Consider the following 922,746-nt stretch of genomic DNA (forward strand, 5'->3'; position numbering starts at 1 on the left):
TAAGGTTTTTCGTATAACCGCCATGGGCTTGTCGAATACTGCACCTTTTGGCCTGCCTGTTGCTGGTAATGTGGCGGTGATCATAGAGACGAGTTTTTTTGAAGTTGAGCAATAATACACATTAAATTCTTAGTTTATATTTTTGGTTTTTTCTCTAATATTAATTGAATAGGCCATAGGTTATAGGTACAAATATGTTGAAGGATATTAAGCATCCACCAATTTCACTGCTTGCCAAAGCCTGCCTCACAGCTAGTATCTCTTTTGGTGCAATGCTGGCTAATGCTGCTCCTGGCGAGCTATCAGATAAGCCTTTAACCCTAGTTACGTCAACAAAGCCGAATATTTTGCTGCTGCTTGATGATTCAGGTTCAATGAACTTTGAGGCAGTCGTAACCGACGAAGCGCAGCAAATTCATGGTGTTGATTCAGATAATGATCTCGCTCCAATCACTCGTGTCTCTGCTCAAAACGATCAAGAGTTGAGAGCGCTATGTGTCGGTTACAATGCCTTGGCATACGATCCTAACGAGTCTTACAGTAAGTGGAAAGATTATCTGGGGAATGTGTTTCCTGACAATCAAGCGGTAGATATGACGGCAGTTGTGGATAACCCCTACAATGGCCCTAACTCTGTTAGTACCAGTGACCTGACTGACCATATTTATATTCGTTGGGATGATGACGATAGCGATGGTGTATATGACTTTAACACCATTACTAATACCGGTGAATGTGGCCCTAGCATTACTCAATATGACTCTGCAGCAGCGGAATCTATCGCTCTGCCCAATTCCGGTGTTATTAATACCTCAGAGCTTCAGGGGACGTTTAGCGATAGTAATTTGAATGGTGGTGATAGGTATCGAGCGGATGATTCCGGTACTTTAGTGATTGATGTCAGTAGTGGTGGTGACCACACAAGTGATGACACAATTACTTTTACTGTGGTTGAATTTAATGTTGATAGTGGCAGTGATACCGACTCTCTGACGGTTTATGGGGGTGATGCTGCAGCGCCTATTACCAATGCTATCACTGTAACGAGTCAGTTTGATTTTTTTGGTAACCCAACACCTGTAAGCGGTGCTAGCTATACATTGCCAAATAACAGTTCGCAGCCCACAGTGTCTAGCTCATTAATATTAAACGATGATAGTTCAGGTAATCGCAAAAACGAAATACATCAATTTACAGTAAAGGGCAGTAAGGCATCGTTAGTTTTTAACGGTGGTAATAATATATTTACTCGTTCGGGTTTTATTATATCTTGGCGTCATTCCGATTCGAATGTTGGCCCACCGGGCGATGGTTTGCTGACCAAAGAAGATTGTGACGAAAGCAACCCTGAGCTCCATTGTGTGATCGTTGAAAACCTTCCTTTGACAGCGGCGGACGCACCAGTAGATGACCCTTATAACACTCAAGAAAACTATGCCAATTGGTATACCTATTACAGAGATCGAATTTCAGTAGCTAAAGGCGCGTTATCCGATGTCGTTTATGATAGTGAATATAGAGTCGGCTTAGCCACGCTAAATGATAATGGTTATGGTGGTGCAATTATTAAGGATATGGAAAATGATCCTACGGGAGATATATCGACGGATAAAAGTACATTATTAGAAAAAATTTATGCTACGCGATTAGTGAGAACTAAGCCAAATTCATCAGAAGGAACCCCGCTAATTAGAGGACTGAGTAATGCTGGCCGTTACTTTACAGAGGGTGCCGACCCTGAAAGCAGCTTTTTCGGTTCAACGGGTACTGAGCCTTTTGTTGAAATAGCGGCTACTCACCAAGAGGATGACGATAATATATCATCGAATGATACGACGGTTCCGAACAGTCCTATTTTCAGCAATGCCTACGGTGGAGAGTGTCAGCAAAACTTCACACTCGCATTCACTGATGGCGCATGGGACGATACGGTTGCAGACTATTTAAACACCGGGCACGATATTAATGGAGGTGCTTCTGGCTTTGTTGGCGATCAAGACTCTGTAGGGCCTTATGCAGGCGTCGCTTACGCCGACGTACAGGTTAACGGTACCGGTTTTGAGGATTCCCTAGCTGATGTAGCCATGTATTATTTTTCTGAGGATCTTGCAAGTTCAGTAAGAAATTCTCTTAGTGTAAAACTAAATAATGACGAAATTATTTCTCATCAACACATGGTGACGTTTGGTGTTGGTTTTGGCGTGAGTGGTAATGCGACTGACGATCCAACGGATTTTTCTGTTTCACACAATCGTTGGCCAAACCCAATCACGTCAACAGCAGACAAAATTGATGATTTGCGCCACGCGGCTTTCAATGGGAGAGGGTCTTATGTGAGTGCCTCTAATGCCGAAAACTTGAGAACAGAATTAGATAATATTATTACTGAGATAGGTGTGCGCCTCAATAATACGGCCACAGGGTCTTCTTTCAGTTCTTTTCAGCTGACTGATGGAGAGTTTCGCTTTAGCTCATCTTATGAAACCGCAAATTGGTCGGGTGATTTAGAAGGCTTTTCTTATATTAGTGCATCCAATACATTTTCGGATATTGCTACATGGTCTGCACAAGAAGAGATGTCAACCAGAGTTGATCGTGAAACGACGAGAAATATTATTACATCGAATGGTGATAGAGGCATTCCATTTCGATTCTCTTTTATGGAGAATGGTGTGACCACTGACTATCGGAGTGCAGGAAATTCTACATCATTAAGTAGTAGCCAAGTTGCTGATCTACTGACTTATGCTCCACACACAACAGCAACGGATATACCAACAACGACAGACGTATCAGAGATTGCTAGAAATCAGGCGTATGGAGAGGTGTTAGTTAACTATTTACGCGGTGATGGAAGCTATGATGGCTTGTCTTTAGACGGCACGTCGGTGTTGAATGGAACTAAAGTGAGCAATGGTACCGGTGGTAGTATTAGCTTTTCTAGTGCAACCGACTCATCTAGCTTGTATGTTTTTCGTAACAGAGATGAGCGTTATCTAGGAAGTATGGTTCATTCACAGCCTGAGTTTGTTGGTGCGCCAAATAATACATACCCTGACGATATTGAAACAGAGAGTTATTCAACATTTGCGAATAATGAGGTACATAAAGCTCGAGAGTCGATGATTTATATTGGCTCTAACGGTGGAATGTTACATGGTTTCTATGCGACTGGGGCAAATGCAGGTGATGAAGTGTTTGCGTATGTACCGAGTATATTATCAGATGCATCTCTAGGTGGTAGAGGTTTAAATGACTTGGCCTTGGAAACCTACGATGGTAATGCCTATGTCGACGGCAGTCCTAATGTGTCAGATGTTTTTGTAGACAGAGAATATTCCGGAGATAGTGACTTTTCAGACCCTCAATGGAGAAGTTACTTAGTTGGTGGTTTACGTTCGGGGGGAAGAGGGCTTTATGTGTTGGATGTCACTAACCCTGATAGTGACAGTAATCAAATATCGGCACCTAAGTTAAGTGATGCAGAAAATGTTGCAGATCGCATAGTCGTTAGTGAATTTGTCCATGAAAAGCTAGGTTACGTGTATAGTCGCCCTATAATCGGTAAAATGAATAATGGCCGCTGGGCTGCTATTTTGGGTAACGGTTATAACAGTTCCGATTCCGGTGCTGGTACCGCTTCTTTGTTTATTGTGTACCTTGATGCGCCAACAGAAAAATTTACTGACCCAGATACCAATATAACGACTTTCCAGACAACAGATAGTGATGGAGACGGTATTCTTAACGATGGTTATGGTGATTACACGATTATTACCGCATCAGCATCGACATGGATAGCGTGCGCTAATGATGGTGAGACGTGCAGGCTACCCGAAAATGCCCAAGTACGCTACGGTAGTGATGGGGTATATACAACGCCTCAATCATTCCTTGAGGGCGATGTTGCATGTGATGTCGCTACAATGGGTGACCCAGGGGCGGGTGCAGCAACACCAGTATGTGAGTACAGCGATAGTAATGGCCTATCTCAGCCAGAAGCAACGGATCTCGATGGTAATGGAACTCTTGACCGTATTTACGCCGGTGATCTGCACGGCAATATGTGGATTTTTGATGTGTCAAATACAAGCGATGGGGCAGAGAGTGCGGCTGCATGGGGTTTGCATAGCGCTGATAATACGCCATTTTTTACAGCCTGCGCTACCGATCTGGAAGGTGGTTCTTGTGCTTATGAATCTCGCCAATCAATAACGACACGTCCTGTTGTTCGTAATAACCCAATCCAGTCTCAGGTAAGTACCGAGCCTAATAAGTTGGTATTTTTTGGTACGGGCCAATATCTCACATTTGAAGATAAAAGTAGTACGGTAGATCAAAGCTTTTATGCCGTGTGGGATGCCGGTAGCTCAACTAGCAGCCTCAGTAAAGCCAATTTAACCGCGCAAGAAATTGAAAACTTTGCTGATGGTGCTTTTCGTCGAATCAATAGTAGCCCTGTTAACTATAGTACTGCAGATGAGGAATATGGTTGGTACTATGAGAGCCTGCCTGGTACGGGCGATACATCTGTAATTGATCCGTCTGCAGAAAGAGTCGTCGTTGATCCTATCTTTTTTTCTGACTTACTGATCTTTGCGACTTTTATTCCCAATGAGGGCTTGTGTAACGCCAGTGCTGGGATTAGCTATTTGATGGTAATTAGCCCTCTAACGGGTGGAGAGCCTCCGATTGATGTGTTTGGAATTGATGGGGCTCCTGATGCTGCAGGTGTGAGAGTAGGCGGTGCTATTACCGGAATAGGTGTCAGTAAAGGGAGCAATGGCCCTTCTGTTAACGTCGATACGGCTGATGGGGAAGCCCCTGAAACATACGATATAAGTAGTAGTGATGGCGTCGTTGATCCAAATGATTTGTTTCCAGCATCAGGTAGAAAATCATGGACTATTTTGCAGTGAACTAGATGAGGACTTATTCTATGTTTTTTTTAGCTAAGCACATTATTGATCTTAAATCTCTGACTTTATTGTTAATTTTTTTGTTTGCTTGTTGCGGATCAGTTTACGCTGACGAGTACTCTGATGAAAATGATAGGGCGGATATCATTACTAAAGTGAATAATGATAAACAATTGATTGTTATTAATGATAAGTCCTACTCGATGCTAATTGGTCTTAAAGTGTATATTTTTGAAGGAAAAACGCGTAAAAAAGAACAAGTTAATCGCTATGCTTTGAAAGTGGGTGATTCCGTTTACTTTACGCCGGAAACAAGAAATAGAAAAAGTTATGTGAGTGAAATAACAATATTGCGTTAATTATTTGCCCTTGAAATGTAAATGTAGAGTTCATTATATGAAAAATAAATTAAAAGGCTTTTCATTAATCGAGTTACTAGTAGCTATTGCTATAGTCGGCATATTGGGGTCTATTGCCTATCCATCGTATCTAAATCAGATTAATAGTTCAAACCGAGCAGAGGCTATGGCTGCGCTTGTTATATTGGCTGCAAGCCAAGAACGTTTTTTTACTGCTAATAATAGATATGCGAGCTCAATAACTCTTGATCCCCCTCCTGTTAATACTGGCTTAGGCTTAACGGGTTTGAGTGAAACAGGTCTGTACAATATTACCGTAACCAACAATGCACCAATTACTACTTTCACTTTAACAGCAACACCCGTAGGCTGGGTTGACAATCAGTGTGGTAATTTTATCCTTACCAATACAGGTGTCCGACAAGTGAGTGGTGATTTCGATAATGACGGAAATGATGGTGATAGTGCTGACCCTGGGGGTGTTGATGTGAATGGTAATCCAGTTCCGGATACCGCCGATCCTGATGATATCGCCGCCTGCTGGGGTTAAAGGCTTCTAACAGTCACTCAACTTGACTTCATTTTTTGTCGCCTCGCGCACTCTCCCGCTAAAATAAACAATTAACTTTCGAATGTCCTTTATATTGGAGGGGATTGGGCAGAGTGTGAACGTGCCGTTTTGGTATTCGGTTGATCCATCACGGGCGTATCGCAGATAACGAGATGTTGCCGATGCTCTCCAAGTGATTGTATAGTCGTTTAGGGACACAGTTTTTATTCTGTCGATCGGTTCTTCATTGTCACGTCTGCGATTTTTGTTCTTGTCTATAAACACCATAATAGGCATTTGCCAATTGTTGATACAATGTATTTTGTTTTTTGTGGGGCACAGTATCACGTCGCTAGTGCTAAAAGCCGCACGGGAGCGTGTGTAGTGGATAAGTCTGTTCAGTTCATCGTAAACTTGTAGCCTTTGCTGAGATTGCAGAGTGCCGTATAGAGAAGGGATGGCGACGGAAAACAGTATTGATACGATCGCCATTGTGGTAAGTAGTTCTAATAAAGTAAAGCCTTTATTGTAAAGCATAATATCATCCTTGATTTTATTACCACTTCCTGTGATAACCGATATTCATTATCGATTTCTAAGTGTCATTGTCAATATCAATATTTAGTTTCTTTAGTCGATAGCGTAGTGAGCGGAAACTAATGCCTAGTTTTTTAGCGGTAGCGGTTCTATTCCAGCGCATAGAGGTTAGCGCATCTAAAAGTATTTCTTTTTCTATTTTTTCCAAGTAGCTATCAATTGACTCGACTGAGGCATCGTATTTTTCGGGTGATTTTTTGCTGCTCTCTTGTTCATTTGGCGGTAGTCTCTTGTGTTCATTTTTTACGGACGTTGGTATATTTTTTTTCGCTGCGTGATCTTCTGTTGCAAGTAAGCAATGATGTTGATCAATAGTATGGTTGTCAGTGAGTGCGCATGCACGCTCTAAAACATTTTCTAGTTCTCTAACATTGCCTGGAAATGTGTATTTTTGTAACGTTTTTAGTGCAGAAGTATCTATTAAAAAAGGGGATGATTGGTTCCTTTGTGTAATTTTATTTAAAATGAAATTGCTCAATATAGGGATGTCTTCTAATCTTTCACGAAGAGGCGGTACAGAAATTTCGATGACATTTAAACGATAGTACAAGTCGTTACGAAAAGTTTTTTGGCGAACTGAATCCAGCAAATGTTGATGAGATGCACTGAGAATTCTCACGTCGATAGATGTCTCCGTTTGTGTTCCAATAGGGCGAATCTTTTTTTCTTGGATGACACGTAGAAGTTTGACTTGCATGTCTAGTGGCAGGTCTGCGATTTCATCGAAAAATAATGTTCCTCCATTGGCTGTTTCAAATAATCCTTGTTTGTCTTGATGGGCGCCAGTGAAGCTCCCTTTTTTATGGCCAAAAAGTTCACTCTCCATTAGCTCTTTAGGTATGGCTCCACAGTTTATGGCGATGAATGGCTTTTCTTTTCGAGGGCTAGATTGGTGAATAGCATTAGCAACGACTTCTTTACCACTACCCGATTCTCCGGTAATAAATATCGGTGCTTGCGAGCGTGATACTTGTGTAATTTTTTCTTTGAGTTTTTTTATAGGCAAAGATTCACCTATGATCGAGCTTAGTGAGTCATTACTTTTCGCTGCTTGGGTGGATAATGTTGCGTTATTAATAAGTTGACGAAAGTGTTTGAGGTCAAAGGGTTTGTTGATAAAGTCGAATGCACCTAATTTCATTGCTTGTACAGCGATATCCATAGAGCCATGGGCAGTAATTACGATGGTAGGTGTTTTGGGATGGTTGTTATTAATATAGTCAACAATATCGAGTCCAGAACCATCAGGTAGCTTTAAATCGGAGATGCATAGTTGGTAGTTGTAGGACTTTATGGCTTGATATGCTTCTTTGAGGTCTTGTGCAGTATGAACATTAAAGTTCATTCGCTCTAATGTGATCGTCAATAATTGACGGATGTCAGGTTCGTCATCGATAATCAGTATGTTATTTTTCATTATTTATCGGCTTTTGTGTTGAATTATTAAAAGTTAGGCGAAAGCAACTGCGTTGTGAGTTAGTCTTTTGTAAGTAGGTAATATCTGTTTGATTGGCCTCACACAATTCTTTACATAAATATAAACCTAAGCCAGAACCTTGGCTTTTTGTTGTGAAGAATGGTTCAAAGATATTTTTTAAATTTTCTTCCTTAATTCCATCCCCTTCGTCCTCTATATCAATAATAGGAAAGCTAGATTTAGGGTCAATATAAATTGATAAATGGATAGTGTTTTTTTCTTGTTCTCTTTTTCCGTGAGTCAACCCGTTATCAACTAAGTTAGTCATAATTTGATGTAAATGGCTTGGGTCTATTCGACCATATATGTGATTTTTTTCAAAAGATATGCTAATGCTTGATTTTTTTTGGGGTTGGTAATTTCCTTTAAATTTCTTTATCCACTCGCACAAATTAATCATTTCTTGAGATGATTGCTTACGCCTAGAAAATTGTAAAATATTACTAATTGTTTGATCAATGCGCTGAGAGTTGACTTGAATCATGCGTAATAATTCTTGGTCATTGGGAGTGATACTCTCTGATTCATCAAGTAGCTGGCTTGCGTGGCTAATAGCACCTAAAGGGTTGCGTATTTCGTGAGCTATGCTGGAGGTTAGTCGTCCTAGTGATGCGAGTTTAATTTGTTGAGCTTGTTGTTGTATATGTTTATTGTCTTCTATCAGTAAAATGATCGCATTAATTTGATTGTCTGGCATGGATGTAAAAGTGATTTTAATTTTATCGTTATTTTGGTTAAGCAGAGTTATGTTATCAACTATAGGCTTGTTAATTTTCCAGCGATCTAAAACATTTTTCACTTCGGGAATATATTGGGGTTTTTTTAAGTGAGGGTGGTTGATGGCTAGCATCTTAGCTGCGTCGTTGATAAGTAATATTTGATATTGGCTGTTAATAACAATAATGCCAGACTGCATCGTTTCAATGATGTGTTGGCTGATATTTTGTAAGTGTTCAGCTCTTTCTGCTTGTTTTTCGAATTGTTCTTCGCTGTATTCTAACCTTTTGGATAGCAAGCGAAAGACAATAGCGGTAATAAAAAGAATAATGCCGGTTAAGCCGGCAGCTAATAGATACTCGTTACCACTACTGCTGCTTAACGAGTTGATGGCACTATTGAAAATAATAAGTAATGAGGTGAATGCGGCGAGAGCAACACTGGTTTTTCCTCGTAAAAACGTTCCACCAATCGCCATAGGAATGAGTAATAAATACCCTAAGCCGCCAATGATATTGTTACTGGTAAATATCATTTGTGTTAGGGCAATAAAATCTATAACAAGTATCCAAATGATATGTGTATTTTTGGGGCTCAATACCTTAGTTGCGTGCATTGCTGCTGATAATAGACAAACAAAAATATAGGCGTAGCCTGTATAGGCAAAAATAGATGGACTCTGTATGCCTAAAAATTGTTTGCCCAATCCAGATAGAAATAAAACGGTTAGAAGTACGCTCATAGCTAAGCGATAGTAAATATAGATTGTGAACAAACGTTGTTTATTATTGTAATTTGAATGGTTTAGCATGGTATTAGCCAATTACTTTCCCTTTGGTATAAGTGTCCGTTATTATAGGGGTTTATGTTGCTGTAGCAAAACGGAAAAGGTTTGGTTGCAGCTTGCCGTCCACTGTAATTTTGACAGTTAAGCGTTTAGTAGTAGAGAAAATCAAGTATGACAACAATTAATGTATTAATGGCGCAGATCAATCCGCTTGTAGGAGATGTTGAAGGCAATACGGAAAAAGTGATTCAGTATACGTCTGATGCATTACATGATTATCAGGCGGATATCGTTGTCTTTCCGGAACTTACTTTATGCGGATACCCCCCAGAAGACCTATTGTTACGCCCCAGCATGGAGATAAGAATTAGTCACGCATTAGAAGTGTTGGCGCAACAACATTTTGCTGCCATTGTTATTGTCGGTTATCCAAAGCAAGTAGGCTTACAGCAATATAATATGGCTGGTGTTTTGAAAAATGGCCAATGGGTTGCCGAGTATGCCAAACAGCAATTGCCTAATTATCAAGTGTTTGATGAAAAACGGTATTTTAAAGCAGGGTCAGAGCCTATTGTGTTTGACTGTAAAGGCATATCCACTGGACTCAGCATATGTGAAGACATCTGGCACGATGCGCCTTTGCTGCAGGCGCAGTCGGTAGGTACAAAATTATTAATTAATATCAATGCTTCTCCTTTTCACCAACACAAACAGCAAGAAAGGTTGGCGTTACTCTCTAAACGGGCAAAACAAGGTGATATGGCGATTGTTTATGTCAATCAAGTGGGGGGGCAAGATGAATTAGTTTTTGATGGAGGCTCGTTTGTTGTTAACTCCGATGGGCAATGTCAAATGCAGGCACCACTTTACCAAGAAGGCCTTTTTTTAGCGCAATGCCAAGTAGTTGGTGGCGGTAGTAAGGCTGTAGCAATGTTCAGTCCATCAAAAACTCTAACGTTATTACCGTCATCATCATTAGAGATAGTTTATCAGGCACTAGTTTTAGGATTGCGAGATTATGTTAATAAAAACGGGTTTGAGAAAGTAATATTAGGGCTGTCTGGTGGAATCGACTCAGCGCTAACATTGGCGATCGCAGTTGACGCCTTAGGAGCTAAAAGGGTCAGTGCATTGATGATGCCTTTTTTATATACATCATCCCTCAGTAAAGAGGATGCCGCTGCCCAAGCAAAATCTTTAGGTGTGCACTATGATAGTATTGCGATTGAATCCGTATATGATGCTTTTATGTCAAGCCTTGAAAATACATTTTCTAACTTGCCTGTTGATTTGACTGAACAGAATTTACAGGCGCGTTGCCGTGGTGTAATGCTGATGGCTATTTCAAATAAAACGGGATGCTTAGTCTTAACTACCGGTAATAAAAGTGAGCTAGCAGTAGGCTACTCAACGTTGTACGGTGATATGGCCGGTGGATTTGATGTTTTAAAAGATGTCCCTAAAACAATGGTTTTTGAACTCTCGAAATACCGTAATAGTTTAGGTGAGGAGGTGATTCCACGATCCGTGATTGAGCGGCCACCGTCGGCTGAGTTAGCACCTGATCAAAAAGATGAAGATAATTTGCCACCTTATGATGTGTTAGATCAAATACTGGAGCGTTATATTGAACGGGATGAAAGTGCAGGCACTATTATTGAAGCAGGGTTTGATGTTGATACAGTATATAGGGTTATTCACCTGGTTGACCTTAACGAGTATAAGCGTCGCCAATCGCCTATAGGGATCCGTATTTCGAAAAAGGGGTTTGGTCGAGACCGGCGCTACCCCATCACAAATGGTTGGAAAATAGGGAGGTAGTTAGTCAGAGACCGAATTGTATCGAGATTCACTGTTAAAGCCAGGCGGTTTTGTAGTTCCCAAGACGCCAAAGGAAACTTTGCTTAACCATGAGCCGATAGATGTTGTACTGTAACTATAATTAAATCCACCATCATTGTTCAGTGCGGGGTGATCTGGAAAGTTTGCTCTTAATACGTTGAGACTGTCATTTGATAAATCATCGATATTCATTTCATGGTAAGCCTGTATCATCACTGCGAGTGCATCAGGCACTGCGCTGGTTTCTTGGAAGTTTTCGACCACGTAACGACCACGGTTAGCAGCGGCCAAATATGCCTTTCTTTCTAGGTAATAATTAGCGATATGAATTTCATTCCTTGCCAGAAGGTTGCGTAAAAATATCATGCGTTTAAGTGCATCTGGCGCGTATTCACTATCAGGGAAGAGTTGTGTTAATGCAGTAAAATGATTAAATGATGCGCGAGCACTACTGATATCGCGTTTGCTAAGGTCTGCGTTAAAAGCCTGCTGTATAAATGTTTTTTGTTTGGGAAAGATGATAAGCCCTTTCATATAGTAGGCATAATCAACGTTCCGATGTTTAGGGTGTAATCGAATAAAACGATTGGCTGCAGCAGTCGCCGCTTCATTTTCTCCAAATCCGTAGTGAGCGTAGATCAACGATAGTTGAGCGGATTTTGAGTACTCGCCAAAAGGGAACTTTTTCTCCATTATCTGTAAATACTTAATGGCATCCAAAAAGTTGTCACGTCGGAGATCTTTTTGTACTTGTTCGTATAATTCAGCCTCTGTTCCATTGGATGAAAGGCTAATTGTGCTGGAGGTGCAGCCAGTTAGAAATACACATAAGCAAATAAAAGCGAGTGTACCTCGCTTTAATATTTGGAAGACGGTTCTGAATAGAATAAAGGGACTAGCCAGCGCCGAAGAAAAAGGCATAATCGAAAGCATCATAAAAACGGACAACACAGTAAGAAGTGGTTAAAATTGGAATTGACAATATTCTCCTATTTAACCACAGTGAATAACTGAATACCAACCTAGGCGACACCCTCTTGCTATGACAATATCTATTGATCAACAACATATCGTGCCTAATAGTGATGCAGGTAAACGCATTGATCAAGTCGCTACACGTCTACTTGCTGAATATTCACGTGGTCGAGTACAAGATTGGATTAAACAGTCTGTTTTGTTATTAGATGGCCAGCCTTGCAAGCCTAAAGATCGTTTGATGGGGGGTGAATTAATCACATTGCAAACAGAGTTGTTGGAAGAAGAGCGCTGGCTTGCGCAGAATATTCCCCTAAATGTGGTGTATAGTGATAGCGATATTATTGTAATTAATAAGCCTGCGGGTCTGGTGGTACATCCTGGGGCAGGTATGCCTGATGGCACATTACTGAATGGTTTGTTGCACCATTTTCCTGAATTGAGTACCTTGCCTAGAGCTGGCATTGTCCATCGTCTCGACAAAGATACTACCGGCTTAATGGTTATTGCTCGTTCATTGTTAGCACATACGAGTTTAGTTAAGCAGTTGCAAGATCGTAGCTTAGGACGTGAATACGAGGCGGTTGTTATGGGTGAATTAACCGGCGGTGGTGTGATTAATAAGCCAATGGCCCGACACCCTACCCAACGTATTAAAATGGCTGTTGTTGATTCGTCACGCTCACATGGAGCAACACCGGCTAATCATGGAAAAGAAGCAATAACACACTATCGACTATTGCAGCGTTTTACGGGTTATACACATATTGCTTGTCAACTAGAGACAGGGCGAACCCACCAAATACGCGTACACCTCTCATATATTAAACACCCACTGGTCGGAGATCCAGTATATTTAGCTCGACAAAAGTGGGTTGCTGGTACAGTTCCTGAACTTAAAGTCGTGCTATCTCATTTCTCTCGTCAGGCTTTGCATGCTAGAAAGTTGACGCTAGTTCATCCTTCATCAGGGGATACACTGGTGTGGGAGTCTGATCTTCCTGGTGATATGCAAGACCTTCTCGCATCTCTCGCTGAGTACGCGTAAGATTATGATGTATGCATTATATAAAAATAAGCAAAAAAATAAGGATGAAATTACCGTAGGAGCATCAAAGGTGTAACGAGAACTTCGCGAGTTTTCGTTGTAGAGATATGTAGAAATAAGAGGTGTCATTACGTTAATGTTTAATATTCGTCAGTTAACATGGCCCGCGCCGCCTCACGTTAAAGCTTACTATACTTTGCGGACTGGGGGTATGAGCCAGCCACCTTATAAAAGTTTTAACCTCGGTGACCACGTTGGCGACAGCCCGCCTGATGTAGCCTCTAATCGTCGGCAACTTCTCAAACATCTTCAGTTGTCCGAAGTTACCTGGCTTACTCAAGTACACGGTGTCGATGTTGCTGATTTAGATCATCTACAAAGTGATCAGCTTGGTAGTGCAGGGCTTATAGAAGCTGATGCTTGTACAGCTACGATGATTGGCCGACCTTGCTGTGTTATGACTGCAGATTGCCTCCCCGTTTTTTTCTGTGACCTTCAAGGTAGGCGTGTTGCTTTGGCGCATGCCGGCTGGAGAGGTTTATTGGGTGGAGTGTTGCAAAAAACTTTATCTACATTTGAAGAGCCGTCGTCGGTAATGGCATATATGGGCCCTGCGATTGGCGCGCAAGCGTTTGAGGTAGGTGATGATTTGAGAATGGCTTTTTTATGTCACAACGCAGCTTTCAATGAATATTTTGAAGCATCGCCTAACTCTCAACGATGGATGGGCGATTTATACGCTATAGCGAGACATATACTGCATGCATTGGGTGTTAATGCCATATATGGTGGTGATCATTGTACTTATACAGAGAAGAGTCAATTTTTTTCTTATCGTCGAGATGGTACGACGGGGCGTATGGCTAACCTGATTTGGTTAGAAGAGTGAGTGTAGATAGCTGAATATAAATTGGTAAAACGTTGAACAATATAAAAGAATCACCTTTTTAATTGTGTGGGGTGTTGATTGTCTACATGTTACAAATTATGCCGCCGGTTGGTTTTAATTAATGTTTATGCCATTGTAAGTGGGAAGAATATTCTCTATGAAATTAAACTGTGATATGGGTGAAAGTTTTGGGGCTTGGCATTTAGGTAACGATACCCAGATTATGCCCTACATTGATATGAGTAATATTGCTTGCGGCTTTCATGCTTCTGATCCGCAAGTGATGGCGCAGACAATAAAGTTAGCACAGCAGCATGATGTTGCTATTGGAGCGCATCCCGGCTACCCAGACTTACAAGGCTTTGGCCGCAAAGCGATGCTATTTACTTTTGATGAGCTGGTGAATATTGTTGTGTATCAGGTAGGTGCTTTACAGGCACTATGTGCAGCTAATAATGTATCAGTGAGTTATGTTAAGCCTCATGGCGCACTGTATAACACGATGATGACCGACAGTGAGGTTTATCGTGCGGTACTCACGGCGGTTGCTTCCATTAGCCCAACGACGCCATTAATGATTATGGCAACAGACGAGGCGAGTACTCAATATCAACAGTACACCATGCTCGCGCAAACAATGTGTGTTCCGTTATTGTTCGAGGCGTTTTGTGATCGGGCGTACACCGATGAAGGGCTTTTACAGTCCAGAAAAATAGACGGCGCAGTGTATGATGATGTTGAGCGCATCGTGAGCCAAGCAGAGCAATTAATTGCCCAGCAGTCGGTAACCAGTTGCACAGGAAAAAAACTTAAGGTTAAAGCGGATAGTTTATGTATTCATGGTGATGGTGCATTAGCGCTACCATCGGTTAAACGCATTCGAGAAATATTGGCAGCGCTATGAGTGTTGTTCGTTTATCCGAAAATACATGTATTATTCTTTTTGAGCAAACGATTACAGCCGATAATTTTTCACGTGTTAAACAGCTCACCGAAAAAATTAAAAACACAATGGCGTCTGACCTTGTTGATATTGTGCCTTCCTATGCCTCTATTCATATCACGTTTAATTTATTAACCCTATCGGGTATAGGATGTCAGCAACGCCTAGAAAAACTCTTCGCTTCTGTTGATGATGTGTCAACTGATGTTAGCGACTCAAAAACCATAGAAATCCCCGTGTACTATGGCAAAGAGGTTGCGTTAGATTTACCGTATCTCGCTGAACAATCCCAGCTTAGTGAAAGCGAAGTCATTGACATTCATAGTGGTAAAACTTACGACGTTTATGCCATTGGCTTTTCTCCCGGTTTTGCCTATATGGGGAATGTTGATTCACGTATTGCAACGCCAAGAAAAGAAACTCCACGAAAAAAAATAGCAAAAGGCAGTGTGGCTATTGCTGATCAGCAAACGGCGATCTATCCGTCAGCGTCTCCCGGTGGTTGGCAAATTATCGGTAGAACGCCGGTTCAATTGATAGATTATCAGCGAGAGAATTTGAGCGAGTTAGCCACTGGCGATCACGTTAAATTTACACCGATTAATCAACAGGAATTTATTGCCCTAGGTGGTGTGCTTTCTGATGCCTCCAGTGAGCTGAACTGTAACGCAGGCGGCTCTTCATGTCGTTGAGTATTTCATGTCGTTGAGTATTGTTAAATCTGGATTCTTAGCATTACTTCAAGATTACGGTCGCTATGGCTACCAACACATGGGTGTGACTCAAGGTGGTCCGCTTGATGAACATGCTTTTTTATGGGCTAACCGTTTACTCGGTAATCACTATAACGCCCCACAAATAGAAATTAGTTATGGTGCGTTTTCGGCAACATTTTTAGAGCCCACAATGATTGCACTATGTGGTGCAGATTTATCAATTACCTTAAATCAGCAAGTGATAAAGCCTTGGCAAACTTATGCTGTAAGTGTGGGGGATCGCCTGAGTTTTAAAGCGCCCGTTTCCGGGTTGCGTAGTTACTTAGCGGTGAAAGGTGGTTTTTCTGTTGAGCCACATTTATCAAGCTGCTCAACCACTGTACGAGAAAAGTTGGGCGGTATTGATCAGTTAGGTTCCCCGCTACTGGAAGGTGACTTGGTTGCCTATACGCCACACCGGCATTGTCTGACGAAGCGATTGCCGCCAGCATTTATTGCTCATTATCCGAAAGTGATAAACTTGCGCTTTATGCCGAATGTTTCGCAAGTGTCGGCGGGTGACGACGCTATTAAGACGCTCACTCAATATACTTATCAAGTGACACCGACTATCGATCGTATGGGATACCGTTTATCTGGGGAAGCGATTAATACGTTATCTTCAGGCATTATTTCTCAGGGAATCTCTTTGGGCGCAATACAAATCCCTAAAAATGGCCAGCCTATTGTTTTAATGTGTGATCGACAGACGATGGGTGGCTACCCTCTATTAGGCTGCGTCACCAGTACCGATCTCTCTAAGCTAGCGCAAAGCGCACCGGGTACAACAATACGTTTTAGCCCAGTGTCGGTAGAAGAGGCAGAAGCCGAATGGCTATTGCGCAAACGTTTTTTTGGGGTTCAATAGTAATTCTTAATGCTTTTTAATTGCTTGCATCCGTGGAGCATTCTGAAAATTCGAATATAAAAACAGGCTATTTCTTCAGTCACGCGCTGTAAATATCTTATAAGCTTCCCAGCTAGCTGCTGAAGAAATCGTCCATTTTTAAGTCTACACCTTGGGTGTTTGACCGCTCAGCACGGTAATAAACGCGTCGGTATCAATATTGCCACCACATAAAATAACGCCGACTTTGTTATTTTTATGTTGTGCTCTTTCTTGCATTAAAGCCGCCAGTGGCGCGGCACCAGCACCTTCCGCCATATTATGTGTGCAGCGGTAATATAGTCGAATCGCTTGCGCGACTTCGTCATCACTTACGGCAACAATTCTATCTGCTCCCTTAGCGTAAATTTCAAAGGCTTCAGGTATTACAGTACGTACGGCCATACCATCGGCAAAGGTATTTGCCGTGGCTGTTTCTTGTAGTTGCCCGCTATCAAATGACAGCTTAGCTGCTTGCGCTTCTGTGGATACTACTCCAACAATTTTGGTGGATAAGCCCAATAAATCGCGGGTGGTAATTAAACTGCAAATGCCAGAGCCACAGCCAATAGGTACATACACCGTATCAAGATCAGCAACCGTTGAAAAAAACTCCAGCGCATAGGTGCTCACGCCTAATACAATATGTTGATGAAATGGCGGAACAGGATATAAACCTTCATCGATGGCCGCTTGGTTGGCTCTTTCGCGGGCGATGTCAAAGTCAGCGCCGCCAATAATCACTTCACCACCAAAGGCTTCCATGGCCGCGTTTTTCTCTGCGGAGTTACCTTCAGGAACAAAAATTTTAGCGCTTAACCCTGCCGCAGTGGCGGCTCTTGCTTGAGACTGGCCATGGTTGCCCCGAGTGGCCGTTACTACACCTTGGGTATTGGGGTGTGCCTGTTGCAGCCAATGCATAAATGTAATGCCGCCGCGCACTTTAAATGCCCCTGCTGGGGTATGGTTCTCATGTTTAACCCAGACCTCGGTACCTGCTGCTTGGTTGAGCAGCGGCCATGAATACTGTGGAGTAGGCTGTACTTGCTGGTGAACAAGCTCGGATGCGGCTTCTAAATCGCTGAGTGAGAACAGTGGCATAATCAATTCCGTATTGAGTGAGTGAATCATCATAGTCTATTAAGGGATGATGGGCGGCGCTATCAAAATCCTGATAAACATTATCTTAAGAACACCTCTAAAAAAGAATCTCCTATAGGAACCTCTGATTAACCTCGGATAACTTTTGTCCCACAGGCGTGGCCGAGATCAAGGCGGCACTTGCAGCTAATGTCTAGACCTTAGCAAAAGTGGCAACACAGATATCGGTCACGCCTGTGGGCCCCGTAGGGCGTGGCTACAATGCGCTTATACTGCGTTGAGCCTCTTACTAAGGTCTTACTAAGGACTACGGCCATTAGTGGCGAGGCTCGCCTGGTCTAAGCGCATTGTAGACTCACGCATAAGTCATTCGAGGTTAATCAGAGGTTCCTATAGTTAATATGCTATCAATATGATGACTATTTTCCTTTGTTTTAGAATAAAGCACCAAGCAGGCATCAAGAAAATCAATCCGCTGTTAATATATCCCTATACGCTTCGCGGCAGCTTCCCTGCTGCCGAGAATTGCTTTTCTTGATGCCTGCTTGGTGGTTCTTATAATTAGTGTTAAAAAATACAGTTGCAAGTATAAAAAATATGGCATATAGATAGATCTATGATTGCTATTCCTTCCATCTCAGCACGCAGTGAGCCCATAAGGCGTGCTGGCCTAGAATTATTGCCTTGCAATGCTTATTCAGCGACCTATACACCCGACTCTCCTAGTATTGGCTTTGCTTTTGATGCGCAGGTTGGTGTACATGCTTTTGCTTCCGATAAGCGCCAAGACTTTTATCGGCAAGCCCATTCGTTTGCGTTTACACCTGCGGGTTGTGATGTGTATTCCGAATCATCTCATGGTGGCGAATACCTTAAGTTATCCGTGGGGGCTGAACTATTGGCCGATATTGATCATCCACAACCGATCAGCCAAATAGTCGCACCAAAAACCATTCGCTTAGCACGTGATTTGCGTTACCAGCTTATGAGTCATCAACCTATACAGGGGTTACAAGTCGAGCAGTTGGTTGATGATATTGTGCAACAGTTAGATGTAAACACTGGTACACGCTCGCGCCGCCTGACATCGCAACAATTACGTTTGCTGGATGATTTTATTGATGCCAATATTGATCAAGCGCTATCGGTTATTAGCATGGCTAACCTTGTGGCGATGTCTGCAGGGCATTTTTCTCGCGTATTTAAAACCAGTGTGGGCGTGTCACCATTTGATTATATTATTCACAAGCGTTTAGCGTATGCTCGGCATTATTTACGCTATAGCCATGATGACCTAAGCACTATAGCGCTTAAATTTGGCTTTTCTTCTCATGCGCATTTTACGATGATTTGTAAAAAAAACTTGGGTTTAACGCCGAGTGCATTACGTAAGAACGGGTAGAGTGTATATAGTGTCTTTGAGCTTTGGGGTATTTTCATTTCTCCGTCATGCAGAATAGCCATGTATTGATAATGGGTTGCCCTAGCGTTATCGGTATTTGTCATCTAGGCGTTTTCCCACTACAATGCGCTTATGAATACAGTAACTAACCCAAAAAACATTATTATCACCGCGGCGATTATTATCGCTGCGGGGTAAGTTAGTTGCACTAAGCTAATGCTGCTAATTAACCCTCGTACTGAAAAGTCCGAGGGTTTTTTGCTTTTATGCCACTTAAAAATTTAGTATTGAATGCACGTAAGACAAGGCCTTGATTCCTATTTTTAAGGCAGCGTCTAATCAACATAGAGAGCCCTATGATACAAGCACTTCTCAAAAAATTTTCACGTAAAGTCTCCGATACGGGGTTATCTCCAGAGCAGTATGTGAAAGCCATAAAAAAAGCCAATATGACCCCGTTAGCGGTGGTGAGTGCTGTGACACCGATTACACAGGTCGAAAAAAAATATAATTGTAAGATGTGGCTCAAGCGTGAAGATCAGCAGCCGGTCTATTCTTTTAAATTACGCGGTGCTTTTAATAAGTTGCAAGCATTGCCTAAAGGCTCGCAAGTGGTTACGGCATCGGCCGGTAATCATGCTCAGGGGTTGGCATATAGTGCGACCCACTTAGGGCATGGCGCCCGTATTGTTATGCCAAGTACTACACCGCAAATTAAAATTGATGCGGTGAAAGGGTTTGGTGGCGAGGTGATTATTCATGGTAATAATTTTGATGCAGCAAACGCCTATGCACTCGATTTAGCTGAAAAAGAAGGTGCTGTTTTTGTTCCTCCTTTTGACGATGAAGCCGTTATTGTTGGTCAAGGTACGGTAGCGCGTGAGTTATTAGAGCAGGTGCCAAATCTTGATGTGGTATTTGTGCCTGTCGGCGGTGGTGGTTTAATGGCTGGCATGTCGGTTTATATCAAAACGCTGAACCCTAAAATTAAAGTGATTGCGGTAGAAGCTGAAGATAGTGCTTGTTTTGCAGCGGCAATGGAGGCCGGTAAACCTGTTGATTTAGATTATGTGGGTAGCTTTGCTGATGGCGTGGCGGTTAAACGTATTGGGCAAGAAACTTTTCGTGTTGCGTCCCAGCATTGTGATGGTGTTGTGACGGTTTCCAGCGATGCGATCTGTGCGGCGATGCAAGATATTTTTGTATCGATGCGTGCTATCTCAGAGCCTTCAGGGGCACTGGCACTTGCAGGTATGAAAAAATGGTGTGAGACCAATAATGCCAAGGGACTTACATTGGCCGGTGTATTATCCGGTGCTAATTTGAATTTTAATACCTTACGTTATGTTGCTGAGCGCACTGCCCTAGGGCAAAAGAATGAGGCCCTTTTGGCGGTTACTTTACCGGAAGAAAAGGGCAGCTTTAAAGCCTTTTGTAAGGCATTAAGTGGTCGGCCTATTACGGAGTTTAATTACCGTTATACGCATGATAAGGCCGCAGAAATTTTTGTTGGCGTCGGTTTACGTAATGGCGATCAAGAGTTGCAACAACTCACCGCACATCTGACTGAATGTGGTTATGGTTTTAATGATATATCGGATAATGAATTAGCCAAATTACATGTTCGCTATATGGTGGGAGGTAAACCTGGGACTGTGATTCAAGAAAGGTTATTTCGTTTTGATTTTCCAGAATATCCCGGTGCATTATTACGCTTTTTGGAAACCTTAGGCGCTAAGTGGAATATTAGTTTGTTTCACTATCGTAACCAAGGAGCGGCAATAGGTAACGTGCTGGCAGGCATAGAAGTACCCGAGGGTGATACCCATGAGTTTTCTGAGCATTTGGAACAATTAAATTACCAATTTACCGAAGAAACCGATAACCTGTGTTATCAGCGTTTTTTACATTGAGACCTGTACACGGAGAGAGGGAGTTTATGCATGATAAATGACCGATTGAGTACATTTTTCCTCGGTACCCCCTTGTGGGGTAAACGCCGCATGAGAGCGAAATGGTTTTCGTGCAAAGGTCTCACATTAATATTTTCTGCCGACTAGCCCGACGATTAATCTAATCCGTATCACGTGTTATGAAAATTTTAGGCGATAGCCAAATACGTTTATTCGATGAGTTGTTTTCTTCTTTAGGAGAGACGGCGACTTATTCGGGTCGAGAGATAACGTCATCACAATTGAGCGACATTGATGTATTAGTCACTCGCTCAACGGTTAATGTTGATAAAACACTACTGGACAACACGCCTGTGGTATTCGTTGGCACCTGTACCATTGGTACAGACCATGTTGATCTTGATTATCTGCAGCAAAAAAATATCGCTTGGGCTAATGCACCGGCCTGTAATGCCAATGCTGTTGTGCAATATGTATTGAGTGCGATGGCGCAACTAACACCCCACTGGATTAATGCAACCGTTGGCATTATTGGTTGTGGTAATGTCGGTGGGCGAGTACATCGACGGTTAACCGCTCTGGGTGTATCTTGCCGTGTGTACGATCCTTTTTTATCACATGAAAATAATGCGGATCTCACTTCTCTGGATGAGGTTTTGCAATCCGATATTATTACCTGCCACGCACCATTAACGACCGACGGTGCATTTCCGACCTATCACATGATTGGCCAACGCGAGTTGGAGCAACTCCGTCCCAATACCTTATTAATTAGCGCAGGGCGCGGTGCAGTGATTAATAACCAAGCATTACTCGCTAAGTTGTCGACGGCAGATAATACGCTGCGTGTCGCACTAGATGTCTGGGAAAATGAACCGAATATATTGCCCGAACTGATGGCGCGTGTAGATATTGCCACTCCCCATATTGCTGGGCACAGCCTAGAGGGTAAGGAGCAGGGCACGGTAATGATATATAACGCCCTTTGCGACCATTTAAAAATAGTGCCCCCTATAGAGGTATCGACAGTGGTTAATACCGAAAAAACGTCGTTACTCGATATTGCGGGAATGGATGCGATAAGTCAGCCATCGTCTCAGGAGGCGCTCAATCAACTACTCTTAGCGGCTTACCCTATTGTGGATGATGATGCGCGCTTGAGGGCTTGGAGTCGTGGTGTTGGTAGTGATACACAAGCGACTGTGGCGCAGCACTTTGATCACTTACGTAAAACGTATCCTGTCAGGCGAGAGTATTCACATTTTTATTATCCTGATAGCGAAGGCAGTGATACTTCCTGCGGTTCATCAGGCTCTGCGATCAATGCGTGGCTAGCCCTATTGAGTGATTCGTGAGTGAATAATGAGAGGTTTATTATGTTAACGGTTGGCTTATTAATTAATCCTTATGCGGGTATCGGCGGGCCGATGGCGTTAAAAGGGAGTGATTACCTCGATATTGATAGCGTATTGTCAGCCGGTGGACAGTGCTTATCATCGCAGCGTGTTGCCGTAACATTGAAGCAATTAGCCGATAAAAAACAGGCCGTTCGTTGGTTGTCAGCACCTTCAATAATGGGCGAAAACCTACTGCGTGAACAAGGCTTGGCCGTTGAGGTTGTGGGTGAATTAACCCATCCGCGAACAACGGCAGAAGATACTGAGCGGCTAGTCAGCCAATTGATCAATACCGGTATTGATCTCTTATTATTTGCCGGTGGTGATGGTACGGCACGCAATGTAGTTAATGCTTGCCAAGCGAGCCATCATCAAGAGCCATTGGTGTTAGGTATCCCCGCTGGTGTGAAAATGCATTCAGGGGTATACGCCGTTTCTCCTCAGGCGGCTGCAGAGGTACTTCATTTGTTGATCGATAATGATGTGGTCTCTACAGGAGTTCAAGAGGTGCGTGATATTGATGAAGAGGCATTGCGAGCCGGCAAACTCAATTCTCGCTACTACGGTGAATTGCGTGTACCCAACGACCAACGCTATGTTCAGCAAGTTAAAAATACCGGTCGACAAAACGAAGATGAAATTCAGCGAGAAATTGCGGCAGGTATTGTTGATGATATGGATAGTGAAACACTGTATATCATCGGTTGTGGGACAACCCCCAAGGCAATTATGGATGAGTTGCAGCTCCCTAATACCTTGCTCGGTGTTGATGTGGTGTTGGGGCGCGAGGTTATTGCAATGGATGTGACCGGCCCAGAGCTGGAAGCGTTACTAGAGCAGTACCCTTATCACCCAGTACAGTTGTTGGTTACGGCGATTGGTGGGCAAGGGCATGTTATTGGACGTGGTAATCAACAGATTACCGCTCAAGTTTTACAGCGTGTGACTAAGCCAAATACTGTTGTTTTAATTACGCCGAGCAAATTATCAGAGCTATCACATCGACCATTATTGATGGATAGCGGTAGTGCAGATCTTGATAGTGCGTGGGCAGGTTTGATCACGGTGCACACGGGATATCAGCAAACGGCTGTTTATCCGCTAAATGTTCCCTCAGCGTAGACTCAATACAACGGCCTCAAAAACAGCTATCCGACTCGACTCTGCGCATGCTTTAGCGTATCTTACGCATATTAATTTTTAACCCCATTATTGTTATAGCACTATGGGAGTTTAAAACCGTATCCACATTGTCTTTTACCAACGACAGAGCGAATAACATATTTACCATGAATCCAAATTACCTCGATTTTGAACAACCTATTGCCGAACTTGAAGGCAAAATCGAAGAGTTGCAACTTGTCGGTAACGACAACGACCTCAATATCACCGAAGAAATTGCCAAACTGCGCGATAAAAGTACCAAGCTGACTGAAAATATTTACTCTAATTTAAGTGCTTGGGATGTTGTGAAAGTAGCTCGCCATCCTCAGCGGCCTTATTCAACTGATTATATTCAGCGTATTTTTACCGATTGGGATGAGCTACACGGTGATCGCCATTTTGGTGACGATCATGCGATTGTGGGCGGTGTGGCACGTTTAGACGGTAAGCCGGTGATGGTGATTGGTGAAGAAAAAGGCCGCAGTGTTAACGATAAAGTAAAGCGTAATTTTGGTATGCCTAAGCCTGAAGGCTACCGTAAAGCCTTACGTCTGATGGAAATGGCGGAGCGTTTCAAAATGCCTGTGCTCACACTCATTGACACCCCGGGGGCATACCCTGGAATTGATAGTGAAGAGCGTGGTATTAGTGAGGCTATTGCACAAAACTTAGCGGTAATGTCACGCTTGCGCACCCCCATTATTTGTACCGTAATTGGTGAAGGATCTTCGGGTGGTGCATTAGCTATTGGTGTAGGCGATCAACTTAATATGCTGCAGTATTCAACGTATTTTGTTATTTCTCCCGAAGGTTGTGCCAATATCATTTGGAAAACCGTCGAAAAAGCGCCGCTTGCTGCAGAAGCCATGGGGGTAACCTCGACGGTACTTGAAGAACTCGGTATTGTAGATGAGACTATTCTTGAACCACTGGGTGGCGCGCATCGTGATATAGACGCGATGTCTCTGAGCTTACAAGAGCGATTGATTGCTCAAGTTGATGAACTTATGGTACAGCCGATTGATGAGTTGTTAGAAAAACGCTATCAGCGTTTGATGAGTTACGGTAATTAATCGAATCGACTGGTCTCAGACATAAAAAAAGCGTCACTTGACGCTTTTTTTATGTCTGTATATTTTATTATAGGATGGTTCAAAAATAACGATTCAGCATTAGCGTGTGGCAGTACTAGCGGTAAGCAGGCGGTCATATTTTTTGCTTAAGAACTCGTAAAATTGTTCGCGTAATAAATTAATATCTTTCTTCATCGCGACAATGGTTTCATCTTTAATATCCGTTCTTCCTACATACACTTGTCGTCTAAAATTGGCGATTTTGGCAGCGTATAAACGTAATGTTTTTTCTAGTGCTTTCTCTCCTAGCATTAACAGTTTAGATTCTGCATCTGATAATTTTTTAAATTCACGTACGAGCTCGTGATTCACAATCTCCAATTCTTTTTTACGTGCATCCGGCCAGTGACTGCCGTGATGAATAGACTCAATAACCAATGCCGAATATTTGGCAAATACATGGCTTAAATTACCCACATCCGTTGAAATTCCTTCCAGTATCATCAATCGCCGTTGGTCTGGGTGATGAGTGATTTTTTGAGAGGATTGGCGCCTATTCAGTATAATCATCATAAAGATCACACTGACCAGTGCGCCAATACCAATTTTGGCGGAAGTGTCGAAAAGTTGCCATAAAACCTGTGTGTCCATAATTGTGCCCCTACATCTTAAGTCAGCAGTGCCCCGCCATAAATAGACAGGGTGTAGTCAGAAAATTGTCGTTTAACCCTATAATATGGGTGCTCTGTAGAAGTAGAGCAAATAGTAGGCCAGAATGGGTGGGTATTATTGTCGGAGAGGCTAAAGCGTGGCCGCAGTCATTGACGGAGATCGCAGTTTTTGTCGTCGAAGGGAAGAGTAGTTATTCGTTATGAGTTGTCTTACCTTACCTTCAAGCTAAACTCTTTTTAGCAAAAATATAAATGTAAATATAGGCCAACACAGTAAGGTTATAGAAACTCTGAATAAGTCATTCCGGTGAAAGCCGGAATCTAGTAAGCGCTTATATTATAGAGATACCGGATCAAGCCCGGTATGACGAGGGACTTAATCCGTGTTATTTATATTTATCCAGATTGGGGTCATGGATTACATCGTCTACGAGCCGGCTAATTTAACCGTGTAACCCATAGTTTCTAGTAGTGTTTTTAGCTTGTCGCGTTGATCACTTTGTATTTCTATCACGCCATTTTTGGCACTACCGCCCACGCCCATTTTTTGCTTGAGTGTTTTTGCCACAGTTTTTAATGGCTTTTCTTCAAGTCCAAGCCCTTTAATAAGACTGACGCCATTGCCTTTGCGGCCTTTGGTCTCGCGGTGGATACGCACGATACCGTCATCGGAGGTGGATATTTGAGTGCTGTTGTCGTCGTCGCTTTTATGGCGGCCAGTTTCGGTTGAATAAACAAGTCGGCTATTTTTTGTCATAAAATTTAATGTCGCTATGGCAGGTGAACGTTTGGATTATAAAATTATTACTTTAAAGATGCCATGATCACTGAGGTGATGGCGCTAAGTGTTAGTTCTATCGTTTTTTCATAGTCAAAATAGCGTTTGTACCCACAGGGGGAATGATCCGTTACAATACCTCTCTTTGATACTTCCTACCTATTAATGGTATGCACTTTTGGTGCAAGAATCTCCTATTAATCATCAACGTGACATTAAGACAAGCAATATGACGAGTTCCTCAATGAGTCGCCATCAACGCTGCAAAGAACGTGTATATACCGTTATTTTTGGTACAGATACACCGGCAGGTAAACGCTTTGATGTTGTATTGATTGCGATGATTCTGTGCAGTGTCGTGATCGTTCTTCTCGACTCAGTTAATCATGTGGCTGCACCTTATGGGCATCACTTGAAAATGCTGGAATGGGTATTCACGATAGCGTTTACTATTGAATATGCGGTACGTATTTATGTGTCGCCAAAACCGTTGGGGTATATACGTAGTTTTTACGGTATTGTTGATCTGCTCTCTATTTTGCCGACGTATCTGGGCTTGTTCTATGCAGATATCGGTTATTTACTGATTATTCGCCTACTAAGAGTATTAAGGGTTTTTCGTGTCTTAAAGCTCATGCGTTATATTAGCGAAGCTAACCTTTTGGCGCGCGCTATGTTTATGTCTCGTCGAAAAATCTTCGTCTTTTTTTCCTTTGTACTTATTCTTGCCGTGATCTTTGGTTCATTAATGTTTGTGGTTGAAGGCCCCAGCAACGGTTTTACCAGTATCCCGCGCAGTGTGTATTGGACAATTGTGACCATTACCACGGTTGGTTATGGGGATATTACCCCGCATACGATTATAGGGCAGGTGATTGCGACTTTGGTGATGTTAACAGGCTACTCAATTATTGCCGTGCCTACCGGCATATTTACTGCCGAAATTGCTCAAGAAATGCAACGCCAACGGACACAACATGTTTGTCAAAACTGTCATTCCACGGGTCATGAAAGCGATGCTCATTATTGCCGTAAGTGTGGTGCAGAGCTTCCTTCATCGTAAAGTAATGACTACTATTATTTGTACTCATTTCCACCCAACAGACATAAGAAAAACAGGTAACTTGAATGCTAGATAAGACTAATTGTGAGCAATTGCAGAAGGATGTAGAAGAGCTGCAGACGCGCTTAGCTTTTCAGGAAGATACGCTGCAGCAACTCGACCAAACGATCGCCGATCAGGATAAAACCATACGTTCTCTGATTGCCCAGTTACTGCGCTGGGAGCAGCGATTAGAAGAAATAAGCGACACGGTAGCGGAATCAGGTCAGCCAGACTCTCAGCCCCCTCCGCACTACTAGTTGAGTGTTTGTTATTAACAACACTTTATTATATCCCACCTATTTTTAAGGGGTTTTTATCATAAAAACCTTTGCCAATTTTTCTATCATTTCTTTGTTAATTCCTCATTGCTTGACTATCCTTAATTTTATATCGACCAATTAAATAGTATGCAGTTGAGAAACCGTTGCGGTTAAATAAATAGGCCAATTAACAAAAAATTCGGTGTTTCTGAAGAATTTAGCGGGTCTTTATCACTATTGATATAGGAAAATGATGAAAGGTGTGGGGAAGAGTGAGCGGCGTTATAGTGTGCATAATCGGAGTGATGTATTGAATACTCCTGAAATGCGAGGCGGTAATTCTGATGAGTTTTACAGTCGCTTCCTATTTGATACGTTACGTACGGCTGTACTGTACTTAGATCAGTGGGGGCGCGTGCGTTCAGCGAATGAAATGGCCAAACGTCTACTCGATGACCCTTATCTTGCGGGTAAAACGGCATTAGAGGTCTTGCGTGACTGGGATAGCCCCATTAATGCTCATCAAGAAATTCTCAGTGTGGCACGTACGGGTAGTTCCGTGACGGAATTAGTCGAAAAGGTTGTCATAAACGGTCAAGAGCGTTGGTTTCAAACTGACAAAATAGCGGTAGAAAACCCCAGTCACGGTTTCAATGGCGTCGTTTTTACGCTAGACGATATTACTGAACTTAAACAGCATCAACTGAGTTTGGCGAAAAGCCAAGCCAATTATCAAGCCTTTATTCAAAGCAGTCGCGATGCTATTTGGCGCATTGATATTATTCAGCCTATAGCAATTCCCAGTGAAAATACTTTTTCGTCTCATCGAGATACATTGATTGAGGCGGTCAATCATCAGTCCATGATGGGAGATTATAACCATGTGTTTTGTACTCTCTATGGCATTGATGAAACCACTAGTCTAGATGGCCTAGCATTTTTAGATATTCCTATAAAAGATACCTTACTATCCGTTGATGAATTTGTTGATCGGCGGTTTCATATCGACAACAAAGAAACGGTGCTTTTAAATTCAGAAGGTCAATCTCGTCACATTAAACTGTCGGTCCAAGGTATCGTGGAAGATAACTGTTTGGTGGGTATTTGGGGGGTGACGCAAGATATTACTGAGCGTCGCGAATATATCGAAAAATTAGAATATCAAAATACACATGATTTACTTACCGGTTTGCCTAATCGAAGTTTGTTACAACAAACGGTTGATCATGCCATCGACACCATGCATCCGGATGACAAGCTCGTTTTTATGATTATCGATCTTGATAGTTTTAAAGATGTTAACGATACCTTAGGCCACAGCGTTGGCGATAAAATTATTCAAGAGATTGGTCCGCGGTTACAGCAAGTACTTAGCGAAACGCCATCGGCGATTGCTCGCTTAGGTGGTGATGAATTTGCCATTATGTTGCCTGAGGTTAAAAACGTAGCAGATGTCGATGAAATAGGGCGTCTATTATTGTCCTGCATTCGCCAGTATTTTTACGTGGGTGATACAGAAGTTGAAATTCGAGCGAGCGTGGGCGTTGCACTTTATCCCGATCAAGCGGATGACTTTTCAACCTTATTACGTTACGCCGATGTCGCTATGTATTGTGCGAAAGAAGATATGTCGGGTATCGCTTTCTACGACCCCGAGCGAGATCCGCATTCACCTAAGCGCTTGTCATTGATGAGCGAGCTGGGTAAAGCTATACGTGGTAGCGATTTAACCTTGTACTTTCAACCAAAAATATCGCTATTGGATAATAGTATTGTGGGTGTCGAGGCGCTATCGCGCTGGGTGCATCCAACTATGGGTTTTATTTCCCCCGCAGACTTTGTACCTATTGCTGAAATGACAGACCTTATCAACGATATGACGTGCTGGGTACTTAACGAAAGTTTACGTCAAATAAAAGAATGGCAAGAGCAGGGTATTACACTATCAGTGGCTGTTAATGTATCAGCGCGTAATTTATTACAGGACAATTTTTGTCAGACGGTACGCCAGTTACTAGAATTACATGATGTGCCTGCGTCGTGCTTAGAGTTGGAAATTACTGAAAGCACTATTATGAAAAATATGGAGAAAACGCTCTTAGTGCTCAAAGAACTTAATCAAATGGGTATTGAATTATCTATCGATGATTTTGGCACGGGATATTCTTCATTGGCCTACCTTAAGCGCCTACCGGTTAGACGTTTGAAAATTGATTACAGCTTTATCATTAATATGATGGAAAACGAACAAGATCAAGTGATTGTGAGCTCTACTATTCATATGGCACACAATTTAGGTTTGTGGGTGGTGGCTGAAGGTGTAGAAACAAAACGCCTAATGGAGCGGTTGGCAGATATGGGTTGTGAGCAAGCGCAAGGCTTTCATATTGCTCGCCCTATGCCCGCTAAAGAACTAGAGACGTGGTATCACAGCACTGAACGAGAGCGAATGGTTTCTAATTCTTGAAGGCGTTCTTTGGCATAGATAGCCATGTCAGAGTCTGCCGGTTCCCTTTCTTCTAATGCCTTTAATTGCTGTTCGGCATTATCAAAATTAGCGTGCAAAATAAAATATTCTGCCCGTGCCTTGTTGAGCAATGATAACTTGTTGGCCAAACCCGATATTTCAGCCAGTTCATACCAAACGGAAGGGTCTTCTGGCCGACGCTCACTTAATGCAGATAGTACGTCAATGGCAGATAGCAAATTGTTGTTCTGGCGATATAACTCGCTCAAAAAGAATGGTAAAGGGTAATAGTTGGGGTGCTCCTGTATCAGTGCTTGTATGCTTTCAATTGCAGGAGTAAATGATTGGCTTTTGGCGAGAAGGTTAATGTCGGCTATTTTCAAAATAAGATTGTCTGGATATTTCTTACGCAACTCGTCAATAATCACTTGCGCGCGGTCAAATTCTCTATTCTCGGCCAATGCCAAGGCGAGTCCGTAGCGATTACCTTCTACCGATGTATCGAATCCTGATAATTCATCTTTAAAGCGTTGTAATGCTTGTTGGGGCGATTCTGATGTTTCTAGTAGCGCGCGAGCACGTACAAATTGGTAGTTGATATTGTCGGGGATCACCACTTTAGGGTATTGGCGTGCAAGATTAATAGCATCAATTTGGCGGTTGGTCGTCAGAGGGTGTGTTAATAAAAATTCTGGCGGCTTTGATGAAAAACGCGTCAGCTTATCCATTTCCTCAAAAATTTCTGCGGTTGCATGTGGGCTCATACCTGCACGTGCCAGAATGCCCATACCAATACGGTCGGCCTCACGTTCAAAGCTACGGCTAAAGCTGAGTTGTTGATCAATTGCGTAAGCCTGGGTTGCAGAAATCGCGGCTGCGCCGGCGTCTCCTTCAGTGGTCGCGGCAAGAATAATACCGGCTAATAAACCCGCGATGACCGCAGCAGACTGTCCCTTTTGTTTTTCTACACTACGTGCGTAGTGGCGTTGGCTGAGATGAGCAAGTTCGTGGCTGATAACCGATGCCAGTTGTTGTTCTGTTTTAGCGTAAGATAATAAGCCGGTATGAATACCAATGACTCCGCCGGGCACGGCAAAAGCATTGAGAGTATTGTTTTTTGCCACGACTAAGGATAGCGATTGATTATAAATATCGCTGTGGGAGGCGAGCATCGCTAACAACGATTCTAGATAAGCAATCACAATGGGGTCTGATGATGTTGCTACTTGACGCCGATATTGTTTGAGCCATGCCTGACCGATACGCTGCTCTTCAGCGGTTACTGCTTGGCTCAGGCGTCCAATACTGGGCAAAGCAACGGGATTGCTGTTTCCGCCGGGCGTATTATCGTAAATAGTTTGCCCTGAGTTGTTGTCTTTGTCCCCCGGTACGAGTTCAATTGCAGCGCTATAGGGCGAAATTAAAATGAATGTTGTTAATATAAGTAGAGGGGGCACTATACAGAGCTGCCAATACTTTTTTGCACCGTTTATTTTGCGATTGCATCGAAGGTTTACTAATAGGCGTAAAAAGAATTTGATACTAATGCTCCTAAGGGATGGCGTATTTGTTATGCTAGTTAGCGAATACAGAGGCGTGCGCTAGACCGCCGCAAAGTCAGTTCATAACCCTTGATGTAAGACTCAACAGAGGCTGATGAGTTCAGTCAGTATTTTATGATAATTGCAAAAACGATTGATGCAAAGGGTTTATCTTGCCCTTTACCCTTACTAAAAGCCAAGCAAGGGTTGCATCAAGTGGTATCTGGTGAGTTGATACGCGTATTGACTACGGATGCAGGTTCCGTCAGGGATTTTCATTCTTTTATTACGTTAACTGAACATCGTATGGTTGAATTTGTCGAACACGACACTTACTTTCAATACATCATTCAAAAGGCATAATCACCCTTAGCGCTCAGTATTTTATTAACAGTACCTGCCCAGACAATTTAAAGAGACCGTCACCCTATGATTCCTATTATCCGTACTTGGATTGACCGCTACTTTCATAATGAAGAAGCCGTATTGGTTGTGGTTTTGCTCACCTTATCTTTCGTTGTTATTTGGAGTCTTGGTGATGTATTAGGCCCCGTATTAGCGGCGATTATTATTGCGTTTTTAATGCAGGGGATGGTGACCTCATTGAAAGCTCGGGGGCTCCCTCATGGCGTGACCGTCACGTTGGCATTGTTATTTTTAGTGGGAGCTATGGTGTTAGCGCTTGTGTTTATTATTCCCGCTTTGTGGGAACAGGCGATTGCTTTATCTAGAGAGTTACCTCGCATGGTGACTCAGGGGCGGGATTTACTATTACATTTGCCGGAGGCCTATCCGACATTTATTACCGAAACTCAAGTTGAGCAGTTGATTAGCCACGCGAGTACTCGCCTTGCCTCGTTTGGACAGGTTGTCGTCTCTTTTTCGGTAGCGAATCTTCCTGTCTTATTAACCGGCTTATTGTATATGGTGTTGGTACCGCTGCTTGTGTTTTTCTTCTTAAAAGATAGTCGATCAATGTTGGTCTGGGTAGGGTCATTACTGCCGAAAGAACGGCCGGTCATGAATAAAATTTTTGCAGAAATGAATCTTCAAATTGCTAATTATGTGCGTGGTAAGGTTATCGAAATTCTGGTGGTTGGCGTTGTTTCTTATATTAGTTTCTCAATACTCGGGTTGAATTACGCAATACTATTGGCTTTAGCCGTTGGTCTATCGGTTGTTATCCCTTATGTGGGCGCAGTTTTGGTGACAATTCCAGTGCTGTTAATTGGCTTCTTTCAATGGGGGTGGGGATATGAACTGCTTTATCTCACCATTGTCTATTTTGTGATTCAAGGCTTAGATGGCAACGTGTTAGTACCATTGCTGTTCTCTGAAGCGGTGAAGTTGCACCCAGTAGCAATCATTCTGTCAGTTTTGGTCTTTGGCGGTCTCTGGGGGTTTTGGGGCGTCTTTTTCGCGATACCCCTTGCAACGCTGGTAAAAGCAGTGATTAACGCATGGCCTTCGCCACAATCGGTGGATAATTACGAGTATCAAAATGATGATATTAATGACGAACGGCTAGAAAGCGTTCTTGAAACATCATCCATAAGTGATTCAGAGGCTTCTTGAGGAATCTCTGAGAAAGTCATTCCGGTGAAAATCGGAATCTAGCAAACGTTTGTATTATGGGGATATCGAATCAAGTTCGGTATGACGAAGGGGATTGCTTAAGTCTTGGTTAATTTCCGCTAGCGTATAGTGGCGCTAACTGCTTGTCAGTATCAGTATTATCAGTTTCTAATAACGAATATTTAAAGGATATCCGCGTCTATGCGCATCAGTACCTTTCGTCTTAATTTTATTTCTTTCTATTTTTTCCTATTAGTATCAGCCATAAGTGTTGATGCTTATTCGTCAGTTACGATAGAAAAAAGTCAGGTTGACGATAGGCAATACCACTATCTTGAGTTAGACAATCAGTTGCGCGTGTTACTGATTTCTGACCCAGAAGCAGACAAAGCGGCCGCCTCATTAGACGTACATGTTGGAAGTGCTGATGACCCTGCCGATCGTGAAGGGCTCGCACATTTTTTGGAACACATGTTATTTTTAGGTACTCAAAAATATCCCGATGCAGCAGATTATCAGGCGTTTATCGATAATAATGCAGGGAGTCATAATGCCTACACTAGTGCTCAGCATACCAATTACTTTTTTGATATTGATGCGCAACAGCTAGAGCCTGCACTAGATCGCTTTGCGCAATTTTTTATCGCCCCGTTGTTTGATGCGGTTTATGTCGATCGCGAGCGCAATGCGGTGCATTCCGAGTATCAGGCAAAAATTAAGGATGATTTTCGTCGAGGTTACGATGTTTATCGCCAGCAAATTAACCCTAAACATCCTTACGCTAAATTTAGCGTAGGTAGTTTGGAGACGCTGGCTAATCGTCCTGATGATAATGTGCGAGATGACTTGATCGAGTTTTATAATCGCCATTATTCATCCAGTCAGATGGCATTGGTAGTGCTGGGTAAAGAGTCGATCGCAGATTTACAACGGATGGTGGTTGACCGTTTTCAGCAGATTCCTCTGCGTGAAGTTGATACCAGCGAGCGTATCGTCCCTTTATTTGATTCAGCCCGTTTGCCGTTTGAGGTCATGATAGAGCCGGTGCAAGAAACGCGTCATATGACCATGGTATTTCCTATTCCGTCGGTAAAAGCGTATTACCGTGAAAAGCCGTTAAGTTATATAGGTTCTTTGCTAGGGCACGAAGGAGAAGGCAGTGTTTTATCCATTCTTAAGGCACAAGGGTGGGCCGAAGGTTTGGGTGCCGGTGGTGGAGAAGCGGGTGGTGGTAACGCTACTTTTTCAATTCGCATTAATTTAACTGAGGCAGGCGTTAAACATCGTGACGACATTCGCGCGCTGATTTTTTATGCTTTACGGAAAATCGAACAAGAGGGCATTAATGCATGGCGATATAAAGAGGAGCAACAGCTTGCTGAGATTGCTTTTCAATATCGTGAAAAAGGGCGTGCTATTAATACGGTGAGTCAATTGGCCGACAGTATGCACGAATACCCTATCGAACGGATCATGAGTGCGCCTTACCGTTATTCTCGATTTGATGAAGCCCTTATTCGTGAACAGCTATCGTTAATGACGCCGGATAATGTGTTTGTCAGTACCGTATTCCCCGGTATTACCGCAGAGAAAGTGACAGAGAAATATCAAGCACCCTACGCAACACGAACATTATCGGCCGATCTGGTTGTGCTTGCTGATGACATCACGGCTCGCTATCAATTACCTAAGCCTAACCTTTTTGTGCCGAGCAATATTGCGTTATTTGCCGACGGTGTGGCTAGTGAGCATGCCGTGCCTAAAAAAGTTTCTTTAGCGGGTAAGTCTGCATTATGGTTGCAGCATGATGCGTCTTTTGGTGTACCAAAAGCCCATGTGTTTGCGCGTTTGCAATCACCTTTGGCTGCGTCTTCGGTGCGTAACGCCGCTATGAATCAGTTGTTGATAGATATAATTAACGATCAACTCAACGAAAATAGTTATCCTGCGTCACTGGCGGGTTTGTCTTATTCTTTATCGCCTAATAGTCGTGGTTTTGATCTAAGCTTGCGTGGCTATAACGATAAAATGCCATTACTGCTGAGAATGATTTCAGCGCAATTGCAAAAGCCCCAAATACCGCAAGATCGTTTTGATCAGTTGAAAGCCGAATTGCAGCGTGCATTGAGTAACTCAAAAAAACAGACACCGTATAAGCAGTTGTTTGGACAGTTACCGGTGAGTGTCTTTTCCCCTTATTACGCCGATGCGGAAATCAGCCAGGCGCTAACCAGCATTACACGAGAAGACTTACATCGCTTTGCGGCGTCGTGGCTAAACGGCGCAGAGATCAATGCTTTGGCTTACGGTAACCTTAATGCTCCGGCTGTCGATGTCTTTAAACGTACATTGATCGAATGGTTATTGGCGGGTGAAATGCCACTGCCCGAGGCCACAGTATTAGCTATACCATCGCTCTCTGCTTCTGCGTCATCTGTCGTACCCACCGTTAGTGTAGGGGTCGATCATGGTGATACGGCGGTAGGTTTATATGTGCAAGGCGCAACCGATAGCCTAGATGATCAAGCAAAAATGGTATTGCTTCGCCAAGTATTAGAGTCAGATTTTTATTCGTCTCTGCGTACCGAACAGCAGTTGGGCTATATTGTGTTTTTAACCAGTATGACAATAAAAGAGGTGCCCGGCTCGTTCTTTGTTGTGCAGTCTCCTTCAACCGCTAAGGCCGATATACAACAAGCGATTAACCGCTTTTTACAAGAGTCGATAGCACTTATCCCCGATGATCTCTCAGGTTTTAAGCGTTCGGTCAGAACCAAATTATTGGAGACGCCGCAGACCTTGTCTGCTAAGGCAGGACAGTATTGGCAAGATATTTTGAGAGGTCAGTCCGGTTTTGATTATTTCTCCGTTTTGGCTGATCGTATTAATGACATCAATCCGCAACAATTACGAGCCTATTATCAGCAGGTCATGCTTAATTCGAAGCAGCATCTGTGGTTTGTGGCCGATCGCTCTTCTGAAGATAGTGATATAACGACTCAGCCCTCGCAGCGCTATTATCGCTACCCCTGATGATACTTGCCCTAAAGTAGAATCTCTAAAAGAGGTGCCTTATTCATCAGCGCGCAATGATGTATATGCCTAAAGAGGAGGTTGTTGCATAACCGTTACAAAAGCTGAGCGGGCAGTTCGCTATCAAAATACCTATTTACTTCTATACTATGGTGTACTTGAGATAAGGCTTGTCGAAAGGAGATGGCGGCGAATCTTTTGTCAGCGGCTACTGTGTTTTCTGTTTTATGTAATCTTGCAGTGTTTTTTTGTAGTTTAACTACATTTTTGTGTCAGTTTATGGTGCTTTCTAGTGGCGATTCGCAAGAAAAATACGGTTTTTTTGCAAAAACACGCCCCTTTATTGTAGTTTTAGCCCTTTTGCTTCGGACGTTTTAGGTGTCAGATTGAATTGATAGATGCGATCGTGTAAGATTACTACAAAATTTTAACGTGATATCTCACGGTTAAATCGTAGTTAGCGCGATTTAGTTTGATGGTTCACTCTATGGCTCGTACCAACGAAGTGATACACCACAAAAGTGAGATCAATATGATGCTGATTCAAGCACTTACACGTTGGTTATGAGATAAGACGGTTATAGCGTTATTTCTTTGAAGTTATCACTATAAATATGCCATAAACATCAATAAGCGATTCTTGCTTATTATTGAGGAGAAGAAATGCCACACGATATTGAATCCCAAGAATGGTTAGATGCGCTGTCATCACTGGTTAAGCATGCCGGAAAACAACGTGCTTCCGAAATCCTTCAACAGCTCAGTGAGAAAGCGGGCAGTGAAGGTGTAGATGTTCCCTCCCTGATTCGCACACCCTATGTAAATACTATTGCCAAAGAAAACGAAGCCAAAGTGCCGGGTAATCCAGATATGGATCGCCGTATTCGCTCGTTAATTCGTTGGAATGCCATGGCAATGGTGATGAAAGCGAATAGTAATGACGACGGACTTGGTGGGCACATAGCGTCTTATCAGTCAGCCGCTGTACTTTATGAAATAGGCTTCCAATACTTTTTTCATGCCGATGGCAATGGCCGCTTGGGTGACTTGGTGTACTATCAAGGCCACAGTTCGCCGGGTATGTATGCGCGCTCTTATCTTGAAGGTCGACTCACCGATGAGCATCTCGATAACTTCCGTCGCGAAGTTGATGGCAAAGGTTTATCTTCTTATCCCCACCCATGGTTAATGCCTGATTATTGGCAGTTCCCTACCGTATCGATGGGGCTAGGGCCAATTACGGCGATCTACCAAGCACGCTTTATGCGCTATCTAACTGCACGTGATTTAGTGGAAGAAAATAGAGCACGACAAGTGTGGGCCTTTTTAGGTGACGGTGAATGTGACGAACCTGAAACATTAGGCGCTATTTCTTTAGCGGCTCGTGAACATCTTGATAATTTAACCTTTGTTATTAACTGTAACCTGCAGCGTTTAGATGGCCCAGTGCGTGGTAATGGCAAAATCGTACAAGAGCTAGAAGGTGTATTCCGTGGTGCCGGTTGGAATGTCATTAAAGTACTTTGGGGTGCTGGTTGGGATCGCCTACTTGAAAAAGATACCAGTGGTTTACTCCTGCAGCGTATGAACGAAGTTGTTGATGGTGAACTACAAGCCTGTAAAGCTCACGGTGGAGCCTATACCCGTGAGCACTTCTTTGGTAAGTATCCAGAGTTGCTAGAATTAGTCAGCGATATGAGCGATGAAGAAATTTACCAATTAAACCGTGGCGGCAACTCAGCCGACAAAGTGTATGCGGCTTATGCGGAAGCAGTTGCCCATAAAGGCCAGCCAACCGTGATTTTAGCGCAGACAGTTAAAGGCTATGGCATGGGTGAAGCGGGTGAGGCGATTAATGAAACGCACTCCGTGAAAAAACTCGATGCCGAGAGTTTAAAGCAGTTCCGCGACCGTTTTGATCTCCCGTTCTCTGATGAAGAGCTAAAAGAACTACCTTACTATCGTCCAGCGGCTGACAGCCCTGAGATGGTTTACTTGCACGAACAGCGTAAAAAGTTAGGTGGCTATCTTCCCGCGCGTCGTAATGATGTGGAAGTGCTAGAAGTGCCCGGCTTGGATGCTTTTAAATCACAATTGACAGGCACGGGCGAGCGTCAGATTTCGACCACTATGTCATTTGTTCGTATTTTATCGACCCTAGTGAAAGATAAGAAAATGGGCAAGCGCGTTGTGCCTATTGTGCCTGACGAAGCGCGTACTTTTGGTATGGAAGGTATGTTCCGCCAAGTTGGTATTTATGCGGCTGCGGGCCAAAAATATGTTCCTCATGACTCAGAGCAAATTATGTTCTATAAAGAGGACGAAAAAGGTCAGATCCTTGAAGAAGGAATTAACGAAGCAGGCGCTATGTCATCGTGGATTGCCGCAGCAACGTCTTATAGTACCAATGGTGTATCGACGATTCCTTTCTATATCTACTATTCAATGTTTGGTTTTCAGCGCATTGGTGATCTGGCTTGGTTAGCCGGTGATATGCAAGCGCGTGGCTTTATGATTGGTGCAACGGCAGGCCGCACTACATTGAATGGCGAAGGTTTACAGCACGAAGATGGCCATAGTTTGATTATGGCGAATACTATTCCAAACTGTAAATCTTATGATCCTACGTACAACTATGAGTTAGCCATCATCATTCAAGACGGCATGCAACGTATGTACGGTGATAAAGAAAACTGTTTCTACTACATCACCACCATGAATGAAAATTACCAACACCCTGAAATGCCAGAAGGTGTAGAAGAAGGTATCATCAAAGGTATCTATCCGTTGCAAAAAGGCGCGAGTAAGAAAAAGAACCGCGTGCAGTTGATGGGCTCGGGTACTATTTTGCGTGAGGTTGAAGCTGCAGCTGATATTTTACGCGATGACTTTAAAGTTGAAGCTGATGTGTGGAGCGTGACGAGCGTGAACGAACTGGCTCGTGATGGACAAGAAGCTAATCGTTATAATCTCATGCATCCTGAAGCAGATGCTAAAGTACCTTATATCACGCAGCAATTAGCGGATGCGAAAGGTCCCGTTGTCGCCGCGACAGATTATATGAAAATGCATTTCGAGCAGCTTCGTGACTTTATCCCTGCATCATTGACTGTATTGGGTACTGATGGATTTGGTCGTAGCGATAGCCGCGAACAGCTACGTCGCTTCTTTGAAGTTAATCGTTATTATATTGTTGTTGCCGCACTGAAATCGTTGGCCGACGAAGGCAGTATTAAAGCGAGCGTGGTGACCAAAGCGATTAACGATTTTGGTCTTGATGCTGATAAAGCTAACCCAATGAGCGTATAACTATAATGATTACAGCGAGGAGAAAATAACAGTGACCAAACAAACCGTTTCTGTTCCTGATATTGGCGGCGCTGATGGTGTCGAAGTCATCGAAATTTCTGTTGCCGTCGGTGACAGCGTAGAAAAAGAGCAAGCCATTGTTGTGCTTGAAACTGATAAAGCCTCTATGGATATCCCGTGCCCTGTTGAAGGGCAAGTAGTAGGTTTACATGTCAGTGTGGGCGATAAAATTGCTGAAGGTGATGCGCTTATTGATGTTGATATTGCTGGTGAAGCTGCTGTTGAAGTGGCGCCAGTTCAAGATTCGGCTGAAGAAAAGCCGGCTCCATCACCTGCATCATCTAGCGACGTTATAGTGTCTGTTCCTGAAGGTGCCGAAGGTGCTGAAGTGATCGAACTATGCGTTACCGAAGGTGACGAGGTTGAAGAAGGTGATTCACTGATCGTCTTAGAAACCGATAAAGCGTCAATGGAAGTGCCTGCGCCCCAAGCGGGTAAAGTGGTGAGCATCACGATTAAGCAAGGTGATAAAACCGTAGAGGGTAATCCCATTCTTACTTTAGCGGTTGTTGGTGCGGGCGATGTTGCTCCGTCTCAGTCATCTGCGGCGCCAGCGCCTCAGGCTGCCAGTGCCCCAAGCGCTGAAGAAGTGATTCCTGTACCTGAAGGTGCAGAAGATGCTGAAGTCATTGAAATTTGTGTGAGCGAAGGTGATGAGGTCGCCGAGGGTGATTCTCTAGTCGTGCTCGAAACGGATAAAGCCTCTATGGAAGTACCTTCGCCAACATCGGGTACTGTCGTTGCTATCAAAATTAAGCAAGGGGATAAAACCGTTGCGGGTGGCGATTTAGTCGTGATGCGTGTTAAAGCATCGGCCGCTGCTGCTCCAACAGCGCCTGCACAAAATACGTCAACCTCGACGCCTAGTACACCATCAGCCTCTCCAGTCTCACAGCCATCGACTCAATCCACACCTCCTACTCAGCTAAACGAAGCCGCTATTGTTAATGCTAGCCGTTCTGCAGATGTTTATGCGGGCCCAGCAGTACGCAAACTTGCGCGTGAAATGGCGATCGATTTGACACAAGTGTCTGGTTCGGGTGAGCGCAAGCGTGTCACTAAAGATGATGTAAAGCATTACGTTAAACAAGTGATGACGGGAGAAAAAGCTTCTCCAGCCGCCGCATCGGGAGCTGCAACGGGTGCAGGTATTCCAGCGATCCCGGCTGTCGATTTCTCTCAATTTGGTGACATCGAGATGTTACCTATGAGCAAAATCAAAAAGCTCACTGCGGCGAATATGCAGCGCAACTGGTTGAACATTCCTCATGTTACCCAATTTGATGATGCTGATATCACCGATCTCGAAGACTTCCGTAAGGGCTTAAAAGCCGAAGCGGAAAAACGCGGTGTGAAACTAACCCCATTACCTTTCTTGCTGAAGGCTTGTGCCGCAGCCTTAGTCGCTGAGCCGAGCTTTAATGTGTCCATGCATCATGATGGTGAACATATTGTGCAGAAAAAATATGTGAATATCGGTATTGCCGTCGACTCGCCCGTGGGTCTTGTCGTGCCGGTGATTCGTGATGTTGATAAAAAAGGTTTATGGGAACTCGCGGCTGAATTTATGGAAATTATTGATAAGGCGCGTAACGGTAAGTTAGGGCCTAAAGATATGCAGGGCGGTTGCTTTACTATATCTAGCCTAGGTGCAATGGGTGGGCAAGGATTTACGCCTATCGTAAATGCGCCAGAAGTGGCTATCTTAGGTGTGTCTAAAGCTGAAATTAAGCCAAAATGGAATGGTAGCGAGTTTGTTCCACGCAATATGCTACCGCTATGTTTGTCTTATGATCATCGCGCGATTAATGGTGGTGATGCAGGGCGGTTTTTCACCTATTTGAATAGTGTGATTGCTGACGTCAGGCGCTTATTACTGTAAACTTGTCACTTAATTATGCTTATTTAAAAAAGCGAGGTTCTTAGAATCTCGCTTTTTTGGTTTTGGTCTCTACCGTTTTTATTGTTGTATTTATACAATGATGACCGCTAACGAACACCTACTATTATCTTTAATTTATAGCCAACAGAGAAGTTCAGCGACTTATGTTTTCCCTTATTACCAATAATACTCACAACGTTAAAAACGACGTTTTATCTGGCGTGACTGTAGCGCTTGCTCTAGTGCCCGAAGCGGTCGCCTTTGCTTTTGTTGCTGGCGTAGAACCTATGGTGGGTTTATATGCCGCATTTATGATGGGCTTACTGACCAGTATCTTTGGTGGTCGTCCGGGAATGATTTCTGGCGCAACCGGTGCAACAGCGGTGGTGATGGTTTCGCTCGTGGCAATACATGGTATTCAATACTTATTTGCGGCGGTGTTATTGGCTGGTCTTTTACAAATACTGGCGGGTGTTTTTAAATTAGGTAAATATATTCGTATCGTGCCTCATCCAGTGATGTTAGGTTTTGTTAATGGACTCGCAATTGTTATTTTTCTTGCGCAGTTAGGTCAGTTTAAAGTGCTTGATAGCGCCGGTGTATCGGTGTGGATGCAAGGTTCCACGCTTTATATTATGGCGGCATTAATTATTATTACTATGCTGATTATGCACTTCTTACCTAAGTTCACCACTGCTGTGCCTGCGGGTTTAGTGGCGATTGTAGCTGTAACGTTATTGGTTGTGGGCTTTAATTTAGATGCGCGTAATGTATTGGATTTTGTGCGTGATATGTTACCTGCAGAGCAAGCAGCAACAGCAACCTTGAAAGGTGAATTACCCAGCTTTGCTATTCCAGTAGTGCCGTTTACGTTGGAAACACTATGGATTATCTTGCCTTACGCCGTGATTATTGCCGCGATTGGTTTGATCGAATCATTACTCACATTGACATTAATTGATGAAATCACCAACACACGCGGACAGGGTAACCGTGAATGTATAGGGCAAGGTATTGCGAATACCACCAATGGCTTTTTTGGCGGTATGGGTGGTTGCGCTATGATCGGCCAAAGTATGATCAACATTAACTCTGGCGGTCGAGGTCGTTTATCCGGTATTACGGCGGCCTTGGTGTTACTCGCGTTTATTTTGTTTGGCTCCTCATTGATAGAAATTATTCCATTAGCGGCATTGGTTGGGGTGATGTTTATGGTGGTACTCGGTACCTTCGAATGGTCATCGTTACGTTTGCTGGGTAAAATTCCTGCGACAGATATGTTTATTATCGTGCTTGTTTCTGCTGTTACCGTCGCGACAGATTTGGCGATTGCGGTGATCGTGGGTGTTATTGTTTCGGCCTTGGTGTTTGCGTGGAAGCATGCTCAACACATTTTGGTAGATACCTATATTGATGATAAGGGGTATAAAGTTTACGATTTGCGCGGCCCCATTTTCTTTGGTTCTATTGCCTACTTTAAAGAGTTGTTTGATGTTGAAAATGATCCAGAGCATGTGGTCATTGAATTTAAGCGCTCAAGAGTGAGTGATCACTCGGGCATTGAAGCTTTAGATAATCTAGCCGAGAAATATCAAGCAGCGGGTAAGACGTTGCATTTGCGCCACCTTAGCCCTGAATGCCGTCAATTACTGAAGCAAGCAGGTGACTTGTGTGAAGTGAATGTCATGGAAGATCCCAACTATCGCGTTGTTAGTGATGAGCTTGGCTAAATTGACCAATGGTTAACCCTTAATGACCTTCGAGAGAATATTATGTGGATGTTAAGTTTTGCGAAATATCGTGGCTTGTTTATTTCGACCACGGCTTTCTGTGCCTTCTTTTTGCTCTATTTATTAGTTAATGGCGTAATGCAGCGTAATACCATTGCATCTGTTGAATATGTAGCTGCCGTTACAGAAGTGCAGCATCGCCTAGATCGCTTAGGTGTCTCAAAAGATGTGATCGACGCTTTGGACGTGATTAAAACAGGTGGTACTTTACGCGCTATAGACGATGCTGAGCAGTCGATGACCTTGCTTACCCTTCCGCCTATCCAACAACATTTATCACCTGTTGCAGATAATATGGATGCAATGAGTGCGGCAATTAGTGCCGGTAATGCGAGTCAGTTACGCCGAGAAGTGGATACCTTATTAACACTTGTTATTGATAAAAAAGAACGTTCGCTTAAATTAGCCAGAACCTTAAGCGTTATCGCCGCTATATTAACGGTGATGCTCTATTTTATGGTGCTGGTGCAGTTTGTACTACGGCTGTCTAAAACCGACGTGTCTGCGGTGCAGTCTAGACAAGAAACAGACAGTATTATGTCTACGATTTCTGAAGGTATCTTTTTGCTAGATAGTCAGTTCACGATTGGAGCTGAGCAATCTGCTTCTTTAAAAGCGATGTTTAAAAGTGATAAAGATTTAGAAGGCGATTTTCTCGAATTTATTAGTCACTACGTAACGCAAAATAATGTGGGTTTAGCGCGAGAATACTTAACACTACTGTTTGGCGATAGAGTAAAAGAGCGTCTTGTAGAAGAATTAAACCCACTCAAGCAAGTAGAGGTGAGCTTGGTGAGGCGCGATGGCAGTTTTGAAAGTCATTACCTAGATTTTAAATTTAAGCGCGTATTAGTTGACGAAAAAATCAGTCACCTTTTATGTTCGGTGAATGATGTAACCAAACAAGTTTTGCTAGAACAAGAGCTCGCATCGACAAGAGAGGCGCAAGAAGCACAACTGGATATGCTAAAAAGTATATTGCATGTGGATGCGAATAAACTATCGCTTTTCTTTACTCAATCAGAAATGATCTTGCAAGATATTAATAAAACTCTTGAGGTTAAAAAGAAGGGGTTTAGCGATGCTGAAATTAGATCAACCCTGCAAAAAATAGCGGCCAAGATGCACCGCATAAAAGGTGATGCAGCGGCGCTTGGGTTACATAAATTTGAATTCTTAGCGCACGACTTCGAAGAAGAAATTGACCGTGTTAAGTCTGACAATAAAAAAATTACAGGTAAAGAGCTACTGCCGCTTATCACACTACTCAGAACCATGTTTGGTGATCTAGAAGACATGAAAACGCTAGTTGATAAGTTTTCAGGTATTCGCACGTCGACTAATGTTGCAGCATTTATTGATGACACGGATGGTGATATGGGTAGTGACACCGCTGAAATCGCCAATATATCAAGTATAGATATTGCAGAGTCGTTACAACAGTTGGTCACAACAGTGGCCTATCGCAATGAAAAATCCGTAACGCTTAAGTCTCAAGGCTTAGATGCGAATAGTGTGCCCAGCCATTTGGTAAGTGCGGTGCAAAGCATTACGACACAATTGGTGCGTAATAGCATTGTGCATGGCGTAGAATCGGTGAGCGAGCGCGAGGCAGCCGATAAACCATTACCCGCAATAATCGATGTTCGTTTTGCTACCACCAGTAAGGGATATTTTTTATCGGTTAAAGACGATGGCTGTGGTGTTGATGAAGCGTTGATTATTCAGCGTGCAGTTGATCAAGGCTTAATTTCTGCTGAAAAAGCGGCGGTACTTCCGCTTAAAAAAGCACCGGTATTTTTATTTCATCCTGGCTTCTCTATTCGTGAACAAGCAGATATTGATGCCGGCAGAGGTGTAGGGTTAGAAGTTGTTAAGCAATTAGTGGATGAAACACAAGGCAAGCTGAATGTGAGCTATGAAAAAGGCAAGTATTGTCAGTTTAGAATTCTATTTCCTCTTAGTTAATCGATAGTGAATAACAAAAATTCATAGGTTCCTTAAATAAGCAAGGTAGGCGAAAAAATGCGAATAATGGTTGTCGATGATTCTGAAATCATCAGAATTAAAATTGCCGAAGTATTGCAAGGCGAAGATTTTGAAATTGTCGGTAAAGCGCGTAATGGTGTTGAAGCGGTAAAGCAATTTCAATTACTTCGCCCAGAAATTATAACGCTGGATATTACAATGCCGTTAATGGATGGTCTTGAAACCATTAAAAAAATTGTCGAGATTGATGATCAAGTGCGAATTCTAGTCGTTTCTGCACTGGCAGATAAAGCGACATTACTAAAAGCCATGTCGATGGGAGCTTATGGTTTTTTATGTAAACCGTTTAGCGATAACGATTTAGCCGAGGCTATAGACGAATTAATTGAGGATTTAGTGTAATGAATGACGATAGCCTAGCCATGTTTGTAGAAGGGATAAGCCATTACTTTGAAACGATAACGGAAAAGCCAGCTGTGATTGGCGCACCATTTTTAGTGAAAGATATTAACGAATATCTTTCTGATTATACGGGTGTGATAGGTATTTCTGGTAATTATAAAGGCTCCGTCTTCTTTACAGCATCACAAAGCCTGTTACGCCAATTACTGTCGGTATTGGGTATTTTGGAAGCCACAGAAGATAAAATGATGGATCTTGTCGGTGAGGTAAGTAATACCATATCGGGCAATGCAAGGCGCACCTTTGGGGATCAATTTATGCTTTCAACACCGATCGTGTTAAAAGGAAAAAGTGACAGTGTAAAAGTGGCGAAGGTAGAAGAAGTGTATGTTATTCCTTTGGTGTGGCGCCAACACCAAGCTAACTTAATTATTAATTTAGAGTCGTAACTCAGAGAAATACTATGCCATTAGCCAAAATTTTTACCGGTGTTTGTCTATTTTTATTGTCGCTTTCCGTTACCGCGCAAAGTGGAGCGATAACCGATAGTGTTACTTTTGTCGAACTTAATTATTTGTGGGTAGGTATTTGTATCGCCCTAGTACTATTAATGCAATGCGGCTTTTTGTTATTAGAAGGCGGCATGGTGCGCTCTAAAAATGCTATTAATGTAATCCTTAAAAACTTTACCGATATTGGTTTAGGTTCGTTGGGCTTTTGGGCTTTTGGCTTTGGTTTGATGTACGGTGTCAATGAGACCGGGTGGTTTGGTTTATCGCACTTTTTACCCATGCAGGACGATACCGGCTTTACACTAAATTTGCTGTATCAAATGATGTTTGCGGCGACAGCGGCAACCATCGTTTCGGGTGCAGTTGCCGAGCGTTTTAGCTTTTTACCTTATATTATTAGTGCGTTTTTTATTACAACAGTTATTTATCCTCTCTTTGGTGCATGGGCTTGGGGTGGATCTGGTGATCAACTAGGTTGGTTAGCCGAGCTTGGCTTTCATGATGCTGCGGGTGGAACTGTAGTTCACTCCATTGGTGGCTGGTGTGCATTGGGTGCGTTATTAGTTATTGGCCCACGCTTTGGTCGTTACAGTCGTAAAGGGGATGTTCACGATATTGCCGGTCATAGCTTGCCCTATGTTGCCATAGGCGGTTTTATTTTATGGTTTGGTTGGTTTGGTTTTAATGGTGGCGCTGTCGCGGATGATTTTTCAAACCTGGGTAAAATATTACTTAATACCCAACTGGGTGCGGTAGGTGGTATATGTGGCGCTATTTTTTGGCTGACGGTAACAAAGCAAGGCTTCTATATGACGCGTATTGTAAATGGCGCACTGGGTGGCCTTGTTGCGGTGACGGCGGGATGTAATGTTCTACAGCCACAGTATGCGTTACTCACCGGTATTATTGCCGGTATTGTGGTTGTTACTACGGTTAACATGCTGAATCGTGTACGCATCGATGATGTGGTAGGTGCTGTTGCTGTGCATGGCTTTTGTGGTGCATGGGGAACACTGGCGCTGGCACTGTTTTTTCAAGGCGACATGTTTAATGTCGAGCGTATTGTCGTGCAACTTATTGGAATCGTGGCGGCTTTTATTTGGGCGGTTTCCACGTCTTACGTATTATTTTGGTTGATGAATAAGATCATTGTGCTGCGTGTATCGTCTAAGTACGAACAGCGTGGGCTTGATATTAGTGAACATAAAGAAATCGCCTACAGCGATTTTATGACGACTCATGTAAGAGCAGATAAGTAAGCCGTTAGCTGTATATCGGTATGTTCATAATAAGCTAACAGAGTATCAGTGACCCACAATGAAAATAGGAAAAATTCATGTCTGAGCAAAGTCATGCGTATTATCAGCGCGTTGTTTGCATTGGTTTACGTCGAGCTACTAAAGATACGGCGCTCATCCGTAGTGGTTTTTTATATTGGAATAAACAACTTGCAGATACGGATTTTGATGTATCGCTGGTTGCGAATCAATTGGTAGAGTATTTAGGGTTTGGCGTTAACGAAAAAAAAGCGTTAATGCTTACCTTTCATGCAGCCTGCAATAAACTCCTTGATGAATTGCCTGCGGTGCCCCAAGTACTACTAGATATGGCCTCACAGCAGGTTCATTCAGAGCCATCGCAAAATGAACCTTCGCCTGCGGATAAAATCGTTGCCACAAAACCGGCTTGTGTACTTACTACCGAAGCATTCTTAGTTTCGCTAATGTCCTTTTTAGGAAAATATGATGCGGAAGAACTGGCAGAGCTTTCCCGTATTTTGCGTAATGAAGGGCTCGTTGATATCGATACCTCGGTGAGCCGAGTGTTACAAGGTTGGGCTGAGCGAGGGTTAACCGCCTTGCAATTGCCACAAGATACCGACGAATCAACGTGTAAAGATATTGCGCATGCATTGTATTTATTAATGGCCGAAATTATCGGCCCTGTGATAGCCGATCGCTTAGTTAATAAAGCCATCGACCACACCTTATCTATTGCTTCGGCAGCGCGCTTCAGCCCTAGAGAATTATTGTAACGTTTAAGCCTAACCCTTCTTCTCGTAGTGCAAGTGTAGTGTTACATCGTTAAGATCAAGCAGACACTGGCTTTTTATTGTCGGGTCGGGGTTAGGCGTACCAATAAACGTCACCTGAAAATTATCCCGAATGTTCACGCCCTGATCAAACACAAAAGTGACGCTACCGTTGTCACCATCATTGCGCGAATGTCGTTTAATATAAAAGTTAGCCCCTTCTCTATAAGAAAAAATTGAACCATCAAAATCATAATCGGCAGCAGTTTTAGCAGCATCAGGCGTGATAGTGCTGCGATCCATATTAAGAGGCCATGGCCCTAAACGACGAACTGTTTCTAGTAAAGGCTTGGTGTTTACCTCACAGGCATTATTGCCTTTATTTGCAGCGGTATTTAGCGTAACAGCTAAATAGCTGAGCGTAGAATCTGCGCCTTGTACCGGATTATCAAGCTCTGCGCTGTAGGGCGATAAATCAAACTCTAGCCAACTATGATGCTCGATATTACTATCGTATTCGCATTCTGAATTGCCATTACTTAAACGCTTCTCACTTTGATAACCCACAAAACCTGCATCTAGCGGTAGACCTTTTACACTGATCTGTGCGGCATCATAAGGGTGCTTGCCGCAGCGCTCAGCAAACCCTGCTGGAGCTACTTGCTGCTCGGTAATTAACTGCTGGCGCAAATAAGGTTTTTCTGTAAAAGTGAGAGTTTCAGCGAATAGTGATGTAGATAGCATCGCCAAACTTAATACAGTCGTGGATGTTGTCATCAATCGTGCAATGGATAGTTTAGGTGTTTTCATTATCGTCCTCATCTTATTATTATCATAAAACCTAAGTACGTAGCGTGCACAATGTGCATCCGCTTTTAGACGTTATGTTGAAATATTATCATGTAATAATGTACTGGCAACCCTACGTCTTGTGCAATCGCTTTATTGGCTAAGTGTGATGTAGTCTGGGGTTTTTCATCAGGCACTTACCTTGGATGTTGCCTATCGCGTAAAAAACCGCAAAATTCGCCCAATTAACATTCTTATTTGTGCCAACAACGCGATCAAAAACCCAACCCCCAATAACACCAAGCCCAGCAGAATAACCAGCTCTTGCGTAAGCGATGGCGACAACAACTGAGAGCCAGAATACATAACAATTAGCCCCCAAAAAAAGATAACAGCGCCCAACTTAAAACGCGGAAATACAGCAGATGCAGGCGTCATATAGTAGCGATAAAGCGCTTTGAGAAATGGTGTTTTCATGTAACTGAGTATACGATATTTACAGCTCTGTGTTGTAGGTGATAAAAAAACGGTAGTGGCTGCACTTTGAAGTGTGTGTTATTCCACCTCCTAGCAGAAGGCTGCTACCCTGATGAATTTAATGGTTTTATTCATTACAGCATCTGCCATAGCTCTTCTGTTTGCTTTATATATTAAGCGAGAACAGCCCGCCGCTTACCTCTTATAATCTTGTCACTTAAATTATCATATTGTGGACATATTTATAGTGGGTGTATTTCAACACATTGCTTTGGTTTGGAATAGCGTGTTATTTTGATGGCTAATATAATGTTATGCGTCTAAGTGATTTTTTGTAATTTTAATAAGCATCTTCCCAATATTAGGGTAGGCAATATTGGGTTTTTCCCAAGTTGGGTTTGTTCGTGCTTTCGCTCTTCGTGCCATAATTAGCAAAGTACTAATTTCGGCTTTATCTCGTTCGTGGTTGCGTTCAGTTAGTTGCAATAGTTTGCGGTTTATTTATCGTAAAACAAAGGTAGTATATTCGGTGTCGCCACATAAGGTTTGTTAATTTGGCTTCACCAATAACAATCGCTGGCTTCGTTTGCACTTCGCAAGTCAGTATAAAATTAACGTCGTCCGTAGTCGCATAACAAGGCGCTGTAATCGCAGCAAAGCTGCTAGGACGCTCGCAAGCTCGCGCCTTTAAGCGCGGCGTTATGTGCAAATAGACAATCTGGAGAATAGATGTTTTTCAATGAAGAATTTATAGCGAAGGTTGAAGATAATCCTATTGTTGGAATTGTCGACGCTTGTGGGATGGTGCTCAATCGGATCGAAGAATTGAGTGATAATCAATCATGGTCAGAGGAAGAGCACGAACTATTATGGGAGTCTGCATCTTTTGTTAGGCTGATTGTTGAAGTTAATAATTTTAACGTTGATATTGAATACCCAGGTGCCACTGGAGACATAGGTATAAATTGCCAAGCTCTTTCACAATACATAAATGAAATCAGAGATAGCTTTAAGGAGCATGCTGTCAAATTAAGTGTTGAATCCTATACGAACAGGTATAAAACAGCTCTTAAAAATTCATTTTCCTATGAGTTTTCTCAAGGTGATCTAGAGCGCATTCAATCCTTAGTTAATGAATTGCGTGGTCAAATATCAGAGAATACAAATTTAGATAATGCCCATAAGCAAAGACTTTTAAGGCGTCTTGAAAACCTTCAGTCTGAATTGCATAAAAGGGTCTCCGATCTAGATAGATTTTGGGGTCTAGTGGGAGATGCTGGTGTGGTTTTAGGAAAACTAGGAAAAGATGCAAAACCTATAGTTGATCGCGTAAGGGAAATTGCTGAAATAGCATGGAAAACACAGGCTCGGGCAGAAGAGTTGCCAAGTGATTCGCCAAATCCAATGATTGAGCATGATAGCTGAAGCACATAACAAATCGGTCAATGTCGCCTACGGCTGGACAACCTTAAGCGTGGCTTCGCCACAAGGTTGCCCATTACCTTGGCGTTATGTGTCCAATATAATTCATAATGAACATCAAGGTATGCTAAATGGAAGCTAATAAAAAAAGTAGGAATTTTGGCTTTCTTGAAGCAAGCTCTTATTGTCGTGATCGATACTATCGAAAGTTTTTTCGTAAGGATTACGATGTTAATAGATTTATTTATCACTATACAGATATAAATGGTCTAAAGGGTATCGTTGAGAAAAGAGGTTTATGGCTTTCTGATGCTGTTTTCTTAAATGACACAGAAGAACTCTATAATGGTAAAAAAATAACTATAGAGTTGATTAATAATTTAAAAGATAGAGCAAATTATAGAAATTTCAATAAAGTTCTCTTGGGTGTTATTAATAAATTAGAAAGCAGTTTGTTTCAAGATAACTATGTTTGTTCTTTCTCAACTGAACCTGACAGTCTAGAACAATGGAGAGCTTATGGTAATAATGGTGAGGGGGTATGTATTGAATTTGATATAAAGAAGAAAACCGAATACCCTCACTTTCTTAGAGCTAATATATGGCAGCTGTCTAATGTTATTTATGAAGATGAAATTAAAAATTGGATAATTCACTCCATTATTTATAAATATAATTTTGAATATAATAGGTATTTTAAATCAGAAAAAGGGCTCACACATTTTGTGGAAGCGTATGTTGATAGCCTTTTTTATTCACTTGTTAGCTTTTTTATCAATTTTAAAAATATAGCCTTTTCTGAAGAAAAAGAAGTAAGGTTATATTATTCCAATGGCGATCCGCTAGAATTATTTAATAAACGATTATATAGGGCGTACAAAAATTACTTGATTCCTTATGTGTGTACTTATGATACTAAAATGAAAAAAGAAAATGGCCCAATGGAGGTTGATTTACCTCCAATATCAAAAATCATTGTTGGTCCAGCGTACAATCAACAAGTAGTTGTCGAGAGTATTAAGTACTTTATTCAAGATATAGGTTATCAAGCAGATATAGTAGACACATCTTCTATACCCTATCGAGGGTAGATGATTAAAAACTTTTTACTTTATTTGTTCTCTTCAAACAAATCACCAATATCACATTTTAAGCTTTTAGCAATTTGTTCCAATGTTTTGCGAATCAAGGGTCAGGTAAGTTGATTTTTAATCATATTTTTATACTCTATCTTGGGTTGTTTTCGCCCCGCTTGCGGAAACTATACGGTTTTTATTTACTATTAGTGCCTGAGTGTAGCACTTGAATGATAGTAGGTTTTCCGTATTAGAGTCTCTCATTGTCGCTGCTATCTATCTTATCGCCACGGCCTATCATTACTAGTGCCGATCTATTACCCACTTGCACCGTCAATTCGCTGAACTTATACGAATGGTATAAATTTTGCCTTACTGTTGTTAACGGTTAATAGCAGAAGGTAGTTAACGCATGGCGGATAATAAGTTTACGCTCACGCCTATGGGGCACCGCATGTTGCAGCGTGTGCAACATGCACAAAGTGAGCAAGCATCTTTAAATTCTGGAACTGAGAGCGGCTCTACACAGTTTTCTGATAACCAGATGGGTGATTTTTTTGCTCGCCAGCGCGCTGATCGTCAAGCGGAGGTCAATCGCTTAAGTAGTGGCTTTGTGACAACGTCGGGGGCGGTTCAGCCCGGGCCTGTAATGAGAGGGGCTTTGGGTTTGATGCGGTCGCGTTTTGATATTCAAGGGGGCAATGAGGAGAGCCGTGATCATGTAGAGATGGCGTTATCTGGCGCAACCCAAAGTATGGCTCACAATCAAGTGGTTGCGGGAGTCGGTATGGACTTATTCGGACGGATGATGAGAAATGTGGGGCGAATTACTCAGCAGAACGCTGCCCGCGAAGCCTTTAACAGCGGAACACCGCCTAGCATGCAATTGTCTTTGAGGTCTGACCCTTCGCGCGCGCCTGATGCAGAAAATGCAAGGTTAACCGTTAACATTAATGCGGGAACGGCTCCTCATTTTAATCCACAAGAGAATAGTATTTCGCTGATGACTCCATCAATACTCGACCAAACGTCTCACGAGTTGCAGCATGCGCGGGATCATTTACATGGTGACTTAAATTTAAATGAGCCGACACATCGATTGGCTTCTGAACTCAATGCATTTACCCGTCAAGACGAGGTGGCGCAACAAACAACCGGTTTGCCGCCAACAACTTTTGCAGGTAGAAACCCGACGCAAATGGCTCAGTCTTATCACGGTAAGAATAATTATCCTGGTACATTAACTAAAAGTATTGCAGCCGTTAGACAGTTTAAAGATGGATGATTCTTTTAGTTACTGCCTTTTTAGTTGTTGATAATGTGAAGGGGTCATCTTCATTTTTTGTTTGAAGAGGCGACGAAATACACTGTCGTCGGAATAGCCGAGAGAGAAAGCAATTTCTTTTACAGATTGGTGGCTAGTGATCAATAATGTGCAGGCATGGCTTATACGAACGCTATCAATAAAAGCTTTAGGCGTTTCACCGGTTAGTTCTTTTAATCTACGATTTAATGTGCGCTCAGAAACAGCCATTATCTTGGATAAGTCTTTAGTGCTCATCATTTGATAATGTGCTTTTCGAATGGCGTATTCCGCTTTCGCTAAAAATGGATTTTTAGCCGTTTGATAACCTTCGGGCACGTACAAATTTTGAGATTTTGGCATTGTATCGATGACTGAAAAGTCAGCGATGACCTTTGCTGCTTCAGCACCCGCAAGTCTTTTGACGATATGCAATGTAATTGTCACCCAAGACAATGGCCCACCTGCTGTAATAATACCGTTGTCATCAATGAACTCACTTTGCCGGTAAAGTTGCTGCGACACTTAAAGCCCAAGCTGACGATTTTATTATTGGCGGTTGGGAAAACGGTGTGCTAAAAAATATTCATAACTTTGAGATTATTGCAGAAGCAACAAGATAATGTTTCTCTTCAATGGTTTAAATTAAAGCATATTAACCCGTTGATTTTGTGGGGTGCGCTAAACCCGTACCCCTTAATACGTTATATCACTAACAATCAATAACGATAATGAATAGTGTCACTCTGGCGGCTTATATTTTGATGAAAGTTGTTGCAGGGTAACAGCATTGAGCATTACTTCACGATGAAATGAGCGGCGCTCTGCACGTAAATCTCGCGATGCGCGGCTTAGCATTTTAAGTTTGTGTTTGGCTTTTACTATCCCGCCGCGATTAATATTATCTCGATACTTTCGCATATCTAGGTGTGCAGCATAGGCGAGGTCGTGAGAATCTCCGTTGTATTTTGCAGGATAATTCTTGCGTCCATAAGTGCGGCCGCTTTTATGGAATGGTGGTGATACGCTTATGGCGGGAGCCATTTTATCGAGCCGTCTACCGAGTGGTGAATTTCGGTCTATTTTACCGACACCTAATGTTCTTCCATAACTTCGGCGAAGTGCTGCGGACGAGGGAACATGATCGCGATGCGCGCCGCTTTGCTGAGGGAGGGCTCCAAATGTTCCTACATTGAATGAACCGGTGTTTAATTCCTTTTGCTTTCTTGGGCGTAAATCATAACGATTTGATGACATAAAGTTGACGCTCACAGGACAAAATTAACAAAAAACGCATAACATTATTTCTATTCATAGGATAAGAGCACGGAAAAATTTGTCAACGGGTTAAATATCACCCAATAGCATGCGATGAAAGGTGGCACCTAATGTACGGTAAGGGTTTATTTGTTGGTAAACGTATTGATAAATAACCGTTCTACTTTCTCTCGTGCCCATGGTGTTCGGCGTAAAAATTTTAATGATGACTTGGTCGATGGATTACTCTTAAAACAATTGATATTGATATGTTGTGCGAGTTCATCCCAACCATATTCATCGACAAGTTGTGTCACGACTTTTTCTAGGGTAATACCATGTAATGGATTGTTGGGTTGTTCGGTATTCATCAGGCCTCACTCTTTGGCTACGTTTGTTGTTCGGTGGATATCCAGTGATTAGACGCTCGTGCATCGCTTGTTTTTGCCGCGACCCATTCTTCTTTGGTTGATGTTATTTCTTTTTTCCAAAAAGGCGCATCGGTTTTTAAGAAATCCATAATAAATGCGGCGGCAGAAAACGCATCGGCGCGGTGAGGGCTGTTAACGCCGATAAAAACAATTTGATCGTTCAGTGACAAATGCCCTATGCGATGAATAATACGTACGTGAGTGATTGCCCAACGCTGTTTGGCTTGATGAATAATATCGGCTAAGACTTTTTCTGTCATGCCGGCATAGTGTTCTAAAAAAAGATCGACTTTCTCAGGTTCTTTTTTATCTTTTAATGGTTCTTCTGCATTGTTGTAGAGTTCACGTACGATGCCCGTAAATGTCACGATGGCGCCAATGCTGGGTGAGTCTTTGCGCAGTTGTTGGTGTTCTTCACCTACGTCAAAATCGTGGGTTTGTATGCTAATAGCATCGGATGAATGGTGAGGGCTTGTCATATTTAACCTCCGGTCACCGGAGGAAAAAACGCGACTTCGTCGTTATTGTGCAGAAGATGTTCATCGTTAACGAGAGTTTGATTCACGGCACACAATACCGTGTTTGCAAACGCGGTTTGCCATTGGGGGCTACGTTGAGTGAGTTGTGCTTTGAGTTGTGCGACGCTGAAGTGTCCAGTCTGAGAAAGGTGGCTGGATGTAGTGGGTGGCGCTAGTTTGAATGTTTCTTGCTCGCAATCGACGTGTTCGCGTAATTGCGCAAAGTAAAGTAGCTGTAAGGTGATGACTTGATTCGTCACGCGTTTTTTACCTCAGTTTATCCGTCACATTATGGTTGGTCAGATTTTCCGCCGCGTTTTTCGGTCACTTTTATACCGCTAATGCACATGGTTTTATCAACGGCTTTGCACATGTCGTACAGTGTTAATGCTGCGACGGATGCTGCTGTTAGGGCTTCCATTTCTACGCCGGTTTTTCCATCGAGTTTGCAAGAGGCGATAATATCAACGCGTTGCTGATCAAGATTCGGAATTAGTTCCACTGTCACGCTAGTGAGTGCCAATGGATGACAAAGAGGAATTAAATCGGCACATTTTTTAGCGGCTTGAATACCGGCAATACGTGCGACAGCAAATACGTCGCCTTTTTTGTGGCCGCCATCAATAATTAGTTGTAGGGTGTTGGCTTGCATGGTGATGTAAGCGCTTGCTACTGCGATGCGCGTGGTTACCGCTTTGCCGCTCACATCAACCATGTGAGCGTTGCCGTCTTGGTTGATGTGAGTGAGTGGACTCATGCTAATAGTTTGCTCAGTATACGGGTGTAGATACGAGTGAGTGTGTTGAGGTCTTCGGCTTTGACGCATTCGTCGACTTGATGAATAGTGGCGTTAACGGGGCCAAGTTCGACAACTTGTGAGCCGGTAGGGGCAATAAAACGGCCGTCAGAGGTGCCGCCTGCGGTCGATAATTCAGTATCGATATCGGTCACTTGTTTGATGGAAGCAACCGCAGCATCAACCAAGTCGCCTTCGGCGGTTAAAAATGGTTGACCGCTGAGTCGCCAATCAATGGTGTAGTCGAGATGATGCTTTTGTAAAATTGCTTCGGTACGTTGTTGTAACACCTCGGCAGTCAGCTCGGTTGAAAAGCGAAAGTTACAAATAATATCTACTTGCCCCGGAATCACATTGGTCGCACCAGTACCGCTATTGAAGTTAGACACTTGGAAGCTAGTGGCAGGGAAAAAGTCATTGCCGTTATCCCATTGCTCTTGCGATAACTCTGCTAGCGCAGGGGCTATGCGGTGAATAGGGTTGTCGGCAAGGTGTGGATAGGCGACATGCCCTTGTTTGCCATGAATAGTTAACCATGCACCCAGAGAGCCGCGGCGACCGTTTTTAATGGTATCGCCGGTTTTGCTCGTGCTAGAAGGTTCGCCCACAATGCACCAATCGATGTGGGTTCCTTGTTTTTGTAGGTGCTCGACCACTTTAACCGTGCCATCAATCGCTGGCCCTTCTTCATCGGCAGTAATTAAAAAGGCAATACGGCCTGAGTGGTTAGGGTTTTCTGCGACGAATTCTTCGCAAGCAACGACCATCGAAGCCAAGCTGCCTTTCATATCGGCGGCTCCGCGTCCGTATAACATGCCATCTTTAATGGTTGGCGAGAAAGGCGGGATTTTCCAATCTGATTCGGGGCCTGTGGGTACCACATCGGTGTGGCCGGCAAAGCATAAGATCGGCCCGCTATCGCCACGGATGGCCCATAAGTTTTTAACGGGAATGCCCCCTTCATCGAAGGTGAGCGTTTCACAGTGAAAACCGATGGCTTCGAGTCTTGCCGCCATTAAGTCTTGGCAGCCGACATCATCCGGTGTGACTGATGGGCGTTCGATAAGGTCGCAGGCGAGTTGCAATGTCGGCGATAGTGCGTTGTTGGTCGATGATGTCATCATTAATTATTCGCGTGTAGTTCTTCGTTAAGGGCAACAGAGGATTTATTGGCAATGCATTCTACGGCGCCACTGATAGAGTTGCGTCGAAAGAGCAGGTCGCTCTTATTGGCTAAGTCGCGGGCTTTAATGACTTGAACTTGTTCGCCAGCATCGTCGAGTAAATTTACTTTGGTACCCGCTGTGATGTATAGGCCAGATTCAACGGTACAGCGGTCACCTAGTGGAATACCAATACCGGAATTTGCGCCCAATAGTGATTCTTTACCGACAGAAATAACGATATTGCCGCCGCCTGATAACGTACCCATGGTAGAGCTGCCGCCACCTAAGTCGGAACCTTCGCCAACCACTACGCCCGCAGAAATGCGGCCTTCAACCATGCTGGTACCTAATGTGCCGGCATTAAAATTTACAAACCCTTCATGCATGATGGTAGTGCCTTCACCGATGTGCGCGCCTAAGCGTACGCGAGCGGTATGTGCAATACGTACACCGGTAGGTACAACGTAGTTGGTCATTTTAGGGAATTTATCGACACAATCGACTGTGAGCAGCTCGCCTTTTAGGCGTGCATCGAGCTGGCGATCGGCTAATTCACTAAGGTCAATCGCGCCTTTGTTGGTCCAAGCTACGTTCGGCAATACGCCAAATAAGCCGGTTAGGTTAGTGCCGTGCGGTTGTACTAGGCGATGTGATAACAAGTGTAATTTTAGGTAACCTTCTGGTACTGAAGTGGGTGCATCGTCGGTTTCTAAGACGGTGACAACCAATGGTTGTTCGCTAATGGATAGCGTGGCTGCTAAGTTGGCTTGTTCCATCTCGCCAGCGTCCGATAGCATGGTGGCAATCGCGGCCATTTGCTGTTGGCTCACGTCAAATGCCTGATTGCCACCGGTGTAATCACTGGCACGTTTAATAGCATCGACGATGGCTGTTGAGGGGTTGAGTAGCGGGTCGGCATAAAAGACATCAAGCCATTGTTGTTGTTTGTTTTGAGTGCCTACGCCGAGGCCAACGCTAAAAAAATCTGTCATGGGGTAACCTTTGTTCTAACTGTTGGAATAAAAATAAGTAGTCAGTTTATTGTTCAGCCTTACTTATCGCTGGGCTGGATAACTAAACGCTAAAAAATACTATTAAAAAATGTCGCTGTAATCCGCTTCTTTAAAACCTACGCGAATATTTTCTTTGGTGTCCAGTAACGGACGCTTAATCAATGTGGGGTGTTCTACGAGAATACTGGCGACGTAGACGTGCTCGTCAGCAATTTGCTGCTTCTCGGAATTGGATAATGTTTTCCATGTGGTGCTGCGTTTGTTCACCAAAGTCCCTAAGCCAATCGCCTTAATCCATTGCTCAACTTGTTTTTCATCTAAGCCGTCGGCACGAAAATCGTGGAACTGATACGGAATATCATGAGCATCAAGCCAGCGGCGCGCTTTCTTTACGGTGTCGCAGTTTTTTATGCCAAATAAGGTGGTCATTGTGTTCTCTGTAATATGGATTACGGAAGGTGGTGTTGTGTTATTGAGGGCGCAGATTATAGCAGGTGTTGAGCGGGCTGAGTATGTTCTCCCGTTATTAACGGCTTACTTATTGCTGTGGAAAGATTTGCTTCGTTGGGCTCCATTATTGTCATACGGAATTCCATCATCGATATACTGAATTCCGCCATCGTCATACTGAACTTGATTCAGTATCTATTGGGTTTTTTCACTGCTGCCTGTGGTCGCATTGGATGCCGGATCAAGTCCGGCATGACGGTTGTTGGTTGGCATGGTGGATATTGGTTGGCGTGTGTTGGTTGGTATGGCGGTGTTGGGCTTGGTTATGGTGAAGGTCTCCATTATTGCCATACTGAATTCCATCATCGATATACTAAATTCCGCCATCGTCATACTGAACTTGATTCAGTATCTATCGGATTTCTTTACTGCTGCCTGTGTTCGCATTGGATACCGGATCAAGTCCCATAACTGTCCGGAATAATATCCCAGCCGTCATACCTGCGAAAGCAGGTATCTCTAATTGCGATTGGCTGATTGTGCTACATGATATAAAAACCACTATTTGATGGGTATTTCTCAGTTCTTGATTCAGTCACGCCACTATTCAGCGGGATTTTAGATACCTGCTTTCGCAGGTATGACAATCGTTTAAATATTAAGTGTCTATTCAGCAATAATCCGCTTTTTATCGACTATTGCAGCATTAATTGCCATTTTTGTCATTTTATTCCGGACAGTTATGGGATCAAGTCCGGCATGACCGGTGTTGGTTGGCATGACGGGTGTTGGTTGGTATGGCTGTGGTTGGTTGGCATGAGGGTGAATGGTTGGTTATGGCTTAAGAACGATTTTTGGTTTTTTTCTATTAGGATAGCAATGTGTGCAAATAGGGCAGGTGAGGCCGTAGCAGCTTCTGGCGGTGCAGTATTCGCGGCCATAGTAAATAATTTGTACGTGGAGTTTGTTCCAGCGATCTTTGGGGAATAGGCGTTTTAGGTCTTTTTCGGTTTGCGCTACGTTGCGACCGTTGGTGAGCCCCCAGCGTTGGGCTAGGCGGTGGATGTGGGTATCAACGGCGAAGGCGGGTACATCAAAGGCTTGAGACATGACAACGCTAGCGGTTTTATGGCCTACACCCGGAAGCGTTTCTAGTGCGTCGATATCTTCGGGCACTTCGCCATTGTATTGCTCGACGAGTATTGTTGATAATACAGAAATCGCTTTCGATTTTTGCGGCGATAAACCGCAGGGACGAATTACTTCTTTGATTTTTTCGACAGGCACTTTAGCCATATCGAAGGGGTTATCAGCGAGCTGCCACAATAGTGGTGTGATTTTATTAACACGCTCGTCGGTACATTGGGCGGATAATAAAACGGCAACCAGTAATGTATAAGGGTCTTTGTGATCAAGAGGAATAGGCGGCTCAGGGTAGAGTGCTTCTAGCTTATCTAAAATGTACGCCGCCCGCTCTTTTTTTAGCATGAAAAGATTACCTTTTTATTAGTCGAGTGAGCTAATGAACTGCTTGATGCGAAGTGCGGCTTCTTTACACTCTTCGACGGAAGCGACCAATGCCATACGCACATGATTTTCTCCGGGGTTAACGCCATCACTATCGCGGCTTAAAAACCGCCCGGGTAACACGGTGATATGTTGTTCGCTAAATAACTTCTCCATAAAGTGTACATCGTCAATAGGTGTTTTTGCCCACAGGTAAAAGCTGGCCGGTGGTTGTTGTATGTCCCATACGCCATCCAGTATTTCTTTAAATAATAGGTATTTTTCTCGATACTGGTTGCGATTATCAACGACGTGCTCTTCATCTTTCCATGCTGCAATACTGGCGAGTTGTGTTGGTACTGACATGGCACAGCCATGATAGGTTCGGTAGAGCAAAAATTGTTGGATCAGCTTTTCATCGCCTGCAACGAATCCCGACCGCAGACCCGGTAGGTTGGAGCGCTTCGATAAGCTATGAAAGACAACGCACCGTTCATAATGATTTCGCCCCATGTCGGCGCAGGCTTGTAATAAACCCACGGGAGGGGCTTGTTCGTCACGATACAGTTCGGAGTAGCATTCATCGCTGGCAATAACAAAATCGTGACGATCAGCCAGTGTAATAAGCTGCTGATATTGTGCGCTGGTTAATAGCTGTCCTGTTGGGTTGCCCGGTGAACATAAAAATAATAATTGGCAACGCTGCCATTCGTCATCGCTAATACTATCGAAATCGGGTAGGTATTGATTACTTTCGAGGCAATTGAGCAGCTTGAGTTCTGCACCGGCAAGGATACTGGCGCCTTCATAAATTTGATAAAACGGATTGGGTGAAATGACCAGCGGTTTGCGGTTGTTACGATTATCGTTGGGGTTAATAGTCGCCTGTGTAAAAGCAAATAGAGCTTCGCGTGTACCATTCACGGGTAGGATATGTTTATCGGCCGTTAGGGTGTTAGGCGTTAATGAAAATCGAGTGCTTGCCCAACTACTTATTGCTTCTCGCAGTGCTTCTGTCCCTTTTGTGGTTGGATAAACCGATACCTGTTGAATGTTATTCGTGAGCTCGCTTAAAACAAAGGCAGGCGGTTGATGTTTAGGTTCACCAATAGAAAGTGATATATGCGATAAGTGAGCCGGTGGTGTTAACGCATGTTTAATAGCGTTTAATTTTTCAAAGGGGTAAGGGTGTAGGTCAGATAAAAGAGGGTGTGTCATTGTTTTCCGCTTGTGCTATTGGTACGGAGCCTCAGGTCATATTTAGAGGTTCCTTCGATTACTTTATGGGGGATTGCGAAGAATTATATCATTTGCGGTATGTTGCGTCTTGTAGGTGATGTTAAGGAGGTTGTGAAGAAGTTATTCCGTTTGAGATCGGAGTTTAGCGAATGTTTGTGTTATGGGGTAACGCATCAGGTCTATTATGACGAAGGGCTTAATCAGAAGCTCTTTAAATGTGGATGTTTGTTGCGTGGATAGTCGGTGCCATCGTCGAGTTTAGGTACTATTTTAGGTGCTATGTAAGTTATTAGTCATGGTAAAGGTGAATGTTGTCCCGCTTTCTGTTTCCCCTTCTGCTCGGCTCACCGCTGAGAGTTCACCGCCGTGTCGCTGAACGATTTTTTGCGCTATCGCTAAACCCATGCCCATGCCGGGATAATGTTTGTCAGACACGCCTCGTCTTAATAGTTTAAATATTTTTTCCATGAGATTTTTTTTGATGCCAATGCCGTTGTCGCTTACTGAAAACTCCCATGCGTTGTTTTTATTTTTGTGAGTGATGTGTATAACGGGTTTTATGTGGTCTTTTTGATATAACAGTGCATTGTGTATCAGGTGTTTGAAAAGCAAGGTAAGCTGCACTTTATCGGCAAATAGAGTGGGAAGTGCTTCGCAATGCAGCGTGGCTTGTGATGCTTCTATTAGGGGGGATAACTCTTCTTTTATTTGAGAAAAAATAGCATTGCAGTCACATTCGGTGAACGCACTTTCTCGGGTGCTGATACGCGAGTAATCTACTAAAGCGTTGAGTATTGCTTTGTTTTTTTGTGCGCCGTTAATAATATGGTTGAAATGACCACGTGTTTTTTCGTCGAAACTATCGGCATGTTTGTTAGCAATAATTTGGCTAAAGCCCTCAATCGCGCGAAGTGGTGCATGTAGATCGTGAGATACAATATAGACAAACTCTTTATATTCTTCCCTTAGATCGTCTAACTGTTGTTGGGTCTGAGCAAGCTGCTCTTCTAATGATGACATAATGTAATCTTTAATGGTTTACTAGCCTTTAGTGGGAGGAAGGCAGACAATATCAATCCAAAAGTTTTCTACATGTTGTACCACGGACATAAACTTAATTGCGTCAACTGGCTTAACGATGTAGCAGTTCGCATGAAGGTCGTAGCTTTCGACAACATCTTTATCGGCTTGTGAGCTGGTTAATACAATGACGGGAATTCTTTTTAGGTTAGAGTCTGCCTTAATCGTTTCCAGTACTTCTCGGCCGTTGGTGCCAGGTAAATTTAAATCGAGTAAGATGATGTCGGGTGTTGGAACGTTTTCATTGCCGTTACGCTTAAATAAAAAGTCTAACGCTTCTTCTCCGTCTTCAGCAACATGTAAGTTGTTACGAAATTTAGCCTCATCAAAGGCTTCTTTTGTAAGCTCAATATCGCCTTCATTATCTTCAACTAATAATATTTCAGCTAATTTTGAGTTGTTGGTCATTATTGTTATCCTCTTCTAATATTTTTAAGAGCGTGAAGTAAAAGGTAGAGCCAGAGCCTTTTTGAGACGTTACCCACAGTTTTCCACCATGCCTCTCGACGACTTTTTTACAGATGGATAAGCCAACGCCGGTACCTGCAAATTGATTTTTGCGATGAAGTCGCTGAAAAACATCGAATATTTTTCCAAGATGTCGCTCTTCGATACCAATGCCATTGTCTTTTACAGAAAATTGCCAGTATTGCTGTTTGTCTTCTACGCTAATATGAACAGTGGGTATTGTATCTGGTGTTTGGTATTTAATGCCATTATTAATTAAATTTTGGAAAAGTTGAAATAGCTGTGTTTTATTACCTCGTATGGCCGGTAGTGGATCAAATGTTATCTCTCCTTGTCGCTCCTCTAATAGTATTTGCATATTTTCTTTAATGACGCGGATAAGCCCTTCTGTACTGACTTCCTCTAATGATTGTGCATCGCTATCGATACTTGAATAGGTGAGAATGTCGGCAATTAACGTTTGTGCTCGTGTTGCTCCGTCGGTGATAAAACGAAAATACTTTGTGCCTTTTTCATCGTCTTTTAGATGTTGCCCTATATGCGTTGTGAGTTTTTCAGAGAAGCTCCGAATCATGCGTAAGGGTTCTTGTAAATCATGTGAGCATACAAAAGCAAAGCGCTCTAATTCTTCGTTTGAGTTGACGAGTTGGGTGATTAATTTTTCACGATCTTTTTCGGCTTTTTCTTTGGCAATTAAGGCATGTTTAAAGCCGTCTAATGCATGCGCCATTTGTGCTATTTCATCCGTGCCCGTAACATCAATATCAATGTTGTAATCCCCCGCTGAAATACGGTGAGTATCATAAGATAAACGCTTTAATCGGTGAGTTATTTTTGGAGTGACGTAACGGTAAAAAATAAACCAAGCAAGAGCGATAGTAGTGAATATGGCGAGTAATAATGCATTGATATTGTATTTGATAATCGTATTAAATTTGGTCAGTTCGGTGTCAGCGTTTTTACTCACTTGAGCTAATAAATTTGCAAGTAATAAATTAATTTCCTGCTCTATTTTTTTGTTGTTTCTCACGAGCGCCTGTGTTTCATCTAGGTGTGTTCTGAGTGCGTTTGCCTTTGCAAAAAAGCCATTGCTGGCAGAAATTTGTTCGAGTAGGTGATTGGTGTTTTCGGCTAATGGCTCTTTTAGTGATATGGCTTTTATTTGCAAAACCTGTTGCGTTATCCGTCTGATAGCAATGGTGTATTGTGACTGAAAATATTTTATTTCTTCTAGGGTGGCGCCGCGATGGTATCGGCTCATAATTTCATCAATGTGGACTAGCTCTTTATCAATTGATAGGTGTCTAGATTTGTTAATTGATGTATCTGCATAATGGATAATATGATAGCGTTGAATATGACGGCGCATGTCGGTGCTTTGTTGGCGAATATACTCTATTTGTTGCTTAATGTGTGATAGGTGTAATGGTTTTTGCTCAAATATGAGTGATTGTAAGCTGTTTGATGCGCCTAATATTTGTGCGACCATGTGTGAAATAGCGGCTGTTTCGGTAGTGTTGTGCTGCTCTAAATTAGTGAGTTGATTTTGCACCTCTTGTTGTTTAATAAGGAGTTGTTCTTTGATCTTAATGGACGTAGGTGTTGATTGAGACGTAGCTGCGCTCTCAACTATCGTTAGGTAAGTAAAGAGTGACTGGGATAAGTCTTTCGATACTTGCAATAACGGCAGTGCTTCGTGCGTTAAGCGGTGTTGTACTTCTCGTGTTTTTTCAAGCGAATTTAATGTGAGGAATAAAGCGATCAGTGATAGGCATACGATGGACGTAAATGCTAAAAATAATTTTAATGAAATACTAGATGTTATGTGTTGAATAATATTCATAGGCTAATGTTCATAGTGTAATGGTCATACATTCATCATGATATATTTGTACTATACTTACTTTTGTTATTTGCGTCCTATTCACTTGTGAAGAGAACTTAGCCATGTTTAATACAGCAAGGAAACCACTTGAGTATAGATGTTATCCCTCTATGCATCTACTTTTATGTGTGTTTCTATTGAGTGCTTTTGTAAGAGTGGAAGCAGCTAGCTCCCCTATTGCTCAAGCGGTTAATGCGATGGATCTTGATGATGCATCATTGGTTGTACTGTATCCAGAAGGGTCGTTGCCTAATGTCGAGCCTGTTGCTAAAACGTTTACTGAGTATACCGGTGTTTCTGTCTCTTTCTTGCCAACCACCGTGGATGACATAAATACTAAAATGTTGTTGGGTGCTGCACAGCAGGTGTCGGATTATGATGTGGCTTTGCCGGCTACTTTCGGTATCCCTGATTTAGTTGAAGCCGGTGCGTTGCTAGATATTTCTCGTTATGCAAAAAAATACGAACCCCTCGTGGATTATAAGCCCTCCCTTTATGAGTTAGGTGACAGCTATAAGGGTAAACAGTATGGCTATCAAACCGATGGCGATACTTATGTGATGTTTTATAACGAGCCGTGGCTAAAAAGTGCAGAAGAAAAGCAACGGTTCGAAGAAAAATATAATAAGCCGTTAACGATACCAAGTACTTGGCAAGAATTAGATGAGTTAATGGCATTTTTTCATCGACCTGAAAAAAATATGTATGGTGGGTGTATGTTTCGCATTCCTCGCTATATGGTGTGGGAGTGGTGGATTCGCTTTCATGCTAAAGGCGCATATCCTGTTAATGAAATGATGCAAGCGAATATTGCTGGAGAGGCAGGCGTTCAGGCGCTTGAAGAAATGCTAAAGGCAACGCAATACCAACACCCATCGGTGAGTACGAATGGTTTGTTTGATAATTGGGAGGAGTACGCCAAAGGCCATTGCTTTGCCAATATTGGTTGGGGAGGGACGCAAAAATATCTGGGCGGCGACAAGTCGGCGATGCAAGGTAAGTTGATGCATGCGCCAACACCTGAGGCTTCTTACTTTAATTGGGGCTGGAACTACGTGGTTTCCCGTTATTCTAAGCAGCCGGAGCTGGCATATTTATTTACGTTGTTTGCGACACTGCCCGATATGTCTGCTATTGCCGTTAGAGAAAATGGTTTTTTTGACCCGTATCGGCTAGAACATTATACGGATCAGCAAATACAAAATACGTATGGTGAATCATTTTTACAGGCACATCAGCAAACCATGAAACAAGCGATTCCTGATTTTTATTTGGAAGGGCATGGGCGCTATATTCAAGTTTTGCAGGAAGCCATTGTTTCTGCTCACGAGGGTTATGTGACGCCGCAAGAAGCGTTGAGCTATGCTGCGAGTCAGTGGGAAGCGTTGACTGATGAGATTGGCCGAGAGCAGCAAATTAATCAGTGGTTGGAGTTGAAGGAAAAGTATCCTGTTACTGCTCCCTAATTGGGCTTGCTGTCATGACAGTTTTTGTTCGGCGTTAAGCTTTTGTTGCAGGTTCCTTTAATAAAGATTTTTAGCATCAAGTTGTGTACAAATGGCTTGTTGTAACTCTTCGCATAGGTTGGGGTCACTCAACCTATTACCTTCTTTGTCGGTGATAAAGAACATATCTTCAACTCGCTCGCCGAGTGTGGTAATTTTTGCCGTCACCAATTCAATATCGTATTCTACAAATACTCGAGCAAGGCGCGCTAAGAAACCTGGTCGGTCGGGGCTGATCACTTCTAGTACCGTGTGTTCGTTAGAAATGTCATTGTGAATGCTGGTGCGTGTGGGTGAAGCAAAATGTTTCAGTTGGCGAGGAATTCGTCGGCGAATAATGTCACTGTATTCATCACTAATAGAAAACTCTTCTTGTAATAACTCAACCACTTGTTTGGCGATTTCTGGGTTTCCGCCAATGGGTAAGTCATCTTGATCGAGTACATAAAAGGTATCCATTGTAAAACCGGATGATGTCGCACTATGAATTTGTGCGCTCTGAATATTCATGTTGAGTTGGTCGAGGATGGTCGTTGTGGCAGCAAAGATATTTTGCTTGAGTTTGGCTCGAATAAAAATCTTCGTGACGGAATGTGTACCCTGAATATCTATATCAGTAATAATGATGAGTGGTTTTTCAGCGTTATGGTGCGCAAGAATAGCTTCTGTTTGCCAAGCAATATCACTGGCAGTTTCGCGTAAAAAATAATCCTCATCAACCGTTTGCCAGAGCTCCCAAGCAGATTGTTCGTCGACGTGCCCGTTGTCTACTAGCTTTTTCATTGCTGCTTGCTGAGTGTCATCAATGAGCTCGTATTTATCGACTGGGTTTTCGAGCCCGCGCCTTAGTGCGCGTTTGGTTTGTACATATAGTTCGCTCATTAAGCTGGCTCGCCAGCCATTCCAGATGTCAGGGCTGGTTGCATTCATGTCGGCCACGGTTAGCACATATAAATAATCTAAGCGTTTTTGATCGCCCACAGTTAAAGCAAATTCGTGGATAACTTGTGGGTCGGATAAATCTTGCTTTTGTGATATGGAAGACATTAATAGGTGATTTTCAACTAGCCATGCTGCGGTGCGTGCTTCGCGGGCAGTGAAGCTATGTTGTAAGCAGAAGTGTGTGACATCAACAGCGCCGAGTAATGAGTGATCACCGCCGCGGCCTTTAGCAATGTCGTGATAAAGGCCTGCACTGTATAGGAGTTCTAGATTAGACACTTGTTTGATGATCTCGCACGCAAGTGGATAGCGGTCATTTTTTTCTTCGAGTAAAAAGCGGCGCATAAAGCGAATTAAGTTAAGTGTGTGCGCATCAACGGTATAGATGTGAAAAAGGTCGTGTTGCATTTGCCCGATAATACGACCAAATTCGGGTAGGTAAAGACCAAGTACCCCGTAGCGAACCATGCGTTTTAGTTGTGTGACTAAGCGATAAGGGGAACGGAGAAGCGCCATAAAAAGCTGGTTGTTCACCGGGTTTTTACAAAAGCTTTCATCGATAAGATAGCGGCTCTCACGAATGAGTCGAATAGTGAGCGCGCGAATGCCAGTAATACTTTTGTTTTGCCCCAGTAGCACAAAAATTTCTAATAAGGCGGAAGGGTTTTCAACAAAAACATTAGGGTGGGTGACTTCAATATATGTATTGCGTAGCTGAAAGCGTTCATTGATGGGAGTGATTTCTATGGCTTGGTCGAGTTTGATAATTGCTTCGTCAAGGAACTGTAAAAGTACGTCGTTGAGTTCGCGTAATGCCAATACTACGCGATAGTAGCGATGCATAAATTGTTCGATAGCGAGTGCTTCTTCGGTATCTTGATAGCCAAATAATTCTGCTAACTCTCGCTGATATTCAAACAATAACCGCTCTTCGGGGCGGTTAGCGAGTAAATGTAAGCCGTAACGGACTCTCCACAAAAACTCTTCGCCATCGCTGAGTATGGCGTATTCTTTTTCTGTAAATAGCCCTGTTTGGTTGAGTTTTTCGAAAGTGCTAACGCTAAAAAAGCGTTTGGCGACCCATTTAATAGTTTGAATGTCTCGCAGACCGCCGGGGGCGTTTTTGATATTGGGCTCTAGGTTGTACTCAATATTGTTGTATTTGGCGTGCCGGTCATCTTGTTCGCGGATTTTAGCGCGAAAGAAAGCATCGTTTGCCCACATATGCTGAGGGGCTGTTTTTTCAGTAAGGGTATGCAGTAGTGCCTTGTCACCTTGTAATACTCTGGCCTCCATTAGATTGGTGGCTACGGTGATATCGCTGTTTGCAATGCTGACGCATTGATTGAGAGTGCGTGCGCTATGGCCAATCTCTAGCCCAATGTCCCACAGTAAGGTGAGTAGTTGTTCGATATTGTGTGAGTGTTTATGAGTGTTCTCGTTCCCCATTAATATCAGTAGATCGATATCTGATTTAGGGTGAAGTTCTCCGCGTCCATAGCCACCCACTGCAACAAGGCTAATGTCGTCATCCCATGTGAATTGATGCCATGCGTAATGAATAAGGCAGTCGGTCATGTGCGCGCGAGCGCGGATCAGTTTGCGTATGTTTTCCCCTTCATGAAAGCGCATGTCGAGATGGCGATTAATAGCATCAATCGCATCTTTAAAAGGGGTGATAATGGATTCGGCGGCAAGTAATGCACGTCCAAAGGCTTTTTCATCAAAGCCGACGATGGCTTCTTTAAAGGTGGGGATTACCGGTTGTTCTGAGCGCATATATCAATTTGCCTAGTTTATGGCTTAACTGTCATGTCGTTTTTATTGATATGCAGAGTGAACTGCTGTTAAAGAGCGTGGGCTCAACAGCTTATGGGCCAAATGTTTCTTCTGTGCGTGCCGTTAGTACTTCTACTCCGTCGGCGGTCACCAGTAATGTATGCTCCCATTGAGCGGATAGTCGGCCATCTTTAGTTTCGACCGTCCAGCCATCACTTTTGAGTTTAGTCTGTGCTTTGCCCGCATTAAGCATGGGCTCTATGGTAAAACACATACCTTCTTTCAATGCCATGCCAGTGTTGGGTGTGCCGTAATGCAAAACTTGGGGCTCTTCATGAAAAGTGTCTCCAATACCGTGGCCGCAATACTCTCTAACGATGGAGTAGTGGTTGGCTTCCGCATGTTGCTGGATAACATGGCCTATGTCACCTAGGCGTGCCCCAGGCTTTACTAATTCGATCCCTTTGTATAGGCACTCCTGAGTGATGCTGACTAAGCGCTCTGCATGCGGAAGAGGTTTGCCAACAAAATACATTTTGCTGGTGTCGCCGTGATAGCCTTCGTGAATGACAGTGACATCAATATTGATAATGTCACCGTTTTTTAACTTTTTCTTAGGGGAAGGTATGCCATGACAGATGACTTGGTTGACAGAAGTGCAAATGGATTTTGGAAACCCCCGGTAGCCTAGGCAGGCAGGTATCGCTTGTTGCACTTGAGTAATATGCTCATGGCAAATACGATCTATCTCCTCGGTAGATACACCGGCTACAACATGTTCACCTATCATTTCTAGCACTTCGGCTGCCATACGGCCGGCGATGCGCATTTTTTCGATTTCTTCGGGTGTTTTAATCGTAACGGACATAAGATCTTATCTTCTTCAAGTAAATTAAGGGGGAGTTCCATTTAAATTATGGGCATTGTAAACCAGCACGTGATGTAGGTCAGCCAGTTTACCGATATTTATCATGCCGGCTCACGCAATGTTGACGGTGTTGATATGTGGGCGAAGAGGTTAATTTGGTAGTGTTCCTTGTGAGAGGGTGGCTATTATGGTATAAAGCGCGCCGTTGCTTCATGAAGTGTTTTACTTGTTGAATAAAAGCAGCGAACTTATGGGCGAATTTTTTGCGCTTAGCTATTTTTTAAAGATGCTAAGTCATTGAAAACGCTAAATACTATCGTCACACATATACCGTCACGTGTTCCTGGGTGCCTTCGCTATTATTCATGGCTGTGGGGTTGGAATCTCGGGGTGTATGGAGGCCTAACCCGAAAGGAAAATATTATGTCTACAGTTAGCATGAGAGATATGCTTCAAGCTGGTGTCCACTTTGGTCACCAAACCCGTTACTGGAACCCGAAGATGGATCAATACATCTTTGGTGCGCGTAACAATATCCATATTATTAACCTGGAGCACACAGTTCCAGCGTTTAACGAAGCGCTTGAGATGATCAGGAAAATGGCTTCGCAAAAGAAAAAAATCTTAATGGTAGGCACTAAGCGTGCTGCACAAAAAACCATTAAAGAACAAGCGCAACGCGCTGGTCAGCCATTTGTTAGCCATCGTTGGTTAGGTGGTATGTTGACTAACTACAAAACTATCCGTACTTCTATTCGTCGCTACCGTGAGCTTGAAACGCAAAGCCAAGACGGTACATTCGATAAATTGACTAAGAAAGAAGCGTTAATGCGCACCCGTGCAATGGAAAAGTTAGACCTTTCTATTGGTGGTATTAAAGATATGGGTGGCTTGCCAGACGCGCTGTTTGTTGTTGATGTTGAGCATGAGCGCATCGCAATTAACGAAGCAAACAAGTTAGGTATTCCCGTATTTGGTGTAGTGGATACAAATAGCAACCCTGAAGGTGTTGATTATATTATTCCGGGTAACGATGATGCGATTCGTGCGATCAAATTGTATGTGACGGCTATTGCTGATGCATGTATTGAAGGTTTGGCTAATGCGCAAGCAGTACCCAATAAAGATGAATTTGTTGAAGTGGATGCGCCTGAAGTAGAAGCTGAAACTAAAGCGTAATTTGCGCGGTTTATTATCTCGTAAGAAGGGGGCTTAGCCCCCTTTTTGCAATCTCATTACTACATTTGTATAAATATATTTATTAGAGGATACACTCATGGCTGCAGTTTCTGCTTCAATGGTAAAAGAACTTCGTGATCGTACTAGTTTGGGTATGATGGAATGTAAAAAAGCGCTTAAAGAGGCGGATGGCGACATCGATCTAGCAATTGAGACGTTGCGTAAAGCGAGTGGTTTGAAGGCAGCGAAAAAAGCAGACCGAACAGCCGCAGAAGGCATTGTTGTTGCTCGCATTGCTGATGACAATAGCTACGGTGTAGTGGTTGAAGTGAATTCTGAAACTGACTTTGCAGCGCGTGATGAAGGTTTCTTGGCGTTTGCCAATACAGTTGCTGATAAAGCCTTTGCTGATAAGCAGACCGATGTTGCAGCGTTAATGTCGGGTGAGCTGGAAGACGCTCGTGAAGCCTTGGTGCAAAAAATCGGTGAAAACATCGGTGTTCGCCGTATCGCAATTGTAGAGGGTGGAGTAGTAGATGCTTATACTCACTCAAACAATCGTATTTCAGTACTGGTGCAAGTGACGGCAAGTAATGAATTGGCAAAAGATATTGCCATGCATGTTGCTGCGGTTAATCCGCAGGTAGTTAATGCAGAAGATATGCCGGCAGATGTGGTTGCCAAAGAAGAAGATATCATTAAAGCGCAGCCAGATATGGCGGGTAAGCCTGCAGAAATCGTTGAAAAAATGATGGGCGGCCGCATCAAAAAATTCTTGAAAGAGAATAGTCTGGTTGAGCAACCTTTTGTTAAAAACCCAGAAGTCACTGTGGGCCAGCTAGCTAAAGATGCTGGTGCAGAGGTTAGTACTTTTGTGCGTTTTGAAGTCGGCGAAGGTATTGAGATTGAAGAAGTTGATTTTGCGGCAGAAGTAGCGGCGCAAGTTGAAGCATCTAAGTAAGGCGCTTCGTTGTGGCACTTTTGTGTAGCGAGTGATTGATATTCGTTGTTGCAAATAGTGAAAAAAAGAAGGGGTAAGTGTTGTCGCACTTACCCCTTCTTGCTGTTAGAATATGGCGATTTCGAGGAAGGCGTATTTGCCTTCAATGTCATACTTGTGATACCTCCTAGCATCAGAATAGCTGTCTTTCTTTAAAGTGATAGCTCTAAGGTAATGATGGTTTGTCGTGCAGAGGCTTCAGCAAGATCTAATAATTAAAGGTGACTGTCTACCGTGACTAAACGTGATAAAAAATATAAACGCATACTGCTCAAACTAAGCGGCGAAGAGCTTATGGGGTCTGAAGGTTTTGGTATCGATCCTAAAGTTCTTGATACTATGGCACTAGCGATTGGCCAATTAGTTGGCATTGGTGTTCAGGTGGGTTTGGTTATTGGTGGTGGCAACCTGTTTCGCGGCGCAGCATTAAGTGCTGCGGGTCTTGATCGTGTGACAGGCGATCATATGGGTATGCTGGCGACAGTGATGAATGCACTCGCCATGCGCGATGCTTTAGAGCGATCCAATATCAATTCGAGAGTGATGTCGGCGATTCCCATGAGTGGTGTTGTTGAGCATTATGATCGTCGAGCGGCTATCCGGTTTTTAGAAGCGGGTGAAGTGGTTATTTTTTCAGCCGGTACTGGTAACCCATTCTTTACAACGGATTCTGCTGCCTGTCTGCGAGGTATCGAAATTGAAGCTGAAATTGTTTTAAAGGCAACCAAAGTAGATGGCGTTTATACGGCAGATCCAGTGAAAGATAAAACTGCGACGAAATACGATACGCTGACTTACGATACGGCGCTTGAGAAAAAATTAGCAGTGATGGACTTGACGGCAATCTGCTTGTGTCGTGATCATAATATGCCATTGCGTGTATTTAAAATGTCTAATTCGGGTGCGTTACTCAATATTGTTGTTGGCGGTGAAGAAGGTACGTTAATACAGCAGCAGTTAACCGTTGAGACTGGCGAAGACGAATAAGCATTGTTCAGCCATTTTAGTGTAGCCTCCTATCCATATAGAAAATGAAGGGTTTATCTCTATGATTGAAGATATTAAGCAAGAAGCAACCGCGCATATGCAAAAAAGCCTTGAAGCGCTAGCGGTGAACTTTAATAAAATTCGTACGGGCCGAGCACATCCCAGTATTTTAGATGGTGTGAAAGTGGACTATTATGGCTCCGATACTCCGTTATCTCAGGTGGCGAATATTTCAGTACTGGATGCGCGTACCTTATCGATTAGCCCATGGGAAAAACAATTAACACCACAAATTGAGAAGGCGATTCTAAAATCAGATCTTGGTTTGAATCCGTCGACGACAGGCGACCTTATTCGTCTGCCCATGCCGATGCTGACCGAAGAAACGCGAAAGAATTATACTAAGCAAGCGAAGGCGGAAGCCGAATCAGCAAAAGTTTCGGTGCGTAATGCGCGACGCGATGCCATTGGTCACCTAAAAGATTTAGTGAAAGATAAAGAAATTAGTGAAGATGAAGAGCGTCGAGGACAGGATGAGGTGCAAAAAATCACCGATAAGTTTGTCGCTAGTATTGATTCAGCTTTAGCTGATAAAGAAAAAGATTTGTTAGAAATATAAGCACGATTGTTCGTTGTACTAATTACTACCGTTTAGTTGGATAATTCTTTGTCATTAGAAAACGTCACTCACTCATCTACGCTCGAGCATGTTGCGATAATAATGGATGGGAATAATCGCTGGGCTAAGCAGCAGGGTAAATCGGGCATTGCAGGGCATAAAGCGGGAGCTGAACGGCTACGTGATGTTCTATCGGCATGTAAGCAGCACGATATTCGTGTATTGACGGTTTTTGCTTTTAGTAGCGAAAATTGGCAGCGCCCTCCGGCTGAAGTGGAAGCGTTGATGTCGCTGTTTCATTGGTATTTGACGAATGAATCAAAAAAGCTCAAAAAGGAAGGCGTGCGCTTGCGTGTGATGGGGCGCCGTGAGCGTTTTAGTAAAAAGTTGCTTGCGGCGATAGATAAAGCCGAAGCTATCGCTTGCGAAGGTGATCGTACATTGGTTATTGCTGCCGATTACGGTGGTCAATGGGATATCGCTCAAGCAACTCAAAAAATTGCACAGCGTGTCGTTGATGGACAGCTATCGGTAGAATCTATCGATGATAGTGTCATTGACGAGCATCTTTGCTTACCTGATTTACCACCATTAGATCTTCTGATAAGGACGGGCGGAGAAACGCGGATTAGTAATTTTTTACTATGGCAAGCTGCATACGCCGAGCTTTATTTTAGTGATGTGCTGTGGCCGGACTTTGATGCGCAATCGCTGCAAAAAGCAGTGCTTGATTATAAGCAGCGTCAACGTCGTTTTGGCCTTACTGGTGACCAAGTTGAGTCGGGTCAATATCATACGCTCTCTAAGGGCGAATAATAAAAACTACACTGGTGATTAACGGCTCCAAAGGCGGCAGTCACTGTTTTAACGGATATAAATAATGCTTAAAAAGCGTGTCATCACGGCGATATGCCTAGTGACAGTATTCTTACTTGATCTTCTGTTGCTTCCTGCACCTTGGTTTACTAGTTTGACCGCAATTGTCATATTAGTGGCTGCATGGGAGTGGGCCGGTCTTTCAAGTTTTGAACGTACACGACATCGAGTAATTTATTGTTTTTTAACATTGCTGGCGAGTTTGGGGCTATTGTATTTCACGGGCATTTCTAACGGTTTTTCTTCTTCAGAACCTAATTTTAATAATGTATTGACTGTACTGACAGTGGCCGGTGTGTGGTGGTCTGTTGCTCTGTTATGGGTTCAGAGTTATCCCTCTAGTTCTATTCTGTGGGGCGGGCGTTGGGTTCGTTCTTTGATGGGGTTTTTCGTGCTTCTCCCCTGCGTTATTGGCTTGCTCTATCTTCATCAGCAGGCTTTTGGCATATGGTTGATTTTGTGGGTAGCGGCCATTGTTTCTACGGCGGATATTTTTGCGTATTTTTCTGGTCGTGCTTTTGGGCGACGTAAACTCGCAAAGGAAGTAAGCCCGGGTAAGTCGTGGGAGGGTGTTATTGGTGGCGTCCTAGCTTGTACGTTGTTGGGTCTCGTCGTTGCTTATTTTGCGGATAAAAATGTGTGGTTGACGTTAGCCGTTGTAATACCGACAGCGTTTGCTTCAGTGCTGGGAGATTTGCTTGAAAGTATGGTTAAGCGCCATCGGGGTATTAAAGATAGCGGTTCTATTTTACCTGGGCATGGGGGTGTGCTTGATCGTATTGATGGTTTGACCGCTGCAATACCTGTTTTTACACTTACTCTTGTCATGGTCGGTTGGTGAAAGTTGAGCATGCTATGTCGACATTAACCTCTACCAAATCTCATTTGGATAATTCCTCCTCAACCCATTTTTCCGGCGACCTTCAACAGGTGACTGTACTGGGATCTACGGGGTCTATTGGCGTTAATACACTCGATGTGATTCAGCGTCATTCAGATCGTTTTTCTGTGTTTGCGTTGACAGCCTCAACCAGTGTTGAGCGACTTTTTGAGCAGTGTATAGCGGTTAGGCCCGTTTATGCGGTGATGGCAGATGCGGCGGCAGCTGATCGCTTGTCGGTTTTGTTGCGCGATGCGAATGTAAAAACACGTGTGCTTTCTGGTGTTGATGCATTGAAAGAAGTGGCTTCTGATGAGCGTGTCGATACGGTGATGGCCGCTATTGTTGGCGGTGCCGGTTTGTTACCCACCATGTCTGCGGTAAAGTCTGGAAAGAAGGTGTTGCTTGCCAATAAAGAAGCCTTAGTTATGGCAGGGCGTTTGTTTATGCAGGCGGTCAATGAGTCTGGTGCTCAGTTGTTGCCGATTGATAGTGAGCATAATGCCATTTTTCAGTGCTTGCCTTCAGCAAATCAAGTGCAGCAAGGTGTACGCAAAATTTTATTAACGGGTTCCGGTGGCCCTTTAAGAGGTTGGTCTGAAAAGGCTATCCGAGCAGCAACGCCTGAGCAGGCCTGTGCGCACCCTAACTGGTCTATGGGGCAAAAAATCTCTGTTGATTCTGCCAGTTTAATGAATAAAGGCTTGGAGTTTATTGAAGCCAAATGGTTGTTTGATGTGAGCCCTGACGACATTGAGGTTGTTATTCATCCCCAAAGTATCATCCACTCCATGGTGGAATATGTTGATGGTTCGGTGCTCGCACAATTGGGTAATCCTGATATGAGAACACCGATTGCTTATGGTCTAGCTTATCCTGAGAGGGTGGATGCTGGTGTGTCTAGCCTTGATATTATTTCAGCGGCACGATTAGATTTTGAAGCGCCAGATATGAGCAAGTTTCCACTGTTAAGGTTAGCGATAGCAGCGGCAAGAACGGGAATCGGTGCGGCAACGGTATTGAATGCCGCTAATGAGGTTGCAGTTAATACCTTTCTAAAGAAAAAGTTGTCGTTTGGTGAAATGGTAGATGTTGTAGCGTGGGCAATGGATAACATTCAATGGCAAGAACCTGAGGTATTAAGGGATGTTGTCGCGCTAGATAATTATGCTCGGCATATGACTCACGAGTACTTAGAGCGGTCATTATGTTGCTAACCATTCTGTATTTTTTCTTAGCGTTAGGCATACTGGTCACTTTTCATGAATTTGGTCACTTCTATGTTGCTCGCCGTTGCGGTGTTAAGGTGCTGCGTTTCTCCGTAGGTTTTGGTAAAACACTTGTCTCATGGACCGGGCGAACCGGTACTGAATATGCGTTAGCGGCTATTCCTTTAGGCGGTTATGTCAAAATGCTTGATGAGCGTGGAGGTGATGTCGCTCCTGATCAGCTTATTTATGCCTTTTCTCAAAAAACGGTGTGGCAGCGTATTGCGATTGTTGCAGCGGGGCCTATCGCTAATTTTATTCTTGCTATTGGGCTTTATTTTGTATTGGCGCTATCGGGTACACAAGGAGTTGTGCCGGTTGTGGGCAGTATGCCGGTGGATAGCCTTGTTGCTGAAGCAGGTTTGCGTGAAGGAGACGAAATTCTCGCGGTTGATGGGGAGCCTGTTCAAACCTGGGCCCATGTCTTTTCTCGGCTATTGCGTCGTATTGGCGATACAGGTGATATTACGTTGACTGTCGTAACGTTTTCTTATGCGTCTGGCTCCACAGAGGTAGCACGCTCTTCTCGCATGGTAAAAGTTCCTATTAATCATTGGCTGTATGATGCTGAAGAACCTGATTTATTCCAATCGTTGGGGCTTGTGCAGTTCGTCCCAGATATGGCAGCAATTGTTGATCGTGTTGTTGGTGGAAGTGCTGCGGACTTAGCCGGTATTGAAGCTGGGGACAAAATATTACGTGCAGATAATAACTTTATCTCTTCTTGGCAAGCATGGGTAGACTATGTGCGTGCGCGTGCGGATGTTTCAATTAATCTTGTTGTTGAGCGAGGGGGGGAGCGTAGAGATCTTATGCTAACCCCTCGTCGTATTGTCCAAGAAGATGGTAGTGAGGTGGGGCAGGCAGGCGTGTCGGTTGCCGTTGTTTGGCCAAACTATATGGTTCGAGAGATTGAATACGGTGTGTTGGGGTCATTGGTAGAAGGCGTGCGGCGCACCGGTGAGCAGGCATCTTTTATTCTATCTTTCATTAAAAAGCTGGTGACAGCCGATGTATCGACTAAAAATCTGAGCGGCACCTTTACTATTGCTCAAGCAGCAGGAGATTCTGCTCAGGCAGGGCTTTCTTTTTATCTTGCCTTTTTAGCTTATTTGAGTGTAAGTCTTGGGGTGCTTAATTTATTACCTATACCGGTGTTAGATGGTGGTCATTTGCTTTATTATGTCGTTGAAGCAATTAAAGGTAGTCCAGTTTCGGAAAAAATCCAGTTAGTGGGCTATCAAATAGGGTTAGTCTGTATTTTAAGCGTAATGGTGTTAGCGCATGTGAACGATATAAGGCGTTTGTTTTTCTAAACAAAACACCTCTTAGATCACGTAAGCCAGCTGCTTTCGCATTAGCCATATCGATATTGTGTAGAAAATTATAACGCCCTCAATGTATGGGGAATAACCTTGTTGATGTATCTGCGCGCTACGGCTTGCCTGCATCATTCAAATTTTATTGTTGTTAATTAATCAGCCTGTATGAAACTATTTATGCGTACCACAAGTAAACTTCTATTCTTAGCATGCCTCTTATTTTCTATTAGCGTTGTTGCGGAAACATTTCGCGTGAATGATATTCGTATTGACGGATTACAGCGTGTGTCAGCAAAAACTATTTTTGCTGTATTGCCTATTGAAGTAAATACAGAAATAGATTCTTTTGCGATGCAGGATGCCGTTAGAGCTGTATTTAGAACAGGCTTTTTCTCGAATATTGATGTTGCAGTAGAAAATGATGTGTTGATACTGAACGTCGTTGAGCGTCCTGCCGTCAGTAATATTGGTGTAGTCGGTAATAGCGTACTTGATACTGAAGCATTACTTGATGGTTTAAAAAATATTGGTTTAGCTGAAGGGGAGATTTTTAAACAATCGGCATTGGATAAAATTGAGAAAGAGCTGAATGCTCAATATAGTGATATAGGCCGCTATGCGACGCAAATCCAAACCAAAGTCATTGAATTACAGCAAAACCAAGTAAATGTCGCCATTAAAATCATTGAAGGCGAGGTCGCCGAAGTTAAGCATATTAATATTGTCGGTAATAAACAATTCTTAGATAGTGAGCTAACAAGATTATTCGATGTTAAAGAAACGGGTAAGTGGTCTTGGATAACAGGAAATGATCAGTATGCTAACCAAAAATTAGCCGGTGATTTAGAGCGCTTGAAGACATTTTATCTTAACCGTGGCTATTTAGAGTTTGAGACATCATCTACACAGGTCTCGCTAAGCCCCGATAAAGAAACTGTGTATATTACGATTAATATTTTTGAAGGTGAACAGTACAAAATCAGAGCAGTAGATATTTCTGGTGACCCAATAATTTCAGAAAATGAAATTAATAAACTCATCAGTATTAAGGAAGGCGACATATTTTCTCAAGAAAAGTTATTGCTCATTTCTAATAATATAGAGCGACGCTTGGGTAGTGATGGTTATAGTTACGCTAAAACGAGTGCTTCGCCGGAGTTGAATAAAGAAGAAAAAACCGCAGATGTTACATTCTTTATTAACCCTGGCAGTATTAACTATGTCAGACGAATTGTTTTTCGGGGAAATTTAGCGACACAAGATAATGTGCTTCGTCGAGAAATGCGTCAGCTAGAAGGTGCGCCAGTATCTGTAGATAAACTTGAGCAATCAAAACTGAGATTACAGCGCCTATCCCTTTTTAGTGATGTCACGATGACCACAGAAGGTGTTCCTGGGCGCCCAGATCAAGTGGATGTAATATTTTCTGTCGTAGAACAACCTTCGGGTAGTATTAATGCAAGCCTAGGCTTTTCTCAGGGTAGCGGGGTAAGTTTTGGTGCAGGTATTCAGCAATCAAACTGGTTAGGAACTGGAAACACGTTCGGTTTTCAGGTTGATCATAGCGATGTCGAAACAGGTTACAGTGTCAACTTCTCAAATCCCTATTTTACTCAAGATGGTGTTAGTCGAGGCATTAGTTTATTTTATCGTGAGCGAGATTTAGATGAACTAGATATTGCGAGCTTTTCGACTGATCGTTTGGGTGTTGATGTGACATTTGGTTATCCTATTTCCGAAAATAGTCGTGTTTCGCTCGGCGTAGGTGTTGAGAATATTAAAGTGACTGCAGGTGCACAGGCGGTACAAGAGATATCTAGCAGTCCGCGTTTACGTTCAACTGTAGATAATCAGGTTATTAGTACTTCTGATCTTCAAAATTTGCGTGATGCTGGCTTTGAAGATTCTAATAATAATGGCTTTTTTGACGAAGATGATACTGTTTCTTCAGCTGTGACTACAGCAACGGTAGCTGGTCAAACGCTTGATCCTTCGCAACAACGTGACCCAGCAGAGAAAGGTTTTTTAGAAACTCATGGTGATGAATTTAACAACCTAGATCTTAAATTTGGCTGGAATCAATCGACATTAAATAGAGGAATTTTCCCAACTAAAGGTGGGTCTCAAAAGTTTAATTTCACGGTGGCTGTTCCGGGTAGTGATTCTGAATACTATAAGTTATCTTATGATGTGCAGCGTTATAAAGCATTGACTAAAAGTCTAACACTAAGGCTAAAAGGTAAAATAGGCTATGCCGACGGTTATGGTGATATGAATGGGCTGCCTTTTTTCGAGAACTTCTTTTCGGGCGGTAGTAGCTCAATTAGAGGTTTTGAAAGCAGTTCTCTTGGCCCAAAAGGCACTCCTGCAGTGTCTTATGTTGCTGCACCTTACAGCGGAGGAGATGCTGCCTACGTGACAACGGGTGGAATTAATGACTCGCTTGCTGTATATGAAGATACTGACAGACAAACAATAGGCGGTAATATTTTGTTCGAAACGGGTGTAGAACTTGTTTTTCCAGTACCTTTTACACGAGATATTAAATCATTGCGCACCATTTTTTTTGTTGATGCTGGAAATGTTTTTTCTGATTCATGTACAAGTACACAAGCTAACTGTAGCAATATCGACTTAGGGAATTTGAGCTCGTCGACGGGCATTGGCTTACAATGGCTGTCTCCTGTTGGTCCATTAAGTATGTATATTTCTAAACCTATTCAAGAACAACCTTTTGATAAAACTGAAAGTTTTCAGTTCTCACTCGGCCAACGCTTTTAATTTTTTACGGATACATTATGAACAAGCTTCTTCTTTTATCGGCATTATTAATCAGTGTTTTATTTAATCAAGCAGCCTTTGCGCAAAGTAATATCGCGATTATTGACTTGAATGGAGCGATTAGAGTATCCGACTATTCTAAAAAACAATATAAACTGCTACAGGCAGATGAAAACTATAAGAAACTTGTCAGTGCGATTACGCAAACGCGTGAAGAACTGCAAAAATTACAAAAAGAAGGAGAAACTAAATCATTAACATGGTCTGATAAGCAAAAACAGGATCATCAAGAAAAAGGCCAAAAAAAATATGCAGAACTCAATAATTTAGCGAGTCAAGAAGCTTCGGTTCGAAGTCGGTTAGACGCTAGTGTGCAACAGGAGCTAGCATCTAGGGTCGAGGCGCTTGTTAATGAAATTATTGAGGAAAAAGAAATAGGGTTGTTGCTTAAAGCGCAAGCTGTCTATTTTCGGACGGCCGATTTCGATATTACTGAAGAACTAGTGAAGCGGCTTAATAGTAGTGAGCAATAACTCTTTCAGAAACATAGCTGATAATGAAAAATAAAAAAGCGTATTCATTAGGCGAGATTGCCCAGCATGTTGGTGCGTCGCTAGAAGGTGACGCACATAAAATTATTTGTGGTGTTAATACATTAGAATCCGCATTAGAAGATGAAATTTCTTTTCTTTCCAATAAAACTTACGAAACACTTCTTGGTTCATCCAGTGCAGGCGCTGTGATCCTATCGCCTGAATATAGCCACCATTGTGCGTGTAACAAACTTATCACAGATAAACCTTATTATACTTTTGCTAAAGTGTCCGAACTGTTTGATGATGTCATTATAGCATCGGGTAATATACATACATCGGTTGTTTTTGGTCAATCTTGTCAAATTGATGCTGATGTTGATATTGCGGCTAACGTCGTCATTGGTACTAATGTGAGTATTGCCAGTGGCGTGATTATTTATCCTGGCTGTTATATCGGTGACAATACGACGATTGGTTCTAATTCAGTGATTTATGCGAATGTGTCCATTTATGGCAATACGTATATTGGTAGTGATGCACGTATTCATAGTCATGTCGTTATCGGTTCTGACGGCTTTGGTTTTGCACCCGTCGGTGATGAGAGAAAAAGTTGGCAAAAAGTACATCAGCTAGGTGGTGTCGAGATTGGAGATGATGTTGAAATTGGTGCAGGAACAACGATTGATAGAGGTGCCTTGGATAATACCGTTATTGCAGATGGTGTGAAGCTCGACAACCAAATTCAGATTGCACATAATGTGCGAATAGGGGAAAACACGGCAATTGCTGCCTGTGTAGGCATTGCTGGCAGTACGAGCATAGGAAAACGTTGCACTATAGCGGGTGCGGTGGGTATTATTGGTCACCTTAATATCATCGATGATGTACATATAACGGCTATGAGTTTAGTGACTAAATCAATTGCTAAGTCAGGTTCTTACTCTTCAGGCACACCCTTAAATAGTACGGCGTCTTGGCGAAAAAATGCAGCACGCTTTAACCGTTTAGATAGTATTGTTCGTAAGCTGTTATAGTTTTTGATCTTTTATTTAAAAAGTGATTATGACGAGCTCGGCTTGCGCTTCATTTATAGACACAGATAATAACTAATTCACAATATAAAGTAAGGCAAAAAGAATGGATGTAACCGAAATTAAAAAGTGGCTACCGCATCGATACCCATTTCTATTGGTAGATCGAGTGGTTGATCTGAAAATTGGTGAATCTATCATCGCATATAAAAATATTTCTGTTAACGAAGAAGTGTTTAACGGTCATTTCCCACAAGCACCTATTTTCCCGGGCGTGATGATTATTGAAGCAATGGCTCAGGCGTCAGGGATTTTAGGGTTTAAAACTATTGGTAAAACGCCGCAAGATGGCTCGGTATACTTATTTGCGGGAGCCGATAAGGTACGTTTTAGGCGTCAAGTGGTACCGGGTGATCGCTTGCAATTAGAGGCTACCGTGGTTTCAGAAAAGCGTGGTATTTGGAAGTTTGATTGTAAAGCTTCCGTTGATGGTGAGCTGGCAGCCTCAGCGACGATTCTTTGCGCTGATAGAAAAGTATAAGCGCTCCTTTAATGAGTATTCACCCTCAAGCGATAGTCGACCCTGCTGCTCGTATAGCAGACGATGTGAGTATTGGTGCTTTCTCAATCATTGGCCCTGATGTCACTATCGGTGCTGGTTCGGTTATAGAGCCTCATGTGATTATCAAAGGGCCTACAGTTATTGGTCAAAATAATCATATCTACCAATTTTCTACAGTTGGTGAGGCGACTCCAGATCTTAAATATCAGGGGGAGCCTACACGGTTGGTCATTGGTGACAATAATGTTATTCGTGAAGGTGTGACGATTCATCGAGGTACAGTGCAAGACCGTTCAGAAACCACTATTGGCGACCATAATTTATTGATGGCTTATGTTCATATTGGCCATGATAGTGTGATTGGTGATCATTGTATTTTAGTGAATAATACGGCGTTAGCTGGGCACGTGCATGTTGGTGATTGGGCCATTCTTGGCGGTTATACGTTAGTGCATCAATATTGTCATATTGGTGCCCATTGTTTTACCGGCATGGGTTCTGCGATTGGTAAAGATGTGCCGGCCTTTGTAATTGTATCTGGCTCGCCTGCAGAAGCGAAAACGATTAATGTTGAAGGTCTTTCTCGCCGTGACTTTTCCAAAGCGCATATTAAATTATTACAAAAAGCATTTAAATTGGTTTACCGCAAAGGCTTAACTTCTCAAGAAGCCTTAAAAGAGCTGCATACGCTGGTGCAAACGTGCCCACCCATGCAGTTGTTTATCGATTCGTTAATGTCATCCACTCGTGGAATTGTGCGTTAATTTTTTGTCTCCCCTTCATTTAACCGCTAGGTAAAGACAATGCATATTGGTATTGTAGTTGGTGAAGCATCCGGTGATATTCTAGGCGCAGATCTTTTGTTAACACTTCAACGGCGATTCCCACATTGTCGTTTTTCGGGTATCGGCGGTGAGCGAATGTTGGCTCATGGTTTTGAAACGCTTTATCCACAAGATCGACTGGCGGTGATGGGGTTGATTGAACCTCTAAAACGTCTACCAGAATTACTACGTATCCGTAGCGAATTGTATCGTTATTTTATCGATGAAAATATTGATTTATTTGTTGGGATAGATTCTCCAGATTTTGTGCTTACGCTTGAAAAAAAACTCAAAAAAAAGGGTATCAAAACAATTCATTATGTAAGCCCTTCTGTGTGGGCCTGGCGTCAAGGTCGTATTAAAGGTATTAAACAATCGGTTGATTGGATGTTGACGCTATTGCCCTTTGAAGCCGAATTTTATCAACAGCACCAAGTACCGGTTACCTTTGTTGGGCATCCTTTAGCGGACCAATTCCCTCTTCATAATGATCTTCAATTTTCAAGAGAGCAATTGTTGAAACAATTGTCAACGGCGCTGCCTTCAGAGCAGGCGCTATCGATAGCGCAGAACGGAAAAAAGCTAATAGCCTGTTTACCGGGTAGTCGGCGTTCAGAAGTTGACTATATCGGGGATACATTATGGCAAGCGATGGATAAGTTGGCGCGGGAAGTTAATGACGTACACTTTCTCATTCCAGCCGTAAATACTGATCGCTATCAGCAAATAACAGAGCAATTGATACGCTATCCACAACTACCCTACACGTTAATAGTCGGTAATTCGCAGGCGGTAATGGCTGCGTCTGATTGTGTAGTTATGGCATCAGGGACAACCACTTTAGAAGCCATGTTACTGAAAAAGCCGATGGTCGTTGTGTATAAGAAAGATGCGTTTTCTTACTGGTTAATTTCTCGTTTGTTAACAACAAAATACATTTCTTTGCCGAATTTATTGGCTGGCAAAAAACTCGTGCCTGAATTATTACAAAAAGCCGCGACTGCTGAGGCTATCGTTAATGAGACAAAGTATTGGTTAAATAACCCTAGTGCTGTCGATCAGTTAGTGCAACGTTTTACCCAGATTCATCAACAACTTCGCCTTAAGGCCAGTGAAAAAGCTGCCGATGTTGTTGAGCATTTACTGTCTTTAAATAAGACGATTAAAAACTCATCTCACTATAGTAAGGAAACATAATGGAAAAATTTATGAGTGTTTATTCCGGGCAGTTAGGTGCGGGTGTTGATGAAGTAGGCCGAGGGCCACTAGCGGGTGATGTGGTAACGTCAGCTGTTATTCTTGACCCTCGACATCCGATTGAGGGTTTGGATGACTCTAAAAAATTGTCGGAGAAAAAACGTAATCTTTTGTTTGATCTTATTCAGGAGCGCGCTCTGTCGTGGTCTATTGCGCGCTGCTCGGTACAAGAGATTGATGAGATCAATATATTACAAGCGAGTTTATTAGCAATGAAGCGTGCGGTAGAGGCTTTACCTGTTCAGCCAGAACATGTGTGGGTTGATGGCAACAAAATACCCCAGTGGAACTATCAGGCAGAAGCCGTGGTTAAAGGTGATAGCCGGGTACCCGCTATCGCAGCAGCATCAATATTGGCAAAGGTCACACGTGACCGTGAAATGATTGCCTTTGAGGATACATTTCCGGGGTATGGATTTGCGGGTCATAAAGGTTACCCGACCAAGGTGCATATGGCTGCTCTTGAACAATTGGGCGTCACACCCATTCATCGAACGTCTTATGCGCCTGTTAGGCGTTTGCTAAAAAAGAGTGAAGTAAACTAACAAATAGGCGTATGGGTTAGTTCACTTCATCGCTTGCTCAGTGAGCGACTATATTAAGCCGCAGCTACATGGCTTTAATTTTTTCTAGTTGTACATTTAGCTTTTTGAGCGATTGCTCATAATCGGCTAACTTTTCTTTTTCCTTATCAACAACGGCCGGAGGGGCTTTATCAACAAAGTTAGCGTTGCTTAATTTTCCACTCAAGCGTGAGGCTTCTTTGCTGAGCTTTTCAATTTCTTTGTTGAGTCGAGAAACTTCCGCGTCCTTATCAATAAAGCCTGCCATAGGAACCAATATTTCCATATTACCTACTAGGGCTGTAGCCGAGAGTGGAGCCTCCTCATTGGCATTAAGCCATTGAGTACTTTCTAGACCTGCCAGTTTACCGAGGAAGTTATGGGTATCGCTTAAACGCTGTTTATCTTGCTCGCTGCCATTAGCAAAATAAAGCGGCAGTTTTACCGACGGCGAAATTTGCATTTCACCACGAATATTACGTACACCTAAAATAATACGCTTTAACCATTCCACATCGTTGATCGCGTCTTCATCGATTTTGCTAGTGTCTGCGATAGGGTAGGGGGCTAGCATAATCGTCTCACCACTCTGACCCGCAAGTGTTTTAATTCGCTGCCAAATTTCTTCAGTGATATAAGGCATTAATGGATGCGCCAAACGCAGTGTGGTTTCCAATACGCGAATTAATGTGCGGCGCGTGCCTCGCTGTTGTTCAGGGCTGGCGTTGTCATCCCATAAGACAGGTTTAGATAGCTCTAAATACCAATCGCAATACTCATTCCAGATAAAATCGTAGAGTGCCTGAGAGGCTAAATCAAGGCGGTAGTTATTCAACCCCTCTTCAACCGCTTGTTCTGCCTGCTGCAAGCGAGAAATAATCCAGCGGTCTGCCAGTGATAATTCAACCGGCTCATTATTGTTGCCGCAATCCTGCTCTTCACAATTCATCAACACATAGCGTGCTGCATTCCATATTTTGTTACAAAAATTGCGGTAGCCTTCAATACGACCAATATCAAAGTTAATGTCACGGCCAGTCGACGCTAAAGAATAATAGGTGTAACGTAAAGCATCTGTGCCATAAGGGTTAATGCCATCGGCAAATTCTTTACGTGTCGATTTTTCAATTTTCGATGCTGCTTTTGGATTCATCAATCCTGTTGTGCGTTTCTGAACAAGGCTTTCTAAATCAATACCATCAATTAAATCAATCGGGTCGAGCACATTGCCTTTTGATTTAGACATTTTTTGCCCGTTGCTATCACGCACTAAACCATGCACATAAACGGTGTGGAAGGGCACTTCTTTACGGAAGTACAGCGTTAGCATAATCATGCGCGCCACCCAGAAGAAAATAATATCAAAGCCGGTAACAAGAACATCGGTGGGATGAAAGGTTTCTAATTCGGGTGTTTTTTCTGGCCAGCCCAGTGTGCCAAACGTCCATAAACCCGACGAAAACCACGTATCGAGTACGTCTTCGTCTTGGGTGAGTGTTATCTCGTCGGCTAGTTGGTGCTTTTCGCGGACATCAGCTTCGCTACGGCCTACATATACGTTGCCGCTGTCGTCATACCATGCTGGGATTCGATGCCCCCACCAAAGTTGTCGAGAAATACACCAGTCTTGAATATCTCGCATCCAAGAAAAATACATATTTTCATATTGATTAGGAACAAACTGAATAGAACCGTCTTCAACTTTAGCAATGGCTTCTTCCGCTAATGGTTGGGTACGTACATACCATTGGTTAGTGAGGTAAGGCTCAATAACCACGCCAGAGCGATCGCCTTTAGGGACTTTTAACATGTGGTCGTCAATTTTTTCGAGTAAACCTAGTGCGTCAAAGTCGGCGACAATTTGTTTGCGCGCGGCGAAGCGTTCCATGCCGCGATAGGCTTCAGGTACTTCATTGTTGAGATTGGCGTCATCATCAAGAATATTGATGAGCGGAAGGTTGTGCCGTTGACCCATCTCGTAATCATTAAAGTCGTGGGCAGGTGTAATTTTTACACAGCCGGTACCAAAATCACGATCAACATAATCATCGGCAATGATCGGTATTTCCCGACCTACTAGCGGCAACGTAATGGTTTGACCAATTAAGTGCTGGTAGCGTTCGTCTTCCGGGTGTACGGCGACAGCGCTGTCTCCCAGCATCGTTTCAGGGCGTGTGGTGGCAACTACTAGATGCCCTTCGCCATTAGTGAGTGGATAGCGGAAATGCCATAAGTGGCCTTTGGTTTCTTCGCTAACCACTTCCAAGTCAGAAATAGCGGTATGTAATATCGGATCCCAATTAACTAGGCGTTTGCCTCGATAAATTAATTTGTCATCGTAGAGTCGAATAAATACTTCTTGCACGGCTTTATAGAAACCGTCATCCATCGTAAAGCGTTCGCGACTCCAGTCTGGACTTGCACCTAGGCGACGTAGTTGGCGGGTGATATTACCGCCGGATTCGTGTTTCCAATCCCAAATTTTCTCGATGAATTTCTCACGGCCTAAGTCATGACGGCTAACGCCTTCTGCATCGAGTAAGCGTTCAACCACCATTTGTGTGGCGATACCTGCGTGGTCGGTGCCAACCTGCCATAACGTGTTTTTACCTTTCATTCGCTGATGGCGTACCAGCGCATCCATAATCGCTTCCTGAAAACCGTGCCCCATATGTAAGCTGCCGGTGACATTAGGGGGTGGAATCATAATGCAGTAACTGTCGCCTTCACCAGAAGGCTTAAAGTAACCGGCGTCTTCCCAGGTTTTGTACCATGACTGTTCAATTGCTTGGGGCTGATAGGTTTTTTCCATAGTCGATAAAATGTCTTTAGTAGTATGAGAATAAGTGATTTAACAGCTTACTGGAGCTATTTTCTTCGGTAAAAAGCGGGTTGGTAACGCAGATCAGTGCACCAGTGAGTAGTGCCAATCATTTGCCAAGCCCAAAGGCAGTAATTATACAATGAACAGAGAGGTAGGATGGTGTATCCAAAAACTATTTTTCCACATGCTGATTGTGCTGCTGGATCACATCTAAGAGTTTTTGGCGTAGCTCGGCTTCTATTTTCGGCAGATGGTGGGCAACGAGCTGATCGACCAATTGTTGGCTGTAGCTGGCATCGACGGTAGCCAATGGTTGTGGCTCAGTAGCCGCTTGTTCGTTGTTAGAAGATGCTGCTTGTAAACGCTGCCTGACATGTGCAGGTAAAAAAGGATTGTCTGCCAGCGTAGTGCGTGTTTTACGTACTTGCTGATGAAGGTCGGCGCTCTTTTGTATGCTCTCTTCGGGGTGTTTTGTTGTGTCTAAGTTATCAGGAATTATTGATTTGTCTGCCGTGTTAAATAGCGATTGCTGCCCAGGCAACACTCCGTGCATTGTTGTTGATTTAACGGCAATATCATTGTGAGTAGTTCTTGTATCGCGGCGGCTATTATTGGCGCCGGCTGAAAGAGCGGTGTGCTCCTCTGGGTGATGGTTGTGTTGGCTAATGGGTGTTTGCAACAGAGGAATATTGTCTATTTTGCGGTCATCGCTATCCAATAGCGTTTTAATGGACTCTAGTTCAGTGAGTAAGCTATTTTGCTTGTTATTAAATGTATGATCTTTCGTTGTCATGAGCCGTTGAGCCATCGATTTACACGTATATTTATTGTTTTGAATGTGCTGTCTGAGCCACTCTATCAGTGCTTTTAGGCTAAAGAATACTGCAGTTTTTGGTGATGATCAAATATCCGTGCTTCGCTCAATACAATGCAAGTAATAACTACAACTTATGAGATTTCAATGGGTAGCCGCGATCACGATAAAACTGATAATTCTCACGGGTTGTTGTTAGCAGGTCTTCGTCTTGCACTACAACTTCCATTAACTTATTAAACCGGCTAAATTCTTTTGGCACTATTGTTTGCGCATTAATAATAACGTCATAGTGGGCGTTTGTATTTCCTTGCCAGTCGATGATGATAGATTCTGCTGGATGGCTGTCGCTATTTGGGGTGTGATTATTCAGCGCGTGAGGCACAAAAGATTCCGGTTTAAATGACCATAAATATTGGCTCATGGACTCTGCGTGTTCTTCGTCATGGACTTTAATCACCACATGACGTCCGGTAAGCAGGGCTTTTTCTGCTAACCGGCACACAAAATGATCTCGCGCAGCCAGTGTTGTTTCCTGAAGAATATAAAAGTCTACTTCCGTCATAAGATTACGCGAGCTTGGTTGGTGGATCTTACTTTACTTGATTTAATAAATAGTGGCTTAGCAGTGGTACAGGGCGGCCAGTTGCCCCTTTATTGCCGCCCGACAACCACGCAGTACCGGCGATGTCTAAGTGCGCCCATGGATAGCTTTCGGTAAAGTGGGATAAGAAGCAAGCAGCGGTAACACTACCGGCTTCGCGACCACCAATATTGGCTAAGTCAGCAAAGTTACTTTTGAGCTGTTTTTTGTAATCATCCCACAGGGGCATTTGCCATGCTCTATCGCCACTGGCTTCGCCGGAAGCTAATAATTGTTCGGCAAGCTGCTCGTTGTTACTGAATAGGCCGGTGGCATGAGCGCCAAGAGCAATAACACAGGCGCCTGTTAATGTGGCCACATCAACAACGGAAGCTGGTTTGTAGCGTTCGGCATAGCTTAATGCATCGCACAGTACTAATCTGCCTTCCGCATCGGTGTTAAGCACTTCGATTGTTTTGCCCGACATTGAGGTCACAATATCACCAGGCTTGGTCGCAGTACTGCTGGGCATATTTTCAGCCGCCGCGACAATGGCAACGACGTTAATTTTGGGTTGTAGTTCTAGTAATGTATTGACGGTACCAAACACGCTGGCGGCGCCACACATATCAAATTTCATTTCGTCCATGCCTCCACCGGGCTTGAGGCTGATGCCGCCGCTATCGAAGGTAATCCCTTTGCCGACAAGTACGTGTGGGCGTTGTGATTTCGCGGCACCTTGATATTCCATAATGATGAGTTTGGCGGGTTCGCGGCTACCGGCAGATACCGACAGTAATGATCCCATGCCTAAATCTGCCATTTGCTTTTCCGACAGAATTTTTGTTTTGAGTATCGAATGCGCTTTAGCGAGTTTACGCGCTTGCTCGGCTAAGTAACTCGGTGTGCAGATATTTCCCGGTAAGTTACCCAGCTCGCGCGCAACATTCATCCCTTTGCCTACGGCTGAGCCCACGGCTAATGCTTTTTTGACATGAGTGCTACCGGCTTTATCACTGAGGTGAAAAGTAATTTTTGGCAAAGAGGGCGCGTTTTTATGGCTCTTGCAGTGGGTGAATTGATAGTAGCTATGGATGATTTTTTCGCCACAGCACTGCGCTTGCTGCACAATATCAAATTCATTCGTTGTGATGTCATCTAAGAAAATGTCGGCTTGTTTGATGGCCATTTTTGCCAATTGCTTGGCATAGCTCACAGTACAGTTACGATAACGTTTTGCATCCAATTGGCTCTTTTTACCAAAGCCCACCAAGATGATCTTGCGAATATTATCTGTTGGCTGATGTATCACCGCGGTTTGGCCGGTCTGAGCGCTAAACTCGCGGGAATCAAACATATCAGTAAATGAGAGGCGGCTTTCTTTATTCACTAAAGAAGCATAATGAGGTAAAGCAATAGTTTGCCCTTTTTTGGGCTTTTCATGAGCGAATACACCAAGAACGATACATTCGCTTTTATAAGTAGTAATGGTTGTCGCTATTTTGACTGAAAAGCTCATATTGGATCCTATGCTATAGGTTAAATCTGCGGGTGATGAAAAAATAATAGTATAGCGTAATTATATAGTGGCTAGCGGGTTAACCTGCGGTTGTTTTATGTTTTATCGTGTAATGGACCTCTCTTTTTTATTTGAAAATATAGCGCATAAGCTACCCGTTATCGATCAAAAATGAGAAGATAGCGCCCCATGATTATCCCACGTTACTTATCAAAAGAAGTCTTACAAACCACGTTTGCGGTGACGGGTGTGCTGCTTATCATCATTATGAGCGGTCGCTTTGTAAAATATTTGGCTGAAGCCGCTGCGGGCAAATTGGATGCAAGCGTATTATTTGCTGTGATGTTTTATCGCCTCCCCGGTTTTGCTGAACTCATCCTACCTTTGGGCTTTTTTGTCTCGATACTACTCGCGTATGGCCGCCTTTATACGGATAGTGAAATGACCGTGCTATTTTCGTGTGGTGTGAGTCGCAAACAATTAATTCAGTGGACATATATTCCCGCAGGTATTGTGACCCTTGTTATCGCATCGCTGAGTTTATGGATAACGCCTTTAGGTCTACACGAAGCAGAAAAAATTCTTGCTCAGCAACAAGCGAGAAATGATTTTGAGACAATGCAGGAAGCCCGCTTTCAAGTATCGCGCAATAAACGCTTAGTGAGTTATACCGAAGATATTAGCGATAACCGAGAGCAGCTTAATGCCTTTTTTCTCGCCAATATGAAAACTAAAGACGATGAACTGCTGATGACCACGCGTTCTAGCGTGGCAGAATATAAAGTGCTAGGCGGCACTAATCAGCGTTATCTGGTACTTAAAAATGGTACGCGTTATGAAGGCCAGCCCGGTCAGGCAAACTTCCGTGTTACTGAGTTTGAAGAGTTAGGGCAGCACGTCGATACTAAAAAAGAGATTGTTGTGACTGGCAATAAAGCGAATCGCGTGCCTACATTAGATTTATTCGAATCAGATCTACCTGATTACCAAGCAGCACTACAATGGCGATTCTCTTCGCCTTTGGTCGTATTAATTGTGACACTACTGGGAGTGGTGTTTAGCCATACGAATCCACGACGCGGCCGTTATGCCATGTTGTTTCCTGCCATTTTGTTGTATCTCATTTATCTTGTGTTGCTCAATAGCGCACGTGGTGCGGTAGAAGAACAGCGTCTTAGTCCCGTTATTGGTTTATGGGGTGTTCACCTTGGCTTTGCTGCTCTTGCATTGGCTTTTTTAGTCGACAAAAAACAGTGGCTTAAATGGCTTCGTGTGAGTACTAAGCCGTCATTGAATCAAGCAGGGTAATTTGTGCGCTTACTAAACGCTTATATTTTTCGGACAACGGTCGCGTCAATTATCGTTGTTTTGGTCGTGATCACGGCGCTGGATATTCTAGCCAAACTGATTGATGAGCTGGGTGATTTAACGCCTACTTATACTTTTAGTGAAGCACTGTTGTATGTCGTATTGGCAATTCCTTCGAGCTTTTATCAGTATATGCCTTTTGCTGGTTTAGTGGGTGGGCTTGTGGGGCTGGGTAGTTTGGCGTCTACCAGTGAATTAGTGGTGATGCGCGCAGCGGGAGTGAGTTTATTGCGACTGACATGGGCGGTGCTTAAACCGGTATTATGGTTTATTGCGGCTATGCTGCTGTTCGCCGAATATATAATTCCTATTTCTGACCAATATGCCGAAAATCGACGCTCTGATTTGTTACAGGGAAATAATAGTGCGCTAACGGCAAAGGGTGGCGTGTGGAATCGTGAAGGCAATGTGTTTATGCACTTTAACCGTGTGCAAGCGAATGGCAAATTAGCCGGTGTTACGCGTTATCAGTACGATGATAATCAGCGACTAATTATAGCTAGTTTTTCCAAAACGGCACTTTACACCAATGGTCAATGGCAAGAAGAGGGGGTGGTTGAGACAATATTTCCTGCCGTTAATGACCCGCAAACTATAATAACAAAAACCTATGACTCTCGACGATGGGAAACGGAATTGTCGCCAAATTTGCTGACGATTTTAGTGCAAGATACCGATAACTTAGCTATTACCAAGTTATATGAGTACGCTCAGTATTTAGACAGACAAAGCCTCGATAATGGTAAGTATTTGCTCGCTTATTGGTCTAAAGTATTGCAACCCTTGGTTATTATTAGTTTAGTGCTGGTTGCTATTTCTTTTATCTTTGGGCCTTTGCGTGAGGTGACAATGGGTTACCGTATTTTTACCGGGGTTGTTGTAGGGATTGGTTTTCAGCTCACGCAAAAGCTACTAGGGCCTGCAAGCTTAATTTATGGTATTCCTCCATTATTCGCCGTGTTGTTGCCGATTTTATTCTGCTTGGGATTAGGTTTGTTTTTGCTAGCACGAACACGTTAATCATCTCAAATCCGTTCATTGTAACCAGCGAAAAACCATTCATACTTGTTCAGAGGTTCCTTAACTTCCTTTAGGTAGCAATACCACCTGAGTACCGGTTGCTAGGTCATGCAAGCATTGTTGGTCATTACGTAACCAGCCAATAAAAAATAATGGTAAACAAAATGGTGCTAATACGCAGCGGCCGATACATTGTGGGACAGAGGCTGTGTTTTGAGTGCCCTCCCTCACAATTTTTAATCGCCAAGCACGCATGCCTAGCGTTTGCCCAGCTCTTCTCCAAAAAAAGCAAAAAAAGCCGATCACTACCATTAACCATCCCATTTGAAATAGCCAGTGGAGATGATTGTTAATTTCTACGGCATCATCACCATTAAGCCAATGAGTTAAGCCGACTCCGATAGCCCCATACCCCATACTAATCGCCGCAATCAGTAATGCGTCGTAGATGATCGCGGTAAATCGTCGCCATACGGGAGCGTATTGAATAGAAGAGGACGTGGCAGTATTCATGATTAGCCTTTGGGAAGTCGTTGGTAGTGCTTATTGGGTATACAAGGGGGCTTAATTTAAGGTTTAGCCCCAAGGATGTTAACAATTGATGCTTAATAATAGCATTACCCGTGGCGCATTCTAAAACTTCGAACAAAAAATAGGGTATTCCTTCAGCAACACGCTGTAAATATATCCTATAAGCTTCGCGGCAGCTTGACCTAGATGGAAGTAGGGAATACAGGTTTTGCAGGAGTAAAAACCTGTCCCTGCTGCCGAGAGTTGTTGAAGGAATACCCTATTTTCTGTTCTATGAGTGCCGTTTGGCTCAGAATGCACCACAGGTAGCATGGTGTTTTTTTCTGGAAATAGACAAGCGATACCCTCTTGAAATATAAGGCCACTCCCCCATATAGGTGTCATCATAATATTTGAGACCTTTGCACGGAAGATGATTTTGCTCTCAGGCACCAAAAGTAGGCGCTTTTAAGCGAGGCAAAAATGCACGGAGAGAGGGAGTTTATGCATGATAAATGACCGATTGAGTACATTTTTCCTCGGTACCCCCTTGTGGGGTAAACGCCACATGAGAGCGAAATGGTTTTCGTGCAAAGGTCTCATTTAGAACACTTATTATTAACCATTTTTATATCTAGTGAGGAGTTATTCGTGACAGATACAGCCACTGCCGAGAAAGAAACTTTAGGCTTTCAAACGGAAGCTAAACAATTATTACACCTAATGATTCACTCGTTGTACTCGAATAAAGAGATCTTCCTACGCGAGCTTGTTTCTAACGCTTCTGATGCGGCCGATAAGTTACGTTTTGAAGCCGTTAAAAATGACGATCTATATGAAGGTGATTCTGAGTTGGCGATTCGCGTTGATTTCGATAAAGACGCTAAAACAGTCACTATCAGCGACAATGGTATCGGCATGAGCCGTGAAGATGTTATTAATCACCTAGGCACTATTGCTAAATCAGGAACAGCACAATTTCTCGAAAACCTTTCGGGTGATGATAAAAAAGATTCACAACTCATTGGCCAATTTGGTGTTGGTTTTTATTCTTCGTTTATCGTAGCAGACCGTGTTGAAGTGCTCACACGTAAAGCCGGTGTGCCAGCGACCGAAGGTGTACATTGGGAGTGTGCGGGTGATGCGGAATTTACCGTTGAAGCCATTGAAAAGGCTGATCGTGGTACGACGATTATTCTTCACTTAAAAGACGATGCGACTGAATTTGCTGACGGGTGGCGCTTACGCTCGGTTATTAAAAAATATTCAGATCATATTTCTTTGCCGGTCATTATGAAAAAAGACGTGCCGGAGCCAGAAGAGGGTAAAGAACCTGAAGCGCCAGAAGATGAAACAATTAATACGGCGACTGCGCTGTGGACGCGCTCGCGCTCTGATGTTAAAGATGAAGAATACCAAGAATTTTATAAGCATGTATCACATGATTACCAAGAGGCGCTAACGTGGAGCCATAATCGTGTTGAAGGTAAGTTAGATTACACCAGCTTGTTGTACATTCCTAAAAAAGCACCGTTTGATCTTTATAACCGTGAAGGCACGCGTGGCCTTAAATTGTATGTTCAACGCACATTTATTATGGATGAAGCCGAGCAGTTTCTGCCGATGTATCTGCGCTTTGTTAAAGGTATCGTTGATTCAAATGATTTATCACTCAATGTATCTCGTGAGATTCTACAAAAGGATCCCAATATTGATGCCATGCGTGCAGCACTGACCAAGCGTGTTTTAGATATGCTTGATAAAATGGCCAAGAAAAAACCAGAAGAGTATGCAGAGTTCTGGAAAGAATTTGGTGAAGTGATTAAAGAAGGCCCTGGCGAAGACTTTGCGAATAAAGAAAAAATTGCCAAACTACTACGTTTTGCGACAACGCATACCGATACGGCAACACCGGATCAATCGTTAGAGCAATACGTTGAACGTATGCAAGAAGGTCAAGACAAAATTTATTACGTGGCGGCAGAAAACTTTAATACAGCGAAAAACAGCCCGCATCTAGAAGTGTTCCGTAAAAAAGGCATAGAAGTCTTGTTGTTGTCTGATCGCGTTGACGACTGGATGATGAGCCACTTGCGTGAATTTGATGGTAAGCAATTACAAGATGTTGCACGCGGATCGTTAGATCTTGGTGAGCTAGATTCTGAAGAAGAAAAGCAAGCGCAAGAGAAAATTAACGAAGAGCTTAAAGGTCTTGTTGAGCGCAGTAAAACAGTGTTAGAGGATAAAGTAGCAGAAGTGCGTCTGACTCATCGCCTAACGGATTCGCCTGCCTGTGTTGTTGTTGGTGAAGATGATATGGGTGCGCAGATGCGTCGCCTTATGGAGCAAGCGGGTCAGGCGCTGCCAGATACGAAGCCAGTTTTTGAATTGAACCCAGAGCATCCGTTGGTGAAAAAACTGGATCAAGAAGCTGACGAAGACCGCTTTGGTGATTTAGTCAATATCCTTTTTGATCAAGCGACCTTATCAGAAGGTGGTCATTTAGAAGATCCAGCGGCTTATGTACAGCGACTCAATAGCTTGTTGTTAGAGCTTAGCAACTAATCTCGATAACTTTATAGATTTGAGATGATGTTTAAAAGCAGTAAAGGCGACCTTTACTGCTTTTTTTGTGTTTGTTTTTTGAAAGATGTTAAAAACTAATATTTATGCCTTATTAGTGATATAAATAACACCTATATACCCATAAGAATGATAATAATATGATGAGTAATCCAACAATTGCCGTTATTGGCGGTGGCAGTTTCGGTACTGCACTGGCTAGCACTATCGGGCAAAATCAACAGCCGGTTTTTTTGTGGATGCGAGACAGTACGCGTGCTGAGCTCACAGCATCTACGCGAGAAAATACACAATATCTTCCCGGCTTCCAGTTGCCGCCGCAAGTTCATGTGGTTTCCGATATTGAGATGGCACTGTCGACAGCACAGTTAGTATTTATTGCTGTACCTAGCGCTTCCTTTCGGCAGGTTGCACAGCAAATAGCGAATTACTTGGCGCCTTCTGCCTATGTTGTCAGTACGACAAAAGGAATTGATGCGACTAGCTTTCAAACCATGAGTCAAATTTTAGAGCAAGAGTTACCTGACCACGCTATTGGCGTATTAAGTGGGCCAAATTTTGCCAAGGAAATGGTTCAACACCAGTTAACCGGCTCAGTTATTGCGAGTGAGCATGATCTTCTTATTGAGCACGTACAGGCGACGCTATGCTCGTCAACCTTTCGTGTGTATAGCAATGATGATCGTTATGGCGTTGAGTTGGCGGGTGCGTTGAAAAATATTTATGCCATCATTGTTGGTATGGCAGAAGCAAGGCAATGTGGTCAGAATACCTTAGCTATGCTGATGACGCGTGCGCTTGCAGAGATGGGACGTTTTTCTCAAGCAATGGGAGCCAATCCAATGACCTTGTTGGGGTTGGCAGGGGTAGGAGATTTGATTCTTACCTGCGGCTCCAATTTGAGTAGAAATTATCGATTGGGCCATGCCTTAGGGAGCGGTAACAGTTACCAACAAGCGGTTGATGGTATCGGTCAGGTAGTCGAGGGTGTGAATACGCTTCGTTTAGTAAAAGAAAAATCCGAAGAAATGCAAATTTATATGCCATTAGTTACTGCGCTCTACGCACTAATGTTTGACCACCAGCCTGTAGATAGTATTATTAGTCAGCTTATGTCCAGTGATAATAGCGATGACGTCAACTTTGACCCACTAAAATAAAGTAGCAAACAATAAATAGGTATAAATATGAGTAACAAGCCTTCAGATAACGAAGCAGTCGATGGTGAAATTGTCAGTGAATCATCTGCTGATCCATCGTCAGGTCAAACAGAAACAAACGCGTCATCAATTAATGAGGCGTCGTCTGAAACATCCGGTGAACTAAAAACACGTTTGTTGTCTCCCGAACATTGGTTGCGTGGCTTATTTATGCTGATGTTTGTTGTTATTGCCTGTGTCGCTAGTTACGTTATGTTAGTGCTGGTAATTATTCAATTTGTGTTTGCTTTGATTACGGGTTCTAGTGAAGAAAGATTGCAGGCTTTTGGTGGTCAGCTCTCACAATATCTTTATCAAATATTACGCTTTATTACCTATAACGACGAACAAAAGCCATTCCCATTTAGTGATTGGCCTAATGATAGTTCGGCCACGGGTAATGAATAGTGCTAAGTGCGAATAGGTAAGCGGCTGTATGACTGTCATTCAATCATAGACGTTTTTATGCCCGCCTCGATGATAAAAAACTAGATAAAGGAGCACAGTGTGAATGTATTTATTATGCGCCACGGTGAGGCGCAACCCTCTGCCGACACCGATGCCCAACGAGAACTAACAGCGCAGGGTAAAGATGATATAGCACAAATGGCAATGGATTATGCTGCCGTGTTACAAACGGTGGATGTAATATGGGCAAGCCCGTATATTCGCGCTCAACAAACCGCAAAAATTATGGCGGCCCACCTTGATAAGCCAGTAGTCACTCAGTTTTTTTTGCCACCAAACGGTAATCCAATTGATTCACTCGCTGCTTTAGAAAGTCATCGCACCGAAACGGTACTTATGGTGAGTCATCAACCGCTGGTTGGAATTTTAGTGGATGGTATGGCAGGGCTTGAGCCCGGCCGTTACCGAATGGGTACAGGCGCTTTGGCGAGTCTTAAAACCCAAGTCTATGCAAATGGTTGTTGTGATCTCGAATGGTTGCATCAGCCCGCTAGTACTCAACCCGTACTCTCATAATTTAGTAAGAGATCCTTCTATTGTCTCATTCAACGGTTTCCTCTGGCGCATTAGTGAGCGCTGGTTTTTCTGCGATAGAAAAAACATTCACTTTTAATGGTTTTCGTTACGCTGCTCAGCTCTGGGGAGACGAGGGCGGATTACCGGTTATTGCGTTACATGGTTGGTTGGACAACAGTGGTAGTTTTGCCACGCTTGCGTCTCAACTGCCTGGTGTTCAATGTCTGGCGGTTGATCTGGCAGGGCATGGATTGTCAGATCATAAATCGGGTTTAGATGATTATCCAATATGGACCGACATTTCTGCTATTTACGCGATTGCGGATAGTATGGGCTGGCAACATTTTGGTTTGCTGGGGCATTCCCGTGGTGCGATGATGGCATTGTTAACTGCCGGAACCTTTCCTGATCGAATCTCCCATTTAGTGATGATTGATGCGATTATGCCTCCACTGGTTGAGCAAGTCGGTGTGATTGAGCGTATCCAAAAAAGTATCGCTGAAATCGGTCATCGCATTGAGCGCAAGGCGACTATTTTTGACTCGCGCAGAGAAGCGATTGTTGCCCGTTGTATGAGCCGTTTTGCACCAGTCTCGACGACAACAGCAGAGCAGTTAGCGGTACGAGGTTTGTCTGAATCGGCGGGTAAGTATTCGTGGCGAGCCGACAGTAAATTATGGAGTTTATCGGCTATTGGTTTATCTAGTGAAACATTACAGGCATTTGTCGATAATATTGTTGATGCTCATGTGCCATCACAACTTTTGTTAGGCGATGAAGGTTTAGTCATGAAAGCCCCTCAAGAGCTGAAAGAGCAAAGTGAGGCATTGGCGCGTCAGTTATCCGCGACAGTTGAAGTATTTAACGACGGACACTTTTTACACGCCGAGAGTGCTGCTACAGAGGTTGCCGCGGCGATAAAGAATTTTTTAGTTAGCCCTCGTTAAGCGTCTTTATCCATTTTTTATCGTTTTAAAGAACGGTTGCCACAAGTGACTTATCGCTGCAATGATCAGTGACATGGTTTTCTGATATAAATATACCAACGGCGTAAGGGTGCCGCAGTGCTATGCTAAGGTGCTTTGGCACGTATAAAGAATAATGCGTATAACATTCGATGTTATCAATCACTTAATCCAGTCGTTGAGAATAATGTGAAAAAACACACTTCTTCATTAATAAATGCAGCCAACCGTGATACTACGCCACCACATTCGGTCACCACAAATGCCGTCACTATTAACACTACTATAATCAGTGAATTTACTCTGTTTTATGCGTATGCTTTTGTGGCTTTTGTGGCTTTATGTGTGTTGAGTGTTGCGTTGCCTGTGCACGCAGATAAGGCTTTCGCCTTTTCGTTACACCCTCAAGCCAAGGTTTTTGAGCAATCAACTTACTCTGAAACGCAGTACATTGTGGCTTTAGATAAATACCGTAAAGTCGATAATCGTTGGGTCCCAAGAAAATGGCAGCGGCAGGCGGGCCGATTGTTACGTTATACTTTAGAAATGCCAAGAGACTATGTTGAGCCTGATGTGCTTAGTTATTATGATGGTCAGTTGCCTGATAATGCTGAGCTATTATTTGGCTGTGACGGTCGAGCTTGCGGTGAAAGCAATAATTGGGCGAATGATCATTTTGGCATTAAGCAATTGTATGGAATTGACACTTCTCAGCGTTATCGCACGTACCGCATGCCGGTAGTGATGGAAGAAAACGTTACTGAAAAACAGCCGTTAGATTATTTGTATGTCACAGCGTATGTAGTGCGGCGTGGTAATCGCCGTTTATATGTTCAGTTAGATATTCTATATCCTCGTTAGTTGCATGACTTGTTTTTATCTTTTGCTGGTGAGTAATCTTTATTATCCAATCCATATAGAGTTAATTGATTAAAAATGACAATATCATCCGATAGGCCAGTATCTGCTTTTCCAGAGGCCTTGGTTAATACGCCTCCGTCGACGATTGCTGAATGTATTGATGCGGGAGCCATCTTCTTTGAGCAAGCGCAACTTTTTTTTGGTCATGGTACTGATAATGCGCAAGATGAGGCTTTGTGGCTGGCTTTTTCTGCATTAGGTTTATCATTTGATGTGAGCGCTGAAGTGCTTAATCAACCGGTCAGTCAAGCCGAGTGGCTACGTATTGAAAGTATGTATCTTCGCCGGGTTAATGAGCGTATTCCCGCAGCGTACATTGTGGGTGAAGCGTGGTTTTGTGGCTATGTTTTTACGGTTAATGAGCATGTTTTGGTGCCTCGGTCACCCATTGCAGAATTGATTCTCAGTCGTTATCAGCCGTGGTTACCAGTCGTTGATGCATTGCCGCCGCAATCGTCATTACAAGTGCTCGATATGTGTACCGGTAGCGGTTGTATTGGTATTGCGACGGCGTTGGTCTTTCCTGATGCGCGGGTTGACCTCTGTGATATTTCTACCGATGCTTTGATGGTTGCTGAAGAAAATATTAAGCGGCATCAGGTCAGTGAGCGAGTGGCCGTGCTGGAGTCGGATGTATTCGATGCAATTCCCGAAAAACCTTATGATCTTATTGTTGCTAACCCTCCATACGTAGACAAAGCTGATATTGATAGTATGCCCGCAGAGTATCAGTCGGAACCGGCTATTGCTCTAGGTTCTGGAGATGACGGCTTAGATGTGACACGCCGTTTGCTGCGACAGGCAGCGACTTATCTAAATGATCAAGGGGTATTGATTGTGGAGGTGGGTAATAGCTGGGAACATGTAGAAACCGCTTTTCCTCAAGTGCCTTTTATGTGGTTATCGTTTGAATCTGGGGGGCATGGTGTATTTGTGATAACGCGACAAGAGTTATTAGATCATGCAGCAGCCTTTGTATAAATCACGTATAATCTCGCCGTTATAAAGGTGTCGCTCTATCTCTATTTTACTAAAAGGTTTATCGCATTATGTCAGGCAATAGCTTCGGAAAACTATTTACTACCACAACCTTTGGCGAAAGCCATGGTTTGGCGTTAGGTTGTATTGTCGATGGCTGTCCTCCAGGTTTAGCGTTAAGCGAAGCAGACTTACAAGTAGACCTTGATCGACGACGCCCGGGTAAAAATCGCTATGAAACACAGCGTAAAGAACCCGATCAGGTTAAGATTTTATCCGGTGTTTTTGAAGGTAAAACAACCGGCACCCCTATTGGTTTGTTGATAGAAAATACTGATCAGCGCTCGAAAGACTATGGCAATATCAAGGATCAGTTTCGCCCCGCACATGCAGACTATCCGTATATGCAAAAATATGGTGTGCGTGACTATCGTGGTGGTGGCCGTTCATCGGCACGCGAAACTGCGATGCGTGTAGCGGCTGGTGCTATTGCGAAAAAATATTTGTTAGCACATTGTGGTATTCAAGTGCGAGGTTACCTCTCCCAGTTAGGGCCGATAAAAGCCGAGCAATTCGACTGGAACGAAGTGCATAATAATCCCTTCTTTTGCCCCGATGTCGATCAAGTTGCGGCAATGGAAACCTATATGCAAGACTTACGTAAGTCAGGCGACTCTGTAGGGGCAAAAATTTCCGTTGTTGCCAGTGGTATGATTCCAGGGTTAGGAGAACCCATTTTCGATCGTTTAGATGCAGATTTAGCGCATGGCCTGATGAGCATTAATGCTGTTAAAGGCGTGGAGATTGGCTCAGGCTTTGATGTCGTCACTCAAAAAGGTACAGAGCATCGCGATGAAATTGTCCCTGAAGGTTTTCTGTCAAATAATGCTGGCGGTGTACTAGGGGGTATTTCAACAGGGCAAGATTTAATTGCGCATATCGCGTTAAAACCCACCTCTAGTTTACATATCCCCGGCCGCAGTATTGATGTGCATGGTGAGCCAGTTGAGATCGTTACTAAAGGGCGCCACGACCCTTGTGTTGGTATTCGTGCAACGCCAATTGCTGAGGCAATGACGGCATTAGTGTTGATGGACCATTTGTTGCGTCATCGAGCACAAAATGGAGACATATCCCACAATATCCCTACCATCCCTGCACAAGCGAACTAGCTTAACGTGCTGATGATAAAAGCTATTTAGGCAATGTGTTAATGCATGCTTCCACATTACCTTATTGGCGTTTGTCCGGTTTCTATTTTTTTTACTTTGCGCTTGTTGGCGCATTAAGCCCTTTTCTTAGTTTATATCTTGCTGATATTGGCCTCACTGCTTACGCCATCGGTTTGGTGAATGCCGTATTGATGGGTACAAAAATTGGTGCGCCTAATATATGGGGCTGGCTATGTGATCGTACGGGTCGACGTTTATTGATTATTAGCGTGGGTGCCGGTTTAGCCACGCTATTTTTTACAGGTCTATTTTTTTGGAAAAATTTAATTCCCATACTTATTGTCACTTTTCTTTATAGTTTTTTTTGGAATGCAGTGCTGTCTCAGTTTGATACGGTTACTATTCAATATTTGGGTAAAAAAAGTCATCATTACAGCCGAATTCGAGTATGGGGTTCGATAGGTTTTATTGTCGCCGTTGTTGCTCTTGGCTTTTTGTTTGATCACTTGTCTATTCGTTATCTTATCCCTATTGCTTGGGTTTTATTGTTATTGATTAGTTTGAATTGCCTGCTACTTAAAGAGGCTCCTGTGCGCGTTGCGGCGTCAAGCAATGTGTCTTGCCGATTTATTTTGCGCCAGCCTGCTGTTATTGCCTTTTTTGCAGCGGCATTTTTACTCCAATTAAGTTTTGGTGCCTACTACACCTTTTTTAGTTTGTATTTAGATAGCTATGGCTACACGAGAACATCCATTGGGCTGCTTTGGGCCTTAGGGGTTGCGGCGGAGGTTGCTTTGTTTTTAGTGATTCATCGTTTAATGCCAGCAATGGGGGTGAGTTATTTATTATTTTGGAGTTTATTGTTAACGAGCTTTCGCTGGTTTATCACGGGTATGTTTGCGGATCATCTATGGGTGATGATTATTGCGCAAGGCATTCATGCCTTAAGCTTTGGTGCAGCGCATGCGGCGAGTATCGAGTTGATTAGGCAGTTCTTTGCGGGCAAAAATGCCGGTCAAGGTAATGCGTTATATAGTTCGATGACATTTGGTGTGGGTGGTGCTATCGGTGCTGTTGCGAGTGGCTATTTGTGGGAAATTAGTCCGCAATGGTTATTTATTGGCGCTGGTGGCGTGTTGCTAGTGGCGGCGATAGTGGCTTGGTTGGGCTTGTGTGGTGATTCAATCTCTCGTTTTCATCAAAGTATTGACCAATCATTGTCGACTAAAAGTCGTCATTAGTCATTCGAGGTTAAGCAGAGGCTCCTCAATATTAAAAATTATATCCATGTCATATTGTTCATTCCATAAAAGAATGTCGTCGATAGATTGTAGAACATTATCTAGTGCTTGCTTGATATCGCTGACTGCACTCTCTTCTATAGTGATTTTTTTTGTTTTGTCTGATGGGTTATTAATGCTGGGGTATTGAGTGAGGTGTGATTGCAATAAGCGTTCTAATTGCTGATTGCTTGTTTGTAATTTGGGGACGCCACAGTATGAGCTTCCACCATAAATCTTATGGTTCAGTTGATAGAGTTTTTCCCACTGGCGCTGTTCATAACGTTCGAGAAGCGTTGCTTTTTCTTGTTGAATCATAGTAATAAGTAGTGCCAACATGTCTCTAGCCAATACGTTATTGTTATTGCTATGGGATAATGAATATTCAATGTTAATAACTTTATCAACATCCTTTTTGGAGTTCGTTGGTTTGGCTGTTTTTGTAGGCGGATACTTTTTATTACCTTGACCCATTTTATTTTTCGATGACCTGCTTGCCAATAAATTGTTTGAACCTGCAGGTTTTAAAGATTGTCGTTCAATACCTTCCCAGCGCTGCATCACCTCATGTACCGTATCTGCGCTCACTGGTTTCTCTAAGTAGTCATCAAAGTCTTGCTGAAGTACGGCCAGCCGTTTGCTTTTTTCTTTATGTGCGCTTACGGCAATAATTGGTGTTCTTGCTATGTGTAATTTAGCATTCGTTTTTTCAAGTGCGCGAATATGTTGTACTGTTTGCGGTCCATTCATACCCTCCATTTCTATATCCATGAAAATAATGTCCATTGTTTGTTTTTCGACATGCCTAATAGCATCTAGTCCATTATTGGCGGTAACAATTTTTCGATTGTCTGCCTGTAGATAATTTTCAAGTACGGTAATGTTACTGGTGTTATCGTCCACAACTAATATACGTCTGGATTCGGTGCATATTGCGGAAGAGCTAGAACGCTGCTTCTTTGATGGCTGATCACTATTATGTGTCGTTAACGTTGTGGATGAGGCAGTGTTCGTATTGTCATCAGCCTTATTTTTTTTAGGGCTGTATTGTTCATCGATGCTGCGTTCATCGGTGCTTGGTTTAAATAAACACCACCATGAAAGTAACGTGAATAAAAAGTGGCTGGTAAGAACAACAAAAATAAATGGGTAGATCGATGGTGGTGTCGAGATGAGATACACGCCTAAGCATAAGCAAAGGCTGAGAATTAGGAAGCCAATATTGAAGAGGCAATATTTTTTTGATGAAATCAATTGAGGCATATCAGAGAATCCGTCTCAAGCAGGCTGTAGGATACATTAGTGTTATTTAGTAAGTATAACTAAGCACGCTATGGTTATGTAAATTCTGTCTACGAGTTAACAGATAAATTCATGCTGTCGCTATGTTACGTTGACGCGATCAAGGGTAAAATAGCGGCCTTATTTTGGCAAGGCTTGTTTTATGGAAACCTCTTCCCCGTATCCCACGATTGAGCAATACGTCGGCAATACTCCTTTAGTGCGTTTACAGCGTTTAGATGGCGCAAATATCAACAATAATACCGTTTTAGTCAAGTTAGAGGGTAATAACCCTGCTGGGTCCGTTAAAGATCGTCCTGCGTTATCAATGATTAATTGTGCAGAAGCGCGCGGCGATATACAAATGGGCGATACGCTCATTGAAGCGACCAGTGGTAATACGGGAATTGCTTTAGCCATGGCTGCCGCTATTAAAGGTTATCGTATGATCCTTATTATGCCCGATAGCGCAACCGCTGAACGTAAAGCCGCAATGACGGCCTACGGTGCTGAACTTATATTAGTGAGTGCGGAAGAGAGTATGGAGGGGGCGCGTGATTTAGCTCAGCAAATGCAAGCCGAAGGTAAAGGCAAGGTGCTTGATCAGTTTGCTAATAATGATAACCCGTTAGCGCATTATACGGGTACTGGCCCAGAAATTTGGGAGCAAACTCACGGCAATATTACACATTTCGTGAGCTCGATGGGAACAACCGGTACGATTACTGGAACCTCCGCTTTTTTGAAAGAGCAAAACCCTGGTATTCAAATTGTTGGTTTACAGCCAGAAGAGGGTGCAAGTATTCCCGGTATTCGCCGTTGGCCGCAAGCCTATATTCCCTCTATTTTTGATGCAACCAATGTTGATCAAGTGGTTAATATGAGCCAGCAGCGCGCAGAGATCACAATGCGTGCGTTAGCGCAGCAAGAAGGTATTTTCTTGGGTGTATCGTCTGGTGGCTCGGTGTCGGCTGCTTTGGAAATTAGTCAAACGGTACACAATGCCGTGATTGTTGCGATTGGCTGTGATCGCGGAGACCGCTACTTATCATCTGGTGTGTTTGACGATAGAGCGGATCATGCCAGTAAAGGCATGACGGTCGATTAAGTGGCCACCTCTTCTCGAAAAATAGGCGCTCGATCTAGAAAAAAAGCACCTGCTGCTCACCGTATTCCTTCGGATAAAAGTCTCTTAATTGAGCGCTTGGCTGATGATGGGCGTGGAATCGCATCGGTTAATGGGCATGCCGTCTTTGTCGATGGGGCTTTACCCGACGAAGAAGTGACGGTGCTAATCACGCGCTCCTCTACTCGCTATAGTGAAGGGAAAGTTAAGCAGATCACTAAGATGTCTGAGCAACGGATAACGCCTTCTTGTGCCGTATTCTCTCGTTGCGGCGGCTGTGCATTGCAGTATATGCCGGTAAGCGATCAAGTCGCATTCAAGCAAGCCACGGTGTTATCGCAGTTATCTCGTTGGTCTTCTATCTCGCCGCAAGCATTATTATCACCCATCTCCTCATCGCCTTATCACTATCGACAACGTCTGCGTTTGGCGGTCGATTACACAAAAATTGGTGATGTGTTATTCGGTTTTCGTGAGGCCGACAGCCGTGCGATTGTAGAAACTCGCCACTGTGATGTTGCTGTGCCTGCATTACAAGTAATGTTGCCATTACTACGCGATGGCCTTTCTCAGATAGCGAAGTCGGTTTCACATATAGAGTTAATCCACTCACAACCTTTCCTTGGTCAAGATGATGTGGGTATTGTGGTGAGGCATACGCGCAAGTTATCGGTTGCAGATCGACACCTATTGCAGTCTTCTCTCCGATCAGAACATTTAAAGGCTGTCGTATGGTTTCAGAGTGATAAAGGGGGTGATCTACATGATATTAATGACCAAGCCGTCACCCCAAGAATGGCTTATGTATTAGCACTCGATGATGATCGTCTTTCGCCGTTAACATTACAGTTTCATCCGCAAGACTTTATTCAGTCAAACCATGCGGTGAATCAAATGATGATCAAGCAAGCCCTTGAATTGCTCGCGCCACAATCTCACGAGCTAGTGCTCGATTTATTTTGTGGTATTGGCAATTTTTCTTTGCCAATAGCGCAGTTTGTTAAACGGGTGGTGGGTATTGAAGGCATTGAGGCCATGGTTGAGCGTGCTACTGCTAATGCGCAGAGTAATCAGATAAGTAATGTGTCGTTTGCAGCGCAAGACTTATCGAAGCCGATAAATGCGAGGCAATGGGCGAATGTGCTCGTCGATAAGTCGAAGATTGACGCTTTAGTGCTTGATCCTCCGCGTGCAGGCGCTAAAACTCTCTGTGAAAATATCACTGAACTATCGCCAGGTCGTATTGTCTACGTCTCTTGCGATTCGTCTACCTTCGCACGCGACGCAGGCATTTTGGCTAATCAGGGCTATTGTTTGGCTAAGCTTGGTGTGATGGATATGTTTCCTCAGACCTCCCATGTAGAAATTATGGCGCTATTTACCATCGATGCAAAACGTAAAAAAAGCGCTAGCCATTGCTCAACAACACGTAAGACTTCCCATAAAACAATCAAACGTAGACTGAAACTAGGATAACGATAATTCATGGTAAAAGTGAGAGACGACTATCCGCTAATGGATAATGGTGATGTCGATATTGCTCAATGGGCGGAACGTATAGCGTCTATTGCAGGTAGCAACGAATTTGCCATTCAGCAGCTAATTACGGCGGCTACACTTATCGAGCAGGCAGAAAAACAGCATGTAAACACCGAAGATACGTGGTCACAACATAATAGCAGTTTTGTTACTGGGCTCGAAATGGCGGATATTTTGGCCGAGCTACAGTTGGATCAAGAGGCGCTTATAGCCGCCGTGGTTTATCGTGGGGTTCGAGAAGGCAAAGTACCGTTGGCTGATATCACAGAGCGTTATGGCAAAGAGGTTGAGGGTTTAGTTTTAGGTGTGTCAGGCATGGCTGCGATTAGCCAATTGCGCAACGATTCAGAAGAGTCGGTATTGGGGCAGCAAACGGCCGAACAGACAGAAAATGTGCGTAAAATGTTAGTGGCAATGGTTGATGATGTGCGCGTAGCACTGATTAAACTAGCGGAGAGAACCTGTGCAATTCGTGCGGTAAAAGATGCAAGCGAACAGCGTAAACGCAAAGTGGCGCGTGAGGTTTTTGATATTTATGCACCGTTGGCTCACCGCTTAGGGATTGGTCATATTAAGTGGGAGTTAGAGGATTTAGGCTTCCGTTATTTGATGACGGACGATTACAAGAATATCGCCAAATCGCTTGATGAAAAGCGTCTTGATCGCCAAGATTATATTGACTATGTCGTTGAGAGTTTACAAACTCAAATTCAAAAAAATAATATCGATGCCGAAGTCTATGGCCGTGCTAAGCATATCTATAGTATATGGCGAAAAATGCAGCGCAAAAATATCGTATTTTCGGAAGTTTATGATATTCGCGCAGTACGTATTTTGGTGCCGACCACTAAAGATTGTTACGAAGTGCTGGGTATTGTGCATACGCTTTGGCGCAATATCCCACATGAGTTTGATGATTACATTGCTGCGCCCAAAGAAAATGGTTATCGGTCGTTACATACGGCGGTTGTCGGGCCTAATAACCGCGTTATCGAGGTACAAATTCGCTCACATGCGATGCACGAAGAGGCGGAGTATGGCGTGTGTTCTCATTGGCGTTATAAAGGAACTGACAGTAGCGATGCCGATGCGCAAGTTGATAGTTATGAACAAAAAATAGAATGGCTGCGTCAAGTACTGGATTGGCATGAAGAACTGGGTGTGGACGGCTTGGCCGATGACATTGGCTCTAGTGTTGAGCAGGATCGTGTGTATTTATTTACTCCCGACGGACATGTGATTGACCTGCCAGCAGGTGCGACGCCTCTTGATTTTGCTTACCGTGTTCACACAGAAATTGGCCATCGATGCCGAGGCGCGAAAGTGGGCGGTCGAATCGTACCTTTAAACCATGTGTTAAAAACAGGTGATCAGGTAGAAATTCTTACGGGTAAGCAAACCGTTCCGAGTCGTGATTGGTTGATGGAAGGCTTAGGTTATCTCAATACTTCTCGTGCAAAAGCGAAGGTACGTCAATGGTTTGGTGAGCAAGCGCGCGATCAGAACATTGCCGATGGCCGCAGTGTATTAGATAAAGAGCTACGCCGATTAGGTATTCAGGATATTGATTTTGAAGCCTTATTGGCAGCACTAAAACATCATACCTTAGATGATTTGTATGCCCATGTGGGTTCCGGTGATGTGACGGTGGCTCAAGTGTTGCGCGCATCGCAAAAATTATTAGCGCCCAGCATACCTGAACAAACAGAAATTAATTTTTCCCATAAAAAGCCGACCACCGCAGGCACCGATGTTTATATTGACGGTGTTGGTAATCTTTTAACGAATATTGCCCATTGCTGTAATCCTCTACCCGGTGATGAAATTATGGGCTATATCACTTTGGGCAAAGGTGTTTCTATTCATCGTAAAGATTGTCGTAATATTCTACAACTCGCGTCGGATGAACCTGACAGAATTATTCAAGTGCAATGGGGTGAGGCGCCGACACAAACATACACGGTTGACGTGTTGGTTGATGCCTATGATCGCGGTGGCTTATTGAGAGATGTGACTGCTGTGTTGGATGCGGCTCATATTAATGTGAGTGCCATGCAAACCCTGTCTGATAAAGGTCAAAATACGGTATCAATGGTTGTTTCTATTGATATTCGTGACTTCGCGCACCTTAGTCACATTCTTGCTCGGCTCAATCAATTGCCCAATGTGGCATCAGCACGGCGTAAGAATTAGGATATGCACGGATGAATCAAGCGTATTCAAACACTGCTCTTGAGCTCTTGCTCACAGTCATGGAGCGCTTGCGAGAGCCAGTCTATGGCTGCCCTTGGGATCAAAAACAAACGTATGCCAGTATTGCGCCATCAACATTAGAGGAAGCGTATGAAGTTGTTGATGCGATTGAGCAAGGTGATAAGCAGCAACTGAAAGAAGAGTTGGGTGATTTATTATTTCAGGTTATTTTTTATAGCGAATTAGCCAAAGAAGAACAGGTATTTACGTTTAACGATATTGTGACTTCTCTGGCGGATAAATTGGTTCGTCGGCATCCGCATGTGTTTCCTGATGGCACCTTGGAAAGCAGAATTCCTGATTCTGTTTCGGTTGCTGAACGCAATGCCATGGAAAGCGCGATCAAGCAATCATGGGAAAAAACGAAACAGCGTGAGCGTGATGTAAAAGGCTACAGCAGTGTTGTAGACGATGTGCCACTTGCTCTGGCAAGTTTGGTGAGAGCGACTAAACTACAGAAACGTGCAGCTTCGGTGGGTTTTGATTGGTCTGATAGTCAGGCAGTGCATGGCAAACTCACTGAAGAAATCGCTGAACTTATTGAAGCCACGGAAGCCGGCGATAATGATGCGATTGAAGATGAATTGGGCGATGTGCTATTCACGGTAGTGAATTTGGCACGTCACTTAAAGGTCGATTCTGAAACTGCTTGTCGGCGAGCCAATCAAAAGTTTGAGGCGCGTTTTCGTTGGGTCGAGGCGCAGGCAAAACGCGAGGGCGTCAACCTCTCAGACCTAGATGAAGCCGCACTTGATCAGCGTTGGCAGGCAGCAAAAATCGCATTGCTTACGACAAATCGTTAATCGATGTTATTTATCCTTAGTGTTAACTAAGGAACCTCTTGAGAGATACAAAAGGTTCCCTAAGGCGACAAAGGTTATTTATAGGTTGAGACCACAAAGCGCAACGTGTTATCTTGCCCTTTACTATCAATTTTACTGTTGTCCATTCAACATTACACACTGACAGAATAACAGGAGCATGTATTCGTGCGAATTATATTATTAGGTGCCCCAGGCGCAGGTAAGGGAACGCAAGCTAAATTAATGACACAGGAGTTTGGTATCCCGCAAATTTCTACCGGCGACATGTTGCGCGCTGCAGTCAAAGCGGGTACTGAGCTAGGTTTGAAAGTTAAAGATGTGATGGCCTCAGGCGGTTTAGTTTCTGACGATATTATTATTGCTCTCGTTAAAGAGCGTATTAAAGAAGCCGATTGTGTAAAAGGTTTTTTACTTGACGGCTTTCCCCGCACTATTCCTCAAGCAGAAGCAATGAAAGAAGCCGGTGTTATTATCGATAACGTGGTGGAAATTCATGTAGAAGATGAAGAAATTGTTTCTCGATTGAGTGGTCGTCGTGTTCATCCTGATTCGGGCCGCATTTATCACCTTGTATATAATCCTCCCAAGCAAGCTGGTGTGGATGACGAAACCGGCGAAGCACTTATTCAGCGCGAAGACGATCAAGAAGAAACGATTCGTAAGCGTTTAGCGGTTTATCATCAGCAAACAGAGCCTTTGGTTGATTTTTATCAAAATATTGGTGAGCAGCAGGGTTCTCCTGCACCAAGTTATGTTCGTGTTGACGGTGTCGGTGAGGTTGATGCGATTAAGCAGCAATTATTCGCTGCGCTTTCTTCTTAAACGAATCATCGTTTCTGTGTGCCGCCTTGCTCCTGCGGCACATTAATTGATTTTTGTATAAGTTAACTTTCACTTCTATTTTCGGCTTGAACACCTAAAACTCTTATAAAAAGAGTCGGTGTAATAAGCCTGACCACTTCGACTATCTTTGCTAGAATGTTCATTCCTATTATTTACAGGTGTGAGCCTAGTTAATGTCTTATCTTCTTGCTATCGACACATCAACCGATGCTTGTTCTGCCGCCTTATTAACTCCTCAAGGAATCGTTCAATCGCAAGCGATTGCACCGCGTGAACATACTCAGCGGCTATTGCCCAGTATTAAGAGGCTCTTGCAAGAGCAGGGTGTGTCTTTGGGTCAACTGGAGGCGATTGCTTTTGGCGTAGGGCCTGGATCATTTACTGGTTTGCGTATTGCACTGAGTACCGCACAGGGCTTAGCTTACGGTGCTGACTTGCCTTTGCTTCCCGTATCGACCTTACTCACTATGGCGCATACCGCAAAACGTTTACATTGTATCGACGATGATCAAGTCATTATCCCTAGTATTGATGCGCGGATGAATGAAATTTATTGGAGTGCTTATCATTGGGAGGCGTCGAATGTCTGCGTCCCTTTGTGTCAAGAAATGCTAACTGCACCAGAGCAGTTAGCACAAAGTGATGTAGCGGCGAATAGTCAGGTTATTGGTGTTGGTTCGGGTTGGCATTACGGCAATCTAGGCGGTGTTGCTAAGCAAGTGATGATAGAGGTATATCCTGAAGCCTACGATATGGCGCTGATTGCACAAAAAATATGTAACCAAACGCCAGCGGGGGGAGAGCCGTTTGTTAGTCCTCTAGCAGCAGTGCCGACTTATATGCGTAACGAAGTGAGTTGGAAAAAGCGTACACGTATTCGTGAGCAATCGTCATCGTCAGAGTCGACCTAAATAGGTGACCTTGCTGATTATTTCATCGAGGATTTTACCTTATACTATTCATTTCCCAAAACTAATCATCGCTAGATAGACAATTATTTATGGATATTTTCCACATTATCATCCTTGCTTTAATTCAAGGCATTACAGAATTTTTACCGATTTCGAGCTCAGGGCATTTAATTTTACCGAGCGGCCTATTGGGATGGCCTGAGCAAGGTTTAGCTTTTGACGTGGCCGTGCATGTAGGTACATTAACGGCGGTAATGGTTTATTTTCGTCAAGATATTGCGGCTTTAATTCGGGCGTGGTGTGCCAGTACATTTCAACAGCAGCATAGCGAAAATAGTCGTTTGGCGTGGTTTGTCGTTCTAGGCACGATTCCCGCTGGACTGGCGGGGTTGTTATTTGATGATATTATTGAAACGCACTTGCGTACGACATTAATCATTGCACTGACTACGATCATTTTTGGTGTATTGCTGGGTTGGGCTGACCGTCCATCGATAGCTAAAAATAAAACATTATTGCAGCTAACGATAGGCACGGTACTCATAATTGGCTGCGCGCAAGCGTTGGCACTGATTCCGGGAACATCTCGCTCAGGAATTACCATTACCGCAGCACTATTTTGCGGTTTATGTCGTGCTGATGCCGCACGATTTTCTTTTTTACTCTCTATTCCTATTATCGTGCTAAGTGGTGGTTATAAAGGCTTGCAACTACTCAGCGAAAGTAGCGTAAATTGGCTAGATATGGCAATAGGCGCAGGTGTTTCTGCGGTGAGCGCGTTTATATGTATTTACTATTTTATTAAATGTATTAATGCTATTGGTATGATTCCATTTGTTATTTATCGGCTAGTATTAGGTGTTTTTTTATTGGTGTGGAGTTTTTCAGGTACGCTATGACCCTGTTTCTCTGTTCTATGAATGTAATTTAGCTCAGAATGCACCATGGTTTTAAAAATAATCATTTATAAGAGGTCACTTTGTGGTTGATATAGCAAACACAACAGAAGAGTTATCAGGACAGGACAAATTTAATCAAGGCTTATTAGATTTTATCGATGCCTCGCCAACGCCATTTCATGCAACACAAACGATGGCCTTACAGTTGTTGGCTGCTGGTTTTACCGAATTACTAGAAGGTGAAGAGTGGTCATTAGTCGCGGGCAAAAAATACTTTGTGACGCGCAATCACTCTTCCATTATTGCCTTTACTTACGCGCCGGATGCTTTTGTTAACGAAGGTATTCGTATGATGGGCGCCCATACCGACAGCCCTTGCCTGCGTGTTAAACCTAACCCCGAGATGCACAAACAAGGCTATTTTCAATTAGGCGTTGAAACCTATGGTGGTGTATTACTTTCTACATGGTTTGATCGAGACTTATCCTTAGCGGGACGTGTTAATTATCTCGATAGTCAGCAGCAACTGCACGCTGCTTTAGTTAACTTCTCTGATCCTATTGCTGTTATCCCTAGCTTGGCGATTCACCTACACCGTGAAGCCAATGAAGGGGCTAAAATTAATAAACAGAAACATTTGCCACCGATATTAATGCAAGTATCTGATAAAGGCAGTATCGATTTTGTGGATTGGTTACACGCACAGCTTGAATTACAAGGAGAGTCTGATGTTGCGAGTGTGATGGATTATGAGTTGAGTTTTTACGATACACAGGCATCAGCGGTTATTGGTTTACAGAATGAGTTTATTGCGGCATCGCGTTTAGATAATTTGTTAAGTTGCTATACCGGTTTACAGGCATTGATCGAGTCTGATACCGATAAACCTGCGCTACTTATTTGTACTGATCACGAAGAAGTGGGTAGTGCATCTGCTTGCGGCGCTCAAGGGCCAATGTTAGAGCAATGTTTACAGCGTTTAATACCCAATACAGAAGATCGGCTACGAGCAATTGATCATTCATTAATGATCTCTGTTGATAACGCGCATGGTATTCACCCCAACTATGCTGATAAGCATGATGAAAATCACGGCCCATTATTAAATCATGGTGTGGTCATTAAAGTGAATAATAATCAGCGTTACGCGACGAATAGCGAAACCAGTAGTTTTTTTAAACAACTCTGTAAAGCGAATGATGTAACCCCCCAAGTATTTGTAACACGTAGTGATATGGGGTGTGGTAGTACAATTGGCCCAATTACATCGACTGAAGTCGGTGTCAAAACGATTGATGTTGGCGTGCCTACCTTCGCCATGCACTCGATTCGTGAGCTTGCAGGCACGCAGGATGCCTTCGATTTGTCTCGCGTATTACAGTCTTTTTTTAAACAATAATTTATTGAATGTTGTACGTATTTATTGCTAGAAAAAATTATTTATTGTCTGATTTATATTAAGGTTTTTTATGTCATCCACTTCGTTAATTTTGCCGCCACACGATAAACAACGCACGCTGACAGGTATCACAACAACCGGTACACCACACTTAGGCAACTATGTCGGCGCGATTCGTCCTGCTATTCAAGCCAGCCAGCAAGCCGATAATTTATCGTTTTATTTTTTAGCCGATTTTCATGCGCTCATTAAAAGCCAAGAGCCTGAAAAAATTCATCAATCCAGCATGGAGATTGCTGCGACATGGTTGGCCTTAGGTTTAGATACTGATAACACGATCTTTTATCGTCAGTCGGATGTGCCAGAAATTCCTGAGTTGTGCTGGTTGCTAACATGTATGGCTGCCAAGGGCTTAATGAATCGTGCGCATGCCTACAAAGCGGCGGTACAAGCTAATCAAGAAGCGAATGAAGACCCTGATTTTGGCGTCACCATGGGTTTGTATAGCTATCCCGTATTAATGGCGGCGGACATGTTGATGTTTAATGCCGACCGTGTGCCTGTGGGAAAGGATCAAATTCAGCATGTGGAAATGGCGCGTGATATTGCAGCGCGTTTTAATCATCACTTTGGCGAGCACTTTACTTTACCGCAAGCGGTTGTTGGCGATAATGTGGCGGTGTTACAAGGCTTAGATGGTCGTAAAATGAGCAAAAGCTATAACAATACGATTCCATTGTTTTTACCTGAAAAGAAGCTAAAGAAGCATATTAATAAAATAAAAACTAATCTGTTAGAGCCGGGGGAAGCAAAAGACCCGGATACGTCAACGGTTTTTCAATTATGGGAAGCCTTTGCGACACCCGAGCAAACTGCGGAAATGCGTCAAGCCTTTGCCGATGGTATTGCATGGGGCGAAGCAAAAAAACGCTTATTTGATTTGGTGAACGAAGAAGTGGGTGAAGCACGAGAGCGTTATAATACTTTACTTGAACAGCCGGAACATATTGAAGTCGTTTTACAAAAAGGGGCTGAAAAGGCGCGGCGTTATTCACAACCGCTACTCGCAAATTTAAGACAAGCAGTGGGTATTCGTCCTTTTACGAAATAAAGATAAAAACTTGCCGTCATTCTGGAAAGCGCTTTTTGTTTATCCAAAAGAGATGCATGCCTTCGCAGGTATGGTGGCTAACGAATAAAAAGAAAATAGATAGGAAGAAATTATGTCAGTAGATACACTATTAATTTATACCGTAGTCTCTTTTTTCTATATATTAAGTCCGGGGCCTGCTGTTTTTTTAGCGATGTCAAATGGTATAAGCCATAACATGAAAGTAGTTGCGATTTCTTCTTTGGCGAATATTTTAGGTTTGTTCTGCTTGTCAGCAATATCTATTGTAGGATTGGGTGCAGTCTTATTAAACTCTTCTTATTTGTTTCTATTTATTAAAATTGTTGGTGCGATTTATCTTGTTTTTTTAGGCATTAAGCAGTTCTTTATTGCTAGCCGCGCAGCGATGATAAAAGTGGATGATGAGACGGTTGAAGATAAAAAAATAACCGCTTACTTTTTTGAAAGTTTTATTTTGGCAGTGACCAATCCTAAACCTATCCTATTTTTTATTGCATTATTTCCTCAGTTTTTACAGATCAATCAAGCGGTAGCACCACAGTTTTTCGTACTGACGAGCATTTTTATGGTGTTGTCTTTTTTTGTGCTATGCAGTTATGGTTATATTTCTAAGTCAGCTCGTGTTTTTTTCAAAAAACCTGCTTTTGTTCAATGGTTTCATCGTGTTACTGGAGGTTTATTTATTGTGATGGGTTTTTCATTGCTTAAATTAAAAAGTAATCAAGTATGAATGTTAAAGGCGAAGCGCTTAGAACGATTTTTCTTGCTGACGATGGTTGGCGGGTGACTATTATTGATCAAACGGTGCTGCCTCATCAATTTCAGTTGCTTAATTTGTCTTCTCTAGCAGAAATTGCAACAGCTATTAGTGATATGCAAGTGCGTGGCGCACCGCTAATAGGCGCGGCGGCAGCTTACGGTATGGCATTGGCTATGAGAGCCGATAGTTCAGAGGCTTCTATTGAGCATGCTTACTACACTTTACAGCAAACACGCCCCACAGCGGTTAATCTATGTTGGGCGTTAGATTGTATGAAATCAACGCTATTAAACGTGCCAGAGAGTCAGCGCATGGCGTTGGCGTATCAAACTGCCGCCAAGTTGTGTGACGAGGATGTCGCTATGTGTTCATCGATTGGTGATCATGGTTGTGAATTGATTGCTTCTTTGTGGCAGCAAAAAGCTAACGATGCAACAGTGAATATTCTTACTCACTGCAATGCGGGTTGGCTAGCAACAGTGGATTGGGGTACAGCGCTTTCGCCGATTTATAAGGCACATAATGCGGGTATTCCAGTACATGTATGGGTAGATGAAACGCGTCCTCGTAATCAAGGGTTTAACTTAACGGCGTGGGAGTTAGGCCAGCACGGTATACCGCACACTCTCATTGTAGATAATGCAGGTGGCCATCTTATGCAGCATGGTCACGTCGATATGTGTATTGTCGGCACTGATCGTACAACACGTACTGGTGATGTCTGTAATAAAATAGGGACTTACTTAAAAGCACTAGCCGCTTTTGATAATCATATTCCTTTTTATGTTGCCTTACCTAGTCCGACCATTGACTGGAATATAGCCGATGGTGTTAACGGTATCCCTATCGAAGAGCGTAGTTCGCAAGAAGTCACTCATATGACAGGATGTGATGAGAACGGTCGTATGCAAGAGATGTTGGTAGCGCCTAAACATAGTTCTGCAGCGAACTATGGTTTTGACGTAACGCCAGCACGACTCATTACGGGTTTAATTACCGAGCGTGGTGTTGCGTACCATCGTAAGGAAAATAATAATGGGGTGGGTGGTTTAGAACAGTCGCTACGTGCTTTATTTCCTGAAAAAGCAGAGTAAAAAATTTATATTCACATTAAAAAAACAATAAAAATGAAGAACAATAAACAAGAAATTATAGCGACGGCGATTGCACTTAATACCAGTGGTATTAATCAAGGGACGTCAGGTAATGTATCTATACGTACAACACAAGGCTTTTTAATTACGCCATCGGGTATACCTTCTACACAATTAACCATCGATGATATTGTATTGATGAATCTTGGTGGCGATGTCATAGAAGGCAAGATTCCCTCAAGCGAATGGCGATTTCATTGTGACATTTATAATCAGCGTAGTGATGTTAATGCTATTGTACATACCCATTCTGTTTACGCGACCGCCCTAGCATGTTTAGAAAAGGATATGCCTGCTTTCCATTATATGGTCGCGATGGCCGGTGGTAATAATATACGGTGTGCGCCTTACGCGACTTATGGCACACAGGCTTTGTCTGATGCTGCCTTGCTTGCACTTGTCGATAGAAAAGCGTGTTTGCTTGCGCATCATGGTGTGATTGCAACCGGTGTCGATTTGGCGCGTGCATTTGCATTGGCGAGCGAAGTAGAAACCTTAGCGCAGCAGTATCTCATTGCATTGGCAATTAATGAACCCGATATTCTGTCCGATATAGAGATGGAGAGAGTTGTTGAAAAATTTGAAACTTATGGCTTGAACGCTATCGACAAGTAATGATGATAGGCCATACGGTTATCATCATTACTTAATTGCTAAACCACTGCTGTCCCATTAAGTTATGTTTGGTCACTATGCAGCCGCAGTATCCAAGACTCCCAATTATCTTAGCCAACGTGGAGGCATGGATTTCCAACCATTATTCAAAGCACGCCGTGAATACGTCCATGTAGGCTCAACACCCGCGTCCATGCGGATGATGGCTTTGCCTAATGGCTGGAATTCCGCTATTGAAAAGTTAACGGAACAGCAGTGTTGCTAAACAGTTATTAATTTTTATAATTGATCGTTATAGCCCCATCTTTTGTTTCACTTTACCAAAGGCATTAACCGCAAAATCAATTTCATCGTGGGTGAGCGCGGCCGACATTTGCGTGCGAATTCTGGCTTTACCTTTAGGCACCACTGGGTAGGAAAATGCTACTACGTAAACGCCTTCTTCGAGCATGGCTTTAGCAAAGTTGGCCGCGATTTCTGCGTCGTATAGCATCACCGGCACAATAGCGTGTTCGCCCTCTAAAAGATCAAAACCGAGTTCGGTGAGCCCTTTGCGAAAACGCTCGGTATTGCTACGGAGTTGTTCGCGTAACGTGTTGGATTGCGACGCGAGTTCGATCGCTTTAAGCGCGCCGCCAACAACAGGGGGAGCCACGGTGTTAGAAAATAAGTACGGACGCGACCGCTGACGTAATAATTCAACAATTTCTTTTTTAGCGCTAGTGTAGCCGCCGCTACCACCCCCTAGCGCTTTGCCGAGTGTACCGGTGGTGATGTCGACACGATCCATACAGTTTTTAAATTCGTGTGTGCCGCGACCGCCTTCACCAATAAATCCAGTTGCATGGCAGTCATCAAAATGCACTAAAGCATTGTATTTGTCGGCTAGATCACAAATCTCGTCGAGTTTGGCAATATACCCATCCATCGAAAAGACACCATCGGTGGTAATTAATTTAAAGCGCGCGCCGTTATCATCGGCGGCTTGTAATTGTGCTTCTAAGTCGGCCATATTGTTATTGCGATAGCGGTAGCGCTTGGCTTTACATAAGCGTACACCATCAATAATACTGGCATGATTGAGTTCATCCGAAATGATGGCATCTTGGCCCGTCAGTAATGTTTCAAATAATCCTGCATTTGCGTCAAAGCAAGAAGGGTACAGAATAGTATCTTCCATTCCTAAAAATTGTGTCAGCGCATTTTCTAGTTGTTTATGTATCGTTTGTGTACCACAAATAAAGCGTACCGATGCCATACCATAACCCCAACCGGCTAAAGTCTCTTTTGCCGCTTGGTTAATCTCGGGGTGCTGTGCAAGCCCTAAGTAATTATTGGCGCATAGATTAATGACTTGTTGTCCGTCATTAACACCAACGCTAGACCCTTGTGGCGTGGTAATGGTGCGTTCGTGCTTATACAGCCCTGCTTCTTTTATGTCGTTTAATTCTTGGCGTAAATGTTCTTTTAGTTGCCCGTACATACTATTCTCCGATGTTATTTTCTCTTTTCTGGTGCATAAAGTGGGATGACTGTTTACAGTGATGCCCACGTTAAAATGACTTTGCTCGCATCGCCGGCATTCATTGCATCAAAGCCTTGTTGAAATTCACTGTAATCGAGCCGGTGTGTAATCACAGGGTCAATCGGTAATCCCGACTCCACCATGACAGACATTTTGTACCATGTTTCATACATCTCTCGGCCATAGATGCCTTTAAGTGTGAGCATATTAAAAATGACGGTATTCCAATCAATTGCGACATCATTACCTGGGATGCCTAAAATAGACACTTTACCGCCATGACACATGTTAGTGAGCAAGTCTCTGAATGCGGTGGGGTTGCCAGACATTTCCAAACCGACATCAAAGCCTTCAGACATCCCCAATTCTTTTTGTGCGTTGGCGATGGTTTCGGTACGCACATCAACGGTATGCGTTGCACCAAGCTCTCGTGCTTTTTCTAATCGTTTGGGGTTGATGTCGGTGACGACGACGTGGCGTGCGCCTGCGTGTCGGCAAACCGCTGCTGCCATTGCGCCAATGGGGCCTGCGCCAGTAATTAACACGTCTTCACCTAATAGGTCGTACTGAAGAGCGGTGTGTACCGCATTGCCGAGAGGGTCGAAGAGTGCGGCAATATCGAGGTCGATACCTGCTCGGTGTTCCCATACATTAGACATGGGTAGTACCACATATTCGGCAAAGGCTCCGGGGCGATCAACGCCAATACCGGAGGTGTGTGCGCATAAATGGCGTCGGCCCGCGAGACAATTACGGCAGCGACCACAGACGACATGACCTTCCCCTGAAACGATTTGTCCCGCTTTAAAGTCATTGACGTTAGAACCGACTTCAACAATTTCACCGACGAACTCGTGGCCTACCGTCATAGGTACGGGTATGGTTTTCTGCGCCCATTCGTCCCAGTTATAAATATGCATGTCGGTGCCGCAAATCGCTGTTCTTAATACGCGTATGAGTACGTCATTAATACCATATTCAGGAACAGGCACATCTTCGAGCCATAACCCGGTGCTTGCTTCTTTTTTTACCAGTGCTTTCATCATAAATACCTTGGGTTTTTGTTACTTAATGTTTACTATAGAGGAATATTTCCACTATGTTAGAACATGTTGATTCCTGTATGCAAGAATTAATTCTCTTATTTGGGAATTTGTCGCGTGCGAGACAACGATTAGGGTAGAGTTATTGATGAATATTGATGAAGAACAGGATTACGCTGGGCAGGTTTTATGTCAGCGAGTGACGGAATTACGCAAGAAGAATAAGCTCACGTTAATACAATTGGCATCAATGTCGGGTGTAAGTCGTTCAATGTTAAGCCAGATTGAAAGAGGGCAAGCGAACCCTACCTTAGCGGTAACATTTAGAATTGCTCAAGCTTTTGGGATGAGCATCGGTGAACTCATTGAGCAGCCGGGTAGCAACCCCATTATCGATATAGTGCATGGTGAAGACCCTAGTAATTTATTTCGTTCGGATGAGGAATGCCAAATACGTACATTATCGCCATTACATATGGAGAAGAACGTTGAGTTTTACGAGCTTAGAATCGCGCCTAAAGCACAGTTAAAAAGTGCGGGGCATTTCGATGGCGCTAAGGAGCTGTTTACCGTGACGCAGGGCGCTGCCAGAATAGAATCGAGTAATAGTGACTGCGTACTTGGGACGGGTGATTCTGCGCACTACCGTGCTGATTTAGAACATGCCATTATTAATAATGGCGATGTTGAACTCGTCGGTTATTTAGTCGTTACCCATCAATAATACTCATATGTAGTACATTGTGTAGAGACCGAAAATGTTAAATTGGGCATTATTGACTGCTTTTATTCCTACCTTCTTTTTTGTATCGATTACGCCGGGCATGTGCATGACGTTGTCTATGTCACTGGGCATGACGGTAGGTGTGCGCAGGGCGTTGTGGATGATGTGTGGGGAGCTGCTGGGTGTCGGCTTAGTGGCCACATCGGCGGTATTGGGTATCGCCACGGTTATGTTACGTTACCCATCGGCGTTTTTGGTCGGTAAAGTAGTTGGCGGTATATACCTGATGTACCTAGGGTATTGTTTATGGCGCTCGAAAGGCAAGCTGGCGTTATCTGACACAGAATCACTATCGCAAACGATGAGCCGTCGCGAATTAGCTTGGCAGGGCTTTGTAACCGCTATTGCCAACCCTAAAGGCTGGGCGTTCTTTATTGCTTTACTTCCACCTTTTATCTCCCCTGAGCATACTATGGTGACTCAGTTGCCACTTCTCGTCGCGTTGATTTTACTGCTGGAGTTTACCTGCTTAATCATCTATGCCAGCGGTGGTAAGTCGTTGAGTATGCTACTTAAAAACCGCAGCAACGTTAAAGTCATCAATCGCTTGGCGGGCACTCTGATGGTTGGGGTAGGTATTTGGTTAATGTTAACCTAGCGTTAATAATTTTCTGCGTATTTCTCGATGTGTCTAGTTCCAGCAATTTTTACCTTATCAACTACACTTATAGCCATCAGATAGTTATTAAATCGACGGTTGCAAGGTGTGACAGGCTATGGCTACAGTAAGTGAAAAAGCCAATTATGCGCAAGGTGTATTGGTGTTCAATATTACAGAGAAGCAATGCTTTGCGCTGGGCACGCTAAAAATCAGAGAAATTATCCCGTATAAGCCGATGTACGGATTGCCCAATGCTCATTCTACTGTTATTGGTGCTGTTAATATGCGAGGTAAAACCATCCCTGTGCTTGATCTCGCTGCCGCCGTAGGGTATTCACCTGTTACTCCCGAACAACGTAAGACCTCGGTAATTATTGTGACGGATTGCCAGCGAAAAACGGTGGGCTTTTTGGTGCGCTCTATTGAGCGGATTATGGAGTGCAATTGGCGAGAAATTAAAAGCCCCCCCAAGGCGCTGGGTAATAACGCCTTCATTACCGGTATCTGTCGTGTTGATGAAGAGCTGGTTCAAATGGTGGATTTAGAATACGTAATGTCTAATGTATTCCCTGAAGACAATAGCGAACAGCACGCGGTGCTCACCGATATTCAGCGCGAACAACTAAAGCCACTCAATATACTATTGGTTGATGATTCTATCGTCGCTCGAAAGCAATTAACTGATGCGTTAAGCCACATGAATGTGCCTTTTCAAGTCACCGAGAATGGCCATGATGCATTGGCCATCATGAATGCCGAAGCTGATAAAAGCACACCTATTGATTTGCTGGTGAGTGATATTGAAATGCCGGGCTTAGATGGTTATGAACTCGCGTTTGAAATTCGTGATAAGCCTGCATTAGCAGGCGCTTATATCGTATTGCATTCTTCTTTGTCTAGCCATATTAGTGTGAGCCAAGCAAAGCAGGTCGGTGCTAACGAAGCGCTGACAAAGTTTAATGTACAAGAGTTGATTGCCTCGATGTTACGTGGGGCTGAACATAAACTAGCGGCCAGCCCTTCGTAAGCTCGATGAATTATTGAGTGTAATCTGAAAAAAACTGTTTGAGTCCTGTCATTGCCATTTCTAACTCATCCTTACGCGGTAAAAATACAATTCTAAAATGGTCTGGTGCTTTCCAATTAAATGCAGTTCCTTGCACTAAAAGTACTTTGTGCTTAATTAAAAAATCTAATACCCATTGCATATCATTCTGAATAGAAAACTGCTTTATATCCACTTTAGGAAATAAATAGAGTGCCCCTTTTGGTTTTACGCAAGAGAGTCCAGGAATATCATTGACCATTTGGTAAGCAATATCTCTTTGTTCGCGTAAGCGCCCTCCGGGTAAAATTAATTCATCAATACTTTGATAGCCACCCAGTGCTGTTTGTACGCCGAGCATAGCGGTTGCGTTAGCGCATAAACGCATAGATGCCAGCATATCAATACCGGCAATATAATCTTTAGCATTGGCTTTATTGCCGCTAATAATCATCCAGCCTGAACGAAAACCGGCTAGACGGTAAGATTTTGACAAACCATTAAAGCTAATACATAAAACGTCTTGAGCGAGGCGAGCCATAGGGATGAATTGGGCGTCGTCATACAAAATCTTGCTATAAATCTCATCGGCAAAAATAATTAAATTGTGTTGACGCGCAAGCTCGACGATTTCTTCGAGCAATGATTGACTGTAGACAGCGCCGGTAGGATTGTTTGGATTGATCACCACAATGCCACGTGTATTGGGGGTGATTTTACGCTTTATATCATCAATGTCTGGAAACCAATCAGCGCCTTCATCACAGGTGTAGTGAACAGGGCTTCCGCCACCAAGATTAACGGCAGCGGTCCATAGTGGATAGTCTGGTGCAGGTATAAGCACCTCGTCTCCTTGGTTGAGTAAGGCCTGCATTGACATCACAATCAGTTCGCTCACGCCATTACCCAAATAAATATCGTTCACTTCTATATTAGGTATTTCTAAGTGTTGGCACTCATGCATAATCGCTTTGCGAGCCGCAAATAGCCCTTTAGAATCGGTGTAACCTTGAGCATCACGTATATTGGCAATCACGTCGCGAATAATTTCGTCAGGAGCATCAAAACCAAAAGATGCAGGATTACCAATATTTAATTTGAGGATACGCTGCCCCTCTTCTTCTAAACGATTCGCTTGCTTGAGGATAGGTCCTCTGATGTCATAACAAACGTCCGCGAGTTTTTGTGACTTTTTAATAGTGCTCATAGTAGGTCAGTGTTTATCGATAGTGTGTGTAAATAGTGTTTGATGATTAATGGCTTGTGCCATGTTTGACTGGGGTCATGGTTATGATCAGTCTTTTTCGTACTAGCATGTAATGACAATGTGTTAATGTTTATTCATCGCGATGGACATGCTGCTCGTACAAATAGTAACTTATAAACAGTGACTTATAGTGTAGAGCAAAAGCCAGCGATATGATTCATCAATGATGAAAAACCTGCGATCAACTGGGATTAGAGATTATGTCAGATCAAGAAAATAATTGGAAAGAAAAGCTTACTGCTGAAGAATATCGTATTTGTCGAGAAAAAGGCACAGAGCCAGCGTTTAGTGGCTGCTATTGGGATGAAAAGGCGGTAGGCGAATACATGTGTAAATGCTGTGGTAAGCCATTATTTGATTCGGCCACTAAATACGATTCTGGATCCGGCTGGCCTAGCTTCTATCAACCCGTTATTAACGATAACGTTAAAGAAATTGTCGATCATAGCCATGGCATGACACGTACTGAAGTGGTGTGTCAGCATTGTGGTAGTCACTTAGGGCATGTATTTCCCGATGGGCCGCAGCCAACAGGCCTACGTTATTGTATTAACTCCGCCTCTCTATCTTTAGATAAATCGAAAAATACAGACGCCCATGAATAGCTTACTATGGCAGGGTGGGTGCGTGGCACTGCTGATAGCCTGTGTTTTGTGGAATCGATCAGAAGTAGGTGATCCACGCTGGCCGTTATTGGGTTTGGGGCTCACACTTTTTTTATGGTTGCTGTTAGGCATTTATGTCATTGTGGCTGGCTTATGGTATGGCAATTCTTCCAATCTATATTCAACGCTTTTGGGTGCTATACGCGTAGATAGTTCAATACTTCCCGTGGTTTCTTGTGTTGTGGCATTTATACCTATTGTGTTGTGGGTTAGCCTTATCGTGTCATCACAACGGGTGCCCTCTATTCATGATATTACTACCGATATGAACCAGCCTCCGCCATTAACGCTGGCAGAAAGTAACCGTCATCCGTCACATAATAGTGTGGTGTATGCGAATAAAAATATATCTCAGCAGCGCACAGCGTATCCTGAAGTTAAACCGCTCATAGTGGCTTTGCCGCCTGAAAAACTCATGCCTATTGTGATTAATGCCGTGAGCGATCTTGGCTGGCAGTTACACCATCCGTTAGAGGAGAAGGTAGGTATGCTTAATGATCATGGAGACCTGTTGATAGAGGCTTACGATAAAACCGCTTTATTGGGTTTTGTAGACGATATTGTCGTTAGGGTTCGTGCTATTAATGAGGGGAGCCAGATTGACATTCGGTCTGCGTCTAGAATAGGCCAAAGTGATTTCGGTGTGAATGCCCAGCGAATTCAGGCTTTCCTGAAGGTAATAAACCATCAAACGACAGTTGTACAATAATCGTTATGTGTATTAATAAAAACGGTTAATCGTAAACGTTTTTCTTTTTCCAGCCCGCATCTTCTTCGAACGCATCCCATTGGCTTTTATCTTCCTCTTGACCTGTTTGTGCTTCTGTATGCGGATTTTTATTCTGTTCCTGGGCTTGTTGCTCTTCCGAGTCTACTTGCAACTGTAGTGGTTCTATCCGAGCATTAATTTGTTGAATTTTTTCGCTAAAGCCAGCGGGAGTTTCTTTGGTTAGTAATTTTTTCGCCAGATCATAATAGTGTACTGCGAGCTTGGCTTTCTGTGACTCTATAGCTTGTTGAGCTGATAATGTGTGGCCATTGACCGTCAGCATGACGACCAGCTCTTTTAGCAACGAGCGATAATGTGCGTGCTGTTTTTGCGTGATTTGTCCGCGCTGCATAGATTTCTGTAAAAACTGTCCTATCAGGTTGAGATATTGCTTAAACTCGGCGATTTGGCTGGCTGCTTGTAGGTCTTGTGTTTGGTGAGTGTCCGGTTTACGTATAGAGGCTTCCAGTTGAACTGTGTGAATTTTCAATGCTTCGATATAGCGTGTTTCGGAAGGGGCGAGCTTGGTGAGTTGTTCGTAGGCATCAATAATACAGCGGTACAAAAAAACGGTGAGCTCTTTGGGTAAAAAGTTTTCTGGAAATACACTTAATGCTTGTAGCAAGTCTTTTGCACGTTTATCTAAAGCACGTTGCAGGCGTTCACGCTCAAGTTTGCGTTCGCCAATCGTTTGCTTAACAAAAATATAGCAAACAAGCGCAGCAACAATTACAACAATGCCGATAGTGATATAAATCTGGGTCATAAGTCGCGCTCAATGGTTATTCAGTATGCTTATTGGATAAAAAGCAGCCGTCTCACCTCTGGCAGTGCTGCTACCAACCTTATGTGTGACAAGGCGCCATATATTTGAGTATAGACGCTATTTCAAGACCCGAAGGTAATATCTTTAAGTGGTTGTTTCTGTATGTAATTTTTTTCACATAAAGTGTTGACAGTTGGCTCTGCGATCCATAGAATGCGCACCTCTTCTGATGACACACCAGTTGAAGAAGTCCTAAGTCCCCTTCGTCTAGTGGCCTAGGACACCGCCCTTTCACGGCGGTAACAGGGGTTCGAACCCCCTAGGGGACGCCATTTTTCCTTTACGCTTATCTAGTGTAATCGAGAACAAAGCGGGAATAGCTCAGTGGTAGAGCACAACCTTGCCAAGGTTGGGGTCGCGAGTTCGAGCCTCGTTTCCCGCTCCAAATTCGAAAAAAAACCAGCTTATAGCTGGTTTTTTTTCGTCTGTTATTTCTGTAATGGCTGTTTAGTCATAAGAATAATGAGGGTGAGTAAGTATGAAAGACTCGCCCCCATTGGTAGCCTATTTTCGATAGTTAGCTTTTGCATTCACCGGTTGCGCAGCAATCACTTTTGCTGTGAACTTGGCCTTGTTTTAATTCTTCCTCCGTTGCTTTGCGCACATCGGTCACTTCTACATCAAAGTGTAATGATTGCCCAGCCATCGGGTGGTTGCCGTCTACGGTGACTATGTCGCCATCAATACTTTTTACTTCGATAATTTGCATGCCGCCGTCGGGCGTTTGTGCATGAAATTCCATGCCAACCTCGATAGTGTCTACGCCAGTAAACATATCTTTAGGAAGTTCTTGGATAAGCTCTGGGTTGTATTCACCGTATCCTTCGGCGGGTTGTACAATAACGGATAAATTATCGCCGCTGGCTTTACCGTCGAGTGCTTTCTCTAAACCGGCGACGATATTGTTGGCGCCATGTAAGTAGTGCATGGGTTCTTGATTTTCTGAGGTGTCGAGAACTTCGCCGTCGGCATTTTTGAGTGTGTAGTGAATACTAGCGACTAAATCTTTAGTGATTTGCATAATTAATCCTGTGAATGTTGTGCGGGGGTTATGAGCTGTGACCGATGACGGTTTTGCCATCAACGGTTGCTTGTTTGATATCAATCGTAAGTGTTTTTTTATCGCCTTTAAATTGCTCTAGTCGCGTGAGTAAATAATGCCAATCACGCGCAAACCATAATAGTGTGGTTTTGTTGGGGTTTTCTCGAATGACCTTAACTTTAACGGTGTCTATTTTTCCGAGTGCGGTATCGAGGGTCTCGTTCTCTAAAATTTCAAATTGATAGCTTTTTAGGCGCCCTTTATCAGCGATAGTGTAGGCTAAATTGTTAACGTTTTTGGCGATATCGTATTGTAGTTGTAATTGGTAGCTTAGCTTATCTAGTGTGTCTTCGGGAGCGTCTAACTGTGAAATGTCGTCATCGTTATTACTGTTAATGGTGATATTTGGCGTGTTAGCTTTCGTATCGTCTGTGGCGTGGGAGAAATCTAATGTTTGTTCTCGTTTTTTGCCAAAGGCTGTCTGGTAATAACGATAGTTTATGGGTTTAATTCTTTCATTCTTCCATTCAAATAAGGATTGCTCTTCAATGTTTGCCGCCCAAGAATCAGCGGTAAAAGTCAGTTGGTATTGGCCGCCTTCTAATACTGTGAGTTCGCGTTTTGCATTCACTGAAAAGCCTTTTATATTGGCTTTATAGTCTGCCGTAAAGACGGTTAATGGTGTGTCAGCTTGCAACACAGCAGCATTCAACGAGAATGCGCTAAACAAAACATTGCGCAGTAATTTTTTTAATGAGAGTGAATGCATCATTGTCTTCTCCTTGATGTCTATTTACCGTTAATGTCAGCCTAAAGTGTGTTTTGCTTTACCCGCTTTACGTCTTTGATGAGTGGACTTGATAGCCTTGGGGGGGCAGAGCAGATTGATCGAGTAATACTTGTTGTTTATCGAGTTGTAAACGTTGTGTGGCAAACCAATCGACAGCCATTGGGTAAATAATATGTTCTTGCGTTTGCACACGTTTGGCAAGGCTTTCTGGAGTGTCATCATTGAGTACGGGAACAACGGCTTGGATAATCGGTGGGCCGCCATCGAGCTCTTCAGTAACAAAATGTACGGTCACCCCGTGTTGTTTATCGTCCGCTTCTAGCGCGCGTTGATGGGTGTGCAAGCCTTGATACTTGGGCAGTAAAGACGGGTGGATGTTGAGCATGCGCCCCTGAAATTGCCGTACAAAATCCGCGGTTAATATACGCATAAACCCAGCGAGTACAATAAGATCAGGTTGATATTGGTGAATGGTCTTGGCGAGTGCCTCATCAAATGATTCTCTACCGTCATAATCCTTATGACTAATCACGTGATTGCTGATGCCCGCTGCCTCGGCACGCTGTAAGCCGTAAGCATCGGGTTTGTTACTAATCACGCTTTCTATAGTAATGGGTAGCTGCTGTTGCTGCTGGCCATCAATAAGGCTTTGCAAATTTGAGCCGCTGCCAGATATTAGGACAACGACACGACATGAAGAGCGAGAATCGCTAGGCGAGGGTGTAGAGTTCATAAGACGCTACTTGATAATCACTTGTTCACTATCAGCTTTGGCTTGTGCAATATGGCCAATGACCCATGCCGTTTCGCCGGCTTCTTCTAGTAATTGAAGCGCCTGTGCAGTATTTGCTTCATCAACGCAGATTACCATGCCAACACCGCAGTTGAGTGTGCGGTACATTTCTGTTTGTTCAACATTACCCGCTTGTTGTAGCCAACGAAATACGGCAGGAATTTCCCAGCTTGCACTATCAATAACGGCGCAGCTATTTTCGGGTAATACGCGAGGTAAATTTTCTAGTAAGCCGCCACCGGTAATGTGCGATAGTGCGTTAACGGGGACATGCTTCATAAGGTTAAGTAAGGATTTAACGTAGATACGGGTGGGAGCCATTAATGCCTCTTTTAATGGTGTGCCGTCGAGTTCAATGTCCAGGCCTTGATCTTTGGCGCTGACGTCATTGACTTCTAAAATCTTACGAATAAGAGAATAGCCGTTAGAGTGTGGGCCGCTAGAGGCTAAGCCAATCAGTGTGTTGCCGGTGGCCACGTTTGAGCCGTCAATAATTTCGTCTTTTTCGACAACGCCAACACAGAATCCTGCAAGGTCGTAGTCTTCACCTTCATACATGCCGGGCATTTCTGCGGTTTCGCCGCCGACTAAAGCGCAGCCTGATTGTAGACAACCTTCGCCAATACCGGTAACCACATCAGCGGCTACATCGACGTTCAGTTTACCGGTCGCGTAATAATCAAGGAAAAACAAAGGCTCTGCACCAGCCACAATTAAATCATTGACGCACATGGCCACTAAATCGATACCGATCGTGTCATGTTTGCCTAAATCCATTGCGAGTCGTAGTTTTGTGCCAACGCCATCGGTGCCGGATACTAGTACGGGCTTTTTGTAACCTTCCGGCAACTCGCATAAAGCGCCAAAGCCGCCTAACCCTGCCATCACTTCGGGGCGGCGTGTGCGCTTTGCCACGCCTTTAATACGGTCAACCAATGCATTACCTGCGTCGATATCGACACCGGCATCTTTGTAGCTAATAGAAGGTTTTTGTTCGGGAGAGCTTGTAGTCATAAAAGGTAGCCGCAGTCGTCATTAAGTCTAAAAGGGGAAAGTACAGCGATGAGTCATTATTGTAAGCGCAGAGTATGAATGCTTACTGATATTTTCGTGTGCACTTCAAAAAGTGCGTATTCTACCAGTTAGCAGGGTTTGATTGACAGTGGATTTTTTATGCGATTCTGTCACACTAGCGCGCACCGTTGGTAAGTGCTTGGTATAGGCTCGATGAAATATACCACTTAAGCGATTTTAAATGATAAATGATGGTAAATGTTGCGTGATAAGCTCTCAGTTTGTAAATGTTTCACTCTCTATAATAGTTGACTTTGTGGCTACAAAAGTAAGCGCTTTGGTCGCTCGATATACCAGTCTCTGCACAGTGTTTGTATTGATGTTAACTGTTGCGATGCCCGCGGCAGCGGAAAAGCAGGTGGATATCTTTACAGATGCTCAGTTAGTGCTTGATCAGTCAGTCGGCCTTAGGCAGCAAGCGATGAGAGCAAGTCTTGAGCTGGTGCTTATTCGTGCTGTAGGTGACGTAAACGTTGTTAACTATCCGGAGGTTAGAGAGGCGCTATCTGCACCAAGTGCTTATGTGAATCAGTATCGCTACGCCAGTACTGAAGAGATGATTGTCATTGCGGGTGCTGCTCGCCCAGCGCAACAACTTTTTTTACAATTCTCACAGCCGGCTATTGAGCGTTTATTAAAAACATCAAAAATTGCTATGTGGCGTGAACTACGTCCGGAGGTTTTGTTGTGGGTCGCAACAGATAATCAGGGCAAGCGTATCGCTGATGCGACGTCTGCCATCGTTACTACAACGCGGCGTGCAGCGGCATTACGAGGTGTTCCTTTAGCGCTACCATTATTAGACCTTACTGATAGGCAGGCGCTTAGTGCACCGCGTTTATGGGCAAGAGATGAAGTTGCTATCAATCGTGCTTCGCAGCGCTATGGCGCCGATGCCGTGCTAGCCGGTCGAGTAGTTGGACTATCGGGTGGTGTGCAACGCGCTAATTTTATTCTGACGTATGATCGACGCGCTTATTACTTTTCAGCGGAATCTGATAATACGGCGGTTTTAATGCAAAATATTATTGACCAATCGATGGTTGTGCTCGCCAAATCGAACGCGGTAATACTTGCTGATAATAATGTGTTGCCGACAATAACGGTTGCTGTGGGTAATGTCTCAAGTTTTGCAAGTTATGCCACAATTTTGCAGCGCCTTGAGGGTTTACCTTCGGTTAGTCGTGTTAATTTACGTGAAGTCGGCGGAGAGTATTTAATCGCCGACTTGCGTTATCAAACTACACAGGATCGAGTACGTACTCAGTTATCAAGGTTAGAAGGGTTTGAGTCGGTATCCGACGAGTTGTTTATTAGTCGCTATTGGCAGCCGGCGGTGGATATTGTTCAGTTAAGCGATGCATCCGAAGTTGATAATAGCGACATTGGTAGCATTGAGGTTGAAAACCGCGAAGTGGAAGTGTTGCCCGCACCTTCTGAAGTGCCGGTGGCTTCCTTTCCTCGTATTGATGCCGCCCTTATATGGAACGTGAGCGAGTAGCGCTTTCATGGTTTCTACGCAATCCTCTTTTAAGCAACTTCCTTTGCCGATTCCGCTATCAGCCGAAGCGACATTCGATAATTTTTATATATCGAATGAGAACCAGCTTACCATTACCGCTCTGCGAGAATGTACTAAAAATAGAGAATTATTCTTTTACTTATGGGGTTCAGGCTGTGGAGTGAGTCATGTTCTACAAGCAATTCAGCATGAGCAATCTGACCGTACAATAGTATATTTGCCCTTAAAAGAGTTGGTACAATACCCAGCTGAGGATGTGTTAGCAGGCTTAGATACGGCTGAAATGGTGATCTTAGATGATTTGCAATCTGTTGTAGGTAAAGAGGATTGGGAGCATGTTTTGTTTCATTTATATAATCGTTTGCGTGACGCTAACAAGCGATTGATTATTGGCGCTCAGCTTTCTCCCAGAGAACTTCCTGTTGGTCTGCCAGACCTACAGTCACGTTTACAATGGGGAATGAGTTATCGTTTAAGTACCCTCAGCGATGACGATAAGCAGCAAGCGATAAAACTGCGTGCTAAAAATCTAGGTCTGCGTATTGGTGATGAAGTTATACAATATATTTTTAATCATTACAGTAGAGATTTTCGCCAATTGATGCACTTCCTGTCGCTCATCGACGAAGCATCAATGGCTGAGCAACGCCACTTGACGATTCCTTTTGTTAAGCAGGTGTTGTCTTCTTAACTACTCATACAATAAGAAAGGTTAGGTAATATTACTTAGTCGATTTAATTTGGATGAATATTGTGTCAAAATAAAGATTATTTTTTAATTTTCTGCCTTAAATTGCAAAAGGATTGTAATCAATGCTACCCACATTTAATAAACGTTACCTTCTAATTTCAGCTTTACTATTAGTGGGGGGCGCCGCCGCTATTGGTTATGTCGGTAACAATAGTTCGTTAGCAGTAGAGGAATTGGTTTCCAGTAGTGATTCAGTTCACAGTCAAAATGCACCCGCAACCCTTCAGTCATTAAGTGAGATAAGTCAGGAGGCTTCTCCCATTACCGATAAGAGGGTGCTTGTAAAATTTACGGAAAAAGCATTGGCTATGGATGCGTTAGCACAAGAAGCTGCGCTAGTCGATATTGGCGTCACCAATATCGAGACTTTTACCTATGCAGGAAATATATCAGTACTAGCGCTAAATACCCCCAAGTCTATTGAGCATGTTATTGCAGTTATAGAAGCATCGGGCCTTGTTGAATATGCTGAGCCGGATTACGTCGTTCATACAGAAACATCATATTCGTTACCAGAAAATGAACAATCGTGGGGGCTTCATAATACAGGTGAAACGGGAGGCATAAAAGATGCAGATATCGATGCACCTGAGGCCTGGGAGATATTCGCTAAAATTCCTAAAAGCCACCCAAGTAATACTCCTCGCCCTATCATTGCCCTATTGGATACTGGTATAGATCTTACACACCCATCATTGATGCCTCACCTTTGGCAAAACCCTGCGAGTGTGTCAAATAGTTTGAACAGTAGAATATGCGATAATGATACTGCCATTCTCCCTTTAGATACTCACGGTCATGGTACTCAGGTTGCTGGCGTTATTGCCTCGCTGAACCCACACAACGAATTTAAGCTCTTGCCGGTTAAGGCGCTTTGCGACAATGGCCGTGGCCATCACTCAGATATTATTGCCTCTATTGATTATTTGTTAGCACTTAAACAGCAAGGGGTGAATATCTCTGTTGCCAATTTAAGTTTTGGCGGAAGCGATAATGGACTTTCTTTATTATCTGCGTTACAGGCGCTGGCTAGCCAGCAGGTTGTTATTGTGGCGTCTGCGGGTAACGATGGTAGAAGTAATGATGAGTTCCCACACTACCCTGCTAATTATGCTATTTCACAGATGATTGTTGTTGCTGCTAGTGATAATAACGATCACCTAGCGAGCAACAGCAACTACGGTATCAGTACAGTTGATCTAGTCGCTCCTGGTGTTGATATTTATACAGCTCAGCTGGGTGGTGACTATAGTCTATCAAGCGGTTCTTCGTTATCGGCCGCTTATATCAGTGGTACCGCAGCTATGGCACAAGTCGCCTTTCCTAGCTTATCGGCAGTCAATATAAAATCACGCATCATGTCGAGCGTTGACAAGCGTAATCAGTTTTCTGGACAAATGGTTTCTCGAGGTCGATTAAATGCCAGTAAGATTTTTGATGGATACATAGAAGGTCGGCTTGCGACAAGTCAGTTCTCTTCAGTAGACAGAAACCAGCGTATCCAACATACCACCTTTGATAATCTCAAAAACCGATCTACCACTGCGTCATTAAATCGTTCAGCCATAAGTGGCCGTGAGTTAGATATAGTGGCTAATCATATTATGATGCGCTTTGCTGATACCTATAAAGGATATTCTTTAGAAGAGCGATCGGCATTATTAGAGCCATTCGGTGTCAGTATTGAAAAAGATTTTCCCTATGCAGGGGGTGTCGTTTTATTAAGTATCAATGGTGCGCCGCGCGCACCGATTGGCAAATTGCCAGAGGGGGAAACTAAAGAGTCTGTGCATGAGCGAGTTAATCGTGTTGTCGAACAGCTACAAGAATCAGGTCTCGTTGAGTATGCTGAGCCAGACAGTATTGTAAGTGCTGCCGCTGTGCCTAATGATACTTTGTATGATCAATTGTGGGGTTTAGAGGTTATCCAAGCCGAACAAGCGGTAGATCACCTCAATCAAATAAATGCGTCTTCTACAGAAGTTGTCATTGCTGTTATTGACTCCGGCATTGATTACAACCATCCAGACCTGGTCGATAATATGTGGGTTAATACAGGAGAAATTCCTGGTGATGGGCTTGATAATGATAACAATGGACATCACGACGATATTTATGGGTATAACGCAATTAACAATACGGGTGACCCCATGGATGATCATTCCCACGGCACGCATGTTGCGGGTACGATTGGAGCGACTAGAAACAATGGTTTAGGTGTTGCAGGGGTATCACCTAATGTTCGCCTTATGGCGGTTAAATTCTTAAATTCAGAAAACAGAGGTTCAAGTTCCGATATCCTAGCGTCGTTTGACTATGTTCACATGATGAAACTAGAGCAGGGTGTAAATATTAGGTTAACCAATAATAGTTGGGGTGGGGGTGGTGAAAATCAAAGTGTAAAAGCTGCCATAGAAGCATCTGAGCAATATGGTATTTTATTTGTCGCTGCTGCTGGTAACAGTAAAACAAATACTGATCTTTTCCCACAGTATCCCGCCAGCTATGATGTGGATAACATTATATCCGTGGCCGCGACTAACGAATTTGATGTTCTGGCGTCTTCTTTTTCTAATTATGGAAGTAGTATCGACATAGCTGCACCCGGCGATTCTATTTTAAGCACCGTTCTTGGTGGTAGTTATGGTTTTGATAGTGGTACTTCTATGGCTGCGCCTCATGTCAGTGGCGTTTTGGGGCTAATGCTTTCCGCCAAACCTGATTTATCAATAGGAGAGGCGAAATCGACTCTGCTCGACAGTGCTGATACATTGCCATTGCTGGATGGACTCGTTAATTCATCTAGAAGGCTGAATGCTTACAATGCCGTTTTTGAAGAGATAGTTATAGATCTTTCTGCAAGTGCGGTAACGATTGAAGAGAGCGGTTCGGTTGTGGTCAACGTACGCTTAGGTGCTCAACCAGAAGTGCCGGGATCTTTAGTAACCATCAATATTGAAAAAAGCAGCGGTGATGACTCTCTTGTCTTAAGTTCTTCAGCCACTCTGGTCTTTGATGATTCTAACTGGAATATATGGCAGCCAGTTACTTTTACTTCTATGGGTGACTTGGATATATCGAATGATAGTGCTGCCTTTAGAGTATCGACTCTAGGGGCTCAGGCTAGAAGCGTCACTGTTAATGAGCAAGATAATGGTGTGTTGCCTGACAATATTTGTGATGCCATCTCACAGATACCACAAGATGAATGTAACGCTTTAGTCACCTTTTATGAGTCGACAGATGGCGCTAACTGGACTAATAACGATGGCTGGCTATCAACGGATATGCCTTGCAGTTGGTACGGTATTGTCTGCTCGCTAGATGGTCATGTTTCTAATATTTTCCTAGGCTTTAACAATCTTCAGGGGGATTTTCCTAGCGTGGTCAGCGCTTTTACACGGTTGCAGTCTTTAAGTCTTTCTTCTAACAGCTTATCGGGCTCTATTCCTTCATCATTAAGCCGCTTGGCAGAATTGAGATATTTGTGGTTGAGTAGTAATCAGTTAACTGGGAGTATTCCTTCTGAAATTGGTGATTTACTACAATTGGAAGAATTGAGCCTTTGGGGTAATCAATTGTCTGGCATTATCCCAACTACTATAGGGGCAATGTCTAGCCTAAGAAACTTAAGTTTAGGTTCTAATCAGTTGACGGGAGATATTCCTTCTGAAATTGGTGATTTGCTACAACTGGAAGAGTTGAGCATTTGGAATAATCAGTTATCTGGCGTGATCCCGAATACTATAGGGGGAATGTCTCGCCTAAGAAACTTAAGTCTAAGTTCTAATCAGTTGACGGGAGATATTCCAGAAGAGCTATTTGGACTACTGGAATTACAGACTGTTTATCTGCATGGAAACCAATTAACAGGTAGTATTCCGGAGGCTATTGGTAACTTATCTAACTTAGTGACATTCGATGTTGGCTACAACCAGATTAGTGGCTCCCTTCCTAACTCGCTGAGTAGCTTAAGTAACTTAGAGCAACTTTTAGCCGATGGTAATCAACTCACTGGGGTAATATCTTCTAATATAGGTAATGCTAGCCAACTTAGCACCTTCCTATTAGATAATAATCAGCTAACAGGAGAGATCCCAGAGAGTTTCTACTCACTTGTTAATTTGACAAGTATTAGTTTGAGCAATAATCAGTTATCAGGTGAATTATCATCCTCAATCGCTAATTTGGTTCAACTAAATTCAATCAACATCTCTAATAATCAGTTAGTAGGCGCTATTCCGACTGAATTAGGTAGTCTAAATAATATTTACTTCTTAGACCTATCAAATAACCAGTTAACAGGAGCAATACCTTCTAGCCTAGGAAGTTTAACGGGGCTCTCCAGCCTCGATTTATCATATAACCAGTTAAGTGGTGCGATACCTGCTGATATTGCAAACCTTAATGGAGTTTTCGGGCTGCGGTTAAATAACAACCAACTAGCAGGTTCTATTCCTGCTGAGCTGGGTAACCTAAGTAATTTGCAGTATCTCTCTCTGCAAGAAAATGCACTAACTGGTGATATCCCTGCTTCTTTAGGTAACTTGGTTAATCTGGGTGAGCTACATTTGCAAAATAATCAGTTAAGCGGTTCTATTCCTGCCGAGCTTGGTAACTTAAATAACTTGTGGTATTTCTACTTACAAGAAAACGCGCTAACCGGTTCTATTCCTACAGAGTTAGGTAATTTATCGAATTTATCTCGTCTGTATCTTTACAGCAACCAGTTGACGGGCTCTATTCCATCCGAATTGAGTAACCTATCAACGGTGTATCGTATCTATCTATACGATAACCAATTAACTGGCTCCATTCCTCCAGAATTAGGGGCGATGAACAACGCGTCTCGCTTCTACTTTTATGACAACCAATTGTCAGGAGAGATTCCTGCTGAGTTGGGCAGTGCGCCAGGCTTATATCGCGTGTTATTACAAAACAACCGCTTGAGCGGCTCTATTCCTCCAGAGCTGGGTGAAAGCGCTACCATTAGCCGTTTGTTAGTGAGCAATAACCAACTCTCCGGTGAAGTAACAGAGGCGATAGCGAATTTGTACATGATCGAAGTTAGCTATAATGCACTTGAAGCTGAAAATACTACTGCTGCAAATGCTTTAGATGTAAAAGACCCCAGTTGGAGTACCACCCAAACATTAGCACCGACAAATATCACGGCGTCACTAAGTAATGGGCAGACAATCATTTCATGGACTCCGATTAGTTATACTGTCGACCAAGGTGAGTACATCATTAGCTACTCGGATTCTCCAGTTGGTCCTTTTGTAGAACACGGCCGTGTTACTGGGAAATCCAATAGTGCATATGTGGTTGTTGATGCTGCTAGCTATCCCGACCGCTTTTATATCGTTCAAAGTCGTACATTGCCTCATGGTGCACAACAAAACGATATTTTGAGTGGTGTTAGTGCGCCTGTTCGCTTCGATAATATAGTGAACCCTTCTATTACACTTCCATCAGCGCTTACACTAGATGCATATAGCGAGAATGGGTTCGAGGTTGTCTATCCTTTGATAGACCAGTATTTGCTTTCTGTCATTGCTGTTGATCGCAACGGAAACCCTCTAATGGTTAGCCATAATGCACCTTCTGTGTTTCTTGTTGGGACAACGCGAGTAACATTCGAAGCTTGTGATAGTGAAGGTAATTGCAGTAGTGTCACCCAGGATGTCACAGTAGATTATGATCCTGTTGAGCCAGCGCCAACTGTTTCGGCTCCTGCCAATATGATTGTTGAAGCTCAGGGTGACCTTACGCCTATCACTATAGGTAGCGCGACAGCAACAGACCTCGTTGATGGCTCGCTAACAGTAACGCCGAGTGAAGTAGGGCCTTTCTCTTTAGGTACGCACCAAATTTTATGGGCTGCGACCAACAGTGTAGGTAAAACAACCGTGGCAATGCAGAATATCACCGTCCAAGATACGGTACCGCCTAGTATTGCCGTGCCCGCCGATGTTGTTGCGATGGGACGTATTGATTTTGATACTGGTATAGCAATCGCTGCGGATTTATTTGATTTTACGGTAGAAAGTGATAAGCCTGATTTTTTCCCTTTCGGAGTAACCACCATTACGTGGACGGCTACAGATGTTAATGGGAATACATCAACGGCTGAACAAACTATTACGGTTAATCCTGTTTATGTGAATAATTCTAGCCAGATTGCTTGCGAGGTAGGAGAGGCTGGCGACACAGTATGGGCAATTGACCCAGACAACGACACGGTCAGTATGATTTCTGTATCTCGCAACCCGATAACGTCTGAACGCATTGTTGAAACTAAGAATAATTTTTTCATGTTTACGGATAGCAAGCCAAGTTCCATAACGCGTGTCAATAATTATGTTGCCACAACGTATGCAGATACTGGAAGCATTCGTTTTAACCAAGTTGACTTTCCTTGGTTCGAGGGCGGTACAGTGCCTTGGACGACATGGAAAATTTCCTTGCGTAACGAAATGCCTATCGCATCGGTAGCGCATAATAATATGCTCTATGTTGCTTTATACGCGAGTGGAGAAGTGATTAAAATCGATACAGAGTCGCGAGAAATTGTTTCACGCCTTAAAGTGGGCGCTAAGCCTAAAGCGATGGCCTTGACTAGTGACGGCACTCGCTTGTTAGTAACAAGATTTATATCTACAGCAGATTATGGCGAAGTTTACGATATTAATACTGCGGGTAATATGTCCTTTAGAGATCCATTACAACCAAGTATTCAAATTAATAAAGTGTGGGTGCCTGATGATATTGATCATGGGTCAGGTGTGCCTAATTACTTACGAAGTATTGTTATCGACCCCGATGATCAATTTGCTTATGTTTCGGCAAACAAAGCGAATGTAGATAGGGGTGAATATTTAAATGGGCAAGCCCTATCTGCTGATAACACCGTACGCTCGATGATTGCCATATTGGATCTTGATCTAAACAGAGATACCAATATCGATAGTCTAACTCGTGATGATACAACTGACATACTTAATGCAGCTGACCCATCAGGCCTCAACTTTTTGCCTGATGGAGAGACCGGTGTTTATGCTTTGCAGGGTAATAATCGCATAGAGCTCTATGATTTTGATACTGAAAGTGTAGCGTCGACAGTTGATGTTGGTCATGCTCCACAAAGCCTTTGTGTGACAGAAGACTGGTTGTACGTGAAAAATCATACAGATCGAACGGTTAGCGTTATTGATATTGAAAGCTATCTTCAATCCCAGAGCACGACGCTTTCGTCAGAACAGATTGTCATGGTTGATCCAGAAGATGATGTGTTATCGGAAACAGAGCTGCAAGGTTTGCAATTATTTTACAGTGCTAGCAACAGTGTACTGAGCCCTGAAGGTTACATGAGCTGTGCTTCTTGCCATGATGACGGTGGACATGATGGGATGACGTGGGACTTTACCCATATGGGAGAAGGTTTGCGCAATACACTATCCTTACGTGGCGCGGGTGGCGCACGATTTGGGCTGTTAAATTGGTCTGGCAGTGCTGATGAAGTGCAAGACATTGAAAAACAGTTAGAGCAATTGCACGGGAGTAATGGATTTATAACAGGCATCGACTTCTCTGATCAAACGCCGCTCTTATATGCTAGCTTGGGTCGTGCTGAAGAGTTGGATGCACTGTCTGATTATGTCAGTAGCTTGGGCAAAAACAGTGTAATGAAGTCTCCGAATTATTGTGAATGGGGCGATAATGAATGTTGGAGTACCTACTATAGTGGTGCTTGGCAATATCATTCCCATGGCTGTAAGGATTGTCATGCCAGAGAAAGTCGCTTTTCGGGTGCTTATCGTGATGGTATGATTCATGATATGGATACCACAACCGAGGCTTCGGGTTTATCTGCAGGCTTGCCTCTCTCTGGCATACGCACGCCGACTTTGATTGAATTATGGGATACGGCGCCTTACCTACACGACGGTAGCGCAGAGGCACTGGAAGATGTGATGAATACCGGTGTACATGCCACCTATGGATTAGATGAAAGGGAAATGCGCAATCTTATTCAGTTCATCAAAAATATAGATCGTGATCAATATATTGATGATGACGAGTTATTTAACCCTTGATACCCATTGAGTTACATACTGTTATTTCACTTTGAGCATAATAGTATGTAACTGCTTCTAAATAGGATAGTTATAAACGCTTATAGTCTTTGCAAACCACGGCTTGTTGCCATAGCGCCGCAAAAAATAATAATAGAAAGCGTAAGGCCTATCCAATCGGTTGTCTCTGCTAGCGGCGAACCCACCTCTACGACATACGCCATAAAGTAAACCAATATGACAAAGCAGAGCCAGCTATGCGCTCTAAAATGAACTTTCAGTAGGCCCGGTAATACGAGCAATAATGGAATGGACTGAAAAATCCATAATTTCCACGTGTGATCCTCGTTAATGATAAAGGTGTAAGCCATTAAACCGAGTAAACCAGCGTAAGCTGCATAAGTAGTCAGCAGCAAGTAATTAAGTTTTTTGTTTGCGGTTAACATAGGAAATATTACTTTTCTGTTAAGAGTTGTTTGGCGATGGTAGCGACACGTTTACCGAGAATATGGCAATGTTGAACTTCATCTGCACTAAGCGGGTGATCACTTTTTGTTCCAGCCAAATGAGAGGCCCCATAAGGCGTTCCGCCCGTTGTTGTCGTCATCAATGTTGGTTCGCTATAAGGTAGTCCGGTAATCACCATGCCGTGATGGAGCAGGGGAAGCATCATGCTTAAAAGCGTGCTTTCTTGCCCGCCATGTAAGCTGCCGGTAGAAGTAAACACCGCAGCAGGCTTATCAATCAGATCACCATTTAACCATTGGCTGCTCGTGCCATCGAGAAAATATTTTAGTGGTGCGGCCATATTGCCAAAGCGTGTTGGGCTGCCTAGTAATAACCCGCTGCACTGTTGCAAGTCTTCTGCTGAACAGTAAATGGCGCCGTCTTTAGGAATATTATCCGCAATGGCTTCGCACTCAGCAGATACTTTTGGCACCGTGCGTAATCGTGCTTCCAACCCTGTTTTTTCAACGCCTTGCGCTAATTGCTGGGCCATCGCTGCTGTTGCGCCATGTTGGCTGTAATATAAAACTAAGATGTAGCTTGTATTCATGTGATGCTCATGAGGGTTGTTATATGTGTGAGTGCTATTTATGCAGCGCGCAGCTTACGGCAGTTTGCTAATGATCTTAACTATAATAGTGCCAGTACATTTTCAGGTGGGCGGCCTATAATCGCTCGTTCGCCCTTGCTAACAATTGGGCGCTCTAATAACTTGGGGTGCTTAACAATAGCGTTAATCAATGCATCTTCCGATAGCGTTGTATCCGCCAAGCCTGCTTCTTTGTACGCATCTTCTCCTTTGCGGATGATATCGCGAGCCGTAAGGCTTAGCATTGATAGCAACTGACGAACATCGGATTCTGATAACGGTGTTTCTAAGTAACGAACAATGGTTGGCTGATGACCACTTTCTTCGATTAGGCTTAGTGTTTGCCGTGATTTGGAACAACGTGGGTTATGATAAATAGTTAGCATAGTATTTTTTCTCTCCATCATTTATTGCTCGTATTTTAACGGTTTTTTACCGAAATTGTCCGCCAGTTTTCCCATCAATACATGAGATATCTATGGTAAGTCAGGATGATTTATGAGGGATAAGTCACTGCTTCTGCATAATTAATCGCAAAATCATTATAAAAAAACCTAGCGAATAAAAATTTCTGTCTATACTTGTAGGAGACGCATGGCAATTTCTAGTGAAACCCAGCGGCGATTTATCATTAACATTGACCAATTGTGTGAGACTTATGGCGATACCTCTACTAATCTGTGATGACTCAAATATGGCTCGAAAGCAGGTGGCACGTTCCCTTCCTGATGATTGGGATGTCGATATTACTTTTGCCACTAACGGTGTAGAAGGCCTAGCGGCAATTCGAGAAGGCAAAGGTGAAATGGTGTTTTTGGACCTTACTATGCCAGAAATGGATGGTTATGGCGTGCTAGAGCATGTGTTTAATGAAGGCCTTAACGCGATGATTATAGTGATATCGGGTGATATTCAGCCCGAAGCGAGAGATCGAGTGCTTAAATTTGGCGCTATCGATTTTATTAAAAAGCCAGTCAATAAAGAGAAACTGACCGCTGTTCTCACTCAGTATGGATTAATGGATACCTAAAGGTTCCTCCTCTACCGACGATATATCTATTACATCACCTAGTCATTCAGCGAGATAGATTATGAGTTTAGCGCTTCCACTTAATGAAGATCAGCGAGACTGCTTGCAGGAAATTACCAATGTTGCCATGGGTGCAGCAGCGGAATCGCTGGCTAACTTTACCGATACATTTGTTAATTTGCCTATTCCCATTATTCGTTGTGTTAACTCTGAACACTTGATCGATTCATTAAAGCAAGTGGAAGGGTATGACCGCCTGTCATCTATCAGTCAGCTTTTTAAATTTAGCGGTCTTAATTGTTATGCGCTGATAGTGATTAACGATGAAAGTATCGACGATCTCGCTCGCTTTACTGGGCGCTCATTAAGTGATGATGAACAAATTAAAACATTGTTACATGATCTTTGCGAAACCATTAATAAAACATGTTTCGAACGTTTAGGCGAAATGATTGAAAACCCAGTGGAAACCGACTCGCCTATTGTTAACAGTATGCATGTCCCTTTAGACTCGATACAAATGGAGTCTATCGCTAACTCCCATCAGCTAGTGAGTGTAGAAATCAATTATCACATTGAAAACAATACCTTCAATTGTGATTTGTTATTATTATTTCCAGAAGATACGTTAGATGAGTTAACTGACGTACTTAATCAATTTATTTAATATTATTGTATGAGGCATTTTACCGATGCCTTTACGTACATGTCTTCCTTTTAATTTTTTGTTCCTTCATCCCAGTTGCTTAATCTCCTTCCATGTCAACTTGTTGAATCACACGTCAAAACCCTTTATTATAACGCCATAAAACAGGGTGTGTTCATTTGTTAAGGCTACTCAGAAAGGAATCATTATTTTAAATTCTCCCTCCTTCTGTTATTTTCCTTATACGCTTATTTACAGCAACTGTGAGCTGCTATTTAGATAGTGGCTAGTTCTGTTCTCTGAATAATTTACCGGTTAGCATAAAATGATGCTAAATAAGCACGTGAATATTTAGTATCGACATAATAATTAAGGGACATCATCTAATGTCATTACTTTTCAATCGCGTCCATCTACGTAATTGCCTGATTTTTTTCACGCTACTGCTTGCATTGAGTGTTGTAATTGTTGGCTTTTATCAATCAACTTCTCGTCCTCCGCAGATTGATGCTCAAAGTATCGGTTCTTCTCTAGCGGTTGATAATGCGCAGCCAGCCGCCGATAAAATTGTTACCTCACCGCAATCAACCCCCGTTACATCTGAAGAAAAATCTATTGTCGACGGTCGACGAGGTCTTGAACAAATACGCGATTCTCACAAAACGGTACTCGCACAATTTGATCGAGAAGAGCAACTGCTTTTTATTAAAGATCATGAGGCAGAGCGCATGATTGAAGAGTTAGACGCTAAAATTAACGCGCAAGGATTAACGCAATGAGTATTAACATGAAAACCCTAAGTCACTTATATAAAACGACAGTAATGGCACCTTTAATAGGGCTTTGTTATGGTTTATTTGTTGGTGCTCCAGCCACTGCAGACAATGTTGTAGGTAATCTCAGCGGAGAGTTTGCAGTCAATTCAGGTCAATTATCCTATACCTTACCGATAGTTACCCCCGAGGGAATCCACGGTTTGCGTCCTAGCGTGTCGATTAACTACAGTAATTCCTCAGGCGCAGGTCTATTAGGTGCAGGTTTTACATTATCAGCATCATCCAGTATTTCTCGTTGTAGTCCCAGTAAAAGTGCCGATGGTTTTAAATCAGGTATTGAGCTTAACGATAATGCACGTTTTTGCCTTAATGGCGCGAAATTAGTCGCTATATCGGGAAGCAATGGCGGTGCAAACACCGAGTACCGTAATGTAGAAGATAATAACACCCGTTATTTCTCCCGCGGTGGCAGTAATCACACGCCTAGTTACTGGGAAGTGCATGCCCCAGATGGTTTTAAATATAAATACGAGCGAGCCAGCGCTACTCATACACGCTTCTCGGCTTGGTTTTTAACAGAAAAGCGTGATTTATTCGGTAATACGATTCAATATCATTACAGCAATGGCATCATGCCTCTATTGCAAAATATTAGCTATTCAGGTTATCGCATTGATTTTAAGTACGAAGCGCGTGAACAACCCATAGGGCAGTATCGCGATGGTCACCACTTTCAGCTCTCGCAGCGTTTACATGCGATCGTAGTCTCGCGTGCAAGCTCGGAAATTAATCGTTACCGGTTTATCTACGAAGCGATTGATTCCAATAATGTTGCATCCCCTCTAGGAAAACTTAAGCGGCTAGCGCAAGTAGAAAAATGTTACGGCGTTAATGGTCAAGCGGGCTGCTTGAAACCATTAAACTTCCGTTATCAAGAGCAACCTGACCCGAGCTTGGGGTTGGATCGCCCTGAAGATCGTACTATTGTTGTACCGCGCTCTTATTATGCAGCATCTGATAATGTTGAAGGCACACAACTCTATGAACGCCCGAGTTATGCTGCAGCCGATATGAACAATGATGGTCTTACTGATTTTTGTTACTATCAAAAAAATACCGGCATCATGTGTGCCGTATCAGATGGCACTGGCGGTTATAGTGCACCCACCGCGTGGACAGGCAACTTAGGCTATACGGCGAACGAAGAGCAGTATCCGTATTATAGTCAATTGCAGCTCATAGACCTCAATGCCGATACTTATGCTGATGTGTGCTTAACCGACGCAAGCGGCGTTCGTTGCGCATTAAATAATAAAAATAACCGCTTTGGTTCGATGAGTTATTGGACGACGCAGTTTACCCACAGTAGTAGCCCCGTTCTATCATTCGTTAATGATGATGTATACCCTGATGTTTGCGGTCTTAACGCATCTTATGACACCTATTCTTGTACTGCGGGTACGGGCAGCCATTTTTCTGGCAGCCAATTAGTTAATTTGCAAAATATAGTCGATTCAGCCGCAACAAGTAGCTGGCAAGATGAAAACTGCTCTTATAACCACGACAAGAATGTCAGTGTGTGTCAGGCTCCTAAAGATTTCACAGAAGAAGTGAAAATGCCTTCCCCTCAGTGGATAGATATTGATGGTGATTTAGATAATGACTTATGTTGGTTATCTGTCAACACGGCAGGCTATCGTTGTAGCTATCGATCAATTAATCCGCAGAGCAAAGTGTTGGAATTCTCTCCTCCTAAAACGCTTCTCGCATTAAATTATTCGACGTTTACTCCTCCATCATTTGCAAACAGCATCGTTAGCGACTCCTCACTGTATCGACAATCTGTTGACAATGTGCGCGATAATATTCGCCGATTTACCGCCACGTTTCGCATGAATGATATTAATGGCGATCTCTTGCCTGATATCTGTTATGCCAATACGCACAGCTACCTTTGCGCTATTAACAAAGGCAATAGCTTTGCTTCCGCTTCTCAGTGGATAAACCTATCGGGTTTTTATGCAGGTTTTGATGGTGATAACGACCTTTCATCACTGGTAACGATTCGTCTTGATGATATGAATAATGACGGTTTAATCGACTTTTGTATTGTCAAAAATCAGCAGCAACATTGTGCTCATAATCAAATTGGTCGCTTTGGCGATCTTCAGGTCATGCAGTCGATTGCGGCAGATGTTGATACCAATGTCGATGTCACAGAAATTTACGAAAATTTTGTACGCTCAATAGTCGATATGTTGGGTGGCTTCGGAACAAGTTGGAAAACACGTTATGTCGTAGGTGCTTCTAATTTGGCTTACGGTAATCTACTCAGTATTCCTGATATTAATGGTGATGGTTATTCTGAGTTTTGCTATCGAAGTATCCACGGTATTTTATGTACCAGTAACGATAACTACGGTGCAGCGGCGTTATTAGTGGGTGTGACAGATAGCTTTGGGCAAACCACGGATATCACTTATGGCAGCCTAGTGAGTGATGGTTTGTACCAAAAAGCATCAACCATTCCTACGGGCTATTATGAGCAACCTTCAAATGCCCTTGTTGTTGATACCGTTGCCGTTAGCTCCGGGGTGATAAAAGACGATTGGCCCTATAACACCTCAATTAAAAACACCCAAAGTTATCGATATACCGGTTTTTTACGCAACCCCAAAACCGGGGTTGCTAGTTACGCTGCCATTAGCGTGACACAACACGAGCGCAATGTCAGTACAACAACACACCTATCACTGGAAGAACATCTCACCGGCCAGCAAACCTTTATCGAAGAGTTTATTGGTAATCAGCGCGTAAAAACTAAGCAAAATAACTTGCGTGTTATTAATGAAGACGATGGGCGCCATCGTGTTCGTTTAGATTCTGTTGAAGAAAAGCAGTTTGATCTTGATGGCACATTAGTTAGTACTCAAACGACATTCAGCAGCGATTACGACCAGTACGGTTATCCTCAACGGGCGACAACACAAAAAGTCATGGCTGAAGATGGCGAGTCACTGACGCAAACGACCATCACCGAGTACTATCATGATACTGAGCATTGGATGCTCGCCAGACCCGACCACCAACGGGTTGATCATCAATATCAAGGAGATACTGTCACCAGAGAAGTTGACTACCATTTTGCCAATGGTCTAATGACAGGCGAAACTATTCAGCCCAGTGCGCCAAATGCTAGCAGCATTAGCTACACCTATGATGCAACAGGTAACACCACAAGCACGACGACATCGGGTAATGGACAGTCGCGCACTGTTAGTAAAACATTTGATAGTTTAGGGCGTGTGCTAACGCTAACCAACTCTCTTGGTCAGCGCGAGCAATTTACCTACCACACAACGTGTCCTGGTGTTGTTCAGCATACCGATGTTGCGGGTAAGGTCAGTTCAACGAGTTACGATTTTGCTTGCCGGCAACAGTCCGTTCAAGCCCCCGATAGCAATGCTACACAATGGCAGTATCTATGGGCGACAGAGGCGGATAACCGCCTCGTTAATCAGCCAATTGATCACCCGTTTAACTACCGTAACCCTATTGTTTATAAAGTCATTGAAACGCATGCTAGTGGTCAGTCTTCTCACGCTTGGTTTGATGCGCAGGGTCGAGAGATTCGTAGTGAGCGTACAGGCTTTTCCTCAGAAAAATTTCAGCGTAATGTCGTGACTGATACCGCTTACGACCGTTTTGGTAGAAAAACGGCAACGACACTGCCTTACTACAGTGTTAATGGCGAATACATAACACCAAGTTGGATGACATTTGTCTACGACGGAGCCTCGCGAATTAAAAGCGAGCATAAGATAGGGCCAGATGGCTTACCGCTGACGTCTTATTACGCCTACGATAAAAATAGCACTACAGTGAGTTACAGTGACTACCGCAAGACAACGCATTTGGGAGTCTTCGGCAAACCTTTGTCCGTTGACGAAAACGGGTTAACCGTGAGTTATACCTACGATCCAGTCGGCAATCTTATCAGTACCGATCAAAACGGCGTGATAACAACGGTTAGCTACGACGCGCGTGGTTTTAAAACCCAACAGAACGACCCAGCAATGGGCGTGTGGAATTATACTTACAACGCCTTTGGTGAACTGTTAACGCAAACGGATGCGAAAAATCAAACGACGTCTTTTGTTTACGACGAACTAGGTCGCCTTATCGAGCGCACCGAGCCAGAGGGGCAAACCCAGTGGGTATATAACGCATCAGGTAATGGTGTGGGACAAGTACATCAAGAGTTAGGCATCAACGCTACCAAACAATGGGATTACGATAATTTAGGTCGTACCGTTAGCGAAACGCTTATCGTAGACGATCAGGAATTCGTTACTCAGTTTAGTTACGATGCCTTTAGCCGATTGATAAAAACGATCAACCCTCAAGGTTTGGAAGTGCATAACAGCTTTGACAGTACGGGTGCGATCGACCTTGTCTCTATACCGGCTAATCAAATCCAAGGGTTTGATGCGGTTCGACTTGAAGCCGAGTACGAAGCCGTGCTTTTACTGATGGTAGGCATAGAAAATGATATTCAGAAAATGGAAGAGCGTCGTGCTTATCACCTTGCTAAGCATGCAGAGTACGAGAGCAAAGTTTACCATTACCTGAACCTATTAAACGAAGTGGTTGGAGAGATAGAACGCTTAAATGATCTCGCATCACTGCATGAAGATATAGCAGCCCGCTACCAACAAGCCATCAATGATTTGCGTGCGCAAGCCAATGCTTATCGTTCGCTGTATGGTGACCGAACGTTTGCTTACAAAGGTATCAGCAATGGTCGTTACCACTTTCAAACCTCGTGGTGTTCCGATCGTCATCGTATATGGGGTGGATGTAAAACGCGTCAAGTAAGAGATGTGTTTATCAGCGCAAGTAATTTTAATACCGTCGCCAGTAGCAGTGATTCGGTTTACGCTTCTTTTGTCATCCCGGCATCTTGTGGTGTGGTACAAACGGGAGTTCGTACCGTTAGAGTCGATAAGGATGTCACTGTAGAAAAGCCCACCTACGAAAATAAATGCTGGCCTGAACAAAAAGTTAGCGAGCCTAGTTGTGTCACTCGCTTAGAGCGCTCTGAAAGTGATCATTACGGTGTGCGTTATTTACCCAAAAAAGTCTGTGCGGTCTCTCGTCCTTATGAGGTTTATAATCAAGCAGCCAACGACTTTCAGCAACTGCTAGATGCAGAATTAGCAAAAGCCCAAGCGTTCAGAGATCAGATTGAGGTAGAAAGCTACAGTGAACTCTCACCATTAGTAGCAACTGTTGTACCGACGGGGCAGGTTGAACAGCGATGGGTGCCTATTGGTACTGACATTATCGCCATGATCCCTGTCCAAGTCATGATGACCCGCATCGAATGGAATCGATTATCTCTAGAAGAAACCGTTGTTTACTACGAAGAAAAAATTAATTACTACCGAGATCTCGCCATACAAGAGTTAGACGCTTATAACAGCCTATCGAGAGAATGGCAGGATCTTGCGGATGATTTTGATCAATTAAACGCTGCGCAACACCAGTTTGCACAAATGTTAGAAAGCGCGGGTGTTCTAGTGGGTACAGGTACTACCGAAGAAATACTCGCCGATATCAAAAGTCGACAATCAACATGGGAAAATAGTGATGCACCACTGATGGTATGGGCTGCCACTATGCGTGCGCCCAATGGTTTGCTTGAAAGCGAGCTATTCGGTAATGGCTTATATACTCAGCGTACGATTGATAAAAATACCGGTTTAGTTACTGCGATAAAAACAGGCGCTTACTCGGCTACTACGCCACTGCGGCATATCAATTATCGTTTTGATCATCGAGGTATGATTGTAGAAAAAAGTGATCACAGCACCGCGACCAATCAAACCGTCGAGCAATACGACTACGATAGTCAAGGTCGCTTACGAGGCTGGAGTTTCGATCAACAGATCAGCGACGACAACCCAAGGCATAACCACCTATGGCGTACATACGACTACGACAACCGTGGCAACATGACCTACAAAACAGGCGCAGGTTCGGCGATGCACTACAATACTGCCAACCAGCTTGTGTCTCGCGATGTCGGTGAAGACCTTAATATCGTTTACAGCTACGATGTCAACGGTAATATGTTGCAAGGTGACGGGCGTCAGTACCAGTGGAATAGCTTTAATAAAGTTAATGCGGTTAGCATGGGCAATAACACGGTTAATTTTGCTTATGATGCGAGCCATCGTCGTGTGGTTAAAAAGAGCGAACAAGAAACCATTTACTACGTGAGCCCCGGCTACGAAAAAGTCATCAAACACTCTTCGTCAGCGGGCGATCAAATCATACATCGCTATCATATCCGTAATGGGGATGATGTTGTGGCGAGCTTCGAAAAGCGTGAAGAAGCATCCGGTGACATGGAACTTGGTGACGATGTTAAATATTATCACCGTGATCACCTAGGCAATGGTGAGTTGGTAACCGGCGCAGATATGAACGTGCTATCTCAGCGTTTTTACACACCTTACGGTGAGCTTGTTGAAGACGTATTGCAGCGAGAACAAAACGCCAGTACTACCGTAGCGATATTGCTGAATTACACCACCGACGATTATATGCGAGAAATTGTCGATAATAACGACACGCTTCACGACAATGTCAGCTTGCTGTCAGAAGCCATGTACGGCGCCAAAACAGATGGCGACTATCGCGGTTTTACTTCTCACGAGACCATTAAAGAGCTTGGGCTAGTCAATATGAATGCCCGCCTTTACGATCCAGTGATTGGGCGCTTTGTTTCTGCAGATAGCGTTATCCCTGATTTGTCACAGCCACTTGATTATAACCGCTATATTTACGTGCGTAATAATCCCATTAGCTATCGCGATCCATCGGGGCATAACCCCCTTGCATTTGCTGCTGCATTTTTTGTTGGGGCTCACCTGACAGATAGTCAATCGTTACAGCAACTTAGTGCGTTACTGTTGTCTGTAGCACTCGCGTTTCCGGGCTCAGAGTTGATGGCGGCAGGGCCATTAACCGCGGCCACCTTTGGCACCGGACCAGTGGCTGCAGCAGCATCAGCCTTTACCACCACACTCACTGTCAGCGTGCTACAAACGGGTGATGTGAAAGCCAGTGTCGAATCGGCGGCGTGGTCGGCGTTGGCGGCAGGAGTGGCTAATGGTATTGGCCATGGCTTCGATACTAAAGGACCCGCATTGACAGACTGGTTCGATAGAGCACTACTACATGGCCTTTCGCAAGGAGTTATTAGCGACCTGCGTGGCGATAAATTTGCGGCAGGGTTTGCTAGTGGTTTGGTGGGTTCTATTGCAGGGCATATTTCAGAAGGCATTGCTGATAGCGGAGTTCGTGTAGCAATTGCTATGACGGCGGGATATATTAGTGCCGAGGCGGCGGGGGGCGATGGGATACAGGGAGCGCTGAATGCGGCTGTGGTGTTTTTGTATAATCATATGGGGCGTGGTGAACACGGAAAAATATATGAGGGTAAGAAAGATATACTGATTGATGAAGCAACAGGGCAGGAGTATGAAACCAAGTGGTTGCTTGGTGATGAGTATTTTGTAGGCTATGAAAGGAGAGATATAAAAGATTGGAAGATGGTTGGTAGTGTTCCTGCGTCTAGAGGAGTTAAGCTCAGAGATAAGAAAGATAGCTCTTACTCTGTATCTGTAGATTGGGGGCTCACGCGTAAAATTTCTGCTCAAGTTCGCGTTTACGGGAAAAAATATATTGAACTCTTTAAATACTCTGGTTTGAAAACTGGCAGGACTCATGCGAGTAATTACCAACGAATAGAGATCGTTCCTAATACTTTTCATATAGAGTACGGAATAATTTCAAAAGTATTTGGCTACCCCAGAGATGATGAACCAATAGAACTGTTAAAATTTAATCAAGAGTAATTATTATGAATCTAACTGATAGTATAAAGATCAAGGTTGCTATATATATATTTCTTTTGATTGCCTCTGTTTATGTTGGTGTTTTTAGTGTTGTACAGTTTGCTGACAAAAGGGCAAACGATTTTTTAAGTTCAGAAATTGCATATCATCAAAGTAAGTCTAACTCTGGATTTGATGATCCATTATCACCCGAGTTTGAGATGTTGTTAAATGCTTCACACCAACTTTACTTAGAGTCATTTCAAGAAAAGTTTTTAAGTAATATTATTATCATATCAATAATGTTCTTTTTTTGTGCGCTTCTCTATAGAAATTCTCGTTTGTTTGAAGTTGGCTATTTTTATTTTCCCATTCTATTAGTGTATATTTTTTTCCCAATAAACTTAATGTGTATTTTGCCTATTATCTTTTGGGTGTTAGGTTTTTTTATAAGGTGGTTAATTAATAAATGGGTCAGATAAAAATAGGAATAAATGGGGTCAGAATAAGAATAATGGAATAAATGGGGTCAGATAAGGGTTTGTTGAAATAAATGGTGAATAAATGGAATCAGGTTAAATCAGACCATGGATTTCATCGAGTGCGTGGTAGTCAATAAGTTAAATGTAAGGGTATAAATATGAAGCTGGTTAGTTTTATTCTTTTGATGATTGTAACGGATTCTGTATTTGCAGGTCATTTTAATGACGCGACTATTTCTAGCGTGGTAGTTGATGCTAATGGTATTGCTAGAGTGACTCTAAATGGAGCAAAACAAGTTAAAGCTCCAGCAGGGTGTTCGGTAAATGGGACGAAGTTAACTTACGACGTTAATGGTCCGGCGGGTTCAGCATGGCACTCTATGGCTATAGCCGCTCAGGTAGCGCAAAAAAATGTCCATATTATTGGTAAAAATAGTTGTTTAGTTTTTAATAGTTCTCTCTACGAAGAGATAAGTACATTTTACATGTTGAATCAGTAGAATGTGATAAGTTGGATAAAATAAAAATCTTTAGTTAAATTTCTTAATTATTTTTTAGAGGCTAAATATTATGTTACAGCGTTTTTTTATTTTGTTGGTTGCTGTGTTTCCTTTTTTTGCTAATGCTACTACGTTGGATTGTAAAAATGTTTATATAGGTACAGTATGGATGGAAAAAGGGGTAGGATTGAAAGGAGTAGTTTATATGAATCATCCTGGAAATAGTTCAGGGTCTTATGTAAGTAATTTTGAAGGCTGGGGAGATGAAGATAAAAAGCAAGTATTGTCTTTGTTGCTGTCAGCAAAAGCTTCTAAACGGCCAGTAACAGTGAGAACTGAAAATGCAGGTGGATGTGGTATTCAACAGGGTGGAACAACAACTAAATCGGTTTATCTCGCGCCACAAACCCCTTAAATAAAGGGTGGCTATAAAGCTTTTAGTTAAAATTTTATTGGTTATAAGGAGAGAGCCATGGCTTGATTGCCGAGATTTTGTTCGTCGGGTATGAGCTATTCCCAAAAGTAACGCCATGGGCAATTTTGAGTTTTCCCCTTAATCTACCATTTAGGAGATCTCATAATGAAAAAGCGTTACGTCGAAGAGCAGATTATTAAGGCCATTAAACCGAATGATTATTCGTAAATGTCTTTACGGTGACCAACCCGCAAAACCAAGACAATAAGTTTGTTATTTTCAATATTGCAGATCATACGGTAGTTGCGAAGGCGGTAACGCCACAATCCTGCAAGATCGCGGGCGAGTGGTTTACCAAAACGGCGGGGATCTTTATCAGTGGCAATACGCTTACGGAAGTATCGTAGAATCTCGTGTTGAGCCTGTTTATCGAGTTTACGAAGCTCTTTAGCGGCGGCATCGTCGAACTCAACTGTCCAAGTCAAGATCTTGCTCCATTTCGTCCAGTGTCCAGTGTTTACTATGGTTTTCAAGTCGATTGATGGCTAGGTACTTATCTTCCATATCGTCTATATACTCAAGAATTGCCTCTTTAGCGTAAAACGTCTTAGTGCGGCCAGTCTTGTTGGCTAATTCGGCTAAGCGGATTTCTATCTCTTCAGGTAGTCTAATGGCAAGCATGGTTACCTCCAGTGCTATACGTGTATTACATGTATAGCATAGCAGTCTGAGTTCCAATATGGAACCCGAAGAGATAGACTATGAAAAATGAAAACAATAAATTGGGTCAGAGAAGCCTTTCAAGCAAATAGGATGGGTTAAAATTTTTTATTGGTTACAAGGAGAGAACCATGGCACGATTACCGAGATTTTGTCCGTCGGGTATAGCGCAACATATTATTCAAAGAGGTAACAACCGTCAGTTATGTTTTGCGAGCAATGAAGACTTTGCCGCTTATGCCCACTGGCTAACTGTTTACTCGAATAAATTTGATGTCGACGTACACGCATGGGTTTTTATGACCAACCATGTTCACCTTTTGGTTACCCCGAGTAGTAATGATGGTGTGTCGAACTTTATGCAAGCGCTGGGGCGACACTATGTACGTTATTTTAACAAGGCTTACAGGCGCAGCGGTACATTATGGGAGGGACGGTTCAGATCCTGCTTGGTTCAGTCAGAGGACTACTTGTTGCAGTGCTATCGTTATATTGAATTAAATCCAGTACGCGCTAACATGGTTGATGATCCGGCTCATTATGTATGGTCGAGTTATCAGTGTAATGGGCTGGGCAAGGAGTCACAGCTATGCTCTCCCCATTCTCAATATTTATCGCTTTCTAGTGATAAAAAAGAACGATGCGAATACTACCGCGCTTTGTTTAGTGCACACGTCGAAAATAAGCTAATTGATGATATTCGCGAATCGGTAAATAGTGGTCTTGCCCTAGGCAATGACCGCTTTAAACAAGAAGTAGAGTGTTTATATGCCAGAAGAGTGACCAAAGGTTCTCCTGGCAGACCTAAATACTTATCTGACCCCAATTAGCCGGAAGGGTATGACCGGCTGTCATCTATCAGTCAGCTTTTTAAATTTAGCGGTCTTAATTGTTATGCGCTGATAGTGATTAATGATGAAAGTATCGACGATCTCGCCCGCTTTACTGGGCGCTCATTAAGTGATGATGAACAAATTAAAACACTGTTACATGATCTTTGCGAAACCATTAATAAAACATGTTTCGAACGTTTAGGCGAAATGATTGAAAACCCAGTGGAAACCGACTCGCCTATTGTTAACAGTATGCATGTCCCTTTAGACTCGATACAAATGGAGTCTATCGCTAACTCCCATCAGCTAGTGAGTGTAGAGATCAATTATCACATTGAAAACAATACCTTTAATTGTGATTTGTTATTATTATTTCCAGAAGATACGTTAGATGAGTTAACTGACGTACTTAATCAATTTATTTAATGTGAATAAATTGGTTACCTTTCGGTTTGCCTTGGTTCTCAAAGCGTATTGCATTTTAACCAGCGAAAAACCATTCATGACTTGTTCAGAGGTTCCTATAGTAAGTTTTCGACTCCTGTAGGTTCTAACTCTCCATATAAGTTTTTGCGAAAGTGCTTAGCGCTTTCTATCCCAGACATATTTTTTACGACCAGCATTAGGTTGTTAATGGCTGAATGTATATCAGTCTCAATTTCTAGATATTCTTCCGCCAAAATAGGCGCCATAGCGCCTACGTATTCTGCTAAGCATGTTTCAAAAATAAGTTGTTGTTTTTCAGTTAATGTGTTGATGAGCGTGTTGTCGATCTCAGCACTTTGATGTGTCGATGTTTCTTGATGTTCAGTGTCTGGATTGCGTTTTTGACTGCTCTGTAATAAATGAGAAATGATTTCGTCGGTATCAGGTAAGGGGTCATGATTATTCTCGACCTGATCGCGACGAAAGCGGCATACACCAGAAATAATATGTGATACTAACTCGAGAGCCTCTATTCCCCGTTTTCCTTGAAAGCTTATTGCAATAAGCTTCCCTTTTATCAGGCTAAAGGTAGCGAATGTATTGTCATCGGTGACAACAACTAATGTGCCTGTTTCTTTTTTTGCACAAACAAATTTTATTGCATCAACAATTTTATGTTTCTTTTTCATGAGTGATACCTTGTACTACTGTGCTTTTTTTCTAAGTCGTTTGACAGCAATTCTTAAACCATTTGCCATGCGTTCAATGGATTTTGCAAGCGCACCAATTTCATCTTTTCTCTCTGTTCCTGTCACTTTTAGACTTAATTTCCCTCGGCTTATTTCTTCAGCCGTTTCAGTTAAAGCATTCATTGGGTGAAGTAACACTTTGTTGATAATTAGGTAAAGTATGAGTGAAGAAAGTAACGCTGTAATTACAGCAGCAATTAATGTGTTTAAACTTGATCGATAGACTTCGGCCAATACTTTTTCTTTGTCTAAAACAACACCAATTAACCAATCGCTGCCATATAAATTGTCAAGGCTTCTAAAATATGTCAGTGCATGGGCATTATCTATATTGATTTCCTGCAAGGTGCTGTTTAATTTTGGCACGCCCGAGGTAAATAGCGTACTAATATGCTGTCCGTTAATACTATCGTTTGGGTGGCTAATAATATCGCCCTTACGATTAAGTAAGAATGTATATCCCGTGTTGTTGAAATCTAAGGTGTTTACCGCTTTTGATACGGTGCTCAAACTTAAATCACCTCCAAATGCTCCTTTAAAAGTATTATTGTCATAGTAGTTTGCCACGACAGAGATCAGTATGTCGTTGGTCGCTGAGTCTGCATAGGGCTCTGTCAATACTGCGCGGGTATGAGAGCGTGCTAGTGGATACCAAGGGCGTACTCTAGCATCCCAGCCTTCTCCAGGGTTCCATTCAGGGGTGTTCGAAATAGGCTGCCCGTCAGTTTCTAGTGCACCAAACATAAGAATAAATTCATCGGCAAGGAGTGGCGTGTCCATCGTTTTTTGGATGCTCTCTCTACTAAAGTCCGATTGTATCGTCTGCGATGCCATATCAATGAGTGCAATCTTTCCATTTAGCCAATTTGTTATTTGGTGAGCAAGTACTTGCGATGATGCATCGATATTGTTTTCAATGTTCTCGTAAAGATTATTGCGCAGCACGTTATATTGTACCCAAGCAAACAGAGCGAAGCCGGTAATAATAACAACTGAAGTAATTAAAGGGATTTTATGGGAAATTCTCACAACGCATTGCTCCGATAGCGACTAAATAGTATGAAATATAATGGTTTGTATCGATTGGCTAGAGTGTGGCGTATAGAATTTTATTCGTGTTTTTTCACCACTAGAGCGCATAATACCATAGTATACTTTGGTGGTAGAGCCCCAATGCGGTGTTCCTCGTATGAGTGGGTTAAAAGCAGACTTTTTATAGCGATAATTATTGATGGATTACTCTTTTGCCTATTTTTTTATTTTGCTTGTCACTGGTTTGATCGCGGGTGTCGTAAATACGCTAGCGGGTGGCGGTTCTAATCTTACATTGCCGGCACTAATGCTGACGGGTATGCCAGCAGATGTGGCAAACGCGACGAATCGTGTGGGTGTGTTTTTACAGTGTGCTGTAGGTACGAAGGGGTACGTCCATCACGGAAAGGTGCAGGCCGACGATATTGTGTGGGTGCTAATCCCAAATATAGCGGGCGGAGTAGTAGGGGCGTTAGCGGCTGCGGTATTACCGGCGACATTGCTCAAGCCTTTGTTGTTGTCCGCGATGATAGGTGTTGCGTTTGTAATTTTGGTTTTTCCTTCTGTCATTGCGCCGCCTAAGGGTACGCCGGTACATAAGATGAAGGCGCGCCCCTCCGCGTGGGTGGCACTGTTCTTTGTCGGTATTTATGGTGGATTTGTGCAGGCGGGCGTGGGGTTTTTATTAATTACGGCGTTGGCAGGTACCCTGCGTTACGACTTGGTGCGCAGTAATGCACTTAAATTAATTTGTACCTTGGCGTTCACGAGTGTTGCCTTACTTATTTTTATTGCGGATGGTCTTGTACAGTGGTTGCCCGGGTTGGTTCTAGCTGTGGGTATGATGGTAGGTGCCGCCGCCGCAGTGAAAGTATCGCTTGATATTAGTCAGCAGGCAATGAAGTGGTTTTTGTTTGTGATGACATTAGTCGCAAGTGCGGCTGCGATGTTTTTGTAGACTTTTTTGATACTGAGTTAATAGTGAGAAAAATATGAATAAATTTACGTTAATGGCGCATTATAATCAGCGCATGAACCAGCAACTGCTAACAGCTTCTGAGTTGTTAACTCATCAACAATTGCTACAAGAAACACATTCGTTTTTTTCAACGGTAATGGGGTATTGGAATCACCTACTTTTTGGTGACTTGATTATGATCGGTCGTTTAGCGAATAATAAGATTGGCGGTTTGTCAGTATCTTTACTCAAGGACCTTCCCTCGCCTCGGTCTCCTCAAGATTATTATTCCGACAGTTTAGAAGAAGTTCGTCAGTGGCGATTGATAATAGATAGTATTATTCTTGATATGGCACAGTCATTAAATGATGAGGCTATTGCTAAAAACGTTACGTATACAACAACCGAAGGACAGTCGGTGTCTTTGTCTGTTGATGTATTTTGCCAGCACTTATTTAACCATCAAACACATCATCGAGGCCAGTTAACCTGTGTATTGAGTCAGTTAGGGGTGGATTTTGGATGTACTGACTTACCTATTATTACGTCGGATTGTTATTAGTTTTCCATTTCTTGATTTACTGGTGATAAGTTCTACTATGAATCGAATTAACCCCAAAAAACTTTTAAATAGTAAGTGGACGGCGGTTAAGCCGGTTAATAAAGAAAAACATTTTTTAATCAGTGATGTTGAGTTTGATGAAGAAGGAAATGTGATGGATTGCGAATTAGAAGCGGTGATGTCTCGTCGAAAAGTATCGATTGATTGGCGGTTATTAAATGACAGCAATTGTTGGCTATTCGGTTGGAAGTAATAGCTCGCTTTTAACGCCAGTAATCAATCCATGCATTCATGACTTTTCTCGAATATTTATATGTGCCGTAACTGCCATTGTAACGTGCGAGTGCGTTGGCAATATGGCCTTTTTCCCGATCAATATAGTGTTTTAGGATGGTGCATCCGTAACGTAAATTGGTTTCAAGATCGATGAGGTTATCATCGGTGCGCCCGATTTCTTTTTTCCAAAAAGGCATCACTTGCATCATGCCTTGAGCACCCACAACAGATACAGCATAAGGATTGAAAGCGCTTTCTATTTGAATGACGGCAAGTACTAATTCAGGTTCTAACTCTGCTTGCGTGGCCGCGTGATGAATTTTTTGTAAAAAGTTAAAGCGCTTTTTAGGATCTTTTATATAACGTTTTAATTTTTCAGACTTGGCAACTAGCCATACTTCAGCATCAAAGCGGTCTTCAAAACTTTCTGCTTTTTTGACAGATTGTATTAATGCTTGGCGCAGCGCTTCGTCTACAGCTTGAGTTGTGTTCGCGTAGACATTGGGTGTAGTTAAAATTACGCTGCATAACACTAAAGCTAAAAGTATTGCCAGTCGTTTGCTACGGGTGATAGGTGTTGCATTGATAGCCATTGCTCTCTTTGCTGGTTTTCCAGCAAGAGAGAGATGATCGAATGATTTGTTCAATGCCTGCTTCAATCGCATAACAATTTTTTGATTAACGAGTTGTTAGATTCGAGCTTATCAAGACAAGAATGAAATAACGCTGTTCGCATCAATTTCTTGTTTTTCACTATCTCGGCGTCCTTTATATTCGACTTGCCCTTTTTCTAAGCCGCGATCACCGACAACAATACGGTGCGGAATCCCCATTAATTCTGTATCCGCTAGCATTACGCCTAGACGCGCTTTAGGTTCGTCCATATAAATAACATCATGGCCAGCTTGTTGCAATTCTTCATAGAGTGCATCGCACTTTTCGCGCACGGCTTCAGATTTGTGGGCATTAATTGGAATTAAGGCCACTTGAAACGGGGCCAAAGATTCTGGCCAAATAATACCGTTGTCATCGTGGTTTTGTTCAATGGCGGCTGCAACGATACGTGTTACGCCAATGCCATAACAGCCCATTGTCATGACTTGTGCTTTGCCGTTTTCATCTAATACGGTGGCGTTCATAGCTTCGCTATATTTTGTGCCGAGCTGGAAAATATGCCCAACCTCGATACCTCGTTTAATATCGAGCGTACCTTGGCCGCATGGGCTAGGGTCGCCCACCATTACGTTACGTATATCTACCACATCACCCAGTGGGCAATCGCGCTCCCAGTTCACGCCAGTCAGGTGTACGCCTTCTATATTAGCCCCACAGCAAAAGTCGTTGATTGCCGCCGCACCTCGATCAACATAGGTCTTTATCGTGAGCCCTTTAGGACCGATAGACCCAACAGGGCAACCAATAACGGCTTTGATACGTTCTTCGGGTGCGAATGTTAATGGTGCGGCGATACCTTCAAGTTTTTCAGCCTTGATTTCGTTCATTTGATGGTCGCCTCTTAATACGAGGGCAACTAACGGTGCTTCTTGTTCATCTTCTGTTTCACCCAATACGATGAGCGTTTTAACGCTCTGTTGTGGTGTGAGATCAAGAAAATCGCAAACGGCTTCTATGGTGTGTTGATTCGGAGTTTCTACCTCAGCCATCGGTTGCGTAGCGTCGCCACGTTGAGTGTTTTCAATAGCTTCAGCCATTTCGATATTGGCGGCGTAATCACTGCCGTTGCTAAAGGCAATATCATCTTCACCGCTGCTGGCAAGTACATGAAACTCGTGAGAACCAGAGCCACCGATTGATCCGTTGTCGGCAATAACCGGGCGATAATCTAAGCCAATACGGTCAAAAATATTGCAGTAGGTTTTATGCATAACATCGTAAGTTGACTGCAAAGAGTCTTGATCAATATGGAATGAATAAGCATCTTTCATAATAAATTCGCGTGAGCGCATGATGCCAAAGCGTGGACGAATTTCGTCGCGAAACTTGGTTTGAATTTGATAAAAATTTGCGGGTAGCTGCTTGTAACTGCTCACTTCGCTGCGGATTAGGTCGGTGATGACTTCTTCGTGTGTTGGCCCTAGGCAAAAATCGCGCTGGTGACGGTCATGGATGCGTAACAGTTCAGGTCCATATTCTTGCCAGCGCCCAGATTCTTGCCAAAGCTCGGCTGGCTGCACTACCGGCATAAGTACTTCTTGTGCGCCGGAAGCATTCATTTCTTCTCGAATAATATTCTCTACTTTACGTAATACACGCAGCCCTAGAGGTAACCATGTATACAAACCGGACGCAAGTTTGCGAACGAGCCCGGCACGCAACATGAGTTGATGGCTAATGACTTCTGCATCGGCAGGGGTTTCTTTAAGGGTGGAGAGTAAAAAACAGCTTGCGCGCATGAGAGATAAACCTTTGATGATGTAAAACGAATAGTAAAGCAGGTATTCTAAGAGAGATCATTCATAAGGTACAGGATAAACCCTTTTAGAGGGGATAAAGGTAAAAATGCATGTTTGTCTTACATCCACGCTTAGTTGCGGATTCCATAGAAATAGGGCGGCTACCTTTATGTCGCTTGCTGTTAATTAACGATAAAAACTATCCGTGGTGCGTGCTTGTTCCTCAGCGTGAGAGCATACGGGAGATACATGAGCTTACACGAGAAGATAGGCAGCAGTTGCTTGATGAGTCGTGTGTTCTATCCGAGCTTATGGAAGCACTCTTTCAACCGGTGAAAATGAATGTGGCGGCGTTGGGTAATATGGTGCCTCAGTTACATCTTCATCACATTGCACGCTTTGAGTCTGATTTTGCGTGGCCTAACCCGGTATGGGGTGCGGTGGCCGCGACGCCTTACGAAGAAGTGCAGATCAATAACAGGGTGGACTTAATTAGACAGGCTTTTCAGGATACTGACTTGAGATTAACTGTACCGCTACAAACGTAGTGTCATTCCGGACAGCGTATATCGCTGATCCGGAATCCAGTGACCAGCAGGAGTAATGTATCCCGCTCAGTCACCGGTTAACCGAGCAAGGCTCGGTGGAAGTAGATGGTGTGACAAGCAATGTTGCTTAGATCGCTAATTACATCGCCATTTCTTTCAATTTTTTAAGTGGACGTACTTTTACCGCAGTGCTGGCAGGCTTAGCTGCGAAAGTCGTTTCTTCACCAGTGAATGGGTTGATCCCTTTACGCGCTTTGCGGGCGGGTTTCTTTACGGTGACAATTTTCATCAGGCCGGGTAGTACAAATTCACCACATGAGCGCTTTTTGATGTGCCCTTCAATAACATCGCTGAGCTCGTTGAGTACTGCTTGAACGTCTTTTTTGCTGAGTTCGGTATTTTCAGCGATTTGGCTAACAATTTGAGTTTTTGTATAACGCTCTGAAATCGCTTTTACTTTTTTCGCAGCAGGCGCTTTTTTTGCAGCAGGTTTACGTGCAGCCATGGTCGTATCCTTTTATTGTCGTTTTAATAGGTCTTGGTTAAGTGTGTTGTCTGCCGTATGGCATATCAACTTGGGTGCAATTTATAAAGCATTCTTGCTATTGCGGCAAGCACAAAGACTGTTTTTTTAGGGCTAATACGCATTTTTTAAAAAAATAATAGGCTTTGTTTGTATGTGTAAGGTTAATCAGTCGCCATTAGCGAGGGGTGGCTATTCGTAAAATAAGCGCTCTAATTAACCGTCGGGTATTTATGGCGTACCTTGGCTAAGGTATACTGGCGCACTTTTTTGATCGTGTGGGGATAGTGGAAAAATGCCTATTTATGAGTATCAGTGTGGCAACTGCCAACATCAACTTGAAGCTTTGCAAAAAATGTCGGATGCGCCATTGACCGAATGCCCTAATTGCCAGGAGCCAGCCTTAGTAAAACAAGTCTCTGCTGCTGGGTTTCGTTTGTCGGGCAGTGGTTGGTATGAGACCGATTTTAAGTCGGGCAGCAAAAAGAATTTAGCCGGTGATGCTGCCGCGCCTTCAAATTCGACGAGTTCTTCTTAGCATTGAAGGACACTTTGGATCTAATAGCACGACTAAGCAACAAAACAGCCAAGCAATAAAACAACTCGCCAGCGGTAACGACTTCTGGCCTTACTTATGAATGACCAAACAGGAAAAGACTATGCGCAGTGAATACTGTGGTGCGCTGAACACCGAATTTATTGATCAAACCGTGACTTTATGTGGATGGGTTGACCGCCGCCGTGATCATGGCGGGGTGATTTTTATCGACCTACGAGATCGTGATGGTATCGTTCAAGTGGTATTCGATCCTGATGGTGAAGAGAACTTTGCGCTAGCGGATAAAGTGCGTAGCGAATATGTTTTACAGGTGACCGGTAAAGTCCGTGCCCGTGATGGTGCGACGGTCAATAAAAACATGGCAACCGGTGAAGTTGAAGTGTACGGCACCGACTTGGTCATCTTAAATGCTTCTGAGACACCGCCATTTCCCTTAAACGAGCATAATGCAGTGGGTGAAGATGTTCGCCTTAAATTCCGTTATCTCGATCTACGTCGTCAAGAAATGCAAAATAATCTGCGTATTCGTTCTAAAGTGACGACAGCGATGCGTAATTATTTAGATGATCATGGCTTTTTAGACATCGAAACCCCCATTCTTACTCGCGCAACCCCTGAAGGTGCACGAGACTATTTAGTGCCATCGCGTACCCATGAAGGTAAATTCTTCGCATTACCCCAATCGCCACAGTTGTTTAAGCAGTTGTTAATGGTGTCGGGTTTTGACCGTTATTACCAAATTGCTAAGTGTTTCCGTGATGAAGATTTGCGTGCTGATCGTCAGCCAGAATTTACGCAAATTGATATTGAAACCTCGTTCATGAGTGATCAAGAAATTATGTCGGTCACCGAAGGTATGATTGCTAGCTTGTTTAAAGCGCAAATGAATATTGATCTTGGTGACTTCCCGCGCATGCCTTATTCAGAGGCGATTGCGAAGTATGGCTCAGATAAGCCTGATCTACGTATTCCTCTAGAATTAGTGGATATTAAAGATTTGCTCACCGATGTTGAGTTTAAGGTATTTTCAGGGCCTGCCAACGACCCTAAAGGGCGTATTGCGGCGCTAAATATTCCTGGCGGTAACGATAAGCTTACGCGTAAGCAAATTGACGCTTATACAAAATTCGTCAGTATTTATGGTGCCAAAGGCTTAGCCTACATTAAAGTGAACGATAAGAGCGATCTTGAAAATGGTTTACAGTCGCCCATCGTTAAGTTTTTACCGAATGAAGTGCGTGGTGCCATCATTGAGCGCTTAGGTGCCGATAATGGTGATTTGATTTTCTTTGGTGCGGATAAAGCCAATATTGTGACCGAATCACTGGGTGCGTTACGTTGTAAATTAGGTGAAGATCTTGATTTATATACGAGTGAATGGGCACCACTGTGGGTGGTTGACTTCCCAATGTTTGAAGAAACCGATGCGGGCTGGACATCGCTTCATCACCCCTTTACGGCACCCGCTTGTTCGCCAGAAGCATTGCGTGCTAATCCGGGTGAAGCTCTGTCGGTTGCTTACGATATGGTGCTTAACGGTACGGAATTGGGTGGTGGTTCTATTCGTATTCATGACCCCCAAATGCAAGAAACGGTATTTGAGGTGCTAGGTATTGGCGAAGAAGAGCAGCGTGAAAAGTTTGGCTTTTTACTTGATGCGTTACAGTATGGTGCTCCCCCTCATGGCGGCTTGGCATTTGGTCTTGATCGATTGATTATGCTAATGACAGGTAGTGATTCTATCCGTGATGTGATCGCTTTTCCGAAAACGCAAACGGCGGCGTGTGTAATGACCGATGCTCCAGGTGCGGTGGATCGCAAGCAATTGCGTGAGCTTAATATTGCGTTATCAGCAAAAACAGAGAAAAAAGCCGAATAAGCCAACAGCATATCGTTCTCTTTGCACGAAGGTACCGAGTGTTCTGTGCCTTCGTGTCGATGCTTTAGCAGCGAAAAATGCAGCCATTGAATCGGTTGTTTGACTGAAATGTTAGCAGGCCCTAGCATACGTGAGACTGTGATGAAAAAATTGAAGAATGAAAAAGAGCTCGTCAAAAAAGCGATAGTAGAAGGCGTAAAGTACGCCGAGGCGCGCGGTGTTGTTGAGTTTGAACCAACAGACTCCGCTAGCGAAAAAATCGAATATATTTATCGCCTACTCGTTCACGATAACGTCATACAGCCTATCCCAGAAACACAAATTTCTCAGCAAACCATGAAGCATAAGTTAGCTATTTGGGCATCTAAGCACTAATGTGATGGCTGTCTAGAGTATTGTCACCTCTTTCTAATGGTGTAAATAATTAGAGCACCTCACTTCGCACCTCTTTCAGAGTGTATACGATGAAAATCTTACAACAATGGCGCACACCATTTATATTACTGCTATTAATGGCTTTTGTAATGCCGTTAATTTTTTCGACATGGATGGCGCTGATTAATAATTTTAGTACAGAAGCGGCAGCGTTCACTGGTAAAGAAATTGGCATATTGCAGAGCCTACGAGAAGTACCCGGGTTTCTCGCATTTACTGTTGTATGGGTATTGCTCCTTATTCGAGAACAACAACTAGCGATTGTTTCCTTATTGCTATTAGCCATTGGCGTACTATTAACCGGTTACTTTCCTTCAGTTTTAGGTTTGTATATTACAACGGTGATTATGTCGATTGGGTTTCATTATTTTGAAACGGTACATCAGTCGCTTATCCTACAATGGGTGCCTAAAAAAGAAACGCCACATTTTATGGGGCGTGCGTTAGCCGTTAAAGCGGCGGCGTCGATTCTTGTTTTTAGTTCTATGTGGCTAATGCTTGAGTATTTTTCGGTAGAGTATAAAACGATTTATACCTTATTTGGCGGTGTCGGTTTATTGCTGATATTGGCTATTTGGTTTATGTTTCCCTCTTTTCCGGTGAAAACCGAACAGCACAAACATCTTGTGGTTCGAAAAAACTATTGGTTGTTTTATTTGCTGACTTTTTTAAGTGGTGCGCGCCGCCAAATATTTGTGGTTTTTGCCGGTTTTTTATTGGTAGAAAAGTTTGATTACTCAGCAGCATCAATCGCGCTATTATTTCTTGCCAACTATATTTTTAATGTGTTCTTTGCCACGCATATTGGTAAATTAATTGGCGTGATTGGCGAGCGCCGGGCATTGACGATTGAATATATTGGGTTGTCGGTATTATTTGCCACCTATGCGGTTGTTGATAATGCCACTCTGGCCGGTGCGTTATATATTATTGATCATTTCTTTTTTGCATTTGCTATTGCAATCAAAACATATTTTCAAAAAATTGCACGCCCTGCAGATATCGCATCTACTGCCGGTGTCAGTTTTACCATTAACCATATCGCTGCTGTTTTCTTACCCGCATTATTGGGTTTAGTGTGGCTGTATAGTCACAGTTTGGTTTTTTATGTAGGGGCAGGCTTAGCACTGCTATCACTATGTTTATCACAACTCATTCCTGCTGAGCCAGAACAGGGAAACGAAACGCGCTTCTTTAACCGTGTGTCTTTTCAAAAGTAATGATAAAAACAGAGTCAAAGGGTGAGTGGCGCGTAAATAGTTGTTGATAAGCAAAACTTGTCGTGGGTATAGCGTTTATTTAGAATGCGTGTAAAACACATAGTTTACCCGTGGTGCATTCTAAAATTTCGAAAAAAAATCAGCTTGTTTCTTCAGCAACACGCTGTAAATATATCCTATAAGCTTCGTGGCAGCTTCCCTGCTGCCAAGAGTTACTGAAGAAACAAGCTGATTTTTGTTCTATGAATGCAATTTAGCTCAGAATGCACCACAGGTATAGCATGTATTCTTGAAATATATCGGCTTCAAATAATAAGAAAAAGGAACAATTATTTATGACACATAAAGTTGCAATAGCTATTTCTGGTGCAGTAAGTCTGGGTTCTTATGAATCTGGTACGGTCTATGAGCTTATCCATGCCATTAAATTACATAATGATGCTAATCCTGATAACCGTATCGAAATTGATGTACTGAGTGGTGCGAGTGCCGGTGGCATGACCGCGGCAATGATTGCACAAAAGTTGCTTTATGATGGTCAAGCACTAGAGGATCCCATCAATAATAGCCTTTACGATGTATGGGTTAATCGAGTCGATATTATTGATCTTCTTAATCCTGACTTAGGTGATGATCCTGATAAGTCGCTACTGTCTTCTAACCGTATTCGGGATAATGCTAAATATGTTTTCCTCACGCGTTATAACCAATTAAACCCAGAAATTAAGCCACATAATGCCGTGGGTGAAAAAATTCAATTGGGTTTAGCATTGTCTAATTTAAACGGTGTCGATTATGAGCTACCTACTTTTTCGACCACGGCGACGGGTACAGAAGCTGGCACGGGTATGGGGCAGGGGGAGTTTATCCAAACCCGTAATCAAGACCGTTTTACGACAGAGGTAGATGATACTTGTGATCGGGCAGATTATTGGGCGCAAGTAATGACCGCAGGACGTGCCTGTGGCGCTTTTCCGTTAGCATTTCGTCCTCTCACCGTTAATCGGCAATGGGATTGTGCTGATTATAAAGGTTTAGGTGCAAAAGATTGGGCATCTTATTTTACGGGTGATTATGGATATGCCGATGGCGGTATCTTTAATAATTATCCGCTAGGTTTAGCGAGAGATCTCGCGCAGCGTGTTGATAAAGAGTCCCACGATGCGGATAAGCGATTTTATTTTTATATCTCCCCAGATGCTAAAGTCAGTACGTCGGATTATCAATTTAAAGCTGATAATGCCAATATGGTGCAATCGATGGGGCAAATTGTTAAAAGTATTTTGAGCAATAGCCGTTTTCAAGACTGGGTGCAAACTGATGACCTCAATAACGAGTTAGACAAACTCCATCGCCGCGCTAAGGGCTTATTAGAAGTGGTGGTTAACGCTAGACCTGATGAAATTGCGGCGATGCGTACAACGGCCGACAAATTTTGCAAAATGTTGTATGCAGAAAATGGCGGTGACTACGCCAAAGATTATCAACATGCGTTAACAACATTTATGCCCTATGTACCCGCAGATGTACGACTGACGGAAGAGCAGAAGACGGTATGGTTAAATTCTGTATTGGTCATGGAGGTTAATGCCAATTTATCGGGTAAAGATAAAATGTGTATTTATACCATCACTGCAGAACCTGATGAGTTAGCGAGTGCACCTATCGCGGCTTTTTTTGGATTCTTAGATGTCCGTTTTCGTATTCACGATTACTGGGTAGGTCGCCTAAAAGCACGTCAATTGATTAATCAGATTATTGCTAGCGTCAAAGCTGGTGATGCACACCAACTGCCATTAGCGATTGAACCTTTAGATGTGACAGAAATAGAAACGAAGCTCAATGAAATGGCTGCGTTACGTAATGCAACAATGGATGATGTGGCAAAAGAAACACGCCAAAAGTTGTATCAGCGTTTAGCGGCAAGAAGTCAGCTAGTCATGAAGAGTGTTGGGCTTAATTATTTTGTGCGCAAAGTGGTTCTTCATTTAGTTTTGAAGAGTAAAATTAAACAGTTTCTTAAATTGTAAGTTAATAGCGAACAAAGCATAACGAGGTTTTTTATATGATGGTATTAGATAATCAGGTGTCAGTTTCTGGGCAGCTAATAATAGATGATTTGCCAGCATTAGCCGCTGAAGGCGTAGAAATTCTGGTTTGTAATAGGCCAGATAAGGAATCGCCAGATCAAACCGATTTTCATATTATTGAGGCAGAAGCTAAAAAACAGGGTTTGCAGGTCGAAAATATTCCGTTTGCAGGAGGGCAATTGCAACCTGAGCATGTCAGCGCATTTGTAGATTTAATGGATACCGGCAAGCGCATTCACGCCTACTGCCGTACAGGTAACCGTTGTACACAATTATGGAATGTTGCTAAGCAAGTCTAAGTACTGCCAAACATAATTTGTTTTATTGGTAGGAGCGCATCAACAATTGGCGAGTGGGTGTTAGCTCCGTTCAATCGATACCCTTCTTTACTAGTGTCTCTTCGTTTGATTTCAATCAAATCTTTAGGAGAGGTTTCTCGTTATTATTACATCATAAGAAACTCAATAAGCGATGTGGCTCTATTGGGTTTCACTTTTCTGTCAACACCGTGATAAACGACGAGGAGATAGTAATGTATATTGATGGCGTAATTATGATGAGTTTGTTGGTTATCGCATTAATTATTGGGATGATGGTTTATATTTATCGTTATGCGAAAAAGCATATATCGATGGATGAAAAAAGCGATGGTCAGCGCAAAGATAACATCAAGGGTGCAGATCATCCCTCCTTTAGCTGAATGGCCGGATTGATAGAATCGCCTTATTCGCTTGATTAATTATCGTTCGTAGAAAGATCAGCAATATGCTGTAACTCTTTCAATGAAGTGATCTCAAGTTCGCGCTTATTAATACTAATAATATTAGCTTTTTGGAGTTTGGTGAATACTCGACTCACCGTTTCAATGGTTAGTCCGAGATAATTACCCAGTTCCCCGCGTGACATGGGTAAAATCCACTGAAAGGGTGATTGATGTTGACGCTGAAAGCGCCCTGATAAGCTCAGTAAAAAGGCTGCGATACGTGCGTCGGCCTTTTTTTTATTCATAATCATCATGGCATGTTGATCGGTGACAATTTCCTTGCTCATAATAGTAAACATGTGACGCTGCAAATCGTGCACGGTAGTCGCTAGCTGCTCTATTTCGGTAAACGGAATTTTACACAGACTGCTAGTATCAAGAGCGACGGCTGAGCTGTGATAACGCTGGTCACTTATGCCTTCAATACCCACAATATCACCTGATAAATAAAACCCGGTTATTTTTTCTTCGCCCGACTCTGTTCCCATAACTGTTTTTACACAACCTGAGCGTACAACATATAGATGTTCAAAAGCGTCACCTGCGTGGTACAAATAAGATTTTTTTTGGAGTAGTGGTCGATGTTGGATAAGATCGTCGACTTGTACCATTTGTGCAGGCGTTAACCCTAGAGGCAGGCACACCGTCGATAATCGGCAATCACTACAGGAAATATTCGTATTGTGTGAGCATGTCATAAGGTGCGTAGTGATCTCTCTGTCTATTCTTCTATAATGAGACCTTTGCACGAAAGCCATTTCACTCTCATGCGGCGTTTACCCCACAAGGGGGTACCGAGGAAAAATGTACTCAGTCGGTCATTTATCATACATAAACTCCCTCTCTCCGTGCATTTTTGCCTCGCTTAAAAGCGCCTACTTTTGGTGCCTGAGAGCAAAATCATCTTCCGTGCAAAGATCTCATAATAAACTATTTTTTCGACTTGTGGTCACACTCCAAACATATTATGAGTTTCTGGCCTCCCTATGAATAAAAAGGTAATTTTTTACACCGCTATTGATACCCCCAGTTATGCCCATACATCGTAAAGCCTTCATCATTTTTTTAGCCTTGCTCGCTTTTGCGGGTAATTCTGTACTTTGCCGTCTTGCACTGGCAGATGGCGTGAGTGATCCAGTGAGCTTTACCATTTTACGTTTATTATCTGGCGCGATAACGTTGTGTTTTTTGTTTATACTGTCTCGTGGTCTACGAAATATCAAACAAGCCTTTAATTGCCGTATGGGGGGAAGTTGGTGGGCGGCGGTTTGTTTGCTGATCTATGCTTTGCTATTTTCTATCGCTTACACAGTACTCGATACCGGTATGGGCGCACTCATTTTATTTGGTGCTGTGCAGATAACGATGATTGGCTGCGATCTCATTAAAGGCCGAAAGCTCGCATTGATCGAGTGGATGGGTATATTAATGGCCGTGTTGGGTATTGTGTATTTATTATGGCCGGCTGCGAATATAAACTCAGCTCATGAGATTCATGTCCTGCCCTTTTGGCTGGGGGGCGCAATGATGTTAGTGTCGGGTATTGCATGGGGCTTGTATAGTGTAGCCGGCGCTTCGTCCGATCAAGCTATTGCGAATACCGCCGCTAATTTTCTGCGCACCTTGCCTTTACTCCTTCTTGTGCTGCCCTTATTTTTTCTTTATGCACCGGTAGTATCAAGCCAAGGTGTTATTTATGCCGTAGTATCTGGCGCGATTACCTCAGGGCTAGGCTATGCGATTTGGTATGCCGTATTACCTTTTCTAGCCTCGACTCAAGCGGCAATCGTCCAGTTGTTAGTGCCTATTGTTGCCGCAATCGGTGGCGTGTTATTTGTGCAAGAAAGCTTAACGATAGCGTTAGCTTTTTCATCGTTTTTGGTGCTTGGTGGTGTGCTACTGGTGATGGCACGACGCGTGCTTTAATAAATATTTTTTCAATAGTAAGCCTAATACAGGCTATTCCATAGGTGCATGGTTAGGTAGCTACGCCATGGTGCAGCTTTATCAGTATTTATCGGCGGATCAGTGAGCGCTAGTGCCTTTTTAATACCGAGGTCGCCGCCTAAAAAAATATCAGGATTACTTTGGCCGCGAAGCTTCGCATAATTGATGGTCCATGGGCCAATGCCTTTTAGTGTTTGCCAATTATCCGGTTGGTTATTGTCGGGGTGATCAATAGCGTATGTGGATAAGTTGCGTAGCGTTTGCTTTCTTGAACCCGGCATTTTAAAAAAGTCTAAATCGCTATTAACGATGGCTGTAGGCTTTGGGAATAGTCGTTTGGCTGAGGTGTTATTGATATCGTCTATTGTTTCTCCTAGCACATCAACTAATTGCCCGACTAGCTTGTGCGCAGCGGCCACTGAGACTTGTTGGCCTAATATAGCGCGAATACCCGCTTCGTAAATACTCCATACACCAGGTAAGCGTAGACCGGGCTCAAGTAGAACGGATGGCATTTTGGTCTTTGGTTTTTGTGCTTTTTGAGTTGATGCTGAGGCGATGGTGCCGGCATGGCTATTGATTAAATCGCGTTCAATGCCCTGCGTATCTGCATCAATATCTAATACGCGACGAATATTACTCACGATAGCGCGTAAGTGACTGACATCGCTCAGTGTAATCTCGACACTAAATTGATGTTTTTCGGGTTTATGATGAGCGGTAAAGTATCCGTAAGTGTTTAGCCATGTAAACGTGCGTCCGTAACTTGACGAGTCACACCATTCTAAACTGGGAATTGCCCGCAGAGATAAAAAGCGCTGCATATGCTCCCAGTGATAAGGTGGTCTATAAGTGAGTATTAGCGTTATCGTATGACATGCATGCGATGGGCTAGCGCGTTGTTTTTTACGGCGAATAGCGGAGGGGGTGAGTTGCATCTGTTTCTTAAAGCAATCGTTAAAGCGGCGTACGCTATTAAAGCCACTCGCGAGCGCGATGTCGGTAATTGGGAGTTGTGTTTGATGCAGTAATTGTTTGGCGAATAAACATTGCTGATATAGGGCGTAGGCTTTGGGTGATATACCCAAGTGAGCCTCGAATAACTTCCTGACGTAGCGCTCACTAACACCTAGGCGTTGGGCGAGAGTCTCCACGCTATCGTGTTGCAATGCGCCGCCATTAATTAGCGTGATTGCTCGTTCTAAGGTGGTATTTATTCCTTTCCAAGCGGGTGACCCCGGTGCACTATCGGGTCGGCAGCGTAAGCAGGGTCGGTAACCTGCATTGGCAGCTTCTACCGCCGACCGAAAGTAAGTGACATTCTCTTCTTTGGGCGATGTTGCAGGACAAATAGGACGGCAAAAAATCTTGGTGGTTTTGACTGCGGTAAAAAAGTGTCCATCGAATCTTGCATCGCGTGATAAGCGGGCTTTACGGCAAATCTCCGAATCTAATAGCGGCATGGGTTTACTCTATAGTGCATCGTGTGTTGAGGGCTAATTTTTGTATGCCATCTTATATGGAATCCATTCTATACAAGAATAAATAGTGTTAGCGAGATGCGCTAGCCACAATCGGTACTTAATGAACGTTTAGTGTGGCAAGACGCATATTTTTACCACAAATACTTGTATTCATTGGGGAGTACAGGGTTACAATATAGATATAACTTCTCCTTAAATAGGCGGTGAGTGTCTTCGCGTTTTTTACGTTGCATTGTTAATAGGTGCTTTACGGCAAACATTGTCTCCACGATAGATGAAAAGGTTTACCATATGTCAGTTAAACAAACCGCACTTTCTGTAATTAACGCTCTAGATGATCATGCTGATTGGTCTGATGTAAAGTCGGCACTGAAAGAAGCATCTAAAAAAGATGGCGATGATGTTAACGCGGATATTACGGCTGCTGTTGTTGTGTGTTTGGCGGTTGTTGGTTTTCTAGCCTATTGGTTGGCAAGTTAATCAGAGCTTCCTATATAAATTGTTGGGCATTATCAGTTTGGATAGCGTTCTCGACTTGACCTTTCTTTGAGATCACAGGATACTTGCACTACTGGATAAAAAAACAGTAAGGTGAGTGTTTTGTCTCTAATTCTCGGTATTGATCCCGGTTCTTGTAAAACAGGCTTTGGCATTATTAATAGTGTTGGCAATCATTGTGAATATGTTGCTAGTGGTGTTATACGTCTTAAAAAAGATACATTACCTGAGCGTTTAAAGGTCATTTACCATAGTGTCTGCGAAGTCATTGAAGAATACTGTCCGCAGCAGGTCGCTATTGAACAAGTGTTTATGGCTAAAAATGCTGCTTCAGCTCTTAAGTTGGGGCAGGCAAGGGGAGCTGCTATTGTAGCGGCAGTAAGTCATGATTTAGAAGTGGCCGAGTACGAAGCAAAAAAGGTGAAGCAATCGGTGGTGGGTAATGGTGCTGCTGATAAAACGCAAGTACAACATATGGTAAAACAATTATTACAATTATCCGGTATGCCGCAAGAAGATGCGGCCGATGCACTAGCGGTTGCACTTTGCCATGCGAATACCTATCAGCATATGGTTGCTGTTGCACAGGCGACACATTTTAGACGAGGGCGTATGGTGTGATTGGACGACTAACGGGAAAACTACTCGAAAAGCAGGCTCCTTATTTATTAATTGATGTGGCGGGTGTCGGCTACGAAGTACAAGCGCCTATGACCAGCTTCTATCCGTTACCGGCTCTTGGCGAGCCAGTGTTATTACATACACACCTTTCCGTGAGCGAAAATGCTCATCAATTATTCGCCTTTTATACGCTGGAAGAGCGTCTATTATTTCGTACGTTAATTAAAGTCAGTGGGGTTGGGCCTAAAATGGCTTTGGCTATTTTGTCGGGTATGCCGGTGAATGAGTTTGTGCAGTGTGTTCAAATCGATGATGTCGCAGCACTTGTGCGTGTCCCGGGTGTGGGTAAAAAAACGGCGGAGCGATTGATTATCGAGGTTAAAGACCGGCTGGGTGATTTATCAGAAGGTATGAGTCGTGCACCCATTGTTCAGCCTGCTCAAACATTTAATGAGAACGAAGGGGTTACCGGTGATTTATTAGCGGATTCAGCTTCTGCAGCCCCCAGTGTATTACCTAGCGTTGTCATTGCTGATGCTGAAAGTGCATTAATTGCTTTAGGTTACAAGCCAGCGCAAGCCGCTAAGATGATTAGCGCCGCGCAAAAAGTCGAGCCGGTAACCACCAGCGAAGCATTGATCCGTTTGTCGTTAAAAAGTGTGCATCAGTAATAGCCTTTACTCATAATGAATAAAGTGGATGAAGAACAAAGCGAGCGTTAGCCATGATAGAAAAAGACGACTTACGCGCTGAGCGTATTATTACCCCTGTGGCTAAGCCCTTAGAAGAGAATCAAGACAGGGCGATTCGCCCTAAAACACTCAATGACTATATCGGTCAGCCACGCGTGCGTGAGCAGATGGAGATTTTTATTCAAGCTGCGCAAAAACGTGAAGAACCGCTTGATCATACACTGGTATTTGGCCCGCCCGGCTTAGGCAAAACCACGTTAGCCAACATCATCGCCAATGAAATGGGGGTGCAGGTCACCACTACATCGGGGCCTGTGATTGAAAAGGCCGGTGATCTAGCTGCGTTGATGACTAATTTGCAAGCGGGTGATGTGTTGTTTATTGATGAAATCCATCGCCTTAACCCTGCAATTGAAGAAGTGCTTTACCCTGCGATGGAAGATTACCAGCTAGATATTATGATTGGTGAGGGGCCTGCAGCACGTTCGATCAAGCTAGATTTGCCGCCTTTTACATTGGTCGGTGCAACAACGAGAGCGGGTTTGCTGACATCACCGCTTCGAGATCGTTTTGGTATAGTTCAGCGGCTCGAATTTTATAACGTTGCGGATTTAACGTACATCGTTGGCCGCTCTGCGCGTTTGCTGGGCGTTGAAATGGATGAGGCGGGCGCTACCGAAATTGCCAAGCGCTCTCGTGGCACTCCTCGTATTGCTAATCGATTATTACGACGCGTAAGAGATTATGCGGATGTTAAAGGCGATGGCAAAGTGACGGCATCTATTGCCGATGCAGCCCTCAATATGCTCAGTGTTGATCAGCATGGATTTGATACAATGGATCGTCGTTTACTGTTGGCAATGATCGAAAAATTCAGTGGCGGCCCAGTGGGGGTTGAAAGCCTTGCAGCAGCGATTAGCGAAGAGCGCGACACAATCGAAGATGTATTGGAACCTTACCTCATTCAACAAGGATACATGGCAAGAACGCCGCGTGGACGCATTGTAACGCAGCTCGCTTACGACCATTTCTCCATTATTGCACCCTCTGATAATACGGCCTCTATCCAGTAAACATCATTAACCTCATCATAAACGAAAGTATATGTAACGCCTCTTTAGTGACAATATGAATAAAGAATTTCAGCACCCTATCCGCATCTATATAGAAGACACCGATGCGGGAGGGATTGTGTATTACGTAAACTACCTTAAATTTATTGAGCGCAGTCGTACCGAGCTACTCCGTTCTTTGGGTTATGGAAAAACAGCGATTCTAGACGATGGCCTACTACTGGTCGTACATAGTCTTGAGTCTCAATACTTAGCGCCTGCAAAGCTCGATGATGAGGTGATTGCGACAACGATGGTAAAAAAACTAGCTCGCAGCTATGTGGTGTTTGAGCAACAAGTACGCCGAGGTGAACAGGTGTTGTGTCATGCGGTCGCTAAAATCGCTTGCGTGAATAAAGATATGAAACCCAAAGCATTGCCTAGCCACTTATATCAGTCGATTAAAGCTATTGCCTAGTTAGCTTATTCTACTTTTGTATTTAGGAAACACTTCTCAACGTACCAAAAACAACCTTATCTTCGCGGTTTTCTACGAATTTTCACACACAAATAAAACATCTCGTGGTAGAGTTAGGCTTAAAAATAGATTTCAAATAACGCTTTGCTCGGCGCATAGATTTGATTAATAAGGCCAATGACCATGACAACTCCAGATAATACCCTATCCATATATAGCTTGATTGCGGATGCGAGCCTATTGGTGCAGCTAGTGATGTTAACGCTGTTTCTCGCGTCGATTATTTCTTGGGTAATGATCATTCAGCGAGCGTCTTATCAGCGAAGAGTTAAGGGCGCATTAGATGACTTTGAAGATCAGTTTTGGTCGGGTGTTGATCTTACACAACTCTATCGCCGAGGTAATGAACGAGCCACTCAAGGTAAGATTGAGGGGGTCGAGATGATTTTTCGAGCCGGTTACAAAGAGTTCTCCCGTCTCAGGCAGCAAGATAATGTTGACGATGATACGGTAATGGATGGTGTGCAGCGTGCGATGCGTGTTGCCTTAGCGCGGGAACAAGAGCAGCTAGATGCCAATTTACCATTCTTGGCCAGTGTGGCATCGGTGAGCCCTTATATTGGCTTGTTTGGCACTGTGTGGGGGATTATGAATTCGTTTAGGGGCTTGGCGAATGCGACACAAGCCACTTTGGCAACCGTCGCGCCCGGTATCTCAGAGGCGCTTATTGCAACAGCAATGGGGTTATTCGCTGCTATTCCTGCAGTATTGGCCTATAACAAATTTTCCGCAAGAGCAGAAACACTCACCAATAGCTACGATACTTTTGCGGAAGAGTTTACCGCTATCTTGCAACGTCAACTACACCGGTAAGCGTTTATGGCTAACTACAAACCTCGTAGCGCTCGTCAGGCCAAGAAAAAACCAATGGCTGAAATTAACGTTGTGCCATACATCGACGTGATGCTGGTATTGTTAATTATTTTTATGGTTACCGCTCCTTTGTTGCTGCAAGGTGTGCAGGTAGACTTGCCTCAAGCTAACTCGGCACCAACACCTAACCAAGAAGAGCCTTTGGTTATTTCTGTAGATGCGGATAATAACTATTATATTAATATTGGTGAAGACGATAAAACCGTTAAACCCTTAGAACAAATTGCCGACCAAGTCGGTAAAGTGTTACGTGTTAAACCGCAAACGCCTGTGTTGGTGTGGGGCGATAAAAACGTGCCTTATGGAACCGTTGTGTCGTTAATGAGTCGTTTACAAAATGCGGGTGCACAATCAGTTGGCCTTGTTACCGAGCCGCCTCAATAATTATGTGTTGTTATCATTATATGAGTGCCAGCGATGCCCCGTGTCTTTCGATAAAAATAGTGGTGGAAACTAACTTACGCGTGGGTAGCGACAGATGAAGTCTTATAGTCTACCTATTTTACTCAGTATTATTGGGCATGGCCTGCTTGTTTTTTTAGTGGTGTGGGGTTGGAGTGTTGCTGCTGAAAAGCCAACCATTAAAAAGCCGGCATATATCAAAGCCACATTGATTCAGGTCGAGCAAAAAGCGAGGCCTGTAGAACAAAAAAAACAACCGCCTAAGCCAGATGAGGCACTGAAAAAACAACAGGAAGCGGCCGCTAAAAAACGCCGCGAACAAGAAAAAAAGCAGCAAGAGGCTAAGCGACTAGCGGAAAAAAAGAAAGCCGAGCAAAAAAAGGCAGAACAAAAAAAAGCCGCTGAGGACAAAGCACGTAAAAATCAGTTAGCCAAAAAGCGTGAAGAAGAAAAGAAAAAACAAGAAGCCGAACGCAAAAAGCGCGAGCAAGCCGAAAAAGAAAAACAGCAAAAAGAAGATGAGGCGCGCAGAAAAGCAGCCTTAGAAAAAGAGATTGCACAAGAGCGTCAACGTGAATTGCAAAAACGTATCGCTGCCGAAAAAGCACAAATAGAAGCAGAGCAACAAGCGGCTAATGATGCTGAATTAGCTGCATCTTATACGGGCATCATTAATGAAAAGGTCAGTGCTAACTGGAGTCGTCCACCGTCTGCCCGCAATGGTATGTCAGTATTATTACGTATCCAATTAGTACCCACAGGCAAAGTGATTGCTGTTGAAGTAACTGAAAGTAGTGGTGATGCCGCCTTTGATCGCGCTGCGGTGCAAGCGGTGAACAAGGCGGAGAGTTTTCCTGAATTAAGAGAATTGCCAACACGCGTTTTTGAGCAAAACTTTCGTGTATTTAATTTAGTTTTTCAACCAGAGGATTTAAGACAGTGAAATTACTGACTCATCAATGTGCCACGGCGTTTTTATGGCGTGTTGCAATACTTAGCTTAATCAGCAGTGTGCTATTTTCGTCGCTGAGTTATGCCGAGTTGACTATTCGTATATCCAAAGGTGTTGATAATCCAACGGTGATCAGCGTAGTCCCTTTCAGTTACAGTGGTGGTGGCGTATTGCCTGAAGATGTGGCGAATGTTGTGGCAAATGACTTGCGCCGTAGCGGTCAGTTTTCAACGATCGATCCTAGTAATATGTTGTCGCTACCATCGCTTCCTGAAAATGTCGTGTACCGAGATTGGCGTTTGTTAGGGAGTGAGTATCTTGTGATCGGTGAAATCTCACCGAGTGGTGCAGGTTACCAGCTAGTATTTTCTTTGTTTGATGTAGTGAGCCAAAAAAATATTATTTTCAATGAGCCCATCGTTGTAGCAGCAGATGGCTTACGCGATATGGCGCATTATGTCAGTGATGTTGTTTACGAGGCCATTACGGGTATTCGTGGGGCATTCTCAACAGATATTATTTATGTTGAACAACGCTCGGCTTCTCAATATCAGTTAATCCGTGCAGACATGGACGGTGCGCGTCCTCAGGTGCTATTGAAATCATCAGAGCCAATCCTATCGCCATCATGGTCTCCCGATGCCAAATCAGTAGCGTATGTTTCATTTGAAACGGGTCGACCAGCGATTTTTAAACAAGATTTACAAACTGGGCAGCGTGAACAGCTCACCAATTTTAAAGGCTTAAATGGAGCGCCGGCTTGGTCGCCCGACGGTAAGAAGTTAGCTTTGGTGCTATCTAAAGATGGTAACCCAGAAATTTATACCTTAGATTTAGCAACAAAACAGTTTACCCGCATTACTAAGCATTTTTCGATTGATACCGAGCCCACGTGGACGGCGGACGGTAAAAGTATTATTTTTACCTCTAATCGCGGCGGTAAACCACAAATTTATTTAGCGTCTGCCACTGAAGGCTATCCGCAACGCCTATCTTTTGAGGGCGATTACAATGCGCGTGCGCAGCTAACGCCCGATGGTGAAAGTATTGTGATGGTACACCGACGTAATGGCACTTTTCATATTGCAACGCAAAATTTAGACACCGGAGTAGTAAAAATACTAACCACAGAAACGAGTTTGGACGAATCGCCGAGTGTGGCTCCTAATGGCGCATCATTGATATACGCGACCAAGCTGAACGGTAAAGGTATATTAGCGAGTGTATCGCTGGATGCTGGCAGCCGCTTTACTTTACCGTCTACATCCGGTGATGTAAGAGAGCCCGCATGGTCTCCCTTTTTAAAGTAATCACATTATTCTAATAATTGTCATGTTTGCGCTTGCTGTTATTCCAAAAAGAGTCGTTATGACATTTATTTGTCATCTATACCTACTATAGTGTTGGGTTAATAGTGTGCTATCATCCACGCTTCTGGGGCGTCTACGCACATATTTAAATGTTTACGGTCGTTAATTTTGGAGAAAACCATGTTAAGTAATATCACTTTAGTTAAAACAATAAAAACAGCGTCTATTATATTTGCTGCAGCATTATTTCTAACGGCTTGTTCAACGTCATCTACCCAAGAGGGTGATTCGGGTTCAAGTAACACAGCATCTAATAATACTCCGGCTCCTGTTGTGACTTCAGGCTCTGGTAGCGGCGATGTTAATCAGGGTGTTGTGGCACCAACCGAAAACGTTTTCTACTTCGATTTCGACTCATCAGCATTACGTGCTGACTCTCGTTCATTGCTTAATGCTCACGCAGCTTCTCTAAAAGCTAAGCCACGTGCTGTTCGTTTAGAAGGTCACGCGGATGAGCGTGGTACACGTGAATATAACATTGCTTTAGGCGAGCGCCGTGCTCAAGCCGTTCGTGCTTATTTGTTATCTCAGGGCGTGACTTCTCCTATTGAAGTGATCAGCTACGGTGAAGAAAGACCAGCAGTTAATGCATCAAACAACTACGCTTGGCAGCAAAACCGTCGCGTAGAGCTTAAGTAAGCGTAAGCGATACTTTTTATGAGTGGGAATCACTACGCTTTGTAGTGATTCCATCCTTTCTTGCACAACCCTCTCTTTGTTATCTATCGCCTCATTGCTTAGGTGGCCTCTATGTTAGTTTTTACGCGTTTATTATTTGCTTTTACGTTATGCTTGTTAATGCCTTTTCAGGTGTTAGCGCAAGCCGAAGTTAGGCAGGCATCAAGCACATCGATAGAGTCTACGGTAGGGGCTACTACAGCAAGATCTACAACAGAGCTGAGTGCGATTTACGAAATACAGACCTTACAGCAAGAAATTCAGCTACTGCGCGGCATGCTAGAAGAGCAGGCTTATGAGATTAAGCGCCTCAAGCAGCAGCGCTTAGATGATTATCTTGACCTCGATAAGCGTGTGAGCGAAATCACCCAGCAACAAGCGGCTGCGAGCGCAGTCACGACGAAGCCTGCAACGATTACCGAAGGCGCTGTTAGCCCTGAGTCAGTGTTGGTGTCTGGAGCAGATGCTGTTATTGGTAATAATAGCGAGGTGGCTAACACACTGTATAATGAAGGTATTAGCTTGCTGCTTAATGAACAAGACTATGACGGCGCTCAAACAAAGTTCACTGAATATTTGGATCGATTTGCAGGCGGTCAATACACACCGAATGTCTACTATTGGAAAGGTCAAATTTTATTCGCAAATGGTGAAAAACAAGCCGCTGCGGATAACTTTGAACGGTTAATTAGTGAATATTCTGCACATGCCAAAGTTCCTGATGCACAATTTAAGCTGGCTCGTATCTACTTTGATCAAGGTAAAAAAGCAGAAGCGAGAGAAATTCTTGATAACGTTGCTGCCAGTGATAGTGATGCAGCATTGTTGGCTAAATCCTTTATTGCAGCAAATTATTAATACGATTCAGTGGCTAATGTGTCTTAGCTTTACTTTGGAGCGGCATGACATAGATTGTTAGGGTATTTTTCTTTATACTCGCCGCCTAATTTTTGTCCAGCTTATTTTCTGAAGCGTTCATCGTATCCAATACTCTTACATTCAATAAAAGTTTCTCAATGTCCAAAACGACATCATCACTTAAAATTACTGAAATCTTCTTTTCGATCCAAGGTGAAGCGCAAACAGTAGGTAAACCCACGGTCTTTGTTCGGCTAACAGGTTGCCCATTACGTTGCACTTATTGCGATTCGGAATACGCCTTTTATGGTGGCGAGCGCTTATCGTTAGAGAGTATTGTTGAGGAGGTGCTTGGTTATGGGGCATCGTATGTCTGTGTTACAGGTGGCGAACCCTTGGCTCAGCCAGAGGCGCGTGCCTTGTTAACAGCGCTATGTGACCAGCAATTGAACGTATCTATAGAAACCAGCGGTGCATTGTCGATAGATTCACTTGATTCTCGTGTGAGTGTGGTTATGGATCTCAAAACGCCTTCTTCGGGCGAGGCGGGGCGGAATGACTACGACAACATTTCCTTATTGCAGAAAAAAGACCAAATAAAGTTTGTCATCGGTGATCGCCAAGATTATGAATGGGCCTTATTTAAAGTGGATGAATATTCGCTTCAAGATCAGGTGGGAGAAATATTGTTTTCTCCCATTTACGAGCAGCTAGAGCCCAGTCAATTAGTCGAATGGATTTTAGCGGATCGTGCTCCCGTTCGGTTCCAGATGCAGTTGCATAAGGCTCTGTGGGGCGACAAGCCGGGCCGTTAGTGTTTCCAAACTATTGATGTAAGCGCGTTAATCATCTATTAACCTTATTTAGAGCAACAGGTATTTGTATGGCATCTTCTGCACCTAACTCCTCTTCCTCTCCTCAAGCGACACGCTCGGCTAAACCACGGGCCGTTATTTTGGTCTCCGGCGGCCTAGATTCCACTACAGTACTTGCTATAGCTCAAAGTCGAGGTTATGACTGCTATACCTTAAGCTTTGATTACGGGCAGCGTCATCGAGCGGAGTTGGTGGCTGCGGAGCGCTTATCTTCTTCTATGGGCGCTATTGAGCATAAAACCGTCGTATTAGACCTGAGAACGATTGGCGGCTCAGCATTAACAGATGATGCCATTGACGTGCCAGAGGAGGAAAGCGAGGGTATTCCAGTGACTTATGTGCCGGCGCGTAACACGGTATTCCTTTCGATCGCGTTAGGTTGGGCGGAAGTACTGGGTGCTAGCGATATTTTTATTGGTGTTAATGCTGTCGACTATTCTGGTTACCCCGATTGCCGCCGAGAATATATTGCCGCTTACGAGCAAATGGCGAACTTAGCGACCAAAGCATGCGTGGAGGGACAGCCGCTGAGAATTCAAACTCCGCTCATTGACTTGACCAAAGCCGAAATTATTCGCCAAGGCGTCGCCTTGGGTATTAACTACGCCAATACCATATCGTGCTATCAGGCGGATGCGAAAGGTCATGCCTGTGGTAAATGTGATAGTTGTCGATTGAGACAGCAAGGGTTTAGCGATGCTGGCGTTGACGACCCCACCTTATATACGGCTTAACATGAGGTCGAGCTAGGTTAAAATTATCTCAAAAAATTTAAACGCGAAATAATATAAAAAAGGCTTGAGTTTTCCCGTGTAATCATTAATATGTGCGCCTCGTTGAGCAGCAAGCTCAACATTACCAACACAAAATTCGGGTCGTTAGCTCAGTTGGTAGAGCAGTTGGCTTTTAACCAATTGGTCGCGCGTTCGAGTCGCGCACGACCCACCATTATAAAAAAGCTACCCATTTTGGGTAGCTTTTTTTTTGGCAATTATTTATCTATTTTTCCCCTAACGCATCGTCGTTTTTTAACGACTGTAGGTACTTCCTTGATCTCTACTGCAAATATCACCATGCAATTTGGCGCGAAGCCGCTTTTTGAAAATATTTCCGTTAAATTTGGCAATGGCAATCGGTATGGGCTTATCGGTGCCAATGGTTGTGGTAAATCCACGTTTATGAAAATTCTTGATGGTACGCTAACGCCGACTGCCGGTAATGTATCGATTACGCCTAATGAACGTATCGGTAAGCTCAGCCAAGATCAGTTTGCGTTTGAAAGCTACTCAGTTGTCGACACGGTAATTATGGGGCATAGCGAGTTATGGAAAATCAAACAAGAGCGTGATCGTATTTATGGCCTTCCTGAGATGTCGGAAGAAGAAGGTATGCAAGTTGCCGAGTTAGAAACCCAATTTGCCGAAATGGATGGCTATACAGCAGAAAGTCGCGCAGAAGAGATCCTATTGGGAGCGGGTATTGAGCAAGCGCTACATTATGGTCCTATGAGCGATGTGGCTCCGGGGTGGAAATTACGCGTATTGTTAGCGCAGGCGCTCTTTTCAGATCCAGATATTCTGTTGCTTGACGAGCCAACCAATAACCTCGACATTAATACGATCAGTTGGCTAGAAGCCGTGCTTAATGAGCGTAATAGTACGATGGTGATTATTTCTCACGATCGTCACTTTCTTAATTCCGTCTGTACGCATATGGCGGATATTGATTATGGTGAGTTGCGCGTGTATCCGGGTAACTACGATGACTTTATGCGGGCTTCGACCCAGGCACAAGAGCGTTTGCATGCAGAGAATAGCAAAAAGAGTGCGCAAATTGCGGATCTTCAACAATTTGTCAGTCGCTTTTCAGCAAACGCGTCTAAGGCAAAGCAGGCAACGTCGCGCGCGAAGCAATTAGAAAAAATTAAGCTAGAAGAAATCAAGCCATCCAGCCGCATCAATCCTTATATTCGCTTTAATCAAGATAAAAAACTTCATCGCCAAGCGTTAATTTTAGAAAATATTGGTCATGGTTTCGAAGGTGATATGTTATTCCAAAAGGGTAATATTATTATTGATGCTGGCGAACGAGTGGCGGTACTAGGTGAAAACGGCGCGGGTAAAACGACTTTGTTGCGATGCCTGATGGATGAGTTATCGCCTCTAGAGGGCAATATTAAATGGTCAGAAAATGTGGCTTTAGGTTATTGCCCTCAAGACAGTACCGATGATTTTTCTGGCGATATTAATTTGTTTGACTGGATGAGCCAATGGCGTAAACCAAGTCACGATGATCAAATTGTGAGAGCCACACTAGGTCGATTGCTATTTTCGGCGGATGATTTTAAAAAACGTGTCACTGTCTGTTCGGGAGGTGAGAAAAACCGCCTGCTTTTCGGTAAGTTAATGATGATGAACCCTAACGTGCTATTGATGGATGAGCCCACCAACCATTTGGATATGGAATCGATCGAAGCACTGAACCTCGCGCTTGAAAATTATGATGGCACCTTGCTGTTTGTCAGTCATGACCGCGAATTTGTTTCTTCTCTTGCAACACATATCATCGAAGTGAAAGGCAATACACTACATAGCTTCAAGGGTACCTATAGTGAGTACCTGTCTAGCCAAGGCCTTGAATCAATACCTGCGTAGGAGTAGCGTGTAGCACCGATCATGTAAAAGGTCTCCAGTACTTAAAAGCGAAATTTTGCAAGTTAGGAGTAATGTATGACATTTGTACTGTAGACCTACTATTCGCTTTGCCCCCTCGTTTTCCTGCCAGGTTTATTGATAACCTATGACGACGTCTCCTCTTTTTGTCCGTACAATACCTCTATGCTCAGTGGAGCCCGTTTGCGGCCAAATCTTGGAGAGGAAGCTTGTTATGCCACCTGTTGTTACTGATTGCACCCGCCAATTATCGGAGGTTGAGCACATTGCCGCGCAATTTGGTGAGCAACTACTTATCACCAACTCCACAGTAACGACCGCGGAATCCTGTACTGGTGGTGGTATCGCTCAAGCGATTACTGCTGTACCGGGAAGTTCTCAGTGGTTTGACCAAGGTTATGTGACATACAGTAATCATGCTAAACAGCAATTGTTAGGTGTGAGTCAGCAAGCGCTTTCTCAGGGGGCGGTCAGTGAGGTGGTTGTAGAAGCGATGGCATTGGGCGCACTTAGTCATGCGCGAGCAGATATCAGTATTGCTGTGAGTGGCATAGCTGGGCCCGGTGGCGGCTCGGTAGAAAAGCCCGTGGGTACGGTATGGATAGCTTGGGCGAAACAACCTAAAACTGTTATCAGTCGGTGTTACCACTTTACCGGTGATAGGGCTCAAGTGAGACTAAAAACCATAGTAGAAAGCCTTAAAGAGGCACTGCGATTAATCGATATAACAAAAAATACTGTATAAAATACAAGTACTGGTTGCTCATACAGTGTTTTGGGGTTATAGTGCTTTCATAGAACGACAATAAACCAACGACGACAAATAGCTGTACCTGTAATGCATTGCGCAAAGTGAACGACAGCTAGCAATAGAAGATAACACCAAGAGGATACAACGATGGATAGCAATAAAGATAAAGCATTACAAGCCGCACTTAGCCAGATAGAGCGCCAATTTGGTAAGGGTACTGTCATGCGTATGGGGGACCGCGAGCTGGTCAAAATCCCAGCGATATCGACAGGTTCCTTAGGGCTAGATATTGCTTTAGGCATAGGTGGCCTGCCTAAAGGGCGTATCGTTGAAATCTATGGCCCTGAATCATCGGGTAAAACAACGTTAACCTTGCAAGCGATTGCCGAGGCGCAAAAACAAGGGGGGACTTGTGCATTTATCGATGCAGAGCACGCCCTAGATCCTATTTATGCCGAAAAACTGGGTGTGAATGTTGATGACCTTATTATTTCTCAGCCCGATACTGGTGAGCAGGCGCTGGAAGTAGCCGATATGCTGGTTCGTTCGGGAGCTATTGATGTGATTGTGGTCGACTCCGTTGCTGCGTTAACACCTAAAGCCGAAATTGAGGGCGATATGGGTGATCATCACGTTGGTTTACAGGCACGTTTAATGTCTCAAGCGCTACGTAAAATTACTGGTAATATAAAAAATGCTAACTGCTTAGCAATTTTTATTAATCAAATTCGTATGAAAATTGGCGTCATGTTTGGTAATCCAGAAACCACAACCGGTGGTAATGCGCTTAAATTTTATTCCTCTGTTCGTTTAGATATTCGCCGCATTGGTGCCGTTAAAGAAGGGGATGAAGTCGTTGGCTCTGAAACCCGCGTTAAAGTCGTTAAAAACAAAGTGGCTCCTCCTTTCAAGCAAACCGAATTTCAAATTATGTATGGTAAGGGAATTAATCGCCTTGGTGAGGTTATCGACTATGGCGTTAAGTTAGAGTTAATTAATAAAGCTGGTGCATGGTATAGCTACAAAGGCGAAAAAATTGGTCAAGGTAAAAACAATGTCATTAAGTTTTTACAGGAGCGTCCTGAAATTGCGCAAGAAGTTGAAACCGCTATTCGTAAAGAGTTTATGCCCGACACAGTAGAAGGCGACACGAATGTTGTTGATATCGCCGCCGATAAAACTCAAGCGTAACGAGGAGAAGCCGAATGTCTAATGTAGCGTACTTATCAACGAGTAACATGAACCAGTATTTTTCACATTCATCAGTTAACACCTCTAAAGATGAGTTTAAGGCCGTCAAAGTGAGTGCCTTACGCTATTTGGCGCGCCGAGAGTATTCTCGTGTTGAATTGTATCGCAAGCTATCACAAAAGTTTTCGGCGGCCGAAGCGATCCAGCGTGTATTAGATGAAATGCAAGAGCAGGGTTATCAAAGTGATACTCGTTTTACTGAATGTTATATTCGCGCTAAAGTTAATGCTGGTAACGGCCCGTTCAAAATTAAAATAGAGTTGCGCGAAAAAGGCATTTGTGAAAGTACCGCATTGGCTGCTTTCGACCGTCAAGCAGTCGATTGGTTAGCGTTAGCGCAGGCAGTAGTTGATAAAAAGTTTGCTAATCAGCAGGCTGAAACGGAAGAAGAGCAATTATTGTTACTATCAAAAAAAATTCGTTTCTTGAAAAATAAAGGCTTTTATAAAGAGCATATTGATGAAGCTGTTAAGATGTATTGTTAATATTTATACTCTCCCTAATACTATATTACGACTGTTATAGCTATCATCGCTGTACGTTCTAAAAGCGATGATGGTTAGGTTCTCCAGTCGATTTGTGATTTTTATGGGGGCGCTGTTACAAAGTTATTGTGGTAAAGATGTCTTCTATTTATATTGTTTTCTCGTTTGTTTTTTGGCTTTTTGAGTAACCCGATATGAGGCAAGCAGCCTAACCATTAATTTGCCACCTCTAATTTCCATCTCTCTAAATTCGACCTCGAATCTTTTCTTTTATTGGCTTTGCAAATCATATTTTGTGTCAGCCGCTCGATAGGGGATTTCCTATCTCGGTTGTGCTATCTTCTGCCTCATTTATTCGGTGCCATAATGCACTGTGTTCACTATCAAGACATTCATTAGGTAAAGCCATGGATAAAAATCAGAAGCACAAAACAGCAATGAAAAAGCAGAAGCAAGCGGTTGATGCATCGATTGACGCAGCGTCGACAGAGCGTGGCGTATCCGTATTGCTCACAGGTAATGGCAAAGGCAAATCGAGTTCGGCATTTGGCATGGTTATGCGTGCATTGGGATATGGTCATAAAGTCGGTGTAATTCAATTTATCAAAGGGCAGCAGCTATCGGGAGAAGAGCTTTATGTGCGTGATCATTGTCCTCAGGTGACCTTTTATCAAATGGGTACGGGGTTTACCTGGGATACGCAAGATAGAGAAGCAGATATTCAAGCAGCAGAAAGAACGTGGGCACAAGCATTACCTTTACTTAAGGATGATAGTTATGACCTGGTTGTGCTTGATGAGTTGACCTACATGTTGTCTTATCAATACCTTAATGAAGAGGATGTGCTGTCTGCATTGAGTCATCGACCTGTAGAACAAAGCGTTGTTGTAACTGGACGCGGAGGCGGTTCTGCGTTGCAGGATATTATGGATACGGTGTCAGAGGTTAAAGATAGAAAGCATGCATACGCTAGTGGTATAAAGGCACGTAAAGGCGTGGATTACTAGAGGCAATGACAATGCATCTGATATTAGGTGGCGCTCGTAGTGGAAAAAGCCAATTTGCGGAAGAGCAAGCCCTGCAGCAAGCCGAAAAAAATGATCTGACATTACACTATGTCGCAACCGCGACAATAAATAAAGATCGTGAGATGACATCGAGAGTCGCCATCCATCAACAGCGTAGAGATGATCGTTGGACATTAATCGAAGAACCACTTGATTTAGCTTCTGTGATTAATCGTGCGACGGCGCAACAATGTTTACTGATAGACTGCCTGACACTGTGGTTGACCAATGCGTTGGTGGGGGAGTGCTGGGAGCCAGTACGAGATGCATTTTTTGATGCGGTAAAAAACACATCGGCACATGTAATTTTTGTCAGCAATGAAGTCGGTTCGGGTATTGTGCCGCTAGGCGAGTTGTCGCGTCAGTTTGTGGATGAGTCTGGTTATCTGCATCAAAGACTTGCCGCTCACTGCGAGCAAGTCAGTGTTGTTATCGCCGGTCTGCCTTTACCGCTTAAGCCCAATCTTTTTTATAGTGACTAGCAATACCATGGCCAACGACACGTTAAGCAATGATATATCAAATAATAATATGCAATGGATATTTGATCCCATCCAGCCCATAGAGTCATCATGGCATGATCAGGCGCAGCGCCATCAGCAACAGCTAACAAAGCCACCGGGTTCGTTAGGGCGGCTTGAACAGATAGCGGAGTGCTTTTGTGCTTGGCAGTCAACATTGCATCCTTCAATTGATAATATCCTGGTTGCCGTTTTTGCGGGAGATCATGGTGTTTGTCAGCAGCAAGTATCAGCATTCCCTCAAGCAGTGACAGGGCAAATGGTGGCTAACTTTCTAGAAGGAGGAGCGGCCATTAGTGTGCTCAGTCAGCAATTAGCGGCTCAGTTTTATGTGTGTAATACGGGGGTGCTTGAAACATTGCCGAGCCAATATCAAAAGCATCCGCAATTAATTGATCGACCAGTGGCTAATGGTACACAAGATTTTTCTATGTCGGCCGCGATGACGGCGGCGCAGCTAGAACAAGCGCTAAATCTTGGTCGTGAAATAGTCGATCATGCGTGCCACCCGAAAAACACACATCAGCCCTTACAGTTGTTTGTGGGGGGGGAAATGGGTATTGGTAATACTACGTCAGCATCAGCTATTTACGCAGCTTTGCTAGGCATCTCTGTGACAGATATTGTCGGTAGAGGGGCAGGTGTTGACGATTCAGGCCTAGAGCGTAAGCAGGCGGCTATTACAGCCGCTTTAGCATTACATGCCAACGTATTAAGTGATCCTTATCAAGTGTTGCAATGTATGGGAGGTTTTGAAATTGCAGCGCTTGTAGGGAGCTATCTCTATTGTGCTCAGCAAGGTATTCCCGTAGTGGTTGATGGTTTTATCTGCACATCAGCTGCACTCGTGGCTATCCGGCTTAATCCCGATGTTAAACAATGGATGATATTTTCTCATTGCTCACAAGAAGCAGCGCATCGATTGGTTTTGCAAATCTTAGATGTCAAACCATTAGTCGATATTGGTTTGCGTTTAGGTGAAGGAAGCGGAGCGGCGTTAATTGTTCCCTTGTTAAAATCAGCGCTGCTTTTACATAATTCCATGGCGACTTTTCAGCGAGCGGGTGTCAGTAATAGTGAATAGTTTGAGTCAGACGGAGGCGCCTCGATACCGTGAGATAACGATAGATATATTACGTCATGGTGAATGCGAAGACGGTCATTGTTATCGTGGTAAAACAGATGTGGCTTTGTCTGATCGTGGTCATGAACAAATGTTAAGCAGCATAAAAAATATAGAAACGCAGTGGTCTTACCTTGTGAGTTCGCCGCTACAACGCTGCGCGTTATTCGCAGAAAAACTTTCTGTTCACTATGATATTCCCTTGCATCTTGAGCGGCGCATCGAAGAATTACATTTTGGTGATTGGGAAGGTAATGATATTGATGTGGTTTGGGAAACGCAGCAAACAGCGGTCAAAAATTGGTTTTCTGATCCCGTAGCTTTTCCCCCTCCGAATGGTGAGCGTGCCGATACTTTTGCTACGAGAGTAGTTAATGCCATACATGAATTGACTGACACCTTGCCCCTACGGCACTCGCATATATTGTTAGTCACTCACGGTGGTGTTATTCGCGCTTTGTTGGCACATTGTTTATCTATGCCGTTACAAAAAATGGGGCAGTTAGATGTGCCTTATGCCTGTATTTCACGGATAAAAATAAATCATGATAGGCAAGCATCGACGTTCTATTATCAAGTTGTTGCGCATAACGTAAAGGGTATTTTGTAAGGTTATGTTTTTCACTTCACTTTTTTATTAACCGTTTAATAATACCTACGATGAAACCGTTTATGTATCAATTTCTATCTCCCTTATTTATGGCCATATCATTAATGACTCGCTTACCGGTAGCGCGTTGGTTGCCCGATCAGTGGGCAGATAAATCACTGGGTCAATCTGCCTTGTGGTATCCCTTCGTGGGTTTTTTACTATCGGTTCTGTTAGTTGTTATTAGCAGTATTTTAGATTTAGCGTCTCCTGCGGTAAATGCCGCAGTAGTGCTCGCGATGTGGGTAGGATTTACCGGTGCCTTACACTTAGATGGTTTAGCGGATTGTGTCGATGCTATGTTTGCCAGTCACTCTGCTCATCCGTCTGAAGACATGTCATGCCCTAAGAAACAAACGATTTTGCGAGTCTTAAAAGATCCCTCTGTTGGTGCAATGGGTGCGGTAACGCTTGTCGTTCTTTTGTTGCTGAAATTTTGTTTGCTAGCTGAGTTGCTAGATACTTTTTGGTTAGCGTTATTTGTGGCGTTGATATTATCGAGAACGTGTGCGTTGTTATTTATTGTCACCACGCCTTATACGCCACATTCATCGCAGCAAGGCTTAGGTTTCGTGCTTGCCAAATATACCTCGAAGCCTATTGCTTTTGTAGTAGCTGGCGGTGCTGCATTACTTGCCTTTGTTGTGTTGCCGCTTTTCGATGCATTATTAGTTTCTGGTGTGTTGGCGGCTATTTTATTACTGTGGCGAGCTTATTGGATAAAGCGTTTAGACGGTTTTGTGGGTGATGCTATTGGTGCGTTGATTGAGCTTAGTGAAGTAGCTGTTTTGTTTGTTATTTATAGCGTGTCAGTGTAGGTATTATGGCAGCTCTCGTTATTCTTATTGCCGTATTGCTCGATTATGTATTCGCCGAGCCTAAGCGTTTTCATCCCTTGGTTGGTTTTGGTTTTCTTGTTTCGAAGGTTGAGTCACTTTTCAATTGCTCGCGCCACTCTTCAGCTATTCAGTTAATAATGGGTTGTATTGCTTGGTTTTTATTGGTGATGTTGCCTACCGTGTGTATTGTTTGGTGTGCTTTTTGGATGAGCCGTATGGCTGATGATTTTTTGCAATCATGGGGTGGCGGGCAATGGTCTACTTATTTTTCGCTAGCTTTTTTGTTTGAGGCGGCTTTTCTTTATTTGGCTATTGGTCATGCTAGTTTGCGTCAGCATGCTATGGCAATTATGGCGCCTTTGGTTCAGGGTGATTTATCGCTAGCGCGTAAAAAAGTGGCTTGGATTGTGAGCAGAGATACTAATGAGCTAGATGAAAATAATGTGTGTAAGGCAACGATTGAATCAGTATTGGAAAATGGTAGCGATGCTATTTTTGCGCCGATATTTTGGTTTGTTGTAGGTGGTTTGCCGGCTGTGATTGTTTATCGCTTGAGTAATACCTTAGATGCTATGTGGGGCTATAAGACAGAGCGTTTCTTATATTTTGGACGATGTTCTGCGCGTATGGATGACGTGTTCAATTATATTCCTAGTCGTTTGGTTGCGTGTAGTTATGCGTTACTTGGTCATACTCAGCAAGCATTTGATTGTTGGAAAAAACAGTCAGGCTTGTTAAATAGCCCTAATGCTGGCGTGGTGATGACAGCAGGCGCCGGTGCGCTTAATGTTCAATTAGGCGGCGAGGCAAGCTACCATGGAAAAATTATTCACAAGCCTACATTTGGCGGTACTATGACGGTGGTCAACAAGGACATATTGCGCGCTCTACGATTGGTTCGTCATACGTTATTGTTGTGGTGCGGTACCGCAATCGCTTTTTCAGTTTTGATAATGTATGTGCGATCATTGTTTGTTTGAATCACCTTTGTTGAGAGGTGTGGCGCTAAATAGAGTCGCTATTATCTAAAAAATTATAAGGGCTATTTTGAAGGTTAGATCGTAACTTTTCACGCCCAGCCATTTTGGCTTGCACTTCTGGCGGTAACTCTGTAAATAAAATGATATTTTTCTGGATGAGTAAATTGATAACATCCTCAGTGGCTCGTGCAAAATCCAAATCTGATTCTGACAGCGTTTCTTTAGCTTTATTGTCGTCGCTACTTTGCTTATCTGCCGTAAGGAACTGAATGATCTCTGGATGAGTAGGTGCTAAAAATTCAGTATGTGTATCATCTTGCTCTTTTCTTAAAGAGATAATAGTACCACTGACATCACGTTGAAAATAAGGCATAGCGCCACCTCATTGGTTATCATGTTGGTTGTTCGCACAATATAGACTAAAATGACTAGAAGAGAGAAACTTTTTTGTTATATTTTTGACCAAGCACTACGATACATAAAAATCTATTGTGTTTGATAAGTATTTTTGTTCGCTTCGCAATATTATCGTCAAGCAATAAGGCTGAGTATAAAATGAGTGTAGAGACGGTGGCCTTGTTATAAGGTTTTCTTCTTAACATTCTTCATCCCGCTATTGCTTTATTGGTATTAAGCATAATCTAACCTGTAGGTATTATCGTTGAAGACCCCAATTTCAGAAACTGCAAAAAATAGCCCGCTTGTTGATAAACCCTCTACCCATCAAAATGATGCGGAGCCGACGTCTGAAAATTCGGCGCAGGGCCCCATAAAAGAGTTTCATGATCCGCTGCTCGCCTGTTTATTGCTGATCACCAAACTAGAAAATACTCCTTGTTCAGAAACCTCATTGATTGCGGGCTTACCGCTAGTTGATGAAAAGTTAACACCAGAGCTTTATGTGCGTGCTGCAGAACGTGCAGGTTTAGATGCTAAGGTGAAGCAAAAAAAATTGCTTGATATCCCCGATATTGTTTTGCCCGTGACCTTGTTACTTAAGCGCAATCGTGCGGTTATTTTAGTGTCGTATGATACTGAAAAAAGTAAGGCGACTATTATTGAGTCGAAGACAGGGGTAGAAAAAATAGTTAGTCTTGATGCGCTCAATTTAGCCTATTCGGGATATGTAATATACACTCGCGCAGCTTATCATCTTGACCCATCAATTGTTGAAAGCCATGTTGATACCAATGAAAAACATTGGTTTTGGTCGGTGATGGGATCATCGTGGAAAATTTATCGCGATGTTTTATTGGCGTCTTTGTTTATTAATTTGTTCGCTGTCGCTAACCCCCTATTTGTGATGAATGTCTACGATCGAGTGGTGCCCAATAATGCGATAGAAACTCTCTGGGTGCTTGCGATAGGTGTATTAATCGTATTTCTATTTGATGCTATTTTAAAAACGCTTCGAGGCTATTTTATTGAGGTGGCCGGTAAAAAATCTGATATTTTGTTGTCTTCCTTTCTTTTTGAACGAGTTTTAGGTTCGCGCTATAGCGAACGACCTGCCTCGGTTGGTGCCTTCACAAGTCAATTTCGAGAATTTGATCAGGTACGTAACTTTTATACAACCTCGACGATATCTGCATTTGTGGATATGCCTTTTGTTATCATTTTTTTATTGTTGATATTTTACGTTGGCGGCCCTTTAGTTTATGTCCCCTTGGTTGCTTTGCCGCTGATTCTCGGTTTCGGTCTTATTATGCGTAAGCCGATAAGGCATGCGGTTGAGCAAACGTTTGCGTCGGGCGCGCAAAAAAGTGCCACTTTAGTTGAATCGCTCGTTGGTTTGGAGACAGTAAAAACATTGGGTGCTGAAGGATTGATCCAGCGGATTTGGGAGCAGTCTGTAGGGCATTTATCGTCTTGGAGTCAAAAAATGCGCATGCTATCGATGTCTGTAGGCGTGTTTTCTGGCACGGTGACTCAAGTTGCTAATATTGTCATTATTATTGTGGGTGTTTATTTAATTGCTGAGAGAGAGCTGACAATGGGCGCGCTTATTGCCAGCGTTATGTTGGCTGGGCGAGTACTCACGCCTATTGCTCAGGTAGCAACGTTATTGGTGACCTACGATCAGACAAAAACGGCATTGGATGGATTAGAGCAAATTGTTGCTAAAACCCAAGAGCGTGATCCCAAACGCCCGTTTATTAAGCGTCCTAGTTTTAACGGTAGTATTCGTTTCCAAAATGTGAGTTTTGCTTATCCTGGAGAGGAGGCTCCCGTACTAAAGGGAATATCCTTCTCGATTAAGCCAGGTGAAAAGGTAGGTTTGATTGGTCGTATTGGATCAGGAAAGTCCACTATCCATAAGCTGCTATTGAATCTTTATAAGCCAAGTGAAGGTAGTATTTTAGTTGATGGTATCGATATTCAGCAAATAGATCCTGCTGATTTGCGTCGTCATATTGGTTATATGCCTCAGGATGTTGTTTTGTTTAGCGGTACAGTGAAGTCTAATATTATGTATGGTTCACCTCATGTTGAAGATGAAGATATTTTGCGTGCGGCTGCAGTGTCTGGCGTTCAGGAGTTTGTCGATAGTCATCCGATGGGCTTTGATCGCTCCGTTGGTGAGCGTGGGCAAGCGCTTTCTGGGGGGCAGCGTCAAAGTGTGGGTATGGCGAGGGCGATGCTGAATGATGTGCCAATGTATCTTTACGATGAGCCCACAAGTGGCATGGATAACACGACAGAAACACTCGTTACTCAGCGTTTAACTGAGGCGGTAAAAGATAAGACGCTTATCTTGGTCACTCACAAAGCTTCGCTGCTATCTATGGTTGAGCGCTTGATTGTATTGGATAACGGTAAAATCGTTGCTGATGGGCCAAGAGATTCGGTGATAGAAGCACTACAGAAGGGGCAATTACGTGTCGCTTAAATATCCAGATCAAAAGACAGCGGATAAACAATCCCAAATAGACGATGATGATTTAGCATATACCTCATCTGCGGCGTCAGCTATTCTTTATCAGACGCCAAAAGGAGGGCAGCAACTATTATGGGCGATTGCTGTATTTATTGTTGCTATGGTTGTTTGGGCGTCATTGGCTTATGTTGATGAGTTTACTCGCGGAGAAGGGCAAGTTATTCCATCTCAATATGTACAAATTGTACAAAATCTTGAGGGCGGTATCGTTGAAGAAGTTTTTGTGAAGGAGGGGCAAACTGTTGAGAGAGGTCAGCCATTGGTTCGTCTTGATGATAAGCGTTTTTCCTCGTCTTTACGTGAAACAGAGGTGAATCAAGCGCAGTTATTATCGCGGTCTTTGCGATTAGAGGCTGAAGCAAGCGGTGCCTCCTTTCCTGAAGATGCGTTACTTGCTTTAGTTCCGCAAAAAATTGTTGCCGCAGAGAAAGCATTGTATTTTGCTCGTGCACAGGAGTTGAGTTCTAGTAATCAAGTTATTATTCAGCAGATAGCCCAAAAGCGACAAGAGTTATCCGAATTGCGCGCTAAATTTCAGCGTTTGCGCCGTAGCTATGCATTGTTAAAAGATGAGTTAGATTTAACATCCCCCTTGGTTGCGCAGGGAGCTGTATCTCAAGTAGAAATTCTTCGGCTCAGACGTGAGCTAAATGATGTGCAGGGTGAGATGAATGCTGCCCAGCTAGCCATCCCCCGTATTCAGTTGTCGCTTAACGAATTAGAGCAAAAGCTCACCGCTGCAGAATCAGCTTTTCGCAGTAGCGCTCAAGCTGAATATAACGAAGTGAAATCAGAGCTAAATCGGTTAAATGAATCTAGTCAAGCAATTGCTGATCAGGTGGATCGAACCTTAGTAACCTCTCCTGTATCGGGTACTATTAAGCAATTATTCGTGAAAACTTTAGGGGGCGTTATTCAACCTGGTAGAGATATTGTGGCTATAGTTCCAACAGAGGATCGATTGCGGGTTGAGGCTCGTGTCAGCCCTGCTGATATTGCTTTTTTACATCCCGCGCAAAAGGCGGTCGTTAAATTTACCGCTTACGATTTTTCTATTCACGGTGGGCTTACAGGTGAAGTGGTTAATATTAGTCCAGATACGATTACAGATGAAGAGGGTAACAGTTACTACGTAGTTCAAATCGAAACCGAGCAGTCTTTCTTAGGTGCAGAAGATAACCCTAAACCGATTATTGCTGGCATGACCGTTAGTGTGGATATTCTAACCGGCCAGAAGACAGTGCTTGATTACATACTCAAACCTATATTAAAAACTAAACAGTTAGCACTGAGAGAACGATAAGAGGCGTTAGTCGTCAGTATTTTTGATTTTTGATTTTTGATTTTTGATTTTTGTGGGCATCATTATGCTAAAAGTTAGCGTTTTGTCGTTGGTTCGATATACGCTAATTTGTAAACAAAATTGCTTTTTAGGTTATAAAATAGTAAAAAGGCCATGTTAATCATGGTGTTATTGCAATGTTTGAGTTTGTATTGTCAGGATGGCTTATTCAAGTCTATGATTTTAAAGGTTTTTTCAATATTTATTGTAAATAATAAAATATAGTTTTATTTGGGGCTAATTATGGAATTGGGTATTAATTTTGGGCGTGTGCTTAAGTTGCGACAAGCCATTGTTTTCGCGAGCCTGTGTTTTGGTTCGATATCAGTTAACGCACTAACGCTTCAAGATGCGATCAGAGATATGCTCGCCAATAATCCAGATGTTCAAGAGGCGCGCCAGGAAGTGCTTGCACGAGAGCATGAGGTGCGCGGTGCTAAGGCAGGTTATTTGCCAACACTAGATGCCGAAGCTGGTATCGGTCGAGAGTGGACGAATTCCCCTTCGACAAGAAGTAATTCTAATGGCGATGTGACATTAACGCGTGAAGAAGCCGCGCTCCGTTTACGGCAGGTGGTGTTTGATGGTGACAGGACAGGCAGTGAAGTGGATAGGCAAAAAGCACGCTATAAAAGTGCAATTTATAATGCTATAGATACTCAAGAAAATGCTGCACTAAGGGCTTCTCAGGCCTATATTAACGTATTACGTCAGGCTGAATTGTTGTCGCTGTTAAAAGAGTCTCTTGATGAACATCAGCGAATTTATGATCAAACGGCTTTAAGAACTGAGCAGGGTGTTGGTAGTCAGGCTGATGTTGATCAAATTACGGTTCGTTTATCCTTAGCAACGAGCAACTTTATAGCAGGGAAAAATAACTTTTTGGATGTATTAAGCCAGTTTCAAGGGTTGGTAGGTTATATCCCTGATGCATCACAAATGGAAGTGCCATCAGGTCTAGTGTTGCCAGGCTCACTAGACGAGTCGTTGACCATTGCTTTTGAAAAGCACCCCACTATTAAGTCAGCGACCGCTGATATCGAAGCAGCAGAAGCTCAGCACTTAGCCTCTAAGAGTAAACGCTATCCTAAGCTAACTATAGAAGGCGACCGAACATGGAATGAAGATATTGACGGTATCCGAGGCGATAATGAAGATTGGGTGATTGCATTGCGCCTTAAATATAATATTTATAATGGTGGTAAAGACAGTGCTCGACGCAAAGAAACTGCTGAGTTGCTCACTCAAGCAAAAGATGTAATGCGAGGAGCTCGCTGGGAAACAGAAGAGGGTATGCGCTTATCTTGGTACGCCTATGAGGCAACCAAACAACAGTTGAGTCACCTTGCCCTGCATGTTGAGTCTGTCGAATCAACCAAGAAAGCTTATGCTCAGCAGTTTGATATTGGTCGCCGTACCTTGCTTGATTTACTGGATACCGAAAGTGAGCTGATTACTGCAAAGCAGACTTATACAAATACAAAGTACGATCAACTATATTCTCAAATAAGGGTATTGAACTCTTCTGGCCAGTTAACGGATGGTTTGGGTTTATAGTTAAGTATCATTATCAGTCAATGTCGTTTTTTATAGCAAAACAGTATTTGAATAAAACGACCTTATTACGGATAATGGTTAAATATTGTTCAATTTTGAGTTTCGGTAAAAATAGAGGTGCATAATGGCTGTTGAAGGCACAGTGGGTAAAATTGAGAGCTTAGCGGGTGATGGTAAGGTTCTTATTGTTCGTTCATCAGGTGAACGTGTTATCGCAAAGCCTGGTGATGTAGTGCTTGCTGGTGATACTGTCACGACATCTCCTAATGCTAGAGTCGTTATATCTGTCGATAGCAGCAGTGTTTCTGGCGCTGTTCAAGTGAGTTCTGGAGAATCCGCTCAGTTTAATGACGCCCTCTTTGATAATGCTTCTAATCTTATTTCAAACTCTTCTCTAGAGCAGCCGGTTAATGTTGGCTTTCGCAGCCCATCAGATATTGTGAAGGCATTTAATGAAGCATTCCCTGATGCAGGTGTAGAAACCGTTGTTAATCTCGAAGAAGAATTTGATCCAACATCAGCAGGTAGGCAGGAGCGAGACGATCGTGTTGTTAGCAATAGCAGGTTTAACACACTGGCACGAACTGATGAAGAAGAAATCCCTGATGATGGCACTCCCACAGCTTTTGGTGAGCCCCTGCCTTCAGACCCTGAGAAAATACCTGGTGCAGGTGATGAAACATCAACAAATACCACAGGCGGGGAGTTTCCGTCGGTACTTCCTGATGATGGTACTCCGACAGATACCGATGGCGATGAAGATGACGAACCTTCTGAAGAAGTAAGAGGTGAGCCTGAAACATTTATTCCCAGTGGATCAAATACAGGTGCACCAAATACAGATGTACCAAACACAGATACAGACGAACCGACTAGTGCTGTAGCAGACACCAATACCGTATTGGAAGATACAGTATTAACTGTGAATGCGGCAAATGGTGTACTGTCTAATGATAGTGATAGTGATAGTTCGTTATCGGTAAGCACCTTCACCATAGCGGGTGACTCTACCACTTATGTTGCGGGTACTATCGTTACTTTGCCTGGTGGTGAAGGTACAATTAGGCTTAATGCTGATGGTGGTTATGTATACACTCCAGCGGCTAACTTTAATGGTAATGTGCCGGTTGTTACTTATGTGACGAATACAGGTGCATCATCAACGCTGACTATAGATGTGACTCCCGTCGATGATGGGCCAATGATTACTATACCCAATGACGATTCTTTGGGGGCAAACAGCGACGATTTATTGGTGGCTGAAAATGCAACCAATACAGGAAGTTTCACCATTACCACGGACACCGCAACCCCTTTAACTAGTCTTACTATTGCAAGTGGTGCGCCTATTACGATAGCAGCACTAAATGCTGCGACTGTTGGTGCGCCTATCAGCGTAGCAGGTACCAGCTTTGGTGATTTGAATATAACTGACTACAATGCCTCAACAGGTGTTGTTACCTACACCTATGATCCTACAGGTACTAATCAGGATCACAGTGGCGCCACTAATGACTCATTGGAGGAATCATTATCCTTGGTACTAACGGATGGTTCGGGTGCAACAGCCACAGCGACATTAGATATTGGTGTTACCGATACTAACCCAGATGCGCTGAACGACCAGCGTAGTATTGGCGAAGGCACTAGTGCTATTGCTGGTAATGCCGTGGGTGTTGCAGGTGCAGCAACTGGTGATGTGCAAGATACCATCACAGATGGTCCTGCAACTGTGACTGATATAGATTTCGGTGCAGCCGATGGCACGGTGGGATCTAATTTATCAGGTGACTATGGGTCTCTGGTGATTAGTTCAGCAGGTGTTTATACATACACTCTCGATAATGCCAATGCGGATGTTCAGGGTTTAAAAGGGGGTGAATCATTTGTTGAGACATTCACTTACACATTAACTGATAACGATGGTGATTCCGACACTGCAACAATTGCGGTTACCATTAATGGTGTGGAAGATGCTCCACCTACAGTACTTGTAGCCGATAACAATGGCGCATCCCCCGGCGAACAAAGTGTCACGGAAGGTGACGTGACGCCACAAATAGGCCAAGTGACAACGACGGCCAGTGCAGGCGTGTCTTCTCTTACTATAACTGGATCAGCTGGTGCGGTAGATATTACAGGTGCAACTGGCGCTACGCCGGTTGTTATTACTGGTAGCCAAGGCACGTTAACCGTAACCGATTACAATGCTGGAACAGGGATTATTACCTATTCCTACGTTGAAGATGGTAATGCTGAGAGCCATAACGCAAGCAACGATAATATCAGTGATATTTTTACAATTAATATCACTGATAACGAAGGTGATACGGCAAGCGACACTTTGACAGTGACGATCGACGACACCACCCCCACAGCGGTGAATGATTCCCGCACCATCACAGAGGGCGCTGATGCAACCAGTACGACTACCTTATCCGGTAATGTGATTGACGGTGTGGCGACAGGTGATGAAGCTGATACGATTTTTGATGCCAACGCTAACCCAGTGACCAATATAGTGGGCCAAACAACGTCTGCAGTCAGCGCTGGTTCGGCAGGTACAGTTACCGGTCAATATGGCTCTCTTACTGTCAATGCTGATGGTTCTTATACTTATACGCTTAACAATGCTAATACCGATGTTTTAGCTCTTGACGACACAGAATCTCTCAGCGATACCTTTACCTATACAATTATTGATGGTGACGGTGACACGGATACGGCAACCTTGACAATGGTTGTGCAGGGTGTAAATGATGCGGCACCAACAGTGCTTGTACGCGACGACAACGGTGCTTCTGCAGGTGAACAGAGTGTTAATGAGGGCGATACTACTCCTCAGACAGGCCAAATTACAGTAACAGCAACTGCTGGTGTAACATCGTTGACAGTGACAGGTTCTGGCGGTGCTATTGATATTACTGGTGCAACGTCGGGTTCGCCTGTCGTTGTAGCTGGTAGCGAAGGTACGTTAACCATCACCAACTACGATGCAGCAACCGGTATTATTACCTATTCCTACGTTGAAGATGGTAATGCGGAGTCTCACAATGCCGCTAACGATAATATTAGTGATTTGTTTACGATCAATCTCACGGACGGTGAAGGCGATACCGCAAGCGATACGCTGACGATTACCATTGACGATACAGCGCCAGTAGCTGTTGCAGACACGCGCACGGTAACAGAAGATGATACGGGTATCGCAGGCAATGTAATCACTGGCACTAATGCATCAGCAGATACTTTGGGGCAAGACGCTACCACGGTCACCGGCGTTGCTAGTGGCAATTCTGGTGCAGCAGAGATTACAACAGGTGTCGGCGGAGCAGGCATTGCAGGCACCTATGGCACACTCACCATTGCTGCAGACGGCAGTTATACCTATGTAACCAACGATACGGCACAAGCCTTAGCAAACGGTGCGTCGGCTACGGACACCTTTAGCTATACCATTAAAGATACTGACGGCGATTTTTCTACTACCACTTTCACACTCACTGTTACGGGCGAGCCGGACGTCCCTACGGTTACTATTCCTAATGACAATAGTGTTGGCGTTAACAATGATGACATTACTGTTGTTGAAAACGCGACCACGTCAGGCAGTTTTACCATTGCAGCGACCGATGGTGGTTTAGCGAGTATCACTGTGGGCGGCACAACGATTACAGCGGCAGCTCTTGCTGCGGCTTCTGTGGGTTCTCCTATTGCGGTTGATGGTGAATCTTTCGGTGATTTAGCCATTACTGGTTACGACGCAGTGACAGGGGTTGTTAGTTACACCTACGATCCTACCGGTACAAATCAAAATCATAGTGGTATAGGTGTCATCAATGATTCATTAACGGATAGCGTCAACTTGGTTGTTACTGACGGAGCGGGTCAAACGGATACGGCGACACTGGATATCGCTATTACTGACACTGCTCCCACTGCTGCCATCGATAATGCCTCTATCACCGAAGATGCATCACCCAGTACCGTGACTGGTGATGTAACCACCAACGACACTCAAGGTGCAGATACATCGATTAGTGTTACAGGCATCGAATTCGATAGTACCTCGCAAACCGTTGGTAGCGTATTTAGCACCGATTACGGTACTCTAGATCTTAACTCCGACGGCACTTACACCTTCACCTTAGACAATGGCAACACCGATGTGCAAGATCTTGACAGCGGTGAGAGCTTGGTTGAAACAATCAGCTACACCATAGTCGATACCGATGGCGACACCAGTACATCAACACTAAACATTACCATCAATGGTGCAGATGAAGCGCCAGTGGTTACCATCCCTGATGATAATGGCCCAGGTGTTGTCGGTGATTATTCTGTCGCCGAAAACGCAACAACTACGGGCACATTTACGGTGACATCCGCAGCAGGGCTTCATGCGTCATCAACCGCCTTGTCAATTACCGTTGATACTGTTACGACTAATCTAACGTTGGCTCAACTGAATAACTTAAGTAGTGCTAACGTGACCATTACCGATGGAAACGATGGTAATTTAACTCTCACCAACTACAACTCAAGTACTGGTGTTATCGACTTTAGTTTTGATCCCACAGGTACGAGCAGAGATCATTCAGGTGGAGATCTGAGTGTATTAGAAAACTACTCAATCGTTGCTACTGATGTTGATGGCAACTCGAACGTTGCAGAAACATTAGATATCCTTATTATCGATACCGCCCCTACGGCTGTTGCGGATACGCGCACTGTTACGGAGGATGACACAGGTATTACTGGTAACGTGATTACCGGAACTAACGCCAGTGCGGATACCTTAGGTGCCGATACAACCAACGTTACTGGTGTGGCCGCAGGTAATTCAGGTGCGACTGAAATTACCACGGGTGTTGGCTCTTCTATTGCGGGCACCTACGGCACGTTATTTATTGATTTGAATGGCACGTATAGCTATGTAACTAATGATACGGCACAAGCACTCGCAGATGGCGAATCTGCTACAGATACTTTTAGCTACACTATTAAAGATATTGATGGTGATTTTTCTACCACAACATTTACCTTGACGGTTACCGGTGAAGAAGATTTACCAACAGTGACTATCCCTAATGATAATAGTGTTGGTTTAAACAATGATGATAGAGTAGTGGTTGAGAATACCAACATTATCGGTAGCTTCACTATTACAGCAACTGACGGCGGACTCGAAAGTATTACAGTTGGTACTACAGTGATTACCGCTGTGGCACTGGCTGCAGCATCTTCAGGTTCTCCTATCTCTATCGATGGCGAGCTATTAGGTGAGCTGGAAATAACGGGTTATAACCCAGCGTTAGGTGTTGTTGCTTATCGTTACAACCCAACAGGTACCAGTCAAGACCATAGTAGTGCAACCAATGATTCCTTAACCGATAGCATTGGCTTAGTCGTCACCGATGGTGAGGGTCAAACGGATACAGCGACACTGAACATTGGTATTACCGATACTGCCCCTACGGCGGTTGCCGACACGCGCACTGTAAGTGAAGATGATACGGGTATTACCGGTAATGTGATTACCGGAACTAACGCCAGTGCGGATACCTTAGGTGCCGACGCGACCGATGTTACAGGTGTGGCTGCTGGTAATTCTGGCGCTTCTGAAATTACTACTGGTGTCGGTGGGGTAGGGATTGATGGTACTTACGGCACACTAACAATTGCAGCTGACGGTACCTATACCTATGTAACGAATGATGCGGCACAGGCACTCGCGGATGGTGAATCTGCTACAGACACCTTCAGCTATACGATTAAAGATGATGATGGTGATTTTTCTACCACAACATTCACCTTGACGGTGACCGGTGAAGAAGACTTACCCACAGTAACTATTCCTAATGATGATAGTGTTGGCTTAAATAGTGATGATATCGTCGTCGCTGAGAACGCAACCACCTCGGGTAGCTTTACGATAAACGCAATAGATGGTGGGTTAGCGAGTATTACGGTGGGAACGACGACCATTAGTGCAGCGGCACTGGCGGCTGCCTCGGTCGGTTCTCCAATATCAGTAGATGGTGATAGCTTAGGTGAGTTAGAGATTACAGGTTATAACGCCACTACGGGTGTTGTCAGTTATACGTATGACCCAACAGGTACCAGTCAAGACCATAGTAGTGCAACCAATGATTCCTTAACCGATAGCATTGGCTTAGTCGTCACCGATGGTGAGGGTCAAACGGATACAGCGACACTGAACATTGGTATTACCGATACTGCCCCTACGGCGGTTGCCGACACGCGCACTGTAAGTGAAGATGATACGGGTATTACCGGTAATGTGATTACCGGAACTAACGCCAGTGCGGATACCTTAGGTGCCGACGCGACCGATGTTACAGGTGTGGCTGCTGGTAATTCTGGCGCTTCTGAAATTACTACTGGTGTCGGTGGGGTAGGGATTGATGGTACTTACGGCACACTAACAATTGCAGCTGACGGTACCTATACCTATGTAACGAATGATGCGGCACAGGCACTCGCGGATGGTGAATCTGCTACAGACACCTTCAGCTATACGATTAAAGATGATGATGGTGATTTTTCTACCACAACATTCACCTTGACGGTGACCGGTGAAGAAGACTTACCCACAGTAACTATTCCTAATGATGATAGTGTTGGCTTAAATAGTGATGATATCGTCGTCGCTGAGAACGCAACCACCTCGGGTAGCTTTACGATAAACGCAATAGATGGTGGGTTAGCGAGTATTACGGTGGGAACGACGACCATTAGTGCAGCGGCACTGGCGGCTGCCTCGGTCGGTTCTCCAATATCAGTAGATGGTGATAGCTTAGGTGAGTTAGAGATTACAGGTTATAACGCCACTACGGGTGTTGTCAGTTATACGTATGACCCAACAGGTACCAGTCAAGACCATAGTAGTGCAACCAATGATTCCTTAACCGATAGCATTGGCTTAGTCGTCACCGATGGTGAGGGTCAAACGGATACAGCGACACTGAACATTGGTATTACCGATACTGCCCCTACGGCGGTTGCCGACACGCGCACTGTAAGTGAAGATGATACGGGTATTACCGGTAATGTGATTACCGGAACTAACGCCAGTGCCGATACTTTGGGCGAAGATACTCCAGTAAATGTGATTGGCGTAGCTGCCGGCAATTCAGGCGCCGCTGAAATCACCACCGGTGTTGGCTCTTCTATAACCGGTACTTATGGTACGTTAACGATTGCTGCGGATGGTAGTTATACCTACCAAACTAACGCAGCGGCGCAAGCCTTGGCTGATGGTTCGTCGGCGACGGATACCTTTAGCTATACGATTGAAGATGCCGATGGCGATTTTTCTACCACAACCTTTACGCTTACGGTAACGGGTGCGAATGATGCTCCTGTCAATACTGTACCGGCCACGGTATCGACTGATACAAGTTCAACGTTTGCGTTCGACACAACAGATACTGTATCTTCAACCGATATTGATGATAATTTATCTTCTGTTCAGTTAACGGTAACGAGCGGAACGATTAATGTAGGTGCTGATATAGGCGGCGCTACAATTACTGCAGGGGCTAATGGGTCTAGCACAATTACTATATCGGGCGGTACAGAGCAAGATATTAAAGATATGTTGGCTAACTTAGAGTATACCTCTACAGCAACGGAAGAAATTGTTACTTTAACAACGGTTTCTACCGATTCACTGGGTCTAACCGATACCGACAATACGGTAATTAATGTGGTTGGTCCAGCGACTACGCCTACGCTGGCTAGTATTAATCCAGATTCTACTGGCTTATTGCTTACCAAATACAACACAGAAGATAGTATTAACTTATCGGGCACTGACCCTATCGCAGCAGAAAACTTTCCTACCTTGGTGACAGATGCTTCAACACTAGAAGCCACTATTGAAAACTCTGGAGCAACGGCCACTACTATTAGTCGTAAGGCTGGAGGAATTGGTAAGGGGTTACTTGAGGAAATTGAGACCTCCCCTATTTCCAGTGACAATGTTGAAAACCTTGATGGTGAAAATACAGCACAGACTATTTCGGGGCTTATTTTCTTAGAGGCCGGTGTTCAATATAGTTTTTCTGGTTTCCTAGATGATGTGTTGCATATAGAACTGGGTGGTCAGACAGTAGTTACTTCAAATGCTACGGCTTCGACGACGGGTGTGTTTAATACCTCGACACCTGATGTGACCACAGGTATAACAACAACGCCATTTACGCCTACAGTAGATGGTTACTATACGCTTGAGGTTTACAACGGTAATGTTGATTCGAATGGTAAAGTCATCCTTAATGTATTAAAGGATGGTGTTGCTGAGGAACTCAATGCTCAAAACTTCGACCTTTTTGCGAACGTTGATGACTTAATTGCGGCAGGCGGACGTATTGGCAGCTTTAACTCTAATGAGGGTGGTGCTTCTAATGAGTCTACTGATGGCGGTTATTTTGGTATCGACTCAGGTGTTAATATGGTGGGTAAATCAGGTGGCGGGGCTATTAGCCTAGCTCTATTGCCCATTCAGACCACAGGTTCAGATGTTCTAATAAGTATTACTATTAGTGATATCCCCGCAGGTGTGATTATTTCTGATGGGGTTAACACGTTTGATAATACCCCCACAGGGGCTGAGTTTGGTCAAACCTCATTGACCTTCACGCCACAGAGTACCTTAAATAGTGGTTGGGATTTAAGTAGTCTATCTATCAGTGGATTGACAGCAACTAATACTTTCCAAATTGAGGCAACAGCATCCAGCGCAACGGGTAATGATACTGCCACAGCAATGGCTGCTCAGCCTTTTACTATAGGTATACTGCCTGCCGATTTCTTAACCGATAGTGATAATTCCGAAACGGTCGATAGTATTATCTCTGGATCGATTACCTCCGATGATAATGTGATTACAGGCTCGGTGGGTGGCGACACCTTAACCGCGACTAACCAAAGTGCTCAAGTTATTCATGGTGGGCAAGGGGCTGATATTATTACTGGTGGCGATGATAATGCCGCCTCAACATCAGAGAACGGTGACAACACACTGTTTGGTAATTCGGGCAACGATATCATTTTTGGTGGCACAGGGTCTGATGTGCTTACAGGTGGCACGGGCTCTGATATTTTTGTATGGGAATCCGCCGATGGTGATGGTTCTACCGATACCGTCACTGACTTTACCCAAGGCTCAGGTGGCGATGTGATTGATTTGTCGGGCCTGCTTACGAATGCTTACTCTGATAATATCGGTAATTTTGTTACGCAAACTGTGAGCGGTACCACGTCAACATTTACGATTAACTCTGATGGCGTACTGGGAGATGATCTGACAATTAAGATTGAAGGCTTAACGGATGACCTAGCGACTATGATAGAAAATGGTAACTTAGTCGTAGATAAGCGCATTATCATAGAGGGCAGCTCATCTAATGATAATTTAGTGGGTGGTGTTGCTGATGAAGTGTTTTTCCCTCGCGGGGCCGATGCTGGAAGTACTCGAGATAATATAACGTTGGGTGGTGGGGCAGATAAAATTGTTTATGAAGCTGCTGATGCTGCTAACGTTGAGTACGACGGTGCTAGTTGGAATAACGAAGGTATGGCCAGAATTGATGGGTTTACCACCGGAGATACAGCAACCAATGCTGAGGCTGATGTATTAGATCTTTCGGGGATTCTAACAGGTATATTTGATCCAAATTCAGCTCAAACCGTTGCTGAGCAATTTTTACCCCATTTACACTTTGGCCAGTCGCTGTTTGGTGCAACAGTAGTGTTGGTCGATATTGATGGTACTTATGACGCTTCAGAAAGAGACCCTGTCAGCGGTATAAACGTGGGCAGCTCTGGTAGCCAGAATACTTTTAATGGCAGTATAGGGACTGATTTGATTTTCGAAATCAAGGGCACTAACTTCAGTACTGCAGTTGATGCCTATGTTGGTTCGAGTGTAACGCTAAACTCAGAAAACTATCTTCAAGCGTTGATTGATATGGGAACGATTGTTCTGGAGTAGCCTTTATCGTTTTTTAGGTAGTATTCGGGCTATATGCGCTATGTAAAGAATATGCAATAAGAGCGGTGTTCAAACGGCTCTTATTGTTTTTATGCAGCAAAATATGTTGCTCAAAATCTAGCTAAAATTACTCACTTGTGGGTGGTTAACGGGAGGTGTTTATCAAATCTGCGGACTCTCTTCCATTGTCTTCTATAGTCGCTGCTCGCGTCGAAGAAGTCATTGGTGATGTTTACATTATTCGCCAACAGTCTCAAGCAAACAAAGGTGGTGAGCTTGTTAAGCCTGGTGATGACATTTACCTTGATGACATTCTGTTAACCGAAGCAAGCTCGGCTGCATTGGTTCGTGCTAGTGATCATAGAGCACTCATTACTCTACACCCTTCTACTAATATTCAGTTTTCCCCACCCTTTATGGATCAGCTCGGTAGCAGCTATAATTCAACGGCCTTCACTGCAGATGATGAAGAGAAGGAGGGAGAAGATTCTTTACTGGACAAGTTGTTATCTCAGGAAGAGGATATACAAGCAATTTTGCCGGCCACTTCTGCCCCTTATGCGAGAGAGGGTAATGAAACAATTAGTACCTTGAACAACCGTCCAGGGCTAGTGTTGATATGGGAAAGAGTAGGGTCAGAAATCCTACCGGTAAAAGGCCATTTGCAGAGCGAAGAAGATACTCTGTTATTTGATATCCCTCCGCCCAATAATTTTTTTACGACAGAAACAAACAACCTATTTCTTGTTCCTCAAGAGGAGAATATCACAGCAGTTGATACCCCTGCCGTTATGAGTCTGCAAGCCAAGGCGGATATTTTAATTATTTCTGAAGATAGTGGTGTTAATAACGGTAACGTATCAAGTAATGATAGTAGTGGCGCCACGCCATTAATTTACAGCTTAGCGACGGGAAGTGATGTCAGTAATGGGAGTTTATCTTTCAATAATGACGGCAGTTATAGTTACACGCCCAATAACAATTTTTCAGGGGTAGACAGTTTCGTTTATCAAGTGACCGATGCGAAGGGTAATGTTTCAACGGCACAAGTCAATATTACGGTTTTAGCCGTGGCAGATTTAGCTACTGTGTCGCAAACAGAATCACATAACGAAGATACGATACTGACGTCGACAGTGTCTTCAGGAAATAGCACCTCTAGCGGTGGTGTGCTGACTTACTCTTTGGTTGTAGCGCCTACTAATGGTGTGCTCTCCAGCCTTATAGATATTAACTCGGGTAATTATAGTTATACGCCAAACACAAATTTTAATGGTGTTGACTCATTTCAGTACCTCGTTACCGACTCGGCTAGCGGTGAAAGTGCTATTCAGACAGTAACAATAAATATAACCCCGCAGAATGACTTGCCCACAGGTACAGATAATAGCGCCACTATTAACGAAGATATTTCGCATATTTTTGTCAGTGCCGATTTTGGTTTTAGCGATGTGGACGGTGATGCTTTTCAAGCAGTGCGTATTGATACCTTACCAGCATCGGGTACCTTATTATTGAGTGGTGTAGCGTTAGTTGCTAATCAAGTAGTGAATATATCAGACATTAATTCGGGTAATTTAGAATTTGTACCTAACTCAAATGATAGCGGCTCCCCTTACACTGACTTTATGTTTTCAGTGCAAGATAGTCACGGTGCGTTTGATGATTCTACCAATACATTCACAATGAATGTATTGCCTGTAAATGATGCACCGACGAGTGTCGATAAAACGCTGATCATCGATGAAGATAGTAGCTATACACTGCTTGTGAGTGATTTTGCATTTACGGATGTGGAAGGTGATGGCTTTGCTAACGTACGTATAGATACCTTGCCATTGGCCGGCCAGTTAACGCTTTCGGGTGTTGCTGTTATTGCTAGTCAAACGATAAGTCTTGCGTTGATTGCCAGTGGTGAATTAGTCTTTTCTCCCGCAGAAAATGGCAATGGCGTCGGTTATGGTGGCTTCACTTTTAGTGTTGGGGATAGTGGTGGTGCCTTTGATTCAGTGCCTAATACGATAACGTTTGATGTCACCCCTGTTGCTGATATACCTCAAGCAGGTGATGATAATTATGATGTTATTGTGAATACATCGTTTTCTTCGACACTGGCTAACGGTGTTCTGGTCAATGATACCGATGCTGATGGAGATACAATCACAGTAGATACCACACCGGTGTCCAACGTGGCTAATGGAACATTAACGCTCAATGCCGATGGTACTTTTACTTATACTCCTGATACCGATTTTAACGGTGTTGACAGCTTTGTTTACGAGATAAATGACGGAACGGGGAACACGACTCAAGCCACAGTTAATATTGATGTTGATTATGTATCCAATATATTGATCGGAACCAGTGGTGCAGATAATTTAGTGGGGGCGGCAGCATCGGATGATGATATTTACTCCGGTGGTGTTAATGCGGGTGCTGAGAATGTTCAAGGTGTTGGTGGAACAACAAGCGAGGCTCAAAGTGCACATGTTGGATCGGGTAATGACCGTCTCATTTTTGGTGCCGATGCGGCCTTTGTGAGTGATGCATCAACACTGGGTGAGGATGGCGGCTTAATTCGCATTCGAGATTTTACCGTGGGCGATGTTACAACCGACCCGGATGCTGATACCTTAGTGTTAGGTGATTTCTTGCGTGCAGGTGATCCTTCATTTGATGGCACGGCAGCGGATGCTGTTAGGTTCTTACATTTTGCGGACGTATTTGGTCCTAGAGCGCAGCTGCTTTATATTGATCGAGACGGTGGTTTAGGTGAAGCCGGCGATGCGAGTCGAGCCTTGAGTAACCCCAGTGTCTATCATGGTATCGACGGTGGTGCTTCTTTATTGCTCGAATTTAAAGGTATCGCTTATGATGCGACACCGAGTGGTGAGGTTCTTAATACAGAAGCACACATCCAGAGCTTAATGGATTTGGGATATTTAGATTTTAGTTAATGATAAACACGTCCTTTAATTAAAAATAGCGGCATGTGAAGCCGCTATTTTTTTGCCTATCGAATAATAAAATGTTTCGTGGTAATCTCGAATAAAATTTTGGGATGAAATAAAAAATGCAAAGAGTAATGACTTCTGTAGTGGCTATTATTGGGTTATGCCTGCCATTGATGTCTGTTGCACTCGACATTCAAACCCCTTGGATTCAAGGTGGCTTAATTCTTGGTAAAACAGATCCTTCAAATATCGTGACTTTTTTAGGGCGCGAGGTCAGACTGAATGAACACGGCGAGTTTGTTGCCGGTTTGGGTCGTGATGCAAAGCCCACAGTGACGTTAATAGAGACGACTAACAGTGGTGAAATACGAAAGCACGAGTTTGATGTTAAGCAGCGCACTTACAACGAACAGTCGATTACGGGAGTGCCGAATAACACAGTTAATATTCCTGAATCAGCATTAACCCGTATCCGTAAAGAGGTTCGTGCGACAAAGGCGGCGAGAAAAGTTGATTCCAATCGCCAAGATTTTTTGCAAACATTTATATGGCCATCAAAAGGCATTATTACCGGTATCTATGGTAGTCGACGTATTTATAATGGCGTGCCTAAACGACCGCATTATGGTATTGATATTGCCGCACCGCAGGGGTCTCCCGTTATTGCGCCTGCAGCCGGTGTGATTACTTTAGTTCACGACAATATGTATTTCTCTGGAGGTACGATTATTATGGATCACGGTCATGGTTTATCTTCCACGTTTATCCATTTACATAAATCGCATGTGGAAGTCGGTGATGTGGTTAAGCAAGGGCAGTTGATTGCTGAAATAGGCTCGACAGGTCGATCGACAGGCCCGCACCTTGACTGGCGAATGAACTGGTTTGATCAGCGGCTTGACCCTCAGCTATTAATGAGTGATAAACCTAAATCTTTTCCTTAATATCTTACATCCAAAGAGCTACATGTTGGAGCAAAAATAAAGAGAGTAATCAGTGGATAAAAAATTAATTGATGTACTGGTCTGCCCAGTTACCAAATCATCTTTGCAGTATGATAAAGAAAACCAAGAATTAATTTCGGTGGCGAGTGGCATATCTTACCCTATTCGTGATGAAATTCCTGTGATGCTAGAGTCGGAGTCACGTACGTTAAGTGATGAAGAAATTAGCCATTGGAAATCAAAACAAACCAGCCTTGGAGACTAAGTTATTGTGTCGTTAGAAGTAGAAGAAACTATTTTTACAAAAATCATTCAAGGCGATATTCCTGCTGATATCCTTTATCGTGACGAGCGCTGCATTTGTATTCGGGATATATCGCCTCAAGCACCGACGCACGTATTAATCATACCTATCAAGCCAATTCCTAGGTTAGTTGATGCTATGCCAGACGATCATCAATTGTTAGGTCATTTGATGGCAGTGGCCGCTGATATAGCAAAAGATTTAGGTGTGGGTGATGCCTTCCGTTTAATCATCAATAATGGTGCCAATGCCGGCCAGACAGTCTTCCATCTGCATATTCATTTATTGGCCGGTAAAACGTTTTCTGAGGGTATGGTGTAATTTTTCCTATCCTCTTGCCCCTACCTTACACTGTTCGCTCTTCCTCCTATCGTTTATACTCCCATCCCTTATTTTACGGCTTTCTTAATGGCCGGCAGCATAACTTATTACTAAACCTACGAGTGATTTTATGAAAAGCGCTGATATTCGCGATGCTTTCTTACGTTTCTTTAATAACCACGGTCATACGATCGTTAATAGCAGTTCATTAGTGCCAAATAATGATCCAACATTGTTGTTTACTAATGCCGGTATGGTGCCGTTTAAAGATGTTTTTTTAGGAAGTGATCAGCGAGATTATCAGCGTGCGACTTCTTCTCAGCGTTGTGTAAGAGCGGGCGGAAAGCATAATGATTTAGAAAATGTGGGATATACCGCACGTCACCATACATTTTTTGAGATGTTAGGTAATTTTAGTTTTGGTGATTATTTCAAGAAAGAAGCGATTCAGTACGCTTGGACCTTTTTGACATCCCCAGAATGGATGGCTATTCCGCCAGAAAAGCTGACCGTAACTGTGTACGCAGATGATCAAGAAGCCTACGATATTTGGCATAACGATATTGGTTTGTCAGCGGAAAAAATTATTCATATTGGTGATAACAAGGGTGGTAAATATCAGTCAGATAATTTCTGGGCAATGGGTGATACAGGACCTTGCGGACCTTGTACCGAAATATTTTATGATCATGGTGAAGACATTTGGGGTGGCCTGCCAGGTACGCCAGAAGAAGATGGCGATCGTTATATCGAGATTTGGAATATTGTTTTTATGCAATTTAACCGTACGAACGATGGTGTAATGGATCCATTACCTAAACCTTCGGTTGATACCGGTATGGGATTGGAACGCATTTCTGCGGTCATGCAAAAAGTACATAACAATTACGATATTGATTTGTTTCAAACCTTATTAAAAGCAGCGGCAGAAATTACTCATACCACGGATATTGCGCATAAATCTTTACGCGTAATTGCTGATCACATCCGTTCTTGTGCCTTTCTCATTATTGATGGTGTGGTGCCTTCGAATGAGGGGCGAGGGTATGTTTTGCGTCGTATTATTCGCCGCGCTGTTCGTCATGGACATAAGCTGGGTCAGACCAATGCCTTTTTTCATCAACTAGTCTCTGCACTCGTCAATACAATGGGTACCGCTTATCCAGAACTTTATCAGCAAAAAGCCCATATTGAAAAGCTATTGCTATTGGAAGAAAAGCAATTTGAAAAAACACTCGAAAAAGGTTTGTCTGTTTTGGAGGCGGCGTTAGCGTCTCCTGAGTTTACTCAAAGCGGTTCGACAAAGATTCCTGGTGAGACGGTATTTGCACTTTATGATACTTACGGTTTCCCTACTGACCTAACTAATGATATTGCGCGTGAACGTGAATTAACCCTAGACATGGAAGGTTATGAGCAATGTATGGAGCAGCAGCGCCAACGGGCGCGTGCGGCAGGAAAATTTAGCGTTGATTATTCATCAGCTATAGAAGTTGATGGCGAGACAGCGTTTACAGGCTACGAAAGTGTCGAAGGTAAAGGGGAGGTGTTAGCGCTTTATCAAGGAACTCAGTCAGTGACATCATTAACGGAAGGCGAAGAAGGTGTGGTTGTATTATCGAGTACGGCCTTCTATGCCGAGTCGGGTGGCCAAGTGGGAGATACTGGCTATCTTACTTTGGGAGAAAATCGCTTTGAAGTACATGATTGCCAAAAAAATGGTGCGCATCACCTGCATGTAGGTCAGATGTTGTCGGGCACTTTTACTGAAAAAGACCGGGTAAACACGCAGGTTGATTCGGCTGTCCGTCAAGCAACAGTGTTAAACCATTCTGCCACACACTTAATGCACGCTGCACTGCGGAAAGTACTAGGTGAGCATGTTGTGCAAAAAGGCTCTTTAGTTGATTCGGAAAAGTTACGTTTTGACTTTTCGCATTCACAAGCGGTGACCCCAGATGAGCTTGCGCAAATACAATCACTCGTCAATGAAGAGATTCGCCGTAACACGTTGGTACAAGTTGATCACTGTGATATGGATCAAGCGAAAGCAAAAGGCGCGATGATGTTATTCGACGAAAAATATGGTGATGAAGTCCGTGTATTATCCATGGGAGATGGTTTTTCTATAGAGCTCTGTGGTGGTGTACATGTCAACCGTACTGGTGATATTGGTGTGTTTCATATTATTGCAGAATCCGGCATTGCCTCGGGTGTTAGGCGTATAGAAGCGGTAACCGGACAAAAAGCATTAGCCACATTATTGTTTTACAAATCGTCGATAGATCAGGTTGCGCAACAAGTTAAATCTAATGCCATCAATGCCGTCGAAAAAGTAGGGCAATTAGTCCAACAAAATAAAGAGCAAGAAAAAGCCATGAGCGCTATGCAGGCCAAATTAGCCAGTGCGGATAGTGGGGCGTTACTCAAACAGGTTAAATCCATTGCTGGAGTTAATCTTCTGGCTCATCACGTAGAGGGTGCCAATGGCAAAGCATTGCGAGATATGGCAGACGCATTAAAGAGCCAGCTAGAAAATACCGTTTTTGTATTAGTCACTCATGAAGGCAGCAAAGTATCGATTATTACTGGGGTAACGAAGGATTTAATCTCCCGATTTAAAGCTGGCGATTTAATGCGACAAGTTGCTCCTTTGGTAGGGGGTAAAGGCGGAGGTAGACCCGACATGGCTCAAGGCGGAGGAACTGACCCAGCGGGCATTCCTGCTTTACTGGACGCTGCTGAGCAATGGGTTCAGCAATAGTTTTTGTGAGCATTTTTTAGTGGGATATTAAGACTTATCACTCATAGCTGATTTTTGGTGACAAATGATTCGACATTTGTCACCAAACTATTAACTTTTAGTCGTAGATAGTGTTTAATTGCTCCCCTTTTTGAGAATGGCGCGTAAAATAACATAATGCCATCCATTGATCATATATTGCACATTCACAGGCGTAGGATATAAAACTTATGAGCCTATTGGTTCAAAAATATGGCGGCACATCGGTGGGTACCGTTGAGCGTATTCAAGCCGTTGCAGATAAAGTGTCTGCTTTTAAGAAAAATGGTCACGATATTGTTGTGGTTGTATCCGCGATGTCGGGTGAAACTAATCGTTTAGTGGCTCTCGCAAAAGATATGCAGGAAATGCCCGATACACGAGAAATGGATGTATTACTCTCGACGGGTGAGCAAGTAACCATCGCACTATTGTGTATGGCACTTAAAGCAAGAGGTTGTGATGCGCGTTCATATACCGGTGGGCAAGTAGCGATTACGACAGATAGTGCGCACACCAAAGCACGCATTCAATCGATCGATGAAAAAAACATACGGGCAGACCTTAATGCAGGGCGCGTTGTTGTTGTCGCAGGTTTTCAAGGCGTTGATGAAAACGGTAATATTACGACGCTAGGTCGTGGAGGTTCTGATACCACAGGTGTGGCACTGGCAGCGGCGTTAAAAGCTGATGAATGTCAAATCTATACCGATGTTGATGGTGTTTACACCACAGATCCTCGCATAGTGTCATCGGCTAAGCGTTTAGACCGTGTGACTTTTGAAGAAATGTTGGAATTGGCGAGTTTAGGTTCTAAAGTTTTACAAATTCGTGCTGTTGAATTTGCAGGCAAATACAATGTCCCACTACGAGTATTGCATAGCTTTCAGGAAGGCTCAGGCACATTAATTACGATAGATGAGGAGTTTTCCACAATGGAACAACCGGTAGTTTCTGGCATAGCGCTAAATCGAGATGAAGCGAAAGTGACAATAGCGGGCATCCCCGATATCCCCGGTGTTGCTTCTAAAGTGCTTACCCCTGTGGGTGATGCGAATATCGAAGTCGATGTCATCGTGCAAAACGTAGCCGCCGATAAAACAACCGACCTTACCTTTACGGTAAATCGTAACGACATGCTACGCGCTAAAGGTGTTATGGACGCGGTGGCTGCAGACTTGGGTGCACAATCAGTATCTACTGATGACACCATTGTTAAAATATCGATTGTTGGCGTGGGTATGCGTTCACATGTAGGTGTTGCTTCTCAAATGTTTAAAACGCTCGCAGAAGAAAATATTAATATACAAATGATTACAACATCAGAAATAAAAATATCTGTGATCATTGAAGAGCGTTATGCCGAGCTTGCTGTACGAAGCCTGCATACTGCATTTGGATTAGATAAGGCTGAATAAGCCATGGTTAAAAGGATTTGACTTCTTGTTTCAGGAGAAACAACTGTATTGCTTATATCGATGACTATCGGTATACCAATAGCGTGCCAACGCTTTAACTATGGATTTACAGGAAACTAGGAGTTCAACATGCTTATATTAACCCGTAGAATCGGTGAGACCTTAATGGTCGGTGATGAAGTAACTGTTACCGTGCTAGGTATTAAAGGTAATCAGGTGCGTATTGGGATCAATGCTCCCAAAAATGTTGCTGTTCATCGTGAAGAAATTTATCAGCGCATCCAGCGTGAAAAAGGTTTGTTACCTGAAGATGGCAACCAAGAGTAGCCATATTTTGTTGGCAATGCGACGGCAATGTCGCGTTTGCTAACAGAGTAAAGCCATGATTTCTTATGGCGTCTAACTATAGCGTTTTAATGATTAGACGCGGATATTTTATCGATAAAACCTGAGCAAATTTATTTGACTCGACCACGATTGCTGGTATGATGCGTCGGCTTCGATAGAGCACCAGACAGAATGTTTAGTGAATAAAACCGAATTTGGAGAGGTGGCCGAGTGGCCGAAGGCGCTCCCCTGCTAAGGGAGTATACCTTGATCGGTATCGAGGGTTCGAATCCCTCCCTCTCCGCCATATAAAAACCCGCCAATGAGCGGGTTTTTTTATGCCTAGCCTTTTCTGGTTCGGCTCTGGGCTCTGTAACATAAACGGGGGATAGGCATTTATCTCACTCGGCTGATAATATTTCCATTAAGACTCTTTTTGCCCGAGTCTTGTCGTCTTCATTCCCATCTGAACCCCTAGTACACGCTTTTCGCCTTCATGTAAGGTAAAGACAGGGCGTGCATGGGTATAGCGGCGATTATCTAAAATAGCGACTTTTCCGGCTTTCCAATGAACCGGGATTTCATGCATAGAGAAGACACGTGTAAAACAGTCTAGATCCGCCATTGGAATAGGGTCGCCGTTACCATAGGTAATATGATAGGGGCGCTCATCATAAGGTAGGGTATTGAAAGGTGCCCAATGATCGAAAGCAATGCCGTGATTACCGAGTGAGGTAAAGAAAAGGTTTTGCTGCAATACCGGATCGAACTCGTAGGCAGGCAGGGTATAACTGATGCGTACACTACCATGACTGTTAAATTCGTGCGTCCAGCCCATATCATTACAGAGTTGAATCAGCTCAGCAGCAGTTTGTACACCAAATGCTTCTTGCCAAGATCTTAGAGAGATCTGATCTTCATCACAGGCGGCATTGTGAAAGTTGCGAATGTAAGTCACACCATGCTGCCAAAGTTTTTGGCCTACGGCCGTTTGTAACATATCGATGGTGACCTGATGGTTATCCGCAATAACTGTAGGGCCTCGTTCATGCGGGCACTTAAGACAGCCAAACATAACCCTTTCTGGGTAAGAAAAGTAGTAAGACATCTCGTTGTGAGAAGCAACATCAACGTGGGGTGGTTCGGTACCGACGCTTAAGGCGCCCCCACCGAGGTCTTCTCGGGAGTTGGTGCCCCCAGAGTAAGTCATTAATGGTTTGATGACGTCGGCGGCAAGATGGCTAAACTCAATCATGGTTGGCATCGGGTAGTTTTCGATAATCGCAGCGCCCTTTTCTACGATGCTACGCTCAACGGTTTCCAAGAAGACGGCATCATCATGAATGGTTTCGTAATTAAACGTTATTTTATCAAGGGAAGTGCTGTTGCTCTCTTGATCGGTATCTAGACCAACGGCATTGGCGTCATCTAGTAATATATTGTGTAAGTCTTGATTGGATGTCATATAAATCTTGCCTATTAGTATTGCTGCGTACCCGTTGTTATTACTTCAACACCTAAGCCCGGCCCATCAGGTACCTTAAGATAGCCATCATCATCGAGCATAAAGCGAGGTGTCGTTAACTCATCGTTGTGAAATCCTGGCATGTATTCCACCATGCATAAGGATGTTTCAGGTTGTGTAGAAAGAAAGTGGAGATCGCAAGCCAGTCCGATAGCATTATTCCAGCCGTGTGGAATGATGCTAATAGACGCTTGGTTGATCTCTTTCTGTTTACTTAGCCTTTGATTAATCGCCAGCGTGGTAATAGGACCGCCAGCGACCGTATGGTCGGGCTGCAAAATATCGACGGCTTTGCAGTCGATCCAGTCGATAAAAGCGGTATGCCCTAATAACCGTTCGCCACCACTGATCAGAATGTCAGTGGTGGCAGTAAGTATTTGGTACTCTTTAAGTTGAGCGGGGGGGAGAGGGTCTTCGTACCATAAAAATTGATGCTGATGTAGAAGTTCGGCCATACGCACTGCGTAATCAAAGCCGTTAGTCCATAGGGGATTACTGGCATAGCCGTCTAACATAAGCTGTGTGTCTGGCCCGGCGGCATGTCGTGCGCGGGCAATCAGCGCTGCTTCTGATTGGTGCCAGTCTGTCTCTGTTAGGTGATCGGGTTTAAAACCAAGCTGAGGAAAGTAAAGTTTTATGGCTTTAAATCCGCGTGCTTGGTAGGTAGCAATGGTGGCTTCTAGGTCATCTACATCATCGATAATCAGCGTCACATAGGCCAGAATTTTATTCCGCTTTTTAAGGCCAAGGAGTGTGTGTAGTGGTTGCTCGGCGAGTCGTGCTTTAAGATCAAATGCTGCTGTAGCGATTGCACTAATGGCTGGAAATTCGCTGGTTTTGTAGTCCCATTGGGTCATCTGACAGGCGTGAAGTGCTTGCATATGATGTGTAAGCCAATCAACCAAGGTGTCAAGATTTAACTTTGCGTCAACAGGAACGGTATTGTCCCAGAAATACTGAATACTATTCGCGTCGGTATACCCAGACCCTAGCCCCTGTTGCGATGGGCACGATGGGTAAGCTAAGGTAAAGTACGCGATAGGATATTGAGTATCTCTATTCCAATAGACAGCAGGCAGGGCTTGTGCAGCCCCTAATAGTGCTTCCCTCGTGTCTACGTTGGTTTTAAGTTTTTCTTCGTGCGGGTTCAATAAACTTCTCCTACTCCTATACTAACTCGGCCTAGCTAGGCAAATATTCTCTACTCCATCGCAACCCAGCTGCCCTATTGTTCAGCAAGGTTTCTATTTCTTCTTCGCTATAATTAAGCGACTCTAAAATAGTTACTGTTGATGCACCAAATTTCTCAGTAGGAGATAGGCTATTAATACTGGCTTCTGTTGGGCGAATAGCGTAAGGGTCTATATAGGTCACACAATGGCCGCTGGGGTGGTCGGGATAAATAGAGAAGGCAAAGCTGCCTTTATCGGTGCCCGGCTGATTATCTTGAATTCGACTATTGTTGTCTCTTAGCCACTCAATAGACTTGGGTTCGGCAATGGCGATATCGTGTTTTCGCAATTCGTTTGCCCAATAGTCCGATGTTTGCTGCATAAAGGCATGGGATAAAAAGGTTTTGATATTCGCTGTTTGGCTTATACCTTCAAGGCCGTCTACTTGTTCCAACTTTTTAAGTTCGCTGGGGTTGGAATCAATGATGACCCAAGAATCTTGGGTTTGATAAAAGTGAGATAATTCGTGATTACCTAATGCTTCTCGACCCGAAGCTTCATTAGCTGGCGGTTTGCCCTCGTAATCATAGGCAAAGGGAATTTGTGCAATATTCGTAACTGCTGATAATGAGGTTCTGGCGCGAGTGACTTGCCCGGTTCTGTGTTTTTGAAACAGCGCAACGCCGATACTAATAGCCGCAGCAAAGCCGCAGTTCACATCCAGCGTACCAATATGGGCGTGCTCTTCAGGGGTATCGTTGCCACCAAAACGACTCATAATGCCGCTGTTGGACTGGATAATATCGTCATAGCCAATATAGTTAGATTTGCTACCAATATGAGGGCCGCCAAAGCAATCTAGCCGGCAAAATAGTACACCGGGGTTTACGGTTTGTAGCGAGGCTTCATCGAGATTGAGCTGGGCTAATTGACGCTCTGGGGCGTTAATCACTACTAAGTCGACGGTTTTTAGTAATCGGTTAAACGCTTCTCGTCCGTCGGTAGACATAATATCAAGCAGAATACTTTTCTTGCCTAGACCTGTCTGAAACGCATAAATAGTTCCGATCAGCGGATCATAGACTGGGGTAATAGGGTCGACTTTAATCACTTCTGCGCCAAAGCGACCTAGGTAGGCGGTTGAATGGGGGCCGGCGATCACATTAGTCAGGTCAAGCACTTTTAACCCATCGAGCCAGCCTTGTTTTTGTTGTGGCGGGTTATTTTGTGTAGAACGACCAGTTATGGCCGGTCGTAACCGTACCTCTTGTTTGGCGATCTCTGCTAGTGTGTTGATGGCATGGTCAAAATCAACATATTGTCGAGGACGAGGGGTGACCATCTGGTCGGCAAATTCTTCTAACCAAGCCACGGGGCCTGGCTGTTTCATATTGCCAAACACCGGGTCATTAACTTCAACAATTAGCTTTGACTGTAGACAGTGTTTATCGTTGACCCATTCGTGGGTGGTTCGGTGGGGTGAGCCGGGTATTTGATGCTCACCAAATAATACCCCCCATTCTTCAGAGGTTTTGCTGAGAAAGGCGACTTTCATTTTTTCAGCAACAATATTGGCCCACTTTTCTGTGAGTGGATAAACGCCAATGGATGTTTCACCACTCCACTCTGAGATCGGTACATACAGATCTTCTACATCGGGCAAACCCATCTCAATCAGTTCATCATAAATGCCCATCAGCTTGAGGCAACGTTCAGCATGGTTTCGGTGGGAAGGGCAGACGCAATAGAATTTTCTACCATCGGCACAGTCATAGGTACGATAGAAAGGGTCAAGATATTCTTGTAGTTCCTCATAGCCCATATCCAGAGGGATATTATTGGCTTTTCTGCGCTCGATTTCTTGTTCGCGCATGGTTCGATAGCGCTCAGGGAGGTTTTCAATGGTATAGGAGTTGTAGGACAAACCTTCCATTAATGCGGCTGCAATGGGTACCTCAATATGATCACCTAAGCCAGTTTTTTCTCGTTGGTATAGGGCTAATACCGCTGCACTCGCCGCTAATGATGTTGCATATGACGAACCTAAAGGCAGCGGAGAAAAGCTAGGGTTAATACCCATTAATACACGGTTAAAACCCATATCGGTATAGGCACCGCAGGTGGCGGCAACTATAGCTTCCGTGGCTTTCCAATCTCTTCGTAGCTCATCGTTACTGGAAAAACCGGGGGTGGACAAGGTAATTAGGTCGGGCTGCTTTTGACGTAGTTTCTGAAAATCGATTCCTAGAGATTGCATCACGCCGGGGCGAAAGCTTTCTATCACAATATCCGCTTGTTCTATTAGGGCCAGTGCTTGTTGCTGGCCAACCTCAGTGTTTAAATCAATGGTAATACAGAGTTTATTTCTATTGAGAATAGCGTTGGCATCATCCACCCAAGCGGGCCCTTGTGGTGGGTCAATATGAACAACCGTAGCGCCAAAGTCGGCTAATATCATGGCCACGGCTGGCCCAACAATCTGTTGTCCAAAATCCACCACTCTAAGATTTTTAAAGGGCAGCTCTGTCAAAGGAAGGTCTTGGGTTTGGGTCATTATTTTTTATCCTACTTCTTCTTGTTTTTAGGTATTTTGCTTTTTTAGGTTGGCTTATTGCCAGCACGATTGGTTATTGGCAAATGTTAAAGGTGCTGTCACCACTTGGCGAACAATAAAAATTCACTCTAAGGTATAAAAATATTTATCACTACTGCCGCTTATTTGAGCTATAAAAAAATAAGGGTCTTAGGCGTCTTTTTTATTGCTTTTCTACTTCCTGTGGTTTGTGAGATTGTATTTGTGGGAGAGTTAGAAGAATACGATATAGCGGTTGTAGTGATAGGCCGCAATAAAAATACTTAACGACAATATTCGACGACAACACTCAATCACAACAATAAAAACAGAGGTAAAGCATACCCATGAATAATCATTCTACAACGATGTCAAATGCAGAAATACCTGCAGAGAACGGTGAAATTAACACCGTCATGTCAGTGGGCTCAGGCTTGTTGGCAGTTTTGTTTGTCTTGCTATCCATTGTGCTGCCAGACCAATCAAAAGCAGCCTATGACGGCATCAACGCCTTTATTACCGCCAATGGCTGGTTCTACGTTAGCTTGATGAGCTTTATGTTATTTTTATGTGTGTGGCTAGCGATGAGTAAAGCTGGCAGCATACGTTTAGGCTTAGACAGTGATCGCCCAGAGTTTAGCAACTTTTCTTGGTTTTCTATGTTGTTTGGCTGTGTGATAGGTATCGGCATTTTATTTTGGAGTATTGCTGAACCGATCTACCATTTTCAAAGTAACCCGTGGATTGCTGAAGACCAAAAACTGAGTGTTGAAGCCGCGCAAGTCGCCATGCGAGTGACTATTTTCCATTGGGGCTTACATGGCTGGGGTTTATATGCCGTTATTGGCTTAGCTTTCGCTTATTTTTCTTTTCGCAAAGGTTTACCGTTATCGATCCGTTCTAGTCTTTATCCCATTTTTGGTGAAAAAATTAATGGTCCTATCGGCCATATTGCGGATTTGTTAGCAGTATTTGGTACGGTATTCGGTATCGCCACCTCTTTGGGCTTAGGTGCACAGCAAATGAATACGGGTTTAAATCATATGCTGGGTATGGAAGTCTCATCCACTAATCAAGTGTTGATTATTATGGTGGTATCGATCATTGCCACCTTATCGGTACTGTCCGGTCTATCCAAAGGTATTCGTATTTTAAGTGAGCTTAATATGCGTTTAACGGTAGTAATTCTAGGATTGTTCTTAGTGTTAGGGCCAACCGCTTATTTATTGGGGGCTTACGCAACCAATGTGGGTGACTATCTTGCCAATGTGGTTTCTATGGGTCTATGGGTCGATCCAAAACCTGATGGCCAATGGCAGGGCTGGTGGACTGTGTTCTATTGGGGTTGGTGGATTGCTTGGGCACCTTTCTGTGGTTTGTTTATTGCCCGTATTTCTAAAGGGCGCACTATCAGAGAATTTATTGTGGGCGTATTAGTAATCCCTACCTTACTAGCAGCATTCTGGATTACGGTTTTTGGTAATACGGCTATGTATATCGAACTATTCGGTGCCGGTGGTATTACCGAAGCGGTCAACGAAAATACCACGATGGCTTTATTCCAAACCATTGAGTCGATGGGTGTGGGGTCATTAATCGCAGGTATTATGGCGACCATTTGTATCGTTATGTTGGTGACTTACTTTGTCACCTCAGCGGACTCTGCCACCTTGGTAGTCTGTACACTGATCACCCGTGGTAATCCTAACTCGCCTAGAAATTTACGTGTTTTCTGGAGTTTAATGATTGCCGCTGTTGCCTCCGTGTTGTTATTTTCTGGTGGCTTAAAAGCCTTGCAAACGGCATCCATTGTTGCTGCGCTACCGTTCTCTTTTATTATTATTTTAGCCACGTATGGCTTGCTTAAAGCCTTGAGTGAAGAGACAAAGCAGATGAAGACCGTTCAGTCCTCTTAGGGGCTAACCCGCAAATGCTTTTGAGTGGTTACTTTTCTGCTGAGAGTAACCACTCTTTTTTAAAATTATCCACATATTGTTTATTGTTAAACGTATTTTATATTTGGAGCCCTCTATGTCGACACAAGTTATTTTACCGAGAATTATGCACGTAGGAGAGGATGCTAGCTTAAAAGCCGCGTCAGTATTAGATAGCCTTTCTTGTAGCAAGCCATTAATTATTACCGATAAAATGATGGTGACACTTGGGTATCCTCAGATCATTAGTGATGCTTTACAGGCAATGGGTCTTTCGGCAGAAATTTTTGACGATACCGTACCCGAGCCGACGGTGTCTTCTATTTTAGCGGGCGTGAATAAAGTCAAATACGGTGACTTTGATAGCATTATTGCCCTAGGAGGCGGTAGCCCTATCGATAGTGCAAAAGCAATTTCTATTTTAGGTAAGTTGGGCGGTGAAATGCGGGATTATAAATTCCCCCGCATCGTTGATGAAATCGGTTTACCGATTATTGCCATTCCCACCACCGCAGGTACTGGCTCAGAAGTCACCCGCTTTACGATTATTTCTGATGAAGATAGTGGAGAAAAAATGCTCTGTGTCGGTGCAGGCTTTATGCCTTATGCCGCCTTAGTTGATTTTAAGCTAACCCTAAGTTTGCCACCACGAGTCACTGCAGATACCGGTATTGATGCGCTCACTCACGCTATTGAAGCCTATGTCAGTCAAAAGGCTAGCCCTTTTAGTGATACACAAGCATTAGCCGCTATAAAATTAATTGGCCCTAATTTACGGGACGCTTACCATAACCGCAATATTGCCAAAGCACGTGAAGCGATGATGCTAGGTTCAACCTTAGCAGGTATCGCTTTTTCTAATGCCTCGGTCGCTTTGGTACACGGTATGAGCCGACCTATTGGTGTGGCTTTTCATGTGCCTCATGGTTTGTCTAATGCTATGTTGTTACCTACGGTTACTCAGTTTTCTATCCCCGCGGCACCAGCGCGTTATGCCGATTGTGCCAGAGCGATGGGTGTCGCCACCGAACAGGATTCCGATAGCATTGCTAATGCCAAACTACTCGAAGAATTAATTAACCTTAATCGTGAGTTAGAAGTGCCTACTCTTGAAGCGTTTGGTGTTGAACGCGAGGCGTTTTTTAACCTAATGCCACTTATGGCAGAGCAAGCCTTAGCATCTGGATCACCAGCAAATAATCCTAGAGTGCCTACTGCTGCTGAAATGATCGAGCTTTATAGCCGCTTGTGGTAGTTCACTTTTAACATCATCTACCCACTGATCGATCACCCACTTATTTATTTTTTTAAATTATTAACGAGAGATATCACTATGCAAACCATTGGCCATTTTATTAATGGAACAATCATTGACGACCATGAACGGACTCAAGATGTCTTTAACCCATCGACTGGGGAAGTATCTAAAAAAGTGGCTTTAGCATCTACACAAACCGTAGAGGAAGCTATTGCTGCCGCGCAGACTGCTTACCCTGCTTGGCGTAACACACCGCCGATTAAACGTGCGCGTATTATGTACCGCTTTAAAGAGCTACTACATGAACATGCAGAAACCATTTGCCAAATGATTGGTGACGAGCATGGAAAAATTGCCCACGATGCCATGGGTGAACTACAACGTGGTATTGAAAACGTAGAATATGCCTGCGGTGCGCCAGAGTTATTAAAAGGCGAACACAGTAAAAATGTGGGGCCAAATATTGATTGCTGGAGCGAGTTCCAACCCTTGGGCGTTGTTGCTGGTATTACCCCGTTTAATTTCCCTGCCATGGTACCGCTATGGATGTACCCCGTTGCTCTTGTCTGTGGTAACTGTTTTGTTCTTAAGCCTTCTGAGCGTGACCCCAGCTCCACCTTGTTTATTGTTGAGCTATTAAAACAAGCCGGTCTGCCCGATGGTGTAATGAACCTTGTTAACGGCGATAAGGAAGCGGTAGATGTATTACTAAATGATTCGCGTATACAAGCAGTGAGCTTTGTGGGCTCGACTCCTATTGCGGAATATATTTACTCTACCGCCAGTAAAAATGGTAAGCGCTGTCAGGCGCTAGGCGGAGCTAAAAACCACGCCATTGTTATGCCAGATGCCGATATTGATAACACGGTCGCTCAATTATTAGGTGCCGCTTTTGGTTCATCCGGTGAGCGTTGTATGGCCTTATCCGTTGCCGTTGCCGTCGGAGATGCAGTGGGGGATTTACTCGTATCAAAAATGCAGCAAGGTATGGCAGATTTAAAAGTCGGTGCTTCAAGTGATGCATCTAATGATTTTGGCCCCGTCATTACCAAGCAGCATCAAGAAAAAGTCATTGCTTATATCAATAGCGCAGAAGAGGCGGGTGCAAAAGTGGTGGTCGATGGCCGCTATCCCACCGTTGAAGGTTATGAAAATGGTTTCTTTGTGGGCGGTACATTAATTGATTATGTCACTCCCGATATGGTGAGCTATCAAGAAGAAATTTTTGGCCCAGTACTACAAGTGGTTAGGGTGAATACCATGGAAGAAGCCATGGCATTAATTAACGACCATGAATACGGCAATGGTACCTGTATCTTTACCCGAGACGGCGAAGCTGCGCGTTATTTCTCTGACAATATTTTAGTGGGTATGGTGGGTATTAACGTGCCATTACCCGTACCGGTTGCTTATCACAGCTTTGGCGGGTGGAAACGATCACTGTTTGGTGATCTGCATGCCTACGGCCCCGATGGTGTGCGATTTTATACCAAGCGTAAAACCATTACTCAGCGCTGGCCTTCAGCAGGTGTGAGGGAAGGTGTAGAGTTTTCGATGCCGACGATGAAATAGTGAGTGATATAATCGTCTTCCTTTAGTAGGGCCATTACGCGAAATAGCAATACTGGCTTTGTTTTTTATTTTTATCGCTACAGGATGGTTTATCGACACCGGAGTGTTTTTTTGCTAAATAATAGTAAGTAATTTACTGGAATCTTGAATGAAAAAAACACTCCCCCCGCTTAATTGGCTTCGCTCCTTTGATGCAGCAGCACGTCATCTAAATTTTACGACAGCAGGCAAAGAGTTGAATCTGACACAGGCGGCTATTAGCCAACAGGTAAAAGGTCTTGAGTCGCAATTGGGTGTGGTATTGTTTCAGCGTTTGCCGAGGGGTTTAAAGTTGACTGAGGCAGGGCAGGCTTATATGCCCGTTGTCCATGAGTCGATACAAAAGTTAGCCGCAGCCACGGAAGAAATGTTTGGGGGTGGCTACCAATCAAAAGTACTCACCATTAAAACTAATCTTGTCTTTTTTACCACTTGGATAGCACCACGATTACATAACTTCACCCAGCGTTATCCGGATATTAAATTACGCTTTTCTAGCAATATTTGGGTGCAGTATAACGACACTTTGTCTGACCCTGACGCGGATATGGAGATTCGTTATGGGCAAGGCAATTGGGAAGGTATGGAATCCCAGCGCTTAACTTGGGATCAACTGGTACCCGTTTGTCATCCGAGAGCAGTAAATGGTTTAGCACCACCCTCGTCTTTAGAACAATTAGATGACTATACTTTATTGCATGTAATGGGTTATGAAGAAGGCTGGGGCTTCTTTCTGCAAAAGTCAGACTGTAATCATGTGAGCTCTGCTTCAGGTATTCAATTTGATACACTGATTTCTGCATTGGAAATGGCTAAGTTAGGTCAAGGCATTGCGTTAGGTCGCAGTACCTTGGTGCAAGGGTGTATCGATGATAAAACCTTAACCAACCCTTTTGATATTTCACTGCCGATCGATGAAGCTTTTTACCTTTGTTTACCCGCCGAACGCTATCGCCACCCGAATGTGGATGTTTTTAGCCAATGGATTATTGAAGAGGTGGGTGTAAAATTATAGTCCTTTGAGATGTTCTTTAATTAGGGAATGCATCAGAGTAATAGCTAATCTACTGCCAAAAAATAATACTTAAGCAGCATTTAATAGCTTTTCTGAAAGAGATGTTACCGTATTTTCTGTTTTTAGAATGACAGAATGAATCTCATTAACTTGGTTCAAGTAAGCTAGTTGTGACGTTAAAGAAAATAGCGATTGATCAATAGACCCTAAGACGCCTAGCCGAATAGTTCTTGGGTACTGCTCACTGCATGCCACTGCAATTAATTGTTTATGTAACTGTTCTAAGGTTTTTTTGGCTAATAGACCGTTGCCTAATGCATTATGACAAGCGGCTAAATTATGCCCTGATTGATGGAGCATGCAGGGTAACTTGTGCGCGTTTTGCCCGCTCTTTGATGGCTTAAGTAATGTTAAACAAATGATCACACATTGTTCAAAATGAGTGACTGCTTCTTTATACTGTTTTTTTGTGTGTGCCTGCGCGCCTAGTGAATAATGTTTGCTCCATAGTGAAGCGCTAAGCGTCGTGGTTTCATTGGATGATGGTCTTGGATCGTCTAATGTATTAGGTGATTGAATCGTCGACAGAGACATTATTTTTCGCCCTTTTGCAAATGAGAATCATTATCATATTTGTAAAAGATAAACTTTTCAAGCCTCTTTTTACCGGATAAAACTCCTCATAAATAAAGTACCTTAACGAGGAAGAAGAAAGAACGGCAGATACAGCAATAAATCGTCTCTTAATTGCAAAATCAACTTGACGCTTACCCTGCAAATCACTAATATACGCGCCTCTTGAGATGCCAGCAGCGCTGGATATTTTAAGGATACGCACTCGTAGCTCAGCTGGATAGAGTACTCGGCTACGAACCGAGCGGTCGGAGGTTCGAATCCTCCCGAGTGCGCCATATAATAATAAAGAAACCTCGCTTTTAGCGGGGTTTTTTTATGCCATTTTGTTGTGTCTATTACGATGATATTTTCAGCGTGGTAGACAAACGTTGTTGAGGGTTAGTGTTATATGCGTCATACATTACGATTACTTTGTCTTTACCATTCCGTTATTACGCGTGGTAAATTAGTTGCCCATTTATCAGTACCTGAAACACCAGCAACCTAAATCTACTTTATATTTTTGTATAAACAGCCATTTTTAAGTGTGTTGGATCCTGTAATTTTATAGTTTGTGTACTATTCCCCTGTATTACTTTTTCGTGCTGTGTCGCACTTGGTTTTAGAATCCGTTAATCAGCCAATGCTGACACTATTATTGCCCCTCTTAAACCGCTACTATTCTGGGATGCTTTACTCAATTTAGGGTATCCACAATGACATATTCCTCTTTATTTTTTGTCCCGATCATTGCGTTAGCTATGGCTGGCTGGTCTGGTGTTGTTCACTCCGCACCGATAGATGATTCGAAAGTGCTAGCAGGCACTACTTATACCAGCGATTACGGTGCCATCGCGACAGTGCATCCCTTGGCAACCTTGGCTGCGTCTCAGCAACTTGAAAATGGCGGTAATGCGATTGATGCTGTCATCGCTGCAGCCCTGACGTTAGGCGTTGTCGATAGTTATAATTCGGGTATTGGTGGTGGATTGTTCGCTGTGGTGCATTGGGCGGATGGGCGTATAGAAGCCATAGATGGACGCGAAATGGCACCAGCAAAGGCGCACAGAGATATGTATGTGCGTGAAGGTCAGGTGCAAAAAGCACTGAGTCGTGATGGTGCGTTAGCGATTGGTATTCCTGGTTCGGTAGCAGCTTTTGATTATCTATCGTCTACGGGTGGACGTGTGCCTTTGGCGTCGCTTTATCAGCAAGCGGCCGATGTCGCTGAAGCAGGCTTTATCATCCTGCCTGACTACCACAATCGCTTGTTACGTACGGCGAAAAAATTACAGCAATACCCGCCCGCATCCGCTATTTTTTTGAAGGATCAGCAGCCTTGGCCAGTCGGACATCGCTTGGTTCAGCAAGAGCTAGCCAATACCTATCGGCGCATAGCAAAGCAGGGTAGTGATTATTTTTATCGTGGTGAGTTTGCGGCTGCTGTTGAGCAATGGATGCTCGAAAATCATGGTGTCGTCACTGCAGATGATTTCGCTGATTATGTATTACGTCGCCGAAAGCCGGTTCATAGCCAATTTTTGGGGCACGACATCTACGGTTTTCCGCCACCCAGTTCTGGCGGTGTTCATGTCGCGGAAATTCTGAATATTATGCAGCAATTTGATATTCAATCGATGCCAGTCACTGAGCGCCAACATATTATGGTGGAAGCGATGAAGTTGGCGTTTGCTGATCGCGCTTATTGGTTAGGCGATCCTGATTTTGTTAGCGTGCCTAAAGGTTTAATTGCAGAAAGGTATGCCCAGCAGTTGGCGGCGACGATTAATGTTAAAAAAGCCAATACCGTTGCTGTGCATGGAGTGCCGGATAATGCAGAAAGTGACCTTTTTGATAAGCACACAACACATATATCGGTAGCAGATGCACAGGGTAATTGGGTGGCAATGACAACAACCTTAAACACGAGTTTTGGTAGCAAGGTGGTGATACCGGGTACCGGCGTGCTGATGAATAATCAAATGGATGATTTTGCCGCGCAACCTAATGTGCCTAATGCTTATGGTTTAGTTGGCAGTGAAGCGAATAGTATTCAGCCTAAAAAGCGCCCGTTGTCGAGTATGAGTCCGACCATTGTGGTGCACGAAGGCAAACCTATTCTATCGATTGGCGCGGCAGGTGGCCCAATGATTATTACCCAAGTTGTGCAGGGCATTGTCAATAATATTGGCTTACAGCAATCTTTGTATGCATCTTTGGCTAACCCTAGGATTCACCAGCAATGGAGGCCAGAGAAGGTCTTCTTTGATAAGCGCTTACCTGAAGATCAGCAGCGTGCTTTGGCTAATAAAGGTCACCAATTAAAGCAATTACGCTTCGAAGGCTCTGCTAATGCCGTCGGCATTACTCAACATGGGTTTGATGCGGTGTCGGAGCCTAGGCTCGTTGAGCGCAATCAGCAGCCATAATAAACCTGCTATTGGCAATGTTATTCGGTAAATAAGCACGCATTGCTTGATCAATATCTGCTTTAGTGCGGTAGCGCTTGATAGTGTTAAATAGCGCTTGTGCCTCAGGGTAATGCCGTCGTAGGTAGTTTAGCCATTGCTTCAGACGATTGCCGACGTGGCGTGAAGAATACTGTGCGGTAGTCACGTCAAAGAAATGCTGCAACATTTGACAGATCTCTGCCCATTGCATGGGGTGGTAGGTGTTGCCAGCGGCGTGCGCTTTGATTTGTAACGCAAGGTCAGGGCAGGCGAGCAGTCCTCTGCCAAGCATAAAGTCGTCACATTCGCTAACGGCTTTACAGCGTACAAAGTCATCGATCGTCCATATTTCTCCATTGGCAATGACCGGAATAGCAACGGCTTGTTTAATCTCTGCTAGTGCATCCCAGTAAGCTGGGGGGCGATAACCGTCGGCTTTTGAGCGAGCGTGAACAGTAATTTCATCGGCTCCAGCTTCATAGGCGGCGAGTGCGTTGTCTAAGTAGTTTGACCTGTCCTCAAATCCAAGTCGCATTTTTGCGGTGACAGGAATATGTTTTGGTACGGCTTGTCGTGTTGCATGGATAATATCGTATAGGCGGTGAGGAGAGCGTAGTAAGCAAGCGCCACCGTCACTCTTATTCACTGTTTTTGCAGGGCAACCAAAATTAAGATCAATAGCGATTGCGCCAAGGCTAACGGCTTTGACTGCATTGGCTGCGATGGGCTCTGGCTTCCCTCCCAGTAATTGAATTCTTACCGGTGTATTAGACGGAGTTAAACAGTGGTTAGAGAGTTCTGGGCAAAATCGTTGGAAAACACGTGGGGGTAGTACATGGTCGGTTACGCGAATAAATTCCGTTACGCAAATATCTACACCGCCAATGCCGGTTAATAATTGGCGTAAAAAATGATCAACGACACCTTCCATCGGCGCTAAAAAAATTCTCATGAGGAGCTAAGTTTCACTGGGATAGTTGTGGAGCGTAGAAGGCGTAACGACCCGCAACATACGGGTCGGTATTAACCATTAGGTGTTGATGACTAAAAACAGTAATATCGCTAACATGCCAAATGGCCGTTAACGATTAGTGATATTGGTGGTCGGTAAGGTCGTCACCATCGGATTTAACCGATGCTAAGAAGGCGTAATAATCCTCGTCTAAGGTGCGCTCTTTGCGCCTTTCAAGGGCTTTTCGGCGTTTGCGGTGATAGATATCAATAGACAACTCTTTACACGGGTCTTCTTCTTCTCTGCGTTCATTGCCTTTACGTCGACGATTAATAAATACTTTCTTGCTCATAAATACGTACACCATGACTACTTTTGTACAAACGATACCTACAGTCTAGTATAAATTATCAATTGTTTTTTTTATACTGTCATCTAAATAAGCAAAATTGCTCAATGAATGGAGAAATTTGTGTCAAAACCCGTAGCGCCACCCATTTCGCATAGTGTCCAAGCGATTATTGAAGAAAAGTTAAAAGCGGCATTTTCTCCAGAGGTTTTTGAGTTACATAATGAAAGCTATATGCATAACGTGCCAGAAGGCTCAGAATCGCATTTTAAAGCAATTATTGTTAGTGACCTGTTTGCGGGTTTGCGGCCTGTTCAAAGGCAGCAGAAAGTCTATAAAGTGCTTGCTGATGAGCTCGCAGCGGGGGTGCATGCCTTGAGTATGCAAACGTTAACCCCAGTGGAGTGGCAAGCATCGCCGATTAAACTGAGTTCTCCCCAGTGCATGGGTGGCGGTAAGGCCTAATAAGCTATTTTGTTTTTCTATTAGGTTTGTTGCATACATAAAGCCCTATTTTTAGTATGGAAATTATTTCTTGAATCAGTAGAATAGCCTGCCTGATTTGTCCTCACTTTTATCATCGTATTCTTAATTATGACTAGCCCAATCGTTGTTGCCGCCCTTTATCAATTTGTAAGCCTGCCTGATTATGAATCGCTTAGGGCGCCTTTGTTAGACGCTTGTCAGCAAGAAAATATTATGGGCACATTGTTACTTGCCGAAGAAGGTATCAACGGTACAGTATCAGGCAGTCGTGAAGGTATTGATCGTTTACTGGCTTACCTTAAATCGGATACTCGATTTTCTCGGTTAGAGCATAAAGAATCATTCTATGAAGAGCAGCCTTTTTATCGAATGAAGGTAAAATTGAAGCGTGAGATCGTGACGATGGGTGTTGAAGGTATCGACCCCAATCATATTGTCGGCACGTATGTTGAACCAAAAGATTGGAATAATCTGATTAGTGATCCTGATGTAACCGTAGTCGATACGCGTAATTATTACGAGTACGCTATTGGTTCATTTAAGGGGGCTCAAGACCCTAACACAACAACATTTCGTGAATTCCCCGATTATGTAGAAAAAAATCTAGATCCAGAAAAGAATAAGAAAGTGGCTATGTTTTGTACCGGCGGTATCCGTTGTGAAAAATCGACAGCGTACCTTAAGCAGCAAGGGTTTGATGAGGTGTATCACCTGAAAGGAGGCATCTTAAAATACTTAGAAGATGTGCCTAAAGAGCAAAGCTTATGGGAGGGCGAATGCTTTGTATTTGATAACCGTGTTGCCGTTGATCACGATTTGGAAAAAGGCCAATATGACCAATGTCATGGTTGCCGTCACCCCATTACTGAGATGGATAAACAGTCGCCGCATTACCTAGCGGGCGTGACATGTCCGCGTTGCTATGATCAGCAAACACCAGAACAGCGCCAACGATTTACCGAGCGTCAAAAGCAAATTCAGCTAGCTAAGCAACGCAATCAACAACATATTGGTTCGGCGACTCAAGCTAAACCAACCTAGTGTTAATAGAAACCCACCAGTGTCTTTTTTAATGGTGGTCAATGAGTGCATGGGTTGCTTATGTGTGGTGATGTTTCTCTATCGAGTGTGCTGGCATCTCATCAATTCATTCGCTAGGTTCCCCAAAGGGAGTTGTGTTTTAGGTGATATTTTGTTCAAATGGCAGAAGGTTTGAGCGCTTGTTATAAGAATACATATTTCAAGTTGACATCAAACCAATCGATAATAAAAATAAATACGAGGAAGGTTCATGAACGATCAAATTGATATTCGAGAAGAAGGCGATAGCCTAGCCGATGCTATTTCAGCGGTTGTACTTATTACTGTTTTTGTCGCGGTATGCGTGTTTTGGATAAGCACTCAATAGCCTATTGCTAAAGCCCGTGATGAGCTAATACACGGCTAACCACAAAAGCAACGCAGCCAATAAAAACTAAGGTAAATAGTACGCCTGCAATAATGTAGGCGGCGATACTGCCGTGCTCAAAATCTCTCTCTTGATTTCGGCGGCTTTGAACGCCAAATGCTGCCGCTATAGTACTTAGTGCTATCTGCCATATATTCGGTGCCTTCTTGCTCTTCGGCTTATTCATTATTCACTCTGCCTCTTTTACCTTTATCTGCTGACTCGCTCCCATCCATTGTTAACGATTAGTCGTAATTAATATAATAAGTGCCATTGTCGAGTGTCTATTTGAGGCTCTTGGTATATATCCCTAACTTTTGTGGGGTAGAGTCTAGCAGTAAATCATGGCAACATAGAATGTCTATTTTTGCATGCGTGCATAAGATTAATTCCTACCTTGAAGAAGATCGTTATATGAGTGTCAATATCACTGAATCAGGTCAACAATATTTAAAAGAATTACTTGCAAAGCAAGATGTCGAAGGCATGGGTATTAGGATGTTTGTATCTAACCCGGGCACGACTCAAGCCGAGACTTGTATTGCTTATTGCCGTCCCGGTGAAGAGCAAGAGGGGGATGAGATTGTTGAGTATGACGATTTTACCGCCTATTTTGAAGGCAGAAGTCTGCCCTTTTTAGTCGATGCCAAAGTTGATTACGCCGCTGATAAAATGGGCGGTCAATTGACTATTCGGGCACCTAATTCAAAAATGCCACAAGTGACTGACGATAGCCCTATTGAAGATCGAATCAATTATGTACTCTACAACGATATTAACCCGGGTCTTGCTTCTCATGGCGGGCAGGTCGATTTAGAAGAGTTGACCAAAGATAATTACGCCGTACTGAAATTTGGCGGTGGGTGTCAAGGGTGTAGTGCGGTAGATCTTACGCTAAAAGAAGGCGTCGAAAAAACCTTGTTGGAAAAAATTCCTGACCTCAAGGGCGTGCGTGATGTGACCGATCACACTGATACTAGTAACGCTTATTATTAGGAGCCTCTGAACAAGCCGCGCGTGATTTTTATCTCACCGAAAATATTGCTCAGCTTTATTCCGCTGCTTCATTAGTTTTTTTAATGGCGCTCATCGTCTGAATTTATTTTAAGTGTGGCATTTTTCTCTGCATAATAACTGACATAAACTTACTAACTACTAGGAATGATAATGTCACGTTTTACAATATTTGGTCGCCCCGATTGCGGATACTGTGTAAGAGCAAAGCAGCTTTTAGAAATGAATGAAATGGATATGCGCTGGATTGATATTCAAGCAGAGGGTATTTCTAAAGCAGATCTGGAAAAGACGATAGGTAAGCCAGTAGACACTGTGCCGCAAATATTTCACGGCAAAACACATATTGGTGGATATACTGAGCTTGCAGAATATATGAAGACGCTCGTTGCTGCATAAGCTATTTATTGCTAGCTAATACCCATAAAAAAAGCCGCTATGTTATGCATAGCGGCTTTTTTGTTTGAAGTGCGTTTTTAGCGCTAACTATCTTTACTTGCCTCGGTTAGGCAGTACATTTTTTAAACGTTCGTTCATATCGAGCAGTACGCGCTCTGTGGTTTCCCAATCGATACACTTATCGGTAATAGATATACCGTATTCCATTTTAGAGCGGTCTTCGTTGATTTTTTGATTCCCTGCGCCAATATTACTTTCGACCATCAAACCCATAATGGATTGGTTGCCTTCAATAATTTGATTGGTAATGTTGTCTAATACTAACGGTTGTAACTCATGATTTTTATTGGAGTTTTCGTGGCTGCAGTCCACCATGATATTTTCCGCAATATTTCCATCACGTAATGCTTGTTCGCATAATGCAATATTGACAGAGTCATAGTTTGGTTTACCGCCACCACCGCGTAATACCACATGTCCGTGAGGGTTGCCTTTTGTATGAATAATAGCAACTTGCCCGCTTGAGTTGATTCCTAAGAAGTGATGAGCGCTAGATACAGACTGGAGTGCATTAATTGCAACCGTCAGGCTACCATCTGTGCCATTCTTAAACCCTACGGCGCAAGAAAGGCCGCTGGCCATTTCACGGTGAGTTTGAGACTCAGTTGTTCGTGCTCCAATGGCCGACCATGAAATTAAATCATGCAAATACTGTGGTGAAATAGGGTCTAAAGCCTCTGTTGCGGTTGGTAAACCCAATTCGGAAATATCCAGTAACAGCTTGCGGCCAATCTTTAAGCCTTCTTCAATTTCGAATGAACCGTTAAGGTGAGGGTCATTAATTAGCCCTTTCCAGCCTACGGTAGTGCGTGGTTTTTCAAAGTACACGCGCATCACCACAAAAATTGAATCGCTCACCTTATCCGCTAATACTTTTAAGCGTTTAGCATAATCCATCGCAGCATCAACATCGTGTATTGAGCATGGGCCAATGACTACCATTAGGCGCGGATCTTTACGCATTAAAATATTATTAACCGTTTCTCGGCCATTTAAGATAGTTTTTTGGGCTGCATCACTGACGGGCAGTAACTCTTTAAGCGCAGTTGGTGAGATAAGTACATCTTGTGAAACAAGGTTTAAGTTTTCAATCGTGGAATGAGACATGGGAATCCTAACAACATTATTATCAATATGGGTTTATTGTACTGGATATTACACGTTTGTGTGATTGATTTTAGTGATGGAGACAATAATAAAAGCCGATAGTGATTAGTCTGCGAGCGGTGGCTATTCGTATATATGTCACTATTACTAGAAAATTATCAAGAGGTCATCATGTCATTAGGTGAGCAAGCAATAAGGCAAGGTTTGCGGTGTGTCGTGGTTGGCGCCTCTGGAGGTATAGGGCAGGCGTTGATTGATCAGCTTCTCAGTGATGTTGAGGTCTCACACGTTTATGGCCTGTCACGTAGTCTCTACGTACCGAATACCCGTGAGCCAGATAAGTACTCCCATCTTCCGGTGGATTACAGTGATGAGGCGACTATTAAAGCTGCTGCCGATCAATTACCAGCGGCTATTGATCGGGTGATTGTCGCAACCGGCTTTTTACATAGCGACACCTTACGCCCAGAAAAAACCTTTAAGCAGTTGGGTGCTGATAATATTACTCAAAATATGTTGGTTAACGTAATTGGCCCTACATTAATTGCTAAGCACTTTTTACCCAAAATGCGAAAAAGCAATCATGCAGTATTCGCGGCATTATCTGCGCGGGTGGGTAGTATTGGTGATAATCAATTGGGAGGCTGGTATTCCTATCGTGCATCTAAGGCCGCATTAAACATGATGATCAAAACTTTTTCTGTGGAATTGGCTCGCGCTCAGCCACAAACCACTATTATTGGCTTGCACCCCGGTACCGTAGATACCCAGTTGTCTTTGCCTTTCCAGCGTAATGTTCCCGCCGGTAAATTATTTACCCGAGAATATTCAGCCGCGCGTTTATTAGATGTCATCAATAACGTGAGCGCCGACGACAGCGGTTATTGTTTCGCGTGGGATGGACAGCGTATATCTGAATAGCCATTAATACTCATCTCAACATCATTCTATGTCATATGTAATATGAATATCCCTTCTTCTGTCAATTGTCTACGCCTTATTTTGGGCGATCAGCTCAGTCATAACATTTCATCCTTGCGCGAATGTGATAAAGCGCGTGATATTATTTTTATGTGTGAAGTGTATGAAGAGGCAACCTACGTAAAGCATCATAAAAAGAAAATTGCCTATTTGTTTTCAGCCATGCGGCATTTTGCCAAAGCGTTAAAAAACCAAGGTTACGCGGTTATTTATGTCACGATAGATGATGAGCGCAATCAAGGGTCGTTTTTCTCTGAAGTGGCACGTGCGGTGAAGCAGTTCTCTCCCTCTAGTATTGAAGTCACTTACCCGGGCGAGTATCGCGTATTAAAAATGCTGCAATCGTGGGAACAGCAATTATCCTTACCCGTTAATATTTTGGAAGACACCCGTTTTTTAACACAACCTCAAGACTTCGCTCAGTGGGCACACGGACGTAAACAATTGCGTATGGAGTATTTTTATCGGGAAGTACGTAAGCGATACGATATTTTAATGAATGCCAAAAAACCAGAAGGAGGAGCATGGAACTACGATGCCGATAATCGTAAAGCGCTGCCCAAGCATATTGAGCCGCCACAGCCGACAAAATTTCCCCCTGATAATATTACAAAAGATGTCATGATGCTGGTTGAAGAAAAATTCCCCGAGCATTTCGGTGACTTGTCTTCTTTTCATTATGCGGTTAACCGTGAGCAAGCATTACAAGTACTGGATGATTTTATTACTGAACGGCTATTGAACTTTGGCGACTATCAAGACGCCATGAAGCAAGATAGTCCGTGGCTTTATCATTCGCATATCAGTTTTTATTTAAATAGCGGCCTGCTTGAACCATTAGAAGTTGTTCAGCGTGTTGAGCGAGAATACCACGCAGGTAACGCGCCGCTGTCTTCTGTCGAAGGTTTTATTCGGCAAGTGATTGGTTGGCGTGAATATGTGCGCGGTCTTTATTGGTACAAAATGCCCGATTACGCTGAGATGAATTATCTTAATGCGAGTAATTCTCTCCCTGAATTGTATTGGGGAGCGGATACGAAAATGAATTGTTTAAAACAGTGCGTTGATGATACGTACAAAAATAGTTATGCGCATCATATTCAGCGCTTGATGGTGCTGGGCAATTTTGCATTATTAACGGATGTTGATCCTGGACAGGTAAACGAATGGTATTTGCTAGTATATGCTGATGCTTATGAATGGGTAGAAATGCCTAATGTTACAGGGATGATCTTATTTGCCGACGGCGGCATTATGGCGAGTAAGCCCTATATTTCTAGCGGTGCTTATATCAACAAGATGTCTAATTATTGTCAGCATTGTGAGTACAGCGTGAAAGAAAAGAATGGCGACGGTGCGTGCCCTTTTAATTATCTTTACTGGGACTTTTTACGTCGTCACAAAGAGCAGTTGTTGAGTAACCCTAGATTAGGTATGCCTTATCGTACCTTATCAAAAATGACAGATGAAAAAGTAGAGTTAATCGCGAGTGATGCCGAGCGATTTATGACGGCGTTAATGGATTAAATCAGTATTATCCAGTTAATCAAAAGAAGGTTTTTTGCGCAGTTGCTTGGTTGATCCGCGTTTTACTTTTTGATCGGTGCGCTTGCGTTTGGCTGATTTTGACGGGCGAGTAGGGCGACGACTTTTGGGTATATGAATGGCTTTTTCAATCAGTGCTTGTAGTCGTTCAATGGCATCTTGCCTATTCTTGTCTTGGCTTCTAAAACGCTGTGCTTTAATAGTAATGATGCCGTCTTTGCTAATACGGTAGTCGGGATATTCCGCTAAGCGTTTTTTATGAACTTCCGAGAGCGATGAGGCTCCAATAACAAATTGTAAATGGATCGCTGTCGAGGTTTTATTGACGTGTTGCCCACCCGCACCTTGAGCGCGTATGGCGCAGCAGGTAATTTCAGAAGGGTGTATGTTTATCGAGCTCATTTAATGATGTTTTCTATTATGTGAATCGTTGATGTTATTTTAATTACTACGTGTGCCAGTGTATACGAAAATCAATAAATGGATGGGGGTTGTGGTGTTAATAAATTCAATGGTGGGCGTAGCCTACTTCTATCAACGCCAATATTGGTTGGCGCTGTCGTTTTTAGCTGTTGCAGGTATGAGTATGAATGCTATTGCAGCACCTAAAAAAGTCTTATTGCCCGAATGGCAAGCGTATGACGAATCAAGCAGGGTATCGGTTGATCATGGCCTATGGCAGGCTGTGTTAGATCGTTATCTTGTTACGGATGCATTGTCGCAAACCTATGTTAACTATTCAGGGTTAAAAGCAGAAGCTACTCAACAAGAGGCTCGCACACAAGCGCTTGGCAAAAAGCAGCCAACATTGCTTGAAGAGTATATGGGTAAGTTACTTGCTATTGATCCTCTTACGCTTAATCGTAACGAGCAAAAGGCTTATTGGTTAAATTTATATAATGCTGCCACGGTTCAATTAATGGTTAAGCATTATCCCGTCAGTTCTATAACAAAAGTGGGGGGAGGATTTTTTAGTTTCGGCCCTTGGAATGATGAAATATTAACGATTAACAATCAACTGTTGTCTCTCAATGATATCGAACACGGTATTTTGCGTCCTATCTATGATGACCCTCGTATTCACTATGGGGTTAATTGTGCGAGCTTATCTTGCCCTAATTTATTAGCGCAAGCGTTTACCGCCGATAATACAGAACAGTTATTAGATCAGGCTGCGCGTGATTATATTAACCATCCTCGGGGTGTATCTGTAGAGGCTCAAAAAGTCACTCTGTCAAAAATTTATGATTGGTACCAAGAAGACTTTAATCACTCAGCTAACGGTGTACTACAACATGTGCGGCAGTATGCGAACGCTGAGCTAATCGCAGTGCTTGATCAGCTTAATCAACCTTATTTTCGTTATGCTTATGACTGGCAATTGAATGATTGGTTGGTGGAATAAAGCGGTTCTATAGTGGTTTTTTGCCACCCCCATACCTGTTTTAGCGAATATTTACCGCCACTCTTGATTGGCTTTGATGAATAACTATTCATGGCAACTCTTGGTTGTTTGGTGTTTAATGCTCGCCTTAGATGGAATTACTTTTTCTTATTGACCAATTATTGAGGTATTTATGTCCGATATTCAACCTAGCACCTTAGAAGAGCAAGCGTCGTATGGTATTGGCTTGCAAATGGGTGATCAGCTAAAAGGCATGTTTGATGGTGCATCACTCGATGCCGCCTTGGCAGGCTTACGTCATGCGTTTAATGGCGAAAAAAACATTGTATCTAATGAAGATATTAATGCGGCTTTTACCGTTATCCAAGAGCGTGTAAAAGAGCAACAAGACGCACAAGCCAAAGAAGCCGCTGGCGAAGGCGAAGCTTTTTTAGCAAAAAACGCAGAGCGTGATGATATTCATGTGACCGACACTGGCTTACAGTATGAAATTATTACTCAGGGTGACGGTGAATTACCGAGTGCGAGCTCTACCGTACGCACGCATTATCGCGGAACATTAATCGATGGTACAGAATTCGACAGTTCGTATAGCCGAAATGAGCCGACAGAATTCCCAGTTAACGGTGTGATTGCTGGTTGGACGGAAGCGCTACAGTTAATGCCTGTAGGCAGTAAATGGAAATTATATATTCCTTACAATCTTGCCTATGGCGAGCGTGGTGCTGGTGGCGCTATCGGCCCTTATCAAGCCCTCGTCTTTGAATTGGAATTATTAGCGATTGTCTAACTTGCGTTGCTATATTGTGATTGATTGAAAAGTGCGCCAATGGCGCACTTTTTTTATCCCCATTATTTTTTGAAGAGTGAGTATTTATGGCATTAAAACCAACGATTTATAAATTTACGTTGATGGTGTCTGACTTTAACCGTGACTATTACGAAGAATTACCACTGACCGTTGCACAGCACCCTTCAGAAACGGTTGAGCGAATGATGGTGAGAGTGCTCGCATTTTGTCTGTCTGCGCAACAAGAGGGGCTGAGCTTTACCAAGGGTTTATCTGCAGTCGATGAGCCAGATTTGTGGGTAAAAAGTTTAGATGATCAGCTACTGACATGGATTGATGTCGGCGAGCCCGCAGTGGATCGTATTAAAAAAGCGGCACGTCGCGCTCAGGAGGTTTTGGTTTACAGTTTTAACCATAAATCAGAGAGTTGGTGGGCCAAACACCAAGTCGACTTTGCAAATTTATCCGTGTCCGTTTATCAATTTCAGTGGGAGCAGGTTCAGCAATTGGCGCAGTTAGTTGAACGAACTTTGTCTGCCTCGCTGACCATTACAGACAATAATTTACACTTTTCCATTGATACTCTTGCTTCCGACAATCATAGCTGTGATTTGCAATACCGCACCTTGCAGGATAAAAGCAGGTAATGAGACGGTAAAAAGCGGATTAACAGTCCCTAGTTTTTGGTTGCTATTTTAGGCTTAGTTAATCCTGCAATTAATGAACCCACCACAATCAGCAGACTCGCGATGGCGAGTGTGCTGGTCGCCTCCCCAAAACCGACGAGTACTAGTAATACGACAGAAATTAATGGTGTGCTGTACGCGAGTGTGCCTAATAGCTGAATATTGCCGTACTTTACGCCATAGTCCCACGTAAAAAAGGCAATGCCTACCGGTCCTAAACCTAAGCCAATAATGCTTAGCCATGCGATAGTTTCTGTTGGCCAGCGTGTCTCTTCCCATAGTAAATGCGAGATAAGTGCGAGCAATGCAGTGACACCGCAAAACCATCCGACGGCATCAGTCGGCACAGTTTTTACCAATCGACTGAGCACCGAGTAAGATGACCAAATTAATGCACACATAAACGCCGTTATATAGCCTTCGATATATGTCCAAGTAAAACTATTTGAATTAGGGCTAATGAGTAACCAGCAGCCAAAAAGTGCGAGTGTTGCACCCAACAGGTAACGCGCTTTAAATGATTCACCAGGTAATAATGATGATAAGAGAACAATCAGTAACGGCCACAAATACGCAATAAGGCTGACTTCAATAGCGGGCGCTAGTGTCATCGCTTTAAAATACGCAAAGTGATAGCCGAATAAGCCGCCAATACCAATACACCACGCGAGTAAGGGTTGCCGAATAAACTGTATACCCTTATGTCCTTTAAGCCACCAACGTATATTCATTAAGAAAAAAGCAATAGCAAATGTCATCGCCATCATTTGAAACGGAGGGATTTGGTCGCCGGTTAGTTTGGTCAATAAAGCGAGAGTACCCCATAAAATAATAGAAATAGAGCCAATAAATGTTGCAATAGAATATGGGTTCATAATGAAGCCGTGCTTAACGTGCCGTTATTCTTCATTGGCGATACGAATACGCTCAAGGCGTGCTTCCTCTTCGGCGAGTGCGGCTTTTATTTCTTCAAGTACAGCATCGACATCTGCCTCATTGTCGTCTGCGATGTATTGCCCGCTGAGTACGTAATCGGGATGTAATTCGCCATCTTCGTATAAATCCCACATTTCTTTGTCGTAATGGGTGTCTAATAATGCCGGTGCGTATTGTCCATAATAGTTTTTCATATTTTCGATGTCGCGAGTTAACATGGCTTGCGCATTGTTGTTAGCGGCGGCATCGACCGCTTGTGGCAAATCAATAATCACAGGGCCATAATCGTCGACCAGTACATTAAACTCTGATAAGTCGCCGTGTACCACACCGGCACATAACATACGCATCACGTAGTGCATCATTACTGCGTGGTCTTCTTCGGCCTGTTCCGTCGACATGCTGACATCACCGAGTCGTGGTGCGACGCTACCTTCGTCGTCGGTGACAAGTTCCATCAGCAGCACGCCATCAAAACAACCATAAGGTTGTGGCACTCTTACACCAGCACGGGCGAGTTTATATAAGGCATCTACCTCGGCATTCTGCCATGTTTCTTCTTGTTGCTTACGACCAAACTTAGAGCCTTTTTCCATGGCGCGTGCGCGTCGGCTATTGCGCACTTTTCGGCCTTCTTGGTATTGCGCGGCTTTTTTAAAGCTGCGCTTTACGGCTTCTTTGTAGACTTTAGCACAACGTATTTCGTCACCGCAGCGCACAATAAAAACATCGGCTTCTTTGCCGCTCATCAACCGGCTTAATACAGCATCAACTAATCCATCGTCGACTAATGGTTGAATTCTTTTGGGTATTTTCATAATGAGTGTTCACTGCTGTTTCGTTACTTGATACCGTCATACCGAGCTTGATTCCATCACTGTCCGGAATAATATCCCAGCCGTCATACCGAGCTTGACTCGGTATCAGTCAGAGCCTGAATTCACTGGATTCCGGATAAGCAAAAAACGCTTTCCGGAATGACGTTATCTTGTTTTGATTTTCATGTCGTCTGTTCACTGTGAGGCTGCTATTGCCGTTGGCGCAGCTTATCGTCATTTAATGCCGTCATGCCGAGCTTGACTCGGTATCAGTCAGAGCCTGAAACCACTGTATTCCGGATAAGCAAAAAGCGCTTTCCGGAATGACGCCATCTTACTTTGATCGTCATGTCTAGTAAGAAAATTGTTGCCCACTAATGGTACGGCTTTCTTGGCTAAGTAAATATAAGTATAGCGGTATTAGCTCGTCGGCGGGTTTCACTGTGCTGGGGTCTTCAGCAGGAAAAGCCTGCGCGCGCATGGCTGTGCGTGTTGCGCCGGGGTTAACGCTGTTAGCACGAATAGCACTGGTTTCATCTAATTCATCGGCCAAGGTCTGCATCATATTTTCGAGTGCGGCTTTTGATGCTGCATAGGCTCCCCAGTAGGCGCGGCCGTGTAAACCGACACTGGAACTGGTAAAAATGACTGAGGCTGATTCTGTTTGTTGTAATAGTGGTAACAGGTATTTTGTGAGAGCAAACGGTGCGGTGACGTTTACCTTCATTAATTTTTCCCATACGTTAACGGGGTAGCTGCCAATCGAGGTGCGCGCGCCTAATTCAGCAGCGCAATGTACCAACCCATCAAGTTGTCCATATTCGCTAGCGATACTGTCGTGCAGTGTTTGATAATCGGCATCGGTGGCACTTTCAAAATCGATGGGGACTATGGCTGGCTGTGGTGCTGTCGGGTGGTCTGTTTCTATTTCGTCATAGATGTCGGTGAGTTTTTCAACGGTGCGCCCAAGTAAAATAACGGTGGCACCGTAGGCTGCAAAACTTTTTGCAAGTGTGCGGCCAATACCAGCACCGGCACCCGTCACAGCAACAATTTTTCCATTGAGTGTACTGCTAGTGGGTGTGAAATTTTTCCAGTCGTTCATTAATCGCTTTCCTGTTATTTGTTTTATTTATTCTCTATTCTTTTATTAACGATGCTCCAAATATCATCGCTATTATGGGCAATATAATCGGCGTTCCAAGCAGCGATGTCGTCACTGGGTTTGGTATAACCAAAGGTGACCGCAATGGTGGGGCTGCCGGCACGAATGCCGCAGTCAATATCGCGTTGGTGATCACCAATATATAAGGCTTCTTCTGGTTGGCAGCCCACTTTTTTACATGCCAGTAATAGGGCTTCTGGGTCGGGTTTGGGTTTGCTTACATGATCGGGGCAGAGCACAAGGTTAGGGTGTGCGGGGAGATCACATCGCTCTAAAATAGGGTCAGTAAATCGCGCTGGTTTATTGGTGATAATACCCCAGAAAAGTTGCGCGCCTTTGAGTTGGCGAATTAAAACATCCATGCCCGGGAACAATACGCAGTGTTTACCCATATGTTGTTCATAGATATCGAGTAAGCGTTGATGTCGTTCATGAAAGCCGTCGTCACCGACCTGTAAGCCAAAACCAAGTGTGGTGAGCGCGCGACCGCCATCAGACACTGTTGCTCGGATAAGGGCTTCATCAACACGGGGCTGTTGGTACTCATCCATCAATTGATGCATGGTGTTAAAAAAATCCGGCGCACTGTCTAGCAGTGTACCGTCTAAATCAAAAAAAACGGCTTTTACAGTCATAAATCATCATTCATCAGTCATAGGCTAGAAGCAGCAAGCAATAAGTGGTCGATATGGGTGATAAAACCTTTCATATAAACTTTCCGTCATTCCAAACTTGATTTGGAATCCATGGGAATCTCTGATCAACCGCTTTTGTCATTCCGGGCATGACCCGAAATCCCCATAAATTAACTATGAATAGATTCCGGCATGCGCCGGAATGACGGTTAATCAGAGGTTTCCATATGTTATTTATAGTGCGTTATTTCTTTACATGAACAAGGTAATTCACACTCACATCATCGGAATTTAGACGATATTTTTTGGTGAGTGGATTGTATGTCATTCCCGTGATTTCTTTCCATGTAAGGCCTGCCGCGCGAGCCCACTGAGCCATCTCCGAAGGTTTAATAAACTTTGAGTACTCATGGGTGCCTTTGGGTAATAATTGAAGTACATATTCCGCACCAAGGATAGCAAACATATAAGCTTTAGGATTGCGGTTAATGGTTGAAAAGTACACATCGCCGCCTGGCTTAACGAGATTGGCGCAGGCTTGGATCACTTGGCTAGGATCGGGTACATGCTCAAGCATTTCGAGGCAAGTCACAATATCGTAATTCTCTGGTTGCTCTTCGGCGAGTGCTTCCGCGGTGATTTGTCGGTAATTGATGGTGACACCACTTTCTAAACTATGGAGTCGTGCAACACTGAGTGGGGCTTCTCCCATATCGATGCCGGTTACTTGAGCACCGCGTTGTGCGAGTGATTCACTCAGAATTCCACCGCCACAGCCCACATCTAATACATTGAGTTCGGCAACAGGAGAGCGGGCATCGATAAAGTTAGCCCGCAGAGGGTTTATATCGTGCAGGGGTTTAAATTCACTATTTCTATCCCACCAGCGTTTAGCTAGGGCTTCAAATTTAGCAATTTCTTGGGGGTCAACATTGCTTGTTTTATTGTCACCTGAGTTGTCGGTCATGCCTGAAATCCTATGTGTTCATCATATAAGGCTTGGGTGTTTTTATGCCTGTTTCGATACTTATTTAAGGTGCGATTTTTTCTTGCCATTGTCGCGCTTTGTTAGCGATATCTTTTGCGTTGAGTGTCGTTAATTCTCGGTCTTTCATAAGTAGTTGGCCATTCACCCAGTTATGACTTATACGGTGCCCGTTGTGGGTATAGACGATGTGCGATGTGATGTCGTGTAATGGTGCGTGCTCAATATCGTCGAGTTGAATAGCAATCATGTCGGCATATTTACCGATTTCAAGGCTGCCTGTATCGTTCTCTATTCCCATCGCTTTTGCCCCGTTGATGGTTGCCATTTGAATAGCTTGTTGTGCACTAACGGCGGCAGCATCTTTGGCAACGGCTTTGCCGAGCAAGGCGGCGGTGTGCATTTCGCCAAACATATCCAAGTTGTTGTTGCTTGCGGTGCCATCGGTTCCCAGTGCCACATTAACATCTGCTTTTATTAACTTGTCTACTGGACAAAAACCACTGGCTAATTTGAGGTTAGATTCGGGGCAATGAATAACATGTGCGCCGGTTTTTTGTAATAGGGTAATATCGTCGTCGTTAATGGCGGTCATATGAACGCATTGGGTGGTGGGAGTGAGTACCTGTAAATCATAGAGTCGTTGAATGGGTCGTTTGCCTGACTCGTTGACGGCGTTATCCACTTCGCCTTGTGTTTCATGTAGGTGTACTTGAATGCCGCTTTGTATTTCAGGGGCTAGGTTGGCAATGCGGCTAAAGGTATCGTCCCCAACGGTATAAGGTGCATGCGGACCAAAGATGATGGAGATGCGGTCATGATTGCGGTAGTCATCTCTGAGTGCTAACCCTTTGCTCATGTAGTCATCGGGGCCATTCCCCCAAGCGCAGGGAAAATCAAAAATAGGAAAAGTAATTTGGCAGCGCATACCTGCATGATGAGCGGCCTGAGCAGTTTCTTCCGGGAAAAAGTACATATCCGAGAAACAGGTCGTGCCGCTGCGAATCATTTCGGCAATGGCCAGCTCCGCACCATCGCGTACAAACTCGGCAGAAACGTGCTGTGCTTCGGCGGGCCAAATATGGTCGTTTAGCCAAGTGTCTAGTGCTAAATCATCGGCGTAACCACGCAGTAACGTCATGGCGGCGTGGCCGTGTGCATTAATTAAACCCGGCATCAATACATGGTTGTGGAGGCGATATTCTTCTGTGGCGCTATAGCGTGTATGAATATTGTCACTCGGTTTGATGGCGATAATTCGTTGTTGGTCGACCACGATTGCGCAATCGTTCAGTACGGTATTTTTGGGCACAACGGGGATGATCCATTTTGCATGTACAATAAGATCAACGTTTTGCACCAATACTGTTTGATGGGGTGTGGTTTGAGATGGCGTTTTAGAAGACATGAGGAAACGGTAGCCAGTAATGTTAAATGAATTTACGCGCTATTTTAACGGTAAATGACTGGCAAAATATACTGATACCCGTGGCGGATTCTAAAACATTGAACAAAACACAGACTATTTCTTCAGTAATACACTATAAACATATTCTATAGGTCTAGCCGCAGCTTGACCTACATGGAAATAGGGAATGCAGGTTTTGCAGGAGTAAAAACCTGTCACTGTTGCCAAGAGTTATTGAATAAATAGTCTGCTTTTCTGTTCTGTGAGCGTAATTTAGCTCAAAATACACGCCGAGTAATGATGCTTTTAGGCAATGTGCTTTTTAAATAGGCCATTCCATTGGCTCTTATTTAGATGGATAACCGTGTTAGTTAGTAATTAAGCAAACTGATTCATTGTGTTGTCTTCTCCTTCCGCTTTTAATGCCTTTTCACCGGAAAAATACTGCTTGTGATCATCACCGAGATTAGAACCCGCCATATCTTGATGTTTAACGGTGGCAATGCCGCGACGTATTTCTTGGCGCTGAACACCTTTGACGTAAGCGAGCATGCCATCGTCGCCAAAATAACCTTGCGCTAATATATCTGTTGATAGCGCGGCTGTGTGGTATGTAGGCAAAGTGATTAAGTGGTGGAAAATACCGGCATGCTTGGCGGCATCCTTTTGAAAGTTTTGTATTTTACTATCTGCCGCTTTGCCTAATTCAGTTTCGTCGTATTTGGCATTCATTAATTGTTGACGATCATAGCTTGATACATCACGCCCTTTTGTTGACCAAGTATCGAAGACCTGTTGGCGAAAACTCATTGTCCAGTTAAATGACGGAGAATTATTGTAAACAAGCTTTGCATCGGGGATCTTTTTTCGAATACGGTCAACCATGCTAGCAATCTGACCTACATGAGGCTTTTCTGTTTCAATCCACAATAGGTCAGCCCCATTTTGTAATGATGTAATACAGTCAAGCACTACGCGATCTTCGCCGGTGCCTTCTTTAAATTTGATAAGTCCGTTAGGTAGGCGAACAGGTTTAACTAACTTGTCTCCCTGTTTTAATACCATGTCGCCTTCATCAAGATCTGCAGGTGACCGTACGACAGTCGTTTCGATAAATGCGTTATATTGTGAAGCAAGGTCGCCCTCTGTTTGTGATACGGGAATTTTTTGTGTGAGACCGGCGCCTAGAGAGTCGGTACGAGCGACAATAACGCCATCATTTACTCCCAGTTCTAAAAATGCATAACGAACGGCATTAATTTTAGCGAGGAAGTCTTCGTGAGGTACGGTGACTTTTCCATCTTGGTGTCCACATTGTTTTGCATCTGATACTTGGTTTTCAATTTGAATGCAGCAAGCACCTGCTTCAATCATTTTCTTAGCGAGTAAATACGTGGCTTCTTCGTTGCCGAAGCCAGCATCAATATCCGCAATAATAGGTACAACATGTGTTTCAAAATTATTTATCTTTTCTAAAGCATGGGCTTTGGCTGTGTTGTTCCCTGTGCTGGAAGCGTGGTCTAAATCTCGATATAAGTGGTTTAATTCCCATGCATCAGCCTGCTTCAAAAAAGTATAAAGCTCTTCAATTAATGCGGGAACAGATGTTTTTTCATGCATAGATTGGTCGGGTAGAGGGCCAAATTCGGAACGTAATGCAGCGACCATCCAACCTGATAAGTATAAGTAGTTTCTTTTTACCGATTTAAAGTGCTTTTTGATTGAGATCATTTTTTGTTGGCCAACAAATCCATGCCAACAACCTAGTGATTGAGTATACTGACTTGAGTCATTATCGTAGTTTGCCATGTCTTGGCGCATAACATTGGCAGTGTATTTGGCAATATCAAGACCGGTGGCAAAACGATTTTGTAGTCTCATTCTTGCCGCACTTTCGGGGTTGATGGCAGACCAAGGTGAGCCATTCTTTTCTTTAATTTCATTGATAAGATTAATGGTTTGTGTGTAGTGATTCATTATTTTTCTCTCTTCGTGTTATTTTGTTAAATTGATTGATTGAGTAACTTTTTTGCATCTATTCGATACTGGTGTAATAGTGGCTCGGTGTACCCGTTAGGCTGATTCTTTCCTAAGAAAATAAGATCTCTTGCTGCTTGGAATGCGAAACTTTCTTCGGGCTTTGGCCCCATAGGAATATAAGTAGGGTCGCGTCTGTTTTGTTCGTCAACGATGGTAGTCATACGATACAAAATTGCCGATACTTGCTCTGCTGTACATATACCGTGATGTAACCAATTGGCAATATGTTGGCTAGAAATTCGCAGAGTCGCTCTATCTTCCATTAGTGCAATATTATTATTGTCGGGCACTTTAGAGCAGCCAATCCCTTGATTAATCCAGCGTACGACATAACCTAAAATGCCTTGGATATTATTTTCTAGCTCTCTCTCGATCTCTTCTATAGAGAGTGTTCTATCGAGTAATGGCAATTTCAGCATCTCATCTAAATGTATTTTTTCTCTATTGTGGATAGAAACCTGTTCGGCAAATACATCGACTTGATGGTAGTGGATAGCGTGTAACGTTGCTGCTGTTGGAGAAGGCACCCATGAGGTGTTCGCACCTGATAAAGGGTGTGCTTTTTTACTTGCCATCATGTCTGACATGGCATCAGGTTTTGGCCACATACCTTTACCAATTTGAGCGCGCCCCGATAACCCGCAAGCTAAACCAATATCGACATTACGGTTTTCGTAGGCAGTAATCCACGATTGATATTTAATATCTTCTTTGGGTAAGAATGGGCCTGCGGCCATGCTGGTATGAATCTCATCACCGGTGCGATCAAGAAAGCCGGTGTTAATAAATACACAGCGATTTTTTGCCTCGCGGATGCAAGCTTTGAGGTTTATTGATGTGCGGCGTTCTTCATCCATAATGCCGAGCTTTATAGTATGTTCCGGCATATCTAACAGTTGCTCTATTCTTGAAAATAAACGGCAAGTGAAAGCGACTTCTTCGGGGCCGTGCATTTTGGGTTTAACAATATAAATACTGTTAGTTTTACTATTCGAGATACGCTTGTCGGTATTTTTTAAATCAATACTGCCAATGAGTGCAGTGAAAATGCTATCAAGAATGCCCTCGGGAATCGTATTGCCTTGGGCATCCTTGATCGTATCAATTGACATCAAGTGGCCAACATTACGAATAAACATTAAGCCGCGGCGGCGAATATAATAAGCATCTCCATCTCTTCCGGTGAATATGCGGTCTCTCTGCAGAGAGCGCATCACGGTGCGGCCTTCTTTGATAAAGCAAGTACTTAGTGTGCCCGTCATTAAGCCTAGCCAATTGCGATATACCTCGATTTTATCTTCGCTATCAACGGCGGCAACGGAATCTTCGCAATCCATAATCGTTGTTAAAGCAGACTCAATACGTATATCCTCAATGCCAGCAACATCTAAGGCACCTATTGTTGATGTTGGCGCAATACAAAGGTTAATTTGTAGGCCATTATTTTTAAGAATAATTTCATGAGGTGAATTTTTCGATCCGTTATAAGCGACAAATTGTTTTGAATCTGACAAGCCTACGTAGGTTCCATCTTTTAAAACCGCGATAAAGTTTTGGTAATAAATTTGATATAGCGTTACATCGTTATGAGAGGCCGCACCCGCTAAAGGAAAATGGTCATCAAGAAATTCACGGCCTAAGCGCACCACCTCACCGCCCCTTAATGGATTGTAGGTTTCGTACTCTTTTAACTTGCCAGTCTTTGGGATGATATCGCTACTATAAATAGCATCGTACAAGCTACCCCAGCGAGCATTGACTGCATTTAAAGCGAAGCGTGCATTTTTTAGGGGCACAACGAGTTGTGGGCCAGCCATAATGGCAATTTCATCATCGATATTGGCGGTTTCAATGGTGAAATCCTCCCCCTCATCGACGAGGTAGCCTATGTCCTTTAAGAAGTTTTTATAATCAGCGCTATCAGTCGTGCGATAGTTATTGCTTTGATGCCAGTCATTAATCTTTTGCTGTAGCTGCTGTCGCTTCTCTAGCAAGCTATTGTTGTCTGCGGTGAACTCTTCAATGATCTGTCGTACGCCTTGCCAGAGTTGATCGCTTGTTATTGTTGTGAGTGGAAGCACTTCGTCTTCTATAAATTGACGAAATGCCGAATTGACGATTAATTCTTGCTCTATCGTTGATGCTGCATCCACCATGGTACCTGCCTCGGTTGCTTATAAAATTGACTAGTAAAAGAGTCTCTGGGTTAAGTACTTGATCTACACAATGTTGTTTGATTTGAGTACTTGATAGTATTCTAGGTTAGATGGTTATATAATTTCACAATTAAAATTTCACAGTGTTAATTTTACAAAATGAATAAAAAAACATCGCTTTTACGTAAAGGTCATTTTCTGGGAACTAAGATACGCAATCTCAGAAAGCGCAATAACCTCACTATGGAAGACCTTTCGGTGCGTTGCGTGCAAATAGATGCAAATAGCGCCCCGTCGGTCTCTTATTTGTCGATGATAGAAAATGGTAAGCGCATACCCAGTGAAGCAATGCTAGAAGTGATTGCAGAAGTTTTTCAGAAAGATTTACATTGGTTTTTGGATGAATCGCCCGACAAAGCGGTGATTATTAATAGCCAGCAAAAGAAAGGCGGTATAGCCGGTGTCGCGTTAGAGCCAGAGTTTTTATTTTCAAAGCAGCATTTACAAAGTGCGTTACCAGAAATGCTGTCGCAGACAGGAACATCAGGGCAGCAATTTGCTCATTTATTGATTCGCTCACACCAAGAGTATCATCAGAATAATTTTCCGGATCTTGAAAAAGCAGCCGAGAGTGTAGGGCGTAAGCAAATGCCTATGGCTTTGGATGATTTAAATCACTTGATCAAAAAGATGGGAATGCGTATTAAGTGGTTTAGTCGTGAGCCGGATAGTATTCCTGATGAAGCTAATAAAACCACGAACACACTCATTCGTTCATTTTATGAGCCGACAGGTGTGATTTATGCAAATGAATTACTTAAAGATCATCCTGAGCGTTTGAAATTTGACTTGGCGACTCACGTAGCGCACTACGTACTTTATGGAAAAGATGGTTTATCAAGTACTCATGCGGTTGGTCATGGATTGATTGGACGCACATTGAGAGAAACCAGTGAGCTGCATGAATCAATGACAATCGATTCGACTGAAATTTTACAGGCATGGAGAGACTTTGAGTGTAGCTTTTTTGCGAGTGCTTTACTTTGTCCTAAAACACCTTTTAAGCAACATCTTAATAAAACGGTTTACGCCATTGATGCTAATACGGCACTAGGTGTTTCTCCCGCTGCGTATATGCGCCGAATGACATCGGTGTCTCCTTACCCGCATTGGCACTTCTTTGATGCTTATCCACCCGGTAGACTTAAGGCGGTTTATCGTGGCAATGGCATCCCGTTGCCTATCGGTAATATGCGGCCTATACAAGATCCTTGCCCGCACTGGTCGTTGTTTCGAGTGCTTGCTGCAGATACCAATACACCTAAAGCGCAAATTTCTATTTTGCGTAAAGGTGATGAGGATATTATTTATTGTTGCGATTCTATATGTACTACCGACTTGGCAGGCAACGCGCATGTTTTATGTGTAGGTATTGATCTAAATCCCGCGTTGGCTTCTCAGGGGATTAACCCTCAGGAAATTGCACAAAGTATCAAGTCCAGTTGCTTAAAAGGCGGTGGAGAAGCGCCTATCCCTGCAAATTGTAAAAAAGAGTTAAGTCGCGTAGGTCGCATTTTGAACATTAGCTGGATTGAGCGTGGACTTAGGCATGATGCAATTGTGATTTGTCCGCGCGGCGGATTGTGCCCAAGAGACGTGCAATGTACGGCAGGAATTGAACCATTAGAGCCCTCATTGAGCATGAAAGATATTCGTCAGCAAATTATAGAAAATACTGAACTTGGATAAGTCTCGCCCCGCTAATAGGTTTAGCTTCCCCGTTTTTTGGTTAGTTTTTGATGATTGGTAATAGATTCAATAAAAGCAATTTTTCACTGGATTTATTGGGCTGAGTCGGTAATAATTAAAGAGTTGCTATTAGTCATGGGTTAATCTTTTTTATGATTTGATTCAATTGATTGGCAACACATTAATTATTGTCATTGTTTAAGGTTTTTACGCGAATGAACACATACTTATCATTAATCTCTGCAATCGCAGTGACCCTGATTAAGTCAATGTATCATACAGTCGCCACCAAGCGAATTTGGTGGATGACGATTCCCGCGTGTCTAATGCAATAGCAATTTTCTTTACTTTGACCGCGGAACTTGTCGCGGTCACTGTCTTAAAAAATCCCTTTTAAAATCAGCCCTCGACATGTTAACGGTCTTCTATTATTTTTTAGGAGAATATTATGTTGGCAGTAAAAAATCGTCGTTCATTGCCCCAGTCTTTTTTTCAAGTAGTGCTTGCCTTGCTGGCTGTATTGCGTGAACGCAGGCAGCGTGCACAATTTCAGCAGGAGATGCAACGTCTGGATCCTCATTTGTTGGCGGATATTGGTTTTCGTCTTACTGAGGGGCAGGAATTGGTATCCTTGGAATCAGATCGTGCCAATGCAAATATCGCTTTAGTGAATAGTCATCGTCGTCAGGCGCGCCTTAAAACAGCGTTTCTTGCAAGAAGAAGGCAGCTACTAAGAAACGGCCGCTCTGGACCGTAATAACTGATAGCAACGGACTGCGAATCATCAAAAGAGCAGGGAGGCTCTTTTTAACGATCTGAACATCTTGATTCTTCCTTCTAAGCTGACCTAATTCACACTATCTACAATGAATTTATGTTACTATTGTCGGCTTTCGTGAGGTGGTTTTCTTCTAAATAAAACAAGCGTTTATCGATTGTTTGCAAAAGTAGATATTCACCCTTACTCATCATTCGTACTTACTGTTAGTACTGGTAAAGTATTACTAATAAAGATAAAAGCAGGCAGCACTTTTTATGGGCGACTTAGCACACGACGTTTCTCCGGTTAATATTGAAGACGAACTCAAGCAATCCTATCTTGATTATGCAATGAGCGTGATCGTAGGGCGTGCCTTGCCCGACGTGCGCGATGGCCTTAAGCCTGTGCATCGTCGCGTATTGTTTGCGATGAATGAGCTAAACAACGATTGGAATAAAGCCTATAAAAAATCTGCCCGTGTTGTGGGTGATGTGATTGGTAAATACCATCCGCATGGTGATTCTGCTGTTTACGATACGATTGTACGTATGGCGCAAGATTTCTCATTACGCTACCCACTAATTGATGGTCAGGGCAACTTCGGCTCGATTGATGGCGATAGTGCGGCGGCAATGCGTTACACCGAAATTCGCATGAAGAAGCTAGCGCACGAGCTATTAGCCGATTTAGAAAAAGAAACGGTCGATTTTCAGCCCAACTACGACGGCTCTGAGCAAATCCCTTCAGTCTTGCCAACAAAAGTCCCTAACCTATTGGTCAATGGTTCGTCGGGTATTGCCGTCGGCATGGCGACTAATATCCCACCACATAATTTGAAAGAAGTCGTGCGTGGTTGCATCGCATTTATCGATAATAACGACATCACGATTGATGAGTTAATGGAGATTATTCCTGGCCCAGATTTCCCGACAGGGGCAACAATTAATGGCCGTGCGGGTATCGTGCAGGCTTACCGTACAGGGCGCGGGCGTATTTATATTCGTGCCAAAGCGCATGTCGAGCGCAACGATAAAACCAATAAAGAAACTATTATCATTACGGAAATCCCTTATCAGCTTAACAAAGCAAAGCTGATCGAGCGTATTGCTGAGCTGGTAAAAGAAAAGAAAATCGAAGGTATTTCTGAGCTCCGTGACGAATCGACAAAAGACATTCGCGTGGTCATTGAGCTAAAGCGTGGTGAGATAGGCGATGTCGTCCTTAACAATCTCTATGCGCAAACACAGATGGAAGGCGTGTTTGGGATCAACGTGGTGGCCTTGGTCGATGGTCAACCGAAGACATTAAACCTTAAAGAATTATTGGAATGTTTTGTACGTCACCGCCGAGAAGTTGTCACGCGTCGCACCATTTATTTGCTGCGTAAAGCTCGCGAACGAGGCCACATTTTGGAAGGCCTTGCGGTAGCGATTGCCAATATTGATGAAGTGATTAGTCTGATCAAAAACTCTGCTAGCCCAGCAGATGCACGTGAAGGTTTGTTAACTCGTGGCTGGAAAGCCGCATCAGTGATGCAGTTTTTAGAGCGCGCAGGTGCTGATGCCTGTCGCCCAGAAGGTTTGGGTGAGGAGTTCGGTTTACGTGGTGATGAATATTATCTATCACCCGCACAAGCACAGGCCATTTTAGAATTACGTCTGCATCGCTTAACCGGAATGGAGCACGATAAACTGCTCGACGAATACCAAGAAAAGGTTGAGCGAATCGCTGAGTTTTTAGAGATTTTAGGTAGCTCAGAACGTCTCATGGAAGTGATTCGTGAAGAGCTGGAAGAAATTGAAAAGAATTATGGCGATGAGCGCCGTACTGATATTCAAAGTTCTAAACGCGACCTAACGATTGAAGACTTAATTACCGAAGAAGATCGCGTAGTAACCATTTCTCATGGCGGTTATGCGAAAACCCAAGCATTGTCAGATTACCAAGCGCAGCGTCGTGGTGGTACAGGTAAAGCAGCAACCTCGGTTAAAGATGAAGATTTTGTTGAACATTTATTGATTGCTAGTACGCACGATACGATTTTGTGCTTTACCAATGCCGGCAAAGTGTATTGGCTAAAAGTGTTTCAAATTCCTCTAGCAGGTCGTCAATCTCGTGGTCGCCCTATGGTGAACCTACTACCGCTGGAAGATAATGAGCGTATTACTTCTATCTTGCCAGTACGTGAATACGATGAAGACCACTTTATTTTTATGGCAACCGCCAACGGTACGGTTAAGAAAACCCCACTAACGCAATTTGCGCGTCCACGCACTAGCGGTTTACGTGCGATTGATCTTGAGGACGATAATCACCTTGTGGGTACAGCGGTGACTAATGGTAATAGCGATGTCATGCTGTTTTCATCAGAAGGTAAAGCGGTTCGCTTTAACGAAAACGATGTACGTTCAATGGGTCGTACTTCTCGTGGTGTACGTGGTATTCGCTTACCTGAAGGCGGCGAGATTGTGCATGAAGTAATTTCAATGGTGATTCCGGCTGAAGACGGTAAAGTCCTTACGGTTAGTGAAAATGGTTTTGGTAAACGTACCAATGTTAGTGAATACGCAACTAAAGGGCGTGCAGGTAAGGGCATGATTGCGATGCAAACCAGTGAGCGTAACGGTAAGGTTGTCGGTGCCGTGCAGGTATTTGATGGCGATGAAATTATGTTGATTTCTGACCAAGGTACTTTAGTGCGCACTCGTGCAGATGAGGTGTCTTTATCTGGCCGAAATACGCAAGGTGTACGCGTTATTAAAGTGAAAGATAATGAACACTTAATGGGTGTTGAGCGTATTGAATCTATCCAAAGCGATGATGCCGATGTCGATAACTCTGAATCTGATGCAGAGACTGAAAATCAATAAGCCCTAACTGTTTATAACGTACTAATAGTGAAAGAAATATGACGGATAAACGACGCACACTCGATGAGCTTCGAGTGTTAATAGATGATACCGACCAACAAATTGCAGATTTAATTAGTCAGCGTGCCCGTTATGCGCAAGAAGTGGGCGAGACGAAGAAAGCGAACGGTGATACCGATATTGTGTATTATCGCCCTGAGCGCGAAGCGCAAGTATTACGTGCGGTGATGGAGCGCAATAAAGCCAATGGTGGCCCACTGGATGATGAAGAAATTGCGCGTTTATTTCGTGAAATTATGTCGGCATGTTTGGCGCTTGAGCAGCCACTAAAAGTCGCTTTTCTCGGGCCAACAGGCACTTTTACCCAAGAAGCGGTAATGAAGCACTTTGGTCATTCAGCGGTGCCTAAGCCGATGAGTGCTATCGATGAAGTATTTCGAGAGGTAGAAGCGGGTGCTGCCCATTACGGTGTTGTGCCCGTCGAAAACTCTACCGAAGGTGTGGTGACTCATACACTGGATAATTTTATTAATTCTAAACTGCAAATATGCGGTGAAGTCGTGTTGCGTATTCATCAGAACTTGTTGGTATCCGATGTGACTAAAACCGATGGTATTACGCGTATTTATTCGCACTCTCAGAGCTTGGCGCAATGCCGCAAATGGTTAGATGCTAACTATCCTAATGCCGAACGCATTGCAGTAAATAGCAACGCAGAAGCGGCAAAGCGTATAAAAGGTGAGTGGAATTCAGCGGCGATTGCCAGCGTTACCGCAGCAGACATTTATGGCTTAACTGTCTTGAATGAAAAAATTGAAGACATGCCTGATAACTCGACTCGTTTTTTAATTATCGGTACACAAGAAGTGCCGCCTAGTGGTGTTGATAAAACCTCAATTGTTGTTTCAATGCGTAATGAATCCGGCGCGTTACATCACCTGTTAGAGCCATTTTATAGTGCATCCATTGATCTAACGCGTGTCGAAACAAGACCTTCGCGTTCTGGTGCATGGACTTATGTGTTCTTCATCGATTTTAATGGTCATCAGTCAAGTACTTCTGTGCAGGCGGCACTCAAAGCCGTGGGCGATCAGGTGGCCGATTTGAAAATACTGGGTTCTTATCCGGTCGGTGTACTTTAAGGTATGTCTGCTCCTGTTATTGGTAAGTGTGTCGTCATTGGCCTTGGGCTTATTGGTGGCAGCTTAGCGTCGGCCTTACGCCGCAACAAGGTTTGTAGTGAGATCGTTGGCGTTGTTCGTCGGCAAGTAACGGCAGATATTGCGCTCAGCGAACAAATTGTTGATAGAGCTGTACTGTCGTTACAGGAAATCGCTAATGAGTTGGGTGAAGGTGATGTTATTTTTATTGCTGTGCCTACCTTAGCTGTCAAGGATACGATTCGAGATATTGCTAACTGTGTTGCGCCGACGGTCACGGTGACTGATGGTGCTAGTGTTAAAGGGAGTGTCGTTGATGCGGTGCGCTCTGTTTATGGTTCGATACCCTCGCAGTTTGTACCAGGACATCCTATCGCTGGATCCGAAAAAAGCGGCGTCACGGCCGCCAACCCTGATTTATACCGTAACCATCGTATTATTCTAACGCCACTCCATGAGACGGGTTCTGCGCATATTGCTCGAGTTACCGCTATGTGGAGAGCTGTCGAGGCTGAAGTGCTGAGTATGTCAGTGCAAGAACACGATGCGGTTTTAGCGGCGACTAGCCATTTGCCTCATGTGATTGCCTACTCTCTGGTGGATACCTTGGCGAATGATGCTGCGAACGATAATATTTTTCGTTATGCAGCCGGTGGCTTTCGGGATTTTACTCGCATCGCTAGCAGCGACCCTCTAATGTGGCACGATATTATGCGAGCTAATCGTGTTGAAGTGGTTAAAGCAATCGACCTTTTTCAGCAAAATTTGGCACAGCTCAAAACGGCTATAGAGTTAGAAAATAGCGATTATCTACTCAATACATTTACGCGTGCAAAAAGTGCGCGTGATCAATTTGTGTCCCCCTGCGGTGATGGCAATCTCAAAAAATAATGGTGTCAACGTTCAGTGTGTTATATCGGTGCGCTAACGTGTCACTTGCTTCTCATTTACTCTATTGATAAATAAGGCTTATCAACTATGTCTACAGAAAACCCATCGGCTAATCCTTCGCTAGAAAATACGACTATGCGCTACGTTGTGAGCCCGGGTGGTTGTGTGTCAGGTGAATTTCGTGTGCCGGGCGATAAATCGATTTCTCATCGTTCGATTATGCTGGGCTCTATAGCAGAAGGTATCACGCAGATCTCGGGTTTTTTAGAAGGTCAAGATGCACTGGCTACACTACAGGCGTTCCGCGATATGGGCGTGGAAATTGAAGGACCAGATAACGGCAAAGTAACCATTCATGGTGTGGGTTTGCGGGGTTTAACCGCACCTAGCAAGCCGATCGATGTTGGTAACGCCGGCACTGCAATGCGCTTATTAATGGGCTTTTTAGCAGGGCAAAATTTTGAGTTTACCTTAACGGGCGATGCCTCTTTAACCAAGCGCCCGATGAACCGTGTTGCGAATCCTTTGCGTGAAATGGGCGTGGTTGTTGAAACGGCTGCAGAGGGTCGGCCGCCTGTTACGGTTAAGGCGAACGGCAAGGTTAAGGCGATCAATTATGTAATGCCCATGGCTAGTGCTCAAGTAAAGTCTTGTGTCTTGTTGGCTGGTCTGTATGCCGACGGTGAAACATCGACCATCGAACCCGCTCCCACGCGTGACCATACTGAACGCATGTTGCGCGGTTTTGGTTATGATGTCGTCACTGAAGGCAGTAAAGCAAGTCTAGTGGGTGGTGGCCAATTAACCGCTACGACCATTGACGTGCCTGCGGATATCTCTTCCGCTGCCTTTTTTATGGTGGCTGCGTCTATCGCTGAAGGCTCTGATATTACGCTGCAGCATGTGGGTATCAACCCCACGCGTGACGGTATTATTTCTATTCTGCGTTTAATGGGTGCAGATATTAGCTTATCGAACCAAAAAACCGTGGGCGGCGAGCCGGTTGCGGATATTCGCGTGCGTTACGCGCCATTGGTCGGTATTCAAATACCCGAAGAGTTTGTGCCGCTTGCGATTGATGAGTTTCCTGTTCTTTTTGTGGCGGCTGCTTGTGCGAAAGGTACAACGACCTTAACGGGTGCTGAAGAGTTGCGCGTAAAAGAGTCCGACCGTATACAGGTAATGGCAGACGGCTTGCAAACGTTAGGAGTAGATGCCACGCCGACAGCCGATGGTATGATCATTAATGGGGGTGTTATTGGTGGTGGGCAAGTGGAAACCCATGATGATCACCGTATTGCCATGTCATTTACGGTAGCAGCGCTACGGGCAAACGGTACTATTACAGTGAATAACTGTGGGCATGTGGCAACCTCGTTCCCCGGGTTTTCCTCATTAGCCAAACAAGTTGGAATAAGCATAGAAGAACAAATTGTTTAATATCTGTTAAACAACTCCCTATAATGCCTCTCGTTTTGCGGTGATTGCGCGATTGACACCTGTTTATTGTCAGTACTATTACCCAATATATTTCTACATATTATAGATAACATACAACTTTTTATTTTTGGATGATATATGAGCAACGACTATTCGTTAACGCATCTTAAACAGCTGGAAGCAGAAAGCATCCATATTATTCGCGAAGTAGCGGCTGAATTTGATAACCCGGTGATGCTGTACTCTGTGGGCAAAGATTCTGCGGTTATGTTGCATCTAGCAATGAAAGCTTTCGCACCCGGTATCCCGCCGTTTCCATTGCTGCATGTGGATACCACTTGGAAATTCAAAGAAATGATTAAGTTTCGCGATAATCACGTGAAAAACCTTGGGTTGGAATTGATTGTTCATACCAACCAAGAGGGTGTTGAGCAGGGTGTAGGGCCATTTACTCATGGCAGTGCAAAACATACCGACATCATGAAAACACAGGCGCTCAAACAGGCTTTAAATAAGTATGGCTTTGATGCTGCTTTTGGTGGTGCTCGTCGAGATGAAGAAAAGTCACGAGCAAAAGAACGTGTGTATTCATTCCGCGATAAAAAACACCGTTGGGATCCTAAAAACCAGCGCCCTGAATTATGGAATATCTACAATAGTCGCGTTGATAAAGGTGAAAGCATTCGTGTATTTCCCTTGTCGAACTGGACGGAGTTAGATATTTGGCAGTATATCCATTTAGAAGATATTCCCCTTGTGCCACTATATTTTGCTGCGAAGCGCCCCGTAGTTGAGCGTGATGGTACGCTGATTATGGTTGATGACGAGCGTATGCCGATCAAAGAAGATGAAGAAATCCAGCAACGTATGGTGCGTTTTAGAACACTTGGCTGTTATCCGCTAACCGGCGGTGTGGAGTCAGAAGCGGCTACGTTAACGGATATTATCCAAGAAATGTTATTAACGACGACATCTGAACGCCAAGGGCGAGTCATTGATCATGACAGCTCCGGCTCCATGGAAAAGAAAAAGCAAGAGGGGTATTTTTAATGTCACACCAATCAGAATTAATTGCTGAAGATATTGATGCTTATCTTGCTCAGCATGAACGTAAAGAATTGCTACGATTTATCACTTGCGGCAGTGTTGATGACGGTAAAAGTACGCTAATCGGTCGTTTATTACACGACTCAAAAATGATTTATGAAGATCAGTTGGCGGCGATTGAATCAGACTCTAGCAAGCATGGTACGACCGGCGAAAAAATTGACCTCGCCTTATTGGTTGATGGTTTACAGGCTGAGCGCGAGCAAGGTATTACCATTGATGTAGCTTATCGATATTTTTCTACCGCTAAGCGTAAATTTATTATTGCTGATACCCCAGGGCATGAGCAATACACGCGCAATATGGCAACCGGTGCATCAACCTGTGATCTTGCCGTTATCTTGATTGATGCGCGATATGGCGTGCAAACACAAACCCGCCGCCATAGTTATATTGCATCGTTGTTGGGTATAAAGCACATTGTGGTCGCGATTAATAAAATGGATTTGATGGATTTTAGCGAAGCGCGCTTTAATGAAATCAAAGATGAATATATTGCTTTTGCTAAAACGCTGGGTCTCGATGACGACATGTATTTTGTGCCGATGTCGGCGCTTGATGGTGATAACGTCGTGAACAAAAGCGAGCGTTCGTCATGGTATCAAGGTCAGTCGCTGATGAAGATTCTTGAGCATGTTGAAATCGCCAACGATAAAAATGTTACGGACTTTAGATTTCCTGTTCAGTATGTAAATCGACCCAATCTCGACTTTCGTGGTTTCTGTGGCACGATTGCTTCTGGTGAGATTACGGTTGGTGATACTATTCGTGCTTTACCTTCAGGTAAAACGAGTAAAGTAGAAAGTATTGTGACTTATGAAGGTCAGCTTAATACGGCTTTTGTTGGTCAAGCAGTCACGTTAACACTAGAAGATGAAATCGATATTAGTCGTGGCGATATGATCGTTGCAGAACATGATGAGGTTGCGCAAACCAATCACCTTCAGGCCCATATTGTTTGGATGTCTGAAGTGGCTTTGAGTGAAAAAGTGGAGTACTTCTTTAAGTTTGCCACCAAATTTACGGTCGGTAATGTGGATAAAGTGATTCATCAGATCGATGTCAACACGCAAGAGCACCATGATAAAAAGAGTTTGTCACTCAACGATATTGGCTTGGCTAATGTCACTCTTAATCAGGCAGTTGTGATTGACCCCTATCAAAACAACCGTGGTACGGGTGCTTTTATTATTATCGATCGCTTAACAAATATCACTGTGGGCGCGGGTATGGTAACGCAGGCGTTAGCAGTGGTCGACGTCGATAATGATCACAGTGTATTTGCTGAAGATGTTGCGACATTGATTAAGCAGCATTATCCAGAAAAATCAGATAATGAGGTTGATGGGCTAGTTAAAAAGTTAACCCAGTATTTGTAATTTATCTAGGTTTTCAAAAGTATAGGAACCTCTGATTAACCTCGGATAACTTCTGTCCCACAGGCGTGGCCGAGATCAAGGCGGCACTTGCAGCTAATGTCTAGACCTTAGCAAAAGTGGCAACACAGATATCGGTCACGCCTGTGGGCCCCGTAGGGCGTGGCTACAATGCACTTATACTGCGTTGAGCCTCTTACTAAGGACTACGGCCATTAGTGGCGAGGCTCGCCTAGTCTACGCGCATTGTAGACTCACGCATAAGTCATTCGAGGTTAATCAGAGGCTCCTATACAAAAAAGCTATGTAGGAAAAGGCTTACAATAATATCAGCGCTCTCTGCTAGTGTATTATCCTCTAAGCCTTTAATCTTCAAAGTGTAGCTTGTTGTTGGTATTGTTTGCATCAAACTACATAGCACGGATGCTATTTTGATTGTCTTTCTAACGTAGGTGTTGCTAGAAGGCAGCTGTGGTGTCCGACCATTGATTACAAGGAGGTTATACTATGTTCTTATCTATTTCCCATTCATTCTTTTCTCGTTGCGCACTGCTTGCAGGATTACTCATTGCGCTGTCTTTCAGTACTACCGTTACCGCTGATACCACAGATATTTCTCAGCAACCACCTTCTCAGGATATTTCCGAGATAAATGATGTCGCTGATCAGATGACAAAGCCACATATTAATATCAATGCTGACAGTGCTGAAATTATCGCCGATGGGCTAAAAGGTATTGGTTTGAAAAAAGCACAGGCCATCGTGGCATGGCGGGAAGCTAATGGCGCTTTTACTTCTAAGGAGCAGTTGATGGAGGTGAAGGGTATCGGAGAAAAGATATGGATAATGAATGAGAGCAAGTTAGGGCTTTAGCTAATATGCGTAGTATTGCTGCTTGCTTGTAGCAAGCGGCTGACTACTGCTATCATCCGCTCCGATTTCTTATCGGAGCAATTATGTCCATTTCCACTGATTCTCCCATTGTTGTTGCAATGGACTTTAATGAAGCAGCGCCTTGCTTAGCGCTCGCATCTCAATTAAACCCTAAATACTGTCGGCTAAAGGTCGGTAAAGAACTTTTTACCACGGCAGGCCCACAACTGGTTGGTCAGTTGATGGAGCAGGGTTTCGACGTATTTCTCGATCTCAAATATCACGACATACCTAATACGGTGGCTAAGTCGGTTAAGGCCGCAGCACAGTTGGGTGTGTGGATGGTGAATGTGCATGCGTCTGGTGGTCGACGTATGTTAGAAGCGGCTCGCGAGGCAATAGATGCTTCTGTTCATCAGCCGCTGCTAATTGCTGTAACGGTGCTCACCAGTATGACGAAAGATGACCTGCTGAGTATTGGTATGGATGTTGAGCCTGAAGAGCAGGTGATGCGTTTGGCTGCGTTAACGCAATCTGTTGGTCTTGATGGCGTGGTGTGTTCTGCACAGGAAGCGCAAACATTAAAACGCGCGCTTGGTGAAGACTTTTGTTTAGTGACGCCCGGCATTCGGCCTGCTGGCTCATTGAGTGACGATCAGCGGCGTATCGTTACACCGCAAGATGCCATGGCTAATGGCAGTGACTATTTAGTGATTGGTCGCCCCATCACCCAAGCTGAAAACCCTGCGTTAATGTGTGAAATTATTTATCACTCGCTATTTGATGATCATTTGGAGATGCTGTGATGAGCGATATAAAAGGTGTTCATCCTGATAAAGATGCGGCACCTGTTATTACGATTGACGGGCCAAGTGGTTCAGGCAAAGGCACAATTTGCCAGCGCCTTGCTCAGCAGCTGGGCTTTCATTTGCTTGATAGTGGCGCCTTGTACCGCTTAACGGCTGTGGCTTGTGTGGCTCAATCAGTTGATTTGCAAGACATTGATGCTGCAGCTAATGTCGCAAGGCACCTCAATATTAGTTTTAAGCCGACAGATCAAGGGGTGGTAGCGATTCTTGACGGTAGTGATGTGACAGCGGATATTCGTAAAGAAGCCGCAGGTATGGGGGCTTCGGTTGTTGCCGCGCATATTCCCGTGCGTGAAGCGTTGTTAGCGCGACAACGTAGCTTTCAGCAATCTCCCGGCTTAGTCGCCGACGGGCGTGATATGGGGACGACGGTATTTCCCCAAGCATCGGTTAAAGTCTTTTTGACGGCCAGCGCCGAAGAGCGCGCCCAGCGGCGCTACAAGCAGTTGCTTGGGCGAGGAGAATCTGCTAATCTCCGCGTCCTGCTGGATGACATAGAAGCGCGTGATAAGCGTGATACAGAACGTTCGGCATCGCCCTTGCAGCCTGCAGATGATGCGATAACCATCGATAGTACGACAATGTCTATCAATGAAGTGTTAGATGCGATAATGGTGCGGGTGAAACAGCGCATAGAGTAATGGCCACTCATTGTTTTCTATAACAATCCCCATATTCTAGGCATTAAAGTAAAGCATAGTACTCATTATTCGTCAGGGAGAGTGCTGTGTTTATTATTAACTGGCCCGTGCGCCTGAACCGCTCGGTAAACAGATCTTTTTGGTACGCATAGTGATATTTACACGCTATGTCGGCTATGAGGATGTGTGCTAAATAGTATAGGTTTATCCCTCATGAGCGAGAATTTCGCAGAACTCTTTGAAGAAAGTTTAAAAACCGTCGATATGGTCCCAGGATCAATCGTGACTGGTGTTGTTATTGATATTGACCGTGACTGGGTAACCGTTCACGCAGGTCTTAAATCCGAAGGTGTTATTCCGGCAGAGCAATTTGCTGATGAAAATGGTGAAGTAACACTCGCTATCGGTGATGAAGTTCACGTTGCGCTAGAGTCTGTTGAAGACGGCTTTGGTGAAACAAAACTTTCTCGTGAAAAAGCTAAACGTGCTGAAGCGTGGAAGGTATTAGAGTCTGCTCATGCAGCAGAAGAAGTAATGACGGGTGTGATTAACGGTAAGGTTAAGGGTGGTTTCACCGTTGACGTTGCGGGCATTCGCGCATTCTTGCCGGGTTCATTGGTAGATGTTCGCCCAGTACGCGACACATTACACCTTGAAGGCAAAGAGCTTGAGTTTAAAGTGATCAAGCTAGATCAAAAACGTAATAACGTTGTTGTATCACGTCGTGCAGTGATGGAAACGGCTAATTCTGCTGAGCGTGAAGAGCTGTTAGCGAGCCTTGAAGAAGGTGCTAAAGCGAAAGGTATCGTTAAAAACCTTACCGATTACGGCGCATTCGTTGATCTTGGTGGCGTTGATGGTCTTCTACATATTACCGATATGGCGTGGAAGCGTATTAAGCACCCAAGTGAAATCGTTAACGTAGGTGACGAAATTGATGTGCGCGTATTGAAGTTTGATCGTGAGCGTAACCGCGTATCTCTAGGTCTTAAGCAATTGGGTGAAGATCCATGGGTAGAAATCACTAACCGTTACCCTGTTGGTGCTAAAGCGAAAGCCGTGGTAACTAACCTAACTGACTACGGTTGCTTTGCTGAAATTGAAGAGGGCGTTGAAGGTCTTGTTCACGTTTCTGAAATGGATTGGACGAACAAAAACATCCACCCATCAAAAGTGGTTGATCTAGGTGATGAAGTTGAAGTGATGGTTCTTGAGATAGACGAAGATCGTCGTCGTATTTCTCTAGGTATCAAGCAGTGTCAAGAAAACCCTTGGGATGCATTCGGTTCACGCTTCCAGAAAGGTGACAAAATTTCAGGTAAGATCAAATCAATTACTGACTTTGGTATTTTCTTGGGTCTTGATGGCGGCATCGATGGGTTGGTTCACTTGTCTGATATTTCTTGGACAGATAGTGGTGAAGAAGCGGTACGTGAATACAAAAAAGGCGATGAGCTTGAAACCGTTATCTTGGCTGTAGACCCGGAGCGTGAGCGTATTTCTTTAGGTATTAAGCAGTTAGAAGAAGATAGCTTCTCTAGCTATGCAGAATCTAATGCGAAAGGCTCTATCGTTAAAGGTGCTGTTAAAGAGGTGGATGCTAAAGGTGCAGTAGTTACTTTGGCTGATGACGTTGAAGGCTACCTAAAAGCCTCAGAGCTTAGCCGTGATAAAGTAGAAGATGCTTCTACTGTATTGTCGGTTGGTGATGAAGTTGAAGTGGTTGTTATTAATGTTGATAGCAAAAACCGTTCAATTACATTGTCTGTTAAAGCTAAAGATGCAGCAGAAGAAAAAGCTGCGATCAAGCAACACAGTGAAAAAGCGGCTGAAACAGCGGCTCCTGCAACACTGGGTGACTTGATTAAAGCGCAAATGAAAGGCCAGGATAAGTAATTTTCCTTTCTTTTCAACTCCTAAAAGGCCGCATTTATGCGGCCTTTTTTGTGAGCGGTAAAAACGAGTAGCGCAACAGATTGTATATTTTGTTAAAGTGTTGATACTATTAGAATAATAAATGAGCATTAGGGTAGGGTATGACTAAATCTGAGCTAATAGAAAGAATGACGGACCATCAAGAGCAGCTGTCAATTAAAGATGTTGAGTTAGCGGTAAAAAGCATTTTAGAGCACATGTCGCAGGTGCTTGCTTCGGGTGATCGCATCGAGGTTCGTGGTTTTGGCAGCTTTTCTCTGCACTACAGAGAGCCAAGAGTAGGGCGAAACCCTAAAACCGGTGAAATGGTTCAGCTAAAAGGTAAATATGTGCCCCACTTCAAACCGGGCAAAGAGATGCGTGACCGAGTTAATGACAGTATACGCCGGGAAAACGTTTCTCACGTTTAGAGTGTATCTGTTGTCGAATTTCATGTTTGTGCATTTTAGTCGCGTCAATATTATCCAAATATATCCGGTCGTTATCTAGATCAATGAGTTTTGCGAGAGTATAAATGTCTGAAGGCGCAGTATATGTAGTGATTCTCGCGAGTTTAGCTGTCGGCTTCTTCCTTGGGCGTCATAAAAAAACAGAGTTAATTGCCCGCAAGGATGATCGTAATAAGGGTTACTTCGAAGGCCTCAACTATCTTCTTAATGAGCAGCCAGACAAAGCTATTGATACTTTTATTCAATCTCTTGAGGTGAGTAGTGACACTCTAGAGACTCACCTTGCGTTGGGTAAGTTATTGCGTAAGCGTGGAGAGGTTGATCGAGCTGTGCGCATTCACCAAAATTTGCTCGCCCGCCCCGAACTAAATCGGCAGCAGATGCAGCAAGCACAGTATGAACTTGCTATCGATTTTGTTAAGTCGGGTTTATTAGATCGTGCTGAAGAGCTATTGCAGCGCTTGGTGCAATCGGAGGGGGTCTATAAGCAGCAAGGACTCGTGCAGCTGCTTGAAATTTACCAAGATGAAAAAGAGTGGCTATTAGGCTTAGATGTTTTGTCGCAACTTTCTAGTAGTCGCCTAAACCGTGAGCGTGCCAAATGGTTATCTATTAGTGCCCACTTTTTATGTGAGCTAGCAGAAAACTGTTTAGATGCTGAGGACTTTAAAGGAGCTCGTAACCATCTTGATAAGGCGCTATCCATTGAAAAAAACAGTGTCCGTTCTTCTATGTTGTTGGGGAAAATTGATATTTTTGCTGGCAATATGAAGAAAGGGTTAAAGCGCCTGCAGGCGGTCATTTTTGATCAGCCCGATTATATTGTGGAGGTGCTGCCTTCTATTGTTGGCGCTTATCAGCAAATGGGTGAAGAGTTAAAGTGTTTAAATTACCTTTTGTCTATTGAGCGAATGGTTGAGCATCCCAGTGTTTTGCTCGCCATTGCTACGTTTATAGAAGAGCAAAAGGGTGAGGTTGAAGCTGCTGAATTTGTAGCAAAAGCGGTTGTTGAATATCCATCAAAAGCGGGTTTAAAAAAATTAGTTGATTATTATTTGCGCTTTACACATGGCACAACTCACGACTACTTGTCCTCATTGCAGCAAGTGATAGGTAAGACGCTCAATGAGCAAATGCTTTACCGTTGTCATGGTTGTGGTTTTCAGGCAAATACGCTTTATTGGCTGTGTCCCAGTTGTAAAACTTGGGATGGTGCTCGTTTGCAGGGGGTGAGTGGTAGCGATGCTGGGTAGTTTTCCCTATTAATTTTTGTGTGATGTCTTAAGCTGAAGAAAAATTAACCTATTGAAATGTAAGCGAAAAAGAGCGTAATTAAAATGTAAGCTAAGGCTTGACAGCGTCAATAGGTATCTATAATATGCGCCCCACTTGAGCTGATCAGCTCATTCTTTATTCCGCCTTAGCTCAGTTGGTAGAGCACATGACTGTTAATCATTAGGTCGCTGGTTCGAGCCCAGCAGGCGGAGCCATTTAGTATGGTTTGTTTATTTTTCTTCCCCGCTCATTATAAAACTAAATGTCAGTTTTACACTCCCTTATGTATGTTTCGTTATGGTTTGTGTGGTTAACTTATCTTTACTTACGCATTTATGTCTTGAGAGTTCGATAATTGGCAAGTATAGTGTTCACTCTATGAACGTTTAAGGTTTTCTATGATGCTGACCGATGAATACCGTTATAAGCTCCTTAGTAAAATAAACGATAATCCGCATCTCAGTCAGCGTGAGCTAGCGAGTGAACTCGGTATTAGCTTGGGCAAAGTCAATTTTTGTTTAAAAGCGTTAGTCGAAGTAGGGTTGGTAAAAGTAGATAACTTTCGTAATAGTAAAAATAAAAGCGGTTACCTATATTTGCTAACCCCAAAAGGGATAGAGCAAAAGAGTTCTGTTACTAAAAGATTTTTGCAAGAAAAAATAAAAGAGCATGATACTCTGATGAAAGAAATAGATGCTATTCAGCAATCGTTACAAAAATAAAATAGATTATTTTAAAATGAAGATATTAACAGTATTCGGTACCCGACCAGAAGCTATTAAAATGGCTCCTTTGGTTCACGCTCTTGATAGTGATAAACGCTTTGAGTCAAGAGTGTGTGTTACCGCACAGCACCGTGAGATGCTTGATCAGGTGTTAATGCTTTTTAAAATCACGCCAAACTATGACTTAAATTTAATGAAAGCAGGGCAGACGTTGCCAGAAGTTACTAGTCGTATTTTGACTGAGTTAACACCAGTATTAAAAGAGTTTAAGCCAGATGTTGTATTGGTGCACGGTGACACCGCAACAACATTTGCTGCTGGTTTAGCTGCTTATTATGAGCAAATAGCCGTGGGGCATGTAGAGGCGGGGTTGCGTACGGGAAATATATATTCTCCTTGGCCTGAAGAGGGAAATCGAAAGTTAACGGGAGCATTAGCAAAATATCACTTTGCACCTACAGAAAACTCCAAGCAAAACCTTCTTAATGAAAATTGTCTTAATGATAGTATTTATATAACAGGTAATACAGTTATTGATGCCTTGTTACAGGTGAAAGCTCAGATTGAGTCTGATATTGTTTTGTCGAATGAGTTGGGATCATGTTTTCCCATGCTAGATAGTAGTAAAAAGCTAATTTTAGTTACAGGTCATCGACGAGAAAGTTTTGGAGGTGGCTTTGAGCGAATTTGTGAAGCCTTGGCGCAAACGGCAAAAACGCATTCAAATGTTCAAATAATCTATCCTGTTCATTTAAACCCGAATGTACAAGAACCGGTTAAGCGTATTTTAAGTGCAGTGGATAATGTGCATCTTGTTGAGCCGCAAGAATATTTACCCTTTGTATATTTGATGAATCGTGCACATATTATTTTAACCGATTCTGGTGGCATTCAAGAAGAAGCCCCTAGTTTGGGTAAGCCTGTATTGGTTATGCGTGATACCACTGAGAGACCAGAAGCGGTCGATGCCGGTACGGTTAAATTGGTTGGAACCGATATGGAGGCAATTACCACAGCACTTCATGAGTTGTTGGTAAATGACGCTGCTTATAGCGTTATGAGTCGTGCGCACAACCCTTATGGTGATGGTAGCGCATGCCAGAGAATATGCGATATTCTCGCAAGCTAAATACGCGAAACCTAGATAATGTAAGTTGCCCCTTATTAAGTAGTAATTAATCGAAAAGTTAAGGAATGGTATGTCTTTTAGTAAGATTTCTGTTATTGGTTTGGGTTATATAGGCCTTCCGACAGCCGCGATGTTTGCTTCTAAGAAGAAGCAAGTCGTTGGTGTTGATGTTAATCCGCACGCTGTAAATACTATCAATCGTGGTGAAATACACATTGTAGAGCCAGATTTGGATGCTATGGTTCATACGGCAGTCAAAGAAGCTTATTTAAAAGCAGTGTTAAAACCTGAGCCAGCAGATGCTTTTTTAATTGCTGTCCCCACACCGTTCAAGTCTTCTTTAAATCGCGACAATGGCAAAAATATTCCTGAACCAGATTTAAGCTACATACAAAAAGCTGCAAAAGCTATTGCACCAGTATTAAAAAAAGGCGATTTGGTGATACTTGAATCCACATCACCCGTTGGCGCAACAGAGCAAATGGCAGAATGGTTAGCTACAGCACGATTAGACTTATCATTTCCGCAAAGCGTAAATGAAAATGCAGATGTTAATATAGCGCATTGCCCAGAGCGAGTATTGCCGGGCCATGTGGTGCGTGAACTGGTAGAAAATGATCGCGTAATAGGTGGTATGACAACGAAATGCTCTTCCCGCGCTGTCGAATTATATAAAATCTTTGTGCAAGGTAAGTGTGTTATTACTAATGCTCGTACAGCAGAAATGGCAAAATTGACCGAAAACTCATGTCGTGATGTTCAAATCGCTTTTGCGAATGAGCTTTCAACTATTTGTGACAAGCTAGACATAAATGTATGGGAGTTAATTGCACTCGCAAATCGTCATCCGCGCATTAATATTTTACAACCTGGTCCAGGGGTTGGAGGGCACTGTATCGCTGTAGATCCTTGGTTTATTGTAAGCAAAACACCAGAAGAGGCCCAACTTATTCATACGGCACGTAAAGTGAATGATGCTAAGCCGGAGTGGGTGATCAATAAAGTTAAAATTGCGATTGCCGATTTTTTACAAGCTAACCCTGATAAAACAGCAAAAGATGTAACAATTTCGTGTTATGGTTTGGCGTTTAAGCCGGACATCGATGATTTGCGTGAAAGCCCTGCGCTTAATATCACAAAAAAAATTGCAGAAATTCATGTGGGTGAAGTTGTAGCGGTTGAGCCAAATATTATATCGCTGCCTGTTACGGAATCATCGTTTGAACTTGTAAAATTTGGGAAGGCGAAAGAAGTGGCAGATGTTCATTTGTTATTAGTTGATCACAAAGAGTTTAAAAATAGTAAGTTTTCAGGACAATTTGTTATCGATACTAAAGGAGTTTGGAAGTGATTAGCTCTGAAAGTATACTGAGTTTAATTGGAAGGACTGAGGAACTATTTTCTCAGGACATTACTGATAGAAATGCCGAACTTAAAGAGATTGTCTCTCGTTCTTCATTTCTTGTTTTAGGTGGTGCAGGTTCTATTGGTCAAGCTGTAACAAAAGAAATTTTCAAGCGGTCACCTAAGAAGTTACATGTTGTTGATATCAGTGAAAATAATATGGTTGAGTTAGTACGCGATATTAGAAGTAGTTTCGGATATATTTCTGGTGACTTTCAAACATTCGCGCTAGATATCGGATCCATTGAGTATGATGCATTTATTCATCAAGATGGACAGTATGATTATGTATTAAATCTTTCAGCGCTTAAGCATGTAAGAAGTGAAAAAGACCCATTTACTTTAATGCGCATGATCGATGTAAATATATTTAATACAGACAAAACCATTCAGCAATCTATAGCAGCTGGAGTTAAAAAATATTTTTGTGTTTCTACAGATAAGGCAGCTAACCCAGTGAATATGATGGGCGCCTCAAAACGCATAATGGAAATGTTTTTAATGCGCAGAAGTGAGGATATTCCTATATCAACCGCGCGCTTTGCAAATGTCGCATTTTCGGATGGCTCGCTCTTACATGGATTTAATCAGCGTATTCAAAAGCGCCAGCCAATCGTTGCCCCTAATGATATAAAGCGCTATTTCGTAACTCCTCAAGAGTCGGGAGAGCTGTGTTTGATGTCTTGCTTATTGGGGGAGAACAGAGATATTTTCTTTCCAAAATTAAGCGAGCACTTACATCTGATGACCTTCGCCGATATTGCTGTTCGCTATTTAAAAAATATAGGTTACGAGCCTCATCACTGTGCTAGTGAGCAAGAGGCTCGTGATTTAGTGAAAACGTTACCGGATGCGGGTAAGTGGCCATGTTTATTTACACCAAGTAATACCACTGGTGAAAAAGACTTTGAGGAGTTTTATACAGACAAAGAAATTCTAGATATGGAACGTTTTGGTAATCTCGGAGTGATAAAAAATCGTCTGGCTTACGATCAAGAATTACTTAGTTTTTTTGAAAAAAAAATACAGGATATGCAGCAGCGGCAGTCTTGGGGGAAAAGTAATATTGTTGATATTTTCCAGAAAATGATACCTACATTTGATCACAAAGAAACGGGTAAGTACCTAGACGGGAAAATGTGAAAATGAAAGTAGAGCTTAAAAATCTCGTCACTTATATTAGGGATATATATCAAACCGAAGACTTTATTCCCTTGCACGAGCCCCGTTTTGACGAACATGAGAAAGAGTTCGTCATTAAATGTATTGATTCAACATTTGTATCAAGTGTGGGTAAGTACGTTGATCAGTTTGAAACACGACTGGCGGACTACGTAGGCGCTAACTATGCCATCGCTACCTCAAGCGGAACTGCTGCTTTGCACGTTTCGCTTTTATTGGCCGGCGTAGAGCGTGACACGGAAGTTATCACACAGTCCTTGAGTTTCATCGCTACCTGTAATGCGATTAACTACTGTGGAGCTAGCCCAGTATTTGTCGATGTGAGCAAGGCCAGTTTCGGTATGTCAGTCGAGTCACTAGAGGAATTTTTAAGCGAGCACGCACGCATAGACAATGGGCAGTGCTACAACTCACTCACGCATAAGCGAATAGCAGCATGCGTGCCGATGCATACGTTCGGTCACCCCTGTGAGATAGATAAGATCCAATCGTTATGTGAACGTTGGTGCATCCCCTTAGTTGAGGACGCCGCAGAGTCACTGGGTAGTACTTATAAAGGTAAGCACACTGGAACGTTTGGTGTGGCAGGAGCCATCAGCTTTAACGGTAATAAAATAATTACAGCAGGTGGGGGCGGCGCCATTGTTACTAACGACGAGCAGTTAGCCAAAAGAGCCAAGCACCTCACCACAACAGCCAAGCTGCAACACAAGTGGGTATTTGAACATGATGAAATTGCTTATAACTACCGTATGCCCAATATCAATGCTGCGCTCTTATGCGCTCAATTAGACAAGCTCGGTGCTTTTGTTGCCAACAAACGAGCAACAGCTGAGATTTACAAAGCATGGTGTGGTCAAAACAACGTTGGATTTGCAGCGGAGCCTGAATTCGCTGAATCTAATTATTGGCTCAATGCCATCCTGTTGGTGAGTTACGAAGAGCAGCAAGAATTTTTAGAATATTTTAATGCGCAAGGTGTGATGTCAAGGCCTGTATGGAATTTGCTCAACACTTTGCCTATGTTCAAAGATTGCTTTGCCATGCCGCAAAACAACGCTCAGTGGCTGGCTGATCGCTTAGTTAATATCCCAAGTAGTGTGAGAATATGAAAGAAATTATTCTAATTGGAGCGGGGGGGCACTGCAAGTCGTGTATCGATATTATCGAGATGATTGAGGGTTATCACGTTGCCGGGATCGTTGAGCGAAAAGGGTCAACAATAAAAGAGGTGCTGGGTTATCCTGTCATTGGTAATGATGGAGATCTAGCAAACTTAAGAAAAAAATATGATTTTGCTTTTGTTACTGTAGGACAGATAAGATCATCTGACTTGAAGGTGCATCTTTTTGATCAATTAAAAAATCTAGCATTTGAACAGCCAAGTATGGTTTCGCCATTGGCTCACGTATCAAATCATGCCACTATCGGCAACGGAACAATTATTATGCATCATGCGCTAGTGAATGCAGCAGTAAAAATCGGTGAAAACTGCATCATCAACTCTAAAGCATTAATCGAGCATGACACAGTTATCAATGATCACTGTCATATTTCAACAGGTGCAATTATCAATGGTGGAGTAACTGTGGGCGAAAAAACATTCATTGGAAGCAACGCAACAGTTAAACATGGAATCAGTATTCCTAGCCAATCCTTTGTTAAGGCGGGATCGTTACTAAAATGAGATCATTTATTATTGCGGAAGTGGGTGTTAATCACAATGGATCGCTAGACTTAGCCAAGCAGCTTGTGGATATTGCCGTAGACTGCGGAGTGGATGCAGTTAAGTTTCAAACGTTTAAAGCGGAGACGCTAGTAACCAAAGCAGCAAAGCAAGCTGAATATCAAACAACGAATACCGGTAAAGCCGAAAGCCAATTCGATATGCTAAAACAACTAGAGCTTAGTGAAGAAGACCATCAAGCTCTAATCTTGTATTGTCAGAAAAATAATATTGAATTCATGTCCACCCCGTTTGATGTGCAAAGTATCTTATTTTTAAATAGTTTAGGTGTGAAGCGTTTTAAGATTCCTTCTGGTGAGATCACTAACTACCCTTACCTAAAGCTGGTGGGAAGTTATAACAAAAAAATCGTGCTTTCGACAGGCATGGCGACGTTGGCAGAAATAGAATCAGCCTTAAATTTGCTGATTGAATCAGGCACTAGCAAAAAAAATATAACCATTTTACATGCAACTACAGACTATCCTACAAAAATGCAAGATGTCAATTTGAGCGCTATGCAAACTATAGCTCAAGCCTTTAAAGTAAAGGTTGGCTATTCTGACCACACATTAGGTATTGAAGTGCCTACTGCTGCAGTGGCGATGGGTGCGTCGGTTATTGAAAAGCATTTTACGTTAGATAGAACCCTTCCGGGTCCTGATCATAAAGCAAGTTTAGAGCCTCAAGAACTAAAACAAATGGTTAATGCTATTCGCAATATTGAAGTGGCGTTGGGTGACGGTATGAAATGTCCGAGTGCACAAGAAAGAAAAAATATTCCTATTGCCAGAAAAAGTATTGTGGCTGCTAGGCCTATTAGGAAAGGCGAAAAACTGACAATAGAAAACTTAACTGTAAAAAGGCCTGGTTCAGGAATATCTCCCATGCGCTGGGATGAAGTGTTACAACAAACAGCACAGAAAGATTACGAAACGGACGATATTATATGAAGAAAATTTGTATTGTTACAGGTACCCGCGCTGAATACGGTTTGTTGTATTGGTTGATGAAAGGTATAAAGCAGGATACAAATTTACAATTACAAGTGATCGTCACTGGTATGCATTTATCACCAGAATTTGGTTTCACCTATAAAGAAATTGAGAAAGATTTTAACATCGATAAGAAAATCGAAATGCTTCTATCTTCCGATACTGCCATAGGGGTTTCAAAATCAATGGGTTTGGCTCAAATATCATTTTCTGAAGCCTACGAAGAATTAAATCCTGACTTGGTCGTTCTTTTAGGGGATCGCTACGAAATTTTTTCTGCCGCCGCTGCCGGTATGATTGCTCGTATACCAATCGCCCATTTACATGGAGGTGAAACGACGGAAGGGGCTTTCGACGAGGCTATTCGTCACAGCATTAGCAAAATGGCCTACTGGCACTTTACAGCAGCAGAGCCCTATAGAAAACGAGTAATACAGTTGGGAGAGTCTCCTGACAGAGTGTTTAATGTGGGTGGGCTAGGTGTGGAGAATATCTCGCGCCTTAAGCTGCTTTCTAAAAAAGAACTAGAGGATTCTACTGGCTTCGAGCTAGCTAAGCGAAATGTGTTGGTAACTTATCATCCGGTGACTCTTGAAAATTCGAGCGCAAAAGAGCAATTTGGGGTAATTCTTGATGCTTTGGATAAATTTAGTGAATTTGGCATTATATTCACTAAAGCTAACAGCGATACGGATGGCAGGGTAATCAATCAAATGATAGATGAATATGTTTCAAAAAACCCCAAAAAATCTGTTGCTTTTACCTCAATGGGGCAACTGCGTTATTTAAGTACACTGCAATATGTAGATGCAGTAGTAGGCAACAGTTCTAGTGGCTTAGCCGAAGCGCCTAGTTTCAAGATTGCAACAGTAAATATAGGTGATAGACAGAAAGGTCGTTTAAGAGCGGAAAGTGTCATTGATTGTGCGCCAACTCTAGACGATGTCGTCCAAGCAGTTGAGCAAGCATTGTCAGCTACATTTAAAGCTGTGCTGCAAGCTACCGTAAATCCTTACGGAGATGGGCATGCTAGCTTAAAAATATTATCTGTTCTCAAGCGTGACCTTGACCCTTTCGACTTAAAAAAGACATTTCACGACATATAAGGTTTGCGTATTTTATGACCCAATTTAAATCTGCACTGATAAGCCAGCACATAAGTATCAAAGATGCATTAGTAAAACTGAACCAAACGGCATTGCAAATTTTATTGGTGGTGGACAGCAAGGAAAAACTTTTAGGTACTATAACCGACGGTGATGTGCGACGTGGCTTGTTAAAAGGCTTAACGCTAGACGATACTATTGGGCCAATTGTATTTAAGAATCCCACGGTAGGTTTTATTGATGAATCTACTCAAGATGTTATAAAAAAAGCGCTCGCTAAAAAACTGCATCAAATCCCCATTGTCGATGAAAGCTATCGTGTTATTGCTCTTAGAGAAATTGACGAGCTATTAAAGCCCGAGATAAAAACAAATAAAGTTGTGCTCATGGTGGGTGGCTTGGGTACACGGCTGCACCCGTTAACAAAAAATACTCCAAAGCCTATGTTGAAGGTAGGAGACAAACCGATATTGCAAACTATTGTAGAGCAGTTTTGTCGTTACGGCTTCATTAACATTGTTATGTGCGTTAACTACAGAGCTGATGCCATCAAAAATTATTTTAGCGATGGAAAAAAATTTGGCGTCAATATCGAATATGTGTTTGAAAAAGAGCGTATGGGGACGGCGGGGGCGTTGAGTCTTTTGAATAATAAACCCGAAGAACCTTTTTTTGTCATGAACGGCGATTTATTAACGGATGTCAATTTTGAAAGCCTGCTAGATTATCATCGGTCACATAACGCAGAAGCAACGATGTGCGTACGTGAATATGATTTTCAAGTGCCCTACGGGGTTGTTAACATTGATGGAAATAAAGTGACCTCGGTAGAAGAGAAACCTGTTCATAAGTTCTTCGTGAGCGCCGGTATATATATGCTTAGTCCAACCGCATTATCGGCTATTCCCAACGATCAGTATTACGATATGCCCAGCTTGTTTGAAGCGTTAATTGAGCGGCAACAAACTATCATTTCTTTTCCTATTCATGAGTACTGGCTAGACATTGGCCGTATGAATGAATTTGAGCAAGCTAATAGAGAGTACAGTGAGATATTTGAATGAAGGCGCTCATCATTGGCTATGGCTCAATTGGTCGCAGACATGATGAGGTTTTGTCATCTTTTTCTGAGATAGAAACAGTCGATATTGTCACCAAGCAATGTTTAAGTGACAGAGTGATTTTTTCCAAGCTAACAGACGTTCTAAATATTAATCAATACGACTATTTTCTAATTGCTTCTGAAACAGGTAAGCATTTTGAACAACTTGCCTGGCTGAATGAGCAAGTAAGCGGTAAGACGGTATTTTGTGAAAAGCCACTATTTGAAAAATATTACGACTTGCCTAGCATGCAGAATGATGTTTATGTGGGTTATGTTTTACGTTTTCATCCGGTATTGCAGAAAGTAAAGCAAATGCTAGCCGGACAAGAGATATTGTCAGTCAACGTAAATTGTGGGTCTTATTTACCTCATTGGCGGGAAAACGGTGATTACCAAACATCGTACAGTGCTAAAAAGAATGAAGGCGGTGGCGCTCTGTTAGATTTGAGTCACGAAATTGATTACACCGCATGGCTGGCCGGATACTTCTGCACGATAAGCAGCTACCAAAAGAAAGTATCTAACTTAAAAATAGATAGTGATGATCTAGTGGCTTTGATTGCCCAAACAGATAAACAGGCCATCGTTAATCTAAGCATTGATTATTTCACCAAGTCGTCGACTCGCCGCGTGCAGATTAACACAAACCAGTTCACCCTTGAGGCTGATCTAGTTAAAAATACTTTGCAAAAAACAGTAGTTAATGGCGAAACAGAAAATTTTACATTCAGTACACTGCAAAGAAATGATCTTTTTGCAGCCATGCACCGTGAGTTGCTTTTTTCGCCTAATAAGCAGCATATATGTTCACTGAAGCAAGGCATTCAAGTGATGAAAATAATACGGACGATACAGGAGCAAAATAATGAGTAATGTATTGTGCACAATTTGTGCTAGAGGTGGTTCCAAAGGTGTACCCAATAAAAACATTAAGCGTTTAAATGGTAAGCCCCTTATTGCGCATACTATAGAGCAAGCGCTTGAGGCCCAATTATTCGATCACGTAGTCATCAGTACTGATTCCGACGAGATTGCAGAAACCGCAGAAAAGTGTGGGGCGGAAGTGTTTTTTCGTCGCAGCGCAGACCTATCTTCAGATACCGCAGGTAAGCTAGAGGTTATTCGCGATGCTTTTTTAAGGAGCGAGGCTCACTATAAAAAATCTTACGAGTATCATGTGGATCTTGATGCGACATCCCCACTTAGGAATGTCTCGGACATCACTGGAGCCTTTTCTCAGTTTTTGGAGAATAAAAACGCTAATTTAATCACCGCTATGCCCAGCAGGCGAAGCCCCTATTTTAATATGGTCGAAGTCGATAATAATGGTTGTGTGGCACTTTCTAAAAAGCTTGAGTCATCAATCGTTAGAAGGCAGGATGCTCCAAAAAGCTACGACATGAATGCCTCTATTTATGTATGGGCAAGACAAGCCTTGCTTGAACAGAAAAATATTTTTTCTGAAAGCACAGGTTTATTCGTGATGCCAGAAGAGCGCTCGATTGATATTGATAGTGAAATTGATTTTGAATTTGTTGAATTTTTAATGAGAAATAAAAAAAATGTTAAATGATCAGGTGGTGGTTGTCACAGGCGGAGCAGGTTTAATCGGTAGAGCGTTTGTAGAAGCTATTGCAAATAGTGGCGGTATAGCTGTTATCGCAGACATTAATCCTGAAAATACTGCCCAAGCAAAAGCCAGCCTACCCGAAGAGCTCCATAGTCGAATTGATGTGATTGAATTGGATATTACCAATAAAGACTGTATTGCAGAACAATTGCAAGCGCTTAACGATAAATACGGCAAAATTGATGCAGTGGTGAATAATGCATACCCACGCAATAAAAACTTTGGTCGCCACTTTTTCGATGTAGAGTATTCTGATTTTAACGAGAATGTCGGTTTACACCTAGGTGGGTATTTTAACGTATCTCAGTGCTTTGCTAAGCACTTTATGGCGCAGAGTTTTGGCAATATTATTAATGTTTCCTCTATTTATGGCTTGGTTGCGCCTCGCTTTCATATTTATGAAGGAACCTCGATGACAGTATCGGTCGAGTATGCAGCTATTAAATCGGGGCTTAACCACCTCACCAAATATATGGCGGCCTATTTTAAAGGTAATAATATTCGCGTAAATACCTTATCACTTGGGGGTATATTGGATGGCCAACCTGACTCTTTTTTGGAAAACTATAAAGATGAGTGTTTAAATAAGGGGATGCTAAATCCTGAGGATGTTATAGGTTCGTTACTCTATTTATTGTCAGATAAAAGTAAATATGTAAATGGTCAAAATATTATTGTTGATGATGGTTTTGTTCTGTAGGTAATTAGTATGAAAGTTTTAGTTTATACCCGCCCACGTATTGATGTTTTTTTTAAAGAGTTGGTGAAAAATATACCAATATTTTCTAATGTATCGTATTTTAGTGATCATTCAGGAACGGAAGATATTGATGTTATGTCAGTATATTATTCAGTTAAAACTAGCTATGAAAAAAATGAAATAGATGATCATTTTATTTGGAGTGAAATAAATTTTGATAGTGTTTCTCGTAGATGTAGATATTTAAAAACTTTGCCTCATGACGAGCAAATAAAAAGAATAAAATGTATGTCTATAGCTCTATTTAATATTATCGAAAAAAATGATCCAGATTATATTTTTGGTATGGTAATGGATTCTTATGTGCTTGACTTATGTGATCGCATTATGAGAGCTAGAAGTGGTCAGTATATAGGCTTTTTGAATAATATGCTCAATGGATATTCTCGTTTGACGAGCCGAGGAGAGCTTATTTTTAATAATGAGCCTGAAGAAGCATTAGTTCAGCAGAAGATTGGTGAGTTGAAGGAGAGGTGTTATGTTCCATATATGCAAAAAGATTTTATGTGGAGCACTAAACCGCTATCTATGTTTTTTACTAAGTACTTAAAGGAAAAAGTAAAAATAGCCTATTATGCTTATAAGAGAATATCTGACCCCGATAATTTTTATTACAATACGGTAGCATCAGAACAATGTATGAGTTGTAGGGCAATATCTCAAATATTCTTTCGCCGTTTTCAAAATAAGTGCTATAAGAGTTTAGTCGAAAACGCCAAAGAGAGTAATAAGAAAATTGTGTACTTGCCGCTCCAATTTTATCCTGAGTGCAGCCTAGATTATTGGGGGACATCTTCCGATTTTTCAGATTTTTATCAAACTGTTTCAAAGTTACTGGGCGTAGATTTTAAAGACACTCTCATATTGGTTAAAGAACATCCTAGTGCATATGGCCTAAGAAAAAGTGCCTTCTATCAAAGTTTTTCTAAAAACCCGTCTTTTTGTTTGGTTCCTTTCGATATTCCGTCTAATGAAGTGATTGAGCATGCTGATTTAGTTCTAACTTGGACGGGATCTGTTGGTGTAGAGGCTATTGTTAGAAATAAGCCACTAATAACTTTTGGTAAGGCATACTATGCCACTGACAATGTATGCAAGGAATTAAATGATTTTGGTCAGCTTGAAGAGTTAGAAAGTACTATATCCCAAACTATTGCAAATTCTAAAGTGGTGGATATGGCTGTAGGCAAAGTTATAACTCATATGTTGTCCGGCTTATTGAAAGGTTATGTCTTTCCGCTTGATTATGGGTCATCTAAGAACCCATATAACAAAGAGGCAATGACTACTTTAGGGAATAGTGTAAGCGAAGCAATCGAAAAAATTAAAAGTCAGGGTGCGTATCCAGTTAGGACAGGCACCTATGACTAAATTTAGGGATTGTAAATTAAATCCTGTTGAGATCTTAATAATTGTGTTTTATTCATGCTCTCCGTTTTTATACCTGATTAGGGTTTTTTTCGGGGACCAAGATGTTTTTAGTGTGGTTCTTAGGTTGTTTGAGCCCCTGTTAATACTCACGACATTTTTTTGTTTGCTCTTAAAGCAAGTGAAATTAAATTACTACGCAATTATTCAGTCATTAATTCTTTTTTGGGGTGTCTGCATAGGCTTATTATCTAAAAATTATATTTTTAATATTGTTTCAGGTGCATCTCATTTTATTGCTGGGTTGTTAGTCTATATCTACTTCTTTAATATGAATAAAAGCTTTGATCGTATGCTCTGGTTTTTAGAGCGTCTGTCTTATTTTGTTATTATTGCAATAGGCATAGTAATTGCGTTTATTTATTATTCCAATGCTTATGGACGAAGTGTTTACTTAGGTCTTGCCTGTCAAATATTAATACCTGTGTTTTTTGTTCTTTGTTATAAGAAAAAATTAGTCTTAGCGATATTGTGTTTTTTGTTAATAGTCCTTTCAGGAAAAAGAGGGGTTCTTCTTTCTTTTGTTCTTGGTGTCTTAGCTGTTGCGGTACCTCTAGCTTTTTCTCGTTATTTTAATTTTAAATATTTTATGTATCTGCTTGGTGGAGTATTGCTCGTCACTATATTTGTTTCTTTGGGTTTGGGTGATGGTATGTTTTCTAGGTTGCAGTTCGATGGCTCTAGAGGAATTAATGAATATTCTTCTGGAAGGTATCAAGAATTTTACTCCGCAACAATATATTGGTTGTCAGATTCCTTTAGAACTCTTTGGGGAGCTGGCTTTGGTTTTACTTACACATACATTTATGACACCCCTAATTTGTCTGACGTTCAGAACTACAAAAATGTACATTTTTCCTATCTTAACCCCTTGATTTCTTTTGGTTTGTTTTTTGGGGGCGTATATCTATTGTCTTTTGCTTTTCTTATATTGGGTTTGCTTGTAAAGCTTTCGTATTGCAAAGGTTTAGGGCTTGCTTATAAAGCTTCAATTATAACCTTTTGTATCTATGCCTGCTTCGTTTTTAACTTATTTAACGAGCCTATTTTTTGGGCTGTTTTAGGCTCTCTGAGCCCTAGTCAAAGGATGTTAAGTGAAGAAGCAGCTCGCTAAAGTTTTTCTCGGTGAATTTGTAGCTAAGGCTCTGCAGTTCGTATTTGAGTTCATGTTAGTACGCATGTTGGCTCAGGCCGAGCTTGCCTCATGGGTTGTTTTTTCATTTGTTCTCAGGTTTTCACCTTATGCATCATTCGGTTGCTTGAGTTATCTCAATAAGTTTTATCCTCTGCAGTCAGAAGATGTTATAGCTCAAGCGGAGATTAAAGAAAAAGTACAGCAGAATATTTTTGTAATTTCAGTATTCTTTTTCATAGCCTCATTTTTATTTGCTTTTATTTTTCTGACTTCTTCTAAGAGTGTTCACTTTGATGTGGCAATGTCACTGTTTGTGATGTCATTGATCTTGCAGTATACATTCTTTCAGTCTCTTTTAAGAAATAAGTTTGAATTTGAGCGTTATATTGCTGGGCTTTTATTTTTTTGTGTTGCTCAGCTTAGTGCGGCTCTGATACTTTATAAATATTTTTCATTTTATGGGATATATTATGGTATTTTACTCGCCTATATTCTAGCTATTTTGTACTATTGGTTAACTACAAAATCCAAATTTACATTAGCGCTCAACCAGTTTTATTTGGATGTTATAAAGAGTGGTCTTCCCCCTTTTCTTTTAACAATCGTATCTTTTTTATTTCAAAGTATCGATAGGGTTGCTCTTATTATTTATTCAAATGAAGCCTTCCTTGCTTCTTATGCTGTGTTTTTTATATTCTATCAACTCGGCTTAATTTTGGTAAATACTGCTGGAAAAGTAATATCGCCATTTTTTCTTTCTCAGGCGGATGAAAAAAAAGCCGATTTTATAATTCTTGGATTTTTTTTGCTCTTTACAGTTCTGTACTTTATATTTCTATGTTGTTTTTTACTTTGGGGAGGCTATTTTTTAGAGTTTTTTCTGCCTAATTATGCCCACTTATTTCAAGAGATATTTATTTATTTGGTTATCGGCTATCTGGTTGCTTATAGTCAGATATATTTTAATGAGCTTGTAAAGCGCTCTAAAGAAATTTTAGTAGTGGTGCTAACTATTTCTCTTTCGGGTGTAGGTCTGTGCGTTTTAAGTTACACTTTATTCCTAAGAAGTAATCTTAATGATTTTGTTGAGGTGTCTCTGGTAGTAAATCTTGTCTATTGTATTTGTATCACAATTCTTGTTGGTAGCGCCAAGAATAGCTCCCTCAAAAATATTTTTATTATGTGTTTATTTCCTACAATAGCAACGCTATCTGTTTTATTGTTATGATTTAGTGTAAGTACCTTATTTTACGTTCTTGAAATTAGTTTGCAAATAGTCTCTAAGGCATTGCGGTCTCATAAATTTAAGTGGATGAAAACAGTTTTTGTAACTGTGGTTGTATGGGTGCTGGTGGGGTATATATTAAGAAAGTCAATAGGTCGCGCCACTCAAGCAAATTCAGCTGTAAAAGCCATTGTGTTGCAACGAGAAAGCAACTTGTTAAATATCGCTTCATACAGAGTGTGCGGTCGTTGCTCATTTGCTCTAGCCAGCGAAGAACGGCTAACCAGAGCGGCGCTCGCATGATAGAGTTTGTGAGTTTGAACCGACAGGTTGCACACAGCATATCTTTGGCTGGTTTGGTTTGAAAGTTGAGCTAGGACTGGGGACAAAAAATTGAGATCAGCGAGACACTTTGCGCAAAAGCTCTTCTTCAAGGCGTTGTTTTGCTAGTTGCTAAAATTCATTTCGAAAAATGAATTTTAGCAACTGAGTGAATGCCGTATGATCTGACATGGCTTATCTCTTGGTTCTACAGTGTTTTTTGGCGCTTGTATTGTGCCAAGTTTTTGATATTTAAGCTTTTTTATTCTATATTTGTGGGGCAGTAATGTCTCTAAGACTATTTTAACCTTAGAGGGTTAGTTAACATGTGTGGTATTGCAGGGCTCATTAATCTAAAAAATGGGTGGTCGGCTGAGGACTTTGGAAATATTACTTTTCATCGTGGGCCAGATAACTTAGGTGTGTATGAATCCGATGATGTCATTTTAACCCATAACAGATTATCCATTATAGATCTTTCATCAATAGCAAACCAGCCTATGGTTAGTGCTGATGGGGGCTTCGTTATGGTTTATAACGGAGAAATTTATAATTATAAGACTTTAAAATCAGAGTTAGAGCAACAAGGAGCTACATTTAAAACTAACTCGGATACCGAAGTATTATTGGCTGGTTACGAACGTTGGGGGAAAGGTGTTCTTGATAAGTTAGATGGTATGTTTGCCTTTGCAATATGGGATTCAGGAAAAAAACAACTATTTTGTGCTCGTGACCACGTAGGTATTAAACCCTTTCTATTTTGGCATAATGGCCAATCGCTAGTTTTTTCCTCCGAGCTGAAAACCTTAGAAAGTGTTATCCCAGATTTGACGATAGATAAGGGTGCTGTAGCAGAGTATTTAATCTACAATTATGTACCAGCACCTAAGACTATATATAGTGATGTTAAAAAACTATTGCCGGGCCACTATTTCGAATTTGATTTAAATAGCGGTAAATTAGAAATGTCAATGTGGTGGCAAATACCTGATGCTGCAGAAAAACTGGATGTAAGTTATCAAGACGCGGTCAAGCTGGTGAGGGAAAAGGTTGGGCAGTCAGTAAGAAGCCAGTTGATTGCAGATGTTCCTGTTAGTGCTTTTTTGAGCGGGGGGGTAGACTCTAGTATTATCGTGGCCGAAATGGCTCAAACGACAAGCAATGCAAAAGTGTTTTCTATTGGTTACAAAGATAACGATGAGTATGATGAAACTCAGTATGCCAAGATAGTGGCAGAGCGTTTTGGTCTATCTCATCATGTCATTTACCCTGATTTTTCCAGTGATTCGATACTAAGTACGGTTGACTTAATTCTTGATCAAATGGATGAGCCATACGGTAACCCTACAGTGTCAATGACAAATATTATTTGTCAAGCTGCTAAAAAAGAAGCGGTTGTTGCTTTAGTGGGAGACGGAGGCGATGAGGTTTTTGGTGGTTACCCAAGGTATCGGGCACTAGAAGTGGCTAAAAATTTTCAGCCATTACTATCAGTAGGCGCTCCGGCTATTGGCGCGATACTATCACTTATGCCCGAGACTCCATGGAAGAATCATTTTATTCGTCGATCTAAACAGTTTGTCAAGAGCCAAGGTAAACCACCTGCAAACAGGTTTCAGGGGTGGACATCAGTGATTACCTACCAAAGATTAAAACAGATTAGTTCTTCGCTAGGACATTCTTTTCTTGAATCCTGTCGAGGCCAATATCTTGCTGATATCTTTGATGAATGCCATAGCGGTGGTGTTGATGCAGCCTGCTACACCGATCAAAAGTCGTTTTTACCATATAACTTATTGGATGGTGCGGATAGATTAAGTATGCAAACAGCATTTGAATTAAGAGTGCCTTTTGTCAATCGTGAGTTGCTTGAGCTTTCTGCTAAGCTAAAGCCTGAGTGGAAAATAAAAGGCAAAGTAACCAAGAGGATTTTAAAGGATGCATACACCGATTTTTTGCCAGATGAAATTGTTAATAGGCCGAAACGAGGTTTTAATCCTCCTGTGTGGAATTGGCTTCAGTCTAATCAAGAATTTGTTCGTGAATATCTAAACAATAAAAGCCGAGTTGCTGTTTTATTTGAAAATAATTATATTGAAAGCCTTACGGAATCATTCTATAAAAAACAAGAAGACTCATCATCTCACTTATGGGCATTGTTAGTGCTTGAACGTTGGATCGAGAAGCGAAATGTGTGCCTTCGTTAAGTTTTATTTTTTGATTGTTCTTAATAGCTTTGGTTAATCGGTATTTTCGAATGTGTTATCAGATTGGAGCAGTGATACTATAGTGTTATATCGTTTATTTAGACTATTTCATACTGTTAAATACCTTAAATTTAAACAGATTTTTTTTAGACTTATCTATAAATTTAGAAGGGTCAAAGCTGACGAAATTATTTTGCCGAAAACAGCACGCTGGAAGTGGAATGGAGGTGGTTATAGCTCGCAGGCTTTGTATCAAAATAACAAAGCTCATTTCATAGGAAAGACATACGATATTACACCTAGTAATATTTGGAATCACCCTGAGATATCGAAGCTATGGGTTTATAATCTTCATTATTTTGATGATTTAAATTCAAATGGCTCGATTGAGCGAGAAGATTTCCATTATGCTTTTATCGACCGTTGGATTAAGGAAAATCCCCCATGTATTGGTAATGGTTGGGAGCCTTATCCCATTTCACTAAGGCTGGTAAACTGGGTCAAATGGTTTAGTCGGAAAAGTGATGTTGAAAGTAAGTATGTTAATAGCATTGCGGTGCAAGCTGATGTGTTAACTCAGCAAATTGAGTACCATATTTTAGGAAATCATCTGTTTGCAAATGCTAAAGCGTTGGTTTTTGTTGGTACTTATTTACAAGGAGGCGAGGCAAAAAAATTTTTAGAGCTAGGCTTGGCGTTGTTAGATAGTGAAATATCTGAACAGTTTTTAGATGATGGTGCTCATTTTGAGTTATCACCCATGTATCATGAAATATTACTTTGGGATCTCCTAGAATTAATTGATTTGGCTCAATTAAGTCAGCATCCGGCCTTATTAAAGTGCATGCCAGAATGGCGTTCGGTTGCGGAAAAAGCGCTTTCTTGGTTAGGAAGCATGTTGCATCCTGATGGTGAAATTAGTTTTTTCAATGATGCTGCTATTGGTGTTGCCGCAAAACCCCAGCAAATATTTAATTACGCTAAAAAACTCGATCTTATTTACATGCCAAATAATGAAACACTGCTGACCAATAAAGCGAGTGGTTATAGCCGAGTTAAAACAGATTGTTTTACCTTGCTGTTTGATCATGCGAATATTGGACCTGATTATTTGCCAGGGCATGCCCATGCAGATACCTTAAGTTTTGAAATTTCTGTTGGGCAGCACCGTTTATTTGTTAATTCTGGTACTTCTTTATATGGAGTGAGTAAAGAACGTTTGCGTCAGCGAGAGACGGCGGCTCATAATACTGTTGTTGTTCAGAACCAGAACTCTTCTGAGGTTTGGTCTGGCTTTAGAGTGGCACGCCGTGCTTATGGAAAATTATTGTCTTCGAAGTCTTATGAGGGCAAGGCGATTCTTGTGGCAAGTCATGATGGTTATAAAAGGTTGAAGCCAGAAGTGGTTCATACAAGATCAATTGAGGCTGAAGTTGACGGCTGCTCTATTATTGATCAATTATCCAGTCCTGAAGCAGCGTGTTATCATTTGCACCTACATCCTGATGTCATAGTGTTAGAGGTGGAGCAGCAAGCATTACTCCTTCAGCTACCTTGCTTAACATTGGTTACATTTAAAAGTAGTCTACCTCTGTATTTAAAAGATAGCACTTGGCACCCAAGGTTTGGTATGAGTGTGGGCAACAAAAAAATTATAATTCCTTTCTCCGATGGATACTTAAGTACAAACATTAACGTTTTAAAGGCTGATCGTTGAAAATTCTCATACTTACTTTTTACTATACGCCCGATCTTTGCGCCGGCTCATTCAGATCTACAGCATTGGTGGATCAGCTAAAAAAAATCTCTGGTGTTGATGTGGAAGTTATCACTACGCTACCAAATCGTTATGCTTCTTTTTCTATTGATGCTCCGCGGCATGAGGAACGGGATGGTGTAAAAGTGAATCGCGTCGCTTTACCATCTCACAAGAGTGGTATGTTGGATCAGATGAGGGCATTTTTAACCTATTATAAAGAAGCAACTAATTTGGTTGCAAATAAAAATTATGATCTGGTTTTTTCGACATCTTCTAGATTATTTACCGCTTTTTTAGGAGCTCGCATATCCCAGAAAAAAAATATACCTTTGTATCTTGATATTAGAGATGTTTTTGTAGACACCATTAGCGATGTTTTATCGCCAAAAATTTCTTGGCTGGCAGTTCCTTTTTTTTCTATGATTGAGAATTATACGTTTAAAAAAGCGCAGCGAATAAATTTGGTTTCTGCAGGTTTCTCTGATTATTTTAAATCACGTTATCCGAGAGCAGATTATCGATGGTTTACCAATGGTATTGATAATGAATTTTTAATAGCTGCTCCTCAGTCTAATTTAGAAAATAGAAAAAAAACTGATAAGCCGTTAACAGTTTTATATGCGGGGAATATGGGCGAAGGTCAAGGACTGCATAGCATTATCCCTGCTTTAGCAAAACGTTTGAACACAAAGGTAAATTTTCGATTATTAGGCGATGGAGGGCGTAAGTCTTTGCTAGAAAGTGCGCTTGATCAGATTTCAAATGTTAAAATACTAGCCCCGGTTAGTAGAGCTGAGTTGATTAATGAATATTTTGACGCTGATGTGTTATTTCTTCATTTAAATGATTATCCAGCATTTCGTAAGGTACTTCCGTCTAAAATTTTTGAATACGCTGCATTAGGAAAGCCTATTTGGGCTGGCGTAGCTGGATATGCAGCTGAATTTTTGAACAAAGAGGTGTCTAATGTGGCTGTTTTCCCTCCTGGTGATGTGGATTTGGCTATATCGTCGTTAGGTAATATTAAAATGGTTGATTGTGAACGTAAAGACTTTGTGGGAAAATTTTCTCGAGATAAAATAGCGCAGTGTATGGCTCAGGATATTGTTGAACTAGGTAAACAATATGAATGACAGATGTATTTTTCTTACCGGTGCTTCTGGTTTTGTGGGGGGGGCGCTACTATCGAAGTTACCTGCTGAGCAGCTACGTCTCTTTGGCAGAAAAGATCTTGATGTTGCTGGAGTGCCTTTTTTCAAAGGTGAAATGATTAAGGGCGCCAAATTTTTAGAGGCACTTGGAAATGCGAAGATTGTTATTCACTGCGCTGCGCGCGTTCATATAATGGATGATTCTGCTTGTGACTCCTTGATAGAATATCGAGCAATAAATACCGAGGGCACTCTAAGCCTCGCTCGTCAATCTGCTCAAGCGGGTGTTAAACGCTTTATTTTTTTAAGCACCATTAAAGTCAATGGCGAATCGACATCACATCGATCACCTTTTACTGCTTTTGATAAACACTCACCAGAAGACGATTATGGCATTTCTAAGTCTGAAGCAGAGGAACAGCTTTTGGCATTGGGAAGCGAGACGGGAATGGAGATTGTGATTATTCGTCCGCCCTTGGTTTATGGTGAGAGCGTGAAAGCAAACTTTGCATCCCTAATGAAGTTTGTTGGTAAGGGGTTTCCCTTGCCATTTCGTTTCATTAAGCATAATAAGCGTAGCTTAGTGTCCGTATATAATCTGGTAGACTTAATTAAGGTCTGTATCGATCACCCTCGCGCAGTTAATCAGGTGTTTTTGGTCTCGGATGATGACGATTTGTCTACTTCCCAGATGGTTGCTTTAATGGCCAAGGTGCAGGGAAAGATAAACTTTTCGCTTCCTGTACCAGTATGGTGCTTCAAGTTGGCTGCTGCCATCCTCAAAAAAGAAGCGGTAGTGGAGCGCCTAGTTGGTTCTCTACAATTGGATATTGAGCATACTAAGAAAACGCTTGATTGGGTGCCTCCCTACAGTGTTGAGCACGGTTTTCGTTTAACGGCTAAAAAATAGCCATAAGGATTGGATAAAAAATGATTCGCCTCTTAGATTTTGTGCTTGCACTATTAGGTTTGTTTTTTGGTTTTCCTGTATTTTTGCTGATTTATATCGCAGGCTTGTTCGATACTGGCTCGCCTCTTTTTCGGCAGGAGCGCGTGGGTAGAGACAAGAGGCCATTCATGCTGATTAAATTTCGCACCATGGCATTAGATACTGCCTCCGTTGCTAGTCATTTAGCCTCGACGTCTTCTATAACTAGGTTAGGTAGTCTGTTGCGCAAAACCAAACTAGATGAGCTGCCTCAGTTATGGAACGTATTGAAAGGTGAAATGAGTCTGGTTGGCCCTCGGCCAGGTCTTTTTAATCAAGCTGAATTGACAGAAGAGCGTGAAAGATTGGGCGTGTTTGACGTGCGGCCGGGTATCACAGGGCTGGCTCAAGTAAACGAAATAGATATGTCTACGCCTAAGTTGCTCGCAGAAACAGACAGCGAGATGATTAAAACACTTAACATCAAATCGTACTTTGCCTATATTCTTATGACTGTTTTAGGTAAAGGTTCTGGTGATAGAATAAAGTCTTGATTTTTCAGAGCGCATTACGGAATGCTTAGCTTATTAAAAATATTGTTCAAACTTCCTCGTCCTGCCAAGAGAGCGGTATCCATAGTTCTGGATACGTGCTTTATTTTTGCTGCTTTTTGGGGTGCTTGGATTTTTCGGCTTGATAGTGCTTCTGTTTTTTATAAACAAGAAAGCTGGTTGCTGTTCGCTATTGTTCTTCCTGTAACGCTTATCGCTTTTATACGTTTAGGTTTGTATCGCGCCGTATTGCGCTATATGAGTTCAAAAGTGGCTGTTGCTATTTTGATTGGTGTGAGTGTATCGGTCTTTACTTTGGTAATGGCTGGTTTTTTTACTGGTTATTCTCTTCCTCGCACCGTTCCTCTTATTTATGCTGCTTTCTTACTGATATTTGTCGGTGGCAGTCGTTTTACAGTGCGCGCTCTTGCAATGCAGGGCAACAAGCGGAACAAAGAGCGTGTGTTGATTTATGGTGCAGGTTCGGCAGGTCGCCAATTGGCACAGTCGTTAATGCACGGTGGCGAATACGATCCCGTTGGCTTTATAGATGATGACAAAAGCCTCCAAAATACTAATATTCTTGGTCGATCTGTATATGCTTTTGAGCGTTTGTCTGAGCTGCTTGAGTCTGGTTCTATTAGGCAAGTGCTATTAGCAATACCTAGGGTCTCTCGCTCAGAGCGTAGTATCATTATCAGCAAATTAGAGCCTCTAGCTGTAGAAATTCGTTCTATCCCGGGTGTCTCTGATTTGGTTTCTGGTCAAGCAAAAATTGATGAGCTGCGTGATGTGGCAATTGAAGATTTACTGGGGCGAGAGCCTGTTGAGCCTCGTTCGGACCTGATGAGCAAAAATATCGCCGGTAAAGTGGTGATGGTGACAGGAGCTGGTGGCTCGATTGGTTCAGAACTGTGCCGCCAAATTATTCAACAAGAGCCAAAAGTATTACTGTTATTTGAGCTGTCTGAGTTTGCCCTTTATAAAATTGACGGAGAGCTTACCAAGCTGATTAATCGACAGTCACTCAGTGTAGAGCTTAAGCCAATCATTGGTAGTGTTCAAAAGAAAAATCGTATAGCAACAGTGATGAAAACGTTTGGTGTGCAAACGGTCTACCATGCAGCAGCATATAAGCACGTACCATTGGTAGAGTACAATGTTGTGGAGGGTGTGAGAAATAACGTTTTTGGCACCTTCTATAGTGCTCAAGCAGCAGCAGATGCGAATGTCGAAACATTTGTGTTGATTTCTACAGATAAAGCCGTAAGACCAACGAATGTAATGGGAGCTACTAAGCGATTGGCTGAGCTATCGCTGCAGGCTCTGGCAAAGCTTGATACAAATACAACGTTCTGTATGGTGCGTTTCGGTAATGTACTGGGTTCTTCCGGTTCTGTGGTGCCATTGTTTCGTGAGCAGATTCGCAAAGGCGGGCCGGTTACCGTTACTCACAAAGACATCACGCGTTTCTTTATGACAATTCCAGAGGCATCTCAGCTAGTGATTCAAGCGGGGGCTATGGCCAAGGGGGGGGATGTGTTTGTGCTCGATATGGGTGAGCCAATAAAAATTGCTGAATTTGCAGTCAAAATGATTCATTTGATGGGGTTGGAAGTTAAAAGTGTAGATAATCCACATGGTGATATCGAAATTAATTACACAGGTCTGCGCCCTGGCGAAAAGCTCTACGAAGAGCTTCTAGTAGGAGATAATGTGTATGCTACTGAGCACGCGCGCATCATGACGGCAAATGAACATTCATTATCATGGCAGGATATGTCAAATTTTTTAAACGAGTTTGACCAGGCCTGCCATGATTTTGAAATTGAAAAAGTTCAGGCTCTGTTACAAAGCGCGCCGACCGCCTACTCTCCCAGTAGTGATTTAAATGATTTGGTGTGGCGTAAAAAAGCAGCTAATAAGCTATAGGAAATTCTGATTAATCCTCCAAAAATGGGATAACAGAAGAAATCGCCAGTGGTAACAATCTAGGGGAAAGGTCAGTTATAGTAAGCGTGGTGACAGTATTTTTCATGAAAGATAGCACGAATGTCTGTACAATAACAAGTTAAATAAGTTGGGCTAAATGTCTATTATGAAAGAAAAAAAAGTGGCAATATTGCAGTCTAACTATATTCCCTGGAAAGGATATTTTGACATGATTGCGGCTGTAGATGAGTTTATTCTTTACGATGATATGCAATATACTCGTCGTGACTGGAGAAATCGTAATCAAATTAAAACGCCAAATGGCATTCAATGGTTAACAGTCGCCGTTGAGGCTAAAGGAAAATATCATCAAACTATAAAAGAAACATTATTATCTGATTATGGTTGGGGTGATGCTCATTGGAAAACCATAAAAAGTAATTATAGCCGAGCTCCTTACTTTCAAGAAATTTCTGAATTTCTGTACCCCTTGTATCACAATAATTCATATGTAAATATTTCACAGGTGAATCGCGCATTTATTGAGGCGATTTGTCATTATCTATCGATTGAAACTGTTATTAGTAGTTCATCAGATTATCAGTTGTCTGAGGGTAAAAGTGAGCGATTAGTGGATCTATGCTTGCAGGCGGACGCTGTTGAATATGTTTCTGGCCCATCAGCTAAAAATTATATCGATGAGCTTGTTTTTAAAAAGTCTGGTGTAACATTGAGCTGGTTTGATTATGATGGGTACCCCGAGTATCCCCAGCTTTGGGGAAGCTTCAGTCATGGTGTCAGTATTATCGACCTATTATTTAACTGCGGAAAAGAGTCATCTCATTATATGAGGTGTGTAAAGTGAAGCTATCTATTGTAACCACGCTTTATCGTTCTGCACCCTATATCAGCGAATTTTATGATCGTTCCAGTGCGATAGCTCAAGAGTTAGTGGGTGATGATTATGAGATTATATTTGTTAATGATGGTTCGCCAGATAATAGTTTAGATTTAGCGATTCATCTTACAGAGAAAGACTCACGTATCGTTGTTGTCGACCTTTCCCGAAATTTTGGGCATCATAAAGCAATGATGGCGGGTTTAGAATATACCGAGGGGCAAAAAATATTCTTGTTAGACAGCGATTTAGAGGAGGAGCCTGAGTGGCTTGGCCAATTTTCAAAACTCATGGTCGAGGAAAGCTCCGATGTGGTCTATGGAAGACAGAAAGCCCGAAAGGGGGGGTGGTTTGAAAGATGGAGTGGCGAGCTATTTTACTCTTTGTTTAACTGGTTAAGTAATATAGACCACCCCCGAAATATTGTAACAGCTAGATTAATGACTCGCCGCTATGTTAATGCATTGCTGAGCTATCGGGAGAGAGAATTGGTGATTTCTTGCTTGTGGGTAATAACAGGCTTTAAGCAGTCAGAAATCTTTGTAAAGAAGCATATGCTGAGTGATACAAATTATACTCTTACTAAGAAAATAACACACGCTGTTAATGCCATTACCTCTTTTAGTGAGCAGCCATTAAAATTTATCTTTTATATTGGGTTGCTGATTCTTTCAACGTCAGTTTTATTTGCCGGTTATATTATTTTTAATAAAATCTTTTTATATCAACCGATTGCTGGTTGGACATCTGTCATGGTTTCTGTGTGGCTGTTAGGAGGAATGATAATTTCGTTTATCGGTATCATAGGAATTTATCTTTCCAAAGTTTTCTTGGAAACTAAAAAAAGACCATTGTCAATTGTTAGGAGTGTATATGGAAGGTGAGAAGATAAATATTGATTCTTCTTATGAAGAATTCTATTCGAAAAGGAATGGAGCTAAAGTATACCCGACTGAATTTGTTGTCCGAACATTTCTTGCAAAATACCCTAGATTACTTTTTGAAAGACTGAATGCTAATGCTAAGGTTCTTGACGTGGGTTTTGGTGATGGAAGGAATACGGTATTTCTCTGCGACCAAGGTTTTAAGGTTAGTGGTATTGAAATTACTCAGGGTATTGTAGAACAAACACAAAATCGTTTAATGGAACTTGGGCATAATGCTGACTTACGTGTAGGCAGAAACAGTAGCATTCCATATGACGAAAATACTTTTGATTGTATCCTTGCTTGCCATAGTTGTTATTACTGTGATGAAGGTGAATCTTTTGATGATAATCTAGTTGAATATTTTCGAGTACTAAAGCCCGGTGGTACTCTCATTGCATCTGTAGCGTGCAGTTCATCTTATATCTTTTCTGGCTCAGTAAAGCAAAGTGATGGATCTTCTATTATTAATTCTGATCCATATGGTAATAGAAATGGTTATCGTCTTCATGGGGTTTCAGATGCCAAAGAGCTTGAAATTTGTTTTTCTCCTTATTTTAAAAATTTCTCTATTGGTTTTGCAGACAATGATTATTACGGTATCGAAGAGCGAGTGTTTTGGGTGGTTTGTGAAAAACAAGAAAGGTAGTAAGATTAATGAAAAATAATATTTATAGATGTCCTAAATGTAGCTCAATGCTTGATGTTAATGTCGATGCCCTATCTTGTAGTGCGGGGCATACTTTTGAGATGTTGCAAATTGGTGGTGTGCTTGCCCCGGTTTTTGATTGTGAAAAAGAAGAGGGGAATGATTATGCCGCTGCTGAAGCAGCAAAAATGAATGAAAATGCAACTAATTGGGTTTTGAATACATTTAATTCTACCGAGGTTGATCTTAGAAAAAATCTTATCTCTAGGTTGCATCTTAAGCCAGGGCAGAAAGTGCTTATTACCGGCACTGGTGCTGGTGCGGATCTTCCGTTTCTTGTTAAAAATTTAGGGGAGGAGGGAGAAATATTTGCTCAAGATTATTCTAAGGAAATGCTACAGGAAGCAATAAAGCGTGCTCAAGGTGAATATGAGCTTTCCAAATACAATATAGAATTTTCAGTAAGTGATGCGACCAACCTTCCCTATGTTGATGATTACTTTGATGCGGTATATCACTTTGGGGGAATAAATTTATTTTCTGATATAGCTAAAGGCATTTCTGAAATGGATCGCGTTGCAAAAGATGGCGGCCGTATTGTTTTTGGTGATGAAGGAATAGCGTCATGGCTGAAAGATACAGAATATGGAAAAATGGTTATCAATAATAATAAACTTTGTGATTACGATCCTCCGTTAGATTTGTTGCCGAAAAATGCAAAAGATGTAAATTTGTCGTGGGCGGCGGGCAACTGTTTTTATATAGTGGATTATACTAAGTCTACATCTCCTTTGCCGATAAATATTGATATCCCTCATATTGGTAAGAGGGGGGGCACTATTCGTACTAGATATTTTGGTCAACTGGAGGGAGTCGACCCAGAATTAAAAGATAAGATCTATTTCGAGGCTGAGAAAAAAAACGTTAGCAGAGTTGCGTTCTTAGAAAAACTATTACGAGAAGGTTTGAAGGGTAATTAACATATCATATGTGTGGCGTTAAAGGGTTGTTTAACATGAAGGGGAAGCGGGTTTAATGTTTAACTGGGTCAAGAAAGGGTTGTTGTTTGAGCCGAATATGCCAGGTTATACGCATGCATCACATCCTTGCATTATACATATACATAATGATGTCTTTATTCTGGCGTATACATGTAGGGATTCACAGCAGCGGTCTCATGTTTTTTTATCTTATGCAAATGTAAGTGAAGGGCGTGTTGTTATATTAGGAGAGCCTAAGTTAGCTCTAGCTATTGGCGATCCAGGATGTTTTGATTGTGATGGTGTTATTAGTGGGTGTCTTATCGAAAATAATGGAGAGTATTATCTTTATTATGTAGGGTGGCAAAATTTACCGGATGGTCTTTGGTTATGTGATACAGGTAGAGCTATATTAGATATCGATAGTTTAATCCTTAAAAAAGAGTTTGCTGGTCCAGTTTTAGGGCGAGATAAAAACAATCCATTGTTTGCAGCAGCAACAGCATTTTATATTACGGAAGATAATCAGTGGCATGCTTGGTATAATTCGGGAATTCGCTGGGAAAAAACAGATAAGGGCTGGCATCATTGGTATGGCTTCCATCATGCTACTTCACTAGATGGTATCGATTGGCTGTGTGAGCCCGATTTGATTATTCCTTTTGCCGATGAGTACGAATATGCTTTTGGTAGACCCAGTGTAGTATTGTGGGATGGTGTATTTCATATGTGGTTTGCGCATCGTGCAACAAAAGAAATTTCAACATATCGTATGGGTTATGCATCATCTAAAGATGGCTTAACTTGGGACAGGAATGACACGATATCAGGTATAGATGTGTCTGTATCGGGTTGGGATTCAGAGATGATTTGTTATCCTTCAGTATTTGAACATAAAGGATACAAGTATATGCTCTACAATGGCAATAATTATGGTGAAACAGGCTTTGGGTTTGCTGTATTGGAAGGCTGTAAATGAAAAAAATTGTACTCGCCGGTAATTCAGTAACTGCAGATATATTATATTCATATTTGAAATATGATCATCGGTATGAGGTTTTGGCTACGGTAGTTGATGATGAATATTTGGATTTAAATACGGTGGATGGTGTTAAGTCGGCTGGGATGACGAAACTAGACAACATCTTCCCTCCTAGTGAAGTCTCCATCATTATGGCAATGGGCTATAACAATTTAAATCGTGATCGAGAATCCATGTTTTATCGTTTGAAAGAGCTAGGTTATAGTATCGAAACTTACGTACATCCTGATGCCCGAGTATACAGTGAAAAATTATTAGGCGAAGGATGTGTTGTTTTACCGAATGCCGTAATTGAACCTCATGTGTGTTTAGAAGAAAATTCGATGGTTTGGTGTAATGTTACGCTAGCACACCATAGTTGCGTGGAAAAACACTGTTGGGTTGCTTCTGGAGCTGTTGTGTCGGGTCAAGCTAATATAGGGAGAAATAGTTTTATTGGTGTTAATGCTACAGTTGTCAATGAAATATTAATCGGTAAATATAATGTAATTGGTGCTTCAGCAATGATTTCTAAAAACACCAAATCTAATACAGTGCATTTATCACGTTCTGCTGAACAATTCAGATATTCATCTGATGATTACGTAAAGTTTTTTGGTGTTTAATATGAATGAAAAATTAAAAAATACTTTAGCCGAAGTATTTAATCTAAGTCCGACCGAGATACATGAAGGTCTGATGAAGGAAAATATCGGTAGTTGGGATTCTTTAAAACAAATGGATCTAGTGGTCACTCTTGAGAGAGAATATACAACTACACTCGAAATAACCGATATTATAAAAATGACATCAGTTGCAAGTATTATAAATGTTCTTCGTGACAAAGGTTTTGACCTTGGAGGTTAGAGGGGCAGTAATTTTAGTGACTGGTGGTGCTAATGGTCTTGGTCTCATTATTTCAAAACACCTGCGTGCTCTGGGAGCTAGAGTGGTTGTTGCAGACCGAAATGCTGAGGCGCTGAAAAATATTCCTAAAGGAATTGAAGGCTATGTAATGGATGTCACTAAGCCTGAAGATGTCAAATCAGTTATTGACGGCATTTTTAATAAATATGAAAAGGTTGATGTGCTTATAAATAATGCGGGGGTTATTTTTAGCGAACCATTTGTAAATATTATGAACCCAGATGGCATTATGCACAGTTATCAGCGCTTCAAAGATTCAATAACAGTTAATCTTGATTCTGTATTCATTGTGAGTTCGGCAGTAGTTAAAAGAATGGTTGAGCGCAGGATTAAAGGGAATATTGTTAATATTAGCTCCATTAGTGCGAGAGGCAATGAGGGGCAAACGGCGTATTCTGCTGCAAAAGCAGGAGTGAATGCAGTTACAGTGACTTGGTCAAAGGAGCTTGCCCGTATCGGTATAAGATGTAATGCGATTGCTCCTGGTTTTATCGGTTCGGATTCAACGCATTCAGCCCTTAGCGAATCGGCTATTAAACATGTTTTGAATAATACTCCGTTAAGACGTTTAGGTGAAGCTTTGGAAGTGGCAAAGGCAGTTACTTCTGTTATTGAAAATGAATTTATTAATGGTGTTGTTCTTGATGTAAATGGTGGGTTAACAATTTGATGACAATTCAATTTGTTTTTGTCGGCAACAGGCGTTTTGTGCTTGAGGAAATGCTTGCCTTAGGTATGCAGATATCTAAGATCTTTGTTGTTAAAGGAACGCATCTAGAGCGTGATTTAAGTGATGGAGTGTTAAAGTGGTTGGGGAATTATGAAGTTATTGCTAGTAAAAAATGCTTAATTGAGAGATTAAATTCTCTTAATTACGACCTGTTAGTTTCTAATGGTTGCCCTTATATCCTGCCTATTTCAGAATTACCTAAAGCGCGTTATGTAAATATACATCCTTCTTTGCTCCCAGATTTGCGTGGTTATGATCCTGTGATTGGGTCGGTATTGTATCGGAGGGATTCAGGGGCAACATGCCATGTTATGGATAATGGTATTGATACGGGTGATATTATTTCTCAAGTGCCCATCGAATATACAGATGATTTAGATGTTACTACTTTGTATCAACTGAGCTTTTTAGCTGAAAAAGAAGCGTTAAGAGAGGCGTATAAGGTCAGTTTTGAGCCTCTCAAAAAACAAGGGGAAGTAGATGGAATTATTGAATATAAAAGAGATAAAAGTGATTGGTATATAAATTTTCAAGAATCAAATGAGCGGATAGCGCAAAAAATAAAAGCATTTAATAATCTCTCGCAGGGTTGCCGATTTCTCTTGGGTGAGGATGAGTATAAGGTTTTTGGGATTCAGGTAATGAAAAACCCCTTTTTGGCTAAAGTTGTATTTGAAAAGCCGGAGGGTGAAGTGGTTTTTAGCTACGAAGGCTGTGTTATTTTCCATAAAGATAACGAGATTTTACGGTTAACCGGTGTTGAGCCTATAGTTGATGGTTTACCTATTGTTCTAGAAGCTAATCTTGTTAACGGATAACTGATGTATACATATAACCTTGGAGCGCTGTTTACGAATGTACTGTCACACCATTCAGATCGTACAGCATTAAATTATCTGGACAAAAAAGTTTCGTATGAGGAGCTTGATGGTCTTGTAAGTTCGTTATGTTCTCTTTTGTTATCCGAGGGGTGTAAGCGTGGTGATGTAATTGCTATTGGTAATAGCAAGCGCTGTTTATCTTATGCATTGATGTTATCTTGTCTTCGTCTCGGGATTGCCTATGTTAATATTGATTTGGCATCACCTGCAGCCCGTTTAGAAAGTATTTTACAGCTTAGTACTGTATCTTTATTGTTTTATGACGATGTGGCATACGAAAAAAATATGTCGCTATTAGCTTTAGAAAATTCTTGTAACGTATTCTTATTAGATGCTGATGTATTACCGAGTGCCTCTATTGATGATCTGAAGCAGCATCAAGAATTAATGAGGCAAGTGGATGGCTCCTCTATCGCTTATATTATGTTTACATCTGGTTCGACTGGAATACCTAAAGGGGTCGCCGTTACGCATCAGAATGTATTGCATTTTATTGACTGGGGGAAAAGTTATTTTAATATTACAGAAAAAGATAATTTTGCTAATTTAAGCCCCATGTATTTTGATAACTCAGTGTTTGATTTTTATATTGGCCTCTTTTCGGGGGCTTCACTTACGCCAGTGCCTCGAGAGCTTTTAACAACTCCGTATGATTTGGTTCCTTTTGTGAGTAAAATGGGTTGTTCAATTTGGTTCTCTGTACCCTCCTTGCTTATTTATCTTATGGCCATGAAAACGATGACCCTCGAATTATTGGTGGGGTTGCGTACCATTGTCTTTGGTGGTGAAGGTTATCCAAAAGTGGAGTTGAAAAAATTGTATGACCTGTTTATGCCAGGAGTAAGTTTAGTGAACGTTTATGGGCCCACAGAATGCACTTGCATTTGTAGTGCTCATACCCTGAGTGATAAAGACTTCGTGGATATCAGTGGTCTCCCTACGTTAGGCAAATTAAATCCAAATTTTGATTATAAAATACTTGATGAGCAGGATAGTGAGACCCTAACGGGTGAGCTTTGTCTTATTGGCCCTAGTGTTGCCGCTGGATATTTTAATGATTTAGAACGAACTTCCGTTGCATTCCATACGTTGACTGAGCCAACCCGATTTATGAAGCGCATGTATCGTACTGGAGATCTCGTTCGGGAAGAAAATGGACGACTATATTTCGTAGGGCGAAAAGATAATCAAATTAAACATATGGGCTATCGTATTGAGTTGGAAGAAATTGAACAAGCGTTAATAAAATCATCTAAAGTCAGTCAGTCTGCGGTCATTTATCACCGTGTGAATACAGCCTACGGTAAGTTAGTGGCTTTTGTTGCTTGTTCGGTTAATGTAGAATCTAAATTTTTATTGGATGGATTGGCTGCTTTATTACCTGATTATATGATTCCGCAACATATAATAATAATGGATCAATTACCCAAAAACCCCAATGGTAAAATTGATCGTTCTCGACTGACCTCATTGCTTGAAGACCTAAAGCATTAGATTAATTAGTCATACACGTATGTAATACTTTAAAAAATGGAAAGCTAACTTAACTCGTGAAAATATATTTATTAATTCTGCCGGTCGCTCTCTTAGTCACTTATAGTCAATTAATTGTTAAATGGCGTATGAATAGTATCGAGTATGACACAACAGAAAATTTTGTTCAGCGAATAATTAATATGTTAGGTGATCCGTTCGTACTGTCTGGTTACGGCGCTGCGTTATTCGCTTCATTTGCATGGTTATATATTGTAGCGAAGCTACCGTTAACAGTTGCTTTCCCTATTTATATTGGCGTCACATTTTCAATGGTGATTGTTGGGGGGTGGGTCTTATTGGGTGAAGAGTTAAATAGTACAAAGATCATTGCTGTGTTATTAATTTTTGTTGGGATTTTAATTGGGGTGACTAGTGACTCCTAATGTACAAGATAATACTACTATTGAATCTTGGCTAGATTTTGTACGGATTGAGTTTGAGAATAGTGCTCCCGAGTTATTAGATTTATTTGTGATTTATGCTAATGAAGCTAAGTTTGGCCGTGAATATATTGACTCTGATCTTGCGGTATTGCCACCATCGGCCAATATTCTTGAGGTCGGCGCAGGCTCCTTGTTATTGAGCTGTCAATTAATTCGCGAGGGTTTTCAGATTGTTTCGTTAGAACCTGTTGGCAATGGTTTTTCACATTTTGATCGTATGCGAAATGTAGTGTTAAAAGCAGCTGATAATATAGGACTTAAACTGAACCTGTTGAATGCGACAGCTGAATCCTTATCAATAAAAAATCATTTTGATTATGCCTTTTCTGTTAATGTGATGGAGCATGTTGACGACGTGTCAGCGGTTGTTGTACGGGTCGGCGATAGTCTGCGAGAAGCAGGGATATATCGATTTACGTGTCCAAATTATTTATTTCCTTACGAGCCTCACTTTAATATACCTACTTTCTTTTCTAAGCGTATTACAGAAAAGTTATTTTATAATAAAATTTTTGGACATAAAATGCCTGATCCTAAAGGTACCTGGGAGTCTTTAAATTGGATAACGGTATCTTCAGTGAGAAAAATAATTGTGCACAAAAATAATTTATCGGTAAAGTTTAATCGATCGATATTGTCAAATGTCCTTACGAGAGTGGTCGATGATAAAGTGTTGGCTAGCAGGCGCTCTCCATTTTTGATGCGGCTGATATGGCTAATTGTTTTTTTGCGAATTCACTTGTTGCTTAAGATTATTCCTGCATCTCTTCAGCCGGTTATGGATTGCGTGATCACTAAATATAAGAAACAAGGGAACGTCTAAATGGTTCAAATTACACATGGCCTTAGAGGGATTTTATCTAATCCATTAATTTACTCGGTATTTCAATTGATAATGGGCGCGCGTAAAGGTAGGCAGCAATTCACAGAAAACTATATCAAGCCGTTACCCAGCATGAAAATATTGGATGTTGGGTGCGGCCCAGCTGATATTTTAGCTTATTTGCCCGATGCGGAATATTATGGGTTTGATATTAGTGCGGATTACATTGAGAAAGCTCGTAGTAATTTCGCTAATAAAGGCACTTTTTTTTGTAAAATATTTGATGAGGGTGATTTAAGCTATTTACCTAAATTTGATGTAGTCTTGGCAATGGGTTTATTGCACCATTTAGATGATGAAGAGGCAGTTCAATTAATAAAGTTGGCGCATAAGGCTTTAAACCCTGGTGGGCGTTTACTTACTATAGATCCTTGTCTTGTTTCTGGGCAAAATCCGATCGCTCGTTTCTTAATTAATAAAGACAGAGGTCAGAATGTACGTAATGAAGAGGCTTATTTACATTTGGTTGAGGAGGTATTTGAATCATCTTGTATAGATGTAAAGCATCAGCGTTGGATTCCCTATACGAATTGTTTTATGACTTGTACTAAATAGCTTGGAAATTGGTGCTCAAAAATGGATAAAAAATATAATATCCCATTCAACAAACCTTATATGACAGGAAAGGAAATCGATTATATAAAAACAGCACATGCTAATAGTATATTGGCTGGTGACGGTCCTTTTACACATTTATGTCATGATTGGATTGAAACAAATGTAGGTGCAAATAAGGCGTTGCTAACCCATTCTTGTACGGCAGCTCTCGAGATATGCGCCTTACTGTTAGATATAAAGCCTGGCGATGAGATTATCATGCCATCTTACACTTTTGTATCAACAGCTAATGCATTTGTTCTTCGGGGAGCAGTGCCTGTGTTTATTGATATACGAGAAGACACATTAAATATTGATGAGTCATTGATAGAAAGTGCCATTACATCCCGAACTATAGCAATTGTCCCTGTGCATTACGCGGGTGTCGCCTGTGACATGGATAGTATTATAGTCATCGCGCGTAAATACAATTTAACGGTAATCGAAGATGCCGCTCAGGGCGTCATGTCCCACTATAAAGGTAAGTCGTTGGGAAGCATTGGTGATTTAGGGGCTTTTAGTTTTCATGAAACTAAGAATGTTATTTCTGGAGAGGGTGGAAGCTTGTTAGTTAATAATCCCGTGTTATCAGAAAGAGCAGAAATTATTAGAGAAAAGGGTACTGATAGAAGTCGTTTCTTTCGTGGAGTGGTTGATAAGTACACTTGGCAAGAGGCCGGTTCCTCTTTTTTGCCAGGGGAGTTAATTGCTGCTTTTTTATATGCTCAGCTTGAAGAAGCAAGAGTGATTACCGAAAGGCGCTTAGCTAGTTGGAATATCTATCATGATGCCTTAGAGAGTTTTGAGTCAAGAGGGTGGTTAAAGCGCCCAATAGTGCCTGATCAGTGTGAACATAATGCACATATGTATTACATTATCTTATCCGAAAATCTGGATCGAGCTGTGGTGCTTAATGCTTTAAAGGATTGTGGTATAAATGCATTGTTCCATTATGTGCCATTACATTCTTCACCAGGTGGTATTCGTTATGGTCGAATATCTGGCGAGATGGGTGTGACGAATAATGTTTCTCAGCAATTAATTCGGTTGCCATTATGGGTAGGCTTGAAAGAGTCTGAACAAATAAAAATTGTAAATGACTTACGTCGTATTTTAGAGGGGTGTTGATGTGCTTAATGGGCTTTTTGGGAGAGAATTAAAATCGTGTATGTTAAGTCGATGCATCATTCTGTTTTTCCTTCTATCTACTTTTCTCGCTTATATTATTCCATTGATGGCGGCATTTTTCTTTTCTGATATTTTTATGTATGTGAATGGTTGGGATGAGGAAACATATTTGACACTTCAGTCGGCTAAAGAATTATTAGCTTCCCCAGGTTATATGGCCAGCGCTGTTGTTATTTACGCACTTCAAAATGTGGGTGTGTCTGGTTCAATGCAAAACTTACTGTTTGATTTTCTTCTTATTCCGGGGATGGCTGTTTGTATTTTTTTTACAGCAGTTAATTTGGGAGTCTCTAAAAAACGATCCTTAGTATATGTTCTGTTTATTTTATTCTCTTCTGTATTATTTAATTATGCTAATCCTTATGTTGTTGATATATATGGTGCACAAAGGCATATAACGACTATTATGCCGGGGTTTGAATCTTACCCGTCAGTACTTAGAAGCCCACAACCTCAGATTTCGTATTTTTTGGTTGGTTTGGCCGTGCTAGCATGGTCCAGATATCGGAATTACTTTTGGTTATTGCTACCATTGCCTTTTTTGTATTTTTTTGTTGCTGTAGGTTATTCTTTTGTTATTGCCGTGCTGTTACTACCATCCATGTTTTCACGGTATAAAGAGAAAATTTCATCTGGAAATTTGCTCTGGAATGTTTTTATTCCAGGTGCGCTCTTGTTTTCAATTTCCTCTTTGTTTTTTGTGCTTGCTGCATATCTTTTTGAAATGATTTCTGGGGGGGGGGTAGATATACTTTTTCCTACAGCTTATAAAGAAACTAGAGCGTTTAATATTCCTCTCGCTTTCTTGGGATTGTTGCCATTTGTTTTTTTGATTATATATAAATATGTGAAAGGTGTTTCTGTCGGTAAAGAAGGGTTGATTTTTCTCTATGTTACTCTAAGTATCTTGTTGATTGCTAATATGCATATCATCGCAGGCTATACCATCTCGTATAAAAACTTACATGATTATTCGCTAAGTCTTATGGCTGGATTGTCTCTAAGTCTATTTTTTGAATCCGTACATCGCCATCGCTTAGTTGCTCCATTATTTTCGAATGTAATGCAGTTTACATTATTGGCCTCAATACTTATTTGTGTATTATATAGTCAAGGCTTTAATTTTAAGGAATCGCGGTTCCGTATCTTTGTGGGGCAAACTATTTCTAAAGATGAATTGAAGATGGTTAAACACGACCCCCTCAGGGCAATAGTCTATAGCCGTAATCTTTCCGCTAAGCTTGGATATGCTCATGCCAAAATGCCTATATTACCTTTTGCTTACCAGTATTATTTTTTACCTTATGATAAGACAAATTTAGATCGAGCTATGGAGGCTGTTCGGAGCTATTACCCCGAGGAATCGTCCCAGCTTCTCTTTTTTGATAAAATGTACGAGTCAATTCTGCAAAGAGGTTTACCACTTGAGAATGTTGGTGATAATCAAGTACTTTTAAACCAATACTTTTTTATTGAGCCTAAGGGTAATCCTTTTATATACTTCCCTTAAGTTGTAGAAATTGGGCGTTTTAAGAAGAAGTTTTATTTTTAGGTGTTAGAGTGATGAAAAAGACGGTTTTTAACAGTTTTGTACATGCATTGTCGGTACTTAGTCGTACATCTAAACGGTTCATTATGGTCAGTATGGATCTAGTGGCCTTATGTTTCGCTCTCTGGTCTAGTTTTGCATTACGTTTATCTGAATGGTGGCCCGAAGAATACCTGATTCCATCTACAGGGCTATTTTTTGTTACTCCTGTAGTTGGTGTATATATATTTATGCGACTGGGGCTTTATCGTGCAGTTGTGCGTTTTATGGGTACTCAAGCTATCTGGGCTGTTGTGAAAGGTGTTATGTTGTTAGCGCTATTTCTTTGGTCTGCAGTGACTGTACTTCAGATAACCCCTTTCCCTCGCTCTATACCTATAAATTTTGCCTTAGTGGCCTTAATTTATGTTGGTGGTAGTAGATTCTTAGTACGTTATTTTTATCATTGGTTTATGCAGCACCATATAGATAAGGAAGCTGTATTAATTTATGGTGCTGGTGGTGCGGGTATTCAGTTGGCGACAGCGCTGACGGATGGTCGTGAATATTATCCAGTTGGATTTATCGATGATGATAAAAATTTATGGAAGTCGACGATTAAAGGCTTACCTGTATATTCTATAGAATCATTGTCGGAGGTTATTGAGCGCGAAAATGTTAAGCATGTGCTGTTGGCAGTGCCTCATGTAAGCAATAAGCAGCGTAAGCGCATGCTTGAAAGCTTAAGTGGGCTCAGTGTTCATGTTCAGACCATACCTTCTATGCCAGAGTTGTTGGAAGATAATGACAGTATTACACAGCTGCGCGAAATAGAAGTTGAAGAGCTGTTGGGGCGTGATCCAGTGCCTGCAGAGTCATCGCTAATGTCGAAATGCATCAGTGGTAAGGTGGTTATGGTAACAGGGGCAGGTGGCTCCATAGGGTCTGAGCTATGCCGTCAGGTATTCAGTCAGAGTCCTAAAGCGTTGGTGTTGTTCGAACTTAATGAATATGGTTTGTATAAAATAGAGCAAGAGCTCGCTGAATGTGCAAAAGCGTCTGGTGGTGTTGTGCCAGTATATGCTCTTTTGGGATCTGTTGCTAATCGTAAGCGCGTTAAGCAAGTGATTGCGCACTTTTCGGTTGATACGGTGTATCACGCGGCTGCTTATAAACATGTCCCCATTGTTGAGCATAATATTATAGAAGGTGTCTTTAACAATGCTATGGGTACGCGAATAATGGCAGAGGAATCGTCAAGTGCCGGTGTTCAAAATTTTATTTTGGTGTCGACAGATAAAGCCGTGCGCCCAACGAATATCATGGGGGCCAGTAAACGATTCGCTGAAATAATTTTGCAGGTCTTAGCGGATAAAACTGAAAAAACTACTTTCAGTATTGTTCGCTTTGGTAATGTGCTGGGATCTTCAGGCTCCGTTGTTCCTTTATTTCGAGAGCAGATAAGGCAAGGAGGTCCCATTACAGTAACTCACCCTGAAATTACCCGTTACTTCATGACGATTCCAGAAGCGGCTTCTTTAGTCATACAGGCTGGTTCCATGGCAGAAGACTGCGATGTGTTTGTTTTAGATATGGGAGAGCCTGTAAAAATTATTGATCTGGCAAAGCGTATGGTTCAGCTGTCAGGTTTGGAGGTGAAGACGGATCAAAATAACGAAGGTGATATTGAAATTATTTGTACGGGCTTGCGCCCGGCTGAAAAGTTATATGAAGAACTGCTAGTGAGTGAGGATGTTATTGGCACAGATCATCCCAAAATTATGCGAGCAAATGAGAATAGCTTAGACAGCAAAGAGCTTGAGTTTGCCATTAGTCATCTAGATAAAGCGCTTCAAGAAAATGATTTTGAACAAATAAGAACTATATTTTCTCGCGTGGTATTAGGTTACCAGCCACATAAAAAGATAGTCGATCATATGACCACATCATCACTTTCTAGTGACAATGTGGTTCCTATTACTAAAGCGTAGCTTTGTTGACTTTGCGGTAGGTTATTCTCCCTATTGCAGCACATAGCCCAACGATAATGCCGAGTATTGCCGACAGCGCCATGATTAATGGTTTCTTGGGGTGAATTGGGTGCGTTGGTGTTATAATGATTTCATCAGAGAATCGTAAAGGTTCATTAATACTTTTGATGCGTTCAAGCTCTGCTGCCATTTTGGTACTAGATTTATCGTTGCCGACTAAATATTTTTGTGCTTCTAAGGTTAGTAAGTCTTCATCATAAAATATACTTTTCTCACGTTCTGACAGTAGCTGTATTTCCGCTCCTAGTGTTTTAATATTTTGCGCGTCGTCAATGATTTTTGCGATTTTCAGTCTTTCGTTTAGTTCTGCAATCCTTGTTTGTTGCGATTTGCTTAAATAAAATTTGCGTGCGTTGATGCGATTTTCTAGTGAAAGCAGGTCACTTCTTTGCTTACTGTTTTTATTCTCAATCAATGTTTCTAGCTCGCTAATATAATAATCTTTAATTTTTTCTGTGGTCGATTGCTCTGCTTTACTGATATCTTCGCGTAATAATAGCTCTAGTTTTTCCTTGTCGTAACCTTCCAGTGTTAATAGGTAGCTGTCGGGCTGGAGTTCGTTGTTCTTCTTGGTAGTATTTGGGTACTCAATCAATCTGACCTTATTGATTGCAGGAATAGTGGAGGTGCTTTTTTCAGGCTTTATACCAAGCGCATCTGCGATTAAATGCTCGTGCGAGCCAAGCAAATAATAAATATGAGCGTTCGATTCCAGTTCGGATAGAAATATTGTGAAGGCTTTCGTGTTGTCAGTGTAATCTCGTTCGCTTAGGTAAGTGCCTGCTTTCTGTTGATTTTCAGAGCTTCTTTTTATAAGGTCGGCCAATTCTTGTTGTTGTCTTAGAGGGGCATTTGGAACATATAGGAGTATGTCAGAGGTCGATTCCCTTATGAAAGGTTTTAAGGCTTTAAGTGTGCTCGAATTCGGTGGATTTATCTGTGCGCTTACTACAAATACTGGTCTTGTTAGGGCAAGGTATGCAGCGCCGATACAAATAGACAGTAAAAATCCAGTTAAAAAAACCTTTCTCTCTTCCCACAAGTTACCGATTAATTCGACCAAGTCTATTTCGTTTGCGTGTTCGTTGTTGTATTGATCCACTGCTTAATCTCCAAGCTGCCTTAAGTATGATTGCGATTATAGGTATATGTTATTGATATGGCTACTACTTGCTTGTAAAGTCTGGCATTTTTGTTCTGTTTTTCTGTATCTTTCGTAGTTGCTTCTTAGCCAAAATGTCGTTATAGTTCGCGACCTTAAATGCAGTGATTTTACGACCGTAGCTCAGTTGGTTAGAGCACCACCTTGACATGGTGGGGGTCGGTGGTTCGAATCCACTCGGTCGTACCAACTTCAAAAAAGCCCACTTATTAGTGGGCTTTTTATTGGCTTGCTATATAGTATTCACTTGATAGTTAGCAACCCTTTTATTTTCACGCGACCTTTTGTAGGGGGCGCCACTGATAAGGAATACCACATGCCTGTTATTACTCTCCCCGATGGTTCTCAACGTACATTCGATAAGCCTGTTTCTGTCTACGAAGTTGCTGCCGATATTGGCCCTGGTCTCGCTAAGGCTACGATTGCAGGTCGTGTCAACGGTCAGCGAGTTGATGCTCATGATCCTATTGCAGACGATGCTGAGCTTACAATCTTTACTGCGAAAGACGAAGATGGCTTAGAGATTCTTCGCCACTCTTGTGCGCACTTAATCGGTCATGCGGTGAAGCAGTTATGGCCAGATGCAAAAATGGCGATCGGGCCGACGATTGAAAACGGCTTTTACTATGATATTGACCTTGATCATATGCTGACTGATGAGGATATGAGCAAGATCGAAAAGCGGATGCGCGAGCTGATTAAAACTCAGTACGACGTCGTTAAAAAGGTAGGGTCTTGGCAAGATGCGTACGATACGTTCAAATCGCGTGGTGAGAGTTATAAATTAGAAATATTGGAACGCGATATTCCTAAAGATGCGACACCCGCCTTGTATCATCACGAAGAATATGTCGATATGTGTCGAGGCCCGCATGTGCCTAGCATGAAGTTCTGTGAGCACTTTAAGCTAATGCGCATTTCCGGTGCTTATTGGCGCGGTGACTCTGATAACAAAATGCTGCAGCGTATTTATGGCACCGCATGGCCTGACAAAAAGCAGCTAAAAGCGCACCTCAACTTTTTGGAAGAGGCGGTAAAACGTGATCACCGCAAGCTGGGTAAAAAGTTCGACCTGTTTCATTTGCAAGACGAAGCGCCAGGCATGGTGTTTTGGCACGCTAAAGGCATGGCGATTTACTCGGCCGTAGAAGGTTATATGCGTGAGGCCAACCGCAAAAATAGCTATAAAGAAGTCAAAGCGCCTCAGATTCTAGAACGCAGCCTGTGGGAAAAATCAGGCCATTGGGATAAATTTCGTGACAATATGTTCACGGTAGAGTCTGAAAGTCGCGACTTTGCCGTAAAACCGATGAACTGTCCGGGGCATATTCAAATCTATAATCAAGGTCTAAAAAGTTACCGTGATTTGCCGTTAAGATTGGCTGAATTTGGTGTTTGTCACCGCAACGAAGCGTCAGGCACTCTTCAGGGGTTAATGCGCGTTCGTTCGTTCACGCAAGATGATGCCCATATCTTTTGTGTGGAAGAAGATATCCAGAAGGAAGTATCTGTTTGTACCGACTTGCTGTTTAAGATTTACAAAGATTTTGGCTTTGATAACGTTATCGTTCGCTTATCAACACGCCCAGAACAGCGTGTTGGCTCAGATGCGGTATGGGATAAGGCCGAAAAAGCGCTTGCCGATGCCTTAGATGCAAAGGGCCTCGATTGGGAAACATTGCCAGGAGAAGGCGCGTTCTACGGCCCTAAAATCGAATTTTCACTAAAAGATTGCCTTAATCGTGTATGGCAGTGCGGTACGATACAGGTGGATTTCTCGATGCCAGGTCGATTGGATGCACAGTATGTTGCTGAAGATGGCTCTCGCCAAGTGCCAGTCATGCTACACAGAGCGATATTGGGTTCTTTTGAGCGGTTTATTGGTATTCTTATTGAGCACTATGAAGGGGCTTTCCCAACGTGGTTGGCGCCGGAGCAAGTAGCGGTTCTCAATATTACTGATAATCAAGCTGAATATGCGAAACAGATCGAGAAGAATCTAGTCGAACAGGGCTTTCGAGCGATCTCTGACTTGAGAAATGAGAAGATCGGCTTTAAAATTCGCGAGCACACTTTACAGAAAGTGCCGTATCTTATCGTTATCGGCGATAAAGAAGTAGAAAGCGGTAGCGTTGCTGTTAGAACGCGTCAAGGAGATGATCTCGGCACAATGAGTGTTGACGCTTTTATCGCACATATAAAGGCTGATGTAGAAAGTAAAGGTATTACTGGTAGTTAGTCGCTAATTCCAATAGAATGCACTGCTTTTTTATAAACTAAGAACGCTGCCTAGTGAATAGGCGGTGTTTTTTGCTTTTTACAGGCGTTGAGCGCTCAAAGAACGTCTGTGATGTTTAATAACATGCTTTTGCTTTTTTCAAAGACAAAAGATTTAGGGCCATTTAGGGTCAAACAACGAGGGTAACACCATTAATAGACCAGACAATGCAAAAGGGCGTTCAAAAAAAGCCCGTATTAACGAACAAATCGAAGCCACAGAAGTGCGATTGATTGGAGCAGACGGCGAGCAGGTAGGTGTCGTTGCTTTAGATGAAGCGTTAAAAGTAGCGCAAGCAGCCACATTGGATCTCGTTGAGATAGTGCCCGATGCTTCACCGGTTGTTTGTAAAGTCATGGATTATGGTAAGCACCTGTTTGAACTGAAGAAGACCAAAGCGGCCGCTAAGAAAAAGCAAAAGCAGCAACAAGTAAAAGAAATGAAGTTTCGCCCAGGGACGGACGAGGGAGACTATAAGGTAAAACTACGCAACCTTACACGTTTCCTAGAAAATGGGGATAAGGCCAAAGTATCGCTACGATACCGCGGTCGAGAAATGGCTCACCAAGAACTAGGGATGGAGATGCTAAAACGCATCGAAACAGACTTGGAAGAGCTCGCCACCGTAGAGCAATACCCGAAAATGGAGGGTAGACAGCTTATTATGGTGATGGCCCCGAAAAAGAAAAAGTAAGTCGGATAAACAAAAAATATGCCTAAGCTGCGCTAACGTCGTCAGCTCCGTGCTCAAATGCTCATGTACTATTGTACATTCCGCTTCTGCGCGCGGTGCTTCCTAGTTATCACAACTTAATCATTATTTTTTGAGTTATCCTTGGGCTTTTAGCTGCCTACTTGCTTTATTACATTAACCCAGCCAGTTTAACTGGTATCAAATGCGGAGTTTATTCTCATGGCAAAAGCTAAAGTACATAGTGGAGCTGCGAAGCGTTTTAAAAAGACGGCTTCAGGCTACAAACGTAAAAGTGCTCATAAGAGTCACATCCTCACCAAAATGACGACTAAGCGCAAGCGTCAGTTACGTGGCACTAGCCTCGTTGCTGCGGTTGATAAGCCGTCAATCGATCGTATGTTACGCGCTAATTAATATCGCGTTTACCTAATTAAGATTATTCTGAGGATACTATTATGGCGCGCGTAAAACGTGGCGTTGTGGCACGCAAAAGTCACAAGAAAATATTAAAGCAAGCAAAAGGTTACTACGGAGCGCGTTCGCGTATCTTCCGTGTTGCTAAACAAGCAGTCATTAAAGCGGGTCAATACGCTTATCGTGACCGTCGTGTTAAGAAACGTAACTTCCGTGCTTTGTGGATTACCCGTATTAACGCACAATCACGTGCATTGGGCATGACATACAGCCAGTTGATTGCTGGACTTAAAAAAGCAGACATCGCTCTTGATCGTCGCGTACTAGCAGACCTTGCCGTACACGATAAAGCGGCATTTGCAGCAATTGTTGAGAAAGCAAAAGCAGCGTTAGCGTAATACGGCTCGTTAGAGTCAGCGTTAATGTTGTTGAGTGACTCAACAATGTAAAGGGGGAAGGGCTGAAGAGCCTTTCCCTTTTTTGTGTATAGAAAATCAATAAAATATGATGTTTTTTTAAAAAACTTCGATATGTCGTTATTTACTCAGGTGACAGTTAATGGAAAATTTACAAGCGTTAACCGACGAAGCGCTAAACCTTGTTGAGCAAACCGATGAGCTCTCTGCTCTCGATCAAATACGGGTCGACTACTTAGGTAAAAAAGGCCAACTTACCGCTCTACTTAAAACGTTAGGTAAACTTTCTAATGAAGAGCGCCCAGCAGCAGGCGCCAAAATTAACGAAGCCAAACAGAACGTTCAGCAAGCGATTCAATCCAAAAAAGACAGGCTAGAGCAGGCAGCGATTAACGAAAAGCTGGCCTCCGAAACTATTGACGTCAGCTTACCGGGCCGCTCAAATACCCGTGGACATTTACATCCTGTCACAAAAACCCTGCAGCGTATCGAAGAAATTTTTACCGCAGTGGGTTATACCGTTGAGCAGGGACCAGAAGTTGAAGACGATTACCATAATTTTGAAGCCTTAAATATTCCCGCGCATCACCCTGCAAGAGCGATGCACGATACTTTTTATGTCGATAAGAGCAGCTTAGCCTTTGCTGATGGCGACAGCGAAGCACAATATGCAGAGTATGTACTACGTACCCATACGTCACCGGTGCAAGTACGTACGATGGAGAATGCAATGAAGGCGGGGGGACCGCCTATCCGTGTGATCTGTCCGGGGCGCGTTTACCGTTGTGACTCAGACCTAACGCATACTCCGATGTTTCACCAAGTAGAAGGCTTACTGGTTGATACACAAATTAGTTTTGCTGACCTTAAAGGTACAGTTGACCAATTTTTAAAACGTTTTTTTGAAGCCGATATTCCTGTCCGTTTTCGGCCTTCTTACTTTCCATTCACCGAGCCTTCTGCTGAAGTTGATATCCAGTGCACCAACTGTAATGGTGATGGCTGTCGAGTATGTAGTCATACCGGTTGGTTGGAGGTGATGGGCTGCGGTATGGTACATCCCAATGTGTTTAAGTCCAGTGGCATTGATACCGAAAAATACAGCGGCTTTGCCTTTGGTATGGGCGTCGAGCGCTTAGCGATGCTACGTTATGGCGTCAATGATCTCCGCCTATTTTTTGAAAACGATTTAAAGTTTTTACAACAGTTTTAACGAAACAAGCGGCAAGCGAATAGCCGTAAGCAGTGTAAATAATTATTTTAATAAAGTGCGAGCCGTCAGTACCCACCCATCACCAAAAATGGTGGTTCATATTGGCAGCTTGAGACTTATAGCTTGAGGCTAGAAGACACATGAAAATAAGTGAATCATGGTTGCGTGAATGGGTTAGCCCAGCACTAACGACGCAAGAAATCGCAGATCAAATTACGATGGCAGGCCTTGAGGTTGATGCCATTGAAAACCTTTCGGGGCAGCTAAGTGGTGTCGTTGTTGCGGAAATTATGGTTGCAGAACAGCACCCAGATGCCGATAAATTACGTGTATGCCAAGTATCAACCGGTAGCGGTGAGCTTACCCAAGTTGTCTGTGGAGCACCGAATGCCAATGTCGGCTTAAAAGTGCCTTTTGCAACCGTGGGCGCCGTATTACCAGAAAATTTCAAAATCAAAAAAGCTAAACTGCGGGGCGTAGAATCCTTCGGTATGTTGTGTGGTCAAACAGAACTGCAATTAGGCGAAGATGATGCTGGCCTTTGGGAGTTACCCGAAGATGCGCCCGCAGGCCAAGATTTGAATGATTACTTACAGCTTAACGATAGCGTGATCGATATTGATCTCACGCCTAATCGTAGTGACTGTCTATCACTTAAAGGAATAGCGCGCGATGTCGGCGTGCTTAATCGTCTTGAGGTTACAGAGCCGGTTATTCAGCCTGTAGCAGCAACAATTGACGATGTTTTCCCAGTGAGTTTACAAGCAACCGATATGTGTCCGCGTTATGTTGGGCGTATTATAAAGGGTATTGATCTAACAAAACCGACACCACTATGGATGCAAGAACGTTTGCGCCGTGCTGGGCTTAACAGCAAAGATATTGTCGTCGATGTCACCAACTATGTGCTGTTAGAGTTAGGTCAGCCGATGCATGCTTTCGATGCAGATAAATTGTCAGGCAGTATTATCGTCAGAAAAGCCAATAAGGGCGAAACGCTGGCTTTATTGAATGGCCAAGAAGCGACACTAGATGATGATACCTTAGTCATTGCTGATGATAATTCAGCATTGGCGATTGCCGGTGTCATGGGAGGAAATGACTCCGCCGTTAGCGCTTCTACACAAAATATCCTACTCGAAAGTGCTTTTTTTGCGCCCGTAGCGATAGCAGGCCGCGCCCGTGCCTACGGCTTACATACTGACTCATCACACCGTTTTGAGCGTGGGGTAGATTTCCAGTTGCAAGAGCAAGCCATTGAGCGTGCTACACAGCTTATTGTGGATGTTGCCGGTGGTGATGTTGGGCCAGTTTCTGTAACCGAAGTTGAGCATCCTTTGCTGTCTTCTAAAACTGTAATGTTACGCCGAGCGCGCATTAAGTCAGGCTTAGGCTTTGATATGGCCGATGAAGATGTCGTAGATATCTTACAGCGTTTAGGCTTGGAGCTTATCGATAGCCATGAGGATGGGTGGTCTTTGGCTATTCCTAGCTATCGCTTTGATATTTCCATCGAAGAAGATTTATTAGAAGAATTAGCACGCGTGTACGGTTATAACCGATTGCCGACAACAAGCCTGCTAATGGAAATTAACCTGCCTGAAAAGACAGAAACCGTACAGCCGCTTCGTGCTATCCAGCAGCAATTGTTAGCGCGTGATTATCAAGAAGCCGTATGTTACAGCTTTGTTGATCCCGAATGGCAGCAATGGTTTAGCCCAGAGCTATCGCCAGCGGCATTGCAAAACCCTATTAGTGCCGATATGGCGGTCATGCGCACGTCGTTGTGGCCGGGTTTAGTGCAAGCGCTTAAACATAACCTCAATCGCCAGCAAAGCCGTGTGCGCTTATTTGAAACCGGTTTACGTTTTATACCGAGCCATGAAGAGGGCAATGTTGCCGGCTTACAACAGCAGCCAGTCGTGGCCGGTTTAATTTACGGTCGCCGAGAAGCGGAGTCTTGGTCAGCATCGGCAGATAATGTTGATTTTTATGATAGTAAAGGGGATATCGAATCCCTGCTAGCGATGTCAGGGCAGGCTGATGCTTTTACTGTAACAGCATCAACACATCCCGCGTTACATCCGGGCCAAACAGCTTCGGTTGCTCACAAGGGCCGTGAAGTGGGTATCGTTGGCGCTTTACACCCGCAACTACAAAAACAGCTAGACCTTTCACAGCCAGTCTATTTGTTTGAGATCGAGCAGCAAGCATTGACCACATCAGCCTTGCCTGAATTTTCCCCATTGTCTCGCTTTCCCGAAGTGCGTCGCGACCTAGCGGTAATTGTTGATCAGGATATTCCTGTTTCAGAGATTCAACATATCGTGCTAGAGCTAAGTGAGGATACCTTGAAAAACTTAAAGGTATTTGACGTATATATTGGCAAAGGTATTGATTCCCATAGAAAAAGTGTCGCTTTGGGGTTGACCTTTCAGCATCTTTCACGCACTCTTACGGACTGTGAAATTAATGAGTCTGTTGATCGGGTGGTTGAAGCACTCAACGTGCGTGTTAACGCCGAGCTTCGTTAATTCATTTGCACGCTTTCGCTAGCATGAAATAACTTCATGTTAGCGAGCATTACCTGCGTAAGTATGAATTTTCAGAAGTCGCCTAACCGCTATTTAGGACATTTCCTACATATCACCCTAACAGTCTGTTGTATCGTTGGCTTCACCCAACAGCAGTGGCTAACCGCCTCTGTTATAGCGCAATAACAATGAATAACGCTAGCCGAGATACCGAGGACATTATGTTAGATGACCTACCCAATGGCGCTCTGACAAAAGCAGAGTTGGCCGAAAGGCTTTATGAAGAGTTAGGCTTTAACAAGCGAGAAGCAAAAGAGCTGGTCGAACTTTTCTTTGAAGAGATTCGTAATGCCTTAGAGTCAAACGAACAAGTGAAACTGTCGGGTTTCGGGAACTTTGACCTACGCGATAAAAAACAGCGTCCAGGCAGAAACCCTAAAACCGGCGAAGAAATCCCTATATCAGCCCGTCGAGTGGTGACTTTTCGGCCTGGGCAAAAATTAAAAGCACGAGTAGAAGCGCATGCTGGAACCCACAAATAACGACGAACTACCGGCCATTCCCGGTAAGCGCTATTTTGCCATTGGTGAAGTGAGCGAGCTATGTTCAGTCAAGCCACACGTACTTCGCTACTGGGAGCAAGAGTTTCCCCAATTGGCGCCCGTAAAACGTCGTGGTAACCGTCGTTATTATCAACGCCAAGATGTCATGATGATTCGTGAAATCAGAGCGCTATTATATGATCAAGGTTTTACCATTGGTGGTGCACGTCAAAAGCTAGAAGCGGCATCCGACGAGCCTGCTACAACATCTGAAAACCAGCAAGATAATGCCTCCTTCGCACAGCTTATCGACAAAATGATCGTCGACTTAGAAGGCGTATTAAACCTTCTTAATAAACCCTAAACTATCCCAATTTATCGCTTGAATTCGCGAGCATCTCGCGTATTATTCGCACTCGTTTCGGCCGCTGGCACAACCCAAAGTGCTAATCCTATATAGCAGCCAACGTCATCGGAGTGTAGCGCAGCCTGGTAGCGCACCACACTGGGGGTGTGGTGGTCGTCGGTTCAAATCCGGCCACTCCGACCATATAACTCTATTATTTATAGAGATAAAAATAAAAGCCTAGCGGTCGTCGTTAGGCTTTTTTTGTTTGTGGGTCACCTTTGGCTTAGTTTAGCAATTTAACCGTCTGTTTGTTCAGCCGTTTCCACGGCATCATCAACTTAAATCCCTAGATGCCGAACCGTTTTGTATGTCTGAGCAAAAGCAGTAGCAAGGTAAAGTATAAATAGAGTGTCAATATAGGCCAATTTACGGCTCATTTTAGGCTACAAAAACTTGTTTTACGGCCAGTTATCGGCTATTTTATGGCTATGACTTGGAATCCCCGATATATCATTAGCAATAAGCTTTTATCCACCATTCGTGAGATAGGGGAGTCTATTGGTGAAATAAAATCACAGCGTCTTACACATGCTGCCTTAGCCAAGTTGGAATTGAGTGCTCGGGAGCTATCTTCCTATGCTTCAACCAGTATAGAGGGCAACCCGCTGCCACTGACTGATGTAAAGCGCCTGTTAAAAACGCGTAAAGAAAGCATCCGAGATACAGAGCGCGAAGTGCTCAATTACAATAATGCTCTGCAAAAACTGTATCAATCAGTCACTCAAGGGCAATTTACCTTAAGCATTAAAACGATAGAACGTGTCCAATCACAGGTTGTGGATGGCTTAATGGAGAACCCGACCCATTGTGGGGCGTTGCGCCAAGACCCTGTGATTATCCGTAACCCGCGCAGAGTTGATGAAGTCGTATTTATTCCTCCTGATGCAAAAGATGTACGGCCATTGACTCAAGCACTCACGGATTTTGTGAATAATAATGTTGGTAAAATAGATCCCGTTATTCTGGCGGGTATTTTTCACCGGCAGCATGTCATTATTCATCCCTTTATTGATGGCAACGGCCGTACCACTCGTTTACTCACCACCGCTATATTAGGTCAATCAGGTTTGGATTTATTCGAAATATTCAGCTTTGAAAATTATTACAATCATAATATTACGCGTTATTTCAAAGCAGTTGGCCTTGAGGGTGACTATTATGATTTGCAAGAAACAATCGATTTTTCTGCATGGCTCGAATATTTTGCAGAAGGAATACTTGATGAGTTGCGGCGTATCGTAAAGCTGTTACCAGCACAGCTAGCAGTCAGGCCAAGATTAGAGCTACATCATCAACTAATATTGGATTATATTCACGATAAAGGCAGCATCACACAGCGTGAATATGGTGATATTTCACCTCGTAGTCTCGCATCACGTAAACTGGATTTTGAAAGGTTAGTGCAGTTGAACTTGATCGACGTTAAAGGTGTTGGGCGTGGTACTTATTATGTTCTAGTGTAGTTATAATGAACGCTTGCTTTCTGCCAGAAGCGGACGTTAAAGAGTGTTCTTATGTCTCGATCTCTTTAACAATTTTCGTTGACAGTTTATTTATTGTCTTTTTAATTAAATTATGCTTTCACACTCCTCTGGAACTAATTTTCTCAAAGATACAAAGCTAACCCCTTTATTTTTTAGAATAACAAATGACTTTTTATCGTGGTTGCAAAGGTTTCTAGCTTTAACTACCCTATCTTCTTCTGTATTTCCTTTAACCAAGGGTAAATACTTATCTAAATTTTTGTATGGGTTTTCTATGTTTTTATCAAGAAACACTTGGTACAAGAGTAACCAGTGCTGGTCTATATCAAAAAGACTCATTTGGAGAATGCTTTGACAATATGCAACAACCTTTTGTTGGTGTTTTTTAAATAAATACAATGTCGTAATCGCAATCACGTCACCCGTATTTATAATTTTTTCAGCGATTTCATCGCTTAATATTACCGAGTAATATTTAGCAATATAGAAAAGACACCAAACCATACCATCTGAATTTTTATTAATGATGCATTCATTTAAAGTAAAGACAAGTGACTTATAGTAGCTATCGTTTGATTCTCTTGTAACAACCGAAAGAAGGTCGCCAATCAATGGCAATAGTATCGGGTAATGCATTATTAAGTTAACACTGTAATCGAGCAAAGCAATCTTGGCTGTTGGCGTAGCTTTGTTAATTAACGATTTCAATGTGAATTTAAGGATGCTACCACCAGCGTTCTTTTCCTGAAGACCTATGGCGTAGTCGAGCATTTTTATACAATAGAACTCATTTACTTTAGTGCACTGACTTATTCTCGAACCTAGATCAGAAACCCAATCAGCTGCTGTGGGCTTCGGAAGTTTTTTGATTTCGGTCTTCTTTATATTTAAAAGCAAACCATATGTAGACAAAAACGCTGAAAGATCTCTAATGAAGGACTCTGACTCTTCGTATGTCGAACAGAAAGCGGTGTAATCATCGATAAACCTATAAAATTCGTAACCTTTATCTTTTAAGAGTTTATCCACCTCATACAATATAATTTCACTAACTATATTTGATGTGCCAGGCCCTATAGCTATTCCAGTACTTTCATCCCGCTTCATCATCCTTTGCTGCTTATCTAAGTCATTCTCAAAACCGTCCTTTTGGTTTAGTTTTGCTGCTTGCACACCTAAAAGTGCCCATGGTATTGAATGGGTATAAATACTTGGATAAAAGTTTGAAATATCGGAATGCACAATAAATTTTTTTCCTTTACAGGCATCGTTATATCTCTTCGTTTTGCGTTTAGATTGTTCATACGTCATTATAATAATCCGACCATCTTTATGCTTTAAAGGTCGAATTATGCTGTTTTCGTTTTCTTCGATATGACTTATGGAGTTCCAGTTTTCTGTTATTGTATTAACTAGATGTGCGTAGGGTAAGGGATGTGGTATGGATATCTTACGGTGAACATTATTAAATCGAGTTACGTTAAATGATAAATCATCATACCCACCTTTACGTAGTGGTATTGAGACTAATTCATCTGCAACATCAGTACTAAAAAGTTCTGAATTAAAAATTGATGGCAATTCTTCATTTCTGTTTTTTTGTTGCGGAAAATAATTTGACTTAAGAAGCCCTTTTTTTACAAATTTTGAGCCTATCCTTCGATTCTTCTTTAGCGACATACCAGATCCATTTTTAGCAGCATAACAGTTAATTAAATTAAATTCATAATAAACCAACTTAAACATATGCCGTATAAATATTTTAAACGGCCAATGTCCACTTGGGGTAGAAAGCAGTCATCACAAGCTCTCTCATATAACACTAGCAATAAAAAAGCACAGTAAAACAGATTCTTGCGATAAATGAGAGTTATATTCTTTTTTTGAAAAGTACGAGTTGCTGACTTTGTATTGAGTGGTAGCTGTTTTTACTTTTTTTAAACAAAAAAACACACGTTGAAATGTTTTATTTCGCGCCAACTCTTTCTTTTTATTTATTTTCAAATAGGGGTGTTGGCGTGCCATTACTAGGTAAGCATTGACTATAACAGAAGATAACAGGCTGTAGGAACAGATAGTATTGGATTATGCCATATCATTTTAATGTTAACGTTTTCATTTCTGTTGGCGTCTTGCTTAGCAAATAATACGATGATTTTTATGTTAAATGAGAGTGTGACTCAGCAGGAATGTGATCGATTAACGGATAAGCGCTTTAGTGATGCGAGTGTAGAGTATTTGAGAAACCCAACGTGGTTAGCTTATCCATTATTACTAAGGGCTATTTCTTCTTGCTGATCTAGTAGCTTTGTCTGCTCCTTCACCTTTTTATCAAACGCGCTTTTATGTTTTTTGGCGACGGATTGTGCGAGTGGAATTTTTGCTTTCATGGGGTCGACGGGGCGGCCGTGGATATGGAGTTCAAAATGAAGATGGGGGCCGGTGGAGCGGCCGGTGTTGCCGGATAGGGCGATGGTTTGGCCGCGGGTAATAGACTCTCCTCGGCGCACGAGTACTTTATGCAAATGTAGATAGCGCGTTTTGTATTGTCCGCCATGTTTTATATCGATATAGCGGCCAGCAAAAGGGTGGTTGCCAACGCGGGTCACTACGCCGTCACCGGTCGAGAGCACTTTGGTGCCAGTGGGTGTGGCAAAGTCGGTACCATTATGGGGCGATACGCGTCCGGTTACTGGGTGAACTCTTCTTGGATTAAAGCGCGAACTAATTCGGTAGCGTTTGGCGAGTGGGGTGCGGGTAAAGGCGCGTGCTAGGCTTTTGCCTTTTTTATCGTAATAGCGGCCATCATCGAATAAAAAAGCGGTGTGTTCATAAGCGCGTCGTTGTATTCGCGCACTTTCAATACGTGTTTGGCCGGTAGGTTTGCCGTCAATGGTTTGTATGCCACGTATAATTTGAAACTTGTCTCCTTTGCGCATCGAGCGGGAAAAGTTGAGTTGCTCTCGAAAAATTCGCGTTACTGTAGCGGCTTCTATTTCGGTCATGCCTGCGCGCTGCGCGGATAAATAAAAAGTATTTTCCACTTCTCCACCTACGCGTTTACTTTCCCATATTCCCTCTCGACGAATGGTCTCGTATTCAAAAGCATTATCTGCAATGCGTCGATAAATAATACGATGGCCCGCGTGTTTATACAGTTCCATTTCTTTGAGTGTTTGTGTTTCTTTGTCGTAACGAAAATAGAGCGCTTGCCCGGGGCGAAGTGTTTCGAGTGCCAGTAAAGATTCATCGGCGCTTAAAATATGTCGTAGAGTCGTTTGCCCTAAATCGTATTGATCGAAGATAACGCTGAGAATATCACCTGAGCGGATAACGACTTTATCCTCTTGTTTTTCTGGTTCTGGTTCTGGTTCTGGTTCTGGTTCTGGTTCTGGTGCTGATACTATATCTGGCGTTACGGTAGGGGTGTTAGCTGTTGGCTCAACGGGTTCTGTACGAGTGCTGTTGGTTAGCGTGTTGTCTGTAGAGGTTTCTGTTTGTGTATTAGCAATTTTATCGTCGCTGGTTTTATTGCCACTGATTTTACTGCCATTGATTTTACTGCTATGTAAAGGGAGCGTTAATTCAATCGTTTGGCGGGTTTGCGTTATGTCTTCATCTTCTGGTGTGTATAGTCCGAAGGCTATGAGAATAATTAAGAGCGCAATAATAGTGGCGATGTGTTTATAGGGAATAAAAAGAGTGTGCTTCTTTGAAGGCATGATGCGTTATCGAATCTCGGCGGTAAAAGTGAGTAATTATACGTGATCGGCAGCGCAACCAGCGCAACCAGCGCAGTAGCCAAATAAAGTGATTTCATGGTTGGTCATATGAAAACCTTTGGGGAGTAGCTGCTCTAAATGCCCGGGACAGCCGTTGATCTCAAAAACAGATTCGCAGGTTTGGCATTTAAAATGGTGGTGATGATCAAGGTCAGCGCGCTCGTAGCGAGTGCTGTCGCCGGGCAAACACACGGTGTTTGCAACGCCTTCATCCACCATTTTTTTCAATGTACGAAAAACTGTCGCAATACCTAGCTTGGGTAATGACTGTTGGGCGTGGGCTAACAGCTCTTTGGGTAAGAGAGGGCGTTCGGCCTGTTTGAGCATCGCTTCAATGACTTCTCGTTGCTTGGTGTGACGTTGTTGGTGCATTGGTTGTTGCTTCTCGCTGTAATAATGCTTGAGACCTTAATGATAGTGAATTATCATTAAGGTCTCAATCACCAATATAGGTTTGTTCTATGCCCCAATCGTACACATTAATTAAACATGCGCAAATGGTGAACGAAGGGCGTATTGTCGAGGCAGATATTAGAATTAAAAATCAGCGCATCGATAAAATTGGTAAGGATATCACGGCACTACCGGAAGAGACGGTTATTGATGCTCAAGGAAAGTATTTATTACCCGGTATGATCGACGATCAAGTTCATTTTCGTGAGCCGGGCTTAACCCATAAAGGGACGATCGCGAGTGAATCTCGCGCGGCGGTGGCCGGTGGTATAACCAGTTATATGGAAATGCCGAATGTAAACCCAGCGACTACATCGATTGAAGCTTTAGAAAAAAAGTATGCCATTGCAGAACAATCGTCAATCGCCAATTATGGGTTTTACTTGGGCGCAACGGAAGATAACCTTGAACAGATACAACGCTTAGACCCTAAAAAACATTGCGGTGTTAAGGTGTTTATGGGAGCGTCTACGGGCGACTTGTTGGTTGAGCATCCTCAAGCGCTCGATGCGATTTTTCGTGAAAGTCCTGCGCTGATTGTGACCCATTGCGAAAGCGGCCCCGTTATCGCCAGCAATCTCGAAAAGATACGTGCATTAAGACCGCCGACGATAGCCGATCATCCAGTGATACGTGATACTGAAGCGTGCTTTGCCTCTTCATCTTATGCAGTGGGTTTAGCAAAAAAATATCGCAGTCAACTTCATGTTTTGCATATCACTACAGAGAAAGAATTGAGCTTGTTTGAAGCTGGCCCGATTGAAAATAAACATATTACGGCAGAGGCTTGTGTGCATCATCTTTGGTTTTGTAATGAAGATTATGCGCGCTTAGGCAATTTTATTAAGTGTAACCCGTCGATAAAATCATCCAGTGACCGTGATGCACTCATACAGGCGCTGCATAATCAGACAATTGATATTATCGCAACGGATCATGCACCTCATACCTTAAATGAAAAGCAAGTCGACTATAACCAAGCACCTGCGGGTTTACCGCTGGTTGAACATGCATTATTGAGTTTGTTAGATCACGTTAAATATAAGCGCCTGAGTCTAGAGCAAGTCGTTGAGAAAACGGCACATAACCCCGCGATTCGTTATGCCGTTAATGAGCGAGGTTATATTCGTGAAGGGTATTATGCCGATTTAGTGCTGGTTGATTTAAACCAAACGACCGCTGTTAGCCATGATAATACTCGTTACCATTGCGGTTGGACGCCATTTCATAATCATACTTTTTCATCGCGTATCGATAGTACATGGGTGAATGGGCAACAAGTATTTGATGGTCAGCAGCTTATGGATAACGCCGCCACGCCAGCACAGCGATTGGACTTTAATCGTCCAGAATAAAATGAAAAGCTAATGCTGAACTAGTCAATAAAACGCAGATTATTACTGAATAGAAACGTAATGTTTAAACGATCGTCATACCTGCGAAAGCAGGTATCTAAAATCCCGCTGAATAGTCGCGTGACTGAGTCAAGAACTGAGAAATACCCATAAAATAGTGGTTTTTATATCATGTAGCACCATCAGTCAATTGCAATTAGAGATACCTGCTTTCGCAGGTATGACGGCTGGGATATTATTCCGGACAGTTATGGGACTTGATCCGCTACCCCTATAATACAAGCGCCTACTAAATTTCGTATTTTTCGGCATGACTTGTTAAGAGCTATTTTATGTATGCATTTATTTATAATTCCTTGTTGACTCCTTTGGTTTTTATTGTCTCTATTGCGTTAATATCTGTTCCGCTTTATGCCGATGCTAAGTTACCTTCTGTCGATGACCTCTGCTATGAAATCGGTAATCAGTTGGGTAGTGTGTCGGTGAGAGATTGTTTGCAGCAACAATTGAGGAGTAACGGGCAGCGTTCTCATCAGCAGCGATTGATCACCCATAAAATATATCCGCCTTTAGTTGCTCGATATCCTTTGGGGCGAGTACTGTTAGTGGGTGGTGTTCATGGGGATGAGTATTCTACGGTATCTATTGTGTTTAAATGGATGGATATTTTAAATGAACATCACTCTGGCTTATTTCATTGGAAGGTGACGCCGCTGTTAAACCCTGACGGTCTTTTGAGGGTAGGGCGTGCGCAACGACAAAATGGTAATGGGGTGGATCTTAATCGCAACCTGCCATCAAAAGATTGGAATGATTTAGCGTTGCGTTATTGGGATAAGCGCACGGATAAAAATCCTCGCCGTTATCCGGGTCCTTATGCGAATAGTGAGCCAGAAACACAGTGGTTGGTTGATGCTATCCAAGCGTTTCAGCCCGATGTCATTATTGCTGTTCATGCGCCTTATGGCTTAGTAGACTACGACGGCCCGCAAACCGCGCCTAAACAATTAGGTGCATTAAAATTATGGCGGTTGGGTACTTACCCCGGTTCTTTGGGTAATTATGCAGGTGTAGATTTGGGTATCCCTGTGGTGACGATAGAGCTTGCGTCTGCCGGTACTATGCCATCGCAATATGAAATCAGCCGTATGTGGACAGACCTAGTGCGTTGGTTGAAAAGAGAAGTCCCCAAGCAACGATCAGCAAAAATGAAGTAATCTCATTCGAGTTAGTGCTTTATTATTGTTCGCACTTTTACGGTACTTTTCTCTGCTCTTTATTTTTTATTTTCATATTTACAATACAACGAAGGCTATCACTCACTAATGGATGCTGATAAACATATATTTTCCGCGATCCCGACGAATATCATTACCGGTTTTTTGGGTGCCGGAAAAAGTTCGGCGATTTTACATCTACTTAAGCATAAGCCGAAGAACGAGCGCTGGGCGGTACTCGTTAATGAGTTTGGTGAAATTGGTATTGATGGCAGCTTATTAGAGGGCCAGTACACGCAAGAGCAGGGCGTTTTTATTCGAGAAGTGCCGGGTGGCTGTATGTGTTGCGCTGCGGGTTTGCCGATGCAAGTGGCTCTCAATCAATTATTAACCTATGCAAAGCCCGATCGCCTACTGATTGAACCGACGGGATTGGGGCATCCAAAAGAAGTGCTGCAAACACTCAGTGCCGACGCTTATGCGTCAGTACTTGCCTTGCACACGATTGTAACTTTAGTGGATGCGCGCAAATTATCCGATCGTCGTTATACAGAACATGAGACCTTTAATGAGCAAATTGCCATTGCTGATGTCGTCGTCGGTAATAAGCAAGATTTATATCAAGGTGATGAAAAGGCGCAGTTAGCGACTTATGTAAAACAGTATGGTTCAGAGAAGGCGACGGTCGTTTTTTCTCAGCACGGTGATTTGCATAGCCTTAACTTATCGAATAAAACAACAGCAACGGCTGAACATCACCACCATCATCATCACCATGCTGCAGAGAGTAAGCCGTTATTATCTGATGAACCTATCCCCGAATGTGGCTACCTGAAAGCGATCAATCAAGGTGAGGGTTTTTATAGTATTGGCTGGCGTTTTTCACCTGAGCAGCGTTTTGATGGTGAAAAGTTATCGATATTTTTAAACAGCATTAATGCAGAGCGAATGAAAGCGGTGTTTATCACTAATAAGGGTATGTTGAGTTACAACCTGACGGCGGAAAGCCTGACCGAAAATACGCTAAGCCACTGTGAAGAGAGTCGAATAGAAATTATTCACTCACATATCGATGAGCAATGGGAGGCGCAGTTAATGGCCTGCCTCGCTCCCTTTATTAGTTCTACTAGTGTTAGTTCGATTAGATAGTAGAGGGGGCATACCCACATTTCCATATAAAAAATGACACCCAACAAAAAAGTAAGTGGTCATACCCATGTCATCATGTGCTCTGCGCCAAGGTAAATAAAGGGAATTGCATGAACTTCTTTAGTTTCTTGAATGTATCTTTTGTCACTCACAATCACAGTATGAGCTAAAACATCGGGAGTCATTTCGAGTAAGCCGCTCAACATTAACTCTAAGCCGATAATGGCACATAGGTGATCTTTGAGTATGGTTGAAAATTTTGGAGCATAAAAGCCTCCTCCGTTCATTAATAAATATTCTATTTTTCTATCTGGCTAGATTGTTGTAAAAACGCCTAGCTTTAAATAAGTAACCCAATGCCCATGGCAAGCATTGCAATATTCTCTGTTAAAGACACAAAACCTAGTGGCACATTACTATTGCCGCCAACACAAGCACATGTTAATTCGCGTTTATCTATGTACACGGCTTTGATAACAGAAATAGCCCCGATACCCCCAATAAATAATGCCACAGGTGATACGATTGAGGATGATAAGGAGGACAGCATACCTAAGCCAACAAAGGCTTCTGCGAATGGATAAATATACGCATATCTTACCACTCGCATGCCGAGCAAATCATAAGTAATAAATTGATTAGTAAACGCCTCTAAGTCGCGTAATTTTTGTATTGCCAGTACGCACATCGCAATGGCTGCAAACCATTTTATCGCTGTTAAGCTAATAATCGAGCCTAGCACGCTGTAATGAAGACCTATAGCCATTAAAAAACTGACTAAAAAAATAGCGATAACGGGTCGATATGTAACTTTATTTTTATTCACTACTGGCAACTTAAGATAAACGCGTAAATCGTCATAACCACCAATGCGTTGGTTATCAATAAAAATTTGTGGCGTTGTTTTTACGCCATGTTTTGCTTTAAAGGTATCAGTGGCTTCGCGTGAGGATAATAAACAATCATTCACTTCAAGACCGTTGCGCTGCAAAAGGTCTTTAGCTTTTATACCAAAAGGGCATATATGCTGACGACTGGCCATACGATAGAGCGTGGCTTTTTTTGACATGCTGTTTTCCTTGCGCTAATGCTTATTGTCGCGCTGTAATAATTTGATATTGTTGTGGGGTTAACTCGGGTAGTTTTTGCAAAAAAGCGACCATTGCCCAGATGCGTTCATCACTATGTGTGGGGCCAAACGCAGCCATTCCCGATGCCATAATGCCATGTTTGACAACCCAAAATTGTTGTCGAGCGATAACATTGGGATCATCGTGGGAGCCTTCGCCGTGATCATGGTCGTGCTTATCAGCTGTTAATGTTAGGTTAGGTGGTGCAGGATATAGACCTAACGTCATATCGTTTTCTATTTGCCCTGGCGTTAAATGGCAACCTGCACACATATCATTATAATCGGCGCCACCCGATAACAAGAGTTGAGCGTCTTTGAGTGGTGGCACATCAATATCTTTTGCAGCACGAGCAATAGATTTTGTGCGTAAGGTCTCTAGCATCCAGAACGTAAGCGCATGATGTTTATTGTCTGCACCGATAGGATATACACCAGAATAAATAAACGCGATGGCGAGAATAATTGCAATAAATACCGTGATTAGGGTATGTTTGAGATAATTAAGCATTATTATTAGCCCCTTTGTGTTGTATGTTGTCAGATAATGCAATGATAATGGCAGGTACCGCCAGTAATCGTCAAATACTCATGACGAAAGACCTCATGCTATGTTTTTCTTATCCCATCAATATAAATGAATGATTGATGTAAAAATAATAAAACAGAAAATGTTACCGCCTATTATTTTTATCGAATTGATTGTGTGATCAAACGCATCTATTGATGCGATTTTTTTACATCATCGTCATGGCTCTCATTACCATGATTCTCTTCCTTTTTATCGTGATGCCCATTCATCCCCTTATGTGTATCGTCGTTATGATTTTTCGTCATGCATTGTTTTATCATCGCTTGTATTACGGGGTCACTCATATCCATTTTTCCATGATCCATATTTTTCATGGCCTCACAGTTAGGCTTTTCGGCATTTTCTTTTCTATGTAATTCTGGTGAGTGCGCAATGGCATAGTTGCTGCTTAAAAGCGCGATACCAGTGGTAATAATAATTCGACGAGCAGATAAAAATTTCATAATGTATTCTCCAAAAAGTGTATTTGTTGATATTAAAACCATGCTTTAACACCGATGACAAATTGAGTGTCTTCGGTATTTTTACCATGTTGTTTCGCAACACGTTTAGTTTCGCCATGTTTAGCTTCCCAGTTGACGCCGATGTAGGGTGCAAATTCACGACGAATTTCATAGGCTAAACGCAAGCTAAATTCTGAATTGGCAAAACCAGAGCCGATCTCCGTAGCTGGATCATCCTGCCCAAAAAAATTTAACTCCAACTCGGGAATCAATACTAAGCGTTGCGTTAACATTTGCTCGTATTCTGCTTCAAAACGAAAAGCGCTTCTACTGGACTCCCCAATAAATAACGCCGTATCAATCTCAACGTAATAAGGCGACAAGCCTTGAAAACCAATAACCGCCCAATTGCGTTCTGGTTGAGGATCGAAGTCTCGTTTAATGCCTATCTGAAAATCCCAAAAAGGTGATACCGCTCTACCGTATAGCAGTTGTAATTCAGCACTTTCGTTAGTACCGTCAACGCGCTCTATTTCGGTTTTCAACCACAATTTATTGATGTCATAGCCAATCCACGCCTGTGCTTCTAGTACATCTGGGTCTTCGTCACCACTACGAGTTTCGAGTTGATCAACAGTGAGCATAAACAATAAGGGATCATCTTTTGCGCCTGCCAATGCTGATTGCCCGATTGTTATTAATGCGGCTGCTAACAACCACGAAGTGAATAGCGTGAGTGTTTTCATATGTACCGCCATGGATTTTTTGGTCTGTTGTTTGATTAAAATATTCATTAGCTTATCCATACCTCCCGCATCATGCCGGGCATGTGGTAGAGCAAATGACAGTGATACGCCCATTTACCTTTGGTATCGGCGGTTACTAAATAACTCACACTAGAGCCAGGGTGAACCATGATGGTGTGTTTGCGTGGGATGTAGTTGGGTTCACCTGTTTCAAGCTCACTCCATACGCCATGTAAATGAATGGGGTGTGTCATCATCGTGTCATTCACTAAAACAATGCGAACACGCTCACCATACTTGAGGGCCAAGGGCTCGGCATCAGCAAACCTAATACCATTCATTGACCACATATAGCGACGCATATTACCCGTTAAATGCAGCTGAATTTCACGTTCTGGTTCACGGTTATCAATGGTGGGAGTGAGGTTTCTAATGTCGGCGTAAGTTAATACTTTACGGCCATAACGTTGTTGATGATCACGTAAACCCACGCCGGGATCATTGATACCGTTTTGCATAATTTCTGCCCGCATATCCACGTGTGGGCCAAATTCTGTTTTAGCATGAGCGATTTCGCTATTGGTTCCATAACCCGCTTTGCCTAGTTGGCTACCACCATGGTTCATACTATGATCCATTGCACTGTGGTCTATCTCACCTGTTCCGCTGTGCATTGTTCCATTATGTAGTGTGCCGTGATCCATTTGGCTGTGATCCATGGTGTTGTTATTCATAGCTTCGTGATTCATGCTGCTATGATCCATCGTGCTGTGATCCATTACCACAGCAGTGCTAGTGGCAGCCATACCGCCATGCCCAGCGTGCGCGCCATGATCCATACTTGCCATAGACATGCCCATATCACTATGATCCAAGGTCGGCGCATAATCCATAGCAGGAATATCGGCTTCTAGTGATGCATCAGAGGTGAGAACACCACGAGTAAATCCCGTACGGTCGATACTTTGGGCAAAAATCGTATAGGCACTATCGCCATCAGGCTCGACGATAACATCGTAGGTTTCAGCGACCCCAATACGGAACTCATCAATACTCACAGGTTCTATGTTTTGCCCGTCGCTTGCTACGACTGTCATTTTTAAGCCGGGAATACGCACATCAAATATAGTCATGGCAGCAGCATTTACAAAACGTAAGCGAACCTTTTCGCCGCGTTTAAATAAGGCTTTCCAACCATCCTCTGGAGTCATTCCATTCATTAAGAAGGTGTAAGTCTCGCCAGTGACATCCGCGATGTCGGTTTCACTCATGCGCATTTGATTCCACATGCTGCGTTCATTCCACGTATTGCTCACGCCCTTTTCTTTAATGTCTCGCCATAAGTCGCCCACTGTTCTTTCTCTGCGGTTATAGTAGTGGCTCATTTTTTTAAGTTTGGCATAAATGTTTTCAGGCGTTTCGTCGCTCCAATCTGATAATACGACGACATGATCGCGATCGTAAGCAACAGGGTCAGGCTCTTTAGGGTCAATCACTATTGCACCATAAACGCCTGTTTGCTCCTGAAAACCAGAATGGCTGTGATACCAATAGGTACCACTTTGATTCACTTCAAATTGGTACTCATAAGTATCACCGGGTTTAATGCCTGCAAAACTTAAGCCCGGTACACCATCCATATTGGACGGTAGAATCATCCCGTGCCAGTGAATGGAGCTATCGTGGGCGAGGTGGTTTTTCACTCGCAAAGTCACGGTCTCGCCTTCTTTCCAGCGCAGGGTGGGTGCAGGCAAGGAGCCATTCACCGTTGTTGCCGTTCTTTCCTTACCTGTCATATTGACCGCTTGATAAGCAATATTGAGATCGAATTGCTTCCCTCTTAACACTTGTGGTGGCAAGCGTTTCACGCCGCTATTGCTTATCGCATTGCTCAGTGACAGGCTTGAATGCAAGCCAAGCCCCAAAGCAGCCGTACCCATTGCCATACCCGTAACAAAGCGACGACGTGAAAGCTGAGGAGATGTGAGTATGGGTTTTGTCTTCATTATTTTTTCTCCAAATAAGTCGTGTTATTGGCCGAGACGTTGGCATATGGTGTGCTACTCCCGTCTTGGTTTAGCTGTAGAACCTGATAAGCACGATAGGGTCTATTCGTATCCATACCAGGGCTGCCCATTGGCATGCCTGCAACAGCCAATCCGAGCGCATTACGGGGTTTGTTAGTCAAAAAGTGTTGAATAACATCGGCAGGAATATGACCTTCAAACACATAATTTTTCCATGTGGCGGTATGGCAGGCTTGATAAGCGGGGGATATGCCTAAGCTTTGCTTGATAGTATTGAGATCTTTGGGATGTTGAACCGTTGTAGTAAAACCTGCTTCGTTTACATGTTCCATCCACGCAAGGCAGCAACCACAGCTAGGGCTTTTATATACCATCATTGATTTTGATGTTGCCGGGTCTGTGGTTGTGTCAGCCATGGCCGCTGATGCATAGAGGCATAACAGCGCTACCATTATGCTTATTATCCATATTTGACTTGTGTTGTTAGGCAATATTGCTAGGGGTATAGATGTTTGATGTACATATACTCGCATGATGACTCCTAAAGCCAGTTGCTCAGCTTTTACATTAATAAGGTTATTGGGGATATAAAACGCTTTCTGAGGCTAATTAGCCAACCAGCAGGCGGACTTGTCCTAGCTTATGCAGAAATGGGTGGGCGATAAAGCGTACTGGGGAGGGCATTAATAGGCGTGTCAATAAATGGTGTATTAGATGTTGAATGTGTTTCTTGTATAAGTCCTAGTAGGTGATGAGAGATAAGCAAAGTCTGGCAGACGGTACTGCAATGATCACACATCATTGATATGCCTGATGATGAAGAGTCGCTATTACTAGGCATGATATGCCCCATATGAGTAATAGCCGAAAAACAATCGTTTTGGCTGTCATTGATGCAATCGATATTTGCAGGGGGAGTTGACCATACGGCTGCGAGTAGTTGTTGACTAAACAGCCAAATCAACAACATGGTGGTGAGCTGTCGTTTTTTCATGCAATAGGTTCAGTGTCTACTTACTTATTTTGCTTTTAGTATTTTGTACACATTAAATACCTAGAGTTGGCTCTAGAGTCAATCTTTTTTATTTGTCGATGAGCCTGTTGGGCACTCAAATTTTTTAAGGATAGGGCAATCGCCTTCGCTCTCTAGGCATAGCGCGGTTAGCCTGGAAAACTCCTTTTTTAAGGCTTGAAGCTCTGTAATACGCTGCTCAATAACTTGATATTTTTTAGCTACGAGCGATCTTACGCTAGGCTTGCTAACTTTAGGGTTATTTCTAAAGGATAATAGCTGTCTTATCTCTTCTAAGCTGAAGCCGGCTTTTTGAGCTTCCTTAATAAAAACAATTCGTGTGACATCATTATTACTATAAAGGCGGATTCCTGTGTCTGTGCGTTTAATAACCCCTAACAACTGAATTTTTTCGTAGTAGCGCAGAGTATCTACGTTGAGAGATAGTTCTTTTGCGACCTGCCCAATTTTTTTCATTTCTGTCATTATTTATTGTATGCCTGTACCCTAAATAGGTGCGCTGACGGTAGACGTATAATTAGTCTACGAGTGATAGACGCAGTTAATGGCCTGCCTCATCTCTTTTGCTCGCTCGGCTTGAGAGTAGCGAAGGTAATAATCGATACCCTACATGCGTGATAATAAATAAGAAGGCGCTAACGCAAACGATGGTTGGCCCTGTGGGTGTGTTTAATAAATAAGAGGTTTGCAAACCGGATAAGCCGCAAAAAGCGCCTAGGCAAGCAGCAATAATTGCCATCGCTTCGGGAGTCGGGCTAAACGCACGGGCAGTTGCCGCGGGTACTATCAACATAGCGGCAATCAGTAAAACACCAACGACCTTAATCGCAACGGCAACCACAATAGCAAGCGCAATAGTTAATATCAGTTGTTCTTGTTTGGGCTTAAAGCCACTGGCCAGCGCTAAGTCCGAGTTTAATGTTGATAGTAATAAACCAGACCAGCGCCATACAATGAGGCCAAGTACCGTCAAGGCTCCACTCCATATCACGACAAGGTCGGTGTAGCCAACGGCCAAAATATCACCGAACAAGTACGACATTAAATCGATGCGTATCCCTGATAAAAAGGACACCGCCACTAAACCAATCGCCAATGAAGAATGGGAGGCAACACCTAGCATTGTGTCCATCGCAAAACCTCGACCGCTTAAGCTAGACACCATAATGGCCATTAATAAACAGGCAATAAGCACACCGGCAAATATAGGCGTTGATAATGCGAGTGATAGTGCGATACCTAATACAGCGGCATGAGCTGTTGCGTCACCAAAGTAAGCCATTCGTCGCCAAATAACAAAGCAACCTAAAGGCGCAGCGGCTATCGCAACACCAACGCTGGCGAGCATTGCTCGTACTAAAAAATCATCAAACATGAGTGTTACCGGATATGTGTATAAGAGTGGTGACCTTGGTGAAGATAAAGTGCCGCTTCACTGTCTTTGTCGAGGCCGAATAGTGCATGGTATTCAGGGGAGCCGCTAACGGTTTCTGGTTTACCTTGGCAGCAGATGTGGCCATTCAAGCAAATGACACGATCTGTTTGTCGCATTACTACGTGAAGCTCATGGCTAATCATAATAATGGCGCAGCCTAAATTTTTTCGTACGCTGGCTATCTGTCGATAAAAGTCAGCAGAACCGCGGTGATCCAAGCCTTGTGTCGCTTCATCCAGTAATAATAAATCAGGGTTGCCTAGTAGTGCCCGAGCTAATAGTACGCGCTGAAACTGACCACCAGACAAATCCATAATTTGTTGTTTATCCAAACCGGATGCCCCAGCATGAGCCAGTGCGTCGGCCACGGTACTTGGTGAGTGGCCGCTGGGTAAATTCATAAAACGCTTGACGGTCATGGGGAGTGTTTCATCAATGTGCAGGCGCTGAGGTACATACCCAATACGTAGACCTGACTTTTTCTTCACTGTGCCCGTGCTTGGAGTGATTGCGCCAATTAAGGTTTTGAATAGCGTCGTTTTACCTGAGCCATTAGGGCCAAGAATAGTGACGATCTCTTTGGGGTTGACGGATAAGTTGATGTTACTTAATACTTTTCGCTTGCCCAGATGAACCGACATCTTGTCGCATTCAATTAACATAGTGATACCTGATGTTGATCTTTGATGGGTTGCCATAATATGAATAGTTATCATTTAAATGGCGTGTTTTGTTTGTTGCGAAACAATAGTTATGTTATAACATAACTATTGTTGTGTTTTCTATTTAATACCCCAGATTATATTTTGCTTAATAAACCGCTATACCAGCCATTCCACTGACAACCGGAATTGAGTAAACACTTGTGTTATAGAGATACCAGATTAAGTCTGGTATGACGAAAAAGCTTAATGGGGCTTCCATAAATACGTTACGTATCTGTTTAGCATTAACAATTATAACTATTCTACCACTTTTACAGGAGCGCCTAATGCGTTATCAGTTTTTCATTTCTATTGCGTGCGCACTCGGGTTGTCAGGCAACACTTTTGCGGCACCTACGGTTGCCACCGATATTGCACCTCTACATTCATTAGTTAGCCAAGTCATGCAGGGTGTGGGCCAGCCTACATTACTTATCCCCGCAGAAGCTTCGCCTCACCACTACACATTGCGTCCCTCCGAAGCGAAGGCATTGGCAAATGCAGATCTTGTTTTTTGGATGGGCGAAAGTTACACACCTTGGTTAGAAAAAGCGATACACAATGTGGCGGGTTCGGCACAAAAAGTAGAAATATTAGCCCTTGAAGATACCATCACTCATGGCTATCGCGAAGGCGCAACGTTTGAATCTCATGACCATGGTGAAGAAGATCACGGTGGTGAAGAAGATCACGGTGAAGAGCATCATGAAGAAGGCCATCATGATGATAAGCATGAAGAATCAGGTGAACATCACAACGATGAGCATCATAAAGATGCGCATCATGATAATAAAAAAGAAGATCATCACGACGAGCATAAAGAAGGTCATCATAGTAAACACGAAGAAGGTGAGCACGACGATCATCATGATCACGAAGGTAGTGATCCGCACGCGTGGTTAGATCCTGAAAACGCTAAGCGTTGGGTACAACACATTAGTGGTGCATTATCAAAACATGACCCTGATAATGCGTCTATTTATAGTCGTAATGCAGAAAAAACCATCGCTTCATTGAACGTGTTGATTCAGTCCACAGGCGCTAAAGTGGATGCTCTTAATCAGCCTAAATTTATCGTGTTTCATGACGCTTATCAGTATTTTGAAAAACGATTTGGTATTGCAGCCACAGGCTCTATTTCATTAGGTCATGCACAAGCGCCAAGCCCGGCGCGTATTAAAGAGATTCGTGATACCGTTAAGCGTTTAGGCGTGACTTGTGTGTTTACCGAGCCTCAATATAATTCGGGTATGGTTAACACGGTTTTTGAAGGTACTACCGTTTCCACCATTGGTGTGATGGATCCTTTAGGCGCTCGTATCGCTGAGGGTACTGGCCATTATCAAGCGTTGATTGAAGGTATGGTTAATAGTTTGAGCGAGTGCCAGTAAACGAATCCATAAAAGGTAGCGCCGATAAACGCTTTTTAGCGTTACCTTTTAAAGTATAAATGTCAGGTCTTTAGGCAAAAATATCCCAGTATGGATGCTGGCGTTGAGCCTACATGGAGTATTGACGGCGTATTTTGACTGAGGCCTGAAGTCTCCACCTCTATCTTTATCTCTATCTTTATCTCTATCTTTATTTCTATAACTATTTATCGTGAGTCTGTTTTAGTTCCATAATCACATTACAGTATTTTCTACGATAAATGCCTTAACGTGTTACGCTTGGAATTTATTGATAGTTATCACGTAAGGTTATAGGGTCTGCCATGTTTAACTTTTCTTTTCATAATCCTACACGTATTCATTTTGGTTCCGAAAAAATTGCGCAAATTGCCAGAGAGATTCCGGCGGATGCGAGGGTGTTGGTCATTTATGGTGGTGGTTCGATTAAATCGAATGGTGTTTATGAGCAAGTTAAAACCGCGCTGGGAGAGCGCCATTGGTTTGAATTTGGGGGTGTTGAATCTAACCCCCAATACGACACACTCATACAGGCGTTAGATGTCATTAAAGCGCATAACATCGATTACCTATTGGCCGTTGGTGGAGGCTCGGTTATCGATGGTAGTAAGTTTATTGCAGCGGCTAGCCACTATGAGGGTGAGGATCCGTGGGATATTTTTACCAAGCATTATCGCGTAAAGGCGGCACTACCACTGGGTGTGGTATTGACACTGCCAGCGACAGGTTCCGAATCCAATACTGTATCGGTAGTGAGTCGCGGGCAAGATAAGCTATCGTTTGCCAGCTCGCGTGTTCGTCCCTTGTTTGCCGTGTTAGATCCTGCGGTGGGGCTGAGTTTGTCACTAAGACAAGTCAGCAATGGGGTTGTTGATGCTTTTATTCATGTTATCGAGCAGTATTTAACGTATCCAGTGAATGCCAAAGTGCAAGATCGCTTTGCTGAAGGTTTGTTATTAACACTGATTGAGGAAGGCCCCAAAGCTCTCGATCCAAAGACCTGTGATGACTTAGATGTGCGTGCGAATATTATGTGGAGCGCGAGTCTTGCGCTTAATGGTTTAATTGGTGTGGGAGTTCCTCAGGATTGGACAACACATATGATTGGCCATGAAATTACAGCCGCTTATGGTGTTGATCATGCGCGGACGCTCTCGATTATCTTACCCGCAGTGATGAAGCATCAACGGCAGAATAAAGCCGCCAAATTAAAGCAATATGCAGAGCGTGTTTGGCAAGTCGTTGACGGAAGTGATGAAGAAAAAATTGATGCCGCTATTGCTAAGACGGAAGCTTTCTTCAAACGTATGCAGGTACCTGTACGCTTAAGTGAAGCGAATATTGGCGCTGATGCAGTCGATAACATATTAGCCCAGTTAGAATCCCACGGCATGCTTAAGCTAGGAGAAAACCAAACCATCACGCTTGAAAAAAGTCGTGAAATTTTAACGTTAGCGATCTAGTTCTAAGCACCTCGTTTTATCAATAATATAAGGCATCACTGCTACCCCGTTAATTTTTAAAAAATCTATGCCGACAAGTGATAGAAAATTTATAACAAAGGGTGCTCGCTACCGCTACTGGCTTGCAGTGCGGCTTGAAAAAGGCTTATGTAGCGTGAAATGCATTGAAAGCGATAACTTGCTTTGCTCATTCTCTTGGCTTACGGCCAGAGCGTAATCATCCGATGTTTTTAAATCGATGAATTGATCATTGATATTTAGTTCTGAAAAATAACGATAGCTTAGGAGATTTTTGACCATCTTCTGCGCCATTGTTTTTAAATTATTTTCGTTGTTTGATTGGGATAGTCATGCATTTAGAAACTGCATTTTTGACACACACCACTTAATTCTAATTGCGGCTTACTGAGATGAAAGCCTGTTTTGTCTATCAATGCTTGCAAACTTTTAACTGCGGATGAATCGATAGCAATTTCTTCTACGCCTTGACATTGCTCACAAATCAAAAATTGTGATAACTCATTTTTATGCTCGCACACGATATGGGAGCATGCGACATATTTGTTTGCTAATCCTAAGCGATGGGCTAAACCTTGATTTTGCAAAAAATCGAGTATTCTATAAACAGACATAGCCGGTATGATTTCATTCAGTGTTTGTTTGCAGTAATCGACTAGTTCGTAAGCAGAAACGGCTTTTTTTGATTCTAATAATGCGAGCAGTACAATTTTACGTTTTTTGGTTAACCGCTCGCTTTTGGCTTTACAGTGCTGTTCTGCAAGTGCGATGTGCTGATCGAATGTGTTCATTTAGAACATCCTAATTATGTTTTTAGTGAGTTATCACATGGGTTTACGAATTTTTACGCGCTAACAAAAATCTAAGGTAAGGAGTAATCGTTTTTGATCATCAGATAATGAGGGCGAGCGATGAACCAGCCCGCGTTCTTCATTACCTATCCAGCCACTGCCTTTTAATAAAGCAACCTGTTGATTGCTGACCTGCTGTATGGTTTTATCGCCTTGGATAATGCCCGATTGATCATCGGGTAAACCGTTGGCGCCTCTGCCTAAACGTGAACGATCAATGTTGTCTTCTTGTAGCCATTCTGTACCTAAACCACCATAAGTTGTCACTAGCCGGCAAGGTATTTTATCGACATGAAAACGTGGGCACATCGCTGTTTTTAATGGTGTTATGCGTAAGCCAACTTCTTGCACATCAAACAGACAGGCAAACATATCAATAAGGAAGGCTACGTCATTTTGAAAGATGTCCTTATGCTTTTCTTCAGGCAATAATTTTTCGAGCTCATTGTTTAGATTATTTAACGACAACATTAATCGCGGTGTATGTAAGGGATGCTGGCTTATCCACTGACTCGCATAGCTGTCGAGCATAGGTTGAGATTGTCGTTGCCAAATCGCAATGTTGACATTTTCTTTGTAAATATCCGTGAGCATGGATGTATCATCTCCTGCAGCGAGTCCAGCTAAGTGACCACATTCAGAGGTATTATTTATTCTATTAGGCTGCATCGCTATCGTTCCATGAAGGGAATGGATCGGCCAGTGTTTTCCAAAAAGCTTTGCCTTGTAATAATTCCTCATCAGATAATAAACAATGATCGAGTTGTTCTATGATTTTTTGTTGGTCTAAGCCTTGGCCAATAAAGACTAACTCTTGACGCATGTCGCCAAAAGGTTCGACCCAATTCTTTTCGATAGACGCTAAATAATCGGCATCGGTAGGCCAGTTTTCTTTGGGAACCGATTTCCAAAACATACCGCCAAAGCCATAACGCGCAATGCCACCAGCTTGACTCCATTGCCCCGCAAACTCTGGTTGGCTGGCTAACCAAAAATACCCTTTAGAGCGAATGAGTTTGCCATGTTGTTTGGTATTGTGTAAAAAATTGTAAAACTTTTCTGGGTGGAAAGGCTTTCTCGCGGTATAGCTAAAACTACCAATGCCATACTCTTCCGTTTCGGGAACATGTTCCCCCCGCATTTCTTGTAACCAGCCGGGTGCTTGTTGTGCTTTTTCAAAATCAAATAGGCCGGTATTTAATACTTCCTTCAGTTCAACTTTTCCGTTTTGGATAGGGATGATAGAGGCCGATGTATTGAGCGTTTTGAGTATAGCTATAAGACGTTCTTGCTCTGTTGTATCGACGAGGTCTGTTTTGCTCACCAAAATAACATCCGCGAACTCTACTTGATCAACCAGAAGGTCAGCCACACTGCGGTCATCTTCATCGCCAAGATGTTCTCCTTTGTCTTGTAACGATTGTGCTTCGTCATAATCATTAAGAAAATTCACTGCATCAACAACGGTGACCATGGTGTCTAATGTAGAGACATCCGATAAAGAAACTCCCTCTTCATCGGCAAAAGTAAACGTTTCTGCGACCGGTAAGGGCTCGGAAATACCGGTGGATTCAATCACCAAATAATCAAAGCGTCCGTCTTTTGCCAACTTATTCACTTCTAACAGTAAATCTTCTCGTAATGTGCAGCAAATACAGCCATTACTCATTTCTACCAGTTTTTCTTCGCTATGGCTCAGTGACACTTCATTTTTTACCGTAGCGGAGTCAATATTAATTTCGCTCATATCATTCACGATAACCGCGACTTTACGCCCCTCACGATTATTTAATATATGGCTTAATACGGTAGTTTTTCCGGCACCTAAAAAGCCAGAAATTACGGTAACGGGGAGTTTGTTAGCTTGTTTCATATTCACTCTGTATTAACGGTAGGTATACGGTATGTAGGGTTATTATAGTTATGTTATAACATAACACAATATAATATCAGTAAAAGAATATGAGAGGTTATTGGCGAGGGTATGCAGTACCTGATGCGGTTCAGGTTGATGTGTTCAGCTTCAAGAGGAGAAAGTCGGTGGTGAAGTGCGGTTTCAATACCGAATAATAGTAAAACTTATGATTAGGCTAGCCCATTGTCTACTAAGTGTCTTACAAGTAGCATTGTTAAGTTTTCACGTCGCGACTTGTCAGGCCATACCGCATAGCACTCAAGAGGTTCTACATCCCATTCTGGAAGTACTCGCACTAGATGACCGCTTTTAAGGTCTTCATTCACCAAATTTTCGGGGAGAATGGTGATTCCTAAATCTTGTGTAACAAAATTTCTCAATGCGTTTACGCTATTGACGTCAATACGCGATTTTTCTGGGAGCCGCACCACATCTCGGCTACTTGAGGATATTAGTTCGATGATATTTGAGCGCATTTGAAATCGTATCCAATCCCACTCCTGTAAATCTGAAGGGTGCTTGGGTAGAGCTTGGCTGTCTACATAGCGCTTACTTGCTACAAGCACTCGTTTCATATTTCCCACTTTTCTAGACATCATTGAGCTATCACTGATGCCGTTAACTCCAGCACGGATACTTAAATCGAGCCCGTCATTCAGTATATCGATAATGTGGTCGGTGTAATACAAAGAGATAGAAACATCTGGGTATTGTTTTGAAAAGCCTGCAATTGAAGAAGAAATCACGGAATACTCTAAAAAAGCGGGAAGCGTAATTTTAAGCATACCAACAGGATGTTGCGATAGTAAGTTGAGCTCATTTAACCCTGATTCTGCACTTCTCACCATAGACGTCGCATGTTTATAAAATTGTTTTCCCTCATTAGTGAGCGCGAGTTTTCGTGTTGTGCGATAAAACAAAGTAACCCCTAGGTACTGTTCAAGGTCAGAAATAGTCTGACTAACTCTTGATGGTGCTAGATCAAGCTCTTTAGCTGCGGCGCGAAACGTTCCTTTATCAACCACTCTTGCAAATATTGCCATATGGCGTAGGTATTGAATCATTGTTCTGTTTTTCGGATTTATAAAGTTAAATTGTTATGTATATTAATAATAATACGTGAAAGCTATAGTAGCAACCGTCCTGAACAGGGCAGACCAATTAAAGGACTGCGGCCATTAGTGGCGGGGCTCGACTAGTCTAATCGCATTGTGGACTCATGCATAAGTCATTCGAGGTTAATCAGAGGTTCCTTTACTTTTTATATTAATTATCCATCAGGAGATCACCGTGAATATCAAATTATTTTTTATGGTTGCTGTAGCAGCATTGCTTTCTTTTAATGTTTCTGCCGATGCAAACAGAGCAGATATTGAGCCATTTTATGCATTTTTAAGTAACCCAGGCTCTGAAAGTCATGCAGCAGCTTTTCGTGAGTCAGTAAGTAGTGATTGGGAGAGTATTGGAAATTACTCGGGCACTAATAAAACCCAAGATAAATTTGTGAAACAATTAAAAGGCTTTAGCCAATTAATACCTGATCTAAATTGGAAGATTGAAGAGCTAGTGATTGATGGCAGCAAAGTTGTTGTACGTAGCCGAGCAACGGGAACCCCTAAAGGTCCCCTATTTGGTGTTGACGGTCAAGGGAAGGGTTTTGAAATTTTAACGATTGATATACACACGATTAAAAATGGGAAAATCGTTAATACTTATCACGTAGAAGATTGGTCAGGTGCTTTGCAACAGCTAAGTGCTAAATAATATGTGAGGGCTTCTTTTGAAGCCCATTTTTTTGAATAAGCGTTATAAATTTTATTATTTACCTTAAAATATTTTAAGTAGAGAGCGGACTATGTATTTTTTAGATAAATACCAAGAATACACACTTTTTGTATTTCGTATCATTATGGGTTTTCTTTTTTTATTTCATGGCACTCAAAAATTATTTGGTTTTCCATTGCCATTTCCTTATGAATTAAGCCCTATGACAAGTGCTGCAGGCGTGATCGAGTTGACGGCAGGTGTTCTGGTTATGATAGGTTTCTATTCGCGGATTTCTGCTTTTATTGCGAGCGGTACAATGGCGGCAGCTTACTGGATAGCACATGGGTTAAATAATCCGTTACCTATTATGAATGGTGGTGAATTAGCCGTTCTGTATTGTTTTGGTTTTCTATTAATCGCTACGCACGGTCCGGGTATTTTTTCGTTAAATAAGCGTTAGCCTATTTTATTTTTAATAATTTTTCTAATGCTAATTAGGCTGTTTTTATTGGTACATCACCAATAATTTACTAATAGCCATGGGTGGCTCTCCAGCCTGTATTAATCCCTTGTTAAGCGTTTTGATGAGTTATGGCATAATGGAGAGCTAGCGTAATCGTTGATCAAGCGGTGGTCGAATCAGCGATTCTTTTCTTTTTCTATTGGCTTAGAGTATTAGCTTTATGACTTCTCCAGCAATTGTGCAATTTATTGATCGTATGACTTCTTCTCCAGAAAAAATAACATTTTCAGAGGTAATGTCTTTAATTGATGATCACTATGTTTTTACCCCTACAGCGTTTACCAATGGTAGTGGCAATGATCGAGTGATAAATGAAAAGGGCAGTAATGAGGGCTCATGTCGCATTTTTGCTTTTGCACAGTTACAAAAATTAACAGAAGCACAAACACTGCACTGTTTTGGTGATTACTATAGAAAAGATGTGTTAGAGCATCCTGATAGCGATGATCACGCAAATATTCGAACATTTATACGTGATGGTTGGAAAGGTATCGTATTTGATGGTTCTGCCCTTACGGCGAAGTGATTGTATTCTCATGCGTGTCGTATTATTTGATATTGCACGGGTGACAATCATATTTTTTGCGGTAGCGTTGGTCAGCCCATTGCGTGTAGCACTTATCAGCTATAGGTTTGATCAGCGGCCAGCGCAGCCAAGCAAATATCCATCCAAAAGCTGTATGTTGCCACGCACGTACGGTTGCGTCTAAGCCTAATAAACAGCGCCCATCGTGGGTATAAAGGTGCAATACTTTGAGCATATTTTCTTTTTGCTCAGTCAATAATACGGGTAATTCTGTATGCAGGTCGGCGCAGATCAGTGTGCCTTTTTGTAAGCGTGTTAAATGGGTGATTTCTTTAGCACAGAGCGGACAGGAAGCATCGTAATAAAGCGTATCCTGTCTATGTGGGAAGGGTGTTGCTGAATAATGAGAGGTGGCTGACATCGATATTTCTGCCTCTGGTGTTTAACCTGTTACCATTAACCTGTTATTGGCGTTATTTACGTATCAACGCCGATAGTAGATGTTATGTCAGCCTTCTAATTCTTCGTAATACGATTCCCATTGTGTCTCTAATTCTTGCTCTTTAGATTGATGCTCGCCTTGTTGCTTAAGTAAGGTTTGTAGTTCCTTTTTGTTACTGTCTTCATAAATGTCGGGTTCAGCTAATCTTTCCTCTATGACTGCCAAATTTTTTTGTAGGGTGGCGAGTTGTTTTTCGACTTTTTTAATCGCATCTCTCAGCGGCTTTTGTTGTTGTCGTAATGCGGCTTCTTGTTGTCGTTGCTGTTTTTTATCTACTTTGATTGTGGTTGATGGTTCTGAAGAACTCTCTTGAGTATCTGCATTTTTTGATAAATTATCTCTTAGCCATTTTTGGTATTCTTGTAGCGTACCATCAAAGAGTTGTAGGGTATTATTAGCGACAAGATAGAACTGATCGACTGTATTTTTGAGCAGATGGCGGTCATGGGAAATAACAATCAATGCGCCGGTATAAAGTTGTAACGCCAAGGTAAGCGCATGGCGCATATCAAGATCTAAATGGTTGGTCGGTTCGTCTAAAATGAGAAGGTTCGGTCGTTGCCAGACAATTAATGCGAGTGCGAGCCGCGCCTTTTCACCCCCTGAAAATGGGTGGATAGGATCGAGTGCTTTATCACCGTGAAAGTTAAAGCTCCCTAAAAAATTGCGGATCACTTGCTCACTAACGGTGGGAGATAAGCGCTGAATATGTAGCAGTGCACTTGCCTCTAGATCGAGGAAGTCGAGCTGGTGTTGCGCAAAGTAACCGATCGACAGGTGTTCGCCGCTGCTTTTTTCACCGTCGATAAGCGGTAAATCACCGACGAGTGTTTTCACCAGTGTTGATTTTCCTGCGCCGTTTGGCCCCAATAAACCGATGCGTGAGTCTGATCGTAGAGTGATCTCAACATGAGATAGAATGGGTGATGAATATCCTAGTGAGCCTTTTTCGATACTTAATAGAGGGTCAGAGGTTTTATCGGCTTCGCTAAAGCGAAAGCTAAAAGGCGAATCAATATGCGCGGGCGCAATTTTTTCCATGCGTTCTAGTTCTTTGACACGGCTTTGTGCTTGCTTTGCCTTGGTCGCCTTAGCTTTAAAGCGGTTAACAAATTGGGTAATTTCACTAATACGTTGCTGTTGCTTTTCGTAGTTGGCTTGCTGTAACGCTAAACGTTGTGCACGCTGTTTTTCAAACGATGAATAGTTACCGGTATAGGTATTTACTTGCTGATGTTCAATATGCAGAATTTGATCGGCAATGGCATCAATAAAGTCTCGATCGTGAGAGATAAATAGCAGCGTGCCCGGGTAGTTTTTTAGCCACTGTTCGAGCCATAGTGTTGCATCAATATCCAAGTGGTTGGTGGGTTCATCGAGTAATAATAGATCAGACGAGCACATGAGTGCTTGTGCTAAATTTAAGCGGATACGCCAGCCACCCGAAAACTGACTCACGCTTTTTTGTAGATCACTCTGGCTAAAACCTAAACCATGGAGGAGCTTTTCGGCTCGACTGTTGGCGGTGTAGCCATCAATGGTTTCGTACTCGTGGTAGGCTTTTGCGAGAAGGTCGGGGTTATCGTTTTCTGTCGCGTGTTCAATTTTTTGTTCTACTTGTCGGAGTACCGGGTCGCCGTCTAATACGTATTCAATGGCAGAGCGGTGTGATTCTGATACTTCTTGTGCCATATGAGCCACACGCCAATGGTGCGGCAGTTGAATATCCCCTTGGTCTACGGGTAATTCGTTGAGTAACAGTTTAAATAAACTCGATTTTCCACAGCCATTAGCACCAATAATGGCCGCACTTTTTTGTGGCTGAATAGTGGCATTAGCATCTTGAAGGAGTGTTTGGGTGCCGCGTTGTAGGCTAATATTCTGTAATATAATCATGGCGCTATTGTAGCAACGAAAGCCGTTGGCACCTATCAATGATTGGTGTTCGTAAGCAATGATTATCGGTTTGACCTTTGGGGTTTATTCTGTACGTCATTTTTTCATTTAACGCAGTAATGGGTGGTCTTTTTATGAAAACAGTTAACTATCTTTCTCCCTATCATCAGCCGCAAAAGGTTACCCCCTCAAAAGTTATTTGTATTGGGAGAAACTACGCTAAGCACATTGCTGAACTTAACAACAAAAACACCGGGGATATGGTGGTGTTTATCAAGCCCAATAGTGCCATTGATGAATTGTTGTACACACATCAGATAGGGTGCCGGTATGCTATTCACTACGAGGCTGAATTGTGTTTTATGGTTGAGGCAGGGCAGTTCTCTGCTATTGGCTTTGGTTTAGATTTGACCAAGCGAGAGCTACAAAGCGAGTTAAAAACCAAAGGCTTACCTTGGGAGCGTGCTAAAGCATTTGATCGCTCGGCGGTATTGGGTGATTTTATTCCCTTAACCGATGAGTATTCGGTGGCTGACTTATCCGTCGAGTTGTTGATTAATCAGCAGGTACGACAAAAGGGAACCGTAAAAGAGATGCTGTTTTCACCGGCGGTTATTTTACAAGACGTGAAGCGCTTTATGAGCCTTGAGGACGGTGACATTGTTATGACGGGCACGCCGGAAGGGGTCGGACCGGTAAAGCAGGGCGATGAGTTTGTCGGGCGTATCTATCATCATAATGAGGTGTTACTCGAAGCGAGTTGGGTGGCACAATAATCATTGATTCACTGTCGTCGCTGGTTTGTCTTTTATAGTAAAGAGGGAATTTTGGTGAGTTATTTCTGTCATAAGGGCGTCACATTCAGAAAGTAGTCTACACTGAATCAAAGTGAATAAAGAGACGCGTCTGGATATCCAGATAATAATGAAATAGTTAATAACAGGTAAAAGATAAGTAATGGACGATTACATTGAAGAGATTTTAGAAAGCCAATACGAAGAGTTCGAAGACGATTATTGCGATGTGGATGGTTATTAACCTCAGTTTTGGCAAATCGGCAAAGCGCTTTTGATGGAGTAACCTCTATTGCTATTGAAAATAACGGTTCGCACCTAGGTACTCGCAACTACGTATTAAGCGATTCACTAAAGTGATAGCTAGCAATCACCATCCCTTGTTTAAAATAGAATTTATGTGCGCTGCCACGATGGGTCCCTGAGTCTAGGTGTAGTACGTTGCAACCGTTGGTTTTTGCTTGCTCTCGTACCCACGATATTAATGCTTCACCATAGCCTCTAGAGCGGTGTTTACTGCTGGTGACCAAGTCATCAACATAGCAGTGCTTGCCCATCAATAAATTGGTAGACATACGATAACCAGCGACGGCAACAACGGTGTTGGCATTGCCGATATAGGCTAGCTGGTAGCCTTCTTTTTGCATATTTTTAATAATATTAAGAAATGCTTTTTCTTGTAAGTGCGGCCGTAATTCGTGCATGACATTAAAGCACTGACGGATTGTTTTATCGGTGGTTGCTAGTTGGATGGTATTGTTTTGCATTATTATCTCTTCCAATATTTTCTTATTTGAATTTCGGTTATTTCAAGCATTGGGTAGATACTGATTCGATACCGGATCAAGTCCGGCATGACGGTAGTGAGTTAACGTTACAGCCGACAGTGAGTTAGTGCTACAGACAATGGTGAATTAACGTTGGAATACTACATCAGCCGTTATGCTTGTTTTCACAGTAATGACAACTGTTGATGTCGTCATTCCGGAAAGCGTTTTTTGCTTATCCGGAATCTAATAATGTCAAATGCACATGAGTGTATTCCGTTAACGGGCGTAGTGATTGCTTATTCCCCAGTCCCTAAACCTATTTTCGACATATATTCTGCCAGTGCTCTATCGTCTATATTTTTTGATTGTTTGAGTGCTTGATAAACGCCTTGTTGATCTTGGGGCGATCGCTGCTGCCCTAGTTTCAACTTCCCTTCTAGCTTGGATATCTCTACGGTAAAGCCAACAATGGCAGGTAATAGTCGCGCTTTAATTCGGTCGGTCAAAATACCCCTGCTAACGAGCAGCTCCGGCTCATATTGGCTGACCAGACTATCGAGCGACGCAAGTGTCGTATCATCATCTAATAAAGAAACCTTGCCGTAAGCATGTACCGCAGCATAATTCCATGTAGGTACCGCAGGCCCTTTGCGATACCAACTAGGTGAAATATAGCTATGGGGGCCAGTAAAAATAACCAGTGCATCCTTGCCTTCTAGTGTTTGCCAGTGAGGGTTTTCTCTGGCGCAGTGAGTATAAAGCGTTCCATTTGTTCCTTCTTTTTCCCGTAGAACAAAAGGTAGGTGAATACCACCCAGAGTATCCGATACGATAATGCCGAATCCAAAATCTCTTATAAATTGCTGCTGTTGTGATCGTTCAGACATTGCAAAACATTTGGGAATAAACATAACGGGGCTCCGCTTTTTATACCTGTGGACGTTCTGATTAAGTCTCTTGCTTATACCGTCCTCATATCGACGTGATGCCGTTATCGTACCGATGTCATGCCGTTATCATATCGACGTCATGCCGGACTTGATCCCATAACTGTCCGGAATAAATATTCATAGAGCAAGAGCTCCTTGCATGGATTGGTAATACAAGACTTTCTTACGCCTCTTTTTCTCTATTTGCCACTCTGTTTCAACTCTCTGAAACAGAGTCGCTCGCAAGCTCATTAGGCACATCTTCAAGCTCACATCTTGTCGAAAATTGCGCTGATACAATTGCACCAACAAGTACGTAATAATGGCGCTATAAATTTGTATTTTTACCGCATTTTTACTACGACCCAAGAACACTTTTATTTTTAAGTGTTGCTTGATCCATTTAAAAAACAATTCAATTCCCCAACGCTGTTTATACAACTGAGCAATCTCTTTCGCTGACCGCGTCATGTCATTGGTCGCGATAATTAACGGCGTATCTTTATCCGGCCGACTCACTGTAATCTTTCGTAGTGGCGTACCGTGATAATGATTAACCCTAGCGCCTCCCGGACGTTTGTTTTTAAAACACACTATCGCATCTTCTAAAATTATCGCCTCATCTTTGGCTTCGATTGGACGATACGATTCAACCACTAAAGACGCATTACGTTTAAAACGAGAGACGAATACGCTACCTGATTCATGTAAACGATACCACCAGTTATAGTCGGTATAACCCCTATCAAACACATACGTCGCGCCTATTTCCGCTTCCGTTTTTCTACCTACTTCAAGATCACCTATCTTAGGTTCTGTTATTTCAAGGTTGACCGGAGTATTACTCGGAGACGCTATCGTTAAATGCGCTTTTAATCCCTGAATACGATTATCTTTTTCTGCTTCAGCCCACTCATCGTAACCTAAACCCACTAACGGTATCGGTGTGGAATCTAGTAAATACAATAGGTCACTGAGTTCACCTTTCACTTTTTTGTGTCCGCGCTTTAAGAGCAATGCACAGATATCAGCAAACACGTTATTCGAACGATATTTATTCGCATCTGATAATGTCGAACGCTTAATTTTACGACAACCTAAATGGTAATGATGCGTCTCCTGACTATTAAAACCCGCCTCTAATTCTCGTAAGCTTTGGCATCCTGATACCTGCGCATAGATCATTGCGAGCAGTTGATTCCAGCAACGAAATCCTTTGTTGTGCTTATCTGCTTTATGCTTTGAAACCACTTTTTCTACTGCTTGGCGAGGAAGTGCTTTCATTAATTCAGTAAATCGTGTATTTCTATACATATTGCAGCCTCTAGGTTATGAGTCGTGTCAGTGGGTTTTACCCTTTAAACCTAGAGGCTGCAACCTCTTCAGCAATACGCTTAACTTTTATTCCGGACAGTTATGGGACTTGATCCGGTATCCTTGTAGTACAATCGAGAGTACAAGCATTTACAAGATTCCGGTTTTCACCGAAATGACTTGTTCAGAGTTGCTATATATTTATTATCTATTTTTTCTGGTCTATTATTAACAACCAATAATTAAATATTGAGTAGACCAATGACGCTCTTTAGTTTGCATAATACTGATCAAGGCCAAGCTAAGTACTTACAACTTGCCGACGCTATAAGAAGTGCGATTCGTAAAGGTCAGTTAGTTGCTGGTGATGTTTTGCCTTCGGTAAACGCATTGAGCCGTGATCTTGCCTTAAATAGGCATACGGTCATGAAGTCTCTCGCGGAGCTAATTGCAGAGGGCTGGATCGAATCAAAGCAACGGGTAGGTTACAAGGTGGTTGAGCACCTTCCCATTGAGGGCAGCCGTTTATCAAAGCCATCCGTTAACAACGTAGCTACTCCGATACAGTATCGAATCGTGAGGCCAACGACACCGCTGACTGACGATGGGTGCAATGAGTACACTTATCATTTTTCCGGTGGAAGGCCTGATGTTGCCTTATTTCCGTTCGCTGAATTTAAAAGCCATATGTCTGATGTGTTATCACGACCTCCGATACATCAATTAGGTTATGGAGAAACGGCAGGGAACCCAGAATTAATAGCCGAAGTGACACGATATTTACGTAAGGCCAGAGGCATTACTGATCGAGAAGTGATGATTACTAATGGCTCTCAGGAAGCCATTTATATGGTTGCGCAATTACTATTACAGGCTGGAGATAAGGTCGCCGTTGAGGCGCTAGGCTACCCGCCTGCGATGTTGGCGTTTAAAAATGCTGGTGCGCAGTTAGTCAGTATTCAGCAAGATGGGCAAGGCATTGTTCCGCAAGACCTAGAAAATAAAATAGGCCAAGGTGATATCAGACTTATTTATTTAACTCCGCTGCACCAATACCCTACGACGGTAACCTTAACCATTAGCCGGCGCTTGCAGATTTATCAATTGGCCGCTAAGCATCAAATTCCGATTATTGAAGATGACTACGATCACGAATATCACTATCGCTGTCAGCCGCTAGCACCAATGGCCTCTGATGACCCTCGACAGTTAGTGATTTATATATCGACTTTTTCAAAAATTATGTTTCCCGGTACGCGTATTGGTTTTATCGCAGTGAGTAAATCAATGGCGAAAGTGATTAAAGAATATCGCTGCTTGCTTAATCATAAAAGTAATGTGTTTATGCAAGCGGCGTTGGCTCGCTGGATGAAAGAGGGTGGGTTTGAGCGTCATTTAAGACGTACTACGCGTATTAACCAGCAGCGCAGAGATCATGCGGTGAGCTTTTTACGATCACTTGGTGTTTTTGAGTTTGAAATACCCGGTGGAGGAATGGCATTGTGGCTGAAAATAAAAAATCACGGTATTAGTACTCAAGAATTGGCAGAAAAAGCAAAGCGCGACGGTATTTATATTCAATATGAAGGGCAGTTTCGTCATCAGAATAATAGTGAACGCCGTCGTAACAAAAACCGTTATATTCGTATTGGTTTTGCGGGTATGGATGAAAAGCAATTTGTAAAAGGGATTAAGGCTTTGGTGGTTTGTATGAATGAGCCGTGATGTTAATTAAAACAATTCAATGAATTAACCTTGAGGTAAAACAACGCCTTGCGCCTTGTTGGTTTTTAGATACCATAGGGTATGCCAAAGTTACCATTCACTCCTTCCGACGACTCTACTCAGCCACTGACTGCCTACGCAAACGGTGTCCCGCATCAACGACTTCATTGGCAGACATTTGATGATAAAAAATTAAAGGTTTATTTACGCCGAGATGATATTGCCTCTGATCATTATCCGGGCAATAAGTGGTACAAATTATTTTATAACCTACAGACAATGATTAACAAAGGCCACCATACGGTTGTGAGTTTTGGCGGTGCTTACTCTAACCATATTCATGCTTTGGCCGCACTGGGTCAGCAGTATGACATTAACACAGTGGGTATTATTCGGGGTTATCCACCTTTATCAGACGCTCTATCACCGACATTACAAGATGCTAAAGCATGGGGGATGTGTTTACGTTTTTTGGGGTACGGTGATTATCGTAATAAGGATCTCCGCCAATACCAAGAGTGGTTAGACGCCGAGTATGGTGAATATTATTGTTTGCCAGAAGGGGGAGATAACTTACTCGGTGCTCAAGGTTGTCAGGCTATTGGTGCATCGGTTAATCGTTATTGCCAACAAACACTGGGCGTTAATGATTATACCTTGTGTGCCGCAATGGGAACGGGAACAACCTTTGCCGGTATCGTATCATCGCTGCCTACTACGGTATCTTGCTTGGGTTTTTCATCCCTCAAAGGTGAGGATACCCTGAGTGCACATATTGCACAGCGTTTATTGGAACTGAACTCATCGCATAGCAATTGGCAGGTATTGAATGAATACCATCACGGTGGTTACGCTAAAACCACACCAGAGTTATTACGGTTTATGTTGGCAATGGAGTCGGCTAATGATTTGCTATTAGAGCCGGTGTACAGTGCCAAAATGTTATGGGGTATTGATCAGCTAGCGCAGGCAGATTATTGGCCCGAAGGCAGTACTATTGTGGCTATACATGGTGGGGGGCTACAAGGGCGGCGCGGTTTTTTTAAAGAATAAAAAAACGTTGTGCTTCTTTTAATACTGCCTGCTTGTTTTTCTTTTCTATATCATTTGTGCTTGTTTCTCGATCATTGTTGACTAATTGCACGACATGCAACGGTAGCTGTTTATCGGTGGTGTCACCCAATCGTTTAAAAAACGTTTTTGGGGATAACATGTCTAAATCATTATCATCAATATCCGCTGGTGTCAGATTCGACATCCATAGTTGCCGAGGTAGAATGATATAAACCACATCAGCCGTTGTATCAATATGTAACCATTGCGGATTATTCACTAGCCATTGTTGATCAAACCAGTACTGAGTAAAAGGTGTTTGGTAGTGGCCGTGCTGTGGTAGATTCGCGTGTAATGTCCCTTTGGAGGAAACATGCTGGTCAACCTCTTTATAGCTTAGGTAGAGTCGCCCGGTTAACAATAGCTTGGGTTTAATTTGGTCGGAGGTTAAGCCGATTGTCTCTAGTGCTGCGGCACCTTCAGGTGTATTGGATAAGAGCAGTTGGTGTTTTAGCAGGTGATCGACTTTTATACTTAGGCTATCGCGTTTATTGGGGCCAATCCATTGGTGCCAGTTATATATCGGAGTATTGTTGGGAATATTGGCAATATCATTTTCTTGTGTCTCATCCATGTATGCTGGGAATCCGACATAAAACTTAACGGCTACCTCGATATGATAATGTTGCCGATCATCGTTATCCCATACGATAAAATCGTATTCACCCATCGTTCGCTGACTGCCATTGGCTTGTAGATTCTTAGCGAGTAAGCGAAATCGTGGATAATGACTAAAATAAAAGCTCAGTAGTTGCTCAAAGTAAATACCTAGTCGCGTCGCGCGTTGTGTTTTCATATGCGCCGCAAGGGGAGCAGGGTTTTTATCAAGATCGTATAACCAACTAATTAATCGACTATCTTGCCAAATAGGCGTTAAGGATTCCTGATTGAATAGGCCGATACCATCATTGTCTGGCCACTGAGAGAAAAAATTGGGGGTGAGTAGCGCCCATGCCATATCTCGTATCCAGCGGTGAGAAAACCGGCTGCTGATAAAGTCATTAAGCTCAGTAATAGAAAGAGCAGCGATTTTATCAACGGACGTCTCTAATGGTGGCAATGTCGTTGTTGAGTAAGTAGTAGATATAAAATTAGGCATGTCATTATGTTAACACGCAGATCGCATCATCACTTATAATGGAATGATCGACTCTCTCGAACATAAGACCTGAATGATCCACATTGAGGTTGGTTGAGCTTATTTTGGAGACTATTTTTGAGTACCCCACAGGTTTTGAGTACTAAGCAAGCATTTAAGCACATTGGTTTGGCCGGGCGCCTGAGTTCAGTAAAGGCACAGCAAACCACCCATAAGCTTATAGACTTCTTGTTAGCACAACAGGTTGAAGTGATTATTTCGAGCGAGATTGCTGCTTTGCTTGAACGCACCGATGTTCCATCGGGTGATGAAGCCTTTTTAGGCCGAAATACAGACCTCGTAATTGTCGTGGGCGGTGATGGCAGTATGCTAGGCGCTGCACGTAGCATGGTTGATTACGGCGTACCTTTGTTGGGTGTGAACCGAGGTCGATTGGGGTTTCTTACCGATATTATGCCCAGCGAAATCGAGAATAAAGTACGCGATGTACTACACGGCGACTTTATTACCGAAGAGCGCTTTATGCTCGAAATGGTAGCGATGCGAGATGGGCAAGAAGTGGGCACAGGCCATGCGCTAAACGACATCGTATTGCATCCCGGTCGTCACTTACGCATGATCGAATTTGAGCTATTTATTGATGATAAATTTGTATACAGCCAGTCGTCAGACGGCTTGATTGTTTCCACACCTACCGGTTCAACCGCTTATGCCTTGAGTGGGGGTGGCCCATTAATGCAGCCTTCTCTCGATGCCATTGGCCTTGTACCGCTTAATGCCCATTCGTTAACCAGCCGCCCCATTGTGGTATCAGGCAGTAGCAATATTCGACTGGTCCTAGGTGACGACTCTGTGACTATTATGCATATCGCCTGTGATGGTCAAATTTATCAACGAGTGAGACCTAATGATGAAATTATCATTCGTAAAAAGAAACAACACCTAACACTTATTCATCCCAGCGACCATAATTACTATGAAACCTGCCGACGAAAATTGGGTTGGGGTCAACGCTTGACAGAAAAACGAGCGAATTAAGAAACAGCATTATTACGAGGGTAGATAAAGATACGTGTGTAAAACAGCACGATATTGGGCGCCGATATTATGGTTAGCATTATGAAAAATTCTCGACAATTTACCGGTTATGACCTTATTGGTGATGTGCATGGCTGTGGTCGGTCTTTAGAAAAATTGTTGCTGAGTATGGGGTACCACAAGCAGCAAGGTGTTTATCAGCATAATAAGCGCCAAGCTATTTTTGTGGGTGATATAGTTGATCGTGGTCCACACATTCGTAAAGCCTTATCCATTGTTTATGATATGGTGAATGCTGGGCATGCTCAATTAGTCATGGGGAACCATGAGTATAATGTGTATTGTCATGCGACACCGCATCCTAAACGCAATGCGTATTTACGTGAGCACAACCCTCATAACGATCGTTTTGTTGCTGAAACCTTCGAGCAATTTGCGAATCACCCTAATGATTTAAAGGATTATCTGACGTGGTTCAGTCAATTGCCTTTATTTTTAGATATGGGCAGCTTCAAAGTCGTTCATGCATGCTGGGATCATTTTTATATTCGTGAGTACCTTAAGCGTTTTAAAACTCATTGTATTTCTCCTGACATTCTTGTCGAGTCTGCTGATACCGAAAGTTTTGTGGGCATGATGGTCGATCGTTTATTACGAGGAACCGATATTCGCCTGCCCAATGATCAGGTGATTCGGAGCCGTGATGGTTTTGAACGCCGCTTCTTTCGTGCAAAATTTTGGGCTGATGATCCTAAAACATACGGTGATGTTGTTTTTCAGCCAGACCCTTTGCCTGATAACTTATTTGAACATTCGTTGAGCGAAGAAGAAAAAATGCGATTAACGACTTACCCTGAAGATGAGGTCCCTGTATTTTTTGGACATTATTGGCTGCAGGGGCGTCCGACGCCCATTAAGCATAACGTATGCTGCTTAGACTACAGTGCGGTTAAGTACGACCGATTAGTGGCATACCGTTTTGATGAAGAACAAGTATTAGATAAAGAAAAATTTTCTTGGGTGTACGTTGATCCACCTAAAGCTAAAGTGAATGCTTGGTAATAATAGCGAGAGTATTTTGTAATGATAGAAAGTGTTAAAGAGTTGTTAGATAGTTTAACGCCAGATATGTATAAAAAATTAAAGCAATCTGTTGAGCTTGGAAAATGGCCGACGGGTGGTGTATTAACCGAAGAACAGCGGTCATTATGTTTGCAGGCGGTGATTGCATATGAGCAAAAGCACCTGCCTGCCGAAGAACAGACCGGTTATATCCCGCCTAAAAAACATACGCATTGTGGTAGTGAGACGGGAACGATTGCAGATGATGAAGAAAAGCCCGTTGTTTTTAAATAAAAATAACGTGTAAATCTTTAATTCACGTTACGCGATGGTTAGATACAATAAATTCGATAAGTAGTAGACATTTTTTGTAAATGCTTATTTATTCCATGATTGATAATAGATGATATAAACGATGAAAGATGCGCAGCCCCAAGTAGTTTATTTAAAAGACTATCAAGTCCCTGATTTTTTAATTGAAAAAACAGATCTTATTTTTTCTTTAGAAGACAATAAAACAACCGTTACCTCTACTTTATTGGTAAAACGAAATGCCGCTTCTGATAATGACAGTACTCCACTTGTACTCCATGGCGAAGACCTTACTTTAGCGTCATTATCCATTGATGGACGAGAACTGAAAGCTGATGAGTACCAAGTGGACGCAGAAGCCTTAACCGTTAGTATTCCTGACCAATGTATCATCACCTGCGTGACTATTATTGTTCCTGAAAAAAATACTGCACTGGAAGGTTTGTACAAGTCGAGCGGTATGTATTGTACGCAATGTGAGGCCGAAGGCTTTCGTAAGATTACTTACTATCTTGATCGCCCTGATGTGATGAGTATTTTCAGCACGAAAATTATTGCCGATAAAAGCGCTTACCCATTGCTACTATCTAACGGTAATTTGGTAAACCAAGGCGAGTTAGAAAATAATCGTCATTGGGCGCAGTGGTACGATCCCTTCAAAAAACCTGCTTATTTATTTGCTTTGGTTGCCGGTGATCTTGCTATGGTCGAAGATCAATTTACCACTCAGTCTGGCCGCGATATTACTTTACGTATTTATGTTGAAGAGAAAGATCTTGATAAATGTGATCACGCAATGCAGTCACTCAAGCGCGCAATGCGTTGGGATGAAGAAGTTTATGGTCGTGAATATGATTTAGAGTTGTTTATGATCGTTGCCGTTGATGATTTTAATATGGGGGCAATGGAAAACAAAGGGCTTAATATTTTCAATACTTCTTGTGTGTTAGCTAACCCAAAAACAACAACCGATGCGGGCTTTCAACGAGTAGAAGGCGTGGTCGCTCACGAATATTTTCATAACTGGTCGGGTAATCGTGTTACTTGCCGTGATTGGTTTCAACTCAGTTTAAAAGAAGGGTTTACGGTTTTTCGTGATGCGGAATTTTCATCCGATATGGGTTCGCGTGCAGTCAAACGTATTGAGGATGTGGCCTTTTTGCGAACAACGCAGTTTGCCGAAGATGCAGGCCCTATGGCGCACCCTGTACAGCCGCCTTCGTTTATCGAAATCTCCAATTTTTATACACTGACTATTTATGAAAAAGGTGCTGAAGTTGTACGTATGTTACATACCTTATTAGGTGCAGAAACGTTTCGTGAAGGTTCGGATCTTTATTTTCAGCGCCATGATGGGCAGGCGGTGACTATTAATGATTTTGTTGATGCGATGGCCACCGCCTCACAGCGCGATCTCTCACAGTTTAAGCGCTGGTATACGCAAGCCGGTACACCGGTACTCACGGTGAGCGATACCTATGATGCGGCAAAGCAAGAATACACATTACATATTAAGCAACACTGCCCAACGACACCGGAAGCAGCGGCTGAAGATAAAAAGCCATTTCACTTCCCCTTGAGTATGGGGCTTATTGCAGGACAAAAAAATATTCCGCTCGTTTTATCAGAAGAAAGTAACGCCGGTAATGAAGAGAGCGGAGATGCACCGACAAGTCGCGTACTAGAAATTACCGAAGCAGAACAGCATATTGTATTTACTCAGGTGCCAGAAAAGCCAGTAGCCTCGTTATTGCGCCAATTCTCGGCGCCCGTGCGTTTATCCATACAGCATACGCGCGAAGACTACTTGCAATTACTGGCCTATGATGAAGATTCATTTTGTCGTTGGGATGCGAGTCAGCAATTGGCGGTTTCTATCATCGAAGAATTAATAGTCGCTTATCAATCCCAGTCTTCTATTGCGGTTGATCCATCGTTATTGAATGGTTTACGTGTTGTGCTTAACGATGACTCTCTCGACAAGGCAATGATTGCTTTATTACTGACCTTACCTACTGAGGCATATCTTGCAGAAATTGCGACTATTGCTGACATTGATGCAATTCATTACGCGCGTAAACAATTAGCCGTAATGTTAGCCGTGGGTTTATATGATGAATTATTGAATTGTTACCAAGAGTTGAACGTACCCCAAACCTATAGTACTTCTGCAGATGCTGTAGCGACTCGCCATTTAAAAAATACCGCATTATCTTATTTAGTGCTGGCGCATACAGAAGGGCATAAGGTTGCTGAGATAGATATGGCAGATACTTGTTATCAGCAATTTTTGGCAGCGGATAATATGACAGATAGTTTGGCAGGGTTAAAAACGTTGGTGCATTCTTCGGGTAATAATAGTTCAATAGAACATTATGCGACAAAAGCCTTAGATGGATTTTATCAACAATGGCAGCATGAGAACCTCGTGGTTAATCAGTGGCTGAGTGTGCAAGCAACCATACCGCATGCCTCAGCTTTAGATCGTGTGCAACAGTTAATGCAGCATGGCTGTTTTTCGATGACTAACCCAAATAAAGTGCGAGCATTAATTGGTGCGTTTACACAAAACTTAGTGGCTTTCCATCAAGCATCAGGAGAAGGTTATCGCTTTTTAGCAGAGCAGGTTATTGCTCTGAATAAAATTAATCCACAAATTGCTGCGCGTATAATTACACCACTGACTCGTTGGAAAAAATATGATGCCGATAGGCAAAAAATAATGAAGCAGCAATTGGATATGATTAAAAATACCCCAAATTTATCGAAAGATGTATATGAAGTGGTGAGTAAGAGCGTGTAAATCATGACGTCGCTTTCGTATAGTATCTTTGTAACGTTCTACTGTGATACCAACCATGAGGGGAGTTAAACAATATTGCCAGTATTGGCAAGCGCGGATTGCCAAACGCTTTCGTTTGCGTTCACTAAAAATATCACGTTCTGTCATTGCTCGTTGGTTTATGTCGCCATTAGGGCTGCAAGTACTATTAGAAGAGCAGCAAGTGTTGGATAGTGTGTTGCCAGAAATGTTTGGCTATCATTTAATGCAGCTCAGTGTATTGCCAGATACGATACTGCATCATCAAAGTCCGACTGGACACCAATTTCGTATTGAGCCTGTTTGTAGAAATGGAATAAAACACAGTCATCGCACGCATGCATCTTATACTGTGGCTGACTTTGAACACTTGCCTGTCGATATGGAAGTGATCGATGTCGCTATTATTCATCATGCGCTCGAGTACTCTACGCATCCGCATCAGTTATTGCGTGAGGTGACACGGACATTAATTCCTAATGGGCATATCGTGCTTATTGGCTTTAATCCTTACAGTTTATTGGGGCTTCGTCATGCAGTGGGTCGTTTGTTTTCGCGATCGCTTGTATACCGTCGGCAACGACTACCGGTATCTCGATTACGTGATTGGTTTGAGGTTCTTGATTTAGAAATTGTACATAGCCAATCATGTGCTTTCGGTTTGCCTTTTCATCGTTATTGTAGCAATCGTCGCCTTAATCGTTGGCTGCAATACGTATTGCCTTTTTGGGGTGGTTGTTACGTATTGGTTTTACGAAAAAATATAACACCGATGACAATGATTAAATCGTCTTGGAAAAAACAGTCTGTACTGCCCAGTTGGCGAAAAGGTGTGGCGGCACAAACGCATCAAAATAGTTATTTGCCGACTAGGCAATCACGAGAAAAATCACATGAAAAAAATTGAAATTTTTAGCGATGGTGCCTGTAAGGGTAATCCTGGTCCTGGTGGCTGGGGCGCTTTATTACGCTATGGCGACGTTGAAAAACCGTTATGTGGTGGAGAAAAAAACACCACAAATAACCGTATGGAATTGATGGCGGCTATAGAAGGCCTTAAGTCATTAAAAGAGGTATGTGAAGTTGATCTGACAACCGATTCTCAATATGTTCGTAAAGGCATTACCGAGTGGATAAAGAATTGGAAAAAAAATGGTTGGAAGACGTCAGCAAAAAAGCCGGTAAAAAATGCTGATTTATGGCAGTCATTAGATGAGCAAGTGACTAAGCACCGCGTTAATTGGCATTGGGTGAAAGGGCATAGCGGGCATCGTGAAAATGAAATTGCGGATGAATTAGCAAATAAGGGGATTCCATCGTGAGACAAATTGTACTTGATACCGAAACAACCGGTTTAGAGCCGTCTAAAGGTCATCGTATTATTGAGATTGGTTGCGTAGAGTTGGAAAATCGTAAGCTCACGGGCCGCCATTATCACCAGTACATTCAGCCAGAACGAGAAATTGAAGAGCAAGCCATTGAAGTACATGGAATTACTAATGAGTACCTAAAAAATAAGCCAACGTTTATTCAGGTGATGGATGAATTTATGGCTTTTGTTGATGGAGCAGAGTTAATTATTCATAACGCGCCGTTTGACGTGGGTTTTATTAACCACGAATTAGCCAATCATGGCGGCCGTAAATATCAAGAAATTACTCAGTACTGCTCTATTGTCGACACTTTGGTTATGGCACGGCAAAAGCATCCCGGACAAAAAAATAATTTGGATGCTTTATGTAAACGTTATGGTGTTGATAACTCCCAACGTGACTTACACGGCGCTTTGCTTGACTCCGAAATTTTAGCGGATGTTTATTTATTAATGACGGGTGGGCAGCGTGCGTTGTCCTTAAGTAGTAGCTCATCAGAAGATGATAGTGGACAAACACATGCTACAGAAATTCGTCGTTTATCGTCTATTCCTGATATTCCAGTGATTCAGGCCAGTGAAGATGAGTTAACAAAGCATAAAGAAAAATTACTGACGATTGATAAAGCGAGCCAAGGCCAGTGCCTTTGGTTAAAACAAGAATAAAAGCCCGGTTCAACGTTAAACTCGTATCAGAAATCTCTTTGTTCTCTTACGCTGTAAATGATTAGCGCTATATATTAGGCCCTCAGCCAAAGTCGCCGTAAATACAGTCGAGTAGGATCAACACCAGCATTGATGCTGGTGATCTTTGCCTGAAGACCTAAAATTTCTGTTCGAATATTAATGAGACAGCAATGAGCTTCAGCATAAACTATACTGTATCAGTCTATGTGTTGTAGTACGTGTTGTGTAGAAGACGCGACCGAATACCCCATCCATTATTTACTTTAAGTGCAAAAAAATGACAACTCAAAAACCTATCCATTTAGCGTTACAAGGCGGTGGTGCTCACGGTGCATTTACGTGGGGTGTACTTGATGCCCTACTTGAAGATGGGCGTTTAAAAATTGAAGCCATTAGCGGTACTAGTGCCGGGGCACTAAACGCGTTAGCAATGGCACCGCATTATTCCGCAGGAAATATTGATGACGCCCGAGAAGGCTTATGTAGATTATGGAAAGCCATGAGTGAAAAGGGCGTGTTTAGCCCTTATAACTACAGTGGTACTTCTCCACTATTTCATCAATGGGGGAGTTTGATGTCATGGTCTCAATCATTTTTTGGCGGTTCGCCTTATCAAAATCCACTTTTTAATACGAATTTCTTAGAAGATATATTGAAAGAACAAATTGATTTTGATCAGTTGAGTAATGATTGTTCAGGGCTGCGTTTGTTTGTTTCAGCCACTAATGTATTAACGAATCGTTTGCGGATATTTTCAAATTCGGAGTTATCGGTTAATGTTTTATTAGCGTCGAGCTGTCTTCCCAAAGTACATAAAGCGGTCGAAATAGACGGCGATTATTTTTGGGATGGCGGATTTATGGGGAACCCAGTCCTTGAGCCCTTGGCTAAAGATGGTGGTGCTAATGATATTATGATTGTACAGGTCAATCCCTTGCATATTAATACGGTGCCTACGTCGCCTATGGATATTGCTGAACGTATGGAAACCATAGGGTTTAATGCAACCTTATCTCGAGAAATTCGCCATGTTGCGCAAATGGAGCGTTTGGTTGAAACCGGTCAGGTAGATTCAACAGCGGTATATGGTAAATATATGCATTTACTTCATAACGAAGAGTGTATGGCATCTTATAGCGCGTTTACTAAGTATGATATGTCGTGGGAGTTTTTAACCACGCTTAAAGCACTCGGTCGCGAAACAGCGCAACAATGGTTGGATGAGAACTACACATCGATAGGTGTTGAAAATACCTTGTGTTTAGAAGAGTGGGAACCGACATATCAGCAACCTGTGTGTAATATTAATTAGGGATGCTCTAATTGATTATCTTTATGCTAGTGATGCGAAAAACTTTTTAATAAAATTGATTTCTGTTTTGCTATTTAGGCGTGGAGCGTGGCCGATATTTTTAACACGTTGAAAGGTAACATTTTCTCCACGAACGCACATTTTTTCTGCCGTATTTTCGGTAAAAAACGTAGATAGTTCGCCACGAATGAGCAGTGATGGGCAGTCAATTTCATCCCAATATTTCCATAAATCAAAATTATAAAACGAGTAACTTTTACGAAAGGCATCGCCGATTTTGGGGTCATAATGCATGCGATAGCCATAATCTTCTTTGAAACTACTATACAGCGCCATCTCTTTCCACTGTTTTGCGGGCAATTGTCCGAAGGCTTGATAGGTTTCTTTGTAGTAAGCAAATAGTTCTTTCTGTGTGTTAAATGTCGGTGCTTTACCAATATATTTGCCCAGTCGTTGTAGCTCTACGCGTTTAAGGTCGGGGCCGACGTCATTTAATATAAGGCTTTGTATTGGTGTCTGTGACATGGCAGCGAGAATCATACCGATCAATCCTCCCATCGATGTACCTATCCAATGGACTTTATCGGTGTTTAAGTGAGCAATCAGTGCATTCATATCGGCACAGTATTGCAAAAAATTATAATTCTGTGTGTTGCCAAACCAATCACTATAGCCTCGACCAACAATATCTGGGCAGATGACGCGGTAGTCTGTAGAGAGAGCTTCGGCCAATATATCAAAATCACGAGATAGGCGAGTGACACCATGTACGCAAATAATAATATTATCATTCTCGGGATCTCCCCAAGAGCGATAATAATTACGATGAAAACCTTCGTTGCTTAAGCCGAAGTAAAAGTGATCAGTGGATATTGACATTAACTAACCTACAACCGTCAAATCGCACATAAGGAACCTCTGAACAAGTCATGTGCAAATAAAGAAACGCATTTTTATGATTGCATAAGTATAGTCAATTTGAGCTGAGGATGCATTGCTAAGGTTGCTTATGGAGTCTCTAAATAAGTCATGCGTAGTTTTTCGCCGGCTAAAAACGCTAAAAAGATAAAGTTAATTAGCCTCTGCTCAGGTTGTTCCATGCTCAGGGGTTTATTAAATAAATAGGCTAGGGGGCTAGCCTACACAATAACGCTATTCTGATGAAGTCGAACTGAGCGCCTCACTAGATTGGTGAGTGTGATGTAGTGCTGACGAAGTCGGCACTGAGCTATGTTCTTCTTCTCGTATGTTTTCGATATATTTATTGAGTGCTTTTTTCGCTTGCTTATCAGACTCAAACAGGTGTGGTGACACTTTTCGTTTATTTAATGCTTCACCCAGTTTCATCCGTAGGAATGCTCCCGTAGAGTAGCGTGTACAAGTGGTATAAAACTGTGTTTCCATTTCATCAATCATTGTTGCGTGATAATCCATTAGCATGGGATCAATAAATACGCCGTCGTAGTTAACGACCATTGCAAATTTTTGGCTGACGCTGTGGTAAAGATCTTCGATAACGGTAGCAATACGATCAACGTCGTCTTTAACACGTACTTGGTAGCCTTCGAGGTTAAGAAATGCCGTATTTCTTTCACGATCGTAACTAATGCGCTCATCAAGTTCACGCAATAATAAATGATCATTGAGCTTCATTGGGGCTTCGGCGAATATACAAGCCGCCATAAGTTTTGGCTTGTTGATAATTGGCTCAAAGTCCATGTGAGCGAGAATGTCTCGCTCTATATCAATGCCCGGTGCCACTTCAGTGAGTTCTAAACCGTTATAGCGTAGTTTAAAAACACAGCGTTCGGTCACATAGTACACCGGTTTTTCTTTAAGTGCGGCGAGTTTACCGTTAAAGGTAATTTGCTCGACGCGGTTAACAAATTTCTTTACACGGCCCTCTTGGTGAATGATGACTTTGCCTGATTCGATACCGACCTTGAGTCCACCTGCAGTAAATGTACCCGCGAATACGAGTTTACGTGCATTTTGGCTAATATTAATAAAACCACCCGCCCCGGCAATCTTAGGGCCGAATTTACTGACATTAACATTGCCATGAGCATCGGCCTCTGCAAGACCTAGCGCCGCTAGATCTAGTCCGCCACCATCATAAAAGTCAAACTGTTGGTTTTGGTCGAGTAGAGCATCAATATTAATTGAACAACCAAAATCGAGGCCACTTTGCGGTAGGCCACCAATGACTCCCGGTTCTGCCGTCAACGTAATAAAGTCAATAATTTTCTCTTCATTGGCGACGGCTGCGATACCTTCAGGCATACCAATACCGAGATTAATAGTGCCGCCCATAGGCAATTCATAGGCGCATCGCCGTGCAATAATTTTTCTCTCAGTCAACTCTAAGGGTGAAATGTTATCAGTCACCGCTCTAATTTCGCTGGTGAAAGCGGGGTTGTAATCGGTGCCGTATGTCTGCTTATGGTTTTCTTGTTCTGAAACGACAACACAGTCAACCATAATGCGTGGGATTTTTACAATGCGGGGGTTGAGAGTACAGCTTTCCGCGATTCGCTCGGTTTGAACAATAGTGAGTCCAAGTGAGTTTTTGGTCGCCATGGCAATGGCTAAATTATCTAGAGTTAGCGCTTCTTTTTCTAGGGTAGTATTACCATGAGGGTCGGAGGTCGTGCCACGCAAAAAGCAAACGTTGATAGGGAAGGTTTTATAAAATAGCCACTCTTGTCCGTCGATAGTCATTAATTCTACTAAGTCTTCGGTGGTAACATCGTTTAGCTTACCTCCTTCTTGCCGAGGATCTACAAATGTGCCTAAACCGACCTGCGTTAATATACCTCCACGATGTGCTGCAATATCTCTAAATAATTGGGTTAGTGTACCCATAGGAAAATTATAGGCTTCAATCTCGTTATTGTTTGCCATTTTTGCAATTTTAGGTACGAGAGCCCAATGGCCTCCAATTACGCGCTTAATGAGCCCTTTGTGCGCTAATCGGTTAGCTCCGCGATCTTTACCGTCGCCGGGTGCTGCAGCAAAAACAATGGTTAAGTTTTTCGGTGAACCAGTGTCTAAAAATCGTTTTTCTAAGGCAATAATAAGTTCTTCTGGTGTGCCAGTACCTACGAAGCCCGACAAGCAAAGTGTGTCGCCATCTTGAATTAAGGCAACAGCGTCATCAGCAGATACAATTTTGTTTTTCATAAGCATTGCATACCTTATTTAGTGAAATATTGTTTAAGCTTATTCTGTTTCGAAGTCTTTGTACGAAATACCGTATGTCTTGATGTGACGTTTATCCACTTAGGTTAATTTCATATAAAGGCGCTTACTTTTTGTGCCTGAAAATACGAATGCCTATTCGTACCAAGATTTCGTTTCACAATTGCGTATCAATATTATAAGTGAATTAGTTATCTCGTTCTGTTAACCAGTCGACGATCCCTTTACCTAAAATTCCCTGAGATTTACCACTAACAAAAACGCCAACGTGTCCACCGGGTAAGGGTAAGTCGGTATAGTCATCGGTTCCCACATAATCTTTTAATGCCATAGAACAGGCGGGAGGAATAATGTGATCATTGAGTGCATAAATATTCAATACGGGGGCATTCAGATCACGTAGATTCACTGTCTGACCATTGAGCTCTAGGCGATTACTAATGAGCTTATTATCTTGATATAAATCTTTAAACCATTGCTTAGCTGCTTCTCCGGGGTGGTCAGGGCGATCAGATAACCATTTTTCCATGCGTAAAAAGTTCATCAACTTTTTTTCATCTTGGGCAATATTAATGAGATCGATATTGTATTTGGTTAAAGATTTAATAGGCGTGATCAATTGAAACACCATACCCATTAACTCACCCGGCATATTGCCGTATGCTTCAATCATGAGATCAACATCTTCGGGGTCTAGGTTGCGCGACCAAAGATTGATGTATCCGTGAGATAAGGTGTCATCTCGTTTATCACCATGAAAGTCAACAGGTGTAATACTAGTGATTAAGTTTTTGACATTTTCAGGGTGTAAGGCACTGTAACAAATCGAAAAGACACCGCCTTCACAAATACCTAAAATAGTGACCTGCTCGACACCTTGTTCAGCTTTAATATGTTCAATACATTCATGTAAATAACCATTAATATAGTCATCGAGTGTCAGCCAGCGATCGGCCCGTGAGGGGCTACCCCAGTCAACGACGTACATATCAACACCCGCGTTGAGCATATTGCGTACCAATGAGCGATCTTCTTGTAAATCAGCCATGGTGTAACGGCCAATAAGTCCGTAAACAACAATCACTGGTGTAGTAATTGTTTGATCGGTGAGTGGTTTGTAGTGATGTAATGATACTTTGTCTTGTCTGAAAACCTCTTCTTTTGCTGTAGTACCAATTTTTACATCAGCATCTTTGGTGGCATTGATTTTTTTAAGACCCGATACTAAATCTGTATTGAGTTTTGATAATTCAGCCATCGCTGAATAAGGGTTGACGAGTGGTAACGTATCCACGGGCTTTTACCTCTATGTTAAGGGAAACTCTGACTAAGTAATGATTGATCAGCGCTTATAAACGATCACTATTTTTTAGATGTTTTCTTCTTTGCCACTGTTTTACTTGCAGCCGCTTTTTTGGGTTGAGTTTTTTGACTATCTGCTTTTTTTGTCGTTGCTGGCTTTGCTGATGTTTGAGCGCCGGCTTTTTTAGTTGTGGTAGAGGTTTGGGGTTTTGTGGTTTTTGAAGAAGCCGTTGCCATCATGCTTTTTACTGCGCGTAATTCACGTCGTAGCTCGGTAACCGTCTTGTGTAAATCATCAACTTCTTGACGAGTAGGAATATGCATAGCTTCACATATGACTTCAGCAACATGTTGTTCTTGTAATCGGTATTCGGCATTAGCTTTGATTAATTTTTTTTGTACCTGCAAAAACTCTTCAGAGCGATGCATCGTCATTAATTCTTCATCAGCAATTTTTGACCACAGCTCGACTAATTGTTTAGGTGATGTACTTTTTTTGTCATCGTCGCTCATCGTGTTCAGCGTGTCGATAAATTTCTCATAAGCACTCATCCAACTTTTAAGCAGTACTTCGTAGTAATCGTTATTTTTTTCGCCTAATTCTAGCCATCCATCCATTGCTTTAGCTAAACGATTATCTAAATCAGAGATCCCAGAAAATAGCGGCCCTTCACTAAAACGCTTGATACCTTCTTCAATATTAGAGTTTGAAAATTTAAGCCAACTATAAGGGTTAGAAATATCGTCTAAGGTTGACATGAAATAATCTTTTGTCTCATCGTCAGGCAATGTATCAATAATGTCTTTTTTAAACTGATCAAAGACAGCATTGTTACCTTTAATAAAGGCATTCATCTGAGACTTAAGTTCATCGGATCCCGGAAATGCATTGAGAATATCTTGCCAATTACTGGAGGACTGTAAATTATATTGCGGATTATGCTCAAATACTTTTTGCATAAATGATTGAAAAATATCAAGCGTTGGATTGTTACTATAAAATGAATTGTCGTTGCTCAGCGGGTTCTCAAAACTGCTTTGCCATTTTTTCATATTACTCATCATTTGTTGATTCATGGTGGTTTGTGTTTTTTCCCACTCATTCATCATTTTTTGCCATGGTTCAATAAATTCGTTATTCATTTTTTAGTCTCACTGAGTGACAATATAATATTGAAAGTATTTATAGATGCTTATTTTTTAGGCTTATCTTCTGCTGACGTATGCTGACTATAGGTGTTAGTCGCTAGGCTGTTGTAAAAGGTTTTGTATTGCTCCATGGCTGTCTCCATGGCATTAGTTCCTAGCGGCATAAATTTATTGAACATTGCTTCTGGGTCGGCAAAATCTGCAAAGTAAGTTTCCATCTGCTGTTGCACTTTTTCCATCATGGCAGTTTGTAAGGCTTCTACATCCGGTAAACCCATAAGTTTTCTCGCCTCTTCGGGCGTCATATCCATATCTACAGTTACTTTCATAGTATTCTCACTTGTTATTATCAGTTGTTAATTTTCCCAGCTTTAATAAAAACCGTTTAAGCGAGGGAAGGCGATCTGTGTGTAAGAGATAAAGAGAGAAGGCTTGCCCTTGCTGCTTTTGGTGACAGGGCGAGGGTCGTGTTGTTGCGAAGTTAAGCGTCAGGCTTATCATTTTTTGATGTAGGTTTTGACGATGTTTTTTTGCTAAAAAACTGTTGCTGTAGCTCAGCCATTGCTTGCATGTTTTTTGTTGCCATTTCCTGGAAACTGCTGAGCGGAGAGGCATCCATAAAATGTTGCATCTGCTCCTGCATGGCTTCTTGTTGAGAGACAAAACTTTTAATGCTGTTTGCAATAAACCCACCCATCATATCTTGCATCGGGTGTCCGTAGAAGCGAATGAGTTGATTAAGCACAGCCTCATTAAGTAGGGGAGAGCCACCGAGCTCTTGCTCAGAGACAATTTGCAGTAATAAGGCACGGGTAATATCTTCGCTTGTGGTTTCATCAATAATGCTGACATCGACACCGAGAGCGATAATGTTTTTAATATCTTTTAATGTGACGTACCGGCTGTCTTCGGTATCATATAATCGCCGATTGGCGTATTTTTTGATGATTCGCTTGTGGCTCATAAAGAATCTTTTACATCGTATGGTTGACCTTATTGTGCCTGAAGCGGCGACAAAATAGTAGAGGAGCCTCTGATTAACCTCGAATGACTTCTGCGTGAGTCAATATTATTTGATTTTCAGCATTGACACTATAGACAAAGCATAAAAAAAGGGCGCTTTATCTACGCCCTTTTTTAGTTATTCTGTTGTTGCCGAATTTAGGCAGCAGCAGATGCTTTTTTAGCGGCTTTAGCTGTTGATTTTGCTGGTGCTTCAAAAGCAGGTGCGATTTCAATTTTTTGTACAGATGCTTGATATTCTTTAGCAAGTTCAGTGTACTCAGCTGCACGTGCAGACATTTTTTCGCCAAATGCTTTCGCTGTTTCGTATTGCTTGCTCATTAGGCTAGCAACGTTGTCAGTTGAAGCAACGAGTTGCGCTTGTTCTACGCTGTAGTCAACTAAGTCGCCTTGAACGCTGTAGTTAAGACGGCTTAAGTTTTCAAATGAATCAACAGCAACGCCGCTCATTTCACGTAAAGGCTGCATAAACTCAGCTTGTAGTTTAGCAAATTCTTGGAATTGTTCGGTAAAGTCAGTCATGATGTATCTCCGGCATAGGAATGAATTAGGTTATGTTGCAGTGCAGCATTATATAGATTAATTGTTGCGCTGCAACATTTTTTGATGGGCGGTTAATTTTTAAAGAAAGAATGGTTTTCTATAAGCTGTTGAAATTAATAAATATTTTATTGTTTATCTCTAAATAGAATATTATTTTCTTTTTTTAATGCTAAAAAGTCTATCTGCTGTAGGTGCTGCAGCGCAATATTTTTCGGCGGGAATGTTTTCTTTAATACACCTCGACAAAGGCCGTTATAGGCTTTCTTGTGACGGTAACACAACATCGGCAAAAATAAGTCCAGCGACTAAAGACATAAGAATGAGAAAGCTCTGCGCACCAATATCATTGGTGTTGAGGATGTTCTGCCCCGATACCGCGGTATTGAGCCCTATATAAATTTTGCTTCCGGGTACCAGCATCACCAAGCCTAATAACGACACAATGGTAGAGGGTAGATGTCGAATGCGTGAAAATAAATTGCTATATACCCCCATCGCAAACGCGCCGATAAACCCACCGAGTGCAGCACCTAAAAAAAGGCTTCCCCATAGTGTTGATGCGTATGCTAGATAACCGGATAACATGCCCCAAGGCATATCTTTTATGCGCATCTTAAACAATACGACAAGGCTTAGCCCCAGTACGGTCACTGCGAGCCAGGATGTCCATGCGGGAGTATGGGTGGAGTCAACAAATACTGTTCCTGGCCATAGTAGTGTCGCAATAGATACTCCCAACACGGCACCAAAATACAATTTAAAGAGTGACATTACCGCGTCCATGATGCGTGCGGTACCTGACATGAGATTTCGTGCGGCGAGTTCTGATAGGCCCAGTGTTAATGCTAATCCAGGGATATAGACAATAATGCTCGATAGTATAACCAGTGGCACATTCACCGTCGGCTCATAAACCGCAATGGCCGAAGCAAGTAAAGCGGATACAAGGGCGACTAGAGGTTCTAATACTCCGGCGATGCGTTGTGATTTTTCTGCCCAAAATTGAAACAAAAAAACCACAAAGCCAATAAGTGCTGAAGCAAAAATACTGTTCCAGTTGGTTTGCATTAGCATTGCAAATCCAGCACTGGCAAAGCCATAGCTTAAGAAGGTGAGTAGTGAGCCATAGGGATGCGGCTTATTCGGTATAGCATCTAGGCGTTCTAGCGCTTCGGAGAGTGTTCGTTGTTCTGAAGCAAGTTCATCAACTAATTCGTCGATTCTTGCAAGAGCGCCTAAATCAAGCTCGCCAGGTTTTACCCGTACAATATGGCTGTAATCTTGTTGCTCATCATCAGATTCTGACATCACAAAGGTGAGTGATGTGGGGGTCACCATAAAGTTAGATTGCACTTGTAAAAACTTAGACACTTCTTGTAGATGTGTTTCTAAGCGATAGGCTGGGGTGCCATATTTATGCAAGGCTTTTCCTAACTTGATAATAAAGCGGCGCTTTTGTAAAAATAGGCTCTGAGAGTCAATGTCGCTAGTAGGGTGAGTGTCACTCTCCGATGCTGAATTGATGTTTGTGTGGGGTGTTACGGTGACCATAAAGTTCTTATATCCAAGATAGGCTCGGAGCTGATTAGATAGCTTATGGTAGATCATATACGTGGTGAAATCAGCTAGATTGTTTAGCGGATTTTTTTTCGCCGATTAAGGCGATTGATTTTTAACCGCTAATGTTGAAAGGCGTAGGTTTGCTGTCTTTCTATTATTTGTGTTTTGAAAACTTGTTTTGCAATAAGCTTAGACTGTTCATCGTCTAAATTGTGGAAGCGTACACCAATAAGGTAGCTACCGTCCGGTTGTAAAGCATTACGTGTTACCTGACCGTAAGTAATGACACCGGTATAGGCAGGCAAAAATATGAGCTTAAGTGCAAGCCAGCTTTCAACACCTATCGAGTCATCAGAGGAAAATGCCAAACCGCCTTGGCTAATATCAATGCGGCCACTGTCAACATCATGAATAGATGATTGAGTAGACAGCACTTGCTGGCAAACCAGATCCATTTTTTTATTGAGGCCGTCTAAATACTCAGCAATTAGAGGGTTACTTTCTTTTATTGAGGCCATTAATTGCTGGCCTTGCCCATTAATTTGTTGAAACTCAGAAAATAAGCATAGGGTTTCGCTGTGCTCGAAGTGCTGTTCAGCACGACTATGGATCACGTCATCATTACTCACAGGGCAGAAATTAAAAATGACATCTTGTTGAATGCGAAAGTATTGGCGTTTTTCTGTCATGGTCAGCATCACTTAAATATAGTTATGGGTTTTAAATAATAGTCTTTTACCTTGAGTATAGACGCATGTACGGATAATGCAGGTCGTCGTACCGTATTTGTATGTAAAACCTGCTTGTTATGTGGTGTGTTTTTCCGTTTAATGCGCCTATGTCTATTAATACTCCCTTTTTTATTGGCTTACGCTATATCAAAGCCAAGCGTCGTCATCAGTTTATTTCTTTTATTAGTGCCTTTTCTCTGATCGGGATGACTTTGGGTACTTTGGCTCTAATTGTCGTGTTATCGGTAATGAATGGTTTTGATCGAGAGATTAAACAGCGCATTTTAAGTGTGGTGCCTCATGGATTTATTGATCAGGTGCCCGCACTGGATGATTGGCAAGGGCTGTCGTCAGTTATTGCTTCCACCCCACATTTATTGGCTGCTGCCCCTTATATTGGCGGTTACGGCATGCTGAGCTCTCGTCAGAGTATCCAGGGCGCGCAATTGCAGGGGATTTTGCCTCAAGCGGAACGTAATGTTTCGGTGATTGATCAATACATGTATCGCGGTGATTCTACCCAATTACAGGCGGGTGAATTTGGTATTGTACTGGGTCGCTTACTGGCGAGTCGTTTACGTGTTGATATGGGCGATGCGGTAGTGATGACCTTGCCGGATATTTCTATTACTCCTGCAGGCATATTTCCCCGTACCAAACGTTTTACGGTAGTGGGTATTTTTGAAGTCGGGGCGCAGGTCGATCAATCGCTTGCGATGATTCACCTTAGTGATGCGCAAAAAATGTTTCGTTATGGAAACACTGTTCAAGGCCTGCGTCTTAAGTTTGATGATATCTACGCTGCACAGCCTGCGATACAAGAATTACAACAACAGCTAGGAGACCAGTATTCCGTAAGAGATTGGAGCGAAACGCAAGGCAGTTTATTCCAAGCGATACAAATGGAAAAACGTATGGTGATGTTGTTGTTACTTATTATTGTGGCGGTAGCAGCGCTTAATATTGTCACGGGCTTGTTGTTGATGGTCACAGATAAGCGTGGTGATATTGCGGTATTGCGCACACTAGGTATGACCACGAAACAAGTGATGTCCGTGTTTATTATTCAAGGTAGTGTTGTCGGTATTGTCGGTATTGTTGTGGGTACGTTGTTAGGGTGTTTGCTGGCTTTGACAATCAGTGATGTGATTGCTTTTGTGGAATCTTTACTCGGCATTTATATTTTTGATCCTAATGTTTATTTTATTAGCCAAATTCCGTCAGAGTTACGCGGCGGCGATATTTTATTAATCGGTCTATCAGGTATTAGCATGAGTATTATGGCTACTTTATATCCGGCGTATTGCGCAGCACAGGTCGCACCTGCCGAGGTGTTACGTTATGAGTAATTCCGAATTATCCACAGTGCTTCAATGTCAGTCGGTGCATAAGTTATATCAAGAAGGGCCGCACGATGTATCCGTGCTAAAAAATACCGACTTGTCCCTCGCAAAAGGTGAGCGACTGGCGATTATTGGTAGCTCTGGTGCAGGCAAAAGTACTTTGCTGAATCTATTAGGCGGCTTAGATACGCCAACCCGCGGTGAAGTTTTTGTGGCTAATCAGCAATTATCGGCACTTGATGACGATGCGCGAGGACGTCTGCGTAATCAATATTTGGGATTCGTCTACCAGTTCCATCATTTGTTGGGTGAGTTTAGTGCGGTAGAGAATGTGATGATGCCATTATTGATTGGTGGCGTGGAGCGTGAAATAGCGCACCAGCGAGCAAGCGCCATGTTAGCTCGTGTAGGTTTAGCTGAGCGTGAAGGGCATAAGCCTGCCGAATTATCGGGTGGTGAGCGCCAACGTGTCGCCATTGCTCGCGCTATTGTCACTGAGCCTGCCTGTGTATTGATGGATGAGCCCACGGGTAATCTTGATGAAGATACAGCACAAGCAATTGAGCAGCTATTACTTGAACTCAATCAGAGCATAGGACTGAGCTATATTATTGTTACGCATGATAAGCGTTTGGCGTCGACGATGGATCGCATTCTTGAGTTACGAGAAGGGCGTTTATTCCCTTATCCTTCGGTTGAGCACGTTGCTGTTAATGTATAGAAGGGGGCGTTGCTTGTGAGTCTTATGCATTCAGTCAGTGTTTTACTGGGGTTGCGTTATACCGTTGCGCGCCAACGCAGTCGCTCAGTTGCATTTATTTCACGAATTACCATGCTCGGTATCGTGCTAGGTGTGAGTTTACTGATTACTGTTCTCTCGGTGATGAATGGTTTTGATAAAGAGTTACGTGAACGGATATTACAGATCATGCCTCAGGTAACCTTATATCAAGGCGGGGGGATGCAAGACTGGCGCTCATTGCGAGAGCAGTTACTGAGTGACGAACGCATCGAAGGCGTGTCTCCTTTTGTTGAGTTGCAAGGCATGGTTTCTGTCGGGAAGGAGACCGAGCCTGTACTGATTTATGGTATTGATCATCAGCTCGAATCAACAACATCGATTATTTATGATTTCTTACGCGCCGATACGCGTATGGCGCTAGCCAACAATACACAAGGTATTGTGCTCGGCAAAGGGTTGGCTGATCGCTTGCAGGTGGATATTGGACGGCGTGTGAGCCTCATTATTCCCCGTGCGCAAGGACAAGGGCAGGCACCGGCAATACGTCGAGTTGAGGTGATTGATATTCTCGATACAGGCACCGAGGTTGATGATGCCTTGGCCTTGTTAGATGTGGCAAGTGCGGCATCGTTATCGTCAGTGCTTTTACCTGTTGCTACTCATAATGGGGTGGAAAAATCGGCGCCAATGGCTGTGTCGGGTTTGCATCTTCGGTTGAACGATCTATTTGCGGCTCCACAGGTAGCCCGTCATTTACAAGCTCAGCTACCTTATGGTTTCTATACAACTAACTGGACGCGCACCCACGGTAATATTTATTACGCAATACAAATGTCTAAAAAATTAGTGAGCTTATTACTGTTGCTCATTATCGCCATTGCGTCATTTAACGTTGTATCAACACTTGTCATGGTGGTGCTCGATAAGCAAAGCGATATTGCTATTCTGCGCACGTTAGGGGCGAGTAATCGGCAAATTATTGGTTTATTTATGGTGCAGGGCACGGTTATTAGTGTCATTGGGACGTTGGTGGGTACGATACTAGGAGTTGGTTTGGCTTTGTTTGTACAAGATATTGTGTTGTTGATAGAGCAAGTCTTATCGGTGCAGTTTCTTAAGAGTGATATTTATCCAATTAGCTATTTACCCTCACAACTACTGTTGAGCGATGTTTTGGTAGTGGTGGTGGTGAGCTTATTGATGAGCTTTCTTGCGACGTTATATCCTGCATGGCGTGCGGCAAAAGTGTTGCCAGCGGAAGCCCTACGTTACGACTAAGCGCGCTCAACCCTGTGATCTGCGTGAGAGTAAATGGTTTCCGTGTAATAAGGTTTTGCTTTATTTAATGTGTCGGCGCGCTTGCCGACGTTTACGCCAGCGATGAATAACATGCCAGCGCCATAAAATGTTAATCAGCGTATAGCTCGTAACACCACATATTGTTCCGGTAATAAGTGAACCAACAACTAGCGGTTTCCAGATACGCCCTAGCTCTCCATTAATCCACTCCCACGTTAACGTCACGTCAATATTCATTGCTGGTGTATCCAATATCCAAGCACCTAAGGAGTATGTCGCAAAAAAGATGGCGGGAATAGTGACGGGGTTAGTGATCCAAACGAGAGCGAGCGCGATAGGCAAATTGCAGCGTATCCAAAGTGCGATAATCGCGACAGCTACCATTTGCGCGGGCATAGGAATGAATGCCATAAACATTCCCAGCAAAAATGCCATTGAGACGGAGTATCGATTTAAATGGAAGAGATTAGGGTCTTCCACTAATGGACCTAAGAAGCGTAATGACGGGTGGTCTTTAATCAACTGCTGAGAAGGAACAAAGCGCTTTAACAACTTTTTTGGCATAAAACGGAGTCTCAGTAATGCGAAGTATTATTATGCCTTGCATCTTGCTGATTCGCCATTGTTAACACGGCTGATTTCTGGTCTTTCGTGAATGAAATCAATACAATGGCGATTAAGACGTTTGGGTACAGCAGTAAATTTTTTCACGGCGTTAACAAACCTTAATATGAATTTTTTGGGGTTTTGATAGTCATACCCCCATCATAACCTTTTATATCTACTATCTAGTTCATTTAATAACAAATGGGAGCATCTGTTGAATAATTTATCGGCCGATATGTCGCATCTTTTAGCGTGTAATATAGACATACTCAATACCGCTAGAGATATGATCCAGCATTTGCCGGCAGATAAATATAATCATGTCGAACGGCCCTATTTTGAGTCGTGCTTAGGTAAGCATATTCGTCATATATTGGATCATTACTTATGTTTCATACGCGATGTAGAGACAGGCATGATTGATTATGAAAAGCGTCAGCGCGATACGCAAACCGAAACTAATCAAGAATACGCTTTAGGTGTAATTAACAATATTTGTGATTTTTTGAAGCACGCACAACGTCAGCATCTAGAGGATGGAGTGTTGTCAGTATGGCTATGTAATGATGTTGCTTTACCTGAAGGTGAAGCAACACGGTCTTCCGTTCGTAGAGAGTTGCAGTTTTTGCATGGGCATACCGTACACCATTATGCGCTTATTGCTACGATGCTACGTTTTTACGGCATTGAAACTGACCGGACATTAGGCGTTGCACCTTCAACGCTCATTCATGAGCAAGATACACAAAGCGAGAGTGCTTGCGATTCTAGCGAATACCCGCAAGCGGCGAAAATATCAGCATGAACCGCTATATCATTCGTGTAATATTTTGCGATATTCTCGTCATTAAAGGGCGAGTATGATGATAAGTTATCGCCAACGGCAAAAGCTGTTATCCAGTTTAAAGAGAGTCGGTCGCTGGGAGTTTTGGCCGATGTCACTGTTTTATATCCCTGTCGTGTTTTATATTATTGGTTTAGTGGTTCGCTACCGTGGGCTTACTTTTACAGCGGTCAACCCGGGATTGCCCGGTAGTGGGTTTATCGGAGAAAATAAAAGCGACAGCTTATTTAAATTACAGCAACATAGCGCCAGCACAACGGCTAAAACCTTGTTAGTTAACCAATCGTCATCGTTAGATGATAAGTGCCGACAATGTCAGCAGTTTATGCAACAGCATGTACTCCAATATCCCGTGATTCTTAAACCAGATTTTGGCCAGCGCGGTGTTGATGTGGCCATTATTAATAATGATGATACTTTGCGAGAGTATTTGGCGGCGGCTTTATTTGATACGGTATTGCAAGAATATGTAGCCGGTGTAGAGTTTGGTGTATTTTATATCCGTCATCCGGATAAGCCACGGGGGGAAATATTTTCGATTACCCATAAGTGCTTCCCGGTGATCGTTGGTGATGGCAAGCACTCGATCGACCAGTTAATTTGTCAGCATCCTCGATTGCATTATATGGCGGCTTTCTTGTTTGAAAAGCATGATAATATTTTAGAAAAAGTACCGGCTCATAATGAGCAGATTAATCTTGTTACCCTAGGAAGCCATTGTAGAGGCTCGTTGTTTTTAGAAGGCCAGCAATATCATACGGATGCTTTAGAGCAGATGATTGATCATGCAAGCCAAGGTATACCGGGTTTTTATTTTGGCCGCTATGACATCCGTGCTGATAGTATCGAAGCCTTTCAGCGTGGTGAGTGTAAAGTGATTGAGGTGAACGGCGTGACCTCAGAGTCAACTAATATGTATGATCCCCAGTATTCGCTGCTTGACGCTTATCGTATCTTGTTCAAACAGTGGCGATTAGCTTTTCAGATAGGCAAAAAAAATATACAACTTGGTCATTTGCCGATGGGTTTGATGGATCTTGTTAATAAAGTGCGCATAATGAATACAGGCACTGAGTCATCGAACGGATAGTTTTTATTGATGTAATAATAAAATGTGAGTGTTATTTATGACCGCCACTGTAACTGATACACGGCTTGACGCTGCCGCTAATGATACTGTGCTAACGACAAAAGGGATCGATGCCTTGCAGCGTTTGCAGCAACCAAAAGCGACCAGTGCTGGCCCTTACACAGTGCGATTTGCACAAACCGTAGAAGAAGTGCAGGCTGCGCAAGCATTACGTTATCGTATTTTTTACCAAGAAAAAAAGGGGAGCCCTACCCAAGAAATGCGGGTGGCTCAACGGGATATGGATGAGTGGGATGACGGTGGCTTCCACGTTATAGTGCTAGATACCCGAGCAGATAAACAACCGACCATTGTGGGCACATTACGCTTGTTTGATAGTCAATGTTTAGCTCCTCAACAGCATTTTTATACCGAAGAAACATTTGATCTACAGCGTATTAAACATCACTTTGGGCGAGCACTAGAACTCAGCCGATTTTGCATCGATCCTGATGGTCGGGGTGGTGTGATTTTAATGTTGATTTGGAAATACGCTATGAGCTTTATCCAAGATAACCATATTCCCGTAATGGTGGGCTGCGCGAGCTTTTCGGGTATGGATGTGGATGAGCATTTACCTATTTTGAATTATTTATATGAGCATCACCTTGCCGATATTGCACTTAGGCCAGAGCCTAAGGTCAATGATTACCTTAATCTAACAGCGCTTTACAAGCCTTCGGTATGTTGGGATGATGCTCAAAAATCGATTCCCACACTGTTGCGTGGTTATCTAAAGTTAGGCGCAAAAGTTAGTGATGCAGCCATCATTGATCCAGCATTTAATACAGTCTATGTGGCGATTTATGTTGAAACGCAATCTATGTTAAAAACAAACCCTAATTTGGTCACCCATGTCTGATAATGTTACCAATGAGAATCACAATGGTGCGGGTAACACGCCTGATATAACACCGTTAAGTACCGCCAAAAGACCTCTATTTCACTCCTTAAAGGTGATCCTTTCCACGTTGCTGCTCGTTGCGTGGTGCGTGTTAATGCTGCTTATCTACTTTTTTTGGAGACTATTTCGTTTTCGTTCCATCGAGCGCTGTTACTTTATTTTTCATACGGGTTGTTGTTGGTTATTTAATTTGCGCTGTCACGTGTCGGGTAAAATTTCTAAACATACGCCCACCTTATTCTTATCTAACCATGTGTCTTATTTAGATGTTTTTGTATTAGGAAAATATGTACCAGCCTATTTTATCGCTAAATCAGAAGTAGCGAGTTGGCCAGTATTGGGTTGGTTGGCTAAGGCACAAAATACCTTGTTTTTTGAACGTAATAGTAAAAGGGTGCGCGGGCAGATGCAGGTGATGTCCGATCACTTTAACAGTAAGGGTAATCTTATTTTATTTCCCGAAGGCACCAGTACCGATGGTGAGCATGTCAAGCCATTTAAGTCGAGTTTATTGCAGTCGGTAGAGCTGAGTGAAAGAGATGTGACTATTCAGCCGGTAACGCTGATATATAAAAAATATGACGGTGATTTAATGACTCGTGAGCGCCGTGATCAATATGCTTGGTATGATACGATGCCATTTGCCCCCCATTTTTTTACTGCGCTGGGTCTTGCGCGTGCAGATGTGGCATTAGTTTTTCATCCGCCTGTTAAACTCAACGATTTCGCTAATCGAAAAGATTGTGCCGCTGCATGTCAGCAACAGGTTGCAATTGCGCTGGCTGATCATTTATCGTCTTAATGGCGTTGTTCTCATTTCTCTTTGGCTTTACTTATGTCACCTGCACTTACTGTCCTCAACGATACCTTTGGGTACGATGCATTTAGAGGTCAGCAGCAAGCGATTGTTGATGCAGTGATCGCGGGTGATGATGCACTCGTCATCATGCCCACAGGTGGTGGTAAATCTCTATGCTATCAAATTCCTTCCTTGGTTCGTTCTGGCTGTGGTGTGGTTATCTCCCCGTTAATCGCGTTGATGCAAGATCAGGTGGATGCACTGAAAGAACTGGGTATTCGAGCCGGTTTTTTAAATTCTACGCAAACAGCGAGTGAGAGCCATCAAGTAGAGAGTGATTTAGTCGGTGGTGATTTAGATGTTTTATATATAGCACCCGAACGGCTGAATCAACATCGTACGGTTAATTTACTGCGACAAGTAACGGTTGCTTTATTCGCTATCGATGAAGCTCACTGCGTTTCACAATGGGGGCATGACTTTCGTTCAGACTATTTGCGCTTACAACATTTGGTAGAGACTTTCCCTGATGTCCCCCGCATTGCATTAACCGCAACGGCAGATGCGCGTACTCAGCAGGAAATTACTGAGCGTTTATCATTGAGTAATGGGCAGCGTTTCGTTGCTGGTTTTGATCGCCCTAATATTTTTTATCAAATTGAGCTAAAACAGCAGCCAAAGCAACAATTACTGAGCTTTATCAAAGAGCAGCATGTTGATGACAGCGGTATTGTTTACTGCCTGTCACGTAAGAAAACAGAAGACATTGCTGCCTGGTTAACAGCGCAGGGTTTTACCGCATTAGCTTATCATGCGGGTATGCCGCATGAGCAACGAGCCAAGCATCAACAGCGCTTTTTGCGCGAAGATAATATTATTATCGTCGCGACGATTGCCTTTGGTATGGGTATTGATAAACCCGATGTTCGATTTGTTGCACATTTAGATTTACCTAAAAGTATCGAGGCTTATTATCAAGAAACAGGGCGAGCAGGACGCGATGGTGAACCGGCTAATGCATGGATGGTTTATGGTTTAGAAGATGTCATTAAACTGCGCGAGATGATGGGATCTGCTGTAGGTGGCAGCGATGAAAAAAATGCATTTAAACGCATAGAACATCAAAAGCTTGAAGCTATGCTTGGTTTGTGTGAAATAACCAGTTGTCGCCGGTATGCATTGCTGAATTATTTTGGTGATAATTCAGCAAGTCAATGCGGACATTGTGATATGTGTAAAACCCCTGCGAAAACATGGGATGGCACAGAGGCGGTCCGAAAAGCGATGAGTTGTGTTTATCGCACGGATCAACGCTTTGGTGTGAATCACCTAATTGATGTGTTGAGCGGTGCTAATAATGAAAAGATACAACAATTTTCACATCAAAAATTGAGTGTTTATGGTATTGGTAAAGAGTTAAATAAAGTACAGTGGCGTTCGGTATTTCGACAGTTGATTGCTCGAAATTTTTTACAGGTTGATTTTGCTAATTTTAATCGCTTGTTATTGACCGAGAATTGCCGGCCGGTATTGCGCGGTGAAGTGACTGTTGAGTTGCGTAAAGACACAATTAAAAAATCTGTATTACGTCAGTCTGCTACTTCAACGAAAGATTTACTAGACGGAGTAAAGTTGGAGTTATGGACTTTGTTACGTGAATGTCGTTTAGATCTCGCTCAAGCCAAGGGCGTGCCTCCCTATGTTGTTTTTCACGATAGCGTACTGATGCAAATGGTTGAGGAAATGCCGCTAACAGAGCAGCATTTCTCGCAGATGAACGGTGTGGGTCAAAAAAAATGTGATCAATACGCAGCGGCATTTATGAGTGTACTGAGTACCTTCGCAGAAAAACAAAAAAATCGGCGATATGGTACTGAAGAGTTATCAGTAACCGTGCTAGAGACTTATCAGTGTATCAATAATAAGATAACTCCAGAAAATATTGCCGCGCAGCGGCAGCTAGCTGTGTCTACCGTATATTCACATCTCGCACAATTAATTCGACATGAAAAAGTGCAGTTACGTGACGTGATAACGATAGAAGAAGAGGATATTAAAAAAATTGAGGCAATGTTTGTCGATTGTGGATTAATGGATGAAACATCGAAGTTAAGACCAGCCTACGAGCGCTTGCTAGAAGTTTATCATTATAATATTCTGCGCTGTGTCCATGCTGATTTTTTACGTCGGTTGTAAATTTTTAACATTTTTTCTATTGTTAGTAGGTAGGCCAGTATTTATTTGATTTTCAGAGTTTCAACTCAGTGCTAGCCATAAACAGCGAATCTATGTTTTCAAAGTTAACAGGGCAGCAGTGTCCGTTCATCCACTATTTTCTGTAACATTCAATGATGAAAACTATTATTTTATATAGCACGTTAGGTTGCCATTTATGTGAATTGGCTAAAGAGCAATTAGCGCCTTTGCTGGAAGAATGTAGTCTATCCTTACAGGAAATAGATATCGCTGACCATGCCAATAGCGAGCAATTACTGTGTTTATATGGCGTTAGAATCCCCGTGATACAACTGGCCAATGGAGATGACAGTTTACCTAGCAATGAACAGCTAGACTTAGGCTGGCCTTTTGATACGAATATCGCTCGTCTATGGTTAGTGGAGCAAGGTGTTGTAAGTCGTTAAGTGTTAGCAATGCATGCTTTTTATTTTTATACGGTTTGTTCTTTACTCCAGTAAATGCTATCTAAGTAAGCCTGAGTAATGGCTTTATTATCGATATTATAATCTTCGAGAAGTGCCAAATCTTTTTTAGTGAGTTTGTCTTCTTGATAGTGACTTGCCAGCCGTAATACCCTTCCTTTTTCACCTTGATAATGTAGAAGAGCATCAATAAGCTCTTTTCTTAGTGCCAGTTTTTGAATTAATTCTTCTAGTGGTGTGTCAAAAAACGCATCGATCATTGAAAATAGGCCTACGGTAAAGTAGCCGTCAGGCGAAGTTTTTTTGGTGATAATTTCTCCGAGTAGTTCGCAAAATTTTGCCCTAACCATGGCGGTTTCGATTAATACTTTTGGTTTATTGTCTAGGCTACCTAATGCCAGTAGATTAATCCAGTTGCGCAGATTGTTTAGCCCTAGGGTGACAGCTGCTTGTCGAATAGAGTCGACTTTTTTAACTTGAGCGTACATGCCAGAGTTTAGTGTACGTAATAAGTTATAGCTCAGCCCAGCATCCGCCGATATCGTGTTAATGACATCATCAAAGTCGACCTCGACCGCATTTAATTTTCCGATAAGTTGAAAAACAGAGGTGGCATTTCGCGACATTTTTTTGCCGGAGAGTATTTTAGGTTTCGCAAAAAAATAGCCCTGAAATAATTCAAAACCTAATGCTTTACATTCTTCATAAACTTCGTATGTTTCTACTTTTTCAGCGAGCATAGTAATTCCCCGCTCTTTCAGCTTAGGGATATAATTTGCCCATGTTTGTGGTGCCTGATCCAGTACATCTAGCTTAATGATGTCTGCACAATCAATCAGTGATAGTGTTTCTTTCGTTAAGCAAAAATCATCGAGTGCAATTTTATACCCTTTACTGCGTAGGTTTTTTAGTGACTTTAGTAGTTCAGGTGTTACTTCTTGATCTTCTAGTAATTCAATGACGAGCTGCTTAGGTGATAGCGGGGGTAAGTTATTAATAATAATGTTGCTGGTAAAATTAACGAATGCAAGCTGTTTGCCGATCACATCGGTAATCGATAAATCGTTATAAGCGGCTAATAAAACATCAATAGTTGCGCTATCTTGGTTGTCAATTACGGCATTATTGCCATCCCCATTCATTCGATATAACAACTCAAACGCAACCACCTTAAGGCTGCTATTGCAGATAGGTTGCCTAGCAATTAAATGGGAATGTGTCATAACGGGGTCTCTGAAAATTCATTTTTTCTGAAATAGCAGCGCTGTATCCATACTAACTATTGTATGTACTCTATTGAGTGTAGACGATTGTTCGAAGTTTAATGAAAAATTTGGCAATTCATGTGCGATATGACGGCTATCGTCTACACTAAAAATAGTTATGATTATTTTTACCCTTGTGGTCAGCCATTGGATTTATTGCGCTTATGTCAAATTTACTTGAAAGTATCGATTCACGAACCAAACTCGTTGGTGAAAACCGTCTAGAACTATTGATGTTTAGACTAAAATCGCAGCAAATTTTTGCAATCAATGTCTTTAAAATTCAAGAGGTTGTACAGGTTCCCCCGTTAACCGAGATGCCCCATAGTCACCCGGCTATTTGCGGGGTCGCGCATCTGCGTGGTAAGGCGATTCCCGTGATTGACCTAAATATTGCGATTGGTCGTTCACCCTTAGAGAAAGATGAAAGCTGTAATCTTATTGTGACGGAATATAATCAATCGGTGCAGGGTTTTTTAGTGGGCCCTGTTGACAGGATTATTAATCTTAATTGGGAGTCTATCTTGCCTCCACCTAAAGCATCGGGTAAAGAGCACTTTCTAACGGCCTTTACTCGTGTTAATGATGTTATTGTGGAAATTTTAGATGTGGAGCGTGTCTTGGCCGATATTATTCCGCCAACGACAGAGGTATCCGAGGGAGTTATTCAAAAAGGCCTTGTTGAGTTAGTTGGTGATAAAAAATTAGAAATTCTATCGGTGGATGATTCACAAACTGCTCGTCGCCAAATTATCGAAACCGTAAAAAATCTGGGCTTAAATATCGAGGTGATTACGGCTAACGATGGCCTTAAAGGATTAACCAAATTACAAGGTTGGTCCGAAGAGGGTATTGATGTGAATGAGAAGCTGCTGATGGTAATTACCGATGCAGAAATGCCAGAAATGGATGGTTATCGAATGACATACGAAATTCGTAAAGATCCTAAGTTGAAAGACTTACATATCGTGATGCATACCTCTCTCAGTGGGAGCTTCAACGAAGCGATGGTTGAAAAAGTCGGTTGCAATGGCTTCTTATCCAAGTTCCGCCCAGATGAGCTTGCAACAATTGTACAAGAGCGTATTCGAGAGGTTTACGATAAATAGTATCTGCTCATCTTGAGTGGTGGCTGTTTACTGGCTATAAACAGTCTTGCCCGTGATTCATGCTAAAACTTCGAACAAAAAACAGGCTATCTCTTCTGCTCTATCGGTGTAATTTAGTTAAGAATGCACTACAGGTAGTCTTTATAACAGAGCATTCGCTTCTGCTAAGGTTAAAAGATCAGATGCTTTGCCCTGCCGATAATTATAAATAACTTCATAAGACAGCACATTTTGTACGTATTTTCGCGTTTCTTTAAAAGGGATGATTTCTACCCATACATCCAGTGGCAACGAGGCGTTAGATCTTTTTAACCATTGTTTAACTCGATGTGGCCCAGCATTATATGAAGCAATTGCCAGCGCACGGTTATCATCATATTGCGCGAGTAAACCGGTAATATAATGGCTGCCTAATGAAATATTATATTTAGGATCAAACAGCTGACTTTTCTTATAAGCGAGCCTCGCTTTTTTGGCCGTTTGTTTGGCCGTAGCAGGCATTAACTGCATTAACCCTCTTGCGCCAACGCGTGAGGTGGCATCAAATTCCCAAGCACTTTCTTGACGAGCAATAGAGAATACCAGTGAACTGGGGATATCGTATTTTTTAGCCGTGTAGTCGATAATATCTTCATGCACAATAGGAAAGCGAATACGTAGGTCATCCCAGTAAGCCGCACCAGCCATAGCTTCAATAGCTTTTCGATTCCAACCCCATTGGTCGGCAATTTGTGCGGCGGCAATAAATTCTTCAGTAGATAGGTTTTTCACGGCATATCGCCACTCCCTGCGAGCGCGATGCATATCTTCCATTATGAAAAACTCTCTGGCGCGTAAAAAAGCGCCTGAAGCCGATAGCGCGTCAATGAGAGAAGGGTTAATCGGTGCTGGTTTGTCTTCATACTGGTAATCAGTACTTTGCCTATCCGACGCAAGAAATCCATAAAAACTACGTGACTGTGAAAGCTGCTGATAAATATTCTCGGGTGACGTTTCAGCGCTTTTTTTCGCGAGTAACAGCGGCGATTCTAAAGCGCGGGCACGCCAATATTGCCAGCGGTCAGAGGCAATAAGTTCATCAGGTAGCTGGTTAATCCATACATAGATCTCACTCCATGCTTGTTTTGCCAATAGTTTTCTTAGTAAATATTCGACCTGATCGGCTCGCTGGTCAACCGGTAGCGCCTTGAGCAAAGGTTTAGCCAGCTCAAGTTCACCTTGGCGAATCAGTTGCCGGGCAATGCGTTGATTTAAACGAATACTAGCTTCTTGAGAAAAGTCGTAGGTCGTTTGAAATTGTTGGTAAAGTTGCTGTGTTTTAGCAGGCTCTCGGTAAGCGTAGCGATATAAACCATGTTCAATAATGTCTACGATATGCCGAGAAACAGCATCATTAGCCGGTTGATATTCAAGAACCTTGCCGTTGTTTGTTTTGAGTTTTTTACTGGTGACAACACTGACTTTTTCGGGTGATTGGTGTACGTCTGAATACAAGTTCGCTAAATAGCGATTGCTGGCATCCATTTTACCATGCAGGTATTTGGCAAGTGACGTGTTACCCTTATTGATGGCTAATGTATAGCGTTGCCATAGGTTTTCTTGGTTTAAATGGCCTCGTTTTTTCCATTCTGCAAATACGGGATCGCAGGCTTTAGGTCTTGATTGGCTACTTAGCCATAATTGATCGACTGTATCGGTATCTAGCGTGCCGTCACTGTAAATTTGTGCTTGCAAGGAAAGGCACTTAAGGTCGGTTTTCTTCACACTATCCCGATAATAACGTTTATAATCCGGCCAGTTTTTTAACTCGGCAAGATGATATAGCCATTTTACGCGTAATCGCGTCGCTAAATAGCTATTTTCATATTGCTTGAGAAACTGGGTGATAGTCTTTTTATTGCTAGTAGAAATACCCGTTACGCCGTATTTATTAATGCTTGCGACCTTTTTTCGGCTGTCCAAAGCGAGGCTGAGTTCGCCATAGATAAGATAAGGGTGTAGAGGATAGTCGACCAGTTGATCTCGGAGTGTTTGGTAGCCCGTGTAGTCTCTATTTTCAAACGCTTGTTTGGCTTTTAAATATAAAGAGCGTTGAGTAGCGAATACATCACTGGGTATATTTACGGCCGAACCCGCTGTAGCGTCTACCTTACTCAATACCGTGTGGCTGTAAAACAGTGTGCTCAAAAGAACGACAGAGTAGGCAATTCCTCGCTGCGATAAGCCTGTGCGCCGAGAGCTATCCTGATGTAGAGGATATGTTCTTATGGGTAAGGAGCCAACAAGAGGAAGTGATACCCACTGGCGTGCTATTTTTTTTATAGAGTCAAACATAATCACCTTGGCTAAAACGAATGATCTAACATCAAGAAATCTACCGAGTAAATCGATGTCGTGTACAGTACGACGAGGCACGTATTGGCTAGGTAGTTTTCCTATTTATTAACGATAGCGGCTATAGCGCTGCTCTTATTCTTCACATAGTGTAGCGGTAATGTTTTACGATAATGTAACAGCTTGCTCTACCGATCTCTAGCGGTAACCGATAAACCTTATGGAATTAATCAAGTTTGAACAATGTTCACTGCACTATGGTGAACAAGTATTGATGGATAATATTGACTTGTCCATTCACAAAGGGCAAAAAATTTGCCTAGTGGGGCGTAATGGCACCGGTAAATCGACCTTATTGAAGTTGATGATGGGGGCGGTAAAGCCTGATGGCGGTTCTATATGGCGGCGCCAAGGGTTGCGGATTGCCTATTTAGAGCAAGACCTTCCTACAGCCGACGAATTAACAGTTTATCAAGTGGTTGCTTCTGCCTTTGAAACATTAGGTGAAAGCCTGACTGCATACCGACAGCTCTCTCTTACTGCTCACGATAGCGCCTCACTCGACGAATTAGCGCGTTTGCAGCAAATTATTGAAAACGAAGATGGTTGGGTATTACAGCAAACTATTGAGGCGACTTTATCTCGATTTATGCTAGATCCTGATACCACCATGGGGCAATTATCTGGTGGTTGGCGTCGTCGTGTATTACTGGCTAAGGCGCTTGTGATTGAACCTGAATTGTTGCTTTTGGATGAGCCCACCAACCATTTAGATATTCAAAGTATCGAATGGATGGAACAACAACTCGATGCCTTTAATGGTGCGTTGGTAGTGATTAGCCATGATAGGCATTTGTTGCAAGTACTGGGCAATCGTATTGCCGAGTTAGATCGCGGTCATATCTGGTTTTACAACGGTAGTTATCAAGAGTTTTTGGATGGTAAAGAAAAGCGGCTGGAAGAAGAGGCGCGTCATAATGCATTATTTGATAAGCGTTTGGCCGAAGAAGAAGTGTGGATTCGTCAGGGGATTAAAGCACGTCGCACTCGTAATGAAGGGCGTGTACGCCAATTAGAAAAAATGCGTAACGAGCGCCAGCAGCGTAGAGAAGTACAAGGGAAATCCTCTTTTGTTATCGACAAAGGTGAGGCGTCGGGTAAGCTCGTCTTTGAAATAGATAACTTGCGGTATCGCTGGCAAGACGACCAACCATGGATTATCGATGATTTCTCGACCCGTATATTACGTGGCGACCGCATCGGTATCATCGGTAAAAACGGCACAGGTAAAAGTACCTTGTTGCAACTCATGTTACAAAAACTAGAGCCAACAGAAGGGCAGGCACGCCAAGGAACAAAGCTCTCAGTGGCTTATTTTGATCAGCAACGTAATCAGTTAGAGCTAGAAAAAAGTGCAATCGATAATATTGCTGGTGGTCGAGAGTACATCACTATTAATGGTCGTGATGTGCATATTATTAGCTACCTTAAAGATTTTATGTTTACCGGCGAGCGCGCACGTACACCGGTGAAAACCTTATCGGGTGGTGAACGTAATCGCATTTTATTAGCCAAGCTGTTTAGCCAGCCAAGTAACTTATTGGTACTTGATGAACCAACTAATGATTTGGATGTGGAAACCTTAGAATTATTAGAAGAGCGATTGCTAGATTATGATGGCACCATTTTGATGGTGAGTCATGATCGTGCTTTCTTAGATAATGTAGTCACCCATGTGTTTGTTTTCGAGGAGCAAGGACAGGTTAATAATTATGTTGGGGGTTACAGTTATTGGCAGGCACAATTTGCCAAGGCTAATCAACGAGAAAATACGCAGCGCTCGACTAAAGGCAAAGTCGCAAGCGATAAAAAAGATGTGATCAGCCAGAATAACGTTCAAGCGGTTGTTGAACCACCGAAAAAGCGCAGCTATAAAGTTCAACGCGAGCTCGATAGCTTGCCCGAAAAAATAGCCACGCAAGAAGCACGAGTGAATGCGATTAATGAACAAATAGCAGATTCGACTTTTTATGAATCAAGCAAGGCAGATGTGGATGCAGTGTTATCTGATTTAGCGGTTCAGCAAGCAGCGTTAGATCAGTTATACGAACGTTGGGAGGAGTTGGAATCATAATGGATAATTATTGGCCGCTCTTATTTATTATTGGTGCGATTGCTCTGGCGGTAGGCCCCGTTATGATGATGCAGCCGAGTCAGCGCATTCGCCGATTAACCGCGCTTAGGCAAGAAGCGGCACAGCGATCGATTCGTGTTCGACTTGAAACCTTAACGCTTGCGTCAGAAAAAAAAGAGATCGCGGTATATAGCTTATTGTTGCCATCCAGTGATACACCTAAGACATCACGTGCGTCGTGGACACTGCTTAAAAGAGATTATGCCCACGGTATTAACTTTTACGGGCAGTGGGAATGGGCAAACACTCAACATACCGCCCAGCCTGAACACCATGCGGCCTTACAAAGTATTGTTGATACATTGGATAATAGCATCGTGGGAATAGCATTAAGCCCGACGGCGGTGAATGTTTATTGGCAGGAAAAGCAATTGACGATTGATGATATAGAGCAATTATTAATACGCTGTCGAGACCAGCTCGTGTAGGGTTAAGTGTCGACTCAATTGTTGGTTGCTCCTATATTCTCACTGCTATATGCTCACGGCTGTTTTATAAACTCGTGGGCATTCTAAAACCTCGAACGTAAGCTGAATAGTCACCATAAATCTATAAATACAGGAACCCATACATCGTGGAAAATATTATCAGTGCCGGCGGTTGGCTAATGTGGCCGATTATTCTTTGTTCTATTGCGGTGGTTGCTATTTCAGTTGAACGCTTATGGACATTGAATACCAGTAAAATTGCGCCTAAAAACCAACTGGCTCAAGTATGGGGCTGGGTGCAAAACAATCAAATTGATGCTGCTAAACTGAGAGAACTTCGCCAAAGTTCAGAACTGGGCCGTATTTTGGCGGCAGGGTTAAGTAATGCGCAGGCGGGCCGAGAAGTCATGAAAGACAGTATTCAAGAAGCTGCTAGCCAAGTCATTCATGGTATGGAACGTTACGTGGGTGCCTTGGGAACGATCGCCGCTGTATCGCCTCTATTAGGTTTACTCGGTACGGTACTAGGGATGATCAAAGTCTTTGTCGCTATTGAGTTACAAGGCACAGGTAATGCAGGTGCTTTAGCCGGTGGTATCTCAGAGGCCCTTATTACTACGGCGGCGGGTCTGTGTATTGCAATTCCTGCCATGATTATGCATCGCTTTTTTGTGCGTAAAATTGACAGCCTTGTTGTTGTTATGGAGCAAGAGTCGGTGAAGTTGGTTGATGCTTTACATGCTGATAGAACATAGTTTCTGTTAAAACATAGTGCTCGTTAAAACGAAGAACTCTCAATCCATGACGACTCAATAGGCTTACGCAGTGCAATTTCGACGACAAACCAGTCAAGACGAACAGATTAATTTAACACCACTGATTGATGTGGTGTTTTTGCTGTTAATTTTCTTTATGGTATCGACCACGTTTACCAAAGAAACGCATCTGGAAATTAATCTGCCAGAAGCTTCATCAGACCCAGCAGTGGCTACAGAAAGCGACGTGGTTGATATTACCATTAATACCAACGGTGATTATGTCATTAACGGCAAAGCGTTGGTTAATCAGCAAGCTGATACATTACGTCGAGCCCTGCAAGAGCTGTCGCAAGGGGATAATAGTTTGCCGCTAACTGTCACCGCCGATGCTACCACACCTCATCAGTCGGTCGTTAGAGCGATGGATGTCGCCGGGCAACTAGGTTTTGCAAAGTTGCGTATCACCACACGACAACCCACGCCGGCTAATTAACTCTCTTATGGCAACACCACAGACTTCACGTACAGCTTCGTTATCGACATTTTTTCTAACGATGTGGTATCGCAAGCGCTGGTATGCGTGGTGTCTGCTTCCATTGTCGTGGTTGTATACTATTGTTGCGGCTTTGCATGCACATTGGTATATAAAACGCCGCAGGCCGTTAGCCGTGCCTGTGGTGGTAGTGGGTAATATTACGACAGGCGGTACAGGTAAAACCCCGGTACTTATTGCCCTAGCAAAAGCACTGACCCAAAAAAATGTGCAAGTGGGTATTGTGAGTCGGGGATATGGTAGCCAAGCGCCTTATTATCCTTATACCGTTTCTCTCGATGATACACCTAAGGTCTGTGGTGATGAGCCATTGCTTATTGCGCGCGAGACGCATTGTCCTGTAGTTATTGGGCGAGATAGGGTGGCCGCGGCTGAACAGTTAATGGCAAACTATAGAGTCGATATTCTATTAAGTGATGATGGCTTGCAGCACCACCGCTTGTCTCGACAAATAGAGATCGTTGTTGTTGATGGTGAGCGTGGTTTAGGTAATCACCTTTGTTTGCCCGCTGGTCCATTAAGAGAGCCGGCACGTCGCTTATCTCGTGTGGATTGGGTGCTGGTGAATCGTACTAACGCTCGAACAGAGCAATTGGCTCGTGCAGATACGACAGGGGCGGGTACTGCTAATGATAATCGCCGCGTACCCGTTAATGTGAGTTTACAGGCAACCGCTTGGCGGCATGTACTAACAGACACGCTGTATCCATTAATGCCTTTGCCGTGGCTTGAAGGGAAGCTACAACACGCACAGCATCAACCGTCTATACGGGCGATTGCCGGTATTGGTCATCCCGAGCGCTTTTTTAATACCTTAGCTCAGCTCGATATTTCTTGTGAGACCTTGGCGTTTGATGATCATCATAGCTACTCAGCCGAAGATTTTATCGGTTGGCAAGATGATGTTGTGTTAATGACCGAGAAAGATGCCGTAAAATATCATGCATTAAGTCAACAGCACGCCTTGCCTGCTAGCGGTTGGTCGTTAGTGGTTGACATCGATTTGCCACAAGCATTGATTGATCAGGCTTATCAGCAAGCAAAAGCCTGATAGTATTTTATTTTTTTACCGTTAAACAGATTAACTATTTTAGTGATCCCTATGCCATTTACTGTTGTCATTCCCGCACGCTTTTCTTCCACTCGTTTGCCCGGTAAACCATTATTGCCGATTGGTGATAAACCCATGATTCAGCATGTGTACGAGCAGGCATTAAAAAGCGATGCGCAGACAGTGGTGGTGGCGACCGATGATCAGCGGATTGTGGATGCAGTAGAGGCTTTTGAAGGCAATGTTTGTATGACATCGGATCAACATGTGTCGGGTACTGACCGCATTCAAGAAGTGGCGCAGCACTATAGTTTGGCCGATGATCATATTATCGTGAATGTGCAGGGTGATGAACCTTGCATTCCACCCGCTGTTATTAATCAAGTGGCGAGTAATTTATCCAGTAATCCTATTGCGGCAGCGGCCACCTTGTCAGAAACGATAACGGATAATGATAGTTTTACTAATCCGAATGTCGTTAAGGTTGTGTCAGATCACGCACAAATGGCTCTGTACTTTTCACGATCGATGATTCCTTTTCCTCGAGATGCTGTTGCCAATAAGGGTAGCGTAAAGAATATATCATTAGCGAGTTTGTCTCCGGTATTACAACGCCATATTGGTATTTATGCCTATCGTGTCTCTCTATTACATCATTTTGTGTCATGGTCTGTGTCGCCTTTAGAGTCGATAGAATGCTTGGAACAATTGCGAATCTTGCATCATTCACAAAAAATTCATGTTGAAACCGCTTGTGAACCCGTGCCTGGAGGTGTTGATACTCAAGAAGATATTGACCGTGTTAGGCAGGATATGAGCGTTAATTAACGGTATAGTTACCTATTCACAGATAGTTACCAGTATCGCGCCCTGTAAAAATAGAGAATGATTGTTGTTATATGCCTAAAAAGCCAGTCTCGCAAAAAGTAAAAAATAAACCTATCCGCGTTTTATTTGTATGTTTGGGTAATATTTGTCGCTCACCTACGGCCCATGCCTTGTTCCAAGCCTACGTTAATAAGCAGGGGTACGCCGATTCGATAGTTATTGATTCAGCAGGCACGGGAAGTTGGCACGCTGGCCATCCACCGGATGGGCGGGCGCAGCGCGTTGCTCTAGAGCAGGGGTATGATATGAGTGACTTACGTTCACGTACGGTATCGCCGGATGACTTTGAGACATTTGACTATATCTTGGGTATGGATAAGGAAAACTTTAAGCACCTTGCGATGATGAAACCGAGTAATTATCGCGGCGTGTTAGGGCTATTTTTAACGGAATCAGGTATCCATCACACCGAAGAAGTTCCCGATCCTTTTTATGGTGATCAACAGCATTTTGAACAGGCAATTGCTCTTATCCAAAATGGGGTGGCGGGCTTATTTAATCGTATAAAAGGCGATGGTTTACTGTCTAAAGTCTAATTATTGCTACTATTGAACGCATCGTACTAATGGAAAAAATAGAGATACAAGAACATATTTCACTGCAAGCGTACAACACATTAGCGGTTGATGTGTATTCGCGTTGGTTTGTTTCTGTTAGTCGGCTAGAGCAAGTGTATTCGGCTCTTGAATTTGTCAAAACACAGCAGTGTCCGCTTCTTGTTTTAGGCGGTGGCAGTAATATTGTGCTGACCGAAGACTTTGCTGGACTTACCCTGCATATCAATACGCAAGGCATTCAACTTGAAGAGGAAAGTGATACGCATGTGTTGCTCTCGGTAGCGGCGGGGGAAAACTGGCATAACACGGTCATGTATAGTGTCGACCAAGGCTGGTATGGACTAGAAAATCTAGCATTAATTCCGGGTAACGTGGGTGCCGCTCCAGTCCAAAATATTGGCGCTTATGGCGTCGAGGTCACGCAAAGTATCGAATATCTCGAAGCAGTGGATATTGAGACACAAACCCTAGTGCGCTTTGATAATGCCGATTGCCAATTTGCTTATCGTGATAGCGTATTTAAGCATGCCTTAAAAGATAAGATGATTATTACACGTGTGGTCTTTAAACTATCAAAAACACCGGTATGGTCACTTGATTATCCAGCGTTGCAGGATGCACTTGGTGATTGCGATCTCGATGCACTCACTAGTCATCAAGTCGCACAGGCAGTCATTGCTATTCGTCAAAGTAAGTTACCTGACCCTGCGAATATCCCTAATGCGGGGAGTTTTTTCAAAAACCCCATCGTTGATGAAACGGATTATCAAACACTGTGTCAGCAATACCCCAAAATGGTTGCTTATCCTCTAAACCCTAGTGATAGCGGTAGTAAGCGTTATAAATTGGCTGCTGGTTGGTTACTTGATAATGCCGGTTGGAAAGGGAAGTGGGTCAATCAAATTGCGATGCATGAGCGACAAGCACTTGTATTAACTAACCCTCATAAAAAGTCTGGTGGTGAGATATTGGCATTTGTAGAGCAAGTTGTGTCCGATATTCAACGTGTTTATGGTATTTGCCTTGAAGTTGAGCCTCGTATTTATGGTCGCCAGCGTCTAGAGTGAATATCCAACCGTCGCTTTTTGATGCCGTAGAGGGCAGTGGGAGTGATCAGTCTTTGCCTAGTGCCCGTGTATTAGGGGGAGGGCTGCAGATCATTTGTTTAGAGGGGGCGCACCTCGCGTATTTTCCCGGTTGGCTTAGGCAAACTGAGGTATTGTCGACCATTACCTCACCGCGCCATCAAACGCCTAATGAGGATATGCTTGCAGCTAAAGCATTAGTGTCTACCGAAGCAATTTTCCAAGCGTTAAAAAAACAAGTGGCATGGGAGCAAACCTCTATTCGTTTATACGGCAAAGCGGTGCGTATTCCACGGCTGAATGCTTGGTACGCTCAACCGCAATATGGCTATACGTATTCCGGTCAGTACTTTACTCCACATCCTTGGTTATCCGTACTTTTATCACTCAAATTGGCGATCGAACAGCAGATACAAACTGCGTTGTTAGAGACCTCTACATCACTGACCGATGGCTTACTGAACAGCGCTTTAGTCAACTGTTACCGTGATGGCCAAGATAGTGTGGCATGGCATAGCGATGATGAGCCTGAATTGGGTAACCACCCCACAGTAGCCTCGGTGAGTTTAGGTGCCGAGCGCATTTTTCAGCTGCGCCACAAGCACCATAAAGGTGAGTCTTATCGTTATTCATTGCCTTTACAAGATGGAGACTTACTTATTATGTATGGTGCGACACAACACAACTGGCAGCACCAACTGCCAAAAACACGTCATAAGGTCGGCGAACGTATTAATATTACCTATCGTCAGGTTCGTCATCCTCGATATTAACCTTGAGGTCTTTGCAAAAAAGCCATTTCACTCTCATGCAGTGCTTACCTCATAAGGGGGTACCGAGGTAAAATGTGCTCAATCGGTCATTTATCACGTATAAGCTTTATCTTGTCCTGCATTTTTGCCTCACTTAAAAGCGCCTACTTTTGGTGTCTGAGAGCAAAACCTTCTCCCGTGCAAAGGTCTCATCTTAGCTATCTAGTGGTTAAATTTTTTTAAAGAGTCAAGACTAAAGTCTAATTGGCAATTCTTGCAATTATTTTGATAAATTTATCTATTTTTGTGATTTGTTACACATAATTACTGAAAGTTAATTGAAAACGTTGAATAATGCGATCACTGCAAAGATTGTAGTGCCGCCCTTCTAAATACGGTATGGGTGCCTTGTAGATTTTTTCTTAGAAAAACGCCGAGGTTCAATTGATAAAAATAATAGTGGTTGATGACCACGACTTGGTTCGTACAGGATTATCTCGCATATTAGACGATGTTGAAGGGTTCTCTGTTATTGCTACAGGTGATAGTGGTGAAAAAGCCCTGAAATTGGCTCGTCAACTAGCGCCAGATGTGATGATGATGGACGTTAAAATGCCCGGTATGGGAGGTGTTGAAGCGACCAAACGTATTAAATTGGCGAATGGTAATATTAAACTGATTGCCGTCACTTCTTGCGATGATGACTTATATCCTAGTAAGCTCATGCGTGCCGGTGCATCGGCTTATTTAACCAAGCGAGCTACGCCTGAAGAAATGATCGAAGCCGTTAATAAAGTGGTTGCGGGTAAAACCTATATGAGTAGTGAAATTGCTCAGCAGCTCGCACTCAAAAGTTCTATCGGTACCGGCGGCCCTGATTCACCTTTCTCTGCACTTTCTGATCGTGAGCTACAAGTGGCAATGATGACAATTCGTGGTCAAAAGCCTAATGAAATCGCCGAAATACTTAATGTGAGTGCAAAAACGGTCAATAGTTTTCGTTATCGAATTTTTGAAAAATTTGATTTGAATAGCGATGTTGAGCTCGTCCTTTTTGCCGTTAAACATAAAGTGTTTGATGTTGATGCGTTGGAATAAATAGCCGCAGTTATTACGTAAAATCCAGCGTTATTATTTTTCTAAAAAACCTCGAAATCCCTCCTTAGGCGGTTTAGACTGACCGCCATGAATATCAACTTTGACCACCAGCAATTTCTTAAAACAGTGAGCCGCCAGCCCGGGGTTTATCAGATGTTTGATGAGAAAGATAACATCTTGTACGTGGGTAAAGCTAAAAATCTCAAAAATCGTTTAAGTAGTTATTTTCGGGTGACAGGCCTGCCGATTAAGACGCAGGTATTGGTCGAAAAAATTGCTAATATTCAAGTCACTATTGCCGACTCAGAAACGGCAGCTTTAGTACTTGAGCAAAATCTCATTAAATCATTGCGACCGCCTTATAATATTTTATTAAAAGATGATAAGTCGTACCCTTATATTTTTATTTCCGATGGCGATTATTCTCGTATTAGCTTTCATCGAGGAATGAAACATAAAAAGGGTGATTATTATGGCCCATTCCCGAATTCGGGCGCGGTGTATCAAACGCTTGCGTTTGTTCAAAAAACTTTTCGTGTTCGTCAGTGCGAAGATAGCGTATTTGCTAACCGCACGCGGCCTTGTTTACAGTATCAAATTGATCGTTGTACGGCACCTTGTGTTGGTCTAATTAATAAAGAAAACTATAAAAATGATATGCATCATGCGGCTCTATTTTTAAAGGGGCAATCGACCGAGTTAATGACACAACTCGCCGATAAAATGGAGGCAGCCGCTGCGTCTCTAGCATTTGAAGAGGCCGGTATTTATCGCGACCAAATATCGGCATTACGCCAGATACAAACTGATCACGATATAGAATCTAGCAAAGGTCAGATTGATATTTTCGCGATGGCAAAAAAGGGGGGGGCGCTATGTGTACACCTTCTATATATTCGTCATGGACGTATTTTAGGCAGTAAAAGTTTCTTTCCAAAAAATAAACTCGATTTATCCGACAGTGAGTTTTTAGCGGCCTTTTTAGAACAATTCTATATTGCTTATCAGCATCGTGAATTACCACAAGAAGTCATCATCAATTACCCTTTAGAAAATGATGAAAAAACAGTACTAGAACAAGCACTATTTGATCGCGGAGGACGAAAAATACCCATTCTTCAGCGGGTACGTGCACAGCGGCAAAAATGGTTAATGACGGCCGTTACTGCGGCTGAGCAAAACCTCATCTCGCATATCAATACTAAGCAAAGTCTACAGCAGCGTTTTGTTAGCTTACAAGAAACGATGCAGCTTGATGAACTCCCTCAACGTTTGGAGTGTTTTGATATTAGTCATACTTTTGGAGAGCTCACGGTTGCTTCATGTGTGGTATTTGACCAAACGGGGCCATTAAAGTCAGATTATCGCCGCTTTAATATTGAGGGCATTACAGAGAGTGATGACTATGCGGCAATGGAGCAAGCACTCTCTCGACGTTATACACGCCTACAAAAAGGTGAGGGTGTATTGCCTGATATTTTAGTGATTGATGGCGGTAAGGGGCAGTTGAGTATCGCTAAAAAGGTGCTCGCAGAACTAGGTGTTAATCAGGTAATGATATTGGGTATTGCCAAAGGTACTACGCGAAAAGCAGGTTTTGAAACGCTAGTATTGGAGTCAGGCCAAGAAAAGGTGCTTAATTCGGATTCGCCGGCACTTCACCTATTGCAAGAGATTCGTGACGAAGCCCATCGGTTTGCGATTACAGGCCACAAACAGCGTCGCGATAAAAAACGTAAAACATCAACGCTAGAGGGAATTCCGGGTGTTGGTGCCAAACGTCGCCGAGAATTGTTGAGGCACTTTGGGGGTATTCAAGAAGTTAAGTCGGCGAATGCTGAAGATTTAGCGAAAGTGGCGGGTATTAGCAAAAAAATAGCGGAAGACATTTACAGCGCCTTACATAATGAGTAACGTGCCCCCATCTATTGACGATCTTTCTTATTGAAGCGATAAAATAACTGAATGAACTTAGCCAATAAACTGACTTTACTACGCATTATTTTAATTCCGCTGATCGTGGTTGTTTTTTATTTACCTTACGATTGGCGTTTTATTACCGTGTCAGGCATTTTTTGTTTGGCAGCGGTGACTGATTGGCTCGATGGTTGGGTGGCGAGAAAATATAACCAAATGACAGCATTTGGTGCCTTTCTAGACCCTGTTGCCGACAAATTGATGGTTGCTACCGCATTGGTGTTATTGGTGGAGGTACATGACACCGCATTGTTTGCGATCCCTGCCATTATTATTATTAGTCGAGAAATTGTGATTTCCGCTCTGCGCGAATGGATGGCCGAACTAGGTAAGCGAGCCAGTATTGCAGTATCCGTTATTGGCAAGTTTAAAACCAGTGCGCAAATGGTAGCTATTGCAGTATTGCTAGCAGAAAACCCTGAAGCAACAACACTATTAACCCCGATAGGATATGTGCTGCTCTATATCGCCTCCATACTGACACTTTGGTCGATGGTAGTTTATATGAAAGCAGCTTGGCCAGATCTTATGTCTGGTAATCACCCATAATAATTTTACCCCACAATGCCCATCCCCCGTTTATGGTGCAAGAACGGCATCATAAAATAGTCAAGGGCGCACCAGCGAGAGCCAACAATACCATGCGAGTATTAAGGGCTGTGTTCAATCATGCTATCGCTAAATACGAAGATGCTGCAGGTAAAGCGGTGTTATCTATGAACCCTGTAGATCGACCGAGCATGGTATACCGTTGAGCGTCGGCGAACAGTTATCAAGACTACCGAGTTATCCGTTTTTTACCAAGCAACCGAAGTGTTATCCAATGAGGTGAGCTGGGACTATCTGCGATTCTTATTGTTTACCGGTTTACGAAAAATGGAAGCGGCTAGCATGATGTGGAGCCAAGTCGATTTTAAACAAAAAGCCTTCACTATCGCCAATACTAAAAACCGTGAACCCTATATTTTACCGTTAACAGACTATCTGTATAACTTGCTTGAATTTAGAAAAAAGCACAACCAATCACAATGGGTGTTTCCAAGTCCCCAAGATAGTGAGGAACATTTAAAAGGGCCGCGTGGTTCTGTAGCTATGGTATCTAAATCACTGAATGCACCGTTCACATTACATGATCTTAGGCGCACGTTTATCACTATTGCGGAGAGACTTGATATACCGGCATATGCACTTAAACAACTGTTAAATCATAGGAACCCTAATGATGTGACGGCTGGGTATATTATTTCGGATGTCTCGAGGATTCGAGAACCTATGGAGAAAATTAGTAGCTTTATTATTCTTAATTTAGAAGGGGTAAGTTATGGGTAGGCGAGCAATATCTTTAATTTCTTATAATCCATTTACAGATCAAAGAATTGATCCGATTGATACTGATGATATTTATAAGAATAAAGGTATTCCAGGTTATATACATGATGCTGTTCGTCGAGCTAAAGACTTGGTTGGCGATATTTCTCTTGAAGTGCTTAAGGAATATGTATTGAAGGTTGATAAATATCTAAGGTTAGGCGCACCTTTTCAAGCAACGATAGATAGATTAAATAATTCTTCTAGAAATTACTGTTCTGCAAATCAATCTGATGAGCTAAGAGATGTTTTAGAGTACGCTGATCACGATGAACCTGAAGTTAATAAGCCTATTCTTTTTGGTGTATTAACTTTATCACTGGCGGGTGTTTCGTCTTTTTCTTTTTTCATGCTTCAGAAGAGTTCAGCTAGTGTGTAAGATTGGTTTGACATGACCTTTTTAAAGACCTATTATTGGGTCATATAAAACACATCTTTTGAGGTGATTCCTATGATACATCCCATATTATCTGATGCAACAACCAGCATTTCTGAACTCAAAAAGAATCCTATGGCGGTAGTTGAACAGGGTGAAGGTTTCCCTGTCGCCGTCCTTAATAGAAATCAACCCGCATTCTATTGTGTTCCTGCTGAGGCGTATGAAGCGCTTATGGATAAACTTGAGGATATGGAGCTTGCCGCACTGGTTAGTGCGCGTCGTGATCAGGGGGAGGTCGAGGTGAATATCGATGACCTATAAGCTTACTTTCAAGGAAGAGGCATTAAAAGAATGGAAGAAGCTTGATGGCGGTATTCGCGGGCAATTTAAGAAAAAATTGAAAGAACGTTTAGTGTCGCCTGTTGTTGAGTCAAACAAACTTAGTGGTATGAAAAGTTGTTATAAAATTAAGTTGCGTAGTTCGGGTTTTCGTTTGGTTTATGAGGTTAGAGATAAAGAGTTGGTTGTTTCTGTTGTTGCTGTAGGCAAGAGAGAGCGTAACTCGGTTTATAAGGCGGCGGTAAAGCGCATTTAATGCTGGTCATTAAATTTAAGCTGTAAAAACGGGTGGAAATGTAAATTTCTACCCTTTTTTGTGGCCAACAAGCAAAGCGCGTTAGTTGATTATGATAACCAGTGCTCGCCTTTACTGTCAGGTGAATACTCATATTTGTCTGTAGGGTCTAGTTCAGGGTTTACAAGCAGATTCAATTCATCGTACATAAGGTCTAGCTTTTTATCGGTCTCCATCAGCATAGTCAGCGACTGTTTCAACGTATGAAAAGCTGATTCTTGGCTGATTTGTTCATCATATGGTAGTCCGTTGCCATAACTTTCCACAATAGTATTGATCATATGTCTTGCTGTTAAAAATTGATCTTTCATGTTTTCGTAAAAGAACATTGATGTCGGTGACGACTCGTTGAAGTCAATCCCCTTGTTTTGTCTTTCCAGTTGCGTTTTTAACTCGGTTGTAAAATGCTTTCTGCCTTCATTATTTAGTTGCTCGTATAAAGCGGCTACTTTTTCGGGCGCTATTGTTTTCATGTCTACGGTGATGGTTCTGCTCATAATGATATGCCTATGTTGATGATTTGAAGGGTGGTGGGGTTGATTTGAGAAGTTAACGGGCATGAAAAATCGACACGATTGAGTGAATCATGTTGTTTGGGTTGAAATAATGAAAATATAGGGGTGCAGGAGTTCGTAGTAGAAATGTCTACGGCTCTACATCATAAACGGGGGACACCGGTATTTATTAAACTTGATTTTCTGACGATCAATTTAATAGAGGCAACCGATGTCCCACGCAGAAACCATTATAGGCCTTCCCGGTCTTAAAATAGAACGTGTTTACCGTAAACCTGCATTTGAAGTCTGGGCTAAGCCCACTCATCGACCTCAATGCTTGTATTGTCATCGTCATGGATTAACCATTAAGGCGACTCACCAGCGCACCATTAAACACACTCGACAAGGCAATCAGGTGATGACTATTCATCTCCAAGTGCCCAAGTATTACTGTGCGCATTGCCATCGCTATTTTCGTCACCGTTTCACGGGCATACGTCCTCGTTATCGCGCGTCTGAAGCGTATCGATTGGAAGTCTTTGAGGCACATGATGGTGGGGTCACTCAACGTAAATTATCACGGACACACCAGATAAGCCCTGCCACGGTTGAGCGCTGGTATCACCACCACATTGCCCTCAAGCGATCTGAAATGAGTCACCGTCCTTGCCCTCGTGTATTGGGTATCGATGAACACTTCTTTACGCGTAAGAAAGGCTATGCGACTACGTTTGTAGACTTGAGAAATCACAAGGTGTTTGACGTCAAGTTGGGGCGCTCAGAAGCCAGCTTACGTCAGTATTTAAAGGGCTTAAACGAGCGCGACAAGGTACAAGTGGTGGTGATGGATATGTCTGAGACTTATCGTCGTATTGCTCAGCGTTACGGCTCTACATCATAAACGGGGGACACCGGTATTTATTAAACTTGATTTTCTGACGATCAATTTAATAGAGGCAACCGATGTCCCACGCAGAAACCATTATAGGCCTTCCCGGTCTTAAAATAGAACGTGTTTACCGTAAACCTGCATTTGAAGTCTGGGCTAAGCCCACTCATCGACCTCAATGCTTGTATTGTCATCGTCATGGATTAACCATTAAGGCGACTCACCAGCGCACCATTAAACACACTCGACAAGGCAATCAGGTGATGACTATTCATCTCCAAGTGCCCAAGTATTACTGTGCGCATTGCCATCGCTATTTTCGTCACCGTTTCACGGGCATACGTCCTCGTTATCGCGCGTCTGAAGCGTATCGATTGGAAGTCTTTGAGGCACATGATGGTGGGGTCACTCAACGTAAATTATCACGGACACACCAGATAAGCCCTGCCACGGTTGAGCGCTGGTATCACCACCACATTGCCCTCAAGCGATCTGAAATGAGTCACCGTCCTTGCCCTCGTGTATTGGGTATCGATGAACACTTCTTTACGCGTAAGAAAGGCTATGCCACTACGTTTGTGGACTTGAGGAATCACAAGGTATTTGACGTCAAGCTGGGGCGCTCAGAAGCCAGCTTACGTCAGTATTTAAAGGGCTTAAACGAACGCGACAAGGTACAAGTGGTGGTGATGGATATGTCTGAGACTTATCGTCGTATTGCTCAGCGTTACTTTCCTAATGCGATTATTGTGGCAGACCGCTTTCATGTGGTTCGACTGATTAACCATCATTTTTTGAAGGTGTGGAAAGAGCATGATGCAGAGGGAAGAAAAAACCGAGGGCTCATCAGTTTGATGCGTCGTCACCAATGGCGATTAACCCCCGAACAGCAAGCGAATCTGATGGATTATTTAAGTGACTTTCCGGTGTTAAAAACGCTGTATGAAGCAAAGCAAAAATTGATGAGATTTATACTGCTCAAAACACTCACAGCCCGCCGTACACGTGAAAAATTACCCAGCTATTTTGAGTTGTTGGAGCAACTGAAAAATAGTCCACTACGGACACTCGCCAACACACTCACCTCGTGGATGGAGCCTATTGTCGCTATGTGGCGTTTTAGTAAAAGTAATGGCATTACGGAAGGGTTTCACAACAAGATGGAGATGATATCAAGACGAGCTTATGGCTTTAGGAATTTTGAAAATTATCGATTAAGAGTTCTAGCTCATTGTGGCTGGGATGGTATTATTAACCGAGTGAGATAAATGCCTATCCCCCGTTTATGTTACAGAGCCCAGCTTCTAAGTTTTTGATTTTTCTAAAGATAAATGGTGCCCGGGGCCGGACTTGAACCGGCACGATCTTGCGATCGGGAGATTTTAAGTCTCCTGTGTCTACCAATTCCACCACCCGGGCTAACAGGAAGGTATTTTTATAGTAGGTTTGGTTTACCTACTTGCTGAATGTTGTCATCAGCGACATGTGGAGGCGCGGGTCGGAATCGAACCGGCGTTGACGGATTTGCAATCCGCTGCATAACCACTCTGCCACCGCGCCTCATTTTCAATCAGCTAGGTGAAGCAATTGCATTGCTCTAGTGCTAAAAGAGCGGCGCATTTTATACTAAGGTTTTTGAAATGCCTAGCGTTTTTTTGACTATTTATCTTGCGTCCTGTGTTTTTTAGCCGTTAGTGTGAATCTTGAACAGTTAAAGGCCTTGTTTAATTTGAGCGGGTGTTAAATGTCACATATCAATGTTGGTGATGCTCAATGTCTTGGTGATTACGTTGTTTGATGTGATAATTCGCTGCGTTGAGGCCATATGCATAATGGCACAGTTTTTGGAGTCCGTATGAAACCAATGAATCAATATTTTACATCGACGTTTATTATGATCATATTGGTCATTATTGTAGTGATCGCTATGGCGTATACCTATCATCAAGATAAGCAATATCGTTATGTGCTTTTAGAAAATCAACGTTTATTGCTTGAGTTAGATGACAAATCTATGCGTTTGCAGGAAGCTGAAAAAACGATTGTTGCTTTAGAAAAGAAAAGTGTTGAAGGGATATTAAAAGAGACGAACAAGGTGGTTGTATCCGGTTGGGAGACGCTACTCGATACAGTTAAGGGTGAGTTGGATAAGGCGAAAGAACGCATTAATAATGAAGCCGAAAAGCTTCTCAATGATGAGTCTGTGCCTGCTGAGAGACAAGCGTTCCCACCCTTTGATGAATCGCCAGTCCCTGTAATTAAAGGCGAAAGAACCTAACCCTATATATTTCTTGTAAGGAAAATGATGAAAACACTTAAGTTTGTTACCTTTAGTATTATTATCTTAGCGTCTATCTCCGCAGCGTTAATTTACTATGCATTCAGCCATGTTGATGACCATATCATCGATATTATCGAGAAGACGGGCAGTGATGTGACACAAAGTACTGTCGAAGTGGATCGGGCAGTGATTAACTTGCAGTATGGCAGTGGCTCTCTTTACAACCTGTCACTCAAAAACCCTGCAGCTTATTCCGATCGCGTCATGTACGCATCAAATAAAGTCGCATTTAAGGTGGATATGTCGACACTGAATGCCCCTGTTATTGTGATTAATAAGGTCGATATTAACGATATTTATTTTTATATAGAAACCGCTACAGACTCTTTGTCGAGTGATGACGGGGTAAACCTTAACGAAGCCTCTAATTTACAGGCAATGATTGATGTCATAGCAAACGATGTAGATATTCTTGGTTTAGGTAGTGATCTTTTAGCGAGCCCGGATGCTGAAGTAAAGCAACCGGTCAAGATAATGATCGAGCGAGTGACCTTTGCGGATGCAGCGATCGAGTGGCAAGTAGGTGGTGATAACAAAGCAGGGGCTCAAAATGGTGAAGCTGGTACGGCAGAAAGTACTACCTCGCGAACATTGACAGCTCCCGGTTTCTTTATTGAAAACTTAGGCGATAAAACCACAGGGCTTTCGGTTGATACGATGGCACGAGCTATTTTGCAGCCCTTATTTGCATCTATTCAGAGCGCTATCGAGCAAAAGCCAGCGGTTAAAGGTTATGCAGAAGACCCTTCCGCTCAAGACCGTTTGGGTGAGCAGCTATTACAAGCAATTACTTCGCCTCAGCAGTCAGACTAGTCCTACATGTATCAGCTTGTTGATGAAAATGCTGCTTTTATTGTTGTCAGTAAATCGTCAGGTGTTTGTGTTCACTGTGAGCCTAATCAGGTGGGGTTGATTGTACGTCTTAAGCAAGATTTGCAGTTAGATCAGCTATTCCCTGTGCATCGTTTAGATAAGGTAACATCAGGCCTGTTGTTATGTGCTAAAACACGAGCGGCCGCGAGTGAGCTGTCGCAATTGTTTGAACAACGAGACATTGAAAAGTACTATCTTGCCTTAGGCGATAAGAAGCCTAAGAAAAAGCAGGGGTTAATTTCTGGTGATATGGAGGCAAGTCGACGAGGAGCTTGGAAGCTATGTACCACTCAACATAAGCCTGCGGTTACTCAATTTTTTAGTTATCACCTTCCAAATGGTGCATCGCGAAGTCTCCCTGCGAGTGGACTTCGACTATTTTTATTGAAGCCAAAAACGGGTAAAACACATCAATTAAGAGTCGCCCTGAAAAGCATTGGGTCGCCTATTGTGGGTGATCGTTTGTATGGTCATCCACTTGTGGTCGATCATCAAGAGGATGATGTTAAAGGGGGAGCTGCCATTTATCTTCACGCTTTTGTCTTGCGTTTCAGCTTGCAAGACAGATCATTTGAATATGTTGATATTCCTCATCACTGGAATAATACCCCTATCTATCATGGTGACGTATTGGGCCAGGTTTTGAGTGAGCTGGGCATTGATCGGCCTTGGCTGTTACAGTGGCCAAATATAAAGAGACTGGCTCATTAATCAGCGGCTAATATAGAGGCAGGTTATGCGTAAGAACCCCTTGATTGATCCGATAGAATCTATTCTTGATGCACAAAAAACAACGCTCTCCGAATATGCGTTAATGCAGCAACTGCAGGCACAAGGTTGGCTGGCATCCATCGACGCTAGCGATACACTATCGCTTTACAGTACCCATTTTCTTATATACAACGCCCTCTACCAGTTACGAAATCACTATTCTCAGTCTCAGCAGTATCTGCGCATTTCCGCGTTGGATATTGGTTTAACAGATACCAATAGCGATACAGTTTCCCTGCGCTCTGAAGTCTCTTATTCCATTGATCAAGGGTATCACGAGGCAAGTTCAGAACTGCAAGACTACTATCTTGATTGGGCTAACGTAGATTCGGCAACACGTGAGTCGGTAGATGGTTTGTTAGACAGTTTTTGGTCGCGCTACGTAGAAGAGGACGAGTTGTCTACAGCATTAGATATGCTGGGCGTGATAAAGCAAGCTTCTTATGTCGAATGTAAGCGCGCGTACCGAAAATTAGCTATGAGGCATCACCCCGATAGGGGCGGCAGCGAGCAGCAGTTTCAAAACATTCAACGTGCGTTTTCTACTATTCAACGTCACTTTGGCATTAATAAATAGGGAGTGATTAAGCGAGAGTGATTAGGTAGAATAGCGCACCTTTAATAGCGGGGCAGAGAGCCTTGTTAATTCTTTTCAAAAGTATGCAGCTACCTTTATGAATACATCGACCTTAGAAACCCTCAAAACGATATTATCGAAGCGTATTATGTTGCTTGATGGTGCAATGGGGACGATGATTCAGCGCCATTCACTTGGGGAAGACGATTTCCGTGGTGAGCATTTTCCTGAGCACCCATCGCCATTGAAAGGCGATAACGATTTATTGGCGATTACTCGCCCTGATATTATTCAATCGATACACGAAGCATATTTTGAGGTGGGAGCTGATTTTGCAACGACCAACTCTTTTAATGCAACGACCATTGCGCAAGCTGATTATGATATGCAAGCGCATGTTTATGATATTAATTTTCAAGCGGCGCAATGTGCACGCCGTGCCGCCGATATTTGGACGGCTAAAACGCCAGACAAGCCACGCTTTGTTGTCGGTGCTATAGGGCCGACCAATCGTACTGCTTCTCTATCTCCCGATGTGAATGACCCCGGTAAGCGTTTAGTAACGTTTGATGAGTTACGTGAAGCCTATTTTGATGCAGCTGATGCATTGCTAGAAGGCGGTGCTGATGTATTAATGATCGAGACAGTATTTGATACGTTAAACGCCAAGGCTGGTTTATATGCGATGGCTGAAATCAGAGATAAATGGGGCAATATCCCAGTGATGGTGTCGGGTACCATCACAGACGCTAGTGGCCGAACCTTATCTGGACAAACAGCAGAAGCCTTTTGGATTTCAATGATGCACGGTGATTTGCTGAGTATTGGTTTAAATTGTGCTCTGGGTGCCAATGAAATGTTGCCTTATGTGAAACGGTTAGACGCTATTGCAACCGCTTATATTTCTGCTCACCCGAATGCAGGTTTACCTAACGAGTTTGGTGAATACGACGAAACGCCAGAGCAAATGGCTGAGCAAATCGAAGCCTTTGTAAAAACGTCACATATTAATATTTTGGGTGGATGCTGTGGCACCACACCAGAGCATATTGCCGCGTTGCACGCATTGGCGCAACAACATGCCCCTCGAAAATTAACACACCAATAAAAGACAGGCGATGATGAATAAAACAATTCCAGATATGGTTCTGAGTGGTTTAGAGCCGTTAGTCGTTAACAAAACCACCGGTTTTGTGAATGTTGGTGAGCGAGCGAATGTAACGGGCTCACGCAAATTTGCACGCTTGATTCAAGAGGAAAACTACGACGAAGCGATAGAAATTGCGCGTGTGCAAGTCGAAGATGGCGCACAAATTATTGATGTCAATATGGATGATGCGATGTTGGATGGTGTGGCTGCTATGCGCCGTTACCTCAACTTACTAGCAGCAGAACCCGATATTTGTCGTGTTCCATTTATGATCGATTCTTCAAAGTTCGAGATTATCGAAGCAGGCTTGCAGTGCGTTCAGGGTAAGGCCATCGTTAATTCAATATCGATGAAAGAAGGTGTTGAAGAATTTATTCAATACGCAAAAATTGTTAAGCGCTATGGTGCGGCGGTTGTCGTGATGGCCTTTGATGAAAAAGGGCAGGCAGATACTTATCAGCGCCGTATCGATATTTGTAAAAAATCTTACGATATTTTAGTGAATGATGTCGGTTTTGCAGCTGAAGATATTGTTTTTGACCCTAATATTTTTCCGATTGCCACGGGCATTAGTGACCATGATAACTACGCTGTCGATTTTTTTGCGGCGACTCGATGGATAAAAGAAAACCTGCCGGGTGCAAAAGTATCGGGCGGTTTGTCGAATGTATCATTCTCCTTTCGTGGTAACGACACGGTGCGTGAAGCCATGCATTCGGTCTTTTTATATCATGCCATTAAAGATGGCATGGATATGGCCATTGTGAATGCCGGTATGCTCACCGTTTATGATGATATTCCTAAAGACTTGTTGCAAGTTGTTGAGGATGTCGTGCTTAACCGTCGAGAAGATGCGGGTGAACGTTTAGTTGATTTTGCTGAACAAGTAAAAGATCAAGCGAGTAACGTTAAAGAAAGCGATAAGTTAAAGTGGCGTGAAAATGCGCTACAAGAACGTATTACTCATGCTTTAGTAAAAGGTATTGGCGAATTTATTGAAGAAGATGTAGAGGAAGCACGTCAACAGGCGGATAAGCCATTGCATGTTATTGAAGGCCCGCTGATGGTAGGCATGAATGTTGTTGGTGATTTATTTGGCGCAGGTAAAATGTTTTTGCCGCAAGTGGTAAAAAGTGCGCGCGTCATGAAAAAAGCCGTTGCGTATTTACTGCCCTACATCGAGGAAGAAAAAAAGCGTTCAGGTGATGAAAGCCAAAATAACGGCACGATTATCATGGCGACTGTTAAAGGTGATGTACACGATATTGGTAAAAATATTGTTGGTGTCGTCTTGTCTTGTAACAACTACGAAGTGATTGATTTAGGCGTGATGGTTGCGCCAGAAAAAATATTGGATGCTGCCGTTGAGCATAATGCAGATATTATCGGTTTATCGGGGTTAATTACTCCATCACTTGACGAAATGGTCACCGTCGCTGAAATGATGCAAGAACGTGGAATGACCATGCCATTGCTTATTGGCGGCGCTACTACTTCCAAAGTACACACAGCCGTTAAAATTGAACCAAAATATCAGGGTGTGACATGCCATGTTCTTGATGCGTCGAAGTCTGTACCGGTCGCTAGTGGTTTATTGAGCGATAATAAAGACGCGGTGATTGCCAAAATAAAAGTAGATAATGAAAAAGTGCGAGAACAAAATGCCAATCGACGCTCTAAAAAAGCGTTTGCACCTTTAGGCAAAGCACGAGCTAATCCTGCAGCAATTGATTGGTCAAATTATCAAGCGGTTGTTCCTCCGGTGCTGGGACAGCAAGTCTTTCTTAATTGCCCATTGGAAGAAGTGGTTGCCCGTTTTGACTGGACACCATTTTTTAAAACATGGGAGCTACACGGTAAATATCCTGATATTCTCACTGATAATGTTGTTGGTGAAGAAGCGAGCCAATTATTTGCAGATGCAACAGAGAAGCTACAAGAAATTATTGATAGTAACTTGTTGCAATGTCATGCTGTTATAGGCTTATATCCCGCTAACGGTATTGATAACGATCAAACAGAGTTGTACGTTGATGAGGAGCGTACGACGGTTGCGGCTACCTTAAACCATCTGCGCCAACAAGTGGATCGCCCTGCAGATCGGCCATACCGCTCTTTGGCTGATTTTATTGCACCTGCATCTTCAGGTGTTAAAGATTATATGGGTGCATTTGCCGTCGGCTGTTATGGAGCCGAAACATTGGCAAAAGAATATGAAGCAGCATTAGATGATTATAATGCGATCATGGTTAAAGCGATCGCCGACCGCTTTGCGGAAGCAATGGCAGAGCTGATGCACGAAAAAGTGCGACAGCAGTACTGGGGTTACGCTGAAGATGAGCAGTTAGATAACGACGCATTAATCAAAGAGTCGTATCGTGGTATTCGTCCTGCGCCAGGGTACCCAGCATGTCCGGAGCATAGCGAGAAAGCAACGTTGTGGACATTGCTTGATGTCGAAAATGCTATTGGTAGTCAGCTGACCGATAGTTATGCAATGTATCCTGCGGCGTCTGTTAGTGGCTGGTATATTGCACACCCTGAAGCACGTTATTTTGGTTTGGGAAAAATTGATAAGGATCAATTACGTAATTATGCAGAAAGAAAAGCATGGAGCATGGATACGGCAGAACGTTGGTTAAGGCCGACGCTGGCGGATTAATCGTTGCGTTTTTTAGTAAGCAGCTTATTGGTTGAGGCTTACTTGTAATTCGGTGGCTGTTTCTAATCCACCGATTTTTTCACCGTCCTTTCCAAAGCGTAAAGCAACGGTTTGGTTTTTCTTTTTTGCCAACTCTGTTCTAAAAATATTCTCCTCCTCTATGGCTTGTGCCTCTGATGCAAAATAGCGCCATGTGCCTTGCATTTTATGCATGGCATGTGCGAGTTCATGATATAAGTTTTGTACAGCAGTAAATTCAATCAACTGAAAGTGCTTGTTGAAAACACGATGCGTGCCTTTTTCTGGGCTATCGGCATCAAAAATAATGGTAACGCTTTCTCCAGTGTGGTTAATTAAATTTTCCGTCATCGGCGCGATAGTTCTTCCCGCTGAAAGGCGTGCAGAAAATGCATGTTTAATGGTAAGGATATGGCCAGATTGATTGATAGCTTCGAGTGTGCGCTGGCCTTTGGCGGTTGTCATTATCTCGCTTAGCCAAGTGTGTAGTTTTTGAATATGCTGTGTTGAACCGACTAGATAGATGTTGTTGAATGCATTGAAGGGTTGTGGTCCTGAATGAGATAGATTACTTTTTGTGTCATGCCCTGCTGTTGCAATGCTGTTGACTGCGAAAAATAAATAAATAATAAATGCTAACTTCGCCATCATTCATCCTCCTTCCGCTAAGCTGCGACTTGAGAGGCTGCTTATGTGCGAAGCCAAGAAATCTTTTATATCATGTGTTTTGCACTGTTTTTTTAATGCATGCTTTTAGTATAGCTGAAATTTTTACTTTTGCAGGGGCAGCTATCTTTATATGCGATGACGGATGAGTTATGAGAGTGTGAGAACTTTAAAACCTTGTTCTTTAACGATAACTTTTTGCGAGCTAAACCAGTCGTTATAAGGTAGTTGAATAAACTCGTTAACGACAAAAATAGCCATGCCATTAGTTTTTAGATGTTTTTTGGTTTGCTCTAAAAATTTTAAGGTGAGTGATTTGTCGTGACTGAACCCTTGGTGAAACGGTGGGTTACATAGAATGAGATCAAATCTCTCTTTAATATTTTTAGCGCAATCGTCGGCTATCACATGAACGGAAAAAGGTAGATCTATACTGTTTTTTTGTGCACAAAGAATGGCTGCAGCATTGTTGTCGGTTGCGGTGATAGATAAGTGAGTGCTTGTGGTTGTGTGAAGGTAGTGGGGTAAGTTGAGAAAAATCCATCCGTAGCCACAACCTAAATCAAGTATAGATTGAGGCTTAGGTGTCATGCTAGCCATAATGCCAGATAAGCTGCGCAACAGTAACTCACTGCCTTTATCGATTTTATTCCAGCCAAAAATACCCGCTTTGGTATATGCCTTTTTCGGCGTTGTGATTTCTTCGTTGCGATTGTTTTCATCGGCATCGATAGTATGTATGTTGTGATAAGTCGATATGTTGGCTGGTGTTGCTGTTTTGGGTGTGCTTTTTTCTTGTTCTTCGGTTAATCGAAAGCCTGAAAAAATACCGTGATAGTTCGTGCCATTTTTCTTCAGTTGCCCTTGGCATTGATAGGTCTGGATTAGGTGTTTTTGATAGCTCTTTATCCCCTCTTGTTTTTTTCCGCTAATCACTAGTTCAGGTATTTTTTTGTTTTTTATCGTAGAGCTTACGGTTTTAGAAAGCAGTTGGTTTGTCTCATAGAAAATATGATGGGCAACGGCTTTTTCTTTTGAAATTCGGTAAATGACGCGAGTGACGAGTAGGTCGTCGGGTATGTCGAGTTGCGAGAAGTCAAAATCGTTAAACGTTGCGTTAATATTTTTTTCTTTGGCGGTAGTGAAAATATCATAACGATTGGTTAATAAGAATAATCGCGTTGTTTTCTGTATGGGTAATTGCTTGAGTACGTGTAGAGCATTTTCATCAGCGACCCATAATGTGCATACATCGCTTGCGGATAAATAAGGCAGTAGCGTGTCAAAGCTAGTGTCGTGGTAAGTGTTAGTAGAAGAGTCGGGGTTATTCATAGTAGTCATAGGCTAACCGTCATGACTTCTTCCTTAGTGAGCGCTCGATACTCTCCTTCCTCTAATTCTGTATCAAGTGTGATGTCACCAATAGATATGCGGTGTAACTGCTCAACATGATTGCCAACTGCTGCCAGCATGCGTTTTACCTGATGGTATTTACCCTCACTAATTGATAGCTTAATAGTGGTAGTGTCAATCGTAATAACCGTGGCAGGGCGAGTGGGCTTGTCTTCGTTGTGCAATTGTACGCCTTGAGCTAGCTGTTTTTTAGCTGTATCTGATAAGGATTCGCTGATTGATACTCGGTAAGTTTTTATACAATCATGGTTGGGTGATGTGATGCGATGGCTCCATTGGCCATCGTCAGTAATCAATACCAAGCCCGTAGTATCTTTATCTAGTCGGCCAGCGATATGTAACTGTTCACTATTCGGTTCATTGATTAAGTCGATGACAGTCGGGTGCATGCTATCTTCTGTGGCGCAGATTGTTTGCTGTGGTTTGTTCAGCATAAAATAGCGCGGAGCCAATAGTGCTAAGGGCTCATCGTATAGCGTAACAGTATCGGTAGCACTGCAGACATGTTGTGCAGGATCTTTGGTGGTTTCACCGTTAACCCGTATATGGGATTGCTTGAGCAAACGTTTGACCTCGGTGCGTGAATAGTCACTCACTGAGGCAACGTACTTGTCTAGCCTTACACGGCTTGCTGCGCCATTACTCTTTTTCATGCAGTCCTATTTAGCCGTGGGCTATTCAGAGAGTAGGCTTTTTTCACCAGAAGCGACTGATTGATAAATTAGAGTGTTGATGGTCATTGGCCCAACGCCCCCGGGCACTGGAGTATATGCGGCTACTCGGTCAATGAGTGGGGCGAGCTCAATATCGCCAACGCCGCCAGGATGGTATCCCGCATCGACCACGACAGCGCCATCTTTAATCCATTCGGCTTTAATAAATTCCGGCTTGCCAACTGCACCGACGAGAATGTCGGCCTGTTTGATGTGTTCACTAAGGTTTTGCGTACGTGAGTGACAGATAGTGACGGTTGCATTCGCTCCTAGCAACATCATGGCCATCGGCTTACCTAAAATAGGGCTGCGCCCAACCACCACCGCGTGTTTACCGGATAATTCTATATCGTAGGCTTCGAGCAAGCGCATAATGCCTTTAGGGGTTGCACAGCCATAGGCTTCTTCGCCCATGCTCATGCGGCCGAAACCTAAACAGGTGACACCGTCGACATCTTTTTCTAGGGATATGGCATCAAAGCAGGCGCGTTCGTCAATTTGTGCGGGAACGGGGTGTTGTAACAAAATGCCATGGACGTCTGGATTGTTATTTAGTTCGTCAATTTTAGCGAGTAATTGCTGAGTCGTCGTTGTCTCAGGCAGCTCAATTTTAAGGGAGTTCATACCGATGCGTTGGCACGCGTTGCCTTTCATGTTCACATAGGTTGCGGATGCTGGGTCACTACCTACTAGAATGGTTGCTAATATAGGCGTTCTGCCAGCACTGGTTTTTTTGAGATGATCAATACGTGCGCTTAGTTCGGTTTCGGTTTGCTTTGCGATTAGTTTGCCGTCAAGTAAGCGTGCACTCATGGTCATGATTCCTGAATATTGAAAAAGCGCATTTTCCCATAGGTGTCGATATAAGGCCAATGTTTACGGTGTATTATCTGTTATTGTGAGACGATTATTATGGCTTTTTTCATAAACTTTTTAATTTATCATTGACTGTCTCAAAGTGCGTGGTATTATGCGCACCTCTTCAAACATGGCCGTTTGCAGGTAGTTAATCATTGTTTGATTTTAATGCAATGATGAGTTTTATCGGAGTGTAGCGCAGCTTGGTAGCGCATCTGGTTTGGGACCAGAGGGTCGGGGGTTCGAATCCCTCCACTCCGACCATTCATCTAAATCGACAATAATGGCAAGGCCATGACTACGGGAAAATGTACATGCGCCCGTAGCTCAGCTGGATAGAGCATCCGCCTTCTAAGCGGACGGTCAGAGGTTCGAATCCTCTCGGGCGCGCCAGTTGAAGTAAGTTTTTATGGTGACTGTAGCTCAGTTGGTAGAGCCCCGGATTGTGATTCCGGTGGTCGTGGGTTCGAGACCCATCAGTCACCCCATTCTCTTTTTTTCTTTCATTGTTTACGTCTAAAGCCACAATAGATGCGTAAGTAATGCCTCTATTTCTAAACAATTACTACTCACTTATTTTCGATGAAAAATGATGGTTTGATCCATTATGGCGTTATTCAGCGAGGTGATAGCGATTGTTTGCAATTGTTAATACTGCGTAAAATAGAATTGTTAGGTGAGCGCGGTTACAATGATCGAAAATTCAATTGACATGTCTATATAGCGAACAACGATTAGAGAATAACTATGACTGATTCAGCACAAGGTAACGATGCGCTAAAAGCGGATTTTCGTTTAGGTATGCGGCGTCTAGCTGCGGGCGTATGTGTTATTTCTACAAGCGTAGAAGGGCGGCGCTACGCTATGACAGCGTCATCGGTGACCTCTCTATCTGATGAGCCCGCATCATTGCTAGTTTGTGTGAATCAAGAAGCAACAATGTATTCGTTATTATCAATGGGGCAGCCTTTTGTTGTGAATGTTTTATCTCAATCACAGCAGCATGTTTCTAATATTTGTGCCGCGCGTGATGCTGGAGAAGAGCGTTTTAATAGTGGTGATTGGCAGAAAAATGATGAAGGTTTACCTTATCTCGCAGATGCGCAAGCGACTTTTTTCTGTCGAGTGGATAGCCAAGATATACAGTATGGTACGCACCGTATTGTTGTTGGCTGTATTCAGAAAACATTAATAGATGAAGGTGAAGCGAGCCCACTCGTCTATGTTGATGGGCGTTATGCTGAAATTGCCTAGATCTGTTTGAATTGCTTTTTATGATAGCGGTAAGCGAATCGTAAATATTGTGCCTTGCGGTGTATTGGGTTCTGCGGTATCTGAATCGGAGGTGTTAGATTCAACCGTAATAGAGCCGTGATGATGTTCGGTGATAATAAAATAAGATACCGACAATCCTAGCCCTGTGCCTTTCCCTGTTTCCTTAGTTGTAAAGAATGGCTCAAAAATATGCTGCTGCGTCCATTCATCCATCCCCGGCCCATTATCTCCTATCTTGATAACGGCGTGTTCATTTTCAATCGTGAGAGTGACATCGATGAGCAGCGTGTTTTTATCCGCAGTGGATGCCGATAATGGTATTTCTTCGCTGATTCCTTCGGCGTTTTCGAGTAATTTTTTCTTATTGTGATGATCAAAAAATGCCTGATAGGCATTGTTGATTAAATTCAAAATGACTTGCTGTATCTCAGCGGCCATCCCGTAGATAGTGGGGCATGCACTGGGGAAGTGTCGAGTGATCGTAACTGAAATGTTACTTTTCTTCTTATGTAACCCAGATGTGCTAATGGCAAGATCAATGCTACGATTAAGCAAGTCAATTAATTGCATGGGTTCATGCTTTTGAGTGTGTGTGCGAGAAAACTCTAGCATGTTAGTGACAATTTTTGCTGCGCGCTCACCAGCATCTTTAATATTCGCTAAAAAATCAGTAATTTTTCTAGCATCCAGATAATCGACCAATTTTTCTAAATCAATGCCTTTTTCTTCAGCGACTTTAATGTTGGTCAGCAGGTCGTCTGATAATCGTCGCTGAATCGTTTGTAGGCTTTGTAGTATCGTACCTAAAGGGTTGTTAATCTCATGAGCGACGCCAGCCGCTAGCTCGCCTAGAGAGCTCATTTTTTCGTTCTGAATAAGCATATTTTCTAGCTGAACGCGATGCGTTACATCATCAATGCGGATGACCGCATTTTCTATATCAATGGTTGTTATTGGGTAAATCGTGATGTCGGTAAAGCGTGCATTGCTGCCATGACCTTTTTGAAGTGCCTCTAGGCGCCTCGGTTTTTTCTTATCAATAGCGTGGGTAATTAAACGCATATTGATCATGGGTTCATCAATTAGCGTGTTGATATGCTTGCCTCGTGCTTCATCGTGCGGAATATTGGTTTTTTCTTGCGCGGCATCATTCCAGTGAGTAACGTGGCCCTCGCGGTCTATTCCAATTAGCATTGAAGGCATGGAGTTGATAATCCCCCGCAAGTAATTTTTTGCTTCTAAAAGCAGCGCTTCGGTTTCTTCTTGTTTAGCAATTTCTTGGTATAACTGGTTATTAATTTGATAAATTTTATCGTTTCTTTCCGCCGATTGCTCTGTCAATTCAGCATAGTATTCGTCGAGTGCCCGCTCTTTTAATTGCAGCGCTTTTTCTTTTTTGAATAAGCGATAAGCGATACAGGCAATAACGATAAACAGCACTGCTATGACAGAGAGTAATAGCAGCCATAGGTCATTGTTAGTAATGGGTATAGCTGTATTTAATGAGGAGGAGTGCTTAGCTGTTATTGCATTTCCATTGGCGTGGGCAGGGGGTATAGCAACAGCTAGCAATGTTAGGTGTGTAAAAGCACGATAAGCGGTTTTTATAGACGTTTTTATAAACATAGTAAGTCATCATAGACCTAATCGTAGTAATAGGTCTACTTATTGCAAATTTTCTATCTGTTTACCGAGGTCATCAGTGTTCTTGAAGTCAAAAGCAGAAATTTCTTATTTCTTGTAAAAACATCAAGAAAACTATTTGACACCGTAAGTGAATCGGGTAGAATGCGCAGCTCTCGCACAGGGGGTGGTTAGCTCAGCTGGGAGAGCGGCGCCCTTACAAGGCGTAGGTCACAGGTTCGATCCCTGTACCACCCACCAAATGCGAAGACGATTTATCACTCGAAAGAGTACATTCTACGGACCGGTAGTTCAGCTGGTTAGAATGCCGGCCTGTCACGCCGGAGGTCGCGGGTTCGAGTCCCGTCCGGTCCGCCATATTCGAAAGCCTTGCTATTTTAGCAGGGCTTTTTTGTTTCTAGCATTCATTAATTTTCAGAGGTGACTCATTTAGCATTTTGGTTGATAACCTTAATGTATTCTTCCTTTACGTCTGGCGTAGGATAAACCGTTTCGAAAGGTGTTGATCGGCCACTATGTTCTATCAACCTAACGTGTTTACGCTTTAATGCTCTTGGTTCTTTTACACCGCAAGAATGCGCAATTAATCCCACACCATAAACGACTTTGTTAGCAAAATTCTCAACACGCTTTGCTTTGTCTGCTGGAACAAGACCTTCCTGAAGTGATTTTTTATGTGTGGTGATGCCGGTAGGGCAGGTGTTTTTATTGCACTGTAATGCTTGAATGCATCCTAGGGCAAACATAAAACCTCTGGCGGAGACAACAAAGTCGGCACCTGCAGATAGTGCCCAAGCAATTTTCCCGGGCACAAGCAATTTACCCGAGGCGATGACTTTTATCCGATCTCGCAAGCCGTAGCTTGTTAAAATATCCACAACCAGCGGTAAGCTTTCTTGAATATCCATGCCGATGTAGTCCATTAATGGTTGTGGTGCGGCGCCAGTACCGCCATCCGCGCTGTCAAGCGTGATAAAATCTGGTGCGCTATCTAGTCCGCGTTCATGTATCTTTTCGCAAAGGTCCCGGAAAAAGTGCAAATGCCCGACGACAGTTTTAAAACCGACGGGTTTTTGGGTGGCCGATTTAACCCGTGTGATCATATCGAGCAGGTCATCGATTGAGGTAATATCTTCATGCCCGTTGGGGCTAATTGAATCTTGACCCACCTCAATACCTCGTGTCTTAGCAATAGCTTCGGTGACTTTATTGCCTGGCAATATGCCTCCTTTACCGGGTTTTGCTCCTTGACTCATTTTTATTTCAAACATTTTGACTTGTGGGTGGGCAGCTACAGTTTGTAATTTTTCATCAGATAAAAGGCCTTGCTTATCGCGTACGCCATATTTAGCGGTGCCGATTTGAAAGACGATGTCGCACCCGCCTTCTAGATGATAAGGCGATAGACCGCCTTCTCCAGTATTCATCCAAATACCTGCCGCTTTTGCTCCTCGAGATAACGCTTGTACGGCTGGTTTGGAGATCGCTCCGTAACTCATTCCGGAGATATTAATAATTGAATTAGTGGTGTAGGGGTTTTTGCTAAATCCTTCACCAATAGTAATATCTTTCGATGGCATAATATCTTTATCGAGAGTGGGAAACGGGCAGTTAATAAAAATTGGGTCGCCGGGATTGCTGAGTGGACGAGTCGATCCAAAAGCAATCGTAGTATCGACGTTTTTTGCCGCTCGATAAACCCAAGAGCGATCGGCTCTATTAAAAGGCAGTTCCTCTCTATCCATGGCAAAGAAATACTGTCGAAAAAATTCACCGATATGTTCAAAAAAATAGCGAAAGCGACCAACAACAGGGTAGTTGCGTCGAATTGTTTGTTGAGTCTGAGTTTTATCAATCACGTAAATGATAGCGATATAAATAATGCCTAGACCGATAACAAAAAGTAAAGTTAAGGCACTCCACTGGATAATATGGCGAGCTAATGTGGGGAGTAGTTCCATAATATTTTCCGCGTTATTTTTATTAAAATGTTCTTGATGACATCAGTAATAAGACAGGGAATCGCTTAAAAGTTCACCGGGCTATTGTGAGAGCTAAGGTTAATTAGTGGGCGAAAATATACTCGGTCAGTGGTATGCAAGGTAATCAGAACGTAGCGGGGCAATGAATATTGATATGCTCTTGGGTGACGGGGTGTAAAAAGGCAATATACTCTGCGTGAAGCAGCAGGCGCTCGCTTTGATTGTTAATATCCGGTGGTGCGTAAAAATAATCGCCTAAAATGGGGTGCCCAATAGCGAGCATATGCACACGCAATTGGTGAGAGCGTCCGGTAATAGGTGTTAACAATACACGGCTAGTATTATTGTTTGGGTTATAGGAGACAAGACTAATCTGGGTCGTTGCGTGTTTGCCTTGTTCATGATCGACTTTCTGTTTGGGTCGATTAGGCCAATCACAGATAAGTGGTAAATTAATATCTTCGGTGCGAGTCACTTGTCCAGCCACAGTGGCTATATAGCGTTTTGCTATTTTTCGTTCTGAAAATAATTTACCCATCGCAGCCTGAGTCGCATGATTTAGTGCAAGGATAACAATACCGGATGTCGCCATATCTAAGCGATGAATAATACGTGCGCCTGCCCAGCGGGCTGTTGGGCTATTGTCGCTGTCGTTACTTCGCCCATAATCGGTAATACGATTAATTAAGCAATCTTGCTTGTCGGGGCCTCGCCCCGGTACGGTGAGTAAGTCCGCAGGCTTATTAACAACCAACAAATCCGTATCTTCATAAAGTATTTCTATAGGGAGAAGTGACGGTGGTGTAGCTATTGAGGGAGTCGGTTGAGGCATAAAGTGATGACTTAATGAGGTAATGAATAGGTGCGGCAACTATTGAGGAGAGATAGTATTATATGCGCTGCGAGTTTGTGAGGCTATTTTTTCGCCGCCTCTTTTAGATATTGTTAGGTGCGTATTGGTGAGAAAATAAGGCGAGCAAATAAATAGTACTGATCGGTGCTATTACATGCCTAAACTCGAGCAATACTATACACTGTGCAACCACACGACGGCTTAGTATTTAACAACTAGCCGAATAATTGTTAACCGATAATGGTAAATGCCGATAATGAGCGATAGTACTTATGCTTTATCAACGATGCCAGTGCCTTATCCATGGCAACAGCAAGCATGGATAAGAATTCAGCAGCAGATTGCCCAAGATAAAACACCTCATGCGTTATTGTTATCAGGCCAACAGGGTGTGGGTAAATGGCATTTTGCCCAGTCGCTTGCGGACTCATTGCTTTGTGTTACTCCTCAGGCCGAATTGGCATGTGGGCACTGCAAAAGCTGCCAGCTAATTAAAGCAGGAACACATCCGGACAAAAAAGTGTTCGCGCCTGATGAAAAGGGCAAGGCGATTAAAATTGATCAAATTCGCTCGCTGTCTAACTTCATTGCAAATACCGCTCAGCAAGGTGGGCGTAAAGTAGTGTTACTTGGCCCTGTGGAGCAGTTGAATATTAATTCGGCGAACGCGCTACTCAAAAGTTTAGAAGAGCCTGCAGGCGATACGGTGTTAATACTCGTTAGCAACGTGCTAAACAGTGTGATGGCTACCATACGTAGTCGCTGCCAATTACTTGCGCTTCCATGCCCTGATCGTGAAGAAGCTTTGAGCTGGTTAGAAGGTTTACAGGTCGATGATGCTAGCACATTATTGGCTTTATCCGGTGGTGCGCCCTTAACGGCTAAGGAGATGGTTGACGGGGATTATATCGAACATCTCCATTTGTTTATTCGAACGCTCGATACATTATCTCATCCATCCTCTTCAGCCGCTTCCGATGTCAGTATGGCAGCGGATTGGTTGCCATTAAGTATCAACCAGTTAACCGAGTGGTGGCTGCAAGTTATTCATAGTATGGTATGTACTACGACTGCACAGACACCATCACTGGATGGGCTTCAGCAAAATGAAATGAGTATTAGTCAGCGTATGCAGCGCTTAGTGGATAGTGGCCGCCACTTAAACCAACAATGGCTGTATAAATTTAGTGATAAACTATTGGCATTACGTCAACAGCAATTGCAAGGAGCTAATCCGAATATGCAACTGCTGATTGAAGAGCTGCTATTAGATTGGCAGGTTATTGTGCAACGGTCATGATGCTGGGCTAATGAGTAATCAGTACATCAAATAATAACGTGACAAGAGTATGAGGGTAAAATAATGAGTGGATTTAGTCTGGGTGGTGCCGGCCAAGGTATTCTCTCTTTATCAATTAAAGATGTGGCAACATTACATGCATCTTATATGCCTTACGTTGAAAACGGTGGTTTGTTTATCCCCACTAAGAAAAAATATCAAATGGGCGATGAAGTTTTTGTTTTATTATCGCTGATAGATGAAGCTGAAAAAGTACCTATTTCAGGAAAGGTGATTTGGTTGACGCCCTCAGGCGCCCAAGGCAATCGTGTAGCCGGTATTGGTGTTCAGTTTGCTGAAAGCGATAGCAATGTTGTTGAATCTATCGAAAAATATCTTGTTGGTATTCTCGAGTCCGATCGCCCCACCCATACTATGTAATGGGTGTGCTACGTCCTTATTCTCGCTCCTTTTTAAATTAATAAATTCTTATGCTTATCGATTCTCACTGTCATCTTGATCGCCTCAACCTCGAAAAATACGATAACCAATTATCTTCTGCAATCGATGCGGCATTAGCCCGGGGAGTACAGCAACTACTCTGTGTCGGTATCAGTGTTAATAATCGTCAAGCGGTTGTTGATATTGCCGAGCAATATCCTCAAGTTGTATCGTCTGTAGGTGTTCACCCTTTAGACGTCAAAGAAGGGCTGGCGACAGAAGAGGATTTGATCCGCTGGTCAGAGCATCCAAAAGTAGTGGCGTTAGGTGAGTCGGGCTTAGATTATTACTATAGTGAAGACGATAAACCCTTACAACAAGAGAGTTTTGTTATACATCTGCAAGCCGCAAAGCGTGCGCAATTACCCGTTATTGTACATACTCGCGATGCGCGTGAAGATACGCTGAATCTCATTCGAGAATATGGCAGTGAGGTATCGGCAGGAGTACTGCATTGCTTTACTGAAAGTTGGGATATGGCCAAGCAAGCTATTGATATGAATTACATGATTTCTATATCCGGTATTGTGACGTTCAAAAATGCGACGGAGCTGCGCGAGGTTGTCAAAAAAATCCCAATGGATCGTTTATTGGTAGAAACCGATTCACCTTATCTGGCACCGGTTCCGTTTCGTGGTAAGTCTAATGAGCCACAGTATGTGCGTGAAGTGGCCGAATATATTGCTGAACTAAAAGGAGTGACGTTTGCCGAACTGGCTGATGCGACAACGCAGAATTTCTATCGTTTGTTTCCTAAAGCAGCCGGTGGACAAAAGGCCTAACGCGCTAGTTGGCAAACAGTGGAATATCTGGGGAGTGTGTTGCTTGCCAGAGCTTATTGGCGAGCGCGTCGTTGCTTTCTTGCATACCGCTATTAATCCACTCGGCGAGTGCTTTTGGAACATCAGGATAAACAACTTTCTTTCCTAAAAAATCAGTTAACCACGCATCGACCACCTGTTTGTCTAAATGTGGCATCGTCATTCCTAGTGATAATTTTTCTAAAGCATAGGCGTTAGATAATTGCTCCATTTGGCCGTGTAGTGGTTTGACCAATATCTTCTTGCCCAGACTAATTGCTTCGCTTGCGAGCTCAAAGCCTGCATTGGTGATAACACCGTTGCAAGATAACAAGTCGCGCTTAAAGCCATCTCTATCTACTGGGTGTAAATGAAGATGTCCTTGAGATTTTTTTTGTTGAATATTGGGGCCGTAAATAAAAAATTCATATTGATTAAACGAGGACAGTAGATCGATGACCGACTTTGTAGATTCAAAACCTAAATAAACAACAATTTTATTATCAATAGTCAGTGTTGGTTGGTGATCTATATCGATAATGGGTGGCAAAATAGGTTGGTTAAAATGATGCCAATGCAAACCAATTTGCCGCTCGGTGGGGGCAAAAAATTTCATCACTGCGTCGGTGAGTAAATTGTTTCCTTTTTTGGGAATGTCATGCAGAAAAGCGTATTGATGGCCTATAGCTAATGAAGGGATATTCTGCCGCCTAGCTGCCCATGCAGATATAGGCTCAAAGTCAGAAATGACTAAATCGTAACGGCTCAAGTTAGTCTGCTTAATATCTTGAAATAATTGGCGAAGTTTATTTTCACGTAGGGTGGCAATAGGGCTAATTTTTCCTCCATGGGTGATAAAAGTGAGCCCGGAGTGACAAGTGAAATCACCAAATGGCGCCATGTCAAAATAATGCTCACGCTGACGACCACTGAATAAATAATCAACGTTAATATTTTTGTATTGTTTAAGCGCTTTATTCATTGCGCGTGCGCGTGATAAGTGGCCATTCCCTGTGCCTTGTACACCATATAGTATTTTCATTAATAACTCTTTTTACGCAATACAATATAAACAAATTTGAGCAATAGAAATACCTAGTATGCTGCCAGCGACAATATCGGTTGGGAAGTGAACACCTAGCATCACACGAGATATACCGACCAGTGGTGCCCATAATAAAAGCAGTAACCAGTAAATAGGGTCATAGGTAACACCAATAGTCCCTACTAAAAAAGCCGCAGAGGTATGGCCGGAAGGAAAACTGAATTGGTCCGCCGGCTTTATGATGCTTTGGTAGCCGGGTATGACTTGGGGTGGACGATTACGCTTTAGTTTATTTTTAAGAAAAAAATAGCAGAGACGTTCCACACTAAAAGTAATGGCTAATATTTTGACAATATCCCAGCGATAAAAGTAAGCAGCCATTATTGTTGCAAAAGCATACAGATAACCATCTGCGGTACGAGAAACCCATCGACTGATGGATACAATACGCCGATGATGTTTACGTTTTAAACACCAGTCGAAAGTGTATAAATCTACATGGTGTATGTATTGTAATAAACGCATTCTTCTGGCCTCATTTGTGTGCTCGGCAGGAATGAATAAAATCATGCGGTGACCATAAAGCCATATCATGACAGCAATATGACATTGGTGCTTTCACGTGAACGTTTGAGTCAGGCTGTGATTTTGAAGCAACATTTCGATGGGTAAGCGTGATAAAATTAGTAAATATTAGAGTATTCACCAGTAAGCTCACGGCTTAAGATAACAGCGAGGTATACCAACGGTGCGGACACAGATTCAAGTAATGTTAGATTTACAGGATGCTATGAACACCAAAGTGCATTCTGATTGGCGCGAGCAGGGGTTTGAGTGGTATCGAGCAATTTGGATTGAGTGCGCTGAATTGATGGATCACTACGGATGGAAATGGTGGAAAAAACAATCGCCAGATATAGAACAGGTTAAGTTAGAGGTGATTGATGTTTGGCATTTTGGATTAAGTATGTTGCTGGTGAAGACCGTTTCTGCTGAAGATATTGCTGGTGAGCTAGAGTCTGCATTAGCGAAAGTTGGCGATGTAGATTTTCATAGTGCAGTCGAAGTCTTTGCGGGTAAAACCTTAACGACGCAACATTTCTCGGTTGAATCGTTCGCGGGCCTAATGCAAGCGACGTCAATGTCATTCGATGCGTTATATACCGGATATGTCGGCAAAAATGTTCTCAATTTATTTCGACAAGATCATGGATATAAAGATGGCAGTTATCAAAAGCTATGGGGTGGTCAAGAAGACAACGAACACCTAGTGGATATTGTACAAACGATTGATGCCTCGTCACCGGACTTCAAAGAAGTGCTGTATCGCGAATTATCACAACGTTATCAGTCCCTGTGTAACTAAGGCACGAGGATAAATGGCGTGACTGAATAGTTCGTCTAGACTAGATGAAATTACATTAAAACACTTTATAATGATGCTTCATTATTCAGATGTTACTTACCCAATATTAATTATGGAGAAAAAGAGTGAAATCACCCGTTAGAGTTACCGTAACTGGCGCTGCTGGCCAAATTAGTTATTCTTTATTGTTTCGCATTGCAGCCGGTGAAATGTTGGGTAAAGACCAACCTGTTATTTTGCAAATGCTAGAAATTACACCAGCGCTTAACGCTTTAAAAGGTGTGGCGATGGAGTTGGATGACTGTGCATTTCCGCTATTGGCGGGTATGGTGACAACAGATGATGCTACAGTGGCATTCAAAGATACAGACTATGCATTACTAGTGGGCGCTCGTCCACGTGGTCCAGGTATGGAGCGTAAAGATTTACTAGAAGCGAATGCGGCTATTTTTTCTGCTCAAGGTAAAGCCATGAATGAGGTTGCTTCGCGTGATATTAAGGTACTTGTTGTGGGCAACCCTGCAAACACTAATGCGTTGATTGCACAGCGTAACGCGCCTGATCTTGATCCTCGTAATTTCACAGCAATGACGCGTCTTGATCATAACCGTGCCTTGACACAACTTGCCCAAAAAACCGGCACTAGCATTAATGATATTACCCAACTAACTATTTGGGGTAACCACTCGTCAACACAGTACCCAGATATTCACCATACGCAGGTTGAAGGAAAGTCGGCGATGAGCTTGATTGATCAAGCGTGGTATGAGGGTGACTTTATCCCTACCGTGCAACAGCGTGGTGCAGCAATTATTGAAGCGCGTGGCGCATCAAGTGCAGCATCTGCCGCTAATGCCGCTATTTTCCATATCCGTGATTGGGCTTTGGGTACACAAGAAGGCGATTGGACAAGCATGGGTGTTTATAGCGATGGTAGCTATGGCATTCAAGAAGGGCTTATTTACTCATTCCCTTGTGTTTGTAAAAACGGCGACTGGGAAATTGTTCAGGGTGTAGAATTGAATGACTTCTCAAAAGAAAAAATGAAAGCGACAGAGCAAGAGCTTGCTCAAGAGCGTGATGCTGTTGCTCACTTACTACCCTAGTGACTAGTTATTAGCAAAATTATAAAAAACGCGAGCTGGTCTCGCGTTTTTTATTGCCCACTATTTATTCATTAGACGTTATTGCTGTGCAGTTGTGGGTAAAAAGAGCGTAAGTACGCCCAATGACGTATAGAAAGACACTGTAATCATCCAAGGCTATCATAAGAGGAATAGAAAATGAGTCACCCTAAAATAGGCAATAAAGCTCCTGCATTTACACTCACTAACCAAAAAGGCGAAAAGGTGTCATTAAAAGACTTTTCAGGTAAGAAAAACGTTGTGTTGTATTTTTACCCAAAGGCATCGACTCCGGGCTGTACCGTACAGGCTTGTGGTATACGCGATACTCAGAAAGCGCTAGATCAACGAGATACTGTTGTGTTTGGTGTGAGCCCTGACCCTGAGACGAAATTGCAAAAGTTCATTGATAAGCAATCGCTGAACTTTGATCTTTTGAGTGATGAAGATCATGCGATTGCGGAGAAGTATGGTGTGTGGGCGTTAAAGAAATTTATGGGAAAAGAGTTTATGGGTATTGTCCGCACGACCTTTATCATCAATAAAGAAGGGCGGCTTGCGCATATTATGGATAAGTTTAAGACCAGTAACCACCACGACGTGCTCATAGAGTGCTTAGATGAGCACTTGAAGGGTTAATTCCCCTAGACTCTTTTATTCTGTAAATAATGGTCGTGTTTATTCTGGGTGATAAAAAAGATATATAAAAGGCATCAAAATAATCTTTTTGTCACCTAAATCATCTTTTTTGTCGAAAATAATCAGTTTTTGGCAAAAAGTTGCTTTCCGGTGTGTGTGCTTTTACCTGTTTATTTGACAACACATACTTATAATCAAAGAGGAGTAGTTTGCATAGTTGTCTATCTCATGCCTGAACAACAACTTATTAAATGCTTTTGAGCAGATATGACTCAGTAGCGCAGGCGATGTGACAACAATGTTCTGATTGATCGAAAGTAAAGGAGTTTTTTATGATGCCAGCTGCAACTATTGCCCAGACGCCAACCCCTCAACCCGTTTATGCTCGTGCGCGTGAAAATGCACTGGATTCCGGTTATCAAGATTTGGAACGGTTTAGGGGACAGGCACGGGTTCCCGTTATGCACGGAACTGCAGGACAGGTTCTAGAGACCTTACAGCGACGTATCGGTCAAGAGTCATTAGGCATCAATGCGGTGTCTCGTAGCATGGGCATGTCGAAGCGTACGCTGCAGCGTCGTTTGAAGGCTCAGATGGTGCACTACGCCGGCTTAAGAGATCGTGTGAGGTTTAATCACGCAATACGTTGTTTATTGATCGAAAAAATGAGTGTGGAGCAAACGTCCAAGTACTTAGATTTTTCTGATAGAACCAGCTTTACCAATGCTTTTAAACGCTTATCTGGCTTGTCTCCGAGCGTATTCCGTAGATTATACCGAGACTATGTATAATCCATCCCTCGTCACGGAGAGCGGATTGAGTTCTTGCTACTGTACTTTCCTATCATAATGAGCTTAATGAATTAAGCTCGTTTTTTCGCCTTATTAAATTCCCCTGTATCATTGCCTCTGACTGCTAAAGTCGGTAGAGTATCGACTAAATTTTATTAATGATAATAAGAGGTTAGGTATGTCATTCTTTATTTCTTCGGCTCACGCACAATCGGCACCAGCACCGGCTTTAGGTGGTGATTTCACCGGTTTACTGCTTATCGCAGGCATGTTTATTTTAATGTATTTCATGATTATTCGCCCTCAGCGTAAGCGTCAGAAAGAGCATCAGTCATTAATTGAAGGGGTTTCAAAAGGTGATGAAGTTTTAACAACCGGTGGAATTATAGGCAAAGTAACCAAGGTGGAAGGCGATTACATGGTGTTAAATGTTTCTAACAACATTGAGATGACCTTTCAAAAAGTATCATTGCATGCTGTGCTGCCTAAAGGCACGATTAAGGCAATATAATAGTCTGTACTATATAACTTATGCCTAAAGAGTTTGATAAAAAGTTAGTTATTGCGATATCTTCCCGTGCACTTTTCAATCTTGATGATAGCCATCAAGTATATGTGAACGATGGGTTGAAAGCTTATTCTGAATATCAAATTCAGCGAGAGAATGAGGTCTTAAAACCCGGTAGTGCCTTTCCTCTTGTGGAAAAACTACTGGCACTTAATACCTTGGGTGATGGGCACCCAAGGGTTGAAATTATTTTGCTCTCAAGAAATAGTGCCGATACGGGCTTGAGAGTGTTTAATTCCATCCAGCATTATAAACTCAATATCTCGCGTGCCGCATTTTCTGGCGGAGAGAGCCCTTATCGCTATATTGGCGCCTTTGGCTGTCATTTATTTCTATCCACTGATGGCGAGGATGTGAGGCATGCATTAGATAATGGCATTGCGGCTGCGACATTACTTCCTGCAGGTAAAGAGACGAATAAAGCCTCTCAACTACGCTTTGCTTTTGATGGCGACGCGGTTATATTTTCTGACGAAGCCGAGCGTGTTTACAAAAAAGAAGGCTTAGAGGCTTTTACTCAAAAAGAGCAAGCAGCCGCCAAAACCCCATTAACGGGGGGGCCATTTAAAGACTTTCTGTCAGCGTTACAGCAACTACAATCAGAGTTTACCGAAGGTGATTGCCCAATAAGAACTGCTTTGGTGACGGCTCGCTCTGCACCGGCTCACGAACGTGTAATACGTACGTTAAGAGCATGGAAAATCCGCATTGATGAATCCCTATTTTTAGGTGGTTTATCAAAAGGTGACTTCCTTAAAGCCTATGGCGCCGATGTTTTCTTTGATGATCAAGCTCTACATTGCGAATCGGCAAAAGAGCATGTGGTGGCAACCGGTCATGTTCCTCACGGCATCGCTAATGAATAATAAAGTCTGTGACTTATCTTGAGCATAGAGAAGTCACCTTCTATTCCCAAACTGTCTATTAAATAGGCAGCTTTCTTCCTGCTTACTGCTATCCTTTAATACACAATAGCTTGTCGCTAATGTTTGCCAAATGCAATTTGGCTATCAAATAATCAGTGGATGATGGTTGTTATGGTAGTGGTAGTTAATCAGTGATAAAAAAAATCTTACTTGCAGTAGACTTAGGTGTCTACACCCCTCATTTGCTACAGTATGCCGCCAGCTTATCAAGCCAGTACCGCGCTAGTATGGTTGTTGTACATGCGGTTGAGCCTTTAGGGACATTAGGTCATGCTTTATTAAATACTTACCTGAAGCCTGAAACTAAAAAACAATTAACAACAACGGGCATGGATTCGGTGGTCGAGCAAATACGCACACAAGTGATTGATATTTTGACAGACGAATTTATGAGCGGGGGGATAGAACTGCCTCGTCTAGAAGGGGTGATCGTTAAACCTGGCTCGCCAGTGGATGTTATTTTAGGCACTGCCAGTGAAATTAATGCAGATGTTTTAGTACTTGGTAGCCACTCTTCAGAAACACATGATGGTAATTTAGGCCGTGTTCCGCAAAAAGTGTTGTCTCATTCAAAGTGGCCTGTCTATCTCATCCCACAGCCACAAATGCTGTGGCAGCAAAAAAAATATGCGGGCCCTGAAGCTCGGTTGTAGTTCTATTCTTGCTAGGTATTAAAAAAATACGAATTTGATGCCTAATATGAGTAACAACGATGCCAAAATGGGTTGTAGCAAATTATTCGGTATTTTTGTGCTCAAGCGTGCGCCTAAAAATACCGCAGGCATTGATCCAATCAGTAAGCTAGCCAATAAAACAAAATCTACATTACCTAATAATAGATGGGCAAAGCCCGCAATAAAGGTGAGTGGCACCGCATGCGCAATATCAACTCCGACGACTTTACGCGCAGGTAAATACGGATATAGTGTCATTAATATCGCAGCACCTATAGCGCCCGCACCCACGGATGATAAAGTAACAAATACCCCTAACATAACACCCATAGCGATAGTGAATGGTTTTGTATGTCGGTGAGCGAACACTAAAAAGCGATTGTTTGACAGACTGTCTACTTTCAGATGTTGGCGGAAAAATAGTACGCAAGAAGTAAATACCAGCATGATTCCTAATGATAAGGTAAGAATATGCGTGTAATCGTCAGCACCGTCGAATAAAAAGTGTAAGGCAAGGGAAGTGACAATGGCGGCAGGGACACTGCCTGAAGCTAAGCGAGCCACTAAACCCCAGTCGATATTTTTCTGTTTCTGATGAGAAATGATCCCGCCAGATTTTGTAATAGCGGCATATAACAGATCAGTGCCGATTGCCACATTCGGGGGGAAGCCAAATAAGAGGAGTAGCGGTGTCATTAGTGAGCCTCCGCCAACCCCCGTAATACCTACGGCAAGACCAACAACTGCACCTGCAGCAATATATAGTAAGAAAATAGTTTCCATCGACAGTACAATCTTTTTGTTATGTGCCTAAAGCACGACTTATTCTGTTGCTTATTCACTATTCCTATTACTAACGATATAGTCTAAAGTTATAGATAAGAACACTCGTCATAATTAAATCATAAAATTCGTTGGCAAATATACCGAATTCGAACTATTCTGGATAAGAATATTTACTTCTATTTTTATAACGTCCGATACTAGTGGAGAAGATCTATGAAGCTTCAGCAATTACGCTATATATGGGAGGTCGCACATCACGACCTCAATGTATCAGCTACAGCTCAGAGCTTATACACCTCGCAGCCGGGCATCAGTAAGCAAATCCGTTTGCTGGAAGATGAGTTGGGCGTGGAGATATTTTCGCGTAGCGGTAAGCATCTGACACGTATTACGCCTGCGGGCGAGGCGATACTTCAGACCACGGGAGAAATTCTGCGCAAAGTCGAAAGCATTAAGCAAGTTGCGCAAGAATTTAGTAATGATAAAAAGGGCAGTTTGTCGTTGGCGACAACGCATACTCAAGCACGTTATATGCTGCCGAAAATTATCAAAGGCTTTATTGATCAGTACCCTGATGTCTCATTGCATATGAACCAAGGTACGCCAATGCAAATTTCTGAAATGGCGGCCAGCGGTTCGGTCGATTTTGCGATAGCGACAGAAGCCATGGAGCTGTTTAGTGATTTAGTGATGATGCCTTGTTATCAATGGAACCGCAGTATTGTCGTACCTAAAGATCACCCCTTGTGCCAAGTATCAGAGTTGACATTAGAAGAGGTGGCGAAGCACCCTATTGTGACTTATGTCTTTGGTTTTACGGGGCGTTCCAAACTGGATGAAGCCTTTATGGAGCGTGGTCTGGCGCCTAAAATTGTATTTACAGCGGCAGATGCTGATGTGATCAAAACCTATGTTCGTCTTGGTCTTGGCGTGGGTATTATTGCGAGTATGGCACATGATGAAGAGCTGGATAGCGATTTAGTTTGTCTTGATGCGGGGCATTTGTTTAGGCCTAGTATTACCAAGATTGGTTTCCGCCGAGGAACATTTATCCGTGGGTTTATGTACGAGTTTATGGAAAATTTTGCGCCACATCTCACCCGTACTATGGTTGAAGAAGCTTATAGTTGTTCTTCACGTCTAGAATTAGATGAATTATTCCAGCATGTAAGGCTGCCGGTTTACTAAATTATTCTTATACAGTCGCTAACCTCAGTATTATTCGGTAATGCTGAGGTTTTTTTATGTGTGAGAAAGCATTTTTTGCAAAAAATGCAGTGCAAAACGAACGGGCTTGGCTACACTTATAGCAGTTAATCGGGCTGTGTTGGGAAGTAGTATGTCGCGTAAATCCATCATTATTTATATCCTTTCTTTTCTTCTTTTGATTAATACCTCAATACTCGCGGGTTTATATTTTTTAGGATATATCTTTCAGCCAACGGCAGAAGAGATTGCCGCTGAACAGCAAGCGCTTGAAGCGTTGCGCAAAGAAGCTGAAGATGCCGAAAAGTATGCTCACTTAGAGCCGCTGCCTGAGTTTAAATCTCGCGCAGGCTATGTTGCCTCTATGGGAGAGGCTATAGAGATATGTGAGCGAGCATTACAGGAAAAAGAAACGGCGCGTAAGAGTTGGTCGATTAATCATATTGAAAGCCGCTATTTACCCCACAATGAACAATATAAAGTGTTTTTAGACTACGAGACTATACCGCCTGTAGGGCAAGAGGCTAAATACATTAAGGTGATCTGTGAGGTGGAGGAGGCGACTAAAGTTATTTCAACGTGGAAACCGACAAAGACTACGCAACCATAAGCGCTGATCGATTTCATGTGGCCGGTGACGAGATGATGACCTTTACGCCGCAGGCCGTGGTTAACTTGCCGTAGCTAAGTAAGGTTGTTGAGTACGTCTTTTACCAGTTTAAAATAAATAGTATAAACCGTAGTGTTTCCCTGATCATCTTCAACAAGAAAAAATGGTGCCTTACTGACATCATATTGCTGAGCGAGTAACATACCTTCGCTGCTCGCATTTGCTTCATCTGCCACAACAATCTTGTCAATAAAACGCAGTTGATTGGCGGCTTCCATCTTCTCGATTACTTCACCGCACTTTTTACAGGGCGAGCCATCGGCAAAGACTTTTTTAACGAAGGTGATCTTTTTTACGCTCATTTTATGTGTTCCATTCGATTAATGGCGCGTAGAATACCAAAATCATTGGTCAGCACAAAAGACTTTCCCCTTATAATAATAGAAAAATACCGAATAAGAGAAGCATCGCTAGTATGAGTGCCGGTGCTCAATATAGGAGAATCTGTTGGATATTGTTTGTTTGGATTTAGAAGGGGTATTGGTTCCTGAAATTTGGGTCGAATTTGCTAAAGTGACAGGGATTGATGAGCTGCGCGCCACAACACGAGATATTTCAGACTATGATGTGTTAATGCAGCAGCGTATCGAAATCTTGCGACAACATAAATTGACGGTTGATCGCATTCAAACAGTGATTGCCTCATTGACCCCTTTAGATGGCGCGGTTCAATTTTTAGAACAATTACGTGCCCGTGCTCAGGTCGTGATTTTATCAGATACCTTTTACGAGTTTGCTCAACCATTAATGCTACAGCTAGGATCCCCGACCTTGCTTTGTCATCGTTTAGCGATTGATAAAAATAGTATGATCACCGGCTATCATTTACGACAAACAGACCCTAAGAGAAAGTCAGTAATAGCACTGCAATCATTAAATTATACCGTGCGTGCAGCGGGTGATTCTTATAATGACATCACTATGCTTGAGCAAGCGGATAGGGGAGTATTATTTCACTCACCGGATAGCATTGCCGCAGAATATCCACAGTTTATGAGAGCGATGAGTTACGACCAGCTTTTGCAAAAACTGTTTGAATGATACGGGTCTTAATAAGGCTTTTTGATGCGTTACGATGATAAAAAGCGTCGCGTGAAGAGCCATTTTTAGTTAGTTGGTATTTGTTGAGTCTGTTATTGGATTCTGATGGAACGTGTTTAATGCTCGTAGAATTTTTCCAATTTTAGTCAAGCTTTCTTGGTATTCCTCTTCAGCATTCGAATCAGCCACAATACCACCGCCACCCCAGCAATAAACATCGTGCCCGTCACAGGCAATAGTGCGAATGGTGATACTGCTGTCCATGTCTCCCCAACTTGTAAAGTAAGCGATACTACCGCAATAAATAGAGCGTTGGCTGTCTTCTAGTTCTTCGATAATTTCCATTGCTCGCTTTTTTGGCGCACCGGTAATCGAGCCGCCAGGAAAGCATCCATCGAATAAATCAACAGCACTCACGTGTTGTTGTAGTGTGCCTTCAACATTGCTGACTAAATGATGTACGTTAGGAAAGCTTTCTAGCGCGAATAGTGCGGGTACATGGATACTGCCCGGTACACAACTTTTCCCCAAGTCATTGCGCAATAGGTCGACGATCATCACATTTTCTGCCCGGTTTTTTTGGCTTTTTTGTAAATGTAATGCGTTTGCTTGATCGTTGCTAGGGTCACTATCTCTGGCGATTGTGCCCTTGATGGGTTGTGTAAGAACGTGTTGATTTCGAACTCTTAAAAACCGCTCAGGAGAAAAGCTGAGAATCGCTTGTGGTGAAGTGTGTGGTGCAATCCCCGTTGTATCATCTACAGTGATAAAGGCAGAAAATGGGGATGACATTGCTCTACGTAGCGATAAATAGGCGTCGAATGGATCGCCTTGATAGGGCGCGCTAAACCGTTGAGCAAAGTTGACTTGATAACAGTCTCCCGCGCGAATGTAATCGTCAATGATAGCCATTTTGCTATGGTATTCGTCTTGACTGATGTTTGACGACAGCTCACCAATGGAAAAAGTCTTTTTTGTGCTTATGTCTGATTGATTTGATAAGCATTGCTCAACATAGTCTATTAATGTGAGCTCGCATTCAGGAAGTGCCACTACATAACTTTTTGCTTCGTGGTGATCTTGAATAATGGCCCAAGTATACAAACCTGCAACCATGTCTGGTATATCACAATCATTGCTAGAAGACAGCGGAATCTCTAATTGCTGTCGGCCTACGGTATAGGAAATATAAGATACAATGCCGCCAGTAAAGGGAAGCTCTGGTGTTGGTAATGTGATGTTTTTATATCGCGTGACTAGCACCTCACAGGCTTGTTTAAGCAATGATAGAGGGCTTTTATCCGAGGTTTGGGTGTTTTTAGTACAATGAATATCGGCGGTTTTGTTCTTGCTAGCGTCAATACTAACCCGATATTGATAATCGGTAATGGCCGTGTTGTTATCTTGTGTTACCCAGCGGCGAGTGGGCTGTGCGGTGAGAATGTCATAGCGTCCTGATGTGCTATCAGGCTTACCGCTGTCGAGCCAGCAGGCAAAGGGTAAATGCCGAATAGCGCTGAATAGTGTTTCGCTACTAGGATAGTAAGGGATGCTGCGAATATGGTAGTGTGTCGACATAACATAAGGCTTAAAAAATAGACGAATAGTTTACCGTTATCATTGGTAAGATAATACCAAAATAATGCTTAACGCATTGAAAGAGCGAGCATTACATTAGATGTGCTGCATCGATATAAGGCTTGTAATAATAACAATGTTTGAACTTCTAGAGGGCGTGCATGTTCTACCCACTTGAGCGATTAATCAATTTATACGATGGTTATCAACGTGCCTATCAAGTTGCTGGCCGTTCATTGTTGTTGGTTCAAGATAGTGGGCGGTGTTATCTTATTAATAATCACTGCCCTCACCAGCAAGTACCATTATCTCAAGCGACGCTGTCTCAAGGTCAGCTTCGTTGCCCTTTACATGGGATGTCATTCGATCTGCTCACGGGAAAAACAAACGATGGCTGTAGCCAAACGTTGCAATTTTTGCCTATCGTGTATGAAGGTAATCAACTGGGTGTAAGTTTATAACAGCGCTTGTGCAGTAATAACTAGGCGAGTGCCCCCAATTAATCCTCGTGATTAATAATTTTAGTAACTAAGATGTGACCTGTTTGGAATAGGAGGATGACTCTATATCGACAATCTCTACCGTCAGCGATACAGCCTTTAGGGAAAGTGGCAGTAGCCTGTTCATAATGGACTGCGAGAGATGCTGACGTTGTTCTGGCGTGCGGCCTGAGAGTAATTTTGCACAGACATGGATAAATCGTTGTTCTGCTGTTGCAGGCATGTGGTATGAATAGGGTATGGCTCTCGTTTTAATATCGTTGACATCAAATAAGGCACTATCTTCCGCCCCTTGATGTACAGACTGCATTAATTGGTCGATGGTAATGTCATTACCAATGGTCGATGAGTATTCGATAATACAGTGGGGCATAGCACTAACGCCGTAATATTGATGGTTGTTTAGAGAAGAGAAGCGGGCATTGCTATTTATGAGCTAGTACCCGCATTAGTGTGGTTAACTATTCAGCGATAGCTTTCGCTTGAGCGATAGCATTACCAATATAATTAGCCGGTGTCATTACACGGATATCGGCTTTTGCTGATTCGGGTATTTCAAGTGTTTCAACAAAGTCTGCCAAAATCTCTGGGGTGATAGTAACACCACGCGTCAATGCCTTTAGTTTTTCATACGGCTCATCAACGCCATAACGGCGCATGATGGTTTGAATCGGCTCAGCTAATACTTCCCAGCTGTTATCAAGATCAGCGGCAATACGCTCTTCATTAATCTCTAATTTACTTAAGCCTTTTTGTAGCGAGGCAAAAGCAATTCCACAATACCCAAAACCCACACCCATATTGCGTAATACTGTAGAGTCGGTTAAGTCACGTTGCCAGCGAGAGATAGGTAATTTATTCGCTAAATGGCCGAAAACTGCATTTGCAATTCCCATATTGCCTTCAGCATTTTCAAAATCGATAGGGTTAACCTTGTGTGGCATCGTCGAAGAGCCCACTTCACCGGCAATGGTTTTTTGTTTGAAATACCCTAGTGAAATATAACCCCAGATATCACGGCTAAAGTCGATTAGGATAGTGTTGCTACGCGCAATGGCATCAAATAATTCGGCAATATAGTCATGTGGTTCGATTTGAGTTGTGTAGGCATTCCACTCTAGTCCCAAACTAGTGACAAAGGCTTCGGCATTTGCTTGCCAGTCAATATCTGAATAAGCCGATAAGTGGGCATTGTAATTACCTACTGCACCATTAATTTTGCCTAATAACGGAATGGCCTGTATTTGATCTAGCTGGCGGCGTAAGCGCGCGACAACGTTAGCGATTTCTTTACCGACGGTTGTAGGGGATGCGGTTTGTCCATGTGTGCGAGATAGCATAGGTACGGCAGCAAAACCAACAGACATGGTAGTAAGAGTATTAATAATTGTGACTAATTGCTCTGTAAGTACGTTTCGTCCTGCACGTAGCATCAATGCATGAGATAGGTTGTTGATGTCTTCAGAAGTGCAAGCAAAGTGTACAAACTCTTTAACTGCATCAAGTTCGGCATTATTAGCAAAAGATTCTTTAAGAAAATACTCTACGGCTTTCACGTCATGGTTGGTGACGCTTTCTATGTCTTTGACACGCTGTGCGTCACTCTCTGAAAAATGGTTAACAATGTTATCCAAGTAGGCATTGGCGGTATCGCTAAGTGCTGGTACTTCGTCAATTTGTGCATGAGCAGCGAGTTGTTGTAACCAGCGTACCTCAACCTCTACGCGATAACGAATTAAACCATATTCGCTAAAAATAGGGCGATAGTCAGTCGTTTTGCTGCCGTAACGACCGTCGATAGGGGATACAGCGGTAAGTGACGATAAGTCCATGGATAAGTACCTGATATGAGAGTGATGATCGGTAAAAGGCCGCCATAATACCCGAAAATACGGCACTTGCTAAGCGCTTTCTCCTTCTTCTACTTGAACCTGCTATCTAGCGGATAAAGTGAGCCATAGTTATCGCAGTGTCAGTAACTGGCGACTGGTGTGACATGAACTATGCTAAATGGTAAGCCTATTAAATCTATAGGGTGACGACTGCGTCACATATACAGTGTGACTATTCGTAGACCTTGTACAGCCTACTGTTTGGAGTCTTTTTTATGGACATGAGTTTAATTGTCACTGGTGAAAAATCCGCGTTTACTGCACAGCTATCCGAGGTCATTAAGGCCAAATGTGGCGTTAAGGAGGCCAGTAAGCTCATCCCTTTTGCGGAACTATTCTTTGAGCATTACCCGATAGAAGAGCTGGCTGATCAGGATATTAATGATGTTATTGGTTTGCTAAAGGATAGCTACCAGTTTATATCACTCTACAAACGTAAACGTGCGAAGGTAAGAGCGTTCAACCCCACGATTAGTGAGAATGGTTGGGGGTGTAAAAATACGGTTATTACCATTCATTACAACAGTGTGCCATTCATGATTGATTCGGTGCGTATGGCGCTCACGAATAGAGGCTTGTTGGTTAAAAAAATTAACCCTCTTATCATCGCAACCAGCAGAGATAAAGACGGCGAGTTAGAGACTTGTTCCCATGTCGATGAAAAAGAGCTAACCGAATCACAACAACAAGAATTATTCATCTATATAGAAATTGATAAACACAGTAAAACGCAAGACTTACAAGCCATTGCTGCATCAATTAGAAAGGCGGTGACCGATGTTAATGTTGTGAACGGCGACTATGCAGAAACAATTGATGAATTACAATTACTTCGGGATACGATTTCTTATTCAAAAAGTCACCATACCCGAGAAGAAATCTATGAAGCGAATCAGTTTATTGCTTGGTTAATGGCTAATAATTTTACGTTTTTAGGTTATGCTTTTTATCGATTTGCGGGTATGCAATCCGTAGAATCGCAAGCGACGGGGCAGTTAGCGGTTGCGGAGTTGCAAAAATCTTACGGTTTATTGAATAAAGAAGATGAGATCAATAATTACTTTCCGGTTAGTCATGACAAATTAAGGGATCCAGATGGGCCTCTGCTTACATTTAGTAAATCACCCATACGCTCTACCATACATCGACAAGCCTACCCGGACCATATTGCGATACAGGCTTACGATGTTGACGGTAACTTTATTGGCGTTCATCATATTTTAGGGCTTTATACCTCGCAAGTTTATCGCGCCACCGTCGTTAATATTCCTTTTATTCGTCAAAAAGTTGAAGCAATTTATACCGAGGCTGGCTTATCGGATCGTAGTTATAACGGTAGAGTCTTGCGTCAAGTGCTTGAAACATTTCCCCGTGACGAGTTGTTTCAAAGTTCTCCCGATGAATTGAAAAAAACGTTGTTGGGAGTCATGTCTTTAAACGAACGTCATATTGTACGTTTGTTTATGCGTGAATCTGAAGATAAGCGCTTTGTTACAGCCATGGTTTATATTCCTAGGGATCAATTTTCTAGTCAACTACGTGAACAAATAATTCGTTGCTTAGGTGATGCGGTAGGAGCAGAGTCAGAAGATTTTTATACCTATTATTCAGAGTCCATACTCTCTCGCACCTATATTATCTTTAGGCTTGATGAGTCGAAAGAAAAATTGTGGGAAGAGCGAGCATTGGAGGAAGAGGTACAACACCTCTCTAAATCTTGGGGCGAATCCCTCGTTAAAGCCATTCAATCAAAAAATCCAGAAGAAGTCGGTAAAAAACTGATTGCTCAATATGTTGATAGCTTTTCGACGTCTTATCAAGAAAATTTTTCTGCAGATACTGCACTGAGAGATATTGAAACAATTGATGGTCTTAGTGAAGATAATCCGATTGCCCTTTGTTTTTCTCAGCCAGATAAAGCAAGCAATAAAGTGGTACATTTTAAAGTATTTAATTATGGCAGTACATTGCCGCTATCGGATGTGATTCCTGTATTGGAGCGCATGAACCTTAAGGTTATTGGTGAGCATCCTTATAAAATTAAGCAAAAAAATCATACGATATGGATGCACGACTTTTTATTACATACACGTTTGTCGGATGATACGGATATTTCAGATATAAGGTCTTATTTTGAGGATGCATTTATCAATATTTGGCGACGTAATGTCGATAATGACTTCTTTAATGGCCTGGTCATGTCCGCACAAATTAATTGGCGTGATGTGAGTATGTTGCGTACTTACGCGGCTTATATGAAGCAAATTACTTTCCCATTTAGCAAGCGTGCAGTGACCCGAAGTCTGATGAATTACCCTGAAATTACTCAGCGATTGGTCGCATTGTTTTATCAACGTTTTGATCCTAAAGTGGATTCGCATACGCGTCATAAAATTTGTCGGGAGATTAACAAGCAGTTAGATGAATATTTAGAAGATGTTAGTAATTTAAATGATGATCGAATTTTGCGTCAATATACGGCATTGATTAATGCGACGATAAGAACTAACTATTTCCAGCAATCGGATGGTGTCTATAAACAATATATTTCGTTGAAGCTTAATCCTCAGAATATTCCTAACGTGCCAGAGCCTAAACCTGTTTATGAAATATTTGTTTATTCTAATCGTATTGAGGGTGTTCATTTACGAGGCGGGAAAGTCGCGAGAGGTGGTTTGCGTTGGTCAGATCGTTTAGAAGATTTTCGTACAGAAGTACTTGGGTTGGTCAAAGCGCAAAATGTTAAAAATGCCGTTATTGTGCCCAATGGTGCTAAGGGTGGTTTTGTTGCGAAAAAGGCACGGCCCGAGAAGGGTAGAGAAGCGTTTATTGCTGAAGGTATCGATGCGTATAAAACATTTATTCGTGGCTTGCTCGATGTGACCGATAATCTTGAAAAAGGTAAGGTTATTGCGCCAGAAAATGTGGTTCGTTGGGATGATGATGACCCTTATCTTGTTGTTGCAGCGGATAAAGGTACGGCAACATTTTCAGATATTGCCAATGAAATCGCCATTGAATATGGGCACTGGTTGGGCGATGCATTTGCCTCAGGTGGCAGTGCGGGTTATGACCACAAGGCGATGGGTATTACTGCGAAAGGAGCATGGGTATCAGTACAGCGACACTTTAAAGAAAAAGGTATTGATGTACAAAGACAGGATGTAACCGTTATTGGTATTGGTGATATGGCTGGTGATGTGTTTGGCAACGGCATGTTGATGTCAAAGCATATCTGTTTAACCGCAGCGTTTAATCATTTACATATATTTATTGATCCTACACCGAGTGCTTCGGCCAGTTATGAAGAACGGGAGCGACTTTTTACAACACCCGGTTCAAATTGGGCAGACTATAATCAAAAGCTTATTTCTCGTGGCGGCGGCATTTTTTCTCGTGATGCAAAATCCATTGCGATTACGCCAGAAATGAAAACGTGTTTTGATATTCATTCGGATCGGCTTACACCGACAGAATTGATTCATCAGTTACTTAAAGCGCCGGTTGATCTTATATGGAATGGTGGTATCGGAACGTATGTGAAGTCTACACAAGAATCACATGTGGATATTGGTGATAAGGGTAGTGATGCTTTACGTGTGAATGGTTCACAATTACGCTGTAAAGTTTTTGGAGAAGGAGGCAATTTAGGGATGAGCCAGCGAGGTCGAATCGAGTATTGTTTACATGGCGGAGCATGTAATACCGATTTTATTGATAATGCTGCCGGTGTTGATTGCTCTGACCATGAAGTCAATATCAAAATATTATTGAGTGATGTGGTGTTAAATGGTGGTTTAACCAATGCTCAACGTAATCGTTTGTTATCTAGCATGACAAATACTGTTTCTGATATGGTGTTGACGAATAATTACTACCAGACACAATCAATCAGTCTTGCACAACAAGAAGCGCTTTTCCGTTTGGAAGAGTACCGTCGTTTAATTAATACATTAGAGGCTAGTGGTCGATTAGATCGCGAATTAGAGTTTATTCCTTCTGATCAGGAGTTGCTGGATCGACGCGCAGATAATTGCTCGTTAACACGTCCGGAGTTATCGGTACTTAATTGCTACGTTAAAGTTGAGCTTAAAGAACTGTTAGCAACTGATGAGATTGCAGATAATGCGTATTTAGCTTCATGGGTAGAAAAAGCCTTCCCTGAAAAATTGCTTAAAAAGTATAAGCACGGTATTCATAATCATATTTTGCGTAAAGAAATTATCGCGACGCAATTAGCCAACGATATGGTTGATAGTATGGGCATTACTTTCTTCAATCGTATGATGGAGTCAACGGGTGAGAGTGCATCTGCTATCGCAATGGCGTATGTTGCTGCACGTGATGTGTTTCAGTTTGATGATTTTCAAGAAAAGGTAAAGGCGTTAGATTATCGTGTGCCGGCAGAAGACCAAATGCGCCTATTGTCGTCGATGATGCGACGGGTACGTAGGGGGACTCGCTGGTTTTTATGTAACCAACACCGTAAAGACACCTTGCAAAAAACGGTTGATATATTTCAAAAATCTGTCGCGCAGGTGATTAGCGAAACACCTAAGGTTTTGAGTGTTGATGAAAAAGTTGCATGGCAAAGCCGCTACGATAAGTTTTCAGGACTAGGTCTTGATCAGGAATCTGCTAGTGTTATGGCGATGTCAGGGCATTTATTTTCAGGCTTAGGTATTGCAGAAGCGGTCTTGCAAAGTAAACACACAATTCCAGATGTTGTGGATATGCATCACTTATTAGGTGATAAATTAGGTTTCTACTGGTTTGCTCATGCAGTCACCGATGTGAAGGTTGAAAGCTATTGGCAGTCCATGGCAAGAGAATCATTTATTAATGATATTGACAAGGTGTTGCGCATCATGACCGTTGAGCTGCTACGTTTAGGGGGTAAGCGCTTTCAGCATGAAGAGACCTTACAGTTATGGATGCAAGACCATCCGGTGTTGTTAACACGATGGAGAGATATCGCGCATGAATTGCAAACTAACCCCCAAACAGACTTTGCTATGTTTTCTGTTGCTATGCGGGAATTAACCGAGTTAGCAGATGTTTGTCGCGAAACAACAAAACTGAACATCGAGTTTTAAATAAGGTGTGTTGTTGTTTATTCGGAGCCCTTTTGATTAATTGGGGTTTCCGAATAAAAAGTTCTTTCAATACAGTGTGAGGTTTAGATAATAATGTCAGCTGAGAAATCAGTGAATATTTCGTTGTGTATACCCGCCGATGAGTATTTACGGGTATATCAAGGTGCGGCTAAAAAAGTATCAGCGGTTGATTCTCAAGGCCGACGAATCAGTTTCCCGGTTAATATTTTACAACCTTATGTAACGCGTGAAGGTATCATGGGGGCTTTTACGATTATTGTTGATGAGAATAATCGTTTTAAAAAAATTATTAAGCGTGCTTAATCGATATTGTTTTTAATAGCCATTATTGAGCAATGCTTATTCCGCTTCTGCTAAAAATACACCACGTAACGGCGCTGGGTGACCTTCAACGGTTTTATTACTGTCATTTGGATCTAGAAAATCAGCCAAGGAATGAAACGTCATCCAGTCAGTGGCACGTTGCTCTTCGGTTGTTGTTTTAGCAATATCGACGAGCCGAGGGTTAGAGAAGCCGCATTTTTTTAGCCAACTAATTAATGTGTTAGCACTGGGTAAAAACCAAACATTATTCATCATGGCGTAACGTCCTTCAGGAACCAAACACTCCCCAATATCACCGTCAATAAGTAAGGTTTCGAGTACTAACTGGCCACCCGGCCGTAGTGTAGATTTTAACTCACGTAAGTGATCCATTGGTGAGCGGCGATGGTACAAAACGCCCATAGAAAACGTCGTATCAAATGATTGCATGTCCTTTGGCAATGACTCGATACCCATGGGTAATACATCGACCGGAATATTGCCTAAAAAATGTTTCATCATATAAAACTGTACAATAAAGCGAGGCGATGGATCGATGCCAATAACACGGTTGGCTCCTGCGCCATAGCTGCGTAAACAGTGGTAGCCATTGCCACAGCCGACATCAAGTACCGTTTTATTCGTCAATGAAGCTAAGTGAGGAATAACACGATCCCATTTCCAGTCAGAGCGCCATTCGGTGTTAAGTGTAATATCATGAATACTCATAGGCCCTTTGCGCCAAGGGATGAGTGCGCGTAGCTGTGCGTCGATTGTCGCTAGTGTGCTATCGCTGCAATCAAGTGACTTTCCAATATTGACTCCATTGAGTAGTTCTATAGCACTGGGTTGTGTTACTGGGAGCTGTTCTAGTGCTTGTCGCCAATTTTTTAAATCACCATATCGTTTTTCACATAAGCCTTGCTCAATTTTGGCAGGGAGTTCTTCTGCCCATGCAATAAATGCTTTGCGTTCTTTTTCATGTAACCTGTCTTGAAGGTAAGCTAGAAGAGGGGTGTAGTGTTTAAGCATAAAACAATATCTTTTATTTAATGGCGATAAGGGAGCAAAAACTAAAGCACTGGAACCACAGGTCGGCGCTCGTAAACCCACATTGATGTAATCGTTGTTGGTGAGTTTTTATGCTATCTGAGCGGAGCACATTTTCTAACGCCGTTCTTTTCTGTGCAATTTCTAAATCGGTGTATCCGTTGACGCGTTTAAAATTATGATAAAGGTCAGTCATTAGGTGTTGGTGGGCGGTATTATCAAAATGCACTTTCTCTGAGAGCAGTAAAATCCCTCCGGGTAATAAACCATCGTAAATTTTTTGTAGTAATGCCAGCCTTTCGTTGGGGCTAATAAACTGTAAAGTAAAATTAAGCACGACAATAGAGGCTTTTTCTATTTTAATATTTTGTATTTCATCACAAACGATTTCTACAGGAATTGCGGTGTTGTCTTTGTCGATGGTTTGTTGGCAGCGGTCAACCATGGCCGTTGAGTTATCCACACTGATAATATGGCAATTTTTTGCTTGGATATTGTGACGCATTGCGAGTGTTGCTGCGCCTAGAGAGCAGCCTAAGTCATAACAAATGCTATTGTCTTGCGCATAACGTGTAGTGATGTCACCCAGCATGCTTAAAATTGCACTGTATCCCGGTACTGAACGGCTGATCATATCCTCGAATACTGAGGCGACACTCTCATCAAAGCAAAAGGGGGTGACTTGTCCCACCGGCTCAGCAAAAATACGATCTGATGATTGTTTCAAGTGTATATTGTTGTTATCAGTCAGTTTTTTTTTCATGAATATCAAGTGCTTGTCTATAGCGAAATAGGGTGGAGGGGTGTTTAGTTAACGCGCAATTATAGCGCTTATCTCTACAAACACATAGTGCCAACGGTGTGGCTGAAACCTGCACTATGGTGAAAATAGACTATTCTCTATAGAAGAGGTGTGAAAGATAAGTGATTGGAATATATGGATTCAACAGATTACGAAAATTTACGTGTGTTAATTGTGGACGACTTCCCCAATTTTCGGACTGCGCTGGCAAAAAATATGCACACCTTAGGTTTTCGTCATGTAACGAGTCTGTCTAGCGGCAGTGAAGCGCTGAACGCTTGTAAGAAAGGGCATTATGACATTATTTTGTCAGACTATAATTTGGGTAGTGGCAAGAATGGCCAGCAATTACTCGAAGAAATTCGTCACCTCCAATTAGTCAGGTGCTCAGATATTTTTATTCTTATATCTGCCGATACCAGCCGAAATGTTGTGATGGTGAGTTACGACTGTGAGCCTAGTGATTATCTTACCAAACCCATTACCGGAAAAACCTTAGAACAGCGCATCAAGCGTTTGTTGGCCAAAAAGCAAGCGTTGCAGGGTGCATATAATGCGATTGATGAAGGAGAGCATGAGCGAGCGATCGCGTTACTCGAACAATTAATCGATAGTAAGTCTCGCTATATTATTGAGTGTCAAAAGTTACTTGGCGAACTTTATTTGCAGCAACAATCTTACGGGCTTGCGGAAACACTTTATAAAAAGGCCTTAGAAACTCGTGATGCTGATTGGGCCAAAGTGGGCTTAGCCAATGTTGAAATAGCCTATGGCCAATATCTTATTGCGGCTAATTCGTTAGACCGGGTCGTTGAAGATCACCCTGCATATCTTAAAGCATACGATAGTTTGTCGACGGCTTGTGAAGCCTTGGGTGATAACAATAGATTGCAGCAAGTGTTAGAAAAAGCCATGAACGCCTCACCTATGTCGATTGCACGTCAAAAAACCTTAGCCGATGTTGCTTTGGTAAATGGAGATGTTGAATTGGCAATTAAGGCGTATAAAAAAACGATTAAATACGGCGCTAACTCTCATTATGATAATGCAGATAATCACTTAAACCTTGCTCGAGCGATTACAAAAATTTATGACGAGGGATTAGGTACGGATCAAAGCACAACATCTGATGCACTTCACTTATTGAACAATATTGATCATCAATATCCTATTAGTGAGGAGCAGAAAATTCAAGCGAAGCTACTGAATAGTCAAATCAATGCACTAAATGGTAATAAACAAGCATCAAAAGATTTATTTGATGAAGCTCAAGCGCTAATGATTGCTAAAGGAGAGCGAGATATTGATACAGAGATAGAAAACATTAATGCATTGATCGCTTGCGGAAAAAATGATGAGATTCCCATTTTGATCGAAGAAATGCTGAGTTATTACAGGAACGATCAATGTGCACTCGAAAAGATTGACTTTTTATTGGAAGAACCCGTAAGTGAAAAAGGTAAAAGGACTATTGGCACCATTAACAAAAAAGGTATTAATTACTATAAAGAACAAAACTACGAAAAATCTATTGAGTATTTTTTTCAGGCGCAAAAAAAATATCCCAGATTTATTGGCTTAAAATTGAATTTTGTACAAGCATTAATCAGTAGTTTAAAAAATCAGGGCGATAACCAAGACTATGTCGATAAAGCAGAATTGTCTTTCAAAACCATTGAGCGTTATGTTTCTTCAGGCAATGAAAAGTATCAGCGTTATAAACAGTTAAAAATGATGTTTCATCAAGTTGTTCAAGAAATAAAGAATCAGAGAAGAATAGACGCTATTCAGGAAAAAAAACATGCATAACAGTAATGATACCGAAGTTTCAGATAAGCCAAAAAACAATCAGCTCGACTTTTCTTTTGTGTTGGCGTCTAGTGTTCACGATATGAAAAACTCACTAGGGATGTTGTTAGGATCTCTGGAAGAAATTATAGAAGAGTCATCAGAAGAAAGTGAAAACCATCAAAAACGTTTGTCAATTCTACAATATGAGGCAACACGTATTAATACCGAACTTGTGCAGCTATTGTCCCTTTATCGTTTTGAGCATCAGACTGATATTATACGTATTGATGAAAACTATATAGATGAAACGATAGAAGACCAAGTGGCGCGTAATGACGTGCTTTTTAAAACGCAGGGTATTGATTTAGCCGTAGAGTGTGAGGCCGATATCGTTTGGTCTTACGACAATGATCTTGTCGGTAGTGTTATTCACAATGTCTTGGTTAACGGAACACGTTATGCTAATAAAAAAATGCAATTAACGGCGAAAATAGACAATGATTATCTCGTTATTGAAGTTGCTGATGATGGTGATGGTTTTCCCAGTAAAATGATAGATGCGGCATCACTAGATAGCGATGCACACAGCGATGGCAACAGTACGCAATTGGGTTTATTTTTTGCCGCTAAAATAGCAGAATTGCATCAACAAAAAGAGCGTGTCGGATATATTAAACTCACTAATGGCGGTGCTTTGGGCGGGGGTGTATTTACCATTTACATCCCCTAAATAAGCCGTTTTCAAATCTTAGCATTCACCATTTATACATAATGTAATTCAAGCCCTAATTTCTCCGCTTCTGCTACGCCTTGTTGGCCAGTAACAACAGCAGTATTGGCTTTATCGGGTGTTAAATAAAGCGTAGTAACACGGCGCAAGTCATCTGCGGTTGTATTAATTACACCTTGACGGAAAGTATCCCTGTTTTTGTCATTTCTTCCTACAAGTTGTGCGTGGAATGCTTGTTTTGCTTCTCCTGCTGGAGAACCCGGTTTATCAAGTGATCCAATAACGCCCAACACTGCCTCTTCAATGTGTTGTTCGCTAATATTTTCTGCTAGTAGCCAATCAATCGCAGCGTCAAAATCATCCAGTGTTTCTGTCATACGTGGATCACGGTACGAATAAAAACGAAAGCTCGCGCTGTTATTATCTTGGCTCGCACCACCGCCATAAGCCCCACCTTGTTCACGTATAGTGCGGTGTAAAAAGCCATTGCGCAATACACCGGCCAATACGCAAAGTGCTGGCGCATCAGGATGAGCCATGGTTACAGTAGGGTAAGCTTTAGCACAAAAATGTACTTGCGATTGTGTAATCCATGCTTGCTTAATGGTTGACTGGCGTTTTGCAGGTAAGCTAAATAAAGACGTATCTTTCATTGATACTACCGCAGATAAGGACGATTCAAAAGTAGAGGCTTGTTGGCTGATTACTTGTTCTTCCGCAATAAGTAGCGCGTGTTTTTGGCTAGATAATAATTTATGATGAATGCGGTTAAGCAAGTTGATGAGTGTTGAGCCTTTGCCATCTTGTAAATCAGCATGGCGTTGCTTTATTTCTTGTATGCTGGCTAGCCCCATCATTTTTTGTACCGTCGCAGATAAAGCGGTTAAACCAGCGGCGGCGGCTTGCATGGCATAGCTATGTCCATTGCCAGTAATGCTTTGTTCTCGCCCAGCTTTTGCTTGGGCAACCAAATCTTTGATACGGCTTTCGTCAGAAAAGTTTACCTGCTGAAGAGTATCCGCTATTAGCTGGCTCATTGCCGGTTGATTACTACTTAAGGCTTTAGCCGATAGTGTGACATAGGCGTAGTATTTATCGTTATCGTCGACATGATTACGCAAACTATAATACGCACTAATACTACCCACCACTTGTGCTTGTCGTTGCTGTACCGATAAATAATCGGTATCTCCTAAGCCCATTTCAGTTAAACATAGAGTGTAATAAGGGAGTGCGATTAATTCCTCTTCGCTTAATTCAGGAAGATGGAAAATAACTTGTTGGTAGGAGAGACCATTAGTTCCTGCAGTATAATGCGTTAATTCAAGGCCCGATGTGCTTGATTTATGGTGGCTTCCTTTAGGAAAGGGAGTGGATGCTGGGATGTCTGCCAAAGTTACTTTAGGTAGCACATCCATATTTTCTTCTTGTTGCTGCCGCGCTTCTAGTTGTTGGGTTTGATCGATAATAGCTTGAGCTTGTGTCGATGTTAGAGTTGCTTTTTTATTGGCGAGCTCAGTCGCTTCTTGTTCGATTTCTTTTTGTTGTAACTCCGTATCCGGTGCTAATGTTAAGGTGACTCGGTGAGGGTTATCAATGAGTAGACGTTTGAGTAACGAAGGCAAATAATTACGATCTTTAATATCTTCACGCAACGATGCGAGCGCGCTTTCTAAATCCATAAAACTTAATACATCACCCCGATGAGTGGCCGGGGATAGGGCGCTCATAATCAGTTGTAAACCGTATGGGTATCCGTCACCGCCAATTTCTCTTTGTTGTAGTTCAAGCTGGTGTAATGAGGCTTCTATTTGCTCTTGGGGCAAACCATCAGTGACGACGGTGTTAAGTAAGTCGATCACCGATTTTTCAATGGCATCCGCATCACTGGCTTGACAGCCTTGCAATCCGCAGACAAAGAGCATTTCGTACTGTGAATCATCACTGCCGCACAGTGGTGATGGTGAAGCACCGTATGGTGACGTTTCTAACAAATGTTGTAACGGTGAGGCACTGTTATCGTAAAGTAAGCTGGCAATAAGGTGTACTTCTAAGTTACGTTTTAGGTCGGTACTTTTATCCAGTAACCAGCCCATAACAACATGCGCTTGTTTGTTTGTATCGTCACCTTCTGAGGGCGTATAGGCGTAATATTCCGTCACGCGTTTCGGCTGTTTAAAGCGTGTTTCAGCGGGTACATGAATATGCGCATCTAATTTTTCAAAACGCGTTAACGCTTGTTGTTCAAACTTTTCTTGATGCTCTGCGGCGTGAATGTCACCAAAGGTCATAAAAATAGCGTTACTAGGGTGATAATGGGTGCGATAAAATTGCTTAAGTTGGTCGTAACTGAGCGTAGGAATATCTCTTGGTTCGCCGCCACTATTGTAATGGTAGGTATTGCTAGTAAATAAATGTTTGCTGAGCTGCTGCCAGAGTTGTGAATTAACAGAACTCATTGCACCTTTCATTTCGTTATACACCACTCCTTTGTAAACCAGTGGACTGTCGGTATTGTGGGCGTCTTCAAATTCTACGCGATGCCCTTCTTGTGCAAAATCAAGCGGGTCAAGTCGTGAAAAGAACACCGCATCCAAATAGACATCTAATAAATTGTCGAAATCCTTACGGTTTTGGCTGGCAAAAGGATACGCAGTCCAATCAGAGCTGGTCATCGCATTCATAAAGGTATTTAGCGAGCGACGAATCATCATAAAAAAGGGGTCACGCACGGGATATTTTTCACTGCCACACAATGCAGTATGTTCTAGTATGTGTGCTACCCCTGTTGAATCTTGAGGGACTGTACGCAAAGCGACCAAAAATACGTTTTCACTATTATCGGCGCTGATATGAATATGTTGTGCGCCTGTTATCTTGTGTTGATATTCGCTAATGGTAATGGCTAAAGAGGTAATCGCTTGTGAACGTAACAGCGTGAAACTAGGGTGTGGAGCGTTCGACATACAGGGATCTCATATTTGTGGTCAGTTATTTCGTGCATGGCACCTAGTGTAGCTTGTATTAAGGCTTTTTTCAGTAACACTTGTGGGCTATATTGTTTGTTATGAGTCTCTCATCAGTAAAGCTAGGCCAAGAGGTATAGGGTTTATTATGTCTGAATATTCTTTGATCAATGCAGTCGCGTTCGTTTGGTTTTGTACGGCTTGGAGTGGCTATGCGTATTTTGCGCGCCATAAAGCACGGCAAGGTGTTAACTTATCGGCTGTGCTAAACCGCCAGCGTCTTAATTGGATGGAGCAGGTGACTCAACGAGAGCACCGTATAGTTGATGCAGCACTAATTGCTAACCTTGAGCGTAATACGTCTTTCTTAGCATCAACGAGTATATTAGTGCTCGCAGGTTTACTCACGGCATTGGGGATTGTCGGAAATATTGATAGTGTACTGCAGTCATTTCCCTTTTATGAGGTCAGAGAAAACTCTACTTTTTGGGTGCAGATTAAAATTTTAATGTTAGTGATTATTTATGTGTATGCCTTTTTTGCACTGACATGGTCAATGCGCCAATATGGTTTTGCCTCGGTGATGATTGGTTCAGCGCCCAGTGCTGAAGAGGTAGAAAAAAATGAAGCACTCAAACAAAAATATATGTATGCCAGTGCTAAGGTGATTGATATGGCAGGGCACGCTTATAACTATGGTTTGCGAGCGTATTATTTCTCTCTGGCAATTTTGCCTTGGTTTGTTTCTCCTTGGCTTTTTTTACTTTCGAGTACCTTAGTGGTTATCGTACTTTATGGGCGAGAATTTCACTCTCGCCCATATCATGTGATCCATGATTATGTTGATTTTTATGCGAACGAAAAGAAAAAGCGGGGCGAAGAGCCTAATTGATATAAGACCTTGTATCACTGCTATCCCGTTAAGTTATGCTTAGTCACTATGCAGCTACTGCATCCAAGCTGCCCAGCTATTTTAGCCAACGTGAAGACATGGATTTCCAACCATTATTCAAAGCGCGCCGTGAATACGTCCATGTAGGCTCAACACCCGCGTCCATGCGGGTGATGGCTTTGCCTAATGGCTGGAATTCCACTATTGACAAGTTAACGGGACAGCAGTGACCTTGTATGATCAAAAGGGCCGTAAGTTTGCAGAATTAATTGGTGTTTTTGTGCGCGCGAGAGCTGTTTGATTTGATACTCTCGCTTACTGGCAGTGCTACGCGAATGATCGGGCTCTTGATAGCATAAGGCGATGGGGCGTTTACCACGAAAATACTTTGCGCCTTGATTGCTACTATGTTTATGCCAGCGCTTCACCATGTTATTGGTAATGCCAGTATAGAGTGTATGGTCATTGCGCATGACAATATATACGCTCCATGTATTATCCAATGTTTTCCTCGGACAATTTTCTTTCAGACAATAGCACCTCTTTTGCCTCGTTAATTTGCGCCGCTAAAAAGTCACTGCCTCCTCGGTCGGGATGGTTTTTTTGCATTAGCTCTCGATGCCGTTGAATAATCACCGATTCTTCGGGCAATATATCGAAACCAAATATTTGTAAGGCTTTTTCTTTATCCATCCCCCCGACTTTCTGAGTGGGTGATTTTTGATGGTGCGTAGTATTTTTTCTATTTTTGAAAAACGGTAATGCCCGCATAATCAGTGGAAAAAATCGCTGCAATAAAGGAAAAATAGCGGCAATAGCACCTGCAACCCAATGTAGCTTGCCGCTCATAACGAGCAAAATAGCTAAACCTAGCAAGGCGTATAAACCATAACGCCAACGTAATGATGACTGTTTTTCTGGCGGTTGTAGTTTAATGTGTCGGATGGCTAAAAAGAGTAAAACAATAAACAGAATAATCAGTAATTGGTACATGGTTGCTATCGTATTCCGTGCAAAGGTGTCTATATGGAAGTTATTGACCTATTCTACTCATTAATGATTAATTAAAGCTAGTCTTAACTCAGCGATATTAGTTGAATTGCAAAGTAACATTCAGCGGCGATAAACGTGCTTTTTCTTGTGATAAGTTATGATAAGTGAGCGGATGTTCCTCTAGCCAATTATCAGGAAAACGTAAATTGATATGCAATTCATTAGTAACGTTGTCGGTTTGCTTTGTACTTTTATTGCTAGAGGAGTGGTTATCAGATACTTTTTCGCTTTCGGGTGCAGCGTCGTGATGCGTTTTTACAAACGTAAAAGCGATGTCGGGTAATTCTATATTATCTTCTCGTCGTTGGTTGAGAAGCACGGCGAGTCTTAAACAGACAAGAGAGGGGTGAAGCGCTTGTTGATTTTCTCCTGTTAATAAGACTCGCTTATCGGCACTAATTTTTCGGCGGTGTGTAGCAACAAGCAGTGCGAGCAGCTCTTGTTCAAAACGACTAAACCCTGCCATGTCACTTTCTTTTAACAAGTAATAGCTGTGATGATGATGCCCGGAATGAGATATTGTGAGCCCAATCTCATGCAGTTGTGCCGCCCAATGTAAAATACTTTTGACATTAATACCATTAACGATAGGCTCAGGTAATTGTTTAACAAAATGAGACAATGCTTGATCAGTACGAGCGGCTTGCTCTTGATCCACGCTATATTGAGCCATCATTTTATTGACGGTTTGATCTCTAATATCGATAAAATCATGCGTGTTATTTTCTCGTGGATTACGACTTAAGGTATCAAAAATTAAGCCCTCTTTCAGTGCTGCATCGACAACATGAATTTGCTCAAAGCCGAGCTGATCAAATATAGCGGATAAAATCACAGTACCCGCCGGTAGTGTGTTACGTCTTTCTTTGGAAAATATTTCGGTGTTTTCAAGACTGCCAGTGGTATGTAATTGATTGAGTAATTGGTTTAGCCCATCTTTTGTAATAACGCCACTCACTACATCGTCTTGCATGAGTTGCGCAACAGCGCGCATGGTGCCAGAGCTACCAACGGCAATATCCCAAGCCAAATGCCGATATTGTTGGCAGATAGCTTCGAGTTCAATACAGGTTGCGTAGTAGGTTTTCCAGATCATTTCTGAGGTAATCGTTTTAGGTGGGTTGCTATCCTTATCGTTAAAAAACTCATCGCTATAGGTAACGCAGCCAATAGGTAAGCTCTCTAATAGTTTTGGTTGTTTTTGTTCACCAATAACAAATTCAGTGCTACCACCACCAATATCTATCACTAGTCGCCTACCTTTATCAGCACTAATATCATGTGATACGCCTAGGTAAACTAATCGTGCTTCCTCATAACCCGAAATAATGTCGATTGTATGCCCCAGAGCAAGCTCTGCTTCTTTTAGAAAGTGGTTAGCATTACTCGCACTACGTAGCGCTTTGGTACCCGCCACACGAATTTGTGTAGCAGGAATATCGCGTATACGCTCTTGAAAACAGCGCAAGCAATGTAATGCACGATCTTGTGCAGCCTGTGACAATTGGTTAGTGCTATTTAGCCCTCTGGCAATTTGTACCATTTCTTTTACGCGATCTATTTTTTCAATAACACCATCGTTAATCGTGACTACCAATAAGTGAAAACTGTTAGACCCTAAATCAATAGCGGCAAAGTAAGGGTTGCTCCCAGTATCGGTTTTTAGAGTATCGGTATTCATGATGATTGATGTACTCCAATTATTGTGGAGGTAAAATTGAATCAGCTTTAAGGTTGCTGAGAGGTATTTTTATTTCTTATAGTATACACCTATCTAATTATTCCGACTTTTATAGAGGTTTTTCGTAATGACAGATGCTCATAACCGAAATATTTTTGGTGTGACAGTGCGTAAAAATAGCCATAAAGATATTCGGCGTATTAAACAAGCGTCAGGCGTTGCTGCTATTCATGGCAATAAATTTTGGAAATCCACCAGTTTACTGATCGATTATCTACAAGCATCGCCACCCAAGTCATCGCTAAAGGTGTTAGAAATAGGTTGTGGCTGGGGAATTGGGGGTATTTATTTGGCGAAGTACTGCAATGCGCAAGTAACAGCCTTAGATGCGGATGATTCGGTATTTGCCTATGTCGATTACCATGCTGAGCTTAATGGAGTGACTATTGATACCCTAAAGCTACGTTATGAACATATTACTACGGCGATGCTCAGTGAATTTACTATGGTGATTGCTGCGGATATTTGCTTTTGGGACGAAATGACCCAACCGCTGTCCAAGCTAGTCGATCGCTGTTACTTAGCTGGCGTAGAACGGGTGGTCATGACAGACCCCGGACGACAGCCTTTTCGTGATATGGCCGAGTACTGCGCGCATAAGTACGATGCGATTTATGAAAACTGGTCAGTACCACATCCGTATAATATGTCGGGCTTGGTGCTTGATATTCATTAACGTCAATTACCAGTATGAGACCTTTGCACGAAAGCCATTTCACTCTCATGCGGCGTGAAAAATGTACTCAATCGGTCATTTATCATGTATAAACTCCCTCTCTCCGTGCAAAGGTCTCAGTATTTATCACTCAGTGGTCTATGGAATTAGGCCATAGGGCTGATTTCACGCACACTTATTTTAGAGGCTCCTATGTTTTCTTTTACCAAAGATCAAATGCCAACCGTCGATACTGCCTTAGCGGGGCGTGATACGCCGATTATTATTGAGCGGCCTCATGCAGTGCTTAATACCCGCGTAATGCCTCCTTACCCCAAGGGCGCAGAGCAACTCGTTGTGGGTTTAGGTTGTTTTTGGGGGGCTGAAAAGTGTTTTTGGGGGCTGGATGGTGTGGTAACAACGGCGGTGGGTTACAGTGCCGGTTTTACTCCTAATCCCAGCTATGAAGAGGTGTGCAGCGGGAAAACCGGCCATAACGAAGTGGTGTTGGTGGTGTATCATCCACAGCAACTATCGATGGATACCTTGTTGCGTACGTTTTGGGAGTCACACAATCCCACTCAGGGTATGCGACAGGGTAATGATCGAGGCACACAGTACCGTTCGGGTATTTATTATTCAACGGAAGAGCAGCGGCACTTAGCGGAGCAGTCAAAGCAGCAATACCAACAGCGCCTCGCGGATGAAATGGGCGAAGAGTTTATTATTACAACAGAAGTGAAGCCGCAATCGACTTTTTATTTTGCAGAAGACTACCACCAGCAGTATCTTGTTAAAAATCCTAATGGTTATTGTGGTTTAGGTGGATTAGGGATCGAATTATCCCTGTCGTAATAATGTATTGTGCGTGCTCTGGTAAGCACTACTATGCTTGTACTTTCACCTTTACTCCCTTCCTTGCATGTGCCTTTTTTATCACTTGTGCTTCAGGTCTTGTTGATGCACTAGCCCGTTCTATTGGATTTTAGCGTAGGTAAACGTTGAGTGTAAAAATAAAGTGTCATTTATTTGACCTTTGCCCCTTTCTCAACTATTACTAATATAGCTTTGCCGTCTTGCTGTCGTTTTATTTGAAGATCATGGTGGCGGCTAAGTAATTAGCGGTTAGAAGTACAGGCATTACCCATTACCCAACGAGAAGTTATTCGGATGTTAAAAAATAGTAAAGTGGTTGTTGTCGATGACAATGTTGAACGTCGTCAGAATTTACACGTTATTTTAGAGTTTCTAGGTGAGCATGTTGTTGTCGAAAGTGATATTGATTGGCAGCAAAAAGCGGCAAACTCTGAATCTGATGAAGAAGGGGAGTATGTTGCCGTTGTGTTAGGTGCTTGCCCTCAGCAGCAGTCTTTGGAATCTCGTATTCAGATGATTGCTAAATGGAGCCAGTCGGTTGCTATTATCATACTCAATGAAGAAGATGATGAAGTAATCGACCTTAAACGCCTCGATGGCCATATTCGGCAACAGGTGATTGCTACACTGACTAGTCCGCCGACTTATAATAAATTAATTGACACTCTATACCGTGCCCAATGCTTCCATGAGGCAGCATTAGCATCGCAAAAACAACCCTTGCGTCGTCCCCCTCATTTGTTTCGCAGTCTAGTCGGTAATAGCCGAGGCATTAAGTCCGTACGTGAAATGATGAGCCAAGTGGCAGATAAAGACGTGACCGTTTTGGTGACCGGTGAATCGGGAACTGGTAAAGAGGTGGTTGCACGCAACTTGCATTATCACTCAAGCCGAAAAGACCAACCGTTTGTGCCGGTTAACTGTGGGGCTATTCCGGCTGAATTACTTGAAAGCGAACTTTTTGGTCATGAAAAAGGCGCCTTTACAGGAGCAATTAGTACACGTGCTGGGCGTTTTGAAATGGCTGAGGGAGGCACACTATTTTTGGACGAAATTGGCGATATGCCCTTAAACATGCAAGTGAAAATCCTTCGGGTACTACAAGAAAAATGTTTTGAGCGCGTAGGCGGCAATAAATCACAAAATACCAATGTGCGTATTATTGCAGCGACGCACCGCAATTTAGAAGATATGATTGAAGCGGGTACTTTTCGTGAGGATTTATTTTACCGCCTCAATGTTTTCCCTATCGAAATGCCATCGCTTAATGAGCGTCGAGAAGATATTCCTGTTTTACTTAATGAGATTGTTGCACGCTTAGAAAATGAAAAGCGTGGATCAGTAAGGTTTAATTCAACGGCGATTATGTCTCTGTGCCAGCACCCATGGGCAGGTAATGTACGAGAACTGGCTAATTTGGTGGAGCGTATGGCCATCATGCACCCTTATGGTGTGATTGGCGCTAATGATTTACCGGCGAAATACCGCCATGTTGATGTTACCGATGAAACCTTTGATTTACCGGTGGCTGAAGAAGAGGACGATGCACTACCGGCGGTTGTTAATATGAATGCAACAGCATTATTGCCTGAAGCAGGTATTGATCTTAAAGAATATCTCACGAGCTTAGAGCAGGATCTGATACAACAAGCCTTAGATGATAGCGGTGGCGTAGTTGCTCGCGCGGCAGAACGGCTGACTATCCGCCGAACAACCTTAGTTGAAAAAATGCGTAAGTATGGCTTACAGCGAGCGTAGTGAGCTGCGTAAAAGCGTTGTGCTGGTTAGTTTGGTTAAAAGTTAGTTACAAGCAGTTCGTCGGTCTCGGTAACCCCGCTATTTTGCTGGCAATTTTAGCGGGGCTAGGTGGGAATAGCGTGAGTAAATAAATACTATTAGCTTTCTCTTTGCCGAGCTTTAAACCAATATATTTAACGAAAGGGCGCATAGCGGGAGAGGTATCAAAGGTTTGATAAAACTCTCTTAATACTTCAATGACTTGCCAGTGTTCATCGGTCAAGGTAATCCCTTCTTCTACAGCAATGCTTTCGGCGACGGCTCTAGACCAGTCCGCTAAATGTCGCAGATAACCTTCCTTATCCGTTTCTATGCGTTGCCCTGCCAATGTTTTTGTTTGGCTAGCGCTGTGTTCGTCCTTGCTCATTAGTCGTCTTTTCTCATCATATTATGGGTTATTGCCCTATTTTTTAATACCAGCTTTGGCTTAGCGGAAATTCGACGGTCAGCTTAACAAAGGTGGTGTAATCAATTAAGGTAATGTTCTCAAATAGAGCTTCTCGGCTGATACCTCTTGCCAAAATGTCTTCTTCAATAGCGTAGCAGCGTTTAATAGACGGTATTGCTACGTTATTGGTCGCTTTACTTAGCGCGCCGTAAACGCCGTTTTCTAGTAATACCAATGCATCTTGCTCGTTATTGATTCTGCTGACACATTGTTGCAGCGCATTGTTAGCAAAGGGAGATTGGTTGACGAGATGTAGGATAGAAACCATAAAATTAAAAACTGAGTAAGTGGTCTTGCTGCTGAAGTAGTTGTTGTAGCTCGTTGGGAGCAAGAATGGTGAAGTTGCCATCTATTGCGTTAGCATCGATACCTCTGGCATCAAGTGATGTGGCACAAACAAATAACCGTGAAATGTCGTACATTGGAAAAGCGGATAACATCTTTGCGATATTTTTTTGTTCTATCTGTTCACTGTGCTGATCTTTGGTTAGCGCTAATACGCCATCATCCATAAATACAACCGATAACACTTGTTCATACACCGATGTTGCTAAAATAGCATCAATGGCCTCTTTCGTTAAACTGCTGCCATAGGGCGCATGACGTAGCACAAAAAGCAGTTTTTTTTTGTTTAAGGTATTCGCGTTATCATCATTGTCGATACTTAGCATGTCTCTATTATTGCCTATCTGTTTATCTAGCACGTTATCCGCCAAAGGTGATAACACGGTCGGATTGTACGGTTGCGTCTACCAATTGTCCTAGACCCGATAAGTTAAATTCTGTACTTAGGTTGCTATGTGGTTGTTCATAACGTTCAGCTTCTTGTGTATCAAGAACCCCTCGTTTTAATCCAGCAGCGATGCATATAACGAGGTCAATATTGTGTGTTTTAGCGAGCAATTGCCATCGTTGGGTAAGGTTGGTTTCATCCTGTGGATAGCAATGGAGTTGAGAGCCCTGATAAGCGGCATCGTGATAAAAAAAGACGCGAAAGAGTGTGTGCCCTTCGGTAATTAACGACTCGGCAAAACGGTAAGCGCTGCGGCTAGATTGGGATGAGGGGGTGGAATAAATAGCTAGTGAAAAAATCATAAGTCTATTGTATACATCAAAGCCCCTATAATGGGGCTTTGATGTATATGAGCTTTGTCTTAATAAGAGCTTAGTCGTCGGACAAGAAACCAAGTAAGTTTAGTAAATGGCTAAAAAGTAAATAGATATTAAGATAAAGTTGGGTAGTTGCTATCAAGTAATTGGTTTCGCCGCCATTAACGATTCTGCTAGTGTCATAGAGGATAAATCCTGACATCAACAAGACCATAACAGCACTGATTGCAACTGAAATGATTGATATGTCATACCCTAGGAAACCAGCGATGACCATTCCAATCATTGCGACTATGGCTACCATTATACCAGTGAATAGAAAGCCGCCCATGAAGCTGAAGTCTTTACGCGTTGTTAGTACGTAGGCCGAAAGAGAGAAAAATACGAGTGCTGTGCCACCTAAAGCCTGCATAACAATTGAGCCACCATTGGCCATACTAAGATAATGGTTAAGCATGGGGCCTAAAGCACCACCGAGTAAGCCGGTGAAGGCAAATACGACGAAAATACCTGATGCTGAATTTGCTGTTTTAGGCAGTACAAACCAGACTAGTGCAAGAGCGCCTAGGCTCATTATAAGACCGGCTCCGTGACCCAGACCAAGAGCCATTGATATACCGGCAGTGACAGCACTAAATAGTAGCGTCATCGCAAGTAAGGCATAGGTGTTGCGAAGTACCTTGCTGGTTTCAATCGGTGTGCTAGAAGCAGCAGTTTGCGAATTATAAATGTCTTGCATAGTAACCTCTAAGAGTAATGGTTCGCGTTAAAAAGTGTAGCGTTGTGTGTGCTAAGTCGTATGTACTAATTAGCCTTTGAATAGTAATCCACACTTACAAACAATATGGGGCTAAATGTACGCATTTCAATATTCATCATACGAAAACAGACAGTAATATCAACCCCATATTCTGTGGGTGTAATGAGTTTACTAGTACTTAGCCCTTATCAATAATACAGACGGGTTGATGAGGTTTCGCGTAGCCCAAGCGTTTCACTTTTTTAGGTGAGTGATAGCTATCTAACCCTGATACGGCGACGGTATTTGTCATTGTCATATCCACCAATCCGTCATCTTTGATGCTGCCTTTGGGTAGGTCGACAAGAATAATTTCTCCGAGCACCATAACCGTGTTGTTCACGAGTGTGTGGTGCTCTTTATATGCTAAGCCGATGCGTACAAAGCTTTCGTTCACAAAGGGGGCGCTGAAGCCATCGTGCCACAGCTCATTTAATCCAGTTTCTGTAAATTCAGACTCGTCACGTTCGTATCGCGCCGAGGTTTGATGAGCTTCGTCGATAATGCCTGTATGTACATGGTTGAGCGTGTAATACCCAGTCTCAATAAGGTTTTCTAATGTGTGACGGTCAACCGAGTGTGGCCGACTAATAAAGCCCATAAGCGCCGGATCTGCACCGATATGAAAAGCGGAGCTAATAATGGATAGGTTAGTTTGCTGCTTAGCGTTGACCGTTCCTACCAAGTTAGCGCTCTTAAACCCCGATAAAGAGTTAATAAAATTGGCTCGATAGCGTTGTGGCATACTATGAATATCGTTTTTATCAAAGTGAGTCATAAAAGCATTTCTCAATAGGCGGTTAGAGCTGATCCAAAAGTAAATGGCATGTAAAGGGATGAGGAGTTTTTGTATCTAGCTATGCGTAAAAATAATCCTTTCGACCATCACATTTACTATTTAACCAGCTCTATACTACCATTATAAATATTTGGTTAATGTTGCTTATGGGTGCACGAGTAGTATCTGCAGGGTTAATTTAGCATGCTACCCAACACTTTTACGCATATGCGTTATTTGCCGATGTTAGTTATAACAGAATAGGTCAATTTTATGGATTTTTTATGGGTGTTTATTGCCTTTGTGTGTGGTTTTTTAGCCAAACAAATTAATCTCCCCCCGCTTATTGGTTACTTAGCTGCGGGTTTTGGTTTGCATGCCTATGGCGTGGTGCCCACCTCGGCGCTTGAAGCGCTTGGCGATATTGGGGTTATGCTGCTGTTATTCACTATTGGTCTTAAGTTGGATATTCGTTCTTTATTTAAAACCGAAGTATGGGCAGGCGCCAGTGGTCATATGATGGCGATTATGTCGTTAACGATCATTAATAGTCTATGTCTGTCTGCTCTGGGGTTAATGTATTTTATTGATCTGAACCTGACCAGCGCAGCATTAGTTGGCTTTGCCGTGAGTTTTAGTAGCACGGTGATTGCTATTAAGGTGCTAGAAGAAAAGGGGGAAATGCGTTCGCGACATGGTCAACTTGCCATTGGTATTTTGGTGATTCAAGATATTGCGGCGGTTATTTTCGTGACATTTGCCGCCGGTGTGTCTTTATCATGGTGGGCATTGATTTTATTGGGTTTACCCTTTTTACGTCCTGTGCTTTCCTCCGTGTTAAACCGCAGCGGACATGGAGAGTTATTACCTTTAGTCGGCATTTTTTTCGCGTTTGCAGGCGGTGAATTATTTGAGTTGGTAGGCTTGAAGGCCCACTTGGGTGCTTTAGTGATTGCTGTGCTATTGAGCAGCCATAGTAAGGCTTCCGAACTTTCTAAGTCATTACTGAACTTCAAAGATATTTTCTTAATTGGTTTTTTTCTATCGATTGGTTTTACCGCATTGCCTACGATAGATATGTTAGGTGTGGCCTTAATTATGGCGATTGCATTACCGTTTAAGGCAGCATTATTATTTTGGTGGTTGAGCTATTTAAAACTACGAGCAAGAACGGCTTTCTTAACATCACTGAGCTTGGCTAACTATAGTGAATTTGGCTTAATTGTTTGTGCGATTAGCGTATCACAAGGTTTGCTAGATAAAGAATGGCTAGTCATTATGGCATTGAGTGTGTCGCTGTCTTTTGTATTTTCGAGTGTTATTAATACTCATGGTCATAGTTTATTTCAGCGCTGGTCTATATGGCTTAAACGCTGTGAGGGCGTTGAGCGACTTCCCGAAGATAAAGCGGCCGAACTAGGCGATGCAGAAATATTAATTATTGGTATGGGGCGAGTAGGTTCTGGTGCCTATGACACGTTAATTGAGGAAAATACTCGAGCGGTCTGTGGCGTTGAGATGGATCGAGGACGTGTTAAATCGCATTCAGCAAAAGGTCGACAGGTAATCTTTGGGGATGCTGAAGATCCTGAGTTTTGGTCCTATACATCACTAGAGAATGTACGCCTAATTATGTTTGCTATGCCTAGTTATCTTGATATTTTGGAAGCGCAGAAACAGCTTAACCAGCTAGGCTTTCAAGGCCGAACCGCTGCAGTTGCTAAGCATAAAGATGAAGAAGTTTTGTTGCTGGAAGGGGGTGTCGATGAAGTGTTTAATTTTTACGCTGAAGTAGGTTACGGTTTTGCCAACCAAAGTACGCACCTTTTGTTAGAGAAAAATGCATAGCTCTGGCGCTTACTCTTATTTTGGCGCATTAATAATCTTTTTTGTTTGACTTGCCGGTATTTTTTATTGGTTTATAAATATCAATAGATTATTATTTACAATATATATTTATTATTTTGGTTTTTGTTTGTTGAGTGGAAAACAAATATATCCTCGAATTATTTTTAAGGGTTTAACCAATGCATGAAATTTGGTTCTACAGTGTTTATCCTCTTGTTGTTAGCGTGATTTGTTGCTTTCTTTATTGTAAGGCATGGAAAAGTGGTGCGGCTTCTGAGTACCTGCGTCTTTTTTCAAATTTAACGATTATCAACCTCTGTCAGGTTGCTATCTATTTATTTATTCCGTTTTACTTTGTTGTTGCAGAATATATTGCCGATTTCTATTTAATTGCAGCTTACTTCTTATTTGCGCATCTATTGCAACTCTCCTTATCTCTATCTGAGACTTATCGTGGTACTTGGCCGCGTTATATTTATATTGTTCCTGTTGTTTTAACGGTTATGCACTTACTTGGCTTGATGGTAGAAAGCTATCGAATTGCAGCTGATGGAACGATTTTACATAACGACGGTACACACAGTATTTACTTTGATGTATTTGGTATCGTGGCTTGTATTTCGACGATAGTAATATTTGGTATTAACGTAAAAACTGTGAAGGATGACTATGTTAACTCATCTCGCAATTTGATCGCATTGTTATCATTTGTCCCTTTTATTCTTGGTGCGGTGTACCTAATTGTTCGCAGCAATACAGATAACCCTGTTTCGGTGGTTTACGTAGTTCCTACGATGACATTATGGATTGCGCTTGTTTTTTACTATATTAGTAAAGGAAGTATTGTTGATCTGACACTAAGTCCGCAGGGGCATATCGAGCGCTTTAAGCTCATGCATCTGGGGGCTTGCCATATAGATACGCCAGAACAGCGCCAATATTATGAAGATCAACGGCGGTTACATTTTTATAAAGAAAAGCTCAGGAAGCATAATTTCCATTATCCAACGGTAGCCAAAGAGGCTGGCGTAGGAGACACTACAGTTAGAACCTTTATTAAGAAGCATGATTTAGCGTTCTATAAGTCTACACGCTTTCGTGTCCCTAATAATTAAGTGGCAACCACCCGTGGCCTCTACTAGGCTTTTTTTTAAGCTGCTCGTTGGGTGTAGGTTTTATCGAGCTTTGCATGCACTGATTGGCTCAGTCAGCAAATATATCCGTTGATTCATAGGACTGTGCCCGCTGTTGGGAATGACGGTGCAATCAGCACTAAAGCGCATCAGTACATCTTTAGCATCATCGTAAGGATAAATAATATCGTGTTCTCTCCATAGCGCTTTTACTGGGCACTTAACGCCTGAAAGTACCGATTCTGCTTTTACCTGATTGCACTCCCTGAATAAGCCCAACATATTACGTAAGTAATCATTAAACTCATCTGCTAAACGCTGCCTATACTGGTAGGGTATACGGTTTTGTCATAGCAAATAGTATCAATCAAACGATTAGCTAATTCTAAGGTTTTATGTGGGCTCAAGTAGCCTTTAATATCTAGATATATTTTGGAAAATACCGCGCTACCGGATATCAGTACTTGTTCTACCTTTTCAAGAAGGCGCTCGGCTAATGCAAGTGCTATATAGCCTCCTAAAGATTTGCCGATTACGGTGATTTTTCCCGATATTGCCATAACTTGATCAGATACTACATCTAATATTTGATCGATATCATTACTGATACCCATAAGCGGTAAGTCAATCAAATAATGATTGTCGATTATCATTTGTAATAAATTTTATATGTCACTCTCTGAGTGAATACTAAATAAAGAGGTCTACCAAATATGGCAGACCTCTTTATTTATTTACATTGCTTCCAACATAAAAAAATAATGTTATGAAATTCATTATAGATTGAAAATTTTTTCTGCAAAAAATGGTAGATGGCGCCAAATACAACGTTATTTTCGTATTATAGTAATTTTGGCGACACTTTCTTCTGCCAAATAATGAAAAAGCTGTTAAAAAAATGAAGTTGGCTTCAGAATGCTCTTTGAAGAGTTTTTAGTCACCGCGAATGCTATAAAATAAATTATTGCGGTCATTTGCAAGTTGTGGCTATTCATAACTTAGTGTCGATATACCAAGGAGTATTAAATGACTTTACGATTAGTATCTAATGAACGCCCAGCGCTGCATGAAGAATCAGCGATTAACTTTCTTTCAGACTTTAAGTCGTCGGTTATGTCGGGAGAAATTAGAAGTTTTGCGGTGGTCGGTATTGCTCAGGATGATAGCTTTTCGATAAAAAAGTCTATCCAACCGGAAGATCAAATAGACATGGTTGAAGTGTTGGAACACTTAAAGATATTGCTCAATATCGATATTAATCAATAATCAATTAGAGTTGATAAAGATTATGATGTGAGTGCCAAGCACGAAATATTGTGCTTGGTGTAATCAATTAACTGCGAATAAAATAAAGAGTAAGCTGCCACTATTTTATCCTTTTGGCTCGCCCACAATGGCTCCAAATACCCTTAGCGTGTTATCCCTCAGTAGCATGAGGGTGGAGTGGTTAAAAGGAAAAATTGTGCTTAGGAAAAGCTAGGTGGTTGTTAATCGATAGGGATAGATTGACGGTCAATGCTGCAGCAACCAATCTTGGTGTTATGCAGCGTTCCATCATTAGAGTCTTTTTAGGGGATATCAAAATAATAGGCATAAAAAAGCCCCGCAATAGCGAGGCTTTAAAAAAATGGTGGTGGGGCAGGGATTCGAACCCTGGGACCTGTTACAGTCAACGGTTTTCAAGACCGCCGCTTTCGACCACTCAGCCACCCCACCGGAAGAGATGCGAATTATACATAGGTTTTCCTTCGCATCAACTCTAAATTGCTATTTTAACGTATTTTTTCTTTACCAATCATTCACTTAACCATACTGGCTATTCTAAGCCGGTATGGTTGATGAGTAATTAGGTAAATATCTCCTCGCTAAATACCTTATGACTCTGCGGTATCTGCGATTACAGCTTCATTGGCAACTTGAGCTTGGGTAGAAACTCGAGGATCATTAGCTGCACGAGCCAGTTGTCGTGGCTGATGATCAAGTGCCGCTTTGGTTGACGTGTCCAGAGGTTGACCAGTAAAGCTATTGAGTGCTTGTGTCTCGATAGTAGTATTGGTGACAGGTTTAGCGTTAACCCGTGGATCGTTTGCCGCACGCACGTAAGGCTGTTTAATTGTTGCAGGTTCATTCTCGGAAGCGCTCGTTACTGGTTTGCTTTTCGATAAATGTGCTGTTGCCGGAGAGTCTTCTACTACCGGCTCTGCCTTATTGGTTTCTGCTGGTTTTGACTCCGGTTGTTCCTTAACGGGCGCAGAGGGTGCTGTAACTGAGGCTTTTTGTTCAGCAGCTTTTGTATCAACTACAGCTACCGGTGCCGTGTTGGTCGATTCGTTATCCGCTTTTTTGTCGAGCTCGTTGTTACTGTCGTTTGTTGTACTTTCTACGTTAGTGTCAACTTTACGTCCGCGTGAGCGCTGTCTGTTACGCGGTTTACGGTTGTTTGGTCGACGTTCTGGCTGACCTTCACCGTTACCGTTACCGTCTTCTTTGGGGCTGCGGCTTTCTTCGTTATTGCCTTGTTGACCTTGTTCTTCCCTTTTAGGGCGACGTTGACTGTTTCGGCGTCTGTTGTTGCGATTTCTCTCATTAACGCTAGAGCCTTTTTCATTGCCGTTCTTTTCGTTGTTGTTCTGCTCGCTAGTGTTCTTTTCACCTTGAGAATCAGTATTTTTTTTGTCGGCAGGGCGCTCGTTATTTCTGTTGCCACGATTGTCATTGCGGTTATTGCGTCGGTTATTGCGTCGACGATTTTGGTTGCGATTGTTATGTGGTTTTTTAACTTCGTCCTTGGGCTCTTCTTCAGTTTTGGGTCCAAGTAATGCTGAAATTTTAGCTAAAATAGTCGCTATGAGGCCTGCTTTTTTAGGTTGCTCTTCTTTAAGCTCAGTTGATTCAGGAGCTGGTTGGGTTGGTGCGACCTGTTGCACAGCAGGTTGAGGGAGCGGTGCTGGTGGCTGATTATCTTCTAAAGAATTGTCTTCTTGTGAACCAGTAATTTTGTAACTAGTTTCAAAACTTTCGCTATTATCATCGCGTAAACGCTGGACTTCGTAGTGTGGTGTCACTAATTCAGCATTTGGCACAATAACAATACGGGTTTTATTGTTGGCTTCTATGCCCGCAATAATTTTACGTTTTTCATTCAGCAGGTAGGTGGCGACCTTTACTGGAGTAATTGCACGAATTTCTGCGCTACGATCTTTTTGTGCTTCTTCTTCTACTAAGCGTAAGATTGAAAGTGCGATAGACTTCGTTGAGCGAATGCTGCCGTGGCCACTACAACGAGGACATACTTTTGATGTGGTTTCACCTAGTGATGGACGTAGGCGTTGGCGAGACATTTCTAATAAGCCAAAACGAGAAATGCGACCAACTTGAACGCGAGCGCGATCCATTGTTAATGCGTTTTGCATACGCTCTTCAACGGCACGTTGGTTGCGAGCAGGGTGCATGTCAATAAAGTCAATCACGATTAAACCGCCAATATCACGTAAACGTAATTGGCGGGCAATCTCATCAGCGGCTTCTAGGTTTGTTTGCAGTGCTGTTTCTTCAATGTCTCCGCCTTTGGTCGCGCGTGCAGAGTTGATGTCGATAGCAACAAGTGCCTCTGTCACATCGATAACAATAGAGCCGCCAGATGGTAGATGTACTTCACGCTCGTAAGCGGTCTCTATTTGGCTTTCTATCTGGTAACGATTAAATAGCGGTGTATCGTCTTCATAAAATTTCACCTTGCTTTTATAGTTAGGCATAACCTGTTGTACAAAAGCGGTAGCGAGGTTGTATGTTTCTAAGTTGTCGACAATGACTTCGCCGATGTCAGGGCGTAGGTAGTCGCGTATTGCTCGAATGATGACATTGCTTTCTTGAAAAATAAAATGTGGAGCATTAGTGCTGTCGGCTTCACTTTTGATGGATGTCCATAGTTGTAGTAGGTAATTTAAATCCCATTGGAGCTCTTCTGCGCTACGACCAATGCCCGCTGTACGAACGATAACGCTCATACCTTTCGGTACATCTATTTGTGATAATGTTTGGCGTAACTCGTTGCGCTCTTCGCCTTCGATACGACGAGAAATACCGCCCCCGCGTGGGTTGTTCGGCATAAGAACCATACAGCGCCCTGCAAGGCTGATAAACGTAGTAAGTGCAGCGCCTTTATTGCCTCGTTCTTCTTTATCAACTTGGACAATAACTTCAGTGCCTTCTTTTAAGACATCTTTTATCTTAAAGCGGCCTTCGATATCTTTTGGTTGCTTGGTAAAGTATTCGCGTGAAATTTCTTTAAGTGGGAGAAAGCCGTGGCGCTCGGCGCCATAGTCAACAAATGCGGCTTCTAGACTTGGTTCAATGCGGGTGATTTTGCCTTTGTAGATATTGGCTTTTTTCTGTTCGCGCGTGCGGTTTTCAATATCAAGGTCATAAAGCCACTGTCCGTCGACGAGTGCAACGCGTAGCTCTTCGGGTTGTGTTGCATTGATTAGCATTCTTTTCATAGTAGTTCTTCCTAGTAAGTGCACTAGTGACTATGAAAGACAGAATTGATTGGAATGTAGAATCTGAGAGAGTGGTTTATGAATATAGGGTTGTTGATCCCTGCTATTTATTTGTCACTCTTTTTAGTCGCCAACAGTCGTTACTTGTGTAAAATTTAGTAACGCTTATTGAGTAGCAATGAATAATCTGTTTTTGGGTAGCTTCGCTCCGCTAATGGTGAGTGCTACACTAAATTAGGCGTTAATACGCCAAACTATCTATTGTTTATTCGCCGTTTTCTGCCGCAGTATTTTTACAAAACCTTGGCTTCTATTACTGAACACCTTAGAACAGGCGCTATACGAATAATAATTCTTGCTTTAACTACTCTTTATATCTGTTGTTGAAACCGCTGTTTTCGTGATCGCGAGCTTATTTTATTTGCATCGCTGAAACATCAATCATTAAGTTTGTGATCGCACATCTGTAAACTTAATAGGAGTGTTTAGTCACTCAATACTTTGCGGTCTATCTATCCAATTAATATATTCTGTTCATATACTTTTACGATAAGCTTGCTTATTGCCCCGTGGGGTTTAGCGGTAAATCTATTATCGTAAAAGCCGTCAGTAGTGCTTTAATTACACACTGTGTTTTGTATCAGTCGTTGTTTAAGTGTGTGATTGGTCATTATTGGGTGCCAATCACCACGGTTGTAATGTTGCTGGTTTCTCTTCATTTGAGTGCGTGTTCTGTGTCACCAATTTGGCTTGTCATTGGTACTGACCATCTCACTCAACGCAGTACTTAGAATAAAATCTATTCAATTAAAGTACTGACAACACGGCAACAACGAATATGTTCTAATCTGCGATAAACGGAGATGTTGAACATCATTTATTGCCGCACTCAGCAATGGAGTATTTCGGTTGCTTCCTTGAGATAATATCTGTGTTAGTGAGTATTGCAGTAATCATTAACTGCGATACACGTCAAAAACAACGTACATTATCCGGAAATCGCTAATATTCCACTCACCGAGTGTAGCAGTAAAGCAGTCTTGCGACAATGTCAATATTGTTTATGTGTGGGTAATCATGGGGCTAGTGAATATCTATGGCAATGGATATTCACTTAGTGTTAACAGGCCTTGCTATTTTTTTAGCGGTGTGGGGTGTTAAATGATGGCCAGGGCGGTAAATGGCGGGGAATAATTATGATCAAGCTGGTATTATCCCGCCTATGAGCATACCTACCGATTCCCCAGACTTATTTAACGCCGTCCAACTGATTACCATTGATGCGGGCAATGCAACCCAAAGAATTGATAACTTCTTATTGAGTCGCTTAAAGGGAGTGCCTAAATCACGTATTTATCGTATTTTACGTAAAGGTGAAGTGCGTGTGAATAAAGGGCGCGTCAAGCCAGAGTACAAGTTGCGCGATGGGGATGTGGTACGTGTTCCGCCTATTCGTGTGAGCCAACGTGATGCGCTGGCTAAACCCAGCGAGCAGCTATCTCAGTTACTAGAATCTTCTATTCTTTTCGAAAATAATGATTTGATGGTGGTTAATAAACCTTCTGGCTTAGCTGTGCATGGTGGTAGCGGGATTAGTCTAGGGCTCATTGAAAGCTTTCGACAAATTCGACCAGAGCAACGTTTTTTAGAGCTTGTGCATCGTTTAGATCGGGACACCTCTGGCTGTATCATGATTGCAAAAAAGCGCAGTAGTTTGCGTTATATTCAGCAGGAGCTGCGTGAAGGTCGAATACAAAAAATTTACCGCGCCTTGGTTGATGGTCACTGGCCAAAACGGCGTAAATCTGTCAATTCGCCATTGGTGAAAAATCAATTGTCGAGCGGTGAACGTATTGTTCGTATTGCGCAGCCCGATACTGATGGTGCCAAAGCATCGTTAACCGAGTATCAAGTCGTCAAACGTTATCAGCTTCAAAGTCGTTCTTGCACTCTTGTTGAGGCTAAACCTATTACCGGTAGAACGCATCAAATTCGCGTACATTCACAATCGATCGGTTGTTCTATTATTGGTGATGATAAATATTGCGATAGTGAGATCAATAAGCAATATCGAAAATCGGGGCTCAAGCGCTTGTTCTTACACGCATATCAACTACATTTTTCATTGCCCGATGGTCAGGCTGTGCAGGTAGAGGCGCCTTTGGGTGATGATTTGTTAGCGATATTTCACCATTTAAAGCAGGATGAAATGTAACATGTTATTGATTTTCGATTGGGATGGCACGCTAAGTGATTCAACCTCTAAAATAGTGACCTGTTTACAAAAAGCCGCGGCGTCAGCAGGTTTTCCGGTATTAGAGGACGCTGTTATTTGTAATATTATTGGCTTGGGATTGCCTGAAGCGATGGCGCGACTTTATCCTGAGTTGGGTGATGATCAAAAAGAATCGATACGTTCTCATTATGTTGAGCACTTTTTGGCTGCCGATCAAATCCCGTCTCCGTTTTTTGAGGGTGTAGAAGAGGGGTTGGCGACATTAAGGTGTGCGGGTTTTGCAATGGCGGTGGCTACGGGTAAAAGTCGTCGAGGCTTAGATCGTGTGCTTGAGCGGTTAAGTATGCAGGCCTATTTTGATGCGAGTCGCTGTGCGGATGAGACAAAATCAAAGCCTGACCCGTTGATGCTTCAGGAACTGTTAAAGCAGATGAAGGTAAGTTGTGATCGGGCATTAATGGTTGGTGATACCGAATACGATATGGAAATGGCCAGAAATGCAAATGTGCATCGTGTTGCGGTAAGTTATGGTGCGCATCACATTGATCGTTTGCAGCCTTATCAGCCGATTAAGAGTGTTGACCACTTTTCTGATTTTGTTGATTGGGTGATGTCGACTTATCGTTAGTAGGGTAAAAAAATATGATAAGAGGTTTTTTTGTAAGATCTCGATAAAAGGTTTACCCGTGGTGCATTCTAAAATTTCGAAGAAATAACCTGCTTTTCTGTTCTCTGAATGCAATTTAGCTCAGAATGCACCACAGGTAGGTTTATGTAATTTAATGAGTGTTCTCAAGTTGCTCTTGAGACCATATAAATAGGGTAGAGGAAGGTTAAATGGGTTGGTTTAGTCGTGAAAACAAAGTAGATCCCAATAGCGAAAGTCGCGATTGGCAGTTGGTGGCTTCAATTGCTCAGGAGTCGCTACAAGAGCAAAAGAAAGCACGTCGTTGGGGTATATTTTTCAAGCTATTTTTCTGTATTTATGTGGTCGTTGTTCTTGTTGGTGTTATGCGCCAGAACTCTGCTGCTCAATATTCCGTATCCCAGGAGCATGTTGGCATTGTCTACCTTGATGGTGTTATTGCGGCTGATCAAGTCGCTAACGCGAATGATTTGGCGGCTGCATTAAGAGCGGCTTTTGAAAGCCCATCATCAAAAGCCGTGATATTGGCGATTAATAGCCCCGGTGGCAGCCCGGTGCAGTCGGGATATGTTTATGATGAAATTAATCGCTTGCGTGATATTCATACCGATAAAAAGCTGTATGCAGTGATCAGTGATTTAGGGGCGTCCGGTGGATATTATATTGCTGCTGCTGCCGATGAAATTTACGCTGATAAGTCGAGTCTTGTGGGTTCTATTGGTGTCACAGCATCCAGCTTTGGTTTTGTTGACTTAATGAGTAAGATGGGTGTGGAGCGCCGAAATTATACTAGCGGAGAGCACAAAAGTTTCTTAGATCCATTTTCCCCAAGGCGCGAAGATGAAACGGTGTTTTGGGAAAGTGTGCTTACGACGACTCATGAGCAATTTATTGACGCTGTTGAGGCAGGGCGAGGAGATCGTCTGATTGCTGACCCGCAAGATAATGGTATTTATTCCGGTTTGATTTGGAGTGGAGAGCAGGCCTTAGATTTGGGGTTGATTGATGGTTTGGGGAGTGCAGGCCACGTTGCACGAGAAATTATTAATAACGAACATGTCGTTGATTACACGCTTAGACCAACACCTTTTGAAGAGTTTTCCGAGAGTCTAGGAATTTCTATTGGTAAAGGCATTGGTGCAGTGATTAACGCCGTCACTCATCAATCGGTTCAACTCAGATACTAAGGTTCGTTAATGCTCACTGAATAGGCATTAAAAAAGCTCAATACCAATAAGGTATTGAGCTTAGTGGTAGCGCGTCCTTGCGCTACTTTGGAATAAAAACATCCTTATCCCTTCGCTTTCCTAGCAATTTTCACATCCTGTGCGCATCCTTGCTGTCACCTATATTAACAATTTGCGAAAACTGGGATGTAAGCATTGGCTGAATGATTTGTCAGTAAATGTCACTACATCGCTATGCTTGGCTTATGCATGTCATTGAAAATTGTGTGAGCGAGGTCTTAGCTCAATGGCTCAACCCCTTCGTTTCTAAGCATTTGGGTGAGTTGGATGAGCGGTAAGCCGATTAAGCTATTTGGGTCTTCACCTTCCATTTTGCTAAATAAGGAAATACCTAGGCCTTCAGATTTAAAGCTACCGGCACACTGGTAGGGCTGCTCCTTCTTTAAATACGCCTCGATTTGCTCTTGTGTGAGCGACAAAAACTCAACGGCATAGGGTGCAATGATGATTTGGGCGTTTTGAGTTTGGCTGTTAAATAAACAGAGGCTTGTCAGAAAATGAACAGAGTTACCGCTAGATAGTGTGAGCTGTTCGACCGCTTTGGTGTGTGTGTGTGGTTTAGTCATTATCTGGCCGTTTAAGACCGCGACCTGATCCGAGGCAATAATCAGTGACTTACTATTTTTACGGGCAACGGCATGGGCTTTTTCAAGCGCTAGACGCTCGACGAGTGCTTCTGGTGATTCGCCCGCTTTCGCGGTTTCATCAATGTCGGGTGAATGGCAAGTGAAAGGCAAACCGAGCTTGTTGAGTAGCTCACGCCGAAAAGGGGAGCTAGATGCGAGAATAATTGGCAACATAATAAAGCGCTTTTAAGGTCATGAAAGGGGCAGATTTTAGCGCCTCCCACTATATATTGATATAAAACACGAAAAAAACCGTTTTTTCACTATTTTTATGCGATTGTTTTTGACACCGTCGGTGCAAATCCCTATCATTGCGCGCCTGTATTTGGATACCCCCTATGAATTCATTACCTCGTCATATTGATCCACGCAAGTTTGCGCAACAAGGTATTGAAATAGAAGGTACTGTGGCCCTGCCAGAGTTAGAGCGGGTTGTTGATTTGTTGTACTCTGATATAGGAAGTGTTGAAGCAACACTCCGATTTGGTATTGGAGAACAGCGCATTTTATTTGTGGCTGGCACGATCCAAGCCAACGTAGAAAATGTTTGTCAACGCTGCTTAGAGGGCGTATCTGTCAATGTGGCATGTGAACTTAACCTGGCTATCCAGTGGGAAGATTCTGATATCACACGACTGCCCAGCCGTTTTGATCCTTGGATTGTAGGTGAGGGGCATACAGATATTTACCAAATTATAGAAGATGAGATTTTGTTAAGCCTGCCTATCGTCTCTTATCACGATGAGGAGTGTGTGCCGACTACCTTATTTTCCAGTGGCGAAGAAGAAGCGAGTAAGATTATCGCTGAAGCGCCCAATACCAACCCATTTAATGTGTTGGCTGATTTAAAAGAATCCTTGCAGAGTGAGCCTTCTAAAAAAGGTAGCGATAGCGAGTAAAGCGGTGGCGATTATGCTGGCGCGAAATGTATAGATAAATAGTAGGAGTCCATCATGGCTGTACAAAAAAGTAAAAAGACACGCTCACGACGTGGAATGCGCCGTTCACACGATGCGTTAAGCACAGAATTGACGCTAACTGTTGATCCCACCTCAGGTGAGAAGCATCTTCGTCACCATGTAAGCCCAGATGGCTTTTATCGTGGCAAAAAAGTGATCGAAACAGCTTCAGACGCTGCTGAATAAGACTAAAGACATACTTTGCAGGCGTTAATGTATTTAACGTCTGTAATTTCTTTCGACTTCTTCTGACTTTCTTCTTTGTTAAAAGAATGAAACGTATCTTTGAAAAACTAATTTTTGCACTTTCTAACAGGCTCGTCATTGATGATTGCCTGTTTTTTAGTGTGCGCGATATTTCCTCGTGAGTGCTCAATTATTGACGAATACGCTACGTATCGCCATTGATATCAGTGGTGGTGATAACGGGAGTCAATCAATTTTTCCTGCGGTTGTGCAGGCCGCTCAGTACTACCCTCATGTTGAGTTTTATTTGTATGGTGATGAATCTATTGAGATGGATATTCAGCCGTTACTCTCTGCTAATTCTCATCCCAACGTGATCTTTAATCGCTCGGGTACCCCTGTAGCAATGAGCGATTCGCCTGCGAGTGCGCTAAGACATAAGCGTGATTCTTCAATGGCTTTAGCCTTGAGGGCGGTTGCAGATAAGCGTGCTGACGGCTGTATTAGCGCGGGTAATACCGGTGCTTTAGTGGCGATGGGTATCCATTTTTTATCTTGTTACGAAGGCTTAAAGCGTCCGGCGCTATGCAAAGCTATTCCGGTAGTGGATAAAAGCGATCGTCATCAGCAAGCGCTTAACCACAGCTATCTCCTTGATTTAGGCGCTAATGTTAATTGTTCGTCTGCTCAGTTAGCTCAATTTGCGTCGTTAGGTTCGACGCTATGTTCGATCATTGATAAACGACCAGCCCCATCCGTGCGCCTACTTAATATTGGACGTGAATCTATTAAAGGTTCCTCCGTGGTTCAACGAGCAGCAGCTATTCTCGAAGAGCAGTCTGGTTTAAATTATTGTGGTTTTATTGAAGCAGATGAGATTTTTCAGGGGGTTGCAGATGTGATCGTCTGCGATGGGTTCTCTGGAAATGTTGCACTGAAAGCCAGTGAAGGTATGGCTCGACTGGTTACACATAATGTAAAGCAATCTGCCCAATCGGGTGTGGTGAGTCGTCTGTTGTCATGGTTTGCTTCTCCGTTAATTCAGCGGTGGAAAGAAAACATGAACCCTGATCGATATAATGGCGCTTATCTGCTGGGCTTAAAAGGTACTGTCGTGAAAAGTCATGGAGCAGCTGATCAGCAACAATTTTTTTACGCACTGACAATGCTCATTGAGCAGATTACTCAGAATAAAAATTTAGATTCATCACAGCCAGTGAATGATATGGAAGCCTATTTTCAAAGAACTTGCGGACATATGTAATCAATCGATATTAAATATTATATTCATTTAGATAATTAAAAAGGCAGCACAATGACAACACTTTCTACTTTAGCTTTTGTATTTCCGGGGCAAGGTTCTCAAAAACAAGGTATGTTGGCTGAGTTAGCGATGGCTTATCCTGTTGTTCAGGAAACATTCGCCGAAGCGTCCGATGTATTAGGGTATGACCTATGGCAGCTATCGCAAGAAGGGCCTCAAGAAGCGCTGAATATGACCGAGCGTACACAACCCTTACTACTGGCTGCTAGTGTGGCTATTTGGCGTGTATGGCAGCAAGAGAAAGTGGAGCAGCCAGCGCTAATGGCAGGCCATAGTTTAGGTGAGTGGTCTGCGCTAGTGTGTGCGGGTGTGGTGGCTTTTGCTGATGCGATTCGCTTGGTACAACTACGTGGTAAATATATGCAAGAGGCTGTGCCGAGTGGTGTTGGTACTATGGCTGCGATTATTGGCCTAGATGATCAAATTATTATAGATGCTTGTAAAGAAGCGCAAGAGGGTGAAGATGTATCGGCGGTAAATTTTAACTCCCCGGGACAAGTGGTTATTGCTGGTCATGTCGGCGCTGTTGATCGTGCAATTGCCTTGTGTAAAGAAAAAGGTGCTAAGAAAGCGATGACACTAGCTGTTAGCGCTCCTTTCCATTCCGCTTTGCTCAAGCCAGCCGCTGACCGTTTAGCGCTTGAAATTGCTCAGGTGTCATTTTCATCACCGAATATTCCTGTTGTGCATAATGTGAACGCACAAACAGAAAATAGCCCTGAAGAAATAAAACAGCGCATGATAGAACAGATTTATCATCCTGTTTTATGGGTAGATTGTGTGAATACTTTAGCGAAAGCGGGTGTGAGTCAAGTCGTTGAGTGTGGCCCTGGTAAAGTGTTGTCTGGTTTGATCAAGCGCATTGATCGGTCGATCACCAGCGTTGCAGCGGATACTCCGGCTGCATTTCTGTCGGAATCTTAACGAATACGCGTAATAACAATGGGGTATTTTGATTTACCCTTAATACATAACCTAAGGAAAAAACATGAGTTTTGATCAAAAAGTGGTATTGGTAACTGGCGCTAGCCGAGGTATTGGGGCGGCCATCGCTGATTCATTGGGCCAAGAAGGTGCCATTGTTATTGGTACGGCGACGAGTGAATCAGGTGCAGAAAAAATTAGCGCACGCTTGTCGAGTAAAAATATTCAAGGCCGAGGTATGATGTTGGATGTGACGGATACAGATTCAGTTTCTAGTGTATTAGCCACGATTCAAAAAGAGTTTGGCGCACCGTCGATCCTTGTTAATAATGCGGGTATTACCAAAGATAACCTGCTTATGCGTATGAGCGAAGATGAATGGTTTGATGTTGTTAATACTAACTTAAGTGCCGTTTATCGCCTAAGTAAAGCCTGTATGAGAGGAATGATGAAGGCTCGCTGGGGGCGAATTATCACGATAGGCTCGGTGGTCGGGTCAATGGGTAATGCGGGGCAAGCCAATTATGCCGCGACAAAAGCCGGTGTTGCAGGTTTTTCGCGAGCTTTGGCAAAAGAGGTGGGGTCGCGCAATGTCACCGTCAATACGGTATCTCCTGGATTCATAGCAACCGATATGACGGATGTACTCTCTGAAGAGCAAAAAGCGCTGATGCTATCAGCAGTGCCTGCTGGGCGTTTGGGTCAACCAGAAGAGATCGCTAGTACGGTTAAATTCTTGGCAAGTGATGGTGCGGCCTATATTACCGGTGAAAATATTCAGGTAAATGGTGGTATGTATATGTCTTAACTGTTTGATTTTTATTGAAAAAATAAAAATCATTCAAATATTTGTCGCGCAAGCATTACAACCGTTGATATTTCCATGTAAAATGCGCGCTCGTAAAAGCACAATAAGATCACGTAACCTTTATTCACGTGGCGTATACGAATTGAAAAAGATGCTTTATGCGGTACTTGTTACCGACAAAGTGTCACTTATTACGATTTTCATCGATTAGGAGTTCAAAACTATTATGAGCAACACAGAAGAACGCGTTAAAAAAATCGTTGCTGAGCAACTAGGTGTTAACGAAAGCGAAGTGAAAACAGAAGCATCGTTTGTTGAAGATTTAGGTGCAGATTCACTTGACACTGTTGAGTTGGTAATGGCACTTGAAGAAGAATTTGAAACGGAAATCCCAGACGAAGAAGCTGAAAAAATTACTACAGTTAAGCTAGCCATTGATTACATCAATGCTAACTTAGGCTAAACCTTTGGGTTTAGCTGACTGAGATTATCAGCAGTTAGAGAATGTATAAAAGCCGCATCTATTTTATAGTGCGGCTTTTATAGTTTATGGGCATAGTTTTTGGGGCAGGTGTTTTAGATTCAGAGGTTCCTTATATAAGCCTATCTATTTTGTCGTTGGTTAGCTGTAATATGGGTAATTATTTGTTAGTAAAAAATGGCTAAATTTTATTAATTAGAAAGAATAAATTAACTCTAATTTTTTCATTCATCTTATGTCGAGTTGAGGTTTTTGTGAAACGCGTTGTTATTACAGGTTTGGGTATGGTGTCTCCTTTGGGGAACACGGTAGCGGATACATGGAATGCTATTCTTGAGGGTAAAAGTGGTGTAGAAACTATATCGACATTTGATGCGAGTGCATTTACTACACAGTTTAGCGCGTCGGTCAAAAACCTTTCTGTAGGTGATTATTTTCCAGTAAAAGATGCCCGTAAAATGGATGCTTTTATCCAGTACGGTATGGTGGCAGGTATTCAGGCCATGCAAGATGCGGGTATTGATGTGAGTGACGCTCTTGCTCCTCGATTTGGTGCCGTCATCGGTTCTGGTATTGGTGGTATCGGTTCTATTGAAGATGGCACCATGACCGTGGCGAATCGTGGCCCACGGCGTTTATCCCCTTTCTTTGTTCCTGGCTCTATTATCAATATGATTGCTGGCAACCTTTCCATTAAATATGGTTTAAAAGGCCCTAATCTAGCGGTGACAACCGCCTGTACCACGGGAACCCATGCGATTGGTCTGGCAGTTCGTTCTATTCAACATGGTGAAACGGACGCTATGCTAGCTGGTGGTGCTGAGATGGCGACCACACCACTCGGGTTGGGAGGTTTTGCTGCGGCACGTGCCTTATCAACGCGTAATGATGATCCAACAACTGCTAGTAGACCTTGGGATAAAAACCGTGATGGTTTTGTGCTGGGTGACGGCGCGGGTATTTTAGTACTTGAAGAATATGAGCACGCGAAAGCACGTGGCGCAAAAATTTATGCCGAGATAACCGGCTTTGGTATGAGTGGTGATGCTTACCATATGACATCGCCGCCTGCCGATGGCGCGGGCGCAGCATTATCCATGCAAAACGCATTACGTGATGCGGGTATGTCTGCTAGTGACGTGCAATATGTTAACGCACACGGTACATCGACACCGGCAGGCGATACGGCAGAGTGTAATGCCGTTAAATCTGTTTTTGGACATGCGATTGATCAAGTTGCGGTGAGCTCGACCAAATCAATGATTGGTCACTTATTAGGTGCAGCAGGTGCGGTAGAAGCTATTTTTAGCGCTTTGGCGATTCGTGATCAGGTTGCCCCACCGACCATTAACCTTAATGAGCCTGATGAGGGTTGTGATATCAACCTTGTACCGCATACGGCTCAAGAAATGACGATTAACGGTGTTATTTCTAACTCATTTGGTTTCGGTGGAACTAACGGTTCTTTAGTCTTCCGTAAGGTCGATTAATAACTTCTATCAGCGGAAAACTTTATCTGTTGATAGAAGTGCCATTGGCTCCACTAATTTATTCACAAGAGTAATCATGGCTCCTTCCCCAATCATCCTCGTCGATAACCAAGCTCAAACCCATATTCCTGCGACGAATAGGGGGCTAGCTTATGGTGATGGTCTATTTGAGACCATGTTATATTGCTCGGGTGATATTGCTCTATGGTCTTATCATTTCGATCGTTTATTGCTAGGGCTAAAGAGGCTGAAGATGAGTCTTGACCCCGCTCGTGTGCAGCAACATATGCAAACGACCTTGCAGCTTATTCAGCAGAACACACAGGGGCAATCAGCTAGCACATCATCGACGAGCAGAGGTGTGTGCAAACTTATCGTAACGCGAGGTGATGGTATAACACGCGGGTATATGCCCGACGACCAAGCCATGCCACAACTGATTTCTATCTATACCCCGCTATCTTCAGAGGCGGCGGAAAAAAATCAATCTTTCTGCCAACATGGGGTGAATGTACACTATTGTCACGAGCGTATCGTAGCGTCGCCGACGTTAGCCGGTATTAAATCACTTAATCAGCTATCTTATGTGCTTGCCAGTGAAGAGCGACAAACGCTCGACGTTCAAGAAGGTTTGATGCTCGATAGTTGTGATAACGTAATAGAAGCCACGGCTCGCAATGTGTTTATTGTTAACAACGGTATCTTAATGACTCCCTTATTAAACACATCCGGTGTGGCTGGCGTGATGCGGCGTTGGGTTCTTGAAACCGCTAAAGCTAATCATGTGGTGGTTGAAGAAGCTCACCTTTCGGCTAGCGATATATCTAATGCTGATGAAGTATTTTTAACAAACAGTATTAGCGGTATATGGCCGGTGATTAGTTGTGGTCAGCAGCGCTGGGTAGTGGGTTCTGTGACACAGCGATTACAAGAATGTCTACGATCATTTTATGACGATGGGTCTCCTATCACATCATTTAATGCGTCAATGTCTCAATGTGCTTAACCAATAGGTCTGCTGATACTTATGTCTAAAATTATGTCTTTTGTCAGTGGTACGATTGTTATTGCTATGTTGGTCATGGTGATCGGTACTATAGGGGTTAATCGTTGGCTCTCGACCCCTGTTAATATCAACGAAGATACACTCATTACTGTCAAAAAAGGTGATACATTAAGCCAATTAGCGCGTGAATTAGAATCAAGGCATATCATTCCATCAGCTAAATTGCTCGTTGTTTATGCTCGTCTTACCCAGCAAACTACCATTAATGTCGGTGAATATATATTACCGGTGGGGAGTAACCATCAATCCCTTTTGGCGTTATTGCGATCGGATGACGTTATTCGCTACTCAGTTACCTTGGTTGAAGGTAAAACCTTTGATGATTTTATTCGAGTACTGCAAAGTAACAATGATCTTATTCACATGTTGGACATTGAAAGTGATTATGCCGATTTATTGAGCCAGTTGGCGATTGATGTTGAGCATCCAGAAGGCTGGTTTTTTCCCGATACTTATCAGTTTGTGAGTGGTATGAGCGATGTTGATATTTTGCAACAAGCGCATAAAAAAATGCAGCGGGTGTTAGAAGAAGAGTGGCAAAAAAAGTCAGCCAATTTACCCTATAACAATGCTTACGAAGCCTTGATTATGGCCTCGATTATCGAGAAAGAAACTGGTGTACCCTATGAGCGGCCAGAAATTGCGGGTGTGTTTGTTAGACGGTTAAATAAAGGGATGCGTTTGCAAACCGATCCGACCATCATTTATGGTTTAGGGCGTGAATATCAAGGCAATATTCGACGTAAACATCTCCGCCAAAAAACACCTTACAATACCTATGTGATTGATGGCTTGCCGCCAACGCCGATTGCAATGCCGGGTCGGGAAGCTATCCATGCAGCTTTACATCCAAAAGCAGGTAATACTTTGTTCTTTGTGGCCAAAGGAGATGGTAGTCACCAATTTTCACAAACCTTGGCTCAACACAACCGAGCGGTACGTAAATACCAAATAGAGCAGCGGCGTGAGCAGTACCAGTCGGCGCCTAGCCAGTAATTCGTCCTCAATCAGTTAACTGTGCGTTACATAATAAACCACACAGCACTGCATCATAATGAGATAGATAAGTATGAATTCACCAGTACGTGGTAAGTTTTTAACGATTGAAGGCACAGAAGGTGTCGGAAAAAGTACTAACATGGCTTTTATCCAATCGTATTTACAAGCACGTGGCGTTGATGTTGTTACTACGCGAGAGCCTGGTGGCACACCGCTCGCTGAAGAAATTAGAGCGCTATTGCTTAGTAATCGTGATGAAAAAATGGATGAAAAAGCGGAGTTATTACTAGTGTTTGCTGCTCGTGCTCAGCACTTGAATACCGTTATTATTCCAGCATTAGATCGAGGTCAATGGGTGTTGTGTGATCGTTTTACTGACGCAACCTATGCCTATCAAGGTGGTGGGAGAGGTTTAGACCTCCTGCTTATTGAACAGCTTGAACAACAAGTTCAGGGTGATATTAAGCCTGATTTAACGTTCTTATTGGATATTGATGTCGCTATTGGTTTAGAAAGAGCAGGGCGGCGTGGCGAGTTAGACCGATTTGAAAACGAGCAAGTCGATTTTTTTGAACGTGTACGACACGCCTATTTATCAAGAGTTAATTGCGATCCAAAGCGTTATGGTGTGGTTGACGCCTCTTGCTCGTTAGACAATGTGCAGCAGCAAATAGCCACTTATTTAGAGGCTTTAGTCCCTACCGCTATATAATTCCCTACCCGTGGTGCATTCTAAAATTTCGAACAAAAAAGCAGGTTATTTCTTCAGCAACACGCTGTAAATATATCCTATAAGCTTCGTGGCAGCTTCCCTGCTGCCAAGAGTTGCTGAAGAAATAACCTGCTCTTCTGTTCTATGAATGCAATTTGGCTCAGAATGCACCACAGGTAATTCCCTTTATTCGATATATAACGTGACTTTGTTTCTCGCCAATGTATTGCTGAGTTTCACCACTATTTAACCTTTTGTCTACTCAATAGATATTCTCAATAATTGGTCTATGCTTTATGCAGCTATACCAATACCAATCATGATTCGTTTTTCTCTTGAGTTTATTTATTATGAATGTTGTCCGACGTTATTTTTTATCGATATTTACCGCTTTTTTTCTGTTTTCCAGTAGTGCTTTTGGTGACAAAACCCTCGTCTTTCCTAATGACCCGTGGCCGCCCTTTATGTTAGGAGAAGAGGGAGAGGAGGCGACTGCGGGGATTGGTGTTGATCTGATGCGAGCAATCTTTTCTCGTGTTGACGGCGCCACGATTACTATCCCGCTAGTACCTTGGAAGCGGGCGCTTAATTCAGTAAAAAGTGGAGCAATGGATGGTATTCCTTTGTTGTATAAAACGGCAGAAAGAGAGAGCTATATGGATTTCTCGGACCCGCTTTTCCCTTCGCAGGATCTTGTCTGGTATTCAAAAAATCATTTTCCTAATGGTTTGGAGTGGAAAACAGCGGATGATTTTTCTCCTTATCGAATGGGTATTGTGAGTGGGTATAGTTATTCAGAAGAAATAGATAAAGCAATCATCGATAAAAAATTTGCAGTGACTAAAGTTAAAAACACGCATCAACTTTTTACATTGTTAGCGGGTGGGCGAGTTGATGTTGCTATTGCTAATCGTGTAGTAGGTACATCATTAATTAAAAAAGATGTTAATAATCGTCATATCATTCCAATGAAAAAGCCTATAGCAGAAGATGACTACTACATGGCTTTTTCTAAAAAGACATCAGCAAAAGCGTTTCTCTCTCAAGTGAATAAGGCGATAGCCGAGCTAAAGGCAGAGGGTGAAATCGAGCGTATTGTTTATGGCGATTGATGTTATTGTTTGCGTTGGATAATAACTGCCGCTTCTAAATGATCGGTATAAGGGAATTGATCAAATGCAGCGATGGCACTAATTTCGTGTGTATTGCATAAGCTTTGTAAGTTGTTGACGAGGGTTTTTGGATTACAGGATACATAGATAATTTGATCAAAACGCCGGATGACTTCAATGGTGTGCTCATCTAGCCCTGCTCTTGGTGGGTCAACAAATACGGTTGAAAAATCATAGCTGTCAAGGTCAATGTCTTTTAACCGCCTAAAGTGTCTGACTTTATCCATTGCTTCTGCAAAATCTTCACTCGACATTCTAACAACAGTGACATTATCAATATTGTTTTTTTGTCGATTTTCCAATGCGGCATTGACCGAAGATTTTGAAATTTCTGTCGCAATCACCTGACGAAAGTTGTACGACAAAGGCAAAGTGAAATTACCATTGCCGCAATATAATTCTAATAAATCTCTTTTGAGTTCATCTGCTTTAGGCTCACTGTTATTGACTGCCCATTCCAACATTTTCTGGCAAACGACAGCGTTGGGTTGGGTGAAGCTGCCTTCGTTTTGTCGATAAGTAAATGTTTGCGCATTAACAGTTAATGTCTCTGTCACATAATCTTTATCTAATACGACTTTTTGCTTACGGCTACGTCCAATAATACTAATAGATAATGTTTCTTGTAATGCGGTTGCCCGTGTTATCCAATCCTCAGATAGTGGGCGATGATAAATCAATGTGACTAACATATCGTTCGTTAGCGTATTAATAAATTCAATCTGAAACAGTTTTTTTCGTAAAATATCATCTTGATTAATGGCGGCCATCAATTTTGGCATCAGTGTATTGATGGCCAGCGAAGCGACGGGAAACGTTTCTAATAAGACAGGTTGGCGAGTTTCTTTATCAGACATGGCATAGTAGGTTGTATTCCCTTCATGCCAAGCCTTAAACTCTGCGCGCATGCGGTAATGTGTTGTCGGTGATTCAAACACATCAATAGTAGGTAGTGTTGGTTGCTTGAGTGTGGCAAGTTGATCATTGAGTCGAGCGATTTTTTGATTCAGTTGTGCGTGGTATTCATCAGGGTAAACAGTAAAAGCGTTCATAGTTAGCAAAGACCAAAGCCGGTGTAGAAGAGGTACGAAAATGGGGTTATGGCATTCATTACAAAAATGTCGTGTAAAAATGCATCAAACAGCAATAAAAGCCGCATTATAGGGGATGCATAGTATAAAATCTCTTTGATTTATCATTGATGGTGGTCGTATACCGTATGGCAAAATATACTCAAGGTTCAATTCAGCAGCACCTCCTTATTATGGCAGGGTCAGCAATGACCGGCCTAATGGTGATGTTCCTCTCCGACCTTGTCGATATTTACTTCTTGAGTTTATTAGGCGAGGTCGAAATAGCCGCAGCGGTGGGTTTTGCTGGGTCTATTATCTTTTTTACAGTGTCGTTAAATATCGGTTTATCGATTGCTTGTGGCGCATTGGTGTCTCGTTCATTCGGTGCGGGGGATATGTGTGCGTCGAGAGAGTCGGTCACATACTCCTGTGTATCAGCCATGGTATTAACAATCCCGCTGACGATCGCTATTTGGTTGGCTATTCCGGCGCTATTGAATTGGTTAGGTGCCGGTGGTCAAGCACTTGTTTTTGCGACACAGTATTTGCAAATTATTATTCCCAGCATGCCGATTTTAGCATTGGTTATGTCTGCTGGTGGTGTGTTACGTGCCCGTGGCGATGCAAAAGAAGCGATGTGGTTAACAATGATTGGCGGTATTGTTAATGTTATTTTGGATCCTATTTTTATTTTTGCTCTTGGCTTAGGCGTACAGGGTGCCGCAATTGCCACTGTGCTGAGTCGTGTTGCTATGCTAGCTTTTGCTATTTATGTGATTGCGTATCGTCATCGATTAGTGGGGGCATTTGTTTATTCTCGTTATATCCTGCAATTTAGAGACTACCTGAATGTGGCGATTCCCGCCGTATTGACTAACTTGTCAACACCGATAGGTGTGGCTTATGTTACTTATGCGCTAGCTCAATTTGGAGATAGTGCGGTTGCTGGTAATGCCATAATCAGCCGTATTCAGCCAGTGGCATTTGCGGGTCTATTTGCCTTGTCTGCGGTTGTTGGACCGATTGCAGGGCAAAACTTTGGTGCTAATCAGCAATCACGTGTTCGAGAAACATTGAACGAGTCTGTTCGCTTGGTCGTTTTTTATTGTGTGATAGTGTCAGCGATTTTATGGGCAGGGCAGTGGCTTATTGTGCCTTTATTTAATGCATCCGATGAAGCTAACGAATTAGTGTATCTCTTCTGTAATGGCATTAGCTTAATGTTTATTTTTAATGGATTAAGTTTTGTGACGAATGCCATGTTTAATAATCTAGGTGTTGCTCATTACGCGACAGCGATGAACTTTTTAAAGGTCACGGTGGGTACCATTCCTTTTGTGTATTTCGGCATCGAATGGGGAGGAGCCAAAGGCGCGTTTATTGGAATGTTCATCGGCTCAGCCTTAATGGGTGTAGCAGGGTGGCTATTAGCCTTACGCTTTCTTGATAAACTGGATGGCCAGAGCCAATCTACTTAAATAGAGACGCACTGGCTAAGGCTCATGTGTATTTATCTATGCGATGAATCTTGTCTAATTGAAGAAAGACTTGATCGACTCCCATACCGAAGTTGATGTTTCTTCCGTTTTTTCTTTAGCTTTTTTGCTAATTTTTTTGGTGTCTTCCCACACGGCTTCCCCGTCTTGCTTTATTTCAGTACCTAGATTACCTAAATTTTCACCCACTTTTTGACTCGCATCACCGCTAACAGATTTGGTTTTTTGCCAGACATCCGAGCTGGTTTTTTTAGTGGCTTCCCATGCATTCACACTGGTTTCTTTCGATGCCTCAATGACTTCTTTGGCACTCTCTTTCGTTTCCTGCCATGCATTATCTTCAGCAAGTGTGAGAGGGCTCATGGCTAGTGATAGATATAAGCTGGCTACATATCGCTTTTTCATGGTATTACCCTTATTATCTGGTTAAATGATTGGCTATATTACAGCAACTGTTCTCGAGTATACCGCTGCTTTATATCATATCAACACCATCACTAACGAGTGGGGCCTTTATAAGCGAGGATAACGCACAGAATAATGTTCGTGCAAAGGTCTCAGAGCACTAACAGAGAGTATTTTATGATCGCATTAACCGTATATTTATCTGGCGAAATCCATACTGATTGGCGTGACCAAATAATCATGGCGTGTGAAGCCGCCAATTTGCCCATTATTTTTACTTCTGCCATTACTGATCACGCAACCAGTGATGCTGCAGGTGATGTGTTAGGTGAAGAAGATAACAACTTTTGGCGTGATCATAAATCTGCCAAGGTAAATGCTATTCGTATAAAAACATTAATTGAGCAATGCGATCTAGCGGTTATTCGCTTTGGCGAAAAGTACAAGCAATGGAATGCGGCATTTGATGCAGGTTATTGTGCAGCACTAGATACCCCTTATATCACGCTACACGACGAAGCATTAATCCACCCATTAAAAGAAGTTAATGCTGCGGCAATGGCATGGGCAAAAGAACCACAGCAGATTGTTGATATCCTTAAACATACGGTGGGTGCTTAAAGAAGAATAGCAAGAATGTATTCAAAAATTACCGCCATATTTTGTAGATAGGAAAATGGTGAAAGGTATAGTGGAACCATTAATAGAAACATCACGGCTTTATGTTGATTACGTAACGAGTGACTCCGAAGACATCGAGTGCCAAATGTTATACCAAGGTGTTTTTTCTGATGCGGCCGTTATGCGTTATTTATTACAAGGTCGCAGCCTTACCTATCAAGAAACCCTATCATTTATCCGAGATAATTTTTCGCAAGCTAAAAATACACTAGGTTTTATGGGATTGTTTGAGAAGAACACTCATGCCCTTATAGGTTTTTGCGGCATTCTTGAATGTCACTCGCTCTTCAAACAGTTATTAGATAAACAGGTATTTCCGCTTAACGATGACGAAATAAAAACAGCGGCTTATAGCGCAGTGAAAAATACTCGTGAAGATATTATCGCCGTCGAATTTGGTTATGCGCTAGCTCAGCAATATTGGGGCAACGCTTATGCTTACGAAATAGGAAAAGCTCAAATAGCGTGTGCCACCACCTACTTTCCTAATGCGATGGTTCTAGCTTGTTGTCATCCTGAGAACGCACCTTCTATCCATGTACTCCAACAGTTACCTATGGAGTATATCGATTCTATTTATGATGAAAAAAGAGGTGAACGATGGGTGTATTGTTTAAACACGCATTTATCTATTGGTCACACCTTATTCCCCTCAACTGAATAGTCTATTCAGTATTATTATTTATAAAGAAATCAATACACTAGAACAGTTTCTTAATGTTGTCATTTTTTTGCAATAAAGTTGACAATAAATCTTAATAGTAATGTCATTTTTTTGTCACTTAAATCTTCTAACTTGTCTACACAAGTTGATGAGTGAGTGAACAATGCCTGCAATACAAGTTAAAAATATAAGCAAGAGTTACTTAAATAAAGTACTCAATAATATTAGCTTTTCTGTTGATGAAGGTGAAATGCTGGCATTAATAGGGCCGTCAGGTTCAGGGAAGTCAACACTTATGCGCCATCTTTCTGGTTTAGTTAAAAGCGATCAGCACGAAGGTAGCATCCATATCCTTAATCATACAATACAGCAACAGGGAAAGCTCAACCGCAATATTCGTAAAACACGTGTCAAGGTTGGCTGCATTTTTCAACAATTTAATTTAGTCAATCGGCTTACCGTGCTTACTAATGTATTGATTGGTTGCTTGGGCACAATACCCGCATGGCGAGGATATATTGCCTATTTCACCGAGGAAGAAAAACAAAAAGCACTCGCTGCACTTGATCGTGTTGGTCTTAAAGAGCATGCCTATAAAAAGGCGGCACACCTTTCGGGTGGACAGCAGCAACGTGTTGCTATTGCAAGGGCGCTGATGCAAGAGGCGGATATTATTCTTGCCGATGAGCCTATTGCCTCTTTAGATCCAAAATCAGCTCGTGTCGTTATGGAAATGCTGCAAGAAATTAATCAAGTGGACGGTAAAACCGTGATTATCACCTTACATCAAGTCGATGTGGCTCGTCAGTATTGCCCTCGTGTGATTGCTTTACGTGAAGGGGCGCTATTTTTTGACGGGACACGTGACCAACTTACGGACGAGTTGATGTTTTCTCTTTACGAGGAAGATGCACAGGAAATGCTAACTAGCAACGATGATGTTGTTGAACCAACAAAGCTAACATTGGCTGCTGCAGGGTAATAACACGTTCAAGCAGTGGTGATTGAAAAATAACTATCATACATATTTAGGGGTATAACCATGTTTAAAACAATTAAAAAGCTAGCTTTAGTGGCTAGTGTTGTAGGTTTGTCACAGGCCGCTGTAGCAGCGGAAGAAGCAAAGGCGCTCAATTTCGGTATTATTTCAACAGACTCGACACAGGTATTACGCGATACATGGACGCCATTTTTAAATGATATGAGTCAAAAAATGGGAGTTGAAGTTAAGCCATTTTTCGCGAGCGATTATGCAGGAATTATCCAAGCGATGCGCTTTGATAAAGTTGATGTGGCATGGTTTGGTAATAAATCAGCTATCGAAGCCGTTGATCGTTCGGGTGGTGAAGTGTTTGCACAAACTGTCGATAATGAAGGTAACCCAGGATACTGGAGCTTGTTACTCACTCACAAAGATAGCGGCTTAAACAGTGTTGAAGACATCGTTAAAAACGCAAAAGATCTTACATTTGGTAACGGTGATCCCAATTCGACATCAGGTTTTTTAGTGCCTTCTTATTATGTATTTGCTAAAAATAATCTTGATGCAAAGAAAGCATTTAAGCGTGTCACTAATGCGAATCACGAAACCAATGCGTTGTCTGTTGCTAATCAGAAAGTTGATTTTGCAACTAACAACACAGAAAACCTACGCCGTATCGAAGAAAAATTCCCCAAAAAATACGATCAAATAAAAATCATTTGGAAGTCACCATTAATTCCTTCTGATCCTATCGTTTGGCGTAAAAATATGTCAGAAAATACCAAGTCAAAAATTTATCAATTCTTTATGGAATACGGAACAAAAGGGGACAAAGAAGAGCTGGCAAACTTAGATCGCCTTCAGTGGAAACCTTTTCGCGCATCAAGTGATGATCAGTTATTACCTGTGCGTCAGTTAGTGCTTTTCAAAGATCGATTAAAGCTCGTTAATTCTGGAAAAGCAGACAGTAAAGAAGTGAAAGAAATCGACGATAAGCTCGCTGTACTTAATCGTCGTATGGCGGCATTAAGCGCAATGGCTTCTAACTAGGTTATTGATATTTAAAAACTCGAATAAAAAATAGGGATGCTATCCAAGGAAGGATACTTTTTATGACTAACGAATTAACTGTTGAACACCTATGAATACACTATCTTCAAATACCTCAAATATGCGCTACTTGCCCATATCGTTGCCCGCTTTTTTACTAAATATTGCCATTGTGGTGGTATTGGTATGGGCATGGAAGGGGGCAGAAATGAATCCTGTTTTGCTGATTGAAGATTCTGGCAATATGTGGGAGCTATTAACAGACTTCTTCCCTCCTAATTTTTCTGAATGGCGATTATATGTAGAAGAAATGGTCATTACATTACAAATTGCTATTTGGGGCACATTACTTGCGATTATTGCCGCAGTACCCTTTGGTATTTTGTCATCAGAGAACTTAGTGCCAGCATGGGTCTATCAGCCAGTTAGGCGCTTAATGGATTCTGCACGAGCGATTAATGAATTAGTATTTGCGATGTTATTTGTTGTCGCAGTAGGTCTAGGTCCATTTGCCGGTGTCATGGCGTTATTCATTCATACGACCGGTGTGCTTGCTAAGTTATTTGCAGAAGCCGTTGAAGCCATTGAGACCCAACCTGTTGAAGGGGTAAGAGCAACAGGCGCTAATGCTATACATGAAGTCATATATGGTGTGATCCCACAAGTTATGCCGCTATGGATTTCCTATTCACTCTATCGCTTTGAATCTAATTTACGATCAGCCACGGTATTAGGCATTGTTGGCGCTGGTGGTATTGGTGTGTTGTTGTGGGAGTCTATTCGAGGGTTTTCGTATCCAGAAGCCGCGGCCATTATCATTATTATTATCGTGTCAGTCACCATTGTTGACATGCTTTCACAAACTATTCGTAAGCGTTTCATTTAATTATCGCTCTGCTAATCATAGTTTTATAACCAAAATATGAATGCATTAAGAGTGTAAGGTCAGCATGTCTAGACAAGTAAAAAAAGAGATTGTCGGGGTGGTCAGAAGCGATAGTGATCAGCCCATATATAAGCAATTAGTCTGTTTGCTCGAAGCAATGATTGCTGAAAGTTATCCGGCGGGTTGCTACTTACCTTCTGAAAATGAATTAGCGATGCACTTTGGCGTTAATCGTCACACAGTGAGGCGCGCAATTGATGATTTAGTCACAGCAGGTTTTGTTTTAAGACAGCAGGGCAAGGGTTGTTTAGTCATTAATCAGCACATTCACTATGCCTTATCAAAAGGGCGCTTCACTCGTACAGTCGATCAATTAGGGCATAGCACCAAGACTGATATTATTAAATGTGAAAGCGTAAAGTGTCATCAAAAAATAGCAAAATCTTTGGGGATTAACACTTCGGACACACACGGGAATCGGGTTTATTTAATACAAACCTTGCGTTGGGTAGATGGCGAGCCGATGACCCTGATTAGCCACTTTCTTAACCCACACTATGTTCCTGATATAGAACACTGCTACAAAGGTGGTTCGCTACACGACTGTATAGAAAAGAATTATCAGTTATTTCTAAGGAGAACTAATGCATTTATTTCGGCCGTTATGCCCAGTAATGATGATGCGTTGTTTTTAAAGTGTGCGCTGAATCAACCCTTATTAAGAGTCAAATCATTTAATAGTATGACATCGTCACCCGAAAAAATTGTTGAGGTCTCCATATCGTTAAACCGTTCAGACCGTTTTCAAATTACTGTGTAAATAACGTGTGAGAAAAAAATGAATGCACTCGCGAATTATTCAAAGAAGCAACGTCAGCAGTTACTGTCGATACTGTCCGTATCCTCAAGCAACGATCTTTTACATTATTGGGATGCTTTATCGATAACGGCTCGTTATGAAACCTTAAAAAAGCCCGAAGTCGGCATGGTGATGGTACGAGCTAAAACGGGTGGTACAGGTAGCCCCTTTAATATGGGGGAGATGACCGTCACTCGCAGTGTGGTGTCATTACAGCATGTTAACGGTCACAGTTGCGATGCAATCATAGGATTTGGTTACACCGCAGGCCGACAAAAAGAGAAAGCAGAGTGTATTGCAGTGATCGATGCCTGTTGTCAACTTAGTGATTATCAAGCGCTGATTTTTGAACAACTACTCGTCCCTTTACAAGCTATAAAGTCAGATAAAAATCGAGCTCACGCAGATAAAGTTGATACCACAAAAGTTAATTTTTTCACCATGGTGAGAGGCGAATAGTAGAGATGATAACAATGAACACATCAACCACTTCCCTTAAATTAATGGCTGCCTTTCGTGATACGACTGTCGCAAGTCAGTGGGTATATCGACGATTACTAAAGGCGATGTCTGAGCCGGCAACTCGCTTATCATTAGCTCCAGCGGTGGATCAGCAATCACTTTACAGTAGCGATGAATGTCATAAAGTATCAATTTCTGCTCCTATTTTTAAAACGACATGGTCAGTCTCTCAATCATTGTTTGATAGCGATTGTTCTGTATATTTATCACCACCGCTAGCGCAACCGTCTTTGGTTCAGTCATTACGTTTTTATACCGATGCACATATTGTCGACGACCCGTCTACAGCACAATTCGCTTTGCTAAATTTGTCTGAGTGGAATTATGAGACGATTTTTTCAAGAGGGTCACTGACTGCACCCCATGAATCATGCACGTTAATTATTCAAGTGGATGCTATATCGGTAAATGAAGAAGCCGTTGGCAATGGAGCACTGGTATTAAGCGGCCCCGGTATTGAAACAGAAAAAAAATTACTGATTCACGGCCTGACAGAACAACATCGATCCATGTTGATAGATAATACTCGGCACTATCCTTGTGGTATGGATTTCATTTTTTGCGATGCCGAATATATTGTCGCACTACCTAGAAGTACAAAAATTAATAACGTATCGACGCTGTCTTCACATCCTAAGGAGGTGGCGTAACATGTATGTTGCCGTAAAAGGTGGAGAAACCGCCATTGATAATGCTCATCAATTTTTAGCCGAAAAACGACGGGGCGATGTCACGGTTAATAACTTATCCGTTGCACAAATTCAGCAACAATTACCACTCGCGGTTGATCGAGTGATGACAGAAGGCTCGCTGTATGATCCGCAGTTGGCGGCACTTGCCATTAAACAAGCCATGGGTGATGTAATAGAAGCTATTTTTCTACTAAGAGCTTATCGCACAACCTTACCCCGTTTTGCCTATAGCCAAGCGATTAAAACTGACGAAATGCGAGTTGAGCGCCGTATTAGTGCAACTTATAAAGACATACCCGGTGGGCAAGCCTTGGGGCCAACTTTTGATTACACCCATCGTTTACTCGACTTTAGTTTGTTGGATGATGAAGCCGATAGTACTGGCCATCAAGAATCATCAAGACAACCATTATCAAAAGCGCAGCCCGAGACAGAACCAGAAACAAAAAAATCTAATGCTAATCACTATCCCCGTGTGAGTGACTTTTTACGTGAAGAAGGTTTGCTACAAGTATCATCAATCAAAGAATGCGAAGAACCAACGTCTGCATCAGATCAGCTTATATCACAATCAACAGTATGTACGGATTTAACGCGTCAGCCGCTCCAATACCCTAGCGATAGAAGTGCACGATTACAAGCATTAACCCGTGCTGACGAAGGTTATTTATTGGCATTAGGTTATTCCACTCAGCGAGGATATGGTCGTACCCATCCGTTCGCGGGGGAGATTCGCATGGGCTATGTCACCGTTTCAATCAGCTTAGAAGAGCTGGGTTTCGATATAGATATTGGTGAAATTTGTCTGACTGAGTGCGACATGATTAATCAGTTTCAGGGCAACGAAGAACAGCCACCACAATTTACTCAGGGCTACGGCATCAGTTTTGGCTTTTGTGAGCGCAAGGCGATGGCAATGGCTTTGGTCGATCGTTCTTTACAAGCGAAAGGCTTAGGTGAAGCGGTCGACACACCGGCGGCACAAGAAGAGTTCGTGCTTTCTCATTGCGATAACGTTGAATCTTCAGGTTTTGTATCTCATCTGAAATTACCGCACTACGTTGATTTTCAATCAGAATTGGCTTTAGTTCGAAAAATGCGTGAAGAGCAACAGCAAGCGAGTAAAGATGCATTGTCATCAGATACTTTATCTTCAAATGAAAAGTCTACAGGTGATATAGCAGGAGCTAAAAATGGATAGTCAGAAGGCTGGTACTTCAGAAAATACAGCTCATTACAACTTTGCTTATTTGGATGAGCAAAGCAAGCGTACCATTCGTCGTGGTTTGTTAAAAGCGGTCGCCATTCCAGGTTACCAAGTGCCTTTTGCCGGTCGAGAAATGCCGATGCCTTATGGTTGGGGTACGGGTGGTGTACAACTCACCGCTAGTATTTTAGGGCAAGATGATGTGCTTAAAGTTATTGATCAAGGTGCTGACGATACGACAAATGCAGTCAGTATTCGTCGTTTTTTTGAGCGTACAGCGGCTGTTGAAACGACGACTGCCACCAGTGATGCCAGCGTTATACAGACACGCCATAGAATTCCGGAAGAACCGCTTAATAGTCATCAAATTTTAGTGTTTCAGGTGCCTATTCCCGATCCATTACGGTTTATTGAGCCGAGTGAAACCGAAGCACAAAAAATGCATGCGCTTGAAGAATACGGTGTTATGCATGTCAAACTTTATGAAGATATTGCCCATTATGGGCATATAGCCACGACTTATGCCTATCCTGCACTAGTGAATGATCGCTATGTTATGGATCCATCACCCATTCCTAAATTTGATAACCCAAAACTCCATATGAACAAAGCATTACTGTTATTTGGTGCTGGTCGAGAAAAGCGTTTATATGCGGTTCCGCCTTACACACACGTTAAAAGTTTAGATTTTAAAGATCATCCATTTGACGTTCAGCGGTGGGATCAACGTTGTGCGTTGTGTGGTAGTGATCATTCGTTTTTAGATGAAGTCATTATCAATGATGAGGGTGAGCGCATGTATGTGTGTTCAGATTCTCACTATTGTAAAACCCGTGTGGAGCAGGGATACCGTCCTGAAGAAGAACACGATAGTCCTGTGGCATTTGCTGAGTAATGAATGGCGTGAGCAAAGAGAACTGTTTTATGAAATTACCACAAGTAGAAACGCAGCCTCTGCTGACAGTCAATCGTCTACAGAAGCTTTATGCGATTAACCGTGGCTGCCAAGATATTAATTTTTCACTTTATCCAGGAGAGGTACTGGGTATTGTTGGCGAATCAGGATCGGGTAAATCGACACTATTGAATTGTTTAAGCGGACAACAAGCGCCGAATGATGGTGAAATTATTTACTATCCACAAGCGAGTGATGCGGTTGATATTTATGCAATAGATGAAGCTAAAAGGCGGCGTCTAATGCGTAGTGAATTCGGTATTGTTAAACAGCACCCGCGTGATGGTTTACGTATGCGTGTCAGTGCGGGAGCCAATATCGGTGAGCGTTTAATGGCTGTGGGTGATCGCCACTATGGCCACATTCGTGATGTAGCGATTGATTGGCTAGAACAAGTAGAAATCGACCCTACGCGAGTTGATCATTTACCCAATGAGTTTTCAGGTGGTATGCAGCAGCGATTGCAAATTGCCCGCGTGCTTGCTACTCATCCGCGTCTTGTATTAATGGATGAGCCAACCGGTGGGCTGGATGTTTCTGTTCAGGCGAAAATTCTCGATTTAATTCGACTATTGGTGGCAAACCTTAATTTGTCTGTTGTGATGGTGACTCATGACCTAGCCGTTGCACGATTACTTTGTCATCGTCTTATCGTGATGCAAAACAGTCGCATTGTTGAAAGTGGTTTAACGGATCAAATACTGGATGATCCTCAGCACGCTTATACACAGTTATTAGTTTCATCCGTGTTGACACCGTAGTGTTTGAAACCGAGTCAAACTTGGCTGACGATGCGAAGTGAGCGGGATAATGACTGCTGTCAATGAGTGTTAACAGACCCTAATAATTATTAATAGCGCCACCCGAAACTCAAGCAGCAGATAAAATGAAAGTTAATGAACGCTGCCAAAATAAAATATATTGTAAAAAAGGTAAATTATGTCTACGCCTCGATTAGTGGTTAGTGATTTAAAAAAAGATTTTATCTTACATACTCAAAATAATGCGCATATACCAGTGTTTAACCACTTTTCATTATCGGTAAATAGTGGCGATTGTGTGGTGTTGCTGGGGCCTAGCGGTATGGGAAAAAGTACTTTTTTGAAATGTTTATACGGTAACTATAAATGTACTCAAGGGAGTATTACGCTTTACTTTGACGATGGAGAGTTAGATGTCGCTAACTGCACACCGGAGTGGATACATGGTCTACGACGCCAAACTATCGGTTACGTCAGTCAGTTTTTACGCGTCATTCCCCGCGTGTCTACGATTGATCTTGTGGCTGAGCCGCTATTACTACAAAAAGTGGATAAAACCATCGCTTATGAACGTGCAGCAACATTGTTAGCTCGACTTAATATTCCTGAGCGCTTATGGGAACTATCACCGACAACGTTTTCAGGGGGAGAGCAGCAGCGAGTCAATATTGCGAGGGGGTTCATTGCCGACTATCCCGTGCTATTACTAGATGAACCGACGGCATCGCTAGACGCGATTAATCGAGCAGTTGTTGTTGAATTAATTCAAGAAGCAAAAACCAAGGGTGCTGCTATCGTCGGTATTTTCCACGACGAAGAAGTGCGCAGTCATGTCGCAGACGAAATCATTGATCTATCGGAGTTTGTTGTATGAACACAGTGATTGATAAACCTAAAAATTACACAGATTTCAACGCCAGCAAGCAGCCTGCAGAACGCGTGATTCTCAGTAATGCACATATTGTATTATTCGATGAAATTGTTAAAGGTTCAATAGTATTGGAAGGGGGGCGTATTGTTGATATTACGACTTCTCCCAGCTACGTGCCACAGGCAATTGATGTCAATGAAGATTATATTATTCCAGGCCTAGTCGAGTTGCATACCGATAATCTTGAAAAACATTTTACGCCACGCCCTAAAGTGACCTGGCCGGGGCAGCCTGCCGTGATCGCTCACGATGCTCAACTTATTGCCGCAGGTATTACTACCGTTTTTGACGCCGTTGCGCTAGGCGATGTGAACGAGGGTAGTCAGCGTATCGAAAACTTGCACCGAATGTTAGATGCTATCAATACGGTTAAAAATAGTGGTATTTTACGCGCAGAACATTTTTTACATTTGCGTTGCGAAGTGTGTCACCCTGAAGCGATTAATTTATTGGCCCCACTTATTGACAAGCCATCGGTGAAATTAGTGTCGGTTATGGATCACTCGCCAGGCCAACGACAATTTACCAATATGGATAAATACCGTGTCTACTATCAAGGTAAATACCATCTAAGTAATGAAGACCTAGAGTCATTTATTATTAAGCAAAAAACAAACAGCCAGCAATACAGCGATCAGTACCGCCGAACGGTGGTTGAAATGTGTCAATCACGTAATATTCCTATTGCAAGTCATGATGATGCGACATTAGAGCACGTTAACGAGTCAGTAAAGTACGGCATGTCTATTGCCGAGTTCCCAACCACGGCTAGCGCCGCACAACAGTCTCACCAACAAGGCATGCAAGTGATGATGGGGGCACCTAACGTCGTTAGAGGGGGTTCGCATTCAGGAAATATTGCAGCACATGAATTGGCTAATCGCAAGGTGCTTGACATTCTGTCATCGGACTACTGTCCCGCAAGCATGTTACATGCGGCTTACAAACTCAGTACTCTTGATAATGAGTATGATCTACCTGCAGCGATCAATACTGTTACTGCTAACCCTGCACGTGCTGTTAACTTAACTGATCGGGGGGAAATCGCGATTGGTAAGCAAGCGGATATTGTTCAAGTTAAAGTCATTGATGACTTGCCTGTTGTTATGAATGTTTATACTCACGGCAATCGAGTCTTTTAATCGTGGACGCTAAAATATTTTATGTAGTTGGTGCATCAGGATCGGGTAAAGATTCTATTCTTCGTGCCTTTCAAAAAAAGAACATTCAACAATCATTAAAGGATGATAATCGTCTTCCGATCGTTATTGCTCACCGCTATATAACGCGACCCAGTGATAATGATGAAAATGCCATTTTTTTATCCGAAAAAGAATTTATTTCTCGACAATGCTACAGTTTTTTTGCTTTTCACTGGCAAGCGAATAACTTGCACTACGGTATCGGTAAAGAAATAGATATATGTTTAAAGGCGGGTATATCAGTCATTATTAATGGTTCTAGAGCCTATTTAGAAACCGCTACATCACTCTATCCTCATCAGTTACACAGTGTATTAATTGATGTGCCTGATGTGATACTAGAACAACGATTGAAACAGCGTTCTAGGGAAACAGTCGAGGCTATAGAGCAAAGAATGCAGCGACACAAACAGTTAAAAAAAGGAGTAATGAAAGATACTGCTATCGATAGCCTGATTGTTAATGACACCACCGTTGATGCAGCGGCTAAACAATTGCAAAGCATTATTGATCGTGTTTTATTGATACCGACTGTTTCAATTGAGCCAGAAAAAATAGAAGAAAATGGTGCAGATAGAATGATAGAAAACTTGGAATGATGCGATGGTTAGTACGCGAATTAATATTCTGTGAGCGGTTAAACCATAGCCGTCATACCTATTCAAGTAGTAACCGTCATGCCGGACTTGATCCGGTATCGCTATCACAGCTAGCTTCGCGGTTCTTCAGGCTTTGCAGTCAACGTATGAGCGATAATAAAGTAGGTATCGATTTATGATTTTTCAGTTTTTAGGTACAGGTAATGCTGCGCAAGTTCCTTGTTATGGATGTGATTGTGCTGCTTGTGTTAGAGCAAGAAATATCACCACTTTTCGACGAGGGCCTTGCAGTGCAAAAATTACAGTTGGCAATACCCACCTGTTAATTGATGCTGGTCATACAGACCTTACTGAACGGTTTCCAGTAGGTACTATTAACACTATTTTACTGACCCATTATCATATGGATCATGTACAGGGTTTGTTTCCATTACGTTGGGGTAAAGGAGCACGGATCCCAGTGATTGGTCCCCATGATGAACAAGGTTGTGATGATTTATTTAAACATCCTGGAATTCTGGAGTTTTTATCACCGCCTGAACCCTTTTCGCCTTTTTATTTGCTGGGAATAGAAGTAACAGCCGTTCCGTTGAATCACTCAAAACCCACCGTCGGTTATTTATTAAATGATGGAAATTACTCCATTGCTTATTTGACCGATACATTGGGTTTACCTGAAGATACTTTTCGGTTTTTACAAAAGCATCGTCCAGATATACTTATTATTGATTGCAGTTCACCACCTAAACCCAATCCACGTAATCATAATACGCTGAACGAAGCTTTGGATATTATCGAAAGTCTGGCACCTAAAAGAGCGTACCTGACACACATTAGCCACGACTTGGATAACTTTTTTATCACCTCACAATACCCACTACCTGACAATGTGTTTGTGGCGAAAGATAATGAAAAAATAATTACAGAATCTTTAAACCTAAGCAGTAACAATTAAAAAATTTCTATTAATAGGCTGGCATCGATGGTGGAGCAATGACGATAACAACAAATGGCATTACAAAAGATGCCAATAATATCAACAATATGCAGAACCAGATAAGTAATGCCGAACTATCTGATCAGCCACTCATCGGAAAAGATACCGTGATTCAGGATTCTCACATAGGATATGCCTGCGAGATAGGTGATCGATGCAAGTTGTTTTCTTCTACATTGGATGATTATTCTTATCTGTCGAGTGATTGCGATGTGATCAATACCCGCATTGGTAAGTTTTGTTCTATTGCATCTCATGTACGCATTAACCCGGGTAATCACCCTTTGCCACGTGTAGCGTTACATCATTTTACTTATCGTGCCTCACGCTATGGTTTTGGTGAAGACGAGCCTTCATTTTTTCAATGGCGAGCCAGCCAACCTGTGAGTATTGGACATGATGTTTGGTTAGGCCATGGCGTTGTGATATTACCCGGTATTACTATTGGCAACGGTGCTGCGATAGGGGCTGGCACTATAGTCACTAAGGATGTGCCTGCTTATAGCATTGTTGTTGGTAATCCCGGTAAAGTATTGCGCTTCCGTTTTTCTGATGATGAAATTGCCGGTCTAGAAAAGTTGGCGTGGTGGGATTGGCCCGCGGAACAATTAGCTGACCGCTTAGAAGACTTTAGAGCCTTATCCGTGATGGAGTTTGTTGCGAAATACCATCCATGAAATTATCTTTAGATCAATTACGACTGGTCTTGTGCTTAGGCGTTAATTGCACTATCGGCTACGGTACGTTGTTTTATTCGTTTAGTTTGTTGGCCTTAGAGATTGAGCAGTCATTAGGGTGGTCGTCTCACTTTATTTATGGTGTATATTCTTTAGGCTTGTTTGTGGGTGGATTTTTTGCGCCTTACCTAGGTAAGCTATTGGATCGGTACGGTACGCGTTGCTCCATGGCCTTGGGCTCTTTATTAATGGCCTGTTGTTTGTATGGTTTATCTACGGTTGAGAGTAAGTCAGCATTTGTTATTTATTTGTTGGTACTCGAAGTGTTCTCCATACTCGTGTTATATGAGTCGGCTTTTGTGGCGATTGTTAAGGCCTACGATTCCGGTAGTCAGCCAAGGGCAAACGATAACCAGCGTCAATCAATGACACAAATAACACTGATGGCCGGTTTTGCCTCCACCATTTTTTGGCCCCTCATTGCTTTTCTATTAACTATTGTTGAGTGGCGAGATGTTTATTTTTACATGGCGTTAATTCATCTATTAGTCTGTTTCCCACTACATCTTTATGGTCTTAACCCCCGATATAAAATAGATGATCAACCAGATAAACCTGATAGTTCTGTAATATCGATGAAAAGCAAACCAAAGGTGCAGCGCAAGCAAGAGTGGCTGCTGGCATTATCGTTAGCAGGTATAGCATTTTGTATTAACGGCGTGCAAATTCACTTCTTTTCTATTACCGAAGGGCTGAATGTTGAGCACGTTGTTGCGGTACTCGCAGGTACCTTAGTTGGCCCTTTTCAGGTTGTATCACGGCTTGTTGATTTATTATTTTCTCGTCGCATTTCTCCTTTTTTCCTAGGGTTTATATCAGTTGGATTAATCACTTTGGGTTTGTTGCTCCTTTGGCTGACTTCTTTTCTATCACAGTCGGCGGTTCTGCTATTTGCCATCTTTTTTGGCATGGGGCAGGGGTTAATGTACATTGTTAGAGGTGCCTTACCTCTCTACTTGTTTGGTTCATCGGCTTATGGTGCAGTGACCGGTAGACTTAATGGCGTACGTATATCTATGACGGCCGCTGCGCCATTGCTGATTTCACTATTAATCTCCAATATTGCTGTCGAGTATGTGGTTATTATCCTTATCTTCTTGTCTCTGTGCTGCTATGGCTCACTCGTCATATTATCCAAACAGTCGCGTCTAGATTCTCCTCTCCAGTAGCTTCCTGCCTCTAACTCACCAGCGTTCAGATGTCGCGAGTCTGAGCGAATCGACCTCGCAAAACCTCCGTGTTTCCAGTATCCTAGCAAGTTATTTTTTGGCTTAAAAACGTCAGCAAATCCTTCTAGAGATATCTTATGTATTCTTTGTTACGCCCCCTATTATTTGCCTTAGAACCTGAAACGGCACACGATTTATCCCTTGATTGTTTAGGTGCGGCAGAGCGCTTGCAACTACTTAAGGCCGTTTCGTTGTTTACACCTGATATTGACGATACGCCGGTTGAGCTACTGGGTTTAACCTTTCCTAATGCCGTTGGTTTGTCAGCAGGGCTCGATAAAAATGGTGATTACTACAATGCGTTAGGTACTATGGGTTTTGGCTTTGTCGAAATTGGTACGGTCACGCCGCAGCCGCAAGCGGGTAACCCCAAGCCACGGATGTTTCGTTTGCAAGAACATGATGCCATCATCAACCGCATGGGTTTTAATAATAAAGGTGTCGACTATCTTGTAGAGCGTGTTAAACAGCGCCGCTTTAACGGTATTTTAGGGATTAATATTGGCAAGAATAAAGCGACGCCAGAAGATCAAGCGCTGTCGGATTACGAAATTGCGATGGAGAAGGTGTATCCGTATGCGGACTATATTACGGTTAACATTTCTTCGCCTAACACGCCGGGTCTGCGGGATTTACAGTTTGGTGATAACCTCAGTCGCCTGCTCGAAGGCTTATCAATTAAGCAAGCGCAATTGAGTGAACAGCAAGGCCATCGTGTGCCGGTACTCATTAAAATTGCCCCCGATATGAGTGATGAAGAAATTGCGGATATTAGTCAAACTTTTCTACAGCATCAGGTGGATGGTGTGATTGCGGCGAATACTACCTTAGATAAGCGCGCTGTGAGTGACAGCCCCTACGCCGATGAAATGGGTGGTTTAAGTGGCGCGCCGCTTACATCGCAATCGACCCACGTGATTAAACAGTTGCGCAAGTATTTAGGTGACGATATGCCGATTATTGGTGTGGGTGGCATTGTGCAAGGTAGCGATGCAGTGGATAAATTAGCGGCAGGTGCAAACCTTGTACAAATTTATTCGGGTTTCATTTATCGCGGCCCATCGTTGATTACTGATAGCCGTAAGGCAGCGACCGCCCATTTTGCTATGCGCTAATATTGTGCGCATTGAGCCTGTTGCTTCTACGACGTTTTTTCTCTTCTTTTTAACGAGTGTGCCTCTGTTATGACAACTTATCAATTTTATGCGGCTTGCCCTAAAGGGCTCGAAGGACTACTTCTCGAAGAACTTACCGCATTGCAGGTAGAGTCACCTCGGGAAACGATGGGCGGGGTACACTTTAGTGGTGATCTCACAACGGCGTATCGTTGCTGCTTATGGTCGCGCTTGGCTAATAAAGTATTACTGCCTTTAACCACCGTTGAATTTACCAATGATCAAGAGTTGTACGATGGCGTATTAGCGATTCCGTGGGAAGAGCACTTGGCAGAAGAGGGCAGTTTTAAAGTCGATTTTATCGGTACTAATGACATTATTCGCAATAGTCAGTTTGGTGCTGTGCGTATTAAGGATGGCATTGTCGATCGCTTTCGTGAGCGTACGAGTCAACGCCCTTCCATACAAAAAGATACCCCCGACTTACTATTAAACGTGAAATTGATCAAAGCCGGATCAACAAAAAATCATAGCCGTAAAGACTGCGTTCATATCAGTATTGATTTATCGGGACAGAGCTTGCATCGTCGTGGTTATCGTACCAAACAAGGGTTGGCGCCGCTGAAAGAAAATATTGCAGCCGCTCTTTTATTACGCGCACAATGGCCAATGGTTGCACAGCAAGAGAATACAGCGTTAATTGATCCTATGTGTGGCTCTGGGACGTTATTAATTGAAGGCATATTAATGGCCGCCGATATTGCTCCCGGTATTTTTCGTCAACGATGGGGGTTTAGTCGCTGGTTAAAGTTTAATGCTAGCGATTGGCAGCCATTAATCGACGATGCCTTAGCGCGGCAAGAGCAAGGTCTGCAAGCCATCAAAGCGCGAGGCATAGAGTGTCGTGGTTACGATGAAGATTGGCATGTATTACGTGCTGCAGAATCTAATATTGCATTAGCAGGCCTACATGATGTGATTCGCGTGAGTCATAAAGCAGTAGAAGAGCTTAAACAGCCTAGTCACATGCCGATTAGCACAGGCTTGGTGATTTGTAATCCCCCCTATGGTGAGCGCTTGGGCGAAGAGCAAGCGCTCTTGCCGGTTTATCGTCAGTTAGGGGCCGCATTGCACACAGAGTTTATGGGTTGGAAAGCCGCCGTGTTTACGGCTAATACGCGCCTAGCAAAAAACATGGGTGTGCGTGCGCGTAAAAAATATAAACTATTTAATGGTAACTTGGCCACTGAATTACTGTGTTTTGATATTAATGAACAAGCCATTGTTAAACAATCAACACTCGATAGCGATGATGCTGCCTTGGCTCAAACACAACACGACGACGAACACTCTACTGGTCAGCTGGTTAAGCCGACATTTGAATCCCTAACACCGGGCGCGCAAATGGTGTGTAATCGCCTTAAGAAAAATCAAAAAGGTTTGCGCAAATGGCTGAAAAAAAGCGAAGTCTCTTGTTATCGTTTATATGATGCTGATATGCCTGAGTACTCTGCCGCGATTGATTGCTATGGTGAGTATATTCATGTGCAAGAATATAAAGCCCCGAAAACGATTGATGAAAAAAAAGCGCAATATCGCTTTGATGAGTTACTCAGCGCGATTCCCGTTGCGCTTGATATTGAAGACGATAATATCTTTGTTAAACAGCGGCAGCGCAATAAAGGCAAACAACAATATGAGCGTTTAGCTTATGAAGAAAACCGTGCAAAAATTGCCGTCCAAGAAGGGCAGGCGACGTTACTGATCGACCTATGGTCGTATTTAGATAGTGGTCTATTTTTAGATCATCGCCCCGTTCGCCAAATGATTACACAAATGGTCAATGGCAAACAATTTTTGAACTTATTTTGCTATACCGCGACAGCAACGGTGCATGCGGCATTAGCGGGGGCACAATCGAGTGTTAGTGTGGATATGTCGAATACCTACCTAGAGTGGGCAGAAGAAAACTTTTCGGTAAATCATCTCAATAGCGAACGGCATACGTTGGTTCAGCAGGATTGCCTAAAATGGTTAGCCGATTGCCGCGAGGGTTTCGATGTGATTCTACTCGATCCACCGAGCTTTTCTAATTCTAAGCGTATGGATGATGTGCTGGATATTCAGCGTGACCATGCTGCGATAATTCATCGCTGTATGGAATTGCTCAATCATGGCGGTACGCTAATTTTTTCTAATAACCTACGTAGTTTCCGCTTAGATAAAGCCATCAGCGATACCTATTGTGTGGATAATATTACTGATAAAACTCTTGATCCCGACTTTCAACGAAACCGTAAAATACACCAGTGTTATTTGATTAGAGCATAACGGGCAACTTCTCTTAACTCAGTAGATTCCGGTTTTCACCGGAATGACGGCGTTGTGAGTTTTTAGGCTGACCTATGTACCACCCGTCATACCGAGCTTGACTCGGTATCGTCACATCTTATGTTTGATAAAACCGAAAAGTAAAAACTTATGAGTAAATCTTTCCAAGTTGTCAGCGATTACACCCCCGCAGGTGATCAACCTAAAGCGATAGAAGGTTTAATCAACGGGATTCGTAATGGTTTAGCTCACCAAACTTTACTGGGTGTGACGGGATCAGGTAAAACCTTTACCATTGCCAATGTTGTACAAGAAATTAATCGCCCGACGATTGTTATGGCGCATAATAAAACACTGGCTGCGCAGTTATATGGAGAATTCAAAGAATTTTTTCCGAATAATGCCGTTGAGTATTTTGTTTCTTATTACGATTATTATCAGCCTGAAGCCTACGTTCCATCCTCCGATACCTTTATCGAGAAAGATGCATCAGTTAACGAACATATCGAACAGATGCGTTTGTCGGCTACTAAAGCATTAATGGAGCGTAGTGATACGATTATCGTTGCTACCGTTTCTGCTATTTATGGTCTGGGTGATCCCGCTGCTTATTTGAAAATGGTGTTGCATCTTGATCGTGGTGAGCGGGTTGATCAACGTGATATTTTACGGCGCTTGGCAGAGCTTCAATATACCCGCAACGATGCTGTGTTTCAGCGTGCGACTTATCGAGTCAGAGGTGATGTGATAGATATATTTCCTGCAGATTCCGATCGTGAAGCACTCCGAATAGAACTCTTTGATGATGAAATAGATCAGCTTACCTTATTTGATCCACTCACTGGCGAAAGTTTACAAAAGCTGCCCCGCTATACCATTTATCCAAAATCTCACTATGTCACGCCACGTTCGCGTATTCTTGAGGCCATTGAACATATCAAAGAAGAAGCCAAAGAGCGTTTAGAGCAGTTGCGTAGTGTCGATAAATTGGTTGAGGCGCAACGCCTAGAACAGCGAGTTAAATACGACGTAGAAATGATGCAAGAGCTAGGCTATTGCAATGGTGTAGAAAACTACTCGCGCTATCTCTCTGGTCGTGATCCGGGTTTGCCGCCGCCTACATTATTTGATTACTTGCCACCTGATGCGTTGTTAGTGCTCGATGAATCTCATGTGACCGTCCCGCAAATTGGTGGCATGTACCGGGGAGATCGGTCGCGTAAGGAGACATTGGTTGAATATGGTTTCCGTCTGCCGTCTGCGCTTGATAATCGTCCTATGCGTTTTGAAGAATGGGAAGAGTTGGCACCGCAAATGATTTTCGTATCGGCGACGCCGGGTAATTATGAAGCCGAACATGCTGCACAAGTCGTCGAGCAGGTGGTACGTCCTACAGGGCTAATTGATCCTCCTATTGAAATCCGTTCAGCGGATACACAAGTCGACGAAGCGATGTCGGAGATTCAAAAGCGTGTGGCTGTTGATGAGCGCATACTCATTACTGTACTTACTAAGCGCATGGCAGAAGACCTTACCGATTATTTGAGTGATCACGGTGTCCGCGTGCGCTATTTACACTCGGATATTGATACCGTTGAACGTGTCGAAATTATTCGTGATTTACGCCTTGGCGAGTTTGATGTGCTAGTCGGTATCAACCTACTGCGTGAAGGACTTGATATGCCAGAAGTCTCATTAGTTATGATTATGGATGCGGATAAAGAAGGTTTTTTACGGTCGGATCGCTCATTAATTCAAACCATTGGCCGTGCGGCACGTCATCTTAATGGTAAAGCCATTTTATTTGCTAATAAAATTACCAATTCAATGCAGCGCGCAATAGATGAGACGGATCGTCGCCGAACTAAACAAATTGCCCATAATGAAGCCAACGGTATTACTCCGAAAGGCGTCAATAAAAAAATTGCCGACATTATGGAAGGCGCCGTAGTTATAGGTAAAGGTAGACGCGGAAAAATAGCAGAGAAAGAAGCCTCTTATAATGTGCATCCGGAATTAGAAGGCAAGAGCTTGAAACAAAAAATAGTGTTACTCGAAGAAAAAATGTATCAGGCGGCGAAAGATCTAGACTTTGAAAAAGCCGCGTCACTACGTGATCAGTTAAAAGAATTGAAAATTAATGAAGGCTAGTGGCTGATGTTGACAGATACCGGATCACGTCCATGTAGGCTCAACACCCGCGTCCATGCGGGTGATGGCTTTGCCTAATGGCTGGAATTCCGCTATTGAAAAGTTAACGAGACAGTATAAATTTTTTTCGTCATACCGGACGTGATCCGGTATCCTAGCACTCTTTTTACCCGTTATTTCAAAGTTACTCATGCCATCCGTTTCTCATCGCTTAGACCGCTTTATTGCTCGCGAATTAAATATTAGTAAAAGTGCTGTGCGCGAGTTGTTGATTCAGAAAAAAATCGTTGTTGACGGAAACACACACTGTGCGATGAATCAGCCCGTTGGCCGATTTACCTCCGTTATCGTCGATGGAAAAATTTTACAGCAGCGGGAACCTCTTTATTTGATGTTGCACAAACCGAAAGGTACAGTGAGTGCGACTAAAGACGATAAACATCAGACAGTGATTGATTTAATCGATCATCCTGAAAAAAGTGAACTACATATTGCTGGGCGTTTAGACTTTAATACCACCGGTTTATTGTTATTAACGAATGATGGTGCATGGTCTCAGGCGCTATCACTACCTGATAATAACGTGAATAAAATTTACCGTGTTACTTTGCAGCGTGCAATCGATGAAAATAATTTAGCGGAATATCGACGGGTGTTTAGAGAGGGTATTTATCTAACACCTGAAAAAATAACGACACGTCCAGCGACATTGGACGTGATTAGTCCCAATGAAGTAGAACTGAGTATTTGTGAAGGTCGTTACCATCAGGTAAAACGTATGTTTGGCTTTTTTCGTAATGAAGTGTGTGAATTGCATCGAATAGCAATTGGGCATATTGAGCTTGATAAGGCATTAGCGGCAGGGGAGTGTCGTTCATTAACGCTGAAGGAAGTTAATACCGTTTTAGCGAAAAAATACAACGCATAATTTCATTAAACACTTCGTAATCTATTATTTTTAGCGGTGTCTACGCTTCCTTGCTCGACTACCGCTGATGTTAAACGTTTAAATACCCAGTTGTTTTAACAGCTTGTCTAATTCTCCATTACTCTGCATTTGTTTTAGCCCCGTATTGAAAGCGGTAATTATATTTGCGCACTCAGGGTTAGATTTATAGCATGTAATATACAAAGGCTTTTCTGATAAGGCGTTTTTCGTGAAGGTGACTTTTTGTAGCACATCGGGTGGCGTTGTTGCTTTAATGACAATTTCATCATCTAACGTAAGGTCGATACGTTGACCCGCGACCTTTTTTACATTGCTAATGAGTGTATCTGATTTAGAAAAACGAATATTTTCATTGGCGAGTAATTCTTCGCTGTAAGCATATTTTTTAATAATGCCAATGACTTTACCATTGAGTGATGCCATGCCCTCGTATTCGTAAGAGTCTGTTTTGTGTTTTACAAAGACAATGCGGTTAGAAGTGTAGGGCTCGCTGTATAGCATTTTTTCTGTGCGTTCTTCGGTAAACCATACGGCAGGTAAAATATCAATATCCCCCTTTTCTGCAACCACTAATGCTTTCGACCAAGACATTGGCTGTACTTCAATGGTATGCCCTTGGCTATTCATGATCTCCCTTAAGAGCTTGATTGATATACCGCCATCACTGCGTTCGGAGCCAATAAATGGCTCCCAAGCATATCCGGATACGGTATACGAGGCACTATACGTTAGTGATGAAAAGCATAAGAAGATAGCAGCAAAAATGAGTGATTTCATGACAGTTCCTAAACAATGAATAACATTTAAAGCCTAGGTGATATTTGTCACATAAGAGGCACCAAGCAATATACGACTTTCTTATGTCGTGCTTTAGTAAAGAGTTTGTAGGGCTTCCTCTGATGTTTTCTTGATAGAGGAGTCGGGCTGTTCCTTTAAGGTGTGAACTAATTGTTTAGCATCCCATGCAATAACGGCGCTTTGGCTATATAGCTGTTTATCTAGTGAGCGTATTATTTCTTTGAGTTCGGGAAAATGGTCGATAAACGCGTCGCTGGTATCAATCATTATTCCGGCTTTATCGCTAGCCCACGCTAATAATAATGTGCGCACAGAATGCCACGCTTGTTCGTTAACTGCGGTTTCTATTTTTTCATACATCGCACGTCGAGAGCGTTTACTTACGGATTTGTTTTCGTTATTGACCGATGCTTGTTTTAAAGGCGCTGAGTATTGAGTGGTTAGTGCTTTTCTCCACAGTAAAAAGAGAACAGCACTGAGTAGTAACAAGAGCGCAGTGATCACTTGCCATATCCAAAGGGAATAGTTTACTTGAGTGCTTTTATTGGTACTAATAGCCTCGGTATTATTAGTTGTGGAAGGTAAGCTAGGTAGCACTTGTTGTTGATCAAGTACTGTATTGGCAACCACCACTTTTTGTGGCTCCAAGGTAATTAACTCTTCGTTATCTGTCGCCGTATTCCACCAACGTAGTGTGATGGGTGGAAGGGTGAAAGTACCTGTTTTTTTAGGGATGATGGCATAGTTCATAATGCGCTCCCCAGTAAGACCTGCTAGCGAGAGTTGGTTATTCGTTTCCGACTGGTCACTGTAAACTGTAAATTCGTTGTCGTTAATAGTGCTTAGCTGAATGTCGGGTAACTGTGAGTGTGCCAAGCCATTCGCACTGATCTTAAGTTGATAGGATAACGGCTCGCCGACTTTCGCACTGATGATTGATTGTTGCCATTGTTGCGATAGTGTTAATGAAGTGGCTGGCAACCAATGATCAGCCGTAGATGCTTGTGGGATAGGTTTAACATTAATGGTGATGGGTTGGCTGGTTACGCGTAAGTAAGGGCTTCGCAGTAAGCCGAAACGCGCACTGGGCTTTTCTACCTGCCAACGCTGAACAGGGATAGTAATAGTACCACTGGCTTGTGGATGTACAGCGTAGGCTAATTCTAAGACGTTGTATTCCACCCCATTGATGACTTTTTTGTAATTTTTCTTATCCAAGTATTCTTGAGTACTATTATCAACGAGTAGCTCACTGGGCTCGTATTGCGAAAGGGCAATACGATAATGCAGTTGCAGCCGCACCAGTAATTGTTCTTGCACGTATACACTATTTTTATTGGTAGAGGCGATCAAAAATACATCTTGCTGAGAGTTGTTTTGGCTATTGTTTTGAGTATTTGGGTTTGTCTGATTAGAGTCTGAAGTACCGGATTTATTATTGCCACTGCCATCAGTGACTTGGATACTAATCGCATCACTAAACGCGCCGTTGGCCGATAGAGAAGGAATAATGAGCTGCCCTGTTTCTTTGGGTGCAATAATTAGCGTCCATTGTGTACGGGAAGTAATACGACCATTAACAATCGATGTTTGGCTACTCTGTTGACGCTGTAAAATATCAAATTGTAAACTCAGCGCACTAAAGTCGATCTCATCGGCGCCTTGTTGGTCTAAAGCAACGGTAAGTAACAGAGTATCGTTGATGGTTATTGTCGTTCGATCGACACTTGCGGTCAAAACTGCCGCATGCGTGGTAGAAGCCAATAGTAATAATAGACTGAATAGCATCCACTTAATTACGCGTGCTTTGTTTAAGAATTCGATATTAAGTAATAATAAAGCGTTAAACATAGTGATAATTGCTTGTCTCAAAATAGGTTTTAAAAAAAATGCTCAGTCAGTGGCGTTACTAATAACGCTCATGTGCATTGTTTTCTGGTAATTGCCATTGTCCGCTACGATAAAGTTCGCGGCGTTTTTCAAATTCGTATTCAAATTTTCGGCGCAAAAGGCCACTAGGGTCGTCGGGTATTTTTTGAATCCATTGTTCTAACTCTTGCTGTTCTTCATCGCTGAGTTGGTCAAAGGCAGTGATCGAGCGCTGTTGCTGATCATTGTTAGTATTGTCATCGTCCTTTTTAGTGGCTCGATGATTCTCTTTTTGTTCTTCTTGTTGCTGGTTTGCAGTGTCAGTGTTTGAGTTGGTCTCACTATCTTTTTTATCTTCTTGGCTTTGTTGTGAGTCAGCGTCACTTTGTTCATTGGCTTGATTGTCGTCTTGTGAATTTTTGTCCTTGCTTCCTTGCTGCTTTTGGCTGTTTTGATCTTTGCTCTCTTTGTTGTCGTTATTCTCGCCATTATTTTCTGAATCTTGTTGTTCTTGCTGCTGTTCTAATAGTTGTTGCACTAATTGCCGATTTTTTTCGGCATCACCGAGCGAAGGGTCTTTGGCAAGTGCACTATCATAGGCTGCGATAGCCTCTTCAAAGCGCTCCAGTTGACTTAGTGCATTACCACGGTTGTAGTTATCGGTTGCCGTATTGCCTTGCGAAAAAGCATCTACCGCAGTTTGGTAGTCTTTATTTTTATAGGCAGCGCTACCTTTCCATTGGTGAGTTTTGCTATCGTCAAATAATGCTTCCGCTTTTTCATATTGTTGCTGATCGAATAGCTGTTTACCCCGTTGTTGATCATTCAGCCACAGACGCTCCCAAATAGACGATTGGCTTGATGTATTTTCGCTGTCATCGGCATAAGTCGTTTCTGGTAGGGTTATGGGTATCACCATTATGCACAGACTCAGTAACCAGCCACGGCGAAACATGAAAGCGAGTAAAGGTAAAAAGATAAGCAGCAGTGTTGGGCCAAATTCATTCCATTGATCCATTGTGCGTTGAGTGTCACGGTTATGATCGGATGTTGCTGGGTTAGTGCGATCAATAGATTCTAAAATAAATTCAATATCCGCATCGGTGGCTTGTAGGGGTAGGTAATGACCATTGGTTACGGATGCCGCTTGTTTTAAAGTTTCGTCGTTGCGTACTGCATTGATAACGACATTATTGCTATCGCGTAAAAAGCCAGAAGAATGGTTATTTGACGGTGTGGGTATTGGCGCGCCATTAGGTGTACCTAGTCCTATAATAAATAGCTGCTGTTTATGGCTTGTGTTATCGCTAATATCTTTTAACGTATCGATGGCACTGGGATCAATACCATCGGTGAGAATCACGTAACTTGCCTCTCGAATAGCGGCATCGCGTGTTAATTGAGTGGCCGTTTGCAGAGCCATCTCGATATTACTACCGGGGATCGGTAATAAGCCGGGTTCTAGTGTGGATAGTAAATTATCAATCGTGTTGATGTCGTCTGTAAGCGGCGTTACTACATGGGCTTCGCCGGCATAAACAATCAATGCGGTCAGGCCGTCACGTCGCTGACTTATTAGGTCCTTAATTTTTAATCGTGCGCGAACAATACGCGAGGGCTTATTATCTTGCGCACGCATACTGGGCGATAGATCAAGAATAATAACCAGTGCCTGATCAGATTTTTGTAGCGGTTGTGGCAGCTGTTGCCATGTAGGGCCGGCGAGGGCAATGCAAGTGCCTATCCATGCTGTGGCAAGTAGGCTATATATCGGTAGTGGGCGACGGTTTACGCTGCTGTTGATCGGCTCATCGTTCTGACTACTTACTCTTTGCTCACTTGCACGAGTTATCAGATGCTGCAGTAAACGTTTGTCGATGATATGTTCGAAGCCTGTTTTGTGCTGTCCTTGCCGGCTCAGCCAGTAAGTGAAGGCAACAATAAGGGGAATGAGCAGTAACCACGCTGGCCGAAGAAAATGAAAATCAGTGAGGAAACTTTCCATTAAGGCTTACCTCCTTGCCTGTTTTTCCACTGCGTATAGGCGAGTAGAATATTAGCGCGCTGTAAATACAGTGCGAATAAAAAACTCACTAACAACGCAGCACTTAATGGCCACATAAATAGTGACTGTATCGGGCGCAGCCATTCAGGTTCTTGTTCGGTAGGTTCTAGTTTGTCGAGTGCTTGATAAATAGTGCTCAGTTCATCAGTATCGCGCGCACGGAAGTATTGACCACCCGTTGTTTCGGCAATACGAGTGAGGGTTTCTTCGTCTAGAGAGGCTGATGGGTTCACGCGACGATTGCCAAAAAAACCGCGCACTATCATTTCATCCGCGCCGATACCCACAGTATATATTTTTGCGTTAATTTTTTCGGCGAGTTTAGCCGCTTGCAAAGGCTCTACTTCACCGGCAGTATTTTCCCCATCGGTTAATAAAATAATCACTTTACTGTTGATCTGTTGCCGTGTTTGTTCGCCGTCTTTTAAGCGTTTAACTGCTAAGCCAATCGCATCACCAATCGCGGTATCTTTTCCGGCAAAACCCAGTTGTGCTTCTTGTAAAAACTGATTTACCGAGGCAGTATCGAAGGTAAGAGGGGTTTGCAAATAAGCTTGAGTACCAAATAGGATCAAACCCATGCGATCGCCTTGGCGTTGCGTAATAAAGTCACTCACTACCTGTTTAACTGCAGCTAAGCGTGTTGCAGGGCGATGGTTTAGCTGCATATCTTCTTGCTGCATACTGCCAGAAATATCGACCGCTAATAATAAGTCTCTACCACTAGTGGGGAGTGCTTGAGGCTCACCGACCCACTGTGGTTTTGCCGCAGCCAGTACTAGTAACACCCATATCATCACTAACCACAGCGTGCGCCACCTTGTGGTGTGTTGCGGTTGATTATCTTCAGGCATGGCGTGAGCGAGCTGCGTAAAAAAGGGAACAACAATCGCTGTATTATTATTCGATGATTGCGATTGACTCGGCTTTATCCAACGAAAGACGATCCACGGTAGAGGCAATAAAAATAAGACCCAAGGAGCCGCTAGCGCCAACATCTAACCTTCTCCTTTTGCTAAAGGTGTTGATGAGTTGTGATGTTTTACCCAGCACGCACAGGCCTTATAAAAATCGGGTATGTTAATTGTATGATTGTCTGCTGTTGTCGTTGGTTGAGGTCGGTATTGTTGTTCCTTGATCCAAACCGCAATATCCCCTTGTATGTAGTCTTTTTGTGTTTGCTGGTTAAGAAACGACACCCATGCATCGCCATATAAAGCGGCTTTATCACTACCATAGGCGGTACGTACTGTGCGCTTAAGTATTTCGTTAAGTGCAGTAGCGCAGGTGTGGTTTATATCTTCATTGTTTTCTTGTGAGGTTTGCGTGGCCTTTTGCCACTGTTGGTAATGTGTGTTGAGCAGAGCCAATGCAGCGCGTCGATATCCCCACTTTTTTTGGTAGCGTTTCACTCCAATTATGGTGGCAATAAGCAGCGTTATTAATAGAGCTAGTAGCAACCACCAACCTATTGCTGGCGGCCAAGCACTTACATGTTCGGGGGTATGAATATCCGCAAGAGGCAGTGGATTAGCGATAACAGATGCGGGTACTAGCCATAAGGCGGTTAATAGCGTCTTTGTAATAAGTCGACTGATATGTCGTTTGTGTAATATCAGTGGTGGCATCACATTACCCCGGTGCTTGTGGATGTGCGATGAATAAGCGCTTGAGCAATATCGGCGGGAGCTGTTTGCACGGGAGCTTGAATAAAACGAATGCCTAAGCGCTGGCATAGTGCTTGTAATGCATCGTATTTTTGTTGGTATTGTTGGGCAAACTGTTCTCTAATAGCAGCACTAACAGGCAGTGATTGTACTGCCTGTCCGTTACTGATCGACGCTGTTGCCATTGTCGGTAAAGCCATTTCTAATTGATCAACAATCCACACAATACTCATACGGTGGCGTCGAGAGAGGTAAAATAAGTGTTGTTCACATTGCTCGCTAAGATCGTAGCAATCACTGAACAAAATAATCTCGGTGCCTGTATGTGTGGTACGCATTACATGCTGTAGCCCATCACCTAATGTCTGTGTATCCCTCACGGTGGCTGATAATTTATGATTCGCTGTTGTTAATTGCTGTAACCAGCGATTCACTGTTTTATGGCTACGGGCAGGGCGTGTGTCGTGAATACCGTCGCAGCCTAATACCACACCGCCACTACGATCGCCGCTGGCGACGGTCGCCCAATTAATAATAGCGGCTAACTGGCAGCTATACACCGACTTAAAGCACGGCTGGCTACCAAAAAAACTGCTTCTGCGCTGATCGACGACCGTGATAATGGGTTTTTCTTTTTCTTCCGAGTAGCGTTTACTATGGGTCACTTGTGTCCGTGCGGTAACGCGCCAATCAATCGCGCGTATATCGTCACCGGCTTGGTAGGGGCGAACATCTTCAAACTCCATGCCTCGGTTCACCATCCGGCTTTGGTGAGACCCACCACGAATCGCAAAAGACTTTCCTGTACGCATCAAACATTGCTTAGCGGTGTAGCGCAGTTGCTGCAACGCTTCCAGTGATACATAAGCGCCAGAGTTGGTATTTTCAGTATCGGATACGGTTAACATTAGCTTAAACCAATCTAGTGGTTACACGACAGCAACTCGTTGTAATAAGCGGGTAATCACCTGATCAGCGGTAACTCCTTGAGCCTCTGCTTCAAAACTCAATAAAAGACGGTGGCGGAAGACATCATAAATCACGTTGTGAATATCATCCGGGGTAACGTAGTCTCGATCATTAAGCCACGCATGCGCTTTGGCGCAGCGATCTAGGGCAATGGTTGCACGTGGACTAACACCGCATTCAATCCAGCGTCCAAGATCGGCATCGACGGTGCTTGCTTGCCGAGTTGCCATCGTTAATTGAACAATATATTGATCAATACTTTCGGCAGTATGTACGGCTAACACCTGCTGACGTGCATCTAATAACGCGTTAATGCTCACTTTTTGTGGTGGTTCTAGTTGAGCGTGGCTGGCTTCATTGCGCGCAAGTTTCAGAATAGCCGCTTCGGCATCGGCATCAGGGTAATCAATGGTGACATGCATCAAAAAGCGATCGAGTTGTGCTTCGGGCAGGGGATATGTGCCTTCTTGCTCAATGGGGTTTTGCGTCGCCATCACCAAAAAAACATCGGGCAGAGGGTAGGTGGTATTGCCCACACTGATTTGTCGCTCTGCCATGGCTTCTAGTAGTGCAGATTGTACTTTGGCAGGCGCACGATTAATTTCATCAGCTAATACAATGTTGTGGAATAGCGGGCCGGCCTGAAAGTTAAAACTGTGTTCTTGCGGGTTGTAAATGTCAGTGCCGGTAAGATCAGTCGGTAATAGATCAGGCGTAAATTGTACACGCTGAAAGTCGGCTTCTACTCCTTCGGATAAATGTTTAATGGCTTTTGTTTTTGCTAATCCGGGTGCGCCCTCAACTAATAAATGGCCATCGGCTAATAGTGCAATCAGTAAGCGGTCAATGAGTTGGCTTTGACCAACAATCTGGCTTTCTAGCCACTGTTTTAAGGGCGCAAGTTGCATTGGCTATTCCTTATTATTTAGCATGTTCAATAAATGTAGAGTGGAAAATAGTAACAGACCACGTGCATATTTATGTATGTCTAAACCGCTCTTTTTCAAGGTGCAGTTTATTTTAGAAGTTAATATATTTTAGTGATGGTTGACCGAATAGTATTCTGTTTTGTTATGATTTTTTATTTCTCCTACAGAATGACTAAAACCACTGCCTTACACTGGTTGTACCAAAATAAGTGGCTTAATGACGACTGCCCATAATTCGGCATTATTTTTTTGCCATTCCAATGCCTGTTGATCACTCGTAGGGTTTACTTGGTCGTTTTCCATCCATTGCTTGATCGTTACAGTATCGTCATCGGCAACGGCTTTAGCGACGTTAACCAAATCTAATTCCTTAGCAATACTCACTACGTTACCACTGGCGAAATGCGGTTCTAGCTCCTGCCATGATACGCGCGCTGTTTCGCGATTAATTTTGTCTGTCGAGTTGAGTTCTTCGTTTTCCATACCGCCTCTCTTGCGATGATTAACCGGTTGTTTTGATGCAATATTGTGCTTGCTAATGGTGAAGTTGTTGCTCTTTCGCAGATTTTATTAACGCATCGGCGCTAGTAATTAACTTTTGACGATTAAAAATGACTTGCAGTCGTGACCCCCCGACTTGCCGCCATAAAATCGCCGAGCGAATACCCGCAAATAGCAGTACACGTATTTGATTGGCTACACGCGACTGCTGCAAATAGTTGTAATCACCATTGACCTGAATACGAAAACTAAATGTGCTAATCGTACTGGTATAAACATCTGCAAGATTGGCTATTACGTTGTCATGTGTGGGCTCAAACAATTCGGCCTGACGTTGAGTTTGCTCTATTCGTTGTCCGATAGTGTTTAGCATTGTTGTTTGTTTCATGAGCTTTTTTTGTAAATGTACAATGCCCATCACATAACGCACAATATCGTTGCCATGTGGTGTATTCACTTTTTTAAGTGTGTTGCGCAACTGTATTAAACCGGCCAGAATCTTATCGGTACCGCCATACACATCGCTAATATTTTTTGGATTTTGTTCAAACAGACTATGTACCGCAGTTTTTAGGTCTCCTTGGTTCAATTGGCCGCTAGTGGCTAATTGTTGCACCAATAAAGCAGATTGAAACATACCACTTAATGCGAGTGTGCGTTCTTCCCAAGGAGAAAAACGAGGATTAGGGTCTGAAATGGGTGAATCATCGATAGACATAAAATGACAGTACTATGTTTGTTGATTGATAAAGTGGCAGCTATTCGAAACAACTGCTCAAGGTGAGTATGGCTTTATTACTGTTCGGTTAACTTCATTTCGTCATGCTGGGTTTGATTCTATTACTGTCCGGTTAATTTCATTTCGTCATGCCGGGCTTGACCCGGTATCCAGCCAATCGCTGAAACCAGTGGATTCCGAATAAGCAAAAAACGCTTTTCGGAATGACGTGCTTCTTTTCTATTTTAATGCCGCTAATAACTAATAATGCTCTTTGGTGATGATCCATAGTGCCTGTGGTTAATTGGCTTTACGTTAACCGGACAGTGATGGTATGGCTTAGTCATCCATGGCCTATTAGATATATTACTGGTGGCGATATAACAACTTATCAAGAGCGGCCTTTAATTACAGCGACTCTCAATCACCGCGCCACCCAGACATTGCTCGCCGTCATAGAGAACAATCGATTGCCCTGGCGTTACAGCACGTTGAGGCTCATCAAAGCTAACACTGATATTTCCTTCGCTATTGAGTTGAACATGGCAGGTTTGATCTGCTTGGCGATAGCGAATTTTTGCCATACAGCGTAGTGTTTGATTGGCATTCACGTTGTTAGTATTTAACGAAGGCGGATTAATCCAGTGCATGCCACTTGCCGTTAAGTGTTGATGATAAAGGCGAGGGTGCTTATCGCCTTGAACGACGACAAGCTGATTGTTTTCCAAATCCTTATCGACCACATACCATGGTGCATCGGGTGCGTTTTTTACGCCGCCAATCCCCAAGCCTTGGCGCTGCCCCATCGTGTGATACATCAGCCCCGAGTGTCGTCCAATAACTTGCCCCTTATCAGTTACAATGTCGCCTTCTTGTGCGGGTAAGTATTGTTCTAAAAAGTCTTTAAAGCGGCGCTCGCCAATAAAGCAAATGCCTGTACTGTCTTTTTTGTTGTGAGTAATAAGACCATGCTGCTCGGCTAGTTGACGGACTACCGGTTTTTCGAGTTCACCGACAGGAAACAGCGTTTTTGCTAATTGCTCGCTGCCCACGGCGTGTAAAAAATAACTTTGGTCTTTATTGTTATCGCAACCCTTCATCAGTTGCGTATCGCCAGTACTGTCGTCGCGGCGAACATAATGCCCAGTGGCGATCATATCGGCGCCCAATACCTTGGCGTAGTCTAAAAACACTTTAAATTTAATTTCTCGATTACATAAAATATCAGGATTAGGCGTGCGGCCGGCTTTGTATTCGGCTAAAAAATATTCAAAGACATTATCCCAATACTCAGCCGCAAAGTTAGCCGTATGTAATTTAATACCTAACGTATCACAGACACGTTGGGCATCGGCCAAATCAGCTTTGGCAGAACAGTACTCAGTACCATCATCCTCATCCCAGTTCTTCATAAACAGCCCTTCCACCTGATAGCCCTGTTGTTGTAGTAACAGAGCTGTAACAGAAGAATCAACACCGCCAGACATGCCAACCATGACACGTGTGTTTTCGGGGGTAGTAGAAGAGGTAGAAGCAGCCATAAAAACAATACCGAAATGGGTAATTAAAAACAGGGTGCGCATTTTAACGCTTTTTATTGTGGTTTGCTGGACTAATGTATTTTTGTTGCTGGGAATTTTTTGTCACTAAAAACAACATGTTGCGCGTCAAATTTATAGTGCTTTGAGACGGTTGTCACAGAAAATAAATAAAAAAGCCATTAAATTGACAAAATGAGACCTGTGAACTACTTGTCCATGGCGAAATCCTAATTCAGCCTAAAAAAGGCAGTGAAAACAGACCGCGACAGTAATTTTTCCAACCAAAACTGTTGAAATTTAGCGTTTTAAATTCGCGTTCAATTGGTGTTTTTCCATTTCGCCCAGAATGCGTTCGATGCTGATTATAATAATCCTTAAAATTAGAAAGCTTTCGCTCTAAATCGACTGAATTCCAAAATAGTGTTTGGTCGAGTAGCTCACGACGAACGGTACCAATGAGCCGTTCAACAAAGGGGTGTGATATTGGCGTGTAAGGTACGGTTTTTATTTCTTCAATTTCTAGCATGCGGAGATTGGCTTTCCAACGATGAGACTTAAATAGAGGGTCGTTATCGGAACTAAGGTGTTTAGGTAGGGTCTGTTTGGATTTAATATCGTTAAACATACGACAGATAGCGATGCCATTTAAATCGCCGGGATTAACGGCAAAACCAACAATTCTGCGCGTGAATTGATCCATCACAAGCATGACCCAATGACTTTTTAAACTGGCCGATTCACAGCGAAAAAAGTCGACGCTCCACAAACTGTCTTTTGCATGGCCTAGAAACGTTAGCCAAGATGGGCCATCGTTATCCGATGTAGGTTTATCATGTTTTTCCAGTACTCGACGAACCACGTCTTTATCAATATCAAGGCCAAAGGCTACATTCAGTTGTTGAGCTATTCTTGGATAACCGAATCGAGGGTTACGATGCTTCATTTCTAAAATGGCATTGATCAGTTCTTGTGATGGTCCTTTAGGCCCGGGCTTTCGTTTATGCGCCGATGAAAACAGTGAGGAGTATTTTTTGTTGACCAAAGCCTTATGGAACCTGAGTAAGGTAGAAGGCTTGATGATAATGGCGATTTTTGTCTGCTGATTCTTTGTCGTCCAAAGTGAGCATAAGCCAAATAGAAATCGATCCGCGCTTGTAAGTTTAGGTGCACGCTTTTGTGAACGGCTAACGATTAGCAGTTGGTGTCTCAATGCAGCATTCTCAGCAACAAGCTTACGATAGCCACCAAGTCTACACAGTTTGGCAAAAGCGGCGATCAGATGCCAAATGAATAGGATGGTAACTTTCATGGCGCGGCATCGTACAGCTCAATAATGGATCTGACAAGGTTGTTTTTGACGATTAGTGGGTGCTTTTATATCAACCATTCGCCAAGGACAGCTCAGGTTATTTGATCTGTGAGTAAAGCCTAGTCGTGGATAATGACTAGGCTTTTTACTACCTACAGTTTACGTTTTAATCGTCACTTTAGTATCAACCAATTCTGCTATCACCTGTTCCACTTGTTGACGTAGCCAATGTTGATTAAAAAGAGTAAATAGGGACTCAGGCACTCAAAAATCGTGAGCCACTCACGGTGTTAAGCCAAAACAATCGTGTTGTGCTGATTAGAGCTTTGTTTAAATGGTTAGCAAGAAACAATCATCTACTCTACAACCCTGCTAGTGATCTTGAGATGCTGAGAGTCGAGAAGTGGCCATCTAAAGCCGTATTAAGTGAAGAGGAAGCAGAAACCATACTCAACCTACTCGATACCAGTACACCGATAGGATTACGCTAGGCCGTGATGATGCTTATCTGTTCGTGACTAAGATGGGAGAAGTGTTTAGCGCGAATGCCATGACTAAGCTGGTGAAGGATTATGTTAACGAAGCCGATACAGGCAAGAAAGGTTCATGTCACCTGTTCCGTACACTTGCGTTACGTTAATGTTAGAAGGCGGTGAAGATGTGAGATATATTCAAGCCTGCTAGGTTATGCGAAATTAGAGACTACAGGGATTTATAAGCAAGTGAGTATTAAGCAGTTAAAGGATATTCAGACACTCGCGCATCCTGCAAAGATTACTAAATCCAACGATAGCAATAATTGCTAAAGCTTGTTATTATTGTCGTGCGCACGACAAATAGAATAGGTGTTTATTATGAATGTTTCTTTAACCCCACAGTTAGAAAATTATGTCAAAGAAAAGGTCTCAGCAGGGATGTATAACTCGGTCAGTGAGGTTATGCGCGAAGCGTTACGATTATTAGAGGAACGAGACGCACTGAAAGCAATGAAATTAGCTGCGTTGAGAAATGACCTGCAACATGGCATTGATGAACTCGATAATGGTGTAGGCAGCCCATTAGATATGGATGCGATCAAAGCTAAAGCACGTGCTCGACAAGGAAAGCTATCTTAATGCTTAATATCATTAAATCGCCTACTTCAGAAGAAGACTTGATTGATATCTGGCTGTACATTGCTGAAGACCAGCCCGTGAATGCTGATAGATTGTTAGACCGCTTGAACGAGGCGATGATTAAGCTAACGGAAATGCCGAAAATGGGTGTTGAGCGGCCTGAATTGATTAAAGAATTAAGAAGCTATCCCGTAGGTAAATACATCTTGTATTACCGTATAAAAGACAATGATCTTGAAGTGGTGAGAGTGTTATCGTCATCGAGAGATATAGACAGTATTGATTGGTAAAAAGATCAAAAACGTTCATCGGAGGCTGTAGGCTTCTTCCTCCGCTTGTCTGTGTCTTGCAATTACTGCTCCCACACATCCTTGTGTTCCCCAGCATTAGTGCATCCTGCACGTCAAAAGCAGCAAGCCAAATGCCAAGCTACCAATGTACAGGGCTGATTGTTCATCACTACGTAAGAGTGAGCTAAAAGGTTGCGGTCCGTTCCTTCCAGTTGTTGTCATGCTGGTTGCAAAAAATCCGCAACCATCACGCCAAAAACTTCCAGTCACTAAACGCGCAGCCTCTTTAGCCAGTCCCTGGCGCGCACCTTGCCCAGTCTCGTATTTTTATTGCTGGCAAAAAGTACCATCAATAAAAATCCTTCACTGCCCCGTTTTACCTTATACATTCGCCTAGATAAAAGGTAGGCGAACGGGGTAAAAAGGCAGGCTATTGTATTTCTAGAATAGGCGCTTTCTCTTAAGAGCTTGATTCTATAACCCTAGAAAGAATGACGTCGTTATTTATAGGGAATTGTTTGCTTACTACATACAGCAACTAAAAGAGGATGGAGCTGCAATCACTGGAACTGGATTCGTAACCACATTAAGTGGATATTAGGGGATGCCAAATTAAAGACTGCAGGAGTATATGCTCAAGTAAGTATTAGCCGTTAAAGGATGTACATACACTGGCGCATATTGCGAAGATCCGTAAAACAACGTAGTACGGCAACGTTATTTATAGTACGATATATAGTATTACTAACAATACTGTTGTGGGTGAGGTGCATAATGAATAGTCTGACTGCAAATGAGCTTAAGACTAAAGGAGTGTCGGCGGTTGAGGCTCACTTAGCCATTAATGAAGAGGTCATTATCTCCGTGAGAGGACAAGATAAATATGTCGTAATGGATTTGGAAAAATATGCCAAGTTGAGAGAATACGAGTTAGAAATAGCGGTTCAAGAAGCCAAGACTGATCTCGAAACAGAGAATTATCAAATCAGTACGGTTAGTGAGCATATGAAGCAGGTGATGGATGACTTATAGGATACTGTACCCTGATAGCTATGTTAGGCGAGCAAAGAAGTTCCTAAAAAAGCACCCGGAAATACAGAACCAATATCAAAAAACCTTAGAGTTGCTAGAGATTAATCCTCAACATCCGTCACTGAGATTACATGGTTTACACGGGCGACTAGAGGGCTTGTCATCGGTCTCTATCAATATGAGTTACCGCATTGTGCTGGAGTTTATTATACGAGACGGTGATATTATTTTGGTTGATGTAGGCAACCATAACCAAGTGTATTGAGCGCAAAACCTAAAAGGCCAAAAGCGCTTATAGGAGGCTTTGACCTCGCCAATCTACAAAAAGATTTTGACAGCCCTCTAGGCAAAAGCACCGCTGAAGGTACCGACGGTAATGCCCAAAGCACCGGCTTTAATGTATCCATTAGCTTAGGCAGCAGTCGTAGCTAAACCCGCAAAACACCGAGCAGCGCAACGTACCAGGCAGCACCTTATCGGCTGGAGGGGGTATTACATATTACCATTACCGCTCGCGGTGATAGTGATAGTAACAACCGTTTATTTACTGATAAATCTCTAGCGCGTACCTTTTTCCAAGTAGATAGTCATCCAGCGCACTCTTCACCATATTGCTGCGCATGGCATTGGTTTGTGTCATGATGGTTTCGTATGTCATCCATACGGCATCTATAATGCCTTTGTCGAGTGGTTGCGCAGGGTGATGTTTAATCGGTGTCGCTGCAAAGACATGTCGTAAATAGGTGATGCCATTATTGCCAATAAAGCGGTAGATGCCGACGATATGTGTTAGTTTTACCTCCCAACCGGTTTCTTCTCTCGTTTCTCTTATTGCTGCGCTGGCTAAACTTTCCCCTTCATCAAGATGTCCTGCGGGCTGGTTGTAGACTGCTTGGCCGTCGCGAATTTCATGTACCAGTAGGTATTCTTTGTCACCGAGAGTATTGATACGCTCAACGACGGTTGCCACTGTAACGTTAGGTTTCCATCTATCGTTCATGCTTTTTCCTTTGTTGTTTGGTCATTCCTTTTTTACGCGAGATTGGACTATTTGGGCTATGACTTGAATGGCGGTGGCGGCTATTTTTCGGCTTATTTTTCGATGGTTTTTTTGCAGCCATATGTTTCTTCGGGGGTGGCGCTACCGTGACTATTTTATGTTCTCCCGGTTGTAGCCCTTCGAGGCTCCAATTACCAACGCTATGTCTAATTAGCCGTAATGTCGGTAAGCCTACGGCGGCTGTCATTCTTCTGATTTGGCGATTGCGACCTTCGGTAATTGTTATCGATAACCAGTGAGTAGGAATGGCTTGACGAAACCTCACCGGTGGCGTGCGCGACCATAGCTCGGGTGCTGGTATGGTGTCGACAATGGCAGGCAGCGTAGGCCCATCGTTTAAAGTAACGCCTTGGCGCAATTGCTCGATAGCGTTTAGATCTTCTTCACCTTCGACTTGCACCCAATAGGTTTTTGCCTGTTTATGTTTTGGATGGGAGAGGTGGTGTTGTAGTGCGCCATCATCGGTGAGTAATAGTAGACCTTCTGAGTCGTAATCGAGTCTACCGGCAGGATAAACGCCTTTTTTGTCGATATAGAGCGCCAATGTTTCTTTTACCGTCTGGCTTTTGGATGAATTTTCACTAGTGGATGTGTGTTTTTGAGGTTTTTCTTGGGTTTCCTTTTGGGGCTTCTCTAAAGAAAATTGCGAAAGCACGCGATAGGGTTTGTTAAACAGGATAAGTGTTGGCATGGGTGAATGATTGATATTTTACGGGTTATTCAAACGATGTATGTATGCTATCACTCTTTTAAATAGCCGTCTGTGCTAGTATCGCGATCCTGAAAAATAGTCGCCCTTAGTGCTTGTAATTGTTTGTAGCCGAGTTACTTATTCAATTAGTATCTTGTGTACAGATACCGCACAAATAGCGTAAATCGACTACACTATCTTACAGCGTGGTGTCTGCCAGTGAATCATCGTTCACATGGCTAATGCGTTATTCGCAAGTACGCAGGCATCTCATTCTCCATGTGACATAGAAACCCAATCTCTGACTGGCCGTTTGGCGGTTAACCATAGACTCAATAGGAATAGAGGATCATTTAATGTCTACTCAACGCCCCACCATTATTTATACGCATACCGACGAAGCGCCAGCCTTAGCGACTTATTCGTTGCTGCCCATTGTTAAAGCCTACACTAAGGTGGCTGGTGTCGATGTTGAAACTCGAGATATTTCATTAGCTGCGCGAATTCTAGCGGTTTTTTCTGAGCACTTAGAGAGTAATCAAGTAGTTGCGGATGCCTTATCAGAATTGGGTGATTTAGCCAAAACACCAGAAGCGAATATCATTAAATTACCCAATGTCAGTGCTTCTGTTCCGCAACTTAAAGCAGCTATTAAAGAGCTACAAGCACAAGGTTATGCATTACCGGAGTATCCTGAAGAGCCCGAGAATGACAGTGAGCAAGAGATTAAAGCTTGTTACGATAAGGTAAAAGGCAGCGCGGTTAACCCAGTATTGCGCGAGGGTAATTCGGATCGACGAGCGCCTGCATCAGTCAAAGAGTATGCACGTAATAACCCTCATTCTATGGGAGCATGGGCTGCTGATTCTAAAACCCATGTCGCTAGCATGAGCAGCGGTGACTTTTTTGGCAGCGAGCAATCAACAACGATGGTTGCGCCAGGCAGTGTGAAAATTGAGCATGTGGATAATAATGGCGTCGTAACCGTACTAAAAGAGAGTGTGCCGGTATTAGCGGGTGAAATTATTGATTCTGCAGTGATGAGTCAGTCAGCCTTAAAAACATTTTTAGCAAAAGCCATTGATGAAGCAAAAGAAGAGGGTGTTTTACTATCGTTACACCTAAAAGCCACGATGATGAAAGTGTCTGACCCGATTATGTTTGGTTTGGCAGTGAAGGTTTATTTTAAAGAAGTATTTGATAAATACGGTTCGACTTTTGATGAATTAGGTGTTGATACTAATAACGGTTTGGGTGATGTTTACGCGAAGATCGCACAATTACCCGATGTGCAACGTGAAGAGATAGAGCGGGCAATTAATGATTGTTATGCCGTTCGACCAGAGCTGGCAATGGTCAATTCTGATAAGGGAATTACTAACTTACATGTACCGAGTGATGTGATTATTGATGCATCAATGCCTGCAGCGATTCGCTCGTCTGGTCGTATGTGGGGAGCCGACGGCCAGTTAAAAGATACTAAGGCGGTTATTCCTGATCGTTGTTATGCAGGTGTTTATCAAGCGACGATCGATGATTGTAAAAAGCATGGCGCCTTTGATCCGACTACGATGGGTAGTGTGTCTAATGTTGGTTTAATGGCGCAAAAAGCAGAAGAATATGGATCGCATGATAAGACATTTCAAATGACTGCTAACGGGACGGTACGTGTTGTAAGTCAGGAAGGTGATGTGCTTATGCAACACGGTGTTGCCGAGGGCGATATTTGGCGCATGTGCCAAGTAAAAGATGCGCCGATTCAAGATTGGGTAAAACTCGCGGTAAACCGCGCACGCGCAACAAATAACCCGGCTATATTTTGGCTCAATAGCGAGCGTGCACATGACGCACAGCTTATTAAGAAAGTCGAAGCGTACCTACAAGATCATGACACCGATGGTTTAGATATTCGTATTTTAGCGCCAGTAGAAGCCACGCTATTTTCACTGGAACGTCTCCGGAAAGGAAAAGATACAATCTCTGTGACCGGGAATGTACTTAGAGATTATTTGACGGATTTATTTCCTATTTTAGAAGTGGGTACTAGTGCCAAAATGCTCTCGATCGTTCCTTTAATGAATGGTGGTGGTCTGTTTGAAACCGGTGCGGGTGGATCAGCGCCAAAGCATGTTCAGCAGTTTGTAGAAGAAGGGCATTTACGGTGGGACTCTTTAGGTGAGTTTTTAGCGTTATCGGTCTCTCTAGAGCATGTTGATAATGTGTTTGGTAATGAAAAAGCAAAAGTGCTAGGGCAAATGTTGGATGCGGCTACTGGTAAATTTTTATTGGAAGATAAATCGCCATCGCGGAAAGTAGGCCAATTAGATAATCGGGGGAGCCATTTTTATTTAGCGCTTTTCTGGGCGCAGGCACTAGCAGAACAAACAGATGATGCTGAGTTGAAAGAATACTTCACTCCAGTGGCTCAGCAGTTAGCTGACAATGAATCACTTATTGTTGAGCAATTGAATAATGCTCAAGGTGCTCCGGTTGATATTGGTGGTTACTACCAACCTAACGTCGAGCTAATGGTAAAAGCGATGCGCCCAAGCGAAGCACTGAATGCTATCGTGGATGCATTGTAAGCTGTTTATACTTAGTCGCGATCTCTAACTGTTTAAACGCGATAAGTGGCCTGTTTAAAAACCGTAATCATGCATGTTCTGTTGAATATCCGTGGTTGCGGTTTTTTACTATAGAGACGACGGTGAGAGAGCTTTGTGTGAATAGTGTAAACGTTGTGCTTAGTAGGAGGCGAGAAATAGCCTCGAATACGTCATTCGAAAAAAGTGGCCTGAATAGAGTCCTTCTTTAGAGAGGCGGGTTGAGTGTTTATTCAGCTGTTTCTAAGTGATCAAGATCAGAGCTTACTGTATCTGCAGAGTCACTCGCGTTGCTATCATCACTCGTTGCCATATCGTTAGCAGTGATATTAGTCGCGTGTAGCCCTTTATCGCCGCCAATGGTATCAAAAGAGACAGCTTGTCCTGCCTTAAGCGTTTTATACCCATCCATTTCAATAGAGCTGTAATGAGCAAATAGGTCTTCGCCACCGTCATCCGGTAGGATGAATCCGTAGCCTTTTGCATTGTTGAACCACTTAACTGTACCCGTAGCCATGGTTACTTCCTTCTTGTTCTGCTAGCTAATCGAGTAGCAAACTACCGATTAGAACAAGCGTTTACGTGTTATTATTATTGACCGTTTTTACGGTTAAGCTGTTCAAAAAACAGCCTAACGCCTAATTTATACGCAAACCGGTTCGGAATGTCAAACTTTTGTTCATCCGTAACGTCATAGAGTCGCGTATAGCCACAATGACAACTTTCCAGCAGATCCTAAAAAAATGTTCTTATCACAATTAAATCTAGGTGCAATTTCCAATCATCAACTAAGATTAAGTAAAGATGATGATATTCATCAACATGATTATGGGGATAGCCTACAGGTACAAGAAGCGGAACCTGTTATTAAAAAGCCCCCCATGTATAAAGTGCTTATGTTAAATGATGATTACACGCCGATGGAGTTTGTTGTGTATGCATTAGAGAGCTTTTTTAGCATGGGTAGAGAGCAAGCAACAAAAGTTATGTTGCAAGTGCATACAGAAGGAAAAGCTGTCTGTGGCGTCTATACTAAAGACATAGCAGAGACAAAGGCCGCACAAGTTAATCAGTGTGCCAAAGACAATGAGCATCCACTATTGTGTGAAATAGATGCGATGGAAGATGAATAAAATTTTTAGTAAATGTTGAGGATGTATTATGTTAAGTAAAGAGTTAGAGCAAACGCTAAACGATGCCTTTACTCATGCAAGATCAAAACGTCATGAGTTTATGACCGTTGAACATTTATTACTTGCCTTATTAGACAATGATTCAGCCTCTTCCGTGCTTATCGCCTGCGGCTCAAAAGTCGATGAATTGCGCAAAGAGTTAATTGAATTTGTTGATACTACAACACCGCTATTCGACGTGAGTGATAGTGAACGGGAAACACAGCCAACCTTAGGGTTTCAGCGTGTTTTGCAGCGTGCAGTCTTTCATGTTCAGTCGTCGGGTAAGCAGGAAGTATCGGGCGCCAATGTATTGGTAGCGCTGTTTAGTGAGCAGGAAAGCCAAGCGGTCTACTTCTTAAAAGTACAAAGTATCGCGCGCATCGATATTGTTAATTATATTACGCATGGTATTTCTAAAGTTGGCGATGATGGGGTGAGTCCGAGTGATGAAAGCGACCAAACTAATGCAGCAGAAAATGCTGAAAATGGTAATGCCAGTGGCACTAACCCTTTAGAGAGTTATGCGACCAACCTTAATGAATTAGCACTAGAAGGAAAAATTGATCCTCTTATTGGTCGCGATAGTGAAGTCGAGCGTGTCGGGCAGATATTATCCCGTCGACGCAAAAACAATCCATTGTTAGTCGGAGAATCCGGTGTTGGTAAAACAGCGATTGCTGAAGGTCTCGCTAAGCAAATAGTTGATGGCAAGGTGCCTGAAGTATTAGAAAATAGTGTGGTTTACTCCTTAGATATGGGGGCATTATTAGCGGGTACTAAGTATCGTGGGGATTTTGAAAAACGTTTAAAAGCGTTGTTGGCTGAACTGAAAAAACGTAAAGATTCGATTTTATTTATTGATGAGATTCACACCATTATTGGTGCAGGCGCCACGTCGGGTGGTGTGATGGATGCGTCGAATTTATTGAAGCCATTATTATCTTCTGGCGAAATGCGTTGTGTAGGTTCAACCACTTTCCAGGAGTACCGTGGAATTTTTGATAAAGACCGCGCATTATCTCGTCGTTTTCAAAAAGTGGATGTTAACGAGCCATCGGTTGATGATACCTACAAAATTCTTAAAGGGCTGAAGTCGCGCTTTGAAGAGCATCATCACGTAAAATATACCGACACCGCATTGCGTTCTGCGGCTGAATTATCCAGTCGCTATATTAATGATCGCTTTATGCCAGACAAAGCTATTGATGTGATTGATGAAGCCGGTGCTTTCCAACAATTACAGCCTACCAGTAAGCGTAAGAAGCAACTCGGTGTGCACGATATTGAAAATATTGTTGCAAAAATTGCGCGTATTCCTGCTAAAACGATTTCCAGTAGTGATAAGGACCAATTACGTAAACTAGACAGTACACTCAAAATGACCGTGTTTGGTCAAGATGAAGGTATTGATGCGCTGACGACATCGATTAAGTTGTCGCGTGCAGGTTTGGGTGCCGAAGAAAAGCCCATTGGTTCATTCTTATTTTCTGGGCCAACAGGTGTGGGTAAAACAGAGTTGTGTCGTCAGCTATCTGATGCCATGGGTGTCGAGTTGATCCGCTTTGATATGTCCGAATACATGGAGCGACACACGGTATCGCGTTTAATTGGCGCACCTCCCGGTTATGTTGGTTTTGATCAAGGTGGCTTATTAACGGAGGCTGTGACCAAACATCCTTACAGTATTGTATTGTTGGATGAAATTGAAAAAGCACATCCAGAAGTGTTTAACCTTTTATTGCAAGTAATGGATCATGGTACGTTGACGGATAACAACGGGCGTAAGGCCGATTTCCGCAATGTGGTACTCATTATGACGACGAATGCAGGTGCAGAAGAAATGAGTCGAGCGTCTATTGGCTTTACGCACCAAGATCATAGTTCGGACGGTAAAGAAGCGCTGAAGAAAATGTTTACACCAGAGTTTCGCAATCGCTTAGATTCGGTTATTCAGTTTTCTGCGCTGTCGAAAGATGTGGTCAAAACCGTGGTTGATAAATTTCTTGTGCAGTTGCAAACTCAGTTGGATGAAAAGCGTGTGCATCTTAATGTCACCAGTGAGGCTAGAGAGTGGTTAGCCAATAATGGTTATGACGAAAAAATGGGCGCACGTCCAATGGCGCGGCTAATCCAAGAAAAACTCAAAAAACCATTGGCAGAACTGGTATTGTTTGGAGAGTTAAGTAATGGTGGAGATGTCACCGTCACCGTCGAAGACGATGATATTAATTTTGAGTTTGAAAACGCGCTCGAAACAGTTTGATTGAATAGTTAACACCCATAAAAAAAGAGGCATATGCCTCTTTTTTTATGGGTGTTAACAGACTCGCTAGTGGTTACACTCGCTAAATGTCTACAAAGTTTATCGTGCTCGGAAGGTAATGCGACCTTTTGATAAATCGTATGGTGTCATTTCTACTTTAACCTTATCGCCCGTTAATATGCGAATATAGTTTTTGCGCATTTTTCCAGAGATATGAGCATTCACCACGTGACCATTTTCTAACTTAACGCGGAATGTCGTGTTTGGCAAAGTGTCGATCACTTCGCCTTCTAATTCAATGTTGTCTTCTTTTGCCATTCGAAAAAAGTATCCTAAGCGGGGTAGTCATAAAGCGCTGCATTTTGCCTGAAAATCCATCAATAGCCAAGCGTATTGGCGAAATTAGCTAGAGTTTGTTGATAAAGGCTCGAAGGTTGTTGTTTTAGGTATTAGTTTACCTGTACCCAACGATTGCCTGACTGAATTTCGAGCGGGCGATAGGTTGATTTATAATTCATTTTATTGGAATTTTTTATCCAGTACCCTAGGTAGACACTAGGTAATTGACGTTGCTTGGCTTCTTCGACTAAGTATAAGATCGCGAAACTGCCCAAGCTACGTTTGTCTTCTGCGGGATTATAATAGGTATAAACAGCCGATAGGCCATTGTCCATAATATCGGCCACAGCCGTCGCTACCAACGCTCCCTTATTACGAAACTCATAATAGCTAACGCAAGGCCAAGGTGAGCCTAGAAAACTCTGAAATTGTGACTCAGAAGGTGGGTACATATCACCATCTTTGTGTCGCAAAGAAATATATTTTTCGTAAAGCGCGTAATGCTCTGCTGTATCAATGCTGTCTACTTGGGTGATGCTAAGATCTTGGTTGCGTTTCCATATACGCTTTTGGCTGCGGCTTTGCTTGAAAAGTGCCACGGGAATGCGCATGGGTATACAAGCATTACAGTGTTCGCACAAGGGTTTGTAGATATGTGTACCGCTGCGTCGAAAGCCATATTCAGAAAGTTGTGAATAGAGCGAGCGGTTAATGTGCTGTTTGGGATTAAGAAATACAGTGGATGCCATTTCATCATCGAGGTAGCTACAGCTATGAGGCTGTGTTTGGAAAAACTGTAACGATTCTAAGTCGGAGACCTCTTCAATCGCTTCAATGGTATCTTCTCGTTTGGTCATTCCGGTATTTTACCTCTGGACACAATTACTGCTTAATTATCTTGAGCCATGGGAGACACTTATTCGATGCCCCAGTGACAGTTGACTCCGGTTACATGCTGTTTAATCAGCATTTCAAACGCTTGACGAGAGATTTCTTTCGCACCTAAGGATGCAAGATGATTATTGTGCACCTGACAATCAATACCCACATAGTGCCATTGTTTCAATTGTTCTACCAGATGAAATAGAGCAATTTTTGAACTGTTACTTCGGCGGCTGAACATCGATTCACCAAAAAACATACGGCCTTGCGCAATGCCGTAGAGGCCTCCCACCAAGGTGTTATCTTCCCATACCTCAATAGAGTGTGCATGCCCTAGTTGGTGTAAGTGTGTATAAGCCTCAATCATTTCTTCACTAATCCACGTGCCGGGCTCTTCTCCTCTGGGCTCTGAGCAAGCTAGCATGACCTCCTCGAAAGCTCGGTCGAAGCTAATGGTAAACGTGCTTTTACGGATGGCTTTTTGTAGGCTTCGGCTGATATGCAGTTGATCAATAAACAAAAAAGTACGTGGTGAAGGGGACCACCAAAGAATAGGCTCGCCTTCGTTGAACCAAGGGAAAATGCCTTGCGAATAAGCTTTTAGTAACCATTCGGGTGATAATTGCCCGCCAGCGGCTAATAAGCCATTGGGTTCTGCTAATGCCGTTTGTGTATTTGGAAATTTAGGCGTGTTAGGGTCAAGCCATGTGAGTTGAAGCATACATTGTATTCACTAAGTAAAACATTTAGCCGTTAAAGTGGCTGTACTAGGAGGTAATCATAATGCAACTGACACGATCCACCAATATTATTGGCGGCCTTATTTTACTCGCCTGTGGATGTATTGGCTGTTTTTACCCCGACGCGGTCGCAGCTTACTACGGGTTTGAGTATCAGCAACTAGCGGCAAAAACGACTATCCGGGTACTAGCGGGCTTTTGTATGGGGGTTGGTGGTTTGTTGATGTATTTTGGTTATCACTGTAGCGATCAACGTCCTATATTACTTTCCCTATGGGTGATTCTTGCTAGTTTTGCGTTACCTCGCGCATTAGGTTTATGGCTTGATGGCGTTGATCAACCGACGATGTGGCCGGAGTTAGGCTTTGAGCTGCTGGCTTTATTCGTTGTTGGGGTGATTTATTTACGCAATAAAGTACGAGAATAAAGTCTGCTATAAAAAGCCGTTACAAAATTCTTCATGCTTGATAAACTAACAGGGTTGTAATTGCAAAAAACAATAAAAACTATCTTGTTATAAGACCTATTTACGGGGAATTGTATGAATAAAATCGTTTTAATTATCTTAGCTATCTTCTTGCCACCCGTGGCTGTTTTCTTAAAATCAGGCGTAGGTAAAGATCTCTTGATCAATATTATCTTATGTTTGTTGATGTTCTTCCCGGGTATGGTTCATGCCCTATGGACTGTCACTAAATAAGAAGCGCTAAATAAGAACCACTCAATAAGAAGTACGGTTGGTGAATAACCATTATTAAAGCGGATACGTTGTTCAGCGTATTCGCTTTTTTGTTTTTACAGGCACTTATTTATTGCTGTTTCGTAGGTTTGAGCCTCCGTATACTTCAGGTATTATTGTACGGTTAATGTTATAAAAGTTGATGATATTTCACACTAACAATGAGTAAGTAATCTCATGGCAAATGGTCTCCTGGTAAGGAGCGGCATGAAAACTAAAATAAGATCCCGTCATTCTGGAAAGCGTTTTTTGCTTATCCGGAATCTGCTGGCTTCAGGTTGTGATTGTATGGTAGGTCAAACTTGGTATGACGAGACGAGGTTAATGGAGATATAGTGACGCCAGATATTGATAGACAATTCATTGATAATTCATCTGTCAAAGATTCGATTATCCGTTCGTTAACCTTGTTGCCAAGTGACGGTGTGAGCCCGTTTGTTGATTCATTGAGCCAAGTCACCCAGCCCACGTCTGTGGGTTTTGTTAATCAACACGCCTATAACATTATGCATCGCGACAGTCAGGTTCAGGTCGATTTTAGCCATTTGACTTATCGGTTGCGTGATGGGGCAGGTATAAAGCTCGCTTGTCAATATAATGATTGTGATCCGGGTGCCAATTTAAATGGAACAGATTTTATTCCAGCTTTATTGAGCCAAATTTATCGTGTAAAAAGTGATTGTTGTACTTGTGTTTTTGGTACAGAAGAGCCTTGGCTATCGACAGGTTCTGCTTCTTTATTAGGTGAGCGTGAGTGTATATTGCTCAATGGTTTTGAGAGTGATGATGTATATATTCGACAAGCTAAAGAGTGCGCAGAGCAGTGTGTAGAAAGTAATGATTTTTTGGTCATAGTGTTGGCGATGGGGATGCCAAAGCAAGAAAGAGTGAGTCGGCAATTAATGCAAACGCTAACGACGCCCACGCTCATTATTTGTGGCGGTGCTATTATTGATTTTTATGCGGGGCGTTTTTCGCGTGCGCCAGCCGTTTTTCGCCGTTGTGGTCTTGAGTGGTTGTATCGTTTGTGTGTTGAACCGAAACGGTTGTTTCGGCGGTATGTGATAGGTATCCCAGAATTTTTTTTCTATATGCTGAAGAATAAAAATCAATAAATCGGATGGTATTTAAGCAGTGAGGTTACGTCCCTTAAATGCCTCTTTATCGTTTCTTGCCGGTGATACATTCTACAACTTCGAACCATTTAGCTCAGAATGCACCACAGCTCGTCTCTTCTAAGGTTATTGGTCGAGGTATTTTTCCGCATCTAATGCCGCCATGCAGCCAGAACCTGCTGAGGTAATTGCTTGACGGTAAATATGGTCAGCGACATCACCAGAAGCGTAAACGCCTTCTATACTCGTTTGGGTTGCGTTGCCGTTTAGCCCGCTATTAATCACAATGTAACCGTCTTTCATTTCTAGTTGGTCTTTAAAAATATCGGTATTGGGTTTGTGACCAATGGCGATAAAGACCCCCTGTAGGTCGATTTCAGTGAGCGAATCATCAAGCATACTTTTAATACGCATACCGGTAACGCCAGATTGATCGCCTAGTACTTCATCGAGGGTTTGATTCCATTTAATGGTGATGTTGCCATTTTTTTCTTTATCAAATAGTTTGTTTTGTAAGATCTTCTCTGCACGTAACGTATCGCGGCGATGAACAAGTACAACCTCTTTGCAGATATTAGAGAGATAAAGTGCTTCCTCAACGGCAGTGTTACCTCCACCGACAACAGCAACTTTTTGATCGCGATAAAAGAAACCATCGCATGTGGCGCAGGCACTTACACCTTTGCCCATAAAGGCTTTTTCCGATTCTAGCCCAAGGTATTGTGCAGAAGCACCAGTGGCAATAATTAAGGCATCGCAGGTATAGGTGTCATTCCCTTTAAGTACAAAAGGGCGCTGCTTAAGATCCACTTCGTTGATATGGTCAAAAATAATTTGAGTGTCAAAGCGTTCAGCGTGTTGTTGCATCTGCACCATTAAATCTGGACCTTGCAAATCATGAGTACCGCCGGGCCAATTTTCCACTTCGGTAGTGGTTGTCAATTGTCCACCTTGCTGCATACCCGTAATCACCACAGGGTTTAAATTTGCTCGTGCAGCGTAAATGGCCGCCGTATAGCCCGCAGGGCCTGAACCTAGAATAATTAAACGATGGTGCTTATTAACGTTCATTGTCAACCTTATGTATTTGTCACCAGCAGAGGTGGATAGCGTTTATTTTATGTTTGTATGTGATGATGTACCACACCTGTAACAGGGAACTCTTTATTTTATCAATGCCCACGGCTGCACAGGATAAGTTGCGCTAGTAAAAAAAACTGTAGCCATTACAATAGCTCGCCATAATATCATGGCCGCAAAGCGACTTATAGCGTATTTTACTTGTAGCCTAGACGAGATGCTCTTTGTCGCATATCGCGTTGTTATATTCTATAGCGATACATTATTGAGATGTTAATACCTTATTAATTGGGAGATAACTTGAAAGCCAGCGCTAAAAAAAGTGATCCATCATCGGCCCAACGGCTAATTTTACGTATCGTAAAAGAGGGCGCGCTAATTGGTTGGTTACTTCTATGTATTTATTTGCTGTTAGCGCTGGTTAGTTATTCACCAGCCGATCCTAATGGCTGGTCTAGTACGGGCACCAATACCGTGGCTCAAAATTACCTTGGGCCAACAGGTGCATGGCTAGCTGATCGTTTCTTTTCTTTTTTTGGTTATATTGCTTACCTTTTCCCATTAATGATTGCCTACCGTTTGTGGTGCTCATTCAAGCAACGCCATTCACTCGCGCCGTTTGATTCTTTACTGTTTGTGTTGCGTGCTGTGGGCTTGCTCTTGGTTATTGCATCAGGCACAGGGTTGATTGCGATTCAAACCTTAGGGCAAGAAAGCGCACTGCCTTTTTCAGGGGGCGGCTTATTAGGCATTCATTTAGCAGAGGCTTTAGAAGGGGCGCTAGGGTTTATTGGCGCTACGTTGTTGTTCTTGGCAATGGGTTTACTGGGCGTGACGATATATACCGAATTATCGTGGTTACGTTTGGTGGATGCGATTGGTCGCGTTACCCTGCAAGCCAGTGAAAAAACGATTGCATTTGTACGCCAATGGTCAGCGCGTTATATCAAGAAAAAACAAGAAGACCAGCAAGTTAAAGCCACGGTGAAATTGCGACAAGATGCTGTGGTTCGACAAGCGATGAAAATGAAAGAGCGTATTCCCCCCATTATTGAAAAGCCTGCCGAAAAGCCTAAACCGAGTCCGCGAGTAGAAAAAGAAAAGCAAACTACCTTGTTTGATGCGCCGGTTGTGGGAGAGCTGCCTCCATTAAACTTACTTGACCCTGCTGATGCGCCGCATGCCAAAGGTTTCTCGGAAGAATCACTAGAAGCGATGTCTCGCTTATTAGAGTTAAAATTGCAAGATTTCGGTGTGACGGTAGAGGTAGTGTCTGTACTGCCGGGGCCCGTCGTTACACGATTCGAATTGCAGCCAGCGCCGGGTGTGAAAGCCAGCCGTATCACTAATCTTGCGAAAGATTTAGCGCGCTCAATGGCGGTGGTTAGTGTTCGCGTTGTTGAGGTTATTCCGGGTAAATCGGTTGTGGGCATCGAAATTCCCAATGAACACCGTGAGATGGTGCGTTTGACCCAAGTGTTATCGTCGTCGGTTTATGATGATTCGAAATCCCCGTTGACTCTGGCACTAGGTAACGATATTGCCGGTGAGCCTATTGTTGCTGATCTTGCCAAGATGCCTCACTTACTGGTGGCGGGTACCACAGGTTCGGGTAAATCAGTCGGTATCAATGTGATGCTACTGAGCTTGCTTTATAAATCGACGCCGAAGGATGTTCGTTTGATTTTAGTTGACCCTAAAATGCTTGAATTATCAGTATATGAAGGGATTCCTCACTTGCTGACCCCCGTTGTCACCGATATGAAAGATGCATCAAATGGCCTGCGCTGGTGTGTGGGTGAAATGGAGCGTCGTTACAAATTGATGGCGGCACTGGGTGTACGTAATTTAGCAGGATATAACCGCAAAGTAGACGAAGCCAATAAACGCGGAGAGCCCATCCCTGATCCGCTATGGCGACCAGAAGAAGAGTTTATTGCGGGTGAAGAAGTGCCGACAGCACCTGATTTAGATACTTTACCAGCCATTGTTGTAGTGATTGATGAATTTGCCGACATGATGATGATTGTGGGTAAAAAAGTGGAACAATTAATCGCACGTATTGCCCAAAAGGCGAGGGCAGCCGGTATTCATTTACTCTTAGCGACTCAACGCCCCTCGGTTGATGTGATTACTGGGCTTATTAAAGCCAATGTACCCACGCGTATTGCTTTCCAAGTATCGTCGAAAATTGACTCTCGAACCATTCTTGACCAAGGTGGTGCGGAACAGCTACTAGGGCATGGCGATATGCTGTATTTACCACCGGGTACCAGTGTGCCTATTCGTGTGCATGGTGCCTTTGTTGATGATCATGAAGTGCATAAAGTGGTGAATGACTGGAAGCGTCGAGGAGAGCCTGATTATATTGATGGTATTGTCGACGAAAGCGCTAACTCGATACCCGTTCCCGGCTTGGCGGCAGAAAGTGAAGATGGCGACAATGAAAGCGATGCGCTTTATGACGAAGCCGTTGCCTTTGTTACGCACACGCGTAAAGCGTCCATTTCTTCGGTACAGCGTAAGTTGCGTATTGGATATAACCGTGCTGCTCGATTGATTGAAACCATGGAAGCCGCCGGAGTGATTACTGAAGCAGGGCATAATGGTAGCCGCGAAGTCATTGCCCCTCCACCTCCAAGCTAACGTGTTCACATAGGTGGGCATATAGGCGGTCATGTAGATCGTTTTATAGGTGTAAAAAGCAGGGTAAAAAATGTATTATAAAAAAATAGAAAGTGGTTTAATTATGTCTTTTAAGCAATTGACTTTATTTATTTTTTTGCTTTTGTTGGGTTTCAAGGTATACGCTGATGACGCGGGTGAACTGACCAGTAAGCTCGCATTGTTAACGACTTTTTCTGGTGAATTTCAGCAAACGCTGGTGGATGACGAAGAGCAAGTATTGCAAGCGTCAAAGGGTATTTTTTCCCTCAAAAGACCGGGTTATTTTTATTGGGAAACCACCGCACCTTTTCCTCAATTATTGGTGTCCGATCTCAATACTATATGGCTCTATGATCCAGATCTGGAACAAGTGTCTGTAAAGCCATATGACGAAAAAATTTCTCAAACACCGGCATTATTATTGAGCGGCGATGTGAATAAAGTGAGTGACGCCTATCGTGTTGAAAAACTGAATGTCGATGCTCAGACAAATAGCGAGGTGTTTAGCGATAACCCTGTTACCGTTTTTGCTCTTTTTCCTAAGCAGCCACAAACACTGTTTACTCAGTTGTTGGTCGAATTTACCGGCGACCAGTTAGCATCCATGCAGCTTCACGATTCGTTAGGGCAGGTGACAACGTTTGCATTCAGTCAGGGGGTTTATAATCAAGCTATTGCCAATGAGCAATTTACCTTTACTCCTCCCGATGGCGTTGATGTGATTCAAGCTCAATGAGAGCCAGCCAATCGTCGTCGCCCATTTTTCGTGCTAAACAGCCGTGCTCAACAGTAAAGTATTATGACTAGTGATCTCTTTGACAATGAGCCTCATCAGGCAATGTCATCCATAACACACGAGCCATCGTCAGCAGACTCGCTGATGCCTTTAGCTGCACGCTTACGTCCTCAAACTATAGCTGATTACATTGGCCAGCAGCACTTATTGGCTGAGGGCAAGCCTTTGCGTGAGGCCATTGAGAAGGGTCAGCTGCATTCGATGGTATTGTGGGGGCCGCCCGGTGTTGGTAAAACATCATTGGCACGTATGTTGGCGCACTTGGTGGATGCAGAATACACCTCATTGTCTGCAGTACTTGCAGGCGTTAAAGATATTAGGGAGGCGGTTGCTAAAGCACAGTTAATACAGCAGACCTCAGGTCGGCGCACTTTATTATTTGTGGATGAGGTCCATCGTTTCAATAAATCGCAACAAGATGCTTTTTTACCTTATGTAGAAAGCGGTGTGATTACTTTTATTGGTGCAACGACAGAAAACCCCTCGTTTGAACTGAACAATGCATTATTGTCTCGATGTCGGGTATACGTATTACGTCGATTAGACGAAAGCGATATTTCGCACTTATTAACTCGTGCGCTCACTGATAATGAAAAGGGCTTGGGGCAGCGCAATCTGAGCTGCGATGATGATACGTTGTCTATCTTAGCTAAGGCGGCGAATGGCGATGCCCGTCGAGCATTAAACCTGCTAGAAATTGCCAGCGACCTTTCTGATACCGCCATTACTCAAGAAACCCTAGCAGAAGTCTTGGGGGGAGACATTCGACGTTTTGATAAAGGCGGCGATATTTTCTATGAGCAGATCTCGGCGTTGCATAAATCGGTACGTGGGTCATCCCCCGATGCGGCCTTGTATTGGTGTATGCGTATGCTCGATGGCGGGTGTGATCCACTCTATGTAGCCAGACGAGTGGTGCGAATGGCGGTAGAGGATATAGGCAATGCTGACCCTCGCGCGTTATCGATCAGTTTATCTGCATGGGACACACAAGAGCGCTTAGGTAGCCCAGAAGGTGAGCTAGCCATTGCGCAAGCCGTATTGTATTTGGCCTCAGCGCCTAAGAGTAATGCGGTGTATAATGCCTTCAATAAAGCGAAGGCGGATATAGCGGCAATGCCTGATTATGATGTGCCAGTACATCTGCGCAATGCGCCAACTGCACTCATGAAAGATCTTGCCTACGGAGAAGAATATCGTTATGCCCACGATGAAGAGGGCGCGTATGCGGCGGGTGAAAATTACTTCCCCGAAGCGATTGCGGATAAGTCGTACTACCAGCCAGTACCGCGTGGTTTAGAGGCAAAAATTAAAGACAAGTTAGCGTATTTGCGAGAGCAAGATAAGGCGAGTGATCAGCAGCGTTATAAAAAATAGCGTTAGACGTTAGCTCTACTACTGTTCCTAAGCATGTCGTCCATAAAGGAAACGTTATGTATCAAATTTTAGAGGCTGGTACGGCTCAACAATGATCTGGCTAGCGGTTGCACTAGGAGGCGCTTTAGGCGCGCTTGCGCGTTTTGGGGTCACACAGTATATTTTTCCTGTGCATGCTAAACAGTTTCCATGGGATACGCTAACGGCGAATATCGTCGGCTCTTTTTTAATCGGCGTGTGCTATGTATTATTGATCGAAAAACAATGGGTCGCTGCGTATTGGCGGCCTTTTTTAATGACGGGGTTTTTAGGGGCATTTACTACCTATTCAACGTTTGCATTAGAGGCTTTTTTATTGTGGCAACAAGGTTCAGCAAGCTATGCCGTTATTTATGCTTTTGCCTCGTTAGTGGGTTGCCTATTCGCAGTAGCAGCAAGTATTTATATTAGTACCCAATTATTTCACTAATCCCTTAATGACTTTACTTAGTTAACATTACGTACGGAAAATTATTATGCTAGACCCCAAATTATTGCGTAGCGACCCACAGGGCGTTGCTCAAGCATTAGCAAAGCGTGGCTTCATTCTTGATGTAGAAACGATACAAGCGCTCGATGAGCAGCGAAAAGTAATTCAGGTTAAAACCGAGTCTTTGCAACAAGAGCGCAATAGTAAATCTAAAAATATTGGTAAGGCTAAAGCATCGGGTGAAGATATTGCGCCATTACTGAAAGAAGTTGAGCATCTAAAGTCTCAACTATCCGCAGCCGATGAAGAGTTAAAAGGTCTACAAGAGCAGCTAGAGGCGATATTAATTGCAGTGCCTAATGCGCCTGCCGAGGATGTACCCGAAGGCCAAGATGAAGAGGATAATGTTGAAGTGCGTCGTTGGGGTACGCCGCGTAGTTTTGACTTTGAGGTGAAAGACCATGTGGATCTAGGCGCACAACTCACCGCGTCGCAAACTGGTGGGCAAGGTCTGAATAGTAGTTTAGATTTTGATGCTGGTAGTAAAATTACCGGTTCCCGATTTGCCGTGATGCGTGGAGGCGTGGCTCGATTACATCGTGCACTCATCCAATTTATGATCGATGTGCATAGCAATGAGCATGGTTATCAGGAAATTCATGTGCCTTTCTTAGTTAATCGCGATTCGTTGTTTGGTACGGGTCAGCTCCCTAAATTTGAAGAAGATCTGTTTAAAACCAATGATGAGCGCGAACTATATCTGATCCCTACCGCAGAAGTGCCGATCACCAATTTACTGCGTGATGAGTTATTACAAGACGATACGCAGTTACCCATTAAGTTTGTGTCGCATACGCCGTGTTTTCGCAGCGAAGCAGGCAGCCATGGTCGAGACACACGGGGCATGATTCGCCAGCACCAATTTGAAAAAGTGGAAATGGTTAACTTTGTTAAACCGAGTGAGTCGATGCAAGCACTAGAAGAGTTAACCGCTTGTGCAGAAGCCATATTACAAAAACTAGTGTTGCCTTATCGCACGGTAGTATTGTGTGGTGGCGACATTGGTTTTTCATCAATGAAAACATTTGATATTGAAGTGTGGGTGCCTTCGCAAAATAAATATCGCGAAATTTCGTCGTGTAGTAACTTTGGTGATTTCCAAGCGCGTCGCATGAAAGCTCGCTTCCGTAACCCTGATACCGGAAAAACCGAATTGCTGCATACCTTAAATGGTTCTGGCTTAGCGATAGGCCGTACTTTGTTGGCCATTATGGAAAACTACCAGCAAGCGGATGGCAGTATTGTAATACCCGAAGTATTACGGTCGTATATGGGTGTGGATGCTATAAGCCCGGAATAAGTTGTACTTTTTATGAATTACATGCCTTTCTTTTTTGATGTACGCCAGCGTGATTGTTTGTTGATCGGTGGGGGTGCGATTGCCACTCGCAAAGCGCGTTTGCTGGCAAAAGCCGGCGCTGTGTTACATATCGTTGCACCCTATATCACAGATGAACTACAAGCCTTAGCCGAGCAGGGGGGCGGGCAATGTTACTTCCGTTGCTATCAAGACAGTGATCTTGATCAAGGCGCTGTGATTATTTGTGCTACCGATGATATAGAAGTGAATCAACAAGTGTCGGTTGCAGCGCAAGCGAGAAGATTGCCGGTTAATGTGGTTGATGCGCCAGAGCTGTGTAGCATTATTACTCCTGCCATTGTTGATCGTTCACCACTGATGATCGCCATTAGTAGTGGGGGCGATGCGCCGGTACTTGCTAGGCAAATGCGGGCTAAGTTAGAAGTTATTTTTCCAGCGGCTTATGGCACCTTGGCTAAAGTCACTCGTGAGTTTCGAGGGCGAGTTAAGCAGCGAATATCATCGGAAGCTAAGCGCCTACGCTTTTGGGAAAAAGTATTTGCCAGCCATATTGCTGAAAAAATATTTGCAGGCAAAGTCGATGATGCCAAAAACGATATTGAAGCGTTACTCGGTGATAATCCCGATGCCGATCTTGCCGGGGAGGTATACCTCGTTGGGGGGGGGCCGGGTGATCCAGACTTGCTTACCTTTAAAGCTCTGCGCTTAATGCAACAGGCAGATGTCGTGCTCTATGATCGCTTGGTGAGTGATGCGGTGATGAACCTTGTTCGTCGTGACGCCGATCGTATTTACGTGGGTAAACGCACCAGTGATCACGCCGTACCCCAACAAGAAATTAATCAACGCTTGGTGGATTTAGCGAAAGAAGGCAAACGGGTACTGCGCTTAAAAGGCGGTGATCCGTTTATTTTTGGTCGTGGCGGTGAAGAGATCGAATTACTGGCGCAAAACAATGTGCCGTTTCAAGTGGTACCCGGTATTACTGCTGCCTCGGGTTGTGCGGCGTATTCAGGTATTCCTCTAACACATCGTGACTACGCGCAATCAGTACGCTTTATTACGGGGCATACAAAAGAGGGCAATGTTGACCTTCCATGGATATCATTGCTTGATGCTCATCAAACCCTTGTTTTTTATATGGGGCTTGTGAACTTACAGCCTATTTGTAAGCAGTTAATGGCGCACGGTCGTGACCCGGAAACGCCCGCTGCCCTGGTTGAGAAGGGTACAACGCCACAACAAAACGTCATTATTGGTACGATCAATACGCTCCCGGAACTGATAAAACAACAAACCGTGGAAGCGCCAACATTACTGATTATTGGTGGTGTTGTTAGTTTGCATCACACATTGAACTGGTACGAAGCAGAATAGTCTACTTAAAGACTGATTGGTCTTTATCTGGGTGTTCTGAATAAATCATTCCGGCGAAAACCGGAAACTAATAAACGCCTATACTATAGAGATACCGGATCAAGTCCGGTATGACGAGTGGTTTAATCAGGGGTTCTTTAAAAGCGTTTGCTGGTACATAATAGTAAATAGATTTAGCAGCCATTTTCTATAGGGTAAAACAGGCGCATTTCGTGGACTTTTTAATCGCGTATAAAATTATTATTGTTGTTGCTTGGTTCGTGCTGATATTTTTATTAGAGCGTGTTTATAGTGCCGCGTGTTATCCGGAATTTTTATCGTCTACGAAGAAACATTGGCGGGTGGCTAAAAACCTTGGTGTTTCTACGATTAATATGTTGTTATCCCCGTTGTTAATTATTCCTTTAACCGCGTGGATTAGTGTTTACTTCTCTTCATGGCGTCCAGAATGGATGTCGCACCCTGCTTTTTTTCTTCTTGATTTGTTGTTGCTCGATTGTTTTCTCTATTGGTGGCATCGAATAAATCATCAATTGCCATTTCTATGGCGTTTTCATGAAGTTCATCACCTAGATGAGTTTTTAGATTCAACCACGGCATTGCGTTTTCATTTTGGTGAGGTGTTTATTTCTGCCATCGTGCGTGCCTGCGTTATTGTTGCGTTAGGCATTCCACTCGTTAGTGTAATTGTATTTGAAATTCTGATCGTCGTTTTTTCCGTATTTAATCACTCTAACTTACGTTTGCCCACATGGTTAGAAAAAGCGTTGTCGCGTTTAATTGTCACGCCATCAATTCATTGGGTACATCATCATGCTAAACGAGTAGATACCGATGCTAACTATGCGACTATTTTTAGTATTTGGGATCGGCTGTTTCATTCATTAAGTCAGCAGGCAAGACAGCTACGTATGCCTATTGGTGTTGAAGGTAAAAAAGATTTGCCATTAGTGGCGTTGTTGTTAAGGCCATTGAAAGAATGATTGGAGGCGTATAATGAATGTCATGTCGTTCCACGACCCAAAGGGTTCTTTGATTGCATTTGCGATTATTGTAGCCTTGTTTTTTTGCGTTAATACTTATGCTGAAAAGGCACCCGTAATCAACTGGGAAAAGTCCACCCCTCAAGTTTCTGTATCCGAAGCGCATCAATTATCGATAACTCATCAATTACTGCTCGTTGATATACGTTCAGAAAAAGAATGGCAGGAAACGGGGGTTGCGCCGCAAGCCAAGTTAATCTCTATGCATCAAGCAGGAGGTGTTCCTGTCTTCGAACAATCACTAAAGGCATTACTCGACGGTGATAAACATCGGCCGATTGCGCTAATTTGCGCGGGAGGAGTGCGCAGTGCAAGAATACAGCGGTATCTAAAGGCGCAAGGTTTTACACATGTTGTTGATGTGGTTGAAGGTATGGAAGGTGGCATATTAACCGACGGCTGGATTGATGAAGGCTTGCCAGTTGTTGATTATCGCGTATTGAAAGGGCTGTAAGCCGTCGCTAAATTCCTAATATCAATTTTTTATAGAAAACTGTCAAGAAATTTACAAAACGGCCGATATCTTCTATAAGTTGCTATGATGTGACAAATAAATAGCTTGTTACACTTCAATCTAATGTTTAGAGACCTTTGCACGAAAGATGATTTTGCTTTCAGGCAAGGCAAAAATGCACGGAGAGAGGGAGTTTATACATGATAAATGACCGATTGAGTACATTTTTCCTCGGTACCCCCTTGTGGGGTAAACGCTGCATGAGAGTGAAATGGCTTTCGTGCAAAGGTCTCGTTTAAAGCCTAAGGAGGTGATCCCATGAATATCGGTTCATTAGTCCCTCCAGTAAACCCCGCTAAGCCAAGTTACCCCAAGCGAAGCGAAGTTGCCGTTGCTGGATCTGAGACCAACAAAGATGCCCCAGAAAATCTACAAGGCTACGTTTACGAAAAACAGCAACGCCGTAAGCGGCGCGGCCAAGATCGTCGTAAAAAAGACGTGAAGCCAGCCTTGGACATGCGAGTGAGCGGTGACCGCCGTGAAACTAAAAGACCGAGAATCAATATCAGCGTGTAATTCGCTATTGATAGCGGGAAGTTTTTGTTTCTGTTGTCACCATTTATTATTCTTAAAGTATTATTTGCTAACACTGCTGTCTCGTTAAACTATGCTTGGTTACGATGCAAGCCACAGTATCTAAGACCTCCGGCTACCTTAGCCCGCGTGGAGACGTGGATTTCCAACCATTATTCAAAGCACGCCGTGAATACATCCATGTAGGCTCATCACCCGTGTCCATGCGGGTGATGGCTTTGCCTAATGGCTGGAATTCCACTATTGAAAAGTTAGTGAGACAGCAGTGATTTACTAATGATGCGTACAACGGTTTCTTACCGTTTGTATGCATTATTACTTCCCCCTCGTATATTGAGCTCTAGTATCTGCTGCGCCCCGTTTTTATCGATGTTATGGTAACGCTTTTTTATAACGAAGAGTCACTACAGATAATGTCTACCGATCTTTGTGTATGTTGCAGTGGTAAAGTTTTTTCTCATTGTTGCATGCCTTTTCTTACGGGTAAAAAGTATCCTCCTACACCTGAAAAACTAATGCGCTCACGATTTTCTGCTTATGCACTAGGGGGCTATGGTGAGTATTTGTTGTTATCTTGGTTGCCAGCATTAACGGTGTCTTTACATGCGATTGATTTGTCTCGACGAGATACCGAGTGGCAATCGTTGCGTGTAGTGCAGGCACAGCAAGCTGGTGAGCAGGCAACAGTGATATTCGATGCGGATTTTGTGGATGCTCAGGGTGTTCTTCAAACTTATCATGAACAATCGCAGTTTGTGCGTGTTAATAAGCGCTGGTTGTATGCAGGTATTGCGGTAGAATAATGCATTTTTTTTGCCTGTTATGGGCTATTTTTTGTGAAAAATAACAACGCTGGAGAATTATGTTTCGTTTATTGGGTAATATTTTATGGTTTGTTTTGGGCGGGTTTTTGATGGGGCTTGCTTGGTTTCTTTTAGGCTTGATCGCCTTTATCACTATTATCGGTATTCCATGGAGCCGAGCCTGTTTTGTGATTGGAGTATTCGCTTTTTGGCCTTTTGGTAAAGAAGCCGTGAGTCGCAAAGACGCTAATCGCCAAGAGGATATAGGCACCGGTGCATTGGGTTTTATCGGTAATGTGATTTGGTTTTTGCTGGCAGGTATTTGGTTGGCTATTGGTCATCTAACATCGGCAGTGGTTTGTTTTGTGAGCATTATCGGCATTCCCTTTGGTATTCAGCACGTTAAATTAGCCGCGATCGCACTCGCACCCATCGGTCAAACCATCGTTGATAGCGATTCTATTAACAGTACGCGCTAATTATTAAATCGTTAGAGTCACGAAGGTAATCAATGCTATGCAAAATAAAACACTGCAACCCGGTCGTTATCGTCACTATAAAGGGCAGGAGTATGAAGTCATCGACGTCGCTCGTCATAGTGAAACCCAAGAGTATGTAGTGGTTTACCGTTGTTTATACGGTGACTATTCTTTGTGGGTGCGCCCTTACGATATGTTTATTGAAACCGTAACTGTTGATAAAAAGTCTCTCCCACGCTTTGCTTATATAGGCCAATAAACAAGCTATGACACCCTCACTAATAGAGAAAAAAACAGATGAGTATTGGATGTGGCAAGCATTGATGTTAGCGCAGCAAGCCGCTGATGCTGATGAGGTGCCCGTGGGGGCAATTGTTGTACAAAATGAGCGCATTATTGGCCGAGGTTTTAATCAACCCATTAGTTGTTGTGATCCTACCGCTCATGCAGAAATTCAAGCATTGCGTGATGCAGCTAAGCGTATTAATAACTATCGTCTGAATGATGCAACACTTTATGTCACTATAGAGCCGTGTAGTATGTGTGCAGGTGCTATGGTACATAGCCGAATTAAGCGCCTTGTTTTTGGGGCGTTAGAGCCCAAAGCGGGTGCTATTGTTAGCCAGAACCGGCAGTTAGAACAACCTCATCTTAATCACAAAGTTTTGCACACAGCAGGTGTTTGTGCGGATGAATGTTCACAGATAATGAGCCAGTTTTTTTCTCGTCGGCGTAAAGAAAAAGCAGAAAAGAAGCGCCAAAAAAATCAGACTGTTGATTAAATATCTCTTATTTCAAGGCTATAACTGAGACATATTTTCTAATGTGTCAGCGGTTTTTTCGTTGGTACTATTGATTGTGGTATCGGTTGCGATAGCCTCTTGTCGTCGCATATTTTCGTAATGCCAAATGAGAATATTATGATAATTACGAATGCGTTTTACGTAGGTGACGGGTTCCCAACCTCTCGCATAACCATGTCGAGTGGTTCGGTAGTATTTACGTTTTGCGAGCAAGGGCAGGTGCTGTTTAACATCATCCCATAAATTAGGGTCTTTGCCGTTGCGTTGGGTTAGTACTCGCGCATCTTCTAAATGTCCAAGTCCAATATTGTATGCAGCTAATGCCATCCATGTACGGTCAGGTTCTTCTATACCATCAGGAAGTCGTTTGCGCACATTAACAAAATAGCGTGCGCCACCTTCAATACTTTGTTGCGGGTCGGTTCGATCCTCAATCCCTAAGCCTTTGGCGGTTTGTGTGGTCAGCATCATAAGACCACGTACTCCAGTATAGGATTTGGCATCTTTATTCCACAGCGATTCTTGGTAGCTGACTGCTGCTAAAAAAAGCCAATCCAAATCGTGTACCTTGGCACTGTCTTTAAAAAAAGGTACCCATTGAGGTAGTCGCTCTTCAATTCTTTTAACCAGCGCCAGTGCATTACCTTCGTCAACCGTTGGCTTGCTAAAATATTGCTCTTTGAGTGTTGCTACAGTGCCATTCGCGACGACCTTATCAATGTATCGGTTAGCCGCATTGTACAAGCTATTATCACTGCTATCAGGGAATGCCCAGGCCATTCGGTCTTCTTTTGCGAGCAAAAAAGCCACTCGTGCACGAGGAAATAAAACGCTATTTGTAATAAAGGCTGTGGTATTCGTTAATGTGATTTCGGCGCGGCCTGTGTGCACCATTTCTAACATGTCAGCACTATTGGCGTTGGGAATTTCTCGCCAACTAAGTTCAGGATGATGTTGGCGCAAATCGCGTAACGTTTTTGTATAAATACTGTCGGCGATAACAGCAATATCCTTATCGATAATATCTTCAATAGATTGTGGCTTGCGCATATTACGCTGATAGATGATTTGTAGCGTAGGCTTTGAGTAGGGGGTGGTGAAGCGAATAGAATTATTCGCTTGATTGTTATAAATGGATAGTCCAGCCGCAGCAAATAACCCATCTCCTTGGCTCACAGATTGTAGAATAGTAGTAGGGTTCTCTTTATCAATAATGGTGAGTTCAACGCCGAGTTCTTCGGCAAAACCATACGCGAGATCATATTCAAAGCCAGTATTACCGAGAGGCCCTTCATAAAATGTTGAGGGGCCATTGGACGATATCACCGGCATGACACCACTGTGAATAAGGCGTTCTAGTAGATTGGGTGGGGTGCTACTGGTAAGAAGTAGAGGGATTCCACAAAGAAAGCAGGTGCCGATAAAGCGAATAATGGCATTAATCGCTCTTGCTTCGGGATGAATGGTTGATCGACTGTGTTTCATATAGTGCTTCTACTTTATTCTGAAAGCGATGATCAGCCTACCATATACTCTGCCAACATCTGTTAATTAGTATACCTGATCACTGCTAAATCCAGTACAATATGCGCCTTGTATTATCCTTGCAGTACATGCTGTGATCATCTCGCAGTATTATCTGAGACCTCTATATCTAGACTATTAAAGGCCGCTAACCAATATGTTGACTCTTTTAGGCGCAGCAGCGCTTTCTTCATTCCGCATCGAAAAAATTCTACGTAATTTACGTGCGATTAATTCAGATATTACGGGTATTGCAGGGCGTTATGCTCACTTTATCGATGTTGATACAGAGGGAGAGCAGCGCCTAAGCGATGCGCAGCAGCAGGTGTTACAGCAGTTATTAACTTACGGGCCATCTGAAGCGCCTGTCATCAATAATGCCGATGACGCGCTCTTTGTGGTTGTGCCGCGTCCGGGAACAATTTCGCCGTGGTCATCCAAGTCGACTGATATTGCTCACAATGCAGGACTTACTCAAATAAGCCGTATTGAGCGAGGCATCGCCTATTACGTAAAAGGTGCCAACCTAACACAACAACAACGAGAATTGGTCGCTAACTGTTTACACGACCGTATGGTAGAAAGCGTATTGCCGAGCTTAGAGGCGGCTAGTGGCTTATTTGTACAGCACGCACCGGAGCAACAAACGGAAGTGGATATTTTATTGGGTGGCCGTGAAGCATTAGCCGCAGCAAACAACGAGCTGGGGCTTGCTTTAGCCGAAGACGAAATTGATTATTTGGTCGATAGTTTTCAGCGCTTAGGTCGTAACCCTGTTGATGTTGAATTAATGATGTTTGCGCAGGCGAATTCTGAGCACTGCCGTCATAAAATATTTAATGCCTCATGGACATTAGATGGCGAAGAACAAACACGCTCGCTTTTTAAAATGATTAAAAATACCAACGAGTTAGGCGGTGATAATGTTCTATCTGCTTATTCTGATAATGCTGCAGTCATCAAAGGCGCAACCGCAGGGCGCTTTTATCCCAATGCGCAGAGCAAAACCTACGGTTATCAGCAAGAAGCCATTAACATCCTTATGAAAGTGGAAACCCATAATCACCCGACTGCTATCGCCCCATTTGCGGGTGCAGGCACAGGTTCTGGTGGTGAAATTCGTGATGAAGGTGCAGTAGGGCGAGGCTCAAAGCCTAAGGTAGGCTTAACCGGCTTTACGGTATCCAACCTACAAATCCCGGGTTTTGAACAACCTTGGGAAGCCGATTACGGTAAACCTGAGCGTATTGTGACGGCACTCGATATTATGCTAGAAGGCCCGATTGGTGGCGCGGCGTTTAATAACGAATTTGGTCGCCCGAATATTTGTGGCTATTTTAGAACTTTCGAAGATACCTTTGGTGGCGAGCGACGAGGCTATCACAAACCCATTATGTTGGCGGGTGGTTATGGCAACATCAAAACCGAACATGTCGACAAACCTCCATTTGACGCGGGTGCTAAGCTCATTGTTTTAGGTGGCCCTGCGATGTTGATTGGTCTTGGTGGTGGTGCCGCATCATCAATGGATTCCGGTGCGTCGTCGGCCGACTTGGACTTTGCCTCAGTACAGCGCCAAAACCCCGAAATGGAACGTCGTTGCCAAGAAGTAATTGATCAATGCTGGCAGCTCAGCACTGAGGGTAGCGATAATAACCCCATCGCGTTTATTCACGATGTGGGTGCCGGTGGTTTATCTAATGCCTTCCCAGAACTCGTTAAAGATGGCGGTTGTGGTGGTGAATTTGAACTGCGTAATGTTCCTAATGATGAGCCGGGCATGAGCCCGTTAGCGATTTGGTGTAATGAATCACAAGAACGCTACGTACTTGCTGTAAAACCCGAAGACCTCGCGCGTTTTGAAGCGATTTGTCAGCGCGAACGTTGCCCTTATGCTGTCGTCGGCGAAGCAACTTCTGAGCAGCATCTGCGCGTTAATGACACCTTATTAGCATCAACGCCGGTGGATTTGCCGATGAATGTTCTTTTTGGTAAACCACCAAAAATGCATCGCACTGCTGATAAAGCTTATGCAGATACTCAGGCCTTTGATACCGGCAGTATTGAATTGAGTGATGCGATTGATCGAGTGATTCAGCACCCATCGGTGGCGAGTAAGTCATTCTTAATTACGATTGGCGATCGATCCGTGACAGGGCAAGTCGTTCGTGACCAGTTTGTTGGCCCTTGGCAAGTGCCGGTTGCTGATTGTGCTGTAACGACTGCCGCTTACGACACCTATGTAGGTGAGGCGATGTCGATGGGTGAACGTACGCCTATGGCACTCATTAATGCACCCGCTTCAGGGCGTATGGCGATCGGTGAAGCCATCACCAACATTACATCGACGCGTATTCATAGCTTAAAAGACATTAAACTGTCGGCAAATTGGATGTGTGCGGCGGGCCATAAAGGCGAAGATGAAAAACTGTTCCGTACCGTCGAAGCCATTGGTATGGAATTATGCCCTGCGCTGGGTATGACGATTCCCGTGGGTAAAGACTCGATGTCGATGCGTACAGCATGGCAACAGCAGGGCGAAGAAAAGGCTGTTACAGCGCCTATGTCCGTTGTGATCAGTGCATTTTCGCCCGTTACCGATGTGCGTAAAACCGTGACACCGCAGTTACTCCCCCAAACCGATAGCGAATTATTATTGATTGACCTTGGTGCTGGTCAGCAGCGTTTAGGTGCTTCTATTTTAGTGCAGGTGTATAACGCCATGGGCGATGCGGCAGCGGATGTGGATAGCCCAGAACAATTACGCGCTTTCTTCGATGTGATTCAACAGTGCTTAGTGCATGATGACATCATTGCCTATCATGATCGTAGTGATGGCGGCCTTTTAGCCACACTCACTGAGATGGCGTTTGCGGGGCATTGCGGTATCGATAGTGACTTATCTTCTCTCGGTAGTGATGTGATTAGCACTCTATTTAATGAAGAGCTTGGTGCGGTTATCCAAGTGAGTCGAGATGCTATTGCACGTGTTCAGCAACGGTTTATCGATGCCGGCTTAGGCGATTGTGTGCATTCGGTCGGTGTTATCAACAATGACGATATGATTCGTTTCTCTCATAACGGTGAATCCGTCTACAGTGCACCACGCAATGTACTGCAAGCGAAGTGGAGTGAAACCAGCTTCCGTATGCAGGCATTACGCGATAACCCTGAGTGCGCGCAACAAGAATATGACCGCATCATGCAAGATGATAAGGGTTTAAGTGTATCCCTAACATTTGATACACAAGATGATATTGCCGCGCCTTTTATTACGACAAGTATTGCTACTGGTGTAAGACCCCAAGTGGCGATTTTGCGCGAACAAGGGGTGAATGGTCATATCGAAATGGCTGCCTCGTTTACTGATGCCGGTTTTGATTCAGTAGATGTTCACATGAGCGATATCTTATCGGGCCGTGTCGATCTAGCGGCATTTAAAGGCTTAGTTGCTTGCGGCGGTTTCTCCTATGGCGATGTGCTAGGTGCTGGTGAAGGCTGGGCAAAAACAATTTTATTCAATTCTCTAGCACGTGATCAGTTTGAAGGTTTTTTCCGTCGAGATGATACCTTTAGTTTAGGTGTCTGTAACGGTTGCCAGATGATGTCGAATCTTAAAGAATTAATTCCAGGTGCTGAGCATTGGCCGCGTTTTGTACGTAACGAGTCAGAGCAATTTGAAGCACGCTTTAGTCTGGTCAAAGTGGGTGATACGCCCTCCGCATTGCTGTCAGGTATGGCGGGCTCTCACCTACCGGTCGCGATTGCCCACGGTGAAGGTCGCGCAGAATTTACCACTCCTGGATCATTGGCCGCGTGTAATGATAAGCAATTGATTGGTCTACGCTATACCAACAATGATCTATCAGTGGCAACCACTTATCCAGCCAACCCCAACGGCTCGCCTGAAGGAATCGGTAGCGTGACCTCAGCCGATGGTCGCGTCACCATTATGATGCCACACCCTGAGCGCGTACGTCGTGCAATTAATAATTCATGGAAACCGCAAGAATGGACAGAAGATGGCGGCTGGATGCGAATATTTAGAAATGCACGACAGTTTGTGGGCTAATTGATATAGCAGTTTTTTAACATCGCTATTCTTTAATATATTTATCTTTTTGGCCTCAAAATTTAAAAATACGATGATAATCTTCATCATCGTATTTTTATTTTTCACCTCTCTGTTTTCTTCTCTCCTGCTAGAAGTTACTTATCGATCAATCTCTTGGATTCATAGCAACATTATTTGCTACTGTGCCTATCTGCTATACCTATCTGCTACAGTGCAATGCGGTCAAGAGATTGATAAGTCAGTGATGAATGCGGCGACATATCTCTATGTTGACGATTCCCATTAGTTATTTTTAAGATATAAAGGCACTCCTGCCTTTTTAGCGGCCTTTGTTAGCTCTTTGTCTAGCGTAGCAATCGGTAGCCCTTCTCGCATCGCTAACTCTAGATAAGATGCATCGTAACTACTTAGTTTATATGCCCTTGCTAACGCCATTATTCGGCTGAATGATTGATTTGCTGTGTGCGGATCAACATGTAAAGGCAGGTTTTCTAGCTGGCCTATAAATCGTTCAACTTCACCAATAGAAGTCTCGCCCCGTCTTTCTGCTGCAAGCAATACATTAGAGGCTTCTAGATGCCAAAGACTGGGCACCAGAGCCTCAGTATCTGAAAGGCTGAAAAGTACGGATTCGGCGTATTTTTGATCGGAGGGTTTTTCACTCTCAAGGTGCCAGCGCATGCTCACCGAATTATCTAAAATAAAATAGCTCACTTGCGATCCGCACCTCTCAGTTCGTTCAAGAGATCGTCACTAATTTTGTGTTTTTTGGCTTGCATGATATTTGCAATGGCTGTTTTTGTTCTCTGTTTATCGTTCGATCTGCTGGGTATAACGTCAGCAATAGGTTTGCCGCGGTTGGTAATAGTAAATGCTTCGCCTGATTCTACTCGACGGAGAATTTCAGGTAATTTTGTTTTCGCTTCGTAAGAACCAATGACTTCTAACACAATATAAAACCTCAGTTATTTTCATATAGACCAGTATACTAGTCTATATGAAAATAACAATCAAATAGACTAGTTTTGTGGTCTATATTGACTAGATGGTTTAAGGTATTGAATATACTATTCTTTTAATCGAGCCTGAAAGCGTTAACAACACTATAAATCTCATCTCATGAGGAGCCAATTTTTCTATTTGAGCAAGGAGTTGGATTCCTTGGGTAAAATGGGAAAACCAAAAAATATCCGTGCGTGAAAGTTGTATCGGACTCCACTTATCTTGTGCTGTATTATGCATAACATCGAAAAGCTATGGCGGTATGGAGAACTGGCTTAGAAACGCCAAAGAAAGTACTAAGTACGTCTCATGAGCGCCGAATCAAGCCGACTTTGATCAAAATGCAGCTGCATTATCGATATTATTGAATATTTAGATTAGTATCGGTGTTCATTTTTAAACAAATGGCTGTAGCCAAAATCTCGCATCGGAGCTGATTGTTCTACAGCTTGGTTAAACTTATGAATATCAAACTAATTGCCAACGACAAGGTAGTACAGTAATGCAAGAGAAAACCATAGACGGCTTAAAGACATATGTTACGTCTAAGGGAAATGAAGATGCCAATGCACATTTTGTTGATTCGTTTTTTAAAGATATATTTGGAAATAAGTTCAAAAAAGAGTCGGAGGCAGAAGGTGCTGATATATATATTGAAGGTCAACTTGTTGTAGAGTTGAAAACCCATCAAAATGATTGGGTTTCAGGTCTATATCAGGCTCAGCATTACTCAAAAAAGGGACTTAGTTTTACTAACATTTGTGTTATTACACATGAGTTTATTGGGCTTTGGCGTACCGATAAACTTCCAGATTTTTTTAAAGAGCTTTCTAAAGGCGCTGACCCAAGAAAGGCACCAAATTTCATTGGTAAACAACTAGCAAAAAAAACAAAAAAAGCGCAACAGCAACAACTTCTCAACAGTTCTCTTTTGTTGCTGTCTGGCTTTAACGATGGTTTATTCCAAGAGCAAAAAGCCGACATTCGTCAACTTTTACATATTTTAAAAAACCTCGACTCTGCAAGACTTCAAGTTAATCCTAGAAATTTCATAGACGTGATCTATTTAATGGAACGTTTTTTTGATACACCTATGAAAGCAATTCATGCATTCTATGACATTTGTGGTTATTGGGATGTTACTTCTTCGGTGATTTTTGTTGGTGATACGAATGAACTTCAAGTGCTGGGGAGAAATAGATCATCAACGAGCATACCTATTGAAGTTGCCAAACGGCATCAAAATGGCTTTAAAGAATTTATAGAAGAAAGGTATGTATTCACAAATGAAGGATCAGGGTTAACTCATGACTATTACTTTAGTAGGTTTGATGAAGTAATTTCAAAGCTGGACGCAGAATATGCCAAGCAACATGGAATATTCTTTACGAGTGATTACCTCAGTAAATTTACTTCTTGGTTTGTTCATGAGAATTTTGAAAAGGAGCTGAGTGACAACTACATAGTTTTTGACCCTGCCGGAGGCTCTGGAAATTTAGTCTCTAGCTGGAGGGGAAACCTTAAACATAAAGTGATTTCTGAATTGCAGCCAGATCTACTAAGGACTATTGAACGACGATTGAAATTAGATGATGATCACTTAGGGGTCTATTCCGTTATACCGAAAACATCTGAAGGAAAGGGGTTGAATTTTTTAGATATATCTGGTGTTGATTATTATAGATATATTGAAAACGTTTTTAAAAAGCAAAACATGGTTTTAGATAAGCCTTTTGCCTTCTTTTTGAACCCTCCATATAAAAATACTGATGAAAATGAAGCGGCCAGAGACTCAACTGACTCAAATTATGAAATTCATCGCACAATTATTGAACAGGCAGGAAATGATGCAGGAAAAGAAAGGTATTTAGCTTTCTTGGCTCAAATATTGAATATTTCAGTAACTCAGAACAATCTAGATAATTCTCTGTATCCGCTAGTAATGATCTTCACGCCTACCTCTTGGCTCGTTCCGAGACCAACATATAGAGAATTCAGGACACTGTTTGATCAATATTTTGAATATAAAGCAGGCTATATAGTAAACAGTAAGTCATTCTTTAATGTACCAGGAAAGTGGCCTTTGGCTTTTACAGTTTGGAAATTCACGGGATACACTGAAGGGCAATCAAACAATATAACTTTAAAAGACTATACACATTTAACTGAGAAAAATTTAGATGTTGACTGGAAAGCATCTCACACATCGATAAAGTCTACGATCAAAGACACTATAGGCAAAAAAAAGGTTAGTTTCTCTAAAGATCGAACTCGAATAAAAGATTGGTGTGGTCAATCCATGTCCGACTTTAAACGATCTCCGTCAAAGAAAGACAAAGATCTACCAATATATGGCGGGCTTCCTCTTACTGATCCAAGAAGGAATAATAAAAAAACATATGGTGTATCCAGTTCAGACTTCCTTGGCTTAATGGACAATGGAACCCCTGTTAGGATTCCTAGAAAAAAAGATGTCCGCTTTGAAGGTGAGCCAGGAAGGTATCCTTGGTTTAGGTTTGATACTGCTTTTTTGGATATGAACAAAGTTAGATGCCTCAATGCTCCACCTGATCAAAAAGGCTATTGTGCATATGATTTAGAAACTGCAAAGAAGTTTTTCCTATGGTTCGGATTAGCCAAATCCCTAACGGGATATTATCCATTATGGGCAAATCAATTTGATATTTGGGCTATTCAAAAAGATGATCCTGAGCTTATTTCATTATGCTTTGCATTAGGTTTCATTGAAAATCGAAGCGTCGTGACAAAATTTGAAGCCAATAATCCATTGCCGAATGAGAACGAGGTATTTTTGGATAACCCTTTTAGCCCAAACAATAAAGGCTCATTTTGGAACACAATTCTGGTTCCTTACATTTTGTCAACTGAAGAAAATGGTCTTGCTAAAGAGGTAGTTGATAAATCTAATGATGTCTATTTGTACTTAAATAAGAATATCTGTGATGGAAAGGTAATTGAGGATGTAGGCTTGGATAGTGAGCCATACTTTGAATTTTTCAGATACAAAGACTTTTTGGGCCCGAATTCAGGTTTAATACAGCTTAGAAAATATTCTCAGTTAAACGGTGATACCAAGCTATCAACCCACCTTGAAGATTTAGATAGTTTAGGTAGAAATATAAAGTCTAATATTTCAGAAATAATTGTAAAAAAACATTGTTATTTTGAATAAAAGGCTCGTATAACAAGGGCTGCTATCGGACAAATGTTCCGCTGCCCCCAAAATTTTTCGCATGGCGCGGCGTTAAAGCCCCCTCCGGAATCCCTTGATAATCTTCCTTTCAGCACATTACTTATGACTATTGAACTTCAAGGTTACCTTATTCCTCTTTTCTCTAAAAAACTCGTCACCATCACGGCGACTACGCTCATTGTTAGCACAGGCGTGGTCTACGCTAGCAATCATAAGCACGCAATTGGTTATGGGGGGGGTATCTATGCATCATACCGTTGTGATTTTGTAGCCGCCGAGTACTGGATGTAAGCATCAACTGGGTGTCGAGAAGGTGTCGAAGTTAAAGATAAAATAGTGGGATAAAGGAAGATGAGTTCTTACGGAGTAAGGTAAGCAATCGATTTTATGGGTGGTGAGTAATAAGCGTAGAGCTAATGGCGGACCGGACGGGACTCGAACCCGCGACCTCCGGCGTGACAGGCCGGCATTCTAACCAGCTGAACTACCGGTCCGTAGAATGATGCGCACTAACAAAAATAACTAGTGCTTAAGATGCTTGGATGTAATAAGCAAAATATTATGGTGGGTGGTACAGGGATCGAACCTGTGACCTACGCCTTGTAAGGGCGCCGCTCTCCCAGCTGAGCTAACCACCCAATCAATTAATGCCGAGTTGCTACATCAAGGTCGCGTATAATAATGCGATTTCAGATAAGGTCAACACTTTTTCGATAAATTCTTGTTTTAGCAGGGTATTTTTAATATCTAATCGTTATAATGCTGCGTATAACAGGGCACTTGGCGGTTATCGTTATTGCTTGTTGCCAGTTTCTTCGACATTTAGGGCTGTTGAGATTTTACTATGAACACATTATCGACTTTTTCTCGCTATTTATATTTAGCGTTATTATTAATCTCAATGTTGCTCACTTCCAACGCGGTAGGTGTTGTTGATATTTACACGTTCGATAGTGAATCGCAGCGCGAGCGTTATTTTCAGTTGAGTGAAGAGCTGCGCTGTCCTAAGTGTCAAAATCAAAATTTAGCAGGTTCTGACTCGCAAATAGCCGGTGATTTACGCCGTGAGTTAAGACGTTTGCTAGAAGAAGGCAAAACCGATCCGGAAATCAAACAATTCATGGTCGACCGTTACGGTGAGTTTGTGTTGTATAAGCCTCGTCTACAAAAATCAACCATGATCTTGTGGGGGCTGCCTTTGTTGCTATTGCTGGTGGGTGTGATTATCGTGCTTTTCATCGTGCGTCGTAAAAAGGCACAAGTCGGTGGGGAGGTGCTTAATCATTCTTCAGGTCTCAGCAATGAAGTGAATACAGAAGCCGAACTTAATGAGCAGGAGCGCGAACAATTGAGCCAGTTGCTTACGCAATCGTCAAATATAGAAGCCATGACTTCTAAAGCGGAAGCGCCTAAAGCAGCTCCAGCATCACCTTCTAAGCAAGAGCAATCATAATGTCGATATTTATTGCCGGTGTCATAGTTTTATCAATATTGGCTTTTTTCTTTGTGGTTTGGCCGCTTATATCAAACTGCCTAGGACGTAAATCTGCGTTATCTGAAGATGACTTGCGACAAGCCACTAATGTTGCGCTTTACCGGGATCATCTCGAAGAGCTTAATAACTCTCGTCAGTTAGGCAGTATTACCGATGAGCAATATCGTGCACTCAATGCCGAATTAGAGCGTAATTTGCTGGCCGATAGCGTGGATAGCCCAGCAAACAACAGGGTTAGTTCATCTCATGTGAGTTTGGCAGCGAGCGGTGGTGATCATCCAGTGGCTAGTCAGCGTCAGTCATTCACTTTTTTTGGCTTATTGCTACTCATCGTTTTGGTGTCTGCTGCACTGTTATATGAACATTTGGGTGGCCATGCCTCTTGGCAGGTGAAACAGGCATTAGATCATCGTTATGCTCTAGAAGATGAATACGTTTCGGCTAAAACGAGTGCGGAACAGCAGCGAATACAGCGTGACATCATTTTAGCGAATCAATCACTGATGGAGCGTTTGCTTAACGCTGTCGAAAGCGAGCCTAATAACCTGCAAACACGCTCACTGCTTGGGCGTACAGCGGCTGGTCTGGGTGATTATCCCTTGGCCATTGAGCAGTTTAGGGCGCTATTAACGCTTGAGCCGTCAGTGCTACCTATACGCGCTGAATTAGCTCAAGCGCTATTTTTAACAAATAATAATCGTGCGGTACCTGAGGTGAGAACGCTGGCGGCAGAGGTGTTGGCAGTTGATCCTGAAAATACCTTGGCGTTAAGCTTATCTGGCATTAGTGCATTTCAGTCAGAGGCTTATGCCGAAGCGATCACTTTTTGGGAGAAGATGATTGCGATTGAAGGGCCAAACTCTCCCAACTCTATTGCCTTACAGCAAGGTATCAATACGGCCAAAAAACGTTTGGCTGCAGCTCAGGGGGTGAGTCATAGTTCTTCGGATAAATCGGCGGTTAAGCCTTCTAGTATTGCTTTGCAGGTCATTATTGACGACGGTTTAGCGATTGACCCTAACAGTATTGTGTTTGTGTATGCACGTGCTTGGCAGGGGGCTAAAATGCCATTATCTATTGCCCGCTATCCGCTGTCAGAGTTGCCAGAAAAAATAACCTTGACCAATGCAATGGCGATGTCCCCGCAATTGAATTTAGATTCTGCAACAGAGTTTGAGCTAGTTGCGCGTATATCATCAAGCGGTTCTGCGATTGCTCAGTCGGGTGATTGGGAAGCGACTTTAGGGCCTGTTACATTAGATCCGCTTAATTCTCCTCACATACTGCGAATCACATCGAGAAGACCGTAATTAATACCAAAGCTGTTGTAACAGAACGCCTGTATTTATTTCCGTGTCAAAAAGTTAAGGTATATAGAGATATAGACTTCAGGTTTTCAGTCAAAGCACGCCGTTAATACATCCGTGTAGGCTCAACACCAGCATTCATGCTGGTGATGCCTTTGTCTTAATACCTTAAATCTATGCTTTAAAGGTTAGCGGGACAGCTATGAATCAATACAATAAAGTGAACGGGTTCTCGTTTTCTTGTCTCTTCGAAATAAGACTGTAACAATTTGGTGCGGCGGGGTGTCAGAAGGCGGGTAACCGTGTAAAATCGTGCCCTAAATGCGGACTTATTCTAGCGCCGCAAAAATCAATATTTTATGACGTCAAAAACTGTTTGTTTGAAAATAATAATTTCTATAAAAACAGTGTCTTATGGATGGTATGTAAACTAAATTATGCGCTTAAAAAGTATCAAGCTCGCAGGCTTTAAATCATTTGTTGACCCTACCACAGTGTCTTTCCCTAGCAACTTGTGTGCGGTGGTGGGTCCTAATGGTTGTGGTAAGTCTAATATTATTGATGCCGTGCGTTGGGTCATGGGTGAGTCGTCTGCAAAAAACTTACGTGGCGAATCAATGACCGATGTTATTTTTAACGGTTCTGGCGGTCGCAAACCGGTGGGACAGGCATCTATTGAGCTTGTTTTTGATAATAGCGATGGCACGTTACTAGGTGAATATGCCAGTTTTACTGAAATTGCTATTCGTCGAAAAGTGACTCGTGATTCACAAAATATTTATTACCTTAACGGCACTAAATGCCGTCGTCGTGATATTACCGATATTTTCTTAGGAACCGGTCTAGGCCCAAGAAGCTATGCCATTATCGAGCAGGGGATGATTTCTCGCCTTATCGAGTCCAAACCCGATGAATTACGTGTTTATGTTGAAGAAGCGGCGGGTATCTCTAAATATAAAGAGCGTCGTCGCGATACTGAAAATCGTATGCGTCGTACCACAGAAAACTTAGAACGACTCACCGATATTCGAGAAGAGCTTGATCGCCAATTGGTCCGATTAGAGCGCCAAGCTAAGTCGGCCGAAAAATATGCCGAATTTAAAAAAGAAGAGCGTGAGCTTAAAGCTCAGTTACAGGCGCTACGTTATCGCTTGTTAGATGAAGAAGCGAAAGAGCGGCAGTCGGGTATTAGTGATTTAGAGCTTAAAATTGAGTCATTTGTTACTGACCGTGTGGGTCTAGAATCCTCGATTGAAAAATACCGCGCAGAGCATAGTGAAGCGAGTGACACATTTAACGATGTACAGGGTCGCTTTTATGGTGTGGGTAACGAAATCGCGCGCTTAGAACAAAGTATTCAGCATGTACAAGAGCGTAACCGCCAGCTTCAAGAAGATATGGCGCGTACCCAGCAAGAAACCGACGAAACATCTGCCAACTTAGCCGCCGACCTTGAAAAAGCCGACATGTGGGAGGTTGAGTTAGAAGAGATTTCTCCTGAACTTGAAATGCTGCAGGCGAGTGAAGAAGGCTCAGGTGATGAGCTGGTTGAAGCTGAAGAAGCTATGCAGGCGTGGCAATTGGAATGGGATGAATTCAATCTGCGTGCAGCAGAGCCTCGACAAAAAGCGGAAGTAGAGCAGTCACGTATTCAGCATTTAGAACAGGTGCAAACTCGGTTGTTGGAACGCATTCGTCGTTTAGAGGAAGAGAGCCAGCAGTTACCCGAAGAAGAAGGTGGTGAAGAAACGGTCTTATTAAGAGAAGAGCTGGCAGAATCAGAAGCCGTTGTTGAAGAAAAAGCGATACAACTTGAGGATGTTAAAAGTGATATTGATACACTTCGAGAGGCTATTCAGCAATCTGACTCAGCGCTTGATCAGGCACGCAACGTCTTGCAAACCAGCCGCGGTCGTCACGCTTCATTGGAAGCCCTACAACAAGCAACAACAGGCGGCGATAAAGCCTTAGTCCGCTGGATTGATGATCACTCGCTTACGGATAATACGCGTTTGTTAGAATCCATTAGCGTTGAGCCTCAATGGCAGTTGGCTACTGAAACGGTCTTAGGTGATGCGCTACAAGCTATTTGCACAGACTCTTTAGATGCCTTTGCAGATAAGTTGTCATCATTAGATCAGGGTAGTTTGGTGCTCTTTGATAATGAGTCGAATAAACAAAATCAAAGCGCTAGCAGTGAAGGTAAGGCGCCTCGCCTACAGAGTATGGTGTCGGGTGATGCGAATGTTAATGCCTTATTAAGTGGAGTTTATGCGGCTGAGGATTTGGCTCAGGCGCTAGCTCTACGTTCTCAATTGGATGTTAATGAGTCTGTGATTACCCCAGAGGGTATTTGGATTGGCTCAAATTGGCTGCGAATTAATCGCCAAGACGAAGCACAGTCAGGCGTCTTAGCTCGACAAGAAGAGCTAGAAAAACTCTCTTTAATATTATCCGAGACAGAAACGCAGGTTGATACATTGACCGAGCAGTTAAGTGCTCAACGCCAGCAATTAAAAGAAATCGAACAGCAGCGTGAACAATATCGCCGCGACAGTGATCAAGCCAAACAGCAAGTTAACGAAAAGCGTTCGGCACTAAGTGCGCAGGAAGTCCGTGTTGAGCAAAGTGCTATGCGTCGTCAGAAACTTGCTTCTGACATTGGTGAAGCGAAAGAGCAAATGGCGATTGAAGCCGAAAGCCTCGCGGAATCACGAGCAACGCTGGAAACTGCTATTGCGGTGATGGAGCAAGATTCAGAGCAGCGAGAAACCTTGTTAACACGCCGAGATGATATTCGTGAAGTGCTTGACCAAACACGCCAGCGCGCACGTCATAGTAAAGATAAATTACACGCATTAGCGATGCAGCACCAATCGGTAAAAACACAACTGGCTTCTATTCGCGATAGTATTCAACGCTTGCAGGAGCAGGATCAACGTTTAAAAGATCGTCGAGAGCAACTTCAGCAAGCGATGGGGACACAGGAAGATCCGACTGAAGAACATCAGTTAGAATTAGAAGAATTATTGGAAAAACGAGTTAGTGTTGAAGACGAACTATCACAAGCACGGCGCAGTGTCGAAACGATCGAGCAACAACTTCGTGATGCTGAACAATCTCGCGGTAGCATCGAGCATGGTTTGCAAGCATTACGCTCGCAACTTACAGAGAGTCGTTTAGAAGCGCAAACAGTGCAAGTTCAGCGTGAAACTATAGCTAAAAACCTTGTCGAAGAGGGTAGTGATCTAACAGAATTATTAGAGCATCTAGCCGATGACGCTCAGGAAAAACCCTTTGAAGACGAATTGGTTGCGCTAGGGCAGCGAATCAATCGTCTGGGCCCCATTAACTTGGCAGCCATTGACGAATATAAAATAGAATCTGAGCGTAAAAACTATCTAGATACACAAGATGCAGATTTAAGAGAGGCGCTAGAAACCCTTGAAAATGCGATTATGAAAATTGATCGTGAAACGCGTACACGTTTCAAAGAAACCTTCGACTCTATTAATGCGAGTATCCAAGAGTTATTTCCCAAAGTATTTGGCGGTGGTCATGCGTATTTAGAATTGACGGGTGATGACTTGCTGGATACGGGTATTGCGATTATGGCGCGTCCACCCGGTAAACGAAATAGTACGATTCACTTGCTATCGGGTGGCGAAAAAGCACTAACGGCGATTGCTTTAGTATTTTCTATTTTCCGCTTAAATCCTGCACCGTTTTGTATGTTGGATGAGGTTGACGCACCACTTGATGATGCGAACGTTGGACGTTACGCGAGATTGGTTGAAGAAATGTCGAAGCAGGTACAGTTTATTTATATTACTCACAACAAAATTGCGATGGAGATGGCACATCAATTAATGGGTGTGACAATGCATGAAGCGGGTGTTTCTCGTATGGTAACGGTTGATGTTAATGAAGCGGCGGAGCTGGCGGCAATATAATGATCTACGACTCTATAAAGAGGTTCAATTAATATGGATTTAACAATGAAGCAGTGGATTGTTGGTGCAATCCTAATCGTTATTGTTGTAATTCTCGTTGATGGAATTAGACGCATGCGCAACGCTCGTCGTGATTCGTTACATATGTCGTTGGATGTTAAAGGGAGTAGTTCTCTTGATATCGAGGATGACAATTACGGTAGTGAGTTTCCCAACGGTGGAGCGAGAACCAGTCAAAAAAGCATCGATAAAGAGCGAATTAGTAAAGTTAAAAGCCAATATGATTTTGGTCGTGATATTTCTATCGCTCCTCGAGCTGCATCCAATTCTCTAGGTGATGCAGAAAAGTCGTTAGGTCAGCAACAAGCATTTAATGAAACGAATCATGTATCCATTGACAGTCAAGAAGCTCAAACAATCAGTACCGAGCAGTGGGTAGATAGTGACGAGTCTGATGAAGAATATTATGCGCAAAAATGGGATGATGAACCAGAAGAACCATCAATGGCATTAGATGAGCATGAGTTACAGGCTGATCGTTCAGATCACGTTGTCATTGGCGACGATCAATTGGGCGACACTGTTGAAACCAGTGCTTTTGACTCTACAGAAAGTACAGAAAGCATTGATAGTATAGAAAGAGAAGAGCTTACAGAGCTTGACGCTGTTGATGCTGAAGTAGAGACGTCTGGTAATATCGATAGTACGGTAAATAATAATAGTACGGTAAATAATGATAATCCCTTGGATCATAAGCCGGCGAGTGAATTACCAACCAATAAAGTACCTAATAGAGAGCCGAAAAATTATCAGCAGCCTGAGCAAGTACCGCTCAATCTAGAAGAATCGGTACCTGTGCTGATGGAGCCTGTCGATGAGGGTAATTCGGATGACGTTGATGTTGATGTTGAAGTCATATCAGCAAGTCGTTCAGCGGATGACTCAATAGATAACGACACTGATCAATCAGCCGACACACTCACGAAAAATATACGTTCAGTCGGGCGCAGAGTATCGCCTACGTTAGATAATGACAAACAAGTCACCGATGAAAATGATGAGTTATTAGATACGCACTCGGCAAACAAGCCGCGTTACGAGTCTAAATATTTTTCTAAACAACCTGCCGAAGTTACGGCTGAAAAAATGCCTTCAATAGAGGAAGTATTGGTTGTTAATGTGAAGGCGCCGAAAGGGCATTTATTTCATGGTGATGCCTTGCTGGAGTTTATACTGAATAACGGTTTGCGCTACGGAGCTATGTCTATTTTTCATCGCCATGCTCATGAGAATGGTGAAGGGCCGGTGTTATTTAGTTTAGCGAATATGCTAAAGCCCGGTACGTTTGATTTACAAAATATTGAGAGCTTTGCAACAGCAGGCGTCACATTATTTTTAACGCTACCTGTATATGACGATAATAATATGGCGGCTTTTGAGCAAATGATTGCCACCGCTAAAAATATTGCTGATGGTTTAGGTGGCGAATTAAATGATGAGCATCGCAGTATTATGACAGGGCAAACGATAGAACATTATCGTGAACGTATTAGAGATTTTTCTCGCCGACAACAATTAGAAAAAAAGCGTTAAATCGTTTCTATCGCTCAGTATGATAATCAGCATAACGTCTCGAATAATCATTCTGCTAAAAACTGGCATCCAATAATTATTGTTTTACCGCTTTCAAAAACTCCCTTTTATTAGGGAGTTTTTGCATTAGTGCTACGACCGACTGTAGGTTGATGAAAACCAAAAGGTTAATAATTTATGCAAAATAATACGTCAGGTGATTTATTTGACCAACCTGAAGAGAACAAGCTGCCGGTCGATGCTGCTCAGCGCATTACCGATTTGCGAGATAGTATTAACACTTTTAATTACCAATATTATGCATTGGATAACCCAACAATACCGGATGCAGAATACGATCGCCTGTATCGAGATTTACAAGCCTTAGAAAAAAAATACCCCTCTGCGATTACTCCAGATTCCCCTACGCAACGAGTGGGTGCTGCCCCCTTAAGTGCATTTACTCAAGTGATACATCGTTTGCCCATGTTATCGTTAGATAATGCGTTTAGTCATGATGAATTACATGAATTTCATCGACGCGTTGTTGAGCGATTGACAAGCCTTGATATACCCGTCGGCAATATTAATTATGCCTGTGAGCCCAAGTTAGATGGTATAGCGGTTAGCTTGCTCTATAAGAAGGGTGTCTTAGTGCAGGGAGCAACACGTGGTGATGGTAAGACCGGAGAAGATATTACACAAAATGTGCGTACTATTGCGTCTATCCCTCTTCGATTAAGAGGGACGGGTTGGCCGCAAGAGCTGGAAGTGCGTGGAGAAATTTACATTCCTAAAGCCGGTTTTGAAAAATTAAATCGCGTTGCGGATGCACGTGGCGATAAACGCTTCGCCAACCCTCGAAATGCAGCGGCGGGTAGTTTACGCCAATTAGATTCTAGAATTACGGCTCAGCGACCGTTAGAAATGTGTGCTTATAGTGTAGGTGTTGTTGATGGTGGTGATTTACCTGACCATCATACTGATATTTTACATGCGCTCTCGTCATGGGGATTCCGTATTAATAGTGAGATGGCGAGTGTAGATGGCATTGAAGCCTGCTGTGAATATTTTGATGCCTTAGCCAAAAAGCGCAATGCACTAGCTTATGATATCGATGGCATTGTCTTTAAAGTTAACGCTATCTATTTACAGAAACAATTGGGCTTTGTGTCGCGAGCGCCTCGATGGGCTATCGCCAAAAAATTTCCTGCACAGGAAGAAATTACGACGTTGCTTGATGTTGAATTTCAGGTTGGTCGTACAGGGGCGATTACTCCCGTTGCTCGCTTAAAGCCTGTGTTTGTAGGTGGTGTGACGGTTTCTAATGCAACCTTGCACAATGCTGACGAAGTTGCGCGATTAAACGTAAAAATAGGTGATACGGTAACAGTTCGGCGTGCCGGGGACGTGATCCCTCAAATCGTTTCTGTTGTCAATGATCGTAGACCCAGCGATAGTCGCGATATTATTTTTCCTACGCATTGTCCCGTGTGTGATTCGCCTGCAGTAAGAGTAGAAGGTGAGGCCGTGGTACGATGTTCTGGTGGCTTGATTTGTCCTGCACAACTCAAAGAAGCCATTAAGCACTTTGTTTCGCGTAAAGCCATGGATGTCGATGGTTTAGGTGATAAGCTAGTAGAACAGCTCGTTGAGCGAGGTAGTATTTTGTCGGTGGCGGATTTATATGATCTGACTACAGAGCAATTAGCTAGCATGGAGCGAATGGGAGATAAGTCAGCCAGCAATGTTATTCGTGCATTAGAGGCATCAAAGGCGACAACCTTTGAACGCTTTATATATTCATTAGGTATTCGTGAAGTGGGTGAAGCGACAGCTCGTAATTTGGCTAAACATTTTGGCGATGTATCGTCATTGTTACAAGCAGACGAGGAGCGTTTACAAAAAATTAATGATGTTGGCCCTATAGTGGCAAAATTCATAGTGGCCTTTTTATCCGAGCAGCGTAATCGTCAAATGATTCAGTCATTACAAGATAAGGGCATTAGCTGGCCTGTTATTGAACTGTCGACGGATAATATGCCATTGGTTGACACAATCTATGTATTAACTGGCACATTGGATCAATTAACGCGAGATGAAGCTAAAGGTTATTTACAGCAACTGGGCGCGACAGTCACGGGTAGTATCTCTAAAAAGACACATTATTTAGTGGCTGGTGCTAATGCGGGTTCGAAATTAACAAAGGCTGAGTCTTTAGGCGTTGATATCATCGATGAAGCTGCATTAATCGACTTATTAGAAAAACACGGGATTGCTGTATCATGAAAAATAGAACGTTAATGTCTTTGTCAGTCCATGCATTACGTCGATTGTTAAGTCGCTCGAAAATGTTTTTTATCTTAATAATGGCTGCGCTTTTTTTGAGTGCTTGTGCGACATCGCCACCGAGAAAAGTGGATAATATTTGTAGTATTTTTAACGAAAAACCGGGATGGTATAAGGCTGCTAAAAAATCCGAAAAGCGTTGGGGTACGTCGATTTCATCGATGATGGCCTTTATGCACCAGGAATCTCGCTTTAGAGCAACCGCAAAGCCCCCTCGAGATAAAATTTTTGGTTTTATTCCTGGCCCTAGAAAAAGTAGTGCTTATGGCTATTCTCAAGCTCAAACAGGTACTTGGAAATGGTACAAAAAGGACTCTGGAAATTGGGGGGCTGACCGTGATGATTTCCAGGATGCCATTGACTTTATTGGTTGGTATAATACAAAAACAAAATCAATTAATGGCGTTAGTTTAACGAATACTTATGGCCTGTATTTAGCTTATCATGAAGGACACGGTGGTTATAAAAAGAAAAGTTATAACAAAAAAGACTGGCTAAAAAAAGTCGCTAAAAAAGTCGCTGCACGTAAAGCGGAATACAGTAAACAACTTAAAAAGTGTGGTTCTCAACTCAATAGCGGTGGCTTTAGTCTTTGGCCATTTTGATGTGTTAATATTTACTTGATGAAGAAAACGTTTATGACGGATGAAGCAACAGTTTACGGCTATATTAAAAAAAATGCAGATAGTGATCCGCAAACTAATTATTTGCACCATTCGGTTAATCGTCAAATCATAAAAGCATTGCCGTCAATGGATTATAGCGCTTTGCTTAATCAAGAATTTTTTTCTGTGCCTTTTATTCAAAATTATGACGAGACGACAACCGCTTCAATCATTCATTTTGCAAAATCGTATCGTGGCGTCGAATATGAGTGGAGTAGCTGGATTGCTGAGTTTGAAGCGTTATTGCAAAAAATGTACTGGCACAGTGTTGTGGTACATTTAGAGACTGAATTGTCAGGCATGCATACCTTTACGTGGCATAGCGACGCGGAAATACACGCCCCTAATCAATCGCCACTAGATATTCGTTGTGAGTGGCAGCATGAGCTAGGCATTACACCGCGGTATGCTTGATTGACGATTGCGCTTAGCAGTACAGATAAAATAATAACTATATTCTATACTTTATATCATTGCTGTCCCGTTAATTTGTTAATAGTGGAATTCCAGTCATTAGGTAAAGCCATCACCCGCACTCGATGCGAGTGTTAAGCCTATATGGATGTATTACGGGGTGCTTTGAATAATGGTTGGAAACCCATGTCTCCATGTTAGCTAAGATAGCTGGAGGTCTTGGATACTGGGTGACCACGCCTAAATAGCTAATAATAAAGGTAAACAATATGCAAACTTATCTATCTATTGTTGATATGTTTAATGAGGCATGTGAGCGTTACCATGACCATATTGCCTTCTCTTGCCTAGGGCAAACACTGAGCTATGGTGAGCTTGATCAATTGAGCAAGCAATTTGCCGTTTATCTACAGCACCATACAACCTTGGCTCCTGGTGACCGACTGGCCATTCAGCTGCCTAATACCTTGCAATATCCGGTTGTACTCTTTGGCGCGCTACGAGCAGGCGTGGTCATTGTTAACACTAATCCACTTTACACAGGAACTGAGCTGCAGCATCAATTAAACGATTCTGGTGCAAAAGTGTTGGTAGTATTGGCCAATGTGGCAAAAGCGATAGAAGAGGTTATTGATCAGACGGATGTGCAACATGTGATAGTGACCGAAGTAGGTGATTTACATGCATTTCCTAAGCGCCAGCTCATTAATAGTGTTATTAAATACATAAAAAAGCAGGTGCCCGAGTGCCATTTTGCATCGGAAATTAGCTTTCGTAAGGCACTCTCTTTAGGTAAGCGTGATGTATTTTCAGCGGTTTCCGTATCACCTTCTGATATTGCTTTTTTGCAATATACAGGAGGAACAACCGGTGTTGCCAAGGGCGCAATGCTGACACACGATAACTTACTCTCCAATAAAGCACAGGTACTCAACCATTGGGAAGGGGTGTTAATACCCACACAAGAAATATTTGTAGCTCCATTGCCGTTGTATCATATTTACGGCTTTACACTACATTGTATGGCGCTTATGTCGATAGGTTGCCATAGTGTGTTAGTCCCCAATCCTCGTGATTTAAACAGCCTTATCAAAGTTTTTTCTACCGCCAAGTTGACAGGAATGGTAGGGCTAAACACCTTATTTGTTGCATTGCTAAATCATCCTCAATTTACGTCTCTAGACTTTACCTCACTTAAACTGACGACATCAGGCGGAATGGCTTTAGCAGAAGATACTGCAGTCAGATGGAAGAAGGTAACAGGTACTAACGTATTAGAAGGTTACGGTTTGACAGAAACATCACCGGTTATTTCTGCGAATACTCCCGATAACTTTCAATTAGGTACGATTGGCTTGCCTCTGCCTAATACAGAGTGCAAAGTCATTGATGAAACGGGTGATACGATTCATTCGGGCGAGCCGGGCGAACTTTGTGTTCGTGGTCCGCAGGTCATGTTGGGCTATTGGAATCAGCCTGAAGCGACTGCGAGTGTACTAAGTGATGGTTGGTTTTCAACGGGTGATATTGCAATTATACAAGGCGATGGCTTTATTCGTATTGTTGATCGTAAGAAAGATATGATCATTGTATCTGGCTTTAATGTATACCCCAATGAAGTTGAGAATGTATTGCTATCACATAAAGATATTATTGAGGCGGCAGTAATAGCAATTCCTGACACTGAAACAGGCGAAGCAGTGAAGGCATTTCTCGTATTAGCTGCGGGTACTCATTTAGATGATCAAAGCATTAAGGCGTTTTGCAAAGAGTCGTTGACGCCTTATAAAGTACCTCGTCATTTCGAGTTTCGTGATGAATTACCAAAATCTCCCGTCGGTAAAATTTTACGCCGTGAGTTACGCCCGCAAACGAATACCTTATGATTGTCTATACTGTTATTAAAGCACGTTAACATTAACAAGCAATTATAGGCTCCTATAGGCTTTCAAGGCGGTGTCGACTTTATGCAACGTCATAACGCATTAGTATTATCAGGCGGTGGTGCACGAGCGGCTTATCAAATAGGTGTACTATTAGCACTAAAAGAACTATTGCCGCCTCAAAGCAACCCATTTTCAATCATCTCTGGCACATCAGCAGGTGCCATTAACGCAGTATCACTGGCCTCTAACAGCGAAGACTTTCAGAGCGGTGTTAATACGCTAAGTCAGCTATGGCAAGAGCTCACCATGGATCACGTATTCCGGACAAGCGCTTGTGATTTGGCAGGAGGTGTTTATCGCTTTGCGCGCTCGTTTTTTCACGAGGGCGTCGATTATCATCGACCATTGAGTTTGCTGGACAATTCACCGCTCAATGCTTTTCTGACTAAAAACATTCATTTTTCTAAGATACAAACGAATATTGAACGGGGTATTTTACGTGCCGTTTCTGTTGCTGCTCTTGGTTATTCATCGAGTAATTCGGTAAATTTTTTTCAAGCCGCCGAAGGCATCGAAGAGTGGGAGCGCTTTCGCCGCATGGGTAAGTCGACAATGATCGGTATGGAGCATTTGTTGGCGTCTTCGGCTATCCCATGGATTTTTCCAACGGTTAGAATAGGACAAGAATACTATGGCGATGGCGCCATGCGCCAGCTCGCACCTATTAGCCCCGTATTACACTTGGGTGCAGATCGTATTTTTATCATTGGTGTTAGTGGCAATCGTCAAGTACATACCCAACGTTATAATGTACGATCTCGTCATCCTCCATCCATGGCGCAAATGGCTGGCCATTTATTAAATAGTGCTTTTGTCGATAGCTTAGAGGCGGATATAGAGCATCTTGAGCGTATCAATGACTTAATGTCAGTTGTGCCAGATGATAATAGGAATGGCGTGGTCTTAAAGCCGGTGAATACACTAATCATTTCTCCTTCCAAAGCTATCGACAAAATAGCGGGGCGGCATGTACGTGATTTACCGAAAACCTTTCGTATTTTTATGCGCTCTTCCGGCGCGACTGCTCGTCGTGGCGGTTCAGTATTATCGAGCTATTTGTTGTTTGTAAAACCATTTATTGATGAACTCATCGAATTAGGTTATCAAGATGCTATGTGGGAAAAAGAGGCAATAGAAAACTTCTTTACGGAGTAGTATTCTTGGTACTTAATGTTCAAAGATTTCTTATCCATTTTTGATTAACAGCAGTATTTTTTCGCACTATATATTTTAAACTTATGGCGCAGTTTGCCTCTTTCTTCCAGTAAAGGTGATTTTTTTAAAAGACTGTAGTATAAAGTGCTACTTAAATTGAAAATTCAATACGATTAACTAAAAATAATAGAAACGGAAATCACTATGTCACAACATGTCTTATTAGAACGCTTTGCGTATTCGCCATTAGGTACTTTTGGTAAATTCAAACTTGATGAATTTGAATGTTTTACCGTTGAACGTCCTTGGCTAGATAACAAACCGCGAGAGTCTTGTATTCCAGAAGGGGAATACCCTCTGGTTCTCGGAATGTATAATCGTGGTGGTTATCCTGCCTATGAAGTAATGGACGTTCCTAACCGCTCGCTGATTAAAATCCATATTGGCAATACCATGGAAGATATTGTGGGTTGTATTGCACCGGGTAAATCATTAGGTTTTTTAGAGCGAAAGTGGGGTGTAACCAGTAGTAAAAAGGCTTTTTCTGAATTTATGCAAGCAATGGATGGTGTATCGGAATCTTTACTTAAAGTCACCCAATATAAGCCGTAAAATACAATTGCAGGCAATGCATCTAGATATAAAAAAATAATAAAAATTCAAACAATAAAAAGGAGTAGAGTGATGAGCTGGAAAGAAATCGTAAAACGAGTCGCGCCCACAATAGGCACTGCACTAGGCGGGCCAATGGCAGGTATGGCGACTAAGTTTATTGCAGAAAAAATGCTTGGAGATAAAGACGTCGGTGAGCAAGAAATCCAAGAATTTGTTTTAAATGCCTCACCAGAGCAGTTAGTTAAACTTAAAGATCTTGAACAGCAATTTATCTTAGATATGAAGCAATTGGATATTGATGTTTATGAGCTTGAAGTAAAAGATAGAGATAGCGCGCGTAAATTATTTGAAGTGAATATATGGCCGCAAATCACATTATCAACAGTCTTTGTCGTAGGTTATTTTGGTGTGCTTTATTTTTTGATGAGCGGTACCGATCCTCAATCTCTTGTCCAAAACCCAACCATGACCGGTGTGTTTACAACAGTGCTGGGTGTATTGACTGCAGCCATTCCGCAAATTCTCAACTTTTGGTTTGGATCAAGCTTAGGTTCTAAAGAAAAAACACGCGGAATGCATGATGCAGCTAATCGCAGTGGGGGTAAATTAAACCCTGTTGCGTAAATATGATGGGTAAATCAATTGTAAAGCATGCGTGATAATCAAGATCGATAAACTGTACTAATGGTTAAGCGATGAACTATAAAAAAAGCCACGCTCAAATGAGTGTGGCTTTTTTGTCTGCGCGGTGAGGCATTGAAAGCCTCACCATGTTCATTGTCAGGTTTAACCCACAATTCTTACCGGTTGTGCTTGAGGCTCAACGGTTAGCTCTTCTTTAGGAGGAGCAAATTCTGTTAAGTTAATACCCTCAACTGAGGCTTTATATTCCTCTAAGGTTGGGAAACGACCCAAAATAGTCGCTAATACAACCAGTGGTGTAGAGCCTAGCAGTGACTCGCCTTTTTTCTCTGTTGAGTCGCCAACGACACGGCCTTGGAAGAGGCGAGTCGATGTAGCAATAACAGTATCACCGGGCTCGGCTTTTTCTTGGTTACCCATACATAGGTTACAGCCAGGGCGCTCAAGATAGAGGATGTTGTCGTACTTAGTACGTGCTTCACCTTTCGGGTTGTTATCATCAAATTCAAAGCCTGCGTATTTAGCCAGAATATCCCAATCACCTTCGGCTTTTAGTTCGTCGACGATGTTATACGTTGGTGGTGCAACAACCAATGGTGCTTTAAATTCGATGTTATTGTGTTGAGCTTCGAGATTACGGAACATTTGCGCAATGATTTGCATATCGCCTTTATGAACCATACATGAGCCGACAAAACCTAAATCAACGGATTTATCTTTGTAGTAAGACACGGGGCGAATAACATCATGTGTGTAGCGTTTGGATACATCATCGTTATTTACATCAGGGTCGGCGATCATGGGTTCAATCACTTCATCTAGATCAACGACGACTTCCGCATAGTATTGTGCATTATTGTCGGGCGCTAATGCGGGTTGCTCGCCAGATCGAATACCGGCAATACGTTTGTCGGCTAATTCCATAAGACAATTAAGTGTTTTGGCCTCATTATCCATACCTTTGTCGATCATCGTTTGGATACGACTTTTCGCTAACTCAATGGATTGAATCAAGGTGTCATCTTCAGAAATACAGATTGACGCTTTTGCCTTCATTTCGGCTGTCCAATCAGTAAATGTAAAGGCTTGGTCAGCGAGTAGTGTACCGATATGTACTTCGATTATGCGACTTTGGAAAACGTTTTCGCCGCCAAATTGTTTAAGCATTTGTGCTTGCGTGGCATGTACCACATCACGAAAATCCATATGACTTTGCATATTGCCTTTAAAGGTCACTTTAACGGATTCGGGGATAGGCATGCTTGTCTCACCTGTCGCCAAAGCAAGCGCAACGGTGCCTGAGTCTGCACCAAAGGCAACACCTTTTGACATACGGGTGTGAGAGTCGCCACCAATAATAATGGCTCTGTCATCGATAGTAATATCATTCAAAACTTTGTGAATCACATCGGTCATTGAATGGTAAACACCCTTTGGATCACGCGCGGTAATCAAACCAAACTTATTCATAAAGCGCATGAGTTTAGGGATATTAGTTTGTGCTTTTGAATCCCAGACCGATGCCGTATGGCAGCCCGACTGGTAAGCGCCGTCTACGATCGGCGATATCAGTGTTGCGGCCATTGCTTCTAATTCTTGTGAGGTCATCAAGCCCGTGGTGTCTTGCGAACCCACAATATTAACTTTAACTCGAACATCTGAGCCTGAGTGAAGCGCTTTCTTACTGCTAATACCGATAGCGTTTCTATTAAAGATTTTTTCAACGGCGGTTAGCCCTTGATTGTCATGGGAGATTTCTTTTGATGGAGCAAAAACAAGCAGTGGTTCAATACCGAGTATTTCTGCCGCAATGTTTTGAAGTTTTTTACCGAAAACAATCGCATAAGAGCCGCCGGCTTTCATAAATTCTATTTTTTGTGGTGTAAAGGCAGCCGAAATGTCGGCAACGACTTCGCCCTCTTTGTAGAGTTTCTTTTCTTCGGTATTGATGGTGAAAACCGTTCCTGTGTCTACAGAATAGGCTTCTTCAAGTATTGGTTCACCGCTGTCGTCTAGTAGGGTATTGCCGTCGCTGTCTTTCTTTTTTACCCAGTTTTTAAGGTCAAGGCCAATGCCGCCGGTTACGTCTACAGTGGTCAAGAAAATGGGTGATATGCCGTTTGTGCCCGCCACAACGGGTGCAATATTAACGAACGGGACATAGGGGCTGGCTTGCTTACCTGCCCATAACGCGACATTGTTGACACCCGACATACGAGAAGACCCCACGCCCATGGTGCCTTTTTCGGCAACTAGCATTACCTTTTTGTCAGGATGCTGTTCTTTCATGGCCTGAATTTCTTGCTGAGCTTCAGGGCTAATCATGCATTTACCATGTAGCTCTCGGTCTGCACGAGAATGCGCTTGGTGACCCGGCGAGAGCAAGTCGGTAGAAATGTCACCAATTCCGGCAACATAAGTAATCACTTGAATCTCTTCGTCTATCTCGGGCAGCTTAGTAAAGAACTCTGCTTTTGAGTAACTGTCTAATATTTCTTTCGCGATGGCATTACCGGATTGGTAAGCAGCGCTAAGGCGACTGGTATCGGCTTCATATAAGAATACTTGCGTCTTTAAAACGTCGGCTGCGGGTTTAGCCACAGCTTCGTGATCAGATAACGCTAAATCGAGCAGTACTTCGACAGAAGGGCCGCCTTTCATGTGCGATAACAACTCAAGAGCAAATTCGGTGGTGATTTCTTCGACAATGGCTTCGCCGAGAATAATCTCTTTTAAGAATTTAGCCTTAACGCCCGCCGCACCGGTTGTTCCGGGCAGGGTGTTATAGATAAAAAACTGAAGGGAGTCTTTACGGTATTGATTTCCACTATCTCTAATTTGATCAATGATTTCCGTTAATAAGTCAGCGTCATCAATAGGCTTAGGGTGTAACCCTTCGGTTTTTCGTGTTGCGATTTCGTCTAGGTACTGAGTGTATAAGCTCATAGATAACTCCTAGTTATTGTTGTTATTGATAAAGTGGTTGAGAGGTTTTGCTAGGCTAGCCATTGGCTTATTATCTAGCTTACGATGTGTTGCTTGTTGAATAGGCTCTTCAACATGTGCGTGATAGGTGTCTAGCACGATAATATCCTCTGTTAATGTGGACTACCGATTTCTGCATTAATGAGCCTCTCTATAAAGACAAAAGCTATAAGGCAAGCATGTTATTGCGAAAGGTCGCAAACAACTAAGAAAATCTATTTAGGCAGTATAAAAATATAGTGTAGACCAGCGTAAATAGCCAGCTACTGCCATTTCTAGGGCATTTTACAGTAAATGTTATAGTCATATAATCATTAAGGTTAATAGCCACTATATAAATATTTGATAAACTCTCCATTTTTCAATCACATGGGTTATAGTGTGGCGATGAATATTGAAAATTTTGATTTAAACCTATTGGTTTGTTTTGATGCATTAATGCGAGAAAGAAATGTTTCTCGTGCTGCTGAGCAACTTAATATTAGCCAGCCAGCAATGAGTAATAGCTTAAAACGTCTACGGGGCTTGCTGGACGATCCTTTACTGGTAAGAACCACACGAGGGATGGAGCCCACGGAAAGGGCACTTGAGCTTGAACCATTGATTCGTAAATCACTCAGCTTTGCAGAAGCGGCCTTATCACCTATTGATCAATTTGATCCAAAAACGAGTGAGCGAGTTTTCCGTATACAAGTGAGTGATTATGTTGAGGGCACTTTGATTGCGTCGTTGGTACAACACCTTCAAGAACACGCTCCACAGGTAACCTTAGATGTAATGACATTGAGTGACGCGAGCTTTCAAGATTTAGAAAAGGGAAAAGTGGATCTAGCCATTAATCGCTTCGACGATATTCCCCAGTCATTTTACAAACGCTTAGTCTGGGCCGATGGCTTCTCTTGTGTTGTGAATGCACAACACCCCATTATTAAAGACAATACGCTTAAAGAATACCTAGCTTCTGATCATATTTGGGTGAGTAAAACGGGTATTGGTGTAGCCACGGGCATGTCACAAGAAAATAGCCATAAACGTGGCTGGATTGATGATGCGTTGACAGAATTAAACTGCGAACGAAAAATACGCGTATTTACACGTCATTATCAAATTGTTCCGCTGTTGGTTAATCGAACAAACTTAATTGCAACACTACCCACACGTGCCGCGCGCTCTTATGGCTCGTTTAGTGATTTGGTGATTATTGATCCACCTTTCACGATCCAGCCTATAGAAATTAATATGGTGTGGAGCCCCTTGTTGCATCACAGCAGCGCGCACCAATGGATTAGGCGAACCTTGGTTGAGCTCGCAAAAAACGATACCTCTTACGTATAGTGAGCTCTAAAGCTTCGAACAAAATAACCTGCTTTCTGTTTTGTGAATGTAATTTAGCTCAGAATGTATAGATTATAGTAAATAAGCCCCGCGATGGCTGATAAGAAAATTATTGAGTACTTATGAATCAACGAGTGAAAACTCCGTGTATTGGCGTTTGTTCTACGGGAATAGGCGATACTGTCTGTCGTGGTTGTAAACGTTTTGCTCACGAAGTGATTGACTGGAATGGCTATGATGAAGCTCAACGTCAGCTTGTGATTAATCGTTTAGAGGCATTTTTGACCACGGTCGTGAATAATAAAATTGATATAATTGATGAAGAAAAATTACTGTATCAAATGCGCTATCAACAATTAACGGTTGATGATCAACAATCTGCCGCACGTCGTGTTTATGAATTACTGCGCGCAGGTGCAGCACAAATCCAAGACCCTAATGCCTATGGCTTTTGCTTAAAACCTGAATGGCAGCGTTTTTCGTTGGAAGATATTAAGCAATTTTTAGATCAGGATTTTTTCACGTTATCTTCTGCGCATTATGAGCGTTACATTGGTGTTAATCGTTAATCAGAGGCTCCTATAGCAAAATGCTGTTTTATGATGCTTTAACAGCAATTGCGTCGCTTAGAGGTGTGGCCAATGCCTGGATTAAAACTATTCGTAGGGTCTAGTTTTTTATAAAAGGCTTTTAAGTCATTTTCTGCTTCATATAGGTGTCCTACATTATGTTCAGCAGGATATTTAGCGCCTCTACTATCCAATTCTTGCAAAATTTTCTTTTTCAGAGCCCTAACGTCGACACCTTTTTTAACAATATAATCTTGGTGAAATACATGGCAAAGAAAATGTCCATAATAAAGTGTGTGAATGAGCTGTTTTTTAATAGATTCGGGTAACACTTCTCGCCAATTTTTTTCGTTTCTCGGCAAAGCAATGTCTAAAGCCAGAATATCTTCAACATGTTTATCATGTACGGTTTGATAGCGTACGGCCGCTCCTGCTGCGGCGAAGCGATGTAATAATGCTTTGTTAGCTTCGTTCTGATTACAAATAATGTAATTATTTTCTGTATTATCGTTGGCAAAAGAAGACGCATAATAAAAATAGTTGAGAGTTTCCTCGATGGCGGAGTCACTCACTTTTAAAATTAAATGATGCTCAAATCGATCTCTAAAATTAAGGAGCCGCTTGGGTAGCGGATTTTTAAAGCAGCGGCTCAGACTTTGCAAACATTTATCCGGTAAATTTTTTGGTATAAGCGGTAGTCGATCTAGCAGGGCAGTTATTTTACCTTTGTAGGCAAATAATTTAGGTAAGTGCTTGGTACCTAGCTTATCAATCATGATGGTAGTGTCTTTACCGTAAGTCTCGGCAATATCAAATGTATCTCGATGCATATATTCCGCGACGTCAGGCAGGTGGGTAAATTTTTGTAGAATATCGTGGCGTAATTTTGTGAGATCATCAGGATTATTGGTACCGATATAAAAGATTTTTTCCCGTTTTGGTATTGCAAAAGTATCAAGACGAACCGCAAAAATAGCGACTTTACCTGCGCACCCACTAGCACCGTATAAGCGTCGTTTGTCCGCATTGTATCTAGCCGGTGTTGGGGCATTGATATCGCGTATGCGTTGATCGTATTCCTTGTCAGAAGCTAATTGATTGGGCATAGGAGCATCATGTGTTGGGAAATTGTTATTTTCTAGATTGGTTAATATTTCTATGGGTGTGTTGCCAAGATCAATACCGAGTTCGTTGACGAGTTTAAGCTCTCCTTTAGCGGTGACCTGAGCATAGAGTGAAAGCTCGGTATAGGCTGGGCCTCGCTTGACCAGCGCGCCCCCTGAATTATTAGCAATGCCACCGGTAATCGAAGCTCCAATACATGAAGAGCCAATGACCGAGTGGGGCGCTCGACCGTAAGGGCGTAATGTTTCTTCGAGCTGATGTAGTGTTGCCCCGGGTAGGCTAATCACTTGCTCGGCATTGTTGAGCAGTATTAAGCCGCTTAGCCGGGTGGTATTGATAATGATTATGTCTCGATCATAGTCGTTGCCGCTAGGTGTTGACCCCTCCGTGAGACCGGTATTTGCAGCTTGCATAATCATAATCGTATTAGCGTCTACACAGCATTGGATGATTTGCCATTGCTGAATCAGTGTTTGTGGGAATACAACGGCAAGTGCGTTACCTGATCCAGAGCGAAACCCTGTGCGGTAATGTTCGGTTGCTGCTTCTGTTTGGGCAATATTTTTCTTTCCCACAATACGGCTTAATGCGTTAATGAGTGAGCAGTTGTTCATAGCAATACCTATATTCTGTGATACTAAATTCATGTGCCATTAATGGTTGTATTTATGTTATATTTTTAAACTGGTCATACCAAAAAATAATAGCTGTTATCCCATTGAAGCGAGAAACCATACTTGAGTCAATTGTTTCGAATTGTTTTATTAAGTAATTGAAATTATTGTTATTTTTTATTTGTTGTCGGTGGTTTTTAAGTTTTTAAAAGTTAATTTTTTAAATTGATAATATTGGTATTACCAATTTATACCGCTATTTTTGATTATGGAAATACTTAATTAATGACAAAAAATGCCGATAAACTTTACGATTACTATGTGCATGAAATAGCCGAAGGGATGCTACGTGTTGATACTCGACTACCATCAGAGCGACAGCTTTGTCAGCGCTTTTCACTATCGCGTACCTCGGTAAGAGAGGCCTTGCAACGCTTAAATGCAAAGGGGTTCATTACTACTAAGCCCGGAGGTGGGCACTTTGTATCGGCCGCCTTTCGTGAGAATACGGTAGATCCATTACTTGAGTTATTAAGTTGTTCTACAGAGTCTCGGTTTGATTTACTTGAATTTCGACACACAATAGAGGGAGATTGCGCCTATTACGCTGCGCTAAGAGCCAATGCGCTTGATCATCAGGTGCTTAAAACAACCTTCGACCGTATGCGTATTGCCTATGATATACAGGATTTAAAACAGCTATCCGATGCAGATGCCGACTTTCATCTTGCGATAGCGGAAGCCAGCCATAATATTATCTATCTTCATTTAATGCAGAGCTTGTTTGATATTGTGCGTAGCAATGTCTTTGTGAACGTGTCCGATATTCTGTCTCGGGAGCCAAGGCGCGATATTCTTATGCGCCAGCATAGTGAAATATATGATGCGATTGTCAATGCTCAGCCAACAACGGCGAGAGAGGCGGCACAACGACATATTCGTTATGTTGAAGAGGTGTTGTCGGACATCAATAAAGAAAAAGATCGTTTAGAACGTTCAGAGCGGCGATATGCTGGTCAACTATTTCAGCAAGATATTCAGCCATAATTCAGTTAAATCAGTTAAAATGACGGTTATGAATTTCTGAAATAGAGAGCTGATGGATAATAAAAATCCCAACTTTCACCTCACCAAACCGTGTAATTTTATAGAGCAGCAATGACCACAACTGATATTTCCCATATTAACGCATTTTTATATTGTGAAACCCCGCAAGCATGGCTTGATGATGCGATTAACCATATTCCATTGTTATTGATTGATCATGCTAATTGTGAGAAAAAAGCAGCAGGAACCGCAATGAACCTGATGTATCGCTACGTTGAGAACTACGAACTACTGAATAAAATGTCACGTCTGGCGCGAGAAGAATTACGACATTTTGAGCAAGTAATCGCAATAATGAAAAAGCGAGGTATTGAATATCCACATATTGAAGCTGCGCAATATGCAGGAAAATTGCGTAAACCCATTCGTACTAGCGAACCTTATCGGTTAGTCGATACTTTAATTGTGGGGGCTATTATTGAAGCGCGCTCATGCGAGCGCTTTGCGAAGATTGCTCCGTTACTTGATGAGGAATTACAAGAATTTTATCGATCGTTACTTAAATCAGAATCTAGACATTATCAAGATTATCTTAAGTTGGCGCAGAAAGCGGCAGGAGAAAATATTGATGAACGAATTGATGTCTTCTTGACGTTAGAAAAAAAGATTATTTTAAGTGAAAGCGAAGAGTTTCGTTTTCATAGTGGTCCGCTTAAAAAGGTCGCAGAAGTATTGGTCGAGTAATAGCTTGCTTGTCCACATATTAATACTGCTAATGATTTTTATTGCGAGAAATAACCATAAACTAATTGTCTCGCTAAAATAATAAGAGAGTGATATGAATAAAAAAGACAATGTTCACCGTATGAAAAATAATAAACCGTTACTTATTATCATTAGTTTATTAACTTTTTTAGTTTTAGCAAGTATTGGAGCGCGAGTATACCTTGCCAAGAAAGAGGGTAACCAGACTGCAAATATCGAGGCTTTAGCGTCGCTCGATTTTTTCTTATTTCAGTCGCCTAGAAAATTGTCGCCCGTTACTTTGAACAATATGAAAGGTGAAGAGAAAATTTTTTCTCAGCATTTGTCGGGTTGGCGCCTTGTGAATTTTGGTTATATGTTTTGCCCAGATATTTGTCCGATTAATTTGTCGCTTTTAAGTGATGTTAAAACAACCTGGGATGTGAAATTTTCATCTAAGCCATTAGATGTATTACATATTACCTTTGACCCTGAAAGGGATAAGCCAGATTTACTCAACAAATATTTAACCTATATGCATCCTGACTTTTATGGTTTAACCAGTGATGTGAATAACATTAAAGCAATTACGCAACAGCTCAATGTTGTGTTTATTTTTGAGCAGCCAGATGATAATGGCAATTACTTTATTACGCATAGTGACTCTATGGCGTTAATTAATCCACAAGGGGAATATGTGGGCCTATTCAAAGGCCCTTACAATAAAGAGAATATGCTGCAAGCGTTAGAAATGGTTATTTATTCTGGTTAATTGAACGGAGAAGTATGACAGAAACTCTTAGCAAGTAGAGTCATATAACTTATATCTAAGGGCGGTCAAAATCTGCGTTGATTTTTTAATGGTGTTTGTGAGTGTTGTTTTCTTTATGCTCGCCATGCCCGTGATGAGACGGCTTCTTTGCAATGGCTGTAATGGTTTTTTCGCTCTTATCACTAAATATAAGGGTTAATTCTATTTCGTCGCTTTCGGTAATGGCTTGATCAAGGTTCATGATCATAATGTGGTAGCCACCAGGCGTGAATTTAACCGTTTCCTCCGCGGGAAGTTCGATACCGTTAGCCACTTTTTGCATTTTCATTAAGCCATTGCTCATCGTGTGTTCGTGAATCTCAATACGATCAGAAATGTCACCTTTAACGGCCACTAAACGGATATTTTTTTCGCTACGATTATGAATCGTAAAATAAGCAGCCGTAACGGGCATGCCGGAAAAAACAGGGTTAACTCTAACATGGTTAATGTGAAGCAGTGAGTCAGTATTAATGTCCTCTTGGTTATTTGTATGTTCGGCATGGCTATGATCATGTGCATACGTGTTGATCGAAAAAAATAATAGCGAAGCAGTCGCCATGCCGGTTAGTATTTGAAATATTGCTTGACGAAAATTTGCCCCTGAAGTGTTTAGTGCTGTAAATATTTGCGTTAATACTCGGGTTAAAAGAGTCATTTAAAAAGGTCTCATGAAAATTAAGGGTGTTAGTCAGTACTATAGTAATGTTTTGCTAGGTAGCTTGGCAACAGGGTGTGAGTAGAAATAATAAATGGTACTTATTAGTAGGTCTTTAACATTACATGCTTAAAAAACTTAACATTATCCTGTTTTTTTTGGTGATAGGTTTATCGCTGATAATTACTCTGATAGTAAGGCAGCAGTATATTGTGCCAGCGGTTGAAAATAGTACTTTTTTTGAGGCATCAGAAAAATTAGAAACTCTATTTTTATCAAACAATACACACTTGCTGACTAGCCAGCGTGATTCTAGTAATGCGTTTGATAGAGAAATTAATACATTGGATAAAGAAGAGGCTGCTATTAAAGTGGTTTATTTTTGGCAAGATGATTGTCCTTGCGACCAGTTTACACAGCCCCATTTTGCACTGCTAGCTAATGAATATCGACAAGTGGTTTTTTACTTAGCTTCAATTAATGGTGAGGTGAGAGCAAGTCAATGGCCGTCAGTGAAGATTTTTCCAACAGCCTGGGTTGATATTGTCAGATCGGATATACAGGCGACACCTGCCGTGGGGATTTGGGATGCTAGTGGTCAATTGGTCTATTTTGGTCCGCATAGTCTAGGTTATATTTGTAATAATGATACGAGCTTCGTCAAAAAAATTATTGATGCATTACTCAATCAGCAGTCGGTTAGTGCCTCAAGCGTATTGGGTGACGGTTGTTTTTGTCGAGTGAACCATAATTAGTGATCGTCGTGCTCGGTATAACCATCATCGGTTTCATGATAGTGCGATCCCTTTTTAATACCGATGGCATTAATGATATAGCTGTCGCCATGAGCAAAAGTTAATGTGAGAGGAATTTTATCTCCTTTAGTAATCCGCTTTGTTAGCCCATGCAACTGAATGTTGTACTCTTCATCAGAGAAATTAACCGCTTTTTGTGGCGCGATAGTTAAGGGGGTGTTGTCTGGGTGGAAAACTTGAGCTTTATCCGCAATATCAGTGCTAACACTCACTAAAGTAATTGGCGTGTATTGACTATAATTGATGATTTGCATGTAGACGGTTGATGCATTTAATGCCGTTGTATTAACTCGCGGTTCTGCTACACCAATGGTAATAGTGTTATCAGTCTTGCTCTCTGTGTCTTGAGCGATCACTGAGCCAGTGAAAAAAATAACAGTAAAAATCGCTAAGCAGTGCCATATATTCAAGCGTAGATATTTTGGAAAAAAGGTCATTAATTGCGCGCTCACTATGTTCATCAAAAAACGCATCATACGCTATTTGAATAGCAAAGTAATTGCTACATGAAGGGCTCTTGGAGTAAATTATGCCGGTGAAAACCGGAATTGGGTAAACGTTTATCTTATAGAAATACCGGATCAAATCCGGTATGACGAGGGGCGCAAATGAGAGGTTCCTTAACCAAGCTCATGAGTAATCAAGCTTGGCACTGTATAACGAGACTATTTTGCAGAGAGTTGATTCTTCATCATAAGTTCAGCCGGTGTGATAGTTATTCGTTCTATCGGTGGATGTAATAAAATCTCTATGCGTCGATTTTTTCGTTGGCTATCATAGTCCGTATCTAATGCAATAGGGCGTGTATGTGCAAAGCCTACGGCTTGGAATTGTTTGGCTGGTAAGCCTCGCTCCATTAAGTGGCGAATAGCAAACGATGCTCTTGCTGCAGACAGCTCCCAGTTGGTTGGATATTTTTTTGCCAGTGTAGAAACAATCGGGCGGTGATCGGTATGTCCCTCAATACTAATTAGGTGGTTGGGAAATTCAGCCAAGGTATTGGCGACTAACCCGAGCGTTTGCTTGCCTCTTTCGTTAAGAGATGCAGAGCCCGATGAAAATAAAATGGTATCTTCTAGACGAATAATGGTGGTGCCATCTTTGAACTGTTTAATTAACCGGCTTTTTTCAGAACTGAGTTCAGCATTGGTTTTATCCAGCGAGGCTAATTGTTTTGTTAATTCACTGAGCGCGTTTTGTTCTCGCTTGAGTCGCTCTTCCAGTGTTTCGATGGTTGCACTAAATTCGGCAATACGCGCTAGTTCTATATCAAGTTGCTGTTTGGTCGACTCATATTTTTGAGTGGCAATGGCCGAGAACTCATTAAGTTGTGCAATTTGCTTCTCGTACTCTACTTCTTTTACATGCAATTTTGCTTCTAGCTCTTCTCGTATCGTCGCTAAGGCTTCTTCTGATTGAGTTTTATCTTGCTCTGTGGCTGTTAGCTGCTTTTTGATACTGTCGATTTCTTTCTTTAGGTCATCCTGTGCGGCTAATTTCTCTTTGTCAGCATTGGCTAATTGTTCTTTAAGTGTTTCCATTTCTCCATTTAAGCGTTTTGTTGAGGCTATGCGTTCACTTTGTAACACATCCAGTTTTTGCTTTGCCACACTTAATTCTTGGTTGAGGCTTTGTAAGATAGCTTCTTTTTCTGTTTCTTTTTGGTCGAGTAGAGCCTTTACATTATCGACTTCGCTTTTTAGTTGACTGCGTTGATTATCAACACTGTAAAATTCTGATTTTTGATCCTCTAGATCCGATTCAGTTGAGCGCAACTCTCGTTGTACATTGCGCAATTTGCGCTTTGTACCGTTAAGCTCTTGTGTTAGAGCAGAGGCTGACTCAGATTTCTCATATAAAAAGTATCCGGCCACACATAGCCCTATAGCCATAATGATTGAAAGAGCAACGCTGACGGAGCCGGCTTGTTTGTGGCAAGCACGTTCTAAAGCCATTGGCGAGGCCGTACATGGGGCTTTTTGCTTTAATAATAAGGTTCGATTTTTCATCTTACAGCACCTGATACTTAACTGACTTAGTTTAAGTCTAGCAAAGCTTATTCATTTTGCTGCATGTGTAGGCTATTTTTTATACAGATTGTTTTGAGGGCTTAACAACTGCGCTTCAGGTAACGTAACTTCTTGATAAGTATGAGAAATAGGGCAGTTAAAACCCAAGTGATAGGCTTGTAATTGCAGGTCTGGTGTTGCTGTTATGGATTCTTTGTCTAAGGTGCTGTTATCTGCAAACTGTGGGTTATATAGACGATCTCCGAGAATGGGGCAGCCTGCCTGAGAGAGGTGTTTTCTGATTTGATGTTTTCGTCCCGTGTGCAGAGTAATATCCAGTAGGCTGACATCTTGTTGTGAATTATATTCAATAAGTTGGACATCTGTATGTGCAATTTTACCCTCAATAGATGTGTTCAAGGTGATGCAATGGCTAGTGACTTTATTCTTAATTTGTTCTTTTAACTGCTCTGGAAATTTTCCAGCAACCAGTGCGCGATAACGTTTATGCGTGTGTCGTTTCTCAAATTGCTCACATAGTTGAGCTGCCACTTTTTTAGTGTGAGCAATTAGCATAATACCTGCCGTGGCACGATCTAGGCGATGTACTAAATAACAGTGGCGCTGAGGTTGTTGATGTTGTTCGATCCAGCGAGTTATCGAGCAATGATCACCCCATTTAGAACCATGAGAAAACATGCCACTAGGTTTATACCACAGGCTATAGTCTTGCTGATCATCAATTAACTTTGGCGTCGGCGGCGTTTGTTCAAGTACGGCGGCATTAAAATATAAAAATAATTTGTCGCCGCAAGCAAGGCGAGTTTTAGCTCGCCTTATTGGGCGGATTGACGATGTACTGGTGCCATGACGCTGTAACCATACCGCTCCCTTTTTCATACATTCTTTGAGTTTACTCTTTGAAAGTTCACAAGCAGCAGATAGGCAATCAATACTGGTGGTATCGTTTTGCGCTATGGTGGTTTCGATGATGAGCGGCGGTGTGGTCATTAAATATTGCTCTTGTGGAGATCAGATGGATCAGCGGTGTAGGCTTTATTAATTTCTGTCATAATGGGGGCCTGTTATTGATGCCCGTTTGTGCTGTTAAATGCATCACCTATGATTCACTTTATTTACTCAGAGTTAGCTGTTATGCCTGAAATATTCCCGCCGCTTAGGAAGCCGAATAACCCCAACTTTTCTTCTGGCCCTTGCAGTAAGCGCCCACATTATGATGTAAACCAATTGGATGTGTCTACGCTGGGACGCTCTCACCGTGCGACTATTGGTAAAGTCGCACTGGGCAAAGCCTGTAGTGAAACAGCAGAATTACTGGGTTTACCAGAAGGTTACCGCGTAGGTATTGTCCCTGCATCAGATACGGGTGCTGTGGAAATGGCGATGTGGTCGCTACTCGGTGCTCGTGGTGTCGATGTATTGGCGTGGGAATCGTTTGGTGCAGGCTGGCTTACCGATATTAAACAGCAACTTAAACTAGATAATGTCCGCCATTTGTCAGCCGAATATGGTGAGCTTCCTGATTTGTCCAGCGTAAATTTTGCCAACGATGTTGTGTTTACATGGAATGGTACTACCTCTGGTGTAAAAGTGCCGAACGGTGACTGGATTGCCGATGACCGTGAAGGGTTGACGATTTGCGATGCGACATCGGCTATTTTTGCTATGGATATGCCATGGGAAAAGCTCGATGTGATCACCTATTCATGGCAGAAAGTCTTAGGTGGTGAAGGTGCGCATGGGATGCTAATTCTTAGCCCTCGTGCGGTCGAGCGTTTAGAAAATTACACACCGGCTTGGCCATTACCCAAAATTTTTCGTCTTACTAAAGCAGGCAAGTTGCTCGAAGGTGTTTTTCGCGGTGAAACCATCAATACGCCATCGATGCTTTGTGTTGCGGATTATTTAGATGCTCTTAAGTGGGTAAGAGAGTGTGGAGGGTTGTCTGCAGTCATTGCTAAGTCTCAAGCTAATTTTCAGGTTGTTAACGAATTTGTCGATCATCATGAGTGGATTGATTTCCTCGCAAAAGACTCTGCGTTACGTTCGAATACCAGTGTATGCTTAACCTTAGCCGCTACTCAAGAGCAAGTGAAGGCGATGGTGGCTTTGCTTGATGAGGCCTCTGTGGCTTACGACATAGGCTCATATCGCGACGCGCCATCGGGTTTGCGTATATGGTGTGGGGCAACGGTTGAAGAACAAGATTTACGTGACCTTATGCCATGGTTATCTTGGGCTTATACCCGTGTTGTTAAGAGCTAATTACCGAGCTATCTGATGAGCCAACCAGCGTCCTCTTATAAATTTGTTGTTTATATCCCTGTTGATTATACGGATACCGTTAAGTCAGCAATGTTTGCAGCTGGCGCTGGTAGGCAGGGTAATTATGACCAGTGCTGCTGGCAAGTACTGGGTAAAGGCCAGTTTCGTCCGCTTGAGGGCAGCGAGCCATTTATTGGTCAGGCAAGCAAGGCGGCAAATTGTGTTGAGTTTGTTGATGAGTACCGCGTCGAAATGTTATGTGACGCGCCGTATGTTAGCGCTGTTAAATGTGCGATAAAAGAGAGTCATCCATACGAAGAACCAGCATATGATGTGATCTTATGTGTATAGCGTATGAGTTAAGCGGGTGCGCCTAACACATACCGTCACCCTCTATTTACGTACTCTCTTTAGACTCTCTGTTTAGTTCTTCGTTGCTGGAAAGAGCGTTTCTTTGTGCAGGGGAAAGTCACTTTGTTTTTTATCCTCAAAGAAACGTCGAAGTGTTTTTTCAACGACTTTAAAAGCTAAATTATCCCAAGGAATTTCCGACTCCTTAAATAGTGCTACCTCTAGCGACTCAGACGATGATTTAAATAGTGTATCTTGTAATTCTGCTTTGTAGATAAAATAGACTTGGTTGATATGTGGCAGATCATAAAGCCCATATAAGTGATCTATCGTTAAATTTGCGTAGGCTTCCTCCCAAGATTCTCGTAATGCACCTTGCTCGGTGGTTTCCCCATTTTCCATAAAGCCTGCGGGAATCGTCCATAATCCATAGCGCGGTTCAATGGCGCGCTTGCACAACAGTACGCTATCGCCATAGATAGGTAGGCAACCAGTAATGATACGAGGGTTTTGGTAATGAATGGTTGCACAAGCGGGGCTTTGACAAACAAAGCGTTCGCGATTGTCACCTGAAGGAATAGATAAAGTGACACGTTCGCCACAGGTACTACAGAAATTCATACTATATACTCATTGTAAGTGAGTGCATAGTATAGGTATTTAAGGTGTTAGCGAGAAGGAAATGCGAGTACATCCGCCATTTTATGTTGTTGTGGTGCGGCATCTTCGTTTAGGCTGCGGAGCGGATCGTTAAAGCCAGACATTTGGTTTAACCAGCCTCTCAGTTCAGCAAAAGATTCATGCATCATTTGGCTGATTTTCATGCACGACCCCATGGGCGAACTGGCATGTAATTGGCGGTGTGAGTCAATCTGAAATTGCAGGCCACGCAGGCGTTGCTGAAACTCTTCAGGTGCATTATTAATGAGCTTTTCGACGTGTTGCTGTCGTATATTCTCGAGTGCTTCTGGATCTTGTTTTGCAAGTGTAACAAGTTCATCAAAATGAGGTAAATCTGACATATGCCTACTTCTCCTTGCGCCCACTATTGTTTGAGGTCCCCACCTCAACAACAACGATAGCTAACGCTACTTATGGTCATGCACATCTTGTCATGCTTACTGGTAGGTATTCCTACGCTTAATAAATGATGTGCTTTATGGTCTTTGTTTTTTTACAACAACGCTATACTACAAAAAAAACTTTGCTATGTAGAGTCGATTTTCTAGAACAAATAGTTATTAATGACTGTTTGTTTTTTAAACTAACTAGCTGTTTTTTGCTCAAAAAGGGTGTTTTCAGTGAAAATATCGCCGAATGAATACTAAATCAGGTATTTGGAACGTAAAATCGTTTATAACTAAAATAAGCGATGGCTTATCAATGGAGATCATTTTTGAATAATGATATAGAAAAACAATTACGCTCTACCTTGATAGCTGTTGAGGACTTAGAAGATATTCAACATCACTCGAGCAAGCCATTCGGTGCTGTTAGCTCTATGCGTGAACAAGCATCGGTTTTAGTGCCTTTACTGAAAAAAGCCGATGATTATCACCTGCTATTGACTCTCCGTGCAGCAAATATGCGCCATCACGCCGGTGAAGTGGCTTTTCCGGGTGGTATGTGGGAAGTGGGAGACCGTCATCTTGTTGATACGGCTTTGCGTGAGTGCGAGGAAGAAATAGCCATTCCTTCTGCCGATATTCATGTTATTGGAGCGCTTGATACTATGCCAACGCGACGTTTGACGAATGTAAGACCCGTGGTGGGCATTTTAGATAACATAGATAGTGTTGTAGCAAGTCCAGAAGAAATAGCCGAGGTGTTTACTGTGCCGCTGGATTTTTTTAAGCAAGATAAGCGTCTGAGAACGGATATTTTTCCGCATCAAACTGATAAGACGGTTCGCTGGGTTCCAGCCTTTCAATACCGAGGTTTTGAAATTTGGGGCTTTACTGCTGCAGTTATTGTGCAGCTACTGCGACGTAGCTTTGATATACGCTTTAGTAGGGAGCATGGCGCACCTGAAAAAATATGGTAAAAGCTTGGGCGCTTTAAGACAGCGCTGCTTGGCTGATTTATAATGGAGCATATTATAAGTCGATATAACTAGGGTGTAGTAGAGCTATGAGTCGTAATGTTGTGAGTAGTGATTTATCCAAATCTTCAAATACTAAGCTGAAAGCGCAAATTCAAGAGTCGCCGCAAGAACAGCCGGTTAAATCCCCTTGTATCTCTGTTTGTGCTTTGGATAGTGAAGGCATGTGCACCGGTTGTTTTCGTACCGGTGATGAAATTAGGTTATGGGGTGGATATACCAACACACAACGTAGAGATGTGCTTGATTTGGCACATGAGCGTGAAAAAAAGGTTAACCCTTTTTTGTAATGATCAGCAAGGTGTTACTATATTTGGTCGGTGGCAACGGACGCTAAGCCAGTTATTCTTCGTTGTTTTCTGCAGACAATTGGGCGATACGCTTGACCCTAGCATTCTCAATCATGGTGTGAGAAATACTCTTTGTTTCAAACCGGTAACCTGACAGCATAAAGCTAATATGTCCTTTAGGAATAGTTTCTAAATACTCCATCATTAACCCATTCAGCGTTTTAGGTCCATTGGTGGGTAAGTTCCAATTAAGGGACTTATTAATTTCCCTGATAGAAGCGCTGCCTTCAATAACATGCCAGCCGCTATCCAATGCTTGAATATCAGGCTGCTCGATTTCTGCTACGTTCGTGGTGAAGTCGCCTACAATTTCTTCCAGTAAGTCTTCAATGGTGACTAGGCCTTGCAAATCACCATATTCATCGACAATAAGCGCCAGGCTGTGTTTTTCCTTCTGAAAATTGAGTAGTTGAGTATGCAGTGGGGTGCTCTCAGGAACAAAGTAAGGCTTATGCATTAAACGTCTAATGTTACTTTCTATGTCGTGGGCCCCGTCTAACACAAAGCGTGTTGTATAACGCAGGTGAAAGATACCTACTACGTTATTGATATCACCTTCGTAAACAGGAATGCGGGTGTAGTCGAGATTTTTTAGTTGTTTTAGTAATTTTGTGGGGCTGTCTTCTAGATTAATACCTATGATCTCATTTCTGGGGATCATAATATCTTCGACAGAAGCTGTTTCTAAATCTAAAATATTGAGCAACATACTTTGATGTTGGTCTGGGATAAGGTCGCCAGCTTCATGTAGTACTGTTCTTAATTCATCAGGGTGCAAGTGCTGGGTGATAGGGGAGGAGGTGGTATTAATGCCAAATACTTTTGCTAGCGCATTGGACATGTGATTAACCAGCCATACCGCGGGATAGAGCAAGACCAACAAAGGTTTAAGGATCAGTGTAAAAGGGAAGGCAACCTTCTCAGGGTGTAATGCAGCAATCGTTTTGGGCGTTACTTCTGCAAATATCAAAACCGCTAGTGTTAGTAATATGCTGCCTGTCCATACCGCTTCTTCGCCGTACATGCGCAGGGCAATCAGCGTGGTTAGCGCGGCGGCAAAGTTATTGACAAGATTGTTACCAATCAAGATCATCCCGATCAAACGATCAGGGCGTCTCAGTAGAGAGGCTGCACGTATGGCGCCTTTATGTTTCTTTTTTTCTAAATGCCGAAGACGATATCGATTGAGCGACATCATAGATGTTTCGGAGCTAGAGAAGAAACCAGAAAGTAAGATGAGTATGCCTAGAAATGTGAATAGCAGACCCAAGGAGATGTCGTTCAAGGAGTGATTAGCCTCTATATATAACCAATGCGCTTATCTTAAAGACTTTATGTTGTTTGGCAAGTGCTATTCACCCATGCTTTCGTTTAATTGCATTTGTTTGTCTAGGTTATGTTTAATGCGTTCCAGCGCACGTTCGAATAGTGGTTTAGCGGTGCCATCGAGTATTGTCGCTTTTTCCGACAAAATATCTCTGGCTAACTCTAAGCGAGATAACATGGTTACTTCTTGGTTACTTTGATTCACCAAGATATATTTACGTGTTTCCGCACTAAAACCATTTACCTTCATACGTGTATTTTTATCATATTCAATCCACGTACCAGGATCGATGAGTTTAATGTAGTTCATCACCCGTTCTTCTTCTGGGGTGGGAGTGCCCGTAATTTCGGAAGTAATATTAACGTCTTTCTTAGGATCTTGTTTAGTTACGGTTGTTTTAATCGTTTGTCGATTCATAACATTCGATTTTAATTGTTCAAGGTCGCTTAAAGCAGTAGCCATTTTTGCTGGGTTGTAAGCAATATCCGTTAGTCCAGCTTCAACTTGCTTAATGATAGTATCAAAACCTTTTTCAATTTCGCGTCCATTATCTTTCACTCTTTTAATAGAGCAGTATGTAATAAGGTTATCAATAACCCCTAAGGCCTCTGTCCATTGTTTTGAGTCATTTTCATCTTTGAGCTGTAAAAACGTTAGATAGACAAACCATGGTGATAGTAGATTAATAATAGATGAAGGTACTCTCCTGCCTTCTATGCGGCTTTTAATTTCTTTTCGAGCGGTGAGCTTGGCCTGCTCATGTTTTTCTTGTCCGCGTTTTTTTTCAATGCTATTGCGTTCGCGTAAATTATGCATGTGAGTGACACGTTTTTTAAGCAGAGTGAACTCAATAAGTGTTTCTGCAAAAAGATTGATATCATTTTTAAAATCTTTAATTATGCGCTGTACAACGGCTTTTATTTCGTTATACATATTGTATTGAGATGTACCGTCGTGACCAACGAAATTCGCTCCTGCATCGGCTAAACTGTCTAGCAGCATGCGTGATTTGTGCTCTTTATTTTCAAAAAAGCTTTCATCAATAAACGCAAGTTTCAAAAACGGAGTATGTAAGTGGCTGAGTAGTGTTTTAATCGAATCAGGTAGGTTTTCATCAGCCAGAATGTACTCAAAAAGCATGCCGACCATGTCAATGGTATACATGTTTTTTGCATTAATTGAACCGTCGGGTGATTCTTTCGCAAGTTGCTGGTATACCTGAGTGCTATTAGCGGCAATATTTGTGGGAGTTGTTAGTACTTGTTGAGTATCGTTATTACTAAAAAAGTGAGCTGTTGCTGCCGATTGTTGAACGGATTCAACCGCATCAATAATATGTGATGTATCTAATACAATAGGCGTTGATTCTACATTTGCAGATAGATTCGTATCTTTAATATCAACAATATCAGCTTCTAAAGAAGGCTCGTTATTGGCAGTAGTCGATGTGTTGTGGGCAGATTGTGTTAAACCGTTACTTTCTTCGGTATGTTGCCCGCTTCCCATATTATTAACGATAGGGATAGGTAAATCACTACCTCCAATATTTCTAGCCCGCTGTAATAAATTACGTATAGCATTGACTAGGGGGATTTGCGAAGAGCCCTCTTGATTGTCGAGTGTTTCTTGTTGGTTTTTTTCGTCGAGCTCAATTTCATTGTTATTATCAGTAGATTGGTTGTTTGCTATTGCCGAATTTGTTTGTTCGTTATTTGGAGTTGCTGGTTTTTTTGAACCTATTGGGTAGGTTTTTTCTAGGTTGTTTTCTTTGTTTTCTTTATTGCTCAGTGGAGCATCTTTACTGACAATAGGGCTATGTTGAGTGGCATAATTGAGTCTAGGTAGTATATCTTCCTCGATTAAGATGCTGTTAATAAGGTTCAGTAATTGAGGATATTGTTTGTTAAGCAATTCTGACAGCACTTTGTAACAAACATTTTTTCCTGCTATGTCGATAGGCAATTTTTTTAAGCTAAAGCGCAATCCAGAAAAAAACTGTAGGGGTGATAGTGGATTATTATTCTCATTAATAGGAAGCCCTTTATTCATAAAGGTTAAACGTTGTTCTAACTGCCATATTTTTTCTTTGTGAGCTTGATTAGCTCCAGAAGAAAAGGAGCGAATGGATATATTTTCTTCTAACACATCATCATCGACTAAAGACCAAGCCTCTTTATGAAATTCATTCTCCCTAACTTGTGTGTCTAATTCATTAGTTTTAAATTTATAGAAACCAATGCTAAGCTGTTCTGATAAATCATTACTTATATTGTCTTTACTTTTCGTAAAAATATTTAAACAATCTAGCGCAATAGCATGTTGCTTATGAGTGGTAGTATGTTCTGCATAGTGCTCTAATGCGACGCCTACATTGCGAATAAGCTCTTCTGCAAACATCCTAATGTTAGGTGTTAGAGCAAGATGAGACTGATCAATAATTTCGTGATAATATTTGGTGTCAGCCATTGGTTGTCCGTATGGATAATATGAATTTATTGTAAAATTGATTAGTGCAATATAGCTAGTTCAATTTAAATTATGCGAGTGAATCTATACCAAAATCACCTCAAGTACCAGTTTGCTGCCGAAGTAAGCTAGCATAAGCACACAAAAGCCTCCTAAAACCCAGCGTACCGCGTAGTTACCTCTCCATCCGCGGGTCACTCTACCGTAGAGCAGCAATGCAAATACGGCCCACGCAATAAGCGACAATAGCGTTTTATGTGCAAGGTGCTGTTCAAATATATTATCAATATAATAAATGCCGGATATTAGGGCTATAGTAAGTAATACCACACCTACCCATACGAACTTGAAGAGCAGAGACTCCATGGTTTGTAGAGGGGGAAGATATTGTGCTATCCCAGATAGTTGTCGGTTTTTTAAATGATGATCTTGCCAGCTAACGAGTAATGCCTGTAATACCGCGGCAAATAATAAGCTATAAGCAGCGATCGATAATAGAACATGCAAACCCATACCTACAGATAATTGTAAGTAACTGGTGCTGTTCTGCGCGCTAGCACTCATTGACTCAATAAATAGAATGCTGGCAATAACAACAATAGATAGCGGTAAAAGAAAAATAAATAAGCTGTGTAGCGGCTTGCGCCAACTACTGGCTAATACAACGGCATTAACACTTAATGAGACTAGCGAAGCCATGTGAGAAAGTGATAGGTCGACACCTTCAGCTTGAAAGATTCCACTGTATAGGCCAATCGCTTGTAGCGTTGTTGCAATAGCGGTTAACCCTAAAAAGTAATGGCCGCTAGTGACTTGCTGGCGATGTAAGCGATAAAAGAAGAAAGCCGCTAGACCGATATAGAGGATCAGTGCAATAGTATGGTAAGTGACAAAATGCATAAGTATGAACAAGCAATTATTATCTGAAAAATAAGAATGATAGTGTGTCACAGCGTGTTCAGAAAGAGAAGAGGAAGGTGATGGCAGTCGCTGAGATGTGCCTTGTGGGCTCAATTATGTCTATAATCGTAGGCATGATTCATTAGTATGATTACACTGCACTGCAGCGCAACACGTTAGCTTATTGGGTGACTGATTGCTTGTGATAATGTGTTTTACGAAATTAATGCCGGTAGTATTGCTTCAAATCAAGCGACATTCATCATTTTTCCACCTTGGATACCCCCTTAATGTATCAGCAATTTCTTAATATACTCTTTGTTGAAGACTCTCAAGATGATGTGGAGCTTACGTTATCTGAATTGTATCGTGCAGGCTATGATGTTAGCGTCCAAAGGGTTGAATCTGAGGAGGCGATGCAGCAAGCACTAGATAACGGGCATTGGGATCTCATTATTAGCGATTACAAAATGCCGCAGTTTAGTGCTGAAAAATCTCTTCAGCTGTATAAGAAAAATCGCTTAGATATTCCATTTATTATCATTTCTGGTGTTGTAGAAGCTGAAGATGTAGTTTCTTTGCTGAAGCAGGGCGCCCACGATTTTCTCAATAAGTCCGCCTTAGCTAGATTAATCCCCGCAATTGAGCGAGAGTTGAGAGAAGCTAATGCGCGAATTGCACAGCGGCATGCAGAACAAAAAATAAGCATATTGTCGCTTGCGGTTGAACAAAGCCCTGTTTCTGTCGTGATTACCGATTCCATGGGGGTCATTGAATACGTTAACCCAATATTTGAATATACATCGGGCTATTTATTAGAAGAAGCCGTTGGTCAGCATTTAGGTTTTTCCTTAATGGCGGGTGATTCACATTCAACCGATGCCGAATTGCTCTGGTCGCATATTAGCGAGCATGCGCGGTGGGGCGGTGAATTATGTAGTGTACATAAAGACGGCAGAGCGTATTGGGAATACATTAATGTATCTTCCTTGAAAGATACTAACGGCAACGTCATTCGTTATGTGTCAATACAAGAAGATATAACCGTCAGGCGTACCTATGAAGCTCAACTACGTAATCAGGCACATTATGACGAACTAACAGGCTTGCCTAATCGCACTCTCATTATGGAGAATATCCATCATGCGATTGCTGATAGCCATGCCAATGGTCAGTCGCTCGCCTTAGTGTGTATCGACCTAGACGACTTTAAAAATGTGAATGATACGCAAGGGCATGATATTGGTGATGAATTGCTTATGCAGGCAGCATCACGTTTGGCGGGTTTAACGAGTGGTACGCAATGTCTTGGGCGCACAGGAGGTGATGAGTTTTTTATATTACTCCCCGATAGTAATAATCGTGTTGGCGGTATAACCGCTGTGGATAGATTAGCTCATACCGTCATAGATGCGTTTGCAAACCCTTTTGTTATGGATGAGCGCACATATTATGTGACAGCCAGCATAGGTATTGCGACTTACCCCGAGCAAAGTGACGATGCATTAACACTGTTAAAAAGTGCAGAAGCGGCAATGTACCAAGCCAAAAAGCAAGGGAAGAACCGATGCCAGCTTTTTAGTGAATCCATCAATGATGCGCTCAACGAGCGTATGGCTATAGAAAGCGCTTTGCGTGGCGTAGAAAAGCGCAATGAACTTCAATTATTGTATCAACCTATTATCGAAAGAGAGTCGGGTCATGTAGCGCTGTGTGAAGCATTACTGCGCTGGAAAACGCATGATGATCATTTCATCATGCCTGATGTGTTTATTCCCGTAGCAGAAGACACAGGGCTAATTAATCCTATCGGTGAATGGGTGATTCAGCAAGCCTGCAAAGACTTAAAAGCGATACATAATACTATTAATCCTTTAATGAAATTTGCCATCAACATATCCTCAAAGCAGCTACAAGAAAGCCGTTTTTCTCGATATTTAAAAGAGCAGTTAGAGTGTAATGAGCTTTTACCTGAAATGATAAAACTAGAAATTACCGAAAGCGTAGTGATGCACGATATGGGAGAAACCCAAAAAAATTTAGAAGACCTATGCCGCTCAGGGTTTCAGTTATCGATTGATGATTTTGGTACGGGTTATTCTTCGCTAGCCTACCTGCAAAAATATCCATTTGACGTACTTAAAATCGACCGTAGTTTTGTTAGTCAAATAGGTAATAATAAAAATAATGCCAAATTGACCGAAGCAATTATCAATATGGCGCACAGTCTTGATATGAAGGTAGTGGCAGAAGGCGTAGAAACAAAAATTCAACAAGAATTCTTAGCACAACACCAGTGTGATTTCACACAAGGCTATTATTTTAGCCGACCAATTGCATTTGATGAGTTGATGGAAAAGTTACTAAAAAATAATTGAAATATAAGTAGAGTAGTGCGCGAGTAGAGAAACATCCCTGTTTCGTTGTTAACTATTAGTTAGGGTTTGTGGTGGCCCACCCATGTTCCTTTGCATAGCTTTCTAAGCGGCGCCCTCCGGTAACCGCTACAGGATTTCCCACAATAGAGAGCATAGGTACATCAGAAATATCGTCACCATAGGCATAGCAATCCGATAAAAGACACTCTTTATCTTCAATAAATAAACGCATAGCATCAGCCTTTCCTGTACCTATAGTTTGAGGTGGTATGATATTTCCAGTATATTTACCTTCCTTTCTCTCTAGGTTAATGGAAAGAATGTGCTTTACACCTAAATCATCCGCTATAGGTTGAAGTAACTCTTGGAATGAACCAGAGACAAATACGCACTCGATACCATTAGATTGGTGTTCTTTAAGAATTTTTACTATATTTTTATGGTAGAAGCCAAGCGGGTGTTCAATGTTGTTAAAAAACCATAAGTTAGCTATTTTTTTCACGGATTCAGTACTAAAATTTTTAAAGTAAGAGTAGTAGACTTCGTTCATCGTCTCCCAAGATGCGCCTAGATTTGTCAACTCTTTTACCTCAGTATAGAATTTATTTTTAAGGTTTTCATTATTTATATCAGTAAAGTAAAGTGCTATAAAGCCCATCATGCTTTTTGTAGAAATGATGGTGTCATCTACATCAAAAAATGCAAAAAGGTGTTCTTTTTTTGCTGACATCTTATGCATGTTCAACTCCTTCTTCTGGCAGTTGAAATTGACTCAAATAGGACTCAACTGAGAGGTTGGAGAGTTTGGTTTCCATATTAGAAACCAACTTACTAGACATCATAGTTCCTTCAAGTAACATGGAGACACAAACTGTCTCGCATTGAACGATATTTACATTCATTTTATAGTTTTTATTTTTACCTTTAGATTCTCCAGAATTTATAATTTCTGCTTTTATTTCAGATGGAAGAGGAAAGTTAAATCGATTGTAATTTACCTTAAGGTCATTAAAAACAAAGTAAAGTGATTTCTCGTAACTAGGAAGAATGAACTTTTCCATAATTGCAAGATAGAGTTGTCTAGCTGCTTCAACGAGAAGCATTCCTTGAACATGTAGCCCTGTTTGATGGTCAGACATCATGTCGCATTGTTCGTCGATCAATAGGTGTGATGTAAATGTTAATTCGGAATTTCTACTTGGTTCAGATATTAAGATGTTTTCGGCGCTATGTTTATGTGTTAATTTTTTTGAAGCTTTCTTGTGATTTGTTTGTAGTAGGTTAATGTCGAAGTATTGATGATTTTTTGATTGCTTTATTGAGGTTAACAATAATTCAATGTTTTCACTATTAATGCCTTGCCCGAGAATTAACGTGGTTTTTTGGCGCTTGTTATAAATTAAATTTTCAGCGTTAATTAAATCATAGAGATCAGACAGTGTTATGACATCCTTATTAAATGCAAAGTTTTTGAATTTATCAGATACAACAAGAAGATTTTTATATAACATGGGTATTCCTCAGTAAATTATTGGATTTTTGCCAAAAATAGATAAGTCGATGTTTGGCTCAGGTATAGTTGCAAATTCTTAAAGGCTTTTCATATTCGACTTTTACAAGCTATATTTATGATGAAAAATGTGCCAATTTAGGTGTTGATGTTTTTAAGAGGTTAGTATCGTGAAGAGAGTAATGAGTTATGTTTCGATAGGCCTACTGATATGGCTGACTACGTCTAAAGTCAGTGTGGCGAGCGATTTGAAAGTTATTACTATAGAGATTGCTCCATGGGCATACAGACAAGATGTGACTGGTGAGTATTTAGGTATTTTTCCTCATATAGTGAAAGAGTTAGAAAAAAGGACTAATCGCACAATCAAGATTACCTTGAGCCCATACGCAAGAATAAATAAGGAATTAGAAAGTGGGCGTCAGGATTGTACGATTTTAGTTTCGGATGTTAAAAGACAAGAAATAACAGAAAAAGGGGAGTTTTTATTCGATCATCCCGTCGGGGTTTTAGCAAAAAAAGGTGTTACTCTAAGGTCATATTCCGATATTTCTGATTTAAGGATAACATTACTTCGCGGATCCTCTATTTCACCAAAATTTGACGCTGATCAAGAGTTGAAAAAAGAGTTTGATACGGACTATCTCATAAGCTTGAGGAAATTGCAGCACGGTAGAGTTGATGCTATTGCTGGTGCAATACCCACAGTTCAGTATCTTGCAAAAAATAATGGTATGGCCGATATGTTGGGTAATCCCTTAGAGTTAAATGTCGAACCGATTTACCTTCAATGCTCAAAAAATTCTGAGATGATAAAAGATATGAAAGATTTAAATGATGCAATAAAGTCTATTAGAGATGATTCAACTTTACATAGAATTTTATTGGATAATACTTAATTGTAGGTTTTTTTGATGAGGGTTTTAGTTGCTTTTTTTATTGTTTTTTTTTCACATTCACTATTTTCCAAAAACATTAATTTTATTACGTTAGATATTGCTCCTTGGGCATATTATGATGAAGAAAGTGGCGAGCTTTCGGGAATTTTTTCAGATGTGATGAAAGAAATTGAAAAGAGGACGGGCTACGATATAACGGTATCTCTGTCGTCTTATGCGTTTTCAAGAATAAATCGTGAGTTAGAGTCAGGCAGGCAAGACTGTACGATGATAATTTCTAGTGAAAAAAGAAAAGATATAACTTTTTTAGGAGAAAAAGTCTTTGATTTGAATATGGGAGTTATAGCTAGAAAAGGTGTCTTGATTAAAACAAAAGAAGATTTTAAAAACATTAAGGCCTCTATTATGGAAATCCTTTCTAGTAGAGAAGGTTTTTTGGCCCCAGATGATTTTATACGTCAAGTTGACTCTACTTATAATGTTGGTTTGAAAAAATTAAAGTACAAGCGAGTAGATGCTATTGTTGGTGCTATTCCGACAATCAATTATCTGATTAAAAAAAATGGGATGCAAGATGACTTGGAAAAACCGTTTGTTATATCTAATGAACCTATATATTTGCAATGTTCTAAAAAATTGAAGGAATTGGAATATTTTGAATCGCTAAATCACGTAATAAGAAATATGAGAAGTGAGGGTGTTTTAGAGAAAATAGTCAAAAAGCACTCTTGGTACTAACTTTAGGTTTTTAGGTGAAAAAAAATAACCAAAATTTGATAGGTTTTCTTATCAAACGCTACCGTAGCCAATCAATAGCTAAAACACTCTTAGTATGGATTGTATTTTTTAGCGCAATCATCACATTAACTTTAACTGTCATCCAGTTACTTATTGATTATAAAGTTGAAATTGAAACTTTAGACACCCGCTTATCTGAAATAGAAACATCTTATCGACGTAGTATTCAGGCGAGTTTGTGGAATGTGGATATAGAGCAATTGACGATTCAAATGGAGGGGATTAAACGCTTACCTGATATTCAAAGTGTCACTGTTGAAGAGTTAGGTGGTGGTCAAAATTCCATTATTTTACAGAAGGGGAGTGCCAGTTCATCTAGTCTGAAAAAACAATACCCATTATTAAGATTTGATGGCGATCAAAAAATCCACATAGGTAATCTCCATGTTGAAGCTTCATTATCTGCGGTATATCAACGGTTAATTAATAAAGCGCTGACGATTGTGATGGTGCAGGGTATTAAAACCTTTTTTGTATCATTTTTTATTCTATATGTTTTTTATCGTTTGGTGACTCGCCATATTATTAGTATTGAGCGGTTTTTACGTGATTATGATAAGCGTGATTCTTTTTTAGAGTTGTCTCTGGTTCGTAAGAAAAGGGGGGGTAAGGATGATGAGTTGGATCATTTGGTAGGCGCATATAATTCCATGATGGTTGATTTGCGGCGCTCTTATGAGGACCTTAGAACGGTTAACGCTCAACTTAAGAAGGATATTGTTGCAAGAAACCAGGCTCAGCTAGAAGTAAAGCAACTCAATGAGGAGCTAGAAAACCGAGTGTTAATACGCACGGCTGAACTAGAGGCTGCTAATAAAGAACTCAATGCATTTTGTTATTCGGTATCGCATGATTTGCGAGCGCCATTGCGGCGTATTGAAGGCTTTCGTTACAATTTTTCTCAAGAGTTTGCGCGGCATGTAGATTCGCGAGGAGCGCACTATCTGGCTCGCATGGAGGCATGTACTTCTGAAATGAATGCGATGATAGACAGCTTTCTCGTGTTGTCTAAATCAACGAGTGCAGAGTTGAATATTGAGCAAGTTAATGTCTCTGAGTTAGCTAATCGTATTGTTGAGCGCTTGCAAGAGAAAGACAGTTCACGGAAGGTCGATTTATCTATCCAAAAAAATATTGTTATCCCCTGCGATGCGCGTTTAACCGAATTGTTGTTAACTAACTTATTTGATAACGCGTGGAAATATTCTGCAAAAATAGAGAAGGCTTCCATCGCATTTTTTCGTCGAAAAAAGCATGGCGAATATACTTACGTGATAGAAGATAATGGCGTAGGTTTTAATATGGAATTTGCCAAGCACCTATTTTCACCTTTTACTCGTCTCCATAAGGTGAGTGATTTTCAGGGTGTGGGTATTGGTTTAGCAACCGTTAAGCGAGTAGTCGCCAGACACGGCGGGCAAGTGTGGGCAGAATCTGAAGTGAATAAAGGCGCTAAATTTTATTTTACCTTAGCACCATCTAAAGTAGCTGTTTCTGAAAAAGATGTTAGCGGTTTAATAATATCAAAATAAATAGAGTGATCAAGTTTTAGTAGTAATACTTTTAATGAAAAAAGTAGTTGAATATAGCGAAGGAGCTTTCATAAGTGGCTTTTGATAAAAATCTACTTTTTGTAACTTGTCTTAGATTGCATTAGCTTTAAGTCAGGCGTGAGCCGCTCGTATCTTTTGCAGCTTGAAAGAGGTAAGCGAATATTAGAAGACAAAGAGTGAGACTTTGCTGGATTACTTTCTGGAACAGGGGTGGGAGCACCTTTACCTTAATTAAAAAGCGCGCCTTATGAGCCATTGCCGTATGTGGTTCGTGATGGCTTTGTTATACCGGATTCTGTTAGTGATGAAGATATTGAAAGTATTCTGGAGGAGTATTGCGAGAATGCTCGAAGAATTGAAGTGATCAGGGCGACGAATGTAGAGCGTGGCTCTTGGTCGGGTAAAATCGACACCACTCATGCTGACCAGAATTGGCTCGCCGCTATGATGTTGGCCGCACGTCAATTTACGATCATTCAGTTATTACATGGAAAGCTCGAAGAGGGTGGTGAATTTGTCGAGCAGGATAGAGCATCGATTACCACTATAGGTGAATATGGTGATGATATGTTTTACCGTGGTTTTGTTAAAGGTGAAGGCTTGGAATTTCGCATTTAACAATTAAAATCTATGTATAACAATGGTTTAACGAGTGTTTTACTGTTGTTATGCATCGCCGCTAACCGTGATTACATCTAGGTTTAGTGGAGGTTTGGTTGTTACTTAGAAGGTTTGTTAGCAGCCTGTTTCATTACACGAATTTGGGCTTCAGTTGCATCTTTGAGTACAGCGTCATAAACGCGCTCTTTCTCGCTGGGGGAGCCGTTTCTAATAAAGTCAGAAAATGACTTACTGGTAGGTGTATCGCTAGTTGGGATGCTCATAATTCTAGTCTAGAGTAATTTTACGATATGCTCAATTTCTGAGCGAGTATATTTTTCGGGTTTATGATTGTCAATATTATCAATGTTGGCGATGCGTCTTCGGTTTGAGCCGTCAACATTTTTGATTAGTAGGTCGACGACGATATTTTCTTGGTATGTTTTTTTGAGCTGGTTAACCACATCTCTTGCTTGGTAATATTGCTGTATGAAGTGTTTAGCTAGTATTCTCCGGCCTTCCACTTGTTCTCTTGCGGTTACAAAATCCCATGCTTGCTTCGGCTCTTGATAAACATACAGTATGAGAACTGATCTTTGTTTACCTAGTGATCTGCCAATGTTTTTCACGGCAATATCGTAGTTTGATAATGTACCATCAAGGATAAAGCTCTGTTTCTGTTTGAGGGCTAGATCGTGTATTTTATCTACTAATACAGATACACCTCTCTGGAATAAATAAGAGTTACTGCCGTCATAGTCCTCAAAATGCGTTCGTAAGCTGTCAGGGTCTATTCTGATGACGCCTTTGGGGGCATTTTCAACCAAGGCAATAGACGCTTCTGTTTTGCCTGCGCCCGGTGAGCCAGCCATAAACACCGACACGGGGTTTTCTTCGCTGGGGTAGGTTGCCTTGTCTGTAAAGGCTTTGGCTATTCGTTTTTTATTAGAGCGCGCGAATTCGAGTGCCTTTTTTTCGATAGCTCTTTCGTGCTCTGATAGTTTCATGAGTGCCGTTACCAGTTGTTATGTCGAATTATCACTTTACCATAAAGCTATTGGAATCTATTGAGAAACCATAATTGCCAATTAGCTTCGGCCTAGTAGCCCATGGTAAAAAAGTGTGTGTATTGCAAAAAACCGACTAAAGAGAGTGTTTCTATCAAATTAAGCCCAGAGGTTCTCGGGTTTTTAAAGGGCAAGGTCGAGGCTATTAATCAAAGGTGAATGATATTTGAAAAGTCATTTTAGTTGTGTATGTATCATTACCAGCACCCCTAAATCCAATGAGGAGTACTTTTTCCTCGCTGGGTTTAGGGGTCAACAAGCGGAGCGCGTTAGGAGTCTTGTGCTTTTTGCTTGGTCCGCAACTCTGCGTCAAGTTCCAGTTTCGTTTCTACCATTTCATCCAGTTCTTCGGCTGTAAATTTTTTGTTTTTAAGCTCTTCTATTGATCTCAGATAATTGAGAAATTTGGCCGCTAGATGCGCTTTCATTAATTCATTATCATCCAGCGCAGTTAGTGCAGACAAAATATGTGTGTATTTGCATTGAGTCATTGTATTCATCTTAATGATCCTATATCTAATGCTTAAAGGTTTGGGTGCGTAGTGCATTTGTATGTCAGCAAGCATCATCCAGCCAGTGATAGTCGGCACTTTTTGGTGAATCATTATTAGATTTTTCGTGAAGGGTTGCGTTCGGTGAAATTAGTAGTCTGTATTTGTCTAAAACTTTACCTGTTTTTCGGTGAACCTCTAAAAATAAATCTAAAGCATGGCTAAGTGCGCGGTGGGTCGATCTTTGGTCGCTGTATTCTTTAGATAAATAGCCGTATTCAGCAGACTGCGCGACTATATTAATAATGTGTCTTGCATCACTAGATTTATTTCGTAAATCATCAATAAAGTCGAGATCTAGCTCTTTTTCGCTAGGGTTGAGGTCTCCGTTATTTTCCCGTTTTGTGGTTACTTTGGTTTTTAATTTATTGAGTATGATGATTTTTAGGTGGGCTAACTCTTCACCGGATAGCTTGGGTAGCAGAGGTTCTAATTCTTCTGGTGATGCGCTTTTATGTGAGTTGATCATAACGAGTAGTATCCTTTTTTGAGAGTGAAGAAGGTGATTTAGGTTTTTGATAGGTTGAGAAGTAGGCAGGCACAAAAAAGCCGCATTATTGAGACAATAAGGCGGCTTTGTGCGGAATAATGTTCTTTCTGGCGTGTGTGTGCATATAGCGACAATGTCTACTATATGTCTATTATGATAAATGGTCGGAAATGACCCGAAAGGAATGAAATCAGCTAAGTGCTTGATTTTAAATGGTACCAGAGGCCGGACTCGAACCGGCACGCTTTTAAGGGCGGGGGATTTTGAATCCCCTGTGTCTACCAATTTCACCACTCTGGCAAAGCGAGGCGCGATTATAACAGCGGCTTTGCATCCGTCAACAGACTTTCTTCCAATTCTAGAATTTTCCCCGTTTTTCCTATACCCTTGCCGCCTTTTAACATGCAGGCTTTACGTTGTGGATGTTTGCTGTTCAGTGCTTATTAATCTTCCATTATTAAAATAAAGCCCTTACTTTTGAGCCCTTACCATGCGTCGTCAAGATTTTACCTACGAACTCCCTGAAGAACTGATTGCTTTTGAGCCTACCGAGCAGCGTACGGGTAGTCGTTTGATGCGGCTTGATGGTAATAGTGGCGATATCACACATGGGCAGTTCGCTGATGTGGTTGACCAGCTACAAGCGGGCGATGTTATGGTGTTTAACGATACGCAAGTCATTCCTGCGCGGGTTTTTGGGCAAAAGGCCACAGGCGGTAAGGTTGAAATTTTAGTTGAGCGCATTATCGATGAGCGCTGTGTTTGGGCGCATATACGCGCCAGTAAGTCGCCAAAAACTGACGCGATAATCACTTTAGACAATGGTGTGCAGGTAAGAGTGGCAGGGCGCACCGGCGCAGATAACGCCTTATTTATTGTTGATTTTGGTGAGCATAATGTACTTGATACCTTGCAAGCAGTAGGGCATATGCCATTACCGCCCTATATTGAGCGTGACGACGAGCCTGAAGATAAAGAGCGCTATCAAACGGTTTATGGTCGCCGACCGGGTGCAGTGGCGGCGCCAACGGCGGGTTTGCATTTCGACGAAGCCATAATTGCCGATATTAAAGCAAAAGGTGTTGAGGTGGTTTACGTGACCTTACATGTCGGTGCAGGTACTTTTCAGCCGGTTCGGGTTGATAATATTGATGATCATGTCATGCACAGCGAAGTTATTGATGTGTCGGCACAGGTTTGTGACACCATCAACAAAGCCCAACAAGAAGGGCGGCGAGTGGTGGCGGTGGGCACGACCAGTATGCGTTCTTTGGAAGCTGCTGCCCAATATAGCGACGGCGATAAACTCATGCCTTACAAAGGTGAAACGGATATTTTTATTACCCCCGGTTACCATTTTCAGGTAGTGGATGCTCTGGTGACTAACTTCCACCTCTCAGAATCTACCTTGTTAATGTTAATATCGGCTTTTGCGGGTTATGAGCACACAATGCAGGCTTATCAGCATGCTGTGGCAGAACGTTATCGCTTTTTTAGCTATGGCGATGCGATGTTTATTACTCGTTGCACCCATAACTAATATCGCCCAATCATCATCCAAAAATACAAAGAGCATGATATGACAATCTCTTCTGATACTCCTTCAGTGTCACCACCAACAGTGCCAACACGGCAGTGCGCTATGCAGTTTGAACTGGATACTACCGATGGCTTAGCGCGTCGTGGTCGTATGGTTTTCCCGCGCGGTACCGTTGAAACACCGGCATTTATGCCAGTGGGCACATACGGTACGGTAAAAGGTATGTTGCCGCGAGACATTGAAGCCATTGGTGCTGATATTGTTCTAGGTAATACCTTTCATCTTATGTTGCGCCCCGGTACCGAAGTGATTAAAGCGCAAAAGCCTCGTAATCTTTTGCAAGAAGAAGGAGCAGAGAAAGACGGAACCCTGCACGACTTTATGCAATGGCATAAACCCATTTTGACCGACTCAGGCGGCTTTCAGGTTTTTAGTTTAGGTAAAATGCGTAAAATTACAGAAGAGGGCGTTACCTTTCGCTCGCCGATTGACGGCAGTAAAATTTTTATGGACCCCGAAAAATCAATGGAGGTTCAGCGCGAACTCGGTTCCGATATTGTGATGATCTTTGACGAGTGCACCCCTTATCCCGCCACTGAGCAAGAAGCGCGAGATTCTATGGAGCTCTCTTTACGCTGGGCAAAACGCAGTAAGGCGGCACATGGTGCTAACCCATCGGCCTTATTCGGCATTATTCAGGGCGGGATGTACCCCAATTTACGTAAAGTGTCACTGGATGGTTTGAGCGAAATGAACTTTGACGGCTATGCCATTGGAGGTTTATCGGTGGGCGAGCCCAAAGAAGAAATGGTGAAGGTGCTGAGCCATTTGGCTCACCAAATGCCGGCAGACAAGCCTCGTTACCTAATGGGCGTAGGTAAGCCCGAAGACATTGTCGAAGCCGTGCGACGTGGCGTTGATATGTTCGATTGTGTAATGCCTACAAGAAATGCGCGCAATGGCCACTTATTTACTTTTTCTGGTGTGGTTAAAATCCGTAACGCCGTGCATAAACACTCAACCGAGCCACTAGACCCTGATTGCGACTGCTATACCTGCCAAAATTTTACCCGTAGCTATCTTCACCACCTAGACAAATGCGGTGAAATCTTGGGTGCGCAGCTTAATACCATTCACAATTTGCGACATTACCAGCGGCTTATGGAAAACCTACGTGATGCGATTGCCAAGCAAGAATTAGAATCGTATGTTGAGCGCTTCTATAAGGGGATTGGTAAAGAGGTGCCTCCATTAGCGCCGTTGCCATCAGGAGAGGCTTAATACTCCCTTGAATTACCCTATGTAAATCCCCATAAACGGGTATAATTGCCCGCTTGAAAATAACTGATAAGTGCGGGTTTTAACCCGCTTTTTCGTAAAGCGCATCATCGTTATGCGGCTTATGTTTACCGACCATCATCATTGAGAGTGCTATGCCTAATCGTTATCCACTATGGAAATATTTATTATTGCTTGCTGTGCTAGGTTTAGCGCTAATATTTTCTTCTGCCAATTTGTATGCACCCGACCCGGCTGTTCAAGTATCGGGCACGTCTAGTGCTTTAGTTCTGAACGATGGAACGATTCGCCGCGCAACACAAGCGTTAGAAAAAAACGAGATCGACTACTTTGGTGAAAGCATCGCCAATAAAAGCCTACTGATTCGTCTAAAAGACAAAGATCAGCAGTTAGAAGCAAAAGAAGTGATCAAAACAGCGCTAGGGGATGACTACGTTGTTGCGTTAAATATGGCACCGACTACGCCGCAGTGGTTAGTCAACTTAGGGGCATCACCGATGAAGCTGGGTTTAGATTTATCCGGCGGTGTTCACTTTTTAATGGAAGTTGATACTCAAGCCGTTGTTGCTGCACGTATCGAATCCACGCCGATTGAGCTAAAGCGCCAGTTACGCCGAGAAAAACTACGTTATCAATCGGTTGACGTGAATAACAATAACCAAATTATTGCTAAATTTTCTACCGCAGAAGTACGTGATCAAGCCATGCCGATATTTCGCACCACATTGGCCGACCCTAGTGCATTGGCAAACCCTTTTTTAATTGAACGTGAAGATGATGGTGGTAATTTTTATATCCGCGCCACCATGACAGAGCAAGCTATCAGTGATATTGAAGATTATGCGGTTGGCCAAAACTTAACGACCCTACGTAACCGTGTAAACGAACTTGGTGTGTCTGAGCCGATTGTTCAGCGTCAAGGCCGCACACGTATTGTGGTTGAATTACCCGGCGTACAAGATACCGCTGAAGCTAAACGTATTATTGGTAAAACAGCGAACTTGGAGTTTCGTTTAGAAGCTGAGCCAGATGCATCGTTAGCCTCAAAAAATCTTTTTGAATACCGTGACGAAGGTGAACAACTTGCTACGGGCGGAGCATTTCTTGAGCGCCGTGCAGTGATTAACGGCACTAACGTATCCGGTGCGCAAGCGGGTTTTGATCCAGAAAGTAATCAACCGAATGTGAATATCACACTTGATAGCGACGGCGGGGCAAAAATGCACCGTGGTACACGTAGCAATGTTGGGCGGCGTTTGGGAGTTTTGTTTATCGAATACAAAACGCGCACACAAGATGCCAATGGCAATGTGTTAGCCAAGCCTGTACAAATTATCGAAAAGAAAATTATTAGCTTGGCGACTATTCGTTCGGCACTTAATGCTAATTTCCAAATTACCGGTTTAAGCTCACCGGCAGAAGCTTCTGAACTCGCATTACTGTTACGTGCGGGTGCGCTGGCAGCGCCAATGACCTTTGTGCAAGAAAGCACTATCGGGCCATCACTGGGTGAAGAAAACATTCGCTTAGGTGTGTTATCCGTTCAACTCGGTTTAGCACTCGTGCTTATCTTTATGGTGGTTTACTACCGTTTATTTGGTGTAGCGGCAAATATAGCGCTTGCCGCTAACTTGGTATTACTGACCGCTATTATGTCGCTATTTGGTGCCACGCTAACACTGCCGGGTATTGCCGGTATTGTGTTGACTGTAGGTATGGCCGTTGACGCTAACGTATTAATTTTTTCGCGAATTAAAGAAGAAATTAAAAATGGCTTATCGCCACAAGGCGCGATTAGTGCCGGTTTTGATCGTGCGTTTACCACCATTCTAGATGCCAATATCACCACGCTAATTGTTGCGGTGATTTTATATGGTATTGGTACTGGCCCCGTCAAAGGCTTTGCTGTAACACTGGCGATTGGTATTTTGACCTCAATGTTTACTGCCATTGTTGGCACGCGGGCAGTCGTTAATTTGATGTACGGCAGTCGTAAAGTAAAGTCGCTGTCGATTTAGGTAATGTCGATTTAGTTGATCAGGAATATATAAGGCAGTCGCTCTGCCAATAACTTAAAACATAAATGCCACGTATCAATAAGCCTGTGGCGTTTATATTTTTTCACTCTTTATAAGAAGATGAACAATGTCTAAAAAACAAAAAAATACTGAAGAAAACGCACCACTCATCAAAAGTATTGATTTTATGAGCAAGCGTTATATTGCCGTTGCTTTTTCTGCTGTGTTATTAATCGCCTCTATCGCCTCTTTAGCCACCAACGGCCTAAAGTTTGGACTAGATTTTACCGGAGGTTTACAAATTGAGCCTCAATATAGCCAAGCCGTCGATTTACAAAAAGTACGTGCGGCACTCGCAAACGATGGCTTCAAAGATGCTATCGTGGTGAACTTTGGCTCAGATCGCGATGTAAAAATTACCACCCAACAAAGCCGTGAAGAGCTAGTGGTTGCACAACTTGCTGCAGAAATCGAAGGTGTAGATTCTGACAATGTAAGTGTCGAAGTGATTAGCGGCAGTAACGACCCAGCGCGCCCCAACGGAGCGCTAGTATTAACTTTTGCTAATGCTAACGACGCCCTCAGAAATACCTTACAAACCTTTGTGACCGATATGGGCTTAAAAACCTTTACCGTCTCGCCCGTTAAGAATGATCAATTCACCGTGCTAAGTGCAGAAGGCTTACAAGTATTTACCGAAACATTATTAGTAAATACATTAAGTGCGGCATCGGGTGCAGACGTGATCATCAAACGTACCGAATTTGTGGGCCCGCAAGTGGGTGACGAGCTGCGCGACCAAGGTGGTATCGGCATGCTATTCGCGTTAGCCATTGTAATGGCTTACGTTGCCTTACGTTTCCAATTTAAATTCTCCGTTGCCTCTGTGGCAGCATTAATTCACGACGTGATTATTGTTTTAGGCTTCTTCTCTGTTTTTGCATTAGATTTTGATCTTACCGTACTTGCTGCCGTACTCGCGGTGATTGGTTACTCCCTGAATGACACCATCGTCGTCTCCGACCGCATTCGTGAAAACTTCCGCCTAATACGCATCGCCGATGCCTCAGAAATTATTAATATTTCACTCACGCAAACACTCGGCCGAACCTTAGTTACCTCATTAACCACCTTGCTTGTGTTACTCGCTTTATTCTTTGTGGGCGGCGAACTCATTCATGCTTTCTCCATCGCATTAATGATCGGTATTTTTGTGGGTACCTACTCATCCGTTTACGTTGCAGCCAACATACTCCTCTTTATGAACATCACCAAAGAAGACCTCATGCCCCCAGTGAAAGAGGGCGCAGAAGTGGATGATATGCCTTAGTGCATATCTTTATCATGGTCATCAAAAAGCCCTTCAATAATATCTATTGAGGGGCTTTTTTGTGGCGGAAGGATTCTTTTTGTTGATGAAAGGTCTGATAAAAAAGAGTTGTCACTTAAAATTGTTTTGTAGATAGATATAAGTTTGATGTGTTTTAACGCATTGATTTGATCTGAATGAACGTGTTAATTTGGTTTTCAATATAATGTTATGCATCAGGAGATATTAGATTAAGACATTAGCTGACATATATAGGTGTCCCAAGTGTAATGGAATCGTAGCTAACGGTAATTCATATTGTAGAAGCTGTGGTCATAAATTTTCACCTGAAGAAATAAGAGTTATGAGAGAAAATCCTCATTCGGTATTTGGTGCTTCTCCATGGAATACCAGAGATCGTTACAGGTGTGTGCATTGTCTAGAATTTATCTGTATCAAAGATAGTTTTTGTCGTGGTTGCGGCGATGAGGTCTGTGATAATGAAAAACAACTTATGCGGGCAAACATGAAAGAGCTAGCTCAAAATAACTTATCATCACTAATTTTGTGCATGGGCTTCGTCTTAGCTGTCATCGGTAGTTTAATGTTGTTTAATGCATAACAAGTGGGTCAAATGTATTCCAGCCACAAAAAAACGTGGCTTCCATCGGACGGCAAAAACCGTCGCCGTTTACCAAGGCGTTATGCAACATGAATTACTAAGTGAGATAGAGATAAGTATGGAATATTCAGCAATTGAAGATTTGCCCAAAGCAAATGACTTGGATGACCTTTCTTCTTCTGAGCTCACCGCACTTGGTAAATTGTGGCAGGAAAAAAAGGGGGAACTTGAAAACTCAGGGGAATATCAGCATTTTATTAAAAAAATGCAGCGTGAATGGGCAATTGAAACCGGCATAATAGAAAGGCTCTATTCTTGGGATCGCGGGGTCACTGAGACATTGATCGAACAAGGGGTTGATTCTTCCCTAATAAGTCATGGCGGGGGAATCAATCGAGAAGAGGCTGAAAATATAGCAAAGATGATCAATGACCAGCAAGGCATTGTTGAGGGGCTTTTTGCGTTTGTTAAAGGCGAGCAATCTTTTTCCGAGCACTTTATACGCTCTATGCACGAGCAGCTGACAGCTCATCAAGATTATACTGAAGCACTCACCCCAGAAGGTAAGTTAGTTAAGGTAGCTCTACTCAAGGGAAAGTATAAGGAACAACAGAACAATCCTAAAAGACAAGACGGAACAACCCACGAATACTGCCCCCCGGAACTGGTAACAGATGAGATGGAACGTCTTGTGAAGCTTTATTTAGCCTATGACGCGGATGGAGTTCCTCCTGATGTTCTTTCTGCCTGGTTACATCATAGATTCACCCAGATACACCCTTTTCAAGATGGTAACGGGCGAATAGCAAGAGCTATTGCTTCCCTTGTTTTTTTAAAGGCAGGGCTTTTCCCGCTAGTCGTCAGGGATTCTGATCGCGAAAGTTATATTACGGCTTTAGAGAAAGCAGATGAAGGAGAACTGGCTTTGCTTGTTAAGTTGTTCGCAAAAAGACAACGAGACTCAATTCTTTCAGCTCTAGGTATTCAGCAGCAGGTTGAGCAGGCAAAACATTCGGAACAGATCATCAGTAATGCTATTGCTCTGCTTACTAAGAAATCTAAGGCTGAAAAGGAACAGATAAACTCGGTATATGATGTATCGGCAAAACTACAAGAGAGAGCTCGGGAAAAATTATCTGAAATACAGAGTCGGCTTGATTCTCAATTGAGGTCAATTCAAACGAGAAATAATGAAACGTATAACGCGAGTTTGAAATGCGCTAAGGATGGCGATCTAGCAAGTTACTATTTCCGTAGACAAATAATTGAAATGGCAAAAATGCATGACTATTACGCTAACTCTGATCAATACAAATCATGGTCTCGACTAATAATTTACACGGAAAATATATTTGAAATTGTATTCAGCATTCACGGACACGGCCATGGAGATAATGGAGTTATGGTCGTTTCTGGCTTTACTTTTGAAAAGGTACCCTCAGAAGAAACCAATACTGGCACTGAAGCAACTAATACAAAACCAAGCAATCGAGATATATTTCAGTTCAACTATCTCGAAAGCGAAGAAAATATTTTTAAACGATTTGATGAGTGGCTGGACGAATCGGTAACTTTTGCTTTGGCGGAGTGGCAAAAATCTATTGCATAACAAGGCGCTGTACACGGACAATTTTACGTTGCGCCCCAAATTTCCGGTGAGCGCGGCGTTATGTGATTTTGAAGTGGAGTGCGTAGATTGAGGAAAGAAGACATTCAGAAAGAGATTTTGACTCTGTCTATTGCGCAGTGGAACCTATCTTTTGGTGGTACTTCGGCTTTAGATATATGCGATAAAATTTCAGGGTCAAATGACAACCAAAGGGTCAGGTTTCTTGAAGTAAACCCAAGAGCGGACGGCACGGTAATTTTTGATACCGCTCATACCATCGAAGATATCGCAACCCTCTAATCGGCCCATCAACTTAAAGGGACTAACCTATCTTCCACATTAATACCAGCATCACCCATACCAAAACCCACTCTCTACATATAGCTATTGCTTATTGCGCCACTATCGTTAGTATTGCCAGCTACGTTTATCACGCAGTATTAATTTAAAAGGTATTTATGGTGTTTGTTTGTCGTTACATGGCGGTATTAGCTAATGTTTTTGTAGTGGTGGGGTGTTTGGGTACTTCGCTGTACGCCTGGGGTGTGGAGACTCAGCGTAATGAGGCTGATGATGTATTTCAGCAGTTTTCTCAGTCTATTTTTCAAGTGCAAATTATTAATGTGCAGTCGGGTAGTCAGTCGGCGATTGGTTCTGGGTTTGTGGTTAAGGGTGGTGAATTAATCGCTACTAATTATCATGTTATTTCTGAATTGATTGATAAGCCTAAGCGCTATAAAGCGCAAATCCTCAAGGGGCGACAAGCTGTTGAGTTGCAATTGGTTGGTTTTGATGTGGTTAATGATCTGGCTATTTTACGTACACTTGATAAACAAGCTATTGGTATTCCTCTGTTGTTATCAAGCCAAGCCTTAAAAAAGGGTGAGACTTTATTCTCTATTGGTAACCCGCACGATATTGGTATGACAGTCGTTCAGGGGATTTACAATGGCTTAGTTGATCACCGCTTTGTCGATTCTATTCATTTTAGTGGTGCCATCAATTCAGGGATGAGTGGTGGGCCTACGCTTAATCATAACGGTGAGGTGGTTGGGATCAATGTTGCATCATCGGGTAATCAAATCGGTTTTTTGGTGCCGGTTAATAAGCTGTTTACCTTACTGCAGAAACCTGAATATGACGCAAAGGATAATCCACATGATTTGATAGCCAAGCAGGTGACCAGCTTTAGTGATTCGATGATTAAGGAGTTGCTCAAGAATGAATGGCCCAAAGATATTATGGGTAAAGCGGAGATTGTGGGTAAGTTGTCAGAGCGCTTGGAGTGCTGGGGCGATAGCGAACAAAAAGAAGCGCTGGGTTTAGAGTTTGTGAGTAAGGGTTGTAAAAACCAAGATCGTATTTTTATTCACCGGCAATTTGATATGGGAAAAATTGAGTATGAATATCACTATACAACGTCACATAATTGGAGTTCATTAGCTTTTTATCGGTTTATGCAAACTAAGATTACGGGAGCGACACCGATTAACCGTGTTAATAAAGAGAGTGTTAATAACTTTACTTGTGAAGTCACGGTTGTGGGTGATCAATCGTCTAATGGCACGGCGGGTAATAAAAAAGTGAATTACTGCGTGCGTTCTTATAAAAAAATTCCTCATTTATATGATGTATTTTATCTAGCGACAACCATTGATAAAGATAATAACGCAATGATGGAGCATTTTACCTTGTCGGGAGTGACACAGGCATCTGCCAGTCAATTTTTGCAACGTTTTACAGGAGCGCTTTCATGGATACGTTAATAATGTGGCGCTTTGATATGGGAATGTTGATATGGGAATAGTGATAGAAGTTCTGAACCTTTCAGGTCATGTTGTTGAGCGTCATGTGGTGAATAAAAGTGCGGTGTTGCTAGGGCGAGCTTATAGTAACGATGTAATTATTGATGACCCTTATGTTGATGCTTGTCATCTATTGATTTCTCTTAACGCTATACCAGAAGAAGGCGGTCAACATGCCATATTTTCTGTTGTGGATCAGGGATCTTTAAATGGTGTTTTTAACGATCAGAAAAAGTTGCACCCTCGTGAGTTTACGGCGGATGAAGGCCAGGTTGTTATAGTTGGTAATACGCGCTTACGTTTATTGACTATCAATACCACAGTCGCGGCTGCTCGCCCATTAATTGCGGCTTCTGTTACTCGAGAGAAGCTTTTATCGTGGAAATTATTGTTGGCGTTTACTGTTATATCGGCCATATTTGCATTGCTTGACGTGTCTTTCTCTAACCCCTTATTGGAAGATAAAACGGGTGAGTATTTTTCTGTTATTTATGTCTTTGTGTGTGTATTTGTTCTGGCTGGGTTTATCGCACTTATTGGTCGGGTATTACACAATGATAGCCGTATTGTTATCTATAGTAATTTATTACTCGTAGTACTAATCGCGACTTGGGTCATCGAGTGGGTTTTGCTATTTGTGTTTTATAGTCTCAATACACCTATTGCTTACCAGTGGATTTCTGCTTTGCTTTATACTTTGGTTATCTCATGGGGTTTGTTTGTTGCGTTGCAGTGGTGCTCGAAGTTGACCGCAAAAACACGTTGGCTCATATCATCTATTGCGCCGGTACTGGTCTTGGTGAATCTTTCTTTACCTCTTTTAGATACTCAAGCGGTTAATTTTTATCCTCCTTACGACACCACATTGCTGCATCAATCCTTTTATTTGGGTTATACATCGACATCTGCTGAATTTTTGGATAATACACAAGCCTTGTATAATAAGCCCAATATCGACTCTAAATAACGGCTCTTCTTTATTAAAGCGCGAGCGATTATGCTCGCGCTTTAGCTTTCGTGGCTCTGCATTAATATTTCCTACTTTATGTAGGTTAACGCCAGTAGTCGATTTATTCGTATTCCCCCCCCGTTATCATACCTATGTTGTAAAAACGATTATTGTAAAAGTGATAGCTATTGATTAGTGTATTACCCAATAAGGATATAGAGAGAACAATAATGAGTTTATGGTTACCTGAAGACAAGATTCTTGAAGACTCCCCCGAGGTGTTGCAGCAGGCGTTGGCGCGCTATCGCCGTGTGCTGGATGGCAGTGGCTATGCATTTTGGGAGTGGGGTTTACACGATAATAGTTATAGCTGCGGTGGGAGTTTTTGGTCGAAGCTAGGCTATATGACGGTCGATGAGGCGGTTACTTGTGTTGAAAATGTACAGGAATATGTTCACCCGGATGACTTTAAAATGGTGTCGGAGGTGGTGCTTAACCATCTGCGGCATGATACGCCAATTGATATGGTGTATCGCATTAAGGCGAAGGATGGCAGTTATTGGTGGACGCAGGCTTGCGCGAGTTCTACCCGTGATGAAAATGGCCGTGTTACCTATTTGTCGGGGGTTAACTTCGATTTATCTCATCTTAAAGATACCGAGAAAGCGCTGCGCTTATCGGAGGCTCGTCACGAACGCATTTTAGCGGCATCGAATGATGGTATTTGGGAGTGGTCGATTGATGCCAACAATGAGGACGGTTTGTTCCATACCTCTCATAGTTGCTGGAAGCATTTGGGGTATACCGAAGAAGAAGTCGATTCTTTGCCTGAAAACGAACGTTTGTCGATTTGGCGTTCGCATATTCATCCAGATGACTTGCGCGATGCGCGTCGTGCGATGAAACGCCACTTTATTTTAAAAGAAGCCTTTGATGTTGAGTATCGCATGTTCGATCATGAAGGTAATATTTTTTGGATGCGTTCGCGTGGGCAAGCGATTTTTAATGGAGCGGGGCGAGCCATTTTGATGTCGGGTATTAATATTGATATTACTGCCTTAAAAGAAGCGGAAGAGCGGGTACGTCGTGCCAAGAATGAGGCCGAAAAAGCCAATAATGCGAAGTCGATGTTTTTATCGAGTATGAGCCACGAGTTGCGTACGCCGTTAAATGCGATTATGGGGTTTTCGCAATTGGCAACCAAAAATGATGCTTTGTCGAATCAAGACCGAGGTAACGCACAACAAATTTATTCTGCGGGTGAGCATCTGCTACGACTGATAAACGATGTGCTCGATTTGGCGCAAGTTGAAGCGGGTAAGGTGAGTTTGCAGCCGGAGCCTGTGCATGTGGTGAGTTGTATTAATGAATGTTTTGCGCTGGTTGCGCCTCTTGCCGATGAGCGAGGAATACGATTACACCTTGGTCATCGCGCTTGTGACGCCATAACGAATCAGCAAAACGATGATGACAGTTATGTTTATGCAGATAGTATGCGTTTAAAACAGTGCCTGCTCAATGTGATCAATAATGCGGTGAAATATAACGTTGATCATGGTGATGTGTTTGTGTCGTTGGCGAAAAAACAAAAGACATTGCAGATTACTGTACGAGATACTGGAAAGGGCATCCCTGCCGATAAGCAACAGCAATTGTTTCAACCTTTTAATCGTTTAGGTGCCGAGCACTCATCGGTTGAGGGTAGTGGTATTGGCCTAGTAGTGACTCAGCAACTATTGAAGCGCATGAAGGGAGATTTGGTGTATCAAGATACTTTGCTTGTGAGCGATAGTGTAGATACTGTTAACAGCGATCACACCACAGGTGCCGTGTTTATTTTAACGCTCCCACTATTCGAGGCAGATGATACGGAGGTGATTAATACAAGCCGCCAGACGAGTCGCCATGAATTGCAGACAATCGAATCGGTGGTGCTTGATGAGTTTCCTCGACAGCAATCGGTTGTTTATATTGAAGATAATTTGCCGAATATCCATTTAATGGAAAGTTTGCTCGCTAACTATTCGCAACTTAGTTTGCGTTGTTATTCTGATCCGCTTGTGGGGCTTCATCAAATGCGACAGCAATTGCCCCACCTAATTTTATTGGATGTTAATTTACCGCATGTTAGTGGTATTGAGCTGGTTGAGTTGCTGAAAGCAGATGCTCTCACTGGGCACATCCCTGTGATTGCCTTATCTGCGAATGCGATGCCGTTTGATATACAAAAGGGGAAGGGGGCCGGTTTTGATGAATATTTAACAAAACCGGTGGACATTAATGCGTTGTTATCAACGTTAAATACTTTTCTTTCTAAGCGGCATATTGCCGCTTGAGCACTTTGTTAACCTGCCAATGCAATGCTGGCAGGTTAACAATTACACGTCGCGCATATGCCTGCCAACGATTTGTAATAAAGGTTTAAAGACTTTGGCTGACCCACACACAATATTGCCACTTTCTAGCATCTTGTTGCCGCCGGTAAAGTCACTGACAAAACCACCTGCTTCTTGTACAAGTAAGATACCTGCTGCAATATCCCAAGGCTTTAGATTCATTTCCCAGAAACCATCGTAACGACCCGCCGCGACGTAGGCTAGATCAAGCGAGGCAGAACCCATGCGGCGTATGCCGGCTGTTTTTCCTGCGACGTCCTTCATTGCCGCTATATAGGCATCAATATGTTCGTAAGCATAACCATTAAACGGAATGCCGGTTGAAATGAGTGCGCCATCGAGACCGGCGCGCTTGGTCATGCGGATACGGCGATCATTTAATGTTGCGCCTTTGCCGCGGCTAGCGGTAAATTCTTCGCGCTTGCTCGGGTCTAGAATAACGGCGTGTTGTAATTTGCCTTTATAAGAATAGGCAATAGAAATAGCAAAGTGGGGTATGCCATTGATGAAGTTGGTGGTGCCGTCGATAGGGTCAATAATCCATTCGCTATCTTTATCTTCTCCTTCAATATAGCCGCCTTCTTCACCATGAAAGCAGTGAGTGGGGTAGGCTTTTTTTAGGTGATAAATCACCTCTTTTTCTACCGCACGATCAACTTCGGTAACAAAGTCATTGCGATCTTTTAATTCGATCATTTGAGGGCCGCGATGTTGAGTCGCTTTTTCAAGCACTAATGCAGCTTTACGGGCGGCACCAAGTGCAACGGTAATCATGGGTTCCATAGAGGGAGTCTCGATAGCAAAGGGAAATGTCAAAAAACAGCACCGACGCGCGTTCGGTGTTATTGGTGTGTACGGTTGTACACGAGGGGCGCAAGTATAACGGATGCGCGTTACGCTGTGTAGCAAATAGTTTTAATTGGGGGCAGGTCTGTTAAAATGCGCGCGCTAACAATATCGCCCTTGGGCGTATGTGTAATTAATCCCCCCCTTTAATGACCGAGTTTTATTTATGTCAGATGATCAATCGGTGTTATCGCCGCAATCGCTTCATGTTTTGCAATCTGTACGCATCGTATTGGTGAATACTTCTCATCCGGGCAATATTGGTGGTGTCGCGCGCGCGATGAAAAACATGGGTTTGACGGAGCTCTACCTTGTTTCTCCTAGAGATTACCCCTCGGATAAGGCGCTATGGCGAGCGTCTAATGCGACCGACGTGTTGGAGTCGGCTAAAGTGGTTGAGACCTTGGATGATGCGATTGCCGATTGCGGGTTAGTGATTGGCACCAGTGCGCGTTCGCGTCGTATTCCTTGGCCATTGGTGACGCCAAGAGAGTGTGCCGATCGTAGTTATCATGAGGCGGCTACCCATCCAGTGGCGATTGTCTTTGGGCGTGAAGATAGAGGGCTAACCAACGAAGAGCTACACAAGTGCAACTATCATGTGCATATTCCTTCAAACCCCGATTATAGCTCGCTAAATTTAGCGGCGGCGGTTCAGGTAGTAGCCTATGAATTACGAATGACATGTTTAAACAATCAACAAGGTAAAGCCATTCACTTTGATGATTGGGATATGCCGCCCGCTAAAAATGACGCCTTGGAACACTATTATGAGCATCTTCAGGCCACACTCGAAAAGGTGGGCTTTCTTGAACCGGATAATCCACGACAAACAATGACGCGCTTGCGCCGCTTATATAGCCGTGTGCGCCTTGATGAAATGGAGCTAAATATCTTACGTGGCGTATTAACGGCTATGCAGAATTTTGTTTTTCATACGAACAAAAAGCTAGATCAGTTGGTCAATGAGAAGAAAGAGTCGGACGTTCAAGAGGGTGTAAAGCCTTAGCTTTGTATTAACCTAGTAAAATAGTCGGTTATTTACTTGACTGAAATAGTCGGTTATTGCACACTTAGCGTATAACAGTATAGAGAATTAATACTCCAAAGGGTTTTGTTATGCGTTTAACCACAAAAGGCCGTTATGCTGTCACAGCAATGCTAGACCTCGCTATCCATAGTGATGCGGGTCCAGTAAGTCTGGCTGAGATATCAAAACGCCAAGAGATTTCTTTGTCTTACCTTGAGCAGCTCTTTTCGAAGCTACGTAAAGCCGATTTGGTGGCGAGTATTCGTGGCCCAGGTGGTGGTTATAAACTCGGCCGAACACTCGATACTATTTATATTGCTCAAATTGTTGATGCGGTTAATGAATCAATTGATGCGACTAACTGTGGTGGCAAGGGTAATTGTCAGCAGGGTGAAGTGTGCTTAACACACCACCTATGGTCAGATTTAAGTGATCAAATACATCAGTTTTTGAGTAGTATTAGTTTGGCAAATCTCGTTTCAAGGCGCGATGTTAGGTCGGTGTCTGAGCGCCAAGATAATCAGTTTATCGACAATGCTATGAACAGTTTAGATGTTATTCAATCATCACAAATTGCTTAATATTCAGTGTGTTAAAGCCATTATTTAATATATTACCTAGAGAGAATTATGAAGTTACCTATATATTTTGATTACTCAGCCACTACACCTGTTGATCCCCGCGTTGCCCAAGTTATGATGGATTGCCTAACTATCGATGGCAACTTCGGCAACCCTGCATCGCGCTCGCACTTTTTTGGCTGGAAGGCTGAAGAAGCCGTAGAAACTGCGCGCCAGCATGTCGCCGATCTTGTCGGCGCTGATGCCCGCGAAATCGTTTGGACAAGCGGTGCGACAGAATCAAATAATTTAGCGATTAAGGGTGTTGCTCAATTTAATCACAAGCGTGGCAAGCATATTATTACCTCCAAAATTGAACATAAAGCCGTACTTGATGCCTGTCGACAATTAGAACGTGAAGGTTTTGAAGTAACGTATCTTGACCCGGACAATCAAGGCTTGATTACTCCAGAGCAAGTGGCGGATGCCATACGTGAAGACACAACGTTAGTCACCCTTATGCACGTGAATAACGAAATTGGTGTGATTAATGATATTGGCGCGATCGGTGACGTTTGTCGCGCTAAGAAAGTGTTGTTTCATGTTGATGCTGCGCAAAGCACCAATAAGTTACCGATTGATGTTGAGTCAATGAAAATTGATTTAATGTCTTTCTCTGGACACAAATCTTATGGGCCGAAAGGTATTGGAGCATTATTTGTTCGTCGTAAACCTCGTGTGCGTTTAGAAGCACAAATTCATGGTGGCGGACACGAGCGTGGAATGCGTTCAGGCACATTAGCGACTCATCAAATTGTAGGGATGGGTGAAGCGTTCCGTTTGGCTAAACTCGAATTACAGCAAGACCACGACCATGCACTTGCCATGCGTGAGCGCTTGTTGGCTGGTGTTAAAGATTTAGAAGAAGTGCATGTGAATGGTTCGCTAGAGCAGCGTGTGCCGCATAATTTAAACATCAGTTTTGCTTTTGTAGAAGGTGAGTCTTTAATTATGTCGCTTAAAGACTTGGCTGTGTCGTCAGGTTCGGCTTGTACATCGGCAAGTTTAGAGCCCTCGTATGTGCTTCGTGCTTTGGGTTTAAATGATGAATTAGCGCATAGCTCGCTACGTTTTAGCTTTGGTCGATTCACCACAGAAGAAGAAATTGATTACGCCATTACTCAAGTGCATCAAGCCGTGAGTAAGTTGCGTGAATTATCGCCGTTATGGGATATGTATCAAGACGGTGTTGATTTGAATACTATTGAGTGGGCCGCCCACTAATTTTTGAATGATTGATAAAATGTAAAGGCTGCGGCCTGTTAACCCAACAATACAGTAAGAAAAGTAGAGGATAGAAGCATGGCTTATAGTGAAAAGGTAATTGATCATTACGAAAACCCACGCAACGTTGGCAAAATGGATGATAAGGCTGATAACGTAGGTACTGGCATGGTCGGTGCGCCCGCGTGTGGCGATGTGATGCGCTTACAAATACAAGTGAGTGACGATGGCATTATTGAAGATGCTAAGTTTAAAACTTATGGCTGTGGATCGGCAATTGCTTCTAGTTCTTTACTGACTGAGTGGGTAAAAGGTAAAACGCTAGACGAGGCGAGTGCGATTAAAAATACAGAATTGGCTGAAGAGCTAGCCTTACCTCCAGTGAAAATTCACTGCTCGGTACTAGCAGAAGATGCGATTAAAGCTGCAGTAAATGATGTGCGTCAAAAGCGTTCTAATTAATACACTTTAGTGGTTATAGGTTTCAGTCGTTTTAGGTAGGGTGAAAAAAATATGGCAATATCAATGAGCGATGTGGCCAAGCAACACATCGGCAAGCAAATTGAAAACCGGGGCAATGCGCTAGGTATTCGCGTAGGTGTGAAGACGGCGGGCTGCTCCGGTCTTTCTTATGTGTTGGAGTTTGTTGATGCTTTAGATGAAACCGATCATGTCTTTGATCAAGGTGAATTTAGCTTGGTGGTTGATCCTAAAAGCTTTATTTATCTCGACGGCACCGAGCTTGATTTTGTGAAAGAAGGATTAAACGAGGGTTTCACGTTTAAAAATCCTAATATGAAAAACGAATGTGGTTGTGGCGAAAGTTTCCACGTCTAATTTGACCTAATAATTATATTGCCGGTTCTGTGATGGCGCCGGCTTTTTTATGTCTATATTATTGCTATGAATTTTACACAAAATTACTTCGACCTTTTTAACTTGCCTATTAACTTTACAGTTGATAACAATCGACTCGCGGCAGCCTATCGAGATTTGCAAAAACAGTTTCACCCAGACAAAGTCGCAGATAAGCCGGCCAGTGAGCAACGCATAGCGGTGCAATTTGCTGGTTTTATTAATACGGCATATGAAACACTGCGTTCGCCAGTATCTCGCGCTATTTATATGTTGGCAGAAAAAGGCTTTTCTATTGATGAACAAGCGGCGACGGTGAGCGACGGCCAGTTTCTTTTTTTGCAGATGGAGTGGCGCGAATCGCTATCTTCGATTATTTCATTGATTGATAAAGATGAAGCGGAAGAGCAGTTGGAGCAATTAGAGCAGCAGGTTAATCAATCGTTTAGTGACTTCCAGCAAATATTTGATAAGCAATACAGTGACGAAGCATTCGAAGCGGCAAAAGCGACGATTGCAAAAATGCAATTTGTGGCAAAAATGCTAGCAGAAATAGACGGCGCTGAATCCACAATTTTTGATGATTAAATACGTGATTTATTATGGCATTACTACAAATATCTGAGCCGGGGCAATCGCCTGAGCCTCACCAAAATCAAAGAAAGCGTGCCGTCGGAATTGACTTGGGTACGAGTAATTCATTGGTTGCGTCGGTGCAAAGTAGCGGTATTGATGAGGTTGGTGATGGAGGGGCCGCGCTGGTGGCGCATCATGCTGATGTTTTGAGTGATGCGCAGGGGAAAGTATTACTTCCTTCGGTCGTTCAATATAGTGCGGGATCATCACAAGCCATTGTTGGTCAAGCGGCAAAAGATGCGGCGGCCACAGATCCAATGAATACGATTGTTTCCGCTAAACGTTTGATGGGGCGTCATGGTGATGAAGTGGCTCAAGCTGCATCCCACTTTCCTTATGATTTTTTGAAGCGCGATGACGGTGTTGTATCTATTGCAACGGCGCAAGGTGCCAAGACACCTGTTGAGGTGTCGGCCGAAATACTTTCGGTATTAGCGCAACGTGGCAAGCAAGCCTTAGGGGGCGAGCTTGATGGCGTTGTTATTACTGTGCCTGCATATTTTGATGATGCCCAGCGCCAAGCGACTAAAGACGCAGCTCGTCTTGCGGGTTTGCCGGTTCTTCGTCTATTGAATGAGCCAACGGCTGCAGCAGTTGCCTATGGTTTAGATAAAGCGGATAACGATGATAGTGTTATTGCCATCTATGATTTAGGTGGTGGCACTTTTGATATATCGCTACTGCGTTTATCGAAAGGTGTTTTTGAGGTGTTGGCAACAGGGGGTGATTCTGGGCTTGGCGGCGATGATTTTGACTATGCCATTATGCAATGGCTATGCGAATCGTTAACCATTGATGCCTCAGCACTGAAGCCGGAGGAGAAGCGTCAGTTATTGAATCTTGCTTGTGAGCTAAAAGAAGCGTTAACCACTTGTGATACTCATAGCGTATCGTTTGGTGGGCAATCAATCAGTTTAAGCCGCGAGCAGTTAGAGAGTATCATTGATCCTCTAATACAAACTACTCTGCGGGCTTGTAAGCGTGTGTTACGTGATGCTGATCTCGATAAGCAAGCCATTAATCATGTGGTTATGGTGGGTGGTTCCACTCGTAATTTGCGGGTTAGGGAGCGTGTTGGAAATTTCTTTGAGCAGCCGCCACTTGTAGATATTGACCCAGATAAGGTTGTTGCAGTAGGTGCAGCTATTCAGGCTGATATTTTAGTGGGAAATAAGCCTGATAGTGATCTGCTGTTGTTGGATGTATTGCCTCTGTCTTTAGGGTTGGAAACGATGGGTGGCTTGGTTGAAAAGGTCATTAACCGTAATACGACCATCCCTGTCGTAAAGGCGCAAGAGTTTACGACGTTTAAAGATGGCCAAACTGCCATGTCTATTCATGTGCTTCAAGGAGAGCGTGAGTTGGTGGCCGACTGTCGTTCGCTAGCCCGTTTTGAATTACGCGGTATTCCGCCGATGGTCGCTGGGGCAGCGCATATTCGAGTGACTTTTCAGGTAGATGCCGACGGTTTGCTCAGTGTTTCTGCGATGGAAAAATCAACGGGTATTGAATCTTCTATTGTCGTGAAACCTTCTTATGGGCTCGATGATGATAGTATTGCGCAAATGATCACCGCCTCTTTCGAGCACGCTCAGAGCGATATTGCAGCGCGAGCTTTGCGAGAGCAACAAGTCGAAGCCGGTAGAGTAATTGAGTCGTTGCAAGCGGCACTGGAAGATAATGGTGAGCAATTGTTGAATGCTGAAGAGTATCGGCGTCTTGTTGATGGTTTGTCTGAGCTTGCCGCTGCGAGTCAGCAGGCAGATGCGCAAGCAATTAAGCGACTTATCGATAAGGTGGGCGAAGAGTCAGAGGTTTTTGCGGCTAAGCGCATGGATGTCAGTATTAAGCAGGCATTGGCGGGTAAAACATTAGATGACGCCATAACGGACTAGCAAAGTATCAGTAGGTGAAAACCTGCACATTATTTTAAAGAAGAGAGACTATGACTAAAATCGTATTTTTGCCACACGAAGAGATATGTCCAGAAGGTGCTGTGATCGAAGCTGAAAAAGGCGAGAGCATTTGCCGGGCGGCGCTAAGAAGTGGGCTTGATATAGAGCATGCCTGTGAAATGAGTTGTGCTTGTACAACCTGCCATGTAATTATTCGTGAAGGCTACCACTCGCTGGAAGAGGCGGATGAATTAGAGGATGATTATCTCGATAAGGCCTGGGGTTTAGAGCCTGATTCTCGATTAAGTTGTCAGGCATTGGTGGCTGATGAGGATCTGATTGTGGAAATTCCAAAATACACGATTAATATGGTTTCTGAAAATCACTAGTCTATATTTTTCAATAACTTGCGGAAATTTGCTAATTTAGTTTTTAATTAGCTTTCCGCATTGCTTGCTGTGGATATCATCAATGTGCGCTTATAGTTCACATTCATGTTCACCCAGAAAAGTAGTTTGCTTTTAAGCCTTTCGCTCCCACGTTAGTGGATAAAATACATCCTGTCATTGATTGTTTTTTCGTTAAGTATTTATCGTAGCCTGTGCCGTTAGTTGCAATATATAAGGTATCAAGGTTCTCTCCACCAAAAGTGCAATGCATGACATTGGGTGCAAGAATGGCTATTTTCTCTATACGCGTGCCTTGTGGGTCGTAGCAGCTAATACAGCCGCCGCCTACGTGGCATACCCATAAGTTATCTTCGCTATCAACGCATAATCCATGCGGTTGCCCCTCGGACTTTGAAATTCGACAAAAGACATCTGTCGATATCGGCTGCAATTCTTCGTTAAGTTGTGTCGCATAAATGTGCTGCCCGTTTTTAGTGCTCTGATACAACGTTTTACCGTCGCGAGAGAATGCGGGTTCCGCAGCAGACTCGATACCATCATGGCTAAAGCGATCGAGTGATAGTCCGGGTGACAGCTGATAAACGTGGCTTTGCCTTTGGCCATTGTTCGATATGCTACTGCTAGCCCAGTAGTTACCTTTGGCATCGGCTATTCCGCCGGTCGACTGGTAGTTGCTTAAAAAGGGTTCAGGTTTTGATATGTAGGACACTTTGCGTGTTTTAATGTCAAAAAAACCAATGCCGTCTTTCAATGTGGCGATAAAGCCATTTTTAATGCTTGGAGAAAGGCTAAGAATGGGGCGGTCAAGCTCGCAGTGGGTAACCACTTTTGACAGCTCATGATATTGATATAGTTTTTGCTGGTTGTGCTCAATCCAAAATAAAGAAGACTGAGTGTCAATCCACACTGGTTGGCCGTTACAACTGTTTTCTATATAAACAACGGTCTCAATGTTACTCATGGTTGGTTTGTCGCCTATTGTTCGTCAGCACTTGAAGACTGGTGCATATTTTTTGTTATATCCATTAGTGTGTAGTGGTAAATCATATACATAAAGTCAACGGGCTTTAGATCACGAGTGTTCGTGATACCAATGGCTTTATTGTTGGCATAATGTGCGATTGTTCGCTGTTGATCTCCCCAAGAGATTGCTGATCCTGCGGCAATATTCCTAAATGATGATTTAGGTGTCACGCAGTATATTGGAAACGTTTACATTCGGTCAAATGACTTCTCGTGTCAAGCCTTTTTGATTAAGAGGAAGGAGATGCAGTTGATTCGCGTAGTATTAGTTGGTGTTTTAGCGGTGAGGATATTTCTGAGTAATCATCGTTAGTTGATTGATATGAGGTGTCAATTTTGGCACACAATTGTTGAATGGCTTGTGTTGCTATATCTGCGAGAGGAAGCTCTACTGTACTAAGAGGCGGACTCGTTCTTGCAGAGTAGCGAATGTTGTTGAATCCAATCACTGAGATGTCATCGGGGACTATTCGGCCTTGCTGCTTGAGTAAGGGCAGTATGTCGATAGCAATGTCATCATCGGTACAAAATAGAGCAGTTACCGCCGGGGAGGCGTATAACACACGCTCTACCAGCTTTTCTATATTACTTGGGCTTTGACAAGCATAGAGCACTTGCTGTGTTTTTAGCCCCGCAGATTCTATGGCTGCTTTATAACCGCCAACCCTGTGTATATAAGTGCTGTTAACATCTTCTGGAGTAACGCAGGTAATGTTTTCATGTCCAAGTGTTAGTAGGTGCTGAGTGGCACTCTGAGCGGCTTGGTAATTATCTAAATTGATATGCGAATAGGGGGTGTCAGGTATTGTGCTATTGCTGCTATCGATAAAAATAATGGGTAGTTCATCAATAATACTTCTTGAGGCTTGATGAATATGTGGGAGGTCGGTCATTAGAATAATGCCGTCCGCCTGTTTGCTGTCGAGCATATCCTGATAATATTTGATGGTAAGGTGTGTACTACTGCTTTCTTTTATGAAGACGTCATAGCCGCTCGACTGGGCAATATGGGTAATAATATGAGTAAAGTTCTCATAAATAGGGTTGCCTATATTATCAACGACAACAACGATCAGCCCTGACTTTCCTCGCCGAAAGTTTTGAGCGAGTGTATTTGGTTTGTAATTAATCTGGTTGACCGCACGCTTTACGTTTTCATAGGTGTCATTTTTCAGTAAGTCTGGCTTACTAAAATAACGAGATACGGTGGCGATTGAGACGCCAGCAATTTCTGCGACTTTCTTAATTGACATCTAGTTGAGGCCCTTTGGGCGGCATTGTCTAGCTAGCGAAGGCTTGCTCTTCTATCGTTTGCCTAAGTATCAACTCTTTTGACTATAAATGTAAAATATAATTGACAAATAATGATTTTTTGTCACCGTTTTCAACAGGATGGCATCGTAGACTGTTTGTCGAGCTAAAAGCCGTGCTTTGTTAGCTTTCCCTTCCTCTAAAATATAGTTTACTTTGTAAAATAAACACAGACCGCTTTACGCTTAATTTAAGCAGTGAGTAGGTGTCAATGCATGTGTTTTGGGTAATAGGGTCGAGTCTTGCTGGCTTCAGACATTTAAATGCTCTTTACTATTGCTGTCATAGTTATAAATCCTTAGAATGGCGACCGCCGAAGGGTGGCTGTGTTGTTTGTGGCTTTCCCATCTATTCATTTATTGTTTACTAAAGAGAGAATCCTGTGACTGTTCAACGCACACTATCAATTATCAAGCCAGATGCCGTTGCTAAAAATGTAATTGGTGAAATCATTGCTCGTTTTGAGCAAGCAAACCTAACGGTTGTTGCTGCTAAAATGTTGCATTTATCAAAAGAGCAGGCCGAAGGCTTCTATGCTGAGCATAAAGAAAGACCTTTTTTTGGTGCTTTAGTAGAGTTTATGACATCAGGCCCTGTTGTTGTTCAGGTTTTAGAAGGCGAAGACGCTGTTATTAAAAACCGTGACTTAATGGGTGCGACTAACCCACAAGAAGCAGAAGCAGGAACTATTCGCTCTGATTTCGCACAATCAATCGATGCAAATGCGGTTCATGGTTCAGACTCGCCTGAATCAGCAGCACGTGAAGTATCTTACTTTTTTGAGAGCAGCGAAATCTGCCCGCGTTAATTGATATAGGGTAGCTTCCTGCTTCCTGTTTGGGAAGCTACCATTGACATCTGTCATCTCATACTCGTTAACTGAGTACTACTTGAGAACCATTATGACCTCAGCTTCCGCTGTTGATAATCATCCCTCAGACGCTATTTTGCCGACTAAAACTAATTTATTGGGTCTGTCAGCAGAAAAATTAGTGGCCTTTTTCGATTCAATCGGCGAAAAGAAATTTCGTGCAACCCAAGTTCAAAAGTGGATACATCAAAACGGTGTTGATGACTTTGACGCGATGTCTAACATTAGTAAATCATTGCGTGAAAAATTGAATGAAATCGCAGAAATACGAGCCCCTAAAGTTATTAAACAGCTAGATTCTAAAGACGGCACTAGGAAGTTCTTAATTGAGGTTGCAGGTGATAATGTCGTCGAAACGGTGTTTATACCTGACGGAGAGAGAGGTACGCTGTGTGTTTCATCGCAAGTAGGTTGCTCTCTGGATTGTAGCTTTTGTGCGACAGGTAAGCAGGGATTTAACCGAGATTTAACAGCAGCAGAAATTATTGGTCAGGTCTGGATTGCCGCTAAATCGTATGGCCAACTTGACCCTAAGGCCAGTCGTACGGTGACGAATGTTGTCATGATGGGAATGGGCGAGCCGTTACTTAATTTTGAAAATGTCGTCGATTCAATGAACTTAATGATGGATGATAATGCCTACGGCTTATCTAAGCGTCGAGTGACGTTAAGCACATCGGGCGTTGTTCCTGCGTTAGATCGACTAGGTGAGTATACGGATGCTAGTTTAGCCATTTCACTGCATGCGCCTAATGATGCTTTGCGTAATGAATTGGTACCTATCAATAAAAAGTACCCCATTGCTGTTTTACTTGATTCTGCTACACGCTATATCACTGGTTTGCCGGATAATCGCCGAAAAATAACGATCGAATATACTCTTATTGATCAAGTTAACGATCGACCGCATCATGCTTATGAGTTAGCGGAACTTTTACGGGAAATACCTGTCAAGATCAACCTGATACCTTTCAATCCTTTCTCGTTAGTAAATTATAAGCGGGTTAGCAATAATGCCTTGCGGGCATTTCAAAACATCTTGATTCAGGAAGGGTTTACCACCACGGTTAGAACCACGAGGGGTGATGATATTGATGCTGCCTGTGGGCAACTAGCGGGTGACATTAACGATCGTACATCTCGTAGTGCGCGTTATTTAGAAAAAGCTCAAAAGGAAAAGGAAGAAGAAAGACCTATTAAATGGTCACCCTAACGGTATTCTTGATAGATAATTATTATAAGAGGCACATCTGTGTTTACTCGTTTTTTTCGAATTAGTTTTTTATTGATCATTTCGCTCACAATGGTTGCTTGTGTAACAACCACTACGGGTAACGCACCGCCGCCAAACCCCGAAAAAGCCTATAACGCGCATCTTAACTTGGGCTTAACCTACTTACAGAAGGATAATCGAGAAGCGTCCCGGCGTCACTTGGAGCGAGCATTAAGCCTAAAGCCTAAATCGCCGGCTGCTCATAATGGCTTAGGGATGTTATATCAGCTTACGGGAGAAACGGAGCTTGCTGAAAAGTCCTTTACTCGTGCGCTTAAAGAGGATCCTAATTTTTCTCGAGGTAATGTGAGTTACGGTCGGTTTTTATTTGAGGAGGGCCGCTATCAAGAGGCTTATAATTACTTCGAAAAAGCGACACAGGATGTCTCTTTTGAACAGCGTGCTTTAGCTCTTGCTTATTTGGGGCAAACAGCACTTAAGTTGAATAAAAAGGTTAAGGCAAAAGCGTTATTTGAACAGTCGACAAATATCGATAATCGTCTTTCTTTGCCGCTTATCGAGTTAGCTGAGATTTACTTTAATGAACAAGACTACGCGAATGCTAAACAAAGCTTGGATGATTATATGGAAATTGCTGGTCGTACTGCAAAAAGCTTGTGGTTAGGTATTCGTATAGAGCGCATTTTTGGGAATAAAGATAGGGAAGCCAGCTATGCATTGGCACTACGTAATCTTCACCCGTACTCGCAAGAATATCTTGAATACAAAAAAGCATTAAATAATAACTAATAAAATAGGTGTTGTTAGCATGAATAGCCCAGAGAGCGGTGCGCTTGCCGGTAAAAATCGACTGACAGCAGGGCAGGCTTTATCAGAGCGTCGAGAAAAGCTCGGCCTGACTATTGAAGAATGTGCAGAAGCTCTCAAACTGTCAGTCAGTAAAATGAAGGCAATTGAAGCGGATAATGAGGCACCTTTCCCATCAGAAACTTTTTTACGCGGTTATTTAAAAAATTATGCGAAATTAGTCGATCTTCCTGCTGACGATATTCTTTATTACTTTGATGCACAGCGACAAGAGCAGGTGAGTGATGTTGAAGACGGTCATTCAGGGCCTATTCAAAAGCACAACATCAAAGGCCTCCCTTATTTGTTTGCAATCATTGTTGTTCTTTTGTGGTTCGCTGTATCACACCAGCATGACCTGTTAACTTATTGGAAAACGTTTCAAACTCAGGGTGATACCGGCGCAATGGAACTTGAAGAAGAAAATGCTTCTTCGTTTGCTGTGGCAAAAGAAAAAGCAGAGGAAGAGCGCGCGAGCCCTAGTGTGTTATTGCTGCCTGATGATGAATCAGGTGATGCTGATATTTCTCAGAGTGACGGCCTATTAAATGAAGATCTGCTGCAAGAATTAAATAATACTATTGATACTGATGTCATTAATGGCAGTAAACTAGAAAGTAATTCTGAATCAAATCAGTCTGATAGTGTAGAACAAGGCGACGCTATTGATGCCTTGTTATTACCTGCAACGAGCGATACTAAGGTCTTCAATAATGAACTTAATTTGGATCGTAACAATCCTTCTTCTGTTAATGTAACGGGTAGGGTAGAGCCTCTGGCTACTCAACGGGTAGAGCGCATTACTGCCGATAATATAGAAAATAATGCTATTGATGCTTCAACTATCAATTCTAGCGCCGAATTACCGTCTTTATCTGTTGAGCCCTCTTTGATCAAAGATCTGCTTCATTTTACTTTTTTAGAAGAATGTTGGGTCGAAGTGATTGATGCTACCAATCGCAAAATTGTTTCCAGTATTCGTAAAGCCAATACAAAATTACAAGTTGAGGGACGCTCCCCATTTTCGATTACTTTAGGCAATATTAATGGAACTACTCTTCGTTTTAATGACGAGGCGGTAGCATTAGTTAATAGCGCCGATGGTCGGACGCTACGACTGACCGTAGGCGGTTAACCTCTATAAAGAAGAGTTATTTCTATGCATTCCCATTCTCCGATTCAACGTCGTCAATCTCGCCAAATTATGGTGGGCAATGTTCCTGTCGGTGGTGATGCACCGATTAGCGTACAGAGTATGACTAATACCGAAACGACCGACGTCGATGCAACGGTTGGCCAAATTCAAGCCATTCAGCAAGCGGGCGCCGATATTGTGCGGGTCTCGGTGCCGAGCATGGAAGCGGCTGAAGCTTTCGGTGAAATTCGTAAACAAGTAAATGTGCCATTGGTAGCGGATATTCATTTTGACTACCGTATTGCACTGCGTGTTGCTGATTTAGGTGTAGACTGTTTAAGAATTAATCCGGGAAATATCGGTAGAGAAAAGCGTATTCTTGCCGTTGTTGAAAAAGCCCGAGATTTAGGTATCCCTATTCGTATCGGTGTCAATGCGGGTTCTTTAGAAAAAGATTTGCAGAAGAAATATGGTGAGCCAACACCCGAAGCACTGGTTGAATCGGCAATGCGCCATGTTGATATTCTAGATCGGCTTAACTTTCCAGATTTTAAGGTGAGCGTCAAAGCATCCGATATTTTTATGGCTGTGGCGGCTTACCGGCAACTAGCGACAAAAATTGACCAGCCATTACATTTAGGTATCACTGAAGCAGGGGGCTTGCGCTCCGGTACGGTTAAGTCCTCTGTTGGCTTGGGTTTGTTGTTGATGGATGGCATCGGCGATACCATACGTGTGTCGCTGGCGGCTGACCCAGTACAAGAAGTTAAAGTAGCTTGGGATATGTTGCGTAGCTTGAAATTGCGCAGTAAAGGAATTAATTTTATTGCTTGTCCTAGCTGTTCACGCCAGAATTTTGATGTTATCTCCACCATGAATTCACTGGAAGAGCGCTTAGAGGATATTACCGTGCCTATGGATGTTGCTGTTATTGGCTGTGTAGTGAATGGGCCCGGCGAAGCCAAAGAAGTTGATTTAGGATTGACGGGCGGTACGCCAAATAACTTGTTGTACATTGATGGTAAGCCTAGTCAGAAACTCGGTCAAGATAGCTTAGTTGATGATTTAGAACGGCTGATTCGAGAAAAAGCTGAAGAAAAAGAGAAAGACTTAGAGAATATTATTGCTAAAGCATAAGAACGTTATCGCTTCCTTTAGTGATTAACCCCGCCTTTTAAAACACCGAGCAGGATATTACATTGAGCAAGATACAAGCTATTCGTGGTATGAATGACTTATTGCCACAGCACTCCGCTACTTGGCAATACCTTGAGTCTACCGTTTCATCTGTTCTTGATCTTTATCGCTACCAAGAAATTCGTTTTCCTATTATGGAAAATACCGATTTGTTCAAACGCTCTATTGGTGAAGTCACCGATATTGTTGAAAAAGAAATGTATACATTCGCCGATCGTAACGGCGATAGTGTGACCTTACGTCCAGAAGGTACTGCATCTTGTGTGCGAGCGTGCGAACAGCATGGTTTACTTTATAATCAAACGCAGAAGCTCTGGTATCACGGCCCAATGTTTCGTTATGAGAGACCTCAAAAAGGTCGATTGCGACAATTTCATCAGATTGGCGTAGAAACTTTCGGCTTTAATGGCCCCGATATAGATGCAGAGCTTTTACTATTAACCGCGCGCCTATGGCGTATGCTGGGAATAGATGAGGCGGTGACGCTTGAGCTGAACTCACTAGGTACCTCTGAATCTCGTGCAAGTTATAAAGCGGCACTGATTGCTTTTTTAGAGCCCTTAAAAGAGCAACTTGATGCCGATAGCCAGCGCCGTTTAACGAGTAATCCTCTGCGTATTCTCGATAGTAAAAACCCTGACACTCAAGCACTGTTAAACGATGCTCCACAGCTACACGACTTCATCGAAGACGAAGCAAAAGAGCACTTTGAGCAACTATGCCATATCCTCGATGAAGCGGGGGTCAGTTATCATGTCAATCAACGCCTTGTAAGAGGTTTAGATTATTATGACTATACCGTTTTTGAGTGGATCACTGATAAATTGGGAGCACAAGGAACAGTATGTGCCGGTGGTCGTTACAATGGCTTAGTTGAACAATTAGGTGGAAAACCAATACCCGCAGTGGGTTTTGCAATGGGTGTCGAGCGTTTGGTGTTATTGCTAGAAACCCTAGACGCAGTACCGGATAGTATCCGGTCTGTGCCGGATGTGTATATTGTCTCAGTGGGTGATGTGATGCCATATTCTTTGGCTGTCGCTGAGCAATTGCGCGATCAACTGCCCGCGTTATTAGTGTCTAGCCATTTTGGTGGAGGCAGTTTTAAAAACCAAATGAAAAAAGCCGACAAAAGCGGGGCATCTATTGCGTTGATTGTAGGTGAAGATGAAAAGCAGCAACAATGCATTACGGTTAAATACTTACGAGATCAAAAAAGCCAGCAAACGCTTAGTTTGGATGCACTTATTTCGCTATTAAGCGAATAAATATGGCAGAATGGCGGTTTTTATTGTTTTTAAAATAATCATGCGTGTTATCGCGTTATTGACCAAGGAGATAACCAGTGGCTGACCACTTAACCGAAGAAGAACAACTAGAACAGTTAAAAACATGGTGGAAAGAAAATGGCCTTTCATTAATTGCCGCTGTTTTAGTGGGGCTTATTGCCTATTTTGGCTTTCAATGGTGGCAAAACCATCAGCAGCAACAAGCAGAGCAGGCATCCGCTTTATATGAGCAACTGATTGAATCGATTCAAGCGAACCCAGCTAGTGGTAATGCAGTATCAGAAGAAAACAAAAAAACGGCTTTGTACTTAGCTGAACAGTTACGAACAGATTACACCGGCTCGCTTTATGCTGTTAATGCCAGTCTTTTTGCAGCAAAAATCGCAGTAGAAGAAAATGATTTAGCAGCCGCAGAATCATCGCTTAAGTGGGCAGTGGACAATAGTCGTGATGCAATGCAAGGCATTGCCTCTTTACGCCTTGCACGTTTGTACTTAGCAAAAGAGCAATACGATGAAGCGCTGGCCTTAGTGAATACTGACATTGAGTCATTACAGTCAATGAATGCTGAACTACGGGGAGATATTTTGCTCGCTAAAAACGATGTTGAAGGTGCGAAAGCAGCTTATCAAGAGGCATTAGATAGTGTCGGTGAAACCACCAGCTTTAGACGTCAATTGCTACCGATTAAAATCGCTAACCTATCGGCTAGTGGAGAATCATAATAATGCGTGCTTTTGTATTGGCTGTTGCCTTAGTGAGCTTATCGGCTTGTTCTTGGTTTAAAGAAAAAGTCGAGACCCCCGAAAAGCTGATGAAGCATGCAAATAATGTGGAGCTTAAAACTCGCTGGACAAAAACGGTGGGCGATGGCCTTGGTGAGTTGTATCACATTGTTAAACCGGCAATTACATTAGATACGGTATATGCCAATGATGTATATGGTCGGGTTTATGCTTTCAATCGAGAAACGGGAAAGCGCAAATGGCAGTCCAATATCGGTGTTGATGTAGCCTCTGGTGTTGGGCTCGGTGAAGGCGTCATTTATATTGGTTCTCTAGAAGGTGATGTGATAGCGCTAAGCCAGTTAGATGGTAGTGAGTTGTGGCGAACCAATATTGCGAGCGAGATATTAGCGCCCCCACAAACCAATGGGAGTGTGCTGGTTGTTCAAACGAATGAAGGGAAGCTATTTGGCTTAAATGCGAATACCGGCGAATTTTTGTGGCGATATGAAGCAAAACTCCCTTTATTGACATTAAGAGGCACGGCGACCCCGCAATTGTTTGGCAATAACCTAATTACTGGATTTGCTAATGGTAAAATAGCGGCGCTTTCTGCTGCTGATGGTGTGCTGTTTTGGGAAAGACGTGTTGCTTATCCTCAAGGTATCACGGATGTTGAGCGAGTGGTTGATGTCGATGGTAGCCCTGTCGTTAGTGGAAATACGGTCTATTCTACGAGTTTTAATGGTTATCTTACGGCTATAGCACCCAATGGCCGTGTGCGTTGGACGCAAAAAGTATCGAGTCATCATTCTCCGTTGGTTGTTGATGGGCGGGTTTTTGTGACTGCTGCTGATGGTGTTTTACATAGCTTTGATGCAGAAACGGGCTTGCCCCTGTGGAACAATAACTTACTGTTATATCGTAAACTTTCTGCCCCACAAAACTTATCAGGCTTTGTTGTTGTAGGAGATTATCGCGGCTATCTACACGTCTTTGATCCTGAACTAGGTGTGATTATTGGGCGCGCGCGATTTGATAAAGATGGGATTCGTTCACCCATGGTGTCTGATGGCAGCTACCTTTATGTGTTAGGCAATGATGGGGAGTTAAGCTCAACAGCGGTCTTTTTACGGGGTTCTCGTGAATCTTTAGAAAAGCTAAAAGCGGAAGAAGAAGCTGAACGTCGTAAAATTAAAGATTAGCATTTGCTGATATTCTTAGTACACTCCTTACGCTAAATGAGCACGCTAATTGAACAGTGCTCATTTAGCGTGAAAATATCTTACTTTTCAGTCAGTAAAACCTTTTGTCAGTATCACTTTTGCTGTAAAAAACTTATACTCCTCTTTTTAAAATCCCTCCTTAATAGACGAACACTATGCTTCCTGTTATAGCCTTGGTTGGCCGCCCTAATGTTGGAAAGTCGACATTATTTAACCGCTTAACTCGCCGGCGAGATGCCATTGTTGCTGATTTTGCTGGTTTAACCCGCGACCGCCAATACGGCGAAGTGCAATGGCAAGAAAATCGCTTTATCTGTATTGATACCGGTGGACTTAGCGGCGATGAAGAGGGTATTGATAGCGCTATGGCTGAGCAATCCTTGATTGCTATCGAAGAGGCAGACCTTGTACTTTTTTTAGTGGACTGCAAAGCAGGTTTACTCCCTTCAGATATGGCAATTGCTAAACATTTACGCACCACTCAAAAACAGGTGCTTGTTGTTGCTAATAAAGTGGATGGACATGATCCTGATGTGGTTATCGCACCATTTTATGAAATGGGCTTAGGTGATATTCATGCAACGACTGCGACACACGGGCGTGGTGTTAACTTACTCATGCAGGAGGTAGTGAAATTTCTCCCCGAACCTGAGCAAATGGGTGACGTTGATATACAAGATGCGATGGATGTCACCGGCGATGGTACAACTGACGAAGCGCACTTAGCAGAACAGGATGATATAGCCGGTATTAAAATGGCCATAGTAGGGCGGCCTAATGTTGGCAAGTCAACCTTGGTTAACCGTATGCTGGGTGAAGAGCGTGTGGTTGTTTATGATGAAGCAGGTACAACACGCGACAGTATTTATATTCATTATGAGCGTCATGGAAAGCCTTACACCATTATTGATACGGCCGGTATTCGCCGCAGAAAAAACATTAACCTTGCCGTTGAAAAATTCTCCATTGTAAAAACGCTGCAATCAATTGATGATGCTAATGTTGTCGTTTTGCTCATTGATGCGAGCGAAGGGGTTGTTGATCAAGATTTACACCTAATGGGGCATGTTATTGAATCAGGACGTGCTTTAGTCGTGGCTTTAAACAAGTGGGATGGTTTAGAGTCTGAATTTAAAGAATATGTAAAAAATGAATTAGAACGTCGTTTGCGGTTTGTAGATTTTGCCGACATTCATTTTATTTCGGCCTTACATGGTACCGGTGTTGGAGGTTTATATAAGTCTATTGAAAAAGCCTTTGCCTCAGCAACTGATCGTTTTAGCACTAATCATCTCACTAATATCTTACATATGGCAGTAAAAGAACATCAGCCACCTGTGGTAAGAGGCCATAGAATTAAACTGCGTTATGCGCATGCAGGTGGGCATAATCCTCCCATTATTGTTATCCATGGCAATCAAACTTCCAATATCCCCGGACATTATGTACGCTATCTGGAAAAAACCTTTCGACGCGTTTTAGACCTCCACGGCACGCCGATTAAATTACAGTTTAGAACGTCAGATAATCCATTTTCGAATACGGAATTAACGGATAAGCAGCGTATTCGTCAGCGTCGTTTAGCAACGTCTCGGGCTCATCAAAAAGATAAAAAAAGTTAACAGCGCAATAGTTAAAGCAGATATTTAACGGAATAACGATGATATTAATCACGATTTTAATAGTTTTATTTGTTAGCTTATTTTTGTTGGTGGTTCTTGCTGAAAAATTCGGCAAGCATCATTCGGAAGCCTCTGTTTCTAAACTTAGCCGTTGGATTTTTCCATTGTTGTTATTACTCTTATTGCTTCAAGGGCTACGTTATATTCTGTAGCACTTTGGATATTTTTTACGTGTTTTATCACGAAGGGCACTCAACTTTATTGTTGCAGTGAGAGGTGTGTGAATTCACATTGCCAGCCCCTATCTTTTAGCCGCAACGCTATAGCTGCTGCGCTGTTTTTACAGGCATCTAGCGTGCGTTGTGAATCCCATAAAACGATAGTCTCTTCCTCATTATGCTGCCAACTCACTTGGCAGGATGATGGTTGTGCTGATTCTAATGGTTGGCTCACCGTAATATTTTTTTGTTGATAACCTAGCTCGCAGTAGTAGCGGCTATGCTTTTTCTCTGTAGGTAATGTTGTGCCAGAAAATAGTGCTTCTGAGTGTGGGCCAATAAAGGTAATACAGGCTAAACAACTCGTATAAAAAGGGTGTTTTATGGTCATATCTCACTCCCGTATTACCATTATTTTCATAATGCTCAGGCTTTTGTGGCGCGATAATTGAGTAAAGTTGCAAATTTTAGCGACACTATTATTCTCTAAATATAGCAGTACGGAGATAAAAAGATGGATTGTTTAGTTATGGATAACATCGAAAAATAGATGGGAAGGGATAAGCCAATTATATAGCGGCGTACGAGACAGGGCTCACCAATGATTACTGGAAGTAAAGTAAAAATGGCTGAAAACGGTGAATATATTACTTGAAACCAAGATTACTTAATATTATGCCAGTTATGATTGATTCATGCGTGTCTTTGTCGGTTACTTTTTGTCGGTTACTTGCGTGACTGTACTAATAACGTGTCCACCGTGTAGTCGTGTTGATAGTGTGTCTCCAATGGTAACTTGCTTGTGTTCCTTGACGATGCAATCGTGGCTAAGATTCCGGGTAATGCTATAACCCCGTGCTAGTACAGTGAGTGGGCTCATTGCATCTAATAATACGGCCTGTTTTGTAAAACGCTGTCGTTTATGCTCGATAAGACGCTTAGCGCTTTTTTCTAGTAACTGGCTCAACTGTTCTAATTGTTTAGACTTTGCGGGCAATAATTTAGTAGGGTGTTGTTGCGCTAGGCGTTTAGTTAAATAATTAATCTGCTCGCTTTTTTTATTTATAGTGCCTTGGACGTTTGAGCGCAATTGTTGCTCATAGTGAGAGAGTCTTTGTTGCTGTTGTCGAATTGCTTGTCCTGGATGGCGTAGCCGTTTTTGTAACGACAATAAGTGATTTTTTTCTTGGGATATTCGCTGAGAATAAGAACGCTCTAACTGTCGTTGGTAGTGGTCTAGTTGTTGCTGTATATCAGTAGTATCGGGCGTGGTTATTTCTGCGCTTACTGACGGTGTTGGGGCACGAACGTCAGCGACAAAATCGGCGATGGTAAAATCTACTTCATGGCCAACAGCACTCACAACAGGAATAGTCGCCTTATGAATCGCTCGTGCTAGCCCTTCATCGTTAAATGCCCATAAATCTTCAAGAGAGCCTCCACCGCGGCTAATAATGAGTACGTCACAATCTGAGTCATTATTGGCTTGATTGACAGCGTTGATTAACTCTTGCGGCGCTTGAGTACCCTGTACGCTGGAGGGAAAGAGGGTGACTAATGCGGATGGATAGCGGCGCTTTAAAACGCTCAGTATATCGTGAATGGCAGCGCCTGTAGGGGAGGTAACTAGCCCGATATGCCGTGGGTAAATCGGCAGTGCTCGTTTGTCTTCTTGTGCAAACAGCCCCTCTTCATTAAGTTTATTTTTGAGTTGTTCATATTGTTGCTGTAGGCGACCATCTCCTGCTGCCTCCATGTGCTCAACGATAAGCTGATATTCTCCCCGCCCTTCGTAAAGACTTACCCTTGCGCGAATAGACACATGTTGTCCAAATTCTGGTGACCAACGCAGGCGTTGATTGGCATTTTTAAACATGGCACAGCGTACTTGCGCTTTTGCATCTTTAAGGGAAAAATACCAATGTCCCGATGTCGGTTTTGCCAAATTAGATATTTCACCCGACACCCAGACTAGGGCTAATTGTGTTTCTAAGAGCTGTTTAGCGCGTCGATTAAGTTGAGATACACTGAGAATAGGGCGGTCATTGAGTTTAGGATCATTCATTTAGCTATTGTAAACGGATTCAAGTGCTTAGCAACCATCGCTAGTGCGATTTAGCGCCTGTTGAGCATTGTATTTAGGCCTTGCAGAGCGATATAATAAGGCGTTTAACTTCTAACGGTTTTATTAGGCTGTTGGGCTCGAGTTTTTGACATCAAAAGTTCAGCTAACCAGTAGCCAATTGCCGTTCACACCAACCCTCCGAGGTTAGACGTTCTTATATGTTACGTATTGTTGAAGAAGCACTCACATTCGATGATGTGCTATTGGTTCCCGGTTATTCTTCTATCACCGCTAAAGACGTGTCGTTAAGTACACAGCTAACGCGCTCAATCCAGCTTAACTTACCCCTTGTAGCAGCTGCGATGGACACTGTTACCGAATCCCGTTTGGCCATTGCGTTGGCGCAAGAGGGTGGTATTGGGATCATTCATAAAAGTATGTCTATTGAACAGCAAGCACAGCAAGTGCGAGCGGTAAAAAAATTCGAAGCGGGTGTTGTGAAAGATCCGATTACGATTGAGTCTAGTGCAACCATTAAAGCGTTGATAACACTGACTAACACCAATAATATCTCCGGTGTTCCTGTGTTAGAGAATGGGAATTTGGTGGGTATTGTCACCGGCCGAGATGTACGTTTTGAAACCAACCTTGATGCGACCGTAGCAAGCATTATGACGAGTAAAGAGCAGTTGGTGACCGTCAAAGAAGGAACCAAACCCGAGGCAGTGCGTGAATTGCTACATAAGCACCGCATCGAAAAAGTGCTAGTGGTGAATGATGATTTCGAATTGCGAGGCTTAATTACCGTTAAAGACATCAATAAAGCCGAAAAATATCCCAGTGCCTGTAAAGATCCAGAAGGTAGTTTGCGCGTGGGCGCTTCGGTCGGCACTAGCCCGGATACAGATGATCGAGTTGCGGCCTTGGTTGATGCTGGCGTTGATGTATTAGTTGTTGATACTGCGCACGGCCATTCCAAAAATGTATTAGATCGCGTTAAAAAGATTAGGCAGTCTTACCCTAATGTACAGGTTATTGGGGGCAATATTGCTACAGCAGCTGCGGCAAAAGCTTTAGTTGAAGCAGGTGCAGATGCGGTTAAAGTGGGTATCGGCCCCGGCTCAATTTGTACTACACGCATTGTTAGTGGCGTGGGTGTTCCACAAATTTCAGCGATAGCGAATGTTGCGGCTGAGTTGTCTGGCACCGGTGTTCCAGTGATTGCCGATGGCGGTATTCGTTTTTCTGGGGATGTAGCTAAAGCGATTGTCGCTGGTGCAAGCTGTGTGATGATGGGTTCTATGTTTGCTGGTACCGAAGAGGCTCCAGGTGAAGTTGAACTATACCAAGGCCGTACGTATAAATCTTATCGTGGTATGGGTTCTTTAGGCGCCATGTCAAAAACGCAAGGCTCCTCGGATCGTTATTTTCAAGAGGGAAGTGCCGTTGAAAAACTTGTCCCTGAAGGCATCGAAGGGCGAGTACCTTACAAAGGGCCTATTTCAGCGATTGTCCATCAGCTAATGGGCGGTTTACGTTCAGCTATGGGCTATACCGGTTCAGTTGATATGGAAACTATGCGTACTAAGCCTGAATTTGTGCGAGTGACCTCTGCGGGTATGGGTGAAAGCCATGTGCATGATGTGCAGATCACAAAAGAAGCACCTAACTATCCTATTCGTTAATGACATTTGATAAAAATCCATAATAAAAACCGCTAGTACCACCATGGCATCTATAGAGTTTTAGCCAGTCGCTAGCGGTTTTTTTGTTTTCCCATTATTTTAATGACACCTGAGAGAAAAGCCCCATGATGCAAGATATTCATGCAGAGCGTATTTTAATTTTAGACTTCGGATCGCAATACACCCAGCTCATCGCCCGTCGCATTAGAGAAATTGGTGTATTTTCTGAAATACGCGCTTTTGATATTACCCTAGAAGAGGTTAAAGCGTTTGCGCCTAAAGGGATTATATTATCGGGTAGTCCAGAATCAGTGACTGAGGGAGAGTCTCCGCGAGCGCCTGATGGTATTTTTGATTTAGGCCTTCCGGTTTTGGGGATTTGTTATGGCATGCAAACCATGTCTGAGCAATTAGGTGGAAAAGTTTCAACATCAAGCGTTCGTGAATTTGGTTATGCGCAAATTAAAGTAGAAGGTGGTGGCGGTATTCTCGCTGATCTACGTGATCACAGCGATGCGGAAGGTAGTGCATTACTCGATGTATGGATGAGCCACGGTGATAAAGTGACTGCTATGCCAGAAGGCTTTGAGTTAATCGCATCAACACCGTCTTGCCCAATTGCGGGTATCGCCAATACAGAGAAAAACCTCTTTGGTATTCAATTCCACCCCGAAGTGACGCATACATTACAGGGCAAGGCGATCTACGAAAAATTTGTTCTTACATTATGTGGCTGTAAAGGTTTATGGACGCCAGCACGCATTGTTGACGATGCCGTGGCTCGTGTTCGTGAACAAGTGGGTACGGATAAAGTCTTATTAGGCTTATCCGGTGGTGTTGACTCATCCGTTGTGGCGGCCTTATTGCATAAAGCTATTGGTGATCAACTGACCTGTGTTTTTGTTGATAACGGCTTGTTGCGTAAAAACGAAGGCGATCAAGTGATGTCTATGTTTGCAGAAAACATGGGTGTAAAAGTCATTCGAGTTGATGCAGAAGAATTGTTTCTATCAAAATTAGCGGGTGTTAGTGACCCTGAACTTAAGCGTAAAGCCATCGGCAATACCTTTATTGAAGTGTTTGATGAGGAGTCAAATAAGTTAGATGGTGTTAAATGGCTAGCTCAGGGTACGATTTATCCCGACGTGATTGAGTCAGCGGCGTCTAAAACGGGTAAAGCGCATGTCATTAAGTCACATCATAATGTGGGTGGGTTGCCTGATGATATGAAAATGGAATTGGTTGAACCGCTACGCGAATTATTTAAAGATGAAGTACGAAAAATTGGCCTAGAGTTAGGCTTGCCTTACGATATGGTTTATCGTCATCCATTCCCAGGCCCTGGATTAGGCGTGCGTATTTTGGGTGAAGTTAAAAAAGAATATGCCGACGTATTGCGTGAAGCCGATGCTATTTTTATCGAAGAATTACACAACGCAGATTGGTATCACAAAACCAGTCAAGCTTTCGTAGTGTTTTTACCGGTTAAATCAGTCGGTGTTGTCGGTGATGCGCGCCGTTATGAATGGGTGGTTAGTTTACGTGCGGTGGAAACCATTGACTTTATGACGGCACGCTGGGCTCATTTACCTTATGAGTTACTAGAAAAAGTGTCTAACCGTATTATTAATGAAGTAGAAAATATTTCTCGTGTGGCCTACGATGTATCTAGTAAGCCGCCTGCAACCATTGAGTGGGAATAGTTTTCGTTTGTTGTAAGTTTAAAAAGCCGAAGCCATGCTTCGGCTTTTTTTATTCCTCGAAAAGAATAAGCTTTGAACGTTTTAGTAGGATAAATGATGAATCCAAATGAGTGCAAGAGTATCAACTCACCCTTGTTTAAACGATTGCCAAAAAAATGTTTTTTATCAGACTATTGGCAACAGAAGCCTTATTTTTTTGAAGGCGTGCTCGCAGATGATATGCCTGTATTAAGTCAAGTTATTAACGGGAATGCATTAGCCGGTATGGCTTGTGAACCTGAAGTGGAATCGCGTCTTATTTTTGGTTATGAGCATCATGCCGATTGGTACTGTGAATACGGAGGGGAAGGAGAGGACAGTAATGCGTTTGATGAAGAACGTTTTGCACAGTTACCGGAAAATAATTGGACGTTGTTAGTGCAAGGTGTCGATCAATGGTATGAAGAAGCTTATCAATTATTGTCATACTTTGATTTTTTACCACAATGGCGTCTAGAAGATATTATGGCGAGTTATGCGCCTGTTGGCGGCGGTGTTGGCCCTCATTTCGATTACTATGATGTTTTTTTGATTCAGGTTTCGGGAGAAAGGCAATGGAAATTAGGGCAGCAGTGTGATGAAAATAGCCCTTTAAAAAAAGGCTCTGAGGTTAAACTTTTACATGACTTTTATGAAGAAGTGACTTACAACGCTAAAGTAGGTGATGTATTGTATATTCCTGCAGGCAAGGCGCATTGGGGAACTGCTTCGTCAGATGATTGTATTACTCTATCGGTAGGATTTAGAGCGCCGTCTCAAAAAGAATTATTAGAGAAAGTGCTAGAAAATTTGCTTGATCATTGCACCGATAATCAACGCTATCAAGACCCTAAAAATACACAAGATGATGTGCCTCACTCCTCGAAAATTACTTCAAGTATGTACCAAAATGTAGAAAAAATGTTGCAACACTTAACACCGGAAGTCATTGAGATGTCTGCGCGCCAAGCATTTGGTATGTTGGTTACAGAGCCAAGGTACCCCGCGCTTGATCACGATGATGAAGATGTTTCCAATTGGCATCGCTTGATTAATGATCACTTTCATACAGAGGGGAGTATTGAATTTGATATTCCAGTATCAACGCGTATTGCATTCTCAGCTTCGCATTTGTTCGTCAATGCTCATTGTTATACGGTACAAGAGTCTTTCTCACAATCTTTAAGTGAAGCCTGTATCCCTGTGTCAATAATTGGGGAAGAGGAAAAAAGAATTATCATTGAGTTACTTGAAAACGGAGATATTACTCTGTCATAACTATCTGAGTTGAACCCATTAACTGCATGGCTGTCATAAAAGAGTCAGTGATATGAAATAACTATTGATTCCATGGTTATTTATTTATTTTTCTTTGATCCACACCTAATGTAAACATTGTATGGTTGATATCTTTATGCGCTATCTATTAAGCACGCTGTTTTTTGTATTTTCATTGTCTTCTTTTGCTAACGAACAAACTCTAATCGTTGCTGGTGGTTGTTTTTGGTGTGTAGAATCTGATTACGAAAAATACCCGGGAGTACTTTCTGCAGAGTCAGGTTATATTAATGGCACGACAAAACATCCAACCTATAGGCAGGTCGCGAGTAAAAAAACGGGGCATTACGAAGCGGTAAAAATTACTTATAACAGTCAGCAAGTATCGCTAGAGCAGTTACTAGATTACTTTTGGCGTACCATTGATCCAACCGATGATAACGGTCAATTTTGCGATAAGGGCTCTCCTTACAAAACGGGTTTGTTTTATCAAAATGCTGAGCAGAAACAACAATTTGAGCAATCGCTAGCCAAACTCAATAAAGAAAAGCCTTTTGCAGAAAAAATAGTAACCCCGATACTTGCCGCCGATATTTTTTATCTTGCCGAAGAATATCATCAAGATTTTTATAAAAAGAGTAGTCTACGATATAAATACTATCGTGCATCTTGTGGAAGAGATTCACGTATTAAAGACTTATGGGGCGAGGTAGTATCTAAGCAATACCATTAAATTACGATCCAGTAGATGGCGTGGCGTAGAGCGGTGGTACAGGGCAGTCAATCGTGTCAGCTATTGCTCTAAATAACTCAGCTTCTGCAATGGTGACTTTCTTATCAGCTTTGATACAAGTTTGTATCGCCCTTAATAAAATCGATTTTTTTAAGGGTTTTAATTGACTTAACTCATCCAGTGACTTGTCCATGGCTTTTAATGAATATCCACCTAATAGTGATAATTTAGGTAGCTGAAGAATTTTCTTTCCCTCATTAAATGCTCGGCTAGGCGAGGTGTTATTCCCCATATAAACAATGGCGCTGAGCAAGACGGCAATGGACTGTGAGCATTGTTGAAGTGACCGATTCTCTTTGTATTTTTTTTCTAACAGGTTGTAGCGGGTAATACGGTAAAGACACCATTCGAATAGTTCTATTTTTTTATCGGCCTTAATCAAACCGGCAAGATGTGTAATATAAGCGTTAGCTTGTGGTTTCGATAACAGTTTGAGTGCTGGCATACTTAGCTCTATAACGGGTAAACGGTATTCACACGTTAATTGCTGGGTAATCTTTGCCAATAGCTTTACTTCACCAAACAGCGTTGGTGATAGTTGAGCATTTAAGTAATCCATTTGTGCTTGTCGCTCATTCGTTTTTTTGCTGAAGAGTAGCGTGTAAATAAGTGCCTGAGCAGAAAATGGTTCGTGGGCAGCCTCAATAACTTTTGAAGGCAAGTGGGCGAGTAAGTTATTTGTATTGTGAAGCGTTTGCGCGTTTGATTCACCTATGTAATTAATTACGGAGTCATCAAAGGCAATAGACTCGTCTAGTGTTTCACTATGCACACGCCTATCGACGGCTGTTGAAAAATGACTGCTAGTCGCATAAGACGAGCTCGCTGCCAGTGATGACTTTTCGCCTATCTCTATTTCGCTTTGCCTTGTCTCAATGGATCGCTCTAGCGTAGGGAATTGACCATTCCATTGTGGCTCTATACGTTGAATTCTATCGGCAAGTGGCGGGTGTGTTGCCATCAGAGCATTAAAGCGATGTTGTATACTTTGACCAAAGAAGAGGTGGCTAAATTCTGCGGCATTGGCGCTATCGATAATTGCGCCTTTATGGCATGCCCCGATCTTTTTTAATGCACCACTAATACCCAAGGGGTTTCGAGTAAATTGCACTGCCGAGGCATCGGCCAGAAACTCACGTTGTCGACTAACAGCGGCCTTAATCATATTGCCGAAAAATGTTCCGCCATAGCCAATGGCGACAAAGGCCAGACCTAACGCGACTTGTTTTCCGCTTTTATGACTTCTCGATCGGTGGCTATGATATCGATTGTGTCTGTAGCCAACTGACCCTCTAACAATCATACTGCCAATTAAGCCTATCACCAAAATACCATGCAAACAGGCGATTAAGCGCATATTGAGACGCATATCACCATTGTGGATATGGCTAAACTCATGGGCCATAACGCCCTGAAGTTCATCACGGTCGAGCAATTCAATACAGCCTTGTGTGACACCGATAACGGCATCGCGTCGCGATAAACCTGCGGCAAATGCATTAATACTGTCGTCGTCGATAAGATAAACCGACGGTACCGGATTGCCTGAAGCTAAAGCCATTTCTTCGACGGTATTGAGTATTTTTCTCTCAGAGGTATTTGCTGTATTGGGTAAAATTAAGCGTCCACCCAGTGATTCTGCTACATATTTTCCGCCTTTAGACAGTTGTATCAACTTATGAAGAGAGCCCAATATGACCACGCTAACTACACCACTAACAATCCATAACAACATTTTCGATTGTAATAGATTGAAAAAGTGCTCGACGATAGGCGTATGATAAGCCTGATAGGCGCTAACGCTTGTTGTGTGCGTTTGAGCGAAATATAAGAATAGGCCAATAACGGCAATGGTAATTGCAATTAAAGTAAGCACTGCGCCAATGAGTAAAGTAACGAGTAAAACGGTCTTTTTTCTGGCGCTATCTTGGTGCTCAAAAAAATTCATAAGCGTCGTCTACTATTATCTACCGACTAAAACTTAATACTGGGTGCAGCTTGGATTTGAGCGCTATCTTCAAATTCTAATAACTCAGCATCTTGACCATGCCCAAAAAAATTCGCAAAGAAGACAGGAGGAAAACTTTGGCGATAAGTATTGTATTCCGTTACAAAATCATTAAACCCTTGGCGAGCAAAGGATACTTTGTTTTCGGTACTGGTTAACTCTTCCGACAGTTGCACCATGTTTTGGCTAGCTTTCAAGTCAGGATAGGCTTCCATAACAATATTGAGCCCGCCTAGCGCATTACCTAAAGTGCTTTCTGCTCCAGCGAGCTTATTCATTGCGGCTGTGTTGCCCGGATCTTTAGCGGCGGCCTTTAAGCCTGCAGCAGCGGTATTTCTTGCATTAATAACAGCTTCTAGAGTGTCTTTTTCGTGTTTTAAATAGCCTTTTGCGGTTTCGACAAGGTTAGGAATTAAATCGTACCGGCGTTTAAGCTGTACTTCTATCTGAGAGAAACCATTTTCATAACGGTTACGAAGCGAAACTAAACGGTTATAGATACCAACAATGTAAACTACAAGAAGACCAAGAATAACAAGGGTAATAATCGTAGATAGAGACATGCATTTGTCCTTATTTGTCATGAAGAGTTGAAATAGTGTATCCGCTATCGTGTTTGATGCCAACAATATGCGATGAATGCGCACATAATCTCGCATCCTCTTGTTATTATTGATAAAATACGCCGCATCTGTATAAACTCTTAAAAGCCACGATAAAATGTATTTGTATGTCTATGTCATCTCTAATTAGTGATTTACAACCAGTTCCTGCTCAAATGGATAAAACGCGTAAATTGGTGCAGCAACATCTTGCCAGTGTTGCACCAATAACGCCTTATAGTGAGGCAGAAATTGCAGAGTATAAAGAGCGTATTAGATCATTGCTTATCGCGCAAAACGCTACGATTGTTGCACATTATTATACTGATCCTGTGATTCAGGCATTGGCTGAAGAAACAGGTGGGTGTGTGGCTGATTCACTAGAAATGGCGCGTTTTGGAAAGCAGCATACAGCGGATACACTTATTGTTGCCGGTGTGAAATTTATGGGGGAAACGGCAAAAATACTGACACCCGAAAAGCGTGTATTAATGCCAACGATTGAGGCGACATGTTCGCTAGACTTGGGCTGCCCAGTTGATGAGTTTTCTGATTTTTGTGATCAACATCCTGATAGGGAAGTTGTGGTTTATGCTAATACATCAGCCGCTGTTAAGGCGAGAGCCGATTGGGTTGTCACCTCAAGCATTGCTTTACAAGTTGTGGAGCATTTAGATAGCGAAGGCAAAAAAATAATATGGGCCCCCGATAAGCACCTTGGAAATTATGTGCAGCGTGAAACAGGTGCTGATATGCTGCTTTGGGATGGTGCATGTATTGTGCACGAGGAATTTAAAGCAAAAGGTATTCTTGATCTAAAAGCGGTATATCCTGATGCATTGGTATTGGTTCACCCTGAGTCTCCGCAAAGTGTTGTAGAAATTGCGGATGTTGTAGGGTCGACGTCACAATTAATTAACGCGTCGCAAACGTCATCGCAACAACAATTTATTGTTGCTACTGATCAAGGCATTTTTTATAAAATGCAGCAATTAAGTCCGCAAAAGCAGTTTTATATAGCACCTACCGGCGGTAGCGGTGCAACCTGTCGTAGTTGTGCTAATTGCCCTTGGATGGCAATGAATAGTTTAGAAAAAATTGCTCAGGCTTTAGAGAATGGTGGCGATGAAATTCACGTTGATAGTGATCTAGGTGAGCGTGCAATGCGTCCACTTAAGCGAATGCTATCATTTACGGCTTCATGACCAACATTTTTTCGTGTTACTGGATTTTAAAGCGTTGCTTAATTATTTTTTCTATAGCAGCGCTGTTACTACTCACTGCTTTTTCAGTACACGCAACTGACCTACCGGTTAAAAAAAGTAAAAGCGGTATTTGCCATGAAATAGGCAGTACCTATTATTCTCGTACTAAAAAATATACCGCTTCCCCCTCAATGCAAGCCTGCCTAGAAAGCGGAGGCCTTAGGCCTAAGCGATAATTTTTTACTTGCACTCATAGCTATTCCTTATTTTCTGTGTGTTATTCGCTAGAGTTTTGATGAAATTATTGATCATAGTTGTTGTCTACTGTGGCGAATATTTTTACACAATAAAAGGCTTATTATGAGTGATCAATCAAAATACACACCCCCTAAAATATGGCGATGGAATAAAGACAATGGTGGCAGTTGGTCTAGTACGAATAGGCCTATCGCTGGAGCCACTCACGAACAATCGCTACCCGAAGGTAAGCATGGCCTACAGCTTTACTCAATGGCAACGCCTAATGGGGTAAAAGTAACGGTGATGTTGGAAGAGCTATTGGCGCTTGGTATTAGTGAAGCAGAGTACGATGCTTACATGATACGTATCGGGGAGGGTGATCAATTTGGTAGTGGCTTTGTTGATATCAATCCTAATTCAAAGATACCTGCGTTGCTTGATAAGCGTGTTGACGGTGAGCCGCAACGCGTATTTGAGTCTGGAGCGATCTTGTTATATTTAGCCGAAAAGTTTGATGCGTTGCTGCCTAAAGAGCGCGCGGCACGAACAGAGTGTTTGTCATGGTTATTTTGGCAAATGGGCAGCGCGCCTTATTTGGGGGGTGGTTTTGGGCATTTTTATGCTTATGCGCCGAGTAAAATGGAATACCCAATTGACCGCTTTACGATGGAAGTCAAGCGTCAGCTAGACGTACTTGATAGACACCTTTCTGATAAAACCTATATGTGCGGTGAAGAGTACACCATTGCGGATATTGCGATTTGGCCTTGGTACGGTAATTTACTTTTAGGTGTTCTATACGATGCCGCAGAATTTTTGGAGGTTGAGAGTTACCAACACGTCACTCGTTGGGCGAAACATATACAAGCGAGGCCAGCAGTACAACGGGGCAGGATGGTCAACCGGGCATGGGGTGAATTGAGTGAGCAGCTTCACGAGAGGCATGATGCATCTGACTTTACGTTAAAAACAGCGGATAAAATGGATGGCTAAATTCATCATGCGCAATAAGTTCATATTTCTAACTGTTTCTTTAGTGGCTACATGAGCACGGAAAAAGAACTTGTCGATCAAACGTTAATAGCGGCCTCATCGCTCAAGGCAGACATAAGTGCTTGTAAGGTCTGTACCGATTTACCACAGGGTATTCGGCCTGTTGTACAGTTTTCTTCAGCGTCGAAAATCTTGTTGGTTGGCCAAGCGCCCGGGCGAAAAGTGCATGAAACGGGCATTCCATTTGATGACGCCAGCGGTGATCGTCTGCGAGAATGGCTGGGTGTGAGCCGTGAGGTATTTTATGATGATCAGCAAATTGCGATTGTGCCTATGGGCTTTTGTTATCCGGGTACCGGTAAACACGGTGACTTTCCACCGCGAACAGAGTGTGTCGCTACTTGGCGTGAGCGTGTTTTATCGCGACTGGCACAAGTGCAGTTGACTGTTGTTATTGGTCGCTATGCATTGGACTATCACTTACCAACCGAAAAAGCTCTTAGCGTTACTGACGCGGTGAAGCAGTGGGCTCACCATTGGCCCAACCATATCCCTTTGCCGCATCCTAGCCCTAGAAATAATCGTTGGTTGAAAAATAATCCTTGGTTTTCTGAGGAGGTTATCTCTCAGCTACAAGCGCGTGTTAAGGATGTTTTATCTCCGCAGTAAAGGTCTATCAATTATTGTCTAATATTTAGCCTTCGAACTAGCCTGAGTGTCCAATATGAGTTTAGGCTGTTCATATATTCATGTCTTATAAGTAATGGGATCGCAATCGTTATCGGTATGAATTAATAGAAGAGTCTTACGCGAATATTGGTTACAATCAGCCTCCTTTTTCCTCATAAAAATAATCTTCATTTATGTCTGATTCTGCTCCTGATTTTGTTCACCTCCGCCTGCATACTGAGTTTTCTTTGGTCGACGGTACATTACGCATTAAGCCCTTAGTGGCTAAAGTGGCTGAAATGGGGATGCCAGCCGTTGGCATTAGCGATGTGTGTAACTTTTATGGGTTGATTAAATTTTATAGCGCCGCTCAAAATGCCGGTGTTAAACCGATTATCGGTGCTGATTTTTGGGTAAGAGCTAACGACGATAAAGAAAATAGTGATAAGCCAACACTCATTACCTTGTTAGCGATGAACCACACGGGCTATCGCAATATTATCGTGCTTATTTCTCGTGCCTTTCAGGAAGGGCAATATCATGGTGACCCCTATGTTTTACGCGAATGGATTAGCGAATGTAATGAGGGTGTGATTGCGCTGTCAGGTGGGCGCCACGGTGATGTCGGGACTGCGCTACTATCTGATCATAATGATGAAGCCCGTGATTATTTAGCCTCTTGGCTGCAAGATTTCCCTAGCCGCTTTTATATCGAGCTGCAACGCACGGGCAGAGAAAATGAAGAAAATTACTTACATGCTGCTGTGGCATTGGCGAGTGAGCAACAAGTGCCCGTTGTTGCGACTAATGATGTCCGCTTTTTAACGGCCAATGACTTTGAAGCCCATGAATCGCGCGTGTGTATTGGGGAGGGCAGAACCCTAGATGATCCTCGTAGAGAACATCGTTATAGTGATCAGCAGTATTTGCGAACACCTGCAGAAATGGCCGAGCTGTTTAATGATATACCTCAAGCGCTCGCAAATACTTTGGAAATTGCCAAGCGTTGCAGTGTTGATATTGAGCTGGGCAATTATTACCTGCCTGACTATCCCATCCCTGATAACTTTTCCAAAGACCCATTCTTTGAAACACATTACCCGTACACAACACTCGAAGGCTTTGCGCAGCAAGCCATGGAAGAAAAATGGGCCACTCGTAAAGACACGCCAGAATATGCGGCAATGGTTGAAACGAATGTATTCTTCCAAAAAATTTCCTATGAAGGGCTATTTGAACGTCTAGAAACCATTCTTGATAAGGGCGCGGATGATTATAAAGAGAAAAAGCAGCCGTATCTTGACCGCCTGCGTTTTGAACTCGACATCATTATGCAAATGGGTTTTCCCGGTTACTTTTTGATCGTAATGGATTTTATTCAATGGGCAAAAGAGCATGATATTCCCGTTGGCCCTGGGCGGGGGTCGGGTGCAGGCTCACTAGTGGCTTACGCACAAAAAATTACTGATCTTGACCCTCTAGAATATGATTTGCTATTCGAACGATTCTTAAACCCTGAACGGGTATCCATGCCTGACTTTGATATTGATTTTTGTATGGATAATCGTGATCAGGTTATCAAATATGTGTCGGATACCTATGGTAAAGATGCGGTATCGCAAATTATTACCTTTGGTACGATGGCAGCAAAAGCGGTAGTGCGAGATGTCGCTCGCGTGCAAGGTAAGTCTTATGGTTTAGCGGATAAACTATCAAAAATGATTCCGATGGATGTCGGTATTACGCTGCAAAAAGCCTTCGATCAAGAAGAGCCTTTGCGAGAGTTTTTGGACGGCGATGAAGAAGCGCAAGAAATCTGGGAAATGTCGCTCAAGCTAGAAGGCATTACGCGAAATGTCGGCAAACATGCCGGGGGTGTTGTTATTGCACCGACCAAGCTGACGGACTTTTCACCCTTATTTTGTGATGAAACCGGTAAAGGCTTGGTGACGCAGTATGATAAAAACGATGTAGAGTCCGCAGGTCTCGTTAAGTTTGATTTCTTGGGTTTGCGGACGCTGACAATCATTGATTGGGCCGTGAAAATGGTGAATGCCACGCGCCAGAAAAGTGGTGAAGCCCCCTTAGATATTGCTTTTATTCCACTTGATGATATTGCCACGTATAAAATGCTAAAAACGGCTGAAACAACGGCGGTTTTTCAGTTGGAATCGCGCGGAATGAAGGATCTGATTAAGCGCTTACAGCCCGATGATATCGAAGATCTTACTGCATTAGTGGCATTGTTTCGTCCGGGGCCTCTGCAATCAGGCATGGTTGATGACTTTATTAACCGTAAGCATGGTCGCGCAGAAGTGGCATATCCCGATGCCAAATATCAGCACGAAAAACTTAAACCCATCCTTGCACCCACCTACGGCGTTATTGTTTATCAAGAGCAGGTAATGCAAATTGCGCAAGAGCTAGCAGGATACACTTTAGGCGGCGCGGATATGCTTCGTCGTGCAATGGGTAAGAAAAAACCAGAAGAAATGGCCAAGCAGCGCGAGGTCTTTGAAAGTGGCGCAAAAGAGCAGGGGATTGACCCTGATCTTGCGATTAAGATTTTTGATTTGGTAGAAAAGTTTGCCGGTTACGGCTTTAACAAATCTCACTCTGCGGCTTATGCGGTAGTGTCTTACCAAACAGCATGGTTAAAAACCCATTACCCTGCGCAATTTATGGCGGCCACCATGTCTTCGGATATGGATAAAACCGAGAAGGTCGTCACCTTCGTTGAAGAATGTCGTTCGATGAAATTGAATTTGCTGCCACCCGATGTCAACCAAGGGGCATTTCAATTTACGGTCGATCAAGATGACAATATTATTTATGGGCTGGGTGCGATTAAAGGGCTGGGCGAAGGGCCGGTCGATAATATTATTGAGGCACGTCAGGCTGGCGGTCCCTTTAAACATTTGTTTGATTTTTGTTCGAGAATTGATTCACGTAAAGTGAATAAGCGCGCGTTAGAAGCCTTAGTTCGTAGCGGTTCTTTTGATACGATTGGCCCCGATGGGGATAACTCTGAGCGCGATTTAGATATGACCCGTGCTATCTTGCTTGCGGCTTTGCCCGAAGCGGTAAAAACCGCCGAGCAACAACAAGCCAATAGCAACGCAGGCATGGTTGATCTCTTTGGTGATACTTTACCCGGTCAAGGCAGCGATGATAGCGATCCTTATATCGACTTTTATCGTACTCGACGCTGGACCATGAAAGAACGCTTAAACGGGGAAAACGAAACGATTGGCTTGTATCTTACAGGTCATCCGATTGACGAATATGAAGATGAAATTAAGCACCTTGTTTCTTCTCGTATTAGTCGGTTAGTGGCGGATAAAAAGTCGATTAAGATTGCCGGGCTGGTTATTGCAATGCGCGTCATGAAAACCAAGCGCGGTGATACGATGGGGTTTATTACCTTAGATGATCGCACGGGTCGTATGGAAGTTGCCGTTTTTGCTGATACGTATAATGAGTATCGCGAAAAATTAGTGAAAGATGCATTGCTGATTGTAGAAGGCCAGGTCAGTCATGATGATTACAGCGGTGGTCTCAAAATGCGCGCTGATAAAGTCACTCCCTTGGCTGATGCGCGACAGGCTCAACTCCGTTCAATACAGTTGCATTGGCATAGCTGCGACCTTGATACGCAATGTACTCGCAGGTTAGCAGAAATTCTTGAGCACTATCGTGTTGCTGAAACATCTCAGGCTGATGACGAGAAAAAAGATAAGCAAGGTTGTCGAGTCATCGTTAATTATCAGCGTGCTGATGCTAGTGCGAGCATCCAATTGAGTGAAATGTGGCGAGTACAACCCGCCGACGATTTGATGCTGAAACTGCGGCATGAATACGGCAGTAAAAGTTTGACCTTAGGGTATGATCGCTAGATTCTGCGTATTGTACTAGCTCGAAAAGATACTGAATCAAGTTCAGTATAACGGCGTTTGATGATTATTTAACTTTTTTGAGGTTATCATCTCCTTCTCAAACCTCTCACTCAAAAAAGCGTCACACCGGACTTGATCCGGTGCATCAATATGTTAAATACCTTTCATCACTCGCTAAGGTAATGAAGGTGAACGAATCACGGCAAGTTTAGTCACTTGCATCTCTTCGTAGGTATAAGGAATACCGCCTATCCCGTGGCCGGAATGCTTTAGCCCTGCAAATGGCATCCAATCAACACGAAAGGCTGTGTGGTTGTTTATCATGACCGCGGCAGCATCTATTTGGTGGTAGATATGTAGTGCCTTATCAATGTTCTTAGTAAATAAAGCCGCTTGAAAAGAGAACATGAGCGAATTGGCTTCGGTAATGGCGTCGTTCACATCATCGTAACTGTACACACAAATGACCGGGCCAAAGACTTCTGTTTTACTAATAGTACAGTCCTTTGGCGGGTCGAGAAGTACTGTTGCTTCATAGCAATTATTGTCTAGGCGGTTACCACCACAGATCACTTTAGCGCCGGCCTGAATCGCTTCTTGTACCCACTGATCAATGCGATCTACTTCACGTGAATTAATAAGGGGGCCAATTTCAGTGTCGGCAGAGGTCGGATCGCCAATAGTCATGGCGCTTCCTAAGGTCGCTAAGCGATTAGCCACGTCTTCTGCGATACTGCTATGGGCGAATACCCGTTGTACTGATACACACACTTGGCCCGCGTGATAAAACCCACCTTTGGCAAGCAGTGGTGCAGCATCGTCGATATCGGCATCGGCTTCAATAATCACAGGTGCAACACCGCCATGCTCTAAAGCGCAACGCACACCTGGTGCTAATTTTGATTTCAGCATCCAGCCAACAGCGGCGCTACCAATAAAGCTAAAAAAGCCCACGCGCTCATCAGTCACTAATGCTGTCGCTGTACTGCTGGAGTCAGTGACAATGGCTTGTCCATATTCAGCCGGTAAACCGGCTTCATGTAAAATGCTGACAAACCGTAAACAGCTAATTGGGGTTGCGCCAGCGGGTTTAACAATAAAAGGGCAGCCAGAGGCGAGAGCAGGGCACACTTGATGAACAATAAGATTAAGTGGGTGATTAAAAGCACTAACAGCGACTACAACGCCAATAGGTTCATGGCGCGTAAACGCAAGATGGCCTTCTGAAGCAGCATTAATACCCATGGGGATTTCAGTACCGGCATCAGTGCGAATGCATTCAATACAGTTAAGTACACCATCGATGGCGCGATTAACTTCCACAATAGAGTCGTTAAGCGGCTTACCGCCTTCACGAGCAGATTCGACAGCGAGCTCATCAAAGCGCTCACGCATAATGGCGGCTGTTTTTTCTAAAATGTCGATACGCTTTACTTTTGAGAGCCAGCGGCTGCGATCGCGATAAATAGCATAAGCGGTTTCTAAAGCATGTTTAGCTCCTAAAGGATCTACCGTTGAAACGGTGCCAATAACGGTGCCATCGTAAGGGGAGGTAATGTCTTTATGGTGACCAGAATCATGTAAACCGGCCACGAGTGATGGGTAGTGTTGGCTCATAAGAACTCCTATTGAGGTGTTTAACGGTGCTTATAGATTATATTTTTCACTTTAAAACATCATTGTAAGATTTTGAAAAGTATAGCTATTTTAATTTATTTGTTGGCTTTTTATTTCGCGCTATCCCCATGGTAGTTCAGTTCTTTGCTGCAATGCAACAAAAAGCCATAAAATTCTTTATTACTCGATATACCAAAAGCCTTAGTTACGTGTCTTTATGGCTGTGATGTCGCGCCTCAGTGTTAAATGATAAATCGGTTAAGTTAGTATGATCATCCCCCAAAACTCAGTCTGCCAATGCTTTAACCACTGCCGACACGCCTTTGGTTAAAGTAGTTATTTCCTCTTGCTGGGTAATAAAAGGCGGCATGAGATAGATAAGCCGCCCGAAAGGTCTTACCCAAATACCTTGTTCAACGAGTAAAGGTTGAATAGTGCTCATATCGACGGGCGCGTTGAGCTCAACGACGCCAATAGCGCCTAAGCAGCGCACATCGCTCACGTGTGAATAAGTCGATAGTGGGGAAAGCTCTCTTTTTAATTGATTTTCAATTGCTTGCACTCTTGAAGCCCAAGGAGTGCTCAAGAGTAAATCGATACTGGCATTAGCCACGGCGCAGGCCAAGGGGTTACCCATAAAGGTGGGGCCATGCATCAGCACGCCGGCTTCTCCTTGGCAGATGACTTTACTCACATTGTCTGTGCAAAGTGTGGCAGCCAATGTCATCATGCCCCCGGTAATTGATTTTCCCAAACAGAGAATGTCGGGGCTAATGTTGGCATGTTCACAGGCAAAGAGTTTGCCGGTACGCCCAAAGCCGGTAGCAATTTCATCGGCAATTAAAAGTAGGTCGTATTGGTCGCAGAGTGTTCGCACTTCTTCTAAGTATCGTGGAGAGTAGAAGCGCATACCGCCCGCACCTTGCACTATGGGCTCTAAAATAACGGCGGCTAACTCGTCGTGATGATCGATGATTTGTTGTTTAATATCCTCACCGTAGTGACTTTCCCACGGTTCATCAAAACCACATTGAGGGGCCTCGGTAAAATATTGTGGTAATACCGCACCGCTAAATAAGTGATGCATACCTGTTTGGGGATCGCAAACCGACATGGTCGCAAAGGTATCACCGTGGTAGCCATTGCGTAATGATAAAAAGCGTTTTTTGTTTTTACTGCCTTGTGATTGCCAATATTGCAGCGCCATTTTCATGGCGACTTCAACCGCAACTGAACCGGAGTCGACAAAAAAAACTTTATTGAGTGCGGGCGGGGTGAGAGCGACGAGTTTTTTGCCTAGTTCGATAGCGGGCTCATGAGTCAAACCACCAAACATGATATGGCTCATTTTTTGCGTTTGGTCAATGATGGCCTGATTGAGCACGGGATGGTTATAGCCGTGCAGTGCACACCACCATGAAGACATGCCGTCGACGAGTGTTCGCCCATCTTCAAGATGAATATGAACGCCCTGAGCGCTACTGACCGCAAATACAGGGCCTGGGTGTGTTATTGATGAGTAGGGGTGCCAGATATGTTGCCGGTCAAACTCAAGATCTATGGTGTTACTCACTCACTGAACCCTCGCTCTCTGAATAAAAAGAGCGAGTATAGCAAAGCCTCGGCGCGCAGGGATTATCCCTAGGTTAATTAGCTCTCCGGTGTGCTTACCGTAAAGAATAGGTTATGCAGCAGCATTATTGATGTACTGGATAAAGCGTCGTAGATTATCTAAATGCGTATGGCTCATATTGTGGTAAGCCACACTGATTTCTGTATGCCGATAAGGTTTTGGCACGTAACTAAATGCACGCACGATCCCTCGGCAATGAATAGGAATACCGTCATCGAGCAGTATTTGGCATTTGGGAAGCACAGTGCCTTTTTGTAGGTGTGGCCGTAGATCACCGGGAATCGCGATGCGCATTCCCCCTTCGCTAATATCTTTAACGGTTGCATACCACGGAGCCCCATATAGGGGGTTTACTTCACTTTTAAGCAACTTGTTATGGTTGAGTTGTAGGCGAGTATGCTGTCTGCGTGGCTGATATTCTGTGACTACGGGCAGAGGTAAGCGGTAGCAGCCATTTTCTGCTGACCATTCACTCACTGACGCTTCGATCTCCAGTTGTTGCCATTGTGACTGGTGACGAATGATAACGGTGCTGTCCACGAGTGACTCCGATGAAAATAGAGAGGGTGAGAATTCATCTAAGCTAAATGTGCCACTGAAAAAATCAATGCCAATAATCATGCTTTGAAAACTGTCTTTTTTTCCTTTAATAAACACTTCTAGTAATTGGCGCTGATCTTGTAGGTTGCTTAAATATTGGTATTTTTCAAAGCTATTCACCCATTCGTGATGAATAGCGGGTTCATGATGAGCATCGTTCGCTGAGTTACTAAAACGATCAATAAAGCGGTTGAATAGTCCCATGGTCTTTTTTATCTCTAGAAAATATCAGTGTTATCAATAATCTTATTAAAGCTGTCTAATTAGCTTGGACAGTAATTATTTTGTTCTCTATAACGTTATCGCCCAATCTTATTAAAACATTAGCAATGCCTATGCCATTTATATTTTTTCTAGATATGTTTGTTAAGATATTGTTTATTAAAAACTTTTTATTTTTTAGGTTATTTAAAAAATTACCGCTATATGAAATAAATAGCCGATCTTTGCCGTGTGGCAAATACCGCTATTTAATGATGGTAAGGGTTGTGAGTGTACGAGAGACGTACTTTTCAATGGTTTACTTGGCATCGAACAGCAGGTAATAGAGTGTAAGGCCTTTGCACGGTGAGAGGGAATTTATGCATGATAAATGATCGATTGAGTACATTTTTCCTCGGTACCCCCTTGTGGGGTAAACGCCGTATGAGAGTGAAACGTGCAAAGGTCTCAGTGTATAATGCGCGCCTATTTAATCTTACTCTTACAAAAAACACTTGATTATGGCTTCTCCACTTAATACATCCACTTCTGTAACGCATTCACGTAAACATAGCTTGGAGCACAATAAACTCCATAAGCGGCTGCGACGTCATGTGGGGCAAGCGATTGCCGATTACGAAATGATCGAAGAGGGCGACAAGGTCATGGTTTGCGTGTCGGGTGGCAAAGACTCTTATGCCATGCTGGACATTTTGTTAAGTTTGCAAAAAAGCGCGCCCATTAACTTTGAGTTAGTTGCGGTTAATATGGACCAAAAGCAGCCCGGTTTTCCAGAAGAGATCTTACCTAATTACCTAGCATCGCTAGGTGTCCCTTATTATATCGTCGAGAAGGATACTTATAGCGTTGTTAAGTCTCTAGTGCCTGAAGGCAAGACAACATGTGGCGTTTGCTCACGTTTACGGCGTGGGACTTTATATGGTTTTGCAGAAGATATTGGTGCCACAAAGGTTGCGCTTGGCCACCATAAAGACGATATCGTTGAAACCTTGTTCTTAAATATGTTTCATGGTGGACGATTAAAAGCCATGCCGCCCAAGCTACTTTCCGATGACAAGCGTAATATTATTATTCGCCCGATGGCTTACTGCCGGGAAAACGATATTATGCGCTACGCAAATCACAAACAATTCCCCATTATTCCCTGCAACTTGTGTGGCTCTCAAGAAAACTTGCAACGCCAAAGTGTTAAAGCCATGCTGCAACAGTGGGATAAAGAAACCCCTGGACGTACCGATAATATCTTTTCTTCTTTGTCTAAGGTATCACCATCACAACTGGCGGATACGACGCTGTTTGATTTTGCTAATTTATCGATTGATCGTGAAAGTGATGCGCGTAAGCCATTAAGCCACGGAGATAATAAAACAGTGAGTGGTGGTAACCATACAGAGATAGAAAGTGAAGTCGGCAACAAAAATAAAGCCGAAGTCAGTTGGTTTACTCCAGATACCGATACCAAAGACGCTACTATTCCTACGGTTAATCTTTAACCTTCTGCCTATTTACGTGATTGATAAGTAATGGCGCGAAATCTAAACGAGCGATTAAAATAGCTTGCCAAGTAATACCGGTATGGCGGTTTCTACTCGTAATATACGCTGACCTAGCGTGACGCCCTGACACCCCGCAGCTTCGAGTTTTTCTATTTCGTAAGGAATAAATCCACCTTCAGGCCCAATGACGAGAGTTGTTTGTTGTTCAACTTTTTGGGGACAAGTGTTATCGCTATAGGGGTGAGCAACGAGAGCCAGTGAATCGCTGCAGTAACTGGGTAAGTGATCCTCGACAAAAGGTTTGAAGCGTTTTTCTAGAGTAACTCTTGGCAGTACGGTATCTTTACCTTGTTCTAACCCTAAAACTAACTGTTCTGTTATTTTTTCTTTGCTCAATAATGGGCTTTGCCAATAGCTCTTTTCTACGCGAAAACTATTTAAGAATATAATATCTTTAACGCCCATCGTTGCGCAGATTTGTAAAATGCGCTTAATCATTTTTGGGCGAGGTAGGGCAATGATAAGAGTTAAAGGTAGCGGAGGAGGAGGTGATGTGGCCTGAGTAGGCTCTAGTAATAGCTCAACAAATGCAGTTTCTATCTGTGTTATCGTTGCCCTACTTACGCAGCTATTGACGACTCCAACCTGCAAGTGATCCCCGGCTTTGGCTTTATGAACGCTCTGAATATGATCCAAGCGCCGGCCGCTAATGCGCGCTATATTCTCGCTAATAAAATCGTTTTCAAAGAGTAGAAGTAGGTTCATGAAGAGTAAAGCGTATCAAGAGACCGTTGGTTGCTTGTAGTCATTCTCATTTGCTTTTGAGTGAAAGTAGCCAGTATTATCGCTTAATAGGCAGCATTCGCACCATTATGCCCATTTCTGGATGATCAAGGTAATGGGTTTCTTTACTCCGCATGCTACGTCTCTCTGTAAATTTTACGATACGAGAAACTTGTACTTGGCTAGCCGAAAATGGCGTATTGCTTATTTCTTTATTGCTCGATGATGGAACATTGGGTTTGCCTAACAATGGCAAAACAGGCCAATCGCTATATTCATTATTGAGCGTGTCGCCATAAATAAACTCGCTGAGCCATAAATTGGTAGTAAAGTGTAGAAAGCGGCCAATGTGTATATTAATGCTGCCTTCCAATTCCCAGTGCTCACCATGGCGCTCGCCAGCTTGAATAATGAGTGGTGTCGAACGATTCTCTCCCCACATTTGCTGATTCCATGCCTTATGGAAAAGAACCTCAAACTGTTCACTTTTTCGTAATGTGTAATTATATCCGCCTAATTGATGTGTCGAACGAGGTAGGGCGTTTTGAATAAAGCGATACTTATCAGGGTATTCAAGCGCAATGGTGGTTGGCCAGATTTCTTGTTGAGCATGTGTTCCGCTATCGAGGGTATTGCGCTTAAAAATCAATACTTCTACTTGATACCAGCGCCCAGCATTCTGTGCGGTCACCTTAGTACTGCTAATACTCAGTATGGCAATCAATAAACAAGATAAGTAACGCAGGTGATTCATCAAGGTTTCCTTAACTAGGGGTAAGTGCTATCAGCAGTTCGTTGACGGTAGTGATTCGCTCTTCAGCAAAGGGCATATCATGATGGAATAGTAACTGATTTGCACCACGAAGTTGATAAATTTGTGGTTGCGTTTGCACCATTTTAACCAAGCTAAGTGGGTCGGTTTTGGGGTTTGATGAAAATTCAACAGAAATGCGCTTGGCATTAGCATCAATTTTATCAATACCCAGTGCTTCAGCTTCTAGCTTAATTTGCGTTACACGGATTAGGTGCTTTGCGGGTTCTGGTAATAAGCCAAAGCGGTCAATCATTTCGACTTGAAGGTCATCAAAGCCTTTATTGTTTTTAATTGATGATAGGCGTTTATAAAACAATAAGCGCGTGTGTACGTCGGGTAGGTAATCATCGGGTATCAGTGCTGGGATATGCAGATTGATATCGACGTTACTTGGCATCAGTAAAGACTTGGAGGTGTCTTTACCTTCTTTAATTTTTCTGACGGTTTCTTCTAGCATCTCCATGTAGAGGGTAAAGCCAATCGTTTGCATTTGTCCGCTTTGGTCATCGCCGAGTAATTCACCAGCACCACGGATTTCTAAATCGTGAGTTGCGAGTGTGAAACCTGCGCCTAAGTCATCGGCTTTCGAGATCGCCTCTAGACGTTTTTCAGCATCTGCTGTCATCACTTTTGGTGGTGGCGTCATTAAGTAGGCATAGGCCTGATGATGAGAGCGGCCGACACGACCTCGTAGTTGATGCAGCTGAGCCAGCCCAAACTTATCTGCGCGTTCGATAATAATGGTATTAGCGTTAGGAATGTCGATACCGGTTTCAATGATGGTGCTACAGACAAGCACGTTGTAACGTTGATGGTAAAACTCAGACATGACATATTCTAATTCTTTCTCACGTAGCTGGCCGTGAGCGGTGCCAACGCGCGCTTCTGGAATAAGTTCAGATAAATAGCGCGCAGTTTTTTCTATGGTTTTAACTTCATTGTGCAAAAAGTAAACTTGTCCGCCGCGTAATATTTCTCGTAACACCGCTTCTTTAATAAGGGCATCGTCAAAAGCACGCACAAAGGTTTTTACGGATAAACGTCGGGCAGGAGGTGTAGCAATAATGGATAAGTCACGGATACTATGCATCGCCATATTGAGCGTGCGTGGAATAGGTGTGGCCGTTAAGGTAAGAATATCGACTTCGCTCCGGAAAGCTTTAATGGCTTCTTTTTGACGTACACCAAATCGATGTTCTTCATCAATAATTAATAAGCCGAGGTTATTAAAGGTAAAGCCTGTCGTTAATATTTTGTGTGTACCAATTAAAATATCAATCTGACCATTTGCTACTTTTTCTTCAATAACTTTTGTTTCTTTTGCCGTTTGAAAACGAGAAATAACGGCAACGTTGACAGGCCAATCAACAAATCGATCAATAAAGTTTTCATGGTGCTGTTGTGCCAGTAATGTAGTCGGCACTAAAACTGCCACTTGTTTACCTGCTTGTGTTGCGATAAATGCAGCGCGCATAGCGACTTCGGTTTTACCGAAACCCACATCACCACAAACTAAGCGATCCATAGGCTTTTCAGAGAGCATATCATTGCGAACCGAATGAATGGCTGCTTCTTGATCGGGGGTTTCTTCAAAAGGGAAGCTACTTGAGAATAGTTGGTAGTCGGCTTTATTGTAAGGAAAGGCGAAACCTACACGGGCATCGCGTCGTGCGTAAATATCCAGTAATTCTGCGGCAACATCACGTACTTCTTTAGCCGCTTTTTCTTTTGCTTTTCGCCATTGATCGCTGCCGAGTTTATGTAAGGGGGCTAGCCCTTCAGCAGCACCGGAGTAGCGACTAATTAAATGTAAATGAGTAACCGGCACATAAAGTTTGGCATCATTAGCATACTGTAGCATTAAAAATTCATTGGTTTCTTGATCTTTACCGTGCCCGACGACGATGGTTTCTAAGCCAAGATAACGACCTACGCCGTGATCTAAATGCACAACAGGTGCGCCAATTTTTAGCTCAGTTAAATTTTTGATAACTTGATCACTGATGTCTTGTGATGTTTTTCGGCGGCGCCTTTGTTTAACTTGGTTACCAAATAGTTGAGTTTCAGTAATGACTGCAATAGCGGGCGAGCCTAATATAAACCCTTGCTCAATCGCTGACTCTGTAATTGCGAGTGGTAAGTCATCATCAATAAAATCAGTCCAGCTATCCACTTGTTGTGGTTTTATTTTATTGGGTTGTAGTACTTCGAGTAGCGCCTCTCTTCGGCCGGCAGATTCCGCACAAAACAATACGCGCCCAGTAAACCGCTGTAAAAATTGTACGAGTAAGTGATAAGGCTGTGGCGCGTGGGCATCAACGTCAAGCGCAGGTAATGCTTGGCTATCAAAGGTAAGGTGTCCAGCGTCTGAAGGCTGTATGACATATTGAGTAAATTTTTTGAGATGTGAAAAAACATCAGCGACCGGTAAAAAAATGTCGGCGGGTGATAAGATAGGACGCTGCAAATCGCCTTGACGACTTTCAAATCGGTTGTGTATTTCTCGCCAAAAATGCTCGCCAGCGGCCTCAATACCTGCCAGAGAAAAAATAGGTGTGTCCGTTGGTAAATAATCAAAAAGGGATACGCAATGGTCAAAAAATAAGGGGAGATAATACTCAATGCCTGCGGGTGCAATCCCTTCACTAATGTCTTGATAGATGGCACATTGTCGATGATCGACATTGAAGCGATCGTGCCAATGAGTACGAAAATTACGAATGCCAGCGTCGTCTAGAGGAAACTCTTTGGCCGGCAGTAAATAAATATTTTCTACTTGCTGAATACTGCGCTGACTATCAGGGTCGAATGTGCGCAAGGTATCTACTTCGTTATCAAACAGATCAATACGGTAGGGCAGTGAGCTACCCATGGGGAACAAATCGATTAATGAACCACGAACTGCAAATTCCCCATGTGAGTAGACCGTATCAACGCAATGGTAGCCCGACGATTCTAAGCGTAAACGCATATCATTAATGTTGATCGCATCATTCTTTTTAATAATGAAGCTATATTTTTGTAAATAATCGAGCGGTGGTAGCCGGCACATCAGCGTGTTCATTGCTACCACCACGATCCCTTTTTTTAGAGTTGTAATATGGTGTAATGTTTCTAAGCGTGTTGAAACAATATCGTCGTGAGGTGAAAAGACATCATAGGGCAATGTTTCCCAGTCGGTAAAGTGTAATACGGGTAAACGGCTGTCGCCTTGATCATTAAAAAAGTGTAACTCTTCGAGTAAATGGTTGGCACTGGCGGTATCTGGTGTCACAACCAACACCGCTTGTCGGACTTTGGCGGTGTTGATGATGGCCAAACCATTGGCCGCGCCAGTTAAGCCCGCCCACTGCTGCTTTGTCCCCAGCTTGTTATTGTCATCGATAGGTGGTTGTAGAGGGGATAACAACTGGCATGACTGAGTGGGGGTATTAGATGTCGGGTTATTCATAGAGTATTTGATGTCTTGTTGCATTGATACTGCGTTTGCTCAAAGGTTCCTTGGCGCTCTATTGTAACGAAGCGGATCGTGATAGTCTGTGACAATTGTAATAAATCGTATACATTTTATTGAATTCACCCGTTAACCATATGTACATTTTTTATGCCTATTCATCGATATAAATATCACTGTTCTTTTCGCAATCCGTTTTTATACGTTTGTTGTTTCATTTGTGTCTTGTTAGCGGGCTGTGGAGAAGGATTTAATGTAAAGCAGCTTGGCAAAGGCGATATAGACTTTGTTGCGGATGCGCATAGGAAAGAAACCGAACGTTTATTATATGAATTGATGGAAAAGCTCTATAAGCGCAACCCTAGCGAACTGGCAAAACAAGAGAATAATACGATAGACGCTCAGGTAGATCGCCTGCGGTCAGCGGTTAAAGACGATAGCCCGCTATTGATTGATGGGATAGAGGGTATTGCTGTTCTACAGTTAGCATTCGATAAAAACTATACCGGCGACAGAATTTTTGCGGTGATTGCTGGTTTGATGAGCATGGTGCATCAGAGCTATGGTTATCACCTTGATTTTTACGTATTTGATCAGTTGGATGAACAAAAGTTATACAATTCTGCACGCAATATTGAAACCTTTTCTTGGCGTTTACGCACCGAGGAAAATGAAAATGGGCAACGTTTACTCTTATCTACCGAATTGACGGGAGAAACAACGAATCTTAGTTTCGAGCGATTGATTGCAAAATTAGTATCTATTCAAGATATGATGGCATTAATTGCCGCCGATGGTGATCGGCGAGCAATTAATGGGGTGACCCAAGGCGTGGCAAAAGCGATTTTTCTTCCTTTGTAAACTTTTTCGATTTTATTCCTGCATCGGCCGCGTTATTACGCGGTCACTCTTTTCCTTCATGTTTATACCCGCATCTCATTTATCGTTAAGTCTCTAGTGTTTTTTGTTCTTAAAGACATGCTTTATTTTTGTGTCTTCTCACTATACTAATAAGAGTCGATGATAAGAGTGGGAGTGGATTTTGAAAGCAATTACCGTATGTTGGTTGATATTGATGGCTTCTATGTCACTCACTGCGAGTGCAGTAGACACCAAAAGTTATTCTTTTGGTGTTGTGCCTCAACAGTCAGCCAAGCGCCTAGCGCAGTTGTGGGGCCCTTTGTTAGCCCGTTTGAGTAGAGAAAGTGGCATTAAATTACACTTTGTGACGGCTAAAAACATCCCTGAATTTGAGCGTCGTTTAGCCAGTGGAGAATATGATTTTGCCTATATGAACCCCTATCATTTCACCACGTTTAATGCGAGCCCGGGTTATCAAGCGGTGGTTAAAAGAAAAAATCAGCCGATTAGTGGTGTTGTTGTTGTTCACAAAGATAGTCCGATCAATTCTATGCTTGAATTAGACGGTAAAAAAATGGCATTCCCTGCACCGGCTGCATTTGCGGCGACAATATTGTCACAAAGTTATTTGCAAAAAGAAGGTATTAATTACACGCCTTCTTATGTTTCATCACATGATTCCGTATATTTGGCGGTATCTAAAGGCTTGTTCGCGGCGGGTGGCGGTGTTAAGCGCACCCTCAATAATACAGATAGCCAAGTTAAATCAACATTAAGAATACTGTGGGAGTCAAAAAAATATACACCGCATGCTATTGCTAGTCATCCTCGTCATTCGGATGATGTGATTCAGCGCCTAAGAAATGCACTAGTTGCGATGAATGAGAGCGAGCAAGGCCAGCAGTTGTTAGCGTCGCTAAAAGTAAAAAATGGCTTTGTTGCCGCAAAAAATAGTGATTGGGATGATGTACGTGGCTTATCGATCAATAGCAATGTTATTAACAAGTAATCGCATTTTCTTCTTATGTCATTACGCCTAAAAATAATTGTCGGTGTGGGTTTAATCGAGACCTTGCTGCTAATAATATTACTTGCATCCGTTTTAAGCTATATGCGCCAAACAAGTGTGCAGCAATTTGAAGACTATATTGCTTCTACGACACATTTGTTTTCAACCACCATTAAAGATGCGGTGCTGTCTTTGGATCTAGCTTCTCTTAATGCCTATACCGATGAAATACTTAAAAATAAATCATTGCTCTATTCGCGAGTGTACGACACCAATAACCAGTTGCTTGCTATAGGTATGAACAGTGGTTATACCGAAGCCCCTTTTTTTGTGGACCAATCGTATGCCGTAGTTAATGATGGTGTCTTTGATTCTGAAACGGTCATTGCTGTTGGTGATACTTCCTATGGTCGTATAGAAATGGGGTTTTCAACGGGTTACATTGATCAAGAGAATAAAAAAGTAGGGTATTTGGCAGCTACCATTGCCTTGATCGAGATACTGCTAATTGCTTTCTTTTCTTTTTTGTTGGGTGTTTTTCTAACGAGGCAACTTAAGGTTTTGAGAGATGCTGCTCGTGCGGTTACGGCCGGAAATTTAGATAGCAAAATTAATATTAATTCGAACGATGAGATTGGTGATGTCGCTGGAGCCTTTAATCGAATGGTAGATTCGTTAACGCAGGCAAACGCCTCTTCGATGGCTTATCAAGAAGAATTGGCAGAGTTAAATAAATCGTTAGAACAGCGTATTGAAAATAGAACCCAAAAAATACTACATCAAAAAAATGAACTTCAGTCAGCCTATGGTCAGTTGCAGCAAGCGCAGCGACAGCTCGTACATTCTGAAAAAATGGCATCCATCGGGCAGTTGGCTGCAGGTGTTGCACACGAAATTAATAATCCTATTGCGTTTATAGGCAGTAACTTGTCGGCATTGAAAGAATATAGTGAAGTTTATCGCCAATTTATTTCTCTTCAACAGTGCTTAATTGAAAGTTTTCTTGAAAAAGAAAAAGCAAACGTTTTGGCAGAAAAAATAAGTGAGTTAAAAACTTATCGTGATGATAATGATATGGATTTTATCGATGGTGATATTCAAGGGCTTGTAGATGATGCTATTTATGGCGTGCAACGAGTGTCTACCATTGCGAATGGATTAAGAGAATATTCTAGAGCATCAGATGATGTGATGGAGGCGTGTGATGTTAATGTGTGCTTGTCTGATGCACTAAAAATAGCCAATAATCAGCTCAAATACCATAGCGACGTTCAGACTGATTTTTTAGAAAATGCTATATGTATCGGTAATAAAGGTAAGTTAACGCAAGTGTTTACGAATATTATGGTGAATGCGGCTCAGGCTATGCAATCTGATAAAGTTAATGATAAAGGTATGTTAACAATATCGACAAAAAAATATGAGCAATATATACGAGCCTCTATTGCAGATACCGGCAAGGGGATTTCTAAAAAACATTTATCTAAACTATTCGACCCTTTTTTTACGACAAAGCCAGAGGGTGAAGGTACTGGTTTAGGTTTGTCTATTTCACAGGGAATTATCGATGATCATGGCGGTGTAATTACCGTAGAGAGTGAAGAGGGTAAGGGTACTTTGTTTATTATCGACATTCCTTTGTCAGAATAGGGCGTTCAAAGATCGATTAGATAGAGCGTTTAGTGTGGTTGAAGGTTATGACTGCCTCGTTATTATGTGCGGGTACTTATGTCAGGTCATATATTGCTTAATTATAGATTTGTCGATCTTAGGGATAAATGGTTATTGGCCTAACACCGTCGGTTTGCCTATGCTATATAGCGTACGGTTAATGTATTAGGCTTAAACGTTTTGTGGTGTTAGGGGTTAAATATGAAGCCAAAAATTTTGTTAGTGGATGACGAGCGCTCTATACGTTCATCTTTGCATCGCATTTTTAGAAAAAATGGCTTTGACGTTTTTGAAGCAGACGGAGGCGCTGCTGCACTTGAATTACTTAACAATGAAACCGTTGATGTGGTTGTATCTGATCAGCGTATGCCTGGAATGAACGGCACTGAATTTTTAACTCAAGTAAAGCAGCAATACCCCCAGATAGGGCGTATTATGTTATCAGGGCAAAGTGATTTTGATGATCTTTGTGATGCGATTAATGAAGCCAATATCTATCGTTTTTTACCTAAGCCGTGGTCGGAAGAGCAGCTAGTCGAGATTGTTAAAGAAGTGGTTGCTCAAAAAGAGTCTGTATCAGAAATTATAACGAGTGACGCCATTAATATTGCTACGGTGTCTACTAGTAAAATTAAACGCAATAATAAATCTATGGCGTCGCTAATCGAAGAGGCTAGTCATCGACAGCAATCTAGTTAATAGCCTGTCATTGGTTTGTTTCTGAATATCTTTGTTTCTCTCCTTGCTAATTCTTTAGATGATTGAGTTATGCAATAGCGCCTATCAATTTTCTGTTACTATGTCTTCAAATTATCACCGTTCCACATTCCTTCATTAATTCTCATAATTATGTTTCAAAAAGAATATCAAGAGACAGAGCAGCACATTCAGCGATGTGATTTTTCTCGTGCAGCATCTTGTTGTGAGAATGTTATTTTTTCTGATAGTGTTGTTAATGATACCTATTGGTGTATTACGCGAGCATGGTGCTTATATCGTGTGGGTTTAATAGAAGATGCGCAAGCACTATTTGAAGATGAGTGGGAGATTATCTGTTCTTCCATTCATGCTTTGGATGACGCCACTTTTTCTCGCTTGTATGATTTCTTTTGGAGTATTCACGCGTACGAGAAATTGTTGTCTGTATGTGAGTTACGTTTGGCTGTTGCGCCTACTGCTGATTTGCTAAGGCGATGTGCAGTTTTATATAGCCGCTTAACCAACTATGCTTCAGCGGTAGACTGTTATTCCAAAGCATTAAGTATTCAGAGTTCGTCGAGTACTGCGTACAATTTAGGCGTCAGCTTGCTGCAGCTTGGCCGTTATGAAGAAGGCTTATCTTTATACGAACATCGATTTGACGTGTTTGAAAAAAGTTATCTTCTGCGGGACAGCGCGTTTACAGTTCCTCGTTGGCCAGGGGATTTATCAATGCCGTCAAAGTTGCTTGAAGGGAAGGGGGTTATCGTTTGGGCAGAGCAGGGATTTGGTGATGTTATTCAGTTTTCTCGCTATTTACGTTTGTTAGCAGAAAGAGGAGCGTACACCTTGTTACTCCTACCTGCTGCTTATGCGTCTTTGGAGTTATTGTTAAAAGGTCTTGATGGCGTTGATGATGTTGCTGTTATTTCAAGTAATAAAATCAATTTAACTCGGCCTTATCACTATCACTTGCCTCTCATGAGCTGTATGAACCACTTTGGCCTTCAGTGTCATACGGTTCCGGCTGTCATTCCCTATATTAATACTTCTACTCATTGTTTTTCTGCTTGCTCATCACTGGCATTGTCGATCAAAACCCAAAGGTTAAAACAGCCGAAAAGATATATAGGTATTGTATGGAGTACGGCAGTCAATTCTATAGTCAATGATAAAGCGCTGCTTGCGCAAGATATTAAATACGAAAAAAGCATTTCTTTTGATCAGCTAAGCGCATTATTAGCTATTGAAGGGGTTCAGTTTGTTAATTTAAAGTTTCCCCTTTCTGCTCAAGAAAGACGCGAACTTAATAAATACAATGTTGAGGATTACTCCGATAAGGTAAGTAATTTTGCTGATACAGCGCTACTGATTGAATCTCTTGACCTTATCGTCAGCATTGATACCGCTGTTGCTCATTTAGCTGGGGCCTTAGGTAAACCTGTCATTAATATGCTGCCTTACGACAGTGATTGGCGCTGGCAGATGGAGACTGATACAACGCCCTGGTATCCAACCATGCAATTGTATCGTCAAAAAAACAGAGGCAACTGGACAGAGGTGTTGGTTCGAGTGGCTGAATACATTAAATCCTTAGCTTAAAACCTTATCCGCTACTTGCGCTTATTACCACAAATTACGATAATACGCGCCTTTTAAGCGGGAGCGGGCAAGCGAGTGCAGCCGCTGAATTTCTTTACTCTTTATTTTACAGTCTCAATTCAACTACATTTCAACTATATAAGGTGACCTACGGTGAATCGACCTAAGCCAGACGATTATTTCAAAGATTGGAAACAACGCGAAGCATTAGCTGAGGCGGCTATCCCATTAATAGGGCAGTTGTACCGTGAGTCTAACGTTAAAACGTATATGTACAGCAAGCCATTGATCAACCGCTCTGTGATCGACATCATGAAGGCACATCGTGCTGTGCGCCAGGTAGAAGAAAACGAACTCTCTGAATTCGAAACGTTTCCTATTTTGAAGGCCATGACAGAGCTTAACTTAGGTAGTTGCCATATTGACCTAGGTAAATTGGCGGTAAAGTTTATGGAGCAGCCAGAAGGTACCGATGTGAATGCATGGGTTGCCACTGAGCTACAGCAGTTTGTTGGTTCAGCTGATAAATTGTTAGCAAAGCCGCAGGATGTTGTTCTTTATGGTTTTGGCCGGATAGGACGTTTATTAACTCGTTTATTGGTTGAAAAGGCCGGTAGTGGCGATCAATTGCGCCTGCGTGCGATTGTTGTTCGTAAAGGTAAGAGCCCTAATGATCTGGTTAAACGCTCTAGCTTGTTGCGTCGTGATTCAGTACACGGCAGTTTTAAAGGTACTATTCGCGTTGATGAAGACACCAATACTCTTGTTTGTAATGGGTCTGAGATCAAAGTGATTTATGCCAATTCGCCGACAGAAATTGACTACACCGAACATGGTATCAATGATGCAATTTTGCTAGATAGTACAGGTGTGTGGCGTGACGAAGCGGGCTTGTCACAACATATTGACTGCCCTGGCATTAGCAAAGTATTGCTAACAGCGCCAGGTAAGGGAGATATGAAGAATGTGGTTTATGGTATCAATAACCATGTGATTCAACCAGAAGATAAAATTATATCTGCGGCATCGTGTACAACGAATGCAATTACTCCTGTATTGAAAGCGTTAATGGATCAGTATGGTATTGAAAAGGGACATGTTGAAACGGTGCATTCCTATACTAACGATCAAAACCTGATCGACAACTACCATGCCGGTGAGCGTCGTGGCCGTAGTGCTGCATTGAATATGGTGTTGACTGAGACCGGTGCAGCTAAAGCGGTTCAAAAAGCGATCCCAGAGTTGGCGGGTAAATTAACCGGTAATTCTATTCGTGTGCCAACCCCTAATGTTTCGATGGCTATTCTTAATATTGAATTAAAATCTAAGCCATCCAAGGAAGAGTTGAACGACTATATGCGCGACGTTGCATTACACTCACCCTTGCAACAGCAGATCGATTACACCAACTCACCAGAAGTGGTGTCGAGTGATTTTGTGGGTTCACGTCATGCCTGTATTTTTGATAGTAAAGCAACGATTGTTAATGAAAATAGCTGTGTGCTTTATTGTTGGTATGACAATGAATTTGGTTATAGCTGTCAGGTAGTGCGCTGCTTAGAGCAAATGGCTGGAGTTAATTACGAAGTTTATCCAACTAACTAAGTTTATTGTCCAATAAATCGAGAAACCCGATGGTGTATATCCCGCCATCGGGTTTTTTTGTGCTTGGATTTAGATTTAGCAGCTTTTTGCAATGTATCTATCGTTGTTTTTTTAGACTAATTAATGATCAAAAGCAGAGTTTTAATGAATTTTTATACACAAAGCTGCTATTTTTACTGGAAACGCCCCCTGTAGATCCTTATAATTGCGCCGCTTGGCTAAAGCCATGCTTTTTTTGTGTAATTGTCTACACTACATAGGTTATACACAGAAATAATCGAACATGCGCGAAGTATATTAATTGAGAGTATAAAGACTCAATCAATGTAGCTAAGCAAAGGCGCAAACGACATTCCATTCACCAATTTTAGGCTAGAGGCGTATGATTACTATCCGTCGAGGTCTGGATTTACCGATCAACGGTAAACCAGAGCAAGTCATTTCAGAATCTCCTGCTGTACAGTCAGTTGCCATTGTTGGCCCTGACTATAACGGTATGAAACCCACCATGGCTGTCAAAGAAGGCGATACCGTTAAACTCGGACAGCTGCTATTTACTGACAAAAAAACCGATGGTGTTCGTTATACTTCACCTGCTTCAGGGGTTGTTAGCGCCATTAACCGTGGTGCTCGCCGCGTGCTTGAATCGGTTGTTATCGATCTTAAAGGTGATGACAAGGAAGATTTTGATCAATATGCGGAAAGTGATTTAGAGAATCTTGAGCGACAGAAAGTTGTCGATAATCTTGTTCTTTCTGGTGCGTGGACATCGTTGCGTACTCGTCCATATAGCAAAGTGCCGGCTATTGATAGCATCCCAGCGTCTATCTTTGTTACCGCAATAGACACTAACCCTCTTGCAGTTGATCCCAATGCTGTTATTCCTGAAGAGCAGGCCGCATTTGATAATGGTATTAAAGTGCTGACTCGCCTAACGGAAGGAAAAGTATTTGTTTGCACGGCTGAAAACACACGCTTTTCAGTGATTGATCACACAGCTGTTGTGGCAGAAACCTTCGCAGGTGTTCATCCCGCAGGTAATGCAGGCACACATATCCATCACCTAGACCCTGTTAATGTGAATAAAACGGTATGGACGATTGGTTACCAAGACGTTATTGCTTTTGGTCACTTATTTGTTAGTGGCGAACTTTATACGCGTCGAGTGATTTCATTAGCAGGCCCACGCGTCAATAAGCCGCGTTTAATCGAGACACGAATAGGGGCTAATTTAGAGTCAATAACTGCAGGCAACCTTAATGGCGAAAATAATCGCGTGATTTCTGGTTCCGTTTTTGGCGGTCGTACTGCTAATGGCAGCTTAGCTTTTTTAGGTCGCTACCATAATCAGGTGAGCGTTTTAGAAGAAGGTGATAACCGTTTATTTATGCACTATTTACGTGCAGGTTTTAATGCATTTTCTACTTTGGGCATCTATGTTTCTAGCTTAATGAAGGGTAAAACGTTTGATTTCACGACGACCACTAATGGTAGTGAAAGAGCGATGGTACCCATCGGTGCGTATGAAAACATTATGCCTTTAGATATTTTGCCAACTCAGTTACTTCGATCACTGATCGTTGGTGATACCGAGATGGCTCAAAAACTGGGTTGTCTTGAGCTAGATGAAGAAGATTTAGCGCTATGTACCTATGTATGCCCAGGAAAGTATGAATATGGGCCCATTTTGCGTGATAACTTAACGCGTATTGAGACAGAGGGTTAATCATGAGTTTACGTTCTATTTTAGATAATATGGAACCCCACTTTCACAAAGGTGGTAAATATGAAAGCTGGTATGCGCTGTATGAAGCAGTAGATACGGTATTTTACCGTCCTAAAAATGTTACTCAAACAACGTCTCACGTGCGTGATGGTATCGATCTTAAACGCATGATGATTACTGTTTGGCTATGTACGTTTCCTGCTATGTTTTATGGTATGTACAACGTAGGTTTCCAAGCCAATACCATTATGGCGGATATGGGTTTAGCCGCAGTTGAAGGGTGGCGCGGCGGCCTTATTGACATTTTAGCTGGTTATAATGCATCTAGCATTTGGGACAATATGATCCATGGTGCGGCATACTTTCTTCCTATTTATGCCACAGTATTCGTCGTAGGTGGGTTTTGGGAAGTTTTGTTTGCGATGAAGCGTGGTCATGAAGTGAACGAAGGCTTCTTTGTAACGTCCATTCTATTTGCACTTATCTGTCCTCCAGATCTTCCCCTTTGGCAAGCTGCGATCGGTATTAGCTTCGGTGTTGTTATCGGAAAAGAAGTTTTCGGCGGAACCGGTAAAAACTTCCTTAATCCAGCATTAACTGGTCGAGCTTTCCTTTATTTTGCTTATCCTGCTTATATGTCGGGCGATTCAGTTTGGACAGCGGTAGACGGTTACACTGGCGCTACGGCATTGTCGCATGCTGCTTCAGGCGGCGTTGAGGCCCTTAATGCTCAAATCGGTCTAATGAATGCTTTCTTTGGTAATCTTCATGGTTCTATTGGTGAAGTGTCTACCTTAATGATTTTCATTGGCGGTTTTTTCTTGCTAGTGACTCGTATCGCATCGTGGAGAATTATGGCCGGTGTGATGTTGGGTATGGTTTTAACTTCTAGCCTATTCAACTTTATCGGCTCTGATACCAACGCAATGTTTAATGTCCCTTGGTATTGGCATTTGATGATCGGTGGGTTTGCTTTTGGTATGGTCTTTATGGCGACAGATCCTGTGTCTTCATCGATGACTAATGCTGGTAAATGGTGGTTTGGAGGATTAGTCGGCTTAATGACCGTACTGATCCGAGTGGTTAACCCCGCTTTCCCCGAAGGGATCATGTTGGCTATTCTGTTTGCCAACCTTTTTGCACCATTGGTGGATCACTTTGTTGTGCAGGCCAATATTAAAAGGAGGCTAGCTCGTGTCTAAAAACGATTCTACTCAAAGAACATTACTGGTTGCTTTTCTTTTATGTATCGTCTGCTCAGTGGTGGTATCTACTGCGGCTGTGATGCTTAAGCCTTTACAAGTGGCCAATAAAGAAAAAGATTTCAAAATTAATATTTTGAAAGCCGGTGGCTTATATGATCAAGGTATTGCTGAAGGTAAAAGTATCAGTGAGATGTTTGAAAATATTACGGCCAAACTCGTCGATATTAATACTGGCGAGTATACCGATGCACTTGATCTTGATGCCTATGACCAACGCGCAGCTTCTAAAGAGCCTTCGCAGTCATTGGCATTAACGGCTGAGAACGATTTAGCGAAGATCTCACGTCGCGTAGATGTTGCTAAAGTTTATCTTGTGCAAAATGCAGAGGGCTTACAAAAAGTGATCTTGCCAATTAAAGGCTATGGCCTTTGGTCGACAATGTATGGCTTTATGTCTTTGGACGCCGATCTAAATACAGTGTCTAGCCTAGCTTTTTATGAGCACGGTGAAACACCGGGATTAGGAGGGGAGATTGATAACCCTAAGTGGAAGAGTTTGTGGCAAGGTAAGTTAGTTTACGGTGAGTCGGGCAATGTTGATTTGACAGTAATAAAAGGTACGGTCGACGCAAATACGTCTAACGCTAACTACAAAGTTGATGGTCTCTCGGGTGCAACATTAACCTCAAAAGGCGTCGATAATCTTGTGAAGTTTTGGATGGGCCCTATGGGTTATGCAAAATACATCAATAACCTGAAAGAAGGGGAGGCTTAAGCCATGAAAATTAAAGATTTACTGTATAAGCCACTGTTTGAAAATAACCCTATTGCACTACAGATCTTAGGTATTTGTTCTGCACTTGCGGTCACCAGTAGCTTAAAAGTGACTGTGGTTATGTGTATTGCGGTAACCATCGTAACGGGATTTTCTAACTTCTTTGTATCATTAGTACGAAATCATGCGCCAAGTAGTATTCGTATCATCGTGCAAATGATTATTATTGCATCACTCGTTATCTTGGTTGATCAAGTCTTAAAAGCGGTTGCTTACGATATTAGTAAGCAGTTATCGGTCTTTGTTGGATTGATTATTACTAACTGTATTGTAATGGGGCGTGCGGAAGCATTCGCCATGAAAAACCCACCGATCCCTAGCTTTCTTGATGGTATTGGTAACGGCTTAGGTTACAGCGCGATATTGTTGGGTTTAGCATTTATTCGTGAACTATTCGGCTCGGGCAAATTATTTGGGATTGAAGTATTACCCTTATCTACGGATGGTGGCTGGTATGTTTCTAACGGCATGTTGCTATTACCACCGAGTGCTTTCTTCTTAATTGGTCTTTTCATCTGGGCAATTCGTGTTGTGAAAACGGATCAGGTGGAGCAAGACGAGTTTAAAATTTCACCAAATACTCAAGGTAAGGGGGCTCACTAATGGAAGAGTTATTGAGTTTATTTGTTCGCTCTATCTTTATAGAAAATATGGCGCTCGCCTTCTTTTTAGGCATGTGTACGTTTATTGCCGTCTCGAAGAAAGTGGAAGCTGCTTTGGGTTTAGGAATTGCGGTAATTGTTGTATTGATCATTACAACACCGGTTAATAACTTGCTATATACCTACCTATTAGCTGATGGCGCATTAGCATGGGCAGGCTTACCTGATGTGGATTTGAGCTTTTTAGGATTAATTACGTATATAGGTGTGATTGCTGCGCTTATTCAAATTATGGAAATGGTGCTAGATAAGTACGTGCCTTCGCTCTATAACGCGCTGGGTGTATTCTTACCACTAATTACAGTGAACTGTGCCATTCTAGGTTCTTCGTTATTTATGGTAGAGCGTAGCTATGATTTCACTGAGAGTGTTGTTTTTGGTGCGGGTTCGGGTACTGGTTGGGCTTTAGCTATTGTTGCTTTAGCAGGCATCCGTGAAAAAATGAAATACAGCGACGTTCCTGATGGCTTAAAAGGTCTAGGTATCACATTTATCACTGTAGGTTTGATGTCTCTTGGCTTCATGTCCTTTGGCGGCATCGATCTATAATTACGAGGTAAAGTAAAAGATGGATATTGAAATTATTCTTGGCGTTGTCATGTTTACACTCTTGGTGTTGGCATTGGTAATGATTATCCTATCGGCACGCGCCAAGTTAGTGAGCTCTGGCGATGTAACGATCACTGTTAACCATGAGAAAAAAATTACTGTTCCAGCGGGTGGCAAGCTGCTTCAAACTCTTGCTGAGTCGGGTTTGTTCTTGCCTTCAGCCTGTGGCGGTGGCGGTAGCTGTGCGCAATGTAAGTGTATTGTTGAGTCTGGTGGTGGCGGCATTTTGCCAACAGAAGAGTCGCATTTCACTAAGCGTGAAGCCAATGAAGGCTGGCGTCTTTCTTGTCAGGTGGCGGTTAAAGAAGATATGGAAGTGGAAGTCGAAGACGACGTCTTTGGTGTTAAGCAGTGGGAATGCGAAGTGGTCTCTAACCCTAATATGGCTACTTTTATTAAAGAGCTAACACTCAAACTACCTGAGGGCGAAAACGTTGATTTCCGCGCAGGTGGTTACGTTCAGTTAGAAGTCCCTCCGCACCATGTACAATTCAAAGATTTTGACATCGAAGAAGAATATCGTGGTGACTGGGAACGCTTTGGTTTCTTTAATTTAGAGTCGAAAGTAGATGAGCCGGTTATTCGTGCTTACTCAATGGCTAACTACCCAGAAGAAAAGGGTGTGGTTAAATTTAATATTCGTATTGCGACTCCGCCTCCAGGTGCTAAGGGTATTCCACCAGGGCAAATGTCTTCTTATGTTTTTAGCCTGAAGCCGGGTGATAAAATTGATGTTTATGGACCTTTTGGTGAATTCTTCGCTAAGGACACTGATGCAGAAATGGTATTTGTGGGTGGTGGTGCAGGTATGGCACCGATGCGTTCGCATATTTTTGACCAGTTAAAGCGTTTGAATAGCGATCGTAAAATGAGCTTTTGGTATGGTGCACGCTCTCTTCGAGAGATGTTCTATGAAGATGAATATGACATGCTTGCAGAAGAAAATGATAACTTCGATTGGCATGTTGCCTTGTCAGATCCGCAGCCTGAAGATAACTGGGAAGGCTTAACGGGGTTTATTCACAATGTGTTGTTCGAAGAGTATCTGAAAGATCACCCAGCACCAGAAGATTGTGAATTTTATATGTGTGGTCCACCGATGATGAACCAAGCGGTCATTAAAATGCTTAAAGACCTTGGTGTTGAAGATGAGAACATCATGCTTGATGACTTTGGTGGTTAATGTTATTCCAAACACAGCAAAAAATGCCACCTAATGGTGGCGGTTTCTTTCAATTAAGGCGCGTCTTTCGCGCCTTAATGCTATTAATCACTTCTATTTTTTTACTTATTTCCTGCCAGCAAAAAGCCAGCGTAGCGTCTTTTAATGGTAAAACCATGGGGACAACGTATAACATCACTGTTGTAGGCTCTTCTGAGAGTATTAATGCGTCATTAAGCTCAGCACAACATGATCAGATAGCAGCGGCGATCGATAAAAAGCTGCTGTATATCAATCAATTGATGTCGACGTATATTCCTGATTCTGAAATCTCTCGTTTTAATCAGAGCGCTCATGGTGAATGGTTTACTGTGTCGTCTGATACGTTAGAAGTTATTCAATATAGTTTGTATTTATCAGAGATAACTCAAGGTCTATTTGATATTACTGTGTCTCCCCTGATTGAGCTTTGGGGCTTTGGTAAAAGTGGTGCTACAGAGTTTCCGGCGCCTTCTGCAATTGAGGCTGCCCGTACCATGGTGGGTTGGCAGTACTTAGAGATTGATGAGGCAAGCTCACGTATTAAAAAAATAAAGCCTCTTACTATTGACCTTTCGGCTATCGCAAAGGGTTATGGTGTCGATGTCATTAGTGATTTATTAGAAGAGCTGGGGATTAACAATTACCTTGTTGAAATTGGTGGTGAAATTCGTGTTAAAGGAATCAATCCCGAGCAACAATTGTGGCGAATTGGTGTCGAAACTCCCTCAGTATTTCAAACCAGCGCGCAAAAAGTGATTGCTCTTGAGGATGTTTCTGTTGCTACATCGGGTGATTATAGAAATTTTTTTGAAAAAGAAGGTATTCGTTATTCTCATACGATTGACCCGACAACGGGACGACCGGTGATTCATGACATAGCATCTATCACGGTACTGGCAAATACTGCAATGGCGGCGGATGGTTTAGCTACTGCATTTATGGCGTTAGGAGAGCAGGGGGCATTGCGCCTTGCAGAGGAGTTATCTTTGCCTATCTATATACTTCGCTATCAGCAGGATATGTTTAGCGAATCTTTTTCGAGTGATTTTTCTCACTATTTGAATGAAAAAAAGTGATTTATCAATATTTTTTGCATTATAAGTAATGTTTATACTGATTATCTGGAAAGCGGTATAATCCAAACAATTCAAGAGGTACTGCCATGTTAACGTTTTTACTGGGTTTTATTTTACTAAGTTTGGTCATCGCGGGTATGGCTATCGGTGTTATTATGGGCCGCCGCCCAATTACAGGTTCATGTGGTGGTATTGGTGCTGCGCTCGGAGAAAAAGATTATACCTGTGATATCTGTGGTGATGACCCGGCTAAATGCGAAGAGGTTAGTGCTGGAGATAGTAAAACCATGAACTTGTCGTATGATGCGACTAAAAAGGCTAAGTAGTTTTTAAGTGGTTTTAAATAACAACAAGCCTCCCTCCTCTTTTGAGCGCAACCATCTTTTTATTTTTTCATAGAAAAGGTTTTTATTGTGAAGTTTGATTATGATGTTTTGGTAATTGGTTCTGGCCCATCGGGTGAAGGCGCTGCAATGGCAGCAATGAAAAATGGTTTGCGTGTCGCCGCCGTAGAAAATCGCAGTGAAGTCGGTGGTGGTTGTTTGCATAAAGGGACTATCCCTTCAAAATCTTTACGTCATGTTATTCAGCAAATTATTCGTTATAAAAATAGCCATATCTTCAATCAATTAGGTGATACGCGCTCAATCTCTTTTCCTGCAGCGCTTAAGGAATCTCAGCGAGTCATACCCAAGCAGGTCGATGTTCACCATTCCTTTTACGTTAAGAATCGTGTCAAGTTGTATCAAGGGCACGCTAAATTTATTAGCCAGCATGAAGTTGAAATTTCTTCCCCCGATAGTATTAGTAAAACTATTACAGCGAAGGATTTCGTTATCGCAACAGGTTCTCGTCCTTATAACCCCGAAGGCGTCGACTTTTCTCATCCGCGAGTATATGACAGCGACTCAATCCTTGAAATGAAACATACCCCGCGTACGATTATTATCTATGGCGCCGGTGTTATTGGCTGTGAATACGCTTCCATTTTTGCTGGTTTAGGTATTAAAGTCGATTTGATTAATACACGTGATCGACTCCTTTCTTTTTTGGATGACGAAATATCCGGCGCGTTAAATTATCATTTACGTGATGTGAGTGTGATGATTCGACATCAAGAAGAGTTTGACCGCTTAGAAGCAGATGATAGTTCGGTAACTGTCCATCTTAAGTCGGGGAAGCGCCTTTATGCGGATGCTATTTTATGGTGTAACGGTCGCACCGGTAATACTGACGGACTTGAACTTAACAATATCGGTCTTACAGCGGATAGCCGTGGTCAGTTAAAAGTTGATGAAACGTATCGCACTGAAGTAGATAATGTTTATGCAGCAGGTGATGTGATTGGTTGGCCGAGTTTAGCCAGCGCTTCTTATGACCAAGGCAGAGCCGCTGCGGGGTCACTACTTGGCAGAGATGTGAATTTTGTTAACGATGTGCCTACAGGTATTTATACGCTACCTGAAATTAGTTCTATCGGTAAAACAGAGCGCGAACTGACTGATGAAAAGGTGCCTTATGAAGTAGGGCGTGCTTTCTTCAAAAGTATTGCAAGAGCACAGATTAGTGGTGAAGAAGTAGGAATGTTAAAAATTCTTTTTCATATCGATACGTTTGAAATTTTAGGTATTCATTGCTTTGGCGCTGAAGCATCAGAAATTATTCATATTGGCCAAGCGATAATGAAACAGCCTGGAAAACAAAATAATATTAAATATTTTCTCAATACGACATTTAATTATCCAACCATGGCAGAAGCTTATCGCATCGCTGCACTTGCGGGATTAAATCGCATCCAACGTTTTTCTTACTGATGAATTCATAACGATCACATATAAAAAAACCGAGGAGTTATTCCCTCGGTTTTTTTATATTAGCCTGCTTATTTGAGCTTTACTATCGGCTTCACATATTCTGCTGAGTTAGACAAATAGCAAAAGGCTTGCTAGGCCAACACCACCCAATACAAATGTGTAGGGTATCGCCATGATTACCATTCTTCCATAAGATAGTCGAATAAGCGGTGCAAGTGCCGATGTTAATAAAAATAAGAAAGCCGCTTGACCATTAGGTGTGGCAACACTAGGAAGGTTTGTTCCTGTATTAATTGCAATGGCCAGATCCTCGAAATGTTCTCGAGTAATTGTTCCTGCATCAAGAGCTGCTTTCACTTCGTTGATATACACGGTGGCAACAAAGACATTGTCGCTAATCATAGACAGTATGCCATTAGCGACAAATAGCATAGGCGCTTGTTGACTGACATCTAGGCTTAGTACGGCATCCGTAATAGGCTGAAATAAGTGCTGTTCGTGAATGACAGCAACGACACCAAAAAATACTACGAGTAATGCAGTAAACGGTAACGCTTCTTCAAATGCATGACCAATTTGATGCTCCTCAATAACGCCATTAAAAGAAGTGAGTAAAACAATAACCATTAAGCCAATTAATCCTACTTCAGCAAGATGTAGTGCTAGTGCAGCAATGAGTATCAGTGCGGTGATTGCTTGAATAAACAGGGCAGCATTTTCTTTATGGCCGCGCTTAGCATCTTCTTCATCAGCAAATTCAACAAGAATGTTACGTACATTTTCGGGTAATTCCATTCCATAACCGAACACTTTATATTTTTCTAATAGGCCACAGGTAATCAACCCGCAAATTAATACAGGGATAGATACTGGAGCCATAACGAGGAAAAACTCAATAAAACTCCATCCTGCGCGCTCTGCAATTAATAAATTTTGAGGTTCTCCAACAATGGTACAAACCCCGCCCAATGCTGTGCCTACACCGCCATGCATAATAAGGCTACGTAAAAAGGCGCGAAACCGCCACAAATCTTCTTTATGAGATTCGGCAATATCTTCAGGCACATCACCAACAGAGAATACACGGTGATAAACATTATAAAAGCCAACGGCAACGGTAATTAAAACAGCGATTACTGTTAGTGCATCAAGGAAAGCGGAGAGAACTGCTGATACAAAAGAAAATAATAAAGATAAGACTATTTTGGAGCGAATACTTACGAGTAAGCGGGTAAAGACATAAAGTAATAAATCCTTCATGAAATGAATACCTGCCACCATAAACATCAGCAACAGAATGACTTTAATGTTTTCTGTTACTTCAAAGTAAATAGCTTCCGGTGTGGTCATACCTAAAATAACTGCCTCAATAGCCAGTAGACCACCGGGTTGTAACGGATAACATTTAAGTGCCATTGCCAAAGTAAAAATAAATTGTGCAATAAGCGCCCAGCCTGCAACAAAAGGCCCGCCAACAAAAAGAATAAGGGGGTTGAGTATAAGAAAAGCAATAATGGCTTGTTTATACCATAATGGGGCGTTGCCAAGAAAATTACGAGCAAAGCCTTGGGCGAGTGTATGGGTCATGAGAGAGATTCCTATCGGGTATGCGGTAATAATAGAGAGTGTATTAACCCTCGACGCGCTCTTTAAAGCCGTATACTGAAAAAGCGATAGCATGCAGTCCTTGGATTCATGCCCTAAACCCACTTTTGTCAGTGATTAGTCATAACTAGTATAAAGAATAGTCGGACAAGCCGGATATTGCCATTGCGCATCAATGGCTTAACAGCATATTTTAGAATAAAATGTGCGCTACTTAAAACAATCCTTTTCGTTTGAGTGTTATATTACGTATAACAGTAACAAATACATAAATATTTATAGCGTGGGCCTGTCTTTTGAGCAATAAACAAGCAATAAACCTCACCTCTATGAGCCTGATCGAAGGCGAGTTGATGTCAACAATCAACGAAGCATCGACACATTTAGAAACCTTTATTAGCGAACGTGATAATCACAAGGTCTTAGAGGACTGTATTAGTTCACTGCAACAAATTAGGGGAAGTTTAGACTTAATTCAATTACACGGTGCTTGTGAGCTGGCGGGGGAGATTTTATCAACGGCGCAAAGTATTAATACTGAAAACGATACTAAGCTAGATGAAAAACTATCTGTTTTAACAAAAGGCTTCTTTATCCTTAGCTGCTACTTTGAGTATACACAGCAGCATCAAGTGGGTATGCCCGTTTTATTGATACCTTACATTAACGATTTACGTCTGGTTAACCGACAAGCAGTGATGCCTGAATCTTATTTTGAAGTGTCATCATCACACTACCGTTGCCCAGCATCACCCACAGAAGCATTACCTGATAGCGATGAAAGTTTACAAAGTATGCTGCGTCGTTTTAGGCATATGTACCAACTAGGTTTACTCGGTGTAGTGAAAGAGCTCAATGTTGAGCACTCTTTGTCCCTAATGTTGAGAGCTTGTAACAAAGTCTACAAGCTTTCTAAAGGCTGCGACAGCGAAACACTCTGGTGGCTATCGTCTATTGCCCTGAGCGCTTTTAGAGAAGCCAGTATTGCTCCCAGCGTGGCACGTAAACGCTTATTTTCACAAATTGATAAACAGCTTAGGTTATTAGAAAAACAAGGCGAAAATGCCTTTGATCAGCCTGTGCCTGAAGGCTTATTGGTAGAATTGGCTTATTATATTTCGCTTGCATCAGAGTTTAGCGAAGACTATAAAAAAATTAAGCAACTCTACGGTTTTATTGAATTAACTTATACCGAAGCTGTACTACAACAAGAAACAGCCGCATTAACTGGCCCTAACGCCAATACCGTTCAATCTGTCGCTGAAGTATTGCGGGTTGAGTTGAATGAAGCCAAAGACAATATGGAAAAGTCACAAGCCAGTGATTGCGTTATAGAAGGTGATTACGAAGACACTATTTCTCGTATTCAGCGCGTTAAAGATATTCTACATGTGGTTGGTTTAACTTCAGCGGCAACGGTTATCGGTCAATCACTGGATGTATTAAAGATCGCCTTTGCCAATAAGGAATGCCTAGACGATGAAGGTAATATGAAAGTGGTTGATGCTTTTCTCTATGTTGAAAGCGTTTTAGCTAGCCTAGCGAAGCGAAGCTTTTCCGGAGAGCAGCTCCACGAGATGAATCAGTTAAACCAGAACGATATGATTTCATCAAATAACTTACTTGATGCTCAACTAGTCGTGATTGAAGAGGCAGAAAAAGGCATTGCTCAGCTTAAACAAGCGATTACCGCCTTTACTGACTCCGAATATGATAAAGCACATATCAGTAATTTCTCTGAGCAACTGCAAGAAATTCGAGGGGGGATGACAGTGCTCAATTTACCTCGTGCCGCTAGTGTTGTTGCTGCTTGTCATGAATTTATTGAAGGTACATTAATGGCAACAGAAGAGGCAGCAGCTTTAGAGTATATGTTAGAAACATTTGCTGATGCGCTAATCTGTCTTGAATACTACTTGGATTGCATGAAGGTCGATAAGCATGTCTCTCCAGATAACCTAGCCATTGCAGAAGAAAGCCTAGAAGCATTAGGGTACCCAGTAAAGCAATAGATTATTTTCCCTTTTCAACAATCCATCATCCCGCTAACGATTAATGGCCTGCAAATTAATGCTTGTCGTTGGCTTTCCAATTCATGGGGATTCATCCCCTCATACTTTGAGGCACTATCTTGGAATTTATATACGAATACGGCTTATTTTTAGCAAAATCAATTACGTTTATTATTGCACTTGCTGTCATTATTGGACTTATTGCTAGTGCCGGAAGCAAAAACAAGTCCGCATCTGAAGGGGAGATCGAGGTTGTAACGTTAAATGAGCATTACACCGAAATACAAGATCAAATGAAAGCCGTTATTCATAGCGCTGAGCAGCGAAAACAAGCGGCAAAAGAAGCAAAAAAACAGAAGAAGCAACAAAAAAAAGCGCAGCGATCAAAGAATAAGACAAAGTCAGAAGATGATAATAAAGTGCTTAACAATGTCTATATAGTAGATTTTGACGGCGATATTAAAGCCTCAGCAGTGGATAGTTTACGTCAAGAAGTGACAGCAATATTGAGCTTAGCCACCCCTGATGATGAAGTGGTTGTGAAGCTAGAAAGTGCAGGGGGAATGGTTCATAGCTATGGCCTTGCATCTAGCCAATTGGCCCGTATCAAAGAGAAGGGCATCCCTCTTACCGTATGTGTAGATAAAGTTGCTGCAAGTGGTGGTTACATGATGGCCTGCGTTGCAGATACTGTTTGTGCTGCTCCATTCTCTATTATTGGCTCTATTGGTGTTGTGGCGCAGTTACCTAACTTCCATCGCCTCTTAAAGAAAAACGACGTAGACTTTGAATTGCTTACAGCAGGCGAATATAAGCGAACATTGACAATGTTCGGTGAAAATACCGATAAAGGACGTGAGAAGTTTGTTGAAGACTTAGAGAAGACTCATGGCCTATTTAAAGATTTTGTTCAACAGCAGCGTCCTGTTGTTAATATCGATAAGGTATCCACTGGTGAAATATGGTTCGGCACACAAGCAAAAGAAGAGCAGCTCATTGATCGTCTCATCACCAGTGATGATTACATCATCGATAAAGTTAGTTCAGCACATGTTTTTAGCGTTTCTTACCGTGTGAAGAAAAATATGGCTGAGCGCTTGGGTATTAATATGCAGCAGGCTATCGAATCCTCATTTAGTAAATTATTGTCTTCTTTGAATGTGACGAAATATTTCTAGTTGACGATTAGTCTTTTAATGTGATGTCTGTCACAAAAAAAGGTTACCTATTGAAACACGCATAAATTTTATTTTTCTTAGATTAGATCTTTACTTTTTCTTTGTCAGAATTCACCTGAAACATCGGGTTTGCGGTCACTAACATGAATGTTATGCACACATGTAATAAAGTTGACACACTATGACTTAGAAAATATATATTTTTTCAAATATTCATATTGACAATCCTAAGCTGTTGTTTTTTATGAGTTTATTTGCCATGATTAAAAAATGAACAATTTGTTGCTTAGCCTATAAATACGGACTTTAAGGCAGTTGTGTAAACTTTTCCCACAAAGTTATCCACAGAACTTGTGGAAAAGCATGATTGTTAGAAAAGAGATCCGTTTGTTTCACAAAATACCTGCTGTTGGTAGTGAGATAGCGTGAAAGAACAGAGGTAGGTGTTGTTGAAGGCTATGTAATTTTTGGAAGTATAAAAAAAGCCAGACGTCTGGGGGGGCGTCTGGCCAAGACCATTAGGAGTAATCTGTTTAACTAGTTAAGGTGAAAACTAATTAAGTTATCTTTAGTATGGTTCAAAATTTAGGGTTTGCCAGTTTTTGATAGATCAATAGGGAATAAATAATCTGTTTTTATTTCTCTGTGTTCTCTTGGGAAATCAATTGGATGGAATTTGAAATAGCGCTGTCAAGACTGTCTAATGTCGTACTTCTTACAATATAGTGATCAAGGTTTTTTCTAAAGATTGGCAGTCGCCTTGTCATAGATTTAAACTCATGGCTAATAGGCTCATAACTCAAATCATGATCCTGGATACTTAGCTTATTCAGTTCTAGCATCTCTTTTGATACCGTCGTTAAACAATCGTATATCGCATCTTTTGCTCCCACAGAACTAGCTTCCCAGTAGGCTTTATCTAGCATATTCGCCAATTCATCCAATGTTGGTATAGCGTGTGCGATTGTAAAAGGCATAATTTTCTCCGAGTTGTTATGGCAGCGACTCCTTTAAATAGTATAGCCAAACTTTAATAAATCGCTGCCTGTACTACATTAATGTACAAGGTATAAAGAATTTGTGAGGCAAATAACGTAAAATACGCCAAAATATTCGTGTGTTAAGCGCTTTCAATAGGGTGAGGTTTACAAAAGAAAAATATGACGGTAGATCAGTTTGAATCTTATGCGCTAATCTTATGTGTTGGTGGCTTAATTCTATTTATGACGTTTATCATGTGGGATTTAGCAAAAAAGTCTAAAGCGGGTCGTTTTGGGACTTTGATCTTATTTATCGCTCTTGGCATTGGTTTACTTGGTTTTGTTATTAAAACAGTTCTTGTTGAGCTCATATAAAACAACAAAATATAGTGTTGCTTAGGTAACGCACATTTTATTGATGGAACACTTCCATTATCTATTCGCATTGGGTTTTATATGTTTAAAGCGGTTTCGAAAGTACACTTACAGCGTGATGTCATGCGAGAAACTGATATGCGTTTGGTCGCTTATAGCCAAACGGGTATCTTTCTCAGTGTGATTGTTTTCTCACTGATCCTGTGGGCAGGCGAACACTACATTAATAGTCCTCTCATGACGGCGGTTCTATCGATAGGCTTAGTTGTTATTACACTTATTCGCGCCTATTTTCTTTTTCGTTTTGAAGCAATTTATCCTAAAGGGCCTAATCAGTGGCGTAATATTTTCTTTTCGTTAACCTTGCTTGGCGCTGTTTGGTGGGGAACCATTTTAGCGGTAATGACATGGGTTAACGGCCTTGATGAAGAAGTGCCTATTTTGTGGCTTTATACCGTTGGTTTCTTTGCGGGTAGCTTGTATGTGGTAGGTCCATTTAAACACTTTCTTAAGATCTATATGGCTGTTGCATTTATCCCTTGCTCACTAGCCGCTTTTCTTTTATTCGAGCCTGTTGCAGCATTTTATGGCGCAATTATGCTAATGCTTTATTATTTGCTTTATCGGCAAGGTGTCATCATTGGTGATAATTATTGGGATAAACTGCAAGCGACTTACGACTTGCTGAAAAAAACAAAAACATTAGAAGCCGAAAAAATATCCACACAGAGTTCGCTCAATGAGAGTGATGTGATTTTTTCCAATATTGCGCGTGAACTTACTGCCTCGGTGCAAGAAATAGCGAGTAGCTTATCATTGCTGAAAGGAGGCCAATTACCGGCTGACGCTGCAAGGTTGTTGATGTTGACACAACAAAAAAATCAACAGCAACTGACCCTTTTAAAGAACTTATCCGAAATTAAAAATATTGAACAGAAAAGTGTATTAATCGATAGTGATGTTATCGACCTTCGTCATCATGTTGAGCTGGCACTGTCGCGTGTCAGTAATACCGCACACACAAAAGGAATAGAGTTGCACCCTCGATTCTCAACGGGGTTTCCTCTTAAGGTCAGGGGTGATGGCGAGCGTGTACAACAACTCGTCAGCAACCTTATAACTAGTGCTTGTCAATATTGCGATAAAGGAGAGCTTCTTATTGACTGCCGTTATCAGCAAGAAGCCGACAGCGGAATTTTTCGTATTTCTGCAACTAATCATCAAGCGGATCAACGTGCGCTGCCACTGGAAGAGTTACAACGTCTATTTTCTCCTCGTGATGCTCAAGATACACACATAGGCTTGAGTCTTGCGGTCGTTAAAGGGCTGGCTTCCTACATGGGAGGCTTTGCTAACGTACACTATAAAAAAGAGGGGGCTCTTGTTTTTTGGGCATCTGCAGCCCTTCCGATTATTGCAATGGAAACGGTTGAAAAACAAGCACTGATAACAGCTTTGTCTGATAAAAGAGTGCTTGTTTACCGTGCCCCAGAAGTTGTTAGTCAATCACTTTCAATGATATTGCATAACTGGGGTTTGCATGTTGACTTTATCGATGATGAGGATGCGATGGCCGCGGTTATTCATTCATTTGGCCAGTCAATTGCTTCTACTTACGATTTGGTAATGCTTTATACGCAATTAGAGAATGATAAAACGTTTCAATTATCAGTGCAGTTATGCCAACAAGAAAAAACGAAAACACTTCCGCAGATCATCGCCATTAGTCAAATGCAAAGTAAAACACAGGTTGTAGAACAACATGTGCTTGCCAACCCTCATGTAAAAGTCATTTATAAACCATTACAACAGAGTTACCTTAAAAAGCTGATCAAATCTTTCTTGGTAAATGATTCGCTAGCGCCATGTAAAAAAAGTAATGAAGAAAATATTCTTAAAAATAAGCAAATACTTCTCTTTCAGAAAGAGGCCATTGATAGTGCTATTATTAAAAACTTACTGGAAAGACTAGGCTGTACCGTTTTTGTTGCGGATACCGTGGAGTACTGTTTAGCACAAACAAATGAGCGTATTTTTCACGGCTTTATTTGTGAAAGCCATTTAACCGACATTGACCTTTCTGCCTTTGTATCAACAGTGCGAAATAGCAGTAAAGCCTATCAAGAATTTAAGTATAAAACTCCAGTTATAGGCTTTACCAATCATCAATTAGAAGGGGAGGAGTCGCACTGTTTGGCATCGGGTATGGATTGTTATCTTAATTCCCCCGTTGATATAGACGATTTAGAAGCTGTATTAAAACGTTTTATAGGGCGTGCGGCATATATAGCAGATATTGATCCAGTTCTTATTCAAAACATACCCAATACATAACGAAATTATTCTCCAAAGTATGTCCATATAGGGCAATGATCTGAAGGTTTTTCCATTGCTCTAATATCGTAATCGATTCCAACTTGCGATAAGTGTGCTAATAAAGGTTGAGTTGCCAAAATTAAATCAATGCGTAACCCGCGCTTGGGTTCTCGCTCAAATCCTCTACTGCGGTAATCAAACCAACTAAAGTGGTCTGATGTGTCGGGGTTGAGTTGCCTGTAGGTATCGGTTAATCCCCAGTTGTATAGTGCATTTAACCATTCCCTTTCTATTGGTAAAAAACTGCACTTTCCCGTTTTTAACCATCTTTTCCGGTTATCTTCTCCAATGCCAATATCAATGTCTTCTGGTGAAATATTCATGTCACCCATAACAATTAACTGTTCATTAGGTGAGTGGTTTGCTGTTAAATAGACGTCTAAATCTTCGTAAAACTTTTTCTTGTTAGGAAATTTGGTGGGATGCTCTTGGCTTTCACCTTGAGGAAAGTATCCGTTAACAACTGAAATTTCTCCACCTAAAGGGGAAGTAAATCGACCACTAATAAAGCGTTTTTGTGCTTCATCCGTGTCGGATTGATAGCCTTTTTGTACTGATAGAAAAGGGTGCTTAGATAATAAAGCGACACCGTAATGCGTTTTTTGCCCATGATATTCAACGTGATACCCTAAGTCTTTAATGGCATCTATAGGAAAGTCTTCGTCGGTAACTTTGGTTTCCTGTAGTCCGATAAAGTCAGGGTCATGTTTTTCAATCACAGAGGCGAGCTGATGAAGTCGTTGCCGAATACTATTTACATTGAATGAAACTGCTTTAATCATATTGGTAAAATCACTAATTGGTAAAAAATTATAGATAAATAGCATTGCGTAATAGGGCAATGCTTTCCTGAATAGCACTTTATTTATTAGAGGCGACTTTATCTTGAGATTGAGTTAACAATAATTGGGTGAAGTCTTTAAGTAATTGGCCGGCTTCTAGTAATACCGCATCATCAATAGTATCAATTTGAGTGGTGCCAGCTTTAGCTGCTCGCTCTTCACTACGCTTTTCTTCACTATCTTTAAAAGCCTCATAGTTATCAAATACAGGTAGCCCCTTTGCTTTTAGGCGCCTATTTTCTATTATGAGAGATTGTTCTTCTATGCGATTTTTTTCTGCTAGGCGTTTTTTTTCATTGAGTGAGATGAATTTTCTGTTGCTGATAGTTTCTAACAATTCTTTACGTTCATCGAGATAGATAAAATCGGCCGATTGTTTAATTCTACTACTATGCTGTACTTTTAGAGAGTTAATAATATTATCTAGATTAAAATAAACAGCATGCCTCTCCGGTGTTGTTTTACTCCATGCTAATGCTGTGTCGTAGCTGCTTTCGCCCACTTCTTTGGGGTCAATCAATTCCGGCATAATAATATCGGGAATCACACCACGATGCTGCGTACTTTCACCGGATACTCGATAAAATTTTGACTCAGTAATTTTTAATTCCCCTTGGCTTTTTAGGGGTGTTAACGTTTGTACTGTGCCTTTCCCAAATGATTGTGAGCCAACAACAATACCGCGACGATAATCTTGTATGGCACCAGCAAAAATTTCAGAGGCTGAAGCACTTAAGCGATTGATTAATACAACAAGAGGGCCTCTATATCTTGCATTATTTTGTGAGTAATCACTGGTTTTTTTTCCGCCATCTTTACCTATTTGTACAACTGGCCCCTTATCAATAAAAAGGTCAGTGACTGCAGTGGCTTCATAAAGTGAGCCGCCTCCGTTATTACGTAAATCAATGACAACACCATCAACTCCCTCACTTTCTAGCTCAGAGAGTAAGCGATTAACATCTTTCGTCGTACTTCTAAAATTAGGGTCGCGCTTTCTATATGCTTCAAAGTCGAGATAGAAAGTAGGGATGTTAATGACACCCACTTTGAAGCTTTGTCCTCCATCTTTCAGCGTGATGATTGCTTTTTGTGCCGCTTGATCTTCCAGATTGACTTTTTCACGCTTGATTTCGATGACTTCAGTTGTTGCGGTTGCAGCACGACCAGACTCTACTTCTAAACGAACAATAGATTCTTTAGGGCCACGAATAAGCTCTACAACTTCATCAAGTCGCCAGCCAACGACACTCACCATATCTCCCTCTTTTCCTTGAGCAACGCCTAATATTCGGTCAGATGCTTTTAGTTGCCCTTGTTTATCTGCAGGCCCGGCAGTTACTATTCGAACCACTTTTGTGTATCCATCTTCGTTCTGCAAAACAGCACCAATGCCTTCAAGAGAAAGCGACATGCGTATTGAAAAGCTCTCTGAGGTGCGCGGTGAAAAGTAATTAGTATGAGGATCGTATAACTCGGTAAATGCATTAATATATATTTCGTATACATCTTCTGCCGTATTTTTCTCCATACGGGTGAGTTGGTCGTTATAACGTTTGATCAATTTTTCAAGAGACTCACTAAACACTTCTCCAGATAACTTTTGCGAAAGAAAGTATGACTCTATGCGTTTTCGCCATTGCTCATCAGCTTCTTCTGTAGTGAGTGGCCAATGATTTCTTTCATCATCAATAATAAATGTTTCATCGTCTGAGAAGTCAACGGAAAAGTTTTCCTCTTTCAACTGATTAAGGATTGTAGTTAGACGATTCTCCATTCGCTCCACTAGTCGGTGGTAAATAGAAAAGCCAATAGTATTTTTACCATTTCTTAATTCATCATCGAGAAGAAATTGCTTTTGTCGAAACTCATTAATGTCAGATTGCAGGAAAAATGACTTGCTAGGATCTAGCTGATCAATATAGTTTTCTAAAAATTTAACGGATAAAGCATCATCAACAACAATGTCAACGAAATGGCGCTTATCTAAAGTACGCAATATCTCCAATGTTGCTTTTTCTTGGGCTTTAGTGCCCGAGATCTCTAGAGCTCCAAATACGGAATGGCTCGTTACTAAGAGTGTTGTAGCTAAAAGGAAAGTAGGTTTAATTAGAGAGATAAAAGAACGCATAGCAACCATATTTGTCATCTTAAGTTGTTTCATTTTGTATTATTCAAGTAGAGCTAATATAGCATAGAGTTGCTATATTTAGTGTGTCGCTACACTACTAATCTCGGCTAAGACCTGAGTCTGATTCGTATAATTGAAATGAATTCAGCAAGTGTTCAGGAACTGTATTGACATGGTAAGTGCTTTTCACTAATGTGTACCGTCTTTTTTAGTATTCGGGTGCTTGTCGGTTTATCGTGGTAATGGCGCTTAAAATAATGATATAAATTTTTTGTGCTTAGTTGTTATTATCAGGGGAGCCGGTGTTTAGAAGATACCTTTTAGCAATAAAAGGCAGTTGTGTTAATGGCTGTCTTGCATTGATGATTTTGCTCGCCTCTGAGGCAGTGTCAGCTGTTGATATTCGTGTGGCTAATACTAGTGCATTATCTAACCCTTCTACGGTTGATTATGTAGCCTCTATTCCTGCTTGCGACCAGCTCGCTTTAATTAAAGCAGGTTCCTTATCTAGTCTGGCTTCATACACCTCCGATGATGTAAACTTCGATGTCAACGGTCACTGCTCATTAGCATTCTCTCTTGAAGGCGCTGAGCGTTTTAACCCGGTGATTATTACCGTACTGCCTGATGGCAGGGAAGATAGCTATACAGAAGCTTTTGAAGTAGAAGAGGTTCTACCAGAACTACACTTTCATTCTGTCGCCATTACCGGCGAAGAAGACAGTCAACGCTTAATAGTGAGTGTTGATGCTTCAGATAATCTAGATATTGCTTATTTAAGTTTTAATGTTGTAGGTTTAAATGCGTCGGTCTTGCGCGATACGGGTGGTGTTGTTACCGATGCTCGTTTGCGAGCATTTGCTGATACCTCAGTTGCTCAACGGCTTTACCCCTCTAGTGATACGCAAACTCGTTTTGACTTTTCATTACCATTAACCCAATTCCTAACCGCTGAAGAAATAGCATTTGATGCCATTGTGCTTGCCGATATTACGTTGGTGGATGCTTCGGGTAATCACGTCTCTCAATCGAAAGTTGCTTTTACAGGAGATTCTATTCAAGAAGAGGCTCGCGCACTTATTGTCTCTGATACGGGTATTGTGATTAATAATCCCCTACAAACCCCTGTTATTATTCCATCGGTCGAGTTCCAATTTCGAGGCTTGGTCAGCTTGCCTGGTGCGGGAAATGGTATAAGTTACACCTCTTCTCACCCTAATATTATCGGGGTAACTGCTGCAGGTACGGTCTATGCACTTGCTGAAACTTCAGCACAAGCTGTGACGGTTACAGTGAGTTACCCGGGTTTGGAAAGTGTCGTTGTACCTGTCGAAGCTGATTTTTCTAAGCAGTTAACGGGTATTGCTCTATCGGGCGTGAACTCGGGCTCCCCTCTAGAGTTGTCACGCCTTAATACTTTTTTCGATTTACCTGAAATTCAGGGGGTCTTTGACGATGGCAGTCGAACAGTTATTAGCGGCCATTGGACACCCTCAGTTGCTATTGATACCAATGCTCAAGCGTATCTTGAGCTAAACCACCTCCAGCAATTGCGCTCAAGCGTTGCTATCTCATCTGCGGCACCTGCTCAAATTACTGTGGGTCTCAAAGAGTTAGAAGGTGTCACTGCCAATTTTCCAGTAGTGGCTATGGATGGTGTGCCGAGTATTCGCTTAGATTTACCCTCTAGAGCGGTGTCTCAAAGTAGCTTGGTTTTAAAAGCAGAAGCATATGACGACGTCGGTATTAATCAGGTCCAGTTTTTGATGGATGGGGCCAGTATCGGTGCTGTTACGTCACCACCCTATGAGCTGGTAATGCCTATCTCTGAAGAGCTGGAAGGGCGCACGTTAGTATTCAGTGGTATTGCCGAAGATTCTTCAGGTCAGACAAGTTTATCTACTACGCATAAAGTTTCGGTGAGTGCGCCTGTGCAACCGCAAATTCCATCTTATGATTTTGTTTCGCCTGTGGATGGCCAGCGATTGGTTGAATCATCGCCAACACGTTTGCAAATAGAAACGTCGCTGGGTTTTTTACCGGATTCAAAAAGTTCTAGCGGTATTCAACGTGTAGAGTTTTTCTTTGATGGCACATTAATTAGCACCGCAAATTATCCTGCTATAGAAATCCGTGAGGTGGAGTTGCCCACAGGTACAGATGAGGAAATGTTTGAAGTGTGGCATGTCGAGGTTAATGCGCCGCCTATCTCCACGACTGAAACGTCGCTTGCAGTGGGCGCTAAAGTTTACGACTCCATAGGTTTTGAAAATGCGCCTGCAAGACTCATTCGTATTATTGAGAATACTCCTCCTAGAGTGTCTATTATCAATCCTGTAGAAGGGGCAATTGGTACAGTCGGCCAACAACTATCTATTGATGTTGAAATTACCGATGAATCTTTAGCTCTAGGCACTCAAGTAGAGTTGTTGCTAGATGGTGAAGTCATCGACAGTCGGCGCTTTAGTGATCCAGATGCTTTTGTTGACAGCTTTAGCACCCAGACTGAAGTAGAAACTTTCTCTTATCAAATTCTTGAAGAAGATATTGGTAGCACTTTGAAGTTTCAGGCTCGGGTGACCGACTATCATCAGGATATAAACTTATCAAGTGTCGTTAGAGTTCCGGTTAAGGCCGATCAGGCACCCACAGTTGCCATCACTAACCCCTCCGAAGGGGCTTCTTTTGTATCAGGCTTACCGATCCAACTACGTGCAGATGCAGTTGATGATATCTTAATTGACCGTGTTGACTTCTATATTAATTCCCAGCTTGTTGGCTCCGACAACAGGGCACCTTTCGCCTTTATTTACGAAACTCAGGAGAAAGTGACGATAGAACAAAAGCTACTTGTTCATGCAGTCGCTATTGACTCTTCCGGTCAAACTGCAACAAGTAATACGGTGGAGGTAATATTAGGGCAAGACGAAGAATCGCCTGTTGTTAATGTGAGTTCGCCTTTAATATCGGCGACAGATGCTGGTGACGATATATTCGGTGTGATTGAACAAAGTGAGTTCGTCTTTAAAGTTTCAGGTTTTGATAACGTCGGGGCTGATCGAGCGGAGATTCGTGGTATACGGCGCGAAGGGGCGCGTTTTGTACTCACAGGGAACGATGACGATATTTTAACCGGTGATGACTATCCTATCGAGCAGATACCAGGCGTATTAAAGGCTTACAGTGCTCTCAAGTTAGTAAGGGCGCCGGGATATGAAAGTCAAACCGTTGCAGAGTTTGATCGTTACCCGGTATCCGTATCGGTCTATGACGAAGTGGGTAATGTATCTACGCTTAATATTATCGTTGGGGTCTATGCTGATACCCCTCCTGAAATCGTTAGCGCTACAACCAACAGTGCTCTTTATTTTAACAGCGATAATGTTGATATTGATGTCTTGCTAAAAGATGATCGAGCGGTTGAGCGTGTCGAGGTATCTTATTATCTAGCAGATAACATATTGCTCTCAAAAACTTTTGATCGAACAACGGGCTTAGTACCAATGAGCACTTTGCAATTGCGTGATTCTTTGCAGTTGAGTGAACTGGCGATTGCTAATGTAGATCAGACATTATCAATGAGTATTACGGCATACGATATGCTAGGGCAGGCATCGCCTGTTTTTGAAAAAGCTATCACTATTGTTCAAGATACAGATGCACCCTTAGGCGCTATTTACGATCCAGTGCCGGGAACACGTCTTTATACTGGCGACAATACCTTCTTTAAGTTACGAGCCATTGACGAGAGCGGTATTGCTAGTGTTGATGTAACAGCTAACGGTGTTTCGGTATTTTCGAAAGCTTCTCCTGAAGATAACCCGTCTAAAAATTTAGATGACTCCTTTTTTTACCGTATTCCTGCTAACCAATCGACGATAGATTTTTCCTTAAATCTTACGGATATACATGGCAATAGTACTCGCACTAATCACCAATATGAAGTTTCTCAGGATGAAGCTCCAGTTATTTCTATTCGCCACCCAGCGGCAGGATCAAGATTTATTGAAGGTGAAAATCTCACAATAAATGCGTTAATTACCGACAATAGGCAATTACAGTCAGCAGAAATTTTTGTCGAACATGATGGACTGTCTTTGTTTAGCAAAATATTTAGTGAGAGTGAAGCTAACTTGATCATGGATCAGAAAGGCTATTTTAGTGCTAGTTTGAGAATACCTCACAAACCAGAGGCAGGTGCGGTCAATATTGGTGTTCGTGCGCAGGATAATTCGGGTTTAACAACGGAGCACTTACTTGATCTTATTATTCTAGATGACCCAGATTCTCCTGTGGTTAATTTCGAAGTGCCAGAAAATGATCTCACCTTGTTCGCAGGTGAAACGTTCGAAGTTGAAGGTATTGCGAGCGATAATATTTATATCGATACACTCACCCCTTACTTATTTACAGATGATGAAGAAATTATATTAGATTGGGTAACTCTAGGACGAGACGATCGACTCGAACAAATTCGTGTTGCCAATAAAGAATCGTTTGGGAGTGTCATTGCAGCTGAGCGTTTTTATACAGACTATGATGGCAGAATATCTCTCCCTCCAGGATTGCAGGCCCGAGCAGGTGAAACGTTTAATTTTGCAGTTAGAGCAGCCGATAGAGGCATTAATCAAAGCGAGTCCAACAGTATAAAAATCACCATTCGTGCTGACAATGAACCACCAGAAATTATCATCGAATCGCCACAAGATACATTATTCGACCGTCAACAAACGGCTTTAAAAGTTGCTATTCGCGATAGTATTGCGATAGCGTCTTATTCGATCACTCTTTTAGATACAGAATCGCAAATTTTACTTTCTGAAACGGGTCTAAACGAGAAAGAAATTAGCATTGATAACAATGAACTCATTAATTTATCTCGCTACGTGCCTGTGCCAGCAGAAGGGCTTGAATTTAATATTACGGTGTCAGCGACCGATACATCGGGCAATACAGCAACACAGACACAAAAAGTAGATGTGCAAGTCGACAATGCTCCACTTATTACTGCTGATGCATTGGTGCCTGTTGGCGATGTAACTCGTGGAGAAGTATTATTTTCTCGTATAAATGTTGAAGATGATTACGTGGAGGGAGAAAACACAGCAATAATTATTTATAGCTCTTTGTCAGGTTTAGATGATAGCTCCGTTAGAAACTTGCAGCATGAGGTAATAAACGAGAGTCAGGAAAGAGCATCCCACTATTTTAACTTTTCGTATCCAGAAACTGCAGAGCTAAGTGGTGAGCTGTCGATAAATGGAACGCCTTATTGGCAGTTCTCCGACGGTCAGTCGCAATTGATAGGATCAAAGATTGATGGCGTAAACTCTCTAGCACTGCGTGTTGACGGTCATTCAGTCACCTATATACTTGATGTGTTTTCAGATGATTTTTGCTCGCCAGCTCATCAACAGTACACAATAAATGCCGAAGATCTACAAAGCACTAACGGTGTTTTAGAAATTAACCAGTATCTACCATCGGCAGGTCGCATAACGGTTAAACCTGTAATAGATGGTCTCTCTGATGATAGACAATTCTTAAAAGATATTCATATTAGTCAGTCAGACCTCTCATCAAGGCTCTCTTTTGATGAGCAAAATATTAGCTATAATGCGCTACGCTTCGATGTGATTCAGTTACTGATTAGCGATGAAAATAGTGAGTCTGCACAGGCATTTATTAGCTTAGCACCTTCAGTTACTCTCTCGGACGAAAGTGTTACTTTTAACCATTTTTATCCATCACTGACTTTCCCTACTATCGATAATATTGCTATTTATGGATCAGCCAGTGACCGTTTTTCAGCTGAGAGAGGCCCCCAGCCATTTAATAAACTGAGCCAGCATGAATTAATTATTGATGAAGCTGACCCGTTGGTCATGGTTAGCCAGCCTGTTGACAGTCGTATTGTCGTCCCTGGCGAAACGATTGAAATAAAAGTACGCGCTACGGATAACACTAAAGCAGTCAAAGAATTACGGTTGTACGACAACCGTGGTTTGGTCGCTGAAATTACAGGGGGATATCAAAAAGACGATGAATATACCCTACACTATAGTGTTCCACTAGAACAGATTGCGGGAGATATTAACTTATCCCTTGTAGCAGAGGACTTTTCGGGCCGCAGTTCTGCAGTAAGAGTCAGATTACCTATAGATCCCAATCAAGAACCCCAATTATCATTTAATAGTTTCTCTAGCTATAACGTAAACGGGGTTTATCAAAAAGTTATCGATGAGCCAGAGCGTATTAATTACGGTGAATTTTGGGTTAGAGTTGGTGAGACATTTAAATTAAGTTCACAACTAGCAGACGATGCATCTTTAACGCGCTATCAAGTACGCCGCCTCAATCGTGACGGCTCAGTCTTTGTCGAGTACGAAAAAAATTATCAAACTAGCTGCCCAATTTTACCGATCAAAAATGTGAGCAAAGAAGATACAGAAATTGTATTTAATCAAATAGAACCCACAGAGTACGAAGTCGTCGTCGATGACAATACTGGTCAGCAAACGGTTAGGCGTTTTCTCGTTCATCCCTTAGCAAATGTGGCACCTGAAATTAGAGTGACAACACCTGCTCAAGATCAACTTATCGTAGCAGGTACTTTTAGTATAGAAGTGGGAGTTTTGGCTGCAGATGATCGTCAGTTATCAAAAGACACCATTAAATTATTTGCTAATGGTGTAGAGCTTCGTGTCTCTAATCAGGCATCCCAGCAGCAAACCGGTGATGCCTCTTATAATCGCGCGCTAGACTCTATCTATGATGCCTTCGAAGAAAAATATTCTGTTGATATTGCCAATGATTATGGGCGTAGCACGAGTGAAAATTTACTGGGTAGGGTCGCTACTTATACTATCCCCAGCGGCTTAATTAAATTTAATGAAACGGTCACTCTAAATGCACAAATTATCGATTCTGATGGCGCTATTGCGAGTCATGAAATAACTTTTATTGGTGCCGCAGACGAAATTAATCCAGAAATTGCGCTAATTAGCCCTACGGTTGGGTATGGCCCCCCAGAATTCTCTGATTTTACGGTTGGCTATCGTGCATATGACAATGTAAAGGTCAATGAATTAGAGCTTTATACGACTTATGGTGCACAGTTGAATGATGGCAGTTATCAACAGTTAGCCTATGGTGTACCTATCAGAACAATCAACAGTATTAACGATGTTGACCATGAACCGATTACTACCAACAATATTGATACGCTTATTTATAATCAAACACTGCATGTTGATCGCCTGACCGAAATTGCTAATCGTTTTGCAGATTTACCGGTAGATCAAGTTCAACGCTATGATGTTTGGGTACGTATGTTGGCACGTGATACATCGGGTAACGATCGTGTTCGTGATATGAGTTTTCCCGTACGTATTGATGAGCGTCCGGTCGTTGATATTGTTTCACCTGTAGATGGTGGTCGAGAGGTCGAACAAACGAATTTATTGGTCAATGTTAATGCTTATGATGATGTAGGAATTGACTCCCTACGTTTAACCGCAAGTGCTGGCACTATCGGTAGCGAGGTAGAAATTCATAATCTGTTATTGCGACAGCCGCCTTACAATTTTAGCATTCGCTTACCCGCATTCAATCATGAAGATTCTAGCCAAAACCGGGTTGTTCTCAATGTAGAAGCAATAGATAGTTATGGTGCTGCATTTGGTGATTTAGACCAACATCGGGCATTAGAAACTATTGTTATAGAAATTATCGAAGATGTACCACCAGAAGTTGTTATTGCTACACCAATTGATGGTGAAACCATAACTGAGGGTGAATTTTTATTGGTACAAGTCAATGCTATTGATGATGTAGGCATCGACAATGTAACGCTTACTGCAGACAACTTGGTTACTGGTAATCAAGTCTTAACTGATGTGAATTTTCCTTACGAATTTTTCATCGAAATCCCTTACGGCCAAGCAGGCAAGCCAATAACTTTTAGTGCGACAGTAACTGAACAGCGTGCAACCGGAACAAAGCGCACGGTTTCCTCGACGCAAAATGTAACGGTCGTCGTTAATAAAGACGTCGATGCGCCTGAAATTAGTATTAGTTTACCGGCAGCAACCGGATCTACTGTCGCAGAAAAACGCAGCCTGCCATATCAAATGGAAGTCAGAGACAATGTAAGAGTCTCTACCGTCAGAGTGGCTCTTTATGTTGACACCGACCTCAATGGTAGTTTCGATGATAGTGAAAAGGTGCGCGAGCAACTGCTATTAACTGGTCCCTATTTCGGGAGCATTTCGGTTGACTCTATTGCCGCCTACCTAGATCGACTAGATAACCTACCTCAGCAGTTAGATATGCAACTGCGTATCACGGCACAAGATGGTGCAGGTAACCAAACAATAGAACTGCGCCCCGTAACGCTAGTGAAAAACTCACCACCAGAAGTCACCGCTATTCGTTTTCTTGATGAACGTGGCAATAATTTTGGTGCCATTACGGAAATTACCGAAGGGCGCGAGTTTGTAGTAAGTGTGACAGCCAGCGACCCAGAAATCGGTGTTGATAGTGTCACCTTGTATCAAGCATCAGGCAACGAAGATGATTTAAGCTATAAAGTCCTCTCGACTGACGGTGCAGCTCCGTTCCAATTCAATATTAAAGCACCCATTGGGCAAGTAGGGCAGGCATTAGCTTTCCGTGCTACGGCAAAAGACATTGATGGCAATGAATCTGAGCTTTCCACAGCAAGAATAGTTACGGTAACTGCAGACGAAGCACCTATCGCTCAGATCTTAACTCCAGTGAATGGCGCTGTTGTGATTGATGGGCAAGCAATAGAGGTGAATGTTGAAGCCTTGGATGATCTCGGTGTTAATGGCATTGATCGTGTAGTATTTTATTTGAATGATAAGCCGGTATTCACCGCTTATCAAAATGCACTGACCAATAATAATATCAGTAGTGGCGACAACTTTTACCAAGCAATCATTGAACCTCCGTTAGGTGTTGATGGCTTTGCGCTACAGGCTGTTGCTTACGATGTGTTAGATCAACCCGGTCGAACACAGGTGGTTAATGTTGGTCGTATTGATGACACTGTTGCACCTAAACTTTCTGTATTAGAGCCATTCAATAAAAGTATTCTTACCACCGGAGAACAAACAGTTGCCGCGGTTAGCGTGACTGATATTGGTGTTGAAGCTGAACGCCAAGTTTATATGGTATGGACTCGTGAGTATCTTGACAGTACTGGGCAATGGCAAACGCTTGATACTCGAGAAATAGAATTATTTCGCGATGATAGTGAAAGTGATCGACCGAATATTCCCGTCAGTGATCAAGATAATTTCTATTTCGTTTATTGGGCACGCTTTGCTGAGGGTAATATTCTTCGCCGTGGGGCAAATGACATTGAGCGCGTACGTATAGAAACGCGTGTAGAAACACCTAACCATACGGTGAACGAAACGACAGTATATGAAGTCGGCATGCCGATTTCTGAGCGTCGTTTCCTAGCTCCTGCCACAGGGGGGGCGCGTGAAACAATTATGCGCGAGGCGTATTTCTCATCAGTCGACCAATTCATTAGCCCTGATCGTGAAGGCGCAATGGTTGCTGCTTGGTCTACTTATGATCCGATTAATTACGAGACCCCCTTCGATACTAACCAGCCTCCCGCTCAAAATTATGCTTGTAAAATGTGCACTGGTTTGTTTTTAGCGGATATTGCTGATGAACAAATTGACAATGGTGATGTACTTATTCGTTCCGATTTATTGATCGGCGCAAGTGAGATTTTTGCTGGAACCATTTCAGAGATTCATGCAGACGAGAATTTTGTACTTGCAGCAAAGAGTGGTGTCCTCGATTCCGTTGGTTCGAGTAATAATATTTCAGCAGCTTTTGTTAACGCTATGGAAGGGGAAATTAACAGGAACCCAGATACGGGTAAAACCTACTACGAAAATACCGGTGCTGAATTACTGATTTTTTCTACTCAAAATGGGGATGATCAATTTGGTGTACCTTACTTGCTCGCGGGTAGGATTGATTTGCCATTTGTTGAGGCGTATGGCTTAGACCGGGAAGATGATTTAGTACTTGTCGCTAACGGTAATGGTGGTGTTCAAATATTTGATATTTCAAATACAACCAGTCCTTACAAAGTAGGTTTTATTAAGCCCAATGGTTATGCACGAGATGTAAAAGTTAGTGGAAATTACGCTTATATCGCAGCTTCTAACGAAGGTGTTGTCGTCGTCGATATCACTGACCCTAATTTACCGATTGTTGATACTCTGGATACATTAGGTCTCGCTAACCGTTTGCACATTGAAGGTAATACTTTATATGTAACGGACATGGCCGGTAGCGGACAGGTATCGCAGCTAAATATTATTAATATTAGTGACCCCAATAATATTCGACTTATGCGCACGGTAGCCATTGAACCTGCACGAGAAGATTACGTTAGCGATGGCGTTTACGATATTGCTATTGCAGGTAATAAGGCTTACCTCAGTGTTTTTTATTCAGATCAAGAAGATCAACAAGTACAAACTGTCGTTGAAATTCTCGATCTTGAAAAAGTAGGGGAGACTAATGTCGATGCCACGATCCCTGCTGTCATTAATCGCAACGCATCGAAAGACAATTTTGCTGTACGCGATTTGGTGCTATCGCGCGGAGCCATTCAAGCGGCTGCAGGAAAGTCAGGCATTAGTCGTATTGAATTTACCGAACTTGCCGTGGTAGACCATACTCCAATAAGAGACCAGCTTTACGTTAGCACATCACTAGAAAATATTAGAATAGAGTTGTCAGCAGTATTGCCGAGTAGTGTTAACCCCGCTAACTTTGTTGATGTTTACGAAGGCGCTGTTATTGCGGACGGTGAGGGCAACTATGCTCTTGGTGAGAAAATAACAGAACAGTTTTCAATAGGCTTTGCCGACAGAGATGGCGAGCCGGCTTACCGCTTTATTGAGTTAACAACTGACGAGGCATTACGAAAAGATTACGAGTATGTTGTCGTTGTTAAAGCAGGCCTTGAACCGCTAGCAGGCAATGCATTAGCAAGAGATTACCATTTTTCCTTTTTTACCTCACCGGCAGGCCAGTTGCCATTGCCAGATATTATTGCTCTAAGTCCAGACTCCGGTTCCATTCAAGGTGGACAAACAATTGTTGTCGAAGGCTATCATTTTGGTGAATCACCTGAACTGCAGTTAGGTGGCTTTTCTCTGGTGATTGAAAGTTACGAACCTGCGCAAATCGAGTCTGAACTAGATCGTATTACCGCAACCACAATTCCTAATGTGGCGGGACCAGCAGCTGTTAAGGTATTAACCGATACAGGGCTTGAAGATACCGTGATAGGTGCGTACACCTATCTCGATCTTTTACAAATCTCATTTATCAATCCATCCGTTGTCGATATTAGCCAAGTTGGTGTGAACGACCGTGTAGAAATCATCGGCTACGGATTTAATCAAGATATACAACTGCGTACTTATCCTGAGGGACAGCCTGAGCGTGCTGTCGTTGATACGGTTGATCAAGATCGCCTAAATGTTAATAGTGCTCAGTCTGTGACATGGGTTGTACCAGACTTAGGTAACGATTATCGAGGCTTCGTCGATATAGAAATTACTGATAATCAAGGGCGTTTTTATTATGCTCCCAAAGCTATTTTTTACGGTAAATTATCCGTTAATGCGACGATTGATTTAGAGGAAGCGTTTAGCCCCGGTCAAATTCAGCAAGAATTATCTCTAGTTGAGTTAGGGCTGTCGTCTATTAGCCGTGACCCATCAAAGTTACCGGCAGGCCAGTTAGTCAGCGTTGCTGTAGACAGCAACTTGGAAATTATCTATGCCCTTGGGCGTGGCAGTGGCTTGAGTGGATTTTATCCCAGCGAAATTTTAAATCAGGAAGAATTTAGAAACTTTGTTACACCTAGCTGGCTGGAGCTGATTGCCTATAATAGAGGAGCCTTAGAGAATGCCGCTCCAATGGTTGGCTTGGGTTATTTTGATCTACCACAAGACCTCAATGCTGCTGGATTAGTGCTAGGAAATAAGCATCTCTATGTTACGGCTAGAGGCATGCATTTTCCACATATCAATACGCCTTACGAAGACCAAACCTGGTTGTTAGTTTATGACCGCGAAGATAGATTACCGGGTTCTCAAACGAATGACCCTGATAGCGCGAAGGATCGAGACGTACTTTACAGCCTCCCCATTCCGTTAGCGCAGCCGCCGAGTGAAATTTTAAGTAAAGATAAGCTATTGATCGCGAATGGCGGCAGCGAAGGTATATTAGTCGTAAGTATTGCGGACCCGCTAAAACCTGTTGTTGTTCGCAAAATTACACAGTTCAGTGATAACGGTGTATTAGACGCTATAAATGCAAACTCTATGAGTATAGAGGGCCAATATTTATCCCTTGCTAATAATATAAGCCTGGGTTTCGGTAGAGTTAAGAGCGTACGAGCGATTTTTGATTTGAGCTTGCCGGGCTTACCGCAAATTAATGATCATATTTTGCCAGCAGGCGCGTCATTACTTACGGGTATTAGCACGCGTAACAGCACGGCATTTTATAGTGGTGGAGTGAATGTATTAGATGATAGTAATATTCAGTCACCGCGGTTAATAGCCAATTACCAATCTAACGGTTTCAGTCTTCCGGGCAATCCTTATCGCCTGCTCAGTAAAACCTCCATTGCTGCTAACTTGAATTGCGTCGAAAAATCTAAAAGTACAAGTTGCATTGATCTTTATTTGAATGTTTTCGATACTAGTCGTGATGACAATGTGAATGTTAAAGACTCCTCACTAATCATGCAGACAGAGGAATTATTCAATCAGTATGAAGGCTACAGTCTTGATACTTGGCCAATGGCCTTCAGTGATGATGGCATAGTGGTAACTCGCGCTGTGAGTGAAAAAGAAACGAGTAATGTTTGGTCATTAAATATTATTGACACCTTCATTCTTGATTTAGTTGACAGTTATCCCACTCAAAACCAACAAGGCGTTAGTCTCGATGATGCTATAGAGCTTTATTTTAATCGTACGGTGAATATTCCTGACGGGCAAACTGCCTCTGAATATTTATCTCGATACCTTGCATTAATTTATGATAACGGGACGGAATCAGGTGAACTGATCGACTTCAGCGTTGAGGTTGATAGCAATAACTCTCGTTTAGTTCGCCTAACGCCTAACGGTGATCTGCAGTCAGATAGTCAGTACCGTGTTGAGATGCTTAGCGAGCCTAGTGACGGCGGTCGCAGAGCAACCGGTCTTTTTGATTACGAACTGACATTCTCTACCAGTTCTGGTTTAGGTTCACAGCCTGAGATTGCTGATATTAGCCCTGCTATAGTGGGTATACAAGGCGGCATGACAGCGGTCACTCTGCGTCACTCTAGTAATCCAAGCTTCTTTGTTTCTAATGCCATCGCAGCCGTGATTAGGCAGCAAGATCTTGGCAATGGCTTGGTTGAATATCAACTACAGCTGCCAGAAGGACTTGCCGGGCCGGCTAGCTTATTAGTAAGGGAAGCCGATGGCCGACTTGTTCAAGAGCTAGGTTCTTTACAGTACATAGAACCTTTGGTGGTTAATTCATTAGTGCCTACAGAAGGCTCAGTCGTTGGCGGAACACGATTAACGATTTCTGGTCGCGGTTTTCAAGGTGGTGATGGTATTACACGGGTGTTTGTTGGCAACATCGAAGTGCCGACAGCTAGTATTAAAATTATTGATTCAGAAACGATGGAGGTTACTACTCCGCCAGGGCAGCTAGGCCTAACAGATCTACGTATTGCTACACCAGGTCAAGAACAATTAATAGAAGATGCATTTACTTACTTACAACCGGTTAAAAGTAATATTACTTCTGGCAAAGCTGATCGTTTTTACGACATAGCCGTTGATCCAACAGGCACTTATGCTGTAGCAGCCGCAGGCAATGGTGGCGTCATTATTTACAATATTGATTCATCGACGTTTACTGCAGATGTCAATGATGTTACCAACGCAGATGAGTTACGCGAGTTTATTGATAAAGATGGCGATGGTAGAGATGACCGCATCGTTACTCGAATAGTATTGCCATCTAATTATGCAGCGTTAGGGGTCGACCTATTTTTTGAACGCAATAATGATCGAATTTTTGTCACTGCAGCAAAAATTGGAGCGCGACCAAGCGAAGCTGCTTTATTCATCTATTCGGTGGATAGTGACGATATAAGTAGCGCTTCTCTCGTTAACTCTATGCAATTGAATGCAGCCTTTGCTAAAGGTTTGGATGTCGAAAATAATCAAGCGGCAATTGCTATGGGTGAACGCGGCATTGGTTTTGTCGATGCTTATCTGCACAGTAAATTATATTTATCGGGTTACTTAACGCTTCCCAATGAAAAACCTGCTTTAGATATTACAAAGCTCGCTGTCGAAGCTGGCGCACCTTCATTTTATGCTGTTGTTGCGGGTGAATTTGATTTTCAGAATAATTTGCTAGTCGATCAAGAAGTCGTTGGCGGCGGAGGTTTCTATATAGTAGAGCGAACCTCTCAAGAAGGGTTGTCAATCGCATCATCACTTGATATTCCTGCTAGCAAAGTATTACTCAGCGAGACAAGCTATGCCTCTCCTATTAGTCAAGAAGCATATTTGGCGGCAGGAGAGCAAGGGGTAGTCATTGTTGATATTAGTGATGTTTATAATCCAAAAGTGATACGCCGCATTGCTGGTTATGCTTATGATATTTCTATTAAAGGCAGTATTCTTTATGTTGCTCGCGGTGAATCGGGTATCGCCAGTTATGACATTACCGACCCTACATCTCCTGAGTTTGTCGATAGTTACGAAGCCTATAATGGCAACGATATACGAGCGGTATTAGCGACGCCATATTCTGCTATCGGTGCTGGTTTTACGAATCTTGGTGAAGGTGTTCTCCAAGAAACACCCGATGCGGTATTGAAGCTTCATACTGTTGATCCTACTAACGGTATTTTAGACGAAGACACCGATGGTGCTACAAAAGTTCGTCTGCGCTTTAATAAAGCCATAGATCTATTCCCTGAAAACAAAGGTTATTTCACTATCACCGATGCTAACGGCACGGTGATCCCGACACGTGTAGATATTATCAACAATGACGCCTTGCTTTACATAGACAATATAACCGACTTAGCGGTTAATGACGTGCTGACAGTGGAAGCTCTAGAAGGTGTTGTTGCGAGTAAACCGGTGTTGCAAGATGGTAAGCAAATCAATATTGAGCTGTATCGCCTCAATAGCACTCAGAAAATAGAACTGGTTTATCGAGGGGCTCGCCCAGAGACCATTGGTATTGATGCCGTTGTTCCGCGTCGTTTACCTGTTAACACTCAAGAGCTATTAACTATTTCAATGCTGGGTGTTCCAGATGATGCCAGTCGCATAAAAATCTTTATCGGCGACCAAGAAGCACAGATTAGTGATATCGAGCAAAACTCAGAAGATGAACGCTTAGGTATTGTTAAAGTAATTTCTCCAGCGATTGCGACTAAAGGTCAATACGATGTAACTGCCTTAGTTGAAAAGAATGGTCTTTGGGAAAGTGTGGGACTTTATGGCGGCGTACAAGTCGATGCGCCTATAGTATTTACCTCGATCTCTCCACAGTGGGGGCCACTTGCCGGTAATACAAAAGTGCGTATTATCGGAGAAGGATTTGAGCCTGGTAATACCGTAATGGACGGGCTAACTATTGAGATTGGCTCTCAACCGGTGCGCGACATTACCGTATTGTCTAGTACAGAAATCGATGTTACTACTCCTCGTGGCATTAGCGGTAAGAATAATGTCTATGGTCAAGATCGCTATGGCAATACCACTTCATTAGAAGGCGATAAGGGCTTTGGTTATGGTATTGTCCAGCTAGCTAATATACGTGCTGAGCTGGTTGACCCCTTAGATGTTATCGTTGATCAAGAATCTGGGGTTGCGGCACTCTCTACAGGTTATTTCCGAAACTTTGCTTTCGATGATGTATTAAGAGGTGAATACCTTAATGAAAGCCTATTTGCAGCCAGTGTTGATGTGCAAAACCCTGACTCACTATTACTTGTCGGAGGTGTTCCTACCTTGCCAAGTGGAGCTAGGGGCCAAGAAGATATCAGTCGATATGAAACAACTGCAGCGTTAGAGACGAAACAGCTTCTTCAATCACTCGGCCTAATAGGTGTCGAGGGTGTAATTCCGAGCCCTCTAACTCCTCAAGAAGAGCAAGAGCTTGATCGCCTAGGAGATACGACGTTACCGTTTTCTGTTGATTCTATCCGTTTGCAGGCGACTGTTGACGAAGAAGAGGGGGTTCAACGTAAACGCCTTTATGTTGCAGCCGGTGAAGCCGGTGTGGCACGTTTAAATTTTGATGAACAAAATGGGCTTCAAGTATTGGATGTGGTGCCTGCTAGTAGCAACGTAAGAGATATTCAAAAAATAGGTTATAGCTTATTTGCATCTACTGCTGCTAGCCCCTTGGCAATGCCCCCTAACGGTTGTGGAAGTGCAACGGGGGTTGCACAAAGTTACGGTTTTACTACTTATAGTTATGCGAATCATAATGATGCAGTAGAACTCAGCCATACATTACCGTTACCTGGCGGCGATATCATTCATTATGATAATAACGGCTGGTTATTTAACGGTGGTACTGCTGGTGCGGCTATATGGGGCCCTTGCCCTCCTAGCTGGAAGAGTGAAACAGCCGCGGAAGCATTTGAAGGCGATAGTGGCAACATTGAAGTTGTTAACATTTTCGATCCTCTGCTAATAGAGAGTTATCACTTTGCCTCTAATGTCTTTGACGTGGCGACCTATGGTGATTACTTGATTGCTGCACTAGGCAACCAAGGTGTCGAGATCATTCATCGCAATAATACAGACCAGCGGATTACAGTCGATTTAGATCGCTTACAAGAGCAAGCGGCCAGTGCTAGACGCTTAAAAGTAGTGGGGAATCTACTCTTTGTTGCTGCTATGAACAGTGGTGTCATCGTTCTTGATATAGCAGAACCACTATCACCGAAAATTGTTTCGGCGGGCAATGACGAAACCGTTAACTCTTTGGATATCTATCGTGATCGTTTAATTGTTAGCGCAGGACTTTCGGGTATTCGCACCTTGCAAATACCGTCAGCGATTGTTTTCTCGACATCCGTAGGAGAAGGGGAGTATTTAGCCGCTGCAGAAAATTATAGCCTGCAATTTAATGAGGCCATTGCTGTTGACTCTATTCAGCAAGCAGATGCTGTTCGTGTCGTGCGTGTCGACACCAACGAAGATATACCGGTCAGCATTATTCCGGTTAATCAAACAGACAGTAGTGCGCGAGAATTTGTCTTCGATTTTGTTAGAGAGTCAGACGTTAGTTATCGTGTGTCTGTCGATAATGTGCGCAATTTACGAGGTACTAATCAGTGGGCGCCATTTGTACAAACATTTATACAAGCTGCTTCTGATGCGTTGCGGCCGGTCGTTACAGATATCGACAATAATTTATATCACCGTGGTAGTCAGCCAGTAATCGCCATCAAGGGTGAAAACTTTCGTCCAGAAATGACACTTCTCGTTGACGCTTACCCTGTCACGTTCAACTGGATCAATGACGATCTCATCGAAATTCCTGAGTCTGCCTTAGATCTTTTGCCTCTTGGTATTGGACAGCATCATATTCGTTTACAAGACCAGGGCCTAGAACTGCAATTACCCGGTGCCATTGTTATCGCAGATGAAGTACGTAATATTGAATTTAGTCTGCAACACGATGCGGTGAATATAAAAGGGGGTTACGACACCACTATTACCGCTTCTAAAGAAGTTTTGTTGCCCGGAACAAAAGTTATTATGCGCTCTGTCTCGGGTCGTGAAATCCGTTCCGAGATTAATAATAACGGGTTTGATATCGTCGATTTACGTGATGATGTTGAAACAATGTCAGTCTTTAAGTTCCGTATCCCGGGCGTCTTAGTTCCTGAACGTTACCAAGTTTACTTGCTGATAGCAGGTCAAGAGGTCTTGGCCGGTGAGCTTGTTTATGTCTTGGAGAATGGCCTCGGTTTTGAGTTGCCTAACTATCCACCACATCAACTAGGTGCTGCTGTAACAGTAAATGACACATTATTTGCGGGTATTAAAGCGGGTGCAGAACCTACGGATGAAAATCGTTTCTTAATGCCTTACGGTTTAGAAATTTATGACATCGGTATATGGGAAAACCCTATCAGGGTCAGTCAGTTAGTTTCCGATCAGCCGATCACCGGTATTGCTGTTGTTGACAATACTGCATATTTGGCCAATGGCGAAAATGGCTTGGCGATTGTGAACGTGACGGATCTAGCACAACCTCTGCTAGTAAGTGACCGTCCTATTCCTGGGCACAATGCAACAGATGTCGCTTATGATGTGCAAACGAACATACTTGCCATGTCTGCTGCTGATGATTTAGGTAGTGGTTTTATTCGTTTTTATAATTTACAAGATGACGAGTTATTTCCGCCCGTGGGTTATGGCCAAATTATCTTTGGTGAGGGAGATTTACTAGGGCAGCCAGTTGACATTCAGTGGTTAAATGGCCAACTCTATGTGCTACTAAAACGTAATAATGAACTGCATATGGTCATCTTTGATAGCCTACCTGATGCCAGCCGTTATACCTCAAAAATCGTTGAGCGGGGCATTGTTGATAATATCGCAGATGCTTCCATGCAAGTTCAATATGGTCAGATAACCATCACAACTCGTGATGAAATGTTGGTCTTACAACAATCCGGCGACGGTTTTGAGACTCATTATTGGAATGACATCAAAAATTCTGGGGCAGAATTAGCCAACAATGTTGGCGGTATTTTCATCGCCGATAGCAATGGTTTAGTAAACACTGCAAGTCCATCATTGGTTATTAGTGATATTTCACCCTCTGCAGGTTCGACTGTGGCAGATAATGAAGTGATCCGTATTCAATTCAACGATTTGATTAATACAGATCCCACTGTTGTTTCTAGCGCTATTATTCTACGCCAAGCGAATAGTGAGTTATTGCCAGCAATCGCCTATGAACTCAATGCTATTAACACCTTAGCCGGTGCTTATATTGATATCCGATTGACCGACGCTAATACTTATCACGGTGATGTATCGCTAGAAGTGACCACAGGGGTTCGTGCTCTGTCAGCATCTCCGTTACTTAGCAGCACACTTCTTAACTACGAATTAGTTGAAGGTGACCGTCCGATTATTCAGCGGGTAAGTCGTTTAACGGATGGTGAAGCAGGACAGCACTATTTTCATGGGAATGATTCAGAAACGGCTGTTCTAGAGGGAGAGTATTTTGGTAGTGATTTATCTGAAATTCAAATCGCTATTGGTGAAACAGTGGTACCTGCCAGTTCAATTAGGCAATTGACAGATACGACGATTGAATTTTCCATGCCTAATTTATTTTTGGCCAATGCGGTGACCAGTTTACCCGTCACTGTCTCGCGCAATGGCGTGGCAGCTACTAAACATGGTGCTGTTGTTATTTTGCCGGAAGTCAAAGTAGGGGATATAAGCCCTATCAGCGGTCCACCGCAGGGTGGTAATACTTTAAGTATATTTGGTAGTGGGTTTAATCACTCGAGCATAGTGAAAGTAGGAAATACCATTGCCGGTGACCTGCGTGTTATCAATAGTGGGTATATTCAAGTCAGAGTTCCATCGGGCAGTTTTGGTTATGCACCGGTCACCGTAGAAAATAAACAGTTTATAGGTGAGCAGTCGCAGTCAACTGTCGATTATTTCTACTCGGGTAACCCAACTGGCACGGTTGACTTAGATCCGAGTAAACCTAGCCCTGTTTCTGCGATTCATCTAGGTGAGCAGATTATTTATGCCGTTACCGGCGGTAGCTATGAGGTGATTGATGCATCCTCTGGAAAAGTAGAACGTATTCTTCGCTCTAATGTCGCACGTCTCGTTGTCGCTGATGTGTCTGACCCTGTACGCCCACAAATTATTGAAAAAGAGTTTGCAGAAGAAACATTCCCTTATCATATCGATGTGACTGGAGGGCTATCGCCTGAGGGCTTCGTTGACTTAGTAGGTAATGACACTAACTTATTTACTGCTGGTGGTAATAGTTTGTATCACTTTGATACTACATTACCTGCGGCTCCGGAGCTGTTGAACACCATTCAACTAGAGGGAAGTGCTAGGAGTTTGGCGCTGGACCAAAATATATTATTTGTTTCAGATAGCCGCGGCATTCATATTTATGAGCTAACGTTGCACCGTACCATTCGTTTGCTAAAAACACTTAGCGTGACTGAGCTTAGGGGTTCTACGTCATCTATTTATCTCGACGGCAACAGCCTTTGGGCTGCAATGCCAAACTCCAGACGCATTATTGAAATTGAGCTAATGTCTGGTGCTTACAATATCGTCCGCGATATTCCGGTAGTAACACTAGCGGGGCAACGTGTCAGACCACGCAATGTGATAGTACAAGATAATTTACTCATGGTTGCGACGGGTAATCTGGGTACAGTTGAACTATTTGTACTCGATGATGAATCCGCCACTCCAGTAGCGACTCTAAATCTTGCCTATCTGGTACGCGACGGCGACCTTTATGCCGGTCAAATGGAGATACGAGGCCAGACGTTATATGTTGCTAGTGGGCAAGGTGATCTACAGCTATTTAATATTTCTCCTTGGCTGGAAGGGCGTTACAATCAAGCGATTGATTTAAGTTATTACTTCTCTGTACTAGGCAATGCACAAACGTTTGCCTTCCATCCGCGAGCTATTTATATCGGTAGTGCCTTTCCTTATTCTGGCAATGAACCTACAGAAAACCCGGTTGCCAATATTAATACAATTAATCAGCTAGGTGGACGCTTAAATACAGTTGTCAATGACTTACTAACGATCGTTGAACAAGTACCTCAAGCAGAGCAAGCATTATCTATTAGCGAAGATGTAGAGTTGCAATTTAATCGCCATCTGGATTTTGCACAAATTCGTGACAATGGTGAAGACCTTCTGGAAGTCACTCTTAACGGTGCAAAAGTTGAAGGTTTTGTTGCGCTAGAAACAAATCAGAGCGGATCTCGTTTGTATTTTAGGCCCACAAGTCCATTAGAAAATGGGCAGAGATATCGTGTTACTTTATCTGGTGCAGTTAGAGATAATCAAGGTGCTGTACTGGGAGATAACTTCAGTTTCCGATTTGTGGCCACAAGCGAAACTGTACCGGTTATTGAGGCTTTACGCCCCGCATTTGCCAGCTGGCGTGGAGGTGATCGCGTCACACTAACCGGTGAAAATTTTGATACAGATACCCAAGTTATATTAGGTGGGCAAGCGATAAGCCCAACGGATATTACCGCAGTCACAGATACAGAAATTAGCTTCCGCCTACCAGCACTGCTAGCGTCTCCTGCTGATAATTTATTAGTCGGATTAGCAGTAAACAATGGCCCGCTATCAACTAGTCAAAGAGCGGCTTTCTCTTATATTGCCGACCCTCAAATTGTATCTGCTGGCGCTTACAATTTCGCTCAAAGCACATTAGATAATACGGTTACCCGCTTTGCTTATAACAATCAAGATTATGTTGCACTTGATGGTGTTGGGTTTAGCGATTTAACCAAAGTAACGGTTAATGGTTTACTGGCTGATGAAGTTACGTTAGAAACCCCTAACCTTATTAGCTTCCGGTTACCACGGGATACGCTAGGTGAAGTACGTGTTGGTGTGAGTAATTTATCTAATGAACAAGACTTATTTATTAATACAGATATTAATATCGAGTTGGCTTCTAATCTAAGAGTGTCTGATGTTGAAAATATTTACCGTCACAACAATTTACTACTGCTAGTAAAGAATAAGCTCGGTTTCGCTGAAGGAAATAGTGTGGCATGGCGCCTAACGACGACAGCGGAGTCAGATATTCCACAAACACTTTCGACAGGTTCGCTAAAAGGCTCGTTGGTGGATGCTACTGTTTCTGATGATTATATGGCCATCATTACAAGAGTAGATGAAAGCACACGGCAACTTTATGTCTACGATATCAGTAATGTTTATGCGCCAGAGTTAATCAATCACGTTCTTAACCCTGAAAGCTTGCCATTAACAAATTTACATCTTATTGATGACAGTTTGCTCGCATCATCTGGCAATCAATTATTTAGCATGTATGTACGTGGAAACAATATCGAGACTCACAATCTTGCTAGTGATGTATTGGCAGTAGGCTATGATGCTGAGGGTGTTTATGTCCTATACGATACGCTCTTAAATTATCGCCCAGTGAATGATTTAGATGAGATTACCAGCAGTTACACACATACGGTTGCTAACGCGCAATCACTATTGATAAACCAGCAGCGAATGGCCATTCGCTCGGCTCAAGAAATTGAATTGCTCAATAGTGTTAATTTAAAAGCCCAGCGTACTAATGTGTTGATTGCTAAAGCGTTTGTGAATCATAATTCAGCAGTAATGAACGGTGAGTTAATCGCACTGCGTGGAAATGAAAATGGGTATCGCATTTATGATATGAACCCTAGAGGGCAGGAATTAACACTCCAGCATTTAGGTGATGTGAAAACACAGGGTGGCAATGCTATTACATCTTTTGCTTTCCAAAACGATCTATTGGAATGGGCAGAAGGCAATAGTTATCTTAATGTTCGTTTACCGTTTAATAATATTTGGCGCTTAAACCCAGAAAAAATTGCTAACGCAGCAGATACACTGGTGCTATCTGTTAGCGGTTCAGGAGATAACTGGTCCGATACTGTCATTAATGTCATTCCAGAAACCACAGGCGTACGTGTGCCTGGGTTTAATAGTGTGATCGGCAACCAAATTATCTTTGAAATACTGGGTGCACAATATCAGTTGGGAGAAAGCTATACCGTCTCTCTTGCTAATGACCCTGTGCAAAATATTGATGGTGCAGAAGTTAACATTGATTTGCCTTGGTCAATAGAAACTGCCGAATTATTTGGTATTCAGCCCGTTCGCCTGACAAATATTAGCCCTAATAATAGTATTACTGGCCGCTTCATTAGTTATAAAGTGACAGGGCAGCAGTTACAGGATGTAACTTCATTATCATTTGGTGAGTTAACAATTGATTCTACTGAATTCATCGTCAATGCACAGGGGACAGAATTAACCTTTAGTACGGCGTCACCGATTGCCGGATTTAAAACGCTACAAGCTTCTCAAGCGGGTAACGTACGTGCATCAACGTTACCCGCAGCCGTGCTACTGTCTCAGGCCATTCAAGTCGTAGATATAACAACCAATAACACTATCGACGAGTTATCCTTAAGTGATAGCGGTGGTGACCAAATTACCGTTAATGGCTTGGGGCTAAATGGCAACCTTGATGTTCATCTTATTCCGTTTGAAAGTGGTGTTGTACCCGATGCCACTAACCGTGTGAGTCATCGCTTTTACGATGATGCACTGGTGATTGATAATTCACCCGTAGTTACTCCAGGTTTACAGTACCAGTTGGTGTTAATTCGTGAGGCGACGGATGAAGTTATCTATCTCGATAATCCTCTACTATTAACCGGTGTCGACGATACCCGTCCATTGTTTGTTGCAGGAAATACGAAAGATTTCCAGATTAACCAGCAATCTTATGTACTTTCATTTGATGAGCCTGTTTCTGCAGAAAACTTTAGTGTCACTAAAGAATTTCGTGATTATTCTGGTAGCCCGACAGAAGATATTTCAGGCCGCTTCGAACTTGTTAATTTATCAGAATCTACCATTGCGTTACGTCTACTTGCAGGCCAGCAGTTTGATGATAACGCGTATTATCAAATAGTCATTAATGGTATCGAGGATTCAGCCGGTAATTTACTGGCTGCTGCTTATGATAGTGGATATCCAGACGGTACGGTTGCGACTCGCTTGCTCACTAAAGATACGCTACCCCCTCGCAACTTCCAATTATTCCGAGTATTAAATGGTGTAGAGACACCGGTGAATGAAGCGATGGTATTAACCCGTGGTCGCGGCTACACATTTAGAGCAACTGCAGAAGATAATTACACCAAAGAACTCGAATATAGCTACCGTTTATCCACTGCATTTGGGGCACCTGCAACCGGTCAAGTTAGTATTCTTAAACAGTCATTTGAGGTAGATATCCTTCCAGACTACGCTTACCTAGAAGCGCGTATGCGTGCAGTTGACGATTCGGGCTTTGCGATTGAACAAAACTTTAGAGCGGCATTACGTGACCCAATCGTTGAACTTGAAAACTTTGTGACGAATCCGGTAGAGCCAGAGGAGTCAGTACGCGTTGATTTAACTTACGACCTTCAGGGCGACGTAGACATGGTCAACCTTGCTCAAATGAGTGTTGCTCAGATTCAAAATGGACAACCAAAAGATGTCTTAAATAATTACGATGTCATCGCAGGTACGACCGCAGCGTCATTTCTTAACCCTAAAATTCGTGACCTTCTACCCGAAGGTGAACCGATTGCACCAGTTACGATGAACAGTCGCTTACGTGTTGATTATGGTTTTGGCTTTAGCAAAGTATTTGAAGAAAACTATACGCTTTATCTCGACCGCACACCGCCAACACTGGATATAGTATCTCCAGAAGATGGTGATTTTATTGCTATCGGTGACCGTACAGATGTATTGATAAAGGCCTTCGATAAATATGGCATTGAGACTGTTGAAGTCTCGAAAAATGGCGGTGCGTTTGAGGTACTAGTAGATCCGTCCCGCTACAGCTTTGAAGTAAGTGTTGATGATTTAGCTGACGGCATCCGTATAGACGCAAGAGCAACCGATCCTAACGGGAATATTAGTCCAGTAAAAACAGTACACTTATTCCCCTATGATGCAGAAGCTGGCGCGCCTCTTGTCGACGTAATCACACCAAATAACGGTGCGACTTTCTACGAAAACGAAACGGTTACATTTGAAGTGCTTCTGCGAAATGTTACTGAAGCCACGCTATATCTAGACATTGGTGGAATTGAGGCTGATCCTGCTACTGGTATTTCAATAACGCGTGCTATTGATGGGCCTGAGCGCCAGTTTGTTACGGCAACAATTCCTAACGTTGATGAAAATATTGTCGTTCTTGCAAGGCTGCAGCGTGGCTCTCTTCGTGGGTTTACTTTTCTGAATGTGATCAATGACGAAGGCATAGTAGAAACATTACCTCTAGCAACAGAACCTAGTGGGTCATTACTCACCGGAACAGAGCTTATTGTTAACTCCTCACAACCCAGCGATATGGTAGATTTTAGCGCCGATTCAACAGTATCTGTTCTTGATCCATCGGCTTCAATTGCCCCGGTTATAGCCGCCGTCGGTCAGCCATTGCGTGTGACTACTAACGCAACTGGAAACAGTATTATTGTAGAGGGACGTTTACGTGACAAGTCAGGTAATGAGCAGCTAAGTCAAATAACGATTGATAAGTTGAATTACTTTACCGACGAATCAACACAAAACTATTTGACAGCAACATCGGGCGAAACAATTGATCTGATTCAAGCATCTATAGGTGCTTCTTCTGAAGGTGAGGTGATTGCAGGCATTAACCAGCTGGACGGAGGTTATCGAATAACAAGCGCATCGGGCAATATTGATCAGAGTCAGAAAGGGCAATTACTGCATTTAATTCACACAGGCACAGGTTTAATCACGCAAACTCAAGTAGAAGGCCAGCATCAACTGAATTTTTATGCACAGAGCAATAATAATTTTGATGGCCCTATTAGCGAGCCGCTCACAGGCAACATCTTGGCTGCTAGTGGCAACATTGTTTGGATAGAGCACGGCGATCTTTTAAGTGCAGCATTCGTTAATAGTGATGGCTTTTTACCCGTAGCAGGCACTAATATAGACGAGCCCATGAGAGACGTTAACGTACAAGGGGATCGCCTCCTAGTACTCACGGATAGCGGGTTGTACCAATATCGTCTGCAGTTAAGCGATGAAACTCCTGCGGTTGTTAGAGAGTTTTATATCGCTCTAGCTGATCAAAAAGGCATGATTAATAGTGCTGCAGGGCTGTTAAGTTGGAGCGATAACACCTTATCAGCTTACCGCTTGCAGTCGGACGGCACACTGTTATCTGTTGCGTCGCTTGCTAACGAGAATAGCTTACCTCTTGCCGGCACAGTTATAGATTCGACACTTGACGGAAACTTATTCTGGATAAAAGTAAACACGCCAGAACAAATTCAGTGGCAAGTCTACCGTTTAGAGCCGCAATTTGAATTAGTGGGAATAGTCAGCGAAAGTGATCAAGCATCACAAAGGTTATTCACACCGGGGCGTGGTTACAAACTTACAACGACAGATGCTGGTGTGTCTGAAATTAGTTATCAGAATATTAGTACAACGCCAGTTGCTTCGTTAAATATCAGCTCTAGTGTTACGCAAGATATATTCGGTGTTCGCCTCACCGCAGAGCTAGAGACCGAGGTTGTTGGTCAACAAGCGCTCGTATTAACTGACAATAACAACCGACAATTACCGGTAGAAACTCATTGGGTAGATAATCAATGGCAGGTATTTGTTCCTTATAGAGAGTTGGCCAATGTCACCGCTATAAATATTCGCCTTATTACTCACAATGGAGAAGTCGCTGATAGCGTTGTCATTGATAGCAGTAATAACACTCAAGTTCTATCAATAGAGCCTGCTAGTCGTAGCGTAACAGCCGGAATTAAAGTACCGGTTGTTATTCACTATGACTCAACGGCTCGTGTTAGCGAACAGTCGTTAGTCGGTAAAGGTAGCATGAGCACGTTAGGCAGCTCTGCTTACCAGTGGTTGGACAGTGGCGTAGAGTTGGCTAAAAACTACAGTGTCAGTGTTAATGGCGCACAACAGAACCAGCAAAGTATAAGCACGATTGCTAACTCAGCAGAACAAATATCTCTGGTTATTTTAGAGCCTGCGAACAACAAAAGTTTTGCAGAAGGTGACATTCTTCGCGTAGCTTATACGGCTGAAAATCAATCCCAGGATGATTTCCGATACACACAGATAAGCTTGCTTGATTTCAACCGCAATCCAGTCGCCAATATCTTCACTCATGAAGAGTCTGGGCATTTGTCAATGCGATTGCCAACTGTTGAGCAACTCGACACTTTCTTCCTTCGTGTTCGAGCGCACTACGGTAATACTTATTACTATAGTGAGCGTGAAGTCGGCGTACGTATTGCACCACAATTGCAAGTGCCGTCCCCGCAATTGAGCGGTTTAACCTACCATGTTTTCGAAGGTAGCCAAGTCAACTATGCACTGAATAGCATCGTTGATCCTCAGTATGATACTCGTATCGAAGTGTTTGATGATAGCGATCAGCTGTTAGCCTCTGGAACAACAGCGGTAGGCTTGACAGTGCCAGCAATCACAACGACTCAGTCAATGGTTGTTGTCGCAACAATAACCGATGATTACGGTAATCAACGTAGTACTGAGCACCTTATTAAAGTGGTTGCTGCAACCGAACCGAGCATATCCCTACAAATACAAATATTCGACCACTTATTGCCCGATGCTACGAATGCTTGGTTTGTCGATGGGCGTCGTATTCTAGACAAGAGCAAACAGCAGGTTGCTCTTCTTGATAGCGAAATAACCGCCATTGCTCGATTAACCGATCGGCTACTGGTTGGTTTGGCTGATAACCGCTTGGCCATTCTTGACCCCGCTGAAAACTTCCAAGTTGTCGGTACTTACCAAACTGACGCAGTCGTTCGCGAGTTGTCAGTGATAGGTACACAAATTCTAGCTTCTACTGCAGATACTTTACTGGCGTTTACGAGTAGCGGTAATGAATTACAGGCACAGGTTTTACAGCAAGGCGTTGCATATACAAACACCGAAGCCCCACCGGAATTGACTACCTATAGCTTTAGTGGTGTTGCTACTCGTATTGCAACCACTAGTAATGGGTTTGTTGTACTCAGTGATGAGTCCATCCATCCATTTACTCGTGATTTTGTGACATATTCTGATGAATGGTTAAATATTGACGGTGCTAATGACATTATTTTCCATAGTGATGTTCTCTTTGTTCTCACAGATAATGGGCAACTTTATACGCAAGATGTTAACGGCAATATTAGCGCGTCCGAGCTTTCTATTTCTGCAGAACAGTTACTACGTTATGGAGATCATTTGCTGGCTCTCGACAAAGCCAATGGCGAGATACACTTTATCGATATTCGTAACCCCGTTAATCCAGAAAACGTCGCGAGCTATAGATTTGCAGATATTTCATCAACCGATCAAGTGCATGCAAGAGTTTATAACGGAGATTTATACCTAGGTGGAAGTGCAGGGAGTATCGTTAACTTTACGCAGGCAGATGAAGAATTTAATAGGCTTTACCAAGAACAAAACTTTATTGGTTTTGCTCGCGATGTAGAAATAAATAACGGCGTTGCCGTTGTTGCTGCAGAGCAGGTAGGGGCACAACTACTGCAGTATAGCTCGGGTAGTTGGCAGCCAAGTTTTTACCCTACAGAACGTTACACAACGGCAAGTCATGTGGCAGCTATTAATCAGCAATGGGTATTTCTATCACAGCAAGACCGTGGTGTTGTTGAAGCCTTGAATCGTTCTCAGTTAACCAGTAATCCAACGACTGTCTTCTCTAAGATGACCACAGAATATCTAGCGTTGACGGAAAAAATGTTGGTGGCAACATCGGCTAATCAGATTCATTTGGCATTGTTAGATGATTTATCAGTCACCGATGTTGTTGAGCTGCCGGTCGGTGAAAACATTATTAGCCTTACGACACACGGCGAGACGATTTTTGTGGCGACCGATAACCGTCGTTTATATCGCGTGCTATCCGGACAGTTACCGATAGATTCGTTTGCGTTAGATATCGAATCGATTATCGATGGCGCAACAGATGTTATTCAAGATATGAGTACGTCGGGCGATCATTTGTTCTTCCGAGTATCAGATACATTGCATAAACTCGATTTAAATAGTTTTGCCAACACGACGCTAGATGTTAGTAATAGTGTCGCTATTTTTGACTTGGCCTATGGTAATGGTTACGTTTGGCTAGCTGATCGAGATAACGATGCGGTAAATATTCGAGCTATAGATATCGAGACGTGGACTTTTATTAACGATGCGACATATCGTTTGACGGATTCTGTTACTGATATCGATATTGACAATGGCCTGATAGCAATAGCAAAAGGCAATGCGGGTATCGAAATTCTTGAGCTAGGCCATAGGTTTACTCAGACAAATCCAGCATTACTTTCACCAACCGCTAGTACCGTTTATCAACAAGGTAATCGTCTACAATTGTCGTTAACAGATACTCATAATGTTAACGCAGTGAGTTACTTTATCAATGGACAGCAAGTCGGTGGTACTCACCAAGCGCCATTTAATACAGAAATACTTGTACCAGCGAATTTGCGTAACGGGCAGCCTTTTGACATTACCGCAGAGATTGAAACGGTTCGCGGTGATCTATTGACTTCCAATGTGAGAGAAGTATTGCTTCAAGGAGAAGATTTACCCGCTAATGGCTTCGAGGTTGTGCTCGCAGAACCTAGTGTGGGGGTCTCGACTTATGTACCAAAACCTCTTGAAATTCGTGCCTATGTACTTAACAGTTCACAGCCTATATTCCAAGTTGAGTACTATGAAGCTGATAACGCTAACGGTCCATTTAGGATTATAGGCAAACACTATGGCCCAGAGTATCTTATATTTCGCGACTACGATCTTGCCGATAGTGGAAAATTCCTCAAGCTGCGTGCGGTCGATATTTTTGGCAATATTACAGAATCAGCCCCTCGAGCTTTTGTACGTGCAGAGGACAATCAACTCCCTCGCATTGCCGATTTCAACATTGACGGGCCTCTACTCAATAATAACGAAATTGTTGCTCAACATGACTTTGTTCTAAGCAGTAGCGTCAATGACCCAGAAAGTGGTATCGAGTCAGCGATATTACGTCGTAACGGCACTATTATTGCGGCCACTTTTGAAGAGGGTGCTATCAGCTTTACAGAAACAACGGCACAGGTCGATGACGTCCTAACTTATACACTGATAACCACCGATAAAGCCGGTAATACCAATACACTGAGCCAAACGTATACGATTGTTGAAGATACCGCCCCAAGCATCACTCACTTTGTGGTTGAGACTCAGCCTGTCTACGAACAAGGTGATTTTTTGATTAGCTTTGCCGCAGCCGATGTTGTCGCTATCGCCTCGATCGAAGCTGAGTGGAACGGTGTCGTAACTACCATTCGTGGAAATAATGCTAAGCAAATAGCACAAAAACTCACTATTCGTGACAGTCGTTATGACCGTATTGCAACAACAGAGTCATTACCTTTAACACTGCGTGTTATTGATGATATTGGTCAAGTAACAGAGCAAATACTTGCTATTGACCTGTTACCTGATCTCGCACCCGATGCGTCACAACTCGCAGTCAACTTTAATGTTAATGATTTCTATGGCAATAGCCTAAGCATCAGCGTTGATAATTTGTTGGTAGCCAATGAAGGCTCCGATGATGTGCGCCTCGACATTGTTGAATTATCACCACAGGCAAACCGCATTGTTAGTAGCCAGTCCGTGACTAATGATGGTAAACCTGCGACCTTTAGTATTCGCCTGCCGAGTGATGATATTGCGAATGACCGTTATGAGTTTGTAATACGCATTACTGATCACTTAGGGCAAAGTGCACAAACAGCAACTCAATCCGTTGCCTTAACGCGTGTGCCTAATGAAATTCGCTTCTTTAAAGCAGACGATCAACCGAGCTTTAACCCAATAGCGATGTCTGTTGATGACACCCCGGTTTATCAAGTTGAAGTTTTGGACGAAGCTAGCCGTCGAGTGCCTAATCAAACCATTGAGTGGTCTATCACTCCTGCTAATTTTGCAGGCGATACCATAGCCTTAGGGACAAGTACTACCAATATTAATGGTCTGACTCTGTTCGACCTTGACCCTGCACAAATTACGGGTCTCTACACATTAAGAGCACAATTACAGGGCAGTACCATTCTCAATGAACGACGTATCCGTATTGATGCTGGTGAAACTGTTGAACTTCGTTTTGATTTCCTTGGGAATATTAAAGCGGGTAATAATTTCTTGCTGCAAATCAGCGCTTACGATGCGGGTAACAACCTCGTCACTTGGGATTCTTCCTCAGTTGCGAACGCACGTTTACCGCTTGGTTTTAACTTTGGCTTCTCTAACGGCACTACTATTAATTATTTAGCCGATGGTAGCGAATCCGCAGACATTAGAATGACCAATGGTCGTGCAACAGTCCCAGTATCGGCGATTACAACCGCCGGCTTATACGTTGCCGATATTAGCGTAATTGATAATACAGAAGCGGTCGCAACTTACCCTCTGAATAGCCAGGCGACAGCTACAGAAACCACACTAATGCCACTGACTATTACTGCAAATGATCCTTTCCAAATACGCATGGATGAAGCCTCTCGAACGAATCATCCATTTGGTGAAGATGAGCGTTTAGAAGCCGGAGAAACCGCGACGATCAGCGCTACTATGTTGGATCGTTACTACAACCGCGTGTTGCAATTAGACAATAATAACAGCACCGTTGATGCTAACTTAGTGTTAGACATCGGCGTGAATGGTTCCGCAACGCTCGAGCAAACCAGTATTAGTCTAAATCAGGGTTACGCTGAATTTACGGTCTTTAACGATAGTGTAGAAACTGTCGATATCAGTATTGAAAACATCAAAGGTGTTAATAATAGCGCTGCTCCCGAAACGTTGAATACTTTAGACGTATACCAACTAGCGTTTGAAAAGCGTAAACCCGCCATTATTAGCCAACAATTTTTAGCGGTTGTGAATAGTGAGATTACGCCACTAGAATTAACCTACAGCGAAGCCGTCGTTCGTAGTGCTAACGATGAACGCCCCGAGCCAATAGCAGGCTCAGTCAGTTATCAAGGGGAGGTCATTGAAGGCACTTTTGATATCGTTTCCACGAGTGATGTAGACCTTGCTGGAACCCGTGTGTTATTCACTCCCAACAGCCCGCTATTACCTATCAGCGCGAGTGATAATGTGTACCAAATCACGACGGCTAGCGCCAATATACGTGGTTTTGCAGCCAACGACGAAGCACTAACTCAGACTATCGACACCAATGCTTATGCCGCTATGCTAAATATCCCCGAGTACCGTTATGTACTTGAAGGCACGGACCTCACGGTTACGCTTAACTATGCAGGCTTATCAGCTCAAGATCTATCGGCTGATATTACCATTGCAAGAGTTGATACCGTTGAGCCACTGGTACTTGCGGATGTTGATAGTCGTCTTAATCAATCAATTCCAGCCAGCCAATATTCACTAACAGCACCTTTCTATTCAGAGACTGGGCTGGCTGATGGCCAGCAGTTGGCTATTGATGTTCATAATATCAAGCCAGCCAATTGTGATTGCGACAGCTTACCTGCGGGTAACAGTTTGTGGCTGACGGTGCTCCAAGTAAATGGTGATTTCGATAACGATGGCATTCCTAACGGCCTTGAATTTAGTTTGCCTGATTATGACCCTGCCAATAGCGATAGCAACGGCAACGGTATTTCCGATGGCGATGAAGACATCGATGGTGATGGCCTCACCAATGCAGAAGAAGTTAACTTAGGCACCAAGCTCGACCTTAGCGATAGCGATAGCGATGGTGTTAACGATTTCGATGAAGTTAACCTCTATTTATCCAACCCTAATTTGGTAGATTCCGATGGTGACGGTGTTTCTGACTTTGTAGAAGTCATTTCAGAATCCGATCCCGCTAGCGCCTTCGATACCTTTGTTGATCCATTCTTTATTACTGCGATTCAAGTAGCGCCGACAAGCATAGAGCATGTGCTTACAAGCTCGAGTGTTGCTCAGCCGTTGACAGTGATAGCGACGATTGAAGCCGAAGGGCGCACGGAAACAGCACCGATTACGTCACTCATCGAGTTACTTGAGTATCAAGTAACTGACAGCTCAATTGCATCCGTAACAAGTGCAGGCGAAGTCAATTTTGTGGGTGCTGGTGCAACATCAATTATCGTTAACTTTATCGAAAATCCAGCACTTAACGTAACCGTCCCAGTAACAGTAATTGAAGATAACTCACCCGCTGAAATAACCAGTATTGAGTTTGTTTCTAAGATAGATGGGCCAGTATTTGAAATAACGTTCGATAAAGTTTTAGAAGATAGCGAGGCTCTAGGTAAGGCACCGCTATATATCACTTATGGCGATCCTCTAAATAACCTTAATGGATCGATTAAACTGGGCACTTCTCAACAAGACGCTACCTCAACAGTAGTTACTTTTAAACCCGATTTTGAGCAACTTGAGCTAGGTATGTGCTACACATTGAGCACGAAAAATTCTAGCTTACAGAGCACAACGAGCGGTTTGAGTGTTATTGAAGAAGCACGTGAGTTATGTGTTGATGAGGCGATACTCTACCCGAATAATCACTACATTATTATTGGTGACCAAACTGAACATGCACTCGCATTAACCACGGCAGGCCATGACTATTGGTCTCAGTTGGACGAAAGAGTTGGCAAAGATTTTATTGTGAACATTGGTGGAAATGTAGAGGTCACGCAAGTTTCAGCTGATAAATCTGTGGTGGCCTCGCTACCAAATATTCCGTTCTTCTCGGAAGAGTATGAAAATGAAGGGCGTAACTTTGAATTTAATATTCCATTCGCATTGTTACCCTACGATGAGAATGACGCTGGGCTTGAGATTATCCTTACGGTGACTGACTCATGGATCCGATTATTTGGACATCATGAAAGCTCAGAGTTTTATGAGTTCGATATGCGAATGACTGAGCAATACCGTGCCACATTAATTACCGCCCAAGGTGATGAAGATGGCGATGGCTTAACTAACTTAGAAGAAGATCAGTTCGGTTCTGATCCATTTGTAGTTGATACCGATGGCGATGGTTTATCCGATCTTGCAGAACAGCAAGCGGGTACCAACCCACGCTCTGTGGATAGTAATGGCAATGGCATTAAAGACGGTGATGAACAACCACTGAATACACTCGATAATATTGCTAACGTTATTGAGTTTTCTAACCAAGAAGTATTAATTGGCGATGTTAACAACGATAATGTTGTGGACTATGCGGTTATTAATAATAGTTACAATCCCAGAAGAATCGATGTGTATTCTGGTCAAAATAAAAGTTTGCTGTATCAAATAAAAGCTCTTAACTATAGCAACGATGTCCCTTACTTTGATAGCGCGTTTGGGTATCACGTCAATAATGTTGGCGATATCAATGATGATGGATATGATGATATTCTTGTCGGTGCCCCTAACGCAGGCCAAAATTCTGAAGGGTTGTCTTTTATTTACTCTGGTGACCAAAGCCTATATGACCCTGAATATCAATATGCTTTAAGCAAGCAAATTATTGGAAATACTTACGGCACGTTTATGTATGAATACCAAGGAGAAAATAGTGCTGCCTTGGGTGATATAAATGGTGATGGCTTTAGCGATTATGCAACCACAGGCTGGTCGGGACATCAGGATTTATCTGAAGGCGTTATCACAGTTAGAGGAAAAGGCGTTAATTTCTTTTATGTGGGTGAGGCCTACGATAAGGCTAATGTTATTAGTAATGTGTATGATGTAACTGGTGATGGCCTCAATAACTTCGCGATTGGTAGTCGTGGTAAAAGTGCGCTCGAAGTACCTTTCACAGGTAGCTTTACCGTATATTCTGGCGTAACAGGTGACGCCATAGAAACCATTTATGGCGAAGCTCGTGAATTCTTAGGCTCATTTATTACTGCAGCAGGCGATATAAACGGAGATAATGTCAACGATATTATCGTTGGTGGGCGGTTTGGGCGTAAGGTTTACTCTGGTAGTGATTATGAGATCTTATATAGCCAAGCGGTAGGCTTGCAATTGTCGGCTGTTTTTGATGTTAATAATGATGGCTATGATGACTTACTTGTTGGTGACCCTAATAATAGTGCTAATGGAGAAAAGGCAGGGCTGATTGAGATCATTTCAGGCAACGACCAAGCTGTTTTGTATCGCTTTTACGGCTCCCGAGCGGGTGAGCAACTGGGCTTATCTGTAGAAGAAAGTCGAGATATTAATGGCGACGGAATTAACGATATTATTGTTGGCTATGCTAACGGTAAAAAAGTCTTCTCTTTGGCAGGCGCAAACTCAGGGCTTGATCCGGATAACGATGGCGTAATAGAAAATGATCCATACCCAACACTCTATATGGATACCACCACCGATTATGATAAGGATGGCGTGCTAGATTTACAGGAGATTGAGTTAGGCCTTAACCCATTACTGGCAGACTCCGATTTCGATGGCGTTCCAGACGGTATTGAATTAAATCAATTGGGTACCGACCCTCTATTAGCCGATAGTGATGGAGACGCTTTATCTGATTTACTAGAAGCATTATCCGGTTCATCATCCGATGATATTAATGATGCCGACATACCAGCAGCTTTCGTTATCGTCATTAATTCAGATGTCTCACAAATTGATGCGCAGTTAGGTGAAGAGAGTGAACGCCAACAGCTCAATGTTACCCTCACACTGCAAACTAAGCAGGGGTTAACGACGGTTACAGCGCCATTTATTGCTAATGTTCTAGACTACACCGTCAATGATGCTTCTATTGCAAGTGTATCTTCGGAAGGTGAGTTTGTTGCACTGAACGCCGGTGAAACTGCACTGACTATTAGTGTGGTATCCACACCAGAGATCCAAGTTTCTATTCCCATTACCGTATTGCCGCGCGTTGTTACTGATACAACGGTCGACTATCCGAAGGTGCATATTGTTGATACCGTACCCCAGCAAATGTTGTATCGCGGCGCTGACAATGGCCGTGTTAGCCTAGAAATTACCAGCGATATCGATAGTTATATTACCGGTGCGCTACTGAATGGCGAAAGCATTAGTGTTATGTATGATGATACGGCTTGTAGCTATCATTCTAGCGAAGCATCATGCGACACGACAAAGCCGTATTTGGTGAGAGATAGAAACTACACTCAAGATGGGTTTAGCACTAATTCCTCCTCAGATTTTATTGTTCAAGATCGCTCCTCTTTGTATCGCACCTTAGATCGATCTTATGGGTATCGTTATACGCTAGTACTCCCTAATGGCGTACCAAAAACGGTATTTAATAACGATACTTTCAGCTCAGAACCTTGGGACGGTAGCTTAACGTTAGCAATGGCTGTTAGACGCAATGGAGATAGAGGCGTACAGCAAGACTACTATCATGCAACCAATGTTATATTGCCGGTAGCCGACGACCCCGCACCGATTATTACGGTTAACGGCGTTGAAATTGATTTGGGTGCTGCTGCAGGTAGTGTCGCTAACGCGTCAATTCCTGTCAGTGATATAACGGAGGGGGAATCATTGACCTTGAACATCGAAGTTAATGACCCTGCACATAATCGTATTGTTATCACTCCAGTCAGTTCTAATGATGCACCGGTATGTGAAGCGCCGGTAGATTTTGTTGACCCTTATTTCTTGTCGCTAGAGGCGGGAAGAAAATCATATTTTGATGGTGGCGATGAAGACGATGGCGATAAGCCAGTTGATAAAGAGGTTGCGGCCAATGATAGCCTATATGAAGACGGTCTATTACTAAGCACTGCCAGTTATGATTGGTGTGGTGAAGGTTGTATTGGGTATGGCGGTTATATCAATTTAACGAATCGAGCTCGCCAATTAACCACCGAGCTCAACAGCATAAAAATTAAACTACGACCAGAATTTGATGTTATAGACAGTGCGATAGCTAACAATATTCGTGAATCGAATGAACAGCTCACGATTTATTTTAGTGGCACATTGGTTAGGTCTAATGGTCAGTCTACAACGGAAACTGTCACAGCCTATGACCTGTCATTAATTGATCTACTTGATGGTGTAACAGAGTTTGAAATTCCAACAAATGGTTTATTTGATATCAGAGACATCCGCCGAATTGAATATAGAACATCCGAAGTTCAGGTACCGTTGACACTTGAAAGTTTACAAGTTAATCGTACTTCAGAAGCCGCTACGCGTTGCCTTCAAGCGGGCTGGGAATTTAATCGACAGTACAATAATAGCTATGACAGTCTAGATTACGTTCTTAATGAACGGGCATTTATTCCTAACACAACAGAATTGGTCAATGGCATCGCGTTCATTGTTGAAGAGTCAACGAATGGTGGCGGTACTAACTACTATCAAATTGTCAGTGACCAAAGTATTGCTGTCGATATGCTAGACGCTAACAGTGGACAATGTGCCTTGGATTCAAAGATAGATTTGCCAGAAGTTAACGTTTCTTTAGCATCATCCAATCAACTACGTTATAGCAATATATGGTCTTACCCTGATTCTAATTATCCAATAGAACAGTGGAATACTATTCCATCGCAGATATCGACTCTTGTTAAGTTTGATGAATCTCAAGACTTAATCATTAGGGTAGACCTGGCCAATGATATTGCTCGAACGGTGTATTTGGTCAATGCGGAAGGGCAGCGCGTTGGAATATTTAAGCCGATAGATGATGCGGGTGGACGTGGCGTTTTATATCGCTTCAGTGACATGAACGTTCTTGCCAATGCAAGAATTGCAGACAATCAAATTGCCATCGAAGTGGAATATCCATTGTGTGAATTAGCAGAAATTTCTAGCCATACTATTACTTTGCCACTCGGTAACGATGAAGCGCCGGTGATGACAATCGCTAATCCGATAAAAAGTCATACAGTTTATGAATATGGAAACCTGATTTTGCCCATATCTGTGGTGGATAAAGGCCGTAATTTGGCGTCAATCGATGCCTATATCCAAACTGGCGAGTCAGGAAATAATTTTTTCCGTGTCGGACAGTACAAGATAATGAAAGAAGCTCACCGTTGTTTTGCAGAATCTGTTGATGGACAAAAGCCACAGCAGCGCAATGCAGAGGATTGCGCCGTGAGTACATCGGTTTACGGTTACCACCATTATTTCAACGCAAATAGTGATACGGTCAATATTAACTTGCCTATTGTTGGCCCCGCGCGTTATTACGGAGAACAAAATACAACCTTCCCGTTGCATATCGTCGCAATGGATACGGCAGGTAATCTTGATGTTATCGATGACCACTCACTCACTATAATACGTGCTGCATTGCCTGAGCTGAATCATAACTTAGTGACAGCTGATGATGATGAATCGACGATAGTTTTGCCGAAGAATGGCCCTTTCTTTGTGGTTGGAAAGGCACCAACAACAGAGCCATTAATTTATCCTTTCTCTCCAGATGACCCTTATACCAGAAGGCGTTATAAATTCTGGATAAGAGAGAACGATAACGTTGAGTTATACATATACGCTAACAATGGATACTTATATGCACAACGTTCTACTTATTGGAGTAGTTCCCGTCACTTTGAGTTGCTAATAGAAGATAATACTCAGTACTACATTGTGATCGCGCCATCTTCTATGGGTACATTTACTGTCGACCAGTATGTTAATACCTATGTTTATGGTGATGACGGCTATGGTGGCAGTGGATACGGCGGTGGTGGTTATGGCGGTAGTGGTTACGGTGATGTAGGACATGGCCCTAGCGGGGGTGGCTATGACGGTTATGGTGATTCACAAGACACAGAGCTCGCGCCAGAAACTGACTATTTTTCACTCGATGTCGACTACGTCTACAGTGATGATATCGGTTACGGTTACGGCAACTGATAAATGTTAATTTTAAATATCGAAAGGTAAAAAGATAATATGAAACACTTCAAAATAATGATGATCATTATTGGCTTAGCGTTAGCGGGTTGTAGCGATGATAATAAAATGGGTAATGAAAAAGAAAAGTTTGAAGCCTTTTTGAAACTTAAGCGTATTCCACTCAATGATGAAGCACGATATCAACGAATGCAGCAAGAGTATCAGCAACGCTCAGCACTGACTAATGCAATTGAGAAAACGGATGAGCTTGATGCTCTGCAAATCGCGGCAGAGGTAGAAGAGTTTCGTAAACAGTTACTGATTAGCCGTTACTTTGAAAGTTATTTAAATAATGCCGTGACGGAACAAGGGATACAAAATTTTTATAGTAAAAATATCGATCAATATAAATCACGAAAAGTACAAGTAGCGCATATATTATTTAGAGTTAACCCACGTATGGGTGAAGTCGAAAGGCAAGCCTTGCTAACAACAGCACTTGATGCCTATGGTAAACTTAATACAGGCATAGATTTTTCTGAGCTAGCAAAAGAAGTATCACAAGATAAAGTTTCTGCTGTTAAAGGCGGCGACTTAGGCTGGATCAATGAGGGCGCTGTTGCCGAAGAGTTCTCCGAAAAAGCATTTTCTATGAAGGCTGGGGATATTTCTGAGCCATTTTTAACTTCTTTTGGTTTTCATATTATCAAAGTATTAGAAGAACCGCAGGATGTCGTTAAACCGTTGGAGTCCCTGAAAGGTGATATCCGTTACCAAATGCGTAACCAAGCTAAAGAAGCAGAAATCCAACGTTTGTTGGAATCGGTTAACTACAAGCAAGAGAAATAAAATCCATGTATCGACTTATTTGCCGAATTTTTTGCGTGTTATCTTTAGTATCACTATTTGCTTGCGATGATCAACATAGCAATAGAATTGATACCAACAATGAAAATGTGTTGGTTAAAGTGAACGGCGAAACAATTACAGAAAGTGATGTCGATTTTTTATTACGTGCAGAGTTTTCTCAAGCCAGTCAAATCGATAATGATGCTAAGGTTCGAGACAAAGTATTAAAAAGTTTAATTGCTTCTAGCGCAATGCGACAGCTAATGGAACAAACGCTGGCGACAAATCAATTAGAACGTATTGAACAAAAAGTTGCTTTTCATAGAGAAGAATTGTTAGTCAAAGAGTTCTTGTTGGAACACGCCGTTCCTGCTCCTATTTCGAGTGAAATGGTGCAAAACTATTACTACAGTCATCAAGATGAATTTGGTGGAGGCAAGGCCAAGATTTTTGAGTTGTTGAAGGCCGGGGAGAAATTATCAGAAGGCCAACGAGATGAGTTACTTAACAACCGTGTTCAAATTATAAAAGCGGCAAAAAACTGGCGAGATGAAGTCAACAGTAACGCAGTTTTTTCAGGTTTATTATATCAACAAGGCACTATGCGGCCGGGTTTGTTAAATGCAACATTAGAAAACACGTTAAAGAATCTTGATAAAGGTCGGACTTCAGATGTTGTCTTTATTAAAGGTCGACCAAATATTTTGCGAGTCATCGATGTTAAAACACTGACACCTGCACCCCTGGCAGAAGTCAGTCATACTATTCGTAAAAAATTGACGGCAATGCAATTAAAAAAAGCAGTAAAAAAAGCATCTGAAAAAGCAGTAAAAGAAACTAATATTGAATTCGCGGTCTCAGATAAAACAAAATAATAAACGGCTATAAAAATACCAATGACCTATGGAATAAATGGGGATCACAGTTTGAATCACATTAATCGCTTAGCTAGCAGCTTTTGGCAATTTGTCCGTAACGGCAAAAGTTGCTTGCTATTGCTTATTGTCACTATGAGCAGCGTTCAAGCGATCGCTCAAAGTTGTGAGTTATTTTATTCAGATGGGTTACAGACACACAACCACCGAGGTTGGATACGCTTCCAACAAAATGCTCAGTTACTCAATAATCCTGATAATATTTTAGCAACCTCGCGAGTTATTCAACCTAACTATTATCAAAAATATTACCGCTGGTGGACTCCACGTAAACAGAGTTGTGTCGATGGCAGTTGTCAGGCATCTGGTGCACCTTCAGAGTCTTTTGGGCTTTCGTTTCCCGTAAATGACAGCAAAGCAGATATTCGTATTCCTTCGGGCCGATCTACGGTTATCGGCGAAGGCTTGAGTAGCGAGTTCAATTCGCTCAATTTAGGTTATGCCAGTAAAGTAACGTTTGACGAACAATTCTCACAATACGCTATAAAGACACTACGTACAGGCCATGATGCTACGCTGAATTTAGCATCGGGTGATTACTGGATCGACAGGTTATACACCAAAGGTAAATTGACAATTAATGTGCTCGGCAATGAACCGGTGCGCTTATTTATCAAGCACGGGGCGCATTTTAAGTGGAATAGTCAATTGAATTACAATGCCGGTGGAGAACAAACGCCAGAGAAACTACTGATTTATTCCGGCAAAAACTTATACTTTAGTCCGTCAGTAAGAGCAGCAGGTGTATTTTATAGCCGAAATAGTACTCGACTATCTTCATTTGTCAGTGTTCATGGAGCCATTAGCGCTAAAAATATTGACGTCGGTGCGTACTCCACAATACGTTATTCTGATTCAGTTTTATCAGAGACATTACTCAATGGTATTTGTGGCAATGATGCCAATCAAGATACTGATAATGATGGTATTCCCGATCTTTTAGATGACGATATTGACAATGATGGTTTTAAAAATACTGTTGAGATAAAAGTAGGAACAGATCCTTACGACGCCGATAGTGTGCCTGAAGATGCTAACTTTAATGGCGAGCCTGATAGCTTAGAAGGTTATGTTAATGCTTGTCTTGCCTCTTTTACTAATGCTGCACAACTTCACTCAGATAAGGGAACGATTCAGTTTGGTTACAATGCTAGGCTGTCTTCGGTCAATAGTTACGGCTTATTAAGCAACCGTATACGAGCCAACTATGGTTCATGGCTACCCACCTGTACGGATGCATTCTGCTACGAAGACAGTAATACGTTGTCACCATTAAGTCTTCCCGATTTTATCGAGTCATCGGTTCCTGACAAAGTGTATTTTAACGACGGCAATGAACATATCATCGGTGACGATCAACGAATTGAGTATTCTGACATTACTTTAAGGCGCTACAGCAGCCTAATTTTTAGTGGCGAAAATAACGAATATTTTGCGCGTAATGTCCATGTAGGTTACGGTTCGCAACTGAATTTAGTGCCGGGTGACTATTGGTTTAATCGCCTCACAATTGATTCATATGCTCAAGTACATGTAATAGGTGAGGGCACTGCTAGAATCTTCGTCAAAGAACACATAAACCTAAAACACCGTGCCGAGTTAAATATGATTTTTAACAGTGAAGGCAGTCCGAGCCAGCTACTGTTATACGGTTACAAAAATATTACGATGCAAAGCCGTGCCAGAGCTAGTGCCTTCATGTATGCCGCTAACTCTTTAAGGATGAAACATTCCTCTGAATTGTTTGGTAGCGCCAATGCAAAAAATATCGTTCTTAGTAATCGGGCACACATTGCTTATCGAGGCGCCCCATTAGAAGTGACAGATTTTGGTCGTGTTTGCGATTTAGATGGAGATCTTATCTATGATGGTGTCGATGAAGATGCTGATGGGGATGGTGTTAGCAACGAAGCAGAGATAGCATCGGGTACCGATCCTTACGACGATACCAGTGTAGAAAAAGATTCTGATGGCGACGGTATTCCTGATGCTATAGATCCCGATCGTGACGGTGATAATGTCAACAATGATCAAGATGCTTTTCCGGATGATCCGAACGAGTCTAGTGATTTAGACAATGATGGTATCGGTGATAACACTGATCCTGACCGTGATGGTGATGGTTTTAGTAATGAGTTAGAGGCCAGCTACGGCGCTGACCCTAGTGATGCTTCAAGTACTCCACCCGATCTTGATGGTGACAAAATTCCTGATGATATTGATGATGATCGCGATGGTGATGGTGTTAACAATGAGACTGATGCTTTCCCAGATGATGCGACAGAATCTAGTGACTTAGACGGCGACAATATTGGTGACAATAGTGACACGGATCGCGATGGTGATGGAATCAGCAATGATGATGAGACAACATTGGGGACTAATCCCAATGATGCCACAGATACCCCCTCAGATATTGACAGTGATGGTGTGCCAGATGCATTAGATAGTGATATTGACGGAGACGGTGTTAATAACGACGAAGATGCTTTCCCTCTAGACGCCACAGAGAGTAAAGACCAAGACGGTGATGGAGTCGGTGATAATTCAGATGCCGATCGCGATGGCGATGGTTTCGACAATGCAATAGAAGAGCAATTAGGTACAGACCCAGACAATGTTTCAGATTATCCTGATACCGTTGCGCCTGCGATCACTCCTGATCAGCTATCTCAAACTGTCGAGTCAGACAGTGTACGAATTACCGGTAAGGTCATTGACCCACCGCAACCTTATTCTGGTGTCCAGTCAGTTTCTATCGTGTCTGATCGTTATAGTGGTTCTAGTTTCAGTGGCACCTACGATGCGACAACAGGCATTTTTGATATCGAAGTGCCATTGCAAGTGATGGAAAATCAATTGGTGATTACGGCTCAGGATGTTTCAGGTAATCAGTCCCAAACAGGCGTCATTATTGACCGACAATCACCACCACGGTTTATTAATGTCACCCCCGTAGATGGCAGTGTTGTCACTACTGAGACAATCACTGTTCAGGGTGAGATTCATACGCTACTGCCACTAGACCAACTGACCTTTAGTATTGATCAGTGGTTACTATCACCTATTAGTACATCTCAAACAGGGATCTACCGCTTCGAGCTTCCCGATATTCCCATGGAATATGGCCCCAATGCATTTACGCTAAAAATTCAGAGTGACGATGGTGTTGATGAACAATCATTGAATATACTTTTTACACCTGATAATGCCGATACGATTGATCCACCAAGCCTTACATTGGTGACTCCCGCTGATGGTGCACAATTTAATCAGGATAGTTTCAGAGTCTCTGTGCAAGTAGAAAGTAACGCAGGTCCACTCAGCGTTGCGCTCAATGGAACCACGCTTTTAGAGCCTAGTAGCGGCTTAACGAGTTACAACCTATCCGAATTAATTCATTTTAGCGAAGACGCTAAACAAGTGGCAGTAAGCATTACCGCCACAGACAGCCTTGGTAAAACCAGTACCTTAAATGCTAGTTATACCCGCGATAGTGATGTCCCTACGATCATCATTAGTAACAACGTTAATACGATGCCAGAAGCAACGCTGATTAATACTTCACCTTATATTATTCAAGGCATTGTCAATGATAATAACTTATCAAGTGTATTGATTAATGGGCAATCAATTGTACTCGAACCTACCAATGAACCAGATAACTATACATTCACCGCGGCGATTAACGTTGATATTGGAAAAACAATTCCTGTTGCAATTACCGCTCATGATCGGAGCGGTAATCGAGGGACACTTGAATTTTTATTGAATAATACGGCAACCACAGCAATAGAGGCTTTATTACCCAGTGCCAATACTGAATTACTTAGTAATAGTCAGTCGCTCGATGTTCAGCTTGTTGCTAAATTATCAGGCCTACAAACTAACACCAGTGTTGTCGCCTTCATTGAGTCACAAGCAGCAACCCAAACTACATTGTCAGTTAATGGAGAACTCGCTAGTGGTAGTCTTCAAATTCCAACTAGCACTGCTGAGCAAACAATTATTTATCAAGTAAAAAATAGCAACGGTGACATAGTGGCTCAAACCCAGCGCACTATTAATGTCAAAGACGCCAATACTGTGCCACTAGAATTAGTTAGGGTTGAACCCACCAACAATTCACTTTACATCGAGCCCAACGCAACCATCGAACTATATTTCAATCGCGAAATTGATCCTTCACTACTATTATTCAATGTTAGAGAAACACTGCATGGAAAAACTTATGTTAACGAAGACCCGCTAGGTTTAGACTTTTTAGAAGCTAAAGGCTATACACTGAAAAATGTAAACCGCGACTTAGTGACCGTGCCAGGGAACACTGAAACCGTTCCGGGTAATACGGTTGTGGCGTTTTCCGCATCAAGAATGTTTGGTTTTGGTGCCGACATCTTTGTTGATATTACCTATGATGGAACTGAGTTATCGCGTACGACATTTAAAGTTCGTGAATTACCTACATTTATCAATGGCGCTGTATCCGATCAGTTCGGACAGCCATTATCGGGGATTCGTGTCGATATACCCGAGTTAGGCCGTTCAGCGACAACAAACGGTGATGGAGGTTTTGCTTTTGGCTATCAAGAAAGTGGACGTGAAGTCATACCGGGAGGCACTTACGATTTACTGGTGAATAGTGATCTTTTAAACCCTCTATTTGGTAGTCTTAAAACGAGCATTACCGTTCAGCGTAATAGAGCAAATAAATTACCTCGCTACTTATTACAAGAGTTAAATAAAAACACACCTTTTCAGCAACTCTCTAGTGGCCGCAGTAATAACTTAGCGAGTGGTGATCTTATTTTAGATCTTGCCGAAGCAACGGCTGACTTTGGTCAGGGTAGGTCTTCTGGCAACATCCATACTCAGTTTTTACCTTTCGAGCACATCAAAATACCCATATGGCCAAATGCAATACCGCATTGGCTATTCAGTGTTCAACCTAAAGGGATTAGTCTCGAAGGTAACGCAGGTGTCAGTATTAAAATCCCTGCATTACGTGGTAATTACGACTACATCAATGATGAGTTCTACCAATATGTTGTGTTACTGGGTTACAACGAACAAAACAATGTCGTCGAGCCAGTGGGCGTAGGCCGCATGGAAAATAACCGTGTCATTAGCACAGGTGTGCTGCATCTAAAGTCTCTTGACTATCTTGGCTATGCGCAGGTTACCCCTGATCTCGCCCAAGTAATGGAGCAATATGCAAATAATGAAATTTCTATCCAAGAATTAAAAGCAAGGCTGCAACCTTAGCCCACGCTCATAAACTAAGAAAATAACAATGTATTTATTAACGATTAAAACCTTGATGTCAAAATTACTGCTAAGCCTATGGCTCACCGGATTAGTATTACTGCCGGTTATAGGGCATGCCTATTATATCGGTGATATACCTAATATGGATATCAGCAGTGGTTATGTACTTTCAAGGTCTGTTGTTATCGATCCTGTAACAGGCCAACCTATCTTGGTTAAGTACAATGAAGATGGCTCAGAAGCGGGTACGGTATCCACCGGTGGACTGTCAGTGAGTGATGTTGCCGTCGTGTCTGCTGCCGATTATCGTTTCTATCAACAACAGCTTACCGCTTATTTAGCCCAATACGCTGATACATTGGCACAAGGCGCAGAGTTGATGAGCAGTAGTGAGTTTGAGTCCTCCACTTTTTTAGCCGCAGATAATGTCACAGAAATTGAGTCTTCAATGCCACCTGGAGTGAACAGTGTTCTTGTTCGTGGGCAAACGAACCGCTTATCGGCAGATCCCCAGTCACTAATTTTATTATCGTTTCCCTATGATTTATCTCAAGATAGTGATGTAGGCGACAATATTGTCTCTTTATTGATGAATCGCGATGGCCAAATTATTACCCAGTCAGAAAAAAATATTGGCTTTCGTGTGGGCTATTTTGGTGACCCGAGTGAACCACAAAAAAGCTATCTCGATTTAGGCAGTGTTGACCAAGAAGATACCGTTTTTGGCCCCGTGCCTTTTACACCGATTACCGACGGCTTAGGTGGCACAGTGACAGGTAACGACGGTAGATATAGCTTGATCACCATTTATCCTCTTTGCCCTCCGGGTGGCTTTTGGTTTGATGGTTATATTTGGGCAGAATTAACCTATCGTAACTTTATGCCGACAGGATCCGCACTACACCCATACTTTATTCAATACCCACACTCATACTACTGCTATGCGACCGTCATAAACCCCACTAGTTTGGGAGCCATAGGCGCGATTTCAGCGGTTCAGGGGATTCTTGCCACAACCACCCGACCATTTTATCAAACCAACTTTTTTGTTGATGTCATGTTCCTTGGTGGAAAAATTTCATTACGTAATCTAGACAATGAAAGGGTAGCAATCGGTGACACAACAAACTACACCGCTTTTGACGAAAGTGCTGAAAAGCAAGTAGCACCTTATTATGATCTTAATGACGATGGTAGCCCAGATACCGTTGTTCGTGGGCGCATGTCAATATCAGTTGATCCAGATGAAGACGAACCCGTATTCGTTGCCGATGCAGAAGGCGATATACAAGGTGTTTATTTTTCTCCACCAGAAGATGACGATGATGCGCCAGACGTTATTCGTTTGATTGATGATGCGCCGCGTTTCGACGAACCTGTTGGTACTTTAAAGAGCATTAGTCAGGATGATTTGCGCAATACTGATTTATTGTTTTTTCGCGAATCTACTGGTCAGCTTATTATGGAACGACGCGGCTTGAAACAAGCTGAAGCTGACACTAATCGTAAGAAAGAAATACAGCTTAATGATAACGAAGTCACCTACCGGGTGATGTTAAGAGGCCCTGATGATGGCAGTGCAAGCCTAGGGGGAGCCTTAGACCGAGAAGATCGCAACAAAAGCTATAGTGAATGGGCGACAGACTACTTACTCGAAGAGCCTTTTAGGCATCGTGATGCAGACCATTTACGTTCTGGCGAACTCGTTCGCGTTGTGGCAATTAATCGAGCAACCGGCTACACCGGAACAGCACGTGTGCAACTAACCAGTGCCGGCGACAATCCATTAGCAGGGTTTTTAGATACAGAAGTCCCTGAAATCACCCTTTATCCACCCAATTTAAAGGTGTGGGCTGAGCGTAATTATGATGTGCAAGATGGACTGACAGAAGGTGAAAATCGTAATTATGTCATTGGCTCAGAGGGTGCAGCCTTAACAACCGATAAAACCATTACCATTTATACCGAGTGGCTGGATGAATACGGTCGTCCATTTCCAGAAGAAATGGGGCTCGACAATGGTGAAACCTATGGATTGACTGGGCGTTTAGCTAAAGTCGCTGGCTCTAATTTGGTCGGCGTTAATGCGGGCAATGATTTGTCAAAGTTTGCTATCTCTCCCGGTCAACAAACTCAAGTGATTAGCGTAGGCAGCAACCTCTCACGCGCCGAGCATTTCTATGTCCATGTTATTGGCAAGGCTAAAGAACAAGAATGTGTTAACAATAGTAGCTGTCCTAGCTTCAGCACTACGGGTAGCCAAGCGCCTTACGATACGCGCCCTGAGTTGCTCGTCCCTTTTAAAGTCCCATTAGCTGCTGAGACGGCGAGCTTATTGGAATATAGCGCTTACCGGTCAATTCTCAGAAGTAATCTAGGTCAGGATGTTGAATCGCCTCAAAAGCCACTGCCCACTTATGCATGGCAGTACCGACCTGAATACCAGTTTAGCCAGTATGAACTTGAAATCGATCAGGTAACGCGCGAGTTTCGTGATGAAAACGACGAGATTGAAAGCGTTAATCTTATCGATGCAGACAACCCGATTGTCGAATCTGGAGATGAAGCCCTTAAGGTATTTTACTCGTTGAATGGCAATGACAGTGATCGTCTTACCCCCATTGACGGTGAACAGCAATTGGTACTTGCCTTTGGGCAAGATGAACAAGCTGCCACAATTGGAACAGATCAAACAGCCAGCTTCGATAATGTCGCCCATATCGCTAAGCTAAACCCCGAAGACTTCATATCGCTTCGCCTTTATACAAATAACGATGCCGCCAATATCCTATCCGAATATGCGATCGAGAGAGCAAGAAGTATAGGTCTTGGCCGTAGTATTTCTATTGGAACATTTAATGCCGATGCCAACTCGAGCGGCGATGGATTAACGGATACAACCGACAGCTACATAGAATTACCCGTTATCGTCGAAGGTGCTAGTGCTGTGAGTGTTGAGATTCTGGATGAGAACCTCGACAGCCAAGGAACGCTCATTTCTCCTAATGACTATACCCCTGGCATTTATGCTTTTGTCGTAACTTACGGCGACCTAGAAGCGTTTATAGATGAAGACGACAAGTTTTATATTGCGGTTAATCAATTGAATTTGGCAAGTGGTCAAGAAACCCGAGACCTCTATACTGGTACGCTAAAAAATACGGTTAACAGTGAACTACTGGGCCAAGTGATTGAGCACGATACACGTATTCACCGTGGGTCGTTGACATTGCGCCGTGAAGATATTCAACTTAAAGGCGTTGGACCACAACTTAATTTTACCCGCAGCTATACTAATGAAAATGAACTTGGCCGCGAAAACAGCCCCATGGGCCCAGGCTGGAATCACAATCATGATATCTATCTACAAATCGTTGCGCGCGGCGATGCGGATGGTTTCTACGGCAATAACTTACCCAAATGGACGCAAGATGTACGCCCCGGTGATAAGCCGACAATATTACCCGAATCCGAATTTCCCGATGTAGACTTAGTTCCAACACTGATCTCTGTCAGTAATGCCGGCTTATTCAAGCGTGTCGACAATCGCTGGGTTTCTGCCCGAGGGTTTCATGGTAGCTTAGTCAGTACTAGTAACGGTTATGAGTACACCTCAAAAGATGGCACACGCTATTTATTTAACCCCCAAATTCCCGAAGATGAAGAAATTTCTGAAGAATATGTTGCCTTAAATCTTGAAGACAAATACCTAGTCAGCCAAGTGATTGACCGAAATGGTAACGCGCTGACTTATAACTATACTCGCGACCATAGTGTAGTGCCGCATGTCGATAGCGTGAGAGACAGCAGTGGTCGTACTTTAAGATTCAATTATTTTCAATACACAAACAACGCCCCACGTCTTGCTAGAGTAACCAGCCCAGAAACAAATATTGCTCTAACATTTGCCTATTCAGACGCGCCTCAAAATACTTCAGAAGATGCCTTAAATGGCGTTATGACACGCTTCGCTCGCGGCAGTTTTAACGAAAGTTACGATTACGACATTCATGATGACGATAATATTGCCAATATGGTGTCAGCGACAGACGCCAGAGGAAATAGTACGCGTTACGAATATATGAGCCCAAGCGCGGTTCCGGCTAGCTTATTAGAATTTGCTAAAGGAGCTAAGCGTACAGATATTGTTAGTACAATTGTGTATCCCGGCGACTCTGGACGTGCTCGTATCGAGTACCTGACATCGGGAAGCAACCAGCGCCGAGTTACAGACCTAAACGGCAACACCTCAACTTATACACTTAACGACTTTGGCAACCCTATACGTACGGATGATAGCTTAGGTAAAACCACTCGCATGACATGGACGATCGATGAAGGCTTAGATAGCTTGTTGATGACCAGTTACACCGATGCTCTAGGGCGAGTCACGCGTTATCAATACGATACACAAGGCAATATTACTCAAACAACCGACCCTCTAGGTACGATTACACAAACATGGGATCTCGAATACAGTTTGCTATCAACGCGTAAAGACCGCAATGGCAACAGTATTCAAAATACCTATGACAGCAACGGCAATTTATTAACGCAAACCGATGCGGCAGGTAATGTATCTCGTCATACTTATGACGGACGCGGTTTACGCTTAACCTCACGTCATCCAGGCAACGGCGGCACCACAAGTTACACTTACGATAGCTACGGCAATCTTACCCGTACCGAATTACCTGCAAGTAGTGTTTACCAATACACTAATGATTCTCGTGGGCGTAAAACGCAAGAAACCGATGCCAATGGCAATATCATAGATTACGAATACGATGCACTGGATCGCCTAACACGTATTGACCATCCTGATGGTTTCAGTCATCGATATACCTACGATGTTAAGGGTAATAAAATCAGTGAAACCGATAAACTCGGGCTTTCACTCATTTATGTGTACGACGAGCGTGACCGTGTTACTCAAGTTACTCGAAGTTTTGGCGAGGGTAGTAAAATTTACACCTACGACAATAATAGTAATTTATTGTCAGAGACGGACTGGTTAGGACAAGCTACACAACATACCTATGATGCCTTAGACCGCCGTGTTACCACGACCAATCGTATCGGCAATAGGATGTCGATGACCTACGATCTGGAAAACAACCTGCTGTCAGAAAGCGACTACCGGAATTTACAAACCGTCTACACCTATGATAGCGGCAACCGCCGCTTAAGTGTGACCAATGCCGCCAGTGATACGATGTCATATACCTATGACAACGAAAGTAACGTGCTAACAGAGACCGATTATTTGGGCCGTATCACCACGTACCAATATGATGCGCGTTATCTAAAAATCCGTCGCACTAATGCAATCAACGGTATTTATCACTTAGTCTACGATGCACGCAGCAACCTCATTAGCGAAACCGATGAAGAAGGGCGCACGACAAATTACACCTATGATCGACAAAACCGAAAAATCACAGAGAAAGATGCGCTAGGCTATTCAACTCGTTACGAATACGACGGTAATGGCAATGTTGTGAAGGTTGTTGATCGTCGCGGCTTTGAAACCCTTACCGCTTACGACAGCATTGATCGACCAGTAAACGTGACAGATGCGGATGGTTTTACCTCTACCTATGGCTACGATGCTAATGGCAATCAAATTTCGCTAGTCGATGGCAACGGCCATGAATCACGCTACACCTACGACTTGCTCAACCGCTTAATCACCGAAGTCAGCCCTGTTGGTGGCAATAGTAGCCATACTTACGATGCTAATAACAACCTTCTATCCAGCAACGATGCAATCGGAACAGACTATAACTACACCTACGATGCATTGGATCGTGTAGTTACTGAAACCCATGCTGCAGGAAATAGTGCATCGCGCGCTCAAAGTTACACTTATGACCCCAATAGCAACCGCTTAAGTACTACTAATTATCGAGGTTTTAGAACTACTTATACTTACGATGCTCTAAATCGGCAGCAGACAGTAACCGACGCGCTCAATCAACAGGTTCAACAGCGATACGATGCTGTTGGCAATAAGCTATCTATCACCAACCGTCGTGGTTTTACTACACATTATCAATACGATGGCTTAAACCGTCCAACGGTTATCACCGACCCACTTAACCAAACGTTGGTGAACACCTACGATGGCGTCGGTAATCTACTTGCCGAAACTGATAAGCGGGGCACCACAACGAGCCATACCTATGACCGACTTAATCGTTTGTTAAGCAGTACAAAACCTAGCGGCAGTAAAAATGTCATTTTAATACGTAATATCTATGATCCTGAGGGCAACATAGCCAGCCTTACCGATGCTAATGGTAATCGTACCCAATACGACTATAACGGCCGAGGTTTACAAACGAGAATTACCAACGCGGATTACACTACGCTATTAATGACCTACGATGGTGCTGAAAATCAATTATCGCTAACAGACGAAATTGGCCAGCGTACGCTATACGCCTATGATGATGCGAATCGATTAGTTGAAAAAACAAATTTTTCTTCTGAAACAACAGCTTATCAGTATGACTTAAACAATAATCGAACTCAAGTGACACAGCCACTTAGGAATTCGATGACCTATGAATACGATGCACTTAATCGAGTTACTCGTATTACCGATGGTGCAAATAACGCGACTCGGTATACCTACGACGATAACGGCAACCAGCTTAGCCATACCGATGCTAATGGCAATACCGTGCGCTATGTCTATGATGCGCTTGATCGTCAGACCCAACACCGACAACCCAATAACCTAGTAACAATCTACAGTTACGACCCTGAAGCCAATATGATAGGCAGGGTAGACCCCAATGGTAATACCTTTAGCTATACGTTTGATGTGCTGGATCGGCAGACAGCTCAAATTTTCCCGGAAGCTGGCAGTGCTTACATGCAACTCAGCCGCATAGCCACTGTTTATGATGCCAATAACAACCCCACACGTATCACAGAAACTAAGCAAAATTTGTTAGACGGCCAAGCCATCACCGATGTTTCAACCATGACCTATGATTTACTCGATAGAGAAATCACTCATATTCAGCGAGGACATGCGATCAGTTATAGCTACGACGATAACGGCAATCGTTTACAAGTAAGCTCCGCCGGAGGTAGCACCAACTATAGCTATGATAACCGCAACCGATTACTCACTGCGACAACGGGTAACGGCACTAGCACCTACGTGTATACCGCCGACAGTAAGCAATCAAGTATTAGCTATGCGAATGGTACGGTAACTCGCTATAGCTACGATAACGCAGATCGCACCACACAAGTGATCAACGAGCTAGACAATGGCGACCTTATTTCTAGCTTCGTTTATCAATATGACCAAAATAGCAACCGCACTCAACAAATCGAAACTCAAAACGGCTTTAGTAATGGCCAAGTCGAAACTACCAATTATACCTACGACAGTGCTAACCGCTTAACAAATACCCTAATTACTGACGATAACAGTAACACGTTAGCTGTTAGCTACACCTATGACAATAACTACAACCGCACAGGTGAACTAGAAGAGCAGACCATTAATGGCACACGTACTACGCTAAAAGATCGCAGCTCAAGTTTTGATGCCAATAACCGCCTGCTACAAATCACCGACAATCTAGAGGGGGAGACAATAGATTATGTGTACGACAACAACGGTAATACTCTTAGTAAAACCGACAACACAAAAGCCACACAAGAGCTTAGCCAGTTTATTTACGATAGCCGTAATCAGCTAAGCCAGGTTATTCGAGGCCCGCCAGGCAGTTTATCTAACCCCGCCAATAGCCAAGGCTACTACGACTACAACTACCGTGGTATGCGTATCCGCCATATCGGTAGTGAGCGTGGCAATATTGATTACCTCTACGATGGGCAAGCCGTACTCGAAGAACGCACACTGGATACCGACACCTTAGTGGCGCATTACCGCTACAGTGATCGTCTTATTAGTTTGAATACCGATACCGACGAACAGTATTATCATTACAGTGCACTCAGAACCACCACCAACCTCACCAATACCAGCGGTGAAGTTCAAGTTAGCTACCGTACCGATGTATGGGGCGAAATTACTGAGCAAGAAGGGGATAGTCCTAATCGGCAGGTGTTTACCGGCCAAGAGCATGATGAGAACACGGGGCTGATTTATTTTGGGGCGCGTTACTACGATCCGGATACTGCTCGGTTTATTAATCAAGACTCGTACTTAGGTGAGATCAATACGCCACCTTCTCTCCATCGATACCTGTATGTATATGCTAATCCGACAGTGTATGTGGATCCTAATGGGCATGCGGTGGGAACTGTCACGGGTACCATCGGTGGTTTCTTCTGGGGCTTTGGTCAAATGGTCGGGGGAATGATCAACGATACCTTCAATGGAAACAGTAGAAGCACTTCAGATTACCTTAGCGTTTGGGGGCAGAATATCGTTGGCGGTGCAGAGTTAGGCGCCTCATTTGATGTTTCAGTATTTTCTGGTGGCACACTGAGCTATACCGCTGGTGGTGCTTTAGGAGGCGCTGGGTTCGATGCGTTGACTTTTGATGGTCAAGCGCAATCAGCGAGTGATTTTGGTAAGGGCCAGCTTAAAGGCGCTGCTTATGGTGCTCTTGGTGGTGCGGTTCTCAGTAAAACTATGCCATATCTTGGAAAAGCGGCTGAAAAATCTGGCGCTTGGTTAGTGGGCAAATCTGCAACCGCTCAAAGAATCGGGCAGGGTATAGCGAATAAAGCAGGACAGTATACTGATGACTTAGTTAACTCTACCGCTGCACAAGAAGCTAAGCAGTTTGCTTCTAAAGTTGAAGGCGCTGCTCAATTAACGAGAGAGAAAGTCGCTGGACTTCTTAAGCCGAGTCGGCCTCAGAATATTACTGATAGTGCTGCTAATTCACCTATAAGTGCTGACTTGGAGCAGGAATTAATAGCTCGCTTAGGTCAGGATATTAAAGGTAATCCATTGCGCCAAGAGTACGAATCTAAGGTTGCTGAACTCGCCAGATACCAGCAAGGACTCACAGATCATTCAATTCGAGATAAGGCGATTGCAAATATGGCTAATTTGCCCGGCTCAGAAAAAGCACTAGCCGAAGCAGCAAATAATGCTCGTCGTCAGTTAGGTGTTGAATATAAAAGTCTAACTCCTGAACCGTTACGTGATTACATATATGAGGTTAACCTCAAGCGCTATGGTGATCCTTTAGGGCCGAGTGTGGAGTTGCTGGTTCAGAGAGGTAAAACTTATTCGCAGATAGTTGAAAGTGCCGCACGGCCAAATCCTGATGTGAATAAGTTGCTCGATGGGTTCGGCAAGTGGTTATCCAAGCAACCAGATGATTATGTTCAAAAACATATGCACTTGCTGAATGGGAATAATTAATGAACACTAAATTACTCAGAAATAGAGATGTTTTTAATTGCATCCTTGAGTACGACAGTTCGGCTGGGCCTTTAAAGGAGTTTTCAGCCTCAAATGTGCTAGAGAAAAAAATAGCTAAGCTGGGAAATTACATTAAGTTAGACGGTAAATACTATGGTATTTACGCTACAGTAGATGGCCCTTGTTTTTTTTATCAGGATGATAAGTTCTTATTAAGTGACCCTTGTGCTGTATTTCAACACACGAGAGGAGAAGAACAGCATTATTTTAGGTTTACCTATAACGGCAAAGTGGTAATTGATCTGAAATATGATCATTGGGATGATCTGGATATAGATCCTTGGTCGGAAGAAGATTTTATAGACTTTTTTATTTGGCTAACGAAATCTTCTAGTAATCAAGAATTTATCAATATGTGGACTGAACAGTACTAGGCACCCCTCCACATGCACATGACTCTGATCGTCACTGGCGCAATGTCAATAATTAACTGGACAGGCACACCAATGACATAACATAACTAAAGGGGTCAGAGTACAGAGTAAAAATACAGTAAAGTCATTTTTTCGTTAACCGGCCCACAACAACAATTCGAATAAAATAAAAAATACACTTTTGTTCAAGGAGGAACATTATGCCTAGACGTCCACGTTTTTGTCCTGCAGGTATCCCACAACATATTATTCAACGAGGTAATAATCGGCAAGCGTGTTTTGCTTCAAATCAAGATATGGCAGCATATGCCCATTGGCTTCACGAGGCATCAAAAAAATACAAAGTATCAATACATGCTTGGGTTTTTATGACGAATCATGTGCATTTATTGGTGACACCAGAAACAGAGCAGGGCGTATCAAAAATGATGCAATACCTTGGGCGATATTATGTGCGTTACTTTAATCATACATACCAACGCTCAGGAACGTTATGGGAGGGGCGCTTTAAATCGTGTTTGATTGAGAAAGGCCGCTATTTCCTAAACTGCCAGCGATATATAGAACTCAATCCTGTGCGTGCATCCATGGTGGATGATCCTGCAGATTATTTTTGGTCAAGTTATAGAGCTAATGCTTTTGGTAAAAAGATTAAGTTACTATCACCTCACGACCTATATTTATCGTTAGGAGAAACTGATAAAGAGCGCCAAACCAACTATAGAGATTTGTTTAAGTGCCAACTCCCCAGTAATTTGATTGATGACATTCGTGATACTGTGAATAAAGGGTTAATACTGGGGAGTGTTAAGTTTAAAAATGAGATAGAATCGATAACTCAACGAAGTTATCAATTAACTAGTCGAGGACCTAAGCCAAACTAATGCTACTTTTCTCTAATTTCCTAACACTGTATTTTTACTCTGACCCGATATGATAAAAACGATAGCAATTACTTGGGAGCTTGGCGGCGGGCTAGGGCATCTTAGTACTTTCCTACCATTAATAACCGCTTTACAGAAAGAAAATTATCGCATCGTATTTATTGTTCGTGATGTCTCGCGAATAGAATTGCTGTTTCCCGAGAGCCATTTGGAATTCTTGCAAGCGCCCGTGTGGTCGCCTAGGTTATCCAAACAACCTGGAGAGCTCAATTTTGTTGAAACCCTATTTCATTTAGGTTATTTAAAGCCAAATGGCTTAATAGGGCTAGTAAAGGCTTGGAAAAATCTATTTGATATTATCCGGCCAGATTTGTTGATTGCCGACCATTCACCTACTGCGCTTTTGGCCGCCAGATCATTAAATATTCCAAAAATACTTTTTGGAAATAGTTTCACAGTTTTACCTTCGGTATCGCCTACGCCTGAATATCGTTTTTTAGAGCACCAAAGGAGTAAAGATTCAATTGATAGAAGCAAGGCACGGTTAGTCAAATCTGAAAAGCTGATAATTGAAAACTGCAATAAGGCAATGAAGGCTATAGGTGCACCACCAATTAAAAATTTCTATGAGATATATCAAGTAAGCCATAGTTTCCTAACGACAGACAAACAATTAGACGTTTATCAACGTGAAAGTAAGGCTAATACAGAGTTTATTGGTGTTATTCAAAGTAAGAGCATAGGGACAGACCATGTCCATTGGCCTTACGGTAGTACAGCGCCTAAAGGCTTTATTTATTTAAAACAAGAATATCGTTTTTTGGAAGCGGTATTATCTGCGTGCCAATCAAGTGAGGCGCAATTCTTGATTTATATTGATCGTTTATCTCACACACTAATGCAACGCTATTCATCTAAAAAAATGACTTTTAGCGATAAGCCTTATCAGATTGATACAATAAGAAACCAATGCGATTTTGCCATATTACATGGCGGAAATTTATTAGAAGCATTTCTCGAAGTAGGTAAACCTCTATTAATGTTACCTATGCAAATGGAACAAACGATGTCTGATTACCGCGTAAAAGCAGCTAAAGCGGGAGTTGTTTTTACTCAAGAAGATTCACCCGATGATCTTATTCTATATGTAGAACAGCTAATTAATGAACGTTCTTATCGAGACGCAGCCAAAGTTCTTTCACGCAATATGGGAAAAATCGAGGCTACAGAAAGAATTAAGCGAGTAGTTGATAAGGTTGATGCACTATTGATCCAATAGCTCTGTAAACGTAGCTGTAATTGGTTTAGAACAATATATTGGTAGGCGGGAAGAAAGCCAAGTACTACATATTCTGTTTATGTCTAATACTGTTAAGTAGTAGACTATAGTAAAATAAAGCAATACAATGACATCAAACACTAAATAGTGATTGATACCTATGTCATTTCCTGCACCAGTACCGTTATATCCAACTTACAATGCTTTAAAAGATATTCAGTTAACTGAATATCCATTCTTGTTTTCTTTTTTAAATGCCGCAGATGAACAACCTTGGCGTATGCAACATTGGCAATGGGGATTATCATTTTTACAATATGTGGGTAGAAATAAGTCTGAGCATACTTACAATCGATTTCGTAGTGAAACTGAACGCTTTTTACTGTGGTTATTTTTAGTCAAAAGCCTACCAATGGATGGACTCAAAAAAAGTGACATTCTTGAGTATGTTGATTTCTGTTGGAAACCGCCGCTTAACTGGATTGGTTTAGCCGCTTATGACCGATTTCAATGGCTTAATGGCGAATACAAAACAAACCCCAAGTGGCTACCATTTAGGATGAAGGCGTTTAAAGGCCAAGATCCAGCAACATTAGATAAGAAAAAATACAAGCCATCACAAGAAACACTCAAGTCGCTTTTTACGGGTGTTATCGCGTTTTATAAATATTTAATGAACGAAGAACTGTGCTATGGCAACCCTGCGCAAATTGCCAAATCAGATTGCCGTTACTTTATCGCCGATGCTCAGGTTAAAAAAATACGTCGCCTCACAGAAGATCAGTGGCAATATGTATTAGACATAGCAACGCATTTAGCTGCTGAAGATCATGCTTATGAGCGCACATTATTTATCGTCGCCAGCTTAAAAACATTATTTTTGCGCATATCAGAACTTTCTGAGCGTAAAGACTGGTCGCCAGAAATGCGACACTTTTGGCAAGACGAAGACAAAAATTGGTGGTTAAAAGTGTATGGGAAAGGAAGAAAGTTACGTGATGTTAGTGTGCCTACGCAATATATTGATTATTTAAAACGCTATCGTATTCATCGAGCATTACCCTCACTCCCCTCTTCTTACGATACATCTCCCATCGTTGAAAAAATTCGTGGTCAAGGCGGTATGACTGCACGACATTTAACACGATTGGTGCAAGAAGTTTTCGATAAAGCTTATGCAAAAATGCAACAACAGCAGGGAGAAGATGCCGCTAGAAAATTATTAGAAGCTTCTACTCATTGGTTGCGTCACACAGGCGCCAGTATGGAAATAGAGCGTGGTCGAGCCCTAAAAGATTTATCGGAAGATTTAGGCCATGCAAGCATGGCAACAACCGATACAATTTATGTACAGAGTGAAAACAAAAAACGGGCGGCATCCGGTAAATTACGTGAGGTAAAATAGCCTTACGCCGCAATTAGCATCATTTATTCAAAATCAATCGTTACTATCGCCCGCTGTCGGCAACAAATTAGTGATTTGGTTATCAATTTGTCGACGGCGAATAGCATATCTAATGCTTCTCAATAAAAGTTGTGAGGTAACATCTTTTTTGTCAATGAGGTCAAGCGCGCCATGTGATAGTAAAATAGCGTTAAGTTCGTCATGGCTGTCGCTATCGCCCGTTATCACAATAACGGGAACATCAATATCGTGGTTGGCTAGTCCGTTAATAAAATCTAGCGCCGTTTCGTTATTCAGGTTGTAATCCACTAAACAAATATCAATATTTTGTTTGTTAAGATGGCTATATGCAGAATGAATATTTTTTGATTCGAAAACAGAAATATCACATTCTGTTATTCCAAGTAATGACTGTTTAATAAGCTCTAAATCACCGGCGTTATCATCAAGCATCAGTGCTTTCAGTTTTTTGGGCTGAGGTGTTGTATCTAATATTTCTAATGCATTATTAATACTGTTTCGTAGGCCTTTGTAGGCGACAGACATTCCCATTTCTGTATATTTTACTTTCGAAATATCCGAGAAGGTAACCGCAACTCCTTCACTTTGTGCAACATCGTTATAGCTGTAGGGGTTAATCGAAACTCTCAATACTCGCTTGTCAGGCAAGGTAATTTCATGCTCTTTTGGCTTGCCTGAAGTAAATACATGCGATACATCCGATAGCATATTGTCGTATTTAATATTTTTGGAAATGTGATGAAAAGGTCGATTAACATCAGTTTCTAGTAAATTAATGTAATCGGTAACCGCATGGGTGTAGCGACGTATCAACATGTTTTCGTTGAGGAAAATAATCCCTATTTTCGATAAGCCCAGCACTTCATCTAAATCACCGTTGGCTTGAGATATTTCAGCGATCTTTTCTTGGTATTCTGAGTTAACGGTATACAGTTCCTCGTTAACTGATTGTAATTCTTCGTTAGTGCTTCGTAACTCTTCGTTGGCCGACATTAATTCTTCATTGGCTGATTGCAACTCTTCGTTGGTTGTTTCGAGCTCCTCTACCGTTACTTGTAAATGCTCTTTGCTGCGTTTGAGTTCAAGTTCAAGATCTTCAATACGTTGGCGCGACTGCTCAGCGGCATCAAAAGAAACGAGCTTGACGGTATCGTGGCTATCTTTATTATCATCGCTTTGTTCAAAAACCACCCAGAAATAGCCCGGTGAATTTTCTAGTTCATGCTCTTTAATATAACTAACACGCAAATTGAGCCCTATTGGTGAATCGCCTGATTGCGTATATACATCACTATAATAAACTTCTTTGCCGGTTTGCTGTGCACGTTGCAGTGCAGACGAAACCGCTATACTAATATCGTCATTCACTAAGTCTTTAACATCAGTACTAATTCGCCCAGGTGGCAATCGTCTAACGAAACCGCTGACATCACCGTAAACATGCAGCGCTTGATGGTCTTCGTTAAGCAATATACAAGGCGGGGCATAATGTGTAATTAGTGCTTCGTTGGCAAAGCTAATAGTTGAACCTACGCTATTACCTCCTCGATAGTTTTTCATGAGTCGACTCACTGAAGGTATCGGTTGCGTTGAGGATTGTACGGCTGATGATGGCGGAGGTGAATTGCCAATAGGTATTCTTACACTGCTGCGCTTGCGATAAATTTTATTGCGTTCGTGAATAACTTCGAAATGCGGTGCTAAATCACCTAAGTTTTCAGAAGAGCCTAAATATAAATAGCCATTTTTTTTGAGAGAAAAATGCAGCGATGTAAGCACACGTTTTTGTACACTGTGTTGAAAATAAATTAAGACATTACGGCAAGTGACCAGATCCATATTAGAAAATGGCGGATCAGTAATCATATTATGTGTTGCAAATATCACCATTTGGCGAATATTTTTATGCACTTGGTAAGTGTTTGCTGTCGTTTTTAAGAAATGCTTAGACAGCGCATTTGCATTAACATCATTTGTAATGTCTTCATTATAAATACCATTACTGGCTTCGCTAATGGCATCGGCATTCACATCGGTAGCAAAAACTTTAATTTGACGCTTAATTTTTTGTTTTTCTAATTCATCTGCAAAAAGAATTGCGATTGAGTAGGCCTCTTCTCCGGTAGAGCACGCAGCTGTCCACACACGTATTGGTGTTTTCTCTGTAGAGTTTTTAACTAAGTTAGGAATGATCTCTTGTTTTAAGTGATTAAAGGCATCGTCGTCCCGAAAAAATCGCGTAACACCAATCAGCAATTCTTTACTGAGAACCTGTACTTCGTAAGGTTCTTTAAAGAGTAAGGTGAGATATTCTTGTAATGAAGTGACCTGCTTAATAGTCATCCGCCGTTCAATACGGCGAGCAACCGTCGATGGTTTGTATTTAGCAAAATCAATTTCGCTTTTCATCTTAAGCACATTGAGAATCTCGGCCATGACATCTTCATTTGTTTCCATGCTGTCACGCAGGACACTGGAATCTCCACTGACTAGAGGATGCTGTATATAGGATTCTAATTTAGCGCCCATATCTTCTGGGCGAAGAATGAGGTCGACAATGCCGGTATTAATCGCGCTATTAGGCATGCCATCAAATTTGGCGCTTTCAGGGTCTTGAGCGATGACTAACGCCCCCGCTTCTTTCAGTGCTTTAATGCCTCGGCTACCATCTGAGCCGGTACCCGATAAAATAATACCGATGGCTTTATGCTGCTGATCTTCAGATAGTGAACGAAAGAAAATATCAATGGGTAAATTAAGGCCAGAGTCTGGCACTCTGTCTGATAATAGTAATTCGCCTTGGGCGACCATCATGTTTTTCTTTGGGGGGATTAAGTAAATAGTATTGGGTTTTACCGCCATCCCATCTTGTACATTTAATATTTCCATGGAAGTATGCTTACTTAATAATTCAAGCATCATACTTTTAAAGTCAGGTGACAAATGTTGAACAATAACGAAACAAGCGCCTGTATCTTTCGGTAAATTTTGCAAAAGGCTCTGGAGCGCTTCTAGACCACCGGCAGAAGCACCAATGCCTATATAGTGTGTGGGTAAAACACTAGGGTGATCAGGGACACTTTGCTTGATAACTTTTGCTTTTTTACTGCTCATATTAATCACCGCTAAAGATAAAGGTCGTTTTAATACCACTATATAACGGTCTGTTAATGGCATAGTTGGCTTTTAGGGCGCATATACTATACTTTAAGTATTTGAAAGGATATAAAATACCCTTTTGTCTCAAGGGTAAAGAATAATGTTTGAGGTAGTTCACATAAAACTGTCGCAGAAAGTATTAAAATATGTCGGTTGCCAATTTGTGAATCTACTTTTCTACCGCCTTTATGCGCAATTAAAGTATCACAGCCATTACTGGCAAACGTGTGTTGTGCCAGAAACGGATAAAGGTCACTCATGAATTCTAATGTATCTATTCAACGTACTCATGCGGTCACTAAAATTAATAATCGTCGCAGTGATCAGGCTGTACGTTCGGCCATTGATGATATTCAAAATCTATTATTTGACCCCCAAGCTTCTTCTAAGATCTTTTCATTGTTGCTAGAGCATGTAATGAATTTAACCCAAAGTGATTTTGGTGTCATTTTGTTAGCAAACGAAGCCGGTTCGTTACCAATAACAGAAGATGGCGCGTTATTTTCATTGTTCTGTTCAAAAAATAACACCCCCTTCTGTCGAGAAACTGTTATCCAGCGCTGGATAAAACAAAAAGCACTACCGCTGCGCCCCACATTTTTTAATGCGCCAATATCAGCCAGCTATCAAAAGCTGCTTATCGATCCAGAACCATTACAATCGTTAATGATTCTTCCCATTGTTAGCCACAACGGCTTGCGTGCTATCTGTATATTGTCAAAACGTATGGACGACTACCAAGGCAGTACCGTCAGGCGAGTATTGCCTTTATTGGGGTCAATTATTTGCACGCTACAAAGTGCAGAATCTATCAATGGCCAAATAGAGGGGCTCGATAAAAAAATTGCCAGCAATCGCTATTTAAGTAGTTTGTTTTCGTGGTCTCCTACCGCTATTTTGGTGGTCTCACCTGAAGATAAAATATTAACGAGTAACCCTGCTGCACGAGATATGTTTTTTCGGTCTTCTCAGAGCATCGATGCAATAAGCTTGTCGGGTTTATCTATTCAATCGCTTATCCCTAATTTTGAGTCACTTTTTCAGTGGTCAAAGCAACATCTTCCTTATGGTTCAGAGAAACCAATTACCACCCCTCGCTTGTGGGAAGAAGAAACTGCTCAGCGTATTGATGGCGAACGTTTTTTGATCAACCTCACAGTGTTCCGCTATACCCACGGCAATCAGCAATACACTACGCTACAAATTCATGATATTACGGCAATACGAGAAAAGGCGGATGAGTATCATCAAGCATCACAAGAGCTAAGCGCTCTGACCCACTTAGTGCCTGTGGGCATCATTCGCATCGATATTAGTTGGTGCTGTGTGTATGCCAACGATAAGTGGCATGAATTTACTGGCCTGACAAAAGAGGAAAGCAGTGGCCAACTATGGATTAATGCTATTCATAGCGATGATGTTAAAGGTGTATTGGATGAATTACGCGACGCACTACAAGTGGGCAATGACTATCAAAAGGAGTTTCGACTAGTATCACCGCTTGGGCAAACGCGCTGGGTTGAGTTAAATATGCGCGTACTATTTGATGAGTCGGGTAATGTCGAAGGTTTTTTAGGCTCATTTGCAGATGTCACTGAGCGATTATTACACCAAGAGAAACTTCGTCATATCGCAGAATATGACGGGTTGACCGGCTTAGCGAATCGTAATTTATTTCAGGATCGCTTGCAGCAAGCGTTTTATTTATCCGAGCGTGATGACTCCTTAATCTCATTGCTATTTTTAGATTTAGATGGCTTTAAAGATGTTAATGATACCTTAGGGCACGATGCGGGCGATGTGCTTTTACAGCAGGTGGCTGATCGACTGATTAATACATTGCGACGTAATGATACAGTAGCGCGTTTTGGCGGCGATGAATTTGTTGTACTGCTAGGGAAAGATGACCATGACAATAATAGCGCTTTAGTGGCACAAAAAATTATCGATGCGATTGCTGAATCTTATATGGTCAATGATCACGAAGTTTTTATGACAGTAAGTGTTGGCATTTCGGAGGGTACACATTTTGATAGCTCGCCGGAAAAAGTATTAAAGCAAGCGGATACTGCTCTTTACTTAGCGAAACGAGAAGGTAAAAATAATTACCAACTATTTACATCGAAGCTAGATGATGATTCAAAGGAGCGCGTTTCATTAATTAATCAATTACGGCACGCGATTAACCGTGAGCGTTACCAACTTTTTTATCAACCTGTGTTTGATATTCAAAAAGATTGCGTTATCGGGTTTGAAGCCCTACTTCGCTTTTATGATAATACCAATAAAATTGTTAGACCTGAAAAGTTTATCCCTATTTTAGAAGAAACAAATATGATGTCGGAAGTGGGAACTTGGGTTTTCGACAGTGTTTGCCAGCAACTGAAATTTTGGCAATCGAGTGGTTCCTTTCCTGATAATGGCTTTATTGCTTTTAATGTTTCCCCCAAGCAGCTTTTGGATGATTCGTTTTCTTCGACCATTAAAAGTATTTATGAAAAGTATGATGTAGATACTAAGCACATTGTCATGGAAATAACAGAAACCGTTATTATCGATAAGCCACAAAAAGTGAAAAAAATACTGAATGATATAAAGAGTTATGGGATTCGCCTATCTCTCGATGATTTTGGTACGGGTTACTCATCACTCAGTTATTTGCAAAACTACCCGTTTGATCATATTAAAATCGATAAATCATTTGTGGATGATCTATATACGGATAGTAAAGATGCCAAAATCACTAAGGCGATTATTGCTTTAGCTGACTCGATGAACCTTAGTGTTACCGCTGAAGGTGTTGAAAATAGTGATTCGCTTTCCTTTCTTACCAAATTAGGGGCGCATCTATTCCAAGGCTATTATTTAAGCAAGCCAGTACCTGCTGATTTAGCCATCACTTTTGTCGATAAAAGCGCCTGTTCTTGTACATCAAATATTCAACCGGAAGCATCCAACGAAACGATTCTCCCCACGGTTACATAAACCGCTTATAATACGCATTTTTAAACGGTGTATTATTGATTTTATGGAATTTTCATCCCTTCACTTCTCCCCAGAAATACAACAAGCGATAAAGTCTTGTGGTTATCGCCAAATGACGCCTATTCAAGCGCAAGCGATGGTGCCCGCGAGTCGCGGCAAAGATCTTTTAGCTTGTGCACAAACCGGTACGGGGAAAACCGCCGCGTTTACACTCCCTTTGTTACAGCGAATGCAGGATGCCGCTAAGGTAACAGAAGCCGAGGGTCGCTCACCTCAAATGTTGATTCTGACACCCACACGAGAGTTAGCTGAACAGTTAGCGAAAACTGTGTCGCAGTATGCTCAGTTCTTGCCCTTTAAAACGCTCGCGGTTTTTGGTGGTGTTAAAATCGATAAACAAGCCACCAAGCTACAATCAGGGGTGGATATATTAATTGCGACACCGGGGCGCTTATTAGAATTAGTGACCCAGTGCCATACGCATTTGTCGCAGGTTAAATTTGTTGTACTCGATGAAGCGGATCGAATGCTCGACATGGGTTTTGTCAATGATGTATACACCTTATTAAAAGGTACCGCTAAACAGCGCCAAACATTGTTATTTTCTGCAACGCTTTCAGGCGATGTGTCCGCCCTCGCCCACAAACTATTACATAATCATCAAGAAATCCGTGTTGATAAAGCTAATTCAACCGCAAATACCGTCGAACACACAGTGTACGCAATTGAAGAAAAGCAGAAAATTCGCTTATTTAATGAGCTGTTAGAGGAATATAACTGGTATCAAGTCTTAGTTTTTACTAGTACCAAACAGCAAGCCGATGCACTGCTCGAGAGCTTAAAAAAACAAAAAGTCCCTGCTGCTATTTGTCACGGAGATAAAACACAAGGGGCGAGACGCCGTGCATTGGCTGATTTTTCATCAGCAAAAATTCAGGTACTTATCGCAACAGAAGTGGCTGCGCGCGGGCTAGACATTCAAGGCTTAGAATACGTTGTTAATTATAATTTGCCATTTTTGGCGGAAGATTATGTGCACCGCATAGGGCGTGCGGGGCGTGCAGGCAATAAAGGCTATGCTATTTCATTAGTCAGCCGTGAAGAAGAGCGGGCGCTGGATGCGATACAACGCTTGATCGGCCAAAAAATTAAACGGATTAATCGTCATCAATATACCGCCAATAATCGACGAAGTTTGGTCGAGAAAATAGAACGTGGCAAACGATTAAACAAAAAGAATAAAGCCAGCCAAACGGTGATTAAAAAAGGCGGTCGCTAGAGGATGGTTATATCAAGAAAGCATTAGAGAGCAGTTTAAACTGCTCTCGTAAAAATCTGAATTTAAAGGTTTTTTACAATTTCATTATGCCGAACTTAATCCCGCACCCTTCTAGCGACAGACATTTATTAGATTCCGGTTTTCACCGGAATGACTTACATTTCGTAACAAGCGTCAACCAGCTTACCGATAGTGATATCACTGACTATTTTGTAACCCGATAGCGCTTCTTCAATCGCTTTACGGTCTTCTTCGGTTGCTGAGCCATAGCGGTCACCTGAAGTCACAAAGCCTTCAAATAAGTCTTCGTTGCCATCGAGGCTTACAAACAAGTTACGGTCTTCTACTTGCCCTGCGAAGTTATCAAAAAATGCACCGTAGTCAGCTTCTTCGCTTAGATCTATTTTGCAAGAAAATTCAAAACCCATAATCGCGTATTCATCAAGGTAAAGTTTTTTGCGTAAGCGGCGGCTGCGTTTGATAGGGTCGGTCATGGTAAGTGGTCCTAATTAATAATGAAATGGTTGTTAGTGAAATCACTTAACTGTGCAGTGGTCTACACGCTGTTATGTGATTTGTTAAAAAGGAGCGCATGTTAACAGGTTTGCTTGTCTACAGGCGAAAGAATCAGCCCTTCCCTGTTTATAGGTGTATGAAAAAGGCGCTCATTCAGAAGTTCATCATATAAGAATATAAGTAATCAGTCTTACTATGGCGTCATAGGAGGCTTTCTATTTATTGGTCTCAGCTTTACTATAGCGGCCATTATTTGACGACGACAAAGAGATATTGATAACCATGACGACTATTGATTTTGCGAGTATTAATGCGCAACTTAGAGACAAGCACCCTACAGAAATTGTTAAGTGGGCTCTTGGCTTAGGGAAAAAAGCCATTGTCACGACTAATTTTGGCCCTCACGAAGCCGCGATATTACATATGGCGTCGACGGAAGATAAGGCATTGCCGGTGATCTGTGTTGATCATGGCTATAATACCGAAGCGACTTATCGTTTTGCTGAAGGCCTGATTCAGCGTTTAGCGTTGGATATGCATTACTACACGCCCAAGGTTACCGCTAAAAGGCGCGCTACAGTATATGGTGGTATTCCTAGTATCGACGACGAAGCCGCCCATGATGAGTTTACGCGAGAAGTGAAGTTAGAGCCTTTTGGTCGCGCAATGGCAGAGTTTTCGCCGGAGGTGTGGTTAACGGCGATTCGTAAAGAGCAAACCCCTTTCAGGGATTCGTTGGATATTGTTACTCAGGATATCAGTACTGGCTTGATCAAAGTCGCTCCGATGTTTTATTGGACCGAGCTTGACCTAGAAGAATATTTGGTTGAGCACGATTTACCTATTGAGGAAGATTACAATGACCCAACCAAAGTGTTAAAAGACCGCGAATGTGGTTTGCACGTGGGTAAATCGTAAGTACGTCATATAGCTATAAACTCTAATTATTTCAAATGATTAGAGTTTATAGTTAATCTAGATTTGATGTTTTGTAAGGGGGTTGAGGTTAACCCCCTGATAGCTTGCTATAAAATATAAGCGGGTTCGCGCATCGTAACAAATTCTTCGGCAGCGGTAGGATGAATGCCGATAGTATTATCAAAGTCTGCTTTTGTCGCTCCTGCTTTAATCGCGACCGCTAAACCCTGAATAATCTCCCCTGCGTCTGCACCAACCATGTGGCAGCCCACCACTTTATCTGTTGTTTGATCAACCAGCAGCTTCATAAAGGTTCGTTCTTCTAATCCACTGAGCGTGTGTTTCATATGCTTAAATTCTGACTTATACACGGCAACTGATCCCAGCTTTTCTTTGGCTTGCGCCTCGGTATAACCCACGGTGGCAATATTGGGCTGACTAAATACCGCTGTAGCAATAAAGTCGTAATCAACCGTATGTTTTGCGTCATTCTCTTTTCGGCCATAGAGGTTTCGTGCTAATGCCATACCTTCTGCTAGTGCTACGGGAGTTAATTGCATACGATCAATCACATCGCCGACAGCGTAGATAGAAGGTTCTGCGGTTTGAAAATCGTCATTGACAACAATGCTGCCATTCGCGGTAAGCTCAACGTGAGTATTTTCTAAGCCAAGATTCGCTGTTTTAGGTTTACGACCCGTTGCATACATGATGGCATCAACTTCTTTGGTAGAGCCGTCCGTTAGAGTCACTAATAAGCTACCATCTTGCTGTTTTTCAATCGCAGTCACATTGGTATTAAAGTGAAGATTAACACCCTTTTTACGCATTTCATCGGCGGTAAATTCGCGAATGTCGTCATCGAAGCCTCGCAAGAACATATCGCCACGGTAGAGTAAGTGAGTGTCACTGCCATAGCCTTGGAAAATACCGGCAAACTCAACAGCAATGTAGCCGCCGCCAACAACAATCACTCTCTTAGGGAATTTATCAAGATAAAAGGCTTCGTTAGAGCTGATAATGTGTTCACTACCCGGAATGTCCGGCACCATCGGCCAACCGCCAACGGCTACTAGAATACGTTCGGCGGTATATTGCTTGCCGCCGACTGCGACCGTGTGAGCATCAACCACTACACCCCGCCCGTGAATAATTTCAACACCGGCATTCTGTAACATGCGGTCATAGATACCATTAAGGCGCTCTATTTCTTTGGTTTTATTGTCTCTTAATGTCGGCCAATCAAACGTGCTGCTACCAACATTCCAGCCAAAACCTTTAGCGGCTTCAAACTCTTCCGCAAAGTGCGAGCCATAAACAAATAGTTTTTTGGGAACGCAGCCCACATTAACGCAAGTGCCACCAAGGTATAAATCTTCTGCAACGGCTACTTTAGCACCAAGGCTGGCAGCAATACGGCTAGCGCGTACGCCGCCAGAACCTGCGCCAATCACAAATAAGTCGTAATCGTAAGACATGATAAATTCTCGATATGATTGAAAGATGGCAGCATCATAACGCTGCTGCTTTTAAAAACATAATCAAAGCCATTAATGGCATAGATATATTTTATCTATACCTGTGGTGTACTCTAAAACTTCGAATAAAAGAGCAGGTTATTTCTTCAGCAACTCTTGGCAGCAGGGAAGCTGCCACGAAGTTTATAGGATATATTTACAGCGTGTTGCCGAAGAAATAACCTGCTCTTTTGTTCTATAAATGCAATTTAGCTCAGAATGCACCACAGGTTTTATTGTTGGTGTTGTTAATAAACCCCACCATGCTTTATATGGCAGGTAGACCAAATAATTAGATAATGGTTTCACGTTCCGCGATATAACGTTAAAATCTTTGGCTTTTTACAGCATTGGAAAAGAATAATGGGTAGAGCATATCAAAACCGTAAAGAATCAATGGCGAAAACCTCTGACGCGAAAGCCAAGGTTTACAGTAAGTATGGGCGAGAAATTTATGTATGCGCCAAAGCTGGCGGCATTGACCCTGATGGTAATCTAGCCTTGCGGAGCATGATGGATCGTGCAAAAAAAGATCAGGTGCCTAGCCATGTCATTCAAAAAGCTTTAGATAAAGCCAAAGGTGGTGGCGGTGAAGATTTTGCGACAGCACGCTATGAGGGCTACGGTCCTGGCAGCACGATGGTGATTGTTGACTGTCTCACCGACAACCCCAATCGCACCTTTGGTGATGTGCGTATTTGTTTTACCAAAACAAAATGTAAAATTGGGACACAAGGCAGTGTTAGCCATATGTTTGATCACTGTGCTATTTTTGTTTTTAGCGGCGATGACGAAGAGGCTGTATTAGAAGCCTTGATGATGGCCGATGTCGATGTTACCGACATTGAAAGCGATGATTCGTCTGAAGATGATAGTACTAAAATTACGGTTTTTGCCCCCCACACGGAATACTTTAAAGCTAAACAAGCGTTAACTGATACGTTTGATGGCATTGAGTTTGACGTCGATGAAATTCAATTTATTCCACAAAACACGACGCCTGTTGAGGGTGATGATATAGAGATGTTCGAGAAGTTTCTCGATATGCTCAACGATTTAGATGATGTACAAAACGTTTATCACAATGCTGAACTATAATGAAGTAAAGGATAGCGCACTTTCTATTTAAAACACGTGAAGAGTGCGCTATAAATTACTGATAATTATAATAGTAGGCATAGATTATGACGTACTCTTCAGAGCCCAATACCCTATCAGCAGCCTCAGCTAAAATACCCATCAGCTACGTTCGTCCCACGCGCAGCTTAGACCTTTTATCACATCGTGAAATCAGCGGAGTGATGAATGCCGAAGGCCATACTTACGCGCTTTTTCGACAGTGCGCACTCGCCATCCTTAATACCGATAGTAATGAAGACGATATTACTGCCGTTAATACGCAATTTTCTGATTTTGCTATTCATGTTATTCCTGAATCCCGAGGAATAAAGCTGGAGTTGGTGAACGCGCCTGCCTCGGCATTTGTTGATGGGAAAATTATCTACGGTATTCGCGAGCATTTATTTTCGGTGCTACGCGATATTGTTTACACCCACCACAAAATGGCATTGGGTGGTCGATTCGATCTTGAATCTAGTGAAGGCGTTACCGATGCGGTATTTCGTATTTTGCGCAATGCCGGTGTTGTTAGACCCAATATACGGCCGCAGCTTGTGGTTTGCTGGGGCGGGCATTCTATTCCTCGCCACGAATACGACTTCACCAAAAAGGTCGGTTATGAGTTGGGCTTACGCGGTCTAAGTATCGCCACAGGCTGTGGCATTGGTGCCATGAAAGGCCCTATGAAGGGCGCGGTAGTGAGCCACGGCAAACAGCATATTAGTGATGGCCGTTATATCGGTATTACCGAACCCGGTATTATTGCTGCTGAGTCCCCTAACCCGACGGTTAATGAACTAGTGATCTTGCCTGATATTGAAAAACGTTTAGAGGCTTTTGTGCGACTGTCGCATGGAATTATTGTTTTTCCCGGTGGCGCGGGTACAGCCGAAGAGGTCCTTTATATTCTTGGCTTGTTAATGCACCCAGATAACCAGCAAGTTAGCTTCCCACTAATTTTTGCGGCTTCTGCGACTAGCGCTGATTACTTTGCGAGCCTTGATGCCTTTATTCGCTTTACTTTGGGTGATGAGGCAACTCAATATTATGAAATTATCACAGATAACCCCGAGTTAGTGGGTCAACGTATGTCTCAAGGTATTGAGGCTGTGCATCGTTATCGCAGAAAACATAGCGAGTCCTATGCTTATAATTGGTCACTGCTTGTACCAGAGGCCTTTCAAAAACCGTTTATTCCTAGTCATGAGAATATGCTCAATCTTGCGTTGCATCGTGAGCAATCAAGCCATACGCTTGCAGCAGAATTACGCTGTGCCTTTTCGGGGATTGTGGCGGGTAATGTTAAGGCCGAAGGTATTGAACGCATTCGGTCTCGAGGCCCCTATCAGCTTAAGGGTGATACCGATATGATTGACGCTCTCGATAAGCTGCTCGTCTCTTTTGTCGAGCAAGGAAGAATGAAGTTAAAAGGTGAGTACAAACCGTGCTATGAGTTATTAGCTAAATAGTCTATTAATAGCTGGTGCAAAATAAGTCTCCGAATAGATATTTCTGGCCTGTTCTAATAAAGACAATTTCCACACTATAACTTTATGCTATAACCTTCTGCGTAAATATTCTTTAGGGAAGATCGCTGTTTATAGGCTTTTCGTGTATCCTCCTCGCCTTAAATTTTATGGCCTACATCCCACTTTTTAGCCGGTTTACGGCATCTATTTAGGTAGCTATGTACCAATACGACTCTTACGACCACCAAATTATTACTCAGCGTATCGAGCAATTTCGCGACCAAACTCAACGCTTTCTAAGCGGCACGTTAAAAGATGAAGAGTTTTTGCCTCTGCGTCTACAAAATGGGCTTTATGTTCAGCGTTTAGCGCCAATGTTACGTATTAACGTACCTTATGGAATGATTAATAGCACTCAATTGCGCCGCTTAGCACGAATCACTCGCGACTATGACAAAGGCTATGCGCATATTACAACGCGACAAAATATCCAGCTTAACTGGCCAGAGCTTGCTGATGTGCCGGATATTTTGACAGAACTTGCTGAAGTTGAAATGCATGCGACACAATCCAGCGGCAACTGCATTCGAAATACTACATCAGACCAGTTAGCCGGCATCACTGCCGATGAAGAAATTGACCCTCGCCCTTATTGCGAAATTATCCGTCAGTGGTCAACACTTCACCCAGAATTTGCTTTCTTGCCTCGGAAATTTAAGATTGCGGTAACAGGTTCTAGCACCGATCGCGCGGCAATTAACGTGCACGACATCGGCCTCAAAGTGGTTACCAATGCTGAGGGGCAAGTGGGTTTTCGTGTTATCGTTGGTGGCGGCCTAGGAAGAACACCGGTCATCGGCTCTCTCGTACGTGAGTTCTTACCCGAAAAAGATTTGTTAACGTATCTTGATGCGATTTTGCGTGTTTATAATTTGTTAGGCCGTCGAGATAATAAATATAAGGCGCGCATTAAAATACTGGTTAAAGCGTTGGGTGTTGAGAAGTTTACCGAATTAGTTGAAGCAGAATGGTCACATCTTGAAGGGGGTGAAGCCACGCTCACACAAGCAGAGATAGAAAGATGCCGGTCGTTTTTTACCTCACCGGCTTATGTATCGCTAGATGACGCCGTCGAACAAGCCGCCGTTGATGCTATAGCTGCAGAAAATATAGCCTTCTCCAAATGGTTGGATCGTAATTTATGCGCTCATAAAGTACCGGGCTATGCTGCTGTTGTATTAGCGCTGAAGCCAACCGGTGTTGCACCGGGTGACGTGACGGATAAGCAATTAGAAACGATTGCGGAACTTGCCGACAAATATAGTTTCGGTGAAGCACGCACAACTCACGATCAAAATATCGTGCTGGCAGATGTAAAAAAATCCGATTTATTGAGTCTATGGAAGGAGGCAAAAGCCGCTGGTTTTGCAACTCCAAATATAGGAACGCTAACGGATGTAATTTGCTGCCCTGGCGGTGATTTCTGTTCTTTAGCCAACGCAAAATCTATCCCTGTCGCCGAAGCCATTCAGCGGCGCTTTGAAGATATGGATTATGTTTATGATCTTGGTGATATCGACTTAAACATTTCTGGTTGTATGAACGCATGCGGCCACCATCACGTGGGGCATATTGGCATTTTAGGTGTTGATAAAAAGGGCAAGGAATTTTATCAAATTCAGTTAGGAGGCAATGCTTCCGAAAACACGGCTTTAGGCAAAGTGCTTGGCCCTGCCTTTGGTGAAGCAGAAATTCCCGATACTATCGCCACTATTTTGAATGTATTTGTTGAAAATAGGCAAACAGACGAACTGTTTGTTGATACTTTCAGCCGCATTGGCTTAGCGCCATTTAAGGAGCGTGTTTATGCCAAATAACCCTTCTATTATCAATAACGGAAAAATTGTTGATAATCAGTGGACTATCGTTGATGCAGAGCACACAGATTGGTCGCAACACTACATTATTGTGCCTTATGATGTATGGCAGAAAAATCAAGCAGCGCTATCTGATCAGCTAAGTAATGGTACGCTAGGCTTATTGATAGCTGGCGATCATGATATAGATAACAAGCATGAAGACGTAGCGCGTTTTGCGCTTATTGCTATCGATTTTCCTGCTTTCATGGACGGCAGAGGCTTTTCTATCGCAAGATTGTTACGCGAACGTTATCAGTTCACCGGTGAACTGCGAGCAACGGGAGCAATTATTCGCGATCAATTATGCTACTTACAACGCTGCGGCTTTTCATCATTTGATTTGGCTGAGGATATTGATGTTGCCTCGGCTGTTGAATCGCTAAATGACTTCTCTGATGGTTACCAAGTGAGTGTTGATAAGCCTACCCCCCTCTTTCGCCGCCGCGCTTAGCGCTTAATGTTTTTGAGGCTCCAATCTCCGCTCTTCCAATGTTGAGCGCAAGCTAAAAGTCAGACCTTAGTAAGGTGATTTAATAAATACCGATCAATTAAATCACCTTACTAAAGATTTTGCTGGCAGACTCCCGTACTATAATAAAAATAAACATTTCATTACCCGCTGTGGCCATTCTATGGAAATTAGTCTTTTTCAATCTTTTTTTCTTATCTTTAGTGGTGCTGCCGTTATAGCAACGCTCGCGCTTTATACCAAGCAGCCACTCTTGGTCGCTTATATCGTATTAGGTGCACTATTTGGCCCCTATGGCTTACAGCTAATGACCAGCGTGGACCTGATTAGCGAAATATCCCGTATCGGTATTATTTTTCTGCTATTTCTTTTGGGTTTAGATATGCAGCCCAAGGCACTGGTATCGGTAATCAAACAAGTAACCCCCGTTGCCCTACTCAGCTCTGGGCTATTTGCAGCTTGTGGTTACGGTATTGGCGTATTATTTGGCTACACGCCAGTAGAGTGCATGGTAATTGGAATGGCGATGATGTTTTCCAGTACCATTATTGGCATTAAATTATTACCCACAACGGCACTACATCATAAGCGCAGCGGAGAATTACTCGTTGGCTTATTATTGCTACAGGATTTTTTAGCGATTTTGTGTTTGATGATTTTACTTAGCGGTGACGTCGGTAAAGTTAATTTACCGCAATTTGGTATGACCGTGGCTTCCCTTCCTCTCGTCGGCTTATTTGCATGGCTATTTGTGCGCTATGTCTTGCAGTACCTTATACAAAAGTTTGATCGATTTCATGAGTATATTTTCTTGTTAGCACTAGGATGGTGCCTTGGTTTAGCAGAGCTATCAGAGGCATTAGGCTTATCTGCTGAGATTGGCGCCTTTATTGCGGGTATCAGTTTGGCGACAAGCCCTATTTCTCAATACATCGCTATTAACTTAAAGCCGTTAAGAGACTTCTTTTTAATTCTATTTTTCTTTTCATTAGGCGCAAGCTTTAATTTACTACTGCTGCCCGAAGTAATTATTGCTGCCACTTTGCTTGGAGGGACAATGCTTCTACTTAAGCCTGCGACTTTCCGATTATTGTTAGGAAGACAAAGCGAAAAAACCGGTTTAGCATGGGATATTGGCTTTCGCCTGGGGCAGATTAGCGAGTTTTCTCTATTGATAGCATTGGTTGCTTTTAATGGAGCACTAATTAGCGAGAAGGCCTCTACCTTAATACAGGCAACGGCCATTATGACGTTTTTAATATCGAGTTATATTGTTGTGTTTAACCTACCTAACCCTATTGCGGTAAAAGACCACTTGCGTAGAGATTAGTATTCGCTACCGTATTAATACTTACTATTTGTTATCGAAACAAACAACCACGGCAGAAGTGTATTTTTTCCATTGGATAGGGATCACATAAGAGCGTGATTCACGCGGTAGGTGTATATTGCTCGGCTTGCCTTCAATGACAACAGGTACAGAAATCATAAAATCATCGCCTAGAGTGCTTCGGGCATTTCCCGAAATCGTATTAGCAACCTCTCCTACCATGTCGGCTATATTGTCCTTTTCTGTATTTTCTTCTCCCATGCTGATAAGCAAGTGCTTTAGAAGAATAGTCGGTGCGGTAAAATAGACACAACCCTTCATGCAGCCAGTAATACCAATTAGACCTGTAAAGTCATAAGCAACAGGATCATCATTTCCAATGAGGTAAGGAACGCCCGTTGTTACATCTTTATCGGAGGTGTGTTGGAAATAACGGATGGCACCGTCAATAAATACTTCTAATAATTCTTTAGACATAAGCACTCGCTAGCTGGTTACAAATAGGATCGGCTGGCTAACTCACAAATTAATTGTGACAGACTTCACATTCTAACGCCATTTATGAAAAAAAGCTCATTTTTTCAATAAATAAGAAATTATTAGCCTTTAGGCGCCAAAAAGAGTATATTTTTGATAGAATTGATACATTATATAGGATAAACAATTTTTTTGCTTTACCTTACGAGTGGATCGATATAATAATAAATTACTAAAATTCATATACTTACAAGTTCTATCTATTAATTTTTAGCTTGTTTGACATAGCATAGTAATGCTAATGAGTTAATGTGAAAAACAGACAAAATTATAACTGCTTATATTATTACCCGTTATTGATTAATGCTTGACCTAAACCCAAATCAACATATAGATGTGATGTTATGAATGATTTAAATACAACGAACGCCCCCCGCACTTCTTCAACAAACACACACACTGGCTATAAAAAGTATCGATTTTTAATCGTTTCGTTATCGCTGTTTTCCTTACTGGTTGTTAGCATTATGATGCTAAGTTTATATGTATCAAACCAGCTAGAGAAAGATACGCAAATCATTAATACCGCGTTTGAGCAGACCTCTCTACTCAACCAAACAATTAGTGACCTTTACATTATTAACGGGCAATACAATACTGGGCAAGCGTCTAACTTTGCACAAAACAGGCTAAAAGAAACAGTCGATCTGCTCAATAAGCGGTTCTTAGCATTTAAGGACGGTGGTGAATTACCGGTCGTTAGTATTGGTAAATTTAACAAATTAGATGTTATTACCATTGAGCCTCAGAAAGATCCTCAAACAGCTCGACGTATTAATGATATATGGCCTTTATGGTTAGAGTATCAACGCCACATCCAACCAGCACTCAACCCCAGTGCACAACCCAAAGATACCAAAGCTTATTTCAATAAGTATCAATTTTATGGCTCAGTACTTCATGACCAAGGAGCTATTAGTGGACTTAATCGACTAAATATCCGCGGTTTAAGCGACCAGTTCTCTCTAAGATTACAGCAAGAAAGTGACAAGCAAGTGAGTTTATTACGTGCTGTTCAAATCGCCGGTATTATTCTTACGGCGCTTAGTTTGATACTCATTTTATTCTTTATTGTACGGCAATTAACCCGCTCCGATATTGAACTAGAAAGCGCGCGGGAAGAAGCTCGAGGAATTTTGAATACCGTACAAGAAGGGCTTTTCCTTGTTCACAAAGATAATTCCATCGGTAGTGAGTATTCAAATGAATTGGAATCAATATTAGGAACGAATGAAATTGGTGGCAGAGATATCTCCGAAGTTATGAGTAATATTATTTCGGCAAAAGATGTTAAAAATATCGATCTATTTTTAAAATCCTTATTTAACCCTAAAGTTGTCGCCAGCCTGATTATGGATCTTAATCCACTAAAAGAGCTGCATGTACAGATCGATAATTTAGATGGGACGATACAAGAAAAATATTTGAGTTTTAACTTTTACCGGGTAACTAAAAGTGGCGTTATCAGCGATATTCTCGTCTCTGTGAAAGATATTACTGACAAAGTATTGTTACAGAACAAGCTTGAAATCACCGAAAATAAAAACGAAGAACAAGTTAAAACACTTATTGCATTGATGAAAATCAATTCATCAACCTTAAAACTATTCTTGAACAATAGCACTAAATCATTGGGTAGAATCAATAAAATATTAAAAGATCAAGTTACCAGTAAAGAGGATTTCACCAAAAAAATTAATGACATTTTTGTTCATATCCATACGATTAAAGGCGAAGCATCCGCTGTCGATTTAAAAGTTATTACAGAAAAAGCACACATTTTTGAGGATGAACTAGAAAAGCTTAGAAATATTAATAATCTGGATGGCATGAGCTTTTTACCGCTAACGGTGCAACTTGAATACCTTATTTCGTATGTAGAAAGCCTTTCTGAGATATCGCAAAAGATGTACGGGCTGACTAATGACACTGACAGCAGTGCTACTACCGCCTCAAGTAGTGAATGGAAACACCTCAAACAATTAGCTTCAGACACTGCAGGTGAATACAAGAAAAAAGCCTACTTGGTGACATCAGGACTATCCGAAATTCAGCTCAACGATCAGCGTAAACAACAGCTCAATGCAGTTTTTGTGCATCTGATTAAAAACAGTCTTGTTCATGGTATTGAATTACCCGCTGAAAGATTACGTGCAGCTAAACCTGATTCTGGACGCATTGATATTAGTGCAGTCGAGTTACCCAATGGCGGTCTTGAAATTAATGTTAAAGATGATGGCCGAGGTATTGATTCAGAAAAAGTAGCTGCCAAATTGGTTGCCAAAGGAATCGCAAGTGAAGCAGATGTTGCCAATTGGTCATCTACCCAAATTAATAAACATATTTTTAGTAGTGGTTTTTCCACTGCCGATGTTGACATCAACGCAGGTAGAGGTGTTGGTCTTCGCGCCGTTTATGAAATGGTTAAAGCGATGGGTGGACATTTAAAAATCAAGCAACAAGTTACAAAATACTGTCAGTTTTCCATTTATCTCCCGCCGTCGGCATAACAGAATAAATAATAGGTATAGTAGGTTTTCTTTATGAAATTAATGATTGTCGATGACTCAAATATTATTCGCTCTCGCATTGAGCGCGTTTATCAACATGATCAAAAAATGGAGGTTGTTGCAACGGCCTCTAACGGACGCGATGCGCTGCAGAAAGCAACGCATTTTATGCCAGATTTGGTTACTATGGATTTAACCATGCCAGGAATGGACGGTATTCAGTGTATAAAACACATTGAAAAACTCGATAAGGATATTAAGGTCTTAGTTATTTCTGCCCTATCAGATATCACAACGGGCTTAGAGGCTATCGAAAATGGTGCGAGAGGTTTTTTGTGCAAGCCATTTACCGACGAAGAGCTAGTTGATGCTCTCAACAAGGTCATGGAGTCATAAATAAAAAAAGGGTCGTTTATAATAATAAACGACCCTTTCTATACCTGCTCTCTAGAAGCCAAACATATCGATTTAAAGCGTATTAAGCAGCAACCTGCCCTTGGCTTTGTGGGATTATCTGTACATCTGAAACTTTTAGTTTTTTCGCTTCTACAAAATCAAGTACTACTGCATTCACTTCTAATTTCCACGGATAACCCGCTGATCCCTGCTCAAGCTTGAATCGAGATAACCCGATATCAGTTAAGCGACTATCGCTCATATTAAGTAATTCTTTTGCAGTACGATTTTGAGCAACACGATTGAAGAGGCTGACGAATTGACTGATTAATGCTTTCATGATTTTTCCTATCTATGTTTGGGGGCAGTGTGATTTACTCCGCCGATGGTCATAAGATAGAGATTAGCTGGTCAAAATTCAAACGATTAAAAATCACTTAACTGATGAATTTTATTCATCTTTTTTGTAGCGCTCCATTCATCTTTTATAAAGCCTAATAAAGCGACACTCCAAAATCTAATAAACGCTTGGGAAGTACCGTCTCGATATGCTCGATTTCACTCTCCAGCAGGCCCATAGTTATGTAATTCAGTTGCTGTAATTTTTTTTCACGCGACATTTGCTGCAATAGTTTATCTGGAGATACTTGGTTGCGGGATATAAGTAAGCAGATAGGTTTATCGTGTAGAAAAAAGTCACAGAGTATAGGGTGCGTAGTAAGTGTCGAGTTAGTCGATGTACGCTCGCTCTCAGCTATCGTAGATATATTTATTGCTCTTTGATAAGTGTAACGAATACCATGAATATGTAAAAAATTGGCGATCAGAAGATCTTCTTTGTTATAAACAAATAAACCATTCAATGCCTGATAGCATATTTGAGTATCGTCTTTTTTATTGTCGGGAAATAAGTAAAAAGTACGCACATAATCATCATTTGCCTTATAAATGCCTACATGCTCTTTAAGTGTACAGTTATTGAGAATAGCTCGTGACCAAACGACATAAGGTATGCCTGTAGAATCACTGCTTAACTGTGAGGCTCCCTGCTCTATTCCTGCGCTTGTTGTTGTCCAGCCCTTACCTGAAGCCGTAATCCACCCAAGATCGGCAAATAGCTTATTCATTATTTTTGCGGATACAGAGTAATTTTTAGCAATAGCGGTTGTGTTTAGCTGTGTTTGTGAAAGCTCAATAATAACCGGGTGCGTTAATACCGTTTTAGGCCAGACAATGTAGCGACCAAACTTTGCACTTTCTTTATAAAAGCCGCCCTCAAATTCGCCTTTTGACGTCAGTAACCACTTGGCTTCTGCTTGCTCGCTGTCGACGTGCTGAAGCCAACCAGCTTCTATCATAGCTTGCGTTAATTCTTTAAGTGACAACCCCAAGGCTTTTGCTAAGGATGAGCGTGAATACACATCTTTGTTCTCTGTAGACTTCAATATCGATATGCCCCCCACTGATTGATTTATATGTGATATTTTGGCATTACAAGCTTGACCTAGTTCGGTTAGTTGCTTGGTCTTGCTTTTCAAGTAGTGCTCTTACCGCTTTTAACTCTTCATGCACATCTTCTAGGCTAATATCCCCGTCGATGCGACTCTGCTCTTTTTGTTCTTCTTCCAGCACATTAACAACAATACCGATAATCATATTAAGAAATGCGAAAGCGGTAAAAAAGATAAAGGTGATATAAAAAATCCAACTATATCCATAAACCGTCATTGTTTCGTACATTACATCCGTCCAGTCTTCGAATGTCATAACTCTAAACAATGTTAATAAGCTAACACTAATGTCGCCCCACAAAACAGGGTTAATGGTTTTAAAAAAAGTTGCGCCGATAGCGGCATAGATGTAAAAAATGATGAACATGAGTAGCGCAACATAACCCAGTCGAGGCAGCGCTTTAAGCAATGAATTAAGTAACATCCGCAATTCGGGGATAATGGAGACCATTCGAAGAACGCGAAATATACGAATTAAGCGACCGACGACGGCAAGCTCACTATCTTCGATTGGGATAAGGCTCACCGTGACAATCACGGTATCAAAAATATTCCAACCGCTCTTAAAGAAATTCCGCTTACGTTTCTCACCTAAAAAACGTATGGTAATCTCGATCATAAAAAATAACGTGATAAACCAATCTAACCAAACAACGGCTTTGGTTACTGTCGGTGGCACATCATAAGTTTTGGCACCGATCATGACGGCTGAAAAAATAATGATCGCCACGACAAACAGTTCAAATGTTTTATTAGAACGAATGTTTTCAAATCTATGCTGAATGGAATCAATAGTGAACATGTTCAAAAAAATCTCAAAACCTTTTAGTTATCGACGTTATTTTTTTCGCCATGATGTTCCCTCTGGGGAATCCTCTAATAAAATGCCCTGTTCATCTAATTGTTGACGAATTTCATCAGCACGTTGATATTGCTTGTCTTTTTTGGCTTGAATACGTTGAGTAATTAAGGTTTCAATAACATCTACGGATAAGCCGATAATGTCTTTTGATTCCCCGGATTGTAAAAAGTGATTAGGTTCAGCTTGTAAAATACCGAGAATGTTAGCCATTGCTTTAAGCTCGGCAACTAGTGTACTAGCCGATGCTTTTCCGTTTTCTGATGCGGTGGTATTAATCACTTTAACTAAGTCATACATACCCGACAACGCAATACGTGTATTGAAGTCATCATTCATTGCTGTTGTAAAATGTTGATAATAAGTACTACCGACAAGCGTCGATAAGTCAGCGGCATCTACATCGCTATAGTGTCTTAATGTTTGATAAAAGCGATCTAACCCTGCCTTTGCCTCAATGAGATTATCTTCTGAATAGTTAATACTACTGCGATAGTGGCTGTTAACGATCAGGTAACGAATAACTTCTGGATGATACTTTTTTAGTACATCGCGAATAGTAAAAAAGTTGCCGAGAGATTTAGACATTTTTTCGCCATCGACTCTAACAGCACCGGCATGCATCCAGTAATTAACGAACTGACAACCATTAGCTGCTTCGCTCTGAGCAATCTCGTTTTCATGGTGCGGGAACGGTAAATCTGGGCCTCCACCATGGATGTCAAATGTATTTCCCAAGCAAGATTTACTCATTGCTGAACACTCGATATGCCAGCCCGGTCGCCCCTCACCCCAAGGAGATGTCCACGATACGCTATCATCCCCATCTGGCACGGATTTCCATAGGGCAAAGTCACGCGAGTCTTCTTTGATATCGCCAACTTCAACGCGGGCACCAGCTAACAGTTCATCAGGTTTTTTACCAGATAGCTTTCCGTAACCTTCGAAACGATCGACGCGGTAGTAGACATCATTATTAGAAGCAACGTAGGCATAGCCTTTTGCAATTAAGGTTTCCACCATCGCAATAATGTTCCCCATATGTTCTGTGGCACGAGGCTCTTGGTCAGGGGGAAGTACATTCAGTAAGCGCTCATCTTCGTGCATTGCTTCAATAAAACGTTGGGCGAGTGTTGCGCTGTCCTCACCATTTTCCTCTGCACGAAGAATAATCTTATCGTCGACGTCAGTAATGTTGCGTACATACTCAACATCCCAGCCTTGCGAGCGTAAAAAACGCACAATCACATCAAACGATACTAAAACTCTAGCATGTCCAATATGGCAATAATCGTATACCGTCATACCGCATACGTAGAGGCGTACTTTGCCAGGCTCTATTGGAATAAAAGGGACTTTTTGGCGCTCGAGAGTATTGAAGAGTGATAGTGTCATATAAGTTACTTTATATTTTTCTTTTAAGTGTTTGATTAATAATAATATTTGAAATATAGAATATCGTAGTTTGAAAATAATAATGTAATAAGGCTAGCCGACAAAGGTGTCGCGTAAACCAATAGTTCGGTTAAATGTTAGCTTTTCTGCTTTACTATCTCGACAAAAATAACCCTCTCGCTCAAATTGGTAGGTCTGCCCTAGATTTGTCTTGCTTAAACCTAGCTCACCGATACAGCCCTGCTTAACGACCTTGCTATTTGGGTTGATGCACTCAACAAACGACTTATCGCCCGCATCGGGTGCTTCATCGGTAAAGAGGCGGTCATAAAGCGCGACATCAAAGCTTACATGCTGTTTGGCATCTACCCATTGAATAACACCTTTGGGCTTAATGCCATCGTCTGGGTTTTGCCCTAGTGTTCCTTCGATAATGCGGGCATGTACTTCTATGATATTGCCTTGCTCATCTTTTATACAAATATCCGCTTCTATGACATAGGCATTACGTAAGCGAACACGTTTAGCAATAACTAGGCGTTTGTAACGCTTATTAGCTTCTTCTCGAAAATCTTCTTGGTCAATATAAATTTCTCGGCTAAATGGCAATTGTCGTTCACCAAGATCATCGCGGTTCGGATGTCCCGGAGCAGTCATTTGTTCTGTTTTATCCTCAGGGTAATTGGTGAGTACGACTTTTAAGGGTTGTAATACACACATAGCGCGCGGCGCATTTTTATCTAAATCATCACGAATCGCATGTTCTAGCATAGCAACATCCACTATCCCATCAGATTTTGTAACACCAATCATCTCACAAAATTTACGTATCGCCGCTGCATTAACGCCACGGCGACGTAAGCCTGCAATGGTCGGCATACGTGGATCATCCCAGCCATCAACAAACTTTTCATCAACCAATTGTTTAAGTTTGCGCTTTGATGTCACCGTATAATTGAGGTTTAAGCGCCCAAATTCGTATTGTTTAGGCGAATGAGGAACCGGTAAATGCGTCGTGAACCACTCATAAAGCGGTCGGTGATCAGCAAATTCTAATGTACAAATTGAATGCGTAACCCCCTCAATGGCATCTTCCTGACCATGTGCAAAATCATAGTTGGGATAAATACACCACGTGTCGCCGGTTTGGTGATGAGATTGCTTGCGTATTCGGTACATTATAGGGTCACGCATATTAATATTAGGGCTGCTCATATCAATTTTTGCGCGCAACACACACTGGCCTTCTTCATAATCGCCAGCACGCATCTTGGTAAATTCATCAAGATTTTCTTCAACGGTACGCTCACGATAAGGACTATTCTTCCCTGGTTCTGTCAGCGTACCTCGATATTCTCGTGCCTCTTCAGCCGTTAAATGACAAACGTAAGCTTTACTTTGCTTAATAAGGTCAACAGCCCATTGGTAAAATTGCTCAAAATAAGCCGAAGCAAAGCGAATATCCCCTTCCCACTGATAACCTAACCATTTCACATCTTCTATAATAGCGTCGATATATTCTTGGTCTTCTTTTGCTGGGTTAGTATCATCAAATCGTAAATGACAAGCGCCACCAAATTTTTCGGCTAGGCCAAAATTAAGACAAATAGATTTAGCATGGCCAATGTGTAAATACCCGTTCGGTTCCGGTGGAAAACGAGTCACTAACCGATCGATATGCTTATCTTCCAAATTCTTTTGAATAATTTGCTCTAAAAAATTGAGTGGACGATCTGCCGAATCGTCATTCTTGGGTTGATGAGTTATCGCAGAAGAAGAGGATGTCGGTGTCGAAGCGGGGCTATCGGCGGTCATAAAATATCCGGAAGTTTTGAAGTAGAAGAAAAATAACAAAGCGCGTATTATAGCGGCCTCTTTAGCTTCTCACATACAAAAATGATGGCTAAAATCTATTTATTTTCTTGAATTGCCGGCTTATGCCAACCACTCAAGCGTTACCCTACTAAGGCTCACATACCATAATGTATGAAAAAGCATCAATTCACAGATGAGGCCATGTAAGGCATATACACGAAAGGTGATTTGGCTCTCAATTATTAAGATCAAGACTCATCACTTTTATGATACCTAGATTAACAAGAGTACAATGAGCACCGTTAAAGTATCATAACGAATACACCATTAATCATCACTTATAGGAAACAGGATCAATTAATGATTACCTTACACACAAATTTTGGTGATATCACCATCGAGCTAGATTTTGATAACGCCCCCCTTTCTGCTGCCAATTTTCAACAATACGCGGAAGATGGTTTTTATGAAGGCACGGTTTTTCACCGTGTAATTAATGACTTTATGATCCAAGGTGGCGGCTTCGATGATGAGATGAATCAAAAGGAAACCCGAGCGCCGATCGCTAACGAAGCGGATAATGGCCTAAAAAATGATGTGTATACACTGGCAATGGCAAGAACAATGGATCCTGATAGCGCGAGTTCGCAGTTTTTCATTAATGTTAAAAATAATGATTTTCTTAACCATACGGCTAAAAATACCCAAGGCTGGGGCTACTGTGTATTTGGTAAAGTGGTAGAAGGTACGGATGTTGTCGATAAAATAAAAGCGGTAAAAACAAGCGCTAGCGGTATGCACCAAGATGTACCCGTTGAGTCTGTTATTATTAATACCGTTACCGTTAATAGTAAAGAAGAGAACAATTCGTAACTTTTTACATAAAATGTCGCTCTGTCATGCGGAGCGACACTTATCTTTCGCGCTACTGGCTTTAACATTTCACGTACTCACTCATCAAGCGGCTCTTATATGAGCATATTATTTATTTCAGACCTTCATCTACACCCTTCTAGACCCGATATTACTCAGGCTTTTTATCGATTTTTGTCACATCAAGCACAAGGCATCGAAGCACTCTATATACTAGGAGATTTTTTTGAAGCATGGCTAGGGGATGACGACGACACCCCTATGTACCAAGAGGTTATTCAACGATTACACCAGTATTCACAGGATACGCCGGTTTTTTTGATGCACGGCAATCGTGATTTCTTACTAGGCGAGCGCTTTGCCAAAGAGGCTAACCTTACCCTACTCTCTGACCCAACGGTGATTACCTACACTGATACACCTTATCTGCTAATGCATGGCGATAGCCTTTGCACAAAAGACAGTGATTACATGGCTTTTCGGCAAATGACACGTCAACCTGAGTGGCAACAAAAAGTCTTATCGTTATCGCTGGCAGAACGACGCGAATATGCCCAATCCTTACGTAAAACAAGCCAAGAAATGACCAGCTTGAAAGCCAATGATATTTTAGATGTCACACCTGCTGAAGTGGTTAATGCCATGAAGGAACATCAGGTCAATCATTTTATTCATGGCCATACCCACCGGCCAGATACCCATCACATGAGCTTTGATAATCAATCCGCCCTAAGAGTGGTGCTCGGTGACTGGGATACACGGGGGTGGTACGCCATATTATCTCCAGCCAGTCTCCAACTTAAATCGTTCTCTTTATAGCGTCTCATGATTAGCACATCAAACTCATTGCTTATAATTGCCACTACAGTTGTATCGAGCGTTGTAAATGAATGGGGATTTGACCTTGAAAGCTATTGACGACGCGCCCGAAGATTCTTACTCTAGGTCTACTTATAAAAACATAACTCAATAAGGCAACATTGTGACATTTAGGATTCTGGCACCACATTATCACCGATTTTTTTATCACTTTCTTTTAGCCATTTTCTTACTAAGTGTTTTTATCCTACGACTTCCTTTAGCGGCAGCCTCTAATTCAAATCCAGAAAATTCGGGCAACATCGATACGATAAAAAGCCATGCTATTGCTATGCACGGTAACGCTAAATATCCTGCTGATTTTTTACGTTTTGAATATACCTCTCCTAAAGCCAAAAAAGGAGGAAAGCTACGATTATATGGCACAGGCACATTTGATAGCCTGAACGGCTTTATTGCAAAAGGTAATCCCGCTGATCATTTAGGGTTACTTTACGATACGCTTATGGTGAGTGCTGCGGATGAACCTTTCACTCAATATGGTTTACTTGCCCAATCGATTGAGTACCCTAAAGATCGTAGTTGGGCGATTTTTCATTTACATCCCAATGCTCGCTTTAATGATGGTCAGCCAGTAACCGCAGGTGATGTTGAGTTCACTTTTAATCTCTTAATTAGCCAAGGTAGCCCTCGTTATAAATTTTATTATGCTGATATCGAAAGTGTCACCGCGATCAATGCTCAATCCGTTAAGTTCACCTTTAAAAATAGTCACAATAAAGAACTGCCTTTGATTGCAGGGCAACTTCCCGTACTGCCTCAGCACTTTTGGAAAGATAAAAACTTTGATGAAGCTGCGCTAACGACACCTTTAGGCAGTGGCCCCTATACCGTAAAGAATATTGACGCAGGAAGAAACATCACGTATTCACGACAAGAAAATTATTGGGCCAAAGATTTACCGGTAAACAATGGACTATATAATTTTGATGAGATCAGCGTGGATTATTACCGAGATGCCAATGTCGCTATTGAAGCCCTTAAAGCCAATGAATATGATTATCGCTGGGAAAACAGCTCAAAGTTTTGGGCAACGGCTTATGATATTCCCGCCATAAAAGAGCAACGTTTAGTGAAAAAAGAAGTGCATCATCGCGCCAATAGCGGTATGCAAGCGTTTGTTTTTAATACGCGAAAGTCTATTTTTAAAGATATAGAATTACGTAAAGCAATGGCTTACGCTTTTGATTTTGAATGGTCTAATCAAACATTATTTTATGGAGCCTATCAACGTTCTACTAGTTATTTTTCTAATAGTGAGCTCGCATCTAGCGCTTTACCCAAGGGGGATGAATTGGCTTTACTTTTGCCTTTCAAAGATCAGCTACCTGAATCGATATTTACAACGCCTTATACCCTACCTGTTACCGACGGTAGCGGGCGTAACCGCAAAGGGTTAAGAACCGCTAAAAAAATCTTAGATGCTGCGGGCTATTCGGTTAAAGATAATCAGTTATATAATCGTAATGGTGAAGCCATTACCTTTGAAATTTTATTGGTCTCTCCGAGCTTCGAGCGAATTATCAATCCATTGATTAAAAATTTATCGCGCTTAGGGATTACTGCTAGCATTCGTTTAGTCGATACCTCTCAATACATCAATCGAAGTCGAAGCTTCGATTTTGATATGCTCGTGCAGGTTTTTGCACAAAGCGAATCTCCGGGTAATGAACAAAATAATTTATGGGGTTCAGAAGCAGCCGACATAGAAGGCAGTGGCAATCTAATCGGCATTAAAAATCCTGTCGTCGATGCTCTTGTTAAGCAATTAATCAACGCAAAAGACAGAGCGTCTCTTGTTACCATCACTCGCGCCTTAGATCGTGTATTACTGCATCATCACTATGTTATCCCCCAATGGTTCAATGATAGTAATCGTTTAGTGTATTGGAATAAATTTGGTATTCCAGAGGTACCACCAGCTTACGATCGTTACTACACGACAGGTATTCATACCTGGTGGCATGATGCTGAAAAACCAGCCGCTAAATAGAGTATAAGATATGGGCGCTTACATACTTCGTCGCTTATTATTAATTGTACCTACCCTATTCGGCATTTTATTGCTTAACTTTTTAATCATACAAGCCGCACCCGGTGGCCCTGTTGAGCAAATGATTGCAACTATTCAGGGGCACAATACGAGCAATACTGATCGTACAAGTGGTAGTAGTGGCAGTTTTGAAAGTAACCCAAGTCATAACAATAGTAGCCCATCTGATTATCGGGGCGCACAAGGCTTGCCGCCCGAAATCATTGCTGATATCGAAAAACTTTACGGTTTTGATAAACCCGCCTACGAACGTTTTTTTGACATGGTTATTAGCTATGCCACTTTTGACTTTGGGGAGAGTTTTTTTCATAACAAATCAGTCACTGATTTAATATTAGAAAAAATGCCCGTCACCATTTCTTTGGGTTTATGGAGCACATTACTCATTTATCTTATTTCTATTCCGATGGGTATTTATAAGGCGGTTTCGCATGGTAGTCGCTTTGATGTCTGGACGAGCTTTGTTGTTGTCGTTGCTAGTGCTATACCGAGTTTTTTATTGGGTTTATTGTTGATTGTACTGTTTGCAGGTGGCAGCTTTTTTGATTGGTTTCCATTGCGAGGGCTAACCTCCTCTAATTTTGATGAACTCACATGGTTTGAGCAAATAAAAGACTATTTTTGGCATCTGGCCTTGCCTTTAACGGCTTATACCATTGGTGGCTTTGCGACACTCACTTTACTGACTAAAAATTCATTTTTAGACGAAATCAACAAACAATATGTTACCACCGCCAAAGCCAAAGGCCTTACCGAAAAACAGGTGTTATACAAGCATGTGTTCCGTAATGCCATGCTCATTATTATCTCCGGTTTCCCTGCCGCTTTCTTTGGCATTTTTGTCACTGGCTCATTATTGATTGAAGTGATTTTTTCTCTTGATGGTTTAGGTTTACTAGGCTTTGAATCCGTACTCAATCGCAATTACCCTGTAATTTTTGGAACTTTGTTTATTTTCACCTTATGCGGACTAGTCATTAAACTGGTATCTGATTTACTCTACGTGGTGATAGACCCACGTATTGATTTTGAAAATAGGCAAGTCTAATGTTTTTTTCCCGCCAACAAAGATCACCGATTAACCAACGACGCATTGATACTTTTTTTCAAAATAAACGAGCAGCGTGGAGTCTGTGGATTTTTTTAGTTGTCTTTATCATTAGTCTCTTTGCAGAATTTATTGCTAACAATAAACCACTATTTGTTAGTTATGATGGCGGCATATATTTCCCGGTTGTTATTGATTACACAGAAACAACGTTTGATGGTGACTTTGATACGGAGGCTGATTACAGCGATCCTTACATCGTAGAGCTTATTGAAGCGAAAGGTTGGTTAATTTGGCCTCCGGTACGTTTTAGTTTCGATACTCATATTGCCGATTTACCTCAACCAGCGCCCTCTCCCCCCACATCCGATAATTTGCTAGGCACCGACGATCAGGCTCGAGATGTATTTGCACGCGTGCTCTATGGCTTTCGTATCTCAATTTTATTTGCTTTGGCGTTAACGATAGGCAGCAGTATCATTGGGGTTGCTGTCGGAGCCATACAGGGCTACTACGGTGGCAATATTGATTTATATGGTCAGCGATTATTGGAAATATGGGGTGGTTTACCGCAGCTATTTGTATTAATTATTTTAGCCAGTATTATCACACCAAACTTTTGGTGGTTACTTGCCGTCATGCTGTTATTTAGCTGGACAGGGCTTGTGGATGTTGTACGTGCCGAGTTTCTTCGTGGTCGTAATCTCGACTATGTTCGAGCCGCTAAAGCGCTAGGCGTTAATCATCGAACGATTATGTATCGCCATATTCTACCTAATGCCATGGTTGCTACCATGACAATGCTACCGTTTATTTTAACGGGCGCCATTACCACACTGACATCCCTCGATTTTTTAGGTTTTGGCTTACCTGCTGGTTCAGCATCACTCGGCGAGCTTATGTCTCAAGGAAAGGGAAACTTGCATGCACCTTGGCTCTCTATTACCGCATTTCTCGTATTATCTAGCATGCTCACACTATTAGTATTTATCGGTGAGGGCGTGCGTGATGCTTTTGACCCTCGTCTACTCTCACAATAATGTTTAACATAATGAATACGCTACTCAATATACAAGATCTGTCGATCTCTTTTCGCCAAGGAGCTGTCGATACTCACATTGTTAAATCTGTCGATTTACAGGTTCGTCATCATCAAACTGTTGCATTAGTTGGTGAATCAGGCTCTGGAAAGTCTCTGACTGCCCATGCAATTATGCGCCTACTACCCTACCCCTGTGCGTTTCATCCTTCGGGAAACATCGTCTTTGATCAATGTGATTTACTAAGCTTGCCACTCACAAAGATGACACATATTCGTGGTAACCGCATTGGTATGATCTTTCAAGAGCCCATGAGTGCACTTAACCCACTACACACCGTTGAGCAACAAATTAGCGAAGTGTTGCACGTTCATCAGGTTAACGATAAACAACAAGTATTAGTAAAACTCAGTAAAAAAATATTACATGAACAAGTCATTACACTACTAAAACAAGTCAAAATACCTAACCCGGAATCAAAAATGAACGCCTACCCTCATGAATTATCGGGTGGGCAACGGCAACGTGTCATGATTGCAATGGCATTGGCCAACCGTCCACAATTACTGATTGCCGATGAGCCGACAACTGCGCTTGATGTCACCGTACAAAAGGATATTTTAGACCTTCTCAAACAGCTACAAAAAAAATATGAAATGGGTTTGCTATTAATTACGCATGACCTCGGTGTCGTAAAGTATATGGCCGACCATGTTTATGTAATGAAACAAGGCGAAATTGTTGAGCAAGGTAATACGCTACATATTCTTAATCACCCAGAGCATGACTATACAAAGCAGCTTATTAATAGTGAGCCTAGTGGGCAGCCTGTACAGCTTGAAGATAATGACACATCTTCACCTTTACTGTGCACGAGGGATTTACAGGTTTCCTTTCCACTATCTAAACCATTATTTGGTCGATGCAAAAACTTTTTTCATGCACTAAATCACGTTGATATTGAACTATATGAAGGCGCAACACTCGGTGTATTAGGCGAAAGCGGTTCAGGAAAATCAACCTTAGCACTGGCTGTACTGCGTTTAGTACAGTCCGAAGGTAGCATTAATTATAATGATATAAATATTTCATCATTAAGCGAAAAAGCGTTTAAACCTTACCGTTGTGAAATGCAGATTGTGTTTCAAGATCCGTTTTCTAGCCTTAGCCCACGAATGAGTGTGCAGCAAATCATCAGTGAAGGCTTGCATCTTCAACGCAATATGGATGAGTCTCAGATTGATCAAGCGGTGATAGCCATTATGCAGGAAGTTGGCCTAGAACCTGAGATGAGACACCGCTATCCCCATGAATTTTCCGGAGGTCAGCGCCAGCGAATCTCTATTGCCCGGGCATTAATTGTAAACCCTCGTCTACTCTTTTTAGATGAACCCACATCAGCGTTAGATCGAACCGTACAAATGCAGGTGATTGAATTACTGCGTAAATTACAAAAAACACGCAAACTGAGTTACGTATTTATTAGTCATGACATTAGTGTCGTTAAGGCCCTTAGCCATCAAATTATTGTTATTAAAAACGGTAAAATTGTAGAGCAAGGGGATGCAGATACCGTCTTAAACACCCCTTCTCACCCCTATACAAAAACTCTTCTTTCTGCTGCGTTACAATAGTTTTTGTCAATTTTTTACTTATTTCAGGCTTGACGCTTAACTGATTTGAGCTACATTTATAATGTGGTTAATCGTTATTCATTGGGGGAAATATGACCGAATCCATAAAACACATACTCGTACCTGTCGATTTTTCTGCTAGCTCAGAAATAGCAATGTCTACGGCTTTAGAATATTTTGGTGATAAAGCAGACTCTATTACACTATTAAGTGTTTATGAAGGCTCAGAAAAAAGCGCTTTACCCGATTCACCTGACAATGAAGTCGATAGAATGATGGCAAAGTCAGCGCTAGTGGAGATGACTCGATTCAAAAAAATATTTGAAGACGAAGCCGCCAAAAAGAAAGCTGTTATTGACACTGAAATCCTTAAGGGTAACCCTAGCAACGTTATTATTACTACAGCAAAAGGGAAACGCTCCAACTTAATTATTATGGGCTCTCAAGGTCGCGGCACATTAAAGAGTATGTTTTTTGGAGGCACCACTTATCAAGTTTCTCGAAAAGCTCACTGTTCAGTGATGGTTCTTAGAAACGACTAAATGTCATACTGGCTGTAATTTAGTCTGTAAGTACCGGTGCCACACACGCTAAGATAAATAATCACTAAGCTGTTTATTGAGGTGGCTGACTGCATGTTCCCAATTATTACGTGTTGTCTGCCGGTATAGTGTCATTGTAGAGTACCAAGGGGTCTCTTCTCTATTACGTTGCCAACGCCAATCACAGTCATAATGTAATAAGGTCATCGTTGGCTTTCCCATGGCACCGGCTAAATGTGCAACGGCGGTATCAATACTGATGACGATATCCATTGCTGAAATAATACCCGCCGTATCTGAAAAATTTTCTGCTTTCTCAATGGAATAATCCACATCATAAGCGGAAAGTTCCTGTTTTTCTTCATCACTTATATTTATTTGCAACGGAAAGAATATCGCATTCTTCTGTTGTAAAATGCGTTGTAACTGATGAAGTTGAAGTGACTTCTTTTCTTTTTCTGCCGTATGCATAGGATCACTTTTTCGTAAAACACTTGTAATTGAAGTGCTCCATACAATACCGATACGTTTTTTACTTAGGTTTGGTAACGCCCATTTTTTTCTATGGGAAATAGGCACCAGCATATAAGGCTGGTTCAGTAAAGGCGTGTCTGGCCGAATCTTCATCGCCCCCAGCAGACTCATAACCGGTGAGTGGTAATCATAACGTCGATGCAACTGCACTGTTTTATTTCTAACAATGCTAATATTGTTAATTACTTTTACTGTGGATAAAACACCGTATAAAGCGGCATGCTCAGGTCGTAATATCACATCAATTAATACGCATTCAGAAGATAATAACGTCAATAATTGAGCAAATTGAATAGTATCGCCTAAGCCTTGTTCGCTCCACACGAGTAACTGTTTGTCTTTTAGTGATTCTCCTCGCCATTGAGGCATCGGTAATTTTTCTGACTGTATCCAATTAATTGAAGGATTGGCTTCAAAGCGCTTTTCATAACAAGCAAAACCTTCTTCGTACTGCTCAAGACACAATAAAGGCTGGCTTAAACCAAAATCTGACTTAGCCGTGTATCGTGTTGATAATGATCGACGAAAAGCAATCACCGAAGACGTTAACTCACCGAGATAAAAATGCGCCGTCCCCAAACGATGCCAACTACGTGAATCATCAGGATGGAAAGCCATACAATGATATGCCGTACGTACTAACTGTTCATAATTCACCGAATGCATATAGTATGTAAACGCAAGTGTGACGACATCTAGATTTGAAGGTACCTGTTGAACCGCTTGATCAATAATGGTTGCTGCGGATTCAATATCACCTTGCTGATATAAGCACCAGCCTTTTACAGCATGAAGATAAGTATTGTTTGGCTCTACAGACAGTAATTGGTCACAGAGTATACCTGCTTCAGAAAAGTTTTCAGAAGCAAGGCAAGTATTGAGTTTACTTTTTAATGTGTTCACAGAAAAATCGTTAGACCATTCATAAATCGTTTTTGGTTATTCAATTGCCCACGCCCTTCATTGTGCTTTCCAGCTTTACGCCTAGTGGTGTTTTGAAAACCCCTACTCAGAAATTTGGTGCTATTTATTGGCGATCATATTGGTCATAAATTGGCTGTAGCGTTTCTGTCCAAACTTGCAGATCAACAATACCCACGTGCTTATAACGAATAATTCCCTGCTTATCGACCACATAAGTTTCTGGCGCACCAAAAACGCCAAGATCTACCCCTAAACTTCCTAGAGGGTCAACAATGTTAAAGCGGTAAGGGTTACCCAAGGTATCTAACCATTTAAGCGCGGCTGGATTATTGTCTTTGTAGTTAATACCAACAATATTAATCCCTTGCTCTGCTAGCTGATTAAGTACAGGATGTTCGTATTTACAGGCCACACACCATGTCGCCCATACATTAACCAAATTCACTTCGCCTAATAAACTATCACGGTAAATAAGCTGCTCGTCTTGTAAACGCTTCAGGCTAAAGACGGGGAATGATTTATCAATAAGCGCCGAAGGCATAGCATTGGGGTCTAGTGATAGGCCTCGCCAAAAGAAACCCACCAAGACCAAGAAAATAGCTAAGGGTAAAAATAATTGCAGGCGTTTTTTCATCTTATTCTATTTCATTTGATGGCTGTTTAACCGATACAGAAGATGGCTGACGTTTTAAACGATAACGTTTGTCACTAATCGCTAATAAACCGCCAAAGCTCATTAAGATTGAACCGATCCATATCCAAGGAACAAAAGGCTTGTCGTGTAAACGGACGGCCCATACCGCTTTACCTTCTGGGGTTTCTCCTAAGGATTCACCTAACGCTACATAAATATCACCAAAAAAACCGGAGTCGATACCCGCTTCCGTCATGATATTACCACCCGAAAAATATTGGCGTTTTTCAGGCAACAAGCGGCTAGTTAACTTACCGTCTTTATAAACATCAAGCTGCCCTTGTTGTGCATCATAATTAGGGCCTCTCACATTTTTTATGGCCACTAAATGATATTCATAACGTCCAGCACTAAAGCGTTCCCCTTCTTCCATTCTTACATCTTGTTGATCGCTGTAAATAGTGTTTAGGCAAGCCCCCAATACTGTTACCGCTACACCGATATGTGCGACTACCATGCCATAGTAGCTACGTGTTAGACGAGATAAGCCCGCCGGAATAGACGAAGCATTACGGATTTTTTGGCGTATATCGACGGCTAATGTCAATACAATCCATAGCGCCAAAGAGACGGTTAGCGCAGCAAAGAAAGAATAAGAATCACCGTATACCAAAGGGAATAATAAGCCTAAAGCGATACTGCCAAACAGAGGATGTTTGAGCGCTGTTAAGAGTTTATCTCGGTTGGTTTTTTTCCACAACGTGAGAGGGCCAATCCCAATAAGTACGCATAAGAAGCCCATAAGCGGGACAAAAAAGGCATTAAAATAAGGCGGCCCCACCGATAATTTACCCCAGCCTAAGGCATCAGAGAAGAGCGGGTAAAGCGTTCCCAGTAATACGGTTAACATGATAACCACTAAGATGATGTTATTCCCTAAAAGGAATAGCTCTCGTGATAACCAATCAAAAGATGTTGTGCTTTTAACTGCCGGCGCACGCAGTGCATAAAGTAGTAACGACCCTCCAACAACGAGCAAGAGAAACACCAAAATAAACGCGCCGCGTTCGGGATCATTGGCAAATGCGTGCACAGAGGTTAAAACACCTGAGCGAACAAGAAACGTGCCCAGCAAACTAAGAGAAAATGCAAAAATAGCGAGTAAAATTGTCCAACTTTTAAAGACGCCACGTTTTTCTGTGACCGCTAAAGAGTGAATCAACGCTGTACCTACCAACCAAGGCATAAATGAGGCGTTTTCTACCGGATCCCAAAACCACCAGCCTCCCCACCCTAACTCGTAATATGCCCACCAACTGCCTAAGGCAATCCCTGCGGTTAGAAAAGACCACGCAACGGTTGTCCAAGGCCGAGACCAACGAGCCCATGCGCTATCTAAACGACCTGACATCAATGCCGCAATTGCAAAGGCAAACACCACAGAAAATCCTACATAGCCCATGTACAGCATCGGTGGATGAATAATAAGCCCGGGATCTTGTAATAAAGGATTAAGGTCTGACCCTTCTGTTGGCGGAAATGGCAATATACGTTCAAAGGGATTTGATGTCAGCAATGTAAATAACAAAAAACCAATACCGATCATGCCCATTACCGCTAATACCCGTGCGAGCATATCGATAGGTAAGTGACGGCTAAACACACTCACGGCAAATGTCCACCCCGCCAAAATCAATACCCATAATAATAATGAGCCTTCATGGCCTCCCCAGACTGCACTCACTTTATAAATCTCTGGCAAGAGTGTCGTAGAGTGATTAGCGACATAAGCCACGCTAAAATCATCGACCAAAAACGCCTGTACCAAACACAAAAAGCTAATAAAAATAAAGGTAAAGCCACCAAATGCCAAAGGACGACTGGTATTCATTAACAACGTATTATTTAACTGTACCCCCACGAGAGGAATAACGGCTAAACAAATATACAGGCACAAGGAAAGTATTAATGCGACATGACCAACTTCTGGGAACATACGTTTTTTCTTATCTGGATGTTTGTCAATTAGGTAGAGCTCGTTGAAGAAGCTCTGGATTTAGCTCCTTCGTTATACCAAACGTAAATCGGTATACCTATTATACAAACGTTTATTGGATTCCGGTTTTCACCGAAATGACTTGTTCAGAGCTTTCTTAATTCAACTCTATGTTTATATTTTTTCGCAGCTTGCCTGATGCTCGGTACCACTTTCTTCACTAGCAAGCGCCATTGCTTCAGCGACTTCAGGTGGCATATACGCCTCATCATGCTTAGCGAGTACTTCTGTTGCCTCAAAAACACCCGCTTCATTAAGCACGCCATTGACAACGGCAGCCTCACCTTCTGCAAATAAGTCGGGTAAAATACCCGTGTAAGTCACCTCTATCTGAGCAACACCGTCGGTCAAGATAAAGCGCGTTTCTAAACTCTCTGTTGATCGAACGACACTACCCGCTAAGACACAGCCGCCCCCACGAATTTTTGCACCCGCAGGTACTTCTCCGGCGACGATTTTAGTGGGTGGGTAAAAAAGGTTGATGTTTTCTCGCAATGCATAGGTCATTAGCAGAATGGCAATGCTGGAAAAAATAACAATAAAAAGCACAATGAACAATCGTTGTTTACGGACAGGGTGCATAATAATTCTCAATAATTCCTTAGGCTGTCGTATTAAAAGAGTCGTATTAACAATAAGCTAATAAAATATGGAGGCAGCGTTAACGTGTGTTTTCTGAGGTATCTTCTTTTAACGACGTATCCAGTGCGCTCTGTTGCTGTCGTCTGACAGCACCCTCTTCTATACGCTGTTGGCGTTTTTGTTGGATGATAAACCGGCGTTGCTGAATCGTGGGTGAAACTGCAAGCAAGAGTAAGGCAATACCTGTTACCGCATAACTCAGCCACACATAAATACCGTGACCATCCATCGTTAAAAAGTCCATTAGTGAGTCGAATTGAAATAGCATCTATTTCGCCCTCGCTGCAAGCATGGCTTGTACCCAACGTGTTTTGTATTCAGTATCAATAATACCTAGTCGTGTCCAATGCATTAGCAGCCAACTATATAAGCCGTAAAAGCCCGCAATCATGATCAACAATGGGTAAGCCATTGACGGATCAATACTCGACTCACCGACGAGTTTTAGCGTGGCAGGCTGGTGCAAGGTAAACCACCAATCGACAGATTTATAGATGATAGGGATATTAATTGTACCGACTAAAGCAAGAATAGCGCAGGCTTTATTGGCGGTTGCCTGGCGTTGATAAGCCCCTTGTAAGGCAATAATACCCAGATAGAGAAAGAGCAATATCAGCATTGACGTAATGCGCGCATCCCACACCCACCATGTACCCCATGTCGGCTTGCCCCACAAGGCACCGGTTAGTAGTGATAAAAACGTTAATACAGCACCAATAATAGCCGCTGACCGCATAACTTGATACGACAGCTTCATTTGCCAAATAAGCCCTACTGCACCCGCTATAGCCATCACGTAATAACCTGCCAATGCTAAAAAAGCAGCAGGCACATGGATATAAATAATTCGATAACTATTACCTTGCTTACTATCAATAGGCGCAAAACCTAAGCCCCACACGGTACCAACGACTAATAGTAAAAGGCTACATACCAATATCCAAGGCATCCAACGATCGGTTTTTTCATAAAACCAACGGGGCGAACCTAAGCGATGAAACCACTGCCAATCCAAGTTTATCTCCTGCGATATATTTTATGTTGTATTTCCTGTGGTACATTCTGGGCTAAAGAGCCGTAGCGTAAAAGCCTTATGATTCTTCTAAACTCATCCGTAATGCACCAGTAATAGCTAAAGGCGCTAGCACCAGTGCTAATGCCAAAAAAACACCCAACACGGCCAATGGACTACTGTAATTAATACCATCTACCGCATACCGAACCGTACTTGCACCGAAAATTAATACCGGCATGTATAAAGGCATAATAATTAATGAAAGTAATAATCCGCCCCTGCGCAGAGACACCGTCAAAGCCGCGCCGATAGCACCTATAAAACTGAGCGTTGCTGTCCCCAGCAGTAATGACAACCACAAAGGAAGAAAACCATCGCTGGGCAGTGCCAATAAAACACCCAATAAAGGCGCAACAAGAGTAAGCGGTAACCCTGTGGTTAACCAATGTGCAAGTACTTTCACGAGCACAATAAAATACAGCGGTTGAGCACTGAGTACACACTGCTCCAGCGTGCCATCCTCATAATCACTTCGAAACAAACCATCGAGTGACAATAAACAAGCCAGTAAAGCAATCACCCATAGTATCCCAGGAGCTAAAGCAGACAATATAGAGGCCTGCGGAGCAATACCTAAGGGTATCATGGTCACTACCATTAAGAAGAATAAAACAGGGTTGAGCATATCGCTTTGCTGGCGAAAACTTATGCGCAGCTCACGGCGAAATACCGCGAACAATGCGCCGCCTAACGACGCAGTTAATGTTGGGGTTTCTGCTTGAGCCGACACGGGCTTCAACGCGTTACTCACTGCTTTCACCGCTTCTTGAATTTGCAGGATAATCCGCCAAGGGTAAAACACGTAACGACTTAATAGATGGAGGTTGATGGCTCGTAAAAAGAACGCATCCACCTTGCTGTGCATGAGCAATAAACAAGGCTTCTAAACGTGCAACCGCTTCACTATCAAGCGCAGTATAAGGTTCATCTAATACCCAAATTGATGCCTGACTAATATATAAACGCGCGAGAGCCACGCGACGGTATTGGCCTGCTGATAGCTGGTGCCCTAACGTATCTTCATAGCCATACAAACCTACCTGCTCCAATGCATAATCAATGCGCTCTGCGTCAACCGCTCCCTGTAAATGGCTTAAAAAATATAAGTTTTCACGCGGTGTTAGGCTTTTTTTAATACCCGCTAAATGCCCGATAAACAGCAACTGTTGCGTGAAGTCGTAACGCACATCATTAATGTTTTTCCCTTGCCATAAAATATCACCGTCATAATCCGGCATCAGGCCCATAATTGCGCGTAACAGTGTGGTTTTACCTGTGCCATTTTGCCCCGTTATTTGCACAATATCACCAAGGTCGACGGTGTAATTAATATCGCTAAACAACTCACGATCATCACGACGACAACGTAGTTGTGAAAGCGTCAAATAAGCATTATTCGATAATGAGCCATTTGATGGGCGATGTGGAGATGAATTCGGCATAACTATCCGTTGTAGGACGACTTGCTAAACATAAGAAATCTCTGATCAGAGGTTCCATAATTGAAGGCCGTTATTCTACAGAAATGAACAGAACTTGCTATGCTTAAAGGAGTGCTTCCATCCCCTGCTATATTTTAAGCTCTATTGCTAAAAACGAAGAATAGGAACCTCAACAACTGTGGTCGGACATATTTCACCCAAACCATCGTCACCCAGCCCTGTTAATACAGGGACAGATGCTGCCGGGAAAAATACGTATAGCAAAACGACGGCGTCCCCCGCATCTTCACAACCGAATAGCACTCAGGCAGCCACCTCTACTTCCCCAGTCAATAATACGGCTAATACAAGCGCCTCTGACAAGATAACCGCACTGGTTAAGCAACTTAATGAGCAAAGTTCTATTCAGGCACGCGTGAGCAGTAGCCAGCCTCTCGATAAATCGGCACAACAATTACTCGCGAAAATTAACCCAACGGTGGCGGCACAATTATCCTCAGCGGCACCGACTCAAGGGACATCAATAACAGGCTCAACAAATACTCCGTTATACCTTGTCAAACTGAGTGCTGCGTTTACGATAAATGCGGGTTCCGCCTCAGCTTCTGCCACACCTAATACATCGTCTTCTGCTTTGCTGCAGCCACTGCTAACAACGGTCAGCTCAACGGCATTAAAAATTGGTGACCAAGTAGAATTAATGCTGAATAAGCAGGGAAATATTGTCGTTAAACCGGAAATATCGAGTGTTAGACCTATTATTGCTGAGAGCATTAAGCAAGCGTTGCCACAACAACAGTCATTACATACCTTATTAACTATTGGCAAAGCCATTGGCAATCTGCCACAAGCCGTTCAGCATGCGCTATTGCTTCCCAATACTCAGCAAGTACTACAACAGCTCAACACTCATGCCTATCAGCCTTCACAATTACAGTCTGCGAACCAAATCAAAGCTGCACTTCAACACAGTGGTGTGCTGGCCGAAAATACATTACAGCAAGGGCAAAGTATTGCTCATGACATAAGAAATATTCTTGGCCAATTATTACAATCTCTTCCGCAAGAAAGTCAAAAAAATGATGGCACATTAAGTAAAACGGCTTTCGATCAGATTATTAGTTTATGGGTGCAACAAACGACGACTATGCCGGTATCTGCAAAGCCTAGTGCAGACAACATCACACAACAATTGGCGACGCTCATGCAATTATTGGGTATTAAAGTATCGCCAGCGACACAAGGAGAAGCCAAAAAAGCACGTGATGTCGTGGCAAAAGGTATCGAGCAAATGATTAAGGGAGTGCAAGAAAAGATACATCTTAATCAGTTACGTTCTCTGGGTGTTGGCGCATCATTAACGGATGATATGAGCCAGCATTACACTAGCAAAGCACCACCTTTTACGACCGACATTGCTTTACGGTGGGGTGAATATGCGCTGCCATTACAAATCAGCATTAGAGAAGAAGAGCATCACTCTACCGCCCAAAAAGAATCCAGTGAGCAGGAAGAAAAAAAAGTCACGCGCCGCTGGCAAGTATTTATGTCTTTTGATTTACCGACGCAGCCGCTTTTTGAAAAAAACCTGCCACCCTATGCTATTTCAGATACCCATAAAATACCCACGCATACCTTACATAGCCAGCTCACTATTATTGAAGATACGGTATCTGCAACACTGTGGAGCGAATCCCTATCGTTGTGTCAGCAAGCTAAACAGCAACTAAATACATTACGTGACACTTTACGCGCCAATGGATTACAGGTTGACGAATTATTATGCATTAATGGTAAGCCACCCAATCAAGAAATGTCATTGGATTACCACTTAATTGACATAAAGACATAGGAATAATCACGCCTTATGCCCAATTACCAACACACATCAGCAGACTCAGCAATTAGCGAGGATGATTTACGACAAGCCGTTGCATTGTTTTATGATGGCGAGAGTACCCCAACGATTACCGCCAAAGGCGAAGGCCACACCGCGCAAGAAATTATAGATATCGCTCAAACACATGGCGTCACACTCTGTGAAAATAAACCATTACTTGAGCTTTTAATGACATTAGAATTGGGAGATGAAATTCCCGAAAACCTTTACATCGCGATAGCGCAAATTATTGCCTTCGCCTACCGATTACAAGGGAAATTTCCGGAAGATAGACTGTAGGTACAAAATCATGAGCCTAACTCTCGGTTTATCGAGATAGTTAGCCCAGTGTTTGACTATATTGCTTACAAGCAACAGATAATTCTTTGTATAAACGAATCACACCACTTAACTCAGCTAGTAACTCTTTAGGAGAGCGCTGAGGGTCTTGAACGGCTAATGATATATCAGAAAAAAGCTCTCGCTCGATTCTTAGAATATCATCCCATCGATGATCTGCGATTAACTGCTTTAGTTCACGGCGCTTGCGCATCAATATCATTTGCGATTCTGGAACAACAACCATTTTGATAACCTAAGTAATTTATTGCATTACTTAAGATAACGGCAAAATAGCGACAAACTTTAATGTTATTGGACACATATTCTCTGCATGGTTTTCATATAGTCTCTAGTATCTATTACTGTAAGTGATTTTCTGGCAGGCCTTAAAATAATAGATTAAAAAACTATTCGGTAATTGATGTCGCAATACCATCCCACCCGGTATATATTTCTTGCAATAAATTTTTAACTTCTTCCAATGTTTTCAAAGGACTTGTATTGTCTATCGACTCTAGTCGATTTACAATGTATTCATATAATGCATCGAGGTTTCCTGCAATATCTCCACCTTCATCGAGATTAAGGCTATCGCGTAAACCACCAACAATACCTATCGCTTTTTGCACCATGATAGCCGCTTCATCGATATCACCATCGGATATACGATTAATCGCCTGATCAATACGCTCAAGCGCACCATCAAGTAATAAAGTAATTACTTGGTAAGGCGTCACGTTTTCGGGAGTAATAGCAGCATTCTGCGTAATTGGATCAAGTGTGAGTGATGTAGACATAATCATTTCCTCATCGTAAAACGGCAAAAAACCGTCATTAATATCGTCTCACCTAACAAAAAGCATATAGCGTGCCAAAAGATTGTTGCATGGCGTCAGTAGTCAGAGAATAACGTACAGAAGGTAACTAAAGTATAAGCGGTGAACCTCTTTAAGTTCTTGATGGATGGCATATACAACATCTCGACCAATGTATAAGCGAGGTACTACGACTCTATTGTTGACATCATTGATTAACAACTTCACTATTATCTAGCAGACAGGTTATCACTATTGTAGTGCTGGATATTATGAGCTCATATGAGAAATTTACTGCTTATTATTTTTTTCTTTTCTAGCCCTGTATTTTCATGCAGGTTTCCTATTAGTGATCATATAATATATACCCCAGAAAAGTACTTAGATAAACATGACCTTGTTGTATATGCAAAATTAATACGATTTATAAAGATTACCAAAGAGCAACAAATTGCTGAATTTAGTATCAGCAAAATATTTAAAGGGTCAGAAGTCTATTCCGTTATAGTCCATAATTATCTTCGTAATAGTTGTTCAAGTGCATTAATGGGTACAAATGCCAACTACTATTTGTTTTTATCTAAAGATAACTCCGCCAATAACTATTTTATAGATTCGGGAACATTTGTTCAGGTACAAAACGAAAATGCACATCAGTTAAATACAAAACTGAGTTCTCATAGCAAGACATTTAAATCGAAAGTTGAACCTATGGGAGCGCCATAAAACGCTAGTTATTATAACTAACGCTTTATTAGTAAACCATTCTATAACATATTTTTTACCTTATTTTTCTAGTTTAAGTTCTGGCATTTTCGGTACCATTCTAAAAAGTTTACTAATGGGAGCATAGTCAACAACTGTTTTTATTGCTATTTCGCTAAGATGTGTTGAATTAACAATATCGAAAGTCACCAACCCTCTAACATTGTTATCAGGCTGGTACCGAATTTCTCTGTAAACAAGACCATCAAAACCATATAGTCTTATTGCATCAGTATTATAGAAAAGTAACTCATCTGAACCTCGTGTGATCACATCCATGTACTCGTTAGCATGTTCTTTAAGGTCTTTTTCACCTGCGTATCTAGAAAATGTATTATTTTCAACGACCCCATAGACAGCCATTAAACGATCTATGCTGAACATACCGGAATCATCTAATGCCGATATAGAATCATCCAGATCGACATAAAGAAACCCATCGTCAAGACTCCATGCATCTTGATCACGAGCATTCAGATAATCGACTAATAGTTTTTTAGCAAATGCTGTGCGAGCATTTGAACCAGCTTGATTATACAAATACTGAATTGCCGCGGTTGCCGCACCATTACCAAACTTACCTCCCCCTAACTTCGATATGGTGCCTCCTGATATAGCTGCCAATGATGCACCCACTAGCTCACGCGCACTACCAAACTTATCGGCAAACCCTTGGATAGGACTTGAAATAATTTTAGTAAAGAACGAAGCAGCAAAAGAAGCGCCAAACTTACCGCCGTGCAATACGTTGATAGTACCGCTGACAACGGCATGTGCGGTTGCACGCCCCAAATCAATCGTGGTTTTGCCCACTGTAACGGCAGCTTTTCCTAAGGTTTCACCAAAAGAACCAGCGATATCACTACCTATAGCACTCGATATTTCTGCAGTAACCAATGCTGTTATACCGGCCTTAAGTGCCTGACCAAATTTTCCCGTCACTGCATACGTTGATACTGCAGCATAAGCGGCACAGCCTGCTGGGCCACCAAAGTAACAGGCCGCAATTTGCGCTATCGCATTTAAAATAGGAACTCTCGCTAAGGCACGGAATATCTTGCTTATTTTTTTCCAAAAATACCCACTGGGATCCGTATACTTCAACGGATTATTCATCACATAACTGTAACGGTTATAACTCTGGGTTAACGCCCCTTCCTGAATATGTGGGTCTGCACTCATAAACCTTGCTAAGCGGGCGTCATAGACGCGACCATTCATGTGGATTAAATCCACTTCCTGAATATTTTCATGGCCGGTGTACGCTTTATTCGTAAACGGTAGCTGCGTTAAATACAGCGGGTTGTTAATTCCTTCACTGTCTTTCCACGGTAGGTTGCGCAACTGACCCCAGGCATCAAAGCTTCTACGATCCACCACATTCGCATAAGCATCGGTGACTAAATCAATACTGCCTAAGGCATCTTTGTGTAAGTAACGGGTTTGTACACCCGCCGCGGTGGAGACAATATGCTCGGCCACCAAACTACCACCGGCATAGATATAGTGCTTCTCATCCACACTACCATCGCCACCCTTGGTTAAACGCTCATAGAGTTGGCCAATGTATAAGGTGGTATCTCCGAGATGATTGACTTTTTTGTAACGGCTACGATCACCGCCGTAACTAAAGGCTGCCGAACGACCGTCTTTGGTCATAAGAGTCGGCTTGTTAAAACTACTCCATGCCAATGTGCGACCATCACCACTAACCATATTACCGTTAGCATCGTATTGGTACGTGGTAACTGCTCCTGCGTTACCAGCACTTCCCCCATCCGTGGGGGTCGTAGCAATAACTGCGTGGATACCCGCACCACTGGCTATGCCATTACCATAGGTGTAATGGCCGACATCGGATTTATAAGTAATATTGCCATGCACATCGTATTCTTGAGTTTGGCTACCATTAAATGCTGTGGAGGGATAAAGCTGGCTAGCAATATCGGTACGCGTTAAACGATCCAAACGGTCGTAGTAAAAGTCTTCTTGAATATCATTGACATGATCATGACGAGTGGTGACATTTTTATAGCCGTCATACTGATATTCCAAATGCTTTAATGGACTAATGCTTAACAAGCCACTATGGATTTGTTGTAGCTCACCGGTGGCCTGATTGTAGGTGTAGTCGTTAACAACACCGTTACCGTACACCTCCGCACTGGTGCGACCAGAGGCATCCACATCTAATACTTGCCAATAAGTGGTGTACTGGTTGTCGTTAACGAGTTCGGTATAGGCATCGGCACCACGATTCAGTGTGCGTGCATATTGGAAGTGATTATCCGCTGCCGCTAAGGTTTGTTCAGCGAGTATAATTAATTGTTCCGCACTGTCTTCATAACTCCCCGCTTGCTTGGCAATAAGCGCACGAACCGTTTCTAATTCAATAATGGTGTGGTTAACGTGTTCTAATAAGCCCTCGTCTAGCGCTAGTGTTTGATGTTGGGTTTCGATGGTCTGACGAGCGGTCATGGGAATGACCATCCCTTTGTAAGCTAAGAACATATCGCTCTCAACCACCGATGTTTCGGTATGGGTCTCGACCGTTGTGTTATCCGCTTTAGCAATTACCGCTTCTAAGGCACTTTCGTGATCGGCCAGTACATTGCCGTAATTGCCTCCGGCGGTGAGAGAACGAAGATCGTTAATACGCCATTGATAGGCTTCGCCAATGCCTCGTAGGCGAGCGGCACTCACTAAAAACTCATCCGCAAAGTCCACCGCATCACTAATCAGTGGTAGTAATTGATCGAGATTGTAGTGCTCACTATTGGAACGTAGGCCGCGAACTTTCGTTAAAAAGCCATTGTCGTTATAGAGGTTTTCCGTATAGAAATTATCACTGCCGGGATAGAGTGTTCGGCTCAATCGACCTAGGGAATCATAAGCCAGTTGCGTACTAAAGCTATTGGCATGTGGCAGGTTGGGGTCAATGGTGACTTGGGTTTCTTCAATACGCCCTAGGGAGTCATAGAAGTAGGTTTTGCTGATGCCGCCACCGTCGGCTTGCTCGTGGGTTTCATTCAGCAGCTTTCCGCGGCTGCCTGCAGGGGCATTTAGGCTGCCGTATTCCCAGGTGGTCATACCGCCATCACCATCATAGCGGGCAATCATACGATCGAGAATATCGTACTCCATGATGGTGGTTTGGCCTTTGGCATCCGTCTGGCTGATCAGTTGGCCGTAGGCATTGTAGTCATAAGTCCAAATACCCATGTCCGGATCATCCATTTTGATCTTGCGGCCAAACGCATCGTAATACAGGGTGACGGTGGTATCGCTGTCTCCGGCAACGGTGGTGGTTTTGAGATTACCGTCGGCGGTGTAGGTATATTCCACATAGCTGCCGAGTTCTTCTTCTCGATAAATCGTTTGGCCGATGGCATTGGTGCGCACGAGTTTCTCGCGATCCTCTTCACCGCTAATCACCACGGTTTCTAATCCGTTGTAGCGAGTTTCGGCCATGGTGCGGGTGCCATGGGCACTGGGCTCATCCACTTTAGTCACCCGACCTAACACATCATATTCACTAATTGCCCAATAGGTATGATCCCCTGAAAAGTAGGGTCGGCTGACACGAGCGGGTTGGGCTAAATGGTTGTATTGGGTATCGCTGTAGATAAGACGCCCGTCGAAGCCAGTGTTGAGGGTTCTGACGGTACGACCTAAACGATCTTGTTGGACGATGGATGGTTGCGTTCCTGTGACTTCGGTGATGGTGCAGGTGTAGGCGTGTTCGGCGAGATCACCGCAGTAGCCTGAGCTGGCAAAGTGAATAGCGGTCTTTGTGGAAGTGCCGTCTGCACGGTGTTCTTCGGTTTGACGACCAAAATCATCGTAAACCCATTGGGTTATCAACCCATTAATATCTGTAACACTGGCTAAGTCACCGGCCTTTGTGTAACTATTGCTTACGCATTCATTCAACGAATTACAACCCTTAACCAAGCGGCCTAAATTGTTGTACTCCATAGTCGAGAGGGTATCAGCTTCTCCAACTACACTTGATCGCACCGATATTCGTTGACCATAGTTATTGTGGCTATAGGTTTTTGTGATGATCGGATTGCCTGTATCGACATTCATCACAGACTCTGCTGTTAGCAAACCTCTCTCTGCATCATATTCAAATTGGGATCGACGTTGAACAGGCAATTGATAAGGTGCTGTGTGAGTCACTGTACTTTGAGTTAGCCGACCTAAATACCAACGATAAGTATTATTATCGTACTCGCTTAACGTCTCTTTGGTAAAACGTTGACCGTCTGCGCCGCTCGTGTGTACGGTGAGTTTGCCGATATTACCGTACGGATCGACGTGTTCGTGTACGGTATGAATAGTAACGACTTTCTCACCATTTAACTCGTAGCTTGATTCTATCGAGTGATCGAGATGCAATTGATACGTGAAGTGATCAAAGGCCGCCTTCTTTACTGTTGTTAACACCGTTTGTGATTCATTCACTACTTGGCCGTTATAGCGCTCTATTCTTTTTTCTACATTGCCGGTTTTAGGAAACGCATCGTGGTTAAATACCGTCTCAATAGATTTACCGGTATCCGGATAATGCTCTGTGATTTTCTTATAGCCATAAGAACCTCGGCCACGCATATGTGCACGCAACCCTTCGTAGCGATAACTCACTGTTGTTTGACCACCCACACCGTTATCGGTGGTCACATCACTCACCACTAATATCGGGGCAGCTATATCGTATACCGGATATTGGGAGCCCGTGTATGGAGTATAAATTGATGGGTCGGTTAGGTAACCATATTGTAAGGCTGTCTCTAAACGATTAGAGTCGATAATCTTTGTGAGAAGGTGTTTCTGCCGTGTTTGGTTGAGATACGTATGTTGCTGATGCTCCACACGACCATCAAGGAAGATCGAACGGAACACCACTTGATCCACAAAACCGTCACCATTGATATCCACAAATTGTGAACCATAGTCACCACCAGTATGACCATCCCCTGCAATATGAAACGCTGGCGTATAAGCATCGTTGCGTTTCCAACCAGACGCCGTATTCAGGTAAGCCCCTTTTTGGATATTTAGTGGATCGAAGTTGACTAAACGATGGAACACTTGGTCCGTTAAACCATCGCCATTAATATCCACAAAGCGTGAACCGAGATCAGTCACACCGTCTTTGGCAATGGGTTGACGAGGTGTGTACTGAGCTTTAATCGCTGGCGATGTGATCCAGCCTTCCCCGGTATTTAAGTACGCGCCTTTTTCAGAGGTAAAAATGGTATAGCGGCGCTGCACCACTTCTTGACCACTGATCGCATTAATCGCCGTTTCCTCTACCACTTCTCTCACCAATCGGTGATACACCATGTCAAGCAAACCATCACCGTTAATATCGACAAAACGTGAGCCCGCGTCGTAACGATCATCATCCGCTGATTCAATATCCCCTTGATCATCCATCGCGGTAAAATACGGTGGAGTGTAATCGGATGCGAGCTTCCAACCACTACCGGTATTCAGATAAGCGCCTTTTTGTACTTGTCCGTTAAACGTTAATCGGTGGTAAAGATAATCCACCAAGCCATCACCATTGATGTCAATAAAACGAATCCCTAAATCCGTATTATTACTATCGGTCGCAATATGATGTTCCGGTAGCTTATAAGCGGGGGCTTGATTCCATCCGTTGCCATTATTTAAAAAAGCACCCGAGTGAGTGGTTAGCGCGCTATCGAGGTAGGAATAAATTTGATCCACCAAACCATCGCCATTGAGGTCAATAAAGCGTGAACCTAAATCCCCCCAGAGATTATTATCGGCGGAGATATGATAAGCCGGGCCATAACGATTATCACCTTCCCAACCATTACCTGTATTTAAGTAAGCGCCTTTTTGTTGTTCCGTATCACTAATATAGCGATGATAAATTTGGTCTAGCAGACCATCACCATTAATATCCATAAAGCGCACACCCAAGTCAGCGCGATTGTTGGTAGCAATATGATACTTGGGCTTGTAACGATCTTCTGAACGCCAACCGCTACCGGTGTTAATATATGCACCTCGACGGTGTTCACCATCCACATATCGGTAATACACATAATCTAATAAGCCATCACCATTGACGTCTACAAAGCGCGAGCCCATGTCGGCTTCATTATCAATATTGGTTTGATAAGGCAGACGATAGTCCGATGATTCTACCCAACCTTCTTGGGCCTCTTGCCAGATAAAACGCAGTTCTGGTAAACACTCGCCATCACTATTGCATTGCTTCAAGCTACGTAAGGTACTCGCACCATGGAAACCTTCATAAGCATAATGAGGAAGGTAGCGGTTAAGATGATGATCGTGGACATAGACATCAACACTGTGTAGACGATAACGGTTCACTCGCTCGTGACCTAATACATAACCCCGCGTAATATCTTCGCGCTCTTCATAGTTGAAGGCAACGCGGCCACCGTTATAGGTAATCTTGTCAAGGTACTGAACATTCTCAAATAGCTGTGCATTTTTATAGTGATAGGTCACCGGGTTATTACTGGTGCTATCGTTGAGTTCTCTCACCGACCAAGAAAGTGTGCCTTTGCTTGCAAGGGATACTCTTGCATCATCATTACCACCAAACGTCAGCACTTGACCGGCTTTGGTTTTTACCACCCAGTGGTTCGGGTGATGAGTGGTACCACCATAGGATATGATCTGCGTATAGCTATCCACTTCGGTACGGTACTCTGTACCCACGCCACCATCGCTACCATTGATAGCGATCAAGCGTTGTCCATCAAGGCAGTACCGATCTCGATGACCAAAGGTAATGCCCGTATCAATAAAACCATCTTGATCTAAAGTGGGCGCACAACGGTGAATACTCGACACACCACCCAAGGACCACCCCACACCTAATATGCCATTACCGGAACCACTGTAATTAACGCTCAGATCTGGCTGCATACCACCACGACCAGGGGCGACCTGAATCGGTACAGAGTAGCTCACCTGCCCACCGGATACGGCAAACTCACCCGCCACATTGCCCACGGTATCTGGATTCTCTTCATAACCGCTAAAGTCTGACGCGTTAGATGTACCTGAATAATCGGTCTCTGCGGGATATTGATACACCTCTTCTAATAGCGGTGGCTCAGATTCTGGTAGCGCAGGTGGCGGTGATGAAACGGAACAGAGACTATTGGTAGGCACAGACGACGGCTGCCCAGTATTCGATGCCCAGACCACGCTATTGTTTGCTCGGCGTAAAACGAGGTTGCCGTCTTCTTGTAAAATCAGTTGTGTACCCGTGTTAACCGAAATATTCGGAGAAGGTGCCCAGCTTGAACCACTGCCATTGGAGCGATAAGTCACTAAATTACCGTCTGCGGATTGAAACACAAAATACGAACGCCCCTGCCCTGCGGTTTTGGTATCAAACAAGGGAGTATTGTGCTGGTTACGTAAGACTAAATTACCATCCAGTTGCATATGCAAACGATAACGACAATTACTGGATTCGAGTATGCTGTCAGGCCCTAGTTGCTCCCCACGAAACAAACGATCTTTTGCTGAAACGCTGCTGTGAAAAAAGAGTAAACCTAGCAACGATAACCATAAAAAAACTGAGAGTAATCTATTAAAGATAGATGCACGTTGAGTGATAAGCGGAGAAGAATAAGAGAACAGCATAGAGAAGGTGTCCAACTAGAAAATTAAAAAGCAAATAAAAAATTGTCAAAAAAGAAACCCTGAATCTCTTCAGGGTTTCTCCAAGGTGAATTAATATGAAAAAAGAGCGAACAGGAAAGGCTAAACCGGTCGCTCACATGGTTGTGTCGGTATGGATTATTTTTTAGAAAGCTCAAGCGTATGTAACTGCAATAGCCCCCCTGCCGTGCTGCAACCATCGGTACCTGAAGGCGTATTAAAAAATAAGTATTGTAAAGTCGCCCCTGAGCTATACGCCGCTAATAGAAGGCTATACATTGAATCGTAATTAGTACTATCGGATAACACACGAGCATGTGCACGGAAATAGTTTGTGCCATTACATGCCTTCGGGGCTGGATCGAACATCACATATGTTCCATCGGTACCAATGCGTAAGCTAGACACTTTAAAAGGCCCAGCCTCATGGGCGGCATAAGTATTTGCTGAAAGCGCCATAGAGAATGCAAGTATTGCTGTAGAGATTATTTTCATTTTTTCCTCGTTTATCGTTATGTTTATATTAATTGTTTAATCAAAATTTTTGATATTTTTTCTTTTCAATCGAGTTGAACTCTATTAATTTTTATTGATTGCTACTGCTCTCATTTATACCCCAATAGATGCTCTGTTTTTACGCGGATTTCAGATTTAGACAAAGGTGGGTGCGGATTATTTGTTGGTCGCATCTCTAATGGAACAGGCTTGCTCGCAAAATTTGCAATAGTGTTTAGAGTCAACTTTCTACCGCTCACATAGAACACGCCTATCCCTGCACCTGCGCCTAGAGAAATAGCCTCAGCTTTACCTGTATCAGTGGCTAATATAGCTGCATAGGCCGCTATACCTTTACCACCTCCGCCACCAGTTTTCGTAAGCACTTGGTTATCATGAAACTCACCCTCCATAGACACCACTTGGTCAACAGTCAGGGATAGTCGCCCGCCAAAACCGTAACCCTCTCCCCAAAAGAAATAGCTTGCGAGTATGTCAGTAGGAAAAAAGACGAACTGAAGTATGTTAGCTTTAAAGAATCCAACTCCTATACTTGCAGTAATACTGCTATTTTTTAGCAAGTTATCGATGGTAAACGGATTATGGAGTTTGTCAGTGTCATGAGGACCCGACACCTGATTATAAAGATACTGAATCGCTGCCGTTGCCGCTCCATTAGCAAACTTACCGCCACCGAGACTCTCTATCGTTCCACCGGCTATGCCTGCTAGCGATGCACCGACGACATCACGCACAACACCAAAGTGGCTCGCAAAGCCCTCAATCGGGCTCGAAATCACTTTACTAAAGAAAGCGCTCGCGAACCCCGCGCCAAACTTGCCCCCTTGGATCACGCTCATCGTCCCTCGCACGGTAGCGTGGGCAAACGCACGCCCCACTTCAATCGTTTTGCTACCCACACTCACAGAGCGCTCACCTAACCACGCACCAAACGAACCCTGAGCCGTATTACCAATATGACTCGACATCGTGATCGTCGCCGCCGCGATAACCCCCGCTTTAATGGCTTGGGTGAACTCACCGGTCACGGCATAAGCGGATGCTGCAGAATACGCGATACAACTCAACGGATTAGAACAGGCAGCCGCCGTCACCAAAGCATTTAACGCCGGCACTTTGGCAATCTCACGCAAGGCAGCCCCCACGGTGTTTTGCCAAAACTGCCTAAATCCACCGACCATTTTCTTAAAGAAGTACCCACTCGGATCTGTGTACTTCATCGGGTTGTTCATCACATAGCTGTAACGGTTGTAACTCTGCGTTAACGCCCCTTCTTGAATATGTGGATCTGCCGTCGTAAAACGCGCTAACGTCGCATCGTATACCCGACCATTCATATGGATTAACTCCACTTCCTGAATCGTCTCGTGACCGGTATACCCCTTATTGGTAAACGGTAACTGCGTCAGATACAACGGACTATTGATCCCCTCGTGATCTTTCCATGTCAGGTTGCGTAGCTTGCCCCACGCATCGAAACTTCTTCGGTCAACCACATTGGCGTAGGCATCCGTAACCAGATCAATTGTGCCTTGAGCATCTTTGTGGAGATAGCGGGTTTGTACCCCAGCGGTGGTGGAAACGATATGCTCTGCCACTAAGCTGCCACCAGCATAGATGTAGTGTTTTTCATCCACGCTACTGTCACTGCCCTTCGTCACACGCTCATAGAGCCTGCCGATGTAGAGGGTGGTATCGCCTTGATGATTCACTTTTTTGTAGCGACTGCGATCACTGCCGTAGCTAAACGCGGCCGAGCGACCGTCTTGAGTCATCAGGATGGGTTTGTTAAAACTACTCCACGCTAAGGTACGGCCATTATCACTGACCATATTGCCGTTGGCATCGTACTGGTACGTGGTAACTGCTCCTGCGTTACCAGCACTTCCCCCATCCGTGGGGGTCGTAGCAATAACTGCGTGAATACCAGCGCCGCTGCTGTTATCAATCCCATTACCGTAGGTGTAATACCCCACATCGGATTTATAGGTGATATTGCCGTACACATCGTATTCTTGAGTTTGGCTACCGTTAAACTCGGTGGAGACATAGAGGCTGCTAGCAATATCGGTGCGCGTTAATCGATCGAGCTGGTCGTAGGTGAAGTCTTCTTGAATATCGTTAACGTAGTCGTGACGGTGGGTCACGTTGCGATAGCTATCGTATTGGTATTCCAGATGACGGATCGGGCTGATGCTGAGTAAGCCACTGTGGATTTGCTGTAGCTCACCGGTGGCCTGATTATAGGTGTAGTCGTTGACGATACCGTTGCCATAGACCTCGGCACGGGTGCGACCGGCCGCATCTACATCCAGCGCTTGCCAGTAAGTGGTGTACTGGTCATCGTTGACGAGTTCGGTATAGGCTTCTCCACCACGATTCAGCGTGCGCGCATACTGGAAGTGATTATCCGCGGCTGCGAGGGTTTGTTCGGCTAGAACGATTAACTGCTCGGCACTCGCTTCATAAGTCCCCGCTTGTTGAGCGATCAGGTCTCTCACGGTTTCAAGCTCGATAATCGTATGGCCGATATGCTCACGCAATGAGGTATTCAGTGCAACAGACGTCGTCGTCTTCTCTACTGGTGTTATCGCATGCAACGGAATCACGATCCCGTTGTAAAACAACGGCATATCCGATTTGGCCATGAACACCGTAGCCGTGACCTTTGTCGTACTTGCCTCCGATTTATCGACGATCGCGGTTAATGCACTTTCGTGATCGAGTAGTACGTTACCGTAGTTGCCTCCGGCGGTGAGCGACTGAAGATCGTTAATACGCCACTGATACGCTTCACCAATACCTCGTAAACGCGCGGCACTGGCTAAGAAGTCACTCGCCTGTTCGGTGGCGGTATCAATCAGCGGCAGGAGCCGATCAAGATCGTAGTGCTCGCTATTGGAACGCAGGCCGCGCACCTTGGCAAGAAAGCCGTCAGTGTTATACACATTCTCGGTGTAGAAGTTGTCACTACCGGGATAGAGGGTGTGGCTTAGACGGCCGAGGGAATCATAGGCTAACTGTGTGCTAAAGCTCTGCTCGGTAGCGAGGCCTTCATCAATCAGGGTGATGGTTTCATCGGGACGTCCCAGCGAGTCGTACGCATACATCCGCTCGATACTCCCCTCTGTCGGATGTATTTTTTTATCTCGAATCAGTTTGCCGATACTGCCAGCCGGTGCTGTATTGTCACCATAGTGCCATGTGGTTACCCCGCCATCGGCATCGATACGCTCGATCATACGACCGACTTCGTCATAGCGCATGGTGGTGGTTTGATATTTGGCATCAGTCTGACTCACCAACTCGCTAAAGGCGTTGTACTGATAAGTCCAACTGCCCATATCGGGATCATCCATTTTGATCTTGCGACCAAACTCGTCGTAATAAAGAGTAATAGTGGTGTCGGTGTCGCCGGCAACGGTGGTGGTTTTGAGGTTACCGTCGGCGGTGTAGGTGTATTCGACGTAGCTACCCTCTTCTTCTTCACGATAAATCGTTTGACCGATGGCATTGGTGCGAACAGTTTTTTCTCGGTCATCGTCACCACTAATCACGGTGGTTGCTAAGCCATTGTAGACAGTCTTAGCCATAGTGCGCGCACCATGTGGGCCGGGTTCGTTAACACGGGTAACGCGATCTAACACATCATATTCACTCTCAGCCCAATACACATGGTCACCCATAAAATACTGACGACTGACACGATGGGTTTGAGCCAGATGGTTGTACTCGGTATCGCTATAAATCAAACGCCCATCGAATCCCGTGGTGATGGTGCGTACGGTGCGACCTAGGCGGTCTTGTTGCGCAATCACGGGGGGGGTGCCTTGGGTTTGAGCAATAGCGCAGGTATAGGCGTGTTCCACTAAGAGTCCACACTCACCGCTGCTGGCAAAGCGGGTGGTCGCAATCGACCAGAGACCGTCTGCACCAGTGGTTTTCACTTTGCGACCAAAGTCGTCGTACTCAAACGTGGTGGTTAAGCCATTGAGGCCGGTGGTACTCAGCAAGCGACTCTCTGGGCTGTAGGTATTGGTACTGCATTGATTCAGTTGATTACAGGTTTTTACCACACGACCCAGTGCATCGTAGGTGGTGCTGCTATAGCGATCAGACTGCCCTGACGCAGTCACACGTACCCCCGTTTGATGACCATAGCTATCGTAGGTATAAATCGTGGTGGTTAATGGGGTGTTGTCCTCCACACTCACGATGGATTCTTTGGTCAACAGCCCCGTATGGGTATCGTACTCAAAGCGGCTACGGCGGTATTGGTTATCTTGACCCGGTGCGACATGAGCAACAGTGCTTTGAGTGAGTCGCCCTAAATACCAGCGGCTGGTGTCGTTGATGTAGTCACTCACCGTTTGCTTAGAGAAGGTTTGTCCATCAGCACCGCTCGTGTGTACGGTGAGTTTGCCGATATTACCGTACGGGTCGATCGCTTCATGGACGGTAGTGACGGTCGCTATTTTTTGCCCATCCAGCTCATAGCTCGATTCGATGGAATGGTCGAGTGATACTTGATACACCGATGGCGCGGTCTGCCTTGCGCTCAACACCGTGCGTGCGTCATTGAGGGTTTGACCATTGTATCGCTCAATCACGCGTTCGATGTTCCCCGCTAAAGGAAAAGCCGTGTGATCAAAGATCGTCTCTATCGATTTACCCGTATCCGGATAGTGCTGGGTAATCGTTTTATACCCGTAGGATCCGCGACCACGCAGATGCGCACGCAACCCTTCGTAGTGATAGTTCACACGGGTCTTGCCACCGACCCCATTATCGGTCACCACCGCACTGACGACGGGTATCGGACCGGCCATGTCGTACACCGGATACTGAGAGCCAATATGGGCGGTATAGACGGATTTATCCGTAAGATATTTATATTCCAGCGCCGTTTCTAAACGGGTCGAATCCACAATCTTCGTCAACACGTGTTTGCGCTGGGTTTGGTTGATAAAGCTAAACTGTTGATGCTCAACATGACCCCCATCATGGAAGATCGAGCGGAACACCACTTGATCCACTAAACCATCCCCATTGATGTCAATAAATTGTGAGCCGTAGCTCCCACCGGAGGTATTCTTATCTCCGGCTTTGTCATAACCCCACGAGTGCTCATCACCTGAGATATGGAAGGCTGGGGTATAAGCGTCATTCCGCTTCCAGCCATGGCCTGTGTTGAGATACGCCCCTTTCTCAATCACCGAATCAGCGTGGTCGAAGTGAACTAAGCGGTGGAAGACGTGATCCAGTAAACCGTCGCCGTTGACATCGACAAAGCGCGAACCCAGATCGGTTTTGCCATCTTTGGCAATCGGTTGACGGGGGGTATACTGCGCGGTAATCGCGTCTGAGGTGATCCAACCCACACCGGTATTTAAGTACGCTCCCGACACCTCACTAAACGTCTCGTGGTAGACAAAGCGGGGCGGCTCGCCCGGCTGGGAATCAATTTTTTCTCGGTGTATGTGCCGCTCTAAGCGATGATAGATCTGATCGACTAAGCCATCCCCATTAACATCCACAAAGCGGGCGCCGCTGTCGTGGCGATCATCTCGGCTTGATTCGATATCGCCCTTGTCGTCCATCGCCGTATAGTACGGTGGTGCATAATGGGGAGCATGCGTCCAACCATTGCCGTTGTTTAAGTACGCACCTTTTTGTACTTGGCCATCGTACTGTAAGCGATGATAGACATAGTCCACCAAGCCATCACCGTTCACATCGATAAAGCGCACACCCAAGTCGGTGTTGTTGCTGTCGGTCGCGATATGGTGTTCGGGCAAGCGGTACTGTGGGGCAACGTCCCATCCATTACCATTATTAAAAAAGGCGTCTGAGCGGGTCTCAAGATCACTATTGAGGTAGGAGTAAATCTGATCGACCAAACCATCCCCGTTGAGATCCACAAACCGTGAGCCCAAGTCACCCCACTCGTCATCGTCAGCGGAAAGATGGTAGGCCGGACCATAGGCATTATTCTCGACCCAACCATCACCCTTATTGAGATACGCGCCTTTTTGTTGATGACCCCCATCCATATACCGGCGATAGATCTGATCCAGTAGACCATTCCCATCAATATCGATAAAGCGCACACCAATATCAGCCACCCGATTCTGCGCAATCGGGTGCTTGGGTTCATAGTCTGCATCATACAGCCAGCGACTACTGACGCCCGTATCCGGCGCTTGGTCACCCTGATTAATAAACGCCGCTTTATTGCGGACGCCATCCACATCGCGGTAGTACAGATAATCCATTAAGCCATCGCCATTAAGGTCCACAAACCGCGATCCCATATCCGTTTCTTTATCGATCGTCGTTTGATAGGGCAAACGATAAGCCGGTACCTCTGCCCATCCTTCTTGAGCGGTTTGCCACTCAAAGCGAAGTGCCGGTAAACACTCACCCACACCATTACATTGCTTGAGGCTACGCAAGGTGGTGTAGCGATTAAAACCTTCATAGGCGTATTGGGGAAGATAGCGTGAGAGCGCCATCTCATTCACAAAAACATTGACCGCGTGCAAACGGTAACGGTTGACTTGCTCATGACCGAGTATATAGCGACGGCTGATGTCTTCACGCCCCTCATAATCAAACGTGACCTTGCCACCGGTGTAGGTGATCTTGTCGATATACTGGACGTTCTCAAAGTCCTGCGCCCCTTTATAGTGGTACGTGACCGGATTCTTGCCAGTACTATCGTTAATCCGGCGCACCGCCCACGAGAGAGTGCCTTTTTGGGGAATCACCACACGCGCATTGCCGTCTTGACCGTAGGTCATCACCTGACCGGCTTTGGTTTTTACCGTCCAATAGTACGGCTCGTTTACCGACCCCCCGTGGGATTGGATACGGGCATACCCATCAATCTCGGTTTTATATTCGGTACCGATACCCCCATCAACACCGTTCACCGCTATCAAGCGCTGACCGTCTAAACAGTAACGATCTTTATCACTAAAACTGAGCCCTGATGCGATAAACCCATCGGTATCGAGCGTCGCCGCACAGCGGTGAATACTGGATAGCCCACCCAGCGACCAACCCACACCCAACACACCGTTACCGCCACCGCTGTAATGAATACTCAAGTCCGGCTGCATACCACCGCGCCCTGAGGCTACGCTAATCGGTACAGAATAGCTGGCTTGCCCCCCTGACACCGAGAACTCACCGGGTAGTACACCAACATCGGATGCGAGATCATCGTAACCACTGAAGCTGGAATAATCTGACGCGCCGGAGAAATCGACAAAGTCGGAATAGGCATTGCCGGAATAGTCGCCCACCCCTCCATCACTCGTATCACTGTCGTCTTGTGCAACCCAACCAAAGTGGGGTAAACCACACACACTGGGCTGATCGCTCCCTTGGCTCGTATAGGTTTCCCACAACACATCACTACCGCGATACAACACCACGTTGCCGTCGTCTTGCATACCCAGCACTTGGCCACCTTGGTCATAGACATCGGCACCCCACGTGGCATCGAGGGTCTCGTTTTTATACACCGCTAAATTATTATCCGACTGCTGAAACCAAAAATACGAAGGACCTTGGCCTGCGCGACCAATGTCATACAAGGGCTCAGGAAACTCCGCGACCATGTTGTAGACCACCGCGTTACCATCGTCTTGCATCACAAAACGGTAACGACAATTCGGTGAGGCTAAGTACTGATGGGTATGTAAACCTTCACCGGGTGACATTTGGCTGCGACCCGCGGCAGAAACAAAGGCGGCTGGCTTGGGTTCTGGATCGGGTTCTGGCTCCGGTGCAGGCGGTGGTGGTGGCGGTGTAACCGAACAAATACTACTCGTAGGCACAGACGACGGCTGCCCAGTATTCGATGCCCAGACCACGCTATTGTCGGCTCGGCGTAAAACGAGGTTGCCGTCTTCTTGTAAAATCAGTTGCGTACCCGTGTTATGAGCAATACTCGGAGAAGGCGCCCAACTTGCACCACTGCCATTGGAACGATAGATTACTAAGTTACGGTCTGAGGATTGAAATTCAAAATACGAACGCCCCTGCCCTGCAGTTTTGGTATCAAACAAGGGAGTATTGTGTTGGTTACGCAACACCAAATTGCCATCCAGTTGCATATGCAAACGGTAACGGCAATTGCTGGATTCGAGTATGCTGTCAGGCCCTAGTTGTTCCCCACGAAGCAAGCGGTCTTTTGCTGAGGCACTACTGTGGATAGCGAAAAGACCACAGACCATCAAGGAGAAAGTCATTGCTTTCTTTGTGAATGACATTATTGCGGCCGAGCGAGAGCGCGAAGCGGGTGTTCCGAAAAAAGAAACTAACATACCTATTACTCGATATTGAATATTATTTTTATTAGAGGCGCTGCAGGTTTTGATAAGCACGGCAACACAAGCAGATATTATTAATTTTTGTTATCTGTTGTGATCAATCAATCGAAGAAGAAAATCCGTGAGCGTGTTTAAAACAGGTAAGCAACACTTAAGCTTTTGTCGTTTGAGATGATTATCAACATTTCTTGCGTTTTGTAAAAAAACTGTAACAGCAAAAGGTAAGCAAATATTAACAACTAACAAGGAAGGACGTGCGCAGCATAAAAAACCATAGAATTTGCTATGGAAAAATAAAAAACGTCGAAAAAACAGAAATATACACCGTTAGTTTTTAAAAACGCTGTTACAACCATTCGACTGACTATTGGTAGCGAAGGAGAAATTTTTAAAAAAATACGTAAAAACCCGTAGACACCTTTGCGTTAAAGTACGCATCAAAAAAAGTATAAAACATCATTAATACTGATCTATAAGGTGGTATTTTTTAACAGTTAAGATAAAAAGCAGACAGAAAAATTTTTGTCGGAGCAACGGCAGGGCTATTCTGCTAAAGAGACCGCCGCCTATCGACACGATGGATATGGGGTGTCTTTATCTATTGTGGGTGAAGAAAATTTCTCACATTGGTTAAAATAAAAACAACCGGCGATGACTTAGTGGGTGGTTGATATTTCGCGCCATGCCGAACTAACTTGTAGTGTCAGTTGAATACACTCATCGACTATCTCTGGAGAATTATTGACATTGGCTTTCCATAGCTGACGCTGAATATAGTCATATAATGTATCTAGACGATTAGCCAATTCGTCACCACCGTCGGTGTCTAGTGCTTCACGTAAACCAAGCACAATACTGGTCGATTGATTAACTTTTGCGTGTTTCAATTCAATATTTTTTTGCTCGATTGCACCTTTTAGTTGTGCCATGCGCTCTAACAAACCATCATAAAGCATTTGGATTAAACCGTGAGCTGATGCACCTGCAACCCCTGCATCAACTTTTACGTTGTTATACCCTTTTAAAGCAACTTGAGCATTCACAATGATTTTCTCCCAAACGGTTATAATTCTCTGTTATAAGATGTAACGGCAAGATCAGGAAATTCTTTAGTGAAGTTTTTAGAAAAATAGTTATTGTTACTAGATGTCATTCTTTTTTGATGTGCGTCTTCTCAGATGTGGCGTATTCTATAGAGGCAGTCATTGTCCTATATAAACACAGACTAGGTGCGGCAAAGTAATGCCGCTCATATATTTTTTACTCGAGCTAACGTCTACTAGTAATAGCTTACCAATTTTCAATAATTAATTACTATTCATACTATCAAGCAGGCTTTCTAAAGTACTTTCTAAAAACGAACTACTGTCTTGCAGGCTGCGCACAATCGCTTCCATAGCAATAAACTGTGACGTAAGTCTTTCTTCGTAGGCTTCAATGCGGCGATCAAGAGAATCTTGATCATCATCATATTCATCTAGCTTAGTATTTAACGAGGTTTCTCTAAGGCTGATAACACCATTATTCGTATCGAGAAATTGCTCTATCAACTGATCTAATTGCCCACCAAAACCTCGAGAAAAATTCAGCGTGGCTGATGTCGCACTCTCACCAATGATCAAGGCTAAACTTTCTCCCGGTTCACCTAAAGCGGGTAACAGCACATTGCCAGTACCAAAGCCCGCAACACCATCTATAGTACCAGCCACATTAATACCTGCTGTAGACGTACCGGTTGATAAGCCTAAATCTGCCGCACTCGCGCCAATATTAGTCACACTAACATTTGAAGTTGAGCCAAAAAGTGTTGACGTAATAACGAAACTATCATTATCACTATCATAGGCTACTTCTACGGCAGTATTCGCAGCGACCAATACGCTATCGGCATTAATTTTATTTTGTATTTCAGTGGCTACTGCCGCTTTATCGGCAAACGTATCAGATGTTAAATTGATAATGCCTGACGTTGTACCATTTACATTCACTGTAAACGCGTATTCAGATTCAGCACCTTGTACAGCAGTACCTGTGGTGATACCTAGAGCTGATGCTTCTGAGCCTACCGCTGTTGCATTAGCAATGGTGGAACTCGCACCCGTTGTCGTTGAAGTGACGACAAACGCAGAACCGTCATGGGTAACTGCAACCGTTTTTCCTGCGGTAGTTAATGTAGCATCGGCGTTAATTTGTGTGGTTAAGTGCGTCGCTAAATCATCAAAAGTGGCATAGGTTCCAGGAGTAATACTAATCGTGCCGGAAGTGGTGCCATCAACAGCTAATGTAAAATCATAATCAGTAGTACCACCCGTCCCGTTGGTACCCGAAGCTGCTGACAGTCCTAATTCCGTCGCATTAGCGGCTAAACCAGAAAAAGCAACTGAAGAGTCCGCCCCCGTCGTTGAAGACGTAAATACAAAATGATCAGTATCATAAGTCACCGTAACACCAGAAATATTAGCATCATTATTAATGGCGGTCTGCAGACCTACGGCCAATGCGTCATGATCTGTATAATTAGACGCCGCCAAACTAATGGCTGCTGCAGACGCGACCCCATCAACCGTGATACTAAATTCATAGTTGCTGGAGCCACCGGTTAAATCTAACGGCTCTGTGGCCGTCGCCGCTACCCCCACAAAATTACCTGAGGTAGCTACAAAATCAGTCAATACAGCTGTTGGTGCTGCGCCGGTTAAGGTTGCGCTTGTCGCGCCCGTAACGCTGGCTAAATCTGCCACTAAGGTGTCGACTATGTCAGCACCGACTAAACTACCTTTGGTAGGAGGCTGAGTGATCACGACCGCGTATTCGCCAGCCGTCGTATTTTCACCCGTACTATTAATCGTGATTTGATCCGTTGATGATGTAGTGACAGGAATAAATAAATTTTTAAATAGATCGTAGTTATCGCTAATTGCTGCAGTAAAATCATCTTCAACAATGGATAAACTGCCGTCTAATTCTGTACGAATACCGATATTAGTAAGGGAGGAGAAATCGCTCCCCAACCCCGTGACTGTACCTACTAATTCTTGACGGATTTGTGCAGGAATACTCTTTGCGAGAGAATCATTAGCAAGACTGCCAAATGTTTCCGTTTCCTCGTTAAAACCGGTAATGGGTTCCAGTGCTTCTAAAAAAATATTATAAGCTTCAAAAAATTCTCTAACGGCCGTTTCACCAGCAGATTTATCTTCATCGATCGTAACGCTTACCGATTCACTGCCCGCTGTTAAACCCGCTAAACTAAATTCAAAACCATCAATCACATCATCAATAGTATTTGTACTACGAGTGACCGACAAACCATTAACGGTAAGTGCCGCATCTTGCCCTACTTGGTTTTGATCCATTTGAAAGGCTGAGGCATTAAAAGCAAAACGTGATAAGCCCGTGTTGTCGGTGTTGCTAGGCGAGCCGCCGCTTTCTGCAGCCGTAATACGCAACTGGTTATCCAAGCCTGACTCAGCGCGAGTCACTAATCGATAACCATCACCATCATTCACCACACTTGCCTGCACACCGAAATCAGCATCATTAATTGCTTTCGCTAAACCGGTTAAACTGTTATTAGTTCCATCAATCGTGATTGTTGTCGTTGCTGTAGTGGTGTTAGCGGTAAACGTCGTTGGATCTGCTGGAGGCACAACCGCATCCCATGCACCAAATTCAAACGTTAACGTACCCTCGCCTACCGTATCTGACGGTGAAGTAAATAAAGCATCGGATGATAGCGATTGTGCTTGTGCTAACTGAGAAATTTGAAAGGTATAATTGCCCGCTTGTGTTTCGGGGTCTAAAGAAACAGGGATAAAAGCCGTACTGTCGGTAAAAGAAGCGGATTTACTATTAAAGGTATCTGGATTATTCAAATTTTGGGCGGCATCTTGCAGTACCGATAAGGCGCTGCTCACTAAACCAAAATCAGAAATTTGTGTTTCAGCTGTTTCAATTTTAGTATCGATGCGTGTTTGTGTTGCCGAGCGTTCAACATCGACTAAAGAGCTCACTAGCGCTGTGGTATCGATGCCCGACCCTGCACCTAAAGCACTCACAATATTCTGCGACATAACACTACCCCGATTATATATTCAAACTATCGTCACACCGAACTTAATTCGACGTCTTTATGGCACTCAGTCTATTTCTTACTCGATTCTGGTTTCACCAGAAGGACTCATTAAAAACTTTTTCAGCGTCTTTTCGTGATGACTCATCAAAAAATTTTTGTACATTTAATGGATCGTATTTTACAAACACAAAAAGGCGCATAATAAATGCACCTGTCGATGTGTTGTTTTTATCTTTTTTAAAGAAAAATAGTATTACAACAATTTATCCATGCGCATCAAACAAGTGTATCGGCTGATTATCCTTCAAGTTTTGTGCCAGACTTAAAAAGATGTCCTCGGGGATTTGACGAATTAATTCACCCGATTCTTTATCTCTTACACGAACAATGGTTTCACCAGACTCTTCATCCACTGTAAAGTGTAGATCACGCTGTACTGATTGCACATATTCATTAATTTCGGTGACGGCTTCTTGAATATTGCTGACACTTTTAGAATCTTCAGCTTGACGAGCTTCGTCTACTGGCAATTCTTTTCCGCTGCTTTCTAACATATCAGCCGGTTTTGATGAAGCAGCACTGGCAACCGGGGGTACTGCTGGGGTTACGTTTGTGGGTCTTACTTCATTCATGACTATTTACCTCGTACTACCTACTCTTTTGCTCTAAAGTGATGGGCTACCTAGGTAGCCCATCAAGACTACATTTACCGTATCATTAACGATTAGTTAAGAAGCGATAAGACCTGCTGTGGACGAGCATTTGCTTGTGCAAGCATTGCCTGTGAAGCCTGCTGTAGCACTTGCGCACGACTCAACGATGCGGTCTCTGCGGCAAAGTCAGCATCCATGATTCGCGAACGAGCCGCCGATGCATTTTCAGAAACATTTGCCAAGTTAGACACCGTAAAGTCGAGGCGGTTATTAATCGCACCCAAGTCTGAACGCGTCGAGTTAATGGTCTCTAGCGCCGTATCAATCGAATCGATTGCAGATTGTGCACCAGACGATGTAGCTACACTGATGCTGGAAAGTGCAGAGCCGGTAACGGTACTGCTAAGGTCAGTGTTAAGGTCTTTTAAACCTGTTGCTGTTGCTCCATTAGCGGTGACTTCTACAGAAATTGGACTGCTGCTATTAACTGATGACAACTCAATTCCTGCATTAATCGTTTGTGGATCAAGCACACCTTCGGTTGCATCTGAATCAGTAAAATTAAGTCCTAGAACTAAACCTGTTGCTACACCATTCGTTTGACCGGCAGCTAAGGTAATACTGGAATTACTAGAGAGCTCTATCTCGCCATTTTCATCCAATGCCGCAGTTACCCCCGTTGATGCTTGTGCCGCGTTAATCACCGTTACAGCAGCATCAATATCATCTACATCAATACTAGAAATCTCGACCCCATTAATATTAAGAGAACCGTTAGTACCCGTAATAGCAGTACTATGGGTACCTGCGATCAGCGTACCACCAGTGTCAAGACGGCTCACAAAACCTGTACCATTTGCATCGTCTGCTAAATCAAATGGGTTGGCTGAAGCAAAGTGTAGTTTATCTGTATCATCGACATAAGCTGTAACGCCATGTGTCGCTGTACTGTCATTAACAATGTCAGCAACTTCTGTCGCAGTAATTAAACCGTCGCTTTGAGCGGCTGCTAAATCGATATCAACCCCATTGATTTCAAAACCGGCAGCCGAGCTTGTAATAGTACCGGAACCACCATTTAAGCCTTCAATATCTAAACCCAGTGCTTTGTTTAAATCGCCAGCCGTTTCCGTATTAGTCGCGGCACTTAATGCGAAAGTACCCGTGTTAGAAACCGTATCCCTAAATGCTAAACGGCTATTATTATCAAGATAGGCTTCAACATTATTACCTGCCAACTCTGTATTGATTGCAGTGACCAAACCTGCCGCATTGGTGACGTTTGTATCTAAGTCTACGACTGTGGCAGTACCATCACCATCTGTCACAGTGAATTCTGTACCCGTTGTCGAGAAATCAAAAACCGAAGGTGCCACCGTACCGTGCAATTGATTAAATGACGTGGACGGCGAAGCAAATGCTGTGGCCGCTGTCACTTCTACGGGGTCAATTGTGCCATCATAAGTATAAGATTGTGAAGCTGTCGCTGTCGCTATAACCCCTGTCTCCGACGTAACGGCATTAATATTATCCACTTTAGCTTGTAGAGAGTCGTCACCGGAAGTGGCAGCAATAGCGGTGCCGTTAATTACTACATCACCAGTAGCAATATCGAGATTTTGATTAACTGTGCTAAGGGCTATCCCAGAGACTACACTGGATGACGTTTCACGGAAGCCTAAACTAGCTAAATCTGCATCTGTACCATTCGCACCTTTAGAAATAGAAATATCTGAGCCATCGTCAGACGTCAAGGCTAAGTTACCCGTAATTAATACGGCTTCATCTGAAGCAGATGTTAAATTAAACTCATTTGCCGCACCAATGCTACCGCCTTGGTCAGTAACATCAGAATTACTTAAACCCAAAACCTCAGTCAACCCATTTGAGCCAGTACCATTGGTAAATGATAAACCAATAGCACCACCGGTATCATTGGATAGTACTAAACGACCGTTATCATTTATACTGGCATCAACCAAACCACCTGTTTGCGTATTAATTTGACTGGCTAGGTCGCTTAATGAAGCAGAGCTAGTGAAACTAAACTGGGTTTCAAGCTGAGTAGCTTCTGTACCACTAGCATTAAAGACTGATAGTGTTAATACCTCAGAGGCACCTGAATCTATCACACCAGTACCCACAGTTCCTGCTTCAAGAATGTTATAACCTGAAGCACTAACCCCAGTAACATTAGTATTAATATCATCGATAATCGTTTGTAAACTTTGACTATTACCATCAAAGGCAGATAAACCTTGACCATTAATCAAGATATCGTCTTGTCCAAAAGTAATTTCTGTATTGGCATTATCACCAGCAACATTAGTATTAAAGTTAGACAAATCTTGTACTTTATCTCCTGAAAGATCAGAAGAGGTTGACCCTAAACCAAGAGTAGAAGAACTTACTGCTGCAATCTCAAACGAAATAGTTTCATTGGCTTCTGAACCCACTTGCAGCTCTATACTACCTTGTGTGCCATCAAGAATTTTTTGGCCGTTAAAACTTGTGGTTTCAGAAATACGATCCAGTTCCGCTACTAGCTGCTGAACTTCGGCGTCTAATGTAGCTCTATCTGAATCTGAATAAATACCATTCGATGATTGAACCGCTAGTTCACGCATACGTTGCAAAATATTTGTTGACTCATCCAACGCGCCTTCAGCCGTTTGAATAAGAGAGATACCATCGTTGGCATTACGTACTGCTTGATCTAAACCGCGAATTTGAGAAGTAAAACGGTTAGCAATAGAAAGACCGGCTGCGTCATCGCCTGCCGAGTTAATGCGTTTACCTGAAGACAAGCGTTCGCTCGCCTGATCAAGTTCTGCACCCGCGCTGGTTAACTGGCGCTGTGCATTCAGTGATGCAATATTACTGTTAATCATTAAAGGCATGGTGGCCTCCTATTTAAGTGTGAATAAATGCCAACCTTTGGGCTGACTAATATGACGGCAGAAATAAATTTCTAAGGTCTTACACGGGGTATCGACAAATAAGAGATAGGCTTTAATGAGAGAAAACAATATTCGCAAGAAGGTAAACTGAAGTGAAAAAACTTATGCTTTTGATTTAATTAGCATTTTTAAAATTAACGACATTTTTTTGGCTTTTCTTATGATTAAAATGTAGCGACTTAAAAAAAAAAGAAAAAAATTATTCTAAAAAATGCAAAAAGGCCAATAAAGTTTTTCTCTTTATTGGCCTTTTTGTAATCAATATTAATTTATACTAGCGTTAGCCTTGAAGTAGGGACAGCACCTGCTGAGGCGCTGCATTCGCCTGCGCGAGCATTGCTTGTGAGGCCTGAGACAACACTTGTGCACGACTCAAAGCTGCGGTTTCTGCCGCAAAATCCGCATCAACAATCCTTGACCGTGCAGCGGAAGCATTTTCAGAAACATTCGCTAAGTTAGACACTGTAAAGTCGAGACGGTTATTAATTGCGCCGAGTTCAGAACGTGTTGCGTTAATGGTTTCCAAGGCATTGTCTATAGAATCAATGGAGGCTTGTGCTCCGGCAACAGTCGCAACATTAATACTGGAAAGTGCAGAGCCAGTAACGGTACTGCTAAGGTCAGTGTTAAGGTCTTTTAAACCTGTTGCTGTTGCTCCATTAGCGGTGACTTCTACAGAAATTGGACTGCTGCTATTAACTGATGACAACTCAATTCCTGCATTAATCGTTTGCGGATCAAGCACACCTTCGGTTGCATCTGAATCAGTAAAATTAAGTCCTAGAACTAAACCTGTTGCTACACCATTCGTTTGGCCGGCAGCTAAGGTAATACTGGAATTACTAGAGAGCTCTATCTCGCCATTTTCATCCAATGCCGCAGTTACCCCCGTTGATGCTTGTGCCGCGTTAATCACCGTTACAGCAGCATCAATATCATCTACATCAATACTAGAAATCTCGACCCCATTAATATTAAGAGAACCGTTAGTACCCGTAATAGCAGTACTATGGGTACCTGCGATCAGCGTACCACCAGTGTCAAGACGGCTCACAAAACCTGTACCATTTGCATCGTCTGCTAAATCAAATGGGTTGGCTGAAGCAAAGTGTAGTTTATCTGTATCATCGACATAAGCTGTAACGCCATGTGTCGCTGTACTGTCATTAACAATGTCAGCAACTTCTGTCGCAGTAATTAAACCGTCGCTTTGAGCGGCTGCTAAATCGATATCAACCCCATTGATTTCAAAACCGGCAGCCGAGCTTGTAATAGTACCGGAACCACCATTTAAGCCTTCAATATCTAAACCCAGAGCTTTGTTTAAATCGCCAGCCGTTTCCGTATTAGTCGCGGCACTTAATGCGAAAGTACCCGTGTTAGAAACCGTATCCCTAAATGCTAAACGGCTATTATTATCAAGATAGGCTTCAACATTATTACCTGCCAACTCTGTATTGATTGCAGTGACCAAACCTGCCGCATTGGTGACGTTTGTATCTAAGTCTACGACTGTGGCAGTACCATCACCATCTGTCACAGTGAATTCTGTACCCGTTGTCGAGAAATCAAAAACCGAAGGTGCCACCGTACCGTGCAATTGATTAAATGACGTGGACGGCGAAGCAAATGCTGTGGCCGCTGTCACTTCTACGGGGTCAATTGTGCCATCATAAGTATAAGATTGTGAAGCTGTCGCTGTCGCTATAACCCCAGTCGTCGCTGTAACATCATTGATGTTATCAATTTTTGCTTGTAGAGAATCGTCACCGGAAGTAGCAGCAATAGCGGTGCCGTTAATAATGACATCACCAGCAGCAATATCGAGATTTTGATTAACTGTGCTAAGGGCTATCCCAGAAACTCCACTTGATGACGTTTCACGGAAACCTAAATTTGCTAAATCTGCATCTGTACCATTCGCACCTTTGGTAATGGAAATATCAGAGCCATCATCTGAACTAAGAGCTAATTGGCCAGAAAATAGAGCAACATCATCTGCAGAGGCAACAAATTCTGTAGAATCACTTGGAATTTCACCCCCTTGGTTTGTTGCACCAGTGTTACTAATACCTAATATATCTGAAATTGTATCTCCACTACCAGATACTGTATTCTCATAACTCAAACCTATCGCAGCCCCAGTATCATTTGACAGCACAAGTCGGCCGTTATCATCAATTGCAGCATCCACTAAACCAGCCGCTTTTGTATTAACGTCACTCACGAGGTCTGCCAGATCAGTAGTTCCCGTAAAGGTAAAGTCGGTTTGTGAATTATCCGCTGCACTAAAGACAGAAATAGTGAGTACATCTGTAGTATTCATAGCCCCTGTGCCAACAGCGTTTGCTTGAATTACGTTATAGCCAGAAGCTGTTACACCATCAACATTTGTATTTATGTCATCAATAATGTCTTGTAACGTATCTGGTGTTGGTGTTGTCCCATCAAAAGATGACAACGCCTGTCCATTTATTAGAATATCGCCATCTCCGAAAGAGACGCCGGCATTATCGGTATCATTAATTTGGGTTAAGTCAGCAAGCCTATCACCTGACAAATCAGAACTTGTTGACCCAAGCCCCAATGACTGGGTATTCATTTCTTGAATAGAAAAAGAAACGGTCTCGTTGGCTTCGGCACCAATTTGCAGCTCTACACTACCAAGAGTACCATCAAGAATTTTCTGGCCATTAAAACTAGTGGTGTCGGCAATGCGGTCAAGTTCTGCTACTAGCTGTTGAACTTCAGCATCAAGTGTTGCGCGATCAACATCAGAATAAATACCATTGGATGATTGAATCGCGAGTTCACGCATTCTTTGCAAGATATTCGTTGACTCATCCAAAGCGCCTTCAGCGGTTTGGATCAATGAGATACCATCATTGGCATTTCTAATTGCTTGGTCCAAACCACGAATTTGTGACGTAAATCGATTCGAAATCGATAAACCTGCCGCATCGTCTGCGGCATTGTTGATCCGCTTACCGGAAGATAAGCGCTCCATAGCTTGATCTAGCTCATTGCCAGATGTCATCATTTGTCGCTGGGAATTCAACGAAGACACATTGGTATTAATCACTAAAGGCATAGCCTATCTCCTAGGTATATATGTTAAATAAGTCATAAAAACCTCTATAAATTTTTCTATATAGTTAAAAATATTGAAAAAACTATAGATGCATAAGACAAATACGTTTTTAAATTAAGTAGACAACGTTAAGATAGCAATCGCTATGCCAAAAAATAAATTTCTAAAAATAACAGCAAGTTATCGCTATGTAGCTATACTTACAATATAGAAAAATTAATAGATGGCAGTTTTTTGCCACCATCCCAAAATGGCTAACCAAGCTATTTTAATAATCCAATAATGTAGAGGTTAAAAATGAAGAGGAATTTATTTTTATCTATGCTGGACACCACAAAAGATATGCTGAAACTAGCTCAGGTTGATCGGTGGGAAGAATTAGCAAAAAAAGAAAAAAATAGGCAAGACTTGATTGAACAAGTAAAATCAAGTTTGGACGAAAAAGAAAAAGAGAATCAAATGATAATCATTGAAATCGTTAAAGAAATTAATAGTCTTAACGAAAAAATCAATCAATTAGCAGAAAACAAAAACAATCAATATCAACTCTCTTTGATAGGTTTTAAAAAGGGACAAAAAGCCAAAGAATTTTATTTAGACAAATAACCTACAATCTAGAAAATAAATTTAATTCACTAATTCGTAAAAAACTCGCTTGAGCTGCTTGTAATATTAGTGTTTGCGCAGAAAGCCTGCTAGCGGCTTCTGCATAATCTAAATCACGAATATCTGACAATATGGTATTTGATACTAACTCTGTATCTAAGTGCTGCTCCTCTGTACTTTCTAGTGTATTCACCCTTGCGCCAATTTCGGTTACTACTTTCGCAACAGAATCTTGTACTTGAGATAAATTAGTCAATGTATTAGCTACTGTTGCCGATAGTTTATCTATGGATTCTTGGGAGGCATCAAAATTTTCCATGGCATCCCGAAATCTAATCAAAGTTGTTAAAACATCTTGTGTTGCCGTTGAGTCTACAAAAACTTGATCGCCATTTAACCCCTGCCCTATATCTGCAGGTGCGGGGTTACCACTAATAGTCATTGAAACACCGTTAAAAACTAACGCTTCACCAGCAGCATAAGCTTGATTTTCAGCAATTATTTTACCCGTTGATTTTTCAGTCACTGTAAAATTACGCGCTTCTGGTGAAAGGTTGCTATCCTCATTAAAGGTAATCACCATATCTTCTGGGTAAAAATCATCGTAAGCCTGTTGATCAACCACCTCACCTATAGATACAGTTATGGCCGGTGATGATCGATTATTAGGATTAGCCGATGTAACCACTGTATTTTCACTATGTGGAATATCTGTAAAAATATCTCGCCCTGAGTCACTGGCTTTTACAAACGTATTGTCATCCACTTTAATGTTGATATGACCATCATCACCACCATATCGAAAACCATTAATATTATCCCCAGAAAAAGTCGGATTTTGGCTGCTATAACCGGAAAATATATAATCACCATTAGCATTTTGTGTATTCGCTAGGCTTACCAACTCGTTAATTCTTGAATCAACTTCGGTAGCTAATGCATTGTATTCGCTACTGGATAAACTGGCAGTATTACCTGCTTGCACTGCGAGTTCTTTAATGCGCTGAACAAGATTGGTGACGCCTTCCAGTGCAGTTTCTTCAATAGCTAAGTTATTTTTAGCCGTTGCAATATTTTTAGTGTATTGATCAATAACCGCTAAATTATCTGTGAGTTGTTGGATTTGTGTAGCGGCCACAGGATCATCTGCAGCGGTTAATACTCGCTTGCCCGTCGATAACTGTTCTTGTGTTTTTACAATCTCATTATTTGCGTTAGCCATACTAGTATTGGCAAGATTATAGATATGTAATGTAGATATACGCATAATATTTTCCTAGTGAAATAACTTCTTAAAAGCTACTCAACAGTCGATCAAATAAATCACGAGCAACACTAATCACCTGTGCATTCGCTGAATAAAGTTGTTCATAACGAATAAGGTCTGCTGCCTCTTCATCAAGATTTACACCAGAAATAGAATCTCTTAAACTTGTTGTTTGCTCTAATACGTTGGCTGCTGCTTCGGTATTATTTTGTGAGCTATTCGCGCTAATCCCTATTGACTCTATTAATTGATTATAATTTTGTTGGAAACTTTGCTCGCCACCATTAATACTACCGGCCTGCTGCAGGCCGACCATAGAAACTCCATTGCGATTATCAGAGGCAGCATTAGTATTAAAATTTAAGGTGAAGTAATCTCCCGATTCTGGTGTACCAGAAATGCTCGCCTGTATTCCCAGATAAGCAGTTTGAGAAAAATTCGTAGCGCTACTATCGCCAAATATTTCACTCGTTCCTGGTGTTGTTGAAAAGCTCACATTGTTATCTAACGTCACATCTATCTTTCCGCCTATAACAGCCTGAGTCGTTGTACTAGAACCACTACCAGTCATCACTACATCGGCATTAATGCCATCATTAATAGATATGCTACCGCCTCCAGTCGCGGATGATGTTAACTCTACAGTAAAGTCATCACCAAACTTTGACTGAATATCTACATAGTATTCGTTACTTGCTGCATCAAACCGACTCGTTGCTCTAATACCTAAAGCTTGAAGGTTAGCATTCGCATTAATTTCATTGGCTAAATAATCATTGAAATCTTCACCGTTATTCAGTGATGAAGAGGGAACGGATGAAGCAACAACACCGGCATCATAATCAATTAAGTTCTCGCCATTCAATGATAATTGGACCGACTCAGATATACTCAGTGAAGATGCACGTAATTCCATTGTATTAAATGCATTAGCAGTAACACCTGTCAAATTAGACAATTGACTAGCCGTCGTTCTAGCACTAGCATCTGCTGATGTAAAAATATTTTGTGAATTCGTAATACCAGTAACATCATCAGTTGTAACAATCGTCAATGTTTCGACTGGGTAGCTATTAGTGGTATTGCCAATACCACTAATTCCATTAGCATTAGCCACCGTCGTAAATGTGCTACTTTCTATATCAAAACCTAATAAAGCATTTGCCTGACCTGCAAGAGCAACATCTAAATTACCATCAGGATCCGCATTATAGTTTTGAACTGTAATATCACCCACGCCATGCTCACTGCTGGCAAAAGCAATACTTCCCCCTTCGTCTGTGTCGGTAATATATGCGCGCACTTGGCTACCTGCCATCGATAGATCATCATTTATTGCCGCCAACAAAGAGTTACTATCAGTAATCGCTGCAGAATCAATGTTTATTGTAAAGGTGCCATCCGAAGTGCCTGCTGGGGTTCCTTCAACAACAAGATCGAAAGAAAATTGATTAGCTGTATTACTAAAATCAATACCTGAAAATATAGGCGCTGTTGATGACGGCTTAAGCGCTGCTTGCGTTGCCTGAGTACTACCTGCAGGCAAACCAATAGCAGAGCCTAAGGATGTTACAAGCGTTGCACCGCTATCTGAACTAAAGAGGCTATTTTGAATACCTGGCGTATATGTTTGATTACGCATAGGAGGCGATAAATCAACAGGATTGCCAGGGTCACTGTTATCTAAAATATCGTAAGTGGTCGATGTGGTAAATTTAACGATCAGTGGCGGAGACATTTGCCCCACTTGGGAGAACAAAGCAAGCGCTTCTCCGCTAGCACTATCCATGCTTAGCATTTCTCCTGCAGATATACTGGCATTACCAACATTGCCTATATGCGATTGAGTTTCAAAGGGAATCGCTAGTGCAACATCATTAGCATCTATACCTGTTGTAGAAAAGTTTTGTGCTGCAAACTTTGTGGGTTGAATTAAAAATTGGTCACCATCAGAAAAACCAGAAGAGGTAATAACAAGGTCTATACCATCAAAATTAATCGTAGCAGGGAATTCGGTTGGTACTATATTTGATGCCACATTCGTATTATCCGATAAACGTGTAATACTATACACACCTGCGTCATTCGAAATGGTTAGCTGGTAATCACTCGTTGTTAACTGTGAGCTATTATTAATTTCAACGAGAATATCCGGTGTTGTATTACCATTGTTTTCATTGCCTAAAATACGACCTCTCGCTGCCGTGGCATCATTAATATCAGTAAATATATTACTACCATAATTATTATTAAGTGTAATGCCTTGTTGTTGTAATTCGTTAAAATTATCAGCAATGACCAAAGCAATACGACCAATTTCATTGTAAGTAGGGTTAATCACCGTATTTTGAAAATCAAGTAAGCCCCCTATTTCTCCTCCTGAAAATGCACTCGTTACCGACTGACTAATAGTGCTGCTCGATAGTAAAATTTCAGGTTTTTCAGGGTCAAATTCATTTTGACCCAGTGCGATACTCGTACTCTGTGAACCTAAAACTAATGGAATACCATTGCCTACCGTAACATTCACTTGATCATCATCTTGTTGAGATATACTCACCGACACCAATGCTGATAATTTTAATAATGCAGAATCTCTCTGATCTAGCAAGTCATTGGGTGAGCCTGAAGCACCAGAAAATTCGGTGATTTTATTATTAAGGTTAGCAATTTCTGTTGTTAAATTATTAATATTTGAAACTGCTGCCTCTATACTTTGAATAACTCCGTCGTTGATGCTATTAACTCGGCTCGCAAGCGTTGAAAATCTATCCGTTAAATTGTCAGCCTCACTAACAACTAACTGGCGACTTGCCAAAGATGTTGGCGAATCACTCGCCGTTTGCATTGCAGAAAAAAAAGACTGTATTCCCGTAGACAAGCCGGTTGATTCATTTGCTAATAAATCATTTAATTGAGATATATTTTGATTGTAAATATTCAGTTCGCTATGAAGACTGGTATCTTGCCTTACCTGCGAGGTTACAAATTCATTGACTACTCGCTCAATATTGCTGGTATATGCCCCATTCCCTAAAAATCCCACACCACCTTGTGTTCCACCCAGCGATGTAATATCTGTTGCTTGCCGAGTATAACCTTCTGTATTGGCATTCGATATATTATGACCGACTGTCCTCAAGGCATTTTGGCTAACACGTAAGCCACTAATACTGACACCTAAAATATCGCTAGTCATATTATATTTTCCTACAAATGCATTGGCTGTTCTTTTGCTTCATCATTATTAATGGCTAACTAACATATTATTCATAATATTTTTAATTTTTTCCGCGTAAGACGGATCTGTTGCATAACCTGCTTTTTGTAATTCTTCTATATAACCTTCTGTTGTCGGAGATGATAAAGCCTGTGAATATCTAGGCTGCTGAGTAATAAAATTTTGATAATCTGAAATACTTTCTTCTAGAGAGTTATAACGCCTAAAATTTGCGACTTCTTTTTTCGCAACACCATTAACATACTCCACCGTAGGAACAGCAACAGATTTTCCGCCCCAGCGATTATCTGCTTTTATATTGAATAAATTAAAACTAGATTTTCCATAAGTATCTTGAATAATATGCTTACCCCACCCTGTCTCTAACGCTGACTGGGCAATTAAAGCACGATAATCAACACCTAAAATATCGGCTGCTTTTTTCATATATGGTGTTAATGCATCGGCAAATTCCTTCGGTGAAGAAATACCACCCAATAAAATTTGGGCACTTTCCACCACACTAGTATTAAGTGAATAACTTATACTTTCTCTACTTTCGTATTGAGCTTTATTGATAAGTGGGTAATTAGAAATATCATTTCTAGGAATACTAGACACATCAAATTTTTTCTGGGTCTCTGATTCTTTACTTGATGAATTTAGGCCATAATTATTAGACATTTGTCGATAAAATGCATCGGCCAAACCTAAATTATTTGAGGCACCTAAAGATAAACTTAACTGTTTATCATACATATCTTGATGATGCTTCATTTCAAAACTATTTAAAGGGTTATCTTTCCCAAATACATCATTAGCTGAACGCATACTTTTTAGCATCATTTGAATAAACATAGATTCAAATTGCTCTGCTACTTTACGCAATGCTAAATTTTTGTCTTCGTTACCTATTTTTTTTATATCTTGCAAACTAGACAAATCGGTATAAGACTGTTGAGCAATTAGCGATGACATATCTTTTTGAATAGAATTTATCATTATCTTACCTATACTAAATAACTACCAATTCCGCCTTAAGTGCGCCTGCTTGCTTAAGCGCTTCCAAAATAGCCATTAAATCTCCAGGTGCCGCGCCCACTTCATTAACAGCACGAACAACCTCATCAATGGTTGGGCCTGGTGCAAACTTAAACATAGGGTTAAGCGACTCATCGACAGTAACATCGCTTTTTGGCAATACGACGGTGGTACCATCAGCAAGTGCTTCTGGCTGACTAACTTCCACATCTTCTGCCACAGTAACGGTAAGGCTACCATGTGTAACCGCAACCGGTGACACTCTGACATGACTACCTACTACAATAGTGCCTGTTCGTGAATTAATGACAATTCTAGCGGCAGCTTCACCAGGGGTGACTTCTATATTTTCAAGTAAAGAAATAAAATTTACCCGTTGCGATGGATCTTTAGGTGCTCTAACTTCAATAGACATCGAATCCGTCGCTTGTGCGACTTTAGGGCCAAGAAGGTCGTTGATACTATCCGCAACTCGTTTAGCGGTAGTAAAATCATTTCGATGTAAATTAAAAATGATGGGTTGCCCTGCGGCGAATGTTGTCGGCACTGATCTTTCTACCGTTGCACCATTAGGTATTCTGCCTACGCTAGGAATATTGATGGTTAGTTTTGATCCATCGAGACCATCAACACCAAGACCACCAACCACTAAATTACCTTGGGCTAAAGCATAAATATTTCCATCGGCTCCTTTTAGCGGCGTCATCAAAAGAGTGCCTCCGCGTAAACTTTTGGCATTCCCAATAGATGAAACAGTAATATCTATTTGCTGACCAGCTTTCGCAAAAGGAGGGAGTTCTGAGTGAATGGCAACAGCAGCAACATTTTTTAATTGCATTCTGGCACCTTCTGGAATAGAAATACCAAACTGTTTAAGCATGTTGATAAAAGATTCTGTCGTGAATGGAGTCTGATTAGTTTGATCACCACTACCATCAAGCCCCACAACCAGGCCGTAACCAATCAAAGGGTTACTGCGCACACCCAACAAAGTACTAATGTCTTTAATTCTTTCCGCTGAGGAATACTGGCTAACCAGTAATAAAATGAGAAATAAAATTTTATATTGGTAATATTTTTTATCCATAACATTCACTAAAAAGGCCAGATGACGCTGTTAAAAAAACGACCTAACCAACCCATTTTTTGCGAATTAGCTAACTCACCGGTTCCGCTATAAGAAATTCTCGCATTTGCCAACTTAGTAGACGAAACTGTATTCTGTAAATTGACATCCTCTTTTCTCAAAATTCCGCTCACTCGAATATATTCCTCTCCCCTGTTTAGAGTCATCCATTTCTCTCCGCGAACAACGAGATTCCCATTTTCTAGTATATCTACAATAGTGACACTAATATTTCCTTGCAGCTGATTACTTTGATCAGCAGAAGCATCACCAGAAAATGCTCGTGACTGTGATGATGACAATGGAATGGTGACATCATTAACTATAGGCAAATTTTTCGCTGTATCTCTGCCAAAAAATGTAGAGTTACCTCCTTCTAATAAAGAAACATCGCTATCCTTATCTATATCAACACCATTACTTTTCGATGATACTGTTCTTTCATCAAGAGTAATGGTGATTATGTCGCCAATACGATGATTGTTTGTATTACCAAATAACGATAGACCTTGATATTCTTGAAATAAACTACCGTTAGTGGGCTTAGGAATCGGCTTAGGTTCAGGTAAAACTGGAGCATACATAGGGTCATCAGGTTTTACAGAAGAAGGCATACACCCTGCCACTAAAAAAATTATGGGTATAATAAAGAGCATCAGATAGCGATTTTTATTGACCATAAGTAAAGACCCACACTTATAAGTTTTGTGAAATAAATTGCAACATTTGATCTGCAGTAGATACAACCTTAGAGTTCATTTCATAAGCTCTTTGAGTGGTAATCATATTTACCATTTCTTCAACAATATCAACATTAGAGTTTTCTAGGGAACCTTGAATAATCGAACCTAATCCCGCCTCACTCGCTGTACCTTCTTGAGGATCGCCACTAGATGCCGTTTGCGCAAAAATATTTCCCCCCAATGCTTGAAGGCCAGCAGGGTTTACAAAATCAACCAACGGAATTTGTCCCAATTCTTGAGGTGCGGGTTCACCTAAAATACTAGCTGAAACAACACCATCTTGACTAATAGTAATATTGTTAGTGTTTTCGGGAACAACGATAGACGGTTCAAGTAAAAAACCACTGGCATTAACAATTTCACCATTTGCATTTAAATGGAATTGTCCATTTCTAGTATAAGCTGTTTCGCCAGAAGGCATTTGAATTTTGAAAAATCCTCTATTATTAATGGCTAGATCAAGTGGTTGTTCCGTTACCTGTAAACTACCACCGGTAAATTGCTTTTGTGTTGCGACGACACGGACACCGGTACCCAGTTGTAAACCTGAAGGAAGCTGCGTGTTTTGCGATGACTGCCCACCCGGTTGTTTTTGTATTTGATACAATAAATCTTCAAAATTAACACGATCTCTTTTAAAGCCAACAGTGGAAGCATTGGATAAGTTGTTAGAGATTGATGTTAACTGCCTATCCTGTGCAGCCAATCCAGTTTTACTTATGTAAAGAGCAGGGTTCATAATAGCCTCTTTGTTTGTAAAATTACGTTAACCATTGGTTTGCAATAATCGCGCCGATGCTTGTGAATTTTCTTCTGTTGTTTTCATTAATTTAATTGACATCTCATACTGTCGAGCCAACGTTAAGATTCTAGTTAATTCATTCACTGGGTTTACATTGCTACTCTCTAAAAAGCCCGACGTTAAAAAAACGGTAGGGTCATTAGCTAAGTCTTGGTCGGCATATATAAGTCCATCTTTGCCTTTTTTAATATTCCCTTCATCAGGGTTAACTAACTTAATTTGATCAACTTGAGTTAGTGCATCGGGCGCCTCCCCTTTGCCAACAATACTGACAATGCCATCTAACCCTATTTCTAATTTTTGAAACTCAGGAATGGCCATAGGACCAGAGTTGCCCATAACGGGCAAATTGTTGCCTGTTCTTAGTACACCAGCACTATCGATATACATACTACCTGCACGGGTATAAGCTTCTGTGCCATCTTCTGCTTGAACAGCAATAAAACCATCTCCCTTGATAGCAACATCTAGGTCACGACCAGTCTCGATTAATGTACCTTTTGTAAAGTTTGTTTGAGGGTTTTCAGTTAAAGCAAAAGCTCTTGTTGGCAAACCATCACCATAATAAACACCCATACTACGGGCTTGCTCAAAGTCACTTCTAAATCCAGTGGTATTGGCATTCGCCAAATTATTTGAGCGCACAGCCTGACCAAGCATATTATTTTTTGCTGATGTCATCGCGATATAGAGAGCCTTATCCATTACCGGTACCTGTTAGTTTTTTGTCAGTTAAGGTAGATAATTAATATGGAGCAAGAAGAGTGCCAAAGAATATGGGCTTGGAATTTGGAGCTTGGAGCTTGGAGCTTGGAGCTTGGAGCTTGGAGCTTGGAGCTTGGAGCTTGGAGCTTGGAGCTTGGAGCTTGGAGCTTGGAGCTTGGAGCTTGGAGCTTGGAGCTTGGAGCTTGGAGCTTGGAGCTTGGAGCTTGGAGCTTGGAGCTTGGAGCTTGGAGCTTGGAGCTTGGAGCTTGGAGCTTGGAGCTTGGAGCTTGGAGCTTGGAGCTTGGAGCTTGGAGCTTGGAGCTTGGAGCTTGGAGCTTGGAGCTTGGAGCTTGGAGCTTGGAGCTTGGAGCTTGGAGCTTGGAGCTTGGAGCTTGGAGCTTGGAGCTTGGAGCTTGGAGCTTGGAGCTTGGAGCTTGGAGCTTGGAGCTTGGAGCTTGGAGCTTGGAGCTTGGAGCTTGGAGCTTGGAGCTTGGAAATATTTTTTAAAAATACATCCAAGCAGTCAAGAGAAATTAACGTAAATTAATAATAGTTTGAGTAATTTGATCTGCGGTTTCGATCGTTTTTGCATTAGCCTGGAAGTTACGCTGAGCAATAATTAGATTAACTAATTGCTCTGAAAGGTCTACATTAGAATCCTCTAACGCTCCCGATTGAATAAGACCTAACGAGGCTGTACCTGGACCACCGATAATAGGTTCGCCAGATTCAAAGGTTTGGGCCCACGAAGAATCGCCATTGGCCTGCAAGCCTTGAGAATTAGGAAAATCAGCTAAAGCCACTTGTGCGAGTATTTGGTTTTCTCCGTTCGTATATCGAGCAAAAATCACACCTGAATCATCAACGTCAATTCCCACTAGACGCCCTGTGGTAGAACCGTTTTGATCTAACGTTCTTATTTCAAAATCGCTACCTACTTGTGTCGACCCACCCATATCGATTTCAAAATTTGAGTTAATGGCAGGCTCAGCAACAGGAATTGAGCCACCACTAGCCACATTGAGCGGCCCCAAAGCTCCCAATTGGTTGCCATTCTCATCAATGGATGTCCAGTTAGATATCAATAAAGTATCGGATAATGTTTCGTTCAAAGCACCATTAGCCGTAAAAAATAAATCATAAATTGCTACTGTTGGTGTTGTAGGCGCCGAAATAACTGGATCTCCAACATTTTGGCCATCAATTTGTACCGCCATTTGCCAGTGGTTAGCAAAAGTAGTGGCGTCATTAGGATCATAAGGTTGTTTGACAAAATACTGCTGCATAACATGTGAATTACCCAAGCTGTCATATATCGTTACCGATGTCGAATGGTTATAGGTATCTGGCGATGTGGGATCAAAGGCATTGTTGACAAAACTCGTGGCGGGATTATCAAAAATAGGCGTTCCAGAATTATCTGTAAGCGAATAACCCTCATCTAGCTCTAAAGTAATTAATCCACCAACCGTAATATCACTAACACCAGCTACTGCTGTAGAACCAACAACTCCCAAGTCATTAGCATCTGCTCCCACAGCAGTAATTGACACAGTGGATGTCGTTCCTGTTGAACCAGAACTAATAACAAAGTGATCCGTATCAAATACAACGCTCACACCGGATATATTTGTATCTGCGTTGATTGCAGTCTCAAGAGCCGCTGCCATAGCATCATAATCCGCATAATTGGCCACTGGCAGACTTATCGCAGCCGCTGATGCCGTGCCATCAATAGTTAAATTAAAGTCATATGCATCAGCATCAGTGCCTGCAACGGCACTTCCTGTAGCAATACCTAGATCATTAGCGCTACCACCTACAGCAGTAACAGCAACCGTCGATGCAGCCCCTGTAGAAGATGGCGAAGTAAACACAAAATGATCAGTATCGTAAGTCACCGTGATACCTAGACCGTTTAAATTAACATCTCCATCTATTTCTGTTTGTAAAGCACTTGCCATTGCGTTATAGCTTCCATAATCTGCAACAGGCAAGCTAATGGCCGCAGCGGATGCTGTTCCGTCAACCGTAATATTAAAATCATAGTCATTCGCACCGGCTAATGCTGTCGCCAGACCTAAAGGAATAGTTGCAGTACCGCCGATAAACCGGCCGGAGCTACTTTGGTTCAGTGATGCGGTTGTCGCTGTCATTGTGAGGGCTCCAGAAACGCCCAAATTACCTGCTGCGACTAAATCGCCTGCGCCATCAAACTCAAGTGTTTGCGGCAATCCAGAAGAGCCTGTTAATGTGAGTAATTGATCAGCTCCTCCACTCCCTGTCGCTTCAAAGACCAAATCACCAATAGTAGAAACAACACTAATTGTCCCTGCCACATTATCGTAAGTCGCAGTTAAACCCGGTAAATTAGTAATTTCTGTAGCAGTTGCTTGAGAGATATTCGTATTAGTTAGAGCAGCTCCATTGACCGTAACATTAAGTCCACTACTCCATGCAGAAAGAGTCGCGGTTGCGGTAGATGTCGCTGTGATGCCGGCAAGGCGATTTAATGAGCTTACAGTATCGAATGTATTATCCGATGCGGTTGTCGTAAATGATGTGGTTACACCTTGAGGGTTAGTAAAATCTAGGGTTTGTGCAGCATAACCATTTTCGTTAGCCCCCGCTGAACCGCCTGAGGAAATATAACGCGTGCCTGTTGTTTGAATAACATCTTCTCGTGAATCAACATTGAGGGCAATATCCACACCAGTAGTGGCCGTAGGCTCTATATTAGTAGTTTGAATTTGAATATCACCAATGAGGCCGCTAATATTACCACTACTGTCTGCATCAAAACCTTGAAGCCTCGCATCACCATTATTTACAATAAAGCCCTCTTGGTCTAAACCAAATGTCCCTGAGCGAGTGTAAGTTTGGTCTCCATTAAAGTTGGTCACAAAAAAACCTGAGCCACTAATAGATAAATCCAATGAATTTTCTGTAAACGAAATATTACCTTGCGTAAATTGCTGAGCAATATTTTGAACTCTGACACCACTGCCAGCTTGATTTAGCCCCGACCCTAACGCTGATGTTGAATAAATATCACCGAATTCTGCGCGTGATTCTTTAAACCCTGTTGTTGATGCATTTGCGATATTGTTACCTGTAACACGCAAATCGCTATTTGCCGCTCTAATTCCACTTAAGGCTACGTTAAAAGGCATATTTCTCTCCTAAGCTACTACTTTGTTAGAGGTTCAATTTAATTAGTTAAATTGTTTCACATCATTAATACTGACAGCACCCATACCTGAAAGATTGAGTATTAACTGCCCATTTTCATCAGAGGTCACACTGTTAACATTTGCTGTCAGCGCTGTACTTAATTGCTCTGTTTCACCATTTTGCGTAGCGACTACCTCGAAACGATAATCTCCAGAAATTATCGGATTATCTGACTCCCAACTTGATAACTCACCATTAATTTCGATACGTTTACCGTCCCAACGAAAGACCACATCGCCAGCAGCTTGTGCTCCCATTGGTATTTGTTCTGCAAGTGAGCCCTGAGCATTATAAATATTCATTGTCATATTCGTTGTTGCTGCTGGTAATTCAATATTACCGCCAATAAAGCTACCTTCGACAAGTTCAGCCTCGCTTGAAGGAACAGAGACATAACGCCCAACTAAAGAAGAGGCTTGCAATGCCTGATTTGAAATAAAGCTACTACTAAAACTATCAAAATTAGAATTTAATCTTTCTAAACCTTCAACTGAACTAAATTGCGCTAATTGAGCAATAAACTCAGAGTTTTCTTGTGGACTTAAAGGGTCCTGATTTTCCATCTGGGTAATCATTAGCTCTAAAAATGCCGTTTGCCCTAGCTCGTTACCTGCCGCCTCATTTTCTGCCGCCTCTTCTTCTCTTTGAGTTTGTATACTCAGTGAGTTTAGAAAGCTATTTTCTGAAATAGAATTAATCATAGGAACACCAATATGTTACATATTTCTAATCTAAAAGTTTTTTAGTTCTAATACTTAATAAAAATTATTGGCCTAACGACAATGTGCGTTGCATCATCTGCTTTGCAGAATTCATAACCTCTACGTTAATTTGAAAAGAGCGAGAAGCCGATATCATATTAGTCATTTCTTCAACGACATTAACATTCGGGTAAAAAACATAACCTTCATCATTTGATAACGGGTGATTAGGCTCATAGCGAGGCTGTAGAGGCGCATCACTTTCAACAACACCTAGCACACTAACGCCAACGCCTTTGTTTCCATGTTTATCAAGATTCATCGTATCTTGCAGAGCGGCAAAAATAGGATGCCTACCTCGATAGGTTTCGTTAATACTTGACGCAGCAGAATCTGCATTAGCAATATTACTTGCTGTTGTATTAAGGCGTAAACTTTGGGCGTTCATACCTGACCCAGCAATCGAAAAAACATTATCTAATGACATAATTAACCTCAAATTAATTGCTAGTTTAGTGAACAAATAAATACTATTCACCTTTAATTGCTGATGTAAGCTTTTTAAATTTTCCATTTAAAAAATTAAAACTTGCCTCAAAAGCCAAAGTATTTTTCATATACTCTGCATTTTCTATTTGCTCTTCTACTGTGTTTCCATCAATAGATGGCTGCTGAGGTGTTCTATATAACATATCGTATTCAGAATTTTGCATAGAAGTAGAAAAATGCATACCATGTGTTTTTTTCATAGAAGATCCTGAAGCATTCATTTGCACTTGACCACCTAGTACCGCTTTAAAATCGATGTCTTTTGCTTTATACCCTGGTGTATCAGCATTCGCTAAGTTATCTGCTAATAACGCTGCACGATCTGAACGAAGACGCAAAGCCTGCTCATGAACACCTAACGCATTATTAAAGTTAATTGCCATAATTGTGCCTACTCAACATTTCTCATTACTAAGTATTAATTAGCAAGCAATATGCCAAAAAAATAAGCTGTTGTTTTTAATGGATTTAATAATATAATTTTTAAAATTAAAAGATGGACGGCAAGAAATTTCCGCTAAGATTTTAAAATCTTATAATTATATTTTTTGATATAGCGAAAATGATGAGTTAAAGAAGAGAGTAAATAGTAACGATTAAAAACTAATCATCACATTAAAAAATAAAGACACTATTTTGCTTGATAAATAATACCCGGCTTGCAGTGAACCATAGAAAACAAGTCTTTTGCGCCCGCCAAACTTTCTGAAGAGCCTAGACACAAATAACCGTCGGGCTTGAGGCATTTATGCATTCTTTTTAAAATGTCACTTTTGGTTTCTCGAGTAAAATAAATCAGCACATTTCGGCAAAATATAATATCGAACTGCCCTAAACTATTAAAAGAATCCAATAAGTTAATTGCTCTAAACTGAATATAACGCTTTAGCTCAGTATTGACCTGCCATTCTTGGTAATGGCCATTAGTTTCTGAGAAGAATTTACTCAGTCGTTGCTGAGATAAGCCTCGATCTACTGACAGTTTATCAAACACGCCTTGCCGGGCTTTTTGCAAAATTGCATTGGATAAATCAGTTGCTAATATCTCGATACGCTTATTAAATACATTTTTTTCTTTAAACTCCTCAGATAGCATAGCCAAAGAATAAGGTTCTTGTCCTGACGAACAAGCAGCGGACCAAATTTTAATGGAAGACTCTCTATTATCTGGCGAAGCCCATTGCGGTAGTAAAGAGTTTGTGAAATATAGAAAGGGGTAATCGTCTCGAAACCAAAAGGTTTCATTGGTTGTCATTGCATCAATAATTTCTTGATGCAACCTTTTGTCATTTTTTTTAAGAGCACCTGTCAGCTCAGACAGATCTGCCATTTGATGAGAAACCATGATATTTCGAATACGGGCAGAAACTAAATAAGATTTCCCGGGAGTCAGGGTAATACCGCTTGCCTCTTGTAAATAATCACAAAATGCCTTGAAGTCGAGACAATCCTCAGAAAAATTAAGCGATGCATTAGGTAGCGGTTCTGTCACAGAGTTCTCGATATTTAATGAATAAAAATCCACTACCGTAATAGCAGAGTATTAATAGGACTTATATTATTCTTCAATAAGTTTTTCACCTGTCATATCAAAGATGCGATCATTTAAACGTTGCGCTAACAAATCGGGATTAAATTTAGATAAAAAGTCGTCAGCCCCTACTTTTTTAACCATCGCTTCATTAAAGACACCGCTCAAAGAGGTATGCAAAATAATATGTAAGTCTTTGAGTTTAGGGTTATCACGCACGGCAGCCGTAAAGGTGTACCCGTCCATTTCTGGCATTTCTATATCGGATATGACCAAAACGAGCTCTTCGTTAGGGTCTTTACCCTCCGCAACCAAACCTTCAAGGTAATCTAGCGCTTCACGCCCATCTTTTTTAAGCGTTGTTTGTATGCCCATCTGCTCAACCACACGCTGTATTTGCTTACGAGCAATTGATGAATCATCAGTAATAAGAATATGCTTTTTGATGACTCTCTCAGAAATACCGTCCTCGATAATACCGTCACTAATTGACTCATCCAATGGTGAAACTTCAGCGAGAATTTTTTCTACATCAATAATCTCGACCAAGTGTTCATCCAACTTAGTTACCGCGGTTAGGTAGTTTTCGTCACCCGAACCCTTTGGTGGCGGATGAATGGATTCCCAATTCGTATTAACAATACGCTCTACGGCCTGAACAAGAAAGCCTTGCGTTGACCCATTGTATTCAGTAATGATGACAAAACAGTCTTCAATATTTTCAACGGCTGCTTGGCCTATCGCTAAATTCATATCCATAATAGGGATGGTTCCACCGCGAATATGGGCAACCCCTCTTATGACTTCGTGTCGCTGTGGAATTTGATTAAGCGCTGGGCACTGTAAGACCTCTTTTACTTTGAAGACATTAATACCGTAGAGTTGCTTAGAGCCCAAACGAAATAACAATAGCTCTAGGCGGTTCTTACCTACTAACTGCGTTCTCTGATTAACAGAATCTAATACGCTAGCCATAAACTACCCTCTTATAAAGATACCATTTGATTCTTAGCACAGTCGCGAAGATTTAGGCACACTATTTGCTCATCACTGTAGAGAGTCAAATAACGTTAGCTGGGTGCCAAAAAATCATCGAATGACATTGATGACTAGCCCATAACAAACGGTTGTATTGAAAGCATAGGCGAAGAATATGAAATCACGTAATTTTTTGTATAATTTTTTATGGTTTTTTTCATTCCTTTTTCTTTCTTACGGTGCTCAGGCGAAAGATAATAGCTATATGTCACATATAGTTGCTTCAGCCAAGACATACCTAGAAGGAGTCATTGAAAAACAGGCAAGCAGTACCTCAAACAAACAAGTCAGCGTTTCCAGCTTTTCTATAGACTCACGGCTACAATTAAAGCCATGCGACAAACCTTTGACGTTTAGCCATAATCTACATACTAAAATAAGCGGTGTCACATCCGTCAAAGCCAGCTGCCAAGGATCACACCCTTGGTCTATTTATACCAAACACCGAGTTTCGGCTAAAAAGTGGGTCGTCACACTGAATAAAAGCCTTCCTAGACACCATATTATCCGCCAAGATGATATTGGTTTAACATCGCAAGATACACGACAACTACGCAATGGCTATATCGCCGATAAATCGCTAGTTGTCGGTCAAAAACTAAAACGTTCCGTAAAAGAAGGCGCACCAATTTACCACCACCAGTTAGCGGCTCCCAACATCATAAAGAAAGGTGATAAAGTGAATATTGCGGCAAAAGTAGGCTCGTTAACGGTGGTAACTTCGGGTATCGCTTTAGATAATGGCCGTAAAGGTGATCAAATTGATGTCGAAAACCTGCGTTCATCACGTGTTATCCGCACGCGTGTTATGAGTAAAAATAACGTAGAAGTTATTTTATGAATAAACGTAAAAAAAGCTAAAGTCATGCTTATGTCAGCCGATACCCCTATAGCAGAAATAGATTTTTAACCAAAACACGACATCAACAGAGAATGATTATGGTTATTCAGCCCGGCAATGATCTAACATCCAATACAAGCCAAGCTAGACATAAGGCGGCTAATCAGGGAGTTTCTTCATCTCTAGATAAGGCCCAGTCGGCTTCTACCTCAATAGCTAGCACAGAAAAAAATGTACAGCTGAGCCCAGAGGCACAAACCATTGAGCGACTTGAAGCAAAAATTACTGCTTCAGAGGGTGTCGATAGCGCTAAAGTAGAACAAATCAAACAACAAATTGCTGAAGGCAGCTACGAAATCAATAGCCAACGCCTTGCGGAAAATATTGTTAATCAAGATTCCCTACTCGGTGGTTAATAGCAGCGTGTAATATCACTTCTCGCTGTTTTATCTGCCTCTTCTTCGCGCGCCTATTGCGCCACGACTCCTTCTGCCTTTAACGCTATACCTTCATTACTATATTTCCTGCCCTACTTTTATTATTTGGTATTAAATTTGCTGGTTTATTACAGCAAGTCTTATATTGGGTAAATCTTAAAAATAGTAGGCGAACCATTGCCGGTTCCTATCAGGAAGGTCTTATGAACACAACGAAACCACTGCAAAAAAGCCAGCCTAAAAAAGGAATTCAGCAATCCATGGACGAAAATACTAAAAAACAAAGTCTAGAAGCGATGAAAATCATGGTTAAAAAAGATCAACTTATTAGCCAGCAACTTATGAATTTACTGGAACAAGAAAGGCGACTACTTAAACAGAAAAACTATGATTCACTAAATGAACTCTTAACAAAGAAAAATCCATTGATTGACCAACTCAAGAATCATGCGGATATTAGACGACAGTGGTTGCAGTCACTCTATAAAGTAGCTGATGAAAGCTACTGGCGTGAGTTTGTAGAATCATTTGGTTTACCAGAGTTATCTCAACAATGGCATGACGTTAACGAAACTATTGAAAAGTGTAAATTACTGAACGATACGAATGGTTTGCTTATTACTCGTGGTCAAAAAACCTATGAGCAGCTTATTTTTTTACTGAAAGGCGGCAATCGTCAAGCAGATGTCTATACAGCTAAAGGCAGTAAACAATCGATTCGCGCCTATAGCAGTGTGGCCAAAGCCTAGTATCAAACGCGGTGGACTTACGCTACTCTTTGGCGGTCTCATTCATCACAGTAGCGTAAATACCGTGTAGCTCTCCTTTAAGCAATTGAAGATCTTCAGGCGTATCAATATCCGATAGAACCGGCAACAGACTAACACTTAATTGCTCGTTTTGAATCATCGCTTGCGTGGTTTCTAATACTGACGCCGAACCCCACTTCACCCCGCTGAATAAGGCGGGCTGTGATTGTTTTATTCCAATAAGTACATAGCCACCGTCACTCGCAGGCCCGATAACAACATCGCTTTGCTTAAGTGCTTGTATGGCTTTTTTAATATATTCAGGGCTAATAAAAGGACAATCAGTGCCCACCACAACAACCCCTGTTGCACCTGCTCTTAATGCATGCTCCGTAGCGAAATGCATGCGCTGCCCAAGATCCCCTTGCGCTTGCGCGTAAATAGGTAATGATTGATAGCGCACGTTGTTTTGATACAGAGGGAGTAATATTTGTTGTTTAAAGTGAGCTATATTCCCTCCCACCCACAGCTCTACCTTTAGTGAATCAATATCTATCCACTGTTGAAGCGCCTGCTGGGTTAACTGTATATGTAGCTGGCAAGACTGTGTTTGTGTCAGGAAGGGCTGCATACGTGTTTTAACACGTCCACGCTCAGGGGATTTACTCATCACAAGCAAGGAATAAGACATGGGACTACCGGTAGTAATAACGAGCAAGTGTCGTTGGATTAACACCGAAAAAGTACAGTGCTCGCAAATACCACATTAGCAGTATGGTTTTTATCACGCCATACTTCTCCCAGCGACGACTATCTGTGGTTACTTTAACACAAGGGATAAAAGGGGGATGTCGTTGACGCAATCGTTTACTGAATTCTACATCCTCCATAAGCGGTATGGTGTTAAAACCACCCAGCGCGTTAAATACATCGCTTTTCACAAAAATACACTGATCCCCTGTGGCAATGGATGTTAGTCGAGATCGCACATTCATCATTGTTTCAACCACACGTAGCAATCGTTGCCGACCACTAAGGCGCACAGGGTAAAACCCCCAAAACACCTTTTCAGATCCTTGATTATCTAAAAAAGGTAGCAAATGCTGAGAGGCACTGTCTACTGAGGATGCCGTTTCGGAAAGAGGAAATTGTGTGTCGCTATGTAAAAACAAGAGATAACGGCCTGCTGCCTGTTGAGCGCCGACGTTCATTTGCTTTGCACGCCCCTTATCACTCGTCACCACAACATCGGCCATTAAGGTCGCAGTAGCCACTGTGTCGTCGTGGCTACCGCCATCTACGACTATGGTTTCAAACAAATACTGGGGGTACTGTTCGCTGAGCAGACAGAGGTGATGCAGGCAGGCACGAATCCCCTCTTCTTCATTCAGGACAGGAATGATAATACTGAGATGAACAAGGTTTTCCGCGCTACCCTCTTGATTAAGTCCAGCGTTAAGCAAGTGCACCGCCACAACTACTGCCTTGCCCTGCGGTACAACCATAGCAATGCTCACCAATCACAATTGGCTGACCATCTATGGTTGCGTGCAGCAAATCGCGTAAATGGGTACGCTCATTATCGCTGGCAATCATTTCATTGAGCGGGCTATTGTTAACCGAGTGATTAACTAGCGGCATTTCTAGCATCTGATTAAAATCACAGTCGTACACATAACCTTGCCAATCAACACTAATCAGTGATTTACACATCAGCGATTCAACATTCGACGCTGAAAAGTTCTCTTTCAATAAGTGCATATACTCATCATAGCTACCTTTAGCAAGCAACATACCTCCGAAACGACTAATTGGCATATTCGTTATGGTTAATAGCTGGTTGAACGCTATACCATGCTCATCGAATAATCGCGTTTTATAGTCCTGTTCCAACTGCTGTTGGTTGGGAGGTAAAAAAGCACCATTAGGGTTATACACCAAATCTAATGTTAGTGAAGGGTTTCGGCCATAGCCTAGTGAATTTAACTTCTTTAGTGCATCGATAGAATCCTGATAAACCCCCTTTCCTCGCTGCTCATTGACATTTTGCTCAGCATAACAGGGTAATGAAGCCACAATATCCACCGAGTTATCCGCCAAAAATCTCGCCATTGTTTCGTAGCCGGGTTCCTGCAAGATCGTTAAATTACAGCGATCAATCACCCTAACACCACGTTTTCTCGCCTCGCTCACCATATAGCAAAAGTGCGGATTCATTTCCGGTGCGCCGCCAGTGAGGTCTAACGTTTTAATAGCATGTAAATCAATATAGTGAAGCACATCATCAATCATCTCTCTAGACATCAACTCGGTGCGCTTAGGCCCCGCATTAACGTGGCAATGCGTACAACTTAAGTTACACAAGTAGCCCAGATTAACTTGTAGCGTTTGTGTGACTCCCCTGTCAATCGCAGGAAAATCCGTCTTAAGTAATAAGGGTTTTGTATCTAACATTGAACATCCTATTTTGAGTAGCTCATATCAGTCATTATGACAGGGGGGAATAAAAAAAGTTTTCTTCAAACGAATAAAAACATAAAATGCAAACTCCACCGCCCGTAGCTCAGCTGGATAGAGCGGCCCCCTCCTAAGGGGCAGGTCAGAGGTTCGAATCCTCTCGGGCGGGCCACAGAAGAGTAACTGGAGAAAAGCGATGAGTAAGGCAAGCGCAAGACATATTTTGGTCGACACAGAAGATCAATGTAATACACTGAAAAAAGAGATCGAGGCCGGAGCTGATTTTGCAGAAATAGCCAAGCAGCACTCTACTTGCCCATCAGGCGGCCAGGGTGGTGCTTTAGGTGAGTTCACTCAAGGACAGATGGTGCCAGAATTCGATAAAGTTGTGTTTAACGATGCGCTACATACCGTTCATGGGCCAGTTCAAACACAATTTGGTTATCATTTATTAGAAATCACTGCGCGTAGCGATTAAGCTACAAAAGGGAATTCTCTCGGCCTACGGCTCAAGCATATATCTCAAGCGTCGGCCGTAGATTCTCTATCTAGCGTTGCCTATAAATAACCACTCTATGAGAGTGCTATCTGTTGGGTGCGCTATCTGTTACAATCCGCGCTTTTCTCTTCCCAGCTCCGTTCCGGAGACTATCGCAGGTAATCATGACGTCATCAGAAACACCCATTATTGAATCATTTAATGAACTTAATCTTCCCGAAGCCGTACTAAAAACACTGGTCGAACTCGGTTACGAGACACCCTCACCTATTCAAGCCGCCAGTATCCCTGTGATTCAAGAAGGAAGAGACTTGCTCGGACAAGCCCAAACCGGCACCGGCAAAACAGCTGCATTTGCACTCCCTTTATTGTCAAAAATTGACCCTAATAAAAAACACCCTCAGTTACTTGTGTTAGCGCCTACACGTGAGCTTGCAATCCAAGTGGCTGAAGCATTCCAGACTTATTCTCGCTATCTTAAGTGCTCTGTGCTTCCTATTTACGGCGGCCAGTCTTACGATAACCAATTGCGTCAACTCAAGCGTGGTACGCAAATTATCGTGGGAACACCGGGTCGTGTAATGGATCATATCCGTCGCAAAACTCTTAAGCTTGATCAATTGGAAGCGCTAGTGTTAGACGAAGCCGATGAAATGTTGCGTATGGGCTTCATTGACGATGTGGAGTGGATTCTTGAACATACACCTCAGGATCGTCAGATCGCCCTATTTTCAGCCACCATGCCGAAAGAAATTAAAAAAGTGGCGGATAAGTATTTAGTCGATCCTAAGCACATTAAAATAGAAACTAAAACATCAACAGCAACAACCATTCGCCAACGTTTTTCCATTGTAAACCGCAATCAAAAACTCGATGCCTTTACGCGCATATTAGAAGTTGAAGACTTTGACGGTGTTATCGTCTTCGTTCGTACTAAAGTGGCCACTATTGAGTTAGCAGAGAAGTTATCGGCACGTGGACATAGTTGTGCAGCCTTAAATGGCGACATCCCACAAAACCAACGAGAAAACATTGTTGAAAAACTCAAACGTGGTTCTTTAGATATATTAATTGCAACCGATGTTGTCGCTCGCGGGCTCGATGTAAAACGCATTAGCCATGTTATTAACTATGACATTCCGTTAGACACGGAGTCTTATGTTCACCGTATTGGTAGAACCGGACGTGCTGGACGATCAGGCGACGCGATTCTTTTTGTCACAAGCCGAGAACGCCATTTGTTAAGAGCGATTGAGCGTGACACTAAAAGTGTTGTCGAGCCAATGGATATTCCAAGCGCGAATGATGTTAACCAGAAACGTGCTGAAGTGTTTAAGCAAAAAATCAACGATGCCATTACTCAGAAAAATCTAGATACTTACCACGATATTGTTAACCAAACGATTCAAGAAAATAATCATTCCATCGAATCTATCGCCGCAGCATTAGCTTATCTTTCGCAGGGCAATCAGCCACTCTTTATTTCTGAAAAAGATTTTAAGAAAAATGCAGAGTTTTCAAATGACCGATCAAACAGGGATAGAGGTGACAGAAAAGATAGCCGCCAACGCAGAGATAGAAACGAGCGACAAGACAGCAGCCCACGCCGTAAAAAGAAAGAACATAACGATGCCAATATGAATCGTTACCGTATTGAAATCGGCCGTGAAGATGGTGTTAAACCGGGCAATATTGTTGGCGCTATTGCTAACGAAGCGGATATGGATAGCAAACATATCGGCTCTATTAAAATTAGCGATGATTACTCTACTGTAGATTTACCTAAAGATATGCCTAAAGCACTCTTCAAAAAGTTACAGAAAACGTATATCTGTGGCAAACAAACCAATATGAGTAAAATCGACTAATTAGCCCCAGCCTAACAGCGCTTATGTTTCAACTTAGCCTTTTACTATGCTGCTTGAAACATAAGCGCCACGCTTTTAATTGCGCTTACAAGCACACCACTTCTTCTGCCTGAAGACCTTTATCACCTTCGGCCAAGCTAAACTCGACTGTCTGCCCTTCATTTAACGAACGATAGCCATCGCTTTGAATGTTTCGGTAATGCACAAAAATGTCTTCGGATTTCGCCTCACAACTAATGAAGCCGTAGCCTCTTGAATTGTTAAACCACTTAACGATACCCGTATTACGTTCAGACATAGATTACTTCCTTCTACTGACAAAATATTACACATTATTATTATCGTGTAGTAACAAGCGTCAATCGACTAAGCCAATAGAGACGCTCACCAAACAACACACCATTTTCAGTGAATATTCTCTGGCAATAAACCTATCTTGTAAACATGCAAAGTTTCATTTAGTGATCCAGCTCAAGGAATTTAATTAATTCTGGGAAAAAACCACACACTTTTTCCATTTCATCTCGCACTAATTGCATTATTACCGGCATTGACAGCTCCTCTTCGGCTAGTCCAGGCGCCCAATTCACCACTAAATTGAGGGCCGCGTAATCAATTTGCAGTTCTCTTGCGAGCGCCGCTTCAGGCATTGCGGTCATACCTACGACATCACATCCATCATTTTCTAAGCGTTGCACCTCTGCCGCTGTTTCCAGTCGAGGTCCCTGCGTGCACCCATACACACCATAGTTGATATGTTCGACTGCAGACTGCTCAAAAAATGACAGCATACGTTGTCGTAATGCCTCACTGTAGGGATGCGTAAAATCTATATGCTCTACCCCTTGCATCACATCATTATTGCCATCATAAAAGGTGTGTTCACGACCAGAGGTGTAATCAATAATTTGGTGTGGCACGACCAATGTACGAGGAGGCATGTCGTCGTTGATCCCCCCTACAACATTACAAGCAATAATTTTTGTAATCCCTAAAGATTTAAGCAGCCATAGGTTTGCTCGATAATTCACTTGATGTGGCGGGTATTGGTGCTGGTCACCGTGACGAGGCAAAAAAATAACTTCTCGGTTATTGATAGAAAAGCTACAAACACCCCGCGAGTGATCTCCGAAAGGTGTTTTTTCTGAAATAGTTCGCGCTTTTCCCAAGGTGGTTAATTGAGTTAAGCCAGAACCACCAATAATTGCAATAGACATAATATCTTCTTAAATAATAATGAGAGAGAATGATGGGTTACAACAAATGATCAGGTACAGCATAAACACCTGGCGCATTGCGATAATACCCTTTGTAGTCTAAACCAAAACCAAATACATAACGGTCTTCAACAGACAGCGCAGAATAATCGACGGTAAAATCATCCACTTTGCGCTGATGGTGCTTTTCTAGTAAAACCGCCGACTTTACTGATAACGCACCTTCATCCTTACAGTAACGAGCAATATGCTTGAGCGTAACACCTTCATCAAAAATATCATCAACGAGCAATACATGTCGCCCCATTAACGACTTATTAGGATGAGCTAGCCAAGCAATCTCACCACCCGCAGTATGCTCGCCGTAACGTGTCGCATGGCAGTAATCTGCTTCTAATAAAAAAGCAAATTTGGGCAGCAAATGCCCCATAGTCACAACAGCACCATTCATCACACCGATAATAAGAGGATTTTTATCGATATAGTCTTGTGAAATAGTAAGAGCCATGGCGTCGAGCGCTTCATTAATTTGTCGAAGATTAAATAACTCTTCCGCCTCTTCTAATAAAGCCATAGATTTTTGCCTTTCTTTTCGCAGTAATAGAGTCATTATGATGCTGTACCGGTTGTCATTGCATTAAGAATGGCCGCGGTTTTTATATAGCGGCTATTAGTTTTTAAAGCGCTTACACTCCAACGCTTGAGGGCTTTCATCTTCATAATACGCTCTCGACTTTGCTCAACATGAGTTAAGGACTGATAGTTTTCAAGAGTGCCTAAAGTACTTAAAGCCCCCTCCCGGTTATTACAAACAAGCACCATGTCACAGCCAGCCTCTAACGCAGAAATAGCACGATCGCCATAGCTACCGGCAACAGCCGCTCCCTCCATAGTGAGATCATCACTAAATACCACACCATCAAAAGCTAGCTTTTGTCGTAAAACATTTTGTAGCCAGTGCGATGAAAAACCGACCGGATGTTTATCAACATTGGGGAAAATAACATGCGCAGGCATCACCGCTTGTAGCTGGGGTAATAAGTCCGCAAATGGAATCAAGTCATGGTGACAAATTTCATCCCAGCTGCGATTATCGATAGGTGAGACAAGATGGCTGTCACCGACTACACTGCCGTGCCCAGGAAAGTGTTTACCCGTCGTTGCCATCCCCGCATCTCTCATGCCACGCATCCAAGCACCGGCAAGCAATGTCACCTCTTCAGGTTTGGGAGAAAAAGAGCGGTCAGCAATAACATCGCACTGCTTATCGTCGACATCTAAAACCGGCGAAAAGCTAATATCTACCCCCACGGATAATAATTCAACAGCCATTAACCACCCACAATTCTCAACCAATGCTAATGCTGCTTGTGAATTCTTACGAAACAGTGGCAAAAAACGCTGCATCGCGGGTAAACGAGTAAAGCCTTCTTTAAAACGCTGTACACGCCCTCCTTCTTGATCGACAGCAATAAGAATATCCGGCCTGCATTGACGAATATCTTTGCTCAATGCTGCTATTTGTTCCGGTGATGAATAATTTCGAGAAAAGTAAATAACACCACCAACGAGAGGGTGCGCAAGTAAATTTTTATCATCACTAGTAAGTGCCGTTCCTTCAATATCAATAATGACTGGGCCAAGAGACATAAAAAACCATTTATTATTTTAGTGGAAAGGAAACATACGTTTCTGCATGCCTAGTGTCAACTGCAATAATAGAGGATTGTAAAGACAGCATTGGCGTTACAGACCGCAAACTGTCTCATACCAATCGGCAACATGTAACGGTTCATATAAAAAGTGCCCAAAGGATAAAAAAATAAAATATTTGCACCCCTGTATAAAACACTGTATAAAGCTAACTACTGTATAAAAAAACATGCACTCATTGATGATTTAGTGCTCAAAAGCATACTGAAATCAATAAGCGTATCGAATAACGGCCTCACAAAACTGTGAACTTGGAGCAACACATGATTAAGCTAACATCTCGACAAGAACAAGTGCTTATGTTGATCAAACAGAATATCGAAGAAACGGGTTACCCCCCTACCCGTGCTGAAATTGCGAAATCATTAGGGTTTAAGTCAGCTAATGCTGCGGAAGAGCATTTGCGAGCATTGGCTCGTAAAGGTGCCATTGAAATGGTGCCCGGTGCATCGCGTGGTATTCGTCTACCCGTAGACGAAACCGCAAACGATCCAGGCATTCCTATTGTTGGGCGGGTAGCAGCGGGTAGCCCCATCCTTGCGGAAGAACATGTGCAAGACCACTGCAGTATTCCTCGTGAGTTTTTTCAGCCGAGTGCCGACTATTTTTTAGAAGTTAACGGTGAAAGCATGATTGACGTCGGTATATTTGACGGAGACTTACTTGCTGTGCATCAAACACAACAAATCAGCAACGGACAGATTGTTGTTGCCCGTATCGGTGAAGAAGTAACAGTGAAACGGTTTCAACGAGAAAACAATAGCAAAATCGTCCACTTAATCGCAGAAAACCCTGAGTTTGAGCCCATCATTGTCGACTTAGAACAAGAGTCTTTCACTATCGAAGGATTAAGTGTTGGCGTTATCAGACGTAGTTAATCGTTAAACCTTATAGGATATTTGCCAAGGAGTGGGAAAAAGTACACAAAGCAGCCGGACATAATACAAGGCGGGAAACCCATGAATTTTGCAGCAGCAACACTAAACACATCGCCAGCTTTTACCCATACAGGCATTTATACTCAACATGTTAATAGCCAAACAGAAGGCGCTTATTCTCGCGGTCAACATAGAGCAATATCCGAAATTATTGTGCCGAATTTTACTGACAACCGCGTCATCACAAACTCGATTGTTGCTTCGCTAACTCAACAACCAAATAAACGATGGATCACATGGATAACCTCAGCGCGAATAGACAAGCAGCAACTGCTATCACTAGGAGCTAATGTTTCTTCTTTACGTATTGTGTACGTTGAAAACCGCGAAGATGCCCGCTGGATTATTTGGCAAGCATTATCACAAGGCACAAGTACACAAGTGATTGCTGAACAAGAATGCTTCTCCGCATCGGATGTATTAGCCATGGAAAGTGCGGCTCAACAAGGCAACTGCAATGGCGTGCTAGTCAGTATCGGACGAGGCAAATAATTGGCGACCTCGTCCAAATAACCTGCTTTTACCCATGATTCTATAGAAACAGCACGTTAACCCACAAAAAGCATCGTTAAGCACGCCTGCTTTTAGTCATTAACTTTATTGGTTAGAGCCTACTTTTTAGGCGCGGCCTTTTTCTTTACTGCGGCCTTCTTTTTAGGGCTTGCTTTCTTTTTAGGCGCAGCCTTACGCTTCACCGGTGCTGCTGTCGCCACCCATTTCCCGCCTTCATAGAAAGCCTTCCACCCGGTTGCCTTACCATCAATCTCTGACTGCACATACTGCTCTTTTGTTTTTCGACTGAAGCGTATTAACGTTGGGTTACCGGCATCGTCTTCCACCGGTGCAGAAAATAAGAAGGCATATTTAGGATCAATTTCGTCCTTATGAGGGATAATTTCTGAGACTAATGGCGCGCGAGTTTCTCTATTTTTGGGAAATTGACTGGCCGCAAGGAATAATCCACTCGCGCCGTCACGTAATATATAAGTATCATCGACTTTGATACAAGCGAGCTCTGGCATAGGCACCGGATCCATCTTGGGTGGCGCAGCCTCACCACTACGTAGCAACTTACGAGTGTTCTTACACTCTTCGTTTGTGCAACCAAAATACTTACCAAAGCGTCCAGTTTTAAGCTGCATGTCATTACCGCACTTATCACATTCAAGCACTGGCCCTTCATAGCCTTTGATTTTAAACGTGCCCGTCTCCACCTCATAACCTGCGCAATCGGGGTTATTACCACAAATGTGCAATTTACGCGTTTCGTCTAACAAGTAGCTATCCATTGCGGTGCCGCAAATACTACAACGGCGTTTATTAATAAGCTGCCTAACCTCAGCTTCTTCAGCTGCCGCTTCATCGCTATCGTTACCCGTATCAACGCTGACAGCCTCATCACCTGAAACTAAGTTCATCGTCGTCTTACAACGTTCTTTTGGCGGTAAGCTATAGCCAGAACACCCCAAAAAGACCCCAGTGCTTGCCGTACGAATTTGCATTGGGCGGCCGCAACTTGTGCAGGGAATATTAGTTTCTGTTGGTGTATTCGCCCGCATACCTGAATCGGCTAATTGTGCTTGCTCTAACTTTTGAACAAAATCTTGATAGAACTGATTGAGCAGGTCACGCCAATGGGTATCGCCATCAGCAACATCATCAAGTGCAGCTTCCATTTTGGCAGTAAAACCATAATCTAGAAGATCACTAAAGTTTTCAACGAGGCGATCAGTGACAATATCCCCCATCTTATCGGCAAAGAATCGACGATTTTCAACATGCGCATAACCACGATCCTGAATAGTCGAGATAATGGAGGCATAGGTCGATGGGCGGCCAATCCCCTGTTTTTCTAATTCTTTCACTAAACTCGCTTCGGTATAGCGTGCCGTCGGTTTGGTAAAATGCTGTTTGGGCTCCAACTGTTTTAAATCTAATACATCGCCTACGGCTACATTGGGTAACAATACATCATCATCTTTTTTACCCGCTGGAGGCTGCACACGCATAAAACCATCAAAACGAATCACTCGACCTCGTGTACGCAACTCAAAATCGCCCGCCTCAATCACAACCGATGTACTAGTAAATTCCGCACGAGTCATTTGGCAAGCAACAAACTGCTGCCAAATTAAAGCATATAAACGCTCTGCATCACGCTCCATACCACTCAACTGAGTTGGCGACACCGTGACATTAGACGGGCGAATAGCTTCGTGAGCCTCTTGCGCCCCTTCTTTGCTGGAGTAATTAATAGCGGATTCAGGTAAATATTTTTTACCATAATTCTCTAAAATATAATCTCGACAGGTTGCCACGGCCTCTTGACTAAGATTGGTTGAGTCCGTACGCATATAGGTAATGTAGCCCGCCTCATATAAGCGCTGAGCCATCATCATGGTTTTTTTAACCCCAAACCCAAGGCGAGTACTGGCCGTTTGCTGTAATGTTGACGTGATAAATGGCGCGGAGGGCTTTGAGCTCGTTGGTTTATCATCGCGCTTTACAACAGTGAATGTCGACGTCTCTAACTCGGCAACAGACCCCATGCAATCGTCTCGACTCGTTGGTCGAAAAGCGTTACCTTGATGCTTCTTCACTTCACAACGCACAGCCGCTTTGTCAGGGGTGAGCAACGAAGCAAACACATCCCAGTATTCTTCTGGCACAAAAGCACGTATTTCCCGCTCACGCTCAACCACTAAACGCACAGCGACAGACTGAACACGCCCTGCGGATAAACCGCGAGCAATTTTTTCCCATAACAGCGGAGACACCATATAACCAACAACACGATCAAGAAAACGCCTTGCCTGTTGGGCATCTACACGATGCTGGTCGAGATAACCTGGTGTTTCGAATGCTTTTTGAATCGCACTCTTGGTAATTTCGTTAAATACTACACGACGATAACGACTATCGTCGCCACCGATCGCTTGCTGCAAGTGCCAAGCAATCGCTTCTCCTTCTCTATCCAAATCCGTTGCGAGATAAATAGTGTCTGCTGAAGCGGCTAATTTTTTGAGTTCATCAACAACTTTTTCTTTGCCCGGTAATATTTCGTAATGCGCAGCCCAGTTATTATCTGGGTCAATCCCCATACGCTTAATAAGCTGCTCACGGCTTTTTTTGGCTTTATGCTTAACCTTTTCTTCCGGCGACATCTTACGTGTTAGCGCTGCTTGTTTGGCCCTTGCTTTGGCATCTATCGGTTTTTTAGCGGAACCACTAGTAGGTAAATCGCGAATATGACCAACACTCGACTTTACAATGAAGTCGTTGCCAAGATATTTATTAATAGTCTTTGCCTTAGCGGGTGACTCGACGATAACAAGGGATTTGCCCATGTGGTTTTCTCTGTAGTAACGGTGATAATAATAAATGTGATGAAACTGGCCACAGCTTGCAATGCTTAAAAACACTGGGCTTTTTGCGTCAATATCAAGGAGATTATCCTGAAACGATCAGTAAAAGTGGCATCCATTTCAATAATGGGTTGGCATATATAAGTGCTGAAATGCTTTCGGTCAAGTAAATATTGGTATTATTTTTGTGGAACTGCAGTAATACATACGGTCAACAGCCAAGTAAATCACCAAAGAACAACTTAAAAAATAATTTACATAATTGTTGTAACGCATTGTTTTAATTAAAAATACAATAAAAAAATATCATTAAGTGCAAAGTATTTAATGTACGCCTATGTTATACAAATGCTTTTCCCTTCTTTATTAACGCCTCTCTAAAGTTTTTATACCTACCGCCGTTAACACTACTATACATTCATAGACAAGAGGCTCAGCATTAGAGAGCACCACAATTTATGACGGCCTTCACTAGCTTAATATTATTAATCGCTATTGCAGCACTTGCGATGAGTGTTGTTGCTTACAGTAATTATTTGGTCGAAAAAGCAAAGCAAACCGCCTTTAAACTTGAAAAAATGAAAGTAAAAGTTGAAGAATTAGAAGATGTTGTACTGGTGCTTGATGGTTTGTGTGAGGATCGCCAAATTCCTAAATTAGTGAACGATGAAATCATTAGCCACTACGAATCCATGATAGAAATTGATCCAAATGCGGCTTATTTAAAGGCAGGACTAAGTAATGCCAATGTTCGATCTAAAGAACTTAGCGATGATTCTGGAAATCGACATATTTCACGTGTATGTAAGAGCGATGCTCAAATTGCTCGTTATCAAGCCTATTTAGATGAATCTCTAAATATTCTACGCAAACAATATATGTCAGGAAAAATATCCAACAATGACCTTCAAGATTTTTCATCACATATCAACTGGTTACAACTGCAAATAAAAGTCATATCTAACATTGTTCAAGGACATAAAGCCTATGCGAAAGATGGGGTTATATCAGCGAATGGCTTTTATAAAAAAGCACAAACGGAGCTCTTAAAATCATCCCATCCCGACCCTCGTCGAACAGAAATGATTACCCAGATGGCCGACTTACTGTTCGGCCGCCGCAAATCCCTCGATGCTCATTTAATGCCAGAAACAGAATTTAATCCTGATGATTTAGAAATTGATGAAGAATTAGAAGAAATGAACCTTGAGCACCAAGCCATGCTCAACGCACAACAAGATGATCTGGGTAAACCGCAAGCACAATTATAGCTCACCTCAAATTCACAAAAATACACCGAAGCATCATATAGGTATTGGACGGCTTCACTAATACCAATAGCGCTTATGGTGATCACGCCATGTTTTCAACAACCAATCATCGGCAGAGTTCTCTAAAGAGAACTGAATGGCTCCATCGCTTGCCGTATTAAACACGATAGAGCCCTGTTGGCGATAACGTGATAGCACCTTCTCACTGGGGTGACGATATTGATTACGATAGCCTGCGGTAGCAATAGCAAATGTAGGAGATACCCTGCGAATAAAAGTGCGCTCGGACGAGGTATTACTACCATGATGGGGCATCAATAAAATATCAATGTTTGGCGGCAAATAGGCGTGCTCAAGTAGTTCTTTTTCAACAATGCTTTCAATATCCCCCGTTAACAGCACATGCCTTTCTCCTACGCTGATCAATAACACGCAAGAGTCGTTATTACTTTTACGTGACTCACCGACTTCGCGTGATAGCGGTGGCCACAGTACCCGGAAATCAACCGTATCCCACTGCCAGTATTGTCCCTGTACGCACTGCTTAGCGAGCCGATGCGGTTGATCGGAAAACTCATTCGCAGATGAGGGCATAGGCAACGTTTCAGGGTTGCCCGTCAGCAGCAAATCAACATCAGCCGCCTTTAGCAAGCCTTGCATACCACCCGCATGATCTTTATCCGAGTGGCTAATCATCAGCATATCAACCACACGCTGCCCTGTTGCGCGTAAATAAGGTGCAATAATATGCTCGCCCGTATTAAACCGTTCGCTCCATTCACGCCCAGTATCGTAAACCAGCCGATGATGTTTAGTATCCACCACAACGGCTGTGCCCTGACCGGCATCCAAAAAGGTGATTTCCAACTGTTTTTTATCAATAATGGGAAACAGCACCGGCAACAACAGGCAAAGCCCCAAATAACGATAAGGCAAACCGTTAGGTGCAAGTAAATAAACGGCACCGACAACGGCAACAACAAGACCAATAAGTGAGGGAGTAAGCACACCAATAAATTGAAAACCAAGAGCGATATGATCGGCATAATCCAAGCTAACTAACAAGCCGTTAATCAAATACTCAATAGCAGTGTACACAAGACCAATTAAGTCATAATAAACAGGGGGAAAAGTGCTTATTGAGCCTAATGCAAGTAATAATAAAAGTAAGAATATCGCAGGAACGATGAATAAGGAGACATAAGGAATCGCTAAAAAATTAACTAACGGTGCACTGTAACTCATGCCTTGCAGCCAAATTAAGCTGGGTAAACCTAAGCCAATAAATAACAACCACTGCGCTTTAAGCGCCTGTATAAAATAGCGATAACCAATAGCACTATTTGATGAGTACGAACTTGGCCTACCGGAAAAGCCATAAAGCAAAACAGCCACAGCCACAAAAGAAAGCCAAAAACCCGTACCGTGTATCGCTAGCGGATCCACAAGACTGATCATACACAACGCGAGCGCAAGTAATGTCCAAGGCGATATTTTATAAAAGCACAGTTTGGCAATATGGAAAACAAGCACCATCACCAAGGCACGCTGTGTGGGCAGACTCATACCAGCCAACAAACTATAAGCCAGCGATAAGCTAATCGAGCATACCGCAGGCAATAAGCGATAACGCATTGAAAAAGGCGCCAACCACCCAAACAAAAAGACAAGCACTCGTCCAAGCAACCAACCAATGCTGGCAGCTAAACCAATATGTAAGCCCGATATGGCTAATAGGTGTACGGTTCCCGTATTCTTTAATATCTCCCACTGTGTAGACGTAATTAATTGGGTATTACCGACAGCAAGCGCGCTTAATACCCCGTATATATTTTTTGCCATATTAGGCGGCAGTGCAGAGGATTCACTAAGGATTTGTAATGAGCGCTGAACCCTCCATCTTAAGCAATCAACAACGGCTAAATCGCAGCGTATGCCCAAGAGCTCATTGGCTATCCCGTTATTAACAACACCGTTAACAACATAGCCGGTAGCGGCAACTCCTTGGCGTAATAAATGCGCGTGATAATCAAAACCGGCCGGATTTACCAAACCTCTTGGGCGACGCAACTTAACGCTTAACTGCCAATGCTGGCCGGGTAAAAATTCAACAGCCGCTTGGCCACTTTCTTGGCTGTTTTGCTCGCTTTTAATATCTGAAAATGCATCCCTAGAATAAGCGGATAATTGCAGCGTTGAACCCACCAACTGCTTACTGACTGGCGATAAAGGCTCAACAATAGAAGTGATTTGTAATAAAAAGCGCTGTCGACGCGCGTCTTGTACTGGCAACCCTATTACCACACCGCTAAGCGTGATGGGTAACCCAGCTAACTCATCAGGCAATTGCTGCTCAATTAAATGATGACCCCGTAGAATACCGATAGATCCAGCCAGTAAAAAACAGCCAACTAAGAAATAGCGACGATACAGACAATAGGCTGTAACAACAAAAACCGGTACGATGAAGTATTTAGGTGGTAGCTCAGGTAAATAACTACTTGCGAGGATTGTGATTGCAAATAAATAAAGATAACGCATACTTTCGTCCTTGAAAGTGAGTGGAGCTGGCTTGATTTTTTATAACATCCAGAAGGCCTAAAGCATACCCTAAATAGAACTAGAGTCCATTATCTATGTTACATATCACCGCCATTCCTGCCTTTTCGGATAACTATTTTTGGTTGCTCACCCAACAGCCATTAGTCGAACATCAGCCACAAACGGCTTACGTTATTGATCCGGGTGATGGCGAAGCAGTCGACCGTATACTGAGCCAATACCAGCTTAATCTTGCAGGTATTCTGGTCACACACCGCCATCCTGACCACACGGGAGGTATCAACTTTCTCACTAGTCGTTATAAAACATCCGCGTCTTCACCCCTACCGGTTTATGGGCCTGATAGCCGCTCTATTCCTCAAATCACTCATAGACGGCATGAAAACGATATAGTGACATTATTCGATAATTACCCACTACACGTAATGGCAACACCCGGACATACGCCAGAGCACATCGTCTATTATTCAGAGACCATACAAGAAGTACCGGTTTTATTTTGTGGTGATACTTTATTCGCCGGTGGTTGTGGTCGGTTATTAGGGGGAACAGCAGCACAATTACACCATAGTTTACGGCGGCTAGCCGCCCTGCCCGATAACACACGCGTGTATTGTGCTCACGAATACACATTAGCGAATCTAGCCTTCGCTCAAGCCGTAGAGCCAGATAACATAGCTATCCGACAACGTCTGTCGGCTATTCAAAAGCTCAGGGCAGATAATCAATCCAGTATCCCCTTTACCCTGTCGGAAGAGTATCAAACAAACCCTTTTTTAAGAGTACATACCGATAGCGTAAAAAAGGCTATTACTGATTATTGGCAAACTATAGCGGGTGATGAGACACTTAACTCAGCCGAATTTTTCGCCGTTCTCAGGAAATGGAAAGACCAATTTCAGTAAATTTCGCAGTGTTGTCGCTATGTCATAACACTACCCGAGGCACACCGTTCGTTAATCACTCTTGTAGAATAACACCCGCTTGATTAGACTACGTCGCCTTATTCCGACGGTTTAATCCGTTTGAGCAGTAATCCATCATACAAGCAAGGTTGTTATCGGTGAGTGAGTCTTTGTCATTTTTTCGTTTTTTTGGAGTATTAATAGGCAGTCTTTTACTATTGGCTTGCGATGCAACGCTACAAACCCAGAACAGCCATAATACCGATGATGCGAAACCCGCTTCATTCAGTGATTCAACACAGAGTGATAAACAAGGCAAAAACACCCGATCAAGTACAAATAAAAACAAAGACTTATGGAATCATGTTCGACAAGGTTATCAACTAAAGGGAGCCATCCCTTCAATCGGTGAGCAACGTATCCAAGCCATCACTCAGCGATATAGCAAGCACCCCAAAGATATTTTTCAGCAGACTGAACAAGCAAGCCTTTATTTACACTACATCACTACCGAATTAGAAAAGCACAACATGCCTACCGAATTAGCGCTTATTCCTTTTGTGGAAAGCCGCTTTGACCCCTTTGCCTATTCTTCAGGTCGAGCATCTGGCTTATGGCAATTTATTCCCGGTACCGCCACACGCTTTAAAATGCAGCGCACATGGTGGCAAGATGAACGACGTGACATTCAAAAATCAACACAATCAGCGATTGCGTATTTTCGTTACTTGCATAAATTTTTTGATGGCAACTGGTTACACGCCATCGCCGCTTATAATGCAGGTGAAGGCACCGTACAACGAGCGATAAGACGTAACCAAAAAGCCGGTAAACCAACCGATTATTGGTCATTACCTCTGCCAAAACAAACCCAATTTTACATCCCCAAGCTGCTTGCTTGGGCGCGTATCATCCAACAACCGCAACAGTATAAGCTCAGCTTATTCCCTGTTAAGGATACGCCTCGGTTTACCGCCATTGATGTAAAGTCGCAAATTGACTTAGCCGCATTTGCCCAGTTAAGCGACATCCCCATCAAGCAAGTATATGCCCTCAACCCATCATTTAACCGCTGGGCAACCGATCCGGAGCCTCCCCATCAACTATTAGTACCCGTTGAAAAAGCAGATGATATTATCCAGCGTTTGGCTAACTATCCCATTGAAGAACGCATGCAATGGCAACGCTATGTCGTGAAATCTGGCGATGTTCTTGGGGTTATCGCCGAAAAATATGGCACAACACTCAAAAGCATCAAACAGGCGAATAAGTTAAGCAGCTCTCGTATACGTATTGGGCAAACCTTGGTTATACCCAAGGCCTCTAAAAGCCCCAGCTACTATCAAGACAGTGCCCAACAGCGCTTAACGCATCGTCAAAACAGTTCAGCAAAAAAAGGCCGTCAGCGAGTTAATTATGTAACGCGCACTGGCGATACCTTATGGAGTATTGCTAAGCAATACCAAGTAAAGCCTTCGGCGATTGCGCATTGGAATAATATGTCTGAAAAAGATGTATTAAGAAACAAACAAACGCTAGTCATTTGGGTAAATAGTACCAAAACTAGTACTAGTGCAGAAAACGCGCATACCCAAAGTGAAAAACGCAAAGTGCTCTACACGGTAAGAAGTGGAGACAACCTTTCTTTTATCGCTCAGCGGTTTTCTGTTGCTGTAAATGACATTCGCCAATGGAATAATATTCAGGCTAAAAAATATATTAAACCGGGGCAAGTCCTTAAATTATTTGTAACAGTGGCACAACGCGCGAGCTTGTAACGATTCTTTGCTCATTTATCGATAAATCTAAGACATCGGAGCCGTATCAAAGGCGTCTGTGTGTATATGAGTCATGGCAGCACCCTGAAAAAAACAAGCACGCCGTAATGTGTTGACCATTGTGGGCGCACCACATAAAAAGACTTGATAACCCTGCATTTCTGGGTGCCGCTGTTTAACGACATCCACAACGTCACCGATTAAATATTTTTCTTCTATACCTGAATCATGCTTCACGACTGAATGAATATGTAGATTCGAGTATTGCCCTGCGAGTTGCGCCAACTTTTCTTTATAATATAAACCATTGGCATCACTGGCTGCGTGATAAAAGTCGATACGCCCACTATGCTGCTGAAAAAGCGCCTCTTGTAATATGCCATATAACGGCGCTAAACCCGTTCCTGTTGCCACCATTAACAATGGCGAACGAGGAGCATTATCGGTATAGCAACAATCTCCCTTAGGAAGAGAAAAAGATAGCACGTGATTAACCTCAACCTCATCACATAACCACCGACTCACCTTACCTTGAGCATGGCGCTTAATATGTAACTCTATAAGCTGCGCATTATCATATCGACTCGCAATTGAATAAGGCCGCACCGTGTGTTCATCATAACAAATATCAACGTACTGCCCTGCTCGCCATTTTGCATCCGTTTCCAGCCTAATCGCGACAATATCAGCACGAGCTTGATCACCAGATACCAGTACTTGTTTATCAACAACAACCCCCGTTAATTGCTCAGTGGCCTGCGCATCAGTAATCGACAATGGTTGCTCCGGATAACAGCAACAAGCTAAAAAACCACCCCTCTCCACTTGTAGCCGCCGTAAACCTTGTTGAGAAAATACCGGCACAACCCCATCCGTTTGTAACAAACAACTCTGACACACACCTTTACGGCAACTATTAGGTACACTAAAACCCGACTGCTCAAGTGCCTCAAGCACAGACTGACCGTCGTTGATGGGGATTTGCTGGTTTTTGTAATTTAAGTACATCAAAAAACACCTGTTAAAAACATTTATAGGATTCGCAGGAGGCTAATGATTGTATTAAAGATTGAGTGATATTGGGAACTATTTATGCGCCAATTTTTGCATTAAAGCGACTTCGCTAAACGATAGGCCGCTTTGTTTAACAACATCGTGGATGTCGGTGCCTTGAGAAAGAAGTTCGCGGGATTTTTCGTAAGCCTCATCACTAGGTAGTGATTCGGCTTGTTGCTGCGTATGATTACTCACTAGAGACAAGCTTGTTTTAGTGTCGGTTTGTCGATCTAAAGATTGTGGCTTTGATGGCACTTTTGTTGTTTTACTAAGCACGGCATTGTTTGACGATAGGTTTTTAGAAAAAGCCGCTTCGCTTACGTTTTTATCGTGATGATTGTTTATGTTGTGAGGGGTATTGAGTTGCTTTTCGATGTCGAGCAATTTTTGCCCCATACCGATGGTAGTACTGTTAGCCACTTGTAAATCTTTTCTCAGTTTTGCTAATTCTTTTTTCAAAGCCGTGCTTTTTATACGGCTAAGCAAAATTACAGCAATAAAACCAACTAAACAAACAATCGCTAAACCCCATTGCACTTCTGCCCACTGTACTTCTGTAAGTGACAAGCTATAAGTTATTGTAGACGATAGGTCTGACAATAAAGAAGCGGGTTGTGTCGCGATTGTATTATCCATTGGTATGTTTTCTTCTATATTAGACGTCTTCGATCTCTGCCCACTCTGAATCCGTCAGGAGTTTATCAAGTTCGATTAATATCAATAACTCATCGTTTTTGTGACAAACGCCTTGAATAAATTTAGCGCTTTCATCATTGCCGACGTTCGGCGCATTCTCAATTTCTGATTGGCGCAGATAAACCACTTCCGCCACGCTATCGACTAAAATACCCACAACATGGTTATCGGCTTCAATGATAACGATACGTGTATTCTCGGTTAACTCACCAGGGGTTAAGCCAAAACGATGGCGGGTATCAATAACGGTGACCACATTACCCCGTAAGTTAATAATACCCAGTACATACGTAGGGGCACCGGGTACTGGCGCAATTTCTGAGTGCCTTAGTACTTCTTGCACCTGCATCACATTAATGCCATAAGTCTCACCGGCGAGACGAAACGTTACCCACTGTAGAACAGGATCATCACTGGTTTTGATTTGTGCGGTGTTGTTCGCCATGTAGCTATCCTCAATTTATCACTTACACTTCAAAGGTATCTGCAGGGTCTATGTGATTCAGTCTACTACTGTACCGGTTATTGCTCTCAGACTGGCTCATAGGTTCCCTATTTCTTTATTTACTATAGTTAACTCTACGGAGCTTGCCAGTTATTTACTGAAAACTTCGGTTTTTATCTGATGTTTTCAACAGATTCGCTAAGGTAGGAATATCGATCAGCGCGCAAACGTGGTCTTTTATTGTTCCTGCCATCCACGGGCGTTCTGAACGGCGCTTACGCCAGCGGATATCGGCAGGATCAATGGTGATAGGCTGGTGAATTTTATCCACCGCTAAGGCCCAACCCGAACCATTAATAGCAACACTGTACTTAGCACGCGCTTGCGCTTCTGGCTTATAACGTTCGGGCATAATAAATTGCGATGTATTAATCACATTCACATTTCCCGTAATCGTTTTTTGTAAGCCCATAAACCATTCAGCTTGCCCAAACAACGGAGTAAGTTCATCACTCAATGGATTAATGGCATCTAGTGCTACTAGAGGCATCGCCAGTTGTATGCCGCTTAAATCGACTAACAATACATCAAATGGGCTATCTCCCCATGCTGGTCGCCCATTATCTAACCACTCATGCGCAACCGGTTCCCACTGATGATCGGTCTGCGTATCAATCATTGCAGCAAGATCAATGTCTGTACTATCAAGCGAAGATAATGACGTTGCCTTTTCATTAACCGGTGCGGGTTTTATCACCTTTTGTGTATCGAGCACCGCCTTAACCGATGGCGTTTGTGGTTCAGTCGTGGGGGCTACTACTTTTTTATTGTCAGTAACGGCTGCCGTTTTGGGAATCGTTTTTTTTGCTTGGGTTAACTCAGGCTCCGAAGTCACTGCGCTCGGCACGGGTGTTAAACTTTTCAGTAGTCTTTCCAAGCGAGCCTTTTCTCTTTGACGAAGATCCAGTTCGGAATCGACAACAGTTACCGGCTTATCACTGACATTTTGACCACTTATTTTTTTAGCTTGCGGCGCTGGTTTTGGTAATTCTTGTTTTAATAATGATTGCTTTGGTGGCGATGGTTTAATTACCGATTGCTTCGATGCGAAGGAAGTCTGTGCGGGTAATGTTTGTTGATTTTTCACCATAGAATGTGGCGTATCACGGCTGGCTTTTGAATGGATCGTGCGATTAACTTTTGGTGCCGATGGTTGAGTATGTGCTGCCACAAAATTAGCTTTTGTGTTATTCATTGTCGTGTTTATTGACTCATCTACGCGGTTAGTCGCGTGATTATTATGCTCGACGGACGCTGCGGGCTCTTCCAGTTCGGTCAGCAGCTCGTCAAAATAACTGGCTAATTGTTGTTGGGGCTTTTTTCTCTGGCTCATCGCGCATGCTTCTCCTGCGTCGAGCGGTGATATTTACCCCAACTTAATACCTGTTCTTGAGATTGATTATCTAGCAACCAATGGTACAAACTACGGTAGGCGACTAAACCATTACTATTAGCATCAAAAATACTGGGCGGAATGCCTGCACGGCTTGCATCGCGTAAGCGTGTATCAATAGGAATTTTACTCGGCCAAGTATCCATACCGTGTTGATGACGTATTTTCCGCAAAGAGACAATGGATGCCTGTGTACGGCGATCAAACATTGTCGGCACAATAATGTGGTTAAGCGCTCGCTGTTGTGATTGATCAAGCATACGCAATGTATGCAGCATACGATCTAAGCCTTTCAGCGCTAAGTGCTCAGTTTGTACGGGAATAATTAGTTGGTCACAGGCGGCTAATGCATTGATAAGCAGCACACCCAGTACCGGTGGAGAATCGATAATCACTAAATCAAATTCGTCTTTCACTTGCTTTACGGTATGGCTAATCACTAAACCTAAGCCTCCCTTACCTACCGCTAAGCGCTCTAATGTCGCCAATGCCGTTGATGCGGGCAACAGTGTTATATTATCGAAGCCAGTGGGCTGCAAAAGCTGAACAATACTTTCGAGACAGATAACCGATTTATCTTGAAATAATGTAAAAACACTAATGGGTACGTGGTCGGGGTCACCGCCAAAGTAACAGGTCAGCGACCCTTGAGGATCAAGATCAATAAGCAGCACACGCTGCCCTTGCTCTGCAGCAATACCGGCCAGGGTTACTGATGTGGTTGTCTTCCCTACTCCCCCTTTTTGGTTGGCCACTGTCCACACTTGCACGGTATTAACCTCTTATTCTGTCAGTATTACGTCACGACATGGTTTAACGAACGATTATTTAATAAACAGCAAATTCTATGCCTTTTTATAGATTCTATACTGCCTTTCTTCACGACATGGCTCTGGTAATTAATTGGCATCTGGATCTGATGTAAAGAGTAGCTCGCCATTATCCAATGTAATGGGTGTTATATCTGTCTCAACTGAGGCTTCATTAGTTGATGAGTGGGATGTGGATAAGGTCTCATCTTGATGAGTGATGTCATCCGTATGCTTAATATGACTATCCCAGAAACTATCCGTTTCGGGTCTTTGCTGTTGATATTTGCTGATCATCAACGAGACTCGACGATTTTGTGCTCGCCCTGTCGCCGTTGTGTTATCAGCAATGGGTTTAAATTCACCGTAACCAATCGCAGACAATTGCTCAGGAGACACGCCACCACTCACTAACAGCTGCACAATAGCCGCGGCTCTGGCTGCCGACAATTGCCAATTACTTGGAAACTGTTCGGTTTGGATGGCAACATTATCGGTAAAGCCTTCGACGTTAATAGGGTTTTTCGTATCACGTAAAACGTCGGCAATATCCGCCATAATCGTACTTGCTTGCTGACTTGGCTTTACACTGCCGGGTTCAAATAAGATTGCGTTATTTAAAGAAACCTGTAGCCACTGATCATTACTCGTTACAGTAATTGCGCCTTGCTCAATAAGTTGAGCTAACTTTTTATCAATATCGGCTTCAATAGCCGGCAAAGAGAGTACGCGCTTTTCTTCGAAATTTTCTCCGCCAGTGAATTGCTGTTCTTGTTGTGAAAACAATTCATTTAACGTATCAGAAAGCTCTTCGTATTTCTCTTCATTAACCTGAGATACCGAATACATAACAACAAAAAAAGCAAACAATAGCGTAACAAAATCAGCATACGAAACTAACCAACGCTCGTGATTAATCTGCATATCTACTGGCTTTCTCTTAAGCATAGCGATGAGACCTTTGCACGAGTTTGCACGAAAGCCATTTCACTCTCATGCGGTGTTTACCCCACAAGGGGGTACCGAGGAAAAATCTACTCAATCGGTCATTTATCATGCATAAACTCATTTTTGCCTCGCTTAAAAGCGCCTACTTTTGGTGCCTGAAAGCGAAATCATCTTCCCTGCAAAGGTCTCGCTATCTAACAAAGCCATCAAGTTTTAAAGTAATTGAACGCGGATTTTCTCCATCAGCCACATAAATAGCGCCTTCAATAATCAGCTCCTTAAGGTGAGAACGTTCATTAACATAGGTGGTTAATTTATTAGCAATCGGAAGTAACAATAAATTTGCCAACGCAACGCCATAAATGGTGGCAATAAAAGCAACAGCAATACCTGCCCCTAGTTGTGATGGATCGTCGAGATTTCTCATCACGTAAATAAGCCCCATTACGGCACCAATAATACCAATAGTTGGAGCATAGCCGCCCATGCTAGTGTAGAACTTAACGGCATCATGATCTCTTTGCTCTGATAAAATCAGATCGGCTTCCAACACACGACGCAATGTTTGAGGAGAGCCTTCGTCGATTAATAATTTAAGCGCTTTTTGAATGTAGGGGTCTTTTTCTTTGGCAATTTGATCTTCTAAGCCTAACAACCCTTTTCGTCGTGTAATCGTTGACCATGAAGCAATTTTTTTAATCGTTGCTTTATAGTCGATCGTAGGCGTTAAAAAAATCCATCGAGATAATGCGAGTGATCGATGTAATGTTGTACGTGGCGTTTGTAAAATAGCTGCGCCAATGGTGCCACCAAATACAATCAGTGCTGCAGGGCCATTCAATAGCTGTTGCCAAGCACCACCCTCTAAAAAATTGCCGCCCAGCAAGGCAGAAAATGCGATTAAAATACCAAGAACAGTAAGCAAGTCTAATTTCATTGGAATCTCTAAGAATTCTCGTGTGGACTCATGAGGTATTGCCTGAACGTACTTTAAAATCCGCAGTGAAAATTGCATTCATAGAACAAAAAAGCAGGTTATTTCTTCAGCAACTCTTGGCAGCAGGGAAGCTGCCACGAAGCTTATAGGATATATTTACAGCGTGTTGCTGAAGAAATAACCTGCTTTTTTGTTCGGCATTTCAGAATGCACCACGGGTTACTTTAAAGATAGTACAAAACACCTATTTCGCAACGATATGGGTGAGGATATAGAATAGGTAATTTTTAAAAAAAGAACAGGTTAGAATTTAGAATTTTTTTAAACAATCCGCCATATCATAAATATTAAGCGAAGCGCTTGATAACTGAGCTTTATCTACTGCCATTGGCATACCATAAACAACACAGCTATCTTCTGATTGAGTCCAAATCGTTGATTTTTTTTGTTTTAATAAACGCGCACCATCACAACCATCGCTGCCCATTCCCGTTAAAATAATACCTAACACCGTATCATTGTAGCTATTAGAAATAGAGGCAAAACTAATATCAATACAAGGTTTATAGTGAATATCCGTTGTTGAATCAGTGACTTTGACTCTATTTTTATTATTTTTATCGACGATCATTTGCTTACCTCCAGGCGCTAATAAGGCTCGCCCTGGTTGAATATAATCCCCATCTTCGGCTTCTTTGACTTCAATATTACACTGTTTTTTTAAGCGTTGAGAAAATGCCAAAGTAAAATTCTCTGGCATATGCTGAATAATCAGAATGGGTAAGCGAAAATTAGCGGGTATTGGTTTAAGTAGTTCGGTTAAGGCTGCTGGCCCTCCTGTAGAGGCACCAATAGCGACCAGCTTAATCGTTTTTGCTAACGTCCTATCATTGGGTAAGCAATAAGTAGCCTCGGCTACTGTACTTTTTTGTTCCTCTACCGATTGTCGTTGATTGGCTGGCGATGCTTTAGGGGAAGAAACAACAGAACAGCTAATGCCACTGGCGTTATTATCCCGTAATAATGTTGCTGTAGTAGGAGATTTTTTGGCGTTCGATACGCCTTCTTTACTATTTTTAACCAGTGTTTTACTTTGGCTAAGCGCAGTGAGTATATCGTAGAGTCGTTTTTTAATTGCCGCGCCTTTGCCCGATATTTCAGCAAAGTTTTTCGTCATAAAATCGGCGGCACCAGCTTCTAAGGCATCGATAGTAATTTTTGCACCGGAAAACGTCATCGAAGATAACATAAGAATAGGCAAAGGGTTAGATGCCATAATTTCTCGAACGGCAGTCACACCATCCATCATTGGCATTTCATAATCCATGGTGACAACATCAGGCTGTAACGATTTTACTTTCTCAATCGCTTCTTGACCATTACTCGCCACACCTACGACATTAAACGATGTATTTTCGCTGATAATCTCTTTTAACACTCGTTGAAAAAAACTTGAATCATCAACAATAAGAACAGTAATTGGCATCGTATCGCTGCTTGGTACTAGTTAGCGTTCGCAGCATAGCGTTGAAGCATACTGGGCACATCAAGAATTAAAGCAATAGTTCCGTCACCAGTAATTGTCGCACCGGCCATACCGGGTGTTCCATTTAGCATTTTTCCTAGTGGTTTAATCACCACTTCTTCTTGACCGATAAGTTGATCAACAACAAAGCCTACACGCTGAGTACCTACGGTTACGATCACAACATGTGCTTCTTTAGGTTTTTCTTGATTAGCCGGCCCATTCACTAACCAGTTTTTCAAATAAAATAATGGGATAGCTTGATCACGAATAGACACACACTCTTGTCCATCAACCATATTAACTTTCTCTAAGTTCATGTGGAATATTTCATTCACACTTACTAGAGGAAGAGCAAAAGCTTGCGCACCTAACATGATCATCAAGGTTGGCATAATCGCCAATGTCAGCGGCACTTTAATCAAAATTTTAGTGCCTTTACCCATTTCGGATTCGATTTCTATCGAGCCATTGAGCTGCATGATTTTAGTTTTCACCACATCCATGCCCACACCACGGCCTGACACATCAGAAATTTCCGTTTTGGTTGAGAAACCAGGAGCAAAGATAAGATTAAAGGCTTCAGTATCTGATAGACGTTGTGCGGCATCGTTATCCATTAATCCTTTGCTGACGGCAATACCCCGTAATTTTTCAGCATCCATACCGCCACCATCGTCGGTGATCGATAATAAGATGTGATCGCCCTCTTGCTGTGCAGCAAGAATCACTTTACCTACTTTATCTTTTCCATTGCTTACACGTACATCTGGTGCTTCAATACCGTGGTCGACGGAATTTCTGACCAAGTGAACTAAGGGGTCAGCAAGTGCCTCAACTAAATTTTTATCTAAATCAGTTTCTTCACCCACGAGTTCTAAATTAATTTCTTTTTTGAGATTGCGCGCTAAATCACGAACAACCCGCGGAAAACGACCAAAGACTTTCTTAATCGGCTGCATCCGTGTTTTCATTACAGACGTTTGAAGGTCTGCCGTGACCACATCGAGATTAGCAACCGCTTTACCTAAAGCTTCGTCGACACTTTTGTCACCTAGTCGTACTAAGCGGTTACGCACTAATACTAATTCGCCGACCATATTCATAATATCGTCTAGGCGCTGAGTATCCACTCGAACCGTTGTTTCTGCTGCCGGTGCAGGTGTTGCAGGAGCATCTTTACTAGGTGCTTTTTTCGCGGCAGGTTTGGGCGCTGGTGCTGCTTTTTTAACTGGCGGTTTAGCTGCCGCAGGTGGCGCTGGTTTGTTCTCGGTTGCAGATGTCGTAGCCGGTTTTTCTGCAACAGGCTGTTCTGCTACTTGTTCTATTGCGGGTTTATCAGGCGTTGCGGGGACATCTTTACTTGGCCCTTTGCCTTTACCATGCAATTCATCAAGTAATGCTTCAAACTCATCATCGTTAATTAATTCACTATTTCCTGATGCATTACTTGCAGGAGCATTTGATTTAGTTTCAGGTGCTTTAGTCTCTGCTGTGTCGGTTGTAGATATTGCAACGGCTGACTCTCCAGCACTAGGCCCTTTACCTTTACCGTGCAATTGATCCAGTAAATTTTCAAATTCATCATCGGTAATTTCATTGCTATCTGAATCACCAACTGTGACTGCTGGAGCAGTATCTGTTGTGGTTGAATCCTGTGTGTTTTCTTCTGGTTCACTAACGGCATCAACGAGCTGTTCAAATTCACCATCTGTAATGTCGTCACCCGGCGCAGGAGTGCTCTCTGTGGTGCTTTCTACTTCAGCGGGTGCTTCTTCTGATACCTCTTCAACAGGTGCTTCATCTTCAGAGTTGCCAGAAATGTCTTCTCCAGCAACCAAACGTCCTAACATTGCAATCAATTCTGGATCAGCCGCTTCTGGATCTTGGCGTTGCTGAATCGCCTCAAATTGTAAATTAACCGCATCAAGTGCTTGCAGCACAACATCCATTAATTCTGAAGTAACTTCACGCTGACCATTACGTAAAATATCAAATAGGTTTTCGGTGACATGACAACATTCAACCATCGTATCGAGCTGTAAAAACCCTGCGCCCCCTTTTACGGTGTGAAACCCTCTAAAAATGGCATTCAACAGATCTTTATCATCAGGGCGTTGCTCTAGATCAACTAGCTGCTCCGACAGTTGTTCTAAAATTTCTCCGGCTTCAACAAGGAAGTCCTGGAGTATTTCTTCATCATCAGCAAAACTCATTGAGTTCTCCTTAAAAACCTAAACTGGATAATAAATCGTCTACTTCATCTTGACCGTTAACAACATCTTCTCTTTCTGCAGCCTTCACTTGAGGCCCTTCCCCTTTTATATTTTTTTCTTTTGCTTGTTCTTTCACATCTTCAGGTTTAATGCCGACCACAGATTCCACTTGCCCGGCTATACGCACCAGTGATACTAAATTATTCTCAACATCACTAATAAGACTAATAACACGTTTGAGTACCTGCCCTGTTAGATCTTGAAAACCTTGTTCAAGAATAATATTTTGTAAATTTTCGTTAAGCTTAGTTGTACTGCTCTCGGTTACATCAAAAAAATTATCTAAACGAGAATAAAAATCACGAAATTCATCAGGGCTCATTTCTCGTTGACGTAAACGCGCCCATTCCTGTTTTAATAAGGCCGCTTCTTGAGCCAAGCCTAAAGACATGGGAGCCGCTTCCTCAACCATATCCATTGTTTTTTCTGCCGCATTTTGCGTTAACTCAATCACATAATTCAGTCGGTTAGAGGCATCATGGAATTCACAATCTTCGACATTGGAACCCCCTTCTTTTCCTCCATCAACATTAAAATTAACAATCGCGTTGTGTAAGCCTCTTGTTAACTTACCGATCGACTGAAAAATATGTTGATCGCGGCATTGTGTCACTTTTTCAATCAATGCTGAGGCTTCATCGTATTTATCGCCTTGAAGCTTTTCAGTGAGCAAGGCTGCACACTCACGAAGCTCTTCAATCATGTCTGGCGTTGTATCAGGCGTACTTAATTGATTTGTCATTACTAACCTTCTTGTTCAATTAATAGTGATACACGTGTTATACACGATCAAAAATTTTCTCTATTTTTTCTTTTAAGGCCTGAGCCGTAAATGGTTTAACCACATACCCATTAACGCCCGCTTGCGCAGCCTCAACAATCTGATCTTTTTTTGCTTCTGCCGTAACCATCAACGTGGGTAAGTTGGCTAACTTATCGTCGGCACGCACTTCTTTTAACAGTTCGATACCAGTCATGCCTGGCATATTCCAGTCAGTCACAAGAAAGTCAAAGTCCCCTCCCTTGAGCATAGGCAAGGCGGTCAAACCATCATCCGCTTCTTGAGTGTTGGTAAAACCCAAATCTCTCAATAAGTTTTTAATAATTCTTCTCATGGTGGAAAAATCATCTACGATGAGTATTTTCATATTCTTGTCCAATGTAACCTCCGCATACCCGTTGAAACGCTTTCTATATATAGTCTAGACGTTGATTCTGATGTAGCCAGTGAATTGCTTAAAATAAGCGATGTAATTAAAGAGATTGCCAATCTTTTAGCTTCGAACGCAGTCTCAATGCCGCTTGGCTATGAATTTGGCTGATACGCGACTCACTAACGTCTAAAATTTGACCGATTTCTTTTAAATTAAGTTCTTGATCGTAATAAAGTGATAGCACTAATTTTTCGCGTTCCGGCAAGTGTTCAATTGCTTTCGCTAATGAAGACTGTAATACCTGTTGCTGTACTTGCTTATCGGGTTCTATAAAACTGGCCGATTCATGCTTAACCGACAATTCTTCCGTTTCAAAGGACTCATCAATACTAAATAAATGGCCTGATAATGCATCGTGGGACATTGCATAATATTCTTCGATACCAACACCCATTGATTCTGCCACTTCGGCATCTTTGGGGTCACGACCAAGACGGGCTTCTAATTGATGAATAGTCTCGCTAATACGGCGACTATTACGATGAACGGAACGAGGCACCCAATCGCCTTTGCGAATTTCATCAACAATAGCGCCTCTAATACGGATGCCGGCATAGGTTTCAAAGCTAGCGCCCTTTGAATTATCGTATTTTTTAGCAGCTTCTAATAAACCTATCATTCCTGACTGAATAAGATCATCGACTTGAACACTAGCCGGCATTTTTGCCGCCATATGCTGTGCAATACGCTTAACAAGATCAGCGTAGTCTTCAACACGAATATCTACCGCTGTAGCGACTTGCGCTGTTTGGTGGGCTTGCTCGTACAAACCAATACCCTCAGAAGTCATCATTACTACCAACTCTTATTACTTGGGTTATTTTGTTTTGCAGTGTATGTGGTTGATTAAGGTCACTCGGTGTCATTATGTAATGACGATTAATGAGATAACATGTGCGAGTGAGAAAATGCCGCATGCGCTTAGTGAGGTGCCGCATGCGATGATTGAGTGACCGAAGAGGCCAATAGACTCTCGACAAAAAATTCTAAATGACCACGAGGCGATGATAAGATTGGCCATTCATCCACTTTACTGGCAAGTTGCCGATAAGCTTGGGATGCTTTGGCTTGTGGGAACATTTCAAGCACAGGCTTTTGACGTTGTACCGCTTTGCGAACATTTTCATCAAATGGCACTGCCCCAACATATTGCATCGTAACATCAAGAAAACGCTCACAAACGCCACTTAATTTAATAAATAAGTTATGCCCTTCTTTTGGTGAACCTACCATATTTGCAATAACTCTAAAGCGCACTAAACCGTACTCTTTATTTAATAGCTTAATTAATGCGTAAGCATCCGTAATAGATGACGGTTCATCACAAACAACCACTAGCACTTCTTGCGCAGCACGAACAAAACTCACGACGGTATCGGATATACCTGCTGCGGTGTCAATGACCAAGACATCGAGCTGATCTTCTAAATCACTAAAGGCTTGAATCATCGCGCCATGTTGCTGTGCATTGAGTGACGCCATATGCTGAACGCCAGAAGCGGCTGGAACAATACGAATACCACCCGGCCCTCTAATTAAAATATCGCGTAAATCACATTCACCTGACAATACATCAGCAATGGTTTTTTCTGCACGAATCCCTAAAAGAATATCAATATTAGCCAAGCCTAAATCTGCATCCATAAGAACAACACGTCGGCTCATCGCGGCAAGTGCAAGGCTCAAATTGACAGAGATATTGCTCTTACCGACACCACCTTTACCACCCGTTACGGCAATGACTTGGACTGGATGACTCATGGGCTATGTTGCTCCTATATAGTGGAGATGCTAACTGCAAATAAAATATGAGGCCTTTGCACGAAAAGCATTTTGTCCTCATGCGGTGTTTACCCCGCAAGGGGGTACCGAGGGAAAACGTACTCAATCGGTCATTTACCTCGGTGCCGCCTGACGGTAGCAAACATAAACTCCCTCATTCCGTGCGTTTTCGCCTCGCTTAAAGGCGCCTACTTTTGGTGCCTGAGAACAAAATTCTCTTCCGTGCAAAGGCCTCGAGTAAAGTATAGTTGCTTTCTTAAATATCGCTCATCGCGTTATGAATAAACTGATTTACGTATTATTGAGCCGACAGAGAATGTTCGGCTATGCTATTTTTTCTCTGTGTTTTCAATAAATTAACAGCACGAGAGACAAACTCTCCGGCTTTTAAGATGGCAATATCTTCTGGCACTGACTGCCCATCGGTGATGTACGCCAGTGGTAAGTCATGCTCAATAAGTATGCCTGTCGCGTCACTGAGCGTGGCACACTCATCGAGCTTACTCATAACGCAATAATCAATATTGCTAACCCCATAGCTATGCAGAGAAGCTTTCATCATTTGATATTGATTATTAGCGGGAATAACCAGTACATTCTGTACAGCTTCGCATTCGGCAAGCACAGACAAGTGAGGTTTTAATAAAGGGTCCGCATGCCCCATTCCTGGAGTGTCAATAAGAACTAAATCATAGTCTTCAAGTTGTCTTAAATAATGTGGTAACGAGGTTAGTTCATCAATAATTTCAACACGTACATTCAGTACTTTTGCTAAAGATGTCAGTTGATTATGTGCGGCTATTCGATGCTGGTCAGTCGTAATTAAGACCACATCATCAGCACCATTTTCCATAACATAACGTGCTGCCAATTTAGCTATCGTCGTGGTTTTTCCTACACCGGTTGTGCCTAAAAAAGCATAAATCCCCCCTTGTGACACAGGGTCTGTCGTATCACAAGCAATTTTTCTGGCTACTTGTGTTAACACGTGTGTCCACATTAACGACGGCTTCGCATTGGGGATTGTTTTTTGTTCAAGCGCGTGCAGAACTTTATCGTTTGCAGCTTTAGGTAATGCTAAAAAATCGAGCTGCGTTTTTATTTTTTTCAAACCATTAGGCGCATGGTGGCTTTGCTGTGTGGATGTATTCTCTGTTTTATTGTCAATATTAATGTCATTAAATTGGCGGGCATTAGACTCTTGCAGGTGTGACATATGAAGTAATTGCATTTCTATGGTATCGCGCATTTCGGCAATTTCGTCATGGAGTTGTCTAATGTCTTGATCGTAGGAAGGATAATCTCTTTCTGATGACATATTATTTTTTCGATGAACATTCTTAACGGTCGATACATTTTCGTCATCTATGTTCTCGGTAGTTTCTCTGGCAACCGCTTGCGTCGTGTTAAGCTGCGCATGATTCTGCTGTACTGACGCTTGTCTAGCTTGCTGCTGCGCATACTCTTTATCGGCCCATGTTTCTAGGGTCATTGAGCTTGCCTGCTTAGCGGCTTGCATCTTACGATTAGCCTGCTCCAATTCATCGGCTAGTTGTTGTTTTGTTTTTCCTGAAGCCAAGCCTATATCATTAGGTTCTATATTATTCTGCGCGCTAAACGATGGATTAGGCATTGGCGAACGTGCTGAAAACTGTTCGGCCTGAGGCATGGTATGCGGTGAAACCGATTGAAAATCAGCAGAATAACCTGCAGCGGCATTCTCCACTTTTTGCTGTTTAGGTGAAACCATTGAAGCGGGTGCTGAAATAGTCGACTGCAACTGGTCTAAAGCAGCGTCACCCGTCGCAACCAGCTCAACACCTTTCGCTGTGCGCTCGGTTGATATAATCATTGCGTCTTCACCGTATTCTTCTTTAACCATATCCAGTGCGCGGCGCATGTCAGCGGCAATAAAACGTTTAGCTTGCATAATATTATTCCTCTCTATCGCAGCATTGTAGCGATGCGTTAACACAACCATTAGCTCTACTTACTATCAACTTAGTTATCAACACCAATTGATGCTTCTATCACTAATTGTTTGTTATCGGGTACTTCATTAAAAGCGAGAACATGCATATCAGGGATAAATAAACGAGTAAATTTCGCTAAAGTTAATCGCACTGGAGCTGCAACTAACAGTATTACTGGTTTCCCTTCCATTTCTAGCTTACTCGCTGTTTCCATCAATGATTGTTGTAACCTCTCTGCCATCGTAGGTTCAATAAAAGCGCCTTCATCAGCGCCAGAATTTTGTGCTTGCTCTATAGACTTCAGCAATAACTGTTCCAAGCCGGGATCTAATGTCATAACAGGTAGCTCATTTGTATTCCCGACAATATTTTGAACAATCTGTCGCGACAATAATTGTCGACAAGCGGCAGTTAATATATCGGCACTTTGCGACGGACCAAAGCCAGTAATCGCTTCGGCAATACTTCTAAAATCACGAATCGATACTTTTTCACGGAGTAAGTTTTGTAACACTTTACGCAAAATATTAATTGAAACGGTGGTGGGCGTTAGCTCTTCAACTAATTTTGGCGAGCTTTTCGCCAAATTATCCAGTAGCTGTTGTACATCTTCATGGCCTAGCATTTCATCGCTGTGTTTTTGCATAATCTGATTAAGGTGCGTTGCAATCACCGTACTAACATCCACCACGGTATAACCTAGTGTTTGCGCTTTATCTTTATGCTGAGAGTCTACCCACACGGCTTCTAAGCCAAACGCGGGATCTGTGGTGACCTGTCCATCGATGGATCCAAACACTTGCCCAGGATTAATCGCTAGGTCTTTATCGAGAAATACTTCGGCTTCACCCAAATTCACACCCATCAGAGTAATGCGATATTGGTTGGGTAATAAATCTAAATTATCTCTAATATGTACCGAGGGAATAAGAAAACCAACATCTTGAGACAGCTTTTTTCGTACACCTTTAATACGTCCCAACAGCTCGCCGCCTTGGGATTTATCAACAAGAGGAATTAAGCGATAACCCACCTCTAAACCAATAATGTCTATTGGCATAACATCATCCCAAGTAATTTCGGCAGACTCCGTTTTACCTTCAATAACCGGTTGATGGCTCGCAGGCAAAGCGCCTGAAGTTGGCATTGCTTGTGCTGTTGGATTTTGTCCAGCGCCTGCCGGTACGGCTACTTCTTCAACCATCCCTTGTTGGTTACGACGATGGATTAAAAATGCTAAACCGGCACAAGCCACAGATAAACCAAGAAACGCCACGTGTGGCATACCGGGAATAATACCCATTAAAAAAAGTATGCCTGATGAGATACCCAGTGCTTTAGGTGTATCAAACATTTGACGCATAATTTGCGCACGCATATCTTCTGCGCTGTTAACCCGTGTCACCATAATGGCGGCAGATACCGATAACAATAAGGACGGGATTTGTGCGACGAGGCCATCACCAATGGTTAACAAAATGTATTTCTCTACGGCATCATCAAACTCTAATTGATGCTGCATCATGCCAATAGCTAAACCGCCAATTATATTAATCACGAGAATTAAAATACCCGCTATGGCATCACCACGTACAAACTTACTCGCACCATCCATCGCACCATAAAAATCTGCCTCGCTAGAAACATCTTGGCGACGTTGCTTGGCTTCATCTTGGTCAATAATGCCTGCATTTAAATCTGCATCAATCGCCATTTGCTTGCCCGGCATCGCATCTAATGTAAAACGTGCGCTCACCTCTGAAATCCGCCCGGCACCTTTAGTCACTACAACAAAATTAATAATAATTAGGATCAGGAAAATGACTAAACCCACGGCATAATTACCGCCAATAACGACTTCACCAAAGGCTTGAATAACTTTACCTGCCGCATCACCGCCGTTGTGCCCTTCCATTAATACCACACGGGTCGAGGCAACATTAAGCGCTAAGCGTAATAGTGTTGCGAGTAAAAGAATGGTTGGGAATACTGCAAAATCAAGTGGGCGTAAGGCATAAACACCCACCAATAAAACAACAATAGATAAGGCGATATTGAACGAAAAAAACACATCCAATAAGAAGGCAGGCAATGGCAACATCATCATGCCCATTAATGTGAGCAAAGCCAGTGGAATACCAAAATTGCCGGCACTGGCATTGCGTACATTATTGATCGCTGTTTGACGATCTGGAAAGGAAATCTGACTAAAAGAAGGTAATTGCATGGAGTGTCGCTTTATTGACTCTTATTAATGATTACCTCTGTTATCGCAAAAAGCGTGCCTTATTAGGCATTAATCAAAATATAAGTCGTCAGGAACATCGACCGAATACGGGAATGAAGGTCGCTGAGCAAGGCCACGTTTAAAATTACGTAACTGAAAGACGTAAGCTAATACTTTAGCAACTGCGACATAAAGCCCTTTCGGAATGGGCTCATCCAACTGAGTGGTATTATAAATAGCTCGTGCAAGTACCGGTGATTCTACAATGTCTACGCTATGCTCTTTAGCCACTTCTCTAATTCTAAAAGCGACTTGATCGACACCTTTAGCAACGACCAACGGCGTTTCCATTGAGTCGGGTTTGTATTTCACCGCAATTGAATAATGTGTGGGGTTGGTAATAACTACATCCGCTTCAGGTACTTCTCCCATCATTTTTCGATTAGCCGCTTCTTGCTGTAATTGACGCACTTTACTTTTTACTTCTGGCTTACCGTCCGTGTCTTTCATTTCGTCTTTTACTTCTTGAAGCGTCATTTTAAGTTTTTTAGCGTTCTCCCAAATTTGTATTGGTACATCAACAGCGGCAATAAGAATAGTGACCAACGATAAAGCCAGCGCTGCCCACAGGCTAATATCTAAAGAGTGAATAATAGACGTATTAATATCCTCGTAAGCGAGTGCCATTAAATTGCCTTCTAAACTTTTAAGCAAAATCAGTGATAACACGATAATTAGTACCACTTTAGCTAACGCTTTTGCTAACTCGATTAATGCGGTGACAGAAAACATGCGCTTTAAGCCAGAAGCTGGGTTCATACGACTCATTTTTGGCATCAACGACTTAGTGCTAAATAACCAACCACCTAAGGCAATTGGCCCAACAATAGCGGATACGAGCAGAATAAAGAATATTGGCATTAACGCGACAGAGGCATCATAAATCGACTGCCCCAAATAACTAAACATGTATTCTTTATCGAAGATAGCTTCTCGTGGAATAGCAAAAGTAAGATTGGCAATATCCACCATACTATTGGCTAAGATTCCACCAAACAACCATAAGCCAATCGTGCCCGCCAATAACACAGCGGTGGTAATGAGTTCTTTCGATCGGGGAACTTGGCCGTCTTCTTTTGCTTTTTCGGCCCGTTTGGGCGTGGCCTCTTCTGTTTTTTCCTGACTGCTGTCGTTCTCAGACATAGCGTTCCCATATTTTTTAGTACTGTGCCAGTTTTATGGCGATAGTAAAGTCATTGCAAAAGCAATGCCTTCATCTACAAATAGCTCAAACGCTGATAAAAATTGAGGAAAACCAACCCACATAATCATCAGTCCAAAAATGAGAGTAATAGGAAAACCCACTGCAAAAATATTCATCTGTGGCGCTGAACGGCTCATCACGCCAAATGCACTGTTTACCACTAACAACGCCGTTAGTACCGGTAACGAAATAACAAGAGCACTACCAAACATCCAGCCACCGAGTTCAACAATGCGATAGATATTACTGGTACTTAAGCCTGTTGGCCCAATAGGAATAGTGGTAAAACTTTCTACCAATATTTGAATCAACACAAGATGCCCATTAATACTGATAAAAAGTAATGTGGTCGTTAACAAATAAAACTGTGAAACAATGGTAACACTCACACCGTTACTGGGGTCATTCATCGAGGCAAAACCTAATCCCAGTTTCATCGCAATATACTGGCCTGCCAATACAAAAAGTTGAAATACAATTTGAAAAGTGAAGCCCAGCGCAACACCAATGAGTAATTGCTGAGCAACCACCACAACACTCTCTAGGCCAAATGTAGCGATAATGGGTGTGGGTGGCAGTATAGGAGCAATAAGTACGGTAACCGATACGGCAAGTACAAGACGAATGCGGGTAGAAACAACACGTACACTAAAAATAGGAGCAGCGAGAAAAAATGCCGACAAACGAGCAAGTGGTAAAAAATATTGACTAATCCATGCAATAAAATCTGACTCGAATAAACTCAGCATGAAGGTTTTTGTTAACCAATAAGCAAAGGAATATTAAGAAATAATTCGTTAAATAGATCCATAAACTGAGTAATTAACCAACCTCCTAAAAACATAATAGCGCCCAATGTGATTAATAAACGAGGAAGAAAGCTCAATGTTTGTTCATTAATTTGTGTTGCCGCTTGAAACATGCTCACTAACAAACCAACCAACAATCCGGGGCCAACAATCAACGTAACCATTAATACGGTCAGATAGAGGCCGTTACCAAATAATTGCATCACCACTTCGGGGGTCATCTTTTTCTCCGTATTAATACGTACTAAATACCAAAACTACTCGCTAATGTCCCCATTAACATCGCCCAACCATCAACGAGAACAAAGAGCATAATTTTAAACGGTAAAGAAATAATCAATGGTGACAACATCATCATACCCATTGCCATTAATACACTGGCCACCACTAAGTCGATCACTAAAAAAGGAATGAAAAGGATAAAGCCAATTTGAAAAGCTGTTTTTAATTCACTGGTAATAAATGAAGGGATTAGTACCGTTAGTGGCACCTCGTCAGGGGTATTTACCGCAGGTACATTAGCAATATCCATAAATAGCTTAAGATCACTTTCTCTAGTCTGCCCCATCATAAAACGATGAAAGGGTGAAATCACATTATCGATCGCCTGTTCAGAAGAAATTTGTTCAGCGATATAAGGCTGTAGCGCTTTTTCGTTCACCTCATTAAGTACGGGCGTCATAATAAATAGGGTTAAAAACAAAGTCATGCCGATAAGAATTTGATTGGACGGTGACTGCTGCAGGCCTAATGCCTGTCGCAAAATAGCAAAAACAATAATAATACGGGTAAACGATGTCATCATTAATAAAATGGCAGGAATAAAAGTCAGCATTGTCATTAATAACAATACTTGAATACTTAATGAGTACTCCTGTGATCCATCATCATTGGTCGTTAAGGTCACTGCGGAAAGATCGGGAAAACTGGAAAATGACTGAGTCACAGAGGCCGTTGATGATGCTTCAGTATTTTGAGCATATAAAGGCTGAGAAAACCCTAAAAACAATACGAACAACGGAGCTAAAAAATAAGATATTACTGACGCTCTACCGAAGAATAATGCAAATGTTACATTCACGATTTAGCCTCTCCTTTTTGAAAGCGCGTGAGCAATTTTGAAAAGGTATCGTTGCCTAATGCGGTCTCTTTAGTGTTGCCATTATCTATTGAGTCCGTAGGCACTAAAGGATTTTTCAGAGAAGTGATATGCCCAACAAACCCCGGGGCAACACCAATAACAACCTGTTCTTCCCCTATTTGTACGACCATTAATTTTTCTTTAGTCGATAATGGTAAGCACGCTGTAACCTTCATTAATTGACTGGATGAAAAATGGTTACTTCCCATTTTTTTGACAAACCAAGCGAGTAAAAAAATAAGGCCAACGACTAACCCTAAATACAAAAACATTTCTGCTAGGTTTTTGCCGTAATTAGGTAATTCAGGCGTTGGGGCTGCTGGGGTAATGGTAGAAGGATGTTTACTGGTTAACGTAGAATGATTGCTTTTTGTTTTATCAACCGTAGTGCTACTAATCAATGGATCTATAGTGACACTCTCACCTTGAGATAAGGCAGAAGGCGAAAAAACTATTACCAGCACCCACATAAGGCTCAATGCTGTCGTAACTTTCCAACTATTTTTCATTCATCCGCCTTTTATACCGATTTATTATTACGAGCATTACCCTAGTTTTTTAATTCTTTCGGCTGGGCTAATAACATCAGTCATCCGAATACCAAACTTCTCGTTCACAACCACAACTTCACCATGAGCAATCAATGTTCCATTCACTAAAACATTGAGAGGCTCACCCGCTAAGCGATCCAACTCGATGACCGACCCTTGGTTCAATTGTAGTAAATTCTTAATAGTGATTGATGTACTACCAACCTCCATTGAGATTGTGACGGGTATATCCAAAATAAGATCAAGCTCAGGAGAAATAGCTGTTCCGGCATGAGGGTCATTATCAAACTCTTCAAAACCTAAGGAGTCATCATCGCTTTTTTCAGTTTCTTGGGAGTCAGCGACTTCTTGTTCTTGCATCGCGGCTGCCCAATCATCATCTGCAGATGTTTCGACGTCTTCAGGGTTTTCATTAACATCATCTTCACTCATTATTAAGCCCCTTCTTCTTGTTGTTGCTGTTGTTTCGCGAGTTCCATAATTGGCGCCATACTGTCATTTTTCTTTCGTTCAATGACATTATTTACTTTCAACGCAAAATTACCATTACTTTGCCCTATATCAACTTTAAAAATAGGTACACCATTAGCAGTGGTAATATATTCATCGGGTAGATCAACAGGTATCACATCACCGTCTTTAAGATCAACAATGTCACGTAATAGGATTTTTGATTCGACAAAATTGGTATTTAATTTAACACTGGCCTGCATAATGTCTTCTCGCAATGAATTAATCCAACGATCATCCCGTTCGTCGCTATCACTTTGTAAGCCGGCATCTAGCATTTCGCGTATTGGCTCAATCATCGAATAAGGAATAGTGATATGCATTTCACCACCACCACCATCTAGCTCAACATGAAAGCTACTGACCACCACCACTTCACTTGGGCTGACAATATTTGCCATTGATGGGTTAACTTCTGAATTAACATGTTCAAACTCAATAGGAATTACAGCTCGCCATGCCTCTTTCATATCAATAAAAGCTTGCTCTAATACCATACGTACAACACGCAATTCGGTAGGTGTAAATTCCCTACCTTCAATTTTTGCATGGCGGCCGTCACCACCAAAAAAATTATCGACTAACTTAAATACAAGCTTTGCATCAAAAACAACAAGAGCAGTACCACGTAGCGGCCGAAACTTAACCATATTAAGGCTAGTAGGTACATAAAGCGTGTGTACATATTCGCCAAATTTTTGAATATTGATACCACCGACAGAAACATCTGCTGTCCGGCGCAATAAATTAAACATGCTGATACGTGTATAACGTGCAAACCGTTCGTTAATCATTTCTAAGGTAGGCATACGACCGCGCACAATACGATCTTGCGTAGTTAAGTCGTAAGTATTTACCCCACCGGCGGAGATATCACCTTGGGTATCGACATCGCCATCATCAACACCATGTAAAAGCGCATCAATTTCATCTTGTGATAATAAATCTTGCACAGTGTATTCCTTGTTATTATCAAAAAGTTAGTACTGAAGTTTGTTAAAAAACTATTTAGGAAAAATAATAAACCTTATTGCATGACAAAATTAGTAAACAGCAACTTCTCAATACCCGTTTTATCGATTTCTTGGAGCATAATATTTTGTAGCTCTTCTAGTGACTCTTGACGAAGTAACTCTCTTCCTGGTTCTGTTTGCAGGTCTTCATACACCTGCGAGCTAAATTTGAGCACTAAAGCATTACGGATCATCGGCATATGGGTTTCTATAGCTTCCACAACCTCATCGTCTCTCGTCATTAAGGTAACGTCCGCTTGTAGAAAACGTTGCCGACCTCTCGCTTGAAAATTAACAATAATCGGAGGCTTTAGTGGAAAATAAATAGCGTAGCCCTTAACCTCTTCTACCACTTCTTCTTCCGTAACAATTGGATTGCCATCCTCGTCGAGCTCTACCTCAGCACCGGCCTCAGCAACTGGTTCGGGTGATAACATTTTCACCGCGAACAAGGTACCACCGACAGAAAGCCCGATTAACACAATACCTATTACAATAAATATAATGAGCTTTTTCTTACTGCTGCCCGACTCTTCATTCTCACTATCATCGCCGTTTTCTACTTCATCATCTGCCATGTCAAAAATCCGTCGTCAAAAAGGTTTATATATATAAGAGCAATTGGTGTGCCATAAATATGTTGGCGCTCTCTTCTCTCCAATTAGGATAGCGGGAACGGTAGAAAATGCTAATTTTGAGAATAATTAAGAAGCGAGGCTATAAGGCCGAAGAGAATTTTCGGCCAAAAAAATTATGCTAGCGAGATGATTGACAATTAAGCGGGAAATTAAAATAGAGGGCTACGGTAAGAATAGATCGTAGCCGAAAAAATTCTATATATAAGCATCAACAAGACTATAGGATTGTTGGCGAGACTGAATAGGCGTTATTGTAGCCTGCAACTCTTCGTCTGAAGAATTTTGTTGTCCATAACCTGAGCTACCTTCGTTTTCAGTTTCTTTATCTTGTTGCTGAGATTGATCTGACACATCAACATCCGCTAAATTAAGCCCTTCTTCAGCAAACATCTCTCTTAATCGCGTCGACTGTTGATCGAGAGCCTCACGCACACTGGCATGCTGTACCGTAAAGCTAACTTGAGCCTGATCTTGATTAACGCCTACTTTGACTTGCAATGAGCCTAATTCAGGTGGATCAAGCTGAATAGTTGCCTCCTTAATACCCTTTGAAGACATCCACATGACTTTATCCGTTACCGCTTGCCCCCACTGACCTGCCGATTGAAAGGATGTGTTAAGAGAGATGGGGTTGGTAGGTAATAAGTCCGCAGATAATTTACTCGCTAAAGGTGATAAAACTGGGGTTGTTGATGGTAATGGTTTTTCTATATCCTTAGTCATTTGTATAAGGTCAAAATCTTTGAGACCTTCCTTATCTAAAAGGCTTATTGGTACGCCATTGTTCTTTTCGCTCATTATTTTATTCAGTATTGCGGTATTACCTAGCAATGATTCAGTTTGAGTTTGTAAGCCACTGGTTGATGATGGCTGAAGTGGTAAATGCGTATTTTTGATATTGGCATTCGCTGTAGAAACCATCGCACTTAGCGGGCTAATAGGTAGGCCAGTTATCGTATCTGCTGGCAATTCTAATTCTGACAAAGTGACATGTTCACTCTGTAACACGGAAGGTAAAGGTAGAACCTCGACAGGAACACTTAATGTTGCTTCATCTACAACCCGTGGGGAAACACTAAGCAATGGACTATTAAGTGCTGATGAGTCTGTTACCAATAATGCCGATGATTGAGTGACTTGGTCTGGCGTTTCTTGCATACCTCCAGATTCGCTGGGTGAAGAATCAGCCGATGTAATCGCTTGCCCATCTTTTAGGTCTACTGCTTTATCACTGTCTATCCTTTTATTTCCTTCGATAGGCTTATCGCCTTTCATTTCTTTGTTCGCCTCCTTCATATCCTCTCTAAAACGACTATTACTCTTTGTACTCTCAAGATGACTGTCCCCAGAGACTTTATCTGCAGGCTTTGGCACAGCGGGCAATAGACCGCCCATAGTAGAAGGCAAACTTGTCTGATTCATACATTACATCCTATTTTATATCATTCGCTACCGATAGCGGCATGTTATGACCGCACGATCACCGTTTACTTAATTAAACTAGACACCTATTCGGCAATGGTTTGCCTAATATCAGTGTAAAAATTTTTCACAGGGGTTTTAATCATTAGCGAGCAAATTAAATGCCAATAAAAAGAGTGTTTATAAGATGGCGACTAAAAGAAGGGAATTAAAGGTGGATGATTCCTTAAGTCGTCATTGAACGAATATGTTGTCTAGCCGATAGTTCGTCGATTAATTTTTGTAATTTTTTTTCATCGACTGCAGCTGAATTTTGATGTTTTTTCTCAATCATATCCTGCAAAACAGATATTTTATGCTGCTGCTCAACTAATTCTTGGCGCAACTCAGCAAGACGCGCTTCGGCAAATTGAACTTTTTCTTGCTGCTGAACAATAGCCGTCTGTAGTTGCGCACAGAAACTGCGGTAGCGGATAGATTCAATAGCACTGCAGTGCTTTTGTAGCCTTATTTTTTCTTGATATTCACCTAAGTAGTTCGTTAAATTTTGGGTTTGCTGTATTTCTTGCTCTACAAACAAACTGGCTGCCCTCACCTTTTTCGCAACCGAATCCTGACGTTGAGTGGCTTGTTGCAACACTAAGTCTAATGAAGCGGTCATCGATTGAGCCACAATTAGGTATTAACCTTAGCAGCGGCGGAAGATGTATTGGTGAATGGCTTATTGGTCTGGGCCTGCGCACTATCCATGAGCGCTTGTAATTCGACTATACTCGCATCACGAGAAACAGCATCGTCTATTCCCTGCTGAATAAACGTTTGTAGTCGAGGGAAGTACTCAATCGCCGTATCAATATCTTTGTCAGCCCCTTTAACGTAAGCACCAATATTAATTAAGTCCCGATTTTTGTAATACGTCGCCAATAACTGTTTGAAGCGCTGTAAGCGCTTGATATGTTCGGGTTCAGCAACCGTTGTTGTTACTCGACTAATAGACATTTCAACATCAATCGCGGGATAAACGCCACTTTCGGCCAGTTGTCGAGACAGTACGACATGGCCATCTAAAATAGCACGAGCAGAGTCTGCTATCGGATCTTGCAGGTCATCCCCTTCTGTTAACACAGTATAAAATGCAGTAATTGAACCACTGCCCTCTTTCCCGTTCCCTGCACGTTCAACCAATTGTGGGAGCTTGGCAAACACCGAGGGTGGATAACCTTTGGTCGCGGGTGGTTCGCCAATAGCCAGTGCGATTTCTCTCTGTGCTTGAGCATAACGAGTGAGTGAGTCCATCAACAATAGGACTTGTTTACCTTGATCCCGATAATATTCGGCTATTTGACTCGTAAGCTGAGAAGCGCGTAGCCGCATTAACGGGCTTTCGTCCGCAGGCGAAGCAACAACAACAGAGCGCGCCAAGCCCTCTTTACCCAAGCTATGCTCAATAAATTCTTTGACCTCACGACCACGTTCACCAATAAGCCCGACAACCACGACATCAGCAGTAGTGAAACGTGTCATCATGCCAAGCAAAACACTTTTACCAACCCCACTGCCCGCAAACAAACCCAAGCGCTGCCCTTTGCCTACTGGGATTAAGGCATTGATTGCACGAATGCCGACATCTAGCGAGTCTTTAATTGGGGCACGCTCTAAAGGATTAATACGCGCTGACTCTGCAGAGCGCATAGAAATATCGCTTTGTGTACTCTCTAAGCAACCTAAGCCATCAATGGGCTGCCCGAGACCATCGATGACACGTCCGAGTAGCTTTTCATTAATGGCTAATTGGCTGGCCTGAGACTGAGGAATAACCCGAGCACCTGAGCGCACGCCCATTATTGATTTAACCGGCATGAGAAACAGCTTGTCACCACTAAAGCCGACCACTTCTGCATCGAGAGATTCACCGTCATCATTTATCACCGAGCAAGGACAACCGATAGCAGCATGAAAACCAACGGCCTCCATAGTTAAGCCGACAACACGGATTAAACGCCCTTCTACCGTAGGAGTTTGATTAACGGCTTGGGGCGCTTGGTAGCGTTGTAAACGTTCGGATAATGATAGGCTACTCTGGCTCATGCGCTTGGCCTTTTGATGAAGTCGTCGGTGTGTTAATTGGGGCAGTATTTGCCGCCGGTGGTGATGTAGATTCTGCTACCGGTTGGCTTTCTGTAGATGATGCGGCTTTATTTTTATGCTTAGGCTCTTTGTTATCGGCCGCAGAGGTCTGTTGATCTTCAGTAGCGACAGATTTGTTAGCCTCTGTAACCGGCAACACAGTATTCTCAGGATCTACATCAGGATTAGCTGGAGAGTCTGATTGCGCTAAAAACTGATTGATGACAGCATCAAGCTGCTGATTCATTGATGAGTTAATCATCGTATGTTGATTATCAATACGACATCCACCAGGAAGCTGCGTGTCATCACTTTCTAGCGCCATATCGTAATCTGAATCGGCAAACCTTTCTCGCACAATATCAATGTCTTGAGGGTGTAAATAAACGGTCAAATGCTTGCTTTGGTTTGCCAGCAACTGCAAACTTTCTTGAACCACCTGCGTGACTGACGAGGAGTCTATTTTCAGCTCTCTTTTAATCACGGCTGATGTTAGCTGACAGATAATATCCACCATTTGTGTTTCAAGTGTGTCTTTTTCATTATCAAAAAAGGTGGTTAATTCTTTGGTTATTCTCTCTAGGCTGTCTAGTTTTTTTGACAACTTTTCATTACTTTCTTTTTCAGCTTTTTCAGTCCCTTGTTGATACCCTTCATCTTTTGCCTTATTAAAACCTTTTTCATAACCTTCTGCATAACCGGCTTGTTCAGCATCTTCTGTAATTTTTTTTAACTGCTCAGGAGACATACTATTGACTACATCTTCCGTATCGATTTCTTCGTCAATAATTTCTTCTTTTACTCGATTATTTTCTCCGATATTGCCACTTTTTGTTTTTTTTAATTTTGTTTCTTTACTTATTTTTTTCGCTTTTTCTCGCTCTTCTAAAACACGACGCCGTATATTGTTTTTTTCATCTTTAATCGCTGACACTGTATTTTTAGAATTGACACTCGGTAATGACCAATCATCACACTGCTCTATCGTTTCTGCGGGAATTCGAGTAACAAGACTTACCATAATTTATACAACTACATTATTGAGGAAAGAACGAATCAATCATTAGACCATTTGTTCACCACTACCACCGAGCATAATTTCACCTGCGTCAGCCATTCGACGAGCAATCGTCAATATTTCTTTCTGAGCGCCTTCAACTTCTGATAGTTTAACTGGGCCTTTCGCTTCTAGGTCATCTCGCATTAATTCAGCTGCACGTTTAGACATATTGGCAAAAACTTTCTCTTGCAAGTCATTATCCGCGCCTTTAAGAGCAACAATCAGTAATTCAGAAGAGACCTCTCTTAATAGCGCTTGAATACCACGATCGTCAACATCACGAAGATTATCAAAGACAAACATAAGATCTTGTATTTGATTACCAAGATCTTCATCCACTTCTTTAATCGCCTCCATAAGATCACCTTCAATACTACTATCAAGGTTATTCATAATTTCAGCTGCACATTTGTAGCCACCCATTGTCGTGGTTTGCGATCCAGCATTACCAGAGAATTGTTTTTCTAGAATATCGTTGAGTTCTTGTAAGGCACCGGGTTGCACCGTATCTAGTGCAGAAATTCGCATCATGATGTCGAGGCGTACCGCATCAGGAAAATAGCCGATTACTTCTGCTGATTGATCAGGGTCTAAATAGGCCAAAACAATTGCCTGAATCTGCGGATGTTCGTTTCTAACGATGTCAGCAATTGATCGAGCCTCCATCCATTTGAGGGTATCTAATCCGCTGGTATTACCACCCAGTAAAATACGATCAATGAGTCCATTGGCTTTATCTTCACCCAGTGCAGTCACCAACATACCGCGAATATAATTGTCTGCACCAACACCTAAGCCTGTTAGGTTACGCACTTGCTCCATAAAATTACCGAGAACAATATGTACTTGCTCTTGCTCAATATTAGCAAGATGGCTCATGGCAGCACCCACACGTTGCACTTCTTTTGGCCCCATATGTTTGAGTACGGCAGCAGCATCAGACTCACCTAAACTCATTAGCAAAATAGCCGCCTGTTCGACGGTCGTCATATTGAATGTGGGTTGTGCAGGAGGGGCGGCTTCACTCATTCTTCATTTATCCATCGTTTAATCACTTGAGAAACTCGGCCTGGATCTTCAGCGACCAAGCCTTTAACGGTATTCAACATTTGTTCATAGCTTTCTTCTGGCCCCGGTAGTGATAACGCTGCACTACCGGTTAATGTAACCGCCTCGTCTGATAGCTCATCGAAAGAACCTAAACCTGCAGCTTCTAAAGCAGCCAGTTGTTGTGCCTCTTCATCATCTCGTGTTTCAGAACCAGTACGTGCCAAGGTTTTTAAAATGGGGCGCAATAAACCAACAACCATAATAAGAATAATTAATAAACCGACGAGTGGTTTAATAAGCGAGGAAAACCACTCTTCTTCCCAAAAATTAATCGCTGGAATATCACCATCTTGAAAACCATCATTCAGAAACGGTGTATTAATGAGGTTAACACTATCGCCACGCGCAGCGGAAAACCCTACGGCATCGCGTACTAAAATGGCTAAACGCTCCAGCTCATTGTCTGACCATGTTTCATATTTTTGTTCGCCTGTGGCAGGGTCTGTCGTTAAGCGATCATCGATAACAACGGCTACTGACAAACGCCGTACCTTACCGACTTGATGTTTGGTATAGCTCATTGTTCGGTCGAGTTCAAAATTGCGTGTTGCCTGCGAGCGTGAGTTACTTGGTTGTGCAGCATCGCCCCCAGCACCAGGGACTGCATTTTCTGGTGCCTCAGCATCACCAGGTGGCTGATTAGTTAATGCGCCGGGTATGCCCCCTATCCCACCACCAATACGTTGCTCATCAACCGTTTGTTCGCTGCGAACAGCAGGTAAGTCGGGATTAAACATTTCTTCTGCTTGTTCGACTTGATTAAAATCAACTTGTGCTGCTACTTCTGCACGAAAACGGTCACTGCCAATAATCGGATCAAGTAGCGCTTGTATACGGCTAATAATTTTTTTCTCGACTTCTCGGGTATATTCTAATTCTTGAGCCGCCTTAACTAATTTTGGATCTTCTTCACCTTTAGAGAGTAAATTACCTTTTTGGTCAACAATGGTCACATTTTTTAGTGATAGCTCTGTGATACTCGATGCGACAAGGTTAGTCATCGCCACTACTTGAGAATTACTAATTGCTCGGCCGGGATATAAATCAACAAAGACCGATGCACGGGGTTCTCGGGCATCGCGCACAAAAACAGAACGCTTGGGAATCGCTAAATGCACACGCGCCGACCTTACAGCATTCATGCTGGTAATCGTTCTCGCTAATTCTCCCTCTAAGCCTCGGCGATAGCGCGTCGCTTCCATAAATTGGCTGGAACCGAGAGGTTGCTCTTTATCAAGTAGCTCGAAACCAACAGAACCATTATTAGGGACGCCAACTTCGGCTAATTTTAACCGTGCGTTGTGTATATCTGCTGCGGCAACTAACAACGCACCTGTTTTAGTATCGACTTTAAATTGAATAGCATTTTGCTCAAGGATAGCAATAACTTCCGATGAATCTAAATTATTGAGGCTGCTATATAATGGACGGTAATCATCTTCTTGCGTCCAAAGTACTACTGCAAAACCAATAGCTACACTCGCTGCTAACGCTACCATTAAGCCAACTTGCCTGAGCAAGTTGAGGTTATTAAATCCTTCAACTAAATTGCTGGTGGACTTGTCTTTTGTAAAGCCTTCACCGGAATTTGCTGTCGCATCTGCTGTTGCCATTATTTATATCTCGTTATCCACTGAACGGAAATTTCTTATTTTATTGGGATCGCGTTATACCGGCATGTTCATAACATCACGATAGGCTTCGACCATTTTATTTCTCACTTGCAACATCGCCTGAAACGACACGCTGGCTTTTTGCGACGCAATCATTACATCGGTAATATCGACACCCGCTTGACCCTTCTCATAAGCGGTGGCTAATTGGCTGGATGTTTTATGTAGCGCGTCTACATGATTAACCGCTTGTGTCATAACCGTGCTAAAACTGGAGGGGTCAGCAACAGGTCTTACGCCTTCCTGTAAAGGCTGTAAGGGGTTCACCGTTTTTTCTATGGGGGGCGTCTGCATCTGAGACTTTATAGATCGCATTTCAGCCAGTACGCGATTGATATCCATTCTGTCAGAAATCATATGCCACCTTTATTACATAACAACCCGTGAATTAACGGTCGAGAATGCCATTTTTTTGGCTATTCAACGACGCCCACTAGATAAAATGCACAAATTAGGCCAATTATTGACTGCTGTAATCGATAAAAAATCAGCCTTATATAAAGGCTGATTTCAACGTTAGAAAAGGAGAGGTTATGACGAGGATATGTTAACAATCGAAATCAAATTCTCGCATTTCTCTCTCTAATAAACGCTCTGCTAGCCTTTCTTCTAGGCGCCGGCGAGCATCTAATTCGATGGACGGGAGGTTTTCATTGATAGGTGCTTCTGCCTCAATATCGAGTTCATCAAAATATTCTGGCAAAGCCTGAGTGGAAGTATCATGAGCATCATTCATAGCGATCTCCTGCTAAAAACATATAAACGAAACACATTTATCGGTAAATGAGGGAGGGATCCTAAATTACAAATATGTCACTGATGTGACAAAGCCATAACAGTGCTACATTGTATTATTGAGCTTAAGTGCCCTACCCCTACAAATGAAATTTACCGCTAGAAAACAAATAGATCAATACTCAGTAATAGACATTTTTATTATAAAACACCTTTTTGTAAGCTCTGTACGTTTATAAGAAATATGACTATAGGCGCTCATCGCTTCCCGTTAACGTTTAAAAAATAGATTTCAAGCCTTCAGTCAACGATATCATCAGCATGGATACTGATGTTAAGCCTACATGGATGTATTTACGACGGGCTTTGACTGAAGACCTCAAATCGGCGTTGCTATCTACATTAGTTTTCCAACATGCCCGCCTCTCGCATTTTGGCTAATTTATATCGCAAAGTTCTAGGGCTAACACCCAATTTTTCTGCTGTATTTTTTCGACTACCATTTTCTTCTTTTAATGTTGCAGCGATAATTTCAAATTCTTTTTGCTGTAGGTTTTCACCTAAATGTTGTGCCGAAAAATCGACTTGCTCCACGCTTTTTTCTAGATTTTCACCAGAAGTTATTACTTCTTTTTGTTCTGCTGAATATGTACTCACTTGAGTAGAGTCGCCATTCATATGATTAAAACCATGAGAGGTTGAGTCAAGAGAAGAAGCATCTGCCGGGCAATATAGCGCTTGTGGTTGAACGGTTGGCATCATCCCTATATGTAAACCTAAATCGTTTTCTTGAATAATGTTTCCCTGTTGAAGTATAAGTGCACGCTGAATCACATTATCAAGCTCTCTTACATTACCCGGCCATTGATAAGCAACCAACGCTTTAGACGCACTCGCATCTATCGACATTTGTCCACGCTTTTGCTTCATTGAATGCTTGGTTAGTAATAACTTCGCTAATGGTAAAATATCGTCAGTGCGCTCTCGCAGTGGTTTCCATACAAGAGGTAAAACACTTAGGCGATAATACAAATCCTCTCTAAATTTACCCTGGGCCACATGATTTGCCATATCACGATTAGAGGTTGCGATAACTCTTACATCCAAAGAAATAATTTTTTTACCCCCTAATCGCTCAACTTCTTGTTCTTGTAATACGCGTAATAGCTTAGCCTGTAAACCAATATCCATTTCAGATATTTCATCTAACAGTAAGGTTCCTCCATTGGCTTGCTCAAATTTACCGGGAGTACTGGCAAGTGCCCCTGTGTAAGCACCTTTTTCATAACCAAATAACATGGCTTCCAACATATTTTCTGGAATAGCAGCACAATTAATCGCAATGAATGGTTTATTTACACGATCTGATTGCTGGTGTATAAATCGGGCTAAGACTTCTTTTCCTGTACCTGATTCACCTAAAATAAGAGCAGTAGAACTCGATTGAGCAACTCTTTTACTCAACTGTAATAACTGCTGACTGTAGGCATCCTCTGCTACAGGACTATCGGTGTCGCTAGTTATTGCGCTGCCTAAATAACGTGCAACAATGTCGACGAGCTCTTTAGGTTCAAACGGTTTCACCAAATAATCTACCGCTCCATGGCGTATGGCATCAACCGAATCTCGAACACTGCCGTAAGCGGTCATTAAAAGTACAGGTAAGTGCCCATGATGCTCCGTTATATGTTGCAATAAATCATGGCCACTCATTTCACCCATATTAATATCTGAAACAACCATAGAAATATTTTTATGCTGATCCAATAATGCTAAGGCCTGCTCGGCGCTTTTTGCACTGACAACCTCATAATGAGCAAGAGCAAGAGTATCTTGAAGTGCTTCTCTCAACGAAAAGTCATCCTCTACGACTAATATTACTTGCGACGTTTTTTTACTTTTGAATGAACGCGGTTCAAAAGCACTTGATAAGGTTGATTGGGACATTAAAGCGGACATAGTCAGGTCTCTCTGTCTTTTATGGGAATATAAGGAACTTCTAAATAGGTCGCGAATGATTTTTCACTCCGATTTATTAAGAGGTTATATCAATTAAATATTTACCAGAATCGGAAGGTGTAGTGACGCCGTTGCACCTATCGGCACATTGTTTTGCAATATAAAAACACCGCCGTTATGGGCTTTAGCCATTGTATTAACAACAGACAGACCAATACCTGTTCCTTGAGATTTTGTTGTAAAAAATAGATCATTAACCTGTGTTTTTACGCTATCGTCGATACCGGAACCATTATCAACAATATCAATTTTCAAGATGTTTTTTTCATGGTCACAGCCCGCGTAAATAGCAATATGAAGTTGCCCTTTCGTATCCATTGCTTGCAAACTATTATTGATGAGATTGAGTATTGCACCTGTCAATGCATCTTTATTGCAATGCATTGTTCTATTGCTATCTGCAATAAGCCACTGACAACCCACTTCGTATTGCTCAAATATCATTTCTGTTGATTCTTTTAGCAACGACTCAAGATCACCAATGGTCAGCTGATCATTTAGCGGCATTTCCGCTTTAACAAATAACAGCATATCCCTAACCTGCCTTTCCATATCATGCAGGCGATTGAGTATTTTTTGTGTGAACTCTGTACGTGTATTTTCGGGTAGCGATTCATTTAATAAATGATTGCTATAAAGCATGGCTGATGACAATGGGGTACGTACTTGATGTGCGAGTGTTGACATCATTTTACCCAAAGCGGTTAAACGTTCATGCCGACTGAGCTGCGCCTGCAAATGTCTTGTTTCTGTCTGGTCGGTTAATAAGATTATCTGGCCATCTTCACCGAGTGATCGTGTGGCAATATTTATGCGTTGACCTTTGTTATTTGAAACCTCATGACCATCATCACTCTTTGGCGCAAAGCAATGACTAATAACATCTCTCCATAGCTGACCTTTCAGCAGCGGTTCCAACATATCTTCTGCTGCAGGATTAACATCAACAATGACACCTCTCTGATCTAAAACAATCACACCACCCGGTAAAAAATTAATGAGCTGCTCTAAGCGATTGGCTACTTGCTCTTTGCCTTTTAATTCTTTTATGCGTTGCTCGCTGACATCATGTAATTCGGAGGTTAAATCCGCCACACGATGCTCTAGTAAACTATAGGACTGTGTTAATTGTTCAGATAGATCTGAAAATAAATCTACTGTTGACTTAGAGAGCTTTTGATCTTGCTTTCGTGCATTAGAAATTGGAGTGCTTGCCTGAATAGCACTAGCATCAACATTCCCTTTATCTTTTAAAGGATTGAGCAGCACATTAGGCAGTGGAATATCTGTCGACGAATTGTAATGAGCGATTTCTACCATAGCGTCCTCTAATAAGAAAAACCAATTAACATAAACAGGTCATTAACATCTTATTAGCAAAGGCAGTGCCAATTAAAAAACACGTTTAAAATCAATCAATAACAGAGGTGTTAGAAGATGGAGAAGAAAAAGCGACAAAAAAGTGTCGTGACTGAATCAATAAACTACAATTCAAGATACCTGCTTTCGCAGGTATGACGGCGAGGATATTATTCCGGACAGTTGTAGCACTTAATGCGCTACATCCATAATATCAGTACTTGCTAGACTCCGGCTTTCACCGGAGTAATTTGTTACGAGCGTTCTTAGTAAGTCGCTGCATTTTGTGAACGATAGATATCAACATCGGCATTAGCTTCTAAGGCTGCCAACCAAGCACGATACTCGTCATTAGAAATTCCCGAAGATAAACTCGTGCGCAAACTTTCTCTCTCAGCATCCGTTAGGTTTTCGGTGTCACCGGGCGTCACTTTAGACAGGCTTACAATGACATAGTCACCACTATCTAGATGTGTTTCCAGTATTGATACTTCTGACTCTGCCGGATATGGCATTTCAAATACTTTGGCGAGGAGATCTTCAGGAACACCTGCGGTATTTCTTTGCGCATCGGTTTGTGTCTCAACGGTTACTGATTCTGTTTCTGCTACGTCAGTAATAGTTACGCCGCTATCAATAGCTACACGCAAAGTGCGTGCTTGTTCAGCCACTTGAGCCTTAGCCTTTTCTAGTTGAAGTTCTTCAATAATAGATTGACGCTTTTCATCTAGCGTCAAGGTTCGAACGGGCTTGTGATCAATGAGTTTAATCACAACCGCTCGGTCTGATGATAGATTGATCACTTCGCTACTATGCCCTTCACGCACCACGTCATTACTAAATGCCGCTTCTACGATGCGCACATCCTGCAGAACTGGATCTGTCGAAGAAGCCGTTTCGCGTGAAAACAGTGTTGTTTTACGCGCTTCAATACCGATTTCATTAGCGACTTCACTCAGGTTTTCAGCGTTATAGGCTAAATCTTCTAATGTTTGAACATCTTGTATAAACTGTTCTTCCGCTTGTGAGCGCTGTAAATCACTGAGGATTTTCGCCCGCTGACTTTCAAAAGTAGGAGCTGAATTCTCTTCTATGCTAACAAGTTTAATAAAATGTGTCGCACCGTCAATTTCTACAGGTTTGGAAACTTCACCCGCAGATAAAGAGAGAAGTGTCTCTTCAAAGGCTTCAGGAAAAGCATCACCAGTACTGACGCCTAAGCTACCGCCATTATCTCGTGTACCAAAGTCATCTGAATATTCTGAGGCTAATGCCGAAAAGTCACCACCTGCGGCTAGCTTTTCTTGAATTTCTGCGATTTTTTGCACAGCAGTATCATCACTTCCCTCTACCATGATATGTGCAGCTTCACGTTGTGTACTCGACTGATAACTAGCAACGATCGCGTCATACTGTTGCTGAATAGCCGCATCATCAATGGTGATATCCTTTGAAATCTCATCAATATTAATATCAATATACTCAATCGCAATCTCTTCTGTAGATAAGTAATCTTGCTTATTTGAATCATAATGAGATACAACTTCATCATCCGAAACACTGATACTAGCGGGTAAGTCACCTAGTGGCAGTGTTATCCACGAAAAATCTCGTGTTTGACGAGATAACGAAACGGCTTGGTTTATTTCTTGATCAGTCACAAAATCACTAGAAACAACCGCTGTTTGTAGTTGATTAGCCAATAAATCACTTTTCAGCAGTTCTCTAAAGGACGTCGGTGTATGTCCTAAATTTCTCACACTTTGTAAAAACTGTTGCTGATTAAACGTTCCTTCTAGTTGGAAGATGGGCTGTTCTAGAATTGCTTGATCCACCTCTTTTTCAGAAAAGGTCATATTGCCTTCTTTGGCACTGCTTACCATTAACGAACGCTGTATAAGGCTGCTCATCGCTGACTCACGCAACCGCTCGTCCGTGAAAAATGCGGCGGGAAAGCTATCGCCAAATTGAGACTGCAAACGTTGTCGCTCTCGCGCTATAGCAAGCTGAACATCTCGCTCGGTAATCACTACACCATCAACTTCAGCAGCCTCACCAACATGTGACGAGCCATAAAATAGGTTTTCAACACCCACTAATGCTAACGGAATCGTTAATAAACCAATTAAAAAGACAGCAACTAATCCCTTAGTTTTATTTCGCATTGCTTGCAGCATATATGGCCTCTATAAAAATACGTGTTATATGGTGATGATTCAGTGGTGTAATTAATTGTTAAATCAGTCAAAATTATTAGTAAATAATATCACAATCATCATGAATCACTGATGACATGGTGCAATACTACTACCAAAAAAATAACGAATACATCGACGAGCAATTAAACATTCAAAAGAACCAACAACCTAACTTTTATTATTATGAATAATGAAAAAAGGCGCATAAATGCACCTTTTTTCATTGCTCAATTTGATAACGTAAACTGTCGTCTACCTCATCAAGAAAGAACGTTATTTATGAATTTACAGCATCTTTCAATGATTTACCGGCTTTAAAGCCAGGAATTTTTGCTGCTGCGATCTGAATAGGTGCACCAGTTTGTGGGTTGCGACCTGTTCGAGCGGCACGGTCCTTAACAGAAAATGTACCAAATCCCACTAAAGTCACTTGATCACCCTTCTTTAAGGTATCTTCTATAGTATCAATAACTGCGTCTAATGCGCGACCAGCCGCTGCTTTAGGAAGATCTGCTGATGCAGCGATAGCGTCGATAAGCTCTGATTTATTCACAATGTGCCCCTTTTAATTAGTATGTTGTTATTGTCATTGCCATGTCTTTAAAAACGATGAGCAGATAAGACAGTTGGTATTTATAACTACGTTGCTTAACGATTATATCAAGTTCGTTAACATCGTAGATTGATTGTAGTGCAATAGTTCACTTTGCTATTTTTACTAACTCATAGCGTTCTACGTAATACATATCATCAACACCATCTAGGTGAGAGTGATGTATGCTTACCACATACATTGAAGCGCTTTTAACAAAATGTGTCTGGCAGTAATCGCTTGCTTTATAGCAAAATCAAACAAGTGAATACAGAGGATTTTGGCTATTTACCAGCCTATAGTCATCCTACCATCTGTATCGTCAGTGCTTAACTGCCGATCCATTCTTCGATTGCATTTCTTTAGCTTCTAAGGCTTTAGCTTCCAAAGCCTTATACTCGTCGTCGCTTAGCGACACCGGCAGGGATTGTAACGCAATTTCTAGTACTTGGTCTATCCACTTAACAGGGATAATACGTAAATCTGCCTTAATATTATCAGGAATTTCTTTTAAATCTCGCTCATTGCCGTGAGGGATGATGACAGTTTTGATGCCACCTCTATGTGCAGCCAATAATTTTTCCTTAAGCCCTCCAATTCTTAGCACTTCACCTCTTAGAGTCACTTCACCCGTCATCGCCACTTCGGCTTTTACCGGTGTACTCGTCAATACCGAAACCAGAGCAGTTGTCATTGCAATACCCGCACTTGGGCCATCTTTTGGTGTGGCACCTTCAGGGACATGAATATGTATATCAAACTTTTCAAGATAGTTAGGCGCTATACCTAACATTTGCGCTCGGGAACGTACGACGGTGAGCGCTGCTTGTATCGATTCCTGCATGACATCACCAAGCGAGCCCGTTTTCATCATATGGCCTTTACCATACACCGCAGATGCTTCGATCGTCAGTAGTTCTCCGCCAACTTGTGTCCAAGCTAAGCCAGTCACTTGCCCCACTTGGTTTTCAGACTCCGCTATGCCATAGTCATGTTTTCTTACACCTAAGTACTCTTCGATATTATCTTGGTTTATAGTTAGGGTTTTCAAAGACTTATCTTTGGCAAAAGCAGCAACAGACTTACGTGATAATTTAGCGATTTCTCGGTCTAAGTTACGGACACCTGCTTCTCGCGTAAAATATCTCACCACATCACGAATGGCACTATCATCAACGGTAAGTTCACCTTGCTTAAGGCCGTTAAGCTTCATTTGTTTAGGTATTAGGTATTTTTGTGCGATATTAAGCTTTTCGTCTTCGGTGTACCCCGGAATGCGTATAACTTCCATTCGATCCAATAAGGGTCCGGGGATATTCATAGAGTTTGATGTACACACAAACATCACATCCGATAAGTCGTAGTCGACTTCAAGATAGTGATCATTGAAGGTATGGTTTTGCTCTGGATCTAGTACTTCAAGTAGTGCTGAAGCTGGATCACCCCGATGATCCATACCCATCTTGTCGATTTCATCGAGTAAAAACAGTGGGTTTTTAACACCCACTTTGGACATTTTTTGAACGAGCTTCCCAGGCATCGAGCCGATGTAAGTTCGGCGATGACCGCGTATTTCAGCTTCATCCCTTACACCACCTAACGCCATTCGAATAAACTTTCGGTTGGTTGCTCGTGCGATAGACTCGCCCAAGGAGGTTTTACCAACGCCCGGGGGGCCAACTAAGCACAAAACAGGCCCTTTAACACGCTTAACTCGCGCTTGAACTGCAAGATACTCTAGGATGCGCTCTTTTACATCGTCTAAACCGTAATGATCTTCTTCTAATATCTTTTCAGCTCTTAGTAAATCGTTACGGACTTTACTTCGCTTTTTCCATGGAACATTAATCATCCAATCTATGTAAGAACGTAATACTGACGCCTCTGCAGACATTGGAGACATCATTTTTAATTTGTTTAACTCAGATAACGCTTTTTCAGATGCCTCTTTGTGCATGCCCGCATCTTTAATTTTTCTTTCTAGCTCTTCTCCTTCGCTAACCTCTTCTCCAAGGTCTCCTAACTCCTTTTGGATCGCTTTCATTTGCTCATTCAAATAATACTCGCGCTGGCTCTTTTCCATTTGCTTCTTAACACGTCCACGAATGCGTTTTTCGACTTGGTGGGCATCTATTTCTGCATCCATAAGTGACAACAAATGCTCTAAGCGATCTTGCTCACTTTGTATCTCTAAGGCTTCCTGCTTCTGTGGTAGCTGTAGAGACATATGTGCCGCAATGGTATCTGCTAAGCGTCCTGGCTCATCAATACCCGATAGGGAGGTCATCACTTCAGCGGGTACTTTTTTACTAAGTTCGACATAACGCTCAAACTGATGCATCACTGTGCTCATTAAAACTTTTGCATCATCTTCGCTCAGCGTTTGTGCCTTAACAAGGCTCACACTAGCTCGAATAAATGTTTCTTCATCAACAAGCTCAGTGATTTGTGCTCGATAAGCACCTTCCACAAGTACTTTGACCGTGCCGTCAGGTAGTTTCAATAACTGCAGAATGGACGCAACTGTACCAATTTCGTAAAGACCTTCTGCACTAGGGTCATCATCGTTGGCATCTTTTTGAGCAACGAGTACCACTTGCTTACTCGTCTGCATCGCTTCTTCTAGCGCTTTTATCGACTTTGCCCTTCCTACAAATAAAGGCAGTACCATATGCGGGTAAACAACGACATCGCGCAATGGCAATAAGGGAAACTCTGACTTTTCAGCGGCTTCTGATGACGACACTATTCGGACCTCTCAATTAAGTAGACGTTAAATGCTTGGCTTAGTAAAAGCTAAAGGAGCAACGGCGACAAATACACTAATCACTCTATTTGTACCGGATTAATTTACATTTTTATAAGGAACGCTGGAAAAATCATGAATGGGATTATTTCATTCAAGCGTATTCAAAAGCTCCATACTAAATATAGTATTTATTAATAATTTATAGTGGTGGTTTGATGGCTGAATTACAACGGCTAAAATCACTTAATTAAGATAAGCCACATACAAAAACGGCTTTCTTAATTAAGAAAGCCGTTTTTCGAATCCACAATAATTATTCTTCTGATATAGCCTTTGCTTGATCACCATTATCATAGACAAGTAATGGATCTGACTCGCCATTAATAACACCTTCATCCACAACAACTTTAACCACATTCTCTTCAGAAGGAATGCGGTACATAGTATCCAGTAATACCGCTTCCATAATAGACCTAAGGCCTCGCGCACCGGTTTTTCTCACCATCGCTTTAGTTGCCACTGCTTTAAGCGCATCGTCCCTAAAGTCTATTTCTACACCTTCCATATCAAACAACTTGGTGTACTGCTTCGTCAACGAGTTCTTAGGCTCAGTAAGAATTTGAATAAGTGCTGCTTCGTCCAGCTCTTCTAGTGTTGCTATCATGGGTAGACGACCAACAAACTCAGGGATAAGACCGTAGCTCACCAAATCTTCAGACTCTAGCTCTTTGAGTGCTTCACCCACGCCTTTATCGTCATTTTTGTTTTTAACAACTGCCCCAAAGCCTATACCGCCTTTTTCTGAACGATCACGAATAACTTTGTCTAAACCCGCAAATGCGCCACCACAAACAAACAGTATATTGGAAGTATCAACTTGCAAAAACTCTTGCTGAGGATGCTTGCGCCCACCTTGCGGAGGTACAGAGGCAACCGTACCTTCAATGAGTTTTAATAGTGCTTGCTGCACACCTTCGCCGGATACATCGCGAGTAATAGATGGGTTATCACTTTTACGTGAAATCTTATCGATTTCATCAATATAAACAATACCTTGCTGCGCCTTATCAACGTCATAATCACATTTTTGCAACAATTTTTGAATGATATTTTCAACATCTTCCCCCACATAACCGGCTTCGGTTAAGGTGGTGGCATCTGCAATAGTAAAAGGTACATCAAGTAAACGAGCTAATGTCTCGGCCAATAATGTTTTACCACTACCGGTAGGCCCAACCATTAAAATATTACTTTTACCAAGCTCAACAGTATCTTTTTCTTTACCGGCTTCTTCACCAAAACGCAGGCGTTTATAGTGGTTGTACACCGCTACGGATAAAACACGCTTAGCACGAAATTGGCCAATAACATATTGATCAAGAATCTCTGTAATCTCTTTCGGTGTCGGTAGCTTTTCAGAACTACCTTCTGTCGTCGTGCTCTCTTGAATTTCTTCACGAATAATATCGTTGCACAAATCAACGCACTCATCGCATATAAACACAGAGGGGCCAGCAATTAACTTGCGGACTTCGTGCTGACTTTTCCCACAAAAAGAGCAATAAAGTAGTTTGCCACTATCATCACTTCCGTCTTTACCGTTATCGGCCATCTTATTACCTTGCTTTCTATCTATATTTCAATCTTTAACGTACGTTGTTCAAAAATACACTATATCGAAGTTATTCCGTCACGCGAGACGTTAACACGTCATCAACTAAGCCATAAGCTTTAGACTCATCTGCACTCATAAAGCGATCTCGTTCTGTATCACGCGCAACATCTTCAACATCTCGCCCCGAGTGCTTAGCCATAATTTCATTTAATCGTTGACGTATCTTGAGAATTTCTTCTGCATGAATAGAGATATCCGTTGCCTGACCTTGTGCGCCACCACTTGGTTGGTGAATCATGGTACGCGCATTAGGTAAACAAAAACGTTTGCCAGGAGCACCCGCATTGAGAAGAAAGGCGCCCATACTACAGGCTTGACCAATACACATCGTGCTTACATCTGGCTTTATAAATTGCATGGTATCGTAAATAGACATACCTGCAGTCACCGAGCCACCTGGAGAGTTGATGTATAAATGAATATCTTTATCTGGGTTTTCAGCTTCTAGGAACAATAACTGAGCAACAACCAAGTTCGCCATATGGTCTTCCACCTGCCCGACCATGAAAATCACACGTTCTTTAAGTAAACGCGAGTAGATGTCATAAGAGCGTTCACCACGAGCGGTTTGCTCAACAACCATTGGTACTAGGCCACTGTTAGTCACATCCATCGCAGACGATACTGAAGCTAATCCACCATGCAATACATTCTGAGGTTGAAAGTTAGTCATATTGACAAAATTCCTGTTAAACAAATGTTATCTTTTATAACGTTTTTGCTAGAGGGATAGATCTTTGCTAACAACGCCGTTACCTTTGTATTTAGCTTAACCCGTGATTGCAAGACTTGCCAGTCATCTGACAAATAAAAGAAGGGAAATATCCCACCCAAGAAAAGATGGGATATTTTTTGTACAACGGCTGTTTATTCAATAAACGAATCGGTGAATAAGCGCTCGATGGCTGAATTAGCCTTCTTTGCTCACTGCGTCTTCGTAGCTCACCGACTTCTCGGTAACCGTCGCTTTATCTAAAATAAGATCAACAACCATATCTTCCAAAACAGAAGCTTCGATGCCTGACTTCAGTTGTGGATTTTGATTGTAGTAGTTGATGACTTCTTGAGGGTCATCATAAGTTGCAGCCAACTCTTCAATAGTTGCCGTTACTCTATCGGCATCAACCGTTAATTCGTTTTGCTTAACCACTTCACTAAGCAAAAGACCTAAGCCCACACGGCGCTCAGCTTGCTCTTTAAACATATCGTCAGGTAGGAGTGATTTAAGGTCAAGATCTTTATTCTGCTGCATGCCGCCAAACTGCTGCATCATTTGCTCTCTTAACGTATCGGTTTCAGAGGCAATCAATGCGCTTGGTAAATCAACCTTGTTAGCCTCTAATAGTTGATCCATCACTGATGTCTTCACTTTATTTTTGACGGATGTTGCTAGCTCTCGTGCCATATTCTTGGCAATATCTTCACGAAATTTCGCCATATCACCATGATCAGCACCAAACTTTTTCAACAGCTCTTCGTCGATAGCGGGCAATACTTTTTCTGAAACACTATTCACGGTAACCGCGAATTCGACGGCAGCACCTTTGAGGTCTTCTGCATGGTAATCTTCAGGAAAACTTAGCGACAAAGTCTTTTTGTCACCTGCACTTAAGCCTACCAATCCGTCTTCAAAACCCGGGATCATTGAGCCAGAACCTAAGACAAGGTCTTGCTTTTCGGCTTTTCCGCCAGCAAATTCTTCGCCATCTTTAGTGCCAAGATAATCAATATTGACGCTATCGCCATCAGCTGCGGCGCGCTCTACAACGCTTAATGTCGCTTGCTGTTCACGTAAAGACTCGACCATTTTGTCGACATTTTCTTCATTAATCTCAGCAGAGAGTTTTTCTACGCTAAACCCATCAAAGTCACCTAATGTGATCTCTGGATAGACTTCAAAAACCGCGTCATATTCAAGGTCTTTACCTGATTCAAATTGTTTAATTTCAATTTTTGGCTGTCCTGCTGGCTGTACTTTTTCTTGTTCAAAGGCAGCTTGCAGAGAGGTATTAATAACATCACCAAGAATTTCTTGACGAACGCCTTCACCGTATTGTCTTTTGATAACTTTTAAGGGCGCCTTACCTTTACGAAAACCATTAATACGGATTGTTTTGGCGGCTTCTTTCAAACGCTCGTCTGCACGAGTATCAATTTGCTCTGCAGGAACACCTACCGTTAAACGTCGCTCTAAACCTGATGTGGCTTCAATAGAAACTTGCATGATTATTCTCTTTGCCTCTGTAAAAGTCTTTTTTGATCAATAAAGATGATTAGTACTTGTGTGTAAATGGGAAGGAAAACGAGTAGAACCTGTCTCAACTATTTCAACTACAGGGTTTGGGTGGGACAGAGAGCTATGGCTTGCCTTGTACGTCTATTCTTTAGTCCCCGTACTCGTAGCTATAAAATTCTGGAAGCATAACTGAGGGAGTGTATTTCTATTTAGCTATTGCTAAATGGTGCGGACGGAGAGACTCGAACTCTCACACCTTGCGGCACCAGAACCTAAATCTGGCGTGTCTACCAATTTCACCACGTCCGCGACATATTTTACTGCTAAGAATGAAATCTATTCTTGCAGAACCTCGATATCGATGAGGTCATAATTATTTTTTGCATATTATACAGAATAATCACAAAAAACCACTAACTTATTGATTTAAATAACAATTAAATTTTTTTGTTAGACCCCATATCTGAGGGCTGGGCATTGTGCCACAGAGCAGATATGGGTTCAACAAAAGATCGCCCTTTTATGTATTTTTTCTTGGTGCCGCCATATCGGATAGAAAAAACAAGCGCCTAGGGCAAGTTATAACTGAACCATCTCACATCTATTATCTGCTAAATACATTAAGCGCTAAGCAACATTACAGCCGCTCTATAACTGTAGCAATTCCCTGCCCCAAGCCAATACACATGGTGGCTAAACCCCATCGCTGATCACGATCTGCCATTACCGTAAGTAAGGTACCCGTGATACGCGCACCCGAACACCCGAATGGATGACCTAACGCAATAGCACCACCATATAGATTGACGCGCTCTTCCATAACATCAAGCAACGCCATTTCTTTTAACACGGCAAGACTCTGAGCCGCAAAAGCCTCATTCAGCTCGATCACTTCGATATCTTGTAACGATAAAGAAGCATTCGCTAGCGCCTGCTGACTAGCCATGACCGGCCCCATACCCATGACTGAAGGATCCAACCCCGATAGCCCTAGCGATACCACTTTAGCGATTGGCTTTAAGCCCAATGCTAGCGCTCGTTCGCCCGACATAAGCAGCATAGCACTCGCACCATCTGTCACTTGAGATGATGTTCCGGCAGTGATTGTGCCATTGTTAGGGTCAAACACCGGCTTGAGCACCGATAAGCCTTCAATGGTGGTATCAGGACGAATGGTTTCATCATGCTCGATTAAGCACATCCCGCCTTGCTCACCGTGCCCTGCAATAGGAATAATTTCTCTAGCAAACTTGCCAGAGGCGGTTGCTGTAGCTGCTAACTGATGGGAGCGCACAGCAAATGCATCCATACTTTCACGAGAGATATTGTGCTGCATAGCGACATATTCAGCCGTCAAACCCATTGAACCGGACGCTTTAGCGACCGACAAGCTCAACAAGGGGTTAGGATCAACATGGGCATTCATATCGATATGTCCCATATGTTCTACACCACCAATACAGTAAACATCGCCCAAACCTGCACGAATATTGGCTGTTGCAATATGCAAGGCTGACATTGATGAACCACATAAGCGGTTGATCGTTTGCGCGGGAATAGAATGAGGAAGGCCTGCTCGAAGCACAATATTGCGCGCAATATTAAACCCCTGCTCCCCTCGCTGCATCACACAACCCCACAACAAATCATCGATAGACTCTTGGGGGACATCTGGATTGCGCGCAAGCAAGCCTTGAATCAATTCCGCACTAATATCGTCAGCACGGCGATGGCGGTAACAACCATTTTTAGCGCGCCCCATGGCGGTACGCGCATAATCAACAATCACGGCATCTCTTGGGTTAATTGTGGACGATTTCATACGCTTACTCCTCGCTCAAAACCATCGGCATTCGGAGGTGAGCCATAGTATGTTTTCTGCTTAAGCACACGGTCTTGCATATTATCCGTAGACGAATATATTTTTGACAAATAACTATATTTTTCAGAACTTTGCATAATTTTGTTAATGCCAATACTATCTATCCATTGAAACAAACCACCCACAAAAGGAGGAAAACCAATACCATACACCATCGCCATATCAGCTTCTGCAGGAGAACCAACAACGCCTTCTTCTAAACAACGGATTAATTCAATCGCCATTGGCGTCATCATTCGCTCAATAATGGCTTCATCATTAATGTCTGTGACACCTTCTATCGCCTGAATGCCAGACGCAATGATTACATCAACATCATCACTATTTGATTTAATCCGCTTGCCTTTTTTGTCTAGTGAATACTCGTAAAAACCACTACCCGTTTTTTGGCCTAAGCGATTTTCGGCTTGTAATAAATCAGTGGCGGCAACAAAGTCATACTGCATTCGCTCGGGAAACCCTTCCGCCATCACTTTTGCACCATGTACCGCGGTATCAATACCAACGACATCGAGCAAGTAAGCTGGTCCCATCGGCCAGCCCCACGCTTCCATGACTTTATCAATACGGCGAAAATTCACGCCATCTCTGACTAACATTAGAAACGCCGCCAAATAAGGAAATAAAACGCGATTCACTAAAAAGCCCGGACAATCTTGCACTACAACCGCTTTTTTACCCATCGCTGTTGCATAAGCCACTGTTGTCGCAACAGCTTGATCTGAGGTGTGGTGACCACGAATCACCTCAACCAGAGGCATTGCATGTACGGGGTTAAAAAAGTGCATTCCACACACATTTTCAGGACGCTGAAGGCTCGACGCTAAATGACTGATCGATATGGTCGATGTATTAGAGGCGATCACCGTATCCGCATGCACATGCTGCTCTACGTCCGCTAACACCGATTGCTTAATGTCGGGATTTTCTACAACCGCCTCAATAACAATATCAACACTATCAAAACCTGCGTAATGAAGTGTCGGCTCTATGCGATTTAGCACTTGCCCCATTTGCTGAGGCGATAAGCGACCACGCTCAACACGCTTAGACAGAAGAGCATTCGCCTCTTCAAGACCCAGCTCAATGCCTGACACATCAATATCTTTCATAATAATGGGGATGCCTTTGAGTGCTGACTGATAGGCAATTCCTCCCCCCATAATGCCCGCACCTATTACAGCCGCTTGCTTAACGGGTGCAGCCTTACTACCATCAACATGCGTGTAGGCTTTGGCTTTTTTTGCGATAATTTGGTCGTTAAGAAAAATACGAGTTAACGCCAATGCTGCTGACGTTTGCGTCATGGCGATAAAAGTAGCGGTTTCTTGCTTTAAGGCTTCTGCGGCTGTCACTCTCGCAGAAGCGGCAATGACGTCAACAGCGGCTAGCGGCGCTGGATAGTGCCGCCCTGCCTGCGCTGCCACCATGGCTTTAGACGTCATCAGCGCCATAGCCAATTCTGTTTTGTTATGCTTTAAAGGCTGAGCCTTTTGCTGGCGACGTGCACGAAAATCTAGCTTGCCCACAATCGCTTGCTGCAACGTTAACAATGCGGCTTCACGTAAATTTTCTAGCGTTGCCACACCATCAATAACACCTGCATTTAATGCTGCAGAAGCACGGTATTCCTTTGCACCGGCAATCCACTCTACCGCCGTTTCGATACCAGCAATACGCGGTAAACGTACAGTGCCTCCCCACCCCGGAATAATACCCAAACGGGTTTCTGGCAAACCTATGCGCACATCGTCGCTTGCAATACGGTAATCACAGGCCAATGTAAGCTCGCAGCCTCCACCCAAAGCAAAACCGTTAATCGCTACAACAACTGGAAAGGGCAATGCTTCTATAGCGTTAAAATTCTGATTACTGCAACGCAGAAGCTCTGTAATCTTGTCTGCTCCAGCAAGAAAAGCCGGCGTAAATTCACTGATATCAGCCCCTGCGATAAACGCGGCCTTGGCGCTACGAATCAATAAACCTGCTACGCCTGATTGCTGCTGTAACACCTCAAGTGCCACCGTTAGTTCTCTAACGGTCTTTTCGTTAAAAACATTCACTCGACTTTCAGCGACATCAAAGATGAGCTCAGCAATAGCGTCATGGCTATCCGTATCGTGAATCATTTGCAGACTAAGGTTATCGCCCGAATACATACTCTTCTCCGTTGGCGTTGTACTATTTAGAGACATTTGGATAAGTCGAGACTGACGAACAGCTAGCCAGCAATCGCTCGATACCGATGAAAATAGTATAGCCAAAACCATACCATTTTCTATTGCAGTTACCCCTCGCATACGGTGTAAAAGACTCCCCACAAAGCCGAAGAATATAAGTACTTTGTAGGATATGCGTCAGAATGTAACGGGCATTACAATGCTATTAATTAGCGATCAGCACTTACTGATAGGATTAGGGCAAATTAGTGACGGGAGCGATTGATCACCAGAATAACTTTCTCTTCGGTCAAGTTTCTGAAGCGATAGGGATGCCCTGCTTCAACAATAAAACCATCACCGGCAGTAAGGTCACTAATTTGACTGTTAATAATGACATTAAGAGACCCCTGCACAATAAAACCACTAGAGCGCCCTTTATCGACCAACATACTCTCACCGGTGTCGCTATTAGGTCCGTAAACTTCATAACTCAACTGACTACGAACGTCTTCCTCATTGCGCGCAAGCCGATAATAGTCGGCATTAGAATCGCTACGAGAAAACATTTGATAACTATGAAAGAAGCAGTCGGCTTCATCATTAAAGTCGATATTAAAGAAATCTTTGATACTCATAGGAATGCCTTTTAGCAGCTTTTCCAATGAGCTCAACGATGGGCTAACTCGCCCTTGCTCAATCATCGAGACACTACTATTGGTGACCCCTGCGCGCTTTGCTAATTCACGCTGAGACAAATCATAGATTTTTCGTACTTTTTGTAATCGAACCGCTATTTCATCGCTCATATTTTTATTATTTTCCCCTACTACATTAATGGGTTATGCGATACCAGACTGATATCTATTGATTATCAACAGATAAGAATACGAAAACCTCTACTATGAGACCTTCGCACAAAAGCCCACTTAATAAGCAATAAGTGTAGCCAGCTCCTATCCATCGATCATATCCTTGTAAATGTTTTCATTCGACAAGTCAATTGCTTCACCGTAACCTGGCACGTGAATCTTCGTTTTGGTGATTTCGATCGTGGTTTCATCGACCATATTTTGCCCAAAACCATAACGGATTTGATAGTCACCTTTAAGTACTGATGCATTGTAATTATTCGCTTGCTGCACCACCGCCTGATTGCGCAGGCGATAAGCACCCATAACCACATCACCATACCGCGCAGCTAACATTTTCTGAGTTCGATCGGGAGATAGGATGCTCGCGGTCGCATTATTACCACCAAAGCCCTTAGAATTCAGAAAAGCGACTTCGGGCAATACCTGACAAGGCACGTCTTGATTGGAAATAGCTAGGCGATCACACGCCACATCATCCGCTACTTTATCAATGGTTTTAATGCCCGGGATAACCCCATGCTGAAAAACCCCCAAGCTATTAATTAGTTGATCACCACTGGCCGGCGCCAATGAATGCCCTACATAGGATTTGACTGCCGCCACCGGCCACTGCTCAATATCAAAGGCCTCTGCCACTCGATCAAAAATGGCTGATTCTGTCACTCGGTTCTGAGGAGTGCTTGAGCCATGCGCTTGTATAAAACTGCGCTGTTTAATCGCATCTTCACCCAACAAACGGCTGGCAGACGCCACCGCTTTAGCCAGTGTTAAGTAGTTACCTGGCCCTGGTGATGATATAGACTTTTTATAACCGTCAGCATTGGTGAAAACATCAAGCACAGCCCCATGAATAGTCGCACCTAACTCAATCGCTAACTCGTCATCCATCAAAATAACATGCTGACTTGACTCTGCTAATGTAAAACCACAATTATCCCCAAAAGGCCGACTTGCACGACGATGATCTGCTAACGGCGCCCCATCAAGTCGAGCTAGTTTTTCATCCGTTGCCAGCGCACTCATCGTCGCATACCCATCAATTACTTCTGGTGTAATAGGTGCTTCGCTGCTGCTCACCATCACAACTCGACGGCGACCCGAGCGGATATCATCCATACCTAGCTGTAAATTATAAAGGAAGCTCGCACAGGCCCCCGCCACACTACCCGTCGCCCCCATGCTTCCAAGCACATAAGCATTAATAAAATCTGTGGGCATAGAACCAAAGCCAAAAGCCAGTTGCTTGGTTGATACGCGCTCACCACGCAGGCGAGACTGCAATAAACCACCATTACCATGTTCGTCTAATTGGCTCATTGCGCTGGTCGAATAAACACCAATTTGATCCGGCGGCAGTCGATCAACAATCGTATTCCAATCAATTCCCATGGCATTAACTGCATCGGAAGCCCCCACTATTGAAAGCTGCAGCCCCCTAGGATGAAAGCGCGACTTATAGAGTTCCGCTGGGTCAAAACCTTCAGGCAACTGCCCTGCTGCTTGTACTGCCGAGCGATATGTTGTTTGCAATAGAATATGAGGGTCTGTATTCGCCTGAGCCGTTTTAATCGACACGCTCACGGTATTGGCATTAACTTCACTCACCTGCCACTCATCAGGCACGGGGCTAGGCAGCTGCCGTTTGGACAGCTCAAAAGTAATATCATGCCCAGAGACTTGCGATAAGGACAGTTTTTGGTGGGTTGGCACAGCATCGACATCGAAATGCTGCTGGCCAATCTTTCGTACAAGCGTGCCATCTAGGACAGACTGCCGATAATCCAAAGCCACCTTTTCTAGAGATAAAACATTACCATCAAGATCGACATATTGCCCCTCAACACACCTCACCTTTCCCATCATTACCGCTAGACTAACAATGGTTTCTTGTTGCTGCTCTGGAGACAAAGCATCGATCACTGTGCGTCGATAAGCATGATGGAAGGAACTTCTCCCCGCCGCGTTATAACCTCCGAAACTTACGATAACAGGCAATTTAGACATATACATCACTCATATATTTATACTATCAACAGTAGTGAGTTAACGTCTTAATACTATTTACCGCTTTACCGCTGTTATTATTTATTGCCTTGTCACCACTAGTTAGTGCTGAAGCTGACAACCAATAAACCCGCAGCACGGGTGGAGCGCAGTCATTACGTTGAACATCACTTGATATGTATAGTGTAGAAGTTCAACACTGAACGGATCATAAAAATAAAGACAAAAGACATGAAAAAAAAGACATTTTTCGCATTTAGGGATATTATAAAATTTTTGCACAAATAAGTATTCATGCTCTCAAAGCTATTGCAAATTAGGAGACGAAAGAAAAGCATGCCGAATAAATCACCACCTATCCGCACGGTATTTGTCCTATCACCGCAAATGCTATCAACTAGCATGAGCTGGCCAGCAGATATGTTAAATGCGGCTAATCAAGCCGCGAAACGCTTATGTCCAAACAAACCACCTTTTGAACTGATCACAACAGCGGTCACTTCTAGTCCTATTCACTCCGACCACTTACCTTTTAGTTTATCTCCCTCACATACCTTAGATGATATACCGTCGGCAGATATTATTTACTTACCCGCATTATGGCGAAACCCGCAGCCTATACTGGCAAAAAGCCGGTTACTTACACCTTGGCTACAACACCACTACGAACAAGGCGCACTGATCAATGGTGTAGGTACTGGTTGCTGTTTCATGGCGGAAGCCGGACTGCTTGATCATAAACCTGCCACTACGCACTGGTACTACTTTGATCAATTTCAACGGCGCTACCCCATGGTGAAATTAAAAAGACAACACTTTATCACCCAAGCCAGCAATCTCTATTGTGCTGCCAGCATCAATTCATTAGCCGACTTAACGATTCATTTTATCCAACAATTTTTTAACCAAGCCGTCGCACAGCACGTCGAAAGGCACTTTTCTCATGAGGTTCGGCGCGCTTATGAAAAAGTCAGCTATTTTGAGGCTGACAATATCAACCATTCAGATGAAGAGATTTTACAAATTCAATTATGGATAAAAACTAACTTAAGTCGACCAATGAACGTGGATGACATGGCACAGCAATGTAATATGAGCAAACGTAATTTCAGCCGCCGCTTTAAAGAAGCGACGGATAAAACACCACTAAACTATTTGCAAGACGTGCGTATGGATACCGCCTGTGACCTATTACAGTCAAGTAACTTATTTATAGGCGATATTGCTGATAAAGTCGGTTATAGCGATGTCAGCCACTTTGCGCAAATTTTCCGCAAAAAGATGGCGCTTTCACCTAGCGATTACCGTACAACGGTTAGGGCCAAACTTTTTCATGAAGAAAATTAACTACTGACTCCATGAAAAATCTCACCCTTTGATAAAAATTCGCAAGCGGCATCACTAATTAATAGAATATTGAGAAATAATAAAATTATTTTTTGCTATAACCCATTATTAAAAATAATATTAAAAATAAAGGAACTTTTATTTAGCGCCACTACTCATGCGACCTACAGAGAAGCAGCGAAGGAAAACGCGCCAAGCACTACGTATTTCGTGCCTTTTTAAACTAATAGCCATGCGTAAATCGTGCCACATTTTCCTCTTGAAATTCTTCTTTAATGAGCGGATATTAGATACATGCTTTATGGAAATAGTTTCGCCTCCACCCCTTTCTCACCTCTCTGCCCATCGGCAGAAAGCACCTTATCAATCACTTTTATAAACACTATCCATAACTAGGAGATATGCTCTATGACAATGGCAAGTAATGTAACCTACCGTGACCTTGATACTTCAGATGCACTGAACGCAATTATTAATAAACGTCTACAAAAATTGGGTCGCTTCAGCAGTGATATTCAGCACAGTCGGGTGGTATTAGATTCTCCGCACAACCACAAACATAAAGGTAAAGAATTTCGTGCGACAGTTGAACTGGACATTAAAGGTAGTCCTATTACTGTTAGCCAAAACGATATGTCTATTCATGTTGCCGTACGCGATGCATTTGATGTAGCCGAAAGAAAATTAAAATCTTACACTCAGCAATTACAATCAAAGCGCCAGCGTAGCCGCACAGCAAATGAACCTGTTGTCAGTCAAGATATGTTACAAGAAAGCGATTTCGATGAGGTAGGTTAACCTCAAGCCCCTCATTTTTTAGGGCGGCACATCGCCGCCCTCTCCTTTTAAAAATCTGTTAGCCTCTCGCTATACACTCACTCTTTTTAACCCGTGTTACTTACTTTGAAGAACCTTTTCTAACGTATCAATAAAAAAATCAACTTCAGATTCTGTATTGTAATGTGTGAGTCCAATACGCAATATCCCACCGGTTTCACTTAAACCAATTGATTCAATAAGTTTATCTGCATACAAATGTCCGCTCCATGTAAAAATGCTTTTTTCTCCCAGTGCTTTAGAAACCATTTTGGGGTGGTGATTAGAAAACGACAATGAAAAAGTGGGGGTTCTTTCATGATAGCTTGAACTATGCACACCATAGAGCGTTACTTCTGGTATCGCAGTTAACTTATCTAAGCATTTTTTTGCCAAGTAATGTTCATAACAAATAATATTTTGGTAAGCATCATCCAATTGTTTATCTAGCGAATCGCCTTCGCCTAACGAAGCGATATAATGAATCGCGGCAATCGTACCAGCGAGTGCTTCAAAGTTAAGCGTGCCAGTCTCCCAGCAATTCGGGGGATAACTCGGTGCCGGCTCGACTTTATACGGTTTAAAATTTTCTAAGTGTTGTTTTTTTCCATAAATAAACCCTACATGCGGACCAAAAAATTTATAAACAGAGCCCGCTAAAAAATCACAGCCTAAGGTATCGACATTAATACGTTGATGTGGCAATAAGTGCACAGCATCAATATAACTCATTGCTCCATGTACTTTTGCTGATCTCACAATGTGCTCTAAATCGGTTCGTGTGCCACTAACGTTGCTCGCAGCAGTAACCGCGACTAAACGCGTTTTTTCGTTAATTAACGCATCAAAACACGTCAGGTCTAATACACACTGTTTATCAATAATCGGGATATAGTGCACATGAACGCCTCGCTCTACGGCAATACGTTCCCATGCGCTGCGATTTCCTCCGTGATCAGCCGCAGACAAAATAATATTATCTCCAGCCTGCCATGTCTGGCCAATCGAACGACTAAAACTTAACGTTAGGCTTGTCATATTCGCGCCAAATACAATCGTATCTGGAGAAGTGGCGCCAACCAATGTTGCGATGCACTCACGGGCAGTAGTAACAATATCAACGGTTGTTTGGCTAACGCTAAAATCTCCCCCTAAATTGGAATTCCCTTGTCGATAATAGTCGCCAACAGCCGCGATAACAGAATCGGGGATTTGAGTGCCTCCTGGCCCATCAAAAAATACGGGCTGGGAATCGGCACCTTGAATATTTAACGCAGGGAATTGCTGCCTGATTGCGTCAATTTTCTCTAATAGCTTAGGTTCAAGCGGTGAAAACGAAGACATCTCTTACTCCTTTTTTCCCATGCTGCTCTGATAATGTTTCTGATACATAGTGATAATAACGTTGATCATTAAAAATGATAAATTGATCTTCTTCTAACACCGTATTTATGTGTAAATTTTGGCCTTCTGGATCAGTAAAAATTTTAGTATTACCGCCAGAAATATCCTGGCGATTAAGGCAGCAAATTCCTACATAATTAAATCCATCTTGATGAATACCCTCTGGAGCGGGGCTGCCTACTTGCTGAGCATCACACGTTACTCGAATTTGGTGCGCCTCGATAACACCGTCCTTATTACCCAATGTATATTCTGCAAACGAGCGTAAAAGATGCTGAAGTTCTTCAGTATGATCAATATTCTCATCCATAGGGGCAAAATCACGCTGAACATCACCTACTAATCTATTTATATCAGACGATTGACAAAACGGGGCATGCGCTAAGCGAATATAACTATCGCCCGCCTTTTGATAACGAGCATAACCTCGCAATCGATAATCACCATCGATATAAGGATCAACAGGCAGCTGCTCAAAATAGCTGCCTAACTCAGCGTAAAAATTATCAGGAATTTGGAATGCAGCCAGTAAGAAATTATTTTTCATGGATTTTCCTCGCAAAAATACTAAAACAACTGCTTTCCAATATAACAGCGAGATAAAAGAAAATTTATGCTATATATACACTAAAAAATAAAATATTAGCTAATTATTCTAAAATAGATTAAATTAGTAGAATAAAATTTCACACGTAAATAAAACAGCCAATCTAAATAACTCACGAATAACATAAGCAATATTGGACGATTAAATAGAAGCAGAGGAATATATGAATAATGATCTTGATAAAGTAGATATTGCCATTTTGGAATGTTTGCAGACAGACGCGGGATTATCGACGTCAGACATTGCCGAAAAAGTCAATTTATCACAAACACCGTGCTGGCGAAGAATTCAGAGATTAGAAGAAAAAGGGGTTATTCAACAGAAAATAGCGTTACTCAATCGTAAAGCCTTGGGTTTCAACTTGGTGCTTTATACCGAAGTGAAGCTAACGGATAATGATGAGAACACACTCACCGCATTTGAGCAGGCAGTGTGTCAACATGCAGAAATAACTGAGTGTTATTCAATGCTAGGAAACAGTGATTTTTTATTGCGTATTGTGACCAAAGATATGGAAAGCTATGAGCGATTTTTCTATAAACACTTATCAAAGCTTCCCAAGATTCACGCTATAAACTCAAACGCCGTATTGAGTGAATTAAAGAATACACAGGCATTACCTTTGCAAACTATCAACTAATGTAGAACCTATCATTCCTTCCGATGCATAGCGACAAATAGAAACTCTTCACTACAAATGAAAGATTTTTATGGCTGACGTATTGACTCACTAAAGAATCGCGTATATTCATCAATGGGTAGGCGATCCGTCCGGTAACTATTCACTA

General features: G+C 42.6%; 761 protein-coding genes, 21 tRNA genes and 2 pseudogenes (2 of these 784 cut by a window edge). 486 read left to right on the forward strand and 298 right to left on the reverse strand.

Translation table 11 applies throughout. The features are described from left to right. From ACZ5O6_RS02710 to ACZ5O6_RS02725, 4 genes are all read left to right on the forward strand, one after another. On the forward strand, positions 1-115 hold the end of the coding sequence (locus ACZ5O6_RS02710; RefSeq protein WP_447092087.1) for a pilus assembly PilX family protein. Its footprint begins 554 nt before the window's first position; the window shows 115 of its 669 coding nt (coding positions 555-669); its start codon lies off the left edge, out of view; its stop codon occupies positions 113-115. Positions 116-194: 79 nt separating this feature from the next. Continuing rightward, positions 195-4,919 (forward strand): pilus assembly protein, encoded by a 4,725-nt coding sequence (locus tag ACZ5O6_RS02715; RefSeq protein ID WP_447092086.1) that lies wholly within the window; start codon positions 195-197, stop codon positions 4,917-4,919. Positions 4,920-4,924: 5 nt separating this feature from the next. Further along, on the forward strand, positions 4,925-5,278 hold the full coding sequence (locus ACZ5O6_RS02720) for a hypothetical protein (protein ID WP_464283531.1): 354 nt from the start codon (positions 4,925-4,927) through the stop codon (positions 5,276-5,278). Positions 5,279-5,315: 37 nt separating this feature from the next. Continuing rightward, positions 5,316-5,828: a type IV pilin protein gene (locus ACZ5O6_RS02725; RefSeq protein ID WP_447092084.1), complete on the forward strand. Its 513-nt coding sequence runs from the start codon at positions 5,316-5,318 to the stop codon at positions 5,826-5,828. Positions 5,829-5,834: 6 nt separating this feature from the next. Here the strand turns inward: ACZ5O6_RS02725 and ACZ5O6_RS02730 are convergent, their stop codons facing one another. From ACZ5O6_RS02730 to ACZ5O6_RS02740, 3 genes are read right to left on the reverse strand one after another with little or no spacing between them, the layout of a single operon-like run. Continuing rightward, positions 5,835-6,365: a GspH/FimT family pseudopilin gene (locus ACZ5O6_RS02730; RefSeq protein ID WP_447092083.1), complete on the reverse strand. Its 531-nt coding sequence runs from the start codon at positions 6,363-6,365 to the stop codon at positions 5,835-5,837. 58 nt (positions 6,366-6,423) lie between these two features. Next, positions 6,424-7,845 (reverse strand): sigma-54-dependent transcriptional regulator, encoded by a 1,422-nt coding sequence (locus tag ACZ5O6_RS02735; protein ID WP_447092166.1) that lies wholly within the window; start codon positions 7,843-7,845, stop codon positions 6,424-6,426. Further along, positions 7,832-9,430, reverse strand: a complete 1,599-nt coding sequence (locus ACZ5O6_RS02740; protein WP_447092082.1) for a sensor histidine kinase — start codon at positions 9,428-9,430, stop codon at positions 7,832-7,834. Before ACZ5O6_RS02740 ends, ACZ5O6_RS02735 begins: the two co-directional genes overlap by 14 nt. Positions 9,431-9,577: 147 nt before the next feature. On the opposite strand from ACZ5O6_RS02740, the gene ACZ5O6_RS02745 reads away from it, so the two are divergent. Continuing rightward, entirely contained in the window at positions 9,578-11,227 is a 1,650-nt protein-coding gene (locus tag ACZ5O6_RS02745; protein ID WP_447092081.1) for an NAD+ synthase, read from the forward strand. On the opposite strand, the gene ACZ5O6_RS02750 is transcribed toward ACZ5O6_RS02745, so the two are convergent. After that, positions 11,228-12,169, reverse strand: coding sequence for an outer membrane protein assembly factor BamD (locus tag ACZ5O6_RS02750; RefSeq protein ID WP_464283532.1), 942 nt, complete (start codon positions 12,167-12,169; stop codon positions 11,228-11,230). A 121-nt stretch (positions 12,170-12,290) separates the two neighbouring features. Between ACZ5O6_RS02750 and rluD the strand changes: the two genes are divergently transcribed. From rluD to ACZ5O6_RS02775, 5 genes are all read left to right on the forward strand, one after another. After that, on the forward strand, positions 12,291-13,271 hold the full coding sequence (rluD, locus tag ACZ5O6_RS02755) for a 23S rRNA pseudouridine(1911/1915/1917) synthase RluD (RefSeq protein WP_447092079.1): 981 nt from the start codon (positions 12,291-12,293) through the stop codon (positions 13,269-13,271). Between the two features lie 136 nt (positions 13,272-13,407). Further along, positions 13,408-14,160 (forward strand): peptidoglycan editing factor PgeF, encoded by a 753-nt coding sequence (gene pgeF, locus ACZ5O6_RS02760; RefSeq protein WP_447092078.1) that lies wholly within the window; start codon positions 13,408-13,410, stop codon positions 14,158-14,160. A 157-nt stretch (positions 14,161-14,317) separates the two neighbouring features. Further along, positions 14,318-15,064, forward strand: coding sequence for a 5-oxoprolinase subunit PxpA (locus ACZ5O6_RS02765; RefSeq protein ID WP_447092077.1), 747 nt, complete (start codon positions 14,318-14,320; stop codon positions 15,062-15,064). Further along, a complete protein-coding gene (gene pxpB / locus ACZ5O6_RS02770; protein WP_447092076.1) occupies positions 15,061-15,795 on the forward strand; it encodes a 5-oxoprolinase subunit PxpB in 735 nt (244 codons plus the stop codon). The genes ACZ5O6_RS02765 and pxpB overlap by 4 nt, the downstream gene beginning before the upstream one ends. Positions 15,796-15,802: 7 nt before the next feature. Beyond that, complete coding sequence (locus ACZ5O6_RS02775; protein WP_447092075.1) at positions 15,803-16,726, forward strand: 5-oxoprolinase subunit C family protein; 924 nt, start codon at positions 15,803-15,805, stop codon at positions 16,724-16,726. Positions 16,727-16,870: 144 nt separating this feature from the next. Here the strand turns inward: ACZ5O6_RS02775 and ACZ5O6_RS02780 are convergent, their stop codons facing one another. Continuing rightward, positions 16,871-17,845 (reverse strand): threonine dehydratase, encoded by a 975-nt coding sequence (locus ACZ5O6_RS02780; RefSeq protein WP_464283533.1) that lies wholly within the window; start codon positions 17,843-17,845, stop codon positions 16,871-16,873. A 616-nt stretch (positions 17,846-18,461) separates the two neighbouring features. On the opposite strand from ACZ5O6_RS02780, the gene ACZ5O6_RS02785 reads away from it, so the two are divergent. The 5 genes from ACZ5O6_RS02785 to accA all read left to right on the forward strand — a co-directional run bounded on the left by ACZ5O6_RS02785 (position 18,462) and on the right by accA (position 24,794). Further along, positions 18,462-19,247 carry a helix-turn-helix domain-containing protein gene (locus ACZ5O6_RS02785; protein ID WP_447092073.1) on the forward strand — a complete coding sequence of 262 codons (786 nt, stop codon included), beginning with the start codon at positions 18,462-18,464 and terminating at the stop codon, positions 19,245-19,247. A gap of 356 nt (positions 19,248-19,603) precedes the next feature. Further along, a complete protein-coding gene (ilvA, locus tag ACZ5O6_RS02790; RefSeq protein ID WP_447092072.1) occupies positions 19,604-21,160 on the forward strand; it encodes a threonine ammonia-lyase, biosynthetic in 1,557 nt (518 codons plus the stop codon). Between the two features lie 179 nt (positions 21,161-21,339). After that, positions 21,340-22,515 (forward strand): 4-phosphoerythronate dehydrogenase, encoded by a 1,176-nt coding sequence (locus ACZ5O6_RS02795; RefSeq protein WP_447092071.1) that lies wholly within the window; start codon positions 21,340-21,342, stop codon positions 22,513-22,515. Positions 22,516-22,536: 21 nt separating this feature from the next. After that, positions 22,537-23,679: an ATP-NAD kinase family protein gene (locus ACZ5O6_RS02800; RefSeq protein WP_447092070.1), complete on the forward strand. Its 1,143-nt coding sequence runs from the start codon at positions 22,537-22,539 to the stop codon at positions 23,677-23,679. Positions 23,680-23,846: 167 nt separating this feature from the next. Next, a complete protein-coding gene (accA, locus tag ACZ5O6_RS02805; RefSeq protein ID WP_447092069.1) occupies positions 23,847-24,794 on the forward strand; it encodes an acetyl-CoA carboxylase carboxyl transferase subunit alpha in 948 nt (315 codons plus the stop codon). Positions 24,795-24,893: 99 nt separating this feature from the next. Here accA and ACZ5O6_RS02810 read toward each other — a convergent pair whose 3' ends face one another. Together ACZ5O6_RS02810 and ACZ5O6_RS02815 are read right to left on the reverse strand one after the other, a co-directional pair. Continuing rightward, complete coding sequence (locus ACZ5O6_RS02810) at positions 24,894-25,445, reverse strand: energy transducer TonB (RefSeq protein ID WP_447092068.1); 552 nt, start codon at positions 25,443-25,445, stop codon at positions 24,894-24,896. 447 nt (positions 25,446-25,892) lie between these two features. Then, the gene (locus tag ACZ5O6_RS02815) at positions 25,893-26,222 is read right to left on the reverse strand and encodes an SUI1 family translation initiation factor (protein ID WP_447092067.1); all 330 of its coding nucleotides are present in this window, start codon (positions 26,220-26,222) and stop codon (positions 25,893-25,895) included. Between the two features lie 250 nt (positions 26,223-26,472). Here ACZ5O6_RS02815 and ACZ5O6_RS02820 point away from each other — a divergent pair, with 250 nt between their 5' ends. The 3 genes from ACZ5O6_RS02820 (at position 26,473) to ACZ5O6_RS02830 (ending at position 30,075) form a co-directional block, all read left to right on the forward strand. After that, positions 26,473-27,306, forward strand: coding sequence for an ion transporter (locus ACZ5O6_RS02820; RefSeq protein WP_447092066.1), 834 nt, complete (start codon positions 26,473-26,475; stop codon positions 27,304-27,306). Between the two features lie 65 nt (positions 27,307-27,371). Further along, positions 27,372-27,605, forward strand: a complete 234-nt coding sequence (locus tag ACZ5O6_RS02825) for a SlyX family protein (RefSeq protein ID WP_447092065.1) — start codon at positions 27,372-27,374, stop codon at positions 27,603-27,605. A 253-nt stretch (positions 27,606-27,858) separates the two neighbouring features. Then, complete coding sequence (locus ACZ5O6_RS02830) at positions 27,859-30,075, forward strand: sensor domain-containing protein (protein ID WP_447092064.1); 2,217 nt, start codon at positions 27,859-27,861, stop codon at positions 30,073-30,075. On the opposite strand, the gene ACZ5O6_RS02835 is transcribed toward ACZ5O6_RS02830, so the two are convergent. Further along, positions 30,036-31,532, reverse strand: coding sequence for a M48 family metalloprotease (locus tag ACZ5O6_RS02835; RefSeq protein ID WP_447092063.1), 1,497 nt, complete (start codon positions 31,530-31,532; stop codon positions 30,036-30,038). The genes ACZ5O6_RS02830 and ACZ5O6_RS02835 overlap by 40 nt on opposite strands. 219 nt (positions 31,533-31,751) lie before the next feature. Here ACZ5O6_RS02835 and ACZ5O6_RS02840 point away from each other — a divergent pair, with 219 nt between their 5' ends. From ACZ5O6_RS02840 to ACZ5O6_RS02890, 11 genes are all read left to right on the forward strand, one after another. Continuing rightward, entirely contained in the window at positions 31,752-31,979 is a 228-nt protein-coding gene (locus tag ACZ5O6_RS02840) for a sulfurtransferase TusA family protein (RefSeq protein ID WP_447092062.1), read from the forward strand. Between the two features lie 66 nt (positions 31,980-32,045). After that, positions 32,046-33,191, forward strand: a complete 1,146-nt coding sequence (locus tag ACZ5O6_RS02845; protein WP_447092061.1) for an AI-2E family transporter — start codon at positions 32,046-32,048, stop codon at positions 33,189-33,191. 201 nt (positions 33,192-33,392) lie between these two features. After that, positions 33,393-36,224, forward strand: coding sequence for an insulinase family protein (locus tag ACZ5O6_RS02850; protein WP_447092060.1), 2,832 nt, complete (start codon positions 33,393-33,395; stop codon positions 36,222-36,224). A gap of 663 nt (positions 36,225-36,887) precedes the next feature. Then, positions 36,888-39,533, forward strand: a complete 2,646-nt coding sequence (gene aceE, locus ACZ5O6_RS02855; protein ID WP_447092059.1) for a pyruvate dehydrogenase (acetyl-transferring), homodimeric type — start codon at positions 36,888-36,890, stop codon at positions 39,531-39,533. Between the two features lie 31 nt (positions 39,534-39,564). Continuing rightward, positions 39,565-41,475, forward strand: a complete 1,911-nt coding sequence (gene aceF / locus ACZ5O6_RS02860; protein ID WP_447092058.1) for a dihydrolipoyllysine-residue acetyltransferase — start codon at positions 39,565-39,567, stop codon at positions 41,473-41,475. Positions 41,476-41,639: 164 nt separating this feature from the next. Next, positions 41,640-43,205 carry a SulP family inorganic anion transporter gene (locus ACZ5O6_RS02865; RefSeq protein ID WP_447092057.1) on the forward strand — a complete coding sequence of 522 codons (1,566 nt, stop codon included), beginning with the start codon at positions 41,640-41,642 and terminating at the stop codon, positions 43,203-43,205. A gap of 42 nt (positions 43,206-43,247) precedes the next feature. Beyond that, complete coding sequence (locus ACZ5O6_RS02870; RefSeq protein ID WP_447092056.1) at positions 43,248-45,233, forward strand: ATP-binding protein; 1,986 nt, start codon at positions 43,248-43,250, stop codon at positions 45,231-45,233. A gap of 57 nt (positions 45,234-45,290) precedes the next feature. Further along, on the forward strand, positions 45,291-45,656 hold the full coding sequence (locus ACZ5O6_RS02875) for a response regulator (RefSeq protein WP_447092055.1): 366 nt from the start codon (positions 45,291-45,293) through the stop codon (positions 45,654-45,656). After that, positions 45,656-46,105 (forward strand): chemotaxis protein CheX, encoded by a 450-nt coding sequence (locus ACZ5O6_RS02880; RefSeq protein ID WP_447092054.1) that lies wholly within the window; start codon positions 45,656-45,658, stop codon positions 46,103-46,105. The genes ACZ5O6_RS02875 and ACZ5O6_RS02880 overlap by 1 nt, the downstream gene beginning before the upstream one ends. A 14-nt stretch (positions 46,106-46,119) precedes the next feature. Beyond that, positions 46,120-47,427 carry an ammonium transporter gene (locus ACZ5O6_RS02885; RefSeq protein WP_447092053.1) on the forward strand — a complete coding sequence of 436 codons (1,308 nt, stop codon included), beginning with the start codon at positions 46,120-46,122 and terminating at the stop codon, positions 47,425-47,427. Between the two features lie 77 nt (positions 47,428-47,504). Beyond that, the gene (locus ACZ5O6_RS02890; protein WP_447092052.1) at positions 47,505-48,203 is read left to right on the forward strand and encodes a hypothetical protein; all 699 of its coding nucleotides are present in this window, start codon (positions 47,505-47,507) and stop codon (positions 48,201-48,203) included. Positions 48,204-48,212: 9 nt separating this feature from the next. Here the strand turns inward: ACZ5O6_RS02890 and ACZ5O6_RS02895 are convergent, their stop codons facing one another. Then, positions 48,213-49,010, reverse strand: coding sequence for a hypothetical protein (locus ACZ5O6_RS02895; RefSeq protein WP_447092051.1), 798 nt, complete (start codon positions 49,008-49,010; stop codon positions 48,213-48,215). A 192-nt stretch (positions 49,011-49,202) separates the two neighbouring features. Next, positions 49,203-49,466: a hypothetical protein gene (locus ACZ5O6_RS02900; protein WP_447092050.1), complete on the reverse strand. Its 264-nt coding sequence runs from the start codon at positions 49,464-49,466 to the stop codon at positions 49,203-49,205. A gap of 729 nt (positions 49,467-50,195) precedes the next feature. On the opposite strand from ACZ5O6_RS02900, the gene ACZ5O6_RS02905 reads away from it, so the two are divergent. The 3 genes from ACZ5O6_RS02905 to ACZ5O6_RS02915 all read left to right on the forward strand — a co-directional run bounded on the left by ACZ5O6_RS02905 (position 50,196) and on the right by ACZ5O6_RS02915 (position 53,249). Continuing rightward, positions 50,196-50,891, forward strand: a complete 696-nt coding sequence (locus ACZ5O6_RS02905) for a hypothetical protein (protein ID WP_447092049.1) — start codon at positions 50,196-50,198, stop codon at positions 50,889-50,891. A 128-nt stretch (positions 50,892-51,019) separates the two neighbouring features. Continuing rightward, the gene (locus tag ACZ5O6_RS02910) at positions 51,020-51,979 is read left to right on the forward strand and encodes a DUF2971 domain-containing protein (protein WP_447092048.1); all 960 of its coding nucleotides are present in this window, start codon (positions 51,020-51,022) and stop codon (positions 51,977-51,979) included. Positions 51,980-52,376: 397 nt separating this feature from the next. Further along, positions 52,377-53,249 carry a type III secretion system effector protein gene (locus ACZ5O6_RS02915; RefSeq protein ID WP_447092047.1) on the forward strand — a complete coding sequence of 291 codons (873 nt, stop codon included), beginning with the start codon at positions 52,377-52,379 and terminating at the stop codon, positions 53,247-53,249. A gap of 9 nt (positions 53,250-53,258) precedes the next feature. Here the strand turns inward: ACZ5O6_RS02915 and ACZ5O6_RS02920 are convergent, their stop codons facing one another. The 14 genes from ACZ5O6_RS02920 to ACZ5O6_RS02985 all read right to left on the reverse strand — a co-directional run bounded on the left by ACZ5O6_RS02920 (position 53,259) and on the right by ACZ5O6_RS02985 (position 65,034). Continuing rightward, positions 53,259-53,792, reverse strand: a complete 534-nt coding sequence (locus tag ACZ5O6_RS02920) for a helix-turn-helix domain-containing protein (RefSeq protein ID WP_447092046.1) — start codon at positions 53,790-53,792, stop codon at positions 53,259-53,261. A gap of 216 nt (positions 53,793-54,008) precedes the next feature. Continuing rightward, positions 54,009-54,524: a hypothetical protein gene (locus ACZ5O6_RS02925; RefSeq protein ID WP_447092045.1), complete on the reverse strand. Its 516-nt coding sequence runs from the start codon at positions 54,522-54,524 to the stop codon at positions 54,009-54,011. Positions 54,525-54,670: 146 nt separating this feature from the next. Then, positions 54,671-54,895, reverse strand: a complete 225-nt coding sequence (locus ACZ5O6_RS02930; protein WP_447092044.1) for a VF530 family protein — start codon at positions 54,893-54,895, stop codon at positions 54,671-54,673. A 17-nt stretch (positions 54,896-54,912) separates the two neighbouring features. Then, the gene (locus tag ACZ5O6_RS02935; protein WP_447092043.1) at positions 54,913-55,434 is read right to left on the reverse strand and encodes a molybdenum cofactor biosynthesis protein MoaE; all 522 of its coding nucleotides are present in this window, start codon (positions 55,432-55,434) and stop codon (positions 54,913-54,915) included. Positions 55,435-55,436: 2 nt separating this feature from the next. Continuing rightward, entirely contained in the window at positions 55,437-55,733 is a 297-nt protein-coding gene (locus tag ACZ5O6_RS02940; protein ID WP_447092042.1) for a MoaD/ThiS family protein, read from the reverse strand. 29 nt (positions 55,734-55,762) lie between these two features. Then, entirely contained in the window at positions 55,763-56,230 is a 468-nt protein-coding gene (gene moaC / locus ACZ5O6_RS02945; RefSeq protein ID WP_447092041.1) for a cyclic pyranopterin monophosphate synthase MoaC, read from the reverse strand. Then, the gene (gene dapE, locus ACZ5O6_RS02950; protein ID WP_447092040.1) at positions 56,227-57,393 is read right to left on the reverse strand and encodes a succinyl-diaminopimelate desuccinylase; all 1,167 of its coding nucleotides are present in this window, start codon (positions 57,391-57,393) and stop codon (positions 56,227-56,229) included. Before dapE ends, moaC begins: the two co-directional genes overlap by 4 nt. After that, entirely contained in the window at positions 57,393-58,427 is a 1,035-nt protein-coding gene (gene dapD / locus ACZ5O6_RS02955) for a 2,3,4,5-tetrahydropyridine-2,6-dicarboxylate N-succinyltransferase (RefSeq protein WP_447092039.1), read from the reverse strand. The genes dapE and dapD overlap by 1 nt, the downstream gene beginning before the upstream one ends. Before the next feature lie 102 nt (positions 58,428-58,529). Further along, positions 58,530-58,877 (reverse strand): ArsC family reductase, encoded by a 348-nt coding sequence (locus ACZ5O6_RS02960; RefSeq protein WP_447092038.1) that lies wholly within the window; start codon positions 58,875-58,877, stop codon positions 58,530-58,532. A gap of 855 nt (positions 58,878-59,732) precedes the next feature. Then, complete coding sequence (nth, locus tag ACZ5O6_RS02965; protein WP_447091223.1) at positions 59,733-60,386, reverse strand: endonuclease III; 654 nt, start codon at positions 60,384-60,386, stop codon at positions 59,733-59,735. Positions 60,387-60,404: 18 nt separating this feature from the next. Next, positions 60,405-61,622 carry a succinyldiaminopimelate transaminase gene (gene dapC, locus ACZ5O6_RS02970; RefSeq protein ID WP_447091222.1) on the reverse strand — a complete coding sequence of 406 codons (1,218 nt, stop codon included), beginning with the start codon at positions 61,620-61,622 and terminating at the stop codon, positions 60,405-60,407. 291 nt (positions 61,623-61,913) lie between these two features. Continuing rightward, positions 61,914-62,663, reverse strand: coding sequence for a sensor histidine kinase (locus ACZ5O6_RS02975; protein WP_447091221.1), 750 nt, complete (start codon positions 62,661-62,663; stop codon positions 61,914-61,916). 21 nt (positions 62,664-62,684) lie between these two features. Continuing rightward, positions 62,685-63,131, reverse strand: coding sequence for a response regulator (locus ACZ5O6_RS02980; RefSeq protein WP_447091220.1), 447 nt, complete (start codon positions 63,129-63,131; stop codon positions 62,685-62,687). Further along, positions 63,106-65,034, reverse strand: coding sequence for a sensor histidine kinase (locus ACZ5O6_RS02985; protein WP_447091219.1), 1,929 nt, complete (start codon positions 65,032-65,034; stop codon positions 63,106-63,108). The genes ACZ5O6_RS02980 and ACZ5O6_RS02985 overlap by 26 nt, the downstream gene beginning before the upstream one ends. Before the next feature lie 152 nt (positions 65,035-65,186). Here ACZ5O6_RS02985 and ACZ5O6_RS02990 point away from each other — a divergent pair, with 152 nt between their 5' ends. Then, on the forward strand, positions 65,187-66,542 hold the full coding sequence (locus tag ACZ5O6_RS02990; RefSeq protein ID WP_447091218.1) for an extracellular solute-binding protein: 1,356 nt from the start codon (positions 65,187-65,189) through the stop codon (positions 66,540-66,542). Between the two features lie 57 nt (positions 66,543-66,599). Here the strand turns inward: ACZ5O6_RS02990 and ACZ5O6_RS02995 are convergent, their stop codons facing one another. Both ACZ5O6_RS02995 and map read right to left on the reverse strand, forming a co-directional pair. After that, complete coding sequence (locus ACZ5O6_RS02995; protein WP_464283534.1) at positions 66,600-69,302, reverse strand: [protein-PII] uridylyltransferase; 2,703 nt, start codon at positions 69,300-69,302, stop codon at positions 66,600-66,602. Between the two features lie 91 nt (positions 69,303-69,393). After that, positions 69,394-70,170, reverse strand: coding sequence for a type I methionyl aminopeptidase (gene map, locus ACZ5O6_RS03000; protein WP_447091216.1), 777 nt, complete (start codon positions 70,168-70,170; stop codon positions 69,394-69,396). Positions 70,171-70,593: 423 nt separating this feature from the next. Here map and rpsB point away from each other — a divergent pair, with 423 nt between their 5' ends. The 15 genes from rpsB to rnhB all read left to right on the forward strand — a co-directional run bounded on the left by rpsB (position 70,594) and on the right by rnhB (position 85,837). Further along, complete coding sequence (gene rpsB, locus ACZ5O6_RS03005) at positions 70,594-71,349, forward strand: 30S ribosomal protein S2 (RefSeq protein WP_447091215.1); 756 nt, start codon at positions 70,594-70,596, stop codon at positions 71,347-71,349. Between the two features lie 97 nt (positions 71,350-71,446). Continuing rightward, positions 71,447-72,310 (forward strand): translation elongation factor Ts, encoded by an 864-nt coding sequence (gene tsf, locus ACZ5O6_RS03010; protein ID WP_447091214.1) that lies wholly within the window; start codon positions 71,447-71,449, stop codon positions 72,308-72,310. A gap of 273 nt (positions 72,311-72,583) precedes the next feature. Then, complete coding sequence (gene pyrH / locus ACZ5O6_RS03015; RefSeq protein ID WP_447091213.1) at positions 72,584-73,336, forward strand: UMP kinase; 753 nt, start codon at positions 72,584-72,586, stop codon at positions 73,334-73,336. 61 nt (positions 73,337-73,397) lie between these two features. Further along, entirely contained in the window at positions 73,398-73,955 is a 558-nt protein-coding gene (gene frr / locus ACZ5O6_RS03020; RefSeq protein ID WP_447091212.1) for a ribosome recycling factor, read from the forward strand. Positions 73,956-74,057: 102 nt separating this feature from the next. Continuing rightward, entirely contained in the window at positions 74,058-74,771 is a 714-nt protein-coding gene (gene uppS, locus ACZ5O6_RS03025) for a polyprenyl diphosphate synthase (RefSeq protein WP_447091211.1), read from the forward strand. A gap of 64 nt (positions 74,772-74,835) precedes the next feature. Next, complete coding sequence (locus ACZ5O6_RS03030; protein ID WP_447091210.1) at positions 74,836-75,672, forward strand: phosphatidate cytidylyltransferase; 837 nt, start codon at positions 74,836-74,838, stop codon at positions 75,670-75,672. 14 nt (positions 75,673-75,686) lie between these two features. Then, a complete protein-coding gene (gene ispC, locus ACZ5O6_RS03035) occupies positions 75,687-76,928 on the forward strand; it encodes a 1-deoxy-D-xylulose-5-phosphate reductoisomerase (RefSeq protein WP_447091209.1) in 1,242 nt (413 codons plus the stop codon). Further along, complete coding sequence (gene rseP, locus ACZ5O6_RS03040; protein WP_447091208.1) at positions 76,919-78,295, forward strand: RIP metalloprotease RseP; 1,377 nt, start codon at positions 76,919-76,921, stop codon at positions 78,293-78,295. The genes ispC and rseP overlap by 10 nt, the downstream gene beginning before the upstream one ends. Before the next feature lie 183 nt (positions 78,296-78,478). Next, on the forward strand, positions 78,479-81,082 hold the full coding sequence (gene bamA, locus ACZ5O6_RS03045; RefSeq protein WP_447091207.1) for an outer membrane protein assembly factor BamA: 2,604 nt from the start codon (positions 78,479-78,481) through the stop codon (positions 81,080-81,082). A gap of 17 nt (positions 81,083-81,099) precedes the next feature. After that, positions 81,100-81,615, forward strand: a complete 516-nt coding sequence (locus tag ACZ5O6_RS03050) for an OmpH/Skp family outer membrane protein (protein WP_447091206.1) — start codon at positions 81,100-81,102, stop codon at positions 81,613-81,615. Positions 81,616-81,638: 23 nt separating this feature from the next. Then, the gene (gene lpxD / locus ACZ5O6_RS03055) at positions 81,639-82,652 is read left to right on the forward strand and encodes a UDP-3-O-(3-hydroxymyristoyl)glucosamine N-acyltransferase (RefSeq protein ID WP_447091205.1); all 1,014 of its coding nucleotides are present in this window, start codon (positions 81,639-81,641) and stop codon (positions 82,650-82,652) included. A gap of 103 nt (positions 82,653-82,755) precedes the next feature. After that, positions 82,756-83,190: a 3-hydroxyacyl-ACP dehydratase FabZ gene (gene fabZ, locus ACZ5O6_RS03060; RefSeq protein ID WP_447091204.1), complete on the forward strand. Its 435-nt coding sequence runs from the start codon at positions 82,756-82,758 to the stop codon at positions 83,188-83,190. A gap of 11 nt (positions 83,191-83,201) precedes the next feature. Then, entirely contained in the window at positions 83,202-83,975 is a 774-nt protein-coding gene (lpxA, locus tag ACZ5O6_RS03065; RefSeq protein WP_447091203.1) for an acyl-ACP--UDP-N-acetylglucosamine O-acyltransferase, read from the forward strand. A gap of 39 nt (positions 83,976-84,014) precedes the next feature. Continuing rightward, positions 84,015-85,232: a lipid-A-disaccharide synthase gene (lpxB, locus tag ACZ5O6_RS03070; protein ID WP_447091202.1), complete on the forward strand. Its 1,218-nt coding sequence runs from the start codon at positions 84,015-84,017 to the stop codon at positions 85,230-85,232. After that, positions 85,232-85,837 (forward strand): ribonuclease HII, encoded by a 606-nt coding sequence (gene rnhB, locus ACZ5O6_RS03075; RefSeq protein WP_447091201.1) that lies wholly within the window; start codon positions 85,232-85,234, stop codon positions 85,835-85,837. Before lpxB ends, rnhB begins: the two co-directional genes overlap by 1 nt. A 64-nt stretch (positions 85,838-85,901) precedes the next feature. On the opposite strand, the gene ACZ5O6_RS03080 is transcribed toward rnhB, so the two are convergent. From ACZ5O6_RS03080 to ACZ5O6_RS03095, 4 genes are all read right to left on the reverse strand, one after another. After that, positions 85,902-88,667, reverse strand: a complete 2,766-nt coding sequence (locus tag ACZ5O6_RS03080) for a valine--tRNA ligase (protein ID WP_447091200.1) — start codon at positions 88,665-88,667, stop codon at positions 85,902-85,904. A 184-nt stretch (positions 88,668-88,851) separates the two neighbouring features. Then, positions 88,852-89,472: a hypothetical protein gene (locus tag ACZ5O6_RS03085; RefSeq protein WP_447091199.1), complete on the reverse strand. Its 621-nt coding sequence runs from the start codon at positions 89,470-89,472 to the stop codon at positions 88,852-88,854. A gap of 148 nt (positions 89,473-89,620) precedes the next feature. Beyond that, complete coding sequence (locus tag ACZ5O6_RS03090; protein ID WP_447091198.1) at positions 89,621-90,058, reverse strand: DNA polymerase III subunit chi; 438 nt, start codon at positions 90,056-90,058, stop codon at positions 89,621-89,623. A gap of 28 nt (positions 90,059-90,086) precedes the next feature. Beyond that, positions 90,087-91,595: a leucyl aminopeptidase gene (locus ACZ5O6_RS03095; protein ID WP_447091197.1), complete on the reverse strand. Its 1,509-nt coding sequence runs from the start codon at positions 91,593-91,595 to the stop codon at positions 90,087-90,089. Between the two features lie 189 nt (positions 91,596-91,784). Here ACZ5O6_RS03095 and lptF point away from each other — a divergent pair, with 189 nt between their 5' ends. Continuing rightward, positions 91,785-92,903: an LPS export ABC transporter permease LptF gene (gene lptF / locus ACZ5O6_RS03100; protein ID WP_447091196.1), complete on the forward strand. Its 1,119-nt coding sequence runs from the start codon at positions 91,785-91,787 to the stop codon at positions 92,901-92,903. Between the two features lie 3 nt (positions 92,904-92,906). Beyond that, positions 92,907-93,983 (forward strand): LPS export ABC transporter permease LptG, encoded by a 1,077-nt coding sequence (gene lptG / locus ACZ5O6_RS03105; protein ID WP_447091195.1) that lies wholly within the window; start codon positions 92,907-92,909, stop codon positions 93,981-93,983. A 60-nt stretch (positions 93,984-94,043) separates the two neighbouring features. Here lptG and ACZ5O6_RS03110 read toward each other — a convergent pair whose 3' ends face one another. Beyond that, the gene (locus tag ACZ5O6_RS03110) at positions 94,044-94,496 is read right to left on the reverse strand and encodes an RDD family protein (RefSeq protein WP_447091194.1); all 453 of its coding nucleotides are present in this window, start codon (positions 94,494-94,496) and stop codon (positions 94,044-94,046) included. A 648-nt stretch (positions 94,497-95,144) separates the two neighbouring features. Here ACZ5O6_RS03110 and htpG point away from each other — a divergent pair. The 9 genes from htpG to ACZ5O6_RS03155 all read left to right on the forward strand — a co-directional run bounded on the left by htpG (position 95,145) and on the right by ACZ5O6_RS03155 (position 104,536). After that, entirely contained in the window at positions 95,145-97,058 is a 1,914-nt protein-coding gene (htpG, locus tag ACZ5O6_RS03115) for a molecular chaperone HtpG (protein ID WP_447091193.1), read from the forward strand. 158 nt (positions 97,059-97,216) lie between these two features. Next, complete coding sequence (locus ACZ5O6_RS03120) at positions 97,217-98,236, forward strand: NAD(P)H-dependent glycerol-3-phosphate dehydrogenase (RefSeq protein WP_447091192.1); 1,020 nt, start codon at positions 97,217-97,219, stop codon at positions 98,234-98,236. Between the two features lie 27 nt (positions 98,237-98,263). Beyond that, positions 98,264-98,683 carry a DUF4389 domain-containing protein gene (locus ACZ5O6_RS03125; protein ID WP_447091191.1) on the forward strand — a complete coding sequence of 140 codons (420 nt, stop codon included), beginning with the start codon at positions 98,264-98,266 and terminating at the stop codon, positions 98,681-98,683. Between the two features lie 99 nt (positions 98,684-98,782). Further along, a complete protein-coding gene (gene sixA / locus ACZ5O6_RS03130) occupies positions 98,783-99,259 on the forward strand; it encodes a phosphohistidine phosphatase SixA (protein WP_447091190.1) in 477 nt (158 codons plus the stop codon). A gap of 20 nt (positions 99,260-99,279) precedes the next feature. Continuing rightward, positions 99,280-100,206 carry an alpha/beta fold hydrolase gene (locus ACZ5O6_RS03135; RefSeq protein ID WP_447091189.1) on the forward strand — a complete coding sequence of 309 codons (927 nt, stop codon included), beginning with the start codon at positions 99,280-99,282 and terminating at the stop codon, positions 100,204-100,206. Between the two features lie 207 nt (positions 100,207-100,413). Next, complete coding sequence (locus ACZ5O6_RS03140) at positions 100,414-101,085, forward strand: DUF4892 domain-containing protein (RefSeq protein ID WP_447091188.1); 672 nt, start codon at positions 100,414-100,416, stop codon at positions 101,083-101,085. 75 nt (positions 101,086-101,160) lie between these two features. Beyond that, on the forward strand, positions 101,161-102,126 hold the full coding sequence (prmB, locus tag ACZ5O6_RS03145) for a 50S ribosomal protein L3 N(5)-glutamine methyltransferase (protein ID WP_447091187.1): 966 nt from the start codon (positions 101,161-101,163) through the stop codon (positions 102,124-102,126). Between the two features lie 68 nt (positions 102,127-102,194). Next, positions 102,195-103,295 (forward strand): chorismate synthase, encoded by a 1,101-nt coding sequence (aroC, locus tag ACZ5O6_RS03150; RefSeq protein ID WP_447091186.1) that lies wholly within the window; start codon positions 102,195-102,197, stop codon positions 103,293-103,295. A 41-nt stretch (positions 103,296-103,336) separates the two neighbouring features. Continuing rightward, positions 103,337-104,536, forward strand: a complete 1,200-nt coding sequence (locus tag ACZ5O6_RS03155; RefSeq protein ID WP_447091185.1) for an MFS transporter — start codon at positions 103,337-103,339, stop codon at positions 104,534-104,536. On the opposite strand, the gene ACZ5O6_RS03160 is transcribed toward ACZ5O6_RS03155, so the two are convergent. Then, on the reverse strand, positions 104,537-105,838 hold the full coding sequence (locus ACZ5O6_RS03160) for a response regulator (protein ID WP_447091184.1): 1,302 nt from the start codon (positions 105,836-105,838) through the stop codon (positions 104,537-104,539). It abuts the gene before it with no gap. Between the two features lie 181 nt (positions 105,839-106,019). On the opposite strand from ACZ5O6_RS03160, the gene cysM reads away from it, so the two are divergent. The 12 genes from cysM (at position 106,020) to ACZ5O6_RS03220 (ending at position 119,311) form a co-directional block, all read left to right on the forward strand. Continuing rightward, a complete protein-coding gene (cysM, locus tag ACZ5O6_RS03165; RefSeq protein ID WP_447091183.1) occupies positions 106,020-106,964 on the forward strand; it encodes a cysteine synthase CysM in 945 nt (314 codons plus the stop codon). Next, positions 106,965-108,458, forward strand: a complete 1,494-nt coding sequence (gene rlmD / locus ACZ5O6_RS03170; RefSeq protein ID WP_447091182.1) for a 23S rRNA (uracil(1939)-C(5))-methyltransferase RlmD — start codon at positions 106,965-106,967, stop codon at positions 108,456-108,458. It abuts the gene before it with no gap. 9 nt (positions 108,459-108,467) lie between these two features. Further along, complete coding sequence (gene relA, locus ACZ5O6_RS03175) at positions 108,468-110,714, forward strand: GTP diphosphokinase (RefSeq protein WP_447091181.1); 2,247 nt, start codon at positions 108,468-108,470, stop codon at positions 110,712-110,714. A gap of 11 nt (positions 110,715-110,725) precedes the next feature. After that, entirely contained in the window at positions 110,726-111,577 is an 852-nt protein-coding gene (gene mazG / locus ACZ5O6_RS03180) for a nucleoside triphosphate pyrophosphohydrolase (protein ID WP_447091180.1), read from the forward strand. A gap of 186 nt (positions 111,578-111,763) precedes the next feature. Next, entirely contained in the window at positions 111,764-112,420 is a 657-nt protein-coding gene (gene adk / locus ACZ5O6_RS03185; RefSeq protein ID WP_447091179.1) for an adenylate kinase, read from the forward strand. 194 nt (positions 112,421-112,614) lie between these two features. Next, positions 112,615-113,352 (forward strand): tRNA (adenosine(37)-N6)-threonylcarbamoyltransferase complex dimerization subunit type 1 TsaB, encoded by a 738-nt coding sequence (gene tsaB / locus ACZ5O6_RS03190; RefSeq protein ID WP_447091178.1) that lies wholly within the window; start codon positions 112,615-112,617, stop codon positions 113,350-113,352. Positions 113,353-113,441: 89 nt separating this feature from the next. Next, complete coding sequence (locus ACZ5O6_RS03195) at positions 113,442-114,251, forward strand: undecaprenyl-diphosphate phosphatase (RefSeq protein ID WP_447091177.1); 810 nt, start codon at positions 113,442-113,444, stop codon at positions 114,249-114,251. A gap of 82 nt (positions 114,252-114,333) precedes the next feature. Then, the gene (locus tag ACZ5O6_RS03200) at positions 114,334-115,650 is read left to right on the forward strand and encodes a M18 family aminopeptidase (protein ID WP_447091176.1); all 1,317 of its coding nucleotides are present in this window, start codon (positions 114,334-114,336) and stop codon (positions 115,648-115,650) included. Between the two features lie 70 nt (positions 115,651-115,720). Beyond that, entirely contained in the window at positions 115,721-116,761 is a 1,041-nt protein-coding gene (locus ACZ5O6_RS03205; protein ID WP_447091175.1) for a tryptophan--tRNA ligase, read from the forward strand. Positions 116,762-116,873: 112 nt separating this feature from the next. Continuing rightward, positions 116,874-117,512 carry a LysE family translocator gene (locus ACZ5O6_RS03210; RefSeq protein WP_447091174.1) on the forward strand — a complete coding sequence of 213 codons (639 nt, stop codon included), beginning with the start codon at positions 116,874-116,876 and terminating at the stop codon, positions 117,510-117,512. After that, a complete protein-coding gene (mtnA, locus tag ACZ5O6_RS03215; RefSeq protein ID WP_447091173.1) occupies positions 117,509-118,636 on the forward strand; it encodes an S-methyl-5-thioribose-1-phosphate isomerase in 1,128 nt (375 codons plus the stop codon). Before ACZ5O6_RS03210 ends, mtnA begins: the two co-directional genes overlap by 4 nt. A gap of 33 nt (positions 118,637-118,669) precedes the next feature. After that, positions 118,670-119,311, forward strand: coding sequence for a class II aldolase/adducin family protein (locus ACZ5O6_RS03220; RefSeq protein ID WP_447091172.1), 642 nt, complete (start codon positions 118,670-118,672; stop codon positions 119,309-119,311). 292 nt (positions 119,312-119,603) lie between these two features. Here ACZ5O6_RS03220 and ACZ5O6_RS03225 read toward each other — a convergent pair whose 3' ends face one another. Both ACZ5O6_RS03225 and tdh read right to left on the reverse strand, forming a co-directional pair. After that, on the reverse strand, positions 119,604-120,794 hold the full coding sequence (locus ACZ5O6_RS03225) for a glycine C-acetyltransferase (RefSeq protein ID WP_447091171.1): 1,191 nt from the start codon (positions 120,792-120,794) through the stop codon (positions 119,604-119,606). 53 nt (positions 120,795-120,847) lie between these two features. Continuing rightward, positions 120,848-121,879, reverse strand: a complete 1,032-nt coding sequence (tdh, locus tag ACZ5O6_RS03230) for an L-threonine 3-dehydrogenase (protein ID WP_447091228.1) — start codon at positions 121,877-121,879, stop codon at positions 120,848-120,850. 148 nt (positions 121,880-122,027) lie between these two features. Between tdh and ACZ5O6_RS03235 the strand changes: the two genes are divergently transcribed. From ACZ5O6_RS03235 to ACZ5O6_RS03245, 3 genes are all read left to right on the forward strand, one after another. Next, positions 122,028-122,603 (forward strand): helix-turn-helix domain-containing protein, encoded by a 576-nt coding sequence (locus tag ACZ5O6_RS03235; protein WP_447091170.1) that lies wholly within the window; start codon positions 122,028-122,030, stop codon positions 122,601-122,603. Between the two features lie 34 nt (positions 122,604-122,637). Next, entirely contained in the window at positions 122,638-123,261 is a 624-nt protein-coding gene (locus ACZ5O6_RS03240; protein ID WP_447091169.1) for a LysE family translocator, read from the forward strand. A gap of 118 nt (positions 123,262-123,379) precedes the next feature. Beyond that, the gene (locus ACZ5O6_RS03245; protein ID WP_447091168.1) at positions 123,380-124,291 is read left to right on the forward strand and encodes a chemotaxis protein; all 912 of its coding nucleotides are present in this window, start codon (positions 123,380-123,382) and stop codon (positions 124,289-124,291) included. A 10-nt stretch (positions 124,292-124,301) separates the two neighbouring features. On the opposite strand, the gene ACZ5O6_RS03250 is transcribed toward ACZ5O6_RS03245, so the two are convergent. Continuing rightward, positions 124,302-125,516, reverse strand: a complete 1,215-nt coding sequence (locus tag ACZ5O6_RS03250; protein WP_447091167.1) for a pyridoxal phosphate-dependent aminotransferase — start codon at positions 125,514-125,516, stop codon at positions 124,302-124,304. Between the two features lie 260 nt (positions 125,517-125,776). On the opposite strand from ACZ5O6_RS03250, the gene msrB reads away from it, so the two are divergent. Both msrB and ACZ5O6_RS03260 read left to right on the forward strand, forming a co-directional pair. Beyond that, positions 125,777-126,181, forward strand: coding sequence for a peptide-methionine (R)-S-oxide reductase MsrB (gene msrB, locus ACZ5O6_RS03255; protein WP_447091166.1), 405 nt, complete (start codon positions 125,777-125,779; stop codon positions 126,179-126,181). Then, complete coding sequence (locus ACZ5O6_RS03260; protein WP_447091165.1) at positions 126,174-126,950, forward strand: DUF1499 domain-containing protein; 777 nt, start codon at positions 126,174-126,176, stop codon at positions 126,948-126,950. The genes msrB and ACZ5O6_RS03260 overlap by 8 nt, the downstream gene beginning before the upstream one ends. Before the next feature lie 25 nt (positions 126,951-126,975). On the opposite strand, the gene ACZ5O6_RS03265 is transcribed toward ACZ5O6_RS03260, so the two are convergent. Then, positions 126,976-127,776 carry a hypothetical protein gene (locus tag ACZ5O6_RS03265; RefSeq protein ID WP_447091164.1) on the reverse strand — a complete coding sequence of 267 codons (801 nt, stop codon included), beginning with the start codon at positions 127,774-127,776 and terminating at the stop codon, positions 126,976-126,978. A gap of 256 nt (positions 127,777-128,032) precedes the next feature. On the opposite strand from ACZ5O6_RS03265, the gene ACZ5O6_RS03270 reads away from it, so the two are divergent. Both ACZ5O6_RS03270 and ACZ5O6_RS03275 read left to right on the forward strand, forming a co-directional pair. After that, positions 128,033-128,108 (forward strand) — tRNA-Glu (locus tag ACZ5O6_RS03270). 38 nt (positions 128,109-128,146) lie between these two features. Next, positions 128,147-128,221 (forward strand) — tRNA-Gly (locus ACZ5O6_RS03275). A 132-nt stretch (positions 128,222-128,353) separates the two neighbouring features. On the opposite strand, the gene ACZ5O6_RS03280 is transcribed toward ACZ5O6_RS03275, so the two are convergent. From ACZ5O6_RS03280 to purM, 4 genes are all read right to left on the reverse strand, one after another. Next, entirely contained in the window at positions 128,354-128,857 is a 504-nt protein-coding gene (locus tag ACZ5O6_RS03280) for an FKBP-type peptidyl-prolyl cis-trans isomerase (protein WP_447091163.1), read from the reverse strand. A gap of 28 nt (positions 128,858-128,885) precedes the next feature. Then, on the reverse strand, positions 128,886-129,650 hold the full coding sequence (locus ACZ5O6_RS03285) for a DUF3108 domain-containing protein (RefSeq protein WP_447091162.1): 765 nt from the start codon (positions 129,648-129,650) through the stop codon (positions 128,886-128,888). A 64-nt stretch (positions 129,651-129,714) separates the two neighbouring features. After that, positions 129,715-130,401 (reverse strand): phosphoribosylglycinamide formyltransferase, encoded by a 687-nt coding sequence (gene purN, locus ACZ5O6_RS03290; RefSeq protein ID WP_447091161.1) that lies wholly within the window; start codon positions 130,399-130,401, stop codon positions 129,715-129,717. Between the two features lie 6 nt (positions 130,402-130,407). Continuing rightward, on the reverse strand, positions 130,408-131,475 hold the full coding sequence (purM, locus tag ACZ5O6_RS03295; protein ID WP_447091160.1) for a phosphoribosylformylglycinamidine cyclo-ligase: 1,068 nt from the start codon (positions 131,473-131,475) through the stop codon (positions 130,408-130,410). Between the two features lie 316 nt (positions 131,476-131,791). On the opposite strand from purM, the gene ACZ5O6_RS03300 reads away from it, so the two are divergent. The 3 genes from ACZ5O6_RS03300 (at position 131,792) to ACZ5O6_RS03310 (ending at position 141,907) form a co-directional block, all read left to right on the forward strand. Then, positions 131,792-133,036 (forward strand): DUF2066 domain-containing protein, encoded by a 1,245-nt coding sequence (locus ACZ5O6_RS03300; protein ID WP_447091159.1) that lies wholly within the window; start codon positions 131,792-131,794, stop codon positions 133,034-133,036. Between the two features lie 7 nt (positions 133,037-133,043). Continuing rightward, positions 133,044-133,748, forward strand: a complete 705-nt coding sequence (hda, locus tag ACZ5O6_RS03305; RefSeq protein ID WP_447091158.1) for a DnaA regulatory inactivator Hda — start codon at positions 133,044-133,046, stop codon at positions 133,746-133,748. Between the two features lie 122 nt (positions 133,749-133,870). Further along, positions 133,871-141,907 (forward strand): S8 family serine peptidase, encoded by an 8,037-nt coding sequence (locus tag ACZ5O6_RS03310; protein ID WP_447091157.1) that lies wholly within the window; start codon positions 133,871-133,873, stop codon positions 141,905-141,907. A gap of 80 nt (positions 141,908-141,987) precedes the next feature. Here the strand turns inward: ACZ5O6_RS03310 and ACZ5O6_RS03315 are convergent, their stop codons facing one another. The 3 genes from ACZ5O6_RS03315 to arsC form a co-directional block, all read right to left on the reverse strand. Next, positions 141,988-142,332: a DUF2069 domain-containing protein gene (locus ACZ5O6_RS03315; RefSeq protein WP_447091156.1), complete on the reverse strand. Its 345-nt coding sequence runs from the start codon at positions 142,330-142,332 to the stop codon at positions 141,988-141,990. Between the two features lie 8 nt (positions 142,333-142,340). Beyond that, on the reverse strand, positions 142,341-142,943 hold the full coding sequence (gene wrbA / locus ACZ5O6_RS03320; RefSeq protein WP_447091155.1) for an NAD(P)H:quinone oxidoreductase: 603 nt from the start codon (positions 142,941-142,943) through the stop codon (positions 142,341-142,343). A gap of 80 nt (positions 142,944-143,023) precedes the next feature. After that, positions 143,024-143,368, reverse strand: a complete 345-nt coding sequence (gene arsC / locus ACZ5O6_RS03325; RefSeq protein ID WP_447091154.1) for an arsenate reductase (glutaredoxin) — start codon at positions 143,366-143,368, stop codon at positions 143,024-143,026. 272 nt (positions 143,369-143,640) lie between these two features. On the opposite strand from arsC, the gene ACZ5O6_RS03330 reads away from it, so the two are divergent. The 7 genes from ACZ5O6_RS03330 to ACZ5O6_RS03360 all read left to right on the forward strand — a co-directional run bounded on the left by ACZ5O6_RS03330 (position 143,641) and on the right by ACZ5O6_RS03360 (position 154,738). Further along, the gene (locus ACZ5O6_RS03330) at positions 143,641-144,012 is read left to right on the forward strand and encodes a response regulator (RefSeq protein WP_447091153.1); all 372 of its coding nucleotides are present in this window, start codon (positions 143,641-143,643) and stop codon (positions 144,010-144,012) included. Positions 144,013-144,073: 61 nt separating this feature from the next. Next, a complete protein-coding gene (locus tag ACZ5O6_RS03335; RefSeq protein WP_447091152.1) occupies positions 144,074-144,679 on the forward strand; it encodes a hypothetical protein in 606 nt (201 codons plus the stop codon). Between the two features lie 365 nt (positions 144,680-145,044). Continuing rightward, positions 145,045-145,437 (forward strand): hypothetical protein, encoded by a 393-nt coding sequence (locus tag ACZ5O6_RS03340; protein WP_447091151.1) that lies wholly within the window; start codon positions 145,045-145,047, stop codon positions 145,435-145,437. A gap of 8 nt (positions 145,438-145,445) precedes the next feature. Continuing rightward, complete coding sequence (locus tag ACZ5O6_RS03345) at positions 145,446-153,362, forward strand: RHS repeat-associated core domain-containing protein (protein ID WP_447091150.1); 7,917 nt, start codon at positions 145,446-145,448, stop codon at positions 153,360-153,362. A 5-nt stretch (positions 153,363-153,367) separates the two neighbouring features. Beyond that, positions 153,368-153,823, forward strand: coding sequence for a hypothetical protein (locus ACZ5O6_RS03350; protein ID WP_447091149.1), 456 nt, complete (start codon positions 153,368-153,370; stop codon positions 153,821-153,823). Between the two features lie 158 nt (positions 153,824-153,981). Next, positions 153,982-154,323 carry a hypothetical protein gene (locus ACZ5O6_RS03355; protein ID WP_447091148.1) on the forward strand — a complete coding sequence of 114 codons (342 nt, stop codon included), beginning with the start codon at positions 153,982-153,984 and terminating at the stop codon, positions 154,321-154,323. 70 nt (positions 154,324-154,393) lie between these two features. Further along, complete coding sequence (locus tag ACZ5O6_RS03360; protein ID WP_447091147.1) at positions 154,394-154,738, forward strand: hypothetical protein; 345 nt, start codon at positions 154,394-154,396, stop codon at positions 154,736-154,738. 218 nt (positions 154,739-154,956) lie between these two features. On the opposite strand, the gene ACZ5O6_RS03365 is transcribed toward ACZ5O6_RS03360, so the two are convergent. Together ACZ5O6_RS03365 and relB are read right to left on the reverse strand one after the other, a co-directional pair. Beyond that, positions 154,957-155,223 (reverse strand): type II toxin-antitoxin system RelE family toxin, encoded by a 267-nt coding sequence (locus ACZ5O6_RS03365; RefSeq protein ID WP_447091146.1) that lies wholly within the window; start codon positions 155,221-155,223, stop codon positions 154,957-154,959. Beyond that, positions 155,207-155,419, reverse strand: coding sequence for a type II toxin-antitoxin system RelB family antitoxin (gene relB / locus ACZ5O6_RS03370; RefSeq protein ID WP_447091145.1), 213 nt, complete (start codon positions 155,417-155,419; stop codon positions 155,207-155,209). The genes ACZ5O6_RS03365 and relB overlap by 17 nt, the downstream gene beginning before the upstream one ends. Before the next feature lie 170 nt (positions 155,420-155,589). Here relB and ACZ5O6_RS03375 point away from each other — a divergent pair, with 170 nt between their 5' ends. Together ACZ5O6_RS03375 and ACZ5O6_RS03380 are read left to right on the forward strand one after the other, a co-directional pair. Continuing rightward, a complete protein-coding gene (locus ACZ5O6_RS03375) occupies positions 155,590-156,288 on the forward strand; it encodes a transposase (protein ID WP_447091144.1) in 699 nt (232 codons plus the stop codon). Between the two features lie 75 nt (positions 156,289-156,363). Then, positions 156,364-156,717 (forward strand): hypothetical protein, encoded by a 354-nt coding sequence (locus ACZ5O6_RS03380; protein ID WP_447091143.1) that lies wholly within the window; start codon positions 156,364-156,366, stop codon positions 156,715-156,717. Between the two features lie 95 nt (positions 156,718-156,812). On the opposite strand, the gene ACZ5O6_RS03385 is transcribed toward ACZ5O6_RS03380, so the two are convergent. Together ACZ5O6_RS03385 and ACZ5O6_RS03390 are read right to left on the reverse strand one after the other, a co-directional pair. Next, complete coding sequence (locus tag ACZ5O6_RS03385; protein WP_447091142.1) at positions 156,813-157,406, reverse strand: hypothetical protein; 594 nt, start codon at positions 157,404-157,406, stop codon at positions 156,813-156,815. Between the two features lie 15 nt (positions 157,407-157,421). After that, positions 157,422-158,495, reverse strand: coding sequence for a HAMP domain-containing protein (locus ACZ5O6_RS03390; protein WP_447091141.1), 1,074 nt, complete (start codon positions 158,493-158,495; stop codon positions 157,422-157,424). A 202-nt stretch (positions 158,496-158,697) separates the two neighbouring features. Here ACZ5O6_RS03390 and ACZ5O6_RS03395 point away from each other — a divergent pair, with 202 nt between their 5' ends. From ACZ5O6_RS03395 to ACZ5O6_RS03405, 3 genes are read left to right on the forward strand one after another with little or no spacing between them, the layout of a single operon-like run. Beyond that, the gene (locus tag ACZ5O6_RS03395; protein WP_447091140.1) at positions 158,698-159,456 is read left to right on the forward strand and encodes a sulfite exporter TauE/SafE family protein; all 759 of its coding nucleotides are present in this window, start codon (positions 158,698-158,700) and stop codon (positions 159,454-159,456) included. A gap of 34 nt (positions 159,457-159,490) precedes the next feature. Beyond that, a complete protein-coding gene (locus ACZ5O6_RS03400) occupies positions 159,491-160,018 on the forward strand; it encodes a DinB family protein (protein ID WP_447091139.1) in 528 nt (175 codons plus the stop codon). A 37-nt stretch (positions 160,019-160,055) separates the two neighbouring features. Then, the gene (locus ACZ5O6_RS03405; protein WP_447091138.1) at positions 160,056-160,271 is read left to right on the forward strand and encodes a TIGR02450 family Trp-rich protein; all 216 of its coding nucleotides are present in this window, start codon (positions 160,056-160,058) and stop codon (positions 160,269-160,271) included. 10 nt (positions 160,272-160,281) lie between these two features. Here ACZ5O6_RS03405 and ACZ5O6_RS03410 read toward each other — a convergent pair whose 3' ends face one another. Together ACZ5O6_RS03410 and ACZ5O6_RS03415 are read right to left on the reverse strand one after the other, a co-directional pair. After that, complete coding sequence (locus ACZ5O6_RS03410; RefSeq protein ID WP_447091227.1) at positions 160,282-160,866, reverse strand: lytic transglycosylase domain-containing protein; 585 nt, start codon at positions 160,864-160,866, stop codon at positions 160,282-160,284. Positions 160,867-160,998: 132 nt separating this feature from the next. Further along, positions 160,999-162,708 carry a proline--tRNA ligase gene (locus ACZ5O6_RS03415; RefSeq protein WP_447091137.1) on the reverse strand — a complete coding sequence of 570 codons (1,710 nt, stop codon included), beginning with the start codon at positions 162,706-162,708 and terminating at the stop codon, positions 160,999-161,001. Positions 162,709-162,818: 110 nt separating this feature from the next. On the opposite strand from ACZ5O6_RS03415, the gene ACZ5O6_RS03420 reads away from it, so the two are divergent. Further along, positions 162,819-163,256 (forward strand): HIT domain-containing protein, encoded by a 438-nt coding sequence (locus ACZ5O6_RS03420; RefSeq protein ID WP_447091136.1) that lies wholly within the window; start codon positions 162,819-162,821, stop codon positions 163,254-163,256. Positions 163,257-163,395: 139 nt separating this feature from the next. Here the strand turns inward: ACZ5O6_RS03420 and ACZ5O6_RS03425 are convergent, their stop codons facing one another. Further along, positions 163,396-163,761: an HU family DNA-binding protein gene (locus tag ACZ5O6_RS03425; protein ID WP_447091135.1), complete on the reverse strand. Its 366-nt coding sequence runs from the start codon at positions 163,759-163,761 to the stop codon at positions 163,396-163,398. Between the two features lie 313 nt (positions 163,762-164,074). Here ACZ5O6_RS03425 and ACZ5O6_RS03430 point away from each other — a divergent pair, with 313 nt between their 5' ends. The 7 genes from ACZ5O6_RS03430 (at position 164,075) to ACZ5O6_RS03460 (ending at position 170,662) form a co-directional block, all read left to right on the forward strand. After that, positions 164,075-164,317, forward strand: coding sequence for an FmdB family zinc ribbon protein (locus ACZ5O6_RS03430; protein WP_447091134.1), 243 nt, complete (start codon positions 164,075-164,077; stop codon positions 164,315-164,317). 121 nt (positions 164,318-164,438) lie between these two features. Beyond that, a complete protein-coding gene (gene aspS, locus ACZ5O6_RS03435) occupies positions 164,439-166,217 on the forward strand; it encodes an aspartate--tRNA ligase (RefSeq protein ID WP_447091133.1) in 1,779 nt (592 codons plus the stop codon). A gap of 141 nt (positions 166,218-166,358) precedes the next feature. Further along, positions 166,359-166,592 carry a DUF5062 family protein gene (locus tag ACZ5O6_RS03440; protein ID WP_447091132.1) on the forward strand — a complete coding sequence of 78 codons (234 nt, stop codon included), beginning with the start codon at positions 166,359-166,361 and terminating at the stop codon, positions 166,590-166,592. 89 nt (positions 166,593-166,681) lie between these two features. Beyond that, positions 166,682-167,872: an MFS transporter gene (locus ACZ5O6_RS03445; protein WP_447091131.1), complete on the forward strand. Its 1,191-nt coding sequence runs from the start codon at positions 166,682-166,684 to the stop codon at positions 167,870-167,872. A 335-nt stretch (positions 167,873-168,207) separates the two neighbouring features. Continuing rightward, positions 168,208-169,902: a patatin-like phospholipase family protein gene (locus ACZ5O6_RS03450; protein WP_447091130.1), complete on the forward strand. Its 1,695-nt coding sequence runs from the start codon at positions 168,208-168,210 to the stop codon at positions 169,900-169,902. A 35-nt stretch (positions 169,903-169,937) separates the two neighbouring features. After that, complete coding sequence (locus tag ACZ5O6_RS03455) at positions 169,938-170,261, forward strand: protein tyrosine phosphatase family protein (protein WP_447091129.1); 324 nt, start codon at positions 169,938-169,940, stop codon at positions 170,259-170,261. Positions 170,262-170,494: 233 nt separating this feature from the next. Beyond that, complete coding sequence (locus tag ACZ5O6_RS03460; protein WP_447091128.1) at positions 170,495-170,662, forward strand: DUF3149 domain-containing protein; 168 nt, start codon at positions 170,495-170,497, stop codon at positions 170,660-170,662. Positions 170,663-170,697: 35 nt separating this feature from the next. On the opposite strand, the gene fnr is transcribed toward ACZ5O6_RS03460, so the two are convergent. After that, positions 170,698-171,423, reverse strand: a complete 726-nt coding sequence (gene fnr / locus ACZ5O6_RS03465; RefSeq protein ID WP_447091127.1) for a fumarate/nitrate reduction transcriptional regulator Fnr — start codon at positions 171,421-171,423, stop codon at positions 170,698-170,700. Between the two features lie 334 nt (positions 171,424-171,757). On the opposite strand from fnr, the gene ACZ5O6_RS03470 reads away from it, so the two are divergent. Continuing rightward, positions 171,758-172,651 carry a DMT family transporter gene (locus ACZ5O6_RS03470; RefSeq protein ID WP_447091126.1) on the forward strand — a complete coding sequence of 298 codons (894 nt, stop codon included), beginning with the start codon at positions 171,758-171,760 and terminating at the stop codon, positions 172,649-172,651. Between the two features lie 23 nt (positions 172,652-172,674). Here the strand turns inward: ACZ5O6_RS03470 and ACZ5O6_RS03475 are convergent, their stop codons facing one another. Beyond that, on the reverse strand, positions 172,675-174,135 hold the full coding sequence (locus ACZ5O6_RS03475; protein WP_447091125.1) for a DNA-3-methyladenine glycosylase 2 family protein: 1,461 nt from the start codon (positions 174,133-174,135) through the stop codon (positions 172,675-172,677). 312 nt (positions 174,136-174,447) lie between these two features. Between ACZ5O6_RS03475 and ACZ5O6_RS03480 the strand changes: the two genes are divergently transcribed. The 24 genes from ACZ5O6_RS03480 to cbiB all read left to right on the forward strand — a co-directional run bounded on the left by ACZ5O6_RS03480 (position 174,448) and on the right by cbiB (position 193,903). After that, complete coding sequence (locus ACZ5O6_RS03480) at positions 174,448-174,636, forward strand: hypothetical protein (RefSeq protein ID WP_447091124.1); 189 nt, start codon at positions 174,448-174,450, stop codon at positions 174,634-174,636. Positions 174,637-174,756: 120 nt separating this feature from the next. After that, a complete protein-coding gene (ruvC, locus tag ACZ5O6_RS03485) occupies positions 174,757-175,275 on the forward strand; it encodes a crossover junction endodeoxyribonuclease RuvC (RefSeq protein WP_447091123.1) in 519 nt (172 codons plus the stop codon). Continuing rightward, positions 175,272-175,946: a Holliday junction branch migration protein RuvA gene (gene ruvA, locus ACZ5O6_RS03490; RefSeq protein ID WP_447091122.1), complete on the forward strand. Its 675-nt coding sequence runs from the start codon at positions 175,272-175,274 to the stop codon at positions 175,944-175,946. The genes ruvC and ruvA overlap by 4 nt, the downstream gene beginning before the upstream one ends. A gap of 53 nt (positions 175,947-175,999) precedes the next feature. Next, complete coding sequence (gene ruvB, locus ACZ5O6_RS03495; RefSeq protein ID WP_447091121.1) at positions 176,000-177,040, forward strand: Holliday junction branch migration DNA helicase RuvB; 1,041 nt, start codon at positions 176,000-176,002, stop codon at positions 177,038-177,040. Positions 177,041-177,095: 55 nt separating this feature from the next. Further along, positions 177,096-177,497 carry a tol-pal system-associated acyl-CoA thioesterase gene (gene ybgC / locus ACZ5O6_RS03500; RefSeq protein ID WP_447091120.1) on the forward strand — a complete coding sequence of 134 codons (402 nt, stop codon included), beginning with the start codon at positions 177,096-177,098 and terminating at the stop codon, positions 177,495-177,497. Between the two features lie 183 nt (positions 177,498-177,680). After that, complete coding sequence (gene tolQ / locus ACZ5O6_RS03505) at positions 177,681-178,370, forward strand: protein TolQ (RefSeq protein ID WP_447091119.1); 690 nt, start codon at positions 177,681-177,683, stop codon at positions 178,368-178,370. 6 nt (positions 178,371-178,376) lie between these two features. After that, positions 178,377-178,814, forward strand: a complete 438-nt coding sequence (gene tolR, locus ACZ5O6_RS03510) for a protein TolR (protein ID WP_447091118.1) — start codon at positions 178,377-178,379, stop codon at positions 178,812-178,814. A gap of 94 nt (positions 178,815-178,908) precedes the next feature. Then, entirely contained in the window at positions 178,909-179,775 is an 867-nt protein-coding gene (tolA, locus tag ACZ5O6_RS03515; RefSeq protein WP_447091117.1) for a cell envelope integrity protein TolA, read from the forward strand. 5 nt (positions 179,776-179,780) lie between these two features. Then, a complete protein-coding gene (tolB, locus tag ACZ5O6_RS03520; RefSeq protein ID WP_447091226.1) occupies positions 179,781-181,094 on the forward strand; it encodes a Tol-Pal system beta propeller repeat protein TolB in 1,314 nt (437 codons plus the stop codon). Between the two features lie 180 nt (positions 181,095-181,274). After that, complete coding sequence (gene pal, locus ACZ5O6_RS03525) at positions 181,275-181,793, forward strand: peptidoglycan-associated lipoprotein Pal (RefSeq protein ID WP_447091116.1); 519 nt, start codon at positions 181,275-181,277, stop codon at positions 181,791-181,793. Between the two features lie 111 nt (positions 181,794-181,904). After that, the gene (locus ACZ5O6_RS03530; RefSeq protein ID WP_447091115.1) at positions 181,905-182,690 is read left to right on the forward strand and encodes a tetratricopeptide repeat protein; all 786 of its coding nucleotides are present in this window, start codon (positions 181,905-181,907) and stop codon (positions 182,688-182,690) included. A gap of 158 nt (positions 182,691-182,848) precedes the next feature. Next, positions 182,849-183,505, forward strand: a complete 657-nt coding sequence (queE, locus tag ACZ5O6_RS03535) for a 7-carboxy-7-deazaguanine synthase QueE (protein WP_447091114.1) — start codon at positions 182,849-182,851, stop codon at positions 183,503-183,505. Between the two features lie 68 nt (positions 183,506-183,573). Beyond that, positions 183,574-184,299 carry a 7-cyano-7-deazaguanine synthase QueC gene (gene queC / locus ACZ5O6_RS03540; RefSeq protein ID WP_447091113.1) on the forward strand — a complete coding sequence of 242 codons (726 nt, stop codon included), beginning with the start codon at positions 183,574-183,576 and terminating at the stop codon, positions 184,297-184,299. A 138-nt stretch (positions 184,300-184,437) separates the two neighbouring features. Next, positions 184,438-184,513: transfer RNA gene (locus ACZ5O6_RS03545), tRNA-Lys, on the forward strand. Between the two features lie 101 nt (positions 184,514-184,614). After that, the gene (locus ACZ5O6_RS03550) at positions 184,615-186,219 is read left to right on the forward strand and encodes an ABC-F family ATPase (RefSeq protein WP_447091225.1); all 1,605 of its coding nucleotides are present in this window, start codon (positions 184,615-184,617) and stop codon (positions 186,217-186,219) included. A 232-nt stretch (positions 186,220-186,451) separates the two neighbouring features. Continuing rightward, the gene (locus ACZ5O6_RS03555) at positions 186,452-186,982 is read left to right on the forward strand and encodes a CinA family protein (RefSeq protein ID WP_447091112.1); all 531 of its coding nucleotides are present in this window, start codon (positions 186,452-186,454) and stop codon (positions 186,980-186,982) included. A 153-nt stretch (positions 186,983-187,135) separates the two neighbouring features. Continuing rightward, entirely contained in the window at positions 187,136-188,179 is a 1,044-nt protein-coding gene (gene recA, locus ACZ5O6_RS03560; protein ID WP_447091111.1) for a recombinase RecA, read from the forward strand. A gap of 14 nt (positions 188,180-188,193) precedes the next feature. Next, a complete protein-coding gene (locus ACZ5O6_RS03565) occupies positions 188,194-188,724 on the forward strand; it encodes a regulatory protein RecX (RefSeq protein WP_447091110.1) in 531 nt (176 codons plus the stop codon). Positions 188,725-189,131: 407 nt separating this feature from the next. Further along, positions 189,132-189,731, forward strand: coding sequence for a cob(I)yrinic acid a,c-diamide adenosyltransferase (cobO, locus tag ACZ5O6_RS03570; RefSeq protein ID WP_447091109.1), 600 nt, complete (start codon positions 189,132-189,134; stop codon positions 189,729-189,731). An 11-nt stretch (positions 189,732-189,742) separates the two neighbouring features. Further along, entirely contained in the window at positions 189,743-190,273 is a 531-nt protein-coding gene (cobU, locus tag ACZ5O6_RS03575) for a bifunctional adenosylcobinamide kinase/adenosylcobinamide-phosphate guanylyltransferase (RefSeq protein ID WP_447091108.1), read from the forward strand. Positions 190,274-190,280: 7 nt separating this feature from the next. Then, complete coding sequence (cobT, locus tag ACZ5O6_RS03580; protein ID WP_447091107.1) at positions 190,281-191,396, forward strand: nicotinate-nucleotide--dimethylbenzimidazole phosphoribosyltransferase; 1,116 nt, start codon at positions 190,281-190,283, stop codon at positions 191,394-191,396. Then, positions 191,389-192,045 (forward strand): histidine phosphatase family protein, encoded by a 657-nt coding sequence (locus ACZ5O6_RS03585; protein ID WP_447091106.1) that lies wholly within the window; start codon positions 191,389-191,391, stop codon positions 192,043-192,045. Before cobT ends, ACZ5O6_RS03585 begins: the two co-directional genes overlap by 8 nt. A 62-nt stretch (positions 192,046-192,107) precedes the next feature. After that, a complete protein-coding gene (locus ACZ5O6_RS03590; protein WP_464283535.1) occupies positions 192,108-192,902 on the forward strand; it encodes an adenosylcobinamide-GDP ribazoletransferase in 795 nt (264 codons plus the stop codon). 5 nt (positions 192,903-192,907) lie between these two features. Next, positions 192,908-193,903 (forward strand): adenosylcobinamide-phosphate synthase CbiB, encoded by a 996-nt coding sequence (gene cbiB / locus ACZ5O6_RS03595; RefSeq protein ID WP_447091104.1) that lies wholly within the window; start codon positions 192,908-192,910, stop codon positions 193,901-193,903. A gap of 25 nt (positions 193,904-193,928) precedes the next feature. Here cbiB and ACZ5O6_RS03600 read toward each other — a convergent pair whose 3' ends face one another. Then, on the reverse strand, positions 193,929-194,276 hold the full coding sequence (locus ACZ5O6_RS03600; protein ID WP_447091103.1) for a hypothetical protein: 348 nt from the start codon (positions 194,274-194,276) through the stop codon (positions 193,929-193,931). 288 nt (positions 194,277-194,564) lie between these two features. Between ACZ5O6_RS03600 and ACZ5O6_RS03605 the strand changes: the two genes are divergently transcribed. The 12 genes from ACZ5O6_RS03605 to ACZ5O6_RS03660 all read left to right on the forward strand — a co-directional run bounded on the left by ACZ5O6_RS03605 (position 194,565) and on the right by ACZ5O6_RS03660 (position 219,118). Continuing rightward, positions 194,565-196,793, forward strand: coding sequence for a type I secretion system permease/ATPase (locus ACZ5O6_RS03605; protein ID WP_447091102.1), 2,229 nt, complete (start codon positions 194,565-194,567; stop codon positions 196,791-196,793). Then, positions 196,783-198,144 (forward strand): HlyD family type I secretion periplasmic adaptor subunit, encoded by a 1,362-nt coding sequence (locus ACZ5O6_RS03610; RefSeq protein ID WP_447091101.1) that lies wholly within the window; start codon positions 196,783-196,785, stop codon positions 198,142-198,144. Before ACZ5O6_RS03605 ends, ACZ5O6_RS03610 begins: the two co-directional genes overlap by 11 nt. 282 nt (positions 198,145-198,426) lie before the next feature. Continuing rightward, a complete protein-coding gene (locus ACZ5O6_RS03615; protein ID WP_447091100.1) occupies positions 198,427-199,740 on the forward strand; it encodes a TolC family outer membrane protein in 1,314 nt (437 codons plus the stop codon). A 124-nt stretch (positions 199,741-199,864) separates the two neighbouring features. Next, a complete protein-coding gene (locus ACZ5O6_RS03620) occupies positions 199,865-209,761 on the forward strand; it encodes a VCBS domain-containing protein (protein WP_464283536.1) in 9,897 nt (3,298 codons plus the stop codon). A gap of 185 nt (positions 209,762-209,946) precedes the next feature. After that, positions 209,947-212,718 carry a tandem-95 repeat protein gene (locus tag ACZ5O6_RS03625; RefSeq protein WP_464283537.1) on the forward strand — a complete coding sequence of 924 codons (2,772 nt, stop codon included), beginning with the start codon at positions 209,947-209,949 and terminating at the stop codon, positions 212,716-212,718. Positions 212,719-212,846: 128 nt separating this feature from the next. Next, the gene (locus ACZ5O6_RS03630; RefSeq protein WP_447091091.1) at positions 212,847-213,659 is read left to right on the forward strand and encodes a M23 family metallopeptidase; all 813 of its coding nucleotides are present in this window, start codon (positions 212,847-212,849) and stop codon (positions 213,657-213,659) included. A 52-nt stretch (positions 213,660-213,711) separates the two neighbouring features. Beyond that, complete coding sequence (locus ACZ5O6_RS03635; protein WP_447091090.1) at positions 213,712-213,924, forward strand: Trm112 family protein; 213 nt, start codon at positions 213,712-213,714, stop codon at positions 213,922-213,924. A gap of 6 nt (positions 213,925-213,930) precedes the next feature. Beyond that, a complete protein-coding gene (locus ACZ5O6_RS03640) occupies positions 213,931-214,284 on the forward strand; it encodes a histidine triad nucleotide-binding protein (protein WP_447091089.1) in 354 nt (117 codons plus the stop codon). A gap of 130 nt (positions 214,285-214,414) precedes the next feature. After that, on the forward strand, positions 214,415-217,048 hold the full coding sequence (gene alaS, locus ACZ5O6_RS03645; protein WP_447091088.1) for an alanine--tRNA ligase: 2,634 nt from the start codon (positions 214,415-214,417) through the stop codon (positions 217,046-217,048). A 209-nt stretch (positions 217,049-217,257) separates the two neighbouring features. After that, positions 217,258-218,484 (forward strand): aspartate kinase, encoded by a 1,227-nt coding sequence (locus ACZ5O6_RS03650; protein WP_447091087.1) that lies wholly within the window; start codon positions 217,258-217,260, stop codon positions 218,482-218,484. Positions 218,485-218,613: 129 nt separating this feature from the next. Next, a complete protein-coding gene (gene csrA / locus ACZ5O6_RS03655) occupies positions 218,614-218,811 on the forward strand; it encodes a carbon storage regulator CsrA (protein WP_447091086.1) in 198 nt (65 codons plus the stop codon). Between the two features lie 217 nt (positions 218,812-219,028). Next, positions 219,029-219,118 (forward strand) — tRNA-Ser (locus ACZ5O6_RS03660). A gap of 117 nt (positions 219,119-219,235) precedes the next feature. Here the strand turns inward: ACZ5O6_RS03660 and ACZ5O6_RS03665 are convergent. From ACZ5O6_RS03665 to ACZ5O6_RS03675, 3 genes are read right to left on the reverse strand one after another with little or no spacing between them, the layout of a single operon-like run. Beyond that, positions 219,236-220,276, reverse strand: coding sequence for a TauD/TfdA family dioxygenase (locus ACZ5O6_RS03665; protein WP_447091085.1), 1,041 nt, complete (start codon positions 220,274-220,276; stop codon positions 219,236-219,238). Between the two features lie 14 nt (positions 220,277-220,290). Next, positions 220,291-221,487 (reverse strand): mandelate racemase/muconate lactonizing enzyme family protein, encoded by a 1,197-nt coding sequence (locus ACZ5O6_RS03670; protein ID WP_447091084.1) that lies wholly within the window; start codon positions 221,485-221,487, stop codon positions 220,291-220,293. A 31-nt stretch (positions 221,488-221,518) separates the two neighbouring features. Beyond that, a complete protein-coding gene (locus ACZ5O6_RS03675) occupies positions 221,519-224,062 on the reverse strand; it encodes a CoA transferase (protein ID WP_447091083.1) in 2,544 nt (847 codons plus the stop codon). Between the two features lie 365 nt (positions 224,063-224,427). On the opposite strand from ACZ5O6_RS03675, the gene ACZ5O6_RS03680 reads away from it, so the two are divergent. The 4 genes from ACZ5O6_RS03680 (at position 224,428) to ACZ5O6_RS03695 (ending at position 229,898) form a co-directional block, all read left to right on the forward strand. After that, complete coding sequence (locus ACZ5O6_RS03680; protein WP_447091082.1) at positions 224,428-225,996, forward strand: BCCT family transporter; 1,569 nt, start codon at positions 224,428-224,430, stop codon at positions 225,994-225,996. 115 nt (positions 225,997-226,111) lie between these two features. Continuing rightward, entirely contained in the window at positions 226,112-227,269 is a 1,158-nt protein-coding gene (locus tag ACZ5O6_RS03685; RefSeq protein WP_447091081.1) for an iron-containing alcohol dehydrogenase, read from the forward strand. Positions 227,270-227,347: 78 nt separating this feature from the next. Beyond that, positions 227,348-228,844, forward strand: a complete 1,497-nt coding sequence (locus tag ACZ5O6_RS03690; RefSeq protein ID WP_447091080.1) for a CoA-acylating methylmalonate-semialdehyde dehydrogenase — start codon at positions 227,348-227,350, stop codon at positions 228,842-228,844. Between the two features lie 148 nt (positions 228,845-228,992). Then, a complete protein-coding gene (locus ACZ5O6_RS03695; RefSeq protein WP_447091079.1) occupies positions 228,993-229,898 on the forward strand; it encodes a LysR substrate-binding domain-containing protein in 906 nt (301 codons plus the stop codon). Between the two features lie 69 nt (positions 229,899-229,967). Here the strand turns inward: ACZ5O6_RS03695 and ACZ5O6_RS03700 are convergent, their stop codons facing one another. Further along, entirely contained in the window at positions 229,968-230,492 is a 525-nt protein-coding gene (locus tag ACZ5O6_RS03700) for a hypothetical protein (RefSeq protein WP_447091078.1), read from the reverse strand. A gap of 240 nt (positions 230,493-230,732) precedes the next feature. Between ACZ5O6_RS03700 and ACZ5O6_RS03705 the strand changes: the two genes are divergently transcribed. Both ACZ5O6_RS03705 and ggt read left to right on the forward strand, forming a co-directional pair. Further along, positions 230,733-230,809 (forward strand) — tRNA-Arg (locus ACZ5O6_RS03705). Between the two features lie 420 nt (positions 230,810-231,229). After that, the gene (gene ggt, locus ACZ5O6_RS03710) at positions 231,230-232,942 is read left to right on the forward strand and encodes a gamma-glutamyltransferase (protein ID WP_447091077.1); all 1,713 of its coding nucleotides are present in this window, start codon (positions 231,230-231,232) and stop codon (positions 232,940-232,942) included. Here ggt and ACZ5O6_RS03715 read toward each other — a convergent pair. Together ACZ5O6_RS03715 and ACZ5O6_RS03720 are read right to left on the reverse strand one after the other, a co-directional pair. Further along, positions 232,911-233,915: a tRNA dihydrouridine synthase gene (locus ACZ5O6_RS03715; protein ID WP_447091076.1), complete on the reverse strand. Its 1,005-nt coding sequence runs from the start codon at positions 233,913-233,915 to the stop codon at positions 232,911-232,913. The genes ggt and ACZ5O6_RS03715 overlap by 32 nt on opposite strands. 136 nt (positions 233,916-234,051) lie before the next feature. Then, positions 234,052-234,267, reverse strand: coding sequence for a hypothetical protein (locus tag ACZ5O6_RS03720; protein ID WP_447091075.1), 216 nt, complete (start codon positions 234,265-234,267; stop codon positions 234,052-234,054). A 120-nt stretch (positions 234,268-234,387) separates the two neighbouring features. On the opposite strand from ACZ5O6_RS03720, the gene ACZ5O6_RS03725 reads away from it, so the two are divergent. Further along, positions 234,388-234,729, forward strand: coding sequence for a BolA family protein (locus ACZ5O6_RS03725; protein ID WP_447091074.1), 342 nt, complete (start codon positions 234,388-234,390; stop codon positions 234,727-234,729). Positions 234,730-234,858: 129 nt separating this feature from the next. Beyond that, positions 234,859-235,791 (forward strand): oxygen-dependent tRNA uridine(34) hydroxylase TrhO, encoded by a 933-nt coding sequence (gene trhO, locus ACZ5O6_RS03730; protein ID WP_447091073.1) that lies wholly within the window; start codon positions 234,859-234,861, stop codon positions 235,789-235,791. Between the two features lie 374 nt (positions 235,792-236,165). Here trhO and ACZ5O6_RS03735 read toward each other — a convergent pair whose 3' ends face one another. After that, positions 236,166-236,384, reverse strand: a complete 219-nt coding sequence (locus ACZ5O6_RS03735) for a DUF2970 domain-containing protein (RefSeq protein ID WP_447091072.1) — start codon at positions 236,382-236,384, stop codon at positions 236,166-236,168. Between the two features lie 227 nt (positions 236,385-236,611). On the opposite strand from ACZ5O6_RS03735, the gene nfuA reads away from it, so the two are divergent. Both nfuA and ACZ5O6_RS03745 read left to right on the forward strand, forming a co-directional pair. After that, the gene (gene nfuA, locus ACZ5O6_RS03740) at positions 236,612-237,193 is read left to right on the forward strand and encodes a Fe-S biogenesis protein NfuA (RefSeq protein WP_447091098.1); all 582 of its coding nucleotides are present in this window, start codon (positions 236,612-236,614) and stop codon (positions 237,191-237,193) included. A 171-nt stretch (positions 237,194-237,364) separates the two neighbouring features. After that, entirely contained in the window at positions 237,365-237,610 is a 246-nt protein-coding gene (locus tag ACZ5O6_RS03745) for a GrxA family glutaredoxin (RefSeq protein WP_447091071.1), read from the forward strand. 93 nt (positions 237,611-237,703) lie between these two features. Here the strand turns inward: ACZ5O6_RS03745 and ACZ5O6_RS03750 are convergent, their stop codons facing one another. Further along, entirely contained in the window at positions 237,704-238,777 is a 1,074-nt protein-coding gene (locus ACZ5O6_RS03750; protein ID WP_447091070.1) for a 3-deoxy-7-phosphoheptulonate synthase, read from the reverse strand. 135 nt (positions 238,778-238,912) lie between these two features. On the opposite strand from ACZ5O6_RS03750, the gene ACZ5O6_RS03755 reads away from it, so the two are divergent. Both ACZ5O6_RS03755 and ACZ5O6_RS03760 read left to right on the forward strand, forming a co-directional pair. Further along, positions 238,913-239,698 carry an SDR family NAD(P)-dependent oxidoreductase gene (locus tag ACZ5O6_RS03755; protein WP_447091069.1) on the forward strand — a complete coding sequence of 262 codons (786 nt, stop codon included), beginning with the start codon at positions 238,913-238,915 and terminating at the stop codon, positions 239,696-239,698. Positions 239,699-239,740: 42 nt separating this feature from the next. Beyond that, positions 239,741-241,285, forward strand: a complete 1,545-nt coding sequence (locus ACZ5O6_RS03760) for a cryptochrome/photolyase family protein (protein ID WP_447091068.1) — start codon at positions 239,741-239,743, stop codon at positions 241,283-241,285. Positions 241,286-241,300: 15 nt separating this feature from the next. Here the strand turns inward: ACZ5O6_RS03760 and arfB are convergent, their stop codons facing one another. Continuing rightward, on the reverse strand, positions 241,301-241,705 hold the full coding sequence (arfB, locus tag ACZ5O6_RS03765; protein WP_447091067.1) for an alternative ribosome rescue aminoacyl-tRNA hydrolase ArfB: 405 nt from the start codon (positions 241,703-241,705) through the stop codon (positions 241,301-241,303). A gap of 94 nt (positions 241,706-241,799) precedes the next feature. Between arfB and ACZ5O6_RS03770 the strand changes: the two genes are divergently transcribed. From ACZ5O6_RS03770 to ACZ5O6_RS03780, 3 genes are all read left to right on the forward strand, one after another. After that, entirely contained in the window at positions 241,800-242,708 is a 909-nt protein-coding gene (locus tag ACZ5O6_RS03770; RefSeq protein WP_447091066.1) for a DUF547 domain-containing protein, read from the forward strand. A gap of 172 nt (positions 242,709-242,880) precedes the next feature. After that, positions 242,881-243,498, forward strand: coding sequence for an FKBP-type peptidyl-prolyl cis-trans isomerase (locus ACZ5O6_RS03775; RefSeq protein WP_447091065.1), 618 nt, complete (start codon positions 242,881-242,883; stop codon positions 243,496-243,498). Positions 243,499-243,584: 86 nt separating this feature from the next. Further along, positions 243,585-244,145: a YaeQ family protein gene (locus tag ACZ5O6_RS03780; RefSeq protein WP_447091064.1), complete on the forward strand. Its 561-nt coding sequence runs from the start codon at positions 243,585-243,587 to the stop codon at positions 244,143-244,145. Positions 244,146-244,174: 29 nt separating this feature from the next. Here ACZ5O6_RS03780 and yddG read toward each other — a convergent pair whose 3' ends face one another. The 8 genes from yddG to ACZ5O6_RS03820 all read right to left on the reverse strand — a co-directional run bounded on the left by yddG (position 244,175) and on the right by ACZ5O6_RS03820 (position 254,327). Next, on the reverse strand, positions 244,175-245,059 hold the full coding sequence (yddG, locus tag ACZ5O6_RS03785; protein ID WP_447091063.1) for an aromatic amino acid exporter YddG: 885 nt from the start codon (positions 245,057-245,059) through the stop codon (positions 244,175-244,177). Positions 245,060-245,083: 24 nt separating this feature from the next. Further along, on the reverse strand, positions 245,084-245,938 hold the full coding sequence (locus ACZ5O6_RS03790; protein ID WP_447091062.1) for a PA4780 family RIO1-like protein kinase: 855 nt from the start codon (positions 245,936-245,938) through the stop codon (positions 245,084-245,086). Between the two features lie 352 nt (positions 245,939-246,290). Beyond that, positions 246,291-247,043: a YciK family oxidoreductase gene (locus tag ACZ5O6_RS03795; RefSeq protein WP_447091061.1), complete on the reverse strand. Its 753-nt coding sequence runs from the start codon at positions 247,041-247,043 to the stop codon at positions 246,291-246,293. Positions 247,044-247,066: 23 nt separating this feature from the next. Then, entirely contained in the window at positions 247,067-247,738 is a 672-nt protein-coding gene (locus ACZ5O6_RS03800; protein WP_447091060.1) for an HAD family hydrolase, read from the reverse strand. A gap of 244 nt (positions 247,739-247,982) precedes the next feature. Beyond that, complete coding sequence (ubiG, locus tag ACZ5O6_RS03805; RefSeq protein ID WP_447091059.1) at positions 247,983-248,705, reverse strand: bifunctional 2-polyprenyl-6-hydroxyphenol methylase/3-demethylubiquinol 3-O-methyltransferase UbiG; 723 nt, start codon at positions 248,703-248,705, stop codon at positions 247,983-247,985. A 64-nt stretch (positions 248,706-248,769) separates the two neighbouring features. Beyond that, positions 248,770-250,131 (reverse strand): TRZ/ATZ family hydrolase, encoded by a 1,362-nt coding sequence (locus ACZ5O6_RS03810; RefSeq protein ID WP_447091058.1) that lies wholly within the window; start codon positions 250,129-250,131, stop codon positions 248,770-248,772. Between the two features lie 378 nt (positions 250,132-250,509). Continuing rightward, positions 250,510-252,108, reverse strand: coding sequence for an isocitrate lyase (locus tag ACZ5O6_RS03815; RefSeq protein ID WP_447091057.1), 1,599 nt, complete (start codon positions 252,106-252,108; stop codon positions 250,510-250,512). Between the two features lie 26 nt (positions 252,109-252,134). Further along, a complete protein-coding gene (locus ACZ5O6_RS03820) occupies positions 252,135-254,327 on the reverse strand; it encodes a malate synthase G (protein ID WP_447091056.1) in 2,193 nt (730 codons plus the stop codon). Positions 254,328-254,486: 159 nt separating this feature from the next. Between ACZ5O6_RS03820 and ACZ5O6_RS03825 the strand changes: the two genes are divergently transcribed. The 51 genes and pseudogenes from ACZ5O6_RS03825 to ACZ5O6_RS04075 all read left to right on the forward strand — a co-directional run bounded on the left by ACZ5O6_RS03825 (position 254,487) and on the right by ACZ5O6_RS04075 (position 311,299). Then, positions 254,487-256,076: a DUF3612 domain-containing protein gene (locus ACZ5O6_RS03825; protein WP_447091055.1), complete on the forward strand. Its 1,590-nt coding sequence runs from the start codon at positions 254,487-254,489 to the stop codon at positions 256,074-256,076. 448 nt (positions 256,077-256,524) lie between these two features. Then, entirely contained in the window at positions 256,525-256,833 is a 309-nt protein-coding gene (locus ACZ5O6_RS03830) for a YjiS-like domain-containing protein (protein WP_447091054.1), read from the forward strand. A 278-nt stretch (positions 256,834-257,111) separates the two neighbouring features. Continuing rightward, positions 257,112-259,706: a DNA gyrase subunit A gene (gene gyrA, locus ACZ5O6_RS03835; protein ID WP_447091053.1), complete on the forward strand. Its 2,595-nt coding sequence runs from the start codon at positions 257,112-257,114 to the stop codon at positions 259,704-259,706. A gap of 38 nt (positions 259,707-259,744) precedes the next feature. Beyond that, positions 259,745-260,848: a prephenate dehydratase gene (gene pheA / locus ACZ5O6_RS03840; protein ID WP_447091052.1), complete on the forward strand. Its 1,104-nt coding sequence runs from the start codon at positions 259,745-259,747 to the stop codon at positions 260,846-260,848. 3 nt (positions 260,849-260,851) lie between these two features. Then, positions 260,852-263,197 (forward strand): annotated as a pseudogene (locus ACZ5O6_RS03845) (bifunctional prephenate dehydrogenase/3-phosphoshikimate 1-carboxyvinyltransferase). A gap of 138 nt (positions 263,198-263,335) precedes the next feature. Beyond that, on the forward strand, positions 263,336-264,247 hold the full coding sequence (gene cysD, locus ACZ5O6_RS03850; RefSeq protein WP_447091051.1) for a sulfate adenylyltransferase subunit CysD: 912 nt from the start codon (positions 263,336-263,338) through the stop codon (positions 264,245-264,247). After that, entirely contained in the window at positions 264,247-265,683 is a 1,437-nt protein-coding gene (gene cysN / locus ACZ5O6_RS03855; protein WP_447091050.1) for a sulfate adenylyltransferase subunit CysN, read from the forward strand. Before cysD ends, cysN begins: the two co-directional genes overlap by 1 nt. Positions 265,684-266,187: 504 nt before the next feature. Continuing rightward, positions 266,188-266,553 (forward strand): ComEA family DNA-binding protein, encoded by a 366-nt coding sequence (locus tag ACZ5O6_RS03860; RefSeq protein ID WP_447091049.1) that lies wholly within the window; start codon positions 266,188-266,190, stop codon positions 266,551-266,553. An 83-nt stretch (positions 266,554-266,636) separates the two neighbouring features. Then, a complete protein-coding gene (gene pyrF, locus ACZ5O6_RS03865) occupies positions 266,637-267,359 on the forward strand; it encodes an orotidine-5'-phosphate decarboxylase (protein WP_447091048.1) in 723 nt (240 codons plus the stop codon). Further along, entirely contained in the window at positions 267,359-268,063 is a 705-nt protein-coding gene (gene cmk / locus ACZ5O6_RS03870) for a (d)CMP kinase (RefSeq protein ID WP_447091047.1), read from the forward strand. The genes pyrF and cmk overlap by 1 nt, the downstream gene beginning before the upstream one ends. A 213-nt stretch (positions 268,064-268,276) precedes the next feature. Then, positions 268,277-269,959 carry a 30S ribosomal protein S1 gene (gene rpsA, locus ACZ5O6_RS03875; protein ID WP_447091046.1) on the forward strand — a complete coding sequence of 561 codons (1,683 nt, stop codon included), beginning with the start codon at positions 268,277-268,279 and terminating at the stop codon, positions 269,957-269,959. 140 nt (positions 269,960-270,099) lie between these two features. Next, positions 270,100-270,408, forward strand: coding sequence for an integration host factor subunit beta (ihfB, locus tag ACZ5O6_RS03880; RefSeq protein ID WP_447091045.1), 309 nt, complete (start codon positions 270,100-270,102; stop codon positions 270,406-270,408). 104 nt (positions 270,409-270,512) lie between these two features. After that, positions 270,513-271,700 (forward strand): lipopolysaccharide assembly protein LapB, encoded by a 1,188-nt coding sequence (lapB, locus tag ACZ5O6_RS03885; RefSeq protein ID WP_447091044.1) that lies wholly within the window; start codon positions 270,513-270,515, stop codon positions 271,698-271,700. Between the two features lie 161 nt (positions 271,701-271,861). After that, a tRNA-Asn gene (locus ACZ5O6_RS03890) sits at positions 271,862-271,937 on the forward strand. A gap of 183 nt (positions 271,938-272,120) precedes the next feature. Then, positions 272,121-272,444: a MarR family EPS-associated transcriptional regulator gene (locus tag ACZ5O6_RS03895; RefSeq protein WP_447091043.1), complete on the forward strand. Its 324-nt coding sequence runs from the start codon at positions 272,121-272,123 to the stop codon at positions 272,442-272,444. A gap of 16 nt (positions 272,445-272,460) precedes the next feature. Then, the gene (gene wecB / locus ACZ5O6_RS03900) at positions 272,461-273,576 is read left to right on the forward strand and encodes a non-hydrolyzing UDP-N-acetylglucosamine 2-epimerase (protein WP_447091042.1); all 1,116 of its coding nucleotides are present in this window, start codon (positions 272,461-272,463) and stop codon (positions 273,574-273,576) included. Between the two features lie 70 nt (positions 273,577-273,646). Beyond that, a complete protein-coding gene (wecC, locus tag ACZ5O6_RS03905) occupies positions 273,647-274,927 on the forward strand; it encodes a UDP-N-acetyl-D-mannosamine dehydrogenase (RefSeq protein ID WP_447091041.1) in 1,281 nt (426 codons plus the stop codon). Next, positions 274,924-276,123 carry a UDP-N-acetylglucosamine 4,6-dehydratase gene (locus tag ACZ5O6_RS03910; protein WP_447091040.1) on the forward strand — a complete coding sequence of 400 codons (1,200 nt, stop codon included), beginning with the start codon at positions 274,924-274,926 and terminating at the stop codon, positions 276,121-276,123. The genes wecC and ACZ5O6_RS03910 overlap by 4 nt, the downstream gene beginning before the upstream one ends. 2 nt (positions 276,124-276,125) lie before the next feature. Further along, complete coding sequence (locus tag ACZ5O6_RS03915) at positions 276,126-277,274, forward strand: LegC family aminotransferase (protein ID WP_447091097.1); 1,149 nt, start codon at positions 276,126-276,128, stop codon at positions 277,272-277,274. After that, positions 277,271-277,849 (forward strand): NeuD/PglB/VioB family sugar acetyltransferase, encoded by a 579-nt coding sequence (locus tag ACZ5O6_RS03920; protein ID WP_447091039.1) that lies wholly within the window; start codon positions 277,271-277,273, stop codon positions 277,847-277,849. The genes ACZ5O6_RS03915 and ACZ5O6_RS03920 overlap by 4 nt, the downstream gene beginning before the upstream one ends. Next, positions 277,846-278,841 carry an N-acetylneuraminate synthase gene (gene neuB, locus ACZ5O6_RS03925; RefSeq protein WP_447091038.1) on the forward strand — a complete coding sequence of 332 codons (996 nt, stop codon included), beginning with the start codon at positions 277,846-277,848 and terminating at the stop codon, positions 278,839-278,841. The genes ACZ5O6_RS03920 and neuB overlap by 4 nt, the downstream gene beginning before the upstream one ends. Continuing rightward, positions 278,838-279,989 carry a UDP-N-acetylglucosamine 2-epimerase gene (gene neuC / locus ACZ5O6_RS03930; protein ID WP_447091037.1) on the forward strand — a complete coding sequence of 384 codons (1,152 nt, stop codon included), beginning with the start codon at positions 278,838-278,840 and terminating at the stop codon, positions 279,987-279,989. Before neuB ends, neuC begins: the two co-directional genes overlap by 4 nt. Before the next feature lie 14 nt (positions 279,990-280,003). Continuing rightward, positions 280,004-281,053 carry a nucleotidyltransferase family protein gene (locus ACZ5O6_RS03935; protein ID WP_447091036.1) on the forward strand — a complete coding sequence of 350 codons (1,050 nt, stop codon included), beginning with the start codon at positions 280,004-280,006 and terminating at the stop codon, positions 281,051-281,053. Continuing rightward, positions 281,050-281,967, forward strand: a complete 918-nt coding sequence (locus tag ACZ5O6_RS03940) for a Gfo/Idh/MocA family protein (RefSeq protein WP_447091035.1) — start codon at positions 281,050-281,052, stop codon at positions 281,965-281,967. Before ACZ5O6_RS03935 ends, ACZ5O6_RS03940 begins: the two co-directional genes overlap by 4 nt. Beyond that, entirely contained in the window at positions 281,960-282,667 is a 708-nt protein-coding gene (locus ACZ5O6_RS03945) for an acylneuraminate cytidylyltransferase family protein (RefSeq protein ID WP_447091034.1), read from the forward strand. The genes ACZ5O6_RS03940 and ACZ5O6_RS03945 overlap by 8 nt, the downstream gene beginning before the upstream one ends. Then, a complete protein-coding gene (locus ACZ5O6_RS03950) occupies positions 282,657-283,424 on the forward strand; it encodes an oxidoreductase (RefSeq protein WP_447091033.1) in 768 nt (255 codons plus the stop codon). Before ACZ5O6_RS03945 ends, ACZ5O6_RS03950 begins: the two co-directional genes overlap by 11 nt. Positions 283,425-283,433: 9 nt before the next feature. After that, positions 283,434-284,855, forward strand: a complete 1,422-nt coding sequence (locus ACZ5O6_RS03955; RefSeq protein ID WP_447091032.1) for a capsular polysaccharide export protein, LipB/KpsS family — start codon at positions 283,434-283,436, stop codon at positions 284,853-284,855. Further along, the gene (locus tag ACZ5O6_RS03960; RefSeq protein WP_447091031.1) at positions 284,848-286,026 is read left to right on the forward strand and encodes an O-antigen ligase family protein; all 1,179 of its coding nucleotides are present in this window, start codon (positions 284,848-284,850) and stop codon (positions 286,024-286,026) included. Before ACZ5O6_RS03955 ends, ACZ5O6_RS03960 begins: the two co-directional genes overlap by 8 nt. Then, positions 286,007-287,275, forward strand: coding sequence for an MATE family efflux transporter (locus ACZ5O6_RS03965; RefSeq protein WP_447091030.1), 1,269 nt, complete (start codon positions 286,007-286,009; stop codon positions 287,273-287,275). Before ACZ5O6_RS03960 ends, ACZ5O6_RS03965 begins: the two co-directional genes overlap by 20 nt. Positions 287,276-287,919: 644 nt before the next feature. Continuing rightward, entirely contained in the window at positions 287,920-289,800 is a 1,881-nt protein-coding gene (asnB, locus tag ACZ5O6_RS03970) for an asparagine synthase (glutamine-hydrolyzing) (protein WP_447091029.1), read from the forward strand. A gap of 52 nt (positions 289,801-289,852) precedes the next feature. Beyond that, positions 289,853-291,517, forward strand: coding sequence for a heparinase II/III family protein (locus ACZ5O6_RS03975; protein ID WP_447091028.1), 1,665 nt, complete (start codon positions 289,853-289,855; stop codon positions 291,515-291,517). Then, entirely contained in the window at positions 291,514-292,692 is a 1,179-nt protein-coding gene (locus ACZ5O6_RS03980) for a glycosyltransferase family 4 protein (protein WP_464283538.1), read from the forward strand. The genes ACZ5O6_RS03975 and ACZ5O6_RS03980 overlap by 4 nt, the downstream gene beginning before the upstream one ends. After that, the gene (locus ACZ5O6_RS03985) at positions 292,685-293,620 is read left to right on the forward strand and encodes a UDP-glucose 4-epimerase family protein (RefSeq protein ID WP_447091026.1); all 936 of its coding nucleotides are present in this window, start codon (positions 292,685-292,687) and stop codon (positions 293,618-293,620) included. The genes ACZ5O6_RS03980 and ACZ5O6_RS03985 overlap by 8 nt, the downstream gene beginning before the upstream one ends. 20 nt (positions 293,621-293,640) lie before the next feature. Continuing rightward, positions 293,641-294,192 (forward strand): sugar transferase, encoded by a 552-nt coding sequence (locus tag ACZ5O6_RS03990; RefSeq protein WP_447091025.1) that lies wholly within the window; start codon positions 293,641-293,643, stop codon positions 294,190-294,192. A 21-nt stretch (positions 294,193-294,213) separates the two neighbouring features. Then, on the forward strand, positions 294,214-296,121 hold the full coding sequence (locus ACZ5O6_RS03995; RefSeq protein WP_447091024.1) for a polysaccharide biosynthesis protein: 1,908 nt from the start codon (positions 294,214-294,216) through the stop codon (positions 296,119-296,121). Positions 296,122-296,278: 157 nt separating this feature from the next. After that, on the forward strand, positions 296,279-296,986 hold the full coding sequence (locus tag ACZ5O6_RS04000; protein ID WP_464283539.1) for a WbqC family protein: 708 nt from the start codon (positions 296,279-296,281) through the stop codon (positions 296,984-296,986). Then, positions 296,983-297,903: a glycosyltransferase family 2 protein gene (locus ACZ5O6_RS04005; RefSeq protein WP_447091022.1), complete on the forward strand. Its 921-nt coding sequence runs from the start codon at positions 296,983-296,985 to the stop codon at positions 297,901-297,903. The genes ACZ5O6_RS04000 and ACZ5O6_RS04005 overlap by 4 nt, the downstream gene beginning before the upstream one ends. Continuing rightward, positions 297,893-298,594 (forward strand): class I SAM-dependent methyltransferase, encoded by a 702-nt coding sequence (locus ACZ5O6_RS04010; protein WP_447091021.1) that lies wholly within the window; start codon positions 297,893-297,895, stop codon positions 298,592-298,594. Before ACZ5O6_RS04005 ends, ACZ5O6_RS04010 begins: the two co-directional genes overlap by 11 nt. Before the next feature lie 8 nt (positions 298,595-298,602). Further along, positions 298,603-299,574 (forward strand): class I SAM-dependent methyltransferase, encoded by a 972-nt coding sequence (locus ACZ5O6_RS04015; RefSeq protein ID WP_447091020.1) that lies wholly within the window; start codon positions 298,603-298,605, stop codon positions 299,572-299,574. 55 nt (positions 299,575-299,629) lie between these two features. After that, a complete protein-coding gene (locus tag ACZ5O6_RS04020; protein WP_447091019.1) occupies positions 299,630-300,553 on the forward strand; it encodes a glycoside hydrolase family 32 protein in 924 nt (307 codons plus the stop codon). Then, positions 300,550-301,221, forward strand: a complete 672-nt coding sequence (locus ACZ5O6_RS04025; RefSeq protein WP_447091018.1) for an acetyltransferase — start codon at positions 300,550-300,552, stop codon at positions 301,219-301,221. The genes ACZ5O6_RS04020 and ACZ5O6_RS04025 overlap by 4 nt, the downstream gene beginning before the upstream one ends. 1 nt (position 301,222) lies before the next feature. Beyond that, positions 301,223-301,462 carry an acyl carrier protein gene (locus ACZ5O6_RS04030; RefSeq protein ID WP_447091017.1) on the forward strand — a complete coding sequence of 80 codons (240 nt, stop codon included), beginning with the start codon at positions 301,223-301,225 and terminating at the stop codon, positions 301,460-301,462. Further along, positions 301,425-302,192, forward strand: a complete 768-nt coding sequence (locus tag ACZ5O6_RS04035) for an SDR family NAD(P)-dependent oxidoreductase (protein WP_464283540.1) — start codon at positions 301,425-301,427, stop codon at positions 302,190-302,192. Before ACZ5O6_RS04030 ends, ACZ5O6_RS04035 begins: the two co-directional genes overlap by 38 nt. Continuing rightward, positions 302,192-303,070: a formyltransferase family protein gene (locus tag ACZ5O6_RS04040; RefSeq protein WP_447091096.1), complete on the forward strand. Its 879-nt coding sequence runs from the start codon at positions 302,192-302,194 to the stop codon at positions 303,068-303,070. The genes ACZ5O6_RS04035 and ACZ5O6_RS04040 overlap by 1 nt, the downstream gene beginning before the upstream one ends. A gap of 3 nt (positions 303,071-303,073) precedes the next feature. Continuing rightward, positions 303,074-304,627, forward strand: coding sequence for an AMP-binding protein (locus tag ACZ5O6_RS04045; protein ID WP_447091015.1), 1,554 nt, complete (start codon positions 303,074-303,076; stop codon positions 304,625-304,627). A 56-nt stretch (positions 304,628-304,683) separates the two neighbouring features. Continuing rightward, on the forward strand, positions 304,684-305,052 hold the full coding sequence (locus tag ACZ5O6_RS04050) for a DMT family transporter (RefSeq protein WP_447091014.1): 369 nt from the start codon (positions 304,684-304,686) through the stop codon (positions 305,050-305,052). Continuing rightward, the gene (locus ACZ5O6_RS04055; protein WP_447091013.1) at positions 305,042-305,935 is read left to right on the forward strand and encodes a class I SAM-dependent methyltransferase; all 894 of its coding nucleotides are present in this window, start codon (positions 305,042-305,044) and stop codon (positions 305,933-305,935) included. Before ACZ5O6_RS04050 ends, ACZ5O6_RS04055 begins: the two co-directional genes overlap by 11 nt. Further along, positions 305,936-306,550, forward strand: a complete 615-nt coding sequence (locus ACZ5O6_RS04060) for a class I SAM-dependent methyltransferase (RefSeq protein WP_447091012.1) — start codon at positions 305,936-305,938, stop codon at positions 306,548-306,550. A 21-nt stretch (positions 306,551-306,571) separates the two neighbouring features. Further along, positions 306,572-307,720, forward strand: a complete 1,149-nt coding sequence (rffA, locus tag ACZ5O6_RS04065; protein ID WP_447091011.1) for a dTDP-4-amino-4,6-dideoxygalactose transaminase — start codon at positions 306,572-306,574, stop codon at positions 307,718-307,720. A gap of 40 nt (positions 307,721-307,760) precedes the next feature. Further along, complete coding sequence (locus ACZ5O6_RS04070) at positions 307,761-309,290, forward strand: hypothetical protein (protein ID WP_447091010.1); 1,530 nt, start codon at positions 307,761-307,763, stop codon at positions 309,288-309,290. Positions 309,291-309,343: 53 nt separating this feature from the next. Next, positions 309,344-311,299 (forward strand): polysaccharide biosynthesis protein, encoded by a 1,956-nt coding sequence (locus ACZ5O6_RS04075; RefSeq protein WP_447091009.1) that lies wholly within the window; start codon positions 309,344-309,346, stop codon positions 311,297-311,299. On the opposite strand, the gene ACZ5O6_RS04080 is transcribed toward ACZ5O6_RS04075, so the two are convergent. Next, positions 311,289-312,461 carry a Wzz/FepE/Etk N-terminal domain-containing protein gene (locus ACZ5O6_RS04080; RefSeq protein WP_447091008.1) on the reverse strand — a complete coding sequence of 391 codons (1,173 nt, stop codon included), beginning with the start codon at positions 312,459-312,461 and terminating at the stop codon, positions 311,289-311,291. The genes ACZ5O6_RS04075 and ACZ5O6_RS04080 overlap by 11 nt on opposite strands. A 172-nt stretch (positions 312,462-312,633) precedes the next feature. Here ACZ5O6_RS04080 and ACZ5O6_RS04085 point away from each other — a divergent pair. The 11 genes from ACZ5O6_RS04085 to ACZ5O6_RS04135 all read left to right on the forward strand — a co-directional run bounded on the left by ACZ5O6_RS04085 (position 312,634) and on the right by ACZ5O6_RS04135 (position 322,484). After that, positions 312,634-312,710, forward strand: a tRNA-Val gene (locus tag ACZ5O6_RS04085). Between the two features lie 127 nt (positions 312,711-312,837). Next, complete coding sequence (thrS, locus tag ACZ5O6_RS04090; protein ID WP_447091007.1) at positions 312,838-314,760, forward strand: threonine--tRNA ligase; 1,923 nt, start codon at positions 312,838-312,840, stop codon at positions 314,758-314,760. A gap of 190 nt (positions 314,761-314,950) precedes the next feature. Then, positions 314,951-315,493: a translation initiation factor IF-3 gene (gene infC / locus ACZ5O6_RS04095; protein WP_447091095.1), complete on the forward strand. Its 543-nt coding sequence runs from the start codon at positions 314,951-314,953 to the stop codon at positions 315,491-315,493. A gap of 219 nt (positions 315,494-315,712) precedes the next feature. Further along, on the forward strand, positions 315,713-315,907 hold the full coding sequence (gene rpmI, locus ACZ5O6_RS04100; protein WP_447091006.1) for a 50S ribosomal protein L35: 195 nt from the start codon (positions 315,713-315,715) through the stop codon (positions 315,905-315,907). Between the two features lie 41 nt (positions 315,908-315,948). After that, on the forward strand, positions 315,949-316,305 hold the full coding sequence (gene rplT / locus ACZ5O6_RS04105) for a 50S ribosomal protein L20 (protein ID WP_447091005.1): 357 nt from the start codon (positions 315,949-315,951) through the stop codon (positions 316,303-316,305). 160 nt (positions 316,306-316,465) lie between these two features. Further along, positions 316,466-317,536: a phenylalanine--tRNA ligase subunit alpha gene (pheS, locus tag ACZ5O6_RS04110; protein ID WP_447091004.1), complete on the forward strand. Its 1,071-nt coding sequence runs from the start codon at positions 316,466-316,468 to the stop codon at positions 317,534-317,536. Between the two features lie 140 nt (positions 317,537-317,676). Further along, positions 317,677-320,070, forward strand: coding sequence for a phenylalanine--tRNA ligase subunit beta (gene pheT, locus ACZ5O6_RS04115; protein ID WP_447091003.1), 2,394 nt, complete (start codon positions 317,677-317,679; stop codon positions 320,068-320,070). A 188-nt stretch (positions 320,071-320,258) separates the two neighbouring features. Next, on the forward strand, positions 320,259-320,612 hold the full coding sequence (gene ihfA, locus ACZ5O6_RS04120; RefSeq protein ID WP_464283541.1) for an integration host factor subunit alpha: 354 nt from the start codon (positions 320,259-320,261) through the stop codon (positions 320,610-320,612). Beyond that, positions 320,593-320,976 (forward strand): MerR family transcriptional regulator, encoded by a 384-nt coding sequence (locus ACZ5O6_RS04125; RefSeq protein WP_447091002.1) that lies wholly within the window; start codon positions 320,593-320,595, stop codon positions 320,974-320,976. The genes ihfA and ACZ5O6_RS04125 overlap by 20 nt, the downstream gene beginning before the upstream one ends. Before the next feature lie 109 nt (positions 320,977-321,085). Further along, a tRNA-Pro gene (locus ACZ5O6_RS04130) sits at positions 321,086-321,162 on the forward strand. A 287-nt stretch (positions 321,163-321,449) separates the two neighbouring features. Further along, positions 321,450-322,484: a Fic family protein gene (locus ACZ5O6_RS04135; protein ID WP_447091001.1), complete on the forward strand. Its 1,035-nt coding sequence runs from the start codon at positions 321,450-321,452 to the stop codon at positions 322,482-322,484. Positions 322,485-322,589: 105 nt separating this feature from the next. On the opposite strand, the gene drt4 is transcribed toward ACZ5O6_RS04135, so the two are convergent. The 3 genes from drt4 to ACZ5O6_RS04150 form a co-directional block, all read right to left on the reverse strand. Continuing rightward, positions 322,590-324,251 (reverse strand): antiviral reverse transcriptase Drt4, encoded by a 1,662-nt coding sequence (gene drt4, locus ACZ5O6_RS04140; RefSeq protein WP_447091000.1) that lies wholly within the window; start codon positions 324,249-324,251, stop codon positions 322,590-322,592. A gap of 515 nt (positions 324,252-324,766) precedes the next feature. Continuing rightward, the gene (locus ACZ5O6_RS04145) at positions 324,767-326,227 is read right to left on the reverse strand and encodes a peptidoglycan DD-metalloendopeptidase family protein (RefSeq protein ID WP_447090999.1); all 1,461 of its coding nucleotides are present in this window, start codon (positions 326,225-326,227) and stop codon (positions 324,767-324,769) included. Positions 326,228-326,263: 36 nt separating this feature from the next. After that, positions 326,264-326,659, reverse strand: coding sequence for a Fur family transcriptional regulator (locus tag ACZ5O6_RS04150; RefSeq protein WP_447090998.1), 396 nt, complete (start codon positions 326,657-326,659; stop codon positions 326,264-326,266). 89 nt (positions 326,660-326,748) lie between these two features. Between ACZ5O6_RS04150 and ACZ5O6_RS04155 the strand changes: the two genes are divergently transcribed. The 3 genes from ACZ5O6_RS04155 to ACZ5O6_RS04165 all read left to right on the forward strand — a co-directional run bounded on the left by ACZ5O6_RS04155 (position 326,749) and on the right by ACZ5O6_RS04165 (position 330,461). After that, positions 326,749-328,095: a dihydroorotase gene (locus tag ACZ5O6_RS04155; RefSeq protein WP_447090997.1), complete on the forward strand. Its 1,347-nt coding sequence runs from the start codon at positions 326,749-326,751 to the stop codon at positions 328,093-328,095. Positions 328,096-328,427: 332 nt separating this feature from the next. Then, the gene (locus ACZ5O6_RS04160; protein WP_447090996.1) at positions 328,428-329,312 is read left to right on the forward strand and encodes a M14 family zinc carboxypeptidase; all 885 of its coding nucleotides are present in this window, start codon (positions 328,428-328,430) and stop codon (positions 329,310-329,312) included. Between the two features lie 108 nt (positions 329,313-329,420). Then, positions 329,421-330,461 (forward strand): CobW family GTP-binding protein, encoded by a 1,041-nt coding sequence (locus ACZ5O6_RS04165; protein WP_447090995.1) that lies wholly within the window; start codon positions 329,421-329,423, stop codon positions 330,459-330,461. Between the two features lie 59 nt (positions 330,462-330,520). Here the strand turns inward: ACZ5O6_RS04165 and ACZ5O6_RS04170 are convergent, their stop codons facing one another. The 11 genes from ACZ5O6_RS04170 to ACZ5O6_RS04220 form a co-directional block, all read right to left on the reverse strand. Beyond that, positions 330,521-330,748, reverse strand: a complete 228-nt coding sequence (locus ACZ5O6_RS04170; RefSeq protein ID WP_447090994.1) for a hypothetical protein — start codon at positions 330,746-330,748, stop codon at positions 330,521-330,523. A 53-nt stretch (positions 330,749-330,801) separates the two neighbouring features. Beyond that, positions 330,802-331,530 carry a MauE/DoxX family redox-associated membrane protein gene (locus tag ACZ5O6_RS04175; protein ID WP_447090993.1) on the reverse strand — a complete coding sequence of 243 codons (729 nt, stop codon included), beginning with the start codon at positions 331,528-331,530 and terminating at the stop codon, positions 330,802-330,804. Positions 331,531-331,552: 22 nt separating this feature from the next. Next, complete coding sequence (locus tag ACZ5O6_RS04180; RefSeq protein ID WP_447090992.1) at positions 331,553-332,101, reverse strand: c-type cytochrome; 549 nt, start codon at positions 332,099-332,101, stop codon at positions 331,553-331,555. A 209-nt stretch (positions 332,102-332,310) separates the two neighbouring features. Beyond that, complete coding sequence (locus tag ACZ5O6_RS04185; RefSeq protein ID WP_447090991.1) at positions 332,311-332,625, reverse strand: hypothetical protein; 315 nt, start codon at positions 332,623-332,625, stop codon at positions 332,311-332,313. A 32-nt stretch (positions 332,626-332,657) separates the two neighbouring features. Then, positions 332,658-333,419 (reverse strand): copper resistance protein B, encoded by a 762-nt coding sequence (locus ACZ5O6_RS04190; RefSeq protein ID WP_447090990.1) that lies wholly within the window; start codon positions 333,417-333,419, stop codon positions 332,658-332,660. Further along, positions 333,419-335,377: a copper resistance system multicopper oxidase gene (locus ACZ5O6_RS04195; RefSeq protein ID WP_447090989.1), complete on the reverse strand. Its 1,959-nt coding sequence runs from the start codon at positions 335,375-335,377 to the stop codon at positions 333,419-333,421. The genes ACZ5O6_RS04190 and ACZ5O6_RS04195 overlap by 1 nt, the downstream gene beginning before the upstream one ends. Then, positions 335,377-335,931 (reverse strand): DUF411 domain-containing protein, encoded by a 555-nt coding sequence (locus ACZ5O6_RS04200; RefSeq protein WP_464283542.1) that lies wholly within the window; start codon positions 335,929-335,931, stop codon positions 335,377-335,379. Before ACZ5O6_RS04200 ends, ACZ5O6_RS04195 begins: the two co-directional genes overlap by 1 nt. A 107-nt stretch (positions 335,932-336,038) precedes the next feature. Further along, a complete protein-coding gene (locus ACZ5O6_RS04205) occupies positions 336,039-336,392 on the reverse strand; it encodes a hypothetical protein (protein WP_447090987.1) in 354 nt (117 codons plus the stop codon). 78 nt (positions 336,393-336,470) lie between these two features. After that, entirely contained in the window at positions 336,471-336,896 is a 426-nt protein-coding gene (locus ACZ5O6_RS04210; RefSeq protein WP_447090986.1) for a heavy metal-responsive transcriptional regulator, read from the reverse strand. A gap of 76 nt (positions 336,897-336,972) precedes the next feature. Further along, positions 336,973-337,806, reverse strand: coding sequence for a metal ABC transporter permease (locus ACZ5O6_RS04215; protein WP_447090985.1), 834 nt, complete (start codon positions 337,804-337,806; stop codon positions 336,973-336,975). A 5-nt stretch (positions 337,807-337,811) separates the two neighbouring features. After that, positions 337,812-338,528: an ATP-binding cassette domain-containing protein gene (locus ACZ5O6_RS04220; protein ID WP_447090984.1), complete on the reverse strand. Its 717-nt coding sequence runs from the start codon at positions 338,526-338,528 to the stop codon at positions 337,812-337,814. Positions 338,529-338,857: 329 nt separating this feature from the next. Between ACZ5O6_RS04220 and ACZ5O6_RS04225 the strand changes: the two genes are divergently transcribed. Both ACZ5O6_RS04225 and ACZ5O6_RS04230 read left to right on the forward strand, forming a co-directional pair. Beyond that, on the forward strand, positions 338,858-339,961 hold the full coding sequence (locus ACZ5O6_RS04225) for a zinc ABC transporter substrate-binding protein (protein WP_447090983.1): 1,104 nt from the start codon (positions 338,858-338,860) through the stop codon (positions 339,959-339,961). Between the two features lie 323 nt (positions 339,962-340,284). Continuing rightward, positions 340,285-341,442: an iron-containing alcohol dehydrogenase gene (locus ACZ5O6_RS04230; protein WP_447090982.1), complete on the forward strand. Its 1,158-nt coding sequence runs from the start codon at positions 340,285-340,287 to the stop codon at positions 341,440-341,442. 356 nt (positions 341,443-341,798) lie between these two features. Here ACZ5O6_RS04230 and ACZ5O6_RS04235 read toward each other — a convergent pair whose 3' ends face one another. The 4 genes from ACZ5O6_RS04235 to ACZ5O6_RS04250 all read right to left on the reverse strand — a co-directional run bounded on the left by ACZ5O6_RS04235 (position 341,799) and on the right by ACZ5O6_RS04250 (position 345,290). Continuing rightward, positions 341,799-342,251, reverse strand: coding sequence for a Fur family transcriptional regulator (locus ACZ5O6_RS04235; RefSeq protein ID WP_447090980.1), 453 nt, complete (start codon positions 342,249-342,251; stop codon positions 341,799-341,801). A gap of 60 nt (positions 342,252-342,311) precedes the next feature. Continuing rightward, complete coding sequence (locus tag ACZ5O6_RS04240) at positions 342,312-342,980, reverse strand: DUF1826 domain-containing protein (protein ID WP_447090979.1); 669 nt, start codon at positions 342,978-342,980, stop codon at positions 342,312-342,314. Further along, a complete protein-coding gene (gene zigA / locus ACZ5O6_RS04245; RefSeq protein WP_447090978.1) occupies positions 342,970-344,184 on the reverse strand; it encodes a zinc metallochaperone GTPase ZigA in 1,215 nt (404 codons plus the stop codon). The genes ACZ5O6_RS04240 and zigA overlap by 11 nt, the downstream gene beginning before the upstream one ends. 212 nt (positions 344,185-344,396) lie before the next feature. After that, positions 344,397-345,290, reverse strand: coding sequence for a LysR family transcriptional regulator (locus ACZ5O6_RS04250; RefSeq protein ID WP_464283543.1), 894 nt, complete (start codon positions 345,288-345,290; stop codon positions 344,397-344,399). Positions 345,291-345,516: 226 nt separating this feature from the next. On the opposite strand from ACZ5O6_RS04250, the gene ACZ5O6_RS04255 reads away from it, so the two are divergent. The 3 genes from ACZ5O6_RS04255 to ACZ5O6_RS04265 all read left to right on the forward strand — a co-directional run bounded on the left by ACZ5O6_RS04255 (position 345,517) and on the right by ACZ5O6_RS04265 (position 347,042). After that, the gene (locus tag ACZ5O6_RS04255; protein WP_447090976.1) at positions 345,517-345,990 is read left to right on the forward strand and encodes an ester cyclase; all 474 of its coding nucleotides are present in this window, start codon (positions 345,517-345,519) and stop codon (positions 345,988-345,990) included. A gap of 91 nt (positions 345,991-346,081) precedes the next feature. Continuing rightward, complete coding sequence (locus ACZ5O6_RS04260; RefSeq protein ID WP_447090975.1) at positions 346,082-346,453, forward strand: DoxX family protein; 372 nt, start codon at positions 346,082-346,084, stop codon at positions 346,451-346,453. A 223-nt stretch (positions 346,454-346,676) separates the two neighbouring features. Then, positions 346,677-347,042: a HopJ type III effector protein gene (locus tag ACZ5O6_RS04265; RefSeq protein WP_447090974.1), complete on the forward strand. Its 366-nt coding sequence runs from the start codon at positions 346,677-346,679 to the stop codon at positions 347,040-347,042. Positions 347,043-347,064: 22 nt separating this feature from the next. Here the strand turns inward: ACZ5O6_RS04265 and ACZ5O6_RS04270 are convergent, their stop codons facing one another. Continuing rightward, positions 347,065-347,463: a thiol-disulfide oxidoreductase DCC family protein gene (locus ACZ5O6_RS04270; RefSeq protein WP_447090973.1), complete on the reverse strand. Its 399-nt coding sequence runs from the start codon at positions 347,461-347,463 to the stop codon at positions 347,065-347,067. Positions 347,464-347,550: 87 nt separating this feature from the next. Further along, complete coding sequence (locus ACZ5O6_RS04275; protein ID WP_447090972.1) at positions 347,551-349,440, reverse strand: ATP-binding cassette domain-containing protein; 1,890 nt, start codon at positions 349,438-349,440, stop codon at positions 347,551-347,553. A 134-nt stretch (positions 349,441-349,574) separates the two neighbouring features. On the opposite strand from ACZ5O6_RS04275, the gene ACZ5O6_RS04280 reads away from it, so the two are divergent. Continuing rightward, the gene (locus ACZ5O6_RS04280) at positions 349,575-350,216 is read left to right on the forward strand and encodes a fumarylacetoacetate hydrolase family protein (RefSeq protein WP_447090971.1); all 642 of its coding nucleotides are present in this window, start codon (positions 349,575-349,577) and stop codon (positions 350,214-350,216) included. 350 nt (positions 350,217-350,566) lie between these two features. On the opposite strand, the gene ACZ5O6_RS04285 is transcribed toward ACZ5O6_RS04280, so the two are convergent. From ACZ5O6_RS04285 to ACZ5O6_RS04295, 3 genes are all read right to left on the reverse strand, one after another. Continuing rightward, positions 350,567-351,001 (reverse strand): GNAT family N-acetyltransferase, encoded by a 435-nt coding sequence (locus ACZ5O6_RS04285; protein WP_447090970.1) that lies wholly within the window; start codon positions 350,999-351,001, stop codon positions 350,567-350,569. Between the two features lie 299 nt (positions 351,002-351,300). After that, complete coding sequence (locus tag ACZ5O6_RS04290) at positions 351,301-351,915, reverse strand: FMN-binding negative transcriptional regulator (protein ID WP_447090969.1); 615 nt, start codon at positions 351,913-351,915, stop codon at positions 351,301-351,303. 156 nt (positions 351,916-352,071) lie between these two features. After that, positions 352,072-353,247 carry an IS4 family transposase gene (locus ACZ5O6_RS04295; RefSeq protein ID WP_447093035.1) on the reverse strand — a complete coding sequence of 392 codons (1,176 nt, stop codon included), beginning with the start codon at positions 353,245-353,247 and terminating at the stop codon, positions 352,072-352,074. A 261-nt stretch (positions 353,248-353,508) separates the two neighbouring features. Here ACZ5O6_RS04295 and pdxR point away from each other — a divergent pair, with 261 nt between their 5' ends. Continuing rightward, the gene (gene pdxR / locus ACZ5O6_RS04300) at positions 353,509-354,972 is read left to right on the forward strand and encodes a MocR-like pyridoxine biosynthesis transcription factor PdxR (RefSeq protein ID WP_447092807.1); all 1,464 of its coding nucleotides are present in this window, start codon (positions 353,509-353,511) and stop codon (positions 354,970-354,972) included. Positions 354,973-355,053: 81 nt separating this feature from the next. Continuing rightward, the gene (locus tag ACZ5O6_RS04305) at positions 355,054-356,025 is read left to right on the forward strand and encodes a 1-aminocyclopropane-1-carboxylate deaminase/D-cysteine desulfhydrase (RefSeq protein ID WP_447092808.1); all 972 of its coding nucleotides are present in this window, start codon (positions 355,054-355,056) and stop codon (positions 356,023-356,025) included. Here ACZ5O6_RS04305 and ACZ5O6_RS04310 read toward each other — a convergent pair. After that, complete coding sequence (locus tag ACZ5O6_RS04310; RefSeq protein ID WP_447092809.1) at positions 356,015-357,184, reverse strand: DUF1853 family protein; 1,170 nt, start codon at positions 357,182-357,184, stop codon at positions 356,015-356,017. The genes ACZ5O6_RS04305 and ACZ5O6_RS04310 overlap by 11 nt on opposite strands. A 117-nt stretch (positions 357,185-357,301) precedes the next feature. On the opposite strand from ACZ5O6_RS04310, the gene ACZ5O6_RS04315 reads away from it, so the two are divergent. The 8 genes from ACZ5O6_RS04315 (at position 357,302) to ACZ5O6_RS04350 (ending at position 365,788) form a co-directional block, all read left to right on the forward strand. Next, entirely contained in the window at positions 357,302-358,222 is a 921-nt protein-coding gene (locus tag ACZ5O6_RS04315; protein WP_447092810.1) for an NAD(+) kinase, read from the forward strand. A gap of 81 nt (positions 358,223-358,303) precedes the next feature. After that, complete coding sequence (locus tag ACZ5O6_RS04320) at positions 358,304-359,284, forward strand: metallophosphoesterase (protein WP_447092811.1); 981 nt, start codon at positions 358,304-358,306, stop codon at positions 359,282-359,284. Positions 359,285-359,305: 21 nt separating this feature from the next. Continuing rightward, on the forward strand, positions 359,306-359,578 hold the full coding sequence (locus ACZ5O6_RS04325; protein WP_447092812.1) for a YeaC family protein: 273 nt from the start codon (positions 359,306-359,308) through the stop codon (positions 359,576-359,578). A 121-nt stretch (positions 359,579-359,699) separates the two neighbouring features. Further along, positions 359,700-362,399, forward strand: coding sequence for an aminopeptidase N (gene pepN, locus ACZ5O6_RS04330; protein ID WP_447092813.1), 2,700 nt, complete (start codon positions 359,700-359,702; stop codon positions 362,397-362,399). 55 nt (positions 362,400-362,454) lie between these two features. Next, positions 362,455-363,324 (forward strand): class I SAM-dependent methyltransferase, encoded by an 870-nt coding sequence (locus tag ACZ5O6_RS04335; RefSeq protein ID WP_447092814.1) that lies wholly within the window; start codon positions 362,455-362,457, stop codon positions 363,322-363,324. Then, on the forward strand, positions 363,311-363,739 hold the full coding sequence (gene rnhA, locus ACZ5O6_RS04340) for a ribonuclease HI (RefSeq protein WP_447092815.1): 429 nt from the start codon (positions 363,311-363,313) through the stop codon (positions 363,737-363,739). Before ACZ5O6_RS04335 ends, rnhA begins: the two co-directional genes overlap by 14 nt. Then, positions 363,736-364,455, forward strand: a complete 720-nt coding sequence (gene dnaQ / locus ACZ5O6_RS04345; RefSeq protein ID WP_447092816.1) for a DNA polymerase III subunit epsilon — start codon at positions 363,736-363,738, stop codon at positions 364,453-364,455. Before rnhA ends, dnaQ begins: the two co-directional genes overlap by 4 nt. A gap of 298 nt (positions 364,456-364,753) precedes the next feature. Then, on the forward strand, positions 364,754-365,788 hold the full coding sequence (locus tag ACZ5O6_RS04350; RefSeq protein WP_447092817.1) for a patatin-like phospholipase family protein: 1,035 nt from the start codon (positions 364,754-364,756) through the stop codon (positions 365,786-365,788). Positions 365,789-365,809: 21 nt separating this feature from the next. Here ACZ5O6_RS04350 and ACZ5O6_RS04355 read toward each other — a convergent pair whose 3' ends face one another. From ACZ5O6_RS04355 to ACZ5O6_RS04395, 9 genes are all read right to left on the reverse strand, one after another. Next, complete coding sequence (locus ACZ5O6_RS04355) at positions 365,810-366,667, reverse strand: alpha/beta fold hydrolase (protein ID WP_447092818.1); 858 nt, start codon at positions 366,665-366,667, stop codon at positions 365,810-365,812. 273 nt (positions 366,668-366,940) lie between these two features. Next, positions 366,941-368,971, reverse strand: a complete 2,031-nt coding sequence (locus ACZ5O6_RS04360; RefSeq protein ID WP_447092819.1) for an acyl CoA:acetate/3-ketoacid CoA transferase — start codon at positions 368,969-368,971, stop codon at positions 366,941-366,943. 205 nt (positions 368,972-369,176) lie between these two features. Continuing rightward, positions 369,177-370,283 carry a class III poly(R)-hydroxyalkanoic acid synthase subunit PhaC gene (gene phaC, locus ACZ5O6_RS04365; protein WP_447092820.1) on the reverse strand — a complete coding sequence of 369 codons (1,107 nt, stop codon included), beginning with the start codon at positions 370,281-370,283 and terminating at the stop codon, positions 369,177-369,179. A 68-nt stretch (positions 370,284-370,351) separates the two neighbouring features. Continuing rightward, positions 370,352-371,434 carry a poly(R)-hydroxyalkanoic acid synthase subunit PhaE gene (locus ACZ5O6_RS04370; protein WP_447092821.1) on the reverse strand — a complete coding sequence of 361 codons (1,083 nt, stop codon included), beginning with the start codon at positions 371,432-371,434 and terminating at the stop codon, positions 370,352-370,354. A gap of 50 nt (positions 371,435-371,484) precedes the next feature. Then, entirely contained in the window at positions 371,485-371,769 is a 285-nt protein-coding gene (locus ACZ5O6_RS04375) for a DUF6489 family protein (protein WP_447092822.1), read from the reverse strand. Between the two features lie 152 nt (positions 371,770-371,921). Then, complete coding sequence (gene phaR, locus ACZ5O6_RS04380) at positions 371,922-372,404, reverse strand: polyhydroxyalkanoate synthesis repressor PhaR (protein WP_447092823.1); 483 nt, start codon at positions 372,402-372,404, stop codon at positions 371,922-371,924. Positions 372,405-372,601: 197 nt separating this feature from the next. Further along, complete coding sequence (locus tag ACZ5O6_RS04385; protein ID WP_447092824.1) at positions 372,602-372,985, reverse strand: phasin family protein; 384 nt, start codon at positions 372,983-372,985, stop codon at positions 372,602-372,604. A gap of 273 nt (positions 372,986-373,258) precedes the next feature. Next, positions 373,259-374,557: a threonine/serine exporter family protein gene (locus ACZ5O6_RS04390; RefSeq protein WP_447092825.1), complete on the reverse strand. Its 1,299-nt coding sequence runs from the start codon at positions 374,555-374,557 to the stop codon at positions 373,259-373,261. A gap of 128 nt (positions 374,558-374,685) precedes the next feature. Continuing rightward, positions 374,686-375,255 (reverse strand): PilZ domain-containing protein, encoded by a 570-nt coding sequence (locus ACZ5O6_RS04395; protein ID WP_447092826.1) that lies wholly within the window; start codon positions 375,253-375,255, stop codon positions 374,686-374,688. A gap of 149 nt (positions 375,256-375,404) precedes the next feature. On the opposite strand from ACZ5O6_RS04395, the gene ACZ5O6_RS04400 reads away from it, so the two are divergent. The 3 genes from ACZ5O6_RS04400 to ACZ5O6_RS04410 are packed head-to-tail and all read left to right on the forward strand — an operon-like array spanning position 375,405 to position 378,660. Beyond that, on the forward strand, positions 375,405-376,646 hold the full coding sequence (locus ACZ5O6_RS04400) for a lipoprotein-releasing ABC transporter permease subunit (RefSeq protein ID WP_447092827.1): 1,242 nt from the start codon (positions 375,405-375,407) through the stop codon (positions 376,644-376,646). Then, positions 376,639-377,361: a lipoprotein-releasing ABC transporter ATP-binding protein LolD gene (lolD, locus tag ACZ5O6_RS04405; protein WP_447092828.1), complete on the forward strand. Its 723-nt coding sequence runs from the start codon at positions 376,639-376,641 to the stop codon at positions 377,359-377,361. The genes ACZ5O6_RS04400 and lolD overlap by 8 nt, the downstream gene beginning before the upstream one ends. 24 nt (positions 377,362-377,385) lie before the next feature. Next, the gene (locus ACZ5O6_RS04410) at positions 377,386-378,660 is read left to right on the forward strand and encodes a lipoprotein-releasing ABC transporter permease subunit (protein ID WP_447092829.1); all 1,275 of its coding nucleotides are present in this window, start codon (positions 377,386-377,388) and stop codon (positions 378,658-378,660) included. Between the two features lie 60 nt (positions 378,661-378,720). Here the strand turns inward: ACZ5O6_RS04410 and ACZ5O6_RS04415 are convergent, their stop codons facing one another. Further along, on the reverse strand, positions 378,721-379,245 hold the full coding sequence (locus ACZ5O6_RS04415) for a DUF2062 domain-containing protein (protein WP_447092830.1): 525 nt from the start codon (positions 379,243-379,245) through the stop codon (positions 378,721-378,723). A gap of 256 nt (positions 379,246-379,501) precedes the next feature. On the opposite strand from ACZ5O6_RS04415, the gene ACZ5O6_RS04420 reads away from it, so the two are divergent. From ACZ5O6_RS04420 to ACZ5O6_RS04445, 6 genes are all read left to right on the forward strand, one after another. Continuing rightward, entirely contained in the window at positions 379,502-380,092 is a 591-nt protein-coding gene (locus ACZ5O6_RS04420) for a DinB family protein (protein WP_447092831.1), read from the forward strand. Between the two features lie 55 nt (positions 380,093-380,147). After that, positions 380,148-381,221 carry an ATP-grasp domain-containing protein gene (locus ACZ5O6_RS04425; protein WP_447092832.1) on the forward strand — a complete coding sequence of 358 codons (1,074 nt, stop codon included), beginning with the start codon at positions 380,148-380,150 and terminating at the stop codon, positions 381,219-381,221. Between the two features lie 37 nt (positions 381,222-381,258). Then, positions 381,259-382,122, forward strand: coding sequence for a GNAT family N-acetyltransferase (locus ACZ5O6_RS04430; RefSeq protein WP_447092833.1), 864 nt, complete (start codon positions 381,259-381,261; stop codon positions 382,120-382,122). After that, the gene (locus tag ACZ5O6_RS04435; protein ID WP_447092834.1) at positions 382,115-382,966 is read left to right on the forward strand and encodes a lysophospholipid acyltransferase family protein; all 852 of its coding nucleotides are present in this window, start codon (positions 382,115-382,117) and stop codon (positions 382,964-382,966) included. The genes ACZ5O6_RS04430 and ACZ5O6_RS04435 overlap by 8 nt, the downstream gene beginning before the upstream one ends. A 33-nt stretch (positions 382,967-382,999) precedes the next feature. Continuing rightward, positions 383,000-385,159, forward strand: a complete 2,160-nt coding sequence (gene recQ, locus ACZ5O6_RS04440; protein ID WP_447092835.1) for a DNA helicase RecQ — start codon at positions 383,000-383,002, stop codon at positions 385,157-385,159. 152 nt (positions 385,160-385,311) lie between these two features. After that, positions 385,312-385,605 carry a glutaredoxin family protein gene (locus ACZ5O6_RS04445; protein WP_447092836.1) on the forward strand — a complete coding sequence of 98 codons (294 nt, stop codon included), beginning with the start codon at positions 385,312-385,314 and terminating at the stop codon, positions 385,603-385,605. A gap of 26 nt (positions 385,606-385,631) precedes the next feature. Here the strand turns inward: ACZ5O6_RS04445 and ACZ5O6_RS04450 are convergent, their stop codons facing one another. Next, entirely contained in the window at positions 385,632-386,846 is a 1,215-nt protein-coding gene (locus ACZ5O6_RS04450) for an EAL and HDOD domain-containing protein (RefSeq protein WP_447092837.1), read from the reverse strand. Between the two features lie 206 nt (positions 386,847-387,052). Between ACZ5O6_RS04450 and ACZ5O6_RS04455 the strand changes: the two genes are divergently transcribed. Next, a complete protein-coding gene (locus tag ACZ5O6_RS04455) occupies positions 387,053-387,997 on the forward strand; it encodes a chemotaxis protein CheV (protein WP_447092838.1) in 945 nt (314 codons plus the stop codon). A 141-nt stretch (positions 387,998-388,138) separates the two neighbouring features. Here ACZ5O6_RS04455 and ACZ5O6_RS04460 read toward each other — a convergent pair whose 3' ends face one another. After that, positions 388,139-390,331, reverse strand: coding sequence for a transglycosylase SLT domain-containing protein (locus tag ACZ5O6_RS04460; RefSeq protein WP_447092839.1), 2,193 nt, complete (start codon positions 390,329-390,331; stop codon positions 388,139-388,141). A gap of 220 nt (positions 390,332-390,551) precedes the next feature. Between ACZ5O6_RS04460 and ACZ5O6_RS04465 the strand changes: the two genes are divergently transcribed. The 16 genes from ACZ5O6_RS04465 to ACZ5O6_RS04540 all read left to right on the forward strand — a co-directional run bounded on the left by ACZ5O6_RS04465 (position 390,552) and on the right by ACZ5O6_RS04540 (position 404,014). Next, positions 390,552-392,465: an ATP-binding cassette domain-containing protein gene (locus tag ACZ5O6_RS04465; protein WP_447092840.1), complete on the forward strand. Its 1,914-nt coding sequence runs from the start codon at positions 390,552-390,554 to the stop codon at positions 392,463-392,465. Beyond that, positions 392,465-392,953 carry a hypothetical protein gene (locus tag ACZ5O6_RS04470; protein ID WP_447092841.1) on the forward strand — a complete coding sequence of 163 codons (489 nt, stop codon included), beginning with the start codon at positions 392,465-392,467 and terminating at the stop codon, positions 392,951-392,953. The genes ACZ5O6_RS04465 and ACZ5O6_RS04470 overlap by 1 nt, the downstream gene beginning before the upstream one ends. 146 nt (positions 392,954-393,099) lie before the next feature. Beyond that, positions 393,100-393,708 (forward strand): MotA/TolQ/ExbB proton channel family protein, encoded by a 609-nt coding sequence (locus ACZ5O6_RS04475; RefSeq protein ID WP_447092842.1) that lies wholly within the window; start codon positions 393,100-393,102, stop codon positions 393,706-393,708. Positions 393,709-393,778: 70 nt separating this feature from the next. Continuing rightward, positions 393,779-394,204, forward strand: coding sequence for an ExbD/TolR family protein (locus tag ACZ5O6_RS04480; RefSeq protein WP_447092843.1), 426 nt, complete (start codon positions 393,779-393,781; stop codon positions 394,202-394,204). 7 nt (positions 394,205-394,211) lie between these two features. Then, positions 394,212-395,315: a tetraacyldisaccharide 4'-kinase gene (gene lpxK / locus ACZ5O6_RS04485; RefSeq protein ID WP_447092844.1), complete on the forward strand. Its 1,104-nt coding sequence runs from the start codon at positions 394,212-394,214 to the stop codon at positions 395,313-395,315. Positions 395,316-395,366: 51 nt separating this feature from the next. Then, the gene (kdsB, locus tag ACZ5O6_RS04490) at positions 395,367-396,143 is read left to right on the forward strand and encodes a 3-deoxy-manno-octulosonate cytidylyltransferase (RefSeq protein ID WP_447092845.1); all 777 of its coding nucleotides are present in this window, start codon (positions 395,367-395,369) and stop codon (positions 396,141-396,143) included. A gap of 71 nt (positions 396,144-396,214) precedes the next feature. Beyond that, positions 396,215-396,739 carry a low molecular weight protein-tyrosine-phosphatase gene (locus tag ACZ5O6_RS04495; protein ID WP_447092846.1) on the forward strand — a complete coding sequence of 175 codons (525 nt, stop codon included), beginning with the start codon at positions 396,215-396,217 and terminating at the stop codon, positions 396,737-396,739. A gap of 29 nt (positions 396,740-396,768) precedes the next feature. Then, positions 396,769-397,827: a UDP-N-acetylmuramate dehydrogenase gene (murB, locus tag ACZ5O6_RS04500; protein WP_447092847.1), complete on the forward strand. Its 1,059-nt coding sequence runs from the start codon at positions 396,769-396,771 to the stop codon at positions 397,825-397,827. Next, the gene (locus ACZ5O6_RS04505) at positions 397,824-398,618 is read left to right on the forward strand and encodes an alpha-ketoglutarate-dependent dioxygenase AlkB family protein (RefSeq protein WP_447092848.1); all 795 of its coding nucleotides are present in this window, start codon (positions 397,824-397,826) and stop codon (positions 398,616-398,618) included. Before murB ends, ACZ5O6_RS04505 begins: the two co-directional genes overlap by 4 nt. Positions 398,619-399,041: 423 nt before the next feature. Then, positions 399,042-399,695, forward strand: a complete 654-nt coding sequence (locus ACZ5O6_RS04510) for a response regulator (protein WP_447092849.1) — start codon at positions 399,042-399,044, stop codon at positions 399,693-399,695. Between the two features lie 87 nt (positions 399,696-399,782). Continuing rightward, positions 399,783-401,609, forward strand: a complete 1,827-nt coding sequence (gene uvrC / locus ACZ5O6_RS04515; RefSeq protein WP_447092850.1) for an excinuclease ABC subunit UvrC — start codon at positions 399,783-399,785, stop codon at positions 401,607-401,609. Between the two features lie 51 nt (positions 401,610-401,660). Then, the gene (gene pgsA / locus ACZ5O6_RS04520; protein ID WP_447092851.1) at positions 401,661-402,221 is read left to right on the forward strand and encodes a CDP-diacylglycerol--glycerol-3-phosphate 3-phosphatidyltransferase; all 561 of its coding nucleotides are present in this window, start codon (positions 401,661-401,663) and stop codon (positions 402,219-402,221) included. Positions 402,222-402,485: 264 nt separating this feature from the next. Next, complete coding sequence (locus tag ACZ5O6_RS04525; RefSeq protein ID WP_447092852.1) at positions 402,486-403,001, forward strand: tyrosine-type recombinase/integrase; 516 nt, start codon at positions 402,486-402,488, stop codon at positions 402,999-403,001. Further along, positions 402,994-403,419 (forward strand): hypothetical protein, encoded by a 426-nt coding sequence (locus ACZ5O6_RS04530; protein WP_447092853.1) that lies wholly within the window; start codon positions 402,994-402,996, stop codon positions 403,417-403,419. Before ACZ5O6_RS04525 ends, ACZ5O6_RS04530 begins: the two co-directional genes overlap by 8 nt. A gap of 72 nt (positions 403,420-403,491) precedes the next feature. Beyond that, entirely contained in the window at positions 403,492-403,740 is a 249-nt protein-coding gene (locus ACZ5O6_RS04535; protein ID WP_447092854.1) for a type II toxin-antitoxin system Phd/YefM family antitoxin, read from the forward strand. Then, positions 403,730-404,014, forward strand: coding sequence for a type II toxin-antitoxin system RelE family toxin (locus ACZ5O6_RS04540; RefSeq protein WP_447092855.1), 285 nt, complete (start codon positions 403,730-403,732; stop codon positions 404,012-404,014). Before ACZ5O6_RS04535 ends, ACZ5O6_RS04540 begins: the two co-directional genes overlap by 11 nt. 89 nt (positions 404,015-404,103) lie before the next feature. Here the strand turns inward: ACZ5O6_RS04540 and ACZ5O6_RS04545 are convergent, their stop codons facing one another. Next, positions 404,104-404,550: a hypothetical protein gene (locus ACZ5O6_RS04545; protein ID WP_447092856.1), complete on the reverse strand. Its 447-nt coding sequence runs from the start codon at positions 404,548-404,550 to the stop codon at positions 404,104-404,106. Between the two features lie 229 nt (positions 404,551-404,779). On the opposite strand from ACZ5O6_RS04545, the gene ACZ5O6_RS04550 reads away from it, so the two are divergent. After that, positions 404,780-405,451 (forward strand): transposase, encoded by a 672-nt coding sequence (locus ACZ5O6_RS04550; RefSeq protein ID WP_464283544.1) that lies wholly within the window; start codon positions 404,780-404,782, stop codon positions 405,449-405,451. Positions 405,452-405,513: 62 nt separating this feature from the next. Next, positions 405,514-406,707 carry an ISL3 family transposase gene (locus tag ACZ5O6_RS04555; protein ID WP_464283545.1) on the forward strand — a complete coding sequence of 398 codons (1,194 nt, stop codon included), beginning with the start codon at positions 405,514-405,516 and terminating at the stop codon, positions 406,705-406,707. Between the two features lie 64 nt (positions 406,708-406,771). Here ACZ5O6_RS04555 and ACZ5O6_RS04560 read toward each other — a convergent pair. Beyond that, positions 406,772-406,858: transfer RNA gene (locus ACZ5O6_RS04560), tRNA-Leu, on the reverse strand. Positions 406,859-406,925: 67 nt separating this feature from the next. After that, positions 406,926-406,999, reverse strand: a tRNA-Cys gene (locus ACZ5O6_RS04565). Between the two features lie 295 nt (positions 407,000-407,294). Here ACZ5O6_RS04565 and ACZ5O6_RS04570 point away from each other — a divergent pair. The 5 genes and pseudogenes from ACZ5O6_RS04570 to metH all read left to right on the forward strand — a co-directional run bounded on the left by ACZ5O6_RS04570 (position 407,295) and on the right by metH (position 413,813). Further along, the gene (locus tag ACZ5O6_RS04570) at positions 407,295-407,717 is read left to right on the forward strand and encodes a hypothetical protein (RefSeq protein WP_447090648.1); all 423 of its coding nucleotides are present in this window, start codon (positions 407,295-407,297) and stop codon (positions 407,715-407,717) included. A 27-nt stretch (positions 407,718-407,744) separates the two neighbouring features. After that, on the forward strand, positions 407,745-408,593 hold the full coding sequence (locus ACZ5O6_RS04575) for a hypothetical protein (protein ID WP_464283546.1): 849 nt from the start codon (positions 407,745-407,747) through the stop codon (positions 408,591-408,593). A gap of 6 nt (positions 408,594-408,599) precedes the next feature. Continuing rightward, entirely contained in the window at positions 408,600-409,364 is a 765-nt protein-coding gene (locus tag ACZ5O6_RS04580) for a TIGR01621 family pseudouridine synthase (RefSeq protein ID WP_447090650.1), read from the forward strand. Between the two features lie 25 nt (positions 409,365-409,389). After that, complete coding sequence (locus tag ACZ5O6_RS04585) at positions 409,390-410,001, forward strand: DNA-J related domain-containing protein (protein ID WP_447090651.1); 612 nt, start codon at positions 409,390-409,392, stop codon at positions 409,999-410,001. Positions 410,002-410,098: 97 nt separating this feature from the next. Beyond that, positions 410,099-413,813: pseudogene (gene metH, locus ACZ5O6_RS04590) on the forward strand (methionine synthase). A gap of 24 nt (positions 413,814-413,837) precedes the next feature. On the opposite strand, the gene ACZ5O6_RS04595 reads toward metH, so the two are convergent. The 4 genes from ACZ5O6_RS04595 to folD form a co-directional block, all read right to left on the reverse strand. Further along, on the reverse strand, positions 413,838-414,482 hold the full coding sequence (locus tag ACZ5O6_RS04595) for a M91 family zinc metallopeptidase (RefSeq protein ID WP_447090652.1): 645 nt from the start codon (positions 414,480-414,482) through the stop codon (positions 413,838-413,840). Positions 414,483-414,647: 165 nt separating this feature from the next. Continuing rightward, the gene (locus tag ACZ5O6_RS04600; RefSeq protein ID WP_447090653.1) at positions 414,648-415,838 is read right to left on the reverse strand and encodes a class I SAM-dependent methyltransferase; all 1,191 of its coding nucleotides are present in this window, start codon (positions 415,836-415,838) and stop codon (positions 414,648-414,650) included. Beyond that, entirely contained in the window at positions 415,835-416,563 is a 729-nt protein-coding gene (gene rsuA / locus ACZ5O6_RS04605; RefSeq protein ID WP_447090654.1) for a 16S rRNA pseudouridine(516) synthase RsuA, read from the reverse strand. Before rsuA ends, ACZ5O6_RS04600 begins: the two co-directional genes overlap by 4 nt. Before the next feature lie 21 nt (positions 416,564-416,584). After that, positions 416,585-417,436 (reverse strand): bifunctional methylenetetrahydrofolate dehydrogenase/methenyltetrahydrofolate cyclohydrolase FolD, encoded by an 852-nt coding sequence (gene folD, locus ACZ5O6_RS04610; protein WP_447090655.1) that lies wholly within the window; start codon positions 417,434-417,436, stop codon positions 416,585-416,587. A 232-nt stretch (positions 417,437-417,668) separates the two neighbouring features. On the opposite strand from folD, the gene ACZ5O6_RS04615 reads away from it, so the two are divergent. The 4 genes from ACZ5O6_RS04615 to ACZ5O6_RS04630 all read left to right on the forward strand — a co-directional run bounded on the left by ACZ5O6_RS04615 (position 417,669) and on the right by ACZ5O6_RS04630 (position 418,735). Beyond that, positions 417,669-417,745 (forward strand) — tRNA-Pro (locus ACZ5O6_RS04615). A 52-nt stretch (positions 417,746-417,797) separates the two neighbouring features. Then, a tRNA-Arg gene (locus ACZ5O6_RS04620) sits at positions 417,798-417,874 on the forward strand. A 19-nt stretch (positions 417,875-417,893) separates the two neighbouring features. Further along, a tRNA-His gene (locus ACZ5O6_RS04625) sits at positions 417,894-417,969 on the forward strand. A 259-nt stretch (positions 417,970-418,228) separates the two neighbouring features. Further along, entirely contained in the window at positions 418,229-418,735 is a 507-nt protein-coding gene (locus ACZ5O6_RS04630) for a flavin reductase family protein (RefSeq protein ID WP_447090657.1), read from the forward strand. A gap of 18 nt (positions 418,736-418,753) precedes the next feature. Here ACZ5O6_RS04630 and ACZ5O6_RS04635 read toward each other — a convergent pair whose 3' ends face one another. Next, positions 418,754-420,382, reverse strand: coding sequence for a two-component system sensor histidine kinase NtrB (locus tag ACZ5O6_RS04635; protein ID WP_447090658.1), 1,629 nt, complete (start codon positions 420,380-420,382; stop codon positions 418,754-418,756). 182 nt (positions 420,383-420,564) lie between these two features. Here ACZ5O6_RS04635 and ACZ5O6_RS04640 point away from each other — a divergent pair. Next, positions 420,565-420,640: transfer RNA gene (locus ACZ5O6_RS04640), tRNA-Val, on the forward strand. Between the two features lie 40 nt (positions 420,641-420,680). Beyond that, a tRNA-Asp gene (locus tag ACZ5O6_RS04645) sits at positions 420,681-420,757 on the forward strand. Positions 420,758-420,825: 68 nt separating this feature from the next. On the opposite strand, the gene ACZ5O6_RS04650 is transcribed toward ACZ5O6_RS04645, so the two are convergent. Continuing rightward, complete coding sequence (locus ACZ5O6_RS04650; RefSeq protein ID WP_447090659.1) at positions 420,826-422,361, reverse strand: FMN-binding glutamate synthase family protein; 1,536 nt, start codon at positions 422,359-422,361, stop codon at positions 420,826-420,828. Between the two features lie 145 nt (positions 422,362-422,506). Beyond that, complete coding sequence (locus ACZ5O6_RS04655; protein WP_447090660.1) at positions 422,507-423,214, reverse strand: pseudouridine synthase; 708 nt, start codon at positions 423,212-423,214, stop codon at positions 422,507-422,509. 277 nt (positions 423,215-423,491) lie between these two features. Here ACZ5O6_RS04655 and ACZ5O6_RS04660 point away from each other — a divergent pair, with 277 nt between their 5' ends. From ACZ5O6_RS04660 to ACZ5O6_RS04670, 3 genes are all read left to right on the forward strand, one after another. Beyond that, positions 423,492-424,535 carry a DNA polymerase III subunit delta' gene (locus tag ACZ5O6_RS04660; protein WP_447090661.1) on the forward strand — a complete coding sequence of 348 codons (1,044 nt, stop codon included), beginning with the start codon at positions 423,492-423,494 and terminating at the stop codon, positions 424,533-424,535. Between the two features lie 63 nt (positions 424,536-424,598). Further along, the gene (locus ACZ5O6_RS04665) at positions 424,599-424,955 is read left to right on the forward strand and encodes a PilZ domain-containing protein (protein ID WP_447090662.1); all 357 of its coding nucleotides are present in this window, start codon (positions 424,599-424,601) and stop codon (positions 424,953-424,955) included. 50 nt (positions 424,956-425,005) lie between these two features. Continuing rightward, positions 425,006-425,797, forward strand: a complete 792-nt coding sequence (locus tag ACZ5O6_RS04670) for a TatD family hydrolase (protein ID WP_447090663.1) — start codon at positions 425,006-425,008, stop codon at positions 425,795-425,797. Between the two features lie 4 nt (positions 425,798-425,801). On the opposite strand, the gene ACZ5O6_RS04675 is transcribed toward ACZ5O6_RS04670, so the two are convergent. Together ACZ5O6_RS04675 and ACZ5O6_RS04680 are read right to left on the reverse strand one after the other, a co-directional pair. Further along, a complete protein-coding gene (locus tag ACZ5O6_RS04675; RefSeq protein ID WP_447090664.1) occupies positions 425,802-426,857 on the reverse strand; it encodes an MJ1255/VC2487 family glycosyltransferase in 1,056 nt (351 codons plus the stop codon). Between the two features lie 12 nt (positions 426,858-426,869). After that, on the reverse strand, positions 426,870-427,385 hold the full coding sequence (locus ACZ5O6_RS04680) for a phosphatase PAP2 family protein (RefSeq protein ID WP_447090665.1): 516 nt from the start codon (positions 427,383-427,385) through the stop codon (positions 426,870-426,872). Between the two features lie 244 nt (positions 427,386-427,629). On the opposite strand from ACZ5O6_RS04680, the gene ACZ5O6_RS04685 reads away from it, so the two are divergent. From ACZ5O6_RS04685 to ACZ5O6_RS04715, 7 genes are all read left to right on the forward strand, one after another. Next, the gene (locus ACZ5O6_RS04685) at positions 427,630-428,226 is read left to right on the forward strand and encodes a dUTP diphosphatase (protein WP_447090666.1); all 597 of its coding nucleotides are present in this window, start codon (positions 427,630-427,632) and stop codon (positions 428,224-428,226) included. 125 nt (positions 428,227-428,351) lie between these two features. Further along, positions 428,352-429,332, forward strand: coding sequence for a malate dehydrogenase (locus tag ACZ5O6_RS04690; RefSeq protein ID WP_447090667.1), 981 nt, complete (start codon positions 428,352-428,354; stop codon positions 429,330-429,332). 177 nt (positions 429,333-429,509) lie between these two features. Then, complete coding sequence (bcp, locus tag ACZ5O6_RS04695; protein WP_447090668.1) at positions 429,510-429,989, forward strand: thioredoxin-dependent thiol peroxidase; 480 nt, start codon at positions 429,510-429,512, stop codon at positions 429,987-429,989. A gap of 332 nt (positions 429,990-430,321) precedes the next feature. Then, positions 430,322-430,780, forward strand: a complete 459-nt coding sequence (locus tag ACZ5O6_RS04700) for a helix-turn-helix domain-containing protein (protein WP_447090669.1) — start codon at positions 430,322-430,324, stop codon at positions 430,778-430,780. 178 nt (positions 430,781-430,958) lie between these two features. Next, a complete protein-coding gene (gene yajC / locus ACZ5O6_RS04705; protein ID WP_447090670.1) occupies positions 430,959-431,291 on the forward strand; it encodes a preprotein translocase subunit YajC in 333 nt (110 codons plus the stop codon). Positions 431,292-431,311: 20 nt separating this feature from the next. Continuing rightward, complete coding sequence (locus ACZ5O6_RS04710) at positions 431,312-432,214, forward strand: 5'-nucleotidase (protein WP_447090671.1); 903 nt, start codon at positions 431,312-431,314, stop codon at positions 432,212-432,214. A 191-nt stretch (positions 432,215-432,405) separates the two neighbouring features. After that, positions 432,406-432,927: a universal stress protein gene (locus tag ACZ5O6_RS04715; protein WP_447090672.1), complete on the forward strand. Its 522-nt coding sequence runs from the start codon at positions 432,406-432,408 to the stop codon at positions 432,925-432,927. A gap of 18 nt (positions 432,928-432,945) precedes the next feature. Here ACZ5O6_RS04715 and ACZ5O6_RS04720 read toward each other — a convergent pair whose 3' ends face one another. Next, complete coding sequence (locus tag ACZ5O6_RS04720; RefSeq protein ID WP_447090673.1) at positions 432,946-433,731, reverse strand: sulfite exporter TauE/SafE family protein; 786 nt, start codon at positions 433,729-433,731, stop codon at positions 432,946-432,948. Between the two features lie 216 nt (positions 433,732-433,947). Between ACZ5O6_RS04720 and cysB the strand changes: the two genes are divergently transcribed. After that, on the forward strand, positions 433,948-434,922 hold the full coding sequence (cysB, locus tag ACZ5O6_RS04725; RefSeq protein ID WP_447090674.1) for an HTH-type transcriptional regulator CysB: 975 nt from the start codon (positions 433,948-433,950) through the stop codon (positions 434,920-434,922). A gap of 151 nt (positions 434,923-435,073) precedes the next feature. After that, on the forward strand, positions 435,074-435,550 hold the full coding sequence (locus ACZ5O6_RS04730) for a hypothetical protein (RefSeq protein ID WP_447090675.1): 477 nt from the start codon (positions 435,074-435,076) through the stop codon (positions 435,548-435,550). Positions 435,551-435,624: 74 nt separating this feature from the next. Here the strand turns inward: ACZ5O6_RS04730 and ACZ5O6_RS04735 are convergent, their stop codons facing one another. Next, the gene (locus ACZ5O6_RS04735) at positions 435,625-435,912 is read right to left on the reverse strand and encodes a hypothetical protein (protein WP_447090676.1); all 288 of its coding nucleotides are present in this window, start codon (positions 435,910-435,912) and stop codon (positions 435,625-435,627) included. 145 nt (positions 435,913-436,057) lie between these two features. Between ACZ5O6_RS04735 and thrH the strand changes: the two genes are divergently transcribed. After that, positions 436,058-436,651, forward strand: a complete 594-nt coding sequence (gene thrH / locus ACZ5O6_RS04740; RefSeq protein WP_447090677.1) for a bifunctional phosphoserine phosphatase/homoserine phosphotransferase ThrH — start codon at positions 436,058-436,060, stop codon at positions 436,649-436,651. A 69-nt stretch (positions 436,652-436,720) separates the two neighbouring features. Here thrH and pabB read toward each other — a convergent pair whose 3' ends face one another. Continuing rightward, positions 436,721-438,229 carry an aminodeoxychorismate synthase component I gene (pabB, locus tag ACZ5O6_RS04745; protein WP_447090678.1) on the reverse strand — a complete coding sequence of 503 codons (1,509 nt, stop codon included), beginning with the start codon at positions 438,227-438,229 and terminating at the stop codon, positions 436,721-436,723. 161 nt (positions 438,230-438,390) lie between these two features. Between pabB and ACZ5O6_RS04750 the strand changes: the two genes are divergently transcribed. Then, positions 438,391-438,690: a Rieske (2Fe-2S) protein gene (locus ACZ5O6_RS04750; protein ID WP_447090679.1), complete on the forward strand. Its 300-nt coding sequence runs from the start codon at positions 438,391-438,393 to the stop codon at positions 438,688-438,690. A 67-nt stretch (positions 438,691-438,757) separates the two neighbouring features. Here the strand turns inward: ACZ5O6_RS04750 and ACZ5O6_RS04755 are convergent, their stop codons facing one another. Next, complete coding sequence (locus ACZ5O6_RS04755) at positions 438,758-439,102, reverse strand: 5-carboxymethyl-2-hydroxymuconate Delta-isomerase (protein WP_447090680.1); 345 nt, start codon at positions 439,100-439,102, stop codon at positions 438,758-438,760. An 88-nt stretch (positions 439,103-439,190) separates the two neighbouring features. Beyond that, on the reverse strand, positions 439,191-440,561 hold the full coding sequence (gene purB / locus ACZ5O6_RS04760; RefSeq protein WP_447090681.1) for an adenylosuccinate lyase: 1,371 nt from the start codon (positions 440,559-440,561) through the stop codon (positions 439,191-439,193). Positions 440,562-440,836: 275 nt separating this feature from the next. Between purB and ACZ5O6_RS04765 the strand changes: the two genes are divergently transcribed. Both ACZ5O6_RS04765 and ACZ5O6_RS04770 read left to right on the forward strand, forming a co-directional pair. Continuing rightward, positions 440,837-445,717 carry an NAD-glutamate dehydrogenase gene (locus ACZ5O6_RS04765; RefSeq protein WP_447090682.1) on the forward strand — a complete coding sequence of 1,627 codons (4,881 nt, stop codon included), beginning with the start codon at positions 440,837-440,839 and terminating at the stop codon, positions 445,715-445,717. Positions 445,718-445,810: 93 nt separating this feature from the next. Continuing rightward, the gene (locus ACZ5O6_RS04770) at positions 445,811-446,041 is read left to right on the forward strand and encodes a DUF2835 domain-containing protein (protein ID WP_447090683.1); all 231 of its coding nucleotides are present in this window, start codon (positions 445,811-445,813) and stop codon (positions 446,039-446,041) included. A gap of 36 nt (positions 446,042-446,077) precedes the next feature. On the opposite strand, the gene cmoB is transcribed toward ACZ5O6_RS04770, so the two are convergent. Beyond that, a complete protein-coding gene (gene cmoB / locus ACZ5O6_RS04775; RefSeq protein ID WP_447090684.1) occupies positions 446,078-447,073 on the reverse strand; it encodes a tRNA 5-methoxyuridine(34)/uridine 5-oxyacetic acid(34) synthase CmoB in 996 nt (331 codons plus the stop codon). Positions 447,074-447,086: 13 nt separating this feature from the next. Then, positions 447,087-447,854 carry a carboxy-S-adenosyl-L-methionine synthase CmoA gene (cmoA, locus tag ACZ5O6_RS04780; protein ID WP_447090685.1) on the reverse strand — a complete coding sequence of 256 codons (768 nt, stop codon included), beginning with the start codon at positions 447,852-447,854 and terminating at the stop codon, positions 447,087-447,089. A gap of 174 nt (positions 447,855-448,028) precedes the next feature. On the opposite strand from cmoA, the gene ACZ5O6_RS04785 reads away from it, so the two are divergent. Together ACZ5O6_RS04785 and ACZ5O6_RS04790 are read left to right on the forward strand one after the other, a co-directional pair. Beyond that, positions 448,029-449,702: a response regulator gene (locus tag ACZ5O6_RS04785; RefSeq protein WP_447090686.1), complete on the forward strand. Its 1,674-nt coding sequence runs from the start codon at positions 448,029-448,031 to the stop codon at positions 449,700-449,702. Then, entirely contained in the window at positions 449,695-450,414 is a 720-nt protein-coding gene (locus ACZ5O6_RS04790; protein WP_447090687.1) for a sensor histidine kinase, read from the forward strand. Before ACZ5O6_RS04785 ends, ACZ5O6_RS04790 begins: the two co-directional genes overlap by 8 nt. Positions 450,415-450,446: 32 nt before the next feature. On the opposite strand, the gene ACZ5O6_RS04795 is transcribed toward ACZ5O6_RS04790, so the two are convergent. Continuing rightward, entirely contained in the window at positions 450,447-453,380 is a 2,934-nt protein-coding gene (locus tag ACZ5O6_RS04795; protein WP_447090688.1) for an insulinase family protein, read from the reverse strand. Between the two features lie 148 nt (positions 453,381-453,528). Here ACZ5O6_RS04795 and ACZ5O6_RS04800 point away from each other — a divergent pair, with 148 nt between their 5' ends. After that, positions 453,529-454,272, forward strand: a complete 744-nt coding sequence (locus ACZ5O6_RS04800) for a DUF599 domain-containing protein (protein WP_447090689.1) — start codon at positions 453,529-453,531, stop codon at positions 454,270-454,272. A gap of 212 nt (positions 454,273-454,484) precedes the next feature. Here ACZ5O6_RS04800 and ACZ5O6_RS04805 read toward each other — a convergent pair whose 3' ends face one another. The 3 genes from ACZ5O6_RS04805 to ACZ5O6_RS04815 all read right to left on the reverse strand — a co-directional run bounded on the left by ACZ5O6_RS04805 (position 454,485) and on the right by ACZ5O6_RS04815 (position 457,006). Then, entirely contained in the window at positions 454,485-454,775 is a 291-nt protein-coding gene (locus ACZ5O6_RS04805) for a GIY-YIG nuclease family protein (protein WP_447090690.1), read from the reverse strand. Continuing rightward, positions 454,768-455,265 carry a J domain-containing protein gene (locus ACZ5O6_RS04810; protein WP_447090691.1) on the reverse strand — a complete coding sequence of 166 codons (498 nt, stop codon included), beginning with the start codon at positions 455,263-455,265 and terminating at the stop codon, positions 454,768-454,770. Before ACZ5O6_RS04810 ends, ACZ5O6_RS04805 begins: the two co-directional genes overlap by 8 nt. Before the next feature lie 97 nt (positions 455,266-455,362). Continuing rightward, positions 455,363-457,006: a Ppx/GppA phosphatase family protein gene (locus tag ACZ5O6_RS04815; protein WP_447090692.1), complete on the reverse strand. Its 1,644-nt coding sequence runs from the start codon at positions 457,004-457,006 to the stop codon at positions 455,363-455,365. A gap of 127 nt (positions 457,007-457,133) precedes the next feature. Here ACZ5O6_RS04815 and ACZ5O6_RS04820 point away from each other — a divergent pair, with 127 nt between their 5' ends. From ACZ5O6_RS04820 to ACZ5O6_RS04830, 3 genes are all read left to right on the forward strand, one after another. Further along, positions 457,134-457,742 (forward strand): class I SAM-dependent methyltransferase, encoded by a 609-nt coding sequence (locus ACZ5O6_RS04820; protein ID WP_447090693.1) that lies wholly within the window; start codon positions 457,134-457,136, stop codon positions 457,740-457,742. A 192-nt stretch (positions 457,743-457,934) separates the two neighbouring features. Then, positions 457,935-458,576 carry a peptide-methionine (S)-S-oxide reductase MsrA gene (msrA, locus tag ACZ5O6_RS04825; protein ID WP_447090694.1) on the forward strand — a complete coding sequence of 214 codons (642 nt, stop codon included), beginning with the start codon at positions 457,935-457,937 and terminating at the stop codon, positions 458,574-458,576. A gap of 315 nt (positions 458,577-458,891) precedes the next feature. Continuing rightward, on the forward strand, positions 458,892-460,355 hold the full coding sequence (locus ACZ5O6_RS04830) for a sigma-54 dependent transcriptional regulator (RefSeq protein WP_447090695.1): 1,464 nt from the start codon (positions 458,892-458,894) through the stop codon (positions 460,353-460,355). A gap of 46 nt (positions 460,356-460,401) precedes the next feature. On the opposite strand, the gene ACZ5O6_RS04835 is transcribed toward ACZ5O6_RS04830, so the two are convergent. The 6 genes from ACZ5O6_RS04835 to ACZ5O6_RS04860 form a co-directional block, all read right to left on the reverse strand. Next, the gene (locus ACZ5O6_RS04835; protein ID WP_447090696.1) at positions 460,402-460,761 is read right to left on the reverse strand and encodes a TusE/DsrC/DsvC family sulfur relay protein; all 360 of its coding nucleotides are present in this window, start codon (positions 460,759-460,761) and stop codon (positions 460,402-460,404) included. Between the two features lie 43 nt (positions 460,762-460,804). Further along, a complete protein-coding gene (gene tusB, locus ACZ5O6_RS04840) occupies positions 460,805-461,110 on the reverse strand; it encodes a sulfurtransferase complex subunit TusB (RefSeq protein ID WP_447090697.1) in 306 nt (101 codons plus the stop codon). A 4-nt stretch (positions 461,111-461,114) separates the two neighbouring features. Beyond that, positions 461,115-461,546, reverse strand: coding sequence for a sulfurtransferase complex subunit TusC (gene tusC, locus ACZ5O6_RS04845; protein WP_464283547.1), 432 nt, complete (start codon positions 461,544-461,546; stop codon positions 461,115-461,117). 1 nt (position 461,547) lies between these two features. Then, positions 461,548-461,937, reverse strand: a complete 390-nt coding sequence (tusD, locus tag ACZ5O6_RS04850; protein ID WP_447090699.1) for a sulfurtransferase complex subunit TusD — start codon at positions 461,935-461,937, stop codon at positions 461,548-461,550. A gap of 70 nt (positions 461,938-462,007) precedes the next feature. After that, positions 462,008-462,691, reverse strand: coding sequence for a Bax inhibitor-1/YccA family protein (locus ACZ5O6_RS04855; RefSeq protein ID WP_447090700.1), 684 nt, complete (start codon positions 462,689-462,691; stop codon positions 462,008-462,010). Between the two features lie 199 nt (positions 462,692-462,890). After that, positions 462,891-463,529: a flavin reductase family protein gene (locus ACZ5O6_RS04860; RefSeq protein ID WP_447090701.1), complete on the reverse strand. Its 639-nt coding sequence runs from the start codon at positions 463,527-463,529 to the stop codon at positions 462,891-462,893. 273 nt (positions 463,530-463,802) lie between these two features. On the opposite strand from ACZ5O6_RS04860, the gene ACZ5O6_RS04865 reads away from it, so the two are divergent. Together ACZ5O6_RS04865 and ACZ5O6_RS04870 are read left to right on the forward strand one after the other, a co-directional pair. Further along, positions 463,803-465,377 (forward strand): cation:proton antiporter domain-containing protein, encoded by a 1,575-nt coding sequence (locus ACZ5O6_RS04865; protein ID WP_447090702.1) that lies wholly within the window; start codon positions 463,803-463,805, stop codon positions 465,375-465,377. Between the two features lie 179 nt (positions 465,378-465,556). Beyond that, on the forward strand, positions 465,557-466,492 hold the full coding sequence (locus ACZ5O6_RS04870) for a hypothetical protein (protein WP_447090703.1): 936 nt from the start codon (positions 465,557-465,559) through the stop codon (positions 466,490-466,492). A gap of 60 nt (positions 466,493-466,552) precedes the next feature. Here the strand turns inward: ACZ5O6_RS04870 and ACZ5O6_RS04875 are convergent, their stop codons facing one another. Then, positions 466,553-466,792 (reverse strand): alpha/beta fold hydrolase, encoded by a 240-nt coding sequence (locus ACZ5O6_RS04875; RefSeq protein ID WP_447090704.1) that lies wholly within the window; start codon positions 466,790-466,792, stop codon positions 466,553-466,555. A gap of 29 nt (positions 466,793-466,821) precedes the next feature. Then, positions 466,822-467,163 (reverse strand): YqiA/YcfP family alpha/beta fold hydrolase, encoded by a 342-nt coding sequence (locus ACZ5O6_RS04880; protein ID WP_447090705.1) that lies wholly within the window; start codon positions 467,161-467,163, stop codon positions 466,822-466,824. Between the two features lie 373 nt (positions 467,164-467,536). Between ACZ5O6_RS04880 and ACZ5O6_RS04885 the strand changes: the two genes are divergently transcribed. Beyond that, positions 467,537-467,776: a hypothetical protein gene (locus ACZ5O6_RS04885; RefSeq protein ID WP_447090706.1), complete on the forward strand. Its 240-nt coding sequence runs from the start codon at positions 467,537-467,539 to the stop codon at positions 467,774-467,776. Between the two features lie 362 nt (positions 467,777-468,138). Here the strand turns inward: ACZ5O6_RS04885 and ACZ5O6_RS04890 are convergent. Further along, positions 468,139-468,226, reverse strand: a tRNA-Ser gene (locus tag ACZ5O6_RS04890). A gap of 158 nt (positions 468,227-468,384) precedes the next feature. Continuing rightward, on the reverse strand, positions 468,385-471,009 hold the full coding sequence (gene rne / locus ACZ5O6_RS04895) for a ribonuclease E (protein ID WP_447090707.1): 2,625 nt from the start codon (positions 471,007-471,009) through the stop codon (positions 468,385-468,387). Between the two features lie 1,222 nt (positions 471,010-472,231). On the opposite strand from rne, the gene rluC reads away from it, so the two are divergent. The 3 genes from rluC to ACZ5O6_RS04910 all read left to right on the forward strand — a co-directional run bounded on the left by rluC (position 472,232) and on the right by ACZ5O6_RS04910 (position 475,078). Then, complete coding sequence (gene rluC, locus ACZ5O6_RS04900) at positions 472,232-473,224, forward strand: 23S rRNA pseudouridine(955/2504/2580) synthase RluC (protein ID WP_447090962.1); 993 nt, start codon at positions 472,232-472,234, stop codon at positions 473,222-473,224. 1 nt (position 473,225) lies between these two features. Next, the gene (locus ACZ5O6_RS04905) at positions 473,226-473,873 is read left to right on the forward strand and encodes an HAD family hydrolase (protein WP_447090708.1); all 648 of its coding nucleotides are present in this window, start codon (positions 473,226-473,228) and stop codon (positions 473,871-473,873) included. Between the two features lie 209 nt (positions 473,874-474,082). After that, positions 474,083-475,078 carry a S49 family peptidase gene (locus ACZ5O6_RS04910; protein ID WP_447090709.1) on the forward strand — a complete coding sequence of 332 codons (996 nt, stop codon included), beginning with the start codon at positions 474,083-474,085 and terminating at the stop codon, positions 475,076-475,078. A 278-nt stretch (positions 475,079-475,356) separates the two neighbouring features. Here ACZ5O6_RS04910 and ACZ5O6_RS04915 read toward each other — a convergent pair whose 3' ends face one another. Further along, positions 475,357-475,938 (reverse strand): Maf family protein, encoded by a 582-nt coding sequence (locus ACZ5O6_RS04915; RefSeq protein WP_447090710.1) that lies wholly within the window; start codon positions 475,936-475,938, stop codon positions 475,357-475,359. A gap of 164 nt (positions 475,939-476,102) precedes the next feature. Here ACZ5O6_RS04915 and ACZ5O6_RS04920 point away from each other — a divergent pair, with 164 nt between their 5' ends. From ACZ5O6_RS04920 to ACZ5O6_RS04970, 11 genes are all read left to right on the forward strand, one after another. After that, on the forward strand, positions 476,103-476,663 hold the full coding sequence (locus tag ACZ5O6_RS04920; protein ID WP_447090711.1) for a YceD family protein: 561 nt from the start codon (positions 476,103-476,105) through the stop codon (positions 476,661-476,663). Between the two features lie 54 nt (positions 476,664-476,717). Further along, a complete protein-coding gene (gene rpmF / locus ACZ5O6_RS04925) occupies positions 476,718-476,909 on the forward strand; it encodes a 50S ribosomal protein L32 (protein ID WP_447090712.1) in 192 nt (63 codons plus the stop codon). A 178-nt stretch (positions 476,910-477,087) separates the two neighbouring features. Next, complete coding sequence (plsX, locus tag ACZ5O6_RS04930) at positions 477,088-478,173, forward strand: phosphate acyltransferase PlsX (protein WP_447090713.1); 1,086 nt, start codon at positions 477,088-477,090, stop codon at positions 478,171-478,173. Between the two features lie 51 nt (positions 478,174-478,224). After that, a complete protein-coding gene (fabD, locus tag ACZ5O6_RS04935) occupies positions 478,225-479,157 on the forward strand; it encodes an ACP S-malonyltransferase (RefSeq protein ID WP_447090714.1) in 933 nt (310 codons plus the stop codon). A gap of 64 nt (positions 479,158-479,221) precedes the next feature. After that, complete coding sequence (gene fabG, locus ACZ5O6_RS04940) at positions 479,222-479,965, forward strand: 3-oxoacyl-ACP reductase FabG (RefSeq protein ID WP_447090715.1); 744 nt, start codon at positions 479,222-479,224, stop codon at positions 479,963-479,965. Between the two features lie 226 nt (positions 479,966-480,191). After that, the gene (gene acpP / locus ACZ5O6_RS04945; protein ID WP_447090716.1) at positions 480,192-480,428 is read left to right on the forward strand and encodes an acyl carrier protein; all 237 of its coding nucleotides are present in this window, start codon (positions 480,192-480,194) and stop codon (positions 480,426-480,428) included. Between the two features lie 272 nt (positions 480,429-480,700). Then, a complete protein-coding gene (gene fabF, locus ACZ5O6_RS04950; protein ID WP_447090717.1) occupies positions 480,701-481,936 on the forward strand; it encodes a beta-ketoacyl-ACP synthase II in 1,236 nt (411 codons plus the stop codon). A gap of 76 nt (positions 481,937-482,012) precedes the next feature. Beyond that, the gene (pabC, locus tag ACZ5O6_RS04955; RefSeq protein ID WP_447090718.1) at positions 482,013-482,942 is read left to right on the forward strand and encodes an aminodeoxychorismate lyase; all 930 of its coding nucleotides are present in this window, start codon (positions 482,013-482,015) and stop codon (positions 482,940-482,942) included. Positions 482,943-482,963: 21 nt separating this feature from the next. Then, positions 482,964-483,998 (forward strand): endolytic transglycosylase MltG, encoded by a 1,035-nt coding sequence (mltG, locus tag ACZ5O6_RS04960; RefSeq protein ID WP_447090719.1) that lies wholly within the window; start codon positions 482,964-482,966, stop codon positions 483,996-483,998. A gap of 73 nt (positions 483,999-484,071) precedes the next feature. Continuing rightward, positions 484,072-484,713, forward strand: a complete 642-nt coding sequence (gene tmk / locus ACZ5O6_RS04965; RefSeq protein ID WP_447090720.1) for a dTMP kinase — start codon at positions 484,072-484,074, stop codon at positions 484,711-484,713. A 350-nt stretch (positions 484,714-485,063) separates the two neighbouring features. Further along, the gene (locus ACZ5O6_RS04970; protein WP_447090721.1) at positions 485,064-485,825 is read left to right on the forward strand and encodes a substrate-binding periplasmic protein; all 762 of its coding nucleotides are present in this window, start codon (positions 485,064-485,066) and stop codon (positions 485,823-485,825) included. A 2-nt stretch (positions 485,826-485,827) separates the two neighbouring features. Here ACZ5O6_RS04970 and trmA read toward each other — a convergent pair whose 3' ends face one another. Beyond that, a complete protein-coding gene (gene trmA, locus ACZ5O6_RS04975) occupies positions 485,828-486,937 on the reverse strand; it encodes a tRNA (uridine(54)-C5)-methyltransferase TrmA (RefSeq protein WP_447090722.1) in 1,110 nt (369 codons plus the stop codon). Between the two features lie 167 nt (positions 486,938-487,104). Here trmA and ACZ5O6_RS04980 point away from each other — a divergent pair, with 167 nt between their 5' ends. Then, positions 487,105-488,436, forward strand: coding sequence for an MATE family efflux transporter (locus ACZ5O6_RS04980; RefSeq protein ID WP_447090723.1), 1,332 nt, complete (start codon positions 487,105-487,107; stop codon positions 488,434-488,436). Positions 488,437-488,490: 54 nt separating this feature from the next. Here ACZ5O6_RS04980 and ACZ5O6_RS04985 read toward each other — a convergent pair whose 3' ends face one another. Continuing rightward, complete coding sequence (locus ACZ5O6_RS04985) at positions 488,491-488,859, reverse strand: hypothetical protein (RefSeq protein ID WP_447090724.1); 369 nt, start codon at positions 488,857-488,859, stop codon at positions 488,491-488,493. Positions 488,860-489,036: 177 nt separating this feature from the next. Here ACZ5O6_RS04985 and ACZ5O6_RS04990 point away from each other — a divergent pair, with 177 nt between their 5' ends. The 21 genes from ACZ5O6_RS04990 to ACZ5O6_RS05090 all read left to right on the forward strand — a co-directional run bounded on the left by ACZ5O6_RS04990 (position 489,037) and on the right by ACZ5O6_RS05090 (position 510,338). After that, positions 489,037-489,480 carry a YtoQ family protein gene (locus ACZ5O6_RS04990; protein WP_447090725.1) on the forward strand — a complete coding sequence of 148 codons (444 nt, stop codon included), beginning with the start codon at positions 489,037-489,039 and terminating at the stop codon, positions 489,478-489,480. Positions 489,481-489,535: 55 nt separating this feature from the next. Then, complete coding sequence (locus ACZ5O6_RS04995; protein WP_447090726.1) at positions 489,536-490,204, forward strand: GNAT family N-acetyltransferase; 669 nt, start codon at positions 489,536-489,538, stop codon at positions 490,202-490,204. A gap of 163 nt (positions 490,205-490,367) precedes the next feature. Further along, on the forward strand, positions 490,368-491,186 hold the full coding sequence (gene phnC / locus ACZ5O6_RS05000) for a phosphonate ABC transporter ATP-binding protein (protein WP_447090727.1): 819 nt from the start codon (positions 490,368-490,370) through the stop codon (positions 491,184-491,186). 60 nt (positions 491,187-491,246) lie between these two features. After that, positions 491,247-492,236 (forward strand): phosphonate ABC transporter substrate-binding protein, encoded by a 990-nt coding sequence (phnD, locus tag ACZ5O6_RS05005; protein WP_447090728.1) that lies wholly within the window; start codon positions 491,247-491,249, stop codon positions 492,234-492,236. Between the two features lie 91 nt (positions 492,237-492,327). Then, positions 492,328-493,122 carry a phosphonate ABC transporter, permease protein PhnE gene (phnE, locus tag ACZ5O6_RS05010; protein ID WP_447090729.1) on the forward strand — a complete coding sequence of 265 codons (795 nt, stop codon included), beginning with the start codon at positions 492,328-492,330 and terminating at the stop codon, positions 493,120-493,122. 64 nt (positions 493,123-493,186) lie between these two features. Next, positions 493,187-493,942 (forward strand): GntR family transcriptional regulator, encoded by a 756-nt coding sequence (locus tag ACZ5O6_RS05015; RefSeq protein ID WP_447090730.1) that lies wholly within the window; start codon positions 493,187-493,189, stop codon positions 493,940-493,942. An 18-nt stretch (positions 493,943-493,960) separates the two neighbouring features. Continuing rightward, positions 493,961-494,440, forward strand: a complete 480-nt coding sequence (gene phnG, locus ACZ5O6_RS05020; protein ID WP_447090731.1) for a phosphonate C-P lyase system protein PhnG — start codon at positions 493,961-493,963, stop codon at positions 494,438-494,440. Positions 494,441-494,454: 14 nt separating this feature from the next. After that, positions 494,455-495,153, forward strand: a complete 699-nt coding sequence (phnH, locus tag ACZ5O6_RS05025; protein WP_447090732.1) for a phosphonate C-P lyase system protein PhnH — start codon at positions 494,455-494,457, stop codon at positions 495,151-495,153. A 1-nt stretch (position 495,154) separates the two neighbouring features. Further along, a complete protein-coding gene (locus tag ACZ5O6_RS05030; RefSeq protein ID WP_447090733.1) occupies positions 495,155-496,396 on the forward strand; it encodes a carbon-phosphorus lyase complex subunit in 1,242 nt (413 codons plus the stop codon). Beyond that, complete coding sequence (locus ACZ5O6_RS05035) at positions 496,389-497,297, forward strand: alpha-D-ribose 1-methylphosphonate 5-phosphate C-P-lyase PhnJ (protein ID WP_447090734.1); 909 nt, start codon at positions 496,389-496,391, stop codon at positions 497,295-497,297. Before ACZ5O6_RS05030 ends, ACZ5O6_RS05035 begins: the two co-directional genes overlap by 8 nt. Before the next feature lie 29 nt (positions 497,298-497,326). Continuing rightward, a complete protein-coding gene (gene phnK, locus ACZ5O6_RS05040; protein WP_447090735.1) occupies positions 497,327-498,118 on the forward strand; it encodes a phosphonate C-P lyase system protein PhnK in 792 nt (263 codons plus the stop codon). A 178-nt stretch (positions 498,119-498,296) separates the two neighbouring features. After that, complete coding sequence (gene phnL, locus ACZ5O6_RS05045) at positions 498,297-498,992, forward strand: phosphonate C-P lyase system protein PhnL (protein WP_447090736.1); 696 nt, start codon at positions 498,297-498,299, stop codon at positions 498,990-498,992. Then, a complete protein-coding gene (locus tag ACZ5O6_RS05050; RefSeq protein WP_447090737.1) occupies positions 498,989-500,191 on the forward strand; it encodes an alpha-D-ribose 1-methylphosphonate 5-triphosphate diphosphatase in 1,203 nt (400 codons plus the stop codon). Before phnL ends, ACZ5O6_RS05050 begins: the two co-directional genes overlap by 4 nt. Before the next feature lie 2 nt (positions 500,192-500,193). Further along, positions 500,194-500,850, forward strand: a complete 657-nt coding sequence (gene phnN, locus ACZ5O6_RS05055) for a ribose 1,5-bisphosphokinase (RefSeq protein WP_447090738.1) — start codon at positions 500,194-500,196, stop codon at positions 500,848-500,850. A 175-nt stretch (positions 500,851-501,025) separates the two neighbouring features. Then, positions 501,026-501,805: a phosphonate metabolism protein PhnP gene (gene phnP, locus ACZ5O6_RS05060; RefSeq protein ID WP_447090739.1), complete on the forward strand. Its 780-nt coding sequence runs from the start codon at positions 501,026-501,028 to the stop codon at positions 501,803-501,805. A gap of 38 nt (positions 501,806-501,843) precedes the next feature. Beyond that, positions 501,844-502,524, forward strand: a complete 681-nt coding sequence (locus ACZ5O6_RS05065; protein WP_447090740.1) for a DapH/DapD/GlmU-related protein — start codon at positions 501,844-501,846, stop codon at positions 502,522-502,524. Then, a complete protein-coding gene (locus ACZ5O6_RS05070; protein WP_447090741.1) occupies positions 502,521-503,753 on the forward strand; it encodes an MFS transporter in 1,233 nt (410 codons plus the stop codon). The genes ACZ5O6_RS05065 and ACZ5O6_RS05070 overlap by 4 nt, the downstream gene beginning before the upstream one ends. A 137-nt stretch (positions 503,754-503,890) precedes the next feature. Next, on the forward strand, positions 503,891-504,928 hold the full coding sequence (locus ACZ5O6_RS05075; RefSeq protein WP_447090742.1) for a quinone-dependent dihydroorotate dehydrogenase: 1,038 nt from the start codon (positions 503,891-503,893) through the stop codon (positions 504,926-504,928). 69 nt (positions 504,929-504,997) lie between these two features. After that, positions 504,998-507,259, forward strand: a complete 2,262-nt coding sequence (gene rlmKL / locus ACZ5O6_RS05080; RefSeq protein ID WP_447090743.1) for a bifunctional 23S rRNA (guanine(2069)-N(7))-methyltransferase RlmK/23S rRNA (guanine(2445)-N(2))-methyltransferase RlmL — start codon at positions 504,998-505,000, stop codon at positions 507,257-507,259. A 150-nt stretch (positions 507,260-507,409) separates the two neighbouring features. Next, positions 507,410-509,410, forward strand: coding sequence for an excinuclease ABC subunit UvrB (uvrB, locus tag ACZ5O6_RS05085; RefSeq protein ID WP_447090744.1), 2,001 nt, complete (start codon positions 507,410-507,412; stop codon positions 509,408-509,410). A gap of 190 nt (positions 509,411-509,600) precedes the next feature. After that, positions 509,601-510,338, forward strand: coding sequence for a pseudouridine synthase (locus tag ACZ5O6_RS05090; protein WP_447090745.1), 738 nt, complete (start codon positions 509,601-509,603; stop codon positions 510,336-510,338). A gap of 78 nt (positions 510,339-510,416) precedes the next feature. Here the strand turns inward: ACZ5O6_RS05090 and ACZ5O6_RS05095 are convergent, their stop codons facing one another. The 11 genes from ACZ5O6_RS05095 to ACZ5O6_RS05145 form a co-directional block, all read right to left on the reverse strand. Next, the gene (locus ACZ5O6_RS05095) at positions 510,417-511,136 is read right to left on the reverse strand and encodes a substrate-binding periplasmic protein (RefSeq protein ID WP_447090746.1); all 720 of its coding nucleotides are present in this window, start codon (positions 511,134-511,136) and stop codon (positions 510,417-510,419) included. A gap of 93 nt (positions 511,137-511,229) precedes the next feature. Continuing rightward, complete coding sequence (locus tag ACZ5O6_RS05100) at positions 511,230-513,008, reverse strand: BatD family protein (RefSeq protein ID WP_447090747.1); 1,779 nt, start codon at positions 513,006-513,008, stop codon at positions 511,230-511,232. 58 nt (positions 513,009-513,066) lie between these two features. Further along, the gene (locus tag ACZ5O6_RS05105; protein ID WP_447090748.1) at positions 513,067-515,031 is read right to left on the reverse strand and encodes a VWA domain-containing protein; all 1,965 of its coding nucleotides are present in this window, start codon (positions 515,029-515,031) and stop codon (positions 513,067-513,069) included. Then, a complete protein-coding gene (locus tag ACZ5O6_RS05110; RefSeq protein ID WP_447090749.1) occupies positions 515,031-516,089 on the reverse strand; it encodes a vWA domain-containing protein in 1,059 nt (352 codons plus the stop codon). The genes ACZ5O6_RS05105 and ACZ5O6_RS05110 overlap by 1 nt, the downstream gene beginning before the upstream one ends. Further along, positions 516,090-516,719 carry a DUF4381 domain-containing protein gene (locus tag ACZ5O6_RS05115; RefSeq protein WP_447090750.1) on the reverse strand — a complete coding sequence of 210 codons (630 nt, stop codon included), beginning with the start codon at positions 516,717-516,719 and terminating at the stop codon, positions 516,090-516,092. Beyond that, positions 516,719-517,666: a DUF58 domain-containing protein gene (locus ACZ5O6_RS05120; RefSeq protein WP_447090751.1), complete on the reverse strand. Its 948-nt coding sequence runs from the start codon at positions 517,664-517,666 to the stop codon at positions 516,719-516,721. Before ACZ5O6_RS05120 ends, ACZ5O6_RS05115 begins: the two co-directional genes overlap by 1 nt. Before the next feature lie 21 nt (positions 517,667-517,687). Further along, positions 517,688-518,635, reverse strand: coding sequence for an AAA family ATPase (locus tag ACZ5O6_RS05125; RefSeq protein WP_447090752.1), 948 nt, complete (start codon positions 518,633-518,635; stop codon positions 517,688-517,690). Between the two features lie 207 nt (positions 518,636-518,842). Then, positions 518,843-519,139 carry a DUF2288 domain-containing protein gene (locus ACZ5O6_RS05130; RefSeq protein ID WP_447090753.1) on the reverse strand — a complete coding sequence of 99 codons (297 nt, stop codon included), beginning with the start codon at positions 519,137-519,139 and terminating at the stop codon, positions 518,843-518,845. Positions 519,140-519,191: 52 nt separating this feature from the next. Then, complete coding sequence (gene hflD / locus ACZ5O6_RS05135) at positions 519,192-519,875, reverse strand: high frequency lysogenization protein HflD (protein WP_447090754.1); 684 nt, start codon at positions 519,873-519,875, stop codon at positions 519,192-519,194. A 404-nt stretch (positions 519,876-520,279) separates the two neighbouring features. Beyond that, complete coding sequence (gene mnmA, locus ACZ5O6_RS05140) at positions 520,280-521,416, reverse strand: tRNA 2-thiouridine(34) synthase MnmA (protein ID WP_447090963.1); 1,137 nt, start codon at positions 521,414-521,416, stop codon at positions 520,280-520,282. A 232-nt stretch (positions 521,417-521,648) separates the two neighbouring features. Next, on the reverse strand, positions 521,649-522,725 hold the full coding sequence (locus ACZ5O6_RS05145; RefSeq protein ID WP_447090755.1) for a transposase: 1,077 nt from the start codon (positions 522,723-522,725) through the stop codon (positions 521,649-521,651). A gap of 287 nt (positions 522,726-523,012) precedes the next feature. On the opposite strand from ACZ5O6_RS05145, the gene ACZ5O6_RS05150 reads away from it, so the two are divergent. The 6 genes from ACZ5O6_RS05150 to ACZ5O6_RS05175 all read left to right on the forward strand — a co-directional run bounded on the left by ACZ5O6_RS05150 (position 523,013) and on the right by ACZ5O6_RS05175 (position 525,594). Continuing rightward, positions 523,013-523,216: a hypothetical protein gene (locus ACZ5O6_RS05150; protein ID WP_447090756.1), complete on the forward strand. Its 204-nt coding sequence runs from the start codon at positions 523,013-523,015 to the stop codon at positions 523,214-523,216. A 363-nt stretch (positions 523,217-523,579) separates the two neighbouring features. Next, complete coding sequence (locus ACZ5O6_RS05155; protein ID WP_447090757.1) at positions 523,580-523,840, forward strand: type II toxin-antitoxin system ParD family antitoxin; 261 nt, start codon at positions 523,580-523,582, stop codon at positions 523,838-523,840. Further along, positions 523,840-524,130 carry a type II toxin-antitoxin system RelE/ParE family toxin gene (locus ACZ5O6_RS05160; RefSeq protein ID WP_447090758.1) on the forward strand — a complete coding sequence of 97 codons (291 nt, stop codon included), beginning with the start codon at positions 523,840-523,842 and terminating at the stop codon, positions 524,128-524,130. Before ACZ5O6_RS05155 ends, ACZ5O6_RS05160 begins: the two co-directional genes overlap by 1 nt. A 774-nt stretch (positions 524,131-524,904) precedes the next feature. Next, complete coding sequence (locus ACZ5O6_RS05165; RefSeq protein ID WP_447090759.1) at positions 524,905-525,162, forward strand: type II toxin-antitoxin system Phd/YefM family antitoxin; 258 nt, start codon at positions 524,905-524,907, stop codon at positions 525,160-525,162. Next, positions 525,152-525,427, forward strand: a complete 276-nt coding sequence (locus ACZ5O6_RS05170) for a type II toxin-antitoxin system RelE/ParE family toxin (protein WP_447090760.1) — start codon at positions 525,152-525,154, stop codon at positions 525,425-525,427. The genes ACZ5O6_RS05165 and ACZ5O6_RS05170 overlap by 11 nt, the downstream gene beginning before the upstream one ends. After that, complete coding sequence (locus ACZ5O6_RS05175) at positions 525,424-525,594, forward strand: hypothetical protein (protein WP_447090761.1); 171 nt, start codon at positions 525,424-525,426, stop codon at positions 525,592-525,594. The genes ACZ5O6_RS05170 and ACZ5O6_RS05175 overlap by 4 nt, the downstream gene beginning before the upstream one ends. 112 nt (positions 525,595-525,706) lie before the next feature. On the opposite strand, the gene ACZ5O6_RS05180 is transcribed toward ACZ5O6_RS05175, so the two are convergent. Both ACZ5O6_RS05180 and ACZ5O6_RS05185 read right to left on the reverse strand, forming a co-directional pair. Further along, a complete protein-coding gene (locus ACZ5O6_RS05180; protein WP_447090762.1) occupies positions 525,707-526,162 on the reverse strand; it encodes an NUDIX hydrolase in 456 nt (151 codons plus the stop codon). Next, positions 526,152-526,913, reverse strand: a complete 762-nt coding sequence (locus ACZ5O6_RS05185; protein WP_447090763.1) for a pseudouridine synthase — start codon at positions 526,911-526,913, stop codon at positions 526,152-526,154. The genes ACZ5O6_RS05180 and ACZ5O6_RS05185 overlap by 11 nt, the downstream gene beginning before the upstream one ends. Before the next feature lie 356 nt (positions 526,914-527,269). Between ACZ5O6_RS05185 and ACZ5O6_RS05190 the strand changes: the two genes are divergently transcribed. Beyond that, a complete protein-coding gene (locus ACZ5O6_RS05190) occupies positions 527,270-529,498 on the forward strand; it encodes an NADP-dependent isocitrate dehydrogenase (RefSeq protein WP_447090764.1) in 2,229 nt (742 codons plus the stop codon). A gap of 247 nt (positions 529,499-529,745) precedes the next feature. On the opposite strand, the gene cspD is transcribed toward ACZ5O6_RS05190, so the two are convergent. Continuing rightward, entirely contained in the window at positions 529,746-530,033 is a 288-nt protein-coding gene (gene cspD, locus ACZ5O6_RS05195) for a cold shock domain-containing protein CspD (protein ID WP_447090765.1), read from the reverse strand. Between the two features lie 226 nt (positions 530,034-530,259). On the opposite strand from cspD, the gene clpS reads away from it, so the two are divergent. Further along, positions 530,260-530,649: an ATP-dependent Clp protease adapter ClpS gene (gene clpS / locus ACZ5O6_RS05200; protein WP_447090766.1), complete on the forward strand. Its 390-nt coding sequence runs from the start codon at positions 530,260-530,262 to the stop codon at positions 530,647-530,649. 28 nt (positions 530,650-530,677) lie between these two features. Then, complete coding sequence (gene clpA / locus ACZ5O6_RS05205) at positions 530,678-532,954, forward strand: ATP-dependent Clp protease ATP-binding subunit ClpA (protein ID WP_447090767.1); 2,277 nt, start codon at positions 530,678-530,680, stop codon at positions 532,952-532,954. 99 nt (positions 532,955-533,053) lie between these two features. On the opposite strand, the gene infA is transcribed toward clpA, so the two are convergent. The 3 genes from infA to aat all read right to left on the reverse strand — a co-directional run bounded on the left by infA (position 533,054) and on the right by aat (position 534,896). Beyond that, on the reverse strand, positions 533,054-533,272 hold the full coding sequence (gene infA, locus ACZ5O6_RS05210; protein ID WP_447090768.1) for a translation initiation factor IF-1: 219 nt from the start codon (positions 533,270-533,272) through the stop codon (positions 533,054-533,056). A gap of 131 nt (positions 533,273-533,403) precedes the next feature. Further along, the gene (locus tag ACZ5O6_RS05215) at positions 533,404-534,150 is read right to left on the reverse strand and encodes an arginyltransferase (protein WP_447090769.1); all 747 of its coding nucleotides are present in this window, start codon (positions 534,148-534,150) and stop codon (positions 533,404-533,406) included. 59 nt (positions 534,151-534,209) lie between these two features. Continuing rightward, positions 534,210-534,896: a leucyl/phenylalanyl-tRNA--protein transferase gene (gene aat / locus ACZ5O6_RS05220; RefSeq protein WP_447090770.1), complete on the reverse strand. Its 687-nt coding sequence runs from the start codon at positions 534,894-534,896 to the stop codon at positions 534,210-534,212. Between the two features lie 62 nt (positions 534,897-534,958). Here aat and ACZ5O6_RS05225 point away from each other — a divergent pair, with 62 nt between their 5' ends. From ACZ5O6_RS05225 to ACZ5O6_RS05235, 3 genes are all read left to right on the forward strand, one after another. Next, positions 534,959-535,342 carry a DUF4345 family protein gene (locus ACZ5O6_RS05225; protein WP_447090771.1) on the forward strand — a complete coding sequence of 128 codons (384 nt, stop codon included), beginning with the start codon at positions 534,959-534,961 and terminating at the stop codon, positions 535,340-535,342. A gap of 114 nt (positions 535,343-535,456) precedes the next feature. Then, entirely contained in the window at positions 535,457-535,615 is a 159-nt protein-coding gene (locus tag ACZ5O6_RS05230; protein WP_447090772.1) for a YqaE/Pmp3 family membrane protein, read from the forward strand. A 374-nt stretch (positions 535,616-535,989) separates the two neighbouring features. After that, complete coding sequence (locus ACZ5O6_RS05235) at positions 535,990-536,769, forward strand: WecB/TagA/CpsF family glycosyltransferase (RefSeq protein ID WP_447090773.1); 780 nt, start codon at positions 535,990-535,992, stop codon at positions 536,767-536,769. A gap of 126 nt (positions 536,770-536,895) precedes the next feature. Here ACZ5O6_RS05235 and trxB read toward each other — a convergent pair whose 3' ends face one another. Next, positions 536,896-537,840 (reverse strand): thioredoxin-disulfide reductase, encoded by a 945-nt coding sequence (gene trxB / locus ACZ5O6_RS05240; protein WP_447090774.1) that lies wholly within the window; start codon positions 537,838-537,840, stop codon positions 536,896-536,898. A 309-nt stretch (positions 537,841-538,149) separates the two neighbouring features. On the opposite strand from trxB, the gene ACZ5O6_RS05245 reads away from it, so the two are divergent. From ACZ5O6_RS05245 to tadA, 13 genes are all read left to right on the forward strand, one after another. Further along, positions 538,150-540,495 (forward strand): DNA translocase FtsK, encoded by a 2,346-nt coding sequence (locus ACZ5O6_RS05245; RefSeq protein ID WP_447090775.1) that lies wholly within the window; start codon positions 538,150-538,152, stop codon positions 540,493-540,495. Between the two features lie 103 nt (positions 540,496-540,598). After that, the gene (lolA, locus tag ACZ5O6_RS05250; protein WP_447090776.1) at positions 540,599-541,252 is read left to right on the forward strand and encodes an outer membrane lipoprotein periplasmic chaperone LolA; all 654 of its coding nucleotides are present in this window, start codon (positions 540,599-540,601) and stop codon (positions 541,250-541,252) included. Positions 541,253-541,315: 63 nt separating this feature from the next. Next, entirely contained in the window at positions 541,316-542,689 is a 1,374-nt protein-coding gene (locus ACZ5O6_RS05255; RefSeq protein WP_447090777.1) for a replication-associated recombination protein A, read from the forward strand. A gap of 91 nt (positions 542,690-542,780) precedes the next feature. Further along, the gene (gene crcB, locus ACZ5O6_RS05260; RefSeq protein ID WP_447090778.1) at positions 542,781-543,158 is read left to right on the forward strand and encodes a fluoride efflux transporter CrcB; all 378 of its coding nucleotides are present in this window, start codon (positions 542,781-542,783) and stop codon (positions 543,156-543,158) included. A gap of 46 nt (positions 543,159-543,204) precedes the next feature. After that, a complete protein-coding gene (gene serS / locus ACZ5O6_RS05265; protein ID WP_447090779.1) occupies positions 543,205-544,518 on the forward strand; it encodes a serine--tRNA ligase in 1,314 nt (437 codons plus the stop codon). A 12-nt stretch (positions 544,519-544,530) separates the two neighbouring features. Further along, the gene (gene cysG / locus ACZ5O6_RS05270) at positions 544,531-545,916 is read left to right on the forward strand and encodes a siroheme synthase CysG (protein WP_447090780.1); all 1,386 of its coding nucleotides are present in this window, start codon (positions 544,531-544,533) and stop codon (positions 545,914-545,916) included. 212 nt (positions 545,917-546,128) lie between these two features. Further along, a complete protein-coding gene (locus tag ACZ5O6_RS05275; RefSeq protein ID WP_447090781.1) occupies positions 546,129-546,899 on the forward strand; it encodes a sterol desaturase family protein in 771 nt (256 codons plus the stop codon). 13 nt (positions 546,900-546,912) lie between these two features. Continuing rightward, positions 546,913-547,413, forward strand: coding sequence for a rhodanese-like domain-containing protein (locus tag ACZ5O6_RS05280; protein WP_447090782.1), 501 nt, complete (start codon positions 546,913-546,915; stop codon positions 547,411-547,413). A 318-nt stretch (positions 547,414-547,731) separates the two neighbouring features. Beyond that, on the forward strand, positions 547,732-547,989 hold the full coding sequence (locus ACZ5O6_RS05285; RefSeq protein WP_447090783.1) for a hypothetical protein: 258 nt from the start codon (positions 547,732-547,734) through the stop codon (positions 547,987-547,989). A gap of 431 nt (positions 547,990-548,420) precedes the next feature. Beyond that, positions 548,421-548,810 carry a YchJ family protein gene (locus ACZ5O6_RS05290; protein ID WP_447090785.1) on the forward strand — a complete coding sequence of 130 codons (390 nt, stop codon included), beginning with the start codon at positions 548,421-548,423 and terminating at the stop codon, positions 548,808-548,810. Between the two features lie 59 nt (positions 548,811-548,869). Continuing rightward, positions 548,870-549,289, forward strand: a complete 420-nt coding sequence (locus tag ACZ5O6_RS05295; RefSeq protein ID WP_447090786.1) for a YccF domain-containing protein — start codon at positions 548,870-548,872, stop codon at positions 549,287-549,289. Between the two features lie 37 nt (positions 549,290-549,326). Further along, positions 549,327-549,548, forward strand: coding sequence for a DUF1653 domain-containing protein (locus ACZ5O6_RS05300; protein ID WP_447090787.1), 222 nt, complete (start codon positions 549,327-549,329; stop codon positions 549,546-549,548). 7 nt (positions 549,549-549,555) lie between these two features. Beyond that, positions 549,556-550,071, forward strand: coding sequence for a tRNA adenosine(34) deaminase TadA (gene tadA, locus ACZ5O6_RS05305; RefSeq protein ID WP_447090788.1), 516 nt, complete (start codon positions 549,556-549,558; stop codon positions 550,069-550,071). Between the two features lie 18 nt (positions 550,072-550,089). On the opposite strand, the gene mltF is transcribed toward tadA, so the two are convergent. Then, positions 550,090-551,577 (reverse strand): membrane-bound lytic murein transglycosylase MltF, encoded by a 1,488-nt coding sequence (gene mltF, locus ACZ5O6_RS05310; RefSeq protein WP_447090789.1) that lies wholly within the window; start codon positions 551,575-551,577, stop codon positions 550,090-550,092. 196 nt (positions 551,578-551,773) lie between these two features. Here mltF and purL point away from each other — a divergent pair, with 196 nt between their 5' ends. After that, positions 551,774-555,688, forward strand: a complete 3,915-nt coding sequence (purL, locus tag ACZ5O6_RS05315; protein ID WP_447090790.1) for a phosphoribosylformylglycinamidine synthase — start codon at positions 551,774-551,776, stop codon at positions 555,686-555,688. 285 nt (positions 555,689-555,973) lie between these two features. Here purL and ACZ5O6_RS05320 read toward each other — a convergent pair whose 3' ends face one another. Together ACZ5O6_RS05320 and ACZ5O6_RS05325 are read right to left on the reverse strand one after the other, a co-directional pair. Further along, complete coding sequence (locus tag ACZ5O6_RS05320) at positions 555,974-556,405, reverse strand: type II toxin-antitoxin system VapC family toxin (protein ID WP_447090791.1); 432 nt, start codon at positions 556,403-556,405, stop codon at positions 555,974-555,976. Beyond that, complete coding sequence (locus ACZ5O6_RS05325) at positions 556,402-556,641, reverse strand: type II toxin-antitoxin system Phd/YefM family antitoxin (protein ID WP_447090792.1); 240 nt, start codon at positions 556,639-556,641, stop codon at positions 556,402-556,404. Before ACZ5O6_RS05325 ends, ACZ5O6_RS05320 begins: the two co-directional genes overlap by 4 nt. A gap of 554 nt (positions 556,642-557,195) precedes the next feature. Here ACZ5O6_RS05325 and ACZ5O6_RS05330 point away from each other — a divergent pair. Both ACZ5O6_RS05330 and ACZ5O6_RS05335 read left to right on the forward strand, forming a co-directional pair. Beyond that, positions 557,196-559,886, forward strand: coding sequence for a hypothetical protein (locus ACZ5O6_RS05330; protein ID WP_447090793.1), 2,691 nt, complete (start codon positions 557,196-557,198; stop codon positions 559,884-559,886). 123 nt (positions 559,887-560,009) lie between these two features. Continuing rightward, positions 560,010-560,198, forward strand: a complete 189-nt coding sequence (locus tag ACZ5O6_RS05335) for a hypothetical protein (protein WP_447090794.1) — start codon at positions 560,010-560,012, stop codon at positions 560,196-560,198. 126 nt (positions 560,199-560,324) lie between these two features. On the opposite strand, the gene ACZ5O6_RS05340 is transcribed toward ACZ5O6_RS05335, so the two are convergent. Together ACZ5O6_RS05340 and ACZ5O6_RS05345 are read right to left on the reverse strand one after the other, a co-directional pair. Continuing rightward, positions 560,325-560,401, reverse strand: a tRNA-Asp gene (locus ACZ5O6_RS05340). 68 nt (positions 560,402-560,469) lie between these two features. After that, positions 560,470-560,545 (reverse strand) — tRNA-Val (locus ACZ5O6_RS05345). Positions 560,546-560,751: 206 nt separating this feature from the next. Here ACZ5O6_RS05345 and ACZ5O6_RS05350 point away from each other — a divergent pair. The 11 genes from ACZ5O6_RS05350 (at position 560,752) to ACZ5O6_RS05400 (ending at position 576,002) form a co-directional block, all read left to right on the forward strand. After that, the gene (locus tag ACZ5O6_RS05350) at positions 560,752-561,360 is read left to right on the forward strand and encodes a cytochrome c-type biogenesis protein (protein WP_447090795.1); all 609 of its coding nucleotides are present in this window, start codon (positions 560,752-560,754) and stop codon (positions 561,358-561,360) included. Beyond that, positions 561,360-562,712, forward strand: coding sequence for a c-type cytochrome biogenesis protein CcmI (gene ccmI, locus ACZ5O6_RS05355; protein WP_447090796.1), 1,353 nt, complete (start codon positions 561,360-561,362; stop codon positions 562,710-562,712). The genes ACZ5O6_RS05350 and ccmI overlap by 1 nt, the downstream gene beginning before the upstream one ends. Positions 562,713-563,146: 434 nt before the next feature. Then, entirely contained in the window at positions 563,147-566,662 is a 3,516-nt protein-coding gene (smc, locus tag ACZ5O6_RS05360) for a chromosome segregation protein SMC (RefSeq protein ID WP_447090797.1), read from the forward strand. 33 nt (positions 566,663-566,695) lie between these two features. After that, the gene (gene zipA / locus ACZ5O6_RS05365) at positions 566,696-568,255 is read left to right on the forward strand and encodes a cell division protein ZipA (protein WP_447090798.1); all 1,560 of its coding nucleotides are present in this window, start codon (positions 566,696-566,698) and stop codon (positions 568,253-568,255) included. Positions 568,256-568,432: 177 nt separating this feature from the next. Further along, positions 568,433-570,523, forward strand: a complete 2,091-nt coding sequence (ligA, locus tag ACZ5O6_RS05370; RefSeq protein WP_447090799.1) for an NAD-dependent DNA ligase LigA — start codon at positions 568,433-568,435, stop codon at positions 570,521-570,523. Positions 570,524-570,585: 62 nt separating this feature from the next. Next, the gene (locus tag ACZ5O6_RS05375) at positions 570,586-571,188 is read left to right on the forward strand and encodes a transglycosylase SLT domain-containing protein (protein ID WP_447090964.1); all 603 of its coding nucleotides are present in this window, start codon (positions 570,586-570,588) and stop codon (positions 571,186-571,188) included. Positions 571,189-571,221: 33 nt separating this feature from the next. Continuing rightward, positions 571,222-571,662 (forward strand): hypothetical protein, encoded by a 441-nt coding sequence (locus tag ACZ5O6_RS05380; protein ID WP_447090800.1) that lies wholly within the window; start codon positions 571,222-571,224, stop codon positions 571,660-571,662. Between the two features lie 269 nt (positions 571,663-571,931). Continuing rightward, a complete protein-coding gene (locus tag ACZ5O6_RS05385; protein WP_447090801.1) occupies positions 571,932-573,548 on the forward strand; it encodes an AMP-binding protein in 1,617 nt (538 codons plus the stop codon). Between the two features lie 81 nt (positions 573,549-573,629). Then, complete coding sequence (locus ACZ5O6_RS05390; RefSeq protein WP_447090802.1) at positions 573,630-574,763, forward strand: patatin-like phospholipase family protein; 1,134 nt, start codon at positions 573,630-573,632, stop codon at positions 574,761-574,763. Positions 574,764-574,967: 204 nt separating this feature from the next. Continuing rightward, a complete protein-coding gene (locus ACZ5O6_RS05395) occupies positions 574,968-575,375 on the forward strand; it encodes a DUF5675 family protein (protein ID WP_447090803.1) in 408 nt (135 codons plus the stop codon). 72 nt (positions 575,376-575,447) lie between these two features. Then, positions 575,448-576,002: a hypothetical protein gene (locus ACZ5O6_RS05400; RefSeq protein WP_447090804.1), complete on the forward strand. Its 555-nt coding sequence runs from the start codon at positions 575,448-575,450 to the stop codon at positions 576,000-576,002. 162 nt (positions 576,003-576,164) lie between these two features. Here ACZ5O6_RS05400 and ACZ5O6_RS05405 read toward each other — a convergent pair whose 3' ends face one another. Further along, positions 576,165-578,966: a bifunctional aconitate hydratase 2/2-methylisocitrate dehydratase gene (locus ACZ5O6_RS05405; RefSeq protein WP_447090805.1), complete on the reverse strand. Its 2,802-nt coding sequence runs from the start codon at positions 578,964-578,966 to the stop codon at positions 576,165-576,167. Positions 578,967-578,975: 9 nt separating this feature from the next. Then, positions 578,976-579,104: a hypothetical protein gene (locus tag ACZ5O6_RS05410; protein WP_447090806.1), complete on the reverse strand. Its 129-nt coding sequence runs from the start codon at positions 579,102-579,104 to the stop codon at positions 578,976-578,978. 288 nt (positions 579,105-579,392) lie between these two features. Between ACZ5O6_RS05410 and ACZ5O6_RS05415 the strand changes: the two genes are divergently transcribed. Together ACZ5O6_RS05415 and ACZ5O6_RS05420 are read left to right on the forward strand one after the other, a co-directional pair. Continuing rightward, the gene (locus ACZ5O6_RS05415; protein WP_447090807.1) at positions 579,393-580,340 is read left to right on the forward strand and encodes a LysR family transcriptional regulator; all 948 of its coding nucleotides are present in this window, start codon (positions 579,393-579,395) and stop codon (positions 580,338-580,340) included. A 122-nt stretch (positions 580,341-580,462) separates the two neighbouring features. Continuing rightward, on the forward strand, positions 580,463-580,909 hold the full coding sequence (locus ACZ5O6_RS05420) for a DUF1289 domain-containing protein (protein WP_447090808.1): 447 nt from the start codon (positions 580,463-580,465) through the stop codon (positions 580,907-580,909). Between the two features lie 38 nt (positions 580,910-580,947). Here the strand turns inward: ACZ5O6_RS05420 and dld are convergent, their stop codons facing one another. Beyond that, complete coding sequence (gene dld, locus ACZ5O6_RS05425) at positions 580,948-582,648, reverse strand: D-lactate dehydrogenase (protein ID WP_447090809.1); 1,701 nt, start codon at positions 582,646-582,648, stop codon at positions 580,948-580,950. Between the two features lie 285 nt (positions 582,649-582,933). Here dld and ACZ5O6_RS05430 point away from each other — a divergent pair, with 285 nt between their 5' ends. The 3 genes from ACZ5O6_RS05430 (at position 582,934) to ACZ5O6_RS05440 (ending at position 585,211) form a co-directional block, all read left to right on the forward strand. Beyond that, a complete protein-coding gene (locus ACZ5O6_RS05430; RefSeq protein ID WP_447090810.1) occupies positions 582,934-583,695 on the forward strand; it encodes an FCD domain-containing protein in 762 nt (253 codons plus the stop codon). A 111-nt stretch (positions 583,696-583,806) separates the two neighbouring features. Beyond that, complete coding sequence (locus tag ACZ5O6_RS05435; RefSeq protein WP_447090811.1) at positions 583,807-584,439, forward strand: MiaE family protein; 633 nt, start codon at positions 583,807-583,809, stop codon at positions 584,437-584,439. A 94-nt stretch (positions 584,440-584,533) separates the two neighbouring features. Next, complete coding sequence (locus ACZ5O6_RS05440) at positions 584,534-585,211, forward strand: SCO family protein (RefSeq protein WP_447090812.1); 678 nt, start codon at positions 584,534-584,536, stop codon at positions 585,209-585,211. 85 nt (positions 585,212-585,296) lie between these two features. Here the strand turns inward: ACZ5O6_RS05440 and ACZ5O6_RS05445 are convergent, their stop codons facing one another. After that, a complete protein-coding gene (locus tag ACZ5O6_RS05445; protein ID WP_447090813.1) occupies positions 585,297-585,908 on the reverse strand; it encodes a copper chaperone PCu(A)C in 612 nt (203 codons plus the stop codon). Positions 585,909-586,033: 125 nt separating this feature from the next. On the opposite strand from ACZ5O6_RS05445, the gene ACZ5O6_RS05450 reads away from it, so the two are divergent. Continuing rightward, positions 586,034-586,663: a DUF6436 domain-containing protein gene (locus ACZ5O6_RS05450; protein ID WP_447090814.1), complete on the forward strand. Its 630-nt coding sequence runs from the start codon at positions 586,034-586,036 to the stop codon at positions 586,661-586,663. Here the strand turns inward: ACZ5O6_RS05450 and ACZ5O6_RS05455 are convergent. From ACZ5O6_RS05455 to ACZ5O6_RS05465, 3 genes are all read right to left on the reverse strand, one after another. After that, complete coding sequence (locus ACZ5O6_RS05455) at positions 586,660-587,160, reverse strand: copper chaperone PCu(A)C (protein WP_447090815.1); 501 nt, start codon at positions 587,158-587,160, stop codon at positions 586,660-586,662. The genes ACZ5O6_RS05450 and ACZ5O6_RS05455 overlap by 4 nt on opposite strands. A 228-nt stretch (positions 587,161-587,388) precedes the next feature. Beyond that, the gene (locus ACZ5O6_RS05460) at positions 587,389-588,732 is read right to left on the reverse strand and encodes an OmpA family protein (RefSeq protein ID WP_447090816.1); all 1,344 of its coding nucleotides are present in this window, start codon (positions 588,730-588,732) and stop codon (positions 587,389-587,391) included. A gap of 72 nt (positions 588,733-588,804) precedes the next feature. Continuing rightward, positions 588,805-589,743 carry a pseudouridine synthase family protein gene (locus ACZ5O6_RS05465; protein WP_447090817.1) on the reverse strand — a complete coding sequence of 313 codons (939 nt, stop codon included), beginning with the start codon at positions 589,741-589,743 and terminating at the stop codon, positions 588,805-588,807. 144 nt (positions 589,744-589,887) lie between these two features. On the opposite strand from ACZ5O6_RS05465, the gene ACZ5O6_RS05470 reads away from it, so the two are divergent. Together ACZ5O6_RS05470 and ACZ5O6_RS05475 are read left to right on the forward strand one after the other, a co-directional pair. Next, positions 589,888-591,018 carry a phosphoserine transaminase gene (locus tag ACZ5O6_RS05470; protein WP_447090818.1) on the forward strand — a complete coding sequence of 377 codons (1,131 nt, stop codon included), beginning with the start codon at positions 589,888-589,890 and terminating at the stop codon, positions 591,016-591,018. Between the two features lie 15 nt (positions 591,019-591,033). Further along, the gene (locus ACZ5O6_RS05475; protein WP_447090819.1) at positions 591,034-591,369 is read left to right on the forward strand and encodes a YqfO family protein; all 336 of its coding nucleotides are present in this window, start codon (positions 591,034-591,036) and stop codon (positions 591,367-591,369) included. Between the two features lie 72 nt (positions 591,370-591,441). On the opposite strand, the gene ACZ5O6_RS05480 is transcribed toward ACZ5O6_RS05475, so the two are convergent. Continuing rightward, positions 591,442-591,990, reverse strand: coding sequence for an NUDIX hydrolase (locus tag ACZ5O6_RS05480; protein ID WP_447090820.1), 549 nt, complete (start codon positions 591,988-591,990; stop codon positions 591,442-591,444). A gap of 47 nt (positions 591,991-592,037) precedes the next feature. Next, complete coding sequence (locus ACZ5O6_RS05485; RefSeq protein WP_447090821.1) at positions 592,038-592,391, reverse strand: DUF3135 domain-containing protein; 354 nt, start codon at positions 592,389-592,391, stop codon at positions 592,038-592,040. Positions 592,392-592,765: 374 nt separating this feature from the next. On the opposite strand from ACZ5O6_RS05485, the gene ACZ5O6_RS05490 reads away from it, so the two are divergent. After that, a complete protein-coding gene (locus ACZ5O6_RS05490; protein ID WP_447090822.1) occupies positions 592,766-593,413 on the forward strand; it encodes an NUDIX hydrolase in 648 nt (215 codons plus the stop codon). Between the two features lie 86 nt (positions 593,414-593,499). Then, positions 593,500-593,760, forward strand: a complete 261-nt coding sequence (locus ACZ5O6_RS05495) for a DUF1289 domain-containing protein (RefSeq protein WP_447090823.1) — start codon at positions 593,500-593,502, stop codon at positions 593,758-593,760. Between the two features lie 52 nt (positions 593,761-593,812). Here the strand turns inward: ACZ5O6_RS05495 and ACZ5O6_RS05500 are convergent, their stop codons facing one another. The 3 genes from ACZ5O6_RS05500 to ACZ5O6_RS05510 all read right to left on the reverse strand — a co-directional run bounded on the left by ACZ5O6_RS05500 (position 593,813) and on the right by ACZ5O6_RS05510 (position 598,513). After that, positions 593,813-595,105: an HlyC/CorC family transporter gene (locus ACZ5O6_RS05500; RefSeq protein ID WP_447090824.1), complete on the reverse strand. Its 1,293-nt coding sequence runs from the start codon at positions 595,103-595,105 to the stop codon at positions 593,813-593,815. Positions 595,106-595,171: 66 nt separating this feature from the next. After that, on the reverse strand, positions 595,172-597,613 hold the full coding sequence (locus tag ACZ5O6_RS05505; RefSeq protein ID WP_447090825.1) for a DUF1631 family protein: 2,442 nt from the start codon (positions 597,611-597,613) through the stop codon (positions 595,172-595,174). Between the two features lie 84 nt (positions 597,614-597,697). Continuing rightward, complete coding sequence (locus tag ACZ5O6_RS05510; protein WP_447090826.1) at positions 597,698-598,513, reverse strand: cytochrome C assembly family protein; 816 nt, start codon at positions 598,511-598,513, stop codon at positions 597,698-597,700. Between the two features lie 290 nt (positions 598,514-598,803). Here ACZ5O6_RS05510 and ACZ5O6_RS05515 point away from each other — a divergent pair, with 290 nt between their 5' ends. Next, the gene (locus ACZ5O6_RS05515; protein WP_464283548.1) at positions 598,804-600,891 is read left to right on the forward strand and encodes a putative bifunctional diguanylate cyclase/phosphodiesterase; all 2,088 of its coding nucleotides are present in this window, start codon (positions 598,804-598,806) and stop codon (positions 600,889-600,891) included. 55 nt (positions 600,892-600,946) lie between these two features. Here the strand turns inward: ACZ5O6_RS05515 and ACZ5O6_RS05520 are convergent, their stop codons facing one another. Then, positions 600,947-601,630, reverse strand: a complete 684-nt coding sequence (locus ACZ5O6_RS05520; RefSeq protein WP_447090828.1) for an HAD family hydrolase — start codon at positions 601,628-601,630, stop codon at positions 600,947-600,949. After that, positions 601,623-602,402, reverse strand: a complete 780-nt coding sequence (locus ACZ5O6_RS05525; RefSeq protein WP_447090829.1) for an AfsA-related hotdog domain-containing protein — start codon at positions 602,400-602,402, stop codon at positions 601,623-601,625. Before ACZ5O6_RS05525 ends, ACZ5O6_RS05520 begins: the two co-directional genes overlap by 8 nt. A 247-nt stretch (positions 602,403-602,649) precedes the next feature. Between ACZ5O6_RS05525 and ACZ5O6_RS05530 the strand changes: the two genes are divergently transcribed. From ACZ5O6_RS05530 to ACZ5O6_RS05545, 4 genes are all read left to right on the forward strand, one after another. Then, the gene (locus ACZ5O6_RS05530) at positions 602,650-603,300 is read left to right on the forward strand and encodes a substrate-binding periplasmic protein (RefSeq protein ID WP_447090830.1); all 651 of its coding nucleotides are present in this window, start codon (positions 602,650-602,652) and stop codon (positions 603,298-603,300) included. 15 nt (positions 603,301-603,315) lie between these two features. Further along, entirely contained in the window at positions 603,316-604,038 is a 723-nt protein-coding gene (locus ACZ5O6_RS05535) for a substrate-binding periplasmic protein (RefSeq protein ID WP_447090831.1), read from the forward strand. Positions 604,039-604,052: 14 nt separating this feature from the next. Further along, a complete protein-coding gene (locus tag ACZ5O6_RS05540; RefSeq protein WP_447090832.1) occupies positions 604,053-605,630 on the forward strand; it encodes a sensor histidine kinase in 1,578 nt (525 codons plus the stop codon). Positions 605,631-605,915: 285 nt separating this feature from the next. Next, positions 605,916-606,269, forward strand: coding sequence for a hypothetical protein (locus ACZ5O6_RS05545; protein ID WP_447090833.1), 354 nt, complete (start codon positions 605,916-605,918; stop codon positions 606,267-606,269). A gap of 101 nt (positions 606,270-606,370) precedes the next feature. Here ACZ5O6_RS05545 and ACZ5O6_RS05550 read toward each other — a convergent pair whose 3' ends face one another. The 5 genes from ACZ5O6_RS05550 to ACZ5O6_RS05570 form a co-directional block, all read right to left on the reverse strand. Then, positions 606,371-606,535, reverse strand: coding sequence for a hypothetical protein (locus ACZ5O6_RS05550; protein WP_447090834.1), 165 nt, complete (start codon positions 606,533-606,535; stop codon positions 606,371-606,373). Between the two features lie 9 nt (positions 606,536-606,544). After that, on the reverse strand, positions 606,545-607,258 hold the full coding sequence (locus tag ACZ5O6_RS05555; protein WP_447090835.1) for a zeta toxin family protein: 714 nt from the start codon (positions 607,256-607,258) through the stop codon (positions 606,545-606,547). 329 nt (positions 607,259-607,587) lie between these two features. Continuing rightward, on the reverse strand, positions 607,588-607,818 hold the full coding sequence (locus tag ACZ5O6_RS05560) for a hypothetical protein (RefSeq protein WP_447090836.1): 231 nt from the start codon (positions 607,816-607,818) through the stop codon (positions 607,588-607,590). A gap of 55 nt (positions 607,819-607,873) precedes the next feature. Next, positions 607,874-608,338 (reverse strand): hypothetical protein, encoded by a 465-nt coding sequence (locus ACZ5O6_RS05565; protein WP_447090837.1) that lies wholly within the window; start codon positions 608,336-608,338, stop codon positions 607,874-607,876. Positions 608,339-608,572: 234 nt separating this feature from the next. Continuing rightward, positions 608,573-608,659 (reverse strand) — tRNA-Leu (locus ACZ5O6_RS05570). Between the two features lie 190 nt (positions 608,660-608,849). Between ACZ5O6_RS05570 and queA the strand changes: the two genes are divergently transcribed. The 8 genes from queA to ACZ5O6_RS05610 all read left to right on the forward strand — a co-directional run bounded on the left by queA (position 608,850) and on the right by ACZ5O6_RS05610 (position 621,846). Further along, a complete protein-coding gene (gene queA, locus ACZ5O6_RS05575) occupies positions 608,850-609,899 on the forward strand; it encodes a tRNA preQ1(34) S-adenosylmethionine ribosyltransferase-isomerase QueA (RefSeq protein WP_447090838.1) in 1,050 nt (349 codons plus the stop codon). 102 nt (positions 609,900-610,001) lie between these two features. Next, complete coding sequence (gene tgt, locus ACZ5O6_RS05580; RefSeq protein ID WP_447090965.1) at positions 610,002-611,180, forward strand: tRNA guanosine(34) transglycosylase Tgt; 1,179 nt, start codon at positions 610,002-610,004, stop codon at positions 611,178-611,180. Positions 611,181-611,332: 152 nt separating this feature from the next. Beyond that, on the forward strand, positions 611,333-613,216 hold the full coding sequence (gene secD / locus ACZ5O6_RS05585) for a protein translocase subunit SecD (protein ID WP_447090839.1): 1,884 nt from the start codon (positions 611,333-611,335) through the stop codon (positions 613,214-613,216). A gap of 127 nt (positions 613,217-613,343) precedes the next feature. Next, a complete protein-coding gene (secF, locus tag ACZ5O6_RS05590; RefSeq protein ID WP_447090840.1) occupies positions 613,344-614,546 on the forward strand; it encodes a protein translocase subunit SecF in 1,203 nt (400 codons plus the stop codon). Positions 614,547-615,265: 719 nt separating this feature from the next. Further along, the gene (locus ACZ5O6_RS05595) at positions 615,266-616,756 is read left to right on the forward strand and encodes a Fic family protein (protein ID WP_447090842.1); all 1,491 of its coding nucleotides are present in this window, start codon (positions 615,266-615,268) and stop codon (positions 616,754-616,756) included. A gap of 458 nt (positions 616,757-617,214) precedes the next feature. After that, a complete protein-coding gene (locus ACZ5O6_RS05600; RefSeq protein WP_447090843.1) occupies positions 617,215-618,522 on the forward strand; it encodes a S1C family serine protease in 1,308 nt (435 codons plus the stop codon). Positions 618,523-618,553: 31 nt separating this feature from the next. Then, complete coding sequence (locus ACZ5O6_RS05605) at positions 618,554-619,528, forward strand: FHA domain-containing protein (RefSeq protein WP_447090844.1); 975 nt, start codon at positions 618,554-618,556, stop codon at positions 619,526-619,528. A gap of 212 nt (positions 619,529-619,740) precedes the next feature. Continuing rightward, positions 619,741-621,846, forward strand: coding sequence for a PAS domain-containing hybrid sensor histidine kinase/response regulator (locus ACZ5O6_RS05610; protein WP_447090845.1), 2,106 nt, complete (start codon positions 619,741-619,743; stop codon positions 621,844-621,846). Positions 621,847-621,888: 42 nt separating this feature from the next. Here the strand turns inward: ACZ5O6_RS05610 and ACZ5O6_RS05615 are convergent, their stop codons facing one another. Continuing rightward, positions 621,889-622,689, reverse strand: a complete 801-nt coding sequence (locus ACZ5O6_RS05615; protein WP_447090966.1) for an inositol monophosphatase family protein — start codon at positions 622,687-622,689, stop codon at positions 621,889-621,891. A 229-nt stretch (positions 622,690-622,918) separates the two neighbouring features. Between ACZ5O6_RS05615 and trmJ the strand changes: the two genes are divergently transcribed. The 8 genes from trmJ (at position 622,919) to fdx (ending at position 629,401) form a co-directional block, all read left to right on the forward strand. Next, a complete protein-coding gene (trmJ, locus tag ACZ5O6_RS05620; protein ID WP_447090846.1) occupies positions 622,919-623,761 on the forward strand; it encodes a tRNA (cytosine(32)/uridine(32)-2'-O)-methyltransferase TrmJ in 843 nt (280 codons plus the stop codon). Positions 623,762-623,871: 110 nt separating this feature from the next. After that, entirely contained in the window at positions 623,872-624,363 is a 492-nt protein-coding gene (gene iscR / locus ACZ5O6_RS05625) for a Fe-S cluster assembly transcriptional regulator IscR (protein WP_447090847.1), read from the forward strand. A 48-nt stretch (positions 624,364-624,411) separates the two neighbouring features. Continuing rightward, positions 624,412-625,626, forward strand: a complete 1,215-nt coding sequence (locus tag ACZ5O6_RS05630; RefSeq protein ID WP_447090848.1) for an IscS subfamily cysteine desulfurase — start codon at positions 624,412-624,414, stop codon at positions 625,624-625,626. A 78-nt stretch (positions 625,627-625,704) separates the two neighbouring features. After that, positions 625,705-626,088 carry a Fe-S cluster assembly scaffold IscU gene (iscU, locus tag ACZ5O6_RS05635; protein WP_447090849.1) on the forward strand — a complete coding sequence of 128 codons (384 nt, stop codon included), beginning with the start codon at positions 625,705-625,707 and terminating at the stop codon, positions 626,086-626,088. Between the two features lie 51 nt (positions 626,089-626,139). Next, positions 626,140-626,463 carry an iron-sulfur cluster assembly protein IscA gene (gene iscA / locus ACZ5O6_RS05640; RefSeq protein ID WP_447090850.1) on the forward strand — a complete coding sequence of 108 codons (324 nt, stop codon included), beginning with the start codon at positions 626,140-626,142 and terminating at the stop codon, positions 626,461-626,463. 66 nt (positions 626,464-626,529) lie between these two features. Next, the gene (gene hscB / locus ACZ5O6_RS05645; RefSeq protein WP_447090851.1) at positions 626,530-627,069 is read left to right on the forward strand and encodes a Fe-S protein assembly co-chaperone HscB; all 540 of its coding nucleotides are present in this window, start codon (positions 626,530-626,532) and stop codon (positions 627,067-627,069) included. A 14-nt stretch (positions 627,070-627,083) separates the two neighbouring features. After that, positions 627,084-629,012 carry a Fe-S protein assembly chaperone HscA gene (gene hscA, locus ACZ5O6_RS05650; RefSeq protein WP_447090852.1) on the forward strand — a complete coding sequence of 643 codons (1,929 nt, stop codon included), beginning with the start codon at positions 627,084-627,086 and terminating at the stop codon, positions 629,010-629,012. 50 nt (positions 629,013-629,062) lie between these two features. Next, on the forward strand, positions 629,063-629,401 hold the full coding sequence (gene fdx / locus ACZ5O6_RS05655) for an ISC system 2Fe-2S type ferredoxin (RefSeq protein ID WP_447090853.1): 339 nt from the start codon (positions 629,063-629,065) through the stop codon (positions 629,399-629,401). 109 nt (positions 629,402-629,510) lie between these two features. On the opposite strand, the gene ACZ5O6_RS05660 is transcribed toward fdx, so the two are convergent. Both ACZ5O6_RS05660 and ACZ5O6_RS05665 read right to left on the reverse strand, forming a co-directional pair. Continuing rightward, a complete protein-coding gene (locus ACZ5O6_RS05660) occupies positions 629,511-630,383 on the reverse strand; it encodes an SMP-30/gluconolactonase/LRE family protein (RefSeq protein WP_447090854.1) in 873 nt (290 codons plus the stop codon). A gap of 292 nt (positions 630,384-630,675) precedes the next feature. Beyond that, positions 630,676-631,698 carry a LacI family DNA-binding transcriptional regulator gene (locus ACZ5O6_RS05665; protein ID WP_447090855.1) on the reverse strand — a complete coding sequence of 341 codons (1,023 nt, stop codon included), beginning with the start codon at positions 631,696-631,698 and terminating at the stop codon, positions 630,676-630,678. A 440-nt stretch (positions 631,699-632,138) separates the two neighbouring features. Between ACZ5O6_RS05665 and ndk the strand changes: the two genes are divergently transcribed. The 9 genes from ndk (at position 632,139) to der (ending at position 641,901) form a co-directional block, all read left to right on the forward strand. Continuing rightward, positions 632,139-632,564, forward strand: a complete 426-nt coding sequence (ndk, locus tag ACZ5O6_RS05670; RefSeq protein ID WP_447090856.1) for a nucleoside-diphosphate kinase — start codon at positions 632,139-632,141, stop codon at positions 632,562-632,564. Between the two features lie 94 nt (positions 632,565-632,658). Then, positions 632,659-633,840, forward strand: a complete 1,182-nt coding sequence (gene rlmN / locus ACZ5O6_RS05675; RefSeq protein WP_447090857.1) for a dual-specificity RNA methyltransferase RlmN — start codon at positions 632,659-632,661, stop codon at positions 633,838-633,840. Between the two features lie 39 nt (positions 633,841-633,879). Continuing rightward, positions 633,880-634,650, forward strand: coding sequence for a type IV pilus biogenesis/stability protein PilW (pilW, locus tag ACZ5O6_RS05680; protein WP_447090858.1), 771 nt, complete (start codon positions 633,880-633,882; stop codon positions 634,648-634,650). A gap of 19 nt (positions 634,651-634,669) precedes the next feature. After that, positions 634,670-635,842, forward strand: a complete 1,173-nt coding sequence (locus ACZ5O6_RS05685) for a RodZ domain-containing protein (protein WP_447090859.1) — start codon at positions 634,670-634,672, stop codon at positions 635,840-635,842. Between the two features lie 24 nt (positions 635,843-635,866). Beyond that, positions 635,867-636,979 (forward strand): flavodoxin-dependent (E)-4-hydroxy-3-methylbut-2-enyl-diphosphate synthase, encoded by a 1,113-nt coding sequence (gene ispG / locus ACZ5O6_RS05690; protein WP_447090860.1) that lies wholly within the window; start codon positions 635,867-635,869, stop codon positions 636,977-636,979. A gap of 62 nt (positions 636,980-637,041) precedes the next feature. Then, positions 637,042-638,307, forward strand: coding sequence for a histidine--tRNA ligase (gene hisS, locus ACZ5O6_RS05695; protein WP_447090861.1), 1,266 nt, complete (start codon positions 637,042-637,044; stop codon positions 638,305-638,307). Positions 638,308-638,384: 77 nt separating this feature from the next. Further along, entirely contained in the window at positions 638,385-639,053 is a 669-nt protein-coding gene (locus ACZ5O6_RS05700) for a YfgM family protein (protein ID WP_447090862.1), read from the forward strand. A 2-nt stretch (positions 639,054-639,055) separates the two neighbouring features. Further along, positions 639,056-640,258: an outer membrane protein assembly factor BamB gene (gene bamB, locus ACZ5O6_RS05705; RefSeq protein WP_447090863.1), complete on the forward strand. Its 1,203-nt coding sequence runs from the start codon at positions 639,056-639,058 to the stop codon at positions 640,256-640,258. Between the two features lie 176 nt (positions 640,259-640,434). Next, the gene (gene der, locus ACZ5O6_RS05710; protein WP_447090864.1) at positions 640,435-641,901 is read left to right on the forward strand and encodes a ribosome biogenesis GTPase Der; all 1,467 of its coding nucleotides are present in this window, start codon (positions 640,435-640,437) and stop codon (positions 641,899-641,901) included. A gap of 258 nt (positions 641,902-642,159) precedes the next feature. Here the strand turns inward: der and ACZ5O6_RS05715 are convergent, their stop codons facing one another. Both ACZ5O6_RS05715 and xseA read right to left on the reverse strand, forming a co-directional pair. Then, positions 642,160-642,510 (reverse strand): hypothetical protein, encoded by a 351-nt coding sequence (locus ACZ5O6_RS05715; RefSeq protein ID WP_447090866.1) that lies wholly within the window; start codon positions 642,508-642,510, stop codon positions 642,160-642,162. 321 nt (positions 642,511-642,831) lie between these two features. Continuing rightward, positions 642,832-644,184 carry an exodeoxyribonuclease VII large subunit gene (gene xseA / locus ACZ5O6_RS05720; RefSeq protein WP_447090867.1) on the reverse strand — a complete coding sequence of 451 codons (1,353 nt, stop codon included), beginning with the start codon at positions 644,182-644,184 and terminating at the stop codon, positions 642,832-642,834. Between the two features lie 218 nt (positions 644,185-644,402). Between xseA and guaB the strand changes: the two genes are divergently transcribed. From guaB to msrA (ACZ5O6_RS05740), 4 genes are all read left to right on the forward strand, one after another. Further along, positions 644,403-645,869 carry an IMP dehydrogenase gene (gene guaB, locus ACZ5O6_RS05725; RefSeq protein WP_447090868.1) on the forward strand — a complete coding sequence of 489 codons (1,467 nt, stop codon included), beginning with the start codon at positions 644,403-644,405 and terminating at the stop codon, positions 645,867-645,869. Positions 645,870-645,994: 125 nt separating this feature from the next. Next, positions 645,995-647,572, forward strand: coding sequence for a glutamine-hydrolyzing GMP synthase (gene guaA / locus ACZ5O6_RS05730; protein WP_447090869.1), 1,578 nt, complete (start codon positions 645,995-645,997; stop codon positions 647,570-647,572). 93 nt (positions 647,573-647,665) lie between these two features. Next, a complete protein-coding gene (locus ACZ5O6_RS05735) occupies positions 647,666-648,868 on the forward strand; it encodes a cupin domain-containing protein (RefSeq protein WP_447090870.1) in 1,203 nt (400 codons plus the stop codon). 121 nt (positions 648,869-648,989) lie between these two features. Next, entirely contained in the window at positions 648,990-649,601 is a 612-nt protein-coding gene (msrA, locus tag ACZ5O6_RS05740; RefSeq protein WP_447090871.1) for a peptide-methionine (S)-S-oxide reductase MsrA, read from the forward strand. A 1-nt stretch (position 649,602) separates the two neighbouring features. On the opposite strand, the gene ACZ5O6_RS05745 is transcribed toward msrA (ACZ5O6_RS05740), so the two are convergent. Together ACZ5O6_RS05745 and ACZ5O6_RS05750 are read right to left on the reverse strand one after the other, a co-directional pair. Further along, on the reverse strand, positions 649,603-651,609 hold the full coding sequence (locus ACZ5O6_RS05745) for a M48 family metallopeptidase (protein WP_447090872.1): 2,007 nt from the start codon (positions 651,607-651,609) through the stop codon (positions 649,603-649,605). A 26-nt stretch (positions 651,610-651,635) separates the two neighbouring features. After that, positions 651,636-652,232 carry a LemA family protein gene (locus ACZ5O6_RS05750; protein ID WP_447090873.1) on the reverse strand — a complete coding sequence of 199 codons (597 nt, stop codon included), beginning with the start codon at positions 652,230-652,232 and terminating at the stop codon, positions 651,636-651,638. A gap of 173 nt (positions 652,233-652,405) precedes the next feature. Here ACZ5O6_RS05750 and nadA point away from each other — a divergent pair, with 173 nt between their 5' ends. From nadA to dnaE, 5 genes are all read left to right on the forward strand, one after another. Beyond that, the gene (nadA, locus tag ACZ5O6_RS05755; protein WP_447090967.1) at positions 652,406-653,476 is read left to right on the forward strand and encodes a quinolinate synthase NadA; all 1,071 of its coding nucleotides are present in this window, start codon (positions 652,406-652,408) and stop codon (positions 653,474-653,476) included. Beyond that, positions 653,473-653,712 carry a hypothetical protein gene (locus ACZ5O6_RS05760; protein WP_447090874.1) on the forward strand — a complete coding sequence of 80 codons (240 nt, stop codon included), beginning with the start codon at positions 653,473-653,475 and terminating at the stop codon, positions 653,710-653,712. Before nadA ends, ACZ5O6_RS05760 begins: the two co-directional genes overlap by 4 nt. A 124-nt stretch (positions 653,713-653,836) precedes the next feature. Beyond that, complete coding sequence (gene yghU, locus ACZ5O6_RS05765; protein ID WP_447090875.1) at positions 653,837-654,709, forward strand: glutathione-dependent disulfide-bond oxidoreductase; 873 nt, start codon at positions 653,837-653,839, stop codon at positions 654,707-654,709. A 51-nt stretch (positions 654,710-654,760) separates the two neighbouring features. Beyond that, positions 654,761-655,378: a uracil-DNA glycosylase family protein gene (locus ACZ5O6_RS05770; RefSeq protein ID WP_447090876.1), complete on the forward strand. Its 618-nt coding sequence runs from the start codon at positions 654,761-654,763 to the stop codon at positions 655,376-655,378. 194 nt (positions 655,379-655,572) lie between these two features. After that, positions 655,573-659,274, forward strand: a complete 3,702-nt coding sequence (dnaE, locus tag ACZ5O6_RS05775; RefSeq protein WP_447090877.1) for a DNA polymerase III subunit alpha — start codon at positions 655,573-655,575, stop codon at positions 659,272-659,274. A gap of 174 nt (positions 659,275-659,448) precedes the next feature. On the opposite strand, the gene ACZ5O6_RS05780 is transcribed toward dnaE, so the two are convergent. The 3 genes from ACZ5O6_RS05780 to ACZ5O6_RS05790 form a co-directional block, all read right to left on the reverse strand. Beyond that, complete coding sequence (locus tag ACZ5O6_RS05780) at positions 659,449-660,891, reverse strand: aldehyde dehydrogenase family protein (RefSeq protein ID WP_447090878.1); 1,443 nt, start codon at positions 660,889-660,891, stop codon at positions 659,449-659,451. A gap of 286 nt (positions 660,892-661,177) precedes the next feature. Beyond that, positions 661,178-662,464: an adenosylmethionine--8-amino-7-oxononanoate transaminase gene (gene bioA / locus ACZ5O6_RS05785; RefSeq protein WP_447090879.1), complete on the reverse strand. Its 1,287-nt coding sequence runs from the start codon at positions 662,462-662,464 to the stop codon at positions 661,178-661,180. A 111-nt stretch (positions 662,465-662,575) separates the two neighbouring features. Beyond that, positions 662,576-663,328, reverse strand: a complete 753-nt coding sequence (locus ACZ5O6_RS05790; protein ID WP_447090880.1) for a flagellar brake protein — start codon at positions 663,326-663,328, stop codon at positions 662,576-662,578. Positions 663,329-663,846: 518 nt separating this feature from the next. Between ACZ5O6_RS05790 and ttcA the strand changes: the two genes are divergently transcribed. Further along, the gene (gene ttcA, locus ACZ5O6_RS05795; protein WP_447090881.1) at positions 663,847-664,839 is read left to right on the forward strand and encodes a tRNA 2-thiocytidine(32) synthetase TtcA; all 993 of its coding nucleotides are present in this window, start codon (positions 663,847-663,849) and stop codon (positions 664,837-664,839) included. A gap of 54 nt (positions 664,840-664,893) precedes the next feature. Here ttcA and ACZ5O6_RS05800 read toward each other — a convergent pair whose 3' ends face one another. From ACZ5O6_RS05800 to mfd, 3 genes are all read right to left on the reverse strand, one after another. Next, the gene (locus ACZ5O6_RS05800; RefSeq protein ID WP_447090882.1) at positions 664,894-665,607 is read right to left on the reverse strand and encodes a 16S rRNA (uracil(1498)-N(3))-methyltransferase; all 714 of its coding nucleotides are present in this window, start codon (positions 665,605-665,607) and stop codon (positions 664,894-664,896) included. Between the two features lie 76 nt (positions 665,608-665,683). Continuing rightward, positions 665,684-666,379: a CsiV family protein gene (locus tag ACZ5O6_RS05805; protein WP_447090883.1), complete on the reverse strand. Its 696-nt coding sequence runs from the start codon at positions 666,377-666,379 to the stop codon at positions 665,684-665,686. Positions 666,380-666,389: 10 nt separating this feature from the next. Further along, positions 666,390-669,890, reverse strand: a complete 3,501-nt coding sequence (gene mfd / locus ACZ5O6_RS05810; protein ID WP_447090884.1) for a transcription-repair coupling factor — start codon at positions 669,888-669,890, stop codon at positions 666,390-666,392. A 153-nt stretch (positions 669,891-670,043) separates the two neighbouring features. Here mfd and ACZ5O6_RS05815 point away from each other — a divergent pair, with 153 nt between their 5' ends. From ACZ5O6_RS05815 to sthA, 15 genes are all read left to right on the forward strand, one after another. Further along, on the forward strand, positions 670,044-670,754 hold the full coding sequence (locus ACZ5O6_RS05815; protein WP_464283549.1) for a hypothetical protein: 711 nt from the start codon (positions 670,044-670,046) through the stop codon (positions 670,752-670,754). A 181-nt stretch (positions 670,755-670,935) separates the two neighbouring features. Beyond that, on the forward strand, positions 670,936-671,763 hold the full coding sequence (locus ACZ5O6_RS05820) for a phosphate/phosphite/phosphonate ABC transporter substrate-binding protein (protein ID WP_447090886.1): 828 nt from the start codon (positions 670,936-670,938) through the stop codon (positions 671,761-671,763). 15 nt (positions 671,764-671,778) lie between these two features. Beyond that, positions 671,779-673,413 carry a sensor histidine kinase gene (locus ACZ5O6_RS05825; protein ID WP_447090887.1) on the forward strand — a complete coding sequence of 545 codons (1,635 nt, stop codon included), beginning with the start codon at positions 671,779-671,781 and terminating at the stop codon, positions 673,411-673,413. 222 nt (positions 673,414-673,635) lie between these two features. Continuing rightward, a complete protein-coding gene (locus ACZ5O6_RS05830) occupies positions 673,636-674,133 on the forward strand; it encodes a response regulator (RefSeq protein ID WP_447090888.1) in 498 nt (165 codons plus the stop codon). 150 nt (positions 674,134-674,283) lie between these two features. Further along, the gene (locus ACZ5O6_RS05835) at positions 674,284-675,735 is read left to right on the forward strand and encodes a tetratricopeptide repeat-containing glycosyltransferase family protein (RefSeq protein WP_447090889.1); all 1,452 of its coding nucleotides are present in this window, start codon (positions 674,284-674,286) and stop codon (positions 675,733-675,735) included. A 153-nt stretch (positions 675,736-675,888) separates the two neighbouring features. Beyond that, positions 675,889-677,340, forward strand: a complete 1,452-nt coding sequence (locus ACZ5O6_RS05840; RefSeq protein WP_447090890.1) for a glyceraldehyde-3-phosphate dehydrogenase — start codon at positions 675,889-675,891, stop codon at positions 677,338-677,340. A 382-nt stretch (positions 677,341-677,722) separates the two neighbouring features. After that, a complete protein-coding gene (locus tag ACZ5O6_RS05845) occupies positions 677,723-679,066 on the forward strand; it encodes a Na(+)-translocating NADH-quinone reductase subunit A (protein WP_447090891.1) in 1,344 nt (447 codons plus the stop codon). A 2-nt stretch (positions 679,067-679,068) separates the two neighbouring features. Beyond that, entirely contained in the window at positions 679,069-680,268 is a 1,200-nt protein-coding gene (locus ACZ5O6_RS05850; RefSeq protein ID WP_447090892.1) for an NADH:ubiquinone reductase (Na(+)-transporting) subunit B, read from the forward strand. Beyond that, positions 680,261-681,046, forward strand: coding sequence for a Na(+)-translocating NADH-quinone reductase subunit C (locus ACZ5O6_RS05855; protein WP_447090893.1), 786 nt, complete (start codon positions 680,261-680,263; stop codon positions 681,044-681,046). The genes ACZ5O6_RS05850 and ACZ5O6_RS05855 overlap by 8 nt, the downstream gene beginning before the upstream one ends. Positions 681,047-681,049: 3 nt before the next feature. Then, positions 681,050-681,709 (forward strand): NADH:ubiquinone reductase (Na(+)-transporting) subunit D, encoded by a 660-nt coding sequence (locus tag ACZ5O6_RS05860; protein WP_447090894.1) that lies wholly within the window; start codon positions 681,050-681,052, stop codon positions 681,707-681,709. Further along, complete coding sequence (gene nqrE, locus ACZ5O6_RS05865; protein ID WP_447090895.1) at positions 681,709-682,317, forward strand: NADH:ubiquinone reductase (Na(+)-transporting) subunit E; 609 nt, start codon at positions 681,709-681,711, stop codon at positions 682,315-682,317. Before ACZ5O6_RS05860 ends, nqrE begins: the two co-directional genes overlap by 1 nt. A 19-nt stretch (positions 682,318-682,336) precedes the next feature. Continuing rightward, entirely contained in the window at positions 682,337-683,560 is a 1,224-nt protein-coding gene (gene nqrF, locus ACZ5O6_RS05870; protein ID WP_447090896.1) for an NADH:ubiquinone reductase (Na(+)-transporting) subunit F, read from the forward strand. Then, positions 683,560-684,657 (forward strand): FAD:protein FMN transferase, encoded by a 1,098-nt coding sequence (locus tag ACZ5O6_RS05875; RefSeq protein ID WP_447090897.1) that lies wholly within the window; start codon positions 683,560-683,562, stop codon positions 684,655-684,657. The genes nqrF and ACZ5O6_RS05875 overlap by 1 nt, the downstream gene beginning before the upstream one ends. Before the next feature lie 86 nt (positions 684,658-684,743). Beyond that, the gene (nqrM, locus tag ACZ5O6_RS05880; protein WP_447090898.1) at positions 684,744-684,983 is read left to right on the forward strand and encodes a (Na+)-NQR maturation NqrM; all 240 of its coding nucleotides are present in this window, start codon (positions 684,744-684,746) and stop codon (positions 684,981-684,983) included. 84 nt (positions 684,984-685,067) lie between these two features. Further along, positions 685,068-686,471 (forward strand): Si-specific NAD(P)(+) transhydrogenase, encoded by a 1,404-nt coding sequence (gene sthA, locus ACZ5O6_RS05885; RefSeq protein WP_447090968.1) that lies wholly within the window; start codon positions 685,068-685,070, stop codon positions 686,469-686,471. Between the two features lie 108 nt (positions 686,472-686,579). Here sthA and nhaB read toward each other — a convergent pair whose 3' ends face one another. Then, positions 686,580-688,058, reverse strand: coding sequence for a sodium/proton antiporter NhaB (nhaB, locus tag ACZ5O6_RS05890; protein WP_447090899.1), 1,479 nt, complete (start codon positions 688,056-688,058; stop codon positions 686,580-686,582). A gap of 314 nt (positions 688,059-688,372) precedes the next feature. On the opposite strand from nhaB, the gene ACZ5O6_RS05895 reads away from it, so the two are divergent. Continuing rightward, positions 688,373-690,088 (forward strand): hypothetical protein, encoded by a 1,716-nt coding sequence (locus tag ACZ5O6_RS05895; protein WP_447090900.1) that lies wholly within the window; start codon positions 688,373-688,375, stop codon positions 690,086-690,088. A gap of 119 nt (positions 690,089-690,207) precedes the next feature. Then, complete coding sequence (gene sohB, locus ACZ5O6_RS05900) at positions 690,208-691,266, forward strand: protease SohB (RefSeq protein ID WP_447090901.1); 1,059 nt, start codon at positions 690,208-690,210, stop codon at positions 691,264-691,266. 635 nt (positions 691,267-691,901) lie between these two features. Here the strand turns inward: sohB and ACZ5O6_RS05905 are convergent. Continuing rightward, positions 691,902-692,243 carry a hypothetical protein gene (locus ACZ5O6_RS05905; protein ID WP_447090902.1) on the reverse strand — a complete coding sequence of 114 codons (342 nt, stop codon included), beginning with the start codon at positions 692,241-692,243 and terminating at the stop codon, positions 691,902-691,904. A 183-nt stretch (positions 692,244-692,426) separates the two neighbouring features. Between ACZ5O6_RS05905 and ACZ5O6_RS05910 the strand changes: the two genes are divergently transcribed. Further along, entirely contained in the window at positions 692,427-692,621 is a 195-nt protein-coding gene (locus tag ACZ5O6_RS05910) for a DUF2788 domain-containing protein (protein WP_447090903.1), read from the forward strand. An 81-nt stretch (positions 692,622-692,702) separates the two neighbouring features. Beyond that, positions 692,703-694,955: a hybrid sensor histidine kinase/response regulator gene (locus ACZ5O6_RS05915; RefSeq protein ID WP_447090904.1), complete on the forward strand. Its 2,253-nt coding sequence runs from the start codon at positions 692,703-692,705 to the stop codon at positions 694,953-694,955. A 5-nt stretch (positions 694,956-694,960) separates the two neighbouring features. Here ACZ5O6_RS05915 and xthA read toward each other — a convergent pair whose 3' ends face one another. After that, the gene (gene xthA / locus ACZ5O6_RS05920; protein ID WP_447090905.1) at positions 694,961-695,779 is read right to left on the reverse strand and encodes an exodeoxyribonuclease III; all 819 of its coding nucleotides are present in this window, start codon (positions 695,777-695,779) and stop codon (positions 694,961-694,963) included. Between the two features lie 79 nt (positions 695,780-695,858). Then, positions 695,859-698,003 (reverse strand): carboxy terminal-processing peptidase, encoded by a 2,145-nt coding sequence (locus tag ACZ5O6_RS05925; RefSeq protein WP_464283550.1) that lies wholly within the window; start codon positions 698,001-698,003, stop codon positions 695,859-695,861. A 269-nt stretch (positions 698,004-698,272) separates the two neighbouring features. Here ACZ5O6_RS05925 and ACZ5O6_RS05930 point away from each other — a divergent pair, with 269 nt between their 5' ends. From ACZ5O6_RS05930 to ACZ5O6_RS05970, 9 genes are all read left to right on the forward strand, one after another. Further along, entirely contained in the window at positions 698,273-736,843 is a 38,571-nt protein-coding gene (locus tag ACZ5O6_RS05930; RefSeq protein ID WP_464283551.1) for an Ig-like domain-containing protein, read from the forward strand. Positions 736,844-736,882: 39 nt separating this feature from the next. After that, positions 736,883-737,674 carry a peptidylprolyl isomerase gene (locus ACZ5O6_RS05935; protein WP_447090908.1) on the forward strand — a complete coding sequence of 264 codons (792 nt, stop codon included), beginning with the start codon at positions 736,883-736,885 and terminating at the stop codon, positions 737,672-737,674. Positions 737,675-737,709: 35 nt separating this feature from the next. Beyond that, positions 737,710-738,549 carry a peptidylprolyl isomerase gene (locus tag ACZ5O6_RS05940; protein ID WP_447090909.1) on the forward strand — a complete coding sequence of 280 codons (840 nt, stop codon included), beginning with the start codon at positions 737,710-737,712 and terminating at the stop codon, positions 738,547-738,549. Between the two features lie 51 nt (positions 738,550-738,600). After that, positions 738,601-743,874: a hypothetical protein gene (locus ACZ5O6_RS05945; RefSeq protein ID WP_447090910.1), complete on the forward strand. Its 5,274-nt coding sequence runs from the start codon at positions 738,601-738,603 to the stop codon at positions 743,872-743,874. 28 nt (positions 743,875-743,902) lie between these two features. Beyond that, positions 743,903-753,250, forward strand: a complete 9,348-nt coding sequence (locus ACZ5O6_RS05950) for an RHS repeat-associated core domain-containing protein (protein WP_447090911.1) — start codon at positions 743,903-743,905, stop codon at positions 753,248-753,250. After that, the gene (locus ACZ5O6_RS05955; RefSeq protein WP_447090912.1) at positions 753,250-753,684 is read left to right on the forward strand and encodes a hypothetical protein; all 435 of its coding nucleotides are present in this window, start codon (positions 753,250-753,252) and stop codon (positions 753,682-753,684) included. The genes ACZ5O6_RS05950 and ACZ5O6_RS05955 overlap by 1 nt, the downstream gene beginning before the upstream one ends. Positions 753,685-753,884: 200 nt before the next feature. Next, positions 753,885-754,568, forward strand: a complete 684-nt coding sequence (locus tag ACZ5O6_RS05960; protein ID WP_447090913.1) for a transposase — start codon at positions 753,885-753,887, stop codon at positions 754,566-754,568. Between the two features lie 49 nt (positions 754,569-754,617). Further along, entirely contained in the window at positions 754,618-755,847 is a 1,230-nt protein-coding gene (locus tag ACZ5O6_RS05965; RefSeq protein WP_447090914.1) for a glycosyltransferase family protein, read from the forward strand. 160 nt (positions 755,848-756,007) lie between these two features. Further along, a complete protein-coding gene (locus tag ACZ5O6_RS05970; protein WP_447090915.1) occupies positions 756,008-757,252 on the forward strand; it encodes a tyrosine-type recombinase/integrase in 1,245 nt (414 codons plus the stop codon). Positions 757,253-757,285: 33 nt separating this feature from the next. Here ACZ5O6_RS05970 and ACZ5O6_RS05975 read toward each other — a convergent pair whose 3' ends face one another. Continuing rightward, positions 757,286-760,450, reverse strand: coding sequence for a chemotaxis protein CheB (locus ACZ5O6_RS05975; RefSeq protein ID WP_447090916.1), 3,165 nt, complete (start codon positions 760,448-760,450; stop codon positions 757,286-757,288). 240 nt (positions 760,451-760,690) lie between these two features. Between ACZ5O6_RS05975 and ACZ5O6_RS05980 the strand changes: the two genes are divergently transcribed. Together ACZ5O6_RS05980 and ACZ5O6_RS05985 are read left to right on the forward strand one after the other, a co-directional pair. Next, a complete protein-coding gene (locus tag ACZ5O6_RS05980; protein WP_447090917.1) occupies positions 760,691-763,417 on the forward strand; it encodes a sensor domain-containing protein in 2,727 nt (908 codons plus the stop codon). 43 nt (positions 763,418-763,460) lie between these two features. Then, positions 763,461-764,696: a DEAD/DEAH box helicase gene (locus ACZ5O6_RS05985; protein WP_447090918.1), complete on the forward strand. Its 1,236-nt coding sequence runs from the start codon at positions 763,461-763,463 to the stop codon at positions 764,694-764,696. A 155-nt stretch (positions 764,697-764,851) separates the two neighbouring features. Here the strand turns inward: ACZ5O6_RS05985 and ACZ5O6_RS05990 are convergent, their stop codons facing one another. Next, positions 764,852-765,190, reverse strand: a complete 339-nt coding sequence (locus ACZ5O6_RS05990) for a YggL 50S ribosome-binding family protein (protein ID WP_447090919.1) — start codon at positions 765,188-765,190, stop codon at positions 764,852-764,854. Positions 765,191-765,494: 304 nt separating this feature from the next. Between ACZ5O6_RS05990 and ACZ5O6_RS05995 the strand changes: the two genes are divergently transcribed. Next, positions 765,495-766,130, forward strand: coding sequence for a phosphoadenosine phosphosulfate reductase domain-containing protein (locus ACZ5O6_RS05995; protein ID WP_447090920.1), 636 nt, complete (start codon positions 765,495-765,497; stop codon positions 766,128-766,130). A gap of 107 nt (positions 766,131-766,237) precedes the next feature. Here ACZ5O6_RS05995 and gorA read toward each other — a convergent pair whose 3' ends face one another. Continuing rightward, on the reverse strand, positions 766,238-767,608 hold the full coding sequence (gene gorA / locus ACZ5O6_RS06000; protein ID WP_447090921.1) for a glutathione-disulfide reductase: 1,371 nt from the start codon (positions 767,606-767,608) through the stop codon (positions 766,238-766,240). A 402-nt stretch (positions 767,609-768,010) separates the two neighbouring features. On the opposite strand from gorA, the gene ACZ5O6_RS06005 reads away from it, so the two are divergent. The 5 genes from ACZ5O6_RS06005 to ACZ5O6_RS06025 all read left to right on the forward strand — a co-directional run bounded on the left by ACZ5O6_RS06005 (position 768,011) and on the right by ACZ5O6_RS06025 (position 773,953). Next, positions 768,011-768,745 carry a YebC/PmpR family DNA-binding transcriptional regulator gene (locus ACZ5O6_RS06005; protein WP_447090922.1) on the forward strand — a complete coding sequence of 245 codons (735 nt, stop codon included), beginning with the start codon at positions 768,011-768,013 and terminating at the stop codon, positions 768,743-768,745. A gap of 86 nt (positions 768,746-768,831) precedes the next feature. Next, the gene (ppnN, locus tag ACZ5O6_RS06010) at positions 768,832-770,235 is read left to right on the forward strand and encodes a nucleotide 5'-monophosphate nucleosidase PpnN (protein WP_447090923.1); all 1,404 of its coding nucleotides are present in this window, start codon (positions 768,832-768,834) and stop codon (positions 770,233-770,235) included. A 218-nt stretch (positions 770,236-770,453) separates the two neighbouring features. Then, positions 770,454-772,112, forward strand: coding sequence for a nitrite/sulfite reductase (locus ACZ5O6_RS06015; protein WP_447090924.1), 1,659 nt, complete (start codon positions 770,454-770,456; stop codon positions 772,110-772,112). Beyond that, a complete protein-coding gene (locus ACZ5O6_RS06020; protein WP_447090925.1) occupies positions 772,102-772,605 on the forward strand; it encodes a DUF934 domain-containing protein in 504 nt (167 codons plus the stop codon). The genes ACZ5O6_RS06015 and ACZ5O6_RS06020 overlap by 11 nt, the downstream gene beginning before the upstream one ends. Before the next feature lie 181 nt (positions 772,606-772,786). Beyond that, entirely contained in the window at positions 772,787-773,953 is a 1,167-nt protein-coding gene (locus ACZ5O6_RS06025; protein WP_447090926.1) for a cation:proton antiporter domain-containing protein, read from the forward strand. Between the two features lie 24 nt (positions 773,954-773,977). Here the strand turns inward: ACZ5O6_RS06025 and ACZ5O6_RS06030 are convergent, their stop codons facing one another. Beyond that, on the reverse strand, positions 773,978-774,430 hold the full coding sequence (locus ACZ5O6_RS06030) for a chemotaxis protein CheX (protein WP_447090927.1): 453 nt from the start codon (positions 774,428-774,430) through the stop codon (positions 773,978-773,980). A gap of 404 nt (positions 774,431-774,834) precedes the next feature. Here ACZ5O6_RS06030 and ACZ5O6_RS06035 point away from each other — a divergent pair, with 404 nt between their 5' ends. Then, on the forward strand, positions 774,835-777,000 hold the full coding sequence (locus ACZ5O6_RS06035; protein WP_447090928.1) for an Hpt domain-containing protein: 2,166 nt from the start codon (positions 774,835-774,837) through the stop codon (positions 776,998-777,000). A 33-nt stretch (positions 777,001-777,033) separates the two neighbouring features. Then, the gene (locus tag ACZ5O6_RS06040) at positions 777,034-777,396 is read left to right on the forward strand and encodes a response regulator (protein ID WP_447090929.1); all 363 of its coding nucleotides are present in this window, start codon (positions 777,034-777,036) and stop codon (positions 777,394-777,396) included. A gap of 82 nt (positions 777,397-777,478) precedes the next feature. On the opposite strand, the gene ACZ5O6_RS06045 is transcribed toward ACZ5O6_RS06040, so the two are convergent. The 5 genes from ACZ5O6_RS06045 to ACZ5O6_RS06065 form a co-directional block, all read right to left on the reverse strand. Beyond that, a complete protein-coding gene (locus ACZ5O6_RS06045; RefSeq protein ID WP_447090930.1) occupies positions 777,479-777,736 on the reverse strand; it encodes a DUF1127 domain-containing protein in 258 nt (85 codons plus the stop codon). 154 nt (positions 777,737-777,890) lie between these two features. Further along, positions 777,891-778,817 (reverse strand): hypothetical protein, encoded by a 927-nt coding sequence (locus ACZ5O6_RS06050; RefSeq protein WP_464283552.1) that lies wholly within the window; start codon positions 778,815-778,817, stop codon positions 777,891-777,893. A 70-nt stretch (positions 778,818-778,887) separates the two neighbouring features. After that, complete coding sequence (locus ACZ5O6_RS06055) at positions 778,888-779,709, reverse strand: ion transporter (RefSeq protein ID WP_447090932.1); 822 nt, start codon at positions 779,707-779,709, stop codon at positions 778,888-778,890. A gap of 36 nt (positions 779,710-779,745) precedes the next feature. Then, positions 779,746-781,161, reverse strand: coding sequence for a cysteine--tRNA ligase (gene cysS / locus ACZ5O6_RS06060; protein ID WP_447090933.1), 1,416 nt, complete (start codon positions 781,159-781,161; stop codon positions 779,746-779,748). Between the two features lie 93 nt (positions 781,162-781,254). Further along, positions 781,255-782,976 carry a glutamine--tRNA ligase/YqeY domain fusion protein gene (locus tag ACZ5O6_RS06065; protein ID WP_447090934.1) on the reverse strand — a complete coding sequence of 574 codons (1,722 nt, stop codon included), beginning with the start codon at positions 782,974-782,976 and terminating at the stop codon, positions 781,255-781,257. A 360-nt stretch (positions 782,977-783,336) separates the two neighbouring features. Between ACZ5O6_RS06065 and ACZ5O6_RS06070 the strand changes: the two genes are divergently transcribed. The 7 genes from ACZ5O6_RS06070 (at position 783,337) to ACZ5O6_RS06100 (ending at position 791,045) form a co-directional block, all read left to right on the forward strand. After that, positions 783,337-783,849 (forward strand): peptidylprolyl isomerase, encoded by a 513-nt coding sequence (locus tag ACZ5O6_RS06070; protein WP_447090935.1) that lies wholly within the window; start codon positions 783,337-783,339, stop codon positions 783,847-783,849. A gap of 99 nt (positions 783,850-783,948) precedes the next feature. Further along, complete coding sequence (locus tag ACZ5O6_RS06075; protein WP_447090936.1) at positions 783,949-784,668, forward strand: UDP-2,3-diacylglucosamine diphosphatase; 720 nt, start codon at positions 783,949-783,951, stop codon at positions 784,666-784,668. A gap of 163 nt (positions 784,669-784,831) precedes the next feature. Further along, positions 784,832-786,721, forward strand: coding sequence for an extracellular solute-binding protein (locus tag ACZ5O6_RS06080; protein WP_447090937.1), 1,890 nt, complete (start codon positions 784,832-784,834; stop codon positions 786,719-786,721). Between the two features lie 10 nt (positions 786,722-786,731). Then, on the forward strand, positions 786,732-787,829 hold the full coding sequence (locus ACZ5O6_RS06085; RefSeq protein ID WP_447090938.1) for a microcin C ABC transporter permease YejB: 1,098 nt from the start codon (positions 786,732-786,734) through the stop codon (positions 787,827-787,829). Further along, positions 787,829-788,869, forward strand: a complete 1,041-nt coding sequence (locus tag ACZ5O6_RS06090) for an ABC transporter permease (RefSeq protein WP_447090939.1) — start codon at positions 787,829-787,831, stop codon at positions 788,867-788,869. The genes ACZ5O6_RS06085 and ACZ5O6_RS06090 overlap by 1 nt, the downstream gene beginning before the upstream one ends. A gap of 11 nt (positions 788,870-788,880) precedes the next feature. Next, positions 788,881-790,503 carry an ABC transporter ATP-binding protein gene (locus ACZ5O6_RS06095; protein ID WP_447090940.1) on the forward strand — a complete coding sequence of 541 codons (1,623 nt, stop codon included), beginning with the start codon at positions 788,881-788,883 and terminating at the stop codon, positions 790,501-790,503. A gap of 92 nt (positions 790,504-790,595) precedes the next feature. Continuing rightward, positions 790,596-791,045, forward strand: coding sequence for a universal stress protein (locus ACZ5O6_RS06100; RefSeq protein WP_447090941.1), 450 nt, complete (start codon positions 790,596-790,598; stop codon positions 791,043-791,045). 48 nt (positions 791,046-791,093) lie between these two features. Here the strand turns inward: ACZ5O6_RS06100 and ACZ5O6_RS06105 are convergent, their stop codons facing one another. The 8 genes from ACZ5O6_RS06105 to ccmA all read right to left on the reverse strand — a co-directional run bounded on the left by ACZ5O6_RS06105 (position 791,094) and on the right by ccmA (position 798,352). Beyond that, positions 791,094-792,482: a glycosyltransferase family 9 protein gene (locus ACZ5O6_RS06105; protein ID WP_447090942.1), complete on the reverse strand. Its 1,389-nt coding sequence runs from the start codon at positions 792,480-792,482 to the stop codon at positions 791,094-791,096. A 124-nt stretch (positions 792,483-792,606) separates the two neighbouring features. Beyond that, complete coding sequence (locus ACZ5O6_RS06110; protein ID WP_447090943.1) at positions 792,607-793,137, reverse strand: DsbE family thiol:disulfide interchange protein; 531 nt, start codon at positions 793,135-793,137, stop codon at positions 792,607-792,609. 1 nt (position 793,138) lies between these two features. Continuing rightward, positions 793,139-795,133, reverse strand: a complete 1,995-nt coding sequence (locus ACZ5O6_RS06115; protein WP_447090944.1) for a heme lyase CcmF/NrfE family subunit — start codon at positions 795,131-795,133, stop codon at positions 793,139-793,141. A gap of 174 nt (positions 795,134-795,307) precedes the next feature. Further along, a complete protein-coding gene (gene ccmE, locus ACZ5O6_RS06120) occupies positions 795,308-795,775 on the reverse strand; it encodes a cytochrome c maturation protein CcmE (protein WP_447090945.1) in 468 nt (155 codons plus the stop codon). Between the two features lie 79 nt (positions 795,776-795,854). Continuing rightward, on the reverse strand, positions 795,855-796,103 hold the full coding sequence (ccmD, locus tag ACZ5O6_RS06125; RefSeq protein ID WP_447090946.1) for a heme exporter protein CcmD: 249 nt from the start codon (positions 796,101-796,103) through the stop codon (positions 795,855-795,857). Then, complete coding sequence (locus ACZ5O6_RS06130; RefSeq protein ID WP_447090947.1) at positions 796,104-796,850, reverse strand: heme ABC transporter permease; 747 nt, start codon at positions 796,848-796,850, stop codon at positions 796,104-796,106. 76 nt (positions 796,851-796,926) lie between these two features. Next, a complete protein-coding gene (ccmB, locus tag ACZ5O6_RS06135; protein WP_447090948.1) occupies positions 796,927-797,661 on the reverse strand; it encodes a heme exporter protein CcmB in 735 nt (244 codons plus the stop codon). After that, entirely contained in the window at positions 797,654-798,352 is a 699-nt protein-coding gene (ccmA, locus tag ACZ5O6_RS06140; RefSeq protein WP_447090949.1) for a cytochrome c biogenesis heme-transporting ATPase CcmA, read from the reverse strand. The genes ccmB and ccmA overlap by 8 nt, the downstream gene beginning before the upstream one ends. Before the next feature lie 178 nt (positions 798,353-798,530). Here ccmA and ACZ5O6_RS06145 point away from each other — a divergent pair, with 178 nt between their 5' ends. Next, positions 798,531-800,204 (forward strand): hypothetical protein, encoded by a 1,674-nt coding sequence (locus ACZ5O6_RS06145; RefSeq protein ID WP_447090950.1) that lies wholly within the window; start codon positions 798,531-798,533, stop codon positions 800,202-800,204. Positions 800,205-800,219: 15 nt separating this feature from the next. Continuing rightward, positions 800,220-800,531 (forward strand): EscU/YscU/HrcU family type III secretion system export apparatus switch protein, encoded by a 312-nt coding sequence (locus ACZ5O6_RS06150; RefSeq protein ID WP_447090951.1) that lies wholly within the window; start codon positions 800,220-800,222, stop codon positions 800,529-800,531. Between the two features lie 40 nt (positions 800,532-800,571). On the opposite strand, the gene ACZ5O6_RS06155 is transcribed toward ACZ5O6_RS06150, so the two are convergent. The 10 genes from ACZ5O6_RS06155 to ACZ5O6_RS06200 form a co-directional block, all read right to left on the reverse strand. After that, positions 800,572-800,817 (reverse strand): hypothetical protein, encoded by a 246-nt coding sequence (locus ACZ5O6_RS06155; RefSeq protein ID WP_447090952.1) that lies wholly within the window; start codon positions 800,815-800,817, stop codon positions 800,572-800,574. Between the two features lie 163 nt (positions 800,818-800,980). Next, positions 800,981-801,370 (reverse strand): flagellar export chaperone FliS, encoded by a 390-nt coding sequence (gene fliS / locus ACZ5O6_RS06160; protein WP_447090953.1) that lies wholly within the window; start codon positions 801,368-801,370, stop codon positions 800,981-800,983. An 804-nt stretch (positions 801,371-802,174) separates the two neighbouring features. Continuing rightward, on the reverse strand, positions 802,175-809,824 hold the full coding sequence (locus ACZ5O6_RS06165) for a SpvB/TcaC N-terminal domain-containing protein (RefSeq protein ID WP_447090955.1): 7,650 nt from the start codon (positions 809,822-809,824) through the stop codon (positions 802,175-802,177). Positions 809,825-809,980: 156 nt separating this feature from the next. Continuing rightward, positions 809,981-810,337 carry a hypothetical protein gene (locus ACZ5O6_RS06170; protein WP_447090956.1) on the reverse strand — a complete coding sequence of 119 codons (357 nt, stop codon included), beginning with the start codon at positions 810,335-810,337 and terminating at the stop codon, positions 809,981-809,983. A 110-nt stretch (positions 810,338-810,447) separates the two neighbouring features. Then, complete coding sequence (locus tag ACZ5O6_RS06175) at positions 810,448-818,619, reverse strand: SpvB/TcaC N-terminal domain-containing protein (RefSeq protein ID WP_464283553.1); 8,172 nt, start codon at positions 818,617-818,619, stop codon at positions 810,448-810,450. Positions 818,620-819,356: 737 nt separating this feature from the next. Then, positions 819,357-819,743, reverse strand: a complete 387-nt coding sequence (gene fliS / locus ACZ5O6_RS06180) for a flagellar export chaperone FliS (protein WP_447090958.1) — start codon at positions 819,741-819,743, stop codon at positions 819,357-819,359. A gap of 264 nt (positions 819,744-820,007) precedes the next feature. Then, positions 820,008-822,773 carry a flagellar filament capping protein FliD gene (fliD, locus tag ACZ5O6_RS06185; RefSeq protein ID WP_447090959.1) on the reverse strand — a complete coding sequence of 922 codons (2,766 nt, stop codon included), beginning with the start codon at positions 822,771-822,773 and terminating at the stop codon, positions 820,008-820,010. A gap of 265 nt (positions 822,774-823,038) precedes the next feature. Continuing rightward, positions 823,039-823,407 carry a flagellar protein FlaG gene (locus ACZ5O6_RS06190; protein ID WP_447090960.1) on the reverse strand — a complete coding sequence of 123 codons (369 nt, stop codon included), beginning with the start codon at positions 823,405-823,407 and terminating at the stop codon, positions 823,039-823,041. A gap of 92 nt (positions 823,408-823,499) precedes the next feature. Further along, positions 823,500-826,328, reverse strand: coding sequence for a flagellin N-terminal helical domain-containing protein (locus tag ACZ5O6_RS06195; RefSeq protein ID WP_464283482.1), 2,829 nt, complete (start codon positions 826,326-826,328; stop codon positions 823,500-823,502). A gap of 340 nt (positions 826,329-826,668) precedes the next feature. Further along, on the reverse strand, positions 826,669-829,479 hold the full coding sequence (locus ACZ5O6_RS06200) for a flagellin N-terminal helical domain-containing protein (protein ID WP_464283483.1): 2,811 nt from the start codon (positions 829,477-829,479) through the stop codon (positions 826,669-826,671). Positions 829,480-829,776: 297 nt separating this feature from the next. Here ACZ5O6_RS06200 and ACZ5O6_RS06205 point away from each other — a divergent pair, with 297 nt between their 5' ends. Continuing rightward, the gene (locus ACZ5O6_RS06205) at positions 829,777-830,085 is read left to right on the forward strand and encodes a flagellar protein FliT (RefSeq protein WP_447091600.1); all 309 of its coding nucleotides are present in this window, start codon (positions 829,777-829,779) and stop codon (positions 830,083-830,085) included. A 1-nt stretch (position 830,086) separates the two neighbouring features. Here ACZ5O6_RS06205 and flgL read toward each other — a convergent pair whose 3' ends face one another. The 7 genes from flgL to ACZ5O6_RS06240 all read right to left on the reverse strand — a co-directional run bounded on the left by flgL (position 830,087) and on the right by ACZ5O6_RS06240 (position 838,989). Next, positions 830,087-831,352 (reverse strand): flagellar hook-associated protein FlgL, encoded by a 1,266-nt coding sequence (gene flgL, locus ACZ5O6_RS06210; RefSeq protein WP_447091601.1) that lies wholly within the window; start codon positions 831,350-831,352, stop codon positions 830,087-830,089. Positions 831,353-831,377: 25 nt separating this feature from the next. Beyond that, the gene (gene flgK / locus ACZ5O6_RS06215) at positions 831,378-834,551 is read right to left on the reverse strand and encodes a flagellar hook-associated protein FlgK (protein ID WP_447091602.1); all 3,174 of its coding nucleotides are present in this window, start codon (positions 834,549-834,551) and stop codon (positions 831,378-831,380) included. 48 nt (positions 834,552-834,599) lie between these two features. Continuing rightward, positions 834,600-835,574 carry a flagellar assembly peptidoglycan hydrolase FlgJ gene (gene flgJ / locus ACZ5O6_RS06220; RefSeq protein WP_447091603.1) on the reverse strand — a complete coding sequence of 325 codons (975 nt, stop codon included), beginning with the start codon at positions 835,572-835,574 and terminating at the stop codon, positions 834,600-834,602. Positions 835,575-835,587: 13 nt separating this feature from the next. Continuing rightward, entirely contained in the window at positions 835,588-836,700 is a 1,113-nt protein-coding gene (locus tag ACZ5O6_RS06225; RefSeq protein ID WP_447091604.1) for a flagellar basal body P-ring protein FlgI, read from the reverse strand. An 8-nt stretch (positions 836,701-836,708) separates the two neighbouring features. After that, positions 836,709-837,353 carry a flagellar basal body L-ring protein FlgH gene (locus tag ACZ5O6_RS06230; protein WP_447091605.1) on the reverse strand — a complete coding sequence of 215 codons (645 nt, stop codon included), beginning with the start codon at positions 837,351-837,353 and terminating at the stop codon, positions 836,709-836,711. An 82-nt stretch (positions 837,354-837,435) separates the two neighbouring features. After that, on the reverse strand, positions 837,436-838,221 hold the full coding sequence (flgG, locus tag ACZ5O6_RS06235) for a flagellar basal-body rod protein FlgG (protein ID WP_447091606.1): 786 nt from the start codon (positions 838,219-838,221) through the stop codon (positions 837,436-837,438). Positions 838,222-838,248: 27 nt separating this feature from the next. Then, positions 838,249-838,989, reverse strand: a complete 741-nt coding sequence (locus ACZ5O6_RS06240) for a flagellar basal body rod protein FlgF (RefSeq protein WP_447091607.1) — start codon at positions 838,987-838,989, stop codon at positions 838,249-838,251. Positions 838,990-839,034: 45 nt separating this feature from the next. Between ACZ5O6_RS06240 and ACZ5O6_RS06245 the strand changes: the two genes are divergently transcribed. Further along, a complete protein-coding gene (locus ACZ5O6_RS06245) occupies positions 839,035-839,496 on the forward strand; it encodes a hypothetical protein (RefSeq protein ID WP_464283484.1) in 462 nt (153 codons plus the stop codon). A 26-nt stretch (positions 839,497-839,522) separates the two neighbouring features. Here ACZ5O6_RS06245 and ACZ5O6_RS06250 read toward each other — a convergent pair whose 3' ends face one another. From ACZ5O6_RS06250 to ACZ5O6_RS06275, 6 genes are all read right to left on the reverse strand, one after another. Beyond that, on the reverse strand, positions 839,523-842,162 hold the full coding sequence (locus tag ACZ5O6_RS06250) for a flagellar hook-basal body complex protein (RefSeq protein ID WP_447091608.1): 2,640 nt from the start codon (positions 842,160-842,162) through the stop codon (positions 839,523-839,525). 42 nt (positions 842,163-842,204) lie between these two features. After that, positions 842,205-842,924, reverse strand: a complete 720-nt coding sequence (locus ACZ5O6_RS06255) for a flagellar hook assembly protein FlgD (RefSeq protein ID WP_447091609.1) — start codon at positions 842,922-842,924, stop codon at positions 842,205-842,207. Between the two features lie 64 nt (positions 842,925-842,988). Further along, on the reverse strand, positions 842,989-843,411 hold the full coding sequence (gene flgC, locus ACZ5O6_RS06260) for a flagellar basal body rod protein FlgC (protein ID WP_447091610.1): 423 nt from the start codon (positions 843,409-843,411) through the stop codon (positions 842,989-842,991). Between the two features lie 43 nt (positions 843,412-843,454). After that, positions 843,455-843,856, reverse strand: coding sequence for a flagellar basal body rod protein FlgB (gene flgB, locus ACZ5O6_RS06265; RefSeq protein ID WP_447091611.1), 402 nt, complete (start codon positions 843,854-843,856; stop codon positions 843,455-843,457). A gap of 248 nt (positions 843,857-844,104) precedes the next feature. After that, complete coding sequence (locus ACZ5O6_RS06270; RefSeq protein ID WP_447091612.1) at positions 844,105-844,965, reverse strand: CheR family methyltransferase; 861 nt, start codon at positions 844,963-844,965, stop codon at positions 844,105-844,107. Between the two features lie 66 nt (positions 844,966-845,031). Then, a complete protein-coding gene (locus tag ACZ5O6_RS06275) occupies positions 845,032-845,979 on the reverse strand; it encodes a chemotaxis protein CheV (protein WP_447091613.1) in 948 nt (315 codons plus the stop codon). A 178-nt stretch (positions 845,980-846,157) separates the two neighbouring features. Between ACZ5O6_RS06275 and flgA the strand changes: the two genes are divergently transcribed. The 3 genes from flgA to ACZ5O6_RS06290 all read left to right on the forward strand — a co-directional run bounded on the left by flgA (position 846,158) and on the right by ACZ5O6_RS06290 (position 848,069). Then, on the forward strand, positions 846,158-846,883 hold the full coding sequence (flgA, locus tag ACZ5O6_RS06280) for a flagellar basal body P-ring formation chaperone FlgA (RefSeq protein WP_447091614.1): 726 nt from the start codon (positions 846,158-846,160) through the stop codon (positions 846,881-846,883). A gap of 98 nt (positions 846,884-846,981) precedes the next feature. Next, positions 846,982-847,299 (forward strand): flagellar biosynthesis anti-sigma factor FlgM, encoded by a 318-nt coding sequence (gene flgM, locus ACZ5O6_RS06285; protein ID WP_447091615.1) that lies wholly within the window; start codon positions 846,982-846,984, stop codon positions 847,297-847,299. Positions 847,300-847,523: 224 nt separating this feature from the next. Then, a complete protein-coding gene (locus tag ACZ5O6_RS06290; protein ID WP_447091616.1) occupies positions 847,524-848,069 on the forward strand; it encodes a flagella synthesis protein FlgN in 546 nt (181 codons plus the stop codon). A 22-nt stretch (positions 848,070-848,091) separates the two neighbouring features. Here ACZ5O6_RS06290 and ACZ5O6_RS06295 read toward each other — a convergent pair whose 3' ends face one another. Genes ACZ5O6_RS06295 through arsS form a run of 3 tightly spaced genes read right to left on the reverse strand, consistent with a single transcriptional unit; the run spans position 848,092 to position 850,523 of the window. Then, a complete protein-coding gene (locus ACZ5O6_RS06295; RefSeq protein ID WP_447091617.1) occupies positions 848,092-848,760 on the reverse strand; it encodes a TIGR04282 family arsenosugar biosynthesis glycosyltransferase in 669 nt (222 codons plus the stop codon). 4 nt (positions 848,761-848,764) lie between these two features. Beyond that, the gene (locus tag ACZ5O6_RS06300) at positions 848,765-849,574 is read right to left on the reverse strand and encodes a TIGR04283 family arsenosugar biosynthesis glycosyltransferase (protein ID WP_447091618.1); all 810 of its coding nucleotides are present in this window, start codon (positions 849,572-849,574) and stop codon (positions 848,765-848,767) included. Further along, on the reverse strand, positions 849,525-850,523 hold the full coding sequence (arsS, locus tag ACZ5O6_RS06305) for an arsenosugar biosynthesis radical SAM (seleno)protein ArsS (RefSeq protein ID WP_447091619.1): 999 nt from the start codon (positions 850,521-850,523) through the stop codon (positions 849,525-849,527). The genes ACZ5O6_RS06300 and arsS overlap by 50 nt, the downstream gene beginning before the upstream one ends. 98 nt (positions 850,524-850,621) lie before the next feature. Here arsS and ACZ5O6_RS06310 point away from each other — a divergent pair. The 3 genes from ACZ5O6_RS06310 to ACZ5O6_RS06320 all read left to right on the forward strand — a co-directional run bounded on the left by ACZ5O6_RS06310 (position 850,622) and on the right by ACZ5O6_RS06320 (position 852,893). Then, positions 850,622-850,698, forward strand: a tRNA-Arg gene (locus tag ACZ5O6_RS06310). Positions 850,699-850,722: 24 nt separating this feature from the next. After that, the gene (locus ACZ5O6_RS06315; protein WP_447091620.1) at positions 850,723-851,004 is read left to right on the forward strand and encodes a peptidylprolyl isomerase; all 282 of its coding nucleotides are present in this window, start codon (positions 850,723-850,725) and stop codon (positions 851,002-851,004) included. 185 nt (positions 851,005-851,189) lie between these two features. Then, complete coding sequence (locus tag ACZ5O6_RS06320; protein WP_447091621.1) at positions 851,190-852,893, forward strand: DEAD/DEAH box helicase; 1,704 nt, start codon at positions 851,190-851,192, stop codon at positions 852,891-852,893. Between the two features lie 85 nt (positions 852,894-852,978). Here the strand turns inward: ACZ5O6_RS06320 and ACZ5O6_RS06325 are convergent, their stop codons facing one another. The 4 genes from ACZ5O6_RS06325 to nagZ all read right to left on the reverse strand — a co-directional run bounded on the left by ACZ5O6_RS06325 (position 852,979) and on the right by nagZ (position 855,760). Continuing rightward, the gene (locus ACZ5O6_RS06325) at positions 852,979-853,191 is read right to left on the reverse strand and encodes a cold-shock protein (protein WP_447091622.1); all 213 of its coding nucleotides are present in this window, start codon (positions 853,189-853,191) and stop codon (positions 852,979-852,981) included. Positions 853,192-853,351: 160 nt separating this feature from the next. Beyond that, positions 853,352-854,110 carry an S-methyl-5'-thioinosine phosphorylase gene (locus ACZ5O6_RS06330; protein ID WP_447091623.1) on the reverse strand — a complete coding sequence of 253 codons (759 nt, stop codon included), beginning with the start codon at positions 854,108-854,110 and terminating at the stop codon, positions 853,352-853,354. A gap of 37 nt (positions 854,111-854,147) precedes the next feature. Beyond that, on the reverse strand, positions 854,148-854,684 hold the full coding sequence (locus ACZ5O6_RS06335) for a hypoxanthine-guanine phosphoribosyltransferase (RefSeq protein WP_447091624.1): 537 nt from the start codon (positions 854,682-854,684) through the stop codon (positions 854,148-854,150). Positions 854,685-854,719: 35 nt separating this feature from the next. Beyond that, entirely contained in the window at positions 854,720-855,760 is a 1,041-nt protein-coding gene (nagZ, locus tag ACZ5O6_RS06340; RefSeq protein WP_447091625.1) for a beta-N-acetylhexosaminidase, read from the reverse strand. Positions 855,761-856,086: 326 nt separating this feature from the next. Here nagZ and lexA point away from each other — a divergent pair, with 326 nt between their 5' ends. After that, positions 856,087-856,701: a transcriptional repressor LexA gene (gene lexA / locus ACZ5O6_RS06345; RefSeq protein ID WP_447091626.1), complete on the forward strand. Its 615-nt coding sequence runs from the start codon at positions 856,087-856,089 to the stop codon at positions 856,699-856,701. 81 nt (positions 856,702-856,782) lie between these two features. Further along, positions 856,783-857,253, forward strand: coding sequence for a hypothetical protein (locus tag ACZ5O6_RS06350; protein ID WP_447091627.1), 471 nt, complete (start codon positions 856,783-856,785; stop codon positions 857,251-857,253). Between the two features lie 119 nt (positions 857,254-857,372). Here the strand turns inward: ACZ5O6_RS06350 and topA are convergent, their stop codons facing one another. Next, the gene (gene topA / locus ACZ5O6_RS06355; protein WP_447091628.1) at positions 857,373-860,108 is read right to left on the reverse strand and encodes a type I DNA topoisomerase; all 2,736 of its coding nucleotides are present in this window, start codon (positions 860,106-860,108) and stop codon (positions 857,373-857,375) included. 476 nt (positions 860,109-860,584) lie between these two features. Here topA and ACZ5O6_RS06360 point away from each other — a divergent pair, with 476 nt between their 5' ends. Beyond that, positions 860,585-861,397 (forward strand): hypothetical protein, encoded by an 813-nt coding sequence (locus ACZ5O6_RS06360; RefSeq protein ID WP_447091629.1) that lies wholly within the window; start codon positions 860,585-860,587, stop codon positions 861,395-861,397. A gap of 57 nt (positions 861,398-861,454) precedes the next feature. On the opposite strand, the gene ACZ5O6_RS06365 is transcribed toward ACZ5O6_RS06360, so the two are convergent. Next, positions 861,455-863,938 (reverse strand): DNA internalization-related competence protein ComEC/Rec2, encoded by a 2,484-nt coding sequence (locus ACZ5O6_RS06365; RefSeq protein ID WP_447091630.1) that lies wholly within the window; start codon positions 863,936-863,938, stop codon positions 861,455-861,457. A gap of 95 nt (positions 863,939-864,033) precedes the next feature. Here ACZ5O6_RS06365 and gloB point away from each other — a divergent pair, with 95 nt between their 5' ends. Together gloB and ACZ5O6_RS06375 are read left to right on the forward strand one after the other, a co-directional pair. Then, positions 864,034-864,864 carry a hydroxyacylglutathione hydrolase gene (gene gloB, locus ACZ5O6_RS06370; RefSeq protein ID WP_447091631.1) on the forward strand — a complete coding sequence of 277 codons (831 nt, stop codon included), beginning with the start codon at positions 864,034-864,036 and terminating at the stop codon, positions 864,862-864,864. Positions 864,865-865,034: 170 nt separating this feature from the next. After that, on the forward strand, positions 865,035-866,642 hold the full coding sequence (locus tag ACZ5O6_RS06375; protein ID WP_464283485.1) for a lytic transglycosylase: 1,608 nt from the start codon (positions 865,035-865,037) through the stop codon (positions 866,640-866,642). Positions 866,643-866,669: 27 nt separating this feature from the next. On the opposite strand, the gene ACZ5O6_RS06380 is transcribed toward ACZ5O6_RS06375, so the two are convergent. The 44 genes from ACZ5O6_RS06380 to ACZ5O6_RS06595 form a co-directional block, all read right to left on the reverse strand. Then, entirely contained in the window at positions 866,670-867,650 is a 981-nt protein-coding gene (locus tag ACZ5O6_RS06380) for a 2Fe-2S iron-sulfur cluster-binding protein (RefSeq protein ID WP_447091633.1), read from the reverse strand. Between the two features lie 78 nt (positions 867,651-867,728). Next, complete coding sequence (locus ACZ5O6_RS06385) at positions 867,729-868,334, reverse strand: hypothetical protein (protein ID WP_447091634.1); 606 nt, start codon at positions 868,332-868,334, stop codon at positions 867,729-867,731. Positions 868,335-868,353: 19 nt separating this feature from the next. Next, positions 868,354-868,839 (reverse strand): chemotaxis protein CheW, encoded by a 486-nt coding sequence (locus ACZ5O6_RS06390; protein WP_447091635.1) that lies wholly within the window; start codon positions 868,837-868,839, stop codon positions 868,354-868,356. Positions 868,840-868,993: 154 nt separating this feature from the next. Further along, complete coding sequence (locus ACZ5O6_RS06395) at positions 868,994-870,232, reverse strand: chemotaxis protein CheW (protein WP_447091636.1); 1,239 nt, start codon at positions 870,230-870,232, stop codon at positions 868,994-868,996. Then, positions 870,229-871,062: a ParA family protein gene (locus tag ACZ5O6_RS06400; RefSeq protein ID WP_447091637.1), complete on the reverse strand. Its 834-nt coding sequence runs from the start codon at positions 871,060-871,062 to the stop codon at positions 870,229-870,231. Before ACZ5O6_RS06400 ends, ACZ5O6_RS06395 begins: the two co-directional genes overlap by 4 nt. Positions 871,063-871,191: 129 nt before the next feature. Further along, a complete protein-coding gene (locus ACZ5O6_RS06405; RefSeq protein ID WP_447091638.1) occupies positions 871,192-872,049 on the reverse strand; it encodes a flagellar motor protein MotB in 858 nt (285 codons plus the stop codon). A 190-nt stretch (positions 872,050-872,239) separates the two neighbouring features. Beyond that, positions 872,240-872,986 (reverse strand): flagellar motor protein, encoded by a 747-nt coding sequence (locus ACZ5O6_RS06410; RefSeq protein ID WP_447091639.1) that lies wholly within the window; start codon positions 872,984-872,986, stop codon positions 872,240-872,242. A gap of 310 nt (positions 872,987-873,296) precedes the next feature. Next, entirely contained in the window at positions 873,297-874,472 is a 1,176-nt protein-coding gene (locus ACZ5O6_RS06415; RefSeq protein WP_447091640.1) for a protein-glutamate methylesterase/protein-glutamine glutaminase, read from the reverse strand. A 17-nt stretch (positions 874,473-874,489) separates the two neighbouring features. After that, a complete protein-coding gene (locus ACZ5O6_RS06420; RefSeq protein ID WP_447091641.1) occupies positions 874,490-876,727 on the reverse strand; it encodes a chemotaxis protein CheW in 2,238 nt (745 codons plus the stop codon). A gap of 10 nt (positions 876,728-876,737) precedes the next feature. After that, positions 876,738-877,529 carry a protein phosphatase CheZ gene (locus ACZ5O6_RS06425; protein WP_447091642.1) on the reverse strand — a complete coding sequence of 264 codons (792 nt, stop codon included), beginning with the start codon at positions 877,527-877,529 and terminating at the stop codon, positions 876,738-876,740. Between the two features lie 37 nt (positions 877,530-877,566). Beyond that, positions 877,567-877,947 carry a chemotaxis response regulator CheY gene (gene cheY, locus ACZ5O6_RS06430; protein WP_447091643.1) on the reverse strand — a complete coding sequence of 127 codons (381 nt, stop codon included), beginning with the start codon at positions 877,945-877,947 and terminating at the stop codon, positions 877,567-877,569. A gap of 94 nt (positions 877,948-878,041) precedes the next feature. Beyond that, entirely contained in the window at positions 878,042-878,794 is a 753-nt protein-coding gene (locus ACZ5O6_RS06435; protein ID WP_447091644.1) for an RNA polymerase sigma factor FliA, read from the reverse strand. A gap of 128 nt (positions 878,795-878,922) precedes the next feature. Next, entirely contained in the window at positions 878,923-879,762 is an 840-nt protein-coding gene (locus ACZ5O6_RS06440; protein WP_447091645.1) for a MinD/ParA family protein, read from the reverse strand. A gap of 319 nt (positions 879,763-880,081) precedes the next feature. Then, positions 880,082-881,713: a flagellar biosynthesis protein FlhF gene (locus ACZ5O6_RS06445; protein ID WP_447091646.1), complete on the reverse strand. Its 1,632-nt coding sequence runs from the start codon at positions 881,711-881,713 to the stop codon at positions 880,082-880,084. A gap of 71 nt (positions 881,714-881,784) precedes the next feature. Beyond that, positions 881,785-883,983: a flagellar biosynthesis protein FlhA gene (gene flhA, locus ACZ5O6_RS06450; RefSeq protein ID WP_447091647.1), complete on the reverse strand. Its 2,199-nt coding sequence runs from the start codon at positions 883,981-883,983 to the stop codon at positions 881,785-881,787. Between the two features lie 69 nt (positions 883,984-884,052). Next, a complete protein-coding gene (gene flhB, locus ACZ5O6_RS06455) occupies positions 884,053-885,186 on the reverse strand; it encodes a flagellar biosynthesis protein FlhB (protein ID WP_447091648.1) in 1,134 nt (377 codons plus the stop codon). A gap of 33 nt (positions 885,187-885,219) precedes the next feature. After that, entirely contained in the window at positions 885,220-885,996 is a 777-nt protein-coding gene (gene fliR / locus ACZ5O6_RS06460) for a flagellar biosynthetic protein FliR (RefSeq protein ID WP_447091649.1), read from the reverse strand. An 11-nt stretch (positions 885,997-886,007) separates the two neighbouring features. Beyond that, positions 886,008-886,277, reverse strand: coding sequence for a flagellar biosynthetic protein FliQ (locus ACZ5O6_RS06465; RefSeq protein ID WP_447091650.1), 270 nt, complete (start codon positions 886,275-886,277; stop codon positions 886,008-886,010). 23 nt (positions 886,278-886,300) lie between these two features. Further along, entirely contained in the window at positions 886,301-887,002 is a 702-nt protein-coding gene (gene fliP, locus ACZ5O6_RS06470) for a flagellar type III secretion system pore protein FliP (protein WP_447091738.1), read from the reverse strand. 131 nt (positions 887,003-887,133) lie between these two features. After that, positions 887,134-887,706, reverse strand: coding sequence for a flagellar biosynthetic protein FliO (gene fliO, locus ACZ5O6_RS06475; RefSeq protein WP_447091651.1), 573 nt, complete (start codon positions 887,704-887,706; stop codon positions 887,134-887,136). Between the two features lie 36 nt (positions 887,707-887,742). Next, complete coding sequence (gene fliN, locus ACZ5O6_RS06480; protein ID WP_447091652.1) at positions 887,743-888,180, reverse strand: flagellar motor switch protein FliN; 438 nt, start codon at positions 888,178-888,180, stop codon at positions 887,743-887,745. A gap of 2 nt (positions 888,181-888,182) precedes the next feature. Further along, on the reverse strand, positions 888,183-889,211 hold the full coding sequence (gene fliM / locus ACZ5O6_RS06485; RefSeq protein ID WP_447091653.1) for a flagellar motor switch protein FliM: 1,029 nt from the start codon (positions 889,209-889,211) through the stop codon (positions 888,183-888,185). 74 nt (positions 889,212-889,285) lie between these two features. Then, positions 889,286-889,849, reverse strand: a complete 564-nt coding sequence (locus ACZ5O6_RS06490; protein ID WP_447091654.1) for a flagellar basal body-associated FliL family protein — start codon at positions 889,847-889,849, stop codon at positions 889,286-889,288. A 255-nt stretch (positions 889,850-890,104) separates the two neighbouring features. Then, complete coding sequence (locus ACZ5O6_RS06495; RefSeq protein ID WP_447091655.1) at positions 890,105-891,331, reverse strand: flagellar hook-length control protein FliK; 1,227 nt, start codon at positions 891,329-891,331, stop codon at positions 890,105-890,107. Positions 891,332-891,557: 226 nt separating this feature from the next. After that, positions 891,558-891,992 carry a flagellar export protein FliJ gene (locus tag ACZ5O6_RS06500; RefSeq protein WP_447091656.1) on the reverse strand — a complete coding sequence of 145 codons (435 nt, stop codon included), beginning with the start codon at positions 891,990-891,992 and terminating at the stop codon, positions 891,558-891,560. 14 nt (positions 891,993-892,006) lie between these two features. After that, complete coding sequence (fliI, locus tag ACZ5O6_RS06505) at positions 892,007-893,419, reverse strand: flagellar protein export ATPase FliI (protein WP_447091657.1); 1,413 nt, start codon at positions 893,417-893,419, stop codon at positions 892,007-892,009. After that, positions 893,406-894,479 (reverse strand): FliH/SctL family protein, encoded by a 1,074-nt coding sequence (locus ACZ5O6_RS06510; RefSeq protein ID WP_447091658.1) that lies wholly within the window; start codon positions 894,477-894,479, stop codon positions 893,406-893,408. The genes fliI and ACZ5O6_RS06510 overlap by 14 nt, the downstream gene beginning before the upstream one ends. A 42-nt stretch (positions 894,480-894,521) precedes the next feature. Continuing rightward, positions 894,522-895,547, reverse strand: a complete 1,026-nt coding sequence (gene fliG / locus ACZ5O6_RS06515) for a flagellar motor switch protein FliG (protein WP_447091659.1) — start codon at positions 895,545-895,547, stop codon at positions 894,522-894,524. Continuing rightward, a complete protein-coding gene (gene fliF / locus ACZ5O6_RS06520; RefSeq protein ID WP_447091660.1) occupies positions 895,544-897,241 on the reverse strand; it encodes a flagellar basal-body MS-ring/collar protein FliF in 1,698 nt (565 codons plus the stop codon). The genes fliG and fliF overlap by 4 nt, the downstream gene beginning before the upstream one ends. A gap of 54 nt (positions 897,242-897,295) precedes the next feature. Continuing rightward, positions 897,296-897,655: a flagellar hook-basal body complex protein FliE gene (gene fliE, locus ACZ5O6_RS06525; RefSeq protein ID WP_447091739.1), complete on the reverse strand. Its 360-nt coding sequence runs from the start codon at positions 897,653-897,655 to the stop codon at positions 897,296-897,298. A 193-nt stretch (positions 897,656-897,848) separates the two neighbouring features. Further along, positions 897,849-898,037 (reverse strand): PA3496 family putative envelope integrity protein, encoded by a 189-nt coding sequence (locus tag ACZ5O6_RS06530; protein ID WP_447091661.1) that lies wholly within the window; start codon positions 898,035-898,037, stop codon positions 897,849-897,851. A gap of 401 nt (positions 898,038-898,438) precedes the next feature. Beyond that, complete coding sequence (locus ACZ5O6_RS06535; protein ID WP_447091662.1) at positions 898,439-899,995, reverse strand: sigma-54-dependent transcriptional regulator; 1,557 nt, start codon at positions 899,993-899,995, stop codon at positions 898,439-898,441. A gap of 93 nt (positions 899,996-900,088) precedes the next feature. Beyond that, positions 900,089-901,375 carry a sensor histidine kinase gene (locus tag ACZ5O6_RS06540; RefSeq protein ID WP_447091663.1) on the reverse strand — a complete coding sequence of 429 codons (1,287 nt, stop codon included), beginning with the start codon at positions 901,373-901,375 and terminating at the stop codon, positions 900,089-900,091. Positions 901,376-901,680: 305 nt separating this feature from the next. Next, a complete protein-coding gene (locus tag ACZ5O6_RS06545; RefSeq protein ID WP_447091664.1) occupies positions 901,681-903,591 on the reverse strand; it encodes a SurA N-terminal domain-containing protein in 1,911 nt (636 codons plus the stop codon). 298 nt (positions 903,592-903,889) lie between these two features. Continuing rightward, the gene (locus ACZ5O6_RS06550) at positions 903,890-904,165 is read right to left on the reverse strand and encodes an HU family DNA-binding protein (RefSeq protein WP_447091665.1); all 276 of its coding nucleotides are present in this window, start codon (positions 904,163-904,165) and stop codon (positions 903,890-903,892) included. Positions 904,166-904,526: 361 nt separating this feature from the next. Then, positions 904,527-906,950, reverse strand: a complete 2,424-nt coding sequence (gene lon / locus ACZ5O6_RS06555) for an endopeptidase La (protein ID WP_447091666.1) — start codon at positions 906,948-906,950, stop codon at positions 904,527-904,529. Positions 906,951-907,266: 316 nt separating this feature from the next. Beyond that, positions 907,267-908,565 (reverse strand): ATP-dependent Clp protease ATP-binding subunit ClpX, encoded by a 1,299-nt coding sequence (gene clpX, locus ACZ5O6_RS06560; protein WP_447091667.1) that lies wholly within the window; start codon positions 908,563-908,565, stop codon positions 907,267-907,269. Positions 908,566-908,635: 70 nt separating this feature from the next. Next, the gene (clpP, locus tag ACZ5O6_RS06565; RefSeq protein WP_447091740.1) at positions 908,636-909,241 is read right to left on the reverse strand and encodes an ATP-dependent Clp endopeptidase proteolytic subunit ClpP; all 606 of its coding nucleotides are present in this window, start codon (positions 909,239-909,241) and stop codon (positions 908,636-908,638) included. 297 nt (positions 909,242-909,538) lie between these two features. Beyond that, the gene (tig, locus tag ACZ5O6_RS06570; RefSeq protein ID WP_447091668.1) at positions 909,539-910,852 is read right to left on the reverse strand and encodes a trigger factor; all 1,314 of its coding nucleotides are present in this window, start codon (positions 910,850-910,852) and stop codon (positions 909,539-909,541) included. A gap of 236 nt (positions 910,853-911,088) precedes the next feature. After that, positions 911,089-911,173: transfer RNA gene (locus tag ACZ5O6_RS06575), tRNA-Leu, on the reverse strand. Between the two features lie 328 nt (positions 911,174-911,501). Next, entirely contained in the window at positions 911,502-912,686 is a 1,185-nt protein-coding gene (gene fadA / locus ACZ5O6_RS06580) for an acetyl-CoA C-acyltransferase FadA (RefSeq protein WP_447091669.1), read from the reverse strand. Then, a complete protein-coding gene (gene fadB / locus ACZ5O6_RS06585) occupies positions 912,683-914,905 on the reverse strand; it encodes a fatty acid oxidation complex subunit alpha FadB (protein ID WP_447091741.1) in 2,223 nt (740 codons plus the stop codon). Before fadB ends, fadA begins: the two co-directional genes overlap by 4 nt. A gap of 266 nt (positions 914,906-915,171) precedes the next feature. Continuing rightward, positions 915,172-915,714: a helix-turn-helix domain-containing protein gene (locus ACZ5O6_RS06590; protein ID WP_447091670.1), complete on the reverse strand. Its 543-nt coding sequence runs from the start codon at positions 915,712-915,714 to the stop codon at positions 915,172-915,174. Between the two features lie 147 nt (positions 915,715-915,861). Then, entirely contained in the window at positions 915,862-917,784 is a 1,923-nt protein-coding gene (locus ACZ5O6_RS06595; RefSeq protein ID WP_447091671.1) for a beta-ketoacyl synthase, read from the reverse strand. Between the two features lie 336 nt (positions 917,785-918,120). Between ACZ5O6_RS06595 and ACZ5O6_RS06600 the strand changes: the two genes are divergently transcribed. Beyond that, positions 918,121-919,131, forward strand: a complete 1,011-nt coding sequence (locus ACZ5O6_RS06600) for a GlxA family transcriptional regulator (protein WP_447091672.1) — start codon at positions 918,121-918,123, stop codon at positions 919,129-919,131. A gap of 414 nt (positions 919,132-919,545) precedes the next feature. Further along, a complete protein-coding gene (locus ACZ5O6_RS06605; protein WP_464283486.1) occupies positions 919,546-919,929 on the forward strand; it encodes an HPF/RaiA family ribosome-associated protein in 384 nt (127 codons plus the stop codon). Positions 919,930-920,025: 96 nt separating this feature from the next. Here the strand turns inward: ACZ5O6_RS06605 and ACZ5O6_RS06610 are convergent, their stop codons facing one another. Then, on the reverse strand, positions 920,026-921,291 hold the full coding sequence (locus ACZ5O6_RS06610; protein ID WP_447091674.1) for a cysteine desulfurase-like protein: 1,266 nt from the start codon (positions 921,289-921,291) through the stop codon (positions 920,026-920,028). Further along, on the reverse strand, positions 921,269-921,898 hold the full coding sequence (locus tag ACZ5O6_RS06615; RefSeq protein ID WP_447091675.1) for a 2OG-Fe dioxygenase family protein: 630 nt from the start codon (positions 921,896-921,898) through the stop codon (positions 921,269-921,271). The genes ACZ5O6_RS06610 and ACZ5O6_RS06615 overlap by 23 nt, the downstream gene beginning before the upstream one ends. Before the next feature lie 223 nt (positions 921,899-922,121). Between ACZ5O6_RS06615 and ACZ5O6_RS06620 the strand changes: the two genes are divergently transcribed. Continuing rightward, positions 922,122-922,598 (forward strand): Lrp/AsnC family transcriptional regulator, encoded by a 477-nt coding sequence (locus tag ACZ5O6_RS06620; protein WP_447091676.1) that lies wholly within the window; start codon positions 922,122-922,124, stop codon positions 922,596-922,598. A 68-nt stretch (positions 922,599-922,666) separates the two neighbouring features. Here the strand turns inward: ACZ5O6_RS06620 and ACZ5O6_RS06625 are convergent, their stop codons facing one another. Beyond that, on the reverse strand, positions 922,667-922,746 hold the final stretch of the coding sequence (locus ACZ5O6_RS06625; protein ID WP_447091677.1) for a nitroreductase. 604 nt of this gene lie beyond the right edge of the window; the window shows 80 of its 684 coding nt (coding positions 605-684); its start codon lies beyond the right edge, outside the window; its stop codon occupies positions 922,667-922,669.

The organism is Eionea flava (genome assembly GCF_055393785.1).

Coding starts and splice junctions, on each gene's coding strand:
- ACZ5O6_RS02715 (WP_447092086.1), top strand. CDS start 195: ATGTTGAAGGATATTAAGCATCCACCAATTTCACTGCTTGCCAAAGCC.
- ACZ5O6_RS02720 (WP_464283531.1), top strand. CDS start 4,925: ATGAGGACTTATTCTATGTTTTTTTTAGCTAAGCACATTATTGATCTT.
- ACZ5O6_RS02725 (WP_447092084.1), top strand. CDS start 5,316: ATGAAAAATAAATTAAAAGGCTTTTCATTAATCGAGTTACTAGTAGCT.
- ACZ5O6_RS02730 (WP_447092083.1), bottom strand. CDS start 6,365: ATGCTTTACAATAAAGGCTTTACTTTATTAGAACTACTTACCACAATG.
- ACZ5O6_RS02740 (WP_447092082.1), bottom strand. CDS start 9,430: ATGCTAAACCATTCAAATTACAATAATAAACAACGTTTGTTCACAATC.
- ACZ5O6_RS02745 (WP_447092081.1), top strand. CDS start 9,578: ATGACAACAATTAATGTATTAATGGCGCAGATCAATCCGCTTGTAGGA.
- ACZ5O6_RS02750 (WP_464283532.1), bottom strand. CDS start 12,169: ATGCCTTTTTCTTCGGCGCTGGCTAGTCCCTTTATTCTATTCAGAACC.
- rluD (WP_447092079.1), top strand. CDS start 12,291: ATGACAATATCTATTGATCAACAACATATCGTGCCTAATAGTGATGCA.
- pgeF (WP_447092078.1), top strand. CDS start 13,408: ATGTTTAATATTCGTCAGTTAACATGGCCCGCGCCGCCTCACGTTAAA.
- ACZ5O6_RS02765 (WP_447092077.1), top strand. CDS start 14,318: ATGAAATTAAACTGTGATATGGGTGAAAGTTTTGGGGCTTGGCATTTA.
- pxpB (WP_447092076.1), top strand. CDS start 15,061: ATGAGTGTTGTTCGTTTATCCGAAAATACATGTATTATTCTTTTTGAG.
- ACZ5O6_RS02775 (WP_447092075.1), top strand. CDS start 15,803: ATGTCGTTGAGTATTGTTAAATCTGGATTCTTAGCATTACTTCAAGAT.
- ACZ5O6_RS02780 (WP_464283533.1), bottom strand. CDS start 17,845: ATGCCACTGTTCTCACTCAGCGATTTAGAAGCCGCATCCGAGCTTGTT.
- ACZ5O6_RS02785 (WP_447092073.1), top strand. CDS start 18,462: ATGATTGCTATTCCTTCCATCTCAGCACGCAGTGAGCCCATAAGGCGT.
- ilvA (WP_447092072.1), top strand. CDS start 19,604: ATGATACAAGCACTTCTCAAAAAATTTTCACGTAAAGTCTCCGATACG.
- ACZ5O6_RS02795 (WP_447092071.1), top strand. CDS start 21,340: ATGAAAATTTTAGGCGATAGCCAAATACGTTTATTCGATGAGTTGTTT.
- ACZ5O6_RS02800 (WP_447092070.1), top strand. CDS start 22,537: ATGTTAACGGTTGGCTTATTAATTAATCCTTATGCGGGTATCGGCGGG.
- accA (WP_447092069.1), top strand. CDS start 23,847: ATGAATCCAAATTACCTCGATTTTGAACAACCTATTGCCGAACTTGAA.
- ACZ5O6_RS02810 (WP_447092068.1), bottom strand. CDS start 25,445: ATGGACACACAGGTTTTATGGCAACTTTTCGACACTTCCGCCAAAATT.
- ACZ5O6_RS02815 (WP_447092067.1), bottom strand. CDS start 26,222: ATGACAAAAAATAGCCGACTTGTTTATTCAACCGAAACTGGCCGCCAT.
- ACZ5O6_RS02820 (WP_447092066.1), top strand. CDS start 26,473: ATGACGAGTTCCTCAATGAGTCGCCATCAACGCTGCAAAGAACGTGTA.
- ACZ5O6_RS02825 (WP_447092065.1), top strand. CDS start 27,372: ATGCTAGATAAGACTAATTGTGAGCAATTGCAGAAGGATGTAGAAGAG.
- ACZ5O6_RS02830 (WP_447092064.1), top strand. CDS start 27,859: ATGATGAAAGGTGTGGGGAAGAGTGAGCGGCGTTATAGTGTGCATAAT.
- ACZ5O6_RS02840 (WP_447092062.1), top strand. CDS start 31,752: ATGATAATTGCAAAAACGATTGATGCAAAGGGTTTATCTTGCCCTTTA.
- ACZ5O6_RS02845 (WP_447092061.1), top strand. CDS start 32,046: ATGATTCCTATTATCCGTACTTGGATTGACCGCTACTTTCATAATGAA.
- ACZ5O6_RS02850 (WP_447092060.1), top strand. CDS start 33,393: ATGCGCATCAGTACCTTTCGTCTTAATTTTATTTCTTTCTATTTTTTC.
- aceE (WP_447092059.1), top strand. CDS start 36,888: ATGCCACACGATATTGAATCCCAAGAATGGTTAGATGCGCTGTCATCA.
- ACZ5O6_RS02865 (WP_447092057.1), top strand. CDS start 41,640: ATGTTTTCCCTTATTACCAATAATACTCACAACGTTAAAAACGACGTT.
- ACZ5O6_RS02870 (WP_447092056.1), top strand. CDS start 43,248: ATGTGGATGTTAAGTTTTGCGAAATATCGTGGCTTGTTTATTTCGACC.
- ACZ5O6_RS02875 (WP_447092055.1), top strand. CDS start 45,291: ATGCGAATAATGGTTGTCGATGATTCTGAAATCATCAGAATTAAAATT.
- ACZ5O6_RS02880 (WP_447092054.1), top strand. CDS start 45,656: ATGAATGACGATAGCCTAGCCATGTTTGTAGAAGGGATAAGCCATTAC.
- ACZ5O6_RS02885 (WP_447092053.1), top strand. CDS start 46,120: ATGCCATTAGCCAAAATTTTTACCGGTGTTTGTCTATTTTTATTGTCG.
- ACZ5O6_RS02890 (WP_447092052.1), top strand. CDS start 47,505: ATGTCTGAGCAAAGTCATGCGTATTATCAGCGCGTTGTTTGCATTGGT.
- ACZ5O6_RS02895 (WP_447092051.1), bottom strand. CDS start 49,010: ATGAAAACACCTAAACTATCCATTGCACGATTGATGACAACATCCACG.
- ACZ5O6_RS02900 (WP_447092050.1), bottom strand. CDS start 49,466: ATGAAAACACCATTTCTCAAAGCGCTTTATCGCTACTATATGACGCCT.
- ACZ5O6_RS02905 (WP_447092049.1), top strand. CDS start 50,196: ATGTTTTTCAATGAAGAATTTATAGCGAAGGTTGAAGATAATCCTATT.
- ACZ5O6_RS02910 (WP_447092048.1), top strand. CDS start 51,020: ATGGAAGCTAATAAAAAAAGTAGGAATTTTGGCTTTCTTGAAGCAAGC.
- ACZ5O6_RS02915 (WP_447092047.1), top strand. CDS start 52,377: ATGGCGGATAATAAGTTTACGCTCACGCCTATGGGGCACCGCATGTTG.
- ACZ5O6_RS02925 (WP_447092045.1), bottom strand. CDS start 54,524: ATGTCATCAAATCGTTATGATTTACGCCCAAGAAAGCAAAAGGAATTA.
- ACZ5O6_RS02930 (WP_447092044.1), bottom strand. CDS start 54,895: ATGAATACCGAACAACCCAACAATCCATTACATGGTATTACCCTAGAA.
- ACZ5O6_RS02935 (WP_447092043.1), bottom strand. CDS start 55,434: ATGACAAGCCCTCACCATTCATCCGATGCTATTAGCATACAAACCCAC.
- moaC (WP_447092041.1), bottom strand. CDS start 56,230: ATGAGTCCACTCACTCACATCAACCAAGACGGCAACGCTCACATGGTT.
- dapE (WP_447092040.1), bottom strand. CDS start 57,393: ATGATGACATCATCGACCAACAACGCACTATCGCCGACATTGCAACTC.
- dapD (WP_447092039.1), bottom strand. CDS start 58,427: ATGACAGATTTTTTTAGCGTTGGCCTCGGCGTAGGCACTCAAAACAAA.
- ACZ5O6_RS02960 (WP_447092038.1), bottom strand. CDS start 58,877: ATGACCACCTTATTTGGCATAAAAAACTGCGACACCGTAAAGAAAGCG.
- nth (WP_447091223.1), bottom strand. CDS start 60,386: ATGCTAAAAAAAGAGCGGGCGGCGTACATTTTAGATAAGCTAGAAGCA.
- dapC (WP_447091222.1), bottom strand. CDS start 61,622: ATGACACACCCTCTTTTATCTGACCTACACCCTTACCCCTTTGAAAAA.
- ACZ5O6_RS02975 (WP_447091221.1), bottom strand. CDS start 62,663: ATGTCATCATTAGAAGAGCAGCTTGCTCAGACCCAACAACAGTTAGAC.
- ACZ5O6_RS02980 (WP_447091220.1), bottom strand. CDS start 63,131: ATGACCAACAACTCAAAATTAGCTGAAATATTATTAGTTGAAGATAAT.
- ACZ5O6_RS02985 (WP_447091219.1), bottom strand. CDS start 65,034: ATGAATATTATTCAACACATAACATCTAGTATTTCATTAAAATTATTT.
- ACZ5O6_RS02990 (WP_447091218.1), top strand. CDS start 65,187: ATGCATCTACTTTTATGTGTGTTTCTATTGAGTGCTTTTGTAAGAGTG.
- ACZ5O6_RS02995 (WP_464283534.1), bottom strand. CDS start 69,302: ATGCGCTCAGAACAACCGGTAATCCCCACCTTTAAAGAAGCCATCGTC.
- map (WP_447091216.1), bottom strand. CDS start 70,170: ATGTCCGTTACGATTAAAACACCCGAAGAAATCGAAAAAATGCGCATC.
- rpsB (WP_447091215.1), top strand. CDS start 70,594: ATGTCTACAGTTAGCATGAGAGATATGCTTCAAGCTGGTGTCCACTTT.
- tsf (WP_447091214.1), top strand. CDS start 71,447: ATGGCTGCAGTTTCTGCTTCAATGGTAAAAGAACTTCGTGATCGTACT.
- frr (WP_447091212.1), top strand. CDS start 73,398: ATGATTGAAGATATTAAGCAAGAAGCAACCGCGCATATGCAAAAAAGC.
- uppS (WP_447091211.1), top strand. CDS start 74,058: ATGGATGGGAATAATCGCTGGGCTAAGCAGCAGGGTAAATCGGGCATT.
- ACZ5O6_RS03030 (WP_447091210.1), top strand. CDS start 74,836: ATGCTTAAAAAGCGTGTCATCACGGCGATATGCCTAGTGACAGTATTC.
- ispC (WP_447091209.1), top strand. CDS start 75,687: ATGTCGACATTAACCTCTACCAAATCTCATTTGGATAATTCCTCCTCA.
- rseP (WP_447091208.1), top strand. CDS start 76,919: ATGTTGCTAACCATTCTGTATTTTTTCTTAGCGTTAGGCATACTGGTC.
- bamA (WP_447091207.1), top strand. CDS start 78,479: ATGCGTACCACAAGTAAACTTCTATTCTTAGCATGCCTCTTATTTTCT.
- ACZ5O6_RS03050 (WP_447091206.1), top strand. CDS start 81,100: ATGAACAAGCTTCTTCTTTTATCGGCATTATTAATCAGTGTTTTATTT.
- lpxD (WP_447091205.1), top strand. CDS start 81,639: ATGAAAAATAAAAAAGCGTATTCATTAGGCGAGATTGCCCAGCATGTT.
- fabZ (WP_447091204.1), top strand. CDS start 82,756: ATGGATGTAACCGAAATTAAAAAGTGGCTACCGCATCGATACCCATTT.
- lpxA (WP_447091203.1), top strand. CDS start 83,202: ATGAGTATTCACCCTCAAGCGATAGTCGACCCTGCTGCTCGTATAGCA.
- lpxB (WP_447091202.1), top strand. CDS start 84,015: ATGCATATTGGTATTGTAGTTGGTGAAGCATCCGGTGATATTCTAGGC.
- rnhB (WP_447091201.1), top strand. CDS start 85,232: ATGGAAAAATTTATGAGTGTTTATTCCGGGCAGTTAGGTGCGGGTGTT.
- ACZ5O6_RS03080 (WP_447091200.1), bottom strand. CDS start 88,667: ATGGAAAAAACCTATCAGCCCCAAGCAATTGAACAGTCATGGTACAAA.
- ACZ5O6_RS03085 (WP_447091199.1), bottom strand. CDS start 89,472: ATGACAACGAAAGATCATACATTTAATAACAAGCAAAATAGCTTACTC.
- ACZ5O6_RS03090 (WP_447091198.1), bottom strand. CDS start 90,058: ATGACGGAAGTAGACTTTTATATTCTTCAGGAAACAACACTGGCTGCG.
- ACZ5O6_RS03095 (WP_447091197.1), bottom strand. CDS start 91,595: ATGAGCTTTTCAGTCAAAATAGCGACAACCATTACTACTTATAAAAGC.
- lptF (WP_447091196.1), top strand. CDS start 91,785: ATGATTATCCCACGTTACTTATCAAAAGAAGTCTTACAAACCACGTTT.
- ACZ5O6_RS03110 (WP_447091194.1), bottom strand. CDS start 94,496: ATGAATACTGCCACGTCCTCTTCTATTCAATACGCTCCCGTATGGCGA.
- ACZ5O6_RS03120 (WP_447091192.1), top strand. CDS start 97,217: ATGATGAGTAATCCAACAATTGCCGTTATTGGCGGTGGCAGTTTCGGT.
- ACZ5O6_RS03125 (WP_447091191.1), top strand. CDS start 98,264: ATGAGTAACAAGCCTTCAGATAACGAAGCAGTCGATGGTGAAATTGTC.
- prmB (WP_447091187.1), top strand. CDS start 101,161: ATGACAATATCATCCGATAGGCCAGTATCTGCTTTTCCAGAGGCCTTG.
- aroC (WP_447091186.1), top strand. CDS start 102,195: ATGTCAGGCAATAGCTTCGGAAAACTATTTACTACCACAACCTTTGGC.
- ACZ5O6_RS03155 (WP_447091185.1), top strand. CDS start 103,337: ATGCATGCTTCCACATTACCTTATTGGCGTTTGTCCGGTTTCTATTTT.
- ACZ5O6_RS03160 (WP_447091184.1), bottom strand. CDS start 105,838: ATGCCTCAATTGATTTCATCAAAAAAATATTGCCTCTTCAATATTGGC.
- cysM (WP_447091183.1), top strand. CDS start 106,020: ATGGAAACCTCTTCCCCGTATCCCACGATTGAGCAATACGTCGGCAAT.
- relA (WP_447091181.1), top strand. CDS start 108,468: ATGGTAAAAGTGAGAGACGACTATCCGCTAATGGATAATGGTGATGTC.
- mazG (WP_447091180.1), top strand. CDS start 110,726: ATGAATCAAGCGTATTCAAACACTGCTCTTGAGCTCTTGCTCACAGTC.
- tsaB (WP_447091178.1), top strand. CDS start 112,615: ATGTCTTATCTTCTTGCTATCGACACATCAACCGATGCTTGTTCTGCC.
- ACZ5O6_RS03195 (WP_447091177.1), top strand. CDS start 113,442: ATGGATATTTTCCACATTATCATCCTTGCTTTAATTCAAGGCATTACA.
- ACZ5O6_RS03205 (WP_447091175.1), top strand. CDS start 115,721: ATGTCATCCACTTCGTTAATTTTGCCGCCACACGATAAACAACGCACG.
- ACZ5O6_RS03210 (WP_447091174.1), top strand. CDS start 116,874: ATGTCAGTAGATACACTATTAATTTATACCGTAGTCTCTTTTTTCTAT.
- mtnA (WP_447091173.1), top strand. CDS start 117,509: ATGAATGTTAAAGGCGAAGCGCTTAGAACGATTTTTCTTGCTGACGAT.
- ACZ5O6_RS03220 (WP_447091172.1), top strand. CDS start 118,670: ATGAAGAACAATAAACAAGAAATTATAGCGACGGCGATTGCACTTAAT.
- ACZ5O6_RS03225 (WP_447091171.1), bottom strand. CDS start 120,794: ATGTACGGGCAACTAAAAGAACATTTACGCCAAGAATTAAACGACATA.
- tdh (WP_447091228.1), bottom strand. CDS start 121,879: ATGAAAGCACTGGTAAAAAAAGAAGCAAGCACCGGGTTATGGCTCGAA.
- ACZ5O6_RS03235 (WP_447091170.1), top strand. CDS start 122,028: ATGAATATTGATGAAGAACAGGATTACGCTGGGCAGGTTTTATGTCAG.
- ACZ5O6_RS03240 (WP_447091169.1), top strand. CDS start 122,638: ATGTTAAATTGGGCATTATTGACTGCTTTTATTCCTACCTTCTTTTTT.
- ACZ5O6_RS03245 (WP_447091168.1), top strand. CDS start 123,380: ATGGCTACAGTAAGTGAAAAAGCCAATTATGCGCAAGGTGTATTGGTG.
- ACZ5O6_RS03250 (WP_447091167.1), bottom strand. CDS start 125,516: ATGAGCACTATTAAAAAGTCACAAAAACTCGCGGACGTTTGTTATGAC.
- msrB (WP_447091166.1), top strand. CDS start 125,777: ATGTCAGATCAAGAAAATAATTGGAAAGAAAAGCTTACTGCTGAAGAA.
- ACZ5O6_RS03260 (WP_447091165.1), top strand. CDS start 126,174: ATGAATAGCTTACTATGGCAGGGTGGGTGCGTGGCACTGCTGATAGCC.
- ACZ5O6_RS03265 (WP_447091164.1), bottom strand. CDS start 127,776: ATGACCCAGATTTATATCACTATCGGCATTGTTGTAATTGTTGCTGCG.
- ACZ5O6_RS03280 (WP_447091163.1), bottom strand. CDS start 128,857: ATGCAAATCACTAAAGATTTAGTCGCTAGTATTCACTACACACTCAAA.
- ACZ5O6_RS03285 (WP_447091162.1), bottom strand. CDS start 129,650: ATGATGCATTCACTCTCATTAAAAAAATTACTGCGCAATGTTTTGTTT.
- purN (WP_447091161.1), bottom strand. CDS start 130,401: ATGAACTCTACACCCTCGCCTAGCGATTCTCGCTCTTCATGTCGTGTC.
- purM (WP_447091160.1), bottom strand. CDS start 131,475: ATGACTACAAGCTCTCCCGAACAAAAACCTTCTATTAGCTACAAAGAT.
- hda (WP_447091158.1), top strand. CDS start 133,044: ATGGTTTCTACGCAATCCTCTTTTAAGCAACTTCCTTTGCCGATTCCG.
- ACZ5O6_RS03310 (WP_447091157.1), top strand. CDS start 133,871: ATGCTACCCACATTTAATAAACGTTACCTTCTAATTTCAGCTTTACTA.
- ACZ5O6_RS03315 (WP_447091156.1), bottom strand. CDS start 142,332: ATGTTAACCGCAAACAAAAAACTTAATTACTTGCTGCTGACTACTTAT.
- wrbA (WP_447091155.1), bottom strand. CDS start 142,943: ATGAATACAAGCTACATCTTAGTTTTATATTACAGCCAACATGGCGCA.
- arsC (WP_447091154.1), bottom strand. CDS start 143,368: ATGCTAACTATTTATCATAACCCACGTTGTTCCAAATCACGGCAAACA.
- ACZ5O6_RS03330 (WP_447091153.1), top strand. CDS start 143,641: ATGGCGATACCTCTACTAATCTGTGATGACTCAAATATGGCTCGAAAG.
- ACZ5O6_RS03335 (WP_447091152.1), top strand. CDS start 144,074: ATGAGTTTAGCGCTTCCACTTAATGAAGATCAGCGAGACTGCTTGCAG.
- ACZ5O6_RS03340 (WP_447091151.1), top strand. CDS start 145,045: ATGTCATTACTTTTCAATCGCGTCCATCTACGTAATTGCCTGATTTTT.
- ACZ5O6_RS03345 (WP_447091150.1), top strand. CDS start 145,446: ATGAAAACCCTAAGTCACTTATATAAAACGACAGTAATGGCACCTTTA.
- ACZ5O6_RS03350 (WP_447091149.1), top strand. CDS start 153,368: ATGAATCTAACTGATAGTATAAAGATCAAGGTTGCTATATATATATTT.
- ACZ5O6_RS03355 (WP_447091148.1), top strand. CDS start 153,982: ATGAAGCTGGTTAGTTTTATTCTTTTGATGATTGTAACGGATTCTGTA.
- ACZ5O6_RS03360 (WP_447091147.1), top strand. CDS start 154,394: ATGTTACAGCGTTTTTTTATTTTGTTGGTTGCTGTGTTTCCTTTTTTT.
- relB (WP_447091145.1), bottom strand. CDS start 155,419: ATGCTTGCCATTAGACTACCTGAAGAGATAGAAATCCGCTTAGCCGAA.
- ACZ5O6_RS03375 (WP_447091144.1), top strand. CDS start 155,590: ATGGCACGATTACCGAGATTTTGTCCGTCGGGTATAGCGCAACATATT.
- ACZ5O6_RS03385 (WP_447091142.1), bottom strand. CDS start 157,406: ATGAAAAAGAAACATAAAATTGTTGATGCAATAAAATTTGTTTGTGCA.
- ACZ5O6_RS03395 (WP_447091140.1), top strand. CDS start 158,698: ATGGATTACTCTTTTGCCTATTTTTTTATTTTGCTTGTCACTGGTTTG.
- ACZ5O6_RS03400 (WP_447091139.1), top strand. CDS start 159,491: ATGAATAAATTTACGTTAATGGCGCATTATAATCAGCGCATGAACCAG.
- ACZ5O6_RS03405 (WP_447091138.1), top strand. CDS start 160,056: ATGAATCGAATTAACCCCAAAAAACTTTTAAATAGTAAGTGGACGGCG.
- ACZ5O6_RS03415 (WP_447091137.1), bottom strand. CDS start 162,708: ATGCGCGCAAGCTGTTTTTTACTCTCCACCCTTAAAGAAACCCCTGCC.
- ACZ5O6_RS03420 (WP_447091136.1), top strand. CDS start 162,819: ATGTTTGTCTTACATCCACGCTTAGTTGCGGATTCCATAGAAATAGGG.
- ACZ5O6_RS03425 (WP_447091135.1), bottom strand. CDS start 163,761: ATGGCTGCACGTAAACCTGCTGCAAAAAAAGCGCCTGCTGCGAAAAAA.
- ACZ5O6_RS03430 (WP_447091134.1), top strand. CDS start 164,075: ATGCCTATTTATGAGTATCAGTGTGGCAACTGCCAACATCAACTTGAA.
- aspS (WP_447091133.1), top strand. CDS start 164,439: ATGCGCAGTGAATACTGTGGTGCGCTGAACACCGAATTTATTGATCAA.
- ACZ5O6_RS03440 (WP_447091132.1), top strand. CDS start 166,359: ATGAAAAAATTGAAGAATGAAAAAGAGCTCGTCAAAAAAGCGATAGTA.
- ACZ5O6_RS03445 (WP_447091131.1), top strand. CDS start 166,682: ATGAAAATCTTACAACAATGGCGCACACCATTTATATTACTGCTATTA.
- ACZ5O6_RS03450 (WP_447091130.1), top strand. CDS start 168,208: ATGACACATAAAGTTGCAATAGCTATTTCTGGTGCAGTAAGTCTGGGT.
- ACZ5O6_RS03455 (WP_447091129.1), top strand. CDS start 169,938: ATGATGGTATTAGATAATCAGGTGTCAGTTTCTGGGCAGCTAATAATA.
- ACZ5O6_RS03460 (WP_447091128.1), top strand. CDS start 170,495: ATGTATATTGATGGCGTAATTATGATGAGTTTGTTGGTTATCGCATTA.
- fnr (WP_447091127.1), bottom strand. CDS start 171,423: ATGACATGCTCACACAATACGAATATTTCCTGTAGTGATTGCCGATTA.
- ACZ5O6_RS03470 (WP_447091126.1), top strand. CDS start 171,758: ATGCCCATACATCGTAAAGCCTTCATCATTTTTTTAGCCTTGCTCGCT.
- ACZ5O6_RS03475 (WP_447091125.1), bottom strand. CDS start 174,135: ATGCCGCTATTAGATTCGGAGATTTGCCGTAAAGCCCGCTTATCACGC.
- ACZ5O6_RS03480 (WP_447091124.1), top strand. CDS start 174,448: ATGTCAGTTAAACAAACCGCACTTTCTGTAATTAACGCTCTAGATGAT.
- ruvB (WP_447091121.1), top strand. CDS start 176,000: ATGATAGAAAAAGACGACTTACGCGCTGAGCGTATTATTACCCCTGTG.
- ybgC (WP_447091120.1), top strand. CDS start 177,096: ATGAATAAAGAATTTCAGCACCCTATCCGCATCTATATAGAAGACACC.
- tolQ (WP_447091119.1), top strand. CDS start 177,681: ATGACAACTCCAGATAATACCCTATCCATATATAGCTTGATTGCGGAT.
- tolR (WP_447091118.1), top strand. CDS start 178,377: ATGGCTAACTACAAACCTCGTAGCGCTCGTCAGGCCAAGAAAAAACCA.
- tolA (WP_447091117.1), top strand. CDS start 178,909: ATGAAGTCTTATAGTCTACCTATTTTACTCAGTATTATTGGGCATGGC.
- pal (WP_447091116.1), top strand. CDS start 181,275: ATGTTAAGTAATATCACTTTAGTTAAAACAATAAAAACAGCGTCTATT.
- ACZ5O6_RS03530 (WP_447091115.1), top strand. CDS start 181,905: ATGTTAGTTTTTACGCGTTTATTATTTGCTTTTACGTTATGCTTGTTA.
- queE (WP_447091114.1), top strand. CDS start 182,849: ATGTCCAAAACGACATCATCACTTAAAATTACTGAAATCTTCTTTTCG.
- queC (WP_447091113.1), top strand. CDS start 183,574: ATGGCATCTTCTGCACCTAACTCCTCTTCCTCTCCTCAAGCGACACGC.
- ACZ5O6_RS03555 (WP_447091112.1), top strand. CDS start 186,452: ATGCCACCTGTTGTTACTGATTGCACCCGCCAATTATCGGAGGTTGAG.
- recA (WP_447091111.1), top strand. CDS start 187,136: ATGGATAGCAATAAAGATAAAGCATTACAAGCCGCACTTAGCCAGATA.
- ACZ5O6_RS03565 (WP_447091110.1), top strand. CDS start 188,194: ATGTCTAATGTAGCGTACTTATCAACGAGTAACATGAACCAGTATTTT.
- cobO (WP_447091109.1), top strand. CDS start 189,132: ATGGATAAAAATCAGAAGCACAAAACAGCAATGAAAAAGCAGAAGCAA.
- cobU (WP_447091108.1), top strand. CDS start 189,743: ATGCATCTGATATTAGGTGGCGCTCGTAGTGGAAAAAGCCAATTTGCG.
- cobT (WP_447091107.1), top strand. CDS start 190,281: ATGGCCAACGACACGTTAAGCAATGATATATCAAATAATAATATGCAA.
- ACZ5O6_RS03590 (WP_464283535.1), top strand. CDS start 192,108: ATGTATCAATTTCTATCTCCCTTATTTATGGCCATATCATTAATGACT.
- cbiB (WP_447091104.1), top strand. CDS start 192,908: ATGGCAGCTCTCGTTATTCTTATTGCCGTATTGCTCGATTATGTATTC.
- ACZ5O6_RS03600 (WP_447091103.1), bottom strand. CDS start 194,276: ATGCCTTATTTTCAACGTGATGTCAGTGGTACTATTATCTCTTTAAGA.
- ACZ5O6_RS03615 (WP_447091100.1), top strand. CDS start 198,427: ATGGAATTGGGTATTAATTTTGGGCGTGTGCTTAAGTTGCGACAAGCC.
- ACZ5O6_RS03620 (WP_464283536.1), top strand. CDS start 199,865: ATGGCTGTTGAAGGCACAGTGGGTAAAATTGAGAGCTTAGCGGGTGAT.
- ACZ5O6_RS03630 (WP_447091091.1), top strand. CDS start 212,847: ATGACTTCTGTAGTGGCTATTATTGGGTTATGCCTGCCATTGATGTCT.
- alaS (WP_447091088.1), top strand. CDS start 214,415: ATGAAAAGCGCTGATATTCGCGATGCTTTCTTACGTTTCTTTAATAAC.
- ACZ5O6_RS03650 (WP_447091087.1), top strand. CDS start 217,258: ATGAGCCTATTGGTTCAAAAATATGGCGGCACATCGGTGGGTACCGTT.
- csrA (WP_447091086.1), top strand. CDS start 218,614: ATGCTTATATTAACCCGTAGAATCGGTGAGACCTTAATGGTCGGTGAT.
- ACZ5O6_RS03665 (WP_447091085.1), bottom strand. CDS start 220,276: ATGACATCCAATCAAGACTTACACAATATATTACTAGATGACGCCAAT.
- ACZ5O6_RS03675 (WP_447091083.1), bottom strand. CDS start 224,062: ATGACCCAAACCCAAGACCTTCCTTTGACAGAGCTGCCCTTTAAAAAT.
- ACZ5O6_RS03680 (WP_447091082.1), top strand. CDS start 224,428: ATGAATAATCATTCTACAACGATGTCAAATGCAGAAATACCTGCAGAG.
- ACZ5O6_RS03685 (WP_447091081.1), top strand. CDS start 226,112: ATGTCGACACAAGTTATTTTACCGAGAATTATGCACGTAGGAGAGGAT.
- ACZ5O6_RS03690 (WP_447091080.1), top strand. CDS start 227,348: ATGCAAACCATTGGCCATTTTATTAATGGAACAATCATTGACGACCAT.
- ACZ5O6_RS03695 (WP_447091079.1), top strand. CDS start 228,993: ATGAAAAAAACACTCCCCCCGCTTAATTGGCTTCGCTCCTTTGATGCA.
- ACZ5O6_RS03700 (WP_447091078.1), bottom strand. CDS start 230,492: ATGTCTCTGTCGACGATTCAATCACCTAATACATTAGACGATCCAAGA.
- ggt (WP_447091077.1), top strand. CDS start 231,230: ATGACATATTCCTCTTTATTTTTTGTCCCGATCATTGCGTTAGCTATG.
- ACZ5O6_RS03715 (WP_447091076.1), bottom strand. CDS start 233,915: ATGAGAATTTTTTTAGCGCCGATGGAAGGTGTCGTTGATCATTTTTTA.
- ACZ5O6_RS03720 (WP_447091075.1), bottom strand. CDS start 234,267: ATGAGCAAGAAAGTATTTATTAATCGTCGACGTAAAGGCAATGAACGC.
- trhO (WP_447091073.1), top strand. CDS start 234,859: ATGACTAGCCCAATCGTTGTTGCCGCCCTTTATCAATTTGTAAGCCTG.
- ACZ5O6_RS03735 (WP_447091072.1), bottom strand. CDS start 236,384: ATGAATAAGCCGAAGAGCAAGAAGGCACCGAATATATGGCAGATAGCA.
- nfuA (WP_447091098.1), top strand. CDS start 236,612: ATGAGTGTCAATATCACTGAATCAGGTCAACAATATTTAAAAGAATTA.
- ACZ5O6_RS03745 (WP_447091071.1), top strand. CDS start 237,365: ATGTCACGTTTTACAATATTTGGTCGCCCCGATTGCGGATACTGTGTA.
- ACZ5O6_RS03750 (WP_447091070.1), bottom strand. CDS start 238,777: ATGTCTCATTCCACGATTGAAAACTTAAACCTTGTTTCACAAGATGTA.
- ACZ5O6_RS03755 (WP_447091069.1), top strand. CDS start 238,913: ATGTCACTATTACTAGAAAATTATCAAGAGGTCATCATGTCATTAGGT.
- ACZ5O6_RS03760 (WP_447091068.1), top strand. CDS start 239,741: ATGAATATCCCTTCTTCTGTCAATTGTCTACGCCTTATTTTGGGCGAT.
- arfB (WP_447091067.1), bottom strand. CDS start 241,705: ATGAGCTCGATAAACATACACCCTTCTGAAATTACCTGCTGCGCCATA.
- ACZ5O6_RS03775 (WP_447091065.1), top strand. CDS start 242,881: ATGTCCGATATTCAACCTAGCACCTTAGAAGAGCAAGCGTCGTATGGT.
- ACZ5O6_RS03780 (WP_447091064.1), top strand. CDS start 243,585: ATGGCATTAAAACCAACGATTTATAAATTTACGTTGATGGTGTCTGAC.
- yddG (WP_447091063.1), bottom strand. CDS start 245,059: ATGAACCCATATTCTATTGCAACATTTATTGGCTCTATTTCTATTATT.
- ACZ5O6_RS03790 (WP_447091062.1), bottom strand. CDS start 245,938: ATGAAAATACCCAAAAGAATTCAACCATTAGTCGACGATGGATTAGTT.
- ACZ5O6_RS03795 (WP_447091061.1), bottom strand. CDS start 247,043: ATGAACGACTGGAAAAATTTCACACCCACTAGCAGTACACTCAATGGA.
- ACZ5O6_RS03800 (WP_447091060.1), bottom strand. CDS start 247,738: ATGACTGTAAAAGCCGTTTTTTTTGATTTAGACGGTACACTGCTAGAC.
- ubiG (WP_447091059.1), bottom strand. CDS start 248,705: ATGACCGACAACTCAGGTGACAATAAAACAAGCAATGTTGACCCCCAA.
- ACZ5O6_RS03810 (WP_447091058.1), bottom strand. CDS start 250,131: ATGTCTTCTAAAACGCCATCTCAAACCACACCCCATCAAACAGTATTG.
- ACZ5O6_RS03815 (WP_447091057.1), bottom strand. CDS start 252,108: ATGAATCACTACACACAAACCATTAATCTTATCAATGAAATTAAAGAA.
- ACZ5O6_RS03820 (WP_447091056.1), bottom strand. CDS start 254,327: ATGGTGGATGCAGCATCAACGATAGAGCAAGAATTAATCGTCAATTCG.
- ACZ5O6_RS03825 (WP_447091055.1), top strand. CDS start 254,487: ATGAATAAAAAAACATCGCTTTTACGTAAAGGTCATTTTCTGGGAACT.
- ACZ5O6_RS03830 (WP_447091054.1), top strand. CDS start 256,525: ATGTTGGCAGTAAAAAATCGTCGTTCATTGCCCCAGTCTTTTTTTCAA.
- gyrA (WP_447091053.1), top strand. CDS start 257,112: ATGGGCGACTTAGCACACGACGTTTCTCCGGTTAATATTGAAGACGAA.
- pheA (WP_447091052.1), top strand. CDS start 259,745: ATGACGGATAAACGACGCACACTCGATGAGCTTCGAGTGTTAATAGAT.
- cysD (WP_447091051.1), top strand. CDS start 263,336: ATGAGCAACGACTATTCGTTAACGCATCTTAAACAGCTGGAAGCAGAA.
- cysN (WP_447091050.1), top strand. CDS start 264,247: ATGTCACACCAATCAGAATTAATTGCTGAAGATATTGATGCTTATCTT.
- ACZ5O6_RS03860 (WP_447091049.1), top strand. CDS start 266,188: ATGTTCTTATCTATTTCCCATTCATTCTTTTCTCGTTGCGCACTGCTT.
- pyrF (WP_447091048.1), top strand. CDS start 266,637: ATGTCCATTTCCACTGATTCTCCCATTGTTGTTGCAATGGACTTTAAT.
- cmk (WP_447091047.1), top strand. CDS start 267,359: ATGAGCGATATAAAAGGTGTTCATCCTGATAAAGATGCGGCACCTGTT.
- rpsA (WP_447091046.1), top strand. CDS start 268,277: ATGAGCGAGAATTTCGCAGAACTCTTTGAAGAAAGTTTAAAAACCGTC.
- ihfB (WP_447091045.1), top strand. CDS start 270,100: ATGACTAAATCTGAGCTAATAGAAAGAATGACGGACCATCAAGAGCAG.
- lapB (WP_447091044.1), top strand. CDS start 270,513: ATGTCTGAAGGCGCAGTATATGTAGTGATTCTCGCGAGTTTAGCTGTC.
- ACZ5O6_RS03895 (WP_447091043.1), top strand. CDS start 272,121: ATGATGCTGACCGATGAATACCGTTATAAGCTCCTTAGTAAAATAAAC.
- wecB (WP_447091042.1), top strand. CDS start 272,461: ATGAAGATATTAACAGTATTCGGTACCCGACCAGAAGCTATTAAAATG.
- wecC (WP_447091041.1), top strand. CDS start 273,647: ATGTCTTTTAGTAAGATTTCTGTTATTGGTTTGGGTTATATAGGCCTT.
- ACZ5O6_RS03915 (WP_447091097.1), top strand. CDS start 276,126: ATGAAAGTAGAGCTTAAAAATCTCGTCACTTATATTAGGGATATATAT.
- ACZ5O6_RS03920 (WP_447091039.1), top strand. CDS start 277,271: ATGAAAGAAATTATTCTAATTGGAGCGGGGGGGCACTGCAAGTCGTGT.
- neuB (WP_447091038.1), top strand. CDS start 277,846: ATGAGATCATTTATTATTGCGGAAGTGGGTGTTAATCACAATGGATCG.
- neuC (WP_447091037.1), top strand. CDS start 278,838: ATGAAGAAAATTTGTATTGTTACAGGTACCCGCGCTGAATACGGTTTG.
- ACZ5O6_RS03935 (WP_447091036.1), top strand. CDS start 280,004: ATGACCCAATTTAAATCTGCACTGATAAGCCAGCACATAAGTATCAAA.
- ACZ5O6_RS03940 (WP_447091035.1), top strand. CDS start 281,050: ATGAAGGCGCTCATCATTGGCTATGGCTCAATTGGTCGCAGACATGAT.
- ACZ5O6_RS03945 (WP_447091034.1), top strand. CDS start 281,960: ATGAGTAATGTATTGTGCACAATTTGTGCTAGAGGTGGTTCCAAAGGT.
- ACZ5O6_RS03950 (WP_447091033.1), top strand. CDS start 282,657: ATGTTAAATGATCAGGTGGTGGTTGTCACAGGCGGAGCAGGTTTAATC.
- ACZ5O6_RS03955 (WP_447091032.1), top strand. CDS start 283,434: ATGAAAGTTTTAGTTTATACCCGCCCACGTATTGATGTTTTTTTTAAA.
- ACZ5O6_RS03960 (WP_447091031.1), top strand. CDS start 284,848: ATGACTAAATTTAGGGATTGTAAATTAAATCCTGTTGAGATCTTAATA.
- asnB (WP_447091029.1), top strand. CDS start 287,920: ATGTGTGGTATTGCAGGGCTCATTAATCTAAAAAATGGGTGGTCGGCT.
- ACZ5O6_RS03985 (WP_447091026.1), top strand. CDS start 292,685: ATGAATGACAGATGTATTTTTCTTACCGGTGCTTCTGGTTTTGTGGGG.
- ACZ5O6_RS03990 (WP_447091025.1), top strand. CDS start 293,641: ATGATTCGCCTCTTAGATTTTGTGCTTGCACTATTAGGTTTGTTTTTT.
- ACZ5O6_RS03995 (WP_447091024.1), top strand. CDS start 294,214: ATGCTTAGCTTATTAAAAATATTGTTCAAACTTCCTCGTCCTGCCAAG.
- ACZ5O6_RS04000 (WP_464283539.1), top strand. CDS start 296,279: ATGTCTATTATGAAAGAAAAAAAAGTGGCAATATTGCAGTCTAACTAT.
- ACZ5O6_RS04010 (WP_447091021.1), top strand. CDS start 297,893: ATGGAAGGTGAGAAGATAAATATTGATTCTTCTTATGAAGAATTCTAT.
- ACZ5O6_RS04015 (WP_447091020.1), top strand. CDS start 298,603: ATGAAAAATAATATTTATAGATGTCCTAAATGTAGCTCAATGCTTGAT.
- ACZ5O6_RS04020 (WP_447091019.1), top strand. CDS start 299,630: ATGTTTAACTGGGTCAAGAAAGGGTTGTTGTTTGAGCCGAATATGCCA.
- ACZ5O6_RS04025 (WP_447091018.1), top strand. CDS start 300,550: ATGAAAAAAATTGTACTCGCCGGTAATTCAGTAACTGCAGATATATTA.
- ACZ5O6_RS04030 (WP_447091017.1), top strand. CDS start 301,223: ATGAATGAAAAATTAAAAAATACTTTAGCCGAAGTATTTAATCTAAGT.
- ACZ5O6_RS04035 (WP_464283540.1), top strand. CDS start 301,425: ATGTTCTTCGTGACAAAGGTTTTGACCTTGGAGGTTAGAGGGGCAGTA.
- ACZ5O6_RS04040 (WP_447091096.1), top strand. CDS start 302,192: ATGACAATTCAATTTGTTTTTGTCGGCAACAGGCGTTTTGTGCTTGAG.
- ACZ5O6_RS04045 (WP_447091015.1), top strand. CDS start 303,074: ATGTATACATATAACCTTGGAGCGCTGTTTACGAATGTACTGTCACAC.
- ACZ5O6_RS04060 (WP_447091012.1), top strand. CDS start 305,936: ATGGTTCAAATTACACATGGCCTTAGAGGGATTTTATCTAATCCATTA.
- rffA (WP_447091011.1), top strand. CDS start 306,572: ATGGATAAAAAATATAATATCCCATTCAACAAACCTTATATGACAGGA.
- ACZ5O6_RS04070 (WP_447091010.1), top strand. CDS start 307,761: ATGTTAAGTCGATGCATCATTCTGTTTTTCCTTCTATCTACTTTTCTC.
- ACZ5O6_RS04075 (WP_447091009.1), top strand. CDS start 309,344: ATGAAAAAGACGGTTTTTAACAGTTTTGTACATGCATTGTCGGTACTT.
- thrS (WP_447091007.1), top strand. CDS start 312,838: ATGCCTGTTATTACTCTCCCCGATGGTTCTCAACGTACATTCGATAAG.
- rpmI (WP_447091006.1), top strand. CDS start 315,713: ATGGCAAAAGCTAAAGTACATAGTGGAGCTGCGAAGCGTTTTAAAAAG.
- rplT (WP_447091005.1), top strand. CDS start 315,949: ATGGCGCGCGTAAAACGTGGCGTTGTGGCACGCAAAAGTCACAAGAAA.
- pheS (WP_447091004.1), top strand. CDS start 316,466: ATGGAAAATTTACAAGCGTTAACCGACGAAGCGCTAAACCTTGTTGAG.
- pheT (WP_447091003.1), top strand. CDS start 317,677: ATGAAAATAAGTGAATCATGGTTGCGTGAATGGGTTAGCCCAGCACTA.
- ihfA (WP_464283541.1), top strand. CDS start 320,259: ATGAATAACGCTAGCCGAGATACCGAGGACATTATGTTAGATGACCTA.
- ACZ5O6_RS04125 (WP_447091002.1), top strand. CDS start 320,593: ATGCTGGAACCCACAAATAACGACGAACTACCGGCCATTCCCGGTAAG.
- ACZ5O6_RS04135 (WP_447091001.1), top strand. CDS start 321,450: ATGACTTGGAATCCCCGATATATCATTAGCAATAAGCTTTTATCCACC.
- drt4 (WP_447091000.1), bottom strand. CDS start 324,251: ATGTTTAAGTTGGTTTATTATGAATTTAATTTAATTAACTGTTATGCT.
- ACZ5O6_RS04145 (WP_447090999.1), bottom strand. CDS start 326,227: ATGCCTTCAAAGAAGCACACTCTTTTTATTCCCTATAAACACATCGCC.
- ACZ5O6_RS04150 (WP_447090998.1), bottom strand. CDS start 326,659: ATGCACCAACAACGTCACACCAAGCAACGAGAAGTCATTGAAGCGATG.
- ACZ5O6_RS04155 (WP_447090997.1), top strand. CDS start 326,749: ATGCCCCAATCGTACACATTAATTAAACATGCGCAAATGGTGAACGAA.
- ACZ5O6_RS04160 (WP_447090996.1), top strand. CDS start 328,428: ATGTATGCATTTATTTATAATTCCTTGTTGACTCCTTTGGTTTTTATT.
- ACZ5O6_RS04165 (WP_447090995.1), top strand. CDS start 329,421: ATGGATGCTGATAAACATATATTTTCCGCGATCCCGACGAATATCATT.
- ACZ5O6_RS04170 (WP_447090994.1), bottom strand. CDS start 330,748: ATGAACGGAGGAGGCTTTTATGCTCCAAAATTTTCAACCATACTCAAA.
- ACZ5O6_RS04175 (WP_447090993.1), bottom strand. CDS start 331,530: ATGTCAAAAAAAGCCACGCTCTATCGTATGGCCAGTCGTCAGCATATA.
- ACZ5O6_RS04180 (WP_447090992.1), bottom strand. CDS start 332,101: ATGCTTAATTATCTCAAACATACCCTAATCACGGTATTTATTGCAATT.
- ACZ5O6_RS04185 (WP_447090991.1), bottom strand. CDS start 332,625: ATGAAATTTTTATCTGCTCGTCGAATTATTATTACCACTGGTATCGCG.
- ACZ5O6_RS04190 (WP_447090990.1), bottom strand. CDS start 333,419: ATGAATATTTTAATCAAACAACAGACCAAAAAATCCATGGCGGTACAT.
- ACZ5O6_RS04195 (WP_447090989.1), bottom strand. CDS start 335,377: ATGAAGACAAAACCCATACTCACATCTCCTCAGCTTTCACGTCGTCGC.
- ACZ5O6_RS04200 (WP_464283542.1), bottom strand. CDS start 335,931: ATGCGAGTATATGTACATCAAACATCTATACCCCTAGCAATATTGCCT.
- ACZ5O6_RS04205 (WP_447090987.1), bottom strand. CDS start 336,392: ATGAAAAAACGACAGCTCACCACCATGTTGTTGATTTGGCTGTTTAGT.
- ACZ5O6_RS04210 (WP_447090986.1), bottom strand. CDS start 336,896: ATGACAGAAATGAAAAAAATTGGGCAGGTCGCAAAAGAACTATCTCTC.
- ACZ5O6_RS04215 (WP_447090985.1), bottom strand. CDS start 337,806: ATGTTTGATGATTTTTTAGTACGAGCAATGCTCGCCAGCGTTGGTGTT.
- ACZ5O6_RS04220 (WP_447090984.1), bottom strand. CDS start 338,528: ATGTTAATTGAATGCGACAAGATGTCGGTTCATCTGGGCAAGCGAAAA.
- ACZ5O6_RS04225 (WP_447090983.1), top strand. CDS start 338,858: ATGCGTTATCAGTTTTTCATTTCTATTGCGTGCGCACTCGGGTTGTCA.
- ACZ5O6_RS04230 (WP_447090982.1), top strand. CDS start 340,285: ATGTTTAACTTTTCTTTTCATAATCCTACACGTATTCATTTTGGTTCC.
- ACZ5O6_RS04235 (WP_447090980.1), bottom strand. CDS start 342,251: ATGAACACATTCGATCAGCACATCGCACTTGCAGAACAGCACTGTAAA.
- ACZ5O6_RS04240 (WP_447090979.1), bottom strand. CDS start 342,980: ATGCAGCCTAATAGAATAAATAATACCTCTGAATGTGGTCACTTAGCT.
- zigA (WP_447090978.1), bottom strand. CDS start 344,184: ATGAAACAAGCTAACAAACTCCCCGTTACCGTAATTTCTGGCTTTTTA.
- ACZ5O6_RS04250 (WP_464283543.1), bottom strand. CDS start 345,290: ATGATTCAATACCTACGCCATATGGCAATATTTGCAAGAGTGGTTGAT.
- ACZ5O6_RS04260 (WP_447090975.1), top strand. CDS start 346,082: ATGTATTTTTTAGATAAATACCAAGAATACACACTTTTTGTATTTCGT.
- ACZ5O6_RS04265 (WP_447090974.1), top strand. CDS start 346,677: ATGACTTCTCCAGCAATTGTGCAATTTATTGATCGTATGACTTCTTCT.
- ACZ5O6_RS04270 (WP_447090973.1), bottom strand. CDS start 347,463: ATGTCAGCCACCTCTCATTATTCAGCAACACCCTTCCCACATAGACAG.
- ACZ5O6_RS04275 (WP_447090972.1), bottom strand. CDS start 349,440: ATGATTATATTACAGAATATTAGCCTACAACGCGGCACCCAAACACTC.
- ACZ5O6_RS04280 (WP_447090971.1), top strand. CDS start 349,575: ATGAAAACAGTTAACTATCTTTCTCCCTATCATCAGCCGCAAAAGGTT.
- ACZ5O6_RS04285 (WP_447090970.1), bottom strand. CDS start 351,001: ATGCAAAACAATACCATCCAACTAGCAACCACCGATAAAACAATCCGT.
- ACZ5O6_RS04290 (WP_447090969.1), bottom strand. CDS start 351,915: ATGTTTATTCCCAAATGTTTTGCAATGTCTGAACGATCACAACAGCAG.
- ACZ5O6_RS04295 (WP_447093035.1), bottom strand. CDS start 353,247: ATGTATAGAAATACACGATTTACTGAATTAATGAAAGCACTTCCTCGC.
- pdxR (WP_447092807.1), top strand. CDS start 353,509: ATGACGCTCTTTAGTTTGCATAATACTGATCAAGGCCAAGCTAAGTAC.
- ACZ5O6_RS04305 (WP_447092808.1), top strand. CDS start 355,054: ATGCCAAAGTTACCATTCACTCCTTCCGACGACTCTACTCAGCCACTG.
- ACZ5O6_RS04310 (WP_447092809.1), bottom strand. CDS start 357,184: ATGCCTAATTTTATATCTACTACTTACTCAACAACGACATTGCCACCA.
- ACZ5O6_RS04320 (WP_447092811.1), top strand. CDS start 358,304: ATGAAAAATTCTCGACAATTTACCGGTTATGACCTTATTGGTGATGTG.
- ACZ5O6_RS04325 (WP_447092812.1), top strand. CDS start 359,306: ATGATAGAAAGTGTTAAAGAGTTGTTAGATAGTTTAACGCCAGATATG.
- pepN (WP_447092813.1), top strand. CDS start 359,700: ATGAAAGATGCGCAGCCCCAAGTAGTTTATTTAAAAGACTATCAAGTC.
- ACZ5O6_RS04335 (WP_447092814.1), top strand. CDS start 362,455: ATGAGGGGAGTTAAACAATATTGCCAGTATTGGCAAGCGCGGATTGCC.
- rnhA (WP_447092815.1), top strand. CDS start 363,311: ATGAAAAAAATTGAAATTTTTAGCGATGGTGCCTGTAAGGGTAATCCT.
- ACZ5O6_RS04350 (WP_447092817.1), top strand. CDS start 364,754: ATGACAACTCAAAAACCTATCCATTTAGCGTTACAAGGCGGTGGTGCT.
- ACZ5O6_RS04355 (WP_447092818.1), bottom strand. CDS start 366,667: ATGTCAATATCCACTGATCACTTTTACTTCGGCTTAAGCAACGAAGGT.
- ACZ5O6_RS04360 (WP_447092819.1), bottom strand. CDS start 368,971: ATGAAAAACAAAATTGTATCTGCTGATGACGCTGTTGCCTTAATTCAA.
- ACZ5O6_RS04370 (WP_447092821.1), bottom strand. CDS start 371,434: ATGAATAACGAATTTATTGAACCATGGCAAAAAATGATGAATGAGTGG.
- ACZ5O6_RS04375 (WP_447092822.1), bottom strand. CDS start 371,769: ATGAAAGTAACTGTAGATATGGATATGACGCCCGAAGAGGCGAGAAAA.
- phaR (WP_447092823.1), bottom strand. CDS start 372,404: ATGAGCCACAAGCGAATCATCAAAAAATACGCCAATCGGCGATTATAT.
- ACZ5O6_RS04385 (WP_447092824.1), bottom strand. CDS start 372,985: ATGACTGACTTTACCGAACAATTCCAAGAATTTGCTAAACTACAAGCT.
- ACZ5O6_RS04390 (WP_447092825.1), bottom strand. CDS start 374,557: ATGGTCACCGTAACACCCCACACAAACATCAATTCAGCATCGGAGAGT.
- ACZ5O6_RS04395 (WP_447092826.1), bottom strand. CDS start 375,255: ATGACAGAAAAACGCCAATACTTTCGCATTCAACAAGATGTCATTTTT.
- ACZ5O6_RS04400 (WP_447092827.1), top strand. CDS start 375,405: ATGTCTATTAATACTCCCTTTTTTATTGGCTTACGCTATATCAAAGCC.
- lolD (WP_447092828.1), top strand. CDS start 376,639: ATGAGTAATTCCGAATTATCCACAGTGCTTCAATGTCAGTCGGTGCAT.
- ACZ5O6_RS04410 (WP_447092829.1), top strand. CDS start 377,386: ATGCATTCAGTCAGTGTTTTACTGGGGTTGCGTTATACCGTTGCGCGC.
- ACZ5O6_RS04415 (WP_447092830.1), bottom strand. CDS start 379,245: ATGCCAAAAAAGTTGTTAAAGCGCTTTGTTCCTTCTCAGCAGTTGATT.
- ACZ5O6_RS04425 (WP_447092832.1), top strand. CDS start 380,148: ATGATGATAAGTTATCGCCAACGGCAAAAGCTGTTATCCAGTTTAAAG.
- ACZ5O6_RS04430 (WP_447092833.1), top strand. CDS start 381,259: ATGACCGCCACTGTAACTGATACACGGCTTGACGCTGCCGCTAATGAT.
- ACZ5O6_RS04435 (WP_447092834.1), top strand. CDS start 382,115: ATGTCTGATAATGTTACCAATGAGAATCACAATGGTGCGGGTAACACG.
- recQ (WP_447092835.1), top strand. CDS start 383,000: ATGTCACCTGCACTTACTGTCCTCAACGATACCTTTGGGTACGATGCA.
- ACZ5O6_RS04445 (WP_447092836.1), top strand. CDS start 385,312: ATGATGAAAACTATTATTTTATATAGCACGTTAGGTTGCCATTTATGT.
- ACZ5O6_RS04450 (WP_447092837.1), bottom strand. CDS start 386,846: ATGACACATTCCCATTTAATTGCTAGGCAACCTATCTGCAATAGCAGC.
- ACZ5O6_RS04455 (WP_447092838.1), top strand. CDS start 387,053: ATGTCAAATTTACTTGAAAGTATCGATTCACGAACCAAACTCGTTGGT.
- ACZ5O6_RS04460 (WP_447092839.1), bottom strand. CDS start 390,331: ATGTTTGACTCTATAAAAAAAATAGCACGCCAGTGGGTATCACTTCCT.
- ACZ5O6_RS04465 (WP_447092840.1), top strand. CDS start 390,552: ATGGAATTAATCAAGTTTGAACAATGTTCACTGCACTATGGTGAACAA.
- ACZ5O6_RS04470 (WP_447092841.1), top strand. CDS start 392,465: ATGGATAATTATTGGCCGCTCTTATTTATTATTGGTGCGATTGCTCTG.
- lpxK (WP_447092844.1), top strand. CDS start 394,212: ATGGCAACACCACAGACTTCACGTACAGCTTCGTTATCGACATTTTTT.
- kdsB (WP_447092845.1), top strand. CDS start 395,367: ATGCCATTTACTGTTGTCATTCCCGCACGCTTTTCTTCCACTCGTTTG.
- ACZ5O6_RS04495 (WP_447092846.1), top strand. CDS start 396,215: ATGCCTAAAAAGCCAGTCTCGCAAAAAGTAAAAAATAAACCTATCCGC.
- murB (WP_447092847.1), top strand. CDS start 396,769: ATGGAAAAAATAGAGATACAAGAACATATTTCACTGCAAGCGTACAAC.
- uvrC (WP_447092850.1), top strand. CDS start 399,783: ATGAATATCAACTTTGACCACCAGCAATTTCTTAAAACAGTGAGCCGC.
- pgsA (WP_447092851.1), top strand. CDS start 401,661: ATGAACTTAGCCAATAAACTGACTTTACTACGCATTATTTTAATTCCG.
- ACZ5O6_RS04530 (WP_447092853.1), top strand. CDS start 402,994: ATGGGTAGGCGAGCAATATCTTTAATTTCTTATAATCCATTTACAGAT.
- ACZ5O6_RS04535 (WP_447092854.1), top strand. CDS start 403,492: ATGATACATCCCATATTATCTGATGCAACAACCAGCATTTCTGAACTC.
- ACZ5O6_RS04540 (WP_447092855.1), top strand. CDS start 403,730: ATGACCTATAAGCTTACTTTCAAGGAAGAGGCATTAAAAGAATGGAAG.
- ACZ5O6_RS04545 (WP_447092856.1), bottom strand. CDS start 404,550: ATGAGCAGAACCATCACCGTAGACATGAAAACAATAGCGCCCGAAAAA.
- ACZ5O6_RS04550 (WP_464283544.1), top strand. CDS start 404,780: ATGTCCCACGCAGAAACCATTATAGGCCTTCCCGGTCTTAAAATAGAA.
- ACZ5O6_RS04555 (WP_464283545.1), top strand. CDS start 405,514: ATGTCCCACGCAGAAACCATTATAGGCCTTCCCGGTCTTAAAATAGAA.
- ACZ5O6_RS04570 (WP_447090648.1), top strand. CDS start 407,295: ATGAAACCAATGAATCAATATTTTACATCGACGTTTATTATGATCATA.
- ACZ5O6_RS04575 (WP_464283546.1), top strand. CDS start 407,745: ATGAAAACACTTAAGTTTGTTACCTTTAGTATTATTATCTTAGCGTCT.
- ACZ5O6_RS04580 (WP_447090650.1), top strand. CDS start 408,600: ATGTATCAGCTTGTTGATGAAAATGCTGCTTTTATTGTTGTCAGTAAA.
- ACZ5O6_RS04585 (WP_447090651.1), top strand. CDS start 409,390: ATGCGTAAGAACCCCTTGATTGATCCGATAGAATCTATTCTTGATGCA.
- ACZ5O6_RS04595 (WP_447090652.1), bottom strand. CDS start 414,482: ATGATGGCGAAGTTAGCATTTATTATTTATTTATTTTTCGCAGTCAAC.
- ACZ5O6_RS04600 (WP_447090653.1), bottom strand. CDS start 415,838: ATGACTACTATGAATAACCCCGACTCTTCTACTAACACTTACCACGAC.
- rsuA (WP_447090654.1), bottom strand. CDS start 416,563: ATGAAAAAGAGTAATGGCGCAGCAAGCCGTGTAAGGCTAGACAAGTAC.
- folD (WP_447090655.1), bottom strand. CDS start 417,436: ATGAGTGCACGCTTACTTGACGGCAAACTAATCGCAAAGCAAACCGAA.
- ACZ5O6_RS04630 (WP_447090657.1), top strand. CDS start 418,229: ATGACTGATTCAGCACAAGGTAACGATGCGCTAAAAGCGGATTTTCGT.
- ACZ5O6_RS04635 (WP_447090658.1), bottom strand. CDS start 420,382: ATGTTTATAAAAACGTCTATAAAAACCGCTTATCGTGCTTTTACACAC.
- ACZ5O6_RS04650 (WP_447090659.1), bottom strand. CDS start 422,361: ATGGAACTACTCCCCACATTAGCTCGCCATATTATCCAGTGGAGTGCC.
- ACZ5O6_RS04655 (WP_447090660.1), bottom strand. CDS start 423,214: ATGCCTCAACCGACTCCCTCAATAGCTACACCACCGTCACTTCTCCCT.
- ACZ5O6_RS04660 (WP_447090661.1), top strand. CDS start 423,492: ATGAGCGATAGTACTTATGCTTTATCAACGATGCCAGTGCCTTATCCA.
- ACZ5O6_RS04665 (WP_447090662.1), top strand. CDS start 424,599: ATGAGTGGATTTAGTCTGGGTGGTGCCGGCCAAGGTATTCTCTCTTTA.
- ACZ5O6_RS04670 (WP_447090663.1), top strand. CDS start 425,006: ATGCTTATCGATTCTCACTGTCATCTTGATCGCCTCAACCTCGAAAAA.
- ACZ5O6_RS04675 (WP_447090664.1), bottom strand. CDS start 426,857: ATGAAAATACTATATGGTGTACAAGGCACAGGGAATGGCCACTTATCA.
- ACZ5O6_RS04680 (WP_447090665.1), bottom strand. CDS start 427,385: ATGCGTTTATTACAATACATACACCATGTAGATTTATACACTTTCGAC.
- ACZ5O6_RS04685 (WP_447090666.1), top strand. CDS start 427,630: ATGTTAGATTTACAGGATGCTATGAACACCAAAGTGCATTCTGATTGG.
- bcp (WP_447090668.1), top strand. CDS start 429,510: ATGAGTCACCCTAAAATAGGCAATAAAGCTCCTGCATTTACACTCACT.
- ACZ5O6_RS04700 (WP_447090669.1), top strand. CDS start 430,322: ATGATGCCAGCTGCAACTATTGCCCAGACGCCAACCCCTCAACCCGTT.
- yajC (WP_447090670.1), top strand. CDS start 430,959: ATGTCATTCTTTATTTCTTCGGCTCACGCACAATCGGCACCAGCACCG.
- ACZ5O6_RS04710 (WP_447090671.1), top strand. CDS start 431,312: ATGCCTAAAGAGTTTGATAAAAAGTTAGTTATTGCGATATCTTCCCGT.
- ACZ5O6_RS04720 (WP_447090673.1), bottom strand. CDS start 433,731: ATGGAAACTATTTTCTTACTATATATTGCTGCAGGTGCAGTTGTTGGT.
- cysB (WP_447090674.1), top strand. CDS start 433,948: ATGAAGCTTCAGCAATTACGCTATATATGGGAGGTCGCACATCACGAC.
- ACZ5O6_RS04730 (WP_447090675.1), top strand. CDS start 435,074: ATGTCGCGTAAATCCATCATTATTTATATCCTTTCTTTTCTTCTTTTG.
- ACZ5O6_RS04735 (WP_447090676.1), bottom strand. CDS start 435,912: ATGAGCGTAAAAAAGATCACCTTCGTTAAAAAAGTCTTTGCCGATGGC.
- pabB (WP_447090678.1), bottom strand. CDS start 438,229: ATGTCGACACACTACCATATTCGCAGCATCCCTTACTATCCTAGTAGC.
- ACZ5O6_RS04750 (WP_447090679.1), top strand. CDS start 438,391: ATGTTCTACCCACTTGAGCGATTAATCAATTTATACGATGGTTATCAA.
- ACZ5O6_RS04755 (WP_447090680.1), bottom strand. CDS start 439,102: ATGCCCCACTGTATTATCGAATACTCATCGACCATTGGTAATGACATT.
- purB (WP_447090681.1), bottom strand. CDS start 440,561: ATGGACTTATCGTCACTTACCGCTGTATCCCCTATCGACGGTCGTTAC.
- ACZ5O6_RS04765 (WP_447090682.1), top strand. CDS start 440,837: ATGGACATGAGTTTAATTGTCACTGGTGAAAAATCCGCGTTTACTGCA.
- ACZ5O6_RS04770 (WP_447090683.1), top strand. CDS start 445,811: ATGTCAGCTGAGAAATCAGTGAATATTTCGTTGTGTATACCCGCCGAT.
- cmoB (WP_447090684.1), bottom strand. CDS start 447,073: ATGCTTAAACACTACACCCCTCTTCTAGCTTACCTTCAAGACAGGTTA.
- cmoA (WP_447090685.1), bottom strand. CDS start 447,854: ATGAAAAAAAAACTGACTGATAACAACAATATACACTTGAAACAATCA.
- ACZ5O6_RS04785 (WP_447090686.1), top strand. CDS start 448,029: ATGGATTCAACAGATTACGAAAATTTACGTGTGTTAATTGTGGACGAC.
- ACZ5O6_RS04790 (WP_447090687.1), top strand. CDS start 449,695: ATGCATAACAGTAATGATACCGAAGTTTCAGATAAGCCAAAAAACAAT.
- ACZ5O6_RS04795 (WP_447090688.1), bottom strand. CDS start 453,380: ATGTCGAACGCTCCACACCCTAGTTTCACGCTGTTACGTTCACAAGCG.
- ACZ5O6_RS04800 (WP_447090689.1), top strand. CDS start 453,529: ATGTCTGAATATTCTTTGATCAATGCAGTCGCGTTCGTTTGGTTTTGT.
- ACZ5O6_RS04810 (WP_447090691.1), bottom strand. CDS start 455,265: ATGTACCAATTACTGATTATTCTGTTTATTGTTTTACTCTTTTTAGCC.
- ACZ5O6_RS04815 (WP_447090692.1), bottom strand. CDS start 457,006: ATGAATACCGATACTCTAAAAACCGATACTGGGAGCAACCCTTACTTT.
- ACZ5O6_RS04820 (WP_447090693.1), top strand. CDS start 457,134: ATGACAGATGCTCATAACCGAAATATTTTTGGTGTGACAGTGCGTAAA.
- msrA (WP_447090694.1), top strand. CDS start 457,935: ATGTTTTCTTTTACCAAAGATCAAATGCCAACCGTCGATACTGCCTTA.
- ACZ5O6_RS04830 (WP_447090695.1), top strand. CDS start 458,892: ATGTTAAAAAATAGTAAAGTGGTTGTTGTCGATGACAATGTTGAACGT.
- ACZ5O6_RS04835 (WP_447090696.1), bottom strand. CDS start 460,761: ATGAGCAAGGACGAACACAGCGCTAGCCAAACAAAAACATTGGCAGGG.
- tusB (WP_447090697.1), bottom strand. CDS start 461,110: ATGGTTTCTATCCTACATCTCGTCAACCAATCTCCCTTTGCTAACAAT.
- tusD (WP_447090699.1), bottom strand. CDS start 461,937: ATGATTTTTTCACTAGCTATTTATTCCACCCCCTCATCCCAATCTAGC.
- ACZ5O6_RS04855 (WP_447090700.1), bottom strand. CDS start 462,691: ATGCAAGACATTTATAATTCGCAAACTGCTGCTTCTAGCACACCGATT.
- ACZ5O6_RS04860 (WP_447090701.1), bottom strand. CDS start 463,529: ATGACTCACTTTGATAAAAACGATATTCATAGTATGCCACAACGCTAT.
- ACZ5O6_RS04865 (WP_447090702.1), top strand. CDS start 463,803: ATGGATTTTTTATGGGTGTTTATTGCCTTTGTGTGTGGTTTTTTAGCC.
- ACZ5O6_RS04870 (WP_447090703.1), top strand. CDS start 465,557: ATGCATGAAATTTGGTTCTACAGTGTTTATCCTCTTGTTGTTAGCGTG.
- ACZ5O6_RS04875 (WP_447090704.1), bottom strand. CDS start 466,792: ATGTTGGGCTTATTCAGGGAGTGCAATCAGGTAAAAGCAGAATCGGTA.
- ACZ5O6_RS04880 (WP_447090705.1), bottom strand. CDS start 467,163: ATGATAATCGACAATCATTATTTGATTGACTTACCGCTTATGGGTATC.
- ACZ5O6_RS04885 (WP_447090706.1), top strand. CDS start 467,537: ATGACTTTACGATTAGTATCTAATGAACGCCCAGCGCTGCATGAAGAA.
- rne (WP_447090707.1), bottom strand. CDS start 471,009: ATGAAAAGAATGCTAATCAATGCAACACAACCCGAAGAGCTACGCGTT.
- rluC (WP_447090962.1), top strand. CDS start 472,232: ATGAGCATACCTACCGATTCCCCAGACTTATTTAACGCCGTCCAACTG.
- ACZ5O6_RS04905 (WP_447090708.1), top strand. CDS start 473,226: ATGTTATTGATTTTCGATTGGGATGGCACGCTAAGTGATTCAACCTCT.
- ACZ5O6_RS04910 (WP_447090709.1), top strand. CDS start 474,083: ATGGGTTGGTTTAGTCGTGAAAACAAAGTAGATCCCAATAGCGAAAGT.
- ACZ5O6_RS04915 (WP_447090710.1), bottom strand. CDS start 475,938: ATGTTGCCAATTATTCTCGCATCTAGCTCCCCTTTTCGGCGTGAGCTA.
- ACZ5O6_RS04920 (WP_447090711.1), top strand. CDS start 476,103: ATGAATTCATTACCTCGTCATATTGATCCACGCAAGTTTGCGCAACAA.
- rpmF (WP_447090712.1), top strand. CDS start 476,718: ATGGCTGTACAAAAAAGTAAAAAGACACGCTCACGACGTGGAATGCGC.
- fabD (WP_447090714.1), top strand. CDS start 478,225: ATGACAACACTTTCTACTTTAGCTTTTGTATTTCCGGGGCAAGGTTCT.
- fabG (WP_447090715.1), top strand. CDS start 479,222: ATGAGTTTTGATCAAAAAGTGGTATTGGTAACTGGCGCTAGCCGAGGT.
- acpP (WP_447090716.1), top strand. CDS start 480,192: ATGAGCAACACAGAAGAACGCGTTAAAAAAATCGTTGCTGAGCAACTA.
- pabC (WP_447090718.1), top strand. CDS start 482,013: ATGGCTCCTTCCCCAATCATCCTCGTCGATAACCAAGCTCAAACCCAT.
- mltG (WP_447090719.1), top strand. CDS start 482,964: ATGTCTAAAATTATGTCTTTTGTCAGTGGTACGATTGTTATTGCTATG.
- tmk (WP_447090720.1), top strand. CDS start 484,072: ATGAATTCACCAGTACGTGGTAAGTTTTTAACGATTGAAGGCACAGAA.
- ACZ5O6_RS04970 (WP_447090721.1), top strand. CDS start 485,064: ATGAATGTTGTCCGACGTTATTTTTTATCGATATTTACCGCTTTTTTT.
- trmA (WP_447090722.1), bottom strand. CDS start 486,937: ATGAACGCTTTTACTGTTTACCCTGATGAATACCACGCACAACTGAAT.
- ACZ5O6_RS04980 (WP_447090723.1), top strand. CDS start 487,105: ATGGCAAAATATACTCAAGGTTCAATTCAGCAGCACCTCCTTATTATG.
- ACZ5O6_RS04985 (WP_447090724.1), bottom strand. CDS start 488,859: ATGAAAAAGCGATATGTAGCCAGCTTATATCTATCACTAGCCATGAGC.
- ACZ5O6_RS04990 (WP_447090725.1), top strand. CDS start 489,037: ATGATCGCATTAACCGTATATTTATCTGGCGAAATCCATACTGATTGG.
- ACZ5O6_RS04995 (WP_447090726.1), top strand. CDS start 489,536: ATGGTGAAAGGTATAGTGGAACCATTAATAGAAACATCACGGCTTTAT.
- phnC (WP_447090727.1), top strand. CDS start 490,368: ATGCCTGCAATACAAGTTAAAAATATAAGCAAGAGTTACTTAAATAAA.
- phnD (WP_447090728.1), top strand. CDS start 491,247: ATGTTTAAAACAATTAAAAAGCTAGCTTTAGTGGCTAGTGTTGTAGGT.
- phnE (WP_447090729.1), top strand. CDS start 492,328: ATGAATACACTATCTTCAAATACCTCAAATATGCGCTACTTGCCCATA.
- ACZ5O6_RS05015 (WP_447090730.1), top strand. CDS start 493,187: ATGTCTAGACAAGTAAAAAAAGAGATTGTCGGGGTGGTCAGAAGCGAT.
- phnG (WP_447090731.1), top strand. CDS start 493,961: ATGAATGCACTCGCGAATTATTCAAAGAAGCAACGTCAGCAGTTACTG.
- phnH (WP_447090732.1), top strand. CDS start 494,455: ATGAACACATCAACCACTTCCCTTAAATTAATGGCTGCCTTTCGTGAT.
- ACZ5O6_RS05030 (WP_447090733.1), top strand. CDS start 495,155: ATGTATGTTGCCGTAAAAGGTGGAGAAACCGCCATTGATAATGCTCAT.
- ACZ5O6_RS05035 (WP_447090734.1), top strand. CDS start 496,389: ATGGATAGTCAGAAGGCTGGTACTTCAGAAAATACAGCTCATTACAAC.
- phnK (WP_447090735.1), top strand. CDS start 497,327: ATGAAATTACCACAAGTAGAAACGCAGCCTCTGCTGACAGTCAATCGT.
- phnL (WP_447090736.1), top strand. CDS start 498,297: ATGTCTACGCCTCGATTAGTGGTTAGTGATTTAAAAAAAGATTTTATC.
- ACZ5O6_RS05050 (WP_447090737.1), top strand. CDS start 498,989: ATGAACACAGTGATTGATAAACCTAAAAATTACACAGATTTCAACGCC.
- phnP (WP_447090739.1), top strand. CDS start 501,026: ATGATTTTTCAGTTTTTAGGTACAGGTAATGCTGCGCAAGTTCCTTGT.
- ACZ5O6_RS05065 (WP_447090740.1), top strand. CDS start 501,844: ATGACGATAACAACAAATGGCATTACAAAAGATGCCAATAATATCAAC.
- ACZ5O6_RS05070 (WP_447090741.1), top strand. CDS start 502,521: ATGAAATTATCTTTAGATCAATTACGACTGGTCTTGTGCTTAGGCGTT.
- ACZ5O6_RS05075 (WP_447090742.1), top strand. CDS start 503,891: ATGTATTCTTTGTTACGCCCCCTATTATTTGCCTTAGAACCTGAAACG.
- rlmKL (WP_447090743.1), top strand. CDS start 504,998: ATGACAACTTATCAATTTTATGCGGCTTGCCCTAAAGGGCTCGAAGGA.
- uvrB (WP_447090744.1), top strand. CDS start 507,410: ATGAGTAAATCTTTCCAAGTTGTCAGCGATTACACCCCCGCAGGTGAT.
- ACZ5O6_RS05090 (WP_447090745.1), top strand. CDS start 509,601: ATGCCATCCGTTTCTCATCGCTTAGACCGCTTTATTGCTCGCGAATTA.
- ACZ5O6_RS05095 (WP_447090746.1), bottom strand. CDS start 511,136: ATGAAATCACTCATTTTTGCTGCTATCTTCTTATGCTTTTCATCACTA.
- ACZ5O6_RS05100 (WP_447090747.1), bottom strand. CDS start 513,008: ATGTTTAACGCTTTATTATTACTTAATATCGAATTCTTAAACAAAGCA.
- ACZ5O6_RS05105 (WP_447090748.1), bottom strand. CDS start 515,031: ATGGAAAGTTTCCTCACTGATTTTCATTTTCTTCGGCCAGCGTGGTTA.
- ACZ5O6_RS05110 (WP_447090749.1), bottom strand. CDS start 516,089: ATGTTGGCGCTAGCGGCTCCTTGGGTCTTATTTTTATTGCCTCTACCG.
- ACZ5O6_RS05115 (WP_447090750.1), bottom strand. CDS start 516,719: ATGCCACCACTGATATTACACAAACGACATATCAGTCGACTTATTACA.
- ACZ5O6_RS05120 (WP_447090751.1), bottom strand. CDS start 517,666: ATGTTAACCGTATCCGATACTGAAAATACCAACTCTGGCGCTTATGTA.
- ACZ5O6_RS05125 (WP_447090752.1), bottom strand. CDS start 518,635: ATGCAACTTGCGCCCTTAAAACAGTGGCTAGAAAGCCAGATTGTTGGT.
- ACZ5O6_RS05130 (WP_447090753.1), bottom strand. CDS start 519,139: ATGGAAAACGAAGAACTCAACTCGACAGACAAAATTAATCGCGAAACA.
- hflD (WP_447090754.1), bottom strand. CDS start 519,875: ATGTCTATCGATGATTCACCCATTTCAGACCCTAATCCTCGTTTTTCT.
- mnmA (WP_447090963.1), bottom strand. CDS start 521,416: ATGGCTGCTTCTACCTCTTCTACTACCCCCGAAAACACACGTGTCATG.
- ACZ5O6_RS05145 (WP_447090755.1), bottom strand. CDS start 522,725: ATGAAAGTTACCATCCTATTCATTTGGCATCTGATCGCCGCTTTTGCC.
- ACZ5O6_RS05155 (WP_447090757.1), top strand. CDS start 523,580: ATGAATGTTTCTTTAACCCCACAGTTAGAAAATTATGTCAAAGAAAAG.
- ACZ5O6_RS05160 (WP_447090758.1), top strand. CDS start 523,840: ATGCTTAATATCATTAAATCGCCTACTTCAGAAGAAGACTTGATTGAT.
- ACZ5O6_RS05165 (WP_447090759.1), top strand. CDS start 524,905: ATGAATAGTCTGACTGCAAATGAGCTTAAGACTAAAGGAGTGTCGGCG.
- ACZ5O6_RS05170 (WP_447090760.1), top strand. CDS start 525,152: ATGACTTATAGGATACTGTACCCTGATAGCTATGTTAGGCGAGCAAAG.
- ACZ5O6_RS05180 (WP_447090762.1), bottom strand. CDS start 526,162: ATGAACGATAGATGGAAACCTAACGTTACAGTGGCAACCGTCGTTGAG.
- ACZ5O6_RS05185 (WP_447090763.1), bottom strand. CDS start 526,913: ATGCCAACACTTATCCTGTTTAACAAACCCTATCGCGTGCTTTCGCAA.
- ACZ5O6_RS05190 (WP_447090764.1), top strand. CDS start 527,270: ATGTCTACTCAACGCCCCACCATTATTTATACGCATACCGACGAAGCG.
- cspD (WP_447090765.1), bottom strand. CDS start 530,033: ATGGCTACGGGTACAGTTAAGTGGTTCAACAATGCAAAAGGCTACGGA.
- clpS (WP_447090766.1), top strand. CDS start 530,260: ATGTTCTTATCACAATTAAATCTAGGTGCAATTTCCAATCATCAACTA.
- clpA (WP_447090767.1), top strand. CDS start 530,678: ATGTTAAGTAAAGAGTTAGAGCAAACGCTAAACGATGCCTTTACTCAT.
- infA (WP_447090768.1), bottom strand. CDS start 533,272: ATGGCAAAAGAAGACAACATTGAATTAGAAGGCGAAGTGATCGACACT.
- ACZ5O6_RS05215 (WP_447090769.1), bottom strand. CDS start 534,150: ATGACCAAACGAGAAGATACCATTGAAGCGATTGAAGAGGTCTCCGAC.
- aat (WP_447090770.1), bottom strand. CDS start 534,896: ATGCTTCAACTCACATGGCTTGACCCTAACACGCCTAAATTTCCAAAT.
- ACZ5O6_RS05225 (WP_447090771.1), top strand. CDS start 534,959: ATGCAACTGACACGATCCACCAATATTATTGGCGGCCTTATTTTACTC.
- ACZ5O6_RS05230 (WP_447090772.1), top strand. CDS start 535,457: ATGAATAAAATCGTTTTAATTATCTTAGCTATCTTCTTGCCACCCGTG.
- trxB (WP_447090774.1), bottom strand. CDS start 537,840: ATGAACGTTAATAAGCACCATCGTTTAATTATTCTAGGTTCAGGCCCT.
- lolA (WP_447090776.1), top strand. CDS start 540,599: ATGTCTTTTAAGCAATTGACTTTATTTATTTTTTTGCTTTTGTTGGGT.
- ACZ5O6_RS05255 (WP_447090777.1), top strand. CDS start 541,316: ATGACTAGTGATCTCTTTGACAATGAGCCTCATCAGGCAATGTCATCC.
- crcB (WP_447090778.1), top strand. CDS start 542,781: ATGATCTGGCTAGCGGTTGCACTAGGAGGCGCTTTAGGCGCGCTTGCG.
- serS (WP_447090779.1), top strand. CDS start 543,205: ATGCTAGACCCCAAATTATTGCGTAGCGACCCACAGGGCGTTGCTCAA.
- cysG (WP_447090780.1), top strand. CDS start 544,531: ATGAATTACATGCCTTTCTTTTTTGATGTACGCCAGCGTGATTGTTTG.
- ACZ5O6_RS05280 (WP_447090782.1), top strand. CDS start 546,913: ATGAATGTCATGTCGTTCCACGACCCAAAGGGTTCTTTGATTGCATTT.
- ACZ5O6_RS05285 (WP_447090783.1), top strand. CDS start 547,732: ATGAATATCGGTTCATTAGTCCCTCCAGTAAACCCCGCTAAGCCAAGT.
- ACZ5O6_RS05290 (WP_447090785.1), top strand. CDS start 548,421: ATGTCTACCGATCTTTGTGTATGTTGCAGTGGTAAAGTTTTTTCTCAT.
- ACZ5O6_RS05295 (WP_447090786.1), top strand. CDS start 548,870: ATGTTTCGTTTATTGGGTAATATTTTATGGTTTGTTTTGGGCGGGTTT.
- ACZ5O6_RS05300 (WP_447090787.1), top strand. CDS start 549,327: ATGCAAAATAAAACACTGCAACCCGGTCGTTATCGTCACTATAAAGGG.
- tadA (WP_447090788.1), top strand. CDS start 549,556: ATGACACCCTCACTAATAGAGAAAAAAACAGATGAGTATTGGATGTGG.
- mltF (WP_447090789.1), bottom strand. CDS start 551,577: ATGAAACACAGTCGATCAACCATTCATCCCGAAGCAAGAGCGATTAAT.
- purL (WP_447090790.1), top strand. CDS start 551,774: ATGTTGACTCTTTTAGGCGCAGCAGCGCTTTCTTCATTCCGCATCGAA.
- ACZ5O6_RS05330 (WP_447090793.1), top strand. CDS start 557,196: ATGCAAGAGAAAACCATAGACGGCTTAAAGACATATGTTACGTCTAAG.
- ACZ5O6_RS05335 (WP_447090794.1), top strand. CDS start 560,010: ATGACTATTGAACTTCAAGGTTACCTTATTCCTCTTTTCTCTAAAAAA.
- ACZ5O6_RS05350 (WP_447090795.1), top strand. CDS start 560,752: ATGAACACATTATCGACTTTTTCTCGCTATTTATATTTAGCGTTATTA.
- ccmI (WP_447090796.1), top strand. CDS start 561,360: ATGTCGATATTTATTGCCGGTGTCATAGTTTTATCAATATTGGCTTTT.
- smc (WP_447090797.1), top strand. CDS start 563,147: ATGCGCTTAAAAAGTATCAAGCTCGCAGGCTTTAAATCATTTGTTGAC.
- zipA (WP_447090798.1), top strand. CDS start 566,696: ATGGATTTAACAATGAAGCAGTGGATTGTTGGTGCAATCCTAATCGTT.
- ligA (WP_447090799.1), top strand. CDS start 568,433: ATGCAAAATAATACGTCAGGTGATTTATTTGACCAACCTGAAGAGAAC.
- ACZ5O6_RS05375 (WP_447090964.1), top strand. CDS start 570,586: ATGTTTTTTATCTTAATAATGGCTGCGCTTTTTTTGAGTGCTTGTGCG.
- ACZ5O6_RS05380 (WP_447090800.1), top strand. CDS start 571,222: ATGACGGATGAAGCAACAGTTTACGGCTATATTAAAAAAAATGCAGAT.
- ACZ5O6_RS05385 (WP_447090801.1), top strand. CDS start 571,932: ATGCAAACTTATCTATCTATTGTTGATATGTTTAATGAGGCATGTGAG.
- ACZ5O6_RS05390 (WP_447090802.1), top strand. CDS start 573,630: ATGCAACGTCATAACGCATTAGTATTATCAGGCGGTGGTGCACGAGCG.
- ACZ5O6_RS05395 (WP_447090803.1), top strand. CDS start 574,968: ATGTCACAACATGTCTTATTAGAACGCTTTGCGTATTCGCCATTAGGT.
- ACZ5O6_RS05400 (WP_447090804.1), top strand. CDS start 575,448: ATGAGCTGGAAAGAAATCGTAAAACGAGTCGCGCCCACAATAGGCACT.
- ACZ5O6_RS05405 (WP_447090805.1), bottom strand. CDS start 578,966: ATGAGCTTATACACTCAGTACCTAGACGAAATCGCAACACGAAAAACC.
- ACZ5O6_RS05415 (WP_447090807.1), top strand. CDS start 579,393: ATGAATATTGAAAATTTTGATTTAAACCTATTGGTTTGTTTTGATGCA.
- ACZ5O6_RS05420 (WP_447090808.1), top strand. CDS start 580,463: ATGAATCAACGAGTGAAAACTCCGTGTATTGGCGTTTGTTCTACGGGA.
- dld (WP_447090809.1), bottom strand. CDS start 582,648: ATGAACAACTGCTCACTCATTAACGCATTAAGCCGTATTGTGGGAAAG.
- ACZ5O6_RS05430 (WP_447090810.1), top strand. CDS start 582,934: ATGACAAAAAATGCCGATAAACTTTACGATTACTATGTGCATGAAATA.
- ACZ5O6_RS05435 (WP_447090811.1), top strand. CDS start 583,807: ATGACCACAACTGATATTTCCCATATTAACGCATTTTTATATTGTGAA.
- ACZ5O6_RS05440 (WP_447090812.1), top strand. CDS start 584,534: ATGAATAAAAAAGACAATGTTCACCGTATGAAAAATAATAAACCGTTA.
- ACZ5O6_RS05445 (WP_447090813.1), bottom strand. CDS start 585,908: ATGACTCTTTTAACCCGAGTATTAACGCAAATATTTACAGCACTAAAC.
- ACZ5O6_RS05450 (WP_447090814.1), top strand. CDS start 586,034: ATGCTTAAAAAACTTAACATTATCCTGTTTTTTTTGGTGATAGGTTTA.
- ACZ5O6_RS05455 (WP_447090815.1), bottom strand. CDS start 587,160: ATGACCTTTTTTCCAAAATATCTACGCTTGAATATATGGCACTGCTTA.
- ACZ5O6_RS05460 (WP_447090816.1), bottom strand. CDS start 588,732: ATGAAAAATCGAACCTTATTATTAAAGCAAAAAGCCCCATGTACGGCC.
- ACZ5O6_RS05465 (WP_447090817.1), bottom strand. CDS start 589,743: ATGACCACACCGCCGCTCATCATCGAAACCACCATAGCGCAAAACGAT.
- ACZ5O6_RS05470 (WP_447090818.1), top strand. CDS start 589,888: ATGCCTGAAATATTCCCGCCGCTTAGGAAGCCGAATAACCCCAACTTT.
- ACZ5O6_RS05475 (WP_447090819.1), top strand. CDS start 591,034: ATGAGCCAACCAGCGTCCTCTTATAAATTTGTTGTTTATATCCCTGTT.
- ACZ5O6_RS05480 (WP_447090820.1), bottom strand. CDS start 591,990: ATGAATTTCTGTAGTACCTGTGGCGAACGTGTCACTTTATCTATTCCT.
- ACZ5O6_RS05485 (WP_447090821.1), bottom strand. CDS start 592,391: ATGTCAGATTTACCTCATTTTGATGAACTTGTTACACTTGCAAAACAA.
- ACZ5O6_RS05495 (WP_447090823.1), top strand. CDS start 593,500: ATGAGTCGTAATGTTGTGAGTAGTGATTTATCCAAATCTTCAAATACT.
- ACZ5O6_RS05505 (WP_447090825.1), bottom strand. CDS start 597,613: ATGGCTGACACCAAATATTATCACGAAATTATTGATCAGTCTCATCTT.
- ACZ5O6_RS05510 (WP_447090826.1), bottom strand. CDS start 598,513: ATGCATTTTGTCACTTACCATACTATTGCACTGATCCTCTATATCGGT.
- ACZ5O6_RS05515 (WP_464283548.1), top strand. CDS start 598,804: ATGTATCAGCAATTTCTTAATATACTCTTTGTTGAAGACTCTCAAGAT.
- ACZ5O6_RS05520 (WP_447090828.1), bottom strand. CDS start 601,630: ATGCATAAGATGTCAGCAAAAAAAGAACACCTTTTTGCATTTTTTGAT.
- ACZ5O6_RS05525 (WP_447090829.1), bottom strand. CDS start 602,402: ATGTTATATAAAAATCTTCTTGTTGTATCTGATAAATTCAAAAACTTT.
- ACZ5O6_RS05535 (WP_447090831.1), top strand. CDS start 603,316: ATGAGGGTTTTAGTTGCTTTTTTTATTGTTTTTTTTTCACATTCACTA.
- ACZ5O6_RS05550 (WP_447090834.1), bottom strand. CDS start 606,535: ATGAGCATCCCAACTAGCGATACACCTACCAGTAAGTCATTTTCTGAC.
- ACZ5O6_RS05555 (WP_447090835.1), bottom strand. CDS start 607,258: ATGAAACTATCAGAGCACGAAAGAGCTATCGAAAAAAAGGCACTCGAA.
- ACZ5O6_RS05560 (WP_447090836.1), bottom strand. CDS start 607,818: ATGAATACAATGACTCAATGCAAATACACACATATTTTGTCTGCACTA.
- ACZ5O6_RS05565 (WP_447090837.1), bottom strand. CDS start 608,338: ATGATCAACTCACATAAAAGCGCATCACCAGAAGAATTAGAACCTCTG.
- queA (WP_447090838.1), top strand. CDS start 608,850: ATGCGTCGTCAAGATTTTACCTACGAACTCCCTGAAGAACTGATTGCT.
- tgt (WP_447090965.1), top strand. CDS start 610,002: ATGCAGTTTGAACTGGATACTACCGATGGCTTAGCGCGTCGTGGTCGT.
- secD (WP_447090839.1), top strand. CDS start 611,333: ATGCCTAATCGTTATCCACTATGGAAATATTTATTATTGCTTGCTGTG.
- secF (WP_447090840.1), top strand. CDS start 613,344: ATGTCTAAAAAACAAAAAAATACTGAAGAAAACGCACCACTCATCAAA.
- ACZ5O6_RS05595 (WP_447090842.1), top strand. CDS start 615,266: ATGGAATATTCAGCAATTGAAGATTTGCCCAAAGCAAATGACTTGGAT.
- ACZ5O6_RS05600 (WP_447090843.1), top strand. CDS start 617,215: ATGGTGTTTGTTTGTCGTTACATGGCGGTATTAGCTAATGTTTTTGTA.
- ACZ5O6_RS05605 (WP_447090844.1), top strand. CDS start 618,554: ATGGGAATAGTGATAGAAGTTCTGAACCTTTCAGGTCATGTTGTTGAG.
- ACZ5O6_RS05610 (WP_447090845.1), top strand. CDS start 619,741: ATGAGTTTATGGTTACCTGAAGACAAGATTCTTGAAGACTCCCCCGAG.
- ACZ5O6_RS05615 (WP_447090966.1), bottom strand. CDS start 622,689: ATGGAACCCATGATTACCGTTGCACTTGGTGCCGCCCGTAAAGCTGCA.
- trmJ (WP_447090846.1), top strand. CDS start 622,919: ATGTCAGATGATCAATCGGTGTTATCGCCGCAATCGCTTCATGTTTTG.
- iscR (WP_447090847.1), top strand. CDS start 623,872: ATGCGTTTAACCACAAAAGGCCGTTATGCTGTCACAGCAATGCTAGAC.
- ACZ5O6_RS05630 (WP_447090848.1), top strand. CDS start 624,412: ATGAAGTTACCTATATATTTTGATTACTCAGCCACTACACCTGTTGAT.
- iscU (WP_447090849.1), top strand. CDS start 625,705: ATGGCTTATAGTGAAAAGGTAATTGATCATTACGAAAACCCACGCAAC.
- iscA (WP_447090850.1), top strand. CDS start 626,140: ATGGCAATATCAATGAGCGATGTGGCCAAGCAACACATCGGCAAGCAA.
- hscB (WP_447090851.1), top strand. CDS start 626,530: ATGAATTTTACACAAAATTACTTCGACCTTTTTAACTTGCCTATTAAC.
- hscA (WP_447090852.1), top strand. CDS start 627,084: ATGGCATTACTACAAATATCTGAGCCGGGGCAATCGCCTGAGCCTCAC.
- fdx (WP_447090853.1), top strand. CDS start 629,063: ATGACTAAAATCGTATTTTTGCCACACGAAGAGATATGTCCAGAAGGT.
- ACZ5O6_RS05660 (WP_447090854.1), bottom strand. CDS start 630,383: ATGAGTAACATTGAGACCGTTGTTTATATAGAAAACAGTTGTAACGGC.
- ACZ5O6_RS05665 (WP_447090855.1), bottom strand. CDS start 631,698: ATGTCAATTAAGAAAGTCGCAGAAATTGCTGGCGTCTCAATCGCCACC.
- rlmN (WP_447090857.1), top strand. CDS start 632,659: ATGACCTCAGCTTCCGCTGTTGATAATCATCCCTCAGACGCTATTTTG.
- ACZ5O6_RS05685 (WP_447090859.1), top strand. CDS start 634,670: ATGAATAGCCCAGAGAGCGGTGCGCTTGCCGGTAAAAATCGACTGACA.
- ispG (WP_447090860.1), top strand. CDS start 635,867: ATGCATTCCCATTCTCCGATTCAACGTCGTCAATCTCGCCAAATTATG.
- bamB (WP_447090863.1), top strand. CDS start 639,056: ATGCGTGCTTTTGTATTGGCTGTTGCCTTAGTGAGCTTATCGGCTTGT.
- der (WP_447090864.1), top strand. CDS start 640,435: ATGCTTCCTGTTATAGCCTTGGTTGGCCGCCCTAATGTTGGAAAGTCG.
- ACZ5O6_RS05715 (WP_447090866.1), bottom strand. CDS start 642,510: ATGACCATAAAACACCCTTTTTATACGAGTTGTTTAGCCTGTATTACC.
- xseA (WP_447090867.1), bottom strand. CDS start 644,184: ATGAATGATCCTAAACTCAATGACCGCCCTATTCTCAGTGTATCTCAA.
- guaB (WP_447090868.1), top strand. CDS start 644,403: ATGTTACGTATTGTTGAAGAAGCACTCACATTCGATGATGTGCTATTG.
- guaA (WP_447090869.1), top strand. CDS start 645,995: ATGATGCAAGATATTCATGCAGAGCGTATTTTAATTTTAGACTTCGGA.
- ACZ5O6_RS05735 (WP_447090870.1), top strand. CDS start 647,666: ATGATGAATCCAAATGAGTGCAAGAGTATCAACTCACCCTTGTTTAAA.
- msrA (WP_447090871.1), top strand. CDS start 648,990: ATGGTTGATATCTTTATGCGCTATCTATTAAGCACGCTGTTTTTTGTA.
- ACZ5O6_RS05745 (WP_447090872.1), bottom strand. CDS start 651,609: ATGAATTTTTTTGAGCACCAAGATAGCGCCAGAAAAAAGACCGTTTTA.
- ACZ5O6_RS05750 (WP_447090873.1), bottom strand. CDS start 652,232: ATGTCTCTATCTACGATTATTACCCTTGTTATTCTTGGTCTTCTTGTA.
- nadA (WP_447090967.1), top strand. CDS start 652,406: ATGTCATCTCTAATTAGTGATTTACAACCAGTTCCTGCTCAAATGGAT.
- ACZ5O6_RS05760 (WP_447090874.1), top strand. CDS start 653,473: ATGACCAACATTTTTTCGTGTTACTGGATTTTAAAGCGTTGCTTAATT.
- yghU (WP_447090875.1), top strand. CDS start 653,837: ATGAGTGATCAATCAAAATACACACCCCCTAAAATATGGCGATGGAAT.
- ACZ5O6_RS05770 (WP_447090876.1), top strand. CDS start 654,761: ATGAGCACGGAAAAAGAACTTGTCGATCAAACGTTAATAGCGGCCTCA.
- dnaE (WP_447090877.1), top strand. CDS start 655,573: ATGTCTGATTCTGCTCCTGATTTTGTTCACCTCCGCCTGCATACTGAG.
- ACZ5O6_RS05780 (WP_447090878.1), bottom strand. CDS start 660,891: ATGAGCCAACACTACCCATCACTCGTGGCCGGTTTACATGATTCTGGT.
- ACZ5O6_RS05790 (WP_447090880.1), bottom strand. CDS start 663,328: ATGGGACTATTCAACCGCTTTATTGATCGTTTTAGTAACTCAGCGAAC.
- ttcA (WP_447090881.1), top strand. CDS start 663,847: ATGGCTTCTCCACTTAATACATCCACTTCTGTAACGCATTCACGTAAA.
- ACZ5O6_RS05800 (WP_447090882.1), bottom strand. CDS start 665,607: ATGAACCTACTTCTACTCTTTGAAAACGATTTTATTAGCGAGAATATA.
- ACZ5O6_RS05805 (WP_447090883.1), bottom strand. CDS start 666,379: ATGAATCACCTGCGTTACTTATCTTGTTTATTGATTGCCATACTGAGT.
- mfd (WP_447090884.1), bottom strand. CDS start 669,890: ATGAATAACCCGACATCTAATACCCCCACTCAGTCATGCCAGTTGTTA.
- ACZ5O6_RS05815 (WP_464283549.1), top strand. CDS start 670,044: ATGCCTATTCATCGATATAAATATCACTGTTCTTTTCGCAATCCGTTT.
- ACZ5O6_RS05825 (WP_447090887.1), top strand. CDS start 671,779: ATGTCATTACGCCTAAAAATAATTGTCGGTGTGGGTTTAATCGAGACC.
- ACZ5O6_RS05830 (WP_447090888.1), top strand. CDS start 673,636: ATGAAGCCAAAAATTTTGTTAGTGGATGACGAGCGCTCTATACGTTCA.
- ACZ5O6_RS05835 (WP_447090889.1), top strand. CDS start 674,284: ATGTTTCAAAAAGAATATCAAGAGACAGAGCAGCACATTCAGCGATGT.
- ACZ5O6_RS05845 (WP_447090891.1), top strand. CDS start 677,723: ATGATTACTATCCGTCGAGGTCTGGATTTACCGATCAACGGTAAACCA.
- ACZ5O6_RS05850 (WP_447090892.1), top strand. CDS start 679,069: ATGAGTTTACGTTCTATTTTAGATAATATGGAACCCCACTTTCACAAA.
- ACZ5O6_RS05860 (WP_447090894.1), top strand. CDS start 681,050: ATGAAAATTAAAGATTTACTGTATAAGCCACTGTTTGAAAATAACCCT.
- nqrE (WP_447090895.1), top strand. CDS start 681,709: ATGGAAGAGTTATTGAGTTTATTTGTTCGCTCTATCTTTATAGAAAAT.
- nqrF (WP_447090896.1), top strand. CDS start 682,337: ATGGATATTGAAATTATTCTTGGCGTTGTCATGTTTACACTCTTGGTG.
- ACZ5O6_RS05875 (WP_447090897.1), top strand. CDS start 683,560: ATGTTATTCCAAACACAGCAAAAAATGCCACCTAATGGTGGCGGTTTC.
- nqrM (WP_447090898.1), top strand. CDS start 684,744: ATGTTAACGTTTTTACTGGGTTTTATTTTACTAAGTTTGGTCATCGCG.
- nhaB (WP_447090899.1), bottom strand. CDS start 688,058: ATGACCCATACACTCGCCCAAGGCTTTGCTCGTAATTTTCTTGGCAAC.
- ACZ5O6_RS05905 (WP_447090902.1), bottom strand. CDS start 692,243: ATGCCTTTTACAATCGCACACGCTATACCAACATTGGATGAATTGGCG.
- ACZ5O6_RS05910 (WP_447090903.1), top strand. CDS start 692,427: ATGACGGTAGATCAGTTTGAATCTTATGCGCTAATCTTATGTGTTGGT.
- ACZ5O6_RS05915 (WP_447090904.1), top strand. CDS start 692,703: ATGTTTAAAGCGGTTTCGAAAGTACACTTACAGCGTGATGTCATGCGA.
- xthA (WP_447090905.1), bottom strand. CDS start 695,779: ATGATTAAAGCAGTTTCATTCAATGTAAATAGTATTCGGCAACGACTT.
- ACZ5O6_RS05925 (WP_464283550.1), bottom strand. CDS start 698,003: ATGAAACAACTTAAGATGACAAATATGGTTGCTATGCGTTCTTTTATC.
- ACZ5O6_RS05935 (WP_447090908.1), top strand. CDS start 736,883: ATGAAACACTTCAAAATAATGATGATCATTATTGGCTTAGCGTTAGCG.
- ACZ5O6_RS05950 (WP_447090911.1), top strand. CDS start 743,903: ATGTATTTATTAACGATTAAAACCTTGATGTCAAAATTACTGCTAAGC.
- ACZ5O6_RS05955 (WP_447090912.1), top strand. CDS start 753,250: ATGAACACTAAATTACTCAGAAATAGAGATGTTTTTAATTGCATCCTT.
- ACZ5O6_RS05960 (WP_447090913.1), top strand. CDS start 753,885: ATGCCTAGACGTCCACGTTTTTGTCCTGCAGGTATCCCACAACATATT.
- ACZ5O6_RS05965 (WP_447090914.1), top strand. CDS start 754,618: ATGATAAAAACGATAGCAATTACTTGGGAGCTTGGCGGCGGGCTAGGG.
- ACZ5O6_RS05970 (WP_447090915.1), top strand. CDS start 756,008: ATGTCATTTCCTGCACCAGTACCGTTATATCCAACTTACAATGCTTTA.
- ACZ5O6_RS05975 (WP_447090916.1), bottom strand. CDS start 760,450: ATGCCATTAACAGACCGTTATATAGTGGTATTAAAACGACCTTTATCT.
- ACZ5O6_RS05980 (WP_447090917.1), top strand. CDS start 760,691: ATGAATTCTAATGTATCTATTCAACGTACTCATGCGGTCACTAAAATT.
- ACZ5O6_RS05985 (WP_447090918.1), top strand. CDS start 763,461: ATGGAATTTTCATCCCTTCACTTCTCCCCAGAAATACAACAAGCGATA.
- ACZ5O6_RS05990 (WP_447090919.1), bottom strand. CDS start 765,190: ATGACCGACCCTATCAAACGCAGCCGCCGCTTACGCAAAAAACTTTAC.
- ACZ5O6_RS05995 (WP_447090920.1), top strand. CDS start 765,495: ATGACGACTATTGATTTTGCGAGTATTAATGCGCAACTTAGAGACAAG.
- gorA (WP_447090921.1), bottom strand. CDS start 767,608: ATGTCTTACGATTACGACTTATTTGTGATTGGCGCAGGTTCTGGCGGC.
- ACZ5O6_RS06005 (WP_447090922.1), top strand. CDS start 768,011: ATGGGTAGAGCATATCAAAACCGTAAAGAATCAATGGCGAAAACCTCT.
- ppnN (WP_447090923.1), top strand. CDS start 768,832: ATGACGTACTCTTCAGAGCCCAATACCCTATCAGCAGCCTCAGCTAAA.
- ACZ5O6_RS06015 (WP_447090924.1), top strand. CDS start 770,454: ATGTACCAATACGACTCTTACGACCACCAAATTATTACTCAGCGTATC.
- ACZ5O6_RS06020 (WP_447090925.1), top strand. CDS start 772,102: ATGCCAAATAACCCTTCTATTATCAATAACGGAAAAATTGTTGATAAT.
- ACZ5O6_RS06025 (WP_447090926.1), top strand. CDS start 772,787: ATGGAAATTAGTCTTTTTCAATCTTTTTTTCTTATCTTTAGTGGTGCT.
- ACZ5O6_RS06030 (WP_447090927.1), bottom strand. CDS start 774,430: ATGTCTAAAGAATTATTAGAAGTATTTATTGACGGTGCCATCCGTTAT.
- ACZ5O6_RS06035 (WP_447090928.1), top strand. CDS start 774,835: ATGAATGATTTAAATACAACGAACGCCCCCCGCACTTCTTCAACAAAC.
- ACZ5O6_RS06040 (WP_447090929.1), top strand. CDS start 777,034: ATGAAATTAATGATTGTCGATGACTCAAATATTATTCGCTCTCGCATT.
- ACZ5O6_RS06045 (WP_447090930.1), bottom strand. CDS start 777,736: ATGAAAGCATTAATCAGTCAATTCGTCAGCCTCTTCAATCGTGTTGCT.
- ACZ5O6_RS06055 (WP_447090932.1), bottom strand. CDS start 779,709: ATGTTCACTATTGATTCCATTCAGCATAGATTTGAAAACATTCGTTCT.
- cysS (WP_447090933.1), bottom strand. CDS start 781,161: ATGACACTATCACTCTTCAATACTCTCGAGCGCCAAAAAGTCCCTTTT.
- ACZ5O6_RS06065 (WP_447090934.1), bottom strand. CDS start 782,976: ATGACCGCCGATAGCCCCGCTTCGACACCGACATCCTCTTCTTCTGCG.
- ACZ5O6_RS06070 (WP_447090935.1), top strand. CDS start 783,337: ATGATTACCTTACACACAAATTTTGGTGATATCACCATCGAGCTAGAT.
- ACZ5O6_RS06075 (WP_447090936.1), top strand. CDS start 783,949: ATGAGCATATTATTTATTTCAGACCTTCATCTACACCCTTCTAGACCC.
- ACZ5O6_RS06085 (WP_447090938.1), top strand. CDS start 786,732: ATGGGCGCTTACATACTTCGTCGCTTATTATTAATTGTACCTACCCTA.
- ACZ5O6_RS06090 (WP_447090939.1), top strand. CDS start 787,829: ATGTTTTTTTCCCGCCAACAAAGATCACCGATTAACCAACGACGCATT.
- ACZ5O6_RS06095 (WP_447090940.1), top strand. CDS start 788,881: ATGAATACGCTACTCAATATACAAGATCTGTCGATCTCTTTTCGCCAA.
- ACZ5O6_RS06100 (WP_447090941.1), top strand. CDS start 790,596: ATGACCGAATCCATAAAACACATACTCGTACCTGTCGATTTTTCTGCT.
- ACZ5O6_RS06110 (WP_447090943.1), bottom strand. CDS start 793,137: ATGAAAAAACGCCTGCAATTATTTTTACCCTTAGCTATTTTCTTGGTC.
- ACZ5O6_RS06115 (WP_447090944.1), bottom strand. CDS start 795,133: ATGTTCCCAGAAGTTGGTCATGTCGCATTAATACTTTCCTTGTGCCTG.
- ccmE (WP_447090945.1), bottom strand. CDS start 795,775: ATGCACCCTGTCCGTAAACAACGATTGTTCATTGTGCTTTTTATTGTT.
- ccmD (WP_447090946.1), bottom strand. CDS start 796,103: ATGCTATTTCAATTCGACTCACTAATGGACTTTTTAACGATGGATGGT.
- ccmA (WP_447090949.1), bottom strand. CDS start 798,352: ATGCCGAATTCATCTCCACATCGCCCATCAAATGGCTCATTATCGAAT.
- ACZ5O6_RS06150 (WP_447090951.1), top strand. CDS start 800,220: ATGCCCAATTACCAACACACATCAGCAGACTCAGCAATTAGCGAGGAT.
- ACZ5O6_RS06155 (WP_447090952.1), bottom strand. CDS start 800,817: ATGGTTGTTGTTCCAGAATCGCAAATGATATTGATGCGCAAGCGCCGT.
- fliS (WP_447090953.1), bottom strand. CDS start 801,370: ATGTCTACATCACTCACACTTGATCCAATTACGCAGAATGCTGCTATT.
- ACZ5O6_RS06165 (WP_447090955.1), bottom strand. CDS start 809,824: ATGCTGTTCTCTTATTCTTCTCCGCTTATCACTCAACGTGCATCTATC.
- ACZ5O6_RS06170 (WP_447090956.1), bottom strand. CDS start 810,337: ATGAAAATAATCTCTACAGCAATACTTGCATTCTCTATGGCGCTTTCA.
- ACZ5O6_RS06175 (WP_464283553.1), bottom strand. CDS start 818,619: ATGACTTTCTCCTTGATGGTCTGTGGTCTTTTCGCTATCCACAGTAGT.
- fliD (WP_447090959.1), bottom strand. CDS start 822,773: ATGTCGCAGAATATTGTGAGTGCTTTAGGTGCAGGGTCGGGCATCGAT.
- ACZ5O6_RS06190 (WP_447090960.1), bottom strand. CDS start 823,407: ATGAATGAAGTAAGACCCACAAACGTAACCCCAGCAGTACCCCCGGTT.
- ACZ5O6_RS06195 (WP_464283482.1), bottom strand. CDS start 826,328: ATGCCTTTAATGATTAACAGTAATATTGCATCACTGAATGCACAGCGC.
- ACZ5O6_RS06200 (WP_464283483.1), bottom strand. CDS start 829,479: ATGCCTTTAGTGATTAATACCAATGTGTCTTCGTTGAATTCCCAGCGA.
- ACZ5O6_RS06205 (WP_447091600.1), top strand. CDS start 829,777: ATGAAGAGGAATTTATTTTTATCTATGCTGGACACCACAAAAGATATG.
- flgL (WP_447091601.1), bottom strand. CDS start 831,352: ATGCGTATATCTACATTACATATCTATAATCTTGCCAATACTAGTATG.
- flgK (WP_447091602.1), bottom strand. CDS start 834,551: ATGACTAGCGATATTTTAGGTGTCAGTATTAGTGGCTTACGTGTTAGC.
- flgJ (WP_447091603.1), bottom strand. CDS start 835,574: ATGATAAATTCTATTCAAAAAGATATGTCATCGCTAATTGCTCAACAG.
- ACZ5O6_RS06225 (WP_447091604.1), bottom strand. CDS start 836,700: ATGGATAAAAAATATTACCAATATAAAATTTTATTTCTCATTTTATTA.
- ACZ5O6_RS06230 (WP_447091605.1), bottom strand. CDS start 837,353: ATGCCTTCTTCTGTAAAACCTGATGACCCTATGTATGCTCCAGTTTTA.
- flgG (WP_447091606.1), bottom strand. CDS start 838,221: ATGAACCCTGCTCTTTACATAAGTAAAACTGGATTGGCTGCACAGGAT.
- ACZ5O6_RS06240 (WP_447091607.1), bottom strand. CDS start 838,989: ATGGATAAGGCTCTCTATATCGCGATGACATCAGCAAAAAATAATATG.
- ACZ5O6_RS06245 (WP_464283484.1), top strand. CDS start 839,035: ATGGAGCAAGAAGAGTGCCAAAGAATATGGGCTTGGAATTTGGAGCTT.
- ACZ5O6_RS06250 (WP_447091608.1), bottom strand. CDS start 842,162: ATGCCTTTTAACGTAGCCTTAAGTGGAATTAGAGCGGCAAATAGCGAT.
- ACZ5O6_RS06255 (WP_447091609.1), bottom strand. CDS start 842,924: ATGATTAATTCTATTTCAGAAAATAGCTTTCTAAACTCACTGAGTATA.
- flgC (WP_447091610.1), bottom strand. CDS start 843,411: ATGTCATTAGATAATGTTTTTTCGATTGCTGGGTCAGGTATGAACGCC.
- flgB (WP_447091611.1), bottom strand. CDS start 843,856: ATGGCAATTAACTTTAATAATGCGTTAGGTGTTCATGAGCAGGCTTTG.
- ACZ5O6_RS06275 (WP_447091613.1), bottom strand. CDS start 845,979: ATGGCTAGCGTATTAGATTCTGTTAATCAGAGAACGCAGTTAGTAGGT.
- flgA (WP_447091614.1), top strand. CDS start 846,158: ATGAAATCACGTAATTTTTTGTATAATTTTTTATGGTTTTTTTCATTC.
- flgM (WP_447091615.1), top strand. CDS start 846,982: ATGGTTATTCAGCCCGGCAATGATCTAACATCCAATACAAGCCAAGCT.
- ACZ5O6_RS06290 (WP_447091616.1), top strand. CDS start 847,524: ATGAACACAACGAAACCACTGCAAAAAAGCCAGCCTAAAAAAGGAATT.
- ACZ5O6_RS06295 (WP_447091617.1), bottom strand. CDS start 848,760: ATGTCTTATTCCTTGCTTGTGATGAGTAAATCCCCTGAGCGTGGACGT.
- ACZ5O6_RS06300 (WP_447091618.1), bottom strand. CDS start 849,574: ATGGTTGTACCGCAGGGCAAGGCAGTAGTTGTGGCGGTGCACTTGCTT.
- arsS (WP_447091619.1), bottom strand. CDS start 850,523: ATGTTAGATACAAAACCCTTATTACTTAAGACGGATTTTCCTGCGATT.
- ACZ5O6_RS06315 (WP_447091620.1), top strand. CDS start 850,723: ATGAGTAAGGCAAGCGCAAGACATATTTTGGTCGACACAGAAGATCAA.
- ACZ5O6_RS06320 (WP_447091621.1), top strand. CDS start 851,190: ATGACGTCATCAGAAACACCCATTATTGAATCATTTAATGAACTTAAT.
- ACZ5O6_RS06325 (WP_447091622.1), bottom strand. CDS start 853,191: ATGTCTGAACGTAATACGGGTATCGTTAAGTGGTTTAACAATTCAAGA.
- ACZ5O6_RS06330 (WP_447091623.1), bottom strand. CDS start 854,110: ATGTCTATTGCAATTATTGGTGGTTCTGGCTTAACTCAATTAACCACC.
- ACZ5O6_RS06335 (WP_447091624.1), bottom strand. CDS start 854,684: ATGGCTTTATTAGAAGAGGCGGAAGAGTTATTTAATCTTCGACAAATT.
- nagZ (WP_447091625.1), bottom strand. CDS start 855,760: ATGTCTCTTGGCCCAGTCATTATTGATATTGAAGGAACGGCACTTACT.
- lexA (WP_447091626.1), top strand. CDS start 856,087: ATGATTAAGCTAACATCTCGACAAGAACAAGTGCTTATGTTGATCAAA.
- ACZ5O6_RS06350 (WP_447091627.1), top strand. CDS start 856,783: ATGAATTTTGCAGCAGCAACACTAAACACATCGCCAGCTTTTACCCAT.
- topA (WP_447091628.1), bottom strand. CDS start 860,108: ATGGGCAAATCCCTTGTTATCGTCGAGTCACCCGCTAAGGCAAAGACT.
- ACZ5O6_RS06360 (WP_447091629.1), top strand. CDS start 860,585: ATGACGGCCTTCACTAGCTTAATATTATTAATCGCTATTGCAGCACTT.
- ACZ5O6_RS06365 (WP_447091630.1), bottom strand. CDS start 863,938: ATGCGTTATCTTTATTTATTTGCAATCACAATCCTCGCAAGTAGTTAT.
- gloB (WP_447091631.1), top strand. CDS start 864,034: ATGTTACATATCACCGCCATTCCTGCCTTTTCGGATAACTATTTTTGG.
- ACZ5O6_RS06380 (WP_447091633.1), bottom strand. CDS start 867,650: ATGTACTTAAATTACAAAAACCAGCAAATCCCCATCAACGACGGTCAG.
- ACZ5O6_RS06385 (WP_447091634.1), bottom strand. CDS start 868,334: ATGGATAATACAATCGCGACACAACCCGCTTCTTTATTGTCAGACCTA.
- ACZ5O6_RS06390 (WP_447091635.1), bottom strand. CDS start 868,839: ATGGCGAACAACACCGCACAAATCAAAACCAGTGATGATCCTGTTCTA.
- ACZ5O6_RS06395 (WP_447091636.1), bottom strand. CDS start 870,232: ATGAGCCAGAGAAAAAAGCCCCAACAACAATTAGCCAGTTATTTTGAC.
- ACZ5O6_RS06405 (WP_447091638.1), bottom strand. CDS start 872,049: ATGCTTAAGAGAAAGCCAGTAGATATGCAGATTAATCACGAGCGTTGG.
- ACZ5O6_RS06410 (WP_447091639.1), bottom strand. CDS start 872,986: ATGAAATTAGACTTGCTTACTGTTCTTGGTATTTTAATCGCATTTTCT.
- ACZ5O6_RS06415 (WP_447091640.1), bottom strand. CDS start 874,472: ATGCCAATTACTGTTCTTATTGTTGATGATTCAAGTTTTTTTCAACGA.
- ACZ5O6_RS06420 (WP_447091641.1), bottom strand. CDS start 876,727: ATGAGTTTTGCTGATGATGAAGAAATACTCCAGGACTTCCTTGTTGAA.
- ACZ5O6_RS06425 (WP_447091642.1), bottom strand. CDS start 877,529: ATGACAAATCAATTAAGTACGCCTGATACAACGCCAGACATGATTGAA.
- ACZ5O6_RS06435 (WP_447091644.1), bottom strand. CDS start 878,794: ATGATGACTTCTGAGGGTATTGGTTTGTACGAGCAAGCCCACCAAACA.
- ACZ5O6_RS06440 (WP_447091645.1), bottom strand. CDS start 879,762: ATGAGTCATCCAGTCCAAGTCATTGCCGTAACGGGTGGTAAAGGTGGT.
- ACZ5O6_RS06445 (WP_447091646.1), bottom strand. CDS start 881,713: ATGCAAGCTAAACGTTTTATTGCCGCTGACATGCGCCGCGCACTGGAT.
- flhA (WP_447091647.1), bottom strand. CDS start 883,983: ATGCAATTACCTTCTTTTAGTCAGATTTCCTTTCCAGATCGTCAAACA.
- flhB (WP_447091648.1), bottom strand. CDS start 885,186: ATGTCTGAGAACGACAGCAGTCAGGAAAAAACAGAAGAGGCCACGCCC.
- fliR (WP_447091649.1), bottom strand. CDS start 885,996: ATGCTGAGTTTATTCGAGTCAGATTTTATTGCATGGATTAGTCAATAT.
- ACZ5O6_RS06465 (WP_447091650.1), bottom strand. CDS start 886,277: ATGACCCCCGAAGTGGTGATGCAATTATTTGGTAACGGCCTCTATCTG.
- fliO (WP_447091651.1), bottom strand. CDS start 887,706: ATGAAAAATAGTTGGAAAGTTACGACAGCATTGAGCCTTATGTGGGTG.
- fliN (WP_447091652.1), bottom strand. CDS start 888,180: ATGAGTGAAGATGATGTTAATGAAAACCCTGAAGACGTCGAAACATCT.
- ACZ5O6_RS06490 (WP_447091654.1), bottom strand. CDS start 889,849: ATGGCAGATGATGAAGTAGAAAACGGCGATGATAGTGAGAATGAAGAG.
- ACZ5O6_RS06495 (WP_447091655.1), bottom strand. CDS start 891,331: ATGAATCAGACAAGTTTGCCTTCTACTATGGGCGGTCTATTGCCCGCT.
- ACZ5O6_RS06500 (WP_447091656.1), bottom strand. CDS start 891,992: ATGACCGCTTCATTAGACTTAGTGTTGCAACAAGCCACTCAACGTCAG.
- fliI (WP_447091657.1), bottom strand. CDS start 893,419: ATGAGCCAGAGTAGCCTATCATTATCCGAACGTTTACAACGCTACCAA.
- ACZ5O6_RS06510 (WP_447091658.1), bottom strand. CDS start 894,479: ATGGTAAGTCTTGTTACTCGAATTCCCGCAGAAACGATAGAGCAGTGT.
- fliG (WP_447091659.1), bottom strand. CDS start 895,547: ATGAGTGAAGCCGCCCCTCCTGCACAACCCACATTCAATATGACGACC.
- fliF (WP_447091660.1), bottom strand. CDS start 897,241: ATGGCAACAGCAGATGCGACAGCAAATTCCGGTGAAGGCTTTACAAAA.
- ACZ5O6_RS06530 (WP_447091661.1), bottom strand. CDS start 898,037: ATGAATGATGCTCATGATACTTCCACTCAGGCTTTGCCAGAATATTTT.
- ACZ5O6_RS06535 (WP_447091662.1), bottom strand. CDS start 899,995: ATGTCCGCTTTAATGTCCCAATCAACCTTATCAAGTGCTTTTGAACCG.
- ACZ5O6_RS06540 (WP_447091663.1), bottom strand. CDS start 901,375: ATGGTAGAAATCGCTCATTACAATTCGTCGACAGATATTCCACTGCCT.
- ACZ5O6_RS06545 (WP_447091664.1), bottom strand. CDS start 903,591: ATGCTGCAAGCAATGCGAAATAAAACTAAGGGATTAGTTGCTGTCTTT.
- clpX (WP_447091667.1), bottom strand. CDS start 908,565: ATGGCCGATAACGGTAAAGACGGAAGTGATGATAGTGGCAAACTACTT.
- clpP (WP_447091740.1), bottom strand. CDS start 909,241: ATGGATGTGACTAACAGTGGCCTAGTACCAATGGTTGTTGAGCAAACC.
- tig (WP_447091668.1), bottom strand. CDS start 910,852: ATGCAAGTTTCTATTGAAGCCACATCAGGTTTAGAGCGACGTTTAACG.
- fadA (WP_447091669.1), bottom strand. CDS start 912,686: ATGAAATCGTCCACAATTAACCCAAGAGATGCCGTGATTGTTGATTAT.
- fadB (WP_447091741.1), bottom strand. CDS start 914,905: ATGTATTCGGGCGATAACCTTAGTCTGCAAATGATTCACGATACGGAT.
- ACZ5O6_RS06590 (WP_447091670.1), bottom strand. CDS start 915,714: ATGAGCGATGAAATAGCGGTTCGATTACAAAAAGTACGAAAAATCTAT.
- ACZ5O6_RS06595 (WP_447091671.1), bottom strand. CDS start 917,784: ATGTCTAAATTGCCTGTTATCGTAAGTTTCGGAGGTTATAACGCGGCG.
- ACZ5O6_RS06600 (WP_447091672.1), top strand. CDS start 918,121: ATGCCGAATAAATCACCACCTATCCGCACGGTATTTGTCCTATCACCG.
- ACZ5O6_RS06605 (WP_464283486.1), top strand. CDS start 919,546: ATGGCAAGTAATGTAACCTACCGTGACCTTGATACTTCAGATGCACTG.
- ACZ5O6_RS06610 (WP_447091674.1), bottom strand. CDS start 921,291: ATGTCTTCGTTTTCACCGCTTGAACCTAAGCTATTAGAGAAAATTGAC.
- ACZ5O6_RS06615 (WP_447091675.1), bottom strand. CDS start 921,898: ATGAAAAATAATTTCTTACTGGCTGCATTCCAAATTCCTGATAATTTT.
- ACZ5O6_RS06620 (WP_447091676.1), top strand. CDS start 922,122: ATGAATAATGATCTTGATAAAGTAGATATTGCCATTTTGGAATGTTTG.